This is a genomic window from Haloarcula sp. H-GB4, assembly GCF_030848575.1.
GTDB lineage: Archaea > Halobacteriota > Halobacteria > Halobacteriales > Haloarculaceae > Haloarcula.
In genome coordinates this window covers 110,054-998,777 of sequence record NZ_JAVDDX010000002.1, presented here as the reverse complement: position 1 = coordinate 998,777, position 888,724 = coordinate 110,054, and the positions used below count along the sequence as shown (strand labels likewise).

Sequence of the window (888,724 nt, the reverse complement as noted above, 5' to 3'; positions counted from 1 at the left end):
TCCTGCTCGACGAGACGAAGGGTATCCAGCACCTCAACGAGACGATGGAGCTCGTCATCGAAGGTCTCGAAGAAGCCCTCGACGACGGGCCGCTCGCGTCCGAGCCGGTACAGGGGTCGCTCATCCGTCTCCACGACGCTCGCCTCCACGAGGACGCCATCCACCGCGGTCCGGCCCAGGTTATCCCGGCTGTCCGCGAGGCCGTGCACAACTCCCTCATTGACGCCAGTATCAAGCTGCTGGAGCCGATTCAGCAGGTCCGCATCGACGTGCCCAACGACCACATGGGCGCTGCGAGCGGCGAGATTCAGGGCCGCCGTGGCCGCGTCGACGACATGTACCAGGAAGGCGACCTGATGGTCGTCGAAGGCGTCGCCCCAGTTGACGAGATGATCGGCTTCTCCTCGGACATCCGCTCCGCCACTGAGGGCCGTGCCTCCTGGAACACCGAGAACGCTGGCTTCCAGGTCCTTGCCGACAACCTTCAGCCTGACAAGATCAGCGAGATCCGCGAGCGCAAGGGGATGAAGCAGGAACTGAACCCGGCCATCGACTACTTCTAAGTACCTTTTTACGTCACCCCCTCTCCTCGCGCGCTCATAGAGCGCGCTGCGGGGAGCGGGTTCGTAAAAATCCACGCTAAAAACGACCTCCGAGTCGCGTTCTACGAACGCGCTCGGAGTGAAACCGCGCTCCCTCCGCTCGCGCGGTATGCGTGTCACCTCCGCTCCGTCTGATTTTGTTGCGTTCGAACTTGTCTTCCGCTACTGTGCTTCTGTCTGCGCCCGCAATCGGTCTATTCGGTTCCCTAGCGGCGGCGATTTCGAGAGCGGGTTCGCGAGTCGCCGTCGGGGCGGCTCCATGTCGTGGATGTCGGCGTACCGTTCGAGGGCATCTGCGACGGTATCCGGGCCAACGCGCTCGGCCGCGTAGTCGTCGGCTGTCCGGACACCGCGGCGAGTGACCCATTGACTGACGACGATGAGTCCGAGACTCACACCGACGAGGGGCCACAGCGGGCCGATGTCGGCCAGTGCCACGAACACCGGGACCAGCGCGATGAGCAGGCCGCCGATGAGTCGAGCACGCACACGGGCCTCCTGACGGCCAGCCTGAACTGCGAGCAGGGCCGTTGCCATCTCGTTGTCAAACGCGTCGAGGAACGTGCTCGTCACGAACAGGCGACGGTAGCCTGGGGCTCCGCGGACAATCACGTTCGCGGTTCCTTCCTGCTCTGTATCCAACACCCGAACGTCGCGGACGGTCAGTCCCGCGCGCTCTCTGAGTCGGTCTAGTGTTTCCGCTGTCTGGTCGTCCGGATCATCTACCGACCGCACTAGCGGGATGAACCACGGGGAAATGATCTGTACGCCGACACCGAAAGCGGCAACGAGAGCCAACAGTGCAACTGACGACAGTCCGGACTCAAGCGGTGCGACGACGACAGTCACCAGCAGAGTGATTCCAAGGATGTACCGACCCATCCGGATGACCGCCTGACTGGTCGAGAGTTTGATATCCCGAACGCTGCGGATGCCCGGGACAGCCGGCGCGTAGGCAGCCAGCCCGACGATGCCAGCGGCGAGCAGTTCGGCGAACGTCGCCAGCACCGCTCCAACGACTCCGGTCTGTCCGCCGGCAATCAAATGGCCGAGTCCGAATAACAGAAAGATGACGTACGACAGCAGCGTGAACGGGAGAACGATGCCGAGGAACAACTGCCGGTATCTAGCGACGGGATTCGAGAGTCGTTGTGCGACTGCACTCCCGAGTGCACCGATGCCCGCTCCGATGACGGCGAAAAGCCCGAAGACGAGCAACGCTCCGCCTATCGACACTGATGCAGTTTGGAGGGCGTACACATGCGAATCGCTCTGTCCTTAGGCAAAAAAACGTAGCGTTCAGGTGTCTGTGTCCGTCACGAGTACCGGCTGTGCCCCACGTTTAGGTCTACTGGCGTTGAACGGCTTGACATGAGTGACCGCTTGCATCAGATTGTGGACCTTCTCGTGGCTGCTGTCATCGCCGGTACGTCGACGCTCATCTGGAGTTTCGTCCTCCCGACGGGGCTGGCGTTGACACTTGCGGGAATGTTCGCAGCGATGTACTACTTCTCACGTAACCCCTGGGGATCGACTCGCGGCGAGGCGTACAACGAGTGGATCGACGACCTGTACGACCGCTTTCTGCCCTGAGACCAAACGAACGGTTTCTTATACGTGCCCCTGCTGAGTCATCCACAATGAGCCGAGATACTCAGGAGGTGAGCGGGCGATGAGCGACTCGACCGACGAGGTACGGTCCTACACAGTTCGGCTGGAACTGGTCGACGAACCGGGCGAACTGCTGCGGGCGCTCGAGCCCATCGCCAACAACGGCGGGAACCTCCTCTCTATCTTCCACGAGCGGGGGAACGTGACCCCGCGGGGACACATCCCCGTGGAGGTCGACCTGGAGGCGTCCCCCGATCGGTTCGACGGAATCGTCGATGCACTCCGGGACGCGGGCATCAACGTCATTCAGGCCGGGGCCGAGCAGTACAGCGAGGCGCTGACGATCATTCTTACCGGCCACCTCGTCAACACCGACCTCTCTGATACGCTCTCGCGGATTCACAAATCGACGGACGCGACCGTAACCGATCTCTCGCTGTCGGCACCCGAGGGCACGGACGATGCCTCCAGCGCGCGCATCCGACTGGCGACGGAGGAAGGGGCGGTCGATGAGACGATGGCCGCCATTCGTGCTGTTGCTGACGAGAAGGGACTCCACGTCATCGAACCGCTCGCCGCGGGAGGTGAGGCATGAGACTCGCCGTTATCGGAGCCGGCGCCGTCGGCTCCTCTGTCGCCGAACTGGCGAGCGATCACGGCCACTCGGTCACCGCGTTCGCTGACTCCAGTAGCGCCGTCGTCGATAGCGCCGGTATCGACACTGCTGCAGTGCTTGACCGGAAGCGAACCGACGGCGTGGTCGGGAACGATGCACCCGAGGACGCGCTTTCGGCCGAGTACGACGTGCTTGTCGAGGCGACGCCGACGACGCTCGGTGACGCCGAACCCGGCTTCGGCCATATCCAAGCCGCGCTCGAGCGGGACCGCCACGCTGTGCTGGCGAACAAAGGTCCGGTCGCCGAGCGGTACGCCGACGTTCGTGCGCTGGAACGCGAAAGCGAGGGGAACGTGCTGTTCGAGGCGACTGTCGGTGGTGCGATGCCGGTCCTCTCGACCATCGATGACTTTGACCCGAGCCATATCACTGCCGTCCGCGGGGTGCTCAACGGCACGGCGAACTTCATCCTCTCGCGGATGGCGACCGAGGGCCTCGATTACGAGCACGTCCTCGCGGAAGCGCAGGATCTGGGCGTCGCCGAGGCCGACCCGACCTTCGATGTGGATGGGACTGACGCAGCGCTGAAAGGCGTCATCATCGCGAACGTCCTGTCAGACGATGAAACGGAGTACACGCTCGACGACGCTGAAGTGACTGGGATTCAGGAAATCTCCGGCAGCGCGCTCGAACTCGCGCGGGCGGACGGTCGGACCGTCCGGCTTATCGCCGAGGTCGTTCAGGGGTCCGTCCGTGTCGGCCCGCGGCTCGTTCCGGACAACGCGCCGCTTGCCGTCTCCGGGACCCGGAATATTGCCCAGCTAGAGACTGAACACGCCGGCCAGCTCAACATCTCCGGCCGCGGTGCTGGCGGGCCGGAGACGGCGAGCGCGGTACTCGCTGATATCGGTCGACTGTAACGGGATAGCAGAATTTCCAGCGCGACCACATTGCCCTCTGCATTCGCAGTCTTTCACAGCTACTAGTCTGCTTGCCACTCCAAAAGACAGTAATTCGGCTGTGACTGCTGGTATCGGTTGTTTCTCTGCCCAAGCTATCAGGTGCCATACTACCATGCCATGGAGTGCCGAATCGCAAGAAAGCGACGGCCTGACGCTTACACGCTTTCGAAATCGTTTTATGAACCACCAGCTAATAAACCCGATACAGCGCCTCTGCGCGTGAGAGATAACAATGAGCGACGAACAACACCAGAACCTGGCCATTATCGGCCACGTCGACCACGGGAAGAGCACGCTCGTCGGCCGACTCCTGTACGAGACAGGATCGGTACCGGAGCACGTCATCGAACAGCACAAGGAAGAAGCCGAGGAGAAGGGCAAGGGCGGCTTCGAGTTCGCCTACGTCATGGATAACCTCGCCGAAGAGCGTGAGCGTGGTGTCACCATCGACATCGCCCACCAGGAATTCAGCACTGACGCCTACGATTTCACCATCGTGGACTGTCCTGGTCACCGCGACTTCGTGAAGAACATGATTACCGGCGCGTCCCAGGCAGACAACGCTGTCCTGGTCGTCGCCGCCGACGACGGTGTCCAGCCGCAGACTCAGGAGCACGTGTTCCTGGCCCGCACCCTGGGCATCGGCGAACTCGTCGTCGGTGTCAACAAGATGGACCTCGTCGACTACGGCGAGTCTGAGTACAAGCAGGTCGTCGAAGAGGTCAAGGATCTCCTCACGCAGGTCCGCTTCGACCCTGACAACGCCAAGTTCATTCCGCTCTCGGCGTTCGAAGGCGACAATGTCGCCGAGGAATCCGAGAACACGGACTGGTACGACGGCGAAATCCTGCTGGAAGCACTCAACAACCTGCCGGCTCCGGAGCCGCCGACGGACGCGCCGCTCCGACTGCCGATTCAGGACGTCTACACCATCTCCGGTATCGGGACGGTCCCGGTTGGCCGTGTCGAGACGGGTATCCTGAACACCGGCGACAACGTCAGCTTCCAGCCGTCTGATGTCTCCGGTGAAGTGAAGACCGTCGAGATGCACCACGAGGAAGTCCCGAAGGCCGAGCCCGGTGACAACGTCGGGTTCAACGTCCGTGGCGTCGGCAAGGACGACATCCGACGCGGTGACGTCTGTGGTCCGGCTGACGACCCGCCATCGGTCGCCGAGACCTTCCAGGCCCAGATCGTCGTGATGCAGCACCCGTCCGTCATCACCGAGGGTTACACGCCGGTCTTCCACGCTCACACGGCACAGGTCGCCTGTACCGTCGAGTCCATCGACAAGAAGATCGACCCGTCCTCCGGTGAGGTCGCCGAGGAGAACCCCGACTTCATCCAGAACGGGGACGCCGCCGTCGTGACGGTCCGCCCACAGAAGCCACTCAGCATCGAGCCGTCCTCCGAGATCCCGGAGCTCGGATCGTTCGCTATCCGCGACATGGGTCAGACCATCGCCGCCGGCAAAGTCCTCAGCGTCAACGAGCGATAACGTATGTCCCAGCAGGCACGCGTTCGGCTCGCGGGCACAAGCCCCGAGGACCTTGACGACATCTGCGCGGACGTGCGGGAGATAGCGAACAAGACCGGTGTCGAACTCTCCGGTCCGGTTCCGCTCCCAACCAAGACGCTGGAGGTTCCCAGCCGCAAATCCCCCGACGGTGAGGGGACTGCGACGTGGGAACACTGGGAGATGCGCGTCCACAAGCGGCTCATCGATATCGACGCCGACGAACGGGCACTGCGCCAACTGATGCGCATCCAGGTTCCCAACGACGTCTCCATCGAGATCGTCCTCGAGGACTGATCCCCGAGGGCTGTCGCTTCGCGACAGCGTCGGTGTGCCACCCGTCCGAACCGCTGGCCGGGACAGTGTGAATCGCTATCGAAGGCCGCTCTCACGCGCAGGGTTTTTATAACTCCGCGTTCGAGTGGCAGACCACGCGGGCTCGTAGATCAGTGGCAGATCGCTTCCTTCGCAAGGAAGAGGCCCCGGGTTCAAATCCCGGCGAGTCCATACCAGATTTTCGTCATGTAGAATTCGATGGAGCAGCGACAGCGTCACACTTGGCGTACTGCGAACTTCGAGCTGATCACATATCGTTGCTGTTGCGGGTACGCGGCCCTCTCACCCTATCTGCATGGTCGTCTGGTATTTTCTCGTAGGAATGTTCTCCGCAAAAACCGGCTGTCGTAACACCCGCTTCCGGGCTGAGCTTTTCACCGTGTAGACTGTGGTCGAAACGACTGGCTATCTGTAGCCGTGGCGGCCGTCGTGAGTCACTGCTTCCCGTCCCGTCGATGGCCGAGCCAGCCAAGCAATAGCGATAGCGAGACGACAACGGCGGTGAGACTGAAGCCGGGGCCAGAGCCGTCCGTTGTTGCCGTCTGCGTATCCGAAACGGGCGTTGTCGTGCTGGTCCCGGTGTCCGAGGCTGTCGTCTGTGCAGCAGTCTGCGATGCGGTGGCCGTCTCGGTGTCGGTTACAGTGGCCGACGCTGTCGAACCTGGCGTCGATGATACGGTCCTAGCTGCTGTCTCAGTCATGGTCTCGTTTCCGGCTGAATTCGTCGTCCCATTCGTAGTACTGTTTGCCGCTCGAACGGTTACGTTACCCACACTGGTTGTGTTGAGTTTCACGGCGTGGACACCAGATGTATTGAACCGGACTGTGAGGTTCACCTGCCGCTGTTCTCCGTCCGGGACCTCAACGCTCGCATTCCTCCCAGTCACTGTTCCGTTATCATAGATACGCGCTTCGAACGTCCCGTCCCTGTCACCGGCATTCTCGATGGTTCCGGACACCATGACCGACTGTTCAGGCGCGACCGATGTTCTGTTGAGCGACGTGTTTATGACTGAGAACGATGGTTCAGGTGGGGAGACAGCACCGCCTCCGCCCCCACTGTCGTTGTCATCATCATCGTCGCTATCGCTGCTACCGCCGTCGTTGCTGCTATCAGACCCGTCAGTACCGTTTCCATCTTCGCCGCCATCAGTGTCGGTCACTGCTTCCGTAGCCGTTGCCGTGTCCGTTTCTGACGGTGTCGCGGTGTCTGTCGGAGTCGCCGAACCATTGTCGACACGTAGCTCAATACTGTTGAACGCTTCAGGTGCGACAGTCTCGCCGTCGCTGTTCGACAGTTTCGTGTCCGCTTCGACGAAGGCGAGCTGTGTAGTCCCGGTCGCATCCGCCGGGACTGTGAGGGTGATTTCGGCGAGAACTGGGTCGTCTGTCTCCTCGGACCGAAGCTGGTTGAACGCGACCCAGCCGGCCTCGTTGTTCACGTTCGTGACGGGGCTGTCAAAGTCGTCGCTGCCGGCAACGCTGTCAATCTCCGCGATGGTGGGGTCAAACGTGACGTTGGTCTGGTAGCCACGCACTGCTGTTGTGTTGGCCCAGACCCGCACGGTGACTGTTTCACCGGGCGCAACGGAGATCGCGTCGTCGGGCGCTCCCGAAACTGTGTCACCGAGCGAAATCGCGCTTGCAGATCCCGGTGCCAGTGTGGCGACCGCCACCGGGAGCGTTCCGACTACGACCGTCAGGGCAACGGCGATAACAAGCGTTCGGCTGGCTCTCATTGGTCCCCTCCCGCCAAGTTCTGGGCGGCAACGGCATCGCCGATGTCGACATCACCGTCGCCGTCGATGTCTGCCGCATCCCGGTCGATATCACTGTCCTCGCCGGCGACCGACCGCTGGATCCGGTCTACGTCGCCAGTGTCAACGTCACCGTCGCCGTCGGCATCGCCGGCCACGGTTTCTCCGGGGGTGTAGCTGACGGTCAGCGTTGGTGGTCTGTCGCTGTCGGCGCTCTGGATATCCCAGCCGTCGCTTCCGAGCGGACGAAACACCCATCCTGCGTTCTGTGCACCGTTTGCCCATGCCTCCACACTCGCTGTCACATCAATCGAAGTCTCACCTGTCTCTACCGCATCGGTTCGTGTGACCGCATCGGCGACGGCCTGGGACCCGTCCGCCTGGATGCCGCCGTCCAGCGACGCCCACGTTGAATCGGCGCTCCAGTCTGTTCGCAGTCGGTGGACGGCTGCGCCATCACCCTTGTCCGATGTTTCCAGCGCTACAGTGGCCTGTTTCACGTCCGATCCGGGCGGTATCTGCCCGCCGTCTGTACCGATGATACCATCGAACCGGAGGAGTGCCTGCGTGCTACTGCCCGAGCCCTCCGGGCCGCCGCCGCTGATAGACAGCGTCTCAGCAGTGCTGTAGCTCGCCTCTGGATCGGCAGCGCGTATCACCGTGTCAGTCGTCCCGCTGTAGCCATCGGTCCGTTGCTGGAATGTCGCCGTCGGTCCGTCTGGCGTCTCGGGTGTTGCCGTTGGTTCCGGTGTCTTGGACGACGAACCGAACCGGGCGTCAAAGTCGAGGTCGAACCCGAACTGCGAGTCGTCGTCGGTCTGTTCCTCGTCTGTGCTCGGCGAGGATGTCCGGACCTGGATCCGGTCCGGGGCGTCAGAACCGTCCCCCGGACGGAACTCGATGCGGCGAAGCAGACCATGCCCGCCGTCGTTTCGGAACTGGTAGTTCGCAAGCAGCTCGTACACTGCTGTGCCGTCGCCGTTTGTCGACACCTGATGGGCCTCCCCGCCGCTCTTGCCCGCCCCATCGTGCCAGTGGCCACAGAGAATCATGAATATCTGACCGTTTGGGGAGACGAGGTCTTCCCAGACGGTCTGACCCGTATTGCCGACCTCGCTCGCTTCCTGCAACTCTCGGGTCCGTCGCTGTGGCTCGTCGCGGAGATACGAGTGCGTCGTAAGTATCGTTGCCCGGTTCGGATACTGGTCGAGGACGCTCTGAGCCCAGCCCAGCGTTGTCGACGGGTCGCCCACCGTTCCCGGCGGCTCCCACTCTAAGGCGAGATGGAGGAAGTCGTAGCCGCCGGCAGAAAACAGTTGGTAGGTGCTGAGGTTGTCTCGATCTTCGTCGCCGTTGGTCGGGCCTGCCCCGCCGAACCAGTCCCGGCCATCGTACCGCGACGGGCCGAAATACTCCCGATACTTGGCAATAGAGGAATTCCGGTCCCACAGTGTCGCGTAGTCGTGATTACCCGTCACGGTAGCGTATGGGACCACTCCATCGAGCGTGGACATGGCCGCATCCATGTACTGCCACTCCGCGTCGTCGTCGCCGTGGTCGACCACATCGCCTTCGTGGCTGACGAACGCGATGTTCTCCGCGTCCGCGTTGTCGGCGATCCACTGCGTCTGATCCTTGGCGTAGGGCGTCCCCTCTTTGGCGTACACCTGCGTGTCCGGCAGTGCGACAACCGTCCAGTAGTCTGACTGCTGGCCGGTGCTGACAGTGGTTCCCAGCGCGGTGAGACTCACGCCAGCACCGATGCCTTTGAGCACCCTTCGTCTGGTCGTCGTGGCCGACCGTTCGAACCTGTCGCTATTGTCCATACGCACACCCGGCACAGATCCTGCGGTGAGTCAGGGTGCAACCCGACTGCTTCCTTATGATCCATCCGTTGTCTCGCCCGCCACGATGGGACTCTCGCGTCTGCCATCGGTCGGCCGTCTCGGCATATAATCGATACATTGCTAGGCTCTCGAACACAGACCCGTTCGCTGAACGGCGATTAGTTATTGCTCGGTTACTGCGAGTATGCCGTTGCTTTTCGGTGCTATCACAACGGGAACGCTTTGTCGCAACTATCCATCTACTCATAGCCGGGGGGTTCAATGTCACTCTCAGGTTATGTCGCGGTTTCATTCCGTTTTCACGACGCATATACGATACTCGGCTCAATCCATGGCCTGTATCACACGCGGGGAGTCAAGCGACTCGACGGCCTCAACGATGGCGGTGTCGAGATTGTGGTCGCCCCAGTCCCGTTTCCGGGGGATGTATGCGCGGTAGGTCGCGACGTCGTCGAACAGTTCCCGGAACGTCGCTCGCTCCTGTTTGACGACCGCATCGAGGGCGGCGACCATCGAACCGTCATCAACGAGTGAATCGTAGGCGTGGAAGTATTCCCTGAGTCGTCCATCCCATTCGAAGTTACAGATAGACGATGTGGCCGACATCGCGGTGTCGGTCGAGATGCCTTCCACAGTGATTGTGTCAGCGTTTGGTGCGGCCTGGAGGAACACGACGTTGTCGACCGTCGATTGCTCAACGTGCTCCGAACGGGGATACAGGTCTGAGATATTCGTGAAATCCCGGCTGTCGTCGCCGAGAAACGTCTCGTTCAGGAAGTTGAGTACCGTTTCCGGGAACGAACCGGCTCTATCGACTCGTTCGTCGATAAACCCGTGGAGTTCACTGCGTAGTCGGTCCCGCTCTGTGTCGTGCTGTCGTTTTATTTCGGGGAACGACTCGATATTGAACGGCTGGAGGTTCACACCGAGCGGGTAGCCGACAGCCGTGCCGTCCGCGCCGACCCAGAGCCGGTCATCGGAGAGGAAGTCCGCACCCTCGCGCAACAGCGACAGCAACGTGTTGGTCTTGCCGGCTCCGCGCCAGGCCGGGAATAGCGTCGTCTGGCCGTTGAGTCGTACGCCTGACGCGTGTATCAGTGCCTGCTGTCGCGCAGCCCGCTGCTGTCGGATACGGAACTCGACCGGATAGATGGAGTAAAACGGCTCAAAACCGCGTGTCACTCGAATGTGTTGCCAGCCCGGCGTGACCGCGATGAAGTCCGCCCCGTTTCGGATGACGAACTCATCGCCAGTCCAAGCGTAATGGTCGTCGGGGTCACCGAGAACGACCTCCGCGTGGACCTCGTCTGTCGTCTCCTCAATGACGATGTCGGGGTCGTTCGCGGGCGTGTCGGTCTCGAACTGATCGTACATCTTCCGATACTGCCGGCTCGTCCGCCCACCGTCCCCGAGAACAGTCACGACAACGTCGCCAAAGAAGTCATACGAGCGTTGGTTCATAGCCACCTCGATAGATGCTGGCCCGGCGTCGGACCGAGATAGACAATCATCTGACTCATCGTGCTCGTCTGTACGCGACTACTGCATATTGTTATATATACGACAAGATGCCATGGTTCACTTCTAATGAATAATTAGTGCTTGAAAGTCGCACATATGTTCTGGGACAAAGCATGATGGCAAACGCCGGTGTCCTGCTGTCACGCGGTGGATTTTCGGGTAAGGCTGGGTTATGAACGGTTTAGCCGCTTAAAAGAACTGAAACAGGTCGTCCCGCTGGGCCTCATGGAGGTGGTGTCGGACGGTCTCGTTCAGCGGCTCGGTGGTGCCGCGCTTTGCGCTGATCGGTGCGATAGTTTCCTGCCACTGCTGCCACGGCGGGTGCAATCCGAGCCGATCACAGAGTTCATTCAACCGCTCATCCTTCTCGTCGACCTTGTCCATCTTGTTGACGGCGACGACCGGTTCGACGCCAACCTCCCGGAGGAAATGGAACATCTCCACGTCGTGTGGAATCTCGTCGGGGCCGGAGTGGCGGTCGATGATGTCGATGACCGACTTGCCGTCCACGACGAGAATACCGACGAGAATATGCTCGGCATTTCGCTCGACGTACTGAACCACGTCGGTCTTGATTTCCTCACGGACATCTTCGGGGACGCCTTTCATGTACCCGAAGCCGGGGAGGTCACTGATAACGAAGTCGGCGCTGGCCCAGTCGAAGTGGTTTGGCGAACGCGTGACGCCGGGCCGCTGGCCCGTGTCGAACGTGTGGCCCGTTATCTCGCGCATCAACGTCGATTTCCCGACGTTTGACCGACCAATGAGCACCACCTCGGCGTCCCGGTCTGGTCGTGATTCGAACATACCCCGTATACTCCGCCAGCGGGGAAAAGCGCGTCCGTTTTGCAGAGACCGACAGTGTCCGGATTCACGACCGCGTTTCCCGCTTGCTCTGTACCTGCGACCCACCGACTAGCCGCCTTTTTATTGTCGGCGGTCCCAGCCGGAGCCGTGCGGCTGGTACAGCTACTGATTCCGACCGGGAAGCGCGATGCCGTCTTGGGCGTGCTGACCGAGGAGGGCATCGACTACGTGCTTACCGACGAGACGAGCGGTCGGGAGTTCACCGCTGTCGTCACCTTCCCAGTCCCGACCAACGCGCTTGAACCAGTCCTCGAAGAGCTGCGGGATGTCGGTATCAGCGACGACGGCTATACTGTCATCGTGGACGCGAACACTGTCATCTCTAGCCAGTTCGAGGAGCTAGAGGAGACGTACGCTGAGGAGGAAGACGAGGACCGTATCGCCCGGGAAGAGCTCACATCGAAAGCGAAGGACCTCGCCCCCTCACTGTCGAACTACGCGCTCATGACCATCATCAGCGCGATTATCGCGACTGCCGGGCTCCTGCTCGATTCCCCGGCTGTCGTCGTCGGTTCGATGGTGATCGCGCCGCTCATCGGGCCGGCGATGACTGCCAACGTCGGGACCGTCGTCGACGACAACGAGATGTTCGCCCGTGGCGTCAAACTCCAGGCTATCGGGCTCGGACTTGCCGTCGCAAGCGCGACTGCCTTCGCCCTGCTCGTCCGGTACGCCAACGTCATTCCGCCGCTCGCCGACGTGACCTCGGTCGGCCAGATACGCGAGCGGGTCGCGCCCGACTTCCTCTCGCTTATCGTCGCACTCGGTGCTGGTGCGGCCGGCGTTGTCAGCCTCACCAGCGGCGTCTCGACGGCACTCGTCGGCGTCATGATTGCCGTCGCACTCATCCCGCCGGCGGCTACGGTCGGCATCGGCATAGCCTGGGGCCAGCCGCTCGTCAGTCTCGGGTCTGCCGTGCTTTTGCTGGTGAACGTCCTCTCGATCAACCTCGCAGTGCTCGTCGGACTCTGGTATCAGGGCTACCGCCCGGAACACTGGTTTCAGGAGAGCAACGCGCGGTCGGCGACCGTCAAACGCATCGGCGTTCTCGCCGTCTCGATACTCGTCCTGTCGGCGTTTCTGGGCGGCGTGACGCTGGACTCCTACCAGCGAGCGACGACGGAGTCGGACATCCGCGAGGGCATTGAGGGGAGCGTCGACCCGCCGGCGAGTGTCCTGTCGGTCGAAGTCGAGTCGACGAACACTGCCATTTTCCAGCGGCCGCGCCGCGTCGTTGTCACCGTCGGTCTGCCGCCGGATGCGGAGCAACCACTGCTTGCCGACCAGATCGATATCGCGGCTGACGACGCGGCCGGTCGAGACGTTGCGACGGAAGTTCACTATGTCACTGTTGAACGGAACGGCTGACGCTCAAAACCGACTTTGAGCGTTCGACGACATAAATACCACTGGGTGTGTCGGAGATGATATGGTATCACGACCACTCGCAATCGCTGGTGTGCTGACATTGCTCGTCGCCGGTGGCGTTGGATTCGCACTCGCGGATACTGGAACCGTCGCACCGTCAACGAATTCGACCGTGAGCGTCAACGCCGATGCGACCGTCGAACGCGCGCCCGACCGTGCAACTGTCACCGTCGCCGCCGTGGGCCGCGGTGAGACCGCCGAAGCGGCGCGCAACAACCTCAGCGGCGACGCTGACGCCATCACGTCGGCGCTGGAAGCCGAGGGCGCAGACGTGACCTCCTCTCGGTTCCAGATCCGCCCCGAGTACGAGGAGAGTCGAGAGGGTCGCGAACAGGTGGGCTACGTGGCGATCCACACCGTCGAGGCCGAAACGAGCAACGTTTCGACTGCCGGGACACTCATCGATGCCGCAGTCGACGCCGGCGCGGATCGTGTCGAGGGCGTGCGCTACTCACTGAGCGAGGAGACGCGACAGGACGCCCGTGAAGAAGCCCTGACGACCGCTATGGACAACGCTCGGACGGACGCCGAAGTCGTCGCCGCTGCGGAGGATCGATCCGTCGGTGACGCTGTCACGGTCCAGACCAGCGACCACGGCCGCCCCGTCGTGTACGCGGAAGCGATGGCTGCCAGTGATGCCGGCGGACGCACGAACATCCAGCCCGGCGATGTCACTGTCGACGCCTCCGTTAGTGTCACGTACGAACTAGAATAAGCCGTTCTTACTCACCACTGCGGCTTCTGCTTGGCCGTTTTTACACGTCATCTTCCGATGACGACAGCCTCGCGACGGCAACCGTACCCTCGTGGGTCGCTGCGCTCCCCGCTCGGCGTTTTCGAGACGCCTCCCGATGGTCGGCGTCTCGCTACTCGTCAAACGGCAGTTCGAGTTCGTAGTCCACCGCGTCGATAGCGGCCTGCAACACGCCGTCGACGTTGTCGTCTTCGGTGACGCTCATGTAGTGGTCGGCCTCCACGTCCGTCGAGAGGTCGCTCTTGTTTGCGATGGTCAGCACCGGCACGTCGAAGCGCGCTTCGATGGCGTTTCGCAGTTCCAGCTGGTCCGCGAGCGGATAGCCACACTCGCCACTCGGGTCGATGAATACAAGGACTGCGTCGGCGAGGTGTTCAAGCGCGCTCACAGCCTGTGACTCGATCTCGTTGCGGTCCTCCGGTGGCCGGTCGAGCAGGCCGGGTGTGTCGACGAGCTGGTAGCGGATGCGCTGGTCCTCGAAGTGACCGACGCGGATCTGCGTCGTGGTAAACGGATACGAAGCGATCTCGTTGTCGGCCCGCGTAACGCGGTTGACGAACGACGACTTGCCGACGTTGGGGTAGCCGGCGACGACGATAGCTGGCTCGTCCGGGCGGATGTCGGGGATGTCTTTGAGGGCGTTGTGTGCGGTCGAGACGGCGGCGAGGTCGTCTTCGACTTCCTCGACGACGTCGGCGATACGGGCGAAGGCCTGCTTGCGGAGCTTCCGGGCGGTGTCGATATCGCCGCGGGCGACGCGGCTCTCGTACTCCTGGCGGATCTCGACGACCTTGTCGGCGGCCCACGAGATCTCCGAAAGGTGCTGTTTCAGCGCGTCGATACCGGGGTCGTCGTCCGCGGGGTAGGCCTCGCCGACAACGGCGTCGGCGAGTTCGACGTAGAAGGGGTCGAGGTCGTCAATCGTCGGCCACGCGGTCACCACGTTCTCCATGTTGTCGGAGGCGATGTTCGACGCCGTCATCAGCATCGACTGCTGGGCTTCGTTCCCGTCCTTGGCCCCGCCGGCGCGTGACGCCCGCGAGAAGGCTTTGTCCACGAGCTCCTCGGCAGTGGGCGTCGTCGGCAGACCCTCGAAGGGATGGCTCATAGGTTCCGTTGACGGCCGGAGCGTAAAAGCGCGTTCAATCGCGCCCCAAACTGTTGCGAGTCATGTTTTTGAGCGTCCCGGACACAGTTTCGGTATGGCACAGATTGACGCCGGCGAGATTCTGCCCAACGACCACGTCCAGCAGATGGCCGCTGAGGGGCGGGTCACTCAGATGCACCGTGGTCACCAGTACGCTGATGAGGGCGACACGTTCGATATCGACGGCACCGAGTTTGAGGTGACAGACGTAACACACCGGACGCTTGGCGACATGACTGACGAGGACGCACAGCGAGAGGGGTCAGAGGACCTCGCTGCGTACAAGAACCGAATGAAGAAAGTCCACGGCAGCTTCGAGTGGGACGACGACAGCGATGTCGTCCGCCACCGGTTTGCGCCCGTCGACGAGTAGCGCCCCGAAAGCTAAGCGCCCTATTCTTCCGACACCACGTCGACACCAGTAAACTCGAAGCATGCGCCGCCGGTGTCACTTTCAGTGAGGGTGACTGTCCAGCCATGCGCAGCGGCGATCTGTGAGACAATTGAGAGCCCGAATCCGGTCCCGTCAGTCGTCGTCGAGTAGCCGCTTTCGAACACCGTCTCCCGGTCGGCTTCGGGGATGCCCGGGCCGTCATCCGAGACGGTGAATCCACCTGGAATCGCACTCATCGTTATTGTCACGCCCGGACCGTCGTAGTCGCTGGCACCGCCAGACTGCATCTGCTCGTCCGTGGCGCTGTGCTCGATGGCGTTTCGGATAAGGTTTTCAAGCAACTGCTTGAGCCGCGTTGCGTCTGCCTGTATCTTGCGGTCGGTGTCGACCACCAGCGCCGCGTCGCCGGTATCGACGACCTCCCAGCAGTCCTCGACTGCCGTTCCCAGTGCTATCGTTTCCATCTCGGTGATGCTGTCGCCGGTCCGGGCCAGCAACAGCAGGTCGTCTATCAACGCCTGCATCCGCTCGAGTGCCTGCTCTATCGCAGTGATGTTGTCGTCGTCACATTCCTCTTTCAATGCACCCAGCCGACCGATAGCGACGTTCAATGGGTTTCGAAGGTCGTGGCTGACGACTGTCGCGAACTGTTCCAGACGGTCGTTTTGCGTCGACAGTTCCTGCTCACGGTCACGGAGCTGTTTATCACGCTCGACGGCGGCAAGGGCCGCTTCCATGTTCGCCGCGAGAACCCGTCCAGCGACGATGTCTGCTTCGTCGAAGGCGTCGATGGTGGTTGATGCGGCGATTAGAATGCCGTACTCGCCCAGTGGCAGAAACAGTTCACTGCGTATCGGTGTCTCGGGGTTCTGCACGTCTGCTTCCAGCCGCACGTCGGGAACCGCAGTCGCCTCGCCACGTTCGTACACCCGCCAGGCGATGCTGTCGCCCGACTCGAACGTCGGGAGATCACCGACCAACTCCCGGGCCGATGCGGTCGCAGCGACGGGCTCTAACTGTCCGTCATCATTGACGAGGTGGACGGCGTTCACGTCGAGTCCAATGATCTCTGCGGCGGCGTTGACGCCGATACCGGCGACTTCGTTGTGGACTTCGGCGGCCATCAACTGCCGGGTGGCCTCGTGTAGCGCTTCGAGTCGCTGCTCGCGCTTGTCTGTATCGCTCCGGTCGCTGATGACGGACACTGTGCCGTCGTTGCCGTCCCAGGTCACGTCACACGCTGTGATGCTGGCCTGAACGCTGTTGCCGGCTAGCGTCCGTATCATCCGTCTGACCTGGCCGGCCGTTTGGTCGTCTTCGACGACGCTTTCGACGGTCTCGACTCCGCCGTCCGCCGTTGGCTCGACGAGTTCAGTCAGCGCTCGGTCGCGGAGTTCGTCGCTGTCGGCGGCACCGAACAGATCAACTGCCGCCGGGTTCGCGTACACGACGCTGTCGGCGACGCTGACGAGGACCGCATCGCTCGTCGCGTCGAGAATCCGTTTCGTCCGTGCCTGTGCGGCGTTGGCTGTTGCTTTGGCTCTGACTCGCTCAACTGCGCTTCGGACTCGCTTCGCGAGCACGGCGTACTGCTGGGTCCCGTGCGCTTTTTGAATGTAATCGGTGACACCGGCCGAGACTGCCTCGCTCGCGAGCGCCTCGCTCCCTTGGCTTGTAAACAGCAGAAACGGCATGTCCGGGTCTCTGGCGCGGACCGTTTCTAGAAACTCCAGTCCGTCGGTACCGGGCATATCGTAGTCGCTGACGATGCAGTCCACGTCGTGCTCGTCCAGATACGACAGTCCGTCTGTAGCGCTCATGACCCCGGTGGCGTTGACCGCCTCGTCGCTGCGTTCGAGATGTGTCGCGATGAGGTCGGCGTACGACGGTTCGTCATCGACACAGAGGACTGTAACACCCGACGCCACATGGCCCATACACCCTGATATGCACCGTGTTAGTGTCAATCTGTCGTACGCTGAACCTGACGAGAGGTGGTCTTACCGTCGCTTGGCCAGTTCCGTCCGCAAATCGTCGACGTCCATCTCCTTCATCGACAACAGGACGAGCAGATGATAGACGATGTCGGCTGACTCGTGGGCCAGTTCCTCGGTGTCGTCGTCTTTGGCCGCCAGAATCAGTTCCGTGGTCTCTTCGCCGAGCTTCTCCAGCACGGCGTTTTCGCCCTTCTCGTGGGTGAACAGCGACGCCGTATAGGAGTCTTCGGGAAGGTTCGCCTTGCGGTCCTCGATGACAGCGAACAGTTCGTCGATAACGTCGTCGGTGTCGTCGTTCATAGCCGCCGTTCGGTTAGCGGGGCCTTCAGGCCGTCGCTACGACTCCACGGAGTCGAAAAAGGCCAGATCGTGGATGCGTGGGTCCTCGGTCAGTTCGGGATGGAATGACGTGCCGACGACCGGCCCGTCACGGACCGCGACCGGGCGGTCGTCCCACGTCGCCAGCACTTCAATGTCCTCGCCCACGTAGTCGATGACCGGTGCACGGATGAACACTGCCGGGAACGACTCACCGAGCCCGGTCACGTCAAGTGGGGCCTCGAAGCTGTCCTTCTGTCGGCCGAAGGCGTTGCGTTCGACGGAGACATCGATGACGTTCAGCGTGTCGACGCGGTCGTCCTGTGCGTCGGTCGCGCTGACGATGAGCCCAGCACACGTCGCCAGCACCGGCTTGCCGGCCTCGACGTGGGACTCGATCTCTTCTGCGATACCTTCCCGGTGGATAAGCCGCGAAATCGTGGTCGATTCCCCGCCTGGTAGCAACAGGACATCGCAGTCCGGGACCAGCCCTGCCTCGCGTATCTCGACGACCTCCGCAGTCCGGTCGTGGGCCGCTGCTGCCCGCTCGATTGCGTCCCCGTGTTCAGAGACATCGCCCTGAACCGCGAGTACACCCGCGCGTAGCGTCATACACCCCTGTTTGTGGCCCCGTGCGAAAAGCTTCTCGTCTCCTGCAAGTGTCCGTCTCGGCGGGGCTGCCCTGACTGTGCCCAGTATCGTCCATACCGCCGCCCAGGGCTCGCTCAGGTATAGCCGAACCAAACGGTTAGGTGAGACGGGATGCAGACGTGAGACATGGGAAAGCGACGGCAGGACCCGGTCGAGGCAAACGCTGACGGGTCTGCTGATCTCTACGAGATATCGACTTGGGAGCCCCGGTCGACACTGGACCGGTTCGCCCACTGGCTCTACCACATCGGAATACGGATGCTGCGGTATCTGGTCATCCTTGCGGCCGTTCTGATCCTCCTCCTGCAGCTCGCGTTCGGGAGCCTCGGCGCACTCAGCGACCAGCCACTGTTTGCCGGGATGGCGATTCTCTCCGCCGTGCCGGCGCTCGGACTCGCGGCCTACATCTACTACGCCGACGTGACTACGCCGGAGCCGCTGACACTGCTCGTGGGGACGTTCCTGCTGGGCGTGCTGTTTGCCGGCTTTGCCGGTATTCTCAACGGCCGCTTGGGCGATCCGGTGCAGGCAATCGGCTCCGGGTTCGGTCTGGTCCCGTTTCTCGGCCAGGTGTTTGTTTTCTTCCTCATCGTTGGCCCTGTCGAAGAGACAGTGAAGCAACTCGCGGTGCGTCTGTACGCCTTCCGCGATGACCGCTTCGATACCGTTGTCGACGGCGCGGTGTACGGTGCTGCCGCGGGTCTTGGCTTTGCGACCATTGAAAACGCGTTGTATATCACCCAAAACGCCGAGATGGCTACCGGGACAGTTGAGTTACTCGCCGCCAGCAGCGACATCACTGCGGTCAGAGCGCTCGCGGGGCCGGGCCACGTCATCTACTCGGCCTTCGCCGGCTACTACCTCGGTCTGGCCAAATTCAATCCGGACGACGCCGGCCCGATTGTCCTGAAAGGGTTGCTCATCGCCTCTGTCATCCACGCCGTCTACAACACGCTGGCCGGCCCAGTTACGGCTATTGCGGCCACGATATACAATGTTGACTTCCTCGTGGCGTTCTTCGGCTTCGTCATCGTGTACGACTCGTTCTTCGGGCTTCTGTTGCTGAAGAAGATTCGCGCCTATCGGCAGGCGTACAATCGTGCACATGAAGACCCTGACGAGACCGATATTCGTCCGGAACAGACCGAGTTCGACCCTTAAGCAAGCTGTTCGACGTACTTCGCAACCACGTCGACCTCTAAGTGTACCGGATCGCCGACCGACTTCTCCGACAGCGTCGTCTCAGCGTACGTCGTTGGGATGATCGCCACGTCGAACGCCTCGGAGCGGCGGTCGGCGACGGTGAGACTGATGCCGTCGACCGTTATCGACCCTTTCTGGACCAGATAGTCCCGATGGGCCTCGGGCAGGGAGAACGTGAACGTCCAGTCGTCGCCTTCCTGCTCGATACCGACGATTTCGGCTGTCGTATCGACGTGGCCTTGCACGATGTGGCCGTCGAACCGGCCGTCGGCGGGCATCGCCCGCTCAAGATTCACCTGGTCACCACCGTCGAGATCATCGAAGAACGTCCGGGCGAGGGTTTCCTGGGCGAGAAACACCTCGAACCACTCGCCGTCGGCCGCCTTCTCGACGGTGAGACAGACGCCGCTGACGCTGATCGACTGACCGTGGTCGAGTCCCTCGAACGGCGCGCCGATCCGCATCCGACGCCCGCCCTCGTCGTCAATAACCGCCTGCACCTCGCCGGTCGTCTCGACGATTCCGGTGAACATATGCCAGATACGGCGCGGCTGGCGGAAAGCACTTCGCTTCCCGGAGACGTAATATAGACTCGGAATCGAGTAATTATTTGCACCACTCTTGCAGAAGGAATTTACACTCGCCGCTGGTAACGCGGTGTATGGCAGCCACGCCCAATGCTGACCACGACTGGACTGCCCGTCACGCACGGACGGAGCCGACCGAAACCGGTCGAATCGTCGAGGTGCCCGAGGAACTAATTGAGGACTGGGACCTGCGACACGCCGAGACGAAAGGCCGCAGTTAGCGCTGGAGCGCTTCGACGCCGACCAGTTCCGCCCCGGTCAGTGCCCGGATGTAGGCCCCGCCCGCGATAGAGACGTGGCCAAACTCGTTCTCTTCCATTCCGTACATCTCGATAGCTCGTGAGGTGTCGCCGCCGCCGATGACGGAGAAGCAGTCGGTGTCGGCGATGGCTTCAAGCACGCCAGCAGTGCCGACCGAGAACCGCTCGTCCTCGAACATCCCCAGCGCGCCCTTCACGAAGACGGCCTCGGAGTCCCGGATGATCGGCGAGTACTCCATGACGGTCTCGCTCCCGACGTCGAGGTAGGAGACGCTCTTCTCCTCGATGTCGTCGACGGCCTGCTCAGCGCGGTCACCGTCGTCTTCGTAGGCCAGGTCGACCGCGAGCGTGATCTGGTCGCGGTGGTCTTCGAGCATCGTCTCGATCTTCTCGCTGTTTTGCTCCCACTGCTCGTCGTAGAGGTTCGCGTCGTCGATGTCGTAGCCGACCGGGTAACCAGCGGCCCGCAGGAAGAGTTCGCCCGCGATACCGCCAAGCAGGAAGTCGTCGACCGTCTCGTCGAGGTGGGTCATCACGTCAATGACGTCGGTGGCCTTCGTCCCGCCGACGACCATCGTCACCTGCCCGTCGAACTCCTTCTCGGCGATGGCGGTGTTGGCCTCGTACTCGGTTTCCATCACGCGGCCGGCGTAGGCGTCCATGACCAGCGGGAAGCCCACCAGCGAGGCGTGCGAGCGGTGGGCTGCGGAGTAGGCGTCGTTGATGTAGGCATCGAACTCGCCTTTGAGCGTCTGGACGAACTCCGTCTGTGACTTGACTTCCGGGTCTTCCTCGGGCAGTTCGTCGTCGCACATCCGCGTGTTCTCCAGCACGAGTACGTCGCCGCCGTCGAGGTCAGCGATGTCGTGAATCGCCTGTGGCCCGTAAGTCTCGTCGACGAAGTCCACGTCGTGGCCGATGTGGTCGGCGAGGATGTCGGCGTGTTGCGCAAGCGAGACGAAGTCGTCGCGGCCCGGGCGGCCCTGGTGGGCCAGCACCGCGACCTCGAACCCACGGTCGACAAGTTCGCTGATCGTCTCCGCGTGGCGATCGAACCGTCGGTTGTCCTGTACCGTGCCGTCCTCCACCGGTGAGTTGAGGTCGAGTCGGACGAGAACGCGCTGTCCGTCGTCGAGGTCATCGAGCGTCTGGAAGGTCATCACTCGAGAGGAAACCTGCCGACCGCTTAACGGTTTCCGAGTCCGAGCAGCGAGTGGCCTGCTGAGGGAGTAGCACCGCTATCTGCTCTGGTTGCCACGGTAAAAATGGGGGTGGGAAGTCGGTGGAGACACCTGCGCCGTGCACAGCCGACACCGGGTCACAGCGTGTCGATTGCGGGCACGGTTGTCTGTGCTGACACACAGAGATGGCCAGTGGTCAGGCACTGGCTCGGGCTCTCTGTGTATCGAAACCTAGTGAACAATAATTATAAATCTTCCTGCCGTTGCCAATCGGGCCTCCCCGAAGCAGTCGGCCAGCGATTACTCCGTGATATACTCGGCCACGTCGAGCATCCGGTTCGAGAAGCCGTACTCGTTGTCGTACCAGGTGAGGATCTTCGTCATCCCGGAGACGACGTTCGTCGACTGCAGGTCGACCTGTGTGGAGTACGGGTCTCCGAGGATGTCGGAGGAGACGACATCGTCGCTCGTGACGCCCAGCACGCCTTCGAGTTCGCCGGCGGCGGCCTCCTCGAAGGCGGCGTTAACGTCGCTTTCCGTCACGTCGTCGTCAAGGTCGACGACGAACTCGGTAATGGAGCCGTTCGGCACCGGGACGCGGATGGCCATCCCGTCGAGCTTGCCCTCAAGCTCGGGCAGGACCTCAGTGGCCGCCTGCGCGGCACCGGTCGAGGTCGGGATGATGTTCTCGGCGGCCGCGCGGCGACGGCGGGGCTTGCCGTTCGGGCCGTCCATCAGGTTCTGCGAGCCGGTGTAGGCGTGGACCGTCGTTAGCTGGCCGGCGTTGATGCCGAATTCCTCGTCGAGGACCTTCGCGACCGGGGTGATGGAGTTGGTCGTACAGGAGGCGTTCGAGACGACGTCTTCGCCGTCGTACTCGTCGTGGTTGACACCGTAGACGAGCTGTTTGACCGGTTCGTCGCCCTTCGGCGGTGCGGAGATGAGGACCTTGTCAGCCCCGGCGTCGAGATGCTGGCTCGCGTCCTCCTTGGTGCGGAAGATGCCGGTTGCCTCGAAGGCGACATCCACATCGAGGTCCTCCCACGGGAGCTGTGTGGGGTCGGTCTCGTGGAAGATGCCCGCCTCGAAGTCGGTCCCCTCGACTGTGAGGACGCCGTCGTCGACGCTGGCTCCTTCGAGTTCACCCATGACAGTGTCGTACTGGGCGAAGTAATCGATCTCAGAATCATCCATGACGTCGTTGATGCCGACGATTTCGACGTCGTCGTTGTGTAACGATGCGCGGAGTACGTTGCGGCCGATACGGCCGAAGCCGTTGAGGCCGACACGGACTGGCTTACTCATTGGTGTCTAGAATGGCAGTCGGTCAGTGTAAAATGTTTTCGGATTTGTTGTAAATTTGTGTTTGTTTATGCGTGTTCGGGCACGAATGATTAATAGTGAGGGTGCCAGCTCAGATGAGAGCGCCCGCTGGACGGTATTTGTTGGCAGGTACTAGGTTCGTCCGAAGGCTTTTGAAACGGACGGACGTACTGACCTATAGGAATGAGACGCGATGACAGTGACGACCCGTTCGACGAGTTCTTCCGGGAAATAGAGCGGATGATGGACGAGATGATGGGGGCCGAAGGCGACGTCCACATCGACCGGGACACCGGTGGCGGTGGGGCCGACCTCCACGTCGACGTTCACGAAACCGACGAAGAGATCCGTGTCGTCGCCGACGTTCCGGGTGTCGACAAGGACGCAATCGACCTCAAGTGCGACGGCACTGTCCTCACGATCAACGCCGAAAGTCCGGAGCGCGAGTACCATGAACGACTGACCCTGCCGACCCGCGTCGACGAACACTCGGCCGCCGCGACGTACAACAACGGCATCCTCGAAGTCACCTTCGACCCCGAAGAGGACTCCGCAGACATCGAACTGTAGCGCGCAGCACACGTTCTACTTTTTAAAAGGCGAGAACAGCGCACTCGCATCGCTACCGCTCCGCTGTTTGCCGTATCAACGCCGCCAGGTCATCCCAGAAGCCGTCCTCGTACTTCGTCGCCGAGTCGATCGTCGGCCGGGCGTTCGTCTCGTTGACCACTGCGCGGTCCTCGGTCACCAGCAGGTCGACGCCGAGGTACGGAATCGCCAGTTCGTCGGCCGCGCTTTCGGCCAGTTCCCGGAGCGCCGCTGGCAGTTCCTGCCCTTCGGCCTCGGCCCCGCGGTGGACGTTGTGCTTCCACCGACCCTGTTCGCGGCTCGCTTCGGGGAGGCGGCGCTCGACCGCGCCGACGTACTCACCGTCGACGATCATCACGCGGTAGTCGGCGGCGTCGGCGATGTACTCCTGCACGAGAAACGACTGGTCGCCGACCGCGCGGTAGTCGTGAACCAGATCGAGGTAGTCGACAATCCCGAGAAACGAGTCCAGATCGTGGGCTTTCGCGACGCCGACGCCGCGTGTCGTCGAGTTTGGCTTCACGACCACAGGCGAGTCGAACCGCTCGAACGCCGCCGTTAGTTCGGCCTCGCTCGCCGGGTTCGATACGACGACGGTCTCGGGAACCGGAACGTCCGCACGGCCGAGACGCGCCAGCACGTCGGCCTTGTTCCGCGAGCGGAGAATGGCCTCGCGGTCGTTGACCCACGGCACGTCCAGCATGGCGTCGGCGACCGCTCCCTCCATGATTCGAGAGGGATAGACGAACCCCACGTCGTACTCGTCGAAAGGACTCTCATCGAGTGGCAGCGTCCGCTCGGCCGTCTCGACGTGGCCCACCTCGATATCTCGGGCCGCCAGCGGGGCCTGCATCCGATCGAAAGTCTCGGCGTTCGTGGCGACGGCCAGCCTGTGCATGGATTCTCGTTGTCGTGGAGGAATAAAACACACTCGCAGCCACCCAGTCGAGGCCCTAACGCACGCCCCGTTCCGGCCGCTACAATCCACAGAATAGCGGGTAGAGTGGATGAATACGCAACTATCTTCAAAATTGTCAGACAAATACTAAGTATATTGGGGAGAATAGGCCACGCGTGTACGACGATATTCTGTTTCCGACCGACGGGAGTGACGGTGCAGACGAGGCGCTCGCACATGCGCTCGAACTGGCAGCGACGCACGACGCGACGATTCACGTGCTCTCTGTCGTTGATTCGACGTATCTCGGGAGCGCCGCGGCCGAAGCAACGACTATCGAATCGCTGCAGAAACAGACCGAACAGGTCATTGACGAGACTGTCGACGATATCGCCGACCACGGTGCGGCCGTTGTCGCCGAGCACCGAATGGGCGACCCCTACGAGGAGATTATCGACTATGCCGAGACTGCAGGTATCGATATGATCGTCATGGGAACCCACGGCCGGAGCGGTCTGGACCGGTTTCTACTGGGGAGCGTCACTGAGAAAGTCGTCCGGACAGCGGACGCACCGGTGTTAACGGTCCGGTTATCCGGCGGTAAGTAGCGGGTACCCGCTAGCAGCGCCGGTCATCCGTGTGGTTTGGCGGGCCGTTTCTCAGCCGCTGTACCGAGTTACTCGCTGCTGCGCCGCTGGAGCGCCCACAGCACGAGGAGCGCGCCCTCGACGCGGGCGGCACTGTACACCCATGGGCGCAGGTCTACCTCATCACCGTTTGTCGCTGCAAGCCCCATCCAGAAGTCGACGACTTTCCGGGGCCGGAGCAGTTCGAGGACACCGAGAGCCATGAGTGCGAGTCGGAACGCCATACGAGATGGTACGCGGGACGTGTGCAAGAGTATTGTGGGTACTGATAACATACAATAAAACAGCGGCTACGACTGCGATGTCCAGCGACTGGGATGGTTCTCTTCGGAGTGACGCTGAAAAACGAGGTCGGGAGCGGCTGTCCCGCCTGTGAACGGCGAGAGAACGCCGCTGTCCGACTTACACGACAACCAGTTCTCCGCCGCGTTCTGCGAACGGTGAGCGGACGTTGCTGATTGACTTACGCAATCAGCAGCTCTTCGCCGCGCTCAACTTTGATGCGGCAAGAGGGCGTGATCTTGTTGTAGGCACGGCGGAACGCTTCCTTGACGTGCTCTGCGTCCTCGACGTTGCAGTAGGCGGTGAACAGCTGTTCGCCGGCCTGAACGCGGGCGGCGGTGCCAACGATCTTCCCGAAGGCGGCACGCATCCCGTCGGAGACACGGTCAGCTCCGGCACCGGTCGCCTGCTTGTTCTCGCGCAGGACCTGGTGGGGGAACTTCCGCAGCGTCATCTTGTAGTCACCCTCTTCGCCGATTTCCTTGATCAGGTGGCGGTTGGCCGACAGGCGGGAGGCCTCCAGCGAGCCGTGACGGAGCTGGACGGTCTCCTCGACGATGAGGCTGATCTGGACGGGGTAATCCTCGGCGTCCTTCTGTTTGCGGCCCATCTTGTGCTGTGCGATCTTCGACCCGGGAATGCCTGTAATGTATTCGCGTCGGGTGTACGCGGGCTTGTCGATGTCCCGGTACATTGAGGCGGGTTTGTCCGACATAGGTACTCTTGGAGAATACGTCGCCGAGCGGCCCAATAAGGGCTTCGAACCCGCCCGGCGGCGTGTCGTAGTGTCTCACACAACCGCGAGCGGGCCCAAACTGACCATGGCTGTGGTTGCTGAGGCACCTGTTCTCAGTTGTCTGGAGAATATCGGTACTGGCCCAGTAACACCGCTGTCACCGCGTTCTTTTAGGCTTTGCGCACATATCAGAGATACCATGAATATGCTCGTTGACGGCGAATGGCGCACCGACGCATACGAAACAACGAACGAGGACGGGGCCTTCGACCGGCAGGACACTACTTTCCGCGACCGAATCGAGGACGACCCCGACGCGCGGTTCCAGCCCGAAGCTGGCCGGTATCACCTGTACGCCTGCCGCGCCTGTCCGTGGGCCCACCGGATTCTAGTCGCCCGGAAGCTACTGGGACTCGAAGACGCCATCACCGTCGACTACGTTGACCCCTTCCGCGGTGAGGACGGCTGGCAGTTCACGCCCGAGAAGGCGGGCTGTACGCCGGATACGGTCAACGGGTCGGAGTACCTCCGCGAGGTCTATGCCGAAGCTGACCCCGACGCGACCTGCCGCGTGACAGTGCCGGTGCTGTGGGACAAGCAGGAAGGAACCATCGTCAACAACGAATCCGAGGAGATCCTCCGGATGCTCGATACCGAGTTCGACGACGTATCGGACAACGATGTTGACCTCTACCCAGAGGGCTATCAGGACGAGGTCGACCGCATCATCGACGACATCTACGAGCCGATCAACAACGGGGTCTATCGGTCTGGCTTCGCCGACAGCCAGTCGGCCTACGACGAGGCCGTCGAGGAACTGTTCGACGCGCTGGACCACTGGGACGCTGTCCTCGACGATCAGCGCTTCCTTGCCGGCGACCGCCTGACCGAGGCGGACATCTGCATGTTTACGACGCTCGTTCGCTTCGACGAGGTGTATCACACCCACTTCATGTGCAACCACAAGCTCATTCGCGAGTACGACAACCTCTGGCCGTACCTCCGTGACCTCTACCAGCTCCCCGGCGTTGCCGAGACGGTGAACATGGACCACATCACGGAGCACTACTACACCACCCACCCCGACGTGAGCCCGAAACGCATCGTCCCGATGGGTCCCGACCCCGACTTCGAGGCTGCCCACAACCGCGATGAACTGCCGGGCGACCTTCCCGAGACGTTGTTCCCAACAGCGTAACCGGGTGGTATCGCCGTCGGATATCGAACGCTGAGTCGACGCTGTTCCTTTTATATACCCAGTTCTCACCTCTGTTCAATGAGTCGGGTAGATGAGCGAAGGCGGGCTGTGAGCCCGGTCATTGGTGTTGTTATCCTCGTCGGCATTGTTGCAATTCTCGCCGCCACTGTCGGCGTGTTTGCCCTCGGCTTCAGCGAGCAGCAGCCGACACAGGCTCCACAGGTCGCTATCGTGGCCGACTACAACGAACGGACCACCGGCAATGGAGAGTATCTAAATCTCAGCTTCAGCAGCGGTGACACTGTCTACAGGGACAACCTCTCTGTCGTCGTCTCCGATGCCAAGCGAGCTGACGGCAGCGACGTGACGCTCGACACTAATCCAATACAGGCGCAGGCCTCAACCCGGATTACGTCGGGGACAGAAATTACGATACATCAGGGGCAGTTCACTGGTAGCGGAGCACCGCTGGACCTGCATGACGCGACGCTTCGACTCGTCTGGAACCCCGCTGACGAACCGGAGTCGGAAACGTACGTTATCTATCGCTGGCCGGACCCGAGCCAGCGCAACTGAGTCGCCCGAATTTCAGGCGGGACGAAGTCCATCACTCGGCCAGCGAGAGTGTGACTGCGTCGGTTTCGTAGTCTTCGAGGAACGACCCGGAGCCCCCAAGCGAGACAGTCCGGTCGCCGATGTCGACGACCAGCGTGTGTTCGATGGGGTAGGAGTTGGTCTGTGGCTCGGCGACGCCCTGTTTCGTCTCGACGACGGTCCCCTCGATGGTGGCGGTGTCGTCGTCGGCCTGTACGGCCCGCACTTCTGCAGAGACGTGGATATCGTGGCCGGCGCGCAGGTGGAGCGTCGCCTGGAGGACGGCGTGGCGGAAGTCGTGGTAGGTGGCCGGAAGCGGAGCCGGGTCAGTGACGGTCTCCTCGGTAGCCATCAGCCAGTAGTTCCCGAGGAACGACCCCGACAGCACCGGAACGAGCTGTTGCTGGACAAAGGCGATGGCGCGCTGGTCGGAGTTCGTGCGTGTCACCATCTCGGTCGGGGAGACCAGGCCGAACTGGGCGTCGACGGTGAGCATTATCGGCATCGGCTGGTCCCAGGACCGGACCACAGAGGCCAGCCCACTCGTGTCGTCCAAGCGCAGACCGTCAGCGCCGCTGACGACCAGCATCACGAGGACGCCGCGGTCGACGGCCGCACCCAGTTCCTCCGAAATCTCCGGGAGGTACTGCTGTGGAACCGACAGCATGATCTCACGCTCCGCGTTTCTGATGTACTCCGTGAGCCGTTTGATGACTGTCACCCGTGACTTGATGACATCGAACTGCTGGGGTTCCCGTGCGCTCGCGGAGTATCGTGAATCGAGCGCGCCGCTCATCTCTTCGAGCCGGTCGGTCAGGGCATCAATGACCTCCTCGGGCGGTCGGGCGCGGATCGTCGTGGGCACGACATGGTCGTTGACCTCGACGAATCCGCGGTCTTCGAGCGATTCACTGATGCTGTAGACGTACCGTTTGGAAACGCCGGTGTCGTCGGCGATTTCGCTGGCTGTGGCCTCGCCGCTGCCGAGAATCGACAGGTACGTGTCGACTTCCTTCTCCGACAGGCCCAGTTGTTCCAGCCTGTCCCTGAGAGTCGAATCGTCCATCTGTTCACATCTGGTAACGGCGGCGGATAACTGTGTTTCGGTGCTGTGTACCCTGAAAAGTCCTCAAAGCCACCAGCGAGGGGACGCGCCCTCGGCTGTCCCGACACCACGACTCACAAGAATGAAAAACTATTACACCATATTTTATATCCCCTGCAGTGGTGTCTCTCTCCAATGACGCTCCGGACGGCACTCAACGACTTCAAGCGGACCCGGGACCGCCGGCAGCAGTTCCCGGGCGAACTCCGCTCTACGACGGGCAGTTTCTCCGGACTCGACAGCCGGTTAGTGCACGTCGACAGCGACGGCTCGTTGCGGGACTACTCCTATCCGCTGTGTGGGCTCACAGGGATCGACCGCTCGCGGTTCGGCATCGAAACAGGTTCAACGACGTGGTTCAGCGCCGATGCTGACCAGCGGTATCGCGGCGACACCGGCGTCGTCGAGACCATTCACGACCGCGGCGACTGGGCTGTCGTCCAGACGGACTGCACCATCGAACAGGCCCACGTCACCCGGTTCGAACTTCGCGGTGACGCGCCCGCTGACGTGTCGCTGCGGGCGTTCGTCGATTTCGCACCGGATGGGCGGACCGGCCAGCAGAGCCTGCTGATGCACGGAGACACGGTTGAGGCCTACCACCGCTCCGAACACGACTTCATCGGCGTCTCTACCGAACTCGACACTGCTGCGGGCCAGATTCCCGAGCGGTTCTCCGAACTCGTCGACGACGACCCGGTCTCGTTCCCCCGAGACACCGGAGCGCGCCGGTACGAGGATACGACGCTAACCGGCGGAGTTCTGCTGTCCGCGCCGTTCGTCGACGGCGGCGTCACGCTGACGACGCTGCTGACGGATACGGACGAAACCGGTCGTGACGCGGCGCTGTCGACCATTGACCGGCTGGTGAGCGACCACTACACCGCTGAGACGCTGCTCGAAGCAGGCCAGGCACAGCGGCGATGGCGCGTCCCCGCGGACACGCCGAGCCGTGAAAGCGTCGTGGCCGACCTCCGGGTCCTCTCGCTGCTTTCAGCTACGAACGGGGCCAGAATCGCTGCACCCGACTTCGACCCGTACTACGTCACCTCCGGCGGCTACGGCTACACGTGGTTCCGCGACGACGCCGAGATATCGGCGTTCCTGCTCGAAGCCGACGGGATGTTCGACCTCGGACTCGATGCGTGGCATCAGCGCTCCGCTGAATTCTACTGTCGCACGCAGCAACCGGACGGAAGCTGGCCCCACCGTGTCTGGCCCGGCGACGAGACGCTCGCGCCGGGCTGGGCAAATGCTCGGCTCGAAAGCGGCTCGGACGCGGACTATCAGGCCGACCAAACCGCGAGTGTGACCACCTTCCTCGCGACGTACCTCCGGACCGGCGAGCCGGCTGACCCGGAGTGCATCGAAGCCACGCTTGGGCGCGCCGTCGAGAGCATCGATGACACGTTGGCTGACGACGGCCTCCCCATTGCCTGCCAGAACGCCTGGGAGAACATGCAGGGCCGGTTCACGCACACCGCTGCAACCTTCTTGCACGCTTACGCGGCCGTCGCCCGCGCGCCCGTCTGTGCCACGCTCCGAGACCACGCCCGGTCACAGGCCGAAACGGTGCTTTCGTCGCTGGACGCGCTGTGGACCGGCGACCGCTACGCCCTTCGTGAACACGACGGGGCCATCGACGACCGACTGGACTCCGCGACGCTGGCCCTCCCCGCCGCCTGTCGCGTCGCTGCCAAGGCTATCGACCTGCCGGCGGCGACCCGCGACCGGCTCTACACCCACGTCGAGACGACACTCGACGGGCTAGAGCGGGACACCGGCGACATCCGCGGCCTCATCCGCTTCGAGGGCGACGACTGGCGATGTGGCTCACAGGACCGCGAGAAAATCTGGAGCGTCTCGACGGCGTGGGGCGCAAACAGTGCCGCCCAGCTGGGTGCCCTCCTGCGTGATGCCGACGACAGCCGAGCAACGGGGGCCTACGCCCGATCACGGGACTTGCTGGAGGAGATTCTCCCCGGCGGCTCGCTCGTTCAGCCCAGCGGCTACCTCCCCGAGCAACTGTTTGACGACGGGACGCCAGACTGTGGCACGCCGCTTGGCTGGCCCCACGCGCTCCGGCTGGCAACGGTGGCCCACCTCACTGACGCCGAGGAACTCACTGCCGAGCCGCTGAGCGTCCGCGAATAACTCTTTCTACGCGGCCCATTCACTTCGGAAAATCCCGAAGGTGGGAGTCGATGGCCGAAAACAGCAACTACGGTCGAGAACAGCGGCGACGACCGAAAACAGGTACCGATGCCCTACTGCGGTGCTGCGACAGGCGCGTCCTCGCCGGCTGTGACTGCCTCGCCAGTCTCCGAATCGAACAGATGGACAGCGGATTCGTCGAACGACACCTGTACTTGATCGCCGATGGCCGGCTCCACGTCGGTGCTCACCCTGGCGATGAAATCCGGCGCGCCGTCGCCCTCGAACCCGGTCTTCGATTCACCCAAGTCGAGATAGAGGTAGTTGTCGCTGCCGATGGGTTCGAGCACGTCGACCGTTGCCGGGACGGCGTTCTGGTCGCCCCCGTCGCTGACCGAAACGTGTTCCGGTCGGATCCCCAGCACGTACGACCCACGCTGGCTGTCGCCGAATGCATTGGCACGGCCGCCCGTGAGGTCATAGGAGAAGTCGTCGTTAGCGCCGGTGAGCCGCACGCCGCTGCTGAGCGGCTCCGTGGTCACGTCGAGGAAATTCATCGAGGGCGAGCCGACGAAGCCGCCGACGAACTGGTTGGTTGGGTTCTCGTACACCGTCTTTGGCTGGCCGGCCTGCTGGAGTTCCCCGTCGTTGAGGATGACGATGCGGTCGCCCATCGTCATTGCTTCCTCCTGATCGTGCGTGACGTAGACGGCCGTAATTCCGAGTTCCTCTTGCAGGCGCTGGATTTCCGTCCGCATCGTCGTCCGAAGCTTCGCATCGAGGTTGCTGAGTGGCTCGTCGAAGAGGAACACATCCGGCTCCCGGACGATGGCACGCCCGAGGGCGACTCGCTGTTTCTGCCCGCCGGAAAGCTGGTCCGGCGTGTCATCGAGCAGGTCCCCGATACCCATCATTTCTGCCGTCTCGGTGACTCGCTCTTGCCGTTCCTCCTTCGAGAGGTCCGTGCTCATCCGGAGACCGAACGCCATGTTCTGCCGGATGGACTTGTGCGGGTACAGCGCGTAGTTCTGGAACACCATCGCCACGTCGCGCTTGCGGGCATGAACGTCCGTCACGTCCTCGTCACCAATGCGGATCCGGCCGCTTGTCGGTCGCTCAAGCCCGGCAATCATCCGCAGTGTCGTCGATTTCCCACACCCCGACGGGCCGACGACCGTTACGAACTCCCCATCGTCGATGGACAGGTCGATGTCGTCGACCGCCACGATGGAGCCACCGTCGAACTCCTTGCGGAGACCGTCTAGTTCGAGACTCGCCATTACACAGAGTCTCACACCCATCGCTAATAAGTTTGATGGGATTTTTCATAGAAGTTCTAGCAGAGTCAGTACGGTTGTGGAACCGAGTGCTGTCAGCGCTCTCTCGCCACCGGTACCACGACAATATCGCTGACCTCGACTGTCCCGTCGCTATTGACAGAGTCACCGCTGAGAAGGTCGGTGTCCCCGGCTGGGGTGTCGAGCGAGACTGTCGCTGTTCCCTCACCGAAGTGCAGAACGACCACCAGCGTCTCATCGCCGTCGGTGCGCTCGTACGCGATAACGCTGTCCGAATCGCCCGTTTCGACGGTATGGGCAACCGGGCGCACCCCGGGCGCGCTCAGTGCCGCGTGGTCCGCTCGTAACGCCACCAGTCGCCGGTGGAAGTCGGTCAAGGCGTTGTCGCCGTCGTGCCAGCGCATCGTCCCGCGTTGCTGTTCGACGCCGCGCTCCTGCCCGGCGTATATCATCGGCGTCCCGGGGAGCGTGAACGTGGCCCCCACAGCCGCCCGCAGTGACGCGGCCCCGCATTCGTCGATGTAGCGGTCCTCGTCGTGGTTATCGACGTATCGCATGTGGCCGGCGCGGTCGGGATAGCCGTGCCCGGCCGTCGCGTCGAGCGCTTCGAACAGCGCCGACGCCGGTTCCTCGCCGGTCCCGATATCTCGGAGCGTGTCGAACAGGTCCGTGTCGTAGTGGAGGTCGAACTCGTTCTCGGCGAAGGCAGCGTCACGCGGGACCGTCTCGTCGAGCAGCAGGAACTCCGGGTCGTCGGCTTTCACCCGCTCGCGGACCTCCTTCCAGAAGCCGTGTGGCACGCCCCAGGCCACGTCACAGCGGAACCCATCGACCACGTCGCGCCACTCGTCGACCACGTCGAGCATCCAGCGCCGGACGTCGAGCGAGTCGTAGTTGAGGTTCGGAATCCGCGTCCAGTTGAAGTAGTGCCCCGGCGCGTCTTCGCCCGCCCAGTCGACGTCGGAGACATCCTGCGATGCCGGGATTCGCTCGTAGTAGTCGGCGTACTCGGGGACGCCGGCTCGGTGGAGCTGGAACGCCGGGTGGTCCCGCGAGCTGTGGTTGAGGACCAGGTCGAAGACAACCCGAATTCCGGCGTCGTGGAGCTGGTCGACCAGCGACTCGAACGCCGCGCGCGTCCCTAGGTCCGTGGCGGTGTCGAAGAAATCGGTGATATGGTAGCCGTGCCGGGTCGGACTCGCCTGGACGGGGGTGAGCCACACCACGTCGACGCCCAGCGACTCGATGTAGGGGACCCGCCGCTCGATGGCCTCGAAGGTCGTGTCGACGGTCTCGCCGGCGAACGACCGGACGAATATCTCGTAGATGGTGGCGTCGCCGGCCCAGGCCGGCGGGTCGGCCGGCCGCGAGACAGATATCGTCTCGCCCGCGCCTGTGTCCTCGCTTTTCTTGCCACATTCCACGACTAGCGTGTCCGCGACACTGTGGCGCTCTGCGACGGCGACCGCGTGAATCCGGGCCGTTTCAGGCAGTGTTTCGCGTGGGACCCGAAGTTTGTCGCCGTCGACGGTCACGGCCGACTCCGCCAGTGCATCTCGGCCGTCAAGATAGAATTCGACTTCCGGTTCGCTCCCCGACGGGGCCGCGCGGGCGTCCGCCGAGACGACGAGGTCCGCATCCACCGTTTCACTGGTGAGTTCGACCCGGGGACGACCGGGACCTTCGATAGTGACCTCGTCGGTCGCGGTCGACTTGAAGGAGCCGTCGAAACTGAAAATCGCGTGGTGGGTCCCCGGCGGGAGTTCGGTCTCGATGACCCACTCGTCGCCGTCGCGTTCGGCCCAGTGGGTTCCCATCGTGAAGTCGTTGAACTTTCCGATGACGATGGCGCGGTCGGCAACGGGGAGATCGCTGCCGTCGTCGAAGTCGTCCGCCGTGACGCTGAACCGAGCCGTCTCGGTGACGTCCGGGAACGCTCGGATGACCTGCTCGTGTGTACCGTCTGCGACGGTTAGCTCGGCTCGATAGACACCCGGGGCGTCTGGTTCGAAGTGACAGACTGGGACGTCGCCAAGCGTTGCTGTACTCGCCGCTGGCCGCTCGACTACCCGCCACTCGGCAACCATGTCGGGATCGGGCTGGCGCGGGGCCAGTTCCACCGATTCGCCGACGGTGGCGAACCGCGGCGGTCCTGGATAGTGCATACGCCTACGGTGCGGGGTCGGTAGTGTGAGTGTTACGCTTCTGGTTAGATTTTAGAAAAAATATTACTTCGCCTATTCTACTATCTCCGATTTGCTGAAACCGATACATTGCGAGGCGATGTCACGTCGATCTCCGGAATCTATCATCATTGTCTTCTTCTATTTCCGAATGATTTAAGTTATGAAGGACTATTTCATCCCATATCTATCCATGACAATGGAACGACGGACGGTGCTCAAACGGATCGGCGGTGTCGGGGCGGCTACAGCCCTTGCTGGCTGTAGTGTGCAAGAGCAGGGCAGTGGCGGCTCGGAGGGGGAAACGGCTTCCGGTGACGGCTCGGGCGATGGGGCAAGCGGCGGAAGTCAGCAGGCAGGCGGGACTGCGACGGCGTGGTATCAGTTGCAGGATTCGGAGATCCCTGCACGCGAGGACGCGATGGAGACGTTCGCGAGCAAGACGGAGTTCGGTGTCGAGGGGTCGGACATCTCCAACATGGAAAAGAAGACCACGAGCGCGATTCCGGCCGGGCAGGGGCCGGAGGTCTTTGAGTGGGCACACGACTGGGTGGGCGACTACTACCAGCGGGAGTTCGTCGTCGACCAGTCCGACGAACTCTCCGTGAGCTTAGACCAGTTCACGGACGCTGCCGCCTCCGCCGTCCAGTTCGACGATGCCGTTGTTGGCCTCCCTCACTCGGCGGAGACAGTGACGCTCATCTACAACACGGACATCGTCGACGAAGCGCCCGAGACTGCCGACGACATGGTGGCGACAATGGAGGAGTACCACGATCCGAGCAGCAGCCAGTACGGCCTCGCCATGCCGTTTGACCCGTACTTCACGAGCGGGTGGATACAGGCCTTTGGCGGCTACTACTTTGACCCGGAGCAGGACCCGGCGCTCGGCTTGGATGCCGACGAGGCCATCGAGGGACTCCAGTTCGCTCTCGATACCCTCCGTCCGTATATGCCCGACGACCCGAACTACGAACCGCAGGCTGCGACGTTCTCCGAGGGGAACGCCGCCTTCGCAGTTAACGGGCCGTGGTACCTGGCGACGCTGAACCAGAGCGACGTGAACTACGAAGTGGCGACGTTCCCTGCCATCGACGGCGGCGAGGTGACGCCGTACACCGGCATTTCGATGTGGTACTTCGCGGACGCGATGAACGAGGGTGGAGCCGACGCCACGGCCGCCCGGAACTTCGTCGAGTGGTTCGCTACCAACGAGGACCACGCCACGCGACTCGCCGAGGAGCAGGGTGCGATTCCGGTGCTCGACAGCCTCGTCGGCAGCGACGAACTCCCCGACCACGTCCAGACGTACTCCCAGACCGTCAGCCAGGGGGTCCCGATGCCGACTGACCCGCGCATGAACAAGGTGTGGTCGCCGCTTGAGAACGCCCTCATCGAAGTGTTCAACGGCGATTCAAGCGCCGAAGACGCACTGACGACCGCCGCCGAGGAAATCCGCAGCAACTGGGAGTAAGAAACGCCCATGAGTACCGTTTCACGAGCGGCGGACCGCATTGAGTCGGTCCCGTTTCTGACGCGGGACGACGCGTCGTTACTGCTAGTGCTCCCGGGGCTGTTTGTCTTCTCGGCGTTCATGCTGTTCCCGGTCCTCTACCTGCTAGGAATCTCCTTTACAAACGCCCAGCCGGCGAATCTGTTCGCCGGCGAGGGCGTCGTCGCCGTGCTCACGTTCGGTGACGCACTGTTTGTCGGATTAGAGAACTACGCTGATGTGCTGACCGACGGCCAGTTCTGGAACTCCTTTGGCGTCACTTGGCTGTTTGTCGCCACGAGCGTCACGCTCAAAATCGGGGCGAGCCTGGCTATCGCGCTCGTCGTGACCAGCGACCTCGTCCGCGGTAAGCGCGTCCTGCGCTCGCTCATCATCTTCCCGATGGGGCTGCCGCCGATTTTCACCATCACCGTGTGGCGCGGCATCTTCAGCTCCGCCGAATTCGGGCTGATGAACCAGCTGCTGACCGCATTCGGGGCGAGTTCGGTCGCGTGGCTCTCGGGCCGCTGGACTGCCTTCATCGCGTACAACGTCACGGAGGCGTGGCTGGCGTACCCGTTCATGGTCATCATCACCGTCAGCGCGCTACAGGACGTACCCCAGGAACTCCACGAGGCGGCCGTCGTCGACGGCGCGGGGTTTCTGGCACGCTTTGCGCACATCACGCTGCCGTCGATCAAACGTCCCGTGCTGTTCGCATCGATTCTGACCTCTGCGGCGTCGTTCCAGCAGTTCCTCATTCCGTTCGTGTTCAATCAGGGCGGCCCGGCGCGGGCGAACGAACTCATCGTCGTCTACGGCTATCGTGAGGCACTGTCGTTCCAGCAGTACGGCCGCGGTGCGGCTATCAGTATCATCGCGCTCGTGTTCATCGGCGCGTTCATGTGGCTCAATGTCAAGAAAGGAAAGCTCGCCGACGGGGTGAACGACTGATGTTGCTTGGTGCAATCGCCAGAAAGCTCGGCGACGACATCAAGACGTTCGCCACGATGCCCGCCCGAACAGTTCGAAAGTGGTCCTACACCATGCAGGCGGTCCGTCGGGGCGAGCTACCCGCGTCGGAGGTTCTGAAGGTCATCCTCTCGACGATTGGCGCGACACTGGTCGTGCTGGCACTGCTCTTCCCGATCTACTGGATTCTGATGGCGGCCCTTTCCGGCTCCGGAAGCTCGCTGTACACCTCAGAGAGCTTCTCACTGCTGCCCGCTGATCCGACGGTCAAACCGTTCATCTGGGTGATCGGTGATCTCATCGTGCCGTCGTACTCGATTACCGCGGCCATCCCGTTCACAGACCTCGCCTTCGTGTTCCAGACGCCGGGGATCGAAATTCTGGATGCCTCCGACTACGGCGTCAACCGCCCGTCGGAGTTCAAGCGCTTCCTCTGGAACAGCCTCATGGTGGCGATTCCAACAGTCCTGATCGCGATGTCGCTCATCATTCCGGCGGCGTATGCCCTCTCGCGCCGGGAGTTCCTCTTCCGCCGAAAGGTCCTGTTCCTCTACGTACTGATGACACAGGTCGGGGGCGGCCTCGGCGTTGCCCTGCTCATCGGGATGTATGCGCTGTACGTCCAGTTCGGAATCAACGACAGCAAGCTGGCGCTTGCGGTGTACTACGCGGCGACCGCCGTGCCGTTCAACACGTGGCTGCTGAAGACCTACATGGACGGTATTCCGGTCTCCTACGAGGAGGCCGCCGTCGTCGACGGCGCGCCGCCGTGGCGGGTCGTCACCGAGGTCATCATTCCGATGTCGACTGCTGGGCTGGCGACGGTGTTCATCTTCGTCTTCCTCACCGGCTGGACGGAGTTCGTCGTCGCCCAGACGCTGCTGGGGACGGAGAACTACACGCTGCCGGTCGGCCTGTACGCGATGGTCGACGAGTACTCCATCCCGTGGGCGCGCTTCTCCGCGTTCGCGCTCACCTTCGCCTCGCCGATCATGCTGGCGTACCTGTTCGCCCAGCGCTACATCGAGGGCGGCCTCTCCTTTAGCGGGATGGAAGGTTAGGCCGGCGCGACGCCAGCCGTCATCCAGCAGCCTTCATATGGCGTTTCGGTCTGCTTTTCGACCGTCCACCGGTAGCTCGTCGTCGTTCCGTTTCTGTTGGCCACGGTCACCGGCTGTGACGCGGTGTCGCCGTCGCGGTCCAGCGGTCCGTACCGCACGCCCGTCGCGTTCAGGAGCGGTTCGAACCCGCTCTGGATTGTCCGGACGAAGTTCGCGTACGGTCCCGTCAGGTCCCGGTTCGACGGGGACGCGAACTGCCACGTGGTGTTGATGCCCTCGTTCGTTGCCGGGTCGTTGTTCCGCAGCGCCAGCACCTGAATATGGACGACCAGTCCCGGTGGCCGCTTGCAGTTCGGTCGTAGTTCGAGGACTCGCGGCTGCGTCACTGCCGACCGGTTGGCGTCGACGGAGACGTTCCCCCAGTAGCTCCCCTCGTCCGTCGCTTCCACCGCCTGTGGTTCATCTGTCGGCACGGCGGCAGGCGTTATCGTCGGTTCCGGCCCTGTTTCGCCAGTTCCGAAAAACGTGCCACAGCCCGCCAGTGAGACCAGAACGGCGAGTGCAACGAGCACGAGTGGCCGAGCGGCTGTCATACCCCTGTATTGGGGTAGACATGCTTCCGTGTTCTGCCGCTACGTACAGCGCGTCGGCGCGCTCGTCAGCGGTCGACGCTCTCGCCGAGTCGCTGTTCGACGGTATCGATGTCGCCCGGCTCGTTGACGTTGTGACACCATCCCTCCAGTTCGACTGCCTCAACGCGGTGGCCAGCGCTCAACAGCAGGTCGATTGCGTCGGGGAGTTCGTACTCGCCGCGCTCGGAGGGTCGCGTCAGCGCGCAGGCGTGGCCGATGGCCGGTTCGAAGACAAAGAAGCCTCGCGTGACCAGCGTCGACGGCGGGTCCGACGGCTTCTCGACGAGGCCCGTCACCTCGCCTTCGCCGTCCGTCGTGACGACACCGGTCGTTCTGGCCTCGGCCCGCGACACGTCTTCGACGAGCAGCGTCGCGCTGGCGTCGGTCTCGCGGTGTCGGTCAAGCACGTCGTCAAGGTTCGCCCGGCAGACGTTGTCGCCGTTCAGCATGACAAAGGTCCCGTCAACGGCGGAACTGGGCTGTTCGAGCGCGTGCGCCAGTCCCAACTGCTCGTCCTGCCGGACGTACTCCACTGGCGCGTCCCGATACTGGTCGCCGTAGTGGGACACGATGTCGTCACCGCGGTAGCCGACGACGACCACCAATCGGTCGACGCCGACTGACAGCAGCGTATCGAAGCAATGTGTCAGCAGCGGCTTTCCGGCTACCTCGACCAGTCCCTTCGGTCTGTCCGCAGTGAGTGGCCGCATCCGCGTCCCTTCGCCGGCAGCGAGTACGACGCCGTCCATATCCGGCCCCACGCTCGGGCCGGCTAAATGCCTGTGGGCGAGCGGATTTTGTCTGTGGCCCGCCAACCTCGACGCATGGTCGAGGAGTGTGACATCTGCGGCCGGCCAGTCACCGCCGAGGTAGCCATTCGCCGGGAGACGTTCGGTGACCTCGACACCAACCGCTGGCAGACGCTGTGCTGTCCGGACTGTGGTGCGCGGCTCCGGACTGTCTTCGTCGGGCCGGACGCCTGACGGGGAAAGAGACAGGTGGCAGCAGCATGTGACTCAGACACATGGAAGACGAAGCGTGGCGCTCGGTCGACATCATCCGGGACAACGACGGCGTACCGCACGTCCTCCAGCAGAAGATGCTGGTGTTCACCAGCGGCGTCTCCGAGGAGTCGGCTGGCTACACCAAGCCGGCGATGGAACACCGGCTCGTGCCGCTCAAGGACCTCACGAAATTCGGGCGGTCGTGACCCGTCGTCGGGACAGTCAGCGCGTCGACCGATAGCCTGGAACCGGACCGGTTGGTCAAGAAACACCTCGGGATACACTTTTGCGCCCGTCGAAACGAGTATCAGTAATGGCGGAACCGCTGTACGTCGGCGTCGATCGGAGCGATGAGTCCTGGGTCGCTGTCGCGTTCACTGGCGACGGCTTCGACCACGCGTCGGTGTTCGACAGTATCGGTGCGTGCTGGGCAGCCTACGAGGAGCGCGCCCGCCGGATTCTGGTCGGCGTGCCGATCGGACTTGTCGAATCCGGCGAGCCGGACCGCCGGTGTGACGAACTCGCCCGGTCAGTCCTCGGCGAGCGCAGCACGACGGTCCGCACACCGCCGGTGCGAGAAGCGACCCGAAAACAGCGCTACTCGACGGCCAATCGCGTCCACAAGCGCAAGACTGACCACACCCTCTCTGAACGGGCGTTCGCACAGAGCGACAGCCTCGCCCGGGTCGACGAACTCTTGCAGGAACTGCCCGAGGCCGCCGCCGCTATCCGAGAATCCCACCCGGAAGTCTGTTTCCGCGCTTTCGGCGGCGAGCCGCTTAGCTACGCAAAACATACTGCTGGGGGATACGCCGAGCGGATGCGGATTCTCGCACAACACGACCGCGACGCCGCCCCAACAGTCCAGAAAGCCGCCGAAGCAACCGGTGGGACGGCGGTGGCTGTCGACGACGTACTGGACGCCGTTGTGCTCGCGTACACGGCTGCCCCGAGTGACGGGGACCTGTACACGCTCCCGCCCGAACCACCGCGAGATGCGACGGGGCTGCCGATGGAAATCGTCTATCGGGCTGCGTCGCCACTACTCACGTAGAATTGTCTATCGAGCGATGTCACGACTACTCACGTAGTGACGTGTCCCGATGAGCGCTGTTGCTCGTCGTGAGTTATGTACGTGCCAGCGCCACTGCCGTGTACGCTATGGTACACCGCGACCGCTGACAAGTGATTATAGTGCTAGACTGTAGACAGAAGCCGTCTTACAGTCGCGTGAGGTTGGTCGCACGCGGACCCTTGTCCGCCTGCTCGATGTCGAACTCGACGTCCTGCCCCTCTTCGAGGTCAGGGCCGCCAACGTCTTCCATGTGGAAGAAGACGTCTTCGTCCGCATCGTCGGTTTCGATGAAGCCGTAGCCACCAGTGTCGTTGAAGAAGTCGACAGTGCCTTCCGCCATTGTTAGAGCCTCGTGACGTTGTTGGCTCGCGGACCCTTGTCCGCCTGCTCGATGTCAAATTCGAGCTCCTGTCCTTCCTCGAGGTCCGGGCCGCCGATATCTTCCATGTGGAAGAAGACGTCCTCGTCCGCGTCCTCAGTGTCGATGAAACCGTAACCGCCAGTGTCGTTGAAGAAATCAACCGTTCCTTTCGCCATTGCAACCAAAGAGATGCCAGCACCACGGATAACAGTGTCGGTACGATGCTCTGGTGGGAAACAGAGAGATCCGACCGCAGTCTGGCGGTTATGCAGTGGGTAATACTGTCATGGCACATACGTCGCCGGATCTCCCGGCTGGCTATAGACGCCACAGTGTCGCGTTCGGTCTTACCGGCTCACTAACCAAATGGAATTAGCCATTCGAGCCCAAGTTGTAATCATGTCCCGTGGTGCCCGGGCCCACCTTGCGCCGTGGCTGCTTGCTGGCTTCGGCCTCGCGTTCACAGGTGCGGCTGTCGTCTGGCACCTCGGTGTTGAGACACAGCGCATCGGACAGCTTGGCGGCCCCGCCCTCGCGTTGGCTCTCGACGGGCTACTACCGCTGGTGCTGGTGTATGGCAGCTATCGCCTCGTCTCGTCGTCAACACCGGGTGAGCAGATCTGGACTGTGTTCGTCTGGAGCGTTGTTGGCAGCCTCGCAGTCGGGACTGTCATCGGTCTGAGCGTCTTCATCCGCATGATCGAGGGTCGAACAATCGCCGAACCGGTGTTTGTCACTCTGTTGGCGATGGAGACTGGCGCTGTCACGGGACTCATCGCGGGCACGCTCGCGGTCCGGGCCCGTCAGGATGCCAGTCGTGCGACTCGAACCGCGAGCACGCTGTCGTTTGTCAACGACCTGCTTCGACACGATATCTCGAACGGGCTGGTCGTTATCGACGGCCGGACGACGATCATCCGGCGTAACGCCGACTCGGAGACGGTTCAAACGGCGGCGGACGCGATCCACGAGCAGGTAACCGAACTCGACAGTCTGGTCGACAACGCTGGGGCTGTCGCCGAGACCCTCGGTTCCGACCCGGCCTTCGAACCGACCGACATCGTCGGGATCGCCGAGGCGGTGATACGGCGAATCGAGCAGACACATTCCATCGCCATCGAGCACCGAGCCCCGGACAGCGCGATGGTATACACCAACGAGGCCGCTCGCCCGGTTCTCCGGAACCTCATAGAGAACGCTATCGAGCACGGGACGCCAGCGGCCGAACTCTCAGCCGAGGGGACCGCGACGGACGGGGCAGTACTGCAGGACGAGGCACAGCGAGCGGAGACGGCCCAGTCGGCGGGAGACGGGCACGATCACCCGTCAGTATTTGTCGCGATCCGCGAGACCGATGCTGTCGTCGAGATTCACGTGGTTGACGACGGCCCGGGGATTCCCGAGGGCCAGCGCGACAGGATTTTCGACCCACGGGCGGGCGACACGCACGGTGGCGGACTCCATCTCGTCGAAACACTCGTTACGAGCTTTGGCGGTGATATCTACCTCGCCGACGCCGGTGAGAACACCGACCTTAGATTGACTAATACCGACCTTGACGGCGCGCACTTCGTCGTCGAACTCCCGCGAGCGTGACACGGCATGGCACGACCGACGTTTCTTGATTGTGGGGGGCACAGTGAGGCGTATGTTCCCTCGCTTGCGTGCACAGGGTCCGACCGTACTCATCCCGCTGGCGTGGCTGCTCGTGGGGCTGGCTCATCTCGATGTGGTCACTGACCGGACCGTGCTGATCTTCCACGTCGTCGCTGCCGTTCTCATCGCCGCTTTTGCCGTCCTTTCGTGGGACGAGATGGAGACGGGCGTCCTCCGGATCTGGCGCGACATTCTCCTCGTCGGACTCTTGCTCACTCTCGGAGGCATCGTCGGTCTCCTCTACTCTCCGCTTCGGGTTCCGTTCCTGACGACGACCATACTGGGGTGGCTGGCTGTTCCTGGTGTCGGCCTCTACTACACTGGGAAGCACGTTCCGACAGGCCAGCGGGCGTACACGGCCGGCGCAGTGCTGAGCGTTCTCGGTGCGGCGGTGTACGCTGGCGCGCTGTTCCCACCGGCGGAAATCGCGCTGCTCGCCGGCATCGGGCTCGCGCTGGTCGGCCAGACGGTCGGCATCGTTCAGGCGGTCCGCCAGCCCGACGAACTCTCAGGCTAGGGCCGCATCGAGCTTCTCCACCGGATGCGGTGGCTCGCCATCGCTTTCGTCCCAGTCGTCCAGTTGCGTGCGGCAGGACGCGCCGGGCGCGACGACTGTGTCGCCGCGGCTCGCTCCGATCTGGTCAAACAGGATGGAGCCGATGGCCTTGCTCATCGAGAAGTGCTCGGTCTCGTAGCCGAAGGACCCGGCCATGCCACAACAGCCAGAATCCAGCGGGTCCACCTCGTAGCCGGCCCGCCGGAGGACGCCGACGGCGTGGTGGTCCTTCTTCGTCGCCTTCTGGTGGCAGTGGCCGTGGTAGGTCAGCGTCTCGGGCGGCACGTCCCAGTCAGCCGCCTCGTCTAGCCGGAAGGTGTCGAGGTACTCACAGACGCCGTAGGCGTTGGCCGCGAGCGTTTCCACGTCCTTGCCTGACAGCAGGTCCAGATAGTCCGACTGGAACATCACGGCGTCGCTTGGCTCGACCAGCACCACGTCCCAGCCTTCCTCGACTGCGGGGACGAGCGCGTTGACATTGTCCCGCGCAGTCGCTCGGGACTGGTCGAGAAAGCCCTTCGAGTGGGCCGGCCGCCCGCTGTCGGTTCGGTTGGCCAACTGGACATGGACGCCCGTGGCTTCGAGCACGCGGACGGCGGCTTTCCCGACTTCAGGATGGCTGTAGTTCGTGTACGTGTCGGGGAACAGCAGCGCCCGTCGCTCGGCCTCGTCGGCCGGGACCTGCGGACCGCGCTCGTCGAACCAGTCCTGTAGCGTCGTCCGCTGGAAGCTCGGCAGCGTGCGGTCCGGGGCGATACCGACTGCCTTCTCCAGCACGGTTCGAGCGCCCGGCACCTTCGTCGCGAGGTTCGATAGCGGTGCGAACGCGCTTCCGAGCCCGGCAAGCGCGTCGACGTTCGTGAACAGCTTGTCCCGGACGCTGGAGCCGTGTTCCTGGTGGTGGGCGTGGGTCACCTCCGCTTTGAGCTTCGCCATATCGACCTCGCTCGGGCAGTCCTTCGCACACCCCTTGCAGCCGATACAGAGGTCGAGCACCTCGTGCATGAACTCCTCGTCCGTAGGGTCGTCCGGCAGGTCGCCGCTCATCGCTTGCCGGAGCATATTCGCCCGCCCTCGGGTCGTCGTCATCTCCTCCTCAGACGCGCGGTAGGTCGGACACATCACGCCACCGGTCGTCTCCTGTGGGCCGCGACAGCCCCCACAGCCGTGACAGAGTTCGACCATCCCCTGCATTCCATTGTCGTTGTCCCACTCCAGCGCGGGGTCGAAGCCAGTGTCGAACTCGTACTCCGGATCAAAGCGGAGGTTCTCGGTCATGTCGACTGTGCGTGCTCGCTCGGGCATCGCGCCGGACTTGACCTCGCCCGCGTCGACGCCAACGACCTGTCCGGGGTTGAGCAGCCAGTCAGGGTCGAACGTCGATTTGAGTTCCTGGAACGTCTCCCAGAGGTCCGCGCCGTAGAGCTTCTCGTTCCACTGCGTGCGGGCGCGGCCGTCGCCGTGCTCGCCCGAGACGCTTCCGCCGTATTTCACCACGAGGTCGGTTACTGCGTCGGCGATGGATTCCATGGTTTCGACGCCTTCGACCGACTTCGTGTTGATGAGCGGGCGGATGTGGAGCACGCCGGGGCCGGCGTGGGCGTAGAAGGAGGCGAAGGTGTCGTGTTCCTCCAGAATCTCTTGGAAGTCGGCGACGTACTCCGGGAGGTTTGCCGGCGGGATGGCGGTGTCCTCGATGAACGAGCCGTGTTTCTCGTCGGTCGTCCGCGAGAGCAGTATCGGAAGGCCGGACTTGCGCATCTTCCAGAACTTCTCCCGCTTCGCCTCGTCGTGGGCCTCCATAGCGTCGAACGCCCGTATCGGTGCGTTAACGACCGTCCGGTCTGCGGTCGGGTCGGCGGCAGGGTTGACGCCGTTTGTTCGGTCTGCCAGCAGATCGGCGACCTTCTGTCGCCCGCTCTCCTCGTCGGCGGCGTAGAACTCAACAATGAGGACCGCCCGTGTCCCGTCAGGCAGCATACCGACCACGTCTTCGAACTCGGCGGTGTCCCGGGCCAGGTCGATGAGCACGTCGTCGAGCACCTCGACGGCTGCCGGGTCGTGCTCGAGGATGTCCGCAACGTCTTCCATGGCCTCGATGAGCCCCTCGTAGGCGAGCAGGCCCATCGACTTGGTTTCTGGAATCGGCTCCAGCGACACCTCGGCTTCGGTGACGATGGCGAGGGTCCCTTCGCTGCCGGCCAGCAGCGAGGCGACGTTGATGGTTCCATCCTGTGCGTCTTCGAGCACCCAGTCGAGGTTGTACCCTGAGACGTTGCGCTTCAGGTCCGGATAGTGGCTCTCGATTGCCTCGCCTTCTTCGGTGAGTATCCGTTCGATTTCGGCGTAAATCTGCGCTTCGAGGTCTCCGTCGGGGGCCGCCCGGTCGCGCAGTTCCTCGCGGGTGACTTCGCCGAACGTGGTGACAGTGCCGTCCGCAAGAACGACCTCGCACTCCTCGATGTAGGCGTCGGTCTTGCCGTACTGCAGGGAGTGAGCCCCAGTGGAGTTGTTGCCGATAGCGCCGCCAAGGACACTCTTGTCGCCCCATGCCGGGTCCGGTGCAAACTTCAGCCCGTGGTCGGCCAGTTCTCCGTTCAGGTCGCCGAGCTTGATGCCCGGCTGGGCCCGCGCTCGTCGGTCATCGGGCCGGGCCTCGAGGAGGTCGTTCATGTACCGCGAGAAATCTAGCACGACGGCTTCGTTGACGGTCTGACCGGCGAGGCTTGTCCCCCCGCCCCGTGGCAGCACCGGAATCTCACGCTGCTCACAGTAGGACATGACCGCGGCCACGTCATCGGTCGACCGTGGATAGACGACGCCGATGGGCAGCACCTCGTAGAGGCTGGCGTCGGTCGCGTACAACTGTCGCGAGTACTCGTCGAACCGGACCTCGCCGTCGACGCGCGCCTGTAGGTCATCGACGAGGCCAGACCGGGCAACAGTGTCGTTCTGGTAGTCGTAGTTCGATACCTCGTCAGCCGAAGGGTCTATCCGGGTGCCGGAATCGGTTGCCATGGTGTGTGTCGTGTCCAGTCGCCCGGCCACCGATGGACCGGGTACTCGGCGGTTATCTGTGGCTGTTCTAGCTGTACGCCTGACAAAACAGTTCCGCTACGGTATCTCATCACGCATTCTTGGGCCGGTCGAACGCAGGCTACGGACGGCGCTTCCGCCCCCCCTGTGATAGCACGTGTTACGCAACTGCTAATATCAACAGAGTCGTATGTATGTTGATTATGACACACAGCAACGATCCCTTCGAGACGATGCTCCGACTCTTCGCACAGACGCAACGGGAGATGATGGACGATAGTCTAGGCCGGCGGATGGATGACGATTCGAGACGCCGAATGCCTGTCAGCCCCGGATACCGCGCCGACCGATCAACCGCCAGCACGCGCTCGGGCGACCACCGACGGCACGGCATCGACACGAACCTCCACGTCGACGAGACCGACGACGGGTACGCCGTGATGGCTGACCTCCCGGGCTTCGAGCGCGACGACCTTGCCGTTCGCTTCGAAGACGGCGTCCTCAGCATCCAGGGCGAGACCACGGTCGCTGCGGAAACGAGCGATGGCGCCCGCCGACACAGCCGACGAGTCGCCGAACGAGTCGCTGTTCCCGAACCGGTGGTGGACGACGACATCACTGCCACCTACCACAACGGGGTTCTCGAAATAACGCTGCCGCGCGCGGACGACGCCAACGACTCGAACCGAATCGAAATCGAATAGACGTCTTTTTTCCACTGTTGCTTGCCGATGCTAAACGACCGCCTCAACAAGGACGATCTTAGCAACCTGCTATCCCGATCTTAGTCAGCTACTGCTGATCTCTTATCTCCTCTATAGTCTCGTGCAGGCACCGTCGACCGCAAACTGTGAGGCCGTAACATGTCCGAAGCGACTTGGGATGTTCAGGACGGCGCAATCGTCGAGCGGCCACGGAACATCCGAAAACACCCGCTGTTGCACCGAATATACGAACGACACGACGAGCTCATAGCCGCACAGCTCCCGCCCGGTCGGACGCTCGAGCTCGCGTTCGGCCAGCATATGCATCCCCGCGCCGATATCGGACTGGAAGGCTGGCCGTCGAACGCTGAAACCGTCAGCAAGCCGGCGCTGGCCGGCGACGCCCGCGCCTTGCCGTTCGATGATGATTCTTTCGACGCCGTTATCGGCCGCCGGTTTCTCCATCACGTTCCGCCCGCGGACCGCCCTGAAATCCTTCGCGAGGCTGCCCGCGTACTCCGCCCTGAGGGCCGTATCGCCCTGCTCGAAGGAACACCGGGGCTGTACCGCAAGCTCACCAAGGGTGCCGCGTTCCGGCTAGGACTGCTTGAACAGGACACCGACATTTATCGCCACCTATCGGAGACTGCTGTCACTGACCTCGTCTCCGACTTGTTCGAGATCATAGAAAAACAGACGCTCGGGTCGCCGTTGATGCTCGCGAGCATCTCCGAGTCGAATGTGTCTGCGCGGCTTCTCGGTCTCTATGAACGGACGCAGCTGATCAAGTGGTGGACGTTCGTAGTGGGCGAGCGTCCCGAGTCTGTCGCGTGACTACAGGTCGACAGTCACACGCAGTTCGCTGTCAGTTATTGTCCCAATGGCGTCGGCAGCGACCTCGATGTCGTCTTCGTCGGCGTCACCGAACCCGAGCCCCTGCACCCAGGCCTCGGCGAGGTCCGGGTCCGGTTCGACGTACGCGACCTGTTCCTTCGAGGCAACCTCGGTCACAATGCCGATCTGTTCTCCCTGTGCGTCCATGAGGAACTTCCCCTCGTTTTCTGTCGATAGTACTGCCATTTCGTCTGACACCACAGACTGGACCAAGTAATAAACGTCGGTCACGTCACTCCGTCCACGTGTCCCTTTCCGCCTGCTGTCGGCTGATATCCGCCCTCGATCGCTAATATCGCGAGAAGTTCTTGTCGGGGTAGACCCCTTCGTCAGTGATATCCACCACGTCCAGCGTCGCCAGCCGACTGAGGCGGTCTGCCGCGTCTCCCTCGTCGATACCCAGTTCAACCGCCCGCGCCAGCACGCGGTCACGGCTGGGGACGGATTCGATGAAGCCGTCGCTATCCGTCGCTGTTTCCTCTGCGATGATCGCTTTCAGGATGGCCCCGTGTTCCCGCTTCGACGGTGTGGTGCTGTCGCCGGTCCAGTCCACACTCAGTGTTCCGTCCTCGTTGACATGGGAGACGACAAACCCATCCGGCAGCGCTTCCGTTACCGCCGCCACCAGCGCCGCTCGATCAAGCCGCGCCTCGAACCGAAACCGCTTGCCGTCTTTGGACTGCCCCAGACTCCCGACGTTCGTCCCCGCTTTTGCTATCGCCTCTGAAACCGCGTCAGTAAGCCGGTCCTGTACTGACGCCGCGACGGCATCCCGCTCCGCACTGAGCTCCGCGAGTTCATCGGTCAGGGTCGCATGGCGCTCCATCTGCTCGTGTGCTGGCTCCTCTGTCATACCCATGCTACTCGTCGCCACGGAAGTACCTGTTCCGGCGACTGTGGTGAGTCAACGGGGCAGCGCGGTGGTCGCTACTTAGTTACATCGTTCAAATCCGCTGGAGAGCGTTTTCACTGTTCACTTTGTCCGTAAGAAATGCCGCCTCCCGGACCTCAACTGGTGGTTTACATGCCTATATGACAACCCCCCATGTAGATGACGAGAAACGCAGATCGTCGAATCGAGAATCTGCAGGAGCGCATCGAGCGCGCCGAAGAGATGAGTGGAGACGACCAGAACGTGTTGCAGGCCTTCGACAACAGACTCGCCCTGCTCGGGAGTCAGTACGGCAAGGAGCGCCGTGAAAAGCTCCTCAGGCACTGTGTGCGTATCGCCGAGGAAGTCGGCGGACTGGCTGACTCTCTTGACGACAAGCGAGCTGCCGAGGATATCGTCCGCTGGATTCACGACACCTACGACAACGAGGAGTCCAACCGGGACTACCGGGTTGCCTTCAGGATGTTCGGGAAGCACGTCACCGACGGCGACGAGATTCCCGATAGCATCTCGTGGGTCTCGGCAACTACGTCGAAGGACTACAATCCGATGCCGAACCCGGCGAAGATGCTCTGGTGGGAGGAACACATCTTGCCCATGCTTGACGAGTGCCGCCACGCCCGCGACAAGGCGCTCATCGCCGTCGCATGGGACTCCGGGGCCCGGAGCGGGGAACTCCGTAACCTCACCGTCGGAGACGTTTCTGACCACAAATACGGCCTGCGTATCTCCGTCGACGGGAAGAAGGGCGAGCGGTCGATTACGCTCGTCCCATCCGTCCCTCATCTCCGACAGTGGCTGAACGTCCACCCGGGAAAGGACCAGCCGGATGCGCCCCTCTGGTCGAAACTGAGTAAACCCGAGGATATCAGCTACCAGATGAAGCTGAAGATTCTCAAGAAGCACGCTCGGAAGGCCGGAATCGACCACACCGAGGTAACGTTCACGCAGATGCGGAAGTCGTCGGCGTCGTATCTGGCTTCGGACGGTGTCAATCAAGCCCACCTCGAAGACCACCACGGCTGGGACCGGGGTTCGGACGTGGCTTCCCGGTACGTCGCCGTCTTCGGTGACGCCAACGACCGCGCTATCGCGCAGGCCCACGGAGTCGACGTGGAGGAAGACGAGTCCGACCCGATTGCGCCGGCCACTTGCCCGCGATGCCGGAACGAGACGCCCCGCGACGAACCCACCTGCGTCTGGTGCAGTCAGGCGATGGACGCGGCGGCGGTTGAGGAGATCGAACGAGAACAGAAGGAGATTCGATCGGAGCTGTTGCAGATTGCTCACGACGATCCCGACTTCCTCGACAACCTCGACCGTGTCGAGCGGTTCATTGAGCTCGGTGATGAGAACCCCGAAATCCTCCGCGAGGCACGGGCGTTCGCTGACGCCACCGAGAGCTGAAGCTGACACCGTCTACACCTCCTCCTTTGCGCGCTCTATCTCGCTTTGCACGTCGTGAAGGGTGGGTTCGTTGCCGTACCGGATCAGCGCCTGCAGCGCCATCGCGCGGACGAACTCGTCGTCACCGTGCTTGATGATGCGGACGAGCGTGTCCTTGTTCTCCTGAACGAATTGGTCCCCGGCTGCGCTCTTCGCCGTCATTGAATCACCCCCTGCGGCGACAGTCCGAACTCACTCGGTCGATGTGATGCGACGTGGTGGGAGACTCGCTTGTCCCGAAGGTCGATGCCACAGACTGGACACTCGACGAGTCGAATCTTGTCGTGGCCGAACCGCTCAATCATCCCACTCACCCCCAGACTGGCGACTGTTCGGGTGGCATGCGATACTTCGCTGGGTCGACGTTAGCTCATCGTGTCTGAATTCCATCGTCCGATGAAGGCCGGTTAGGCCGGCGACACCGGACCGGGAGCGTGTCGTCCCCAAGTGCTAAGTATCTAGCTCTAGTAATTAAGAGTGGGAAGACATCTTCCCGGTCCAATCGATTCAAAACGTATGGCCCAAGCCTGGTGAGCTTGTCAGGGCCATGCGTTTGCACTTTACCACTTTTGAGAGTCATCTGTCTGAATCCTGTGAGTTGTTTGTTGGTTGTATTCCGCGTATTGAGTCCATATTCGGTGAGTCTACTTAGTAACTGTTGATTAGTTAATAAGTTAATTACTTAGTTAATTACTAAGCAATTCATCTCTGTTCTTGGGTGTTTTTGTGCTGCATGTGTATCACATAGTAACTGGCTCTACTTAGTATATGTCAATGAGTGAATAATTGATTGAATGAATGAGTGAATGGGTTAGTTACGCCTCCCATCGGGGTGTTGCTCGGTCTCTTTCCGGAGTTGAGAAAGGGCGTCTTCGAGCTTTGGGATAGCTTCTGTGCGGTCGTAGTCTGTCCGTGTCAGAGTCCGAAGGGCCGGTTCAACGTGTTCGGTGGCGACGTGTGCGGCGAAACCGTCCGAGATAGTGGGCTGTGGCTCCGCTGGTGGGTCGACCGGGAGCGCGGCGACCGCGGCCGCAGCACCGAGAAACTGCCGTCGGCTTGAGTCGTTCGTCGAGGCGATGCTTTCATTTCTGCGTGTATCATCGGTTGACATGGGTTCTTGGCTTGTGTTGAGAACCCGCGGTCGGTGTCCTTGCACCGGCCATTTCCAAATGGCGTAGCCGCGGTGTTCTTATTCCCACTTGTGGCAACATGGGACTTAGTCTTTTGCCATATGTGGGAAGTTGCCGCAAATGGGAACCTTACGGGCCTACGAAGGGCACAGTATAATGAGATGCCCCCCAAACAGGCTTCGCAAATGGGACGCCGCCGCGCACTACTCACAGACACCGAGCGGGAACTCCTCGAAGCCGAGGAGAAGTCCGACCGTTACTACCAGGCAGTCTCCCGTATCCGGCGGAAGATCGACGAGGAACTGTCCGAAGATCTCGCTATTCTTCACGAACACCACCCCGAGCTGCTTGACGAACTTCTTGAGGTCGTAGAGGAAAAGAGTTGAACGGCCATGCTTGTGTCCACTCTGGTTCTCTTTCACTGCTGAGTTAGTTGCCCAGGATTAGCGGCCTTCATAGAGACGTTCCGCGAGCCGTCTCGGTAAATATTCCTCTGTCTCTTCCGCAACCCAGTCAATCTCATATTCAACGCGACGAATCTCCGCCTCAAGCGACTCAGTGTCTATAACGCCAAATGATGCGCGTGGATCACCATCACGCGGCTGCCCAACACTACCCGGATTCATGCACAATGTGTCCCCCACTACTTTTACATAGGGACGATGGGTATGACCGAGAATCACGACATCTGGCGGTGACTCAAAGAACACATCAAGGAAGTGCTCGTCAATGTCTTCCTCCCAAATATATTCGTTTATTGGTCGGGCTGGTGAGCCATGTGCAAGGAAAATATCCAGACCGTCCAGTGTCAATCGACGTGTCTCTGGTAGTTCCTCTAAGTAGACGAGGTTCTCTTCGGAGAGGTTCCGGCGGTTCCAGTCCAGTGCTCGTTTCGCTAGCCGGTTGAAATCTCTCGGTGTCTCGGTGACAAGGGCAAAGTCGTGATTGCCGAGCACACACAGTGCATTCAAATCTCGAACGCGTGAGACGGTTTCATTCGGGAACGGGTAATACCCTACCAGATCGCCTGCACAGAGTATATTCTCGATGTTTTCTGTTTCGAGGTCTCGGAGGACTGCATCAAGTGCAACCATATTTGAGTGGAGATCCGAGACTACGCCAATTTCCATTTCTATAAATCTGATTTCATGGTGGATAGCGCTGCTTTCCAATCATCGAAGACACTGCCTTCTGGCTCATTCATCATCCCAAATTCTGCTTGTACATCTGCAAATAGGTCTTCAGCATCTTCTATTTTTGTCATTGTAGTTTCAAATCGCTCAGGCAAGGACTTCCCACGGTACTGGCGGGAAATCTGGTAACAGGCCCAAATATAGTGATCCCAAGCACCTTCGCGGAAGTTCCACCCGACCGTCGATGGTGGATCGGTACTGTTGAACAGGGGTGCGTCGTAGGGCGAATTCATTCGGATTCGATCCATGTCAAACCCGCCTTTTTGATACATGAGATCCAGATCTGGGTCAAGACGCAACTCGTTCAATAGTTTGTCTGAATAATATTTTGTGACGAGTCGTCCACCTCCTTGGCCGTCGTCTGGCTTCCATCGACGTTGATCAAACGCACGAAGGTTGTTGTAATGACCGGATGCGAAAGCATTGATGCCGATACCCATGAATAGATGCGCAACGTGGTGGGTGTGCCCGACAATGATATCGTACTGGTTCTTTCGTAGAGTGTTCAGAAGTTCGAGATACGAATAAATATTCGACACACCAGTCAGTGGATATCGGTCTGCTTTGTCGAACTCAACGGACACATAGAACCCGTCAGGGTCAAGTCCAGTAATTCGGTTAAGGAGGGTGTCTCGTTGATCCTTATCGTTGAGAGGCACTCCTTCGAGAGGCAGAGATGCCAGAACTGGAATATCTCGTCCCTGATCGTCAACGACCTCGATGAAAGCTTCAGTATAATCAAGCCACTCGTCAACCTTCGTAGAGGAGAACGTGTCGAGAGTTCTTGCTGGTGACACGTATGCGTCAACATCTAAATCATCCTGAACAGCCAGGATTTGTGTACAGACTTCGTTCAGGTTTCCACCAACTTCAGCAGTATCGAAGTCGTGCCCTCCGTGATCACCGAAGTAATCATATGAGCTGAGACTGGGCCGGTCTGCTCGCGGGATATAGAACTGTGGGTCGAACAAGACGGTACCACCAGCCCGGTGGAATTCTCGGGATAGCTCTACGTTCCGGTCTTTATCGAAGTCTGCGGGACTGAGAATGGCACCGTCTGCAAAGCCTTTCTCCATTATTTCCGGGCCGAGTTTCCCGGCATTGTAACCCATTTGAATGAAGAAGCTTGGTTCGTCAAACATCAGATTTCACCCTCAATTGCATCGTTTAGTTCCTCAAGTGCATGCTGCGGCTGTCGGTATCGTTGGAAGGGTTGTGGTTTCGTCATCTTGTCGTAGATGGGGTATAGTTTTTGTTCTAAGCTCTGGTCGTCTAAGTAACCCTCTAATGGTCTCTTGTCGTTTTGAAGGATAGCATCGGGGATTGGAAGTCCGAGATCGTCGGACGCGAACGGATGCGCTCCAGTAAGTGATTCGAACATCACAATTCCTGAGGAGAACAAGTCACTGCGGATATCTTGGAGATCTTTGTTGTTGTTGAGTTGCTCCGGAGATGCATAGGTGGGTGTTCCCGGGCCATGGGAGGCACGTGTTGGAGTGATACTGGTGCGTGTGAGCATTCGAGCGATACCAACGTCGAGTAACCGAACTCGGTCATCTGGGGCAATGATGATATTTGATGGTTTAATATCCCGATGAACAATATCGACTTCATCAAACTTCTGCAAGGCTTCTAGTAGGGTCTGAGCGACATTGATGCCGAGTTCAGCGCTTACATTTCCGTTATCAATGACTTCGTGGAGTGTTGGCCCAGGGATGTACTCTTCGACCATAACGAGCACAGAGGTGTCGTTGATGGCGTCTGTAAAGTAGTCGATGAGATTCACGAGTGCGTCAGCAGCGACGGTTTCCATGGTCTCAACTTCGCGTTTTGCGCGTCGAGCTGATCTTCGGCGTTCGGTTGGAATCAGCTTGATAACAACTTGTTCTCCGTCGTATTCTCCAAGATAAACTTTCTTTTGGCCACCGTCCGCGATGTGGTTCTCTATCTTGAATTCAGGGAAATGATTTTGAATATCATCAATCCCCAGCTGCTCCAACATATTGATGAGTGTTAGATTTTGACGCCTCCACTATAATTCTTTCATTAAGCCGCCACTTGTTTATCAACGAATAGGGGTTGCTACGTTCCGGCTTCAAATGGATTTCATAGTGCCCGTCTTCGGTCAGTGACATAAGACCGATACCATGCTCTTCGAACCGGTGTTTGTTGTTGAGTGCTCGATCAACGTATTCGGCGTCCATGACTACGCATTGGTATTCGGAGAATCCCTTGCCACGGAACGCTTGTCTGAGCGCTTCTTTCCATTTACTAAGTTTCAATTCGATTGAGTATGCAGTGGTGACGTGACGTCGAAGGTTTGGGGTTGAACGTATGTATGACTCCCCGATTTCTTTGGCGAAGCCATGTTCGGTAAGCCAGTTGAGTGCCTCTTTCTTTGATGACTGGTCTAGAGCACCCATCTCGTAGTAGTAGTCTTTTGAGATGGTTTCGCGGTTGTGAAGGAGGAGAAACGCTTGTAGAATGCGATCGTTGTCAATCGCGGTTTTAATATTTAAGTCATCGAGTCTGCGTGAGAGGTACGCTTCAGACACACGGGCAAGGACATAGTCTGCGCGTCCCGATCCGTACGAGAATTCTTCGAATAGTTTTGCTTCGGGTTCGTTGAATGCATTCCGAAGAGCCCCCTGGGCTACTTCGCGCATGTCGGCTTCTGTATCAAATCCCATATGTGTCACTCTGCGGCCGTGCTATGTACTATATCCAAGGACGGCAGGGGTACTAGGCTTTTCGATTTCGCTAAACTGGCGCCGTCAGTGGTTATTGTGCGTACTAGTGATTGGTGCATGGTTTAACCATATTTTCTTTCAAGAAATAATTACGGGGTAAATATCGGGTTTTTAGTAAGGAATTAATCTGAAGGCAAGCATGGAGATATTTATTTGAAGGGTATGACTGTGTCCTAGCGAAAAATTCGTTCGTTGAGATAGTAGCCGGAGAAGAGATTCGAATTGCGGCAAGGTGTTGATCCGAGAATAGCCTGACTCATAATGAAGTGGCAATTAGACAAGGTATATTGTAATCAACTTAGTGGTATCTGCTGGTCTCTACCCCCTCGATTCAACTCGACCACCGAAGGCCACCCCTGAAGGGCCCCTTCACCCCTGCTCTTACCGCCTGATTTGTGCTGCTTCAGGCCCCTCTAACCCCTCGTTTCGCTGGTCGCAGACTCCGTACTTGGGAAGCAGGCAGAATTGCTGCTTCTCGCCGCTGCTCGCAAGCGAAGATTTTCTCTGCTTGAGGGAACTGAAGCGCCCTTTCTCGCTGGTCGTGACAGCCGGTGCATGGAAGCAAGGGGTTAAAGGGCCCCTTCGTGGTGGGTCGTCCCCTTGCTCTTCCAGCTCGTACCAGCACGACCACTGCTTGAGAGGTCCTCGACCACCGCTAGCTTCTGTACTTGAGCGCTGCTTGAGTGCCCTCTACCCTAAATCTGGGTCGTGATTAGACGACCACCAGCTACCACCCCCTCAAAGGGCCCTTCCTGCCTGCTCTTTCTACCGCTTGAGTACAGCTTCTGACCCCTCTACTGCTGCTTTTCGCTTCTCAGCTTAGCCGGGTTCCGGAGAGCGACCGCTCAGCACTCCTGAGCACCCCCTTTCCACCTGCTTTGCCCCCTTATCTGCTGGGGAAAGCATATCCGTTATCACTCGCCATCGATGTGTATGCAGACCCCCTCGGTAGTTCTCCAACGAGTTGCCCGTGATTTTGCAGATGTGATCCCGCGAGTCGATGCCGAAGCACGTCATGAAGAGTGGAAAGCCGGTATCGGTCCCTTTGAGGAGGAGAACCAAATCCAGATGATCCTCGACGGGCTGGCCGACAGTGACGATACGGGCGTGGAGATTCGGACCGAGATGTCCTATCCAGGCAGTCAACGGCGGTGTGACCTGTTGGTCCAGAGTGGCGATGTTTGTCTCCCGGTTGAAGCGAAGCTGCTCCGCTTCAGGCGGGATAATGGAAACGTCGACCCGAATATGTACAAGAGCGTCTTCAGCCCCTTCCCGGAACGTAGCTCGTCGTCTATGCTTACCGACGCGAAGAAGTTAATCGGATCTGACTTCGACCAGCCCACGGGACTACTCGGTCTCTACTACGAGAAAGAGGATGAGGAGTACGAACAACTACGTGCGGAGACGATAGCCGAGAAGTTCGAGCAGGATGTTTCCTACTGGTACGACATCGATATCGAGATTGCCACGCTCGAAACTTTCGACGGACTACAGCACCCCCATCACCAACACGGCGCCGTCATCACCTGGCTTCTCTCAGAGTGAACTGGAACTGTAGCAGCTAACTCGATCAACTGAACGCCACGTCATCGAACTCCCGGTTCACTACCTCCGCGGTGGGAGCGTTCAGGTACGGTTCGACCGCGGAGAACGACGACCACCCACCGACTTCCATCACCACTCTGGGGTTCATCCGCTCACGCACTAGGAGCGTCTGCGCGTAGTACCGTCGGAGATCGTGACTCGAAAGCTTCTGCCAGTCGGCGTCGCCGGTCTCCTCTGCAACCCGCTCGGCGGTGGCTTTGATCCGCCGCTGTACCGACCGCTCACTCAGGTCGATGATTGGCTCGTCGCGGTCGATGTCCTCGACGTTGGCGTAGCGGAGCAGCTCGCTTTCGACTTGCTCCGGGAGGTAGGCGTCGCGAGGCTTCCCGCCGCTCCCCTCAGTGTCCTTCCCTTGGGGAACGCGGAGCCGAGCGTGCCCGTCGACGTGCTTGATGTGCTCCGGATGAATCTGGGGTATCTCGAAGGACCGAAGCCCGACTTCGCCGCCGAGCTGGATGATGAGGGAGTCCTGGTAGCTACCTGCGCTCTGTTTGAGGGTCTTGTACTCGTCCGGCGTCAGCCAGCAGCGGTACGAGTGATGGTTCTGATTTCGCTCGATTCGCATGGATACTTCTCAATGAAAAGTCCGACACCATAAACCACAGTTTGACCCGGAGTCGTCGGCTATGGCTCGATATCGCGGGTTCCGTGTCGTAGTTCTTCAACAACTTTGACTTGTTAATAAAATGTATTTTGACTGTCTGTTAGTCAGAATCCACTCATGTGGCGAAGAAGATATACATTGACTTTACATGGACATTGATTGTGCCAATCGATTTAGGCCTATGGCGTATTAGAGACGATGATGAGTTTGAACGAGTATCTTCGAATCGTCTTGATAAGGAAGACCGTTTGGAAAAGTTCCTTCTACAAGACCCAAACGTACTCGGTCAGCCACTGCTGGTAATCGACCGGCAGATAACCACTCTAGATGGAAAGCGTCTCGATATCCTTGCTATAGACAGCGACGGGGATCTTCACGTAATCGAATTAAAACGCGATCAAACCCCGCGAGAAGTTACGGCTCAGACAATGGACTATGCGTCTTGGGCTAGTAACCTTGGATACGAAGATATTAAACGACATTATGAAGACTCTGCAGAAAATACCGACTCGTTTGAAGCAGGATTTGATGCTAAATTCCGTCCGAGTAACGACGACACACCAAAGGGTCCTGACGAAATTAACAATCAGCATTATTTAACGATTGTCGCATCGGAACTTGACGGATCCACTCAACGGATTATTGAGTACCTTTCTGAAGAATTTGAGGTACCAATCAATGCAGTCCGTTTCAATTATTATCAGGAAGATGGTCGAGAGTATATCGCTCGGTCTTGGCTTAATGATCCACATGAGATTGAAGATGAGGAGACGGAACAGGAGCAAGAATCATGGAACGGCCATGACTTCTATGGTAACTTTGGGGCGAACTCTTACCGAAAATGGAGTGATGCCCGAGAATACGGGTTTATTACAGGCGGAGGCGGAGAGTGGTACCATCGGACAATGGACAAAGCGACAGAGGGCTCCAGAATATTTGTTTACCACCCTGGGGATGGATACATCGGGGTCGGAACAGTTACCCAAGAAAAGACGCCTGCTGATGAGTTCATGATTGAGGATGGTAACAAGCCAATTACAGAGGCACAACTTGAAGGTGACCTCAGTCAGAATAAAGATGACCCTGACCTTCGAGAATATTTAATCGGGGTTGATTGGATTGAAACTGTTGATATGAATGACGCTATCTGGGAGAAGGGCATGTATGCAAACCAAAATACCGTAACTCGATTGAAAGACCAGCAGACACTAGATCGACTCTATGATGAGTTCGGTGTCTCTGCTCTTTAACCAGCATTTTCTCTGGCTAGGTCTACTCTGACAGCCTTTTTAACGACTTTGACGCCAAATTTATCAATCAGATATATGCAAAATGGCAACTTCCCACGAGTAGATTTATTTGGTCAATAGATATTGGTACCAATATCTGGATGTCTGACGATTGTGGCTCTGACAAGTGTGACGAGAACAAAAACAATGAGCAACCGCCAACAAGAGATTCGTTGGAAACAATCCTTGACCAAACAAACCGAACACTGGATTATCAGATTGACACTCTATCTGACATAGATGATAAGGCTATCCGGATATACCGAGCTAATATTCTTTTTTTAAGTATAGTTATTGGCTTGGCATCAGTAGCAGTCGGGAACTCCAGTCCAGATATAGATGTACTAATAAATATTAATTCCGTCATTGGTGTTACTCTACTGATTGGATCCTTAGCAGCCGGGGCTATAACTTACAGAGCCTCGGCCCTACAGGGCGGAATTGATCCACGTGAAGTCGACCGGGCATATTATGAAAAGCAAAGAAAGCGCGACTCCGTGTCTATGATTGTAAACAAAAACAAGGAATATATTTCACACAACGACTCAGTCCTGCAAGATAACGGGAGATTTATAACTTATACGACAATAATAACAATCAACGCATTAGCATATATTGCTGCTGGCGTATTTATCACGGGGACGGTTAATAATGGCACCAGTGATGTAATCGCAGTCTTACCACTATTGGTGTCTCTCCCTGCTGTAATTATATATTCAAACGTTCTCTCTTTCCCCGAATTAGCCGGAGGACGCCACTTACTCTATACCGGAATTTCGATATTACCAACAATCATAGTAACTGGCGCATGGGTATGTTTTATTGAAGCACATATAACATACATCTGGGTTGCAGTTCCATTCTACTTCTTAATGTTCACTGTATCAAATGTGATTTACGGATATCCAAAACAAGTCTGGTTCTTTTCCATGATATTCATTCTTAACCTCGCTACGGCGGTCTTATTACTCAGTCCAAGTGCTCTTCGCTTGTCCCCCTCACACCCAGCCATTTTGGCCATGCTACTTCCTGACTCAATATTTGAACTACTACTACTGGTTCATCCTGTGGATTTTTCTCTATTTGTACTAGTAGGCGCCTTGCTATTGATAATTGACGATAGAATATACTGAAATCAAGTATAGCAGATTGAGGACAAGCTTTTTGAATTCAGACTCTCAATATTTGATTGAGATGAAATTCAACAAGGGTCCACGACGTAACCGTGATAAGTCTGTTTGGACTCGGTTCTGGGGGTCAGACAGTGACAGCAGTACCGATGCTGACGCCTAAGCAGCAGTCTTACTAAGTTTTTCTGTACTCCCCATTCATACTGTAGATCCGTCCTTCTGTTTTCAAGTTTTCAATGTCACGCTTTAGTCTCTCTTGGTCGAAGTCTACTTCGTCGTTCAGAGATTCGATGGAAACCCCATCTGATTCAGTAATCCTCGCTAAGATACGTTCACGGCGACTCCGCTGATTCTTCGATTGTCCTGTTTCAATAATATCAGCATCGAACTCGTCACTTTCTGGATCGTACCCTACCTGCTTCATCGATCTTGTCACTAATTTAATCGCCCGCTCTACGTCTTCAATCTCCACAGTATCCGAAAGACGAACCCGTGCACTGGACTCGGCAAGCCGCTGTATCGCTTCGACCTTCCGGAATGTGACGGGAATCGGTGAGTCATCGTCTTGCTCACCAGCCCCAGCTCGGAACTCGACGAAGAACTGTTTCAATCGCTCCGCAACTTCGTCATCCTCGATGATGGGTCGACAGGTCTGCTTCGCGTGAGCAACGTAGGCCCGCATCATCGACCGGTCTATCGCGGGCTCGACCCGCTGCTGTTCCTCGTCACTCAGTTCCTCACCCCGGGTGTGACGGCCTGCAGCCTGCCGACTCTGGACCATGTGCTCAACGACATCCGCATCGTCCTCCCGATCGGGTTGGTCGGATACCATGAACATCAGGTCGAACCGGGAGAGCAGCGTCGGGCTCATATCGATCTGTTCACCCTTCGGGCGGTAGCGGTCGAAGCGACCGTCTTTCGGATTCCCTGCCGCCAGCAGCGAAGTCCGGGCGTTCAGTGTTGCGTTGATACCGGCCTTGTTGACGTGGACCCGCTGGCTCTCCAGGGCGTCATGCATCGAGGACACCGCGTCGGACTGCATCTTATCAATCTCGTCGACGCAGGCGATACCGCCATCGGCCAGTACCAGCGCACCGGCTTCCAGTCCCCACTCAGTATCTCCGAAGTCATCAGCGACTGCCGCCGCGGTCATGCCCGCTGCCGTCGCGCCTTTCCCCGATGCATACGTCGACCGCGGGGCAATCTGGTCGACGTAGCGGAGGAACGTCGACTTCCCACAGCCCGGGTCACCGAGGAGAAGCATATGCCAGTCCCCGCGGTCGCGGCTCCCGTCCGGGTACTCGTGAGCCCAGCCGCCGAAGAGCTGCAGGGCGACGGCCAGCTTGACCTGTTCATCACCCCTGTGCTTCGGGTTGATCGAATCGATGAGTAGCTGGTACGGGTCGCCGCGTTCCCCGTTGGCGACGGCTTCGATTTCGTCGAGGTGCTCCTCTACGTCGACATCGTCGTAGTCGCTTTCCTCTTTCACGACTGAACGCGCGTCGAGGTTCGTGTCGAAGTCGAGCTCTTGATCGGCACCGGGCTCTTCTATATCCAGAATCCCGGTCAGAACCACCCTATCACCCGCGTCGAAGCCTTCAATCAGGTCGTCTTCGAGGTGCGCGTCGACGCTCTGTGCTTCTCCACCGTTCGTTTTCTCGGGCGGTTGCTGGACACGGGCGTACTGGTGATCGATCCAGCTACTGGCGCTGGCGTCGAGCGAGAAGGGGCCCTGCCGTTCGCATCCCTGACACTCGTGCGGTTCCTGCAGACTATCCCCGTGCTGTGGAATCTCAGTCTGGGTCCCACACCGCTGGCATTCCCAGACGGCTTCTGTGAGGCGGGGCTTCACGTCGGACACCTTCTGGACCTGTCCGCGGATGTCGAGCAGTTGGCCGATGTTCTCATGACGAGATACACCCGAAGGGTCGAAGACGTGCATCTCCGGGAGATTGTAGATTCGTACGTGGGCGTCGTTGAGCTCGACTGCTACCGGCAAGTCGTAGAGACGGAACGCTTCCTCTAGGTGTTCCTGCATCTCCTTCGGATGGTTCCGCACGTCATCGGCAATACCCGGATCAAACCGGTACAGGTCATCGTAGTCGACGTGGAGTGACTTCTGTTCTCGGGGGTAGCGTTGTGCGAGCTGTGCGATCTCTTCCGGGTAGTAGTCCCGGAAGAATTGTATCAGGTCTTCGGTGAGTTCGTGGTTTTCGGCCATCGTGGATTTCTGTGAAGTCTTCACAACAGCCGCGGAGGCTGTTGATTCGTCTTGACTGCGAGCGGTGCGAGCGGTTTGCGAGCGTACTAACAGCTAATCGACAGTTGTTTACATAACCGTCCTACCCTGCAAATTCTAAGGTTTCAGACGGTTTCGCTCAGACCGGACCTATCCGGTGGGGGCTTCCCCCATCGCATCTGTTGTGAGGACTTCACAGATTCTCGCCCTCCCGGTCAGCCGTGTACTTCCGAGGAACGCTTCCAGCGTCGAGATCGAGCCGTAGCTCTCCGTTCGTGTACCGAAGCGCGTCACTATCGATTAGCCGCGCCGCGCGCTCCATGTCGCGGTAGATCGTCGTCCGGTCGATGTTCGGGTAGTGGAGTGCTTCCTCAGCTTCGTCCCGGTCGACGGTCGCTGCAGGCGGTTCGTCTCGCCGCTCACGAGCTTTCGCCGCTCTGTGAAGGTGCTGGACCAGCGTCACCGCGCGCTGCTTGCCAGTCATCTTGTCGGCGTTCTCGACGACTTCCAGAATGTCGGTGCGCGCATCGAGGCGCGCAACCTCCGCTTCTAAGTCGTCGATACGTTCGTCACGCTCGGCCAGCTCGTCCTCTAGCTCCTGGCGTTCACTCCGTTCCTCGTGAAGCTCCTCACGGAGTCCGGAGACTTGCTTCGAAAGCGCGTCGAGCCGCGCTTCCAGCGCCTGAACGGTGGTTTCGAGACTCTCGTTCCCGGGGTTCGCGTCGGGAGAAGTGCCCTCGCCGTCGGGGTCCGAATCGGTCACGCCGACCACTCCCGGACAGACCCCCGGCTATGGGGGGTTGTCGTTTGGGCATCTAAACCGAGAAGGGTATGCCGCCTCCCGGATTTGAACCGGGGACAGCTCGATCTTCAGTCGAGTGCTCTCCCAGTCTGAGCTAAGGCGGCGCGCACTCCAATCGATGACGAGGGTAGAAAAAAGCATTTCGAAAGCGGGCGCAGGTTTTGTGGCATCCGCGGGGAGGGTCGACCGTCGATTACGGGAGAAATAGGTCGGCGCTGTCGAACGTCTCACCACAGTCGTCGCATTCGTACTCAGTGCCGTTGGTCGTTGAGACGTCCCCGCTGCAGGCCGGACACGTCGAGCCATCTATCATGCCATGCACTACCACCACTCCGGATATATGGATTACGGGCGACTATCAATCGAGATAGACGCCCTGATACCTGGGCTACGATGTTGCGCGCGACTGGCAGGAATCGAATCCACAGGGACCATCCGCTCCTCACGTCCGTTCGTCGCAGGATGGGTCCGGGCGGATTCGAACCACCGGCCTCGGCCTTGTAAAGGCCACGTCATAACCAACTAGACCACGGACCCGTACTCCACCGTTTTCCATCGGCAGGAATAACGCTTTCTCTCTCGGTCGACAGTGGGCACCGACAGTATTACCCACAGTCTGTCCCTCACATGGAGTATGCAGCGCCCTGCCGTGGTTGTGCTCGGACTCGTCGGCCTGCTCGTCGCCGCCGCCGTGGTCCTCCAGACCGGCCTCTGGATCGAGGTGCTCGGCACTGGTGAGTACGAGGAAGGCACAGTGACGGTCCGAGAAGGAGCGGAGGCAGCGGTGACGCCGACTGCAACACAGCCCTCCACGGATGCTTCGACGCCAGGGACGACTGTTGCGGTGCGTGAAGAAAACGCTGGAGAACCGCTGGGGACGGTCGAGGTTCGCATCGCACAGACGTTCAATCAGCGCTATGTCGGGCTGAGCGAGACCGAGTCACTCGGCCCCGACGAGGGCATGCTGTTCGTCCACGACGAGGCGGGCCAGCACACCTACGTCATGCGGAATATGTCGTTCCCCCTCGACATCATCTTCATTGACGCCAACGGCACTATCACAACCATCCACCACGCGCCGCTCCCGCCGGCGGGGACCAGCGAGAACGACCTGACGGGCTACGAGGGGCGGGGCAAGTACGTCCTCGAAGTGAACCGCGGGTGGACAAACCGAACCGGCGTTGCGGTCGGTGACCGGGTTGACTTGCCGCCCGAAGCCACGTAGCCCGACGGCCTTTTGCGGGTTCAGCCCCTGAATTCGACAATGGATTTCGACGCGGGTTCGGACGACGACGTGTTCGAGGACGCCAGAGAACGCGTCGACCGACCGATGCTTCGACTGTTCACCGGCTACGGACAGGGTCACTGGGGGGCGTTCGTTGTCGGCTTATTCAGTTCTATTGTCGCTCGGATGCTGGACCTGCTGCCACCGCTCCTCCTGGCGCTGGCTATCGACGCCATCTTTCTACAGGAGACCGAATACGGCCTCTTCCTGATACCCGACACATGGATTCCCGACGGACAGGGGTCACAGTTGTGGCTCACCGCCGGCATCATCGCCGCCTCGTTCGGCTTTGGGGCTGTCTTCCACTGGAGTCGGAACTGGGGCTGGAACAAGTTCGCCCAGCACGTCCAACACGCCGTTCGCACCGACACCTACGAGACGATGCAGCGGCTGAACATGGACTTCTTCGCCGATAAGCAGACCGGCGAGATGATGTCAGTGCTGTCAAACGACGTGAACCGGCTGGAGAAGTTCCTCAACGACGGGCTCAACTCCGCCTCGCGGATGATAATCATGGTCGTTGGCATCGCCACGTACCTGTTCTACATGAACTGGCAGCTGGCGCTGGTCGCCCTGCTTCCGGTCCCGATTATCGCCGTGTTCACGAAGCGGTTTATCGACGTTATTCAGCCCAAATACGCCGAGGTGCGGTCGACGGTCGGCAAGCTCAACTCCAGACTGGAAAACAACCTCAGCGGCATTCAGATAATCAAGACCGCCAACACCGAGCCCTACGAGGCTGACCGGGTGGAAGATACTTCCGAAGACTATCTCGACGCCAACTGGGACGCCATCGAGACGCGCATCACCTTCTTCCCCGGCCTTCGGCTGGTCTCGGGCATCGGCTTCGTCGTCACGTTCATCGTCGGCGGACTGATGGTCACCGGCCAGGCACCCGGGCCGCTGACGGCACCGCTCTCCCGCGGGCAGTTCGTCGCGTTCATCATCTACACGCAGCGGTTCGTCTGGCCGATGGCGCAGTTCGGGCAGATCATCAACATGTACCAGCGGGCCTACGCCTCCGCCGAGCGCGTGTTCGGGCTGATGGACACGCCCGGCCGCCTCGAAGAGGCCGAGGACGCGCCGCCGCTTGCCGTGACCGAGGGGCGAGTCGAGTACGAGGACGTGGCCTTTGGCTACGATGGCGACGACGAGCCGGTGCTTTCGGACATTTCCTTCGAGGCCGATGGCGGCGAGACGGTCGCACTCGTTGGCCCGACCGGCGCGGGGAAGTCGACCGTACTGAAGCTCCTGCTCCGGATGTACGACGTTGACTCCGGCACGGTTCGCATTGACGGCCAGAACGTGCAGGACGTACAGATACAGAGCATCCGTCGCGCCATCGGCTACGTCAGCCAGGAGACGTTCCTGTTCTACGGCACCGTCCGGGAGAACATCGCCTACGGAACCTTCGACGCGACCGAGGAGGAAATCGTCGCTGCCGCGGAGGCCGCCGAGGCCGACCAGTTCGTCCGCAACCTTCCGGACGGCTACGACACGATGGTCGGCGAGCGTGGTGTCAAGCTCTCCGGCGGCCAGCGCCAGCGAATCGCCATCGCGCGGGCGATCCTGAAAGACCCCGAGATCCTCATCCTCGACGAGGCGACCAGCGACGTGGACACGGAGACGGAGATGCTCATTCAGCGGTCGCTTGATGACCTGACCGCCGACCGGACCACGTTTGCCATCGCGCACCGCCTCTCGACGGTGAAAGACGCCGACACGATTCTGGTCGTCGAGGACGGCTGCATCGTTGAGCGTGGGAGCCACGCCGAACTGCTCGCCGCCGACGGCCTCTATGCCAACCTCTGGGCAGTTCAGGCCGGCGAAATCGACGAGCTTCCCGAGGAGTTCGTTGAGCGGGCGATTCAGCGACGGGCGCGGACGGATGCTGATGACTGAAACGGTGAGAACGCAATGTTCGAACCGTCAGTTATCAGGAGTTGCCGACGATTGAAGGGGTGAGGGTTCCATGTCCGAGCTGTTCGGCCCTGTCAACAGCCAATTCTCCAGACATAAGCCGGATTGAAACAGCCGGTCGCTGAAAGATGCATCCCTGGCAGAACCAAGTTCTCTCCTGTCACGCTGGTCTGGCGGTGTCTGGTAGTGCTAGCTAAGTCCCATCCACGGACTACACACTCTTACAGCTTAGGCAGTAGTTCCGCCGCTACCGCCGACCCCCTCGCGTGACAAACAAATACGAGACGACGAATGAGACGGCAAACAGCGGCGGGAGAGCCAGGACTTGCATCATCGGATCTGGCGGTGTGACGAGCGCGCCGGCCACGAATGCAAGGAGGACGGCCAGCGAGTAGGCAGTGACAACCCGCTCACGCCGGTCGGCTGGCTCCGAGCGCGGCTCCCAGTCGTTTCGGACGTAGCGAACCCAGACGTAGTAGACCAGCCCAAAACCCGTGGAGAGCAGCAGGAACGTTCCGATCACGGACCCGTTGCGTGCTCTGGCCTCTGCACGGGCCCAGTAGCCCAGTGCGATGAGATTCCCAATGTAGATGACGACCGAAAGCGCGAAAGCAGCACCGACAAACGGGTGTTCACCGGCGAACGGGACGAATTGCACAGGCCTCAGTCGGTTTTAGATATGTATAGGCTTTCCGTGAAAAGAGAGACGCCCCGCTAGTTCAACACTGCAATAGCCCAAGATACCGATTTCTGGTCAGCTGAGCACAAACGATTATTATGCATTGTGTTGTAATGCCATCACATGACAACCGCGTACCTCGCTAGCACGGCACTAATGGGTGTGTTAGTGATGGCGGTAGTCGCATGGATGGTCCGCGGGCGCGGCTGGTATCAGTATAGTCCGTCGACGTCCACGAGCGGCCGGTCCCCGGCGAGCGACCGCGAGAGCCGCTTCGAGACGTACGCCGACAAGCCGATGGTCTGGGTCGGCGCGTTCGCGGTGCTGGTCGTCGGCCTCCTCGTCGGCGTCGTCGCGTCTATCTCCGGCCCCGTCGAGACCCAGTCGATCGCTGGGCTGGCGGTCGCTGTCGTCGGCGGCGTGGGCCTCTGTGGCTACCTGCTGTTTGGGGTGTATCTCTCGGCGACGCGCCGGGGGCACCCCCGCTCGCTGGCGGTCGCCGAGTCCGCGACCGTCGCGGGCGTCCTCTTTCTTATCGCGGTCGGCTTCCAGCTTGTCGGGGCCTGAGCCTCACAGTATCGAGTACGCGGCGGCCCCGGTCAGCGCGAGCGCGGCGACAGTCCCGCCCAGCACGAGGTACGTGACGGCGCGGGGTTCCCAGCGGAGGTGCTGGTAGTACGCGGCGACGCCGACGGCCTTGATAATCGACAGCACCATGATGAGCGCGAAGGCGGCCCAGTAAGCGCTGTCGACGAGGCCGGCGAACTCGACGACGGCCTGTGCGGTCGCGAAGGCGAACAGTACGACGTATATGATGGTGTAGCCTTTCCAGTCCATTGTTCTAAAGGATGTAGAAGAGGGGGAACAGGAACAGCCAGACGATGTCGACGAAGTGCCAGTACAATCCGAAGTACTCTATGGCCCTATCGTCGCCTTGGTAGGCCCCGTTCCATGCCCGGACGGTCATGTACGCACAGATGATGAGCCCGATAGTGACGTGGGCTCCGTGGAGCCCGGTCGTCAGGTAGAACGTCGACGACGCGATGTTCGTCGAGAGATTCCACCCGTTCGGGAAGGTCTCTGTGCTGATGTGGAACAGGTGCTGCCACTCCAGTCCCTTGTTGATGAGGAAGCCGACCCCGAGCGCGAACGTTCCGACCAGCGCGGCAACGGTCCCGCGCTTGCTCTCCCGTTCGGCGGCGACCATCGCCAGCACGACGAGGAAACTCGACGTGAGCAACAGGTACGTGTTGATGAGGCCGGGCATGGTCACGTGCTCGGCGGGGATGAGGTCATGATGCCAGGCCGTCCAGCCGTAGGCGACCCGGACAAAGGCGTAGGAGCCGATGAACGCCCCGAACAGGACGATGTCGCTGGCGAGGAACGTCCACATCCCGAGTTTCATCTTTTCGACTTTCTCGAAGGGCCACCGTTCGGCGATGGCCATCTCCGGCGCGTGGAACGGCTCGCGGGTCATGCCGACAAGCGACCCGAACGTCGCCACCCCGCCGACGGCAACCATGGACAGGTAGAACACGCTTCCCGTCCGCACACCCGAGAGCCCGAGAAACGCGATGAAGCCGCCGAGGCTGACGAGGAACGGCCAGAAGCTGGCGTGGCTGGCGTGTTCTTCGCCGCCGACCTCGTGGGTCGACTCCACTCCAGTGGCCGTCACCGTGGCCCTCGCCGTCACCGCGCCGCCGTCCGTCGCGGTCCCGCCGTCGGTCGCCGCGTGGCCATGCGCTGCGGCTCCGGGCGTACTCTCGGTACGCTCGGCGACCGTCTCGTCCTCAAGGAACGCCAGTTTCCCGCTGGCGTAACTCGGTACGCCGGGGAAGTTCTCCAGCGGCGGCGGCGAGGAGGTCGCCCACTCGGCAGAGGTGGCGTACTCCCAGGGGTTCGGCCCGACATCTTCCCCGCGCCAGAGGCTCACGAAGAGGTTGTAGAACATGAGCAGGAAGCTCGCGCCCAAAATGAACCCGCCGACGGTAGCCATGGTGTGCCATATCTGCAGGCCGTCGGGGTAGACGAACACGCGCCGCGGCGTCTCCCAGGCGATGAACATCGGGAAGTACAGCAGATTGAACCCGAGGAAGTAGACGCCGAACTGTATCTTCCCCAGTCGTTCGTTGTACATCTTCCCCGTTATCTTCGGATACCAGTAGTACAGGCCGCCGAACAGCGCCGTCGCGCCCGCGACCATCACGTAATGGAAGTGCGCGACGACCCAGTAGGTCCCACGGAACTGGTAGTCGAGCACGATTGCGCCGAGGAAGACGCCGGTGATGCCGCCGATGATGAACAGGATGAGCGCGCCAAGCGAGAATAGGAACGGCGTCGTGAACCGGACCCGCCCCTTCGCCATCGTGTAGATGAGCGAGAATACCATCAGGTCAAAGGGGAGGGATATCCCGATGGTCGTCGCCATGAAGATGGTCTTGATGGGGAGGTTGATCCCGGTCAGGAACATGTGGTGCATCCAGACGACGAAGCTCTGGAGCGCCACCAGCACCATCGAGATGATGAACCACTTCCGGCCGACCAGCCGCCGACCGGTGAAGGTCTGGAAGCACTCGGCCATCACGCCAAGCGCGGGGAAGAAGACGATGTACACCTCTGGATGGCCGAAGAACCAGAACAGGTGCGCCCAGAGCAGCGACGCACCCGGGTTGTCTGCATCGGTCGCCATCGTCGTCCCGTCGATGGAGTACTGGAAGTATGTCGTCCCGAGGATGTGGTCGGATGCGAGTATCATCAGCGCCGCAAGCAGCGCCGCGAAGGCAAACAGCATCATCCAGACGGTGAGATTGATAGACAGCGAGAAGATAGGGATGTCCCGCATCCGCAGCCCTTCGGCTCGCATGCGGTACATCGTCGTCAGGAAGTTCACCGACCCCAGCGTCACCGCGGCGGTGAACATGATGAGCGCCAACACGACCGAGGTCGCACCCAGCCCCTCGCCCGGAATATAGGCCGGCGTGTTCAGCGGGGCGTACATCGTCCACCCGCCCGCGAAGGTGGTCCCCTGGAAGAACGAGACGCCCATCAGGATACCAGAGAACAGGTACAGCCAGTATGACAGCGCGTTCAGCCGCGGGAAAGCGAGGTCGTCCGCCCCGATCTGCAGCGGGACGACATAGTTCGCAAACCCGAAGGCGAACGGCGAGATGAACCAGAACACCATCAGGAGACCGTGGGTCGACACCGCCTGATTGTACCCCATCGAGCCCAGCAGGTCAGCGCCCGAGGAAATCAGTTCGAGGCGGAACAGCAGGGCGAGGACGCCGCCGAACACCAGGAAGAACAGCGCAGTGATGAGATACAGCACGCCGATGTCCTTGTGGTTAGTCGTGAGGAACCACCGGCTGACCGACGATTTGGGCGGCAGACCGTGTTCGTGGTCTTGGCTCATACCGGGACACCTCCCACGACGGCGGGTGCAATCCGGTGGGCAGCACCGCCGGTTTCGTTCCCGTTGGTCTCCGTTTCGTTGGTGCCCGCAGTGTCAGCGTACCACTCCTCGTACTCGTCCTGTGGCATCACAACTACGTCCGTCGTCATCAGCGAGTGGCCGCTGCCACACAGTTCGTAGCACTTGGCGGTGTAGGTCCCCGTCTCATTGGCCGTGAACCAGGCCGACGTGTACTGACCCGGGACGGCGTCGGTCTTGACTCGCAACTCCGGGATCCCGAAGTTATGGAACACGTCCGTCGAGGTCACCTGTAATCTGACCACCCGGTCCTGTGGCACCCGGAGCGTGTTCGTTGTGTGCCCGTTCGGGTACACGAAGTCCCAGCCGAAGCGGTACCCTTCCACGTCGATTTCCAGTGCCTCCTCCTGTGCCGGGTCGGGGCCCTGTTCGATGTACAGCAGTTGCGAGTACGTCCAGGCGATGAGTGAGACGACGATGACCGCGCTGATGCTGAACGAGTAGAACACCTTCCGCCCACCCGCGCCGCCGGTTGGCATCTCACCCATTTCTGGGCGCTCAACCTTGTCAGCATACGGGTCCCCGCCCCCGTCGTCGCGATACTTGAGCGCGTGGTACAGCGTGTACGCCACGACGACCACCCCGACGGCTGTTCCCAGTAGCAGGAACACCTCGAAGATCTGGTTGAACACCGCACTGGGGGCCCTGACGTCGCCGCCATGCAAGGGGAACACAAACATGGCGTATGTTATCATGGGTGCCGCCATTTTATCATGATTCTTCCCACCCTGTAATAGGTATTGCGGACAAATATCTGACATATTTGGTTTAGTAGCCTAACGTGTGCGGGAACTTTTTTATCTATTGGCATGTTACAACACACCATGGAAGACACGTCATCCGGCGTTGAGGACCCGCCTATCAACGACGACGGACTCACAGAGGTCGAGGAGTTCGATAGCCTCGCCGGGATTCTCGCCGACGGTGTCGTCGGTGCCGCTGGCGGACTGGTCGGGACAGCGATGATGACCGTCGTCTTCCTCATCGCCCAGTCACTGGGCGCGTTCAACCTCAACGACTTCGCCATCCTCACCGAGCTTGTGGGTCTGACCGGCTATGTCCCAGAGGTACTGTTCGGCTTCGTCATCTTCCTCGGCGGCGGGATGTTCCCGTGGCCGCTGCTGTTCGCCTCGCTGAAAGCATACCTCCCTGGCCAGTCTGACCCTGTCAGTGGCGCGTTCTTCGGCGGCGCGATGTGGACTGGGTTCGTGCTCGCTTTCTACACTGACCAGTCCGGACTCACACTGGTACTGTACGCGGTGCTAACGCTCGTCGCCCACGTCGTCTACGGCATCGGACTCGGCGCGGTGTTTAACTACTTCTCGACGCGCCCGGACTCTATCGTCTGAGGCTGAGGTCCAGTCGAGACTGCGGCTATTCTGTTGTCACCGTCTCCGACGCGATGAGCGTCGTCGCACGATGTGTTGCAGACGCGACTTGGAAGTGAACCGTCTGCTCGCCACTCTCGTATACATCGCCCAGTTGATCGGCAAGGTCGAGGCTCCCGCTTGTCGAGCCATCGCCGTAGTGGACGTGCCGCGAATCGCTTGGGATGACCTCGCCGGTCGGCACCGAATTGGTGTTGATGATCGTGTGTAGATGGCCCGTATTTGCCGTGATACCGTCGCTAGTCGGCCCGATAGTGTAGTTCTCGACACTGGCTTCCCAGTCGACGACGCTCCCGTCGATGTTCGTCTCGACACTGAGGCTTGCCTCGTCGCTGACGGTCACATCGATGCTGTCGGTCAGTGCCATCGCTGTGTGTGCGCCGTCCCCCAGTTGGAGGTGCAGCGTATGTTCGCCAGGGTCGAGTGCTACCACTCCGTTTCGCTGCCCGGTCCCGTAGTGGATATGGGTGTCGTCGGCCGGAATCGTCTCGCCCGGTGTCACGGGGTCGCTATCGACGATGATGTGGTAGTGCCCGGCTCCGCTGGTCACTTCCCCTGCCTCTTCGATGGTGACACCGTCGGCGACGGCCTGCCACTGTACTGATGGGCTGGTAAGGGTCGCAGCATCGTCTGGGACCGCAAAGGAGATCCTGGCATCCTGCCCGACGCCGTTCCGGTATTCTTCAGCGGCCGCTTCGGTTGCGTCAGTTTCTGTTCCGTTCGATGGCGTTGTCGCCATGCTATCAGTGCCTCCTGTCTGGGTCGGTGTCTCCGCGCCTCCGCCCGATTGTTCCTCGCTACAGCCCGCGAGTACAGTCGCTACAGCAGTCGAGACGCCACAGACGAACGTCCGGCGTGTGAGTCTGTCGACCATAGTACGTCGCGGGAACTGTTGCTCCGCGAATACTTAAGCGATTGATCGGCCGTAAATACGGCCTTGGATAGAATGTCACACCGGTTGCCGATCATCGGCTAGACCTGTGTCTGCAGTCAGTTACACCGGAACCGGTACGTTCGGGAGGAAGATTGCTGGACGACGCAAGCGACGCGCTGGCTACCGGCGGAGAATGTGGCGCGCCTGCCGTGACGTAGCTGTCCCGAACTCAGGCTTCAGCTTCTGCGTCGGCGTCGCCGTCCGCCTCCGCGTCTGCCCCGTCCTCGCCCTCGAACTCTTCAAGTGTGCTGCGAAGCTGTGGGATCGTCGCCGTGAGGTCGCCGACCTGCTCGCGGGCGTCGTCGACGTTGTCGATGAGGTCCGTGATGGTCTCGATCTTCTCGGCGAGGTCGTCGGCGTCCTCGAAGGCGTCCGCGCGTTCGCCCATCGTGTACCACTTCTTCGCGTCGCGGAGGTGCTCCTCGGCGTCGCCCACGTCGAGTGCCGTCTTGAGCGAGTTCAGCACGCCGAGCGTGTTGTCGGCTTCCACGTCCCAGACCGAATCGGCTTCAGGGAGCGTATCGCGGGCCTTCGCGAGTGACTCCTCGACATCCGTTCGCATCTCGTCTGCGGCCTCGCCGAACAGTTCGTCGTCGTCCAGACTTGACTGGCTCATACGGAATCGTTGGTACGGTGAGGGATTAAAAGCCCGCCTGAAAGTGAAAGTGAAACCGCAGGACGTGACCCGGCGGTAATCCTTGAAACCGAAAAGCCGTTGTGGCTACTCGGCCCGGATGTCCGAACGCACCTCAGGAATCGGGTCCATGTCGCCGTCAATGTCACCCAGCACGAGCATCGCGTAGTATCGCAGGAACGTCGTCAATGGGACCTGAATGAACGCACCGATGACGAACAGGACCAGCAGTCCCAACAGCCCGACAATCCCGGCCAGGACTACGCCGACGGTATTCTGGAGCGCGAGATACAGCGCAGCTGCAACGAGCCCAAACGGGATCAGCACGACGATGAATGCGATAATGCCGAGAATCGCACTAACGATACCGACACCGATCTGGAGGACAATGGAGAAAAACAGGTAGGCGAGGTACTGCTTGGGATGGCGTTTGATCGACCCCCAGAGCCGCGACCAACCGGAGAGGACGCCGTCGTTGTCCGCCGTCATCAGCGGGACAACAAACACCGTGGTGAAGCCGAAGACGATACCATAGCTTATCGCGAGCACCGCGAACACGGCAATGAACAGTCCCGATAGCGCGAGGACGCTTGACGCCCCGACGTTTGCGGCCTCACCACCGAGCGCCAGGAAGAACACGGCTGCACCGATCACGAGCGCGACGCCGAGCCAGATAATCCCGAGGACAAGCCGAAACAGGAACAGCCGTATTCCATCACCGACGTGCTCGCTGAAATACCGGCGGACGTGTATTTCGCGGTCGATGAGCGCCTGGGTCAACACGAACTCCATGAAGTTACTCAGGATACCGTACGCGAGCGCTAGCAGAATGAACAGGCCGAAAACGGCGAACACAAGCAGCCCGGCCCCGGCGAGTAGTTCGTCCGGCGCACCGGACGGGACACCGGGTTCAGAGACTTGCATAGCGAGGTCCCCTGGTAGGGACAGCGCACTTTCAAGCGGCGCGGTCAGCTGAAAGTCGCTTCCCGGGCCGCTGGGCCCGCTCGGTCCGCCGTTCCCGCCGAAATCACCGAAGTTGCTGAACGACTGGACGTTGTTCAGCCCGACACCGCCGCCACCGATGAAGAACACGACGAACGCCATCCGGAGCCATGTCCCTTTCTCAAAAGGGAATAGAAACGACTTCGTCGCGTCGATTGCGTCGTCGATATCGTCGACTGCGTGGAGGGCCATGTCGGACGTCTCACAGCCCGCTCTGGTAAAATTTTCGGGGCTATGTCAAGGATTCAGGCCGCTCTCTGGCTATTTCACTCCTGCACTTCGTTGACTTGCATCAGCGGATATCCGTCTTCCATCGCCATGCTCGTCTCGACCGTGACCCCCTCGTACTCGATTTGCATCTCGACATCAATGAGCCGCCCGGTGAGTTCTGTGTAGTCCGCTCCGCCCTCGGCGATAGCGGTTTCCAGTGCTTCTGTGCGGACGCTGACGGTGACCGCCTCACAGAACGGCTGATTCTCGATGGCCTCCTCCATCGCCGCCGCGAGCGAGTCGGCGCTCTCCGGACTGATTGGTGTCCCTGCGAACTGGTGATACAGCGACCCGAACTTGACGCCCGCTTCGAAACACGCCGCTTGCGGAGCTGTGGGTTCCATACAATCGGTCCGGCTGGGCGACACAAAAGCGAACCGCAAGCTACCTATTGCGTGCGACGTATCCTCTCATACGAATGGACGACCCGGTTCTGCTCACCGGCGCTGGCGGCGCTGTCGGGGCGGCCATCCTCGAAGGACTCGAGGACGCTTACGAGTGGAAACTCATGTTCCACAGCCCACCCGCCGAGGAGCCCGACCACGAGTACCTCGTCGGGGACGTGTCCAGCGAGGGCGACGTGGCCGCGGCGATGGACGGCGTCGGCGCCGTCATCCACCTGGCTGGCGACCCCCGGCCGGAAGCCCCCTGGGACTCCGTCCTCGAAAACAACATTGACGGCACCCAGAAGATGTACGAGGCCGCTGTCGACGAGGGCGTCGAGAAGTTCGTCTTCGCGTCCTCGAACCACGCCGTCGGCTCCTTTGAAACGGATGAGCGCACGCCCGAGATGTATCGCCCGGACGACCAGTACCGCCTCGACGGGACAGAACTCCCCCGTCCCGGTAACCTCTATGGCGTCTCGAAAGCCACCGGCGAGGTACTGGGCCGTTACTACCACGACGAGCACGGCCTCTCCGTCTGCAACATCCGTATCGGCAACCTCACTCGCGGTCACCCGCCAATCGACTATGAGCGCGGGCAGGCGATGTGGCTCTCCTACCGCGACTGTGCCCACATCCACGACTGTGCGCTGCAGGCTGACTACGAGTACGAAATCGTCTACGGCATCTCCGACAACGACCGCAAGTACTACTCCATCGAGCGCGCCAAGGACGTGCTCGGCTACGACCCACAGGACAACTCCGCGCATTTCGACGGCGAAGAACGGGTCGCCGAACCGGAACCGTAGACGACTCCCGCCGCTGTGGTCGTCCGCTATCCCGAGCCGTCGAACAGCCCACGGACGTCGTCGTCTTTCTGCTGTTCTAGTTCGACGTGATCCCGAAGCCGCTGGTAGACGACGGGCCGCTGGTCGCGCTCGCGCACGAACGAGAACAGCATCCCGGCAAACTGCGAACCGCCGTCGCCGTCGAGTTCACTCCGTGCGCGGCCAACAGCGTCAGCGACGACAGCCTCGTCGTACCGGCCAGCCTCCGCCAGCACCTCGGCGGCGATGGCCGTGGCGTCGAAATTCAGCGCGTCGTAGCCAATCGCTTCGCCCTCGTGTGTCAGCGTCGGCGGGTCCGTCGCGGCGTGGTGGGGGTCAGCCGCCGTCGCCGCGAGGAACGCCCGGACCTCGTCTACCGCCACGCCGTGATACGGGTTGGGCAGGCCGTCGAGGTACTCCGTCGCGCTCTCGGCCAACCCCTGCGCACCCGACCAGTTCTCCTCGCTGGCGTGGTGGACGACCGCGGTGAACTGGATGAGGCCGTGCAGGAATCGCTCGTCATCGCCCGAATCGAGGTCCAGCCAACGCTCTTCCCACGCGTCGTGTGCGGCGTGATAGCGACCTTCGTTGTACACTGCGATGCCGGCACGGAGATGGTCGCGCACACGGGTGGGTTCGCCTTGCGGCCGGAAAACCACATCGGCACCCGTACAACCGAACTGATTTGTCACCGACACCGCAAGTCTGCCTGTGCCACGATTCTGGCGTCGATGGCTGTTCGGCGCGGCCGGCGCGTCCGCCCTGACGATCTTCGTCTGGCAGTTCTTGGTCACTGACCCTGTGCTCCTGTCGACGTTTGCTCTGACGTTGTTCGCCGCTATTGTCGGCCTCTACACGCAACGAAATGTCCTCCCGATATTCAGCAGGGGCGGTATTTGGGGTGGGGCCTTCACCGGCGTCACCACCTACGTCGTGGTGACGCTCCAGCAGCAGCTTGCGCTCCCCGGTGATCAAGCGTTCGTGGTGTCGCTCACCGTCCTTGGCCTCGCGTCGTTTAGCCTGGCTGTCGGGAGCGCGTTGACGATAGCGTCGACCGAAAACGGGACGACTAGCCGTGACGGAAACGACCGGACAGAGATCTGAACGGTAATAGACGGTCGCTCCGGCTGTCGCTCGGTGGTTTGCGTCGGCAGAAACGTCCGGACGGAGTTCCACGCGAGCATCGCGAGCGTGGAGCACGTCTGGTCGTGAATGAAGTGAACGTCTGGACGGAGGTTTGAACTCGCCGAGAAATGCTCGCTTCGCTGCGCGTTCCTCGTCTGCTCAAACATCCGCTGTCCGTCACCTCTCTTCGCGGTGGCAAGCACACGCTATGCGTTGCTCGCCGGTCTGCTTCGTGAGAATGACGTCCGGACGGAGATTTGAACTCCGGTCCCTGGCTCCGCAAGCCAAGAGGATAGTCCACTACCCTATCCGGACTCATATCGAGAGAGGGTGGTGCACCTAAAAAGGGTGACGATTCGCGTACCGTCACGCGACTGGTAGGCACACGTCGCTGCAACACTGGTTTGAGCGACGGGAGTACCTTTCAAATGTGGTACATTAGGTCAAGTATGAAGCGCCGACAACTCCTGCAATACGGAGGTCTCGGTTGTTCGATAGCGCTTGCTGGCTGCTTTGGTGGGGCTCCCGGGAGCGGGGAAACATCCACGGAGGGTGCAAGTGAAACCTCAAGTGTGAACGAGACGACATTCAGTATTACCAAGCGACAGTCCGGGTCACAGACAAGTTCGGCAACGGTGACTTTTGACGAGCATCAGGTTGTCGTTGACGGAACTATCTGGGGGTCTGACGGGTGCAAAACGGCCGATCTGACGGACATATCGTATGATACGAGTGCCGATGAACTGAGTCTCAGCGTTGGGACGAAAGAGATGCCAGATGCTGGCGACATGTGTACGCAAGCCATTATAGAAATCGACTACCGGGCTACGGTGATGTTTGAGAACGGACTCCCCGGTACGGTGGCCGCTTCTCACGACAGTGGCAACGGCCTGTGCCCTGTGACAACAGCGACACGCTAACGGCTACCTGCGCCGCTCTCACCGTGGCGGAATGGGAGTGCCTGCTGTCGGACCAGCAGACGAGGGTTTATATCCCATCCCGTGACCACCTTCGAGTCATGGACGAGATACGACCGAAATCGACCGACAGCGGCCGCTCGCTCGCCCAACGACAACGCTTAAGCGCGCCCCAGCCCAGCGTCCCATAGATAGATGGGTGCGATAGAGGACATTTACGAGGACCTAGAGACGGACGTCCCCGAGGAGGAGTTCCGCGAGGCCGTCGAGGAGAAGGTCGAGCAGATGGGTGGGCTCGCCGACGAAGAGACGGCCGCGATGCTGTTGGCCCACGAACTCAACGAGAACGAGGTCAACGCCATCGCCGATATCGAACCCGGGATGGACGAGGTCAAATTCCTCGCCAAAGTGATGGCCATCGGCGACCTGAAGACCTTCGAACGCGACGACGAGGACGAGGACGGCCGGGTCATCAACGTCGAGGCCGCCGACGAGAGCGGGAGCCTCAGGCTCGCCTTCTGGGACGGCCAGGCCGTCGACATCGACGAGGGACAACTAGAGGTCGGCGACGTACTCCGGGTCAAAGGCCGGCCGAAAGACGGCTACAACGGGCTGGAGGTGTCCGTCGATAAGGCGGAACCGGACGACGACGCCACAATCGACGTGGAGCCGGGCGCTGGTTCGTCCATCGACGCGCTGACGATGGGCCAGTCCGACGTGACGCTGCGCGGGCTCGTGCTCGACACCGACTCGATCCGGACGTTCGACCGGGACGACGGCAGTGAGGGGCGCGTCTCGAACCTCACACTCGGCGACGAGACGGGGCGCATCCGCGTGACGCTGTGGGACGACCGGGCCGACCGCGCCGATGAACTCGACGCGGGCGCGGCTGTGGAAATAATCGACGGCTACGTTCGCGAGCGGGACGGCTCGCTTGAACTCCACGTCGGCGATCAGGGGGCTGTCGACGAAGTGGAAGACGACGTGGCTTTCGAGCCCGACGCGGACCCTATCGCGGAAGTCGAACTCGAAGAGACAGCCGATATTGCCGGCGTCGTCCGCTCGGCCGACCCCAAGCGGACGTTCGACCGGGACGACGGCAGCGAGGGGCAGGTCCGGAACGTTCGCATTCAGGACGCGACGGGCGACATCCGTGTGGCGCTGTGGGGCGACAAGGCAGACAAGGACATTGCACCGGGCGACGAGGTGCTCGCGGCCGATGTTGAGATTCAGGACGGCTGGCAGGACGACAAGGAAGCATCGGCGAGCTGGAACTCCACGATTGTCGTGCTCGACGACGGGGCAGATCTGGCGACTGGTGGCGCAGGCGGCGGAGCCGGCGCTGAGACGACCGATGCCGAACACGCCGGACTGTCCTCCTTTGGCGACGAGGGGGATGACACTGACGCTGACAGCAGCGGCAACGAGGCGGCCGCAGCCAGCGCCGGCACCGGCGACACTTCTCCGGACGGTGGCGCACAGAGTGCCGGCCAGCAGGTGGAGTTTACCGGCACCGTTGTCCAGACCGGCGACCCCGTCGTACTCGACGACGGCGAGCAGACGATGAGCGTCGAAACCGGCGAGCGCGTGCAGTTAGGGCAGGAGATAACGGTCCGTGGCGAACTCCGTGACGACCGGCTTCACGCTGAGGACGTGTTCTGAGTCGCCGAGCGACGCTACGGAAACTCTTAAGACCGCAACACTCCCGGGTTTGGGTATGAGTGTCGAGCTACCGTTCGCACCGGTGGATGCTGTCATTCGGCGGAACGCGGACGGGCTCCGGGTGAGTGCCGACGCTGCGGAGGAACTGGCTCGTCGAATACAGGACTACGGCGCGTCACTTGCCGTCACAGCAGCCACGGAGGCCACCACGGACGGGCGAAAGACGCTGATGCCGGCCGACTTCGGCATCGAGCAGGTCCCCGAAAAGGATGGCCTCGAACTCCCCGTCGCGCCGGTCGACCGCATCGCACGGCTCGACATCGACGACGACTACCGCGTCGCAATGGATGCCCGCGTCGCCCTCGCGTCGCTTCTCGAAACGTACGCCGACGAAACGGCCGCCGCGGCCGCTACGTTGGCTCGTCATGCTGACCGCCGGACGATCAAGGCAGCTGACGTTGAAACGTACTTCGAACTCGAACAGTACTACTGAATGAACTTCGGCTACCGCGAGGTCTGTCTGGACCACGACACCGGGCCGCGACATCCGGAGAGTCCCGACAGACTTCGAGCGATACGGCGCGCGCTCAAGGAGCACCACGGTGTCGAGTACGTCACCGCCGACGACGCAGACCTCGACCTCGTCCGTGCGGTCCACGACACCGACTACATCGCGGAGTTCCGCGAGTTCTGCGACGACGGCGGCGGGAACTGGGATGCTGACACCGTCGCAGTCGAGGAGACGTGGGACGCTGCACTCGCGTCAGCTGGCCTCGCCGTCTGGGCGGCGGAAGCCGCGCTTGATGGCAACACCGGCCGAGATACGCCGTTCTCTCTCGGCCGGCCGCCCGGCCATCACGCTGTGGGCGACGACGCGATGGGCTTCTGTTTCATCAACAACGCGGCCGTCGCCGCACAGGCGGCGCTTGAAGCCGACGCTGACCGCGTTGCCATCTTCGACTGGGACGTTCACCACGGGAACGGCACACAGGACATCTTCTACGACCGTTCGGACGTGTTCTATGCCTCGATACACGAAGACGGGCTCTACCCCGGGACGGGCGACATCGAAGAGACCGGCAAGGGCGACGCCGACGGCACGAATCTCAACGTGAAGTACAAGCCCGGTGCTGATACCGCCGACTACCTCGCCGCAATCGACGAGTGCATTGCGCCGGCGATTAAGGACTACGACCCCGACCTGCTGCTCATCAGTGCCGGCTTCGACGCACACGAACACGATCCCATCTCACGGATGCGTGTCTCGACCGAGGGATACGGCGCGATGACCGACCGGATGCGCTCGCTCACAGACGCCTGTGACGCTGCGCTGGGAGTCATTCTCGAAGGCGGCTACGGACTTGATACGCTCTCAGATTCGGTTACAACCGTTCACGAGGTCTTCGACGGTTACCAGCCGATGGAGCCGGACGATGATGTCAGCGACGACGCCCGCGATGTTCTCGATGAACTCGCCGATCAGGGCTTCGGATCGAAGTAGCTCGCTAGGTCGACACCGAAGCCGTCGGCAAGCACTGCGATATCTGTGCCGACCAGTACTTCGTACCCGTTCTCCAGCGCCGACTCGATCCGCCGTCCCAGCCCAACGTCGTAGACGGCATCACTCGACAGGAACCCAGTAGCTGTGGTAAACGCTCGCTGCCGTTCGACGACGTATCGGTCGCCGTCGATGAAGGGACCGGCCACCTCGGGGTCATCGTCGTACTTCTCGAAGAACCCGCTCGCGTGCTCGCGGACGTGCACCGGCGGCCCCTCATGGCGCTCGACAGCCGGCCGCTCGGCGACGGAGAATTCGAGCAGCAAAACGGCGTCCCGTTCCTGATTCTCGTTGGCCACCGGTTCCGCCTCACCGCTTCCGTCCTCGACAAACGCAGCCGATCGCAGGACCTCGAACTCACGACGGTCGAGTTCGCTACAGAGCCCGCCGAGGGACTTCCGGAGCTGTGGCCAGAGTTGGTCGTCGACGACATCCGGGGCCGCGAAGCGAAGCGCGACCGGCGTTGTCTCCCGCTGTGACACCGCGGCTTCAACCTCCGCTGCTTCGAACGGGTCCGGGTCGTCTTCAGTGAACAGCGACGCCCGCGGCTCGGCGAGAAGGTCCCGGGCGTAGTGCTGGAGCGTGGCGACGTTCGTTTCGGACAGGACCGCCGCGACGTTGCGCTCCGGGTCCGTCGGGTCGATGACGACCAGCGGGTCGTCGAACGTCTCGCTCCCGTGGTCCTCGGGGTCCAGCCGAACCGGCGGGTGCCAGTCCGCGACCGCTTCGAGGAACGCCCGGAACCCACCGAACTCAAGCACCAGCAGCTCCGTCAGATAGCCCGAGAATCCGCGCGTCCGGAGGTCGCTCCCGTAGACGCCGATCCCCTTTAGGAACTGCTTTGCCACCCGCACCTCTGCTGCGCTGGTGTCGTCCAGTCGCTCCTGCAGGTATCTGGTGTGAAACGGTGTCCGGTCGACCGCGGACTGAATTTCTGTGGCGTCCTCGACCGCATAACAGGGCACGAGGTCCACGGCGTACCCCTCGCGCTCGCCGACGACGTAGGGGTGTTCGGCGTACTCTCCGCGCCCATCGGGCAGGACGTCGTGCCCGACGGCCAGCCCGTACTCCTCCAGCGTTTCACGCTCGATAGACGGCGGAAAGCAGACGAACACGTCCACGTCTCGGTCCCCAGCGGTCCACGTTCCCCGTGCCGTCGAGCCGACCTGCACGACCTCAGCCTCGACCGGGAGGTCGGCGATGGCTGCTTCGGCGTCGGCCATCACCGCGTCGGCAACCCGCTGTAATTGCGCTCGTTCGTCGTCAGTGGGCGAGACCCGCGCTCGCACCGTATCGACGACGGCGTCGAACTCATCGCTCATACCGCCGCTTGCGCACAAGTGCGTGAAAGCGTGTCGATGCCGACTGGAAACGAAAGCCCTAATTACCAACTCTGGCAATGATTGAATGCGTTCGCGCCGCCGTAGCTCAGTTGGTAGAGCACCTGGTTGTTACCCAGGTTGTCCCAGGTTCGAGCCCTGGCGGTGGCGTCGTTCTTTCATTCATTAAATGACGAGCGCTGCGACTCCGCCGCTGTCGGCTTTTGGAGGCGCTGGATGATGACATACACAGCCGATGCCGGAGCTCTCTGTATTGGCCGATTGCATCTCCGAACCCCACCACTCCAACCCGACAGGCTAAAGATGCGGACTCATCAACACCATTCTGAAGGGCCCTTAGCTTAGTCTGGTTAAAGCGATCGGCTCATAACCGATTGAGCGCTGGTTCAAATCCGGCAGGGCCCATCCAGTTTCTGCCTGAATCGAATCCCACGCGGACCGGCAGCGATAGGTGTCCGAGCGGAGGGAGAACGGCAGAATTGGGTTGCGAAGACACCCCCGCTAAATTCTGAGTTCAACACGTCTCTTGTTGGGGGTCGCCGCCGTCCGGCGATTTTGCGATCCGGAGGTGCGGGCGATGAGTAAGGCGTCAGCGCCCACTACACTGCCTGAGAAGGGCGTGCGGAACCGTTCGCAGTACGCGGACACACTACACCGCCTCAATCCGGACGCTGATGAGCCAACACCCGCCTGTCCCGAAGCTGATTACCGAAGTGATGCAGACTTCACAGAGGTTCCCATTGCCGCGTATCGCCCTCACTACAAACTCTGTGGGAACCCGGAGTGTTTCGGAGGTGACTGGCGGTGAGCCCACAGTCATCGCTCTTCGATTACGAACCGGATCTGTCGCAGCTGACTGACGCCGAGCGAGAGGTCTACGAAGCCGTAGGCATGGGCCAGCATGGGCCGCGCGAGTACGCCCGGAAGACTGGCCGATCTCCCGGTACTGTCGGGAATCTGCTCCGCCGAGCCCGCGAGAAAGTAGAGGTGACTTCAGCATGAAGGGGTTCGTTCGTGCCTCGGAGCTGTACGACGTAGAAGCGGGCGAGCCCCTTCATTTCGACTGGACAAACTTCCAACCTCTCGCAAAGAGTCAGGCCGAAGTCGAGCAGGCCGTCGCGGAGATCGAGGACGGGAGGTAGGGATGTCGCGGCACCTCAAGTGCGCCCCTCATGAGGGCGACTTGCGCTTTACCATTGGCGTGCATCCCGATCCCGGTGTTCCGGATTACGGGCTGAAACCATACTACGCGATGGACTCGCTCATCAAGGAGTGGGGCGACCGCTGGGAGACCGAAGGCAAACCCACGCGCGATATCGAACTCGCAGGTGAGACATGGGCCACCTGTTTCGACTACTCTGAGAGCGGTCTGGATGCCTGGGACAACCCGGAGTTCCAGATCCAGAACGTCCGTGAGTTCCAGTTCTACTTTGTCTCGAAGGACTCGCCCACCTACGAGGGGAAGCGGGCAGATCGGGACAAGCGCGTGAAGGGCGGGACGATTACTGTCCGTCCACGGTGGCCGAATCTCACGGCTGACGGGGAACCTGTCTCGGTACCACAGTACGGCGAGCCCTACATCGACGTGCAGGTACAGGCGTCCAATATCCCCCACAAGCGGTACCTGTCGCTCGTGAAGCGCGTGATGGACGCCTACGGGATTGCCGCGCGGTACTTCGACCAGCCACACCCGGACAGTCACATCAACGATTTGGCCTACTACGTCCGGTTACACCGCGAAGACAGCGGGCCGCTGTACGCGCCGGATGGACCGATAGCGCGCTGTCACACACTCATTCAGGGTGACCGCTCGGGGTATCGCAAGCACGTCGAAGACAACACGAAACTGCCCGGCTACTATGTTACCGCCACGGTCGAAGACGAGAAAGCCGACCAGTTGGTCCGTGGGCATGGGCTGGGGAAGGAACTCAAACACTACTACCCGAACCACCCGGACAACTACGAACCGGATCATCCGATGTACCATCCGAAATTCGAGGTGTCCTACCAGACCAGCCGAACCGAGCAGACCGTTCGGTGGGACAACCTCGACGACGCCCGGCGTGAACTCGAAGAGACGATCTTGAACTGTCTGGACTGGTGTGGGCTGGCGACAAGTGCCGAGAGCAGTGTGTTCGTCGATTTTGATCCGTTCTGGAACATCCGGGATACGACGGAAGCCCGGAAGTTCGTCCAGTGCCCGCTGCCGAAGATCGAGAACGACCAGGAGCACCGCGTGATGCAACTCTGGGGAGACATGACCACTGCCGACCGCGACGTGACGGAACTGCTACTCACCGACGGTGGGAAGGTTTCGCCGCAGAAGGCAGCCGAGAAGACGGGCTACACGTACCGGACTATCCGGACTGTCATCCAGCGGATGGAGGGGCTGATCGAGCACACCTACGGCGAGATGGAACTGTCCTCGAAGAAGATCCAGCAGGAGCTACTGAAGCGGGTCCGCGCGGCGGGCGAGCGCTTCGAGCAGGAGATCGGGAGCGCTACGATGGAACTGGCCGACGCGGCCGAAGAACGCTCCCGGTCACGGTGGGCGCGAATTCGACGGGAGTATGCAATCACGGAAACCGACGCTGACGACTGTCGGAAAGTGCTGAAGATGGGCTACACGCCAGCCGACTTCGAGGAAGCACAGACCATCATGCGCGAAATCCAGACGGCATACACCGAGTGTGTCGAGGAGAACACCTACGGTGTTCACGTCGTCGTTGAGACTGCGGAGACCGGCCGAGAGCGGTTTCGTGACCTCTCGAAAGCCTTCGAGACAGCATACCGCTCCGGCGACTACCTGCGCGAAGCGCGGGCGGCTGAGAAGGGCCGCGAGGGCTTCGACTTTGAGGCATGGCGGGCGGCTGGCTGCCCGCCCGCCGACGAGTGGCACGGCGGGTAGCCACGCCCATTGAATAGAGGCATCACTGTCCAACACAATAGTTTTGCGGCAATACTGTGCCCTTTCCCCGAAAATCGCGTGTCGCGCGGCTGGGTTCGTTCCCGTTGGTCACGTCACCCAGCCGCGCGATCAGGGGGAACCCGGTGCGCAGGCTTCCGGGTTCCCCTTAGTCGTGTGGCTAATGCCACTTCTCCAAAATACACCGTTCACTCCTGCCGGTTACGGCTAAAACTATCGAAAACTCCCTCTGTCTCTGTGATTTCAACCCCTCTGCTGTATAGATCGTAGATTGCCCAACAAAAGAAGACTAAACTTGATATGCCGGAAATATATAGAATATAGCTTCCCGGATCTTCGATCAGGTAACCAAATGCTACGAAGACCACTGATATTATAATTCCAAGTCCTGATACACTGAATCCATATTTTTCACTAAGATGATAGGCTCCACTCCAGGCTCCAACCACGGCCGCGATCATTGCATAAATAAACGAAAGAATAAACAGGACTCCTAATAGGGTGAGTGGAAAACTATCCATGATATTATCATTACCTAATAAAAATATGAACAGTATCATTAAATAAGTGGCAAGAAAAACTTCTTTGCTACTATATCTGACAATCTCATCACCTGAGAAGTTCTTCCAAAAACGATAACATGCAATTATCGGAGGAACCAATCCTAATAATACAAGAAGTCTAGGGAGTACGCCCCCCCCTCCCGGCGTAGCATACAACAGAGTGGAAATCAACAGCGCGGAAAGAATCTTTGAGATATCAATAATATAGTGGTTTTTTGTAATGTTTTTGAATGTTTTGTGCCCATTATTTTTCAATACCCAGCGATAATGTAAGTACATTAGAAGCAAGCTTCCACATAATATTGCGACTCCATGGTTCACAACTAGCGACAGCAAGAGTAATGCGAAGAATACTGACGAATATAACATATCAACTAAAGATGAGTGGCTTATTTCCCACCGATGTTGTATATCATTCACTTTTTTAGCATTGTCTTTTATTATCTCAATATTATTCTCAATTACGTCATCTGAGATACCCTTTGAATAAGGTGAATTCTTATCTTCTAATTCTCCAAGATCAGCACCCCGCTGTATGTCAATAGGAGACATTATTTTCAGTGATTCATTGAATGATGTACCCAACTCTTGGAATAATCTATTAAAATAAAATAATAGGCCGAATATTATGAAGAATGATAGTATTGTATATTGTATCTCAGAAAATAAGCCGAAGGTCTCAACTAATTTAGACTGATTAATAGAAACATCTAATTCGTTTAGACTCACTAAATCTGATAATAAAACTGTTATAAGAGTACTTGTAATCGCTAATAATATAGTTAGTAGTGTTGCAATTATTCTAATTATTTTGGCCCCATGTACCTTTGCTGCCCTCGTTGTCTCGATTTGTTCTTGCAATTGTCGAGATGTTTCTTCATATAGTATAGAATTATCCTCATCTTGACTACTACTATCCATCTATCAAAAATATAAATTCCACCAAAATATAAATTAGTTACGTCTAGTCTACAACTATTAGTTTTATATATTTCACCTATAAATGTCGGATATACTTACTTTCGACTGTCGTGCGTTCCGATGTTCTCCACCACCATGCCAATCTAAATATGGTAACCGTGACGAATGTCGTATCTCCCAGTCGAGAACTTCTACGCCTTGACCACGAATCCGATAGGTTCCAAAGACGTACCACCCATTCGCTGCCCGCAACCTCCCGTGATACTGGTCATAGAGTTTGAACGTCCCAGGCTGGCCGTCAGCATGCCGATGCATCGCGGCCTTGATTTCCACCGGCGTTCCGTCTGGTCGCTTCGCGTCGTGCCAGCTGCACCGATCTAATTCGAGGTTGTACCGCTCGGTGGCTTTACGCTCGACGAGCGTACCGTAGTGATTTGCCTTGTGGCTGCGACTCATTCGCGCACCTCGCGTGCGTCATATATAGATACTCCTCCGGGCTGTTCGCGGCTGCTGCCCATGGCTCGCGCGTGCTCGCACCGCGAGCGCACGCCATGGGCCAACAACAGGGGTGCGCCGGGGGGTTGGTTGTTGTTGGATTGGTCGAATACTGTCGCTGTCATGCGGTTAGCTCCGTCACCTCACCAACTACATTTCGGTGCTTGCCATCGTCCTGATACTCGTTCCAGCGCTGGCGGACCCATTCGGCGCTGTACGGCACGAAATCAGCGATTTCGTGATTTGGTCTGTCCGGTTCAGACTCCTTAGCCGTGATGACCGTGTAGATCGCAAGCTTCCGAGAGAGGTCTTCCGGGTCCACTTCGTTACCGTCGTCCTCGCCGCTTGACCACGACCACGTCGTCGGTTCATTGTCATCGTAGCGCCAGTCCGTTTCGGGGATACCCGACACGGAGAAGATCGGGTTGACGCCCTTCCGGTTCCGTACGTCTTCGTAGAAGGTCGCTTCTTTCAGCCCCTCTTTGTGGACACAGACACCGAGTTCCCGAACCAGCGGATGTACGTCGCGGCCGTCGTGGCCGATGATGATGAGCGAACCGCCGTACTTGCGGATCTTGTACGTGAGTGGTCCGAGTTTCGTCTTCGTCTCGTAGCCGTCTGACCCGCTGCCGCCCGCGTTGCTGCTGGCCTCGTCGAAGATGAACAGTTTCGGGACCTGCTCGTTGTGCATGGGATCGCCGTCCTGTTTCAGCCATTCGTTCAGCTCACCGTAGTTAGCGAGCCAGCCGTCACGACGGTCGCCGTTCGAGTCGGTCCACCCATCGGTCTCTTCGAGTGTGCGGATGTTCGATGCAACGAGCGCATCCGAAGCGTGCTGTTCTTTCCAGAGCTGTCCCAGCAGACAGGCGAAGTTCGACTTGCCAGTACCGGGTTCGGCCCATTCGTAGAACATCGGTGCGGGGCCGGTCATCTGTGCCCGGAGCTGGTCGATGGCTTTGATACCGGAGATATCCGCCCGCTGGCCGGCGTCTCCGGTGAAGTGCTTCAACGACTGCATATCGCCGTTGGCCACGGCCCGCCGTGCCGTTTCGGTTCCCTCGATGCGGACTATCTCTCGAACGTGAGAGAGGTCCTTCACTTGGCCGGGCATCTTCTCCGGCCGATCACAGTGTCGGGGGTCGTAATGAGTTTCAAGAATCGAGAGGTAGCGGGATAATTTCTCATCGCGGACGATTCCGGCGTGCTGGTGTACCTCGTCTGGAGCACGCTGGCCGTAGCCGTCCTGATACTCGCGGAACTGTGCGGGCGTGTAGAGGTCGTTACCGTCGTCAGTCATCGTTTAGTCGTGGCTCTTGTGGTTGCTCACTGGTCGGTTCGTCCTGCCCATAGCCCACAGCCGCATCCGTCGTAGGGTCGGGCGCATCGGTGAGGTCGTGGATGGTCGGCGCGTCTTCGGGATCTTCGCCGTCTTCGATGAGGTCGCCGAAGGTCTCTTTCGCTGCTGTCTTTTGGATCATCTGGCCGCGCTCGTTGGCTTCAGCGTCAGCGGTGACGAGCTTCTTTTGCAGCTCGACGGACCCACGGGACCACCGACCACGGATTGCGGCGAGTTCTTCGGCGCGGTCGATAAGCCAACCGTGAATGTCTTGCGTTTGTTTCTTGCTGGTCATCAACTGCGTATCTTGGCAGCCTTCGAGCCAGACACCTTCGACGCGGAGCTGGCCGATGTCTTCGAGATACTCGTACTCGCGGACGGCCCACGCACTGCCGCCGTTGACTGGGTACGGGTCTGGCCCGTCAATCTCTTTCTCACGCCAGAGTTCCGGCGGGACGTAGTACCTCTCGGTGGTGTCTTCGACGGCGTTGACGTGATGGACTTCGACCCAGTTGCGGCGACGGAGCCAGCGGGCGATCTTCGCACCGACGAGATAGCAGGGAATCGCCAGCACGAGCCAGCCGACGGCGACGGCGGGAATCCATGTCGGCAGGGTCGGCAGCTGTGGCTGGTAGTAGGCGAACAGCACGGCCGCACCGACGAACATCCCGCCGATGAGTAGCTTGTACTCAGCCAGCAGGTAGACGAGCCGGTCGCGGTTGTTCTGGAAGGTCGGTGCGGGCTTCATGCTACCTCCGGACGGCCGTTCTCGCCGCGGATTACGTTGTAGCCGGCGACGATCATCCAGACAAACGCGACAGTTGCCCCAGCGAGCCACGCCTGCAACGACGAAAGAGCACGTAGGATATCCAGGCCACCACCGGACGGCTGTTGTACGATCTCGGCGTACAGTGGGGTGTTCTCAGTGGAAATGGCGACACCAACGTAGCCGTCCTTCTCAGTGACGGGAAGCTCGACAGTGGCGGTGTCGTCCGAGCGCATAGCGACGGTGCGGACGGGAATCTTCCCGCCTTCCTGGAAGCGGCCGGCGTCGGAGATCGTCACGGTCTGAACTGCGCTCGACCGGAGAGTGATGGGAGCGATACTCTCGTTCGGCAGGTACTCCGAGCCGATGATCTCGGTCTGTCCGTCGATACGGGTGGTGTCGGTGGCGTTGGCTGTGGGCTGTGGGCCGGGTGTTTCGGCGGGGAGGTTGCCCGCGGACTGTGCGGCGGTCGGGGCGCTGACGCAGCCGAGACTGACCACGAGCAACGCGGCGAAGAAAAGTGAGCGCATGGGTGATTAGTTCTGCAGGACAACGATAGCCAGCAGTGTGCCAATGATGGCGAGCGCGACGACAGGCGGAACGCTGCCGCCACCAAGCAAGCCACCTCCAGCGGATTGTTTCAGTGCCTTCTCACGGGCTTCAATCTGTGCGCGTTTGTAGGCAAGATCCTCATATTGCTGTTTGAGTTCGGTGACGTTGGTCGTCTCGTACGTCGTTTTCTGGATTGTGACGTTCTGGACGTTCTTTCCGTCTGTTGTGGTGATTTTGTCTACCGTGAAGTTACTTTGTAGCTCCACGATTCGGTCACTGGTAACGACGTACTGCGTGCCGCCAATCTGGTTGGGGTTGTAGGTCGTTCCGTTCTCGAATTGACCGCTGGCAGGGTTCTCCTGCGAGAACAGCACGCCCTCGTACTGCTGTCCAGATTCAGTGCTGATGTTGAAACTCCCAATCTGGTCGAAATTCTCGGGTGAGTTGGTGCCCATCAACGTGAGTTGGCTGGCTGCCCAGCCTTGGAATTCGTCGCCTGCCGACTGCTGGCTTGCCAGAACGTAAGGATCAACAAGGTCGCTATTGTTGATTTCTCCGGTTTGATAGGCGCTATACGTGTTATTTGCGAGGGTCTCCATATCGCTCAGGACAGCCTCGTTTTGTGCCTCTATCTCGGAGAATCGTTGGTAGTCAGCACCGAACTCGATATAATCCAAGTTCTGACTAACAACGTCGTTTTGCTTAATCTGGATGCTGCGAGCACCACCAGCAACACCATCCTCGGGGAATCCGAAACTCGGGGACGGGTCAGTTAGACCGACCGACGAGGAAGCAGTCGAGGAGAATGCCGCGTCAGTAAACGCATGGCCGGTAATATCGACGGTGTCAACGCTCATACTGGTTCCATTAACTAAGGTGACAGTTCTGGTCCCGGTATCGAACGCGACAGACTGGGCCTCAACGTGGCCGGTATCGTAGTTATCAACCAGATCAAGGGTAATATAGTCCGACGAGATTCCAGACTCGTTTGAGACAGTTTTTTGGAGATATTCGCCGTGCTGGACCTTCAGATTCCAGTGTCTGATGAGGTTGGCTTGTTTGACTGAGTAGTAATCGTTGACCGCCTGCTTTGCCGAGGTTTTAGCGGCTGCCTTGCTGTCTCCCTTGTTCAGTGACCGGATGTATGCGTTCTTCCCGATAATACGGGCCTGGGTTTTTGTATCGGACAAATAGTTGTCCAAAGTTGTCCGATAAAACTCCCCCTGTGCTTTGCTGTTCTGGGCAGACTGGTAGATATCGACCTTGCTCTGCTGAGCATCTGTCTCGGTCGTGTTGACGGTCGTAGAGCCTGGGATCCCAGTCCTATCGAGTTGCACGATCTGCGGCATGACCGATTCCCCGATTTGCTCACTGAGTTCGTACTGGAATCCCGGGTCTCCTCCTGTATCTCCCAAGAACTTGCCGTCGTCGCCCGGTTTCCATGCGTTCGTAACGCCTCCCTTCGACATAGACACTGGTCCATCAGCGCCTTCGACCTTCACCGTAAACGACTCATACGCGCCAGCATTTCGGAAGTGCGCGCTGTTGTGAGAGCCGCTAACGGTCTTTCTCAGAATCGCCGTGTTGTCGCCAGCGGGCGATTCGTCCGTAATCACGGTGATGGTCGTTTCTGAGGACACATCGAAGAGGTCAATCTTGACCTTGTGCGGGCCTGTCTCGAATGTTTTCGTCACCGGTCCGCTGTCGGTGGCCGTCTCTGTCGACTGTGCCAGTGCGGGCCCGGCGGCCCCGATGACGGCAGAACAGACGATGAGCGCGGCGAGCAGGACCGAGTGGGCGCGGGTCACTGTTCGCGCCCCCCGTCGGTTTCGACCTGCTCGACGTTGGCGCGCACATCTTGATCGTCAGCACCAGCTGCAGTGTCTCGTTCTTTGACCTGGTGTGCCCCGATGACGCCGGCCGCGATGATGGCTGGGACGACAACAGGGAAGGGATCACCGACGACAGCCGAGGCAATCGTGGAGGCAGAGACGCCGATAGTGCCCACAAGCCCATAGCTGAGAATACGGTCCATCGGATTCACCCCAGGTAACTGATGACGTAGTAGCCGGCGGCCTCAACGCCAACGACGACAAGACCGATAGCGGCCGAGCCAACCACGATATCCTGCGCGCCGAGGATGTTCAGCCCGGTGAATAGAACGATAACGAGCGTCCCGAGCGCGAGGTAGGTTTCGACAGTGGCCGAGCCCTTGGCGATCTCGACGAGGTCGGTGTCAATCTGGTAGTTCTTGTTCCGACTCTCGTTCACGCGGTTAGTGGCGTAGGCCATCGCCAGGGCAGCGAGCGACAGCAGAAACGCGAGGTCGATGCTCGTGCCTTGGACGGTGAACACGGACGCGCCGAGGTCGTAGCCGAGCATACTGATCGAAGCGATACCGTTGGTGACGAATGCGCTGGCGGTGAAAATCACACCAGCCAGGGCGTCTTCGATGTCTATCTTTCCGAACATAGGGTACTCGTCCGCTTCAAGCGGACGAGAGACAGGCTCGCGTGTTTCGGTAAAAGATAGGTCGTTGACTCAGAATACCGGTAGCTGTTGCTATCCAGTATGATAAAATAAAAGCGACTTTGGATTATGCTTCAGGACCAGAATCTTCCGCGAGAGTCGCGGACTGGTCACCCTCTTGCGTCTCGTAAATAACACGGAGCGAATACGTGTCTTTTGCAGCCGCTTTGATACTGTTCCCTGCACTAACTTCGCTTTCTCCGGAATGGCCGATCCATGCTTGGGAACTGTTCTCTGAGACGACGTTTACAGTGGGTGCGCCAGAATTATTCCAGTTATCGGAACTACCTGAACCAAGCCCGCTCCCGCGAATATACAAGCTATTGCCCTCTATCGTGTCACCACCGTCGTGGGTTATTGAGAGGACACCCTGATTCGATACACCAGAAGGCGCAGTTCCTTCATCGAAATCGAATGAGAAACTGGCCTGTGGGGTTGCTTGCTGAGCCTGATCACCGAGGCCGAGTACGAACGATGCGATGACAGCCGCAAGAATCACTGTAATTGCCACCATCAGGATGACGCCGATAACTGGGGAGACGGCGTCATCGTCATGGAATAGCTCTTTCAAATCCATTGCGTCTACTCTGCATCTGCATATCATATTAAAACCAATTTACTGTTAGGATAACATTTCACTGTTCAACCTTGGCTTGAAGCCGATATAGGCCGAATTGAAAGTGTGCGCCAAGGGGGGCCTGGATCTGACCCCCTGGTTTGGAAACCAGTATTACCCTTCTGATTTCAGCGGGAACCAACCCGCAAACGTAGTTTCAAGGAGTTTTCTGATATTGATTCCGTTTTCAGAATGCTACAAGGTAGCCTTGAAATCGATTCTAACGCCACAAAACTGATCTTTGACTAGGAACCACGGAGTCACAGCTCGAAGATCGCACTCGACGCGATATGCACACGAGGAGGATCTAACCGTGTGCATATTCCGGTGGGTGTCGTGAGGTGAGTGAAAGGTGTTGGCGAGCGATGGGCATGGGCTGCGGCGGTCTTTATCAGTAATCGGGCTTCGAGTTACTCGAGAATACCTCTCTTTTGACCTCGTGTTCACGAGCAGCCAGTATGCGAATCCGCGAAGACGGTAAGCACGCGCACCGTACAGACACCATCGAGCAGGCCGCCGAGTTCTGGGACTGCAACAAGACGAAAGCACTCATGCGTTCTGCTGAGTTTTCCTGGCGAATCGACGAGCGAATACAGACGGTGTTGCGTCGAGATGATTTTACCATCCAACAGAAACGGGAGATTGCTGCAACTCTGTCTATCCCTGGAACCTATGAGATTGAGGCCACACAGTCCGTAACAATCGAAAAATAGCAGATTCTGGATCTTATCAGCTATTGATTAGTGTGTTACCGATTCCGTGTCTGTATGTACATCACCAGGCCAATGATAATCCCGAACACCACGGCACCGAGATTGATGAGTAAGGATGGTTCGCCGGGAAGAGAACCGGACAATACGGTCCAGAGTGTGAACCAGAATATCGACGCGAAGACGCCGAGTAGTTGTGCTGCTGTGTCTGTCATTGTGATACACCTCTTCCGATTGGATGCATTACAGGCATCACCAGAATCAAGGGTTGAGAGGGACATTTAGGACATTGTAGATCAGGGTATTCCGAATCCAAAATCTGGTATTCGGACCCCCGAAGACCCGCGTTCGCAATCCAAAAACCATAGTCATGGAACGATTCACCAACCTCCCAGATGAGGCTAGAGAAGAGTTGAAGACCGACATTTCGAACACTCAAGTCAATGAGCTACTGACAGCAGAGGTCGCCGACTTCATACTGTCACAGGAACGGCCGATCTGGAGTAGCTCGGCGGTCATGAAAAAGTTGGACGGTGACTGGTCGCGAGCGGTCGTGAAAGACAAACTCAAAGATCTGGAAGAGCGCGGGTTCTGTAACTCGCTTGAGGCCGGGACTGGCCGCATTTATTGGTGGGACCACGACGAGACCGACTGGCCTTGTCCACCGGATGTAACTCTTGAGGCTGATCCAGGCCTATCCGTCAGCGATGCACTTGAACCACACTACGTTCAGCTCGGTATCGTCGCACTTGCCTTCCCAACGGTTGCGTCGATACCTGTGTTCCTTGGCGTTTTCTCACTCGGCGGATCACTCACCTTGCCGATCCCTGGTGAGTCACTCCTATCGTTAGGATTGTTGACAATAATTCTCTGCTATATGCTACTAGTCTATTCTGTCATAGTCGGTGCGATTGATTACGCCACACCGGAATCACTCACCACCGATGTCTATGAGCTCTTCGGGTCGTAAGACGGCTCTACGTTCCACATTGTGTCTTGGAGGTGCGTAATTCTCTCTGCTCTAATACCCTCTCAGAACCTTCTTTGCCGACGGCCTCGGCTGGTTATTGGCATCTAACCGTCCTTCCAGATACCGCAGTCCATAGCCCGTGATGTCGTAGTTCTGGAACTGTGGCGTCAAGGGTTCGATCATCTGTGCGTAGGTGAGCATCTTGCAGCGCTCACGCACGCGGCCCACAGAGGCACGGAGCGATACCTTCTGTGCAATATATCGCGGTGATGACCAGCCTTCGGCTTTCAGTATTTCGAGGATTCGTTCATCGAGCGGGACCATCCATTTGGCGGGCTTGCGTGACATGATTCAGGGCAACGTCGTCAGCTGTTGATTCCGGGACCGTCAGCTGCATCAGTACCATTTTCTCCGTCGGAAGATCCGCCACTGTTGATGTAGCGCTCTCTTTCAGCGTCGTATTCCTCTTCGAGATACGCTTCTCCTTCGTCAGTGAGGACATAAACTCCATTTCCGAGAGGGCGGAGGAGGTCGTGTTCGCCAAGTTTCTGTAGTCGGCGAGAAACCGTTGATTGGGCAATATGGATCTCATCCCGCTTTGCGAGTTCTGTTGAGGTTCCTGATTCCTCCTCGCGGATTATCTCCAGTATTCGATCATCCCAGATAGTCATCCAAGATCCTGACTGACGCATTCAATTCCCACAAGAGTATAGACTATCTTATTTCTCACTAACAATTCAAATTAAGGTCATCAATGCATTTATGCATAAATGGCCTATTTGTGGATATGCGAAGCACCTGATTCGGTTGAAGATGACTCTCCTTGGTTCGTGATGAACGGGCGGTCTGGTACACCGCCCGAAAAGGTGGCTTCGCGCTCTATTGGAAGATGAGCGAATCCACCATCACGGGGTTACAGCCCCGCACGAACAGCGAAGCATCGCAATCGAATAGTTCTGACGACGGCAGTTGCGCTACCTGTCGAGCTGACGCTGACGGGATTGATGCACGGACTCTCAAGCCGACTTGTTCAGACTGTGCGGCCCGGAGCTTTGACGATGGACGGCCAGTGCGTGGAGGTGAGAAGGCGTGAGTAACAAACTCCAACCACTGGAACCGAGCCGCGCCGTCGATATGTATCTCAAGGCTCGGCAGGACGAACTGACGGAATCTACTATCCAGTCACAGGAGTACCGACTGGAAGCCTTTGAACAGTTCTGCCGCGAAGAGGGTATTGAGAACTTGAACGACCTTTCAGGTCGGGACCTGTACGCCTATCGCGTCTGGCGGCGAGAAGGAAACGGCAAAGATCGCGAGGAGATTGAGCCCATAACCCTCCGAGGGCAGCTGGCCACGGTCCGTTCGTTCCTCCGGTTCGCTGCTGAGGTAGATGCAGTTCCCGAGGATCTTCGGACGAAGGTCCCGCTCCCGACTATCAGCAACGCTGGTGAGGTGAGCGCGTCTACGCTCGACCCCGAGCGCGCCGATGTGATTCTCGACTACCTCCAGATGTACAAGTACGCATCAAGGGTCCACGTCATCGCTCTGTTGTTGTGGCACACCGGAGCCCGCATGGGTGCGATTCGTGGACTGGATATCGATGACTGCGAGCTCGAACAGGACAATCCAGGTATCCAGTTTGTCCATCGCCCACAGTCCGATACGCCGCTGAAGAACGGGGAGAAAGGTCAACGCTGGAACGCTATCAGTGAACACGTTGCTACTGTCATACAGGACTACATCGACGGCCCGCGTGAGTCGGTTTTCGATGAGCATGGGCGTCGGCCGCTCATTACAACCTCTCAGGGTCGTGCTTCTACGTCGACGTTCCGGACGACGATGTACAGGGTTACTCGGCCATGCTGGCGGGGAGCGGAATGCCCGCATGACCGCGATCCGGAGGAGTGCGAAGCCACGTCGAATAAGAAGGCTTCAACGTGTCCGTCTGCTCGATCACCGCACGATGTTCGGAGTGGCAGGGTTACCGCGTATCGGCGTGAGGATGTTCCGTGCCGTGTAGTGTCGGACCGACTGAACGCGAGCGACCAGATTCTCGACAAGCATTACGACCGACGTGGCGAGCGTGAAAAGTCCGAACAGCGCCGCGATTACCTTCCAGAGGTGTAACAATGACTTACCGGATTACTTTCAGTAACCGCAGGACGGAACCGCGAAACCGGCAGGGCCCATTTCTGCTGTCTCAAAGCCGTCTGTAAGATGGCTATCTGCGGAACCGAACAGCCCCAGCGCTTCGGGACCACTTTCGCTCACCGCCCGCTGCTCACTCGTCCACGACGACGACCTTGACTTGCTGGACGCCGCCAATCGCCCGGAGTCGGTTGGCAAGTTCAGTAATTCTGTCGCCCGCGCCCTCGACGACCAGCGTCTCCATACAGGTGTCGTGGGAGAGATGAATATGCTGGACGGAGGTGATGATGTTGGCCATCTCGTGTTGGACCGTCTGGAGTTCGTCAGCGATGCCCGAGACGTGGTGGTCGTGGACGATAACAATGGTTCCGTGGTGGTGTTGTTCGTCACCGGATTCCCACTCGTAGGTCGCAAAGAAGTCACGGAGCGAATCTCGTATCGCCTCCGACCGGCTCGCGTATTCCCACTCGTCGACGATGCCGTCGAGTCGGTCGACCATCGACGACGGGAGTGTCAGACTGATCCGGTCGAGATCGTCACTCATGTGTGTCGATAGGGACGGGGCCGCATATGGGTATCCGGGCTTCGGTAATACTCACCCGCCGGCAGTAATACTGCCCGATGAAAAAGTATTATTACCGCGCCGGGGCCAGACCTGAGTAGTATGCACATTCCCGACGGATATATCGATCTGCCGCTTGCATTGCTGTTTGGTGCGCTTGCGGTCGTCGTTTTGAGCGTTGCTGCGAAGCGCGTCAACGGTGAAATATCCGATTCGCGCGCACCGTTGCTCGGCGTCGTCGCGGCGAGCATCTTCGCCGCACAGATGCTCGACTGGCCGATTCCGGGTGGCACCAGCGCCCACTTCGTCGGGGGCGCGTTCGCGGCGATTCTTCTTGGCCCGCATCTGGGCGCACTCTGTGTCGCGACTGTCGTCACGATTCAGGCGCTCGTCTTCGGTGACGGCGGGCTCGTGGTGCTTGGCGCGAACGTATTCAACATGGCTGTCGTCGAGGTGTATGTCGGATACGCCATCTATCGCCTGCTCGTCCCCTACGGGGAGTTCCGGGCCGCCTTCGCCGCGGGGTGGCTGGGAATCACGGCCGGCGCACTGACCGCTGCACTCCAGCTCGGCCTCTCCTCGGCGTTCCAGTACCAGTTGCTGACGACGCTATCGATAATGGGCGTCGGGCATCTCGTGCTGGGGCTGATTGAGGGGGCCATCACCGCCTCGGTGTACCGCTACCTCGCCCGCGCTCGACCTGACCTGCGACCGAACGCCGCTCCGGAGGTGAGCGCGTGATGGCCTGGAATCGCCCCGACTGGCTGCCTCGTGCGCTCGCCGCGCTACTGATCCTAACGCTGCTTGCCCCGGTATTCGGGTGGGCGGCTGGCCAGGTCGGCTACGCTGAACCGCTGGAGAATGCCGCCGAAGCGACCGGCGCGACAGAACACGCCACCGCCGTCGGTACCGCGCTGTTTCCGGACTACGGCGTCCCCGGTTTCGGCGGCGCGACTGGGACGTTCGTGTCAGCTGTCGTCGGGACGGCGCTGACGCTCCTCCTCGGGGCTGGCATCGGACGCTTGCTCGGGACGGATACCGACGGGCGACAGTAGCGTATGTCCGGCAGGGACCTGCTCGACCGGACGGTCGCAGCCATCGCGGCCAGCGCCCAGTGGTTCCTGCTTGCAGAGGACCTGCCGGATCGGGACGGGTTTCTCCAGGCCGTCACGCCGACGGTCAAGCTCGTCGGCACCACGACGCTCGTCACCCTGACTGTGACACAGCGGGCGCTGGCAGTCGTTAGTGCGCTCGCGCTGTTCGCCACGGCGCTCGCGGCCCTTTCTCGTGTCCCCGTCCGGACCTTCCTGAGTCGGTTAACCGGGCCGCCGGCCTTCGCGCTCGTCGTCGTCGCCCCGCAAGCGTTCTTGATGGGTGGCCCCTCACTGGGTGGACTACCACTCTCGGCCCCTGGCGTCGACTACGTACTCACGTTCGCTGTCCGTGTAACCGCGTGCGTCGGCTTCCTCTCCGTCCTGCTGTTGACGACTCGTTTCGCCGACCTGCTGGCGGCGTTTCGCCGGCTCCGAGCGCCGCCGATTGCCGTCTCACTGCTCGGAATCACGTATCGCTATCTGCTCCTCTTTTTCGCCGAACTCGAACGCATGGTCCGGGCTCGACGAAGCCGAACCATCGCCGAGCCGAGCCTCCGACAGAACTGGCGCGATTCAGGGCACTTCGTGGGCTCGTTTCTCGTTCGGAGCCTAGAGCGCGGCGAACGGGTCCAGCGGGCCGCTCGCGCCCGCGGCGGCACTGGACCGACGCCGGTACAGCCGAGGGAACCACTCGGACGAGCTGATCTCGCTTTCGGATTGCTCGTCACACTCGTTGTCGTGGTGGTGGTCGCGTGACCGCCATTGAGGCCACTGCCCTCCGATATGCCTACCCCGACGAGACGCTGGCCATCGACAGTGTCGACGCGTCTATCGAGCGCGGCGAGCGTGTGGCATTACTTGGCCCGAACGGGGCTGGCAAGTCGACGCTGCTAGAGTTGCTGGGTGGCCTGGTCGATCCTGACGGCGGGCAGGTGCGGTACTTCGAGGAAACAACCGACGCCGACACCGTCCGCAGTCGGCTGAGCGTCCTCACGCAGAACCCTGCCGATTACCTGTTCAATCCGACTGTCCGCGAGGACCTCGCCTACGGGCCGGCACAACTTGATTGCGACCGCGCAGAAGTCGACCGCCGCGTCGAGCGGGTCGCGGACCGGCTCGACCTCGACGGCCTCCTGCCGAAGCCGCCGTTCCGGCTTAGCGGCGGCGAACAGCGCCGAGCCGCCCTCGCCAGCGCGCTCACCGTCGAACCAGACGTGCTGTTGCTTGATGAGCCAGTGAGCAACGTCGACGCTGCGAACCGCGAAACGATTCTCGACCTGCTCGATGAACTCGCGGCCGACGGCGTCACGCTCGTCGTTTCGACGCCGGATACCGAACTCGTTCCACACGTCGCAGACCGGGTGCTGCTGCTTGACGATACCGGTACGATTGCTGCGAGAGGGCCGACCCGACGTATCCTGACAGACACTGACCTGCTGCGGGACTGTGACCTGCGCCCGCCACAGGTCGTTAGACTGTTCGAGGGTCGAACAGCGGACGTGCCGCTGACTGTCGATAGTGCCGCCGAACAGCTGGATGCGGCTGGTTTAGATACCATAGAATGACGGCATAGCGCGTGGAGACACTGGAGCCTATCAGCTGGATCTCATTCTGACGCGTCGAGCAGGCGGCCATGCACGTCAATTTCGCCGTTCCGAATCCGGGTGCTGCTGATTCGCTTGCCGTCTTCGGCGACGACGAACGGCGGCGTGTGGATTTCCAACGGATGAAGTCCCGTGTCCCGCCGCTGTTGATTGAGTTCGTAGGCGCGTCGCTGCGCCTTCGCCTCCGGCGAAGCGACGAGTGCATCCACGTCTGCCCGTGTCGCGGCCGGTCCCTGCGTGTCGTCCAATCGGACAATCTCATATGTGGCGGTGTACGGCTCACCCAACTGGTCCAGCTCGGAAGCAAGCGCGCTTCGACGGTCATCGTACGCACCCAACTGTTTGACGTGTGTCGGGTCGCTACGCGTCTCTGTAGCCAGTTCGGGGCTAGTCAGACCGACGACGACGTGGCCGTCGCCACTCCCGTCGTGGCTTGCGGTCTGAAACGCTTTGTGGAGGAGCGCCCGGTGGCCGTTGTGAATCGGTGTGAAGGTCCCGCCGAGAATCGCTGTCCGGTCCGCGTCTGCCATACACGAATGTCCCACCAGTGTCATATATAGCTGCTGTCCGTCGCATGACTCGTCAGCACCAACTGCTTCCATCGACTGTAACCCGGTAACACTCGCGTCAGCAGTCACTCAAGTAGTTCCGGCACGTATTGATACCAATGACCGAAGTCTCCCCAACACCGGGTATCCACCACGTCACGTGCATCGCAAGCGATCCCCAGCAGAACATGGATTTCTGGGTCGAAACGCTTGGGCTCAGGCTCGTCAAGCGCTCGATCAACCAGGACGACCCCAGTACGTATCACTTCTTCTTTGCCGACGCTGGGGGGAACCCGGGAACGAGCATGACGTTTTTTCCGTGGGAGGACCACGCACAGGGGAAGGTCGGCTCCGGACAGGTCTCACGCACCGCGTTCCGCGTTCCCGAAGGGAGTCTCGATTACTGGGAGGGCCGCTTTGACGAGTACGGCGTCGACTACGACGACCGCGTCGAGCGGTTCGGCGAGACTGTCCTCCCGTTCCGCGACCCGGACGGGCTGCCGGTCGAACTGGTCGAAGTCGAGATTCCCGACGACGACCCGACCGAGCCGTGGACGGAGTTCGTTCCCGAAGACGTCGCCATCCGTGGCTTCCACTCCGTGACGCTCTGGCTCGCTGACCCCGAACCCACGGCGGACCTGCTCCAGACGATGGGTCTGGAGGAAGCCGGGACGGAGCAGGCACAGGGGGATACACCCGGCGACGAGCGGACCCGCTTCGCTGCGACGGGGACCATCGGGAAGTACGTCGACATCCTGCCCACTATCGAGGGCGGTCGGCAGGGTCACGGCACGGTTCACCACGTCGCCTTCCAGACGCCGACCGACGAGGACCAACAGTCAATGCGTGAGGCCGTCCGCGGCGCGGGGCTGCGTCCCACGTCACAGATCGACCGCCACTGGTTCCGGTCGGTCTACTTCCGGGAGTTCGGCGGTGTGCTGTTCGAACTCGCTACGAGCGGCCCCGGCTATGACAGCGACGAACCGCTTGATGACCTCGGCGGCCAGCTGGTGCTGCCCGGGAAGTTCGAGGGTCGGCGTGAGGAAATTGAAGCTGGGCTCACGGATGTGACGATTCCCCGGCCAGAGACAGCCGAAGCCGACGACTAACGCCACCGGACTGACCGGTATCCGCTTTATTCTTCCTGGTAGCCTGTGAGTAAATATGAGTGGCTGGGGTGTCCTGTGTCATATGTCCACAGAAGGACAGGAGTACGTTATCGCGCCGTGGGGGGAGAGTGAGTGTGAGACGACCGATGTCACGGTCGACCTGCCGTCGCGGGAGCTTGCGGCCCAACTGGAAGTACCAACAAGCGTGTTAGACCGTATGGCACAGCTCAGCGACGAGCACGACATCCCAGTGACGCAGGCGCTCGGGGAGCGACTGGAAATCAACCGGGCACGAGTGTCGCTCTATGCCGCAAAGTCAGTCGATGACGTGGCCACCGTCCAGCAGCATCTCACTGACGCCCGCGAATACCTGTCGGGTGTCGAGGTGCTTGATACGGCTGACCTCGAAGCCGATATCGAACATCTCTGGACCAACGAACTCGGTAGCGCGTAACCTCACCGGTGAGGTGGATACCGGACGAGAGCAGCTATTTGTCCTCATAAAGGCTTAGAAAGCGGTTTATTCACACTCTGGACTAGTTGGTAATGAATTGGCGGGTAGGGCGCGGTACACTACATGAGGTAGAATCACGTCCCCATAGTACTGGTCAAAATGCCCGTCTCAGGGTCTCCTCTCAATTCTTTACCGTTGGCTTGGAGTTTACAGTAACTTTAATTCCCTGAGTGTCTCACCTGTGCTCGTGGAATTATAATGAACGATGATAGACGACTATGGATCGTAGCTGCAGTGTCGTTGCTCCTGATATTCAGCGGGAGCGGGCTCGCATGGACAGTACAAACAGACGCCGGTTCCGTGGAGGTTCGCGACGTGACGTTCTCCGGAACCAACGGGACAATGATGAGCGGAACGCTGTATATCCCTGAGGAGGCAAGCAGCGCTTCCCCACAACCGGGGGTGTTGGCCGTCCATGGGTACATTAACTCGAAAGAGACGCAATCGCCGTTCGCTATCGAGTACGCGAGACGGGGCTTCGTCGTGCTCGCTATCGACCAGACCGGCCATGGCTATTCAGACCCGCCAGCGTTCAAGAACGGCTACGGTGGCCCCGACAGCCTCGAATATCTCCGCTCGCTAGACTACGTCGATAACGAAAACATCGGCCTCGAAGGGCACTCGATGGGCGGTTGGACCGTCGTCACGGCGGCCGCAGCCCACCCGGACGGGTACGAATCGATGGTCATCGAAGGCTCCTCGACGGGGTCGAACCGCGCCCCCAAAGGCACTGACTCATTCCCGCGGAACTTCGCCGTCGTGTTCAGCGAATACGACGAGTTCTCTCCGCTGATGTGGGGGACCGCGAGTGCTTCCGACGTTGAGCAGAGCAAAAAACTCCAGACGGTGTTCGGTACAGACAGTGCCGTTGAGGAGGGACGTACCTACGGCAGCGTCGACGATGGGACCGCACGCCGGCTGTACACACCGGCAACGACCCATCCCGGCGACCACCTCTCAACCACAGCTATCGGCGCGTCCATCGAATGGCTCCAGCTCACGCTCGAAGGTGAAGACGAGATGGACCCTGGCAATCAGGTCTGGTACTGGAAATCGCTGGGGACCTTTATCGCCCTCATCGGCGGTGTGTTATCACTGTTCCCGGTCGGTGGGCTACTCGTCGAGCGGGCATCGACTGACAGGCTTCGACGGGAGTATCCTGATGGGAAGGGGATGACCGGCGCCAAGCGGTACGCGGCGTCGCTCCTCGCAGCGGCCATCCCGATTGTGACGTACTTCCCGTTGCAGGACATCGCACCGTCGATCATCGGGCTCAGTTGGCTGTTCCCACAGCAGATCAACAACGGCGTGATCGTCTGGGCGCTGGGGAACACGGTCATAACGGCGGTGTTGTTTGCGGTGTGGCATTACACGAGCAACGCCGACGACCCGTCGGTGTCGCTGGCGAACTACGGCCTCGATACGGGCGACGGTGCACGAACGCTCGGCGTCTCGGTCTTAGCCGGCGTCGCTACCGTCGGCGTGCTGTACCTGTTTGAAGCCGTTGTGGCGTTCCTGTTCCAGACGGACTTCCGTATCTGGGTGTTCGCCATCAAACTCCTCTCTCCGGCTCAGTTCCGGATTAGCTTCTCGTATCTCCTGCCGTTGTTCGCATTCTTTGTCGTCCTCGGTGCGCTCCTGCACGGCCAGCTCCGTCCCGAGGGCGAGTCCCGGTCGCTTCGCCGTGCGATGGCGACGAACTGGCTCATAGTCGTCGGTGGGTTCGTCGTGCTACTGGCGATTCAGTACATTCCGTTGCTGACCGGCCAGCCCCTGCCGCTTGGCCACCCACTGTTGACCATTCTGGCGCTGCAGTTCGTCGCCCTGCTCAGCATCGTGGCCTTCGTTAGTACCTACTTCTTCAGAAAGACGGGGCGGGTCTGGGTCGGCGCGACAATCAACGCCGTTCTCGTGACGTGGGTCATCGTCGCCGGAACGGCGACGCAGTTCCCCGTCTAGACCCGGCATTCACTTTTCTATTCGCTCTTGGTGATGATCGTGTTCCGGCTGTGACGACGCACAGCCGAAACCCAGCGGTGACTCAGTCGTCGCTCATCACGCCCTCTGCGACGGCCATGTCCTCAACCGTGGGGTCATCCTCGGATCTCCGGAGGACGAACCGCTTGCGGATCAGGTCGGCTGCGTAGATAGCCGTCCCGAGGATGATGAGCGTGTCACCGGGGAGCCGTGCCCAGAACAGCGTCTGGACGAGCGGCTGGTTGTAGAACGCCACGCTCCGGGCTGCGGCGTAGCTGCCGGTGAACGCCGCCTCCAGCTGGAGGAAGCCCACGGGCAGGACGGAGACGAACACCATCAGTGCGAGGCCGACGTTCCAACACCAGAACGCCGCCCGGAGCCAGGACCCGTCCCAGCGACCGGGTTTGATAGCGAGCTGGAGCATGTAGGTGACCATCCCCAGCGCGAGGAAGCCGAACGCTCCGAACATCGCAGCGTGGGCGTGGCCGACCGTGAGGTAGGTGCCGTGCTCGTAGTAGTTGATCAGCGGGAGGTTGATGAAGAACCCGAGCACGCCGGCCCCGACGAAGTTCCAGATCCCGCTGGCGATGATGAACATGAACGGGAGTTTGTAGGGGAATCCGCCAGTCTCGGACATCGCCCGGTACTGGCCCAGCGCCTCGTAGAGGATGAACACCAGCGGGAGCAGTTCCAGCGTCGAGAACACGCTCCCGATGGGGACCCACATATCGGGCATCCCGACCCACCAGTAGTGGTGGGAGACGCCAATGACGCCCGTACTCATGACCAACAAGGCCTGAAGCATGACTGCCTTCTCGGCACTGCGACGGCTAAGCAGGTTCATCGACACCAGCGTCAGCCCGATGATGGCGACGATGAAGAACTCGAAGGCTCCTTCGACCCACATGTGGACGACCCACCAGCGCCAGAACTCCGTGACGGCGATGTTGGTCTCGGGGGTGAAGAAGAACCCGGCGGTAAACAGCAGGGCGATGGAGCCGCCGGCGTACAGGATCATATGCGCAAGACCGAACACCGGCTCGCGGTCCAGCAGCGGCTTCAGGCCTCGAATCGAGAGGACGGCCCACAGGCCGAAGCCGACGAACAGCCCGACCTGCCAGAGCTTCCCGACTTCGAGGTACTCCAGCCCCTCGTTGCCGACGATCCACCAGAGATCACCGAAGTAACCGTGCGAGCCGAGCCAGATACCGCCGAGGCCGCCGACGGTGACGACGACGATAGCTCCGAGTAGGATGTTGATGTACGTCGACTGGCGCTTGGGCTCGTGGCCGGTCAGCAGCGGCGGGAGGAACAGTCCTGCGCCGAGCCACGTCGCGGCAATCCAGAGAATGCCCAGGTCGATGTGCCAGGTCTTCGCTATGGCAAAAGGCAGTAGCTGGAGGATCGGGACGCCGAATATTTCCTCGACGCCGAAGAAGCCGGCTCGTTCAATGTAGAAGTGAGCGAGTAACCCACCGAGCAACACCTGTGCGAGGAACAATCCGGCGGCAACCGGGATGAACCGCAAGGCTGCCCGCTGGCTGGGGAAGATGCTCACGTCGCCCGGCTCGGGAACCGAGAGGTCGCCGGCGGACGGTTCCGGGAGACTGACAGACTGGTACAGCCAGATGCCGCCACCGGCGGCGGCGACGAGGAGGACCATCGCGATGACGCTCCAGGTCATTGCCGCGCCGGTCGCGTCGTTACCGGCGGCGGGTTCGTACGGCCAGTCGTTCGTGTAGGAGTGGTCGCCGCCCGGGCGGTCGGTGTGGGAGAACCACGCCGTCCACATGGCGAAGTCAGCGAACTGTCGGGCGTCGGCTTCGGAGTCGATCATCCCCTCGGGAACGCCCCGTTCGTGGCTTCCTTCGTGATATCGTTCGACGTATTCCTGACGGACCTGCTGGTGGGCGTACAGCTCTGCGGCGGAGTACTCGATGTTTCCGCCCTCATACTCCCCACTGAGGTCCTGCTTCACGTCGTCATTGACGGCGGCCTGTTCGGCCGTCGAGAGCGATTCGTACTCAGTCCCGTAGCGTTCCTCGGCGTAGTACGTCCGCATATGCTGGGTTTTCAACTCCAGCGAGTCAGCGGTGTAGTCCGCGCCGTAGTACGCGCCGTTCCCGAGAATCGAACCGTGGTTCATCAGCCCGTCCTTCTGAAACGCCTTCTTGCCGTCACGGATGTCCTCACCCGTGACGAACGTCTCGCCGTCGGGTCCGACAACCTGTTCTGGGATGGGTGGCGCTTCCTGATATGCGATCCACGCGCCGGCCCCCATGACGATGAGGTTGAAGACGAACGCGGCGGCGATCACCTTCGCGATCGTTTTGCGTTTGAGTTTCATGTGGTTAGAACTCCAGTACCCCAAAATAAGAAGGGGGTAAGACGTTCTCAGTCGCTGGTGACGGGAGGGAACATGTTCGCCCTGATAGGGACCAGTGGTGTCCCGTCCCCGGATTCGGCGTGATACGTGGCGAGGTATCACAAGGCAGATTACTACCTGTCCCTCCCATTCTGATATGCGCCGTCGCCACTTCGTCCAGACACTCGGGGTGTCAGCACTGGTCGGGAGCGCGGGCTGTACCGGGCAGTCGGACGACACAACGTCGGCCTTCGAAGTGTCGAGCCCCGCGTTCAGTTCCGGAGACGAGCTTCCGGCCCGGTTTACCTGCGACGGCGACGGCGTTTCGCCGCCCTTTGTCATTGAGCGCGTCCCGGAACCGACGGCAGCGCTTGCCGTCACAGCCGAGTACGACGGTGGCGTGTTCAGCCAGCCGGTGTTCTGGACGCTGTGGAACGTCCCGCCAGAGATGGAGCGGATTCCAGCCGGACTCCCTCGCGAGCCGACCCTCGATACGCTCGACGGCGCTCGACAGGGAACACAGCCCCCCAACGAGCCGGGGTATGAACCACCGTGTCCACCAGCCGGACAGCCCTACGAACACCGGTTTCAGGTGTACGCACTCGGCGAGAAACTATCTATCGAGGGCGGAACTGAGCAGGAAGAAGCGTCAGAGACCATCGCGAACGCGCTCATCGCAAGCACCCGTCTCACCGTTGACTACACCCACCCGGCTGCGACCGAAAGCTAACGAGTGGCACCCGGACACAGGTTCCAACATACGGTTTGAACGACCGCTTATTTGCTGCTGTCTACTGGTTATGCAGCTTCTACGTAGCACAGCCCGCGGTAAAACCGTCTCGTCGTTCGTGGTGCGTCGTTACTTATGGCAATGTTTCACAATACCATTAAACCTATATACTGATGTGCTATACCATATCATGTATGGCGTCCGCACCGAGTAGTGACGATATGTTCGACGAGTTCCTCTCCCAGCGTGGCCACGACGTGGACCAGAGTGGTTGGGAAGAGAGCTATAACAAGAAGCAGTGCCCTGATTGCGGCGGTCTTCACGAGTCGACAGCGGCACAGTGCTCGGTGTGTGGCTGGACACCGGTACGGTAAGGATACTCCGCTTTTCGGTCTTCCACGTTTCATCCAGTAGCGACAGTACCAACCTGCAGAACCGGCAGTTCTCTCTCTGCCGAACTGCGCCTCACGCCGTCGCTTGGTGGGACAGCAACGGTACAGATAGTCGGAACTGCATTACGGTGCGCAGAAAGGAAGTGGGGAGTCTTTGCGTGGCCAGCCGACGGTTGGGGGGTCGTGTGCCGGCGGGCCGACCGGTTCGTAGCCGACGATTGGGGGGTCGTGTGTCGGCGAGATAACCGGCTCGTGGTGGTTACAGCGCATCGAGCGACGCATGGAGGAACAGCCCGAGTGCGAGATGTTGGTACGCGGACGTTGCGATCTGCTCCTTCGCAGCTGCATCGTCCGCGATTCCGTACTGTTTCGTCTGGACGAGTTCGTGCATCTGGAGCGTGCCATCCGCTTCTAACTCGTGCAGCCGGGGATACACTGTCCCCGGACTCAGTTCGGCACCGAACTGGGTTTCCAGTTCCTCCATCAGTCCGGTTCCGTGGGTGCCACCATCGGCGACTGCGATCATCGCCAGTAGGATCTCTTCCAGACTCTGTGTGACTAGACCGTCATCGACGGCGGTCTCGCCGTCGACGACGTCGTCAATGACCGGATCTAACAGCGACTCCGTAATGGCGTCACGACTGGGTGGGTCATGCGATTCCGGGCGCTCTGTATCGCCGAGAGGGGTCACTCGCTCATCGGCATTCTGGCCCTGCATCTTGCCCGTCGTCACGCGACGGAGGTTGTCTCCGGACATCGTCTCACCTGAACGCAATCCGCACTGAGTGCTACAGGGGCTATCATCATATAAACGGGGCAGTGTTTTCTGAACGTGAAACCACCACAGTGCTCGAAAACGCTTATATAATATGACGCGAATCTTGGTGTAGTGGCTGAGGAACAGAGCATCGAGGAGATTCTCGATACGATCGGCGACCAGCACGCGCGCCGTGTACTCGCCGCAATTAGTCGAGAACCGCAGTCGGCGAAGGAACTCGCAGAGGAGTGTGACCTCTCGCTGCCGACGGTGTATCGACGTATCGAACTGCTCGACGAGTACGACCTCATTACCGACCGGACGCTCGTCGCCGAGGACGGAAACCACTACAAGGTGTACGAGTCCAACTTCGAGTCGACGGTCATCTCGCTTGAGGACGAGGAGTACAAAGTACGCATCTATCGGGAGGAGAACCTCCCGGACCGGTTCAGTCAGCTCTGGGACGAGCTGAACCCGGAATGAGTTTGCCGACTAATGAACGGGTGACCGCATGACGACTGGCGTGGCCATCGCACGTAGCGTGCTCATCCTGATGCGGATGGTGGTGTTCGGGCTGACACTCGGTATCACCCTGATTAGCTTTCAGGCCTACCGGAAGCGCCCGTCAGAACGGCTCCAGTACGCGTTTGTCGGTTTTGCGTTCATCAGTATGGGCGTCGCTATCTCCAGTGTCATCACGCAACTGAGCGCCGGCGAAACCGGTGCTATCGTTCGCGTGTTCTTCCAGATGTCAGAGACCATTCCGTTCATCATCGGGTTCGCGATGCTGTACGTGTCGCTGTACCGGTGAGAAATCCGTTTGGGTTCGCCTGTCAGTTATCGTCCCCGTAAAGCACGTTGTTTATCTGGCCGCGGTCCCACTACATGTTCAATGACTGATTCGACCACCGAGGTTGTCCGCCTGTTCGGTGGGCCCGGTAGCGGGAAGACGACGGCGCTGCTTGACCGCGTCGACGAACTGCTGGAAGACGACGACGTCGATTTCCGTGACGTACTTGTTGTCTCGTACACACGTGCGGCGGCGGCCGAGATTCGTGAACGGCTCGCAGACCGACTCGGACTGTCCCCTCGCGCTCTCCGCGGGAACGTCTGTACGATGCACGCGAAGGCATACGAACTGCTGAACCTCTCCCGCGGTGACGTTGTCGGTGAGGACGACAAGGAGGCCTTCTGTGAAGAGTTCGGTATCGACTACGAGGACGAGTACGAAGGGTCCCGGCGTCGGTCGGCTCGTTCGACCACCATCGGGAACAAGATCATCGCGACGAGCCAGTGGCTTCAGCGGACCCGACGTGACGTGGCCGACTGGTACGACGTCCCGTTCAAGTGGGACGACGAAGAGGTCCGACTGCCGCCGGAAATCGACGACAACGCACAGACCGGCAACAAGTACACGCCGACCTGGCCGACCGACGACGACCGCATCGATGTGCCAAGCGCCATTCGCGGCTGGCGCACGTACAAAGGCGAGAACGACCTGACTGGCTTCGCCGACATGCTCGAACGGGTCGCCCAGCGCTCGCTGCTCCCCAACGTCGATTACCTCATCATCGACGAGTTTCAGGACATCACGACGCTGCAGTACGACGTGTACGACGAGTGGAAACCCCACATGGAGCGGGTGCTTATCGCCGGCGACGACGATCAGGTCGTCTACGCCTGGCAGGGCGCTGACCCCGACCTCCTGCTCGAGGAAGTCGTCACCCAGGACGAGGTCCTGCCGAACTCCTACCGGCTCCCCTCGCGTATTCTGAACGTCGTCAACCGCGAGGTTCGCCACATCGAGAAACGTCAGGAGAAGGACCTCAATCCCCGCAAGGAGGGTGGCCGCGTCGAGGCGGTCCAGAACCCCTCGATGTTTGATCTCTCCCGGAACGTCACGCGGACCATCGAGCAGTCCGATGAGACGGTGATGGTGCTGTTCCGGGCCCGCTACCAGATGTTCCAGTTCATCGACGAGTTTATCGACAACGGGATTCCGTTCTCCTGTCTCACCGACCAACGGATGTGGACCGACCGGCTCACCCAGTACGTCAACGGGCTCGAAGCCGTCGAAGCCGAGGAACCGCTCACGGTGCTCGAAGCGCGCCGGCTCGCGGATATGCTCGTCGACTCTGCCTTCGGCACGGGCGAACGCGATGAACTCTTCGATGCGCTCGAAGAGATCGACGAGTCCCACGAGGACGAAGACATCGCCGATATCGAAATCGAACCCGACGTGGTTCAGGAGCACGTCCCGTTCCTCCCTGACGCGGCCTCTGCGGGCGACATGCTCCGGAAGGTGACTAACTTCCAAGAGCGGACTGTCGACGCGTACTTCACCGGCGACTACACCGGAATGGACGCCGACCGTGTTCGCGTGGGGACTATCCACTCCGCGAAAGGTCGTGAGGCCGACCACGTGTTTGTCGCGACCGACCTCACGGAGAAGGTTGTTGAGCAGATGGCCGCGACTGTCGACCAGCAGGGTATCGAAGTGCCCGGCATGGAAGAATTCACGAAACACACCAGTCCCATCCCGACGCTGACCGACAATGAACGGCGCGTGTTCTACGTCGGGATGTCCCGCGCCCGTGAACGGCTCGTCCTGCTTGAGAACCTCGTCGACGGCGCGCCGACGCTGCCAATCGACGTGTTGCTGGAGAACGAGCCAAGTGACCGCTCCATCGAGCAACTGCTTGACGACGCCAGCGAAACCCTCGCGGCCGACTGAAGCGGCCGCTTCTCTCACTCGTCGATTGTCCCTCCTTCCAGGTAGTACCTCGTCTTGTCACGCGTCGACTGGGCGACCTTGGTAAACGTGACAACACGCTGCCCGCCCACTGTCTCGTCGTGCTCGACGTGGAGTTCCAGCCCCTGCTCGCGGAAGTACGACAGCAGATCGTCGATGATCTTCGGGTCGCCACGAACGGTGTGCGTTTCGCCGACCGGGTCACCCCTGTCTACTGTCCGTATCGTTTCGACTGCGGGCTGGAGGATCGCCTCGCCTAACTCTCGTGCCCGCTCACGGACGGCCGCCGCCGATTCGCCGCGCTCGACGGCCTGAAAGGCCTCCCGCATGACGCGCGTGAAGACGAAGTCTCGCCCGTAGTCGAAGGGGAGTTCGAACGCGTGTTCGAGGTCGGCCCGGTGGATAGCGCTCGTCGTGTACTTCAGTGCCGTCTCTCCGTCGGCCGATTTCAGGACCACCCCCTCCCGCCCGCGAGCGTCCAGATCGTCGATTCGCTCGCGGGCGGCGTCGACGGCCGCTGCCGGGGTGAACGTCCCGTAGTGGTCGACGCTGTCGAGGCCGTAGGTCGCACACTGGTCGAGTCGCCGTTCCACACCCATCGGCGTCCCGCTCTCGCGGTGGTGAATCCCGAACACGTAGAACCCGACCTCATCGATCTCACTGTAGTCGTGGTCTGTGTAGGGGTTTTCCGGTCCGACGAGCTCACCACACAACATATACTCTGGGTGGTCGTCGAAAAACGCCTCAGCATCGAGCAACGCTTCGACCTTTCGCGTAGTGTACGGACAGACGAACCCGCTCCGGGTGAGTGCCAGGAGGTCGCCGTCGACCCGCGCGACCCTGACGTTGTAGCCGTTGAGCTTCTCCTCGATGGCGACGGGGCCGTCGAACGTTTCCTGGATCGCCGGTTCGAGGACGAGCGCACGCGGCATCGACGGATAGCCGCGAACAACCACGTCGCCGACGAGCGCCGTCCCGCGTTCGATGCCGTGGCGCTCGTCGCTGAGATGTCGGTACCGCTGTCCGCGAAACCACTCGGTGTCGAAGTGTTCCAGCAGGTCCTCGGGGTCGGTGTCGACATCGAACAGCGACCCCCAGTCTCTTGACATACGTGGGTCTTGTTGACATGCCACTAAAATACTGCTGGCGCGTGTCACTACCGTATCTGTCAGAGAGCATTAGTGGCAGGCTATTGTAGAATCAGTATGGTCGACCGCCCGCTCAAACAACGGTTCGTCCTCGATACGTCGCTATTTCTCACCCCCGAAATCAGAGGCGATGACGAGGACTTGGAGGTGGCCTGTCTGGACTTGCTCGATCTCATCTCGGAGGCGAAGCTGGTCCACAACATCTCCTGTTACATGCCGCCGTCGATTCAGGCGGAGCTGACGACAATGCTCGAAGACCGAGCTATCAGCGACGAGGTGCTGATGAAGCTGGACACGTGGGTCATCACGAAGTCGCCGGCCCACCATGAGGTGCGGATTCCAGCGGACCTGGTGTACGAGTTCATCGACGAGATGTCCGAGCGAGTTGACCGTGGCCTGCGCGTCTCGGAGAAGGCCGTCCGGAAAGCCGAGGAGTCGCGGGCCGAAACGGTCGAAGAACACGACCACATGACCGAGGTGGACAAGGTCATCTCGGACCTGCGCGACGAGTACCGGGACACGCTCCGGCAGGGCGTGCTCGACTCCCGCGAGGACTTCGACCTCCTGATACTCGCGCAGGAACTGGACGCCGGCGTCGTCACGGAAGACCAGGGCATCATCAACTGGGCGGAGGACTTCGGACTGCGGTATCTCAAGGGCCGGAACTTTCCGCCGCTGCTCAGGGAGTATCTCGCCGCCGGCAATCCGGACCGCTGGCGCGACGAGAGTTAGTCCTCGTCACTGTCCGGTGGCTTCCCACCGGGGAGCGCGCTACGTGCCCGGCCGGCGATTGCGCCGGGGATGTCCGTTGGGGAGGGAGCGACCCACTCGATGACCAGTAAGGCGACAGCTAACCCGAGAAAGACCGCACCGATCACTGTCTGGCCACGAGCGAGGTTGTCGACGCCGAGGAGGGTGACCCGCGCGGCGAGTACGACCGCGATCATCAGCTCTATTGTCCCGATGAGTCCCCGTGCCATCGGCCATCGTAGGCGGTGACTAAACAAAAACATCGCGCCTGCGTGACGACTACGTCCGCACCAGCACCGAGGGACATACGTTCAAGTCGCTGCCGGCTGAACGTCGCTGGTATGCAAATCGGCATCGTCTCGGACACACACGACAACGCGTCGCAGGTCGAAGCCGCAGTTGAGACGTTCGCTGACGCGGGCTGTGAGACCGTCGTCCACTGCGGCGACTTCGTCGCTCCGTTCTCCGTGACACCGTTTGACGGTGACTGGTCGTTTTACGCCGTACGTGGCAACAACGACGGTGAGTGGGCGGTCCAGTCCACTGTCGAAGAGTTCGGCACGTACTTCGGCGAGATGGGCGAGGTAACAATCGACGAGCACGCCGTCGCGGTGTATCACGGGACTAGCGGAGAGATCGTTGATGCACTGGTTGAATGCGGAAACTACGATTACGTTTTCCACGGACACACGCACGAACGTGGGCACGAGGAGCGTGGGGACACAGTACGACTCAACCCCGGTGGCATCTCGATTCCACCGGCGCCCGAGCCGTTTTCGGTCGCGACGCTCTCGACGGACACTGGCGAGGTCGAATTCCACGAACTGGGGTAAGAATCAGTCGTCGGCGTGACTGTCGACGCGCTGTGGGCTGCCGTCGTGTTCGACAAGGCCGCGGCCGACACCGAGGGCTTCGTCAGTCCGGCGGATGCTCTTCTCGGCGCTTGCGGTCCGCTCGGAGAGCGCGCGAACGGCGTCAATGTTCTCCGGTACGACGTCGGCTTCCTGGTGAATCGCTTGGAACAGGTAGAGGTCCCGCCCCTCAACCGTGATGGATTCGGCCCAGATGCAGTTCTCCCACACGTCACCACGCGGGCGACCGGCGTCCCGGGTGTACTCCTTGAGCTTCCCTGCGCCGTCGATACCAAGCGTCTCCGGGATGAGGAACAGCCGCGATTCGTCGGCGAGCAGCGACGTGACCTCCTCTGTCGTCGGCTCGCTTTCCAGCGTGACATTGACGCTGTGGGTGTGCATCTGCGTCGTTGGAACCTTCATACCCATCGTATCGATGTCGAGGTCGGGAAAAATCGTCTGGACGTCAGGACCGTGGTGGGAGGGGATTTCGACGGGGTCGGGGAGTGTGTCGTTGATCGGGCCACGGCCGGTCTGGCCCGGGTCAGCACCGCGCCGGACCAGTGTCACACGTGATTTTTCAACCCCGTATGATTCCCTGAGCGGTGCGAGCAGGCGTGAAAGACCCGTTGTATTGCATGACACGACGCGGGCCGTGTCGGCCCCGACTGCCTTCTCGTAGTTGGCGCGGGCGTTGAAGCTCACGTCTGCCACATCGGCGTCCTCTCCGCCTTGGAAGATGGCCGGCGTGTCATGTTCGGCGTATAGCGACGCGTTGGCCGCGCCGACGCCACTTGGCGTGGTGTCGACGACCACATCACTCGTTGCAATGAGGTCATGGACCGTACCGGCCGTACCGAGATCGGCTTCATCGAACGGTTCGCGGCCGTCCGCGGCGTAGAGATCATAGCCGCGGTCGTCCGCGATAGTTGCCTCGAAGTTCGGCGAGCGCTTTGCGACGCCCGCAACTGTCATATCTGGCTGGACACGCACCGCGTCAGCGACGCGTTTCCCGATGGTGCCGAAGCCGTTGATGCCCACGTGGAGCATACACGTCCATCTCTTCGGGGAGAGTATATTCTTTGTGATTAATTTATGGAGAAATTAACTCAGATAGTTGTACCTCTGGATATTGTGATCTTTTAGCACGAATTACCAGAAAACACTGAGATGGAGCGTGTTTCGCCGGCATACGCCGGCAGTCTATCAAGAGTTATTCAGCCGGAGTACGCAATCAGTTGTATGGACAACTCGTCGCTTCGCGCGCCCGCAGAGACCGCCGTCAAACAGTGCCTGAACCTCCAGCCCGACGAGTCATGTGCCGTCATCACTGATGACCAGCGGAAGGCAATCGGCGAGGCGCTGTATCGCGTCGCCGCAGAGATTACCGACGACTCTGTTTTCGTGCGCTACCCGCCGGGCGAGCAACACGGTTCGGAACCGCCTGCGCCGGTCGCTGGCGCGATGGAAACCGCTGATGTCGTGCTCGCGCCGACGACCAAGAGCCTGAGCCACACCGAAGCCCGGACCGACGCCAACGAGGCCGGCGCTCGCGTTGCGACCCTGCCCGGCATCAGCGAGGGCGTGTTCCTCATGGGGTTAGACGCCGACTACCACCGTATCGAACAGCACTGCGAGGACGTGCTGGCACAGGTCGAAGACGCCGAGGAGATCCGGGTCACGTCGCCCCAAGGGACCGACATCACGTTCGGCATCGGTGCCCGCGAGTGGCATATGGACACCGGCATCGTCCACGAGGCCGGTGAGATGTCGAATCTCCCTGCCGGCGAGGTGTTCCTCGCCCCTGAGACGGCTGACGGCACATTCGTTGTCGACGGGACGATGCGCCCCCACGGCAAACTCGACGACAAGCGCCTCACTTTCGAGGTCGAAGACGGGTACGTCACGGACATCGACGATCCTGATATTCGCGCACAGGTCGAGGATGCCGCTGAAGAGGTTGGCCGGGACGCGTACAATCTCGCTGAGCTCGGTATCGGCACGAACGTCGCCGTAACCGAACTCGTCGGCTCCGTCCTTCTGGACGAAAAAGCTGGTGGCACGGTCCACATCGCTATCGGCGACGACCACGCGATGGGCGGCGATGTCCACGCGCCGATTCATCTGGACGGGATTTTGACGGAACCGACCGTGTATGCGGATGGAGAGGAAGTGGCCCTCCCGAAGCCGAACGGCGACTGAGAAGCCATGAGGACGGGGAGGAAGTGAAACCCTCTGCGTTGCGTAACCGAAGCCAAAGTGAACTTCTGAAGGGGCACAGTGGCGCGGATAGCGCATACTGGCCGCCGACGGTCCGTTATCTGTCGGCGTATTCGACCGTCACAGCGTAGCCGATAATGAGCACCGCCCAGACGAGCGACCCGACGAGGACGAGGTCGAACGGCACCGGATAGCCAAGGTTCCACGCGAGCACCAGCCCGTGTACCGCACCCATGAACGCCATCGTTGCGACGGTGATAGTGGCCGCCACCTGCGGCACGTCCGGCGGGTCGTAGCGGAACGCACCCTTCAGCACGAGGAGGGTTGCAAACATCAGCGCCGGCATGAGAACGACACCGACCGGCTTCGAAACGTAGGTATCGGGCGTGCCCGACGCGGAGAAGTGAATCGCGATTTCAGCGGGGAGGCGTGACCAGACTGTGAGACCAGCCAAGGCTGTCAGGCCGATGACGACACCGCTTGCGATGTCGGCATGGCTCTGTCGGCGCGCCATACCCGTCGTTTGGCCCGGTGGCAAAAGAAGGGCAGCGTGACTGTGCGAGTAAGAACCACGAGCAGCGCCGTGGCGACGACCATTTACGGGAGCGCAGTCAACGGCCGTATATGACAGACGCTACACCGGGCGACCGCATCGCCCTCCCGTGTCCGGCCTGTTCGCCGGATCTGGAAACGGTTCACGAGGTGCTGAAGCCGGGCGGCCACGTGACGGTTCGCTGTACGGACTGTGACCACGTCCACAAGGAACAACTCCCGGAAGAAGAGACGCTGCAGCGTAGTGTCGTCGTCTCACAGGACGGAGACTCCTTCACCGCCGAGGTCGACGTGCCGGCCGAAGAAGAACTGTCCGTTGGCGAGGAGTTCCTCCTAGAAACGGAGGAAGCTGTCGTGACCGCGCGCATCACTAGCTTGGAGACCGCGGACGGCCGCGAGGACGAGGCGGCCGCCGAGGACGTCGAGACAATCTGGTCGCGGGCCGTCGGCAACGTCTCGGTCAACGTCACGATGCACCCGAAAGACGGGACCCACGACGAGACTGAGAGCTTCAAACTCCACGTCCCCGGCGACTACGAGTTCGTCGTCGGCGAGACCGAGGAGTTCGGCGAGGAAGAGTTCACCGTCGAAGGGATTCACGTCCGCGACGACGCCCACGGCTACGACCACGAGAACATGGACCACGACGGCGACATGGGTATTGCGAAGGACATCAACCGACTGTACGTCAGGGACGAGTCAACCACGGCGTGGTCGGCTTGGTAGGATGGTCGACTGGGACCGGCAGCGGTCGCGGCTATCTGACCACCTGCGCTCGCGTGTCGACGACGAGACTGTCCTCGAAGCGATAGCATCGGTTCCACGCCATCAGTTTGTTCCGGACGACAAGCGACACGATGCCTACGCCGACCGCCCGCTCCCGATCGGGTCGGGCCAGACGATTTCTGCGCCGCATATGGTCGCAATTATGGCCGAGTTGCTCGACCTGTCCCCGGGTGACCGGGTGCTTGAGGTCGGTACGGGCTGTGGCTACCACGCCGCGGTGACCGCCGAACTGGTCGGTCCTGAGAACGTCTACAGCGTGGAGTACCACGCATCGCTGGCCGATGAGGCACGCGAGACACTGGAAGCGACCGGCTACAGCGGTGTTTCCGTTCGAGCCGGTGACGGCAAGCAGGGGTGGCCAGAACACGCGCTCTACGACCGGACGTATCTGACCTGTGCCGCACCGGATTTCCCCGCCCCGCTCGTCGAGCAGACCCGCGACGGTGGCATCCTGCTGGCTCCGGTTGGCGACGGACAACAGCGCCTCATCCGGGCGGAGAAACAAGCCGGCGGCACGCTCGAAAAAGAGGACCACGGCGGCGTCCGGTTCGTCCCGTTGCAGTAGGGTTTTCGACGGACGCGGCCGTTGTCGCGCCATTGATATAGCTTCGGCCGAATACCCTGATATGGACCCGGCGGTACTGCGAGACGACATGGTCGACAGCCTCCAACACGAGAGCAAGGGTGTTGTCCGGAGCGCGTGGCTGTCGACAGCGATGCGCGCCGTCCCCAGAGAGGCCTTCGTCGGCGAGCAACAGGCCTACTCCGACCGCCCGTTCGAACGCCTTGGCACGCGCGTTCTTTCGCCCAGTACCGCCGGCCGCGTACTCGAAACCCTGTCACCAGAAGAAGACGACAATGTGCTTGTGGTCGGTGCCGGCGTCGGCTACACGGCCGCCGTGCTGGCAGAACAGGTCGGCGCAGCGAACGTTCATGCGATAGACATCACGCGTCGCCTCGTCATCGAAGCACGCCAGAACCTGGCAGAAGCAGGCTATGACGCCGTCCTCGTGGACCGCCGTGACGGGGCTGACGGACTCCCGGAGTACGCACCGTACGACCGCATTCTTCTCGAAGCCGCCGCGATTGACCCACCCAGGGCGCTCCTCCAGCAACTGACCGATGACGGCCGACTGGTGATGCCGCTTGGCACCGGCGAGCAGTCACTGGCTGTCGTGGAGGCCGACGGCTCGGTCAAGCGACACGGCACTGTCGCGTTCCAGCCGATGCTCGTCGAGGGTGAACAGGCCGACACTGTCGAGCGCAACCGGACCCACCGTGAAGACCGCGAGCGTGCCCGCCAGGCGGCTCAGTCCCGCGCGGGATGGGAGCAGGAGTGGATTGACTGGGACGGCTAGGGCGACTCGACGACAAGCAGGTCGGTGTTCGAGCGAGCGTCTTCGTAGTTGCTCCCAGCCGGTGGTTTCACTTCGAAAGTGACGGTGCCGTCCTGTTGATTCGGTCCGAGCGACGGCGACAGTGAGAGGGTCACGTTCCCTGCGCTACCCGTCTCGCCGGTTGTAACCGACGAGAGCGTTGCTGTCCCACTTTTCGCGACCACTGTTGCACCGGACACCGGCGACCCTTTTGAGTCGACGACGGTGACAACTACGTCTTGCGTCCCCGGATTCGTCACCTCCGGGTGGGGCTCCACATCGACCTCGGTTACCTGCAGCGTCTCGATTCCGGAGATGGTACTCATCATCACGGAGAGGCAGGCGACACCGACCACCAGCGCGATAACGAGACGAATCGGTAGCCCCTCGATGGCACGTTCGTCGCGCCACAGCGAATCTGACATGGACAGGTGTGGCTCCAAACTCGTATTTGAACCCTCGTACGAACCTTCAAGTACCGAAACGGGACAACCGCCGGCATGGTGGTTATCGGACGCGAGGAAGCGACGGGGGCAACGACGCGGCTGGGTCACTATCGGGCCCGCGATGGGAGCCGCGGTGCTGCGGTCAGCCTCGATGTTGACCGGCCACACGTCGGTCTTGTCGTCGGCAAACGCGGGTCGGGGAAGACCTACACGCTTGGCGTTCTCGCCGAGGGGCTGATTGCTACTGAAGGAGTTGCCCCGGTCGTTGTCGACCCGATGGGGGCGTTCACGCCGCTCGGAACTGCGGACGTGTCTGCAAAGGTCGTGCATCCCAGCGTTCGTGCGGACACGCTCGACCCGCGCCAGTGGTGTACAGTGCTTGGCCTCGACCCGGAACAGGGCGCGGGAGCGCTTGTGTGGCGAGCGGCGGCCGAGTGCACAACTCTTGACGGGATGCGCTCGTGGGTGGCCGATACGGATGCGGCGGCGAGCACCGCCCGTGCAGCGGCGAACCATCTCGCGCTCGCCGAGTCCTGGGGCATCTTCGAGCCTTCGGGTATCGAGACGGGAACGCTGTGCAGCGATAGCCTGACTGCGCTCGATATGTCGGGACTCGCTTCCCGACCAGCCGGTGCGGTTCTCGCAGCTGTCGCGACTGCGCTGTACGACGCTCGGATGGCCGAACAGACGAGTCGGTTGCCGTGGCTGCTGGTCGACGAGGCCCACGCGTTCACCGATGGCGTCGCCCGGCGTCCGCTCCGCCGTCTCGTCACCCGAGGCCGCCAGCCCGGCGTAAGTTGTATGCTGGCGACACAGCGACCCAGCGTGGTGCCAGCGACAACCGTCTCCCAGACCGACCTGCTCGTTGCCCACCGATTGACGAGCACGGCTGACATTGAGGCACTACAGGCCACCCAGCCGACGTATCTCGACGGTGATTTCGCGGCTCGGCTACCGGAGACGACCGGTGACGCGCTCGTCGTCGACGACGGCACCGAATCAGTCCATCACGTGACCGTCCGTGAGCGGCGGACGCCCCACGGCGGCGAGACCCCGCGGGCAAGCGACCCCGGAGCAGACAGAGAGTGCGAAGCTCGTGCGGGGGGTTCTGAAAATAACGACGTTGTATGAGTCAAACAACCTGTACGACGCCCCAGGCCAACCCGATCCCAGCCAGCGCACAGACGAGATTCCCGACAGCGTTGAGAGTGGCCAAGGCCACGTAGCCGTCCTCCCACAGTCGGACTGTCTCGACTGAAAAGGAGGAGAACGTCGTGAACGAACCGCACGCACCAACACCGACAAGCAGTGCCGCGTCACCGGTCACACCAGCGAAGGTCAACAGTCCCAGAGCGAAGCTTCCGATAGCGTTCACTGTGAGCGTCCCGAGTGGAAACGTCTCTCGCTGGACCGCATCCGCCAGATAGTGGCGACAGAGAGCGCCAAGCGCCCCACCAGTCCCGACCAGATGCGCCGATTCGAGAGCAACCATTACCGCTCACCTCCAGCGAACAGTCGGACGGCTTCACGACCGACAAGGACGCCGGCAAAACCCAGAGCGTAGCTGCCGACGATGTTTGCGACCGCCCACTCGGGTGTCAGAACCGTCTCCACTGCGAACGTACTGTAGGTGGTAAACGACGAAATGAAGCCGGTTGACGCGGCCAGCTTCGTTTCGCTGGCTAGTGCGCCGACCTGCAGCCCCTCGTACACCAAGACGCCGAGTGCGAAACTGCCGCAGACATTGACCAGCAGCGTCCCCTGTAACCCCGGGAAAAAGAGGCCGACGAAGTACCGAAGGTTCGAGCCGGCAAATCCTCCCAGACCCACGAGGACGATAGTTTCGACCGTTACCAGCGGGTGGGTGTCTGTCATCCTTACTCCCCGAGTATCTCCGCCAGCCGTGCTTCGCCAAGGGTGTCGACGAGTTGTGCGAGTTCGATAACCCGCTCTTCGCCGAGCGTATCCACGAGTTCACGGATCTCTGCTGGGTCGAAGGTCCGGGCAACGTAGCCGAGGTTCTCCACCATCCGCGTCGTTCGGTCTAGTGTTTCTTCGTCGGGGCGTAGCGTTAGCGGCCGGTTCGTGAATTTGCCGTTTTCATTGAAGTAACAGAACCGTAGCTCGGCAGTGTCGCTGTCATCTGGATCAACGATCTGCAAGACACCATACCCACTGTCCCACTCGTCAAGTTCGACCTCAAGCAGCGTTTCATACCGGGTCATACAATCAGCTTCCAATCACGCCGACTTATAGATTGGCATATCAAAACCCGTCACAAGCGAGAAATATTGCTATACACAACAAAATAGCAGCATTGAAGAAAAAGCCTATCTGTCTTCGCCAATAGCTCCAGCTCGGAATAATATTGGTACAGGTGTTATTCCAGAGCCAACTGTCGGTCCGTTCACTGTCTGCTGTATAATACTGCACCGTCTGATGTATCGGCCGGTAGTGTGGCTGGTAATCTGTAATTTGGTTTTCGGCAATGAAATTATTTTTATATCCTCTCCGACTACGGCAGAGCAATGCCAGAATCAAAGCAAGGATCTAGTGTCGCCCATTTCGATGTAACCAATATCGGTGGGATCGATGAGACGTCAGTCGATATTCCACCGGGCGTGACGGTACTGACGGGGAAAAACGCCACAAACCGGACGTCGTTTCTGCAGTCTATTATGGCGGCGATGGGGAGTACGCAGGCCACGCTGAAAGGCGACGCCGACGAGGGGAGCGTTGCCCTCACTTACGGGGATGCAGTGTACGAGCGGACGCTCACGCGAGCGGGGGACGCTGTGCAGTTTGACGGCGACGGATATCTTGATGACCCTGCGGTTGCCGACCTGTTCGCATTCCTCCTCGAAACCAACGAGGCGCGCCGGTCTGTGGCTCGCGGCGACGACCTCCGCGAAATTATCATGCGGCCGGTCGACATCGACGCGATCCGCTCGGAAGTCGAACAGCTGGAAGCGGAGAAAGGCGAGATCAACGACGAACTCGCCACGGTCGAGTCCCGCCAGCGCGACCTCCCGGACCTCGAACAGCGCCGGACCGAACTCCGCGAACAGATCGAGGAGAAACGCGAAGAACTGGCCGAGCGGGAAGAGGAGATCGACAACAGCAGCCGAGATATCGAGGAGAGCCGTCAGGAACAGGATGTTCTCGAAGAGAAGCTCGATGAACTCCGCTCGACGCGGTCGGACCTCGAATCTGTCCGGCGCGATATCGAGGCACAGGAAGAAAGCATCACCTCGCTAAAACGCGAGCGGTCCGACCTCGAAGACGAACTGGATGATCTGCCGGAGACGCCGATGGGCGACCAGCAGCACCTCGAAGACGAGATCGCAAGCCTGCGCGACCAGCGCCAGCGGCTGAACAGCGAGATATCCGACCTCCAGAGCCTCATCCAGTACAACGAGGAACGGCTCGAAGAGGAAGACTACGATGTCATCCAGTCGCTCGAAGACGCGCCCGAGGGCTCCGACGGTGCGGTGACAGAGCAACTTCTCGATGGCGAAGACGAGGAATCCGTCGTGTGCTGGACGTGTGGCTCGACGGTCAACCGCGAGCAGATCGAAGACACCGTTGACCGCCTGCAGGACCTCCGCCGGCAGAAGGTCGAGGACCTCAACGACATCAAGTCGGAGCTCGACGATCTCAAGACCGACCAGCGCGAGGCCGAAAAAAAGCAGCGCCGCCGTGAGAACGTCGAGCGGAAGATTCAGGAGACGGACACGGAGATCGAACGCCGCGAAGAGCAGATCACTTCGCTGAAAGACCGACGCGAGGAACTGACGGAGGACGTCGAGTCGCTGGAAGACGAGGTTGATAACCTCGAATCCGAGGACTTCGACGAGATCCTCTCGCTTCACCGGGAGGCAAATCAGCTTGAGTTCGAGATCGACAGCCTGGAATCCGACCTCGACGACGTGTCTGCCGAAATAGAGGAAATTGAGGAACTGGTCAACCGGGCCGACGACCTCCGCGACGAACGCGACGATCTTGTCGAGGAACTCACCGACAAGCGGACGAAAATCGACCAGATCGAGGCTAACGCTGTCGACGAGTTCAACGAGCACATGGACGCCATCCTCGGGATCCTCGAGTACGAGAACCTCGAACGCATCTGGATCGAGCGCGTCGAGCAGACCGTCCGTGAGGGGCGTCAGAAGGTCGACCGAACGGTGTTCGAACTCCACATTGTCCGGACCACCGAGAACGGCGCGGCGTACGAGGACACCATTGAGCACCTCAGCGAGAGCGAGCGCGAGGTAACCGGCCTCATTTTCGCCCTTGCAGGCTATCTGGTGCATGACCTCCACGAGAGCGTTCCGTTCATGCTGCTTGACTCGCTGGAAGCCATCGACTCGGCACGAATCGCCGAGCTCGTCGAGTACTTCGCCGACTACGCCGAACATCTCGTTGTCGCCCTCTTGCCGGAGGACGCGCAGGCGCTGGACGACGACTTCAACCGCATCACTTCGATCTAACCCCGTAGTCTTTTACTTCCGGTTACCGTACGTGGGAATAACAGATGGCGAATACGACAGACGGCCGGCCGTCGAGCAAAGTCGCTCGACTCATCGACGAATACGAACTTGATGGACTCGGTGCGGAGATGGAGGCTCGCTGGACGGGTGATGGTGAAGAGCGGATGAGTCTCCGTGACCTTGCCGAGTTTTTCAACAAGCGCCTCCTCGAACGCGAACTGGTCGATGCGGGCCTGAGCGCCCTCGAAAGCGACGTGGAATCGACTTACGAGAACCTCACCGGTGACGACATCAGCACAGGTGTTCGGACTGATACCGTCAACCGACTCGAACGTAACGGCGTCGACGTAGACAGTCTCGAAACCGATTTCATCACCTATCAGGCCATTCGGTCGTATCTGAAGGAATGGCGCGGCGCGGAGTACCAGGGGCTATCCGACGATGAGAAGATCGAGAAGGACCTTGAAAGCATTCAGCGGCTCCTGACCCGAACGCTGTCGGTCACCGACCAGCGCATTGAGAAACTGCGCGATACGGACCGTATCGATATCGATGACTTCGAGATATTTCTGGACGCGCAGGTGCTGTGCCAGTCGTGTGGCAGCCAGTATGCCGTTGCGGAGTTCTTCGAGCAGGGCGGCTGCGAGTGTCAGCAGGACTGAGCTGTCACTCTAGGCTCCGTCTGACTATCCCGAGACACTGCAATCATTCAAAAGTATCGAAGCAATCGATAAAAGTTGTGAAACACAACAAAACAAGAAAATCAGTAATGATGGCCGGCCGTAGAAATAGAACTGTACTGCCGTGTTGGGAATCCGCTGTCGAAGCTGCCTACTGGGTCACACAGGGCTGAAGGCGTCGGGGACCATCGGAACGGACATGGACCCAGCCGAGATCCGAGCGTCAATCCCGGCACTCGAACGGTGTACGTACTTCAACACGGGGGCAAGCGGGCCGACGCCGCGCCCAGTGGTCGACGCTGCGACGGCGTTTCTCGAACGACACGCCTTCGACGCACCTGCCAATGAGGGACCCTATACGGTTGCGTGGGACGCTCTCTCGGCAGCTCGAGAGGTTGTCGCCAGCCATATCGGGACTGACGCCGCCAACGTCGCCTTGACTCGCAGTACCGCCGACGGGGTCAATATGGTCGCTGGGGCTATCGACTGGCAGCCCGGCGATGTGGTGGTCCGGACTGATCTCGAACACCCCGCCGGCACACTACCCTGGGACCGCCTGGTCGACACCCACGACATCGAGGCCCGAGTACTGGAAACAGATGCCGGTCGGCTTGACATGGCTGATGTGAAAGACGCTGTGGCTGACGCCAGACTGGTGGCGTTGAGTTCGCTCTCCTGGACCCACGGAACCAGACTCCCGGTTGCGGATGTCGTCGAGGTCGCCCATGACGCCGGCGCACAGGTACTCGTCGACGCTGTCCAGTCCGTCGGCCAGCACCCCGTTGACGTGACCGAATGGGGCGCGGACTTCGTGGCCGCGGCGGGGCACAAGTGGCTGCTGGGCGTCTGGGGTGGCGGATTCTTGTATGTCGACCCCGACGCGTATGACCGGTTGCGCCAGACCCGCATTGGCTACCGGAGCGTCGAAGACCCCGGTGCTGACGGATACACATACTACGAAGGCGCGCGCCGCTTCGAGGTCGGCACTACCTCACCGGTCCCCTACGTTGCGCTCGCGAACGCCATTGAGACGGTTGAGGCTGTCGGGTTCGATACAATTCAGCCCCGTGTTGAGCGGCTGACTGACCGGCTCAAGGACAGCCTCGGCGACCGACTGCTGAGCCCCCGCGACTACGAGTCGGGGCTCGTGACGTTCACCGCCGACGACCCCGAGGCGACCGTCAAGCGACTCGCGGCTGACGGTATCATCATCAGGTCACTCCCCCACCCCGAGGCGCTCCGGGCTTCGGTCCACGTGTTCAATACAGCCAACGACATCGACCGCCTGCTTGACGCGCTGTAGCGTTCACAGCGTCCCGCTGTGACTGGCGTCACAGGCCCGGACTTTCTTGCCCCGGCCGGTCGTTCCGCCTCGTATGGAGACACGCCCCGTCGTGACGTGCTTCCTGCGCAGCGAAGGCGAGGTATTACTGTTGCGCCGGAGCGACGCGGTTGGTTCGTACCAGGGCCAGTGGAGCGGGGTCGCGGGACACGTCGCCGACGATGCTGGGCGGGACCGGGATCCCGAGACGGCCGCGCGGGCCGAAATCGACGAAGAAACTGGGCTGGCCGACGCGGTGACGCTCGTCCGGCAGGGCGATTCATTTCAGGTCGCAGACACCGATCACGGGGTTCGCTGGCGGGTCCATCCGTTCCTGTTCGATTGTGAGGCCCGCACGGTCGCGACGAACGAGGAGACAATCGAGACTGCGTGGGTCCACCCGCCGGAAATACTGACTCGTGAGACGGTCCCGCGACTGTGGACCTCCTGGGATCGTGTTCGCCCGCGACTGGCGACCGTTCGCGAGGACCGGACCCACGGCTCGGCGTGGCTGTCGCTCCGGGCACTGGAGGTGCTACGCGACGAAGCCGCCTCGGCTGACGCCGGACGGAGTGTCGATCTGGAGACTGCCGAACGGGACGGTGACGACTGGGACGCGCTTGCCGCCCTCGCCGCTGAAATCCGAGAGGCGCGCCCATCAATGGTCGTCGTCGCGAACCGTCTCAATCGGGCGATGGCCGCCGTTACCGACGAATCGCCGGCGGCCGTCGAGCGGGCCGCGACCGAGACGCTGAACCACGCGGTGACCGCCGACTGGGTCGCCGCGGCCGTCGCCGCTGAGCGCGTCGGTGACCGCATCGCGACGCTTTCTCGGTCCGGAACAGTTCGTGCAGTGGTCGAGGCCGCTGCTCCCGAGGTAGTGCTCGTCGCCGAGTCACGGCCCGGCGGTGAAGGCATTGGCGTCGCCGAGACGCTTGCCGAGAGCACCACGGTGACGCTGACCACCGACGCGGCCTTCGGCCATGAACTGGACGTGTGGAGCGCCGACACGCTCGTTGTCGGGGCCGACCGCGTCTTTCCGGACGGCCGCGTTGTCAACAAGGTTGGTACCCGTTCGGCGGCCCTTTCGGCGGCCGCCGCGGACGTGGACTGCTACGCAGTGTGTGCGACGGACAAGATTGCGCCACGCGCTACGTGGGACAGAGAGGAGCGGGAGCCACAGGAAATGTACGCCGGTGACGCCGATATCGCCGTATCGAACCCCACCTTCGACGTGACGCCGGCGTCGGCAGTGACGGTCGTCACCGAGCGCGGCGTTCTGGAGACGACTGATATCGAGGAGATCGCTGACGCCCACCGGGACCGGGGCGAATGGTCTGAGCGCCGGTGATATCAGAGACCGGCGGGCGCTCTCATTGCTCGTCTAACACGACCGGGACGCCGGCTTCGGCCACGTCGGCGGCGAACTCGCGGGAGTCGGCTTCGAGGTTAGAGAAGGTGTTGTAGTGGACTGGCATCACGAGGTCCGGGTCGATGGTCGCGGCCAGGGCGGCGGCCTCGTGGCGGTCCATCGTCGCCCGCGGGCCGATGGGCGGACACAGTAGCGATACCTCAAGCGTCCGGTGGCCAGGTAGGACATCCGAATCGCCGGGGTAGAACGCTCTGGTCCCCTCGACGGCGATCATGAAGCCACAGCCGAATCCCTCCGGGTGATACGGCGTGCCATCGGGCAGCGTATGCCGGCCGTCCGGCTCGTTGTACGCCGGTGTCGACCAGATCGGCACGTCCTTGACCGTGGTCTGTGATTTCATTCCGACCTCGACAACGTCGTAGGGGAGCGAGGATAGCGGCGGGAGGTCCCGATCGCCGACGCGCTCATCGATACCCTCATAGGCGACGATGGTCGCGTCATCGCTCGCGACGCGCTCGATACCATCCGGGTCGTAGTGGTGGACGTGTGTCACACAGACAATGTCGCCGTCTTCCGCGCGGTAGTCGCTGCTTGGCGGATGGCCGATGCCGTCCGTGTGGGGCTCCCACTCGCCGGTGAGCACGCCGTACCGGCCCGGGTCGACGTACACCACCGTGTCGTCGCCCGCGAACCGGAGCGTCGCGTACCCCAGCCAGTCGACGGTCAGCCCGTCGTGTCGAACTGTCATTAGATATCCGTACACGCTACACCCTGAATAAGGCCGCTACTCGTCGGCGTCGTCTCCGTGCAGAAGCTATACCCGGCCACTGTTCGTTGGGTGTCACGTGCGAAACTTCCACATCACGACGGTCTGGGGGATTCCGATACGGGTCAACGTCTCGCTGTTGATTTTCCTGCCGGTGCTGGCCTGGATTATCGGCAGCGGGGCCCAGATCTCGGTGTACGCGGGTATCGTGAGCGTCCTCTCCGGCGTGGAGCTTGACCTCACGGTACTGACTGCGGGCCAGACGCCGTGGGTTATCGGGACCGCCGCGGCCGTGGGCCTGTTCGCCAGCGTTGCCCTCCACGAACTGGGCCATGCCTGGGCGGCGATGCGCTACGGGCTCCGGGTGGAGTCAATCACGCTCTGGATTCTCGGCGGCCTCGCCAGCCTCGAAGCCATGCCAAAGGAGTGGAACCGGGAGCTCGTCATTGCGCTTGCCGGCCCTGCCGTGAGTATTCTGACCGGGGTCGCCTGCTACGCCGCGCTGTTTGCCCTGCCGGCGAGCGCGCAGGTGACGCTGTTCGTTGTCGGCTGGCTGGCCGTCACGAACCTCTTTCTCGCCGTGTTCAACATGCTGCCGGCGTTCCCAATGGACGGCGGCCGCGTGCTCCGGGCGCTGCTGGCGCGAACGCGTCCCTACGCGACGGCGACCCGCATCGCCGCCCGTATCGGGACCGGGTTTGCTGTGCTGTTCGCCGTCGTCGGCGTCATGTCGTTTAGCCCGATGTTGCTGCTACTCGCTCTGTTCGTCTACGGTGCTGCGTCGAGTGAATCCCGTACCGTCGCGTTGGCAGCGCTACTTGAGGGACTGACTGTCGATGACGTGGCCAGTCCACTCGATGCGACTATCGAGGCCGACGCCAGCGTTGAGGACCTAGTCGACCGGATGTTTGCCGACCGGCGGACGGAGTTCGCGGTCACGCGCGGTGCCGACGTAGTCGGCGTCGTCACCGTCGGTGATTTCAGGGAACTCTCCAAGGCCGAACGCGAAGCGGACACCGTCGCCGACCTGATGGAGGCAGATATGCCGCGATTCCCTTCGGGGATGGCTGCTTTCGATGCGCTTGTCGAACTCGACACTGCCCGGGCTTCCGCCGCCTTCGTCGACGGGCCTGAGGGAACCCGCGTGGTCTCCCGGGAAGACTTCGCCAGCGCGATGGAGATGCGTCGGGTCGTCGGCTCGCCGGAACCGTTCTAACACAGCGTTTAATGGCTCGAATACAGCCCCCTATCAGCTAGAAGACCCTACCTGAATCTGGCTGGATGACATGTGCGAACCATGAGTTTCCGATTCGTTGCGGGGATTCCGCTGAAACAGAGACGACCGCTCCTGACTGTCGGTACACCCAAGAGGGGGCGACGTACACTACTGGACAATGCAATCCGGGCTCGTCGAACTGTTTGTCGACCTCGTCGGCACCGACCCGCTGATAAACGGCCTCGTCGGCGGAGTCATCATCGCGGCGATGAACCTCTTTGGTGCGTCGCTCGTGCTTGTCTGGCGTGACCCCTCGGAGCGGGCGCTGGACACGGCACTGGGCTTCGCCGCCGGCGTGATGCTGGCCGCCGCGTTCACGAGCCTCATCATTCCCGGTATCGAGGAGTACTCGGGCGGAAATCCGATTCCGACGCTTATCGGCGTCGGACTGGGCGCGCTGTTCCTCGACCGCGCGGACGGTCTCGTCCCCCACGCCCACTACTTACTGACAGGCAACCGGCGGTCGGACGCGGCCAACCCCAGTCAGGACCTCTCGGTCGACGAATCCAAACTGGCGGGCGTCATCCTGTTCATCCTCGCGATCACGCTGCACAACATCCCTGAGGGGCTGGCCGTCGGCGTCGGCTTCGGTGCGGCCGCCGGCGACCCGCTCCAGATCGGCGGCGCGCTCTCGCTGATGCTCGCTATCGGTATCCAGAACATCCCCGAGGGGCTGGCCGTCTCCGTTGCAGCAATCAATGCAGGTCTGGACCGTCGGCTCTATGCTGTCTTCGCCGGGATTCGCTCCGGCGTCGTGGAAATCCCGCTGGCGGTGCTCGGCGCTGTTGCCGTCGTGACCATCGAACCGCTCCTGCCCTATGCGATGGGCTTTGCGGCGGGTGCGATGCTGTTCGTGATTTCCGACGAGATAATCCCCGAGACACACCAGCGCGGCTACGAGCGCGTCGCGACGCTCGGCCTGATGGCCGGCGTCATCATCATGCTGTATCTGGATATCGCGCTTGCAGCCTGAGTCTTGTCTTCGTGTCCACTATTCTTCGTAGGGCCAGTTCGGGTCGCGGTCGAGGTCCGTCGGCTCCTCGCAATCTCCGGCCTCGTCGGGCGAACATGCCCCGTGTTCGCGGAAGTTCTCACGCGCTTCTGTCAGTGACACGTGGTTCGTATCGCTGACGAACTCTACATCGCCGAACTGAATCGGGTCGTCGAGCCAGTGACACACCGGGCACATCTCGTATGACCCGGGTCGGCCCTCCGGGAGTGTCTGGTAGCCACAGCACGGGCAATAGCCCAGTTCCCGTGCGGCTGGATTGCCGGGCGTCTCGGTTGACATATTTCGTGGTATGCGTCTTCACACCATAGAATTATCGACCCGGAGCGATGCATGACTATCGCTGAGACGGACAGATTACTCCGACTGTGTGTCTTCGACTTTCTCCGCGTACTCCTCCAGCTCAGCGGCCAGTTCGCGGGCCTGGACTGCCGAGAGCGTTACCGAGTCAGCGTGTGGCTTCACCGCGTCGAGGTCGGTGTTGTCCATCTCTAGCTGGAGTTCGACGTGGTCCGGGTTCTTTCGCGGCGCGGTCACGTTCAGGACGGCCAGGGCCTCCTCCTCGAAGCCGTGGCCCTCTACCTCACCGTCGAGCAGGTCGAAGGTCGTGTACGCGTTGACCTTCATGATGCGGTCGACCATATCGCGTGTTCGCGGGCCGGAGACTTAACGCCCGTTACTCAGCCGCGGTCACGCCCTCGTAGCCGACTCGCTCGGCGTCCGACTCCGCGCGGTCGATAGCCGCATCGAGGTCGAACTCCCTGACGATTTCCCCGTCCCGAATCAGTGGCTCCAGTAGCGACTCGGCGTCCGCCGGCCCCTCGCGGTCGGCCAGGCCGATGTGATGGCCGCCATCGGCGGTTCGGTACACTGACTTCGTCCCGGTGAGCTTCCCTCGCTTGGCGGCCGGCTCGCCGTCCAGTTCGACGATATCTAGCGCGAAATCCAGTGGGTCGGCGTTGGCGACGTACCCTCCGACGCCGAAGCCGTCGGCCACGTCTCGTAGTTCTCGCAGGGCTGCCGGGGTGATACCGCCTGAGAGGAACAGGTCCACGTCCTCGTGCCCGTAGGCGTCCAGCGTCCAGCGTACCTCTCGAACGATGTGGCGGAAGTCCCCGCGGCGGGAGCCGGTCGTGTCCAGCCGAACGCCCGTGAGGTCATCGACAGCTTCCGCCGCGCGGAGCGCTTCGTCGGTCTCGTCACTGTAGGTGTCGGTCAGCGCGATACGTGGTGTCTCCTCCGGGACAGCGGCGTCGAACGCCTGCCACGCCTGCTCCTGATTGCCCCGGCCGAAGCAAATCATGAGTGCGTGGGGCATCGTCCCACCGGCGTCCCGGCCGATAACCTCACCCGCAGCGACGTTCGAGATACCGTCGAGACCACCCAGCAGCGCGGACCGCTCGACCATCGCACCGATCGACGGGTGGACGTGGCGCGAACCAAAGGAGAGCACCGTCGACTCCGGTGCGGCGTGGCGGACCTCTAGTGCTCGCGTCGCGACACCGGTCGAATGTGAAAGAAAGCCAAGGAGCGCCGTCTCTAGACGACAGAATTCCCGGTACGTCCCCTCGATTCGCATCACCGGGCCACCGTCGAACAGTTGTCCTTCGGGGAGCGCGTCGACATCGATGTCCCGCCCTTCGAGCAACTCGGCGGCGTCTTTCAGCCCCGACAGTAGCTTCCACCGGCCCGTCGCGAACTGATTCGCCGTCACCTCGGCGACCACGTCCGGGTTCTTGCCCGCGTGTTCTAGCGCCTCCATCGTCCGGTCGAAGTAGGCGTCGGTCGCCCGCCCCTCGCGAATCGCCTCTGGTGAGACGATGTCGAACTCCTCGCTCATGGTACGGTGTTTTCAGTGTGGCGAAAAAAGCGGTCCGGTCGGCGACTGCCCCTCAGGACTCTGCTTGCTGGTGAATCTCGTCGAGGTCGCTCACTGTCGGTCCGTTGACGATGCGGACGGTCTTCCCCGACCGGACCACGCGGAAGGCGTCGTTGAACTGGTCGTCTGCTGGGACGACGTAGACGTTACTGCGGGGCTGGCTAGCGTCGTGTTCCTCGGTCAGCGCCGCTCGGTAGGCCTGTGCGAACTCGCTAGCATCCGCCTCGGTGTCCCAGCGGGTCTCCCAGACGTACCCGTACCCGCCGGAGCCGTTGCGGTAGGGCACGACAAGGTCACCACCCCAACCTGCCGAGACCTCGCTCTCGTAGCTGTAGCGGTCGCCCTCTGTCTGCCTGTTGTGGTACATCATCGCGTAAATCGAGGTCTCCCCAACTGTGTCGCCGACCGGGTCGTGGTCGAAGCGGCTCCATTCGTCGGTCGAACGGTCAGCAACAGTGACGTTCACGGGCTTTTCGTCCGGATATTTCGAAGAGTGGAGCACCTGTTCGGTGCTGTCGGGGAAGTTGTCGTGGAGGGCGTCAACGGCGTCCCAGCCACCGTCAGAGCGAACCTGATCAATGAACCGCGGTCCGGTAACGTAGGGCTGGTAGAGAACCGTGAACAGCCCCTCGTTGTAGCTCGGTTCCTGGCTTTCGGTATCGCCGTCGTTGCTGCCTCCGTCACTGGTCCGGTCCGGGAGCGCGATACAGCCCCAGCCGTCACTGCACTGACGTTCGTAGAGGGCACGGACGTAGTTGGCCTCGCCCTCGGTAACGCCCTGTCGTGATAGTTGTGTGTCCTGCGTCTTCGCGGAGCCGTTCAGCCCGAAGTGCTGGTCCTGCAGGGCGTGAACGAGTTCGTGTGAGAGGGTTCGTCGGTCGATCTGTGGCGTCTCCGTCGGGCTGACGATGACGATTTCGTCCTCGCTCGGCGAATAGTAGCCCTGCACTGTCGTCGAAAGTGTGTCATCGATTTCGTCGCTGCTGCCGGAGTCTTCACCGATTATCAGGAGCGCTTCCCACACCTGGTCGTTCCAGGGGTCCTGTGGACGACTGCTGTCGCCGCTGTCGTTGCCCCCGGACCGGTTCTGGTACTCTGCCCGGGAGATGACCGAAACCGGGACCGATTCTTTGAATTCCAAATCGCGGACCTGCTCGACGCGGGCCATCGTCCGGGCGACGACAGCCTCCCGCTCCGTCTCATTCAGTCCGTCGTCGGTCGTCACTGACACCGAGTCGTCGTACCAGTAGCCGTTCTCGTAGCCGATGGCGTCTTCGCCGGTCGGCGTCGCAGGGTGGTCGCTGCCGCCGAAGGACGGAACCGCACAGCCCGCGAGGACGACCGCCAGCGCGACGAGCAGTTCCTTACGCATCGTGGACCTCGCTCAGTTCGTCGGCTGTCGGTGCGTTCACCACAGTGACGGTCTGTCCGTCGACCCTGACCGAAACAGCGTCGGTGTAGGGACTGTCCTCCGCTATTACCCAGTGGCCGTCCGTGGTTCGAGTGCCGCCCCAGTGAGCGATGACCGCTGTCCAGGCGTCGACGAATTCGCGGGCGTCGGCCTCGCTGGCCCACGTCGTTTTCCAGACGTATGCCGTTTCGTCGCCGCTGGCGTAGACGTGCATCCGGCCACCGGTCCAGCCGTCGGTCGCGGGCAAGTCGTAGTTGTACGGGTCGTCGCTGTCCAACGCCCCATCCTTGTAGTTGATGACGTCCCGCGTCCGGACAACGCTCGACTCGTTGTAGTCATCGGCGATGGTGTACGCCATCGACCCGGCGATGGCGGAGGGGCCGACAACGGCGTAGTCGGGTCGGTCGCGGTCGGTCGAGGGTCTGACCCGCTCCCAGTCGTCGCTGGACCGGTCTGCAAGCGAGACTGACTCGGGTTCCCACTCGGGGTAGCGCTCGGGATAGGTCACTTCGGCGGCCCCGTCGGGATAGTCGTCGTAAGCGTCATTGACGGCGCTCCAGCCGCCACGTTCTCGAAGATTTCCGATCAGGCCGGGCCCGTCGCTGTAGGGGAAATACTGCATGAAGTTGATACCGAAGTGGCGGTCACCGCCACCACCGCCGCTCTGGGCAGGCCTGTCGATACAGCGCCATGCCTCGCCACAGCGGTCGGTGTAGGTCTGGGTGACAGCAACGGCATCGCCTTCGACCATGCCGTTCCGACCCTGTACCTGATCCCGCGTCTGCGCGTCACTTTCGAGGCCGAAGTGCTGGTCCTGCAGCGCGTGGACGAGTTCGTGGGCCAGCGTCCCCCGGCTAATCGTCGGTGTCGCCGATTCACTGACGATGACGATTTCACTTCGCTGGCTGCTGTAGTACCCCAGCACGCTTTCTCCGCGGTTGCTGTTCTGGACCGCAATAGAGTCGCGGTCCTCACCGATGAAAAACAGCGCCTCGAACTTCACGTTGTCAAACCGGCGCAGCGAATCGCCGGTCTCGCCGCCACCCGTGTTGTTGCGGTACTCGGCCCGCGAGACGACGGAGACCGGAACCGTCTCTTCGAACTCCAGCCCGCGAATCCGTTCGACGCGGGCCATTGTTCGGGCAACGACGGTTTCCCGCTCTGTCTCGTTCAGTCCGTCTTCGGTTGTTACCGATAGCGACTCGTTGTACCAGTAGCCGTTCTCGTAGCCCAACCGGTCCGTCGCAGGCGCTGCCGGGGCGGAGTCGTTGCTCCCGTAGTCGGTCGCGGGTTCGCTTGGCGTCAGATCCACGTTGCTTGACTCCGTCTGGTCGGGCGACACACTGGGTGCCTGACAGCCTGCAAGTAACAGCGCAACGGCACAGAGAACGACGAGGGCGAAAGGGCGGCGCATCTACTTTCACGGTAGGTTACCACAGTGAAAAGTCACACGCTCATCGTGACCACATTCGTCGGCCAGAAGGACTTTGTGCGTCTGTTTGGGCCGTCCGAACCCCACCGTGAGAGTAACTTTCGTAGTCGCGCCCTGCCAAGGTTCTCGTATGGAACTCGACCCAGCGCAGACCGCCATAATTGTCGTTGATATGCAGAACGGCTTCTGTCACCCCGACGGGAGCCTCTACGCACCGGACAGCGAAGCAGCAATCGAGCCCTGTGCCGAACTCATCGACCGTGCCCGTGAAGCTGGCGCGAAGGTCGTATTCACCCGCGACGTGCATCCGCCCGACCAGTTCGAGGACACCCACTACTACGATGAGTTCGACCGATGGGGCGAACACGTCGTTGAAGATTCCTGGGAGACCGAACTCGTCGACGAGCTTGACCCACAGGACGAGGACTTGATCGTCGTCAAGCACACCTACGATGCCTTCTACCAGACGGAACTGGAGGGGTGGCTCGACGCCCACGGCGTCAAGGACTTGATCATCTGTGGCACGCTCGCGAACGTCTGCGTACTCCACACCGCGTCCAGTGCCGGCCTTCGAGACTACCGACCAGTGCTTGTTGAGGACGCCGTCGGCTACATCGAGGACGAGCACCGCGAGTACGCACTGGATCACGCGGAGTGGCTATTCGGCGAACTGACTGACCGCCACGACCTCACGTTCGCCTGACGGATGGGCGAGGGCCCAGCCTATGAACAGGTGAAGCAGACCTGCACTGAGCGCTATCGATAGTCTAGCTACGTGGCGTCGTCGACGGCCGCGGCCCGCTCGATGGTCACCCGTACCTCGTCGCCGACGGTGAGGTCGATGCCCTCGCCAACGAGTTTCGCGCCGAAGCGCTCGCGGCCACAGAACAGCGCGATACCGGTTATCGGGTTGCCGTTCGCCAGCACGGTCACGTCGTCCCATGCGACCGTTCGGCCGTCGGCTGTCCCGACGTGTTGGCCTGCAAGGGCCGCGGCCTCGACCCCATCATGACTCAGCAGACCACCACCCGAGTAGTGGGGCAAGCCGCCGTCGAGAACGCTTGAGCCGTCGCCGTCGACATCGTTGGCGATGCCAACGAAGGATTCACGGGGTTCCGGATGGGCAGGTTCGTCAAGTCGGGCCCACGTTTCGCCGCTGTCGACGACGGTCCCGGTCCCGTCCCAGGACAGCGGCGTCACGTCGACGGCCACGTCGACCGGCAGCGACCCCGACGCCCGGTAGGGGTTCGCATCAGGGTCGCGGAAGCCGAGGTGGATGTGGTTCGGGACCCACGGCGCGAAAAAGCCTGCCCGCACCAGCGCTCCGAGGTCGTCGCCGACGGCCACTGTCTCGCCGGGTTCGACAGCGGGGTCGACGTGCAGTAACCGCGCCACAGTATCGCCAGTATCGATCACGATGAGGTGATCGTGCTCGGCGGCGTAGGCCTTCGGCGGGGCCTGGACCGTCTTTGTATCGACGACCTCGCCAGCGACTGGTGACGGTGCACGTTCGCCGTCGGGGTAGAGGTCGATGGCACACCCCTCGTCGTGGGCGTCGAACGGCGAGTTGTACAGGGAGAACCGGTAGTACTGGACAAGCACGTCTCGCGGTATCGTGACGGCCATCGACGGCGATTAGGGGTGTACCGGTATGGCTCTGTCGTCCAAGACCACCTTTTTCTGCGTCGGGTGGCTCGCGATGCTCGCCACCACTCCTTGAAAAACGTGGTCTTGCTGAGCGGAGTCGTTCGAGGGGCGCAAGCGCCCCTCGTGATGACGAGAGAGCGAAGCTCTCTCGAACCACGAAGCAAGGCTTGAAAGACGAGTTCGCGAGTCTTTCGGTGGCGAAAAAGCCGCGCTCTCACAGAGTTCGAGCGCGGTACACCAAACCTGGCTTTGGATTGCTCTGTCTCATTCGCTCTCTGCTTCTGACAACTTGTGACACGGCATCACGATGGCCTGTTTCGTTACTGCGTCCTGGTTCGTCCGAGGGTTCAAGAGCCATACTGGGGCCATCGCTTCGTGTGCGCTGACGACGACCGCGGCGGGGGCAGCGGGAGCGCGACACGTCCCGCCGCGACGGTCACGTGTCGCCTGTTCGCTATCCACCGCTGTGGGGTCACCTGCTGGACCGGCGACCGATTTAATCCGAAGGGGCCGTACGGTGTGACTATGCGCCTGCTACGGGGCCGCGCCGCCGACCCCGAAACCGATTTCGAGCGGACCCGCGAGATGGCCGAGACGGTCGCCGAAGACCGCGAGCCAGCCCTGCGAGTCTGGCGACCGCACAGACAGGTCGCGTTCGGCCGCCGTGACGCGAACAGCGACGGCTACGACCGAGCGTGCCGGGCCGCTCGCGACCGGGGGTACACTGTCATCGAGCGCGCCGTTGGGGGTCGCGCTGTCGCCTACACTGGGTCGACTGTCTCGTTCTCCCTCGCTGTCCCGACCGAGGACCCGCGAGGGACTATCGATGACCGCTACGAGTGGGCCAAAGCCACTGTGCAGCGCGCGCTTGACGACTGCGGCATCACCGCTCGGACCGGGGAACCGGACGCCGCGTTCTGTCCGGGGAGCCACTCGATTCAGGCCGACGGTAAAATCGCGGGGCTCGCCCAGCGCGTCCGCCAGTCCGTCGCTGTTGTCGGCGGCATTGTCGTCGCTCGGGACCACGTGGCTATCGCCGAGGTGCTGGCCCCGATTTACGAGGCGCTTGATGTCCCCTTCGACCCCCAGAGCGTCGGGAGCATCGCCAACGCTGGGGGAACCGACGACCCCGAACGGGTCATCGCAGCGCTGGAGCGGTCACTGGCTGACGGCCGCGACGTCTCGGTGGGCACTATCCGAGAGACTTAGGGGTGCGCCCGGCCGACTGGGCGTATGCTCATCCGTAACGCGACGCTACCGGACGGTCGTCAGCGCGACGTCCGTGTGCGTGGCGAGTCAATCGTCGAAGTCGGACGCGACCTCGACGCGTCCGACCAGCATGTCATCGAAGCGACCGGCAAGCGACTGTTTCCGGGGATGATCGACGCGCACGTTCACTTCCGCCAGCCTGGCTACCCGCACAAGGAGACGTGGGAGAGTGGGTCCCGGTCGGCGGCGGCCGGCGGCGTCACGGCTGTCGTCGACCAGCCAAACACCGACCCACCGACCATCGACGGGGAGTCGTTCGACCAGAAGGCCGAGTTCGCTGCCGATTCCGTCGTCGACTGGGGTATCAACGGTGGCGTCACGGCCGACTGGATTCCGAACGTCCTCCTTCGCCGTCGGCTGTTCGCACTCGGCGAAGTGTTCCTCGCGGACTCAACCGGCGACATGGGTATCGAGGCCGACCTGTTTGCCGACGCACTGGAGGCTGCCACCGACAACGACGTGCCGGTCACCGTCCACGCCGAGGACGCTGACTACTTCAACGACGATGCCCGGGCCCGTGACGACGCCGACGCTTGGAGCGCGTTCCGGACCGCAAAGGCCGAAGCGGAGGCCGTCGAGCGGGCCTGTACAGTCGCGCAGAAACACGATGCGACGATACACATCGCCCACACGTCCACGCCAGAGGGCGTCGACATCGCCAGTGAGGCCGGGATGACGACCGAGGTGACGCCACATCACCTGTTGCTCTCGCGGCGAGATCTCTCAGATCTGGGGACGTTCGGGCGGATGAACCCGCCTCTGCGCCGCGAAAAACGCCGCCAAAAGCTCTACGAGCGCGTCGTCGACGGGACCGTCGATATGATCGCAACGGACCACGCGCCACACACCCGTGAAGAGAAAGACGCCAGTATCTGGGACGCGCCGTCGGGCGTCCCCGGTGTCGAGACGGTCCTCCCGCTCCTACTGGCTGAAGCTTGTGACCCGGACAGCGGGCTCACCTACGAGCGCGTTCGGGACCTCACTGCACGCAACCCGGCCGACGTGTTCGACATCCCACAGAAGGGGGCTATCGAAGCCGGCAAGGACGCTGACCTCGTGCTCGTCGACACGACCGAGACGAGCGCGATCAGCGGTGCGACGCTCCACTCGAAATGCGACTGGACGCCGTTCGAGGGCCATGATGCGGTGTTCCCTGAATGGACGATGGTCCGGGGCACGGTCGTCTACGAGCGCGGCGACGTGCTGGAAGCTGACGATAGCACTGCTCAAGAGGACGTGTTCTACGACCATCAGGGCGAGAATGTCCGCGGTGCGGACAGCGAGCGGCTAGAATAACGTCGCGACGACGGACGTCCCCACCATTATCCCGCCGCCACCGCCACAGAGCCGGGCCATTGCCCGCCGCGAGTCGCGCTCGGTCCAGTTGCTTCGTGTGTCCATGTGTTCCTGCATGGCTTCGATGCCGCGGCCGGCGAGTATCGACCCGGACCAGCCCAGCAGGCCAAAGCCGAACACCAGTGCGCCGAGGGCGAACACCGTCGCTTCACTCGACCGTGCATCACCGGTGTAGAGCGTCCAGCCCACCATTCCGAGGCCACCAAGCAGGAGGCCGACGACTAGCCCGCTCCCAACCAGTCGCGCCCGGACCGCGACGTACTGCCGGAGCCGCGGTGGGGAACCGCGCTGGGCCATCAGTCAACCGCGTCGCGCATCCGCGGATCGAGCGCGTCGCGCATCCCGTCACCGAGCAGATTGAACCCGAGCACGGTGATAGCGAGGAACAGCCCCGGGAAGAAGGAGAGCCACCACTCGCCGGTCAGGAGGCCGTTCTCGACACCGCGGGAAAGCATCAGTCCCCACGATGGCGACCCTGCCTGTGCACCGAACCCAAGAAACGACAGTGCAGCGAGGTCGATGATGGCGAGTCCGAAGTTCAGCGTGGACTGGACGGTAATCGGCGCGAGCGTATTCGGTAGGATATGCCGGATGAGAACTCGCGGATCAGTCGCGCCAAGCGCGACCGTGGCGTCGACGTACTCGTCTTCAAGCACTTTGAGTGCGGCTCCCCGAACGACTCGAGCGAACCGCGGCGTGTACACCAGCACGAGCGCCGCCACGGCCCGCCAGAGTCCAAGATCTCGCGGGAAAATGGCGACCAGCGCGAGTGCGAGCAACAGCGGCGGGAACGCCAGCAGCACGTCCATCGTCCGCATGATGACGTTGTCGGTCACGTCGCCGTAGTATGCTGCAATAATGCCCAGTCCGACACCCACGGTCGTTGAGGTCCCGACCGTGATCGTCCCGAATTTCAGGGCCAGCCACGCACCGTACAGACTCCGCTTGTAGATGTCACGTGCCGCCGCGTCTGTGCCGAACAACTGCTGGTTCGCGGGCGCGGGACCGAGCCAGCCGGGCGGTGCGCGGTCAGCGATTTCGGTCCCGAGCTGTGAGCTGGCAAGTGCGCCGACATCGTATGTCACGCGGGCGTAGATGGCGACGGCGGCCATACTGAGGATGATCGTCAGCCCGACGACGGCGAGGCGGTTCGTCAGCAGGTCGGCGAGGAACGGGGACGCCCGCAGGCGTCCCAGCGTCCCCCGTGTCTCGGTGTCCGTACTCATTGTTGGATCCGTGGGTCAAGATAACTGTAGGTGACATCGACGAGGAGGTTCACAAGCGTGAACAGCAGGGCGAAGGTGAGAACCGTTCCCTGAACTACCGGGTAGTCAGAGACGCCGATAGCGTTGACGATGGTCAGCCCCATCCCGTTGATACCGAACACGGTTTCGGTCAGGACTGCCCCGCCCAGCAACGTGCCGAACTGGATCCCGATGACGGTGACGACCGGAATCAGCGCGTTCCGGAAGCCGTGTTTCATCAGCGTGATCTTCGCGCCCTGCCCTTTCGCCCGCGCGGTCCGGATGTAGTCCTGACGGATGACTTCGAGCATCGAGGACCGCATCATCCGCGAGATGAGCGCTGTCGAGTAGACGCCGATGACCACCGCCGGCAGGAACAGGTGATGCGCCGCCGAGAGGAACGCCTCAGTGTTTCCAAGCAGGATCGTATCGAGCGTTATCATCCCGGTCAGGGGCAGTTCACGACCGAACAGCATCCAAGTGTCGGGCAGGAACAGCGTCGATTTGATGCGGCCACTGGTCGGGAACACATCAAGATACGTCGAGAACAGCAAGATGAGCAGCGGTCCGGACCAGAATATTGGGACCGAGATACCAGTCAGCGCTCCGATCCGAGTGACGTGGTCCGTCAGTGAGTCTTGCTTGACCGCGGAGATGATGCCCAGTGGCAGTCCAAGCAGGATGCCCGCTGCTTGGCCGTAAATCGCGAGTTCGAGCGTGATCGGGAGTCGGTCCGAGATGACCGATCGGACGCTGTTCCCGCGGCTGATGCTGTAGGACTGGCCGAAGTCGAATCGTGCCGCGTCCCACAGGAAGCTCAGGTACTGTTCCCAGAGCGGCCGCCGAAGTCCCAGCTCAACACGTATTTGTTCTAGCTGTTCGGCTGACGCTCGCTGGCCAGCGATAATGATAGCCGGGTCGCCCGGGGCCAGGTGGAGAATCGCGAAGACGACCGACGCCACGCCGAACAGCACCGGGATGAGCAACAGCAGCCGCTTGATGACGAACCGTGGCGGTACCACCGGCTCGGCCAGCTTGAAAAGAAACTGTGTCCAGTTCATTCGAAAGTTCTCTTGAAGCGCTACTGCAGCTCGACTGTGTTAAGATACGGGCCACCGACAGAGCTGATCGTGTAGGAGTCCTCGACGACAGTCTCGTTGACTGCCCGAAGCGTCTCGGCGTAGTCGAGGAACACCCACGGGGACTCGTCGTAGGCTATCTGGCTGGCTTCCTCGTACATCGTCTCGCGGTCGCCCTCCGCGTAGGTCTTCTGGGCTTCCCGGACGAGTTCCATGTAGTCCGTGTTGGCCCATCCGGAGACGTTGAGGGTGTTGTACCCGTCGGCGTCGAAACTGACCCAGTCCTGCCCGTCGGGGACGGCGTCCATCTCGACCTGCGGGTCCAGTAGGACGTACAGGAAGTTGTCCGGGTCGGCGTTATCGGTGTACCAGCCGAGGAAACAGGCGTCGTGTTTCCCGGCCGACGTGTAGTCCAGATACGGCCCGAAGTTGGAGAACTGGTTGATGTTGACCGTCAGACCGATTTCCTCTAGGTCTGACTTCACTTGGTTCGCCGTGTTGACCGGACTGGGGTTGTATCCGCGGGGGTTCGAGAACGTCGCGAGTTCGAACTCGAAGCCGTCGCCGTAACCCGCCTCTTCGAGCATCGACTGGGCCTTCTCCTTGTCCGTCGGATACGGATCGAGGTCGTCGTTGTGCCCGAGCACGTCCGGCGGGAGCGGCTGGGAGGCCTGCGTTGCAAAGCCCTGGTAGATCTGGTTGACGATGGCCTCGGTGTTGACGGCGTGGGCGATGGCCTGGCGGACCTGCTGGTTCCGGAACGGCTCGAACCGGGCCATGTTCATCGCCATGTAGCCGTGGTTGATGCCGTCCTTCCGCAACAGGGTCGCCGTTCCGCTTTCCTCGGCGCGCTGGAATCCGGAGGAATCGAGGTTGTCTGTGATGTGTGAGGCCCCGTTTATGACGTCCTGCACCCGCGTGCTGTTTTCGGTGATGGTCTTGAAAATGACCGTCCCGACGTTCGGGCCGTCACCCCAGTAGTCGTTGTTGGCCGTCAGTCGGATGCGCTCGTTCGGGTTGTCGAGCGTATCGAACTGGAAGGCCCCAGTACCTGCAGGTTCACTTCCGAGGTCGGCTTGACTGTCGCCCAGTGACTCGATCTGGGCTTTCGAGAGGACTGCCGAGGCGAACATCGCGAGGTTCCGCAGGAACGGCGCAAACTGCTGTGTAAGCTCGATCGTCAGCTCGTAGTCCTGACTCGCGTCGACGCTTTCGATCCAGTCGCCAAGCGTGAACGGACCGTACCCCGACCGGGTATCATCGCCGAGGTAGTACTCGTAGTCGCTCTGGGTGAACCGCTGCCAGGTCGCCTTGAAGTCTGACGCGGTGAACTCTTCGCCGTTGTGGAACATCACACCCTGTCGGAGCGTCAGCGTCGCGGTACTCCCCTCAAGTGTGTAGTCAGTTGCGAGCGCGTCTTCGAGTTGGCCGCCGCTTCCGGCTGCGAACTGGATGAGGGTGTCAAACACCTGGTTGGTGACTTTTGCCACCTCGCCGCTGGTTGACTGCTGTGGGTCGTAGTTCTCGGGGTGGTCACCGCGGGCGTACACGAGCGTCTGATCGCTTCCGCCGTCGCCCCCGTTTCCACCGTCGCCCCCATCGCTACCAGTCCCGTCGCCACCGTCTCCACCTTCGGTCCCGCTACCATCACCGCCGTCGCCGGAACAACCTGCAAGCGTTGCGGCTGCCGCGGCACTGCCGGCCGCGGTAAGGAAGCTCCGTCTGTCCAGAGAATCACCGGATGACATGGGACTTTCTTCAAACAGATCTATTATAATTGTACCGGATAGATCAATGATTCAGTTATATATCTCCTGAGCCTTATGTGCAGCTAAGTAATATTATTCAGTCACCGCTTCCGTCACTCTGATCGTAAAGGTGGCACGCTGCTGGATGGGAGTCCGGCTGGAGTGCAGGGTGCTGTGTCTCACAGACGCTCTCGAATCGATCCTGTAGCACCGATGCGGCAGCGTCCCAGTCCTCGTCCGCGAGATGCTCAATCGACGTCCCGACGACGCGGCGGTTCTCTCCGGTCAGGCTCGTTTCGAAGAACCGGTCGAACATCGTCTGTTTGAACGCCGACATCGACACCTGTCCCCTGCCGCTTGGCTGTTCGGTGAGATCTGCGCCGCCGTCCGTCGCCGCTGTGGCGCTGTCGGCGTTTCCGGCCTGCTCCCGGACTGCATCGATGGCGATGGCCTCGTCCTCGACCCGTTGCCGGTAGTCCATTACCTCGCGGTACGTCTCCTGCTCGATATCGATATCCGGTGGGATGACCTCGGGACAGCGAGTCCGGAAGTGACAGCCTGACGGTGGGTCAATCGGTGACGGGACATCACCTTTCAGCAGTATCCGGTCGGCTTCCACGGTCGGGTCCGGTTCCGGGATCGCCGACATGAGCGCCCGCGTGTAGGGATGTTTCGGGTCCGCGAACAGGTCCGGCGTGTCGGCGACTTCGACCACCTCGCCGAGATACATCACCGCGACACGGTCACAGATGTGGCGAACCACGCTCAGGTCGTGGGCGATGAACAGATACGTCAGGCCGAACTCGTGCTGGAGGTCCTCCAGGAGATTGATTATCTGGGCCTGTACGCTCACGTCAAGCGCTGAAACGGGTTCGTCACAGACGATGAAGTCGGGGTCGACGGCGAGCGCGCGGGCGATCCCGACTCGCTGGCGCTGTCCGCCTGACAGTTCGTGCGGGTAGCGGTCGTACTGGTCTGTGTCGAGTCCCACCGCCTCCATGAGGTCAGCCACACGGTCGACCCGTTGCTCGCGGCGTGAGCCGTCACCGGTGTCCTCCGGGAGATCGTGGATTTTCAGCGGCTCCATAATCGTCTGGCCGACGGTCATCCGCGGGTCGAGGCTGGACATCGGGTCCTGGAAGATCATCTGCAGGTCCCGGCGGACGTCACGTAGACCACTTTTATCGAGCTCCGAAAGGTCCTGTCCGGCAAAAACGACCTTCCCGTCTGTCGGTTCAAGTAGTCGGAGGATGGTCCGCCCGGTCGTCGATTTCCCACAGCCGGACTCGCCGACGAGTCCCAGCGTCTCGCCCTCGTAGATGTCCATCGAGACGCCGTCGACGGCTTTGACTGACTCCGGTTCGCGGCCGACGTACTTGTCCAGCAGGTCGTCGGCCCGCGAGAAGTGTTTTTTCAGCCCGTCAACCTCCATGAGCTGTCTGTCCGTTCGTGTCGTTTCCGTCGCGGCAACGCCGGTATCGCCGGTACCGTATTCGTCCGTATCGAACGATTCGAGGATACACTTCGAGCGATGGGTGACGTCGTCCGGGCCGTGCTGGAGGTACGGAATTTCGCCCTCGCGACACTCCGGCTCAGCCCACGGACAGCGGTCGGCGAAATGGCAGCCACTTGGCATGTCGATGAGGCTGGGGACGTTCCCCTCGATCGGCGTCAGCCGCTCTGTCCCATCGCCTGGTATCGATTCAAGCAGCGTGTACGTGTATGGATGTGATGGGTTGTTGAAGATTTCTTCGACCGGCCCCTCCTCGACGATCTCGCCGGCGTACATCACGGCGACGCGGTCGCAGGTCTCTGCGACGACGCCGAGGTCGTGCGTGATGAACAGCACCGACATCCCGAGGTCCGCCTGGAGGTCGTCGATAAGGTCGAGAATCTGTGCCTGAATGGTCACGTCGAGCGCCGTCGTCGGCTCGTCGGCGACGAGAAGCTTTGGGCGACACGCCAGCGCGATGGCGATGAGCACGCGCTGGCGCATCCCGCCGGAGAACTCGTGAGGATACTCGTTGACGCGGTCGGACGGTTCCGGGATACCAACCTCCTCCAGCAGCGAGATAACGTCCGCCCGGACCTCCTCATCCATCTCGCCGCCCCGGCTGATCGAGGGCGTGATTTCACGGACGGCGTTGAACCACGAGTCGTTTCGCTTGCTCCCGTAGCGGTGGAGGCGCAGGCTCTCCGCGACCTGCTCGCCGACCGTTATCGCGGGGTTCAGCGAGGTCATCGGGTCTTGGAAGATCATCCCCATGTCGCCGCCGCGGATGTCCCGCATCACCCGTTCCGGGGCTGCCGTCAGATCGACGTAGCCGTCGGTAATCGTGACGGGTGCGTCACCGGCCTCCGGGAGGGCCTTTTTCGGGGCTTCCCGAATGAACTGCTTGGCCAGCGTCCGGTCATCAGCCGTCGTCTCAAGCGATGCAGGGAGCCGACTCCGGTCGACCGTCGCCGCGTCGATGGTGATGAACCCACTGCCCTCGTCGGCTGTCCGTACTGCTTTCGGATACTGCCGGGACAGCCGTGTGACTGTCTCAAGTGCGCCGAACCGGATCTCTCCGCCGGCGATGTGTCCGGGCTCGTCGACGATATCCATTGCCGATAACGCTGTGACGGATTTCCCTGATCCGGACTCGCCGACCAGACCGACGGTCTCCCCCTCCCTGACGGTGAGGTCGATGCCGTCGACGGCTTTGACGGTTCCGCGGTCCGTCTCGAACTGGGTACGGAGGTCAGATAATGTTAAGAGGTCGCGCATCTGTCCCCTTCTTCTCAAAATACCAGTAAAACTGTTGTGCCACTGTCCCACCAACAATTTATCCCGGCCGCCGCCACACTCGACGTATGAACGACCCTGCCGACCCCGAATCTAACCCCTTCGACCGTGTCGTCGGTCACTGGGAGCAGGTCATCGAGGACATGACTGCGACGGCAACACAGTACCGCGACGACGGGCGCGAGGCCATCGAACTCCACCCCGGCGACGTAACAGTGCTGACCGGCGAGCCGCGGACGATGGCCGAACAGACCGGCCAGTACGAGCCCGAAACACGGCGGCTTGGCTTCGATGTCGTGGTTCCGGGCGATGAGTTCCGGCGGGTCGCCGACGCGCTCGAAGACCGCACCGTCGACCGCTCTGAGGTGTTTCGGGCGACCGACGACGGGATGGTGTTCCTGCTTGTCGCGCTGGAATGTGGCGACGACCTCGCCGTGCTCGTGCCGCTGTACTACGACAAGACTGACCGCGCGGACCTCTCGCAGGTCGCCGCCGACCACGGACTGTACTCGCATATCCGACCGCTCAGCGACGATGAGGTGGTTACCGTCACCCACGAGGACCCCGAGCCGTTCTTCCCCGACTGAACGCCAGTTCAGGACCGGGCACCAACTGCGTGACTATGACTGCTCACGCACCCGGGTCAATCGGTACGCCGGCACGTCGAAGGCGATGCCATAGAGCACCCGATTGCCGATGACACCGACGCCAAAGCCTGAGAGAACGGCTGCGAGTACAAGCGTCACCGACGCCTCGGAAAGCATCATGAGGCCGGCGACAACCCCGGAAAGCACGATGAACGACGCCAGTGCGGCGACCTCCGGATAGACGCCGGGGACCGCGTCGTGTTCGACGACAGCCACCGTGATCCCCGTCAGGAGTCCGAACCCGACGACTACCGCCAGTACGTCGACCAGTGCTGTCCCCGCCTCCGCGTAGCCAAGCACTGCTCCGCCGATACCGATAGCCAAGTCAGTCCGTAGCACTTTCTGTGTCGCTTCGTGGACCGACATCGACGGTTGTGCGTCAGGGTCGATGTCGTCCATCTCAGCCGTGGCTACTCGTCGACCTGAAATTCATTGCCACACTCCGGACAACACACCTCGTCGTGTCGCAGCGCCGCCGACTGCTCGCGGACTTCCCGCATCACCGAGGAAATCCGGTCTTCGGCCTCCATCTCGTCCTCAACGGCGAGATCGACGCCCTCGACTTCGAGGAGGAACTTCGCGACCTCGGTGGCCTCGTACATCACGTCGTCGAGGTCCTCGGCGGTGAAGAAGTCACACATTGCACCGTAGAGGAACGTTGCGCCGGCCTTCCGGACCTTGTCTTCGAAGGCAGCGCGGGCCTGATTGACCGCCTGTGGCGTGTACGTGTCCGTCATGAACGGGACGAGTTCTGGGAGGTTTTCTCCGATTTTCGTCATCTCGACGCCCGTTTCGGTCCGGAAGTCAGCACAGAGGCGGGCGATGGCCCACTCGCGGGCGGTGATGTACGTCCGGTCCCGGAGGAAATCGTTCGCGCGGTCGTAGGTCCCGCCCTCGATTTTCTTGAAGCGGTCGTACTTCTGTACGTCGGACGGGATGTCACTGGCTTCGGACACCGCCGTCTCGCTGGCTTGCTCGGCCGGTGCTGTCTGTTCAGTGGCCGAGTCAGCAGGGCCGCTCCCTGTGGTGCCGTCGTCGGCCCCGTCATCCGCGGCCGCCGGGTCGTCCGACTGGTCTCCGGCCGATCTGTCGTCTGCCGCCTCGACATCCGTCTCGTCCGGCGGTGCGCCCTCAGTCATAGCCGAGCATGCGTGCCCGCGGTGAAAAAGGGTATCGCCGCCGCCCCGCTGTCATGGTCTTCTCCCGACAGTTCAGCCGGGTGGCTTTTTTACCGCTCCCATACATGGCCCGACTATGAAAATACTGCTCGGTGTCGGGGGCAGCGAACTGTCCTACCAGGCACTGACCGAAACACTCGAACGTGTCGCCGAAACGGGCGACGAACTGACCGTCGCTGTCTTCGACAACGAAGACAATGACACCGATATCGAAGCGGTCCAGCAACGGATACAGGAGCATATCGACGAAAGCGGGCTCGAGCCGCCGCTCCGCCGTGTCGAAGGCACCTCGCCGGGAAGTGAGCTGGTGAACATTGCCGAGAGCGAGGAGTTCGATAGGATCGTCCTCGGCGGCGGCGGCCGCTCGCCGCTCGGGAAGATACAGCTCGGCCCCATCGTCGAGTTCGTCCTCCTGAACGCACAGACGCCGGTGACTCTCATCCGATGACTCGCACGTACCCAGATGAACCCGCCGAAGCGTTCCCGCAGCCACCGCGGACGATCACCGACCGCGAGGACCGGTCCATCGACGTCATCCCTGCGGACGACGCCGACACGGAGAGCCTCGTCGAGATGTATCTCGACTTCGACCCCGCCGACCGGGCGCAGGGCATCCCGCCGGTCAAAGAAGACGCCATCCGCGAGTGGCTCGACACAATCCTTGACGGCGACTGTGTCAACGTCGTCGCCAAACACGACGACACTGTCGCTGGCCACGCGACGCTGGTCCCAGACAACGAGGACGAGCACGAACTCGCTATCTTCGTGTTACAGGCCTACCAGGGTGCTGGTATCGGGACAGCGCTGGTCGAGACGCTGCTGGGGTACGGCCAGGCCGAAGGTATCGGCCACGTCTGGCTCACCGTTGAGCGGTGGAACGATCCGGCGATATCGCTGTACGAGAAGGTCGGGTTCGAGATCAGTAGCGCCGAGAGCTTCGAGATAGAGATGGGGATCCGTCTTTAGACGGTGAGGACTGGCTGGCTTGCGTACTCGATGACGTAGGTCGCTGCGCGCCCGACGGCTTTTTCGCCTTCGCTTCTTTCCTCGCGCGGGACGACGATGAAATCCGCGTCGATGTCCTCAGCCACGTCGAGGACAACGCTACCCGGCGTCTGCATCAGCCGTGTCTCGGAGAACGCGGTCGCGGACGACGTTTCGAACGCGCCGTCGTGGGCGTCGCGGAACCGTTCTCGGATACTCTCGGTGAACGCCTGGTGCTCCTCGGCGATCGCGGTCGCGCTCACGTCGCCGCTGTCGATATCCTGGTGGAGTCGTTCGTCAATGACGAACAGCAGGTGGAGGTCGGCGTCATACCGCTCCGCAACGGCGATCGCGTACTCGGCCGCTCGTTCCGACTGGTCGCTGCCGTCGACCGGCGCGAGTACGAGGTCGATATCCATCACTCGCCACTGTGACCCCGGCCGGCAAAAATCCACCGGGGTTCGAGCCGGCGGCGTCGTGTCATCCGGTGAGTCCCTCGCCGTGACCAACAGTGTATTTAGTCGCGGCTTCGATGCGTGGTGTATGTTCGATACGGTGGTCATCGCCACGGACGGCTCCGGCAGCGCAGAGCGGGCCGTCGAGGCGGCGCTGGACCTGGCAGCGCGCTTCGACGCAACTGTCCATGGGCTGTACGTCGTCGACACCGGCGAGGTTGAGACGACTCCCGAAGAGGTTCGCGAGGCGCTGGAGCGCGCGCTGGCGACCACTGGCGGCCGCGCCCTCTCGTTCATTCTGGAGGCCGCCGACGCCGAGGCAGACGAGGAACTCGTCACTGCTGTTCGGGAGGGCGACCCGGCCGACGAGATCTGTACGTACGCAGTGGAACACGACGCCGATGTCATCGTCAGCGGAACCCGCGGCCGCCACGGCGAACACGGCTACCTGCTGGGCAGCGTCGCAGAGGAACTCGTCCGGGAGGCTCCGATGCCGCTGCTGACGGTCCGCCAGCTCGAAGGCGAGCCCAACCCCGAGCGCGAGGACGTGTAACGGAACCCGACGACTTCTTGACGCCCCGCCCGCTTGCTGTGGCATGGACGATTGGCTCATCGACGACGACCGCCTCTCTATCGGCCGCAAATCTGTACTCCCCGGTGAGGGGTTCTTTATTCCGGATTCCTACGAGGAAGAGCAAGCCGAAGCCGAGGCCGCTGAGACACTGCAAGACGCTAGCGTCATCGTTATCGCCGACCCCGACGCTGACGGACTGGCCTGTACCGCGCTGATCCGCGAGGCCCATGGCGAGGGCGCGCTCCTGCCTGCGGGCCCGCACGAACTCACGGAAGCGCTCGAATGGACCGCCGAGTACGCCGGTCCCGATGCGACCGTCTTCATCTGTGACCTCTGTCCCGACCGCGAGTCCGACATCGCCCCGCTCGATTCACTAGTCGACACCACCGAACGGGTCGTCTGGTTCGACCACCACCAGTGGCCCGACGACCTTGCCGACGATGTGGACGCGGCCGGCGTCGAACGCACCGTTGGCGACTCTGAGGAAGTGTGTACCGCCGACGTGGCGCTGTCGGAACTCGACTACGACTTCGACGAGCAGTGGGCCGACCTCGCTGCCGTCACCCGCGACCACGACCTCTGGATCCGTGACGACCCCCGCAGCGACGACCTCGCAGACCTCTCGTACTGGAGCGAACCCGAGGAGTATATCGAGGCGGTCCGTGACCACGGACCCGACCTCTCGCCGGAGTTCCATGAGTTCCTTGAGGAGAAGCGCGTCGAGAAGGAGGCACTCATCGAGAAGGCTGTCGACCGGGCCGAACTCCGCGACGTAGGCGAGTGGACGGTTGGCGTCACCTACGGCCGCTGCTCGCAGAACGAGGTCGCCGAAGCCCTCCGCGAGCAGGGCGCGGACGCCGCCGTCATCGTCAAGCCCGCCGGTTCCGCCTCGATCCGCGGAACGGACAGCTTTGAGCGCGCCCACGAGGTCGCACAGCAGGTCAACGGCGGCGGCCACCCGAAAGCCGCGGGCTGCAAGCCCGACATCTACGACGACATGATGGACTACGCCCACCACTGGACGACGCAAGGGGCCGTTGCGAAACAGGCCATTGTCGATGCGTTCCGGCGGTTGCCTGAGGAAGAAGCGGAAGGCGTCGATACCGACCGATAGACCGACCCGCGAGCGACGTGGACGGTGTATTGTCGCCTGACACAACGTTGATTTATTTCTCCGTCGTCACTGTCGGGTGATGCCCGAGTCCCTCCATACTCGAATCTGGCGCGAGACAGCCGTCCGACAGCGACTCGGAAGCACCGTCGCTGTCGGCGCGACGCTGCTGGTCCTCGATGGGTCGGTACGGTACGCCGTAGCCGTGGCGGCGATGGCCTTCTGTGTCTGGCTCGCCGCCGACGCCGCTCAGGTCGCTGTCGGCGACTACGCCGACCACGTGGTGTTCGGGCTCCTCGTGTTCGGGTTCGTGGCGTACACGGTTGCGGCCGCTGGCCCAACGTGGGTCGTTGTCTTGGGGGCACTCCTCGGCTGTTGGTTCCTCCTCGACGGTATCCAGCACCTCCGCCACGGCGTCACCCGCAACGAGGTTGGGGTGCCATATTCACATGGCGGTAGTCCAGTAACAGGACTCCCGAAGGCACTGCTCGTCAGACTTGCCGAGCCGTTCCTGCTGTAAGCTACTCCCCGACGACCCACTTATCGCTGTACCGTTCCCCACAGGCACACACCGCGTAGGCGTGGACCACGTCGCCCTCAGCGTAGAGGTCGCCCACGTCCTCGTTTTGTTCTTCGGCGAAGGCGAAGACAAAGCGGGTCGTGTGGTCACTGTCCGGTTCCTCCTCGGCGACCGGACAGACCGCGTTGGTCAGGTCGTCGTCGATGTCCCCCTCCGTACCCATCGCCTCTTGGGCCAGTCCCATCGGGTCGATGCCTGTCGCCGACTGGAACGCACTCCGGCCGTCATCGCCCGGCAGGACGAGAACGTGCCCGTCCTCGACTTCGTCGGCGTACTCGGCCAGCGCACCCGGGTTCGAGACGGCGTCCTCATGGAGGAAGAACAGCACGTCTTCAGGCCGCTCGCCCGACAGAAACTCCGTGTGTTTGGTCATGCAGAGAGGGAGTCACTCGCCGGGCAAAAGTGCCGCGTTCCTCCCGCATGTCACTGTCCCGTTCTAGCCTCACTTTTACGCACACCCGCAGCATACAGTCGTACATGACCGACTTCGCCCAGTACGTCACGGACATCGTCCACGAACCGACCCAGACTGACAGCCCAGGGTTCGACCTCACCGTCGCAGCGGTGTATGAGGTCATCGAACCGGGACGGATCGACTTCGGCGGCGGCGAGCTTGATGCGGCCGAAGTGGTTCCCCATACAAGTGAAAAGCGGAACCCGGACGACGACTACGAGTGGTGGACGCTGCGGGCCGGCCAGTATCTTATCGAGTACAACGAGTCGCTGACCGGCGAGGCGACGGTGACGCTCCAGCCGCGGACGGAACTGCTCGAACGCGGGGCGACTCACCCGACACTGCACGTTGGCGCGCTCCCGCGCGTGCCACTATCTGTCGGCGGCGCGGGGTTGAAGCTCAAGGAAAACGCCAGAGTTAGTACGATTGTCGGAGCCGAGGAGTAAGACGACGAGCGGTAGCGCCCTGTTATTAGGCGTTCACGTCTTCGAGGTGGCGGCTGGCGACGACCTTGCCAGTCGGCGTGAGCGTCGGCCCGTCGGAGCCGTCTTGTACGAGGCCGTCGGCCGAGAGGTCCTGAAGAATCATCGACACCTGTGAGGAATCCTTGCCAAGAATACTCGCAAGCGGCATCCCGTCCATGTCGCCGGTCGAGTACATCGCGACCAGCACCTCCTTCTTGTCCTTCGTGAGTTCGACGTCTTTGAGCTCCTCCATGAGCTCGGCGTACTCGCGGCGGAGATAGCGCCCGAGGATAGACATCTTGCGGTTCGACGCCATCGCGGCCAGCGTCGTCATGGCTGTCCCGTCTTTCATGTGTCGGACCGTCAGTACCGGCCGGCCTTTGCCGTTAATTTCCCGCGTATTCCGGTCGAAGTCCGACACTGTCTTCAGGTCGACGTTGAACGACCCGTCGCTGCGTCGGAACTCGACGTTTCCGGGCGTGAGGAATAGCTTCGCCGTTTTGAACGACTCGTCGGTGACGCGACCACCGACGCGGGCGCGTTCCTTGACCGTCGTTTCGGTACCGTTGATGACGGCTTTGAACAGTACCGTGCCGAACTTCTCGATTTTCTCGTCGCCAGCTTCGATAGCTGCGACGAGTCGCTTTCCTTTGCGCTCGAAGGCAATGGTCACTGTCGAGTCGAAGAAATCGCCCAGATCGGGTGGGACCTGCCCGATGGCGATGTCGAAAATCGAATCCAGTGGGATGGTCAGCTTGTCGTCCTCGCTTGCAGCCAGTACCAGTCGCTTCTGCGAGAGGACGATCCGACCTCTGATAGGGTCGCCCCGACCGGCCACTTCGGAGTTGAATTTGCCGACGAAATCCGCAATCACTGATTCCGACATTCGTCCGTTACCCGATGTACATCAGCACTGATATTGAGCGTTTCGCGCGAGTATCAACAGCAAAAATCGGATTCGCTCAGGAGAATGGGGCCAACAGCGTCAGTTGTCGAGGTTCCGAGCAATATCTGACAGCGAGGAATCCGGGCCGCCAGTCGCTGTATAGACGACGCGCTTGCCCGGCGTTCGGAGGCCGTACTCGGTTCCGTCGGTGACCACGTCGAGATGTGCTGACCCGCCAAGCGAGACATCACTATCGGCAACCCACTCCGCGAGGCGGTTTGTTCCGTCTCGTTCGCGGGCCAGTCGGCGGTTGTCGGCAACGTGTGAGATCACCGGCTCGCCGTCGAGATTCGTCTCGACGACGGCGTGGTACCAGTCGCCGTCAATTGCGAGGCGAACGGTGTCTCCGTCGTCGAAATCGAGTTCGTCCGGGAGTACAACTCGCGGTCGGTCGGTTCGGCCGACCGACTCGACGGGAACGCGATGCGTCTCGACGGTTTCGTGGTCACTGGGAACGCGGTCCGGCACGTGACTTACTCGTCGTCGTCGCCGAGGAGGTCGGCCACGTCGTCGCTGCCGCGGGCCGTAATCTTCGCGTTGATCTGGCGCGTGTCGTCGCTGACCTCGCGGCCACGAACGGTGATCCGCTTGCGCTCGCCGTCGGTGGTCGGCTCGAAGCCGACGCCGCCATCGGACATGATTTCTTTCGTCGTGACGCCACGAACGTCGGGTCGCATCGGTCGGCCGGAGGTGTCCGAGCCGCCGGTCAGTTCAAGCGAGTAGCCATCAAGGCCAACAGCGCCGCCGTCGACCTCGTCGCCGAGCTCGCGGCCGATGAAGCGGTTTGCGTCCTGTCCGTCAACGTCGATCTGGTAGGTGTGGCCGTCCTCCGGGTCGGAGACAGCGACCGTGAATTCTGCCATACCTGTTCTCAATCAACCGCGCTTCAAAAACGCGTCGAACCGTCCGTCTCGGTCACACCGTCTCGGTTACTGGTCGGCCATCGCATCGCTCGCGATTGAGCGACCGCGGGCCTCAAGCTGGACCTCCCGGCGTGTCCGGACCGGCTCGAGGATATCGGACTCCATCAACCGGTCATATACGGCTTCGACTTCTTCAATCTCCATGTCGACGAACTCCGGAATCTTGAACGGCGAGATACCGGAGTACAGCGCCATCAGCACCTGCGTCTCCTTGTCGGAAAGCTCCACGTCGTCGGCGATGTTGCGCTGCTCGCCCTGCCGGACGAGCCCCTCGATGAGCGAGACGTGCCGGGGTGTCCCCGAGATGTGGGTTTCGACGCTGGTCCCTTCGATGGTGTGTTCGACCTCTAGCAGCGGTCGCTCGTCGCTGCGGATCGTCTTCTCCTTTGCCTCGACGGTCCCAACGTCGTCGATGTCCAGTTCGACGAACGTGCCGCTGGCGATGGCCAGATTGATGCAGTCGCCGTCGAGCTTGAGCCGCCCCTTCTCCCAGCCGCCGTCCTGAACAACGCCACCCTTGACTGCGGGATGGTTGACGAGGACGACGGTCTGGTCGAGTAATGTGCTGTAGAGTTTTTCCTGAAACTCCTCGGCCTTCTTTGCCGAGATGAGCGTCACGTTCCGGCCGGCCTGCACCTTGATGTAGTTGTCCACCTGTGCGAGTGGCTGGTTCATCTGGCTGGCCGTGACGCTGCTGACTTTCGATAGTGGGATGGTCCGTTTGCCCTCGCTGGTCGCGAGGACGAGCCGCTTGTTCGAGAGCAAAATTCGACCGGGTAGCCACTCGATGTCGTTTCGCTTGCGCCCGTCCGAGACGACCTGAACGAACTTCCCCTTCGTATCGACCAGTGCGTGTTCTCCGTCGCTCATCGGTTAGCCAGCTATCGCTCTGGTGTACGCACCGCCACGTCTTAATCCACTCGGCTGACTCATCCGCGGCCACCGAGCTTCGAGATGGCCGAGAAGGCCTTCTTCCTGACCACGTCGTGTTCGGTCTCGTCGATGAGTTTATCCAGCGTCTTCCGGGAGCGCTCGCTCCCAACTTTCCCAAGGGTGAAGATAGCTTGTCCCCGGATATCGGGGTCAACGCCGTCGTCCTGCACGATTTTGAGTAGCCGCCGTTCCACCATGTTGTCATCGTCGCCGAGTTCGGCGAGACTGGTGGCGGCGAACTGCCGGAGCATCTGGTCGTCGTCGCTGAGTGCGTCGACCAGTGATTCGATGACGCGGTCACGCTCTTCCTGGCTGGTGACCCGTCCGAGCATCCAAGCAGTGTTACGCCGCTGGGCGGCCTGCGTGCTCTCTTCGAGAATTTCGACCAGCGGCACGACGACGCTCCGGTCATCCGTATTCGAGAGCTTCTCGACGACGGTATCGCGTATCTGGTGGCTCTGGTCGGTCGGGACGTTCGACAGGAGTTCGATGAGCGAGTAGACGGCCGTTCGTCGGACGGCAGCCGACTCGTCTGAAAGGGCTTCGATGAGATAGTCGACCGGCCGGTCGTTGCCGAAGTTCCCGAACGCCCCAACGGCGATGCGCCGGACTCGCTCGTCGTCATCCTCGTACAGCGGCAACAACGCCTGAAGCGCCTGTCGGTTCCCGATATTCCCCAGCGCGTCCGCCGCCTCGCGCCTGACGCCAGCTTTTGGGTCCGACAAGACTGACTCCAGCGGCGTCGTTGCCCGCGAGTCGCCGATCTTCCCGGCCGACCGGGCCGCTCGCGCCCGTACTCGCGGATCAGAGTCCTCGAAGCGCTCTGCGAGCTTCGGGACCGCGTCGGCCTGGTCTAGGTTTCCGAGGCCGTTTGCCGCTGCCATCCGGAGTTCCGGGATTTCGGCGTCGAGCACCTGCATATACGCCTTCGCCTTCACCCAGTCGGCGGCGTCGTCTTCGAGGTCGACGCCGGCCATACTCCCGATAAGTTGCGTGATCGCGTCGTCACCGAGTTCATCAAGTGAGTCGATAGCCGCGCCGGTGATCGCGTCGCTGTCGCTCTGGGTCGCGTCCACGAGGGCATTGACAACGTCGCGCCGGTCGTCGTGGTCCTCGAAGTTCCCCAGTAGCTCCGCGGCACGGGTCTTGACCCGTTCGTTGTCGCTCTCTCTGAGGAGGCGGATGAGTTCCTGTGCCTTGCCGTCCCGTTCCAGTTCGTAGAGGCTCATAGGTCGCTACACACGCCGGTAGATGCGGTGTCGTTTGTCAACCGCGTCGAAGGAATCTCGGCACTCCGCGGGCAGTGTCTCGGTCATACCGATCATGAGATAGCCGTCCTCGCGGAGTGACCCGCGGATCGTTTCGAAGATCGGGACCTTGAACTCCGAATCGATGTAGATGAGGAGGTTCCGGCAGAACACGAGGTCGAAATCGCGCTTGGGGTCGCCCCGGATGAGATCGTGTTGCTCGAACGTGACCATCTCTTTGACCCGGTCCCGAACCTGAAACGTGTCGCCGTCTTGTTCGATGTACTTCGTGTAATCGTCCAGCGGTTCCAGTTCATCAGCGATGTCGGTCGTCTGGGAGGTCGCGTAGGTCCCGTCACGGGCCTCTTCGAGGATGTCGGCGTTGATGTCTGTCGCCGTGATCTCGACCCGGCGGGCGTCAATCTCGGGGTCGTCGAGTGCCAGCATCGCCGCCGAATACGGCTCGCGGCCGTCGGCACTCGGGGCCGACCAGAGCCTGACGCGACGGTTGTTCTCCGTGAGTTCTTGGAGGACTGGCCGCAACCGCTCCCACGCCTCTGGGTTCCGGAAGAAGCTGGTGACGTTGATCGACAGCGAATCGAGCAACTGCTCGCGCTCGCCGTCGTCGCGCTCCAGCAGTCGCTGGTAGGACTGGTAGTCCTCGGTGTCGGTCCGACGCATCCGCGCGGTAATGCGGCGGTCGAGGTACGAGTCGTTGTAAAAGCCCGACTCGAAGTCCATCTTTTCGCCGATGAACTCCACAAGGTCGTTGAAGGTCCGCTCGCTGCCTTTGTTCATAGCGTCACCACGTCAAGGATGTGGACGATGTTCCCGTCGCCCAGGACGGCCGTGCCCGAGAGGCCGGGTGTTCCCGAGAGGATCCCCTCTAGGGGCTTGACGACGACCTCTTCTTGGCTGTTGACCGAGTCACAGTGGAGCGCGACCTGGCGCTCGGACTCGCGTATGCGGACGAGCATCCCGTCGCCGTTGGCCGTCTCGCCCTCGATGTCGAAGGTGTCGTCGAGGTGGATGACCGGGTAGATCTCGTCGTTGTGCTTGATGACCTCCTGGCCGTTGACCTGCTTTGCCTCCTCCGTCCCGGTAATCTCGTCGACGTTCTTGATCGGGACACCGTACTCCTCGCCGCCGACCTTGACGAACAGCACCTTGACGATCGCCATCGTCACCGGCAGGCGCAGTGAGACAGTCGTTCCTTCACCCGGTTCGGAGTCAACGCTGACTGACCCATCGAGTTGGGAGACCGTGTCGTGGACGACGTCCATTCCGACGCCACGCCCGCTAGTGTCGGTCACCTCGTCGGCCGTCGAGAAGCCAGGATGGAACACGAGGTCATACACTGCGGAGTCGTCCATCGCGTCCAGTTCCTCTGGCGAGCGGACGCCCTTCTCGATTGCCTTCTCTCTGATCCCTTGCACATCAAGCCCGGCCCCGTCGTCCTCGACTTCGATGATAACGTGGTCGCGCTCCCGGGAAGCCCGGAGCGTGATGTGACCGGTACGTGGCTTGCCCGCCTGTTCGCGCTCCTCGGGTGACTCGATCCCGTGGTCGACCGAGTTCCGCAGGATGTGCATCAGCGGGTCCGAAATCTCGGTGAGGATGGTTCGGTCGAGCTCGATATCCTCGCCCTCGATTTCGAACTCGATGTCTTTGTCGAGTTCGCGCGCGAGGTCCCGGACGAGCCGCGGGAACTTCCCGACGACTTTCTTCAGCGGGATGAGCCGCATATCCATCACTGTGTTCTGGAGATTCGCCGTAATCTTGTCCAGTTCGTTCAGCGTCTCGCCGGTGGAATCGAGGTCGTCTTTCTCGACGCCACGCCGGAGCTTGATTCGGCTCGTGACCAGTTGCTCGACGAGCCCGTGGAGGTCGTCAAGCTGGTCCACGTCCACGCGGACGGACTTGATCTCGTCGACGCTGTGTTCTTCTTCTTCGGCCTCTGGGTCGGAACCCGAATCCGAATCCGAGCTCGACCCGCTATCGTCGGCAGCATTGGAGCCGGTGTCTGTGTCGCTTACCAGCTCATCGGTCACGTCGGTTACGTCGAAACTGTCGACCTTTCCAGTCGTACCGAGTTCGGCGTCAACAGTCGCCGCGTCGGGGCCGTCGAGATACAGGACGAACGTGTCCTCGAACTCACCGTCCTCGATATCGGCACGGCTCGGACTCGAATCGAGAATATCGAACCGCCCCTCGATGGATTCGACGGCCAGCATCGAGTCGACGCCGAGCATATCTGACTCCCCGACACTGATCTCGGCCTGCAGGACCCGCTCGCCGACGGCATCACCGTCAATGTCAGCATCACTGACGCCCGCATCCGTGGTGAGCGACTCGTCGCTGTCTGACGAGTCGCTGTCGTCTGTCGTTTCGGTGTCGCCCGCGGCGGCGGCCCCCTCTTCGAGGACAGCTCGGAGTTCCTCGACCATCTCGTCGGTCTCCGTCCCCGATTCGCCGTGCTCTTCGATCTCTCCGACGATGACCTCTATCTGGTCGACGCCGGCGAAGACGAGGTCCATCAGATCCGGCGTAACCTCCATCTCGCCCTGGCGCATCTCGTCGAGCAAGTCCTCCATCGCGTGCGCGAGATTCGCTGCGTTGTCAAAGCCCATCGCCCCGAAGTTGCCCTTCAGCGTGTGGGCTGTCCGGAAGATCGAATCCATTGCCTCCGTGTTGGAGGGGTCGGACTCGAGTTCGAGCAGTGAGTTGTTGAGTTCGGTAATCGCTTCTTCACTTTCACGGATGAATGCGTCTAGATACTGGTCGTCCATTGTCAGGTCACCTCAGTGGTAATCGTGTCGATAATGCCGTCCGCAATGTCGTCGATAGGCAAGACAGTGTCCACACAGCCTGTTTCGGCGGCGCGCTTTGGCATGCCGTACACCGCGGACGTGGCCTCGTCCTGTGCGATGGTCTTGCCACCGGCCTGCTTGATCCGCCGAATTCCGTCTGCGCCGTCTTCGCCCATCCCGGTGAGGATGAGGCCGACGAGCGGGTCGTCGATCGTCTCCGCGGCTGTTCGCATAGTCACGTCGACGGCCGGACGGACACTGTTGACCGGTTCGTCTTGTGTCAGCTTCGTCCGCAGTCGGCCGTTCCGGTAGTTCTTGACCTCCATGTGTCGGTCACCGGCGGCGACAAGGCCTTCGCCGCCGCCGATGCGCGCCCCGTCGGTGGCCTCCCGGACCTCGTAATCGCTTCGCGTGTTGATCCGCTCGGCGAACCGGCCGGTGAACCCCTCCGGCATGTGCTGGATGATGAGCACCCGTAGATCGGCCTCAATGGGGAGATTCTCCATTACCTGTTCCACCATCTTCGGGCCGCCGGTCGAAGAGCCGATGACGAGCGTCGGGTTCGCAACGTAGCTCGCCTGACTTGACGAGCCCCCGGTTTCCCTCCGGCCAGTAGCTGAGCCGCCGGCCGTCGTTGCTGCTCCATTGTCGCTGCTTGTCCCGCTGCGGCTGCGCGTCGCGCCGACATCGACCGCCGCGACGGAGCTGACCATCTCGACCAGCTGGTCTTTCAGGCGTGACATCTCCATCGACACCTCACCACCGGGCTTGGTGAAGAAGTCGACCGCACCCTTATCGAGTGCTTCGAACGTCACATCGGCGTTTTCGTCGGTGTGGGCCGACAGCATCAACACCGGCGTCGGAGACTCGGCCATGATTCGCTCCGTCGCCTCGATGCCGTTCATTACCGGCATCTCGACATCCATCGTCACGACGTCCGGTTTGTGTTCGATAACGGCCGACACTGCCTCCTCGCCGTCACGCGCCTGCGCGACGACGTCAATACCGCCATCACTGAGGATATCAGAGATGACACTCCGCATGAAGTGAGAGTCGTCTGCGACCACGGCGCGGACACCATCTGCCATATCACCAACGCTCCCGTCGGACAGGAGACATCGGCGAACGAGACATCCTCATACCTACTTCCAAATCCCGTCCGGCCCCGAAATAAATACTCCGCCCACGTAATCAAAGTTGATAGCCCAGCAGGCACCTTTATGCGCCACTATCCGCGACAGTTTGGATAAGAACCGCAATGGCAGCACAGTCAGCCACCACCGGCCAAGTACTCGAGTTCCAGCTCGGCTCGGAAACGTACTGCGTGAGTATCGACTACGTGACTGAGATCGTCGATATCGGCGAACTCACGTCCGTCCCGAACGCCCCGCCACACGTCCGTGGTGTCATGGACCTTCGCGGGCGCACGACATCAATCGTCGACCCCAAGGTCGTCTTCGGCATCGGAGACGAGGGTGCGGAGAAGCGAATTATCGTCTTCGACCCAGAGATCGTCGAGGAACAGGGCGCAGCCGGCTGGCTCGTCGATGAGGTGTATCAGGTCGTGCAGGTCACTCCGGAGCAGGTCGACCAGTCCCCCGCGAACGATGCCGGCTCAATTCGGGGCGTCATCAAGCGAGATGACAGTTTTGTTATCTGGGTGGACCCCGCCATCGTCCACGCTGGTGACTGATTCCGGTTTGTTTAGCGACACACCAGCAAGACTTTTTAACATTCCCGACAGAGAAGTATCTAATCAACTTCCAGTTCCTTCCGAAACTATGATTGAGCAAACCAAAACGGGGATCGAGGGCCTCGACGACATTCTGAACGGCGGCATTGTGAAGAACTCGACGACACTGGTGAGCGGCAACCCCGGTGCCGGGAAATCGATCCTCTGTCTCCAGTACATCTACAACGGCGTCGAAAAGTACGACGAGAAGGGCATCTATCTCTCCTTCGAGGAAGACGAGTCGGACCTTCAGGAGGCCGCCGAATCCATCGGCTTCGAAAACTGGCAAGAGTACGTCGATAACGGCGACATCAAAGTGTACGATAAGCAGGTCCTCCTGCGCGAGAACGACTTCACGTCCTCGCTGGATATTCTCCTGGAGGAACTCGAAGACGGTGACTACGATCGACTGGTGCTTGACTCGCTTGCCATGTTCGAATTGTTCTTCGAAAACGAGAAGGAGAAGCGGACGTATCTCCTGAAGTTCACTGACATCCTCAGCGACAGCGGTCTCACGACGCTGATGACCAACGAGCAAGGGGCCGTCTTCCCGGACACCGACATCGGACTGGAGAACTATCTAACTGACGGCAACATCTACCTCATCCAGACCCCGACTGATACCGGCGTGAACAGATACGTCTGGGTCGCCAAGATGCGAAAGCAGAATATTGAGACGGATATCTATCCGATGGAGATTGACCACGGCGGTATCGATGTCCACCAGAACGCCAGCGCCTTCTCGATGATGAGCGAGGAAGAATCACCAATTTAACGATAGAATAGAGTCATTATTACTCCGGAGAACGACGGATACAGCGACACAGAACGCCGTTTCCGTACAAACGTCCCGCGGTGCGTGTTTGTCTCTCTTTCACTCGGTATCACAGGCGATAGCTTTATTATCGACTGAATTTATTATTTGATAACGATGGATTCAGGGGAGATTCTTCAGACGCTTGGCAATAAATACAGTGCCGAAATTCTCGACGCGACGGATGAACCGGTCTCCGCACAGGAACTCAGCGACGAACTTGGAATCCCCATCGCGACGTGTTATCGACGGATCGATGAACTGACCGAACATGACCTCCTAGAACTCCACGATAATATTCTCTCTGATGACCGCCGACGTATCAAAGTATACCGGCGGAACGTGGACGAAGTCCGGGTCGACTTCGACGATGAACTGACTGTCCACATCGAAGAGCGGTCGGAAGTGACCAACAAACTCGACGAGGCGTGGCGGACCCTATCCGAGCGCTAGAGGCTCTCTTCTCAGCGTTATCACGAAAGATATTTTCGAGCATGGATTTAATAACGGGTTCGCTGTAGCACTGTACAGTGCTGATGATAGAACTTCTCTATGCCATATCGACGCTTGTGTTCGTCGTAGCCGGACTGACAATGGTCGGGATGGCCATGCGCGCGTACGTCCAGACATCCCGGGAGGCGATGCTTCACCTCTCAGTGGGATTTTCGCTTGCAATCGCGGGCGCGGCCGCGACAATGATTAGCGCGTTCATCAACGATTTCGAGGGTGTCCGCTCGTTGTTGTTAGTCAACAGTGGGCTGACGACTTTCGGCTATCTGTTCGTAATGTACAGTCTGGTCACGTACGAGTGAGTATATACCTCGACTACATCAGCTGACCTGCCTGTGAGCTGATTTCTCTGTGCTTGGTCTCTCTGTCGACACGGTTTCAATATATTCTCTTCTACAGACCGCACCATTCACCAGTTTGAACGCAACACGATACCTCCGACCACACGCCGGACGACCGGCTATTTCCACCGCTGATACCGACCTACAGAAGCAATTAAATCTGATTCTTAGGGCCGACATGGTTCAGCTATCTTCCTCAGACCAAATGATAGGCGTTCTATTGGAAAATACACTCCTCAGACGCTCAGCAACCTATTATCAAGTAGCATAATTTGGGGGGAGGTATTATTACTGGCGAAAAGAACGGTTGCATAGGGTCAGACAGACCCGGATTAACAATGCTAACGGAACTAACGAACGACGACGACCGCGGGCAGGTCGGTATCGGCACCCTGATCGTGTTCATCGCGATGGTGCTGGTGGCGGCGATCGCTGCGGGCGTCCTGATCAACACGGCTGGGTTCCTCCAGAGCAGTGCAGAGGAAACCGGACAACAGAGCAGTGACCAAGTGACGAACCGACTGCAGCTCGTCAACGCCGTCGGTGAAGACATTCGATCGTCCAGCAGCACGATCGACACGGTCAAGCTAACCGTCAAGAAGGCACCCGGTGCGGGGAACATCGATATCGGCAGTACAATCGCCCAGTGGGTCGACTCCAGTGGCTCGTACGACCTCACCTACGAAGGAACCTACGACGGTAACCCAGGCTCAAGCGAGTTCTCCGTCGCTGATATCCAGGATGATGACGGATCGATTTCAGGCAGCCAGGTCCTGAACGACCCGTCTGACCGCGCGGTGATCATCTTTAGCGCTGAACAGATCCGCGGTGGCGCTGCTGATGACGGCCTCGGTGAGGGTGAGACGGCGACGGTTCGCCTGAACACGCAGTCCGGTGGCACGACGACCGCTCGGCTAGTCGTCCCGGAGACTCTGTCTGGTAACTCCGCAGTCAGCCTCTAAGACGTCATATCTTTCAGTTTCAATTGCTGCCATACGCATAGCTTATTCTGCCTTCTGCGCACTTTTCACCGGATAGCCTGCGACGCAATACTGACTCCGGCACACACAGTCATCTGCGACTTACGATACTCATTGTTCGTTGACTACTGCTCTCAGAGATAGAATTCAGCGCTGCGTCTATTTTCGGATAGATACTGTCCTCGATCTCTGAGGCTGTTGTTTACAACCACTAGATATTCGGTTATCAAATCGCATAATTTGAGAGGAGGTATTATTACCAGTGAAAAGAGTCAACTGATAGGGTCAGACAGACCCGGATCAACAATGCTAACGGAACTAACGAACGACGACGACCGCGGGCAGGTCGGTATCGGCACCCTGATCGTGTTCATCGCGATGGTGCTGGTGGCGGCGATTGCTGCGGGCGTCCTGATCAACACGGCCGGCTTCCTCCAGAGCAGTGCAGAGGAAACCGGACAACAGAGCAGTGACCAAGTGACGAACCGACTGCAGCTCGTCAACGCCGTCGGTGAAGACATCCAATCATCCAGCAGCACGATCAACACGGTCAAGCTAACCGTCAAGAAGGCACCCGGTGCAGGGAACATCGACATCGGTAGTACGATCGCTCAATGGGTTGACTCTACTGGCTCGTACGACCTCACCTCGGCTGGATACAGTAATACGCCAAACCCCGACGGGTCCTCCTTCGCTGTCAATGATGTTCAGGACGACGACGACTCGATTTCAGGGAGCCAAGTTCTGAACGACCCGTCCGACCGTGCGACGATCATCTTCAGCGCTGAACAGATCCGCGGAAGCGGCGACGGTGACGGTCTCGGCGAGGGTGAGACGGCGACGGTTCGCCTGAACACCCAATCCGGTGGCACGACGACCGCTCGGCTGGTCGTCCCGGAGACTCTGTCTGGTAACTCCGCAGTCAGCCTCTAAATTCGGCCATTTTTCGGTTCAACGCAGTTCTCTTTTCGTCCACCCTGACCAGCGACGGAGTTATACGATAGCCACACACACTAGTCGTTATGGCTCGGCGGTCAGACGAACCGAATCCAGAAGAGGGCAAGGTACTCTCGCCTGAAGAGCTCGATATTGCCGACGACGAGCACGTTACTGAAATCGACGAGGGTCGTTATGTCGTTTCGTCGGATGTCCGCACTGACGACTCCTACGGGAACCACGTTTCATCGGATTCGGCGTCTGAATCCCCGCCGTCTCCTGCACCAGATCCGGAGCCGTCAGCTCCTGAGTTCTCCGATGCGAACGTCCACGAGTGGCTTGCTGAACAGATGGCCGACTCCAACGCCAGATACGGCTTCGACGTGACCGCGAAGTTCGACGGCGACGTCGACCAGCAACAGCTCGCCTCCAATGATATCGTCACCGTTTTCGAGAGCTTCATGCTCTGGTACGGTCGCCAGATGGATGGGTCGACACCGGTCGAAGAAGTGCTGGGTATTCTGCTGTCGGAGTCGAACGTGCCAGTTCGCTACCCGCCAGGGGTCATCAAACAGCTCGTCCGGTCGACGCAACTGACACCGGATGATTCCATCGCTGACCTCTTACAGGCCGTCGAAGACGCCGACGGTGCTGAACTCTGAGACGGACCGTTGCCGTCATTGGCGCAACAACTATCTGCACTCGGGTAGCCGTCGCGGTGAACAGGAACAGCAGCCTGTATAACCGACGAGGGATTTAAATCCGGGGACAGCAGTGTGTAGGGTAGATAATGGTCCCGCGCCAGCCGCCGAGGGTTGTCGCCCTGCTGATTCTGGTAACGCTCGTCGTGACGGGACCGCTCGTCGGCGTCGACGCTGTCAGGACACAGCCGACGACTATCGGTGACGGAACGGCGGCTATCAGTTCCGTACAACTACCGACATCAGAGATACGGATCACGAACGGCCGGTTCGGCACGAACGTTGCATATCTCCGAGTCCCGGATGCCAGCGTGACCGTCGACTCTGTCACGGGCCGCCCGAGGCTGCTGTATCAGGTCGCGGTCCCTGCGCTCGATATCTCCCGCGAAGACGAGCAGGTCCTTTCGGACGGCCAGTCCGGAACATATCGACTCGCACCGGGCGACAGAGCGGTACGATGGTCGTCACTGGAGCGAGACGCGTACAGGGGAACCGTCCTGCTTCGGGTCCAGAGCTTTGAAACTTCCGAGACAATCGTTGCTGAAAACGTCACAGTGCAGGTGGAGCGATGACTCGAGACATCGAGTGGTTCACGGGCCGGTGTCGACAGGTCGGAACGGCTGTGTTCGGTGACCGCTACGGCTATGTTCTCTGGCTCGGCCTGCTCGTTACGTTTGGGCTCTACTGGCGCGTTGGCATTTTCATCACCGACACGTACACAACTGCCAACGCGCTTGTCGCTGTCTCGAACGGGCACCTCCACATCACAGAGACGCCGTACACTCTGACACTCGGCGCCCAACCGGGCCTGCACGAGTCCGGCGGCAGACTGTACGGGCGAAACTACGGACAGATCCTGCTGGCTGTCCCGCTGGTTTGGGCCCTTCAGGCGCTGTCCGTGCTCATCACTCCCCGGCTATTGCTCCTTGGACTCTGGTCGGGCACTGCACTCGTCTTTGTGTCTCACGTTAGCGTGCTCGGACAGCGCCACACCGATACCGCTAGGCGTACGGTTCTGTGGGTCGGTAGCGGCCTCGTCGCCGTCCTGTTTCTGGTTGGTTCGCTGACAGCGACAGCCCTTCCGGACACCGCGATCCCAATAGCCGCATTCCAGATCTCGACGATGCTTGCAGCGGCGACGACCAGTGTCGTTCTCTACCGCCTCGTCAGCATCTGGCACGACCGCTCGGTCGCTCTGGCGGCCGGTGTTGCAATCGGTATCGCCTCATCTGTCGGATTCTGGGCTTCGCTTCCGAAACGGCACGTTCTGGTGGGGTTGTTGCTACTGACGACGGTGTACCTGTTCGCTCGGAGCCGACTTGCGTATGCCGACTCCAGACACCGACTCGGGCTCGGCTTTCGCGCTGGCGCGTATATCACTGCTGGGCTGGTAACCTGGACCCATGCCTTCGAGGGGTTCTTCCTGGTGGTGATACTGACCCTCGTGGACCTTGTCACTGCAAGACGCAACTCGCTCGTCCATCTGGCCGTTGTCGCCCTCGCGCTCTTCCTCGGGTCGCTCCCGATGCTCGTGACGAATTTCCTTATCTCTGGCAACCCGGTCAAACCGCCGCGGTTGCTCTCCGCCGTTGGTGGTGCGAACGTCGAATTCACACCCGATACCGGCGGCGATGCCGGAACGGGTGGCGGTAGCGGCACTGGCGGCACTGAGGGCGCTGGAGCGGATGGGGGTAGTGGCGCTGGCGGCACTGAGGGTGCTGGAACGGATGGGGGTACTGGCGGGGGGTCCGATGGAAGTGCTGGCGGGACCGGTGGTAGTGACTCCACAGGGACGGGCGGTGATACCGGAACGCCGATTGTAACACCGCTTCTCGGCCTGTTCGAACGGGTCATGGGACCTGCGGCACCCGCAATAGAATTTGTCTCGGATGCGGTCAGTCGCGGTCTCGGCGTCCTGACTACGCCGGAGCGAATGTTCCAGATATTCTTGCGGAGCGGCTCCGCGCCACGGATCAACTATGCTCCTAATTCCTATGAGGCAATCGAACTTACGATGGTCGAGGCCGTCCCGGTTTTCGGCGCGGTCGCGGCACTTCCTGTGGTCTTGGTCCGGTCAGCTACTCAGCGACTACGGCAATGGAGTGTCCGCCCGTCGCAGTATTCGCCTCGAACACAGACTGATATTCTCGTCACAGCCCTGGCAGCTGCGTTCACGCTTGTCTATCTGAGTCGCTTACCACTCCACACACAGCTTACGGTTCGGTATCTGCTGCCGACGGTCCCACTTATTATGTACGGCGTCGTTCGGATTCCGGCCGTCCACGAAACCGTCAGCGATGCGAAGCGGTGGCTTGCCGGCGGGTACGCTGTGAGCACAATTGGTGGTCTCCTCCTTGGACTCGGCGTCGTTGCCGGACTTGATCTGGCGCTTGGGGAGGCAGTACAGTTCCATGCTCTCCTCAATCTCGGTGGGGCAGCAGTCTGTGGCGGGACTGTACTAGGCCGCACAGTCGTTCCTGACCGCGTCCCGTCTAGGATGGTCACGCTTGGCCTCGCACTCCCGGCGGGGCTGACGACAGCGTACCTTCTCCTCTCGGGGCTCGTGTACTTCCAGTATGGCCCCTTCGCGCTCGATTTCATTCGCGTTCTCACACCGTATCTCCCTGCGGTGTAACTGGGTTTCGGGCCCACCGATATCACACGCGATAATTTACGGGACACCTTTATCTAACTCATCACGATATGTAGGCTTGATAGGCATGCCAGACGTACTGATCGCCGACGATTCAGAGTTTATGCGTAACCTCCTCCGCGAGATTCTCGAAGAAGACCACGAGATTGTTGGGGAGGTCGAGAACGGAGTCGAAGCTGTCGAAGTGTTCAAAGAAGAAGGGCCAGACCTGGTCATGATGGATATCGTGATGCCCATCCGGGATGGCATCGAGGCCACGGACGAAATCAAATCTTCCAATCCCGATGCCAACGTCATCATGTGTACAAGCGTCGGCCAGGAGGAGAAGATGAAAGAGGCCGTGAAAGCGGGGGCTGACGGGTACATCACCAAGCCGTTCCAGAAACCCAGTGTGATGGAGGCTATCGAGGACGTCGTTCCCTCATAGATGAACGTCGATATTCAGTCGCTGGGCACATTCAACCAACTCGCTCACGAGGGGGCTGAACAGGCCACGCAGTCGATGGGCCAGATGACGGGCATCGATGCCGTCGTCGACGTAACCAAGATCACGCTGCTTGACAGAGCAGATGTCGGCGAGGAACTGGCCGGTCGTGACTTCGTCGGCGTCCAGTTCTCTTTCGATGGCGTTCTGGAGGGCGATACCGTTCTTGCCTTCGATGTGGACAGCGCCGGAACGATCACTGAGGAGATGATGCCCGGTAGCAGCGACGACGAGGCGATGGCCAGAAGCGGTATCGAGGAAATCGGCAACATCATGATGAGCGGGTTCATCGACGGCTGGGCCGATTATGTTGGCGCGACCATCGACCATTCACCGCCGGAGTATATCGAAGAATCCGGGAGCGACGTGCTCCCAGATGCGCCTGAGAACGGCGACCACCAGCAGGTGTTCGTGTTCAAATCCGAGATCGAATGGATTGACGAATCGGTGAATTTCTACATCTACATGCTCCCTGAGTATGAATCACTCACGGAGATGATGGTAGAGCACGTCGACACGGACGGCGATGCGATCCCCATCGACAAGCTCCAGACGTTCAACGAGATGACGACCAGTGGCACCCAGAAAGCCGCTGATAACGTCGAGATGATGACCGGCATCCCGACGGAATCGGAGGTGACACAGATCAGCTTTGCTCCCATTGAGGACGTGCCAAAGCAGATCGGCACGGACACGTTCGTCGGGACGGTCGTCGAGTTCACTGGGACGCCCAGTGGCTACCTTATGGTGCTGTTCGACGAGGTCTCGGCAATCAACGTCGCGGAGGCGATGATGCCCATCGAGATGGACAGCGACGAGCTCACCGACCAGCACAAGGCCGCCATCGAGGAACTGGGGAACATCATGACGAGCGGGTTCGTCGATGGCTGGGCAAACGTTCTCCAGACGTCAGTCGAACACACGCCGCCGCGGGTCGTCCACGACATGGGACGGGCAATCATGGACCCGCTTGCGGCGCAGGTCGGACAGTATCAGGAGCACGCGTTTATCATCGACTCCCAGATGCAGACCGACGACATCGAGTTCCAGGCTGAGATTCACGCCTTGCCCAACGAGAAAGAGTTGCGCGCCGCTCTCAATGACCTCGATGTCGAGCGAGCGACCGAGACGGGCGCGGATGTGGAACAGATCTTCAAATAATGAAAGTATACGATGGTAGCCAAACGGAGAGTCCCGAACAAAGCACGCCCGAGCGTATCAAAGTCGGCATCGCGGAGTACAAGGTAACCACAGAGCCGGCCATGCTAACCACAAGCGGGCTGGGCTCCTGTATCGGGATCGCGATATACGACACTCGGAACACGGTGGCCGGACTCGTCCATGTCATGCTTCCGTCGGCGGCTGATATCGACGGCGGCAACCATGCGAAGTTCGCGGACACGGGCATCGAAGCGCTCATCGAGGCCATGGCAGATGTCGGGGCGTCAACGGAGGCCATGGAAGCCAAAATCGCTGGCGGGAGCGATATGCTCGACTTCTCCGAGAACGGCTCCTCTATCGGTTCGCGCAACGCCAAGAAGGTGCGCGAGACGCTGGATGAACACGGCGTTCCCGTTGTCGGCGAAGACCTAGGCGGTGACCACGGTCGGTCCGTCAAACTCGAAGCGGACACTGGCAATTTCATTGTCAAAAGCGCGAACACGGATTCGATAACACTGTGATGTCTGCGAGCCGTAATTGTGTCTGACATCTGGCGTCAGACGGGCGACAGCCGTTCGTCTGCCGGGGCCGCACTGCCACACTCTGTTCCCTGGCTTTCCGTCCGAAATTAATATGAAATGTAATTGGCTAGTACTTGGATCGTTAATTTACCGTATCCGTGCCGGGAAAATGGGATATTATTATCAAATATGATACGCTAAGGGGAATATTCAAGAGTAGAAACAGCGTGAGATACAAGAGATGAGTAGTCTCGCTCTCGTGCCACTGGCTCCAGCCGTTTCACCGGAACTGGTTGGACTGGCACCAGCCCTCTTTGTCCTGTTGACCGGCGGGCTGGTTGGTATGAGCATCAAGAACATGTTCGACTCGATTCTGTCGGACGACGAGAGCGGGGACGCGAGCGAGGACGGTGGCGGCGGGATGGCCAACGGCGGCGGCCTGATGGGTGACGACGGTGGCGGTGGCGACGACCTCGGCGGTGGTGGCGACGATCTCGGGGGCCTTGGCGGCCTCGACGATGACGGTGACGACATGGGCGGGTTCGGTGACGACGAGTTCGGCGACATGGAAGACGCGAGCGGGCCTGACACCGACGAACTGGAACACCGGCTCGACGAACTGGAAAATGAGGTCGGGAGCCTCTCCTCAACTGTCAACACGGTGCGGACGGAAAACGAGAGCATCTCCGAGTCCGTCGAAGAAACCGAGGAGAACGTCCGGAAGCTGCTCGACATCTACGAGATGGTCACCCGTGGCGTCAACCCCTTTGCCGACGACGTTGACGGCGGCATGGGCGGCATGGGCGAAGGCGGCGGCTCCTTCGGCCTGTTCGACGACGACGGGAGCGACGATACCGAGGAGGACATCGATGACGATGTCGCCAACGCCGACGCAGAGGGCTTTTTCGACGAAGACCTGACGGAGGACACTGGTGGCGACATGTCGATGGATGATGGCGGTGTCGACGATATGTTTCCCGACGACGGTGGCGACGACATGGGCGGCTTCGAGGACGACGGCGGGTCGTTCGACGAAGAATTCGACGATTTCGACGACACGGAGGACGACATGAGCATGGACGATGGGATGAGCATGGACGACGAGGAGAGTATGGATGAGGACAGCGACGACGGCGACGGCGGCAAATCGTTCGCAGAGCTCAAAGACGAGTACGAGTCCGGCGACGCCGAGTGGGCCGAGGGTGAGGAACCCGAGGGGGAAGCAGACGACGATGACCTCCTCGCGGACGATGATGACGACCCGCTGGCCGACGAGGGCGATGATCTGCTGGGCGAAGACGATTCGGACGGCGATGCAGGCGGGCTGGAAGACGACGACCTCTTTGATGAGGTTATCGAGGACGATGGGATTGACGAGGCCGAGGCGGCTACGGAAGCCGAACCGGAACCCGACCCAGAGCCGGAACCGGTCGCCGAGCCTGAGCCGGAACCAGAGCCCGAGCCAGAGCCGGAACCAGAGCCCGAGCCGACTGGCACCGCGGCTACCGGCAGCGGCGATGCGGCAACGGCGGACGACGGCTCGGACGCAGATGCTGACGATGACGGGAAACCGTACTTGGCGACGATGCCGGAAGGGTTCGCGGCGGACCTCATCATCGTCGAGTGGCTCGAATTCCTGGTCCAGCACTCGGGCTACCGTGAGACGGCTCGCGCTATCGACTACTACGAGACTATCGACTGGATCGACGAGTCGGTCGCGGACCAGCTCAAGGAGTACCTTCGCGGCTTCAACGACGTGAACGACACCGGGGATGGGCTGTCTATCGACCACCACACGGAGAGCCTGCACTACATCTCACAGCTTGACAGTGACAGCGGCGCTGACGCCGTTGCGCTCTCGAAACTGGTGGGGGGTGGTTCCGATGGGATTCAGCGTTAGCGGCTCGGCAGCCATCATTTTCGTGGCCGCGTTCATCGGCTTCGGGATGTTCTACTCCGCGACCGCGAACAGCTTCGAGCGCGTCAACGACGCCCGCGAGGACCAGCGAGACCGACTGCTCGACCAGCAAAACACCGACATCTCACTTGTCTCGGCGACGTGGAACAGCAGCGGGAACGACAATCTCGTCGTGACCGTCGACAACACCGGTTCCGAGACGCTGTCGATCGAAGCAACTGACCTGCTGGTCGATAACAACTACCGGACAGGCTATGGCACGATTGTCGACGGTAACGGTTCGACGGACATCTGGGCGTCACAGGAGCGGTTAGAGATTACCGTTACCTCGCTCAGTAGTCAGCCTGACCGGGTGAAAGTCGTCGCCGAGAACGGCATCGCCGAAACGATGGTGGTGAGCTAACATGGCTAGTGTCTCCGTCTCACACCTGATCCTGTTCATCGCGTCGATGGCCATCGCCGCAAGCGTGGCCGGCGTCTTTACGAGCAGTATCGGCGAGCTGAGCAACGCTGTCTCGGAGCAAGGGCTGGACGTGAGCAGCGACGTCCGGACCGACGTCGAAATCATCTCCGACAGCGGCAGCAACACCATCTACGATAACGGCGCCGAAACGATCACTATTCACGTCAAAAACACTGGTTCGGAGACGTTAGCACCGGTCCCCGGGCAGGTAGATGTGTTCGTTGATGGGACGTTTGCCAGTGATTATACGGTGACGCTGGAGCCAAACGGTGGCAACAGCTGGCGGCCCGGTGGGGTCGTCCGCATCGACATCAATGACAACCTCAGCGGTGGGGACCACCGTCTCAAGCTCATTGTCAACGGCGACGAGGAGGTGTTCGAGTTTAACACATGAGTATCGCAAGTACTGACCTATTCTCGCTTGGACTGGATGATCACGACCGGCTGAACAAAGAACTGGGCGGCGGTATCCCACCCGGCAGCATCATCCTCGTGGAAGGGGACTACGGGGCCGGTAAATCCGCCATGAGCCAGCGGTTCACCTACGGCCTCTGTGAAGAGGGGCACGAAGTGACCTACCTCTCGACGGAACTCACTGTCGGGAGCTTCCTCGACCAGATGCACTCGCTGTCGTATGACATGGTCGACCACATCCTCGACGAGGATGTGCTGTTCCTGCACGCCGACATCGGCGAATCGAACGCCCTCACCGGCGGCGACGAACAGACCGACCGGAAGGAACTCCTCAAGCGACTGATGGAGGCTGAGGTGATGTGGGATGCCGACGTCGTCGTCATCGATACTTTCGACGCTATCCTCCGGAACGACCCCAAGTTCGAAGCCCTCGTCCGGCAAAACGAGGAGCGACAGGCAGCTCTGGAGGTCATCTCTTACTTCCGGGATGTCATCTCACAGGGCAAATGCATCATGCTCACTGTCGACCCGTCAACGCTGGACGAAGAGGCTATCGGCCCGTTCCGGGCCATCGCCGACGTGTTCATCGAACTAGAGATGATCGAGGTCGGCAACGACGTGCGCCGGCAGATCAACGTCCTCCGATTCGCCGGCATGGGCGAACAGGTCGGTGACACCATCGGGTTCTCGGTCCGCTCGGGAACCGGCATCGTCATCGAATCGCGCAGCGTCGCCTAGAGGTGAGCTAAGATATGACAGACCACGGACGTGCGAAACCGTCGGACGAACTTCGACAGATGGCAGCGCGGCGGCCCCACCTGCGGGACCACCTGAAGAAGTTCAAGCAGATCACCGGTGAGTTCCCGATGCTCATCGATGAGGCCGACGACGACTACGAAACGAACCGGCCGAACGTACTCTATCCGGTCGGTGGCCCCATTTTCTGTCATATCTACGGCGACGTCGGTCAGGACATGAAGTACTACGCCATCGAACCGGAACTCGATGAGGACGAGCGGGCTGTCTTCGGGAAGGTCCGGAACCGCCTGCTCCAGCGCAGCGTCAACAAGCCCGCGCCCGAAAACGAGGCTCAGTTCGACGACCGTATCGAGGAGCTCCTGCAGGAGACGACCAAAGTCAGGGACGAGGACAGCGAAAACGGCGTCCTTACGCGCCTGTCGAACCTCACCGACGTGAGCAGCGTCGAAGTCACACAGGAGACCTACGAGAACATCCTCTACCGACTGAACCGCGACATCGTCGGTCTTGGCCCGCTCGAACCGGTTATGCGCGACCCGGCTAACGAGGATATTCACGTTATCGGCCGGAGCGAATGCCACGTCGACCACGGGGTCTACGGGATGCTGGAAACGACAGTCGAATGGCAGAGCGAGGAAGCCTTCGACCAGTGGCTCCGAAACATGGGCGAGCGGATGGGCGACCCGGTCTCCGACTCGGATCCCATCGTCGACTCGACGCTCCCGGACGGGTCGCGTCTGAACCTCATTTACTCCGACGACGTGAGCCTGAAGGGCCCCTCGCTCACGATCCGTCAGGGCGACGACGTTCCGCTGTCTGTCTTCCAGATTACCAAGTGGATGACGCTGTCGCCGCAACTGGCCGCGTATCTCTGGCTCTGCCTGGAGAACGAGCAGACGGTGTTCGTGGTCGGGGAGACGGCCTCCGGGAAGACGACGACGCTGAACGCGATCACCTCGTTCATTCCCGACGACGCAAAGATCTACACCGCGGAGGATACCGCTGAGGTGCTCCCCCCGCACAACACCTGGCAGCAACTCCTCACTCGTGAGGGTGAAGACGAGGGAACCAGCATCGACATGTTCGACCTGGTTGCCGCCGCACTGCGTTCTCGCCCTGACTACATCATCGTGGGTGAGGTTCGTGGCGAGGAGGGGCGGATGGCGTTCCAGGCCGCCCAGACCGGCCACCCGGTGATGCTAACATTCCACGCGAGCGACATCGTCTCGATGATTCAGCGCTTCACTGGCGAACCGATTAACGTCCCCGAGACGTTCATGGACGTGGCCGACGTGGCGCTGTTCCAGAACCGCGTCAAGCAGGGCGATCAGGTCCTTCGCCGCGTGACGAGCGTTCAGGAAATCGAGGGATACTCCAAGGAGATGGACGGTGTCGTCACGCGGCAGGTGTTCAACTGGGACCCCGTCGAGGACGAAATTATCTTCCAGGGGATGAACAACTCTTTCGTCCTCGAAGAGCAGATCGCGACCCTGCTCGGCTACGAGGATACGCGTGACATCTACGACGACCTCGAGTTCCGCGCGAACCTCATCGAACGCGCCATGCAGGAGGGGATTTTGGGGTATCACGAGGTCAACGACTTCATCTCGGACTTCCAGCGCGACGGTGTCGAAGGGATTCCGTTCAACATGGCCAGGCCCGACTAACAATGTCACAGGGTGAAGCCGAGAGCGACATCGATCTGACGATATCCGAGACGATCCAGTCGCTCGTTGAGTCCTACCGCCAGATGACGATCCCGCTGGAGCGGTATCTCTTTCTCATTCTGCTGCCAGCCGTCGCATTTTTTATCATCTCGGCAGCCGTCGCCTTGCTGCTGGAGCAGCCCATTGCAGTCCGCGCACCGATCCCCTTGCTTGGGTTCCTTGTGATGGCATCGGCGATTTTCTACCCCAAGATCCTCCTGAGCCAGCGCAAACGCGAACTCAACAACCGGTTTCACCTGCTTATCACGCACATGACCGTGCTGGCGACGACGAAGATCGACCGGATGGAGGTGTTCCGAACGCTGGCCGAGGAAGACGAGTACGGCGAACTCGCAATGGAGATGCACCGAATCGTCCAGCTTGTCGACACTTGGAACCTGAGCCTTGACGACGCCTGTCGTCGCCGCGCCAAACAGGTCCCGAGCCGCGCAGTTTCGGACTTCTTCGACCGCCTCGCGTACACGCTCGGGGCCGGACAGGGACTCGACGACTACCTCCTGACCGAACAGGAGCAGATCATCCAACACTACTCGACGGTGTATAAGAGTTCGCTCGACAGCCTCGAAGTGATGAAGGACCTCTACCTGTCGATGATCCTGTCGATGACATTCGCGCTGGTGTTCGCGGTCGTCCTTCCGGTGCTGACTGGGACGAACCCGACGATGACCGTCAGCGCCGTTATCGTGATGTTCGTGTTCGTCCAGACCGGCTTCTACCTCGCCATCCGCTCGATGGCCCCGTACGATCCGGTGTGGTTCCACCCGGTCGACTACCCGTCGCCGATTGAGTCTAAGCTCAACAAATCGATGGTCGCTGGCGTGGGGCTGTCGATGCTGCTCGTGTTCATCACGCTGGGCGGGATGCTCGGGATTTCGCCGATCACGCTGAACGACCTCTTTTTCATGCTTGACGGAGTGCCGCTGCCGCTGTACGCTGCTGCGCCGATCACCCCGATGCTCATCCCCGGACTCGCCTTCCGGCAGGAGGAACAGCGCATCAAGGACCGGGATTCGGAGTTTCCGAACTTCATCCGCGCGCTCGGTGCAACTGAAGGCGCGAAGCAGTCTACCACCGGTGCGGTGCTTCGCACCCTCCGCAAGAAGGACTTCGGCGCGCTCTCGCCCAACATCGATAACCTCTATAAACGGCTGAATATGCGGATCGAACCGACCTCAGCCTGGCGTTTTTTCACCGCGGACTGTCGCTCCTATCTCATCCAGACCTTCTCCGAGATGTACCTCATCGGCCGCGAGATGGGTGGGTCCCCGAAGCAACTGGGCGAGCTCATCTCCGAGAACATGAATCAGGTGCTACAACTCCGCCAGAAGCGCAAGCAGGCGGCGACGACGCTTGTGGGCCTCCTCTACGGGATGACCGCCGCGTCGACTTTCGCCTTCTTCATCGGCCTACAGGTCGTCAACATCCTCGCCGATATGTCGCTCAACCTGAGCACCGGGAGCCGGCTTGACGCCGCCTCGCTCATCAACACCAGCGTCTACAACATCCCGCTCATCGAGTTCCTGCTGATCATTATTATCATGTTTGGCGCGATGCTGTCGTCGCTGATGATCCGAACCATTGATGGCGGCCATAACGCCAACACTTACATGCATTTCGTGATTCTCTCGTGGATCGGGGCTATTACTGGGACGTTTACGAAGTGGCTGGTGTCGCAGTTCCTCGCCATCTAGTACCTTTTTACTTCGTCGCCCTTCCTCGCGGCGCTTCGCGCCGCTGTGGGAGGGCTCCTCGCAAAAATCTACGCTAAAAACGACCTCCGAGTCGCGGCCTGGGGCCGCGCTCGGAGTGAAACCGCTCGCTCCGCTCGCGGTACATCACAACAGCATCAGTACAGCCCTCGGCAGACCTGCCCTTCCCCGAGTCGCGCCACGGAGGGCGCTCCCGGCCCACGGCATCAGAACATCTATTCCCGGCCCACAGCACCGCAGTCCCGCGACAGCTACCCTTCGAAGCCGTCTTCCCAGCGGAATACGCCGTCCTTCTGGACGACTTCCCCGTCGACTTCGAGCCGCGACCCCTCGCCCATCGTCGTGATGAGGTCCTCGTGGACGGCGCTGTCGTTGCCGGATTCGCCCTTGGGGAGGCAGGCATCGTACGCACGTCCGAGCGCGAGATGGACTGTTCCGCCCATCTTCTCGTCGAAGAGGATGTTATCGGTGATGCGGTCGACGCCGCGGTTCATCCCGATACCGAGTTCGCCCAGTTGGCGGGAGCCGCTGTCGGTCCCGATGATTTCGTCGATGACTGCCTCGCCCTGTTCGGCCGACCAGTCGACGACGACGCCGTCTTTGAACGTCATTTCGACGTTTTTGATGCGGCGACCCTGTATCGTCATCGGAACGTCGAAGGTGACGACGCCGGCGGTGTCGTAGGGCGCGGTAAACACTTCGCCGGAGGGGAGGTTGTGCGAGTCGTACGCTACGCTGGCGGCGGAGTTGACGGCGATGCGGCCGTCGATGAACAGCGTGATGTCTGTGCCGTTGGCGACTATTCGGACCTCTTTGCCGTCGTCGAGAATATCCTTTAGCCGGGCCTGTTCATCCGCCAGTGCCTCCCAGTCCCGCAGCGTCGCGTCGTAGACGAAGTCCTGATAGGTGTCGTAGGCCATTCCGGCCTGCTGGGCCATCGCCCGCGTCGGATGCTGTGTCGATACCCAGTCGGTGTCCAGCCGGGCCTCTCTGATTTCCTGTCGAGCCGTCGAGTACGCCTGCCGCCGGTCGCTGTCCACGTCGGCTGTCTCGGTGGTATTTCGCGACCCTTTCAGGAACAGCACGCTGTCGGCTCGCTCGTACAGCGCCAGTTCGTACTCGGGGTTCTCGGTGAATGACCCGTCGTGGGCCTGCAGATAGGCCCGCGTGAGTTCGTCTGACTGATACGTCGACAGGAGGTTCGCGCCGCGGTCACCCAGCTGTTCGGCCACGGCGACTGCGAGGTCGTGGGCACCGTCCTCAACGGCCAGCACCACGTCGTCGCCCGCGTCGATGCGAGCGCTCCAGTCAACGAGAATCCGGGCGTGTTCGCGTATTCGGTCGTCCATATCCTCAGCAGGTGTGGCCGGAACAAAACGGCAGTGGTCCCCAAATTGTCACGGCCGAGGTGAGTATTTTCCGTGGATTTTTTGCGTTCCAGAGCCGGACTATTCGGTGCAGTACGGGACAGGACTCGTGGCGATTCTCCCACGGTCGCTTCAGGGATAGCCGGTTGGCGACGGCGCCATGACTGACGACGGCACGGGTGGTGTTCGTGCCACGCTTTTCTGTCGAATCGCAACCTCTACCTGTTCGGTCGGTGACTCCTCGGTATGGAACTTGGCGTCATCGGACTCGGACGCATGGGCCGCATCGTCGTCGACCGCGTACTCGAAGCCGGCCACGAAGTCGTCGTCTTCGATATCGACGAGGAGAGCGTCGCTGACGCGGCAGACGCTGGTGCTCGGCCGGCATCGTCCATCGCAGACCTTGTGGAGAAACTCGGCTCGGAGAAACGGATCTGGCTGATGGTCCCGGCCGGCGACCCGGTCGACGCCGCGCTGGACGAATTGACTCCGACACTTGACAGCGATGACATCGTGGTTGACGGCGGCAATTCCTACTTCGAGGATTCAGTTCGCCGCGCCGAGTCCACCGACGCGGCCTACCTCGACTGTGGCACCTCCGGCGGCCCAGCCGGTGCGGAACTCGGCTTCTCGCTGATGGTCGGCGGCCCGAAGTGGGCCTACGACGAACTGGTCCCTGTCTTCGATGCTGTCGCGACCGGCCCCGACGGCCACGACCGGATGGGGCCGGCTGGCTCGGGCCACTACGTCAAGATGGTCCACAACGGCGTCGAGTACGCCCTGATGCAGACCTACGGCGAGGGCTTCGAACTGCTGGCAAACGGCCGGTACGACCTCGATCTCGAATCGGTCGCCAACACCTGGAACAACGGGGCCGTCATCCGATCGTGGCTGCTGGAACTCTGCGAGGAGGCGTTCCGCGAGGAAGGCAACGACCTCGGCGACGTGGCTGACCGCGTCGAAGGCGGGTCGACCGGCACCTGGACCGTGCAGGAGGCACTCGAACAGGAAGTCCCGGTGCCGCTTATCTACCAGTCGCTGGCCGAGCGGTTCGGCTCGCGGGCCGATGACGGGCGCTTCTCGCGCCGCCTTGCCAGCCGACTCCGATACGGCTTCGGTCGCCACGAGGTCCCACGACGGGAGTGAGTGTGTTCCCGCGTCGCTTCAGTATTCGCTTGCCGGTGCAGTACTTCTTGCCAGCACTGTTGTCTGGTCGTCTCCGTGCCAGACGAGGCTGACTTCGTCTCCGCCCTCGACGCTAACGCTTGACTGATCGCCGACAGTCACTTCGCCGTCGTCACTGTTCCACCCTACTGTTTGTCCGTCTGCCACTTCGATAGTGAGTTGCTCCGCGCTGATCGTATCACCGCCGTCGTGCGTCACGACAGTAACTACCCCGTCTGGTGTCTGCTCGTACTCGAACGAGAACGAGGCCTGCGGGGCCACAGCTACGTCGCCTCCACCGCTACCCATACCTAACACGAAGGATGCAACTACCGCCGCGACGATGATGACAAGCGGAATCAGGATAAACAGGACAGCCATACCAACACCCAATCCGACGAGTACCTTCCCTGCGGTACCGAGATTGTTCCACGAATCTTTTAGTCCCATATGCTCTTTCATTAATTGAGGTTACTAAACAATGTGGAAATTAATTGCATCCGCCGAGCACATAGTCATCTGATGGCCGGGCCGTTCGCGGGTGGCTGCGGGTGAAACAACAGCTAATTAAACCAGTATTCCATAGCCGTGCACATGGTAGAACTCGTTGGAGTCGCCGTCGGGGCCACGCTTACCCTGATAGTGGTCGCGCTCCACTACGCCAAAGGGACCGGTTGGGAGGCACCGGAAGATATCTCTCAGGAGGTCCTCGAGCAGCGGGCTGCGACAGTCCCTGAGACGGACTTCCCGGAGCCGTACAACCGTTCTATCGGTGGTGGCGGTGCCGCAGCGATTCCGGCTGGTGAGGCCGAAGGCGAACTCGGCGAAGGTGAAGCAGTCGAGGAAGAAGACGAAGGCTTCGACCCCGATGACATCGCCGACGACGAGGTCGAGTACTACGAAATCGAATTCGCCAAGGAAGGAGAGACAATCGAGGTCGCCAACAACGAGCCGATTCTCGACGCCGGCGAAGAGGAGGGCTGGGACCTCCCCTACGCCTGCCGCGAGGGCCAGTGTATTTCCTGTGCCGGCCACATCGAGGACGGCCCGGCCGAGGACTACATCCGCCACAGCAACAACGACTCGCTGATGGACGACGACATGGAAGAAGGGTACTGCCTGACCTGTGTCGCCTATCCGACCAGCGACTTTACCCTCGAAACCGGCGAGTCGCCCTGAGACCACCGCTCACTCACATTTTATCGCCGCTCTTTGTGCTGACCTGTTATGCCCGCCGAGTTGAACGAAACGCGAGTCCGGACGTGTAAAGACCGACTGCTTGACCACTACGACGGTGTCTCCGTGCGTGACAAAGACGAGGTTGTGTCCGACGAACTCTTCGACTACCTTCGGACGGTCGTCCGCGACGGCTACGTCGGCAGCGGGTACGTCTGGGTGGTCCGGGCGCCCGAGCAAGCGGCCGAATTGTCTGACTCGATGGGACCGAACGACCAGCAGGACGGGACTCGGGTCCTTATGATCCTCCATCGCGGTAGCGCGACGTGGCAAGTCCCCGGCGGTGGTGTTGAGTCCGGTGAGACCTTTGAAGACGCTGCTGTCCGTGAAGTACATGAGGAAACAGGTATCGAGTGTACAGTACAGGACTGCTTTCGCCTCGAACACCTGCGGACAGTGGCTGATGGCTCCGATGAACGACTGCATACGCTCTGGGCGTACTTCGATGGCCGGTATCGCAACGGGTGTATCTCGATCCAGCCAAGCGAACTGAACGGTGCAGCCTGGGTGAACACGAAGCCGCAGTCGGTCGGTGAATCACTCAAGACTCGTGCGGAGGCTTGGTTCGACGAGTGAGGAGGGACTGCTCCACAAACACGATAGTCCCGCTGTTCGCCCCGGTGGTTCACAACCGTTAAGACGGACAGTCTGATACCGTTTTCTGTGGGCGGCTAGTTCAGCGGACAGAACGCCTGGTTCCGGACCAGATGGTCGGGGGTTCAAATCCCTCGCCGCCCGCTTTCTGCGACCCACTGTATAGGCGATGTGTCTTGTTCTGCGGTCCCGGACATCGACAGGACTGCAAGGGAATCGCCGCAACGTCCTTGGGGTTCCGACACAAGGTACGAACACATGCGTGTGCTCGTTGTGGGTGCGACCGGATTCATCGGACGGCGACTGGTTCGTGCCTTGGACGACGCAGGCCACGATGTGGTGGCGTTCTCCCGGAGCGCGAGCGAGGAGTCCTTTCCTGAAGGGGTTGAGCCATTTGAGGGCGACCTCGGCGACCCGGACTCCCTTGACGGTCTCTGTGACGATATCGACGTTGCGTACTACCTCATCCACTCGCTCACCTCCGAGAACTTCGCTGAGCTAGACCGTCGCTACGCTCGCCGGTTCGCTGACTCGGCGTCAGCTGCGGGTGTCGACCGTGTCGTCTATCTCAGCGGTATCAGCGGTGACGAGGAGAACCTCTCGCCACATCTGGCGTCGCGGCGCGAAGTCGAATCGGTGCTGGTGGAGGGGTCATTCGACCTGACAGTGCTCCGGGCGGCGGTTATCATCGGCCCGGAGAGTGCGAGCTTTCGGATCGTCGACGACCTGACCGACCGCCTGCCGCTGATGCTCGTCCCGAAATGGGTTCGAACGCCGTGTCAGCCCATTGGCGTCGACGACGCGATTAGCTACCTTGTGGCGTTACTCGGTACCGACGAGACTCGCGGCGAGACCTACGACATCGGCGGGCCGTCAGTGTGGTCCTACGAGTCGTTGCTGAAACTCACCGCGGCAGAGAAGGGCAAGCGGGTGTTTATTGTCCCTGTGCCAGTGATGACGCCCGGTCTGTCCTCGCACTGGCTTCGATTTACGACAGACGTACAGTACGCCATCGCCCGGCCGCTGGCCGAGAGCATGCGGAACCCGGTCACGGTCGACCCGGAAATCGACCTGCAGGACGTCGTGCCGATCGAACAGACGCCGATCAAGGACGCCGTTCGGAAGGCGCTCGCTGCGGCGTGACGACCGGCTTCGATGTGTCCCGGCGGAATTCCTTTGAGCCTGTCTGCTGCATACCCTCACATGCCTGAATCGGTCGCCGTCACCGGCGGCAACGGCCGTGTCGGCCAGCATGTCCTCGAACACCTGACCGCACAGGGGTATCGAACGGTCAACCTCTCCCGTGGGAAACGAGAGGAAGACCATTCGGACGCATACGTCAGGACCGACCTGCTCGACGCGGGCGAGGTGTACGGCGCACTCGCAAAGAGCGATGTCGACGCTGTCGTCCACCTCGGCATGATTCCCACGCCCGACCAGACGCCGGGATACCGGACCTACGAGAGCAACGTCATGTCCAGCTATCACGTACTGGAAGCGGCCGGCGAACTGGGTATCGACACGGTCGCTCTGGCGTCAAGTTTCAGCGCCATCGGCGGCGGGTTCGAACCGGACCCTATCACGGTTGACTACCTCCCGATTGATGAGAACCACCGACTCACGCCATCGAACCCGTACGCAATGGGAAAACAGACGCTGGAGATCGTCGCTGACGGATTCGCCCGCCGGAGCGCGGACGCGCCGGAGACCATCACGTCGCTTCGGTTTCCGTGGGTGGTCGATGACGACTTGGCCCGCAAGACGTTCGTCGAGGCTGACCGTACCCTCGCTGGGCTCCGGAACTCGGACCATTTCCACACCCAGCGCAACACGCTCTGTGGCTACATCCACGCCACTGATGCTGTCACGCTTGTCGAGGCAGCCATCGAGGCGTCGTTCGCCGGCCACCAGCGGCTCTGGGTGTCGGCTCCGGACACGAGCGCTGAGACACCGAGCGCTGAACTCGCGGCGGAGCTGTACCCCGAGGCTGACTACCGGGGACCGGCAGCCGACGACGAGAACCTGTACACAGCGCTCATCGACACGACGAAAGCCGAGCGGCTGCTCGACTGGGAACCGATCTGGAGCTGGCGACAACTGGGATGAAGCTGGCGGTGGCCCGTGCATCGCTCCGGACGCCATCATTACCACACCGCATGTAGCGGCTGTTTCAGCCGGAATACGTCACTAAAACATAATGTGTCTGTAACTAACACGCATGAGTGATGCAGAGCAGCCAGCCGAGAGCGAGACACACGACCATCATGACCACGATCATGAGGGGCCGGGCTATGCCACTCCGCAGGCTGCAATCGAGGAAGCCGAACCCGAACAGACCGCGTACGTGATGGGCCTGCACGTCGGTCAGGACGTCGACGCGCCGGACTTTCTGGCCGTCGTCGATGTCGACCCCGACTCCGACACCTACAGCGAGATCGTCAATCGGGTCCAGATGCCGAACAAGGGCGACGAACTCCACCATTTCGGGTGGAACGCCTGCTCTTCCTCGTGTCACATGGAGGGGCTGGAGCGCCGGCATCTCGTCATTCCCGGCCAGCGGTCCTCACGCATTCACATCGTTGACACCAAGGAGCGCCGCGACCCCGAACTGACGAAAGTCATCGAACCGGAGGAGGTGTACGACCACGACCTCTCCGCGCCCCACACCGTCCACTGCATCCCCGACGGTGAGATCCTCATCTCCATGCTGGGCGATGCCGACGGTGACCTCCCCGGTGGCTTCCTCGAATTGAACGACGACTTCGAGGTACAGGGCCGGTGGGACCCACCCGGCGAGATCGAGATGAACTATGACTACTGGTACCAGCCTCGCCAGAACGTGATGCTCTCGACGGAGTGGGCAGCCCCGAAAACCTACTACCCCGGCTTCGATCTGGACGATGTCGAGGACGGGAAGTACGGCCAGCGGCTCAACTTCTGGGACTGGGAGGCCGGCACCGTCGAGCAGACTATCGACCTCGGCGAGGACGGCCTGATTCCGCTGGAAGCCCGCTTCTTGCACACGCCCGAGAGCACCCACGGCTACGTCGGCGCGGCGCTGTCCTCGAACATCATTCACTTCCACGAGTCGGACGGCAAGTACCACGCCGAACCGGTCATCGAGTTCGATGACCGCGAGCACGAGGGCTGGGATATGCCGGTGCCAGCACTGGTGACGGATATCCTCATTTCGATGGACGACCGCTACCTCTTCGGGTCGAACTGGCTCCACGGCGAGGTGTGGATGTACGACATTTCGGACCCGTCAAATCCCCGAAAGGCGGATTCCATCTCCATCGGCGGCTACTTCGGCGACATCGAACAGGTCCAGGGTCGTGACACTGTCGCAGGTCCGCAGATGCTCCAGCTTTCGCTTGACGGCGAGCGACTGTACTGGACGACCTCGCTGTTTTCTTCATGGGACAACCAGTTCTTCCCCGAGGAAGCCGAGAACGGGTCAGTGATGCTCAAAGCCGATGTGGACCCGCGAACGGGAACGATGTCGCTGGACCGGGACTTCCTCGTGGACTTCGGTGACCTTCCCGAAGGCCCCGCTCGGGCCCACGAGATTCGGTGGCCTGACGGAGACTGCACCAGCGACGTGTGGCAATGATGGCGATGCGGTTAGGCAGCCGATGACCGAGGTTCTGCTAGACTGGCAGGACAGCGAGCGTACCGAGACAATTTCGGTGCCGGCCGGTGAGACGATACTCGATGCCGCGGCGGCCACGGATATCGGGCTGCCGTTCGGCTGTCGGACCGGCGCGTGCGGGACCTGTACTGCTCGGTTGCTGTCCGGCGACGTGGTCCATCACCGCCCGCCACGGGCGCTCAAGGACCGGCATCTGGCGGACGGCTACGTCCTGCTCTGTATCGCCGAGCCGACGACCGACACGCATCTCGCCGTCGGTGCGACGGTGCAGTCCGAACTGGTCCCGAACCCTTGGAAGTGACGGGGAGCCGGTTAGGCCCGGTTGTGGCCCGACAGCGCCTGTTGGAGTATCTGTCCAAGAACCTACCGAGGACGGCGACCCCAGATTACTGACCGGCCAGCTACCGGGAGCCGATTTTATGTAGCCCTGCAGCCAACTGTCCGGCTATGACCCTCCTCCCGGTTGTCGTCGCCCTGTTCGTATCACCAGCCGTCACCATGTTGGTGTACGTCGACGCCAGGCGGCGTGACCTGTCTCGGCGGTACTGTACTACCGCCGCTTCCGTCGTCGGTCTCGCCAGTTTCGGTGGCTTTCTCGCCGCGAGTGTCCTCGGCAGTGGGATCCTTTCGGCGTACTACCGTCTCTTGAGCCAGCCAGCCATAGCTGTCACACCGCTTGATCTGCTTCTTTCTCTGCTCTGCTTCGGCCTCGCCGTCACTGCTCTGGCCGTTCTGGGGTATGGACTCACCAGTCGGTACGGCCCGCTCGCGTCGTCGTAACCGTCACCGATTCCGGCCCGCCGACCCCTAATTTCAAACCCGGCACGGCCCCACCGAGACGTATGGACGACACTGACTGGATCGGAGACACGTTCACCAGTACGGCCGGGTGGGACCACTTGGAGACACTGGTCGATATCGGGAACCGGATGGCTGGCAGCGGCGGCGAACGGGCGGCCGCCGAGGCGACCCGGGACGCGCTGGCAGAGTTCACCCGCGACGCCCACCTCTCCGAGTTTGAGATACAGGGCTGGGAACGGGGCGACAGCGCCGTCCACGCTGATGGCTCACCGGTCGCGACACAGGCCCACGAATGCATCGCCCTCCCGCGGTCGCCGGCCGGCGAAGTGACTGGCGAACTGGTCGATGTCGGTCACGGTCTCCCGGAGGATTTCGAGGACGCTGACTGCGAGGGCCAGATTGTGCAGGCCCGCTCGGACGTGCCCGACTGGTACGACCGGTATATCCACCGCCGAGAGAAGTACTATCACGCCGTCGAGGCAGGAGCCGCGGGGTTCGTCTACCGTAACCACGTCGACGGCGTGCTGCCACCGACCGGGAGCGTCGGCACGGCGGACGCACCAATCGGCGAGATCCCGGCTATCGGCGTCGCCAGCGAAACGGGCGCGCGGCTGGTTCGCCGATACGCCGGGAAAAACGTCACCCTCAGCGTCGACTGCGAGACCCCCACGGCGACGAGCCAGAACGTTCACGCCGAACTGGGACCAGACACGGACGAGCGATTGCTGGTGACCAGCCACGTCGACGCCCACGATATCGCGGAGGGGGCGATGGACAACGGGGCTGGGACGGCAATGGTCGTCGAGGTGGCCCGCGCGCTGGCCGGCCGCGAGGACGAACTGGCGACGCGCGTGGAGTTCGTCGCCTTCGGTGCCGAGGAGGTCGGACTGGTCGGCTCAAACCGGCTGGCCGGCGAAACTACCCTCGACGACGTAACGGCCGTGCTCAACTTCGATGGCGTTGTTCAGGGTCGCACGCTGAAGTGTTACACCCACGGCTTCGACGCACTGACGACCGCTGCCGAGGATGTGGCCGATCGCCTTGATCATCCCATTTCGCTCACGCCGGAGCAAGGCCCCCATAGCGACCACTGGCCGTTCGTACAGCGGGGCGTCCCCGGCTATCACGTGACCAGCGAAACCGGCGGCGAGGGGCGTGGCTGGGGCCACACCCACGCCGATACGCTGGACAAACTGGAACCCCGGACGGTCCGCGAGCAGGCTGTCCTCCTGACTGAACTTGCTGTGACGCTTGCAGATGACTCCGTCCGGCCTGCTCACAAAGACCCCGCGGAGATCGCCGATGCGCTCGAAGCCCAGAACCTCGCCGAAGGGATGCAGATTACAGGAGACTGGCCCTTCGGCGATTGACGCGACGTCGGCCGCTTCACTGCCACGTTCAACTTCCGCGACCTGTGCCAAAGAATTACCAGATTTCTAGTATTTTGGTCCCCGCCTGCGTTCCGGTGTTCTAGTCGCTGAAAGCGGACTATAATGATTTACTCAGTATAGAAGTAACATATTCCGTAGGTTATTTACCATATGGGTACATGGAAATCGATGGCAGGTTGATTGGTCTACGTACTGTAGCCCGTATGCGAGCGCCATCACCGGCGTTCGCTGCCAAGCTCCCATGCTCTATCGGTCTCGCGGAGTCCGAGGCCGAGCCGACGTGAGTAAACCATCCCTGCCGTCGTCAGTCAACACCAACACCAATACCTGACACGACGGCCGTCCACGTGCCAAGACGGCCGTCGTGTCCACTTTCGGATGAGACTTCTGAGGAACACCAACCGTGTAGCGTGAACTGTCGCAAACAAGACCTGGGGGCAGGGCCGCTCTATGACTCGTACGCCTGTTCTACGTCAGCCTTCGCCGACGGAATGACCTGCTGTTCAGCGCGGCGCATCGATCGCAACGCCTCGTCGGTGAACTCGACATCGAGCGTGGGGAGGGCCCGTGCGAGACCACCCAGCACCTCGCCAGGGTCGATGCGCAGTTCGAAGGCGAAGGCATTCTGGTCCTCTCGCAGTGGGACGGAGAACTCGAAGTGCGTCTGGACGATATCTGTCGCGGTTTCCTGGTTGTATGCCTCGGTGACAGCAGTCCAGAAGTCGTCGCTGTCGGCGGCCACCAGCGGTTCGAGGTCATCGCCAAACGACTGCTGGCGGGCCAGCAGTCGCTCTCGGATCTGATCTCGTCGGTCGCCACGGACGGTGTCCCGGAGCGCGTTCCAGTAGATATCTCGGGCCAGTACTTCATCAGCATAGGTGTCGAACGCCGCATCAGTGGCGGCGTAATCAAGCACTGGCTCCAGCTGGTCGAGTATTTGTTGCTGGTAGGACTGGAGTTTCGGCCGGACAACGTGGCGCTCTAGCGGGCGGCTGTTGTTCAGCAGTTTGCCAGCAACGCGGCCCCCGCTCCCGTTTGACCCGCGCAGTACGGCTGCCACGTCAAATGCTGCGTACGTCTCGTCGACGAACTGCGAAAGGTAACGTTCGAACTCCCGTTCGACGGCACGTCGTGTCACACCCGACTCTGTGGGCTGCAGTGACCTATCCCTTACGCCGATGTTCGCCAGCGATAGTCGCCCGCGAGACGGGCCGCCGCCACTGCTGCCGCCCGCTGTGGTTCGCGGTTACTCCCGGCCTGCACGGACTGCCACCGAAACCCGATTGGCCACGATATTCATCTCTCCGACAATGTTGTCTTTGTGGACGAAATCGGTTACGCCGGCCTCCAGGGCCTCGGTCGCAATAGATTCCAGTTCGGTCGTTGTCAGAAGGAGTACCGGCAGTGAGTCGGGCAGATCCCTGGCCAGCGTAATGCCAGTTTCATCCGGCAGATCGTAGTTCGTTACGACACAATTGACCTCGTTCTGGGCAACGTGTCGCTCTGCTTCACGGGCAGTCGAAACGACATCGACGGCGAAATTGTAGCCCCGAAGTGCGTCCTGTAGTTGTGTCCCGAGGAAATCGCTGTCTTCGACTAACAACAGCCGATCGGTCGTCATAATACACACAAGGGACAGAACAGATTAAAACCACCGTCAGTGTGTCTCGGGAGTAATCGTCACTGTTCGCAGTAACTGTCGTCTGGAGCTTACGTTTCGTTCTCCGCTGTCCACTCAACACGACCGTTATCACTGTGCATATCTAATAGCGTCTGTGCCCAGAGACCTGCCCAGCGACGTACACGCGGTGCTAACACAACTCGTTGATGAGGGCGAGTCGGCGATCAGTGGCGCGGAGTTCGATACGGCTCGACAGACCGTTGCGTCGGCAGAGACGGTCAGCCGGAACAAACTCCCGGAGTGTGAGTTGCGCTCACAGTTGCTCCACGGCTACGAGCAAGTGCGCACCGCGCTCGACAATGATGATCCCGACGCTGCCGCCGAGTACCTCCGGGCGATGAACCGACGACTCGCGGCCGTCGTTGACGGAACACCCTCTGAATAGCCCTCACAATACCACGCGGAACCGGGTTTCGGAGGCTGCTGAGCGACAGCATGTGGTGAAAGCTGTTCTCTAGTCACGGTCCGCTCGCTCTCGATACACGTCCGCTACTGCACTCGTACTGTCGGACAGTGACTACTGGACTCCCCTTCCGTTTCGGCTTCCGTGTTACCGAGGCACTGGCTGGCCAGCTCCCGTGAGAGTTAAGCCACCGACCGATAATACCGTGGTATGTCTCAGCGACTATCGAAGGCCGATGACACGCTCGCCGACGCTGAACGCGAACTCGTCGTCGGCGGTGACCGGCCGCTCCGTATCTCTGCGGGCCATCGGTTGTTACACCACGACGGGAAATGCTCGCGCCCGCACGGACACAACTACGAGATCACTGTCCGCGTCACCGGCGAACTCACTGACGAGGGGTGGGTCGTCGACAAGGGCGAAATCACGGATGTAGTCGACGAGTGGGATCACCGGTTCCTGCTTGAGACTGGCGACCCGCTGGTCGAGGCGTTCGATGCCAGTGGCGACGGCGACGCCGTGGTCGTCCTCGACCATCCGCCGACAGCCGAGGTCATGGCCGCGATACTGGAACAGCGTCTCGCCGACCGCCTCCCAGAGACGGTGTCGGATGTGGCCGTCTCTGTTCAGGAGACCAGCGAACTCTGTATCCGCTGATGCCGGTCGCAAACGACGCGCCCGGTCTCGATATCGAGGGAACCGACGCAGACGCCGAGTCCGGCGACCTGCCCATCAACGAGCTGTTCCAGTCCCTCCAGGGCGAGGGCCGACTGGCCGGCGTCCCGAGTGTGTTCGTCCGGACCAGCGGCTGTAATCTGCGGTGCTGGTTCTGTGACTCATATCACACCTCGTGGGAGCCGACTCACGACTGGTTCACCGTCGACGATGTAATCGCGGCTATCGAGGAGTACGATGCCAACCATGTCGTCCTGACCGGCGGTGAACCGCTCATTCACGATTCGAGCGAGGACTTGCTGGAACGCCTGGATGATAGGGGATACCACACGACGGTCGAGACCAATGGGACCGTCGTCCCCGATGCCCCTATCGACCTCGCCAGCGTCAGCCCGAAACTGGCCTCCAGCACACCGACGCCCGAACGTGACCCTGACGGTGATGGCGAGTGGGCGGACCGCCACGAGGAGCGTCGGCTCGACGTGCCGACGCTGGCCAACCTCGTCGAAACCTACGATACGCAACTGAAGTTCGTCGTTACGGGCCGCGAAGACATGGCCGAAATCGAGCGCCTCGTCGAGCGACTCCGCGACGCTGCGTCCACCCGCGTACGTGACGACGACGTGTTGCTGATGCCGGAAGGACAGACGCGCGACCAGCTCGAAGCGACCCGGGAGACGGTCGCGGACCTTGCGCTGGAGCACGGCTACCGATACACACCGCGACTCCACGTCGACCTCTGGAACGACGCACCGGGCACCTGACTGACCTGACTGACTACAGATGACTGACGATACCCGCGCTGTCGTGCTCGCCTCCGGCGGCATGGACAGCGCCACGGCAGCCTACGAAGCACAGACTCGCGGCTACGACCACCTGTATTTGCTGCACACCAGCTACGGGCAAAACACTGAGGACCGGGAGTACGACTGTGCCAGCGCGCTGGCCGACCACGTCGACGCAGCTGACTTCCTCCACGTCGAAACCGGCCACCTCACCCAGATCGGCGCGTCGTCGCTAACCGACGACTCGATGGACGTGGCGGACGCCGACACCGACAGCGATGAGATTCCGACCTCCTACGTCCCGTTCCGGAACGCGAACCTGCTGTCGATGGCGGTCTCCTACGCTGAAGCCAACGACTGCGGAGCCGTCTTCATCGGCGCCCACAGCGAGGATTTCTCGGGCTACCCTGACTGCCGCCCCACCTTCTTTGACGCGTTTCAGGGCGTCATCGACGCCGGAACGAAACCCGACACCGACATCGACCTCGTCGCGCCCTTCGTCGAGTGGTCCAAGACCGATATCGCTGAGCGCGGCGTCGAACTTGGCGTCCCCTACGCGGACACTTGGAGTTGCTACCGGGACGACGAACCGGCCTGTGGAACGTGTGACGCCTGTGCGTTCCGGCTCGAAGCCTTCCAGCGCATCGGCGAACGGGACCCCATCGAGTACGCGGAGCGACCGACGTAGGCCGAGTAAGTAGATTGCAGACGGTTGTCTCCCGCTCCCAACGAGCTTAGTCGTCGGCTTTGTCCTGCGCCAGCCCTTCGAGGATGTACTCCGCCGAGGTTCGCGTCGTCGCCAGCGGCACGTCGTGGACGTCACAGATGCGCAGGAGCGCCGAGATGTCCGGCTCGTGGGGCTGTGCCGTCAGCGGGTCCCGGAGGAAGACGATGCCGTCCATGCGGCCCTCGGCGACTTCTGCGCCGATCTGCGTGTCGCCACCCATCGGCCCGCTCTCCTTACGTTCGACTGTGAGGTCGGTCTCTGCCATGATACGCTTGCTCGTCGTGCCAGTCCCGACGAGGTCGAACTCCGAAAGCGTTGATTCGTAACTCTGTGCCAGATCGATCATCTCTGGCTTCTCGTCGTCGTGTGCGATGAGTGCAACGCGGGTCATACCTGGGGCTCTCGGGCCACCGTCTTATGTCATTTGGACGGATACGTGTCAGCGCCCGTTACCCGTCGACAGAAACCTCACCGTCAGCCGTTATCGTCACGTCGTGTCCTTCGACAGCGAACGTCAGCGACTCCGTCGTCCTCTCCCCGACAACCGCACGGAGTGATTCGCTGTCGACGTATGTCTCCAGTTCGTCAATATCATCTGCATCCAGATCTGTCGCTTCGATAACTGCATCAGCAATAACATCACCTGCGGGTTCGGGGCTCACCCAGTCCCCGGACCCCTCCGTGGCCCGGTTCCGTAGCATATACACAGTCCCCTCGTTCGAGCTCATACTCCAGCATACGCTCCCTTTTCTTATAACAGCGGATGAGCGGTTTCACTGTCTGAAGTAACCACCGTCTAGGTGACGGACCAGACGCTACGTCACCCACACTGGGGACTCAAATGACACAAGACGCAGTTATTCAACAATCTGTCGCCCCCAGACCCACTGCTCACAGCGGGTCATCGTCCCACCACTCTCACTTTCTACCAACCGGAAGCCGTTCTTGGTCCGATTACTCCGGCGGTGAGCCGACAAGCGGCCGTTCAGGGGCCGCCAGCGTGTTCTGTACCAGCGTTCGCGTCCCCCGCCGGAGCCGCTCCGAAGCGGCCTGACTGGAGATACCGAGCTCCGCGGCGAGGTCCGAGAGGGACGATTCCCGCGGAACGGTGAAATACCCACGATTGAGCGCGAGCAACAGCACTTCTTGCTGTGGGTCCGTCACGCCGAACTGTGGGGAGGCTTCCGTGTCGTCAGTGATGGTCTGAATGTCGATGTTGATATCACTGGACACGAGTGTGTCACGGAACGACAGTACCGAACTCTTCTCGGGGAACCGGGCTCGAAACACCCAGTCATCGCCGGTCTGTGCGGCACCAAGGAGGAACCCGTCCGCATTCAATAACGATTCTCCGATCGTGTCAATTGTCGTATCAGTTGTATGCAGGGTATACCAGTGACCATCTCCTTCTGCCGCTACATGGGCATAGTCGGTGATACTCTCGTCCTGGGCCAGATTCGCTTCGATGGCGGGCCGTTCGACGGGGCCAATCCAGGCGACGGCACGGCAGTCGCCGCTCTCGCAGTGCAATCGCTGTATCCGTATCGCTGCTTTACTCAGCGTTTCAGCTGTTCGCTGCAAGAGGGGGGCATCGATGTGAAATTCTACTATCATGTCTCACTGTCACGCAGCAACAATGATAAACCCCGGTCAGACAGTTGTCGTACCTGAAAACGGTGCTTGTGTAATTTCCGGGTACTGAAGGCTGACGGCAGTATGAACCGGGGTATAGTTGCTTCAAGCACCAATTGACAGCACTCAGGAAATCCACTTAAATTCACAGCATGGCCTACCATGTCTCGGGCTATGAGACACGTCTGGGACCGCGATTACGTCTCAGAGATTCTCTCCCTGATACGTTCCTTCGTACGTCCCCTCGTGAGCGGCGTCAGCGAGAACAAGCTGTGCGATCCGCGCGCCCTGTTCGAGTTCGATCGGGTGGTGAACCTCCAGTAGCCCCTCTCCGCGTCCCTCGTAACCGGCGTCCCAGACAGCCGTATCGAGCATGCAGGAGTTGCGGAGCAACGACGACCGAGGAAGGAGAAAGCCGATGTGGCCATCCGGAATGACGACGCGATCGGCGTACTCGACGATGTAGCCGCCGCGGTTGAGGTGGTAGACGCCGTCGTCAGGCTCGATTTCCTGCCGGTCGCCGACGGTCTTGTCGTTGCGTTCGATGCGCCCTGGCTCGGTTTGCTCGTAGACCGCCCCGAGCGTGAGGTCGACGCCGTTCGGTTGCACCTGCGAGTCTCTCAGATCGCCGAGAGCATCGGCGACGAACCGCCCGCTTTTGAACATACGCGGTTCTGTGCGAGTGTCGTGGAAAGACCTGCCGGTCTGGACGACCGCTGTCCCGACCTGTTGACTCGCTTCTGAGTGACGGACGGCACGGATTTTTATATGAAAAATACGACGGAATACGCGGGATTTATACCGCCGCGCCATCCATTGACGCACGTTATGGGACAGACGCTTACGGAAAAAATTCTCGGCGACCATCTCGTCGAAGGGGAGCTAACACCCGGAGAAGAGATCGGGATCGAGATCGATCAGGTGCTGACACAGGACACGACCGGGACGCTCGTCTGGCTGCAGTTCGAAGCGCTGGGCCTCGAAGAGGTCCAGACGGAACTGGCCGCCCAGTACTGTGACCACCAGACCTATCAGTTCGACTTTAAGAATACCGACGACCACCGCTTCCTCCGCTCTGCGGCAGGCACGTTCGGGGCCCACTTCTCGCGCCCCGGCAATGGTATTTGTCACAACGTCCACAAGGAGAACTTCGCCGCACCCGGCAAGACGATGCTCGGGTCCGACTCCCACACACCGACCCCCGGCGGCCTCGGCGAACTCGCCATCGGGTCCGGTGGCCTCGACGTCGCCGTCGCGATGGGTGGCGGCGCCTACTACATTGAGATGCCGGAAGTCGTCAACGTCCGTCTCGAAGGCGAACTGCCCGAATGGGCTACCGCCAAGGACGTCATCTTGGAGCTGCTCCGCCGGCTGTCGGTCAAGGGCGGCGTCGGCAAGGTGCTGGAATACACCGGTCCCGGCGTCGAGACGCTGACCGTCCCCGAGCGGACGACCATCACCAACATGGGGACCGAGCTCGGTGCGACGTCCTCGATCTTCCCGACGGACGACCAGACCAAGGATTACCTCGAACGCCTCGGCCGCGAGGACGTCTTCGAGGACATCGGCCCCGACGAGGACGCCGAGTACGCCGACGAGATCGTCGTCGACCTCTCGGACCTCGAACCGCTCATCGCCGAGCCGTCCATGCCTGACAACGTCGTCCCTGTCTCCGAAGTCGAGGGCGTCGACGTCGAGCAGGTCATGATCGGCTCCTGTACGAACGGTGCCTACGAGGACATCCTCCCGGCCGCGAAGATGCTGGAAGGGCGCAACATCGACAAGAAGACCGAGATGATCGTCGCCCCCGGCTCCAAGCAGGCCTCCGAGATGCTGGCCCGTGAGGGCTGGACCGCGGAGATGATGGCCGCCGGCGTCAACTTCTCCGAGGCGACGTGTGGTGCCTGTATTGGTATTGGTCACGTCCCGGCCTCCGACTCCGTCTCCCTGCGGACCTTCAACCGCAACTTCGAGGGTCGCTCCGGTATCGAGGACGACAACGTCTACCTCTGCTCGCCGGAAGTCGCCACCGCGGCGGCGATCAAAGGCGAAATCGTTGACCCGCGGGACCTCGCAGACGAACTCGGCGACCTCGAGGCCCCCGGTCTGGAAATGCCCGACCAGTACATCGGCAACTCCGAATCGGACCTCATCGCGCCGGACAACGCCGTCGACGACGAACTCATCAAGGGCCCGAACATCGGCGACGTGCCGCTGAAGGACCCGCTGGAGACCGAAGTCGGTGGTGAAGCCCTCCTGAAGATGGAGGATAACATCACGACGGACCACATCATCCCGGCCACGCAGGACATCCTGATGTACCGGTCGAACGTCCCGAAGCTCTCCGAGTTCACGCTCTCGCGCGTCGATGACACGTTCGCGGAGCGCGCACTCGAAGCTGACGGCGGCGTGCTCGTCGCTGGCGAGAACTACGGTCAGGGCTCCTCGCGCGAACACGCGGCCCTGTGCCCGATGTACCTGGGTATCGAGACCGTCCTCGCACAGAGCTTCGCCCGCATCCACAAGGCGAATCTGTTCAACTTCGGTATCGTCCCACTCACCATCGACGAGGAAACCTACGAGCAGATCGACGAAGGCGACGACATCGAGATCGTCGACGACGCGGCCGAGGCCGTCAAGTCCGGCCAGACGGAGTTCACCATCCGCGTGAACGACGACTGGGAAGCGACCGGCCAGCTCGACGCCTCCGAGCGCGAACGCGAGATCCTCGCCGCCGGTGGCAAGCTCTCGCACACGAAGCAGCAGCACGACGAAGGCGGCGCTGCACCTGCTGACGACTAAAGTGAGTCGCGAAGCGACCTCAAATCCCGCAGCGGGACCGTAGGTCCCGCGACAGAGCGATTCCGAGCGTAGCGCGGTCGCCTTCTGACCGCGACTTTTTTGAGCAGTGAAACGAGGCCTAGTATCACGTTTAGCTCAGATAGCGGGACACCGGAACCGCAACAGCACCATACAGATCAGGCCCACTCCGTAGCCAGTACTGCTTCACTCTAGCGTATGCAGTCAGCTCTAGCAGAACCTACGCCTAGTACAACTCGGCAGCGATGGAAAAGTTTGGAAAGAGGGGTGGGGGTGGGGGTGGTGGCACCCAAAACGGGTGCACTTACATATAGACTCGTCAGACTAAAGAACCTTCCGGAGTTCTAACTCTGGCCCGGCCTGATTGATGCATGAATTATCAGCACCTATCGACAAACAGTCAGAAGCCGCGGTATCTTCGGTTGGCGGTAACACATATGTATGTCCATACCGAAGTGTACACGTGACAACGGTCGCTCCTGACGGACCGGAGACGCCGGATACGCCAGCGGTTCGACGCGCCGTCCGTGCGGATCTCATCGAGGTCCATCGTATCGAGCAGGCGTCATTTCCACAGCCATGGCCGTTTTCTGCACTGGAGAGCTATCTCGGCGAAACGGGGTTTCTCGTCGCCGAAACCGGAAACGACGACGGTGACCCGCCTGCTGTCGCAGGCTACGTCGTCGCGGATACGGTGCCGAACCATGGTACCCCGCTCGGCCACATCAAGGATATTGCGGTCCGGCCGGCGTACCGACGGCAGGGGGTTGCGAGCGCGCTGTTGACCCATGCGATGGAGGTTATCGACGAGACGGGTGCTGGCTCGGTCAAGCTAGAGGTCCGGGCCGACAATGGCGGAGCGCGAAAGCTCTACCGGCGCTTTGGGTTCGAACACCGCAAAACGATCCCGAACTACTATAGCAATGGTGAGGACGCATTGGTAATGGTCCGCCTGCTGTAGGCGTTCTGTCTCACTCCGTTGTTTTATGTTCCCAACTCCAGCCTCGGCGAAGAGCGGGAACACAGGTCTGAAACGACGACTGCTCCGAGACCCCGACTGCATATACGGCTCCGCATCCACGCTTTGCACACCGATGGGATACGCCTGTCCAGTGTGTGACGACCCGCAAGCCGATGACGTGCATCTGGCGAACCACCTCGCGTTTACCGCGATGACCGGCGGCGACGACCACGAAGCGTGGCTCGACGAGCGCGTCCCCGACTGGGGACAACTCGGCGAGGACGAACTGTCCACCGAAGTCGTCGAATACGCCGAGGAGACGGAGTTCCCGCAGATGTTCGAGGATACCGTCGACCGCAGTGACGATGGGCATAGCCACGACCACGCGCACGGACACGGCCACGGCGACCTCCCGCAGGGCGCGGACCGCCACCGGGAATCGAACGCGCTCAGCGACCACGACAGCGAGGTGCTGGCCGAGGCTCGGGACCTGACGCGGGAGATGCTACGCGATAGCGACGACGAGAGCGATGCGGACGCCACTGATAGCGACACGTCGGCGTCCGGCGATGGCGACGACACTGGCGCGAACGGAGACGAAACCGAATAGTCCCGCCGGCGGCAAAGAGACGTATGAACACTGAGGGGCAGTTCGCGCCGGCATCGGCAGCCGAGGCCCGCGAGCGCTACGAGGCGTTCGGGCCGACGGCGCAAATCGTCGTCAAAGAAGTCGCGAAGGCGATGGGTCTCGACGCCGAGGCCTACGAGGAGCGCGTTACCAGCGAGGTGGTCGAAACCGCCCGCGACGTGCTGTTCGCGGAATCGCTCGCGGTTCAGGTCGGCTCGATGGCGGAGTTCGAGGAGTGGCGCGAAGACACGGACTGCGAGGTGTCGCTGGTCGGCGCGGAGAACGTCGACAACGTCGTCTGGCACGCCGCCCCATTCGCAGAGCAAGCTGTCGCGGCGACGTTTCAGGACAAACGCCGGGCCGCTGTCGGGACGCTCCGTCGCCAAGCCTTCGGTCGCATCTACGGTGAGGTCGTCTGATGCGCCCGGTCACACGGAACACCCTGCTCGGCATCATCGCCGTCGTCGTGCTGTTGCTGGCGCTGGGTGCGCTGCCGGGCCTCCTTAAGAGCGGGGACCCCTACTATGCTGTCGCCACGCCGACCGACGGTGAGTACAGCGTCGACAACGGCACGGCAATCAACTGGAGCAGCCAGTCCGAGCGGCGCTTCCCGTACACGAGCGAGGCGCTGGCCGATGCATCTCCGTCAACGTCTGGGCAGTCAGAGCCATACTGGCGCGGCCCGCTCGGATTCAAGGGCGCGTTCACCCACTCGCCCTTCGATGAACGCGACGCCTTGCGACAGCAGTACGATGGGGCTGTGACCGACGACGGCGTCGTCGTCCGGCACAACGGCACGTTTTACCACGTCGCGGTCCGACAGGACATATGACCCGCGAACCGGCCCACGAGTGGCCTATTGTCGAGAGCGAACGCGAGTACGAGACCGGCTGGTACACCGGCGGTTACGACCGAGTTCGCCAGCCTGACGGGTCCGAAAAGGACTACTACTGGGCTGAACTGCCCGATGCGGCCGTCGTGGTCGCCACGACTGGCGACGAACTCGTCATGGTCGACCAGTACCGCCCGACCATCCGGGAGCAGTGCCTCGAACTCCCGGCCGGCATCGTCGAGGACGACGAATCCTACACGACCGCCGGTGCGCGCGAACTCCGCGAGGAGACCGGGTTCGAGGCCGCTGGCGTCTCGCTTATCGAGGAGTTCTCGTGTTCGACCGGCGTGCTCCGGCACCGCCGCGGCATCGTCTTTGCAGAGGGACTCGAACCGGTCGACCGGGAACTCGATGACAACGAGTTCCTCTCGGTGACGACTGTTCCCATTGACGAAGCGCTACAGGTCGCCCGCCGTGAACCGGCTAACGACGCGACCATCGAAGGCATTCTGCTGGCACAGGCTGACGGCTTGCTGTAGCCGGTGAAGGTTTAGGTATCGCCCGCTAGCGGCTGAATATGGATGGCGAAATCGACGCCGACGAGCTGCGGTCGAAACTCGACGAGGAGACGGCCCGGGTAGTCGATATCCGCTCACCCGGCGCGTTCGAGCGGGGTCACATCCCTGGGAGCGAGAACGTCCCGTTCCCGTCGCTTGTCGACGAAGTCGAACGGTTCGAAGGCGACGACGAGGTCGTGACAGTGTGTCCGAAAGGCAAATCCAGCGTGCAGGCCGCCCGACTCATCGCGTCGTACGAAGGGTTTGAGGGCGACGTGGTAAGCTTTGAACCCGGTCTGAACGGCTGGGACGGGGCGCTGGAACGTGCCGAAGATGGAGAGACGCCGGTAGATACTGCGGCTGCTGACGGAGACACCGACGAAGGCCCTGCTGCACCGTTTTAGCCGCTGTTCGGAGTGAAATGGTGGCTCAGAAAAAGTCCATCGTCACAAGGGGCTCAGCGGGGGTAACATCTCGTCATCGCCACCAGCAGGTCGTAGTCTCCCACTCGGGAAAAGTGCATCCGTTGCGGACGGCGTGAACGGATGGTCTGACAGCACCTGTCGCTGGCAGCGACGCTGCCGCTCGGAGTGCACCGGACCACTGCCGACTCCGCCGGTAGCGATACAATCGTCTATATAGCAGACATATAAAATACCTATACGACGACAGCAAACACTCCGGCTGAGTGTCCGTGTCTAACACCGAGACAAGCCAGCCGCGGATCGAGCAGGCGCTCGCTGTCGTTCAGCGAGAGATCGATTGTATCGAGGCTGAACTGGCGGCGTTCAGGCGCTTTCGGACCCAGCTTGTAGCTATTGAGCCGACGGCACAATCTCCAGGCTCAGTCGACACGTCTGCGGGCGGGATGTCGGCGCTGAGTGTCCGGCAGCCGAAACCCGATACGAGCTTGCGTGCCGTCCGGGAAGCTTACCGAGAGACGGTCATGGCTGTACCACATTTCGACGCTGAGTACGATGACTCGCTGGAGGCCAACATGTCGATGGAGTTCGGGCCGGAACTCGGCACACAGATCGCGACGGGAACGCGCCTGACCCCGCAGTTGTATGAGGCACTGCTAACCGCGAGCGAGGGGGCACGCGACGAACGCGAGACGCTGCTCCCGGCGCTTGAAGACGAGCGGGAGTCGTTACAGTCTGTGCGAGCGACACTCGACAACTGTGAACGCCGCGGGGCCGCACTCGGTGCGAACGCGCACCGAACGACTGACCCGGCGCGACTCGACAGCATCGATGGTCAACTCGCCGAAATCGAGGCCGACTGCGAGGCAGTAGCAGCGACCCGCCAGCAACGGCTTCACAGCCGGTCAGCCGCCGCTCTCTCCGGTGTTGACGGAACCAGTCTCGCTCGGTATCTCTACGGCGACTGTCCGGTGACGTGTCCGGCGCTCGCTGACACTGTCGACTGTCTCGACACGATCAGGCGGCATCGTCGTCACTGCATCGTTTCGACAAGCTAGGGCCACAGGACGGCTGTCTCTACTTTTATACTGCCGAGTGGTCAGGACTGTGGTCGGGGCGCGGCTTTCTGGAGGGCGCTTTCGGCGATGTTGCCGCCGTAGTCGGCGGTTCGGGACAGGGAGTCGACGATGAGGCCCAGTACCTGTGCGCTCTGTGGGTCGAACTCCCGGATCTGGCCATCGACCCCGCGGGCAGTCTCGTCGACATCGGGGATCTGACTCCGGGCCGCGTTTGCCAGTTCGACGGCCTCGTCGGAGTCTTCAGCCAACAGGGCGTCCATCGCAGTCTCGGGGACTGCAATCGCCTCTGCTTCCAGCTGATCGAGCAGGTCGGCCGTTTCGCCGGTGATCTCTCCGATTTCTTGCGAGAGGCTGGCTATTTTGGTCGCGTGGTCGGCGATACGCTCGAGCTGGCGGGCGCTGGACTGGAAATCGAAGACGGTCTCGCGTGGGAACCCGATCTCGTTGGCCGCCGTTGGATTCCGGAGGACAGTTCGGAACACGCGCGAAACCATGTACCAGAGGCGGTCCACGTCGTCGTCGCGTTGCATCACGTCCGCTGCGAGGTCGTCGTCGTCCTCAATGAGTGCCTCGACAGCGTCGGAGAGCATCGTCAACGAGACCAGCCGCATACGCGTGATCGCGTTGTGGACAGACAGTTCTGAGGAATCCAGCAGGTCCTGCAGGACGACCCGGTCCGTCGTTTCCTCGATCATCTCTAGACCGACCAGTCCCTGTGTCGCATCACGGATAATGCGGCGCTGTTCGGCTGTTATCCGAGTTGCTTCGAGCTGGATAATGTCGAACCCGCTGACGTACATCGTCATCACCGCCCGCGTGAGTTCGTGCCTGTTTTCGAGTCCCTCCACGTCGAGACTCCCCTCTACGCGGCCGTTGTCCCGCTGTGGAGCGAGCAACAGTAGGTCCCGTTCAGCGTGGAATTCGACGACGCTGCCCGCGCTCACGTCGTTTTCTGTCGCCCACTCTTTGGGTAGTGAGACGGTGTATGTCGACCCGCCCGTCACCTGGACCTTGCGTGTCTCCATGTGACTGGCACTCGTTCACGGGATGATATAAATCCACTCATATCTATATACTATATTGGACCTCTAATATTTGGGGACATATTTCCCGGCTGAGGGTCGATTCTTCGACGATATTCGCCTGTAATAGTGGTGCAGACGGCTGAAACACCGTAATGTGTGTGGTTGTTCATATATGCCGTATACGAGTACTTGAGGCCCCAAAGACGGCAAGAAAGCTAATATATCTATACCTGTTCGTGGGTGTTTGTCATACCACACCTATATAGTACTAACGTAATAAATATAGCTATCTTAGCAGGTTACTTATTAGCTGTCTCACTGGACTCTGGTGATGGCGCACGACTCAAACGGGCTGTCAGAGTTCGTATCGCGGCGGAAATTTATCGCAACGACAGGTGCGACCAGTATCGCTGCGATCGCTGGCTGCTCCAGTGGAAGCAGTGACCCCGAGTCAGACGGAAGTTCCGGCGGCAGTGAGGACACCGAGGTGTCGACAGAGATGGAAGCGACCGAAAGCACCGATGCAGGCGGTAGTTCCGGCGGTACCAGCGCACTCGAATCCGGTGGCTCCTCAACGGTGTACCCCATCGCCAACACCGCGGCCTCGTACTGGAACGCCAACCGGCCGGCCAGCGACAGTGAGTACTGGCCCCACGGCGAGTACGACATCGACACGGACCAGAATCTCGCTGACTACTGGGCGGGTCTCTACGGGTTCGAAGCTGGCGGCGAAGACGGCCCGCCGTTCCAGTTCACGGTCGGCCTTTCCCACTCCGGGACCGGCGTCGAGAAGGTCATGAACGGTCAGAACGACATGGGTAATTCCTCCGGGAATGTCGAGGACGAACTCCCGGACCGGGACTCCTACGACCAGTTCATCGACCACGTTGTCGGCGTGGACGGCCAGCCGCTGGTCGTCTCCCAGGAGATCGCCGACGCCGGTGTCGAGCAGATCACCGGCGACCAGCTCAAAAGCCTCTACAAGGGCGAACTCACCAACTGGAGCGAACTCGGTGGCCCGGACCGCGAGATTCAGGTGCTGGGCCGCGTCAAGGGCTCTGGGACGCGAACCTCCTTCGTCTCCAACGTCTTTGGTAATCCCGAGGCGGACACCACCGTCGCCAACCGCTACGGCCAGAACCAGCGTCTCGCGCAGGCTATCGCACAGGCCGACAACGCTATCAGCTACCTTGCGCTGGCGTTTATCGACACCGACGGCCTGTCCCCCGTCGGGCTGGAATGGGAAGGAACGACCTACAGCTATCAGGACGACGAGAACGGCCTCGACTCGACGGCATACCCCCTCTCGCGGGACCTCCATATGTACACGTGGGAAGGCACCTCGAAGAAAGAGGCCGCAGTCATCAACATGATCCTGTCCGACTTCGGCCAGGACACCTTCGTTGCGCCGAACAACTACTTCCAGCTTGGCGCACGCCGCCGCGAGGAAGAGCGCGCCAAGCTTCCCGATCAGGTGTAATTGACCCCAGCCGACCCGATCTGACGATTATCGACCGTGTCGGTCGATTTTCCATACTATGACAGAAGACATACCTACGACGGAGGGCGAGGCGGTGTCAAGCGGAGACAGAGTTGACGGGTCAACGCTCGCTGTCGGTACGATAGCGACGACGCTGGTGGCGACGATTCTCGTCTTCCTGTTTCGGCCGGCCCTGGCGTTGCCCATGCTGCTGGCGTTCGTGTTCGTTACGGCGGTTGGCTGGGTCACCTATCAGGCTGAGGTTGCACGTCTACTCACGCTGATCGCGACGGTGCTAACGGTGTTGACCGTCGCGTTCATCACGTTCTTCCTGTTCGCAAGTGCACTGCCGGCGTTTCTCGAACGTGGGCTCGGACTACTGTTGATCCCAGAACAGGGCGGAGCGGCCCGCTGGTTCTTTTGGCTCGAAACCGTCCTGCCGTCTGATCCGACGTACTGGAACCCCCTCAGCGGGGCCTACTCGCTGATACCGATGATCTGGGCGACGGTGGTCGTCACCGTCATCGCGGGTGCGGTGGCGGGGCCGCTCGGCCTGTTCGGCGCGCTGTTCATCGCCGAGGTCGCCAGCGACCGCCTGCGGGAGCTCATCAAGCCCGGCGTGGAGATCCTGGCCGGCATCCCCTCCATCGTCTACGGGTTCATCGGCTTCCAGGTGTTGAACGGCTTCATCCAGACGAACTTCCTCGATGACGGGGCGAGCTTCCTCATCGCGGGGATCGTCGTGGGCGTGATGGCGCTGCCGACGGTCGTCTCCGTCGGCGAGGACGCTCTCTCCAGCGTCCCTCAGTCGATGGGTGACGGTTCCGTCGCCATGGGCGCAACCGAGTGGCAGACGATGAAGAGCATCTCCATCCCGGCGGCGTTCTCGGGTATCTCCGCGGCCGTCATTCTCGGTCTGGGTCGAGCCATCGGTGAGACGATGGCCGTCGCCGCGATCATGGCCTCGGGAACGCAGTTCGCCGACCCACTGTTCGACATCTTCGACGCGAACGCAACGCTGACCAGCCTGATTGCGACCCAGTACGGGAGCGCCTCCGAGAGTACCGTCGACGTGCTGTTCGTCGCCGGCGTCATGCTGTTCGTCATCGTCGCCGGGATGAGCATCGTCTCGCAGTACATTGAGCGACGTATGCAGCGGAAACTGAAGGGGCAACAATGAGTGACGCGTACGCGACCACGGACCGACTTGTCAGTGCGGATTCGAACAGCTACGACCGAGGACTCGATACGGCGATCGCGCTGAGCGTCGTCGGCTTCACGCTCGGGCTCGTCACGCTCGTGAATCTTGTCCCGCCCGGTGCCAGCGGCAGTACCCTCACCACGGCGCTCGGGACGCTACTTGCTGTCGTCGTCGGAGCGGTCGGCATCACCGGCCTTGCTTCCTACACCAACGTCGTTCCGGTCACCTCTCAGCGAGTGCGCGGCATCGGGCTGGGCCTCGTCGTCTCGACGCTTGCGTTGACCGCGCTTGCCGCGGCCCTCCCTGTGACGATGGCGACACTGCTTGGAATCGTATTGCTGGCCGAAGCGCTGGCGATCACTGCTGCTGGTGTCTCTTCCCGGCTCGAACTCGTGGACACGGAGCCGAACATGAGCGCCGGGCTGCTCTCCGGCAGCGCGCTCGGCGCAATCGGCCTGGCTATGGGGGCCGCCGTCGGTGGTGCGCTCACCGGTGCCGGCTCACTGCTGTGGCTCGTCGGGGCCGTCGTCGCCGGCGTCGGGCTGTTCCTGCTGGCGATTCTCCCCCGTGAGGACCTCGGTTCGACGCTCCCAACGGCTATCGTCGTCGGCGCGCTCGGACTGACAATCGTGACTGGCACCATCGGCGTCGGCTGGCAGTGGAACCCGCAGACGCTCTCCGGTGGCTTCACCGGCGGCGCGGTCATCCCCGTGTTCCTCTTGGTCGGGACGCTCCTGTCGGCCTGGTCGGCCGCCAAGTGCCGGGCCGGGTTCGGCGCTCGGGGCCGCGAGTACGGGGCCTTCCTCGTCATCAACCTCAACGCCTTCCTGATGGTGGCCGTGATGGCGACAATTGTCGTGTTCGTGACCGTCAAAGGCGTCGGATACGCCTTCCACGGACTCTCGATTGGCGCGCTTACCGCACTGGTCCTCCTGACGCCAGCCCTCCTCGCCGCGGTCCAGTTCGCTCGCACACCTGCGGGCACGAATGACTGGAACAGCGGCGCTCGACAGCTATTCCGGGTCCTCCCACTGGCGGCAGTCGGCGCGCTTGCCGCGATGTTTGCGAGTGTCCTCATCACTGGGTCCCCGCTGCGTTACTCCTATGCCTACACTGTTCAGGTCAACCGACAGGGGCAGGCACTCGAGACGGCATTCACGGTGACGCCCGACACGACAATCGGAACGCTACTGCTGATCGCACCGGCGGCGCTGCTCGCGGTCATCTTCTTCCGCTCGTTCGGTTCGCTCCGAAAGGTCGGGTCACAGTCCGAGCGAACCGACTCGATCCGACAGGCTGTCCCGACCGCGGTTCTCGCGATAATCGCGCTCATCGGCTTCTTCCTCGTGTTCGGCCCGGCTCCGTTCGGCCTGCCGCTCGGCGAGACGCTCGGATTCGCCGCCGTCGCCGCCGGGTCGGCCGTCGCAGGCGGCCTCGCGGTCTACCCGCTCGTCGGCGTGCTCGCCAGCGACGGGCCGACGTTGGCGGAGAGCGCACAGTCCGAGGCACCGCTGTTCACGCTGGGGGTGTTCGGCGGTCTCGGGCTGCTGCTGGCCGCACTGCTGCTCCAGCCAGTTGCCGGCATCAATCCACAGGTCGGCCCGGTGAACCTCGTGCCTGCGGTCGCTCTCGGGGCCGCTGTCGCTTCGCTCGCACTGGCGACGCTCACGACCGTCGCAAAGCGGTCCAGCGAGGCGACGATCACCCGTCGGCTCCTGACCGAGGAGACGCGACTCGGCCTCGTCGGCACGGCCGGCTTCACCGCGCTGGTGGGCCTGCACGTGGCCGTTACCGGCACGTCGTTCAACGTTCTCGGCGTCTCCATCGCCAACGAGGGGAGCCTCTCGTGGCCGATGGTGATGGAGGCCTACATCCCGCTGGGGGCCGAGCCCGGTGGCATCATGCCTGCCATCATCGGCACGGTGTGGCTGGTCGTCGGCGCGACGCTGTTCGCGGTCCCGCTGGGTGTCGGTGCCGCGGTGTTCCTCACCGAGTACGCCGAGCAGGGCCAGTTCACCGCGCTCGTCGAAATCGCGACGAACGCGCTCTGGAGCACGCCGAGCATCGTCTTCGGCCTGTTCGGGGCCGCGTTCCTGATCCCGCGGCTGGGCGGTGACGAGTCCCTGCTGGCCGGGATGCTGGTGCTTGGGTTCATGCTCCTGCCGCTGGTGCTCATCACTTCGCGGGAGTCGATCAAGGCTGTCCCCGACGAGTACCGTGACGCCAGCGCGGCGCTGGGTGTAACCCAGTGGGAGACAATCAAGAGCGTCGTTCTGCCGGCGGCGATGCCGGGCGTCATCACCGGCGTCATCCTCGGCGTCGGCCGCATCGCCGGTGAGACCGCCCCGCTCATTCTCGTGCTGGGGTCGACGCTGAACGCGACGGCTGCCGTCGATGTCATTGGCGGTTTCCGTTTCGTCTCGGGGCCACCATTCATCGCCAACGACGCCTTGCTGACGGCCTCAGCGTCGTTACCGACGCAGGTGTGGGCCGTCATCGCGGCCGGGGTGTCGGGGTCGCCACAGATGGGGTGGGCGACGGCGTTTATTTTGCTGATGGTCGTCCTGACGTTCTACGCAGTCGGTATCACGGCGCGGACGTACTTCCGGAGGAAACTCAACTATGAGTGATAGCATCAACACGGAGCCGAGCACGGACACGCAAACGAACGGCGGACGGACGGTCGAAACCGCATCGCCAAGTGCTGAAACAACGGCCGGTGAGAGCGAAGAGCAGGTCCGCGAGGAGTGGCGGCACTACGAGTTCGATGGTGACACGAAACTCTCAGTCGATAACCTCGACGTGTGGTACGGCGACGACCACGCGCTCAAGGACGTCTCGATGGAGATCCCGGAAAACAGTGTCACGGCACTCATCGGCCCGTCCGGATGTGGCAAGTCGACGTATCTGCGGTGCCTGAACCGCATGAACGACCGAATCAAGGCCGCCCGCATCGACGGCTCGGTCGAACTAGAGGGCACCGAGATTTACGACCCCAACGCCAACCTCGTCGAGCTGCGCAAACGTATCGGGATGGTGTTCCAGTCGCCGAACCCGTTCCCGAAATCCATCCGGGAAAACATCTCGTACGGTCCCCGCAAGCACGGCGACATCAACAAGGGCCTGCTCGCGCGTTTGTTCGGCCGCGACGACACGGAGCAGGAGGGCGAACTCGTCGAGCGCTCACTAAAACAGGCCGCCCTGTGGGACGAGGTCAGCGACCGTCTCGATGACAACGCACTCGGCCTCTCGGGCGGCCAGCAACAGCGGCTCTGTATCGCCCGCTGCCTGGCCGTCGACCCCGAGGTCATCCTGATGGACGAGCCGGCGTCGGCGCTTGACCCCATCGCCACGTCAAAAATCGAGGACCTCGTCGAGGAACTGTCGAAGGACTACACCGTCGTCATTGTCACCCATAATATGCAGCAGGCTGCCCGCATCTCCGACCAGACTGCCGTGTTCCTTACCGGCGGCGAGCTGGTCGAGTACGACGACACGGACAAAATCTTCGAGAACCCCGAGAGCCAGCGCGTTGAGGACTACATCACCGGCAAGTTCGGGTAACCCATGTCACGAGAGTCGTACCAGCAACTGCTGGACGAACTCCGGGAGCACGTGGTCGAGATGGGCGACCTCGTTGTTGAGCGGCTCGAAGCGGCGCTCACTGCGCTCCGGACCGTCGACCGGGAGATGGCGCAGTCTGTCATCGACGGCGACGACGATATAAACGAGCTGTATCTGGCCCTCGAAGCCGACTGTATCGACCTCTTTGCCCTCCAGCAGCCGGTCGCGACCGACCTCCGCTTTGTCGCCGCCTCGTTCAAGATTATCACCGACCTCGAACGCATTGCGGACCTTGCCACGAACCTCGCAGCGTACGCACAGTCGGCTAATCGTCGACTCGCTCCCGAGGTTGACGTCGATACCATCGGCTGCGAAGCCATCGAGATGGTCGAGCGCAGTATCGACGCCTATCGGCGGGAAGATGTCGAGGAATGCCGCGCTATCGCGGCTGACGACGACGCGCTCGACGCGCTCTGCCAGCGGGCCAGCGAGACCGTCGCTCGGGACCTCATCGAACGAGAGGCCGACACGAACGACGGCTGGGCGGTCGAGCAGCTACTCGATGACGTTTCCCGGCTCCTGCTGACGGTTCGAGACCTCGAACGCGTGGGCGACCACGCTGTCAACGTTGCGGCACGCACGCTGTACATGGTCGAAACCGACTCGGAACTCATCTATTAACCATGGAAACCCGAAAGATACAGACCGTCGGCGGCGGCACATACACCGTTTCGCTGCCGAAAGAGTGGGCCGAATCGGAGAACTGTACGGCCGGGACGGCGGTGAACCTCCACACGCATATTGACGGGCTACTCGTGATTCAGACACCCGAGTCCCGGACCACGCCGCGGAACCACGTCACCCTAGAAGTCGGCAACGACGACCCGGCCGAAATAGAGCAGTTGTTGCGAGCGGCCTACGCTGCCGGAGTCGAGTCCGTCGTCCTCGAAGTCCCCGACGGCTACAGCGACGAGCAACACCGGGCCATCGAACGCGTCACCCGGAACCTGACCGGCGTCACTATCGCTGAGGAGACCGAAACGCAAGTCACGGTCCAGACGTTGCTTGACGCTGGCGAGGTGTCCGTCAGGCAATCGGTCCGCCAGCTCCAGTTCGTCGCCCTGTCGATGCACCGGGACGCGATGGCCGCGCTGACGACCGGGACGACCAGCGACCGGTGGGGTGACCGTGACGAGCAGGCCGACCGGCTGTACGCCATGATCGACCGCTACTTCGAGCGGGGACTGGCACGGCTCGACGAGATCGATTCGCTCGGGCTGACCCGTCCCGAACTGTTCACCCTCTGGGGAACCGCGAACGAACTCGAACGCGTGGCTGACCACGCCGAACGCATCGGCACCATCGCCGACCAACTCGACGGCCAGCCAACCGGTTCCATCGTCACTGCCCTCGAAGATATCGCTCAGGACGTTCGCACTGTCGTCGAGGACGCTGTCCGAGTGATCATTGGCGACGCCTGTGTCGACACCGCCCGACAGACACTGGCTACGCGCCGGGCCGTACGCCAGCAGATAACGAGCCTTGACCGCCAGCTGTTCGAATCGGGCGACGCCGACTACCGCCTCACCCGAGCCCTCGATAGCCTTGCCAGAACAGCTGAACACGGCGGCAATATTGCCGAGTTCGGTCTCCGGATGGCCGTCCGCGACGGCGCGCTCACGGCTTCCGAAACCGGCACTGACGAAGCGGACACGACGAGTTCAACAGCCGAAACAGAGTCCTGACGAACGCACAGCACACAAGGGCCATCGGCTCCGAGATCCGCTATGATCGATTGGGACGTGTATCTCGTCACGCAGGCGTCGCTTTCGGCGGGCCGGACAACCGACGAAATCGTCGCGGACGCGATTGACGGCGGTGCCGGTGTCGTCCAGCTCCGCGAGAAAAACCGGACCGCACACGAACGCTACGAACTCGGGCAGGAACTGCGGGAACTGACCCGCGAGGCTGGCGTCACGTTCGTCGTTAACGACCGTGTCGACATCGCACAGGCCATCGACGCCGACGGGGTCCACCTCGGCGACGACGACCTCCCCGTTTCTGTTGCCCGGGATATCCTCGGTGACGATGCGGTCATCGGGCGCTCGGTTTCGACCGTTGAAGACGCCCGGGAAGCGGCGGCGGCTGGTGCGGACTACCTCGGCGTTGGTGCGGTGTATGCCACTGGCTCGAAAGACGACATCGACGACGAGGAGTACGCCGTCGGCACCGACCGCGTCGCTGCTATCGCCGAGGCAGTGGACATTCCCCTTGTCGGTATCGGTGGCATTACGACCGAGAACGCCGCCGAGGTCGTTGATGCCGGGGCCGACGGTGTGGCTGTTATCACCGAGATTACGACGGCCGACGACCCGGCGGCAGCGGCTGACGCATTGCGACACGCAGTCGAACGCAGTCAGTAGCACCGGCAGCCGTCGGCGACTGTGCGCACACTCCTGAACTAGCCCAGCGAAAGGGGGCGACACTCCCGACACAGCACAGCGGTCAGCCAACGATGAACTCGGGCGCAACGACGGAGGCAACGACGAGACAGAGCAACACGAGAATCGCGACGGAGCGGAGGACACCGGCCGTTTGCCGCCGACTTGCCGGCAGCGCTTCGGCAATGCCAGCCATTCCTGTCCCGATTACCATGACGAGCAGCCAGGTAACTGGAGACCCGTCCACAACCCAGCCGTAGAGATACAGGCCGGCGAAGATGAGTGCACCGGCGGCGTGGACGAGTGTAATTGGGCGTCCGGACGGCTCACTAAAGAGCGTCTCGCTGATACTGGAGGGCATCGCCGACGTATTCTCATCGAGAAATAATAAACAGCACTGGTACTTGCCCAATAGCGCCGACCCAGTCCCGACAGCGAACGGTTCTGGCTGGGTCCGATGTCCTGTGGCTACGCCGACTGCTGCAGTTTCTCGCGCAACTGTCGCTCAGTGACGTGGTACTTGAACGCCGGCGACCCGTTGACGAAGACGTAGGGCACGCGCTCGCCGTACTCCTCGCGGAGGTCGGGATCTTCGTCGACGTCGACGAGGTCCAGCTCGATGGCGGTCCCCTCGTCATCGGCGACCCGCTCGATTGTCTCGATGGCCTCCTCACAGAGATGGCAGTCCTCCCGCGTGTAGACGGTGACCGGTACGTCGCTCATCACTGGAAACACGGGGACGATGGCATAAGACTCTCACTTTCTCGCCAGCGATGGGTTTCAGTGTCTCGCGCCCGTAACCGGGTCAATGACAGGCTGGACTATCGAAGATATGCCCCCGCTGACGGACCGAACCGTGGTCGTGACTGGCGCGAACAGCGGGCTGGGACTCGAAGGCTCGAAGGCGTTCGCTCGCAGAGGCGCGACGGTAGTGATGGCCTGCCGGAGCGTCGAACGCGGTGAATCGGCCGCCGCGGAGATCCGCGAGGCCGTTCCGAACGCAACGCTCGATGTCCGAGAGTGTGACTTGGCCGACCTGTCGAACATCGCCTCGTTCGCCGACAGCCTCCGGGACGACTACGACGCTGTCGACATCCTCTGTAACAACGCCGGCGTCATGGCGATTCCCCGGAGCGAGACGGCCGACGGCTTCGAGACGCAGTTCGGCGTCAACCATCTGGGCCACTTCGCACTGACTGGGCACCTGCTCGACCTGCTCGGGGCTGCCGACGGTGAATCCCGAATCGTCACGCAGTCCAGCGGCGCGCACGAGATGGGCGAGATCGATTTCGACGACCTGCAGCGTGAGCGCTCCTACGGGAAGTGGTCGGCCTACGGCCAGAGTAAGCTCGCGAACCTCCTCTTCGCCTACGAACTCCAGCGGCGTCTGGGTAACCATGGTTGGGACGACGTGCTAAGCGTCGCCTGCCACCCCGGCTACGCCGACACCGACCTCCAGTTCCGCGGGCCGCGGGAGATGGGGTCGACACTGCGAACCGCGGCTATGGGCGTTGCCAATGCTGTGCTCGCACAGTCCGCTGCACAGGGTGCGCTACCGATGCTGTACGCCGCCACCGCCGAGGATGTTATCGGCGGGGAGTACGTCGGGCCCGGCGGCCTGTTCGATATGCGCGGCTCCCCCGAGTTCCAGCAGTCAAACGCCGCTTCACAGGACGAGGAAACCGCTGAGCGGCTCTGGGCGGTCTCGACCGACCTCACTGGCGTCGAGTACGACTTCGAGCGCACCTGAGGACGGTCGACAGTGCTGCCGCGAGAGGACGGAGCCTGTAATCCCCACTTTTTCCCCGCCGGACCGTGAATCCCGCCGGCACATGCAACCAGTCGAAATCTCGGTCAGGCTGCTTGCAGGACTTGCCCTGATCCTCGCGAACGGCTTCTTCGTCGCTATCGAGTTCGCGTTGACAAGAGCCAGACAGTACGACGAATCGGAGTTCGACGAACCCGGCCTCCGGCGTGCCTGGGAGATGACTGACGACTTGGAGATCTATCTGACGAGCTGTCAGGTCGGTATCACCGCCTCCAGTATCGCCGTCGGTATCATCGCCGAGCCGGCGCTCGCGGCCATCTTTGAGCCCTACTTTGAGTCGTCGGTCCTGGCTGGGGTCGGCCTCGGTGGTGCTATCGCTTTCCTCCTTATCAACCTCGTCCACCTTACCCACGGTGAGCAGACGCCGACGTATCTCGGCGTTGAGCGCGCGAAGTTCGTCTGTCGGTACGGCGCGACGCCGCTGTACTACTTCGCCATGCTCATCTCGCCGATTATCGCCGTCGGTGACGGGATCGCCAAGTGGACACTAGGGCTGTTCGGTGTCGAAATGTCCGGCGCGTGGCTCGAAGCTGAAGTCGATAGCATCGAGTCCCGGGGCGAGCTGCGAAACGAACTCGGCTCCGTTCTAGACCGCGGCGACGTATCCGATGAACGCCGCGAGGAGGTCCTCTCCGCGTTCCGCGTCGGTGACCGCGAAGTCAGCGAGGTGATGGTCCCACGGGAAGACATCGTTGCGCTATCCCCGACCGACGACGACGCGACCAACGCCGAGCGGATCGCCGAGACGCCACACACCCGCTACCCGCTCGTCGGCGAGGCGCTCGAAGATTTCCTTGGCATCGTCTACATCCCCGCGCTCGTCGACGAGCGCGAGGAACAGGCCGGCGACGGCGGCCTGCTTGACCGTATCGACCTCGAAGCCGTCGCCTCGCCGCCGATGACGATGTCGCCGGAGACGACTGTTAGCGATGCCATCGACCAGTTCCAGGCCGAGCGCCAGGAACTCGCGTTCGTCCTTGCGGACGGCGAAGTCGTCGGGCTGGTCACGGTCACCGACCTGCTCGAAGAGGTCGTCGGCGACATTCAGGACCCAATGGACGCCGAGGCCGGCGTCGCCTGACGCTGAAAGCATTTACCGGTCGGCCGGCAACCGACGGCTATGCCCTCCCGCCGGACCGTCATCGGTACCGTTGCCTGTACGCTCGTTACCGGCTGTTCCGGACTCAGCGACCCGTCGTCGCAGGAAGCCACAGCGACGCCAGCCCCAGTAGTATTGTCACCTGTCGACGCCGCGGCAGTGCCCCACACAGCGACCGTCGGCATCTTTTCGGAGACGACTACAGAACTTATAGCTGCTACCCGCGACGCCTCGGCAGCCGTAACGGACCACGGGTGGGCGCATGTGCTTCATCAGTTCGACTGCTTCGCGTTCGACGGGACGACGTACGCGGTCGTCGAGCGGACCAGCGGGTCCGTCGGGTACGTCAAAGAGTACAGCGTGAGCGAAGTCGACAACCCCGGGAACGAGTCAACGGTTCGCGTGGCCGACCTTCCGGGCAGCCACCGGCGCACCGCTGTCGACGCGATTGCAGCGGGAAAGCACCGCTATGACTCCGATAAGGGCGGCTTCGAGCCAAACAGCTCGGTGTACGCCTACAACGGGTCGTACTACGTGTTCTCGCTGGAGGTCACCGCCGACAAGCCCACCGTAGTCAGGTATTCGGTCGAACCGACGGACGGCAACCGATGTGTAACGCTCGAACCGCTGTCACTCGACGCCGCCCAAGTTGAGGCACTCGACGCGACCCTCCAGCCGGATGCGGCGTCGACTGTCACTGATGACCCAGCTCAGACACTCGCAGCGTCGGATGCGGGATTTGTCATCCGGGACGGCACCTGCTACGAACTGTCCACTCCGAACGACGGGACGGGAACCTGAGACGGTTATTGCGGCGGCGTGTAGAAGTTGACCGTCTCCAGCGGCCCGTCCCCGTCGTTTTCGATGCTGTGGCGTTCACCGGCCTCGATGCGGACGAGGTCGCCAGCGTCAATGCGGTGGGTGTCACCATCGACGGTAACGACGCCGGTACCGCTGGCCACGAACAGCCACTGGTCGCTGTCCTCATGATAGTTCTCCGGCCCGCCGACGGACCGGCCGGGCTCGACAGTCATCTCCGCGACCTGTGCCTCGTCAGTCTCCATGGCGACCTCGAAGTAGCGGCCGAACTCGAGACGCGTCTGTTCCATATCTGCCTGTCCGGCCGTGCAACCGAGTCGCTTTCGTCGATGGACCGGTCTCACACGACTCACTCTCTGCCCGCGAGACTCCCGACCCGCCCGGTGAGCCGGGCTGCAAGCCCCTCGAAATGAGCGGTACTCCAGCCAGCGACGATGAGTGCGCCGACCGTGTTGAACACGAGGTCGTTCACGATGTCGCTCGTCCCGTACTGGGCGAGGACCGCCTCGCCGCCGATGATCGACGCAATACCGCCGCTGGCGAACTCAAGGATCTCCCAGCCGAAACCCACAGCGAGGACGAACAGGACGACGAAGGTCGCTCGGAACTCCCTGTTGAAATCAACCGCCCCGGAGTGGCGTTCGACCGCTCGTGCGATCGCGTATCCCACGCCGGCCACGAGCGACGCTGAGACGGCATGGGCCAGACTGTCGTACCAGCCAACCGCTTCGTACAGTTCGAACGCGCCGGCCGCGTGCAGCGTCGATGCCACTGTGATCCACAGCACAAGACCAGTGTTCGTTGCGTAGCCGTACTCCCGGCGGAACAGCGCTGGCAGGAACGTTATCGCCAGCGGGCCGCCGCTGTTGACGAACAGCGTTACGTTGCCCTGTGCGAGTGCGAATGCAGCTATTACACCGAGCACAGCCTGTAGCGCCCGGACCGCGAGACGATGGCGCTGATCGTCTCCGGGAAGAGACGCTCCCGTTTGGTCAAACTCCGATAGATCAGATCCTGAGACGCGCAGTCGGGCAATACGTGCTGACCGCTCGAAGTACAGTTCGAACACGACGCCGGCGACGATACCGGCGGCCGCCGCAGTGACGAGATCCCACATCAGCTCTGTCTGTCCATCGAGAAACGTGGTTCCCAGTAGCGTGTCAGTCGCATAGATACCGACCGCCCAGACGCCTGCAACGGCCATTGTCACGATGACAACGAACACCGTTGCGAACCGTGGCGTCATCGTCAGTGAGGTACACGCATCGAGGACGACAGCCAACAACAGTGCGATCCCAGCGATCACGAGGAACGGCGTGATCTGTGGGAGGCCACCGAACGCCCGAACGAGTACCGGCACCGCGACCAGTCCGAGCAACTCCGCGGGCACCGTCGTTTCGAGGTCCTGCGTGGCGATCGGAACCGTGACTGCGATAGCGACGAGGAACGCCGTGAGCACTGCCCAATCAAACTCGCCACCGGCCGCGAACCGTCCGACACTACCCGTGAGAATTCCCGTTACCGCCCACGCGCCGAGAGCGTCGAGTCGGTGGGGGCCGATCAGAGACTGTAGCGAACCCATCACCGCGCGGATACGCCATGAGTCGTAATCAAAGCACGGCGGTTTCCTGACACTCTCCTGGAGTTCCTCGCTCTCGCCGCCCCTGTCACGCGACTGACCGACGGTTGTCTGACGAGGATATATTTCTCTGGCCATCCAACTCCCCGTAATCAATGGACGAAGCGTTTCTCGACCTTGAATCGATTGAGGTCGAACTGGACGAGGAGTTGCTTGACGCGATTGACGACAAGGCGTTCGCCGACCACCGCGACAACCGGGACGCTGCGGTCCGCGACCTGCTTGACGAGTGGCTGAAACAGCGTGCTGCCGAGGATGCGGATGAGACTAACTGAGCGGAGCCGCGGTCGCAGATGTAACTGCCTACTGGATGGCGACGGTTGCGCCTAGCTCGGGCGCTGTCGCGTCGTAGCCGTCCGCCCGCAGCGTGGTTGCGAAGGCCTCACAGCGGTCGCCGTGGTTCACGAGTACCGGCGTGTCACGGTAGCTATCGAGATACGCAAACAGCCCGTCTCGGTCGGCGTGTGCTGAAAAGTCGTACTGCTCGACTCGTGCGCTGACCGGCATAATCCGGCCGTCTATCTCGGCACTCCCCGTCTCCAGCAGGTCCCGTCCCGGCGTCCCCTCGACCTGATACCCGGTCATCGTGATTTTGTTCATCGGATTGCCGCGGATTTCCGGAATGTACGTCATCGCCGGGCCGCCAGAGAGCATCCCGCTGGTGGTGACGATTGCCGCCTTCTGGTCGGTGATACGCTTGCGCTGGCCGTCTTTGCCCGTGACGAACCGGGCGTGTGACTTTGCCCGCTGGAGCGCGTCCGCATCGCGGACGAACTCGGGGTACTGCCCGAGCATCTCGGTCACTTGCTTCCCCATTCCGTCGACGTAACACGGGATGTCGTGTGCCTCACAGACGAGCAACATCTCCTGCGTTCGTCCGATGGCAAAGGCGGGCACGACGACGGTCCCGCCCTCCCAGAGCGTCGTTTCGACGCTTTCGACGAACCGCCCCTCGACTGTCTCTCGTGACTCGTGATCAACATCGGAATACGTGCTCTCGCAGATAATCGCATCCGCGTCCGGGCGGGCCGTTGTTCCAGAGACGAGACGCTGGTCGTCGGTGTGGAAATCGCCCGTGTACAGCAGTCTGGCGTCGCCATCGTCGACGAGAACGTGTGCGCTTCCCGGGATGTGGCCGGCGTTGTAGAACGTGACCTCGTAGCCGGCAGCCTCGAACGACTCGCGGTAGCCGTGCGTCTCCGACACCTGCGTCACCCGCCTGACGTTGGTCTCGGTAAAGGGACAGTTGACCGTCCCGCCGTGGAGTTTGAGCGTGTCCCGTGCGAGCGTCATCGCCAGTTCGTACGTCGGCGGCGTCCAGTGAATCGGCGGCCGCGCGTCGCCCGACACCAGCGCTGGGATGTTTCCGACGTGGTCGAGGTGGCCGTGCGAAACGACGACGGCGTCCGGCGACGGCGTCCGCACCGGGAACTGTGGCGGTGAGTCAGTCAGCATCCCGAAATCCAGCAGTAGCGACTCGTCGATGAGGACGGCGCTTCGACCGATCTCACCCGCCCCGCCGAGAAACTGCACATCCATTATCAGGACGGAAGCGGCCTGTCCGTTTCCGTTCGTCGGTTCCCACCGAACCGTGTCGTCGACCGCTTGATAGCCAGAATACGTTTGAACCAGAATATGACGATATCTGGACTCTCAGTGGCTATGAATCGTCAGGGAGCTACTTTCGCTTCCAGTATTGTGTACAGATAACACGTCGACTGGGCAGTGTTATCACGCTAGCATAAACAATTATTATACTCGGGGCTCATTATCTATCTGTCATGGCGACACGCCAGCAATCCCCGACGACGTACCACACGTGCAGTTGCGGTGAGGAGTTTGACACAACGGAGGAACTCCTCGAACACGCACGAGAGGCACACGGGCTTAGCGTACACTGACTGGCGTCGCGTCGTTTTTCGTACACAAAAATCCGCCAGCGACAGGTCAGGACGTTTTGTCGATGTCCTGTCGCACGCTAAACCGCGCGTAACCGCCGTGTGAGAGGTCAAGTGCACCCAGCCACCAGTTCCATCGCTCGGCGAGTTGATAATCGTCGGGCGCGTCCGCGAGGTTATCGACGACATCCTCAACGGTTAGTTCCGCCCCGAAGTCGGTCACGAACTGGTCCGACTCCGAGAGGTCTCGCGCCTGTCTGGCGACAACCGTGACGATGTCCGGATCGGCGTCGAAAGCGTCGCGGAGTTCCCGTTCGAGTTCCGTTCGGTCCACACCCGGGTGTAGGACCCGCATCTGACTTGAATGTACGGTTGGGAACACTGCTGTATTCCGAGGTCGGCAACTGATTGTTCGGCGCGGACGTCTGGCTCAGCGGCGCTCTCGTTCTCGAACAGCGCCACAAAAATCAGAAAGTAAAGCGTCCCGCTTCGATTCGAGGCTTCGTGCGCTGTCGCTTACTCAGCCTCGCCCTTCTCAATAGGCGCACCAACTAGATTGCCCCATTCGGTCCAGGAGCCGTCGTAGTTGATGGTGTCGTCGTAGCCCAGCAGTTCGTGCAGGGCGAACCAGGCGACAGAGGAACGCTCACCGATGCGGCAGTATGCGACTGTCGTGGAGTCGCCGTCAATACCGTACTCGGCGTAAAGCTCTTCGAGTTCGTCGTAGTCCTTGAACGTCCCGTCGTCGTTGGTGACGGCCGCCCAAGAGATGTTCTGTGCGCCGGGCACGTGGCCGCCGCGCTGTGCGGTCTCTTGGAGTCCAGGAGGTGCAAGGATTTCGCCGGAGAACTCTTCGGGCGAGCGAACGTCGACGAGCGGTAGTTCGCGCTCGATGGCGTTCTCAACATCCTCTCGGTAGGCACGGATGGACTCGCGCGGGCCGGCGGCCTCGTAGTCGACTTCGGAGAACTCGGGCACTTCGTCGGTGAGTTCGTAGTCGTTCTCGACCCAGTACTCGCGGCCGCCGTCGAGGAGCTTCACGTCGTCGTGGCCGTAATACTTGAACTGCCAATATGTGTACGCGGCGAACCAGTTGGAGTTGTCACCGTAGAGAACGACTGTCGAGTCCTCGCTGATGCCGTGGGCACCGAGCAGGTCCTCAAAGTCATCCTTGTCGAGGATGTCACGGGTGGTCTGGTCCTGAAGGTCCGTCTCCCAGTTGAAGCCGAGCGCGCCGGGCGCGTGGCTCTCGTCGTACAGTTCCGTGTCGACGTCCACCTCTACCAGTCGGTGAGCTGGGTCGTCGCTCTGGAACTCGTCCAGATGCTCGCTGACCCAGTCGGCCGAGACGAGCACGTCGTTAGCGTAGTCAGTCATAATGCATCGAAGCGTAAGTCTACCAGACATATATTACCACGACTTTCGGCATGTTCGGCCACTCATCCACCGTGCCGGCATATATTGCCTTCACTGCTGTAGATAGAAAGTCAGTCCTTCGGCCGCCCAGCAGGCAGGAGCCATGGCGTGCCATGTCCGGATGTGAGTCAGGCCGCTCTCTCACGAGAGGCGGCAGCATTTGCATCCACCTTCGACCGGCTGTGATGGGAGTTTTCAAGCGGACGGAGCGGTAACGCGTGGATGATGACTGATTTCGTCTCTGCTGAGTGGGTGTCGAGTCGGGGCGACGACCTCCGGGTGGTTGACGTGCGGGACGCGTGGGAGTACGACGGCCTCGGACACCTCCCGGGCGCGGTGAACGTGCCCTTCGATTCGTTCCGGGCGGACGAACACGGTGCGGCGTCCGATGCCGGCGACGGAATGCTGCCCGACGAAGACGACTGGGCGGAGGTACTCTCGGCGGCCGGCATCACGCCGGAGAGCGAAATCGTCGCGTACGACGACCACCACGGCGTCTTCGCCGCACGGTTTCTGGTCACTGCGGAACTGTTCGGCCACGACTCCGACCGGCTGCATCTCCTCGACGGTGATTTCTCCAGCTGGCAACTCGAACGGGAAACGACGGGCGAGACGCCGGCTGTCGAACCGACTGATTATGATGTGACGCGACCCGACTCGACGCCGCTGGTCGGCCCGGACGCGGTCGCTGACGCCGCGGATGACCCCAATGCAGTGCTGGTCGACACCCGCGAGGACGAGGAGTACAACGAGGGCCACATTCCCGGAGCAGTCCTGCTGGACTGGCGGGACCTCGTCGACGACGAGACACGGGGATTGCTTCCGCAAGATGAGGCACGATCAGTTCTCAAAAGTGCGGGCATCGTCCCCGAGAAACGCGTCGTCCTCTACTGTAACACTGCCCGTCGAATCAGCCACACGTACGTCGTCCTCCGCCATCTCGGCTTCGAGCAGGTGGATTTCTACGAGGGGAGCCTCACCGAATGGGAGGCACAGGGGCGGCCGCTGGAGACGAACTGACTTGCTGCAGCGACTGCCGGTACAGCCTGTTTTAGGTTAGCTTCTGCTGGTCCCCCTGTCGCTCGCTCGTCAGCAGCGACGACAGTTCGACCAGTAGCGCGATAGCGACTGGCCCGGCGATAAAACCGATGACGCCCAGCGTCAACACGCCGCCGGTGAACCCGACGAAGTAGAGGCTGGCAGGGAGCCCGGTCGTGTAGCGGGCCAGTTTCGGCCTGATGACTGCATCTGGGAGGAAGCCGACGAGGACGAGCCCCAACACGGTCACCAGTATCGCCCCGGTGATGTTGCCGTTGATGACATCCGCGACAGCGATGGTAAGGACAACCACGCTGGGGCCAATGACGGGGACAAACTGCAGGATGCCGGCGACGACCGCCAGCGCGAACGCGCCCTGATAGCCCAGCAGCCAGAACACGACCCACGCCACGACGAAGGTTCCGAACGCCGTCGCCGCCTGGAGAACGTAAATCGCGTACAGCGTCCCACGGAGCCGTTGATGGAGTCGGTTGACGACCTCGTGATACGACGCTGGCACCGTCCGATAGACGGCCTTTTTTGGGGCCTGTGGCTGCCAGAGCATCGCATAGACGAGAATCGCAAACAGCACGGCTTTCAGCGCCAGCACGGGTGATTCCGCGGCGAGGTCGACTGCAAAATCTGTGAGTATCCGTCGCGCTGAGAGCAACGTCGGCGTAATCTCGACCGGATAGCTAAAGCCGCCGACTTCGAGGGATACCATCGGTGGGAGTTGCTGGAAGAAGGTGAACAGGTCACGGCGGCGGAGATACAGCACGGCCCCGAGCGGGATGACGATGAGTGTGCCGCTGACAAAGGCGATACCCGTCGTCACGGCCGCCGACAGCCGCTTGTTGAGCCCGTGGCGTCCGAGCCATTCCGAGACGGGAAACAGCACGTATGCGACCGTGATTGCGAAGAAGATCGTCGATAGCACTCGCGCGAGCAGGACTGTCGTCAGGCAGCCGGTGAGAACGAGCAAACTCGCGAGGACGTAGGTTCGTCGGCGTGTTACCACGCACGTCCTTTTCAATCGGCCGGTAAAAACGTTACCTGCACACGATAATTCGGTAACACGTCCGTCAGGACCGGGAGAACAGCGCTGCTAACTGCTCCCGGGAGAACAGCGTCGTCGGCCGGTCCATGTGGACGCCGATTTCGCCTTCGAAGGCTTTCATCCCGGCTTTCTGTATCGGTTCCGGCGCAGAGTAGCCGGCACGAACTACGTGGCCGAGGCGGATCTCCTGTCGGAGGTCGTCCCGCCACGCGCGCTCGTACTCGCCCAGCGTCGCCGGGTCCTCGGGATCGATTTCCCGGGCTGCGTGGTCGGCCGCAGTCATGCCGTAGCGGATGCCGCCGCCGGTGAAGGGTTTGGTCTGGGCCGCGGCGTCACCGATGAGGAACGACCGCCGGCCGGTGACTCGCTTCGGCGGGCCGATTGGGATGAGTCCAGAACAGCGATGGTCGGTTTCGACGCCGTAGCCGTCGACGAACGCTTCGAAGCGGCCGCGAGCGTCGTCGCCCGGCGGTACCGCCAACCCGTACTCGACGCCAGCCTCGCCCCGCGGGATACGCCAGGCGAAAAACCGCGGAACGGTGAGGTGGACATCGACGAAATCGCCGTGGTCCACCTCGTCGCTGAACCCGAGGACGCCATGCAGCAGTTCGTCGGGCTCCGGGAGGTCGAGTTCCCGCCGGACGCGGCTTTTCGGGCCGTCACAGCCGGCAACCATCTTCGCTCGGTGTGTCTCGACGCCGTCGTCGCCGCGGACTTCGACGGTGACGCCGTCCCTGTTCTCAGTGACGCCGACGACGGAGTGTTCCTCACGAACGTCGGCACCGGCGTCGCGGGCCACTTCCGCGAGGTGCTTGTCCAGACCGACGCGGTCGATGACGTTCGAGATGACCTCGTCCTTGTAGAAGGGGTGGTCCTGACTTCCGGGACCGCCCGTGTGAAAGCGTGCGCCGGAAATCTCGTTCTGGAACAGTTCGTCGCGGGCGTCCTCGGTAAACTCCCAGATATCCGTGCTCACGTGGCCCGAACAGGCCAGTGGCTTGCCGATCTCCCCTTGTTCGAACACCACCACGTCGAGTCCCCGGCTCGCCGCCTGACGCGCGTACCGGGACCCAGCCGGACCCGCGCCGACCACCACAACATCGTGCATACACGTTCTCTCGGTGTCACGAACCAAATAGCTTCTCGATTCATACGGCCTGCTGTGCCTGTCTCACCGGACGACAGCCGGGTCAGCTACCCGTCGCGCCACTGCCCGAATCAGGGCGTCTTTGTCGGTGTAGCCCCTGCTATCGCATATGGCAGAGTATCAGCCCGGGGTATGTAACATCGGAGCGAACCAGCGCCGCGCTCGTCGCCTCTCGGCCGTTGCTTCGTTTGCGGTCGCCATCGGTATCGTCGTCGTCGTATCGGTGGTCGGCGCAGTTCCGCAACTGTCGCTGTGGGCGACCGTCCCATTCATTTTCGGTGGGTACGTCGGCGCGTTTCAGGACTACTTCCGGTTCTGTGTCGCCTTCGGTGCGCTCGCCCGTTACGACCTCTCGGGGTCCGGCGGCGAAAGCGGAAGCGTCGATACAAGCGAGGCTGTTCGCGCTGATCGGCGAAAAGCGGCGAAAATCCTCCTGCTCTCGGCCGCCGCGACGGTCGTGACGAGTGGAATCGGGTACGCAGTCATCACCATCCTGTAATCGGCCCCACTGTCACCGCAGTGAGACTGTAAATGCGACGACAGCGAGCAGGAGCAGGCCCAGTGCCAGTGGCGACGGCGTCCCCGTAACGGATCGGTAGACGAGATAGCCGATGCCGCCACCCGCCGTCAGGAGTATTACAATCGAGACGGTGTGGACGAGTTCGACCCGGAGCGTCGGGGCTGCGGAGCCGATCTGCGCGCCCAACCGCAGCGCGTGTCTGGCGGTCACCCAAGCCAGTACGACCGGGACCGTCGCACAGAGGACCCACTCCGGCGAGCCGTCAGCCCCGGCCTGTAGCACGGCTATGAACAGGCCGCCGACGCCGGCCGTCAGCGCGAACTCGGACCGCCGTAGTAGACCGATCCCGACCGCCAACCCACTGATGACAGCTAACGCCACCGACGCGGGGTCGGACGCGACGAGTCCGACAACGGCGAGGACCGAAACCACGCTGACGCCGGCACTGAACCGCGGGAGCCCCGATACGGACGAGTGGTTCCGATCAGACGGCTGCGGCACGGGCCTGCACCTCCCTGAGCGGCGTCGTCGGGTCCCAGTCCTGTACGGGAATATCATCCCCACGAAGCGTCGAGAGTCGGTTTTCACGGGCGAGGTGTGCGTAGGCTCCGGCGACCGTTGACGGGTCCGTACAGTCCGGACTCACCACCGAGACACTGTTGCCGGCCGCCTCAAGTTGTTGGACGAGAGTGACACCGTCGTCGTCACAGAGCGGTGAGACGACGACTACCTGAACATCGGGGTCGAGCCGCGCCGTCAGGTGGTCGACGGCATCGGCGACCTGCGTCGGCTCTGCTGGCGGCGTCCACGGGATGGCGCTTTCACCGGCAAGGCGCGTCCGGACGGCCTCGTGGTGGGCCTCGCCAGTCGTCATCGGCAGCCAGCAGTCGCCCGCCCCGACCGTCCCCACTCCGACAGGGACCCCGTCGTCGAGCAACCGAGCAGCGACGCTGTAGGCGGCCGATGCGCCGTAGCGCGGCGCTGGGATATCGCCGGCTGTCGCCGCGACGTACGCCGCCCGGCGGGCGTCGACGACCACGGCCACCCGCGGCCGTCGCGGCTCTTGGAACTCCACTGTCGCCAGGTCGCCGGTCTTTGCGCGGTGGTGCCAGTCGATTCTCGACGCCGGGTCGCCGGGGCGGTACGCGCGCAGCGAGTCGAACTCGACGCCGCTCCCGGTGACTCCTGCCTTCTGTTGCCCCGGCATTTGCGTCGCCTGCTCTCGGGGCGGGCTGGCGTCGTCACTGCGCCGCTCGAAGCCACATGCCAGGCTGTCTTGGCCGTCCGTCACCGCGACGGTCTGAACCGTCTCACGCGCGCCGGCAAAATCGCCTGCGATCACGAGCGGCGACTCGAATGTGTGGGTGCCCGGGACCGCCGTCAGCGCGTAGGTGAACGACCGCTCGGTGCCGGGCCGCAACGCGGTGGTCAGCCGCGGCGACCCCGAGCGGACGCTGAGTCCGGCGGGGACCCCGTCCAGCAGCCGGAGGTCCGGAACCGTCGTCTCGCCGACGTTCCGCACCGTCACGGTGACCTCGACGGTCGATCCGGGGGTCGGCGTCCGCGGTTCGAGCGTTCGAGTGAGTTCGATGTCGGCCGTCGGCTCCCAGACCCGGGCGGCCCCGGCGAGTGCGATCCCGAACGCGGCGGTCAGTACCGCCCCGGGAACGCCCATCACGACGCCGCCCGCGCTGGCAAGCAGAACCGCGACCGCGACGCGTCTGGTCCGCCCGGTCGACCGTGTTCGGGGGAGTTCGGCGGTGGGCCAGTACTCGCCCTGGGACGCCTCATCACCCATCGTTTCGACCGGAGCGAGCCGGCTGGCCGGGTCGGGCGCGTCGGCCGCCAGCCGCTCGGCTAACTCGGCGACGGCGTGGCGCGCCCGACGCACCACGGGTAGCTCGGGTCGAACGAGGGGGAGTGACGCCCGACGCGGCAGCGGCGGGCAAAGCCCGTCGGCGAAGAAGGCGGCGGCCGCCTCGTTGTCAGTCCACTCACCGTCCGCGAGCCGGTCGGCGGCCGCGCCCGGCCTGTCCCCGTCTGTCCGCCCGAGTACATCGACGGCAAGTTCGTGGAGCGACGCGTACACGCGCTCCCTGGGTGTGCGCTCCTGCGTCCCGTCCCACTCGTCCGCGTCGTCGACAGCGCGGCGACCGACGGTGCTGATCCGGTCGAGTCGCTCGGCGAACGCCGCCCCAGGGACCTGATACTGGGGCCGGGACTCGGGCGTCGGAAGCCGTAGCTCCGGGTCGTCGCTGTCGAACAGCTCTCTGGCCGCGAGCACCACCGCCGCGGCCCCAACCCCGACTGTCAGCAGCGTCGCGGCCACGCGGGGCAGAAGTCCACCGCCCAGTTCGGGTAGTGCCAGCAGGAGCACGCCGACACTGATAGCCAGGAGGCCGACGATAGTCGGAATGCGTCGCCGCCTCACGATGCATCACCCCGGACAGGCGTGTCCAGCGACAGCGTGGTTGCGACCGCTCGTGCTCGCCGCTCCCGCTCCGGTGTCGCGGCCGCGTCGCCGTACCGGACCGCACAGAACAGTTCGGTCAGCGCCGTCACCGGCTGCTGTGGGAGGCCGGACTCGATTGCCCCCTCCCGAACGTCGGCGGGAGTCACTGGCTCTTGGGCGGGCTGTCCGGACGCTTCGTCGACCGATTCGACCCGGTTCCTGAGCGCTGACCACGCCCGGTACACGTCGTTTTCCGGCGGTACGTCTCCTGTGAGCAACACGGAATCGGCCGCGGGTGCTGTCGGCGTGGGCGGCGGGTCCTCATCGCCGGACTCCGGATCGCTTGCTTCGCCGCGGGTCAGTTCGTACAGGACGACCAGCCCGCCCAGCACGACGAGTGCGAGGCCGGCGACGACCTGCCAGCGCGGCGGTCCGTCACTTGCCTTTGAGGCGGCTGCTGTCTCCGTTTCAGTCTCCGGAACTCTGGTCGCCGACTGGGTCCCTGCTGGGGTACCGGGTCCGCCACCGCCCGGCCCTTGCGGGGGCGGCGTCGAATCGACCGTCGATTCCCCGGTCGTCACCGTTGGTGCCGTCGAAACGGTGTTGAGCGACGCGGCGACCATCGCCAACGCGACGACGGCGAGGACAGCCAGAGCCAGCGAGCCGAACCGTGCCACGCTTACGCCCCCCGATTGCCAGCTCCGGTCTGCCGGAGCGACTGTCTTTCCACCATCCGACTCACTCCCCGGCCGCCGGCGTCTCGGGGGCAGCCGCCGACACCGTTGGCACCGCGACGCTGTCGAACACGTCCGCGACGACATCATCGGCGGTCGTCCCGTCCACGGTCGCATCGGTGGTCATGACCAGCCGGTGGGCCAGGACCGGCGCACCGACGGTCTGTACGTCAACCGGGCGCACGTACTCCCGGCCGGCGATTACCGCGTGGCTCCGAGCGGCTTCGAGCAGGCGCTGGCTCCCGCGGGGAGAGACGCCGACTTCGGTCCGGGTGTCCTGGCGGGTTCTGTGGACGATGTCGACGAGGTAGCTCAGGATGTCGTCGTCGACGGTCACTCGCTCGGGCACGGACTGCAAGCGGCGCACGCCCTCAGGGTCGATGACATCGTCGACAGAGGGGGTCTTGGACTCTCGCTCGGTCCGCTGGCGGAGCAGCCCCTCCTCGGCACTGGCCTCAGGGTAACCGATGCTGGTCTTGACGAGGAAGCGGTCGCGCTGGGCCTCGGGCAGGGGGAACACGCCCTCGCTCTCGACAGGGTTCTGGGTCGCAACGACGACGAACGGCTCCGGCAGCGAGTGGGTGTCACCGTCGACAGTCACCTGTCCCTCAGCCATCGCCTCAAGCAGCGCGGCCTGCGTTTTCGGCGGCGCGCGGTTGATCTCGTCGGCCAGCACGAAGTTGGCGAAGATCGGACCCGCAGAGAACTCGAACTCGCCGTCGCCCTCGCGGTAGACGTGCGTCCCGGTCACGTCCGCTGGCAGCAGGTCGGGCGTGAACTGGACCCGCGAGAAAGAGAGCCCCAGCGCAGATGCGAAGCTCTGGGCGGTCAGCGTCTTTCCAGTTCCCGGTACGTCCTCTATGAGCACGTGACCACGGGCGAGGACGGCAGTCAACACGGTTTCGAGGAACTCCCGCTCGGCGACGACGCTCTCAGAAATCGTATCGAGGACCCGGTCGCAGTCGTCGTAGGCGTCTGGAACGTCCATCGTACTCCCGGCTGGCACCGCCGACATATTAGTAGTATGAACACAACTTCTCACCGAGAAAACGGAGTCAGACGACGGCCAGTCCACTCGGGACCTGGTCGTACTCGGCTGTCCAGTCCCCGCCATTGAGGTCCTGCTTAACCCACGTCTCACCGTGTTTCGACTGGAACAGGCCGCGGTTCGTCAGCGCGAGAAAGCCATCGTCCGGGTCAGCAGCGAGAACCGGTCGGGCCAGCCCCGCCGGTCCCGGCAGGCCGTCCATCGATTGCGTCCACCGGTCACCGTCCCATCGATACACGTAGCTCTCGCCGCCGGTGCTGTGAGCGGACCGGGGGCCGCTGGCGGCCGAGACGACGACGCGATCCGGGTCGTCGGGGTGGACGGCCAACCCCCACACGTACCGATGGGCCAGCCCTTCCTGCGGATGGGTCCACGTCGCTCCCCGGTCAGTCGACAGCGCGAAGCCGTCGCCGGCGGCGGTGTACACCCGGTCCGGGGCGTCAGGATGGGTCGCCAGCGTGTGGTTGTCCCGCCGAGCACCGTCAGGGTGGTCGATCCACGTCTCGCCGCCGTCAGGACTGCGGACGAACGCGCCGGCCTCGATGGCAGCGTACACCTGCTCCCGGTCGTCCGGGGCGAGGGCGAGCCAGCGCACGTGGTGGGTGTGTGGCCGCGGCGGGAACGACCACCGCGACGCCGAGTCGAGGTCGGTCAGTCCGGGGCGCTCGGTCCACGTTTCTCCGCCGTCAGTCGAGCGGTAGACCGCGCTTGGCTCCGTGCCGGCCCACACCACGCCAGCGTCGTGCGGGCTGACTGTGACGCTCGTCACTCGGTCGCCGGCGTTGAGGACTGTCTCCCACGTCGCGCCGCCGTCGGTCGTCCGCTGGAGGCCAGTATCTGCGGTACCCACGAAGGCACGCTCCGGCTCGGCGGCTTCCGCGGCAACGCACTCGATGTCGTAGCCCCGAAGGCAGTCGTCCCAGCCGCCGCGGCTGTCGCCGACGAGGACGCGGTCCCCGAGCGCGGCGTAGACGGTGTGCATAACCGACTGTACGACGCCCGAGCGAAGAAAGCTGGCGGTGGTCAGCGACTGACTGACCGTGTCAACGCGAAGACGTACAGCGCGACGAAGAAAGCGCCGGGGAACGCCTCGGACACGTCCACGCTGTCGGGGACATCCTCGGGCTGGCAGTGGAACGGACAGCGCTCTTTGCCTTCGAGTGCGCCGTGTGGACAGCGCCATTCCTGTTCGGTTTCGCCGTCCAACTCCGTGCGGTCGACTGTGAATGCACACTGGCTCTCGGTATGCCCCCACCAGACCATCGTTGACAGAAACGCTCGGCAGGCAGGGTGATAAGCGCTGTTACACCCGTCACGGTAGTGATTAGTTGGGCAGAGATCCTTCGACAGCCAGCACGCCTCCCAGCCCGCGTCAGACTGGCTTCGCGTGGACGGAAAAGCGGCTACTGGCTCTCTCCACAGGGTTTGATACCGGTGACCGGGCCTACGGCGTCCACCAGCGCAGGCCGACCATCACGAACACGATAGCCAACTGCATCAAACCCTGCAAGCCGCCCAGTTTGGCGTTTCGCATCCCGATTTCGGAGACGAGGTCGACGTCCGGGTTCTCGGAAATTACCTCCCGGTAAATGCGGACCTCACCGGGCAGAACGACGCCAAAGCCCTGCACGGACAGCAGCGTCACGATACCGAGCGTAGCCACGATCCACCACGACGTCATCGCGAAAGCCGGCAGCGTCGTCACGAGATACGCGCCGGAGCCAACGACAGCGATACCAAGGACGCCCAGCGTCTTCGGGTCGGTCAGCGCGTCAAACTGGTAGCCGATGAGGAGGATGACCGGAATCAGTGTCGCGGCGGTCAGAATCGCCAGCCACGGGTCGGCGTTGGGAAACTTCCCGAGCCTGAGCGCCAACAGGATGCCGCCGGCGATGGTCACCGTCGCCAGCGTCGGCATCAGGAATGTCATCTTGGGCGTGAACGACGCGAAAAAGTCGGCCCGTGCCTCTGGTTCCTGGCCGCCGAGTACTGGTCCCAACACGAGGCCCATGAACAGGTCGATACCGGTCCACAGCACCCCGGCCATCACGTGCACGTAGGTCAGCGCCCGAATGTTCCCGCTGGCGAGCGCCCCCGCAAACGCGATGAGCGGGACGGCAACTGCTCCCACAGCAAACGCCGGGTTCGCCTGCTTCGCCAGCCCACCGATACCCCGTTTCCGCTCGACGCGGTCCGCTGTCGACTGCGCCATAACTGGCTGTATCAGGTTTCGCTACTGTCAAAAACGTTGGTGGCCGTTTCAGCTATTGCCAGCTTTCATGGTAGCGATTGTCTCAGTCGTCGTCCGCGGCCGGCTGTTCGGCTGCTGTGTCGCGGTCCGCTCGCGGTCCCTCCAGATCGACGTTCGGTAGCAGGTCACGGAGATACTGCCCGGTGTAGGATGCCTCGGTTCGGGCCACCTCCTCCGGCGTCCCCTGAGCGACGAGTTCGCCGCCGTTCTCGCCACCCTCGGGACCGAGATCGATGATCTGGTCGGCGTTCTTTATCAGGTCGAGTTCGTGCTCGATGACGACGACGGTGTTGCCGTCGTCAGTGAGCCGGTGGAGTACGTCGATGAGCTTTCGCTCGTCCTCCGGGTGGAGCCCGGTGGTCGGCTCGTCGAGCAGGTACAGCGTCTCGCCCGAATCCTTCTTGCCGAGTTCCTCGGCGAGTTTCACGCGTTGGGCCTCGCCGCCCGAGAGCGTCGTCGAGGGCTGGCCCAGCCGCATGTAGCCAAGCCCCACGTCCTTCAGGAGTTCCAGCCGGCGGCGGATGCCGCCGTGGCTCTCGAAGAAGTCATACGCTTCCTCGACGGTCATATCGAGCACGTCGGCGATGGTTGCGTCCTTGTAGGTCACGTCCAGCGTCTCGTCGTTGTAGCGCGCGCCGCCACACTCCTCGCAGGGGACCGTCACGTCCGAGAGGAAGTTCATGTCGATGGTGACCGTCCCCTGACCGCCACAGCCCTCACAGCGGCCGCCCTTGACGTTGAACGAGAATCGGCCAACCTCGTAGCCGCGCTGTTTCGAGAGGCTCGTCTCGGCGAACAGTTCGCGGATGTGATCGAAGACGTTGGTGTACGTTGCGGGGTTGGAACGGGGCGTTCGGCCGATGGGCGACTGATCGATGAGCCGCACCGTCTCGATGTCGTCGAGGCCGTCGATAGCGTCGTGTTCGCCGGGGTTCACGTCGGTGTCGTTCATCCGGCGCACCAGCCCCTTGTACAGCACGTCGTGCATCAGCGTGGATTTCCCGGAGCCCGAGACGCCCGTGATGGCGGTGAACGTCCCCAGCGGGATGGACACGTCGAGGTCGTCGAGGTTGTGCTGGCGAGCGCCCCGAACGGTGAGTTCGCCGTCGGCCTCACGGCGGCTGTCGGGCACCGGAATCGTCCGCTCGCCCGAGAGGTACTCCCCGGTCACCGACTCCTCGGTGTCGATGACCGCGTCCATCGGGCCGTTGACGACGACGTCGCCGCCGCGCTTGCCCGGACCGGGGCCCATGTCGATTATCTGGTCGGCCCGGCGCATCGTCTCGGTGTCGTGTTCGACCACGAGCAGCGTGTTTCCGAGGTCCCGAAGCTCTTCGAGCGTGTTCAGCAGGCGGTCGTTGTCCCGCTGGTGGAGGCCAATGGAGGGCTCGTCGAGGACATAGAGAACACCGACGAGGCCGCTCCCGATCTGGGTCGCCAGCCGGATGCGCTGGCTCTCACCGCCGGACAGCGTCGACGCCTCGCGGTCGAGCGTCAGGTAGTCCAGGCCGACCTCGGTCATGAAGCCTAGGCGGGCCCGGATCTCCTTGAGAATCTCCTCAGCGATCTTTCGGTCCCGGGCCGAGAGGTGCTCTTCCATCCCCTCGAAGTGAGCCAACGCGTCACTGATGGACATCTCGTTGACCGCGGTTATCGAGGTGCCGTCGACGAGCACCGCCCGCGACTCCGCTTTGAGCCGTGTCCCTTCACAGACCGGGCACGTCGTCGTCGCCATGAACTCCTCAATATGCTCGCGGGCGCGGTCCGAATCCGTCTCGATGTGTCGCCGCTCCAGGTTTGGGATGACGCCCTCGAACCGCTCGGTCTTCTCGCGGGTCCCGTTCTTCGTCCGCCACTCGAAGTGGACTCTGCTGTCGGTCCCGTAGAGGAACTGCCGCTGGACGGACTCGTCTAGCTCCTCGAACGGCGTCGTGAGGTCCACGCCGAAGTGCTCGGCGACGTTGTCCAGTTGCCGCGAGTAGTACGTCCGGTCGTAACTCCAGGGCTCGAAAACGTGCTTGAGCGGCTTCGACGAGTCGGTGATGACGAGATCCTCGCTGACCTCCTTCGTCTCGCCCAGCCCCTCACACTCCGGGCAGGCCCCGTGCGGTGAGTTGAACGAGAACGACCGCGTCTCGATCTCGGAGATGTCGATACCGCAGTGGGTGCAGGCAAGGTCCTCGGAGAGTTCGACAACGACGCGGTCCGAGGTGGCTCCGTCGCCACCTTCGTCCCCGTCGGCAAGGTCGCCGGTTGCCCTGGCGTCTGATCCGCCGAGCGTCTCCGCCGCGCCTTCTGCCGGGTCCGGGAGGATGACCTTCAGCGTTCCGTCGGCCTCTTCCAGCGCGGTCTCGACGGAGTCAGTGATGCGCGAACGAGCGTCCGGCGAGATCTTCACGCGGTCCACGACCACATCGACCGTATGGTCGTAGTTCTCGTCCAGTTCGGGTCGGTCCAGCGTGAGGTCGAACTCCTCGCCGTCGACCTCGACACGGCTGTACCCCTCGCCGACGAGGTCGTCGAACAAGTCCTCGAAGGCACCCTTCTGGTCGCGGACGACCGGCGCACACAGTTTGGCGCGGGTGCCCTCTGGGAGTTCCAATAGCCGGGAGACCATGTTCTGAGCGGACTGCTCGCCGACCTCGCGGCCACACTCCGGACAGTGGGGCGTGCCGACGCGCGCGTACAGCAGGCGGAGGTAGTCGTGTAGTTCGGTAACGGTCCCGACCGTCGAGCGGGGGTTGTTGGCGGCGTTCTTCTGGTCGATGGAGATGGCCGGCGACAGCCCCTCGACGTTCTCGACCTGTGGCTTGTCCATCTGCCCCAGGAAGTTCCGTGCGTAGGCGGAGAGTGATTCGATGTAGCGCCGCTGGCCCTCGGCGTACACCGTCTCGAATGCGAGCGAGGATTTGCCCGACCCCGACAGCCCAGTGACGACTGTCAGTTCCTCGCGTGGAATCTCCACGTCGACGTCCTTGAGGTTGTGTTCCTCGGCCCCTCGGACCTCGATTATATCCTTGCTCATCCTTGGATTTTACTTGGCCGGCAGGGGGGAAACCCTGTCGGTTCGGGTGTGGATAAACGATTCCGCCCGTGACTGTTTTTATTTTGAACAGTATGGCAAAAGATTTACCACCTATATCGAATATGAGATTGGTATGGGAACAAGCGACTACGACATTGCGGGGATTGACCTCTCCGACGACAGCTACACAGTCGAACAGAGCCTGATCCGTAACAAGTACAAGGCGATGGACGCAGCCGGGAACGTCGTCCTCCGCGGGAAACAGAAGATGCTGAAGATGAAAGAGGAGTTCCCGTTTGTCGACGCAAACGACAACGAGGTGTTTCAGGTCAAGGCCGGCGGCATCATCGACGTGGCCGGCAACTACGTCCTCACTGACTCCAAGACCGGCGAGGACATCGTCATCCTCGACAACGACTACTCGATTTTTCAGGACACGTGGAAGGTTCGGGACGCCAGTACCGAGGCGAAGATCGCCGAGATCAACTCTCAGGGCGCACTCGTGACTATCGCGCGCAACGTCGTCCCGTTCGGCGGCTGGATTCCCCACAAGTACGAGATCACCGACCAGGACGGCAACCACGTCGGCAACATCGACGGGCAGTTCTCGCTGAAAGACCGCTACGAGATCACTATCGACGACGCCAGCACGGTTCCGAAAGAGCCGATCATCGCTGCGGCGATGGTTATCGACGCGATTCAGGGGAACTGACGCCCCACCGGAATCCTTCTTGCCCTGGCTCCCCCAAGAACCGCTATGCGCCGCCGGACGGTCCTCCAACGACTCGCCCTCGCAGGAACAGGTGTCGGCCTCGCGACGGGGACGACCCGAGGTCACCCGATGCCGACCGGTAATGGAACGGCCGAGCCAGCGGCCTCCGACACCCCGACCGGCGGGGACCCGCTGGGCGTGCTGGAGATGGAGGCGGTGTACGAGGTCGTCACCAGTCCCGACGGACACACGGCCTACGTCGCGACGGGTGACGGCATCGCGCTCGTCGACCTCGTCACGCCGACCAGTCCGCGACTGCTCAGCCGACGAACCGACCTGCTGGCCGAGGGCGACAGCGGACCGATACAGCGCGTGCAGGACCTCGCTGTCAGTGGCTCACGGCTACTGGCCGCCGGGCCGGCCCACCCTGCCGACGGCGCTCACGGCTTCGTCGTCTTCGACGTAAGCGACCGGCAGGACCCAACACAGATCGCGGGCCTCGAACTGGACACGCGGGTCCACAACTGTGACTTCGACGGCCGCTACGCCTATCTGACTGCGAACGACCGCAACGGCAACCCCTTGCTCGTGGCCGATACCGAGACCGAACAGGAAGTCGGCGAGTGGTCACTGCTTGACGCCGGCGACGCCTGGACCGACGTGCCGACGAGCCTCTGGCCGCTGCACGACGTATGGGTACAGGACGGCCGGGCCTATCTGGCGTACTGGGACGGCGGAACGTGGGTCGTGGACGTATCCGACCCGAGCGACATTTCGCCCGTAGCGAAAGTCCGCGGGCGCTCCCCCGAAGACCTCGCCGCAATCGATGACCCCGGAACCGAGCGGAGCGAACCGCCGGGCAACGACCACTTCGTGACGGTCAACGAGGACGCGTCGCTGCTGGGCGTCGGCGGCGAATCGTGGGACCTCGGAGGTGACGACAGCGGCGGTCCGAGCGGCATCGAACTGTACGACATCAGCGACCCGACCGACGCCGACCTGCTGTCGACGCTCGACCCGCCGCCAACCTCAGACCCGTCGCCGGGGGGCATCCTCACGACGGCACACAACTTCGAACTGACCGACAACCGCTGTTACTCGGCGTGGTACAACGGCGGGGTCCGGGTCCACGACCTGACCGACGCGACCGCGCCCGAACAGGTCTTCGAGTGGCGCGACACCGAAGCGACCTCCTTCTGGACCGCCCAGCGGGCCGCCGGCTGTTTCGTCGCCGGGAGCACGAACGCGAGCCGGGGAACGGATGTCCAGCCCGGACTGTACACCTTTCCTGACCCGCAGATACGGACGCCGACGGCCACGGGCGACGAGGGTGGCAGCGCTAACAGCACTGATGGTACCTCCCTAGGCGTCGGCGGTCCCGGCTTCGGTGTCGGGTCGGCAGTCGCAGCCGTCGGGCTGGCAGCGTGGCGCGCCCGACGCCGGCGAGACTGACCTCGCACCGCCTGACTGTGCTCCGTTCTGTTACTCCAGCGCGCTCTTGACGGCGGCGGCGACGCTCCGTGCGCGCTCGGCCAGCGGCTCGGAGATGTGGCCGCGTTCGACGGCCGCGTCGAGTTCGTCGTCGTCGACCCGCTCGACGGTGCCGTCGGCGTGTTTCACCACGTCGACGTGGAGGTCGACGTACCGGGCGGTGTCGGGGAACACCTCGACAGGCGTACAGACGTTGACGTACGTGCCCTTCTTTTCGCCGTCGCTGTCGCGGTACACGGTCGGGTACCACCAGCGGCCCTCCTTGACTTTCGTCTCGGCAATGTCGCCGGCCTCTTTCGGGACGCCGAGCGCGTCGTAGGTGCCGCCGGGACTCATCTCGCGCTCGATGGTCACCGTCCCGTCGTCGTCGACGGACTGTACCTCCCCGTTGCCCAGCGTGATGAGTCGGCCGTCGGGCTTGCCGTGGCCCAGCGACAGGGACCCGCCGACCTGCGGGCCGAACTGCCGGGCCGTCACAGCGAAGGGGAAGTCCGTCTCACCGGTCCCGATGTCGTCGCATAGCGCTTCGACGTAGTCGACGGCGGCACTGGCCGCGCGGTCGCCGGCCTTCACGCGATGGTGGCCCGGCATCGTCGCCGTCACCTCGCGGCGGGCCTCGTCGAGCGCGAACCGGCTCTCGCGGCCGAACCACAGCCACGACGTTGAGAACCCCGCGACGTACCGGGCGGGCGCGCAGTCTGCAGGCGCGTCGGCTCCCGCAAGCGCGTCGTCGATGGCTGCCGCACGTTCGTTTGCGGCGTCGAGCGCGTCGGCCAGCGCGTCGAAGCTGGCGTCCTCGCTCGCCGATTCCCACGAGACGCCCCAGCCGTCCCGGGGCTCCGCGGCGATGAGGTCCAGCATCGCCGGGCCGCCGGTCCCCGACGACGGCCCGCTTCTGCCACGCACGAGCGAGAGGAGCGACCCGCGAACCGCGATGGTGGTGTCCAGCACGGGCCGGCCGTTCGTCCACGGCGCGCTCGCCTCGACAACCTGCACCCGGAGCGCATCGCCCGTCTTGACGCGCTCGTCCGAGGACGAGTACGGGAGAAAGCCCTCGCCGTCACCGAGGTCGACGACAGCGCCGCTCCCCAGCGTCTCGGTCACGGTACCGGCGTAGATTGCGCCCGCTGGCGTCGGGTCGGCCCAGTGGAGCGTGTCTCGCCCGAGTTCTGTCAGGCGGTCCGTAACGGCCGCGGCAGCTTCGTGGTCGCCGACGACGCCGACGCCCTGCTGATCGTCCGTCGTCGTCACGGTGACCGCCGCCCGCTCGTCGGGAAACTCGCCGTCGAAGCGGTCCTCGATGGGTCCCGACGCCTGCACGACCTCGTGTCCCGCCTCGCGCAGCAACTGGGTCAGTGCCGTCGCGTAGATGCCCCTGACCCGGACGGTCATAGCGCGTCCTCGTCGGCGGCGAAACGGACCCGCCCGTGGACCGTCGGCCCGAGCGAGAGCTCTACTTTCCCCTCGCTCAGCACGCGTCCGCCCTCAACCGGAACTCCCCAGGTGTCGAACCGGAGGTAGCCCCGGATGTCGTCGGCGTGGGTGAACAGGTCCCAGTACTCGACGGCGTGTTCCTGAATCTCGCTGGAACTGTGGGCGATATCCATATCCGAGTACACCGTCTCGCGGCCGTCGAAGAAGGCTTCGAGCGCCGCGGCCGCGTCGTCGGTGGCTTCGACCACTGCGTCGGAGGCCGCTTCGATGGTGTCCTGCTCGACACCGGCGTCACGGAGCGCTTGCTGTTCGCGTTGCGTGAAGTGCATACCCGCGAGTCAGTGGCGGGGAGAGGAAAACAGTGCGGAATCGCCTACACGATCATCGCGTTCAGCACGAGCATCAACAGCCCGAACATGACGCCGGTCGCGACGATTGTTCGAGGGTCGATACGGATCGTGTTCTGGTCTTCAGCGTCGAAATACCTGACCAGTCCCGCACTGGACATCAGTCCGCCGCCGTCGCTACCACTCATACTTCAGGGTGGTGTATCACCAACACTAAGCCTTTCGGGTCGCCCGTGATTGCGTGGCCAAGGTACACATGGATAACCCTTATCAGATACCGCGGGCTAACACGAACAGAGTACTATGACGGTTACACTGAAGGACTTCTACGCGGACTGGTGCGGCCCTTGCAAAACGCAGGACCCGATCCTCGAAGACCTCGAAGAGGAGTGGGCAGACGTCGAGTTCGAGAAGATCAACGTCGACGAGGAACAGGACGTTGCCAACGAGTATCAGGTACGTTCCCTCCCGACGCTCATCATCGAGAACGACGACGGCATCGTTGAGCGCTTCGTCGGCGTCACGCAGGCAGACGACATCGACGACGCGCTGCAGCAGGCCTCGGCGTAACGCGGTCACTTTTGCGGTTCGTCACACGGCCAGTAGCTGCCGCTGTATCACTCCTGTTCGCCCAGTCCCGAATCGTCGATTTCGTCGACGGCGATCAGCATCCGCCCACCGTCGAGTGCCGTCACCATCTTCGACTCGGTGAAGGTGGTTTCGTCGGCCCGCAGCCCTCTGCTCTGGCCGGTCCACTTCCCGCCGCCTCTGACGACGGGAATAACATGCGTCCTGATGTGCTTGACCTCGTTGCTCGGGTGGAGTTCCGACCAGTGCTTGCCGACGAGCTCCTCCGACTCATAGCCGTAGTACGAGGCGTAGGTTTCGTCGACTCGCTCGAAGCGCTCATCCGTGCCGATGACGCCGACGCCGCTGAGTTTGACTTCGCTGCCCGTCTCGAAGCTCCCGTCCGAATCGACGGCGTGTTCGACCCGGCGGATGAGCGACGTGTACTGGTCCGTTCCGACGGATTTCTTGAGGTAGTCGGTGACGCCGGCTTGGATGATTTCGGCGGCGACGTCACCGGTCTCCTCACCAGAGAACAGCAACACGGGTAACTCCTGATGCGTCTCCCGGATGGCTTCGAGGAAGTCGATACCGTTCATCTCCGGCATGTCGTAATCGCTGACGACACAGTCGAAGTCCGTCTCCGACGACCGGATCATCGTCAGCGCGGCTTCTGGGTTCGTTTCCGTCGTGACGGTACAATTGAGGCCGCTGTCCTCTCGTTCGAGATATAATTCCACGAGGTCTCCCAACGCCGCGTCGTCGTCGACATGGAGTATTGAGAGCGAATCTTCCGTCTCCATCCTCTACTTCCATGGCTGCAGTACGCAAGTATTTGCTGCCCGTCTGTGCCTATCTGGTAACTGTATGAAACTGCGCCCCATCACCTCGGGCCGCGCCAGCGTTTCATCGCTGGCGGCGGGGAAGGGCAGGCCTGCAGTAGAAGCGGGATGATGAACGGCACTGCTGCCGGCGGCTGGGCGGTTGCGGCGGGCATACCGCTCGCCGTCGGTGAGCGGTTTCACTCCGAGCGCGCTCACAGAGCGCGACTCGAAGGTCGTTTTTATCGTAGATTTTTGCGAACCCGCTCCCCGCAGCGCGCTCACAGAGCGCGCGAGGAGAGGGGGTGAGGTAAAAAGGTACTATTGGAACTTCACGCCGAGGTCATGCAGGCCGTCGTTGTGCCGGGCGACGTTGATGAGCAGCGGCGTCAGTCCCTCGATTTCGGCGGCGTTGGAGAGCGGGCCGCCATCAAGGGCACGAAGCCCCTCGATGCCCTCGGCGAGTTCACAGACGGTTTCTTTGGCGTCAGTATCGTCGCCGACGACGATGGTGTCCCAGTTCAGGTCGGCGTCAAGGTTAGCGAGTCGGCCAGCCGCGAGGTTATGGAACGCGCCGACGACGGGGGTGTCGTCGGGGGCAGCGTTGGCGGCCAGTTGCGTGACGCTGCCGGCACCGGGGCGGTTGTAGTGGAAGCCGTCCTCGTCGCGTTGCATCCCGACGGCGGGGGCAATGAGCGTGGTGTCGTCGAGTTCGTCGGCGACGGCGTCGATAGTGTCCGTGAGGTGGTAGGCCGGGACGGCGGCGACGACAACGTCGGCGCGGGCGGCGGCCTCCTCGTTCACCAGGCCGGCGATTGATGGGTCATCGTGGCCGCGGCTGGCCAGTTCTGTCTCGTACTCCTCGGCTTTGTTCGCCGCTTTCTGGGCTTTCCGGGAGCCGATGGTGATCGTGTGGTTGGTGTCATCAGCCCAGCGGAGGGCGAGGCCTTGGCCGATGTCTCCAGTACCGCCAAGCAACGCGATGTCCATATCTACGGCGTAGGCCGACCACTGAATAAACGTTGTGTGACAGGTTCACTCAGGTGTACTTCTCCCAGGCCCGGTCGAACCCACCGGCGAAGGCGACGTACAGCGCACTCCCGAGGCCCACCAGATAGCTAACCCACTGCGTCGCGATGCCAACGACTGACGAGTCCCCAAGCGCAAGGGTAAGGACAGTGGAGAGCGGGACCATCACGAAAAAGAGGACGATGATGAACATCCCGACGCGGCCCGGCCGGTGAACGGATTCGAGGATGTGATCCCGTTTCCGCATCGTCCCGTAGGCCGCGACGAGTCCGAGTAGCTGGCAGATAACGGCGTACAGCGGCACCAAGTCGACTGACGGTTCGCGAATGACCGCGCCACCGACGAGTCCGGCCCAGATGCTCACCAGCAGCGCCCAGCCGAACGTCGGCAGTCGTCGCATATCCGTGGTCTCTGTCCCGCCAGTGAAACCGTTGCCGTTTACCGCCGGTCGGTGGCCGACGCCCGGCCACCCCAGTTATGCCGTATCGAGAAGCTCGGGCAGGTCGGTGACCGATTCGATGACGGCACTCGCGCCGTTGTTGGCGAACGTCTGGCGGCCGGCGTCGCCGGTCAGCCCGCCGGTCAAGACGCCGATGCCGTAGTAGACACGGTCGTCGTCGGCTTCGTCGGCGTTGACTGCCGTCGCTACGTCGTCGAGGGTGTCCCCGGCGAAGGCGACCCGCTCGGCGTCGAAGCGCTCGGCGAGCGTCTGCAGGGCGGCGGGGTGGGGCTTCCCTTCTCCCCAGTCGTCCATGGTGAAGCGGTGCTCCGTTGGCAGGTCGAGGCCGACGCGTTCCAGCGCGATGTCTGCCTCGGCGGCCGGTCGGCCGGTAACGACGCCGACAGCGAAGCGGTTCTGCAGGGCCGACAGCGTCTCGTCGTCGACCAGCAGCGGCTCGTCGTGAATGTACCCCGGCGCGGCAAACGGCGGTTCGCCGCCCTCGATATCGCGATAGAGATCGGTGCCGAGATACAGCGTCTGGAACACGTCCCGGAGCTGTTCGCGGTCCCAGGCGTCGAAAACCCGCGTTTCGGCCGGGTCATCGAGCAGGTCATGGACCACGGCTTCGGCTGCGCCGAGACCGCCGCCGCGTTCGGCGATGGCGTCGGTGAATGCTGCGATGTCGGCGACGGCCGACTCGCGGCCGGCAAGGACGAACAGCGCGGCTGCATAGGTCAGTTCCCAGTCGTTGTTGAACCCGCCGGCATCCTTGAACTGCTGGACCGCTGACTTCTCGATCGTATCACCGTACACCCGGTCGATGGATTCGATGATCGCTCGGCGATAGGAGTCGGCCACGTCCACCAGCACGCCGTCGATGTCGAGGACGACCGCGTCGACTTGCATGGGCGAGCGAAGGCAGTCCTCACTCAAGCGCCTTGCTATCTTTCGCCCGGTACAGCGTCTCCCCGCCACGGAGCTGCTCGCGTTCGGCGTCGACCGTTGGCTGGTCGCCGCCCAGCGTCGTGAACCAGAACGCGGCCCCAACGGCGTCGGCAACGGTCAGCGTCGGCCGATGCAGTTCTGGCGGGAGATTCCGGGCGAATACGATGTCTGAATCCACATACACGGACTGATCGGGATCGAGGATGTCATCCACGACGAACCGCACCCCGTCGGGGACATCTCGTTCGACGATGTCCGTCGCGGTCACATCCACGCCTCGCTCCGCTAGCGCCGCGGCTACGTCAGGGTGGTTTCCGATGCCGACCTCGACGACGGAATCGACGGACGCCAGTCGGTCAACGAGCGGGCCGGTGGTGTCGGTCACGTCGTACAATTTATGAGATGCGGGCGCATATGCGTTCCCATGCACGTCGACATCGTGCCGGTGGGCGAGGTCTCAGCCCAAGTCAAACGCGAGGCCTCGGACGGACTTCGCTCCGTCTACGACTGTGAGGTCTCGATGCACGAGCCACAGTCCATTCCTGCCGGCGCGTACGATGGGGACCGCGACCAGTACCGCGCAGAGGAGTTTATCGACCTCGCTCGCCGGGTCGGCTCTGGCGGTAAAAATATCGCTATCACGCCGAAAGACCTCTTTTACCGCCGTCGAAACTACGTTTTTGGACTCGCATACCTCGGTGGCTCCGGCAGCGTCATCTCCACGTACCGGCTCCAGACATCCTCCGATGGCGGCTTCTCGAACCGCTCTGCCGGTGAGATCTTCTCACAGCGGGTTCGAAAAGAAGTCGTCCACGAGGTCGGCCACACGCTCGGGCTGGAACACTGCGATAACAAGCGCTGCGTGATGAACTTCTCCCCCACTGTCCGACAGGTCGACGTGAAGGAAGTCTCGCTGTGTGGCTCTTGCCAGCGAAACGTGCTGTAGTTTGCGAACGGATACCAAACTGATTCGGTATAGCGCCTACACTTCTGTGGTACTTGTACACATACGCGATGAGCAAGAGTCAGTCCACCGAACGCGTTGCAGAACTGCGAGACATCTTCGTGACGGTCACCGGCGATGAAGCGGTCACTGAGTCCCAGACAGACGAGCAGACGGACCGCGAACTCAACCCGGACGAGGAGTTCGATCCGGCAGAAGTCGCCGACGGCTTAGACGATGCGGTTGCGGGGTCTGAGACGGGCAGTGACAGTGATCCCGCGGCGTAATTCTCGTAGGGTATAATGCGGTCCAATCCTGCTGTCTCCAGTCCCGACCACGCTGTGCCTACGGCGCGTAGTAGTACTCGCCGGCATTCTTCTGCTCGCGGTCCAGTTGCGAGTCGGGCTTGTTGATGCGCGGCCGTGAGGTCCGCTCGTCGCGGCGGAACGTGATGTCGAGGTTCTGGAGGAACTCGTTCATGCCCTCGCGCATGCCCTGTGGCGGCGCAGCGTGGCCGTTCTTGGCCGGCTCGCCATCGAAGACGAGCAGGCGGTCGGCCAGCAGGTCGATCATGTAGATGTCGTGGTCGATGACCATCGCCGTCGCGTCGTGGTTCTCGGCGTAGCGCCGGATGGCCGAGGTCGCCATGACCCGCTGTTCCACGTCCAGATGGGCCGAGGGCTCGTCCAGCAGGTAGAGGTCGGCGTCCTTCGAGAGACAGGCCGCGATGGCGACCCGCTGGCGCTCCCCGCCCGAAAGGTCGGTGAGTTGCTGTTCCATCACCGATTCGAGTTGGAGGGGCTGTGCGATTTCGGTGTTCCAGTAGGAACTCCCGAAGTCGTCCGTAATCGACGCGAGGAACGCGTCGACCCGCATCGGCTGGTCGATCTCGATATACTGAGGCTTGTAGGCGATATCGAGACTGGTGTCGATTTCGCCCGCACTCGGTTCCAACCGGCCGGCGAGCATCTTCGCAAACGTCGACTTCCCGATACCGTTCGGGCCGACGACGCCCAGCACCTCGCTCTCACGGATGGTCCCGGCATCGACGGACAGCGAGAATTCGCCGTCGCCGTAGCTCTTCTGGAGTTCGGGGTACTCGATGACCACGTCGCCAGCGGATGCGGTCCGTGGCGCGTGCTCCTCGAACTCGATTTCGGTCTGACGGACGCGCATGTTCTCGTTTTCGAGGTAGCCCGAGAGGTACTCGTTGATGCCCTTCTTCGTCGACTTGGGCGGTGTGATGATACCGAACGCGCCGGGCGTCCCGTAGGCGACGTTGATGTTATCGGCGAGCAGATCCAGAATCGCGAGGTCGTGCTCGACGACAAGCATCGAACGGTCCTCGTCTTCGGCGAGTTCGCGGATGAGTCGCGCGGCGGTCATCCGCTGGCCGATGTCTAGATACGGCGTGATCTCGTCAAGGAAGTAGAAGTCCGCGTCACGAGCCAGCGTAGCAACAAGGGCGACCCGCTGGAGTTCCCCGCCCGAGAGGTCGTCGATGTGGTTGTCGACGACCGGGCCGATGCCGGTTCGCTCGATGAGATAGTCGAGCTCGCCGCGCTCGTCGGTCTGGTTCAGTAGTTCGCTTGCCTTGCCGTCGAACTGGTCCGGGATTCGGTCGACGTACTGGGGCTTGCGGGCGACGCTCACGTCGCCGTCGCGCATCTGTTCGAGGTACTCCTGCAGGGCGGTCCCGCGGTACTCGTCGAGAATTTCGTCCCAGTTCGGTTCCTCGCCGTAGCGGCCCAGATTGGGCTGCATCTCGTCGGCGAGGATGCGCACAGCGGTGGTCTTCCCGATGCCGTTCGGGCCGAGAATCCCGGTGACCTGCCCCTCGGCGGGGCTCGGGAGCCCGTACAGCGCAAAGGCGTTCTCCCCGTAGCGGTGGACCGGCTCGTCGGTCAGTTCCTGTGGGAGATTGATGATCTCGATCGCGTCGAACGGACACTTGTTCACGCAAATCCCGCAGGACTCGCCCAGACAGATTTCCTCGGAGATGCGGACCTGGTCGGGCTGGCCCTCGAAGGGCTCGTCTTCCTCGTACTCGTCTTCCCGCTTGACGATGCACTCTTTCCCGCTGCGGTTGGGCGGGCAGTAGTTCATGCACTCGTAGTTACAGCGGTCGGGCTGACACCGCTCAAGGTCGACGACGGCGATACTGTCCTCGGCCATCGTTACGCTCCCGTCGTCAGCAGGATGCCCCACGAGACGAACCACAGTGCGAACGTCATGAAGCCGACGTAGAGCACGTCCTTCGTCGAGAGGTCGTCCGTGTCGATGCCGATCACCCGCAGAATCGGGAACTGTGCTGCGATAGCGACCGCGAGGACGAGCACGCCTTGTGGGTCGTTTGGCGTGGCCGCTAGCGCGTTGGAACCAAACGCGGCGGCGATGCCAGCGACGGCTGTCAGCGTCGTGACAGAGAGCCCCCGCATATGGGAGCTCATTCCGTCCGCCGTTTCCGTAGCCATACCACACGTTCCACTACCCGCAACCAAAAGGTGCGCGGTTCAGCACTGTGACGCGGTCGCGAATGCATGTGCCGGTGAGACTGACTCCTCAATCTTTATGCGCCCGGCGCTTGTGATTACGGGTAATGACGGACTCTGATGGGGAAGCCATCGCAGACCTTCCGCCGAGCGCAAAGCTCGTGTACAAGGTTCTGGAGTACGACGGCCCACTGACACAGAAAGGCATCGTCGAGGAGTCGATGCTTTCGGCACGGACCGTCCGCTACGCTCTGGAACGACTCGACGAAGTCGGTGTCATCGAAGAAGACGTGTACTTCGCCGACGCGCGACAGAACCTCTACGAGATTATCGACCAACCGGCAGAAGCGGACGCCGCAGTTTCGGACTGACTCGCCTTCTCGCTCGTTGTTTCTCAGCGCGGTCAGGAGCTTGCCGTCACAGCGACGCGACCACGTCGTCCGTCGTCGCGATCATCGCGAACTCACCGCGTAGTTGCGCCAATGCAGTCCGGTGAACGAGCGACGGCTCGAAGCGTTCGCCGTCGAGCGTTCGGTCGAACGTCGCCGTCGCGTCGCCTGGAACGACAACGTTGAACCCCCGGTTCTCGGCCATCCGCGTCGTCGTCGAGACGCAGTGATCGGTCGTCAGGCCACAGACGACGAGCGTCTCGTAGGCCTTGTCGCGAAGCCAGTCCGCTAATCCGGTGTCGATGAACGCGCCGTTGACGTGCTTCTCAAACGTTGCTTCTCCCGCGTCGGGCTCCAGCTCCGGTTTGAACGCGAACCCCGGTTCGCCGCGCCGAAGCGGCGAGTCCGACTCCGCCGAGTTGTGGCGGACGTGCGCAACTGGCAGACCGCGCTCTCGCCACGCCGTAAGCAAGCGCGCCGCGTTCGCCTCGGCGTCGGGGTTGTTCCGTGTTCCCCACCGCGACTCGTCGAACCCCTGTTGGAAGTCGACCAGCACGAGCACCGGTGTCTCGGGCAGTACAACCATCTCAGTCGGCCGGCTCCGGTGCGGGCGTTTCGATGAGCCACCTCGATTTCGGATGCTCGCGCGTCACGGTCATTGGGCACTCATTGGGCGATGCGTCCTCGTCCGAGGACAGCATGTACTGGGGCCATTCCCGGTCGCCATCGACGCCCCAGTCGCCTATGTCGGCGTGGGGACAGACGCCATCGTACTCCTCCAGTCGACCCTGAATGACATCGCGAGCGTGCTGACCGGCCTCGGTGTCGGCCGTGACGTTCAGGTCCTCGAACAGCGCCCGTGGCTGGAACGTGATTTCCAGTCCGACCGGACAGTAGCGGCTCTTTCGCGTGTCGTAGAACGGCGCGCGGCAGGTCGGAAACATCGGCTTGCCGCCGAAACAGAACTCCCAGTGCGGGTCGTCCGGGTTGGTTGGGATATCCTCGGGCCACGGCTCCGGGTCGTGGACGTGGAGGAACTGGAGAATGTGCCAGAGCCGGTCGTGGTACTCGGACTCTGTCATCGGCCGTTCTGGCGACCGGAAGAACGTCACCAGCGAGGCCCTCTCGCTGTGGTCTTGGTAGGTGTCGAGGTACTTCAGTAGCGTCTGGCCGAGGTCGAACAGCGCGTCCGGGTCACTCATCGACGGGACGGCCGTGTAAAGCGGTTCGCCGTCCCGAACTGACTCCGCGCCGAAGAAACAGGGGAACGGGGAGCCGTTTCGCTTACCGGTCAACCCCTCGCGGAAGGTCCGCCAGTGGGCCCCGACCCACTCTGGCGCGTCGCCCCGCTCCACTCGGGCGGCCAGCGTCTCTTGGTCTTGTAGCCTGCCGACGACTGCATCGGTCATACTAGAACGTCGGGTTCCAGCGGAATTTAGCTGTCGTTTTCGCCAGCTTAGCCCCACTTTCCGGGCACTAACCGCGTGTCTGTCCTGCTCGCTGAACCCTACGACGGCACGACGGTAATCGTACTTCCGCGGTCAATAGCTCGCTCCAGTTCTTCGGCGATGCCCGACCCGCGCGAGACCTGAATCTCGCCGCCACGCGAGACCGTCGCGGTAAAGAGATACTCGCCGTCAGCCTGCAGTTCGACCGTATCGCCGGCGTGACCGTCGAGCGGCACGATGACGTGTCGGGAGGTGACCTCCGGCTGGACGATTTCGCCCTGCTTGCCGCCGGAGTCGGTCTGAGGACCGCCAGACGGCCCGGACGGTCGCTCTTCGAAGGTCCGAACGTCGATGTCAATGCCGAGGCGGTTCTCCACGTCGGAGATGCGGCCGCCGCCCTTTCCGATGACCTGCGAGATGTCGTCGTCTTCGACCCAGACAACAGCAGTGTTCGGGCCGCGGAGTTCGACTTCGACGTGGCCCCGGGCGATGGAGCGGATCTCGCGTTCGACCTCCTGTTTGGCGAGGCGGTCGACGCCGGAGTCCGGCTGGTCCTCGTCGTCGTTCAGCGGGACGGTGACGACCTGGTTGTTGAAGGTGTAGATCTCGAACTCCGGCCGACCGGTCTCGAAGTCCTGAACCATGATGACCGGTCGCGCGAGGTCCTCTTCCATCAGCCCCTGTGGGACCTTGACTTCGGTCGTCACGTCGTAGACCGTGTCGACTTCCCCAGCTTCGATGTAGACGACGGTGTCGACGATCTGGGGGATGAGCCCGAGTTCGACGCGGCCGATGAGGCGCTGGAGCGCGTCGATGGCGCGGGTCGCGTGGACGACGCCGACCATGCCGACGCCGGCCAGTCGCATGTCCGCGAACACCTCGAAGTCGTCGGTCTTGCGTACCTCGTCGTAGATGGTGTAGTCAGGCCGGACCATCAGCAGCGAGTCGGCGGTCTTCTCCATCGAGCCGCCGAGTTCGGTGTACTGCGTGATGTTCGGGCCGACCTGAAGGTCCCGCGGTTTCTCCATCGTCTTGACCGCGTAATCGGCGTCGACGAGGAACTCGCCGACCGCTTGGGCGAAGGTGGACTTCCCGGCCCCGGGTGACCCGGAGATGAGGACACCGCGCTGGTGTTCGGTGAAGCGGTCCCGCAGTTCGTCGGCGTACTCGTAGTCATCCAGTTCGGTCTTGACGATGGGCCGGACGGCCGTGATTTCGAGTGCATCCGAGAAGGGCGGTCGTGCGATGGCGATGCGGTAGTCCCGGAACTGGGTGATTGTCATGCCGGGCTCGTCGAGTTCGAGGAAGCCGTCCGGTGAGGCGCGTGCGCTCTCCTCGATGTCGGCAGCGTACTCCCGGAGTTCGCTCTCTGTCGCGAGGTCGTCGCGGATCGGTGTGTACTGCATGTCGCCGATAGAGCCCTTCTTCGCGTAGGGTTCGACGCCGACCTTGAGGTGGACACTCATCGTCCCCTCATCGAAGAAGTTCTCTATTTGCAGGCGGTCGACTGTTCGCTTGACTGGGTCGACGAACTCCACTGCGAGGCCCTTCGCGCGGGCGACTTCGGCCTGTACGTCGTCGCTGGTCACGAGCGTCGCGTCGCGGTCACCGGCAATGTCCCGGATGAGCGCGTCAATCTGGCCTTCGCCGGCCTCGCGCTTTTCGATTGCGTCGGGCCGCCGGCCGACGTACTCCACGTCGATGGTTCCTTCCTCAGCCAGGTCGACGAGCGTCTGGAGCTCTTCGAGCCCCTCCCAGCCCGTCTCGCGGCCGTCGTTCGCCTGTGCTTCGAGTTCGCCGACGACGGCTTCGGGAATGATGACCGTCGCGCCGGCAAAGCCCATGCCGTCGACATCCGTGTCGGGGTCGGCGTCGGCCTTCACTTGGTCGGACACGCGGCCGTCGATGACCACGCTCGTGTCCGGTACAATTTCCATACGCGAACGTTGGAGACTGCCGTTGATAAGGGTGTGGAGTCTCCCGCTCCGGATTGACGTTCGACACTGAATAGCGTGCTGCTCACTCCGGGCTTGGCGCACGGTCGGTGTCGGCCGCTCGCAGGCGAAACAACGACCGTTCTTTGCCGTGGGATTCAATCATCACGTCCGATTGTTCGGTGAGCCATGTCGGGACAGCACCGACGTGGTCAGCGTGTGCCTGTGGGCTCGCATCGCTGTCTGGCCGGAGGCACGCCGGCTCCGAGTAATGTGTGATTGGCCGGACGCCGTCCCACGTTTCCCGGGCTAACTCGAACCCCGCACGATAGGTGAGCCCGCGGTCAGTGAAGCTGTGATGGTGGTAGTCGAACGTCACTGGAATATCGACTTGACTGGCGACGTCCGTGACGAGTTCTTGGACGCTCCACAGCGACTCGGCGTCGTCGTTTTCGACAGTCAGCCGGTCGCGAGCCCGCGGCGCAAGGTCGCTGACGACATCGCAGAACCGGTCGGCTGTCGCCGCCTTGTCACCGTAATGAGCGCCAATATGTACGTTAATCGCGTACCGTGGCGACCGCGGGAGTCCCATCAAGTCCAGCCAGCGGCCGTGGTGTTCGACTGACTCGACGGAACGAGCGACGGTATCCTCGGACTCGCTCGCCAGCTTACACCAGTGGCTCGGGTGAAAGGTCAGGCGCATATCGTTGTCCTGTACGAGCGCACCACACTCCGCTGCCAGTGACTGGACCCGCTCGTAGTTCGGCAGGGCAGTAATGTCGAACTGTGAGTTCCACGGGACGAGTTTGGAGCTACAGCGATAGAAGTTGATCCCGTGGTCGCGGTTCCACAGCAGAATCTCGCGCAGGTCCTCGAAGTTCTTCGCAGTTAGCGTGGCCGCGTACTCGATACCCTCGGATTCCCAGGTCTTCTTCTGCATGTCGCGATTGCACCGGCGAGGCGGGTCACGCTCTCGGAGCGTCCGGTTCATCGCAGCGTAGCCCAGCATTACCGAGTATTGCCGCTCTGGACAGACAGGTGTTCGGTTCGATACGGACACCAGAGGTCTCAGTGAAAACCGCGCCCCTCGAATCCGTTTCAGGCCTGATACAGAGTTACTGGGAGACTGACGCCCACCTTTCGGACCGAGTCGGCGTTGACCAGTCAGCCAACGCGAGTGTCGCCTGCCGCGGATTTTTGTTCTGCCGGCTCCCGACCCACGGATATGGACACGCTCACATCGCTGACTCGTGACCTCGTTTCGATCCCCAGTCACGATGACGAAGCGGCTGCTGGGGAGTACATCACAGCGTGGCTCCGGGACCACACCGACGCACGAGTCACCCGTGACGACCACGGGAACGTTATCGCTCGCAAGGGCCAGGGCGACACGTCGCTGGCACTCGTCGGCCACCACGATGTGGTCCCACCGGACGAGTCGCAGGTCGGTGCCGACGGCGAGTACGTCGTCGAGGAACGCGACGGCCGCCTCTACGGCCGCGGCGCGGCGGATATGAAAGGGTGTGTCGCCGCGGCGATGCTGGCCTTCCGGGACGCCGACCCCGCCGGCGAACTGGTCTTCGCCTCCTTCGTCGGCGAGGAACAGGGTGGCGTCGGCTGTCAGGCCGCTATCGAGGACGGTTTCGCGCCCGACTACGCCGTCGTCGGCGAGGGGTCGACCGGCTACTCCGCACCCGGAACGACGGATGTGGCCGTCGCGCACAAGGGCCGGCGCGGGTCGACTATTGTTGGCGACGGCGCGGCGGCCCACGCCAGCGAACCCGCCGCGGGCGCGAACGCCATCTACCGCGCCACCGACGCCGTCGACGTGGTCCGGGACCTCGACTTTCCGTCGACGACCGTGCTGGGCCACGAGATGAGCGGGAGCGTCGCCGTCACGGAAATTGACGGCGGCTCGGCCTGGAACGTCATCCCCGAACGCTGTGTGGTCACCGTCGACGAGCGGACAGTCCCCGGCGAGCGCGCCCCGTTGGACAGGGTCGAAGCCATCGACGGCGTGTCCTGGCGCGTCGACCAGGACCTCCCGCCGATGGCCTGTGGCGACGCCGGCTTCGCGGAGAGGGTGCTCGACGCCGCTACCGCGGCTCAGGACGCTACACCCGAACACGTCGTCAAACCGCACGCGACCGACGCCGGCTGGCTCGCCCAGGCCGGAACGGACTGCGTCGTTGTCGGCGCGGCCGAACCCGGTGAGGCACACACCGCCGACGAGAGCGTGTCGCTGACTGTCGTCAAGCGGTGCCGGGACATCTACGAGTGCGTCGCCGAGTCGTGGCCGTCCCGCTGAGCTACCGCTGGGTGGACTCCGTCTTGAAGCGAGCGCGGTTGTCTGTGTTTGTTTTGTCAAACGGGAGAAAATACGACGAACAGTCGACTATCATTCGTAATCTGGTATATTGATGTTTGATTGACGAAATAATTGTCATTTCGTCTGTCCTTTTACATGACAGACACTTCCCGCGACGTGGAGCGATGAAACGAAGACGACTCATGAAAGCGGCAGGCGCGCTGGGTCTCCTCGGAGCGGGGACCGGCTCACAGGTTCTCGGAGACAACGTCGACATCGCGGCCGCACAGGCCGACGACGAGACAGACACGCAGGAGGGCGACAGCGACTACGAAGTTGATACAGTCGTTGAATCGACGACGGAAAACGTGGTCTGGGGCGCGATCGACCCGACGAAAGAGCCAATAGAACGTGTCGAGTCTGGCTCGGTCGTCCAAATCGAGACGATATCCCACGAGGGCATCTTAGAGGACCAGCCGGGGCCGGAGGAGTTCTTCACGAATGCGGGGATTCCGGAATCGGACATCCTAGAGGATCAGGTCAGCGTCTACGAGGAGGTCCCACACGATGGAGCTGGGCCGCACGTTGTCACCGGGCCGGTGTACATTGAGGACGCCGAACCAGGCGACGTGCTGGAGGTCGAAGTGCTTGACATTGACTTCCGTGTTCCCTACGGCGCGAACACGATGCGACAGCGGAAGGGTGGCCTCCCATCGGAGTTTACGTGGAACGACAGCGAGGTAATTGAATTCGACCTTGACCGGGGCGTGGCCGAACTCAGTGACACGACCGAAATCCCGCTGGAGCCGTTCCAAGGAATCATGGCCGTCGGTCCGACAGCGACTACGGGGCGGGTGAACTCGGTCCCGCCGGGCCCGTTCGGCGGCAATATCGATATTCAAGGTACTGGCATCGGGACGACGCTCTACTTCCCTGTGTTCGCCCCAGGCGCGCTGTTTTTCACCGGCGACGGACACGCGCTTCAGGGCAACGGCGAGGTAGACCTCACCGCCCTGGAGACGTCATTAACGCCGACGTTCCGGTTCACGCTGCACAAGAACGCCCAGCAGATGGACTGGCCCGTCGCTGAGACCGACGAGGACGTTTACGTTATGGGAATTAACGACGACCTCGACAACGCGATGGAGCAGGCCCTCAGAGAAGCGATATCGGTGCTCGTCCACCAGAAGGATATGACGCCGACGGAGGCGTATCGACTACTGAGCCTTGCCGGGAATTTCAACGTCTCGCAGATAGTCGATATCAACAAAGGCATTCACGGCAAAATCCCGAAAGGTATCTTCACTGACGGCTTTGAAATCGACCCGCAGACGCTCGGGGAGAGCTTCTGAGCAAGCACGGTATAGCCTGGCAGGGCTAACCGGTGCACCCCTTACCGGCGGCATCGGGTCTTTACCGTCGCCGGCCTAACCCGGCCGTATGGCAACAGCGAGCGAGGACAGCGAGTCCACGTACGAGCAGTTTCTGGATCACGTCCGCCGCCTCTATTACGTCGGGGACGCCGGCGGCGTCCTCAACTGGGACCAGCAGGTGATGATGCCCGACGCCGGCACGCCGGCCCGGGCGAAGCAGACCTCCGCCATCTCCACGCTCCATCACGAGCTGCTGACCGACGACGACTTGGCTGACTGGCTAGACGAACTCGACGACGCCGACCTCGACTCCGAACAGGAGGCCGTCGTTCGAGAGGTCCGGCGGGACCACGAGCGAGCCACCAAGGTTCCCGCCGATCTGGTCGAACGCATCTCCGAGGCGTCCTCGAACGCCCTGCCGGTCTGGAAAGAGGCCAAGGCTGAGGACGACTTCGATGCCTTCGCTGACACGCTCGAAGAACTGGTCGAACTCCGCCGGGAGTACGCCGCCGCTATCGACCCCGACCGCGACCCCTACGAGGTGCTGTTCGAGGAGTACGAACCGTACCTCGGTATCGACACCGCCGAGGACGTGCTGACGGACCTCCGGGACGCACTTGTCCCGCTCATCGACGACATCGCCGACAGCGACGTGACGCTTGCGGACCCGTTCGAGGGGACCTACGACGACGACACCCAGCACGGCCTCGTCGAGACAGCACTTGACACGCTGGGCTACGACTGGGACCGTGGTCGTCTCGACACCGCCCCCCATCCGTTCTCCATGGGGACGCAGTTCGACGCCCGCGTCACCACCCGCTTTACCCCCGAGGACCCGCTGGACGCGCTGGGCTCGACAATCCACGAGTTCGGCCATGCCACATACACGCTCGGTCTGCCACAGGAGGCCTATGGCACGCCGCTGGGCGACAACCGCGACCTCTCCGTCCACGAGTCACAATCTCGCTTCTGGGAGAACCACGTCGGCCGCTCGAAGCCGTTCTGGGACTTTTTCACTGAGACGGCCAACGACCACCTCGGGACCGACGCCACCGCCCAGCAGTTCTACGAGGCGTCCAACGAGGTGTACGACGACAACCTCATTCGGGTCGAAGCAGACGAACTGACCTACCACATGCACATCATCGTCCGCTTCGAAATTGAGCGGGACCTCATCCGCGGGGACCTCGACGTGGCAGACGTGCCGGCGGTCTGGAACGACAAAATGGAGGAGTATCTTGGCATCCGTCCCGACACCGACGCCAAGGGCTGTCTGCAGGACATCCACTGGACCAACGGGTCCTTCGGCTACTTCCCGACCTACACGCTCGGGTCGGTGCTGGCCGCGCAACTGGACCATCACGCTCAGCAGGACATTGACGGCTTCGACGACCACGTCCGTGCCGGCGAGTTCGACCCTATCCACGATTGGCTCACCGAGAGCATCCACCGACACGGCGCTCGCTACCGGACCGACGACCTCGTGGAAGAAGCGACCGGTGAATCCTTCACTGCCGAGCACTTCCTCAACTACGCCGAGGAGAAGTACCGCACGCTGTACGACTGCTGACACGACGGCCGGCGAACCCCGTTCCAGATATCGACTCTGATACTATTGGGCAACTCGTTTTATATTCCCCGCCCATTGTGACGACCACTATGGCTGAGAGACCGTCCGAAAATGTAAGGGCAAAAACAGAGTCGGGGATCGACGACAATATCGACGAGGATATTCAGGACGATATCGCGGAGGACATTGACACGGAGGCCGGTTACAGCCACACCGCTGCAAGCGAAATACAGACGATGCTGGCTGATCTGGAGGGGTCGTCGGTCGGTATCGCCGAGGAAACTGCCGACATCCGAGAACAGGCTGCCGAGCAGTACGAGAGCCTGACAGACATCGCAAACGAGGTATCGAACCTCTCTGCGTCAGTTGAGCAGATCGCTTCGTCGTCCGAAGAGGTTTCCGCGGCCTCCCGCGAAGCGAAGGAACTCGCCGAGCGCGGGCAGGGGAACGCTGACGATGTCCACGAGGCGATGGAGAACATCCAGCAGGCAGCCGACAGCGTCGCCGAGGACGTCAAGACGATACAGCAGAGCGTACAGGAGATTGACGAGATCGTCGAAGTGATTAACGACATCGCTGACCAGACCAACATGCTGGCGCTAAACGCGTCCATCGAGGCTGCTCGCGCCGGCGAGGCAGGCGAAGGGTTCGCCGTTGTGGCAAACGAAGTCAAGAGCCTCGCCGAGGAGTCACAGGAGCAGGCGACGACCATCGAGCAGATGATCGATGGCATCCAGGACGATACTGAGAACGCCGTCGAGAGCCTTGAAGAGAGTAACGACGAAATCGACGAGGGTATTGACACCGTCGAGGAGTCGACCCAAATCCTTGGAGAGATCGACGATACCGTCCGCGAAGTCAACAACGGTATCGAGGAGGTCGCTACAGCCACAGACCAGCAGGCTGCTTCGACAGAGGAAGTGGCGAGCATGATCGACCAGTCCACAGATGCAGCCGAGGACATCGCCGACAGTACGGCTGACATCGCCGAAGAATCCGATGAGCAAACGGACCTTCTCACCGACATCAATCAGGCGATAGACGACCTCGTTGCGGACCTCCAGCGCAACAACTGAGCCGGCTGGACACCTCGGCCCTACAGCTCGAAACGCCCGAGACGAACCAGTCGTTTATTTCTCCGGGTGGCATACGGCCACTATGCGACCGGATCTGGACCCAGAACAGCTTGATCGCTACTCCCGGCACATCATCATGAACGACGTCGGGCCGGAGGGCCAGGCCGCACTGCTCGACACCGACGTGCTGGTCGTTGGGGCCGGCGGTCTCGGCGCACCAGTCCTCCAGTATCTCGCGGCTGCGGGCATCGGTCGGCTCGGAATCGTCGACGATGACGTGGTCGAGCGGTCGAATCTCCAGCGCCAGGTCATCCACAGGGACGATGACATTGGTCGGCCAAAGGTCGACAGTGCCGCTGAGTTCGTCACCGGACTCAACCCCGACGTGACCGTTGACCGCCACGAATTGCGGCTGGCACGGGAGAACGCGACCGACCTGGTGGCCGACTACGACATTGTCGTCGACGCCTCCGACAACTTCGCCACGCGCTTTCTTGTCAACGACGCCTGCACGCTTTCAGGTACGCCGTTCTCTCACGGGGCTATCTTCCAGTTCGAGGGCCAGGTGACGACGTTTTCCGGCGGCAGCCCGTGCTACCGCTGTCTGTTCCCCGAAGCACCGCCGGAGGGGACCGTCCCCGATTGTGCGACTGCGGGCGTTCTTGGCGTGCTCCCGGGCACTATCGGATGTATGCAAGCGACCGAAGTCGTCAAGCTCGCGATGGACTACGGCGAGACGCTGGAGGGGCGGCTCGTCGCCTACGATGCCGCCGAGATGTCTTTCGAGGAGGTCCCTATCGCGCCGAGGCCGAACTGCCCGGTCTGTGGCGACGACCCCGCCATCGCGAGCGTCGCCGACGCCAGCTACGAGGGTCGCTGTTCGCTCGCTGAGGACTGAGTGGACCCGCTCCGTCTTCCGGCCTAATTCTCACGGCTGATACTGCGGAACCGAGCTTTATGCGCTAATAGTCGACAGTAGTGGTATCGATTTAGATGGCCCGCCCTGACCACGCATTTCGTCCCTTCTTAGTTCGCCTCGAAAAGCCTAGCTACATCGAACTGGTGTTCTCGCTGGTGCTCGTCTGGGGCTTTGGCGACGCGCTGTCGACGCTGTTCGCCGCGCAGTTTGCCGGGCCAGGGCTGGAAGCAAACCCCTGGATACGGACCCTCCTTATCCACGAACCGTTGCTCGTGATTGCCCTGAAGATGGCCGTGGTCCTCTACGTTGGCGTCGTCCTGCTGGAGTGTCGCGACGTGGTTGAGCAGGTCCCGCTGTGGCGGGCTTGGCTCCTGTCTGTCGTCGCCCTCGGCGCGGTTGTCGTCCTCGGCAACACCTATGTCGGCCTGGTCGCGGCCGCCGCTTAGGCCCGGACCGTCCCGAGTTCGACGACGGCGTCCCGCGGTGGCGTCTCGAACAAGTCCGGATGGACGAGCGCCGCCAGGAACTCGAGCGTATCGACCAGCCGCGGCCCTGACCGGTTGACGTAGTGGTGGCCATCCACCACGTAGGCCCGGCCGTCCCGAACTGCAGTCAGATCCTCGAAGCCGGGCCGTCTGGTCAGGTCGGCGAGGTTCTCGCGGGTCTGTGCCACGTCGAAGCCACAGGGTGCGGCCACCAGCACCTCGGGATCGTACTCGCGGACTTCCGTCCACTCGCGCGGTCGGGAGTGCGCACCGTCCTCCTCCATCCCGTAGGCACCGCCAGCCATCTCGACCATTTCCGGGACCCAGTGCCCGGCAGCCATCACCGGGTCGAGCCAGTCGAGCACCGCCACGCGGGGGACCGTCTCTGCTCGTGCCGCTGTTGTCTCCACGGCTGCGACGCGGTCCCGGAGGTCCGCAACGAGTTCGGCGGCGCGCTCGTCGCGCTCGACCGCCGCGCCGACCCGGTGGATGGAGTCGAACAGGTCGTCGAGACTGTGGACATCGAGTGTCAGGACGTCGGCGTCCAGCCCCAGTTCCTCGACGGCTTCGGCGACCACCACGTGGTCGACGGCACACACGTCACAGACGCCCTGGGTGACAATGAGGTCAGGGTCCAGTTCTGCGAGTGTCCCATGGTCGATGGCGTAGACGCCGGCACTCTCTTCGGCAGCCGCGACCTGCTCGTTGATCTCGCCACTCGATGCCGTCGGGTCGACTCGCGAGCGATTGACTGACGGCTTCTCGCGGGCCGCTGGCGGATGGTCGCACTCGTGTGAAACACCGACTGGCTCGACGCCAAGCGCGTAGACGATTTCCGTCGCTGAGGGCAGGAGCGTGACGACTCGCATACTCTGACCTTAGGCCGCGCGGACAAAAACCTGCGTCCGTCACATCGCCCACACGCTTCGTTACGCTTACCCTCTGTCGCCGACGAGACGCGAGCATGGAAGTCAAGTCGCGACACCACCTCCGTTCGGATGAGGTCGACACCATCACGACGGCACTGTCGGAGAACCTCGGTGTCGAACTCGACGCGGACAGCTTCGAGAAAGTCGAGTTCGACGACAGCGACTGGGACGTCGTCCTCGTCGACGGCGACCCGCTCGTCCTCTATCTGAACGGCGAACCGTTCCTGACCGTTCAGGGTGCCAATCAGTACCCGCCGGAGAAACACATCGTCACCGTCGACGCCGGGGCTGTCTCCTTTGTCTCGGACGGCGCTGACATCATGCGCCCGGGTATCACCGAGGCCGACGACGACATCAGTCAGGACGACCTGATCGTCATCAACGAGGAGTCCCATGGGAAGTTCCTCGCTGTCGGCCGCGCACAGACCGACGGCGACGACATGGTCGGTGACAGCGGGAAGGTCGTCAAATCGCTCCACCACGTCGGCGACGACCTGTTCGAGTTCTCGGTGTAGTGCAGTTTACTGGTATCGCATTCCAGTCACACCAGTGGCCCGAGCCCGAACCGGTCGAGGGTACGGTCTATGCTGATTCTAACAACCGCTTCGGCCACGCCAGCGCCCACAGCTACCCCGAGCAGTAGTGGCCAGACAGTGAGATACGACGACAGCGGGTGGAGATGCGTCCCGTACAGCCACTCAGACACCGTCTTTCCGAGTAGCCAGAGCGTCACGAACACCGGCGTACCAAGCGAGAACCGGCTACAGAGATACAGCGGGACGGCACCCGTGAGGAACATCCCCAGCATAACTGGCACCGAACGCAAGGGCCGCTGTGTCCTGTGACGCGAAGTGGACGCCGTTTGCAAACAACCACGACAGTACACCGATGGCATAGAGGATGCCGCCGCCGGCTGCGACGGCACTGGGAGTCATCCCGATGGAGGGCAGGCGCATCCGTGTCGATAGTTGTCTGATCACCCGCATAACGTTTTGTGCAGCGCGCCCCGCCCTCAATCGCCACCACGGCAGATCAGGGTGTGCTGTAGCGATACGTTCGATGGACGAAAAGTTGAAACGGGTAGCGCACGCCGTGAGTGACATGGGACTGATGAGCAAGATCCTCGGAGAGTCTGGATCCTCTCGGAACACCGAGGATTACGTCGAACTGAACGCGAACGAATTCGAGATGACCGGGACGGAACTCGAACGGCAGGTCCGGATCGCCCGCATCAGCGACAAGCAGGACGTCATCGACATCAAAGACGCCGTCTACGACGGCGACGTGGTCGTCGCGGACATCACGCGCCACTCCACGCAGGACCGCACGATGGAACACATCAGCGACGAACTCAAGCAGGTCGCCAACGAGGTCGGCGGCGACATCGTCCAGAAGGATGACGACCAGCTCATCATCACGCCGGCTGGCGTCGGCATCTCTCGGGAACGACTCGGCCGATAGGAGTGTATAGTCCGGTCGATGCGACATTGCTGTTCGATCGATCTTGTCAGCCTGTATCACTCTAACTGCCGGTTTTCGGGGGCTTCAATGCGTTTTTCGGTGTCGCCACGCTAAGGGCGGCAATGACTGAACCGGCGATACGCGCCAGTGGGTTACAGAAGCGCTACGGCGATGTGCAAGCGCTTGACGACTTGGAACTGACAGTCGAACAGGGTGAGTTCTTCGGATTGCTCGGGCCAAACGGAGCCGGCAAGACGACATTCATCAACACGCTGGTCGGCCTCGTCCACAAGGACCGCGGGACCGCTGAGGTGTTCGGATTCGACGTTGAAGACGACTACCGAGAGGCTCGTGACCGTATCGGCGTCGCGCCACAGGAGTTCAACGTCGACCGTTTCTTCCCTATCATCGAGGTGCTCGAACACAAGGCTGGCTACCACGGCATCGGTCGGGCCGAGGCCCGCGAGCGCGCCGAAGACGCGCTGAAGACGGTCGGGATCTGGGACAAGCGAGACACGCGCTTCGACTGGCTCTCTGGCGGCATGAAACGCCGCTTCGTCCTCGCGCGTGCGCTCGTCTCTGACCCGGACCTGCTCATCCTCGACGAGCCGACGGCCGGGGTCGATGTCCAGCTTCGTCACGATCTCTGGGATATTATCAACCGGATGAATGACGCTGGGACGACGATTTTGCTGACGACCCATTATATCGAGGAGGCCGAACGTCTCTGTGACCGGGTCGCAATCATGGATGACGGGCAGAAAGTCGAAGTGGCGACCCCCGACGACCTGATGGCCCGCGGGACGGACACTATCGTTCTCGAACTCGCTGAGATGCCACGGACAGCCCCGAGGCTCGACGTTGACGGGATCACCGACATCGAACTGACTGACGAGGGGCTGGCCGTCACCGCAATGGGCGGGAGCCAGACCGCCCCGGCGATCATGCGTGACCTCGAAGCGCAGGGCCACACTGTCACATCGCTGGACATCCGCCGCGCGTCCCTCGAAGAGGTGTTCGTCGACATGACCCGCGACGACCGCGAGTACGCGGAGGTGTCCGCATGAACCAGAACACGACGCAGTTTCTGACGCTGGTCCGCCGGGAAATCCTTCGGTTCGTGCGCCGGCCGTACAATACGTTCCTCCCGCCGATCATCACGAACGCGCTGTACTTCTCCGTGTTCGGCGTGATTCTGGGGAGCCGAATCGGTGAAATCGCTGGCGTGAGCTACCTCCAGTTCGTCCTGCCTGGACTGGTTGTGCTCGGAGCTATCTCAGACAGCTTCGAGAACGCCTCCTTCACTATCTTCCACGGACGCTGGAACGACTACATTCAGGCTGTGCTTACATCGCCGATGTCGAACCGAAGTATGGTGGCGGCCTACGTCTCGGCCAGCGCGCTCCGGGGGGTCGTCACGTCGCTGCTGATCGTCGGCGTGGGACTGATATTCACTCCGGTTCCGGTCGCTAACCCCGTGTATCTTGTCTCGTTCCTGCTGGTGATTACCACGCTGTTCGGCGGACTCGGCGTCATCGGCGGCCTCTGGGCGAGTGACTTCGACTACCTGACGGTGATGAATCAGTTCATCCTCCGGCCACTGGTGTTCTTCGGCGCGGTGTTCTACTCGCTCGAAGTTCTTCCGGCATTCTGGCGGAACGTCTCGCTGCTCAACCCGATGGTGTACATGGTGAATGGCGTGCGCTACGGCATGATCGGCGTCACCGAAATCGACCCGAACACGTCGCTGGCCGTTCTGACCGGGACGACCGTGGTTGTGCTGTCAATCGACTACGTGCTGTTCAGGCGCGGCTACGGACTCGCCGAATAGCGCCGTTCTGTCCGTCACCTATTTCCAGTCATTAACAAACCCTGCCACCAATCTCACGCCGATAAAACAGAAATGCCGACTCGCTAACTGACCTGGCCGCGAATGCCGGATTGGGTCCGCTCCGGCGGGCGGACAAACTATGACAGGTTGCCCCGGAATCCGCTGCCGTGGCAACACGAGGGGTATCTCGTGCCCCGGATACTTGTGCGCGCCTCCGGGTGAGGCGTATGCGAATGTATGACACAAGCGTATTTAGATGTGACGCCCGTCTGACGCTGAGTGATACTGGCGATGTACGGTATCGAAGAATTTCCGAACGGCTACGCGAGCCGTGCTGAATGCGATAGCGCAGTATCGGTCTGCCGACACTCACGGACTGCGCGCGGTCGACAGCCGTCGTTAGACGTTGTCCGGGGCGTCGGCGTCGTCCTCAACCGAGCGCTTCAGCGAGTCACGTCGTGCCTTTGCGTCGCGGTCGGTTGCCTCCTCGAGGAAATCGTTCTTGATGGCGACAGCGTCCTCGGCCGCATCGACGTTGCCTTCGGCGATGACATCCTCAGCCGGTCGCTCGTCGATGTGGAGCGCGATTTTGTCTTTCTTTGAGCCGTACTCGACGCGGCCCGCGACAACCCGGTCAAACACGGGGTTGTCGGGGTCGTCGACGACCAGCAAGTCGGTATCTTCGTACTCTTCTGTATCCGTTACTTCGCCGAAATACTCCTCGACGAACGCTTCCATGTCAGGGACGCGGTCTTCGAGATGCTCGCCCCGTCGCATCTTGTACTCTCGCATGGGCGAGTTTTTGCGAGGGGCTGTCTTACCCTTTGCGTTCACTCCTCGCCACGGGTGATAAGTGACCCCTTGTGACACTCCGGACAGAAGTCCCCGGCGCGCAACGATGTCGACTCCACCTCAGTGGTGAATCCACACTCCGGACAGGCGAACTCGCCCTCCGGAACCGTCACGGCACTGTCGCTGGTCGACTCAACACTTGAATCGTCGTCCGCTCCAGTGTCGACCGGCATCGTTTCCGGCGACCAGCCGTCTCCGTCGTCTCCCGGCTCATCAGGCCACTCTCCAGGCTGGCGGTCGTCGCCGGTCGACTCTGATTCGTCTTCCTCACCGAGAATGAGCCCGTCGTCTTTCTCCGGATCAGTCTCGTCTTCGGTTACCGGCTCCTCGCTCTCGGCGTCCGGGACATCGACCGTTGTCGTCGGCTCGTCCAACTCCACGTCACCGCTTCCCTCGCTGTCGCCGTCGTCGATAATCTCAGCGTCGTCAGCCGACGGATCGACCGCTTCGCCGTCGTCCTTGTCGTCGCCGACTCCCGCTTCTCCTGGTGCTTTGACCGGGTCGTCGACGCTGTCCCAGCCGTCCGAGCGCTCCGTTCCCTCGCCTGTGGGTTCAGCCGCGCTATCAGCCGGTTGGTCTTCCGGCGGTGACTCGGGTTCCGCCGTTTCGGATTTGGACTCGTCTTCGACGAGGTCGCTGGCGATATCCGACGGCGTCTCGATAGCCGTTACCTCCTTGTTCTCCGAGACAATGCGCGTATTTCCACACCGCTCACAGGTCTCCCGTTCCTGGATGGTGATGACGACTTCGCTACCCTGCTCTTCGCGCTCGCGCTCGACGGTGGTCTCACCGTACTTGTGCCCGAGGACGGAACATTTGAGACCCATTGCCAGAACTTCCCACCGTGGTGTACTTAAACCCTGCCCGTTGGCTCGACCATTCGTGGCGGGAAGCTACCTGTTTCGCGACGCCGCTATGTTAATTTCAACCTAGTTTGTGAAATTTTATAACCGATACAGATGCTACGCTACGCTAATGCAGCGGACGGCGACACTCGTGGTGTCGGTCCTCGCCCTCTCGGCACTCCTCGGTGGGACAGCGGTGGCGACCGGGAACCAGCCACCGCTCGCTGATGCCGGGCTGGACCAGTCCGCTGAGCGAGCAACGACGGTCCAACTGGACGCTAACGGCTCGCGTGACCCCGACGGCACAATCAAAAATATCGAGTGGTCCATCGAAACGCCGGACGGCACCACACACACGCCCGACTGCCCAACCTGCGTCCAGACGACGTTTTCACCGGCCGACACCGGCCAATACAACGTCACTGTCACCGTCACTGATGACGACGGTGTGTCGCGTTCGGACACGCTTCATGTCGACGTGGTGGCCGCCGGTGGGCCGTCAGTCTCAGTTTCAGCCCCGGCCGCGGTACCCATTGGTCTCCGGCGGAATCTGACTGCCAACGTGACTGCCGGCGATGCTGACCTCCGAACGCTCGCCTGGGCCGTCAACGGCACCGCACAAAACCAGACGCGACTCACCGGTGAGAACGCCACCTCAACCATTACGCACACGTTCAACGACTCCGGCTCTGTCTCCGTCCGTGCGATCGCTTACGATGCCGCCGGACGGCGTGGCGTCGCTAATCGGACGATCCAAGTCGCCCGCTCGTCTGGCAACGGTGGCAGCGGCGGTGTCGAAAGTTGTCCGGGCGGCAGTGGGAGCTACTACGTCGATGGTGAAAACAAGGGCTGTACGAGTGCCGCCATGACCATCGGCGATACCATCGTCGATACTGACGGCCGGGATGGTCTGTGGTTGTACGTGGATAGCGAACTTACCAAGATCATCGCGGAGGACAATATGAACAAGTACTCTGAGGATGGTTACGGAGGCACGTTCAGTAAAGAGACTATTGACGAGCAAACGGAGGACGCAAAGAGAGAACAAGAGATTCAATCAGGGGCTAGCGCCGATTATGAAAGTGATAACGACCGAAGTGGAAGGAGACCCAGCGATGGGAACACCCGTCCGGGCTCTAGCGTGCCGAACAACTTAGGCGGAGAGACTGACGGCAACGACGACGATGATGGGTATGATTGGTCTTACGATGACGACGATGCCAGCAGTAGTGGTGAGGACGACGATGATAGCGAAAGCAGAAACGATGATGATGACAGCGGTGACGATGATGATGGTGGTAGTGACGACGGTGATGGAGGGATCCTTGGCGACCTGTTCGGTGGGGATAGCGATGACAGTAGTAACGATGACGGCGAAAGTTGGTTTGGTGGCGATGACGATGATGGCGGCAGCAATGATGACAGCACTGACGATAATGGCGATGGCGGTTGGAGTTTCTGGTAGTCTTCTTTCGTACTTATTTTATGAAATTAGATTTTATAATAGATAGCAAGTGAATTACAAACAGAATGAACCGAAAGTGCAAGACTGGAAAGGGAGCCGCCTGTCTGTTAGTGACGGCTACAGGTCCTTCCCTAATACCGGTTCTCGCTCCAATCATCATGTGGATGAGCGCCAGTGAGTATGCAAATGAACACCCATGTATGTCCCGTACCCAGTACAATGGTAGCCTCCTCAGCGATCTGATCGTGTCCGCCACGTCATCAGAAGGAGTGTATGGAGGTGGGCCAGTAGATGGCTCGACTGCAGAACCGACGCCGATCTCGACTGGAGTTTCGACACTCTCGTCTGTTGAAAGAGAAACAAACGATTCAGATCTCCACAATGAGGTTCAGGAACGATGACCAATACTAAAAATATCGCTATCTCAGCCGCTCTGGCCCTTTTGATTACCTTAGCCGGTTGCTCTGCGTTCGTAGATAGAGGTGGACCAGTGGATGAAAGATATACGCCGACGCAGACCCCGGCCGCTACACCAGAGGATACCGAGACTCCAACACCTGTACCTACGGAGGCGAAAAGTACGCCAGTAGCTACCGAGAGACCTGAAACAGAAACCGAATCTATTACTCGAGGCGACCTCAGTAAGGCACAGAAGTTTGAGGAATTCGATGAGAATATGCAATATCTATATGATGAAGATGAAGAAAATCGCTCTGCCGAGATGGAGGCCTTCCCTGCAAATGACTCATACCACCTGACGGTTGAAATGCGTGATACCACAAACTTCACTAAGACCCGAAATGACCGGCTAAATCCGCTCTGGAAGTACTACGCCATTGTAGAGGACTACAATAACAATGATGACCACTTTCCGAAGAGGGACCACACGTACATCCCCGACACTGTCAATATAACGTTCGTTACGGAAGATGGTGGGGTGTTCGAGACGACATACATCAAGTACAATTGGGCGTACAAGTACTATACCGACGAATGGTCCATCCGAGTCCTCATAGCAAAGTATGGTTCGACCACCAAAGAAGGACCAGCCTACCACGAGAAGGGCAGGTAGCGATATCCTCTCTCCTGTAGTGTGAGCCACAGAGCGTTTGTCGGCGACGACTGGGCTTCTCAGGAGCTATGACGAGCACTTGTTGAAACAACACGAGTGAGTGGTGTCAACTGTCGACCGGTCGACAGCGATGCAATGTGGTTGGTTTGTTGCTGCGCTCGCGCGAAACGACGCTAAGACAGTCAGACGATAGGCCCCACTGACACCGGCAGAAACGAAGAAGCGACCGCAGAGCCCGTGGCAATTGAGCAAAGCAACACGGTCTCTGGTCTGTTATGACAGTTCCCGGCTCGCCGCACAGAGCACGCATATCACAATTCCGAGGGACAAAGATTAGACCCAGCCGGTTTTAGAGGAAGATATGAGAGCGAAGCCGGAGTATCGCGACCGGGACGACACTGAGGTTGCGGTGCTCGATGCGCTCGCTGACCGCCGCGATGAGGGGATGACTGTCTTCGAGCTACGGTCGCGGACGGAAGAGAATATCGACCGCATTGAGGATGCACTTGCGTCTCTCAAGGCGGACGGCCTCATTGAGGTCGAGGACAACGGGGAACGGACTGTGATTTTGCCAGGAGAGGGCGTGGTGGGTGAGTCACTGCCGGACGAGGACGAATCGATTTTCGACCAGATTCGCAAGCTGCTCCCGCTGTAACTGCGACTCTCTCGTGTCGGTGTCACACTGTGTCCGTCGGCGCAGCCGCGCAGTTGTTCGGGCCGAGTTCGAGTTCGAACGCGGTGTTGTCGTCGGCCGTCTCCGTTCCGAGGTTGACGGCGATAACCCGCTTGAAGTTGGCGGGGCGCGGCGAGATACCGTCACAGACGTACTCGACAAACGCCTCGCGGTCCATTGTGAACCCTGAGACCCGGTCTCGGAGCGTGCCCAGCGAGGCTGTGAACGTGCCGTCGTTAGCCGGCACCGTCGACTCGCTGTAGTGGCCCGGGGCGACGAGTGTCTCGTCGGATAGCGCCGCGAGTCGGTCGGTCAGCGTGCGATGGAGGTCGTGGGCGAGGTCACGAGCGCCGTCGGTCCCGGCTTCGAGGTCTGGCCGGGCGACGCTATCGAGGAAGACGCTGTCGCCGGCCAGAAGCACGTCGCCGATAATGAAGCCAGTCATGCCAGTCGTATGGCCGGGTAGGGGACAAGGCTCCAGCGTAGCCGAGCCGACACGTAGCGTTTCGTTGTCGGCCAGTGCAGTCACGTCCTCGACACCGCGGGCGACCGCCCGCTCGGAAAGGATCGGCTCAGCACCGGTTTCTTCGGCGAGGCGGCGAACGCCACTCACGTGGTCGGCGTGGACGTGCGTGTCGATAGCGTAGGTGAGCGAGGCATCGCGGTCGGCAGCGTCGGCGACGTACCGGTCGGTAAAGGCCCGGAGCGGGTCGATGACGGCAGCCGAGCCATCGCTGACGATCATGTAACCGAGACAGCCCGACGACGGGCGACGGTACTGGAGGACAGTTGCGGCGTCACACGGAATCTCGCGAGCTTCGTAGAGCCGCGCCCACCCCTCCATGCCGTCGCTGAGGTTCTGCGCCTCAACGCCGTGTTCAGTCAGTAAGCCGGCGACGAAGGCGCTGGCTTCGCCGCGGCCACAGACGACCGTTATCGGTCCGGTGCCGGCCACCTTGCCGACAACGTCGTCCACCTCGCCGGTCACCTTCGCCTGAAGGAACTTCATAAAGGGAAGCTGTGTCGCCGTCACCGCCTCGCCGCGAATCCGCCACTGCTCGTACTCGTCGCGGTCACGGACGTCGAGCAGCCGGACTGATTCACCGGCGTCCAGCTTCGCCTGCAACGTCGCTGCCGATAGTGACGGCGGGTCCGTCGGCGGGTCAGGGTAGTCCTCGGCCATATCGACTGTAGCGCTCCCCGGCGGATAAATCGGGCGGAGATTTGAAGCCCCCGCCGCGCCCAGCGGACGTATGGACGCTGGAGCCACTATCGACGCCGTCCGTGACCAGACCGAGACGGAGCGAGACAGACTGGGCTCGGACAAGGTGCTTATCGCAGCAACAGATGCAACACTGGAGACGGAGGCGGTGCTCACAGCAGCGACAATCCGTGAGGCAGGGCTTGCAGATATCCTCGGCCAGTGGGCCGCCGAGACAGACAGCGACGTGGCGGCGCAGTTCGAGGCAGCCACCGAGGCCGCGACCGAGCGGGCGAACCGCATCGACGCAGACGCCGGTGGCCCAGATGGATTCATCGACCACCTCGAAACCGTCAGCGGGACTGCACGGCGCGTCGGGGCAGGCCTCGTCGCCGCGCCACTGGTCGCCGACCGGTTCTACCTGCAGGTGGTGAGCTTCTTCATCAACGAGGCGGATGAACAGCGGGCCGATATGTTCCGCGAGATTCGACGGGAGGCGTCGGCACTTGATGACGGGGAGACCGCCCTCGGACACCTCTCGGAATCCGAGCGTGAGACGGCAGCGGCGGCCGCGACCGAAGCCATCGATTCGGCGTACGACGACTACGCGGAAACGCTGGAGGCGATGGGACTGGACCCCAAGCCGATCTGTTAATCCAGCCGATACGTCGCGACGCGATTGGCGGCATAGAGGAACCCGGCGACAGCGCCAGCGGTGGCGATCCCAGTGCTCACCACCAGACCCCCGCCGAGGAACCACATTTTGTCGAACGGTAGCGAGAACAGGTCACGGACGGCGAGCAGGTACGTCAGGCTCCCCGGCGCGACGGCCACACCGAGAACGAGGAAGTACAGCCCGAACGCCCAGCCACTCGGAACCACTACTTCGCGGCCCTGCACTGACGACGACTCGAACTTCGGGAACACGACGCCGGCTCCGACGGCGATAGCCGGTGCGGCGAGGGTTGCGGCCAGTGCGATTGTGAGTCCGGCAGCGAGCGTGACCGGTGGCGTTCCGGCGGCGACACCGAGACCGACGACCAGTAGCGTCGTCATCACGACACCGGGGAGTGCGCCCGCGAGAACGAGCCCGGTGACGAACGCTCGGCCGGAAACGTTAGCGGTCAGCGTCAACGGCAGCACTCCTTCCTCGCCGCCGAGCGGATTGAGCGAGAACGCGGCCCCGAACGCCGCCGCGCTGGCGAGGCCAGCGCTGAGGGGGAGCGTTGGCGGGACCACTCGCTCCAGAATGACGATCTGGAGATGATACACCAGGAAGAAAAACGGCATGATCGCGAACTGCACGGAAATGGGTGCTCGCTTGGCACGGAGCCACGACTTCTGGGCGACCACGCGGGTCGCCGTCGAGACTCGTCCTCTCAGCAGACGGTCCGAGAGTGTCTGCTTGTCTGCGTCGAACTCGTAGTCAGGCTGGACCGGATCGACATACCAGGCCCGCGCAGCTAGCCACAGACACGCAACCGCGCCGACCGGAAGCGCGCCGAGAATCCCCGTTGTGGCGATGGTGGCAGCGACCAGATCGCCGCCGGCCCCCAGCACGAGCAGGACTACGTCGGCGGGCCACGAGAGCGGGGACTGGGTCGCCAGTTGGAGCACGCGAAACTGTACCGTCGGGACGGTCGTCATCGCGACCCAGCCAAGCGGTAGGACGAGCGAGACGGCAGCCCCGACGCTCGCGCGATGCCGCGCAATGAAGGCCGAGCGGTTCGCGACCAGTTTCGTCACTAGCCCCAGAGCAAAGCCGAGGATCGTTCCCAGCAGGGCAACCGTGACCGACCCGATGAGGGCCACGACAGCGACAAGTACCCCGGCATCACCGACTGCAAGCCCGCCCACTAGCGCCAGAATCGGGATGGTGAGCGCGAGCAATACTCGACCAACCTCAGCGGCGAGCAGCCCGGCCGCCGCGTCCTCGTAGGGGACCGTCGTCAGCAGGCCGTCGGCAGCGTCCGGTTCGCCGGCCGATTTCACCGTATGCTGGAGTGTGAAAAAGCCGACGAGTCCGAGCAGTCCGACGATGCCCGCCGTCGTCGCGAGTCTGACCGTGTGGGGGTCGCTGTCGGCGAGAACGCCACCGAAAAAGAACGCCCCAGCGCCGATAGCGAGACTGTATGCGGTGATGCCCAGCCCCCCGCCAAGCAACATGAGCGTCCCGCGCGCCGTGCCCATGAGCTTGCGCCAGGTACGGCGCAGTTCCGTCCGTGCGATCAGTCGCATCCGTCGTCCGTTCGGCCGCCTCATCGCTCACCCGGGTGCTCGCTGGTCACGTCGAGGAACACGTCTTCGAGCGTGCTCCCGGACTCGACGCCGTCAGTCAGTTCCGCTGGTGACCCCTCAGCGACGAGGTCGCCGTCGTACAGGACGCCGACGGTGTCCGCTAGCTCCTCGACGACGGGCAGGATGTGTGTCGAGAGGAAGACCGTTGTGTCAGCGGCCGCGACTTCGTTGATGGTATCACGAACTGTCCGAGCAGCCCGCGGGTCAAGTCCCGAAGTCGGTTCGTCCAGAAAGAGAACGTCGGGGTCGTGCAACAGCGCCTGAACGAGGCCGAGCTTCTGTTTCATCCCCTTCGAGTACGTCTCGACACGCCGGTCGGCGTCCGCGTCGAGGTCGAACCGGTCGAGCAGCGACTCCACGCGGTCCCAATCCTCGTGCCCGCGCAAGCCAGCGACGTACTCCAGCTGTTCGCGGCCGGTGAGTTCGTCGTACAGCGGGGGCTCTTCGGGCAGGAAGCCGATGTGTTCGACCACTGCGGCGCGGTCGGCGACCGACTCGCCCGCCACCCGTGCGGTGCCGCTCGTCGGGTTCGTCAACGTCGTCAGGATGCGAATCGTCGAGGTCTTGCCCGCACCGTTGGGGCCGAGAAAACCGAAAACACTCCCGCGAGGAACCGTCAGGTCGAGGGATTCTATTGCCGAGACGCCGCTGTAGCGCTTCGTCAACCCCTCGGTGACGATTGCGGGTGCTGGAGGGCACATACGACCACTGCCGGACTGACTGTCAAAAGGTCTTCCTGTCGCCGAGTCCGCTACCCGAGCCTGTCGACGCTACTCCTCGACCGCTGCGTTGGCGGCATCAGCATCAGCGTCCGTGTCGTTTTCGTCATCAGGATTTTCGACGACCTCGATACCGCGGTTGTTGACTGCCGACGGATCGAGCCCGACCTCCTGTAGGAAATTCTTGTACTCGCGCTCGCACTGCTCGGCGTCCTTCTGGCGGTCGCTGGCGCGGTCACACAGCGCGATCAGGTCTTCGGGCACGTCGTTGGTGTAGACGATCCAGTGGTTGATGAGGTCCGAGAGCCGGCGAATCGGCGAGGTGAAGTGGCCGTAGATCTCGAAGTTCAGGGCGTGGTGGCCGCCGAAGGGGTCGTTCATGTACTTCGCGCGGGGCATCACCTTCATCACGGCCCACTGGATCTTGTCGAGCTGGCGACCGGGAGCCTGTTCGAGCGTGGCATTGACGGCCTTCCGCGGGTCGTCCCAGGCGTCGCCGGGGATGGAGACCCCGTCGAGTTCCTGAATCTCGACCAGCGCTTCGTCCCACTCGTCGGGGCTCGGCTGTGGGTGGACGCGGTACATCGCCTCGACCCCGCGGTCCCACATGAGTTCGTGCGTGACGGCTTTGTTCGCCTTCAGCATGCACTCCTCGATGATGGTGTGGGCGCGGTCCCGGGCGGGGTTGAGGACGAGCGAGCCCTCCTCCTTGCGCTGTTCGTGCATCGCGTCAGCCAGTTCCCAGACGCGCTCGGTCTTCTCCGCGAGGTCGACGCTCTGGTCTTCCAGCACGTCCTCCGCGGTCTCCGGCTCGTCCAGCAGGCGCTCGGCCTCGGTGTAGGTCAGTCGAGCGTCCGAGCGGATGACGGACTTGTAGATGTTGATATCCTCGTAGCCGAGGTTCTCCTTGTCGAGGTGCATCTCGACGGTGTGGGCTAGGCGGTCCTCGTTGGGCACGAGCGAACAGACGGTCTCGGCGAGGACGGGCGGCAGCATGTGGACGGTGTAGGCCGGGAGATAAACGGTATTCCCCCGCTCGACGGCCTGCTCCCACATCTTCGTGTCGGGGTTGACGTAGTGGGTCACGTCGGCAATGTGGACCCAGAGGACGATCTCGTCCTCGCGCTCCTCGATGGAGATGGCGTCATCGAAGTCCTGCGCGTCGATAGGGTCAGTTGTCCAGGTGGTCATCTCCCGGAGGTCCTGCCGCTTGTCGACCTCGTCCTCGATTTCGGCCTGAACGCCCTGCGTGCGCTCTTTGGCCTCCTCCAGTACCTCGGGCGGGAACTCGTCGGGGATGCCGAACTTCTCGAACAGTTCCTCGCGCTTGTTCTCCAGATGTCGCGCCATCTCCGGGTCGATCTCGACGGGGCCTTGCCCCTCGGCGGTCCCGGCGGCCGCCTGCGCGTCCTCTGTAGTCATGTCACCCGGTACGAACAGGGCGTAGTTAGGGCTGTCGGGGTGGGACTGGGCCGTGACTCCCGCGTCTCAGTCCCTGCGAGCGTCGCCCTCAGAGAGTTCCCGGAACCGTTTCAGGAATGTCTCCTGGTCGGCCTCGCCGGCTCCGGCGGCGTCAAGCGTCGTTTCGAGTCCGTCCCGCGGTTGCTGGCATAGCTCGGCAAAACAGGCCTTACAGAGGTGTTCGAACGTCTTGTTTCGGCGGTCCCACCGGTCGCCGTGTTTGTCGTACTCGCGGGCCTCGGACCGTGAGATAGACTCACCACACGCGATGCAAGTGACTGACTCCCCCCGGGAATTCCGGGACCCGAACATACCTACGCGTTGCGGGCGATATCGTTTAGAACTTTTCGCACAGGCAACAGTCCCCCGTTTTCGGGCCACACGTTTATTCACCCGCCGCCACTACAATGGGTATCGGCTATTCGGAGCCAGGGACACTGAATGAAGCCACCAGAGACACTCGCTCACTCGACGTTGGACACGCTCCCCATCAATATCGCTGTCCTCGACGACGAGGGGACGATCCTGTTCACCAACCGCGCTTGGCGGGAGTTCGCGGGCGACGAGGACGGGGAGATGGAGGGGACGAACTACTTCACGACGACTGATGTCGACGCCGATGAATACGCCGGACAGGCAGTCGGCGGCATCGAGTCGGTCATCGACGGTGAGCAAGACCTGTTCACGATGGAGTACCCGTGTCACTCTCCGGAGGAGAAACAGTGGTTTCTGATGCGGGTCGCGCCGCTGCCGGACGACGAGGCCGGGAGCGCGGTTGTGGCACACATCGATATCACCCAGCGGAAACTCGCCGAACTGGCGGCCGAACGGCGGAGCGAAGAGCTCAAGGCCGAACGCCAGAACCTCAAACAGCTCGTCGACCGGGTCGACGGCCTGCTGAAGGCAGTGATGGGTGACGTGCTGACCGTCGACTCGCGGGAGGCCATCGAGCAGACCGTCTGTGACCGGCTGGCCACAGTCGACTCCTACCAGTTCGCCTGGGTATCCGAACTCGACTTGCGCGACGAGACGCTGTCATCGACGGCCCTATCAGCTGACCGTCCGACCTCGCTATCCATCCCGCTTGACGCCGACGACCCGGTCGCAGCGGCGGCTCGTACCGAGGAGATGCAGGTCGTGACTGGCGGCATCGACGAGCAACACAGTCGGCTTGCTGACTCCGACGTGGCATCGGTCGCGGCCGTGCCGCTCGTCTCCGGTGAGTCGCTGTACGGCGTGCTCACCGTCTACGCCGACAGCGACGACGTGTTCGACCCACGAGAACAGGCCGTGCTGGGAACCATCGGCCGGGCGACCGCGGCGGCTATCGATGCTCGCGAAACCAGCCGGCTGCTGACCGCTGACAACGTCACTGAACTCGAACTGCAGGTCACCGACCCAGACGTTTTTTATATTGACGTGGCAAGCGAACTCGGCTGCTCGATGGAGTATGGTGGGAGCGTCCCCGACGGTGAGGAGACGGTGATGTTCTTCCTCGTTGAGACGGACGACCCCTCGGCGGTCTGTGCTGTCGCCGCTGACCACCCGCAGGTATCGGGCGTTTCACACGTCTCGACGGCGGACTCGTCGGCGCTGTTCGAGTTTATCGTCTCGGACCCGCCGGTCGTCTCGGTTGTCGCCGACCGTGGGGCCCAGACGGGCGACATTCTTGTCGAACCGCGACAAGCGACCGTCACCGTCACACTCCCAGCGTCGATGGAGACCCGAAGCGTGGTCGAACAGGTCCGAAACCAGTATCCGGAGACGGAATTGCTTTCAGTGCGAGAGCGGGACGAACCACCTGTTTCTCGGCAGGCATTCATCGCAAACGTCGAAGAGCGATTGACCAACCGCCAGCTAACGGCGCTCCGGAAAGGGTTCCTCGGCGGCTTCTTCGACTGGCCACGCGATGTCTCCGGCGAGCAACTGGCCGAGTCGATGGACATCTGCCCGTCGACGTTCCACCAGCACCTCCGTGCTGGTGAGCGAAAGTTGCTGGAAGAAGTGTTCGAAAACTGGTAACCTGTGATTCTGAACCCCCTTGCCAGCGTCGGACTCCTGCCGCGATTCCCGAAGCAGTTTGGTAGTCTGCTTATACCGATAACAACCGTATATACATGTAGTGATACCGAACCAGTGTCCTGTTTGTCACCGGCGAACCGACGGGACACAGACCCCCGTGATAGCGGCGCACTCACGGACCGACCGGACTATTACGAACAGCCGACAGACAAGCGCGCAACGCACCGCACACCGAATGACCGCCCGATAGCTTTCAATGCATTCCGATAACATCCAGACTAGCAAATCGATACAGCAGGAAACCGGACGGACGTTCCACCTTGCGACGCGTCTGCTTCCGGAGCGTATCCGCCACCCGACGTACGTCATGTACGCGTTTTTCCGGGTCGCGGACGAGGTCGTCGACCAGACGGACGGGCCGCCGCCAACCGTCCAGCACGAGCAACTGGAGGTGATTCGCGAGGCCGCACTCGGGAACATCGACCCGGATGAGACCGACCATGAGGCGGTCATGGCGGCGTTTCAGGACCTGGCCGATCGTCACGATATCTCCGAGGAGACGATTAATGTCTTCATCGACGCGATGGAGATGGACATCGCACAGGCCCGCTACGAGACGTTCGAGGATCTCCGTGAATACATGGGCGGCTCCGCTGTCGCCGTCGGCCACATGATGACTGAGGTGATGGACCCGCCACAGAAGGAGGAGGCCCTGCCCCACGCGACGGCGCTGGCCGAAGCGTTCCAGCTTTCGAACTTCCTGCGGGATGTCCGCGAGGATATTCACGACTACGGCCGGGTGTATCTCCCACAGGAGACGCTTGAGCGCCACGGCGTTACCGAGGAGCAACTCGCCGACGCCGAGGTTGACGACGCCTTCCGCGCCGTGATGCAGGAAGAACTGGCCCGGACCGACGAACTGTATCGTGAGGGTGTCGCTGGCATCCGATACCTACCGGAGGACTGCCAGTTCGGCGTGTTGCTGGCTGCGGTGCTGTACGCTGACCACCACCGGCTCATCCGTGACCGTGGGTACGACGTGCTGACGGAGACGCCGGACCTCACCCGTCGTCGCCGGCTGTGGCTCCTCGCCCGCACGTGGTGGCACTGGCGGCGTAACGGCGACCCCGAAGCGACCTTCTACACCGTGAGTGCTGTCTCCGAGCGTGGCCCTGGCGAGACGCCGACAGATACTCACAGCCACGGGCAGCCCACGTGGCGTGGATGATAGCCACGCGCCGGGTATCGTTTTCGACCGCCTGTCGTCTCTGAACTAATGCTGTCTACGCTCACGTATCTCCAGTTCCATGCTCTCTTGGTGGTCCCGGTCGTGGCCGGACTGGTGTTGACGGCTACCTACCGCCTCGGAAGCCGTCAAGACGTACTCACAGGAACAGCTATCCTCACCGGTCTGGCCCTCGTCTACACGACGCCGTGGGACGGCGCGCTCATCCGGCGCGGTGTCTGGTGGTACGGCGACGGCACCGTGCTGGCGCGGTTCTGGTCGATACCCCTCGGCGAGTACCTCTTTTTCATCCTGCAAACGGCGATGGTCGGGCTGTGGGTGGCCCGGTTTCGGGTAGACACGGAGCGCCCGCTGGCGACGCCGACACGGACGCGACTCGTCGGGTTCGCCGCTGCGCTCGTTGTCGTTCTGTCCGGCCTTGCACTCTTGCGCTCCGACTCGGGATTATATCTCGGGTCCCTGCTGGTCTGGAGCGGGCCGATTCTCGCCATTCAGTGGCTGTTCGGGTGGCATTTCCTCGTCGGCGAGTGGCGGACAGTGAGCGTCGCGACACTGGTCCCAATGACCTATCTCTGTGGCATCGACAGCATCGCCATCCGACTCGGCGTCTGGACGATTTCGAAACAGTACACGACCGGCTACACGGTTCCTCTGCTTGACCTGCCGATTGAGGAAGCGGTGTTTTTCTTCCTGACGACGTTGTTCGTCGTGCAAGGGGTCGTACTCTACGTCTGGCTCATCGACAGATGGAACTGAGCTACCGAAGTGCCGTCGAACCGTCGGTTCGCTACCGGGTCGCACTGGCTCCCGGCTGGATCGCCAGCCTCGCCGTTGTCGCGCCGTTCCTCGCTGGCATCTCGGTACCACCTGTGCTTCAGTACGCCCCACTGGTTATCAGTGCCGTCCTGCTCGGCCTGCCCCACGGCGCGGTCGACCACCTCGCGGTCGCACGCACTCGTGGCGAGCGCCCGGACTGGCGGGCTATCGCCCGCGTGTTCGCGCTCTACGGCGTCGTTGGCGGGGCTTATGCCGTCACCTGGTTCCTCGCGCCCGCGGCGGCCTTCGTCCTGTTCATCGCGGTGACGTGGTTCCACTGGGGGCAGGGTGACCTGTACGCGCTACGCGCGCTGGCCGACGCCGACCACCTCCGGTCACTCCCGCAGCGAATCGGAACCGTGCTGGTCCGCGGTGGCCTGCCGATGCTGGTCCCGTTGCTCGCGTTCCCGGAGTGGTACCGCCGCGTCGCAACAGACCTCGTCTCGCTGTTCGCCCCCGACGCCGTGGCCGCTATCGGCTGGGCGTTCCGGACCGACGTGCGAACCGCGCTCGCCCTCGCATACGGCGCGCTTGTCGTGGCGACGCTGGCTGTCGGGTTCGCCCGCGCCGACGCCAGCCGGCCGTGGCTGCTTGACGCCGGCGAGACGCTGGGGCTGCTTGCCTACTTCGCCCTCGTTCCGCCGGTGCTCGCCATCGGCGTGTACTTCTGTCTGTGGCACTCGTTGCGCCACATCGCCCGCCTGCTGCTGGTCGACGACGATGCCACTGCCGCGCTCCAGAACCGCGACCCGACAGCCGCCCTGGCGCGGTTCGCCCGCGACGCCGCGCCGCTGACGACTGCTTCGCTTGCCCTGCTCGGCGGGCTATACTTTCTCATTCCAAACCCACCGGAGTCCGTTCCGGAGTGGGTCGCGCTGTATCTGGTGTTCATCGCCGTCGTCACGCTGCCCCATGTTGTCGTTGTCAGTATCATGGACCGCGAACAGGGTGTCTGGGTGTAGCCTCCCAACGACTTCGCCGAAGTCACGGGAAAAGCACGAGTAGCGTTCCGGAAACCGCGAGTACCGCGCCGAACGCGCTGACCATCGCGACCCGTGTTTCCACGTCCGACTCTGCGCCGGTCACGAGGCTGTAGACGCTCACGACAGCCAGGAGCGCTCCACCGGCTGCTGCGGCCGCTCCGCCGATAACGCTGACATCGTTGGCTCTGGTCGTGACGTACCCATTAACACCCAGCGAGATGCCGATAAGCAGTAACGAGAGGTGGTGGAGTCGCGCCGCATCCATACGTCCGGGTGATACTGCTGTGACAAGAGTGTTCTGCTCCGACAGGAAAGAGTTGGTGACACGGATAGCGCTGTTTCTTTTCTCGGTCTGTGGCTGGGCTGTCCAGTCCTGCCGGATCCATCACTCTTCGGAAGAAACTCTCAGCTGCAAAAATATCGGATAGAACTGCTACGTCGGCGTTACTTGCCCTTGCCGCGGTTGCTGCGCAGCGACGGGCGGGTCTTCTCGCTGCCCTTGCCCTTACCGCTGAGGCCGCGGTTGCGGCGGCCAGCACCGGTCAGACCGCGGAAGACGCGGTCAGCCTGGTCGTTGGCACAGATCCACGACAGGTCGTCGTCATTTTGGATGGCCGGGTGGTTCGGGTCGATGAGAATGATTTCGTGCCACTTCTGTCGGCCGTCCTGACCGACGGAGTAGCTGTTGAGCACGCGCAGGTTCGGGAAGGTGCGGGAGGCGCGTTCCTCGGCGACGCGCTGGATGTCCTTCCGGCGGGTGATGCGCGTAACTCCCTGTCGCTTGGATCGGCGACCGGCCTTGTGTCGGCGCTTGCGTGCGCTGCCCTTCCGGACGGAGACGCGAGCGACAATAACGCCCTGTTTTGCCTTGTAGCCCTGCGAGCGGGCCTTGTCGAGGCGGGTCGGGCGCTCGATGCGCTCGACGGCCCCTTCGTTGCGCCATTCCTGCTGGCGCTGCCACTGTAGTTCTGCGAGCTGTCCGTCGCCTGGGTTCTTCCAGGCATCTCGAATGTACGAATATGCGCTTCGTGCCATATGTATTCACCACGGGCGTTGCGTGGTTCAAGTCGCGCGGCGCGACTCACATCCCGACCTGCACACGCAGGTGCCCGCTGGTGCCCGTCGTCCAGCGAGTTACCACGGAATTTGCCGTTCGGACTCTTAAACGGTTCGGACCAGACTTGTGGATGCGACCCGGTCACGAAGACCCAGTGATCGCTGAAACCGTCAGATATCTGTATTTTAGCAACACAAACCGTTAACTTGTTCGCGGCCGGAGAGTCACGTATTACCATGACAGACCTTGGTGGCTTTCAGGACCACGTGGCACGAATCGACCTTGGGGACGGTGACGTAGCCTACGAAGGTATCGACGAGGAAGACGCAAAGAAGTATATCGGCGCACGCGGGCTCGGCGTGAAATACGTCTTCGACCAGGGGCCGGACGTTGATCCGCTTGGGCCGGAGAACCTGCTAGCGTTCATGAACGGGCCGCTGACGGGAACACAGGTGACGATGAGCGGCCGTATCGCCATCTGTACGAAGTCGCCGCTGACGGGGACCGTCACTGATTCCCACCACGGCGGCTGGTCCGGGGCGCGACTGAAGTGGTCGGGTTTCGACGGACTGCTGTTCGAAGGGCAGGCCGACGAGCCGGTGTATGCACTCGTCGAAGACGGCGAGGTGGAACTGCGCGACGCATCCCACCTCTGGGGGCAGGGCGTCCACGACACCATCGATGACCTCGAAGAAGAGATCGAGGGCGGCTCGCTGGGCAAGAACCTTTCGGTGATGGCCATCGGCCAAGGTGGTGAGAACGAGGTCAAATACGCCTGTATCGTCAACGAGGACGACCGCGCGTCGGGTCGCGGTGGCACCGGCTGTGTGATGGGCAACAAGAACGTCAAAGCCGTCGTCGTCAAGTCCAGCACGCGGATGCCCAAGCCGAAGGATCAGGAGACGTTCCAAGAGGGCCACAAACAGGCGATGCAGGTCATCCAGGAGTCCGACGTGACCGCGCCCAACGAGGGCGGCCTCTCGATGTATGGGACCAACGTCCTGATGAATCCCACCGAGGAGATGGACGGTCTCCCGACGAAAAACGGGAAGTACTCGTCGACGCGAGCGTACTCGGACGCGGAGGGCGATGGCGAGCGCATCATCGACTCAGAGAACGTCTCGGGCGAAAACGTCCGGGAGAACATCCTGGTCGACGAGCCGACCTGTCACTCCTGTCCGGTCGCCTGCAAGAAGGAGGTCGAGGTGCAGGCGATGCACAAGGGCGAGGAGATGAACGTCCGCACCGAATCCTACGAGTACGAGTCCGCGTGGGCGCTCGGTCCGAACTCCGGCCACGTCGAACGCGACAAGATTGCGGTGATGCTCGACCGGTGTAACGACGTCGGCGTCGACACCATCGATGTTGGCAACACCATGGCAATGACGATGGAGATGACCGAGGAGGGGAAACTAGACGAACTCGACGACGGCCTGGACTGGGGCGACGCCGACACGATGATCGACATGATCGAGATGATCGCCCACCGCGAGACGGAACTCGCGGACCATCTCGCCGAGGGGCCGGACCACCTTGCCGAGGAGTTCGACGCCCACACCAACTCCCTCGCGGTCAAAGGGCAGACGATGGCCGCCTACGACCCACGCTGTATGAAGGGGATGGCAATCGGGTACGCGACCTCAAACCGCGGGGCGTGTCACCTGCGCGGCTACACGCCGGCAGCCGAAATTCTCGGTATCCCGGAGAAGGTTGACCCGCGAGAGTGGGAGGGCAAAGGCGAGCTGTGTGCCACCTTCCAGGACCTCCACGCTATCAGCGACTCCTTCGACATCTGCAAGTTCAACGCCTTCGCAGAGGGGATTGAGGAGTACGTCCTGCAGTACAACGGCATGACCGGGCTGGACGTGAGCGAGGAGGAACTGATGGAGGCCGGCGAGCGCGTCTACAATCTTGAACGATACTACAACAACCTCGCGGGCTTCGACGGGTCCGACGACGACCTGCCAAACCGGTTCGTAGAGGGCGACGAGCACGCGATGCCGGCCCAGGGCGGTTCCGAGGGCGAACTCGCGGAGCTCTCGAAGATGAAAGACGAGTACTACGAGGTGCGTGACTGGGAGAACGGCGTCGTTCCCGATGAGAAACTCGATGAACTGGGAATCGACATCGGCCCCGGAACCGGCGTCAGCTCCGGCGGCGCAGCGGCACCGAGCGACGACTGAGACAGCCCCGGCCGCCGAACACATTTCACTTCTCTAATGCGCAAGGAAGATATCGACGACTTCGAATTCCAGGTAGAGTCCCGACTGACCAGCCACGGCGTGTACGTTACCGACTTCGCCGACGAGGGCGATACGTACCGGCTCACGTACGAGTCGATTTCGGCCGACGAGGCGGCTGTCATTCCTCACCGAGAGATCGGCCGCGTCGTCAACGTCTTCCGGGACCTGCATGCCGATGACTGGTCTGGGGTCGACATCGAGGCGACGGTAACGGACCTCGAGGACACCGAACTCGGCGAGTGGTCGGTCGACAGCGAGTGGATCGACGAGCTCGAAAACGGCGACCTCTCGGAGACGGCGTTCTCCCAGCGCGTGCTGGAGACGATTACAGTGCGGAACTGACCGCCAGCACGTCTTATGGGTCGGAGCTGACCGCCAGCACGGCCCTGATTTCCAGCGTCGTCTCGAACTCCTCGCTTCTGTCCAGCCGCCGCCCGTCGCGCTCGAACTGGGCGGCGTGGGCCCGCCGAACCGCGTCCTGTTCGCGGTCGCTCAGTCCGAGCTCTGTGCCGATACTGTGCCAGTGGCCTGACTCCGCACAGACGTAATCGGCCTCTCTGGGGCCGCTGATGCGTTCGTATTCCCTGTCGTAGGTCTCCCGGTTCTCCTGAAGATACGTCTGAACCTGTCCGAGTAGGTCGGGCAATTTGTCGAGCGGGACGCTGGCTCGCGTGCCGGCCAACAGGACGATCTGTCCCTCAATTGGGTACGATGAATCAGCCATCGCGTCCCGGTCAGCCGCCCGCTCGCATCGCCTTCTGTGCGAACTTCTCGATAAGCGGCTCCAGCGTCTCGGGGTCGCCGTTGAACTCGATAGTCACCTCGTTGAGCTGGAGACTCGGGCCGATGGCGACTTTCTCCTCTGAAAGTGTCGCCGCCCACCCGTCGCCTTTGACAGTCGCCTCGTCGCGTTGCTCGCCGCCGAGGTTCTCCAGATACCCGATAGCGGCTCGAACCGAGATGCCGCGAAAACTCCGTTCACGCTCCATTGTGTGGTCGTTACGGGTGCGGTCGTCTAAACCTATCGCCGGTCCGGCGTCCGTTCGCCACACCCGCGCTATCCCGAGGTGTCTCTCTGCCGGACATGACGGTCTACCCCGGCCGAATACCGTCGTCGACGATGCGGGCGTTGCGCTCGCGGTTGATGCGCTCGTCTAGGTCTGCGTGGTCGTAAATCTGAGCGATGACGGCGGCGTGGAGGTCGCGCCAGGCCATCGCGTAGATGGGTGACTGGCCCCAGGCCCGGAGTTCGACGACGTACTCATCGTAGGCCTCCCACCGACTCTCGAACTGCTCGATGTGGTCAACGACGGCACTGGCCGGCTCCTCGGAATTGAGGGCGGCGTTGAGTTCTCGCTCCCAGCCACCCACAGCCTGTTCCATGTCGCGTTTCGTGTCCTCGCTGTCCGGCGGCAGCGACTCGACAATCCCGGACGGAATCCCCAGTTCGATACTGTCCATACCGCCACACATGGTTCGCGGCCAATAAACCCCAGCGATGGCGAACATGTTCGTCTCTACTGATTTGTGGTAGCGGGGTGTAGTGCACGCATGAGCAGTGAGACAGTAGAGCGACAGTCGTCGGCACCGGACCTGACGACTGTCGAGGTCAGGTGCACCGGCCACGTTCGCCGGGTCGTCGGCGAACCGTCGCTGTCATACACGTTCGAAGGAGACACGCTGCGTGACTTCCTTGATGCGTTCTTCCAAGAGTACGACGTGAGCGATATGCTCATCGCGGAAACCGAAGACGATGCCACCACCGAGGGCTGGGCCCCGGAGATGGCGGAACTGCCGGGTGACTGGGCGAAAAACCCCGAAGGTGAACAGACCAGGTGCTACGCGCGAGTGGCGGTCAACGGCGAGTTCAACGAACATCTTGACGGACTGGACACGGAACTGGAAGCCGGCGACCGCATCGGGTTGCTGTACCCGTTCATCTTCTGTTGCTGATTCGGGCAACTGACTGTCACAAGAATCACCCCCCAGCAACTGGCGGGAACACGCTGAGTTCGTCCCCATCTTCCAGTGCGGTCTCAAGTCCGTCAAGATGGGCGATGTCCCTTCCGTTCCGAAGAATCGTCAGGTACTCTCGCAGTTCCCCGTCCTCAAATAGGTCCATCTCGGTGAACTCTTCGGAGAGCTGTTGGAGCACGTCGCCCGCCTGCAGGTCCGTTTCGTACTCGCGGTGAACCGTTTTCTGTCCGACGGCTTCCCGGAAGTTGGCGAAAAACCGCAGCTCGATTTGCATACCGCTGGATTGGCGGTCGAGCGGCTTAAATCACAGCGCTCGACACGCGTGGCTCGAACGAACAACACATTCACCTGTTATATTCTATCTATCATGGACCTCGAATTCCTATTCGATGGGAACGACTTCGACCCGTTTTAGCGTCCCAGTCCATGACTCAGTGTATGGAACGTGTGGTCGCAAGCGATGACCCGATGATAGATGTCGATCGACTGCGAGCGGAACTCGACGCTGATGTCGTCGTCGCGGAGACAGACGACGAGGACGCGATTCGGAATGCTGCCGCCGGGGCATTGGGCCTCGTCGTGGACGTGAACACGCCGGTCACTGCCGCGGTACTCGACGCGCTGGACGACCTCAAAATCGTCGCGAGAGCGGGCGTCGGTATCGACAACATCGACGTGTCCGCGGCGGCAGACAACGGCGTGACCGTCACGAACGTCCCTGAGTACTGTACCGACGAGGTCGCTACCCACACGGTGACGCTACTGCTCGACTGTATTCGGACGCTCACGGCCTACGACCGCGACGTTCGCGACGGTGGCTGGGGCTGGGAGCGGACCCGCCCGGTACATCGCGTCCGCGGCCAGACGCTGGGTCTCGTCTCCTTCGGCCCCATCGCACGGCGAGTGCGCGACCAGATGCGGGGCTTTGACCTCGATGTGATTGCGTACGATCCCTACGTCGACGCCGAGGAGATGGCCGACGCCGATGTCGAGAAGGTCACGCTAGAGACGCTGTACGATCGGGCCGACTACGTCTCCCTCCACGCGCCGCTGACCGGGGAGACGGCGGAGATGATAGACGCCGATGCCCTCGCGGCGATGCGTGAGCAGGCGATTCTGGTCAACACCGGCCGTGGCGGCCTCATTGACGAAGCGGCGCTCCGGACGGCGCTGGAGGACGGAACGATTGGGGCCGCCGGTCTCGACGTACTGGCCGAGGAACCGCCGACGGCTGACCACCCGCTGGTCGGCCTAGACAACTGTATTGTCACACCGCATGCGGCGTGGTACTCCGAGGAGGCCCGCGACGACCTGAACGCCGCCGTTGCGGCGAACGTCAGGGCCGTACTGGCCGACGAGACGCCACCGAACCGTATCGATCCGGAGACGGACTGGCTATAAATATACGGCCGGGTTTGCCCGCTAACACCGTCGAAACGGCTGTCGGCGAGTGGCGTTACCTCAACTCAGCATCTGAGGAACTCCCGACGCTGGTCGCCGAGAGCGCTCTGGCCGGTCCCTGCCGTCTTGATATCCCGAACGAGGTTCGAGAGGTACGCCCGGACGCCGGGGTCACAGGTGCCGAACCCTCTGGCCTGGCAGTAATCACACCAGAGCGCGACCGGTAACAGCGGGGCCGCGAACAGTCCGGACAGCGTGACGCCCAGCTGGAACGGGTGGCCAGCCGGAACAGCGAGCCACGCAGCGGCCACGACTGCCCAGAACACCACCCCGTAGACGACGGTGTGTCGCCAGTTGTGCGTCGGTAGTTCATATCCGCGAATGCGCGACGACGAGTCATCCGGTGTGTCGCCAGTGGCCGCACTGCCGGACGCGTCGCCAGTAGATGGAGAGACAGAACACGACATATCCTTTCGAAAGCGCCCTTGGATAATGACGGCTGGTTTGGCATACGCCGAACGAGACAATGCGTATAAGCCACTCGACACGCAACGGGGTGTATATGCGAGAGTTCATCTTCACTATCGACTACGAGCGGAACGTCGACCCCGTCATGGACGTGTTCATCGACTACCCGGAGACACACTCCCGGACGATCGCGTGCAACGTCACACGAGACGGGATGTGGCGGCTCGAACGCGTCGCCGGCCCGGAGACTGCCCTTGAACAACTGGATGACGTGTACGACGATCCCGTCCAGTGCACCGAGTGTATCGGGACCCGTAACTGCAAGACGGACTGGACGTACGAGGTCATCGGCTCGGACCCAGGCGCTCGGACGGTGTACAGCTACCGGTCGGAAGCCGGCGACTGTCACTCGATTCCACGACTGGCTATCGACCACGTCGGCCGTGGCGTTCTCGTCGAGACTGAGCGCCGTGGGAGTCGGTGTGAGTGGCGGCTCCTCCTCTGTAGCGACGCCGGGGTCGACGGCCTGTTCGATGAGATGAAATCCGAACTCCGGGAGGGGCTCACCGTCGAGTTCCGTCAGCTCAGTTCACCCTCGTACTGGGTTGATGAGGCCGTGACGCTGGCAGAGCTTCCGCCGGAACAGCAGGCTGCCGTTGAGGCCGCTGTCGAACACGGCTACTACCGGACGCCCCGGGACACCTCGCTCACTGACCTCGCAGAGACGCTCGACGTGTCGCGGTCGACGCTCCAGTACCGCCTCCAGCGGGCCGAAGCGTGGATCGTCCGGTCGTTCGTCACGCGGTCGATGGGGCCGGTCCAGGCCGACGAAGACGTCGCAGAGGGTGGACGCCTCCGTATCGGTCGCTCGGGCGTGTAGTCGACGATATCGTATCTGGCATCGGAATCGGGCCGAACTGTACTACCTGTATACCGCCGCGTCGAAGCTCAGAACGGGGTGACAGCAGGAGTGGAGTCGTGCGTCGTGGTGCGCCAAATGTGACATATAGCTACCATTTCTCCGAAGTTCGGCATATGCCAAACAAGGCGTCATGGGGGATGAACCCCTATAATTGGGTACGACCGCGGGCGTCCTACGCGCTCGCAGAGGCACACTATGACGACACGCAGCATCTATTCCCCCGACGAACGCGATGAGAGTGCGGACGAACAGGCCGAGTCCGAGGCGAGCGCTGGCCACGCCTGCCCGGACTGTGGCGGGAGCCTCATTACCGATGACAGTCGTGGCGAGACCGTCTGCGAGTCGTGTGGCCTCGTTGTTGACGAGGACGAGATCGACCACGGGCCGGAGTGGCGCGCCTTCGACAGTCAAGAGCGTGACAACAAGCGCCGGGTCGGTGCGCCGACGACAGAGATGAAACACGACAAGGGCCTTTCGACCAATATCGGTTGGCAGGACAAGGACGCATACGGCAACTCCCTGTCGACGCGCCAGCGCGAGAAGATGCAGCGCCTGCGCACCTGGGACGAGCGATTCCGCACCCGCGACCACGCCGAGCGCAACCTCAAGCAGGCCCTTGGCGAGATCGACCGGATGGGGAGTGCCCTCGGTGTCCCTGAAAGCGCCCGTGAGACAGCCAGCGTTATCTACCGCCGCGCGCTCGACGAGGGGATGCTACCCGGCCGCTCCATCGAAGGGATGGCGACCGCCGCGCTGTACGCCGCCGTCAGGCAGGCGAACCTTCCCCAGACCCTCGACGACATGGCCGTCGTCAGCCGTGTCGACGAGATGGAGTTCACCCGCGCGTACCGCTATCTCAACCGCGAACTCTCCCTGCAGGTCGGCCCGCCGGACCCCGCAACCTACCTCAGTAAGTTCGTCTCCAAGCTTGACGCAGACGACGATCTCGAACGCCAGGCCCGCGCCCTCATCGAAGCGGGGAAGGAAGCAAACGTCCACAGCGGCAAAAGCCCAGTCGGCCTCGCCGCCGCGGCTATCTACGCCGCCGGCCTGCTACTCGGCGAAGAGATGACCCAAGAGACCGTCAGCGAGGCTACTGACATCAGCACCGTGACCATCCGCGAGCGCTACCGCGAACTGCTGGAAGCCGAGTCGGAACTCGACGACAGCGCCGTCGACGCGACGAGCGGTACCGAATCCGGCGCGAGCGCCTGAACCGTCACGAACCTGCTTTTCGTTTAGCCCCGCTGACCCTCGAAATCTTCTAGCCACCCGCGAACGACGCTCTCTATCGCGCCAGTCGTACTTCCGACGTTCAGTATCTGGTATCCCGACTCGGCTTTCTCGTTCACGTCGTCCATCCCGAAGCCGAGGCCGCCGACGGTGACGTCTGCTTCCACCGCCACCGAGCGGACCGTCTCCACCGCGTCCTGTACCTCGGGATGGTCGATTTCGCCGGGGTGGCCCAGCGACACCGACAGGTCGAACGGCCCAATGAATACGAAGCCGAGGTCGGGTACGTCCAGAATCGCATCGATGTTCTCGACCGCTTCCTTCGTCTCGATTGTAGTCCCGACCAGTGTCTCCGTGTCCGAGGCTTCGACGTAGTTTTCGCCGAGCCCCCAGCGGCGCGCTCGGGGCGCGGCGAGCCCTCGGTCGCCGGGGTCGCCGTCGTACCGGAACCGCCCCGACTTGACCGCTTCGCGCACCTCGTCGGCAGTTTCGACCCGCGGCAGGAAGACGTTCTTGACACCCAGATCCAGCGCCTTCCGCACTAACGTTGGGGACGTGTCTGGCAGGCGGACCAGTAGCTCCGTCCCGGTGCCGTCAGCCGCCCGTAGGAGATTCTCGACGGTCGCCGCGTCCCACGGGTCCGGCCCCCCGTGCTCGAAGTCGAGCCAAACGAAGTCGACGCCGAGGTCGCCGTAAAACTCGACCAGCGTCGGGCTGTAGGCGTTGTCGAGGACACCAAGCGCGACGCCACCGCTGTCGACTGTACTGCGGAGCCCGTTGGTCGGCAGTGGTTCTGCCATATCAGATGCGTGCTGTGCGATACCAATAAACGTGGTGCGGAAACGGTTGGCCGGCACCGTCCCGTCGACGGTCACACGCCTACTGTCCCGGCAGCGGACAGAGACTCGCAGTCAGAACAGCCACCTCGTCGGTGTGGTTGTGCGCGCCGTGGGCCTGCCCGCGCTCGTTCAGGACGACGCCCGGCGCGGCGATGGTTTCCTCGGTGTCGTCCTGCTGGACCGTCACTTCGCCCTGGACCACGTGGAACACGTTTGTCGCGCCGTCGTGCTCGTGGGGGTCAACTGTCGCATCCGGCCCCAGCGCGAATGCCTTCACCAGCACGTCGTCGGTTACTGCCAGTTCTCCGTCGATAACTTCGCCCGCTGCCGGTTCGGCGTCGAACGCTGCCAATCTATCGAGTGACATACCGGCACGTAGGCCGGCGCGTCCTTAGCCGTTCGGCTGCTGGGAAAACCTGTATCTGTCTGTGTGGTTGCGTGCGCTGTTCGGACTCGCCTCGTGAGACACCCACACGACTCACACATCTGCCAGCCGGAACGCGAGACTGTACATCGTCCCGGTTCGCTCGGAGCCGATACCTGCGATCAACTCTTCAGCCATCGCAGTCAGGGGCTCCCCGAGCAAATCCGGAAGCGCCGCGGCGTACTCGCGTACCACCTCCGCGTGGGCATCCAGATGGGCCTCGGTCCACGGGACCGGGTTCAGCAGCGTCTTCCGTCGTTCGACAGTCCAGCCCCCAACGGCGAAGACGGCGGCCAGCACGGCGGGCGGGTAGAATGTTAGCGCCGGCCGGCCATCGACCACTTGGGCGGCGGCGTTTTCCAGTGTGAACAGTCGATTGACAGCCGCGTCGGCGGGCGGCACCGCGTAGTCGTCGACGACGAGGCGGCTGTCGGGCCTTGCAACCCGCGTCAGTTCGGTCGCGACGGCGTCCAGTTCAATCGGCGGCAGGACGTTACACAGTCCGTGGGCGGTGACAAAGTCGATGCTGTCGGTGGCAAGCGGCGTCGCCCGGAGGTCAGCCTCGACCACGGCTAGTCGGTCGGCGTTTCCGTCGCCGACGCGGTTCCGGACTGTCGTGGCGTGGTCTGCGTCGTTCGTCACCGCGTACACCCGCTCCGCGCCCGCGGCCAGCAGTCCTGCCGTCGTATTACCGACGCCGGCCCCCGCCTCAAGACAGACTCGACCCTCGACTTGCTGGTCGGTGAGTGCCGCTGTCACCGTCTCCGGAACGTCCCCGGTCACAATCAGTGGTGCAGTTGCTCGGGCACCGGACTGTCATCATGCCGCGCTTCCTCGATGAGTGCGCGCTGGCGCGCCTCGTCCATCCCCTCGGAGCGACCGGCGGCGTCGAGCACCATTGCCACGAGCTTCGGGTCGCCGGGGCTGACAACGGTATCGAGGCCCTGTGCGGCGGCGAAATCGAACCGCTCGCGGATGGCCTCCGGTGTGTCGACCGGCTCGTACCAGTTCGCGTACGGGCGGTCGGCCTCGGCCAGTTTGTCGGTCGACGGCCACGACCCCTTCGCGAACGCCTTGATACCCAGCGTGCCGATACCCTCCGCCTCACAGCGTTCCAGCACGGCCTCGTAGTCGTACTCGTCATCGTCCTTGCCAGCAACGACGGGGTTCAGCGGGAACATCACCGTCTCCAGGTCGTCGATGCGGTCGATGGCGTCGAGGATGAGCCCGGGGTTGCCGTGGCTCGTCAGCCCGATGTGGTCTATCTTCCCCGCCGCCTTCGCCTCGCGTATCGCGTCGAGTGCGCCGCCGTCGGCGGTGATCGTGTCCAGTTCGTCCTCATACTCCAAGCCGTGGATCTGGTAGAGGTCGATAGTGTCGATGCCGAGACGGTCCAGCGACCGGTCGATTTTCCGCGCAGCCCCCTCGTACTCTCGTTTTTGGGTCTTACAGCCCAGAAAGATGTCGTCGCGGTACTGTCGGAGCTTCGGCCCCAGCTTTAGCTCCGCGTCGCCGTAGGTCGGTGCTACGTCGAAGTGGTTGACGCCGTGGTCCAACACGAGTTCGACCAGCTGGTTCGCACCGTCCTGTTCGAGCCAGTTGAGTGCGATCGAGCCGAACGTCAGCACCGTGCTCTCCTGTCCAGTATCGCCCAGCGCTCGGGTCTCCATACCGGCTGCACGCTCCGGATACCAATAACGTTAGTCGCTGCCGTCGCAGTCAACCTGGATGCCAGACTGCGACGGGGCGCGCCGACCGGGGTTTATTACTCTCTCAGTCCGAACGCGATGTATAGATGTTTGGGAGAGACCAACTTTTCTCCGCGATGACGGCGTCATACGTGATCGCAGTCACGCTCGCCCTCGTCATCGCCGCGATATTCGCGCCGGTCATCTGGAACGGCGTGCCAAGCGGTGGTGACGACGACCCGAGCGTCGCCGTCATCACCCTTCGCGGCGGCACAACCGACGCTAACGTCAACGCCGTCAAGCAGGACCTCCGTGAGGCACGAACCAACGAATCAATCGAGGCAGTCGTCCTCCGGGTCGACAGCCCCGGCGGCCCGGTCGACTCAAGCGAGGAGTTCTACCTCGCTGTGAACCGGACTGCCAGTGAGATGCCTGTCGTCGCCTACGTCGAGGGCACGGCCGCTTCGGGTGGGTACTACGGCATCACACCAGCCGACGAGATCGTGGTCAAGCCGAGTTCGAACGTCGGCAGCATCGGCGTCATCGTTCAGGCCCCGCTGAGTCTTATCGAGCAGGTGGAAAAGCAGGGCGAGACGTTCATCCGTTCGGGACCGGACAAGGCCCAGATAAGCAAAGACAGCCTCCGCGAGGACATCGAGGTGCTCCAGCGCTCGTTCGTCGGAACGGTCATGCGTCACCGGGGCGAGCAACTGACCGTCTCCCGCGAGGAAGTCGCCAACGGGGGCACGTATCTCGGCGCACAGGCGACTCAGAACGGCTTTGCCGACCGGATCGGCGACACTGAACTGGCTATCGAGCGGGCCGCGGCACTCTCAGACGACATCGAGGGCGACGGGTACGATGTGGTGTATCAGGGCAGTGGCGGTGCCGAATTCAACGTCATCATCGTCCCTGCCGGCGCTGAAACTGTTCAGGGCGCGAACAACGTGACGTATCTCGTCCATCCCGACGACAGTGAGACGACCTTCCGGGAACCGGTGAAGTACTACGCCGTCTGGGGCATCCCCGCAGAAGATAACAACGCAACGGTGATTCGCAATGACTGAGGGCCGTATCGTCAAGCCGCTCGCCGTGTTTATCGTCGTTCTTGTAGTGATACTGGGCGGTACGTTCCTTCTCGCAGTCGCCAGTCCGGGGTCATCGGGGCCGCCCGATGGCCAGTCTATCGACGGGCAATCGCCGTCACAGTACCAGCCCGACGCTGTCAATGCGCCTGTCGACCCCGAAGAAGGTGAGATATCGGTCGACTCCGAGGGAAGTGACAAGCGAATACTCGTCGATACGAGCCACGGTAATCAGGTGTCTGAATCCAAGCTCGAACCGATTACCGAGGCGGTGTTCGAGGCGGGCCACACAGTTGAGTACGGCACCGCCGGTACTGATTCGTTCGCCGATTCGCTGGGCCAGTATGACGGTGTACTCATCGTCCAGCCGCTCGGCAGCTACTCCCCGACGGAACGCGAAGCGCTACAGGAGTACACGGACGACGGCGGCCGTGTTGTCGTCCTCGCCGAACCGACACAGACCCGCCTTTCGACCGGCTTCACCCAGTCGACAACGACGGTCTCGTTCGGAGCCAACAACGCCACCAAGCGTTACGGTATCCGGATGGGTGCCGAACAGCTGTACAACGTCGACGACACAGCCAACGACAACAACTTCAAAGCGATCTACGCGTCACCGAGCGACGACGGTGAACTGACTGACGGTGTGGAGACGATTACGTTCGACACCGCCGGCTATGCGGTGGTGAACGGTGACGCCGAAACGAAGTTCACCGCTGCCGAGGGTACCCGGACGCTGGAGACGCGGCGTACTGGAACATACGCGACGGTCGTCCGCAACGACAACATGGTGTTCGTCACTGACTCGACGTTCATCAGTAGTTCCGAGATATACGACGCCGACAATGAGGTGTTCCTCGGAAATCTCCTTTCGTTCCTGCTCGATGGCGAGGCGCCTGACCCGGATGGTAGCGCGACCTCGGATGTCGGATTCGGGACTGGTGACAGTGCTTCCACCCCGACGGAAGCACCACCGGAATCGACCCCCGGTCCGACGCCCGCACCCACCCCGAGCGGGTCCTGACCCGGCTCACTCGGTCCCTGCTCGCGGGACTACCGCTCGCTGATACTGACCGTCGTCTCGCTGTACAGGCCACGCTCGGCAGCGTCGGCCACACTCAGCCCTGCGCCGATAGTGTACTCCCCGGTCGATGCAGGCTCCCACTCATCGTCACTGACTCGGAACATCCGGTCCCACCGTCGCCTCAACCGCTTTCGTTCACCGCGGTCAAACCGGAGGCTGCCGTCCTCACTGGGCACGTTATCGATGAGGGACGCCTTGGGCACTCCGGTGACGTACCACGTCCACGGCCGCGGCGAGTTTGTCGGTAGCGGTATCGGCACCGAAAGCGTGTTCTGCATCGTCACGATAACGGCACCTCGGTTCCCGCCGGATACGACCTCTGCGGGACCTTGATATCGGCCGACACCCCGCGATAGCGGAGCCACGTCGGCACCAGCAGGCTACTCTAGGCCCTACCGTTCGGCTGTTCCGTTGTGTCCGGTCACTCTACAAAATAGATAGCTGTGGTGTGTCGTAGGTGGCTGCTCCCGTGGTCTGTAGTCATTCCACGAAGTGTGCGACACACAGCCAAACTCCCTAAGTGGCCGGCCCTCTGATATGTCAGCAAGCTACTGCTCCCGATGACATCCACACGCGACGCGATTCGGCTGTTGCACGTCGATGATGAGCCGGACTTCGCGGAGACGGCTGCCGCATTCCTTGAGCGCGAGAACAACCGTCTCCGCGTTGAAACGGCGTCAGACGCGGAAGCCGCGCTAGAACGGCTCGAAGCGTCGACGTTTGACTGTATTGTGTCGGATTACGATATGCCCGGGCGCAACGGCATCGAGTTCCTCGAAGCCGTCCGCGAGGAGTATCCTGAACTCCCGCTCATCCTGTTCACTGGAAAAGGAAGCGAGGAGGTCGCGAGTGACGCCATCTCAACCGGTGTCACCGACTATCTGCAGAAGGAGGTCGGGACAGACCAGTACACATTGCTGGCCAATCGGGTTCAGAACGCAGTGGAAGCGAGACAGACGGCGACCGAGGCCGAGCGACGGCGGCATCGGCTCGAACAGATCCTCAAGACGGTCCCGTCGTGTGTTGTGCAACTCGACCGCGACGGCCAGTTTGTCTTCGCCAACCAGCGCGCTGTCGACGTTCTCGGTCTGTCACAATCGGAATTACAAGACCGGACGTATAACGACCCGGAGTGGCAAATACGCGATCTCGACGGTACCCCGATACCGGACTCGGAGCTTCCGTTTCGGCAGGTGCTCGAAACCGGCCAGCCCCTATCCGATGCCCGGCATACGATCCACTGGCCGGACGGTACGGAGAAGGTACTCTCGGTGAACAGCGCACCGCTGTTCGACGACGACGGGGCTGTCGAAAGTGTGGTCTGTACGCTGACGGATATCACCGACAAGCGAGACCGGAAACGCGACTTACAGGAAACTGAGCGGCGACTGCAGTTGGCTCTCGAGGCCAGCAAAACGGGTGTCTGGGAGTGGGACTACGAGACAGACGAGGTCGCGTGGAGCGACACGCTCGGACGACTCATGGGCTTCGAACCCGGCGAGTTCGGCGGGACGCTGTCGGCCGTATTCGACCTGATCCATCCGGAGGACCGCGCCGAAGTTCGTGAAAAGATAGAGCGGGCAGTCGAAACGGGCGACATCTACGACGGGGAGTTCCGGATGATCGACGCTGACGGCAACGTGCAGTGGGGCTCTGTTCGGGGACAACCCATCGAAGACGACGGCAGTACACTGATGCTCGGCGTCCATCACGACATCACCAAGCACAAGCAACGTGAGCGCGACCTACGGATCATAGAGCGGCGACTTGAGGCGATTCTGGAAAACACCACGACCCCGATGTTTATGAAAGACGACGAAGGGCGGTACCTCTTCGTCAACCACGGCTATCGGGAGATGACTGGACGCACTGATGCGGAAATCGTTGGCCGTACCGACTTCGAGTTGTACCCCAAAGAGACAGCCGAGGCGGTGCGGGCAAACGACCGTGCCGTCCTGCACACTGGGCAGCCGCTAGAGGTTGAGGAGCGTATCGTTATTGATGGCGAGGCACAACAATACCTCACGACCAAGGTTCCAATATATGACACGGGTGAGCGGTCTGACCCGGATAACCCGGTCGCCGTGTTCGGCGTCGCAAGTGATATTACCGACATCCGCAAGCAAGAGCAGGAGCTACAGCGTGAACGCGACCGGCTTGCGGAGTTCGCTAGCGTCGTCAGCCACGACCTTCGCAGCCCTCTGAGCGTCGCACAGGGGCGGCTAGAACTCACCCGAACAACCGGTGATGAGAGCCATCTGGAAGGAATCGAGACTGCACTCGACCGGATGGAACGCATCATCGATGACGTGTTGCTCTTGGCTCGCCAGGGCCGGGACATCCAGGAGACAGCACCGGTCTCGCTCCATGACGCGGTCGCGGATGCCTGGGAGATGGTGTCTCAGGACGCAGCGGACGGGACGCTCGTCTTCGCCGACACTGACAAACGAGACGTAACGATTACCGCCGACCGGCCGCGCCTGTTGCAACTGCTTGAGAACCTGCTCCGGAACAGTGTCGAACACGGCTCCACACGCAGTCCGATGGGGTCCGACAACAGTGTGAAGCAAGAGTCAGCAGAGCCGCGTTCACAGGCACACACAAACGCAGACCACGGCACAGCGAGCAGCCAGACGAAGTCTGTGGACGCCACCGACGGGAGCGGGGGCGTGAACATCACTATCGGTGCCATGAAAGAGGGCTTTTATGTGACCGATGACGGTCCCGGCATCCCGGAAGACGAGCGTGAGACCCTGTTCGAGGCTGGCTACTCTACTTCCGAGGACGGCTCCGGGTTCGGGCTGGCGATCGTTGACCGCATCGCAGAGGCCCACGGCTGGTCGGTCGACGTGGCAGAGAGCGCTGACGGCGGCGCACGCTTCGAGATTACCGGTATCGAATTCGAGTAGTAGAGGGGTCACACAGCGGACCACTGTACTGGTATCCTGTCAGAGACTCCTGCCCCGTGTGGACGTATCCGGATGGTCGTCATCGTACAGCAGGCCGGCGATTTGGTGGTCGTCACCGATATCGAACGGCGCAGGTGTCCTTTCGGAGTGCCGCAGGCGGTCGTTTGAGGTACCTGTCAGGTCTTCCCTTGTCGCGAACGGAGTCGGCTGTGGGTTCGATGAACCGCAGCAGCGTCTGGGCGAGCGTGGCCTTGCCATAGCTAGATTCGCCGACGACACCCAGTGTCTCGCCGGGGTAGAGTCCAAATCGACGCTATCTAGCGCTTTCACTTCCTGGCTCCGGCCCAGCAGGGTGTCGTCGATGGTCCTGCCGGACTCGTATACTTCGTGAAGTTTTCGACCTGTAGGATCGGGCTATCGGCTGTCTTAGCCATTCTGCTGGCCCTCAGTATCGTCGTCCGCGTCGTCGTCCTGGCCCAGCAGGTCTGTATCGAGGCTGACCGGTCGGATGGCCGTTGTCAGGGTCGACCAGCAGTGGTTCCTTGCGCGTACAGGCCTCTTCGGCGAAGGGACGGTGCAGGTAGAAGCTACACCCGAAAAAACTTCGACGAGGTCCAGCATCGTCCCGGGAATCGTCTTAAGACGGTCCTGCCGGTCCTTGCTACCGGCAAAGACTCGCCTTCGTCCCGCTGTCCCGAATCGACCCGGCCAGTGCGGTTTGGCTGGTTTGATATTGCAGTATACGGTTTATTCAAGCAACGATCGGCTCAACTCCGATTCGTCTGTGGACCGCCAGAGAACGGTATTAGCGGCTAGAATGCCGTTATCCAGTAAATTCGGTAATAGAACCGAACGCGTCGGTCGCCAGCCCTTCGGCGACTGCGTCCCTGTCTACGTTGTTGATTTCCTGCGGGTATTTTCGCTCGAAGTAGCTCACGATGTTCTCGACATCGCGAGTTAGCAGTTCCCGGGCGTTTTCGTGGTCGGTTGGGACGGCCTGAGGCCAGTCGAAGACGACGACGCCCTCGTTCGTGACGAAGACGTTGTACTCGCTCATGTCTGCGTGGACGTACCCCTCGCGATAGGCCGTCTGCATCTCCTTGAGCACGAGATCCAGAATCGGCAGTACCTGTTCCGGTTCGAGTTTCGTTCGGGAGAGTTCGACGCCGTCTATCTTCTCCATGACAATCGCATGGCGGTTCGTATCTATGGGCTGTGGGACTGATACGTCTGGATACAGCGTTTCGAGGGCATCGTACTCCCGCTCGGCGGCCTTCCGGGCGGTGTAGAGCCAGGAGACGTGGTCACGGTCGGCGGTGTACTCTCGCTCTTTCATCACTTCGCGGAAATTGGTGTACCCTTCGCGGTGGTATTTCAGCGCTACTGGTTTGTACGATTGGGCCTCGTACACGTCGCTTTCCTTGCCGACACCCAGCGGCGACCCAACTCCCTCGATAGTGTCGCGCTCGGCAAAAGTATGCAGCGCAAGCGTATCGTACCCTTCAAAAGTGAGCTTGAACCCCTCGTACTGGATGGTCTTTCGTTCGACCAGTCCCCGGTCCGCACACCGGTCAAGCCGGTAGTCGACATCTTCCGTCGTCAGCCGGGAGAACTCGGTCAACTTCTCACGGGCGACGTACTCCGAGAACCGCATCCCCTGTTCGACGCCAGAGAGCAGATGGAAGTCCTCGGGTTCCAGCTCCGCCATCACTGAAGCCACGTTCTGGACCATTAGCGTTCTCTACTGGGCCAACTGGTAAAAGGCCGACGCGTTCGGCGGATGGTCTCAATAAATTAGTAACCGCTATACCAAATTCTATTTCGTACTCGCCGCTGTCGGTGTCCCATCAGCACTGTCGCTGGACCGAGCGAGACCTGTTCTGTATCCTATCCGGTGTGTTCCGGGCGGCCGCTCCGTCTCGATCCGCGTTTCAAGCACAGTCCAGCGCTGTCGTGTACAGTCAAAAACCAAGAGACAGCGCGCTCGTAATCCATCGGAGGTCTGTGGTGGAGAAACCAACTCCAATATTAGGTACCGTATACTCCGATACGGGATTTGCTTTCGGTGTTCGCACCGAAACAGTGCCTGAGACAGTACCACGCCGAGTAGGGAACAGTTTAATCCACATGAGTACACAGTTGCGTAGTGATACCATATGCCGGAAATTACTGCTGTACTACCGTCTCTGTGGCTCAGACTACGGCCGAGTACTCACGAAAACGGGTTCTGAATAGTTGCAGCCACCTCATCAGATGATGTGTCTCTGCAAGGATCGGTGAGTTACACACCAGTCTACAAATAGGCGCCTAACTCCGGTGACTGTACATGTAATGCAAACGGCATCTCCCCTCCGCGACGGTATCTGTTCTAAATTAGTCTCTACTTTTGATCACCTGAACACAAACGTCTCGTGTGAGCAGACGAAACAAAGACCAACTCAGGGGTCTACTTCGTTCGCTTGCCCTCCACCCCCACGATAGACGACTCGCGTTTCCAGTGCTGTTCGCCGTCGGCACACAGCTGTACTTTGTCCTGACAGTCACTCTCAGTTCTCGCCGACCGCCGATGGCACCCGACGCCGGTATCTTCGAGCATCTCGGCTGGTATCTGACACGCGGCGGTCGGCTGTACGTCGACGCCTGGGAACCGAAGTTGCCACTGTCCTACGAGACGACCGGGATACTGGCATTGCTATCCGGCGGCGATATGTACCGCCTCCACCTGCTCAGTGTGGTGCTGATGAGCGGTGCGGTGTGTGCAATCGTCGGACTCGTTGTGATACTCGTCTACGACGTCACTGGCGATGATATCGTTGCGCCGCTGGCTGGTCTCTCGATGTTCCTGTTGCCGGGGTTTGCCGTCCGTCCGGCGTATGGGTTCAAAGCCAAATATCTCCTCGTACTCTGTGGGTTACTGGCGATATATCTGTACACGCGTGGCTACCCGGCATTGAGCGGTGTGGCTGCGGCAGCCAGCGTGGGATACTGGCAGGCCGGGGTCATCTTCCCGCTGATTGTGGTCGGTCTCGCAGTCCAGCGGCGCGACATGCGGGAGTTTGAGCGTGTCGTTGCCGGCGGCCTCGGTTTTACTATCGTCATGTTACTGCCGGTGTTTCTCCTCTGGCATTCGGCCTCGGAGATGGTCGTCCAGGTCTTTCTCGTCCCACTGCAAACGGAGGAACACGCGTCGTTGCTCGCTCGACTCGTCGCCAGTGTCGTCCACTTCAAGTGGGCGTCACCGTTCGTCTTGCTCGGTGGACTCGGCCTCGTTCACACTGCTCGACACTGTTTCACTGGTAATGACGATGGTGTCGGACGCACCGAATGGTGGATTCCGGTTGGCGCGGCGTGGTTCGCGTTTCTGATACTGTTCGTTGATTTCGAGACTGGTGGCTACACCGACCTCATTCCGGGGCTTGCGTTCGTCGCAGTCGGCCTCGGGATGGTTGCGACGGTGCTTCGCGACCGGCAACAGACACAGTATCTCGGCGCCACTCTTGCGCTGGTCCTCGTTGTGAACGTCGCCTTTCTTGGTAGCGTCGGCATTATCTTCACGCCCGTCGAGACACCGGGCCCAGAACCGATGTCAGATCTCGAAACTCATGATCTCCCGACAGCATATGACGCAGCCGAACCAGTACCCGACGTCCGGTACATCTACTGGCAACAGGTAGAGCCATCGACGTGTCACTACCGCCTCTCAGTGATGGAGCTACGGTGGCTCGATCGAACCGGCTCCTCGGTAGACAGTCGCTGTCTCGACTTCGGGACCGCCAGCGCCCGACTCGGGAACGGGTAGCCAGTTACGACTCCGCGGAGTCGTATTCCGAGAGTGACGTTTGCGTCGTTTCGACTGAGCCCGTAATGATGTAGGGAACGATAATCCGGAAGAACTGCGCGGCGAGGACCAGTAGGATCGGACCCAGGAAGATGCCGTAGAAGCCAAACGCGATGGGGCCAAGGATGTACGCGAACATCAACAGGCCGACGTGGGTCAGGTCGCCGCTGACGTACGGGCGAATCAGGAAATCCGGGATGGTGTCGACGACGACCAGTGTGACCACAAGGAAGAGGGCAACCCAGGCCAGGGCCGCCGTCTGTCCTGTGACAACCGCGGAGACCGCAAGCAGTGCAGCCACAGGGAGGTAGACGATTTTCATCCCAACCACGGGAATGAGGCTGCCGATGCCGGTGAGTGCGCCGACGAGTGGTGCAAACGGAATCTGTACTGAGCCGGGAGCGACCAGATTGTACAGCGAGAACACGAAAATTCCGATGACGCCGGTCACCAGTGCGTTTAGGATGTTCCCGAAGAGAATCGAGGACAGTTCCTCGTCGACTGCCGCCGCGTACTTGCGAAGAACACCCGACCCGTCGAAGGTGTCGAGGAACCAGCCGACAAGCCGTGGTCCGTCGGTAAGCAGGTAGTACGTTCCAGCAAACATGATGAACACGCGAAGCAGTAGCGACGTGAGCAGACTCACCGAGCCGATGAGTGTATCAGAGACACGTCCCAGCCACGACTGGACTGTCTCGTTTCGCAACAGGTCGACCACCTCGGCCGGCCCCATTGCCAGCACCTCTGAGAAACCAAGGTTGGCGAGCGGTCCCGGCGGCGAGTCACCCTGAAGCTCCTGAAACTGTGAGAGGTACGCCGCGCCCAGGCCACCCTCGCCGAAGAACGACTGTAACTCGGGAATAACGAGGACGATCGTGTAGCCGACCAGAAGCACAAACGGCAATAGGAAGAAGAAAATCGTGGCTGCCGCATGGACCTGCTTTTGGTATGGGACGGCCCGATTCAGGAATGAATCGGGCAGCGGGAGCCGCCCGAGCCGTCGATAAATGGGTCGGCTGGCGTAGTATAGAAAGACCGTAAACACGAGTGTTGGAAGGAACTCGGACAAGACGAGCCCGACCACGAGGAGGAGTGCTACGCCCGCGATGGTAAGGAGGACGCGCCGTCCGAGGTCGGTACTGTATTCCATATGCTTTCAGTACAACATCTGGATAAAAAATAAAACCACCGGTCGGCTCGATGTTTCCTAAATTGGACGGAGCAAAATGGGTGGTTCTCGCTAGCGGGTGCGGCTACAGCCCCTCGAACGTCGTGATCGCCTCGCGCCAGTCGTCGGGAATCGGGCGTGAGGATTCCGTGTCGCGATCGTATGTGACGACGGTTGTTTCCCCGGTCGCAGCCACACCATTTTCGGTCCGGACCTCGTACTCGAAGGGGAAGCTCTTCTCACCCAGACGTGGAACCCGGACGGCAACGGCGACTGAGTCACTGATCTGGACCGGCTGGATGTAATCGACTTCGAGGTTCGCGATGACCATACCGGTGCCCGACTCGCTGCCCGAGAGCAGCGCTTCGCCACAGTCGACCACGTCGTGCAGGTAGTCGATTCGGGCTTCCTCGAAGTAGGTCGCATACGTCGCGTTGTTGACGTGGCCGTACGTGTCGATATCAGTGTACCGGACCTCGACTTCCGTCGTGTACTCGAAGCTCATGCCAGCAGTTCCGCGTGTTTCTCTTTGAGCTTCTCGATTTTCGGCGGGATAGTCAACTGACAGTAGCTCTGGTCCGGATTCTTCTCGAAGTAGTTCTGATGATACTCCTCGGCGGGATAGAACGTCTCCAGCGGTTCGACTTCGGTGACGATGTCGCTGTCGTAGCCCGGCTCTATTTCCTCGATGAGGGCTTCGACGGTTTCGCGCTGGGCCTCGTCGTGGTAGAACACAGCCGAGCGATACTGCGTGCCAACGTCGTTACCTTCCCGGTCTTTCGTCGTCGGGGTATGCGTGGTGAAATGGACCGCAAGGAGGTCCTCGTAGCTCACCTCGTCCGGGTCGTACGTAATCTGGATACACTCGGCGTGGCCCGTTTCCCCGCGGCAGACCGCCTCGTAGCTGGGGTCGGCGACGTGGCCGCCGGCGTAGCCCGAGACCACATCGGTCACGCCGTCGATCTGCTTGAACACCGATTCCGTACACCAGAAGCAGCCGCCCGCGAGTGTCGCTTGTTCAGTCATCATCGGTCGTACGTGCCCGGCGTACAAAACTCACTGGCTGTGGTCGTCTCAGATGGGCGATGAACTATCGGTCGACCTCTCCCATGATCGTGTCCAGACTGCCGATCGTCGCCACGAGGTCGGGGACATATTCACCGCGAGCCATCTCGGACAGCGCCTGGACGTGTGAGAAGGAGGGGCCGCGGATCTTGAACCGCGCCGGTGTCTCCGTTCCGTCCGAGCGGATGTAGATGCCGAGTTCGCCCTTCGCGGCCTCGACGGCGCGGTAGATTTCGCTGTCAGGGTCAGGCCGAAGCGTGCGGGGGACGTTCGCCTGTATCTCGCGGTCGTCCTCGGGCCAGTCCTCCAGCAGGTCGACGCATTGACCGATTATCTTCGCGGACTCTTCCACTTCGCGCAGGCGCACGAGCAGGCGCGAGAAGTTGTCGCCGCCCTGCTCGGTGACGACCGACCAGTCGAGTTCGTCGTAGTAGCCGTAGGGATCGTCCCGGCGGAGGTCGTAGTCGACGCCGGAGGCCCGTGCGACCGGGCCGGTACAGCCGTATGCCTTCGCGGTTTCAGCCGGGAGGTGGCCCGTATCAACTGTCCGGAGCTGGAGGATTTCGTTGCTGGTGAGCATATCGTGGTACTCTGTGAGCTTGTGGGGCAGGTCGTCGAGGAACGCACGGATCTTCTCGAAGAACGCCTCGCGGGGCTCGGGCAAATCCCAGGCGACCCCGCCCAGCCGCAGGTAGTTGAACATCAGCCGCTGGCCGGTCAGGTCTTCGAGGATGTCCTGAACCAGTTCGCGGTCTCGGACCCCCCACTGGAAAGTGGCGGTGAACTCCCCGACCACGTCCAGCGCGTAGGTCGCGACCGCGAGCATGTGCGAGAGAATACGTGAGAGTTCGCCGCCCATCGTCCGAATGACCTGCGCGTACGCCGGCACCTCGATGTCGGCGAGGTCCTCGGCCGCACGGGCGTAGGCCCACTCGTTCAACAGCCCGGCCCCGCCCCAGTCCCAGCGATCCGGATACGGCATGATCTGGTGGCGGTAGGTACCCTGCTGACACATCTGTTCTTCACAGCGATGGATGTAGCCGATGTCGGGATCGACGGCCGCCACCTGCTCACCATCGAGTTGGGCGTTCAGGTGGAGGACGCCGTGGGTCGAGGGATGGTGTGGCCCCATGTTGAGGTGCATCGTCTCCGGCCCCTCGCGGTGGTCTTCGAGCAGTCGCTCGTGCTCGCGGAAGGAGACGATCTGTGGCTGGTCCTGATTGTAGTCCCGGCTCAGCGGGTGGCCCTGCCAGGTCTCAGGCAGGAGAATGCGTCGGAGGTCGGGGTGGTCTTCATACTCGATGCCGACCAGATCGTATGCCTCCCGCTCGTGCCACGCCGCCGTCTGATACACGGGAGCGGCTGACTCGCTGGTCGGAGACTCTCTGGGCGTTGGGACGACGACCGAGAGTTCCTGTGTCGGGTCGTCGTAGCGCCGCAGATGATAGATCGTCTCGAACCGGTCGGCGTACTCCTGGGCAGTCACGCAGGCGCAGTGGTCCAGCCCGGCCTCAGTTCGAAGCGTCGAGAGGACGGTCTGGACCTCGTCGGCACGGATGACAACGGCGGGGGCGTTCTCGTGGCGTTCGGTAGAGAGGACGTGGTCGGCGATCGGCTCGATAAGCGGATGGACATCGTCGGTTCGGTGGACTGTCTGGGCCATCTCCGTGGTCGACCGTTCGCCGGCTGCCGTCCTCGGCCTGTCCCCTCACTCCCGAGGTTATTTTAAGTACCTCTTGGAACAGTCAGGTATGAAGTACGTCACGCTCTCGCTGTGGATGGCCCCCGAGGTCCGCCACCCGATGCACCAGTTTGTTGTCGAGCATGACGGCTACGAGGCGAGCTATCTTCTCCGGGGCAACGACATCGGTACCGACCTCCAGACGCTGCTGTTTCACGTCGACGGCTTCCCGCCGGAGCCCTACCGAGCGGCACTGGAACAGGCCGATACTGTCCGGGAGTACGCCATTTCGACGTGTCCCGACGAGACGTTCTACCTCTACGTACAGGATTCGCCGTCGGCGACCGGTCACGACCTCGTCAACGCTCTCACGCGGGCCGGTCTGGTCATCGTCTCGCCGGTCGCATACCGCACCGATGGTACTGTCGGGCTCACGCTGGTCGGTCCGGGCGGGACGGTCCAGCAGGCAGTCGAGACGGTGCCAGACGGTATCTCTGTCGACGTGCGGGAGGTGGGGGAGTACGACAGCCGCCGACTCAACACCGGTGCGGCGCTCACCGACCGGCAGTTCGAGGCTGTCGCCGCCGCCGTCGACTGTGGGTACTACGGCAACCCTCGCGAGGGCGGTGTCGACGATGTTGCCGACAAACTCGGCTGTGCACCCGGAACTGCCGCCGAACACCTTCGGAAGGCCGAGGCCCACGTGATGGCTGACATACTCGAACAGCGTCCCGCATCGATGGCGTAGTCCGCTTTGCCCGTGAACTCCCAGAGCGACTGTGTCGTCCCGAAAAACTATAAACTCCGGAACAGTGTCCTCTAATGCCGGATTGCAAACACATCACAGGGGCCCGACCCAGGACAACATTGACTATGGACACAGTAACTATCGACGACGTACCGGTTGAACGGAATCCGATGGAGGTACATGACATCCGCAAGCCCGTCTCCCGAAAACTCGGGACCGAGCATTTCGCGGCGAATTACTTCGAACTCAAACCCGGTGACTCCTTCTCGGGGAGCCTTCACCGCCACCACGATCAGGAAGAGGTGTTCTACATCGAGCAGGGACAGACCACCTTCGAGGTCGGTCTCGACCGCGAGGAAGTCGACGTTTCGGGCGGCGAACTGATTCGCTTCGAACCCGGCGAGTTCCAGCAGGGGTACAACTCCGGCGACGAGCGCGTCATCGGCTGGGCCTTCGGCGCGCCCGGTGCAACTCATGACTGGGACGATCTGGAATCGAGAGCGCACTGCCCGGAGTGCGACGCGGAGACGACCCAGAGCGTCGCCATTGCTGACGGCCGGTTCGAACTCACCTGTACCGAGTGCGGGAACGTTCAGGGCTAGGCCCTGCGTCTGTTGTTTTCGTGGGTGGAAACAGGCTTTCCGGCGGTTTGCATAAACACGCCCCCGTCGGTCAGGCCAGCGACTGCTAGCCCACAATTCATATCGCATCGCGTCACGAAGCCCGGGTATGTCACTGGCCGACCTGGATTGGCGCGTCATCGGCGAGGAAACACGACCCGGACCGATGACGATGGCACTGGAAGCGGCCGCTGCCGAAACCGTCGCCGCGGGCGGTCCGGCAACGGTGCGGGTGTACACTTGGCCCGATACGCTGTCACTGGGCTACGGACAGGACCCGGACACGATCGACTGGGCGTTCTGCGAGCGCGAGGACGTTGGGGTAACACGGCGACCCACTGGCGGCGGCGCAATCTACCATGACAGCGTGGCGGACATCTCGTACGGCATCATCGCGCCGGCTGACGCCGTTCCGGGTGATCTGATGGAGTGTTACGAGCAGTTCTGTGAGCCCGTCCTTGACGCGTTCGAGCGTATGGGCGTCGACGCCTCCTTCGCTGACGACGAGCGGTCGGCGGTCCATCAGCCGGCCTGTTACCTGCGGCAACTCCACCCGGCCCACGATATCGTCGGTCCCGATGGTCGCAAACTCAGTGGGAACGCGCAGTACCGCCAGAAGAACGCCGTTATCCAGCACGGCTCCCTGTCTGTCTCGCTACGGCCTGACCGCCATTGCGGCTGTTTCACTGCCGACCCCGACTCGGAGCGATTCACTGAGCGCGTCGGTGCGATAGACGAATACACCGATATCGACCGCGCCGAGGCTGTCGAGACGCTCCGCTCGACACTGGCCGAGTGGGTCGACGCGTCGGCGGGATCGTGGACGGACGACGAGCTCGCACGCGCACGCGAGCACGCAAAAGAGAAATATGACGCAGACGAGTGGATTCGACGGTTGCCCTGACACCACTCCGGAACGGTCGGGGTGGAATTCAAACACTCGTAAATACTGGATTCGCTCGGATTCCCCATTGTTCAGCACACAATTTAGCCTTCTAGGAAGCGCGCAATATCGTCTGCAACTTCGTCTTCCTGATTGTCTGGAACGCTGTCAAACCACCGGAGTGTCAGATCCTCATCGGTCGTGGTTTCGGATTCTGCAACGACGACATCACCTTCGATAGAAGCAGTGAAAATCACGTGGTAGATCGAAAAGCGCCGGTCGTTATTGCTCTCGGGATGGAAGTCGATTCGACGAACCGTTTCGATCCGTTCGAGGACAACTGTGACATCAAGCAGGCTTTCTGCCTCTTGACGGGTGACAGCCGTCCAGTCTTCGGTAGGGTCGACAGGGAACGCAATAAGCGTCCAGCCGTGGGAACCGTCGTTCATCAAAAGGACCTCGCCATCATCGTTGGTAATCCCAACGGCAGCATGACTATCGACTTCGGCGGCGACTGTTTCGAATTCAGTCATAGTCAGGGTTCGCATCTGTTCTTGAAATGAAATCCCAGCGTGGTCGCGCAATGATTCCGGACTAGAGAACGAATCCATACACACGATAATGTATGTAGTATAGTAAGTATTTTAATCAGACACTCCAAGAATGGTAATTATATCGACCATTCACTGGACAGGGTTACTAACTGACTCTTTCAGCCACTCCTATGAATAAAGAAATGGGATTCACAACGGCTATTATGGCCTCTTTCGTGGCTGTCACTGTACGGTCGAAACATACACGAAGTTTAGTATATACTAACACAGCGAACAGTCCTCAGATATCACTCGGGGTCCTGGTAGCGAGGGACGGATTATAGGGATTGCTGGACCTGAATCTCGAGGAAATGACTGTGCTGGTCGGCTGGCTCCGCTCGCTCACTCCGCGTTCAGAGTGTTTCTTCGACAAACTGCGAGACGATGCGGTCCTCGGCAGTCCGGAGCTGATACTGCACGGTCGACCGTGGCTCGTCCAGTATCGATGCGAGGTCCTTGACTGAGACTTCCCGCGGTCGCTCGTAGTAGCCGTGGGTCACGGCGGCCTTCAGCACCCGCCACTGCTGGGGCGAGAAGTTCGTCGCGACCCGTTCGGTCGCCTTCCAGTTTCCGGCACTGGTTATGTGAGACACTGAGAGCGTGACGCCATCGCGGAGGCTCGATTCGATTTTGTCGTACACCTCGCCGATTGGGTTGGACCCTGGATAGAGAACGCGCCAGCGGTACTCATCGCCCGTCCGTCGGGATTCGAAGATAGTGCCTTCGCTGACGTGCCGGTGTAGGAAACTCGGCAGCGACTGACAGCCGCTGAGTTCGCGACGCAACGTGTACACTGTCCGTGACGATTCTCCGCGGTCCAGTACGTGGTAAGTCCGTGTCGTCTCACAGCTCACGACGTCGAAACACTCGTTACAGCGGTCTTCGTCCAGAAAGACCTCGTCGAACGCATCTAGGGCCTCGGGTGTCCCTTTCGCGTGGTCCAGCCGCCACATATGGTCGTCACCGACGAAGATGGCCGAGGACCACACAGAGAGGCTCTCGTGTTGCCGAAACACGTCCATCAGCTTATCAGCTCCTGCGTCGAACTGCAAGACGAACTCGAACTCGCGTGTGTCCGCAACTGCGGGCTGTGATTCGGTCATCTGTCTATTACTAAACTAGGAGTATCGACATAAGTCGATTACTGGTCCTTCGAAATCAATTTCTCTCTGTAGTTAGCTATTGACAAGTATTTATAGTCGCGTCAATGCCGATCTCACATCTGCGATGACGAGGCTACGAGAGTGGACTGTCCGCCGGTTATGACAACAGACCTACGTCACCGTTTTGTGGCACCCCGGCCAAGCGATGGCATGGTCTCGTCCCCCGCTGATGACGACCCTGTCGACACCTCCACCGACCCTCCGGCAACCGACGGCACCGTTGCAGCGCTTTCTGAGGAAGAACTGTACGCGATTGTTCGTGTCGCAGCTGAGGACGCGGTGCTCGGCGCGCTCGGGACGCTCATGCTGGTCGGCATCGGAATCGTCCTGATTGCCACCGGCGCGTCCGCACTGCTTGCAGATGTGACACTGATTTCGTTGCTCGTTTCCGCCGTTTTCATCCTCTTTGGCGTCTACCTCGTTGCGTCGAGTCTCGGCGTGATTCCGCCCGCTCGTGAGTGGCTCTGACTCCGGAACCTCTTTTGTCGGGCGTCACCGACCGGTGTGCATGGTACGAGTCGGGGCACACACCTCTATCGCCGGCGGCGTCTACAACGCTGTCGAGGAACAGGTCGAGTACAGCGGCAACTGCGGGCAGATCTTCTCGCACTCGCCGCAGGTCTGGCAGGACCCGAACATCGACGACGACGAGGCCGAACAGTTCCGCGACCTCACAGTCGACCACGGCGTCGGCCCGTGGGTCATCCACTCGTCGTATCTGGTCAATCTCTGTACGCCCAAAGACGACCTCCGCGAGAAGTCACTGGACTCTATGCAAAAGGAGGTCGACGCCGCCGCGAAGCTGGGAATCGAGTACGTCAACGTCCACCTCGGCGCCCACACCGGCGCGGGCGTCGATGGCGGGCTTGACAACGCCGCGAGCGTGCTGGACGACCTCGATATCCCTGAGGGCGTCACCGTGCTGGTCGAGTCCGACGCCGGCAGCGGGACGAAACTTGGCGGCCAGTTCGAGCACCTGGCGACGGTCCGAGAGCACACGGACCAGGACATCGAGTTCTGTCTCGACACGGCCCACATGTTCGCTGCGGGCTACGACCTTTCGACGCCCGAGGCCGTCGACGAGACGCTCGCGGAGTTCGACGAGGTCGTCGGATTCGAGGATCTCGCCTGTGTTCATCTCAACGACTCCAAACACGAGTGCGGGACGAACAAGGACGAACACGCCCATATCGGTGAGGGCCACATCGGCGAGGACGGGATGCGCGCGTTCGTCAACCACGACGCCATCCGCGACGTGCCGCTGGTGCTTGAGACGCCGACCGAGGACGGCAAGAGCTTCGCCTGGAACATCGAGCGCGTCAAGGAACTCCGCGGCGAGTAGCGGTTCTCTGCCTGGACTGGAGATACATTCGCTCGAAGGCACTTTTTGGAGATGTAGAGAGCGACGTGTCATAGACAACGTCTCATACCCGCTAGGCAGTAATTTCGACTGATTCAGTCGGGTGAGTCGCCGTCCTGTGTGAAACCAGGCAGTACGCACCGCTGAAGAGCAGCGTTTTCGGCGGTTACCGCTGGTTCGATGGCTAGACTTACTCGGAAATCACGGGCAGGTCGTCTTACTGTGAGTGTTACCCACGGACGAGTGGATACGGCCATTTGTGAGGCCCTACTCGTCGCAGGCACAGATCCAGCACAGCTTATTTGCGACATATCAGCTGCTGTTATATTATGAACAGAAGCATATCCGTAAGAACTATATAATAAATTTAACAGTCTAAACTATGGAATGTTTGGGGCGGGTTGGTGCTGTGGTGGCAGCATTGTTGATAGTGACGGCTACAATACCTACGACGGCAGTTGGTGTGACACAGGAATCTGCACTGTCCACTGCCGGCAACGAACCGGTGACAGAGAATACGTCTCCGGAGTACATCCAGGACAGTTCTGCAGCCCCGGCGGTTGCACTAAAGAGCGCGGCGGTGTTGCATACACGCAATCTGAGCACGTCAGGAAGCACGTACGAATCAGCGCAAAATCGAGCCTATTCCCGGCTTAACCGGACTGGCCAACACTACGTTGGTCCGAACCGCGTTTCGTCGAAAGAGTTATACACCGCAGATGCACAGGCGCTTCAGGGGCTGTCGAAGTACGGAAAGACGAACGATAGCGCCCACGCAGTCCGGATTAGCGAACTCGTCGTTGCAGCCGATAACAAAACGGCGTTCCAGTCGCTTGCGGACGCCCGGACTGTCCTGAATCAGACTGAGACCGAGTCACCGGGGACAGCAAACAGTGCGGAGGCACACATCAGTAACGCCGAGCGACACTACCAGCGAGCCCAGAATCAGTTCCGGAAAGCCGATGACACAACAGGGGCTCGTGCAATCAAGCACCGCGCCAAAGCAGTTCGCTCGCTACGGAACTCATGGACTCAATCTCAGAAGGCACTAGGGAGACTCGATGCGGAGACAGCGACGACGGTGACAGTCGGACCACGGTCGGATCCAGTTCGGAACGGAACCACGACGACGAACAGAACGGTTACGGTCACTGTCAGCGACAGTCGTCCGTGGCACCTTGAGAACGTCACAGTCTACGTTGACGGAACGAAGCAGCATTCGCAGGCGGTCAGTACCTTCGGAAGCGGTCCAAACCAGAATCTAACGATGCAGGCCCCCGTCCGGTTGACCGAGCGAACGGCCAACATTACCGTTGTAGTGTCCAAGCGAGGCACCACTGCAGCGTCTGACTCAGAACAGGGAACCGATGATACAGCGGCCTCAAGCAGCGGGATGAAAAGTCAAGAGAAACAGAAGGCCAACGGCCAGAAGCAGGGCAAAGCGAAGGGCAAGCACAAGGCGAAAGGCAAACAAAAGAAGCGGAAGCAGAACGGTAACGGCAAAGCGAAGGGTTACGGCACGAATAAGCAGTCCCAGGGAGCCTCCAAGGGTAATTCACAGTCGGTCACAGAAAGTGAGACAGCGACTGCGACACTACTATTAGACGGAGACGGCTTGCGTGATAACTACGAAACCGATGTGCTCGGGACCGACCCATTAGACCCTGACAGTAACGCCACGGCAACCGGGGCTGACGAAAGCCAGAACGGCATTCCTGACGGGTGGGAGGACTTCGACGGTGACGACCTGCGTACGCTCGCTGAACTCGAATACGGCACAGATCCCCTCACCGCCGACACGGACGGGGACAATCTCACCGACAGCGACGAACGCCGCCTCACGAAGACGGACCCTCTCGAGAGGGACGCTGACGGCGACGGGGTCACTGACAACCGTGCAGACCCGGACGACGACGGCTTGACACACGAAGCGGAACTGTCTGCCGGAACCCATCCGCTGTACGCTGACGTGGACAACGATGGCCTCACTGACCCTGCGGAACTCGACGTGGGCACCGATCCGCTCTCTCCTGACACAGACGACGACGGGCTATCCGATGGCGACGAAAAAACGGCTCCCTTCAACACGGATCCGCTGGACCCTGACACCGATGGCGACGGCATCACGGATGGGAACGAGACATACACTACGACCGCTCGGAACGAGAGCCTCGGCGCGTCAGTAAACATCACTGGTGCTGGGAACGTGAGTGCGGAGACGACGGTGGCGGAACCGGTCAACGTTCGCTACCAGGATGACTATGCGCCCAATGGAACTGCTGCTCCATTCATTGAGTTCGAGTCCGACGCAAACTTCACACAGGCAGAAATCTCCATCGAGTACAACGAATCTCGGATGTCGGGCGCGGAGTCAAACGCCTCCATCTACTGGTTCAACGAATCGGCGAACCGGTACGAGCACGTGCCGTCGTCGGTCGACACTACCTCGAATACGGTGACGGCCAACACGACACACTTCTCGACGTACACCGTCTTCGATACCGACGCCTGGAATGAGTATCTCACCGAACGCAACGACATCATCTCCAAGAGTCCGGACCGTTCGAAGGTCGGTGAGATCGAGTCGTGGACCTTCGAGAACATGCCGGACTCGATTGCAGAGAGTAACTGGACCTGCGACGTCGAATCGCGTGACGGAGGCTACAGCGATGAGCCGGCCAATGGGGCGTGTGAAATCGAGGCGGACCGTGACGCGATTCGTGTTGGTGAACGGACCAACCGAGAACGGACCCTGTCACGGTCGATCACGCTGCCGGACAACCCGCAAGTGTACGTCATCGCGAACGTGACCGCCCACATCCAGAGCGCGTGGTCTCACGCGGCGGCGACCCTGGCTGTGACAGATGAAGACGGCAAGACCGATATCTACCGTCTGGAAAACGACTACAGCAGCGGCTGGCAGACGGAGAACGCGGTGCGGCGGGTGAACATCTCCGAACATGCTGGGGAAGACGTGACGGTGACGCTACGGGCCGACGCTCGCCACACCGGTGGGGACTACTCGTGGATTCGCGCTCACAACGTGCGGTTCGTCTCCCCGTCGAACGAGACTGTCCGCGTGGACTCAGACGAGGACGGCATCTCGGACTTCCGCGAGGTGACCGGCATTCCGCTGGCCAACGGACCGACGGTGACACTTGACCCGAACGATGCAGACACGGATGGTGACGGCATTCCCGATGGCGAGGAAGTCGACATGTCCGAGACTATTGAGAACGAGCCACCGAACGAGCAATCGCTGGTGACCGGATACCGCTGGACGAGCAACCCTGCTCAGGGGAACGCTGACACTGACGGCGATGGGCTGGCTGACTCACTTGAGAAGGGCGGCTGGACTATCCAGACGGTCAACAAGAGCGGCGAGGTGTACCGGTACGACTACGCCTGTGAAACAGACGATGGGTGTGAAGCACAGTCGGATTCCATCCGTGTGACGTCGGACCCGATGTCGTGGGACTCGGATGACGACGGTCTGACTGACCCCGAAGAGAAGAATCTCACGCACACCGATCCGAGCGCGGAGCGAACGTACAACATTACTGCCGAGCGGTCAGAGACGTTCGAGCAGGTGTTCGATGGCAGAGGGTCCTACCCACGAACGAACCTGCAGAACCAGATGGGACTGGACACTGATCGCATGCAGGGCGTGGACGACCTCTCGGATCCGGAGTTCACGGACGCAAGCGATTCATTCGACTTCGTAACGACCGACCAACGCGGGCTGGATCAGTTCGTCTTCAGAGGGCTGGATGGCAACCCGCAGACGGATTACTGGATTTCGAACAAGAAAGAGATCCGCACGGCGAATCCGGATCATCGGCAACCAGATGCAGATCCGGCCCTGGGCTCTGAGACTGATCCCTGGGACCCTGACACCGACGATGATGGACTCACTGATGGGCAGGAGATCGATGGAGTGCAGGACGGTTCGTCCGGCTCGGTCTACAAAACAGACCCAACGGACCCAGATACCGACGGTGACGGCTACTGGGACGGCTGGATCGGCGTCTACGACGTTGGGCACACTGACAACGTGGTGCTGTATCGTGAGAATCTGCAAAGTGGTGATGGTATCGAGGGACGTGAAATCGTTGCTGAACAGGCTGGTGTTCACGAACGGTGGCAAGTGAAAGATGTTCCAGATAGCGTTACAGCGGCAACTGTCGATTATGACAACGATGGACGTGTGGAACGTTCCAATCTTCAGGTCGGGGAATTACAATGGGACACAGACCCAGCCACACAGAGTGAGACAGTTGACCTATCCATTGAGACCGACTTCGTGGCAGGATTGCCGAACCAGCGCCTAAATAGCTCGGGCTGGGAACGTGGTATCGAAGACAACTACGCTCTCTATGGGATAGACATTGATATCGTTCGCGACGAACGACTATCTGATCCCATCGCAAACAGTGCACCGCGGTCGATATCTACCGATGCCGATCAGTACATGGCAGTGACCACAGAAAGCATCTTCCCTGGAACCGGGTTTAACGCCTACGCCACCACAGAATCCTATATACCTGTCCAGCTCCCGTTGCGTGGAATGTACGTCTATGCAGAGTCAATCGTGGATATAGGTGCCCCTGGCAGGGTAGACCAACGTCATCTGGCACAATCCCCCTACAATAATGAGACTCAGGTGGTGGCTGCACACGTGGCGATGCACGAGATCGGCCATTCGTTCGGTGCTGGTGTGAATGATGACAAAGGCTTGGGATGGCTTCCGCAAGATGAAGTGTATAGTCAATCAAATAACGACGCTACGCCAGAACGGCTTACGAGTGGCAGAGCAACCGCTTGGAGTATAATGCGCTCAGGTTGGACAGATTCGGCAGTTCACACTGCAGATGGGAAACTGTACTATGCCTTCAGCATTGAAGAGATGGTAACTGCCTCTGAGCCATAATATACAATGTATTCAAAACAGATACTGACCTGTCTGGTCGTGATATGCGTTAGCTTGAGTGGATGTGCAATTGGAAATCCGGCATATAATGGTGATGTGGAATTTATTGGTGATATTCACGCCTCTAACGGCACATTCGTTATGAAGGGCGAGATCGCGAATGGCGGAATGAAGAATATCACCTTCAAAAACGTGACGGTAAACCTCTATTGGGAAAACGGAACTCGGATAGATTCAATTGAGATGGGCTCTCTCTACAATAGTATTCCAGTAAATCTCACCAGAGATAAAGTTCCGAAATATGTTATTATCGATTCGCCTGAGTTTTGGAGCACTGAAAAAGTCGAAGTAGACTATTACACTAGAATGGACTCTGGCAATTACTCAAACACGATAGTAACTGGGAGAAGTGAACTTCCAATTGAATAGTTGAGTGAACATCTTCCCGGGCACTGCAAACGAGGCCAATCAAGCGGTGAACGACGCTGGCAGGGAATGGAGAACCAGGGAGAAGGTCGAAGTACACTGATGGTGACACCCTCAGCGACCGAGAAGAAAAGAACCTGACCCACACCGATCCGAGTGCGAAGCGAACCTATGGGATCACCAAAGAACGCGAGCAGACGTTCGAACAGGTGTTCAACGGCACCAGTTCGTACGCTCGTGAGCGTCTCAAGGACCAGATGGGGCTGGATACCGATCGCATGCACGGCGTTGAGGACCTCTCGGATCCGAATTTCACCGACGGCACGGATTCGTTCGACCTGGTTACCGTCGATGAGGCTGGCCTCAATCAGTTTACCTTCAAAGGGTTGGATGGGCAGATTCGGTCGGATTACTGGGTGTCAACTCGAAAGGAGATCCGGACAGCCAATCCTGATCATCGACAACCGGATATGGATCCGGCTTTCCGCTACCAGACCGATCCGTGGGATCCTGATTCCGATGACGACAGTCTCACCGACGGTCAGGAAGTCGGTAGCGAGTCGCTCCCCTTCAAAACCGATCCGACGACGCCCGACACGGACGGCGACGGCTACTGGGACGGCTGGATCGCCGTCTACGACGTTGGACACACCGATAACGTTGTGCTGTATAGGGAGCATCTACAGAGTGGCGACGGGATCGAAGGTGACGAGATCGTCGAAGAACAGGTCGGCGTGCACAAAGCATCGGTCGTCCCCTCTGCAGGGGGTGCTGACATTGATACTGATGGCGTGAAAGAGCACTCGAACGTTCATATTGGAGAACGTCAGTGGGGTAGCGCACCGACGGACGGGAATCCACTCAGTCTGACCTTTGGAGTTGAGGCGGACTACGTCGATGGGCTCCCAGAGAACAGACTCGATAACGAAAACTGGGTTACAGCCATCGAAGAAAACTACGCGCTATACGGCATCACACTCAATATTGAGCGCGATGATACGGTAGTCACCCTCACGGACGCGCTTGCGTCGAGTAATGACGAGAATCAACACTTGTATCTCCTCGTCTCCTCGGAACGCGCCAGTGGTATCGGAGGCAATCCGTGGGGATTCAACGCCGACGAATCCATCGGAACCAGTTTGGAACTACCCGCAAACGGCCATATCATCTATGCCGAATCTATTTCAGAGTCGGCAACGGAAGAAAACGCTGTGCCTGCAAGCGATGTAACCAATTCGCCCTACAACAGCAAAACAGAGGTGCTTGCTGGCTCTGTGGAGATGCACGAACTTGGCCACTCCTTCGACGTAGGTCGGCTTGATGACACCGGTGCGTTACCATTGGGCGAAGTCTACAGTGGGTCCTCAAGTGACCAGAACTCTGAGAGACATGAGACATCCGGTGCCACCCGATGGAGCATCATGCGTCGAGGGTGGGACTCAAATTCATTAGCCAGTCACAATGGGAATTCATACTATGTCTTTAGTATCGAGGAGCTGTCAACAATCGACCAACCATGATATTTAGACGTTATTCTCTCTGTTTGGTGTTGCTGATTCTTATCAGTCTCAGCGGGTGTCTGACACCCGGCCCGGGAACGGCAATCACCTACAGTGGTGACCTGAACACGACGGGCGAACAACTCCAGATGAACGGGACAATTCACGATACCACCGGTAGTGGGCCATTCCACAATGTGACCCTTTACTTCTACACCGAGGAGGCCAACCTGCTAAACGAAACGGCAGTCGCTACGCTGACCGGACAGCGAGATGTCTCACTGACAGCCTCGCCATCACCCAACTACATCATCATCGACTCACCGGATTTCTGGGAAATAAATCAGATAGATGTGGTCTACTTCGTACGGCAAGGCGACGGAACGTATGCAGAGGAAACTGCGACGGCCCGCGGAGAACTACCTGTAGAACCAGAGTGAATCCGAAAAAACCTAGCTGACGACGGCCTGCCTGACGGGACCGAAACGGGCGGCTTCACGCGGTCGTCACTGCCGTTGACCATCGAACCGTTCACGACGGATCCGACTGATCCTGACACGGATGGCGAGGGGCTGACCGACGGCGAGGAGAATGTTGTCGGATATACCCGCTCAGGGACAGTTGTTTGCCAAGAAAATACCGGGACCGTCTCCCCAAATGGCTCCCCACAAACAGTTCTATTGTCGTGTGAGGAAATACCGCCGTTGTTCACGTTCATCGCGGAGGAGTCCCCCTGTGACCAGGAAACGTGGATCGGAATATATCAATATAGGAATGCGATGAGCCGTCACTTCCTCCAGTTGCTGAAATGAGTAATGATATAATCTGTCTATTTAATTAACACATAAACAGCTAACATTAAATCCCGAAGAGGACTGCTGCTGTTTCTGAATATTGGCAACAATCTCCACTTCTCAGGCACTGGTTTTCCAAGAGCTACTGAGGTGTGTGAACCGCTTTATGAAACCCTGTGATTAGTAGAGAAATCACAGGAAGAGAAGATCAAACGCCCGATGAGACATCGAGGTTTCAAAACAACTCGTGGCCGATCATGGGTGATAGTTTTATTGCCAACCCCGGCCGTACTGTGTCTGAAAAACATATCGGGAAGCTCGTCATCGGAAATGCAAGGAGCCAGAACTTCCCCGGATACCTGAATGACTTCAAAAAATTAGTTCTAGATGCACAACCAGCGAAACTAGGTACTGTTGCTGACAGACTTGCAGAGTAGTCCGGATTAACCGAAGCACGCAATAAAAGTGCTCACACGAGGCTGTCGGCCGAGCGTGAACTCGATGCAGGGACTGACCAGTGGGATCCGGACTCAGACGACGACGGGCTCACGGACAGTCTTTCACCCTGTCGAGTGGCGGTCCGACCGCGATACTTTTCAGGACGACAGGTCATCAGGCGAGTGTGCGCAGGTTTTCCGCCGACTACCTCGAAACCACCCGCAGGGGGATGTGGGCTGACTCCCGTGTGGCGCTCTCGGACCTGCAGTTGGACGAGTGTGAGCGCGTCCTCGACGTGGGGTGTGGGACCGGTGAACTGACCCGCGTCCTCCGCGAGGAGACCGACGGAACGGTTGTCGGCCTCGACGCCGATACGGACCTGCTGGCCGCCGCCGGCAACCCGACCGTCTGCGGGGACGCGACGCGACTCCCCTTTACCGACGACAGCTTTGACCTGGTGGTGTGTCAGGCGCTGCTCATCAACCTTCCCGAGCCCGAGGTCGCGGTTCGGGAGTTCGCCCGCGTCGCTACTGACCGGGTGGCCGCCATCGAGCCGAATAACGCCGCCGTCACTGTCGAATCGACCGTCGACGCGGAGCCGATGCTGGCCCGCCGCGCTCGCCGGCTCTTTCTCGATGGCGTGCGGACGGACGTTACCCTCGGCAGTGACGCCGCCGACGTGTTCCACGACGCGGGGCTGTCCGTCGTCTCGACGACACAGTACGATCAGGAACAGCGCATCGAACCACCATACGACGACGCGGCGATGCAGGCGGCCCGACGGAAAGCGACCGGAACAGGGCTGGCCCACGACCGCGAGACGATTCTCAACGGGGAGACGACGCCCGCCGAGTACGACACACTCCGGGAGCGCTGGCGGTCGATGGGCCGCGACGTGATCGAGCAGATGCAAGACGAGGCCTACGAACGCCGCGAAACGGTGCCGTTCTTCGTCACCGTCGGCGAGGTTCCGTGACTCGCTCGCTTCCGGCTTCGGGGAGCAGATAGCCCGCCAGTCCGTAGACCGCGATGTCCAGCAGGCTGGCGAGCAGGCCGACGACGCCGCCGACGATAGCGGCGACACCGGCTCCGATGAGCAGGACCAGTACCACGGTCTGGAGGCTGACCCCGCCGCTCTGTATTGTTGGGACGAGTGCCACCGCGAGCAGTCCCAGCAGGAACGCGACGCCTGCGACACTCCCGGCCGCAACTCCGTGGAGGACGAGGGTTTGCAGCGGGACATCCCCAAGTGCCACCCGGCTGTGGACCCATCGGACCGCCAGGACGAACAGCGCCCAGAGATAACAAAAGACGGCCACGCCGACGAGGGTGTTCAGCCCGGCGAGCAGGTCGGCGAGACTGCCGCTCGCGTGGGCGGCGAGGACGCCGAGCAGGACGAACAGGACGGTGTCGAACGTGGCAAGCGCCCACGTCACGAGTGACACCGGGCGCGTGGAACGCTGTATGGCGTCGGGTGCTGGCTTGGTCTCACTCGCTCGTTCCGCCATATCTTCTCGCTCACGCTGGTTCTCACCCATGCGCGAGGACCTCCGCGAGGACGACGATGCCCAGGAGGATGGCTGCCGTCGCGCCGTAGGCCCGCGAGAGCGTTCGCTGAATGGCCGGGGGCAGATCGTCGAACGTGTTCACGCGGTCACCGGCCCGAACGAGGAGTAGCGTGCGGACGACCGACCCGCCGACGAGGACAACGACAATGGTCAGCTTCGCCAGCAGGGTTCGTCCCCAGTCGGTTCCGGGACCCGGCGGCCCGAGCGCACCGAGGTTCCCGACACCGGTGAGCACGAGCACGCCGACGCCGCCCCAAAACAGCCATTCGAACTGTCGTGCGGGCACAAGTGAGTCGATAGCACCGCTCCGATAGCTGTACCAGAGCACGGTCGTGCCGCCGACGAGGGCCGCCATCGCGAGGACGTGTAGGGTCCGAATTGGGAGGGCTGCCATAGCTGTCGCTTCACCGGCAGGTCGCAAAGAACACGGGGGTCAGTTTGACTGGTCGATTGTCACCACGTCCTCGCCCGTCGCCACGTTGTACCGCGTTGCCGGGTCGACGGTCAGGCTGACGACGCCACTGTCGAGGGTGTCCGGACGATCGAACCGTGCCACCGTCGTTCGAGCGGTGTAGTCGGCGGTGTAGACGCAGGGCTGGGTGTAACAGCCGAAGGCGTGGATTCCGCTGTCGGTCGCCTCGATGCGTTTCAGATGGGGCAGTATCGACCCCGATCCCCAGCCGGTCTGGACGACAAGGACGGCCCGGCGCTCGAAGTCAGTCTCCGAGACGAACGCGTGAATCTCGTCCCTGTCGTCGTTGAGTCGGTCGACATCGTCGGGCCCGGTCAGCAGCGTCGCGTAGAGCTGATCGCCGTTTCCGCCGCTGTCGTCGTCGGGCGAGAACTGGTGCCCTTCCTCGCGAAACACCGTTCCCCGCGCCGGCCGCTGGTCGAACGCCAGCGACGGCTCGGCCGGCATGTTGGCACAGAGGTACAGCGGGTCGTAGTCCTCGTTCTGCCCGTCTCCCGAGCACGTGGTCTCATCGATGTCATACGGCGGCGCGTCGACTCGATCGACGCCCGCGGGGAGTCCGCTCGGCGTCTGGGTCGGGGTTTCGTTCTCGGTGTCCGTCGGCGTGCCCCGGTCGGTTCCGTTTCGCGGCGTCGGGTGCGTCGGTGTCGTCGCGCCGCCGTCGCTTCCGCCCGAGCCGTCGCCGCCAGCCTCGGGAGCGAGACAGCCACCGAGGACGGTCACCGCGAGGCCACCGACCAGACCCAGTGTCTCGCGTCTCGTTCGATTCATACGAGACGCTCCGATTGGCACGGATGTATCCCTTCTGTACGCTCAAAACCGCGTTGTAGTTGTCATGGACTGTGTTCACGCCCAATGTCCCGCCTAGAGCGATGTTGCCCGTCGATAGACCCTTGCAGGGCGAGCGGCTACGGACGATACATACCGATTCGCGCCTCCCCATGATACCACCGCTCGTCCGCCGCTGTCCGGAATGCCGTCACGTGACCTGGAGCCGTCGGTTCACTGCGGTCGACGACGGTGAGGGCGGCTCGCGGCTCGTCGAATGTCCTGCCTGCGGACACCGGTTCTCGACGGTCGACGCGCCGTGGTTGCAGTAAGTCAGCCTGTCAAAGTCAGTTCGGTAACCGCCTACACCACATCGCCCCGAACCGTCGCTCCTTCCTGCTGTGCCCGGTACTCTTTGACCGCGTCGGCGGCGTCGCCGGCCTCCGTCTCGTCCATCCCGAGCATCGACAGCGACTGCGTCAGCGTGGGGAAGACGAACTCGTTGTCACGGAGCTTCTGGAACGCGTCGGGCGACCGTTCACCATCGAGCCACAGGCAGGCCCCGCGGGGGTCCAGAATCTGTTCGTAGTCGTTTCGCATCTTCGCGCCTTTGAGCCGCTGGGTGACGTTGTCCTCGAAGGAGGCGTTACACACTTCCAGATGGACCGGCTCGTCATCGTTCAGGAGGTGGGCGGCGAGGCACTTCTCGGGGGCGGCATGTCCGTTAGCGTTCGCGCGGATGTACTCGGGATGCTCGTCGGCCCACGCGGCCCGGACGGTCTTGCCGACGCCGTCGACCCCGTGACTGCGCTGGAACTCCTCGGCGCGTTCCGGCGCGTCCTTGAACAGGATGTCCTTGGTGACGTACACGTCCAGCCGCTCGACCGGGTCTAGCCCGAGCGCCACGTCGCCGTACACCCACACCTCGCGGACCGGGACCGGCATCGTCTCGTCCTCGACCGTAGCGACGATTTCTTCCACCCGCTCGACTGCCTCCGGACGGTCCAGACTCATTACCTGCTCTATCAGTTGCGCGGCCTAAACGCTGACTCTCCGTGCCGGTTACGTTGCGCGTCGCCCGTCACCCGCACCACGTCGTAGTAGCACATCTATGCCTCGCTGTGGTGGTCAGCTCCGGATGTGGTCGGCCGCGATTTCGCTCCCTTTGACACAGGCGACGGTGCCAAGGCCCGGCCATGTAGTGTCGCCGGCGAGGTAGAACCCCTCGACGCCCACGTCCTGTGGAACGGCTCCCTGGTTCGCGTTTGCCGGCGTCTGCCTGTATCCCCCAACAGCCCCGCGGGGTCTGTTCGTGAACTGTTCGTAGGTGACCGGCGTCGCCACCTCGGAGACGACCGGGTTGGTCCCGAGGTCGGGATAGACGGTCTGGCCGCCTGCAAGTAGTCGCTCGCGGGCGGCTGCCTTCTCCTCCTCGTAGGTCGCCTCGTCAAGGCCTTGCCACGGTTCGACTGCACAGTGGGTAGACAGCATGACTGCCCGGTGGCCGGCCGGTGCGCTCACGTCGTCACCCGGCGCGGAGACGGAGACGAACATGTTGTTCCCGTTGCCGAGCGGTTCGTCGTAGGCCTGCAGAATCTGATGGTGCGTCCGCTCGCGGCCGTCGACCTCGGCTGCCGGGACGCCGAGAAATAGCATGAGTGCGCTCCCCTCGTGGGTTTGCAGCATCGAGCAGTATTCGTCGAGTCTATCACCGACAACCGTTGGCGCGAGGCTTCTGGTAACAGGGACTGGGACAGTGCTGACGACTTGGTCTGCGTGGACCGGCCCAGCCGCCGAGTCGATACAGAAGTTACCGCCGGTCCTGGTTATCGACCTGACAGTGCGGCCCGTCTCGACTCGTCCGCCGATGTCCGTGTACTGGTCGACGAAGGACTGCCAGAAGCCGTACATCCCGCCGGTCGCTCGGCCCAGTCCTGTCCGATGGATCGTCATCCCGAGGACGGCGTTCAACAGCGGGGCGTCGTCGAGCGCGGCATGGACCGTATCCTCGACGAGCATCGAGACGACTGCTCGGAGCGGTCGGTCGTCGTACACGCCGTGGGCACGCATCGCGTCGGCCATCGTCCAGCGGAGGTATCTGATCAGCGGCAGGTCCCGAAAGCCGACCGCACTGGCGTTCCGAACGAGGTCGTCGACGCTCTGTATCGGCATCTTGACGTCTGTTCTGGTGAGTCGCCAGAGCCGCGCCGAGAGGTCGTCGATGAAGTCGTAGAACGCCAGATGCCGCCTGTCATCGCCGAGTTTCGTGCGTCGTTCGGTGTCCCAGTCGGTCTGATCGCGGTACAGCGTTACCGTCCGGTCCGGCAGCCAGACGTCGTAGGCATCCTGTATCGCCATTGCTGGAGGTTCGAAGCCGACAGCCGACAACAGCTGGCCGCCGACACCCTCCGGGACGAAATCCACGAGTGTCGTCGCACCGACATCGAACCGGAACCCCGCTCGTTCGTAGTAGCCCGCACAGCCACCGACGCTGTCGTGCTGTTCGAGGACGACCGTCGAGTAGCCGTCCGCCTGCAATCGTGCGGCCGTGCTCATGCCGGCGACACCGCCCCCGATGACGGCTACGTCTGCAGACTCAGTTCCCACAACTCCTCACCTGTACCACATACTCGATAGCCGCGGTGAGGGCTGTTGCTCGTCCGAAGTCGTTTTTCTGACACAAGCTCATTACTTCGTCTACATGTGTGCCGGTGAAAATAGTACCTCCCAGCAGCCAAACACTCATCTGTCAGTGCAGTGTCCCCGCTGATATGTCTGACCGCCGAGCGCAGTTCCGGGACCTGGCTGAATGGGCCGACGACTCCTCGCCGCTGTACGCCCATCTCTGCCGTGAGGCGGCTGAAGACAGCGATATCCTCGACATCGCGGCGACCGTTCCCGAAGGCCGCCAGGCCCCACACCTCTTGCTTGCCGCGGTCCACTATCTGCTTGACCGGAACTCTGCCCATCGGCTGGCCGAGTACTACCCGAGCATCACCCGGAGGGCGCGTGACTCCGACGATGAGTGCTTTCCAGCCTTCCGCGAGTTCTGTCTCGACCATGCCGACGATATCCGGCCGCTCCTGCGGACCCGGCGCACGCAGACGAACGCAGTGCGGCGCAGCGCGGTCCTCTACCCGGCTATCGCACAGGTAGCCCGCGCTGCCGACGGGCCGCTCGCGCTGGTGGAACTCGGGCCGAGCGCCGGCCTGAACCTGCTGTTCGACCACTACCGCTACGACTACGACGGTCGCGTGGTCGGCAACAGCGACTCGCCGCTTACCATCGAGAGCAGCGTCCGGCGTGGCGACCCGCCGCTTCCGGAGGCGCCGCCCGCGATTCGCTCTAGGGTCGGTATCGACCGGAATCCGCTTGACGTGACCGACAAGGCCGACAGGGACTGGCTCCGCGCACTCGTCTGGCCCGAACACGAGGAGCGGCGCGCCGTTTTAGACGGTGCGCTGGCGGTTGCACGGGACGACCCACCTGCGCTTACCGAGGGCGATATGCTCGATGACCTGCCGGCGGTACTCGACGAGATTCCGTCCGACGTCCCGGTCTGTGTCGTTAACACGCTCGTGCTGTATCAGGTCCCGGCGGAACTGAATGAGTCGCTAACGACCTTGCTCGAAGAGCAAATGGCCGAGCGCCCGCTGCACTGGCTCACTGGTCGGCGGGACCTGTCGGGCGGCGAGTCGGTGGAATTGGACTGGAAGCGCTGGGGTGGTGACGGCGTCGAGGCGACCCACCTCGTCGACTACGAGCCACACGGGGCGTGGCTATCGTGGCAGCCGTGAGCGCGCACGGGCTCTCCACGTCGACAACGCGACGGGCGGCTGTCAGGCGTTCACCCGGGCTTATGTCCTCGCCGCGGGAACGTCGGGTATGCAGATTCGCGTGTACGACGAGGGGGCGACCCGGGACTGCCTGTTCGTCCTTGGCTGGGGGAACCGGTGTCGACACCGGAACGTCCAGTGGCTCATCGACCAGCTTGCCACGGCGTACCGCGTCCACGCCGTCGAACTGCCGACACACATCACCGACTACCGGCGGGAGTGGGTCGGTCCGGTGCAGGAGTATGCCGCCGACCTCGGCGAGTTCGACCTGCTCGGGCACAGCGCGGGTGGGCTAACAGCGGCCCACCTCAACGCCGACGGTATTGGCAACCGAGTGTATCTGAGCCCCTGGTGGGACAGTGACTTTCCGGTTCCGGGGCCGGTGCTCGACGCTATCGCATCGCTCCCGATTACGAAACCGTTCATCCCTATCGATACCTTGGATGCCGACGCCATTGGCGACTTGGCGACGACCCAGCAGCTCGCGGAGGCTCCGTCGTCGGTTTCGCCCGCCTTCCTTCGGACTGTGTTTCGGGCCCAGCGGTCGCTGCCGCCGGCCCGGGACACTGCCGCGGCATTTTGCTCACTTACGGACACAGTTGTCGACCCGCGTGCCGTCGGGGAGCGTCTGCCGGCCGACCGTATCCGGCTGTACGACGGCGGCCACGAACTGTTCTCGTCGAGCGGCCGCGAGGACACCACTGAGACAGTCATCGACACACTACAGCACGGTCCCGACGCGCTGTGAGGTGTGGCTGTGACCGATTCGGTGCGATCTGTCCTGTCGGACCCGAGACGAAACCCTCTCACCATTGCGGCCACGACTACTCGTCACGATGGAGTGCGACAAATGCGGCGAGAATGCGGTGTTACACGCGGCCTATTCCGGGCTTCACCTCTGTGAGTCTCATCTCTGCCGAGCGGTCACGAAACGGGTTCGCCGTCGCATCCGCGAGGACGGCCTCGTGTCCGACGATGCCACGGTCGAGGACCCCGAGACGTGGGTCATCGGCCTCTCGGGTGGCAAAGACAGCGTCGTTCTTACGCAGATTCTGCACGACACGTTCGCCGAAGACCCCCGCATCGAACTGGTCGCGCTTTCTATCCACGAGGGCATCGAGGGCTACCGCGACGCGAGCTTAGAGGCCTGCGAGGAACTGACCGATGACCTCGGCATCGAACACGTCACCGTCTCATACGCCGAGGAGTTCGGGGTCCAGATGGACGATGTCGTCGAGGACGACCCCGAAGGGATGGCCGCCTGCGCCTACTGTGGTGTGTTCCGCCGTGACCTCCTCTCGAAGTACGCGGAGGAACTCGACGCCGATAAGCTCCTGACCGGTCACAACCTCGACGACGAGGCCGAGACGGCGCTGATGAACTTCCTCGAAGGCGACATCTCACAGATCGCCAAACATTTCGAGGCGTCGCTGGGGCCGTTCGACTCGTCTGACGCACCGACAGACCAGACGCGCGAGGCCCAAGACCATCACATCCCACGGGCCAAGCCGCTCCGTGACATCCCAGAGAAAGAAGTCGCGCTGTACGCTCGCTTCGAGGACCTCCCGGCACACATCACTGAATGCCCCCACGCTGATGAGGCCTACCGCGGTGAGATACAGGATCTCATGCTCGGACTGGAGGAGAACCACCCCGGGACCCGACACTCGATTATGGCCGGCTACGAGAAGCTCGCGGCGCTGGCCGCCGACACCTACGGCGGCGAGAACAGCGACACCGACTACGGCGAGTGCGACAACTGCGGCGCACCGACGGCGCGGGACCTTTGCCGGAAGTGCAATCTGCTGGACGCGCTGGAAGCGGTCTGAACGGAACACGGCGTCCGGTATCGGGCAAAGGCCCTTTTTCATCGAGTTTGCTAGGGAAAGCAGGATGTGTCGGGTCGCGTCTCACTCTCTGTCAGAACGCGCTGTCTCGCCGGTCGTCGGAACGGTGCTATTGATGGGTATCGTCCTTCTGCTGGCCGCCGTGTCAGCTGGGTTCGTCTTCGGTCTCACCGAGCTGCAGGACCCAGCGCCACAGGCTACGCTCGCGCTGGAGCAGACAGACACGCCGGGCGAGTATCGCCTCGTCCACGAATCCGGTGACACCATCGATGGCGACCGGATCACACTGCGCGGCGTAGCCGACCCCGACGCGCTCGCAGGCATAGCGTTCACGGCCGGGAAGTCGGTCCTCGTGCAAGCCCGGTCGGACTCTGTCCGTGTCGTTTGGACCGAGCGCGACGGCGCACCGTCGTCGTACGTGCTCTCGACATTTAGACCGGCGACTACCGCGGACACCCTCGCGGTCGGCACGGTGTTTACCGGGGCTCCCGGCGGTGTCAGACAGATAGCCGGGACCACGGGAGACACGACGACGCTTGCGACGCCGACCGAGCCGACGGCACTCGGTCCGGCAATGGATATCGACAGCGACGGCACTATCGAGGTTCCGTATGCCACAAGCGGCGGCGAAATCAAGATTGTCGCGACCGACGGGACTGTCGAAACTGTCACTACCAGTATTCCTACCGGCGCTGGTATCGATACGGACAAGACTCGCCTCGCCAGCGGGACCTGGGACGGCTGTACGGGCGTGTTTTTCGCTGGTGATGACGACGATATCTACTGTGCTCCTACTGGCGGGTCGGCCACGCGTATCGCCGACCCCGGCGATGGCGGCACGGCGGTACTCGGTATCGGTGACATCGATGCAGACAGCGACGACGAGTTCATTTTCGCCGACGCGAGCGCCCAACTCCAGTACTACGACTCGCCGGGCGGAACGCCGACACCGGTCGGCCCGACACTCGGCGCGAGCACTGGTATGGGGGCCGGCACGCTGGGTGATTTCGACAGCGACGGCCGGACCCGTGTCGCAGTCGTCGATGGCGGCAACGACATACACATGATCGACGCCAGTAGCGACACCAAAATCGAAAGTGGGGACGTCACAGGCGGCACTGCACCGAGTGCGAAACAGTCCGCTGTCGCCGCAGCGGACGTTGACGACGACGGCGCTGACGAACTCGTCTATATCGGAGACAGTAGCGGGAAGCTGCGATACGTCGATAACATCGACCAGCCAACCGGGGACTGGGAACGGAAGTTCCTGACTGACGACAGCGGCTCACAGGTCGACGGTGACGTTGAAACTGGTGCCGTCTGATATCGAGTTCGACAGCGAAAACAGAAAACGAAACGACGTTACTTGTTGGTCCGGATGACGTCGAGTCCGTTGTTCTTCTCGCGCTGGTCCTGCCCACCGTCAGTCTCGCTGTAGCCGGTGGTGCGACCGCCGCTGCTCTGATTCCCGCTGTTCGGAGCGGGACTGTCGAAGCTTTCGACGTTGTCGGACGCATCGAAGGACGTGTCGTCGCCGACTTCCTGAATCGCCTCGCGGGACTTGTTGGCCTGCTTCTGGGTCGTCGGACCGAGTACCTGCGCGGACTGGACGCCGGTCATGATGGCCATGACCCGCACCTTGCCCTTGTACTCTTCCTGAATCCGTGCGCCCCAGATGACGTTGGCGTCGGCCTCGAGCCGCTCGGTGATGTTCTGTGCGATGCCCTCGGCCTCCTTCAGCGTGAGGTCCGGGCCGCCGGTGATGTGGACTAGACCACCGCTCGCGCCGCGGTAGTCCACGTCAAGCAGCGGATGGTTCATCGCGTCCTTGACGACCTCCTCGGTCTTGTTCTTGTCCTGGGTCTCGCCGACCAGCATCACCGCGACGCCGCCCTGATTCATGATGGATGTCATGTCGGCGTAGTCGAGGTTGATGAGGCTCGGCTGCGTGATGGTCTCCGAGATGCCTTTGACGGTCTCGGCGATGATCTGGTCCATCACGGAGAACGCCTTGCCGATCGGGAGGTTCGGGACGTAATCGAGCAGGCGGTTGTTGTCCAGCACGATGATGGAGTCCGCTTCGTTGCGGAGCTTCTCCAGCCCTTCCTCGGCCTTGACCGTGCGGGCCCGCTCGACGTTGAACGGTGTCGACACCATGCCGACGACGATTGCGCCCTGTTCCTTGGCGATCTTCGAGACGACGGGGGCGGCACCCGTTCCGGTTCCGCCACCCATGCCGGCGGTGACGAACACGAGGTCAGCGTCGCCCAGCACTTCCTTGATAGTCCCCTGTGCCATCTCCGTGGCGCGCTCGCCCATCGACGGGTCACCGCCGGCACCGAGGCCGTTGGTGAGGGACTTGCCGACCAGAATCTTCGTGTCGGCTTCGATCATCTTGAGGTGCTGTTTGTCCGTGTTGATGGCCACGGTGTCAGCGCCCTCGACGCCGATGTTGTACAGGCGGTTGACCGTGTTGTTGCCGGCGCCACCACAGCCGACGATGACGATGCGCGGGTCGCCGAACCCGTCGACATCCTCGTCGGACATCTTCTTCTTTTCTTGCTCGTCGCGTTCGAGGGCCTCGTTAACGATATCCTGCATCGTTACACCTTGGCCCAGGACCGCTTCTTTTCGGAGGCTTGCTCGGAGCCTTCCTCGGCGAGCATTTCCCGAACCGCCGAGCGAATCGCTTCGCTCCGATTGGGGTACTCGCCCGTCTCGACCATCTGTTCGACCTCTTCAATCTGCTGCTTCGGAATCCGTAGTGTCACACGCTCCATGTTTGGTAGTTTCCCCTTGGGTAAGACGGCCCGGACGGGATCTGTTTACGACCCGCACGAGTGTTTACACAGCGAAACCGCAGTACGAGGGCGGCATCCCCCCGCGTTCATCGCTGTGTAAGACGACCGTCTTACGCAGAATAAACCACTGACCCTGATGTATTAAAACTTACGGGCAGTGTCATACACTTTCCCGTTTACGGCGTTTGAGGGCGTGTAACGTGTGCAAACGCTAGTTTAGGTCTGGTCAAGTACATCCGCCGCAGGCGTTCGTCTACCACAACCCGGGCAGAAACCCCAGTCCGACCGGAGCTCATCACCGCAATCACAGAACACCCGGCGGGACGCCTTCTCACCACAGTTCGGGCAGTAAACGTGGTCAGAACCTATATTCTCACCACATTGCGCGCACGTCTTACGTTCCTCCGTGTCGGATCTGTCTCGTGTTTCCGCTTCTGTCTTACGCCTGCTCGTATCAGACGTTTGAACTTCGTCGTGGGACCGCTCGCCCTCGGTGCTCGCTCCTCGGTCAGCGGTGCGCCGTCGTTCGGTTTCGGCGTCCGCTGCCCCTGTGCTTACGCCGTCTAACGAGATGTTTACGTTGACATCCTGTGGTTGCGAGGGTTGGCGTCGCGTCTGCAGCCGGTCGGCGATGATGCTGTCGACGCGTTCTTCGATGAGTTCGTCGATCGTCTCGGCGTCGGTTACGGACTCCGACGACGACGACGATAGGTCCGACGCTGACGGTGACGCGTCTCCGAGGTACTCCCGGAGCGCCTCGCGCATGACCTCACTCTTCGAGGCGTCGAACGCCTCGAGTTGGTCGATGAGGTCATCGTCAGCACGGAACGTTATTTTACTCATCGGACTCGGTGAGAGTATTATACATGATGGTATTTTAATCTTCCCGCACTGTCTGACGCCCGTCAGCTACCGGCATGACGCGATACAGCTTCTTGCTCGGATTCGGTTCGTAGACTGGTTTGACCCGTCTATCAGAGCATCGGAGAACGGGTCAGACGTGTCTGACACGGTCCAGTGTGTCACCTCGCGTCGTGTGACCGTTCGCCGAACCCTCTGCGAATAACAACCCTTAAGTCCAGACGGCGGGGTATTTTCGGGTGTCGACCGCCCTTAGCTCAGACTGGTAGAGCAGTCGACTGTAGATCGACTTGTCCCCCGTTCAAATCGGGGAGGGCGGACTTGGTTTTCCTCGAATCATCGAACATAGTGAGACTGTAAGCGGAAGGCACACTCACCGAGCCGATTTGAGCGCCGTTCAGAGTGTTCAAACGAGGACAGACTTGCCTTTCGACCCTGCACCATCCGGCTGACTAGAGGTCATCAGCCGGTGAGCGTAACCGGGCGTTCGGCAGCGAGCATGATGTCCTGCGTGGTGCTCCCGAGGAGGACGTTCGCGATCCCCGACCGCTTGCGTCCGCCCATGACGATGTTATCGGCATCGCGGTCCGTTGCGGCGTCGAGTATCTTCCGTCCGACTTCACCGCCGACGGCGACCCGTTCGACGGGGATCCCTTCTGCTTCTAGGTGCTCCGCAGCAGTGACAGCGGCGTCGACCTCTTCGAAGTCGTGAGATGGAGCGCCCTTGTAATCCTGATGTGGGAACACGAAGAGGACCGTTGCTTCGACTGAATCGGGAGCGTTGGGAAGAGAAGCAAGATATTTAGCCTGGTTCCGTGCTCGCTCTTCGCTCGTATCGACTGGGACCAGTACCTGCCGTATCCCCTCCCCGAGCACGACACTCTCGCCCGTGATTGTGACTGGGCTTTCGGCCGAGAGCAACACGTCCTGTGCAGTACTGCCGAGCAAGACTTTCGAGACGCCCGATCGCTTGCGTCCGCCGACGACAATCTCACCACTGTCCAGTTCGGTCGCGGTACGGACGATCTGTTGGGCGACGCCGCCGTCATCAACCATCCGAGTCACGGAGATACCGGCCGCTTCCAGTTGGTCGGCTGCCTGGACGGCGGCGTCTATGTCATCGAACTCCGCCTCAGCAGCGTCGGCGAATTCATCCGGGGGAACCACGTAGAGCACTGTTGCCTCGACGGTTTCAGTGGCATCCGGGAGCCGTGAAACATAGCTCGCTTGATTCGACGCGCGCGCTTCGTCTCTGTCGACGGGTATGAGTACACTGTACATCACACATAGATATGTTAGCTAAGGTGAATTAAATCATGATATATATTCCCGCAGGGTAAGAAAGCCAGTCTGCGTGACCAGCTTGGTCGGATAGCGTGAACCATACTATTGTGATGTGCTTGAGGCAGTCGCCACAGGTCTCGAAACAAAGCAGAAATCGGGAGCCACGAGGTGGTAAAGATAGACCCGACAGAATCTCGCCTCGAACTGCGGGTGTCGGTTTGACGTGGCGTTAGAAGCGCTCGCTCATCGCCGCTAGCCCCGCGTCCACGTCTACGGCCGCGCCCTGCTCACCCAGCGCATTGCCCAGCGCTGCAAGCAGATAGCTGACGTTCTGCCGGCGGGCCGAATGGCCCATGCAGCCGATGCGCCAGATGTCGCCTTCCAGTGCGCCCAGTCCGCTGGCGATTTCGAGGTCGTACTCGTCCAGCAGGTACTGGATGACCGCGCCGTCGTCGACGCCGTCGGGCACACGGACGGTGTTCAGGCTCGGGAGCCAGAAGTCGTCCGGGGCGTTCATCTCCAGCCCCATGCCCTCGACGCCGGCTTTCAGCGCGCCAGCGACGCGCAGGTGACGGTCCCAGCGTTCTTCAATGCCTTCCTCGGCGACGAGGCGAAGCGCTTCACGGAGCGCGTAGACGTTCGTGATCGGGGCCGTGTGGTGGTAGGCGCGCTCATCGCCCCAGTACCCCTCCAGCAGCGAGATGTCCAGATACCACGAGCGGGCCTCGGACTCGCGGGAGAGGACCTTGTCCATCGCGTCGTCGTTAAGCGTGAGCGGGCTCGCGCCCGGCGGACAGGAGAGGCATTTCTGCGGGCCGGAGTAGGCCACGTCGATGCCCCACTCGTCCACGCGGAGTTCGACGCCGCCAAGCGAGGTCACGCTGTCGGCGATGACCAGCGCGTCGTTTGCGTGGGCGATGTCTGTGAGTTCGGGTACCGACGGCTGGAGGACGCCGGTACTGGTCTCGGCGTGGACGAACCCGAACACGTCCGGGCTGTGGTCGTCGAATGCCGCTTCAACCGCTGCCGGGTCGAGCGGCTGGCCCCAGGGGGCGTCGACGGTGACGACCTCGCCGCCCGCGCGCTCGGCCATGCTCGCCATCCGGTCGCCGAAGTAGCCGTTCGTCGGGACAAGCATCGTATCGCCCGGTTCGACGACGTTGCCGATGGCCGCCTCCATCGCCGCGGACCCGGTCCCGGAGACTGGAATCGTCCACTTGTTGTCCGTCCGGAACGTGTACCGGAGGAGGTCCTGGACCTCGTCCATGATCTCGATGAACGAGGGATCGAGGTGGCCGACCAGCGGCGTACTCATCGCCTTGAGTACGCGCGGGTGTACGTCGCTCGGGCCGGGGCCCATCAGCGTCCGGTCTGGTGGTGACAGCTCTCCGACAGCGGGTGCCTCGTCCATATCGTCTGTTACCCGGTGACTGGGCATTAAAATCCGCGGTCACGACTCTCTGTTCAGGGCGAGGTCGGTCCCACACCTCTGCTGAGAGCGTAACTCCCCCACGGTAAGAGTACAGTAAATCTCACTTTTGTGTCGCCAGTCCTTGGCTTCCACTACCCTACTCCATAATCACAATCGCCAGACGCCACTGGTGTGAAAGGTGTGAACAATCTACCCTGTTTTTACTCTCGTACTGCTAAGCTGGCGTGTGGTCGTCGATGGGATTGTTCGATAACGCTGCGTCCCCTGGGGAGGAACCGAGACGCCGATACACCTGTTTGGTGTGCCAGGCGTCGTTCGACGTTCAGTACCACTCGTGTCCGGACTGCGGTGCGTACGACATCCGCCGGACGAAGTGGCTCACGTAGCCCCCGGCGTCCACGTTGGCACGTCCACCGGACTGCCTGCTATCGGGCTACACTGCCCTTTTTTCAGGTTGTTGCCGCGTACCACAGCCACCAAGTGACCGCCGACGGTACGGTCGTCCATGAACCGACGACAGCTAGGGACGACAGGGTACGACGTGACAGACGTTGGACTGGGGACCTGGAACATCGGTGGTGACTGGGGCGATGTCTCGGCGGAGGAGGGTCGGGAAACGATCCGGACCGCGCTCGACGCTGGCGTCGATTTCATCGACACCGCCGACGTGTACGGTGACGGCTTCAGCGAGCAGCGCATCGCAGACGTGCTCGACGAACGCGGGGTCCGCGACGAAGTGACCGTCGCGACGAAGGCCGGCCGCCGGCTCGACCCACATACGGCCGACCGCTACAACTACGACAACCTCTCCGGGCACGTCGACCGCTCGCGTGAGTACCTCGGGACTGATACACTGGAACTGTTGCAACTGCACTGTCCGCCGACTGACGCCTACTACCAGCCCGAGACGTTCGACGCCCTCTCACGGCTGCAAGCCGAGGGGAAAGTCGCTCACTGCGGCGTCAGCGTCGAACGCGTCGAGGAAGCGCTGAAAGCCATCGAGTATCCGGAAATCGAAACGGTCCAGATAATTTTCAATATGTTCCGTCAGCGACCCGCGGAGCTATTCTTTCAGGAAGCCAAGCGCCGCGACATCGGTGTCATCGTCCGCGTCCCGCTGGCTTCCGGGCTCCTGACCGGGAAGCTCTCCCGGGACATGGAGTTTCCCGAGAACGACCACCGGAACTTCAACATCGAGGGCGAGGCGTTCGACCGCGGTGAGACCTTCGCTGGCCTCCCGGTCGACGCGGGCTTTGACGCTGTCGACGAACTCCGCGAGCACGTCCCCGAGCGGATGACGATGGCTCAGATGGCGCTACGCTGGATTTTGGACCACGATGCGGTGTCGACTGTCATCCCCGGCTCCACCTCGCCGGACCACGTCCGGGCGAACGCGGCGGTCAGCGAGATGGACCCGCTCTCAAATCAGGTTCATGGCGCGGTGCGGGACAGCTACGAAGAGTACGTCTTCGACGACGTCCACCATCGCTGGTAGTCGCCGCTGGATGAAAGTTTACGATTGCATATACTTTTGACAACGGTAAACAACGGCTGACGCAGCGAAATATGTCTCAGAATTCCATCTAGAACAACGCTGAAGTCCCCGAATTCATATACTGTATCTGATCATTCTGGCAATAGAAAACATATGGATTCAGACATTTATCGGCTATCTTCGTATCAGAATATGAGAAGGTGTCAGACACCTCTCGGACCTTGTGGTCCACACCGGAACTGCCAATCAGTCCGCGGCGGACACCGGCTCACACAATACCTGCCATCGCAGGCTTTCGTTCTATTCCCGTGGCTCGCGACCCATGTACTGTGAGCCCCGACCAGCTATCGATCACAGTCACCATCACTGGAACGCGCCCCAGATACCGATGAGCGGTATCGCAACCGGACACGAGATCGTTCAGCGGGCCCGCGATGAGAACGTCCCGTTTATGGGAGCCAGCATCGCCTACTATGCGATTGCGTCGATCGTCCCGCTCCTCGCGCTCTTGCTCGCTGTGCTCTCTACGTTTGGGGGCACCGCGACGCTGTTGGAACTGCTTCGGACGGTCCTCTCAGAGAACGGTCAGATGATTCTGACAGAGTTGCTTGAGAACACGCGCGGCCATGGGGCGACCGGAACCCTGAGTCTGGTGTTCGTCGTCTGGAGCGGCAGCAAGGTGTTCCGCGGCCTCTCCGTCGCCTTTACCCAGGTGTATTGCGAAGTCGCGGAGATATCGCTGCTGGCTCGACTCGTCCGCAGCGCAATCGTAATGGGCGTGCTCCTCGGTGCTGTCGTCTTTCTGTCGGCCACTAGCGTCGCACTCACGTACGTCCAGTTTCAGGTCCCGTATCCGATGCTGGTCGGCAACCTCGCTGCATTTGCCGCCCTCGTTATCGCGTTCGTCCCGATATACTACGTTCTGCCACCCGTCGAAACCTCGCTTACACACGTCGCCCCGGGAGCGCTGTTTGCCGCGGCGGGCTGGATCACCATCCAGGTCGGATTTTTCTATTACGCTGGGACTGCCGGTCAGTACGCGGCATACGGCTACCTCGGCGCGCTGCTCCTGTTCGTCACGGCGCTGTATCTGGCTGCCATCGTGTTGCTGCTCGGTGTCGTCGTTAATGCGACGCTGGACTGGTAGCATCTGTGGGCGGCCGCGTCGAGTCTTGCATTGGCAGGCAGTAGCTTCCTTCTGGTTCCTCCGGTCTATCCAGTCGCCACATGAGCGAATCATCGTCACTGCGGCCCCGGGTCGCCGGGCGTCTGCAGTCCAGCGCGGAACAAGCCATCAAACGACCGGTCAAGGAAGCGGTACAGGAGGTACTCGCGGACGCGGCTCAGACCGGGGACGGAAACGCTGAAGTTGGAAAAGCGGCCGCGACTCCGGAGAGACACGCCAAAGCGGACTCGTCGGACAGCACAGACGCTGACCAGTCGGCGTCGTCTGGCGGGGACGACGAACCGGTCGGCTCGCGTTCAGGCTCCGGCAGTCGACTCCGGTCTCGCCGGACGCTGGCCTTCGGGCTCGTTGTACTCGGTGTCTACCTCTCTCGCCGCCGTCGGTCTTCAAGCGGGGAAACGTAGCGCCGGCAACGATGCACGGTCCGTGCGTCAGTCGAAATCGACAAACAGCACGTCCTCGACAAGGGCGTCGGTCGCGCGTCTGAGCCGCTCGGAGGCTGCCTGGTGTGTTATACCCAGCGCGTCGGCGAGCTCTGACAAATCTACCTCGCGGGGCACCTCGAAGTAGCCGCGGTCGGACGCCTCGGCGAGAATCTCGTACTGGGCCGACGTAAGTCCGTAGCGACCCGCCGGGTCTTCGTCGAGTTCCCGGATCGAGGAGACCTCGAAGGCGAGGTTGTGCTCTGCACAGAAGTCGTGTGTCTTGGAGAACAGCGAGCGCCGCGGATACAGTACGCGCAGTTTCCAGGCCGTTCCCTGGCCTACGGCATCGAGAATCGTCGCCTCTGAGTTAGTGAGCATCTGAACGATGAGGTCGACGTGGTCGATCCACTCCATCCTGAACAGCCACTCGTCCTCAAAGTCGCCCAGCAGTTCGACGTTGTCAACGGAGGGGTCCGCTTCGAGTGTTTGCTCGATGTCCTCGCGCTGGCTCCCACGGACCCACAGCATCGGCATGAGTGCGTCGTCACCGCTCGTGACGATCCGCTCGATTTCGAACTGCAACTCCGGTAACTGTTCCAGCGAGTGATTGAGCGCCAGGTCGCTGGCCGGAACCGTCCCGGAGACGATGGTGGGCATAGATACCCGAACTGGGAGTGGCACGCTAGTATGTCTTTCCGTTGACTATTACGGGTCGGTGGCCACGTGACCGTTTCGCCGCCCGATTGGCGGCTGCGTGTGCAAGCACGTCGGTGATGCGCGTCCCGCCGGTAGCGACGACTGCAATGTCTACGATCCAGTTGACCGACGACGATGTCGGCAAGACAGTTGTCACGAGTACCGGCGACGAAATCGGCATCGTCAGCGGGTACAGATACGGCACCGCCTACGTTGACCCTGATCCCGGGCTGAAAACGACACTCCTGACGAAACTCGGCTGGGAAGACACCGACGCCGATGACGGTTACCCGCTGCAGACTGATGCCGTCGACACCATCACCGAGGATCAGATCCGTCTCAGCACGGACCTGTAACAGACAGACGGTCAGAAACCGGGGTATCGTGCTACGACTGTTTTTGCATTCGAGCCCGAACGGGGAGGCGGTGACAAACCGTGTTGCTCGTTCGTGCCGTCGGTCGCCGTTATTTGACCATCGCTTCACAGGCCTCAGCACACTCTGAAAGGACCTCCGCACAGGTACGGCAATGGTCGTGGTCGTGCTGCTGACACTCTTTGGCACACTCCCGACAAACTGTCGCGCAGAGCCCGGCCATCGCTTCTCGGTGTGATGACCCTCGCGCGAGGAGCTTGCAGTGGAGGGCTGCAACGTCCGTCACGTCATGACAGTGCCGAATACACTCGGTCATGCCGTCGAGTTCCGCACACTCGTCGGCACACCACTCGCACACGTCGACTGCTTCTCGACACAGTTTCAGACACTCGCGTTCCCGCTCGCTCAGATGTGCTGCGTCAGTGAGGGGCTGTGACATTACGGTCTTTGCTACTGCCTGTTCGTCCACGAGAGTGCGGCCTGCATGCGAAAGCTGGCCTGTCAGCCACAAGATAGCTGGTGTCACAGCCAGTTTCGGGCTGCCAACGCGGTTTGCGGTCCCGGCTCAGGACCTGCAGTTGTGTAATGGGCGTATCAAAGACCAATGCCGGGTGGGCAAACCCGGCGTGAAACCGTCCCGTACAGGGGAGCATGAGACGGTGGGCGTCGGGAGAGTACGAGCACCCAATGTGCTCGCAGACAGTGCTCCGCGCCATCCGATATTTGTTATATAGCTCTTTATTTGCTGACCGTCGGTGAACTGGGCAGCAGGAGGCCGCTACTGAACGTTGTCCACACCGACCGACATGCGTCGTCGTTGAACACCGCAACTGGTACACTGGCGGGTCTTATGGTTGTCGACTTCGGCCATTACTGTCCGTTTGCGACGGACTAGCCAACCGCTACTGGCTGGGTCGTGGGACATCACGACACCGGTCTGGTGTGAAACGAGTCGGCCCACGACGGGTCCGCCGAAGTGGTCCTTATTCTTCGGTGGTGAGTTTCGGGCCTGGCTTCCAGGTGTTGCCTTCGAGGACAACAAGGTCGTAGCGTTCGAGCACCTGAAGCGTGTCGACGACTGCCTGCGCGTCGAAGGAGACGGTCATATCCTCGGGCAGTTGCTGGGCGATTGCGCTGCGTGTCCCACCGTCCATCCGGACCACCGTGTCGAGCAACTGTTCGAGGTCGTCGAGTAGTGAGACGAGCGATGTCGATCCCTCATCTTCTGTCGCCAGTTTCGACATAACTTCGTCGTAATTCCCCGATATCTCCATCGATACTGACACGGCCTCGCCTTCGATGTCGTCTTCGTCTCCCATGGCAGCAAATATATGCACACTTGTAGAAATGCGTTTCCATATCTCTTACAACAGCCCCATCTGACGGCTGTTTCACTGCAAAACCGAGTTGTATGGATATCATTGTGTTGCCCCCATATACCTCTATAAGCTAGAATTGAGATATACTCTTCACAAGTCTGGAAACCAATACGTGGGTATAAAAATAAAAAATCTTATCGAGTCTCGTAGTTCCAAATTACTTCGATATATATTGCTTATTTGGACTTGCATCTCTGGCCGAGTCTGGTACTATAGCCTCGGTAATCGCACACTTCATCGAAGATGCACTGCTCTGTGCTAATGGTTCAGATAAATCGAACGAGAGGCGACACACGGTTAACGAGGCAGGCTGCCCGCTCTTCTCCGCCTGGATAACAAAAGTACGGTTATTATCACTCTATACTGAACAGTCTCCTGTCTCTCGCGCTGGACCGGGCTCCGGGCGAGCCACGGTGTCGTGGAACACCGTCAGTTTCAGCATACGGAACGACAGCGCTTCGATTGTGTTTGTTTCCGGTTGCTTTGCGTTTGCCGACGATGGAACAAGGTGATGCGGAAAATACCAGCACGCGCGTACAGCAACAGATGCGCATATTTCGCGGGGCGCTGTAGTCGGTAGGTGGCCATCCGCCGCTCCCACTGTCACAGCACGTGTTCGAAAATGTGAATTATCGGCAGCGAACCGCGACTGCGGGACTGCCAGCCGGCGACAGGCATGGTGTACCATGCCCTTCATTTACCTCACCAGCGCCCGCTCAGTGGATGCCGACGTATGCCTCCGTGATGTAGTCGTTATCCTGAAACTCCGCCGCGGAGCTACTGAGTTTGACCCGGCCGGATTCCAGCAGCGAGAGCCGGTGGGCGTGGCGCAGCGGGAACGTAGCGTTCAGCTCGACGAGCAGGAGTGTCTGGACTTGGTCGTTCAGCGTCTCGATAGCGTCACCGATGTTGTCGATGATAACGGGGGCCAGCCCGAGCGTCGGCTCGTCGAGAACGAGTAGCTCCGGGTCGTCCATCAGTGCCCGTCCAATGGCCAGCATCTGCTGCTCGCCGCCGCTCATGGTCTGGCCTGCTGGTCCCGACGATCATCGAGCCGCGGGAACAGGTCAGATACCATCTTCAGGTCAGCCCGGATGGCATCGTGGTCCTCGCGGAACGATTCGAACTGCTCGGAGAGTTGCCGGACCTCCGATTGGTTCAACCCGGGAAGGGTTCATCGAGCAAGAGGAGGTCCGGCTCTGTTGCCAGCGCTTTCGCAATTTCGAGGCAGCGAACATCGGCGTGATGTAGGGTGCTATGGTTGTCGTTGAGCGCGTCCTCGATGTTGACCTGTGCGGCGTAGCCGGCGATTGCATCGTCGCTTGCACCCCCGTCGAACGAACTGGCCGACGCGGCGATTCAGGTCCACGGCGGCGCGGGCTACGTCACCGACCACAACGTCGAGCGGTACTACCGCGACGCCCGCATCACCAAGATCTACGAGGGGACCAGCGAGATCCAGAAGAACATCATCGCCGACCGCGTGCTGTGAGGCCGCGACAGACGGACTGCCGACGCTGTCACTGATTCGACAGCCGGCCTACCGCCGGAGCGTCAGGAACTCGGCCGAGAAAACAGCTTCGTCGGCCTGATTCAGCGCGGTGACTTCGGTCCGGACGACGCCCGTCGCAACCGGGTGGTCCCGCCGTTCCGTGTCGACAATCTCAGCCTCGACGTGAATGGTATCTCCCAGGAACACCGGCTTGATGAACCGAACCCGGTCGATGCCGTAGAACGCGACCATGTGCCGCTTTTCGGCCTCGTCGCGGGCCTGCCATAGGAGGCCAGTGACGACCGAAAACACCAGCGCGCCGTGGGCGATACGCTCGCCGTACCCCGAGTCGGCCATCCGCTCGGCATTCGTGTGGAGATGATTGAAATCCCCGCTGACACCCGCGAAGTTGACCACGTCGGCCTCGGTGATGGTCCGTCCCGAGGTGGTGAAGCTATCGCCAACGTCGACTGCGTCGAACTCGCCGGTCATCTTACCGGCCCTCGCAAGCGGCCGTGGAACGGCGCTTCGGTTGCTGGTCGAGTCGGCACTGCCGCGTTCGTACCCGCCGGTCCCGGGACTGCGGTCCGCTACTGTTGCTGGACATACACGTCGGAACCGTGTCCCGCACCGGTGTTAATCCTACCGGGGCTCGCCGGTTACTCGCGACACCACACAGGGAGACACAGCGTCTACAGGCTGTTCTGACTGTTCAACTATATTCAACGGAACCCGGCAGAGAGCGTTCAGGACGTAGCTTTATTGCGGATGCCCGAGATGTTCGATGCGATGTCAAAGCCACACACGGAGCGGTTTCGCCTGGAGGATCAGCGGGCGATTATCACAGGTGCATCGAGCGGCATCGGCCGGGCAATCGCGGAGGAGTTCGCGGCCGACGGGGCCGATGTGGTTGTCTGCTCGCGCGAACAGGACAACGTCGGACCGGTAGCCGACGAAATCAACGACAGCGACCGGCCCGGCGAAGCGGTCGCTATCGAATGCGACGTGACAGACCGCGAGGCCGTCGAGGCGCTTGTGGAAGCGACCGTCGACGAGTTCGGCGGACTGGACGTGCTCGTGAACAACGCCGGCGCGAGCTTCATGTCCGGGTTCGACGACATCAGCGAGAACGGCTGGAAAACCATCGTCGACATCAACCTCCACGGGACCTACCACTGCACGCAGGCGGCCGGGGACGCGCTAGCCACGGACGGCGGTGGGACGGTCATCAACCTCTCCAGCGTCGCCGGAGAACAGGGCGCACCGTATATGAGCCACTACGGGGCCGCAAAGGCCGGCGTCAGCAATCTCACGTCAACGCTGTCAGCGGAGTGGGCTGACCGCGACATCCGCATCAACTGCATCGCGCCGGGCTTCGTCGCCACGCCAGGCGTCGAGTCACAGATGGGTGTCAGCGCCGACAATATCGACCGCGAAGCCGTCGAGCGCCGAATCGGTCTCTCGGAGGAGATTGCCGATATCGCGCTGTTCCTTGCCAGTCCGGCGTCGTCATACATCGTTGGCCAGACGATCACCGCCGCCGGTGTTCCACGGCTCGAAGAGACGCCCGACATCTGAGCGCCGGGAAGTCCCAGCAACGACAGCCGGAGTCGCGGCCTCACTCTGCGACGCCGAGCCAGTCCGGCAACTCCCGGAGGTCGTCGAAGGCGATATCCACGGCAGGTCCGTCCTCGGCTCCGTAGGCAACCGTCCACAGCCCGGCCCGTGTTCCGCCGTCCATATCGTGCTCGTAGCGGTCACCGATCATCACAGCTTGTGCCGGTTCGACTCCGGCTTTTCCGAGCGCCGTTACGAACATCGCCGGGTCCGGTTTGGTCTGACCGACGGCCTCCGAGGCGGTGTACGAATCCATCGCGTCCCAGACGCCGAAGGTCCGAAGGAGTTGCTCACCCTCGTCGTCGTCCACATCGCTGATGACGCCCTGATGGAGCGGCGCGTCTGCCAGATCCTCGATCGCCGTGACGGCGTCGGGGTTGGGCTCGACCTGTTCGTTACGGATTTCCTGAAACAGTGATTCCCACTCGGTTTCCGCGGGATTGACTGTCAGAATCTCATCGACTGCCCGCCGGTAGCCCTCGCGGGCTGGCCGGAACGCTGTCCCTTCGCGCTCGTCGAAGTACGTTCCGAGAACATCCCGCCATCGTTCGAGGGCCGCGTCGGAATCCCCAGTCGCCGGGTATTCGGCACACAGGCGTTCGACAAACTCGCGGTGGGCCGCCCGGACGGACGCCATCCGAAGGATTACGCCCCCGATGTCCCAGAAGACGGCCTCAACGTCTGGACTCTCGGTCACGGCAGCGGCTTGGACTGGCCCGGGTATGAAACTACCGCCGACGCTCTGAGTCCGTGGGTGCATCGTGATGGGCGTCCCAGGGCACAGCTCTGGAAAATAAACGACCGACCACGCGTTCGCTGTGCTCCAACACTTATGATGTCGACGTGCGAGAACGAGAATGTGCCATGATATCGTTCACCGATTCCGAGGCCGCGACTACGCTTGCCGAGCGTGCCCGAGCGTTGATGGACGAGGTCGTCATCCCGCGGGAGCGAGAACTCGCGGGCGGGACGGCTATCTCCGATGCAACAGTCCGCGACCTCCGCGCTGCCGCACGGGAGTACGACGTGTACGCCCCACAGATACCCGAGGAACACGGCGGGATGGGCTACGATTTCCGTGACGTGTTGCCGACATTCGAGGAAGCGGGCCGAAGCCTCCTTGGCCCGATTGCGATGCGCGTCGACGCGCCCGACGAGGGGAACATGCACCTGCTGGAGATGCAGGGTACCGAACTCCAGAAATCGGAGTACCTCGACCCGCTCGTCGAAGGCGAGATACAGTCGGGCTTTGCAATGACGGAGCCGATGCAGGGCGCGGGCTCCGACCCGAAAATGATACGCACCACGGCGGAGAAGGACGGCGACGAGTGGGTCATCGACGGCCACAAGTGGTGGACAACCGGTGGCGTTGACGCCGATATTCTGCTCGTCTTCGCTCGGACGGACGAGGACGTACACCCGTATGAGGGGTGTTCAGTGTTCATCGTCCCGGCCGACGCCGACGGCGTGGACATCGTTCGGAACATTCCGCATATGGGCAGCCAGGGCGACCCGAAGGGCCACGCCGAAATCGAGTTCAACGGCGTTCGCGTCCCCGAAGAACACCTGCTGGGCGAGGAAGGCAACGGCTTCCAGCACGTCCAGCAACGGCTCGGCCCGGCGCGGCTCACCCATTGTATGCGCTTCTCGGGGATGGCTGAGCGGGCGCTGTCCATCGCCAAGGCCTACACCACCGAGCGGCAGGCCTTCGGCGACTCCGTGGCCGACAAACAGCACGTCCGGTTTGAAATCGCCGAACAGGAGACACAGATTCAGGCCGCGCGGGCGCTGGTCCGGGCCGCCGCGGACGCCATCGCCGCCGGCAAAGAAGCCCGCGTCGAGGTGTCGATGAGCAAAGTGTTCGCCGCCCGAGCGACGCAGGACGCCATCGACACTGCGGTCCAGTTCTGTGGCGGCAACGGCATCGGCCGGGACCTCCCGCTGGCGGACTTCTATGAACTGGTCAGGACGTTCCGCATCGTCGACGGGGCCGATGAGGTCCATCTTCGGACCATCGCCCGCGAGGCCTTCGAGGACGTGGACAGCGAGGAACTGGAGCCAGTGCGTCGCTACCGCGAGTAGGATAGGGCCGTCAGCGGCAACGGTCGCTACTCTCCCTCGAACTCCGGTTCGCGGTCGGCCGCAAAGGCCGCCGTCCCTTCCGCTACGTCGTCAGTCGTCAGCAGGAGCGCAAAGGCCTGGCTCTCCATTTCGAGGCCGGCGTCGAGGCTCTCGTCGGCTCCTTCGTTCATCACACGCTTGGCCTTCCGCAGAGCAATCGGCGGCCCGGAAACGAGGTCCGAAACGAACTCTTCGACCACGTCATCGAACTCGTCGGCGTCGACGGCCCGGTTGATGAGTCCCCAGTCGGCCGCCCGCTCGGCGGAGATGTGCTCGCCGCGGAACACGAGTTCTTTCGCTCGGGCGTCGGTCAACATTCGGATCGCACGCTGTGTCCCACCGCCGCCGGGGAGCAGGCCGAGCGTGATTTCGGGGAAGCCAAACTCCGAGTCGGTCGTCGCTAGCCGGAGGTCACAGGCAAGGGCGAGTTCCAGCCCCGCGCCGAGACAGTAGCCGTCGATGCGCGCCAGTGTCGGCCGGGGGTACTCGGCGACCGTCGTGAACACTGCTGTCGGCTCTGAGGTCTGTGCTGGGTCGCGGTCCGCAAAGCCGGAGATGTCGGCTCCGGCAGAGAAGGCGCGGTCGCCGGCCCCTTCGAACACGACGGCCCGGACATCGTCCTCGTCAACCGACGAAAGCAGGTCGACGACCTCGTCCGCGAGGGTTTCGCTGATAGCGTTCATTCGCGATGGGCGGTCGAGTTCCACTTCTAGCAGGCCATCGTCATCGAGTTCCCAGTTAATCGTGTGGTAGTCGCCCGGGCCGTCGCCGGTGTCGTACTCGTGGAAGCCCCGGCCCGCTTCCGTGCCGGTGTGGCCGGCTTCTACGAGCTCAACAAGGTACTCCGCCGGCTCGTAGCGGTCGTCGCCGTGTTTGTCGTAGAGCGTTCGGAGTTTTCCGAGGATATTGTCGAGGCCGATGTCATCGGCCCGGCGGCAGGTTCCCTCGGGGAAGCCCGCCCCGAGTCGCATCCCCGTGTCGATGGCCTCTGCCGTCGCTACGTCGTCGCCGACGAGCTTTGCGGCCTCGTTCGCCATCACCGCTTCGACGCGGAGATGGTCGAACCCCTCGGCATCCTCCGGGACGTACTCCGGGCCGCCGCCGTCGTCATAGTCGTAGTACCCCTTGCCGGTCTTGCGGCCGAGGTTTTCGTTTTCGACCTTCTCTTCCATGATCGGCGGAATCGGCGTCCCGGCCTCCGTCCGGACGTGGTAGCCGATGTCGATGCCGGTCAGGTCGCCGAGTTCGAACGGGCCCATCGGGTAGCCTCGCTCGTGGACCATCGCGGCGTCGGCCTGCCGGATGGTCGCCTCGCCCGCCGAGACCATCCAGGCCGGCTCGCTCATGAACGGTCCGAGGACAGAGTTGACGACGAACCCACGCACGTCCTTACGGACGTAGATCGGCGTCTTGCCGAGAGATTCGATGAACTCGTAGCCGCGCTGGGCTGTCTCGTCGGTCGTTGCCTCGCCGTAGATGACTTCGACGAGGTCCATCTTCACCGGCGGATTGAAGAAGTGAAGTCCCAGCACCGAGTCCGGCCGCTCCGTCGCTGCGGCGATCTCCGTAATGGACAGCGAGGAGCTGTTCGTCGCCAGCAGCGCATCTTCGGGCGCTGCGGCGTCGACGGCTTCGAAGATGTCCTGTTTCACTGAGAGCTGTTCCGGGCCGGCTTCGATGACCAGATCCGCGTCGCTCACCGCCGCTTCCAGATCGGTCGTCGTCGCGACCCGCGCCGCCACGTCGTCGGGGTCCTCGTCGAGTCGCCCCTTCTCGGCGAGCTTTTCGAGCGACCACTCGATTTCCTCGTAGCCGTCCTCGACGATGTCCGCCTCGATGTCACGCAGCACGACGTCGTAGCCGGCGATTGCCGTGACCTCGGCGATGCCGTGGCCCATCGTTCCCGCACCGAGCACTGCAACTGTCGCTATCTCTGTCTGCTCTGCTCGCATACGCGTAGTGTCTATTGCAACACATATCAATCATCCCCCTAGCGTCCGTTTTGTGTCGCAATACGTCGACGATTATTACCAGCCAGAAAGCCCCCGGCGAGCTGTGTATGTGGTTGCTGCCATCTGCCGGGACTTCGACACCCAAATGAGCTCTTGCTTCGTCTCTGCTAGAGCGGTTCGTCGCCTTCGATAATCCGAATCGCACGGTCGGCCAGCGCCGGGACACGGTTCTCCATCAATGGATAGAACGGGTCGTCAGCGTTGCCTTCCAGATAGCGGCGGTAGAACATCTCACCGAGGGCGGCGAGCTTGTACACGGCGAGCGTCCGATAGAACCGCTCGTGTTCGAACGTCAGGCCGGTCTGGGCTTCCCAGCGGTCGACCAGGTCCGTCCGGGTCAGGTAGCCCGGTGCTTCGATGAACTCCATCGCGAGGTCGGGAATCTCCGGCTCGGGGTCCTTGGCGTCACGCCAGTACGAGAGCAGCCAGCCGAGATCGGCCCGTGGGTCGCCCAGCGTCGCCATTTCCCAGTCGAAGACGGCGGCGAGGTCCGGGTCGTCACCGGGGCCGAACATCACGTTGTCGAGCTTGTAATCGCCGTGAACCAGCGTCTCTGGATGGTCGTCAGGGCACTCGTCCTGGAGCCACGAGCCGACCCGCTCCAGTTCAGGGACAGTGCGGGATTCGGCCGTCCGCTCGAACGCCCAGGCCAGTTGTTTCCCCCAGCGCGCGACCTGCCGCTTCGCATACCCGTCTGCACGGCCGAGATCTGACAGGCCGACGGATTCGGTATCAACCTCGTGGATAGCCGCGAGGGTGTCGACCAGCTCGGTGCCGACTGCCGCTCGGGCGTCGTCGTTCCCGAAGCGCGCTGGCTCGTCGTCTCGGATGACGGTCCCCTCGACGCGGGCCATGACGTAGAAATCGCTGCCGATGACCGACTGATCGTCACAGGCCGTCACCGTCGGCGGGACCGGTACGGCTGTGTCCTGCAGTGCGTCGATGACGCGATACTCTCGCAACACGTCGTGGGCTGTCTCGGCGGTCTGGCCCGGCGGGGGCCGCCTGACGACCAGCTCACGGTCACCCCAGGTGACAAACAACGTCTCGTTGGAGTGGCCCTGCTCGTGGCGCGTAACGTCGAACGTCTCGACCGGCCCTATCTCCCTCGTAAGAAACTCTTCGAGCGCACTTTCGTCGACCAGCCGCTGGTAGTAGTCGCTGCTGTGCTCAGTCATGGTCGCTGATTGGGTTCGGTATCATGAAAAGCTGGGGGTCGTGTTCACCGTCCGACGAACTCTGGCCGGCGGTCGGTCAGGAACGCCTCGACACCCTCCTCGTGGTCGACTGTCTCGAAGACGATGCCCTGGGCCGTCGCCTCGTCGCGCTGGGCGCGGTCGAAAGACTTCTCCAGACCGTCCTGAAGCAGCCGCTTGGAATGCCGGAGGGCAATGGTTGGCCCATTGGCAATGCGGCTGACAGTCGCCGCGACTTCGGACTCGAACGCTTCGGCGTCGTAGACGTGGTTAAACAGGCCCAGTTCCGTGGCTCGCTCGGCGTCCAGAATCTCGCCGGTGAACACGAGTTCCTTTGCGACGTTTGTCCCGACGACTCGTGGGAGCAGATACGACGTGCCGGCGTCGACGCTGAGGCCGACCTGCCGGAACACGAAGCCGATGCTGGCCGACTCGCTCGCCAGCTGGATGTCACAGGCGATCGCGAGGTTCGCGCCGGCCCCGACGGCCGACCCGTCGACCTTCGCGACGGTCGGGACCGGCAGTGCGACGACTCTGGCGATGGTGTCGCGGGTCCGCCGGGCCAGTTCGCTGACGGCGTCGTCGGTCGGGTCGTCGTTCGTGAGCCGCTCGCTCATCCCCTCGATGTCGCCGCCGGCCGAGAACGACTCGCCAGTGCCCTCGATGACGACACATCGAACATCGGACGCTGTCTCGATAGTGTCGAGGTGGCGCTCCAGCGCGTCGTACACAGGCTGTGTGAGCGCGTTCCGCATCTCCGGTTCATTCAGCGTCAGCGTGGCGATGCCGTCGTCGATGGCGAGCAGTACGGATTCGCTCATCGGATATCCCTCCGTGGTAGCTGCATGGGGTCGCTTCACACGGTCCCGGTATAAATTTACCGCTGGTTTACAGTTTCAGTTAGCGCTGGCCACGAATGGAGATGGCACGCCACAGGCCACCACAGATAGCAGGGCTAGTTTTAACATATCGGTGTGTGTTGACACGGAGTATGCCAGGTGGTGCACCACTCAACCTCCGGTCATTCCTGTGGCGTGGCGAGAACGTGTTCCCCGACAGCGAGATCGTCTCGCGGACACATCAGGGGATTCACCGGTACACGATAGCGGACTACGCCGAACGCGTACGGAAGCTAGCCTCTGCCCTCGAACAGGCGGGCATCGAACGCGGCGACAGAGTCGGGACGTTCGCCTGGAACAATCACTGGCACCAGGAAGCCTACTACGGGGTCGCCTGCATGGGCGCACAGGTCCACATGATTAACCTCCTCCTGCCCGACGAGCACATCCAACACATCGTAGCCGACGCCGAGGACGAAATCCTCATCGTCGACCCCGTCATGCTAGAAAAGCTCGAAGGTGCCTACGACGAGGAGGCCTTCGCGTCCGTCGAGCAGTACATCGTGATGGGCGACACCGTCCCCGAAACGTCGCTGGGGCCAGTCGTCGATTACGAATCGTTCATCGCCGACGGCGACCCCGATTACTCCTTCCCGCAACTGCCCGAGGACCAGCCGGCGGGGATGTGCTACACGTCCGGGACAACAGGCAAGCCGAAAGGCGTCGAGTACACCCAGAAGATGTACTGGACACAGGTCATGTCGTTGATGACCAGTCAGGCCGGAATCAAGACCGACGACGTGGAGCTAACGTACGTCCCGATGTTCCACGTCAGCGGCTGGTGTCGCCCGTTCACGACTATCGCTGCCGGCGCTAAGACGGTCCTCCCCGGGCCGAATCCATCGGCCGAGGATCTAGCGAAGCTCATTGACGAAGAGGACGTGACCGTCTCCGCAGCGGTCCCGACCGTCTTCATGGACCTGCTGGAGTACGCCCGTGACACCGACGTGGATTTCTCCTCGGTTCGGTACTTCACCAGCGGCGGGTCCGCGACGCCGCGGTCACTGATGGAAGATTACAAGCAGGAGTTCGATGTGGACCTCATCTCCGGCTACGGCATGACCGAGACATCACCAGTCACCCACGCCTACGAGCCCAAGCCCGGAATGACGGACCTGCCGGAGGAGGAACTGTTCGACCTGCGGAGCCACTCCGCGGGGCTCCCGATTGCCGGGCTGGAGTTCAAAGTCGTCAACACCGACGGCGAGGAAGTGCCTTGGGACGGCGAGTCGCTGGGCGAACTCTGGATGCGTGGCCCGTGGGTCACACAGGAGTACTACAACGCTCCCGACGCGACCGAACAGGCCGTCACCGACGACGGTTGGTTCAAAACCGGTGACATTGTCCGGGTGAGCCCGGAGGGGTACGTCGACGTGGTCGACCGGATGGATGACTTGGTTAAGAGCGGCGGCGAGTGGATCGCCAGCGTCGAGGTCGAAAACGCGGTTATGGGTCATGACGAAGTCGTCGAAGCCGCAGTTGTCCCTGTTCCCCACGAGCGGTGGGACGAACGCCCTGCCGCGTTCGTCGTCACACGCGACGCTGTGTCCGATGAAGCCGCGCTCCGTCAGGAAATCAAAGACCTCGTCGCCGAGTCCTATCCGTCGTGGTGGGTCCCCGACGCCATCCGTCTGGTCGATGGGATCCCCAAGGGTGCGACCGGGAAATTCTCCAAGCAGACGCTCCGTGACGAGTACGTTGACGAGTCGGTCATCGAAACCGTCGCCGAGAACGCCCCGGCGACGTAATTCGGCTGAAGCGTGGCGGAGCTTTTGGCTGTCAGACACACTATCGACGGCGGCGTTCTCGGTAGTGTGCAGCCATCGTACGGCTCCAGCCACAACAGCCCCAATCGCGAATAAATATTTATGATACCCCTGTGATGATTGTGGTATGCGAGCAGCTGTCATTGAGGAGCACGGCGAACCGCTCACGATTCAGGACGTGCCCTATCCGGAGCCCCAGCCGGACCAAGTCGTCATCGAGACCGAAGCCTGCGGGGTCTGCCGGAGCGACTGGCACGCTTGGCAGGGGGACTGGGAATGGTTCGGCATCCAGACCGGTCCCGGGCAGATTCTTGGTCACGAGCCGGCCGGGGTCGTCGCCGACGTGGGTGCGGACGTCGAACAGTTCTCCGAGGGAGATCGCGTCACAGTTCCGTTCCACCTCGGCGACGGGTCGTGTCAGTACTGCCAGCGCGGGCACGCCAACATCTGTGAGACATCGATGCCGCTCGGCTTCCTCGACGCCGCACCGGGGGCGTTTGCCGAGGCGTTCCCTGTTCGCGAAGCTGACTTCAACTGCGTCACGCTGCCGGACGCGGTCGACTTCACCGAGATGGCTGGGCTCGGCTGTCGGTTCATGACGGCGTACCACGCGCTGACTGACCGGGCGGATCTCAGGCCGGGCGACGCCGTCGCGATCCACGGCTGTGGCGGCGTTGGACTCTCGGCAGTCCATATCGCCGATGCGCTGGGGGCCGAACCGATTGCGATCGACGTGCAGGACAGCAAACTCGACCGGGCACAGGACCTCGGCGCGGCGGCGACAATCAACGCTGCCGAGGTGGACAACGTTCCTGGTGAGGTTCATGCAGTCACGGACGGCGGGGCCGATGTGGCTATCGACGCGTTGGGTATCGCGGAGACGTGTCGCAATGCTGTCGGGTCGCTGGACAAGCAGGGCACCCACGTGCAGGTCGGACTCACGACTGACGAAGAGGCCGGGGAAATCTCCCTGCCAGTGGATACGATGACCCTGCAGGAAATCGACTTCCACGGCTCTTACGGGATGCCGCCGATCCGCTACGACGAACTGTTCCGGCTCATCGACGCCGGGACGCTCAACCCCTCAAAGATTGTCGGTGAGACGCTTGCACTCGAAGACGTGCCGGCGACCCTCTCGTCGATGGGCGAGTACGAGACGGTCGGCATCCCCGTTATCGACGAGTTCTGAGGCGTTACGGGGCCACCATAGATTTCCACAACGCCGTTGACGGCGCTATCGACAGTTCAGAGCAGCTGGTAGTCGCGCTCTTCGTGCTGGACGGAGATCCACTTGGTCTCGGTCAGTTCGTCCATGATCCACTCACCGTTGTACCGGCCGAGGCCGGAGTTCTTCATCCCGCCGAACGGGGCGTTGGGTTCGTCCTGAATCGGATGGTCGTTGACGTGGACCATCCCGGCGTCGATCTGGTCGGCGATGGACCGGCCGTGTTCGATATCATCGCTGTACACGCCCGCAGCGAGGCCGTACTCGGTGTCGTTGGCGAGTTCGACGGCTTCCTCGTCGGACTCGAAGGGAATGACCGGGGCGACGGGGCCGAAGTGCTCGTTGCATGCCGCGGACATATCGTTGGTACACCCTGAGAGGACGGTCGGCTCGAGGAACAGGTCCTCCGCCTCGCCACCTGTTTCCAGCGTCGCGCCGGCATCGACAGTCTGCTCGATGAACGTGGTGAGCTGGTCGACCTGGCTCTCGTTGATGATCGGACCGAACTCCACATCCTGGTCAAGTGGGTTTCCGATAGTCAGCGACTCCGCGTGTTCGACGAGCTTCTCGACGTACTCATCGTAGACATCCTCGTGGACGAGGTGGCGGTTAATCGAGATACACACCTGTCCCTGATGCCCGAACGCGCCGACAGAGCCGGCCTTGGCGGCCGCCTCGATATCGGCGTCCTCAGTGACGACGAACGGTCCGTTTCCACCGAGTTCAAGCGCCGGGAGGGCGAGCGCGTCTCCGGCCTGACTGGCCACGGACCTGCCGACTGCCGTGGACCCGGTGAACGACATCACGCGGGCGGTCGGGTGGCCGGCCATCCGGTCGCCGATGTCGGAGCCGTGGCCCGTGACGACGTTGACGACGCCGTCCGGGAGGCCGGCTTCCTCGGCGATGTCGGCAAGCAGGAGGCCGCCGGTAATTGGCGTGTCTGTTGCGGGCTTGATGACGACAGTGTTCCCCAGCGCGAGCGCGGGGCCGAGCGCTCGTGTCGTGAGGTGCAGCGGGAAGTTCCACGGGGAAATAATCCCGACGACGCCAGCGGGCTCGCGGACGATGTGATGGTCCTTGTCCTCGTGATACATCGAATCACGTACCTCTTCTTCCGGCGGGACCATCTCCAGTGCGCTCTGGAAGTCCGCCATTGCGAAGTTGGCCTCAGCAGTTGCTTTGGCCTGAACACTGCCCGACTCCGTCGCGAGCAGTTCGATGATCTCGTCGAGTCGTTCCTGCATCACCCCGATCATCGCTTGGACGTACTCGTTGCGCTCCTCGCGCGACAGCGCCGCCCAGTCGGACTGGGCCGCATCGGCTGCCTGATAGGCATCGTTGACATCGCCCTCCGTTCCGGCGGGTACCGCCGCGAACTCATCGCCTGTCGCGGGGTTAGTCACCGGAATCGTCTCAGATGCGCCAGCGTCTCTCCACTCACCGTCGATGTACAGTCGGTCCCACGCCGTCTGGCTATCTGGTTGTGACATTCCATAGTATCGACAGCGCCACGGACTTTTACCACTTTGGCAGCAGGCAAACGCTTAATTGAACCCCGGCCACAGATCCTATATGATCGATTACCTCGGTCTCGAAGGCGACCTCGGCAAGGAAGAGCGGATGGTCCGTGACACAGCCCGGGAGTTCGTCGAGAACGAAGTCAAGCCGGACGTCGGGCAACACTGGATCGACGGCACGTTCCCGACGGACCTCATCACCGAGATGGGTGAACTCGGATTTTACGCCCCGAATCTTGATGGGTACGGCCTGCCGGGGCTCAGTGAGACGGCGTACGGCCTCCTGTTGCAGGAACTGGAGGCCGGCGACAGCGGCCTGCGTTCGATGGCCAGCGTGCAAGGCGCGCTCGTCATGTACCCGATTCACGCCTACGGTAGCGACGCCCAGAAGGAGGAATGGCTGCCAGCACTCGGCAGTGGCGAGCGGGTGGGCTGTTTCGGTTTGACCGAGCCCGAACACGGCTCGAACCCGTCAGCGATGGAGACGACGGCCGAGCGCGACGCCGACGGCTACGTCCTGAACGGCTCGAAAACGTGGATCACGAACGCGCCAATCAGCGACGTCGCAGTGGTCTGGGCAAAAGTCACATCCGCCGATGGCAACCCTGTGCGGGGCTTCCTCGTCGAAACGGAGCGTGACGGCGTGACGACGAACAAGATAGACGAAAAGCTCTCACTGCGGGCCTCGATTACCGGTGAGATCAGCCTGCAGAACGCCCGCGTCCCCGAGGAGAACGTCCTGCCGGGTGTCGAGGGGATGAAAGGACCGCTGTCCTGTCTCACGCAGGCCCGCTACGGCATCGCCTGGGGGACGGTCGGAGCCGCCATGGACTGTTTCGAGACTGCTCATGAGTACGCCACCGACCGCGAGCAGTTCGGCAAACCGATCGCCGGCTACCAGCTCCAGCAGGAGAAGCTCGCTGAGATGGCGACCCAGATATCGTTAGGCCAGCTGCTCGCCCACCGGCTCGCCGACCTGAAGGAACGCGGCGACCTCCGTCCGGAACAGGTGTCGATGGCAAAACGAAACAACGCGCGGATGGCCCGCGAGCAGTCACGGGTGGCCCGCGAGATGCTTGGCGGCAACGGCATCACGGCCGATTACTCCCCGATGCGGCACCTGACGAACCTCGAAACCGTCTACACCTACGAAGGATCTCACGACATCCACTCGCTAATCCTCGGACACGACCTGACTGGCATCCCGGCCTTCGAGTAGGGCGGCTGTCCGATACCTTCCGGTATGTGGGACGACCCGTCGGCGTGAAACAGCACTTCTCAATCGTACGTGAGGTCGATTTTCAGTTCGCTGGCTTTCCGTTCCAGCAGATCGGGGTACGTCGATTCGATGTCCTCTTGGCTTACCCGGCCGCTCGGGCCGAAGACACTCAGCGCGCCGATGAGGTCGTCCTCGTGGTTGTACACCGGCACGCCCGCCGCCCGCAGGCCATCCATGTGCTCGGACATATTGGTCGCATAGCCCTGCTCGCGGATCTGTTCGAGTTCCTCGAGCAGCGCGTCCCGGTCGGTAATCGTGTTCGCCGTCAGCCCGTCGAGGGACGCGGTTTCGGCGAACTCCTCGATGTGTTCGTCAGTCCACTCCGCGAGGATGGCTTTCCCTGAGGCGAGCGCGTGCAACGGCCGGCGTTTGCCGATCATTGTGTCGCTCTGGAGCGGATTCCGGCCGCCGGCCCGGTGCAGATACACGCCCTCGAACCCCTCCGCGACCAGAAACAGGGCTCGCTCGTCGGTCTCTATCGCCAGTTCGATGACTTTCTGCTTGGCGACGAGATAGCCTGGCCGCCGTATCCGCGGTGGTTCGCTGAGTTGCAGAAACCGAAGCGACAGCCGGTACTCCCCGTCTTCCTCAACGAGATAGTCCATGTCGTGCAGCGTCTTGAGGTGCCGATACACCGTGCTCTTTGCGAGGTCCGTCTCCGCCCGGATGTCTGCGATTGTCGCGCCACTCGCGTCCCGAATCAGCCCCAGAATCTCGAACGATGTCCGGGTTGTCGACACCTCGGACGTTCCGTTCTTGTTTTCGAGCATACGGAATTGTGACTTCTCAGTGTGATCAACGTTTCGCACAATTGACTATGATAGTTCGGCAGCCCGAACGCAACCAGTAGCTATCCGCTGTTCGATTTTGCACCCGAACCTAACTTCTATTACGTGGCCGGACTCAACACAGACCATGTCACAGATTAGCGCGGACGATATCGAACAGCTTCGGGCCCAGTTCGACCGACAGCTCGATGTCGGACTGCACCACGGCGCACAGTTGGCGGTGTACGTTGACGGCGACCTTGTCGTCGACTTCGCCGGTGGCTCCACAGGTCCCGACGGTGACGAAACGACGCCCGAGACGCGCCACCTCCTGTTCTCCTGTACGAAACCGTTCGCTGGCGTCGGCCTGCACCAACTCGTCGAACAGGGTGAACTCGACTACGATGACCGGGTCGTCGAACACTGGCCCGAGTTTGCCGACGACGGCACACAGAAAGCATCGATCACTGTCCGGCAGGTGCTCAGCCACACTGCCGGTATCCCGTTCGGCGAGTTCGACGACCAGCCCGAGCGATGGGGCGACTGGGATGCCGTTGTCGCGGCGATGGAAGATATCGAGCCCGTGTTCGAGCCCGGAACGACCCCGGCGTATCACGCAATCAACTACGGCTGGCTGGTCGGCGAACTCATCCGGCGCTGTAGCGGCCAGCCGGCCGAGGAGTACGTTGCGGAGCACGTGTTCGAGCCGCTTGGGATGGACCATACCGGCATCGGTCTGCGGGACAACGAGCCCGACACCGTTGCGACCCTGGCCGGCTACGAGACGTCCGAGCGGTGTCACGACGTCGAAGAAGGGCTCGAAGACCCTGCTACGGAGTACGCCGCCGCATTCAATCAGGAAGCGACCCATCGGGCGGTGATTCCCGCAGCCAACGGCATCGGCACCGCCCGGGACATGGCCCGGTTCTACGCCTGTCTCGCAAACGGTGGGTCGCTGGACGGGACGCAACTGCTGACCGAAGCGACCGTTGACGAGGCGACCACGACCCACGCCGAAACCGAATCCGACGGCACGCTGTCGCGCCCGGCCCGCTACGGACTCGGCGTCTGGACCGGCGGGCTGGCCGCCGATATGTTCGGGGCCGCCAGCAAAGAACGGATGTTCGGCCACGCCGGCCTCGGGAGTTCGTTCGGGTGGGGCGACCCTGAATTGAATGTCGGATTCGCGCTCGTCACGAACGGTATCCGCGAGGAATCCTTCGAACACGCCGCTCGCGTCGGCCAGCTTTCCGACGCCGTCCGGCTGTTGTTGCAGGACTGAAAGCGGCATCCTCTGGAGCCTGTCGCTACAGGGGCTTCTGACCGTTCGTGTCCCCGGCCACGATAGAGTTGCGTGACCCGAGTTTTTGTATGGCTTGCCGATAATATTCTGACATGAACTTCCCCGACCGAGGCGATGTGGACGCCCTCATTGACCCACAGCCGCTGCCGAACTTCGCTCGCGTCCAGTACGAGCCGGAGACGGCCGCCGTCGACGACCCGTCGACCGCGGCGCGGGCCGAACTCGACCGCCTCGACTTCGATGGGCTGGAATCTGGCGCGACCGTTGCCGTTGCCGTCGGCAGCCGCGGCATTCACCATATCGATGATATCGCCGAGGCTGTCGTCAAAGCTGTCCGCGACCGGGGCTTCGAGCCGGTCATCGTCCCGGCGATGGGGAGTCACGGCGGAGCAACGCCGGAGGGACAGCGCGAAGTACTGGAGAGTCTGGGCGTCACGGAGTCGCGCCTCGATGCCCCCATCGATGCCCGGATGGACACTGCACAGGTCGACACCGTCACTGTCGGTGACACAGCGTTTCCGGTCCACGTTTCGACGGCGGCACAGGAAGCGGATGCCGTCGTCGTCGTGAATCGGGTGAAGCCCCACACCAACTACAGCGGCCGCATCGAGAGCGGTCTGGCGAAGATGACTGTCGTCGGGCTGGGCAAGCAACACGGCGCGAAGGCGTTCCACTCAACAGCGATCAAGGAGGGGTACGTGGAGGCGCTGGAAGCCGCACTCCCGGTTGTCGAGTCGGCGCTGCCGCTGGTCGGCGGCGTGGCGCTGGTCGAGAACTTCCACGAGGAGACGGCCCACGTCGAAGCGATTCCGGCGGGCTCGTTCACCGACCGCGAGCCAGCGCTGCTGGAACAGGCCTACGACGAGATGGCGACGCTCCCGGTCAACGACATCGACCTGCTCGTCGTCGACGAACTCGGCAAGGACGTCTCCGGCGCGGGAATGGACACGAATGTTATCGGCCGTTACCGCGTTCTCAACGCGCCGGACCCCGACGAGCCGTCGATCAAGCTGCTGTACGCCCGTGGACTCACCGAGGCGACGAAGGGCAACGGCAACGGCATTGGGCTGGCTGACATCACCCGACAGGCCGCCCTCGACCAGTTGGACCTGCAGAAGACGTACGCGAACGCGCTCACCAGCGGGTCGACGGCAAAGGCGAAGCTCCCCCTCGTTGCGCCGGACGACGAGTTCGCCATCCGGACGGCGCTGTCCGGGCTCGGCGGCTACGACCCTGACACCGTCCGCATTGTCTGGATACAGACCACACAGGACCTCTCGACGCTCCACGTCTCCGAGCCGCTTGTCGATGAGTTACCAGCCGCCGCCGAAGTCACCGACTTCGAGTCGCTTGCCTTTCCCGACGGGACAGCGTCGTTTACCCGGGAGTGACCCATCGATATCGGCGCCCCCGTCATGCTCCTGAAACAATTTCTAACAACTGTACATCCGTTTCTCTGACTGAACTGTGTCGCTGTGCTCCGCTGTGGCTCAGACAGGACTGCAACCCGTGCCAGTGTGAGAGGTAAAGTAGAGCTGTATTCTGAATATACACGATTATATTATGCCACATCGAACCAATATACACTTAGTACGAGTGTATGGGGCATATTGTTTAACATAAATACATTTCTAGATGTGTTTTCGATAATATGGATCCAGAAAATCTAAATATAGTAATAAAACACGGGGAGGGCGCGGTACTTCCCATCGGTGTAAATGCAGCAGTGGATGACCAGCCTGAAAAAACCGTTGTCTCCGGCCAGCAGGTGGCGATATCATCGGATTCGGACCGCGACAGCGCAAGCAAGTGCATCAGGTGCTTAGCTTATCGCTGCTGTTGTGCTCCAGTCGGCTTCGGGCGGGGAACGAACGTCCAGCCATCGCGATGGCCGCCCCTGTTGCCGAGACCGCCCAGTGAATTTTTATGTCCCCGCGTGACTACGGGGTCGTCCTGTCCGGCACGCGCTCGGCGACGACCTCGATAGGGTGGGGCGGAATCTCGTCGACGCCGTCGCGGTCACCCAACTGCGAGCGGCAGGAGCCGCCCGGCGCAACGACGCGGTCACCATCGCTCTCATCGACTTCGTCGAACAGCAGCCGCCCGATAGTTTTCGAGAGGTCGTAGTGCTCGTCGTGGTAGCCGAAGCTCCCGGCCATGCCACAGCACGTCGAGTCCAGCGGGTCGACTTCGTAGCCGACGCGGCGCATGACGCCGACGGCGTGATGGTCCTTGTTGGTCCCCTTCTGGTTACAGTGGCCGTGATAGCTGACCGCGCCAGCGGCCCCGAGCGATCGGTCCTCGACCGGCAGCGCGTCGTCAAGTCGGAACGTATCAAGATATTCCAGCACGCCGTAGGCGCTGTCGGCCACCTGCGATACTGCCGACCCGTCGAGTAAGTCCCGGTACTCGTCTTGGAACATCACGGCGTCGGAAGGCTCGACAAACACGATGTCCCAGCCCTCGGCGACGCGATCCGACAGCCGGTCCGTGTTTGTCTCGGCTCGGTCGCGAGCCAGGTCCAGCATCCCAGTGGAGTACGCCGCTCGCCCGGACGGCGCGGTGTTGTCCGGAATGGTGACGTGGACGCCTGCGGCTTCGAGGGTTTCGACGGCGGCCTTGCCGGCCGTCGGGTACGAGTAGTTCGTGTACGTGTCGGGGAACAGCAGGACTTTGCGGTCGGCCTCGGCCCGTGAGACAGTTGAGCCACCGCGTGCGTCGAACCAGCCACGGAGCGTTTCCCGGCTGAAGGTGGGGAGTTCGCGCTCGGGCGCGATGCCGAACAGTTTCTGCATGACCATTCGCGCGCCAGGGATGTTCGTCGCCCAGTTCGAGACCGGGGCCAGCGCCGACCCAATCTTCGAGGCGGTGTCGATGTTGGCGAACAGGCGCTCACGGAGGCTGGTCCCCTCCGCTTCGTGGTGCTGGTGTTTCAGCTCGGTCTTGAGTTTCGCCATGTCGACACCGGTCGGGCAGTCGCTCTTGCAGCCCTTGCAGCCGACACAGAGATCGAGCACTTCCTCTTGGAAGCGCTCGGAGTGTATTTCGTCTTCGTCAAGGTCGCCACTGATAGCCGACCGGAGGAGGTTTGCCCGGCCCCGCGTCGTCTGGACCTCCTCCTCTGAGGCGCGGTAGGTCGGACACATCACGTCCCCGTCGGTCTGGCGGCAGGTCCCACAGCCGTTACATAGCTCGACGAGCTCCGAGAAGCCGCCTTCGTCCTCGAAGTCCAGCGTCGTCTGTGGCTCCAGAGACTGGTAGTCGGGCCCGTACCGGAGATTCTCCCGCATATCTGCACCGACACCACGGTCGGCGTCGGGGCCGATGTCATCCGGTCCCTCGCGGTAGACGACGTTGCCCGGGTGCATCCACCATTGCGGGTCGAATGCCGTCTTGACCTGTTTGAACGCATCCCAGAGCGTTTCGCCGTACATCTTGGGCGTGAACTCTGTTCGGGCCATCCCATCGCCGTGCTCGCCGGAGAACGACCCGTTGTGTTCCAGCACGAGGTCGGTCACGTCGTCGGTGATGGAGTGCATGTCCTCGATACCGGATTCCTCTTTCAGATTGAGAATCGGCCGGATGTGGAGCGTCCCGGACCCAGCGTGAGCGAAGTATGCAGCGGAGGTGTCGTGGTCAGTCAGCACCTCCTCGAACTTCTCGACGTACTCGGCCAGTTCGGCGGGCGGGACCGTCGCATCCTCGATGAACGGGTATGGCTTGGGGTCGCCGTCCATCGACATCAGGAGCGGAATCGCCGCCTTCCGGAGCTTCCAGAGGTCGGCCTGATCCGCGTCGGTGTAGGCCTCGACCACGTCGAAGGCCGCTCCGTTATCGAGGAACCGCTCGGTGGTCCGCGCGATGGCCGCCTCGAAGTCGTCGTGCAACTCTGAGTCGTATTCGAGCATCAGTGCGGCCGCCGCCCGGTCGGGAATCGGGTCGACATACTCGGCGTAGCCGTCGGAGCCGGCTGCGAGCCTGAACACCTCGTCGTCCATCAGCTCGACCGCGCTGACACCGTAGTCGAGTGCGACCGGGACGGCCCGCATCGCGTCCGCCAGCGTGTCAAAGCAGTACAACACCAGGGCAGTCTCCTCGGGGACGGTCACCAGCGAGAGTTCGGCCTCGACGATGACCCCGAGGGTCCCCTCGCTCCCGACGAATAGCTTCGCAAGGTTCAGCACCCGCTCGCCGTCGTCGTTCTCGTAGATGACACGGTCGAGGTTGTAGCCCGACACCCGGCGCTTGAGGTCCGGGTAGCGGTCCTCGATTTCCTCGGCGTTCTCCTCGACGATTTCGCGGACCGTTCGATAGATGTCGGCCTCACGGTCGTCCTTGCTCACGATGTCGTCCCACTCTGGCGAGTCGATGACGACCTCGCGGGCGTGGATAAGTGAGCCGTCAGAGAGGACGGCTTTCACCGCGTCAGTGTAGGCGTCGGTGATGCCGTACCGTACCGAGTGTGCGCCGGTAGAGTTGTTCCCGATGCCGCCGCCGACCGAAGCGCGGTTCGACGACGCGGGGTCCGGGGCGAACTTCAGGCCGTACTCGGCCAGCGTGTCATCTAGGTCGTCCTGCACCACACCGGGCTGGATGTGCGCTGTCTGCTCATCCGGCCGAATATCGAGGATATCGTCCATATGTCGAGACATATCCAGGACGACACAGCCCGGGCCGACGGTCTGCCCGGCGAGCGACGACCCGGTCCCGCGGGGCAGTATCGGGACGCCGTGGCTCGTTGCCACGTCGACAGCAGCCCGCACGTCGTCGATATCAGTCGGATACACGACCCCTGCCGGTTCAGCGCGATAGATGCTCCCATCCGTCGCATACAGAATCCGGGCGTATTCGTCGAACTCAACCCCACCAGTGACGCGTGAACGGAGCGCTTCCGCCAGGTCCCGATACGCGTCAACATCCGGCCGATTCAGGTCCAGTTCCTGTGCCGACCAGGTGTCCTCGACATTTTCGATCGCCATACGAGCATTCAGGAGTAATAATCATTAAAGTCTGTGGCATGCGGTCACAATTCGCTTTGCGTAGCCCGCCAGCTATTTGCCCGAGGGCACTGGAAGCGATGTATGGCCAGTGCAAGCATACTTCACATGTGCCTGAACGTCGCCGACGCCACAGAATCGATCGCGTTCTACGAGCAGTTCGGCTTCGAGGAGTCCTGGCAGTTCACCACGCCGGACGGGGAGACGACGAACTACTACGTAACCGACGACGATGGTGTCGAACTGCAACTATCGGAAACGAACGGGGAGACGAGCTTCGAGATGGGGTCCGGCTGGGACCACCTCGCACTCGGCGTGGACGACGTCGACGCGACGGTCGAGCGAATCGACCACCACGGTGTCGTCAAAGAGCCAGGTCCACAGCCGGAAGCCGGTGCGTACACGGCCTTCGTCGCTGACCCCGACGGCCATCACGTCGAACTCATCGAACCGCTGGAAGACTGAACCGCGCCCACGGCGTTTCGAGTGACGAAACGGGATGCGCCCGTCAGTTCCCGACAGCCGTGGCGCGTTCGACGATGTCAGCGCCGTACATCTCCTCTAGTTCCTCGTGCTGGTCCGGCCGGTGCTCGTACACGTCCTGGAACAGCGTGATGGGCGTCTGGGCAGCCTGATAGGTCGCTTCGTCCCACATCCGGTCTTTGCTGATGTCGACTTCGACGCCGTTGATGACCAGCGTGGCGGCCTGGGTCATCGCGATAGCTCCCTTGCCGGCCTCCTTTGCGGCCTCGAACTCCTCCATCGAGTCGACGATGTCGTTCATGCTGGGGATGTAGGCGGTGCGGTCGAGCAATTCCTCGGTGAGTTCGTCGTCGTCCAGTTCGAGTCGCTCACCACCTGCTTGCAGGACGTAGCCGCCGTCGCCGACCGCCTCAAGCGAGAGGTCGTCGCCGTCGTACACCTGCTTGCCGTCCTGTGCCTCGAGTTCGACCTCCTGACCGCTGGCTTCGAGGAGCCAGCTCCCAGTCTTCGGCGGGAGCGGAGCCGTGTTCGCCTCCACGACCTGGCCCGGCGTCAGCGACCAGATGCCGGTCATCCCCTTCGCACGGTTGTCCTGCATCCGTTCGCGGTACCCCTCGACGTCCCGGATATCGTCGTACGGGCCGTCGACGGCGATGAGACCCGCGGCGCTGGCACCCCGGGAGGTGTTGTGGCGCAGTTCGGGCCACGGCGGGAGTTCCCCGGTGGGCGTCATCGCGCGCATGTCCTTCGTGTAGTCGACCTCGCCGTCGACGAGCAGGAACATGCGTTCGAGGTTGTTCGAGGGCTTGCCCATCTCGTCTCGCAGGTCGCCCATCGCCAGTTCGGCTTCGCCGCTCTCGACGATGACCGACATGGAGAGGCTCCCCTCTTCGAGCCCGTGTTCGTTCTCGATGATGGTGAAGAACTCGTCGGCTTTCTTCCAGTCGTCGATGTCACCAACCTCCGGAATCACGAAACCGTCGATGTGCTCGACCGCGCCGTTTTCGGGATCAGTGATTTCGAGCATCTGCTGGAAGCCCTGATAGCGGGTCGACGGCGACTCGCGGTGCCAGACCACGCGTGGGTGGATTTCGCCGGGGAACTCAGCGCCCTGGTTGGCGACGACGTCGATGATGTTCTCGACACCCTCAGCGCGCATGTTCGGTGCCGTCGCGTCTTCGTTGTCCGGGACCCAGACATCCGGGGCCTGCAGGCCGCGGAGCTGGCCGGCGCTTCGCAGCATCTTCGCGGAATCCTCCTCACCGTCCACCGCTGTCGGCGAGGTAAAGAACGTTCTGACGAACTCGCGGTCGTAGTGTCGCGTCACACTCATAACTCATCTCAAAAAACCCAACGGAGCCGCTTAAATCTACCGTCCACCATCGACCGAAACATCAACGAGAGCGGTCGTTCCACCGTCTCTCAGCAGATTCGAAAATACGAAATATCTATGCTATGTTACCTTTCATTACTTCTCCGCTCGGACGACACAACGGTCAACGGCGTACACTGGTCTGTCGGTATCTCGTGGCCGTTCGGTCGCCACATTAGGGAGCCCCCGGCGACTTCGACCGGTGGTTTCGCGCCAGTGACCCGATTTTCCGTTTCGTCTTTTCGAATACCTGTGCCGGTCGAAAAGCTCGATGACGCACATTCTGCCGTACGTGTTGCCCCGGAAGCTACCGCAGAGCGGTTGTCACAGTCGATACGGCAATTTTATTCGAGCGGCGGCAGAACTGATGACTAATGACACAGGCAAAAACGGACTCGGTCCGGGCGACGCAGACTTCGCTGGCGGTACTCTCGGGTATCAAAGACCTCGGTGGGAGTGCGACGCTGGTCGAACTCGCTGACTCGCTGGAGCCGGCCAAGAGCACGATATACAAACACTTGGTGACGCTGGAAGACGAGGGACTGGTCGTCGAACGGGACGGCGAGTACCGAATCGGGCTCCGGTGGCTAGAGTTCGGCGGCATGGCACAGCGCTACGACGGCATCTACGAGGTCGCAAAGCCCGAGGTTAGACGGATGGCCGTTGAGACCGGCGAACTGGCGAACCTGATGATCGAAGAGCAGGGCTACGGCATCTACATCCACACGACCAGCGGCGACCAGGCAGTCGCACTCGATACGCGCCTCGGGAAGCGGATTCACCTCCACAAGACCGCCATCGGCAAAGCGCTCTTGTCGAGTTTCGACGACGACCGGGTCACGGAAATCATCGATACCCGTGGGCTGCCGGCCGAGACGGACAACACCATCACAGACCGCGAGACGCTGTTCGCGGAACTGGAGACGATCCGAGAACGCGGCGTCGCCGACGACACCGAAGAGCGGGTCGACGGGACCGGCTGTGTCGGGGTTCCCATCGATACCGGCGACCGCCGCGAGGCCGCCATCAGCATCACCGCACCAATCAACCGGTTGCAGTCGCCGGGCCGCAAGGCACAGCTCATTGACACGGTGCAACAGGCTGCTAACGTCATTGAGGTCAACCTGGCTCACGAGTAACCGCTCTGGTTGTGGTATCGACAGCCCGGTCGGCCGCTATCCCTGTGGACTGTCCGATTCTCGGTGAAATCTAATACCAGTACAGTTGTTATTCGACGACTGAGTACCCGCTACTCGTGGCGGACAAGTCGGATTGTCTTTGGGAGATACACCTATACCCAAATTCCTCGACATAATGCTACTCACGGACTGCTTCTCCCCCTATCTAGTATCTCCTCTCCTATCTTGAAAATACATTTTTGATAGGTGAATATATACCGAGAAAGACACAGGATATAGATGTATTTTGGCGGCAATATCGAATATATAGTTACGTATCAGTCATAGTAGTTCCAAATATGGATTCTCAACCCTAGACTGGGAAAAATATGTGCTAGATATGCGACTATCAGTATACGTCGGCGTCACCTGTCGCTATCTGGCGTCCTAAACAGAGTTGCTGGAAGACCATCGACTAGTGCTGCTCACAGGACTGTTCTTGGGAGAGCGAACGATTATCGGTACCACAGACTCACAGCGAGGATACCGAAGTACGTTATGAGCCCCCAGCACGCCGCAGCGACGACGGCTGGACCCAGAAAGACTGCGAATCCGCCAGCAACACCCAGAAGCGTGACAGCCGAAGCCGTCCGCACGCCGCGGCGCTCCCACAGCGACGCCACAGGTGTGTCGAGCACGAACAACGCTTCGACACCTAGTGCGCCGATTACCCCGACAGCGACGGCGGATTCGGCCCAGAGCGTGTCGAGTGCGCCGGCCCGGCGCAGATACGCGACGAGGACCAGTCCACAGAGCAGGGCAAACCCGGCATCGCGTCGGTAGCTGGGCACAGGGACGGTACACACCGTAGCCAGAAAGCGGTGCTGCCGGCGGCGGGATGCTCGCGGCTACCCCAAGTACAAAGACACTGTCAATCGCAGTGAACCTATGCACCATCCTGGACCGCCGCGGTTCGTGGCGACGGGTGACGAGGTCGAACTCGCGCCCCGCGACCCGGACCCGTCGGCGACCTACACATGGCGACTCACGCAGGCACCGAAAGAATCAAGAGTATCGCTCGGCGACGACCCGGTCGAGCATCTCGTCCCCGATGCGCCGGGCACATACGTCGTCCGACTCACCGCACCCGACGGCGAACACGACCTCACTGTGCGCGCGTTTCCGGGGAGTCTCCAGCCGAGTGACACACACACGTCCGGCCGCTCCGGCGGTCACAGCGGTGGCGTCTCCGGTGAGCGAAGTGGCTCGGGCCGTAGCGGGAGCGGCGAGTACACCTCGGCAAGGGACAGCGGCGGAGACGGCGGCGGCGGCCAGCCGCGCCTGACGCTGCGGCCGGAGATCGAGGGCGACGAGGCCGTGGTTCGGGCAGACTGCAGCCCCCACCCCGAGGGGACCGAGACAGCCAGCGACCTCGCCGTCGAGTTCTTGCTGGACGACCGTGACGACATCGACGCCGACGCGGTGACCCGGGGCGGGACGACTCTCCGGATTCCGCTGGACGCGCTCCCGGACCGCGCTCGTATCCACGCCGTTGCCGTCGGAGACCACGGCTACAGCGTGCCCGACGCCGTCGAGTTCACTCGCGACGGGAACGGCGTCGAGACAGTGACGAGCGGCGACGGGGTCGCTGCCAGTCGACCGTACGACGCGCCGGCCTGGGCTGAGGACGCTGTCATCTACGAGATCTACGTCCGCACATTCGCCGGCGAGAGCGACGACTCGCCGTTCGACGCGATTATCGACCGTTTGGACTATCTCGACTCGCTCGGCGTCGACGCCATCTGGCTCACGCCGGTGTTACAGAACGACCACGCGCCCCACGGCTACAACATCACTGACTTCTTCGAAATCGCGTCGGATCTGGGCACCCGCGCGGACTACGAGCGGTTCATCGAGGCGGCCCACGACCGCGGGCTCAAGGTGCTGTTCGACCTCGTCTGTAATCACTCGGCGCGGACCCACCCCTACTTCGAGTCCGCCGTTGAAGGGCCAAACGCCGACTATCGGGAGTGGTACGAGTGGCGAAGTGACACCGAACCAGAGACGTACTTCGAGTGGGAGCATATCGCGAACTTCAACTTCGATCACCTGCCGGTCCGCCGGCACCTGCTCGATGCGGTTGCCCAGTGGGCTGAACTGGTCGACGGGTTCCGCTGTGACATGGCCTGGGCCGTCCCGAACAGCTTCTGGCGTGAGATCCACGATTACTGCAAGGACCACGACAGCGAGTTCTTACTACTGGACGAGACCATCCCGTACATCCCCGACTTCCAGGCCGGGCTGTTCGATATGCACTTCGACTCGACGACCTACGCCGCGCTCCGGCAGGTCGGCGGCGGCGGCGATGCCGAGGCTGTCCTCAGTGCCATCGAGGGTCGGGCGGAGATCGGCTTCCCCGAGCACGCGTCGTTCATGCTGTACGCTGAGAACCACGACGAAACTCGCTATATCGTCGATTACGGACGGGACGCCGCCGAGGCTGCCGCGGGGGCGCTGTTCACGCTCCCGGGCGCACCGTTGCTGTACGCCGGTCAGGAGTTCGGCCAGCGCGGCCGGCGCGACGACCTTGCGTGGGACCACGCCGACGAGACGCTCCGGTCGTTTGTCAGCGATCTTTCGGCAACCAGACACGACCAGCCGGCGCTGTCGGCGGATGCTGACCTCGTCCGAATCCCGTACGAGGTCCGAGACGGGCCGTCCGACCGCGTCGTCGCGTACGCACGAACGACTGCAGAGGACGCGGCTGTCGTAGTGCTCAACTTTAGCAGCGAGCCGACGACGGTTGGGCTACCGGCCGGAACTGACGGTACCGACCTCGTTTCCGGGGAGCACTGTGGCGCTGCTGGCGACGGGGATGCGACCGTTTCAGTCGATAGTGTTGGCGTGTTTTCGGCTGCCGAGAGCGACCTGCGCCAGTAATCCACGCGGGCGGGTCCGTTCAACACCAGCGGCTCCGCCCTCCCGGGGTACGCAGTCGTGGCCCCGAAGTATCACTAATTTGTCCGAACCACAGGAGTTTATAGAGAGTGGTCTACTTTGATGTGTATGCGGCTTTCGACAGCGCTCAACGAATACAAACGGACTCGTCATGAGCGCTTTCCAGAGGAGCGCAGGACTGTTTCAGGCTCTTTCTCCGGGCATGGTGATCGACTCGTACACGTCGGCGAAGACGGCACACTGAAGGACTATTCCGATTCGCTCTCCGGGCTCTCCGGTATCGACCGCTCCCGCCTTGGGGTTATGCTTGGAGACGAAACACGGTGGTTCAGTGACTTGGAGACGATCAGACAGCACTACTATCGCGAGACGCGGCTCGTTGAGACCGAATACGACGCGGGATCGTTCACGGTCCACCAGTACGACCTGACGCTGGGACGGGCACACGTCACGCACGTCGCGATGCGCGGAGCCGTGCCTCAGGACGCCAAGCTCGTAGCGTTCGTCACACTGGCTCCCGACAGTAGCGACAGCGGCGTCGGCTCGCTGATTCACGAGGATGCCGGGCCCGACAACTCGCGGGTGCTGGAAGTGTACCACCGACGAGAGCACGATTACCTCGCCTCGTCGACCGGGCTGGACGCTGTCGCCGGACAGCGGCCGGAACGCCTCGCCGAGATACTCGAGGACAGCCCGATCGAGTTCCCGCGGTCGGAGCCGGTCGAGCGACGCGACCAGACTCGACTCACCGGCGACTTCCTCGTGACTGCGCCGCTTGATCGGTCCGGACGCAGCAAGGACACGACCCTGGTCAGTCAGCTCTCGAACCACGACGAGGTCGACCGGGAGACGGCACTGCTCGACCTTGCCGATTGCGTGACGGAGCATACGACGTCTGACGACCTCCGGCAGGCTGGACGGGAACGAACGCGCATCGACGTGACTGAATCCATGCCACGCTCGGACTCGATACGCATGGACCTGCGGGTGCTCGACCTGCTGTCCTCGCCGACCGGCGGTCGCATCGCTGCCCCGGAATTCGACCCGTTTTATGCGAACTCCGGCGGCTACGGGTACGTCTGGTTCCGCGATGACGCCTCGGTCTCCCGGCACCTGCTCGAAGCCGGCGACCGACTCGATATCGATACCGTAGAAATGCTGACTGAGAGCGCAGAGTTCCTCTGTGATAGCCAGCTTTCCGACGGGCGGTGGCCCCACCGCGTCTGGGCCGACACCGGGGCTATCGCGCCGGGGTGGGCCAATGCCAGAGTTGAGCACAACGCGGAATCGCCGGAGTATCAGGCCGACCAGACCGCGACTGTCACTGCCTTCCTCGCGACACTGTTGCGAACACATCGCAGCAAGCTGGACGCCGAACTGACGGCGATGGTTCGGGAAACGATCCAGACAGCCGTCGACACGCTCATTGAAGACATTGCGGCTAACGACCTGCCCGAGCCGTGTCAGAACGTCTGGGAGGACTCAATCGGGCAGTTCACCCATACTACTGCGACGTTCATTGGGGCCTTCGCCGCGGTGGGCCGTGCCCCAATGCCAGAGTCGGTCTGTGAGCGGAGTCTGGCGGCGGCCGAGCAATTGCTCGACGGGCTGGATACGCTCTGGGACAGTGATCTGGGCGTGTACGTGATGGGGCTGACAAACGGAACGCCGGACCACCGCATCGACGCTGCGGGGCTCCACCTCGCGGATGCACTGCAGGAGTACGACAACGTCGAGCGGACGACACTCTCTGACCAGCACCTCACGCACCTGGCCGACCACGTGAGCACGACGCTTGACACGCTGTTCCGGAACCCCTCCGAGAGCCGGGTCGCGGGACTGGCCCGCTACGAGGGCGACCGCTGGCGGACCGGTCATCAGGACAGCGAGAAGGTCTGGACAGTCACGACGGCGATGGGGGCCCTCGCAGCCGCCCGTGTCGGCGACATGCTGAACGACCGCGACGAGGGCGGCGACGCCTACCTTGACCGCGCGAGCGACCTGTACGAACTGCTCGAGGAGGACGGCCCACTCACGACCGACGCTGGCTACCTCGCCGAACAGGCCTTCGACGACGGCGCCCTCGACAGCGCGACGCCGCTTGGCTGGTCGCACGCGTTACGGCTTCACGCGACCGCACGGCTGGGTGAGCTAAACGCGCTCCCCACGACATCGGCCGGGACTGAGGGGCCGAGTGAGCGCCCGACCTGGACGACCGGGGAGAAGTACGGCGTCGGCACCGTCGCCGACCACGACGAGCAGGACCCCTCCCGCGTCTGGTTCACGCTCACCGAGGGCGCACTGACGGAGGCTCGCTACCCGCAGGTGGACCTGATGAACCTGCGGACGCTCGATTTTCTGGTCCGGTGTACGGACGAGACGGATTACGCCGTCCGGACCCATCGCGAGAACCGCCGGACCGACGACAGCGTCAGGCGACGCGTCGAACCCGTCGACGACGAGGCGCTGCTTTATCGCCACGTTTTCACCGAGACCGGCGACGGCCAAGGCCACGAGTGGACGCTCACCGTCGACTACGCGACCGACCCCGAACACGACGCCATCGTCGCCGACGTATCATTCAGCTCAGCGGACGACAAATCCTACGACGTGTTCTCCGTCGCGGACATCGCGCTTACCAGTACGATCACGGAGGACCGCGCCATCAGATACGGCCAGCCCGGGAGCTACCACCTTGTCGGCCGGAACCCCCGCGCCTACACCGACCAGACCGACAACGACCTGCTCGTCGACGAGAACGGTGACGCCTACTCCGTCGCTGTGGCGATGGCCGCGGCCGGGCGCTTCGACTGGGCAACCGTCGGCGCGGCTGGTAGCGACCACCTCGACGGACTGTACTCTGACGGTGACCTCCCGGACCCGGTCGAATCCATCGACGGGACGAACCTCGTCCTCATCGGTCGGCTGGACTCGGGAACCAGAGTCAGGGACACGGTCGCGCTCGGCTTCGCGCGACAGGCTGACACCGCCGCCGCGCTGGGCGAAGCCGACGGTGCGCTCGACCGCGGCTACGAGACGGTCAGTGCCGAGTACGCTGACAGCTGGGCCGACTTCCTGTCGGACAAGCAACTCCCGGACTCGGTCGCTGACGACGACGCGCTGGCGAACCAGTACCGAACCGCGCTGATGACGCTTCTGGCCGTGGAGGACAAGACCTACCACGGAGCGTCTATCGCCTCGCCGTCAGTGCCGTGGGGCGAGGCCGTCCACGCCGAGGAGCCCAAGGGCTACGGCTACAACTTCGTCTGGTCCCGGGACCTGTATCAGGTGTTCAGCGTGTTCGACGCCATCGGGTCGCTGGACATCGCGACGGACCAGCTGGAGTATATCTACGAGTACCAGCAGGACGACGCCGGCTTCATTCCGCAGAACACCTACGTCAACGGGACGACCCGCTGGGGCGGCGAGCAGATGGACAACATCTCGTTCCCGCAGGTGATGGCCTATCGGCTTGCCGAGAGCGGCGTCGACTTCGAGGATGTCGAGTACAGCTACGAGAACGTCCGGCGGTCGGCCGAGTACGTCGTCCGCCATGGCCCTGAGACCGCACAGGAGCGCTGGGAGGAGGAGGCCGGCTTCTCGCCGTCCTCGATTGCGGCCGAAATCGCGGGACTCGCGTGTGCGGCGAAAATCGCCCTCGACACCGGCCACGAGGCCGACGCGCTCGTCTGGCTGGCGCTGGCCGACCAGTGGGCGAACAACGTCGAGGCTTGGACCGCGACCGAGACCGGGACCGAGCGCCACACCAACACGCCCTACTACACGCGGATCACGCTCGACGGGAACCCCGAAATGGGCCACCTCCGGACGCTCGCCAACGACGGTCCGACGCTGGACGAGCGCAACATCATCGACGGCGGCTTCCTCGAACTCGTCCGGCTGGGTATCAAGCCTGACGACGACGAAACGATCCGGAACTCCCTCGTCGAAGTCGACGACACCATCAGCGTCGACACGGAGTACGCGCCCGGGTTCTACCGGTACAACGGCGACGGATACGGCGAACGCGGCCGGGACGACCAGGGCGCGCCGTGGACGGTCGAACACAAGGGGAAGGGCCGCCTCTGGCCGCTACTCACCGGCGAGCGCGCCGAGTACGAACTCCACCGTGACGACCCGGACATCCCCCCGGAGAACGCTCTCCGGATGATGCAGGACGTGGCGAACTCGGGCCGGATGATCGCCGAACAGATCTGGGACCGCGGCCACGCGACCGAGTACGACTGGGAGTTCGCCGAAGGGACCGGCTCGGCGACGCCGCTGGCGTGGTCGATGGCCCAGTACGTGCGGCTGGCTCACGGAATCAGCGCCGGCGAGCCGGTCGAGACGCCCGCGTTCGTCGACGACCGCTACCGGGAGCGGCGGGCGCACACGCCCGACCGCAGCCCCGCGCTCCGCGTCGATACGCAGTTCCGTGGGAACGAGCTGGTCGTCTCCGGCGAGACGACCGGTGTCTGTGTTGTCGTCAAGACGCCAGCCGACATCACATACATTCCCGTTGATGACCGTGAATTCGAGGTCGCAGTCGATGTCGATCCCGGTGAGAACCAAGTAATCGTTGCCGCCGCGGACGACGAAGATCTGGTTACTGCCGGGACAACCGTCTGGCAGCTCAACCTCTAGAGCCGCCAACAAGTAGTTACCACTTTATAATTCGGGTCTGACTGTGGGATATGGACGCGATAGTTCTAGCTGGCGGCTACGCGACACGGCTGTGGCCGATCACTCGGCGTCGGCCAAAGATGCTACTCCCGGTCGGTGAAACGACCGTTATCGACGGCGTTCTCCAGTCACTGGAAGACGACGAGCGAATCGGAACGACGTATCTCAGCACGAACGAGGCCTTCGCCGACGAGTTCGAGGCCCACATCGACGAGATGGGCTACGAAAAGGTCCAACTCTCCATCGAGAGCACGGCGGACGAAGACGAGAAGTTCGGCGTCGTCGGCGCGCTCGCACAACTGATCGACCGCGAAGGTATCGACGACGACCTGTTTATTATCGGCGGGGACAACCTCATCGGCTTCGACCCCTCGGAGTTCCTTGACTTCTTCGAGGAGCGCGACGGGCCGGCACTTGCTGCCTACGACGTAGGCTCGCGGGAGAAAGCCAAATCCTACGGGCTCGTCGAACTCGATGGCGACCGTGTCATCGACTTTCAGGAGAAACCGGACCATCCTAAGAGCACGCTTGTTTCGATTGCCTGCTACGCCTTCCCGGCTGAATCGCTCCGCTTCGAGGAGTACCTCTCGGGCGACAACAACCCCGACGAACCGGGCTGGTACATCGACTGGCTGCAACAGCAGGAGCCGGTGTCCGCGTTCACCTTCGACGATGTCTGGTTCGACATCGGGACGCCAGATTCGTATTTCGAGACCGTCGAGTGGAAACTCGGTGGCGGGTCACTCATCCACCCCGACGCGACCGTCGAGAACTCCGAAATCGGTGACACTGTCCACGTGATGGCCGGGGCGGAAGTGACCGACAGCAGCCTCGAACGGACCATCGTCTTCCCGGACGCCGAGGTCCACGACTGCGACCTCGACGAAACGATCCTCGGCGAGGACGTCTACGTCGAGGGGTACAACATGTCGGGCTCGCTCATCATCAACCGCTGATGGCTCGCGACAACGGGTCCGCTGTTCGAGTGCAGGACTCACGGCGGTCCACCGCCAGCCATCGCACCGCTGGCGAAGGACTAAGTGACACAGCGCCGTTTACTCGCCGTACGCAAGCTACCAGATAACATGGCACAAACAGAAACGGAGCCAGTCACGTTCGAGATGACAATCGACGACGGCCGGACCAGAATTGATGTCACGGGCGACCGCGACACGGCTGTCGTGGTCCGCTCGAAATCGGGCGAGAAAATATACCTGCCGCCAGAAGATTTCGACCGCCCGCCGGAAGACAGGCAGACACCGTACGACAGCCCCTACCAGTCGGCTGACGGAACCGCCGATAGCCCGTACCGGACACAAACGGACACAACATCTGTGACGGGGCTGGAGCCGACCGCTGACGGCTATCTGATCGTCCACCCGGAGCCGGTCACGGACGTTCGCTTTCTCCGGTGAGTTCGGGGCCGCAGGTCAGGCTTCATCCAGAACTTCGTGGTAGAACTCAACGTGCTCGTCAGCGACTTCGCCCCAGGTTCGAACATCGTACTCAATCGGCGTCGACAGCGATAGCGCGTGCTCAATTCCCCCAGCGATGGAGTCCGAATCGGGCTCGACCTCGATGACGCAGTCTTCGTTGAGAAGTTCCGCGGCTCCGCTCTCGCAAGCGACGACGCGCGTCCCGACCGACAGCGCTTCGACGATGGTGATGCCGAACGGCTCCGCCAGCGACGGCGAGACGAACAAGTCGGCGCTGTTGTAGTAGTCCCCGAGTTCCGACTGGGGGAGATACCCCGGGAAGTAGACACGGTCCTCGACTCCCAGCAGCTCCGCGAACCGTTCGAGCTGTTCGGTGAGGTGACCCGAGCCGCCGAGTACGAGGCTCACGTCGTCCCGACCGAGCTTTGAGAGCGCGTACAGCAGGTACGACAGCCCCTTCTGGTCGGTGTGTCGACCGACGAAAAACAGCATCTTCCCGTCGATACCCAGCTCCGCCTTGATGTCTCGGCCCGTCGGCTCCACCGACGAGAACCCGTTGTAGATGACCGTCGAGTCTGCGTCGTACTGCTCGCGAATCCGCCGCTGTGTGAACTTGCTCACCGCGACGACGTGGTCTGAGCGGTTGGCGACCCGCTGCTCTGTTTCGACCTCACGCTGTGGTGGCGTCACGTTCCGGTCCGCCGATAGCGAGTGAAACGTCGAAATCCACTCCACATCGTGTGACGATTTAGCCCGCGAGCCGGGGTTGTAGCCGAACCAGTCGTTCGTGTGGATGATGTCGGCGTCGGCCGCTTTGTCGGCAAACTCTCCAGCCAGCCGACCAATGCGGGTGATAATGTCACCGCTTCCCGTTGAGACGCCGTGGATCCCGTCGCGGTCCGGCGGCGCGTACTCCGCGGGCAACACCAGCTCGAACTCGACGTCGTCTCTCGGTTCGAGCTGTTCGAACAGCTCCCCGATAGCGGTATCAAGCCCGCCGGTGATGTTGGGTGGGAACCCCCAGCCAAGCATCAGAACGTTCGGTGGCATCTCTGTAACTGACTCTCTCGTCATAGCATCAAATGGATACAATATATATGTTTGCGTACCCCCGCCGCAACGTCCTGACACGGATACGACGGTATCCCGCTCAGCCTCTCCTCCCTGCTCGAAAAACCCCGCCCATTGAAATGCCTGTCAGGGCAACAGATGCATATGCAATTCGAACGGCAGAGTGGCGTGTTTCTCCACCTGACGTCGCTTCCGGGGCCACACGGCATCGGTGACCTCGGTGCCGGTGCGCGGGCGTTTGTCGACTTCCTCGACCGGGGGGACCAGTCGCTATGGCAGTTTTGCCCGCTCGGTCCGACGGCGAGCATCCACGGGAATTCCCCGTATCAGTCCTCGTCCGCCTTCGCGGGGAACCCCTTGCTCATCGACCTGCAGGACCTCGCCGACCGCGGCTATCTCACGGAGGCCGACACTGAACCGCCCGAGGACCTCTCACGACAGCACGTCAACTATGACCGCGTAACCGAGTTCAAGGAAGCCCGGCTTCGAGACGCGTACGCCGCCTTCGACGAGAGCGCAAGCGACGCGGACCAGCAGTCGTTCACCGAGTTCTGTGAGCGCGAGGCCGGCTGGCTTGACGACTACGCACTGTTCACGGCGCTGAAAGCCGAGTTCGACGATGTCGGCTGGATGGACTGGCCGGACGATATCAGAACGCGCGAGCCAGCGGCCATGGAGCGATATCAGGACGAGTTGGCCGACGACATCCGCTACCACAAGTTCGTCCAGTGGTGTTTCGACAGTCAGTGGCAGGCGCTGGCCGAGTACGCGGCCGACCGGGACATCGGTCTCGTGGGTGACCTGCCAATCTACGTCGGCCTCGATTCGGCGGATGTCTGGGCGTATCCTGAGGTGTTCCGACTCGACGACGACCACCATCCTGCTGAGGTGGCCGGCGTTCCGCCCAACCCCGGCGACGACGGCCAGCGGTGGGGGAATCCCGTCTACGACTGGGACGCCCTCCGCTCAGATGACTACGGCTGGTGGGTCGACCGGTTCGAGCGACTGTTCGACCTCGTCGACATCGCCCGCATCGACCACTTCAAGGGCTTCGACGAGTTCTGGTCGATTCCGGCCGAAGCGGACGACCCGGCCGCCGGACAGTGGCGGGACGGCCCCGGCGCGCATTTCTTCGAGACGGTCAAAGGCAGGCTCGGCGAACTCCCGTTTTTCGTCGAGGACCTGGGCTTTCTCGACGAGAGCATCGTCGCGCTCCGGGACGAGTTCGGCTTCCCCGGGATGCGCGTGCCGCAGTACGCCGACTGGTGCGAAGAGGGGCATATGTACCAGCCGATGCACTACCCGGAATCCGCCGTCGGCTACACATCGACCCACGATACGGACACCATCATCGGCTACTACCGGGACCTCGCGGACCGCCAGCGCGACTGCCTCCAGTACAATCTCGGCACCGACGGAGAGGAAATTAACTGGGACCTCATCGAGGCGGTGTGGAACTCGAACGCAATCGTTGCAATGACGACCATGCAGGACCTGCTCGGCCTCGGTAGTGACACCCGATTCAACGTCCCCGGCACGGCGACCGGGAACTGGCAGTGGCGGGTGACCGAAGCTGCGCTTGATACTGACATCGCCGATCGACTTCAACGCGTCACTGATAGAACAATCCGCTGAGGCCCCTCAGAACTGCAGGATGCCGTCCTCCGTGACGACCGTATCGAGCAGGCGGGTCGGCGTCGCGTCGTAGCCCGGATTGCCGATATCGAATCCCTCCGGCGGTTCGAGCATCACGTCCGAACCCTGCCTGAATGTGTTCCTGAAGGAGAAGCCGCTGCCGATGAACTTTGAGGAGGTTCCGACGACGGTCACAGGAACATCCATCTCGTTAGCCGTCGCGGCCAGCGGTAGTGTTCCGATACGATTGTACACCACGTCGTCGATGAGGCAGTTCATGCCGACGAAAACGCGGTCGGCCTCCGAGAGATAGTGGCCCACTGCGCCGTCGACGATGAGCGTCACGTCGGCTCCGTCCCGGTCAGCCAACTGGCGAGCGGTTCGACGGCCCAGAAAATGCGGCCGGGACTCGCTCGCGTACAGGTGGAACTCCTTGCCGTCGTCCAGCGCCGCCATGAGCGTCGCCATCACCGTCGAGGAGTTCTCGTGTGTCACCAGCACGTCGCCGTCGTCGATGAGCGTCGCCGCTCGCTCCGCCGCGCGATCTTTGCTGGTCTCGATTTCCGTAACGACCTCGTCGATTGTGTCGAGTAATCGCTTCTTGGCCGCCGAGACAGAGTCGAGGTCGGCGTCTTTCAGATCCGTCACGATCCGTTGCTGTGTGGTGTATAGCGGCGCGTGCGATCGGTTCGCTCGCTGGAGTGCGCTGCTGTTGCGCTCGACGACACGGCAGAAGTCCTCGACCGTGTGGCACTCGCGGTCTGTTAGTTCGCGGAGTGCTTTGGCGGCTTTCACGGCGGCAATCGAGGAACTCTGTGTTTCCATCTCCTCGATCTGCCGTACGGTCTCGTTTATCATGAGAGCATGTGCGGCTGCCACCCTTATAACGGTACAGTCAGCCGATAGTCCTCTTTCCCGGCTTGGGTCAGGGCAACAATAGGCGTGGTTACGCTGACCCTACCACGTCTTCGTCAGTCGGGCCCTGCCCGTCGAACTCGGCCACGAGCGCGTCCAACTGCGCCGGATCGTCGACGTTCGGGAGTGTCTGGTCTGCAGTCCGACAGACGGCGTCGACGCTGAGGTCGTCACAGATGAGGTCGGCCGTCGCTTCGGCCATCTGCCGGTAGGTGGTCAGCTTGCCGCCGACGATGCTCGCCATGTTCTTGACGCCGTCGTCGGCGTGATTGAGCAGGAAGAAGCCCCGCGAGATGCCGCGGCCGCGCTCCGCCTCGTCGGGCGCGTACAGCGGCCGGACACCCCACCAGGTCCGAACTTCGGGGGCGTCCGCGACCGAGGGCAGCATCGCCGCACATTCCTCGATGCTCTCTTTGACTTCCCACTGCTCCGTCTCGTACTCGTCCGGGTCGCGGACAGGCACACTCGTCGTTCCGAGGACGGCCTCACTCTCGTGTGGCACGACGATATCGCCGTCGTCAGGGTCCCGACAGCGGTTGAGCACCGGCCCGAGGTCGTCGTACTCGACCGAGACCATCACACCTCGCGTGGGTTGCATCTCGACGTCGAGGCCGGCCATCGCGGCGAACTCGCCCGCCCAGGCACCGGTCGCGTTGACGACGTAGTCGGCCTCGATGGTGTCCTCGACTGTCCCGCCGACTTGCACGCCAGCCACTTGCCCGTTCTCGACGAGTACATCCTGCACGGGTGCGTGTGGGTGTATCGTTGCGCCGTGGTCACGGGCGTCTGCGGCGTTCGCGGCGACGAGCCGCGACGGATAAATGACGGCGTCTGGAACCTCGAACGCGCGCTCGACATCCGATGCGAGGTCGGGCACTCGCTCACGGGCCGCGTCGGCGTCCAGCGTCTCTACGGGAATACCGATCTCCTCGCAGGCCGCCCGCTTGGTCTCGAAGTAGTCAGGGTCGTCTCCGGCAAGCTGGACGAACAACCCACCGGTGTCACGGATGCATTCCCCGGCGATCTCCTTGAGTATCCGGTTTTCGGTGATGCACTCCTCGGCACCGACCTGATCCGCCTCGGCGTAGCGGGCACCGCTGTGCAGCAGTCCGTGCGAGCGCCCGGAGGTGCCACTTGTCAGACCGTCACGCTCGACGAGTGTCACGTCGACACCGCGGAGTGCTAGGTCACGAGTGACGCCAGCGCCGGTCGCGCCACCACCGACGACGAGGACATCCGTCTCAATTGCCATGTATATGGTTAGGGTAGCTGACGTAAGGGTCCTCCGATACCGGGCGTTTCGACAACTGTGCGTCCCGTTTCAGTGACAGCCTCCCTCTCAAACGATGGAGATGACCACGATGTGACTGTCCTACCGTTTCGAGCAGCTAACGGCTGGTCCCAGCGGTCAGTGCCGTCGGTCGCGCGTCCAGTAAAAACAGCAGAGACGGCGTTTCGAGTCGACTATCGCTACATTGCGTCTGATGAGAGCAGTGGCCGTCTCAGATATCCTGGCCGGTCGGTCTGATCAGGAGTTCGTTCACGTCCACCCGGGCGGGCTGGCTCGTAGCGTACACGATGCCGCGAGCGATGTCGTCGGGGTGGAGCATCGGGAGGTCCATCTCTGCGAACCGTTCCAGCACCTGCTCGTCCGGCACGTGTGTTGCGAGTTCCGTATCGACAGCACCCGGTTCAATAACCGTCGTCCGGATACCCTGTGTCGTCACTTCCTGCCGGACGGCCTCAGTGAACGCGTTCACGCCGAACTTCGTCGCGTTGTAGCCGCTCGAATCGGCCGATGCGCGGCGTCCTGCGACGGAGGAGACGTTGACGATGTGGCCGCTCTCCTGCTCTTGCATGACTGGGAGCACCGCATGGGTGAGGTTCATCAACCCGAGCAGGTTCACCTCGACCATCTGCTGGAGGTTCGAGCGGTCTGCTCGTTCCAACGGTTCGAGAAGCATTACGCCGGCGTTGTTGACGAGGATGTCGATGCGACCGTACTCGTCGGTCGTCGCCTCGACCAGCGAGTCGATGTCGTCCTCGTCGGTGACGTCGGTCGGTACAACCAGCGCATCCCCACCGGATGACTCGATTCGGTCCGCAAGGGCCTCCAGTTCGTCAGCGCGGCGTGCCGCGAGCGCAACACTTGCGCCTGCGTCAGCGAGCGCCTCGGCAGTGGCCTCACCAATTCCCGATGACGCGCCCGTGATAATCGCAACGTCGCCTGCAAGTCGTTGTGTACTCTGATCGTCGTCTGTCTCAGGTTTGTCTGCCATCGGTGTTCAGTAGCTGCGACAGCAACGAGCGTGCTTTGCTTACTGATAAGCCCATTTATAAGCAGACAGGGAAGACGCAGTCGAACAGGAGAACGGCTACTGGGCGAGTGCGTCCCGGATTTGGTCGGGGCCGACCGTCGAACTGATGAGCTGTTTTTCGGCTCGGCGCAGGAGATCGGACGCCGCGGCGGCTGACACATCGAGCTTGTCGGCGAGGTCCGCTGTCGAACACCGACGCGGTGAGTCGTAGTACCCCGCAGAGAGGGCGACGGACATCGCCCGATACTGCCTGTCCGTGAGCCCGAACTGGTCGCGCTCGCCAGGGTTCTCGGGGTCTGAAGCGATGTTCAGCAGTTCGAGCGGGATGTCGTTGACCGCACACCGGTCCTGTAGCGCACTGAACGCGTCGTAGTCGGAGAACACCTTTTGCTCCCGTATCCCTTCGCCGGTGACCGTTGCGTCCATCGCAACGCCCTCGAACTCCGCCGGGTCGTGTGATGCGATGAGACTTGACGCGTTGTCGACCACCACCTTGTAGAACCAGCCATCGGCCATCTGTCCGATCTTCGCCGCGTCGGTGATGTGTGGCTGTGCGTCCAGTTCCTGTTCAAAGGCGTCACGGGAGTCAGCGTCGACGCTAACCGTAAGCAGCAGTTTTCCGTCTTCAAGGCCGACGGCGTTTGAAATTGAGAGCTCGCCGCTTGGAACCGAGTCCGCCACGCCGACCAGCGGAAGGGTCTCGTCCGCGAGGAGGATTTCTGCAACGATGGCCATAGCGTCCTATCGGATTCGACGTATATAGTCGCCAGCATAGCGATTACAGACACACGCTGGCAGCACTGTTCTGGGTTTGCAGACGCTTAGTCAGAACTGGACGCCGTCTCACCTTCCAGCAACCGCTGGAGCTGTTCGATCAGGCCGCTGCCTCTGGGATGTCCACGATACACTCGCACGGAATCGAAGCCAGCGTAGCCGTGATCTCCTGATTCGTCCCGCTCCCAGTATAGCCATGCTGTCTCCTCGCCACCGTCGAGTCCCATCTCATCGACTGGGAACGTGAGCACGAGCGATGACTGGCCGTCCGCAGCATCGCCGTCCGACTCCCTGATCTCGCCGTCGTCGACAGGTCGAGTACCCTCGCCGTCTTCCAGTGCGAGACGCGAACCGAATCGATAGCGGACGGCTCGCTCAGTGGGGTCGAACGTCTCGCTGTCTCCATCGTTGTTGACGAACTCCGACTGCGTGACTGCGACGGTGATGGTGTCGTGTTCCGACAGGTCGATGAAGTTCTCCGCGTTCTCGGGCTGGATCTCGATTGCGATCTCGACCGGAAAATGGGCTGCCGCGATGCCGCTTAGGCTTGGAACCGCTGCCGCGGTCAGCCCTGCACCAAGTGCTCCTTTGAGGAGCCGTCGTCGTGTGGTGGGTGTCGACTCTGGGCGATCACTGCTCCTCGTCAGCTGTGTTTCTTTCATCCAAGTGACTTATCCGGAGGCGCAGTTATGATAATTCTGGTGCATATCTCGAAACACCGAGTTATGGGAGAAAGCGGACCCAAAAGTAGGTTCAGATTTCCTAATTAGCGACTTTTTGATGGTCTCAGAGGGCCCTATTGTGTTCGTATGCTTTTCTGCTGACAGAGCATTTCTATGATCTGTACTCTCACCGAAATTCTCTATTCGGGGGATTATATTTTTATTTAATTTCTCAAAACAAAGTCTACACCTTTAAGTATAATGGTTAGTTTAAAGCCGCGTATGACTGCACAGGCTGGCACGGAGACCGCACCGGTGGTCCCTGCACCGATGCCACCGGACGCCGCCGGCGCCTGGTACGCGCCGGACGTTCGCGAGCAAGACGAGGTGTACCCGGGCGTCGTCGCGACTGTTCGACGGGGACGGAGCGGGTTCCGGTACGATGTCCGTGATCCAGTACTTTCAGCGGCAGAGGCCGACGCACTGTCGACTGTCGAGTCACACTTCGCAGGCGCGAATATCGAGCGACCACGGACGCGTGAGGGGGCAGTGGAACGAATGAACGGGGGGTTCGACGCGAAACACCGTCGGGTTATTGATCGGTTGGTCGATGCATCGCCGGCGAGTCGTCGCCGAATCGAGTACCATGCGCTCTCGTCGCTGGCGTGTTTCGATGATCTGACCCCGTACGCATTGGATTCTCGCATCGACGTCGCTGACGTGACCGATGACGGTGTCGTCGTCCATACCGATGATTACGCCCCGGCCGAGACCGACCTCGGACCGGACCCGGCGTATCTCAACCGCTTCGCGAGCGAGTGTGTTGAGCGTCATACGGTTCGGTTTCAGGGGTTTGAGATTCCGGTCGTCGTCTACCGCGAGCATCTCCTCGGTGCCGACCCGTTCACGACGAAGTACGCGGTCCGAGAGCCTGACCTGCTCCCCGGCGACGAACAACTCATCGAGGTGTGCAAGGAGCGGGTCTGGGAGACCGGCGTCAACGGCGTCGTCGAAGACCGCGTCGAGTTCGTCCGGGAACGCGCTCACTCACTGCTCGCCCGGCAGCTAACTGTCCGCAACACGACCGAGTGGGTCGACGCCGCCCGCTACCGGCTACGCTCGGCGCTGGCCGAACTCGATCTGGCTGTGCCACCGGTCGATCACCGGTTCGCCGACGACCGCCTCGATGATCTACTGTACTACGTGCTTCGGGACTTGGTCGGCTACGGGAAGCTCACGGTCCCGATCCGAGACCACACGCTCGAGGACATCGAGGCGAACCGGGTCGATGAACGCGTGAAGGTTCTCCCGCGCGCTAACCTCGGCCACGACGGCCGCGTCCCGACCAATCTCTCCTTCGATTCGGAGGCGGCGTTCGTCAATGTCGTCACACAACTGGCCGCCGACGATGGGGTTGAACTCAACGCCTCGAACCCGAGCGCGAAGGTCAACATCGACCCCGACGGCGACGGCCTCCACGACGCCGACGACACCATCCGCTGTGCCGTTGCCCTGCCGACTATCAGCGAAGGTGGTCCCCACATCTCGATCCGGAAACAGTCGGGCGATGCGATGACACCAGTCGATTTGGTACAGCGCGATTCACTGCCGACGGAACTGGTCGCGCTATTGTGGCTCCTGTATGAATCCCACGGTGTCGTCCTCTTTTCGGGCCCAACCGGAGCCGGCAAAACGACCCTTATGAACGCGCATATGCCGTTTATCCCGTATCGGGACCGCCCCATCAGTATCGACGAAGGGTCGCGCGAAGTCCGCATCCCGCACGAGACAGGTGTTTCTCTCACTACCCGAGACCACGAGCAGGACCATCGCCGCGTGACGATGGCTGATCTGATGACGCAATGTAATTATCTCAACCCGGATGTCGAGGTCATCGCGGAGATCAACACCGCCGCATCGTTCGAAACCTTCGCTGAAACGCTCAACACTGGTCACGGCGTTATCGGGACGACTCACGCCGGCGACATCGAATCGCTGGTCAACCGTGTTATCGAGAAGGGCGTGCCGACATACCTGCTCAAAGAAATCGACCTCGTCGTGTTCCCCCGGCACGTCGATGGAGAGCGCTACGTCGGCGACGTAGTCGAGTTCGTGGACGATCCGTCTGTCGTCGAGAGTGGGAGCGATCGGAGCGGGACGATACACAAGGACGGCACGACTATCCACTGGAACTCCGTCTGCTGGCGACGGCCCGACGGGAGCTTTGAACTCGCCTACGACCACCCGCAGTTCGGCGACGACCGGCGGCAGGTCGACACCGGTATCTTCGACCGACTCTCGGCTCTCCGTGACGAACCGGTCTCGGCCGTCGAAGACGCGTTCCACCGTCGCCACCGTTACGTCCAGTACCTCGTGCAGGAGGGACTGACTGATTTCGACGACCTGTTCGGCGTTCTGGCCGATCTGGAGACGAACGAGGCAGCGACTGTCGAGCGACTGCGGCGGCAGGCCGGCACCCCCGACAATCCGCAACTGGAGGTCGGTACGGGTGACGACTGAGGGCGGTGGGACGCTCGGCTTGCTCGACCGGGGTCTGTACGCCCTGTTCGCCCACCACGCCGAGGACGACAGCCACGCAAGCACGCGTGACCGCTACCGGGCCGCCTATCCAAGTGCCGGCTTCGGCGTCTACGTTGCCAGGGTGTACGGGCTCTCGTGGCTGGCACTCATTGTGGGCGTTGTCGGAACCGCCACGGCAGCGATGCTTGTGCCGCCGGAGACATTCAATTCGTTCGTCGCGGTACTCCAGCAGAGCCTCCCGGTTATCAACCGACTGGCGCTACCGGAAGTCCCTCGACTTCTCGTGGCCACTGTCCTCGGAACCATCGCTGGACTCACGCTCAAACGGGGCGTGTTCGTCGCCGGGAACCGGTATCTCTCGTGGGTCGCAAGCGCGCGGCGCGCGGACATCGCAGCCACGCTTCCCGGCGCAGTCCGATACCTCAGAGTCCTCGCCTCTGGAACGCACGACCGACGCGAGATGCTCCGCGCCGTTGCTGAACAGGACGCCTACGGCGAAACGGCAGTCGCCTTCCGGCGCGCGCTCAATCAGGGGATTCTCACCGGCAGTCTCGACACCGGTATTGAGCGGGTCGCCAGCGAGACGCCTTCGCGGGACCTGCTTGCGCCGTTTCTGCTGAAGTTCCGCGAACACGCGAACCAGAGCGCCGAGGCGCTGGAGGGATACTTGGAGATGGAAGGGCGCTTGCTCTCACACGAACAGAGCCGACAGCACGAACGGGCGACCGGCTATCTCGAACTACTCGCCGAACTGTTCGTCGTCTTGCTGGTGCTGCCCGCGCTCGTGGTACTTATTGTCACTGTGATGGGTATTCTTGCGCCTGGCCTCTCCGAACCGGTCTCGACGCCGCTGGGAGAGACGACCGTCCGCGCCATCGTCGTCTACGGGAGTGCAGCGTTCGTGATGGCCACCGGTCTGCTGGCAGCCTTCGTCGTCGCCGCGCTCCGACCACGGAACACGGCCGCACCGAGCTACAGCCTGCCGGACGGCCCCGTCGCGATACTCGCAACGATTCCGTCGAACCCTGCGAGCGCGCTCCTCGCCTGCGCGCCGCTGGGTGCGGTCGTCGCGGCAGGCCTCTGGTCACTTGGCTACCGTCCGGTCAACGTCGCGCTCCTCTCGTATGCCACCGTCGGCGTCCCTGTCGGTGTGGTAACGGTCCGCCGGGCCAGAGCGGACGACGCGAAGGACCGAGAGATTCAGGACTTCGTTCACGCCGTCGCCGGCCACGTGGCACTGGGCCGCCCGTTTCCCGAAGCAGTCCGACGCGTTGCCGACGATGTGGAACTCGGCGCGCTCGCTAGCGATGTCCAGTCACTCGCGTTCACGCTCTCGCTCGGTGATAGCCCTGGTGACGCCGCGGCCGACCGCCGTGCCGCGGCACTGGACCAGTTCGTCGACCGCGTCGGCACGCCGATGGCTGAACAGACCATCGGGCTGGTCGTCGGCGCGCTGGATACGGGGAGTGATGCGGAGGACGTGTTCGAAACGCTCCAGACAGAGATCGGGCAACTCTACCATCTGCGCAAATCAATCCGCTCAGCCCTGCTCGTCTACGTTGCCGTCGGTTGGACGACGGCGCTGCTCGTCATCGGCATCACCGTCGCCGTCAACATATACGTCCTCGATAGCTTCGCGCAACTATCCGCCGTCTCAGGCGGTGCGAACATCGCTTTCGACCCAACTGCGATCAAGCCAGCCCGAGAGCAACACCGGTTCTACGTCGTCACGCAGGCGACGATGCTGGCCTGCGGTTGGTTCGCCGGCACGGCGAGTCGCGGTGTGTACGAAGCGCTGTTGCACTCCTCGGGGTTGGTACTCATCGCCTACGTTGTCTTCGCGGGGGCTGGTCTGATTTGAACCCCGACACCAGCGCCCAGTCACACGTCGTCGGTGTGGTGCTGTTGCTTGGGCTGACCGTCGTCGCGCTCGGTGGCCTAACAGCTGTCGTCGGGACCGTCGTCGACGGCCACACGGCGACCGCCGACGAGGCTCGCGTTGCCAACACGTTCGAGACGGCGTTGCGGCCGGTCGAGAAGACGGGCCAACACACCGCTCGTGTTCGGTTTACTGAGGGACGACTGACCGCCGTGAAGCGGGAACTGCGCGTTCTCAATGACTCCGGGGTCCGGCGAACGGTCCCGGTCGATGCGATGGTGTACGAGTCGGGGAATAACCCCGTCCGGTTTCTCGCCGGGAGCGTTGTGCGCGGGACAGCGGGGAACGCGTGGCTCGAAACGGACCCACCGGTGACGGCGACGCGGGACGACACGGCGGTCATCGTCGGCGCACCGCTTGTCAACGCCAGCGGCGGCACAGTGTCCGGTACAGGCAGCGTCTCCGCACGCATCCGGCAGAACGTCAGCCACGAACGTGAACGGCTCCCGGCCGACAACTACAGCGTGGCTATCGAGACGGAGACACCCCGGCCGTTCACCGAATACTTCCAGCGTGTCGGTGCAACCACACAAGTCAGGGACATCGACGGCGACGGCGTCCAGAGCGTCGTGGCGACGTTCTCAGGCCGCCGGACGCTGTATCTGGTCCGCCACGACATGCGAACGGAGGTAGGCCATGGATAACCGTGCGCTCAGCACGGTCGTCGAGAAACTACTGAGCATGGGGATCGTGCTGCTGTACATCGGATTAGTGACGACCACGCTGTACGGTGGCACTGTCCCGGCGTACCAATCCGCCGTCGGGGCGGAACTCGGTGACCGGACGCTCGCAGAAGCGACGGCCCGCGTCGAGCAGGCTGTCCCGCCAGATGCTCGGGCCGTCTCTGCAACTGTCCGGGTGTCGCTGCCGGACACCATTGACGGTATGGGATACAGCGTCCGGACCGATGGGGATGCTCTCGTTCTTGACCATCCTGACCCTGAAATCGGTGGCCGAGCGCAGCCGCTGTTGCCCGACAGAGTCGATACCCTCAAAGGTGAATGGCAGAGTGGTAGTCCGACTGTGGTCGTCGTCTCCGGAACACGGGGAAGCCTGACAGTGACACTGGAGGCGAAGCGATGACCGAAATGCATTGGCTCCCTGACCACGGGCCGCGTGCTCAGACGTCGCTACCAGCGCTTGGAATCGCGCTTGTATTACTGACTGTTGTCACTGGCCTGGGTGTCGCGATGGCCGACACCGCGATTGCCGGCGCGGACAGGACCCCCGACGAACGACGGGTCGCCGCCGCGATTGCAGACCGACTCGTTGCGGCGGACGGACCGCTAGCCGCTCGGAGCAACGTGTTCAATCAGTCCCGGGTTGACGATTTTGACCGGGCGGCGCTGGAGCGGAGCGCAGCGCCGGCCAGTGAGTATGCGGTCAGCGTTGAGTTGGCTGACGAGAGAATCGCACGCAGCGGCACGGTTCACAGCGGGACGCGAATTAGCCGTCTCGTCGTGGTCGAGGCTCGGGAACCACGAACACTCACGCCCGACCTGACGACGACCGACTCGGTGACGCTCCCGCGCCGGAGTGCACAGGCCACAGTAACTATCGACCCACCAGCCGGCACGACCGTCTGGACGGTCCGCGCTAACGACCGGGTCGTCCTGCATAACCGGAGCGGGCTGAACGGCAGCTACGAGGTCCCGCTGGTGCCCTACGAGACGACGGAGCTGCGCTTCCAGCGGGCTGGCCGCCTCGAACCCGGGAACGTGAGCATCAGCTATGACGCCCCGCGCTCGACGAAGGAAACCTTGGTGGTGACTGTCGATGCATAGGGCACAACTGCCGCTGTCGCTCGTAGAAGTTGCGCTTGGGACAGTGCTGATTCTCGGCGTCGCGCTCGGGTTTGCCTTGGGGACACCGGTGCCGGACACCCGGGAGCCCCAACTCGACGCCTACGCCTCGGATACGGCGGCACTCCTCGCTAACGACCCGCCGCGACACAGCGGAGCGACGCGACTGCAGGAGATTGTGTCGAGTCCGACGGCGTTCGACCGCGAACAGGACGCGCTTTCGAACCGGGTCGCCCGCATCCTGCCCGACAACGTTCTCTTCCGGGTCGAAACACCACACGGGGCGGTCGGCACGCCGACACCACAGGGTGTCAGCACTGGGACTGCAACTGTACCGACGGGTCACGGGAGTGTCCAAATTATCGTGTGGTACGCATGACGCGGCGCGGACAGCTGGTCCTTGTTGCGGCCACGGTCGTAGCTGTCGCACTTGTCCCAATTCTCTTTGCGTCCCTGCAACTGGGGTATCACAACGACGTTCGGGCGACGGCCGACTACCACGACAACCCCTCGGCTGACGCGCTTCGGGTTCTTGAGCGAGCCGTCGCAACCGAGAGCGCGTCCATCCCGGGCCAGTACGCCTGGACAGCGAACGATTCGGCAGTGACCGCGGTTCGCACTGGACTGAGACCTCGGCTCGACCGTCTCCAAACGTCCCGCATTGAGGACGGTATCCATTACAATATAACCTACAACGGTACTGCGGCACGGCAGTGGAAAGACGTGAACTGCCCGTCGGGGCCGGACCGCCAGTTTGGGGACTGTACCGCCGACCGTGGCGTTGTCGCACAGGACCGCGTGGGCCGCACACACGTTCTCGCCGTCAGCTTCGATGTGACGACGACAACTGAACGGGGCGAAACCACCGTCACCGTAATTCTGGAAACCAGCGGTCAGTCCTCACGGTGAGAGCCCGGCAAAAAAATTGCACCTCTCGCCGCAAATCGGGAGACGGTCCGTTGTAAGCGTCACTCCGTCGCGCCCGGCGTTTCAGTTCGAACCTGCGACCGGATCTCCTCGAACGTTGTTTGCGAGAGGATACCAGTGACACTTTCGATTGAAAGGGTACCGATGAGGCCGGCCGGCGGACCACTGACCAACAGTGCACCCGCCTGGGAAACGGAATCATCGACAGTGAGATCGAACTCAGATGTCGCACGCTCCTCGAAAGAACTGATTGCGTCTTCAGCTAGGTTCTCCTGTGCGGTGCGGTATTCCGCCTGTGCCTCGCTTTGTGTGAGATTCCCTGCTTGAATTTCGGATTGGATCTCCTGCTGTCGTTCCCGCAACTGCGTCTGGTCCGGTTCGACTACGACCGTCACCGTCGCAGAGTCCGCGTCCGCGCTCTGGCTTTGCGACCCTGTACCCGTGTTCGGTCCATCGCTGTCGCCTCCTTGGAGTGCGTTACAGCCAGCGAGCGACACTGTTGCGCTCGCCCCAGCGAGTTCGATGAATCGGCGACGTGTTGACTCGAATTCCATTATTGACTAGCGCGGGTCTCGCGGTGTAATCCTTCTGGTAGCCAGATACGGCTTTTCGGCTCTGGCAATCATGATTTCTGTCTTGAGCGACGCGGCCCTGAGAGACGAAAGACAGTGGTGTCTGTGGTCCAATACTGAACTAATAGCGCGTATGGCGGGATTAGAGTCTGAAGCGACGCTGGACGCACCACGGCAAGACGCGATTCCGACGCTTGCCGACGACGAGCCCGGCACGGTCGTCTGGCACCGCGAACACCTTCGGATTCGTGACCAGGCTGCAGTAGCGAGGGCTGCAGCATCCGAGTACGTGCTCCCGCTGTTCGTGTTCGACCCGGCGTTCTACGGCACAGACGGCCTCGCCTGTGACAGCCGCATCCGGTTCCTGCACGACTGTCTGGCCGACCTCTCAGACCAGTATCACACCGCGACTGGTCGCGGGCTCACCTACGCCCATGGGGACCCGGTCGACGTACTGGGGCGGTTCCGCGAGGCCGGCTGGGATATCGTGACGATGGCCGTTCCCACGGGACGCTACGGCCGGGAACGGGACCGCCGTGTGCGAGAACAGTGTGACGTGACATTCGTCGACGGTGACGGGCTGGTTCGCGACCGGACAGAGACCCGCGAGGGGTGGCAGGACGACGTGTCGGCGTGGTTCTCCGCCGACCAGTACGACTGGGACCCGGGGACAGTTACTTCTCGAAGCTTCGATAGCGGTTTCGGCGTCGACGCGATTGAGAATCAGTACGGCCTCACGCCGTCGAAATCCGGGGTGCCTCAAGGTGGGACCGGCCCCGCCCGCGAGCGTCTGTCGGCGTTCGCCGAGCGGATCAACGACTACCCGGGAAACATTTCGGCTCCGGTGGACGCGCGCGACGGGACCAGCGGGCTCTCGCCGTATCTCGCCTTTGGCTGTCTCTCCGTGCGACAGGTCATCCAGTACATCGACGAGCACGCACCTGACGGCCGCGGGAAAGAGATGTTCGTCTCGCGGTTGTTCTGGAACAAACACTACGAGCAGAAACTCGAAGACTGGGCTGGCTGGCTCGATACGGCGGTGAATCCGGTGCTCGAGGGGTTCAACGCGGAGCAGTACGATCCCGATCTGGTGGATGCTTGGAAGCACGGACAGACTGGGTTTCCGATGGTCGACGCCTCGATGCGGTGTCTCAAACAGACGGGCTGGCTCAATTTCCGGATGCGGGCGATGTGTGCCTCAGTCTACTATCACCTGCTCCAGCAGCCTTGGCGGATCGGCGCGGACTGGTTTTACCACCATCTCATCGATGCTTCGGCAGCGATCAACTACACGCAGTGGCAGTCCCAGTGTGGGCTGGTCGGCAAACCGGCCCTTCGGCTGTACAACCCCCGCAAGCAGGTCCGCGACCAGGATCCGGACGGCGAGTTCATTCGCCAGTGGGTGCCCGAACTCGAGTCGCTCCCTGACGAGTACCTCGACCGGCCCGAGCAGACGCCAGTCCACGTACAGGCGTCCTGTGGCGTCGACATCGGCGATGATTATCCGCACCCGGTCGTCGACTATGACGCGGCCCGACAGGCGTTCCACAGGCGGTACGAGGCAGTACGTCCCGATGCGGCTGATGCCCTGCATGACCCAACGATTGCACGTCGCGCCTCGTTTTCCGGCGGTCGCGAAGCCGCTGCACGCATCGCCGCGGAACACGGGACGGATGCCTCCAACGCCCCGGAAAGCGGCGGGACTCAGGCCAGTCTCGACTCCTTCGGCGGCGAGTAGTTTCAAAACTTGCCTAGTGTTGCCAAACGCCAAAGAGGCTAAGACGGTCGCCAACCACACGTGTACAATGGTGGAGAGTCCGGACGACACCGCTTTCGAGGACTGCCAGTTCCTCACTGGGTCACCACAACGGTTCGCGGTGTTGGCCCAGCTCCGGGAGCGGCCGGCACGGCCAGCCGATTTGTGTGATACGGTGGATGCGACCCGAACGACGATCCAGCGGATACTCGCGGGCTGCGCCGAGCGTCAGTGGGTCGTCAAGCGGGACGGAAAGTATCAACTCACAGTGACTGGGCAACGAGTGTTCGACCAGTATAACACGCTTCTCAGCGAAATCGACCAGGCTCGGGCAGTCGGTCCGCTTGCCACCCATCTCGGCGCTATCGCAGCAGACCTCCCGGTGGAGCTGCTAGACCCTGATTGTCTCACGACGAGCTCCGAACAGAACCCTCTGGCCGCAATTAATCGGCTCACCGACTGGCTGGCCGAAGTTGATGGCGACGTTCGGGCAATCTCGCCGATTGTAACGTCGGTCTTCAACGACGCTGCGGTGGAACTGCTCGAAACGGGGACGCATATCGAGTTCATTATCGACCACAGCGTCCTCGAACGGTCCGCGTCCGATTTCTCGGACGCACTGGAGCGAGGTCTCGAACACGAGAACATCGACACGTACGTCCACGACACCACGCTCGATATCGGTCTCGCACTGGACCGCTCGCGAGTCTGTCTGGCGGCCTACGATGACCGGAATAACGTCCGAGCGATAGCGGAGTCTGATGCCACGGCAGTGTATCGCTGGGCTGAGACGGTGTTCGACCGATACAGAGAGCGGTCACAACCGCTTGCAACGGTCCTGTCTAACCCATAATGCGCTAGTATGGAAGGGCCGAAGGGAGCACTGGTCGCGCCCCAGCACTGGAGGTTGGGATGGCGTATCCCCGAAACAGGCTATAGACGGGAGGAGTCTATACTTATTCGCTGTAACTGTTTCGAGTACGAACACATGTTACAGGCCCTGTAATAGACCTGATTTTCCTGCCTCTGTACTCTGACGTTCGTGAACGTTTTGCGACAACAGTAGGCTGGTTTCTATACTATCACTCAGACTGAAATAATAGCCGACAGTATAAGTGTGTGGCAATCGTTGACAGAAGTATGTCTCCGCCTGGACGAGAGATCCAGTACACTGAATCGGATGTTATCGAGGTGTTCAAACATCGAAACGATTACGCGGAGCCACTCACGGCGTCGGAGGTGGCGGATAGACTCGGCTGTTCGCGCCGGACCGCGCTGAACAAACTCCACGACCTCGAATCAGAGACAGATATCACGAGCAAGAAAGTCGGGGGACGGTCGCGGGTGTGGTGGATCCCGGTCCGAGCAGACTGATATTGAGTGGTGTCGATTCCGACCGGATAGTGCCGATATCAGGGTCGATATATACCAGTACATCGCTCCAATAATCTGGAGAGGCTGTCATGACGATTCGTTTTCGAGTGAGACTGGGACCTGTTGCGACGGACACACTGAAGACCTGTAGCAAAGCAGACCGATGGCGTCAGCGGGTGTATTCGAGCTTTATCCAAGCGAGCCCTTCAGAACTCCCACTCTTGGGCGCGTTCGCGGGCCTCTGAGCGTGCCTGCTGTTTGATGGCCTCGATTTTTTCGGTATCGTCGAGGAATGCCTCGACAGCGCTCTGTTCCGTGGCTCCGTTCTCAGTTGTTGTCGCGTCGTCGTCCGCTGTCGACAGCCGCTCGTCGGGGGCCGACCGTCGCGTACTGTCGGCCAGTGCCGGGTCGCCGCCCAGCCGTTCGGCGGGCATCCCGGGCGGGACTCGCAGGTCGGCTGCCTCGTGAGCCGATTCGAGGTCGGCGGCGTCGAGCGCGTACAGCGAGACGTGATACGGGCCAGGGATGGCGAGGTCTGCAAGCGCCGGTGGGCCGCCGCGGTCCGTCCCGGTGTGGTAGGCCAGTACGGGGACACCGTCGGTAAACGTGATGACGCCCCGCCCTTTGCCGTCGAGCAGGAGTGTCTCATGAGACTCGAAGACGGCGTAGCCGGTCAGCTCCCGGTTGAGGACATCAGCGAGCGTGTCCCGCGGGTCCGTGACGACGCGTGACCTGTCGAGTCGGCCGCGGGGGAGTTTCATAGTGACTCGGGGATGACGGCGCTCTGGAACCGGTCGGCGGCATCGGCGGCTGTCCCGTTCTGTATCGTGAGAGCCTCGGCGGCCGCTTGATAGGCTGTCGCGGCCTCACATTCGGGGGCGTGGGCAAGGAGCGGCCGGCCAGCACGGCGTGCTTCCCGGGCCCGCTCGCTCTCGGGGACCGACGCGAGTGTCGGCCCGTCGAAGTACCGCTCGGTCTTCTCCGAGACCTGTTCGATAGACTCGGACTCGCGGACCTTGTTGAACAGGAGCCCGGCTACGTCCGTGTCGTAGGTCGTCGCGTACTCCTGAACCTTCAGCCCGTCCGAGATGGCGGGAATCGTCGGCTGGAGGACAACCACGATGCGGTCGGCAAGCACGATTGGCAGGACTGCGGTCCGGCTGTCCAGCGCCGGCGGCGAGTCCAGCAGGATGATGTCCGTGTCTTCTGCAAGCGTCGCAACCACGTCTCGAAGGCGATCCGGATCGGCGTGCCTGAAACCGTCCAGACTCGTTCCGCAGGGGACAACGGTCAGCCCGAACCGGTCATATGTGGCTGCCTCAACGGGTGCGTTATCGGCCAGTACGTCGTGCAGCGTCGTCTCTGCGTCAGAGAGGCCAGCGTGAAAGAGGAGGTTCGCCATGCCTGTGTCGGCGTCGACTACCGTCACGTCGTAGCGGTCGGACAGCGCCATCCCGAGGGCGACGGTGCTCGTCGTCTTGCCAGTCCCGCCCTTCCCACTGGCGACCGCGAACACTTCGACCATTGGAGAATATTGCGGACTAGCTGTATATAAATTTCTGGAATTTAATAGAGTACCAAACAGCCATCACTCGGGAAGTCCGAGTGGTCCCAGATCGACGTGGTCGGTGATGAGACCGGCCGCTCGTTCGTAGGGGTCGCCGTCGGCGCGCTCGCTTGCCACTGGAAGGTCAATACAAGCACTTCTGAACGTATTTCTCACGAAGGCATCTCTGGCCGTGTCGTTGATGAAGAGGTCGTGAAGGTACGTCCCGAGAACGCTATCGGTCGCCGCCCCGTCGCCGTCAAATGGACGGGCCGCTTCGCCAGTCAGCTTCGAATCGCCCATGTGGATCTCATAGCCTTCGACGGTCCCGCTTGCCCCAGAAAGCGGGCCGACGCCGCTGAGGGTCCGTTCGACGTGTTCGACCGTCTTCGATTCGCTGAACGCCGTCGTCACCGGGAGCAAGCCAAGCCCCTCGACGCGGTCCGTGTCGCCGGTCCCTTCGACTGCGGCGTTCGTGATCGCCTCGCCGAGCATCTGGTAGCCGCCACAGAGGCCGACGACGGGCCCGTCGAACGCCTGGAGGCGGTCACCGAATCCAGCGTCGGTAAGCGCCAGCAGGTCATCGACCGTGTTCTTACTCCCCGGCAGGACCACCGCGTCGGTGTCGTCGAGGGCGGCGTCCAGCGGGACGTACGCGACCCTGATGCCGGGTTCGCGGGCGAGCGGCTGGAGGTCGGTGAAATTCGAGATGCGCGGGAGCCGCGGGACCGCGATGGTGACGCTCTCACCGTCGGGAACACCGTCATCGTCGCCTACGACGGACCGCTCGCCGACCGGCGGCAGCGCGACGCTGTCCTCCTCGGGGAGGCCCGGGTCGTCGTAGGGAATTACGCCGAGGACGGGGACGTCGGTCCGGTCCTCGAACGCCTCGATGCCTGGCTCCAGCAGTGAGCGGTCGCCACGGAACTTCGTGATGACTGCGCCGGCCACCTGCTCGCGGATGTCGTCGGGGACGAGTTCAAGCGTCCCGACGAGCGACGCGAACACGCCGCCGCGCTCGATGTCGGCGACGAGAAGGATGTCGGCGTCGGCGAAGCGCGCCGTCTCAACGTTCGCCAGGTCGCGGTCGTGGAGATTGATTTCGGCGATGGAGCCCGCGCCCTCTGCGACAATCACGTCGCGGGACTGCGCGAGTCGGTCGTGGGCCGCGCGGACCGTGTCCAGCGCGTCACCCCAGTGCTCGTCGTAGTAGCCCCGGGCCTCGAAGTGGCCGACTGCCTCGCCGTCCAGAATGAGCTGTGATTCGCCGTCGCCCCGCGGTTTCAGCAGCACTGGATTGTGGTCGGTCGACGGCGCGACACCGGCCGCGCGGGCCTGCACGTACTGTGAGACGCCGACTTCGCCGCCCGGTGTCGCCCGGGCGTTGTTGCTCATGTTCTGAGCCTTGAACGGCGCGACCGAGACACCACGGTCGGCCAAATAGCGACAGAGTCCGGCCGCAACGGTCGACTTGCCGACGTGGCTGGCCGTCCCGGCGACCAGCAGCGTTTGAGCCATCGGGCAGTGCTGGGGCCGCCGTGAACATCAGTGATTCGGCAGAGGTTCTTTGTCCCGGCCTACCGAGTTCCCTCTGTGACAGACGAACGGCTTCAGGCGTTGCACAGACACCTCGCCGAAACCGGGGAGCGGCCGGTCGAACGAACGGCCAGCCGCTGGCTCGGGGAGGCGGAAGCCGTCGCCGCCAACATTGCTGACGGTGAACTCCCCGAAGACGTGCTGGCCGAGCGGCTGGCGACCGTCGACCACATTCTGTCACACGTCGACAGCACCGACGACGCCATCGCAGACAACCACGTTGAAGCGGCCCGCGAGATCGTCGACGATCTACTGGACGAACGGTAGCGCTGTTCGGGATACTGCGTTCAGAACTCCGTGCCCTTCCGCGCGCCCTGACCGGCGTCGATGGGGTGTTTCTCCTTGCTGACCTCGGTGATGAGGTCCGCGTGGTCAGTCAGGAACTCTGGCCGCTCGTGGCCACCCGTGAGGACGAGTTCGAGGTCGTCCGGCTTGGATTCGATAAGTCCAATCACGTCTTTGGGGTCGACGAGCCCGCGGTTCGCGGCGTAGAGAACCTCGTCGAGGACGAGCATATTGACTCCCTCCTCCGGCGGGCCGTCGGCGTCCTGTGGCGTCGAGAGGTCGGCGTCGGCGCTGGCCTGAATGATCTCTCGTGCCCGGTCGAGCGCTCCTCTCGCGCGGGCCTCGTGCTCGTCGTCCTCACTCCCGTCGAGGAAGCCGTGCCAGCCGTAGTGGCCGGCGTTCTCGTAGGAGAACCCCGGCAGGGCGGCGATAGCGTTGTACTCACCGCGCACGTCCTCGACGGTGCTGGTCCCGCCTTTCATGAACTGCAGGAGGTGGACGCGGTAGCCGTGACCGACGGCGCGGGTCGCCATCCCCAACGCCGCCGTCGTCTTGCCCTTGCCGTCGCCCCACCAGACCTGCACCAGTCCGAACTCCTCGGGCGCGCTCGGCTCGATTGGTTCGGCGGTCGGGCCGGCCGTGTTGTCGGTCATGCCCGTCTGTTCGACTGGATTCTGTTTAGCCGTTTGGACTGCGGGACTGTCGTGTGACACACTGTCCTTTCACGGCTCGAAAACCTCGGTATCCCGGTCGGTGACGACGCCGTACTCCGCGCCGTCGACGGTCGGCAGGGCGTCGCCACCGTAACGGGCGGCCAGACTCGCCCTGATAGCGTCGCGGACACAGACGCGGGTAGCGGCCCCGATTTCAGTCGCACTCCCTGCAAAGGGTGCTCGCTCGGCGCTCGGGACACAGCCGACGATGGCCGCGTCCGAGGTAGTTCCGGGGACGCCGGCTGCATCCAGCAGCGTCGCAGCCTTCGCCTCGACGGCGGTAGCGAGCAGCGTCGCAAGTGCGCCGTCGTCCAGTTCTCGGTCGACGCCGACGACGAGGTTGACCGTCCCGGGCCGCCAATCAGGGCTGTCTGCTTGGTCCGACACTGTCCTGTCGCCGTCAGCCGCTTCATCCTCTCCTGACATCGGCAGCGCAGCCGGGTTCGAGAGGCCAGCCGTCGCCAGCACCGACACCGGCCCGTTCCGGGCACAACGGGCGTGTTCCATGTGGACACCAGTGAGTAGCGCCGGGCCGACGGTGAAGCCGACCCCGGACAGCCGCTCGGCGCGGTAATCGTTGAGATCGGTCCGCTCGAACCCCTCGGGTACGGTGACATTGTAGACGGCATCGGCGTTCCTGTAGCCGCCGTCCCACGCCGTCGAGAGCCAGCGGGCTCCCTCGCGGCGAACTTGGCAGACACCGTCCCGGACGGTCGTCTCAAACATCCAGCGCATCCAGCAGCCGGTCGTTTTCTTCGGGGGCTCTGATCGCGACGCGGATGTGCGAGTCTAGCCCGCGGAACGTCCGGGCGTCTCGGAGGGCAATACCAGCCTTGCGGGCCGAACCAAGAATGTCGTCAACAGACTTGTCGGCGTCGCTGACCGACAGCAGGAGGAAGGGCGCATCAGAGGGGCTCACGCTGAAGCGGTCGTCGAGGCGCTCCCGCATCCGCGCTCGCTCGTCGGCGACGCGGGCCTTCGTCTCAGCGACGAACTCAGTTTGTCCGTAGCAGTGTGCGCCGACCGCGGCCGCGGCGGCGCTCATCGACCAGGCGCGTCGCGCGGTGGTGAGTCGGTCCCCAACGTCGCCCGTCCCGACAGCATAGCCCATCCGGATGCCAGGGAGCCCGAACAGTTTCGTCAGCGAGCGTGCGACGACGACGCCCTCACGTCCGGCCAGTGACTGCTCGTCGGTGAACCCAAGAAAGGCCTCGTCGACCAGTAGCGTCGTCCCGGCGTCGAGACAGTCATCGCCGAAGGCCCGAAGCGCCGCCGGGTCTGCTGTCTCGCCGGTCGGATTGTTCGGATTGCAGACGATGGCAAGCGCGTGATCGTCCGGGTCGGCGGCCAGCAGTTCGTCGTGTGGGACAAACGCCGGCTTCCCGCCCTGAAGTCGGACTTCGCGGGCGTACTCGCCGAAGCTAGGATACGGGACGAGGACGCTATCACCCGCCCGGACTGTCGTCTGGATCGCCAGACGGATAGCTTCAAGACCACCGGCCGTGGGTATCACCTGCGCTGGCTTGCAGTCGACAAAGGACGCCGCGGCCTCGCGGAACTTGGGGTAGTTGTCGGCTGGATACGAGCGGGCTGCGTCGAACGCCTCCCGGTACGTCTCCGCGGCGTCCGGCGGAACCCGGGGGTTCGTGTTCGCGCTGAAATCCAGTAGGTCCGGGTCGTCGCTACTGCCGTGTGGCACGCGCCCGTCCGGGCCGATGGCGTCCCCGGGTCCATCGCCGCCACTCGCCCGCACGCCCTCGACCGAATCAGGGTCCATTGACAGGGGCTACGGTGGGCGGTATGGAGAAAGTTTCGCGGTGTCCACTGTCTGTGGTTACAGCCACTGTTCTGCTACGCGCGCATCAGCGAGCGTGTTGACGTTGACTGCTACGCGTCGGTCACGTGTACGCCAAGCGTCGTCAGGGCCGTTGCCGACGACGTTGACGCCTGTCGGGGCGACTTCTCGGTCGTCGCGTTCGAACGTCGTGTCGTCGCTGACGCCAAGTTCGTGCTTCAGCGAGGCCGGGACCAGAACTGACAGCGAGCCCCCGCTATGCTCGTCGAGCACGCGGTTGACTATCTCGCCGTCAAGTAGCGGCAGGTCCGCCGCAACGGTCAGAACCGGCTGGGAGAGTCTGTCATCGTTCAGCGCCGCGTCGAGGTCCGCGACGTACCCCTCGCCCGGCGTCTCAATGCACGGACCGTCCAGATGTGACTGCGTTTCCGGTGCGTTGGGCGACGTTGCAGCTATAGTTCTCTCGATGGAACTATTTTTGAGTGCACCGACGACACGGTCGACCATCGGGACGCCGCCGATTCGAAAGAGCGGTTTCTCAACCTCGGTATCGAGCCGCGTCCCGCGCCCGCCACACATCACGAGAGCGTCCACGTGAGCACCCCCCAGTCGACGAACGACCACGACCAGACACTACCGAACAGCGACCACGCGGCGACGCCGACGTGGAGCGCAGCGGCGCGTGCGAGTTCGTTGGTCGCGCCGAAGGCGTCGCCGCTAACGCCGCCCAGTCGGCGGTCGGCCCAGCCCGAGATGCCAAGCGCCAGCAGCGGGCCGGTGAGAACTGCGACCGTGGCTGCGGGAACGGCGACAACAGCCGCCGGAAGCGCGGCAGCGAGTGAGCTGACGAGGTGGCCCGGGCCGTTGCCGTTGATAACCGTCGCGCCGAACCCTTCGTGGCTCGGGCGGCCGACGCAGGCCAGCGTGGCCATGGCGAGCTTCGCTCCCACCTCGGCGGCGAGGACCAGCGACACGGCGACCAGCGGTGGGAGTCGGGCGACGGCCAGCGCGGCTAGCGCCAGCGCGAGGAGGACAGTCCCTAGCGCGAGGACGGCCCCGACGCCGATAGTCGTGTCCTGCATCACATCGCGGCGCTTTTCGGGGTCGCCGTGGACGACGGCGGCGTCCCCGAGGTCAGCGAGGCCGTCGGCGTGGTTGACACCGGTGACGAGGACGACGCCGCCGAGGTACGCCGCGGCGACGACCGGGGCTGGGAGCAGGCCGACGGCGAGAAACGGAACCGCGACGAGACCACCGACGACGTAGCCGGCCAGCGGGAACGCCGCCGGCGTCCCAACGAAGGCCTCCCACGCCTGTTCGCTGTGGCCGACCGGGAGCCGCGAGAGGAACCCGATCGCACCCCGGACCGCAGTCAGAACCACGCGACCACCCCAAGGCCGGTCAGCAAGTACGCCAGCACCCCGGCGACACCGACCCGCGTCACACTGCGCTGGGCCGTCGCCACGTCAGGGAGGCCTCCCGCAGGGTTCAAGACGTACACGCCAGGCTTTTCGAGTCGAACGTCGAGCGCCGCGGCGGCCGTCCCCATCGGCCACCCGGAGTTCGGCGACGGGACGCCGTCCAGCCAGGACCGAGCGCGGGCCACTGATTGAGGCGACCCGCAGGCGATGGCGAGCAGGAGCGCGCTCACCCGTGCTGGGAGCCACATCACGGCGTCGTCGAGCCGGGCCGCAGGCGTCCCGACGCGCTTCGAGCGGTAGCCCAGCATCGAATCCATCGTGTTGACGGCCTTGACCCACGTCGCCGTCCCGGCAGCGACGGGCAGCGGTGGCTGGCCGACGCTCGCGGCGAGGAGCCCGCCTATGACGAACGCGGCTAGCGACGCGACGAGCCCGTCAGCGAGGTTCTCAGACGCGCTCTCGACGGCGGCGCTCCGGACCTCGCCCGCAGACAGCGCGCCGGCGTCCCGGCCAGCGAGTGCGAGTAGCCCGTCCCGAGCAGCAGGGAGGTCGGCGTCGCTGTCAGCGATGACACCCCGTGCAGTCGAAAGAAGACTGCGGAGGCTCGTGGTCAGGAACAGCGCGAGGCCGGCGAGCGTGACGGCGGCGAGGGGCGCGATACTGGCGGCGAGTGCGACGCCGCCACCGACGACAACAGCAACGCCGAGCGGCAACAGGGTCGCGGCGAGCGTTCCGACCGCGAGCGGGTGGTCCCACTCGCGGTCGACCGTCCCGACGAGCCGTCCGAACCACGCAACGGGATGCAAGCGGGTCGGCGGCTCACCGATTGCGAGTTCCAGTCCGCTGGCGACGGCCACCGCCAGCGCGCTCAGCATAGCGTCCCCTCCCGGAGTTGCTCGGCTATCGCCGGTAGCGAATGTTCGTCCAGCAGTATCGACCGTGCGCCAGCGCGACCCGCGCCGCCGTCCGTCCGGGCGTCGTCACCGACGTGGACGAGGTCGGCAAGCGCCACGTCGAGTGCGTCGGCGGTCGACTCGAAGATATTTGGATTGGGTTTCCGCCAGCCGCAGTCGACGCTGGTGACGACGGCGTCGAAGGAGTGGTCGCTCCGGGCTTCGATGGTTGCTCGTTCCAGCGTTCGCTCGACCAGCCCCGGGACGCTGCAGTTCGAACAGATAGCGACCGGGCCTCGCTGTGCTGCGGCGTCCAGCACGTCGATGGCCCCGTCGCGGACCGTGACCGGGCTGTCGAACGCGTCGAGGACGGCCTCGGTCGCCGTCTCCTCCGTGACCTCGATTCCGCGGCTGGCAAGCGCCATCCGAACGTGCTCGTCCAGCGGCGCTTCCCGGCCACGGTCATACTCGCGATGGGCCGAGCGGTAAGCGTCCTCCCAGTCGTCGGGCAACCGAACGGACCGCGCCGCAAGCGACTCCGCGACGGCGTCCCACGGCTCCGATGGCCGGTCTGCCGTGACGAGTGTCCCGAACAGGTCGAACGAGAGTGCCACACCTGTGTGGTTAGTGCAAGCTCACTTGAACTGTGGGGGTAGGGCAGAAACGGTTGCGGGAGGCGGTGTTGCTGTCTGGGGGTTCTGGGCTGGTGTGACCCACATCTCAGGCGAACCCAGCTATAGAGCGGGAGCCGCGACGGGTCTGGCTTGAGGCATTCCAAACCGTTTATACCCAAACAGGGGTAATCCGGCGGTATGGCAAGAGAGCAGACCGAAGTTCGAGAGCTCGACGAAGGAAGCTACGTCATGATCGAGGACACACCGTGTAAGATCAACTCCTACAGCACGGCCAAGCCGGGCAAGCACGGCAGCGCTAAGGCCCGAATCGATGCCAAGGGTGTCTTCGATGGGAAGAAGCGCTCGCTGTCCCAGCCCGTCGACGCGAAGGTCTGGGTCCCGATCGTCAACCGGAAGCAGGGCCAGGTCGTCTCGACTGACGGCAACGACGCTCAGGTGATGGACCTCGACACATACGACACGTTCACGATGCGCGTCCCCGAGGATATCGACCTCCAGCCCGACGACGAAATCGAGTACCTCCAGTACGAAGAGCAGCGCAAGATTACCCGCACGTAAGATGTTTCCCGGTGCGGGGGTCGACCGCGGGGCGGCCGACTACGCACTCGTGGGTGCGCCGCTTGACGCATCGACATCGTTTCGCCCTGGCGCACGCTTTGGCCCGGCCCGCGTCCGCAAATTCGGCCAGCAGTTCGACGACTACGACCACCGCACCGACCAGCACTTCACTGAGTGTTCCGTCTACGACCACGGCGACATCGGTCCCACAGCCGACGTTGGCGAGTACCTCACGTACCTTCAGGGGACCCTCTCGGATTTCAACAGCGACGAGGCTGTCCCACTCGTCGTCGGCGGCGAACACACCGTCTCGGTCGCTGGTGTGCGCGCGCTCGAACCGGACGTGTTCGTCTGTCTGGACGCGCATCTGGACCTCCGCGAGTCCTATGCCGGCGACGAGTACTCTCACGCGACAGTGACCCGCCACGCGCTCCCGGTGGCCGACGAGGCAATCGTGCTGGGCGCACGCACTGGCTCGGAGGCCGAATGGAACCGCGCGAGCGAAGACGACGTGACCGTGGTTCCGCCGGAAGACGTGGCCGACTGGTCACCCGCGTTCGACGACGAGCAAGTGTACCTCTCTGTCGACATCGACGCCGCCGACCCCGGGTTCGCGCCAGGCACCGGGACGCCGGAGCCGTTCGGCCTCGACCCACGCGAGATGCACGACGTGGTCCGGGCCGTCGCACCACAGGCCGTCGGCTTCGACGTCGTCGAGGTCAACGACCGCGACGACGGACAGGCAGCAACGCTGGCCGCGAAACTCCTTCGGGCGTTCGTATTCGCCCACGCGGACCAGCGCTAATCGAAAATATATCCGGGTCCATTCCTGCCGTCCGCTTCAGCAGATAACACGATGAATATCCAGTGGAGACGCTCGCCGGACAACTGCGTCGACTGGGTCGGCGACGGACGAGAGGTTGTCCGAGTCACCATCGAGGACCAGTAGCGCGGCCCGGCGGCCGGGTTCGATGACACCGCAGTCGAGCCCCACTGCCTCGGCTCCGGCGGTCGTCGCCATCCGGAGCACCGTCCGCGAGGGGAGGTCGAACGTCTTCGCGGTGTACTCCATCTCACGGAACATCGATGGGGCATTCAACATCACGTTGTCCGTCCCGAGCGCGACGTCTGTGTACTCAAGCAGCGTCTCAATTGGTGGTCGGCCGACCCCGAGAACACGGTTCGCACGGGGACAGACAGCAATTGGGACGTCTTGGTCGGCTACCCGTTCGAGGTGCTCCGCCTCGGCATGGACCATGTGGACCAGCAACTCCGGTTCCAGATCCAGCGCCGGGTGGATATCGGTGGCGTCCGGTTCGCCGGCGTGGATAGCAAACGGGACCGCGCGCTCCTCGGCAGCGGCCCGCTCGGTGGTGAAATCGTCGTCGTTCGCGCCACTGGCACCGAACCCGTCAGCGATGTCAAGCACCGCGGAGTCGTCGCTTCCGAAGATGAAGTCCTCGATATCGAGCCCCGAAGCGGCCTCGCGGAGCGCGTTTGCGCCGTCGACGCCGAACTCCCGGAAGTCGAGAAACGCTGCGGTACCGGTTCGCTGCATGAACCGGAGTGTGCGGTGCATCGCGGCAATCAGCGTCTCGTCGTCGGCCGCTGCGATCTGCTGGTGTTTCAGACTGTCTGGCGGTACTACTGCCTCTTCCAGGCCAAGTCCGACAGCCGCCTCCTTCGCAACGGAGTCGCCAACGTGGGTGTGGGCGTTCACGAATGCCGGCAGGACGATGCGGTTGTGGTCGCTCTCGCGGGCCGGTGTCTCCTCGATGGCCGTTATGTACCCATCCTCGACGACAATGGTGCCGTGGACCGGCTCGAACGACCGCCCGGCAAGGATAGTGCCCTCGATTTTCTCCATGCGATAGCGAGGTGGCGGAGCTATATGTGTCTCATGGAGACATAATCCGCTCTGTTCATCGTGAGCCACGATACACTGATACGCCCGGCGCTGGACAGTCCACCTATGAGTGGCGGTACCACAGTTCCCGAGGGTCGCGCGCTGTCGCCGGACGACTGGCCCCATCCAGCCGAGCGACGGTACGCGGACGCTCAGGCCCGCCTCGCCGACCACTACGACCTCGCTGTCGAGTCAAGAGTGACCGAGACGGATACCGTGGGCCGGGTTCACTATCTGGTTGGTGGGAACCCAGACGGCGACCCCGTCCTCCTCCTTCACGGCGTCGGAACGCCAGCGGCGACGTGGCTCCCCCTGTTCCCGTCGCTCACCGACGAGTACCGCGTGTATGCTCCCGACCGACCCGGCCTCGGCCTTTCGGCCGCTCCAAGCTACCAGGGCCGGGACCTCCGGTCGTTTCTGGTGACGTACCTGCTGGAACTGCTCGACGACCTTGGGATTGACCGGCCCCACATGGTCGGCAACTCTCACGGCGGCCTCCAGTCGTTCCTGCTCGCAATCGACCACGACCGCGTGGACCGACTGCAACTGGTCGGTGCGCCGGGCGGCGTCTCGCGGGACCTCCCGTTCCTGTTTCGCCTGCTGACGATTTGTGGCCTCAACCGCCCGTTGCTGTGGTTGCTCAACCGCGGCGACCCGGTCGAGAACGCAAGGCAGTCGATGCAGCGGGTCAACGTTGGCGACGACTCGTCCATCCCGTCCGTGTTTTACGAACTGCTCGCTGCCGGACAGGACCTGCCCGGGCGTCAGGAGAGCCAGCGGTCGCTGGCGACGGCACAGGGATCGTACGGCCGCGCCCACCCGCTGTTTGATATCCGGAGCGAAATTGTTCGGATCGACTGCCCAACGCAGTTCGTCTGGGGGACGGAGGATGCCTTCTATCCGCCAGCCGTGGGCCGTCCCGTCGCTGAAAAGATGTCCGACGCCGAGTTCCACGAACTCCCGGGACACGGCCACACGCCGTGGCTAGAGCCCGGTGACGAAGTCGAAGAACTGGTTCGGGTGTTCTTGGATAAATAGGTGTTTTCAGTATAGTACATCGTAAACAATGGCTCAGTGTCAGTGCTGTTCGGACCGCCGTGGCCGTCGCCACTTGCTCGGCATCCGACACAGCAAGTAGTCTTTTAGTGAACAGACCATTTCTTTTTCGAGCATGGACCAGCTATCGTCGTGTTATTTCTGTGGCGGCGCGCTCGATGTTTCGCTCTCCGAATATCCGATTATCCCGAAATCGCTGGACCCGGAAGCCGAGAAACAGGGGACTGTCGTCCTCTGCTCGACCTGTCGGGAGAAGCTCGCAACGATCGTCGAACCGGCCGTCGAGGCGGCGAAGGCGGACGCCCGCGAGACAGCGGAAACGGCTGGCGATGCTGGGACCTCCGAGCCGCCGGGACTGCTGGACGAATCCGGGACGCCAACGACCGACGAGCAGACGAGTGAGGAGCCGGTAACCACCGACAGTGTGGTCGAGCCGGCCGATGATGGCTCGCTGCTGGGCGACGATAGCGCGAGCGCGGCGGGGCAAGAGCAGTCGGCGCAGTCACCGGAGACGGCGGACGCGACTGCGGAGTCCGATTCGACGAACGCGGCAGCGGCGGACACCACGGACAGGCAGACAGTGAAGCTGACTGGGTCGAGTGATTCGGCGGCCGGAGCTGAGAGCGGAGACACCGAACGTGGTTCGGACAGCGACGACAACGATGGCAGCGATGACGGCCCTTCGCTGACAAAACTGGAGTACAACAAGGTCATGCGCTTGCTCCAGAACCGTGAGATGCCTGTTGACCGCGCGGAAATCCGCGAGGTTGCGGTCAATGCCTACGATATCGACGGGGAGCAGTTCGACGCCATCATCGATGCCGCGGTGGACCGGGACCTCATCGGGCAAGCGAACGACCAGTTGGTCGAATCGGACGGGTAGCCAGACGCTGGGAGAGAAAAGCATACCACCGGCCATCTCGAAGCCCGCGCTATGAACGCCGGAGACATTGCGGCACGTCTTGACGATAGACTCGATATTGAGGCTTACGCCGATATCGACGCCAGTCCGAACGGCCTCCAGGTCGGGCCGGCGAGCCAACCGGTCGAGCACGTCGCCTTCGCAGTCGATGCGGCCGTCGAGACCATCGACCGCGCCGACGAGGCGGGCGCTGACCTGCTCGTAACGCACCACGGTATCGTCTGGGGCGGGATGGAGCGCGTGACCGGAACCAACTACCGCCGCGTCGCACCGCTGATCGACAACGACCTCGCGCTGTACACTGCTCACCTTCCGCTTGATGGCCATCAATCGCTCGGTAACGCCGCCGGTGTTGCTGACCTGCTGGACCTCGACAACCGTGCGCCGTTCGGTTCGATGGGCGGCGAGCATATCGGCCAGCAAGGGACCCTTGCAGAGCCACAGACGGTCTCCGAACTCGCAGGTTCGCTCGAAGGCAATATAGACACTGGCGGCCAGCCAGTTCAGGTTCTGGACTTCGGCCCATCGACTGTCGAAGATGTCGCCATTGTCACCGGCAGCGGGGTCGACTGGCTGCAAGAGGCTGTCGAGACGGACGCCGACGTGCTCATCACCGGCGAGGGGAAACAGAAGGCCTTCCACGAGGCGCGCGAGCAGGGGATGCACGTCATTCTCGCTGGCCACTACGCGACCGAAACGTTCGGCGTCCAGTCGCTCCAGACCGTCGTCGAGGACTGGGGGCTGGAGACGACCTACATCGACTGTCCGACCGGGCTCTGAGGCGATGGACGAGGGAGTTTCGTTCGAGGGTATTATGTCAGATACGGACCTTATCGCTTGGTCGCGACAGTACTGCCGGCGAGTCCGCCGCGAGCAGGGCATCTCGGTTCGGTTCGATCTCGTCGACTGGGACGTGTCTCACCGGGCCAAGCGACGGGCCGCCGCGGTCAAGCGGCCGAAACTGGACGACGCCACCGTCGGCCAACAGTACGACTGGGATAGCGTCAACGGGAGCGACGGCCGCCCGCTCCCGTGTACGGTGTCGTTGACCTGGGACGCCTTTTCGGCCTTCGACAGAGACGCCTGGGAAGCGACGCTGCGCCACGAACTCATCCACGTCGAGCAGTACCAGCGCGACGGGACGACCGACCACGGCCGAGCCTTTCGGGAGCGGGCCGCGAACCTCGATACTGATGTCCACTGTCCGGCCTTCACCGACCCGAAGCACGTCCTCACCTGTGAGGCGTGTGGTGGTCTCGCCGCCCGTCGCTATCAGGACTGCAAGCTCGTCGAGCAACACGAGCAGTACCGGTCGGACTGCTGTGGGGCCTCGCTAGAACTGAGCTGACTACAGCAGGAACCTGATCGCCCAGAGGACGCCCATTCCAGTCACCATCGTCGCAAACACGTCCTCGGTCCGCCAGGCAACACCCGCTGCGAGCGCGCCGGCGACGAATTTGTCTGTGGCGAAACTACTGGCGTCGAGTGTCACGAACGACGGGAGGACAAGCGCAGCGAGGACAGCGGCGGGGACGAACCGCAACACCTGCTCGACGACCGGCGGAATCTCGTCGAGCCGACCGAACAGCGCAATGAAGGAGAGCCGACAGGCGTACGTCAACACGCCGATGACAGCGATGACACCGGCAATTTCAACCGGACCGTAGTTAGTCGCCATCGGTCCCTCCCGTGGCGGACTCGGTGAGAACACCAGCGGTGATGCCAACGCCGGCCGCGACGAGCAATCCGAGGTTGAGCGGGAGCCCAGCGCCGACGACAGCGATGGCTCCACCGACGACAGCAGCAGCCCCGGTCGATGCGTCCTCGATTGCCGGGACCAGAATCGCGAGGAAGACGAGCGGGATAGCGAATTCGAGGCCCCAGGCGTCCGGGACGCCAGTGCCGAGCAGCGCTCCCACGATAGTCGTAACCTGCCACACCACCCAGAGCGTCACAGCGACGCCGAGGTAGTACCACTTCCGGTCCGTCTCGCTGTCGGACCGGTAGCTCGCGACCGACAGCGCGTACGCCTGATCGGTCAACACGTAGGCAAGCACTGCTTTCCATCGGTCGGTGAAATCCCGGAAGTACGGCGCGATCGATGCCGAGTACATCAGCAATCGGAGGTTGATGACGACTGCCGTCGCGACGACAACCGTTAGCGGCGCGTTCTGTCCGAGCAGCTCCAGCGCCGCGAGCTGTGATGCGCCGGCGAAGACGACTACGGATAGCCCGACTGCGGCTGGCAGCCCCAGCCCGGCGTTGACGGTCGCGATGCCGGCAACGAGGCCAAACGGGATAATCCCCAGCAGAAGCGGCGCAACGTCGCGAACGCCGCGCCGAAACGAAGTGGTATCCATAGCGTTCCATCCAACGCAGGGGTGTCTAAGCCCTCCGTTTCAGTGGCGGTATGTGACGAGCAACCAATGTATGGCCCGTACCCACCGTGGCGAACCACGACGTTGAAACCCGCCCGCGCTCGACTGCACAGCAATGAGCGACCACACCGACGAGCGAGAGACGTTCCATCACGACCCCATCGGGCACGCGGAAGTCCGGGCCGGAATGACGGTCGGCGAACTGGCTGACAGCTACGGCGAGGCCGGCATCGGTGCGAGCGACATCCACGAGGCCGTCGATATCTACAGCGAGATGCTCGACGAAGATGTGACGACCTTTTTCGGACTCGCCGGCGCGATGGTCCCGACCGGGATGCGGGCGATCGTCAGCGAACTCATCCGCGACGGTCACATCGACGTACTCGTCACCACGGGCGCGAACTGTACCCACGACAGCATCGAGGCCATCGGCGGTAAGCACCACCACGGCGAGGTGACGCCCGAAGGGCAAACGGAGCGCGAACACGACGAGACGCTCCGGGACGAGGGCGTCGACCGTATCTACAACGTCTACCTCCCGCAGGAGCATTTCGCCCTGTTCGAGAACCACCTCCGGGATGAGGTGTTCTCGACGCTGGAAGACGAGGGAGCGGTTTCGATCCAGCGCATGACGGAGGAACTCGGTCGGGCCAACAGCGAAGTCAACGAGCGCGAGGACGTGCCCGAGGACGCTGGTGTGCTGGCGGCGGCCTACGAGAACGACGTGCCGGTGTATTGCCCGGCTTTCCAAGACTCCGTGCTGGGCCTGCAAGCGTGGATGTACTCCCAGACCAGCGAGTTCACGGTCGACGCGCTGGCGGACATGACCGACATCACGGACATCGCCTACGAGGCCGACAGCGCCGGTGCGATGGTCGTCGGTGGTGGCGTCCCGAAGAACTATGTCCTCCAGACGATGCTCGTCTCGCCCGACGCCTACGACTACGCCGTCCAGTTGACGATGGACCCCTCGAACACCGGCGGTCTCTCCGGCGCAACGCTCGACGAGGCCCGTTCGTGGGGGAAACTTGAAAAGGACGCCCGGAATGTCTCGGTGTATGCTGACGCGACGATTACACTCCCACTGGTCGTGGCTGCGGCCCGTGAACGACACAGTACGGAAGCGTGATCACTTCGGCGGAGGCGGCTACAGACTCGGCCGTTGCGGGACACATCTACTGAGAGGAATATATTCCTCATATAAACGGTCTTTCACGACCGCTCGGCAGCGGTACTTAGTATGTCACAGTACATCGGTCGACGGACATTCGTTGAAGGGACAGCGGCGACGCTGGCGAGTTCCGGGATTGCGGGGAGTACAGCAGCACAGGAATCAGATGGCGGCGAGTCAGGCACCGATGACGCCACCGAAACGGAGGGCGAGGAGATGACCGACGACACAACGCTCATCGCCCACCGCGGGTTCGCCGGCGTCTACCCGGAGAACACGGAACTGGCGGTTGAGGCGGCCTCGTTTGGCGGGCCGGGAACACAAACGGCCCACCGGCGCGCGGACATGGTCGAGGTCGATGTCGTGCCGACCGCCGATGGCACGCTCGTTACCTTCCACGACAACGGACTGGCCGAACGCGACGGCGGCGAGCGCGGGCTGACAGACACCGAGGGACTTGTCTTCGAGACCGATGCGGACACTGTGACCAGTGCGACCGTCCTCGGTACGGCGGAGACGGTTCCGACGCTTGAAACGGTCATGGAGGCGATCCCGCCAAGCGTGGCGGTCAATCTGGAGTTCAAGAATCCCGGGAGCGACGACCTCGCGTTCGCCGAGTCGCTGTCGGACCAGACACTGTCGACGCAGCGAGAACTGTGGCGACCCTACACCGAACGTGCGCTCGACCTCGTCAGCGAGTACGACAACGATATTCTCGTCTCGTCGTTCTACGAGGCGGCGCTTGCGACTGTCCGTGATTACGACGACTCGGTCCCCGTCGCCTTCCTCTTCTGGGACAGCATCGAGGAGGGGCTGGAGGTCACCCGCCGCTATGACTGCGACGCGGTGAACGTCCCCCGGAACATGGTTCAGGGAACGTCCTTCTTCAACGACGGCGAGTACACCGAGTCCGACCTGAGCGACATCGACCTCGTCGACATCGCCGACGATGAAGACCGAGACCTGAACGTCTGGACAGTCAGCACGTGGTATCAGGCCCGGGAACTGGTCCAGGCTGGCGTCGACGGACTCATTTCCGACTACCCCACTGTGCTCTCGGTTCAAGACTGACGAACACCGATGCCGAATGTTGAAGGGGCGACCGGCCGACAGCGATAGTATGGAAGCACCGACCGGGGACGCAGGAATCTACGCCCGTGAGTCGTCGTATCTCGACCGGTACGTCCAGCTTGGAGAAGCCGGCGACCGGATCATTTCGCTGTCGTTTCCGTCCCAGCCGGAGGCCGACGCCGGCGAGGACCACACGCTGCTCGACCGCATCGCGGAGTATCTTCAGGGGGTTGAAGACGACTTCGCGGATGTGACAGTCGGCCTCACGGTCCCGACGGACCAGCGAATCGTGCTGGAAGCTGTCCAAGAGATTCCGTACGGCGAGGACGCATCCGTTGCACAGGTCGCGCAGATGACACCGGATCTGGACGCTGACGAGCAGGACGACATCGCACAGGTCCGGGAGGCACTGGCCGCAAACCCCGTGCCGCTGTTGATTCCGGACCATCGGGTTCGGGACGGGCCAAGCGCAGCGCCGCCGCCCGTCGAGCAAAAGCTCCGGGCTATTGAGGGCCTTTAGGCCCAGAGCCGGTCAACGCCCAACCCCTCGTGGACAATCAGCTCGAGGGCGTTGACCAAGTAGTGGGCGATGACAACTGCGAGTAAGCTGTTTGTCGCGATGAACAGGCCAGCGAGCGCCAACCCCAGCGTGCCGGTAACGACGATACCCACCCGGCCCTGTGCGCCGTGGCCCAGTGCGAAGGCGACGGAGGCGACGATGGCCATCGCCCACGCCGGTGCGTTGAGGCCGGACACGGGGACGCCGATAGCCGCCGCCCGGAAGAGCAGTTCCTCGACGATAGCGATAACCGGCAGGACCCCGCCCAGCAGGATGACCCAGCCGACGGCCGAATCCGGGGCGAGCAGTTCCCGTAGTGACTCGTCGAAGGTGACGCCGAAACCGTCTGCCAGCGCAGCGGCGCCCTCGTTCCCGACCCAGAAGCCGATCCCAGCGCCGATACCGATGGCCATCGCCGGCAACCCTGTCGAAAGTGCGTCACTGGCGATGCCGAACGCACTAGCGGGGATTTCGAAATAAAACGCGCCGGCGACCAGCAGCACGCCGAACAGCCCCTGTGTGAACGCGACGTTGGCAAGCAACGCCCCTGTCGAGACATCGCTCGGGGCGAGCGTGTCGCGCATCTGCTGTCGCTGGGCCGCCGCCCGTTGGGTTTCGAACCGCGGGATAGTCGGGTCCCTGTCGGCCATCGAGACGCCGTCGACTGTGGACGAGACGCCGCCATCGGACCGGACGGCTCCCTGCGAGAGCCGTGCGAGACCGAGAAGCGCGGTTAAAAGAAACCCCGTCAGGCCGACGAATGCGGCCCACTCGGGCATTTATTGCGGACTTGGACTGCCGCCCTGCCGGCCGACCTCGTGGTCGAGTGCCTTGCCCGTGATGGACTTGAGGCGGTCGACCAGCGAGTCCTTCTCGGCTTCGCCAGCCAGTGCGACCTCGAGGACCTCTGAGATGTGCGAGACCGGAATGATCTCGATCATGTCCTCGTACTCGTCCTCGATCATCACGTCCTGCGTGTTCGCTTCAGGAATGATGACCGTATCGAGGCCCGACTTGGCGGCTGCCTCGATTTTGTGTGTGACGCCGCCAACCGGGAGCACGTCACCCCGGACCGACAGTGAGCCGGTCATGGCGAGGTTCTGCTTGATTGGGACGTTTTCTATCGCGGAGATAACCGCGGTAGCGACGGTGATAGAGGCGGAGTCGCCGTCGACGCCGCCTTCACCGGCCTGCACGAACTGGATGTGAACGTCCTTCTCGGAGATGTCCTCGTCAGAGAACTTCTTGATGATCGCCGAGACGTTCTGGACAGCCTCTTCGGCCATCTCCTTGAGCTGTCCCGTGGCGATGACCTGCCCGGGGCCCTGTGACGGGCTGACCTCGGCCATCACAGGGAGGACGATACCGCTGTCCTCGCCCATGACGGCGAGCCCGTTGACGCGGCCGACCACGTCGCCCTGGTTGACGGTGAGCTCGTAGTCCTTGCGGCGCTCGATGTAGTTGTCCGCGAGCTGTTGCTCGATGGACCGGGAGCGCCGTTTGGCCTGCAGCACGTCCGCTCGCTCGGTGCGGTCGCGGTCCTCGGCGCGGGCGATGTCGCCAGCGACGCGGACCAGTCCGCCAAGGTCACGGAACTTCAGGCTGAGGTGGCCTTTTCGGCCGGCGCGACGCCGGGCCTCCAGGATGAGCTCCTGAACGGCCTCCTCGGTGAAGTGCGGGAGCCGCCCGTCGTTTTCGACCTCCTGGGCGATGAACCGGGCGTACTTCCGTCGCATCTCGGGGTCATCTTCGATGGTGTCGTCCATGTACACCTCGTACCCGTACCCCTTGATACGGGAGCGCAGCGCGGGGTGCATGTTCTCCATCGCGTCGAGGTTCCCCGCCGCAATCATGATGAAGTCACAGGGGACTGGCTCGGTCTGAACCATCGCGCCCGAGGAGCGCTCGGATTGGCCCGTAATGGAGAACTCTCCCTCCTGAATGGCCGTCATCAGCTTCTGCTGGCTGCGGATATCGAGCGTGTTGATCTCGTCGACGAACAGCACGCCCTTGTTGGCCTGGTGGATCGCGCCGGGCTCGACGCGGTCGTGGCTCGGCGTCTCCATCCCACCGGACTGGAACGGGTCGTGACGAACGTCGCCCAGCAGCGCACCGGCGTGGGCGCCCGTGGCGTCCTCGAACGGCGCGGTCTTCTGGTTGGCGTTGTTGACCAGCAGGTTCGGAATCATCGCGTCGCTGCCGCGCGAACCGTAGCGGAATGCGAGATAGATGACACCGGCCGCGAGAATCCCCAGCAGGACCTGCTGGACGAGGATCAGGGCGTAGCCGATGACGATGGCGATGATGATCCACATGAGGAAGGTCCGCATCTGGTTTCGCTTGCGGGCCTCCTCCTTGTGGGCCTCGACAATCTGTTCCCCTTTGCCGCCGGGGACAGTGCGTACTTTCGGTTCATTGCCGTCGTCGGGATTGTGGTAGACAAGAACGTCCTGCAGTTCCTCTCGTGGGAGCAGCTGAGACATCGCCTTCGCCAGCATCGACTTCCCCGTTCCGGGGGAGCCGATCATCATCACGTGGCGGCGCTGCTTGGCCGCCTTCTTGATCACGTCACGGGCGTGGTCCTGCCCGATGACCTGGTCGACGAGTCGGTCTGGCACTTCGATGTCGGCGGTCGACTCGATTTCGAGACCGCCGAGGAGATTCTCCTCGTCTCCGTCCAGTTCAGACTCGCCGTCAACTTGGACATCGCTTCCGAGTGTCGTTTCGGACGTTTCTCCCTCGCCGGCCCATCGGTCCTCGGACGGGTCGGATGGCTCGTCTGCCGAGGGCTCAGAGGCGGGTTCGTTGGGGTCCTGTTTGGCCCCGTTGGTCGACGCCTCTTCCTCCCCAGCGTCGGATGCCTCCCGGTCAGGGTCGGGAGTCGCGTCGGTGTCGGTGTTGTCGCTCATACAAACGTTGCTAACATACTCATGGAAGGCCTGTCGACTGATATACTTTCTCCCCGTGTCGGTTGTTGCAACACCCTGAAACCGCAGTACAGCGCCCGAATTGGAGGGATTGTATTCCGGCAGTACCGCGTCGTCGGGTTTATCAAACCACCACACCCACTGGGGAATATGCGTGGGTTCTACATCGGTCGCTTCCAGCCCTACCACAACGGCCATCACTCGATGGTCGAGCGGATTTCGGAGGAAGTCGACGAGCTTGTTCTGGGTATCGGAAGCGCCGACGATTCACACACCACACACGACCCCTTTACGGCCGGTGAGCGGATCATGATGATCACAAAGGCCGTCGCGGAGTACGACCTGACGACATATGTCGTCCCCCTTGAGGACATCAACCGCAACGCCGTCTGGGTAAGCCACGTCGAGAGTATGTGTCCGGACTTCGACGTGGCGTACTCGAACAATCCGCTGGTGGTCCGCCTGTTCGAGGAGGCCGGCATCGAAGTCCGCCAGTCCCCAATGTTCGACCGCGACCGGCTGGAGGGCAGCGAGATTCGCCAGCGGATGATCGACGACGAGTCCTGGCGCGACCGGGTCCCGTCATCTGTTGTGGAAGTTATCGAGGAGATCCACGGCATCAAGCGGCTCCAGCACGTCTCAGACAGTGACTCGCTCGAACGGTACGCCGCCACAGGCGAACCGGTCCCCGAGTCGCTCGATGACCTCGACGACTGATGATTACACTGAGTTCAGACTTCGGATCGCCCTATCCGGCGGCAATGAAGGGCGTCATCTGTCAGGCCACGGACGCGCGCATCGAGGATATCGCCCACGATTTCCCACGGCAGGACGTGCGGGCAGCGGCGTTCTGGCTCACGCAGACGCTCCCGTACTTCCCGCCGGCAGTCCACTGTGTCGTTGTCGACCCGGGTGTCGGGACCGACAGAGATGCCTTGGTCGTCCGTGCGGACGACCACGCGCTCGTGGGGCCTGACAACGGTGTCCTCCTGCCGGTTACCCGCGAACTAGCCGAAAACCAAAACGACGCCACAGATGCGTTCGAGGTGTTCACCTGGGCTTACGACGACCCCGCGAGCACGACCTTCCACGGGCGGGACGTGTTTGCGCCCGCCGCGGCGGCCGTCCACGACACTGGCGTCGATGCCATCGAAACCCGGCCCGAAACCACCCCGACCGACGACTACGTCGACCTCCGGTTCCCGGCGGCCACAGTCGATGGTGACGGAGCGACCGGCGAGGTGCTCGTCGTCGATGACTTCGGGAACGCCGTGACGAACATTCCCGGCGAGGTCCTCGCGGATCGGTTCGGCGGGACGGTGGCGGTCGGCGATACTGAGGCCCCAGTACACCGAGCCTACGCTGGCGTCGACCGGGGTCAGCGACTCGTCACCGTTGGCAGTCACGGAAACGTCGAACTCGCCGTCAACCGCGGTCGTGGCGACGACGCGTTCGGTGTCAGTACCGGGGGTACTGTGGACCTGTCGCTGTGATAATGCGTTACTGTCTGGTGGTTTAGGGATACCAAAAGATCGGTGGCCTTAAGTCTTTTAGGCATCCCTAATAAAGCGTATGCCACAGAGACGTGACTTGCTGAAGACGGTGGGGATCGCTGCGACGGGACTGCTTGCTGGCTGCCCAGGGGTGGGGTCGTCCGACTCGAACACGGCGTCAGCGGACACCGAAACGACAGAACAGGCAGCGACCGCAGGAACAGACGAGAGCGGCGAAAGCGGCGTTTCGGTCGGGCCGATGACCGCTGTCGCGACCGAATGGAACGTATACCGGGCACGGCTGTACGATGCCGTCGCTCTGGGGCGGGCCGGTGCGCCCGGTGCCGGAGCGACCGTCGCACAGAACATTTTCGCCCGGTTCGAAGGTGCGTCCGGTGAGTACGGTGCCCACGAACAGCTTGAGTCCACGTCAGAGTCAGCATACGAGGGGTTCGAGGATGCTCTCGGGACGGTCCAGTCGTCGCTGTCCGAGGGCGATGTGCCCGGAGCCGCGTCGGCTGCGGACAAAGCGTCAGGCCATCTCCAGACGGCTCAGCAGGCCGCTGCCGGACAGCAGGCTACCAGAGTGCTGGACCTGCTCTTGCTGGGCAGTCGGGCGAGCAATGCCGCCATGGCTGGGACGCTGGGCGCTTTCGAGGGGGCCGCCGCTATCGCGGAGGAGACGATGACTGCGTTCGAGGACGCGCTGGTGTACAGCCAGCTCGAGGAGGCGGACGCGGAATCCTACGAGGCCTTCGAGAACGCACTGGCTGGCATCGGCTCTGCCGCAGGCAGTGAAGACGCAAGCGGCGCCACTGAACAGGCCCGCGCCGCGCTTGACGCGACCGTTTCGGGCGCCTATGCACTGGTTCAGGAGGCGTCGGTCGCTGGCGCAGGCCACCTCGCGACGATGCAGGCCCGCGGCTGGGACGCGGCCACGCTCGCATCCGCTGGGGGTCCCGGACAGGCGTATGCGCACACGGTCACATTGAACAGCTACCGTGCCCGCGTCGCCGACGCGGATTGGCTCGCCACCAACGGCGCGGCCGATGCAGCGTCGACCGCCGTCGAGAACGTCTTCGCTCACTTCGAAGGTGCGAGCGCACACGATGCGCTTGAGGAGGGTGACGGCGAAGCATACGAGGCCTTTGAGAGTGGGTTGGATGACCTCTCCAGTGCCATCGGGAACAGTAATGCGGACGGTATCGACAGCGCCACCGAAACGGTCGATACGAACCTTGTCGCCGGAATCGAAGCACTGGTCCGCGGCGAGGACGCCCGGGCTGCGCTGGAGTCAGCGTTCTTCCGTGCCCGCATCGCGGACGCTCGCGAACTGTACCGCCTCGGCGACGCCGACAGCGCGGCGACCATCGTCTCGGACGTGTTTGCCCGCTTCGAGGAGAACGAACTCGGCTTCCACGAGACGATGGAACACGAGAGCGAGGACCTCTACCACCGCTTCGAGGAGGAGCACCTCATATCACTCCAGTCGGCCTACGAGGACGACGACAGTGATGCCGTGGCAACCCACCACGACGGGGTTCAGCAAGCCCTGCTTGACTTCGAATCGGCCCTGTCGACGGCTGTCGCCAGCGGGGCGGAAGCGGACTACATGATCGGACGGGCCTTCGACGCGGCCGGACTCGCGGCGCTGTCTAAAACCGACCGCGCGGCGACCGTCATTCAGGACACCTTTGCTCACTTTGAGAGCGGCGCAGCAGGCTTCCACGAGGCGCTGGAGGAAGCCGACGAGGAAATCTACGAGAGCTTCGAATCGACGCTTACGGACATTCGCTCCGCGGCCGATGACGGCGGGGACGTCACCGCCGCGGCGACGGCATTCAACGACGAGGCTATCGCGGCGGCGTACGCCATCGCTGGGAGCGCCGGCGGCAACGGGGAGGCCGCGACGGACGTCGTGCAGGACGTCTTCGCGACCTTCGAGGAGGCGCGGGTCCACGAGATGCTGGAGGAAGCGGACCACGACGCCTACGAGAACTTCGAGGGGGCACTGAACGACTTCTCGCGTGGACTGACGAACGGCGACGCCAACCCGACGCAGATGGCGGATGCCACGCGAACCGGACAGTTCGCCGTTGTCGGTGCTGTCGACAGCGCCCCGAGCGGGTCCGGCGGCCACGGCGGCGAGGAGTCCGAGGAAACCGAGTCGTCACTGTCCGGCGGCCCGAACGTTGTTGAAGGTGTTCCCGAGGACGCCGACCACGTCGTTGACATGGAGGCCGTCGCGTACGCACCGGCGGAACTCACCGTCAGCGTCGGTGACAAAGTCGCCTGGGAACACGTCGGTGGCGAAGCGCACTCGGTCACCGCTGTTGCGGATGACCTCCCAGAGGATGCGACTTACTGGGCCTCCGGCGGGTTTGAAAGCGAGTCGGCTGCACGCGAAGGGTGGGAGAACGGCAAGGGGGCCGTTCAGTCCGGCCAGAGTTACGTTCACACATTTGAGACGGCCGGCGAACACGCCTACGTCTGTATTCCGCACGAGGCTGCGGGGATGGCTGGCACCGTTATCGTCGAGGAGTAATCGTCTCCCTCTTTTTGGCTCGCCTAGAAACCGATGGCTTTTTGTGTTTTAGGGTAGCCTAAACAATTGTATGCCGGACGAACAGGCCACGTCGAGGCGGGACATCTGTCGCCGTAGCGAGTCGGGTGCTGCCGTCCCTGTCGTCCGCGCAAACGCCGCCCCACAGGAGGTGAGTGCCAGGACGTGACCGGGTCTTGACCTGTCAGCTTCGACCATCTTTCGCGGCGACGACCACCGTGGGCATAGCCCGTCGCCGCACGCCACGAGTTTTCGTGTCTGTCCCGTGGGCGTCTGCCCCAAGGACGCCCCATTTCAGGTCCTTTGCTGTGGACCACTCTGGAACCATCGGACCTCTCAGCGGATGGTGTCCGGAGAGTACAAGAACGCATTATCTGTTCCTGCATCTGTGCCGACGCTCGGCCCAGACCGGTACCACAGTCAGTCATTCTCTTCTATCGGACTGCGGACGAGGAAAGTGATGGCGACGAAGCGGCGTCGCCGTCATGTGAATGGGTCGGGGCAGGCGTTTTGGGTCCGCCGGCCCTGCTACTGGACATGCACGACGAGGAGCCAGCGGAGAACATCAGCGGCGGGACCGCTGGCGGTGGCCAGTCGGCAACGTTCGATCCGGAAACGGCAGGGACGCGAGCCGAAGCCGTCGTGGACCGTCTCGGCGAACTGTACTGGACGAAGACCTACGGCGGCCGGGACGCCTTCGAGTGTCTTGTCCGGACGATTCTCAGTCAGAACACCTCCGACAAGGCGAGCCAGCCAGCCCATGACGAACTGATGGCGCGGTATGGGAGTGATGGCGGGGCTGCAAGCGATGGTAGCACCGATGCTGACCTTGCCCGCGCGCTGGCCGACGCCGACCAGCCCGAACTCGCTGAAACCATCTCCTCGGCCGGGCTGTACAACCAGAAATCCGAGCGCATCATCACACTGGCACAGCGTATCTGCGAGGAGTACGGCGGCGAATCGGGCTTCGACGAATTCGTCAGGGAAAGCGACCCCGAGGCGGTGCGGTCGACACTGCTGGACATGAACGGCGTCGGCCCGAAGACCGCCGACTGCGTCCTGCTATTTGCAGGCGGTCGCGGCGGCGTATTCCCCGTTGATACACACGTCCACCGCATCGCCCGCCGGATGGGACTGGCCCCGGCCGACGCCGACCACGAGACCGCCCGTGAGTATCTGGAGCGCGATGTGCCCGCGGAGAAGTGCGGGTTCGGGCATACCGCGATGATTCAGTTCGGCAGGGAGTACTGCTCGGCCAGAAAACCGGCCTGTCTGGATGACCCCGATGCGTGCCCGCTGGCGGGCCACTGTGACCAGGTCGGTGTATATCTGGCTGCTGATGAGGTCGTCGACCCATCCGAAACCGCCTGACGAACTCTACAGTATACTGTCGGTGCTATCGATATATGCTGATACGTACTCTCTTATATCAATAATATAACGTAACTACGTTTCTGGAAGGAGCTTAGTCTATCGAAAGTGACAGGGTCCGTATGCTCCGACCGGTATCTGACCGTGGGTTAGTGCGCCGGTACTATTTATACCGTGCCACGATCGCTGTCGGATTTATCACTCCTATCTTCACCCTGTTTCTCCTGCGAACGCTGTCCTTCACACAGGTCGGTGCCCTCTCAGCAATCTACTCAGGGCTATCTGTCGTCGGCGAGATTCCAACAGGCTACGTCGGTGACAGGCTCGGGCGGCGGGCGAGCCTCCTTCTCAGCGTGCTGTTCACCGTTACCTCTCTCGCAGGCTTCGTTCTCGCTTCGGGATTCCTCTGGTACGGCTTCCTCTATGCACTGTGGGCGCTGGCACTGACCTTACGTTCAGGGAGCATGGATGCGTGGCTGTACGATACACTCACTGAGCGGCTCGATAGCGGGCAGTTCAGCCATATCCGCGGCCGGGGTGACGCAGTACAGAAGTGGACGGCAGCGGTCTCAATGGTTGTTGGTGGTCTGCTGTATGGGCTGCATCCAACCTATCCGTTCGTTGCTGCGGTCGGCTTCAATAGTCTCGGCTTCTTTGCCCTGCTCTCACTGCCCAAAAACCGCCAGTACGCCGACCGGGGTGGTGACAGTCGCTCCGCCGACCGTCTCGATCCACTCGAAGCCGTCTCTGTCATCCGAACGTATCTGGCTCAGCCGCCGCTCCGCGCACTGGTCCTGTACATTGGATTGTTCTATGCTGTTTTGGGCGTTTCACACACCTACATCCAGCCGATGGTGGTCGAGACGCTGCGGCCGTACGCCGCCGCTATCGGTGTTCAGGTTCCCACAGGTGTTCCGACCGCGGCAGCACGAGCAGGCGAGGCCGGCGCGACACTTGCGCTCGGACTGGGCGTGCTGTACGCCGCCCTGACAGCAGTGGCATCCGTTGGCGGCTACTACGCCGGCACAATTGAGGACCGTCTCGGCGTCCGCAGAGCCGTGGTCGTCGTGCCAGTTCTGACGGCTGTCGCGCTCGTGGTACCGCTGTGGCTCGCGCTTGTGGCACTCCCGGCGTTCGCGTCGATGCGAACCGCGAAGCCGCTGATCCAGCCGATCGCTAACGGATACATTAACGACCATGTCGAGGCGGTCGGACGGGCGACGTTGCTCTCCGCGGTGTCGATGTTGCATATGATGCTCCGGACGCCGCTGGCACTTGCTGCTGGGACGTTGGCGGATGCAACCACGGCAACAACAACAGTTGCAGCGCTTGGCAGCCTGTTTCTTGTCGCTGGCGGAGCAGTCTGGCTGTTCGGTGAGATTGCACCTGAAACAGGGACTGTTTCTGGTGACAGGGCCAGCAAATCAGCGCCATAGACCCATCAGCAGTCGGCCGGGAATCCTATCCGGTCGCAATTAGATCGAACTTCCCTGCGGGTGGCGGTGGAGTGCTCCGACGATAGCGTGGTTCTGTCAGTTCGTCTCCCGATTATGCCCGGTGGCCCCAGCGCTCGCCGTCCTCTGCGTAGCGGGCGCTCACAATCCGGTTGAACTGGTCGTCGGACAGCGAGATGTCCGTCGCGCCAGCGTTCTCGTCGAGCTGGTCGACGGTGCGAGCGCCGACGATAGGGACACAGGTGAAGTCCGGCTGTTCGATGAGCCAGCGGAGCGTGACCTGCGCGGGCGTGGCGTCGAGTTCGTCCGCGACAGTTCGGAGTTCGTCAAGGACGTGCCAGCCGCGCTCGGAGAGGTAGAAGTCCTCGAAGCGGTCGGACAGCGAGCCCCGGGAGCCCTCCGGTCCCTCGAAGGCCGTCGGGTCGTCGTCGTCCGTGCGCTCGTACTTGCCCGTGAGGAAGCCGCCGGCCAGCGGCGAGTACGGACAGACAGCCATGTCCTGGTCGGCACACACATCGAGATAGTCTTTCACGTCGTCGCGGTAGCCGGCGTGGAACAGCGGCTGGGTCACCTCGAAGCGCTCGTAGTCCTCGACATCGCTCTTCCAGAGGGCTTTGGTCAACTGCCAGGCAGCCATCGTCGACGCACCGAGATGGTGGATTTTCCCCGCACGGACGAGGTCGTCGAGCGTCGACAGCGTCTCCTCGATGTCGCTGTGCTCGTCCCAGCGGTGGATGTAGTAGAGATCGAGATAGTCCGTATCGAGGCGATCCAGCGTCCCCTGAATCTGGGCGCGGATGTGCTTGCGCCCGAGGCCGGAGTCGTTGGGACCGGGCTCGCCGCGGCCGTCGAAGGGGAAGTACACCTTCGAGGCGATGACGAAGTCCTCGCGGTCGTAGTCGTCGAGCCACTCGCCGATGTACTCCTCGCTAGTCCCGTTTGGATTGCCGTAGACGTTGGCAGTGTCGATGAAGTTGATGCCGCGCTCCCACGCCGCATCGAGCAGTTCGTGGGCCTCCTCGCGGTCGGTCTCGACGACGCCGCCCGTCTCCCGGCCGAAGCGCCAGGTGCCGAAACACAGCTGTGAAACCGTCGTTCCGGTCGAACCGAGTCTGGTGTACTCCATATCGGAGCCACGTCGGGCAACCCGAAAAAGGGGCGCGGTCCCGGCGAAGGCTGTCCGGTATCGGTCGCTCACTGGCCCTGTCGCTCCCGCGAATCAGGACTGACTGCCAGACAGTCGGGTGGCCACGACGACCAGGCCGGTCACCAGCACGAACGCCATCAGCGAGAGGTTCGGGACGGTCAGGCCGAGCACCCGGTACTGGATCTGCGCACAGCTGATCGCTCCGATTCCGCAGGTCGTCTGGCTCACCTGCAGCCAGGAGTGATAGGCCGCGATAGCGGCTCCCGGAACCGCAAGCGACAGCGCCGTCCGGACGACGCCGGGACGGCGCTCAGCGGCGGCAATGCCGAGGACGACCACCAGCGGGTACATCAGAATGCGCTGATACCAGCAGAGCCGACAGGGTGTCAGCCCGAGACCCAGCGAGAGATAGAGGCTACTGGCCGTCGCAACGGTGGCGACGGCAGTCGCCGCGGCCAACAGGAGCCGAGGTCGGTCGGAGACGGATCGGGAGTCAACCACAGGAAAGCCAGCGTCTGCCGGCCGAAAAAGCGTTCCGAGAGCCGACCTCTTGCTCGGCTCTCGCCTGACCGGATCGCCAGCGCTCGCTTTTTCAGTCCTGCCACCGACAGCCAGCGTATGCCCGACGATTCGGACCCCGAGGCGAACCTCGAACAGTGGAAGTCCGCAATGCAGGAAGAGCACGCCGAGGCTATCGCGAATCCGGACCCCGACGAGTCCCACCAGATCGAGGGCGTGGCACAGGTCACATATCGGGTGACGTTCGACTACGACGCCGACGAGGACGCGCTCGACCGGGCCAGCGCCGAAGAGGTCGACGACCTGACCGACCCCGAACTCCTCTCCTGTGCGTGTGGCGTTCGCGGGATGACGCCCGAGGAAGCCCGTGAGCACATGGCCGCCGCTGTCGAGCAGGGGTAAACAGGGACAGCAGTCCTTCTCAGTCGTGGATAGTCACGCCGTCCTGATCGACCGAGATGTCGAGCAGACTGGTCACATCGTAGTCGGTGTTGTCGAGCGCTGAGTCGCCCTGTTTCCGGAAGACGACGACGATATCCGAGATGTCCGCCCCGATGTCGTCGAGCGCCTCGCAGATGGATGCCATCGTTCCGCCGGTCGAGAGCAGGTCGTCGACAATGAGCAGGTCGTCGCCCGCCTCGATGTCGTTGATGAACATCTCCGATTCGGAGTAGCCGGTGGTCTTGTGCAGCGGGACCTCATCCTCAAGCCCGTAGGAGCGCTTGCGGATGACCACGAGCGGGATATCCGTCTGCAGTGAGAGTGCGGTCGCGATGTGGATGCCCATCGCCTCCGGCGCGACGATCTTGTCCACGTCGAGGTCGGCCGCCCGTGTCACGCCGACGACGACCTCGCGGAGGAGTTCTGGCTCCAGCATCGGCACGCCGTTGCTGAGCGGGTGGACCAGGTAGGAGTATCCATCCTTGTCGATGATCGGGGCCTCGTGTAGCGACTCGCGGAGCTTCTCCATGCCACCGTTACCTGAAGCGGGACAATAAACTGTTCGAGGCTCCGCCGTGGTGTGCCACGATATCACGTCGTGAGTCAGACGGTTCACGCAAACTGCCCGCCGAGCGGGCGGTGTCAGTCCGCCGTTGAGGCCGAGCGGTCCTGTTTCGTCTCGAACGGGCTGTCCTCGATGATGTCCCGGGCGGTGTGTTCGCCGCTGATAAGACACATCGGCATCCCGATGCCGGGCGTCGTGTAGGCTCCGGTGTAGTAAAGGCCGTTGACGCCAGCGCGATGGCTGGGACGAAGCGGCCCGGTCTGGAACAGGGTATGTGCCAGTCCGAGCGCCGTCCCCTGTGGGTCGCCGTAGCGCTCGGCGAACTCGCTGACACACGCCGTCTCTTCGACGACGATGCGGTCGCGAAGGTCAACGCCGGTCTGTTCGGCGAGGTCGTCGAGAACAAACTCCCGATACTCTTCACGAATGTCGGGACCGTCGTCCAGCCCCGGCGCGATGGGGACCAAGATGACGACAGCGTGGTGACCGTCGGGAGCGACCGTCTCGTCGGTCTTCGACGTGACCGATAGGTAGTACGCGGGGTCGTCGGGCCACGCCGGCTGGTCGAATATCTGTTCGAAGTGGTCGTCCCAGTCCGTCGGCAGGACCAGCGAATGGTGGGCCAGCGGGTCCACGTCGCCCTCGACACCGAGATACAGCATGAACGCCGACGGCGCGTAGGTCTGGTCGTCCCAGTGATCCGGGTCATGGTCGCGCGCAGCGGGATCGAGCAGATTCTGTTCGGTGTAGGCGGGGTTGGCGTTGCTGACCACGAGGTCGGAGGCGACAACACCGTCCTCGGTGATCAGTTCGAACGCCCCCGCCTCTCCGGCGATGTGTTGGACTTCAGTTCCAGTCTGTATGTCGACGCCGAGTTCCCGAGCCAGCGACCCGAGGCGGTTGACGACGCCCGCGATGCCGCCCTCCGGGTAGAATACGTTCATATTCAGGTCGACGTGGCTCATGATGCTGTACAGTGCCGGGGTGTTGTGTGGCGCGCCGCCGAGAAACACCAGCGTATATTCAAGCAATTGCCGGAGTTTCGGGTGGTCGATGTAGCGACTGACGTAGTCGTCCATCGAGCCGAACAGCCGCGCACGCGGCGCGAGCGGAAGGAGGTCGGTGTCGACGTAGTCACGCAGCCGTTCGCGGCCCTCGTAGACGACCCGGTCCATCGCGAGGTCGTAGTTCTGTTCGGCCCGCTCGAGATACTCGGCCAGCGCGTCGCCGGCCCCGTCCTCGTAGGACTCGAACACCTCGTATGCGTTCTCGCGGTTTGGACGCATCGTCACGCGGTCCCCGTCCTTCCAGAACACCCGGTACTGGGGGTCCAGTCGCTCCAGTTCGTAGTAGTCGCTCGGCTCGCGGTCGAAGTGCCCGAAGAAGCGTTCGAACACGTCGGGCATCAAGTACCACGACGGGCCGGTGTCGAACCGGAAGCCGTCGCGTTCGAGGACGCCCGCGTGGCCGCCGAGGCGATCGTGGCGTTCGAGCAGTCGCACGCCGGCCCCGGCGTCGGCCAGATAGCACGCAGCCGAGAGGCCGCCGAAGCCGCCACCGACGACGGTCACCGTCCGGTCGTGAGGGAGACCATCACGCATAGCCGTTGCTAACGACTACGCCTGAAAAAGGATTCCTCGGATTCCCAGCGCTTCACAACAGACATCTCATGATTCAAACCAGCGGTCTGTTCCCAGTTCGCTGGAATCGCTTGCATCGTTTATTGTGAGTTTTTCCCTAGGCTCGCGATATGCCCACGACCAGCCTGGGGTCCGTCTGGCAGCGGCATCGGGACACCGACCGCCATCCGTCGCTCCTGCTTTCGCGGGCGAGCCTGCTGGTACTTGCTGTCATTTTCGGTCTCCTCGGTGCTGCCGAGGTCCGAATTCCGCTCCGGGCACAGATGGTGGTGTACCTCGTCGGGATGGTCGCACTCAACCTTCCCCACGGCGGGTACGAGCACTTCGAGAACCTCCGTCGCCGCCGCCCCTCGTTTCGCTGGCGGTACGTCGCGGTGTATCTGGCGGCTATCGGCGGGTTCGTCGGCCTGTTCCTCGCCGCGCCAGTCGCCGGCCTCGCGCTGGCGTTGACCGTCGCCATGGCGAAGGGGGGCCTCGGCGGCCTGCAGGTGCTGGAAGCCACGAGCGGCACCGACCACCTGCAGACCCGGTTCCAGCGCTGGCTGGCGGCGGCCGTCCGCGGCGGTGCGGTGATGCTCGTCCCCATCGTGTTCTGGCCGGAGACGTTTCACGCGTTCAGTTCGCTGATGGTCGGCCTCGTCGAACCGGGCGCACTCTCGTCGTACGCGGGGGCGTTCGACACGACCCGGCTCGTCATTGGATCGGGCTACGGGCTCGCCCTAACGGCGCACATCGTGCTTGGCTACGTCCGCGGCGGCGGCCGCTCTTGGCTTATCGACGCCGGAGAATCGTTGCTCCTTGCGGTATTCTTCGCGTCTGTCCCGGTCCTCGTCGCCGTTGGCCTGTACTTCCCGTTCTGGTACTCCGCCCGGCAGGTGGCGCGGACGGCGTCCGTCGAGACAGAGCCGGTCGGCGACGAGCGCTGGGACCTGCTCGGCGGCGCGGACGCCTCAACGGTTGCGTTGCGCGCCTGGATCGTCCTCATCGTTGGGGCACTGGCCACCTTCGGCGTCCTCGTCGCCGTCTACTGGGCGTTCCCGAACCCGCTGGGAACGAGCAATCTGCTCCCCGGCGCGGTGGCGTTCTGGAGTATGTTCATCAGCATCGTCGCGCTCCCGCACATCGTCGTCAGGTCGCTCCTTGACCGGGACCGTGGTATCTGGTACGTGCCGTGACAACCCACTCTTCCGAAGGACCGCGACGCCGACCCGCAGATGACTAGCTTTCTGTAGCTGGCGGACACCCGGGACAGTATGTCTGAATTCCGCCCCGTCCCGACGACTGACCGCGAAGCCTGCCAGCGGATACTTCAGTACGCGTTCGCGCCTAGCAGGGGACCTGTAATCCCAGACTCAGACGACGACTGGCCGCCGTCGCTGTTCGACCAGCGAGGCCTCTACGACGGTGACACCCTCCGGGCCGTCTGCAAGCTGTATTTCCTCGACACAACTGTTCGCGGCGCGGCGACGACGGTCGGTGGCCTCGGCGCGGTTGCAACGCCACCCGAACACCGCGGACAGGGGCTCGCCGCCGACCTCTGCCGACATGCACTGTCTGCGTACCGCGAATCCGATGTCGGGTTCGTCACCCTCTGGCCGTTTTCGACGCCGTTCTATCACCGTCTGGGCTGGGGGACGGCGAACACTTATCGCCGCTTCGACCTGCCGCCATCGGCGCTCCCGGACGACGACACTGGCGGACAGATGAGTAGCCTTGACGCCGGCGACTGGGAGCGGCTCCGTCAGGTCGAGACCGCTGCAGCCGCCGGGACGGCGCTCTCACTCCGGCGCTCGGAAGCGTGGTGGCGTGAGCGGACTCTCGCCGACTGGGACGGTGGCGGTGTCCCGTACTGCTACGGCTACGAACGCGACGGTGAACTTCAGGGGTACGTCGTGTACACCGTGGCGGACGATGCTGACAACACGCTCTCGGTTTCGAACTTCGCGGTTGTCGACGAGGAGGCCCGCCGCGCTCTGTTTGCGTTCCTCGGGCATCACGGCGCACAGATCGAGCGCGTCACGCTCCAGCTACCGCCTGACACTGACCTCCTCCATCGCGTCGACGACCCTGGCGCAGTCGACTGTACGGTCGAGGCTGGGCCGATGGTTCGGCTCACGGACGTATGCCACCTCGAACGCCTCGACTGGCCCGGGGGCGACCTCGACTGTACGCTCTTGGTCAACGACCCGCTGCTTGACCGCAACGACGGCCTGTTCCGGCTGTCAGTGAACGGCGGCACTGCGACGGTCGACCCGCTTCCAGCCAGCGACTCGAAAGCCGATGTGGCCGTCGACATTGCGACGCTCTCACAACTGGCCGTCGGGACGCACGGCGTCGACGCCGCTGCACGTCTGGCCGGGCTGGAGATACACGACGACTCGGTCCGTGATCCGCTCACGGACGTTTTCGAGCCCAAATCTGTCTATCTGGGCGAGTTCTTCTGAGCGGTCGCTTACCCGGCCGATGGCGAGTCGTCAGCGTCGTTCTCGCTGATTTCGACCGTCGAGATTCGGGTGCCGTCGACGCCTGTCACCTCAAACACGTATCCGGCCGCTTCGGCGACGTCACCGACTTCCGGGGCGCGGTCGAGCTGACTCAACACCAGCCCGCCGATGGTTTCGACCGCGTCGCTGTCGAGGTCGACACCGAGAGCCTCACTGACTGTCGACAGCGGCACGCCGCCGTCGGCGTCGTAGCTCCCGTCGCTTTGCTTGCGGATGGCATGTTCGCGGCCATCAACGTCGAACTCGTCGCGCAGGTCGCCGACGACGGCCTCGACCACGTCTTCGATTGTCGCGATGCCCTCCAGCGACCCCCACTCGTCGATGACCGCGGCCATCTGCCGGCGGTCTTGCCTGAACTGTAACAGGAGGTCGTTGATAGCTGTCGTCTCCGGGACGACCGGTATCTCGCGGGCGATATCGCCGGCAGTCGCGGTCTCGTTGCCTTCCTCGCCGGCCCGCAGCACGTCTTTGACATCGATGAACCCGACAATCTGGTCGCTATCGTCGGCGTCGACCACCGGATAGCGGGTGTGTCCTTCATCAAGAACGACCCCCCGGATATCTGCCATCGTGGCGTCCGCTGGGACGCTCACAACGTCGGGTCGCGGGACCATGACCTCTCGGACGACCGTATCGTCAAGGTCGAACACACGCTCAATCATGTCAACCTCGGCCGCATCGATGTTCCCTTCTTCGCCGGACTGAGCCAGCACCCGGCGGATCTCACGCTCGCCGAGCGTCTCGTCTGTCTCCGAGGCCGGCGGGACTCCCAGCAATTGCGTAAAGGCGTTTGCCGAGCCGTTGAACACGACGATCCCGGGATAGAACAGATAGTAAAGCGGCTTCATCGGCGGCGCGAGCAACAGCGAGAGCCGCTCAGTCCGGGCAATGGCGAACGTCTTCGGCGCGAGTTCGCCGAAGACGACGTGGAGGAACGTGATGATTGTGAACCCAACTGCGAACGCGACGACGTGGAGGAGGCTCTCGGGCAGTACCGGAGCGAGGACGGGTTCAAGCAGCGCTGCGACGGCGGGCTCACCGACCCATCCCAGCCCCAGCGAGGCGAGCGTAATCCCGAGTTGGGTCACCGCGAGATAGTTGTCCAGGTCCGCCATCACTGCCTGAAGCGAGCCTGCGCCGGCCCGGCCTTCGTCAGCGAGCTGTTCGACCGATGTGCCGCGAACGCGAACGAACGCGAACTCGGCGGCGACGAAGAAGCCGTTCAGTCCCACGAGGACCAGCGCCACGAGGAGCTGCGCCGCTGAGAGCGCGAGGTTTACCATCGCACCCTCCGGGCGGAGCGCGTCGGTGTGTGCATACACACCCATCGCTGTCACCGTACTAAAACACTGGAATGTCCTCGCCCGTACCGCCCTTGCTTCTCAGCGGTACGCGGCGCGAACAGTGTCCGCGATGACACCGAGCTCTCGGTAGTGTTTGCTCACCGGAGGTACCTCCTGATCGAGGTCGAGCATCTCGTAGACGGCGGTCATCGCCGACCGGACGGAGTACTCGACGGTGAACACGACGTCCCGTGGCTGTTCGGCGTACTGTCCGAGGAACGCCAGATTGTTCGACCCGTCCGGAACGACATCGGGCCGGTCACCGGGTTCCCGGGGCTGGAAGTGCGCCGTGATGAACGGCATCATCGCCGGGATGCAGGTCACGTCGTCGAGTATCTCCGGGAGCCGTTCCTCGCACTGCAGGTGGTAACACAGCTCCTGAAGGATCTCGCGGCCGGTACACTCGGACATCGGTTTCTCAACGTAGTTCCCCTCGCGGTCCGGGAACAGCGCGTAGCCCCAGAATACCTTCACGTCGTCCGGCTGGTTCGCGAAGTGTGGCTGGGCGGCGACGACCGTCGACAACAGCCAGTTCGACCCGAGGTAGGTGACGAGCCCGTTGCCCGGTTCCTCGTTGGTGAAATCGACGATGTGGTCGAACAGCTCGGTGTTGTGCAGGGTAACGGTGAACGACTCCCATTTTGTCTCCGTGACGTTGTCCGCGAACACCGACGGATTGCCGAACTGTGGGTTGTCCTCAGCGATGGACTTCCACAGCTCCCACGACGCGCCGGTCTCGTTCAGTTCGGGGGCCTCGTCCATCCCGCCGATAGACGAGCCGTCGGTCATCGACCCGTTTGTCACGAACACGAGGTCGGACGGCTCGACGGGGACCGTTTCGGTTCCGCTGTCGGTCTCACAGTAGAGCCGCTCGACGGTACGCCCCGTCCGCGACGGAACGATGTCCATATCCGTCACCTCGTGGCCGTACTCGAAGGAGACGCCCCTGTCTTCGAGCCAGCGCCGGAGCGGGAGGATCATCGAGTCGTACTGGTTGTACTTCGTCCGGTCGATGCCCTCCATAGTGTGCAGGCGCGGGAACTCGTGGAGGAACCGGTACATGTAGCGCCGGACCTCGGCGACGCTGTGCCACGGTTGGAACGCGAAGATGGTCGCCCAGACGTACCAGAAGTTCGTCTCCAGGAACGACTCGTCGAACCACTCCTCAATGCGCGTGTCACCGAGTCGCGGTTCGGGCGTGAGGAGCAACCGAACCATCGACTGCCGGTGCTGTCGCGTCAGTCCGTACTCGCCCGCGTCGATCCGTTCGCCCTCGTGCATCAGCCGTGTTTTCGCGTACGAGGGGTGCGCTTCGTTGAACTCGTCCATCACGTCTTTGACCGAGCGCGAATCGTCTTCGAGCGACGGGATGGACTCAAAGAGGTCCCACGTACATTCGTACGCCGGGTAGTTGAACATCCTCCCGCCCCGGATCAGGTACGCCTCGTCCGGGTCGCCAGCGCCGTCCATCGCGCCACCGACGACGTCCAGCTTTTCGTAGACATGGATGTTTTCGCCGGGCATATTGCCGTCCCGGACGAGGAACGCCGCGCCAGCCAGGGAGGCGATACCGCCCCCGACGAAGTGTGCTTCGCAGTCAGTGACGTGTGGGTGCTGGTGGATGGTCATTTTGAGTCACCGTCATGTAGTGGTACGTAAGTCCCAGCCCTAACCGTTGCCAACATATGTACAGCAATTTATAAGAACGGATATCTCACCGAAATAGCCCCGTTCCGGCTAGCCGGCTGTCACTGTTCGGAGCTGGCGATTGTGTGGTCGATCAACTGGTCCGTACCACGACGGAGGCGCTCCGAAATCGCGGACGTCGTCGCGTCGAGCTCCGCTGAAAGTTCTGTCAGGTCTGCCCCGCGGGGAACGGCGAAATACCCCAGCCGGTGGGCTGCCAGCAGTGCCTCTCGCTGTGGGGCGGTGAGCCCGTAGTTGTCGCCGCCGTGCTCCGTTTCGCAGAGCCGATGCGGACGGAACGCGACACTGCTAGACTGACAGGTGTCCCGGAACGCTTCGAGGTCCGCTCGGTCGGCGAACTGCGTGCTCACCTTCCACCCGTGCTCGGTCACGAGCGCACCCATCGGATACGTCTGCCGGTCGACGAGCTGGGTGTACATTTCGACGTAATCCGTATCGAGGACGACCCGATACCGTGACTCTACGATGTCCGAGTCCATGGCGACAAACTCCACGACTGATTCATCGCCGAGCAACGCCGATTCAAGCGCGTCCGGTTCGACGCCCGTTGCGGAGAACACGAGTGCCGGCTCGTCGGTCGTGCCGGAGACGACGTTGTCGACGATCAGTCGGGTGTTCAGTTCGGCAGCAACCGCACACAGCGGCATATCTGCGGACTGCAACTCGAATTCACAAATGACGCTCATGTGTGTTGCTCAGCCGAACAAAATAAAGGCATACTGGTAATTCTCACGCGCCGAAACCGACCGTTGGGGTCGGTGCAGCGTTGTGGCCGACACATGTAACGAAGCGAACCCGTGTCGCGACTGACACACGTAGCGGACCGGTACAGGAAACTGTGTGTACAGGACCGCTCCGAGCGGCAGCCGGTGGCTGCTCCGTTGTCGATCAGCGGTCTCGGGATCGCTGGCTCTCGTCGACAGCGACGTCAAACTCGGACAGTAGCGTCTTGGCTACTCTTCTCGTATGTGCTCTAAGGTTTGAGTGAATAACGTTGCTGGCTCTTACCGAGGGCAGTGAAGCAGTCCTCTCTGGGTTCTGTAAGGACGTGTTGTGCAATATCAAGACGTATATCTTGCATTCATCCGTTTTCTGTGGTGAGACCTGCTGTGTATCTCTGAATGGCAGTTTTTCGACATTTAATTCGTACAGTTGCAAAGAGATCCCGAGCTTCGCACTCGTGCTTGTCCTCCCAGTCTCCTCGCTCTCTTGATGCTAGGCACATGGCTGGATAAGAAATATATAATCAGGTCTACAGATGCCAGCCGTGCCTGAGTTCCTTACTCCACCCCCTGTCGAACCCGGTGAGCAGGTCGCGGTTGTCGCACCGGCATCAAACGCACCCGAGTCCGCGCGGTTCATCTACGAACTTGGTCTTGAACGAATGCGCGAGGGTTTCGACCTTGACCCAGTTGAGTATCCGACCGCGACCGCCGACCCGGAGTGGCTTGCGGACAATCCGGAGGCGCGCGCCGAAGAGGTTATGAACGCCTTCCGGGACCCGGACATCTCGGCCGTGATCGCTAATATCGGAGGCCACGACCAGATCACGATGCTCCCATATCTCGATGGGGACGTACTCCGCGAGCACCCGACTCGATTCTACGGGTACTCAGACAACACGAATCTGGCTCTGTTTCTCTGGAATCACGGGATCGTTTCGTACTACGGCGGCTCCACCCTGCTCGAATACGCGATGGATGGCGAGATGTTTGACTACACCAAAGAGTACCTGCGGCGTGTGCTTTTCGAGGATTCTGTCGGCGAGTGGACCGAAGCGGACGTGTTTACTGATGAGTCCGGCAACTGGGAAGATCCGGAGTCAGTCAAAACCACGCGCGAAATCGAACAATCTGATGGCCGAATCTGGCGTGGTGGTGAAGAGACTGTCTCGGGTCGAATCTGGGGCGGCTGCTATGCAGTCCTCGTTGAGCAGTTCCTCGCCGACCGCTACCTGCCTGCTCCCGAGGCGCTGAATGGCACTGTGCTTGCGTTGGAGACGAGTGAACTGATCCCTGACCCGGCCGTCGTCGGTGCGAACCTCCGGGCACTCGGCGAACGGGGTCTTCTCGAACGATTCGACGGTGTGCTTGTCGGACGCGCCTGCGCGCGCTCACACGCCGAAGAAAACCCACAAGACTGGCGAGTGGAGTATCGAGAGCGCCAGCACGACACGATTGCTGATGTCCTCGAAACGTACAATCCGAACGCACCTGTTGTTTTCAATTGCGAGTTCGGACACACGTATCCGACGTGTCCCATTCCAATCGGCGGTGAGGTCGAAATAGAACCCGCAACCAAATCCATTCGCTTTCCTTGATTCACGGCAGGTTAGAATCCTGTCGGCCGCTCGCTTGTTACCAGTGGGGGTTTTGATAGCTACTAGCCACGAGATGACAACTGAGGTTAGATGCCAGATAGAGTCTCTATCCCTTGATTGGTTTCTCTGGCGTTCGTTCACTTCTCCTCGCAAATGTATGGATAGAAAGCTGGCCTCGGCACTCATAGGGCTCGTCATCAGCAGGGAGTCACCCCGGTTCGGCCCAGTGAGTCGTCGTCATCGGCCGCCAGATGATACCGCCGGCGGCGACAAGACGGTTACTCATCGTGGCCACACGGTGGAACAAACGCTAAACCAACGCGGGCCAACCAGTCGTGTATGAACAGACGACGCTTTCTCACACTTTCCGGGGTGGGTGTCGTCGGCGCAGTCGCAGGCTGCAGTAGCGAGGCGGACAGCGCCGAATCTGTCGATAACCACCCGGCAGCCGCCGACCTCGACGCCCAGCCCCGCCGCGGTGAACTGGGGGGCCACGTCATTCTAGCGTTCGAGGACCCTTCCTGTCCCACGTGTCGCCGCTTCCACGAGGACACGCTGCCGGACATTCGGGAGAACATCGTGGACGCAGGCAAAGGCGCGTACGTCGTCCGGACCTACCCGGTCATCTACCCCTGGGGTGAGCCGGCGACACAGGCGCTAGAGTCGACGTTCGCCCGCGACAGCGAGGCGTACTGGGCGCTGTTCGAGCACTACTTCGCCGAGCAGTCGTCGTTCGACCCGGACAACGTTCTGGACCGAACGGCGACGTTTCTCACCGAGGAGGCGGCGGTAGACGGCAAGGCGGTCGCACGTGACGCGCGGGAGCGGACACACGACGACGCTGTACAGGCTGATATCCAGGCGGCCGAGGACGCCGGACTGGGTGAGACGACGCCGATTATTCTGCTGTTCGAGGACGGTGAGTTCGTGACGAAGGTCAACGGGAGCGTCAGTTACGACCTCATTGCGGAGGCGCTGGGAGAGCGCGACGGATGAGCATCGCACGCGGGCTCCGACTGCCGACGACGCGCGGCGACTGGCGACTCATGGGTCGGACAGTCAGGCTCGTGCTCACGCTGCCGGTCTATGCGGTGGTCGCCGTGATCGCTGCCGGCGTCTCGCTGACGCTGTTCGTCGTCTCGTTGAACGTCCCGCTGGTGCTTGACCTCGTAGTTGGCGGGTCGCTCCCGCTTGCCAGCCGACTGCGCGTGCTCGCTGAACTGTACCCATTCATCGGCACGTCGTTCCACCCTGCACAGGGGATTCTGCTGGTCGTCGTCGCCGTCCTCACCGGTGTCGATATCGGCCTGGTGGCGTACCATTTCCGCGAGCACGGCCTCGACCTCCAGCAGGGTGGCGCGGGCGTCGCGGGCGTTGTCCTCGGAACGCTCGGCGCGGGCTGTGCGGCCTGTGGGTCGGCGGTCTTGCTGGGGCTGCTGTCGCTGCTTGGCGTCTCGACCTCGCTGCTGTTTCTGCCGCTGGACGGGCTGGAGTTCGCGCTGCTTGCGCTCGTGGTGTTGACCCTTTCTGTTTACTGGCTCGCCGAGGGGATGCGTGGCGGCGAAATCAACGGCTGTCCGGTCGACCTCTGACCGTGTCGTTGGCAGGCCCTCATTTCGCCTCGGTCGTGGAGTCCAATGATTCCAGCGGGAGAAAACGTATAGTGTCGTCAGTCGAACACCCATAGCGAGAAGTATGCCCGAGACGGAGTCCCTCGCCGAGTACGAGCACCTCCATCGGAAGCGGAAAGAGACGGCCGGCACGGTCGAACTGGCTGAAATCGTCGACGTGTGGGTCGGCGAGAGCGAACTCGTCTGTCAGTTCCAGTTCGACTGGGCGACCGACGCGATACAGCGGCGCTATGACCTGAACAGCGACCGCGACATCGCCAAGATTGAGCGACTCTGTGAAGCCAACGGCCTACAGTTCGAGCAGGCCAGTCATCTAGAGGGGTCGTTGGTCGAACTCGAATACACCGGCTCACAGTGGCTGCCGCGGCCGGAGGCCGCCTATACTGACGGCGAGGGGTCGGCGGCCGAGACGTTCCGCGCGGAGTGGCGGCTGTTGGTCGATGAACTGGCGCAGTCGCCCGCGTTCGTCCGACGGGGCATCGAACGCGTCCGGGCGCTCTCGACGACGCAACTGATTATCGGTGTTATTCTCGTCAAGAAAGTCGCCATCATTGCCTTGCTGGCCCACCTCCTGTTGTAGGCGCAAGGCTGTCAGGCTGGGTTGTTGGGACACTGGTTACCGATTTGTCTCAGTCGCTCATTGCGGATCCGGAGCTAGCCGGCGTGTCCACGCCGTCAGTTCCGGCTGTATCGAACTGTGAGAGTTCCTCCTGGAGCGTGTCGGCGTCGTCGGCGAACCGCTCTACCGAGTCGACCATCCCGGCAACGGTCTGGCCCTGTTGGTCGACTGTCGTAGCCATGCCACGGGCGTCGGTCGCGGTCTCTCCGGCAATGTCGTTGATGTCGTCGATTATCCGCACGACTTCCTGTGCGCTGGTCGCCTGCTGGTCGGTCGCCCGGTCAATCTCTTGGATACCGCCGTTGACATCGACAGTGGCGTCAACCACGTCTTCAAGTGTCGTAATGGTCTCAGAGATAGTGTCGCTGCCGCGGTCGACAGCGTCCTCCATCGTCTCCATGGCGTCGACGGACGTACCGACCTGAGACCGCAGCGATCCGATGAGGTCCTCCACGTCGCCGGTGGCGGCCTGTGTCTCGGTCGCAAGCTGTTTGATTTCGTCCGCGACAACGGCAAAGCCCGAGCCCGCCTGGCCAGCACGGGCGGCTTCGATGGAGGCGTTCAGGGCCAGCATATTCGTCTCCTCGGCGATGCCGTCGATGACTTCGACGATCTCGGCCATGTCTTCGGCGATGTCGTCGAGCTGCTGGACCTCGCCCGCGGCGCTCGTTGAGTAGTGTCGGATTTCGTCGACGGCGCTCTGGGCCTCCGACGAAGACCGCTGGGCGTCTCGGCCCAGGTCTGCGGCAGTGTTGCTCTGGTCAGCGATTTCAGCCACGGACGACGCCATCTCCTCAACAGTCGCCGAGAGGTCACTGAGTTCACTCGCCGCATCGTCTAGCTGCTGGCGCTGGGTTTCTGCCCCGTCGGCGATGTCAGATGCGGTGTCTGCCACGGACTGTGTCTCGTCACGGACCTGCTGCCCGTCGGCTAATACGGTTTCACTTCCAGTTGCGATACCCGTCGCAGTCGACTGGCCGCTGCCGATGGCAGTCTCTAGGGCAGCCAGCGTCTCATTAATCGCGGTCCCAACGGCCGCCATAGCGTCACTGATACTGTCAGTGTCGACGCGGGCGGTCAGGTTGCCGGCGGCCGCGTCGTCGAGCGCCGTTCGGTACTGTGTCGCTTTGAGTTCGAGGTGACTGCTCAATGCTTCCATCTCGCTGCGCTCGGACTCAGCAGTTTCACGGGCCGCTTCGGCTGCTTCGCGCGCCTCCTCGGCGCGCTCCTGGGCTTCGTTTGCCTCCTGGATGTTCTGGCCAAGCGAGGTCGCGGCCCGTTCAAGCTTTGTGTACGCGTCCCCGACTTCGTCGATCCGGTCAACGCCGAAGTCGATGTCGTACTGCCCGTTGTCGACTGCTGTTGCCTTTCGGTTGATCTCGATTATCGCGCGGTACATCTCACAGTAGCCCAGAAATCCGGTCACGGCGACGACAAACCCGATGAATATCGCGGCGGCTGTCACGGAGGAAAACAGCACGACAGCCAGCGCCGGTGCGCCCACAATTGACATTGCTGCCAGCAGGAAGACACGGGCGCTGAACGTCCGACGAAGCGGTGTCGGCAGGTACGGCTCAATTGCCATCGGCACAGTACCGACCGCAAGCATGAGTCGGCCAAGTGGGCCTGTCGAATCATCCGTCGTCATCGAAATCGCCTCGAGACAGGAGCCAGACAGACGACGAAAATAGGCCTTTTCGGGTGCATGTGAAGCGTTCACCCCAACCTATCAAAAGTCACACCCCCGGAGTATCAGCGGTGAATCTTCCAGTGTCAGTTCGTTGTCGTTATTTCGACGACGTCGCGGTGGTCGAGTTCGGTGTCAGCACCGATCTGTCGCTCGGTTCGCACGTCGTGCGCGTGGAGGAACCCATCGCCGATGTCGGTGTGCAGGAAGTACGCGAAGTCCTCGGCGGTCGACCCGTCGGGGAGGACGAAACAGTCTTGCAGGAAGGTACCGTCTTCCTGTGGCTTGCGAGCGCCGGGGAACACCGCGATAGCTCCCAGTTCCTCGAACAGCGCGGTTTCGAGGGCCTGCTGGACACCCGTGCCGCCGAACTCGGTGACGAAATCTTGGATCTGTTCCAGCCCCGCTGCCTTCTCCTCGGGCAGGTCCGCCGTCACGGTGAACTCCTCGTCGCCGGGCCGGTAGTCGAGTACGCCCTGCTCGTTACCGTTTTTCAGCGCTTTCTCTGCGTGGGCTGAGACTGGGACAAATGTGAGATGCTCGTACTCCGGGTCTTCGGTGATTGGCTCCCAGTTTTCCTGCGCCGCTGGGGTGTCCATCTTGTTCGCCGCGATGAGCATCGGCTTGGTCCGGATGCGGATTTCCCGAGCGAGTGCCTCCCTGTCCTCGTCGTCCCAGGTGTCAGGGTCTAGTTCAAGATCCAGCGCGAGGACGACCTGTTTGATCTCGTCGGCGTTGATTTTGAACGCCGACATCTGCTCGGCGAGGTCGTCCTCGATGGCCTTGTCCTCGCCGTGGTAGCCCGAGCGGTAGCGCTCGATGCCCTTCTCTAGAATATCGAGATACCACATGTCTAGTTCGTCTTCGAGGAAGTCAATGTCCTCGCGCGGGTCGTGGTCCTCGGTGGGCTCACCCTCTAGGTCCGTCTCGCCGGTGAAGTCGACGACGTGGACGAGCACGTCGGCCTCATTGAGGTCCGTGAGGAACTGGTTCCCCAGCCCTTTCCCCTCGTGTGCGCCGGGAACAAGGCCGGCCACGTCGACGAGTTTCGTCGGGACGAACCGCACACCTTCGGTACAGTAGCCGTGGTTGGGCGTGCAGGTGTGTTCGAACTCCGGGGCCGCACAGTCGACGCGGACGTACGCCTCGCCCATCGAGGGGTCGATTGTCGTGAACGGGTACGCGCCCTCCGGCACATCGTTCATCGTCGCCGCATTGAAAAACGTGGACTTGCCGACAGAGGGCTTGCCGACGAGTCCGATCTTGTAGCTCATTGCACCGACGAAGCGGTTTCAGCGGCTTAAACGCTGTTACACGTTTGTCGAGCGGGTGTGAGTCTCTTGCACGTGGCGCCCGAGCGACCGTGAACGCACCTCCGCCACCGTCCAGACCAGAGCGTATCAGGGCAACTATCCGCCGCAAGTGTATGGCAATATAAGTACCAATAAATTGGTAAAAAAGAAGAAGTATCAGTACAACAATAGCAATTTTCTTCTCTAGTTAGCGTACAATTTCAGCCGCGTAAAAATATAAGAAGTATTATATACTGTACGTCAGACACTGGTAGTTTGCATGATAGGTAATGGTCGGTTGAATCGGTGAGGCCGAGCGGGCACGCATGGTCCAACGTTTCGAAGTTTGAATGAAGAACACTGGCCCGCAGTCCGCGTATTTCGGTGATAATGGTAAATCTAATACACAAAGGTGACTCGATACGCGGTTACGTCAGGTTCCAGCAGTGATAATATTCACTCTAGCGGGGCATGGCTGATACGGGATTCTCGTGCTGTCGGAACTCTATCGGTCCAGCTTGGGCCTGGAAAAGTAAGATAAAATATAGATTAATCCAATCGTACTAACCGAGGATTGATAAATTATGGAGAGTTTGCCTTCCCGACCGCGACCAATTCGAGAGCTGAGTACAATAATCACACAATTTTAATACATATTAGATTAAATACTAATCTACTCATCCCGACGCCTGCTACCATCACCCATGAAGTCAGCATACGCACAACTGGAGCGCATCCCGAACCCCCCGGTACCGACCGCCAGCTGGTTACTCGGGATGAGTACAGGGGAGACCACAGATGGAACTCGAACTAACCGAAGTACCGACAGAAACACAGGACGAACTCGAGACGTTCCCGAACGTCACGGGGACAGGCATTGGTCCGAAACAGCGGGCAGGCGAGGCGGACGAGGAGACGGAGTCGGTCATCGTGTTTGTCGAACGGAAGGTTTCCGAGGCTGATCTCGACGATAACGAGGTCATTCCGAAGGAAGTCGAAATCGACGGCGAAACGTACAAAACAGACGTTCAGGAGTCGGGCGAAATCAGAGCGCTTGAACTCGAACTCACCGCGCCGGAAGCACCGATGGAACTCGAAGGGCGCGACAGGGCCGAAATCCAAGAGATTCCGGCCTCGCTGTCACGGACGCGACGCTGGCGACCGGCCCCAGCGGGCGTCTCCGTCGGCCACCCGGACATCACCGCCGGGACGCTGGGCACACAACCGCTCCGAACACAGGACGAGAAGCTTGTCTTCCTCACGAACTCCCACGTCGCTGCAGACAGCGGCCGCGCAAACCGCGGCGACATGGTGCTCCAACCCGGCCCGTACGACGGCGGCACCGCTCCGGACGACGAAATCGGATCGCTGCTGGGGTTCAACGTCATCGACGTCGACACCAGTTCCCCGTTCCCGAAAAACCGGACGGACAGTGCAATCGTTGAGGTCACGCCCGACCACTTGCAGACGGACATCTGGGAACTCCACGAAGACCTGCGAGGCTTTACCGACGCTGAAATCGGAGCGATTCACACCAAAAGCGGCCGAACGACGGGCGTTACCCAGGCGAAATGCACCGCCCGTCACGCCAACTTCAACGTCCGGTACAGCCACGGCGTCGCCAAGATGGTCGACTGTGACGTGTTCAATGCGATGTCCAAGGGTGGCGACAGCGGGAGCCTCATCGGCATGGAGCGCGAAGACGGGCTCCACGGCACGAGTCTCCTGTTCGCCGGGAGCAGTAGTATCACGCTGGGCATTCCGATGGCAAACGTCCAAGAAGAGCACGGCCAGCTCACGCCAGTGACCTCTCAGGACCTCGTCGACGCCGACGACATGCGCATCACGGGGACCGCTTTCCGGGTGTCGCTCAACCCCAGCCAGAGCATCAACCGCTGGAGCGGGCCGTGGGCAGACCGCTACAGCGTCGACTTCGTCGGTCAGCCGGTCAACGACGGTGACTGGGTCAGTACCAGCGTCCAATCGACGTACAGAACGTCCAGCGGGGTCTACTACCAGGTTCAGGTGGAGAACCAGTGGTCCAGCCGGTCGGTCGACTGCGACGTCAAATACAGCGTGACGCGGTGATTCACGATGGAAATTACGATCACTATCTCAGACCAGGGCGAGGGCGTCTCCGTTGAAGGCGCCGAAGCCAGTGAGTCCCAGCAGGTCGAACCGCCGACCGAACTCAGAGCAGACGCCGCTGGCTCACCGAGCGAAATGAGCAACGTGGAACGCGCCCCGTCACAGTTCCGCCGGTCGAGCACGAAACAGGATATTGTCAGCGAAGCCGAGCCCGCGCCGCCGCAATTCAGTCCGTCCCAGTCGACGGGGATGGAAGAGTACCGCTGACGCGGGCCTGTCGCATTTTTTCGCCGTTTACAGAATGCAAAGAGAATGCCCCGGGCTTGGTCCCGAGGCGATTCACAGTCGCCGCTCGTACACGTTGACTGGGTGTTCCTCTCCGCCGACCTCGGTCGTCCGCTCGTTGACTTTCTCGAAGTGGCTCCGGTAGAACGCGTTCCCGACCTCGTTCTCGGCCAGCACTTCATCACGGATTTTTCGGACGGAGAGTTCGTGCAAGTGCTGCTCGCCGCGATGCAACAGCTCCGTCCCGATACCTTCCCCCCAGTAGTCCGGGTGGACGTACAGGTCGAGATCACCGAAGCCGGTCGCGTCCGTCATCCCACAGCTCATGTACGCCACCACGTCGTCGTCGGCTGTCGAGACGAACAGACCGACCTCTTCGAGCTCAATCATCTGCTCCAACAGTGGCGGCGCATACCCTTCCTTGAGGTGTTCTTTCACTGTCTCTGTCCCGAGGATATCGTCGTACACGGTATGCCACGTTGCCCTAGCGACTCGGCGGATATCCGCGATATCCACTGATTCGGCGGGCCGAATGGACGTCTGGAACGACATGTGTGAACATCCTGCGTGAGCCTTCATAGAACTATGGTCTGATTGACAGCAAGCAGTATCCGCCGTGTCTCGCTCCCTCTGGGAGAATAGGGCAACTCTTATGTACACTTCTGTACGTTAGTGTTCAGTAATGGACGACAGTGAGGAGATAGCACCAGCGGTCCAGTCGATTCTCGACGCGGCGCGGGAGCGCGGTGGCGGCGGAGACCGGGTATCGGTAACTCCCCGTTCGCTGCCCGACGCCTTCGACGCGGCGGCGGCTGACGGGCGGACGCCGGTCGTCGCCGAAATCAAGCCCACCAGCCCAACCGCGGACGGCGAGCGGACCGACGATCCGGTTGCCCTCGCACAACAGATGGTCGAGGGCGGCGCGGCGGCGCTCTCGGTGCTGACGGAGCCGGACCACTTCGGCGGGTCGGCGGCGACGCTCGAACGGGTTCGCGAGGCTGTCGACGTGCCCATCCTGCGGAAGGACTTCATCCTCCATGAGAACCAGCTGGATGTCGTTGAAGCAGACGTGATCCTGCTCATCGTCCGCTTTCTCGAAACGGACGGAACTGACGACCTCGCGGACCTCCTCACGGCCGCGCGTGAGCGCGGCTTTCAGGTCCTCGTGGAGGCTCACACCGCGGCAGAGGTCGAGAAAGCGCTCAACGCCGGCGCGGACATCATTGGCGTCAACAACCGCGACCTCGGCGAGCTAGCGGTCGACCTCGGAACGTTCGAAACTGTCGCACCAGATGTCTCCGAGGGCGTCACACTCATTGCTGAAAGTGGTATACAGACAGCGGACGACGTCACGCGGATGCGCGACGCCGGTGCGGACGCCCTGCTGATCGGCTCGGCGATCATGGACCACGACGCGGCGACGGACGTAGAAGCGAACACGCGGCGACTGACACGCGCGAACACTGATGCAGCTGAGACAACAACTACAGACACATGAGTACTGACGACGCACACGACCCCAAGTTCGGCGAGTACGGTGGACAGTACGTGCCAGAGGCGCTGATGCCAGCTATCGAAGAGCTGACCGACGCCTACCAGCGGTACGTGCTGGAAAACGAGGATGGCTTCATGGACGAGTTCCGGGAGCGGCTCGACGACTTTGGCGGCCGACCAACGCCGCTCCAGTACGCGGACCAGCTCTCGGCCCGGTACGACACCGACGTGTACCTCAAGCGCGAGGACCTGCTTCACGGCGGCGCACACAAGCTCAACAACGCGCTCGGGCAGGTCTTGCTGGCGAAGTACATGGGCAAAGAGCGGATTATTGCCGAGACCGGTGCAGGCCAGCACGGCACCGCGACAGCGATGGCGGCGGCCCATCTGGATATTCCCTGTGAGATCTACATGGGCGAGACCGATATCGCGCGACAGCGCCCCAACGTCTTCCGGATGAAAATAAACGGCTCGGAGGTCGTCCCCGTCACCGTTGGCCGGGGCACGCTCAAGGAAGCGATTTCTGAGACGATGCGCGAGTGGGCGACCACCGTCGAGAACACCCACTACGTCATCGGGAGTATCGTCGGTCCGCACCCGTTCCCGAAAATGGTCCGGGACTTCCAGGCGGTCATTTCAGAGGAGGCCCGCGAGCAGGCTATCGAGAAAATGGGCGGCCTGCCCGATTCCGTGATGGCCTGTGCTGGCGGCGGCTCGAACACGATGGGGATGTTCGCGCACTTTGTCGAGGACACTGATGTCGACCTCTACGCTGTCGAGGCCGGCGGCTCCTCGCTGCAGGTCGACGAGGAGGAAGGCGTCGCACCGAACTCCGCGACCCTTTCGACTGGTGACGAGGGCGTGCTCCACGGAGCGCGCACGAAGCTCCTGCAGGATTCGGATGGCCAGATCATGGAATCCCACTCCGTTTCGTCGGGGCTGGACTACGCCGGTGTCGGCCCGGAACTCGCCCATCTCGTCGACGAGAACCGCGTCACGCCGGTCAACGTCGACGACGACATCGCGCTGGAGGCGTTCCACCGCCTCTCTCAGGACGAGGGTATCATCCCGGCATTGGAGACAGCCCATGCCTTCGGTTACCTCGAAGAGCACCACGACGAAGTCGGTGACTCTGTTATCATCAACGTCTCCGGCCGCGGTGACAAGGACCTCGAAATAGCTATCGAGGAAACCAGCAAACGCGACCTCGATATCGCGCCTGATATGTCTATCTTTGAGCGGGTCGGCGGGGGTGGCCTCTGATGGGGCTCGAACGCGCTTTCGCTGACGAGCCTGCTTTCGTCCCCTATCTCGCAGCTGGCGACCCAAACTACGAGGCGTCGCTAGAATACGTCGAGGCGTTGGTCCGCGGCGGCGCAGATGTCATCGAGCTCGGCCTGCCCTTTTCGGAGCCCATCGCGGAAGGGAAGACCATCCAGAACGCTATCGTCCGCTCGCTGGAAGCCGGGATGACACCCGACCGCTTCTTCGAGTTCGTCGAGGACCTCGACGTGGACGTGCCGCTGGTGTGTATGACCTACTACAATCTCATCTATCAGTATGGCGAGGGCGAAGGTCCGCGACCGTTCGTCGAGAAGGCCGCCGCGGTCGGCATCGAAGGCCTCGTCGTCCCGGATCTGCCCGGAGAGGAGGCCGGCCCGCTCCGGACGGCCTGCGACGAGTTCGGCCTCGATCTGGTGTTCATTGTCGCGCCGACGACGAAGGGCGACCGGCTCGAACGGATGCTCGAACAGGTGTCTGGCTACGTGTACGTGCAGGCCCGTCTGGGCGTCACCGGCGCGCGCGAGGACGTAGATGACGCTACCGAGGACTCGCTGGCCCGCCTCTCAGACTGGGACGTGCCAAAGGCCGTCGGGTTCGGCATCAAGACCGGCGAGCACGCCGAGCGAATTGTGTCCGCTGGCGCTGACGGCGTCATCGTCGGCTCCGCACTGGTCGATATCGTCGCAGAGGGCCACGAGAACGGCGATTCGACCGACACCGTGGCTGACCGGCTCGAAGCGAAGGCTCGCGAACTCAAAGAGGGCGCGCTCCGGGGAGCGGCAGAACGACCGCAACCGGAACGCACATAATCGTACTTGCCACACTGTCTCATAACATGACTGCAGGAAAACGCGCACGACTCGAACGTATCGGGACAGACGACACATACGTCATCATCCCGATGGACCACGGCATCACAATGGGGGCTGTAAAGGGCCTCAAAGACATCGAATCAACGATTGATGCGGTTACCAGCGGCGGCGCGGATGCCGTCCTCACCCAGCGTGGCATCGCCGGACGCGTCCATCCGAACAAGAACGACGCGGGCTATATCACGCATCTCAATGGCTCTACTACTATCGGCCCGGACGAGCAGGACAAGCGGACCACCGGGACGGTGGAAGACGCCATCCGCGCCGGGGCCGACGCCGTCTCGTTCCATATCAACGTCGGCAGTCAGTACGAACCCGAACAGATCGAAGAGCTCTCAGAACTGACGACCGAAGCCAGCCAGTACGGCCTGCCGGTGCTGGCGATGGCCTACGCCCGCGGCCCCGACATCGACGCCGAGAACGAGGACTACAATCAATCCGTCGGCCACGCCGTCCGACTGGCCGAGGAACTGGGCGCGGACATCGTCAAGACCGGCTACACCGGCTCCGCCGAGACGTTCCAGCACGTCGTCGAGTCTACGTCGCTGCCGGTGGTCATCGCTGGCGGCTCGAAGGGGAGTGACGAGGACACCGTCCGGATGGTTCGGGGAACGATGGACGCTGGGGCCTCCGGCGTTTCGATGGGCCGCTCTATTTTCCAGCACGACGAACCCGAGAAGATTGCCCGTGCCGTCTCCGCCGTTGTCCACGACGACGCCACCACCGAGGAAGCGCTCCGCGAGGCCGGACTGGCCGTCGAGGCCTAAAAGCCAAACAGTGACCGCATTCTCTGGCCGAAACCGTTAGCTTCGTCTCCGTCGCTGGCATCCGCATCGCTCTCGCTGGGAGCGTCCGACGGCGAGTCACTGGCTTCCTGTTCCGGCGCGTCGGCATCCTGCTCCGGCCCGTCGACCAGTCCTGATTCGCTTTCCACCAGATCAGTCCCGTCGATTATCGACGTGGTTTCGGCTTCGTCTTCGGCGTCCGCCTCCGAAGTGGCTGGCTTACCGAGATCGGTCGATTCAGCTATGTCCTCCGCTGGCGGCTCGCCCGCCCTGTCCTGCTTGGCTGGTGCTGGACCGGTCAGGTCGCTGTTGTCCCTGATTGCGTCCGATGGGTGGACTGTCTTGCCGCCGTCCGTTGTCCCGTGGATGTGCCGCTGTGGTGGCTGTTCCGCTGGCCGGGTCGTCGGCTCTGGGTCGTCCAAGTCGGATAGTTCTCCCAGACTGGCCGCGTCTGCCGTGGAGGCGGTTGACGCCTTCTCCGTATCGACGAGCCGCTCCGAGATCCGCTCGTAGGCTATCGCAGCGCTGCTGCTGGGTGCGTTCCGAACGACGGGTGTACCACTGTCCTGAGAGTGCGGGACGGCGTCGTCTTCCGGCACGTGGCCGAGCAGTTCGACATCGAGGAACTCCGAGATTTCATCGGCACCCGGCGACGCGCCCGTCCCGGATTTCGTGAGAATGAGGCCCCGAACCGGCGCTTCGACCCGCGCTGCGAGTTCTTTCGTGTTCGAAACGTTCCGTATCGACGCCACTCGCGGTGTCGAAACGAGCAACACGTCGTCGGCGAGCTTGAGCGGCCGAATCGTCTCCTTGCTCAGTCCTGCCGGGGTGTCCAACAGGACGATGTCGTGGTGCCACCGGAGGGTTTCGACGATGCCGGGAAGTCGGTCGAGGTCGGTGTCCGCGTACCCTTCGAGCGTGGTCCCGCTCGGCACGATTGACAGGTCAGCGTCAGTCTCATACATCGCCTCTGTGACTGCCGCCTCGCCGGCGAGCACGTCGTGAAACGTCGCATCCTCGTCGGTGTCGATGTCGACATCGAGAAAGTCGACGAGGTTCGCCATCGCAAGGTCCATCTCCACGACGACGGTCGAGTATCCGGCCTTCGCCAGCAGTGTGCCGAGGTTGATGCTGGACGTCGTCTTTCCGATCCCCCCTTTCGCCCCGGCAATTGTGTAGACATGGTTAGTAACCATCTGTAGCTGGATTGTATTATGTAGATACTTTATTAGTAATGCTCATTGATAAGTCCATTGGCCAACAATTAATTACGATTATTTGGAATAAATAACAAATCTTGCACCCTCAAGATTCCAATATCAGGACATCCAACAAATATCGCCTGCCGTGCGCATATCCCTTCCCCGTCTGTCACTTGACAGGCCGACCCGGGTTCCGCCACGTTCAAGCCCCACCGTTGCGGACGTGGGCGTATGACTCGAAGCGTCTGGCTCAAAGCCGACAGCGAGGTCGGCGATTGGGAGACACGGAAACGCCGGATCACCGCCGGTATCGAGGCCGGCGTCGACTGGGTACTGGTCGATGAGGAAGACGTCGACCGCGTCTCGGAACTTGGCGAGATAAACATCGCCGCGTTCACCAACGGCGATGTCCACGTGATGGAGTCCGAGGCGGAGGACTCAGAGGCCGATGCGACCATCGTCGGGAAAGACGGCGAAGGCGACGGGACGGTCGACCTTCCGTCCGATTTCTCCGGCTCCGCGGACCTCTCGACGTTGCGGCAGAACGGGGCTGCCCCCGACGGCGGCTACGTCCGCATCTTCGACGAGGACTACGAGGCCTTCGCAGAAGCGGTCGCCGCCGAGGCTGACTTCACGATTGTCATCGGCGAGAACTGGCAGATCATTCCGCTCGAAAACCTCATCGCCCGCGTCGGCGAGGAGACGGACCTCATCGCCGGCGTCCGGACCGCAGAGGACGCCCGGACGGCCTATGAGACGCTGGAACTGGGGGCCGACGGCGTCCTGCTGGACACCGACGAAGTCGACGAAATCCGCAAGACAGTGGAAGTCCGTGACGAGATGGGCCGGGAGTCGCTCGACCTAGAGTACGCCCAGGTCACCGCCATCGAGCAGACCGGCTCCGCTGACCGCGTCTGTATCGACACGGGCAGCCTGATGGAACACGATGAGGGGATGCTTGTCGGGTCGATGGCTCGTGGGCTCTTTTTCGTCCACGCCGAGACGGCTGAGTCGCCATACGTCGCCTCTCGGCCGTTCCGAGTCAACGCTGGTGCGGTCCACGCTTACGTCCGAACGCCTGACGGTGGCACGAAGTACCTCTCGGAACTCCAGTCTGGCGACGAGGTCCAAATAGTCAATGCGAACGGACGCACCCGTGAGGCCATCGTCGGCCGCGCGAAAATCGAGAAGCGCCCGATGTTCCGCGTTCAGGCTGAAACCGAAGACGGCGACCGCATCGAGACGCTGCTCCAGAACGCCGAGACGATCAAGGTCCATACTCAGGACGGGCGAACCGCTGTCACGGACCTCGAACCCGGCGACGAAATCCTCATTCACCACGAGGACACGGCGACGCACTTCGGCGAGCGGATTGAAGAGAGCATCATCGAAAAATAAGCCGACTCAGTTCGGGGCTGACCGCAACCCAAAGGTTACTGCTGATCCGCCTCGATCGGTTCCAATTGCGTCGTACACCAGTGACAGAAGTCGATGTCTTCGTCGAGTTCCTTGCCGCAGTTCGGACACGTCATGCCAGCTTCGACCTCTTGAGTCTGGTTCTCGTTGACTGCCACCCAGTAGGCGTCGACGACGTTGAGCGTCGTGATCACGACCGAACCGATTGTCACCTCGGTAGGTCTGGACTGATACGACGATGAGATAGCCTCTAGGCTTAGCTGGGTGACTGGGTCGATAGCGCCAGTAGCGACGAACACCACAGACAGCATGAACAGTAATCCGAGCCACAGCAGTCCCCGTACCCACTTACGGAGGTAGAAGTGGCCCAACCCAGGGAAGATGAACGCAAGCACCACGGCCAGCAGCGGCCGCTTGCGTCCTTTGTCAGTCATACTCGGCGAATCTATCTCGCATACCCCTATATCTTCCGAAGGATCACTGTCCGGACGAAAGCCCCGTGACGGCAGCTACTGGCTCAGGCGTCGCTCTGTAGCTGTCCGACCAGCGTCCGGAGCGTCGCGAGGTCGTACTGACCCGGAGCGGTCGCGTCAGCGGGGTCGACCGGTGCGTAGCCGATGCGGGAGCCGTACAGCGGGGCGACGGCTCTGGAGTGCCGACCGGCCGCACCCATACACATCGTGGCGACCTGTTCGCCGTCGGCAGTCAGTTCGCGGGTTGCCCCGAGCATCGCCAGTACGTCGTCCGGCGACTGAGCCGTACTCGCCATCTTCCCAACGTCACCGCGAGCACAGGCCCGTTCGAGTCGATTCACGATCGCGTCACGGTCAGGTGTCGACTCGAAGTTGTGCGTCGAGATGACGACGGACGCTCCGTGGTCGCGGGCAACGTCGGCGACGCGGCCGGCGTCGTGGTCGCCGGCTCCCTCCAGCGCTGCGAGTTCGAGGTCGACAGCCGTCACGGCGTCGTGGTCGAGCGCGGTTTCGAGCACGTCGAGGCGACCCGCGGTGTCGGCGGCCTCGCCGCCTTCCCACGTCGGCCGGTTCGTGACGAGTACCGGAAGTTCACCGTCGTAGGCGTCCAGCTGTGCCAGCGGCTCGTCAGCGAAGTCCATCCGTAGCTCCAACCCGTCGGCGTCAGCGCGGGCGGCCGGCTCCACCCCGAGGTCGTCGGTGGCAGCGAGCAGGGTGAATGACTCGAAGTTCATAGGTCGGCTTCGACGGAGTCGCACAAAAAGCCGCGCTTACTCGACCGGCTCGTGGACGGCCCGGAAGCCGTCATCGGTCTCCGTAACGGCGTCGACCGCGTAGAACTGGATCCGTTGTTCCTGTTTCGTGTTGACGGCAAAGTCGTACTTCTCGGCCTCGTAGCCCGGCTCCTTTCCGTCAGCACGCCGCTGCTCTACCCACGAGCGGTGGCTGGCGAGACGTTCCTGAGCGATGGTTCGAGAACGCTCCGGGGCGGTGGCGACCCGTTCCTTGAGCGCCGACAACAGGTCCGGGTCGCGGTCCACACCCACCGAGTTCCGGCCAGCGACCATCGCCGCCAGCGTCGTTGTCCCGGTCCCAAGGAATGGGTCGAGTACGGTATCGCCGTACACCGAGAACATCGAGATGAGTCGGTACGGCACGGTCAGCGGGAAGGCACCCGAGCGGTCCCGAAGCCCGTCATCGAGATCCTGCGTCTCGCCGGGCAGTTCCCAGAGATCGGAGAACCACTCGTTGCGCTCCTCCCAGAAATAGGCGCTCTCGTAGCGATGGTCTGCGCCCGGTTCGAGGCGGCGGCGCTTCCCGTTACGGAACACGAGGATGTGTTCGTGTTCTAACGTCGGGTAGGCGTTCGGCGGCACCATCCCCGAGCCCATGAATTTCGCGCCGCTGTTGGTCGGTTTCCGCCAGAGAATATCGGGCAGCGCGCGTAGTCCGTGGTCAGTCAGCCGGTCGGTTATCTCTGCGTGGTTTGGATAGGAGCGAAACCCATCCTCCAGAGACCGCGTCGCATCCCCGACGTTGATGCAGGCGATGCCGCCGGGAACCAGCACGCGCTCTATCTCCGCCCACACCGCATCGAGTACGTCGTGCATCATCGTGAACGCCCGGTCACCGTCTCCGTTGTCCAGCGCCGCTCCGATGTCGGGGTCCAGTTCGGTGAAGATGTCGTCCCACATCTCGATCATCGGGTAGGGAGGGGACGTGACTACCAGTTCGACGCTGTCGTCGGGACACTCGAGTGTGCGGGCGTCACCGGTTCGAACCCGGTGTGTCGTCTCCATACCGGTCCCAGCGGATGAGATGACTCTAGTCTTGTGGTTATCGGTCGACGGAGTACACGCTCTGCGTGTGACAACGGATGACAAAAACAGCCCTCACAGTGATGCGACGCAAATACCGAGCTTACGCGACAGGCAGGTCCTGCTCGGCTTCCAGCAGTTCGTGGTACCGGTTGCGGATAGTGACCTCGGAGATGTCGGCGACCTCAGACACGGCTGCCTGCGTCGTCTTCTCGTTGGTCAGCAGGGCGGCGGCGTACACTGCAGCGGCGGCGAGACCGACCGGCGACTTTCCGGAGTGGACGCCCTGCTCCTTGGCGTTCTGGAGGAGCTGGCGGGCGCGGTGTTCGGCCTCGTCGGACAGTTCCAGCGAGGAGGCAAAGCGCGGCACGTAGCTCTCGGGGTCGGCGGGGCGCACTTCGAGCGAGAGTTCGCGGACGACGTAGCGGTAGGTGCGGGCGATTTCGCTCTTTTCGACCCGGGAGACCTCCGTGATCTCGTCGAGCGAGCGCGGGACACCGGCCTGACGCGCGGCAGCGTAGACGGAGGCCGTCGAGACGCCCTCGATGGAGCGGCCGGGCAGCAGGTCTTCATCGAGTGCGCGGCGGTAGATAACGCTGGCCGTCTCGCGGACGTTTTCGGGCAGTCCGAGCGCGGAGGCCATCCGGTCGATTTCACCCAGGGCCTGTTTGAGGTTCCGTTCCTTGGAGTCGCGGGTCCGGAACCGCTCGTTCCACTTGCGCAGGCGCTGCATCTTCTGGCGCTGCTTGCCTGACAGGGAGTTCCCGTAGGCGTCCTTGTCACGCCAGTCGATGTTGGTCGACAGCCCCTTGTCGTGCATCATGTTCGTCGTCGGCGCGCCGACGCGGGACTTTTCGTCTTTCTCGCTGGAGTCGAACGCGCGCCACTCGGGGCCGCGGTCGATTTCGTCGGACTCGACGACCAGCCCACAGTCTTCACAGACTGTTTCGCCGTGTTCGTCGTCGATAACGAGCGAGCCACTGCACTCCGGGCACGCTGTGCTCTCCGATTCCGTCGACTCCGTCGTCTGTTCTTCACGCTGCTGTCGCGTCCGTGTGTGTTCACTCATTGGTTGCGAAGGCGGGTGCTCACCGGGTGGGAGACATCACAGAACCCGGAGGCAGTCGGTAACACTGTATTCGAACGAAAGTCATTAAAACATTCCGGTATTGTCATGGAGACCACCGATACACGTCACGAAACCCACGTTTGTGCATCGCTCGCATGACCATTCATATAATCGATGCCGGGTATTTTATGGCGAGTTCCCACAACCCGGTTATAATCACATGCAATGGCTGGCGGTGTCGCCTCTGCTGTCACTCCCTATTGCCAAATATACCCCGTAATCACAGGGTGCTGTTGCAGGGCGCGTCAGAACTGCGATTAGTCGTTTGTTTCCGGTTCGATAGCCTCGGCGGACTGGGACTCCTCGACAGCCGTCGTCAGCGAAACGTTGAGCCAGGCCATCGACGCGACGCCGCCGATGATGGTGACGACGTTCTTGACCGCGTGGTCGACGATAGCGACGCCAATGGCCGCGGCGACGCCGACCGGCGTCAGCGACGCGACGATGACGGTGAACGCGCCCTCGTAGAGTCCGACTCCGCCGGGTGTCAGCGGCAGGACCTTTGCGAGGTTCCCAACGCTGACCGCGAAGAAGCCGACGGCGACCAGCGACGGCGTCAGGCTGTAGCCGAAAGCCGCGAAGACGATCAGGGCCGTTATGACATCGAACGTCCAGATGAGGAGGCTTCCGATGCCGACACGGGTGAAGGCCGACCCGTCCGCGGCCACCGTCTGTACGTCGCCGACGAACCCTTCGATAACGCCGGCGACGTAGTCGGCGTAGGAGTCGCTGCTCAGCCGGCCGATGACCGCTCGAACGAGGTTCCGGTCGCTCCGCGCACTGGCGACGATAGCCACCACCGCTCCGATGGCCGCAAGGCCGACACCACCGGCCACGGCCACGGCGGTCCGTCCGCTGCTGGCTGCGTCGCCGCCAACGGTATCGCCCGTCAGCGCCGTTAGCAACTGCTCGGCTGACCCCGTTACAGCCAGCCCGATCATGACAACGCCGGCGAGAAGCGTTATCGTCAACAAGTCGAACACCCGCTCAACGGCCAGCGATGCGAACCCGGAGGGATACGGAATCGAACGGCGGGCTTTGATCACGTACGCCCGGACCGCGTCACCGGCTCGTGCCGGGAACACGAGGTTCCCGGTCTGGCTGATGAATATCGCGCCCGTCAGGAAGCCCCATCGCTCCCGATACTCCATCGAGACGAGGATATCCCGGTAGCGGATGCCCCGGACCGGCCACGAGATGGCGTAGACGACAGCGCTCAGCGCGACGATTTCCGGTGCTGCGCCCGCCATCTCCGCAAGAACTCGGTCGGGGTCGAGATACTGCGTCATCAACAGGAGGGCAATGACGACAAGCATTGTGCCCGCACCGAGCGATACCTCCCGAGAGATCCTAGGGCTGATTGACAGTTCCCAGAACGTCCGGAGTATCTGGCTCCCCATACCGAACACGTCCCGGACAATGTCGACCTTCGAATCGCCCTTCGGTGTCCAGTCCACAGGGAACTCCGTTACACGGTAGCCGTTGCGCTGAGCCCTGACGAGTAGCTCCGTGTCCCAGAACCAGTGCTCGTCCTGAACGAGGGGCAACAGCGTTTCCAGTGCCTGCCGGTCGAAAGCCTTGAACCCGCACTGGTGATCTTTGAGGTCCGAGCGGAGGACCGTCCGGACGAGCGTGTTGTAGCCGAAGCTCGGAATCCCACGCTTTGCGGGCCGGTCAGCTCGGTTTTCGGGCATCCACCGTGAGCCCGTCGCCACGTCGTAGCCGTCGACGCGGATGGCGTTGACGAGTTCTTCGAGATGCGACATATCCGTCGCGAGATCCGTATCGAAATATACCAAGGTCTCGCCGGCAGCCTGATCGAAGGCGTACTCTAACGCGCCGCCGCGGCCGAGGCGGTCGTCGCTGTGGACGTGTCGGACCCGGCTGTCCTCGTTCGCGAGTTGGGTCGCGATTTCGGGCGTGCGGTCCGAGCAGCCGTCCTCTGCGACGATGACCTCATACGTGTCTTCGGGGAGAAACGAGGCGAGCGTCTCGAGTGTTGTCGACACTGTCTGCTCGATGGTGTCTGCTTCGTTGTAGGCAGGGAGAACGACGCTCACCTCGACCGCAGTCATACGCTCTTGGTCATCTCCGGAGTGAAAAGTACTTTCCGTTCGATGCGCTGATGGGACCAGAGTCGCCGTTAGTCAGCGCCTTCCTGCGACTGGGTGGTCGCGAATCGCTCGATGGACGCGATGTCGATGTCCCTGACCGACTCGTAGGGTCTGTTCACCACCACGTCACCGGCAGTGCTCCGGCCGATGCCGGGAATCTCAGTGAGTTCGTTCATCGATGCGCTGTTGAGGTCCAGCGGGTAGGGGACGCCGGTAACCGACCGGTAGCCGTGATCGGTGACCGCAATATCGACGACACTGCCGAGTTCGCGCTCGCCCGGAATGCCCACGAGGAGCGGGTAGGTTCCGAGCTGACGGCCGAAGGTCTTGCCGTCCTGATGGTACTCCAGGTGCACATCGGGCAGCACTGTCCCCGGCGGCGCGACCCGCTGGAGCATCGGGTTGTCGATGGTCTCCCGGACCTCCTGTTTGTACTGCTTGAACAGTTGCTTGTGGTCCTTGGCAATCTCCGCGCCGGTATCGGCCATGTCGGTCCCCTCAAAGGCCATCACCTGTCGGATGTTCACCCGCCGGAGCATCAGCCCCTCGTCGTACACCCGCTGGAGGAATCGCTTGTTGTGTTCGAAGGTCTCCCGCGTCTCGCCTTTCAGTCCGTGGACGAGATTGATGCCGGGCAGCAGCTTCGGAAGCCGGCGGGCGGCGTCGTCGCTGAAGTTGGGAGCGGTGTCTTTCTCTCCTCCGGGTCGCCAGCCGGCCACCTCGTTGACGATTTTCACCGCCTCGAAACACTGGTCGGCGGTGACGTTGAGGTTGTTGTCGCTCATCACGTTCGGGTCGGCCGACTCCAGGCCAAACGCGGCGGTGTCGCCGGGCGTATTGTGCTCGGCGATGATTCGAATCCCCTCGCGGGCCTTCTCGGGCCACTTCACAACCGTAATGGGATTCATGTTGTCGAGATGTAGCGTCTCCAAATCCGGCGCGACATCGCGGATACCGCCGTAGAGCCGCCGGAGCGCGTCGGGGTTCGGCGCTTCGCCGTCACCGCCGTACGCGAGGATGTCGGCCTGCCGGCCAAGCCGGAAGTGCTTCACACCGCGGTCCGAGAGGGCGTCGACCTCGTCGACGACGCTTTCTGGCGGCCGGAAGTCCGGGTTGCCGTACATCGGCTCCGTACAGAAGGAACACCGGTACGGACAGCCCCGTGAGGTCTCCATTTCGCAGATGAGGTACTCCGGGTGGTTCGGGTGCTGTTCGACGACGAACGCGCCGGAACGTGCCCAGCGTGTCTCCTCCTCGATATCCCGGTACCGGTCGTTGAACCCTTCCAGACCGGAGTCGACGAGGTCGTAGACCGCAGCCTCCACGTCCGCCATGGCGAGGAAGTCGAAATCGAGGTCATCGCGGGCTGTCTCGCTCGCACCCTCGTTGGCCTCGCCGACGCCGAAGCGGACCGGGCCGCCCATGATCGAGGTCCCGTTGGCCGTCCAGGCCAGCTCGCGCACTTCGTCGGGCTCCGCCGGGGTCCCGCCGACGTACTTGCCGGGAACGGTCATGCCGCCGACGTACACCATGAGGTCGGCGTCCTCGATGTCTCGCCAGACCGCGTTGTCCTCCCGGAGTTCGTCGATAGTGTGATACGTTATTTGCTTTTGGGGGACGCCGGCATCGACGAGCGCGCCGGCAGCGTACCGCGGGTACGTCGAGATGTACGGCGGCACCCCGAAGTGTGCGGGCTCGTCGACGTAGCCGTCGACGATGGTCACGTCGAGCGTCTCGGGGTCAGTCATACCCCTCGCTTGACGTTCGATGCCTAAAACCGTGTCTGGTCAGCCGTGGCGACATAAACAGTCAGGTGTGGGCTCAAGAAAACGCAGTCAGAACCATGGCTACCCCCGGTTCAAAATCACTTTCTCCCAGCCCACGCCATGGCTTCGTATGGAACGGGTCGAATTCACGGTCCGTGGCGAGGACGCAAGCACGCTGCCCAGAGCGTTCCATGACATCGACGAAGAGAACCGCGAGCTGTATGACGGCAACGGGTTTGTCGTCGCGGTCACGGAGAACCACTACCGTATGGAACTTACCGAGGTGCAGGCAACGACCGTGATGGAGCCGATAAACGAGACAACCTGCGAGGTGACGATCATCGCTGGTGGCGGTGGATACGGACTGACAGCCAATGCGGGCGGTCGTGAATCCGAGGAAGCTCGAAAGATCAGGCGGCGGCTCGAAACGTTCTGTGAGAACCACGATCTCACTGTCGAACGGGTGTAGGCCGGCAGCACTTCTGGAGGGGATGATGCGGTGACAGCAATCGCCCAGAGGCAGCCGAACTCAGTCGTCGGCGACAGCGGATGACGTGACCGAATCAGCCTGCTCGGACCCGTCGTATCGCCCACCGAACAGCGTCGTCGCAAACAGGACCAACGGCGAGAGGAACGCGAAGAAGTAGTACGGGGCGTATGCAAGCGTTCCAACCCCGAAGACCGCAGACATGTAGACGGCACCGGCGTGCCACGGGAAGAGCGCGCCGGTCGGGGTTCCGGCGGACTCGATAGCCTGTGAGAGGTCGTCGCTGGACAGACCGTACTCGTCATAGAGGTTCCGGAGCGTGAGGCCGGGGACGACGATGCTCATGTACTGCTGTGCCGAAAAGGCGTTGACGAAGATAGCCGAAATGCCGGTCCCAATGACCAAGCTGCGCTGGCCACGGACAGCGGTCGCGAGATGGTGTGCGAGCACGGCGAGGACGCCGGTCCGTTCAAGCAGCCCACCGAGACTGAGGGCTGCGACGACGACGGCAATCGTCCATGCCGACCCCGAGATACCACCACTTGCCAACAGGTCGTTCACGAGCGCTGTCCCCGTTTCAGGGGCCGTCCCGTCGAGAAAGACGGTCCAGGCGGCAGTGAACGACCGGCCCTGCACGAAGATGGTCGTGAAGGCCCCGGCAAAGACCCCGGCGACGAGTGTCGGGAGCGCCGGGATTCCGTACAGCGCCAGCCCGAAGGTGACAACGAGCGGAAGGAGCACCAACGCTGAGAGTTCGTAGCTCCCAGCAAGCGCACCCTGTATCTCGGCGACACGCCCGGTCGGGATTTCACCGACGGCACGCAGTCCAAGCGCAGCGTAGAGCAGTACTGAGAGGCCAAACGCAAGCACAGTCCCGTTGCGCATCGCCCGGATGTGGTCGTAGAGGTCGGTGTTCGTCACAGCGGCCGCGAGGTTCGTCGTATCCGAGAGGGGCGACTGCTTGTCGCCCGCGTAGGCACCCGAGAGGATGGCACCGGCAGTCATCGGCGTTGGCACACCGAGACCGGAGCCGATGCCGATGAAGGCCACGCCGAGCGTGCCGGCTGTCGTCCACGATGACCCAATGGAGAACGCGACGACCATCGCAAGCAGCGCCGTCGCCGGCAGGAACACGTCCGGCGTCAGTATGGAGAGCCCGTAGTACATCAGCCCGGGGATGGTCCCTGCGCTCACCCACGTCGCGATGAGCCCGTAGATGGTGAACAGGATGAGAATTGCCTGTAGCCCCATTAGTAGACTGTCCGCGAGACCCTCGTAGAGGTCGTCCCACGAGTAGCCGAGCCAGTATTTGCCGACTGCGCCAGTCAGCACGATGCTCCAGAGCAGCGGCCCGTGTGGGGCCAGCTTTAGATATCCCGATCCGATGCCGAGGAACAGCACGACACCGAGTACGGGGACCAGCGCCTGCAGTACCCCCGGACGGCGCTCCGACGGGATGTCCTCGTACGTCAACGGTTCAAGAGTGAGTGATGTCACGTCTACGCCGACCTAATAACTTGTATGTATTAAAACGAGCGATAATATCTCTGTAGCGCATATGTGACACTGTCACTTTCAAGGCTATCGTTACCAAACGCCGATACAGCAGACCCAAAACGGAGCTAACGTGCATCTGACTGGCGGCCACGCTGGCTGCTATGGCCGGGCTCTAACGAGCCAAGTAACTATCTTGTTGCGGCGCATTCAGTCGCACCACCGATACTAATTCTCTACCGAAAGCGCTCGGACAGAACCAGTCTCAGTCGTCGGCACTGACCGTTCGGTCGTCGGCCTGGGCGTGCCAGAGGTCGGCGTAATCGCCGTCGGCCGCCAGCAGGTCGGTGTGGCTACCGCGTTCGACGATTTCGCCGTCGTCCATCACGACGATGCGGTCCGCGTCCTGAATCGTTGAGAGGCGGTGAGCGATGACGAAGGCGGTACGGTCCGCGACCAGTTGTTCGATGCTCTCTTGAATGCGGTCCTCCGTCTCCGTGTCCACGTCGCTGGTCGCCTCATCGAAGATGATGATTTCAGGATCGTTCAGCAGGGCACGGGCGATGGCGACGCGCTGGCGCTGGCCGCCGGAGAGTTTGATGCCACGCTCGCCGATCTGCGTGTCGTACCCATCCGGCAGGTCCTCGATGAAATCGTGGGCCTGTGCGGCTTCCGCCGCGTCGCGGACGTGGTCACGTGCGGTTTCCCAGCTACTCCCCCGCGCCTCGTCGCCCGACTGCTCGGCGTCGAGGACTTCGCGGTCACCGTAGGCGATGTTCTCGGCGACTGTTCCCGAGAACAGGTACGGCTGCTGCTCGACAATTGCGATTTCGCTTCTGAGACTCTGGAGGCCATATTCACGCACGTCAACGCCGTCAACTCTCACCGCACCGCTATCCACGTCGTGGAACCGTGGCACCAGTTTCAACAGCGTAGATTTGCCGGCTCCAGTCGCCCCAGCAAGGCCAACGGTTGCGCCGTCAGGCACGTCAAGCGACACGTCGCGGACGACCGGCGGCTCGTCGCCGTAGCCGAAGGTCACGTCGTCGAATTTGACCGACCCGTCGATGCCAGCAGGTTCGTATGGGTCCTCGGGGTCGGTGACTTCGGGCTCCTGACCCAGCAGGCCGAACACGCGCTCGGCGCTGGATTTGGCGAGCTGGTACTTGTTTGCGGACCGCCCGATTCGACGCATTGGCGAGTACAGCCGACGAATATACAGGAAAAACAGGGCAAACGCTCCAGTAGACAGCGCCGCTTCGCTCTCAGGATTCGTGATGAAGTCCATCCCGGCGACATACAGAATCAGAACGAACGCGATCCCAGTAAGCAGCCGTAGGCCGGCAAAAAAGGCCCGCCGGATGCGCAGGGCAGCCACTTTCTGGTCGTGATACTCTTGGCTCTGGTCGGTCACCCGTTTGCGCTCGAAGTCGTAGCGGTCGAACGCCTTGATGACTGGCGCGCCACTGAGGTTATTCTCTAGCCGGGTGTTGAGTCGCGATACTGTCTGGCGGATGGAGCGATATTTCGGCTCAATCCAGGTGAGGAAGAAGCCACTGGCGATGCCGATGAGTGGGACGGGTCCGAGCGCGATGAGCGCCAGTTTTGGAGAGTACCGATAGAGGATGACCGCGATGCCACCGACGGTCGCGACCACTCGAATCATCTGACGGAACTCCGTATTCAGAAATGACTCCAGCCTGTTGATGTCGCTGTTGAGTATCGACATCATCCCGCCGGTCTGGTGGTTCGCAAAGAAGGACAGCGAGAGATGCTGGAGATGGTCGTAGGTGTCGTTCCGGAGGTCCCGCTGGATTTTCTGTGCGCTCGACTGGAGAAGATATCTGGAGGCAAAGCGCGTCGCCGAGCGAAGCAGGTAGGCGATGGCCGCAATGGCGACCAGCCGCTGGAGGAAGGCGATTCGGGCGGCTTCACCAGTGATTTCGCCGGGCGGCAATAGGCCGGCATCGGTCAGCAACCCCGGCTTGCCGCTGTTGAGGACGACGCGGTCGATGGCTGCAGCGACGATTATCGGCGGCACGAGGCGAGCGAATCGGGTACAGAATGCCGCCAGAATGCCGATGAGCAGCCGGAGCCAATAGGGCGTGGCGTAGCCGACAAGATTGACCATTGGGTGGCCATCGACGTTCTCACGGACGCCTTCAAAGCCACCCTGGTCGTCAGGCATAGACGGTAGTTGGGCCGGAAACTGATATATGCCGGGCTTCGACCCGGAGACAGTGACGCCACTGCGTCGTCAGACGTAAATACAGCCTTCGCTCTGTGGGCCTTCTGCGGGCGGTCTTGCACCATCGGCCAATCGGCTTGCGGAGACGACAGCAGCCAGCGAGTCCAGCGCATCGTGGTTCCCGAGGTAGGTGTCGCGGTGGTCGCTGGCGGTGACGCTGCAGGCTTCGACCGCCGCGACGTTTGCCTCCCGGCGCTGTCGGGGGTCGTCGACGTTCTTGTACCCCTCGCGATAACAGCCCAGCCAGCCGAATGTCGCGGCGGGGTACACCTCGGCCACGAGCGTGTCGGCGTTCCAGCTTTGCATCGGTACGACGGCTGTCGTCTCGTCGTCTCGCAGTTCCCCGAGCACGTCCCGGACACCGTAGAAGGTCATGCTACGGGTCCGGTTCGTGTAAGGGCACAGTGCGCCGCGGCGGAAGTCCGTCTCCCGGCGCAGGTCACGGCTGCCGGTCGCCATCTCGGCGGTGTGGCGACAGGCCTCCGAAAGCGACCCCGGGTCGGTCGGGCCGCTGCCACTTGCAAGCCAGTCGACGAAGCCGTCCCAGGTCCCCCCACACTGTGCATCAAGTAGCTCCTGTGGCAGACTGAACGGGAAATCCAGCCCGACAGCACCCACATCGTCGTCGGTAATGCGGTCGAGGAGGCCGGCGTGGGCCGCCTCGCGGTCTCGGCCCCATTCGTCGGTCCCGCGGTAGCACCGTTGAATCTCCAGCCCGTCTTCCGTCGGTATCGCCTCGGTGACCCAGAGCGCGTCGCCAGCGGTCGCTGCGCCGCTGAAATCCACCCCGAGGACGCGTTCACTCATACACCCGAGTACGCCGGTGACGGCATCAATGTTGGGACTGGCAGGACGGGGTAACCCCGGCCCCGTCCGTAAGGGGTTTGTCCCCGACGGACCAACGAAATAGTATGCCAGCCACTATGGAGGTCGTCTGCACGGACGACAGCTGCGAACTCGACATGTTCGAGATGCACTACACGTACGATATGCCGGACGATGTCGAACTCGCGGCGTTCTCCTGCCCGTACTGTGGCGGGACGGACTGTCTTGACGAAGTAGAACTATGATGCGAGACATCGGCTCATCTATCAGCGACGCGATATTCGAGAACATCGGGCGGGCCGCCGGCCGGGTTCAGGAAAACAAGCCGCTGGCCTCGGACCTGCTGGAGTCGGACGACGCCTACCTCGTCGTTTTCGACGCACCCGGCACGACGGCGTCGGACATCCAGGTCCGGTACGTCGACGACCGTGTTGAGGTCCGTATCGACCGCTTCCGCGACTTCTACGATGGCTTCGAAATGCGCTACCCGGGCCGCGGACTCGCACTTGACGGGAGCGTCACACTGCCGAGCGATGCCGCCGTTGACCCGGAAACGGCACAGGCCACGCTCAAGAGTAACGGGACGCTCCACGTTCGCGTTCCGAAAGCCGACACGGACCACGATGAGGGCGAGGCAACGGATGTCGGCGTTGCAACCGACGACAGCGGGACTGCTGGGGGGACCGAACCGGGTGCAGACAGCGAACCGGCCGATGTCGAAGACGTGACCGAATCAGCCGACGAGGGTGAAGACGACGACGCCTGAGCGTTCTGTATACTCATTTTTACAACGTATTCAATCGTCCCAGTCACGCGTCGGGTCGTCCAGCGCGGCGAATTCTTCGGAGCCATCGAATCGTGTCGGGTCGACGCGGTTGGGCAAGTGTTCTGAGAGTGGATTCGGGTGATTGAGAACGTCTGAAGCGAGATAGCTGCCCATAGCCGGTGCGCGCATGAGTCCGTGACCCTGCCAGCCAGTGGCTACCCAGAGCCCGTCGGCGACCTGCCCGGCCAGCGGCGCGCCGTCGGGCGTCGCCGTACACAGGCCGGCCCAGGCTCGGTCACAGGCTGGCGTGAGCGCCGCCGTCTGGTCGACCCGGTCGAGGCTCCGAGCGACGAACTCGGCGTCCGCGTCCGGGTTCCAGTCCGTCGGGTCGACCTCGTGTGCGCCGTCGCCGACCAGTAGCGCGTCGCCCTTCGGCCGCCAGTAGAATTCCCGCGTCGCGTCGTAGAACGAGGGTAGGGTGGCGTCGACCGGGTCAGTTACGAGCGCCTGCGCTCGGTAGGCTTCCAGTGCGAGCGAGACGCCGACATCGGCGACGAGCGGCTTCGTTTGCGGGCCGGCCGCGACGACCACCGCGTCGAACGGCCGAGTCTCGTCCGCTGTTTCGACGGTTGCCGGCGAATCGAGCGAGACCGAGGTACCCGTTTCGATGGTTGCACCCGCTTCGCGGGCCTGCTCTGCCAATGTCGCCACCACCTTGTCCGGATCGAGTACGCCGGCGTCGCGGGCGAGGCCAGCCATCTTGATGCCGCTGGTATCGAGTGCAGGGTAGCGGTCGCCGAGTTCCGCCGGTGTGAGCGCCTCGACTGCGACGCCGTTTTTCTGCATCTGTGTGATCTGCTCGCGGACGGCCGTGGCGCCGCTCTCGCCGCGCGCGACCCAGACGTAGGGCTGTGGTTCGAACAGGTCCATCTCGCGGTAGCGAGCGAGCGCGTCCGCGGCCACGGCGGCGTCCACGTCGTCAGCGAACGCGTCGTAACAGAGGCCGGCCGCCCGGCCGCTCGCGCCGCTCCCAAGCGTGTCACGTTCAAATACCGTGGCCGATGCACCGCGGCGAACCAGTGCCAGCGCGGTCGACAGACCGAGGGCCCCACCGCCGATGATGGCGACGTTCATTTACGAGAGGAACGGGTCGAGTCCACGCGCCGGGTAGCCGACAATCGTGTCGACACCGATGTCGTGGAGTCGCTCGGTTCGTTCGGCGACTGTCTCGACGGAGCCGACGAGCGCGTAGTCGCGGATAGCCTGTTTGAGTACGTCTCTGGCCCGACCCGTCGCTCGGCTGTCTGTCGGCACGCCCTCGGGCAGTGCGTTCCGAACTGGGCCGCGTCGGGCCGCGTAGTCGCCAACGGCGTCGAGCATCGCGTCTTCGCTATCCGAGAGCACTAGCGGAGCGTAAACGGCAATCGAACCGTCGAACCCCGCCGTCCGGAGCGTCTGAACGTCGCGAGCAGTCGTCCGCGAGAGAAGTTCGTACTGCGTCCCGCCAACCGCCAGCGCGAGGCGTTCGATGCCCTCGGTGCCGACCCACGGGTTGTTAGCATCGTCGACGGCCGCCCGTAACCGCGGTGCGACGGCCCGCGCAGCCTCATCCTCTGAGAGATACGCGCTGTGGCCGGCGACCAGCACGTGTCCCGCACCTGCCGGCAGCGCGTCGAACCCGCTGTCATCGCCCAACGGGTCGAAGCCATCGGCCCGGACCGGCGCGGTGACGCGTACATCGGCGGTCGACGATAGCCGCTCGATGGTGTCCGGCTCCGGAACGTGGGCCGCTCCCTCGTAATCGATTGCGAGCGTCTCAACGTCGAGGCCAGTCGCTCGCGACACGTCTACTTCCGCTGGCTTGAGCGCCACCGCGTCGATGCCGGCGGCCGCCAGTGTCGCACCGGTAAGCGTGGTCATCCAGTACGCCACCAACGACACCGGGTCGCAAAATCCTATCGCTCTCGGACCCACTCCAGCCGGCTCTGTCACTCAGCTTCGTCGCGCACGCTCGGCGGCAGGTCGTCGTCTGACTCCATGTACCGGTCAGGTTCGGGCGGCATCCGCCAGTCGGTCGTGAGTTCGAGCAACTGGACGAGCATCCGCGCCGTCGCGCCCCAGACGGTGTAGCCGTCGACGTAGAAGAAATGGAGCCGTATCTCGCCGTAGTGGGGGTGGTCGCGGTGCTCTGACTCGTAGTTGCCCAGATCCGTCAGCTCCGACACTGGTAGGGAGACTATCTCCGCGACTTCCTCGTCCGAGGGTAGATAGTCACGGTCCGGAATCCGCCCGACGAACGGGCGCACGGAGTAGCGTGTAATGGTTCGGATATCGTCCAGCCGGCCGACAACATTGACCGCCAGTGGGTCGAGCCCGATCTCCTCGTTGGCTTCTCGAAGCGCAGTCCGCAGCAGGTCCTCATCTTCAGGCTCGCGGCCGCCGCCAGGGAACGACATCTGTCCGGGATGGTCCGACAGGTGGTCAGCGCGTTTCGTGAACAGTATCGCCTCGCCCGCAGGTCGTGTGACAACCGGGGCGATTACGGCCGCCTTCTGTGGCTCGTCGTCCACGACAACTGGCTCGTGGGCCGCGACCCGGTCAAACTGCATAGCATATCGTAGGTGGCGGACCGTCTTAATTCGGGTGGCTCGCTCCCTCGAAATGTCTGATTTAATCGTGTGGGATATCGGGGCGCCGGGCTCACACGTCGTCGAGTCGGTCCCGGAGACCGTCCATTTCGACATTCTCCCAGGCTTCGATGTCGTAGCTCACGTCAAGCAGTGTCTCGACGCGGTCCTCGTCACCGTTCTTGACTGCCATCACCGCGTCCTCCCGGAAGCGGGCCTTGACGGCCTCGACGACGGCGTCATGCGCGAGGTTGCGGGCCGGCACGTCCATGATGTGCGGGAGGTCGGCCGCGCCGTCGGGCAGGGTCGGGAATGCGACCGGGCCGACGACCAGCAGCGTCTCATCGGTGTCGACGGCGTGGTCATCGACGGCGACGAGGTGATACGAGTCGATAGCGTCGTCGATGGCCGTGGCGATCGCGTCCGGGTCGGCGTCGACGCCCTGCTTGAAGGCGAGTTCGCCGCAGGCGTCGATAAGCTCCGCGCTGGTGAGCGAGCCGAAGAGGTCGACGACGCCAGCCAGCTCGTCCGGTTGCAGGTCCATACAGGTGTCGCGGCACCGAGTGGCTTCAGCCTTTAGGCTCGGGCTGCGCTCGGCAGTCGGCCATTGCGGTGCAGCGACACCATCGCGACGAGGACGACAAGCAACGCAATCCCCATGCCGCGAAGCAGCGTCGGAAACGTGACGCCGGCGTCGAGCAGCCTCCCAACGATCGCGCTCCCGGGAGCCTGCATCACCATCATTCCCGCGCCGTAGGTGGCGTAGGCGCTCGCACGGTGTCGGTCCGGGAGCGAGCCGAGCATGTATGCGTCCACCGCCGGAAAGATACTGTGGATGACATAACCGACGACGACGCTGAACGCGGCCAGCGACCAGAACCCGGTCAGCGACGGCAACACCAGCACACAGCCGGTAAATGCCGCAAGCATCGTCAGAAGGTACGGAATTGACGGAAGCCGGTCAGCTAAACGACCACTGACGTAGAAGGCCGGCACGCCGGCGCCGAATGCGAGCAACAGGAGCGTCCGCCCCCGGCCGGGTGTGAGGCCGACGCTCGTGGCGTATGTGACGTAGAAATTGAACAGCCCGTTCCAGACCAGTCCCGCGACGCCGATGGTTGCGACGCTAGTGACGATGATGTGCCACTGGGCACGTGCCGCGCCGAGGAGGTCGCGGTCTTTGCTCCCGGCGTCTGGCAGCTGGGAGCGTCTCGCAATGAGCGTGAACGCGACGGTTGCCACTCCCGCGGCGACAGCTATCCCCTGCAGCGCAGTTCGCCACGTCCCGACGACGAGCACGAACGAGATCAGTGCTGGCGCGCCGACAGCAGCGAGCTGGGCGGCGACGCCGTGTTGTCCGAGTGCGCGACCGGGTCGATCCGGGAACAGCTCGCTGACCAGCGTGTTCGCCGCGGTCAGGTAAACGCCGCTCGCAAGCCCCATGGTGAACGCGCCGACGAGTAACAGCGTCGGGTCGAACGCGAACGCGGTGAACGTCGTTCCAAGCGTCAACACGACCCCGGAGCCGAAGATGGCTTTTGCTCGCGATATCCGTGTCAGCAGGAACCCAGTGGGAAGCCGTGGGAGGGCGCTCCCGGCCCAGGCCATCGTTGCGAGCAGTCCGAGTGTCGCATCGGAAGCGCCCGTTGTCGCCCGAATCGGCTCGATAAGCGGTGCAAAGACGACCCTGCCGAGGTTGATGCAGAACACCATTCCGAGTAGCGAGCCAAAGATGCGGCGGCGTGACACGACCGGTGATAGATTGGAAAACCTGAACAACGTTCCGGAACGCCGCCACGGGGTTTTTACACGCGGGTAGCACACTGGCAGGTATGGACTCAGTGAGGAAGGCCCTCCGAGCCGGCGACGTCGAGAAGGACAACTACGGACGGCTCTCCTGTACCAGTTGTGACGAGCCGCTTGCGACGGAGAACGACCCGGACGAGGTCGGGAAGGTGCGCGTCTGCCCCGAGTGCGACGGCAAGTGGAAGGAACTCAGCTAGCTATTCGAAGACGGCGTCGAACGCATCAGCACCGAGCGGTTCGTATCGGCCCGCATCGACGTTCTCCTGGGCGTGTTCGACCGACCCCGTGCCGACCAGCGAGCAGGTCACGCCCGGCGCACTGCGTGCGAAGTTGAGAGCGCGCTGTGCGCTCGTCTCGCCCGAAAGCTTCGCCGCGACATCGTCCGGGACCGACGCGGCCAGCTTCCCCTGCATGATGGATGCGCTGGTGAACACGTCTAGCCCGGCCTCGTGCGCGAACCACAGCGCCGACTGTGGCCCCTCCGCGCCGTCGTGGGACTCGACCGTGAACGCGTCGGCCATCGCGACGTTGAACGGTAACTGAATCGCACGGAGATGTGTTGCCGCGTTGCCAACCGTCTCTGCCGCAGCGCGTGCGCGTTCAACGACCTCAGGCAGCGAGAGGCAGCTGTCGTGGTCAGCGGCCACGCGAAACGCCTCCCACGTCGCAACGCCGTAGTGCTTGATGTCGCCGGCCGCCGCCCGTTCCTCCAACTGTTCGAAGGTCGCCTCCAGCTGGTCGTACACCGCTTCGCGAGAGTTCGCTTTCAGTTGCGTCTCCGGATTGTGGACGTAGTAGAGGTCGATGGTCTCCAGCCCGAGATTCGTCAGCGACCGGTCAACCTGATCGTCAATGTAGGCGGGTGCGATACAGTGCTGGCCGGCAACAAGGTCGTCGCGGTCGACGATGCCAGTGTCGAGGTACTCCGACCGGACGAACGCGCCGGGGTCAGCCGGGCGCTCCCCGTCAAATGGGATGAACCCACCTTTCGTCGCAACAGCGATCGATTTACGGTCCACGTCGGCGTCCGCGACGGCGTCGCCGACGACGCGCTCGGAGCGCTGGTGGCGGTAGTTTATCGCCGTATCGACGACGTTGATGCCGGATTCGAGCGCCGTGACGATGGCGTCGTGGTAGCTCGCGTCCCGCTCGTCGGTTGGGTCACCAAGGTACGTGCCGACGCCGATACTGGAGACGACGCCGTCGCCGAATCGGCGGTAGAACGTGCGTGCGAACTCGTCGTGGTCGTCCCGGTACGCCCAGGTCGCCTCCCGTGTGGCCATACCAGCTGTTGGTCGGGTAGTAACAAAAGGGCAGAGATTCACCCCGGTCGGCGACCACGCACAGGTCGCCCGTTACAGTTCGCCGCTCATCGCATCGAACACCCGTTCGCGGAAGTCTTCACGGGAAACACCGCCGCTGGGGCCGAGGCCGGCCATGTGCTCAACCGGGACCTTCCCGCCGCCCATCCGCGCGTGGCCGCCACCCTCGGCCATCGGGATATCGTCGACGACGGCCTCTATCGCCCGGCCGATGTGGACGCGGTCGTCCCGCGAGCGCCCGGCGATGCGCATGGTTCCCTCCTTCTCGCCGACGATGACGACTGCCGAAACGCCCTCTAACGTCTCCAGTTCGTCCGCCGCCTGTGGAATCGCATCCGTATTTGACACCTCGCCTACATCGCTGAACGCGTAGGGCGCTCGCACCTCTCGGCTCCCGATGGCCCGGGATTTCACGTCAAGCACTTCTGCGTCGACCTGGGGGTTCGCGATGCGGTTGAGCAGGTCGCTGTCCATCCCATCGTAGAGGTATGCGGCGGCCGCGAAGTCCTCGGACTTGCAGCCGTTTGTCAGTGATCGGGTATCTGACTGGATACCGTACATCAGCCCCGTTGCCAGTGCACAGGGGACGGTTTCTGCCGGTGCCGCGTCGATATCGATACTCCCGGTCCCCTGTGTGTCGCTGAACTCGAACTCCAACTGATTGAAGTAGCTCGCGAAGATGGTTGCACAGGCCCCGTAATCGGATCGGATGTCGGTGAACTCGTTGCCGCTGCCGTTGCCGGGATGGTGGTCGATGACGGCGACAGGCTCGACCTCTTCGGCACCGGGGAAGCCGCGTGCCGTGTTGTGGTCGACGAGGACGACGGCCTCCCTGTCGATGTCCTCGACAGTTTCGATGTGGTCGAAATCAAGATCAAGCACCGTCTGGAAGGCCCGGTTCTCCGGGCGGCGTATTTCTCCGGGGTACAGCAGCGACGCCGACGTATCGGTGCCGGCGACGAGTTGGTTGATGGCCAGGGCAGAGGCCATCGCGTCTGGGTCCGGGTTTGGGTGCATCAGCACCGAAATCCGGTCGTAGTCGGTCAGCGTCCGACGCAGTCGTTCACCAGGCGTTCGGCTGAGATACTGACGCAGCCAGACACCGACACCGAAAAGGACGAGGAGGGCCACAGCGACACCAGCGATCAACAGGGGATTCTCGCTAGCGAACGCCGCGGCGGCGTCGACTTGGAGTCCGCCGGCGGCAACGCGTGTCATACCACGCCCTTCGCCAGCCTATCAGTAATAAAGTTCGCCCCTTATACAGCTAATTTTGCCGGTATTCTCGGACGGCGTCGCGGTATCCCTCCCGGAATGTCGGGTACTCGAATTCATAGCTCAGTTCGTGGAGCCGGTCGCTCGAGCATCGCTTGCTCGTCTGAATACGGCGCTTTGCGGTCTCTGAGAGGCTATCGTCGGCAAGTCGTTCCTCTGTCGTCTGTTTCGGCGGGAACGAGACATCACACTGTTCGGCCAGCCAGTCGGCAAAGGCCCACTTCTCGACGGGTTCGTCGTCGACGACCAGCACGACTTCCTCGCGGTGGTCCTCGGTCAGCAGATGGCGCACGGCCCCGGCCGCGTCGGCCCGGTGGACCATGTTTAGGTAGCCGGCCGTCACCGGACCCTCCAGATACCGCTCCAGTCGGTAGCGACCCGGGCCGTACAGGCCGGCAAAGCGGGCGACTGTACCGTGGCCGCCGTGTTCCACAGGACGCTCACGGGCGACCTGCTCCGCTTCGGCCAGCACTTCGGTCTTCTCGGTCTGTGGGTCAATGGCGGTCTCCTCGTCAACCCACGCGCCGTCGTGGTCGCCGTAGACGCCGGTACTGGAGGTGTATACCAATCGCTCGGGCGGGTCCGCCCGCGACCAGAAGTGGTCGACAGCCGTCCGGAGCCCCTCGACATACACCTCGCGGGCGGCCTCGGCTCCCCGTCCGCCAGAGCTTGCGGCAAAGACAAGCCAGTCGGCGTCCGGCACCGCAGACAGCGAAGCAGAGTCGGTTACGTCAGCCTGGGCCGCCTCGAAGCCAGCGTCCTCGATAGCTGCGATACCGCCGTTGGACCGGCGAACGCCGACGACCTCGTAGTCGTCTCGCAACTGTCGTCCGAGTTCGATACCGACGTAGCCACAGCCCAGAATGGCGACGCGCTCCGTCACCGCTTTTCCCCCTCGATATGGCTGTGCAGGAGGGCGTACTCGGCCAGCGTCACCGGATGTCTGCCCTCGATTTTCTGCTGAATTTCCTTTGGCTCCAGTTCATCGTCGATGCCGGAGGCGAGGGATTCAACGTCCATTACAGCCGTTGTCATCCCCATCAGGAGGATATCCTGCGCTTCGGCCTGCAGTGCGTCGGCGTCCGGCCGGTTCGGCCCAGTCGCCAGCACAGCGACCGCCTCATCAAGCGTCCGGTCGGCAATATCGCCGTCGGCGAACGCTGCCACTGTCGCTTGGTCGAAACCGGTCTCGGCGACGATTTCCTCGACGCCGACTGTCTCGACTGTCTCGGCCAGCACGGTGCCGTAGGCCGCCAGTAACTCTTCGGGGGACTGCTCGCCAGCGTCCGGAAACTCGCCTCGAAGCATGGGCATCGGTATGGCCCCGGGGTATTTTACTTCGGTTATGCGGCCCGGGGTCAGGAACCTGCGTCCGGCCATCCACTCGATTCCTCCACAGCGTTGCCGCCCTTGTCACCGACTCCGCGCGGTTTGGGTGGCACGACGACGACAATGCCCGTCTCGGCTCGGAACGAGATGCGGTCGGCGGTGCCCAATCGCTCGCCTGTGCCGTCGTCGTCCACGTCGACCGTGACGTTGTGCCCGTCACGCGCATAGGTAGTCCGTGCGCCGGGCTCGCTCGGCGGGCCATGACTCGCAGCGACGGCGAACCGTGCGTACTCGCCTTCGACAGTCACCCACCAGATGTTCGCCGTCGCGTACCAGGGGGTAACTGGCGGTGCCAGCGGGAGGCCCGCCGGGAGCCTGTCCGTCCCGAGCCGCTTCTTCGCGAACTGCTGTGCCTTCTGTTCGCCGGCACTTGCCAGGGCGCTACTTAGTTCGGCTTTCGCAACAGACCGCACCGCCGAGGCCGTCCCGTTCGTCGACCCCAGTGTTGGTCTGGTCGCCGGTGTATCGACCGAGAGCAGCCGCAGGCGGAGGCGGTCGCGTTCGACCCGTGTGAGGTTCAGCCGGGCACCGGCGACACGGGCGACCCGTTCCTGAGCGGAGCCGTTGGTCAGCGCCAGTGCTCGGGCCGCCGATGTTTCCCACGGCGACATCGCTTCAGTGACAATTGCCTTGCTCTCGTCCTGTTCAGCCTCGGTGTGCTGGGAGACTGCCAGCCAGAGCGTCGTCGTCATCTCCGTGTTGGCCGCCGCAACCTCCCGCTGGAGTGCGTCGCGTTCCGAAGCGAGCGTGGTGTTCGATTCCGTTTCGAGGGTCTCGTTTGCGGCCGCGAGTGTGTTCGCTGCCGTTGCGAGGCGTACCCTGTCACCACTCTCGAACGCACCGCCAACGACGGCGTCGGCGGCGTCGCCGTAGGGGACCGTGAACACGTTCACGTTCCGCGCTACCAGCGGGTGCTCTCGTCCGTCGAGGGCGCGGTATTGGCTCTCGTTTAGTTCGGCCAGCGTCAAATACGGCGTCTGTGTATCGACCCGTGTTCTGACGGGGCCGGCCGGACCGACTGGCACCGGACGTGACCGCGGTACGGGCGTCTCGCGCGCGGTTAATCCTTTCCGGAGGTCACGCAGCGACCCTTCGGTGCGTTCCGTTAGCTGTGCGTCGACTCGGTTCTCGTTGTCATCCCGTGCCGTGGCCCGCCTGTCCAACTCCGCCGACACCGCATTCAGATAGGTCAGCCGGGCCGCGACGCGTGCCTTCTGGGCCGCGCTGTCGTAGGTGTCCGGCACGGCCGCGAGGGTGGTACGACGTTGCGCAACCCGTTCCCGGAGTTCCTGTGGGGGATTCGTCTCGAAGGTCCCGACACGTCCGCGCTCGACGGTGACGGTCGTGTTGCGGACTGACTCCCGTAGGTCCATCAGGTCCCGGTACACCCAGTCATGCAGTTCTGGCGGTCGGTCGGCCGTCACCGTCGCCTCCGTCCGGCTCAGGCTGTCGTCGACGACTCGCTCGGCGACCTCGTCCCGACCCCCGGCGTGGCCAACGAACGTGTCCATCGCTTTCGGCTCCACATCGGCGAGGTTCGACCCGTTCAGCGGGCTTCCGCTGGCGTCGTGGGAAGTCCGAATCGAGCGGTTCGGTGCCGGTGAACGGCCGTGATGGCGGCCGACGACGGCGACAGTCACGCGATATCGCACGGTACTTGACGCCGCCGTGCGCCGACGCACCGACCCGTTCTGCCAGATGGCAGTCCGCGTGTACTGGCGCTCGACAGTCCGGCTGAACGTCTCCAAGGTATGCCAGCCGTCCGGCGTTACGACGCGACCGCTGGCGTTCCCAACTGCCTCCGTAGCGGTGGTCGTCCGGTCGGCGACCAGTGTCCAGCCGGTGCCCGGTGACGGCGGCGTTCCCGGCGGCCCTCCCCCCAGTCGATGTTTGTCGGTTTCCAGCGCTACCTCGACGGTGTATGCGTCTTCAAGCGTCTCGTTGAGCGCTGACGGCTTGGTGACGGACCGGAACGTGGTGTCGGCCGTCTCGTTGACGCCGACAGTCATCGAATCGGTCGAGTTCGGACTGGCCGTGGACTTCGGACGTGGCGGTGTCTGACTGATCGGCTTGTACTGGGCTTTGCCGACTACTTCGCTGGAGACAGCGGTTCCCCTGCTGCCCCGAATGATGTCTTTGATCCCGGTCACCGCTGTTGCCTCTTTCAGTGCACGGCGACCAGCCGGGTCGCTCCGGCCGAAGGTCGACCGCTGGACGCCGAGCAGTGCGCCGTTTGCCGCCAGCGAGACGTGCCGGTTCGCGACGACGTTTTCGATGCCAGCTCCACCGTACTGCGCGTACCCTCTCGCCCACGCCATCGGGTACAGCCGGGCTGTCATCCGCCGGCTCAGTCCCGGCCTGCCCAGGCCGTTGTTCAGACGCGTTTGGTAGGTTGATACCTGATCGTGGAGCATGAGCGCCTGTGTCGGGACGACGACGGTCGACGAAACCCGTCGCGTTGAGACCACCGCTCCGTTGCGCCGAACCGTCAGGACGATATCTTCGACCGTCGCCCGCATTGCGGTCTTGTTCGGCCCAGCGCGTTCAACCGAGACACGGTGTTTCGCTGCCCGGAGGTCGCTCGCGTTAGAAACCGCCGGCAGGCTGGCGGTCACGGTCACGTCACCGCTTCGGCCGGAGACGCGTTCCAGTCGGTTCGCGACCCGCAGATAAGCGCGGATTCTGAGCGCGTCCCGAAACGCCGTCGAGTCGTTCAGAACCCAACCAGTGGGTGTGTCGGCTGGCGTAACGACTGGGTTCGCAGCCGCCTGCTGGCCAGCCGTCGAGACGCCGTCCCGAACGGCGACCTGCGTCTCCGACGTGGCCTGATTCAACGCCCGTTCGACCGCTGTCTCGCTTGGGGCTGGCTCGGTGACGAATGTTGGGGCCAGCGTGAGACTGCTCACCAGCAGGAGAACGCCGAGCAACGCGAAGGGAACTCGGCCGCGAGTGTCGTCTCTCACGGTGACCACGTCCTGACAGTTACGCGAACACGGCTCGTTCGGACGGCGAGGGCGGCATTCGCTGGCGAGTCGTACCGCGACCGCATATCGGTCCGAAGCCGCACAGCGAGCGCCGCGGTCAGGTCGCGGTTCATCTCGACCGTTGACTGTCGCTCAACGGCAACGCTCGTCCCTGTCAGATTGGCCATGCGCTCGTACCGCGTGGCCATCAGCACGTCTGCGGGGTAATCGCCACGGAGGGCGTACCGCGACTGCGTCGGCGGGAACAGGCCGTTGACGACACTGCGGGCCACGACCGTCGCCACGCCGTCGTAGCCGTTTGTCTCCGCCGCTTCGCGGGCCGGCTCCGAGACGTTCCCCATCCCGCTCGGGACCGTCACCGTGGCCGCTCGAACGTCGACAGCGTCCGGCGGTCGGTCGCCGACGCGGTACTCACTTCTGACTGGTGCATCGGGATACGGTGCCCAGGTGACGCGGACGGACGTTCGATGCCCGCGGCTGTGGAGTCTGTCACGCGTCGCCGCAGCGACTTGTGACTCGAAGTCCGTGCCGGCACTCGACAGTCGCTCGCCGTCGACGGTGACGCCGCCCATCGCCGCCTCGCCGAGCAGTTCCGCGATGGTCCCGTGACTCGTCCGCTGCCGTCTCTCAGCGTGGTCGGGTGGCCTGCGGTGCTCTGACGGTGGGACGAGCAAATCATACTCGACGCTTGCGGTACTCGTTGCCAGCGTCGAGGCTTGGTCAGCCGCAGGGTTTGTGGTCGCTGCCGGCTTCTCGACCCCGACACCGCTCACGAGAGTCCCCGCGGCCGCACCGACGAGCAGGAGAAACACCGTTACGTCGGCGACGGCACTCATGGCTCGGGTCATCGCCACACCCGCACGGTGAGCGTTCCGCGGCGGACTGCCCCCGGGCCGACCCGCACGCTCACCGTTCTGGTTTCGGTGTCGGCGTTGCTCGGTGACTCCCGGCCACCGCTCCATCGCTCGCCGGTCGTCGCCGTGATGGTCGCGTTCCCGTGGTAGTTCGCCGGAACCGCATCGAGCGCGTTGTCGATTCCCTCGGGCTGAACGACACCGGTCGACGAGAGCCGTTGTTCCACGGCATCGGCGGTCGGCGTGGCGATATTGCGGTCGTCGTCAAGCGTGCCGAACGCTTGGTCTACCACGCCGGCATACAGCGACACGCCAAGCGTGACGGCGAAAACGGCAACGAGCGCGGCGACGGGTTCGGTCGTGCCTCTATCCGACGACGGTGACATCGGTCCCTCCCCAGGCGACGTGCCTGACGGTCAGCCGGTCTGGAGCCGGTCGCCACCCGTTGTCCGCGGTCCGAGCCCGGCGGGTGTCCTGACGGAGAGCGTCGGGCGAATCGTACACCGCCTGCGGCCGCTCCCCGTTCACCACAGCCTGTAGCCGGTCGGTTCGCGCCGGGACAACCGATCGAATCAGTCGTGCGGTGGCTGACCCGCCGTCGTTGCGGAGGCGGATCTCTCGGCTGGTAAGCACCCACTCTGCAGCGATGAGCCGTCGGTGTGCAACGGATCCTACGGGGCTGGTGGTGACCGAATCGATAGTCGCCGCTGTCTCCGTCGCGTCCGGCGGTGCGGTCGTCGGGAGGCCGACGGCAACGCCAAGAACGGCCACGCTCACTGTTCCCAGGCCGACCCAGAGATACAGCGTATCGACGTGCGTTTCGAACATGGAACGGCCTGGCCGCGTTCTCCAATTTAAACTCTCAGACCAGCAGCCCGGTGGCGACGATGGCGACGAGGTAAGTGGCTGTAGCCGACAGGAGCGCCAAGCCGGTTCGGTAGCCAACGAGCGCGCGGTCGAGACCTCGGTGCAGGCCCGTCGATAGCGCCGTCAGCAAAACAGCCAGCACAAGCACGTACCAGCCGACGACCGGCCCCAGCAGCGCACCCGGAACGGTAGCGAACTGTTCGCCGCCCCCCATCGACCCAGCCAGCGCAACGGTCGCGCCGCCGATCAGTGGCCCGAACAGTGCGGCGGTGTTCGACAGCGTCTCAGTGATCTGCGAGAGATCACGACGCGTCTCGCGCTCGATGTCGCGGAGTGCGTCCAGATGCTCACCCATCGTCGTCACGGACGCTCCCGCTGGTGGCCCGATTGTTGCGGCTGTATCCAGCAGCGTCGCCACTCGGCGAGCTCGATGGCTCGGAACATCAGCGAGCGCGCCGCCGGGACCCAGAAACGCCCCCCAGACGCTGGTTCCGAGATGCTCCTGTCGGGCGGCGGCGGCTTCGATGACAGCGCTGGTTGGTTCGGGTACCTCGTCGACAGCCTCGACGAGCGCGGCTTCGACCGACTGGCCGCGGTCCAGTCGTCGACCGACAGCTGACAGCGCGTCCGGGAGCCCCGCTTCGATGTCGGTGACACGGTCGCGGACCTCGGCGACCGGTCGGTAGTAGCTGACGAGCGCGCTTCCGACGCCGGCCCCGAGTGCGCCGATAGGAGACGCCCACGCGGCGACGAGCGCGCCGGCAAGGAGCCACCCCCCGATTCCGGCGACGATGCCGACCACAATTGACGGGAGTGCCGACGCCGGCACGTCCGGATGGCTTCGTGGGATTGTCGCCGGCGGGAACGCGACCGGTCGCCGGCCCAGCAACCAGCAACAGGCGACCAGCAGCGCGGCGGGCAACACGACGCCGTAGGTTCCGATCAGCACAGGGGCGGTCACTGGGACACCCGCGGCAGCGGCGGCAGGCAGCAGCGACGCCATCGCCAGCGGCAGGAGAACACCGAACGCGTACAGCTCGGTCGCCGGACCTCGGAGTGAGGCCGCGAAGGCCGCCATCTCGTCGCGCGTCCCATTGAGGATGCATCGCCGTGCGCGTTCAAGGACCTCGGGCCGCTCCTCGGCTGGAGCCGCCGTCGCGTTCTCGACCAGTCCGACTGCACGTTCGAGCGCCGGGAATCTGTCGCTCCATGACGCCGCGAACGTTCCCAGACCGCTCCGTGGCGTGCCTGCGGCTCGCTGCCGGTGGTAGTCCAGCCGTTCGGCAAGCAGGCCGTTTCCAGTCCGTCCGGCGAACGCCGCCGCCCGCTCAGCGCTGGGCCACAGCGTCACACCGAGCACTAACGTCGTGACGAGCGACGGCGCAGTTCCCAGCGTCCGAATCCGCTTTGCCTCCGCTGCGAACGGCACGCCGTACCGTCCCAGCGCTGCGACGCCCAGGGACAGGGTAAGGAGTCCAAGGCCCATGACCGTCGCCAGTAGCCCGGGCACAGTCATAACAACGAGCAGCGCGAGCAGGGAGCCACACAGCGCGACGCCGTAACTGGCAGTCAGCACCGTTTCCGGGGGGACCGACAACGAGAGCAGCCGACACGCCCCCCGGTAGTCATCTGGCACCTCGACAATGCCCGGGAAGGCCGCAACGAGCGCGGTTGTGAGCAGTGTGACTGGTGGCTTGTTCGCGTCATCAGGGGAGTCGTCTGAACCGCTGGCGTGGCTCACGGCTGGACCTCGTCTGTGGGCGGTTCGTCCGTACGCGTCTCGACAGCCACCGACTCCTCGAATCGTTCGGTTCGTGTCTCGATAGCGTCGAGTACCTCGGCGTAAGACTCGCCCGGCGTGGCGAGTGATTCCACCAGACGGCTGTTACCCCGCTCTAAGCGACCGGTAGCCGTCGCTGTCGACTCGTCGCGCTCGTAGAGCATCTCAAAGGTGACATCGTCACTGTGAGAGACGATTTCCGCGACAGATGCGATACCGCGGCCGTGTTCCGACGTGGGCGGAGCCATCGTCACCACGAGGTCCGTCGCGGCGAACGACTGGACAGGAACATCGAGGTCCGACACCAGTCGTTCCCGAACGGCTTCGGGGCCGTTGCCGTGAATCGTTCCGAGGACGGCCCCGTCGCCGCCACCGACACGCATCGCCTCGTAGAGAACGCCCGCCTCCTCGCCGCGGACCTCTCCAACGGCGAGCGCGCCGTCGCCAAGTCGGAGCGCGGTCCGAAGAGCCTCTGTCGCATTGACTGACGGCCCATCTCCTCTGGCGGTTCGAAGCGCCTGCACGTCCCGTCCGTCGGACTGCAGGGACGACGCCGGAAGCTCGGGTGTGTCCTCGATCAGGATGGTCCGGACCTCGTGGGGGATCTCCCAGAGCAACGCCCCAAGTGTCGTCGTCTTGCCCGCGCCGCGAGGGCCGGCGACAAGACAGGCCCCGCCTCGCTCCGCGACGACAGAGAGCAGGGCGGCAACGGCGGCCGGCATCGTCCCGTTCTCGACGAAGTCAGTCAACCGCCACACGTCGCTGTCGTGGGCGCGAAAGGCGAAAGCGAGGCCGTCACTGACCGGTTCGCTCACACCGGCGACGCGAATTTGCCGGTCAGCCACCGTCGCTGTCGCATCGAGCGTCGGATTCGCTCGCGAGAACGCTCGGCCGCTCGACCGTCTGAACGTCGACGCCAGGGTGTTCGCGCCCGACGGCGTCAGGCGAACATTCGTTCGCATGGTTTCACCGTCACAACGCACTCGGAGCCGGGTGTTGCTCACCGGGGCTGTCGCGAACACGTCTGACACCCGCTGATCGGCGAAGATATCTTCAAGAATCCCGAGCCCGCCCGTGTGCTTCTCCAGTACAGCCCCGACAGCGGTTGCCGTCGAGCCATCGTCGGCCACCGCGGTAGCTGCGTCGTACGGGTGACAGCCGCCGTCGACGGCAGCGGTCGCGACTCGCTCGTACGCTTCGACAAGCGTCTCCATCGTGTTCGCGTCGAACCGCTGTTCGCGGGGCTCGATATGATACATCGGTAGTTGGTCGCCGTGCGTGTCGTATCGCCGAACGACGGCCTCTGTCGGGAGCGTTTGCTGGTCCCGGAGCGCCGAATCCGCTGGTGGCGCTGCCCCGACACGGGCATCGCTAATCGTTGGCCCAGTGTATGCAGTGAGCGCCTGCTCACTGGTATCGAAGCCTTCTGTGGCGACCGCCAACCCGGTCTCCGCCGCCAGGTCAGCGACCGGCCCCGCTCTCCCGACTGCCTCCGCGGCGGCAGCGACAGGGTCGCGGCGGGCACGGTCTCCAAGGCGGTCGTCAAGCGAGGCGACTCTGGTCGCGAACCGGCCAGCCGCGGTGAGCACCGCTGCCGCTCGATTGCTGTACACTCGCTCCTGTCCTGCTTGCTCCGTGATGACAGTATCGACACTGGCCGAGGAGAGCGAATCGATGACTGTCGCCCGGCAGTCAGCCGACGCGGCGAGGTCGCCGCCGCCCGGACACTCGCCCGCTGTCACCACCAGTCGACCGCCCTCAATGGCCGTTTCACAGCGACACTCAGGCGCTGTCGATGATCCAAAGAGCCACTCACGCATGGCTACGCCTCGCCGCGGCTTCGGACTTAAACCGATGGAACCGCAGTATCCGCTGATCATCCGACCGCGCCAGCACGAACACGAGCCGATGTGTACCGGGTTCTTCGAGTCGGTCGGTCCCCGCTGTCGGTCGGATCGGGATGCCCACCAGCCGCTCGGTCTGCTTCCGGGACTCGACTGTCCAAGTCGCGACGCCGACACCGGCCCGCTCGGCGAACTGCAGGTGACTGACGCCGGCGTTCGTGTAGGTCCGCTGGGGGAGTCGTATCTCCACTGCGCGCCGCGCGTCGCCGTTCACCGTCGCGTCGTCAGTCTCGACTAAAGTGGTCAATTCGGCCCCCAGTTCGTTCAGTTGACGCTCCATCGTGCCGCTGGTTGCATCCGCTCGGGCCGTCGACAGTGCCGGCGCTGTTGCACCGACAAGTGCGGTCATGACCGCGACAGCGAGGACCAGCCGGTATATCACAGCAGCGCGCGGATGCGCCCGACGATCCCCGCATCAGGAGTCTCGTCGTCGGGATCACCGCCGTCGGTGATGGCGGAGAAATCGGTTGGTTCCTCGGTCGTGGCGTTCGTTTCTGTGTGGTCGCCCCTATCTGACAAGCCTGGATGGCCCTGTGCCGTCTCCGCCCGTAACTGGTCGGTCCCCGCCGCTTGTGGGCCAGATGCTGACGGCGACGACAGCTCCTCGTCGAGCCGATCCTCTAGTCTGTCAGTTGCCGCCAGTGCCGCGTCGGCGCGCTGTTCGATGTCTTCGTTAACCGTGCGGATGTTCCCCACGTAGCCGCGGAGGGCCTGCGTGGCCGCTTCGATCTCGGCCGTCCGCTCGTCGATGTCGTCGATACGCTGCTCGACGGTGTCCATGCGGTTCTCCAGTTCTGCGAGGTTCGTTACTTCCGGGAACTCCGTCGTTCCATCCGTGACCGCGCGTTCGACCGTACGGAGCCGTTCGGCCAGTGTTTCGATATCTGTCATGCCCGGCGCTGGTCCCGTGCTAGTATTTGAACGCTCGGACGGCGTACTACGGGAAACGCGTCGGCCACTGCCAGACGGTGCTTCCCCGCCTCACCCGCTCATGCCGAGGATGAACAGCGCGAGGACGAGGGAGATGAGCAGGGTTACCAGAATAAGCAACGCGACGACTGTGACTGACGAGAGTGCTTCCTCGTCGGAGCGGAATTTGCGTAGCGGCATGGTGGTGAAATCCGATAGTGGCTTTTCATCGAGTGGCACCGGTGCTGGGCCGTTAGTTCTAGCAAAAGCATCACCTCACTAAACTGTGAGCTTTTTCAACCAGTTCGAACTGAGTAGTTGTCTTGAACGCGCCAGTACCTGACCCGGAGTCGGCAAACGTTTATATCGGATACCGAGACCACGCCGTTCTATGGCCGATAGCGACCAGGTGAAAGCGGCACTCGCAGCACTCGCTGACGAGGAGGGTGACAACAGCGACGACGGGGACGGGGCTACCCGAGTAGCCGACCGGGAGGGCGGTAGTAGCGCAGGCCGGATGGGGACCCATGAGACGGGCGGCGACGCTGACTACCGGACGGTCATCGAACGAGCGACTCGGGCAACTGACGACTTAGACGACGCAGTCGCCTTCGTCGAGACGTTCGGCGTCGGGCGACTTGGAGCGGCCGTCGCGCAGGCCGAACACGAGGTGAGCGGGCTGGCAGACGAGGGGCGGGCGGCTTTGCGAGCGTTCCGGCGGTACCGGGACGCCGCAGCGGGACCCAGCGATGGGTCGTAGCAACCGCGTCGACTGTATTGCCGTCAACCACTTTCACTCCGGTCACGATACCTCTTTAGGTGGCGCTGGCTTACCGGTGGGCAAATGACACGGGTGATACACACCGGCGATACCCACGTCGGGTATCAGCAGTACAACGTCCCTGACCGACGGGACGACTTCCTTGATGCGTTCCGGCAGGTGGTCCGAGACGCCATCGCGGACGACGCTGACGCCGTTGTCCACGCCGGTGACCTGTTCCACGACCGCCGCCCAGCCCTGACCGACATCATGGGTACGCTGACCGTTCTCGAAGAACTCTCTGAAGCCGATATTCCGCTCCTTGCCGTCGTGGGCAACCACGAGGCCAAACGCGACGCCCAGTGGCTCGACCTGTACGAGTCGCTCGGCCTGGCGACGCGGCTGAGCGACGAGCCGACCGTCATCGGCGAGACTGCCTTCTACGGCCTCGATTTCGTCCCGCGCTCGCAGCGCGACGACCTCGACTACAACTTCGCCCCACACGACGCGGACAGCGCCGCGCTGGTCACCCACGGCCTGTTCCAGCCCTTCGACTACGGTGACTGGGACGCCGAAGAAATTCTGACCGAGTCGTCGGTCGAGTTCGACGCGATGCTGCTCGGCGACAACCACGACCCCGGTAAACAGCAGGTCGAAGACGCCTGGGTCACCTACTGTGGGTCGACCGAGCGCGCGAGTGCGAGCGAACGTGAGGACCGCGGCTACAACATCGTCACCTTCGACGACGAGGTCCGAATCACCCGCCGCGGCCTCGACACCCGCGAGTTCGTCTTTGTCGACGTGGAACTCGGCCCTGAGGAAGGGGTCGAGCGTGTTCGGAGCCGCGTCGGCCAGCACGATCTGGAAGACGCCGTGGTCATCGTCTCCATCAGCGGCGACGGCGACCCGGTGACCCCGGCCAGCGTCGAATCGTTCGCGCTCGACCGGGGGGCGCTCGTGGCACGCGTCACTGACCACCGTGAAATAACGGCCGAGGAGCGCGAAACGGATATCAGCTTCGCCGACCCCGACGACGCCGTCACCGAGCGCATCCGCGACCTCGGATTGAGCGAGGCCGCCCACGATATCGACGAGACCATCCGCGCCTCGAAGGTCGCCGACGCGAACGTAAAAAACGAGGTCGAACGGTACGTGCGTGAACTGCTGTCCGAGGATTCGGACGCCCTCGCAGCCGACACAGAAACGGCTGCGAGTGATGGCGCGTCCGACACGGAAGCGAACGCAAACACAGCTGAGGACGACGCCGAGAACGGAGCAGCGGTGAACGAGGCCGACGACAAGGCACCGGTGGACGGGGCCGATGACGACGGCCAGGCGAGCGTCGAGGAGTTCCTGTAATGGAGGGTCGACAATGAAATTCCAGCGTGTCAAGCTATCCAATTTCAAGTGCTACGACGATGCCGATCTGCGTCTGGATAACGGCGTGACCGTCATCCACGGACTCAACGGGAGCGGGAAGTCGTCCCTGCTTGAGGCCTGTTTCTTCGCGCTGTACGGCTCGAAGGCGCTGGATGAGAACCTTGGCGACGTGGTTACCATCGGGGCCGACGACTGTACCGTCGAACTGTGGTTCTCCCACGCCGGCGGCGACTATCACCTCACGCGCCGGGTCCGCGCGACCGGCGCGCAACCGACGACAGCGAAGTGTGTACTGGAGACACCTGAAGGGAACTACGAAGGAGCGCGCGACGTGCGCCGACGCATCACTGAACTCCTGCGGATGGACAGCGAGGCGTTCGTCAACTGCGCCTACGTCCGGCAGGGCGAGGTGAACAAGCTCATTAACGCCTCCCCCAGCGACCGCCAGGACATGCTCGATGACCTCCTGCAACTGGGAAAGCTGGAGGAGTACCGCGAGCGTGCTAGCGACGCCCGCGTCGGCGTCGGTCGCGTGCGTGACGACAAACAGGGAGCACTCTCACAACTCGACGATCAGATTCAGGAGAAAGAAGAGAAAGACCTTCACGAGCGCCTGAACGGCCTCGAAACGAAGGAATCGGAGCTGCAGGACGAAATCGAGCATATCGAGGATCAGAAGGCCACTGCCGAGGAGACGCTCACGCAGGCCGAGTCCGTCCTCGAAGAGTACGAGGAGAAACGCGAGGAACTGTCGGCGCTGGAAGACGACATCGAGGAACTGGAGACGACCATCACCGAGACGGAGACGGAACGAACCGGGCTCAAAGAGCAGATCAGCGACCTGCAGGACCGTCGGGAGACATTGCAGGCGAACCTCTCGGAAACGGTGGCCGAAACCGACCTCGACAGTTCGGAGACGGACCCCGAAACTGTCGATGCGCGACTCGACGAACTACAGTCCCGCGACGATGAACTGCAGAGCCGAATCGAGGACCAGCGCGTCGACGCGAAAGAACACAGCAGCACTGCCGACGCGCTGGCCGAGAGCGCTGCTGACCTCGAATCCCGAGCCGAGGACAAGCGCGAGGAAGCCGGCGAACTGGAAACAGATATCGAAGCAGCGCGAGAGACCATCGCCCAGCGGCGGGAGCAGATCAGCGACATCGACGACCAGATCGCCGAGCTTGAAGCCAGGTTCGAGGACGCGCCGACTGACCGCGAAGAGGCACAGTCGTACAAAGAATCAGTCGCCAGTGACCTCGAAGACGCCAGACAGCGGGTGACCGAACTGGAGACGAAACTGGAGAGCAAGCGCGAGGCGCTGACCGAGGCGGAGGCGCTGCTGGAGGCCGGCAAGTGCCCCGAGTGCGGACAGGACGTGGCCGAGTCGCCACACGTCGACTCCATCGAGGACGACCGCGAACAGATCGCTGAGCTGGAGGGAATGCTCGCGGATGCCCGCGAGGAGGTGTCGGACCTGCAGTCAGAACACGAGGCGGCGACGGCACTGGTCGAGACCGCGGACGAACTGGTGACGCTTGAGAACAACCGCTCGAACATCGTGCAACTGGTCGAGGAGAAAGAAGACGGGCTAGACGCGGATCAGGAGCGCATCGAGACGCTCCGCGAGGAAGCGGCGGACCACGAGTCCGAGGCCGAGACGAAGCGCGAGAAGGCCACCGAAGCCCGCGAGCAGGCCGAGGACTGTCGCTCGATCGTCGCCGAATGCAATCAAGAGCGCCAGCAGGTCAAACAGTCGATTGAGCGCTTAGAGCGGGTCGAAAACCTGCTTGCGAAGATCGGCGACTGCACTGATGACATCGAACGCTTGCGCGAGAAGCGCAGTCAGCAGGCCGAACTGAACGACCAGCGCCGCGACCAGCTCGCAGAGAAGCGCGAGCGCAAGCAAGAGCTGGCTGAGTCGTTCGACGAGGAACGCATCGAAGAGGCTCGAAGCGAGAAGCAGCGGGCGAAAAAGTACATCGACCAGGCAGCGGAGGCACTGGCAGAGAAACGCGAGAAACGCGACGAACTCCAGAACGCTATCGGTGGCGTCACGAACGAAATCGAGGAACTAGAGTCCCTGCGGGACCGGCGTAAAGACCTCGAAGCGACCCTGGAGGAACTCGAAACGCTATACGAGGAGACCGAGGAGCTACAGGAGATGTACGGCACACTTCGGGCGGAACTGCGCCAGCGCAACGTCGAGACGCTCGAACGGATGCTGAATCAGACGTTCGATCTGGTGTATCAGAACGACTCCTATTCCCACATCGAACTTGACGGGCAGTACCAGCTGACGGTGTACCAGAAGGACGGCGAGCCGCTGGAGCCCGAACAGCTCTCCGGCGGCGAGCGGGCGCTGTTCAACCTCAGCCTTCGGTGTGCGATCTATCGGTTGCTCGCCGAAGGCATCGAGGGAGCCGCGCCGATGCCCCCACTCATCCTCGACGAGCCGACGGTGTTCCTCGACTCGGGGCACGTCACGCAACTGCTCGACCTCGTCGAGTACATGCGCGATGAGGTCGGCGTCGAGCAGATTCTCGTGGTCAGCCATGACGAGGAACTCGTCGGTGCGGCAGACGACCTCGTCCGCGTCGAGAAAGACGCCACGACCAACCGCTCGCGGGTCGAGCGGGTCGAAGCAACGGTCGCGGAACTAGCCTGACCACAGCCACGACGCTGAACTGGTCTCAGTCGAGGAGATGTGCCAGCCCATCGCTGGCTGTTTCAGTCGTGTCGTAGCCTCGCTGGCCGTGGACTGTGGCTTCAACGAGTAGGCCAGCGGCACGGAACTCGGCCAGCAAGCCGTGCAGGTCGCTCTCACAGAGGTCGTAGGCCGAAACCAGTTCCGCCACGGAGAGTGGCCCACGCTCATCGAGTTCGACAAGCAGGCCAAGTGCCCGGTCGTCGTGGGCCGCTGTGAGGACGCGACGAGCGGCGTCGGGAACCGCTTCGGCGGCTGTAGCCAGCGGTGATTCGCCATCCACGGGTTCGAGAGTCGCGTTCGGGAGGTGTTGCTGTTCGCCGGTTTCGGGGTTCCGGACCAGACTTGACTCGGTGGACTCCTTCAGCAATAAGTAGCGCGTGCCGTCGTCGTCCCGCACAGTACGCATATGGCTGTTCGTAGCTGACCGGGCCGGTTAGCCGTTGTGGTCGCTTGACTCCGTGCCGTCGGGCTGGGTATTCGTTGTCTCGGTTGGTTCGTCCTCGTCGTCCGATTTGCGCTCCCGCTCGAACTGGACGTACCGGAACGTTCCGTAGCCGAAGGCGATGACGCCGACGAGAAAGATCCGGATTCCGAGGTCGACCTGCCCCTCGAAGTAGGCCAGCATCGGGCCGAGCGAGAGCGCCAGCAGCGCGACGTTGAAGACGATGACGAGTTTGACGAACAGTCCCGTGGCGTCGCCGTCGTAATCGCCGCCCGACGGCGATGGCACGTCCGGCCCGAGGCTCTCCGGGTCGAACTCCTCGGGTTCGTACTCGCTCTTTTCCGAGAGGACGCCGCCGCTCTCGTTCGGGTCGTCCTCGCCGGGGATATCCATCACACTAGCTACGACGCGTGGACGCTAAAAGTACTTCCTGTCAGGCGATCTCCTGTAAGGTGAGCGCCGTATCAGTCTGTAGCCACGCGAGAGGGTTCTCGGCATCGTAAAACACTGTCCCCTCCTCGGTCTCGTAGGTCTCGGTCGTCTGGATGGCGTCCGGGAGCGCCGGCTCCGACCGCAGTTCTTCGGACCTATCCGCCTCGCCGTGGGGGGATGCGTGGTGCGACATTGGCCGTCAAGCTTGGGTATGTCACTCGATGGCATATACTTTCTGCCTGTGGCAATACCCCGTCGACCGCCGGTGTTTTTATGCGGCATCTCGAAACAAGGCCAAGAATGAGTGACGGGACCCAGGGCACGCTGGGGGACTTCGAGCAAGGCGCGGACGAGGACCGCCCGGTCGCCGACGAAGCGGCGGCCGTCGCGGGCAACGGTGGGAGCGACACCGGCGGAACGAGCGTCGTCGACCTTGACGAGCGCCAGTTCCCACCGGTTGAGGAGACCGTCGAGTTCGTCGTCACGCAGGTCGACTACACCATCGAGGGGCAGGGCGACGACGAGTTCCCGGTCGTCCACGTTTTCGGGCGCACCGACGACAACGAGCCGGTCCACGCGCGTGTCTTCAATTTCCAACCCTACTTCTACGCGCCGACCGACAGCGTCACCGAGCACGAACTCCGGCAGTACGACAGCATCGCCGGCTGGGAAGAAGCCGACGCTGGCGAACCCTACGAATCGATTCGGGGCGAGCGCCTGACGAAGATATTCGGCCAGACACCACGCGACGTGGGACAGATCCGTGACGACTTCGACCACTACGAGGCGGACATTCTCTTTCCCAACCGCCTGCTCATCGACAAGGACATCACGAGTGGCGTTCGCGTCCCCGCCCGCGAACTCGACGATGACAGCCTGAAAGTCCACCACGAGGAGATCCAGCCGGTCGAGGCACACGCTGACCCGCGGGTCAACACCTTCGACATTGAGGTCGACGACAGACAGGGGTTCCCCGAGGACGGCGAGGAACCGATCATCTGTCTCACCTCGCATGATTCCTACCGCGACGAGTACATCGTCTGGCTGTACGAGTCCCCCGACGGCGTCAACGGTCCCGAGGCGCTGGCCGGCTACGACCCGATCCGGGAGGACTTCGAGGCCGACGTGCGCGTCTTCGACGAGGAGGAGGCCATGCTGGAAGCCTTCGTCGACTACATCGTTGACACCAACCCGGATGTGCTGACAGGCTGGAACTTCGACGACTTCGACGCACCGTACTTTCTCGACCGACTGGAGGAACTCCAGAGCTACAACCACGACTTCGACCTCCAGATAGACCGCCTCTCGCGGGTCGACGAGGTCTGGCGCTCAGGCTGGGGCGGCCCCGATATCAAAGGCCGTGTCGTCTTCGATCTCCTCTATGCCTACAAGCGAACGCAGTTCACCGAACTCGAATCTTACCGGCTTGACGCCGTCGGCGAACAAGAACTCGGCGTCGGCAAGGAGCGTTACACCGGCGACATCGGCGACCTCTGGGAACAGGACCCCGAGCAGTTGCTGGAGTACAACCTCCGGGACGTGGAGCTCTGTGTCGAACTCGACCGCGAACAGGATATCATCGACTTCTGGGACGAGGTCCGTACCTTCGTCGGGTGTAAGCTCGAGGACGCCACCACCCCCGGCGACGCTGTCGACATGTACGTCCTCCACAAGCTCCACGGCGAGTTCGCACTGCCCTCGAAGGGCCAACAGGAGAGCGAGGACTACGAGGGTGGCGCAGTGTTCGACCCCATCACGGGCGTCCGCGAGAACGTTACCGTGCTGGACCTGAAGTCGCTGTACCCGATGTGCATGGTGACGACCAACGCCAGTCCGGAGACGAAAGTTGATCCGGAGATCTACGACGGCGACACCTACCGCGCACCTAATGGCACCCACTTCCGAAAGGAACCGGACGGCGTCATCCGGGAGATGGTCGACGAACTCCTCTCAGAACGCGAGGAGAAGAAAGAACAGCGAAACAGTTTCGACCCAGACAATCCGGAGTACGAGCGCTTCGACCGCCAGCAAGCAGCGGTGAAGGTGATAATGAACAGCCTGTACGGCGTTCTGGGGTGGGACCGCTTCCGCCTATACGACAAGGAAATGGGCGCGGCGGTCACCGCCACCGGTCGGGAGGTCATCGACTACACCGACGAAGTCGTCGCCGACGAGGGGTACGAGGTCGTTTACGGCGACACTGACTCCGTCATGCTCCAACTCGGAGATATCGGCCCGGCGGACGTCAACGGGGACGCGACGGTCACCGACGAGATGCGCGAGAAACACCCGGAGATGGGTGACGACGAACTCGAACTCGTCGCCGCGACCATCCAGAAAGGATTCGAACTGGAGGAGACGATCAACGACTCCTACGACGAATTCGCGATGGAGCGGCTCAACGCGAGTGAGCACCGGTTCCAGATAGAGTTCGAAAAGCTCTACCGGCGGTTCTTCCAGGCGGGCAAGAAGAAGCGCTACGCGGGCAACATCGTCTGGAAAGAAGGCAAACACGTCGACGACATCGATATCACCGGGTTCGAATACCAGCGGTCCGATATCGCGCCGATCACGAAACGGGTCCAGAAGGAAGTCATTGACCGCATCGTCCGCGGCGAGGACGCCGAGTCGATCAAGCAGTACGTCAGCGACGTCATCGAGGACTATCAGGACGGCAATGTCAACTACGACGATGTGGGCATTCCCGGCGGCATCGGGAAGAAACTCGACAACTACGACACCGACACCGCGCAGGTGCGGGGCGCGAAGTACGCCAACCTCCTACTAGGGACGAACTTCCAGAGCGGGTCCAAACCGAAGCGGCTGTATCTCGACCGGGTCCACTCGGACTTCTTCCAGCGTATCGAGGAAGAGGAAGGTCTGGACCCCCAGCGGGACCCGCTGTACGGCGAGTTCCGGCGGGACCCTGACGTAATTTGTTTCGAGTACGCGGATCAGATCCCCGAAGAGTTCGAAATCGACTGGGACAAGATGCTCGATAAGACCCTGAAAGGGCCGATTGCCCGCATTCTGGAGGCGATGGACATCTCCTGGGAGGAGGTCAAATCCGGGCAGGAACAAACAGGACTCGGGAGTTTCATGTAACCAACAGCGGGCGGGCGCTTACTGCTGTAAGAAATATTGTTTCTATATACTGAATTTGAGTTCACGGCAATGCGAAAGCTTCATGGGTGAAACGTACCTTCTTTCGGTTGACCTAAGAGATACCTATGGCGAAACTCGAAATCAACAATCTCCACGCAGAAGTCGCAGAAGAGGACGGTGAAACGATTCTTCGCGGTGTCAACCTCGAAGTCGAGTCCGGTGAGATCCACGCGCTGATGGGTCCCAACGGCTCGGGTAAGTCCACAACGGCGAAGATCATCGCCGGCCACCCTGCCTACGAGGTAACCGACGGCGAAGTACTGATCCACCTCGAAGAAGACGAGTTCGGTGACGAAGAGATCCCGGAGGATCTCCGAACCTGGAACCTGCTCGACCTCGAACCGAACGAGCGCGCCGCGCTCGGCATCTTCCTCGGCTTCCAGTACCCGGCCGAGATCGAAGGTGTCACGATGGTGAACTTCCTCCGCACCGCGCTCAACGCCAAGCTCGAAGAGCGCGAGGAGCTCTTCGAGGACGACGACGAGGAAGAAGAAGCCGACGCAGAGGGTGGCGACACCAACGAGGACGCTGCCGGCTACGACACCTCCCCGATGGAGGGCAACGTCGAAGAAGGCGAAATCGGTGTCGCCGAGTTCCAAGAAATCCTCCAGGAGAAGATGGAGCAGCTGGACATGGACGAGAAGTTCGCGTCCCGGTATCTCAACGCTGGCTTCTCGGGCGGCGAGAAGAAGCAAAACGAAGTCCTCCAGGCCGCGATTCTCGAGCCTTCGGTTGCCGTGCTCGACGAGATCGACTCCGGGCTGGACATTGACCGACTGCAGGACGTCTCCAACGGTATCAACGCGCTCCGTGACGAGCAGGGCGCGGGCATCCTCCAGATCACCCACTACCAGCGTATCCTCGACTACGTCGAACCCGACCACGTCCACGTGATGCTTGACGGCCAGATCGCCACCTCCGGTGGCGCTGAACTCGCCGAAAAGCTCGAAGACGAGGGATACGACTGGGTCCGAGAGGAAGCCTACGAGGCCGCGTAACGCCCTTCCGTACACAGCGATAACACTACACACACTATGAGTTCAGATCAAGACCACCTCAAAGAAACCGACACGGAGAAGCGCTTCGAGTTCAAGAAAGAGGAGAAGTCCGCCTTCGAAGCCGAGAAGGGCCTCACGGAGGAGACCATCCGGGTCATCTCCGAAGACAAGGACGAGCCGGAATGGATGCTCGAGCGCCGCCTTCGCGCACTCGAGCAGTTCCACGAAATGCCGATGCCGGACGGCTGGCCGGGCGCGCCCGACCTCTCCGAGGTCGACGTCGACGAGATCGTTCCGTACATCCGTCCCGATATCGAGACCCGCGGCGGGGTCGACGACTGGAATGACCTCCCTGATGAGATCCAGGACACCTTCGACAAGCTCGGCATCCCGGAAGCCGAGAAGAACGCGCTCTCGGGCGTCGGCGCACAGTACGAGTCCGAGATCGTCTACCAGAACATGCAGGAGCGCTGGGAAGACAAGGGTGTCATCTTCTGTGACATGGACAAGGCTGTCCAGGAACACGAAGACATCCTCAAAGAGTACTTCATGACCAAGGCCGTGCCGCCGAGCGACAACAAGTTCGCGGCGCTACACGGCGCTATCTGGTCCGGCGGGTCGTTCGTTTACGTCCCCGAGGACACCACGGTTGACATGCCCGTGCAGGCGTACTTCCGCATGAACTCCGACGGCATGGGCCAGTTCGAGCACACGCTCATCATCGCCGAGGAGAACTCCGAAGTTCACTACATTGAGGGCTGTTCCGCCCCGAAGTACTCCGAGTTCAATCTCCACTCCGGCGGCGTCGAAGTGTTCGTCAAGGAGAACGCCCACGTTCAGTACTCGACCGTCCAGAACTGGTCGAAGAACACGTACAACCTCAACACCAAGCGCGCCATCTGCGAGGCCGACGGCACGATGGAATGGGTCTCAGGCAGCATGGGCTCGAAGGCCACGATGCTGTACCCCTCCACCGTTCTCAAGGGTCCGGGCGCGACGGACAACCACATCACCATCGCCATGGCTGGCGAGGGGCAGGACATCGACACGGGCGCGAAGGTATATCACAACGCACCCGAAACGAAGTCCACAATCGAGTCCAAGTCCATCGCGAAGGACGGCGGCCGCACGAACTACCGCGGTCTCGTCCACATCGCTGACGGAGCCGAGGACTCCTCGACCTCCGTCGAGTGTGACGCGCTGATGTTCGACAACGAGTCCACGTCGGACACGATGCCGTACATGGAGATTCAGGAGTCCAAGGTCGACGTTGCCCACGAGGCGACCGTCGGCAAGATCGGCGACGAGGACGTCTTCTACCTCCAGTCCCGCGGACTGGACGACGACGACGCAAAGCAGATGATCGTCGCCGGCTTCATCGAGCCGATTACGGAGGAACTGCCGATTGAGTACGCCGTTGAGCTGAACCGCCTCATTGAGCTTGAGATGGAGGGGTCGCTCGGATAACCATGAGTACGCAGGTACACGCCAATCTCACAGAGGCCCAGGTAGAACAGATTTCAGACGATCTCGGCGAGCCCGAGTGGCTGCTCGAGACGCGAAAGGACGCGCTCGCAGCGCTCGAGGATCTGGAGATGCCGGATGTCATCCGGACGCCGGGTCGCACCTGGACGAATCTGGACGCGCTCGAATATGAGTCGCTGGTCGACCCGCTCGACTACGCACAGGACAAGGACCGCGTCGACGCAGAGGGCGTCGAAGTGCTGTCCTGGAGCGAAGCGCTCGACGAGCACGCGGACCTCGTCGAGGACCACTTCGGCAGCGTCGTTGACCCGCAGCGAGACTACCTCACCGCGCTGTCGACGGCCCTGTTCTCGGCTGGGACAGTCGTCTACGTCCCTGAGGGCGTTGACGCCGAGGACGTGAAGATCCGGACGACGATGAACAGCCAGTCGCTGTTCAACTACACGCTCGTCCTCGCTGAGGAGTCCTCGTCAGTGACGATCCTCGAACGTCAGGGGACCGGCGAGACAACTGACGCTGATCAGTACTACTCCGGTATTGTCGAGGTCGTCGCCGAGGAGAACGCCTACGTCCAGTACGGCGCGCTCCAGAACCTCTCAGAGGAGACCTACAACTTCCAGGTCAAGCGCGGCCACGCCGACACCTACGCCACGGTCAACTGGATCGACGGCAACATCGGCTCCCGCCTGACCAAGTCCAACGTCGAAACCCGACTCTTGGGTGACTCCTCCGAATCACAGATTCTGGGTGCGTTCTTCGGCCACGAGGACCAGCACTTCGACATCGCGTCGCGTGTCTGGCACGAGGCCGAGCACACCATCGCCGATCTCGTCACCCGCGGCGTCCTCGACAACGACGCCCGCTCGGTGTACGAAGGCGTTCAGGATGTCGGACGCGAAGCTTGGGACACGTCGTCGTACCAGCGTGAGAACACGCTCATGCTCTCCGACGACTCCGAGGCCGACGCGTCGCCGAAGCTCATCATCAACAACCACGACACCGAGGCCTCCCACTCCGCAACGGTCGGGCAGGTCGACGCAGAGGACATGTTCTACATGACCTCCCGCGGTGTCGACCCGGAGCGAGCGAAGAACATGCTCGTCGAAGGGTTCTATGTCCCGGTACTCGAAGAAGTGCAGGTCGACGAACTCCGCGAGGACCTCGACCAGCTGATCTACGAGCGGCTTCGTGAGTGAGCGGTAACGCACGAACAACGGCTTGGGAGTGTCCACTTTCCCGCCGTCTCCAAGAGTAATCGTCTGCTTCTCCCACCCCGTTGGAGCCATTCTCCGACGGTATTCTCGTGAGTGAGCAGATACTCGTGGTGACAGACAATCCGCTTTTAGGCCGCAGACCTGCATCACTGACAATTCGGCAGTCGCTGACAGTGTTGAGATGGACAGGCAGTAGCCGGGAAGGGGAACGGTGGCCGTGACTGAGTCGGATACGCCGGCTCGGCGACAGGGAACCGCTTAAGTCCGGGCCTCCCCGAACTACGTGTATGACCGCAGCACAGCGCCGAGTGGGGGTGTTGCCGTGAGTCTCACACAGCCGGTGGCGTCCGACCATCAGCTCGCCCGGCTGCTACAGATTGGCATCGTCCTCGAAGAGGTCGTCGAGGCACGGTCGGCCAAGCACGCCGAGGAAACGAGCGGTGAGCACGAGCAGGCGGTACTCGACCTCCTCGAACACGCTGAGACGGAGTCAGCTGAGCACCGCCGGCAACTGGAGTCGCTCATCGACGACCTCGAAGCGGACACTGTCCCGTTCGAAGAAATCGAGATGCTGGTCGAGGCCCAGTACGAAGCCGACAAGGACTTTGATGGCGTGCTGTATGACCAGCTTTGTAACGAGGAGACGGCGTACAAGTTCTACGACGACCTCATCGAAGCAATCGAGGCATCGGACGTGACATTCACCATCGACCGCGAGCGGTTGCTTGCTGTGCTATCGGATATCCGCGAGGACGAGGCGGCGGGTGTCGAAGACGTGACTGACCTGATGGAGGACTATCAATGAACACGCAGGCCCAGTATCTGAAAGCGATCTATCTCACGCAGCAACAAGAAGACGGTCCAGCATCCACTGGCGACGTGGCTGATATGCTTGATGTCAGCCCGGCGAGTGCCAACGAGATGATCGGCAAACTCGAAAACCGGGGGCTGCTGAACCACGAGAAGTACAAAGGTGTCGATCTCACTGATGACGGTATCGCACAGGCTCGTGAGGCGCTCCAGAACTACTGTATCATCGAGCGGTTCCTCATCGAAGTGCTCGAGGTCGAAGAGTTCCGAGCCGAGGCAAAGCAACTGGAGGGCGTCATCGACGAAACAGTCGCTGATCGCCTCGATACGATCATCGACCGTAAACCACAGTGTCCCGACTGTTTCGACCCCGAGGGTGATGTCTGTGGCCTCCTCGAAGTAGAGGCCGAAGTCACCAGCGATTGACCGCTCGCTCTCGAAGCGTTCAAGTGCGTTCCGTCGATTATTCCGAATACAGTGAGTGCAGTCCCGTGGTGTAGTGGCCAATCATAAGGGCCTTTGGAGCCCTTGACGGCGGTTCGAATCCGCCCGGGACTATTCTACCGCAAACAACTCGCGAGCAGCAGATATCCCGGCGGTTGAACCCAAAGGACGAGCAGATTCGAGTCCTCATGCTTCGAATCTGCCCGAAGTATCTGATGACAGAGCACGAACAGCGGCTGCATTTCTTCGGGGGAGCAACGATAGCAGTGGGTAGTGGACAGACACGTCCCAGCCAAGGTCACAAACTGTAGCGCCCTCGCATGAATAGCCCAACGAGTGTCCCAAATTCTGACACCGAGCTGTATCTTTATGATGTTCCGTGCCAACTAGTGGCATATGAAAATCAGGGAGGCAGTGCCGTCGGACCGGCCGGCTATCCGTGACGTGGCGCGTCGCTCGTTAGAGGCGTCGTACTCGCTGGGACCGAAGGCGATTACAAGCGCTATCGAGGAGTGGTACGACGAAGATCGTATCAACGAAATACTCAGTGAAGAGAGTAATCGGTTGATTCTCGTCGGCGAACAGGACGGGCAGGTGGTCGGCCTCTCAGAGAGCGTTCTGTCGGGCGACAGTATCGGGACGATTCTCTGGTTGCACGTCGACCCGGCATACCGCGACGAGGGGATCGGGTCAGCGCTGTTCGATGAGACCCACCGGGAACTCCATGACCGCGGCGCTGAGACACTCCAGGGGCGCGTGCTGGCCGACAACGTCGAAGGCAACAACTTCTACGAGGACCGCGGTTTCGAACGCGCTGGCACGGGTGAAGTCGACATCGCTGGACGGACCTACGTCGAGAACCTCTACACCGATGCAGACGAACTCGGTCGTGAGCGGATAACTGGCGATGGTCGGACAGTCTATGTCGATCATAACAACCACGAGTCCGGGTCGATGGCGCCGTTCCACGTGGTCCACGTCACAGAGGAAGGCAGCGATCGCTATGGCTACTTCTGCAGTAACTGCGAGACGCTGGCGAACGCGATGGACTCAATGGGCCGCATCGAATGTGACAACTGCGGGAACGTTCGCAAGCCGATGCGCTGGGACGCCGCCTACCTGTAATCACGGCGGCGACTGTCCCCCCGGGCGCTGTGACGATTCCTGTCTATTCGCGGGGAGCAGTATCAGCTTGTAGTACAGTCCGAACAGACACAGGGCGATACCGACGCCGACGAGCACGTCAGTCACCGCGTGTTCGCTGATCGCGTGGGTCACGATCGACACGTCGCCGACGGGCATGTGAAGTAGCTGGAGAGGCATATGTGTCGATTTATCTATTAGCTGTAAAAAGCCAGACTAATGTTCCCAGCCGCTGAGAACCAGTCGCGACTGTCGCCCAACAGCGGTCCTACTGACACGGAATCGGGGACAGTGAGGGTGGCTGTCCGCCGCTCAGACAACTGCTCCGAAGACCGGTTTTGTGACACTGTTTGCATCCAGAAATGCCAGGTGTGGCAGCCGTTCTCCCTGTCGTAACGCTAAAGAGTCGAACGTACGTCTATATGTGTAAGATGAATATCGAAATCCGTCTCCGGAGGTGGTGCTGTGGGCGTCGAGATTAGGGAGTCACCTGTCTCAGCCGACGCGTTCGAGGAAATGAAGGAATTCGTCCACGACTATCTCGCGGCGAGTGTCGAAAACGAAGAAGAGGGCGGCCGTATGCGTTGGTACCCGTGGCACTCCGCGGAGTACCGCTTCAACCACATCCTCAACGTCGTCGACATCGCGACAAAAATCGCCCGCAAGGAGGGGGCGAACGTGGACGTGACTCGCGTGGCAGCGCTGTTTCACGACATCGCAAAACTGGAAGCCGAGCAAGACCTCCATGCGGAAGCCGGCGCTCGGATCGCACGCGAGTATCTGCGGGCACACGGTGACTACCCCGAATCGTTTATCGAACAGGTCTGCTCCGCCGTTGAGGTCCATTCGTACCAGGGGCCGCTGGACGACCTGCCCCTAGAAGTACAGTGTCTCATTGAGGCGGATATCCTGGATAAGGTCGGCGCGAACGGGACCGCCCTGATGCTGTTGCGTATGGGCTATGAGTCCCGGACGCACATGGACGCAGCCGAGATGGTCGACCGTGTCATCGAACGCGGTGAGGACGCACGCGAACGCGTCGAGAGCGACACAGCAGAGTCTATCGTCCACCAGCGACTCAAGCGGACCCGCTGGTTCCAAGAGTGGCTGACGATGGAAGTCGCGGATATGGCTGTCGAAGACGATCTTGACGACGTGGCGACCGGGATGGGCGACTCATAGCGCTCGTAGCAGGAACAGGACGCCAGTCCCGGCGAGAACAGCGGCGCTGACCCACGCGATCAGCGGTGCGAGCCGTTCGATACGCGTTCTCGCAGCAACAATCGCTGCCGGAAACCCCGTAATCCAGAGGCCGATACCGCCGAAAAACCCACCTAATAGCACCGGATGACCGGTTTGTATCGTTAGCGTGTCAGTCCCGACCGCAGGCACGTACGACGACACGTCGACCACACCGGGTTCGAGGAGGCCGATGCCGACGGTGAGCCAGAAGATGACCTGATAGGGATTTGTCAGCGCCAAGACGAGGGCCTTGCGAAAGCCACGGCTATCCCCAGCCGTGACTGACGAGTCCCCCTCGGTAACGACTGTATTGGCTTCCTGAACTGCGCCGTAGGCAAACCAGAGCATCAGGAGCCCGCCGGCACCGACCATCACGCGTTGAACGCCCGGCGTCTCGGTGATGACTGTGGCGGCACCGAGCACGGCGAGCACGAGGAAACAGGCGTCAGCGGTCATCGCGCCGAGACCGGCGAAGAAGCCGGCCCGCCAGCCCCGCAAGGCGCTTTCCTCGGCGATAACGGCGTTCATCGGGCCTGGCGGCGCAGCTAGTGCGAGGCCGAACAGGACCCCACCGAGGGCTGTCGGGACGAGCGAGAGCGCGCCGAGCTGGAGCAGGCCGAATGAGTGATGCATCTATGGTCAGTAAAAACAGAGAGAAAATCCTACAGACTTACAGCTTGCCGGCCTTCTGGAGCTTCATCAGGTCCTCGGTGTCGAGGGTTTCGCCTTCCTTGAACTTCTGATAAATCTCCTCGGCTTCCTCGCGAGCGGCTTCCTGCTTCTCCTCGCGCTGGGAGCGCTCCTGCTCTTCTTCCTTCTTGTCGAGTTCGCGGAGGCGCTTCTGGACGCGGACGAAGTCTTCGTGATGCTGGTCGGCCGCTTCCTGGGCATCGACGAATTCTTCGTGCTTCTCGTCGGCCTCGTCACGGATCTCGTCGGCCTCGCGGTAGGCCTCGATCATCTCGTTGTGGTGCTTCTGGGCCTCGTCGGCCAGTTCCGTGACCTTCTGGTGGTGCTTTGAGGCTTCCGAGCGGACCTCTTCCGCTTCCTCTTTGAGCTCTTCGAGGTCGCCGCCCTGATCGAGCTTCTCCTGTTTCTCCTGGAGCTTTTCGCGCTTGGTCTCGATCTTCTCGATGAGCTCCTTTTCGTCTTCCGAGGAGAGCACCTCGGTCTGTTGCTTGAATTCGAGGTCTTCGATTTCCTCTTTGAGTTGTTCGACTGACGTCCCCTCGTCGAGTTCGAGGTCGTTTTTCAGGTTGTCGACCTTGTCGAACAGCTCGTTCGCTTCCGCATTGAGCTCGTTACGCTGGTCTTTGTGTTCCTGGACCTGCTCGTTGAGCTCGTCGCGCTTCTCGCGGTGTTCTTGGGCTTCGTCGACCTTCTCGCGAGTCTTCGCGTTCAGGTCGTCGCGGGCAGAGGCCCGCTCGGATGCCATCTGGTTCAGCTCGTTTCGTCGGTCACGAAGCTGGCCGGCGAGTTTGATAAGCTCGCCTTTCGATTTGTTTTCAAGATCCTCTTCTGTTACTGTAACGTTCTTTGATTCGTCTATCGAGTCTGCCATTGTTGAATCCTCTATGCCATCACCGCTTCAGCACAGACAGTCGGCCCACTACTGAGGGGCTGACACCAATAACAAGGGTTCCCTCTCATGTTGGGCTGAAAGCGATACTGCCTGAACGCGGAAGCGTTCTGGTGTCTACAAATAGAGGTGGATATTGTTTAAACATTCCGGTGCATTGAATACCGCGTCAACCTCTCACACGCCATATTTCAGGGGTGAGACGGTCGCTATCGCACCGATTTTCCATGGTATATCACGCACCTGTATTACTCGCTAATACGGTACTCGTTTTTCACGACAGTCTGGCCGTCGGTGGCGGCAAGCGTCACATCGTCATCGGCTGAAAGAATGAGTGTGTCGACGGTGACGCGGGCAAACGGGCCGACCGTGTGTTCGGCCTGTTCGCGGTTTCCGTTGCAGTCCCATTCGACGGTGAGGTCCGCTTTTTCTGGACGGTCGTGGAGGACAACAATATCTTGCTCGCCGGGCGCTGCATTCGAGAGCACCACCTGCGTGGGCTCGTAGCTGTCGGCGAGAACACTGAATGCCTCCTTCTCGGTCCCGTCAGCGGCGAGCAGACCCATGCCGGCGTCACCGACATCTCGGAGGCTATCAACGATGACGAGCGGTGCGTTGCGTCGCCGGAGCGTCTCAGCAACCCCGCGGACGACACTGGCCTGATACGCCTGTGATGCTTCAACTCCACCGTCAACGTGGCGGTCGTGGCAGGCGCTATCGAATCCGGGACTATCGCCTGGGTCCGGCGTTCCCAGCGCACCGGCGCCAAAGCCGGCAACGACATCGCTGACGTTGAATCTGGAATAGAGCCATGGGAGGTCTGCTGCATCGCCGTACCGCCACCCCGGGTACAACGTGACCGCATCGGGGTCGATTCCGGGCGGGCCGACGACCGGGAACGTCGGGACGGAGTCGACAGCCGACGACACCGACTCGGCGTCCGTGCTGTCGTAGCCGGTACGCCAAGAACGCCACCGGAAGCGAAGCCTGTCGAGGAACCCGGAGCCCAGTCCGTCAGCGTACGGAGTCACTGGCTCGTCGTGAACACTGACCGCCGCGAAACTGGGATGCTGTGCGTAGGTCGCATTGAGCCGAGCCGCGAGGGCAGTGCCCCGCTCAGTGTCGAACGGCTCGGGGCCTGACAACGGGAGGTCCTGCCAGAGCAGGACGCCGTGGTCGTCACAGGTCCGGGCCACTTCGGGCGGCGTCCCCTGCGCCCGTACCCGAACCAGATTTGCATTGGCGTCGACGGCCCGCTCGACGTCCTCAGCGGTCGGGTCCAGCAGCGTCACGCCGCGAACCGGCACATCTTCGCCGTTGACCCGCAGGCCACCGTCGTACGAAACGGTACGGAGTCCCGTCGTCACCGAGTGCTCGTCGTCGCCGAGTTTTGCCCTGAGCACGTAGCGGGACTGTTCACCGCGGTCGTGGGGCCACCACAGCGACGGATCGCGCACGTCCATCGTGTAGGCCACCGTCGTCGTCTCCTCGTCGGTCGAGACGCGGGCCCGGTCCATCATCCCGCCGCCACGAACGTCACCCTCCGGCCGAAGCGAGAGCGTAATCCGGTCGTCAAGTGGCTCGTCAGTCAGGATGGTCGCCGACACGTCCACCGACGCGTCGGTTACGTCCGCTTCCGACAGCTGTGGTTGGACCGAGAGTTCGCTCACACATGGGTCCGGTCGGGTTTCAAGGGTCGCGTCCCACCAAACGCCCGGGACACAGCGTTCCGGCGGAAGCTGGTCAGTCGCGTGCAAACCGCCGAAGCGGTCCTCGGGCGCGCGACACTCCACGACGATCCGGTACTCCTCGCTTTCGGGGAGTCGGACCCGAAGCGGCTCGAAGTAGGCGTCGTGGCTGGTGAGCAACTCATCGTTGCACCACACGCGTGTGTGCGCGTACGTTCCGCTCAGTACAAGCAGGGCGTGTGCGTCGCTCTCGTCCCGCGGGTCCGAGAACGTCGTTTCGTAGGCCACGGCCTCGGCACCGGCGAACTGTTCGGGCCGGCCAGGCACCGATACCGGTTTCCACGCCTCCGGGGACGGCATCTCGTCGTCCGGCGCAACCGCCGCGCCGCGCCACTCCAGCGACATACCTTGTGGCCCGTTCCGTGGCGGCATATCCTTTGCCCCACGCCTTCACTTTCACTTTCACTCCGGGGATGGCTCGCTTTGACATAGGTAGCCACCTACTATCCAGATATGATCACCGAACTGCACGAGGCGACGACACCGACTTGCGAGGCCCAGCACTGTGAGCGCTCGCTTGGGGAGCCAGCGCTGGTGTTTGAGACCGAGGCCGGCCACCGCGAAGCCCACGAATGCGCCTGCGGTGCGGTGACGGTTACCGTCGTCCGGTCGGAGTCGTCCCGCTGAAGTACGCCCGGCAGTGACCGGGAAGTATGACACTTGTGGAGGTGGTCCGAGCACAGGGCCACGAGAACGTCTCCGGCGAACACGCAAGCACGCTGGAAGTAACGAGCGACGACTTTCTGACACCTGCAGGTGACTGCATCCTCGCTATCGAGGCTGACCGCGTCCCCAGTGACTTCGACAGCGAGTTCGTAACGGCCTGTCAGGCTGCCGACGCGACGATTACAGCGACTATCGAAGTTGGCGAGCAGACCGTTACTGTGACGGGGACCGGTCACCCCGACCTGTCCTTCGAGAACGACCGTAGCCACGTCCTGCGGACGAGCGACTACGTCGATGACCGGACCGTGATGGTCAACGCCGACGCCGCGGCCGGCGACGTGGACCGGGACCTCGTCGACGCGCTCGCTGACGGCAGTGAAGCGACGCTGACGCTGTCCGTCGAGCCCAGTAACGAGTAAGCGGCGTCTTCTCTGTCGGCGGTCGCACCGCTGTTCGGTTTCGCCGAAAGAAAACAGGTTAGAGCGCCTGTACCGCTATCTCGCTTAACTCGACGAAATAACGTCGTCGATACGGACGATCATCGTCGCCGCCTCGGTGGCGGAGCCGACGGCTTCGCGCTTGACAGCGGCAGGGTCGATGATGCCGTACTCGACGGGGTCATCGACAATGCCGGTCTGGCCTTCGCTGATGACGCCAGCGATGCCCTCGCTCTCGTGTTCTGCACGGAGGTCGACGAGCGCATCGATAGCGTCGAGGCCCGTGTTCTCCGCGAGGGTGCGGGGCAGCACATCGACGGCGTCGGCGAACGCTTCGACGGCGAGCTGCTTGCGGCCCTCGATGGACGCCGCTTCGGAGCGGATGTGGTCGGCGATGGCGATTTCCGTCGCGCCTGCGCCGGGAACCACACCGCCGGCATCGAGCGCGGCGATGACGGTGTCGAGCGCGTCGTTGAGCGCGCGTTCGAGTTCGTCGACGACGTGTTCGGTGGAGCCGCGAGCGATGACCGTGACGGACTCGGCGGTCGCGCCGCCGGTGATGAACGTCATGTCGTCGTCGCCCTGCTTCTCGACGTTGACGCTGTCGGCGTGGCCGAGCGCGTCCTCGTCAAGGGATTCGAGCGAGCCGACGCGCTTTGCGCCGGTAGCCTCGACGATGTCCTTGGCGGTCGAGGAGCTGATGCTCTCGGCCACGAAGACGCCTTCCTTGGCGAGCTGGGAGGCGACGCGGTCGGCAACATCCTCGGTGACGAACGCGACGTCAGCGCCGCTTTCGAGGACATCTTCGGCGTAGCCCTGCAGTTCGCCCTCTTCAGCGTCGAGCGCGGCGTTGAGCTGGTCGACGCTGGAGACATTGTACTCAGCGTCGATGTTGCTCTCGCGGACGTCGAGCTCGGTGTCGATGACCGCGATGGACGCGTCCTCGACCGAGGTCGGCATGTTGTCGTGGACGGCTGTCTCGTCGACGATGACGCCCTCAACGAGCTTGGTTGCGGAGGAAGCCGCACCCGTCTGGGTGTGGACTTCGATGTTGTCCCGGCGGACGCCGTTGTCGCTCTTGGCGTGACGGACGGCGTCGACGACGACTTCAGCGAGTTCCCCGGCCTCGACGTCACCGGTGCCCTTACCGGTCATCGAGGATTCGGCGACTTCGACGAGCGTCTCGTCGTCGAGGTCGACATCGAGGACGAGCTCGTTGATCGCGTCCTGTGCGAGTTCGGCCGCGGCGGAGTACCCTTCGACGATTGTTGTCGGGTGGACATCGTCGTCAAGCAGGTCCTCACCTTTCGTCAGCAGTTCCCCGGCCAGCACGGACGCTGTCGTCGTTCCGTCGCCCACTTCGTCCTCCTGTGTCTGGGCGACCTCGACGATCATCTGGGCCGCGGGGTGTTCGATGTCCATCTCGGAGAGGATGGTCGCCCCGTCGTTAGTGATGACCACATCACCATCGTCGGAGACGAGCATCTTGTCCATGCCGCGGGGACCGAGCGTGGTCCGTACGGACTCGCTTACGGCCTTTCCGGCGGAGATGTTCGATGACTGTGCGTCCTTCCCGTGTGTGCGCTGGGCGTCCTCATCAAGGATGAAAAGAGGCTGGCCGCCCATGCGTCGCTGGCCAGATGACATATGTGTTGAACCTCACTTAAGACAAGGCAAGCGGTTCTATATAAATCTTTCTAACACTGCGGACAGCTTGTCGGGTGACAGCGCCGTGCTGTCCCCGTAATCCAGGCCCGACCTGCACACCTTTTAGCATGGGGGTATACAGACCGTATAGTAGATGTTGGAGTTGGAGCACGGGTTTCGGGTCGTTGACGTGCATGCACAGCTGGAGCCCGACGAGCATCGCCGGCCCCGAGACGGCATGGGTGACCCGGAGCAACTGGAGCGGGAGATGCACCAGGCCGGTGTCGTCCGCTCCGTCGTCTTTCCTGGTGAGCGGGACGGTTCGTATCTGAAAGCGAACAACGCTGTCGCCCGGATGACCGTCGAACGACCGATGGTCGCCTTCGCCAGAGTCAACGGTGCTCGGGACCCGGGGACCGGCCCCGGTTCGACGCTTCGCAACCTCGCAAGTAGTCGCACGGAGGCACACACCTCGCCTGCTGATATCGAACAGTACGCATACGACGACCGGTTCTACGGCTTCAAGCTCCATCCGCCGACCGACGGGCTGCCAGACGAGGACGTGCTCGCAGAGCTAGAGTCGGTGTCGCTGCCCGTCATCGTTCACGGCGGCGACAGGTTCCAACCCGAAGCCGTCGCCGAGTCGCTGTTAGCGTACGACTTTCCGGTTATCCTCTCGCACTTCGGCGCGCACCCGCTCCGGAAGGACCTGATGGAACGGGCCATCGACCTGCTGGAGGTCCATGACAATCTGTATCTCGACACCAGCGCGGTCCGCTACCGAGGGCCGATGGAACGGGCAGTTTTAGAACATCCCGACCGCGTCCTCTTCGGGAGCGGCGTCCCCGGCGTCCACCCGAACGTGGCTGTGATGGAGATTCTGACACTGGACGTCCCCGAAGACGCGATGCGGAAGGTGTTCTCGAACAATCCAAACCGCGTCATCGAGGCGCTGGCCCCCTAACTATCGGCACTCCTGCCTCAGTCGAACGGTTGCGGCCAGTATCGGTTACCGCCAACCCTAGCTACCGCCAGTCGTACACGGTCACCGCGCGGTTCGTGCGCGCGGAGCGACCGTTCGGATTCCGGCGAGCCGTCCGGTCGGTCACGCGTGCCCGGAACCCGTCGACGACCCCGGAGCCGACGCCACCGAACACGTCCTGCCCAGTGCCGAGCCACTGCGACGGCGTCGTCTCCCCGCGCACGACATCGACCAGCGCGTCCTTCGCATCACCGACCGCGTGACTGAGGATTCGCCGCACTACGGTCGGCCGGACGTTGTAGTTCTTCACCAGCCGGTAGGCGAGCGAGCGGTACTTCCAGTTCCAGTCGGTCTCTGCGATGCCGCCATCAGCCTCAAACTCGCGGCTGGCACACATTTCCGTGCTCCAGTCGACGCCGTACTCACCGGCAGCCATGCGGTGTGCGAAGTCCCGGGCGCTGCCGACGTTCAGGTACTCGTCGAACCCGTCGAGCGCTTCCACCACCTCGGCATCAAACGCGACGTTGCCGGGATTAAAGTACGTCACGTCGCGGCCGGCTATCGTCCGCGTCTCCTCCGTTTCGGTCGTCATCCCGGCCCACAGTTGCTGGTGTGTCGGCCCGGTGATAGCCTGTGCGGCCCCCGAAAGCCCGTTTTTCACGGCGTCAGCCCAGCCAGACTCGACTGAGAGTGATTGATGAACGAGCGCGATAACGTCCCCTGTGGCTCGGTCGATCCCGGCGTTGCGGGCGACCGTCACCGAGCGATCGGCGATTTCGACGAGAATAGAGATGTCGTCCCGATCGCGGACCATACCCGTTGTCCCGTCGGCTGACGGGCCATTGACGACAATCACTTCGGCATCGGGGACCTGCTCGGTAAGTGCGTCCAGACAGCCGGTCAGCTCCTCCCGGCCGTTTAACGTCGGGACCACTACCGAGATATCCATACCTCTGGATAGGACGGCGAAGGCGCTTAAAAGTCGCGGGAGACGGACGGCAACCTTTTGCCAGCGAGAGAGTACCGCCGTCGACGGCGCTTCGCGCCGTCTACCTGTGGCGTCTCTGACGCCACGCTGTTCACGGCGGGCGTGAATCGCGTAAGCTCCGGTGAGAACCATTGTGTCACTGCTGGTCTTGAGTCTCCCACGAGCTGATTGAGTTTTACTTTCACCGTGGTTGGCTGATGTTCAAGTTCCAAGAAGACATATTGGAAATGGTTGATGAAGCGCACCAACACGTTCGCTGTGCGACCTCTCTCCGATGATGGAGAGCAACTGCTACGGGACCTGTTGGATGCCTCCGCCGCTCTCTGGAACGAAGTCAACTACCAGCGTCTCATGCGGTACAACGACGAAGACGGTTTCGAGGACGAGGGTGCATGGGACGCCGATACTGGCCGACTCGAAGGCAAATACAAAGGCGTGCTTGGTGCGTCCACCGCCCAACAGGTAATACGCAAAAACAGCGAAACGTGGCGCGGGTTCTTCAAACTGAAAGACCAGTACCACGATGAGTCAAACACGTCGGTCACGGAACACCCGGAACCGCCGGGCTTCCGTGGTCTTGGAAATCGAAGATTTCCAATGGTCGGCGAATCGAAGATTCGCCTCGACAACGAAGATGATGGGCGTGTTCTCAAAGGTGTTATTCGCAACGATGCATACACCGTCGAGTGGGGCGACCGTTCTCGACTTGAGATACTGGTTGGGAGTGAGTTGAAAGACCGATACGATCACACTGGTCGGCTCCGGCTGGAGATCGCTGGCAACCCGAACTGGCCCGACTACGACAACCATGGCCGGTTGGATTTGTGGTACGACGAGACTGATTGCACCTTCCGAGCTTCGCAGCCCGTGACTGTTTCTGACGACGCACGGGACACTCCACTGGCCGACGAAACGGCCGCTCTGGATATTGGTGCGAACAACCTCGTTGCCTGTACTACAACGACCGGCGAGCAACACCTGTACGAAGGTCGTAAGCTATTCCAGCGGTTCCGTGAGACGACGCAAGAAATCGCCCGGATGCAGTCGAAACTCTGTAGGGGTCGATACAGTAGCAAGCGTATCCGGCGGCTGTACCGCAAGCGAACCCGTCGCCGCGACCACGCTCAAGAAGCACTGTGTCGTGACCTTTTGGATCGACTGTACGCCGAGGGCGTGAACACGGTGTATATCGGTGGCTTGACCGACGTACTGGACACGCACTGGTCGGTCGAGACGAACGCCAAGACCCACAACTTCTGGTCGTTCAAGAAGTTTACCGAACGACTGGTCTGTACCGCCGAGGAATACGGCATCTCTGTTGAGGTCCGGTCAGAGGCGTGGACAAGTCAGGAGTGCCCGCAGTGCGGTTCAACAGACCGAACGATGCGGCATCAGGACGCGCTCACCTGTCCGTGTGGGTTTGAGGGCCACGCCGACCTCACGGCGTCGGAGACGTTCTTAGAGCGGCACACAGAACAAGCAGTCAGGCCGATGGCACGGCCCGTGCGGTTCGAGTGGGACGACCACAACTGGTCGGAGTTGCCACGCTCTCCCGCGAGGGATAGTCCCAAAGAACAGCGCACAGACCCGAGTACCGTCCACTGCGACGGGAATGTTGCCTCTGGCGAGTGTTAGACCGACTGAGGCTCTCACGGAGGAAACCCCGGCGTTCACGCCAGGGAGGATGTCATACGTGGGTGTTCCAGTACGACACCGAGGCCAGCTTTTCGCCGAGCGGCGTGCCGCCGAGCGCCGTATCGAGCGACCGGAACGAGGCGGCCAGTTCGTTCGGAATCTTCCGGTAGAAGCCGTACGGAAGCAGCCAGTCGTGGTTCGCGTCAGTCAGTTCCAGTCCGGCCCCGTCTAACAGGCGGTCGATCTCCCAGCGCGAGTAGAGCCGCGATCCCATCGGGAGCGCCCAGTTGTATATCGATCGGGTCGAAAACCGGTTGAACGTATCGAAGAAGACCTGTTCCTTCGAGACGCGGCGCATCTCTGCGAGAAACGCCGCCGGCGTGTCCGCCAGATGGAAAAAGCGCATCGCAAACACAGTGTCAAAATGGTTGTCCGGGAACGGGAGTCGGGCGGCGTCGCCCCGCATGAACTCGACGCGGTCATCGACACCGGTCGCCTGTGCCTTCTCACGGCCCTGCTGGAGCATCGGTCCTGAGATGTCCAGTCCAGTGATGTTCGCGCCGCGCTCGGCCAGCATCACAGTGAACCGTCCGGTCCCGCAAGCTACTTCTAACACGTCCTTATCGGCCACGGGGCCGATTGCGTTGAGGACGGCCTGTTTCTCTCGTCGGTCGATCAGCCGACCGCCACGGGAGAACCGCTTGGCCTCGTACTCTTCGGCCACGGTGTCGGCCTGATACCACTCCTGCCCTTTCACGGTGTATTGCTCACCCCTCGGGGGATAAAACGATACTGGAATCCCCTTTCGTCTGCCAGACTGTTTTTCCCACTATGCCGGCTCCGGTCGCACTCGCTACCCTGATAGGTCTGGGTGTGATTTTCGGATAGAGACGAGAACCGCACGATGGCGGCCATGTATAAGGGAACATTAAACACTTCATAGAATCTGTATTGTTTGGTCATGGATATAGCCAAGTTTTACCAGTAAGTCTTGAATATCAACCACTATGAGCGCATTAACTGAAAACGCTGCACCAGCACCTTTCACTGACGAGGAGTTCCGCGACACCCTACGGGAACTCCCGCCGAGCGCGAAGCTCGTTGCGAAGGTACTGGAAGACGATGCCCCGTTGTCACAGGGAGACTTAGCCGAGAGCTCACTGCTCCCGGATCGCACTGTCAGATATGCACTGAACCGGCTGGAGGAGTCCGGGCTGGTTGATTCGCGGTACAGTTTCACCGACGCACGCAAACAGGTTTATTTCCTCACGGTCTGACCCATCGGTATGGACTGGCACCGGGCCGATGTGTCCGTCCCGACACGGGCACCGACCGGCAGCACGGCGGCATACGTTTGCGGCGATGAGGCGGCTCTTCTCGTGGACCCTCCAGACACCGACGATGCGCTCGATTCGCTTCTCAGCGACCGGTCCCTCGCACACATTGCACTCACGCACCACCACCCTGACCACGCCGGTGCCGTTGCACACTATGCCAGAGAGACAGGCGCAACGGTCTGGGCGCATCGCGGTCGGGCGAGCGCGTTCGAAGCCGCGACCGGCGTTACCCCCGACAGACTGTTCAGCGGCGGGACGACAATTCCAACCGACACCGGCCCAGTGACCGTCATCGATACGCCGGGGCACGCGCCGGAACACGTCGCCTTCGGAACGGATGGAGCCGTTGTCTCCGGTGACCTCGCCGTTGCCGAGGGTAGCGTCGTCGTCGGCGCACCCGAGGGCGACGTTCGGGCCTATCTCGCGTCACTTCGGCGACTCCACGCCAGAAACCCCGACGTGCTGTTACCGGGCCACGGCCCGCGTATCGAGACGCCGCGGGAGACCTGTGCACGACTCATCAACCACCGACTGGAGCGCGAACGGCGTGTTCGAGACGCTGTCCACGACGGGGCCGCTACGCTGGATGAAATCCTCGAAGCCGCCTACGAGAAGGACCTCACCGGCGTGCGCGATCTGGCACGCGGGACGGTGCTGACCCATCTTAAAAAACTGGCTGTCGAGGGTGCTATCTCATGGGACAGCGAGCGAGCCGCACCGAATGCAGCGGAGTGACGCCTTTTTGCCCATCGGCCCGCTATCAGGGCTGTGGACTCTCTGGAAACCGAACTCGAACGGGCCCGTGCCCTTGAGGAGTCGGAACTGGCCGACGCAATCGAGACTATCGGGTTCGAATGCACCCGCTGTGGAGCCTGCTGCAAGGCCGAGTCGGCGTGTGGCGAGGGCGGAGAGAGTACCGACGAGGTTGGCGGGCCCATTGATGGGTCTGGCGAAAACGCTGATTCGGCCGAAACCGATGCTGAACCCCACACTGCGACGGTGTTTCCTGACGAGATTCGGCAGCTACAGGCTGCCGGCGAGTACGACTTCCGCGACGTTGCCCGGCCGATGCCGTACGGATTGGCGGACGGGCCGGACGGCCCCGAAGGTGAGACGTTCGAGTGGGCGCTCCAGACCGACGACTGCGGCGACTGTACCTTCTACGCCGAGGGCGACGACGGCACAGGTGCCTGTACGGTCCACGGGGACCGTCCGCTTATCTGCCGGACCTACCCGTTCAGCGTCGCGCTCGGCGGGACGAGCCAGCCGATGGGCGAAGCCGTCGGCGAAGAAGGGATAGTCCGGGCCCACGAGTGTGAGGGGCTCGGCCGGGACATCTCCAGATCCGACGCCGAAGAGTTGGCCGCAGCGCTCAAAGAACGCGCCGTTCGAGAATTGACGGAAGCAATTGGCGTCCGCGACACCTATCGACCTGTCGATCCATCAGCCGGACAGGTCGTCGTTCACGACTCCGAAGGGGCAAAGCGCCCCGATGGCAGCCCTTACGAGTAGCGTCACACGTCGTCGATGATTTCGCCGACCGCGAAGTTCGACTTGACCTCGGTAACTTCGATCTTGACTCGTTCGTCGATTTCGGCTCCCGGAACGATGATGACGTAGCCGCGCTCGACGCGAGCGATGCCGTCGCCCTGCTTGCCGATATCTTCGATCTCGACGTAGCGCGTCTCACCCGGTTCGACCGGCGGCTGTGGCTGGTCCGGCGGCGTGTCTGACACCGTCTCCTCATCCGTCTCTGTCCCCTCATCTGCGGAGATGAGCGCAACGCGGTAGGTGCTGCCTGAGTCGACTGCGCCCGTCTCGATCTCTCGACGCGGGACCTCAACGACATACCGGTCCCCCTCGTCGCGGATATCGGCACTGAACAGACACAGCAGTTGATCCGAGATTTCCAATGTGATATACCTCCGTTCGGCCACAAAACAGCCCATTATTAAAGAACTGCCGGAGCGAGCGACCGCTGCCGTCCAAACTGCGAGGCGACGACGAGCAACGGACGGTGTTTCCCGCCTGTACCAACCGGCCGTCGCGTGGCCCAATTCGCGGCAGTATCCCCACTTCGAGTGAAAGAAAACCGCCAGAAGGCGAGCCATTAACCGTCTGTACCAAATCCAATAAGGGTGTCTCGGTACTGCTAGTAACTGTACTAATGAGCGCCACCGCACAAGCCCCCGACAGTCCGCTCTCGGACAAGCAGCGACGTATTCTGGAGTATCTCCGTTCCAATGCTGACGACCAGACGTATTTCAAATCCCGACTTATCGGCGACGAACTCGGCCTCTCGGCCAAGGAAGTCGGCACAAACATGACCGCCATCGCCGACGGCGACCACGATCTGGCCGTCGAAAAGTGGGGCTACTCCTCCTCGACAACGTGGATGGTTGAAGCCTGAACTAGCACTGACTCCGACGCGGATACATCGGGACCTCCACCAGACCATCCACACAGGCCCGATGTGGGCCTGCGTAGAGAACAGTTGGTGCCGTCGCTCACTCTTCGGTTCAGCCGCTTTACCTTGATACCTCAGGAAATATAGGAAAAATACAATGTCTATATTGATAACCATTGAGGCCGTAGTCAATCGCATCAATGGGCGAGGCTGGTTCCGCCATCCGGGTGCTTCATGTCGACGACGACCGACAGTACGCAGAGACGACAGCGGCGTTCCTCAAGCGAGAGCGGGTCAAGTTCGATATTGAGATTGCAACGAGTGCCACAGCAGGCTTGCGTCTGCTCAAAACGGAGGCAATTGACTGTATCGTTTCTGACTACGAAATGCCGGGCGAGAATGGCATCGACTTCCTCGAATCCGTCCGCGAGGACTATCCTGACCTCCCGTTTATTCTGTACACGGGCCGTGGTAGCGAAGCCGTCGCCAGTGACGCTATCTCTGCAGGTGTCACTGACTACCTACAGAAAACATCCGACACCAGCCACTACGCCCTTCTCGCGAACCGGATCGTCAACGCCGTCGAACAGTACCGGTCACAGCGCGCCCTCGAAGCGAGTAAAGACCGGCTCTCGCTGTTTATCGACCAGTCGCCGCTCGGGTTCGTTGAGTATACTCAGGACTTCGAAATCATCCGCGTCAACGACACCCTCACAGATATCTTCGGCTACACGAAGGACGAACTGGTCGGGGAAACGTGGGAGGTATTTGTCAGCGACGAAAGCTACGCCGACGTCGCCCAGGTTACATCCGAACTCAGTGAGGCCGCTGGCGGCTATCATAGCGTTGATCAGAACGTCCGGAAAGACGGCGAGTGTATCATGGTCGAGTGGCACAACCGACTCGTCACCGACGATTCGGGCGATGTTGTCACTATCTTCTCGCACTGTCAGGACGTCACAGAGCGCATTGAGCATGAACAAAACCTCGCCAAGTTACGGGACTTCTTTGCCGGGGCTGAGGAGCTCGGTGACCTCGGTGCCTGGGAGTTCGACGAAACCGGGATGTTGACCTGGACAGAGGGCACCCGCCGCATCCACGAGGTCGGCGACGACTTCGAGCCGACAGTCGAGGACGGGCTGTCCTTCTATCATCCTGAAGACAGGGAGATGGTTGCGGACGCCGTCGATGCGGCACTCGAAGACGGGGAACCGTACGATATCGAGGCCCGACTCATCACTGCGACAGGTGATCATCGGTGGGTCCGAACCCACGGCAAACGCGTCGAGGGCGCGGAGAAGCGGACCGTTCGGGGCTTCTTCCAGGACATCACCGAACAGAAGGAGCGCGAACGCCGGCTCCGCATTCAGAACGAGCGGCTGGACTCCTTTGCCAGCGTCGTCAGCCACGACCTGCAGGGCCCACTGACGACTGCACAGGGCCATCTGGAGTTGGCCCAGCAGGAAGTGACCAACGAGCACTTAGACAGCATTGATGCCGCTCATGAACGGATGCAAACGCTTATCGACGATATCCTGACGCTGGCACGGGACGGCCGCGAGGCGACGACCACCGAGCCTGTCAACCTGCGAACCGCCGCAACTGCCTGCTGGGAGACTATCGAGACGGAGAACGCGGTCTTGGAGCCCGATACTGATAGCATCGTCCTTGCTGATCCCGGCCGGTTGCGGCGGCTGCTTGGGAATCTGTTTCGGAACTGCATAGCACACGGGTCGGAATCCCTGCCTTCTCAGGTGCAGCAAGACAGCATGGAGCATGGCTCGATAGGACGGTCGGGACAGTCCGGCGGGGCTGAGAACGACAGCGGAGTAACGGTTACTGTCGGTGATATCGACGACGCCAGCGGCTTCTACGTTGCTGACGACGGCCCAGGCATCCCCGAAGACGAGCGAAAAACGGTGTTCGAGGCGGGCTACTCGACTGCGTCTGAAGGCACTGGCTTTGGCCTCGCAATCGTGGCCGATATCGCCGCCGTCCATGGCTGGGATATCAGTGTGACCGACAGCGAATCAGGTGGTGCAAGGTTCGAAATTACTGGTGTCGACAAAGAGATGTAACGGCGACACAGACGCAAGCGAACCCATAGCGAGCAGAGTACCGACGCAGGTGTCACGGGTCGTATCGCAGCAGTGAGTCGGCCTCGCCGGCCAGCGCGGCGACATCGTCGTCGAACGAGTCGGCATACCGAATAAGTAGCGTCAGCACGGTCTCTGGCTCAGTAACCGCGTACCCGTCTGCTCTGGACAGGAGCCCGGCTGACTCCAGATCGGCGGCGTAGTTGCTCACTGTCGGCCGTGAAACGTCCAGTTCGGTGGCCAGTTCCGACGCCGTCACGTCCGGGCGACGGAGGAGTGTGACGAGCATCCCGCGGGCCGTCGATCGCCGCAGGTAACCAAGCGCTACCTGTTCGAACTCGGAGAACTGGCCGGCTGGGAAGTACCGCCGGTAGTCGCCATCTTTCTGTGAGGTAACGACGGCCTCGTTTTCCAGTCGATGGAGGTGGTGCTGGGCCTCACCAGTCCCAAGTTTGAGGTCGTCGCGAAGCTTCGAGAAGTGGGTCCCGGGGTGTGCCGAGACGTACCCGGCGATGGCATCGGGCGCATCGCTCTCGCTCCCGCTGTCGCCAAAGCGGGCAAACGGGCTCGCTGCACCGAGGGCAGCGAAGCGACGGAGCGTCGCTCGCTTGTCCTCGTCAACGTCGCCCTCACGTGTCATTGCTACCGAAAAGGTGGGTCGGTAATAAAACGTCTTCGCCTGATTCTCAGTTAGTTGTCTTTGTCGACTTCCGACGTTCGCGTCGTGTCGTCGGGGCCGCCGGCCACGTCCGTCGTGCCCGAATCGCCGTCTATCTCGGCGTCCATCTCTTCGATGACGTCGTCAGCGTTGTCGAGGCCACTGTCTTGCCCCTGTTTGATTTTCTGGGCTTCCTCTTCCATCGCCTCGACATCGACCTCAGCTTCCTCATCGATCTGACCGAGAATCTTCTCAATATCGTCCAGACCGAGCATCTCGCGGGTCTCGTCGTCGAAGTCAAGCGCTTCCAGCGAGTGGCCGTTCTCCTTGACGTCCGACCCCTGGAGGTGCTTGCCGTAGCGGCCCACCAGCGAAGTGAGCTCCTGTGGGAGGATGAACTTCGTCGATTCGCCCTGGCCGATTTCGGCCAGCGTCTCCATTCCCTTGTCGATGACAGCGCGTTCGCCCATCGACTCGGCGGATTTCGCACGCAGGACGGTCGAGATTGCGTCACCCTGGGCTTCCAGGATCTGGCTCTGCTTCTCACCTTGGGCACGGATGATGTTAGACTGCTTGTCACCTTCCGCCGTCTCGATGGCGGAGCGCCGTTCACCCTGGGCTTCCAAGATCATGGCACGGCGTTTCCGCTCGGCGGAGGTCTGTTGCTCCATGGCCTGCTGGACGTCCTTGGACGGGTTGACCTCGCGGACCTCGACGCTCTCGACACGGACACCCCACTCATCGGTGGGTTCGTCGAGTTCTTTCCGGATTCGGGCGTTGATTTCGCCCCGCTTGTTCAGCGTGTCGTCCAGTTCCATGTCACCCAGCACGGCACGGAGGGTCGTCTGGGCGAGGTTGGAGACGGCACGCTCGTAGTTGTCGACTTCGAGGAACGCCTTCTTCGGGTCCATCACCTTGATGTAGACGACGGCGTCGGCGGTCACCGGCGAGTTGTCGCGGGTGATAGCCTCCTGCCGTGGCACATCAAGCGTCTGGGTACGCATGTCGAACCGCGTCACATCGGAGACGAAGGGATAGATGAAGTGAATCCCCTGGTCGAGGACGCCGCGGTAGGTACCGAGGACCGTGTAGGCACCTTTCTGGTACGGGCGGATGATCACGACGCTGGAATACACCAGCGCGATGGCGATCAGGAGGAAGATTACGGTAACGAAGCCGATGAGTCCTCCAGGCTGTAGCGGTGCTATCGCGGGGGACATGACAATCAGAACTCCGGAGCGCGCAATGAAAAGGCTTCGGTGTCCCTGTCACAAACTACCGAATTGCACACCTATGCCCGCTCGGACTCTCGTTCCGGTTCAGTGTCCGCATCGCTCCGGTCTCTGTCACGTTCGAGCGCGCGGTCGATTTCATCTGCCCCCGACCCTACCGGCTCGACGTCCAGAACGTTCCCGCCGCCGGGGTCGATGACGATGACTTCTGTCCCCTCCTCGATGGGGTCGCCAGAACTGCGAGCCTGATAGTACGGATTGAAACCGCCGTCTTCCAGTTTGACCTCGCCGTCGCTCCGGGTCACGCGCTCGGTAACGGTTCCGAACTGGCCGGTAAGTGAGTCGGAACTGAGCGTCTGGCCGCGGCCTGGCGCAGCGAAATCGAGCTTTCGATATCCCCAGAGCGTGACCGCTGTCGTTGCAAGCACGACGACAGTAAGGATGAGTGGCGCGAGGATACCCAGGCTCGCTGGGATGAACAGCCCGACCAGCCCCGCTGTCAGCAGGGCCACGCCGAGCACGAAAAAGTGGGTCCCGGGGGCGAGCGCTTCGCCCACGATGAGGCCCGCGCCGGCCAGAAACAGCAGAATGGAGAGCGACATACCTAACAGTGGTTCGGCCTGCAGCGGGGCAACTATCGCCAGCGGGTTCACCATGCCCCGACCTAGTGTCGGAGCAGGATTAAGTGTCGGGGTCAGGTGCGACACGCCACAGGCATCGGTGCAGCCTCACGCGTCGCTTGTCCGGACGAAGAACCCGTACAGTACTGCGGTGCCGAGCGCAACGGACAGGACCACGCCACCGAGTGTGGACGGCGTGTACATCTCCGCTCCGAGGAACATCCGCCCGAGCGCGAGAATCGCGATGCAGACCCCCAGTGCGACGAAAACCACATTTTCGGGCTTCGGCGCGTCGGGTGTCACCTCCAGGTCCGGGGCAAAGGAGCCGGCGACTGCGCCCTCCTCGTCGGCGGCGTCACTGTCGGGGTCGTCCTCGACCCGAATCACGTCGGCGTCTGTCGCCAGTTCGTACTCCTCGGTGAACGTGTCACCCGTAGCGGCCGCATCGTCTCGTGCGGCCCCGTCGTCATCCATGTTCCGCGGTACGTGCCGTGACTACAAAAGCGCTGGCGACTGCGGTTATTTAATGCGCGTCCCCAGCGGAGCGTCCTCGTGGGTCGTCAGCAGGTCCGCCTCGTCGCCGGCGGCCAGCACCATCCCGTTGGATTCGATGCCGAACAGCTCGGCTTTCTCCATGTTCGCAAGCAGGATGACGCGCGTGCCGGGAAGCTCCTCGGCGTCGTGGAGTTGTCGCAGGCCGGCGACGACCTGTCGGACCTCGTGGCCGATATCGACTTCCAGACGCAGGAGCTTGTCCGCGCCCTCGACCGGCTCGGCGCTGCGGATCTCGCCGACGCGCATGTCGACGCCCTCGAAGTCCTCGAAGCTGATGCGGTCCTCGACGAGTGGCTGAAGGTCGGCGGTGTCCACGTCGCCGTCGTCCCCTTCATCTGTGTCATCGCCATCGCTGTTGCCATCTGCATCGTCGCTTGCCTCCTCGACTCGCTCCTGCAGTTCCTCGTTGAGTGCCTCGATGTGGTCGTCCTCGACCTGCTCGAACAGTTCCGCAGGCTCGCCGAACTCAGCCGGCGGTGATTCGAGTGCGCTATCGAGGGTCACGTCGGCGACGGAGCCCTGCTCACCGAGCTGGCCCCAGAGGCGCTCGGCCTTGCCCGGCAGCACGGGCTGCATGAGCACCGCGACAGCCTTGGTCAGCTGGACGCAGTCGCGGATGACCTGTTCGGCCCGGTCGGGGTCGTCATTAACGAGGTTCCACGGCTCGTTGCGCTGGATGTACTCGTTGCCGTAGTTCGAGAGCTCGATAGCGATTTCGGCCAGTTCGCGGATGTCGTACTCTCGGACGGCTGTCTCGAAGTCCGTAATCGCGTCCTCGATTCGCCCGCGCACGTCATCGCTAACGGCAGTGTCGGGCGTCCCGTCGTAGTTGCGCTCCGCGAACAGCAGCGACCGGTAGATGAAGTTCCCGACGTTGCCAACGAGTTCGCCGTTGACCCGCTCCTGGAAGCGGTCCCAGGAGAAGTCCACGTCGGTGTCGATCTGTGCGCCGGTGGCGATGTAGTACCGGAACAGGTCGGGATGGAAGCCAGCGTCGAGGTACTCGTCGGCCCAGACGGCGCGGTTACGCGAAGTCGACAGCGCCTTGCCGTCGATACCGACGAACCCGGTCGCCAGAATCGACCGGGGCTCGTTGTACCCCGCGCCGCGAAGCATCGCGGGCCAGAACACCGCGTGATGCTGGATGATGTCGCGGCCGATGACGTGGATTATCTCGCCGCTGTCGTCGGCCCACTCGTTGTCCCACTCGGTGCCGTGGTGCTCCTCACCGTCGACCTTCCAGACCGCTTCCCAGTCGTACTCGTCGTCGCCGACGCGCTCGGTGTACTGTTTCGTCGAGGCGACGTACTCGATGGGCGCGTCAACCCAGACGTACAGCACCAGTTCGTCGCCGCCGTCGACATCCTCCGGATAATCGACGCCCCAGTCCATGTCCCGCGTGATACAGAGGTCCTGTAGTTCGCCCTCAACCCACTCGCGGGGCTGGTTCTGGGCGTTGTCGGTCCCCTCTAGACGGTCGAGGAAGCCCTGGAGGTATTCCTGGAAGTCAGCGAGGCGGAGGAACTTGTGCTCGCGGGTGCGGTACTCGGCGGGGTTCCCGGTCAGCGTCGACACCGGGTCCTCGATTTCGCCGGGTTCGAGGTGGCGCTGGCACCCCTCGTCACATTCGTCGCCGCGGGCCTGCTCCCCACAGTAGGGACAGGTCCCCTCGACGTAGCGGTCGGGGAGAGGCTGGTCCTCCTCCGTGTCCCATGCGACCTCGATCTCCTTCTCGTGGACGTGGTCGTTTTCGACCCACGACCGGACGAACTCTTGCGTGAGTTCGACGTTGGTCTCATCGTCTGTGTGTCCGTAGTTGTCGAACTCAATGTTGAACTGCGGGAACGTCTCGGCGTAGGTCTCGTGGAAGTCAAGTGCGAACTCTCGCGGTGCGACGCCTTCTTCGGCAGCGTTGACTGCTACTGGCGTGCCGTGCATATCTGATCCCGAAACGAACGCCGTTTGCTGGCCGATCCGTCGGAGGGCGCGCGACAGCGCATCCCCGTCGACGTACGTCCGGAGGTGGCCGACGTGCAAGTCACCGTTTGCGTAGGGCAACCCACAGGTCACGACCGCCGGCTGGTCCGTCGGAAACTCGTCGTTGCTCATACCTGTTCGTGTGCCACCGACGGGTCAAAAGGGGGTTGGTTTCGGCGTGGGAGCGACGCTCTGGTCACAGCAACGCGAGCGTGCCGCCGGCAAGCCCGAGTGTCACGACAAGTCGCCCGGCACTGCCGAAGAACGTCGCTGCGCCGAACCGATAGTAATCGCGTTCGAGGACGGTAAACGCGTAGATAGAGATCGTATCGGGAAAGAACGGAACACAGAGCGCGAGCGACAGACCAACGTAGCCGTACTTCCGTGCAAGCTGTACCGTCTTCCGTTCAGACCACTCGATGAGATTGAACCGTGAGCGCTTGATCCGGCGCACGAGTGGGCCGTACTCCTTTGCCTCCTGACCGATATGGAAGGCGACGAGACTACCGAACGCCTTCCCGAGGCCGCTGACGAGGATAATCGCCACCAGGTTCCCGTTCGTGGACAGCCCGAGCCGAAGGGTTTCGGCCGGAACCAGCACGACCTCGCTTGGAAGCGGGAGAATAAACGCGATCAGGAACGAGTACACCGCGATGATACCCAGTCCGGTTGGACCGGTGGCCGTACAGACGGTCTCTTCCAGCGGCGACAGTGGCGTGCCGGCCGTCGCACAGTCGCCGATGAAGGCAATGAACGCTGCGGTCGGTACTACCAAGTCCACGCCTCTCTGTAGCAAACAGGCACTTCTAAACCTTCGTATGTCTTCTCGGGAGCGCTCAATATCGATACGTTCGAGACCAGAGACAGGGGTTCAGTACCAGTCGAGATCCGCGACAAATGACCGTAGCATCGACCGCGTGACGTGGGGCATACACACGACGCGCATCTCGCCGGCACCGGTCTTTGAGACTCGCCAGCCGCGGTCCCTGAGTTCGTCTGTCATCGGCATCGAGAGGTCGGCCGCGACAAGTGGGAGTTCGGGGCCGACAACGTCGTGGCCGCGCGCGGATAACTGGTCGGCCAGCCAGTCGGCGTTGGCCATCGACGTTTCGTACTGCTGTCTGTAGCCCGCCGGCCACAGCGATTCCATCGCTGCGACAGCGGAGGCCACGCCAGCACCCGACCGCGTCCCCGTCAGCGTGAGCTGGTCCGTCGATTCCAGGTACGGCGTTTCGACGGCGAGCTCATCGAGCAGCGACCGGTCGCGGGCTAACAGTCCGCCGGCGGGAACCGCTGCCTGCCCGACTTTGTGGGGGTCGATGGTCATCGTGTCGATGTCCGCGTGGCCGAAGTGCCAGTCGTGGTCGGTAAACGGGAGGTAGAAGCCGCCCCACGCGGCGTCGACGTGACAGAGGGCATCGACCGTCTCGGCGAGGTCGGCGATAGCCGGAATTGGATCGACGTAACCGTACTCGGTCGAACCGGCGACGCCGACGACACACACCGTGTCCTCGTCGACGAGTTCCGACATCGCCGCCATGTCGGCGCGGTAGTCCGTCGCCGGCGCGGTCCGCAGTTCCACGCCGAGCACGTCGGCGGCCTTGGTAAATGAGAAGTGCGCGTGGACGGGCGCGACCACGTTCGGGTCGTCCGTGTCGGCGCGGTTCCGGGCGATGCGTATCGCCTGCAAATTAGCCTCTGTTCCGCCCGAGGCGACGTAGCCCGCGGGGTCGGAGAGCCCGGTGACCTCACCGAGAGACTCGACGGCCTCGCGTTCCAGATCGGCGATGGTTTCGTACGTGCCCGGGTCTCCGGGGTTCGTCGCGAGGAAGCGTTCTGCCGCTTCGCGTGCCGACGGATGTGGCACGGTACACATCGACGAGAGGACGCGCTCGAAATCCTGTGGCTCTGCCCGCTGGAGCATCTATCGGGTGTATAGCGGGGGAGTGGTTTAGCCGTTGTGCTCGTGTGTTTCGTTGTCTGCTGTTTATTCGCTCCAGTGGCAGAATACTGGCCAGGACGGGTTAGCCATCCGTACGTAGTCCGTTCGCGTGCTCACCGACCGAATTACCAGTTCGATGGTCCGATCTTCTTCGTCGCTTTCGCACGAAAGCCTGTGGGACCGATCAGCGACTCGAAAACGGTCTGACGCTCAGTGTCGAGCGCGCCACCAAAGGAGCCGACCCGCATCGTTCGATACGTCTCGAATCCCTTGTCGTTGGAGTAGAAGTAGACACTGCCGTGCAACAGGCCGTGGATGAGTTCGTCCGACCGCACGTCGCCGGCAGGTCGGTCAAGCTTGACGAAAGCCACGTTTCCCCAGTTGACGACCGCCTCTCGGAGCCCCATGAGGAACGCGACCTCGTGGTTCTGTGGCAGACCGAACTCCGTCGCTCGTTCGAGATCGGTAAGCGAGTCGATGACGATGAGCGTCTCTGCGGCGTCGCTCACCCGGTCACTGATATCGGATAACAGCTTCTCGAACGTTTCCTCAGCGGGCTCTCGCTCCGGCGGCTCCGCGTCGGGCTGTTCGATTTCGGTGTCGCTCCGTCGAGCATCGAACAGCGGCTCTGGGACCGGCAACAACTCCATGAACCGCTGGGAGAAGTCGGCGACGGTCATGTGCTCCGTGAGCGCCTCAAACTGGTAGCCGTCGAGGACGGCATCAAGTTCGCTGTAGACGTGTTCCCGGTCGTGTGAGAGCGTGATGTAGGTCACCGAGTCGGGAATCGACCCACTGCGCCGAGCGATGCCGTTCGGGACCATGTCCGGGCGGTGTTTCGCAAGCATCAGCGTCGCGAGACTCGTATAGGTGAACGCATCGCCCCCCGCGTCCGACGCCCCGGCCAACAGGACCGTGCTCCCTGTCGGAATCCCGCGGATCTGCCCGTCCAGCCCGGGGATGCCGAAGGGGATGTACGACACACCGGAGCTGATACTCTTGGCTTCCGGTGTCGATTCGGGTGCCATACCGCAACGAAGCGAACGGAACAAAAAAGCCTGCTGGCTACGCCAATCAGCCGCGCCTCAGCGGACCGATTCCAGCAGCAGCCGCTGTTCGACGCGCTTGACCTCGTGTTGGACGTCACGCACGGCGTCGATGTTCGGCGAGATGGAGGTGACTCCCTCGTCGACAAGGAAGTCGACCATCTGTGGCTTCGAGGCGGCCTGTCCGCAGATGCTCGTGGCCACGTCGTGCTCGCGGCAGGTCCCGATGACCTGGCGCATGAGTTCGAGGACGGCCGGGTGGAGTTCGTCGAAGCGGTCGGCAACGTTGCCGTTGTTGCGGTCGACGGCCAGCGTGTACTGGGTGAGGTCGTTCGTCCCGAAGGAGACGAAGTCGATGCCAGCCTCGCAGATGCCCTCGATTGACAGCGCGCTCGCCGGCGTCTCGACCATGACACCCCAGTCGCGCTTCTCGGGGTCGATGCCGACCTCCTGCATCAGTGCCTTCGCCCGCAGGATGTCCTCGGCGTCGGTGACAAGCGGGAGCATCAGCTCGACGTTGTCATAGCCCAAGTCGTACAGGCGCTCGAACGCGCGGAGTTCGAGCTTGAACTCGCCGGGGCGGTCGAGCGACCGTCGGATGCCCCGATAGCCCAGCATCGGGTTGTGTTCGCTTGGCTCGTCTTCACCACCCTGCAGCTGGCGGAACTCGTCGGAGGGGGCATCAAGCGTCCGGACGCGGACCGGACGCGGGTAGAACGCTTCGGCTACCGAGCGGACGCCCTCGACAATCTCGTCGATGTACGCGCGCTCGCCGTGGTCCTCAACGTAGCGCGAGGGCGTCTTGTCCGTCGAGAGAATCATGTGCTCGATGCGCAGCAAGCCGACGCCGTCGGCCCCCGTCGCGGCGGCCCGCTCGGCGGCTTCAGGAATGGAGACGTTGACCTTGACCTCCGTTCCGGTCATCGGCTTCACCGCCGAGTGTGTCTCGACCGGCCCGGCGTCTTTGTCCTCCTCGGTCTCTTCGGGGACATTGGCCCCTTTTTCGACTGTGCCCTTATCGCCGTCCAGCGTTATCGTTTCGCCGTCCCGGAGCTTCTGTGTCGCGTCCTCAGCCCCGACAACGGCCGGGACGCCCAGCTCTCGGGAGACAATAGCGGCGTGGCTGGTCATCCCGCCCTCGTCGGTGATGATGCCGTTTGCGCGCTTCATCGCCGGGACCATGTCCGGCGTCGTCATCTCGGCGACGATGATGTCGCCGTCTTCGACCTTGTCAAGATTGTCGAGCTTGTCGACGATGCGGACGACACCGGTGACCCGGCCCGGTGCGGAGCCGATACCGGAGAGCCGGACCGCCTCGGACTGGCTCTCCATCGCCCCGCCGTCGGCGACACCCGACTTTGCCCCCGGCGGCTGACTCTCGGCTTCGTTTGCCGAGCCGGCGCTTCCTTCGGGGTCGTCGATAGTGGTGATCGGGCGGGACTGCAGTAGATACACCTCGCCCTCGTAGACCGCCCACTCTACGTCCTGTGGGGTGTCGTAGTGGTCCTCGACGCGCTCGCCGACCTCCAGAAGTCGGTGAATCTCCTCGTCTGAGAGGACGCGCTCGTTGCGCTTCTCCTCGGGGACGGAGCGTTCGATGGTCTCCCCGTCCTCACCCCGAACGCACATCACCTTCTTGTCGGCGACGGTCACCTCGTCGATGGTTTCCGTCTCGCGGTCGATGACGTAGTTATCGGGCGAGACTGCGCCGGAGACGACCGCTTCACCAAGCCCCCACGCGGCCTCGATGATGGCCGTCGGGCCACCGGTCGAGGGATGGCTGGTGAACATGACGCCGGACTTCTCCGCGTCGACCATCTGTTGGACGACGACGGCGATGTCCACCGCGTCGTGGGCGAAGCCGTTCTCGTTGCGGTAGTAGATGGCCCGCTGGGTGAACAGTGACGCCCAGCACTCCTTGACCCGCTGCAGGAGGTCCGTACGCGAGACGTTCAGGTACGTGTCCTGTTGGCCGGCGAAGGAGGCGTCCGGGAGGTCCTCGGCGGTCGCTGAGGACCGCACCGCAACGTCTTCGTCACCCATCTCGTCGTAGGCGGCCAGCAGGTCCTCGCGGACCGACGGCGGGGTGTCCGTTTCCAGAATCAACTCCTGGGCGCGTTCGGCCGCCTCAGCCAGCGCTTGCGAGTCGTCGCTGTCGACATCGACGGCCTCGAACAGCGGCTCGTCGATTCCAGTTGCTTCGATGAACGACCGATACGTGTCGGCGGTAACGACGAACGCCGACGGAACGGGCAGGCCCGCTCCGGTCAGTTCTCCGAGAGACGCCGCCTTGCCGCCGACCCGCGCCAGGTCGTCGGCACCGATTTCATCGAGCCACAGTGTTGGCATGGACTCATTCGTACCATCTTCAACGACAATTAAGGAAGTTCCGGTTACAATCAGTGAAAAATTCCTCTTCACTCGATTTCGAGTGAATTAGGCAGTCACACCGCCGGTGCGGTTGTGCGGTCACGCTTCGATGATGTCGTCGTCGTCGACAGCGGGGACGGTCACTGTGCCGTCCAGTGCAGTGACGGCGCGCCCGCCGACCCACACCTCGGTCCCGTCGGTATCGACTGACACTGTCCCGGGTCGGTCACAGAAGTGTCCGCCCTCGGCGATGATCTGTTCGATGGTGTCATCGAGCGCCCCGTAGCGACGGACGAACGCCGCGCAGGCCCCTGACGCCGCCGCAGTTACCGGCTCTTCGGTCCGGTTCCCGGCCCGGAAGGCTCGGCCGTGGAACGTCGACCGGCGCGTCGCGTCGGCACCGACGGTATCGAACGTAAACGGGTACACGCCGGCCGCGTCCACGCGGTTACAGAGCGAGTCGACGGCAGCCACGTCAACGCTGAGATGGCTCAGATGCTCGAAGTAGTTGACCGGGACCATGAGCCATGGCTCGCCCGCGTCGGCCGTCACAAGCGGGAGGTCCGCACCCACGTCTTTGAGCGTGGCCGCGTCGAGCCCGAGCGCGTCCGCGACATCGATGTAAGGGACATCTACTTCGGTGATGTCGGCCCGCCCCTGCTCGACCCAGACCATCCCGTTCTGTTTCGTCTCGACGGCGACTTCGCCGGCGGCGGTGGCGACTGTCCACTCGCCGTCGCCGATCTCACCACGCTCGTAGAGCGCCGCATGAGCCGCAACTGTGGCCGTCTCCGCCTGTGCCAGTTCCTCGGTTGGCGAAAAACAGCGAAGCCGGCGGTCGGCGTCCCCCGCCGGCAGGACGAACGCCGCCTCGCTGGCTCCCAGTTCGCTGGCGACGGCCTGCATCTGGTCGTCGGTCAGTCCGTCGGCTTCGGGCACGACGCCGGTCGGTGTGCCTGCCGTCGGCTCCGCGGCGAACGCATCGACAAGCAACGCCTGTCGGGTATCCATGGCACGGAGTTGTACTGACCCGCAGATAATCTTTTCCGGAGCTAGCCGGCTCCGGTGAGATACGCGACGGGGACCGGGACACGCCCCTGACGGACGACTTTAGTACAGGGAGGTATCACTGGAACGTATGAGTGAGGACGTCGACCTCCCTGAGAGCCACCCCCGCTACGAGTCGCTTTTGACCCGCCACCGTATCGAAGCGGGCGTCGACCGCGGAATCACCTCCCGGCAGGGACTCATCGCCCAAGGCCGTGGCGAAGCCTTCGACTACCTGCTGGGCGAGCACACTATCGACAGCGCCGACGACGCCGAGCGCGCCGCCGCGGCACACCTCCTGTCCGCTGACCACGCCGTCATCTCGGTCAATGGCAACGCCGCCGCCCTCGTGCCCGGCGAACTCGTCGAGCTCGCTGAAGTGACCGGCGCAGACCTCGAGGTGAACCTGTTCAACCGAACTGAGGAGCGCATCGAGGCCATCGCCGACTACCTCCGCGAGCACGGCGCGACAGACGTGAAGGGGCTGACCGCCGACGGGCGAATCCCCGGACTCGACCACGAGCGCGCGAAGGTCGACGCTGACGGCATCGGCGCGGCGGACGTGGTGCTCGTTCCGCTGGAAGACGGCGACCGCGCCGAGGCGCTGGGCGAGATGGGCAAGACGGAACTCGTCATCGACCTCAATCCTCGAAGCCGTTCGGCGGAAGTAGCGACGGTCCCCATCGTCGACAACATCATCCGGGCGATACCGAATATCACCGAGCACGCGCGAGACCTCCGTGGCGATCCGGATGCCCAGCAAGACGCCATCGACGCGTTCGACGCCGACAGCGCCCTGACCGCCGCCGAGCGGACGATTCGGGAGGGCGACCTCGAATGAGTCTGCCACCGTACATCTACGCTGACCGTCGGGTACCCGACGAGGAAACCGTTAGAGAACCCCTCGACCAGCGGACGATGACGGCCTTCGGCGACACTGAACAACTGGAACGCCTCCATCGGGTGTTCTATCCGGTCTTCAAGATTGACTACGAGTACGAGACCGGCAAGGGGAAGCTACTCGGGACGACGACGAAGGCAGAAACGGCGTTTCTCGATGGGCTCTGGGCGGACAACGACCGGGCCGTCTCGCAGTACGTCGATGACACCGACGCGATAGTCCGCCGAGCGACCAGCGACTACGATTTCGGCCGCAGCGACCCAGCGCTTGGCCGCTCTGTCCTGCTGCAGTTTCAGGTCACCGACGACAACGCCCGGTCGTTACTACCCCAGCGCGTCGCGGAGTACCGCGACCAGCAACAGAACGCCGCCTCCGGCACGGCCAACGTATTCCTCCGGAAACTGCGCGAGTCCTACGGGCTCCCCGGAGATTTCGAACCCGACGGATTCGACAGCGTGACTGGCGTCGACCGCCTGTATCTCCCCTTCTGGCTTGCCGAGTACCACTCACCCGACAGCACGGACGTGAAGCTCGTCACCTTCCGGGACCCCGATGCCCCGACCGAAGAGCTACAGCGCCACGGCTGGCTCGCGGAGTTTTTGAGCGCCGAACCCCGTCGGCTGGCCGAGTACGGCTACGAGGTCAACCCCGACCGCCTCGAACGGAACATTCGGGAACGAATCGACCAGTCCGACGAATCAAGTTCGGCCAGGACGAGCAGCAATACCGACTCGGACAGTACCGACGGCGCGCCCTCGATAAATCGCGAGCGCCCCTCGGACGACGGGACGGTGGTCCAGCCCGATGGTGTCGACATGGAAGCCGACGGTCTGGTCGACCCGAACCCGTCCCGTAGCTTCGCCGACGTGGGCGGGATGTCCGAGCTACTGGAGACGCTCAACCACAAGGTTGTCCGGCCGCTACAGGACCCGAGTGCCTTCGAGGAGTACGGCATCGGCGTCGTCAACGGTGTCCTATTGCATGGCCCGCCCGGCTGCGGAAAAACCCACGTCGCTGGCGCGCTCGCGGGCGAGGTCGACCACGCCTTCATCGAGGTCACGCCGGCCGACGTGACGAGCAAGTACATGGGCGAACCCGCACAGAAGGTCGAGGAGCTGTTCCAGATCGCCCGGGCGAACGCCCCATGTATCCTCTTCATCGACGAGATCGACGGCATCGCTGGCGCGCGCGACGGCGACAGCAACATGAACAGCAGCGAGCAGCAACTGGTGAACCAACTGCTCACTGAACTCGAAGGGATCGCAGACGAGGACGTGGTGGTGCTGGGCGCGACGAACCTCGTCGAGGACGTGGACGACGCCATCCGCCGCTCGGGTCGATTCGACGAGCGCGTGGAGGTCCCCCCACCGGACCCGGAAGCACGCACGCAGATTCTGGGGCTTCACCTCGCCGGTCGACCGACGGCTGCCGACATCGACCTCGACCCCGTCGTCGAGGAGACGGCTGGTTTCGCGGCCAGTGACATCGAACTTCTCGCTGAGGACGCCGCCCGAAAGGCGTTGCGAGCGGACGCCCCGATCGGGACGGACCACCTGCTACAGGCCGCCACGGAGACCGACACCAGCATCCCGGACTGGGTCGATCCCGAGATGGTCGCCGAAAACGGCGTCGTCCAGCCCGACGGTGTCGACCTGCAGGCCAGTTCGCTGGTCGAGACTGACACGGGACGCGACTTCGGCGACGTGGGCGGGATGGGCGAACTGAAGGACCGGCTCGAAGACACGGTCCTCGACCCGCTTCAGAACGCCGACGCCTACGCCGAGTACGGCATCGACGTGCTCGCCGGGCTGTTGCTGTACGGCCCGCCCGGCTGTGGGAAGACCCACCTCGCCGGCGCGCTTGCGGGCGAACTCGGCCATAGCTTCGTCGAAATCAGCCCCGCGGACGTGACGAGTAAGTGGATGGGTGAGCCGGCCCGCAACGTTGCCGAGGTGTTCGAGGTGGCCCGCGCGAACGCCCCCTGCGTGCTGTTCATCGACGAGATCGACGGCATCGCCGGCTCGCGGCGCGGCTCGATGAACACGAGCGAGCAACAACTGGTCAATCAACTGCTCACCGAACTTGAGGGCGCGGCGGCCGAGGACATCGTCGTAGTGGCCGCGACAAACTTCGTTGAGGACATCGACGCTGCGCTGCGGCGCTCGGGCCGGTTCGACGAGCGCGTGGAGGTCCCGCCGCCGGATGCCGAGGCACGCCGACAGATCCTCGAAATCCATCTGCAGGACCGGCCCGTCGCCGGCGACATCGACTGGGATGCCATCGTTGAGCCGACGGCTGGCTACGCGGCCAGCGATCTCGAACTCGTCGCCGAGGACGCGGCGCGCCATGCCCTTCGAGACGGCTCAGAAATCACGCAGGGACACCTCGAAACCGCCGTCTGGGAAACGCATTCGAGCATCGCCGACTGGGACGACCGGGAGCGCTATCAGGGAGCGGAGAGCACCGCGGATCTGGGGCTCGGGTCCTGAGTCCGGATCACTCTAACTCCTCGTCGAGCGCATCAGCGACCCGTTCGCTGAAGGCCGGTGACTCAACAAGCGCGCCCGCGGCCTCGATGTCCTCGTGGACCGGCCGGTCAGCCGTCAGCTTCGGGATCACTGCACGGATGGCGTCGTAGGCTTCGGCGGACCCGACGCCCAGTTCGAGGGCATCGTCGACGAAGTCGGCGGCCTGCGCCCCACAGCACAGCTCGACGCCGAGAATCGCGGCGGCGTTTTGCGCCGCTTTCCGGGCGAGATAGGCCGACTGCGCGCTCATGCTGACGTGGTCCTCCTGATTGCCACTGACGGGAGTGTTGTCCATCGACGGCCGGCCGAAGGACCGACATTCGTTCAACAGTGCCGCGGCGGTGTACTGTGCGATCATGTAGCCCGAGCGGACGCCACTTCGCTCTGTGAGAAACGGCGGGAGATGTGGCTCTTGCAGATTCGGATTGAGCATCCGGTCGGTCCGGCGCTCCGAGATGGCCGCGAGTTCGGTGAGCGCATTCGTCAGATAGTCGAGGCGCATGGCGAGTACCGCGCCGTGGAAGTTCCCGCCGGACAGCACGCCCGCACTGTCGGAACCGGAGGCCCGGTCGTCGACACTCACAGCGCCTGCCTCGCCGCTCATCTCATCTCGTTCGCTCCCGCTTGCTCGGCCCGAGGACTCACTGCGCTCGGCCTCGCGAGGGAACACCAGCGGATTGTCCGTTGCGCTGTTGAGTTCCACCTCAACAGCTTCCCGGAGGTGGGCGACGGCGTCACGGACCGCGCCGTGGACCTGCGGCAGACAGCGCATCGCGTAGGCGTCCTGCACCCGGTCGCAGTTTCGGTGGGACTCGACCACATCGGAGTCGGCCGTCAGCCGCCGGACGTTTCGTGCGCTCGCGGCCTGGCCGGCGTGAGGCCGGACGGCGGTGATGGCTTCGTGAGAGGGTACGGTCGAGGAGAGGGTCACCTCCGTCGTGAGCGCACCGGCGATGTCGGCGGCGGCGACCAGTTGTTCGGCATCGCTGAGGAGGAGCGCGGCGACGCCGACGGTCAGTTGCGTCCCGTTGATGAGCGCCAACCCCTCCTTGGCCCGGAGCGTCACCGGTTCGAGGCCGGCCGCGTCGAGCGCCTCGTCGCCGGGGAGTCGGTCCCTCTCGACCTCGGCTTCCCCCTCCCCGATGAGCACCAGCGACATATGTGCGAGCGGGGCAAGGTCCCCGCTCGCACCGAGGCTGCCCCGCGATGGAACGACCGGATGGACACCCGAATCGAGCATCGCTACCAGCAAATCGACGACGGACTCGCGGATGCCGGAATATCCCTTCGCCAGTGTGTTCGCCCGCGTAACCATCATCGCTCGGACCTCCTCGGTCGTCAATTCCCGGCCGACAGCGGCGGCGTGGCTCCGCAGGAGGTTCCGCTGGAGGTTATCGAGGTCTTCGGGTGGGATGCGCTCGTCGACGAGGTCGCCGAAGCCGGTAGTGACGCCGTACACCGCCTCGCCGCTGTCCAGTACGCTCTCGACGCGCTCGCGGGACTCGCGGATTCGCTCGCGGGCGGTGTCGGCAACGGTGACGGTCGCGCCGTTTCGGGCGACGGCGACCACGTCGGCGGGTGTGAGAGATTCGCCGTCGAGGACAGCGTCGGCGGTCATGGTTGCATCTCCCGGTCGTATGACTCATGTGTTGGGGTGCTGACGACCGAGCCGCCTTTCAGAACGGTGTCGACGACGTTGGTCCCGTACTGGTACGGAATGTGGACGTGACTCGGCGCGGCAAGGACGACGGCGTCACCGGGCGCACCCTCGCGGAGCGTCCCCAGTCCATCGGTCCTGTCCAGCGCGAGCGCGGCGTGTTTCGTTCCGGCGACTAGGGCTTCGGCCGGCGTCAGTCCCATCTCGACGCAGGCCAGCGACAGCGCAAAGCCCATGCTGTGGCTGTGGCAGTTCGGATTGAAATCCGTCGCCACCGCGACGGGCGCACCACGGTCGCGGAACGCCGCCGCGTCAGCGTACGTTGCGCCGAGCCCGAACGCCGTCCCGGGGAGCAGCACCGGCGTCACGGCAGCGTCGACCAGCGCGTCGATGTCCGCTTCCGTCGCGTGCAGGAGGTGATCAGCACTGGCCGCGCCCACGTCCGCCGCCAGCTGCGTCCCGCCGATGTGGGCCAGTTCTTCGGCGTGGACCTTCGGCGTCAGCCCGGCGGCCGCACCTGCTTCGAGGACCTGTCGGGACTGTGCGACCGAGAAGACACCCTCCTCACAGAACACGTCGCAGAACTCGGCGATGCCCTGTGACTCGACCGCGGGAACCTGTTCGTCAACGACCGCCGCGGTGTAGTCGTCGGTGTCCCATCCCTTGGGGACCGCGTGTGCGCCCATGAACGTCGGGACCACGTCGACGGGATGGATGTCGTCGGCGCTGTCGATGACTCGGAGCATCCGTAGCTCCGTCTCCGTGTCGAGCCCGTAGCCGGACTTCACCTCGACTGTCGTCGTCCCGTGGGCGAGCATGGTGTCGAGATGTGCCAGCAGGTTCGACAGCAGCGTTTCCTCGTCGGCATCCCTGACTGCCCGGACCGTTCGGAGGATGCCGCCGCCTTCGGCGAGGATGTCCTGATAGGACTTCCCGCGCAGTTTGGCAGCGAACTCGTCGGAGCGGTCGCCGGCGAACAGCCCGTGGGTGTGCGGGTCGACGAAGCCCGGCACGACGGCCCGCCCGCTGGCATCGATAGCGTGGCCGGCACTCTCCGGCGGGTGCTCGGCGGTTACCTCCGCGGTCGGGCCGACAGCAGCGACCGAGCCGTCAACGATGGCGACCGCGCCATCCTCGTAGGTCTCCAGCCCGCGGCCATCCGCTGTTGGGCCCGCAACGAGTTCGTCCGCGCCGTAGACCACGGCGTCGAGGGCTGTCATCGGTCACCTCCCAGGCCGCTGAGGAAGTGCGCGATGGCGCGGGCCCCGGCACGCGCGGTCCGGTTCCCGGCGTCAAGCGGCGGCGCGCACTCGACCACCTCGAACCCGGCGATACGGTCGTCGGACGCCACGCGACCCAGCATCCGGAACAGTTCCCGCGTCGAGATGCCGCCCGGTGTCGGTGCGCTCACGCCCGGTGCGGCCGCGGCGTCGAGCACGTCGAGGTCCAGACTGACATAGACGGCGTCTACGTCGCCGAGTGCGGCGAGCGCGTCGTCCACCGCACCAAGGGGATCACTGGCCACCGACTCCGGAGACAGGACTGTCCCATCCTGCTCGGCGAGGTAGTCGTGGTACGCTGTCGAGGTTTCGAAGTGGCGCGCGCCGACGACGGCCAGCGTGTCGAGGCCCGCATCGTGGAGTTGACGGTACGGCGTCCCGCTCGTCGGTTCGTCCTGCACGGCGCGGCAATCGAGATGGGCGTCGAAGCTGATCGCGCCGACAGTGTCAGCAGCCACCAGCGGTGCGGCGTTCGGGAACGTCAGCGAGTTGTCGCCACCGAGAAACACTGGCACCGCGCTCGTTGCGTGGACCCGGTCCGTTACCGAACGGACGGCACGCTGGACCTGTTCGACATCGCCAGCTGGAATCTCGATGTCGCCGAGGTCGGCGACTGCGTGGACCGGCCCACGTTCGATGTGATGGGTCTTCGTTCCGCCGAGTTCGCGTCGGAGGGCCGCCGGGCCGGCACACGCCCCCGGTCGTCCGATGACGGCCCCGTCGTACGGCTCGCCCACCAGCACAGCGTCGTACTCGTCAGCGGTCGCGAGCGTGGCCGTCTCGACGATGTCACCGAACTGCTCGTCGTTTGGGTCGCCGGACGGGCCGGTCCACGGCGACGGGTCTGTCAGGTCGGTCATCGGTCGCGGTTGCGGTCGCGCATCGGGACCGCCACGTCGTTCTCGTCGGCGATGTCCTGTGCGATCTCGTAGCCGGCGTCGGCGTGGCGAATGACGCCCATCCCGGGATCGGTCGTGAACACGCGGCGAGCCTTCTCGGCTGCGAGATCAGACCCGTCGAGGACGACGTGGTTGTTCGTATGAAGGGAGTTGCCGATGCCGACGCCGCCGCCGTCGTGGACGCTGACGATATCCGCACCAGCCGCACAGTTCAGGAGGGCGTTCAGAACCGGCCAGTCAGCGACGGCGTCAGTTCCGTCTTTCATCGCCTCGGTTTCGCGGTTCGGCGAGGCCACGCTCCCGGCGTCCAGATGATCTCGCGTGACGACGACCGGCGCGGAAATCTCTCCGTCGGCGACGAGTTCGTTGATACGGAGCGCGAGGCGGGCGCGCTCGGTCAGCCCGTCCTCGGTCGCGTACCCCAGCCAGCACACTCGCGATGGCAGGCCCTGGAAAGACACCTGTTCCTGAGCGAGGTCGATCCAGCGATGGAGACCGTCTTTCTCCGGAAACAGTTCCTTGACTGCATTATCAGTCCGGTGGATGTCCGCGGGATCGCCTGAGAGCGCGGCCCAGCGGAACGGCCCCTTGCCTTCACAGAACAGTGGGCGGATGTACGCGGGAACGAACCCCGGGAAATCGAACGCGCTGTCGAGGTCGCGCTGGTCCTCGACCTGCCCGCGGATGTTGTTGCCGTACTCGAAGGCGATGGCACCCCTGTCCTGCAGTTCCAGAATGCCCTCGACGTGTCGCGCCATCGTATCGAGGCTCTCCGCGACGTACGTCTCGGGGTCGCGTTCGCGGAGCCGGTCGGCTTCTTCGACGGTGTAGCCAGCGGGGTAGTATCCTTCCAGTTCGTCGTGCGCGCTCGTCTGGTCAGTCACTACATCGGGGACGAACCCCATCTCCAGCATCTCCGCAAGCATATCCGCGGCGTTCATGTGGACACCGATGCTGTAGGGCTCACCGTTCGCCGCGGCCTCCTGTGCGCGCTCGATAGCCGCCGCGAGATTGTCGGTCTTCTCCTGACAGTACCCCGTCTCGATGCGCCGGTCGATACGGTCCTCGTCGACTTCGGCCGCGATACAGACGCCGTGGTTCATCGTCACCGCGAGCGGTTGCGCGCCGCCCATTCCCCCGAGGCCGCCGGTGACGACAATCTTCCCGCGGAGGCCGTCGTTATCTGGGTAGTGTTTCCGGGCAAGCGCGGCCAGCGTTTCGTAGGTCCCCTGAATGATGCCCTGCGTGCCGATGTAGGCCCACGAACCGGCGGTCATCTGGCCGTACATGATCTGCCCCTTCGCTTCGAGTTCGTGGAAATGCTCCCAGTTGTCCCATTTGCCGACGAGGTTCGAGTTTGCGATGAGGACGCGTGGGGCTTTCTCGTGAGTCTCGAACCGACCGACCGGCTTGCCGCTCTGGACGAGGAGGGTTTCGGTGTTGCCGAGTTCGCGGAGCTCGTCGACAATGGTGTCGTAGGCGTCCCACGACCGGGCCGCACGCCCCGTCCCGCCGTACACGACCAGCTCTTCCGGCTTCTCGGCGACTTCAGGGTCGAGGTTGTTGTTCAGCATCCGCAGTGCGGCCTCCTGTCGCCACCCTTCACACTCAATGTCGGTGCCGGTGGGCGCACCCTGGTACTCGCGCCACTGTTCTGAGGGAGTCCCGACGTCGTGGTCGGTGTCTGGGGCAGACTGCTGTGCCATACCACACCATTAGTAGAGAACCGTGTTAGCAGGTTATCACCGTTCGGAACTGTTTTTATATACCCATGTTAACCGATGACTATGTACGAGGTGATGTTCCGTGTCTACGGTGACGGGGCCTACGAGGCGGCAACCGACGGAACCGGCACACGCATCGAGTTGTGGTGTAACGACCACAGCGACCTGCTCCACGTTAGCGGTGGAGAGGTCGGGAACGTCATCGAGCAGGTCCGCAACACCGTTGGTATCGGGGAGCGTCTGGAAAACGGCGACGAGCAGGTGCTGGTGACTGAGGAGTGTCTGAAAGCACAGCTCGACAACAACGTCGAGCGCTTTCTGGCGAACGAAGGCTGTCTGCTCGTCCCGCCGTTGAAATACGCTAGTGGCGGCAAGCTCGTCCGAGCACTCGGTCTCAGCCCCGACGCACTGACCAGGGTGTACCAGTCCCTGGCAGGACAGTTCGACGTTACCGTCGAATCAAAACGTGAAATTAGCTCTGTAACCCCGGATGCACCGCTTTTGACCGTCGATGCTATGCTCCCAGACCTGTCGCCGCGGCAGCGCGAGGTGTTCCTGACGGCGTACGAGCAGGGGTACTACGAACTGCCCCGCGAGACGACAACAGCGGCTATCGCTGAGCAGGTGGGCGTAGAGCGCCGAACAGCGGAGGATCATCTGCGGCGGGCGGAGAAGAAACTGGCCGAAGCGCTGGTCGAATTCCTATAGGAGGCCCAGAGCGGCGAGAGCGTGGGTAATGCCGGCGACGAGCGGCACGAGGAGCACTGTTCGCATGATGAACAACGCCACAAGGTCCCGAAACCGGATGGGGACGTCACTGAACATATCCATCATCATCGGGCCGACGCTGGAGAAGAAGATGAGCTGCGAGACGGCCAGCACGCCGACGAAGAACTTTGCCTTCACCGCCGTCTCAGACACGAGCAGGACGGGGACGTACATCTCGGTGATACCGACGATGGTCGCCGGCGCGACCACCGCTGCGTTCGGGATCCCGAGCGCAGCGATGACCGGCGTTAGCGGACGACCGAGAATGTCGAAGAGTGGGGTGTGTGCCGAGAGCAGCGTTGCGGCGAGTCCGACAGCAAGGATGGTTCCTAGGATGAGACTAGTGAGCTTCAGGCCATCGACGAAGCCCCGCTTGGCTGCCTGCGCGAACGTCTCGCCTTCCTTGGCCTTCCCGACGGCCTCGCTGACCGCCAGTCGGATATAATCCACCGGCGTTCCGGAGAACGCGAGCTCCGGGTCAGGCTCAGCGATGTACTCTTCGGGAATTCTGGAGATCGGCGGCACCCGGACCAGAATCACACCGGTGACGACGACACAGAAGAAGTACGCCCCGAAGATCAGTGGGAACTTCGGGAGCATATCGAGCGTGGCGGCGACGACGCCGACGAAGCCGATTGACACCGTCGAAAAGCACGTCGCGATGGTAAACACGTCGCGCTTGTGGTAGCCACCGGCTTCGAAGACATTGCGGGTGACGTAGAGGCCGACGCTGTAGGAGCCGACCCACGATGCGAGACTGTCCAGTGCAGCACGCCCCGGGACTCTGAACAGCGGGCGCATTACCGGCCTCGCGAGCGTTCCGACGAACTCCAGCCCGCCGAGTTCGACGAAGATCGTGATGAAGATGGCTCCGATGGGGATGATGACGCCAACGCTGTACACCAGCGTTCCCCACATCAGCCCGCCGGTACTGGGCGTGTGGAGCCACTCGGGCCCGAGCTTGAGGAACATCACCGGCGCGATGAGAACGCCAGCGACTCGGAGTGCCCAGAAGACTCCCGAAGTCTCGAAGTAGGACAGGTCGTACCCTGCGACCTCGCCGTCACTGGCCATCGCAAACGTCGTCAGTATCCCACCGGCGAGGATGATAGCCAGCGAGTAGATGCCAACGACATCCGGGAACGACCCGGTTATGTTGCTGACGACGATATCGAACGGGACTGTAACTTCACCCTGGTACGGGACCGGCAGAAGAAAGAACACCCCACCGATGAGAAACGCGATCAGGAACTTCAGCACCGGCCACGCTTCGTATTCGTGCAGGTCGATATCGTCGATATCTCTTGCCGCCGGTTCAGTGTCAACCGTGTACGTGTTGCCTGTTTCGGTAGACATTACCAAACAATACTCTCATTTGATAGTTAGTCCTGAAACCACCGCATGGAACCATTTATATCACAGCTACCCACCCCAGTACCACTGCGCCGGGATTCAGTAAACAGACGAGGGCATCAGAACGACTATGTACCACCGGGAGATATTACTAAGTGGTATGAGCGATTCCGATTCATTCGAACAGTTCAGTGATGTCGGCGAAGCAGAGGTTACACGCGCAATCGGGCAGGAATGGACCGAGGAGTTCATGGACTTCTCGGACTCCGATGTCATCATTGTCGGCGGCGGCCCATCGGGACTGATGGCCGCGAAGGAACTCGCCGAGCGCGGCGTGCAGGTGATGGTCGTCGAGAAGAACAACTACCTCGGTGGCGGCTTCTGGCTCGGCGGCTTCCTGATGAACAAGGTCACCGTCCGTGACCCGGCCCAGCAGGTGCTGGACGAACTTGAAGTCGACCACAAACAGTCCAAGGACAGTGAGGGTCTCTACGTCGCCAACGGACCTGAAGCCTGTTCCGGCCTCATCAAGGCCGCCTGCGACGCCGGCGCGAAGATGCAGAACATGACGGAGTTCACCGACATCGTCATCCGCGAGGACCACCGCGTCGGCGGTATCGTGATGAACTGGACGCCTGTCCACGCGCTACCCCGAGAAATCACCTGCGTTGACCCGATTGCCGTCGAGGCCGACCTCGTCATCGACGCGACCGGCCACGACGCGATGGCTGTCAAGAAACTCGATGAGCGCGGCGTCCTCAACGCGCCGGGCCTCGAAGACGAAGCCAGCGGCATGGATCAGACCGACGACGATACCTATGGCGCGCCCGGCCACGACTCGCCCGGCCACGACTCAATGTGGGTCGGCGAGAGCGAGGACGCTGTCGTCGAACACACCGGCCTCGCCCACGATGGCCTCGTCGTTACTGGCATGGCCACCGCGACCACCTACGGCCTCCCGCGGATGGGGCCGACGTTCGGTGCCATGCTCGTCTCCGGCAAGCGCGCCGCGCAGGTCGCGCTTGATGAACTTGAAGTCGACGCCGAGCCGGTCGACGTTACGAGCCGCGACGCAACCCCCGCTGACGACTGAAATCCTCCCACGCCCCTCTGGTTTTTATACGGCTAGTTTTTCTCGATTTAGTTATCTATTCAAGCCATAATATCGCACTAATACAAACAATTATGCAAGCGTGCGACAATTATGTTAGTGATTATCAACCAATGTCCGAAGAGATGCAGCGGAGCGACAACCACAGGCCTGGCGAGTCAGTCGGCGGCGAGATCTCGGTCCACCTCTGGAGTCGGCGGCCGGTCTGTGGCCCCCGAACGACAGCCATTGACCGGTTCACAGAACTCGCCGCAACGGGAATTGTCGATGACTTCGATATCCAGACGTGGCCCGAGGAAATTCCCGTATCCCAGCGGACCGAACACGGAGAGGTGCTGGCGACTGTCGACCGGTACGAACAGTGGGCAACGGAACGTGGGCTGAGTCTCCGACCGCCGTTCGAGACGCGGACCTCGTCGCTACTCGTCGGCGGCAGTACCGAGGTGCTTCGACTCCCGATGATAGCCGTCGCCGTCTACGCGAACGACGACCTTGTCGGCGTGTACCCGTGTACTGATGGGGAAACAACGTGGTCTGTCACCGATTGCATTGACTCACTCACGACGGAACCGGCCGGGCTTCCCCACCAGTCCGAGTCCTGATATCCCCTCGGGACGACACACTCTGTCGTCGATGGCGTCCAGTATAGCGCTGCTTTGCCGAGCCCGTCCCTGATTCTGGAGCGCCAGATTGACCTGTCCGCTCTGGTTCTCTACTCTGGCGACGACTCAACAGAAGAGAATCACGGATACACAAACGGTATTAATGCCCGATACCACTGACCAATACAATGGAGTCCGTGACGCTGTACCGCGCTCCGACAGCGGTCGCCGACACCGACGCCATCGCTGACTGGCTCGACGCGCGGGTCGAGGCTACTGTCTCCGTCCGGGACCGGTTTCTCTCGCTGCACGGCGACTCGGCGCTAGCGGAGTCGTTCGCCAAGGGGCGGGTACTCTCGCCGTACGACCGCGAGACCGGGAACACGATGCTGGGTATCGTCCGGTACGAGGAACGAGCGCTGGAGTCGCCTGAACGGGCCGGCGGCGTCATCTACGACGGGCTGGCGGTCCAGCAGGCGCTCCACGAGCGACTCCCCGAGTCCGAGCGGTCACTCGACCACCTCCACGTCCCGCTGCTGGACCGCGTCGTCGGGACTTGGGGCGACCACGACGGTCGCTGGCACAAGCGCGTGAACGTCCTCGGCCAGCCCGCTATCGTCTCGGTGCCGGGGCTGTACGAGGCCCCCGCAAAGCCCGAGCAGTACTACAAGGAACAGCAGAAACACGCCCTGCTCGGTGGCGGCACACCGCCCCGGGAGGTGCTCGAAAACGAGGTCGAAGGAGCGTTCCTCGTTGAGGATGACCCGCGGACAACCGACGCTATCAAGGGGTACGTCCTGCAGGCCTACCACTACCTTGACACGGGGGAGGCGTTCTGTGACGAGGACACCTGCCGGCTTCACAATCCGCACCGCCAGCCAGGCGTTGTCGCCGCGCAGCTACGAGAGCCCGAATTCTGTCCGGAACACGCTGAGCGGTACCGGCCATAGCAATCTGGCCCACCGCGCCGGTTACGGCACAGTTCCACACAGCAGGCCAAGAAACCCCCCGGCGAAGGTCTCATACCGTCTGTCCACCGTCCGCTCGGTGAGTCGCTCGCGCGCCGCACGCACCCGCCGCTCGAACGCGCTGGCGTGTGATCGCGTCGATAGCCGCGTCCCCGGCGCAGAAAGTCGGACGAACCCCTCAAGCGCGAGATTCAGCGGCGCGGCGAGAGCGCTGGGGCTCCGCTGGAAGTTCAGCAGTGCCACGTGGCCACCAGGGGCGACACTGTCACACCACGCGTCGACCGCCGCCGCAGGGTCCTCGAAGATGCCGGCGACGAATGTCGCCAGAACGGCATCGGCCGCTCGAACTGGTGGGCGAGCGGCGTCGGCCTGCACGTAGTGGACGGCTTCGCCGGTTCTGGCGGGCCGTTCGCGTGCGCGGTCGAGCATCTCCCGTGTCACGTCGATACCGACGATCCGACCCGATGGCCCGACTCGCTCGCGGAGCGCCGGCACGTTCGCGCCAGTGCCACAACCCATCTCGATGACGGTGTCGCCGGGTGCAAGCGCCAGCGAGCCCGCCGTTCGGTCGCGCCAGGACGCAACGCCGGGCGCATTCGCTACCCAGTCATACACCCGCGCCCACCGGCCGTAGAACGATTGCGCGTCCGTCACAGGATTTCGCGCGCCGTTTCAGCGACCGCCACAGCGTCGTCGCCGAGCAGGTACACCACCGGCTCAATCCCCATTGCGCCGGTGTGATAGAGCACGTCGACAGCTGGGTCGTCAGTCAGGGCGGCCGCGACAGCCGGCTCGACGCTCTCCTCGGCATCGAACTCGACCACAGTCAGGCCCGCATCTCGGAGCGCGGTCACGACGCCGTCGTCGTACCGGACGTTCAACACCGAGCGGGCGTCGGTTCCGGCGGCCCGTGCCGCCAGCAACAGCGACGCGACGTGCTCGCTGACGCCGAACTCCGGGTCCGCCGGAATCGTTGCCCGTCCTTTCACGTCGAGAATCCGCCCCGGAACGGCGGCCACGTCCTCGATACTGTCGGCCTCGGGGAGACACTGGACGAGGTTCGACCCCACTGCCGGGATAAGCGTCGCGAACCCGCTGGTATTTTCCAGCACGCTGAGTCCGCGCCGTACCGATGCGAGCGTCCGTTCGGCTGATCGGAGCTGTGAGTCCGGGTCGTGAACGGCGAACTCGTCGTCGTAGTCGCCCAGCTCCGGAACCGCACCCTCGTGTAACTGTGCGAGGACGCCGCCCTGTTCGAGTTCGCGGATGAACACTTCCGTTTCGACCAGCGCTTGAACAGAACTCATATCCCCATCGGCCAGCCCGTCAGCCAGTCGCTCGACCAGTTCCTCCAGCCCGCGGTGGGCCAGCAGGTCGTCGTGGCGCGCCACGTCGCCGTGGACGTACTTCGACACCGCGCTCTGGCTGATTCCCAGCAGGTCAGCGACTTCCGACTGTGTCAGCCCGCGCTCTCTGAGGGCGTCGGCCAGCAACGACCGAAACGTCGGCAGGAAGTCATCGACGACGATTTCCTCGATGAACTGCATCTATTGGTCGCCTCCGAACTCACTCGTTAGTAGCCGAGACGCAGGGCCCGCTCGCAGCGCTCGCGGTCCGCTCATTGGTCGCCTCCGAACTCGACCTCGTTTCTCACCGATATTGTGCTGCCGCGCATTGCGGGCATCACTGATCGCCTCCGAACTCGCGATCTCCCTGTATCTTGCTTGCCTGCGGCCCGGACTGTCCCTGGTATTTCGAGCCACGCTCGGCCCCGTATGGACGGTCAGCAGGTGTCTTGAGCTCCGTGAAGGTGAGCTGCGATATTCGCATTCCGGGCGTGAGCGCGACAGGCGCAGTGCCGAGGTTCGACAGTTCGAGCGTGATCTGGCCCTCGTACCCGGGGTCACACAGGCCGGCCGTCGCGTGTACCACAATCGCCAGTCGGCCCAGCGATGAGCGTCCTTCAACGTGGGCGATGAGGTCGTCAGGGATAGCGACGCGCTCATGAGTGGTCCCCAGCACGAAGTCGCCGGGATGAAGAATGAACTCCCCACCTTCCTCGATGACGGTTTCCTCAACGTAGTCGGCGACTTCGTCCTCGGAGTTCGGGTGGATACAGGGGATGTTGGCGTGCTGGAACTCCAAGAACTCATGCCCGAGGCGGAGGTCGACGCTGGCGGGCTGAATCTGGATATCCGGGTCGTCGAGCGGTTCGACGACAAGGTCACCCTGCTCCAGCCGTCGGAGAATATCCGCATCTGAGAGTATCATGAGAATGGCGTGTGCGGCCGGAAGCCTAAACTCCCCGATTCTCGTGCTGCTGGCTGTCCCCGTTTGAAGATATTCGCGGTGGCGGAGTTTTTGACGGGCGTCAGCCGACAGTGTTAGGCGGCTATCACGGGGAGCGTCGCGGCGATAACAGCGATGGCGACCGCCGCGTACCTGCTGATCTCGTGGACGACCCGGAGGCCGCCGGCCCAGACGTACGCCTGCCAGGCTGCAGTACCGATCTGTATTGTGAGAAACACAAGCCCGGAGAGGCCGTTTTGTAGGCTCTGCACCTGTTCGAGGAACATCTCCGGCGAAGACGCGGCGAGGTCGGAGCTGGCAGCGAAGAAGACGAGTGCAGCACCGCCGGCGGCAACGCCAACAACGGACGGGAGCAGTCCCCAGGCGGTGATCTCCGCTGTCTCGCCGAACCGGCCGGAGCCACCGGCTATCTTCGCACCGAGATATAGACCGAGCATCAATCCGACCCAGACGATGATAAAGCCGATAAACAGCCCCGGAAGGATCTCAGTCGCAGCGTCCCAGATAAGCGACCCGACTTCGACAGTTTTCGTCGCCGGTTCGTCACAGCCGGAAACGGTTATTCCGCCGACACCGCCGTCTTCGCACATCTGCTCCGGGGGTCGTGCGGGATTGTCTCTCTCGACAGTGCCGGTGAACTGCGCAGCGAACAGTCGGAGCGCGATGCCGAGAACGACTGTGACGGCGAAGGCGATGCCGAGAGCGAGGCCACCGCCACGGAATCCGTTTAGCTGGCCGCGTCGTTGCTCGAAGAACGCGCCCGGTCGCAGGAGAAACGTTCGGATGGTGGAGGGCATCTCCGGGGTGTGCTCGGCCACGGCGTATGTACTCTATGGTATGTGCAACCGTGGAGGGAGTCCGACGGGAGTTTAAGTACGGGTGGCCATGTAATCGTATGAAGCAGGCTATCGTCGCGCGGGCCGACATCGGTATGGGCGAGGGCAAACTCGCCGCCCAGGTTGCCCACGCCTCGCTGTCGGCTTACGAGGACGCCGGCCCGAAGCCCCGCAAAGCCTGGAAGGGCGCGGGGCAGAAGAAAGTCGTCCTGAAGGCCACCAGCGAGTCCGAGCTGTTCGAACTCGCGGACGTGGCCGAGCGCGAAGGCCTGCCGCATGCGGTCGTCCGGGACGCCGGCCACACACAGCTCGATCCGGGGACTGTTACGGCACTCGCCGTCGGCCCCGCCGAGGACGAGCTGGTGGACCGCGTCACCGGCGACCTGCCGCTGTTCTGAGGGCAGCGGCCCGCGATACGGTTATATAAGAGCAACCCTAACCTCAGGTGAACAACAACACGATACATTATGCAAGGAAACGAACAACAGGCCTACGACCGTGGGATTACCATCTTCTCCCCGGACGGACGCCTCTATCAGGTCGAGTACGCACGAGAAGCTGTCAAGCGCGGAACCGCCAGCGTGGGAGTTCGCACCAAGGATGGCGTGGTTATCGCCGCCGACCGCCACGCCCGGTCGCCGCTCATCGAGCGCGACAGCATCGAGAAGATCCACGAGATCGACTCCCATGTCGGTGTCGCTAGCGCGGGTCACGTGGCCGACGCACGCCAGCTTATCGACGTGGCGCGCCGGCAGTCACAGGTCAACCGCCTACGCTACGACGAGCCGGCCTCCGTCGAGTCCCTGACCAAGGAGATCACGGATTACATCCAGCAGTACACTCAGACCGGCGGCGCACGCCCGTTCGGTGTCGCACTGCTGGTCGCCGGTATCGAGGACGGCGAACCGCGCCTCTTCGAGACAGACCCCTCGGGGACGCCCTACGAGTGGCAGGCTGTCGCCATCGGCGGCTCCCGCGAGGACATTCAGTCGTTCCTCGAAGACGAGTACGCCGAGGAGATGGACCTCGAAGGCGGCATCGAACTCGCGCTCCGGGCGCTGGCCTCGGTCAACGAGGACGGCCTCGACGCGACTGGTGTCGACATCGCCACCATCGATGTGGAAAGCGAACAGTTCGAAAAGCTCGCCGAGGACGACATCGCCGAGCGGCTTGAAGAGTTCGAACTCGGAGGTGAGGAATAATGTACGACCCTGAGAACCGACTGACTGACGCCTACCAACCCGAAGTCGGCACACTGCCGAACGAGGACGGCGGCCGCGACGAGGAGAACGTCGTCAAGACCGGCACGACGACTGTCGGCCTCTCGACGGAGAACGGCGTCATCATCGCGACGGACCGGCGCGCCTCTCTCGGTGGCCGCTTCGTTTCGAACAAGCAGGTCCAGAAGGTCGAGCAGATTCACCCGACGGCCGCGATGACGCTGGTCGGCAGTGTCGGCGGGGCGCAGTCGTTCATCCGCTCGCTGCGCGCCGAGGCCGACCTCTACGAGGTCCGCCGCGACGAACCGCTCTCGATTCACGCGCTGGCGACACTGGCGGGCAACTTCGCCCGCGGCGGCCCGTACTTCGCTATCAACCCCATCGTCGGCGGCGTCGACGAAGAGGGGAGCCATGTCTACAGCGTCGACCCCGCTGGCGGCGTGCTCGAAGACGACTACACCGTCACCGGCTCCGGGACGATGGTCGCGACGGGGACCATCGAAGGGCAGTACGACCACGATATGAGCCTCTCCGAGGCCCGTGACCTGGCGATCCGTGCGGTCAACGCCGCAGCCGAGCGTGACACCGGGTCCGGAAACGGCGTCGTGCTCGCGGAAATCACCGACGAGGGCGTCGAAATCGACGCCTTCGACGACTACGAGTCGGCCGAATAACCGGGCTGTCTCGGTCGTCTCTTTCTCTGCGGTCGGCTGTCCCCGACTAGTTGCGGCTCAGTCCCGCGGCACGACCCGCATCGGGTAGTCGGACTGCCGCATGATATCTTGGGCGACGCTGCCGAAGATGAGCCGGTCGGTCTGGCTCCGCTTGCGAACACCGATAACAAGTTCGTCGGCATCGACCTCCTCGGCGATATCGAAGATATCCTCAGCCGGGCTGTTTCCCCGGATTATCTGATAGGTTTCGACAGACACTTGATCGCCCAGTCGGTCCGAGACGACGTTTAGTGCGGCCTTCCCATCGGCGACCGCGTCCGGTGGTGTCCTGTCTCCACCCGGCTGTGAGTTGACCGCGTACACACTGTCTTCCGGGTTGAGGACGCCTTCGAGGTACGAACACAGTGTCTGGCTGACTGTCTCGGAGTTCGTCGCGAGCACGAAGGTCTGCATATGCGATGTTCCACACCCATCATGATAAGTATGTGTCTTGTTACCGCGAACCGTATTATGCTCAGACTCTCACGGCAGTCGACTACTCGGTCAAGACTAGCCAGCCGACAGCGAGGAAGACGGCGAGCACGAGCAGAATCGACCCCCAGGCCAGTGCCGCGAACGCCGTCGACCCGAGCGCGGCCAGAGCGACGATGGCTGACGGCGTCATTGCTCGGACCCCCCGTCAGCCACCGGCTCGTCGAGCGCTCGGACCTCCCGCCCGAGGCTGTCGAGGTCGGCGTCGGCTCCACCGAGAACGGTCGCCGCGACGGTGAGAGCGGCCGAGACGAGGGTCGCGCCGGCAAAGGCGAGCAGGAACGACGGCGCTGGCAGCATACTCCCGACGCCCGGTATGGCGGCGACGAGGCCGCGGAGTGATGGGAAGTAGATGAACCCGACGAGTAGCCCCGCAATACCCGAGACCACCGCGCCCGGACCAGTGAGTCGCTCGGTGTAGAGGCCGGCCAGGAACGGGACGAAGACGCCGGCGGCCAGCAGGTCTGCCGTCAGGAACAACTGGAGGACGCTGTACCCCTGCGCACCGATGAACATCGCGGCGAGCGCAACAGCGACCGTCAGCCCGCGGCCACCGAGCCACAGGGTCCGCTGGTCGGGGTCGTCTAGGAGTCGAGCGAGGTCGGCGGTGACGACGCTGGCGATGGCGTTGAACATCGTATCGGCCGAGCTCATCACCAGCAGGACAGCGAGGACGACAACGGCGAGGGTCACCCATGTCGGGAACGCCTCCGCGAGCACGAGGAAGAAGGCGATGCTTGCGGACCCAGACTCAGTGAGTCCCAGCCCCGTGGCGGCGATACCGAACAGCCCCGACAGCAGGAGCATCGGGACGACGACGAGGGCGGCAATTCCCATCCCACGCCGCAAGGCTCCCTCGCCGTCGGCGGCGTACACCCGTTGCCAGACGCCCTGATTCAGCATGTTCGCGCCCAGCAGAGCGAAGGCCACGTACAGCCCGAACTCCAGGCCGGGACCGAACGTCGGGTCGAGCAGTGTCGGGTCAGCCGAGACCACCGTCGCGTGGAATTCGCTCGTGCCACCAAGCGAGAGAAGCGCCCCGCCGAAGCCGACGGCCAGAAGCGGGAGGATGACCAGCGTCTGGACGGTGTCAGTGACGATGCTGGCAAGCAGACCGCCGTAGGTCGTGTAGACGAGGACGAAGCTGCCGATGAGTAGCGAGGTTTGCCAGAGCGGTACATCTGCGACGAGCGCGAGCGCACCGGCGATGCCGGTCATTTCTGCGGCGAGGAAGATGAACATATAAAACACCGAGACCAGCAGGACGAGCAGGTACATCCCGGAGCCAAAGCGGGCGTAGGCGAACTCCGTCAGCGAATGGCCCGCGGGCATCACCTCGCGGATGCGAGCGCCGACGGGAATAAAGAGAAGGAGCGGAATCGCACTGCCGATGGCGTAGCCCAGCACGGCGGGCAGCCCGCCGAAGGCGGCACCGGCCTCAGCCGGACTGAGGAGGATCCAGACCCCCATCATCGACGCGATGACCGTCGCGGCGAGGGTCCCGCTGCCGGCCGAGTCGCGGGCAGAGATGTATGTCTCCACCGAGTCGATACGACCGCGGGCGGCGAAGAGGCCAATGCCGGTGAACACGAGTACGGTCGCCGCGGTCAGGCCGAGGACCACAGCCGAAGAAGCCATCTACGGGCTCACCTCGCTGTCAACTGTTGCTTGGGGCTTCTCGTAGGCCGTCTCGAAGAACTGTCGTTCGAGCGTGACCGTGCGGTCGAACAGCGACGCGACGCGGGCTTCCTGGCGGGGCGAAAGTGTCGGCCCGGCGGCGTCGAGTTCGCCACGGAGCCAGTCGACGAACGCGACGAAGGACTCGACGGCGTGGAGGTCCACCCACTCGGCGAAGTAGAACGGCAGGCCCATCCCCGCGCTGGGAAGGCCGTTGCTGTCCGGGTCACCGTAGTCCGTGGCGACCGCCGTCGCCCACGACTCGTATATCCACTCTGCCGGGACGAGGACGGCCAGCGTCTCGGCATACCCGCCTTCTCGTGCGGCACGACCCAGCAGGTCGATGAACGCCGCCGTCGAATCCGTCGGCTCTGGGTTTTGCCAGCGCGAATCGGCGACGCCCAGCGCGGCGAAAGACCGCTCAAAGTAGTCGTCTTCCTCGTCGGTCACAGTATCGAGGAACTCGACAAACTGTCGTTTGGCGGCCATATCCGGCGCCTGGCCGACCGCATGGCCGAACGTGCCGACGAGTTCGTCGACGAACGCGTAGTCCTGTACCAGATACTCGGCGAACGCGTCTTCGTCGAGCGTGCCGGCACCGAGTTCCTCGACAAACCGGTGTTCGACAGCGGCGTCCCAGTTTGGCTGACTCTGCTCCCGAAGCCAGTCGGTGAACCGGGGATCATCGGTTCGCTCGGCGTACGCAGAGTATGTTTCGGCCGTCGTCATAGCTCCCACCCCTCCTGCGTGTAGGCCATCTCCCAGAACCGGTGTTCGAGTTTCGCGCTCGTGCGGAACGCGTCTTCCATGATGTCGTGTTGGCCGGGATACCGCTCGCCACAGCGGTCGACGTACGCCCGACACCAGCCCGTCGCCTCGCGGAAGTCGTCGCTGGTGTACATCTCAATGAACGGCGTGTACCGGTGCTCGTCGTCGGCCAGGTCGGCCATGTGTTCAGCCACGTCGAGATAGCCCTGCATACAGGGGTACAGCGCGGCGGCAATCTCCGCCTCGTGCCCCTCGTAGGCTGTCCGAACGAGGAAGTTCGTGTACGCGAGACAGGTCGGGGCCTTCTCGGTTTCCTCCAGTTCGCGCCGCGAGATGCCGTAGTTCGACGCGAACTCCCGATGGAGGTCCATCTCGGTGTCGAGCACCTGATGGGCGACCCCGAGCAGATGCGTCATCGTCGACTCGTCGCCGGCCGTCGCCCCGGCGAGCGCGAACAACCGCGCGTAGTCCTGCAGGTACCGGTAGTCCTGTTTCACCCAGTGTTTGAACGCCGCCTCGTCGAGCGTCCCGTCGGCCAGTTCGCGGACAAACGGGTGGTCCTTCTGTGCGTCCCAGATGTCCTCACCGATATCGAGCAGGTGGTCACTGAATGCCATTGGTAGCCAATACAACAAACTCCGACGTATTATATCCTGCTAATACAACTAAGTTGTATATGCGTGAATGAGTAGCGCATGCAGTGAGCTGTGTGATCTGAGCGTCTCGGGGCCTTTTTGCTACCGGCAGTCACAGCTACGCAGTCGACCGACAACGTTGGTAGTCCCAACTGCTAAGCGAACTACGTCCCTCACTCCTGGCAATGACACTGCAGTTACCGAGCGAAATCGTGGTCGAGCGGTTCCTTCCGACGGCCCGGGCGATGCTTGCCACGAAACTCGACGAGAAGGGATGGACCCAGCAGGAAATCGCCGACCAGCTCGGCGTGACACAGGCCGCAGTGAGCAAATACGGCAGCGGTTCGGTCACCATCGAGGAGCGATTCCGGGAGGACACCCGGATGCAACAGACCATCGAGCGGATCGCCGACGGGCTCGCCGCGGGTGAGATGGACGAGTACGCGGTGCTGGGCGAGCTACTCGCTCTGGTACAGGAGTTCGAGGACCGGGGGCCCATCTGTGCGGTCCATGAGGAGGAAATGCCGGCGCTGCAGGGGATGGGCTGTGATCTCTGTGTGCGGGGGACAGACACCGCGGTGCAGGCGGAACGGACTGTCCTGTCGTCGGTCCGACGAGCGACGCGACTGCTGGCCGACAGCGGCTTCGTCGCCGATGCCATCCCGAATGTGGGAATGAACGTCGGCATGGCGCTGCCGGACGCCGAAGACGCACTCGACGTGGCAGCAGTCCCCGGCCGGATTCACGACCTTCGGGGGCGGGTCAACGTCCCGTCGAACCCCGAGTTCGGCGCGTCGGAACACGTCGCGCGGACGATACTGGCCGCGATAGCGGTCGATCCCTCGCGCCGAGCGGCGCTCAATCTGACGACCGACGAGGCAGTTCTCGATGCTGCCCAAGAACGGGGTATCGAGCCGCTGGAGTTCGACGCCGGCTATGAGGACCGGGACGAACGGCTCGAAGCGGCCTTCCGCGAACGCGGCGATGTCCCCCGTGTCATCTACCACGGCGGCGCGTTCGGCATCGAGCCGATAACCTACGTTTTCGGTGAGTCGGCGGTCGAAGCTGCTGACCTCGCAATCGAACTTCTTGACGCTGCTGACACCTGAGCTGTCTCGTTCGCCGAGCCCATCAGAACCAGCTGGTCTCGGGGTCAATAGGGTTCTCGGGCTCCTCGCCCCGGAGTACCCGGATGACGTCTTCGGCCACCGTCTGTGTCAGTTCGACCCGGGACTCTTCGGAATACCACGCGACGTGGGGACTACATACGACGCTGTCGAGGTCGTGTAGCGGCGATTCTCCCGGTGGTTCTGTCTCGCGCACGTCCAGTCCGGCTCCGCCGAGGTCGCCGCCGACGAGCGTGTCGTACAGCGCAGTTTCGTCGACGAGCCCGCCCCTGGCCGTGTTCACGAGCAGCGCGTCGTCGCGCATTCGGTCGAGCGCGTCCGCGTCGATCATCCTGCGCGTCTCGTCGGTCAGCGGAGCGTGTAGCGAGACGATATCGGAATCGTTCAGCAGCGTCTCGAAGGTGACCGACTCAACGTCGAGGTCTCCCATCCGGTACTCGGGCGCGTACGGGTCGTAGGCGATAACGTCGACATCGAACCCACGAAGCTTCGCGGCGAACCGGCTGGCGAGCTTGCCGAAGGCGACGAGACCGACGGTGCTGCCGGCGAGGCGATGTATCGGCTGCCCGGCTCCCCACTCCCACTCGCCACGCTTGACCGAGCGGTCAAACGTGGGTATCTTCCGCAGGCAAGCGAGCATGAGTGCGAACGTGTGGGTCGATACTTCCTCGATAGAATAGTCCGGGACGTTGACGACCGTCACGCCAGCCTCGACTGCCGCCCGGACGTCGATGTTGTCCATGCCGATGCCGGCTCGGCCCACCACTTTGAGCGAGTCGGCGGCGTCGACGACCTCGGCCGTGACCTGCGTGCCGGCGTCGACGATCAATGCGTCTGCATCGTCCACTGCGCGTGCGACGGCCGCCGGCTTTTTCGCCGCTATCGTTTCGACAGTCGCGTCAACCGCGTCCAGCACTGCCGCCCGTGTCTCTTCATCCATCACTTTGGTGTCAGAGACGACGACATTGTATGACATACTCTGGCTTGCTGTGCCCACGAAATAAAATCATCTGTCAGGGGTGGTCCGGTCGTCGGAATCGCGTCACAGGACCACGGCTGTGCAACGGTGATCCGCACGGAACTGACAGAATAGTAGCAAACTTTTATGATATATTCGCGAGGAGGTGGCAACAGTATGTCAGCTGGTAACGCAGGTGAAACCGCTCTCGAACGTATCGGCTACCGACTCTCTGCGTGGGTGGAACGGTGGATGCCCAGCCCGTTCCTGTTCGCGCTCATCCTCAGCTACGTCGTATTTCTGGCCGGCGTCGGCCTCACTGGATCCGGGCCAATCGAGATGGTCCAGTTCTGGTATGACGGTTTCTGGGCCTTCCTGACGTTCTCAATGCAGATGGTCCTCATCCTGATGACGGGCTTCGTCGTCGCGTACCATCCGCGTGTCAACGCCGGTATCCGCCGGCTGACAGAGATACCCAGCACCGGAAAGCAGGCGGTCGTCCTCGTCGGTCTGTTGACGATGCTGCTTGGCTGGGTGCACTGGGGACTGAGCCTCATCCTCGGCGCGATCTTCGCCCGGGAGATGGGCAAAACCGCCCACGAGAACGGCATCGATGTCCACTATCCGGTCCTCTGTGTCGCGGGCTATCTCGGCCTCGGCCTCACCTGGCACTGGGGGCTGTCCGGGTCCGCGCCGCTCCTGCTCGCGACGGACGGCAACGAGTTCATCCAGCAGGGCGTCATCGATGTCGTTGTCTCAGCCTCGGAGACCATCTTCCACCCCTACGGCCTCATTCTGACCGGCCTGTCGATAGCCTACGCACTCGTCGTCCTCTACGTCATCACGCCGACCGGAGATCAGGCGCGGGGCATCACCCACTACATCCCCGAAGACGACCTGTTCGAGTCTGCGAGTGACGGCGGCGTGGAAGCAACTGCCACCACCAATCCGGTCCCAGCCGAGCGCCTCAACCACAGTCGCGTTCTCGGCGGGATTATTGGATTGACCGGCATCGCGCTGGTCGCCTCACAGTTCATCGAGTCCGGTATCGACGCACTCGGACTGAACATCGTCAACTTCGGCTTTCTGACGATTGGCATCTTCATCTACATGGACCCACAGACCTATAGAGAGAAGTTCGGCGAGGCGGCGACCGCCGCGTCGGGCATCGTGCTGCTCTTTCCGTTCTTTGCCGGAATTCAGGGGATGATGGCAACCTCCGGGCTGGCACAGTTAATGGCCAACGCGCTTATCTCGGTTTCGACGACCCAGACGTTCCCGGTCATCGCCTGGCTCACTGGCGCAACGGTCAACATCTTCGCACCGTCTGGCGGCGGCGAGTGGATAATCCTCGGACCACCGGTTCTCGAAGCCGCGCAGAACCTCGGCGTCCCGGCCGGGCAGGCGACGATGGCATACGCCGTTGGTGACGCTCACACGAACCTCCTGAACCCTTTCTGGGCGCTGCCGTTGCTCGCCATCACCCGCATCAAGGCCCGTGAGATGTTCGGCTACGCCATCGCGATGTTGCTCGCGCTCACGCCGTTCCTGGCTGTCGTGCTGTTCGTCTTGCCGTACTGAGCAGGGCTGTCCTCCGGTGGGACAGCGAGGGCTACTTGCCCCTTCTTCGAGCGTTAAGTTGTTGGGGAAACTGCACTCCGACAATGGCAACTGAGACAGGGACTGACGAGGACGTAGACCTGCTCGATTCTTTCCGACAGTTCTTCGCGCTGGAGCGGGACGTGCTCGTCCTGTCGCTATCCATGCTGGCGTTCAGCCTTGCGTTCCAGATGACGAGCCGGTACATACCCGAGTATATGCGGATTCTTGGAGCCAGTGCCGGCGTCATCGGCCTGTACGGGAGTGTCGGGAACCTCATCAGCGCGGTGTACCCCTATCCCGGGGGCGCAGTGTCGGACCGCATCGGCTCGCGGCTGGCGCTGACGGTCTTCGCGACGCTGGCGACGGTCGGCTTCGGCATTTGGTATCTCGCTTCGGTCATCGGCGATATCACGCTCGGCGCGACGACGCTACCGGCCTGGACGCTCGTCTTCGTCGGCCTCTTTCTCGCGCAGGCCTGGAAGTCCTTCGGGCTGGGCGCGACCTTCGCCATCGTCAAGCAGAGCGTCCCGCCGGAGCGACTGGCGATGGGATTTGCCAGCACGGAGATGTTCCGCCGCATTGGCTTCCTGCTCGGGCCCTTGGCCGCCGCGGCGCTGCTCGCGACGACTGCGACCTTCGTTGATGGCTTCCAGCGCGTGCTGTTGGTTGCGCTGGCCTGTGGTCTCGTCGCCACCGTCGCCCAGCACTTCCTCTATGACGCCAGCGAGGACACGCTCGGGAAATCCTTCGAAGGTGTCGACCAGATACTCGCCGACCTGCGGACGATGCCGGCGACGCTCCGCCCCCTTCTGGTCGCCGATACGCTCGTCCGCTTTGCCAACGGCATGGTGTACGTCTTCTTCGTCATCGTCGTCACCGAGTTCCTCTCCGTCGGGTTCACCGGCTTCGGCGTGCAACTGCGGCCTGATGCCTTCTTTGGCGTGCTGCTCGGCGTCGAGATGGTCGTCGCCATCCTTTCGATGGCTCCCGTGGCAAAACTCACCGAGTGGGCCGGTCTCAAGCCCGCTGTCGCACTCGGTTTTCTCGTTTACGCCGTCTTCCCGCTCCTGCTCATCTTCGCGCCGGGCAACCAGTGGGTGCTGGTGCTGCTGTTCGCGTTTTCTGGCCTGCGCTTTGCCGGCCTGCCCGCTCACAAGGCGCTCATCGTCGGCCCAGCAGAACAGGACGCTGGCGGCCGCGTCACCGGGACGTACTACCTGCTTCGGAACACGCTTGTCATCCCCAGCGCTGCGCTCGGTGGCTGGCTCTACGGCAGCGAGTGGGCAGTGGCTATCGGCGATGTCGTCATACAGGCCGGCCCAGAACTTGCCTTCGGCGTCGCAACGGTGGTCGGCCTTGTCGGTGTCGTTTACTTCATCGTCTTCGGCCGGGAGTTCGAGGCATACGAATGAACCGCTGTGCCGGCCTACCACTCCTCGCGTGGCGGGAACTCCTCGCCACAGCGCGGGCAGTACCGCATCGGTGCGCGGCCCTCCTGGCCGTCCCTGTCGAACGTAATCTCTCGTCCGCAACTCTCACATGCTAGCTTTGGCATCGTCGTGCTCTCCGGTCGCCCGCATAGCCACGACCTGTGCTAGATAGAGTATGTCCCGTGATAACACTAGGTATCGACTGAGAGATGGACCCACACCGAGTCCGCAAGCGCCAATCATAAGCGCCGAGCCGCGAACAGTCGACCAATGCAAGCGGCCCACCCAATCGAGCAGGCGGTCGGTATGGAGTACTACGTCAGCGACGCCGACGGGGTGGGCGGCCGCATCCGGTCGTCGCCCGCAGATTTCCGCGTTCGGGAACTGGAAGCGTTCGACACTGAACCGATCGACGCCAACACCGGGGCGTACCCGCATCTCGTCTTCCGGGCGGAACTGCGCAACTGGGAGACCAACGACTTCGCCAGCAAGCTCTCCGACCGATTAGGTATCTCCCGCGAGCGGGTGTCGTGGGCGGGGACGAAAGACAAGCGCGCGGTCACGACACAGCTATTCTCAGTGAAAGGGGTCGCAGCCGGGGACCTGCCGGAAATCGGCGGCACGGACATCGAGGTCATCGGTCGCGCTGGCCGCCCGATCCTCTTCGGCGACTTGGCGGGCAACGCCTTCGAGATAGTCGTCCGGGACACCGAGAACACAGATAACGCCGCCAGCGTCGTAGCGGACCTCCGGGCGTTCGCCAACGGGGACGACTCAGTGGCGAGCGAAGCCCGGTCCAGCGACGCCACGCTGCCTGACGGCGACACGACGGTCGGTGTGCCCAACTACTTCGGCCAGCAGCGATTCGGGTCGCGCCGACCGGTCACCCACGAAGTCGGGCTGGCCATTGCCCGCGGCGAGTGGAAGGATGCGGTCCTCGCCTACGTAGGAAACCCGAACGAGCGTGAACCGGAGTCGACGCAGGTGGCGCGAGCATACGTCGACGAAACCCACGACTGGGCCGGCGCGCTGGACAGGCTGCCCGGCGCGCTGGGCTATGAGCGCTCCATCTGTCATCGACTGGTCGAGAACGGGGCCGACGAGCCGGCGGACTTCCGCGAGGCACTGGAGGCGCTGCCGTCGAACCTCCAGTCGTTGTTCGTCAACGCCGCCCAGTCCTACGTCTTCAACCGCATCCTGTCGGAGCGGCTGGAACGGGGACTGCCGTTCGACCGCCCCGTCGAGGGCGATGTGGTCTGTTTCCGGGACAGCGACGCGCCCGAGGACTTCCCGATTCCGGACGCCGACCGCACCCAGCAGGTCACGGCGAAGCGGCTGTCGACCGTCGAGCGCCACTGCGAGCGCGGGAGGGCGTTTGTCACCGCACCACTGGTCGGGACCGAAACCGAGCTAGGCAGTGGTGAACCGGGCGATATCGCCCGTGAAGTCCTTGACGACGTGGGCCTTGAACAGAGCGACTTTGACCTTCCCGGAGCGTTCGACAGCGACGGGACGCGGCGGGCCATCCTGCTCCGGACGGACTTGGGAGTGGAACGTGACGGCGCCGACCTGACGTTCTCGTTCTCGCTGCCAAAGGGAAGCTACGCGACGGTCCTCCTCCGGGAGTTCCGGAAAGGCGACCCGGGCGCGTAGCGGTTCGACCGTGCTCGGCAACTGATGCGGAATATGCAACGGTTAAGTCCGGCCACACACGCCATCTCGTATGGGCGAGCTACCGGACGAGTTCTCGTGTACCATCACCGACTGGGAGTACATCTACGGCCTCTGTCGAGACGTGGCCAACGACGTGAAAGCCGCCGAGTTCGAGCCCGACGTGGTCGTCGCGCTGGCACGGGGCGGCTGGTTCGGCGGGCGCTGTCTCTGTGACTTCCTCGGGCTGGACGACCTGGCGAGCCTGAAAGTCGAACACTACGTCGGGACCGCGGCGAAAGGCGAGGAGGCACAGGTGAAATATCCGCTGGCCGACGGCGCGGTCGAGGGGAAGGACGTGCTGGTTGTCGACGACATCGCCGACACCGGCCAGTCCATCGAAACGGCCGCCGAATGCGTGCGTGACCGAAACCCAAGCAGTGTCCGGACGGCGACGCTCCAGTTACTCCAGACCAGCGACCACGAACCGGAGTTCGTCGGCGAGTCCCTCGACGAGTGGACCTGGGTCGTCTACCCCTGGAACTTCGTCGAGGACATGGTCGAACTCGTCGCGGGTGTGATGGACAAGAGCGGCCAGCAGACCCACACCGAGGACGATATCCGCCGTCTGCTGCGGGAGTACCACGGCGTTAGCCGCACGAATCTAGAGATCGCACAGCCGAACCGACTGGGTGAGGTCACGACCGAGATGGAGCGGCGGGGCGTCGTCGAATCGGTCGACGACGGCTGGCAACTCACCGACGACTGAGCAGGTCAGCCGCGGTAGCTCGACAGATATCGCTCAGATCCGCTAGTCTCGCCGCTCACCATCGCTATGCCCAGTACGCTATCCGCTAGCCACGATAAAAAATACGGTTAGCGACGCGGGCGACCGTCGTCTCGGACGTACTCTAACGCGCTGACGAACAGCTCTGTGTCGACCCGGTCCTCTGACTCTTCGAGTCGTTCACGAATTTTCGTTGGGGTCATGTGTATTGGTAACATTGTTCTACACCGATATAACTCTTTCTCACCCGCTAACAGGTTCGATATGGGGGGCCTGAAATGAGCGGTAGGCTGCCCAGTAGCCCGTTCAAACCGCTGTACCGGGACGAGAACCCCGTCGAGGGAATATATTTAAAACCCTGCTTACCCAATAGAAACTATGGCCGCTTACGGCCGGCCGTCACTTCGAGACCTGTTCGATGAATCACCGACGCCGCATATCGCGCATCCACCGCGGAGTCACCATCGAGACTTCTACATCGCCACAGACGGGTCGTTCAGACCCCACAACGGCACGACATCGCCCGGCAGCGAGTCGGACAGCCCGACGGGTGGGCTGGGTGTCGTCGTCGAAACCCTCGACGGTGAGCGCGTTGTCAGGCTCTCAGTCCCGGACACCTGCCCCGACAACAACGTCGCGGAGTACCGGGCGCTCCATCTGGGACTCGACGTGCTTGCGAGACGGGCCCCGCCCAACGCCCGCGTCGGCTTACTCATCGACCATGACCAGCTCGCCGAGAACGTGAACGCCGAGGTGCTAGCCTCCCACGGCTCCGCCTACGACCCGCCACACTCTGTGTCGGTTCCGTCGGCGACAGGGCTGCACTGGCGTGGGATTCAGGCGCGAATCAACGGGTTCGGCGAGGTCCGTGCCGCACGGATTTCCGGCGACCGTAATCCCGCCCATCCGCTGGCGAACGCCCCCGACCAGTACGCACACGTCAACGGCGAGCCGGACCGGTGTGTTCTCCCTGACGCGCCGACGGTAAACGAACGTGTCCCGCCACCGTCACGCGCAGAGCGTGGCGGGGCGTCGGACTAACGGGACCCGGCCGGCAACTGCCGACCGGCGACATCGCCTTCTTTCGCATTACTGCCAGCAGTGGCACGTAGCTGTTGTAGCGTCTTACTCAGCACACGGCTGTCGTGCTTGAAATATCACATACGACTGCGGTTCTGAGAGAATACCTGAATACAGATAGAACTACTTGTAGCGGGGGGATACAAGGCTCTCCGTCAGTCGTCTTTCACAGCTAATAATCTCCATAAGTTATGAAAATAGTTGCACCTGTTATCACGTACGTTCGGGCAACGTCACACAGACCAAATTTTATATATTAGAAATGGGATAGTATATAGTGGGAGGTGAGCTACGTTGAGTACCAGAACTGACGGACCAGACGGTTTCAACGGACAGTACGTCGAGCAACTGTTGCCGCGTCAGTCGCCGACGCGGCACGACCTCGTACTCGCCGTCATTCCCGCGGTGTTCGTCTTCACACTCGCCGCCGCGGTTGTTCTGGGCCTCTCGCTTCAGGCGGCAATCGCTGGCGGCGCACTCGCTGGCGCTGTGGCGGTCATCGATGCGCTCTTTGTCCACCCACCGACCCGCGGTCGACGGCGAGACGGTACGTGACATCGCGTTCCGGCGACAGGCCAGAACGCTGCGTTTTTCGAACTGGTTTCAGCGCGAAGCGCGCTTTGCGCGTTCCGCAGCAAACACCTGAAAAAACGGCTATGTCGGTTACTCTTGCTGTGCGTCGACGACGGCAACGCCGGCAAGGTTCACGATGTCGCTCCCACCTTTTTTAGCGTCGGGTGTGCTCGCAGCACTCGCACACCACTCCTCGAAAAACGTGGGCGAAAAACGCTCGCTTCGCTCGCGCCCGTTACTCCTGCTGTGCGTCGACGACGGCAACGCCCGCGAGGTTCACGATATCCTTGACCTCGTCGCCACGCTGGAGGACGTGAACCGGCTTGTCCATGCCGACGAGCATCGGGCCGATAGCCTCAGCGCCGCCCAGCCGCTGGAGAAGTTTGTAGCCGATGTTCCCGGCTTCGAGGTTGGGGAACACGAGGACGTTCGCGGGGTCATCGAGTTCGGAGAACTCGTAGGTATCTTGCAGGATATCCTCGACGACGGCGGTGTCGGCCTGCATCTCGCCGTCGACCGGGAAGTCCACGCGGTCGTCGTCCTGCAGACGGGACACCGCTCGGCGGATCTTCTGTGTTCCGCTGGTGTCGACGCTGCCGAAGTTCGAGTACGACAGCATCGCCGCGCGCGGTTCGACGTTGAACCGACGGGCCAGTTCCCCGGTGTGGCGGGTGACCTCCTCCAGTACGTCCGTGTCGGGGTCCTGATTGACCGTGGTGTCCGCACAGAAGATGACACGGTTCTTGAACGTCAGCATGTACACCCCGGCCGCGTAGTCGGCGTCGTCGGCCGTGCCGATGACCTGCAGCGGCGGGCGCAGGGCGGAGGGGTAGTGGTGGGTGAGGCCGGTCAGCATCGCGTCGGCGTCGCCCATCTCGACCATCACGCTGCCGAGGTAGTTCCCGTCCCGAATGAGTTCGTCAGCCTCGCGGCGCGTGATGCCTTTCCGCTGGCGGAGTTCGTACAGCCGGTCGGCGTAGTCGGCCACGTCGGCCGTCTCGGGATCAACGACGACGGGGTCGAACTCCAGGCCGAACTTCCGGCGCGTGGACTCGATGCGGTCGGCGTCGCCGATGAGTATTGGCTCGGCGATACCCTGTTCGACCAGCTGGTAGGCCGCGCGGATCATCTTCTCGTCGTGGCCCTCGGCGAGCACGACCCGCTGGGGGTCGCTCTTGGCCTTATTGAGCACGACACGCATCATCTCGCGGGACTTGCCCAGCCGGGCTTCAAGTTCTTCGACGTAGGCTTCCGTATCGATTTCCGTCCGTGCTGCGCCGCTCTCGATGGCGGCTTCGGCGACCGCGGGAGTCACCTCGAACAGGACCCGCGGGTCCAGTGGTTTCGGAATGATGTAGTCGGGACCGAACTGCAGCGGCTGGTCGCCGTAGGCCTTGACGACCTCGTCGGGTACGTCCTGCCTTGCGAGATCGGCCAGTGCGCGGGCCGCTGCCACCTTCATCTCCTCGTTGATTTCGGTCGCCCGCACATCGAGCGCGCCACGGAAGATGAACGGGAACCCGAGGACGTTGTTGACCTGATTCGGATAGTCTGAACGGCCGGTCGCCATGATAACCGTGTCGTCGCGGGCGGCCTTGGCGTCCTCGTACGCGATTTCGGGGTCCGGGTTGGCCATCGCGAAGATGATGGGATCGCTGGCCATCGACCGAACCATCTCTTGGTCGACGATGCCACCGACAGAGAGCCCGACGAACACGTCTGCCCCCTCCATCGCGTCGGCGAGGTCGCCCTCTGGGATGTCCCGGGCGAACTCCTGTTTGAATCGGTTGAGTTCTTCGTGAGTCGCTCGTTCCTCGGTGATGATGCCCGAGGAGTCACACATCGTGATGTTGTCCTTCGAGACGCCCAGCGAGACGTAGAACTTCGCGGATGCAATCGCGGACGCTCCGGCCCCGGAGAAGACGACCTCCAGGTCCTCCAGTTCCTTGTCGGCGATGTCGGCCGCGTTGACCAGCGCCGCGCCGGAGATGATCGCGGTCCCGTGTTGGTCATCGTGGAACACCGGAATGTCGAGTTTCTCGCTGAGTCGGCGCTCGACCTCGAAACACTCCGGGGCGGCGATATCTTCGAGGTTGATACCGCCGAAGGTCGGCTCCATTGCCGCCACCGTCTGTATCATCGCCTCGGCGTTGTCCGTGTCCAGTTCCACGTCGAACACGTCGATATCGGCAAACCGCTTGAACAGCACGCCCTTCCCCTCCATGACCGGCTTCCCGGCTTCCGGACCGATGTCACCGAGACCGAGCACGGCGGACCCGTCGGAGACGACGCCAACGAGGTTCCCTTTCGCGGTGTACTCGAAGGCCTTCTCGGGGTCTTTGTCGATCGCCTCACACGGCGCGGCCACGCCAGGCGAGTACGCCAGCGAGAGGTCCCGCTGTGTGTTTGTCGGCTTCGTTGTCGCAATCTCTATCTTCCCCGGCGGCTTGCTCCGGTGGTACTCCAGTGCGTCCTCGTCAAGTCCCATATCCGGATGTCGAACCCAACTGTAAAAAAGACAAGTTTACCGTCAACGGACGAGCGGTACAACGACGGTTGTCGAATACCGGCCGGTTGCAGCGGATTTTGCCCCGGTCGTATCCCATCAATTGGGAAACAGTTGTCGCTGGGCACCCGCCGCGATGAACCGGCCGCGAGCCTCAGTCTGCGTTGGTGAGTTCGCCGACTCGGTCGGTCAGTTCGGTGACCGCATCTTCCTGTCTATCGGTGGCCTTGACGATCTCTTTCGTTGCCGTTTCAGCTTCTTGGGCGTGGTTCTGTGCGTCTTCGACCATCGAAGTCACGTTCTCGATAGCGCTCGCCTGGTCGTCGTTGGCGTCGGCAACCTCCTGAATGCCCCGTGTCGCTTCCTCAACGGCGTCGGAAATCTGGTCAAGTGCATCCAGCGCGTCTTCGATCTCGGACTCCGCACGCTCGACCTGTTCGTGAGAGGTCTCGACCATTTCGGCCGTCTCGGTCGCCTGATTCTGAATCGTCGTAATGCTCGTCGAAATCTCGGAGGCGTACTCGCCCGTCTCGTTGGCGAGTGTCTTGACCTCGTCGGCAACGACAGCGAACCCGCTCCCGCTTTCGCCGGCTCTGGCCGCCTCGATGTTGGCGTTCAGCGCGAGCATATTCGTCTGCTCCGCCACGTCGGCGATTATCTCGACGATCTCGCTCACCTCGTCCATCTGGTCGTCAAGGTCGGTGACGGTGTCCACGAGGTCTTCGCTCGTCTCGGCAAGCCCGTCGGTAACGTCCATGACAGCTTCACCGGCGTCCGACCCGTCCTCAGCGGCCGCCTTCGCGCGCTGGGCCGCTGACGCCACTTCGCTAGACGTCGCGGCGACCTCCTCCATCCCGGCCCCGATGTCCTGGATGTTGTCGGCCGCCTGCGTGAGGGAGTCCGTCTGCTCGGTTACCCGGGTCTCGACGTCCGCTGCGGACGAATTCGCCTGCTCGATAGTGACTGCGAGTTGCTGTGCCTGCTCGTCTACCTGGTCCGCTAACTGCTCGACCTGTTCAGCCATATCGTTGAGCGAGCCGACGACTCCGTACAGTTGGTCGTCGACGTACTCACCGCCGTCGGTCCGGTCGAACGACGCCCGGGCGTCGAGGCGGCCGTTCTTGAGTGCAGCCATGGTCGATTTAACCTCATTGACTAGGCTCGTCACAGCCTCGTGACGGTTGGCCTCGTCAGTTCGGTCCTGAACCATTTCAACGACCGCGATGAGTTCGCCGTCGTCATCGTAAATCGGGGCAGCACTGAACGAGATATGACGTTCATTCCCATGCTGGTCGGCCATTACGCTCGTGTCGCGGTACAGCGTGAAGTCCTCGTCCTCGACTTTCGGCACATCGTACTCCGTGTGGGTCGTCTCCGGGGCGTCGAGAACCTTGTCAGCGAGCGTCTGTCCGCGTCGGCCGTCCGGATAGAACGCCATGCTGGCCATCTCCATTTCCTTTGCTTCGGCTTCAGAGACGCCGGTGAGGTTTTCGATCGAACTGTTCCAGCTAAGGATATCGCCGTTCGGATCCAGAACAAAGAGCGGTGTTCCAATATGCTGTAGTATGTCGTGATAGTCGAACCCGCTGCTGGAGCCGCTTTCCGCTGTGGGTTCGGTGAACGCGTTGACGCCGGCCTGAGAGAGAGACTGCGTCGTTTGCAGCCCATCGCGGAGCTCCGCCTCGACAGAGTCAATAGCGGCCTGTGCGTCCGGACCGAGTTCGTCTCGGAGTTGATCGAACGCACCTTCGACGAGCGATTCGGTGACAAAGCCCTGTGTTGCGATGAACTCGCGCTGGCTGATCCCGGCGGCTTCGTAGTCGTCGATCAGCGCTTGGAGTTCGTTAGGTTCGAGGTCGAACTGTCGCTCGACGTGCTGGGTCCCGATAGCGGCCTTATCCGGGTCGTCGAAGCAATCGTCGAGATGCGGCGAGTTTGGGTCAATAGCGTCGATCAAAAAGCGAGTCTGTCCGTCACTCGCGACGAACCCGCCGTCCGCCCGCCGGGCCCCAGCGTCCGAAGAACGGGACCCCTGGCCGTAGATGTAGGTGCGGATCTGTTCGAACATAAGCTAGGTATGTTCCATTCCAACACACCTGTAGATAAAGATGACTCCGGGAGTATCAGCAAAGATAATTGCACTTGTCGGCAGAGCGGGAAAAGAGAGCATAAGTACGTGCAACCGAAGTGCTAGGTATGACCACCCGTTTCCGCCGACTGGTGGCGACGACGACGGTGCTGACGTTCGCACTCATCCTGCTCGGCGTGTACACCGGTGCTATCGGTGCCGGGCTGACCTGTGAGGCACGCTGGCCGTTCTGTGACGGCTGGATGGGGCTGTTCCCCGCAAACTGGGCGAGTTTCGTCGAGTGGTTCCACCGTTTAGTCGCAATGGTTACCGGATTTGGCATTCTCGGATCAACAATTGCCGCGTGGCGCGGCGAGTACAGCCGGCGGATCAAGCTCGCAACTGCCGTCGCAACGGTCGTGCTCCCAGTGCAAGTCCTCCTCGGCGCGAACACCATCTTCAACTTCGGTGCCACGGCGCAGGTGCTCCACCACGGGGCCGCACAGCTTATCTTCGGCGCGATGGTCGCGGCGACGGCGTGGGCCTACACCGATACGGCGGAGTCGCCGTCAGTGCAATCGGCCGATACCCAGCACACAGCACGCGCTGACGATTGAATACAAGTACCACCCCCGTGGGTAACACGTAAGATATATTCGGGTCTGTCGTGTGGTGAGGATTATGTCAGACAACGGCCTTTCGCGACGCCAGTATCTCTCCACGGTCGGTGGAACCGCAGTAACCGTCTCGCTTGCCGGCTGTTTCGGCGGCGGTGGCGGTGACGGCGGCGACGGTAGTACCGAAATCACTGCCGGAACTGCGCCGGGGTTCCCTCCGTTCGAGATGAAGCAGGACGGCGAACTCGTCGGGTTCGACATCGATCTGCTTGAAGCGGTCGTTGACGAGACCGACTACACCCTAGCCGGCTGGGAAGAGTACGAGTTCAAGTCCCTGATTCCCGCGTTGACGAACGACAACATCGACGTGGTCGCTGCTGGGATGACGATCAACGACGAGCGCGACGAAACGATCGACTTCACCGATCCGTACTACAGTTCGAATCAGGCGATCGTCGTCCGCGAGGACGGCGACTTCGCGCCGGCGTCCCTGTCGGACCTCTCCGGACGCCCCATCGGCGCACAGAAGGGGACAACTGGCGAGACGACGGTACAGGACGAACTCATCTCGCCGGGGAACCTCGATGAGTCGAACTACAACTCCTATGGCAACTACGTGCTGGCTGTCGAGGACCTTCAGAACGGTAACATCGATGCGGTTGTCATCGACGAACCGGTCGCACAGACGTTCGCCGCCCAGCGTCCGGTCTCCATCGCGTTCACCTACGAGACGGGCGAGAACTTCGGCTTTGGCGTCCGCGATGGCGACGATGAGTTCACGCAGGCGCTCAACGACGGCCTGTCCACCGTCAGGGATGGGAGTACCTATCAGGACCTGACGAACAAGTGGTTCGGCCAGCAGTAACCGATGCCACCCCTCCCGTTGCAGAGTGACTGGGCGTTCGTCATTGGGAACCTCGACTTGCTACTCGTCGGCACGGGTGTCACGGTCGCCCTGACGGCGGCGAGCATTCTGCTTGGCTTTCTGCTCGGGTTCCCGGCGGGAGCCGTTGAGGTGTACGGCCGTGGCCCGCTCAAACGCGCCGTCGAGACGGCCGGCGTCGTCCTTCGCGGGACGCCGCTGCTCGTCATCATTATCTTGCTGTTCTTCGGTCTCTCGGTGTCGAGCAGCGCCTTCGTGACCGCGACCATCGCACTCGGGCTCCGGAGCGCCGCCTACCAGTCACAGATATTCCGTGGCGCGCTCCAGAGCGTCGACGAGGGGCAACTGGAAGCCGCTCGCGCCGTCGGCATGGGCCGGCTACAAGCGATCCGTAGCGTCGTTGTCCCACAAGCGCTTCGTCGGAGCGTGCCCGGCTTCCAGAACGAGTTCACGATCGTCCTGAAAGACACGAGTATCGCCATCGTCATCGGCCTCGGCGAGCTGCTGACCGTCGGCCAGAACCTCTATCAAGGCGGTCAGAGCACCGCTGCGCTTGAGATTTTCCTAACTGTGAGCCTCATCTACTTCGTTCTCACGTTCGTGACGAACCGTTCGCTCGACTACGTCGACGACCACTTCAGCATTCCCGGCGGTGAGCGGGCATGAGCGACCCGCTGTTGGAACTTGACGACGTGTACAAGTCCTACGGCGAGGAACAGGTACTCTCCGGCGTCAGCTTCGAGATGGACGCTGGCGATGTCGACGTGGTTATCGGTCCCAGCGGAAGCGGCAAGTCGACGATGCTGCGCTGTGTGAACCGCCTCACCGAGATCAACGGCGGCGATATCTATCTCGACGGCGACTGCGTCACTGACGCCGACACTGACGTGAACGAACTCCGAAAACAGGTCGGGATGGTGTTCCAGGATTTCAACCTCTTCGCCCATCTCACGGCACTCGGAAACATTACGCTCGGCCTGCGGAAGGTCCGTGGGATGGACAAAGCGGCGGCGCAGGAGAAAGGGTACGAACACCTCGAACAGGTCGGGCTACTGGATCAGGCTGACTCCTACCCCGCGGAACTCTCGGGCGGCCAGAAGCAGCGCGTCGGCATCGCCCGCGCGCTCGCCATGGACCCGAAGCTCCTCCTGTTCGACGAGCCGACCAGCGCGCTCGACCCCGAACTCGTCGGCGAGGTCGTCGAAGTGATGCGCGACCTCGCTTCCGAGGGCATCACGATGCTCGTTGTCAGCCACGAGATGGGGTTCGCGCGGTCGGCGGCGTCGGACATCATCTTCCTTGACGACGGACGGATCGTCGAACACGGCCCGCCGGAACAGTTGTTCGAGAACCCTCAAGCGGCCCGGACCGGTGAGTTTCTCAGCCGTCTCGAAACGGCCCACGAGGAGGAGTGACCGATGGGGACGCCGGAGTCCACGACTGCCGGGCGAACGCTCCGTGCCCGTGCTGCTGGAGTGACCGACCAGCCGCTGACGCTGCTTACTGTCGCAGTCTTCTGGACGTGGCTCATCGTGCGCTGGACGAACGACTTCCTACTAGACGGCGCGCTCATCGAGCGCAACACGTCGTTTTTCCCGACTGCACCGTTCGAATCGGTCGCGTCAACGCTTGGCGGTCTCGCGTCGAGTCTCGGTCCAGTCGGGGTCCCCGTCGGCTGGGTCGCCGGCTTCTTCGAGTTCCTGGCGGCGTCGATTCCATACCTGCCGCCACTGGCGACCGGCGTGTGGGCAACGATACTGTTGACGCTGCTAGGTATCGCGCTGGGGTTCCTTATCGCCGTCCCACTCAGTGTGGCTCGGGTATACGGCGGAACCCTCACCCGTTCACTTGCACTGGGGTATACTGAACTGTTCCGCGGGACGCCGCTGCTCGCCCAGTTGTTCGTCCTCTACTTTGCGACGCCACTGACGACGATCATCCGTGAACTGCCCGTGGTCGGGACTGGATTCATCCCCGCGCAGGCGTTCTGGGTGGCTGTCATCGCGTTCACGCTCAACAGCGCCGCCTACCAGTCGGAGTACATTCGGTCAGCGCTGAACTCTGTCCCGGAAGGGCAACTCACCGCCGCTCGTTCAATCGGGCTCTCGAAGGTTGACGGGATACGGCACGTGGTCCTGCCACAGGGCCTGCGCTACGCGATTCCGGGCTGGTCGAACGAACTGGTGTACCTCATCAAGTACTCGTCGCTAGCGAGTTTCATCACCGTCCGCGAACTGTTCGAGCGAACCGACGCGATCGCTAGCGAGACCTACCGGTACACGGAACTGTTCGTCCTCGCCGGCCTGCTGTACCTTGCGCTTGTTATCTCGGCGTCACTGGTGATGGAATACGTCGAAGACCGGGTCGCGATTCCCGGTCTCGGCACGACCAGCCGATGACTACATAAAGTCAGAAAGACCGGACTGCTGGTCGTCGTCTTCGGCGGCTTCGCTCGCTGTTTCCGTCTCGTCGTCGGTAGCGGTGCCGTCACTGGTGGCGTCGGATTCAGCGCCGTCGTCCGCCGCAAGCGCCACCTGCTGGTCACCGCTCTCCTCGCCAGCATCGGTATCTGGAGCATCGCTACCTGTATCGCTTTCTCCGTCACCGCCTTCCACACTCGCACCCTCGAAAACCCCGCCGGAGTGTTCGACGGCGGCCTCCTGCTTGAGTGCCTCGGCGTCAGCGACGATGTCCTGCACCTTGTTCGTGTCCTTGCCCGACCCGGTGACGAAGGAAACGTGCTCGGCCTCCATATCGTAGGTCGCCGCCATTGCCACCGTTAGGTCTCGGTTCCGGCAGTGGTGGGTCATCGTCGAGAGGAACGGCATGATTTCCCGGCGGGCGGTCCGCATCGACACGCCGTCGATAGCGGCGATCTGCTGGGCGACGTAGTCCCGCGTGTTCCGGGTTCCCTTCGACCGACCGAGCTTCGACCAGTAGCTCGGCGGCCCGTAGCGGGTCCAGCCGCCCTTTGTCCCGTCTCGTGCCGCGGCGACGCCGGCGGTCATGTTGTCGCCGGCGTACCGCCAGAAGGAGTAGTTCTGGGTCTCGCGGACGCGCCCGAGCCATTGATCGGCGTTCGAGAGGAACTCGTAGGCGCGGACCAGTTCTGTCCCCTCGTAGTCTTTGGGCATATTGTCCTCGATCCAGTTGATGAGGTCATCCGGCGTCTCGTCGACGTCGTAACTAGCCTCCAGCGCTTCCTGCGCGCCGGCCTCCTTGAGCACCACGTCGAGGTACTCGAAGATGCCCTCGGTCGTATCGCGCTTGCCGGTCACCACGTCATCGGCGGTCAGACGTTCCGTCGTCTCGGCGATGGCCTGGAGGTCCTTGACCGCGCCCCGCAGGTCGCCGCTGTTCTGCTCAGCGAGTTCCTGCAGTGCGTCGGACTCGTACTCAACGCCCTCCTGACGACAGAGGTCACGGAGGACGGGGACGATAGAGCGGGGCGAGACATCCCGGAATTCGATGTCCTGGCAGTTGTTCCGCAGGCCGTTTGACATCTCGTAGTACTCGTTGGCGATGAGAATCATCGGCTGGCTAGCCTCCTTCACGAGGGCCGTTATTGCCCGTGCGCCCCCGCGGTCGGCGTTGCCGTGGATGTTGTCCGCCTCGTCCATGATGACGAGCCGGCGGCCGCCACCACCAGCGGTCAGCGTCCCGGACTTGGCGGCCTCGCCAGCCACCCGATTGATCACGTCCTTGGTCCGGGAGTCGCTGGCGTTGAGTTCGATGGTCGGCCACTCCATGTCGTTTGCCAGCGCGTGGGCGGCCGAGGTCTTCCCGATGCCCGGGGACCCATAGAGGATGACCGCCTCGCGGTGGTCGTCCCACGTCTCCGCCCACTTTTTGAGTGCGTCGCGGGCCTTGTCGTTGCCCCGCACCTCCGACAGCGTCGTCGGGCGGTACTTCTCCGTCCAATCCATTTGATTGTGGTTGGCGCGACCGGCGTTTAGTGATTGCGGAGCGGTGTCGGTCCACTGCTGAGGTTTTTATTGGAAGCAACGGACAGCGTGTCTCACCAGTGGCCGGACGAAATCTCTATTGTGACCGTCGCGGCGTCAGCCCAGTCATCGGCGTGGTCCTCATGCTCTCAATTACTGTCCTTCTGGCCGGGACAGTCGGCGGCGTTGTGCTCACTGCAAGCAGCGACCTGAACCAGCGGACGCCGGTCGTCGCCCGGTCGACGGGACAGTTCGTCACCGGTCCGTCGGGAGGGTGTGGTGCGAACACAGTAGCGGTACGACACGCCGGCGGTGACCCGGTTCCGGCCGATGAACTGGAAGTCGCTGTTGCACTGCCAGACAGCGACGCTCGCATCGTCAACCTGCCAGTTTCCGGGACAGCGCTTTCAGCGAGCAATACTGACGACCCGGACAACGTCGTCTACGACTACTGTGTCGGCGGTGTCATCGCCAATGGCGGCCAGCGGTGGTCAGCGGGTCGGGCCATCACTTTCCAACTGAACGCCGGCGGGACCGTCGAACCCAGCGATACCATCGAGGTACGCGTCGTGCACGCCCCATCGAACAGCGTCCTTGCTGCCGTCGAACTGACCGCCCGCCGGTAAGCGCCCGTGGTTCCGATACCCTTTTATTCGCGACCCTCCAGCGTGTGAACTAATGGCAGGGGGAGCACGCGACGATCTCGCGGAAAAAATGGCGGGTGAGGTGGCACTGAGCGACGACCCAGGGGCGACCCTGCGGAAGTGGCGTACTGACTTCGACGTTGCACAAACCGAACTCGCCGACAAACTCGACGTCTCCCCGTCCGTGGTCTCGGACTACGAGAGCGGCCGGCGTGACAACCCCGGTATCGGCGTAGTCCGTCGACTTGTCGTCGCACTGCTTGACATCGACGAGAACCGTGGCGGTGACCACATCCGTCAGCACGCCCGCGTGCTCTCGGCCGGGTTCGACAGCGACGTGGTCCACGACCTCCGCGAATACTCCGCGAATGTGGGCGTCGAGCGCGTCTACGACGCCATCGACGCTGAAGAACTGTTTCGTGGCAGTCAGGATACCGTCGCCGGCCACACCGTCATCAACTCCATCGCCGCCATCACGCGCCTCTCCTCGGATGAGTTTTACCAGCTATACGGTCAGTCGACGAACCGCGCGCTCGTGTTCACGAACGTGACCCGTGGCGAGTCCCCGCTCGTCGCGCTTCGGGTCGTCTCGCCGACGCCCAACGCCGTCATCCTCCACGGGCTTGAGGACGAGGCCGTCTGGGAGCACGCACAGGATCTCGCTCGCATCGACGATTTCTCGCTGGCGATTACCGACACCGATCTGGAGGACCTGCTGGGCGGCCTTCGAGAGCTTCCCTGAGCGCGTTGGTTCTGGCCGTACTGTTTCGCGCCCGTCGACACACATTCTGGAAAACAACTGTTGTCGTGAATACGACCTCTCTGTTCACCAGACAGCGTAACACAACTACTACCGAGGACTGTGAAGGCATCAATGAATACTACTTTGATACGGGAGTGTCACATCTGTGTATGGTGCAATTTGGCTTCCTTCTCGTCTGGGCGCTCGCCGGTTTCGGATTTGTTGTTGCTGCCTCGTTCGTCGGTACGATGCTTGCGCTTCACTACTACGACAGTGCTGGGAGTCTCTCTGTTTCTCTCGACAGCATCATTAGCCGCCTCAACAACGATACCCGATAGTAGGGTGTCATATACTGTTCACTACGCCAGGAATAGGACCCTGCGTATTCACAGCAACTGACAACGCGCTTTTTGCTGCTCACCGGTCGTCGCTCTGCTTGCGCATATTATGTTCGCGCCCCTCGCTGCTCACGGGTCACTGCGTTCTCCGTTCCTATTCGAGGGTTTCACTCGCGCTGTTTGCTTCGAACCTCGGAAATCTCGCGACTGCGCCGCTCGTCGTGTACGAAAGCCACTCCCTACGGTCGTTCCTCTCGCTATTCTCCACGGCTCCCTGCGGTCGCCGTTTCGATTCGAGGTCCTCGCTCGCGCTACTCGCCTCGAACCTCGCTTACTCCACGTACCGATACTTCCGCTCACCCATCCGGCCCCAGCCGTCGAAGGCGAACTCGTTTTCGGGCGCGGTGAACTCCTCGACATCGGCCTCAGTATCGTGATTATGGACGTCGTGGACCTGTTCGTACTCCGCAAACGTGAGTTCGTGGCGGTTCCGGATCTGCTCGTCGATGTTGAGCGCGCCGATCTCCTCCTCCCAGCCGGGGACAATGGTTTCGGCGTGAACCTCCGCCTGTGCACCGGACCCATAGGAGGCAACTAACAATTGCGCCTCGTCCAGATCCAGTCCATTCTCACGAGCGTGTTTCAGGCCGGCAGCGCGGGCGATATGGACGGAACCGGTGTACCAGTTCCCGACCTCCCGAGATATCTCGAGCGTCGGCTCGATGCTGTTGGCATACCAGTCCTGATAGCGCTCAGTTTCTGTGAGTGCGTCCGTGTACTCCTTGATGGCCGCGTGGAACTCATCGTCGGTCTCGAAGTCGGCGCGCATAGGCTGGTGACCGATTTCCTCGGCGAGCAGGTCGCCGACATCCGTGCCGCGAACGATGTGTCGGTAGCCAAGCGCTGCGGCCTTCCGGACCATCCCCGGGAACGGCGTGTGGAAGGGAATCATTTCGTAGTCGCCCGGGTGGATGTCGCCGGCAACCTCGGCGAAGTCCTCCAGTGCTTCGCGCATGCGGGCGAGATAGACGTTCACCGAGCGCTTGCCGTCGACGGATGGGAACTGCTGATTGGGCTTGAGGAAGTCAGTTTCGTCGGCGCTGCCGTACCCCTGTTCGGTCGAGAGTTCAACCAGATTCGGGTCTTCGTCAACGAGCATCGCCACCGCGCCGGCCCCTTGTGTGGCCTCGCCGGGATCGTCGCGGGCGTACAGTGCGGTATCAGTTGCGATGACGAGCGCGGCCCGACCGCGGTTCCGCCCGGCGCGGATCCAGTTGTAGGCGTCGTCAAGACTCTGTGTCCCAGAGATACAGGCGAACTTCCGCTCGCCCTTGTTAGCGTGATGGAAATTCTCGTCGTACACCTGTTCGAGGCAGCCCGCAATGTACGTCGAAACGGGTTTGGAGTTGTCGAAGGCACTCTCAGTCGCCACGTCGATACGACCGATGTCCTCGGGCGTCAGCCCCTTGCGTTCCATCAGGCGATGGGCCGCGTTCGCCCCCATCGTGACGATGTCCTCGTACACATCCGGGAACGACGACGCGCGCAGGCCGAGCCCCTTCGTATACTTCCCTGGATCGTCCCCCTGAGCCGGCGCGAACGTCTCAGCGAGGTCGAGTTTGAGCTTTCCGGTCCAGATCTCCATAGCGTCGATACCGACTGCAGTCATACGTCTAACGTCAGCGTGGATGTATATGGGCTTGTCGACTGGCTTTTCGACGGTTGACTAGTATTGTGCCGACGGGTCGCGAGCCGCTCGCGAGACGGCTACTCGCTGGTTGTCGGTTTCGTACTGAAGGAGAAGTCGACGATGCATTCGCCTTCGAGAACGTCGTACGGCTCATCCGGTGATGGAACAGCACGCGACCAGTCAGTGTTGTTGACTACGAGACGATACGTCCCCGGCGAGATGGTAATCCGGTTGTCGCGGATGTTCGTCTCGTGGAACCGCGACACCTCGCTGGCGTACCGTGCCCGGTAGCGGCTCTGGAACGCCCGGTACTCCTCTTCGCTGAACAGAATGACATCCACGGCCGGGCCGCGCCGAACGATGAGGTCGTAGGTGAGTGCCGTTTCGCCAGTCACGTCAACTGTGAAATCTTCGTACTCGTTTTCCTCCAGTCGGAAGGTCGTATCGACCGACCGGTGATTCGGCTCGGGTGTCGGCGTCGGTGTCTCGGTTTCGACTTGGAGACGCGCTGACGGCCCCGTAGAACTGTTCGTCTGCGACGCCTCGGCGCGTTGTGCTGTTGATGTGTTCGTCGGAGCCGCACTATTCGCCGCCGGCGTTGAGGTAGTGCCGACACGATCAGTTGCTACAGCCCGCTGTGACACTGTCGGTTCCGGGACTGGCGTCGTCTCGGACTCCTCTTCAGGCCGATTCCCGAGACAGCCGGCGGAGAGCGCGGCGAGCACCGAGGCCCCGAAGCCGCGCCGCGACAGGTCACCCATACTTCAGGACACTCATCCACAGTAAAGATGTTTACGGGCGGGTTTTCGCCGCTGGTAATCGGAGCACCGACACCGTCCAAACATATTTGTGGAGAGAGAGCCGAATCTACGCCGTTCAAGCCAGTTCCGGGATAACTGTATCCCAGATATCAGTTCTCGGAACGGTACAGGGACGTTTCATATGAAGAGATCGGTCATCACACTCGGTTTGGTAGTGCTGGCGGCACTCAGTGTTTCGGGACTCGCAGGAGTAGCGGTCGAAGGGACGCTTGGTGCAGCCGCGACCCAGTCAGCGCCGCCGGAGTTCACGGATCCATCGCCGGTAGCGACGCCCCACACGGACAGCGTGTCGCCCGACACGCCACGCAGTGAGAAGACTGCGGCCGTGGTCACACAGTCCACGGAAGCTACCCCGACGCCGGAAGCGGCACAGGCCACACCGGCAGACCCGGGGACAGATATCGATACGGCTCGGATCGAAGACCAGCTCGTAGCAGCAATCAACGATCGACGTGGCAACCCGATTGCTAACGACGCCGTTGACGACTCCCTCTCGGATGAGACCAAGACCAGCCAGAAGCTATCAGTCATGGCCGGCAACCACAGCAAGCGAATGGCGGCACAGGGATCGGCCTCCCCGATTGCGAACGGATCAGACACGACAGACCGATACGCGGCCGCTGGGTTGTCCGAGCAGTGCCGCCTCCGCCACGAGGGGAACGCGTATATCCGACCCATGACGGATCTTGAACTGGTTACGAGCGTCAACCCGAACGGGGCGAACGCGACCCGCGTCGCCGACACTGTCGCCGACCACTGGTTTGACCTCTCGGGCCCCCGTGACACGCTGTACATGGTGAACGCGAACCACATCGGCGTCGGCGCAGCGACCGCTGATGGCGTTGTTTACATTACCGTGAATCTCTGCTGAGATCTATCGACAAAGACTGTTACACCACTTTGCGGACAGTGTCGGCGTTCCCTTCTGAGTCGATGACACGGAGCGCTACTTTCGTGCCAGACGACACCCTTCTCTTCTCTAATGTCTGGCCGTTCGCATCGTCGAAGATACCGTCGCCATCGAGGTCCCACTCGTATGCCGCGATGTCTCCCTGCGGACTGGACTGGCTGGCATCGAAATCCCATTTCCCGTTCGATTCTCCCCCGTTGGAGGTTATCATGAAGTCCGCGTTCGGTTGCGCGTTCGTGTTCGCGCCGCCGGGAGTGACGGTGAACATCTTCGAATCGGTACCGCCACTCGATAGCTCGTAGGTGACGGTTATAGTGACACTTTCGCCGTTCATATCCACCTCAGAACTGGTGTCGAGCCGGAAGAACTCGAACAGGTGGACCGTCGCAGTCGACGTATCGAATAATTCAGGGTTCTGACCGCTCAAACTTCGGGCATCGTCGTCAACATCGACTATCAGCGGAACGTCGGTTCCGCCGCCGTAGTCAGTGTAGCCGTCGCTGTCGGCCTGGATGTACAGTTCGTTTTCCTGCGGTGCCGGCTCACGGTCATTGCTGTAGCTATCACTAATATAATCTATATTTTCGTTGACGGGATCGATTGCCACTGTTGTTATTTCGATGCTCTCACCCAACTCGTTCGTGATACTAAACTGGACACCCCCGTCAGTTTCCCCGTTGCTGTCAAGAGCAAAGGCATCCTCGTTATAAATGAGGTCATTACCTCCGGAACCGCCACCAGATCCTTGACTCGCCTCAGTAACCGTCACCGGAACTGATACATCTTCAGGGGTCTCGCCGTTGAACGAACTATTGATTTCATCGAGACTGAGCTGAACAGTATATGTTCCGGTCGCCGTCGACTGGCTTGCGTTGTAGACAAATTCGACGCGACCGTCGCTATCGGAGGATTCTGCGTTCGGTGTGAGCGACCCCGTGTTACTCCCTTTGACCGAGCCGTTGACTGTGACACCGCTTACAGGGTTGTTGTACGCGTCCCGGACCTCCAGTACGATTTCTCCGTCTCCACCCTGCTGGACGCTGATCTCGTTATCATCGACAGTCGTAAGATACGCGTCGTTCTCCGCAGTTACCTTTGTCCCGACGCCCGCCTTCGCCATCTTCAGGCGGTACGTTGTCCCTCGCTCGAAGACGATAGTGACGTTGTAGAACGAGCCCGGTCCCTCTGCCTCGATGACGTTCGCGATGTACCGGTCGTTGGTTTTGTTACCCGGATTCGGGTCGATTTCGTCGTCGAGAAGCACTCTCCATTCCGACGCCGGGAGCCGAGAGAGAAACGATACTGAGACGTTCGATGTCGCCGTCGTATTTGTTACGCGGACCGTCCGGGACGACTGGGATTTCGGCTCCACGTCGACCGTGATCGAATCGCTTGCCGAGCGGCTCATTGACCCATTGAGTGTGACCAGCGTGATGTCGCGCCCGTCGACCATCGCCTGTTCCGAGAGCGTGATGTTCCCCCCACGGAACTGGTTGTAGACAACCGAGTGCTCGTAAACAGTCTCCGGGGCCTCCCCGTAGACGTTGTATTCTGGCTTGTAGGCGATGGCCCCCGTGTTGTACTGTCGCAGTGTGGTTCCGTCCCAGTAATCTGCCGTCTCGGGGGTGCGTGCCTCGGCGTTGCGAATCGTGAGGTTTTGGGACTCGTCGCTGGTCCCATCTGTGTACAGCAACCCCGACGGCGGCCCGGGATTCGTCGCTACCAGCCGACTCGGGTATCGCGTCCCCAACTGGACCGAGACGGCTTGCTGGCTCGGCTGTCCCGGAACGGAGACGATGGCGTTTCGCAGGTCCTGCAGCTGCGTCTGGACCTGCTGATTGTGGTTGAACTCCACCTCCCGGTTTTGCTCCGGGACGGCAAACGCCTGATACGAGGAGAAGGCGATGATAAGCACGCCGAACAGAAGTACAGCCCCAACCTGCACTGACTGTGCGCGCTCATCGCCCGTGAAACTCATGGCGAGGAGTTGCGGAGACGGCGGTAAAAACCTGACTGCCGAATTATCAACTCTCGTCTTCTTCGACGACTTCCGGGTCGCTCATCGCAGTCTGGAGACTGTCGAGTCCATTGACCCACTCGGAGACGAGCCCGTATTCGAGGTTCTCAGCGACCTCCATCGGGAGCTCCGACCCGCCAATGATCTGCGTGCCGGCCTGCACACAGTAGCCCAGCGCCGCGTCGAGGTCCTCTTCGGCTTCCGCGTCCGCGGCGGCCTCGATGTAGTCGGTGATGGTCGCATCGTCCGCAGCGCCTTCTGCGACGAACTCCTCGGCCGCATAGAATACGCACAGCAGCGATGTCTGGACGCCGTCGATCAGCATCACGGTCTCCTCGTCGTCGATGTCGATGTCGTCGAGAACGATCTCCCGGACGCCGGTAAGCTCGTCGAGCGTCGCTTCCTCGTCGAGCGGTCCGTCCTCGTAATCGGTGAGAATCTTTGCGACCGCGATCGCGGCGTCGTCCTGGAGGTTCAACAGAAGCCGCGCTGAATCCTCGTCTTCAGGGTCGACGTTTTCTTCCTCGATACGGTCTAGCCAGTTCTGCCAGCGTTCTTCGGTGTAATACTCCCCCGGCGGAGTGCTCATACCAGTCCGTTCGTGCCGTTGGGGATAGTAGTTTCGACCGGCGGTCGCTCCGCCGCGGCGTCCCTACCCCAACGACCGACCAGCGAACCACTATGTTAGCGCCTGAAACAGCTTTTCTATAGATTTCTTGGATTGTCTGCGTACTCCGAACGCGTATCACGGTCTCCGTTGAGGAACGCACTTTTATGCCAGCCGAACGTGTTATGTGATGTCATGTCACAGCGACAGCCAGTCCCGACCTATGTCGGCCCGCTTGACCCAGCTGCAGTCGCCACGCTGGCCAAACGTGTCGGTCTGGTGCTAGTCACTGTGGCACTGCCGGTCGCCGTTGGCACGTTCGCCGGTATGGCTCTCACAGCCGGGTCGATCCCGGCCGCGACCGATACCGCGACCGCCACGATAAGCGGGCTGCTGACAACAGAGCAGGGGCTGTCCTGGCTGTTCTACGTTAGCACGCTTGGGACCGCACTGGGGTGCTGGATTCTCGGGTTAGGGCTTCTTCTCGACGGCCTCGACCTGTAGGTCAGCCGTCGCCGTCCGGACGCATCTCCACGCCGCCTTCCAGCGCCTCCTCGTCCGCCGCGTCCACGCGGTTCGAGAGGGTTCGCTGGGGGAATGGAATCGAGATGTCTTCCTCGTCGAAGGTGGCTTTCACACCCCGGACGACCGCCGAGATGGCGCGCCACTTCCGCGGTGGCGTCGGGTGATCGATCCAGAACCGGAGTTCCATCACCACGGCAGAGTCCCCGAAATCCTTTGGAACGACATCTGGCGTCGGCGAATCGACGACGTGCTCGATGTCTGTCATCGCTTCGCGGGCGAGATCCATCGCCCGATCAACATCGGTGTCGTAGTCCACACCGATGTCGACTGTGAGTCGCAACAGCCCCTTTCGACTGCGATTCGTCACCGCGCGGTCGCTCACCCGGTCGTTCGGAATGATGACGAACTCGCCATCGAAGTTCTCCAGCCGCGTGTTGAAGATCGTGATATCGGTCACGATCCCTTCTTGCTCGCCGACGAGTACCCAGTCGCCGATAGTGAACGGGCGAGAGAACATCAGGACGAAGCCGGCGATGAGCGAGCCAAGCGTCTGTCTGGCGGCCAGACCAACGACGATACCGAGAAACCCAGCCCCGACGAGCAAGCCACTGAGATCGATGCCCCAGACAGCGAAGACCGTCGCACCGATGGTAATGAAGACGGTGACCTGCCCCAGTCGGAGGAGGATCTCCTCTTGGTGTTCGGTGAAGCCGGTAACAGCTTGGCTGAACCGGCCGATCCACCGCTGCATCTGGTCGGACAGGACAAAGGCCAGCATGACGAGGACGATCGTCTGTATCGTCGCCAGGAGTGACTGATCACCGCCGTTGAGGTACGGCCCCACCGTCTGGACGATATCGAGAACGCCCCAGACGATGAGGAACGAAATGACAACGATGACGACCATCGAAAACTGAGCGATCCGGAGAAACACGCCCCGGATGGTCGTCGGCGTGTAGTCGGCCATGACCTGTAGCCAGTCGCCGGTTTGACCCGACGCAGCGGACCGAAGCCGGGCGAGTGCGGCCGGAACCACGACAACACTGACAAGCAGGAAGACCAAGAGGATGAGCGTCGCGACGAGTCGCCCCTGCGTCGCGACCAACTGGTCCAGTGACCGCTGTAACACGGTAAAGAGTTCCAGAAGGCCTTCACCGGTGTCGTTGGCCGTCGGCGTAGGCGTTGCCGTCCCCTGCACAGCCATCTATCGCCACTGTGGGAACTTGTGTCTTCGTCTTCGGGCGCTCGTCCGCAAAAGAGGTGATAGCGAAGCCGAAAGGTGACTGATCGTGAGTCCCGTTAGATGCCGCGGCCCTGCAACTGCTCTTCTTCGTCTAAGTCCGCGTTCGCCTGGCCTTTCATCCCCTTGCCTGGGTTCTTCGCGATCTCCTTGAGCTGTTCGGGGTCGTCGTAGTTGTTGACTGCCGCGACGACGGACTCGCCCATCGCCTGTGGGTTCTCTGCCCCGAAGATGCCCGAGCCAACAAAGATACCGTCACAGCCGTGTTGCATCATCAGTGCGGCGTCGGCAGGCGTCGCGATGCCGCCGGCCGCGAAGTTGACGACCGGCAGCCGGCCGCGGTCAGCTGTCTCGTGGACGAGTCGCCGGGGCGCACCGTGTTCGCGGGCCCACTCGTCGCGCTCCTCGTAGGCCATCCCTTCGAGCATCCCGATAGAGCGCTGGATGTTCCGCTGGTGCGTGACAGCCTGATTCACATCACCAGTGCCTGCCTCACCCTTCGTGCGAATCATTGCTGCGCCCTCGTCGATGCGGCGCAGCGCCTCGGCGAGGTTCCGGGCTCCGCAGACGAACGGTGCAGTGAACTCGCGCTTGTCGATGTGGTAGCGGTCGTCGGCCTGGGTCAGCACTTCCGACTCGTCGACCATATCCGCGCCAGCGGCTTCCAGAATCTGGGCCTCTGCGGTGTGGCCGATGCGGGCCTTGCCCATCACCGGAATCGACACTTCCTCGATGATCTCTTCGAGCTTGCTGGGGTCAGCCATTCGGGCGACACCGCCCCGCTTGCGGATATCGGCCGGGACCGACTCTAGGTGCATCACGGCGACCGCGCCGGCGTCCTCGGCGATTCGGGCTTGCTCACGGTTGACAACGTCCATGATGACGCCGCCCTTCTGCATCTTCGCGAAGCCGCGCTTGACGAGGTCAGTCCCGCGACGGAGGTCCTCGAGGTCGGTCTCTTCAGTCATTACCCAGACTTAGGACTGGATTTACTTAACGCGTGTCCTTTCGCGGGACAGAACGCCGTTTGACCCACCCACGGGGGAACCGATATCGGGCCAGTGACAGCGATATTCTCCAGAGGACGGGGCTGAGACCACTACCGTTTTCATCGCGTCTCCCCACTGCATCGACATGGTTCCGGACGAGGGTGTCGGCGGGCGCATCGACGCGGCTGTCGCGCGGGTGTTCAGCCGGCGGCTCCCCGATGCCGAAGGGCTTCCACAGTATGTCGCGCCGCTACCAGCGTGGCTGGAGAACGTCGGGCTCAGACTCGCCTGGCCCATCGCGCTCGTCAATCTGGTCGGCACGCTGTTTGGCTTCTGGTACTACGCCGGTCGACCGCTAAACACAGCGGCGCCGCTCGTGGAGGGCCAACTGGGTGCGGCGCCGCTGGCTGCCTACCCCCTGATTCCGGACTCGCCTGTCGCGACGATGTTCATCGGGCTCTCGCTGGTCGCCTGGCGGCTCGACTGGAGCGCCGAGTGGCTCCACATGCTCGGCTTCTTCGGCTGCATCAAGCTCGGCCTCTGGACGCCGTACGTCCAGCTCGCTCTCAACGGTCCCGGCGGGATTCCGCTGTGGCTCTACTGGTTCCTGGTTCTAAGTCACCTTGCGATGGCCGCCGAGGCATTCCTCATCCACCGCTACGCGAGCTTTTCCGTCATGTCCGTCGCCGTTGCAGTGTTCTGGTACGGCTTCAACGACATCGTGGACTACTTCGTCCCGGTTCTCGACGGGCCACACCACACCTGGCTCCGGGCCGAGCCAATTGTCGCTGCCGGCGGGTTCGACCACACGGTGCTCGCCCATGACCTCGCAGCGGGCTGGGCGGTCGTGCTGACGCTCGTAGCGACGTTTCTCGCACTGGCGACGCGTGTAGAGAAAGTAAAACGGCAAGCCTGATCGGCGCTGTCCTGCGCTGGCGGTTCCGGTGGCGTTTCAGGTCGTAAACCCGTCCTCTGCCTCGCGCTCGTCGAGCACCCACTCCAGTTCTTCGATAGCGCGCAAGATGGCGACCTCGGCCTCGTCTTCTAGCTCGGTCGACGGCGGGTCGTGCCTGTCGTACTCGTCCTGCAGCGCCTCGATGCGGTCCCGAATCGTCTCCTCTGTTCGCATGGTTCAAATGACCGGACCCGCAGGTCTTGATGCTACTGGTCCCGGCGATAGACGGGACAGTCATAACAGCCCGCTCCGGGTTGCTCGCTCAGTCGTCGGAGGCGACATCTGTGTACACCGAGATGCCGAGACCCCCAATCAGTGCCACCATGGCGACAACCCCGAACACCAGCGCGATACCGTACTAGGGCAGGGCCTGCCCAATAACGCCGATGGAACTGGGGGAGACAGCGCTGTCCGCCCCACCGGTACTGTAAAGATCGGCAACCACTCCGGCTTGCATGAACCCCAGTGCAATGATGGCACAGCCGAACGCTGCAAGCCCGACGCCACCGAGATATGTGGCCCGTTCCGTCCCGGTGTCGACGGGGTGGAGCCGCGGCCATGCTACGGCCACCGCCCCAGCGAGAATGCCGATGCCACCAGTTGCCAGCATCAAAAGGAACGCAGGTCCAAAAAATGGGTCTCCGAGTGACTGAAGCATTATCGACCGGAGACGACGAACACTAATCAGGGTGTTCCAGATATCGAGAGCTGTGTCATGGCGACGGGCCCAGCGCCCCCGCCGTCCCGGACACCTATTCCACCGCGTTGAATATCCGTGGGAAACCGAATCTACCGAACAACGACGACGGCGCTTTCGGTTTCGGTCATCTCGCCCTCGCCGGAGTAGGTCCGGGACTCCTCGACAGCGAACATCTCATCATCGAGTTCGACGCCAGCGACCTGCAGCGTGTCGCCGTCGATCTCGTAGTCGCCGTCCTCGATAGCGGCGTCGATAGCGCCGACTTCGCTTCCGAACTCGGGGCCGACGAGCGAGTAGTCGAGGTCGATGCCACTGACCTCCGTCGTGATGTCCGGGGCCTCGTCGTAGGTGTCTAGCTGGGCCACGTGCATCGCCTCGGCGACGGCGTCCTCGAAGCCGGCGATGTGGCCGAACACCTCGACGTGGTCGAGGTCGGCGTTCAGCGGCAGCCCGTTCTCGGTCTTGTACCGCCGGAGCGCGGAGACGACCTCCATCGCCGTCTCTCCCGCTTCGAGGTCGGCATCGTAGCCGCCCGAGGTCGGCCAGTCCGTCGTGTGGATTGAGCTATCTTCCTCGTAGCACCGCTCCCACAGCTCTTCCGTGATGTGTGGGAGGAACGGTGCGAACAGTTGCAGGAAGGTCCGGTGGGCTCGCAGAAGTGTGAACTCGGTTGACGTATCTTCCCCATCCGAAAGCCGCTGCTTGGCGATTTCGAGGTAGTCGTCACAGAACGTGTTCCAGAAGAACGACCGGAGTTCGTTCCGGGCCTTCGAGAACTCGTAGTCCTCGAACTTCGTGGTGACTGACTCGACGGTTGCGTCCAGTTCGGCCAGCAGCCACTCGTCGACCGCGGCGAGGTCGTCGGGCTCGTCGGGCTGACTCGCGGGCGTGAGTTGGTCGACCAGCCGCGATGCGTTCCAGAGCTTCTGGAGGAGCCGCTCGCCAGCCTCCAGGTCGCCTTCCTTGTACGGGAAGTCGTCGCCGATGGAGGTGCCGGCGGCCCAGTAGCGCGTGGCATCGACCGGGAACTTCTCTAAGACCTCGCTGGGCGGGATGACATTGCCCTTGGACTTGGACATCGCCTCGCGGTTCTCGTCCAGCACCATCCCGTTGATCATCACATTCTCGAATGGCACCTCGCCGGTGTGCTCGTAGCACTTGACGACAGTGTGGAACAGCCAGAAGGAGATAATGTCGTGGCCCTGCGGGCGCAGGTCGAAGGGGTACAGCTCCGGCAACTCCATGGTGAACGACTCGCTGTCCGCGTCCCAGTCCCAGCCGGCATTCACGAGCGGGGTCAGCGACGAGGTCGCCCACGTGTCGAACACGTCTTCCTCAGGCGTCAGCGAGTCGTGGCCACATTCGGGACAGCTATCGACCGGCGGGTCGTCCGACAGCGGGTCGACCGGGAGCTGCTCGCGCTCGGCCATCACGGGCTCGCCGCAGTCGTCGCAGTACCACACCGGAATCGGGATGCCCGAATCGCGCTGGCGGGAGATACACCAGTCCCATTCGAGCCCCTCGATCCAGTGCTCGTAGCGGGTGGCCATCTTCTCAGGGTACCACTCCATCTGGCGGCCGGCCTCGATGTACTCCTCCTTCTTGTCGAGCAGTTCGATGTACCACTGCTCGGTGACGAGGTATTCGACCTCCTCTTCACAGCGCTCGTGGACCTGCACGGTGTGGTCGTGGTCGCGGCTCTCAAGCAGCGACCCCTCCTCGCGAAGGTCCTCGATGATGGCTTCGCGGGCTTCGGTGGTGTGCATTCCCTGGTACTCGCCGGCCACGTCCGTCATGGTCGCAGACTCATCGATTGCGAGTCGTAGCGGCAGGTCGTGGGCCTGGTACCACTCGATGTCGTTCTGATCGCCGAACGTACAGCACATGACGATGCCGCTGCCGGTCTCCATGTCGACGCGCTCGTCGGCGATAACGGGAACCTCCTGCTCGAAAAGGGGCACCCGCGCACTGCCGCCGACGAGGTGTTGATTCTCGTCGTCGTCGGGATGGACGAAGACGGCGACACACGCCGGCAGCAGTTCCGGTCGCGTCGTCGAGATGGTGAACGTCGCGTCCTCGTCGGCCGGTCCGTCGCCCGTCTCGACGAGGTCGAAGGCGATGTCGTTGAACAGCGTCGACTTGTCCTTGTCCTCCTGCTCGACCTGTGAGATGGCCGTCTCGCAGTCCGGACACCAGATGGTCGGCGCGCGCTGACGGTACTCCCGGCCCTGCTCGTAGAGGTCGAGGAACGACAGTTGGGAGACCCGCTGGACGTCCGGCGCGATAGTCTTGTAGGTGTTGTCCCAGTCGATGGAGATCGCAAGCGACTGCACGTCCTGCGTGAACTCATCCTCGAACTGTGTACACACGTCACGGCACTTCTCTTGGAACTCTCGGCGTGGGTAATCCTGGTGTCGGATGTCGAGTTCGCGCTCCGTCAGTCGCTCCGAGGCGATGCCGTTGTCGTCGTAACCGAAGGGGAAGTAGACAGTGTCGTCGCGCATCCGGTGAAAGCGGGCGACGAAGTCCTGCAGCGTAAACTGGTAGAGGTGGCCCATGTGGAGGTTCCCCGACACCGTTGGCGGCGGCGTGTCGATGGTGAAGCGGGTATCAGCGTCCTCGTCGTAGGCGTAGGTCTTGTCCGCGACCCACTGGTCCTGCCACTCTGGCTCTACCTCGCGGGGGTCGTACTCCCCGTCGAGGGCGTTCTCTGATTCGTCTGTGGTCGATTCGTCCTGCGGTGGGTCCTGTGTATCACTCATATTCAAGCGGTGGGTGTAACACCCGGATAGCATCTGACTGCGGCGTAGTTATCAGCGGTGCGTGCGTCGACTGGTAGAGGTGGTGTGGGGCGTGGGGGCCCCTACACCAACGGGCGCGAGAACCAGCGTTCGGGAGAGTCGACGCACCATCTGTACAATACTCGACCTACGGCAGGATTAATGACTTCGGTTTTCGCCGGCGTCCCGACGGGCTCATACCAGCGACCCGCTCACGGCAGATCGGACTCGCGGTGCTCGTGGTCTTCGGCGGAGTGGGCGCGAACCCACAGCTGTCCGATCCGCGAAAGCGTTGTCCGGTAGGACTTCCCGTGTTCTTCCTGCTCGATGTATCCCTTCCCGCCAGGACCGAGCCGGTCAACGTTGTAGATGACCTTTGAGCGGAAGGAGTCGGTGTACTCCTCACCCAGGTCTCGGGCCAGCTGCTGGGCTAGTTCCGAGACGGACTCGAACTCGCCGTGTTCGCCAAGGGTAAACAGGATCACTTCCTCGAAGGGCTTGACGTTCGAGAACGAGGCGACCGGGAGCTCGACCACGTGGGAGCCGTCGATCTCCTTCGCACCGATGGTCGTCCCGCGCTCGTCGAACTCCGCCAGCAGGTCCCGTGCGGTTTCGAGTCGGTCGTCGACTCGTTCGTCGACGTCCTCGCCCGTTCGCATGTCCTCCAGCATATCGATCTGCTTGCGCAGTTCCTCGGCGAGTTCCGTCTCCAGATATTTCTCGGGGACCGTGTAGTAGGTATGGATGCGGTCCCGGTCACCCTCGCGCTCGACCATAATCGAGTGGGCCGCAGTCGCAAAGGCAAAGGAGACAGTCCGGGGCATCGCGGAGACGTTAACCCACACCTCGCTACCCGCGTCGAGTTCGGCGTTGATGAGTTCGAAGGCCTGCTCGAAGGCCTCGTCGTAGTCGTACACGTCGGCAACGACGAACCGCTCGGTTTCCGCTCCAAGCAGGTTCTGATAGTCCTTTTCCAGCTTCTCGGCGAGGTTGCGCGAGTACTCGACGTTGGCCTCGCTGCCGACCGCCCCCTCAAGCAGGATGACGCGGTCAACGTCGAGTTGCTCGCGCACCAGCGGCGCGATGAGCCGGTCGTAGTCGAACCCGACCGGGACGATGTGGGTCTGCATACGTGAAAGACTGGGACGGTGATTATAAAAAGAACCAGACTCGGGCTGCTGAGCGTTTATGCCGGGGCGTTACTCGCAGGTCTCGTGGACGATCGCGCCCTCGTCGTTTGGCCCACGGCGCTCACCGGGAACAATAGGGTCCTCGCAGACGGCGCAGGTCAACTCGCCGCTGGCGTGGCCATTCGAGACCTCGGTATCGTCAGCGGACGTAAAGTCAACACTCACGTCTGTCGACTTGTCGGTTGCCGGTTCGTCGTCCGTATCCGGCGCGAACACATCGTCGTCGCTCTCGCCCGTCGTATCAATGTCGAGCGTGTCGTTGAAGCCGCAGTAGCCCGTCGAGGCGTTGAATCCCAGGCCGAGCGCGCCGATTCCAGCGAGCAGGCCGCGCTTGCGCTTCCCGCTGCGAAGCCAGCGCAGAGAGACAATTGTCAGGACGACTGCCAGCACCGCTCGGATCAGGCGGTCGCGACCGCCGACGTTCTTATCGGAGTCCATACCTGCACATTGGTCTGGATGCTTTTGTAGGTTTACATGTCCGCCGGTGGCCGCCGTCCGGGGGTTGTCACGATGAACAGTCGGCACCGGACCGAACGCGTCTCAGTCGCTTTCGACGCCGGAGACGGCGTATGCAGTGCGGTCCTCGGTCGCGCCGGGAGCGGTCACCAGTGAGACGGTGACCGTCAACAATAAGCCGACCAGGATGCCCACGATGCCGGGCGTCCAGCCCAGATACGCCGTCGGCAGGGCAACGTCGAGACCGAGCAGTCCCCCGACTGTCGCAAGCACGGGGAAGACGTGCAGGCCGTAGAACACCTGACTCCCGACCACGCCGGCGTACATCCCCGAACGCGTCGTTCCCTGCCAGTACAGCGCAAGTGCGACGGGAACTGTAAGCTGTGCGAAGCCGCTGAAGGCCGTGTCGCCGATCTGGACCAGCGTCCCTGGGGTGTAGAGACTCGCAATGAACGAGAGGGTGGCAAAGATGACGACGCCGATGCGGGCGATGAACGCCTCGCGGCGGTCAGTCTCTTCGTCGCTGGCATCGCCGCGGCCGGTCAGCGGCCGGTAGAGGTCCCGAGTGAGGTACGACGAGCCCGACAGTAGCATCGAGTCGCTGGAGGACATCATCGCGGCCATCGCGCCGGCGATGACCAGTGCGGTGAACCACGTCGGCGTGTACTCGCCCAGCAGCGCCGGGATGACGTTGCCACCTTCTGGGACAGTGATGCCGAGTCCGGCCGCCCACGCCCCCAGCATGAACGCCGGAACGAACAGGAGCAGGACCAGCACGGGCCAGAGCGCGAACGTGCGCTTGAGAACCTTCTTGGACCCGGCGGCGAAGAAGCGCTGATTGATCTGCGGGAACATCGTCACGCCGAACGCGATGCTGACCGCGGTCGAGATGATGTACTGCGGCGTGTAGAGGCCTCCACCGAGACCGACGAAAGCGGGTTCCTCCGCCGCGAGCAGGGCCGTCGCCTCACCTGTGCCGCCGACAGCGGAGAGGACCCAGGCGACGGCGACCCAGATCAGCGAGAGCATGAACAGCCCCTGAAGCGTGTCGGTCCAGGCGACGCCGCGCATCCCCGAGAGCGCGACGTAGAGAATCATGAACAGCGTGATGCCGCCGGCTCCGACCCAGAACGGGACCGCGCCGTTCGTGAGGCCGACAATGGCCTGGCCGGCCCCCTTTTGCTGGAGCATTACGTACGGGAACAGCCAGACTAGGCTCACGCCAGCGACGACGACCCGAAGCGCCGTCGACCCGAATCGGTCGCCCAGCATCTCACCCAGCGTCACGTAGCCGTGGCGCTTGCCGACTAGCCACTGCTTGTAGCCCAGTACGTACCAGAGGACAGCGAAGATAATGCCGTCCATGAGCCCCATCACGAGAATCCATTCAGGGCCGGCGCTGAACGCGAGATTCGGGCCGCCGAAGAACGTAAACGCTGACAGTAGCGTCGCGAAGGTCGTAAACAGCAGTACGACTGTGCCAAGCGTTCGGCTCGCGAGGTAGTAGTCCTCGGCGGTGCGCTCGGTGAGTCGGTAGGCGACTGCGCCAACCGCGAGCGCGACCACCATGTACGCGCCGACGATGCCCAGCTGGAGCGTGGTGTCAGCCATCTCACCGCACCCCCTCGACGCCGAGGCCCCAGTCGGTGCGCGCGAAGACGGCGAAGACGACGCTTGCGAGCGCCATCCATCCGATGTGCCACCACAGCCATACGGGCAGTCCGACCGCGACCTCGCTGGTGTCCCAGAGGAACCACGGCACTGCCAGCGCCATCAGCACGAACGTGACGACTGTCCACCCAGCGGCCCTGACCGTACTCATATTACGACAGGCTAGCCGCTGGCGGTACTAATGGGTAACGAACCTTCACCGGCAGTCGTTGAAGAAGTATATTCTTCAATACACGCGTGTCCCGGGTTCGACATCCCGTTCGGGTGTCAGGTGGACGACACCGTCCTCGCTGTCAACGCCGGTTACCAGACACTCACTCTCGAAGCCGGCGATAGAGACTGTCCCGAGGTTGACGACGGCAACGACCTGCGACCCGAGCAAGTCCTCAGGATCGTACACGTCTGTCAGCCCCGCGGCGGACTGGCGCGTCTCGTCCCCGAAATCAACGTCGAGCTTGTACACGTCTTTGCGTGCTTCGGGGAACGGCTCAACGGCAACGATCTCACCGATACGCATCTCTACGTCTTCGAGGAACCGTGCGGGATCGATCTCGGTTTCAGTGAACCCCATGTACCCCAGTAGTCCATCCAGTTATTTTATGACAGCGTTCGCAGCAACGGTATGCAGACAGCGATTCAGCTCTGGACGCTCCGCGACCTCCGGGAACCGCTATCGGACGTACTCGACCGTATCGCGGTTGCCGGCTACGACGGCGTAGAATTCGCCGGCATCGGTGACCCGGGCGCGTCTCGGCACTCGCTTGATGAGGCGGGACTCGGCATTGCCGGCGTCCACGTCCAGCTGGAAGACTTGCAGTCCGACCCCCGCACCGTTGGCAATCAGGTCCGGACACTCGACGCGCCGTCTCTGGTTCTCCCGTATCTCGATGACGATCACTTCGCAAGTGAGAGCGCAGTCGAGTCGACGGCGACGCTACTCGAAATGCTTGCGGCGGAGTTCGACCGACCGCTACTGTACCACAACCACGACCACGAGTTCGTCCCGCTCGGCGACGGAACCGCCTTCGACGCGCTCGTCGACCAGACGACGATTGGATTCGAGTTCGACGCCGGGTGGGCACACGCGGCGGGGCAGGACCCTGCCGCACTGATTCGGCGACTTGACGGGCGCGTTCCAGTCGTCCACCTCAAAGACATGACTGCGGACGGGGAGCCGACGACTCTCGGCGACGGCGTGGTGCCGCTCCAGGCGGTGGTTGATGCGGCCCGCGAGGCCGGGGCTGAATGGCTCGTCTTCGAGCACGACAACCCCGAAGACCCGGTCGACGCTATCCAAGCCGGTATCGACGGTATGACGCCGTTACTGGAGTGAGCAGCCCTGTCGTGGAGAGACAGTCCCATAACGGCAAGTCGGATCACCGCATATCTGTGGACGGATTCGATCACTGGACTCGCGTGCGCAAGGTTATTCCCCTGTACTTCCCAACATCAGTATAGTGACAGCAGTCCGTCGGAACACCGGTTGACGGGCTGGAAAACAGGACAATCATGCAAGATACGGCGAAATATCTGATACATGCCGACATCACGGCGGCGGGAGTCGTTGAGCGCAGCGATGTCGTCGGCGCGGTGTTCGGCCAAACGGAGGGATTACTCGGTGATGAACTGGACCTGCGGGACCTGCAGGACTCGAAGAAGGTCGGGCGCATCGACGTGGAGATACGCTCCGAGAGCGGACAGTCATTCGGGGAGATTACCGTCGCGAGCGGCCTCGACAGGGTCGAAACAGCGATTCTCGCCGCGGCACTGGAGACCATCGAACAGGTAGGGCCGTGCCGTGCCGAAATCGAGGTTTCCGAAATCGAAGACGTACGCAGCGCCAAGCGGCGCGAAGTCGTCGAGCGCGCGACGGAACTCTTGAACGACTTCGAGGAAAAATCCATCCAGACCGCGGACATCGTCGAAACGGTCAGACAGCAGGTCCGGGTCGCCGACGTGACCGACTATGAGGGACTCCCAGCTGGACCGCGTGTGGCCGACTCCGACGCGATTGTCGTCGTCGAGGGCCGCTCGGACGTGATGCAACTACTTAAATACGGCATCAAGAACGCCGTGGCCGTCGAGGGAACTGATGTCCCCGACGCTATTGCGGACCTCACGGCCGGTCGAACGGTGACGTCGTTCCTCGACGGTGACCGCGGTGGAGACCTCATTCTGAAGGAACTCGCGCAAGTCGGTGACGTGGACTACGTCGCTGTCACGCCCACCGGCAAGTCCGTTGAGGATCTCTCCCGGAGCGAGGTGATGTCGGCGCTCCGGGACAAGGTTCCCTACGAGACGGTTGCAAGCGCCAAGAGCCTCGACAGCATCCGCGATGAGATGTCCCACACCGGGGAGTCGACGACCGCCGACGGCGGTGCCGTGACCGCCGCGATATCGGACGACACCGCTGACAGCCAGCCCGCGCCCGATCCACAGACCGGGTCGGCGCAGACAGAGACAGCCGACGGAGCGACGAACGGCGCGGACAGTCCGAACGCGGCCGCTGTGACGGATGCCGCGACCGATGTGGAGACGACCGAAAGCGGTGATGGACCGACCATCCCCTCGCTTTCGGACCACATCGAAGCCGTCATTCAGAACCACAGCGGGACGGCCAGACTGGTCGACGAAGACGCGACGCTGCTTGCGGAGGATGACGCCGATACCGTTGTCTCACTGCTTGAATCCGCTGAGGACGTCCCCAAAACCGTCGTTATCGATGCCGACTGTACGCAAAAGCTCCTTGACGTCGCCGCCCAGCGCGGCGTCGATGTTGTCGTCGCCGCCGGCCACGGCGAGTACGTCAAACAGCCGACGGCCGTGCAGGTCCGTATCGAGAATTAAATGTCTCGAACGAACAGCACACCATCGCCGTCGTCGTAGTGGTCAGGGAGCTCATCGGCGACTAAGAATCCGAACCCATCGTAGAATGAGCGTGCCCGGTTGTCATCCGCGCGCGCAGTAAGTCTCATTGTTTCGAACCCCCCAGTCCGGAGCCTGTCCAGCAGTCCGTTCATCAGTGTTGTCCCGAGACCCTGCCCTTGCTTCCCGGGCGCGATGGCGAACTCCGCCAGATACGCGACCGGGTGGTCCGGAACGACAAGCGCGTAGCCAAGCGGCTCGCCGATGTCGAGGACCAGCACGAGCGGCGGGCCGTCGATTCCGACACCGAGGAGTTCCGGCCACGGCTCATCGAGCGCGTTCGTCTGGATCGCCCGGAGACGCCCCTCGTCTTCGGAACGGGCCTCCCGGATCATAGGAGGCCGGCGGCCAGCACGACGCCTGCACCGGTCAGCGCGGCCGCCAGAGTCGCGAGCATATTGACGCCCTGATTGCCGACGACCGAGCCCTCGACAGTCGCACCCAGCAGGCTGTCGACGGTCATGCCGACCAGCCCACAGAGGAGGATGACGCCGCTGCCGACTGTGCTGATGTCCTGCGTGAGCGCGGCGATGCCGGCGATGATGCCCGCGCCGGCGGCCCCGGCGGCCACGCCTTGCCAGGTTACGCCGCCGTCAGTGCCCGGCTCGACGGGTTTGAGCGTCGTAATGAGCCGCGGGTTGTCGTAGAGCCCGCCGAACTCACTGGAGAACGTGTCGGTCATCGCGGCGGCAACGGCCCCGGCGAAGGCATAGAAGAACAGCAGCGGGTCGACAGCGATGTGGCTCGGACTCGCCGCCGCCGCAACGACGGCGAACAGCGCGACGATGGAGTTTGCGAGCACATTCCCGCTCCCGCGTGCGCCTTCGTTCTCCTCGGCGATGCCGCGGTCCAGTTTCTCGTCATAGCGGTACTTCGTCGAGAGGCCACCGAGCCCGAAGAAGGAAATCAGCATGGCGAACCAGCCGAAGCCGCCGAGCACGATGGTCAAAAAGGAGAGGAGGACGCCGGTGAGCATCCCCGGAAGGGATGCGGTGTCGAGCGCGTAGGAGAGGTAGCCGAGCAGGACTGTCACGGCAAGCGCGATGACGACGCGCTGTGCCGTCACCGACGGGTCGAGTTCGAAAAACAGCCACAGCAGCAGTCCCACGGTGAGCATCACCAGCGGATCGTCCCGTTCGAACAGCACCGAGCGAAGCAGCGCGGCAACGAACGCACCGCTAGCGGCGAGAAACAGCACGAGCGGAAGGTCGATAGCGGCTGCTCCCTCGCCAACGGCGGCCTGAATCCGCGTTCCGAGAACCTGCCCTGCGACGCCGGCGACGAAGCCGACGAGGACGAAACCCGCGGTTGCGACTACCTCGTCCGCGCGGACGGTGTATGCGAGTCGCTGGCCGAGATTCCCGTAGGCGACGATGACAACGACGCCGACGAACACCGGACCCGGCAGACTGAAGCGGACGGCCAGCAGCGCGAGCCCGGCGGCGGCAAGCGAGAAGGCCGCTAGCCCGTATAGTTTCCCGTCTTCGTAGTCACCGGGGCGGGCGAACAGGTCGAACAACCGTGAGTCCTGTCCGATGATCGTCACGCCGAGCGCGGCGACAAGGACGAAGGGTGCGATAGCGGCGACAGTCGCGAGTTCGAGCGAGCGAAAGCCCGTTGCGGCCGGAACGGCGACCGCGAGGGTCCCCACGGCGGCAAACGCGCCTGCCCGACGGACTGTGCCAGTCACGTCCCACCGGTATCCCCGAGAGGCACTTACCCTTTCCGAACTGTGGAGGCGATAGTACCGTGGGATTTACTGGGGCCGTAAGCATACCGGCGGACGTGGGACTATACGACCGATATCTCGCGATGCGCGTTCGGCGCAGCGACGCCGACCTGCCCGAGACGGTCGCGCTGGTGATTACGGAGCGAGACCTGCTTGGAGACGGTGCATACCGTACCTTAGAGCGGTTTTTCGACTGGGCTGTTCAGTACGGCACCGACACTGTCGTCGTCTACGTGAGCGTTCTTGATGAGGAGGCGATCCCGACGCTGCAGCGCGAACTCGAAAGCGTCACCGCGCCACGGGAGATAGCGGTCAGAGTACCGGACGACGAGACGACAGCCGACGCCCCGATTCAGATTTCGATCGGCCTCGGCGGGCAGTCGGAGTTCGCAACGGCTGTCCAAAAACTGGCAGAAGACGTCGATACGGGGTCGCTCGACCCGAGCGACATCGACGAGGCCGCGGTCGAGGAGCATCTTGTCTTCCCGACCGACCCGGATCTGGTGATCAAGACCGGGGCCGAACGGCTTTCGGATTTCATGATCTGGCAGTCCGTCTATTCGGAGTTGTATTTCACCGACGTGAACTGGCAGAACTTCCGGCTCCGGGATTATTTGCGGGCGTTGCGAGATTATCAGGAGCGCCAGCGGCGCTTTGGCCGCTAGGAGATCAGTCTGCGAGGTCGTACTCTTCGTCGAGTTGCTCGCGTTCGGTACTCGGGAGCGCATCACGAAACCGTCCGAGCATCCGCTTGGCCGTCGGTAGTTCCGATTGCTCGATGGCACGAACCAGTGCCAGCGACCGCTCGGCACGGGTCGTCCGCCAGGAATCCTCGCGGTTCTGGTACGTTCGGATCGCTCGCAAAAAGTCGACTTTCCGGAATTCAGGCCAGTAGGGCGTACAGAAGAACGTGGCGGCCTCGTTGCCGTTGGCGTGCCACGGCAAGAAGTTCGAGGTGCGCTCGTCGCCGCCGGTTCGAACGATGAGGTCGACATCGCGGGTCGGCCCCTCGTAGAGTCGCTCTTCGATGGTTTCCGCAGAGACATCCATTGGGTCGAGGGTCCCGGTTTCGACGGCAGTAGCAACGTCGCGGGCCGCACCGAGCAGTTCGGCCCGGCCGCCGTAGGCCAGCGCGATGTTGAGGTTGAGCTGGTCGTACTGTGCCGTTCGTCCCTCGGCGTAATCGATAGCGTCACGTACCCGTTCGGGTAGCATCTCTGTTTCGCCGATGGCGCGGATACACACGCCGGCCTCGTGGACCCGCTCGGCGTCGGCAAACGTCTGGAGTTTCTGTTCGACGAGGTCGAAGATGTGTTGGCGTTCCTCGGGGTCGCGGTCGAAGTTCTCCGTCGAGAACGTGTACAGCGTCACCTCACGAATGCCGAGTTCGTCGCACCAGTTCAACAGTGCCTCGGTCGTTTGGGCTCCTTCTTTGTGGCCCTCCTGTTTTTTTGCGCCCTGCTTTTCAGCGTATCTTCGGTTCCCGTCCATAATGACTGCAACATGGTCGGGCGTCCCTGACAGTTCCCACTGGAGCAATCGCTCGTAGGCCGCATATCCCAGTCGCTTCCCCCTCGATAGCATCGTTGTGTACATTTCAACCACTCAATAAGGGCTTTGTGGAAGGGATCGGGTACAGTTATTTCCCACCTAATCTGTCGAAATATATGCGCATAGTTTTAATATACCCCAGCGTAACGTTCAAATTGCAATGGCGACCGGTACGGTAGACTTCTTCAACGACACAGGCGGTTACGGTTTCATCGATACCGAAGACTCCGACGAGGACGTCTTCTTCCACATGGAGGACATCGACGGTCCTGACCTCGAGGAGGGGCAAGAAGTGGAATTCGAGATTGAGCAGGCCGACAAAGGCCCGCGCGCGAAAAACCTCACGCGGCTGTAACCATGGCGACAGGCACTGTCGACTTCTTCAACGATACGGGCGGCTACGGTTTCATCGAAACCGACGATGCCGACGAAGACGTGTTCTTCCACATGGAAGATGTCGGCGGCCCGGACTTAGAAGAAGGGCAAGAAGTCGAATTCGACATCGAACAGGCAGACAAAGGCCCGCGGGCGAAGAACCTCGAGCGACTGTAAGCGAGGACGGCTCGCTTTTCAACGGGTTCGCAACCGACTGAGCGGTGCGACTCGACAGCGTGTGGGTTCCCACCGCCGTCGCTGCACCGCCTCTCGAACCGAATATCTTCGGGTAGACGGAGCAGCGCTCTGAATCCGAAGTGTCTTAGGGAAAGCAACACCGACCGCATGGTATGAGCGAGGCCGACGCACTTGACGATGACCTTTACCGCCGGACCAAACAACTACTTGAGCCGGGCGAGATTCAGCTCAACGGCGCTGTCGTCCACACGGAGTACGACGGTAGCGACGAGATCGAGATGATGCAGGCCACCATCGAGGTCGGTGAACTCATCGCCGAGGGTGCTGGCCTGAACCCGGCGGACACGTTCGTCTACTCCGGCAGCGACGACTCCGAGTTCGCGTCGAACCAGCATCAGGGCCTCACGCTGGACGACGAGGAGTTCGTCTGGGAGTGCCAGCAGCTCCTTCGCAACGGCTCCTTCGATCTGGTGTTCTACTACGAGGCCAGCGCTGACCACGATGGGATTCTCGAAGCGGTCAAGGACGCTGGCTACGCAGTCACCGGTGTCGAAGGCGAGTAAGCCCGTCAATCGCCGGTCGACAGCCGCTCTTGGCAGTTGTGACAGTACGTGTAGTCGGGGCCGTTCGCCGCGCCACAGATACGACAGTTCGTTGCCTCAACCGCGGCCTGTTCGAAGTAGGCGTTGAGCTGCCCGGTGTCTCGGCCGTTGCGTTGGCCGCCGAATTGGTCGACGAGCGTATCGTGTGCGGCATAGTCCATGAGTCGGAACATGAGGACGAACCACAGCGGCACTCCTACCAGAACGAACAGGTAGACCAGCAGCCGGACCGCCAGTTCGGCTGTCGAGATTGCCACACGTGAACTAGGGGCGCAAGGGGATAAAACGCTCCGGCGACCCGGACATGCGGGCCGCGTTCGCTCGCCTGTCCCGGGCTGTTTTTATTCGCAGAACCCCCAGCTTTCCGTATGAGCGAAGACCTCGGGACGGTAGACCGGGCGGTGTTGAACGCCTTCCAAGGCGGCTTCCCGGTCGTCGAACGGCCGTTCGAGCCGGCCGCGGCGGCCCTTGCTGACCACGGCGTCGACATCGACGCGGACGAGCTATTGGCGCGCGTACAGGACCTCGACGACGCGGGCGTGCTCACGCGGTTCGGGGCACTCATCAACGCCGAGGCGATCGGCGGCACTGCCACGCTCGTCGCCACCCACGCCCCCGAGGACAGCTACGACGAACACGCCGAGATAATAAACGCGTACCCGGAGGTCGCGCACAACTACGAGCGCGAGCACCCGCATCTGAATATGTGGTTCGTCCTCTCGGTGGCCGAGGAAGGACGGGTCGAGGAGGTTCTGGCCGACATCGAGGCCGAAACCGGCGAGGAGACGTACAACCTCCCGAAACAGCAGGAGTTCCACGTCGGCGCGAAATTCCCCGTTGAGGGGCCACAAACGCAAGATATCGACTTCTCGGATCTGGGACCGGACGTGACGCCGACGGACAGCCAGTCCCTGACCGCTGACGAACTGGACCTCGTGTTGGAAATCCAGGACGGGCTCCCGGTCACTGCTACGCCGTACGCTGACGTGGCTGCCGAAATCGACGCCGATGTCGAGTGGGTGCTGGAGACGATACAGCGGTTCAACAGGGAGGGGAAAGTCCGCCGCGTCGGGGTCATCCCGAACCACTACGCCCTTGGCTACAGCGAGAACGGGATGACCGTCTGGGACGTGCCCGACGAAGTCATCGACGAAGTCGGCCCGGCTATCGCCGAGTTCGACTTCGTGACTCACTGCTACGAGCGGCCCCGCCATGACGGTGTCTGGCCGTACAACTTCTTCGCGATGACCCACGGGCGAAGCGAGGCGGAGAGTCAGGAGCGCATCCAGCAGGTCCGCGACCGGATGGCCGACCACTGGGACGTGACCGAGGACGACTGGGACACGCTGTTCTCGACGCGCATCCTGAAGAAGACGGGTATCAGGCTGGACGAACGAGCGCGACAGAACACAGAAACGGCGTGATCGTGCGTATGCAGGACCGCAGTGCCGAATCAAGGAGTGCCAACCGATGATTCCGCTCATGCACGACTTCGAGGGTGAGACAGTCCTCGTCGTCGGCGGCGGACCGGTCGGCGCACGCAAGGCCCGAACGTTCGCCACGGAGGCGAGCGTCGTCGTTCTCAGTCCCGAGTTCGCCGACCGGGCGTTCGCGGACGCCGACAAGATCCGGGCCGCCCCGACGCCGGAGGACGCCACAGACTGGGTCGAGCGGACCGACCCGGCGCTGGTCGTTGCCGCGACAGACAACGCGGACCTAAACGGCGCTTTCAGCACGGCTGCTGCGGAGCACGGTGCGCTCGTCAACCGCGCCGACGACCACGGCGACCAGTCGTTCGGCAACGTTGTCGTGCCGGCCACGGTACGGGACGACCCCGTGACGCTGGCGATTGCGACCGGCGGGCGCGCGCCGGCGCTGTCGAAGCACCTTCGCGAGCAGTTCGAAGACGAGTTCGGAAACGCTGGTCTGATGGCCGAGGTCGTCGGCGACCTCCGTGAAGACCTGCGCGACCGGGGGGTCCCGCCGGCCAAACGACGTGACGCCGTCAGGTCCGTTGTCAGGTCACGGGAAGTTTGGAAGGCTTTAGATAGTGGCAGGTCCAAGGGTGAGCAAGTAGCTAGAGACGTGATCGGAGAGTTACCTGGTGATCAAATGTGAGAGGGGACACTGGTGCAATCGTTGGGGTCTGTATCTCCCATGAGCGCGCAAGCGTCGACCAATTAGAGACCGCTGCGGCAGACAGCGAGCGCCGCGCCGTCGAGTCCTTGCTCGCGAACCCCGCGGTCGAAGAGGCGATTGCGCTGCAGACGTGTAACCGTACCGAGGGGTACGTCGTTGTCTCTGATCACGAGGCCGGGCTCGAGGCGCTCGAACTGTTTACCCGCGCCGTGCCCGACGACGTCGTTGTTGAGATGGGTCACGAGGAGAGTCTCCGTCACTTGCTCCGGGTGGCTGCCGGGCTTGAATCGATTGTGCTTGGCGAAGACCAGATCCTCGGCCAGCTTCGAACCGCCTATGAGACCGCCCGCGGCGTTGGCGGCATCGGGCCGATGCTGGAAGACGGCGTCACGAAAGCGATTCACGTCGGCGAACGCGCCCGCACGGAGACGAAAATCAACGAAGGAGTTGTCTCGATTGCCTCCGCCGCGGTTCGCCTTCTCAAACAGGAGAGTTCGCTGGCGGACGGGACAGCGCTCGTCGTCGGGGCTGGCGAGATGGGGCAGCTCGCTGCCGATGCGCTCAGTGAGGAGGTAGACCGGCTACTCGTGGCCAACCGGACAGTCCCACACGCGGAGCATATTGCCGACTCAGTCGACATCGACGCCAGTGCGGTTGCGCTCGACGGCATCGAAGCGGCCGTCTCCGAGGCCAGTGCCGTCATTTCGGCAACGGGAAGCGGCGACCAGGTGTTCGATATTGGGACCTTCAGCGATTCCGGCGATGTATCCATTGTCGATATTGCCCAGCCGCGTGATGTCCCGGCGGGCGCGGACCGCCTTCCGTCGGTGACAGTGTATGACCTCGACGCGCTGGAGTCGGTGACCGCCGAAACACGGAACAAGCGGCAACGAGCCGCTGAGGCGGTCGAACGTATCGTCGACGAGGAGTTCGACCGCCTGCTCACGCAGTACAAGCGCAAACGCGCTGACAGGGTCATTTCGACGATGTACGAGAGTGCTGAACAGGTCAAGGCTGCAGAGATAAATAGCGCGCTTTCAGCGGCTGACTTCGACGATGACCAGGCAGAGGTCGTTGAAGCAATGGCCGACGCTATCGTCTCGCAGATCCTCGCCGCACCGACCAAGAGTCTACGCGACGCCGCGGAGGAAGATGACTGGTCGACGATTCACACGGCGCTCCAGTTGTTCGACCCGGACTTCGGCGGCCCCGACCAGGCTACCCCGCCCGAGTTCACCCAGGGCATGTCGGTCGAGGACATTCCCGACGGGATGCGCGACGAGATCCCGAACGCGATGCTCGACCGACTCTCCGACGACTGACCACGCCCACCTTTTTGCCCACGCCGCCCGACGTAGCCGATATGGCAGACTTGCTCTCTGACGACGAGATTAGCGACCGGCTACCCGAGGAATGGGCCCGCGAAGACGACGAGATCGTTCGCGTCTTCGAGTTCGACGGCTATCTGGACGCGTCGGGCTTTCTGAGCGCCGCAGCCGGCCTCGCCGAGGACGCGTGGCATCACCCGGAGATGACCATTCGCTGGGGTGAGGTCGAAGTTCGACTCACGACCCACGACGCCGGCGGCATCACGGAAAACGACATCGACCTCGCCGAGCGACTGAACGGCATCCACGACTGACGGTGTGACTGTGGACACGGCTGATAGACTCGCCTCCCTCCAGCCGACTGATTCCGACAACGCAACCGCCCGGTACGTATTCCGGGTGGAACTCCGGCTGGAGCCAGACGCTGATGGGCTGTGGACCGACCCCGACCAGTTCGAGACGACGCTGTATCGGGTAGCTGACGACCCGGGTGAAAGCGGCTGGCTGTTCTTCCGGGACACGCTCTGGCGGGGCGAACTCGCTGACGAACCGCACTTCCGTCGGCTCGTCGAAGACGAACTCGGCTGTCCAGTCATTTCGGCGTCGTTCAGTGAGTTCAGAACCGACGAGGCGTATCTGGAGTCACTGAAAGCTGAAATCGCGAACAATCTGGCCCTGTTTAACGCCGGGTCGGTCCGCGAGGTCGTCAACAAGTACCTCGGTAGCTCGATTCAGGTGACGTGAAACGAGACGCGGCTCTGTAGTCAGTGGCTACAGAGCGGTTATACACACCAAAACCGGTCGTAGGGCCCGAAAGACTTTATCAGAGAATCGCTAAATAATCTATCCTCATGACCACCGACTACGACTTCTGGCTGTTCGACCTCGACGGGACGCTCGTCGATATCGAGCCAGCGTACCCCCGGAAGGTAATGGGCGCCGTCGGCGACCGCCTCGGCGTCGAGTTCACCGACCGGGAACGGGATGCACTCTGGTACGGATTCGGTGGGACACGGTCGCAAACGCTTGCGGAGCGCAACGTCGACCAGCAGGAGTTCTGGCGGCTGTTCCACGAGGAGGAAGACCCCATTGCTCGGGCCGAGGCGACGTATCTCTACGACGACGCCGAGACGTTCCTCGCCACCCTCGATACACCGGTCGGACTGGTCACACACTGCCAGCAGTACCTCACCGAACCGGTACTCGATCATCTGGACATCGCCGACTGGTTCGAGACGGTCGTCTGCTGTGACGACGACATCGGCTGGAAGCCCGATCCAAAGCCGGTGGAACTGGCGATGCGGGAGATGGATGTCTGGTACAACGGCCACAGCGGCGTGCTGGCTGGAGATAATCCGTCAGACATCGGCGCGGCGTGGAACGCAGGCCTCGATGGCGTCCACGTCGGCCGGCGGTCCCCGGCAGAGACAGGCCGGTGCGTGCGTGGTGACAAACGCGTCGGGACGCTGCTCGACCTGGCGTCGTCTCAGGGCAGGTAGTCCCAGTTTTCCACAGTGACGGTCGTTCCGGCATCGATACCAGCCTCGTCAGCGGCCACGGATACCCAGCCGTCAGCCCGGGTCGCTGTCGCGAGGTCAACGCCGGGGAGCGGCGTCGCCGTTCCGTCGCTCACGGCGACCGGAGTAAACGTCCGGACCGCGTTCTGACTGTCGACCTGCTCCGCCAGCGTCGCTCGTGTCTCTGGATGTGCAGACAGCGGTGCATCGGCAAACGCCTTCAGTAGCGGACGAAGGAGCTGTACCGCACCGACGCGTGCTGCAATTGGCGACTCTGGTAACAGCAGGACCGGGCGGTCCTCGACGACAGCGACGCCCGTCCGCTGGCCTGGGTCGATATCGACGTAGTCGGTGAACACCTCACCGAGATCCGCAACGATCTCTCGAAGCGTATCCCCCGGCTCGGTCCCGGTGATGACGAGCGCATCACGGGTGAGGTCGCGCTGGACGGCCATTCGGAGCGCCGGAGCATCGTCGACGACGGGGTCCCGGTAGGTCACCTTCCCGCCCCACCGGTCGACGTACTGCGCCAGCGTAAACCCCGCCGTCTCGACCTTGCCGGCTGCGCTGGCATCTGCTCGGGGTTCGTCGTCAGTCGGGACGATTCCGATCTGCGGTCGCTGGCGGACGAGAAGTTCGGAGACGCCGGTTGCTCTCAGCAGTCCCACGTCGCCAGGCCGCACCTGATGGCCCTGGCTGAAGACGGTGTCGTCGACCGAGATATCTGCTTCCTCAACAGGTTTGTTCGCCGTCGCGTCTGTCGCTAGGACTCGTCCGACAGCAACTGAGAGCGGAATCCTGTCTGTACGGTCGACGGGGACAGCGAAGCTACCGAGCTGTCTGCGGGCAGTCTTCAGCGCGAGCGACTCGGCCTCCGACGGCGGGGAGCCAGCCATACCCTTGCTAGTGGGTACTGTGGCAAAAACGCCCCGAGTAGCCACGGCACATCCGCCACATGTCTACACGGACTGGGAACGTTTTTCGTCGGTCGGGTCCGGCATCGACGTATGGTCCTCCCGCAACTGGTCGGCATCGTGTTCCTGACCATCGGCGGTTTCGTCCTCTTCCGCGGCGGCCGGGAACTCAAAACGGTGTTCCACATTCTTCGAAACGACCCGGTCTCGGTGCGCTCACTCGACGGGCACACTGGTCCCGTCGAAATCACTGGCACAGCCGTCGCCAGCGATGATGCCGGAACCGTCACCGCCCCTTTTACCGGTAGCGAGTGTCTGGCCTACACCTACGAGGTCGAGGAGTACCGGTCGTCGGGCAAACATTCAAACTGGGAGACGCTGGACGAGGGGCAGGACGGCGTCGACTTCATCGTTGACGACGGGAACGCACGCGTTCGAGTGAACCCAGACGGGGCGGACGTACGATTTGAATCCCAATCTGTGACGGTTTCTCCGGGGACTGAACTCCCCGAGCGCCTAGCCGATTACGTCGAGCGAACGGAGGGCGTCGAGGCGCAGGACGGGTCGGTGAACCTGCTCGTGACGGAGATCAGCCTAGGGAACAAACAGCGCTTTACCGAGCGTCGACTGGACGTTGGCGAGGATGTATACGTCTACGGTCAGGCGATGCGCGGCCCCGCAACAGCGTGGGGCAGCAATCTGGTCGATGCTATCGTCGGGGATGGCAACGCGACGCCGGTGTTCGTTATCTCTGACACCAGCGAGCGTGGCACTGCCCGGCGGATTGTTCGGGGTGCTATCGCCGAAACTGTATTCGGGCTTCTCGCGGTTATCATCGGTAGCATCGCACTCCTCTCCACACTCCTGTAGTAGCAGAGACCGTCGGGTTTACCACAGCGTACCACCTAGACGAGCGTATGTCTGCCCTGCGAGAAGCGCTTCGGGACCTTCCCGACGCCGTGTTCGCGGACGTGCTCGAATCCGAGGACGAATACTTGCTCGTGCTCGATCTACCGGGTGTGACCGCGGAGACAATCGACGTGACTGTTGAAGGGGGCCGCCTTCGGATCGACGGGCAACGGACCAAGGACGTGCCCGGCGAGTTCACCTTTGTCCGCGAGGACCGCTCCGTGTTCCTTGATGCCGAACTCCCGCTCCCGCCGGACACGACCGGACAGGGCGGGGAGGGGACCGTCGAAAACGGTGTCCTCGAACTCCGCCTGCCGAAGGCGACAGCCGCACCGAGCACCACGATCCCGATCGACGGGGACTGACTCAGAGGTGGCAAGCCGGTGAATCTTCGCGCGTACTGGCGGTTCCTCGTCGTTGCACGCCACTTCCTGCCCCTGTTGGTCGCGTACGCACGAGACCGAAAACGGTTCTTCGTGATCGGCTCATCGCGCCGCGTCACGCCCGAACAGCGTCGCGAACGTGCACAACAGCTGCTCGATTCGTTACTAACGCTCGGCCCGACGTTCATCAAACTCGGGCAGATCCTCTCGACGCGGCCGGACGTCCTGCCCCCGGAGTATATCGAGGAGTTCTCGAAGCTGCAGGACCGCGTACCACCGGCTGACTGGGACGAGGCACGGGTCGTCATCGAGGACGAGCTGGGGCCCGTCGATGACCGCTTCGATGAATTCGAAAGAGAGGCGATAAGCGGCGCATCGCTCGGACAGGTGTATCTGGCAGAAATCGACGGCGAGAAAGTCGCTGTCAAGATTCGCCGCCCGGGCATCGAAGCGCTCGTTGAGGCCGACCTGCGGGTCGTCCGCTGGTCGCTCCCCCTGCTGATGTATTTCATCGACGACTCCCGGTCGTTCTCGCTGGAGACGCTCGCCGACGAGTTCTCGAAGACTATCCGCGAGGAGATGGACTACCAGCGAGAGGGTCGGATGCTCACCGAAATTCGAGAGAACTTCAGGGATAACGACCGCATCTGTATCCCCGATGTCAAGGAGTCTCACTCCACCCGGCGCGTCCTGACGATGGAGTACGTTCCCGGCACGAAAATCAACGACATCGATAGCCTTGACGCGGGCGGGATCAACCGGACGGAGCTGGCCGAGACGCTCCAGCGGGCGTACCTGCAGATGATTATCGACGACGGCGTGTTTCACGCCGACCCCCATCCCGGGAACCTCGCTGTGCAGGACGACGGGACACTCGTCTTCTACGACTTCGGGATGTCCGGCCGGGTCGACCCGTTCGTGCAGGACAAGATCATCGACTTCTACGCCGCTGTCGCCGATCAGGATATCAGCGCTATCCTCGATGCTCTTATCGAGATGGGGACGCTCTCGCCTGAGGCCGACCGGCAGGTGATGGGTGACGTGATGGAACTGGCCATCGCCGACGCCCGCGGCGAGGACATCGAGCAGTACCGTGTCCAACAGATCATTCAGCAGGTCGAAGACACGATATACGAGTTCCCGCTTCGTCTGCCGGCAAACCTGGCGCTCGTGTTGCGCGTCGCCACGGTCGTTGAGGGTGTCTGTGTCACTCTTGACGAGGACTTCGACTTCATCGGCGTTGCCACCGACTACCTCCGCGAGGAAGGATATCTCGCAGAGGGCGTGCGGAACTTCGTCGAGGACCGGGCGACCGAAGTGTCCGACGCCGCTCGGTCGGCCGTCCGGATCCCGCCAAAACTGGAGTCCGCCCTCGACAGAGTCGAGCGGGAGGACTTCCGCGTGCAGGCAGACATCGAGGACTCTGATGGTCTGCTCGCGACGATGACCAAGCGACTCATCCTCGGGATGTTGCTCGCAAGCACACTGTTCTCGACGGCATTCCTATACACGCAAGCGTCGCTACCGGCCACTGGTGTCGGTATCGCTGGAACCGTCGGCCTGTCACTGGCGCTGTGGTGGTCGTTCCGCTCCAAAAAGGCCGTCCGCGCCAAGCCGCAGTTCACGCGACAGAGTATGCGTGAGCAAGACCGAGAGAGCCCAGGCGGACTCAACACTCCCTTCGGTGAGGACACTGACGACGCCTACAGCGGCGACTGAACGCCGACCCGGCGCTACAGTCAGAGCCGCTTTTCGAAATGAACGAGTTCGTACTCGCCCTGTGTTGACCGGTCTACCTCTTGATACCCTTCGTCGCGGTAGAACGCGACCGCGGCGGGCTGGCTCTGTGATGTCGTCGCAAGCAGGATTTCATATCCCTGCTCGGCCACTTGTTGTTCAACTTGGTGGAGGAGGCGACGACCGTAGCCACGCCGCTGTCGGGACGGAGCGACCCGCATCCGGTGGAGCTCGGCCGCGCCGGGGACGGTGCGCTCGTCCGCGTGGCCGACGTCATTCGGGAGGAACCCGCCCATCGCGGCCAGGCCGCCGTCGAACGTTTCCGGGAGTTCGTCGTCGGCAGTGGGAACGACGCCGACGAGAAACGCGCCGCCGCTGTCGAAATACCGCGTCTCGATGTTTTGCAGGTCCGACGTTCCGGGGATGTCGCTGGGGTCGTTGCCAGTCGCTCGTATCGCCCATTCGTGGAGACGCCAGACAGCGTCGGCGTCCCGGTCGTTGTAGGACCGAAATTGAATCTGGTCGGTCATCGAATACGTCCAAGATTGTCATTGTCGGAGAGGGGGTTTAATTGGCTCTGTTGAAACTCTCAGGCGGTGATACAAACGGTGCGGTGAATAGAGAGCTTGTAGTCAGCAATCATCCAGACGATCACACGTAAACATTGTACACCCACTAAGAAGTCCGTTCATACGTTCACTCTGCAACGGCCCAGAAGCGAACGCTCCCCGGCACCTTCCACAGTAGTTCGGGGAGATCGCTATCGTTTCGATCATCGAGTGTGGTCTGGTGGTGCCGTGGTTCGAGAAGACGCTTGACGGTGAATCCGGCATCAACGAGAGAATTGTGAAGATCGGCAACCGTGTGATCAAAGGCGATCAAGTTCGCTTCGTAGTCGTCGTTAATCGTGATTTCCCGCCGACCGGTGTCGTAGTAGCTGCGTTCAAAAATCTCTTTTTCGACATCCAGACTCTCGTGTATGGGATGTGGCACGCTGAGGACGAAGATGCCGCCATCTCGGAGAACGCGGTGAACTTCTCGAAACGCCTCATCGAGATGCTTGATCATCTGGTAGACTGTCTCGGAAGACGCTACATCGAAGCTGTCGTCGGGGAGCGGGAGGTTCGTGATATCTCCTTTGAGAAACTGTGCATCAACGCCGTAGAAATCTCGCAACTGCCGTGCGTGCTGCAGTTGTTCGCCTGAGATATCCACTCCGACGACAGTTTCCGCACCAAGCTTAGCGGTCCCGACACTTGCTTGGCCGCCTCCACATCCTAGTTCGACGTAGTCCTTCTCTGCAACTGAATCAAGAATGTCGGGTTGAGGCTCGCCCGGACCATCCGAACCGAATGGCGATGGCGCCGGCGGAAGCTCTCCATCCACGGTATTTGCGTTCCATAACGCTTGGAAATCATCGCTCCATTCGTTCCAGAGTTGCTGGTTTTCGTGTTTGTGTTCGGTCATCAGCCCTGTGTCTGGGTCATTCTAGTCGCCTTGTATCAATTGTTTCGTTAATTTCACTTTTCAGTCATTCTCTCATAGAACACTGCACGAGATATACCTCCCTGTATTCAGCCGCCTGCTGAGACCTATCGGCGTTTGAGGGTTTCACAAGGCTACTTAATTCTACCTTATCAGTGTATGGTTCTATTATACCTCTCTGAATTTATCCGGAACGTTCAGTATTCAGTGTCTGGTATAGGGGGTATGAGAAAACACGGTGGCACATGCTGGGTGCAACCCCCAGTCTGCGGACGCGATACGTCGGTAACATTGCGAGTGAGGGGGAAGGTGGGTCGGTTATGACAGCCCCAGCAACGAATAACGTGGTGCTAGTCACGGTTGACTCGCTTCGGGCTGACGCGCTGGGTGGCACTGACAGCGTCTCCCCTGTCATGGACTCGCTCGCCGAGTCGGGCATCGTCTTCGAAAATGCCGTGGCACAGGGGAACTGGACGCCATTTTCGTTCCCTAGCATTCACGGATCGCGGCCGGTGTTCACTGAAAGCGAAGACATCGGTCTGGCGTCGACACCAACGCTGGCCGAGCAGGTGTCCGATGCCGGCATCGAGACAGCTGGGTTTAACGCCGCAAACGGCTTTCTCACCGACCACTGGGGGTACGACCGCGGGTTCGACGAGTTCGAGCCGTTCGTCGATAGCGGCGGCTACAGCAAGTACCTGGCAGCCCATCCGACGATTCAGGCATGGGTCCAACTGGGAACCTCGCCGTTCAGGCGCGCTGCGACCGTTCTCAGCGGCGGGTCGGACGAGCGCCCCTTCGCCGATGTGTCCCGAATGGGTGACCTCGAAGACCACGCCACTGAGTTCTTGGAGTCGACCGACGGACCGTTCTTCCTGTGGGTCCACTACATGGACACGCACACGCCGTACGTCCCGGCCCCGCGGCATATCCGCGAGGTGTCGGACAACCACTTCGGTGTCCTCCGGATGCTCAGCTCCCACCTCCGAACCGGGCTGGGCTGGGAAGTCGACGACCGGACGCTAGAGACGCTCCGGACGCTGTACGAGGCGACGGTCCGGCAGGTCGACGCCAGTGTCGGTCGACTCCTCGATACCCTTGAGACTGAAGGCCACCGCGACGACACTGCCGTCATCGTAGCCGGCGACCACGGCGAGGAATTCCTCGAACACGGCCATCTCGCCCACTACCCCAAGCTCTATCGGGAACTCATCGATGTTCCCTACATCGTCTCGACGCCAGAAAGCGAGCACCAGTCGGTCGAGACGCCGGTCGGCCTCGACACAATCGCGCCGACAGTGTGCGATCTGCTGTCGCTCACGCCGGCGGCGGAGTGGGACGGGGCCTCCGTCGCCCCGGCGGTCCACGGCACGGCTATCGAGGACCGCGGTCCCATCGTCTCCGCAGCGGTCCGAGGCGAAAGCGTGACCAGCCAGCCAATTCCACGGAGCCGTGCGGACGGGGAACTCCTCCTCAGCGCACGCGATGAGCGCTACACGTACATCGAATTCACAGAATCAGGCCACCAGGAACTGTACGACCGGACGAATGACCCCGAGGAACAGGTCGATCTGTGTTCGGACTCGACAGACGCCGACCCGCCTGCAACCGTCCTCGACCGCTTGTCGGATGCCGTCGCTGACCACCTCGCTACACTCGACAGCGACGGGACGGAGGCTGGAAACACCGAGGCATCCGACGAGATAACAGCACGATTAAAGGCACTCGGTTATCAGTAAGGCTGTATGGCGTCTGCTGTCGTCACACCGGCCCGGCGACAGCAACTCATCCGGTTTTTCCTCGTCGGTGTGTTTGCCGCGTCGGTTCAGCAAGCGCTCTTATGGTTGTTCAGCGATGTCGGTGGCCTGAATTACATTTTCGCAGCCGCTATCGCCATCGAATGTACGATTCTGCTACAGTACGCTCTCAACAACGCTTGGACGTTCCACCGGTCGCAGCATTCGAGCCTGCAGGAGTACGTACTCGGGTTAGGGAAAACAAACCTCGTCCGTGGGACGGCGATTCCGCTCCAATTGGGTCTCCTCTACGCGTTTGTTACCTGGGGCGGCGTCGTGCCGCTGGTCGGTAATGGCGGGGCCATTGTCATCACTGGCGTGTATCGGTATGCGCTTGACGCTCACTGGACGTGGGGTTAGACAGTCGGGACGGGAACCTCATCGAGGACGCTCTGGATGACGGTTCCCTTGTCGACTTGCTCGACGCGGGCATCAGGCGTTAATACGAGCCTGTGGGCCAGCACTGGCTGTGCGACCCGCTTGATATCGTCCGGCGCAACGTACTCTCGGCCGGTAATCGTCGCCATCGCTCGCGTCGCTTCGAACAGCCGCTGGGTCCCACGCGGTGAGACCCCCACATCCACGCGGTAGTCGTCTCTGGTCGCCCGGACGAGGTCAGCCATGTACTGCAGCAGGTCGTCGTCGACGGTAACCGTCTCCGGAACGCTCCGGAGTTCTTTGACTGATTCGGCATTGAGAACCGGTTCTACGGTCGGACTCTGTGTCGTTCGACCGGCACGCCGCCGGAGGAGTTCGACCTCGCCTTCGTCGTCAGGATAGCCGAGTGATGTCTTTGCCAGGAACCGGTCGACCTGTGCTTCGGGGAGTTCGAAGGTCCCCTCCATGTCGACTGGGTTCTGGGTGGCGATGACGAAGAACGGTTCGGGCAGGTCGTACGTGTCCCCGTCGACAGTGACCTGTCCTTCTTCCATCGCTTCGAGCAGCGCGGACTGGGTCTTTGGCGGTGCGCGGTTGATCTCGTCGGCCAACAGGACGTTGGCAAACACCGGTCCCTCGGTGAATTCGAAGCTCCGTGACTCCTCGTTGAAGATGTGTGTCCCCGTGATATCTGCTGGCAGGAGATCCGGCGTAAACTGGATGCGGGAGAAGGACAGCCCCAGCGCGGTTGCGACGCTGCGGGCGGTCAGCGTCTTCCCTGTGCCGGGCACGTCCTCAAGCAGGACGTGGCCCTTCGCGACGACTCCCAGCAGCACTGTCTCGAAGAAGCCGCGGTCAGCGATGACGGCACCCCCGATCTCATCGAGGATCTGACTCGACACCTCGCTTGCCTCGGTAGCATCCATAGCCTGTCATGTTACGGGTCGGATAAAGGGGTGTCGAGTCCGAAATCGAAACCCCTAAAGAGCAAACGGCGGTACTGAGGGATGAGCCGAGGTAGCCTAGCCTGGCCAAGGCGGTTGCTTCGAGAGCAACTGTCCTCACGGACTCAGGAGTTCAAATCTCCTCCTCGGCGCTACATCATTTGTCTACATCTGAATAGTACATAGGATCGCGTCTGATCCGCACGCAGTGGAAGGACGCATCAGTTATCGCAGAAATCGCGTTGAGGGTGGACACGTCTTGTCAGGTCAGTCCAGCGACGAGTAGCTATTGCGGGCTCGCTCCGCTGTCAGACTGACTGGCTGCGTCCGACCCATTGTCCGTGGTATCGTCGGCGTCAGCAACTGTGGGCGAGTCCGACGTGCCGCCGGTCGCCCCAGTCGTCGCGGTCTGTCCCTCTTCGAACGGTACATCCCCATCTCGCTCCGGTGTGAGTTCAGAACGAACCAGATCACCGAATTCAGCGGGTTCGTACACTTGGTTGATGGAGATTGTCAGTCCACCGCTAGCACCGGATCGTACGGCAACGTTCCCCAGCCCGAACAGGGAGTCCCAGACAGAGCGGTATTCCTCAACACCGCGGACCTTCTGCAGTGGGACCTCGTTGCGGCGGAGCGAGACGAACCGGTACTCTTCAACGACTCGCTGATTCGTCAGGAAGTAGGTGGTGAGCGTGTTCTGCCAGTACCGATACAGTCCTCTGGAGAACAGGAATAGTCCGCCAGCGAGCACGAGTGTTGGCTGGTACAGCGGGCGTTGAGTGACGTACAGCAGGTAGCCACCGAGTCCGAGAATGGGGACAGCAATCCCGGCCTCTGCGAGCGCGTTTCGCTGTGCAGGCTTTCGGTCTTCGACGATGTGCTCGCCGTCGCGCAACTGCAACGCTTCAGGCGCGGCAACGGAGTGGACATACACCCCCATTCCGGTGATGAACAGACCGAACCCCATCGTGATGAGTCCAACCGAGGGCGGCGTCTCGGGTTGTGACGCGACCAGTGGGTACGTAGCGGCGAACCAGTAGAAGTAGATACCGGACGCAATCATCGGACCGCCAAAGATTGAGCCCCAGACAGCGGGAAGTCCTCGCGCCATCTGTCAGGCTCCCCTAGCCATTTCGTAGAGCATCGCAAAGACAGAACTGACTGTCCCGACGAGTGTCAACGTCATTTGATCAAGGGTCGTTCCCCCACATTCATTGAAAAAGCCCCGTTCACATGTCTCGCCGTCTGTTCCGGTGTCGTTGTCCGGTTGGCTCGCAAAGGTCGGTGTTTCTCGTGGTATTGGAGTCGCCGCTGTCTCCGTGGTACTTCCATGGACTGTGACATCGTGGCTGGCGAGGGACGTGTTCCCGACAGTGATAGACTGTGTGACGGGATGTGAAGTGAGTGGGAATACTGCTCGCTTGACCTTTGAGTACGCGACAGCAAACTCGACGGTCTGTCGTTCCCCCGCGGGGATCTCGATACTCCGCGTCGCGACAGTGGTCCCATTGATTCGGTAGACGAACTGGCCGTCGAACGCGGCTGTATCAACATTTCTGACAGTTACTGCGACTATGTGACGCTCGCCTTCGCGGACGTCTGTTGGAAACGTCGGCTCCTGAGCCGCGAGCGAGTCCGCACTCGCGCCAGATCCACTTTGCAGCTGGACGGCGTCACCGATGCTGGCTCCACCGGCGGTACTAATACTATGGTCGTAGGTCCGGCCTCGCTGGACGCCTGTAGTCGCTGCCTCGATCCGGTCCGCGGTGACAGCAAACGCAACCTGCTGTCGCTCGCCGCCACCTACTGTGACAGTCTTTTCGGCGATAGGTTTCCCTGCGAAGCGGTAGGTTACCTCCCGTGTGACCGTCGTTTCACCGGGGTTCGAGACGGTCGCCAGTACGATAAACTGCCGGTCGTTCGGTGCCGTTACGGGATCTTGGAACCCGTTAATTGTCAGATCGATATCCGGCGTTATGCGCACATACCGTGGCACACCTTCTCCGGACTCATTGCGGACGCCGTGCACGTACGTCCCCGTATCGATCGATTCTGTACCAGTCATCCGTCCGTCAGCGGTCTGCTTGAAACGGAGTTCCTGCGACTCGCCGGCATCTAATACGACTGTTCGGTTGTTCACTGTCGCTTCGTTGAACCGGTATTCAATCCGCTCCGAGCGGACCTCCTCGGTGGGGTTTCGCACCATCGCTGTCACCGTGTACGTTTCTCCCGGGCGTACCCGGTCCGGCGCTGAGAGGTTCGCGATTGCAATTCCTGACGGTGCGTCGATGTGTGTTCTGGTGCTCTCCTCGGTCTCCTGCACCGTACGCGTGGACGTAGGTGTTGCTGTCTGTGTGGGAGCAGATGGCGTACTTCGTGTCGGCGACGCCGTGTGTGTGGGTGTTGGCGTTGGGGTATGTGCGGGTGTAGGTGTTGGCGTCGCAGTATGTGTGGGCGTAGGTGTTGGCGTCGCAGTATGTGTGGGCGTAGGTGTTGGCGTCGCGGTATGTGTGGGTGTCGGTGTTGGGGTCGCCGTAGGTGTTGGTGTAGACGTCGCATTCGATGCTTCGGTCCGTGCTGGCGTCGTATTCTGTGACGTTCCAACCGATTGGGTTGGTGAGAGTCTCACTTGTTCGGCCGATACTGTGGGTCCAATCGTGGACCGCAAATCGTCACTGTCATGGGTTGCGGCCACACTTGCTGTTGCCAGCGGACTCAGTATCATCAAGGCACCGACGAGCAGGGCCAAGGAGACCACTGCTGGAGGGTACTCTGTATTGGGAAGCATATGCTGAAAGTATCGTATCTATATTAATTATCGTATTTTTAGATTACAGCGACTGTCACCAGTGATAGGCGGAATTTCAATGATGCGTTCGCTGTCATAGCTAATTGACTGGGCGGCAACCTCTAGATAGTATTTCATCGGCATAGATATGGCTGAGATGTCGGTATGAATAAACGTTTGCCCAGAACAATCAAATATGAGAAATGTCGACTGTTTCTGTTCGGAGCCAGCGGAAGGTACTCAGTATAAAGACGTCTGGACTGTCTCACTAACTGGAAAGAACGATCGGCGGTCAGTTGTCCCCGTCAGCGATACTGTAGCCATTAGAGGCAGTAACGTCGGAAAATACACTTTCAAACTAAAAGGAGAAAACAGAACGATTCTAATTATTGATAGCCCTATTCGAGTTTGTACTTATGTCAACCGCTGCTTCTAGTTGCGTATTTGTCATGACATACAGCATTATATAACAGGCCGGGCTTTATATATACTGCTCGGTACTGTATCATTTACTATAGATACTTACTGTCACCTGAAAGAGAGCCATACAGCTGGCTGGCCTCACGCAGGCGCGAATGAATTGTGTCGGTTCATGACTGTGGATATTTATTTGTACCATCGTAGTATGAAATCTAACTATTTTTGAGTCTTCTCATAGGTAACAGACGTTGAAGTCCTTCAACGCAGGCATTCGAGTGAACCATTGGTCGGTTGTCCTCGATTTGATTATGTCAATAAGATATTAAGATGTGGTAAATGGTCATTATCTCTCCATCGGTTCTCTGACGGAACAACTCGCCGAGTGACAGCACTGGGTCTCAGACGGAATGTATCTGATCGACGACTCAGGTCAGCAGGAAAATCAGCACGCTAATCGTCATGACGACGAGAATAAACGCCGCGGCCAGCGCACCACCCATCGACACCATCGCGTTGGCAGTCGAGGCCAGCGTCTCGGTTCGGTCGTTACCAAACACTGTCACAGTCACCTGTTCGCTCGCCATCCCGGCTTCGACGGGTTCGAGATCGGCGACGGCTCTGTCGACGAGGTCCCCGATGAGCGCAATGATCTCTTTCTCGGGGATGGCCTGTCCGACCTGATTCTCGGCCTCGACAGTATTGACGATGTGGGTGTCGCTGGTCATCACTTCCATCATATCCACGCCTTCGGCAGCGTCGATGATGCGCTGGCGGAGGTCCGGTTCCATGTTGTTGCCGTCGATGAGCACGTACGCCGTCCGCTGGTTGTTGACCTCGAAGACACAAACGCGGATTCCGAGCGGGCCGATGCCATCCTCTGGCTCCCATGGGGTTTCGTCCCAGGCGATGCCACAGCTGAGTTGGCCAGTTTCAGCGTCCGTGAGCAGGCTTCCAAGCTGTCCAGCCCCGTGGAGCATGTCGAAGGACCGCTGACTGCCGGGGACGACGTGGCCGAGGTCGTCACCTTCGAGCCCGTCGTTGCAGTTGTGCGCGTCAACCAGAAGCACGTCGTCGAGTCCGTCGGCCCGTGCTTCCGACATTGCCGAGAGTCCCACGGCGTACTCCACGTCGTCGGCACAGCCCGGTGCGTACGTGTTCACGACGAGCGCGTCGGAGCCGAAGGCCTGTCCCGTCAGCGTGGCCTCGCCTTCGGTGACCCGGTGGCCTGCCGTCGCTTGGCCGTCGTACTCGATACGCTGGTACGCTGTCTCAGCCGTCGACAGGATCTTGTCGACTTCCCGTTCCGTGACGAGGTTGAAGTCGTGACCGGCGGTCGCGTGTGGCGGGAAGGCGAGGCCGTCGGCTGACTCGGCGACGCGTCTGGGGAGGTTCCCGCCGCCGATTTCACCCATCGGACCGGGGTGAATCATCGGCAGGACGAACCGGGCTTTCTCCTCGCCACTCGGCCGGCGGACCGATAGCAAGGTGACCGGAACGACTGCTTCTTCGCCGATATCCTCGAAGAACTCCTCCAGTTCGCGCGTCCCCTCCGCGATGTGGCCGATGAAACCCCGGAGGAAATCCAGCGCGGACACGCCGAGCGAGGAGCGCCACGGTTGGTCGATGACGACCAGAAACAGCCAGACCGCCAGCGCGTAGATGACACAGATAACCGCGAGAATGGTGAAATCCTGTGGGATAAACCCCTGTACCTGCGGCGGTACTTCTTCTGGGCGGGAAAGGTACTCCCGGAGCATCGGGTTATCGAGGATGAACGCGGTCGCCCCGCTGTATATTGCCAGCAACACGGCGGCCGTGACTGTCTGGACGCTCGCCGGAATCGCCGCTTTCAGGAGTGAATGCCGCGAGACAGCCATCAGTATCAGTAGCCGGAAGGCGAATATCGACGCCAGCGCGACCAGCAATACGTCGAAGACGAAATTCTGGCCGAGGCGGACAGTAAAGATGGCGATAACGCCGGCAATGGTCAGCATCGCGATTGTGATGAGCTCACAGATGACCGCAAGCAGGGTGGCCCGGTTCGGGGTTAGCTGTCCACCCAGCTGTCGGTCGACCCACGGCGTCACGGCACTGGCGATTGAGGTCGGCAGGCCGATGAGAAACACGCCCTGCCAGGCGTCATCAAGGATGAACCGCGAGTCGAACGCAACGATGCCGGTCATCGCCGCGATGACCAGCGCAAAGGCTAGGCTCGTATACCAGGTCGGAGCCCTGAAAATAAACCGCGAAAGGTTAGCAAGATTGCCCTGTGTCGCCGTCATTTTTGTATCACACCCTACGAGCGAATATAAAACCAGTTACATTCTTCCCCGACGGTTACTGGCGGGCGACAGACTGCTGGTCACAGACTGACAAGAAGTTCTCGAACACTTCCTCGCCCTCTTCGGTGTGGGCGACCTCCGGATGCCACTGGACGCCGTATATCGCCTCGTCCGTGTTGCTCATCGCCTCAACGCCACAAACGTCGGAGGTCGCAGTCCGCTCGAATCCGGGCGGTACTTCCTTCACTTCATCAGCGTGGCTCGCCCACACACGCGTTTCGGGATGCAGCGAGCCGAGAAGCGGGTCGTCCTCATCAAGGATGTCGACCGTTACGTCCGCGTAGCCGCCGTATTCGCCGCCGCCGACCCGGCCGCCGAGTTCGTCGGCGATGAGTTGCATTCCCAGACAGATACCGAGCACGGGCACGTCGAGGTCGAGGTACTCGGAACAGTTCCCGATATCGTCCATGTCCGGACCGCCTGAAAGGACGATGCCGTCGGCGTCGATCTCCTCGGGAGGTGTCGTGTTGTCCCTGAGCGAGACATCGACGCCCATGTCCCGGAGCGCGCGCTGCTCCAGATGCGTGAACTGTCCGTGATTGTCGATTACGTCGATTTGGGTCATTACTGACGCGAAGGCCACGAAGGCGTATATATCTCCTGATGCGGTCGACGGACCCTTCGTATCCGGCCTCAGGGCCACTCTCGAAGGGTCTGGCGAACCTCGTCGATGACTGTCGGGCCGCGCAGTTCCAGCGTCACGGTGTTGCCGTTATCCGAGGTCGTGAGGTGTACTGCCCCGCCGTAACTCTCGACGATCCACGTCGTCAGCCACAGTCCGACTCCCTTTGAGTGACACAGTTGTGTCTCCACGCCGCTATTGAGGACATCCCGTTCGTGTTGTGGAATGGATGGACAGTTATCCCCGATATGAACGAACACGGTTCGATCGCGTTCTTCAACTGAAATATACAGTGTCGGGGTCTCTTCGCAGTGGACGACTGCGTTCTCGATAACGTTCAGGAACACGGTGTCGAGCATCCAATCGGCGTACACCCGCGACTGTTCAGGGAGGTCGAGTTCAACAGTGGCCTCCGGGTGCGACTGCGTGATCTTTTTTGCCTGTTCCCTGACGCATGGCACGAGGTCGATCGGCTCCTGTGCACGGCGGTCCGCATCGAACGCGAACTCTATCTGCCTCGCCTTCTCGGTGGTCTCGATGATGCCATCGATAGTCCCGCTCAACTGCTCGACATGTGCACGTGATTCGGGCCTGCCACGCTCTGCCGTCTCCCGCTGCAGTTCACCGAGGTGTCCGAGTGCGACGTTGAGGTCGTTCCGAAGGTCATGCCTGAACACTCGAAACAACACTTCGTTGCTCTGGGCGAGACGGCGTCTGGACCGCCGGAGTTCCAGCAGCCACCCGAACAAAACCCCACCAAACCCGCCGACTGCGACCCCGCTTGCAAGTATCGACGGGATCATTGAGGACTGTGGGACTGGGGCGAGCAACACGACGATTTTGATGACGGTAAACAGCGCGATGCCAAGCCCGCACCACTCCGCCGCGGTCCATATCTGGTCGCCGGACAGTCCGCTCACCGGTAGCCAGTAGTTCGCCGCTACCAGGGCTAACGCCGGTGTCAACCCCACGCTGAGGATGACCACGTCTATCGGGGATGGCCGGACGATAGACATGCCGTGGGCGAGTAATGCGCCGGAAATCACGACGCCCGTTGCGACGACATATCCCGTCCCCAGCGACTGTTTCGTGAGCGCCGGAGGGGTCACCTTAGTAACTGGTTACGACGTGCCCACTTATCTGTGCGGCAGTAATTATCAGATGTGATATTTAGCACGTCTATGAGTCGTCGTAGCGGTCGGCCGCCGACTCGAAGCCCAGTTCGGATTGCTCCTTAGAGCGGCGTTGCTCACGCTGTGCGATGGCGTCTGGGTCTGGGTTCGCGTCGTCGTCAAGCCGCGCCCACGATTGGTGAATCTTCGCGTGACACCACCGGCAGAGAAATACCGTTATTTCGTGTGAGAGCTCATCGCCGCCGTCGCGGTACGAGAGATGGTGTTCCTCCAGCAGCGGTCGGTCCGCAGAGTGGGCCATCCGCCGCTCTTCGAGTCCGCACCGAACACACTCCCGGTCGTGGTTCCGGGAGCGGAAATGCGGGCAGTCGGCCCAGTCCCACTCCGGCTCTGCGTCTGCATCCGCGTCGTCGGGCGTAATTGCTGCCGGACAGCGAAAGTCGTCGCCACTCCGGGCATTGGCGAATTCAGGGTCGTGATGACCGTGTTCGCGTGCCCAGCGACACTTCCCCTCGCCGGTAACGAAGTCACACCGCTGGACGTGATCGTACGGGTCATCGACGCCGACGGACGTCCCCCCGGGGGCCTTCTCCATACGACATAGTGAGTGGCCGTTGCCCCTCAAACCCTCCGCTCCGACAGAAGACTTTTTGCCTGCCTACGACCTCCGCGGTGGTATGCGGCTCGTTCACGACCCCGACGGCGCGGCACGCCCGCTGGCAACGGAGGTGGAGTACGCCGAGTCGATGCTCGAACAGGGCCGGGGGCTGATGTTCCGGTCATCGATTCCCGACGACTACGCGCTCGTCTTTCCATTCGACCACGCGAGCCGACAGTTCATCCATATGTTATTCGTCCGGTTCTCGCTCGATGTGCTCTGGCTCGTCGACGAAGAGGTCCAGGCCGTCGAAACCCTGCAACCCTGGCGCTCGGTCGGTTACGCGAACGCGGACACTGTCATCGAATTGCCCGGGGGTGCGGCGTCGGACGTTTCCGAAGGTGACACGGTCCGTCTGGAATCCTGAACACGACAGGCATGAGGTGTGGTAGTCAGTTCCGTCACCTTTTAGACCGTGAAGATTAGAGTAGACACCACTATGTCGGAACACCCGACGGAGGATAGAGGAAGTCGCCGCGAGGCGGCTGGCCGCGAAATTCGTGGCGCGTGATGGAGCATCTTCTGTGAGTCAGAACACATTGTTCGAGGGGCACCCAGCGATGCGTGCGCTCTCAGATGTCGGTGAGGTACAGTTTCTCGACACGACGCTACGTGATGGCGAGCAAGCCCCCGGCGTCTCGCTGACGCCGGATGACAAGGCCGATATCGCCCGCTCGCTCAATGCGGCGCGTATCGACGTCATCGAAGCCGGGAGCGCCTGTACCGGGCCCGGCGAGCGCGAGACGATTTCCCGTGTCGCGGGGCTTGACCTCGACAGCACTGTCACCAGCTTCTGTCGCGGTATCCAGAACGACATCGACCTCGCGCTCGACTGTGGTGTCGACGGCATCAATCTCGTTGTTCCGGCCAGTGACAAGCACGTGGAGCAGAAGGTCGGCACCTCCAAGAGCGAAAACGTCGACAACACCGTCGAACTGGTGGAGTACGCCGTCGACCACGGGCTCTGGGTCGAGGTCATCGGCGAGGACGGTTCACGGGCCGATCTAGACTACCTCGAAGAATTGCTCGGCGCCGCCGTCGAGGCCGGCGCGGACCGCATCTGCTGGGCCGACACCGTCGGCCACGCGACGCCGGACCGCGCGCTCGAATGTGTCTCACGGCTCTCGGACCTCGGTCCGGTCAGCACGCACACCCACGATGATCTGGGGCTGGCAGTGACCAACGCCTTAGTCTCCATCGCAGCGGGTGCGGACCTCGTCCACGGAACGATAAACGGTATTGGCGAGCGTGCCGGCAACGTCGCTCTCGAAGAGGTCGCCATCGCGCTCGACCACGGCTACGGCGTCGAGTCGATGGACCTCACCGAAGTGTACGACCTCGCCCAGCTCACCGCCAATCGGACCGGCATTCCGCTGGCACCAAACAAGGCGGTTGTCGGCGAGAACGCCTTCACCCACGAGTCAGGCATCCACACCGACGGCACGCTCAAGGACGACTCGATGTACGAGCCGTACCCGCCGGAGAAGGTGGGCCGCGAACGCCGACTAGCGCTCGGCAAGCACGCGGGTCGGGCCGGTGTCGAGGCCGCACTTGACGAACACGATGTCGAGGTTACCGATGACCAACTCTCAGAGATCGTCAGCCGCGTCAAGGAGATCGGCGACCGCGGTAAGCGCGTCACCGATGCCGACCTGCTGACCATCGCCGACGAGGTGACCGGCGACGCACGCGACCGCCGAGTCGAACTGCTCGGCCTGACCGCCGTTTCTGGCTCCGATACGCCGACAGCGAGCGTCCGACTCTCAGTCGACGGCGAGGAACGTAAGGAGGCAGCGGTCGGTTCCGGGCCGGTCGATGCCGCGATGAACGCCGCCGGGGTGGCACTGTCACACACCGCCGATGCGACGCTCGAAGACTATCACGTCGACGCTATCACCGGCGGGACGGACGCGCTTGTTACGGTCGAAATCGAGATGTCACGCGGCGACGATCACGTCGTCGTCTCTGCCAGCGACTCGGACATCACGCGGGCATCGGTGCGCGCAATGGTCGATGCGATGGACCGCCTCGTCGCCGACGACGAGGAACCGCTCGTCGCTGACGACTGACGGCACGGCAGGTACCTGCTTCACACACAGAATCAGTTCGCCCCTCTCTGCAGACCGCGAAATGCCGCTCTGTTACTTGTGTCCGCGGCTGGCTTCGTGGTACTGGAACACTGTTTCCATGCCCTGCACCAGCGCGTCAAGGTCGACACTATCCGTATCGAACTCGCGGTCACGCACGGACTGATAGATGTCGGCCCACCGGTCCCGGAACCGGGCCTCGAACTGTTCGGCTTTGATTTTGTCGATGAGTTCAGCTTTCCCGTCCGGGTTTTCCAGCTCTTCAGGTGTAACGAACCCTTCCTGAAGGGCCAACACGACGATTCCCGCGGTGTAGTCCCCTTCCTTGACCTCTCGTTCCCAGGTCGTGAGCCAGTTGCCAATACGAGCCATCTCCTGTAGGTCCCAGATGAGGTCCCGAACGGTGCCGTAGTCGGCGAGTTCGAATTCCGGCGAGTACATGAGGTCAACGGCCGCGTAGGGGAACATTACCATGTTATGCGCCCCATAGGTTTCGGCCCCACTGAGGTTCGCAATCCGTGGGTTCTCATTGACAACAGCGCTGTAGTCCATCGCATTTAGCGTCTGTCGCATATCGTAGGTGAAGACGTCGTAGAACTCTTCGACACGCGGTGCGTCAGTCAGCCCCCCCTCGAACTCCCGCCACACACGCTCAATAAAGGAGAAATATTCCTCGCTTACCGCCGCACGGCTCGGGTCTACGGCTGACGGGTCTTGGACGAGTCGTCGGGCCTCTTCGAAGGTGTCTCGGTCTCCGTCGTTCTCGACGATGTCGTCCAGAATCGTGACGTACATCGTGAGTATCGTCTTCTGTGTCCGGACGTGGTCGGCGTGGTCCGGGTCGACAGAGGAGAGCGTAAACTCGGGGAATAGCGAGTAGATCCACTGCCAGAGGAACCGATCACGCTCGCCACAGACTCGTTCGTATTCATCTGCCAGTTCTGCAACCTGGTCCGGGAGGCTGGTTGTTCGAACCTCTTCGAGGAGGTCCTGTGCATCAACCGCCGGTGACTCAACACTCATTGTGACTGCCCCCCGACAGTTGCATCCTGAGTCTCGGTACCGTCGGTAGAATAATATCCGATTAACTGGTGTTTGGGTTGTTCTACTTCTTCAGATTGAACGGTCACTGCTTTTGCGCTTTTGCCCGACTGCGAGCCGGTTCCGATCAGTTGGTGTCCGCGGTCCATATATTCGAGAGGCGAAGTTGCGCTTATAGTGGTACTGACGCGTAGGATGTTAGTAGGATACTATTAACAAAGTGTTTACTCCGCTTTACTCCAAGTTACGTACCAGTTTTTCAGTTGCTACCACAAAAGAAATATCTACTTACTGAAAAATAGCGGGGATCTGTGAGAGAGATGTAAAAATAAGGTGACAATACTACGTTTGCTGATGGCAATACTTCTCTAAATGAAGTTACATAGCATCAGCAGAACAACCGCGCGAGTTACGCTTCGAGTTCGGTCGCCACTGGGCCGCCGCGGGACGGTGTCACCAGCACCGAACGGTTCCCTTCGACTTCGATACGACAGCCAGCCATACTGAACACGACCAGTCCGTCAGGACTCGGGGTGCCATCCGCCTCAGGACGGAACAGTCGATCCAGCGCATCAGGGTCGATACAGTCACTGATTCGGTCATCGAGATCAACGGGATCGACACCCAGCGTGTCGGCGACGGCGTGGACGATGGTTTCGCTCAGCGGTTCATTGGGTGTCGGTCTGTAGACCAGTTTTGCCTGGGACATGGTTCGTCGCTGTTTGTCCCTTGATCAGTGGTTCAAAAGGTGATTGTGGCTATACAGATACCGCCTGCCGGACTGGTCACTAATAGTATAGCGACGCTATCAGCTATCGCCGAACACGAGTTCGAGCAACTTTCGCTCGCTGACACGGAGGTGTCGGTTGACTGTCGGCTGTGACACGTCTAGACTGGCTGCGATCTCCTGACCAGTCGTCTCTCGCGGCCAGTCGAAAAAGCCACTCAGGTACGCCGTCTGGAGTACTTCGAACTGCCTGTCGGTGAGTTGCTCCTCCAGTGCCGACCGGACCGTCCCGTCTTGCTGCCCGTCGGACTGTGCGCCGTCACGGCGCGCGATCAGTGTGACGTTCGTGTAGCGCTCGCCAAACTGTTCGACGAACTGCCGGACATCGGTTTCACTCGAGACGACAACTGTCACCGTGAGTCCACCCGTCGATGTTCGGATCGATTTCAACCGCCCACCCTGCTCCAGTATGGTCTCCGCGACGGTCTGACCCGTCACGACGACCTCGTAAAGCCCGTCCAACTGGTCGGCCGAGATCGCTCTCGCGGTGTCGACACGAGCCATCGACACCATCTGTTCCTCGACGACAACCGGGTCGCAGTCCGAGATAGCGACGAAAAGGCGTATCGCCCCGTCGCTCCGCTGTACGGCCCCCTCACAGACGACCGGGACGCCGACCTGGTCTGCGAGGTGGGTCAGGAACGACTGCGGGGCCGACAGCGATAGTTCGAGTTCGACGGTCCCATCGCCGGCCCGCCGCTGTCGGGACTCGACCTCTCGTATCGCGTTTGCGATAGTCTCGCCGAGTTCGGCGAACACCTCCTGAAGCATCTCGTCGAACCCGTCTTCCTGCTGGGCATACACCGTCAAGACACCGTAGACGAAGTCGTCGTATTCGAGCGGGATACTGAGTGCTGACTGGAACTCTCGAGAGAGCGCCTCTGTCCGCCAATGGTCGCCTCGGAGGTTGTCCGCCACTGATGGGATGATAGTCATCGCCTCGGACTGTGCAGTCTGGACGGCCGGCGGCCCGCCCTCGCGTTCCAGCGACAGCGAAATAGCGTCCAGATAGCTGGCGGTGTCGCCCGCCCACGCTCTGGGAACGAGTTCCGTCGCGTCCTGTCGGCCGAGCCAGGCAAAGGAGAACCACTGGGATTCGGCCAACTGGTCACACACCGCCTGCTCAATCTCTTCAGTGGTCTCCGCCTCAACGAGCACTTGGTCGATCCGGCGAATGATTGCGTTGACCTGCTTGAGCCGGCGTAGCTCACGGTTTTGTTCGCGGCGCTCGGCCTCGCGTTCGCGGAGCGTCGTCTCGCGGTCGACACGAGCGAGCGCGGCTTCGGCGCTGGCGGCGAGCAAGTCCACCATCTCCCGGGTTCTGGCGTCGCTGTGTTGCTCGCCCAGTTCGATGTAGAACACGCCGTGGTCTTCGAGTGGGAGGCAGAGCCGCGTTGCGTCCGCCGCGACCGGTCCCGCACCGAGGTCGATGCTCTCGCCGGGGGGAACTTCGACAGCGCTGTCCTGCACGAACACGTCCCACACTGCGCTCTCGCCCGGACCGATAGACGCGGCTCTGTCCTTCTCGGTATCGCCGACGCTGCGAAGGGTGTTGTCGCTTCGGTCGAACAGGTAGATCGCCACATCGGGGAGCTCCAGTACGTCGACGGCTGTGTCGAGTATCTGCTCGGCCACGGCCGTCTTGGTTTCCGTGTGGAGCAGTTTTCTGGTTGACTCGTGCAGCGCCGCGAGCGTCTCCTCGAACCGCTTCCGGTCAGAGATATCCCGAACGACGCCGACCTGCCGGTAGCTCCCGTCCTCGCGGTCGTACGTCGTGAACTTGGTTTCGATCGGAAACGTGTCTCCGTCAGCGGTTCTGAGATCCGTAGTCAGTGTCCCGACATCGCGTTCGCCCTCGATGAACTGCCGCGACATCTCCGCGGCCTCCTCGATGACGGATTCGTCTGCCAGTAGCGTCGCGTTCGACCCGACCAGCGTGTCCTTATCATAGCCGGTCATCGACTCGACGGCACTGTTGACCGTCTGCATCGTGAACGCCTCGTCAAGTGTGTAGATGCCGTCCTCGATGGTCTCAACGATCCGTTCGTACTGTTCGAGCATCTCCGTTCGCTCATGGCGTTCGGTGATATCGTGGACGATTCCCAGATACAATTCCTCACCGTCCCACTGCTGGGGCTCGAAGGCGATTTCGACCCACCGCTCCGTGTCGCCGGCAGAACACGACGACGTTAGCGGTGTTCCTGGTGACTGACTGCAGTGGGCTCTGAGGTCAACGCCATCCAGACCCGGGAAGAACGTACCTATCTGGCTTCCAAACACGTCCGATGGGTCCGAGTCGAGGAGGTCACAGAGGTGGTCGTTCCCGGTCCGTATCTCCCCGTCTGCGGCGGAAACGACCACCGGCTCGGGCATTCGCGCGGCAAGCGTCTCCAACAGCACAGGGGGCGACTGCTGTGCCGGTGTGTCACGTGCCGCTTGTTCGTTCTCATCCGTTCCACCGACCGGCTTCTCCATACCGTTTCACGGCACTTGCCATGGGAAAGGTTGCTTTCAGTATACGTACCAGAAAACGAAGAGTGTGTATCCATTAGGTCCGGATACGGCTCAATCGCTCCCGCTGCGTCCACTGGCGAGCTGAACCACGTCTTCGAGGCCAGACACGTCGTGGTCCGGTGTCACGTCGAGTTGCGTGTCAACACGGTGTGGTCGACGAATAAACGCCGAGTCGATCCCGGCCCGATGTGCCGCCTCGATGTCGGATTCGTTGTCGCCGACAAACAGGGCATTGCTGACGTTGAGGTCGTCCATCGCCCGCTCGATGTAGTACGGCCGCGGTTTCTTCCGCCGGAGGCTCTCGACTGTCGGCTCGCGCGCCCAGACGGTGTCGAAGTGGTGGCCGATATCAAAGTGCTCAAAGGCGAAGGAGACGGTATCGCGCTGATTCGAGGAAACCACACCCAGCGGACAGTCCAGTCGGTCGAGGACAGATACGTCGGCGTAGGGCTGTTTCTCTCCGGCTCGAATAAGCGCCCGCTGGACCGCGGTCAGGGCCTCGTCACGAACTCGGAAGAACCGCTTGGGGTCGATATCGTATTGCGTACAGATTTCGGTGAGTTCGGGCACTGTCACGCCGATACTCATCGCCTCGACGTGGGCTGTCGACGGTGAGACTACCCCCAGTTCCTCGAACGCCTGGCGCGCGCCGACGTAGTGTGCATCCATGTCCGTCAGTGTCAGCAACACGCCGTCGTTGTCGAAGATGACCGATTTGTACCCCATCACCTACTTTTAGAGCGGATAGACGCAGAAAGGTTTCGCGTCCTCACAGTCCGAGATCCTCACTGCTGCTCCCGCCCTGATCGAACTGCTCCGGCGATCGTCCGGCCTCGTCGATAACATCGTCTGTCACGACGACCGGACAGTCTACCCGGAGGGCAATCGCGATGGCATCCGAAGGACGGGCGTCAAACACCATGTCCTTGCGCCGGTCGTCGGTGTACTGCTCCGCATCGATCTTCCCGTAGAAGGTCCCGTCGGCCAGATCGTCGATACGGACCCGGTCGATGGCTCCCCCGAACTCCGTCACCATCTCGACCAACAGATCGTGGGTGAGCGGGCGCTCGAAGGGCTCGCCGTCGATCGCCAGTTGCATCGACTGGGCCTGATCCGTGCTGACGAAGATAGGGATGATCTCCTCGCGTGCACGGAGCAAAACGACCGGCGTACCGCCCCCTTCCTCGTTGACACCGACGCCGACCCCTTCGACCGTGGCATCGTGTTCCATGAACCAGTGTTGGGCTCGCGGGTATGAAAAGCTACCCCGGCGGCGGTTTCAGTGACCTGTCCCGTGCGCTCTCGTCTAGCCGATACCGGCTATGTCTTCGTTGACCGGACCGGCCGCACGACGCGCGTACCAGTCATCACACTTGGCAGTCTGGTCTCGGCACGATAGTGTGGCAAGGAGCCACTGAACCGGGATTAATCCGAATTAAAACAGACGATAGAACAGCCAATTCGGACACATTCGCCTTAATTCGCCTTTTCTGCTTTCCCCCTTCATATGCCATCGGGCCAGAGAGCCAAGCGGAGGCAACGATCACAATGAAACTCACTACGATTGCCGGCGGCCTGCTTGCTGTGCTCGTCATCACGGGCTCGGCGGCGGCACTCCCCGGCGCAGCAGGCGCACAGGCTGATGACCACGCGGACAATGCACAGGCAGACAACGCTGCCGAACAGGCAGCGAACGAAACAGCGAGCGCTGACAAGAACACGTCGAACGGCGCCGCCGAGGCGGCTGACCGTCGTAGCCCGCCCGCTGACGCCGGCCAGGCAGGCGACCAGCGCGGCCCGCCGTCGGACCTCCCCGAACAGGTCCCTGACTTCGTCAGCGAGATTCACACGCTCATCGGACAGAAGCAAGCCGGCGAGCTCATGGGTGACCTGGGCGCACAGATCAGCGACCTGACCCCTGGTGACGAGAGTGACGCGGCCGAAAACGAGACCGAATCGGCATCTGAGAGCGGTGGCACGGACGACGCTGACGAGGAACCGACTGACGACGCGGATGCAGACGCGGACTCCACTGACGAGACGAATGTGGACGACGAACAGTCCACTGACGACGACAGCGACGCGTAATCTCCCCCTGACCTGACGGCTCTCCACCCGCCGAGTGACCAAGCGCGGTTTTTTTGCTTGCTGAACTCCGAGTAATGCGTATGGATGACACCGCCGAGTCCAGCGTCCATGCTGGCGACGGAACTGGTGACCGCACGACAGCGGATCTACTTGCGGGTGACGAGGACTCGTCGGCGTCGGAATCGTCGGGCGAGATGAACCGGAAGCGCGCCCTCCTGTTCGTCTCTCCGTTTCTCGCTATCGGGCTGTTCGATCTGGCCCTCCTACTTGGCTGGGGACTGGACCCGCTATGGGGGTTCATGATTCTCCCACCGATACTGTTCGTCTCAGTGCTCGGCTGGATCGCGTTCCGAACCGGCTTCGCGAGCGATCGGACCGGGGACCCAGCTGTTGATAGCCACGACTGACGGTTCGCGGCGCCGGTAGAACACCGAGTGACTGCCCGCTCCGTTGCGGGTGCCTATGCTTCGAACAGGTCGTCGACGGCGGCCCGTGCGGCAAGGGCAGCGTCGTCCGCGACCTGTGCCTCGTCCTGACGACTGTCGGGCGCGTTGACGTACACGTCGACGTCCAGTACGCCGTCTTCGAAAGTGACAGTCACGTCGAGGTCCTCGACCGCGCTGACATCGTATCGCGAGAAGACAACGTCTTCGGCAGCGGCTGAGGCTGTCTCGACGACCTCATCGTCTGTCGGCATCGCCTTATGCGCCGCCAGCGCCGGGGCCGCCGGCCGGACCCGCGCCGCCTGCGCCGCCGAGCATCTGCTGGAGCTCGCTCTGGAGCTCTTCGAACTGCTCCTGCACGCGCTCTTCCTGCTTCTGGAGCGTCTCGACGCGGACTTCGAGGCTGTTGACCTTCTCTTCGAGGTCGTCCTGTGCCTCGTCGAACTCGGTCTTCACGAGGAGTTCACCGACCTCGCGGTACATGGTCGAGTCCTCGTCGATGTCGTCGAGCTCGTCCAGCGCCGTCTGGGACTCTTGGAGCTCCGTCTCGGCCTGCTGTTTCTGTGCGGCGACCTGCTGTGCTGTCTCTTGAAGATCCTGCAGTTCCTCGAGCTTCTCCTGTGCTTCAGGCGGAAGATTACCCTGCATACCTCCAGAGTTGGGAGCCGGAGTGTTAAACCCATGCATCTAGTTCCGAACGCGGGTGGCGGCACTCCGGCTATCTCAGGGTCCGAAACGTCCGATATCAGCGTATACCGTCCGAATTGGTGGGAAGAGTCAGATCCATGCACCGATAGTAGAATGATGGGATATTCGGCGTAACACGTTTGCGTCTCACAGACTATACTACGGTATGTCGCACCCGTCACCGGAGACAGCCGCTGACCCGGAAGAGTTGGTCGCTGCGCTACCGGACCCGCCGGCACCGTGGCAGCGAAACGACGCCAACGGCGGCATCGTCGAGTATCGGATTCCGGACGACGACGGCGTCTGTGCTGCAGCCAAACTTGTCGTTCGCCCTGAGCTCTTCGACGATAGCATGGTCCGAATCGACAGAAAACAGGGCTGCAAGGATGTCGGAACGGGAAGACATCCAGATGTTGAGAGCGCTGTCGACGTTGTTTCGACAGAGCTCTCCGCTGCGGTCGGTAAGTAGCTGTCGCGGCCGTCTATGCTGGCCCGTCGGCCAGCCCGGCGACCGTGACGTACAGTCCGAACGTCGAGATGACTGTTCCGGCGAGCTGTGTTCCCGCAGTCGCGAGAAAGCCGACATCGGTGTACAACAACGGGGCAAGCATGAACCAGCCGCCGAAAATCGTGGTCAGGACGGCCGGTGGTAAACTCGGCTCGCCGGTCACGCGAAGCAGCTGGAGGTTTCGCACGGTGAAGACGAGTCCGAGAAGCCCGCTTGAAGTCACACTACCGGTAAACGCCGCGGATGACCCGACGACAATCGGGAGCAGTGCTCCGACGAGACAGCCCAGCACGCAGACGGCAGCCGAGGCCACGAGAAACTGAGGCGCGGGTTGTTCTGACACGGCAGAGAGTACGGACCGTGTTTATTAGTCCCTTACCCCAGCACAGATGGGCCGACGCCAGCGCGTCTTCAATTGGCGCTATGCGACCTCGCCAACCGCCCGCTCACGCAACTCCCCCGTCAGGTGCATCCCATGCTGGTCGATACGCCTGACAATCCGCTTTGCCTGGGTCGGCTTGAGATATTTGTCCTCGATGGCGGCCCGGACCACGACGCCGAAACTGCTCGTCACTTCAGCCCCCAGCCCCTGCGCCATCCGGCGAACGGTGCGGTCCTCGGAGACGACAGCCACGGCGGAGCGGTCGTCGCTGTCGCGGTGGGCTAACACGCCGGCAAGCACCGTCACGGCGGGTCCGAGGTCGGAATCGCCGAGCAGGGACCTGGCCTGGTCGACGTGGGCCTCGTCAACGTCGGTGTCGATGCCGTTCTCGCGGTATTCGGTCAGGTTCGTCGCAGTCGGTTCGACCTGCACCTCGTTGATGACTGGCTCCGGAATGACGATATCGCCGTCGAAGGCGTCCAGCAGCGACAGCTCCCCTACCTGGCCAAGCGAGTACAGCGCCGTCGGCCCGACGTAGATACGGGTCATAGCTCCGCGGCTGTGTCAGCATCGAGCTCCAGATCAGAGAGTTCGAGCTGTGTCGTCAGGTTTCGCTCGCGGGCCACGTCGAGCCACTCGGCGATGGAGAGGTCCGCAAGCTGTGCGGCTTCGGCCGCCGACACGTCACCGGACTGGTACTGCTCGACGGCGACGCGGAGCCGGAGCGTCTCCAGTCCCTCCCGGAGTGCTTTCCGAATCGTGGTCGACCGGTCCTCAGAGAGCAACTCAGCGACGTCGTCCAGTTCGGCTTTCTCTTCGCTCGGGAGCCGCGCGCTTATCGTCGGCATGTTTGCACAGTCATCCGCCGTAAACACACATCAAACTACGGGTCGGAGAACCGCCTGTCGGTCTTCTGAAACTCTGCGTGGAGCGAACGGCCGCCAGCCAGCGTGGCCGGAGCGGGCGACCACCAATCCTTAACGCCAGTGGGTCCCACGGAGAGGCAATGAGCGACGAAGCACACGCGTTCGTCCCCGGCCACATCACGGGATTTTTTACCGTTGACCGGGGCGATGACCCGATCGAGACCGGCTCTCGCGGCGGCGGGCTGGCCCTGTCTGACGGCGTTTCTGTTACCGTCAGCCGCGGGGCTGAGACCAAGGTAACGCTGAACGACGAGCCGATTGAGGTGGAGGCCGTCGAGCGAGTGCTGGACGCCCTGCGAACCACGGCGACCGTCACTGCCGAAACGCCGCTCCCGCTCGGGTCCGGCTTCGGCGTCTCCGGCGGACTGGCGCTTGGTACTGCGCTGGCGGCCAACGCCGTCTTCGGCCACGGACTCTCGTACAACGAACTGGTGACCATCGCCCATGGTGCAGAGGTCCAGTCCGGCTCGGGCCTCGGCGATGTCGTCGGACAGGCCCGCGGTGGCGTGCCGCTCCGCCTCGAACCCGGCGGACCGCAGTTCAACTACCTCGATGCCATCCCGGCTCGCAGCCGCATCGAGTACGTCACGCTCGGCGAGCTATCGACGGCGGACGTGGTCGGCGGCGACACGGAGACGTTGACGGCCGCCGGCGAGCGCGCGCTCTCGACCGTGGTCAAAGAGCCGAAACTCCCGACGTTTGTGCAGGCCGCCCGGCAGTTCTCCCGCGAGGCGAACCTGCTGACTCCGGAGGTGAAAGGCGTTATCGACGACGTGGCCGAAGCCGGCGGCGACGCCGCGATGGCGATGCTCGGTGAGACGGTGTTCGCGCTCGGGACTGGCCTCTCCGACGCCGGCTACGACGCTGCTGTCTGTGCCATCTATCCGCCGGGCGCGACCATCGAAGACGAGGGCTGAGTTTATGACTGCGTAAGATGTGAACCGTCCTCCTTATCAGCGCGGGCCCGTAGCCACAGCTATGGACTGTCGGCAGTGTGCCACGCCGCTTGACCGACCGGGCGACTACTGCCTGGTCTGTCACACTGCCAATACGGACGCTGTCGTCCTCGAACTCGACCGTGAGCGGGCGACGGTGACTTCGCTGCTGGACGGGGCAGCCGTCGGCCAGCGGACGGTGACGACGACGCCCGAGGGCGATGGGAGCGACGAAACAGTTGTCGTCGAACTCCGCAACTTCGCCGGCCTCGTCGCGGATGAGGTCCGACGTAAACGGCCCGAAGAGGTGTACGTCACGGGTGACCGCGATGTCATCGCCGCCGTCCGCCCCCAACTGCACTACGAGTTCTTCCGCGTTGAGGGCGACGACCCGGTTCAGCGAGTCATCGACCGGCAGGGCGAGCCCGCGCTCGAAGTGGTCGACGCCGCGCCGGCGGAGAAACTGGGCGGGAGCCATTCGACGCTCATCGGTGGCCGGTCGGGCCAGCGTGTCATCCAGACCGTCGCCGGCCACCCCCACGTCAAGAAAGTCATCCCTGGCCCCATCGACGCCGGCGGCGCGAGTTCGCCGACGGGCGTCCGGGCGAAGGCGACCCGCGCCGACGCCAACGGCAACGTCCGGGTACTCATCCGCGACGGCTCTAGCGTGCAGGAGAACCGCGTCGTCACGACGGCTGGCGACCGCGAACTCGGTGAACACGTCCGAGCCGACCTGAACGAGGCGCTCAAGGAAGCCGAGCTGCAGGAGTAGCCGGCCAGTAGCTCGACTATGTCTCGGTCCTAGCGGCTCAGACTTGTACTGGTTGGCCCCGCGTATACCACCAGGCGACGACCGCGACGAAACCGTTCAACACCATTGAAGCGGCGAGCAGCAACCGATTAGACAAAAGGAACCAGCCGCTACTGAATAGCAGAAAGACCGCTGCAAGCCCCCAGAACACGTCTTGGTGCGAAATATCCATACAGGGACCTGTTGGCGGTGAATAAAGAGCCGATTGGTTCCAGCGTTAGACAACTATAACGCCGGCAACGAGCACCGCGGCCACCGCGACACCGACGACACCAGTCCGGTGAACAGCCGGTAACGCTGTTCGAACGTCAAGGACCATCGGGAGCGCATGGAGTGCGGCGAGCGCCAGATAGCCAGCCGGGGCGACCAGTGGAAACTCGACGGCCCCGGCAGTCAGTAGACAGAGGCCGACAACGCCCGCACCCAGATAGCCGCGCCCGCGAGCGGGCTGGCCAGCCCCTTCGAGAACGCCACCGGTCCAGCAGTAGCCGACGGTTGTCGATGCCACCCACGCGTGCCAGAACGCCAGTTGCCCGGGCACGACACCGAGGAAGCCAGCGACGGTCAACGCCATCGCAGTGGTATTGACCGTCCCCCAGGCGAGCATCGCGTCGGAGAAGCGAACGGAGTCGGGTGCGTGCAGGACCGTCAGACCCACGAAGCCGCCGATCAAGACGACCCACAGCGCCGTGGCGAACAGCGCACCGTTAGCGCGGCCTGACCAAGTAAGGGCCTGCGTACCACCCCAGCCGACCAGTCCGGCCGCCGCGCCCGAGAGCAAGAACTCCGAGGCGGTAAGCCGCCCGCTCGTGGCTGGTGCGACCCGCTTGAGGCGACCTCGGAGTTCGTCGAACACTGCCATCGACCGACGGTTTGCCCGCCACCCCCTTGAGTTGTGTCGCCGTGGAGCCATCGGGAACCGAATCTCGAAGGCCTTATGTGGCCGCTCGGCGGACAACAGACCACTATGGCTAGCAAGAGCGGAAAGACCGGTAGCTCGGGCCGTTTCGGCGCTCGCTACGGTCGCGTGTCCCGACGCCGCGTTGCGGAGATTGAATCGGAGATGAACGAGGACCACGCCTGTCCGAACTGCGGTGAAGACCGCGTCGACCGCCAAGGCACGGGCATCTGGCAGTGCAGCTACTGTGACTACAAGTTCACCGGCGGCAGCTACAAGCCGGAGACGCCTGGCGGCAAGACTGTTCGACGCTCCATTCGGGCCGCACTGTCCGAAGACGAGGAGTAAAGGACCTTCATCCCTATCTCTCAGCTATGAGCTACAAGTGTTCACGCTGTAAGCGCGACGTGACGCTGGACGAGTACGGCGGCGTTCGCTGTCCGTACTGCGGACACCGCGTCCTGCTGAAGGAGCGGTCGCCCGACGTCAAGGAAATCAACGTCAACTGAGCCTGTCGGTGACGCGGCTGATAGTCGACGGCCGGCTGCGCCACGTTGCGAACGGCTTTTCTGGGGCAGCCCTGTGATCGATACGAGGACGTCCCATCCTGAAGAGTATGACTGCGACACATCAGACCCACCTCACCGCCGAGTATGACAGCGCTGATCGGGCTCGCGCCATCGAGCGGAGCATCCGCCCTGAAATCGACGATATTGAGGGCGACCGGACGACGGCGCGGCTCAGCCGGGATGGACGGCAAGTCGAACTCACGGTTGCGGCGGCTGACCTCGTGGCACTGCGGGCGGGTATCAACACGTGGTTGACGCTACGCGGTGTTGCTGAAGACGCTCTGGCGGGACAGAAGTAACGAAAGCAGCGCGGAAATGACCGAAAGCGACGCGACAGCGGAACGTTACTGCCGGTAGCGGTCCGGGACGTGGGCTGCAATCGATTCGGGGACATTGCCGAACACGACCGGCGCCAAGGCTGCTAGTCGACGACGGAGGAGCCCGTAGGTCGCACCGGTGAGGAGGGCCGCGGCGACGACCCACCGGAACGGCCCGTCAAGCACGACGAACAGCGGCGCACCGACAAGCACCAGCAGCCCCACGTCCGCGGGTGAACCGTCGTACAGTATCCATCGCTTCGGCGACCGCCATCGCCCGCGGACGTGGTCGTACACGGCGCGCTCGGAGGTGGCTTCCCACGGGCGGAGTTCGAGGCCGCCGCCGTACCGGTCCATCCGGCAGTGGAGGGCAGCGCCCATCAATAAGAAGGTGAGCGCAATGAGCAGCGGTGTCTGGAGGATGGCCGCGAACCCAGCAGCCGGGACAACCGCGAGCGTGTACCCGCTGGGGTAATGCAGTGTGCGCCGATGCCCCGAGTACAGGTCGAGGTCGGGCAGAACGCCACCGACGAGGCCGCCAGCAAGCGCTACCGCGGCGTGGTCTGGCGCAAGGACAAGCAGCGGTGTCGCGATGGCAAGCCCCGCTATCGCGTGCGTCGGCAGCATCATATACCACTATAACGGGCCGTAAGGGGTATAAACACGTCGCTGGGTTTATTCGCCGTCGTACCGCAGTTCAGTGCAATGAGTGATGGTTCCGGCCGTTCCGGGGGCAGTCTCGGGAATATCGACCTCGACGACACGTTCGAGAGGCTCTTCCGCGACGGGCGAACAAACGCACTCATCGCGTGGATGCTCGTCGCGGTTCTCACGGCTGTGTTCGTCGAAAGCGTCCTCGAAACCGACTACCAGTGGATACTGTTCGTCAGTGTCGTCGGCTTCGTCGTCCTCGTGCCGCCGGTGGCCTTTCGCGAGTGGCGCGTGATGCTCCCCTGGGAGCTGCTTGTTCTCGCGCTGCTTCCGGTCTTGGCTCGCGGGCTTGTCGGCGGTACCGTCGGAACGTTCGCCAGTTACCTCTCACTCGCTGCGCTGGCCTTGCTGGTAATCGTTGAGCTTCACATGTTCACCGAACTCACGCTCACGCACTGGTTCGCCATTGGGCTCGTCGTTTTGACGACGCTCGCCGCTGTGGCGGCCTGGACAGTGTTCCGGTGGAACGCTGACCGGTTTCTCGGGACGTCGTATCTCACGACCAACGAGGCGCTGATGACCGAGTGGCTGTACGTTACCCTTGCCGGACTCGCCGCGGGTGTGTTGTTCGATGGCTACTTCAGACGGCGGGACCGCCTCTGGCGCGCCATCCAGCGGACGGTGCGACGATGAGGCTGCCCCGGCCGTCGATGCGGAACCAGCAGCGGATCACCCGTGCGATGCAACTCGTCTTGCTCGGGTTGGTCGGCTACGGCATCGTCGCCGGCCAGCCGAAGCCGATCACGAACGGCGGTATGGGCCTGCTCGTCACGTTTCTCCCCGCGGTGATGCGGCGAAACTACAATCTCGCTCTTGACCCGTGGCTCGCCCTCTGGATCACGACCGCGGTGTTCCTCCATACACTCGGTTCGGCCGGACTCTACGGACAAATCGGCTGGTGGGACCACCTCACTCATGCGATGTCAGCCTCACTCATTGCTGCGTTCGGGTACACGACAGCCCGGACCATCGACCTCCATAACGATTCGATCCACATCCCCAGACGCGTCTTTTTCGTGTACATCTTCGTCGTCGTGCTTTCCTTCGGGGTGATCTGGGAACTGTTCGAGTTTGCGCTCGATATTGTTGCCACCGAAACGGGTGTCACAATGCCGCTGGCGCAACACGGCCTTGATGACACGGTCCGGGATACGATGTTCAATTCGCTCGGAGCGCTGCTGGTCGCGGCGTTCGGACAGGCACATCTCACTGATGTCGCAGAAACCCTCCGGGAGCGGCTGTTCGTTGTCGACTGATGTCAGGTGTTTCACCGGACTCATTCGACGAGATGGTAGCTAGTGAGGAGGTAGTGGCTGAACACCGTACGCCATCGGCCACGTGGTTTCTGTCCGATAGATTACGACAGAAACTGTGTGCTATCCGCAACGTTTAGCCACTGTGGTCGTTGAACGTGTGATTTCGCTGTCTGGATATCGCTGTCGCCGCCGAACAGTTATTACGCCTCAGTAAAGTGATTGAACAGCATACCAGGGTGATGATTGGAAACGACCTCGACAACATCGCGTTTGCGGGAGCGAGACAGACCGACGCTGCCAGTCGAGAAATCGAAGTCGTGTATCTCGATTCCGACGCGACGGCACGAAAACAGATACAGGAGGGGCTAACGGACCACCACGCCGACATAACCGTGACGAGCGTGGCAACGACAGATGCCGCGCTGGAAGCCGCCGCGTCGACGGATGTCTCCTGTCTCGTCCTCGACCCGACTGGGCTGGGTGATATCCCGGCTGCACTGGTGTCGAACGACCGCTATCCGGTCGTCCTTTACACGGACATCACTGCGCCGGACAGCGCTGCGACTGTCTTCGACGACGCGGAGACGGTCGTGATGAAACAGGGGGATGGACAGCCGCTGCTGCTGGCGGAGAAGATCGTCAGCGTCGTATCAGCCCCAGTCGACCGGACCGAGTCCGTACTACGGGAGTCAGTGTCTAGAATTGAATCGCGTGCTGAAGCGAACGAAATCGCTGTCCTGCTGGCGGATGATGGGACGGTACAGTGGTCGAGCGAAGCGGTTTCGGCGTTTGTCTCTGGCCTCGATGACACCTTCGAGGTCGAGGATCTCGTCGACGCCATGGCTGGGGCACTGCCCGATACACCCAGCGGTCGCCGGCAGTTACGACGACTCCGGAATTCACCCACCGAGCCGGTTGCCCTCAGGGCCCCTGGCAAGGACCACGACCAGTATCTCCTTCGGCACGGATACGAACTGCCGGACACCGCGGGTGGGCTTACGCTTGTCCTACTGCGGGACATTACCGAAACCGCTCGGCGTGACGCTCACACGGCACTGCTTGACCTCCTCGTTGAGCGGGCACAGGACGGGCTCTACACAGTCGACGAACGTGGCGTCATCGATTTCTGTAACGATTCGTTCGCGGCGACTCTCGGGTACCAGCCGGGTGAAGTGTGCGGTAAACACATTTCGGAAATCCTCGCACCTGGTGAACTTCCGAAGGGACAGGCGGCCGTCGAAGAGCTACTCGAAGCACCTGACCAAGAGAGTACGACTGTTGATCTGAGGTTCCGCCGGAAAGACGGCACCGAACGCGAGCTCTCGTTTAACCACACGCTGGCCCGCGATGAAGTCGGCAACTACAACGGAGTCATCGGCGTCGCACGGGACGTTACGGAGCGAAAGCGCCGTGAGAAAGAGTATCAGGAGATGATGGAGCGATTTGACTTTGCGCTTGAGGGTGCAGAGCTCGGCGTCTGGGACTGGAACCCGAAAACCAACGATGTCACCTTCGACGAGCGCTGGACCGGGATGCTCGGCTACGCAAGGGATGAACTGGAGCCGCACTACGAGTCGTGGGCCGATCTCGTCCATCCAGATGACCTTGACCGAGCAGAACAGGCGCTCGGGAAGCTGAAGACTGGGGAAACCGAGCTGTACCAGTGTGAATTCCGAATGCGGACGAAAGACGGGGACTGGCGATGGATTCGTGACCTCGGTAAAGTGTTCGAATGGAACGACGACGGCGAGGCGATCCGGGCTGTTGGGATCCACCAGGATATCACTGAAGAGCGGAAACGGCAGAACGCAATCGCACGACAGCGAGACGAGCTGGTAACGCTCGACCGGGTTAACGTTCTAGTTCAGGATCTCATCCGTGCGCTGGGAACGACAACAACTCAGGACGAACTCGCCGAGACAGTGTGTGACCGGATCGTTGAGTCTGAGTTGTGTGATATAGCCTGGATCGGTGAGCGATCCGGGGTCAGCGGCAGCCTCACTCCGAAGGCGGTCGCCGGCGATGACGAGGGATGTCTGGACAGCATTACCGGTGACGATCAAACCGACACGTGTCCGGGTGAAACGGCGCTTCGGACGGGAACGATTCAGACGACGACAGTCGAAAGCGGGTCCGAATCCATGTGGGAAAGTGCTGAGGCTGGTCGGGGAACCCGCTCTATTGCGGCGATTCCAATCGTTCACGGCGACATCGTCCACGGAGTCCTGTGCGTGTGTACCGACCAGTCGGATGCGTTCACCACACGTGTCGTGGAGAGTTTCGCCGTCCTCGGCGAGATGCTTGGTTTCGCGTTCATGGCTGTCCAGAACCGGCGGCTGCTCTCACATGACAAGATACTCGAACTGACTTTTGAATCGCGAAACACTGATACGCCCCTCATCTCGGTAGCGAACGCATACGGGTGCCGACTCGAGGCTGTCGGGTCCGTCAACATCGACCCGACCCATCTCCTGTACCTCTCCGTCGATGGCGGACCGGCTGATGCAGTCTCGGAGCAACTTCGCTCTCACGAGGACATTCTCGACTCGCGGGTTGTTCGCACAGATGACGACGGTGGTATTCTCGAACTGCAGGTGACAGAAACCATCCAGTCGCTCCTGCTGGATGTCGGCGCTCGCCGCCGGTCACTGGTCGCAGAGGGAGGGACGCTCTCGATAACGGTCGAGGCACCACTGGGTGCTGATTCTCGCACGATACAGGAGGCACTTGCTGTCTGTACACCTGACTTTACGCTGACGGCAAAACAGGAGTGTGAACAGGCAAACGACATACTTGACACCGAATCGGACCCGCGTGACAACCTGACTGATCGCCAGCAAGAAGTCCTTCGTACGGCCTTTCTGGCCGGGTACTACGCTTGGCCACGAGATACGAACGCTGAGCAACTTGCGGCCACGCTCGATATCGCTTCATCGACGCTCCTCCAGCATCTCCGGCGAGCAGAACGGAACCTAATTTGTGCTATTTTTGATGTTTAGTGGTGGGGGTATGGTTGTACTAATAAATCATTTACAACGTTTCTTTGCTGTTACCTAGTAGTCTAGGCGTGTGATTGATGATGCTAGGAGTCTTTAATTTAACGCGCACAAATGAGCAACCAAAGGAATGCTGGGCCGCGAAGTGACAAGTGGTGTGGGATGACGCCGTCGGACAGAACGCTGTCTACGGCGGACGTAGATGATGTGTTTGAGGTTTTGGCTGACTGGCGGCGGCGGGCCGTCTGTCACTACTTCGCGAGCGGCGACCAGACAGCCGCTGACGTTGCGGCACTAGCATCGGCAATATCGGAGCAAGGGGCCAAGAGCGCAGTCGATGCAACAGACACGTCGCCCTCGACTATCCGAACACAGCTTGAAGAGGAGCACTTGCCAGTGCTGCATCGGATCGGACTCATTGACTACGACCAGCGAAGTGGCGCAGTGAAGTACTGGGGGTCGCCTACCGTCGAAAAGTGGGCTGATCACGCAGAGGCTGTCACGCAGCGGACTGACTTCTAACGGCGCAACAGGCCGTATCTGGGGGGATACGGGCTGGCAGAGACGGGCTGTTTTTTTACCACAGCGTGCAACTGGGATGTATGGACCTTCCATCGGTCGGACTCGGTACGATGGGTATCGGGGACGAGGCGGTCGTTCGGACAGCCATCGACTGTGGCTACCGCCATCTCGACACCGCTCAAATCTACGACAACGAGAACACTGTGGGCGCGGGCATCGCCACCGCCGACACCGACCGGGCCGCTCTAACTGTCGCGACGAAGCTCTGGGTTGACGCCCTCGAAGCGACTGCTGTCCGCCCGGCAACAGAAGCGAGCCTTGACCGTCTCGGCCTCGACACTGTCGACCTGCTGTACGTCCACCGTCCCCGTGGCGACTACGACCCCGAAACGACACTGCCCGCTGTCGAGGCCGTGTGCGAGACCGGACTGACAGAGCATGTCGGACTCTCGAACTTCGACCCGGACCAGTTGGCTGTCGCGCGCGATCACCTCGACGCGATTGCTGCACATCAGGTTGAGTTCCATCCGCTGTTCTGGCGCGAATCACTGCTCGTTGACGCCCAGAAACACGACTACCCGCTGGTCGCGTACGCACCGCTGGCCGGCGGTCGCGTGTTCGAGGAGCCGACCATCGTCGACATTGCTGACCAGCATGACATGTCGCCGGCCGCCGTCAGCATCGCCTGGGTGACGAGCTACGAAAACGTCGTCACGATTCCGAAGGCGTCCTCCCGATCCCATCTCGAAGCCAACCTCGCCGCTGCCGATCTGGAACTGTCCGACGCCGAAATTGCGCGTATCGAAGCCATCGAGCGTGACGAAGAGCTGTTTCCGGAGTGAGTTGCCCGCCGCTGGACACGAGCGAGCAGGTGTGGTCTGAGACTGATTAGCGCGGCGATTCCACCCTCGCGTCCGGGACTGGTCCTGCCCTTCCGAAACCCGAATTCAACAGCGGATACCGATACCGTTTGGCTACGCGTCTTTAAGTGTGCTCTTCGTAGCCAGTATACATGACAGCTGCCAGTACCACTGCAACGACAGTGCTTCAGGCGACACAGTCAGACGTGCTCCAGGAGATACAGTCGGATTTCCTCCTGAACTCATCGATCTGGGTGAACATCGCGCTGGCGGGCGTCGTCATCCTCCTGTTCGTCGCGATGGGTCGGGATATCGAGTCGCCCCGCGCGAAACTCATCTGGGTCGCGACGATGTTGGTGCCGCTGGTCTCGATTTCCAGCTATGCCGGCCTGGCCTCCGGGCTGACGGTCGGATTTTTGCAGATGCCACCGGGCCACGCCCTCGCCGGACAGGAGGTTCTGTCACCGTGGGGCCGCTATCTGACGTGGACGTTCTCAACACCGATGATTCTCTTGGCGCTGGGCCTGCTCGCCGATACTGATATGGCATCGCTGTTCACCGCAATCACGATGGACATCGGGATGTGTGTGACCGGCCTCGCCGCCGCGCTCATCACCTCCTCGCACCTGCTACGCTGGGTGTTTTATGGCATCAGCTGTGCGTTCTTCGTCGCAGTGCTGTACGTCCTGCTCGTCCAGTGGCCGGCCGACGCAGAGGCCGCCGGGACGAGCGAGATATTCGGGACGCTCAAGATTCTAACTGTGGTGCTGTGGCTCGGCTATCCGATTCTGTGGGCGCTGGGCTCCGAGGGAGTCGCCCTGCTGAGTGTCGGCGTCACCTCGTGGGGCTACTCCGGGCTGGATATCCTCGCGAAGTACGTCTTCGCGTTCTTGCTCCTGCGCTGGGTCGCCGCCAACGAAGGCACCGTCTCAGGGTCCGGGATGAGCATCGGCTCCGGCGGCACTGCGCCCGCAGACGACTGAGCCCCGTGCCGTGACGTGAGCAGTATCCGCCCTGCTTGCGTATTCTCGGTCGTATACTGACCGCTCTCGATCTCTGCCTGCACAGTAGCAGATGCAGAAAACATAACTTATATCGTCTAATTGACTAGTCTGTATGCCCTCCCCATTCGAAAACCCGGCCATTCGCTACGGTATCCCACTGATCAGCGCCACGGTTGTCGCGGCTGTCGCGTTCCTCTTTCTTGAGGGAACGATACGGTATGTTGCACTCGGTATCGCTGTCCTCGAAGTTGTGGTCGCCCCACAGATTCTGAAGCAGGCAGCGGCAAACGCCTAGTCGGGGACAGGCCGGACTTCGGTCGTCGTGTCGTTCGATGTGTAGCCCTGCGGCTGTCTACCTCTGAAACTCCAAGTTCGGAGAACTGAATCGCTGCGAGACAGTGCGCTCGCGGGTCGTTCCTCCCCGCTCGCTTTACCGAGGTTTTTTCCCTGCGGTCAAAACCTCGCTTCCTACGGGCTCAGACGCTGCGGTCTCGCGGGAACACTGTCACTTCGCTTCGCTCGTGACAAGCTCCCGCTCGACATGGACAGCGCTGTCTCAGGGAGACAAGCGCTGCCGGTCTCGCGGGAACAGCACCGCTTCTCGGATGTTTTCTAGCCCGAGCATCGTCATGATAAGGCGCTCGCCGCCGAGGCCCCAGCCGGCGTGTGGCGGCATGCCGTACTTGAACATCTTGGTGTAGTACTCGAAGGCTTCCGGGTCCAGCCCTTGCTGTTCGAACCCTTCGACGAGGTGGTCAAAGCGGTGCTCACGCTGGCCGCCTGAGACCAGTTCCATCGACGGGTGCATCATGTCGAAGCCGGTCGAGACTTCTTCATCGTCGTCGTGGTCCTTGATGTAGAACGGCTTGATCTCGCTTGGCCAGTCGGTGATGAAGTAGTGCTCGCCGACTTCCTGTCCGAGGACGTGCTCGGCCTCCGTTGAGAGGTCGTCGCCCCACACCAGCGGCTCGTCAAGTTCGCCGGTGGCGTTGATTTTGTCGAGCGCTTCCTCGTAGGTGAGTCGCGGGAAGTCGCCCTCGGGAGCTGCGAACTCGTCTTCAAGACCGAGCGCTTCGAGTTGGTCCTGACAGTTCTCGGCGACGCCCTCGTAGGCGGACTGGACGACGTGCTCACAGGCGTCCATCGCCTCGGTGTGGTCGTAGAAGGCCGACTCAAAGTCGATAGAGGTCGCCTCGTTGAGGTGCCGTGGCGTGTTGTGCTCCTCGGCACGGAAGATCGGGCCGATTTCGAAGACACGTTCGAGGCCAGAGCCGACCATCAGCTGCTTGAACAACTGCGGGCTCTGGTTCATGAACGCTTCCTGCCCGAAGTACGTGATCGGGAACAGCTCAGTGCCGCCTTCGGTCCCCGTGGCGACAATCTTCGGCGTGTTGATCTCCGTGCAGTTGATGTCCCGGAACGCCTCGCGGACCGACCGGAGAACCTCTGCGCGGATCTCGAAGATGGCCTTCACCTCGTCCTTGCGGAGGTCGAGCGTCCGGTTGTCGAGGCGGGTCGGCAGTTCGGCGTCGACCTTGCCCGACGGGTCAAGCGGCAGTTCGGGGTCGGCCTCCGAAATCACGTCGACAGACTCCGGCGTGACTTCGACACCGGTCGGCGCGCGTGGCTCCTCTTCGACGTCGCCGGTCACCGAGATGACCGACTCGCGCTGGACGTTCAGCCCCGTTTCCACGAGGTCGTCGTCCATCTCGTCTTTCTCGAATTTGACCTGTATCTTTCCAGTGGTGTCTCGAAGGATAAGGAAGGCAATACCACCGAGGTCTCGGATCTCGTGGACCCAGCCGGCGACGGTGACCGTGTCACCCGGCGCTGCGTCCGCCGTGTAGGTTCGGTTTTCCATGGCTGTTCGTTCTTGTGGCCGTAACTTAAGAACAGTCTTTCGAGGCGAGGGCAGGGCGCTCTCAGAACACGGTTGGTCTTAAGCAGGGGCACCAGTGCCTTTCAGGCCCGACCGAAGCGATATCCCGTTTTCGTTTAAACATAGCAGCAGTTGACAGTGTGTTTTATATAATACACTTTCAAACCCGACCATATGGCCCTCCCCCGATGGTTCCCTGTTGCACGGAAAGAGGCAACCACGTTACTCAAATCGAAAGGCACCTGGATACTTGCACCCCTGCTCGTCGTCTGGGGATATAATCCCACTTACATCAGTTGGGATCTGCTTGGCCCGGACGTTACGGTCGGGTTCGTGCAGGTAGCCGGGTCGTTCCTCCTCCCACTCTGTGTGCTGTTACTGACGTATCGGTCGATTATCCAGGAGCGCACGTCAGGCAGTCTGAAATTCCTGCTGGGGTTGCCACTCACGCGGACTGACATTCTCATCGGCAAAGTCTTCGGTCGGAGCGTCGGCGCTGTGGTACCATTTGCCGTTTCAACAATTGTTCTCGGCGTGATTGGTGGTTTCAAGTTCGGGCTGTTCTCCCCGCTGCGTTTCATCGGCGTGTTTCTGGTGACGGTACTGTACATCGTTGTGCTCGTGTCGATCGCAACAGCGGCATCGGCAGTGACGACCAGCACAGTCCGTGTAACCGCCGTACTCTTCGGCGGTTTCTTTCTGCTATTGACACTTGGGTGGAAAATCATTGGTGTCCGTCTCTACTCAGCTGTGACCGGGAACGCAGTGAATCCGCTCAACCCGCCAGCCGACGGTCTCTTGTTCGCTATCCTTCGGATTTCACCGGATCGAGCGTACCGAACTGTAACGAACGGGATACTCGGGCTGGCGAACTCCGGTGACCAGTACACGTTAGTCGCCACAGTACTGTATCCCGGGCACTCGGTCAACGCGTACGTCGTTGACGCAGCCTTCAGTGGACAGCCAGTCCCAGCCTATCTCCACGAATCGATAGCTCTCGTCGTATTGCTTCTCTGGGGAGTCATCCCACTCGCACTGGCCAGCTATCGATTCAACCGAGGTGACCTCGCATGACGTCGCCGGCAATCGAGACTGATGGCCTTTCGAAACAGTACGGCGACGTTGTTGCGCTTGATGAACTGAACATGACTGTTGCACAGGGCGAGGTGTACGGCTTCCTCGGCCCGAACGGCGCCGGCAAGTCGACTACGATCAATCTGCTGATGGACTACATCAAACCAACGTCGGGGACAGCGCGCGTTCTCGGCCACGATCCATGGAACGATGTCGTTGCCTGTCATCAGCGCGTTGGTATCTGCCCCGACCGTTTCGAGACCTACGAGTCGCTGTCCGCGCGGCGGCATCTCAAACTGGTGATTGATACGAAGCGTGCGGACGACGATCCACGGGCACTGCTTGAACGCGTGGGTCTGGCCGACGCCATCGAAAGGCCCGCCGGCGAGTTCTCACAGGGGATGGAACAGCGGCTAGCACTCGCGATGAGTCTCGTCGGGGAGCCGGACCTCCTGATTCTCGATGAGCCGTTCACCGGGCTTGACCCCCACGGCGTCGCGCTGGTGCGGGATGTTGTGGAAGCGGAGTCCGAGCGTGGTGCGACGGTGTTCTTCTCCAGTCACGTTCTTGGGCAGGTCGATATAGTCTGTGACCGCGTCGGGATTCTCTATGAGGGGGATCTCATTGTGGAAGGGACCCTGCCGGCGCTCCGAGACACTTGTGACCTTTCGTCTGACGCGACAGTCGAGGATATCTTCATGAGACTGACTGACGGCTCCGCACACGCCAGAGAGGTGGATACATGAATCGCCGCCAATATCTGGCCGTGTCGACGGCGGCACTGTCCGGGCTCGCCGGCTGTCTGGGTGATACCGAGTACACTATCTCCAGCGTGGAAACCGAAGATGATTCCCACCCGCTCGCGCTTGACGTGACGGCGGTCGACCGAAACATAGCAATCGAAAGCCCCGGCCGGCTGGACATAACGCTCCGAAACACTGGGACACAGGACGTTATCATCAAGAACACCGGCACCTGGCCACTCGGGGCGTTAGAACTGACTCCAGCGGGTGAGTCAAGGATATCTGACATTCTACTGGTGACTGATGAGTATGCGGAGGCAGACACCGTCGAAATACAGCCAAACGGGGCGAGCAAAGACAATGCCCCACTCACCGGCACGCTGGCTGCTACCGAATCCATCGAGCGGCAGTATGAACTCGACGGGCGGCGGGTCTCAGCTGCCGGCACGTACACACTGCAAGGCTACTTTGATGCAGTACCCCTCTCCTACCGCACGGACGAGAACGCAGACTGGGTCGCATATCGCCCATCGGTAACTGTGACGCTCACCGAACAGTCGGTCCTCCTTTGAGACACAGCGGCGTCGGTGCCTCGAATCCGTAGCGAGTCGTCGTACTGCTGGCGCGTCACAGCCGAGACCACGCCGTCTGGGACAATATCCTGAACCTTTGTACTGGTAGCCATCAAAATAGCCGCCATGGCCGACGCGGAGTACCCTATCGACGACCTGGACCGGAACATCATCTACGCGCTCCAGCAGGATGCGAGACACACGTCAGCGAGTGAAATAGCCGAATCGCTTGATGTCTCCGCACGAACCGTTCGGAATCGCATCACGAAGCTCGAAGACGCTGGCGTCATCGCCGGCTACGATGTCGATGTCGATTACGAGGCCGCGGGGTACCAACTCCATACGCTCATCGTCTGTACAGCACCAATCCACGAGCGCGAGGAGGTCGCACAGCGGGCACTCGATGTGTCCGGGGTCGTCGCCATCCGGGAGGTCATGACCGGGGCCGACAACGTCCACGTCGAGGTGGTCGGAGCCGACGGAAACGACCTGAGCCGCATCGGCAGGGACCTCAACGATATTGGACTGGAGGTCGTTGATGAGGACCTTATTCGGAACGAGTACACCCGGCCGTTCCACCAGTTCGGGCACGACGATGCTGAGAGTGCGTCTAAATAGTATAAACTTCCGAAAGGTGCTTATATAATCATAATAGTCCGGAATCGGAACTCTTACCTAGATATTTATCGTCTTCCGGAATCAATAGGTGCGTACCGGCCGGCTCGATCCGGCTCTACGAACCCAATGATATCCCTTACCGGACTCCGCGAACGTGTGGACGACGACATCGACCCCCCGTCGGTACTGGTCATCAGCGACCGGCACGTCGGGTCTGAGGTAGTAGCGACGTTAGATCGAGGCACCGATGCCTGTCTCGTCACCGACCACGACGGTGTTGCCGGGCAAACACCCGACGACACCCGCGTGGTAGTCGGTGACGAGCGGGAGTGTGCTGTTCTCCGGGACGCTGGGGCCCAAACGACCGATATCGCACTGGTCTCGATGCAGGCGGACCGGGGGGCGTTCCTCGTGACACAACTGCTTCGGACGCAGTTCGATGTCGAAACCGTGGTCGTCGTGCTCAACGACCCGCAGCATCGACCGGCGTTCGAGTCGGTCGGCTCTGAGGTGGTCTGTGGCTCGCAGATCCTAGCGACCGAACTGGAACGCACTGTGGAAACAACGCTCCAGACGCACGAAACCGCGTAATCATGGCCAAGGATCTGGAACGCGACCTCGGACTGCTGTCAGTGGTAGCGATATCAATCGGCGCAATGGTCGGCAGTGGCATCTTCATTTTGCCGGCACTGGCGGTGAAAGACGCCGGGGCCGGCATCATCGCCGCCTACCTGCTCGCGGGCGTGCTCGTGCTCCCCGCCGCACTCAGCAAGGCCGAAATGGCGACAGCAATGCCCGAGGCCGGCGGTACGTACGTCTACATCGAGCGGTCGATGGGGCCGCTGCTTGGCACGGTCTCCGGCCTCGGCACGTGGTTTTCGCTCTCGTTCAAGGGCGCGCTCGCGCTCGTCGGCGGCGTGCCGTACCTCGTCCTTCTGTTCGACCTGCCGATCCGTCCGGTCGCGATCACGCTCGCCGTCGTTCTCGTCCTCGTCAACATCCTCGGGGCGGAACAGACCGGCCGACTCCAAATCGGTATCGTCGCGGTGATGCTCGTGGCGATCGGCTGGTTCGTCGCCGGCGGTGGTCCGGCAGTCAACACCGCGACGTACGGTGGGATGTGGGACTACGGCGTCGAGGGCATCTTCGCCGCGACCGGCCTCGTGTTCGTCTCATTCGCCGGCGTGACGAAAATCGCCTCCATCGCCGAGGAGGTCGAAGATCCGGACCGCGTTATCCCGCTTGGAATGCTCGGCTCCCTCGGTTTTACCACGCTGCTGTACGTGCTCGTTGTCGCCGTCGTCGTCGGCGTCATCCCACTTGACCAGCTCGCCGGGAGTACGACGCCGATTGCGGACGCAGCCGAGGCGACGCTTGGCACTGCTGGCGTCGCGGCCGTCGTCCTAGCGGCGATTCTGGCGCTGGTCAGTACGGCCAACGCCGGTATCCTCTCCTCGTCGCGCTACCCGTTCGCCATGAGCCGCGACGGACTCGCGCCCGACCTGTTCAGCACGATCAGCGACCGCTTTGGCACGCCGGTGACCGCCATCACGCTGACCGGCGGCGTGATGTTGCTGCTCATTCTCTTTGTTCCGATTCTGGAAATCGCGAAGCTCGCGAGCGCGTTCAAAATCCTCGTGTTCGCGCTCATCAACGTCTCGCTCATCGGCTTCCGTGAGAGCGACGCCCCCGACTACGACCCCTCCTTCGAGGTCCCACTGTACCCGTGGACGCCGATATTCGGCACCCTGACTGGCTTCGCCCTGCTGACGCAGATGGGTCTGGTTGCGATCGTCGGAGCCGTCGGCATTGTCATCGGCAGCGTCGTCTGGTATCTGGGCTACGTCCGACCACGAGTCACCAGAGAGGGCGCGATCAAAGAGTCCGTGCGCCGGAGCATCGGCGACCGCGCGCTTGACCGGACCGAGGAGACGCTCGATGAGACGGCGGGGACCTCCGTGCTTGTCGCGCTCCCCGAAGGCTCCTCGCGACAGAGCGAAGCGACACTACTGGAGGTCGGGGCCGCACTTTCGCCCGCCGGCAGCAGTCTCTCTGTCGTCCAGTTCGACGAAGTGCCCGATCAGCAGCCCCTCGATTACGCCTCCGGTGTGCAGTCTCAGGACGACCTCGAATTCGAGTGCCGGACTGATACGCTGGCGGCTGCCCTCGATGTTCCTGTCGAGTACGGCGAACTCGTCAGCCACCATCCCGAGCGGGCTGTCGCAAACGCCGTCGACGAGCAGGGCGTCGATGTGCTCTTGGTGGAACGTGGCGCATCGTTCGAGGACTCGCTGCTGGGCGACAGTATCGACCGCATCCGAAAACAGACCGACTGCGATACCATCGCCGTCGACGCACAGCCGCTCGACGCGCTGGATACGATCACGCTGGTCACGACCCGCGGCCCGTACGACCCGCTGAAAGTCCGCGTCGGGAACGCTGTCGCGACAGCGACTGGAGCCGACCTTCGGTTCCTCTACCCACTCGACGAGCGCCAGTCGTCCGAGGAACGCCAGCAACTCGAAGCGTACCACGACGACCTGCTGGACCTCTGTGACGTACCGACGGAGCGGACCTTCGTCGACCGGCACGAGCTTTCGGCAGCGATAGACGCGGCTGACAATGACAGAACGCTCCTGATCCACGCAAGCAACGGTGGGCTTTCGGCCCGTGCGTCAAACGACGACGGGACCACGCAGTCAGCAATTCAAGATAGCGACCACGCGTCAATGGAAGTAGACACGAAACGTCATCCCGGCGGCGTCGTTGGTCGGTTGCTCGAACGGCTGGCGTTCTAGCTACCGGACTGTCGCCGTCGCGTCCTTCGCGCCTTTCACCGTCTCTCGCACTGCATCAACGCCTTCGTCGTGGACGAGGTCGCCGACGACGATGGTGTCGGCGTACTGTGCCATCGTACGGGCGGACTCGTAGTCGTGGATGCCACCGCCATAGAACAGCGTCGCGTCGTCAAGGATGTCCGCGGCGGCGGCGACGATATCGGGGTCGCCGAGCATCCCCGAGTACTCCACGTAGACGATTTCCTGTCCCAGCAAGTGCTCTGCGGCTTCGGCGTAGGCGGCCACGTCGTCCGCGTTGAGATCGCAGTTGGCCTGCGTGTAGGATGCCACCGACGCTTCCGGGTTCATGACGATGTAGGCCTCGGTGAAAGTCCGCGACCAGTCGATTTCGTCGTCAATGCGTATCCACTCCTTGTGCGCGCCGGTGATCCAAGTCACGTCCCCGGCGTTCATCACGACCGGTACGAGATAGCCGTCGTGACGGTCGCTGTGGACGACAGATGCGGGGTTAGACGGCTCGATATACACAGGGATATCGTGTTTCCCGCAGGCGTCGACGACCCGCTTCATTTTCTCCTCTGTCATCCCGGTAGTCCCGCCGACTTCGATGGCATCAGTCCCCGTCGCCGCGACGTCTTCGAACGTCTCTCCATCGACCAGCGTCTTGTCGGGGTCTATCTTCACGATGTGGTCCCAGTCCGCCCAGTCGCTCATACCTGCCAGACTTGCGCGTGGCCGTATAACCGCTTCGGATACACCCATCACAGTGGGTCACGCTGACAGCCCTGCCCGGACAGCCTGACTGATGTTGGCTCCGGATATATACGTCTCCGAAGATTTATGACGACTATGTTACAATCGTCAGACGATGACAGCGGACAAACGCCGGTACGTCGTCACTGCCATCCGGGGTGTGCTCGTTCTCACGGGTGCTGTCGTGACGGTGGCAGTGCTGTACTCGTTTTCGACGATGCCGCCAGCGTCGGCATCCGACAACGGCTTCGTCCGTGGACTTTCGTATCTGTTCGGCAGCGTCTTCTTCATCCTCGCGCTGGGCGGTGCCGGGCTCGGTCTCGCCTTACCATCGCTGTTGGGTGCTGAGGACGCGCTGGCGTTTGACCACTGGCAACGCCGCTGTCTCCAGGCTTCCGGCGGCCTCTTCATCGGCGGGTTCGTCGTCGGACTGGTGACAGGACTGCTCACTGCGTTGCAGTACGGCCTTCTCCTCTGGCTGGTCGCCATCGTCCTTGCCGTGCTCGTCGTCAGTTGTGTGCTGGTCTGGCGACTGTTCGAGGTGTTTGTCACTGCGCTGGTGCGTCTCATCGCCGCGGAGACCGGCGAGTGATGGGACAGCTATACGTGCGACGGTAACGCTGATATCAGCGGCAACCTAACGCGCCAGTCGTGCAGCGATTAACGACAGTCGAGACGGTCCATGAGGACGGGTCGTGGCTGTTCACCACCGAAGACCCCTACGGGGACCTTGAAGAAGTCGTTCTCGTTCCCTGCAAAGACGGCGTCGAGGCGTGGGTGAACCGGTGTACGCACGAAGCACAGCGGTTCGACACCGGGCGGGGCGTCCCGATGCGCGGTGACCAGCTTATCTGCCCCCGACACGGGTCACTGTTCGACGCTTGTGATGGCGGCTGTGACAACGGCGACGCCGCAGGGACAACGCTCCCCAGCATCGAAATTTCGGAGACCCACGGCGACGTGTTCCTCACGGACGACGACTATACCTTCGCCCACGAGGGCGGCATTGATGACGACGACGGCCCGAGTTCCACGTCCCACCTCCAGCTGTGACCACTGGCCACAGCATTGAGCGAGACCGACTGCGAGTAGGCGTCGTTGAGTGTCCGCTCTGTGAGCGCCAGATACCTGAGCCGGTAACGCATGCGGTCGTCTACGGTGCTGTCGAGACAATCACAGCCGACAACGCGGACGCCGTCGAATGTCCGGTCTGTGACGGCGTGACGTTCATCTCCGACTGACTGCGGTTCGACGGAGCCGACACGGTTCGTCTGAATCGAGAGCATGGTACGTGTCGGTGAGCCGTGCTGTCGGCAGCCGCGTAGCCAGCTGTCACTGCTGGAGTGGGTCCCACAATATGTCTCTGTCTGACCGGCTCGCCGTGGCGAATTCGACGGTTACGGTGTCCTCTACTCGGAGGTGGTCATGCGCTCTGCTGCCGGTCTCAGCAGCAGTCCATTCAATTAACCGGATGTCGTCGAACTGAGCGGTACGTTCAGGTCCCGTTTCAGGGGGGTAGAGGCGGAAGTAGAAGCGGATATACTCGGCTTCGTCAGGCGTCTCCAGTGCCTGCTCCAGCCGCTCCCACCCTGTTGTCTGTGGCAGGTCAATCGAGACCGAATCGACTTCCGAACCGCCGACTGACTCGTACCATCGGACGAGCAGTTCGAGTCGGCTGTCTGTCTCATGCTGGTACAGCCCCAGTAGTGTTGTTGGCCCCGTGAGAGGCACACGTTCGGCTGTCGTCAGAATCGACCGCTGTGTAGACTCCGCCGTGCGGGAAAGCTGCACGCCACCGCTCCCATCGTGGCCGAACTCCGGACCGTTCGAGTCTGGACCACGACCGAACCGCCACAGAGCCCCTTCGTGCTGCTTGCTGTCTACGTCCGAATCGTCAAACGTTCCAGTTGGAAGTAGATCACGCCCGAGTTCGACAGACGATACCCCATCGACAATCCGACTCACCCATCCGGATTTACGTGTGTATATCGTTCCATTCCCTTCGAGCGTCTGGGTTTCTGTTTGTACTGCTGAGTTACTGTCAGCCCGGTACTCAAGCGTCCCATCATCGAGTGTAAACTGGTCGGAGGACAGCGTTGCGGTCTGTCGCAGTTGCCATCGCCGGGGCTTGCCAACGACTCCTTTTGGTACGTATGCCTCAATGAGGACGGGGTCGACGTACGCTCTGGCGATCCCCTCGTCGGTGACGTGGACAGTCAGGATATTAGAGGGGAACGTTGCCCAGAACTCTTGATCGAACACGAGATTCCCGAGAGACCATGCAACGAGCGCGCCGTCCCGGAGTTCAACACCGCCGGTGACGTGTGGATGGTGATTCACCACTATGTCTGCACCGGCGGCGATGGCTGCATCAGTTACTCGCTCAATCTCGTCTGTTGGTGTTCGCTGGTACTCGTTTCCGCCGTGAATCTGGACAGCGACAATATCAGCGTTCGCACTGGCTACAGCGACGTTGTCAGTAATCTGTGCCGCAGTCGCGGTCGCTACCCCAACATCGCCAGAAAACGTCAGCGACCCAGTAGCAGCCGTGTCAGGGATATCATCGCCTGTTACCGAGTGCGTCTTGGACGAGCCGTTGTCAGCCGACCAGTCGATATCGTACTGGTCACCGGTAATCGTGGCACAGGAAATGAGCCCAACAGTGAGCCCCTGTGTTTCGATGTATGTCGGGTCCCACGCCTCTTTACTCGACGCTCCTGCCCCTGAATTCCTGATGCCAGCCTCATCAAGCGCCTGTACTGTGTCGTCTAGCCCCGGCGTCAATGCGTCGAACGCGTGGTTGTTCGCGAGCGCAGCATAGTTGATTCCAGCCTGTTCCATCGCTTCAGCGGCGGCCGGGTGTGACGTGAACGTGTATGCTTTCGAGGGATGGCGCCACGAAGTCGTTGTCAGCGGCGTTTCGAGGTTCACTGACGTGATGTCGGCATCCTGAAACGGCGGCGAAATATGCTGGAGAATCGAGCGATGTGCTGCCTCGTGCTCTCCCGCCGGTATCTGGAAGTGTGGCTCAAGCGGGTCGTCATCCTCGTAGAACCGCCGACCGAACATCACATCGCCACCAAAACTGAGCGCTGCGGCTCCAGTACGTGGCGTGAGTGCTACTTGATAACTGGATCCGGGTTTGATAGCGGTTGTGTACGGAATGAAATCGGACGCGGTAACGCGCAACCAAGCCGGACCACTCAGTTCCTGAATGCCGAACTGGCCCTGCGCATCAGTGGCTCCCTCTGCCACGGCCCCGTTTCCGGAAACAACTGCAGCTATGCTTGCGTCTGCGATTGCGTCTCCGGTGAGATCAGTTACTGTTCCTTCTACCGTCCCGCCTTCGTTGCCGGAGTGGTCTGTTTGGGTGCTGTCTGTTTGAGTGCTGTCTGTGCTGGAGTCTGCCGGCAAAAAGCTACTACACCCAGCTACTCCCCCCATTGTTCCGGCTGTCGCAAGCTGGATGAACTGACGGCGTGACTTCTTTGTCATTATGGTGACTAGTTTTGGTCATGGGATAAAAGTATAGATGTATTGTCATTCGTCACAGCAGTATAGATAAGGCGTGCCGAGATCACCAAACGCCAACCGGGTCCGCTAGGATAGGTCGTCGTTGATTGCCAGAGCTAGCCGACCAATATGTAATAAACGCGAAATACACGGAAACCAGTGTCTGCCTATGCTTCCAGTTCGTCCTGCCACTCCTGGACCTGCGTGGCGCTGACACCCTGTACCTCGGTGGCGACGATGTCGGGGTCGGCATCCCGTAACGCCGCCAGCGAGTCAACGCCGGCATCACCGAGCTTTTCGGCGGTCGCCGAGCCGATGCCGTTCAGGTCTTCTAGATCTTCGATAGCGGTCCGGGCCTGATATTCCTCGTAGTTGCAGATAGGACAGCCCAGTTCCCACGGATCGTCGCTGTCGGCATCAATGACCAGCTCCGGCAGGTCGTGTTCCTCACAGAACGCCTCGGTCACGGAGATGTCGCCGTTGCGGGGCAATGGCAGCGAGTAGTCACAGTCGGGGTAGCGCGTACAGCCGACGAGGCGGGAGCCCGAGCGGAGGTGTTTGATTGCGAGGTCGCCGCCGTGCTCCGAGCCACACTCTGGACACGGCCCGATAACCTCGTCCTCGCTTTCATCGGCCTTCTCGGCCTCACAGCGGGGACAGCCGTGGACGAACGTGTCCCGACCAGCGAGCATCTTGACGTGGTGCATATCGTGCTCCTCGCAGTGCTCTTCGAGCACTTGCGGTTCGCCCGTCGACGGTAGCGGGAGTGTGTTGCGACACTCGGGGAAGCCGTCACAGCCGACGAAGTACGACCCCTGGCGCGAGCGCCGAACCAGCATGTCCTCGCCGCACTTGGGACAGAGACCGAGCGTCTTGTCGGCTTTCAGCGACTCCTGAAGGTGCTCGCCGATCTCCTCGCGGGAGTCGCGCAGTTCATCGAACACCCGCTTGAGCATCTCGCGGGACTCGTCGGCCACGTCGTCGAGCGTTGCCTCGCCGTTGGCGATGGCGGTCATGTCCGACTCTAGCTGGGCGGTCATCTCGTCGCTGACGACGTGGTCAGCGAACTCTTCGGCGGCTTCGACGACGGCCATCGCCAGCGTTGTCGGGCGGGGTGGGTCACCCTCGATGTACCCGCGGTCGTACAGTTTCTCGATGGAATTGTGGCGGGTAGATTTCGTCCCCAGTCCTTTGTCTTCCATCGTCTGGATGAGCCGGGACTGGCCGTAGCGGCGGGGCGGCTGGGTCTGCTTGGCCTCCATCCGCACCTCGGAGATGGCCAGTTCCTCGCCTTCCTCCACATCGGGGACGTGGTTCTCGCTGGCGCTGGAGTAGGGGTACACCTCGTGGTAGCCCGGTTCGACCAGGCGCTTGCCGTTGGCCTTCAGCGAGCGGCCGCCAGCGTCGGCGACGACGCGGAGGTGCTCCCATGTGGCGGCCTCGGCGACTGTCGCGAAGAAGCGCCGGACAACCAGTTCGTAGATCTCCCACTCGTCGTCCGACAGGTCGGCCTTCGGCGGAATCTCGCCCGTCGGGTGAATGGGCGGGTGGTCGGTGGTCTCCTCATCGCCCTCGGTGGCGGTGATGTCGTCCTGCTCCAGCAGGGTCTCGGCGTCCTCGCCGAAATGTCCGGCCCCAACGAACTCATCAAGGAGCGCGTCCTCTTCGAGGTCGTCCGGGTAGACCGTGTTGTCTGTTCGCGGGTAGGTGATGTAACCGGTGGTGTACAGTTCTTCGGCGATGGACATCGCCTGCTGTGCGGAGTAGCCCAGCGAACTCGCGGCGGAGATGAAGGCGGTAGTGTTGAATGGCGTCGGCGGGCTGTCGGTGCGGGTCCGGCGGCGGACACTCGTCACCGTCGCGGCGTCGACGCTCGTCAGGTCGGCGTAGGCGTCGTCGGCGTCGTCCTCAATCCAGACCCGCTCGGCCTCCTTTCCGTCGTCGTCGTAGAAGTACTGGGCCTCGAAGCCCGACCCGTTCTTCTGGAGGTCGGCGAAGATTTCCCAGTAGTCCTCGGGGTCGAAGGCCTGAATCTCACGCTCGCGGTCGACAATGAGTTTCAGCGTCGGCGATTGGACCCGGCCCACGGAGATGAAGTCGTCGCCGAGTTGCCGGGCCGACAGCGAGAGGAAGCGAGTAAGTGCTGCGCCCCACACCAGGTCGATAATCTGGCGGGCCTCGCCGGCGGCCGCCAGGTCGAAGTCGATGTCGTCGGGGTTGGCGAAGGCGTCCCGGACCTCCCGTTCGGTGATCGAGGAGAAGCGCACGCGGTCGACGGGCACGTCGGTCTCCTCGCGGATGAGCTCGTAGGCCTCCTTCCCGATGAGTTCCCCCTCGCGGTCGTAGTCAGTCGCGATGGTCGCCTCGTCAGCCTCGCGTGCCAGTTGCTTCAGCGTGGTGACGATGTTCTCTTGCGTGGGCTCTTTTGTCACGTCGGCATCGATGAGTTCGACCGGTTCCACGTCGCGCCAGTCGTTGTACTCCTCGGGGAAGTCGACGCCAACGACGTGCCCGGAGAGGCCAACGACGCGGGTGTTCCCCCACCGATAGACGTTGACGCCGTTGCGCCGATTCGCGGATGCCCCTCCTTCAGAGAGGATCTCCGCGATGCGGCGAGCGGCGTTGTCCTTCTCGGTGATAATCAGCCTCATCGGACACCACCAGTCTCTGTCATTACCCGTCGGTACGGAGTCAGTTATTCTAAAGGCTTTCGGGAAAATCAGGCGACAGCGCGGGTGTGCGGGCGCTTGCGGGGCCGCTCGCGCTCGCGCGGAGGTAGCCCCAGTACTACTTCGGCAGCGGTCCCACGCAGTTGGGCAGCCTCAGCGCCACTCATCACTTCGACGCACTCTTGCCACTGCCACCCCGACTGACGGTATGGATCGCCGGACGACCAAACTCCTCCGCGGAACCGCCGCCGCACTCGCTTTCGCGACGGCGGCGTTTCACCTCTGGTGGGGACTCCCGCGAAGCATCATCTACGCGCAGGCGATTGAGGGACTGTTCGGCCGGGGGCTCCCGCCGGACCCTCGCCCGTTCCTGTTCGTCGGCTTCGCCGCAGTGGTGCTCGCCGGCCCATATCTCATTACCAGAGGCGTCATCGGCCTGCGGAACGCCTACATTGCCGGGACGGTCCTCATGGTCGCATCCATCGCCGGGTGGGTGTTCTGGCACGCCACCGGCCACGGTGCCTTCCTCGTTGATGGGTTCTCTGCGCCGTCGTCCGGTAGCGGCGGCCACCACGGCGGGGGCACCGCGCTGCTGATACTGGACCATTTCAACACGGAACCGACTGAATCCGCGATCAAAACCCTCGAAGCGCTCGCCGCTGCGATCTTCGTCACGCTGCTGTGGAAAGACCCTGCGATTATCCCGGGCGAGCGACGTGAGAATGGCGAGCCGAACGCATCAAGCGAATCGTAGCACGCGGCTCAGCGTAGCAAATATGAGGATAGCCTCGTAGGGTACCCACGCCTGTAGAATTCAGGACCGACTCGGCAAAGGAACGGCGGTATCGTGACATTTATTATCAGTAGTGTGTCTCTTGTTACTGGATGGAAACTTCTATCCCGGACGTGATATGGGACACAGGGATGGACCGGGTGTTTGAGGCGTTGTTTACCCGCCGTCGTCGAATGATTCTGTTCATGCTGAAACAGGATAGTCCGCGGCCGATTGTCGACTTTCTGCCAAGAAGTGTCGGGGCGCAGAGTACTGAAACTGAACTCCGCCACGATGACTTACCCCGTCTGGCCAGTTTAGCGTACATCAACTGGGATCGGGCGGCCGATGAGGTATCACGGGGCCGGCGATTCGACGAAATCGAACCGATGCTTGAGCTGCTTGAGAACCACGCTGGTGAACTGCCAGATGACTGGCCGCAGCTGTAATTGCAATATCAGGCCGTCTCTGCACCGTTTAGGCTGCGTAGGACGCTCTTTTAGCTCTCGAGTTCTTCGCGCAGCAAGCCATTCACGTCGCCGGGGTCAGCGCTCCCACCGGTCTTTTGCATGACCTGCCCCACGAGGAAGTTGATTGCGCCGTCCTCGCCGCTGTGGTAGTCCTCGACAGCATCGGGGTTCTCGTCGATAGCTTCCACGACAGCCTGCTGGACCTCGTCGCCGGAGGTTTTGCCCAGTCCCTCGCGGGCGACGACAGCGTCGGGGTCATCTCCCGTATCGAGCATCTCCCGAAGCACGGTCTCACGGGCGTTTTTCGCCGTGATTTCGTCCTCGGCGACGAGTGCCACAAGTCGGGTCACCTCGTCGAAGCGATCGTCGATGTCGGTGATGGCCATGTCGCGGTAGTTCAGTTCGCCAAGCAGGTTGTCCGCGACCCACGTCGCGGCTAGGTCGGCGTCGAAGCGCTCGGTCACGTCCTCGAAGAAGTCCGCGACCTGCTTCGTGCTCGTGAGCTTCGAGGCGGCCTCCTCACTGAGCCCGTACTCCTCAACGAACCGCTCGCGGCGGGCGTCTGGGAGTTCCGGTATCGGGACCTCATCCTTCCAGTGGCTAACTCGAAGCGGCGGCAGGTCGGCCTCCCGGAAGTAGCGGTAGTCCTTTTCCTCTTCCTTCGAACGCATCGACACCGTGTTGCCGTGCGTTTCGTTGAAGTGGCGGGTCTCCTGCTCGACGGCGCGCCCCGACTGGATGAGCTTCCGCTGGCGGGAGGCTTCGAAGGAGAGCGCCTGTTCCGCGCCCTTGTGGCTTGAGATGTTCTTGACCTCGGTGCGGTTGGCGTCTTCGAGAACGGACTTGTCGATATCGCCGTCCTCACCAACTTCGCTGGCGTCGACCATTGAGAGGTTCGCGTCGATGCGGAGACTGCCGTCCCGCGTTGCGTCGAACACGCCCAGATACTCAAGCACTTCTTCGAGTTTTTCGAGGAACGACCGGACCTCACCCGGCGCGCGGAAGTCCGGTTCCGTGACGATCTCCATTAGTGGCGTTCCGGCGCGGTTGTAGTCGATGAGAGTGTAATCCGCGCGCTCGATGGAACAGGTCCGTGACTCCAGTGGGCCCGACCCCTCACGGACGTGCTTGATCGAGCCGGGGTCCTCTTCAAGGTGTGCCCGGCGGATGTCGACGCTGCGGCGCTCGCTCTCGACGGAGAATTCGAGTTCTCCGTCCTGACAGATCGGAGAATCGTACTGCGTTATCTGAAAGTTCTTTGGGAGGTCAGGGTAGTAGTAGTTCTTCCGGTGGAAGGTGGTTTCTTCCGGGATGTCGGCATCGATAGCCTTGCCGACCTTCACGGCGGCCTCGACCGCACCCTCGTTGACCACCGGGAGCGCGCCGGGAAGGCCCAGACACACCGGGCAGGTGTGGGTGTTGGGTTCGGCATCGGCCACGTCGGTCGAACAACCACAGAAGATCTTCGTCTCCGTCTCAAGCTGGACGTGGACCTCCAGCCCGATGACGGCCGCGAGTTCGCGGGCTTCGGACGCTTGCGCAGTCATTGTCCGGGGTTCGGTGGCGCGTGGCTAAAGGCTAACGACCCTGTACAGTGTCGGGACGGGCTCGGCCCAACGGAGCGGACGTATCACTCGGACTGCCAATGTCTGACGTAGGTATAAGTGTCCACAATGGCTGGGTTACGGATATGTGCGGCAACCGAGTCGAGGAACTCGAAACGCGCGTCAGAGAACTGGAAGCGTCGGTCGAAGGACTGACCGACGAACTCGTCGAATGTAAGGTCCGCATCCGGGAACTCGAAGCCAGCGTCGATGAGGACAACGGATTCAGCGCTGACGAGCCCGACTCGGAGGAATCGGCTGCCACTTCGACGGAGGCCGACACACCTAACACTGAGGATACCAACGAGATTGATAACAGGGAGGAAGCCGAGGCCGCGTCGGAGACCGAGACCGAAACCGAAGAGGACTCGGAGTCCGACATCATCGTCGCGTAGGGCTGTCGGCCACACCACCGCATGCATATCAAAGAGCTCGTCCTCGACAATTTCAAGAGCTTCGGACGGAAGACCCGAATCCCGTTTTACGAAGATTTCACCACCATCAGCGGCCCGAACGGCTCGGGAAAGTCCAACATCATCGACGCGATTCTATTTGCGCTTGGACTTGCTCGCACTTCGGGTATCCGCGCCGAGAAACTCACTGACCTCATCTACAACCCCGGCCACGCCGACGAAGACGCCGAGTACGACGGCGAACGGCAGGCCAGCGTCGAGGTAATTCTGGCAAACGACGACCGGACGTTGTCACGCTCGCAGGTCGTCAACGCCGCCGGCACTGAAGACGTGGGCGACGTAGACGAGATCGCCATCAAGCGCCGGGTCAAGGAGACCGAGGACAACTACTACTCCTACTACTACATCAATGGTCGCTCGGTGAACCTCTCCGACATTCAGGACCTGCTCGCCCAGGCCGGCGTCACGCCGGAGGGGTACAACGTCGTCATGCAGGGCGACGTGACCGAGATCATCAACATGACCGCCGGCTCTCGTCGGGAAATCATCGACGAGATCGCCGGCGTCGCCCAGTTCGACGCCAAGAAGGCCGACGCCTTCGACGAACTGGAAGTCGTCCAGGAGCGCATCGACGAGGCCGAACTCCGCATCGAGGAGAAACAGGAGCGTCTTGACCAACTCGAAGACGAACGGGAGACGGCGCTCAAGTACCAGGATCTCCGCGACGAGAAAGAGGAGTACGAGGGGTACCGCAGGGCCGCCGAACTTGAAGACAAGCGAGAGGAACTGGCGGCCGTCGAGGAGGCTATTGACGAACTCGAAAGCGAACTCACCGAACTCCAGACGGAACTCGACGAGCGGCAGGGTGCGGTTATCCGGTTAGAAGACGAACTCCACGAACTCAATCAGGAAATCGAGCGCAAGGGCGAGGACGAACAGCTCGCCATCAAACGCGAGATCGAGGAGATCAAAGGCGACATCTCCAGGCTGGATGACAAGATAGAGTCCGCCGAGGAGACGGTCGAATCCGCCGAAAACGAGCGCCGACAGGCGTTCGTCCAGATCGACCGCAAGCAAGAGACCATCGACGACCTCGAAAGCGACATCCGAGAGACGAAAGTCGCCAAATCAAATGTCAAGGCCGACATCGCGGAGAAGGAATCCGAACTCGCGGAGGTCCAGCAACGCATCGACGAGGTTGGCGAGGAGTTTCAGGAGGTCAAAGACGAACTGGAGGAGAAACGCTCGCAACTGGAGACGCTCAAAAGCGAGAAGAACGACCTCCAGCGCGAGCAGGACCGCCTGCTCGACGAGGCCCGGCGGCGCTCGAACGCCGAGGACGAGAAGCGCGAGGCTATCGAGGAGGCCGAAGCCGAGATTCCCGACCTCGAAGCCGATATCGAGGACTTGCAGACGGAGCTGGAGAAGGCAAAGCAGAACAAGGCGACCATCGGCGAGGTCGTCGACGACCTCCGAGCCGAGAAGCGCGAACTCCAGTCTGATCTGGACGAGCTTGAAGACGAGATCAGCGCGAAACAACAGGAGTACGCCCAGCTAGAGGCGAAAGCCGGCGAGGACGGCGACTCCTCGTACGGCCGGGCGGTGACGGCAATTCTCAACGCCGGTCAGGACGGCGTCCACGGTACGGTCGGCCAACTTGGCGGCGTCGACCCCGAGTACGCCACGGCCTGTGAGACGGCGGCCGGCGGGCGACTCGCCCACGTCGTCGTCGACGACGACAGCGTGGGCCAGCGCTGTATCGAGTACCTCAAATCACGCAGCGCCGGCCGGGCGACGTTCCTGCCGATCACACAGATGCAGAACCGCTCGCTGGGCTCGCTGCCAAGCGCTGACGGGGTCATCGACTTCGCGTACAACCTCGTAGACTTCGACCGCGAGTACGCGGGTATCTTCTCGTACGTGCTGGGCGACACCGTCGTCGTCGACAGTATGGACACTGCCCGCGAGCTGATGGGCGACTACCGGATGGTCACGCTTGAGGGCGACCTCGTCGAGAAATCCGGCGCGATGACCGGCGGCTCCTCTTCGGGCACGCGATACTCATTTTCCGGCGGCGCTGGCAAGCTCGAACGGGTCGCTACGCGCATCAACGAACTCGAAGACGAGCGCGCTGACGTACGCGACGACCTCCGTGATGTTGAGGAGCGCCTCGACGACGCCCGCGACCGCGAGTCCGACGCAACCGAGCAGGTCCGTGATATCGAGACGAGCATCGAGCGCAAGCAGACCGCGCTCAAAGACACCCGGGAGCGCATCGAACAACTGGAAGCCGACCTCGAAGAAATCGCTGACGAGCGCGAGGACGTGGCCGACCAGATGGACGAACTGGAGGCTGACATCGAGGAAAAGACCGAAGAGATCGACGCGCTCCAGCACGATATCGACGATCTTGAAGCCGAGGTCGAGGACTCGGAGCTGCCGGATCTGACCGACCAGCGCGAGTCGATCAAGGACGACATCGACACGCTCGAAGACCGACAGGACGAGCTCGACGCCGAACTCAACGAGTACGAACTCGAAAAGCAGTACGCCGAGGAGGCTATCGAAGACCTCCACGACGACATCGAGGCGGCCCAGAACCGCAAGGCCGAACACGAGGAACGCATCGATGACCTCGAAGCGAGGGTCGCCGAGAAGCAGGAGCTGAAAGCCGAGAAGGAACAGGATGTTGCTGACCTCGAAGAGGAACTGGCCGAACTCAAGTCCGAGCGCGAGGATCTGAAAGACGACCTGCAGGAGGCCAAGGAGGCCCGCGACGAGCAACAGGCCGCCGTCTCCGAAGTCGAGCGCGACCTCGAATCCGAGCAGGAAACGCAGGAGCGTCTGGAGTGGGAAATCGACGAACTCGAAGCGCAGGTCGGCGACTACGACCCCGAGGACGTGCCCGACCACGACACGGTCGAGCAGGAAATCGACCGGCTGGAGAGGGAGATGGAGAAACTGGAGCCGGTCAACATGCGGGCTATCGAAGAGTACGACCGCGTCAACGACGACCTGCAAGAACTCGAAGACAAGAAGGCGACACTGGTCGAAGAGGCCGACGGCATCCGCGACCGCATCGACACCTATGAAGCCCGAAAGAAGGAGACGTTCATGGAGTCGTTCACGGAGATCAACGACCAGTTCCAGAATATCTTCGAGCGGCTCTCGAACGGTACTGGTCACCTGCACCTCGAAGACGAGGACGACCCCTTCGAGGGCGGACTGACGATGAAGGCCCAGCCGGGCGACAAACCGATTCAGCGGCTGAACGCAATGTCTGGGGGCGAGAAGTCGCTGACGGCGCTGGCGTTTATTTTCGCCATCCAGCGGCACAATCCCGCGCCGTTCTACGCGCTGGACGAGGTCGACGCCTTCCTCGATGCGGCCAACGCCGACCTCGTCGGCGAACTGGTGGACGAACTTGCTGGCGACGCCCAGTTCGTCGTCGTCTCGCACCGCTCGGCCATGCTGGAGCGGTCCGAGCGCGCCATCGGCGTGATGATGCAGGGCGACAACGTGAGCGCCGTGACCGGCATCGACCTCAGCGGTGAGGGCGACGGTGATGAGGAGGTTCCGGCTGATGACTAGCGAGAAGAGCGAGGCGCGCCCGGAGGAAGCGCCTCGGGACAGCGAGCGGGGAACGGATGTGACCCGCGAGACGGCGGAGCAACGCGACGGCGGGCCCTCGGAACAGTCGAGCGGCGACCGTGGGGAGCCACGAGACGATGAAGAGGCAGGAGATCAGGCGGATGACATCCCGCTCAACATCACCGGGCACGAGGACCGCGAGCCACCGGGCGAATCCAGCGACGCCACGGCCCTGCTGGGCGAGTCCGCCGACTCGGGCGACGATACGGCGGCACAGGACCGCCCCGAAAACGACCAGACGACCGACAGCGACGAGGACGGAGACGAAGACGTCGAACCGGTCGAAGTGCTGGTCCAGCTCGCGGACGACGGCGAAATCGACCCGTGGGACATCGACGTGGTGCGAGTCACGGACAAGTTCCTCCAGCGCATCGACGATGCGGACCTTCGCACGTCAGGGCGGGCGCTGTTCTACGCGAGCGTCCTCATCCGGATGAAAAGCGACGCGATGCTCGGCGAGGGCGAGACGGACGAGGAGCCGGCCGAGCCGTGGGAGCAGGCGATGCACGAGGACGCGCCCATCGAGGACCCGGACCCCTTCGCCGCGCTGGAGTCGGAGATGGACCGACGGCTCGAACGCCGCCGCGCCCGCGGGATGCCACAGACGCTCGATGAACTCGTTCGGGACCTCCGCGATGCCGAACGGGAATCGTGGTGGAAAGAGTCACGTGAGTACGACACCAGTGACTCTCCGAGCGGGTACGACCGTGGGACGCAGGAACTGGACTACCGCGGGGCCGACGATATGCGACTGGATGAGGAACCGTCCGCCGCCGATGTGACCGGGACCGCCCACGCCGAGAACATCGATGATATCATCGCTGACGTGCACGACGCCGTCCGCGAGCAGTACGACCAGGGCCGCGATGAGGTGCTGTACCGCGAGGTCGACACGGCCGGTGGGACCCGCGTCGAGACGTTCCTCGGATTGCTCTTTTTAGCTCACCGTGGTCAGGTCCGACTCCAGCAGGATGACCTCTTCGGGGACCTCTGGATTCAGGACCCCAGCGTGGCGACCGGATCGGACGAAGCTGTCGCGGACTGAATGCTTCATCCACAATTATTGGCTGTGGATGGTCGACTCTGGCTGTCGAAAGTGACACGGCAAACAGGTTCAAACGGGTCGAACCCTAAAGGTTGGTAATGGCGACCCAGTCCTCGCAGCCGGAGTTGCCGGACCCGGAAGCACTCGCAGACACGTTCTACGTGTACGAGATCGACAGGACCGCCGAGGACGGCGTCCGGTATTACGGCGAGCCGATGACCGAGTCCGAACAGGTCATCCATCGCATCGCACCGGCGTTCCGTCAGCGCGGGTACCGCGTCGCGCTCAAGCGGGAGATGGGCGAGTGGGTGCTGATCGCGCGGGAGCGGTCGCTCGGCGTCGACGGCGTCCCGTGGTTGAACGTCGGGCTCGCCGTCCTGACGCTGTTGTCGACGCTGTACGCCGGGACCCGCTGGTACGGGCTGTCCGTGCTCGAAGACCCGACAGCCATGCTCACGGCGTGGCCCTTCGCCGCAGCCGCACTGGGAATTCTCGCAATTCACGAGTTCGGCCACTACGTCATGAGCCGCTATCACGAGGTGGAAGCGAGCCTACCGTACTTCCTGCCGTTTCCGAACGTGCTCGGGACGCTGGGTGCGGTCATCAGCATGAACGACCACATCCCCGACCGCAAGGCGCTGTTCGACATCGGTGTCGCTGGTCCGCTGGCCGGACTCGCCGCGACCGTCGTCGTGACTGCCATCGGCGTGACGCTCCCACCAGTGGAGGTAACCCGTGGCATCGTCACGAACATCGAACTCGGCTACCCGCTGTTGTTGCAGGGTATCGCCGCAGTCATGGGCGAACAGCTTGAGTACGCGAACCCGCAACTCCTCCCGAACCCGGTCGTCATCGGCGGCTGGGTGGGGGCGTTCGTGACCTTCCTGAACCTCTTGCCCGTTGGCCAACTTGACGGCGCACACGTCGCCCGGTCGCTGTTCGGCGACCGCCTGTCGCTGGTCCAGCTTGCCGTCCCCGTCGCCCTGTTTGGACTCGCTGGCTACCTCGTGGTCTTCGAGGGCGGCCGAGCGGCCGGACTGTGGGCGTTCTGGGGGATTCTGGCGCTGGTGTTCGGCCGGCTCGGGTCCGCGACGCCGCTGGACGAGACACCGCTGGGGCCGGGCCGCTGGGCTGTTGGCCTAGTTACGTTCGTTCTAGGGATGCTCTGTTTCGTCCCGGTGCCGCTCGTCATCACGATGTAGCGCCCCGCCGCTCGTTCTTGCCGTAGCCAATTCACAGCCCGTACGGGTCGTACTCGGGTCTGTTGTCCGCGCCGGCAGAGAGATCATATCGCTCCCGGAACTCAGTGAGCAGTTCGTCAGCGCCAGCAGTGAACAGCACGGCGACGCCATAGGGTCGTGAGTACGAGTCAGCATCGGGCGGGTCGGGGTCGATGAAGATAGCGTCCGTCGGCGGCTCGCCGATACCGGGGAGCTCGGTCAGCAGTGATTCCATCGGCACGAGGCCGGTGAGCACGCTCGGGACAAAGGTACCGCCTGGCAGCGGCGCGCGCGGCTGAACGAAACATTCCGCGACCGGCTCGCCGTCCTCTTCGAGTACGGTGCTTGCCGGACGTTCCAGCCCCGGCTCCCAGCGGTCAGCCGCCACTGCTGGGATTTCGGCGTCAACGGCGAAATCCATCGTCACGCGATCGAGCCGCTCGAACGAAAGCAGCGACCAGGCCTCATCCGAGTCGTCGGGGTCGCCGCCCAGCGTCGCTTCGACGAGATCGCCCGTCCGGAGGTCGTCGACTGCCGGCTGTCGCTCGCCGTAGCCGGACTGGTACACGGTGTAGAGCCGCGTTGCATCGGTGTCGAACAGATTGATGTGCGGGACCGCGTCGACGACGCGGTAGACCCTGAACACGCCCGTGCGCTCGTCCATATTTTCCCGACGCGTTCCATCGTCAAGACTCCGCGGACTCACCGGTGCTCAGGCAGCCGTCATGAGTTTGAGCCATTCAGTCAGGCAGTCGTCGCTACAGTGGTGGTGGAGCTGTCGTCTGCCGTCTGTATTCAGGACCCCAACGACGAGATGCCAGTCGTCGGCGTACACGTGGCCGCCACAGACCACGCAATCGCGCACCGTCTCGTCGTCCGTCTGTTTCCCGATCGACACCGTCTCGACGTAGTAGGTTCCTCCGAGGGCGTACGGTGTTTCCAGCTCCATCGGCACAGTCTGAGGACTACACACCCCTAAGTGACGGGGAAGACCGACCAGTTCGACACAACACGGAGGTAGCTTCAGCTCTAAGTCACAGATATGAGTCAATCCACGGAACTTCCAGACCCAGACCCGGAACAGCTCCGCCTGGCCGTCGAACGGCTGCTCGACGAGACGGTTGACCGCGACGAGCCACTCCATCTCACGGCCGACGATCTGTCGGTTTCCATTCCGATGCGGTTCGGTTCGGACTCCCCGCAGGCGACGTGGCGATTCGACGGCGAGGTGACGATTTCAGCCGACGGTGTTCGGGGGCCGCTCAGAGAGTGGGTCGACCTCCTTGAAGAATAGCCGACATCAGAGTCAAAGCGCTCAGACCGCCTCGGCGTGGAGACCGAGATCGACCTCCGGCGTCCACGCTGAGCGGTCCTGTTCGACGAGATGCCAATACGATGGGCGACTTCGCCGAGACTGAGAGACGACTGCGCGTTGCGGTTGGTTGTGTCCGTGGCGCTCAGCGGGAGAATCTGACCAGCGGTTCAACGTGGCCCAGACCGACACCTGCGATGACTGTGGTTCGTGACGTGTGCACGCGAACGGCGACACATGGCTGAAAATATGGCCACAGCGGTAACACGAAGTGGTGGGCAACGATATCTGTACTGGTGGCCGAAGTCGAAGGGTTCCGTTTTCAGTTGTCTCCTCTGTGTGCGTGCCCGACAAACAGCGTCACAGCGTTGCAGACGACGAGTGCGACGAACGCGACTCGCGTTGCCCCGGAGTTCAGGCCGGTAATTAGCAGCGGGAGATACAGAAACGGGAGCGCAATCGCTGTCCAGAACGCGAAACCTCGAACGGCGGAGACGAAAGGCTCGTCGAACTCCGGTATGGAGTCATCAAACTGGGCGAGTAATTCGTATGCGGACGAACTTGACATATGGAGGGAACCTATCCACGGCTTCTATTGGAGATAGCTTATAACCTCTAGAGGTTTCCGGCCGTTTCGCTTCGTTTCACGTACAGCGATTCCCTAATCGTTCATTTTACCACAATCTGTGTGGTACTTAGACGTTTTATCGGCGGTGCAGATCTAGTGTGATACATTGTGTCACTTCTGGTATCTGTGACACCTCTGGTGGACGTGCACGACCGATCACGGTCCGAGTAGTGACACGGTTATGTCGTGTTCCGTGTCGATTAGTGTCGTGCTATCGACGACGTGGTCCGGCACCGACTCCCGCCACTCGGCGAGTCGTTGCTCGTGATAGGTCCGATGACGCTCCACCGAGTATGTCTCGTCGTCCGCGTCCCGAAGCTCGTCGGCGGTATCATCGGGCGCCGGATACGACGGTGCATCCTGAGTCAGTAGCGAGTCGGGCTCGATGTGAATCGTGTCCTCGTCGTCATCTGGCTGGACAACGTGGAGACGCGCCCGCATCCGGCCGCTGAGAGGCGGTGTGACGCGTAACACGGTCTTTGATCCGTCCGAAGTCGCTTCAATGGCTGCAACGAGGTCAGTGGCGCTTACCGCGATTGATTTGATGTCTGTCGGGTCGCTGTCCATGGTTGAGTCTGTATGTTCCATTGGTTCAGGCTGTTACATCCGATTGCTGTAGTCCCAGGTGTGGAGTCGGTCGGGCGTAATCGTGATCCGTATCTCGCGGCGGTCGGGTGCAAGCAGTTGTTCGGCCAGTGGTGAGTCGGTTCCGCCGAGATAGCGGTGCAACAACTCAGTAAGAACCGTCTTCTCCTCGTCTGCTGTCATCGTCGCTGTTCCATTGCCTCTGACGCCGCAGTACGGCGGCTCGTTCGTCGATATTTCGAACGAGACATTGGCGTCATGGTCGAGGTAGTCGACAACCGCCGCGTCCGCCCCGGTTGCACACTCAAAGACACCGTCAACGAACCGATACCAGAGCGAGAGCATCCAGGGCTTGTCTGCTGGAGTTCGACACCCGAGACGGAGTGGCACAGTCTCGGCGCTGAGAAACTGTTCCATCTCCTCACTCGTCCACGGTCCGGAGACGGTCACCATACACACAGCGTATGGTCGCCGCTATGTTAACATCTCTGGGATGAGTCACTACATTGTGATAGCACAGCTACACAATAATGGTCAGTAAATTAACCATAATATTCTCAGAATCGATAATCCGCTGGGTACCTTTATCTTGCTGTTCAGGAAAGTCACCGTGAGAGCAGTGCGTGAGCCGACAGGAGGGACAACAAGTGCAAAAGCGTGGTGAGACCGAGGAGGCAACGGTGCTCGTCGTTGACGACGAGCAAGATATCGCGGACCTGTATTCGACGTGGCTGCTGACCGCACACGATGTTCGGACCGCACACAGTGGTACGGAAGCACTCCAGTTAGTCGACGCGTCCGTCGACGTCGTCTTTCTGGACCGGCAGATGCCCGACATGAGTGGTGACAAGGTCCTCGATACCATCGCAGAGCGGGGTATCGACCCTGCAGTGGTGATGGTGACGGCCGTTGACCCAGACTTTGACATCGTCGAGATGCCCTTCGACGAGTACCTGACCAAACCGGTCAGCCGCGAGGACCTCCTCGACACTGTCTCGGAGATGCTCGTCCGGACCACATACGACGATCAGGTCCAGGAGTACTTCGCCGTGGCTTCGAAGAAGGCGACGCTGGAAACGCAAAAGAACACGCCGCAACTAGAAGCGAGCGACGAATACCAGACTGTCAATGAACGGGCCGAAGAACTCCGTGCAAAGGTCGATGCCACGGCCGCAGAGATTGACGATTTTGAATCTGTTTTTCAGCAGTTCCCCGGCAGCGGCCTCTCGTCGGGCTAATCGCTGGCGATTCTTTTCTCACGAAGCGACGGCACATACGCCGAGCAGTCGGAGCAAGCGTGCCGGCGTTTGAGAGCCGCTCGCCGACGAAACAGTCTGCTCGCTCGACAGACCACTGCTCGGGTGGTCTGGTACTGTCTGTCCAGACCCGGGACAAAGACTCCGGTGGCTGCTAGTCGATGCGATTTGGAAAATGTCCGGTCCCACAGTACCACAACCCATCTTATCACTCGGGCCAAATTTTACTTATATGTCTGTTAAACTGAGTTATCATGCGCCGGAGAACATACCTGACACTGGCTGGGGCAGGATTACTCGCGGGGTGTGCTGGGTCTGGTGACGACGAGGGCGGCGGCGCGACAACACCAGAGCGTGATACGGCAACCGAGTCGGACACGCCGCCGGCAACCAACGGCTCTACATCGCAGGAGACTCAGACAGAGGCTTCGGCGCTGTTCGTAGTCGAATCCTTCGAGGGACCGGACACAGTATCGGTCGGCGAGACACACCAGTTGGAGATCACTGTTCGTAACACTGGCGAGGTGACGGGCACCTATCAGGGAACGCTCCAGTATACCACCTCGCAAGCGTCGGGGTGGGACGAAACCGAGATCGAGATTGGCCCCATCGATCCCGGTGAGGCTGAAACCCTCACGAGCGACGAAATCACGCCCACCGAGGCCATGGAGGTTCAGTATCGGATCACTGGCACGGACGCTGGCCACACTTATCGAGTCGTTGCACCGCAAGCCGGACTTGAGGTTGGTCGCACGGGACTCGTTGAGGTGGGTTTAGGGTATGAGACTACGCCGATGGCCGAAGTGGCAGCGACTAACACCGGCGACGCCATCACGGGGATGGCCAGCCTGACGGTGGACTGGTTTGACGGGAACGACGAATACCTCGCTTCAACAAGGACATACACGCGCGGGTTGCGCCCCGGCGAGGCGTGGCTGGCGCGTGCCGATCCCGGCATCGATGTTGAGAATCCCGACGAGATTGCGAGCTTCGAGGTGTCGCCGGGTCCGGCATCGCCAGCGGTGTACGGTCCTAACGGCGTCACCGTCTCAAATTCGGAATACCGCGCCAGCGAGCAGGATGTCGTTGTCAGAGCTACGGCGAAAAATACCCGTGAGTCGCCGATTGACTATCTTGTGTTCGTTGGGAAGGTATACAACGATGCCGACGAAGTCATCGGCCACTACTGGACGAACGAAACGGACATTGATGCCGGCGCAACGGTCCGGTTTGAGGGGGAACCTCGGACCCGCGGCCGGAATGGCGCTGTCTCCAGTCACGAGGTACTGGTCTCGACAGATAACCTGTAACAGAAGGCGCTACTCACCGCCATCGGACGTCACCGTCTCCCTGAGGATGTGTGTCACCACTCTGGGTATGGCAAATTTTAGTAAAATGCCCGGGGAGGGCTCCGAACCCTCGATCTCCGCATGGCCCAGGTCTGGGGCGTGACGAGCGCCCCGGGGTCATGACGGGTGCACTGCCGCATGAGTCGAAAGACCCTATGAGTGCGGCGCTATGTCCAGCTAAGCCACCCGGGCGCGGGTGCATTCAGGCGTTGGCCGTTAGCCGTCTTGAAGGTTCTCATCTCCGTCGAGACTGTGGAGCAGTCTCACGCTGTGGGCGCCTCATCGGCGCTGATACTCGACCCGCGGATTTAAGCCACCACGCAGGTATGCAGGCAGTATGGAGATACCAGACCTCGTCCAGCAGGAACTCGGGGACGAGGAGATCCGGGGCGGTGTCAACCTCGGCGATGAAGACGCGGCCTGTTTTACACCAACCCGGACGCTCGTCTACCGTGGTGAGGGCCTTCTCAGCGACGAGAAGGTCGCCAGCTATCCACATGACTTCGAACGGCTCACGGTTTCGGAAGGCCGGCGCAAAACTAAATTCTCACTCATCTACACCAGTGAGAAGCTCGAACTGTCTGTCCCCGGGAGCCGCGCTGATGCCGTCCTCGAACGACTGCTTGAAGGGAAACTCACTGTCGCGGGCGGCATTGCCCCCGATGAGAGTCTCGCCGGCGTATTCCGGTTCAGCGAACTCACGCTGGTGATTACCGATCGCCAGCTGCTCAAGCACATCGGCAACGTCACCTGGGACGCCGACTACGAGGCGTTCTCCTTCGACGACGTGACCGGCCTAGAGTTCGAGGAGGGCAGCGTCGCTACGGCCGTCGTCCTCTCATTTAACGAGCGACCAGAGCGCATCAAAGCGCCGTCCGAGGAAGCACCGATGGTCCGGAAAACGCTCGAAGAAGCCCTCTTTGCGTACCACGAGGTCGATTCGCTTGCAGATCTCAACGCCACGGTTGGGGGCGACCCCGACAAGGGTGCTGACGAAGCCGGCAACGGGCTCGGCCTCGAATCCGGCATCGACCCGCTTGTGAGCAACGATGAGGAGGGCGGTGACGATGCCGAGGCTGAATCCACGAGCGCCAGTACACAGGCCGCGACCGCACCGACCAATGAGCAGGGCGCCACCACCGAAGCCACGACGGAAACACGATCCAGAGACACGGCCGGTAGAGACACTGGATCGGTCAAGTCGGACACCGCCACAGACTCCGATATCGCTGAACTCGAAGCACAGGTCGCCGAACTGACCGACGCTGTCGAAGCACAGAACGAACAGCTCCAGAAGCAAGAGCGCACAATCAAACAGCTCATCAAGGAACTCCGGCAGGGTCGCTAAGCCGCCGCGTTTCGCCTTGGTGCCTGTTTCGGACAGCTCACTATTTTCTGGTCGTTGTCTTCGATTACACGCTGAGACTGGCGCTGTGACAGCAACCACGCTTTCGCCACTCGCGGCTCGCTTCGGTCGCCGCTTGTCCACCGAGGGCCACTCCCTTCGGTCGCGCCCCTCGTTACTCCCGTCCTAACACTTTCCGAATACACGTTGACCCGAACGGGCCCAGTTCGCCGTCGTCAAACTGGACGAAGTGGCCCGTACTAATAGCTGCACCACAGCGCTGGCATGAGAAATCCCCGTCACGGACGACGACATCGCTGTCGAAGTTTACGTACGATCCCTGTGACCGCGGGCGGATGACGCCGTTCTCGCGTTCGATGAGCCCCCGCATCACTGCAGTGTCGAGTATCTCTCGCTGGACCTGCGGGTTGGTCGTCACCGTCTCGATACGGTCGAGGGCGTCGGCGACGGACAGTTCCCCGTGTTCCAGATGGGCGAGTAGTTCGACACCGAGTTCGACCGGGTCTCGCGTCTCGGACACAATCGCCGATTCAACCCCGAGCAACGTAAAAGATACCACAAAGCGTTTGTCGATTGCTACCGCCCAATTGGGTAGATGGACCGCCTCGCGAAGCGACAGCTGGTCGGGACTGTCGGGCTAGTCGCAGTCGTCGCCATCGCGACGACGCTGCTTACACCCGAGCGGGTGGTGGCCCAGCTGATGCACCTCGCCGACCATCCCGTCTACCTCGCGGGTGTCATCGTCGGCCTGTATCTGGTCCGCCCGTTCTTCGCGTGGCCGACGATGCCGTTATCTGCGTTCGTCGGGTTCGTCCTCGGGGTCAAATATGGCTTCCCGGTCGCGCTGATGGGCGCACTCGTCACCTGCCTCATCCCCTACCGATTCGCACTCCGGGCCGGTGAGCAAGGCGGAATGTTCGGCTGGCTGGGGGACTCCGGCCGGCGGATCATCGAGGTGACCGGCGAGACGAGAGGCGTTCTCGCAGCGCGGCTCTCACCGGTGCCCGCGGACCCAGTCTCCTATGGGGCCGGGTTCGCCCGCGTCTCGCCGCGTTCATTCGCTGTCGGGACGTTTCTCGGTGAGATTCCGTGGGTTGCCGTCGAGGTCACCGCAGGCGCGTCACTGCGGTCGCTGACGCTCACTGGTCTCACCGTCGACGCACTCCCGCATGTCCTGTTGCTTTCCGCGGCGCTGGCTGTGCTGGTGCTTGCGGGGCCGGCCTACCGCCACGTCAGCGCTCCGAACTCGTCGTGAACTCGAATCGCGCGCCGCCGCCATCGCTTTCTGTCAGCGATACCGACCAGTCGTGGGCCTGTGCGACCTCCGTGACGATTGCCAGCCCGAACCCGGTTCCCGTATCGCTTGTGGTGTAGCCCCGTTCGAACACGTTATCTCGCTCTTCCAGCGGAATACCAGCGCCGTCGTCGGCCACATAAAATCCGGTATCCGTTGTCCCGACGGAGACAGTAATCGGGGCTGAGGTGTTCGTGCAACACTCGCGCTCCTCCGCGTCGTCGGGCTGCTTCTGGTCGCTTGCGGACCCATGTTCCACACTGTTCCGGAACAGGTTCTCGAACACCGCACGGAGCCGTGCCGCGTCAGCTTCGACCGTCGCTGTCCCGTGTTTTTCAAGCCTGGCTTCGCCGGTTTCGACATCGGCCCAGGCCTGCCCTGCGAGGGCGGCGAGGTCAACCATTGTCGTCTCACCGACCGTATCGCCCTGCCTTGCGAGGGTCAACAGGTCGTTGATGAGGTCGTCCATCCGGTCAGCCGCGGACTCAGCCGCCTCAAGATGTGAGACGTCGCCTGACGTCCGGGCAACTGATATTCGCCCTTTGACCACGTTCAGCGGGTTTCGAAGGTCGTGGCTAACGACAGATGCGAACTCTGTAAGCTGTCGTTCCCTGTCTTTCCGGTCGCTGATGTCGCGGATGACGCCCGCTGTCCCGTTGAACTCCTCGTCTTCGGCTGGAAGCAACGCGATATGGATCTCGATAGGGGTGTGATCCCCATTCTGATCGACGATATCCGTTTCGAAAGTCATGTTCTGCCGGGTCGGGTCAGACAGCATGGTCCGGATGAGGTCGCTGCCGCGGGAGATGTCCTCGCCAGCCATAATCGTGGAGATGTGCTCACCGATGAGTGCATCCGGTTCGAACCCTGTCAGTCGCTCTACCGCCTCGTTCACGTAGGTGAAGACGCCCTCGTCGTCGAGGGTGTACACCGGGTCGCCGACGGCCTCGATGATCGTCTCGTAGCGTTCGAGTTCCCGCTCGCGTTGCTTTCGCTCTGTCGTCTCGCGCATCACGCCGACTGACCCGTCGAAGTTCCCGTCCTCGTCGAACAGCGGTGCGATCCTGTCCTCGTTGATCCGGACCGTCCCGTCAGCCGATATCGTCCGCATCTCGTAGGCCGCCCACGTCCGATTGTCGTCGTCAATCAGGTCACGAATGAGTGCTGTTCCTCTCTCGACGTCTCCTTCGGGCATGAACCGGGCTGGCTCCGAGTCAATGATTTCCGAGCGGTCGTACCCCAGATGGACGGCCATCGCCTCGTTCACCATCTCTATGGTCCCGTCCCTGTCGAGGACGTACATCGGGTCCCCGACGTTTTCGACCAGCGTCCGGTACTCTCTGAGTTCTCGCTCCCGGCGCTTCCGCTCGGTGATGTCCCGGCCGATGCCGGCAATCCCGAACAGGTCGCCGCGCTCGTCTTCGATGAGCGTGCCCTTAAACTCGTACTGGAGCCGTTCGCCCTCAGCTGTCTCGACTCCTGCCTCGATGGTTCCGTACCCTGTTTCTAGCGTCTCTTCGAATATCCTCCATAGTTTCTCGTGGTCGGAATCCACAATGAGGTCGCCAATCCCCATCGACGCTAACTTCTCGTTGGTGTAGCCGGTCACCGACTGGACGGTGTCGTTCCACCGGACCAGGCTCCCGTCGGTGCCGACCACGTAGAACATATCGTCGACAGAGTCGATGAGCTTCTCGGTAAATGCCCGTTGCTCCGCGAGTTCCCGTTCGCGCTCCTCGCGCGCAGTCACGTCGGTGATGAACCCTTCGAGGATTTCGACGCCATTGTCGTCGGTGTCGACGACACGCCCGCGCTCCCACATCCAGCGGGTCTCACCGTCGGCCGTCTCGACCTGGTAGGAGACTTCAAACGGTTCGCCGGCGGCGATACAGGTCTGGACTGTTTCCCAGAGACGCTCCGTCTCGGAATCCTTAATCAGCGCGCCCCAGGAGACGTCGCCACGTTCGAGCGTCTCCGAACTGTAGCCGACTAGCTCCGCTGCACCGTCGCTGACGAACTCCATCGGCCAATCGGGCTCGTTCCGGGCGCGATACACCATTCCCGGGAGATTCGAAATGAGCGTCGACAGCATCCGCTCGGACTCTTCGAGCGCGGTCTTGGCCCGTCGTTCCTCGACAGCCCGCTCAATACGGTTGGCAAGCACGGCGTACTGGTCTGTCCCCATTCCTTTCTGGAGATATTCGGTGACGCCAGCGGAGATGGCATCACTCGCGATTTCCTCGTTTCCCTTGCCAGTAAAGAGAATAAACGGGAGTTCCTCGTACTCCTCGCGGACGACCTTCAGAAATTCGAGCCCGTCCATGCCCGGCATGTCGTGATCGCTAACGACACAGTCGAACGTGTGCTCGGACAATCGCTCTAACCCATCGGCTGCACTTCGCTCGGTACAGACAGCGAGATTACTGTGCGTTTGCTCCAGATGGACCGCAACGAGATCGCCAAGGTCGGGGTCGTCGTCGACGTGTAGCACCGAAATCTCTCCCCCGTGACCACTCATACAACTCTGTTCGTTGTTCCAAGATATTAAACCCGCGAGCGTCTCGTCAGTAGAACGTGTCAGCGCAGTCATACACGACGCCGTGCTCCGGACAGACGTACTTGCAGTGTCGGTGGTACATTGCCCGCTCACAGAGCGGACATGGCCGACCGCCGGGCTGCTCGTCCATGATTCCGTAGAGCAGCCCCGCTCGCTTGTGTCTTCCGGAGTTTCGGAACGGATTCTGGCCGAAATTGGAACAATCCCTTTTGCGGGGTAGGCCGTCGATATAGCCATGACTGACGACCTCCTCGACTCGCCCGGCGGTCGGCTGCTGGCCAGCGTTGCCGCAGCTATCGCGGGCCTGGCCGGGTCCTACGCGGTGACCGGCTACGCGCCGGCATTTATCGCCTCGCCAATCGAGCGGACGCTCGCGCGGTCGATGCCCGGCATCATCGTCTCGACCGCGATCTCGACACTCGGCAGTCTCGGCCAACAGCTCAATCTCCTGTTCGCCATCGGACTCGCTGGGCTGTTCATCGCACTGGCGGCCAGAGCAGCCATCCTCACCGGCCAACTGGCGAACAATCGTGCCCTCCCGGTTGTCGGAACAGCCGTCGTAACCTGGGCCGTCGGCGTCGTTCTCACCGGCGAAGTCGTCCTCGCCGCTGGCCCGGCGGTGCCCGCCGCCGCCGTCGTGGGACTCGCACAGGCGCTGGACGGACTGGGTGACCGGATGTCACCTATCTCCTCCAAACGACGGCGGGCGCTCTCGACGGTCGGTGTGGCCGTCGGTGCGGCAACGGTCGGCTACACAGCTGGCAACCGGCGATCAGTCGTTGCGACGGGTGACGACGCACCCGCACTCAATGCACCGGGGGCCGATCTCGAAGATGTTGATGAAAAGCTCGCCGTCGCAGCGGAATCCGCTCTGGACTTTGACGACATCGATCCGCTGGTCAGTGAGAGCTTCTACGAAGTTGATATCAACTCCATCGACCCGGAACTCTCGGCCGCGGACTGGTCGCTATCCATCACCGGTGCTGTCGACGAAGAGGTCACGCTCACCTACGCAGACATTCTGGAGATGGACGCCGAAAACCGGTTCGTCACGCTCCGGTGTGTCGGCGAGAGCCTCAACGGCTACAAAACGGACACCGCGCTGTGGACCGGCGTTCCCGTCGACAGACTACTTGAAGAAGCCGGCATCCAAAGCGGCTGTGAGTGCGTGATGCTCCGGGCTGACGACGACTACTACGAGGAGTTCCCCATCGACGCGTTGCGGGGCGGCATGCTCGCCTACGGCATGAACGGGAAGATCCTCCCGCGCGGCCACGGCTACCCCGTCCGAGCACTGGTCCCCGGCCACTGGGGCGAAGTCAATGTCAAGTGGCTCTCAGAGATCGAAGTCCTCGACGAGGAGGCCGACGGCTACTGGGAGAAACGCGGCTGGCAGGGGACCGGGCCGGTGAATCCGGTCGCCAAACTTCACCACGAATCGATGCTTTCGGACGGCCGCCGACGCATCGGCGGCCACGCCTACGCTGGCCTGCGCGGCGTCCAGCGTGTCGAAGTCTCCACTGACGGCGGCGAGACGTGGGCGGACGCAACGCTCTCGGACCAGCTGCCGGCGGCCGGTGGCGACGGCCCCGCCGAGGACGCGTGGCGACAGTGGGAGTACACCTACGACCCGCCCTCGGACGGTCACACCGTTGTCGTCCGGATGGTCGACCAGCGCGGCGAGACACAGCCCGAAGACGAGACCGACTCGTATCCCAGCGGGGCCTCTGGCTGGGTGTCCAAGCAGTACTCATAGTGCAAAGCGAGCGGCACATACCGCTGTAGTCGCTATCGTGCGTATGGACGAGACGATTGCGGGCGAGGTAATCCACGTCGTCCCGCCGGCCGACCACGAGGACTACGACTTCGAGCCCAAGATGGCGTCGCTCGCTGAGTCACGCTACGTCATCGTCTGCCGCAAGGGCGGGAAGCCGTCGTGGCTCGAACGGATCGTGGCATTTCTCCGCCGCCAGCCCATCGAGCCGGTCACGCTCGTCGCAGATTCGGCGGCCGAGGAAGGAACAGAAGTCACCGCGACTGTCGAGGAAACGACGATTACCGGCGTGTACGACGTGACGGAATTCCGGTAGCCAGCCCTCAGCGAGTTAGCGCACAGCGAAAAGAACGACCTTCAGGCGCGGTGAAATCCGAATCCGCGTGGTCAGACGACTACGTCAGCACTCGGACCAGCCACAGGACTCGCAGGTCTTGCAACCCTCTGAGTAGTACAGCGACAGCGAGCCACAGTCAGGACACTCTGGGCTCTCGCCGGCGTCGATGATGTCCTGTTGGTCGCCACTCGTGTCGGATGCGGCGGCTGCGCCGCCGTCGGTCTGCGTCTGCGTGGCGGTCTCGCCTTCAGCTTTTTCGGCGGTTTCCTCTAGCGTGGTCTGGTCGGGGTAGGCCTTGTCGACATCGCCGTCGAGGTAGCGACGGAGAGCCGTGCCGATGGCGTCCGGGATGGACTGGATCTGCTCGCCCTTGTCCCAGGCGACCTTCGGCGACCGGATACCTTGCAGTTCGTCGGCGATTTCCTCTGGGTCGACGCCCGAGCGAAGTGCCGTCGAGATGGTCTTGGCCAGCGCCTCGGTGAAAGAGGCGGTGAAGCCGCCGGAGTTGCCGATGTTGGCGAACAGCTCGAACGGCCGGTCGGCCTCGGGGTCCTCGTTGATGTTGACGTAGAGCTTCCCGTAGCCGGTGTCGATGCGCTGTGTCACGCCGTGGAGCACGTCGGGTCGGGTCTGCTTCTCGGCGTACTCGGCGTCTCCGTCGGCGACACCCAGCACTTGCTGGATGGAGTCGTCGATGGCGGCCTGGACGGCCTCGTCCTCGAGGAAGCCTTCGATGCCGCCGAAGACCTCCTCGATCTGTGCGACGATCTCGTCAGCGTCCATGTCCGAGAACTCCGTGTTCTGGGCGCGCGTGGTCAGCACCTGCTTGCTGCGGGTGCCATCGCGGTAGTAGGTAACGCCCTTGCCGCCGTGGTCGTAGATGTACTCGAACACTTCGGCGGCGTCCTCGGTCGTGGAGTCGTTCGGGGCGTTGACCGTCTTCGAGATGGCGGAGTCGACGCCCTCCTGACAGGCCACCTGAATACCTGCGTGCTGCTTCGCCGAGAGGTCGCCCGTCGTGACGAACAGCTCGCCGATGGCATCGGGCACGGTCGTCAGCCCGTCGACGCCGTCGAACTCGTTGTTGGCCATCTGCTCCTGGGCCTCCTGTTTGACGGCTTCGACGTCGATGTCGTTGTCCTCCAGCGCACGGAGGAAGTAGTCGTCGAACTCCACAAGCATCTCGTCGCCCTGTACGTCGTCGGAGACGTTCTTGTAGTAGGCGACGTTGTAGATCGGTTCACACCCGCCGGTGGTGTTGCCGATCATCGAGGTCGTTCCGGTCGGGGCGATGGTCGTGGTGTTGTGGTTGCGGATGGGGTACCCGTCTTCCCAGTCCGCCGCGTCCTCGCCGGTCTGCTTCTCGAACCAGTCGGAGTAGTCTGTCGGGTTCGCGTACTTGGAGTTCTCCCATTCAGTGAAGACGCCCCGTTCCTCGGCGAGTTCGTGGCTCGCGGCCTTCGACCCGTGGTTGATGTGGCGCATCGTCTGGCGGGCGATTTCGTTGGCCTCCTCGGTCCCGTAGGCGACGCCGAGCTGGATGTACAGCTGGGCAAGGCCCATGATACCGAGGCCGATTTTTCGCATCTCCCGGACCTTCTGCTCGATCTTCTCGACCGGGAAGTCGGACATCGTAACGACGTTTTCGAGGAAGCGGGTGCCGAGTTCGATGCGTCGGTCGAACTCCTCCCAGTCGATGGCGTCCTCGAGGAACGCGTCGATAGCGGCTTCCGTCGAGTCGTACTCGTCGGCGTGGGCCTCCGACCAGACGCGCCAGTCCGGCGCGTCCGTGGCGGCCAGCGTCGAGAGGTTGATGTGTCCGAGGTTACAGGCCTCGTACTCCTCGAGGGGCTGTTCGCCACACGGGTTCGTTGCGAGAATCTCGTGGTCGGGATGCTCCTCAACGTCGAAGGAGTGCTGCTTGTTCACCCGTTCGAGGTAGATAACGCCGGGTTCGCCGTTCTCGTGCGCGCCCTCGACGATGTCGTCCCAGAGTTCCTCGGCCGGAATCGAGAGTTCTTCGCCAACCTCGACGTGTTCGCCGAGGCCGAACATATCGTACAGTTCCTTCGTCTCCTCGGTGGCGATATGCGCTTCGCCTGTCCGTGGGTTCGTGAAGGTGAATTCCTCACCGGCTTTCAGCGCCTCCATGAAGTCGTCGGTGACGCCGACGGAGATGTTGAAGTTCGAAAGGTGACCCTCGACAGCATTCCGGAGGTGCTTTGGCACCTTTCCGCCGTCGTCGATGAGTTCTCGTGCTTCCTCCAGCGCTTCGGCGAAGGAGTTGTGCGTGAAGTCGTCCGGGTCATTCAGGCGCAGCGTCTCGGCGAGCGAGACGTCCTTGTTCTTGGCGTGGATGAACTGGATGACGTCCGGGTGAGAGACGCGCATGACGCCCATCTGTGCGCCACGGCGGGCGCCACCCTGCGCGATCGTCTCGCACATCTGGTCGTAGGTCCGCATGAACGTGATGGGCCCGGAGGCGATGCCGCCAGTCGAGCCGACGGGGTCGCCGTACGGGCGGAGCTTCCAGAACGCATAGCCCATGCCACCGCCGGACTGGAAGACCTGTGCGGCCTCCTTTGCGGTCTGGTGGATGTCGTCGATGTCGTCGCCGGGCGAGTCAACGAAACAGGCGGAAAGCTGCTGGAGTTCGTCGCCGGCGTTCATCAGCGTTGGCGAGTTCGGCATAAAGGAGAGCTGCTCCATCTGTGCCTGGAAGGCGTTGGCGGTCGATTCGACGTGGTCGCGGACGCCCTCGGGCAGTTCCGGCACGACCGTCTCGTAGGCGAACTTGTTGACGTTGTAAACAGAGAGTTCAGTTTCGACGTCGTCGTCGACAGACGTTCCTTTACCGAACACTTCGTCGGCGAGTTCGTCGCGCCGCGGGTGGTCGGGCTTCAATTGCTCGGGCGAGACGCGTACGTCAACATCTTGCTTGTCGGCCTCGAACACAGCCTCGGCGAGCGCAATATTCTTCGCGACACGGTCGAAGAGGTCTTCGGGTTCCTCGATGAGGTCACCGTCGGCATCCTTCCGGAGGTAGCGAGCCGGGAGAATGTTGTGGTAGGCGTTGCCTGTGAGTCGCTCTTCAATAGTGTCACCGTCGGTACGTTTGATCGGGAGCGTGATCTCGTCAGCGGAAAGGTCGCTGTTACTCATCGCCCGCTCCTCCTCCCGACAGCGGCCGTCTGTCGGTCGATACCCCTCGTCGTAGCTACCCGTGATCCTGTCATTTCTGGCGGCGAATACGTAGTCATCGATAGCGTTTAATCCTTCTTGTCTGCGATTCGGCGGCGGCCGTAGCAATCTCCGAAGTCGCGGCTACGGTGTTCGACGAACTGTGCTGGTGACGCGTGAAACGATAGCCGCGTACAACGGAATAGATGCCGTCGACTCTCCTTAATACTGTCTAGACCGAGGTGAAAGTGAAAACCCGACCCCGTGAACCACCAGACGTGAGTGAGATATCCAGTAGAAACTGGTGGGGGTTTGCGGGTGGGGATATGCGCTCACTAACAGTGCGTAGGGAGGTACTGAGGCTGTGTCAGACACTCCGCAGTAGTGCGGTTTTGACAGAACTTGTCTATCAGTCCGTGCGATGTCGTTCTCGTGTTCGTGTACTCTGTTTTGTCCCTGTCCCATCCGAGACGCTGTCCGCTATCGACTTCAGGGGCAGACCGGCTGGAGTGCGAGAGGCGGGACGCTTACAGGCCTGTGGGCCGAAGCAACGTGCGTGCAGTACGATGGGCTCACAAAGGGAATCGCGGTGGTGTTCGGAGGCCTGACAGTCGTCCTGACGGCGGTGGGCCTTGTGATCAATCCTGCGGTGCTCTTTCTGGCGCTCATGTTCGGGGTGTCGACGTATTTCATGTACTACCACCTCAGCGGGAAGATGGCCGCAAGCCTCTACGAGCGGGTCGAGCGACAGGCGGCACAGAACACGGGGAACGCCCGCCGCGGCGGGTTCGGGGCTGGCCCACGGGAGGAATGGGAACCACCGCGGGACGGCCGCCGAGCGCGCCGCTCACGAGCGACCCAGGGCGGTCAACGCCGTCGGCAGGGACGACAGCAGCAGCGACGCCAGACAGCGGGCGGTCGGCAACGCCGACAGCGCGTCCAGTCGTCGGGACCGAGTCCGACAGAGGCCTACAAGCGGTTAGACCTTGACCCGGATGCAGACCAAGGTACTATCAAACGAGCCTATCGAGAGAAAGTCAAGGAGGTCCATCCCGACACTGATGGCGGGAGCGAAAGAGAATTCAAGCGGGTGCAATCGGCCTACGAGACGCTAACCGACGACTGACCGCAACCCACATATCCGACGCTCCAAACCCGAACGTATGGACAGCGACACACCGCCCCTTATCGTGGATATCGACGGGACACTGACCGACGAGAGCCGCGCGCTTGACCCCCATGTTGTGCCGGTCCTCCGGGAGTGGCCCGCACGCGTCGTCATCGCGACTGGCAAAGCGATGCCGTTCCCGATTGCGCTCTGTGAGTTTCTCGGCCGCGACCGGACAGTCGTTGCCGAGAACGGCGGCGTCGTGTTCGTCGAAGCAACCGACGAACTTAGATTGGAAGGCGACCACGAGGCGGCGCTGGCGGTCGGTGATGCCTATCGCGATCTGGGCCACGACCTTGGCTTCGGACAGATAGACCTTGCAAACCGATGGCGCGAGACGGAACTCGTTGTCTCACTCGACAAGCCGCTCGAACCGCTGGAGGAACTGGCCGCGGCGCGCGGACTCGTCGTCCTCGATACCGGCTTCGCTTACCACGTGACAGACCCTGTCGTCGACAAGGGGACGGGGCTTGAAGCGGTGTGTGCGGAGCTGGATCTGGACCCGGCAGAGTTTCTGGCAGTCGGTGACTCGGTGAACGATGCCCAGATGTTCGACCTGGCCGGTGAGGCCGTAGCCGTCGCCAACGCCGATGAAACAGCGCTCGAACGAGCCGACCGGGTGACCGATGCGAGCTACGGCGACGGCTTTCTCGAAGCGGTCGCACCGTATCGGAACTGACCCGTCACATTCGGTGTTTCCAGTTGCTGTTGGAACCGTCGCTACCTGGACTGGCGAACAGGTGACGCCATCGACAGCTCCTACTATCCACGGGGCGGCGTCACACGACCGCAAACCCCGTTTAGCGGCTCAGTCCACGAGCGGTCTGGCTTCGCCTTTAGGTATAAATATCCGTCCAGCCGCTACTGTGAGAGACACACTCAGTCACCGGATTCAGGAGCGCTCTGGAACCGTAAATCCGGGGAAGGCTTATGTCTACCCCACAGTAACGGGAGGATATGAGCCCCGACCGGGCTGTCCTCCGGCGCGCGCTTGACCGCGGTGAACGGGAGGGCGGCAGCGTCGAGTTCAAAGAACGGCTCACCGAGAATCTTCACCTGTCCGAGGGGCGACTCGAATCCCTCACAGCGCAACTCCGCCACCGCGTTCTCTCCGGGGATGGGGAGGCGACGTACGTCGTTGGCGTCACCGACGATGGCGGTCTCGCCGGTATCTCGCCGGCGGAGTTCTCCGAGTCGATGGACGTACTCAGTCTGCTGGCAGAGGAAGCCGGCGCACACATCGAGGATGTCAAAACGTGGGGCGTCGACGGCGTCTCGGACGACGGGTCGACCGACACAGACGGTATCGTAGGCGTCGCGACGGTCTCCGAAGGGTCGGTCCTCGCGGACGACGATCACATTGTCGTGGGAACCGCCGGGCACGTCGACCACGGCAAGTCAACCCTCGTGGGGTCGCTGGTCACCGGCGACGCCGACGACGGCGAAGGCGGGACACGTGGCTTTCTGGATGTGCAGCCACACGAGGTCGAGCGAGGCCTCTCGGCGGACCTTTCATACGGCGTCTACGGCTTTGACGAGGCCGGGGAGCCGATTCGCATGGACAACCCGCACCGAAAGGACGACCGGGCGCGGGTCGTCGAAGAATCCGACCGACTCGTCTCCTTCGTCGACACCGTGGGTCACGAGCCGTGGCTCCGGACGACGATCCGCGGCCTCGTCGGCCAGAAGCTCGACTACGGCCTTCTGACCGTCGCAGCCGACGACGGAGTGACCGAGACGACGCGCGAACATCTCGGCATCCTGCTGGCGACGGACCTCCCCACAATTGTTGCCATCACCAAAACTGACCTTGTCGACGGAGAACGGGTCGCCGAAGTCGAACGCTCAGTCGAGCAGGCATTGCGAGAGGTCGACAAGACGCCGCTCCGGGTGGAGCGCCACGGCGTCGACACGGCTATCGACGAAATTTCTGAAACCGTTGTTCCCGTCGTCACCACCAGCGCCGTCACCAAGGCAGGGCTGGACGCTCTTGATGAGATGTTCGAGGCGCTGCCAAAGACCGCCGGTGAGGTAGGTGACTTCCGAATGTATGTCGACCGAACGTACAACGTTCAGGGGGTCGGCGCGGTCGCCTCCGGCACGATCAAATCCGGCGAAGTCGAGGCTGGCGACGAACTGCTGCTCGGGCCGATGCAGGACGGGAGCTTCCGGGAGGTCGAAGTCCGGTCCATCGAGATGCACTACCACCGGGTCGACGAGGCCAAGGCCGGTCGCATCGTCGGCATCGCGCTGAAGGGCGTCCGCGAGGCGGATATCGAGCGTGGGATGGTCCTGCTGCCGAGCGACGCGGACCCGTCGCCGGTGCAGGAGTTCGAGGCCGAGGTGATGGTGTTGAACCACCCGACCCGCATCGGCGACGGGTACGAGCCCGTGGTTCACCTCGAAACGGTCAGCGAGGCCGCGGCCTTCTACCCGGAGGGCGGGCAGTTGCTCCCGGGCGACGCCGGCAAGACCCGAGTCCGGTTCAAGTTCCGCTCTTATCTCGTCGAAGAGGGCCAGAAGTTCGTCTTCCGCGAGGGGAGTTCGAAGGGCGTTGGGACGGTCACCGACACCGACCCTGCGGAGTAGCGACCCGCCGTCTCCAGTCCCTCTTCTCACCGATCCGCGCCGTCTCCGGTCGGTAACCTATAGCCGTCGTCCGTTTTTTCGGCGAGCCCGAACAGCACGGCCCATTCCAGTAGATTCACCGTGCGCTCCCGCCAGACGGCTTCCCAGTCGGTGTGGCGTTCACGTTCCCAGCGAGGAATCTCAGCCCGAAGTGCACCGAAGGCAGCATCACTATCTCTCGGCTCCGAACTGAGAGCGGCGAGGAGCACGTCGACGCCGAAGACAGATTTCTTGAACGTTGTCGCGAGGTCCGTCCGGTCGAAGTCCTCCCTCGTCCTGTAGTAGCCCCGTTCGCTCTCGGCAACCAGTCCCAGCGCCTGCAGGAACACGAGGTACTTCTGGGCCGTTTCGCGGTCAGACACGTCGGTAGCCATCTGTATCGCCCGACAACAGTCCGCCTCGCTGTCAGGGACAAGCGGAAGCGCCTCTCTTGCGGTTTCCAGAAACGAGCGCGAACGGGCCGGCGGCGCGACCTTGTAGCGCATACCTGATTACAGGCCGAAGCTCTCGGCTAGCACGTTCTCGCTCGTCTCACCGACGACGTGCGTGTCGCCGCCGACAACATCGATGGTGACCGCCGCGGGGCCGAACAGTTCGACAGGAAGCTCCGCGAAGTCCCAGTCCACGTCCTCAAAGACGCCTTCGAGCGGCTCGCCATATTCTCGGGCCGCGATGGAGGGAACCTCGTCGAAGCGGTCGAAGGACTCGTCGACGGTGAGGTGGACCTCGCTGCCGTAGGCGAGTGCGTCTGTGGTCCGAGCCATCGCAGTCGCTTCGTCATCGGCGACCGGCGCGACCGGCGCGCGACCACTGGCCGACAGCACCGACACCGGGTCGAAGCCGAGTTCGGCAAGCCGGAAGACGGCCAGTTCGGCGGCTCGGGCCGCGGCGACGACGCTCCCGGTGACACTCGCCGTCGCGAATGACGGCAGGAACACGCCGGTCTCGGGGACGCCGGTGCGCTCGGCGACCTGGCTCGCGACGGCCTCATCCGGCAGTTCGTCGGTCTCTAGAGCCAGCACAGCGAAGTCGGCGTCCTCGCGGTAGCCGATGCGCTGGAAGGCCTCCTCCTCTGCGACGAGCGCGCGTGCGGGACCGCTCCCGAGCGCCTCGAAGCCATCGGTGGCCAGCTCCCAGCCGCCCTTCTGCGAGCACAGCAGAGCCAGTGCCGGATGGTCTGTCGACAGTTCAACGTGGTTCAGCGGCGCGCCGCTGATGGTGTCCATCGTTGACTGGACCGTCGCCAGCCCGGCCGTCTGGATTTCCGCGAGTAGCATGCCGGCCTCGACAGCGCCGGGGACCTCGACGCCGAAGTCCAGCACCGCGGCGTCACCCTCCAGCGCGTGTACGTCTATCGTGAGTTCGTCGGCAAAGTCGATGGCCTCGTCAACGAGCTCCGTGGCCATCCGATTGAGACTATCCATACGCCGTCTTTGGCACCCTTCCCTTTAATCTCCGCCTTCGGCCGCGTCGCTTCTGGCCGCCCGACCCAGATGCTCCTCGACGGCGTCGACCTTATCTCGCGCCTGCTGGTCAACGGTTCGCTTGTCGTCGATCTTCAAGAACGTACTCACGCGGTCGGTCTGCTCGCCGACAGCCTCGTGAGCGGCGTGGGTAGCCGCGAACAGTTCCTTGCTGTCCTCCGCTTCGATGATAGTCCCCATTGGTGTCGTCTCGTACTCGACGTCGAACGCCTCCAGCGCCGCGACGGCGTCAGCGACGTACGAGGACATGCTGCCTTCGATGACCGGTGCGACCGAGAGAAACCCTATGCAGGTCATACTGGCTCCACGCGCGCCCGAGACCTAACCGCTGTGGTACTCGCGTCACGTTTCCAGTATCAGACTGGTGGAAAGAAACTGCCGCTGTTCGGAACGCTTACTCGCCTTCTTCGACCGGTGCCCCGCGAGCGTTCGTCTTGACGCTCTGGAGCCCCTGCTTCGCTTTCTGCTTGGAGGCGTAGCCCTGCCCGCAGTCGGCGATTATCTCTCCGTTGTCGTGGCGGAGGCGCCAGCGCGCTTTCCCTTCGCTGTCTTTGAATAGCTCGAACGTCGCCTTGCTGCCGCCGTCGTCGGGGGTATCCTCGTCTTTCGACTCGTCGACGACGTACGCGCCGGGCGCATTGGATTTGACGCTTTCGAGCCCCTGCTCGGCCTTCTGTTTGGAGGCGTAGCCCTCCCCACTGTCGGCGATGATGTTGCCGTTGTCGTGGCGAAGCCGCCAGCGGTACTGCTCGGCGCTGTCCTCGTACACCTCGAACGTGGCCTTGCTCGCAGCCACATCGGTCGCCACCGCTCCATCGTCCTCATCCCATTCCATATCGATTTCAAGCGTGACAGTCCCGTCCTCTCGTTCGACCTCGACCTCGAACTCGGATTCAGCCGGCGGCGTGACTGTTACGGTCTGCTCCTCATCTGCGGGGGCTGGCTCACCGCGGCTGAGCCTGTTCGCCAGCCGTCGGAAGTACGACGCGATCCCTCTTCGACTCCGTGTTTCCTGTGACTCGTGGACTGTCTCGTCTGTCATACAATCGGACTGTCGATGGGGTAACAAATAATGGTACGCCTCAGTCACAGAGTGACACTGGCGCCACTGAGCGGCCTATCCATCAGTAAACACTGTAGACGCGATAAGACGCATCGCTTGTGGACTTGAAATCAGAGAAATGCGCTGGCTGGGATTTGAACCCAGGTTGTGACCATGGCAAGGTCACGTGATACCAACTACACTACCAGCGCTTGCTTCGTTTGCCCTGACCTTCACGACCGGTGGTCGCTCAGTGCCAGCGTGCAACGCCTTGTTGCAATCAAATCTGGCGGGGGTGAGAGTAAAAAGCCTTCCGTTTTCCGGGGAAAATCGTGGGAAGTGAGGGCAATCACCGCCCCGCCTGAGCGCGGGATCATGTGATGGCGTCACGAGACATGGCCTTTCGGAAGCGGCAAAACAGTGAATGCGTGCATCGGTCCCGAACCGGCATGACGGACCATGTGAACGCGACGCATCGCGAACGCGAAACGGGGGCTTTTTAAGCCCTGGAAAGGGAGATATCGGCACAGTCTAGTGGCGCGACGTGGAAGCGTCACGGCATGACGACCAGCGTACTCGTGCCGTCTTCCCTCGCACGGGAAGCCGAAGACAGACGCGAGGCAACTCGCAAGCTCGGTTACGTGGCCCGCGCGGCCGCGGTCTACCGGGTTGATCGGCTGACAGTGTACCCCGACCCTGACGGGGCGGGCAAATGGGAAGACGGGTTCGTCGAAACCGTGCTGCGGTACGCCGCGACGCCCCCGCACCTCCGAAAGGAGATGTGGGGTAAGCGGGACGAACTGGAGTACGTCGGCGTCCTGCCGCCGCTCCGCGTGCGTTCACAGACCGGCTCCGGATCTGAGGGTTCGGGGTCGTTAAGACAGGGAATCGTGACCGAGGTCGGAGCTGATGGGCGCGTCCGGGTCAATTGCGGCATGCAACACCCGATCTCCCTTCCCGTCCCAGCGGATATGGACGTGGAACAGGGGGAGCGCGTGACCGTCAGGGTCTCTTCGCGACGGCCGGTCCGGGCGAAACTCGTCGACGCCCCCACAACGGGATTCGACGTTGTCGCCGCGGACCTCGATGCGGCACTCTCGCGCGACGATGCCGGGCTCACTATCGCGTCCTCGCGATACGGCGAGCCGGTAACGTCGACCCGTCTCGGCCAGCTGGCCGAGCGGCGCGACGCCGAGGGCGGCATGACCGTCGCCTTCGGGGCACCCGAGCGCGGGTTACCGTCGATACTCGACGTTGCCCCGGACGCCGTCGGGGGAGACCAGACGAGCGACGAACCAGAAGGGTTCGACCTCTGGCTGAATACGGTTCCGAACCAGGGCAGTGAGGTTGTGCGAACGGAAGAAGCTCTGTTCGCCTCCCTCACCTGTCTAACCCTCACGGAGTAAACGAATGCCACAACCAAGCAGACCACGCAAAGGCTCGCTGGGCTTCGGCCCGCGCAAGCGCTCGACGAGCGAGACGCCTCGCTTCAACAGCTGGCCGTCTGACGACGGGCAGCCGGGCGTCCAAGGGTTCGCCGGCTACAAGGCAGGCATGACTCACGTTGTGCTTGTCAACGACGAACCTAACTCCCCCCGCGAGGGGATGGAGGAGACTGTCCCGGTGACAGTCATCGAGACGCCGCCGATGCGCGCCGTCGCCCTGCGAGCGTACGAAGACACGCCGTACGGTCAGCGTCCGCTGACGGAAGTCTGGACCGACGAGTTCCACTCGGAACTCGACCGGACCCTAGACGTTCCGGAGGACCACGACCCGGACGCTGCTGAGGAACAGATACGCGACGCACACGAGGCCGGTGACCTCGGGGACCTGCGACTCATTACGCACACCGTCCCCGACGCCGTCCCGAGCGTCCCGAAGAAAAAGCCCGACGTGATGGAAACTCGCGTCGGCGGTGGGTCCGTTTCGGACCGCCTCGACCACGCCCTCGACCTCGTCGAGGACGGTGGCGAACACGCCATGAACGACATCTTCCGCGCCGGCGAGTACGCCGACGTGGCCGGTGTCACGAAAGGCAAAGGGACACAGGGTCCCGTCAAGCGGTGGGGCGTCCAGAAACGGAAAGGCAAGCACGCCCGCCAGGGATGGCGCCGACGGATCGGCAACCTCGGTCCGTGGAACCCGTCCCGCGTGCGCTCAACGGTCCCCCAGCAGGGGCAGACCGGCTACCACCAGCGCACCGAGCTTAACAAGCGTCTCATCGACATCGGCGAGGGCGACGAGCCCACCGTCGATGGCGGCTTCGTCAACTACGGCGAGGTCGATGGGCCGTACACGCTCGTGAAGGGCTCCGTGCCCGGTCCGGACAAGCGCCTGGTGCGCTTCCGGCCCGCGGTGCGTCCGAACGACCAGCCGCGCCTCGACCCCGAGGTGCGCTACGTCTCCAACGAATCGAACCAGGGATAACCTATGCAGGCAACAATCTACGACCTGGACGGCAACACAGACGGCGAGGTCGACCTGCCGGACGTCTTCGAGACGCCGGTTCGGTCCGACCTCATCGGCAAAGCTGTACGTGCCGCACAGGCCAACCGAAAGCAGGACTACGGGTCCGACGAGTACGCCGGCCTCCGAACGCCGGCAGAGTCCTTCGGTAGCGGCCGCGGGCAGGCACACATCCCGAAGCAGGACGGTCGTGCCCGCCGCGTCCCGCAGGCGGTCAAAGGGCGAAGTGCCCACCCGCCAAAAACCGAGAAGGACCGCTCGCTCGACCTCAACGACAAGGAACGGCAGCTGGCCGTTCGCTCGGCGCTGGCCGCGACGGCCGACGCCGACCTCGTCGCCGACCGCGGCCACGAGTTCGACCGTGACGAAGTGCCCGTCGTCGTCTCCGACGACTTCGAGGACCTCGTCAAGACGCAAGAAGTCGTCTCGCTGCTGGAGGCGCTCGACGTCCACGCGGACATCGACCGCGCCGACGAGACGAAGATCAAGGCTGGACAGGGTTCGGCCCGTGGACGGAAGTACCGTCGTCCCGCCTCGATTCTCTTCGTGACCAGCGACGAGCCGTCGACGGCCGCCCGCAACCTTGCGGGGGCCGACGTGGCAACCGCCAGCGAGGTCAACACGGAAGACCTCGCGCCTGGCGGCGCGCCCGGTCGACTCACCATCTTCACGGAATCCGCACTCGCGGAGGTGGCCGAGCGATGAGCTGGGATGTCATCAAACACCCACACGTCACTGAGAAAGCCATGAATGACATGGACTTCCAGAACAAGCTCCAGTTCGCCGTCGATGACCGCGCCTCCAAGGGCGAGGTCGCCGACGCCGTCGAGGAGCAGTACGACGTGACAGTCGAACAGGTCAACACGCAGAACACGATGGACGGCGAGAAGAAGGCCGTCGTTCGCCTCTCCGAGGACGACGACGCCCAGGAAGTCGCCTCCAGAATTGGGGTGTTCTAACGATGGGACGACGAATCCAAGGACAACGGCGCGGCCGCGGGACCTCCACGTTCCGTGCTCCGTCGCACCGTTACAAGGCTGATCTGGAGCACCGCAAGGTCGAGGACGGCGACGTCGTTGCCGGCACGGTCGTTGACATCGAGCACGACCCTGCCCGGTCGGCCCCGGTCGCCGCCGTCGAGTTCGAAGACGGCGACCGACGACTCATCCTCGCGCCGGAAGGCGTCGGGGTGGGCGACGAGCTGCAGGTCGGCGTCAGCGCCGAGATCGCACCCGGGAACACGCTCCCGCTGGCCGAGATCCCAGAGGGGGTCCCGGTGTGCAACGTCGAATCCAGCTCCGGTGACGGTGGGAAGTTCGCCCGCGCGTCGGGTGTCAACGCCCAGCTGCTCACCCACGACCGCAACGTCGCGGTCGTCAAGCTTCCTTCTGGGGAGATGAAGCGGCTTGACCCGCAGTGCCGCGCCACCATCGGCGTCGTTGCCGGTGGCGGCCGAACTGACAAGCCGTTCGTGAAGGCTGGCAACAAGCATCACAAGATGAAAGCGCGAGGGACGAAGTGGCCTAACGTCCGCGGTGTGGCGATGAACGCCGTCGACCACCCGTTCGGTGGTGGCGGACGCCAGCACCCCGGCAAGCCCAAGTCCATCTCGCGGAACGCCCCGCCTGGCCGTAAGGTCGGGGACATCGCCTCGAAGCGAACAGGTCGAGGTGGCAACGAATGAGCTCAGAATATCAAATCGGCCACGAAGGAGAGTTCTCCTTCCGCGGCCACACGCTCGACGAGCTGCAGGAGATGGAGCTCGAGGAAGTCGCGGAACTGCTCCCCGCTCGACAGCGGCGAAGTATCGTACGCGGCCTGACCGAGGAGAAACACAAGCTCCTCGAAAAGGCCCGCGAGGCCGGCGAAGAGGAGACAGCCAACGACCCGATCCGGACCCACCTGCGCGACATGCCGGTGGTTCCGGAGATGGTCGGGCTGACCTTCGCCGTCCACGACGGCCAGAACTTCGAGCGTGTCAAAGTCGAGCCCGAGATGCTCGGCCACTACCTCGGTGAGTTCCAGCTCACCCGGAGTAGCGTCGAACACGGTCAGGCCGGTATCGGAGCGACACGCTCCTCGAAGTTCGTACCGCTCAAATAATCATGGGAATCAGTTACTCAGTCGAAGCCGACCCGGACACGACGGCCAAAGCGATGCTCCGGGAGCGGCAGATGAGCTTCAAGCACAGCAAGGCCATCGCCCGCGAGATCAAGGGCAAAACGGCCGGCGAGGCTGTCGACTACCTCGAGGCAGTTATCGAGGGCGACCAGCCCGTTCCGTTCAAACAGCACAACTCGGGCGTCGGCCACAAACGCAAGGTCGACGGCTGGGACGCCGGACGCTATCCGGAGAAGGCCAGCAAGGCCTTCATCGACCTGCTCGAGAACGCGGTCGGCAACGCCGACCATCAGGGCTTCGACGGTGAGGCCATGACGATCACGCACGTCGCCGCCCACAAGGTCGGCGAGCAGCAGGGTCGCAAGCCCCGAGCGATGGGGCGTGCCTCGGCGTGGAACAGCCCGCAGGTCGACGTCGAACTCATCCTCGAAGAGCCGGAGGTCGAAGACTAATGGCCGACGAACAACAGTTCATCGAGGACGGACTCCAGCGGACCCAGATCGACGAGTTCTTCGCAGAGGAACTCGGTCGAGCTGGCTATGGCGGCATGGATGTCGCCAAGACGCCGATGGGGACCCAGATCGTGCTCAAAGCCGAGAAGCCAGGAATGGTCATCGGCAAGGGCGGGAAGAACATCCGGAAGATCACGACGGAACTCGAGGACCGATTCAACCTCGATGACCCGCAGGTCGACGTGCAGGAAGTCGACGAGCCGGACCTCAACGCCCGCATCGTCGCGGACCGACTGGCCAACGCACTCGAGCGTGGCTGGTACTTCCGCAAAGCGGGCCACACCACCATCGACCGCATCATGGAGTCGGGCGCACTCGGCGCAGAGATCGTCCTCTCCGGAAAGGTCACTGGTGCACGCTCACGCGTTGAGAAGTTCAACCGTGGCTACGTCAAGCACAACGGTGAACCCGCAGAGGAGATCGTCGACAGCGGCGTCGGCGTCGCCGTGATGAAGCTCGGTACCATCGGGGTCCGAGTCAAGATCATCCCGCCGGACGCGGAACTCCCCGACGACTTCGAGATCTACGAGGATGTCGACGTCGAGGACTACGTGGCCGACACCGACGGCGAGTCCGTCGAGGAACTCCTCGAAGGCGAACCCGAAGACAGCGAGACGGCGGAAGAACTCGACGAAGACGTGGCCGCCGGGGCCGACGACGACTCCGAGACAGACGAGGAGTTCGTCGACGAGGAGATCGTCGAGGAAGACGTCGAAGTCCCGACTGACGAAGATGTTGAGGACGTTGACGTCGACGAACTCGAAGACGCTGTCGACGAGGAACTTGACGAGGACGTCGAGGCAGAAGCCGAAGAGCTGATGGACGAAATGGATGAGGAGGACGACGACGAATGACTGTCCTCCACGTCCAAGAGATTCGGGACATGACGCCCGCCGAACGCGAGGCGGAACTCGACGACCTGAAGACCGAACTACTGAACGCCCGGGCCGTCCAGGCCGCGGGTGGTGCACCGGAGAACCCCGGTCGCATCAAGGAGCTGCGGAAGGCCATCGCCCGAATCAAGACGATTCAGGGCGAAGAAGGCGACCTGCAGGAGAACGAATAATGCCACTGACACCCGAGACGCTCCCACGACACGAACTCGTCGGCCTCGACTGCGAGGTCGTCGCGGCGTCCAATCCGGACGTCATCGGTATCAGCGGAACTGTCGTCATGGAGACGACACAGATGCTGACTCTCGAGGGTGCCGACCGGGTGTGGCACGTGCCGAAGGACAGCGCGACGTTCGCGTTCGACCTGTCGACCGAGACAGTTCTCGTCGACGGCGACCGACTCGTCGCGCGTCCCGCTCGTCGCACAGAGAACACAGGAGATTCACTATGGCGCTAGGACTGAACGTACAGGAACCGGAGGAAACCTGTGCCGATCAGAACTGCCCGTTCCACGGAGAGCTCTCCGTGCGCGGACAGACACTGAACGGCGAGGTAGCCTCCACTGACATGGAGAAGACCGTTGTCGTCGAGCGCGAGTACGACGTGAAGGTGCCGAAATACGACCGCTTCATGAAGCGGCGGAGCCGCGTTCCGGCTCACGCACCCGATTGTCTCGACCTCGCGGTCGGTGACACGGTCACGATAGCAGAGTGTCGACCGCTCTCGAAAACGAAAAGCCACGTCGTCGTTGGCGTGGTCGCCGACGAACAGGACGGTGATGCCTGATGGAAGCACTCGGTGCTGACGTCACGCAAGGCCTGGAGAAGGGCTCGCTCATCACGTGTGCGGACAACACGGGAGCGCGCGAACTCAAGGTCATTTCCGTCCACGGCTACTCGGGAACGAAGAACCGCCACCCCAAAGCTGGGCTGGGCGACAAGATCACGGTCTCGGTCACCAAGGGGACGCCCGAAATGCGTCGCCAGGTGCTCGAAGCCGTCGTCGTCCGCCAGCGAAAGCCGATCCGTCGACCCGACGGCACCCGCGTCAAGTTCGAAGACAACGCGGCCGTCATCGTCGACGAGAACGAGGACCCGCGCGGGACCGAGCTGAAAGGTCCCATCGCACGGGAAGTCGCACAGCGATTCGGCAGTGTGGCATCAGCAGCGACGATGATTGTATAGAACCATGAGCAAGCAACCAGACAAACAACGCAAGAGTCAACGACGTGCCCCGCTTCACGAGCGGCACAAGCAGGTCCGGGCGACGCTGTCTGCCGACCTCCGAGAGGAGTACGGTCAGCGAAACGTCCGCGTCAACGCCGGTGACACCGTCGAGGTGCTCCGTGGCGACTTCGCCGACGAGGAAGGCGAAGTCATCAACGTGGACCTCGACAAGGCTGTCATCCACGTCGAAGACGTCACGCTCGAGAAGACGGACGGCGAGGAAGTCCCGCGACCGCTGGACACCTCGAACGTCCGCGTGACGGACATAGACCTCGAAGACGAGAAGCGCGAGGCGCGTCTCGAATCGGAGGATGATTCCGCATGAGTAACCACCAGAAGCGACTCTCGGTGCCGAACAGTTGGCCCGTAGAGCGCAAGACTGCGACGTTTACGGTGAAAGCCGGCGCCGGCCCGCACGGTGAGGATGGGGTTCCCCTACTCATCGTCCTTCGGGACGTGCTCGGCTACGCCGACAACCGCAAAGAAGCCCGCTACGCCCTCAACGAGGACAACGTCCTCATCAACGGGAAGGCCATTTCCGACGAGGAACGCCCTGTCGGGATGTTCGACATCCTGGCCTTCACCGAGCGCGAGGAGTACTACCGCGTGTTCCCCGGCGAGGGTGGTCGGCTGGCGCTGACCGCAATCGACCCGGACGCGGCCCAGTCCAAGCTCGGAAAGATCGCTACCAAGACGCACGTCTCTGGTGGCGACGTCCAGCTGGGTCTCCACGACGGTGAGACGCTCATCGTCGAGGACGACCAGACCTACGATGCTGGCGACTCCATCGTCGTCGGCAACGAGGACGGCGAAATCGTCGCCCACTTCGAGTACCAAGAGGGCGCGCTCGTCACCGCCGTTGATGGCGCCCACGCGGGCGAAGTCGGCGAAGTCGAGGAGATTCAGGTGACGCCGGGTTCGGCCCAGAACAACGTGATCGTCTCGCAGGACGAGGGCGAAGGCTTCGAGACAGTCGAAGAGTACGTCGTCGTCATCGACGAGAACTTCACGGGTGATGATGAATGAGCTCCGAGAGTGAGTCCGGCGGCGACTTCCACGAGATGCGCGAACCGCGCATCGAGAAGGTCGTCGTTCACATGGGTATCGGCCACGGTGGCCGCGACCTTGCCAATGCAGAGGACATCCTCGGGGAGATCACCGGGCAGACGCCGGTACGAACGAAGGCCAAGCGGACTGTCGGCGAGTTCGACATCCGCGAGGGCGACCCCATCGGTGCGAAGGTCACCCTCCGTGACGAGATGGCTGAAGAGTTCCTCCAGACGGCGCTGCCGCTCGCTGAACTGGCGACGAGTCAGTTCGACGATACCGGCAACTTCAGCTTCGGCGTCGAGGAACACACCGAGTTCCCGAGCCAGGAGTATGACCCGAGCATCGGAATCTACGGGCTGGACGTGACGGTTAACCTCGTCCGACCCGGCTACCGCGTCGCAAAGCGCGACAAGGCGTCGCGCTCGATTCCGACGAAGCATCGACTCAATCCGGCGGACGCCGTCGCCTTCATCGAGTCGACCTACGACGTGGAGGTGAGCGAATGAGCGAAAGTGAAACCACAGACGAGCCCGATTCCGAGACGGCATCCAGTGAGCGAACTGGCCAGCTCGAGTCCTGTCAGCGCTGCGGTCGCGAACAGGGACTCGTCGGCAAGTACGACATCTGGCTGTGCCGCCAGTGCTTCCGCGAGATTTCGCGGGGCATGGGCTTCAGGAAGTACAGCTAACAATGACAGGGAACGACCCATTTGCCAACGCACTGTCGGCGCTTAACAACGCCGAAAGCGTCGGGCACCTAGAGCAGACAGTATCGCCAGCTTCGAACGAGATCGGCAGCGTCCTCGAGGTCTTCTACGACCGCGGGTACATCGACGGATTCAGTTTCGTCGACGACGGCAAAGCCGGCGAGTTCGAAGTTGAACTGAAAGGAGCCATCAACGAGTGTGGCCCGGTCAAGCCCCGCTACTCTGCGGGCGCAGACGAGTTCGAGAAGTGGGAGAAGCGGTTCCTCCCCGCCCGTGACTACGGGACCCTCGTCGTGACGACCAGCCACGGCATCATGAGCCACTACGAGGCTCGTGAGCAGGGCGTTGGTGGCCAAGTCATCGCGTACGTATACTAACAATGCCACGAGTAGAACTGGAGATTCCGGAGGACGTGGACGCCGAGCAGGACCATCTCGACATCACCGTCGAGGGGGACAACGGCAGCGTCACGCGTCGGCTCTGGTACCCTGACATCGACGTGTCCGTCGACGGCGACACGGTCGTCATCGAATCCGATGAGGACAACGCCAAGACGATGTCGACGATCGGTACCTTCCAGAGCCACATCGAGAATATGTTCCACGGCGTGACCGAGGGCTGGGAGTACGGTATGGAGGTCTTTTACTCTCACTTCCCGATGCAGGTCGACGTCGAGGGTGACGAAGTCGTCATCGAGAACTTCCTGGGCGAGAAGGCCCCCCGCCGCACGACGATCCACGGCGACACGGACGTCGAAATCGACGGCGAGGAGCTGACCATCAGCGGTCCCGACATCGAAGCCGTCGGTCAGACCGCCGCGGACATCGAGCAGCTCACGCGCATCAACGACAAGGACGTGCGCGTGTTTCAGGACGGGGTGTACATCACCCGCAAACCGAACCGAGGTGACGCCTGATGGCGGACAACGATGAAGACGTCGAGGCAGAGGAAGCGTACACCGAACTGACCGACATCAGCGGCGTCGGCCCGTCCAAGGCGGAGTCACTCCGCGAGGCCGGCTTCGACTCGGTCGAAGACGTTCGTGGTGCCGACCAAGACGCGCTCGCCGATGTCAGCGGTATCGGGAACGCGCTGGCGGCCCGAATCAAGGCCGACGTCGGCGGACTCGAAGTCGAGTCCGAGACCGAAGCCGAAGTTGAAGAGGAAGGCAGCGAGGAAGCGCCCGACGAGGACGTGGAGACGGAACTCCAGGCCCGCGGGCTCTCTGAGAAGACGCCGGACCTCTCCGACGAGGATGCGCGGCTACTGACCCAGCGACACCGGGTCGGCAAGCCGCAGTTCAACCGCCAAGATCACCACAAGAAAAAGCGCGTCTCGACCTCGTGGCGCAAGCCCCGCGGCCAGCTCTCGAAGCAGCGCCGCGGCATCAAGGGTAAGGGCGACACGGTCGGGGCGGGCTTCCGCTCGCCGACCGCGGTTCGCGGCAAGCACCCGTCCGGCTTCGAGGAGGTTCGCGTGCACAACGTGGACGACCTCGAAGGCGTCGACGGCGATACAGAGGCCGTTCGGATCGCCTCGAAGGTCGGTGCTCGCAAGCGCGAGCGAATCGAAGAGGAAGCCGAGGACGCGGGCATCCGCGTGCTCAACCCCACCTACGTCGAAGTCGAGGTGAGTGAGTGATGACTGATCTCTCCGCACAGAAGCGACTCGCGGCAGACGTCCTTGACGTCGGGAAGAACCGCGTCTGGTTCAACCCCGAGCGACAGGGCGACATCGCTGACGCGATTACCCGTGAGGACGTTCGCGAACTGGTTGATGAGGGCGCCATTCAGGCGAAAGACAAGAAAGGCAACTCTCGTGGACGCGCCCGGGAGCGCCAGAAGAAGCGTGCGTACGGCCACCAGAAGGGAGCCGGTTCCCGGAAGGGCAAGGCAGGCGCACGGCAGAACTCCAAGGAGGACTGGGAGTCACGTATCCGCGCACAACGGACGAAGCTGCGCGAACTGCGTGACGAGGGAACGCTTTCGAGTTCGCAGTACCGCGACCTGTACGACAAGGCCGGCGGTGGCGAGTTCGACAGCGTTGCCGATCTCGAACGTTACATCGACGCAAACCACGGTGACGCATAATGGCGACAGGACCACGATATAAAGTACCGATGCGGCGACGCCGCGAGGCCAGAACCGATTACCATCAGCGGTTGCGCCTGTTGAAATCCGGTAAGCCACGTCTCGTTGCTCGAAAGAGCAATAAACACGTCAGGGCGCAGCTGGTGACGCTTGGCCCCAATGGCGATGACACTCTCGCGTCCGCTCACTCGAGCGACCTCGCCGAGTACGGCTGGGAGGCCCCGACGGGCAACATGCCCTCGGCGTACCTCACCGGTCTACTCGCCGGGCTTCGCGCGAAGGAAGCGGGTATCGAGGAGGCAGTGCTTGACATCGGACTCAACAGCCCGACCCCCGGAAGCAAAGTATTCGCAATACAGGAAGGCGCAATTGACGCCGGCCTGGACATTCCGCACAATGACGACGTACTCGCGGACTGGCAGCGCACGCGCGGTGCCCACATCGCCGAGTACGACGAGCAGCTTGAAGAGCCGCTGTACAGCGGCGACTTCGACGCTGCAGACCTCCCGGAGCACTTCGACGAGCTCCGAGAGACCCTACTGGACGGTGACATCGAACTATGAGTGCTAACAACGGATGGGAGCCACGGACACGCCTCGGCAAGCAGGTTGTCGAGGGCGAAATCGACTCCATGCAGGAGGCGCTGAACTCCGGACTCCCGCTGAAAGAATCGGAAGTCGTCGACCAGCTCGTTCCCGACCTGGAAGACGAAGTGCTGGACATCAACATGGTCCAGCGGATGACAGACTCCGGCCGCCGCGTGAAGTTCCGCTGCGTGGTCGCCGTTGGCAACCGCGACGGTCTCATCGGCTACGCCGAAGGGCGTGACGATCAGGTCGGCGGTGCCATCCAGAAAGCCATCGACATCGCGAAGCTGAACATCATCGATGTCTCCCGCGGCTGCGGGTCCTGGGAGTGTGGCTGTGGCCGTCCGCACACGGTCGCGCTGCGCACCGAGGGCAAGGCCGGGAGCGTCGAGGTCGAGCTCCAGCCGGCCCCGCGCGGGCTGGGCCTCGCAGGCGGAGAGACCGTCCGCAAGGTGCTCGAACTCGCCGGTATCGAAGACATCTGGACACGCAGTAGCGGGAACACGCGCACCACGGTCAACTTCGCAAAGGCGACGTTCAACGCCCTGCAGAACACGGCCGAGGCGCGCGTCCCCGAGCGAACCTTCGAGAAACGAGAGGTGATCGAGTGATGCACGCGCTCGTCCAGCTCCGTGGCGAAGTCAACATGCATACCGACATCCAGGACACGCTGGAGATGCTCAACATCCACCACGTGAACCACTGCACGCTCGTCCCTGAGACGGACGCCTACCGCGGCATGGTGGCGAAGGTCAACGACTTCGTCGCCTTCGGCGAGCCGAGCCAGGAGACGCTGGAGACAGTCCTGGCGACGCGTGCCGAGCCACTTGAGGGCGACGCCGACGTGGACGACGAGTGGGTCGCCGAGCACACGGATTACGACGACATCTCCGGGCTCGCGTTCGCGCTCCTCTCCGAGGAGACGACGCTGCGCGAGCAGGGTCTGTCCCCGACGCTTCGTCTCCACCCGCCCCGTGGCGGCCACGACGGCGTCAAACACCCCGTCAAGGAGGGCGGGCAGCTCGGGAAACACGAGACCGAGGGAATCGACGAACTCCTGGAGGCGATGCGATAATGACGAGCAAAAAGAAACGACAGCGCGGCTCGCGCACGCACGGCGGCGGCTCACACAAGAACCGACGTGGTGCCGGCCATCGCGGTGGTCGCGGTGCTGCAGGCCGTGACAAGCACGAGTTCCACAACCACGAACCGCTCGGCAAGAGCGGCTTCAAGCGCCCGCAGAAGGTGCAGGAAGAGGCCGCAACTATCGACGTTCGCGAGATCGACGAGAATGTCACGCTGCTGGCTGCAGATGACGTCGCTGAAGTCGAAGACGGTGGCTTCCGCGTCGATGTCCGTGATGTGGTCGAAGAGTCCGACGACGCCGATTACGTGAAAGTACTCGGTGCGGGCCAGGTTCGCCACGAACTCACGCTCATCGCCGACGACTTCTCCGAGGGCGCTCGCGAGAAGGTCGAAGCTGCAGGCGGGAGCGTCGAACTGACCGACCTCGGCGAGGAGCGCCAGGCCGAGGCCGAGACAGACGAAGACGCGGACGAGGAATAACGAACGATGAGCTGGAAGGACACCGCCGAACCACTGCTTGTCCGGATGCCTGCAGTCCAGCGGCCGGAAGGACACGTCCCGTTCAAGCGCAAGCTCACTTGGACAGGGGGCGTACTCCTGCTGTATTTCTTCCTGACAAACGTGAAGCTGTTCGGGCTGGACATCGACGCCAGCCAACAGGTGTTCGGGCGCTTCTCGTCGATTCTGGCCTCCGGTCAGGGGAGCATCTTGCAGTTGGGTATCGGTCCGATCGTTACGGCGTCCATCGTGTTACAGCTCCTCGGTGGGGCGGACCTGCTCGGGCTAGACACCCAAGACGACCCGCGAGACCAGATCCTCTATCAGGGGCTCCAGAAGCTGCTGGTACTCGTGATGATCTGTCTCACCGGGCTCCCGATGGTGTTTGCCGGCGGCTTCCTCCCGGCTGACACGGCGGTCGCAAGTTCCCTGGGTATCGGTACGACCGGTGTCCAGTGGCTCATCTTCGGCCAGATGTTCGTCGGCGGTGTCCTCATCCTGTTCATGGACGAGGTCATCTCCAAATGGGGCGTCGGCTCCGGTATCGGCCTGTTCATCGTCGCCGGCGTGAGTCAACGCCTCATCGGTGGCGTCCTGACAACGCCGTTTATCGGCAACAGCGAAGGGATCATCTACACCTGGTACCTGTTCATCACCGGCCAGCGCGGCACCGGGCCAGTGCTGGCCGCTGATGGCCTCCAGACCGTGCTGCTCCAGGGCGAACTACTGGGGCTGTTCACGACGATCCTCATCTTCTCGGTGGTCGTCTACGCCGAGTCGGTCCGGGTCGAGATACCGCTATCGAACGCCCGTGTGAAAGGAGCTCGTGGCCGGTTCCCGGTCAAGCTCATCTACGCGAGCGTCCTGCCGATGATCCTCGTCCGGGCGCTGCAGGCAAACATCCAGTTCCTGGGCCGGATTCTGGACGCCCAGCTGGGTTCAATGCCGGCGTTCCTCGGCACGTACGCCAACGGCCAGCCAACCGGCGGCCTGTTCTACTTCCTTGCCCCAGTTCAGAGCCGTGGCGACTGGATGTGGTGGCTGGAAGGAACTACGCAACCGGTCTGGCAGATCCTGACCCGCGTCGGCATCGACCTGTTCGTTATGCTGGTCGGTGGCGCAGTCTTCGCCGTGTTCTGGGTCGAAACCACCGATATGGGTCCAGAGGCGACGGCTAAGCAGATCCACAACTCCGGGATGCAGATCCCCGGCTTCCGACAGAACGTCGGCGTCATCGAGAAGGTCCTTGAGCGGTATATTCCACAAGTGACCGTTATCGGAGGGGCCCTTGTTGGGCTGCTCGCAGTGATGGCCAACATGCTGGGTACCATCGGCGGCGTCTCCGGTACCGGGCTGCTGCTGACGGTCTCCATTACGTACAAGCTGTACGAGGAGATCGCCGAAGAGCAGCTCATGGAGATGCATCCGATGATGCGCCAGATGTTTGGATAGGTCAGCAAATAATCTGGTCCTATCCGCTTTATTCTGACCGAGTGGTTACCTGATTTGTTCAAGATTGATTAGTGACCACGCTTCTGGCGCTCTTTGTCAAGATTGATAAAGCGGGTTAATTTGATATTCTCCGTTCCACCTCACGTTCAGTTCTGAACCTCACGTTCTGTTCTGCACCTCACGTTCAGTTCAACCTCTTTCACCCACCCTCAAGCTGCCAGCGTAACTGCTATTTTCACCAATCGCCACTCTCTCCGCCAGTATTCCAGGCCACAACGGCTATTATACCGCTTCAACGCACAACAGGGCCGTTCAGTCGACGAGACGCTACTACGCTCACCAACCGAGAGTCCAAAATAAAAAGAACCCATCACCGTTCCACCTCGCCCGCTCCCCGCTCACCAAATCAAAAGGCGAGGAAAAGTCCGGCACCGAAGACAACCGCTATTTATCCTGCTTCGACAAGCTATGCGTATCATCGGCCCTCTGCTTGTCTTTCGCTCGCCTTTCGCGGAGCTGGCGGGTGGCAGTTTGTTCATGAGTCTCGCTCTCCGATGCAAGCGCGCCTCGAAGCTCGGATGGGCGCTTGACTGGCCGCACTACAATCTCTCCGTTCTCGTTTTCATCAAACCGGACTCGACTTGGTGGGTCAATCTGGAGTTTGTCGCGGAACTCCTTGGGGATCGTCATTTGACCTTTGCTCGTGAGAGTTACGATCTTTCCATCCTCGGAGTCGCACATATGTAATATAATTACGCAGTTATACTTCGGCCTTTTTATATTCTATTAGAATACCGTATGACATCTCTGCGTACGGACTGGAGCGCTGATTGCACTCGCCGCTGCGAGCTACCTGCTCGGGATGCTCTAATGCCCGAGTGCAAACACTGCGGGGAGAATATCCCGTGGGACGAGCAGTTCAACCGCCACGAAAACGAGTGGTGCGACGAGCGGCCCGACGAGAACCAGCAGACGCTGACGGAGGTCAAGCATGCCTGAATGCCAGAATTGCGGGGCTCACGTCACCGACGATTACGTGCGCGTGTTTGAGCCCGCCGGTACGACTGAGCCACGGTGCTGTCCCAACTGCGAGGACCTCATTCGAGACGGGCCAGACGTTCGAAACGCGCGGGCGAAGCGCCAGGGCAACGGCAAAGACCCAGTCAGCTACGATTCCGACCTCGCAACCGACGGAGGGCAATCATGATGGGCGGATTCCGGTCTGCCAGCGAGCAGGCTGTCTACTGTACCACGGAGGCCACCCGCTCGGTCGAGGACCGCGTCACGGCGGCTCGAAGACTACTCGTGGGCTTAGAAACGGGCCAGTGCCCGCATATCGTGATGGCCTACCAGAGCCTGCATCGCGTGCGCGAGGTTGACGACGTGTGTGTCACGCTGGAGGCCGCGGAGATCGCCCTCGGCCAGCTGGAGAAGGCCCCGTCGCCGGTCAACGAGACGGCCGCCCGCCGGGTGCGGAATGCTGAACAAGTGCTGTCCGGACTCGTGGGCGGTGTTCACGATGAGTGAGGCCGCGACCACGGCGACCGGCTGGCCAAAGAAGACGAGACCATGGACCGCGAGACCACGCGGATGCCCGCCTGGATGCTGGCCGCGCTCGGACAGCGCGTCGAGAACGGCGAGTACCAACCGGTCGGAAGCTGTCCGCACCGCTGTTCGCGAACTCTTGGAGGGTCAACATGTCCAATAAGACCACCACCAACGCGACCGTCGTGTCACAGTCAAGCCAGTCATCGCTGACCCTGTAGGGGCGCGTCGTGTGGCTCTGCTCACGACTCGGTATCTGGCTGACTATCGGCCTGCTGGTGCTGGTGTCCTAGCCATTTCTGGTTTGGGCCTGGTGGCAAGGTCGCGTTTAGTTAAGCGTGAAAAGTGAGGCAGGAGAATTTCTTTCTGGTCTATGGCAGAAATCGTCCCGCCTCAACGGTCATAGAGAGTGGATTGATTTGGATTTTATCGAGCGCGAGCGGACACCCGAGTCCGCGATGGCGTTGGTATTCAATCGCACGTTGCGGGAATTTCATTATCGAATACCGTCGAATTACTCGATTCACTGGGTGTCCAACGCAGTCGAAAAGCTGTCCACGATTGGGTTCAGAAAGCTGATCTACAGCCAGGCTCGGGTAAATCTTCGAATCAGATTGCGCTCGACGAAACAGTGATTCGCGTCAACGATCAGTGATTCTGGCTGTACGCTGCCGCCGATCCGCAATCGAACGAACTGCTTCACGTCCGGCTGTTTGCGACGACTACGACCACCCTCACAGAAATTTTCCTACGTGAACTTCGGCAAAAATACGATATCGAAACTGCCGTCTTTCTCGTCGATGGCGCTCAACACTTCCAAACTGCACTTCAACGAGCTGGACTCCGATTTCGGGTGTGTCGCCACGGAAATCGGAACGCTATCGAACGGATTTTTCGAGAGCTGAAGCGTCGAACCTCGGTGTTTTCAAACTGCTTCAGTCACGTCGACCCGGAAACCGCCGAAAACTGGTTGCGGAGCTTCGCTCGATGGCATAATGACACTAACTAAACACTACCAGCGCAAAATAAAAAATGTGCTGATCTGTTCGATGTGTATCGTCTCGAGGAACGGGCCAAAGCTGAGGCCCAGGATGCAACTCAACGCAAGTCGGCTAGAATCCATATCCGGTTCGACGATACGCAGTGAGAGTCCAATCGTCGTGACCCACGCCGCGGCACTGCCAACGCTCCAGAGAATAAGAGCTGGCGTTGAGGGCATCAGGGCGACTCCCGCAACCAGTATCAACGCGAACGGATGGTAGATGAAGCTCTAGCCTATCGCCGGTGATTCGTACGGGTTCTGTCCATTGACTGCATCGTAATAAGCATCGTAGTAGAGACTGAAATCGTAACCGAGCGGCCAGTTATTCGCGACGATTGCCAGCCAGTACTCACTGTAGATACCAACCAATACGAAGACGACCAGCGCGACAACAATCACTGCCCTCCGGCGTGCAATTCTCGTGATCGTGCCGTGTATAGCAGATGACATCGCCAGTAATTATTCATCCACCCCGTATTCGGGGAGTAACCAATCAGCACCGAGCCCGGCCAGAATCGCGAGACCAGGGAGAATTAGCAGCCAGTAGTGCCGGTAAACCCGTACCAGTAGTGCACTTCCCAGAGTGGTTGTCAGGGCTACACCCAACCAGCCGACTACGGGGGACGCCCGGCGGGCCGATAGCAGATATGCCGCGCCGATCGCCGCGAGTACAAGTTGGAACGTATAGACGCTGATCCGCTCGTTCGCCACCTGTAGGTACCGCCCTGGAGCCTTCAGCAGTGAGCCGCTGGTCTGAAATTGCGATTCCGCCACAGCGTACGCTGGCGTCGCGAACAGGGTCTGTCTGACCGCCCAACTGACGCGTCAAGCCCCCAAATCAGGCCGACAATAACGTACCCCACAATCGCCGTTCCCAGTGCAAGGCTCCCGATCACCACGATGGCGCGGTCGCCGTGCCGGCGCCACTCCCACCAAGCTACTGCCGGCGCTGCCAGCAGTAGATGCTGGGCTATCAGCCATCCCAGTCCGTAGAGAAGCCCGCTCCGAGAAGGACGATCAGAAGCGAGCCCCGCGGTCAGCAGGGCCAGTGCGACTATCTTGTTGTTTATGAAACCGTTCGTCATCCACACAATACCAAGGGCAAGCGAGAAAACGGCGACGACCGTTGCTTCCGGGCGCAGTTCCGTCTTGACGAGTCTGTGTGTGTGTTCCATACTAGGGCAGCGCCTCCCACTCCGACCACAGCGAGCATCACCAGGAAAGGGACAGGCGTCGCGGCAGCGACGATGACCACGGCCTCCCAGAGCGGTGGCTTATTATCGGGGACCTGGGCGTAGAGAGCCATCCCCGCGAGCACATCGTCCCCAATTTGCGCCCACACTTGCGCGTCGTGGAGGAACTCCCGACCCGAAAACCGGAACACGACGTACCTGTATATTGAGATGAGGGCGATGACACCGGCCAGCAGCATCGTAATCATGCGACTGACGGTCTCATCGACTATCCCACTCTCCCATTCTCGGTTCATTACGGGTATGCTCTCTCCCGGAGACAAAAATCCGATGCATGGCGTCTACTTCTAGGGGAACCTGTTTCAGATCCCTGGGTGAATTAACCACGATCGTGTAACTTCTTCAATTAGCACTAAGTGCTAATCCTTGCGGGAGAACTCGAAACCACCATATTAGTATATTTAATATGGGCGTATTATCAATGTATATTAGAACCAATATATTTAGATTGAAATTCCGTCGACCAGACTGAGAAGATCATTCAGCGAGGCACACGCCGGTACGGCTGGCAGTACAGGGGTGGCGAATGGGCCGCCCGACCAGCGAACAGGGCCAAGCAGTTCAGGACCGTCCTCGCCAACGAATTGTTCGAGTGACTAGTTGCAGAGTTGGTGGCTGACGGGTCGCGTGGCTACGGGGGGACCAGTCGGAAACGGCTGCGCTGGTCGCCATTGTACCCGGACGCAGGACCGCCGTTGCGGCGGCACCGTCTAGTTGAGCGAATTTGAGAAGTGAGGTGGCCGTAGCGAGAAGTGTTCATGCAACTCGCAGACCTCCTCAGCGAGAAGTTAGATGGGGACAGTGAAGACGTTTGGGAGAATGAGCGCACCTCGACACCCGTCCGGCGGTTTGGGGTGCGTCTCCATACGGCGGGGTTGTGGATCAGGGAGACGGTTGCTATCTTAGAAGTACTGGGAGTAAAGCGGTCTCACGGTGCTGTCCGGAATTGGGTTCGTACACTCGCCGAATCTCAGAGTGACCCGCCGATGGCCCAACCGTCGCGGGTCGCGGTCGACGAGAAACAAATCGAGGTTGACGGGGAGAAAAAGTGGCTCTACACCGCTGTCGACACCGAATCAAAGTTGCTACTCGAAGTTGACGTATTCAGCCACCATGGGACCGACCCTGCGGCGGCGTTTCTGCACCGACTCACCGAGAAACACAATGTCGTCGAGACAGCGTTTCTCGTCGATGCTAGCGGCTATCTGACTGCCCTCGATCGCCGGGAATTGAGCGGTCGGCTCGACTATCGAGTCTGGAACCACATGGAAAGTGGTTCCTGACTGTGACCATGCGAATCGACCGCTTTTACACGTATTGGAGGACCAGTCAATCCAGCGCGAAACAGTGGTTACGATGCTTCAGGCACCACTATAATCGTCAACGACCGAATCAAGCGCTTGACGGCAAAATGCCAGCTGAGGCCATCCAGAAATAGACAGTGCCCATTTACAGATAGAAATTAATTTAGATGTTATATAAAATATAATTTATTGGAAACTGATTACATCTCGGATTCGAATGAACCGGTTATAACCGAGCAGCTGTTTGACAAACTTGACGCCGTACCAGCGGACCACAGTTTGAAGAACGATAGGTGGCGACGCCCTGAGGATTGCCGCAAGTTCATCAGGGTCCGTATCGTACCAGATGTTCCAGCGCCCCAATCGTTGGTTCAGGTGGTCCTGTGGAATCCGAACAGGTTCCGAGGTGAATATATACTCGTAGCCCGCTTCATAGACGGCCTTGAAAACCTCTTCATTATATGCCCCCAGTGGAATGGAGAGCGACTGACATTGTCCGAGCTCTGCCGCGATAGCAGCCTTTGATTCTGTTAGTTCTTGCTGACGTCTTTGTGTATTTGTCTTGAGCAGATTGGCGTGAGTCATTGTGTGACTACCGATACAGTGACCTCGCTGGTCTAGGGTATGGATCTGGTTCCAGTCAAGGAAGCCGTCCTCTCCGACCCGATCAAGCACGATAAAAAAATGGCCTCGGTACCCGTAAGCCTCCAATCGACGGGCCGCTTCCATTGCCGTCTGGCCTCCATCATCAAACGTGAGGTACACAGGACGGTTTGGAGGCTTGTCAGTGATTAATGCCGGTTCGAACGCTGAGTCAGCAATAACTGAGAGATGGCGGTCGAACATCTCAGGGGCGAGCTTATATCGCCACGAGCCATCCGTGACGAAGCCGGAGGTGTCTGTCTCCTTTCGTGGGACGATATCGTGATACAACAGCGCCAGGCCGCTGGTGGGCGAGCTGAGGAGATCACGAATCATGTGTTGAATTGTACGTACCGATTCCGAACCGTTGGACACGCCGCTTCCAAGTCAGCCACGCGCTCAGTTTCGGCATCCCCCAGAGTGCTCCCTGTCGGTCGTCCGTTGAAATCGCCTCTGCCTCTCCATTAGCAACCGCGGTAATCACTGGCGTGAGTGAAGGAAGGTTGTCCGCAACTACCTTCAGCTGGATGTAGATGTGCTCGTCATCCACAGGGTTGAACGTGGTCCCATCTTGGGCGAAGATCTCCCCGGTATCAATACCATCGTTAATGCGGATGAGGGAGAATCCCACCTTGTCGTCGTCGCCGTTGGCAAGCGCCCAGAAGCAGCCGTGCTGGTTGCGGTACTCTGGGCAGATTCCTGGATGGATGACAAACGTTCCGTAGTTGGGAATCGCGTACACCGATTTAGAGAGTAACACCTTGCACCGGGCGAGCATCAGATCTGGAGTCAGATTTCGGAGGATATCCGCCGTTTCTTTGTTATTCGCGTCTGCGACGCTGTACTCCGGCACGGAAAAGTCTGGATATTCCGCTTGGGTGTCCGAGATAAGTGCGTCAATCTTTGGCATTTCCTTGTTATTGAGAACAGCATCATAGTACAGCCGATACGCGATGGCATCGATGAGGCCAATAATGCCGGACCGACTCAACTCGTGTTTCAGGGTGTTCACCTGTCGTGTCCAGTCCGACTCAATGACAATCTCGCCGACAAGATCAGTCGTCGCGGCAAGCCAGCGGCCGATTACTTCCCGGTCGAACCGCGACCCCCGGTGGCGAAGAAGCACCGTCTGTGGAGTAGTCATCACCCGACACATCACTACCGTCGTTGATAAGTGCGGTGGACGTACTGATACCCATTTGAGGATTGCCTAGAATGCAGCCGATACTCGCCGCTAACCACCGCCGGATTCAGAGGGAATAAACCTGCGGTTTTATAAACCTGCTTGGAAAATCGATTGGCAACCTGCGATGGTCAATATTTCGGTGGTCCTACCCACGTACGGCGGTGATGAGCCGAATGCACTGCGGGAAGCTATCGAGAGCATCGTCTCCCAGACACGGGTCCCCGACGAACTGGTCATCGTCCGTGATGGGCCAGTACCGGAAGCCAATCAAACAATCATCGATAACTTCGAGTCTGAGTATTCGTTCGTGTGGCACGTTTCGCTGGCAGAGAATCAAGGACGAGCACTCGCACGAAAAGTCGGGGTGGAACGCTGCCAGGGCGACGTCGTGGCGATGATGGACGCCGACGACCTCTGTGTCCCCACACGGCTAGAGCGGCAGGCAACCTACCTGCAGGACAATCCCGAGGTTGACGTAGTCGGAGCGCAGCTACTCGAATTCGACCCCGAGACTGGCGAGAAGCTTGGTGTGCGTACGCTCCCAAGGGATCATGAGGAAATCCGTGACCTAGCGAAGACCCGCTCGCCAGTGTCCCAGAGTACAGCGATGTTTAGACGGGCTGCGGCCCTCGACGCCGGGAACTATCGCGACGTCGAACGCATGGAAGACTACGGCCTCTGGGTTCGGATGCTTGTCAACGGCGCTCGGTTCGCCAACATTCCCGAGGTATTGGTCAAGGCACGAACGGGCGGGGAAATGTACGAGCGCCGTTCCGGCTGGGGATATGCGCGTGAAGAACTGCGCCTCCAGCGGGAGTTCGTGGCGTTCGGCTTCATTTCGCCGTTGCAAGCGCTTCGTAACGTCACACTCCGAGTGCCGATTCGCTTCGTACCGAATGCCATTCGTGCTTACGTCTACGAGACGCTGTTCCGCACGGAACCGTCCGTCGACAGCCCGGTGAGTGTCGGCCACGAAACGGATGTCTCGTCGGACGAGCTGAAGGGCGGGTGAACCGAGCGAAATGTCAGTTCGTTACCCCACAACGAACGGGTTCGCAGGAATCCCACCGGAAACGAGGCACCAGCGGGCCCGCGCTCCACCCCGGTGCCGACGACGCTCACCGGTGCTCGCCGATCTTGTCTCTGTTCCGTTCCCTGTGGAAATGAACCGAGATATCGAGGTGGTCACGTGATGTTCATGAAGCCACTCGCGGAGTGTCGGGCAGTCTTGTTCGTCAATCAGCAGATCAAGTACGACCCGGCGACCGACCAGTACAGTTCGGACTACACGAACCTCATCGACTTCCTTTTTAAGGCCAGCAGCGTTTTCAGGGAACTCCACATCTGTATGCCCGTCGGGGAGGGTAGCGGGCAAACGACGCTCGACCTACCCGCGAATGTGCGCATCATCCATCTTCCGTTCTACCATGGTCCGACTGACCTCCTCCAGTCAATCCATCGTGTGGTGCCACGCCTCCTGCGTATCGTCCAGTCCGAGCCGGTTCGTCAGGCTGACATCATTGGAACGGTCGCACCGAGTACGCTTGGCGCGATTACCGTGCCTATCTCCTACTACGTCTACGGGAAACCCCATTTCCTGCTTATGAGAGGGGACAAACGCAAGACGGTCGCGGCCAGAACCGACGGAGCACTACTGCGTAGCCTGCTGATCGAGACGCCAATCAAGGCGTACGACCAGCTCTTCGGACGGATGTCATTCAACGATGACGTCGTGTTGCTGACGATTGGCGACCTCTCGGACGCTATCGGGGGCTACGGCTACGACGCCGACAGCGCCCACGTAATCACACCGCTGGTCTCCGAGGAGTTGCTTGTTGATGAACCAACCGTCTCCGACCATGCTACAGACCTGCTCTACGTGGGCCGGCTCTCCGAGGAGAAGGCAATAGACGACCTGTTGCGTGTCTTCCGGAGACTCAACATGAGAGGCGATACGGTCCACCTCCACATTGTCGGGTCCGGGCCGAGTGCCACCCAGCTCAAGCAGTTAGCAGCCCAGTTGGGTGTCACCGACGCGGTAACATTCCATGGGTTTATTCCGAAGGGCCCCGACTTGTGGGCATACTACGATGACGCGGATATCTTCGTGTTGCCCTCACGAACGGAGGGGCTTCCTCGAGTCATCGCGGAGGCGATGGCCCGTGGCTTACCGGTCGTCACGACGGCAGTGGGTGGGCTCCCCGAGCTAATCAACCATGGTCGAAACGGTATGCTGGTTGATCCGAGGAACGTTGATGCACTCATGGACACCATCGAAACAGTGCGGGGGGACGCTGATCTTCGGTCTCGTCTCGCGAAGGAGGGACAAAAAACTGCGGCACAGTTGACTTTCGAAGCGAACAGACAGCGACTGCTGGAGATTCTCTCAACGGAGCTCTGCACGTCGGGTACTCAGAGCTGAAGCTTGGAAGTACAGGGCTCTATTCGCATCTCTTACAGAGCGTGAGACGGTGGATAGGTCTTTTATAAGTTGGTGGGTGAAACCGGCGTATCAAGACCGCTGATGTATGAAATCGACCTCCGATGAGTCAGTAGTGAAACTGTCCAGTTGAGCGAGTTTGAGAAATGAGGAGGTCGTAGTGAGTTCTATCCATGAAACTCGCTGACCTTCTCAGGGAAACATTAGAAAAGGATAGACAAGACGTAGAACGAGCGCACCCCGACACCCATAGTCCAACGGCCACGTTGGCTCTCAGGAATCGCACAGTTCGGGGTACGTGTCCGACAGCACGTGTTCGATTGCCTTTACCTGTGTTTCAGCTGTGAACTGACTAGCCCGTGCCACACCACGTCTGACCAATGTCCTCCAATACTCCTCGTCAGTTCCCAACCGGTCCAGTGCATCGACCAGTGCGTCGACGTCTCCCACGTCGTAGGTGATGCCGGTTTCGCCGGCGAGCAGTGATGGGATATTCCCGACCGCACTCGCAACGGCCGGACAACCCCGAGCGAGCGCCTCGGGGATGGTCTTGGGGGAACCTTCACTGCTCGATGGAAGTACGAAGATGTCGGCACGGTCATACGAATCATATACGTTATCATGGCTCACGTATCCCGTGAACCTCACGTCCTCCGCAATACCGAGATTGTTGGCCGTCCGTTCGAGTGCCTCCCGGTAGGGACCGTCACCGACGACTTCGAACTCGTACGCACGTGGGTGGGGGCGGAGTTCGGCCATCGCCTTCAAAACATCCTGTACGCGTTTGTACTTGACAAGGCGACCGAGATAGAGCACTTTGATTGGGTCCTCGCCATCTGGATAGGTCCGTGTGTCCGGGGTAACGATGTCGTCACGATTGACGAGCGAGGGAACGATCGACTCAATACATCCTGCTAGCTCTTTATATTCCTGTTTCAATTTATCACCGGCTGTAATAACAGCACTGTCCCGAACAATACGATTCACTGCCCGATCCAAGTACTGGGTCCACAGGAGTGCGACTACTCTTATGATTCCTTCGTGTCCAGCGAGAATTTCGTTGATTATGTTTCCACGGAGGTAAATGACTACAGGAATATTGAACGAGGAGGCTACTGAATACACAGCCTGCCCGAAAATATCCGTTGTCGGAATTAACACAAAATCCCAATTCTGATGATGATTTTTGAATGCCTGCCAGATATCATATAATAGAGGTGGCAGTTCGAGAGTTCGGAAAGTCCATGGGTTCGTCCATTGGTGGAGGGGAATAACATCAAATGCCGAGCTTACATTAATAGAACCAGTTTTCTGTCCCGGAACAACTGGTGAACAGATATCAATCTGCTTGAAATAACCCTCCCAACGCTGGTACAAATTTAATACACTCCCATCAGTTGTGTACTGGCCGTTCGCCCGATACAATGTATTCGGGTTAAATATCCCGACATGTAAAGAGCCAATCATTCTGTAGAAGATCACATATAGCCCATATCCACAAGCCACTCTTCCATCTCCTCCTGTTTCTCCTCGCTAATCCGTGTCGCCCCGAACTCGCCAGCGTAAGTGCTCATTTGCACGTTCGCGCCATTATCCGGACATAAGCCATTGTCGTAGACACGCTTGAGATTCGGGAGGGCCCCGCCTTCAAGCCAGCCGCGGAGAAAATCCCAAGTTGCACCATCAAGTCCTATTAATGCGATCCGCTCAGTCATATGACGCTATCTACAGCCACACTACTTGAGGATTTGCAAGTAGCTTCGGATTCATAGCATCAAAAACAACAACGTTTACACTCATTGTCCCTTCCAAAGTAATAGATGCTACTGTCCCTGGAATTAGTACTTGGAATACTCTTTGTCATCCTTTCTGGACTGATTGTCTTGAGTTCCAGTGGATTCTTTGGCTTCGTTTCCCCCACAGGAATCTTTTATGGATTATTTGTCGTCTTTATATACGTTGGGACAATTCTCATCCACTACGGTGTCACATTATGGTATGCGGTTCCAGTAGAAAGCCATCCTCTCATTCTGGGCGGCGCAATTTTCGCGTTCGCACTCGGGACAGTCGCCCCTAATTACCTGCTGGAGTTTGAACCATTCAACGAGACCCGAAAATATGCAAGCAAAGAACCGGTAATGTATACAAATCGTAATGTGAACAAATATGTTCTGGCGCTAATCTGCGTACTAATATTATGGATTGTAGCCGTGTATCTACGTTCCGGGTCACCACTGCTGTCTACTATTTCATTCCGGGCTTGGGCTGCCACTCACTCTTGGTCGTTGGTCGGTATCACACTCTTCTTGCCGTTTATTACTCTCCTCACGCTGGTCTATGGGTACGCACAGCAGGACTCGCTCATATGGTGTGCCGGAATCATCGCACTCATTACTACCTTGACGTTCATGATATTGACCTCTCGGCGGTATCCAGTACTTGACTTTGGAATCTGGACTATTTGCCTAATATCCTATTTGCGATTCAGGAGTTACTCCGAGATGACGCGTATACTGTTAGGGAGTGCACTGGTCGTCATTCCATTCTTTCTTGGAATATCGCTCATCCGGAATCCACGGCCTGGGGCGTTCGAAAATATACTAATTGCGAGCGCGAGACAGATTCGAAATCGGATTTTCTTGTCGGAGGCAACGAGTGTGAATTACATTTTAACTGCATTCCCGAGAACGCACAGATACTTTGGGATAGAATTCTTTCTGGATCGACTTGTTTCAGTCTTACCCGGGTACGGACACAGCCAATCATTCGGCGAGGAGTTGTATGATACGGTGTTTGCTGGGGACGGTGGATTTCTCCCACCTACATTTATCGGCAAGCTGTATTTTTCCGCCGGTAAGCTTGGTCTGGTTGGCCTCTTCGCTTGGGGCGTTCTTTTACAAACCACGTTTATCGCGTTCGTTCGAATACAGAAGACACCACTGACAGTGGTGTTATTCGCGGTGGTTTCGGGCCTGCTAGGACGGAGTTTGATTCAGGGCTTCCTCTCTCCCATCAATAGAATTAAATACGTGTTTATCCTTATTTTTCCATTGGTACTGATAGCTTTTAAGCTGCCTGAGGTGAAATTAGTTATGCGAAGTGAACAGTGACCGCTTCCGTGATTTTCAGCCATTATGACTAATAAAACCGACGACACGGCTGAATCTATCGGGGATTCCTTGCGCGATATTCTGACGGGGGCAGTGATTTCTTTCTTTGGACTTGCCGTGATGCGGCTTGCTGGGCTCGGCGAGAAGGTCCTGATTGCTCGGTTCTTCAATCCAAGTCGCTATGGGCAGGTTATCTTGGTGATATCGCTTCTGAGTATGGTTACAATCTTCGGGTCGCTAGGGCTTCGAACCGGTGTGGTTCGATACTTATCTCGACACGACACTGAAACCGATCAGCTTGGAGTCGTTACCGCGTCGGTCCGTTTAGCTGGGATCGCGAGCGTCGCGGTTGCAATACTCTTGTTTTTATCTTCCGATATTATCTCCAAGCATATTTTTAATGACCCTCAAATGGGTCCCCTACTGAATATAGTCGCTGTCGGCGTACCATTAGCCGTTCTCGGTCAGCTCGGTGCCTCGGTTGCCCAAGGCATGAAAGACGCGAGATCGAAAAGCCTCATCGAGAATATTTCATTTCCGATCTCACGGGTCATGTTCATCGGTGGCGCAATCGTTCTCGGGTTCGGAACGATTGGCATCGCGTGGGCATACGTTGGCGGGTATGCATTCATGGCCCTCCTCAGTGCAGCCTACGTGTATATTGTCTTCGGGATCCCTAACGCGTCCGACGTTGAATACACGAACCTACTGAGGTTTTCGCTCCCGCTGCTATTCGCTAATAGCATGTCGTTCATCAACAGTTCGTTGGACACGATTCTAATCGGCGCGTTCCTTACCTCTGATCAAGTAGGTTTCTACGGTGCAGCATATTCATTAGGCAGGCTAATATTTATTGCACCAATGATTATGAACGTGATTTTCCCGCCAGTGATATCGGACTTGCAAGCAAGCGACAAAATGCAGGAGATACCCAAAATATACGCGATAGTCGCCCGGTGGACTGTCATTCTGACGTTGCCGGGGATGATTCTACTAGTAATCGAACCCGAAGTCTTTCTCCGCATCATATTTGGAAGCCAATATGTCTCCGGGTCGGTATCACTAGTGATACTGGCGCTCGGGTTCTTTTTCCACGTCAGTCTCGGGATTAATGGCGGGACTCTAAAGATGCTTGGTCAATCCGATTTCTTCTTATTCAGTACGCTGGTGAACGCCGTGATTAATATTGGTCTCAACATCTGGCTCATCCCTCGGATTGGGATAGTGGGGGCAGCAGTCGCGACAGCGGTGTCGTACGCTATCGGAAACTCGTTAGTCTCGATTCGGTTGTACAGGGACTATCAAATCACCCCGCTTACCACAGATAATTTGCTAACATACTTCGTATATTTCCCAATTATTGGCATATCGTACGTTGGGTTTGATTCGTTCCTCGGAGGGTTTGAACTGGTTCTCTCAGTCTATCTCTTTGCCCTGCTTGGGTTCTTAATAGCGTATTTCGTCTTTGGAATTCCCTCAGCGGAGGAGCGGCAGATTATCGACGAATACCGAAGCCAGGTGTTTAATCGTTAATAGCGTATCAGGAGGGCAAGCCGCCGCTGTTTATCATTACTGACCGCGGTTCCGGAGAGTCGTACGTTCCCCCGGCGAAGGCTGCCGATGAATCGACGATTCGACTCCGGCCTGGCAACCGTAAACAGGAGTCGGTGACCGTCTATACCGACGGCTTTCGGGCTTAAGAGTCACTTGATGAGGACGCTCATTTAATCCGGAGTGCGTCGTTTATACTGAGGAGAATATAAAGATAGAAAGGTATACCTCAACACCTGCGACAGCCACTTGTCGCTGGTGCGACGGTGGCTCTCGCCCCCGTGGTGTCTCCAAAGACAAGCTCACACCCCTACCTCAGAGCGTTTTAGTTACGCCAGCGTGTCTGTCGCAAATCTAGCGACGAAGCACTCAAAATTATTCTTCAAACCGCACTATGACGCGACCAACAGTTGCTTACCCAAGAGCGACTGTCTATATGCTGGAAGGTCTTTGCGTTCACGTCATACTCACATCAGACGACCATCGCGCGAAAAACTTGTCGAGCTCAATGCCGGTGAACGCCGGCATCTTTGTCGCAACGACCGAGATGCGCAAACGATTCACTGACGTGACGTACGCTGATAGTGCTGCTGCGGCATTAGAGGGGTCCACAGGGTGGTCGTAGTGACCGACTGGGACAAGTTCGGTGTACTTGATTCGGAGCTCGATGAGATGGCGGACCCCGTTGTTATCGATGAGCGGAACATCATCGAACGCCGAACTGGCATCACCTACGAGGGATTAACGTGGTGAGCACGCGTCGTCACGAGGTGTCGAACAGATCGAAGTCGCCGAGCGATGGCTGATCTGTCACACGCCCCGTCTACGAAAGCACGTTCCTCTCGGTGCTTTAGGATCGTTCACAGTTCCTCGGCTTCTATGGGATAAAAGGGATTTCGGTTTCCATCAGCGTATTTTTGACTTTCGCGATAACGTCTGTCGGAACGTGTAGTCGTTGCTGATTCCAACTACCCCGGACCTTATCTTTGAGAGTGACCGTTCACTCGTGCACGAGGCAGTTTATACAGAAGCGTGCGTCCACCTCCATATCGTCAATCTCGTCAAACACGACGATGTAGTGTCATCGGTCCGGTCTAATTGCCTGTAAGTTCGCCAAACGCGTCTCCGGTCCCGAGTCCCCGCTTTGGGAACCCAACTGGCGTGTTTCGGGAGCAAATCGTTGACGAGGCCACGAACGATCATGAACAGCGTCCGCCCACACAATTTATCGTATGAATCTGAAGATCTCAGCGGTCTCTTGCGTTGCCACCTTTTCACGAAGTACGTCTATAATGTATTCTCTGACCGCCGCGGCCTGATGGTGGTACTCTATGAAATACAGCAAGGAGCCTGGCTGTGTCGTAAGGTCAGGACGAGTCGTCTTCGGCAGGTTCTGACTCGTCATTGTCAGTACGCTTTTGTTCCGGCGGTTCTGGTGGCGTCAAGAGAGCGACTGCGAGTTCGTAGCCTCGCATCTCCGAAAGCGGGTCGAACACGTCCGCTGCAAGCTGTTCGAACGCGCGTCTCGCGACCGACCCCACGGTCGAGTGTCGCCATGCGTCTTCGATATGTGGGACGAGCCTGTCAAGTAGTGCTATAAATAGCCCAACGGCGTACGTCTCACGAAGGTCGATGACGATGACCTCAGGCTCAGGTTCCTTCGTGAGCCAACGGTAGCAATACGACTCCCGAAGGAACTCACTTGCACGGGCACCGATCACTTGCCCGACACCAGCGATCTGTGACCCGTCGCTAATCGTGCTGACTTTCTCTCCGACAACTTCAATAGGGCTCAACGACCCGGATTCCTCGGACATCCGATTATATATTGGTTCGAGCGATCCAAGATATCGTTTGTGATGTGGGTCAGAGGCCAACACTCACGACCGTCGCTTCGATAGTAATCGTCCCGAGATTGATTACAACTGTCGAGCCCTGTTGGACGGACTCGCCTTTGAACTGGACACCGCCTGTCGTTTCACGGACTCGGAGCTCTGTCGTGATGGTGACATCACGCAGATACGGGTGATCGACAACGTTGACGGAGCCGTTCTCGCCGGTCGTGATAATGATGGCCGGTTCAGTACTGACACGACTCACGCGAGCGACCGTCGTCCCATCACTGGTTTCGGTCATGCCGGGCCTGATCGCATCAGCCATGTCCACGCGCACGTCTGTCATCCGCAGAGTTACTGTCCGATTACTGAGCGTCCCACGTGGTTCGAGTGCGCCGACGCGTTCGATGGTGCCGGAGAGTTCGTAGCTCTCGGTCGAGACGGTGATGTTGTTCCCGCGCTGGACGGTGGTGCTGCCGAACTGTTGCTGACCGCCGCTTTCGAGCGTCGCCAGCGAGAGGCCGACAAATATACGTTTGCGGTCGGGGTTCTGTGTCGCGTACGTCGTGACCGTTCGCACCTCGGCTGCCTCGTACCCGGCAACAGTGGCGATGTCGCCGGCGGCGAGACGGTTAGCCGTCTCGGAGTCAACGGTTGTCTTGAGCAGCACGTCGGCAGTCGCCGACTGGAGACCGCTGTCGACTTGTTCGATGCGGCCATCGAACGTGTAGTCCTCGGCCGGGAGCGTGACCGTCTGGCCGCGTCGAACCTGGGTACCGCCGAACCGACGGTCGGATTGCTGTGTGTGGGTGTCGAGTTCGGCTTCGACAAAGACGGTCTGTTCAGTTGTGTTTCCAGCCGAGTATGCAGCCACGTCTTCGATGGTCGCAACAGTACGACCAGCGAGTCTGATCTCGTCACCGGGGGTAACGTCCCGGGCTTCGGCGGTGGACATGGTGTCCCTGAGAACCACGGTCGTGTCCTCTTGGGAGAGACTGTTGTCACCACCCACAGTGCGTACCTGACCGCTTACTTCATACCGACTTGTCGCGATAGTCAGTGGCCGGCCAAGGCGAGGGGGTGCATCCGCGTATATGAGGCTGTCACCGTCGGGTGTCCCCTGTAGTGTGGCCCGAAGGATGACGCGTGTCTGATCGTCCTGTGGTGTCAGGTGAACATCTGTGACGGTGAGATTCGAATTGCCGCCGGGACTGTACGTATCCCCTTCGGTGATTTCTGTGACGATATACGACGGTTGCGTCCCGAGATCGAGGGTGACATTGGTTGTATTCGGTTCCGGTGGCTCTGGCTCCGGCTGGAGAACGAGCGCAGCGCCTGCCACGACGACCACAACGACGAGCAGGACGGCCAGCGCATCAACAACGTTGACGAGACCGAAAAGGTTCCCATTCTCGTCGAGGAGGGCCGACGAACGACTATCTGCCATGCTGTAGGCATTTCCTCCGAGTGGTTTGGGTGTTTCGTTGTTCGCTGTGCCGTTTGGCCGCGGCCGTTCTCGACTCCGGACTGCATTGGATCACCCACGCTCGGAAGGGCGTCGATATGGCCCACCGATCGGTCATGATGCAGGCCATCAGGCCGTCATAACAATACCCACATAGAGGGTACACTACCCTCGTGCTCGCTCTAAAATCGCATCACGATCCTTCTTCGCACACGCTCGGCCACCGCGGTCAAAATGTAGCGTGTCCGGATTGACGGGGTCGCTCAAGAGGCCGCCACTTTCGACCGGGACATCCTCCTGTTCGATCTGGATGTAGCCGATAGTGATGCCTTTGTCGTAATCGACACCGATTATTTCCTTGACTGGAATCTCCCGGTCTTGGAAGTTCGAGCGGGCGACGCGCGTAATCACGATGTGGTCCTCGTAGACTGCCAGGGTACCATCCTGGAACTCGTAGACAACATCTGCGTCCGGATGCTCGGCCGAGGATTCGGTGCCTGCGGTAGTGTCGCTACGACGGCCCCAAGGGAGGTCAATCATGACACTCATGTACACATAGACGTTGCAAAAGCATTTGCCACAGCACTGTGGACAGAAGAGAGCCACTGGGACTGAAAGAGGCCTCAACTAGGTTACCGGGCGGCAAGGAGAACCTGTACGGGAAGCCCGATCCACCTACTGCTCATCCATACGCGCCCGAGTCAACGCTGCAACCTCGGAACGAAACGTTCAGATACTGATTTGATATGATCCGTGACACAACCGCCTGTACCCTTCTCGAACGATATCCTCAACAGTTCGCTCGTCGAAGGTCTGATGATCACTGCGTGCCCGCGCTATTGAGTTCAATCATAAGCTGTCGAAACCGCTAAAGCGTCGCGTAGTGGCGGCCCAGGTCTGATAAATCAGGGTGTCTGGGACGATCTCGTTGATCATGGTTAGGCGGTACGCGTCTCCGTCAGGGTTGTCACAGGTCTGTCAGACAGGCGGTACGGCTCTGGCATCGCATCAGAGCTATCGTAGACAAGATTCGGTCGTCGAAGCGAATCCGCCCCGACTGTTGAATTTCAAAACGCATGGCTGCCCCATCAACTATCTTGATAATCCACAGGTAGCTCTCGTCTCAAACGATTGAGAATGCTTCTTCGATCGCGCCCAGCCAACACGGTGAAGTTGAAGAGTCGGACAGTCTCACTCAACTGCTCGACAGCATATAGCTCCCGAATCCGTGTGACCTGCAAGGATGGAGTGAGTCAATTGGGACCGACAAATCGACCGAACACCGTCCTTTGTCGATCTGCGGGTGTCCAACCCAGGGCATTACCACCGGAACAAGGTTCATGAGTGCTGTCGAGCATGGCTAGATAGAGAAATATCCTGGTCAACGCATACTGTATCTGACCGGCTAACACGGCGGAATACGTAGGACAGCACCCTGCCCGGTGCCAGTATAAGAATCCAATGAAGCGAAACTTGTCCAGTTATTTTGATAGGTGGTGCAAGCCCAACGTTCCAACCCTAGGTGACGTCTTGCGATCCGTTCTAAGGTTGGAAATAGTTATTAATCTAAAATGTATCGCCACGGTGATTTCTGTTCTCCACGGAGCGCTCCGTTTGCTTACTTTCTGAGTGAACACCACCTACTTGGCCGTCTATTCTGCTTGTCTATGGGTATCTAGGGACTGCCGGCGACCCCTGATTCTATTCTACCGGCGGAGCCACCCAAGGTTGCCATAGAGAGATTTTCTATCAGACGATATCATGCTGTATCGACAGGCCGTCAAGCAATCGATTCCACAAAGAGGCTATTAATATAGTGTATCGGTGTTCAAATACTATCTGTATAGTGGGAATATCCTTGTGTGTGATCCGTTTGGTGTCCGTATGCGCAACACCGGCGACCAGGGGTCAGTGACCGAGGCGGACCAGCCAGTCGATGGCGCTGGGTACGGGCCGGCAAGCCCATCGGAGGCAGATGGGACGCCACGGGAGAAAAGTCTCGGTGTCGATCTCTGTCTGAGTCATCCGGAACTGATTCTGACCGATACAATCGAGAGCAGTCCGGACGTAACAGTCCGTCCGGAGGAAATGGTCAACGACGGCACGTCGAATTTTCTGGTGATCGAAGTCGCGGGTGAGAGCCTTGACCAGTTCGAAACAGACTTGCGGAAAGATAACACGGTGTGTGGGTCCCTTGTATTAGACTGGACAGAGACGAACCGTATCTATCGAATCGAGGTAGCCGACAGTGCCATTCAGGTCACGCCCTCGCTCGTCCGTGCCGGTGGCCGGGCGCTCGACATGGAGGGAACGGGTGGACAGTGGCTGGTGCACGCACAGTTTCGGTCGCGAGCAGCACTGTCGCAGTTCCGATCCGAGTGTTCTGAACGGAACATCACATTTAGACTTGACCGACTGTACTGGACTACCGGGGAGGCAAACGCCGGCGGCTGCGGATTGACCGCAGACCAGCAGGTCGCACTTGAAACGGCACACAGAGAGGGGTACTTCAACGTGCCTCGTGGTATCTCACAGGCTGAACTGGCGGACAAACTCGACATTTCACCATCAGCGATGTCACAACGGATTCGGCGCGGAATGGATCAGGTCGTCGGGTCGGAGCTCGGACTATCCGAAGAGTGAGTCGTTGGGACACGCAGGCAACTATCACTGAATTATCAAGTGTGAGTTGAAGTGACAAGGAGACTATGTGCCAAAAAGGATATTGTCCCGCTGTGACACCCGTACTGTATGAGACACCGAATCGTGAGCGTGATCTGCGCTTTACTCCTCCTCTTGACAGTCGCGTCTGTCTCCGTAGGTGTCGCTACCGCAGCGGATGCCGAGCAGTATACTGAATACACAACGACGGGCAACGAAACGATGCCAGCGATACAGTCGGTTGAGCCAACACAGGCTACCGCGGACGGGCCGAACGGGAACGCGTTCGTCTGGGAACAAATAGACGGCGAGCAGGCCAGTGGGTATCAGATCGCGGTAACAGTTACTTCACCACAAGAAAATCTCACGGTCTGTGCGCGTGCGAACGAGTCGGCGACCTGTACGTCGGTCAGTCCGAACGGAACTGCAGCTCTCAGGACCCCCGGAATGGCGGGACTCGATGATCTCTCTATCTCTCTCCGCAACACGAGTTCCAACGCCACGCTAGATACGCAGTCGGCGTCTTTGCAGCCGGTTCAGCGTGCCGGTGATATTGACGATGACGGGCTCAACAACAGCAACGAGGTGGCCCGAGGGACGAACCTCACTGGCGCTGACACTGACGGCGACGGGCTGCTGGACGGGACCGAGGTCCACCAGCACGGGACGGACCCAACGGCCGCAGACACTGATGAAGACGGTGTCACCGACAGGACTGAGATTCAACAGGGCACTGACCCACGTCAGGGCGACACGGACGGCGACGGGCTCTCGGACGAACGCGAACTGGCACTCGGGACGAATCCGACTGTCGCCGATACTGACAGCGATGGACTGTCCGACCAGCGAGAGGCGTCCGGCGAGACCGACCCTACCGACGCGGACACGGACAACGACGGCGTCGTCGACGGTCGGGAGCTGGAGGTCGGCACGAACCCGGTACAGGCCGACACTGACGATGATGAGGTCGCTGACGGAAGGGAGCTGGCCATAGGAACAGACCCGACGGTCGCAGACACTGACGGTGATGGGATAGCGGATGGGACAGAACTCGAGGCGGGAACCGCACCCACCGAGAGTGACACAGATAGTGACGGTCTCAACGACGGAAAAGAACTGGCGGCTGGGACGTCGCCGACCACCGCAGATACGGACGGTGACGGTCTCAACGATGGACGAGAGGTTTCGGACCTTGGGACGGACCCGCTCGCGGCCGATTCGGACGGTGACTTCCTGAGCGACCCGCAGGAAGTTGCCTGGGGAACGAACCCGAACAGCATGCTGACGCCAGCCTGGGTAACAAGTTCGCTTCTGGGGTTCCTGATCGGGATCGGGCTGACAGTCGCGGCGATCAGGCGTGGCTGGGTCACGAGGCTCTCCACAGTGGTCAGACTGGTCACATATCGCCGCCTCGAACTGGACCGGGAGATAATCGAGGTCAACCGTGAAATCGAGGCAACGGACAGGGTGGTCGAAGCTGACGGTGCAGACATTGACCTTGAGACCGCGGCTGAAGCCTTCGAGCAAGCCGACCGGGAACTCACCCCTGACGCGCAGCTCGTGAAACTGATGCTGCAAGTCGAGAACGGCCGTCTGCACCAGAGTGACATTGTTGAGGCGACGGACTGGTCGAAAGCGAAGGTGAGTCGTCTCCTTTCGCGGATGGTCGACGATGATGAGGTCGTAAAAATCCGTCTCGGCAGGGAGAACCTCATCTGCCTAGAGCGGGCAAAGCCCGCAGCGGCGAACTCACCCCATGCGGACGATATCAAGCCGCCGACGCCTGGCGGATAAGCCGGCTCACGGATCGGGGTAGCCGGGTTGCTAGTGGCATCACTGCACAGTGAGGGGTGAGTCTTCGCCAAACACACCTGTCCGCCGCTGTCACGATGGTCGGGAATCGGCCCATAACACCGTCCGGCAGAGGCAAACGTACGCTTCTTTCCCACTTTTATCCCTTCTAAGCCGGGAAAACGGTAGAACCAGCCGAAATTCAACATCTGCCACAGCACGTATCTGTACTTTTTCGAATACTAGTTGCTGTCGCAACGGTGAAACAATTCGGTATGGTGCGTGAAACAGTAATAGAAAGTAAGACCTTGGCAGAAAAACCGCAATATAGGCGTATTAGCGCTTTACGAGGTGATTCAATCGTATTATTTCCAGGGTAAGTCAGCCATTACCGGCCCGCTAAATCGGTGAAACAGTCGCAATCGGCGGAACAGTCGACCCAGTATATGTCGGGTGCTGGGGAAGGAGAGAGCACATGTCGATAGCTGAAACGACTTCCGAACCCACGGCAACCGAGGCTGAGGAGTCCGCGACAGACGAGTCGTCGTCTACGGACTCCCAATCGGACGACGAGCTCACCCGCGACGACCTCTTCCACGTTCTCCAGTGTCGCCGCCGCCGTCTGGTTCTCAAGTACCTCCACGAGCATCCCGGCGATGACCCGGCTGATATGAGCGACATCGCAGAACACATCGCGGCGCTGGAACACGACACGACGGTCGACTCACTCCGCTCGAAACAGCGCCAGCGCGTCTACATCGCGCTGTATCAGTCCCATCTCCCAAAGATGGACGATGCGGGTGTTATCGACTACAACCAGGACCGGGGACTCGTCGAAGCGACCGCGCTCGCGAACTCCTTCAACAAATATCTCGACGAGGAACCATCACTTCTGTCAGCGCCGACTGCAGAATCGACGCCGTCAGCCGAGTCTATCACTGAGCATGGTCGGACAGGTTCCCACACGTCGGCCGGTGAGCGGTGGTCAGGTCGGTATCTCGGGACCGCGTGTGTGGCACTGCTTGCGGTCGGTGGACTCGCACTCAGCGGGGCCACAGTGTCAGGCGTCGCAGTCGCGCTCGTCGTGAGCGTGGTATTTGTAGCACTGGCGGCGAGCCATCGGCTTTCACTGTCGGCACCGCAGTCGCTTGCTGACCGGCTACGTGCTGCTCTCGATACGGAGCAGTAAGCTACGTACTGGACAGATGTGTGCACACAGCGGTACATCCGAGGGGGCATAAGCCCATGCGACCGGCAGTGGGACTCGGCGCCGTCCTTGATACCGGGGAAACGTCTGCGCCACCAGACCAGACCGGCCTCGATGATGCGACGATATTCGATATTCTCGGTAACGAGCGCCGCCGCGTATGCTTACACTGTCTTGCCGAACACGAGACAGCGCTATCTGTCAGTGCGCTGAGCCAGCAGGTGGCGAACGTCGTCGCCGATGCAGAGACCGATAGTGACGAGCTCTACGACAGTGTCTATATTTCACTCTGTCAGACACACCTGCCCAAGCTCGACGCTGTCGGACTGGTAGAGTACGAGCAGGACCGAAAGCGGGTCCGCAAAGGCCCCAGATTCGATGCTATCAGAGATCAGTTCGAAGCGGCCCGCACAACCGAGGACCAGTCGAGCGACAGCTTTCGATCCGAGACCATCGTACGCGTCCTGACGGTGGCGATAGGCGCAGCTGCGGTCGTGAGTCCGCCGGCGGCCAGAACCGTACTGCTTTTCGGACTCGTTTCGGTCCACTGTCTCATCCTTATACTTGCGTCCACAATTGGTTACTAAGCCTGTCTATATCGCCGGAAGTAACACCCACACTAGCCAACGATGGATAGTAGTCACCTGTTACTATACTGAACAGTCCGTCAGGCGGCCGCTGCCTGTTGGACAGGGCCGCAGACGAAAGACCCGTGTCGCTATCGTGTCGCAGTTCTTGACGGCAATTGCCTGAATTTACCGGCAGAAGTGCGCGTCTACCGGGAAGATAGCGGGCGTAAAGAAGCATATAATCAAACGGTAGGGAGACAGAGAGAGTGTCGTATGACCGACTACGCCAGTATGCGAAAGGCGATCGAAGAGACGAAAGAGTCGTTCGATTCGGTCGAACGGTTCCAACGTCGGTCAGCCCTCTGTCCCTGGTTAGACGTGCCACTCCGAGATGAGCCGTAAGCGGGTCGCAGGCTACATGTTCACTGGCGGGTCGGCACTTGTACACGGCCGGGTTCGGTGACCTGTCCGCCCCGACGGGGCCGTCCCGCTGACCGGATGACAATACACTTCACCCATCGGTGGAAAGCTGATGCATATGAATCAGGCGGAGGCGCAGCCGTGTATATCGTAATCGTTGGCGCGGGCGAGGTCGGTTCGAATATCGCCGAAAGCCTCGCGGAAAGCCACGAAGTCGCCGTCGTAGATATCGACCCAGACCGTGTGGAGAGCCTGATGTACGAGGCCGACGTACTCGGCGTTGAAGGAGATGGCGCGGAACTCGACACGCTCGCGGAGGCCGGTATCGACAAAGCCGACGTACTCATCGCCAGCACCGACGATGACGAAACGAATATTGTCACTTGTGGGACGGCAGTAACGGCCGCCGACCCGTTCACCATTTCCCGCGTGAAGAGTGCGAAGTTCCTCCGGACCTGGGAGAAATCCGGGGGCGCCTTTGGCGTGGATCACATGGTTGCGACGAACCTGCTCACTGCAGAGAATATCGCCCGAGTAATCGGGCTTCCTGGCTCGCGCGACGTAGAAACATTCGTTGACGGACAGGTCCAAATGGGTGAGTTCGAGGTGCGTGCATCCAGCCCAATTGCGGACCAGACCGTCGCGGAGGCCGACCGCTACGAGTCACTGACCTTCGCTGCCGTGTTACGCGGTGACGAAGTCATTATCCCACGCGGAGAGACCGTTCTCAGAGAGGGCGATGACATCATTGTGATCGGCAGTTGCGAAAGCGTTCGTCTGTTTGCGACTGAAATCGCACCGGAGTCAAAGACGACGCAGAATGTCCTCATCGTCGGCGGAAGCGATGTTGGCTATCACACCGCACGACTGCTTCAGGATCGTGGCATCAAGCCGCGGCTCATCGAGCAAGACCACAACAGGGCGCGTGAACTCGCGGAGGACCTGCAGGGAACAACCGTGCTGGAGAGTGATGCAACGGATAGCGAATTCCTCGAACGGGAACACGTTTCAGACGCCGACGCCGTGGTTGCGACGCTCGACAGCGACGAAAAGAACCTTCTAGTGACATTGCTGGCCAAGCGACTCGGTGCAGAGCGAACCGTCGCCGTCGTCAACTCGGGCGAGTACGTTGACCTGTTCGAGGCTGTCGGCGTCGATGTGGCTGTCAATCCCCGCGAAACGACTGCCGAAGAGATTACACGGTTCACCCGGGAGTACGACGCAACAAAGGTTGCTATCATCGAATCCGACCGCGCGGAGGTGCTGGAAATCGAGATATCCACCGACAGTGTCCTCGCTGGGCGGCCGATTCAGGAGTCAGTACAGGAACTGCCGACCGGCGTGGTCATCGGGGCTATCAGCCGCGGCGGCGAACTTGTCATCCCTCGTGGTGACACCGTCATCGAACCCGGTGATCACGTCGTGGTGTTCGTCGACGCCGACTGTCTGGAAGCAGTCAACGACAAATTGTAGCCGTTCCGAAGAAGCCGTGCCCAAGGGACTAAGCTTGTCTCCCGCCTCAGCTAGTGTATGACTTCCGTTGCGGACCGTGTCGTACTCTCGTTTGCCCCCAGCACTGCCGATGGGGACCCGTGGTCCGGCGTCGATACCGAGTGGATCGCCGATGAACTCCGCGGAGACACCTATCAACAGTACCTCCGACGCACCCATGGCGGCCCGGTGGCCGTCGGCGAGGAGTGGGACGAGTTCGTAAGCTGTGGCTGTGCAACACCACAAGACGTGGTTCTGCGTGTCGAACGAGTTGAGGGCGGAACAGCACTTGGCGACGCAACGATTCTTGGGATTCATCCCCGTAACGACGCAGAGGCAGTGCTACAGTAGTCGTTTCTCGCTGTCGAGTATGGCTGTCCCTGCATAGCACGCCCGCTACTGCCGTCACGCCGGACGGTATCGGGAGATATTGGGAGAAGGGAAAGGCTGATGCATACCACCAGCACATTCCGGACTATGCCACGCGATTCCTATCAGGAGGGACTGAACTCGCTCCGCGAGGATGTCCTCTATATGTCAGAGATCGTCCTCGAGCGGCTACGCCTTGGGCTGGATGCGCTCGAACAGAAAGACGAAGAGATGGCCCGGGAAGTCATCGAAGGCGACCACGAAATCAATCAGCTGTATCTCGACCTCGAACAGGACTGTATCGACCTGCTGGCGCTGCAACAGCCGGTCGCGTCCGACCTCCGCTTTATCGCTGCGTCGTTCAAGATCATCACCGACCTCGAACGGATCGGTGACCTCGCCACGAACCTCGGCGAGTACTCGCTCACTGCTGAACGCGACGTGTTCCCCGAGGTCGACATTCAGGACGTCGCCGACGTGACCATCGAGATGGTCGAAAACGCCATGGAAGCCTACAGCGATCAGGACGCCGACCAGTGCTATACCATCGCCGACATCGACGACGAGGTCGACGAACGGTGTGAGGCGGCCTCCGAGACGGTCGTGCGCGACCTCATCGAGCGCGAGATCGACGCCGACTCCAGCGAAGCCGAGATAGAGCAACTGATGGCTGACGTCTCCCGGCTCCTGCTGACCATCCGGGACATCGAGCGGGTCGGGGACCACGCCGTCAACATCGCCGCGCGGACGCTGTACATGGTCGAGAACGACGACGACCTCATCTACTGAACCTTTTTCATCGTCGGGTCGCCGAAGGCGACCACTCCTCGAAAAACGTTCATGAAAAAGGCCGAGCACGGCACGCCGTGCTCGGTGAAACCGCGCTCGCTCCGCTCGGGCGGTATGCATCCTGCAGACCATAGCAGCACAAAACCGCGACAGCCACACGCCTCCCCAGCCGACTGCGTTGCTCGGCTCACTTCGCTCGCCTGTGCGACTCGTCCCTCGCGCTTGCGACGCGGCCGTCGCCGCGACGGCGCGCGCCTGAGTGCGTTGTCGAGTATCGAGCGACCTACTGCGGCGTTTCGGGCGTGTCGTCGCCCACAAGCCCTGAGTCGGTGATATGGAACTGGGCCGTGTCGCCGGCCGGCTTGGCGCGGTGTTTCTCCAGCGTGGCGCGTCGGTTGCCGCCACGGAACCGGTCCAGACGGACGATTGCGCCGGACCAGTGGTTCAGGGTGTGGCCACCAAGCGCCGTCGAGCGGTCACTCTCCGGGTCGGTAAACACCTGATTCGTGTACAGAACAGCGATGTCGTGTTTACGGGCCAGCGAGAGGAGGTGGGTAATCTGGCGGGCCACGTCCCGTAGTGTCTCGCCACCGTCTTCGTCGTCCCGCCGAAGCCGGTAGAACCCGGTCGCGCTGTCGAGGACGATGAGTTCGACTTCGGCAGCAAACTCAGCGGCGTCCTGGACGGCTTCGGTCTGTTCGTCGTAGTCCAGTGCCTCTGTAATAATGAGTCGGCCGGCGAGGTCGTCCACAGTCTGGGCCGTCCCGCGTGCGCGGCCGCTTGCGACCTGCTCCATCCGGTCAGCCGAGAGCCCTTCGGTGTCGATGTACAGCGCCGCGTCGCCGGCGGCGGCAACTTCCATCACCGCCGACAGCGCGAAATTAGTCTTTCCGGCCGCTGGCGGGCCGTACACCTGCGTGACCGCGCCACGCTCCAGCCCACCACCCAGGAGGTCGTCGATCGCGTCACACCCGGTCGGGACGTACTCGCTCACGGGCAGTGGTTGGGCAGGTTCGGGTAAAAACGCTCGCAACTCTCAGTCCCGGCGGGGGAGAAAACGGTCGATAGTTTCACTCACAGCGTCGGGGTCATCCAGTTGCTCATTCGCGAACCGCATGTCGAGGTCCCAGTGCCGGTGAAGCACAATCCCCTCGTCGGTAGTGCTGTAGCCATTGAATGAGTCCCATGTGGTGACTGTCTTACCGAATGGGATCGATCGCTCGATGCCGGCCCCACTGAGGGTGTAGGTACGTGCCTGGGTTCTATTAAACGGCATCGTCGCAACCGGGAGCAAAAACTGACCGACCGACCAGAGCCACGTGCTGTGTTCGGTCAGGAATACGACACCAGAACTCGCACAGCCAACGAGGAATACCGGAAGCATCGTTAGGACCAGCCGGTTCCGGGCGCGGTCGGGCCAGCCGGCGGTAAACGATTCGTACTCGGTTACGTCGGCTAGAACTACGTCAGTGTAGCGCGAGCGTGTAATGAAGCCCATCGCCAGACCAGGGACGACCGCAGCGAGCATTCCGAAAAAAAAGCCAACGAGCGCCAGAGCGCCGTATTCCGGCGCAAAAAAGAGTGCGCCGGTCGCATAGCTAGCTCCGAAAAGCAGCGGGAGCCAGCGGGCCTGTGATCCCCCCAGCGCAACCGCGAGACCGGGCCGTCGCCACGTCGCGAGCCACCCGAGGCCGGTGACGACTGCGACAGTCAGGAGCGCGACGATGTAGAGGGCAGCGTCGGCACCGACGCCACCCCAGACCGCAGTCGCCGTGACCGTCGGCGCGACGGCCAGCAGCGCAACGAACAGGCCAAGCACGAAGGCAAACATGCCGTCAGTGCTCCGGTCAGCCCGCTTGGCGGCGATTGTTGACATATCTCAGAAATGACTATGCTAAAATAAAAAATGGTCGACCTGTCTGCCTGTGGCGGGCCGGCATATCCAACGAGTACCGCCGCGACAGCATCGGTAGAGAGCGGAGCCCCCAACCATAGATAGCGGAGTCGGGATGGTCATCCTGACACGCCAGCACGCGTAAGTGAGTTGCGGAGTAATTACAGTCGTGATTGTCGTCGTCACCGAAGACTTCGAAGTGTACCACGGTGTCGTCAACGAGCTACGCGACCGTGGCGTGGCGTTCACGACCATGGAACCGGGTGACGAATGGCCCGAGGAGGCAGAGGTCGCGGTCATCGCGGCGGGGGAGTCGGTCGAAATCCCCGACGGTGTCGACCTCGTGCAGGCGGACCCAGATACACCGCGGCGTGCCGTCGAAGCTGTTATCTCGACGCTCCGGGGTGGCGACGGTCGCACCGTCATCGGTATCGACCCCGGAGAGCGGCCAGGCGTCGCGATTCTCCATGGCGACATGGTCGTCGCAGCGTTCCAAGTGCCCGCAGCGGACATCACCGAAATCGTCCGCGAGGAAGTCGAAGACGCGGTCGAACCAGTCGTGCGTATCGGCGACGGCGCACGACTTGTCGGCGCGCGCATCATCGACGAGATCCAGTCCGTGCCGGTCGAGCTGGTCGACGAAACGGGAACGACGCCGTATCTCGGCTCCGGTGCGCGCGGGATGGGTGACGTGCTAGCCGCGGTCAACATCGCCCGCCTCAACGGTGAGGAAATCGAAAGCCGAACCATCGAGCCGACCGCGGGCGAACTCCAGAAGATCAAGGATCGTTCGCGGGAGGCCAGCGATACAAACCGGGCGATCAGCGAGGAACTCGCCAGGCAGGTCGCGACCGGCGCGCTCACCGTTGAGGAAGCACTGGCCGAACACGGCAGTGACAGTTCGACCAGCGAGGGAGAACCTGACAACAGATAGCGCTACTCCTGTACCATCCGCTCGGCTCGTTGCATCACCTCGCGGACGGGGAGTCCGGTCGCGTCCGCGACGGCCGCGGCGTCGTCGTACTCCGTGCTCACGTCGAACACCGTGCCGTCGGTGTCGCTTGCGACCTTGACCGTGACCTCGAACTGCTCGCCATCAGCGGAGAGCACAACTGTCTCGTACTCCCGGTCGGCGACCCAGCGGTGGCCGGCCCCGGATTCGCGCACGCCGAGCGTCCCGGTCGCTTCGGCGAGGTGGCGCGCGACCCGTTCGGCGTCCTCCGGTCTGCAAATGACCTTGATGATGTGGCCGGGCCGTGACTTCTTCATCGTCGTCGGCACTATCGACACATCACGTGCGCCGACATCCGGGAGCGAGCGCTGGAGGTCGCCAAGCACCTCTGGCGGAGCGTCGTCGACGTTCGTTTCGAGCACCGTGATTTCGTCGCGCCGGAGCCGCCCCGCGCTATCGCCGACCATCGCTCGCAAGACGTTGGGGCGGTTGTCAAGGTTCCACCCGCCAGCGCCGTACCCCGACGCGTCGATGTCGAGTGGCGGGAGCGACTCGGTCCCGTCAGCGATGTGCGCGAGAATCGCCGCCCCGGTCGGCGTTACCAGTTCCTTGTCGATGGGGCCGCCCTGTAGCGACCAGTCCGCCTGCTCAGCGATTTCGACTACCGCGGGAGTCGGGACTGGATAGGTGCCGTGGCTCATCTCCACGGTGCCGCCCCCCGTCGCCAGCGGCGTTGTTACGACCTGCTCGACGTCGAGATCATCCAGCAGGAGACAGGCACCAACAATGTCGGCGATAGCGTCGTCGGCCCCGACTTCGTGGAAATGCGTGTCGTCGAGATCTGTCCCATGAACCGACGCCTCGGCCTCGCCGAGTATCTCGAAGATTGCCAGCGCGTCCGCGCTGACGGCCCCCGGCAGGTCCATCCCCTCAACGAGTTCGACGACCTCGGCGTACGTTCTGCTTGGGCCGTGACCCTCTGCGTGGGTGTGGTCGTGGTCGCCGTGGGAGTGAGAATGTGCGTCATCGTCCCCAGTGTGGCCGTGTCCCTCGTCGTGGGAGTGGGAATGCGAGTGGTCGTTGTGAGCGTGGTCGTGGGAATCGTCGCCATCACCGGCGGTGTCGGATAACAGCACTTCGACGCGCGTTGCAGCAATCCCGCAACGGTCCACTTCGGAGACGGCGTACTCGACATCCAGCACGTCCTCGATCGGCGACAGGGCTTCGCGGTCGGCCCCGGCAGCCAGCAGCGCCCCCAGAAGCATATCACCGGCCGCGCCCATCCGGCCATCGAAAGCGAGTGTTCGCATACCCGGAGGGTCAGACCGCGCCAGTAAAAGCCCTCTTGCTACGTCCTCAAGTCCGGCGGACGATGTGGATATCGTAGTCTTCGCCGTCTGTGACTTCGCCGATAGGGACGACGATGTCCTCGGTGTCGTCACTGCCGAGGAACACGACGCTGGCGTCGACATCGCGGGCGGTCTGTCTGATCGTCGTCGACAGTTCGCTGGTGGAGTGAGCGCTTACGTCGTCGTACCGGAGTTCGGAGTCGTCGGTCGCCTCCTCGATCTTGCGCCGGAGGTCGTCAGCGGCGGTTTCGGCGGCGAAGTCCTCGCTCGGGTCGACGCGGCGGCGGCGCTCGGCGTAGTTGGCGCCGGTCGGGATAAATGCGACAGCGACGACATCCTCGTCAAGCGAATCAGCGTAGGTGACGGCGCGGTCGAGCGCAGCATCTGCGAGCGGTGACCCATCGAAGGGAACAAGAAATACCATATCGGCGCTATCGCGTCCAGCCTTATGAAACGCGGCGATGGCGGCAGCCTGTGTCACCGGCACCCAGGCCGGGAGCTATTTGCCCCTACTGTGCGGTGTGTTATTAGGTGTCATATAAACCCGTCGCCGTGCGTCTTGCCCGCCGGTAGCATAAAGCATATCTCCGGGGCTACCCGAGTTCGTTGTAAGCAGGCTCTACTATGAACGAAGTCCAATTGGAAGTGGCGAAGGCGTACCCGAACGACTCGGGACGCGGTATCGCCAGACTTGACCCCGATACGTTGTTGCACCTCAAGCTCTCCCCCGGTGACATCATCGAAATCGAAGGGAGCGATACGACTGCGGCCAAGGTGTGGCGGGCCGACCGGCAGGACTGGAACACCGATACTGTCCGTATTGACGGCTTCACGCGCCAGAACGCTGACGTGGGTATCGGCGAGCGCGTCACGATCCGCAAGGCCGAGGCCGAGAAGGCCGACAAGCTCGTGCTTGCCCCGCCCGAGGAGGCGTCGGTTCAGTTCGGCTCCGACGCCGCCGGGATGGTGAAACGGCAGATACTGAAACGGCCCGTCGTCGAGCGCGACATCGTCCCGGTGATGTCCTCGACGAACCACCCGTTCATGCGTTCGCCCGGACAGGCCATCCCGCTCATCGCCGTCGAAACCGAGCCCGAAGGCGTCTGTCTCATCACCGAAGACACCGAGGTGGAACTCCGCGAGGAACCGATCTCCGGCTTCGAGAAGACCGGCGGCGGCATCACCTACGAGGACATCGGTGGGCTGCAAAACGAGATCCAGCGGGTGCGAGAGATGGTCGAGCTGCCGATGAAACACCCACAGATATTCAAGAAGCTCGGCATTGAGCCGCCACAGGGGGTGTTGCTCCACGGGCCACCCGGCACCGGAAAGACGCTGCTTGCGAAGGCAGTCGCCAACGAAACTTCGGCCAGCTTCTTCTCTATTGCCGGCCCCGAGATCATCTCGAAGTACTACGGTGAGTCCGAACAGCAGTTACGCGAGATATTCGAGGACGCGAGTGAGGAATCGCCCTCGATCATCTTCATCGACGAGCTGGACTCCATCGCGCCCAAGCGTGAGGATGTGACCGGCGAGGTTGAGCGCCGTGTCGTCGCCCAGTTGCTGACGATGATGGATGGCCTCGAATCACGGGGGCAAGTCATCGTCATCGCCGCGACGAACCGCGTCGACAGCGTGGACCCGGCGCTCCGTCGCCCGGGCCGCTTCGACCGCGAGATCGAGATCGGCGTGCCGGACGAAGTGGGCCGGGAAGAAATTCTCCAGATTCACACCCGCGGCATGCCGCTGTCCGACGACGTGAACCTAGCGAAGCTGGCGACGGACACGCACGGCTTCGTCGGGGCCGACATCGAGAGTCTCACCAAGGAGGCCGCGATGAAGGCGCTCCGGCGGTACCTCCCCGAGATTGACCTAGACGAGGAGGACATCCCACCGAGTCTCATCGACCGGATGATTATCAAACGGGACGATTTCAAGGGCGCACTCAACGAGGTGAGTCCATCGGCGATGCGGGAGGTGCTGGTCGAACTCCCGAAGATGTCCTGGGATAACGTTGGCGGGCTCAGCGGACCCAAAGAGCAGGTTCAGGAAGCCGTCGAGTGGCCGATGAACTCCCCGGAGAAGTTCGAGCGCATGGGCGTGACGCCGCCGTCTGGGGTGTTGCTGTACGGCCCACCCGGTACCGGGAAGACGCTCATGGCGAAAGCCGTCGCCAACGAGACTGACGCGAACTTCATCTCGGTCCGTGGCCCGCAGTTGCTGAGCAAGTGGGTCGGCGAGAGCGAAAAGGCCATCCGGCAGACGTTCCGGAAGGCCCGTCAGGTCGCTCCGACCATCATCTTCTTCGACGAACTTGACTCGCTGGCACCGGGTCGGGGCGGCGAGATGGGGTCGAACGTCTCTGAGCGTGTCGTTAATCAGCTCCTGACCGAACTCGACGGGCTGGAAGAGATGGAGGACGTGATGGTCATCGGCGCAACCAACCGGCCGGACATGATCGACCCAGCGCTGATCCGCTCGGGTCGGTTCGACCGGCTGGTGATGATCGGCGAGCCCGATATCGAGGGCCGCGAGCAGATCCTGAAGATCCACACGGACGACACGCCGCTGTCGCCCGACGTGAGCCTGCGAGAACTGGCCGAAGTCAGCGACGGATTCGTCGGCTCAGACCTCGAATCCATCGCCCGGGAGGCCGCCATTGAGGCTCTCCGTGAGGACGACGACGCGGAGGAAGTCGAGATGCGACACTTCCGGCAGGCGATGGACAGCGTGCGGCCAACCATCACCGACGACATCCGCGAGTACTACGAGCAGATGGAAGAGGAGTTCAGAGGCGGTTCCAGCCCGCAGCGCCAAGCCGGAAGCGGTGGCCGGATCGGCTTCCAGTAACTCCGGCGACCTCGATTCCTGTCCCTCACTGCGATTCAAACGTGTTTTTCTACTTCAGCGTTCCCGACCAGCGATGCACTTTCGGCTGGCTGCACAATACCTGTGTATAATTATTAGATAAACTATAAAACCGGTGTTTGTTTCTCCTTTCGAAGCCCCCTTTCGGGTCACAAGTGTATAAGGGGTGATGCCGAACACAAACCGCGTTTACAGGCTAGCAAAGCGCCCCGAAGGGACTCCCGACCACGATACGTTCGAACTTTCCGAAGAAGAAATCCCTGAACCGGGGCCTGGCGAGGTACTCATCAAGACGCTGTACCTCTCTGTCGACCCGTACATGCGCGACCGGATGCGAGACAGCGAATCGTATGAAGAGCCGTGGGACGTGGGCGACGCGCTCAAGGGTGCCGTCGTCGGTGAAGTCGTCGAATCTAACGGTGCGCGCTTCGACGAAGGCGATGTCGTCACCGGTGAGCTAGAGTGGGCGGAGTACGCCACAGCACCCGGACCGGTACTGACAGAGGTCAATCCGGAACTCGCACCGATTTCGACAGCACTCGGCGTTCTGGGGATGCCGGGCCTGACAGCGTACTTCGGCACCCGAGAAGTCGCACAGCCGTCCGCCGGGGATACGTTCGTTGTCACCGGAGCCGCCGGGGCCGTCGGCTCCGTGGCAGGACAGCTCGCCAAGCTTCAGGGCGCACGTGTCGTCGGCTTCGCCGGCTCCGACGAGAAAGTCTCGTTCCTCGAAGACGACCTCGGCTTCGACGTGGGCATCAACTACAAAACGACCGACGACTATCAGGCCGCGCTGGATGAGGCCGCGCCGGACGGCGTCGACGCTTACTTCGACAACGTCGGCGGACCAATTACCGACGCGGTGTTCACGCGACTCAACACCGACGCACGCGTCGCCGTCTGCGGACAGATCTCGCTGTACAACAGCGAGGACATACCGGTGGGGCCGCGCAAGCTGACACAGGTCATCCAGTCCCGGGCGACCGTCGAAGGCCTTCTTGTCTCCGACTTCGAGCCGCGGTTCGAGGAAGGAACGAAGCAGCTCGGTCAGTGGGTCGCGTCTGGGGACATCTCCTACCGAGAAACCGTCACCGAAGGCATCGAGAACGCGCCCGACGCGTTCCTCGGGCTGTTCGAGGGCGAGAACATCGGCAAGCAGCTCGTGCAGGTCGCCGAGCGGTAGAAAAGAGAGACTATCTGGTTATAGTTCGCCGAGTTTTCGGAGGAGTTGGCCGCGATACTCCTCGTCGGCCTGAACGCCTTTCAGTTCGAGAACGTTGCGCTCTAGCTTGTCGAGTGCGACGTTGAATGCGGTTTCAGCGCCGTAGCCTTCACCGGAGCCGGCCGCCTGGCCCTTGTTGGTCCGCAGGCGGATCTGGCACTGGATGAGCGGCGTGCCACGGAGCTTCTCCTTGTGCTCGTGGAACCGAACGTGAGCGTGCTGGACCTGCATCGCTCCGTACTTGTCCGCGACCGTTTCGATGTCGGCCCGGAGGTCCGCACGGGAGATGGTGTCCAGCAGCTTGATGTTCGTGATCTGGACGTCCATGTGTTCCTCCTCGGTGTACGTCAGTGCGCGGAGCACGTCGGTCTTCGTGAGGATGCCGGCGACATGGGTGTCGTCGTCTTCCGGCGTGACGACGAGTCCGGCGAAGTCGTTTTCGAGCATCCGCGCAACGGCGTCCTCGACAGAGTCGCCGAGTTTCGCCGTCTCCACCGGGCTGCTCATCACGTCGTAGACGGGCATATCGAGCACGCGCTCAATCTCGCCGGAGCGGTCGCCCCGCGTCGTCTTGTTCATGTCTCGGACGACGACATCGACAATATCGTGGCGCGTGACCATCCCGGTCAGGCCATCGTCGTCACCGAGCACCGGAAGCCGGGAGATGCCGTGTTTCCGGAGGAGATTGACGACTTGCCCGACGTTGGTGTCTTCGGACACCGTGATGACATCTCGCGTGTAGATGTCCTCGACGCTCAGCGCGTCGAGATTGTCGAGAACCGCATCGAGGATATCGTCCTCGGTGACGATACCCCAGAGCTCGCCCGCCTCGAACACCGGCGCGAGCTTGACACCACCCTCGACGAGGACGCGCGCGACTTCGCGCACGTCATCGGTACGCTCGACCTTCGGTGCCGAGCGCGTCATCGCCCCCGCTTTCGCGTTGTCCTCGACATGGGACTGGACCAGCTGTTTCTGCGTGATAACGCCAGCGTAGTCACCGTCTTCCGTGACGATGATACCCTTGGGATTCTCGCGTTCGAAGATAGACCGGACTTTCCCCAAGCGCTTGTTGGCGTCAACCTCGACAAATTCTCTGGTGGCGATATCAGCAATATCCATCGTTCTTCACAATTCGTAGATTCGACGTGTGGGGTTATCAAGGTTGGTTTAGTCCCCGGAAACCAAGAGACGAACTAAGCTTTAGGCCCTTGGATCTAAGGTGGCTGTATGCTGCCTGACATCGGCGTCTTCGGCCCCTACACGTATCTGGTCACAGAAGTGGTATGGGGGACTGTTGCGCTCGTGTTGCTCTGGCGTGCGCGCGCTCTTCGAATGGCCGCCAAGACCATCGTCGTGCTCTATCCAATTGCGTACGTCTGGGACTGGTACACGCTGACTGTCGGTGTCTTCGCAATCAAACTCCGAACCGGTGTCGACTTCCTTGGGATTCCCATTGAGGAGCATATCTTCATGATCGTCGTTCCCGCGCTCATCCTCGGTATTCACGAGAATCTTCACGGTCTTTCGTCCGGGTCGAACAGCGAATAGTTAGAGATCCGATATCGTTTTCAGCTGTTAACCGCACCCGAGCCAGCGTTACGACTGGAAGTTTCGCAGCTCACCAAAACGGCTGATTTCTCCCATATTACGTCGTGAAACCGCTATCTGAACTATGTAGACATCTCTCACAGTATCTATATGTGTCAGCCGAGAGTGCCGTCTGATAGCTATGAGTGATACTATCCCGACATCTCATATCGAGCTGTATGTTCGGTCGATGCTGCCTGACGGCGCACACGAACGGCAGGAAGACGTCATCGACCGCCTCCAGACGCTCAAGGAGAACGACCATATCGACGGATTCAACGTCATCGTCTGGGGCAAACAGATCGCGCCACAGTCGGCCGCTGCACGGACGGAGGAAGGCAAGTACATTCTGAACCGTGTCGCCGAATTCAAACAGTGGGCACTGAGCAACAATGTCTCGCTCGAATCGTTCTATCAGGACACGACCGTGGATTCAGAAGTCGCGGAGTCGGCGTACGACGCCATGGCGCTGCCCGTCATGGGGTTGGCTGAGTACGACGGCAACGAACTCGTCCACGTCGCACCCTGTACGAAAGATGACGTCGTTCACACGATCCTAGACCGTCTCGAACGTCTCGAAGCGGGCCAGCCACCCGCTCTCGATCAGGAGCGCAGCGGCGTGAGCGCTATCTAACGAGTGGGACCCGTTACGAGGACCAGACCGCGTCGACGTACGGTTCGAACTCATCTGTCGCCGACAGCACTTCAAGCACTTCTTCGGGATCCCCGGCCAGCTTGTACCCCGGCCGTCCTTTCCCCGTTGCTGACTTCGTCTGTTCGGTGAGCAACAGCCCCTTATCGGCGAGTCGGCCCAGCGCCGAGATGACTTTCTGGCGCTCGACACCGCCGAACGGCTGTCGGTCAATATCCGCAAGATGTGCCTTCGCCGTCTGGGTCACATGATACGAGTGGGTTGGCGTTTCGCCGGCTGTTTCGAGTTCTGCAACCGCCAGTAGGACGAACTGTTCGAATGCGTCCGCCGACTGGACCTGATCTCTCATATAGATGACTCTAACGCGGTTGGGGCAAGAAACTATGGGATGAGCCTGTCGGATTGGGAGTTCCATGTCAGCCCTGTCAAACTACATGGGCGTCAAAAGCCCTGCCTCGAGGATAGTCGAAAGTGGGTCCGGGTGGATTCGGTGTGACGGACGTCGAGATGCGCGGACACGACTCGTCAGGTTCGAATCCATCAGTCACTGCCGACTCGCTTCGCTTGGGAGGTAGCAACAGTAGAAGTGGGTTCGGGCGGAAAGCGCTTCTCTCATTCGCCCTCACCCCCTTCATCGTCGAAATCCAGGCTGTCGAGGTGGTCCTGCCGGCGTTCTCGCATCTCTTCGAGCTTCGTCGGTTGATCGTAGTGGCGCTTGATTACGCGGACGCTCGTGTTCACGCGGTCGGCCACGACCTGCGGCGGGACGCCGCGATTCAATTGCCACGTAATCGAGCCCGTCCGGACCTGATGGGGCGATCGTGACGACGGGCACTTGCTGGCTTGGCTGTAGTCGACGAACTCACAGGTCGGTCGCTCGTTGCCGTGTGGGCAATCGCTGTGTAGGCAAGGAACTGTCGCGAGGTACATCCACGTTCTCAGGGCGTTTTTTGAAACCCGCCCGAGCTGGCTGGCGAGCAGTGGTTCGCGTCCGTAGTCATCGAATACTTCGTGGCGTTCCTTCGCGATGTACCCATCGAGGATATCACAGACGTGACTCGGCAGACCGACGATCCGCTCACCATCCCGACCGTTCTTCAGCGGCGTGTCCTGGTCGGGGTTGTGCGTGAACTGGACGTATTCCTCCTCGGCGTTGTAGTCGTTGACGTCAAGACTCCGAAGCCCACCGAGGCGGGCGCCCGTGTACCAGGCCAGCGCGAGCAGTGCGTGGTCTCGTGAGTAGCGGACACGGTCGTCCGTGTTATTGCGGTAGTACTCCAGCAGCGCCTCGGCGTCGTCGGCGTGAAGCTGTGTCTCGTCGACGTGGTCGTCCCGTGGGACATCCGGCGGGTCGACCTTCTCTGGTAGGCTCTCATCGACTAATTCCACGCGACTGCAATACTCGAGGAAATTTTTGAGTGTTCCAAGTTCCTTGTTCAAGGATAGCGGCGAGAGCCCCTGCTCCCGGCGGTGGGTCTCGAAGCTCTCGATGTCCCAGCCGGTGAGTTCGTTGATCTCTGTGATGCCCTGATCCTCACACCACTCTATTAGGTGTTTCAAGCGATATTCGTAGCTCGATACGGTCGACTCAGCCTTTGAAACCCGAAGTTTGCTAAGCCAGCGCTCACTGGCCTCGCGGGGCGTCAGGTCGGGCACGCGGTCGCCGCCGTCGGGCGTCCCGGCGATCTGGATACGATAGCTACGTGCGTCGTCTGTGGATGTCTTGCTCATAGGTCACTCACCTGGCGGAGGTATTCGACTCGATGCGTCGGGCACAGCACCCGCGTGTCGGTTCCATCGGCGTCCGGGTCGACGCGTGCGAGCAGCTCGGCGACGTCACAACCTGGTTCGGTACACTGCCTCGGTTCGGAGACCGGCGTGATCGTGGCGGCAGCGTGGTTCATGAACTCGTCACCTCGTCGGGATCGACCAAGTAGGGTAATTCGCAGTGCATCTCGTGGTACATCTCTTGCCAGCCGACGGAGGGGCTGGACTCGACACGTCGCCAGGCCGGCTCATCATGCGGGCCTGAGAACGCGCGCTCGGCGGGAAAGCTTCGGCCGTCAGTGGGTTGATCAACGGACTGTTCGGCGTTTGGCTCAGTTCTCTGTGCGCTCATGGGGTGAAAAATCGCCCCGAGCACGAACCACGCGAAAAGCGTAAGCCGCTAGAGTCCGTAATCCAGCGTGAGTACGTGCCTTTGGCGGTCGTGCTCGTCGTCGCAGCTTACTTCGGTGGCTCGCGGGCGCTGGTGACGCCCGGTCATCACCACCGTTCGATTCGACTTTGCGAGTCATTGCTGGTTTTCTTCGTAGACGTCGGCCATCTCGTCGATGAGGTCATCGAACGAAACCGAATCGTAAGGTTTCAACCCCACCAAGCGCCGGTGGGTTTTTTGCGAAATTTGAACGGTCGTTACCTCACGGGACGAGGATGACATTGTACCCTATAGTATTCCCTGTGTGTTTATAGTGGTTCGTACCGTACGCATTAGCGTTCGCCATGTCCGATTCAGATTCGAAGCCAAATGCAATCCTCACCAGCAAGCAGCGGAAACTGTTAGTAGGGGACGAAGAACTGACTTCAGACCAAGCCCGCGCTATAAAGAACCGGATTCGAAAACGGGTCGCAACAGCTGTAGGTGATTTTGTGATTTTGTTTCGGTATTTAGAGCATGCCGAAATTGAGAAAATCTTTGAAACAGAGATGGAGGCGCGAGCTTCGTCAGGAGATACAGAGGAAGTCGCTCGAGAGGTCGCCAATACTCCCTCCGCTAAAATACAACTACCACAGATGCTCGCTTTTCTTGCTTGGGCGAACGATCTTGATGATGCCCAGGTGTTTCCAAATGAGGGCGCAGACCAACCGGCCCTGCATGATTTTTCGATGATGGCAGAGATCGGGCTCGAAGAGTACTTCGCAAAAAGAAAAGGAATGCTGGCGGATGTTACTGTTTCTATCGAATTAGAGAACCTTCGACCTGTTGAAGACCTGGAATCTGATGATGCTTCAGAAATCAGTACTAAAGACATCAACCGGATGTTTGCTACGGAATGGGAGAGTCCTGCAATGGACGAGGATGATTTAGAAGCGGCAAAAGAGGCGCGCCGCCAGTATGTTCGTGACAAATTAGATGATGCGGGGGGAGACGACACCTGAGATCTCGAAGCCCCCATCAACATTCCTTCACTCCTCCACAGACTGAAGCTCCCGTTGGGCGACCCAGGCGTGTGGGAGATCGCTGTTGGCTTCGCGCTGCAATTCTTCTTGGTGTTCCCGTATCCAGTCATCCGTAATGTCGGGCGCTTCGAGAGTCACGAGTGGTCACCGCCGGTGAAATACTCGAAACCCGGTGCGTCAACCGCCTCACCGCGACCGAGACACCCAGGCTCGCCGTCGGGGAGAGTTTCGTCGTCACTCATCGCTGCCATCCTCCTGTCCGTCTCGCTCCTCGATGAGCCGCCAGATCACGTCCTCGTAGCTGTCGCCACGGCTCTTCCGATCATGCAGTTCATCGGCTAACTCGTCACTGACCTGAATCGTAGTCCGGCCCATAGCGGCTTCGGTGTCCGGTATAGTCATAAAGTCCACGTAGTTCTATGGCTGCCATTGACATAAAGCTATGGCGGCCATAGTTTTATGTTGGGGGCAGATGTACATGTAGGTAAGCACGGGAGTTCGGCCACGTAGAAACTGGCCGACGGGCGTTGGAGCGCCCCCGACCGTGCTGCAGGTAGCAGCATGTCAGCCTACGATTCCGGGGCACTTCAGACTGCCCCATCGACCGACAGCATAGCCGACCGAACGAGACGCGCCTTGGAGCAGTACTTGACGGTCACGCCTGACGTCGGCCAGGCCCGTGGCGCGGAGGGCATCGCCCTCGTCACGAGCCAATCCGGGTCAGAATACATCGTTGATACACTTGAAGGCCGGTGTGAGTGCCGGGATGCGGAGTACCGCGACGTCGTGTGCAAGCACATCCGCCGCGCCCGGTTCGCGATGGGCCTTGACGCGATCCCCGCCGACGCCGTCGCAGCCTGCGATGTCGACCCCGACCTCGGCCAGCATTGTGACGCCGAGCTGCGGGTCGCCGCTGCCGACGGTGGTATTATTATCGCCGGTGACGACGGCGAGATTCTCGACGGGGACGACGAGGACGTCGTCGACCTGAGCGAGGAATACGACGAGGCCCCGCTCGCGGGGACGTGCATCGCCGGCCACGAGCGCTGTGCCGGCATCAGCGGCATGTTCTTCGGGGAGTTTCCCTGTGCGAACTGCTGGCTCTACGCGCCCGACAGCGCTCACGCGACCTTCCACGACGTCGGAGGGGCCGACGAATGACGCAGCTCAACCATGTCGACGCAACGGTCGCTATCGTCGATGGCCGTGTGGCGATGAACGCCGAGGTTGAGACGCCGCTGCGGCTGGAGACGCCCGACCGGCAGCCACTCTCCAACATCGAACCACACGCCACGCTTCGGCTGGCTGACGACGGTGTCCGTGTCGAGATTACGCTTGACGCGGAGGCGCTGGATGCACTGGCCGACGGGCTCTACCAAGTCCAGCAGGGGGAAGCATGACGCTCGTCGTCGAAGACGCCGGTGACGAGGATTTCACGCTGCTCGTGACCGACGATGGCGCGGTCGAGGCCCGCAAGCAGATTCCCTACGACGGGGTCCTGCGGTTCACGACAGCGACACGAGCGCTGCCGACGGGGCGACGCACGAAGAGCCAGTTCGGCCTCACTGCCGACACGGTGATTGACAGCTATCTGGCCCGTGCTGATACCGAGACGCCACGCGTCGACCTGGAGGCCGATGTGTCGCGTGCCCGCCGCGAAGTCTGCCAGGAGGGCGAGGATGCCTAAGCGTCGTGCGTTCCTCGAAGCCGCCGCGCTCGTCGCGACGCCGCTGGCCGCCGGCAGTGGCTCACCCGATGACGGCCCCACGACCGTCGAGTGCGACATCTGTGGCGCCAACAAGCCGGCCGAGATGGTCGACCGAACGACGGTCCAGCCCATCACCCCGCTCAAGGCCGACATCTGTGCTGTCTGCCAGTTCATCCAAAATCACGCGCTGCCCGACGATGTCTGTGACCAATGCGGCGCGCCCGTCGACACGGGCTTCGGCATCGAACTGGAGTACCCGCTGGGCGAGGCGGACCTACCAGCACTGAAGACCGGCCGCCTCTGTGGTGACTGCGCGGCTTGGATCGGTTCCGATATCGCCTACAGGGGCCTCAAGGCTGACCCTGACGCCCATGAACAGTGGCTCGACCTTATCGACGCCGAGAAGGGGCGGGAGGGGTCGGCGTGACCCACGGTGCTGTGACCGCCGCTGACGGCGATGAGGATGAGGGTGCGAGGGTCTGGGAACAGGTCGGCCGCAAACTGCTGCGTGATGAACTGACCAACCTTCGGTTAGAACTCCAAGAGTCGTTCCACGACGCCGAAATGGCGCTCTGTGGCGACGGTGAGCACCCGGGTGAGATCACGCCCGAGCACGTCATCGCTCTGCGGATGGCGCTGAACCGGGCCCGAGAGCGTGTCGAGAAACAGGTCGCACCAGTTGCTGGGGTGGAGCCGTGGAGTGACCCACTCCCCCAGATCCCGAGGGGCGTCATGTGGGAGCTGACGGACCACCCGAACGCTGAGGGTGTCGATCCCCGCGAGTACGTCGACGAGGTGAACAGCGATGAGTAGCCACAGCGCCGCCGCTACGACGGCCCCGTCACTTGAGCCCGATGCGGTGACGCCCATTGGCATTGACCTCGGCGAGAAGCGGCTCGTCGCTGCTGCGCCGGCCGACGCCGATCCCGAGGATGCATTCATCGTCGACGGCGAGCCACTGCGGGAGCGTCTCAACACCCTCGTTGAGACGATACGGATGCTTCAGGCCGCGGAGTTCGACACGACGACGGGCGAGGCCCAGGCTTTCGCGGCGCTGTACGCGCCCGTGAAGGCGCTGCTCTGTGACGCCGCGGCTCAGGTTGTTCGCTACGCCGGTGAGTTCGCGACGCCGTTGCTCGTGCTCGAAGACCTCAACTACCCTGGAGAATCGTTATGGGAACGTCGCACTGCCGGCGAGATGGGGGCATGGCTACTGCCCGCTCTCCAGAAAGCGATCACCGAGGTTGCGCTTGATACGGGGCTACCCGTGTCCTACGTCGATCCAAAGTATACCAGTCAAGCCTGCCATGTCTGTGAACAACTCTGCCATCTTAGAGACGAAGTCGCTGTGTGCACAACCGACGACTGTCCGGTCGAGAGGGTTTGTCGGGACTGCAACGCGGCGGTGAATATCGCTAACCGAGCTATTAGATAGTTTGGTCAGGCACGCTCAGGCGCAAAATACCATCCATTTGTATTATATTTAGTTATAATATACACTTATCGAAAATGCAATTTATGTTTTAATGGTTACTAACTCGTGGTTTTTCATTTAATTTTGTATTTTGATTACTTATTTTGGGGAAATATAAAAATACTTACATAATTTAGTAACTGATTTATATTAGAACTTCGTTATATTGTCTGTAGCTGATACTGTCAGTTAAGAGAACTGAAACACAGAGTGATCAGAATTGATCAGAAAAAAGCAAATCATCTCTTTTGTTGTACTGGTCCTTATGTGGATGTCGTTAACCATGACAGAGAACGGATTCTTAGTCGAGAATATCCCGATTGCTTGGACCCTTGGAGATGAACTTGGCACATTCATTTTCGGTCTGGGGACTCTTATTTTAGGGTCAGATTATACTATCATAAAATACTTATCAAAGAGAGTTTATAATTGGATAGAACATGACCGAATAGAACAAATAATAGAACAAAATTATCGCGCTCAACAATATTATTCCCAGTTTGTTGAAGATAAAGACGTGGAGAAGTTGGATCTTGAAATCATTGGGAATGGGAATTTTAGAGCGGGTTTTCCAGACCACTTGGAGCTCGTTGAGGAAGGAATGAAATTTGAACTCTGTGTTTGGGATGTGACGGAACCTTCAGGAGAACCCCTCCGTTACCCCCTGAAATTGGGACGCATGACGCTCAACAAGCTTGAAGACTCAGAGGGGGGACCTGTGGGCTTTTTGTCTGTCGATGAATGGTACCCACCATCTGACTCTCCAGATCCTCAGCGGAGGGATGATGTAAGAGATTGCCAGCAAAAATTGAAGAATGAAGGCTCTGATAACTGTGAGGACATCGAACCTTTTGCGCAGGTGAGTTTCATTGGTGGTGACTTTGAACAAACTAATATTAATGATTGGGAAACGGTATACCATTTCTATCATGAAGTAGAGCCCCCTTTATAACATATCTCCTACATATGACTGCAATGAAAAAGCATCGGCCTGAGAGAAACGATTATGTAGGCCCTGTTTTCTAATACCAAAGCATAATCAATCTTGAAACGGTAATACTGAACATGGAAATCACATGTCAACTCACCGCAAAGAAGAAAATCGACGAAAGCACATACGTCTGTAACGAAGGGCGGACTGACGGAATTGAAGAGGGGGCATTCTGTGAGGTCGAAATTGACGCTCACACTTCTCCCGGACATGACGCTCACACTTCTCCCGGACAGGTAGTTGATGTCACTGATAAAGAGTCGGTCGTCCAGCTTAGATAATTTTAATCGGTAAAGGTTGCGGAGAACCCGTGGAGTTTGGGTTCGTCTGTTTGCTGTGTGAAATGTGGTGTATACGACCAACGACTGCCTCGCTGGTGGCAGTTTCAATCGCTCATAGGGAACACGAGTGTTCGCGTGCAAAGAGCACACTGAACCGCACGCACAGTCTGTTTTCGAATACTGGCCGGCGAAAAGCTTCAGTCATCGCTTGAGAAGTGGCGCGTATGAAGGCAGTCAAACGCAACATCATAAGCACACTTGAGATGAATAGTCCACAGGGGTTTGAGGAACTGGTCGCGGGATCACACGCGAATGAGGATGTGGTTGAGGAGGCCCTCACTGAATTACAGCGAGAAAATAGACTCGCATATCATGGCCGCCATGACGGGTACGTGACTGTTGAGGGTGATTGTGCGGTCTGTGGTCAGCAAGTTCCTAACATCGAGTGCCAGCGGGTTACCGTCAGCGATGGGACCGATAGCGATGTTGCATCCGAGGAGTATGTGCTTCACCCCCACTGCCGGCGAGTCATCTTCGGGTCGTGGGAGTAAGCCGCTTCTCTACTGCCAGCCAGTGGTGTAGTAGTCCAAAAATTACCACCAATAGTTTCCAAGTTGTTACGTCTACGTAAAATTTATCTACTGGACGAAGGCATTTGTGATATAATATAGTAACTGAGCGTATGTCTGACTCTGGTAACCAAACAAGGGTTAATCGACGCCACTTCTTATCTATTCTTGGAGCGGCCGGGACATCAGCGCTTGCAGGGTGTGGGAGTACCTCTGATACGGACGTCGGTTCGCCCTCAGACAAGGATGTTCCAGCACCATCTGTCGATACAAAAGAAAGGTGGCAACTCACGACACCTGATTCGTCACCGCGGTTGCTGCAAAAAGGATCTGTAGGCCCGGTCAAATACACTGCACACGGCCACGTCACCCAGTACGAAGATGTGCAACTCCGTCAGCAGGTGAGTGATAGTACCTTTGGAGAGATTGACCGGCCATTCGCGGTTGCATTCGCTGCTAGGGTCGATATCTTCCCTGATACTTTCTCAATGGCGACTGGGTTACAAAGTGAAAAAATCGACTCGGCGATACTCGGTAATCTGAAAAGTGCAATGAACGATTTTGGCGTACAAAACGTCCAACAGTCTGGAACAATGGATGCACAGAACACACCTGCAGAGACATTCGAAGTGGTCCGTGGTGACTACCCCATTCAGGAGGTAACCATCGATGGAGTAGATATTCCACATAGTGACCGTAACAAAATGAGCTTCGGCGGGGGAACACTCCCAATCAAAGGAATTGCAGGCCGGTGGAAATCGAACGGCTCAATACTTGCTGGAGGAGGTGTCTACCCCGATGCAGATTTTGAAGAATCTGACCAAGTTTCTATGTCTGACGCGATCTCGATGTCTGTCAACGTGGACTTGGATCTCCAACCCAACCGCCGCGAATCCCAGATACTCAATTTTGTTCGAAGCATTTCACTGTAGCCAACGTCAAACGACCATGTATTGCTGATTGGACTGCGTTTCAGCGTGCTGCTATATTGCCTGAAAACGACAGCTCTAACTGTCGAGATGGGCGGCTCTAAAAACCATCAATTACCGCTTTCGACCAGATTCCGGTGTCGTCAAATCACACCGAAGATCAATAGGACCGTTCAAGGACCGTTTCGCTGTTTTCGTCTTCAACTATGATCGTGTCGCCACCGTTATTCCAGACTGCGCCGCTGGCGTTCCAGTACAGTTCTGACTCGGTGTTTGATCCTTCGCCAGTATAGAGCGTGACGGTAGCACCCGGTTCCAGTTCGAACCCGTTCGGGACAGTGTAGACGTGGTCAGCTTCGTCGCTGACCGTCCATTCACCCATAGACAGCGTCTCATCACCAGTGTTTTTGAAGGTGACATACTCGTCGTTCAGGTTCTCGTGATCGTTCCCCTCGGCGTCTTCGTGGATTTCACTCACTACTAACCCACTCCCACCATCTGGGACAGGAGTTGGTGTCGGCGTTTCCGTGGGCGTCGCCTGTCCATAGTCCCACACACCGACATCATTCTCTTGGGCGTCGGATTCGGCGGACTGGAACTGCGGTCGCTTATCGAATGTCGTGTCGTAGAATCGCGCATACCCCTGATTAATTAATTCCAGATTGAACAACTCGCCATCATCATACACGTACACAAGCAGCCGTCCGTAACTGCCGCGGCGGTCGGCTTCGTCGTCAATAACGATCCGGACTTCCTCCCCGATTTCGAGTTCTGCCCGTGCGTATTCGCTGGCTTTGTGCCCCCAGTCTCGCAGGTGATCGCGCCCGCCATCAGTGACAGGTATTCCCTCCCATTCGGCAGGCTCCGTCTCTACGTGTACCTCTGGCGTGTCGATTCCGAGTAATCGTAGCGTGTCTGTGGTTCCGTTCTGGTATCGAATCTCGACTGTGTCACCATCGACAATGCGATCGATGGCAACTCTATATTCAGTCCGCGGTTCCGGATTAGGTGTTGGTGTGGATTCTGGTGTCGAAGTTGGTTCTGGTGTGGGCGTGGGCGTCTTCACGGACTCGGTTGACGTGTCGTGTGTTTCCGTCTCGTCTCCGAATATTTCAGCCAGTTCCGTTTCGGTCTCCGTTGGCTGTGTCGTCGTTGCTGGAGCAGGCGATGAGGTCACTGGAGACGCTTCTTCTGTCGGTGTTGCCGTGGCTGTCGGCACTGATGTTGATGCCGTCAGCGTCTCGGTTGGTGTGGCTGTTGCTGTTCCAGGCGACCCACTGCCAGACTGTGAATCGATGGTCGTTTGGCTATCAGTAGTCCCGTCGGCTGGGACTGGAGAAACACCGCCGATTATCGCCACGAGAACGAACAAGTAGACGAACGCGACTCCACCAGCCTTGAATCCTCCAGCCGAGCTGATGCCCGGGAGTAGGTTGAGTCGTTCCGCGGTCCCCAACCAGTTTCCCCACACCATAATCCCGATGATGAAAGGCAGGAGCGGATAAATAACCAGCAAACAGAGAGCATAGATCAGTCCCAACGCAATATTGCGCTTCGTTGCCCCCGGCTTCATCAATGGCACGCGATCTGTGAAAGACATACACAAATTTCAAAGAGATAGTAGTTAAAACATAGGTGCATTGACATTCTTTCGAGTGTCCCACCCCTCGTTGAATGACTATCATCAGGGACGTGTGAAACGCGCTCCTTATGCCGGACCAGAACCCTCTTAATTTACCGCCGAGTCCGCTCGCACGCGGACACTCTCACCACGGTGTCCGCCATCCCCCAAATCCCCATCCCACACGGGTTTTCTACCCAATCCTGCCAATCCCCGAGCCTGTCGCTTATCGCGTGCTGAGTCGCTGAAGTTCGCGGGCCAAGTCTTGCTTGACAACCCGAGTGAGTTCGCGTTCACTCATGTCGCTACTGCCGTCGACATCAATGTCGAAGTGGTAGGTGTCGCCACCGTCGCCAGCGCTGCCCATTGATTCCTCGGCGACCCGAGCGAGGATGCGCTCCATCGTGCTTCGAGGTGTGACGAACTCGTCATCGTTGCCCTCACCGACCATCGCCGCCGTCGGGCCGGTGACGTATCCGCCCTCGGCGAAGCCGGGGATTGTGCCGCCGCCTCTCGTTTCGTTGACGGGTGCCCCGCCGACCGTATCACCACTTTCGCCAGACCCAGGCGCTGGCATATCTGGCGACACATCGGTATCGCCACCATTGCTATAGTCCGGCGATGGGTTGCTTGGCGACACGTCTGTGTCGCGGCTACTCCCGCCGTCGTCACCTTCATCGTCTTCCTCACCGCCGTCCTCACCATCACTCTCGCCGCTATCAATCGACATCCCCGTCGCCTCTTTGATTTTGCTGATAGCCTTCGCCGCTTTGTCGATGACGCCCTGCAGCGTTGATTTGACGCCGGAGACATCGATACTCCCCAGCGTGCCCTCGATGCCGCTAGCGAGCGTCCCGACGAGGCCGCCCGACCCGCCCTCGCCAACAATCGCCTTCTTGAATCCCTCGAAGAGGGAGGTGAGCGCACCAACCACCGCATCGAACGCGCCGGTGATGGTGGTGAAGCCGTCGCCACCCTCGCCGACGTAGCTGGCGATATCGTCGAACAGGTCCTTGATAAGCGACCCGTAGAACAGACCCTTGACGAACGACTCGAAAACGCCCATGATCGCATCGGTCAGGATGCCAAACGCCTTCTCCATGTCCGACAGTGCCTGTCCGGTCGCGATGTAATCATAGAGGTCGCCAATGAAGTCCTTGACAACCTGCCCGATTTTCTGGTTGATGTTGAACCACGTCTTGACGACGGCGAGCACGCCTTGCCCGAGGAGGCCGAACGCCTCTTTCAGGTCCGTCAGTGCCTGGCCGGTGGCAATGTAATCATACACCGCACCGATGAAGTCCTTGATGACCTGGCCGAGTTTCTTGTTGATGTTGAACCAAGTGAGGAAGACCGTGCGGATGCCCGTGCCCAGTGCCTCCGCGCCGGCCTTGAGATCGGTCAGCGCCTGCCCGCTGGTGAAGTATTCTTTCACCGCGCCGATGAAGTCCTTGATGACGGTCCCCAGCCGGCCTGCGAGTGTGAAGAACGTCGTGACGACCTGCTCGCTGGCCTCCAACAGGACTGTCCAGCCCTGATCGATGAGCGATTTCCCGCCACCCGCCAGGAAGTCCTTGACGCTGGTGATGAGGCCACCGACGATGCCGCCACTGCCACCGTCGCCGATGATGGTCGTCTTCAGCGCCTGCCAGGCCTCGCCGGCGAGATCGGTCAGGACGTTCCAGGCCGTCGTGAGGAACGACCTCGCCGGCCCCGTCAGGAACGATTCGATGGCCCCCAGCGTCCGCGTGACGATGGTCTTGATCCCTTGGAAGGCGGTGTCCCAGTCGCCTCGCAACGCCGCCAGAATCGTATTGACGGCCGTCCGGGCGTTTCGGATGCCTGTCTCCAAGAGGTTCAGCGCCCCCAGAAGGAGGTCAGCGACCGCAGTATAGACTGCTTCGCCGTGCTCTTTCCAGAGCGCGGTGAGTCCGCTCAACACCGTTTTGACAATCGGGGCGATGAACCGCATCGCGTCCGCCAGACTGACTTCGATGAGCTGGATGATATCCCGCAACTGGGACATGATTTCGTCACCGCGTTTGGCCCAGACGTTGCGGATCGTCCGCGTGATCGTCTGTGCCAACTCTCTGGCTTGCTCAAGCGCGGGGGCGAACTGCTGCTGGAACACATCGACCAAGCGCATGACGCTGTCGCGGATACCCAGGAAATTCGTCTTGAAGGCGACTGCGAGGCCAGCGACCGCTGTTCCGGCCGCGAGGATCGGGGCCGACAGCCCAGCAATAGCGGCACTCACAGCAGTGAGTGCGCCCGTCACTGCCGACCCGGCCGAGGCGAGGCCAGCAATAGCTGTCACGGCCCCCGTCACAGCCGGCGTGAGCGTTCCGACGACGACGGCAACGCGGCGGATCGGGGCCGGCAGCTCGTTGAACCACGAGACGGCGTCAGTAATTGTCTCGATGATGTCCGTGAAGATCGGCACGAGCGTGTTGGTCGCCGTCACGCCCAGCGTTGTGATCGGGCCGAGAAGACCGAGGACGGCCCCCGCCAGCGCCTTGAACTCAGGGCCGGTTTCGGCCGCGACTGTCCCGATGCGGTCCAGCGCCGGCCCCGCTCGCGAGCGGATGAGGCCGACGAAGTCACGGAAGGCCGGTAGCGCGGCCCGAGCGAAGTCAAAGACGAGGCCCGTCAACGACGGAATTACGTCCATGGCAATGCCACCGAGTCGTCGGAGTTCGTCATGGAATGCAGACAGCGAGCCGATGCTGTCGACCATCCGTTGGACGAGGGTGGGGAGTGCACCGACAGCGTCCTCGATCAACGGGATGAACTGCTGACCCAGCGGGATGAGGATCTCGGCGATGCGGTCTTTGAGCTTCCCGAACCGACGGGAGAGTGCCCCCGCCGCGCCGGTCGCATCTTCGAGTTTGTCCTGCTGGTCTTTCAGCGACTGGAGCTGCTGTTGCTGGGCCTTGGTCAGCCCCTTTTCGGTGTCTTCCAGCGCCTCCAACTCAGTGATCTGCCGGTTGATCTGCTGGAGGCGTTTGCTGTTCTGGGTCGCTAGCTTGTCGCCCCACGCGAGGACGCCCGTCCCGATGACGGTGCTAAAGGCTGTCGCCAGACTGCCAGCCGCGGCCGCGACGCCGCCGAGTGTCGCCACCAGCGGGCCGGCAATAGAGGCGAGACTTGCGAAGGCCGGGACGAGTGAGGCCGACATCGCCGTTGCCAGCCCTCCCGACGCGAGGGCAGCCGTTGATGTGGTTCCAGCGTATCCCGACGTGGCGGTGGCGGCCGTCGACGCTTTCGCCGCCTGCTCGGTCATCTCGTCGCCGACTGCGTCGAGGCGGTTCGCGGCTACGGATGCCTGCCGTGCCGTCCCTGTGAGCTCGTCACCGAGTGCGTCCGTGCGGGATTCCGCGGTCGACGTGGCCGCCGCCGTCGAGACGGCTTCGGCCCCGATATCGTCTAGGCCTTCGGCAGCCCGCTGGGCGGACGTGGACAACTCCTTGGCCGCCCGATCAAGGTCCGATGAGGCGGACTCCATCCGGTCAACGCCGCTGGTGAAGCCCTTCGTCGCAATCTCCGCGCCGATCTCAAGTTCATCGAATACCATTGTTAGAGAACTCCGTGTCGCGGTTTGGTGTCAACGACATCGCCGAACAGTGGCGACGTGGCGGCGACGCGCCCGAGTAAGTCGACATCGTCCATCTCGCCAGTCTGTTCCGCGCAGGCCCATTCGCGCCGGAGCAGCCACACTAGCGGGATCGGCTCATCCGGAAGGTGACAGACGCCTCGAAGGAGACGCGGCGCAGTGCCCTTCGAAGCGAGGGCGGCCAGCGCGTGCGCAACGCCGCCGAGACACTCCGCGTGAGCAGTGCCGGACATCGGCCGGCCGAGGTCGTAGACCACCGTGACGATGTCGCTGTCGCCGTACACCGACTCGGCCGTCTTGGCGGAGTCGCCCCAGCGCCTAGAGAGCGCCCGCCGGACAGCCGCCGATTCTCGGGACCCAGGACGAGGCATGGAGCAACTCACCTCCAGTCCCTCCTCACCTCTCGTGCGCCCGCCGCGAGGCTTGGATCGAAGGTCATCGGCTAAAGAGCACCTCCGCGACAGCTGACGGAATCGCAACGAGTTGCCCGTCGACATATGCGGCGACGTCGCCCCGATGCTCCACGTTGTCAGCCGAGAGCAGTTCGGCTATCGAGGTCTCAGGCAACGACTGGCCATCGAGGTCGTCGATAGCACGTGACAACTCCCGTTTGCTACGCCGGGTCACGTCGACCCCTCCAAGAGCTTGTTGCGGGCGGTCTCGGTGAGACGGTGTCGCTCGCCGTTGATGAGGACGGCGCCGGGCCCGTCGTTCAGGAACTCGACTGAACCGCCGTTGTATTCCGTCGAGATGACTGTAATCAGCCCCGCTAACGGGGGGTCGGCACCGTCGTCAAGGGCATCGACAGCACTCGACAACTCGCGTTTCGAGCGTCGGGTCATTGAGAAGGCACCTCCGCGACGGACGGCCAGCGCTCGAATGCGCACTCGAGTTCGGCCGGTCTATGTGATGAATGCCCGCAGGCCGCCGCGACAAGTGCGGCGTAGGCCTCGGCTTGCGAGTCGATCGTATCCCCGCCGGCCGATTGCAGGTCGTCAACCGCGCGCTCCAATTCGCGCTTACTCTTGCGTGTCATCGTTCTTCGGTATCCACCTGCGTCTGTGCTGCCGGCGTAAGGTGGTCCTCTGGATCCTGGAGTAACCGCCGCTCAGCTGGCGTGAGCCGACCGCCGTGGTAGTCCTTCAAATCGGCCCACATGAAGTCAGCGACGGTGAACGATCTCTGGCCATCCAACTCGTCGACGGCGCGTTCGAGTTCGCGTCTACTACGTCGAGTCATGATGTCTTCCAGTTCCAAACCACGGGTAGCGTGCGAGTTCACAATCTGAGAGATTTTCCTGGTCCTCGAAGACATCGAGCATCCGCTGTTCTTGCTCGGTGCGCTTCTCCTCATCCTTCGCGCTCGCTATCCAAACGTCCTTAAACCGGCTTTCCTCAGAGTCTGAGAGGTCCTCAATCCTACGTTCGATCTCCCGCTTGCTTTTTCGAGTCATTGGTTGAGTTCCCAGTCAGTCTCGACGATGGTTTCGCTCATGACTATCGCCGGATCGACGGCGTCGGGGTCGAGTGGCTTCCCCTCTTTGTCGGGACTATCGTACCACTCGCCCGCCTCGTCCTCCCAGACAACCTCACTGGGCTCGGGACTGTCTGAATCCTCAGTGAGGTTGTCCAATGCTCGATGCAGCTCACGTTTACTCCGTCTCATGGCAGCCCCCTGTTGGATCCGGTGGGATCGTCGGAACGCTCTTCGAGTTGCTCGATGCGCTCGCTCAACTCTTGGAGATCGCGGTCGGCCATGACTTTTCTCTTCTCCGCAATGACGTCCTTCGCGATGCGGATCCACTTGATGCGCACCCGTTCGTTCTTGGCGTCGTACACACGGCCGTTTTCAACTTTCCGGAGGGTCTCGCTTTCCAGCATGTCGAGGGTCGCGAGCAGGTCATCGTAGTCGCCGGCGTCGTCCGCTTCGCGGGCGTGGGCGCTCGCGTTATCGGTCATAGGTGATCACCCCGGCGTTTTTCTCGGCCATTCGGTCGAAATCGGCACGATCGAGCACTCCTGGTGTAATTTATGCGCTCTTGGCCACGGCTTGCCCTCGGCTTCGAACCGGCGTCGTGGCGGGTAGTCATTGGTCCGCGGCGGCGTACAGTCGCCGCCGGTGATCGACCGGGTGATCGCGCGCCTCGACGAGCCCCCGCTCGCGAAGTGCAGCAAGGGCGCTGTTGACGGTGCGCCGCGCGATGCCCGTCTCGTCGATCAGGGCCTCCTTTTCCAGCGGCCCGTTCACGTCGAGGGCGGTGTAGACCAGCCGTGCGCTGGCCGGGGTCTCCTTGACCCGCTTTGGGACGAGTGTGCTCATAGTTCTCCTCGGCAGGAAATACAGGCCACACCTGCATAGTTCGGGGATGGTTTTTCACGAACTGCCACGAGCGGCGCTTTCGAGCACGCTTAGCCCGTGAAATCCTCGCCGACGCGGTCGAGATGGAGCGTGCAGTAGACCACCCCGGGCAGTGCGTCGCGTTCACACCGCTGACTCGTCGAGACAGCGATGGCCTTGCACTGGCCGGGTGCGGTTTCAGGACAGTGCTGTGGCTCGTCGGTGGGGGCCGAAGCCCCCTGCGAGCCCGTTTCAGTCTGACTCATTCGGCGGTGGGCCACCTCCCGTCGCGGCGTGATTGTCGCTCGCCCCGGGCGAACCACCCCTGTCAGGAGTTGGCATCCCCTGCGTTTCAACTGGAGTGCGGAACTGCCACGTATAGGTACTACTACGCGCGAGTTCCGCACTTTCCTCGTTGCTGAGGTCATCAAGGTCGATGGGCGTGAGCTTGACCTCGCCGTGGTCGCCCAGCCGGTGGAGGCCGTTGTCGCGCCAGACGAACGCACAGCCTTCGGCTTCGCGGGCGACGACGTCGTGGTTCTCGGCGAGTGTCGTGAGATGGGCTCGGACCTGCCGCTCGCCGATGTCGACGTCGGGATGGGCGGCGAGGTCGGCAGTCGTCCACTCCTTGAGGTCAGCCGCCGCAGCGACGACCTGACGCATCCCATCGCTCCAGGTGGTGAGCACGTGCCCCTCGTCGGCGATGGGAACCCAGTCAGGCAGCGTGTCGGTGTGGACGTAGACGACGGCCCCGTTCCCGTCGCGGCCGAACCGCATCGCTGCCTGGAGCGTGTCGTGCTCGCGCATGTGGGTCAGCACGCGGTCACCGAATCCGGTGTAGGAGAGGCCGGCGCCTTTCTCGGCATTGCGCTCGACAGCCTCGCCGGCGTAGGCGCCCCACTTCTTGATGAACCGGTCGCCGTAGTGGTTCGACCCGATGACAGCGCCCAGCCGCCTCTCTTTGAACTCGTTGGATCCGAGGACGTTCCCGTAGTGTTTCGTCTCGTCGACGAGGTCGGCCACTCCGGCAGCGTCGTACTCGCCCTCGGCCGTCGAAGAGGTGATGAGCGACGGTCGCTCACCGTGGGCGTCGGCGATGCCCTCCAACAGCGCGGCGTCCTGTTCGACGGTGACGTGGTCAGCACTGTTGTAGGGCTTGACCGCGTCGGTCGTCCGGACGAGATTCAGGTTCAGGACCTCAGAGATGTACTCGCTCCGCTCAGGTTTGCTGAGGACAGGCCGGAGATGCAACCGCACGCCGAGCGAGAGCTCCCACATCCGCTTCGTCGGCGTCCCGTCGAGGGCGACGATGCCACTCGTGTAGTCGAGGCTCGGTGGCTGGAGCAGCGACACCTGCCCCGTCTCGCGGTCGAATGTGGCGGCGCCGACGTTCTGCAGGTCGGCGGCCTCGAAGCCGTTACCGAGGTCGTCGCCGGCGAGGATCGCGAACGCGGCCAGTGGGGCCGCGGCGTGAGCGCTGTCGTCATCGAACACCAGCGACTCGGCTGTGTCGAGGGCCTCCTCACTGTCGTCAAGAAACCACGCCAGTGCGTCGGCTCGCCGTCCGTCGTCATCGCGGTTCTCGATGAGGTCGGTGTAGTCGTCGAACGAGACGGCGTCGACCGTGGACAGCCAGTAACTCACCGCGCCCTGGAGCCAGTCGCCGGCAAGCGTCGTCTCATAGGCCCCGTCGGGGAACTCGTCGAACACGACCGTCCGCCCGGTGGTGACTTTCTCCTTGTAGGCGTGGGTGTAGTGGCCGATGAGGACGTCAATCGCGACATCCTCGTCGGGGTCGGTACTGCCGTCGGTCTCGGGGTCGAAGTTCCACAGGTGCGCGTACTGACAGCCGACGTGATTGCCCTCGTCGTCGACCTGGCAGGGCAGTGGCTTCCCGAGGACGTCCTCGGCGAATTTGTGGATGGCCTTCGGCGTGGCACCGCGGCGATACCAGTCCATCACAGTCTCGCGCCACTCCTCACCGTGGTCACCGGCGGCTGTCGGGCAGTCGTGGGTGAACGACGGGAGTTCCTTGTACGTCAGTCCGTGGGTCTCGCACCACTCCTTGAACTGGGCGTACTGCTCTTTCCGCCCGCGGCCGGTGAGGACCGTCACGGGCTCGCCGGTCTCGGCCGCGGCGGCGATTGACCCGTAGGACTTGCCCATCGTCGGCAGCGCCTCGATGAGAACCTGGTCGTTACGCTGGTAGGCGCCGACGACCTTCTCTGTCGTCCGGGCGCGGGCATCGCCGATCGAGAGATTGTCGTCGTGACCGGGGTTCTGCCAGTCCCACGTCGGCGGTGACGTGTCAATCGACAGCGAATCGGGCAGCACAGCCGTGTGGTCAATGTCACCTTCGCTGGGTTCAAACTCGGGGATGTGCGCACCGCGGCCGCGAAGCGCTTCGACGGCCTGCCAGAAGGCCTCGCCACTGGGGTACTCTGTCTCGGTGGTGATGATACGTTCCTCGAGGGCGACGACCTGCAGGGCATCAAGGCCGACCATGCCCTTTCGATAGACCCAGCTGTCGCCGACCTGAGCGAGGCGCGTGCCGCTCTTGCTCTGGGCCCAGGAGGGATCCATCGACGTCGTCCCGTCGGAGCGTTCCTGTGTGACGGTTGACCGCAGGCGGATGTCACGCGGGCCCGTGTGCTGGATGGCGTCGAGGACGTCCTGCATGTCGCTGGTCGTCTCGACGTCGGCGATTTCGGCAGCGGTCTTCTCCGGTTCCTGAATCAGCTCGTCGGGCGTACCCTCGGCGACGGTCGTGTAGTCGTCGGCGAGGTCGTCGATGAACTGCTGACACCGCGTCGTCTTCGCCGGCGTTGACGCGATGTGCGTGCCGGTCATGGCGACGAACCGGGCAGAGTCGTACACCTCAATTTCGGCGTCGGGGAAGGCCTCGTCTTCGGGCAGCGTTGCCTCGATAGATTTGACCCCGTCGGGCAGCTGGCCGCGACAGAGGATGTGGACACCAGTCCCGCTCGTCGAGACGTCAGCGTAGCTGTCGGCACGGTCGATGTGCTCGCGAACAGTGGCGTGGATGTCGCCGGTCTCCGGATTCCGAGCGTCGTCGTAGTCGATGAGCACGAGGTCCGTCTCGTGGTCGTCCCTGTCGGGAATGTTGTACGCGAGGTCGAACCCGGAGAGTTTGTCGAGCCAGGCCTCAGCTGTGGCGAGGTCGACCCAGACATCGGAATCCTGGGCACTGACGAACGCGTCGCCCCCGGTTTCCCATGGGGCCCGGGGGACCTTTCGCCCGTCGTCGGTTTCCTTCCAGGCGATCCAGCGCTCACGGTCTTCGAGGTTAGTGGGGAGAATACCCGTCCCGACGGTAGAGGGGGCAGTCTCGTCGACGTCGGCTTCGGTCGTTTCCTCCGAGGTACGCCCCTCCAGTCGGGCGAGACAGTCGTCACAGAGGTAGCTGTTGCCGTCGATGTTGTCCGGGGGACCGCCGCAGAGATGGCACTCGGCGGTCATGGATAACACCGCCTCCCGTCCTCACGAGCCGGACACTGCTGGTCTCGGTCGTGGATGAAACACCCGCAGTAGTCGCAAATCGGCGGCCGGAGTTCGACAGTCCGGCTCACACTCCCTCACCTCCAAACGAAGTGACACGACAGTAACGAAGTGACCTGTCGCTTCGGAGTGAAACTGCCTTAAGAGGATGGGTTCGGGCGGATTTGAACCGCCGGCCTCCTCCATGTCAAGGAGGTGTCATAACCGACCTAGACCACGAACCCTCACTGCGAGGTACACCACATTGTTTCCGGTGGGTATAATTGAAGGTTTCGAATTCCGTATCGCCACGTTGTCTGTTGATTGCCCACACATACTCGTCAGCGAGCAGGGGTCCCGATAGGCTTAAGTCAATGTACGGATTTGTACATCACAACACGAAAGAGTTCATTGGTGAATACAATGCAAGAGTATATTGAACGCGTCACTGACGGTGATGACCTGACACAGGACGAGGCTCGGGCCGTTGCGACGACTGTTTTCGAGGATGCAACTGAGGCACAGATCGGTTCGCTCCTGACGGCACTGCGGGCGAAAGGGGAGACGGAGGCCGAGATCGCCGGCTTTGCCGAGGGGATGCGCGACGCCGCACGGACCATCCGGCCCGACCGCGAGGGGCTTGTCGACACCTGTGGGACCGGTGGCGACGACTACAACACGATCAACGTCTCGACGACGAGTGCCATCGTCGCTGCTGGGGCTGGCGTCCCTATCGCCAAACACGGAAACTACTCTGTCTCTTCATCTTCGGGGAGCGCCGACGTGCTCGAAGAGGTCGGCGTCGACATCGAGGCCGAACCGCCGGACGTCGAGGAGACGATCGAACGAGACGGCATCGGCTTCATGCTCGCGCCAGTGTTTCACCCGGCGATGAAGGCCGTCATCGGCCCGCGAAAGGAACTCGGGATGCGGACTGTGTTCAATATTCTCGGCCCACTGACAAACCCTGCCGACGCGGACGCACAGGTGCTGGGCGTTTACGACCCGGACCTCGTGCCCGTGATGGCAGAGGCGCTGGCCCGACTGGATGTCGAGCGGGCGCTGGTCGTCCACGGCGACGGCCTTGACGAGATCGCTATCCACGGCGAGACGGTCGTCGCAGAGGTCACCGGCGACCGGATCGCGGAGTACACCATCACTCCGGAAGACATGGGGCTTGAGACACGTGACATCGAGGCTATCTCCGGGGGATCGCCGGAAGAGAACGCTGCCGACCTTCGCGGCATCGTCACGGGCGAAGTCACCGGCGCGAAGCGGGACATCATCCTCGCCAACGCCGGCGCGGCCATCTACGTCGCTGACGTCGCCGACACGCATGAAGCGGGAGTCGAACAGGCCCGACAGGCCATCGAGTCGGGCGCGGCGGCCGACAAACTCGACGACCTGATCGGTGCATGACGCGCGTGAAGATCTGTGGCGTGACAGACAGCGCGGACCGCGACGCTGTCGTTAGGGCCGGTACTGACGCGGTCGGCGTCATCCACGGCGTCCCGGTCGACACACCGCGGGAAGTCAATGAGGAAACAGCCGAGACGCTCGTCAAGGGCGTCCCACCCTTCGTGACGAGCGTGCTGGTGACGATGCCGACGACGGTTCAGGAGGCCGTCAGGCGCATCGACAGGGTCGAACCCGATGCGGTGCAGGTCCATGACAGCCTCTCGCCGGCGGAGCTTGGGGCCCTCAACAGCCGAGTCACACAAGACATCATCGCTGTGGTTGGGACGGACGCACCGACTATTGCAGACTACGCCGCCCATGCCGACGCCCTGCTCGTCGATTCGGTCGACGCCGACGGCGGCGGCGGCACGGGCGAGACACACGACTGGGAGCGCACGCGTGACCTCGTTGACTCGCTTGACGTTCCCGTCGTGCTGGCCGGTGGACTAACTCCCGAGAACGTGGCCGAGGCCGTCGAGACGGTCGCACCGTTCGCCGTCGACGTGGCGAGCGGCGTGGAGTCCGCTGGCGGCACGAAAGACCACGACGCAGTTGGACGGTTCGTCCGGAACGCAAAGCGAGCGTCGGAGGGCGCAGTATGACCCTCGATATCTCCCGCGAGGAGTTCGTCGAACACGCAAAGGCGGACCGCCCAGTCGTCGTCCGCACCGCCGCGGAACTCGATGTCGACGTGGAGCCGTTGACCGCATACGCAGCGCTGACCGGTCGCACAAGCGACGTGGCCGCAAACGACTACACGTTCCTGCTGGAAAGCGCCGAGAAGGTCGCCTCCAGTGACCCCGACGGCGCGTTCGCGCCGGAGACGGACGACCGACACGCCCGCTTCTCCTTCGTCGGCTACGACCCGCGCGCCGTAGTTACTGTGACCGGCGATGAGAGCGAGGTCGAGGCATTCGATGACCGCTACGCCGACCTCGTGACGACCGACGGCGGCGACGTGGTTGATGACCTGCGGGCAGCGATGCCCGATGTGGCGCTGCGGAACTTCCCGGCGATGGACCGCCAGCACCTCGAAGGCGGCCTCGTGGGCTTCCTCTCGTACGACGCCGTCTACGACCTCTGGCTCGACGAGGTTGGCTTAGACCGCCCGGATTCCCGGTTCCCGGACGCGCAGTTCGTTCTCACCACGTCGACGGTCCGGTTCGACCACGTCGAGGACACTGTCTCGCTCGTGTTCACGCCTGTTGTCAGGCAAGGCGAGGACGCTGGCGAGCGCTACGACGAACTGGCCGCCGAAGCCGAGCGGGTCGAGGCCGTTCTTACGGATCTGTCACCGCTTTCGACCGGCGGCTTCCGCCGCGAAGACGAAGTTGCTGGCCCAAGAGACGAGTACGAGGACGCTGTCGAACGCGCAAAGGAGTACGTCCTCTCGGGTGACATCTATCAGGGCGTCATCTCCCGAACGCGGGAATTGCATGGTGAGGTCGACCCGCTGGGCTTCTACGAGGCGCTCCGGGCGGTGAACCCATCGCCATACATGTACCTGCTGGGCTACGATGACCTGACCATCGTCGGCGCGAGCCCGGAGACACTCGTCTCCGTCGCGGGCGACCACGTCGTTTCGAACCCCATCGCGGGGACGTGTCCGCGCGGGAACTCACCCGTCGAGGACCGCCGCCTCGCCGGTGAGATGCTCGCTGACGGGAAGGAGCGGGCCGAACACACGATGCTGGTCGATCTGGCGCGCAACGACGTGCGACGGGTGGCCGAGGCCGGCAGCGTCCGGGTCCCGGAGTTCATGAACGTCCTCAAGTACAGCCACGTCCAGCACATTGAGTCCACCGTGACGGGTCGGCTGGCCGAAGACAAGGATGCCTTTGACGCCGCCCGCGCGACGTTCCCGGCAGGGACCCTCTCCGGTGCGCCGAAGATCCGCGCCATGGAGATCATCGACGAACTCGAACGCTCGCCGCGCGGTCCCTACGGCGGCGGCGTCGGTTACTTCGACTGGGACGGCGACACCGACTTCGCTATCGTCATCCGCTCGGCGACGGTCGAAGACGAGGGTGACCGGGATCGCATTACCGTCCAGGCCGGGGCCGGCATCGTTGCTGATTCCGACCCCGAAAGCGAGTACGTCGAGACCGAGCAGAAAATGGACGGCGTGTTGACGGCGCTGGAAGAAATCGAAGGGGAACCGGTCGACGCGGCTGGGAGTGCTGACGACGCTGAGGCTGCGACCGGAGCCGACGGCCCCGAGGAGGTGACCCGATGAGCGCGTCACAGCCCGCCGGCGAGGACGCCGTCAGGGACGACCTCCGGGTGCTGTTCGTCGACAACTTCGACTCGTTTACGTACAATCTCGTCGAATACGTCTCCGAGCACGCCGAGACCGAAGTCGTCCGGAACACAGCATCACTCGACGATGTGGAGGCGTTCGACCCCGACGCGATCATCCTTTCGCCGGGTCCGGGCCACCCGAAGAACGAACGGGACGTCGGTGTCACGCTCGATGTCCTCCGGGAGGTCAGCCCCGATGTGCCGACGCTGGGCGTCTGCCTCGGCCTCGAATCGGCGGTGTACGCCTACGGCGGTACCATCGGTCGTGCCCCGGAGCCGGTTCACGGCAAGGCGTTTCCCATCGACCACGACGAGAAGGGTGTTTTTGCGGGACTGGAACAGGGGTTCCAGGGCGGGCGCTATCACTCGCTCATCGCTGAGGACGTTCCCGAGGAGTTCGTCGTCAGCGCGACGACGGAGACCGAGGACGGCACGGAACTTGTGATGGGCGTCCGCCACCGCGAGTACCCCATCGAAGCCGTACAGTTCCATCCCGAGTCAGTCCTGACCGCGGTTGGCCACGACGTGATCCGGAACTTCCTCGCCGGCCTCTAAAGCACCTGAAAGCCCAGCATTCCGAGTATCCAGAGGACGGCGACGGCGATGATAGCGATGATGACGAGCCGCCACGCCACTTTCATCACGAGCCGACCGACCAGCAGGACCACCGCGATAGCCAGCAAGCCGACGAGTATTGCTGGCAGTGATGGAAGCGATCCGAGCTGGAGGAGTGGCAACATACTACAGATAGGAATGGCCACGGGGAAATACTTCGTGGCCAGCCAGGCGAGACTGTCCTGGCGTGGGGTTGCTGAACCGCTTCGGGCTCACGCCGCCAAAGATTCAAACAATCAGGTATGCTATACCATCTCATGAGCGTAGCCGGACTGTGTGAAATCTGTGAGCGCCCCAACGTGGACCACACCTGCGACAGGTGCGGGCGACTCGTCTGTGACCGCCACTGGGACAAGGACATCGGGATGTGCGTCGAGTGCGGTGCGGAGGTCGGCCAGCCGGGCGACCGGAAGTCGCCGGAGAACATGCCCGACGGCGTGGACACGTACCGTTTCTGAGTTAGCGGAACTGATTCAGCCGCTGCTTGAGCTGTTTGGCCGACTGTCCGGCGGCCTTGAAAAACGCGTCACCGGAGTCATCGCGCCGCGTATCGGCGTCTTCGCCGGCAAAGATGATGCCCCGTGAGGAGTTGACGAGTCCGACGCCGTCGGCGAGGCCGTGCTCGACGGCGGCCTCGGCATCGCCGCCCTGCGCGCCGACGCCAGGGACGAGAAACGGGATGTCCGGAACCAGTTCGCGGATTTCCTCGAGTTCGTCGGGGTTGGTTGCGCCGACAACGAGGCCGACGTTCCCGTTTCCGTTCCAGAGGTCCGCGAGGTGGACCACGCGCTCGTACAGTTTTTCGCCAGAGGCCAGTTCGAGGTCCTGAAGATCCTCACCGCCAGGGTTCGACGTGCGCCCGAGGACAAACACACCCCTGTCCGCGCGCTGGAGGAACGGCTCCAGCGAGTCGCGGCCGAGGAAGGGGTTGACCGTGATGGCGTCGGCGGCGGGTCCCGCATCCTCGTCGAGAATCTGGGCGTACTGCCGTGCGGTGTTGCCGATGTCGCCCCGCTTTGCATCCAGCAGGACTGGTACGTCTTTCCCATGTGCGTAGGCGATTGTTTCTTCGAGGGCGCGCCAGCCGTCAGGGTCCTCATAGAAGGCGGCGTTGGGCTTGTAGCAGGCGGCGTGTTCATGGGTCGCGTCGATGATACGGCGATTGAACTGCCAGCGCGGGAGGTCGGCGTCCAGCACGCTGTCGGGGAGGCGGGCAGGGTCCGGGTCGAGGCCGACCGACACCACGCTGTCGGCGGTCGCGATGCGGTCCGCGAGACGGTCGAAGAAGTGCATAGATACCGCAGCGGCTGGCAGCGATACAAGCGTTTCCTTCTCGCATCGTGTCCCACTTCGGTGGAATCAGATTTGATATTTTCCCCCCTTGTCTATTTCACACCGTAGGCAAAAGCCCGCGTATGGATCGCTTCATGGATGTCGGCCACGTGGCCGAGACCCTCCCAGACCTGAGCGAAGCCCTGAACGACCCACGGCTGCGACAGTTCGGACTTGTCGGTGGTGTCATGCTCGTGGCCGTCGGCGCTTTCTTGTCGCTCGCCCCAGCGACCGGGCAGTGGCTATTCTGGTCGTATGCTGTCGCCGCGACGCTGGTGTTTCTCGGCGTCCCGCTGCTGTGTCTCGGCCTCGCTGCTCCTGACCCGGAGCCCGGGTCGCTGTTCCACCTCGGTATCGAACTGACGACGACACAGCGCCGGGCTGTCGCACTTGGGTCGCTCTGTATCACCGTGACGCCGATTGTCATTACCGTTGGAACGCCGCTTGGCTTCCCATCACTGGTGCTTGCTATCGCTGCCGCGACGGCCATACTCGGTTCCGTGCTCGTCCTCACCGGTTTCGTCGCGTGGACGTCCGCGGCTATTGCTGAGCCGAGCCGTCACTGATTGCAGGTATTTCAGTTGGAGTCCAATCGCTTTCTCACTTCGAAGAAGCCGCGCTATCTTGAGAGAGACTCCTCCAGCACGTCGACTGCGGCTTTCACCGCCGCGCCGCTGTGAACAACAACGGTTGCCCCGTCGACAGTGAGATCATTACGCTCCGGCACGGTTTCGGGCTCTTGCTCTATGACCAACCGGGCCGTCTCCGGCGTCACCTCGACGACCGCGACCTCGGTACCGTCGGCTGCCACGCGGTAGGCGAAGGCACCTTCCGGTGTTGGTTCCACATCCCTGTCAGCATCGACGACAGAAACATTAGAGAGCGGCCCGCGCTGAAGGCCTGTCAGTTCCGAGGCGAGCAACTGCCCTATCCGTCGACCGTCAGAAATGCTGTCTTTGACCATTAGAGTTCCTCCCGAACGTCCGCAGCGATTGCTTCGACGTCGACGCCTTCATTGCGCGCATACACCACAGCCGCGGCCTCCAGTGTCACGCCGATATCGGACTGGAGCGCATTGATGCCGGCGACGGCGGTCTGTTTCTCGATGCCAGCCTCGATAACGGCGTCGAGAACCCGTTCGAACGTCGACCGCGACTGCAGGATTTCCTCGCCCGGGGTAAACCCGTCTGGGATATTGGTGTGTGTGGCGTCGAAGGCGACGACGAGGTCGTCGTCTTCCCGTTCGACCAAGCCCTCGCTCACGGCCACGTCGACCAGTGTCTTGGCTTGGTCAGGTGAGAACCAGTTCCGGTCTAGCGAGAGTGCGACAACGAACTCGCTTTCCGCCATCCGGTCGGCTCCACGCTGGCGGAACGGTGCGGCGACGGCCGTCTTCAGACTCATCGTCAGAGCAACCGGTCGGCGCGGGGGTAACGATTACGATGGCGAGTTGGCATCGAACGGTTCAAGTAGCCGCTGGGTCTTCCTTCCCGTATGAAAGACCAGGGACGCTCCCCTCGCAAGCGGACAGGTGGCCGACGACGACCGAACCACAAGAAGAAGAAACACGAACTCGGGAAGGACACCGTCGAGACGCAGGTCGGCGAACAGCGACTGAAGACCGTCGACTCCCGCGGCAACACGCAGAAGGTCCGTGCGGTCAAGACCAACGTTGCAAGCATCGCCGACGGTGCAGAGACCATCGAGGCGACCATCGAGAACGTCGTGGAGAACCCGTCGAACCCGAACTACGCCCGACGAAACATCATCACGAAAGGCGCAATCCTCGAAACCTCCGAGGGACAGGCCCGCGTGACCTCCCGCCCCGGACAGCACGGTCAGGTCAACGCTGTGCTGGTCGAGTAATCCGGCACGCAATCAGCTTTTTCAGCTGTTCACGAATTCGGAGCGACAGCACAGCTATGGCCGTGGGGCAGCCTTCTGGAGGGCGCTTTCGGCGATATTGCCGCCGTAGTCGGCGGTCCGGGACAGCGAGTCGACCACGCGACCAAGTAGCTGTGCGCTCTGTGGGTCTAGCTCTCTGACTTTTCCATCGACCTCACGGGCGGTTTCATCGACTTCGGGGATACGAGAGCGAGCCTCGTTTGCCAGTTCCACGGCCTCGTCGTTGTCGTCAGCTAACAGCGCATCCATCGCAGTTTCGGGGACAGCAATGGCCTCAGTCTCCAGTTGATCGAGAAGGTCGGCTGTTTCACCGGTGATTTCACCGATCTCCTGTGAGAGGCTGGCGATTTTGGTTGCGTGGTCGGCGATACGTTCGAGTTGCCGGGCGCTGGACTGGTAATCGAACACCGTCTCGCGTGGGAAGCCGATCTCGTTGGCCGCCGTCGGGTTGCGAAGGACAGTTCGGAACACGCGCGAAACCATGTACCAGAGGCGGTCCACGTCGTCGTCGCGTTGCATCACGTCCGCCGCAAGGTCGTTGTCATCCTCGATGAGTGCCTCGACAGCATCGGAGAGCATCGTCAACGAGACCAGCCGCATACGTGTAATAGCGTTAAGCACGGAGAGTTCCGACGAATCGAGCAGGTCCTGCAGGACGACACGGTCGGCCGTCTCTTCAATCATCTCTAGGCCGACCAGTCCTTGTGTTGCATCGCGGATGATACGCCGCTGTTCAGCCGTTATACGCGCGGCTTCCAGTCGGATGATATCGAAGCCGCTGACGTACATCGTCATCACCGCCCGCGTGAGTTCGTGCCTGTTCTCGAGGCCAGTCACGTCGAGTGTTCCCTCGACGTGGTCGTCGCCGTGCTGTGGCGAGACCAGTAACAGGTCGTCTTCAGCGTAAAACTCGACAATACTGCCGCTCTCGACGCCGTTCTCTGTCGCCCATTCCTTCGGTAATGAGACGGTATAGGTGGACCCGCCCGTCAGCTGTACTTTGCGCGTCTCCATAGGACTCTAAATACGCGCTGCGGATTTATAAAATATACTGTGACTATATATCAACGGTCGAAACTCTGACTTGCGCTGTCATGGAATTACGGCACATGATAGAGGCGCTCAGACAAGTGGTCTGCTAGCAACATTATACCCACTGAATTGTTGTCCTGATCGGGGCGAAATCAGCTTTAGACACCTGTTACGACGGTTTTGACGTGTAACGTGGTCGCCCCACATAACAATATATAGAAATATATAGCGTTTATATCTGGATATAGGGCTAATAGTAGGGTACTTATCTGCTCTGTAACTTCCATCAGGTGATGACAGATTCACCGAGCGGTGGTCTCTCTCGCCGTCGTTTTTTAACAAGTTCTGGTGCAATCGGGACACTGGCGCTGGCTGGTTGTGTCCAGAATACGAGCCGTGGCGACGGGAGTGGCTCCGATGGCAGTGGGTCTGACGGTAGCTCCGGCGGGCTTTCGGGGCAGGTCATTATCAAGGGCAGCAGTACGGTGTTTCCCATCTCCGACGCGATGGCCGAGGAGTTCATGGAGGAACACGGAAACGTCAACGTTACTGTCGACTCCACGGGGAGCGGTGGAGGCTTCGAGAACTGGTTCTGTCCCGGCGACTCCGATATCAACGGGGCTTCCCGCCCCATCAGCGACGCCGAGATTGAGCAGTGTTCGGGAAACGACGTCGAGCCTGTCGAGTTCCAGGTCGCGGGCGATGCCCTGACCGTCGCGGTCAACAACGACGCCGACTGGGTCGACTGCATAACCTTCGACGAGCTGCGCCAGATCTGGAGCGACGAAGCGGGAGTCACGAACTGGTCGGACGTGCGCGACGAGTGGCCCGACATGGAGATCGAACGCTACGGCCCGGCGTCGACCTCCGGAACTTTTGACTACTTCAACGAGAACGTCGTCGGTGAGGACACCGAACACACGACCGAGTACCAGCCAACCGAGGAGGACGAGACTATTGTCCAGGGAATTCGTGACAACGAGGGCGGCATCGGGTACTTCGGGTTCGCCTACTACAACTCAAACTCTGAGGCGGTGAAGGCCGTCGAAGTCAAGGCCGAGGAAGACGGCGAATGTACCGCCCCGAGCCTGGCAAACGCCAAGGACGGCTCGTACCCGCTGGCCCGGCCGCTGTTCATCTATGCGTCCGAGTCATCCCTTCAAAACGAGGCGGTCTACGAGTTCATTCGGTTCTACCTCGAGCAGGCCGAAACCGATATCGTCCAGGATATCGGGTACGTGCCTTCGAGCGCCGAGCAGCGCGACGAGAACCTCGAAAAGCTGGACGAGGTCGCTGGCTAACACAGTACAGAGTTGGCTTACTCACATGGATACATTATTGGAGACAACACAATGAGCACCGAGACGCCCGGGCCGGATATTACGTCCAGACCGAGAGGACGTGCAGCACGCGAGCGGATGTATCGATATGTCCTGCTCATGTGTGCTGCCGCGTCAATTCTTGTCACCGTCAGCATCGTCGTGTTACTCGCACGCGACGCGATTACGTTCTTTACGCTGGTGAACCCGGTCGACTTCTTCACCGGAACAGAGTTCCTCATCAGTCGGAACGTCTACGGGTTGCTCCCGTTGTTGAGCGGCACGCTGTTGGTGACGGTAATCTCTGCCGTCATCGCACTCCCAACAGGTGTCGCGGCCGCGGTCTATCTCAGCGAGTACGCTAGCGACCAGATGCGCTCAGTTCTGAAACCGGGTCTGGAAATTCTGGCCGGTATCCCGACAGTCGTTTACGGTATCTTTGCGCTCGTGTATGTGACACCGTTCCTCCAGACCATTGGGCTCCCGGTCAACACGTTCAACATCCTCAGCGCTTCCATCATGGTCGGTATCATGATTATCCCGATGGTTTCCAGTCTGAGCGAGGACGCAATGAGCTCCGTCCCGGACTCGCTACGACAGGCCGGCTACGGGATGGGTGCGACGAAGTTCGAGGTGACTACCGGCGTCGTCGTCCCCGCAGCGGCCTCAGGCATCTTCTCCTCGTTCATTCTCGCCCTGTCGCGGGCTATCGGCGAGACGATGATTGTCGTCGTCGCGGCCGGCAGTCGGCCACGGATGCTGAACCTCTCTGACCCGCTCGCGAACCTCTTCCAGGGGTACCAGCCGATGACGGCAGCAATGGTCCAGATCAACAGCGCCGACAGCGTCAGTCAACTGGGCTTTACCAGTCTCTTTGCTATCGGCCTGACGCTGTTCGTCATTACGTTCCTGTTAAACCTGCTGAGCAACCGAATCGCGGCGCGCTACCGGGAGGAGTACGAATGAACACTGGGGGACTGAACTGATGGCAACACGAGAACCTGAAACAGGCTGGCACGGAGAGAACAGCGACGTCAACCACCTGCGGGGGCGTGCCTTCGAGGCGACCTGTCTCGCGGCAACCGCGTTCGGACTCGTGTCAGTCATGCTTCTCCTGCTGTTCGTCGCCAACGACGCGTTTCGGCCCTTCTCGGCCGACGCAGGGTGGCTGGCGACCTACGCCGCTACGGTGCTGGTGCCGCTGGCCGCACTGGCTGTTTATTATTATCGTCTCGACGAACCGGCCGGCGAGGTCGCCTACGTCACCAGCGGACTGCCGGTCGTCGGACTGCTGCTCACAGGCGGGTTCGCGGTGCTGTTCATCGAACTACTCTCCGTGCTTGAGTGGTTCGCACTGCTCATCTCGCTGGTCGTGGCCGGCGGCCTGATCGTCGCACACGGCCGACTGCGGCCGAAGGCCGCGCTCGAACGTCTTGGTGTAGTGTTCCTCTCTCCAGTCATCACCGTGTTCGGTCTGCCACCTACCAGATTCAACTGGTTCGTCACCGACGCCGCCGCGGCGCTCGGCCTCGATTTCGGACTGTACTATCGCGTAATAAGCCTCCGAGAAGCGATCCTGATGCTCCCGTTCGTGCCCACGGACTGGGTCATGCTACTCCTGACGCTCGTACTCCCGATCGCCGGTGCCGCAGGCTGGTTCGTCGAACAGCGACGCGAGTCGCGTCGTGACGGCCTGACCGTCGTCGGGCTGACGACGGCAGTGGCGGTACTGGGCGTCGTCGCCGGACCGCTACTCGGAATTGGGACTGACGTGTGGCTGCTCATAGTCACGTTCGCCGTACTCCCGCTGGGTGTCTATGTCGAAGGCGTGGTCCGTCGTGGCGAGGGCGTCCGCGGCCTCGCCTTCCCGGTCGTCGGCGTACTGGGTGTGGTCGTCGGCGGCGTCGTCACCGGCGCACTTGGGTTCGCCGGACCGGACCCATGGCTCGACTGGGGGTTCCTGACGAGCGCGACCTCCCGGACCGCCGCTGATGCCGGTATCTACCCTGCGATGGTCGGCTCAGTGATGATGATTATCGTGATCGTGCTCACCACCTTCCCGGTCGGCGTCGGGGCGGCGATTTACCTCGAGGAGTACGCCCCCTCACAAGGATTGATGGGCAAGTTCGTCACGCTCATCGAGATCAACATCGGGAACCTCGCCGGTGTCCCATCGGTCGTGTACGGCCTGCTCGGACTGGCGCTTTTCATCCGGGTGCTCCAGTGGCCCCAGGGGTCCATTATCGTCGCCGGCCTCGCCGTCGGCCTGCTGATACTCCCGATCGTAATCATCTCCGCCCAAGAGGCGATCCGATCCGTTCCCGACTCGTTCCGGCAGGCGTCCTACGGAATGGGAGCGACCCGCTGGCAGACGATCCGACAGGTCGTCCTCCCCGAAGCACTTCCGGGCATTCTGACCGGAACGATACTGGCGCTGGGTCGGGCTATCGGCGAGACGGCCCCGCTGTTGATGATCGGGGCGGCAGCGTCGGTCCGGCTCGCGCCGAACAGCTTCTTCGACGTGGCGAGTATGATGCCCCGCCAGATCTTTTCGTGGTCGTCGGAACTGGACCCGGCGTTCCGCCACGGCGTGCTGGCGGCCGGCGTGATTACACTGCTTGCGGTGTTGCTGGTGATGAACGCGACAGCGATTGTCATCCGGAACCGGTATCAGCGAACAGGATAATTCATGACAGAGAACGAGATGACGAGCAACGACAGTACCGAACCCACACCGACCACTGAAACGGCCGCGTCGTCACCCGACCCGTCCGGTGATCCTCTCATCGAACAGTCGATCGACGTGGAGGGAACCGGCGCGACCGCGGCCGAGACGGGGAAGCCAGTCATCGAGTCCCGCGACCTGAACGTGTTCTACGGCGAGACGCAGGCGCTACAGGGTATCGATCTGGCCATCCCGGAAAAACAGGTGACGGCCATGATCGGTCCCTCCGGCTGTGGCAAGTCCACGTTCCTGCGGTGTATCAACCGCATGAACGATCTCATCGACGCGGCGCGGGTCGAGGGAGACCTCTACTTCGAGGGCAAGAACGTCTACGATGCCGACGTGGATCCGGTGGCGCTGCGGCGACGCATTGGGATGGTGTTCCAGCATCCGAACCCCTTCCCAAAGAGCATCTACGACAACGTCGCCTACGGCCTCCGGATTCAGGACCAGACGGAGAACATAGACGAGAAGGTCGAGACGGCGCTCAAGCGTGCCGCGCTGTGGGACGAAGTCAAAGACCAACTTGACAAGAGCGCACTCGACCTCTCAGGCGGCCAGCAACAGCGGCTCTGCATCGCCCGTGCCATCGCCGTTGATCCGGATGTGATCTTGATGGACGAGCCGGCGTCGGCACTTGACCCGATCGCCACCTCGAAAATTGAGGACCTCATTGAAGAGCTGGCTGAGGAGTTCACTGTCGTCATCGTGACGCACAATATGCAGCAGGCGGCCCGCATCTCCGACAAAACCGCCGTCTTCCTCACCGGCGGGGAACTCGTTGAGTTCGACGATACGGACAAGATCTTCGAGAACCCCGACAGCCAGCGTGTCGAGGACTACATCACCGGCAAGTTTGGATAGCTGTCCCCAGTCGCTCTTCCCTGTCGCCGCTCACCGCTCCAGCGTCGCTTCGGTGTCAATGCCGTACACTGCCTTCGGTGTCTCGACGTGTGCCGTTCTGATCGCGTCGTCGTGTCCGTTTTCGAGTAGCCAGCGAACGCGCCGCGGCACGGTCTTCGGTCCAAGCACCGCGCCGGGGCGGTCCGGGTCGTCGATGTAGTCAGTCTCCATTAGGAACGGCTCGTCGGACTCGACCGCGATTTCCAGTTCGTCTTTGTCTGCAAGTACTGATTTGACTGGGCCACGGAGTCGGCCGCCGGAGTAGTGTTTGACGACCTGCGTGCGGTCAAGGCCGCGGTCTTCGGCCCATCGAGCGACTTCTTCGAAGTCTTCGCCGCCCTCGGTGTGGAGCTGTATCGCACAGCCCACGTCGGCGGCGCGTTCGAACCCGTGACACATCACTTCGTTCGAGGCCTCCCAGACGGCGTCGTCCACATCGTAGTGTGGGCGGCCGGACTTTATCGCGAGCGCGTCACCGTTCTCGACGTACTCCACTGCCACGTCAAGGCCGGCCTGCATGATGTCTCGCGCTTCGGTCGGCGTGTAGCCGTCGTCGACGAGCTTCGAAATTAGCGCCGGGTGGACACCGAGGACGGGCCAGGCGCGACCGTCCAGCACCTCAGTCGCTGCAGCGGCGGCCTCAACGGTCAGGTCAAACCCCTTTCGGAAGATCGCTTCATTGGTGGCCGTCTCGACGAGATGCCAGGACGGCTTGTTGAGCACCAGCAAGTGTGTGCCACCCTGTGACGCGAACTCCTCGGCTGCCGCGACGTTCCGACCGTTGACCGGGTCGAGATGGAGGTGGTTGTCCAGTACCGGCGTGTCGTCGATATCCATACGTGCTCAATGGTACTGGCAGAAAAAACAGTTGCCGTCATGGGCTGATCCTTAGAGCGTTACTGCGTCTTCAGCCGCGTTGCGTAACGCGTCAGAGCGACCGTACTCTCCCGGCGCGATGGCGACCGTTCTAATCCCTTCCCGTGCGGCTACTTCCAGCGCCGGCTTGAAATCCGTATCCCGCGAGGCGACGGCCAGCACGTCTATCTGGCCAGCGACGGCGGCGTCTGTCGCGTCAACAGCAAGTCGGACATCAACGTCACCGCTGGTGGTTCGAACCTCGAACCCGCGAGCCTCGGCGGCCTGGATGAGTCCCGGCGAGGCGTTCTGGTCGACGTAGAGGCGAGTGACTGCCAGCGGGCCGTACTCAGCCGCAATATCCCGGACCTCGTCTAAATCGACATCGAACTCAGACCTGAGCACGTTTGGGCCGTCGACGAACAGTCCGACGCGCTGCTGCGAGTCTTTCTCCTCGAATATCCGACGAAGCAGCTTCATGCGCCCCTTTCCCCGCCCGGGCCGCTTATGCGTGCCGCTTCGGCCTGTAAACCTTTCACCGCTATATAGAATAGCATGGCGCAAAACTTAGGATGATACCTCCCACACACTACGGACGCATTTCCATGCGGAGTCGGCCAGCAACAAGCATAGGATTTGACACATGAGCAAAGAATCTCTACACGATCAAGACGTGCTAAACGGGCTTTGTGAGATAATTTCCGATCCGGCTATCGTTCTAGACGCCAACGGTGTCTTTGTTGATGTCATCGATAATGCTCACAACGGGGAATTATTTTTCAAAGATCCGGAAGCACTACTGGGAACTGATCTCTGGGATATTTTCTCTACAGCACAGGCAGACCAGTTCTACACGACTATCGAGGACGTTTTAGAAACAGGTGAGCAGCAGCACATTGAGTATCAGCTATCGCTCGAGCATGGAAAGCGATACTTCGAGGCCCGTGTCACGCCGGTCGGCGGTGATAGCGTTGGGCGCGTGCTATGGCTGGCGGAGGATATCACACAGCGTAAGCGGCGGCGAGAAAAGCAGGCCCTCCTTGAGCGGGTGTTTGAGGTTAGTCCAGTCGGTATCGTCGTCGTCGAACGATCTGGCAGAATCTCGCTGGCTAATGATCGTGCCGAGGAGCTACTCGGTCTTGAACGAGATAAAATCACCCAAAGACGATACAACCAGCCGGTGTGGGACATATACTACGAAGACGGGACGCCGATTCCCGACTCAGAACACCCGGTTACGCGGGTGCTCGAATCGGGTGAGCCTGTGTTTGGGTTCGAGCACTGGATAGAACTCGCTGACGGGAATGAGCGGTGGCTTTCGAGCAATGCCGCGCCCATCCTAGGTGATGACGGGACCGTTGAGCGCGTCGTCGTTGGTCTGGATGACGCAACGAGATTGAAACAGCGAGAGGAACAGCTGGAGTGGCTCGTCGGGACCGAAACCCTGGCCGACGTTGGTGGGTGGGAACTCGATCTGGAAACGGGTCTGATAGAGGGCACTGCCGGGATGAAGCGCCTTTACGGAATGCCAGAGTACAATCCGACACTTGAGGAGGCCCTTGAGCAGTACCACCCCAACGATAGAGCGGCACTTCGCGATGCTATTGAGACCTGTCGTGAAACCGGCGAACCGATGGAACTGGAAGCACGCCGTCAGACCGCTGACGAAACCGAGCGCTGGTTCCGACTCCGGGCTGAAAAAACTGTCCGGGACGGAACACCGAAACTACGAGGCATCGTTCGCGACATCACTCAGGACAAAGAGCGAGAGCAGCGGCTCATGGTCATGAGTCGAATTCTCCGGCACAACATCCGGAACAAGCTGACGGTGATACGGGGTAATTCGAGACTCCTCAAAAAAGAACTCGACTCGCCTGACTTCTCCGTTGACGCTGCCAGCGGACACATCGACAGAATCGAAAACGCCTCGAAAGAACTCGACTCGTTAGCCGAGCGAGCACGGACGTTCGACCGGGTCATCGAACGAGACCTTCGAAGCGGGACAGTCCATCTCCAGCAACTGCTCAGTGATATCCGGGATGCCCTCACAGAGCAACATTCCAAGGCGACCATTGAGGCAGCGCCCACTGATGCGGTGGTGTCGGGTGACAGGATGGCTATCGACCTGATACTGGAGATCCTTGTCGAAAACGCGCTGGAATACAGCGACCTGCCCGACCCAACAGTCAAGCTTACGGCCGAAGAGACGCCGACGGGCCACGTGACAGTCAGGGTCGATACCGATGGGTCCGCTATCCCGGATATGGAACGCAATGTCTTGGCTTCGGAGATTGAGGGGCCAGTGGCACACAGCCGTGGGCTCGGGTTGTGGGCGGTTACGTGGCTTGTCCGACGCCTCGGTGGGTCCGTGACTATTGACGAGAATCTTGACGGCGGAACGGGAGTCGAACTCGTGTTCCCGCTGGCGCGAAGTGAGTAACGACGGCCGACAGCTAATTTTCGGTCCCAGTCTTGTCGTCCCATCTACCGCAATCGCCGATTTGATATCGCGGTATATGATTTATTGGTGGCCTGCGGGCGGTGGAGGGCCAAACGGTAAGACCACGCGGTACGAGAGGTCCGCGTATGACACTGCGGGCACCACCGCTTTCCGGGGCTCACAAACGAGCAGACGCTTCGTTCACCGATTTCGGCGGGTGGGAGATGCCAGTCGAATTCGAGTCGATCCGTACAGAACACGAGGCAGTTCGGAGCGAAGCCGGGAAGTTCGACGTTTCGCACATGGGACAGATAACCGTGGCCGGGCCGGACGCGGCGACGCTGACACAGCGGCTGACCACCAACGACGTGACCGTGCTGGACCCGGGCGAGGCCCAGTACGGGGCCATCACAGACGAAGACGGGATTATGCTAGATGACACCGTCGTCTATCGACTGCCGGAAGGCGCAGCCGATGAGTTCCTGTTCATCCCGAACGCCGGGCACGACGGGGAGATGACCGAGCGGTGGCTCTCTGAGCGGGATGAACGAGAACTCGACGCGACAGTGACAAACCGCACTGAGGAGTACGCGATGATCGCTGTCCAGGGGCCAGAGGCCCCGGACCTGCTGTCGGCCGAGACAGATGTCTCGCTCGCTGATCTGTCTCGGTTCAACGTGGCTGACGGGGCTGTCGCCGGCGTTGACTCGCTAATCGCTCGGACGGGCTACACGGGCGAACCCGGCTTCGAAATCCTCTGCCCGCCCAACGGTGCTGAGGCGATCTGGAGCGCGCTTGAGTGCCAGCCCTGCGGTCTCGGCGCGCGCGACACGCTCCGTCTAGAAATGGGCTTTCTGCTCTCCGGCCAGGAATTCCACCCGGTTGACGAGCCCAGAACGCCCCACGAGGCCGGCATCGGCTGGACGGTCGCGCTCGATACGGATTTCGTCGGTCGGGACGCGCTGGAAGGCGTCGCCGCGGACGGTCCCGAAGAGAAGCTCATCGGCATCGAACTCCTCGACCGTGGCGTCCCGCGCCACGGGTACGACGTGACAACGCCAGCGGGGGAGCCGATCGGCCACATCACCAGCGGAACGATGAGTCCGACACTGGGATCGCCGATTGCCCTCGCCTACGTCCCGGCGGCGTACGCCGAACCGGACGAGTCCGTCCGCGTTGTCGTCCGCGGTGAACCGAAGAAAGCACGTACCAGGAGCACGCCATTCCTCGATAGATGAGCTTCGACGTTCCCGACGACCTGCGATATCTGGAGTCACACGAATGGGTACGCGTCGCCGGAGACACCGCCAAGGTCGGCATCACGGCGTTCGCACAGGATGAACTCGGCGACGTGGTGTTCGTCGAACTGCCCGAGGAAGGGGCGGAGCTGACCGCTGGTGAGGACTTCGGCGTGGTGGAGTCCATCAAGGCTGTATCCGATGTGTACGCCCCCGTCTCCGGGACTGTCACGGCAGTCAACGACCGGCTCCGCGACGAGCCGGAACTGCTGAACGAAGACCCGTTCGGTGACGGCTGGATGCTCACGGTCGAGGTCGATGACGAGAGCGAAACTAATGACCTGCTCTCACCCGACGCGTATCGCGACCAGATCGAGTAACTCCCAGTGGCAGCGGTCCCCTACAGGGGTGAAAGGAGTAACCTAATGTGGGCACGGTCGCTAGCTGTCGATATCATGTCACCCCGGCGCTACTGGGTGTTTCTCAAATGAGTAACAGTAACTCACATGCGACAGGCAGTCCGTACGCACCGCAGACGGCCGCAGAAACCGCGGCGATGCTTGACGCGGTCGGAGCCGACGACCTCGAGTCGCTGTTCGACGTGCCCGAGTCCGTCGCCTTCGACGGCGAGTTCGGTATCGACGCCCGGAGCGAGCGGGCAGCGCGCCGGGAAGTCGCCGGCCTTCTGGGCCGCAACGCCGACCTCACCGAGTTCCTCGGTCGTGGCCACTACGACCATTACGTCCCGAGCGTTGTCGACGACCTCGCAAGCCGGTCGGAGTTCCTGACCTCCTACACGCAGTACCAGCCCGAGGTCGCACAGGGGTTCCTGCAGGCCCTCTTTGAGTTCCAGTCGATGCTGGTGGAGCTCACGGGACTGGGCGTCGCCAACTGCTCGATGTACGATGACGCGGCGGCGCTGGGCGAGGCGGCGACGCTGTCCCAGCGCGTCCGCTCGGTGTCCGGCGATCGGATTCTAGTTCCCGAACACCTCCGGGAGGGCAAGCGCGCCGTGCTGGCGAACTATGCCGACGGACCGGACCTCACGGTCGAGTCATACCCGATGACTGACGGCGTCGTCGACGTGCCGGCGCTGTCCGACCAAATCGGCGACGACACCGCGATGGTGTACGCCGAGTCGCCGACAGTTCGTGGCGTCATCGAGGAACGGCTCGGCGCAATCGGCGATCTGGCACACGACCACGAGGCGCTGTTTTGCCTCGGCTCGGACCCGATAGCGCTGTCCCTGCTGGAGCGCCCGGCCGATGTTGGAGCCGACGTGGTTGTCGGCGACGCCGCATCGCTGGGGACCGGAACGGCGTACGGCTTCGGACTAGGGATGTTCGTCACCCGCGAGGAGTACTTGCGGCAGGTCCCCGGTCGGCTGGTTGGGGCCAGCGAAGACGCCGACGACCGTCGCGCGTACACGCTGACGCTCCAGACGCGGGAGCAGCACATCCGCAAGGAGCGGGCTACCTCAAACATCTGCACGAACCAGGCGTGGGTCGCGCTCCGGACCGCAATGCACGCCGCGTGGCTCGGCCCGGACGGGCTGGTCGACCTCGCAGAGGACTGTGTAACCCGCGCCCGTGACTTGGCTGGCCGCCTCGACGACATTGTCGGCGTGAAAGCGCCGATTCACGGCCGCCACCACTTCCGGGAGTTCCTCGCCCGCACGGACCAGCCCGCAAGCGCCATCGTTGCCGATCTCGCGGCTGAGGGCTTCGCGGTCCACGCAGTCGACGACCATCTGGTACAGGTGTGTGCGACCGAGACCACTGCTGACGCCACAGACGAGTTCGTGGCGGCATTCCGGGAGGTAGCGAAATGACACTCGCCTCACTGCGTTCGGCGAAACACCGTGGGACAAACCACGTCCCACGAGCGTCACGCTCGACACGGGGGTGTCTGGCGTGAAATACGACCAGGCACGCTGGAGCGACGAGGGTGACGAGCTGTACGAACCGCTGCTCTCGGAGAAAGCGAGCAAAACGGTCGACATCGAGGACTCGCCACTGCCTGATGACCTGACGCGGGACAGCCTCTCACTGCCGGACCCGGGCGAACCCGAACTGGCCCGGCACTACACGCGCCTCTCGCAGATGAACTACGGCGTTGAGAGCGGGCCGTTCCCGCTTGGCTCGTGTACGATGAAGTACAACCCTTCCTTCACCGAAGACGTAGCCGCACGGGCAGACGCGGCAATCCACCCGGACCGCCCCGATTCGACGGTCCAGGGGACGCTGGCGCTGTGTCACCGGCTACAGGACTATCTGGGCCGCATCGGCGGCATGGACGCCGTGACGCTGCAGCCACCCGCCGGCGCGGCCGGTGAGTTCACCGGCATCCAGATAGCGAAGGCCTACCACGAACACAACGACGACGAGCGCTCGGAGGTCATTATCCCAGACTCGGCCCACGGCACGAACTTCGCGACGGCGGCGATGGCCGGCTACGAGGTCGTGGAGCTACCAAGTGGCGACGACGGCCGCGTCGACATTGAGGCGCTGGAGGCGGCTGTCGGCGACGACACGGCCGCGCTGATGCTCACGAACCCCAACACGCTGGGGCTGTTCGAGCGCGACATCGAGCACGTCGCCGACATCGTCCATGACGCCGGCGGCCTGCTGTACTACGACGGCGCGAACCTCAACGCCTTGCTCGGGCGCGCTCGCCCCGGCGACATGGGCTTCGACGTGATGCACTACAACGTCCACAAGACGTTCGCGACGCCGCACGGCGGCGGTGGCCCCGGTGCCGGCCCGGTCGGCGTCCGTGAAGAACTGGCCCAGTTCCTCCCGAACCCACACGTCAGGGAGCGCGGCGGCAACTACGAACACTACGAGCCGGACCACTCCATCGGGAAGGTACATGGCTTCTATGGCAACTGGCCGGTACTGCTCAAGACATTCGCGTACATCGCCAGATTGGGTGATGAGGGACTCCGCGACGCCAGCGCGAAGGCTGTGCTAAACGCGAACTACCTCGCAGAGCAGATCGAATACGAGATTCCCTTTGGCCCGTTCCACCACGAGTTCGTTGCCAGCGCGGGCGAGCAGGACGCCGCCGATGCGGCCAAGCGGATGCTCGATTACGGCGTCCATCCGCCGACGACGAAGTGGCCCGAAATCGTCGACGAGGCACTGATGACCGAGCCCACGGAAGGAGAGACCAAGCGCTCGCTGGACCAGCTTGCGGCCGCGTTCAACGCCGTTGCCAGTGATTCGGACACCGAACTGGCTGACGCGCCGTCGCGTCCGGCGGCGAAACGCATCGACCAGACGACTGCGGCCCGGAACCCGCGGCTCTCCTGGCAGGCGCTCGACGACACATAGCCGCTCGTTTCGACATTTGATACTCCCGCCCGAGCGTATATGCCACCCCGTCGTATAGCAGTTACAACGGAACGCTATGTCCGAGATGCCGCATTTGTTGTACGTAGGCCCCGCCGACGAAGACGCGGACACAGCTATATCTGACGCACCGGTCTCAGTCACGGCAGTCACCACCGTGACGGACGCGCTATCGAAACTGGCCGAGCACACCTACGATGCCGTCATCTGTGAACAGCACCTGCCGGGAACGGAAACCGGTCTAGAGGTGTTAGCGGCGATACGTGAGCAGTACGACGCGCTCCCGGTCGTGCTCTGCACAGCCGAGCCAGACGGGACGGTCGCCGCTCGCGCGACACGACTTGACGTAACCGAGTACGTCCCTCGTAGCGACGTGTCGCTGGCGGATCGAGTGTACGACATCGTGGCGCAGGGGCACGAACCGACAGGCCGCGGCGACGAGAGCGGCCGACCGGCTGCTACCGATGACCGGCCGACGCGGCTCCCGCCGGAACTCGCCGACTCTTTTGACGCCATCGCCGGCAGTATCTCTGACGCTGTCGTCACAATCGACGCCGACAGCGAGGTCGTGTACGCCAACGACGAGGCCGCCGAGCTGACAGGCTACGACCGCGGAGAACTGGTTGGTGACGACTTTGCGAAAGTGATCCCCGAACACCTGCGAAGCTCCCACTTCGAGGGGTTGGATCGCTACCTCCGGACCAGCGACCGGAACGTCGACTGGGACTACCTCGAACTCCCGCTCGTGACCGCTGCCGGGGACCAACTGACCGTCGCGGTGTCGTTCGGCGATTTCGAGCGAAACGGGCAGTGGTTCTGTACGGGCGTTCTCAGGGACATCTCCGATCGGAAAGAGCGCGAGCGGGCCCTCGAAGAGACGAACCGGCGACTCGACCTGGCGCTGGACGGAACGGACACCGGCGTCTATGAGTGGAATCTGGAAACCAATGAGATGGTCTGGGACGAAGCGACCGCGGAACTCTTCGGGACGACGCCGACGGCCTTCGAAGGCACCGTCTCGGCGTTCTACGCGTACGTCCACCCCGACGATCGCCAGTCGCTCGAAGCGGCGTTCGAGCGGGTGTCGGAGAGCGATGAACGGGTCGACGCCGAGTTCCGTACCGATGTCAACGGGGAGACGCGGTGGCTCAGGACGAGCGGGGTCATCGAGGAACGCGACGCACAGTCCCCGCGCCTCGTCGCTATCGCCACGGATATCACGGAGCGCAAGGAGCGCGAACGGACGCTGCGTGCCAACAACGACTCGCTCCAGGAGCTGACACAGCTCGCCACCGGGAACGGACTCAGCGAGGCCGAAACCGTCGGTCGGGTCATCGAAATCGGGCTGGACCGACTCGATATGGCGTTTGGCTACCTGAGCCGTATCGAAGACGGAGTCCACGAAATCCAGACGGTCACCGGGGACAGCCCCCTCGAATCCGGGACGCAGACGCCGCTTGAGGACACCTACTGCCAACGGGTGCTCGACTCTGGGGACCTCTATGCAATTACCGATGCCACCGCCGAGGGCGGACATGCGGCGGACGTGTACCGGAAAAGCGGCGTCGCGTGCTACGCCGGTGGCCTCATTACGGTCGACGGCGAGCCCTACGGGACACTCTGTTTCGGCGACGAACAGGCCCGGTCGGAGTCATTTTCTGAGAGCGAGGAGGCGTTCATGAAACTGCTCGTGGAGTGGGTCAACCACGAACTCGAACGCCGCCACCGTGAGGACGAACTTGAGCGGTACGAGAACATCATCGAGGCGGTCGACGACGGCGTGTACGCCCTCGATTCCGAAGGGAACTTCCAGTTCGTCAATCAGGCGATGACCGACCTGACGGGCCACTCTGAGGCTGAGCTGCTGGGATCGTACACCGGCTTTATCAAGGCCGACGATGTCGTCGAGCGCGCCGAATCCATCGTTCAGGAGATGATATTCGAGGACCGCGACGACAAGGAGACGTTCGAACTGGAGATCCAGCAGGCGTCGGGAGGTTCGTTCCCCGCACAGGACCACATGACGCTGCTGTACGACGACGACCAGCGATTCGCCGGGACCGCAGGCGTCATCCGGGATGTCACGGAGCAGAAACGGCGCGACGAGGCGCTGTCCGGACTGCTGGACACAACCCGGTCGCTCATGCAGGCACAGACGCCCCAGGAGGTCGCCGAAACGGTCATCGAGGCGACCCGGTCGGACCTCGGGTTCGACCACGCGCTCGTGCGGTTGTACGACGAGGAGACGGACACGCTCCGACCCGCCGCCGCCAGCGACAAAGTCCCGGAACGTCCGGTGTACGACGCCGACGACGGGTTTCCCGGCGACGCGTTCCAGCGCGGCGATCCGCTGGTCGTCAACGAGTTCGAGCGGGTCGGCAACTACGACTCCGACGTTCTCACAGCGGCGATGTATCTCCCGATGGGTGACCATGGGGTCGTGAGCATCGCTGCGCAACAGGGACACGAGTTCACCGAATCGGACGTCTCCGTTGGGAAGATTCTCGCGTCCAATGCAGCCGCCGCGTTCGACCGTGTCGAGCGTGAACGGAGCCTGCTCCGGTACGAATCAGTGGTCGAGAATGTCCGTGATATGATGTACGTCCTCGACGACGACGGCCGGTTCCAGCTAGTCACCGAACCGCTCGCAGAGTGGCTCGGCTACGAGCGGGCGACGCTTCTGGGCCAGCACCCGCGCATTGTTCTCGACCAGGACGCGATTGACGAGTTTACCTGTCGTATCGGCGACCTCTGTCAACAGGGCGGAACCGGAGCGGTCCAGCTCGAAACAGCGCTGGAAACGGCACACGGCGAGAAGCGTCCGGCAGAAATCGAGGTGTCGCTGATCGACGCAGACCAGTTCCGCGGCACCGTCGGCGTCGTCCGAGACCTGACTGAACTCAAGCAGGCGCGAGCAGAGCTGGAGGATGAGCGTGACCGGTTCTCGTATCTGTTTAACACGCTCCCGGACGCCGTTATCGAGACCGAGACAGTTGCGGGCGAGTCGGTCGTCAGGTCAGTCAACCCCGCCTTTTCCGACGTGTTCGGATACGGACAGAACACCGCTGTCGACAGTCCTCTGTCCGACCTCCTCCGCCCACCGGACACTGCGCACGAGGAGCTACCCCAGTTCGACGACGGGCAGGCAGACGGCGATCCCTTCCAGACTGAACTCCGACTGATGACCGAGACGGGGTTCCGTGACTTCCTCTTCCGGGGCGTGCCGTATAGTCAAGACGGTGATAGCGTCCGCGGGTTCGGTATCTACACCGACATCACTGAACAGCGCGAGCGCGAGCGACGGCTGAAACTGCTTAACCGCGTCCTCCGGCACAACCTCCGGAACGACCTGACTGTCGTCCTCGGCATGGCTGACGCGCTGGATGAGCGAATCGACGACCCAGACCGCCGCTCCATTCTCCATCGGCTCCAGCGAAAGGCAGAGGAGATGGCGTCGCTGAGCGAGCGCGCACGTGACATGGAGCGTTCCGTTCGTCGCGAACAGTTCGGCACGGACCCAGTCGACGTGCCTGCGACCGTTACGGATATCGTGTCCTCGTATCGCGACGAGTACGCCGGTGAAATCGAAACAGACCTTCCGGATACGTCAGTTACAGCGGGCGACGGGCGATTGCACCGGATTCTCGGCGAGCTTCTGGAAAACAGTCTCGAACACACTGGCGATGACCCGTCGGTCCGCATCGATGTGGGGGCGGACCAGCGGACTGTCACGATCACTGTCGCCGACGACGGCCCTGGGATTCCACAGCACGAACTTGACGTTGTGACTGGTGATGAGCCGATTACGCAACTGCGCCACGGGACCGGACTTGGCCTGTGGCTGGTCGTCTGGGTAGCTGAAACCTACGGCGGCACGGTGGACTTTGGTAGCGGTCCGGACGGCGGGGCGGTCGTCACGCTGGAACTGCCCCGGATAGACGTCTAGATAGTGTCGCGAATCCGGTCGGCGAGCACGCTGTACTGCTCCGTGCCCGTCCCTTTCTGGACCACAGCAGTGACGCCGTGCTCTGTGGCGGCATCTGCGACATCATCGTGCTCGCGGGCTGTAAACAGCAGGAACGGGATGTCAACGTTGTTCTCCCGGAGCGCGGCACACAGCTCCATCCCGTCAAGCCGGGGCATCTTGTAGTCACTGACGACGGCGTCGAAATCGCCGTCAGTTGCCAGGTCCAGTGCCGCTTCTGGGTCAGCCTCGGTCGTTATCTCGAACTCGTCTTCCTGTCCCAGAAACGTCCCGACGATTTCCAGAACGTCTACGTCCTCGTCTACCAGTAGGACCTCGATACTCATCGGCTCTATATCCGTGGTTCCCCGGTAAAAACTCTCGGTCACCGCATCGCATCTAAATCGACCACGACCCGCTTGTCGACGGTAATCCACGTCGATAGCTTGGCAACGCCGGAGAGCCCCCGCGGTGACACGGTACAGCGGTCTGGTTCACCGGTGTACTCAACCACGGTCATCGACAGCTCGTGCGGGGCCTGCGCCTGTTCGGTGGTCGCGCTCCCTGCACCGTCCGGGTTGAGGCTCATCGGTAGTAGATATCTCTCGGGGATAGTGTAAAACGGCTGCTAAGAGGTCTCTATACCGCTCCGGAGAGCTATGCCGCCTGCCCGGTGTCGACTTCGCCGTTGATTCGGACGAACCCGTAGTCACACTCCGGGCAGTGCCACTTGACCTTGGTCCCCAGATGCATCGTCGTGCTTGCGACCTTCCAGAAGTCGCGGTACTCTTCGCATTCAGGACAGTAGTGTTCGAGTTCGAGGCTCATACCGAGTAGTTTCCACAGGGGTACAGTTGAATTTCCCGGTTCCACGCGGGGCGTCGAAGCAGGCAAACCGCTCGAACCCCTGTCGTCCAGTATGACTCCGAGTGCGTACGAACCGACCCATCCCACAGCACTGGCTGTCGATGCCGAGGCCCCGCCGCCGTCGGCGACAGCAACGGCGACGTTCGGTATGGGCTGTTTCTGGGGCCCGGACGCGCAGTTCGGCGCGACACCGGGCGTGGTCAGGACGCGAGTCGGCTACGCCGGCGGAACTGAACCGGACCCGAGCTACTACTCACTGGGCGACCACACCGAGGTCGTGCAGGTCGAGTACGACCCCGACGTGGTAAGCTACGAAGCGCTGCTGGACGTGTTCTGGGCAAACCATGCACCGTTCTCCGCGCCCCTGAAGCGCCAGTACCGCGGCGTGGTGTTGGCACACGACGACCAGCAACGCGAGACCGCCCGGCGGGCACGAGACGATCTTGAATCCCAGACAGGGAAGACCGTCGAGACGGCCATCGAATCTCTCGACCAGTTCTATCTGGCGGAAGACTACCACCAGAAGTATGAACTCCGCTCGACGCCGGTGGTTGCCGACGAACTCGAAGACACCTACGGCGACGCGTTCGTCGATTCGATGGTTGCCGCCCGGCTCAACGGCTTCGTCGCCGGCCACGGCGAGGACGACGACCGCGAGGCGCTGTTTGCCGAACTGGATATCTCACCGGCCGCGCTCTCGGAAGTCCACCGCCGAATCTGAACGCGGTGCCAGCGGTCCACGGTCGCCACGGGGCTCGGCCGCCCGCGCTCCCAAAGGATTCGCCCACGGCTATAAGACGCTGGCAGTGCCAGATTGAGCTATGACTATCTATACCGGCCGCGGTGACCAGGGCCAGACAGACCTCCGGAATATGGAGCGGGTCTCGAAGGACAGCCGCCGTATCGAGGCCTACGGGACCGTCGACGAAGTGAACGCGCTGGTCGGCGTCGTCAGGCCGACCGGTCACGACGATATCGACGAGAAGCTCCGCGTCATCCAGAACCACCTCCACATCGTTCAGGCTGACTTCGCCAATCCCAGCCCAGAGGAGGGCGATCCGCGGATACAGGAGTCCCACGTCGAGACGCTCGAAGACCTCATCGACGAGGCCGATTCGGAACTGGACCCGCTCGAATCGTTCATCCTCCCATCAGGGTCGGAGCCGGGGGCGAAACTGCACCACGCTCGCGCCGTTTGTCGCCGCGCCGAACGCCGCTGTGTCTCCTTCGCCGCCGAGGAGGCCGGTGTCAACGAGACGGCCATCATCTACCTGAACCGGCTCTCGGACGCCCTGTTTACGCTCGCCCGCCTCGTCAACAAGCGCGAGGGCGTCCGCGAGGAGAACCCCGATTACTGACGCTTCGGGGCTTTTTTCCGCAGTGAATCATCCGAACCTCGACGCCACGCTAGCGACGGCGGTTCGCAATAGCAAAGTGACCGGCCCGGAAGGGTGAGGTATGAAAGCGACCGCGAAGGCATATCCGATTCAGGGGCTGGTCAAGTACCACGGGATGCGCGACGAGGAACTGCGACTGCCATACCACGACAGTATCTCCGTCTGTACCGCACCGAGCCACTCGAAGACGACGGCCGCCTTCGACCCGGACCGCGAGGAAGACGTGTACGTCATCGACGGCGAAACGGTCACTGGCCGCGGGGCCGAACGTATCGATGCCGTCGTGGACCATGTCCGCGACCTCGCTGGTATCGACCATGGCGTCCGCCTCGAGTCGGCGAACAACTTCCCGACGAACATCGGGTTTGGCTCCTCATCATCGGGCTTTGCCGCCGCGGCGATGGCCCTCGTTGAGGCGGCAGGTCTCGACATGACGCGACCCGAAATCTCGACCGTCGCACGCCGCGGCTCCTCCTCGGCCGCGCGCGCGGTGACGGGTGCGTTCTCCCACCTCCGGACCGGGATGAACGACAGGGACTGCCGGAGCGAGCGCATTGAGACGGACCTCGAAGACGACCTGCGCATCGTCGCCGGGATGGTCCCATCATATAAGGAAACTGAGGAAGCGCACAAGGAGGCCGCGGAGAGCCACATGTTCGAGTCGCGGATGGCCCACATCCACGGCCAGATTTCGGACATGCGCGACGCGCTGTACGACGGCGATTTCGACGCCGTCTTCGACCTCGCGGAAAAGGACTCCCTGTCGCTGGCCGCCGCGACGATGACCGGCCCCGCCGGCTGGGTGTACTGGCAACCGCGAACCATCGAGATATTCAACGCGGTCCGAGAGCTCCGGAACGCCGAGGACGTGCCGGTGTACTTCTCAGTTGATACCGGCGCGAGTGTCTACATCAATACGACCGAGGAGTACGTCGGCCGCGTCGAAGAGACGGTCGCCGACTGCGGCGTCGACACCCGCGTCTGGGATGTCGGTGGCCCCGCACAGATCCTCGATGAGGACAAGGCGCTGTTCTGAACCCACTGTCGAAACACTCCGGACACATTCGGGCAGTCACCTCCGCTCTGGGTGGACGTTATTTTGTGCTGTCACAAACAACGGTCAGCTGTGACGTCTGCACATCGGCTCATCGCCTTCCACTTCGCTATCGGGTTCGGCAATCTTCTCTTCGTTCTTGATACAGCAGTGACGCTTGGGACGGCGTCTCCACTGGACTGGGCGGTCATCGCTGTTGCAGGGCTGGCAATTGCGGGATTCGGGTATCTCTCCGAACGCCAGGAATTCCCAGAGTCGGTGTACAGTGCGTGGAACGCGCTACCACAGAAGGAACTAACACTGTTGGTGCTTTTTGGTACTGTTTTGCTGGGTGTTGTCGGGCTGAGTCTGTTGTACGATTCGAGTATTCAGTGGATCAATGACGTAGCCGTCGGAGCATGTGTCGGTCTCATCGGCTATCGCATCGTGTACGGGCTCGTGTTCCCGGTCCCTGAAGCGGCACTTGGTCGCATCTGACTGCGGCTCGCGAACACAGAGTTAACCCAGTCTCGCACCAAGGGTCAGACACAATGCGCGTCGCCGTTCTCGGAGCCGGATATGCCGGACTCACGCTCGCCAGGAAACTCGAACAGACCCTCCCCGACAGCGTCTCGCTGATCGTCGTCGACGAACAGACAGAGCACCTCGTCCAGCACGAACTCCACCGGGTCGTCCGGCGGCCGTCACTGGCCGACGAGATCACCGTCGACCTCGACGCCGTTCTCGATTGTGAGGTCCGACAGGCGAGGGTCACGGATGTCGACCCGGATGCCGGCGTGGCGACCCTGGACGGGTCGGAAACCCTGTCCTACGACGTGGGCGCGGTGTGTCTTGGCGCGCAGACGGCGTTCTACGATCTCTCGGGGGTGCGCGAGCATGCAACGCCATTGAAGCGCCTCGACGACGCTCACGAGATCCGCGAGCGGTTCCACGAACTCAGTGACGGCGACCGTGTGGTTGTCGGCGGTGCTGGCCTGTCCGGTGTGCAGGTGGCCGGTGAACTGGCCGAGATGCGCGAGGACAGTGATATCGAGGTCCTCCTGCTCGAACAGGAAGACACTATCGCGCCGGCGTTCCCGGCGTCGTTCCAGTTGGCGGTCCACGACGCGCTGGTCGACGCCGGCGTGACAGTCAGGACCGGAACCGGGGTGGCCGAAGCCGATGCCGACGCCATTACGCTTGAGGACGGCTCGGACCTGGCGATGGACCAGTTCGTCTGGACCGGCGGTATCGAGGGGTCGCCGGCGCTCGACGCCGAACGGCCCGTAGTGCGGGCGGACCTCCGACTCGGCGAGTCGACGTTCGCTGTCGGCGATGCCGCTCGGGTCGTCGACAGCGACGGCGAGGCTGTGCCAGCAAGCGCAGCGGCGGCCATCCGCGAGGCCCGCGTCGCCGCTGACAACATCGGGACACTCATCGAGCAGTCACAGGGTAGCCACGGCGAGTTCCAGCCCCGACTGACGCAGTATCAGTTCAACGTGCCAGGTTGGCTCGTTTCTGTCGGCGACAACGCCGTGGCGAAGGTCGGCCCCTCTGTCCTCACTGGCAAGGCCGCGCTGGCGCTCAAGACGACTGTCGGTGCGGGCTATCTTGGAACGGTGGGTGCCGTCCAGAACGCGGTCGATCTCGTTAGCGAGGAACTGGACCTCGACACGGACGAGACGGAAAGCGAGTAGAAATACCGGAAACACGAACTTGGTGAAACCCGCAACCGATGATCGGTTTTCGCGGCCGCGCTGTATAGCGGGCGTGAGTCGATTACGGATGGACTAGAATAATCGTGGTACGAACAGAATCACGCTACAGCTCTGCGAGGGCGGCTACGTATGCACTACCGGTCCCGACAGTAACGACGACGCTGAGAAAGACCATCCACTGGGCCAGCACAGACCGCCTTGAGGCTGTTCCGGTCCACGCCGACGAGTATCGATGGACTCCGTAGGCGAACAGCGTGCTCGCCAAGACGAACACCGCCGGCAGGAGCGCGAGTGACAGAGTCGGCTCGCCACGGCCCGGGAACAGCCCCAGCCTTATGAGCGGGCCAAGAAGCGCGACAAATGTTAATCCGTACAAAATACCGAACACGAACGACAGGAGTAGGTATCGGGGTCTAAGGACCACTCGCCAAGACGGGGTCCCGTCGTCCGGGCGGCCACCGGAAGCCTGGACGAGAAAGCGGCGGACATCCGGGAGCACGGACAACACCGGAACGGACAGTACGCCCCCGGCCAGTCCGATGCCGCCAGTTATCGCCACCATCACCCCAAGCTGTAGCATGAAAAACAAAAGAAGCTGCAAAATCAACATAAGGAGGGTTACCAGAGAATCAAGTGTTTGCATAGATATGTAATTTCGCTATAACGTAATAAAGCACTGCGTGATGGTTGGCGTGGGTTTGGGGGCCTCACCGACTGTGGTCGTTCGATCAGACTGTGACAATTAACACAGTGCTGGTAGCAACTATTTTACACTCTATTCAGCAGGATGGATGAGACAATCTCTGAAAACGAACATCAATAGATTTACCCATTCGTTCTGGTAAATCACAGCGGAAAGTGAAACGACACCATCCGTTGCCGAATATTCTGCCTGTATGCAGCACGGCATTTGTATCAGTTACTAAGGATTTCAACTGAGCCGGAAAAACAGTACAGCGGCGCGTCAGTCCTCGCCGTCCGCGGTTGCGTTCCCAAGCACGTCGTCGGGTTCGATCCAGATGACAAATTCGTCTTCGCCGTCGCGGTCGACGACACCGTTGATGTAATCGCCGTCGACTGGGGCGGTGTTCACTTCGGATTCGGCGACAGGCACGACCTGCCGGACCTCATCGACGATCCAGCCCATCGCGCCCTGTTCCTCGAACACACCTGCATCAAAGACGACGATGAGGTTCTCCGACCCGTCGCTTTCGATATCCATCATCTCCTTGGGGTTGAGGATCGTCGTAATCTGCCCCCGGAGGTCAACGACGCCCTCGACGTAGTCGTCGGTGTTGGGAACGCGGGTGACCGACTCGCGTTTGACAATCTCCTCAACGTAGTCGATGTCGAGACAGTAGTACTCGTCGCCGAGCGCGAATTCGAGCACCCGGACCAGTTCTTCTGTCTGGGTCGCGTCGTCGTCGATAGCCGCGGCGCGAGCACCACCCTCGGCCGTGGCGGTGTTGTCCGACGCCATCGCCTCCTCGATGAGTTCTTGGTCCGGCAATTCGACGCCGGTCGGTCCCTGCATCGGGCTGGCTGACGCCGAAAGATCATCCGTCGGCTGGTCGGCACCATCGGCGTCGACGTTCTCGGGAGTTACCTGTGCGGAGGCCTCGGCCGCCCGCTGTGCGGCAGCCATCGCGTCAGTGTCGCCGTGGTCAGTGGCTGCGCCGTCGGCATCAGTGTCGGCAACCTGTTCATCGGTCGCAGTCGCTTCGTCAAGTGTGTCATCGCCCTGGGCGGCTGCTGATTCCGCGTCGGCGGCTTCGTCTGCCGTCACCTCGTTTTCGCCCTCGTTGTCGGGCTGCTCACCGGACCCATCCACGGAGGCTTCGTTCGTCTCCTCGGTGTCGTCGGTAGTTTCTGCCTTGTTCCCCTCGCGCATCTGTCGGATGCGCTCCGCCCTGTCCATGCGTTCGTCGTCACTCATGCTGGTACCTCTGTGTCGGTAAAGCCGAACTGCTCGTCGAGTTCTGCGGCGATGTCCTCGAAGACAGCCGCCATATCACACGATTCCTCGGTCGCGAAGATAGACTGGCCAGCGCTGAACGCGCGCTGCAGCGCTACCCGTTTGCGGACCTCCCAGACGGGGCTGTCCGGGAACGCCATGTTAAACCATTCGAGCATCGTCTCGTCTTCGGATGTCGTTTCGACCCGGTTGGCGACGACGCCGAGCGTGTTGATCGACGCGTCGGTCTGGCGCTCCATCGCGGCCATCTGGTCCATCAACAGTTCGATGGCTCGCTCGGAGGTCGCTTCGGTCAGTGCGGGAATGAGCACGTTCTGTGCGGCGTACATGCCGGTGTCGGTCAGCTTCCCGTAGAACGGCGGGCAGTCGATGATGACGTAGTCGTAGTCGGCATCGAGCGTCGACAGCGCCCGGTCGAGCGTGTCGAGCGCGTGCGACCCCGTGACCATCTCCGGCGTGATGTTGATAGCGAACGAAGCCAGCGCGGCCTGGTCGATATCCCCGCCCTTGGTGTTGGCCCGGGCGATGAGGTCGGCGATGGTCAGTTCGTGCTCGGCCTGAAGCATATCGATGCTGGAGGGGATCACGTCCATCTCCTCACCCTCACAGATAAGCTCACCCAGCGCCGATGGGTTGCCGGTCAGTGCGTCGAACAGCGTCGGCGGGTCGGCGTCGTACGCCTCGACGAGGCCGACGCCTTCTGTGGCGTTGCCCTGGGGGTCGAGGTCGATAAAGAGGACGTCCCGGCCGCGGTCGTTCAGTGCACCGGCTACGTTGATAGCAACTGTCGTCTTTCCGGTCCCGCCTTTCGCGTTGGTCACACAGAAGCGGGCTGGACCGGTTTCTGATTGCCGGTTCATCATCCAAGTATCCACAGGTCGACTCCGAGTCACTATAAAAATGTGGTCCCGATTATCAACGTCGCAACTGGGGGACGGAACGCGGACGAGACGGAAACGCCCGCGAGCGTGTGCATGACGGCCGTCTGACGGTGTGCAAGATTTATCATTGTGTAGATTGAAGGGTGAGTATCATGACCATCAACCCGCGCGATTACGACCTCGACGAGTTACGGAAGATGGCTCGTCAGCGGGGCAACGGGATGGGCGACGAGGACGTCCCGGACCCGACGGACCTTGACATGGGGCTTGACGACGCCGATGAAGAGGTGCTTGCGGGGAGTTCGTTCCGCTCCGGGCTGTACCGTGAACTGCTGCCGTTCCTCGGTGGTGACGCCCACGAGAAGCCCTATCTCGAAGCACTGCCCGAGACCTACGCTGCGGAGTTCGTGGTCTTCGAGTGGCTTGAGTTCCTGCTGATGCACTCCGGGTATAAGGGGGCGGACGAAGCGCTCGATTACTATCGTTCGATCGACTGGATAACAGAGGACGTGCAGGACGACCTCTCGGATTATCTGCTTGGTATCGACGAGTCCGCGACCAACGACGACAACGAACTGAGCGTCGACGACCATATGCTAAGTCTCGTCTACGTTGCGAAGCTCACTGCGATGACATAAGGTTCGTTTTCAGCACCAATTCTTTCCTTTGAATCCCTGCTATTGAGGAGAATTCAGTATCAGATCCCCGAGGTGACAGCTATCAGTCCTGAATACTAGGGAGAGGATATATATCGGGCGGTCGACAAGGACGACCGTATATGAGTGACGAGGATGCGGACGACGACACCGGGTCCGAATCGGACGCCGGTGTGTCGTCGGACGGCGCTGCCGCTGTTCCGGTCGGGGTCAAGCTCGGGAGCACCCGGACCGTCATTGCCCTGCCGGGCGAACACGGCACGGAGAACCGGATCATCAAGACACTGACGTGCATGGCGACGTACGAGGACGCCCTGACCGGCGAGGAGAAGATCCTCTACGGCGAAGAAGCGGCCCGCGAGTATCCGGACCGCGTTGAGTACATGCTTCGGTCGGGGCTCCCCGAAGACGCCGACCGGGCCGAGATGACCAAGACGTTCTTCGAGGCTATTATCGACGAACATGACATCCCGGAACACAGCGGCGTCGTGTACGCCATCCCGACCATCGACAATCCGACTGGGCTGGAGAACCTCCAGAACGTCATCGAGAACTCCTCTATCGGGCTGGACCTCGTCGAGAGCTATCCGGAATCGCTGTGTGGCTCCATCCCGGCATTTGGTGACGACCTCGAAGCCATCGACGAGATATTCGTCGCTGTCAACATGGGGTCGACGAACCTCGAAGCCTCCGCGTACCGTCGCGGCGAGCAGCTCTCCCCCTTCACGACGGGCGCGGTGACCGGGAACGAAGTCGACCGGATGATCGCCAACTACGTCGAGGAAGAAACGCAAGGCCGTGTCAACATCGACAATCAGACTGCCCGTGAATACAAAGAAGAGCACGCCGACTTCGTCGATTTCGAGCCGTTCACGGACATCATCCAGCAGCCCGGCGGTGGCTCACACGAATTCACCATCGAGCGCTCTGTGATGGACGCAGTCAACGAGTACCTCGATGACGCCGTCGACGAACTGGCGAACACGTTCCTGCCGGAGCTGGCGAACGATTACATGAAAGTGTACCAGCTCGCGCTGGACCGCCCGATCGCCATCACCGGTGGTATGGCCTGCATCCCCGGCATTGTTGACGAGTTCGAAGAACGACTCAGTGCGGAGCTGAACCGCGATATTGACGTCATCGCTGCTGACGAACCGGACATCGCGCCGACCATTGGCGCGCAACGGATCGCGGCGCGTCTCGTCGAAACCAACTAGGGATTCAGCCAGCAGTCCAGCCACCGTTCGATTCTGGGCTCGGACTGTCCCATCTCGTGACCGTGGTCGGTCGAGAGCAGTTCGAATACGTCAGTGTCGATTCCGAGGCTGGTTGCGTCGGTTGAGAGACCACCACCCCGTCGCTCCTGCGACGACTCCCCGCCGAGTCGGGTACGTGGCATATGCTCGGCTACGTGGGCCTGATATCTAAAGCTAAGTCAGACAGCCGTCTGCCGGCCGACGGACACGAAACGGGCTCTCCGACTGTGTCTTCCCACTCTCTGCTCTCGACGGCACTTGCGGAGAACCCCTACCCTCGTTATTAATTGTGGCTGTTTACCATCCCTCATGTGACGTACTGCCACTAAACGGGTGTTACAGCCTGTCTCCCGCCCGGCCCGACTATGGTCAGGAGAAAATTTATATCCTTCAGTAGAATATATACAATTATAATGGATTGCACCAACTGTGGCACGCGGATGTCATACAACGATCAGACGACAAAACTCACCGAGTTCGTCTGTCCCAGTTGTCACGAAACCGTCATCGACTGGAAGGCCGAGGCCCGCAACGCCCGCGTTCACTGACCGGTTCCGCCCGCTTTTTCATCGATAGTCCGCCGTCAGCCACTGCTCTGGCTATTGTATCTCTTTACGGAGCCACTCCCGACTTCGACAGCGGCCCGCGCTGACGCTCCCGTATAAGCCGCCAATGGATTGTCGAGCGCTTTGCTGCCCACATCAACGACGGTATCCACAAGAGTGTGCATATTCGTTCAGAAACGATTGCCGAATGTTTTTATATTTCACGAGGGGATAACGGGGCAATGGCAGATTCGCCACGTATCGGCTGTCTCTACGTCGACGCCTGTACGGACGAGCAGGCGGCAGCGTACGACTGGTGTCAGGAGACAGTCGACGATGCCGAGCGATGCGCACTCTCCTCGGTTGAGCCGACCGAGTACGACGTCCTCTGGTGGCATCGGGACGAACTGTTCGACGAGCGCGCGCTAACTGACACACCGACGCTGGCCTCGTACGTCCGCGACGGCGGGGCGCTCCTGCTGACGCTGAGCGCGCTCTCCGCTGTCGAACCGCTCGGGTTTGAGGAGGTCGCGCCAGACGCCACCGGTTGGGAAGAGGTCCCGGAGCCGACCGGCCACCTCTGGCAGGCCCTGTACGACGACCACCCGATCCATGCGGACTACGACACGCTTCGCGTTCACACCCGCGGTGCCGGTGTCACGATTCCCTACGCGAGATATGAGTCCATCGCGCCCCAGTCAGGGGACGTGCTCGCGAGCACAATCCGGGGCGACACCGACGTAGTCAAACAGATGGCAATACTCTCTTGGGAGCCCGGCAACGGGCAGGTACTGGGCATCGGGTCGTCCGTTGCGTTCGCCCAGCCGACCCACGATGTGTGTCGGGGCAACCGTGAGACGCTCATCGAGAACACGCTGGAATTTCTGGCGTCGGACGAACGGCACCCGCTGACCGGCCGTCCGAAGGACGTCGACACGTTCGGGCAACTGCGCGACCGGCTCGGCGACGACCCGAGTCGCCCGTCTTACCACGTGACGCCGCCGGCGAACTGGCTCAACGACCCGAACGGGCTCATCCACTGGAACGGTCGCTATCATCTGTTCTACCAGTACAACCCGGCCGGGCCGTTCCACAACACGATCCACTGGGGCCACGCTGTCAGCGACGACCTCGTCCACTGGGAGGACCGCCCCGTCGCACTCACACCGTCGCCCGACGGCCCGGACCGGGACGGCTGCTGGTCCGGCTGTGCGGTCGACAACGATGGCGTCCCGACCGTGCTGTACACGGGTGGCCGCGACAAGCGCCAGCTCCCCTGTATCGCCACCGCCGCGGATGACGACCTCACGGGCTGGGACAAGGACCCGGCCAATCCCATCATCGAGGAGTTGCCAGCCGAGCCGGAAGTGCTCCGCACCGAGGACTGGGAAGGGGAGTTCCGGGACCACTGCGTCTGGCGCGAGGACGGGATCTGGTACCAGCTCATCGGGGCCGGGATCGAGGGCGGCGGCGGCGCTGCGCTGCTGTACGAGTCCTCAGACCTGCGGAACTGGGAGTATCAGGGCCCGATACTCGCTGGCGACCGCGACACCGCTGGAACCGTCTGGGAGTGCCCGGAACTGCTCGATTTCGGGGACCGACAGCTCCTCCATATCTCGAACTACGAGGACGTGGTGTACTTCCTCGGCACCTACGAAGACGGCGAGTTCGACGTCGACCGCCGCGATAAGCTCGACCACGGCGACTTCTACGCTCCGCAGTCGATGTGGACCGACGATGGCCGCATCCTGACATGGGGATGGCTCCCTGAGGCCCGCGACGTGAGCGGACAGTGGGACGCCGGCTGGTCTGGTACGATGTCGCTGCCTCGGGAGCTGTCACTGGCCGATGACGGTGGCCTGTGTCAGCGGCCAGCTCCTGAACTCACAGAGCTACGTGGCGACAACACCAGCTACGACGTGGTGCGCCTCGATGCGGGCGATACCGAGCAGTTGCCGGTCGAGAGCCGGTCGTTCGAATTCCGCGCAACCGTCCGGCTAGAGGACGCGGAGGCTGTCGAGTTGGCTGTTCTCGAATCGCCGGACAGCGAGGAGCGGACACCGATTCGGTACTCCTATGAGAGCGAAATCGCCGTCGACCGGTCGGCCTCAAGCACCGATCCGCAGGCGACCGGCGACACCCAGACGATGCGGGTCCGACCGTATGACGCGCCGCTGTCGCTGCGTGTCTTCGTCGACGGGAGTGTCGTCGAGGTGTTCGCCAACGAACGGCACTGCCTGACCAGCCGCGTGTATCCGACTCGCGAGGACGCCACCGGCATCTCGCTATCGGCCGACGGCGGTCGCGCGACTATCGCGTCGCTGGACGTCTGGGAACTGGATGCCGTCTGGTAGACAGCCTCGGCCGGATTCCTGCAAAAAGCCCGCTTCGAGGCGCCCTACTTCCGCTCAGCCTCGGTTCGGGCGCCGTAGCCACCGGCACCGGTATCGTTGCCTTTCCCGCGCCGAATCAGCTCTCGGTCAGTCAGCGGGAGCGTCTCGCCCTCCAGCGGGATGTGCCAGTGCCCGAGCGACCCGATAATGCGCGTCCGGTTCCCCTCCACGTCGAGTCGGAGCGTCGGGCCGAGCGAGCCGCCGAAGCGGCGCATCTGCTCGGACTCGGACAGATGAGCGATCTCGTCCAGCGTGTCACCGTCGAAATCGTAGTAGTTGAAGAAGCTCTGGACCAGCACCTCGTCGTCGTGAGGGAACGCCATCCACGAGTAGGACTGGAACGGCGCGTTCTCGGGGTTGGTGGCGACGAGGCCGGACTCGTTTAGCGGGACGTAATCGCCGCGGAGGTCCTCGGCGACGAACCCGTACAGCGCGTCGAACCCTGCAAGCCCCGGCGCGAACGTGTGGCGGTGGCTGGAGATAAAGAGGTAGTACAGGCCGTCACGGTACACGATATGCGGCCGTTCGAGTTCCTGATTGACGCCTACAGCGTCGAGCAGCGGGTCTTCAAGCTCCCACGCCAGCGGGTCGCCCGTCGGCGAGCGAGCGATGCCCACGCTCCCGTTGAACTCCTGTAGTGCGGCGTCGCCACCGCAGACGTCGCTGCCCTCCGGAACCGGTGTGTTCGCCTCAAACAGGAGCCACGTCTCGCCCGTTTCGGGGTCTTCGAAGAACCACGGGTCCCGGAAGGTGTAGATCATCCCGCGGGACTGGTCTTCGCGCTCGTAGCGGTCGCCGTCTGGCTGGAGCAGTTCGTGGTGAGTCCACGGACCCGAGAGCTTGAACCCGTCGGTCGTGTTGATGCTGCCGCCGCCTGCACCGACAATACGCTGGGTGTAGGTCAGGTCCTCGGCTCCGTCCTCGCCGGCCGCAGTGTAGAACAGATAGACGCTGCCGTCGTCGTCATGCAGTGCGGACCCGGCCCACTGGCGCTGGCCCAGCGCGTCCTCGAACACCGGGCCGGCGTTGTGCCAGTTGCGACCGTCGTCGGAGTAGAAACAGCGGATGGTCGCCACGTCGTGGCGCTTGCCGGGCAACAGGTCCGATGGGGCGGTCAGCGAGAAACAGACCCGGTAGCCGTCGACCGTCGCCAGCGTGCCGTCGCGGTTACGGAGAAACCAGGTGTCCCAGATATGGACCTCGGGGATCTGCTCGGCTTCGGGTGGGTAGACGATGGGAGCAACGGTGTCGTCGGTCCGCTTGATCCGACTCGCCTGCTCGCGTGTCCAGCCGGCGCGCCCCTTCGTTCCGGGACGACTCTCGCCGAGCGCCTCGTTTGTCATATCTCACGTTGGGCCGACCACGGCTATAAAGCTTGTCGAGAGGGTACCACGGGTGTTGTATGAAGTTTTTTCAACAACTGTATTCTTCGGACGGAACTGGCAGGAAAAACTGATAGCTGGTAGTCAAGCGAAGTCAAGCAGCGGGTTACTCGCCCGAGTCCTCACTTCGACCGGTTCCTTCTGGCCCAGTGATATCGAGCGGCCGGACCCACTCGTACCAGATGAAAACGACGCCGAGACCGTACCCCAGCGCCCAGACAGCGCTTCCGACCCAGGGGTAGCCGAGCATGCTGAATCCCCAGTTTGCGAGGCCCGGGAGGATGATCGCAGCAACGACCGTCAGCGCCAACACTACTGCGTCCTGATTGTTCACGGTTGTGCCCTCCCGGTCACTATGCCATTCATACGGTAAACTAGGCTCGGACACTCCTGAGTCTGTCGGAACACCGAACCGTGACCGGGACGGAACCGACACCGTAGCCGTCCCATTTTTATCATCGTATGCCCTACCCCGGATGTCGGGAATGTCTCAGAACCACACAGACCGGTCGTCTTCGGAAGACATCGAGTGGTGCTACGATGCTGTCCATCGTGTGTCGCGGACGTTTAGTCTCACAATTTCGGAACTCAACGAACCGATGGCCCGGGACATCTGTCTGGGCTATCTACTTTGCCGTGTGGCTGACACGATTGAGGACGCCGGTCACCTCCCTCCAGCGGTACAGACCGAACTCCTACAGACGTACAGCCGCTCGCTCGAACCGTCGAGCGGGACGACGGTGTCGTCGTTCCACGACGCCGTCGGGGAGTGGATACCCACGACGACGAACGCGGACTGGGAAGTCGTCGAGAACGCAGGCCGTATCGTCGACGTGTTTCAGACGCTTGACGACCACTCCACGCAGACCATCCGCGGGCCGGTCCGGGAACTCGTCGATGGGATGGCGATGTTCGTCGACCGCTACGCCGATGCCGGTGGGCTTCGAATCAAGACGCTCGACGAACTCGAAGAGTACTGCTGGTACGCCGCTGGTACCGTCGGGACGCTGGTGACCGGGCTGGTCTCCCACGAAGCCACCGACGAGCAGATCGCCCAGATGGAGGAAAACGCCCGCTCCTTTGCCCTGCTGCTCCAGCTCGTCAACGTCGCCAAGGACGCCGCGACGGACATGGAAGAAGAAAACAACGTCTACCTCCCGCTTGAACTGCTCCACGAGCAGGGCCTTGACCACAGCGACGTGAGCGACACAGACAATGTCGACTCGCTGGTCCCCGTCATCGAGCAGGTGACCGAGCGAGCAGAGGGCTATCTCGACGACGCGCAGGCGTGGCTCGAAGCCATGCCCGAAACCCGCGGCAACACCCTCTCAGCGTGGGCCATTCCGTTCCTGCTTGCGGTCGGCACGATCCGTGAACTCCGCGAACGACCCGCCGATGTCATCGAGCAGGGCAACGTCAAAATCTCCCGCGAGGAGGTCCACTCCGTAACACAGCAGTTCGGCGGTGACGGCGACCCTTCAATCGGGGAGTTACGGGCCAAAATCCGCCAACAGCCGCTCCACCAGTACTGACGACCAGCAGAGACATTCCCATTTTTCGCATCCGCCCTGTCGGTTGTTCGACCGCATCGCTGTCATCTCGTCCTGTTACTGTGCTATGGTAGATACCGCCGTCGGGTGGTGTAGCACTGCACCAGATGCCTGCTGTCGCTCGTCCGGGGACAGAACACTCATGTCCGCCCTGTGTGAACGCCGGTTATGGCCACAACGGCGTCGGGGCTCTCCGAGCCACAGGTACTCGCCCGGACGAAAGACCGGCTGTTCACGGACTGCGAGGACGCCTACGTCGTCGCGGACACGCAGTTCGCACAGCAGCGCTGGCTGGACGACACGCCCATCGAGGCGTCCGTACAGGCGACGCTCGCGCCGTTCAACCACGTCCGTGTCGGAACAGGCTATCCCGACCTCGTCGGCGTACAGGCGCTCTCGACGGACCTGCTGTCCGTCGACCGACTCGGTGACCGGCCGCCGCTGATCGCCGTCGAGGCAAAGGGCTACACGGGCAACGGCGGCGTCGACGCCGAACGTGGAGTCGTGCAGGCCCACGACCGGCTTAACGAGGCCAACGTGGCCTTCCTGACCGCGCCCCGGAGCGGTATCTCCACCGCCGCGCGGACGATGGCCCGTGAGCTGAACGTCGGCGTGCTGGGCGTCGAATCAGACGGCTCAGTGGCAGTTCTGGAACGGCCCCGCGTGGTCGGCCACGGGTCGATGGACGCCGCATCAGCCATCCGGTTCCAGGCCAGCGCCCAGGGCGTCGCCGGCCAGAACTTCGGACTCAATCATCCGAAAAACTACATCGCGGTGCCGCTGGCCGTCCACCACGACTGCGACGCACGGGATCTGCTTTCTTCCCACGTCGTTGGGGCCGTTGACGGCGCTCTTGCCGGTGCGGCGTTTCTGAACCTGATCGACACCGGACAGGGAACGCTCACGCTGACGCCGCTGGGTCGGGAGGTTGTCCGGTTCGCGCTCCGGACGGTCGGCGACATCGACGCCGCACTCTGCAGGTTCGAGGACTGGCAGCGCTCCCGAAGGCGGTTCATCGACATCGCACCACAGTGGGGCCAGCTCGTCCGTCGCGTCGTCTCCGACTACCCAGCCACGGAACTCCTCGTTGACGGGCTCTACGCCTGCCACCGGGACAGCTACGAGTCCCCGTCGCTCGTCGAGTTTGTCGAGTACCTCCACGCGCTGCACCCCGAGTTCACCGTCGAACTGTTCCTCCGTGGTGACGAGGCGGTCCGCCAGCGCGTTCTGACTGGCGACGGTGAACTCCGCCGTTCGGAACTCACCGACGGCAGCGTCTATCACGCCCCCACTGTGTTCCAATTGAAGGCGATCTACTACCACGCCGGCATCGTAACCGACCGCGGCGCAGAACCTTCGAACCTCGACCCCAAGACGGACGAGTGGGCGCTGTGCGACCCGCTCGCGTAGCGGCGGGCATCTAGCTGCTCCAGTAGTTCTACCGACACATAACCCTGAAGCGTGGGTAGCCCCAACTGTAATACAATGTCTCAGACCTTGGAGCTCCCCAACGGCGATGTCGTTTCGCCCGATGACGTGTTCTGCTACAACGACTACCCCTACCGGCTCGTCTGGCTGGAGGACGACACCCACGAGTTCGCGCTCTCCCCACTGTACTGGGGTGACAGCGGCATGGACATCCCGTTCCACGACCGGGAGGCGCTCGTCGACCAGTGGGAGGTCGATTCCCACGGACAGATGACGGCCGAAGAGTGGGCGGACTGGCTTGACGACGCGACGGAGGACCCCCGCTACAGTGACGACGAGGTCACGTCGCTTGCGGCCGAACTACCGACAGAGTGGGACTCCGCGGGCGGGGACCCGGACTCCGGCGGCGGAATTCTGGACCGCCTCGGACTGTAAGCGCTGTCGCCGAACTCTGAAAGGTATTAATCCGTTCGTCCTGCAATCTCTGGCATGGAACCGATCTGGCTCGCTGCCGGCGGGGCCGCCCTCGCCGTGGGCCTCGCACTGGCGTTTGCAATTACCCGCCGCTCATCCAGCAGTGCGTCGAAACGCGCTCACGAGACCGCACAGAAGCGAGAACCGCCGGTCGAGCTCGGGGAGACCTATGAGTTCGGCATCACTGAGTTTAGCGACCACCACTCCGGCGACCGCGTCGCCGTTGGGAAAGTCGAGGGCTTCGTCCTGTTCACCGAAGACGTGCCATCGTCAGTATCAGCTGGTGACGTGATCCGAGCGAAGGTGCTATCGTTCAACCGGGGCCACACCTCCGCTGACGCTCGGTTCGTTGAACGCGCCTGAGTGAAGTGAGCGTCAGCAGTAGCGGAAGCGAACACGCCTTGGCCAACGGCGGCTTACCGGTCCCGGTGCGGATGGAGAAACCGATATGTGCCTACCACGATAAAACAGGCCATGAGCGAATCGGACGGGCAGAGCACGCCACAGGACACCCGGGAAGTCATTATGGAGGCCACCTTTCGGGCGCTGAGCAAGCACGGCTACAAGGACTTGCGGGTCCGGGACATCGGCGAGGAAATGGATATGTCTCGGCAGGTGATCCACTATCATTTCGACGGCAAGTACGACCTGATCTCGTCGTTTCTGGAGTACATTATCGACCAGTACGAGGGAAGCGTCGAGGTTGACGACGAAACCGACCCTCGAACAGAGCTTGAGGTCCGCATCGACCGATGCCTGTTCGGCCCGGAGTTCGACGACTTCTCGCACTGGGACCGCATGAAAGTGTACCACGAACTGTACGCCTACGCGCAAAACGACGAGGAGCACCGGGCGCTGTTCAACGAGCACTACGACCGCCTTCGTGAAAGCATCTCCACCGTCATTGAGGACGGGATCGAACAGGGTACGTTTCGCGATGTCGACGCTGAACTGATGGGCCAGCTCATCACGGACGTAATTCACGCGGCCCGCGGCCGGCGGATCGCGCTCGGCCACGAAGACGCACCCGACGAAGCCAAGCGCGCCGTCAACGACTTCATTCTCGACTCGCTGTACCCACCGCAGTAGATCGGCCTGAAAAGACAGCGTCAGAGGGGGCTGATGCCGACGCTGAGCGCCCACGTCCCGGTTGCCGATGCCGCGACAACGAGTGCACCGCCAGCGAGCGTGACGTTCTTCAGGAAACTATTCAGTTCGTCCTGCCGGTCCTCGTCCGGCACGGCCCAGAAGTCGTGCATCGCGATGGCCGAGACGACGAGGAACGCGGCGAGGGCGACCGCTGCGACGACCGGGAAGACGCCCACTGTCACACCGAGCCCGCCGAGGATGAGAAGCCCGCCGGACGCGAGGACGGAGAATTTCGGCGCCGGGAGGCCCTTATACTCGGCGTAGCCGGCCATCTGTTCTGTCTGTGTGAAGTGGCTCAGCCCGGTGAATGCGAGCACGCCGCCAAAGAGGACGCGGCCGACGACGAGCAACACGACGTTGAGTTCGGGCGCCATCACAAACTCACCACCGAGACCGCACGAGCGTTTCCAACGGTCCGATTCGAGATAGTAGCGGGATTCATTGTGGTAGTAGATTCTGGCTGCATCGTTAGAGTTCCGGCACGTCTGACGGCATATCGAAGTCGTGGTAGTACTCGCCTTTCTCTTTCGAGAGAATGTCGAGGACAGCGGCAGCACCGTCACCGGCCGCGATAACCGCCTGCCACTTCTCTGCTCGACCCATCGCACCGGTCGCGTACACGTTCTCGACCGACGTTTCCATATCGACGGTCACGTCGACGACATCCTCATCGGTGAACGCACAGCCGAGGTCCTCGGCGAGGCTCCGGTCGCCACCAGTCGCGAGGACGACGTACTCCGCGGTGTACTCGTCGTCGTCCGTCGTGAGGACAAATCCGTCATCAGTCTGTTCGATGGCCGTGACTGCTGTCTCGTACAGCGTCGCGCCACGGTCCTCGGCCTGCCCGCGAGCGATTGTGAGGAACTCCTCGCCGCTAATGGAGCGCACTGCGGGGTAGTTGAACAGGTGCGCCTTGTGCATCCACGACTCGTCCGTATCGAAGGTGATCGTTTCGAGGTCGTTCTTCGCAGCGTACTGTGCCGCACTCAGGCCGGCGGGGCCGCCGCCGACGACTGCTACATCTGCCATATTAGGAGTCATGGACCGACCACAGAAGAGTTTTACCATCTGGTAAAATATAGTCGAATCCTCACGTCTGGCCCTGAACCACCCCGCACCGCCAACCTATAGAACGTACGGGCCGCGCTGTCGAATCGGCTCGCCGTGCGGGCGACCCGAGACGGCGACGACACGGAGTGAGTCATCACTTCGGAGTGCCACTGACCGCGCGTCAGTGATCGGCAGGACATCACCGTCAGTGAACGAATACCCCTCAACCGTCCCGCTACCCGCGACACCGTAGAGGAACCCAGACCACCCCTCCGGAACCGACCACGTCCACGCGTCGGCCACAGCGACATCAAGATACTCCATCGGCGTATGGAGGCTGATCGGTGAGCCCTCGCCGATGACTGTCGTGACCGTCGCGCCATCCTGTTCCGCCGTCGGCAGCGTGTCGGATGTCGCGTCGACGTAGTCCGGGTCAGCGTCCTTCTCCGCCTGCGGCAGATTCACCCAGAGCTGGAGTCCGGTACAAGCCTGCCCGTCGGCGGGGAATTCGGAGTGACGTATCCCACTGCCGGCCGTGATACGCATCGCGTCGTTCTCGTATGCGGTGTTTGCAACGCCCAGAGAGTCTTCGTGTTCCATTCCACCCTCGATCATGTACGAGACGATCTCGAACCCGCGGTGCGGGTGCATCGGGAACCCCTTGTCGGGGTCGATGTAGAACTGCTCGAACAGGACAAACGGGTCCAGATTGGACGGATAGCTCTCCATTGGAAACGCACGGTTCGAATTCACGCCCGTCCCATGCCGGACCATCTCTCCGGATAGCGGCCCGTCAGCCGACGCCTGCGACTCACTTTCGGTCATACGCTCCCTTGTTTACCGAGCGGTAAAAACTGTCGGGCTGCGCGCAACCGACCGCTATCTGTACCTCTGCAGCGCTAGGAGGACGGTAACAGCTTCGCGATGCGTTCCCCGAGGCTGATTTGGGTAGATTCACTGCCTACTGTGTGGCAATTCCTCATTACCAGAATGGTCCAAACGGTCGTACGCTTTCCTATCACGAATGTGAGAACTCCAAGGTCGTCTCTATGTCCCTAAATCATATCGGTGATGAATGCAATAATGTCAATTAAGAGTGGATTTGCCCAGGCGTATTCGACCGACAGTATTCGTCGCCGTTTTCATCGTTCTTGCGGGGTGTAGTGGGGCACCATGGTCGCCGACCGTAACACCGTCACCGACGAGCGGCGAGAACACATCAGCACTCGCACCCGGGCTTACCGAATCAGGCGTAACTGACGCATGGGCGCTGACGAAGGCCCACCGCGACCACTTTACGAACACCACGTACACGAAGCGCTCCTATCGGTCGATTCGCGCTGATGGAACCCTTCTCCAAAACCACTCGACGACGATGAAACGCGGCCACGGTGGGCAGTACCTCTATGAGTTGCACATTGGGGGTTCCGAACGGAACTCGATTCGTGCGATAACCGTGTTCCGGAACGACTCAATGCTCGTCCAACGAACGGTTTACGAGAATGGAACGGTCGCACACGTTGGCGCGGAGAAGGCAGCGACACCCGGGAAGGAACGATACGGGGACGTCTACTCAAAATTGGTTGCAAGTAATACAACGGTTACGGAGACGATTGAACGCAACGGTACGACGCTCTACCGGGTGGAGTCAGTCGGTGAGCCGGACACCTCCTCAGCATATGCGAACGCCTCGAACTATGAGTTTTCGGCGCTCATTAGCCCTGAGGGGTTCGTCCACGAGTACCACGTCTCCTACGCGACGAGTCGTGATGGGCGGACGGTGACCGTGACCGCCAGTCTCCAATTCACTGAACGGGGACAGACGACCGTCCATCCCCCGGCGTGGGCTTCGAAAGCCTAAGTGAGACGTTTCGTAGTGAATTGTGTGACGAAGAGTCTGGCTGAAAGCCAGAAATTTTTCGCGTGCGGAATTACCTACTATGCGCTCGCACACGCCCGGTGAGGGGACGCGGAAAGCAGTCCGGCAAAAGGACAAAACTTTGTACGATTTCAGGATTCGTTCCTTGAGAAACGTGGGAAGCGAACGGATGGGTTGGGGCGGATTCGAACCGCCGACTTCCTCCGTGTGAAGGAGGTATCATAACCGAACTAGATCACCAACCCGACGCACTCAATTCTATTCGAGCGCATCCCTTAAGAATTGCTTTCCGACTACGCTTCCGGCTCTTCCTTGCCGCGGTATTCGCCGATCTTTTTGCGTGCGTCAGCGAGCGCTTCCTCGGCTTCGCCCTCTGCTTTTCCCTGCAGTTCCTTCAGGTCGGCCTTGACGGCCTCCAGTCGGCTGGGTTCTGGCTCTACTTCCTTCCCGGTGAGTTCTCGGAACCGTTCCTCGACCGGTTCGAGTTCCTCTTTGACGCCCTTGGTGGCGGTTTTGCCGGCGCGCTTCAGGTAATATCGTGCGTCTTCGAAGTGTTTGTTCATATCTGTCCCTACGCGAAGGACGAATATATCTTTTGTGCCCAGAAAACAATGGGGAACTACGGCTAACCGAGGGACAACGAGCAGGCACGGTAGTAAACGTGTCGTGCGGGTACGAACTGTTTTGCGCCACCACCTGCAACGAGGAGATATGTTCACACGGGTGTCAATTCCGACGCCGTTTCAGGTCGGGCCGGTCAATGCATACATTGCGCGACGAACTATCGTCGATCCGGGCCCCGACAGCGAGGAAGCGTGGTCGCGTCTGGTCGAAGCGCTTGAAGCGCGGGAGCTGTCTCCGGATGACATTGAGCAGGTGCTAGTCACACACCCGCATCCGGACCATTTCGGCATGGCGAACCGGTTCGCCGAGCGGGGGGCTCGTATCGTCGCCAGCGAACCGGGAGCAGAAATCATGCGCGATTTTGCGGCACAACTACACACCGAACAGTCCTACTTCGCGGATTTCTTCGAGCGGTGTGGTGTCTCACGCGAGACTGCCGAAACGGTCACACAGCTACCGGAAGCCTTCCTGCCCTACGCCCAGAGCGTCGACACCGACCGCTCGCTCGCAGCTGGTGATACCGTCACCGTCGACGATACAGAACTCATGGTCGACACCGTGCAAGGCCACTCTGCGGGCGAAATCATCTTCTCGTATGACTTTCAGGGCCGCCGTGAAGCGGTCGTCGGCGACAACGTGCTAGCTGATATCACGCCCAATCCATTCCTTCAGGTGCCCGACGAAAGCGGGGCGCGCCCGAAGGTATTACCGGCATTTAATGACTCGCTGCGATGGCTCCGCGAGCAGGGCCACGACCGTTTTCTCACTGGTCACCGCGAGCCCGTTGAATCACCGCAGGAACGCATTGACGATATCCTCGCGGAACACGACCAGCGCACCGCGGAGGTCGCCGACATCGTTTCCGGCGGGGCGACGACGCCGAGCGACGTGATGACTGCGCTGTTCGGCGACTTGCCTGCAACGGAGTATTTCGCCGGGATGAGCGAGGCTGTCGGCCACTTGGACGTACTCGAAGTCACTGATCGTGTTAAAAAACGCGAGAGCGGCGGCGTGTTCGTTTACGAGTCAGCGTAAGCCGCTGTCGTATTGGACGAACGAGAGAAACGGAAGGCAGCCGTCTGTTACAGCAACTGTGCGGCCTGGAACGCGATTTCGGAGACGCGGTTGAAACCGGGGACGAGTAGCACCGTCACGATGGCGGCACCCACCACAGCGGTGTACAGCCCCATCGGGTACGACTCGATGGTCCGGCTGCCGGTCGGTTCCTCGATCCACATCGCCTTGACGACGCGAGAGTAGTAGTACAGGCTAAGCGCGCTGTTGATGATGAGCGCGGCGGCCAGTGACCACGCGCTGACGTTGAGCGTTGCCTGGAACAGGTAGAACTTCGAGAAGAACCCGCCGCCGATCGGCAGGCCAGCGAGGCTGAACAGGAACACCGTCATCGCCGCGCAGGCGACCGGCGCTTCCCTGCCGAGGCCGTTGTAGTCCTCGAAGCGGCGACCGACGCCCCAGTACTCGGCCAGCGCAATGAACAGGAATGCGCCCGTGTTCATGAAGCCGTAGACGAGCAAGTGGGACATCCCCGCACTCATGCTGAAACTCAGCCCTTCGCCGGAGCTGGACACGGCGGCGAGTCCGATGAGGACGTAGCCAGCGTGGCCAATACTGGAGTAAGCCAGCATTCGCTTGACCGTCTCCTGAGTCGCAGCGGCGAAGTTCCCGATGAACATCGTCGCGATGGCGAGGATCTGGAACGCCATCACCCAGTTGATCGCCCCGCCGGCGGCGAGCAGGTCACCGATGGGGAACGCAACGGCGAACGCGCGGAACGCCAGCACGAAGCCGGCGGCCTTCGACGCCGAGGAGAGGAACGCCGAGATTGGCGCTGGTGCGCCCTCGTATGCCTCGGGGGCCCAGAAGTGGAACGGCACGGAGGCGGTCTTGAATGCGACGCCGCCGATAATCATCAGGATACCGACGCCGAGGATAGCCATCGGGACGGCAGGGTCACCGGACTGGGCCTGTATCGACCCGTCGACGATGGTCTGGACCGTGCCACTGGAAATAGCCGTCGCGACGCCGTCAAATCGAAGCACACCGGTCGCAGCGTACACCAGCGAGATACCGTAAGCCAGCACCGCCGAGGACACTGCGCCGATGAGGAAGTACTTCAGCCCCGCCTCAACGCTTCCCTTGTTCTCCTTGAGGAAGGCAACGAGCGCGTAGGACGGCAGTGACACCAGTTCGAGTGCGACAAAGGCCGTTGCCAGGCTGTTGGTCGCACTAAGGAGACTCATCCCAGTCGCGGACAGCAGGACCAGTGCGAAGAACTCGGCCTGGTAGCTGTGTTCAGCGATGTAGTCGTAGCTCGCGAGCACGACCAGCGTCGTGACGCTACCGACGATGGCCATGAAGAACAGGGCCATCTGATCGACGACGAGCTGGTTGTTGAACAGTGCGACGCCAGTGCTATCGGCGATCCCGGTTCCGGCGGTGATGAACCACCCGGCGAACCCGAAGGAAAGCAGGGAGCCGAGCACCGAGATACCGGCCAGCAGCCCCGTGTTCGTCGAGTCCGGGTTAATCGAGTCCGCTAGCAGCAGCACTAAGGAGGCGAGGCCCAGCGAGAGCGCCGGGGCGAGCGCCATCCAGTCAGGGAGTGCGACCATCTATGCACCACCTCCGATTTCGAGAACTGGTGATATCGAGTCCTGTATCATGGCAAAGGAGAGGTCCGGTGCGACACCGAGTGCGATGACTAGCAGGAGCAACACGGCCAGCGGCGCGACATCGTGGAACGCGGCCGGGCTGACCTCGTAGTCCGTCTCCAGATTGAAGCCACCGAACAGCGTGCGCTGCATGGCCCACAGCAGATAGCCGGCGACAATGACGATGCCGAACATCGCCAGCGAGGTCAGTACCGGTGCAGCCCCACCGAGCGTCGGCGCGTTGAACGAACCCTGGAAGATGAAGTACTCCCCGGCGAAGCCGGCCATCAGCGGCAGGCCCATGTAGCCGAAGGCGGCGGCGACGAAGATGCCGACCGTCCAAGGCATCCGGTCCGCGAGGCCGGACATATCGCCGACCATGCGCGTGTGCGTCGTGTTGTAGATGACACCGACAGCCATGAACATCAGCCCCGAAATGAGGCCGTGGGCGATCATCTGGAAGGTCGCCCCGCCCATGCCATAGGGCGTGAACGCGACGAGACCTAAGATGACATAACCCATCGACGAAATCGAGGAGTAGGCGACGATGCGTTTGAGGTCGCGCTGTGCCAGCGCGAGCATTGCGCCGTAGATAACGCTGACAACGCCGATAATCGCCAGCGGAACCGCGAGCTGACGGGCCGTGTCAGCGAGCATCGTGAAGTTGAACCGCAGCAGTGCGTAGGTCCCCATCTTCAGGAGGACGCCGGCCAGCATGACCGACACCGGCGTCGGGGCTTCGACGTGAGCGTCAGGGAGCCACGTGTGCAGCGGGAAGACGGGCACCTTCACTGCGAACCCGAAGAACATCAGGATGAAGGAGATGGTCATCAGGTTCACGCCGGCGATGGTCGGGAGTCCGCTTGCGGTACGGAACGCCTCGGCCATCGCGGGCAGGGACAGCGACGTGAGGTCAGTGCTGAACACGAGCGCGAACAGGCCCGCGAACATGACCAGCGACGCCACGTTCGTGTAGACGAAGAACTTGATCGCGGCGTACTTCCGGCGCGGGCCGCCCCAGATACCGATGAGCAGATACATTGGGATGAGGACGCCCTCCCAGAAGACGAACCAGAGGAAGAAATCGAGCGCGGAGAACACGCCGATGAGGCTCACTTCCATGAACAGCATCAGTCCGTAGAACTGGGACTGGCGCTCGTCGATAGGCGTCCACGCGGACACGATGGCGAGCGTCGTCAGGACCGTCGTCAGCGCAAGCAGCGGCATGCTAATGCCGTCGAGGCCGACGTAGTACGACACTTCCAGTTCACCCAGCGTGATCCATGGGATCTGCTGGCCGAACGCGATGTCAGCGGGTGACAGGAGGGCATTCCCCGTGCCGCCGTACTGCGTGAGGTACACCCAGTACATGTAGATGCTACCGAGCGCCGGCACCGCACTGACGGCTGCGGCGAGCTTTCCGGCGTACCGGTCAGGCGAGAGGAACACGAGCCCGGTTCCCAGCAGGGTCACAAGCAGGAGCGCGGCGACCCACATCTAGAACCACCCTCCCATGACGCCAAAGGCAGCAAGCAAGAGCACGAGTCCAAGCGTCAGCAGCGTCGCGTAGTTGCTGACGACGCCGGACTGGATGCGTCGGATGCGGCTGCCGCCGAACAGGCTCACGCTGGAGATGCCGTTGACGACACCGTCAACGACACCCTGGTCGAACTTGTTCATCACACGGGCGAGCGGGTAGGTGACACCCGTCGCGAGCCACACCTGATATTCGTCCTGATAGTAGTTGTGCATGAGTAGCGTCTTCAGACCGCCAAGCTTGTCGGTATGCTCGACTGGGTCGGCACCGGCATAGAGGCTCCGCGCGACGAGCACGCCAGCAAGTGCGAGAGCCAGCGAAACCCCCGCAGAGGCGAGCAGCGTCGTTGTCTCACCGAGCGGGTAGCCCGCTGCAACGTGAGCCACGTCGTGCAGGAGCGTCTCGTAGTGGTGCAGTCCAGTGTTGAGCGCCGCGGGCCAGCCACCCTCTTCAGGGCCGTTGAGCCACACGTGCAGGAAGTCGATGTGCGCACCGGTCAGTTCCGCGACGGGCTTCATGTTGATGAACCCGATCGTCGTGGCGAGGATGCCAAGCACCGTCAGCGGGCCCTTGACGTTCCAGCGGACTGGCTCGGGGTCACGTGCGGTGTCCGAGCGCGCGTCGCCGTGGAAGGTCAGGTACACCATCCGGAAGGTGTAGAAGCCGGTGAAGAACACGGCCAGCAGCCCCATCGCGTACGCGGCGAGGTAGACCGTGCCGAGGCCACCCTCAGTGCCGAAGCCGTGGATGAGTGCCTCGTACAGCACCTCGTCCTTGGACCAGAAGCCGGCGAACGGAACAATACCGGCCAGTGCGAGCGAGCCGGCGAGGAACGTCCAGTAGGTCACCGGCATCCGATCTTTCAGACCGCCCATGTCCCACATGTTCTCGTTGTGGTGCATGGCGATGATGACCGACCCTGCACCGAGGAACAGCAGCGCCTTGAACACGGCGTGGGTCGTCAGGTGGAAGACCGCGGCCACGTAGCCACCCGATCCCAGCGCGAGCATCATGTATCCGTACTGCGAGATAGTGGAGTACGCGAGCACTTGCTTGATTTCCTGTTTGACCAGGCCCATCGTTGCCGCAAACAGTGCGGTGAAGCCGCCGATAAGAGCGATGACGGCCAGTGCCGTCGGCGAGAGCGCGTAGAAGCCGTACATACGCGCGACGAGGTACACACCGGCTGCGACCATCGTCGCCGCGTGAATCAGCGCTGAGACCGGCGTCGGACCTTCCATCGCGTCGGGTAGCCACGTGTGCAGCGGGAACTGCGCGGACTTGCCGACAACGCCGCCAAGCACGAGGAGGCCGAGCACGGTGAACCAGGCCTGTGGGCCCATGCCGACCGTCTCCAGCATCGCGATGCCCTCAACCTCGCCCTCAACGATGGCGTGTTCGGCCAGCATCGGGAAGCTCTCGGCGACCACTTCGCCGCCCTGCGTAATCGGGGCGAACAGGCCAGTCCCGAACGTAGCGAAGATGCCGACGACGCCGATGAGGAAGAAGTAGTCACCGAAGCGGGTGACCAGGAACGCTTTCTTCGCGGCGCTCGGCGGGCCATCCTGACGGAACCAGAAGCCGATGAGCAGGTACGAACACAGGCCCACCAGCTCGAAGAACATGAACGCCATCAGGAGGTTGTTGGCGACAACAAACCCGAGCATACTTGCTGTGAACAGGCCGAGTCCGGCGTAATAGCGCGGGAGGCCAGTCTCGCCCTCGTCGTTCATGTAGCCAAGTGAGAATATGTGGACGAGGAACGAGATGAGACAGACGATAAGCAGCATGAGCGCCGACAGCGGGTCAAGTAGCAGGCCGAAGTTCAGCCGGAGTGACTCGACGCTTGCGGTCCACGTGTACAGCATCTCGTTGTGGACTTCACCGCCGGCCACTGTCAGCGCGACCCAGATCGACAGCAGGAGCGATCCACCCGTCGCGGTGATGCCTGCGAGCGCGCCGCCTTTCGGCATGCGGTCGCCGGCAAACAGCGCGACGAGGAACGATACAAACGGCAGCAGGACAATCGCCGGAGCGTATGTGAATGCAGCCATCTGTTACCACCTCATCGTCGTCGCCTTCGTCACGTCCACGTCTGAGAAGTTGCGGTACAGGACCAGGACGATACCGATCCCGATGGCGACCTCCGCGGCGGCGAGTGCCATCGTGAACAGGCTGAACACCTGGCCGGTGAGGTTCCCGTGTTGCAGTGAGAACGCGACGAGGTTGATGTTCGCAGCGTTCAACATCAGCTCGACGGACATCAGGAAGATGAGCGCGTTCCGTCGGGTGAGGATGCCGAACAGGCCGATACAGAATATGGCCGCCGACAGGAGGAGATACGTTTCAGCCGGAATCACGAGTCGTCACCTCCCGGACCACCGTCAGCGGCAACGGCCATGTCGTCGTCGTCCGTGGTTTCGACACCGAGTGTTACTGATTCGCCAGCGACTTCGCGTCGGGCGAGCATGACGGAGCCGACAAGTGCGGCCACCAGCACGATGTCGATAACCTCGAACGCGACAAGGAACCCTTCACCGGGAACGGCCGTCTCACCCTTGCCCATAATCACGCCCGGGGCGATATCGAACATCGCCGCGCCGAGGCTCTTGGTTATTGCCGCTCCCTCACCGAAGCCCGCTGGCGCGGGAAACGAGACGCCCATGAACACTGCACCGAGGACGACGAACAGGGCGATTGCGGCCAGTCCCGCGACGAAACTCCCCTCCGTCTGTAGTTCGGGCTTTGTGGTCATGGTGTCACCTCGATCACCGACTCGTCCTCGCGGGTCAGCATCACCGCGAAGGTGATGAGAATGAGGACGCCGCCGACATACACCAGGATCTGCATCGTTGCGACGAACGCCGCCTGGTTCATGACGTAAAACACTGCGACGCTGATAAGGGACACGCCCAGTAACAGCGCCGAGTGCCAGACGTCCCGGACTAACACGACGCCCGCAGCGCTGCCCACTGTTACGATAGCGAACAGCGCGAACGCAATTGACTCTGCCAGTGCCATCTTACTTGGAGACTCTTTGCGGCGTCCCTTTGAAGATTCCTCTTTCGTCTCGCCAGTAGAGCCACTGTTTGCCGGTATGGACTCTATATTTCGGGGCACTCCCGTCTTACGTGCGAACATATATAAGAAAACAATCATTTTCGGTGCCGCGTACTGTCACACCACTCTCGAATCGACACTGGAAAGCCAATCTCCTTGAGCGGATGCGGCTGTTCTGTGGAAGTCCGCGCTAGTAAGAACAGAGCAGTCGCTTCGAGTGCATTGATACAAACCCGCTGAAAATCCGTCGAAGGATTACTGGTAGTCGACTTCGCCGTCGCCCTCGCCGATCCACGCGCCCCGGTCGGGTTCGCGTGACTCCAGTGGGTCGATATCCTTGTACCACGGCACGTTCTTGAGTTGTTCCTTGTCGTAGGCGAACTCGTCTTTCGTGTCCGCAGTGAACTCGAAGTTCTGGGTCAGCAGGATCGCGTCGGTCGGGCAGACTTCCTCGCACAGCCGGCAGTAGATACACTGGCCGATGTGGAGGTTGTACTGCTCACCGTTGCGCTGCTCGTCCATCACGATCTGGATGGTGTTGTTCGGGCAGACGTTCTCACACTGCCGACACCAGATACACCGCTCTTGGCTCCACTTGTGGACGCCGCGGAAGCGGGGGCTCACCTCGGGGGCGACGTCCGGGTACTCCACCGTGAACGTCTCCCCGTCGAGGGCGTGTTTCATCGTCGTCGCCATTGATTTCAGGATTCCAATCATGACAGGTCTCCTCCAGTCGCTCGTGGGTCGGTTCGCGTGGCCGTCATTGGACGGTCACCCCGACGATAACCGCGGTCAGCAGCAGGTTCGCCAGCGAGAGCACCAACATTCCCTTCCAACCGATTTCGATAAGCTGGTCGATCCGGACGCGCGGGACCGCCGAGCGGGCCCACTGCGTGAACAGGAAGACGCCCCAGATCTTGATGAGGAACCAGACGATGCCCGGCAGAACCGGACCGGCCGGGCCGCCGAGGAAGATCGTGGCGATGATCGCCCCACCGAGGAAGATGTGGATGAACTCCCCGAGGTAGACGAGCACGAAGTACACCGAGGAGTACTCGGTCTGGTAGCCGGCGACAATCTCGGTCGGTGCTTCCGGGATGTCGAACGGATTGCGGCCGACCTCTGCGAGGTTCGCAATCATGAACAGCACGAACGCGAAGGGGTTCACGAACGCGTACCACGACGGCAGCGGACCGATCAGCGACTGCTGCTGGGCCGCGACGATCTCGCTCATCTGGAGCGAGCCGGCGAAGATGACGACCGACGCGCCCGTCAGGATGAGCGGGATTTCGTAGGCGAGGTTTTGCGCGACAGCACGCAGCCCGCCGAGGAATGAGTACTTGTTGTTCGATGCGTAGCCGGCCATTACCAGACCGATGGAGGCCATCGAGGCCGTCGCAAACACGTACGCTAGGCCGACCTCGGGGTCGGCGAGCTGGATGCCGTTCCCCATCGGGATAACAGCGAACCCGAGCAGCGCGGTGCTAGCAATGATGAGCGGCGCGAGGTCCCACGCCGGCCGGTCGACGCCTTCGGGAACGATGAGTTCCTTCGAGAGCAGGCGGACGGCGTCGGCCACGATGATGAACAGCCCGTAGGGGCCGATACGGTCGACAGCGATGCGGTCGGTGAACGCGGCCGTAATTTTTCGCTTCGCCCACGGACCAGCAAGCGCCGTGTTCGTCATCATGAGCGTCCCAATGAGCCCCGCGCCGATGAGGCTCATCACGATCATCACGGCCGTGCTGTTGGGGTCAAGCCCAAGCAGGTTCGCGAGCGTTTCCGGTAACGGCGCCGACTGCATTACCGGTCCACCTCCCCGAGTACGATGTCGAGGCTCCCGAGCGAGGCGATCATGTCAGGGATGTATTCGCCCTGAGACATCTCCGGCAGCGTCTGCAGGTTCGAGAAGCACGGACTGCGGATCTTGAACCGCGCCGGCTTGTCTGTCCCATCTGAGCGGATGTAGATGCCGAGTTCACCCTTCGCGCCCTCGACAGAGCGGTAGATCTCCTTGTCGGGGTCCGGGCGGAGCGTCCGCGGGACGTTAGCCTGAATCTCGCGGTCGTCTTCCGGCCACTGCTCCAGCAGGTCGACACACTGCTCGATGATGCGGGCCGACTCCTCGACCTCACGAAGGCGGACGAGAACACGACTGAAGTTGTCGCCGCCCTGCTCGGTGACGACGTTCCAGTCGAGTTCGTCGTAGTAGCCGTATGGGTCGTCCCGCCGGATGTCGTAGTCGACGCCAGAGCCGCGTGCCACGGGACCGGTTGCGCCGTACTGCTTGACCTGCTCCGGGGAGAGGACGCCGGTGTCGACACACCGCATCTGGAAAATCTCGTTACCGGTGACGAGGTCGTGGATCTCTTCGAGCTTGTGCGGGAGATCGTCGAGGAAGTCGCGGATCTTCTCGAAGTACTCCTCGCGAGGCTCTGGCAGATCCCAGGCAACCCCGCCCAGTCGGAGGTAGTTGAACATCAGCCGCTGGCCGGTCAGATCTTCGAGCAGGTTCTGGACGATTTCGCGGTCGCGGATCCCGTACTGGAAGACTGCGGTGAAGTCACCGAACACGTCCAGCGCGAACGTCGCCAGTGCGAGTTCGTGCGAGGCGATCCGGCACATCTCTGCCGCCATCGTCCGGATGACCTGTGCGTATTCGGGAACCTCGATATCCGCGAGGTCCTCGGCAGCGCGCGCGTACGCCCACTCATTGAGAATGCCAGCGGAAATGTAGTCCCATCGGTCGGGGTACGGCATGATCTGATGGCGGTAGGTTCCCTGCTGGCACATCTGCTCCTCACAGCGGTGCAGGTAGCCGATATCGGGTTCGAGGTCGGCGATCTGCTCGCCGTCAAGCACCGTCTCGACGTGGAGCACGCCGTGGGTTGCCGGGTGGTGCGGACCGATATTGACGAACATCGTGTCCGGGTCGTCCTCGCTGCGCTTGTCGTCTTCCAGCGGATTCGCGTGCTCTCGCAGCGAGACGATCTGTGGCTGGTCCTGATTGTAGTCTTGGCTCAGGGGGTGGCCCTGCCAGGTCTCGGGCAGCAGGATGCGCCGGAGGTCCGGGTGGTCGTCGTAGTCGATGCCGACCAAATCGTAGGCCTCTCGTTCATGCCAGTCTGCGGTGTCATAAACGCGAGCGGCCGACTCGTTGTGCGGATCGTCTTTCGGTGAGGGGACGACAATCGACAGCTCCTGTGTCGGGTCGTTGTACTTCCGCAGGTGGTAGATGGATTCGTACCGGTCGTCGTACTCCTGTGCTGTGACACAGGCGCAGTGGTCGAACCCAGCTTCCTCTTTCAGCGTTGAGAGGACGTCCTGAACCTCGTCGGGACGGATAACGAACCCCTCGGCGTTGACGTGCTCCTCACGGTCGAGGACGTGGCCCCCGAGCAGGTCCGCAAGCGCGTCGTAATCGAGGCCGTCCTCGGTGACTCCGACGTCAAGCGCCGTATCGCGTGATGGTTTTTCTAAACTCATGGCAAGTTAGGGGGAGTCGTTCCAGTTGTACCGCATAACGAGGTCTTCCTCGTCGATTTCGCTAGCGAGCTTGTCCACAAGCTCGTCCTGTTCGAGATCGCCGAACTGCTCCAGTTCATAGGGTTTGACCGTCACTGGCGAGGACTCGCCCTCAGCGATGCGCTCTTGCAGCTTGGCGACGCCGTAGATGAGTGCCTCGGGGCGTGGCGGACAACCCGGCACGTGGATGTCGACCGGGATGACCTCTTCCGCGCCCTTGATGACGTTGTATCCTTCCTGGAACGGGCCGCCGGAAATGGTACAGGAACCCATCGAGACAACGAACTTCGGCTCGGGCATCTGGTCGTAGACGCGCTTCATCCGCGGCGCGAACTTCGAGACGATGGTCCCCGGAATGATAATGACATCTGCCTGACGCGGGGACGCACGCGGCACCCCTGAACCGAAGCGGTCGAGGTCGTGCTTGATCGCGTAGGTGTGGATCATTTCGATGCTACAGCAGGCGATCCCGAACTGTAGCATGAACATCGAGGAGCCCCGGACCCAGTTCATGAACTTGTCGAACTTGGTCAGGATGAACGGCGTCGACCCGAACGCCTCGCGTAGCGTCGAGTTGAAGCGGTCGTCGGCCCCGTCACCCATGCGGGCCTCTTGTGTCGATACGTCTTCGACGGCCGGTGGTGTTTGGTCACTACTCATATGTGTCTGCCCCCTTCGTGGCGCGCGGACTGCGCACCCACTGAACTGCGCCGTTACGCCAGGCCCAACCGAGTCCGATGGCGAGAATCGCGATGAATACGACCATCGGTAGCAGTGCCGTGGTCATCCCGAACTCAGCGGCTGCGTCGCTGTAGATGACCGTCCACGGGAAGATGAAGACGGTCTCGATGTCGAAGACGACGAACAGCAGCGCGACCATGTAGTACTGGATATTAAACTTGATCTGTCGACTGCTGCCAGTCGGCACTTCACCGGACTCGTAGGTGGTGCGTTTGCCTTGTTCCGGCACGCTGGGCCGCAAGAGGCTCGAAACTGCCATCATCGTCACTGGGATGGCTAGCGCCACGACCGCGAGCGCGCCGATGGCGATCCATGGATTACTCATTCCGGTATCTCCTATCGTCTGCCGGTTAGGAGTACTCGCATATAAGGGTTCATTGTTCGGTTTTTCGGTCCTGCAGGTCTTTAAGAGCCGACGCGCTTTCGGATGGAAAGTTATCTGCATCCACCTCCCTGGGTGTGGCGCCCCTCGGGTATCACTCGTCCCAGTATTCGCGTTTGAATCCGGGCGTCCCGAGTTCGTGGAGGTCACGTGACGCCTCGCCGACATCGGTCTGGAGCCCCTCGTGGTACGAGACAAGCCGGTCACAGAGTTCGTCGTGCTGCCGCGCGAGAATCTGTACCGCTGAGAGCGCAGCGTTGAACGACTTGCCGGCGTCGACTGCCGTGATCGGCGCGCCCTGTGGCATCCCGATAACCGAGTCGACGGATTTCTCCTGCACTGGGACCCCAATGACCGGCAGCGGGTAGGCGATGCTGGCGGTCATGTTCGGCAGGTCTGCGGACTTGCCACCAGCGCCGGCGATAATCACGTCGATGCCGCGCTCGGCGGCCGTCGCTGCGTAGGCGTACATCAGGTCGGGCGTCCGATGGGCCGAGCAAACGAACGTCTCGAAGGTGAAGCGGCTCTCAGGCGCGTCGGTGTAGTCCGTCTGTTCCTCAAAGCCGAGTTCGTCGGCGAGCGCCGCGTAGGCCCCCGGTCGCTTACCCTGCCCGCCTGCCATCGTCGGTAGATCTGAATCCGATCCCATGATGATGCCGACATCGGGCGTTAGGTCGTTCGGTCGGTCCATCTCGGCCTCTTCGTGCAACTGGTCAATAAGCGACTGCACGTTGTCTGCGGACATACAACCGACTGGAACGGGGACCGGGGTAAGTGTAGGCGATTTCCGGTCAGTCGGCCAGCGCCGCTTCCAGTTCGGCAAGTAGTGCCTGTGGGTCCGCAGGGAAACACTTGAGCGGGTCGGTACGACCGGTGACCTGTATCCTGAGTGCGTACCGCTTGCGGTAGGTGAGTGCGAGGCTGACAGCACCAGCGACAGCGAAGGCCCCGCCGAGGAGGATGGACCGGTCGAGTGACAGCAACCCGAAGCCGACTAGCGCGACGCTCATCACCGCAAGAAACCAGTCGATGTCTTGCAGACTCACCTCGACTACGTCGTCGAGATCAACGACCATCGGCTCGTCACCACGGTCAACTACAAGACGGTCAACACCGATGATGACAGTCCCGCCGGTTCGGAGCGTGCCGGCGTACCGCTCGTCGCTAACAAGCGGTGTGGTGTCCCCGGTCGTGCCGTCGCTGTCGTTGTCCACGGTCAGTCGTCGCTCACTGCGGCCGGGCGGTCGCTGTCGCGGCCGCGGATACGGTCTAGCGCTGAGACGTATTCATTGTCATCTTCGGTGAGCGCGACCCAGGCTGCGAGTCCGCGCTCCTCGCGGGTCCCTGGCACGGTGTTGTCGAGGACGAAGGCAACGATGCCACCGACGACCATCCCGGTCCCGCCCATGACAAACAGCGTGGTCGCAACCACATCGGTCCCGAGTACGCCTCCAAGGACCGGGACAGCTGCCAGACCCTGCTGGAGGGCTGTCGAGCCGCCGACATCCATCCCCTGCCCGACCTGACTCATATACTCGGGCACTGCGAGGCCGACGAAGAGTGCGAAACCGACAATGAAGACGTTTCGGTTAGCATCGAGGTCAACGTATTTGAGCTGTGAGAGCCCGACTGCGGCGATCTGCCCGAACATGACGATATAGAGGCCACCGATAATCGGCGACGGGATGGTCGCGAACAGCTGGCCCGCCGGTCCGAAGTATCCGACCAGAATCATCACCGCCGCACCGATTTGCACGACGTATCGGGAGGCGACGCCGGTGATAGCGATTGCGCCAACGTTCTCAGTGTACGACGTACAGCCGTTACCGGTGCCCATAATGCCGGCAAACACATTGCCGACCCCCTCCATCCCGATACCGTCGTTGATTCGGCTGCTGTTCGGCGCACCGCGGCCGGCGATGCGGGCAACGGAGTGGTAGTCACCGAAGCTCTCGACAACAGAGGCGAGCATCCCGGCAAACATCCCGACGATGAAGCCCGGCGTGAACTGCGGGAGCCCCCACTGGAACGGGTAGATCGGCTGGACCAGCGGGGCGCTCGTGACAGAACCGAGCGAGACGTAGCTGACCGAGCCCGGGGTGAAGACGCCAGTGACCGAGAGGATAGCCGCGACGGTCCACGCAAACAGAATACCCAGAAGCACGGGAAAGAGCTTGAACGCGCGGTGGCGTCGGTCGAGGTACTGCGAACACGCAATAATCGAGAGCATCGTCAGCCCAAGCAGCCACCAGTTCTGCCCGGTCCCGGGGTCGCCGAAGTTCGGGTTCGCAATCTGTGGAACGTTAAACAGCGCTAGTCCAATAAGCGCGATGACCGGTGCGATAACGATCGGGCCGACATATCGCTTCAGCTTTCCCATGAGGCCGCTGTAACCGATCACCACTTCAACGATGCCGGCGACGATGACAGCCCCCTGTAGTTCGACGAGCATGGTCTGCCAGTTCGCGCCCTGCTGGGCTAGCACGCCAATGATGGCCAGCCCGGGCGCAAGCATCGAGAACGTCCCGCCCTGAACGATCGGATATCTGTTCCCGAGCGTCGTCTGGGCGAGCGTCGCGATACCCGAGACGACGAAAAACGTCCCGATGAGACGGCCGACCTGGTCCGGCGCAGCCTCAAACATCCCCATCGCACCCGCGAGTCCGAGCGGGATCGCGACGGACGCGCCGATCATCGTCAGGTAATGCTGGACGCCGAGCAGTATCGCTTGCTTTCGCGGCGGCTTGTCGTCAATGCCGTACTCGACGAAGCCGGCGGTTTCCGGTTCCTCCGGTGTGGTCGCGCTCTGGCCGTCATCGGGCGGTGTCGCGTCAGTCATGCTCGCTACCCATGGCACTGCAACTCCCGATACATATTCTTTGCTCGTTGGGCCGGCGCCGACGGGACGCAGCCGCTCGCCTCGAAAGGAAAACGCTCTTGGCCCGCTCCGACACAGTCTTGGACATGAGCAACGGGGACGACGAGGCTGACGCGTCGGACGACGCCGAGGCAGCAGATGAGATCGACGTGACCGCCGAAGAACTGGAATCGCGTCTCACGGAGGCCGGCGACGCGCTAGAGGCCGCAGAGACCGAGGCCGACCTCGACGACGTCGAGTCGTCCCTCGACGACATCGAGAGCGACCTCAAAGCCGCCGACCTGCCCGAACCCGACGAGGACGACGACGAAGCCGAAGACCCCCGCGAGGAACTGGAGTCCCAGTTGTCGGACCTGCGCGACGACCTTGACGAACAGCGCGGCCCCTATGCCGATGACGTGGTCGCTATCGTTTCTGACGCAGCGGATACCGTCACCGACAGCGAGTGGACCGACGACGGCGAGGGTGAAGCACAGGAAGCCGTCGAAACGTTCCTCGACGAAAGCGCCGAGTTCGTCGACCACAACGCCGACACGAGCGGCGATTTCGTCGCTGCCGGGGATGCGCTGAATACAGTCGCCGACGCCATCGAAGCGGCAAACCTCGACCCTGACGAGGATACGGAAACTATCGAAGGACTCCTCGAAGCGGCGGAAGCGCTGGAAACAGGGCTGGACGAAGCCGAAGTCTGGGACGACCTCACGGTACAAGAGCAACTCGACGCCCGCGGTTTCTACGACATCCTGACCAACGAGAACCGGAAGGACTTCCCGCCGGAGTGGAACGCCGCGAAGCTCCACGCTGAGGAGGGCGATTTCGAGCAGGTCCTGTTCGCCTACGACAAACTCGGGTCAGAGTTCTTCGACGGGTACATCGTTGACCTCCTGTACAACCTCGGGAGCGACGCCGAACCGGCCTTCGACGCGATGCACCAGCGCGCACAGAAACGCGACAAGGGGCCAATCGAGGTGCTGGGGAAAATCGGCGACGAGCGCGCAACCGAGACGCTGCACGACTACATCGACGGTGACGGCGACCCCGCGCTCCAGAAAGTCACGCTGCGCGCACTGGGCGCTATCGGCAGTGCGGAGTCGGTCCAGCCGGTCGCCAATCGTCTCGACGCCGACAGCGAGGAGGTCCGATCGGTCGCGGCCCGCGCCCTCGGCCTGCTCGGTGATACCCGCGCTATCGAGCCGCTCGGCGACATACTCAAATCCGACGACAGCGATTCCGTTCGCGCCTCCGCCGCGTGGGCGCTCCGACAGATCGGAACCGAAACGGCGCTCGATGAAGCTGCCCGCTACACGGACGACCGTGCCTACATTGTCCAAGCCGAAGCGGAAAAGGCAGCCAGCGCCTGAAGCAGGGTACCTTTTTATACGAGCGGGCGGCCAGACGGCCCGATGCGGTCGCTCGCCCCACTTGTCTGTTGCGTGTTTGTCTTCGCCGCGATAAGCCCATGTATCGCCACTGGTCAGGCGACTTCAGCCGTAACACCAACCAGAGGTCCCACAGAACCGTCGATCCATGCAGTGTATCCGGACCCCGTCGCCGGCGGCGATGAGGGGGAGTTCGTCGTCCTTGACATCCCCGTCGGGACCGATATCAGGCAGTACACCATTACCGACGGCGCCGGTACTGCAGGTGTTCCGAACACCACTGCCCGCGGGCGCGTCGTCCTCTCGACGGCACCGAACCGGACGCGAAAGCTCACCAACTGGCCGGTCGTCGGCCTCGACGGACATCTTGCACTGGCAAACGGCGGTGAGCGGGTTCACCTTCAGCGTGCTAATCAGACTGTCGACGCCGTCCGGTACACCGAGGCCGTCGAGGGGGAACTCGGCATAGTGAACGGATCGGTTATCCGCTGGCGGCCGCTGGGTGCGACGGACCGCCCGGTCGTAAGGGCCGCCGGTGGTGAGGTCCGCGCGTTCGCGCTGCCGGATACACCTGCTGCTCCGATTCGGCCGATACGAAACGCGGACGAGCGGGTATACTTGGCCGGGTACACCCTCTCCTCGACAAGGGTCGCCGACGCACTTATCGCCGCCCAGCTCCGCGGTGCGACGGTTCGCGTCCTGCTTGAGGGCGAACCGGTCGGCAGCCGCACCGCCGCAGAGGCCAGCACCCTTGACCGACTGGCCGGGGCCGGCGTCTCCGTCCGGGTGATGACAGGTCCACGTACCAGATATCGCTACCACCACGCGAAGTACGCCGTCGCCGACGGGCGGGCCGTCGTGCTGACGGAGAACTGGAAGCCCGCCGGCACGGGCGGCAACAGCAGCCGCGGCTGGGGGGTGGTCACGGCACAGCCACGAGTCGTCGACGGGCTGAATCAGACGTTCCAGTCGGATACCGGCTGGCAGGACAGCAAGCCGTGGGGAGAGTACCGTCAGGGCCGACAGTTCGAGCGGGCCGAGACAGCGACCGGGACGTATCCGACTGAATTCCGGGCTGAATCGGTGCCCGTTCAGCGGACGGACCTCTTGATTACCCCGGACAACGCCCAGGGTGAACTCGTCACGACGATAGACGGCGCGGACGACTCCATTGACGTCATCCAGCCAACGGTCGGAGACTGGAACAGCCCACTCCTCCGGGCGCTCCGTCGAGCCGCGTCGCGTGGCGTCGAGGTCCGCCTACTGCTGAGTGACGCGTGGTACGTCCGCGAGGAGAACACGCAGACAGCACAGCGGTTTCGAGAGTGGGCCGACCGTAACGAGGCGCCGCTGACGGCGAAAGTGGCGGACCCCGACGGTCGCTACGAGAAGATTCACGCCAAGGGCGCTGTCGTCGATGACGAACAGGTCATCGTCGGCAGTCTCAACTGGAACGAACAGGCAGCGACAGCCAACCGCGAGGTCGTATTGGTGCTTCACGGGGGCGACGCAGCCGACTATTTCGGCGCTGTCTTTGCTGCCGACTGGGACGCCGGCGACTTTGACATGCCGGTCGGGGCACTCGTGGCCCTACTCGGTCTTCTCGTAGTCGCCGGGTTCGCCGCTCGTCGGGTTTCGTTCGAAGCGTAGAAAACGGATATTGTGTGGCGAGCAGCTTACACTTCTTCGGGCAGCGCCGTCGAGCTTCCGAGTTCTTCGTCGATCTCGGCCTCGGCCATCTTCTCGACGAGAGCGTCGATGACTGACTCGCGGCGGCCCTTGACGAACTTGATGGAGCCGACAACGAGGTGACCGCCGCCGGAGACACCGCCGCCGTCGATCTCCTCGCTGAGCTCGGTGACCATCCGCGGGATGTCCAGACGGACGCCGTCGGAGCGCAGAACGGCGAAGTCCGGACCGTAGCCGATGGTGATCACGGGGTCGCCAGTTTCCGCTACCTTCCGGTCGTGGATTTCGCCCGTCGTCTTGCCCGGCGCGGGGTAGGTAAAGCGGTGGGCGTGGTTCTCCACGTCAATTGTGTAGAGGTGCGCGCCGTTGTCGAGGCGCTCGTGGTCCACGTGGCTCATGGCGGCGTCGAGCTGGTCTTCGACGTCGCGCTCGGCCCGCTCGGCCAGGAAGTCGACGACTTCCGCGTGGCGGTCGCGGTCGTCACAGTCGACGTTCAGCACGTCGGTGATGAGCTGTTCGCCGGAGTTGTAGCGTAGCCAGTGAGTCGCGTAGTCAAGCGCCTCGCCGATGTCGCGAAGGTCGCTCTCGTCGTAGCTCTTCTCGCCGGCGAGGTCGATGTAGTCCCGCATCGCCTCGGCTTCCGAACGGTCCGAGAGGCCGGCGACGGCGGGGACGTGCGTGAGGTCCTCGGTGAGGTCGGGGTCGATCATCCGGGCGAGTTCGACACACAGCATTCCCGTCGTGATACGGTAGTCCTCGTCGTGGAGGTACGGGTTGACGTGTTGCTCAATGAGTGGCTCGACAGCCTCGGGGTCCGGATGGTGGTGGTCGACGACGACAACCGGGATGTCGTAGTGCCGAAGGTTACGGTAGGCCGGCGTGTCTTCCTCAGTGGAGCCGTTGTCGAGCATCAGCAGCATCGGGAGCTTCTGCCCGTGTCGGGTGCGGTCCTCCAATGCGAAGTTGAGGTCCCGGGTCACGTCCTCCATCTCGTAGTAGGGGGCCTTGCTCGGGAGGCGCTTGAGGAGGTGCTGGGGCGCGCTGGCATCTTCGTATTGGGAGGCGATAAACGACTCCAGTGCGACCTGCAGCGGGACACTCGCACAGAGCCCGTCACCATCGGCGTGGTGACGCATGCGGATCGGTCGACCCGAGAGCACCGTCTTTCGGAGTTCCGTCGCAACTTCCCGGAGGTCATCCCACAGCTTCTCGAAGGCGGGCCACTCGACCAGCGGCTCGACGTCAGCTGGTTCGGCGGCTTCGGCCAGTGCGGCGTCGAGGTCGCTCTCGACGGCGGCAGCTTCCTCGCCGTCGAGGACTGTCAGCGATTCGGCTTCGATCTGCAAGCCGTCGTCACGCTCCTCTGCGCGCCCGGAGATGCGGACAATATCGTCGATTTCGACGTCAGGGTGTGCCCTGACGCCTGCCTCTTCGAAGGCGGCACACGGGACGATGCCGGTTTCGTCACGGACTTGGAACACGGTGGGGCCGCCGGTCTGTTTGATCTGGACGACCTGGCCCTCGATGATGACCGTCTCACCAGTCGCATCGTCAAGGTCGGCGACGGTGGTCGCGTTGCCGTGGGCAACACGCTGTTCCTCGTAGTCTGCGACCCGTACTTCTTCGAAGCTCAGATCGCCATCGGGGCGGATCTCGCCGAGTTCGACGATGAGGTCGTCGCCCACGTCGTACTGGCCCAGGAGATTAGAGTCGTGAACGAGCCCGGAGACAGCATCGGAGAGATCGACAAACACGCCGTATTCGACGGTGCCGTTGACAGTTGCGTGGTACAGTGCGCCTTCTTCGAGATCATCGGACGTACATTGGTCCGCAAGATCGTAGACGATGGTCCCGCCGTCGGGGACCGTCGCACCGTCACCGGTGCCAGTTGGCGAAGACATTTGTCAATCCTTCGGTGCTCCCCCGTTTGTACTCTTCGGAATCCGCGGAGGGACGAACACAACGCGTAAAAAGCGTCCGACCCGACAGCGTGGTATGGGGTTGTTCCGAACGAGCGGGATACTCGGGATCGCGGAGTCTGCACTCGAGTTCGCGCTCGCAGCCTCCGAGGAGGCCCATCCCAACGAGTATATGGGCTTTCTCCGGGGCGATGACGCCAGCAAGCTCGGGCTCGACGACGACGGCACCGTTCTGACCGATGTTCTGGTCATTCCGGGGACAGAGTCGAACCCGGTCAGTGCGACCGTCAAGACGAGCATGGTTCCAAACGATATGCGAGCGGCGGGGTCGATTCACTCGCACCCGAACGGTGTCCTCAAGCCCAGCGACGCGGACCTTGCGACGTTCGGTCGCGGCGACGTCCACATCATTGTCGGCTACCCGTACGGCCGCGATGACTGGAAGGCGTTCGACAGCGACGGGACAGCGGTCGACCTTCCGGTACTCGATGTGGAGCCGCCGGAGGAGTCCTTTTTCGATTTCGACCAGGCTGATATCGACGCCGAGCTACGCGAGGAGGAGTTCGATCAGTGACCCGCGTTGTCGCGCAGGGAACGTTCGATATTCTGCACCCGGGCCATGTCCACTACCTGCAGGACGCCGCCGACATGGGCGATGAACTGCACGTCATCGTGGCCCGCTCGGTCAACGTCACGCACAAGGAGCCGCCGGTCGTCCCGGACGAGCAACGCCGAGAGATGGTCAGCGCACTCAAACCGGTCGACGAGGCACACTTGGGGCATCCAGAGGACATCTTCGTCCCCATCGAGCGAATCGAACCGGACATCATCGCACTGGGATACGACCAGCACCACGACGACGAGCAACTGGAAGCGGCGCTGTCCGCCCGTGGAATCGACTGTGAGATCCGCCGGGCCAGCCCGCTGGAAGCCGAGGCGGCTGACCGGCTCCTGTCGACTGGCCGGATTATCGACCGGATTCTCGACGAACGTAGCGAGTGATTACGCTTCAACGGTGACCGTCGCCTCCGAGACGACGCGCTCGTCCGAGGTATCCGTCCCGGCCTCGACCGCCAGCATGTACTCACCGGGTGTCGCACCGTCCGGGACGGCGACGGCCAAGCTGCCGGTCACCGAGTCAGCGATAGGGTCCCAGACGAGTTCCGGCGGATAGGATTCCCGCACGGCAGTCGGCTCCGGCTCGAAGTCCTCGTGTGTCACCTGCCAGCTCTCGGGAATCTCGGCCAGTTGCCAGGTCAGGACGCCGACCGACGAAGCCTGTACCTCGATGTTCGCCGTCTTGCCGGGCGCGGCAGTCGCGTCTCCCGCTTCGATAGTGAGACCCCCATCCGACCCGCCGCCAGGAGTTCCACAGCCGGCTAGACAGATCGTTCCGGCTGAGAGGACAAGCACCGCTCTCCGGGTTCGCATACCGGCTGTTCCAGCGGCCGAGTGAAAACGGTTCGCACGGGGTCGATCCGGAAGCGCGTCCGGTTCAAGTGTTCAGAGACGGTCCGCGTAAAAACTGTGTATCTGTGTTTATTCTCCGGCAGTCACTGTAAAAGACGACCATGAATACCGGGGGATGGAATCCATCGGGTTCGTGATTTCCGCCGCCGCCGAACGGCAAACTGCCATGTCAGCCACTACAGGCGCAGTCGTGTTACAGACTGGCGGGCCCGCGATATCCGCCGAGGCCGCCAGCTACCTCGCCGGGGGACTCGCGGCCCTTGCTGTCGGGTTAGCGGCGCTGGGTTCCGGGTTCGCCGAGCGCGGTATCGGTGCGGCGGCGGGTGCCATCGCTGAGGACCCCGACATGTTCGGACGAGGGCTCATCCTCACAGTACTGCCCGAGACGCTCGTCATCCTCACGCTGGTGACAGTGTTCGTCGTAACGTAGCAAAACTACCAACCCTACAGTCCGTCCCACTTTTTTGGCTTGGACGGTTCCGGTACCGAACGTCGACGAGGGCAAGTCGTGACGGGCCGCTTAGATGAGGTCGGCCTCGGCCAGCCGGTCGACGGCTTCCTGCAGCCGCTCCTTGCTGTTGGCGTAGGAGATACGGGCGTAGCCGGGGGTTCCGAACGCGGTCCCTGGGACGGTAGCTACCTGTGCCTCCGAGATAGCTTGGTCACACCACTCGGTATCGTCGCCATCCGGCGCGATTTCAGGCATCATGTAGAACGCGCCCTGCGGCTCAGGGACGTGGACGCCGTGGTCCTCGAACAGGCCCATGAGGAACTCGCGGCGCTCAGCGAAGGCCTGGCGCATCTCCTCGACGGCGTCGTCGGTGTTCGTAATGGCCTCGACGCCGGCGTGCTGGACGAAATTAACGGCACAAGAGACGGAGTGGGAGTGGACCTTGCCGGCCTGTGAGACGAGTTCTTCCGGGGCCGCGAAGTACCCCAGCCGCCAGCCGGTCATCGAGTAGGCCTTCGAGAAGCCGTTGAGGGTGATGGTCCGGTCTTCCATGCCCTCAAGCGTGCCCAGCGAGACAGCTTCGACGCCGTCGTAGGTAATCTCCTTGTAGATCTCGTCCGAGATGACCGTGATATCGTGCTCGACGGCGAGGTCGCGAACGCCCTCCAGCGCCTCGCGGGAGTACACCGCGCCGTGGGGGTTACCCGGTGAGTTGACGACGAGCAGTTCCGTCTCGTCGGAGACGGCATCGGCGAGGTCGTCCAGCGCGCCTTCGAGCTGGAAGTCGTGGGCGGCAGTGTCGACACGGGTCAGCGTCCCGCCGGCGAGTTTCGCCATCGCTTCGTAGGACACCCAGGCCGGATCGAGCAGGGCGACCTCGTCGCCGTCATCGATGATGGTCTGGAAGATTTCGTACAGCGCCTGCTTGCCGCCCGGCGTGACGATGAGGTTGTCCGGGCCGTACTGAGTGAGGCCGTCGTCGTGGAGACTGTCGGCGATGGCTTCCTTCAGTTCGGGAATGCCGTTGGAGGACGTGTAGCCAGTGTGGCCGGCGTCGAGTGCGTCCTTGGCGGCGTCTTTGATGTTTTCCGGCGTGTCGAAGTCTGGTTCGCCGACGCTGAGGTCGACAACGTCCTTCCCCTCGGCTTCGAGTTCTGCGGCCTTGTTGCTGATCGCGAGGGTCGCGCTCGGTTCTACACGTTCGACGCGGGATGCGAAGTCCATAGTCATTGTTCGAGTTCAGTGGCGAGTTCGATTGCGCTCCGGACGGCTGAGGCCCCCTTGTCGGTTCGGGCCTCGGCCTCGTCTTGGCTCATGCCCGGGCCGATAATGCCCAGTGTGACGGGGGTATCGCGGTCGAGGGACACGTCGGTCAGCCCCTGCGCAGCGGCGTTGCCGATGATCTGATCATGGTCGGTGTCGCCGCTGATGATCGCGCCGAGGACGGCCACGGCGTCGATATCCGACCGGCGCGCCAGCCGGTCGGCGGCCAGCGGCGTGTCGTAGGCCCCCGGGACATCGACTGACGCAGCAATCTCAGCGTCATTGTCGGCAGCGGCCTCGTAAGCCCCGTGCTCCATCTCTTCGATAACGGCCCCGTGTTTGTCATACTGGGCGACAACCAGCCCAAGCTGCACCATACCTGACACCCGGGCAGGGGCGACTAAAGAACTACCGTTCCGTCTCGCTCTCCGCAGCGCCCTCCACAGTCTGTCAGTCCGACAACAGCTGTTGGAAACCAGAAGGATTCTAATGCCCCATGTGCTTGAGCCAGGTATGGCTGAGTCGTCCCTGCTGTCTGCCCTCCACGATCTTCGGGACCGGAGCCGGTCCTGGTTCGCGGACGACCCCCGCGCCACCGTGAAGCTCGTCGTTGCCGTGACGCTTCTCGGACTCATCCTCAGAGTCGTAGCGCTCGGAAGCCGCGTCGCTCACTTCGATGAGGGTCGCGTGGCCTACTGGGCGCTGCATCTCCGCGATTCTGGGTCGTTCGCTTATCGCTACATCATCCACGGCCCGTTCATTCAACACGTCGATAGCTGGGTATTCACCGTCGCTGCGCCGACCGACTTCACGATGCGGCTCCCGGTCGCGATTGTCGGCGGCCTGCTCCCGTTGGCGGCGCTGCTCTTTCGCGAACACCTCCGGTCCGACGAGACAGTCCTCATGGCCGCCTTTCTCGCACTCAATCCGGTCCTGCTGTACTTCTCGCGGTTTATGCGCAGCGACGTATTGGTCGCTGCGTTTATGTTCACCGCCTTCGGCCTGCTCGTCCGGTTTGTTGACACCCGGAAGGCACGCTATCTCTACGGCGTCGCCGCGTTCATGGCGCTCGGGTTCGCCTCGAAGGAGAACGCCATCGTCTACGTACTGACGTGGCTCGGCGCGACCGGCCTTCTGCTGGCAAAGGTGCTCGTCCTTCCGAACGGCTACCGCGACGCGTACAGCTTCCTCCGGACCGTCCCGAGTATCGGTACAATCTGGGGCCGGCTGTCGGGCCGTGTCCGGGCGGACGTAGGGCTCATTATCAACATCGGTCGCTCGTTCCGCGACCGCCACGACAGCGCCACCTCCGTCCTCGCAGCGTACGCGAGCCACATCGTCCTCGCCGCGCTAGTGTTCGGCCTCGTCTCGCTGTTCTTCTACGCTCCGCGTGGGGCCGGTGTCGCGGGCATCGAACACCCGCCAGCGCCGGCCGCAAGTGGCGACGTGAACTTCTGGTCCGGCGTGACGAACCCATCACTGTTCCCCGAACTCGTCCAGACCACCTGGGAACGCGTCGTCGACCAGTACAGCGAGTGGTTCTCGCCGGCCTCGGAGAAGGCCACGACAACGGAAACAGGCCTCGTCGGGTCCATCGAGACGTTCTACGAGAGCGTCGACGGCCACTACGAGGTGCTCCTGAAAGCGCTGGGCTACACCGCGGCGCCGCTGCTTCTGTTCTCGGTGTTCGGGTATGCGCTCGACCGACTCGGAACCGTTGAGCCGCGCCACCTCATCCCGTTCGCGGCCTACGGCGGCTACGTCTCGATTCTGGGTTACCCCATCGGGACCGACATCGGCGCGCCGTGGCTCGCCGTCCACGTTGTCGTCCCGCTGTCGATTCCGGCCGCCGTCGGACTCGCTGCTGTGATCCGGTGGGGGAACGAATCGCTGTCGGCTGACGACGTGACTGGTGCGGCCATCGCCGCCGCCATCGTTCTGCTCGTTACTGCACTCGTCGTCAACACGACCGTAACGCGGGTGTACACCAACGAGCATCTGGAGGGGAATCCGCTGGTCCAGTACGCCCAGCCACAGGAGTCGCTCCGTACGGACCTGGCGGAGATGGACCGAATCGCGACGGCCAACAGAAACGGCACCGATGTCGTCATGTACCACGGAGAGCGCGGCGACGCCTACGACGGCGACGACGCGTACGTCAAGGAAGACCGCGGTCAGTGGAACGACTCGTGGTGGAACACCAGACCGACCTGCCTGCAGTGGCACAACTCGCTGCCGCTACCGTGGTACTACGCGACCGACGACGTGAACGTCTCCTGTGAGAACCGGCCCGACACGCTTGCCGAACAGGCGCAGGCGGACCAGCCGCCGATAGTCATCACCCAGCAGATCGACAACACAGTCCCTGCCGAACAGCTCGAAGCCGCCGGGTACGTACCCAAAACACACCGGATGCGAACGAAGTACGGCTCGAACGACATGACGGTGTGGGTCCACGAATCCTACGGCCGAGAACCGAACCGTTAACCCTGCTGCTGTGAAAGCGCGCGGTATGACGCTCACGTCACCAGGGCCGACCGTCGGCGTGGTCGGCGGTGGCCAACTCGGCCGGATGCTGGGCGAGGCGGCCGCGCCGCTTGGCCTCGAACTGCTTGTGACCGACCCGACACCGGACTGTCCGGCCGCGCCGGTCGTCCGCGACCAGATCGTCGGGGATTTCGACGAGGAGGCGACCCTGCGGGAGCTCGCCGAGCGCGCCGACTACCTCACCTTTGAGATCGAACTGGCCGATCCGGACGTTCTCGAACGGGTCGCCGAGGAGACGGGGACGCCTGTGCATCCCACTCCAGAGACGCTCCGGACGATTCAGGACAAGCTCGTCCAGAAGCGCCGGCTGTCGGATGCCGGCGTTCCGGTCCCCGAGTTCCGTGCCGTTGACACCCCCGACGACCTCCGCGAGGCCTGCGAGGAACTGGGCTACCCCGCGATGCTCAAGGCCCGGACCGGCGGCTACGATGGCCGCGGGAACATCCGCGTCGAGGGGCCGGACGATGTCGAGGGCGCTGTCGACGAGATTGCCGGCCCAGCGATGGTTGAGGAAATGGTCGACTTCGAGCGGGAACTGGCCGTTATGGGTTGTCGCGGCGCGGACGAGCGGGACACGTTCCCGGTCACCGAGACGATTCACCGCGAGGAGATTCTGCGGGAATCCGTCGCGCCGGCCAGAGCGTCACGAGCCGTCCGCGAACGCGCCCGAGATGTCGCTCACGACGTGCTTGACGTGATGGACGGCCGCGGCGTGTTCGGTATCGAACTCTTCGAGACGACCGACGGGGAGATCCTGCTCAACGAGATTGCGCCGCGCCCGCACAACTCCGGACACTGGACTATTGAAGGGTGCCATACCTCGCAGTTCGAGCAACACCTCCGCGCTGTCACCGGCCAGCCGCTGGGGTCGACCGATCAACGGTTCCCCACTGTGTCGACCAACATTCTCGGGGACGTGACCGAGCGCCAGCCGGCGGAGCTACGGGGCGAAGACGGCGTGCTCGAGACGCCGCGAGCACACCTGCACTGGTACGGCAAGCGCGAGGTGTACGCCCTCCGGAAGATGGGACACGTGACAGTGACGGCCGACGACCCGGACGGCCTGCTCGCCGACGCCCGCGAACTCCGTGACGGCCTGACCTTCGAGTGATCGCCGCTGGCTGACTCCCGAGTTTGGAGCCACGGGCCGATTGCGGTCCGGAACCGAGCGGTCTTTGACTATGCGGTCCTGAGTCGCAGTATGGAGCGACGGGATTTTCTCCGTGCGGCCGGTCCGGCGGCAGTCGCAGGGCTCGCCGGCTGCCTCGGCGGTGGGAGCGCTGACACCGACTACGACGTTGGGATGTCCGCGAAGGCGTACCGTCCGATTCGGATCGCCGTCGAACCGGGGACGACCGTGCGGTGGCTCAATACGAGCAAACAGGGCCACTCGGTCACGGCCTACGAGGACGAGATCCCTGACGAGGCCGACTACTTCGCCTCCGGCGGCTTTGACACCGAACAGGCGGCCCGCGACAACTGGGGGAGTTCCTCCGGCGGGACGATGTTCGAGGGTGACGATTTCACGCACACTTTCGAGACACTCGGCGAGTATGCCTACTTCTGTATCCCGCATGAACGAGCCGGGATGGTCGGGACTGTCGTCGTAACCGAAAACCCCGAAACGGCGACAAGCGTCGAGTAGCGGCACTGTCGATTTTGCCGGGTTTTTCTCGTCCGCGCTGAGTGGAGCGTCTGCGCGCTGTTTTGCATTCTCGGTCGCTAACTCCGACCGTCGGCAACAACGTCACAGAAGAGACGCATGTCTGCCGCGTCGCTGTCAGATATCGATCTCTAGTGGGGCGGAAAAATCGAACGTCGGTGTTGGAACGTGTTAGGCTTCGACGTCGACGTCTTCTTCGTCCACGTCGACAGCCGTCTCCTCTTCGGCGGCGACTTCTTCGGGCCGCGCTTCGAGCGTTGTCTTCTTGATCTCGACGCGTCGGAGCGGGTAGATGTCCTTGGCCTCGCCGTAGATGGCCGAGGAGAGACGCCCTTCGACGACGCTGTCGATGAGCTGTTCGAAGGAGCGATCTTTAGCCGTCTCGCGAACGAGGTCGATCATCGTTCGGCGGATGGCCTTCTCTTGGGAGGCATCGGCCTTCTTCGTCGTCACGGCGACCGGCTGAATCTGGACACGGTAGTCGTCCGTGGTCAGCACGGTAATGTAGGCCTCGACCTTCGAAGAGCCTCGGCGGACGAGCGAGCGGAGATAGTCCCGCGTGAGTTCATGGCGGATGAACTCCGTGTACGCTGAGTCCGAGGCGACCTCGTTGATCTTGAAGGTCAGCTTCGTGTTGTTCTCGCTGGCGTCGTTGGTCAGTTCGCCGAGCGTTGTTTCGATGGTGCGTCCGAGCACCTTGTCCGGTTCCTCTGCCGGTGTCTTACCGAGAACCTCCCGGTCGAACTGCTCGGGAGCCTGCACGGTGTACCACCGTTTCTGTTCTGTGCGCTTGGAAACGCTTCGTTCACTCATGGTTGGATTGTGTGTGTTGGTCTGCGAGCTGTGCTGCAACCCGGATGTTGACAACGTAGTCGTCGACGGTCGCCTGCAGGCCGCTGGTCGAATCGCGCTCGACGGTCGTGACCACGGCATCGCCCTCGACGCGCGTGGTCATCTCGTCGGTGTTATCCGGCCGCACCGCGCGTGCGATGCGTTCGGGCGAGTCGTGTGTCGTCCGAATCTCGGCCCGTCTCATACTGCCTCCCGGAACGCTTCGATGAAGTCGGCCGTCGAAACGTCAAACCGGGCGTGCGCTCGGTCGCCCGTCCCGACGGCGTCACCGCCGACCATCTCGGCGGCTGCATGCATCGTCTCTGCCACGTCCCGCCCGTCCGTGCTGCGGGCCGCGGCCCGGTCGTCGGTAACGACGAGCGTCACCGGTTCCGGCGCGCGGTAGTCCGCGAACAGGCGGGCGACGGTGCCGGTCGGCATCGCGTCGCCGCGGGCGACGAACAGGCCGTCGTACCGGCCCGTGGTCGCCTCGGACACTGCGTCGTGAGCGCGTGTGGCGTGACTGCGCCAGGCGGCCAGCGCGTCCTCGTGGACGGTCTCGTGGCCGAGCGCGAGTGCGACGGCGGTGCCTGGCTGTTCGCGAGCGACGGCGTCGAGTACGTCGGCGTAGCCGCCGACTGTCTCGAAGGGGCCGCCTGTTGTCGGACGAAGCGCGCGCTGGACCGCGTCAGCGGCCCGTGGCGGCGCGTCCGTGGTGACGGCCAGCGCGACCAGCGACGCGAGGCGTCGGCAATCGTCGGCCGACGGGTGTCCGTCGGGCGAAATGTCGAGCTCCGCCAGCGTGGCCCGCGCTGCGTCGGCGTCGCCCGAGAAGGGCGCGACGAACAGCGTCGAGTGGGCCAGCCCGTCCGCGAGGTCTGTACCCGGCACTGCGACGCCGGGCCGCTGGTCAAGCCCCGCCTGCTCGGCGGCTTCGGCAACAGTCCCGTCAACGTCCCCGGCGGCAATCGTGCCAGCCAGGGCGAGCGCGGGGTCGGCCGTACCGAGTTCGCGGGCGGTCTCGAAGGCAGTCGCGGCGGCGCGGTCGGTCAACGTTATGTCGGCGGTCGGCTGCGTACGACCGATTGCGACGGTGATGTCGGTCTCCGTGGTCCGGTCGGGGTTCTCGAACGGGCGGACAACGCTCGCCTGAAACGGCGTGTCGTTTAGTGCCCGCGCCAGCAGGCCGGTCGCGGCCAGCGCCTCGCCGGTCGCGTCGCTGACGAGGCGCACGAAAGCGGCCTCCCGCAGCGACCCGGCGAGGTCACCGGGCGACGTGGCTGGCGTCGGTTCCCGACCGGTCGCCGACATCTATTCGAGACCCAGCGCTTCGACGGCGTTGTCGTAGCTGTAGGTGAAGTCCTCGTCGACTTCGTCACCGCGGTAGTAGTCGATGAGGCGTCGGATCTTCGATTGCGTGTTCTGGAGCGCACGCTTGTTCTGGTAGTCACCGGGGTTCTCGTCCATGTGATCGCGAAGGCGGACGGCCCGCTCGAGCAGGTTCCGAAGGTCTTCCGGGAACTCCGGTTCGGCTTCGTTCTCCTCGAGAATCTCGGTGACTTTCTTGCCGGTTGCGAGCGAGACGTCAGGGATCGGCGTGCCTTGGACGCCCTCGTCGCGCAGCTTCAGGCCGATCTCGCTTGGCGAGTGGCCCTGTTCGGCCAGTTCGACGACGCGCGCTTCGATGGCGTCCTCGTCGACGTCACTCCACTCCGGGGGTTCGTCTGCCGCCGGTTTGTCCGAGTCGGACGAACCGCGACGGCGTGTATGCATTCGTGCCATTGTAATCTGGTTGGAACCGCACGAACCGCTCTCGTTACGAGGCGTATTGGCACTGTACAGTGCCGAACACGGCCGCAATCCCGAGCTGTGAAAGTCCACAGCGAGTCAGATTTGCGGTCGTGCTGTTCCCATCTTACTGTCTGAGAGGGCGCGACTAAACCGTTCCGCTTCACGCCCAGTCTCTGACCAGTGATACCGTCCACGAATTCGTACCGCAAGGAGACTCCTTCACGGTATCACAATTGATAACTTGCCCATCTTGTTTAAATCAGTTGCTGGGGTACATATGCCTAGTATGGGTAGCGCTGGCTGGAGCCTCGGAAACCGTGGGCAAAGTGCTCCGCTCGGGCTAGCGCTGGTTTTTGCGGTGATGATTATATCGACGACGGCGGTTGTTGCACTGGGTGCTGACGCAATCACGAGCACGCAGACGCAACTCGACATGGAACGAACCGAGAAGTCGTTGACGGAACTCAACTCCAAAACCGCGCTCGTGGCACTGGGACAGACGGATGTACAACAGGTTTCCCTTCCCGCAAGCAGTTCGAGCACCTATCGAATCGATGAGGATGCCGGGTGGATGAACGTCTCCTATCAGAATACAACGTCCGGGAGTCGGACGACCGTCTTCAACGAATCGATGGGTGAGGTGGCGTATCACGGCAGTGATGAGACGCGACTCGCGTATCAGGGGGGCGGCGTCTGGCGGACCAGCGGCGACGGAACATCGGTGATGGTGTCTCCACCCGAGTTCCACTACCGAGACGCGACGCTAACGCTGCCGCTCGTAACGGTGAGTGGGTCCGGAGCAATCAGAGACAGCGCGTCGATCTCCCACAACCGAACAACGTCACACTTTCCCAACAGCACGCGCAACGCGAACTTCACGAACCCGCTTGAAAATGGGAAGGTCAACGTTACCGTCCAGAGCGAGTACTACCGTGCGTGGGGAGAGTACTTCGAGGAGCGAACAGACGGTGACGTGACGTATCATCCCGATAGCAATCGTGTCTCGATTATTCTCAAGGTCCCTGCAGGGCCACGAACGGTCCGGAACGCCGTCGCCGCAACGAGCGACTCCGGCTCGATCAAACTGAGCGGGAACGACGCATTTACCGACAGCTATACTTCGGCGGATGGGGACGGGTACGACGCCTCTGAGGCTGGTGATGGCGGCAATCTCACAACGGCAGGTGATGTCACCGTCACCGGGAGTGCGGAACTGAACGGCAACATCACCTCGGGCGGGCGCGTCGAATTCAGTAGTAACTCGATGACGTTCAACGGCGACCGAGTAGAATGGGCAGACGCGTTCGACGACAAACACGGCGCGTGTACAGGGTCCTGTTCCGACGAACAGATCAGTTCGTTCGGCGAGACTACCAACATCAACTCTCACGTCGACACACAGGTCGACGACCTATCGTCGTCGAACGATAACGGGGGAACGATAGCTGACGACGGCGTTATCGACGGGACAGAGGGGACGACGACGCTGTCTGCGGGCAGCTATCACGTCGATAGAATCGACTTGAGCAACGATGTCGAGTTCGACACGACTGGCGGAGACGTAATCATTGGCGTCGAGAATTACGTGAGCCTCAACACCGGGAACGATATCACGGTGTCTGGTCCGAATCAGGTGAAGATATACATAAAAGGCGAATCGTCCGCGTCTGGCGGGAGCGCCGACGGCTATCACTTCTTCACACGGGCGAGCGAGATCAGGACAACCGGTGCGGTCAGTGAGCGGTCAACACAGGTGTGGATCTACGGCAAAGACACCCTTCAAGCCCGGATGGAAAAGAAAGGATCAGATAAGTCCAGAGTCACTGGTGTCATCTACGCGCCAGGGGGAAAGACCGGAACAAGCACGTTCGAGATCTGGAAGAGCGAACTCTACGGCGGTGCAGTCACCAGCCAAGTCGAACTGGAAAAAGGTGGCAGAGTCCACTTTGACCAGGCACTCAAACAAGAGCGAACACTTCCCAAAGACACGAGCGTGGTTGCGATCACCTACCTCCACATCTCGACGAACGACGTCAATATCACGTCCAACTGACAGCCAACACACTCACTCCAGCACTATCAAAAGTAGTAGCGCTTGCCGTCAGTCTGTTTTCGCTGTGTCCGCGATAAACCGCCGCTGGTAGCAACTATCAGCGGCCGGCCAGCAACCTTATCAGCCATGATAACTACTGTCGGATAATGAACTACCCCTGGGGTCAGCAACGCGCCCAATCAGCCCCGCTTGGGCTGATACTGGTCCTCAGTCTTGTCATCGTTGGTTCCGGTGTCGTTGTCAGCCTAGGAGCGACGGCGCTGGTCGATACTGAGGCTGGGCTTGATGTCTCCCGGGCAGAGACGGGGATGACCCAGTTGGACTCTCAGGCGGCGCTGGTGGCGCTTGGGAACGCAGACAGCCAGCAGGTGTCGCTCGTTGGAACGGACAAATCGACGTACCGAATCGACGGCACTGCGGGTCGGATGACCGTCAACATCACCAACCACTCGGCTTCGCCCTCAACGACAGTCACGCTGATGGATGAGCAACTCGGCGCAGTCGTCTACGAAAACGGGAACCAGAAGGTGGCCTATCAGGGCGGTGGCGTGTGGCGACGCTCCGATAGTGGCAGTGTCATGGTTTCACCGCCGGAGTTCTACTACCGCGATGCGACGCTGACGCTCCCGCTCATCACCGTCCGCGGTGACCACTCACTTGGCTCACGGGCGAGTGTTTCGAAGGACAGCACGACGCAGGTGTATCCCGACCAGGCGGCCGGAAACATCAATCCGCTGGATACGGGGACGGTCAACATCACCGTCAAGAGCGACTACTACCGGTCCTGGGGGCGCTACTTCGAAGAGCGGACCGACGGCGACGCGTACTACGACCACGAAAACGACAGCGTGACCACGACGCTGGTCGTGCCGACGGGGCCACGAGAAGTGACAAGCGCCGTCGCGGCCACGTCTGCTGGCGGACAGATTACGCTCTCCGGTAGTGGCACCGACCCTGCCCGAACGGACAGCTACAACTCATCTGTCGGCGATTACGCGACCTCACAGGGGTCGTTCGGCACAATCACTACAGCCGGTGACGTGTACGTCAAAGGGAACAGCGAGGTGGACGGCGCTGTTCGGTCCGGGGACCGGGTCGAGGTGAAAGGGAGCGGTGTCGTCACCCGTGACGTGGAATACTCGACGACGAAGCACATCAAAGGTACTGTCAACGGGGATGTCAGACAGATTTCTGGTGTCGAAGGAGCCGGCGCCATCGATGGCCTGGTGAACCGGCGAGTCGCCAACGCAAGCGACACCAATGACAACGGCGCGATCGGCAGCATTTCGGGCGATCAGCTCGTCGCCGGTGACCAGACGCTGGACGCGGGCACATACTACCTCGAAGACCTGACGCTGGACGGCGAGACGCTGACGATTAACACAGGTGGTGACAACGTGACCATCGCGGTCCGGGACTACGTCTACATCAAGAACAACGGACGGATCAAAGTCAACGGTGACGGGAAGGTCCGCCTCTACGTCAAAGGCAAAGCCACGTCCGCCAGCGGCCACCACTTCCACATCTATCGCACCGGGGATGTCGATATCGACAACGCCAACAACGCCAAGCAGTTCTGGGTGTACGGCCAGTCTGACTTCGACGCCGTCATCGAGGGAGACACTGATACCCCGCAGTTCGAGGGCGTGATTTACGCACCCGCCAGCGGCGTCGGGACCAGCAGTGTCTCCCTCAAGAAGGCTGAACTGTACGGTGGACTCGTTGCTGGGTCAGTCACGGTGGATAACGGCGGGCTAGTCCACTACGACCGGGCGCTCAGAAACGAGCGAGCCGTGCCGAAGGACACGAACATTATCCGGCTGACGTACCTCCACGTCTCGAAAAACCGGATCAACGTGACCAGCGGGTAGACAACTGGTTACTGGTCAATCTCGACTGCAATGTCGTGATAAACCACGTACGTCCGCTGGATGTCGCCGGAGGACGACGTGAAGTTACACCAGCCGTTGGCCGCGCATGTGAACCCTTCACTCTCGAAGTACGACTGCCAGAGTTCCTCGCGCTGTGGGTCCGAGTCGACGCTGACGTTGACGTGTTCGATGTTGCCACCGGTATCGGCGAACGAGACGTTGCTGCGTCGGTGGTTTGTCCGGACGAGCACCGTCGACCCGCCCAGGCTCTGCTGGTCACTGGCGGTCGTGCCGACCACAGTGATGAGTACGCGGTCATCTGAGACGACTATCGGCGGCGTTCGTTTTTGCACCCCGCCGTCCCGGTTCGTCCGATACACTGCCCCTGCCTCGTAGACGAGTGCTCGCTCCTGGTTGCCGGCGTAGATGATCGGTCGTATCTCCCAAGTCCCGACGTCTTTGGGCGCAGTCCCGTCGTGGACTTGCACCGATATTGTCGTGTTTTCGCCCGTCCTGAGCGAGGCCTCACCGAGACTGACCTCGGTCGCCCGGCTTGGTGCGCCCTGTCTGTGGAGGTCCGCGATGTTGTCCGAGAGCACATCGAATGCCCGTTCAGCGTTTTCTATCTGCTCCGCGTCCCGAGCGTTCTGTAACGCCCCTAGGCCGCTTACAGAGACGAGTATGATCGACGCCACGATAAGGCTGAACACCAGCGCAAAGCTCAGCACCTCACTTACCGCGCGATCAGCCATCTCGGACCTCCAGTTGCTCGCTCGATTCGTCGTAGAATACGGTTATCACACCGCCGCCGGCGGTGGAGTCGCCCAAGTCTGTCCGGGTTGTGAGCGAAACAGTCACCGACACCTCCGGGGAAGTCGATTCAAGCGTGAGTTCATCGGCGGTGGAGTCAACTGAGACCCGATAGCCGGTTCCACTCACCCGTGCCGGGAAGGTGTGATTCAGCCGCGCAGTCGGGTCGCTGTCGGCAGCGACCACCAGCCGGTCAATACGCGCGATGTCAGAGGCCACCTGCTGTCCGATGACTTCGAGTTCATCCCTGATGACCTGTTCCTGCCGACTTTCGACGAAGTTGCCCCCAGCAATGAGGAGGCCAGACACCAGAATCGAGGCGATAGCCAGACTCAGCGTGTAGCTCAGCGTCGTCGAGACGGCCCGGTTACGAGGCATCTGGCTCACCCGGGGCCACCCGTATCTTTGCCTCGTACCGTAAGTTCGACGTGTCATAGCGGTAGTGGACGGTCGTGTTGTAGATCGCGGTCGTGCTGAACGGCGACGTGGGCGCTATATCGAGCGTGTTTGCCGGCGTGCTATCCCGGACGACCATTGAGTAGTTTCCCCTAATCTGATCGCCCGACTCGTAGGTGAGATTGTACTCGTCGCCGACGCCGTGGGCGAATCGCCCGTCGAAGCTCCCGCCCTGGAGCGCGAGACACGGCTCGCCCTGCACCGTGCCGCCGGTCACGTCGATATGGGCGTACGGCTCCTCGATAGGGACAGCACAGGTCTGTGTGCCACTCGGTGTATCGACTTCCACGTTGACCGTCCCGCTGGGGCCGACGGCGCCCCAGATGCGCATCGTCCATTTCGGGTTGCCACCGGTGCCGTTCGCTATGACGACGAACTCGCTTCCCGAACTGGGGAGCTGTGTCGCGTTGATGACGAACCGCCTGGTTGCGTTCGTTCCGTCACCCGGGCGCGTGACCCGCTCTCTGACCATCCAATTGGCGCTCGGTGTCGCTTCACTGGAGTTGAACACCGACGTATCGTTCTGGACGATTCGCGTGCCGTAGGTTGGCGAGCCGGCGAGTGTGACGTTCACCAGTGTCCCGCTCGTGACCCGCTGGCGCTCCGTCTGTGTACTGACGGTTCGGATGCTCTCACGGACACCACTTTCGAGTGTTGTTTGGGTCGAGTAATTGTACCTGTTGGCCGCGGTGATACCCTGCCCGACGTTCGTCTCTACCATTGCCCGCATCTCCAGCGCGTCGTTGCTCCCGGCGACCTCACCCCGGCTCGCGAGGTTCTGCGTGTAAATTGCAGAGTTGACGACCAGCGCAAGACCGATGAATGTCACCGCCAGAGCTAACGCAGCGATAAGGATTATTTGTCCGCGTTCGTCGTTGTTCAGATGCGCCACGCAACCACCTCCACGCTGACCGTGTTGTAGACGTTCTTCCCGGTGTCCGAGACCGTATAGTCGGTCGTCGGCTCACCAAGTCGCGTGCTGTTACGCGTCCCGTCCGCGTCTCGCAGGTGGTCGTCGTCCATGAGCGTGATTGTGTGGCTCGCACGTACCGCGTTATCGCTCGGTTCGCCGCTGTAGACGTAGCGTGTCGTGACAGTTCTTCCCTGCGTGTTCTGGAACCTGAGATAGACGTTGTATGCGATTCCCCGCTGGTCGAACGCGCGCTCTAGCAACTCCCCAAACCGATTGTCCGGCGGCCCGTTCGTGTAGTACTCTCGACCGCCGGCCGTGTTATGGAACTGTGCCGTGCTGTTGTTCCAGTAGAGCACAGCCGGCTTCAGTGCGCCCTCTGCCGCCGCGGAGGCGAGTACCCCGTCACCGACTGCCTGCTGCTGGTTCTCGATGTGTTGACTCGACGTGCTCGCAGACAGCGGCGTCACGGCTGTCATCTGTAGCGCGAACACCAGACTTGCCAGTAACAGCATTCCGCTGACGATAGCTTCGAGCGTGTGCGCTTGCGCGCGCATACTACCACATCACCACGCGAACTGTGACATCCTGCCCGTTCAGCGAAACCACTCGCAGCGCAGTGACCGATGCGTCGTTGTTTGTCGGTGGATTCCCACCGGTCGTGAGTATCGTCCCACAGCCACCACTGGCCGCAACGAGTTCTTCGTTTGCTCCATCCCAGCAGAGCGTTTCATCAGCAGCTGCTGTCGCCGTCGCGTTTCCTCTGATCGTGACGTTCACGTTCTCCAGAGCTGGGTCGAGACCGACCCGCTCCTCCGTACTCCCGCCGGAGTTGTAGCCACAGCCTGACGGTGGCGTGTTCCCAGCGAAAAACTCTCGCGTGCAGTGTTCGTCCAGAACGTACGGTTGCTGTGGCGACCCGAGCATCCCCATTGTGAGTCCATCGGCGACTCTGTCAGTCGTGACCGTTTCCTCCTGTACCGCCGCAGAAAACGGCGACAAAAGTCCCGGAATGAACAGGAATATGAATATCAGAACGCTCAGAAACAGGCTCATCCCGATTGCGAAGTCCAGCGTCGTCTGCCCGCGCTGGTGCTCTTCGATCCAGAGTGACCGGCCGACACGCCGGTTGGTCGACTGCGTCCTGTTTCTCCTACGGTTCATTAGCCTGAGTCACTACGCTGAGATTACTGTAGCGATGGTCTCAGGCGTTATAGCCATTATGGCCGTACTGTAACTCCAATTACCAGATCGCTGCGTACCCTGCGGGGTCAATGCAATACTGGTCTAACCGAAATCGTGGGGCCGGTTCTCTATGTCCCGGTGCTTCGATGGGTTTAAGCAATCCCATCGGAAAGCAGACAATGCACACAAGGGCTCGTAGATCAGGGGTAGATCACTCCCTTGGCATGGGAGAGGCCCCGGGTTCAAATCCCGGCGAGTCCATCCTAATTTTACTGTCGTAAACAGGGAATTTATATCACGGCGAGAGCGCCGTCTCTCCCTGTTTTCGGCACAATCGGGGTTCGAGAACCTTCCCCGGAAAAAGAGAGTTCATTGGAAAAACGGATGCACCCCTCGCAGTCATGCGATTATTCCGAGGGAGTCTGTTTCTCTAACAGTTCCCGGAGGTGGTCGGCGTGTCTCCTGACCGCGACCTCGCCCAGCCCACCGACTGGCCATTCGCTCGCGATGAGTTCGTCCGTGCGTCTCGCCTCCTGGAGGCGACCGACGACGATGTTCGGCGAGCTATTGAGGGCGTCGAGGACGGTGGTCGGCAATGACGGACTGGTCGAACTACGTCCAGTACCGCTGTCCACTCTGTCAGGACAACTGCATCAACAGGGCCGACCATCCAGCGGCGGAGGCCAATCGCTGTAAGCAGTGCTACAGTGTCCCCTCGACAGACACCACAAGCGAGGGCGCGGGAGAGCTGGCACGCCCGGAAGCGCAACGCAGTGAGCATCCCGGACCGGAGGGCGAGCGCCAATCGCACTCCGCACCAGCTCGACCAACTGGAAGCGCCCCCACGCGGGGCGACCCGGAAGCCCGAGCGTTCCCCCCGAACCCGGAGGGTGAGGGGAATCCCAACAGCGACACACCGGGCAGCCGACGAACGGACGCCCGTTCTGATGGTCCCAAATGAGCGTCGTCGAGCCGCCGGGACACCTGGGCGGTCTCGACCTCGCCGATAGATGTAACACTCCCGTCTTAGCAGACCTTCTCGAAGAGCGCAACCTTCTCGGTCACGGCCAATTGCTCGACGGAACTCTCACAGAACGCGACGAAGACCGCGTACGCGTGGCGAAGTTCATCGCGGCGCATCCCGAGGGTACACCGTTGTCACACGTCGTTTCGTACGCCGTCAAAGGCGTCTCGCCCGAAGCCTGCGAGCGCGTCGAAGGCTCTGATCCCGACTACCAGTTTGCATACCGCTTTGTCGACGATCTTGTAGCCCCTGAAAACCCCTACGTGCGGAAATCCGAGTCTGCAGGGGTTCTGATGGTGACCCCGACCCTCCGCCTTCTTGACTTGATTACAGAAGGCATTACTCAAACAGCCAACGAAGAGGGCATCAAGTACGACAGAGAGTTTCTGCGGAACTACCTCGCTAAGGTCGATTCTGTGGATGATGACCTACGGGAGCTGCTGAAGGACGGTTTTACATCCTACCTCAATCGCATCAAAGACTACAAGCTCTTGTTCGATGTCCACTTCGTCGACCGGCGTGGTGGCGAGTCGACCAAGCGGATGACGAAGGACTATAAGACTCGCTTCAACGACCAGGGCCGCGTTTCCAAACAGTTCGCCCGATTCAACGATGCGCTCGAATACGGCTACGAGAATGCTGACAACGCCGTGTTGGTCACACTGACGACCGACCCAAAGCGCCAAGATTCGCTGCTCGATGGAATCGACTCTATCAACGAGAATTTCAATCGGCTTCTTTCGTACTTCGATTCCGATCCCTCGACGAAAGACAATACTCGACGTTCCGCTGTTCCCGGTTGGCGGCACGATCTCGATAGCGAGGTGACTGGGCGACCGCGTGACCGTCCGGACTACATCAAGGCCTTGGAGTTCACTGAGAAAGGCTATCCGCACTTGCACGTCCTGTTCTTCGATGTGCCGACACGCGATGAGGACGGTATGCCGTGGCTCTGCGACAAACCAGAAGTAGCTGCGAAGTGGGCTGACTACGGTCAGGGCGAGATTGTCGACGTGTACCCACTGACCTACCGGAACGACCTCGACGAGCTGGAACTAGAGTTCCAGAGCGACGAGGGATTCGTCGACTGGTATCGCTTTGGCGACCACGATCACGGCGAACAGTGGGTTCGAGAGCGAACCCGGTCACACGAGCTGATTGAGTTCGGTGACGAGAGTCACGAGAAAGAATCAACAGCTGGTGCATACCTTGGGAAGTACCTGAGCGCTACGTTCGGCTCGCTGCTCGACGCTACGGAGTCTTTCGAGCAGGGTGATGAAGATCGAGAGACGTACGCTGACAAAGCGGCGACGTGGAAGCTCGCGCTGTACTGGGCGACAAATCGCCGGTTCTGGTCTTGTTCGCGCTCGATTACTGAAGGGATTGACCCGAACGACCACTTGCAAGATCCTGATGTTCGTGAGGCTGTTCGCTGGTGTTCGCTTGACTCAGTACAGGCCACGAGTGAGAGCGAAATACGCGACGAGTTAGCCCGTCGGCAGTGGGATGACCTCAATGATTTCGATGCTGCCGTAGAGCGGGCGATCTCTGATGTGGAACAGCCACAGGTGCGTTCAACGTTGCCTGAAAAAGCTGAGTTCCGCTGCGTTGTCGACTACATTGGTGCATATGCGTATTGGGATCTCCCCAACGATGCGCTAGCTGATATTTCCTATAATCTTGAGGCCACAGAGGACTCTGTTGCAGAACCTGATAAACCGCTGATTGTCGACCGTGAGAACGACCCGTCCATCGCATAGGTTAGGGCTGACATGTGGCAATAGAATTAATACAGAATCATAGCTGACCGAAGGACTCAAGCAAGAGTCCACTTATATTTTCAACTAACTAATGACGCGAATCGATCACCTCCGCATTAACGGATTCAAGGGAATTGATAATTTGGAGGTGGAACCAAATTCAATAAACCTGATAACTGGTCGTAACAATACCGGTAAGACATCTCTTCTGGAAGCTGTAGATATCGTATTTAATCCAGAAAGCATTGGAAGGTTCAAAAAGAATTTAGATAAAGTTATAAATGCTCAGTCAAGTTCAGGCTCAGTTGGCGTAGAGTTTCGGCGAAGTCAACAGCTGCGGTTAGATGACTTTGACACTTCCGAACCAGAAAAACAAGTACGAGAGGTTGGGTTTAGGGAACCCCGTCCCGAGGAGGTCGCCGATATTTTTGATCATACGCTTAAGGAAATTATTGACTTAAACGAGGGATATCCAATTCGGATTGAAATGTCAGATGAGTCTGGTAATCTTGATTCGGCTGAGTTCAATCTAGGTATGAAAGATACTTTACAAGATGTGGTGACCGAAATACCAATTGACGATATTTCTGCTAAAATGAAAAATAATATCATTATATTAGAGATTGAAGGTTACGAGTATGCTTATATAAATCTCGGACTGCAATATAACGAAGTTCGTGATGATATAGTATCGAGGACTTATCAAAAACTGGTTGAGGAAAGACCTCAGGTTAAGGAGACACTGGAACAGAGTGAACACTCTAGAAACCTAACCCGGGATATTCGACAAGCAATCAGTGCTAATCTAGCGCCCCGGTTCGGCTCTAATAGATTTGTAGGGGAAGACCCTTCCACGGTGGATGGTGTCAAGATGATCGATTCTACGTTACTGGAAGCTGATGAGATCAGCTTAGCGGAGGAAAACTCTGCTGTCAGAATTAGTGATATAGAAGATTATCTGAAACATAACGATATCGTTGAAAATCTAAATGATTTCTCTTTTGACTCTCTTGTATTCGAAGATGATGATGAGGGTAAGTATGAAATTCCATACCAATTTATGGGTGATGGATTTAAGACCATAGTTGGGGTACTCTGGGAAGTTTTGTCTAAAGAACGTACAGGCAACGTTCTTCTATTAGAAGAACCGGATGTCCACATGCATCCAGGGTATATTGAGGGGTTGTTAGAACACCTTGTTCAAATTGTTCGAACAAATGATATACAGATATTCATAACAACACACAATATCGATACGATTGAGGGATTCTTTACAGAAAAGATGGATGAAAAACAGGGAGAATATTTAGAGGAAAATCTTCAAATAATCCAGTTAACAGACCCTGTATCTCGTACTTTAGATTATAGAAGTGCGGAAGAAGAAATTGAAGAATTAGGTATCGACCTCCGAGGTATCTAAGAATGAAAAAAGTTGTTTTCAGCGAAGGAAAAAACGATGTGGAATTTCTGCGATTAGTCCACAAAATTGAGCGTATACCCGATAGCTATGATATATTCTTGACCGAAGAAGATGACGAGAGTCAAACAAAGAGATTGAGGCAATATTTAGTTGATGATCGTTTTGACATAATGTATAAATCAGAGGGTGGTGTCACACGCTTAATCAAGAAATTTAAAAGCCATTCGTTAATGTTTGAGAACTTCTCGTTATACTTGTTGGTAGATTTAGATGGTAATGGATTCTCTGACTTCTTTACCGACCTAAATGATGCCCTTACAGAAGATTACGGAGGTAAAGTACAGGTCTCGAAATCAGGACAAACAACTAATACGGATATGATTATTTGTAACTGTGATATAGAGATCAATAACTCACAAAATCGACCTTTGCCCATAATGGCATTTCATAATAGTCTTGAAGCGGCGACTGGATTAAAATATTCTGAACCACGTAGTACAAAGATACGTAAAATGAAGGCTTATCTAGAAAACAACCCTACTATTTTGACGGATATTGTTTCAACTATACACTAACAACCGCTTATTGCTGGCAAATACCCGCCAAACTATACTTATTATTGCAAGTATAGGTCATAAAATAACTGGAAGCCACATCGGCCTAGCTCGTTCAAGTGCTTGACTCCGCCAGAGGTTATCCACCAGTCGTGTTAGTTTCTCAAGAGTGGATTCAGAAAGCCGAATAAACGCACTCATTTGCGTTTTAGCCCTGTTTTCTACTTTCACCGAGGCGAGCGACCCCTTCTAGTTCCAACCCACGAATTTTCTCCTGTATGGCAACTCAGGAAACGCCATCCTTCGACGATCTCGAACCGGTCGAAAACAGCACCTCTGACGACTACGATTCGGAGTGGATTGATCTCGAACCCGGCGAATCGGTCGTCGGTGAGATTCGAGAACTCTCGCCCAACTGCGGCAAGTACGATACGACCGTCATCGAGCTAGCCCGTGGCATCGGCGACGTAGTCGCCATGTGGTCGAATAGCCAGATCGACAACGCACTCGACGACAACGACCTCGGCGAGGGCGACGTGGTCGGCATCAAGCACACCGAACAGACGAGTACGTTCACGAACGAGGACGGCGAAGAACAGGAGTACGACATCTGGAAGGTCCGGGAACTCCCTGCCGGAGGGCCTGAATGAGCTACCAGAATCGCGCGAGCGACATGGTGAGCGACTACATGAACATCCGTAGTCTGCCCGCCATGCTGTCGGTGGCGTTCGTCGCGGCCAGCCTCTACCAGTTCGGCGGCATCACCACGGTCGAACTCCCGTGGCTGTCGTACACGCTGACGACACAACACTCGCTGCTGATCTCGCTCGGGGCCTTCGCTGCGGCGTTTGCCAGCTCCGAGACGAAGCAGTTCGAGTACTACGAGGACTGGGAGAAGATCGCCATCGCACTGGGTCCCGCTGTCATCCTCGGCAACGAGTACCTGCCAGCGGTGAACGACTTCCTCACTTCCCTCGGCGATCCGCTCGGGATGCAGCTGGCGTTCCTCGCCACGGTCGTCTCTTGGGGAGTCGCTGTTCAGTAAACCGATGATACGACGCTATTCTTTCGGAGGTGAACAACGATGAGCCACGCACGCTCAATCTTGCTGGCTGGTCTGCTCGTCCTGTCGACAGTTGTTACTGGTGTCGGCCCCGTGCTGGCACAGTCGACAGAGACGGCAACCGACAACGGGCCAGTGACGCAAACCTTCGAGACAGGCCCGCACAAGGTCAGGATTGACCTGTTCGATGTGTCGTCTGAGACTACTATCACCGTGATTACCGACGAGTCGCCCGCTGGCGACAACACGGCGATTCTGAGAAAGACCGTCAGTGGCTCTCACAACAGCGCACACCTCCGAAATGCTGGCGCGTATGAAAAGTTCACCATCCGCGTCGAAGGCGCTGATGGGCCGGTGTCGTTCAGCAAGGGCGGCGTCACGAACGCATGGAAGCCGGGCGATGACGGCAAATTCCTCGGCGACACGGGTGGAGACGCCGGATTTACCTACGACCTGAGCGAGCAGATCGGGGAGTCGGTGATGCCACAGGTTGTCCAACTGGACCGGACTGGACTACCAGACAGTACAACGATCAACACGACCGGAACCGACGCCCAGCAGGTAGAAACGGACATCTACCAGTCAGCACTAAATCAGCAAGCGCAGTCTGAGAACTTTCAGACGACGCTGAACAACTATCTATCCGATACAAAGACTCAGGCTCGGATTATCGGCAAGAACGCATACATCCGCGCACTGAACAACGGTTCCAGCAAATCCGCCGCGAAAACTGCGTCAAAATCGGCAGTAGAGGACTACTATGCGACGAAACAGGTCCAACTGTATAACGAATACGAGGCCAACGTCCTGAACTGGGACTACCTAAATTCGATTGCTCGGGACGAAACCGGCGTTACATCGGTCAATCAGACCGATGTGAACAGTACGGTTGGATTCGACAACACCGACGGTGGCGGCTCATTGAAATATCTCGGAACCTCGCAGGCAGGCTTTACGCTCGTCAATAACTCCGCGTTCAGCTACACAACTGTCGGATTTCAGGCGAGTGGTGGCGGGAACACGAAAAGCTGGCAGGCTGTTCCCGCACATAAGGACCCAGCCGCAGACTTCTGGGACAGCTACTTGCATACGTCCGGAACAGGCGCATACGGCCTTCAGGTCCGTAGTTCGGTGGATGACGGGGAACCCGTGAATGTCCGCTGGATGGCCTACGTAAACCTCAATTCAGAGATAGAATCACAGGCCCAGACGGTCAAAGGCGACATGGACACGCTGGCCGATAACACCTATAGCGCCTACCAGAACGGCGAAATCAATAGTAGCGATCTCGTTGATCCCTACGTTCTGGCGTCCCAGCAGTCCGCAGGCGATGACTTCCAAGGCTGGACAGCCGCGCAGTTGACCCTGATGGGCCAGAACTCCCCGGCGAACTTCGACCAGATCGGGAGTTTCAACATCAGCACTGAATCTGGAAAGCAGTACGAAGGCGTTCTGTTTTCGCAGGAGAACCCTGCCAGCGGACAGTTTGAGAACGGGTCGACCTACGACACGGCGAATATCGGTGGTACGCAGTACGTCGTCACCAGTGACCAAATCGTAGAACTCGACGGGACGTTCACCATTGACAGAATCACCACCATGAGCGGTGAAACCACCGAGAACGTCACCATCCAGAAAACCACCTACAAGACCACTAACGTCACCGAACTCAAACAGCAGTACGAGGATCTTGCGCAGAAGCGAGCGGAGATCGAGGCGCGTGAGCAGAACCTTCGTGGCTCGGCTGGTGGTGGCCTGCTTGGAGGTTCATCTTCCTCACTCGTACTGGCACTGCTCGGCGTTGGCGCACTCTACGCCGTGAGCCAGCGGCGAACGGGAGGTAACAGCTGATGGTCTACTGGCTGGCTCTCAAGCTGGTCCCTCGGGACGTGTGGCTCGTCATAGTCGCACTCGTCGCGCTGCAACTGTCGGGGGCCGTCGACGTGATCGGGCCAGCCATCGATCTGGTATCGTCTTGGCTCCCTGAACCCTCGCTCGACTGGTTCTGGTGACCAACACGCGTATTTTTCGAGCATGAACCTACGCACGCCCATACTCCTCATACTGATCGTCAGCTGTATCGCTCTCGCTGCACCAGCAGCAGCGCAGGAAAACACGAACGAGACGGCGACCTCGACGAACGTCTCCGCACCGGACGGCGCACCCAGTGATGTCGAACTCGTCGTTGACGAGAACGTGGTGGTTACAGGCTATCGCTACGAGGACGGCCAGATGCTGATCGACTTCTGGTCGGACGAGTACAAGGTCGTCAGTGTTGCCCCGCAGGTCGAAGATGGGTCGGAAGCTGGCAGTGTCTCATTCCGTGCGGCTGTCGTCGACGCGGATACGACCACAACAGTTCGAGTGCCATCCAGCGGTGGCGTCACACTCTGGACTGAGCAATCCATCGAACAGCAGCGGTTCCACTACCTCCGCAAGCCCAATTCGTTCATCATCACTGGTCCGTGGAGTGGCGAGGACGTTCGCAACGCTGCCCTTGGCAGTGCGCTCGGCGTCGTGATTGCCGTCCTGTACGAAGCCGTCTCCGCGAAAATAGGGTCGGCACAACGAGGTGAGCGACTGGCATGACCGACGACGAGAGTAATCCCGATCTCGACCGTGACGAGATGGCGCACAACGCCGAACCCGGTCCGGATCACAGTCGGACCTATCGACTGTTCCGGTGGTTCACGGAGAACCTGTTGCTGATAGCCTCCGGTGTTGGTATCGTCCTGTTCGTCATCGCGTCGATACTCGGCTACGAACTCCCCCGAAGCCTGCGCCTGATCGGACTCTGTGCGCTTGTGACGATTCCTCTGGTCGGTCGCCCGACGGGCAAGAAGGTCCGGTCCCTGCTCTGGGACCCGAATTACGTCTGGCTCGTCGATATTGACGCCCGGCACACCAAAGGTGGTATCTTCCGCACTCCTGGGCAACGATTCCGCGAGTGGTCCATCGAGGACGGGCAACTCGACTGGGTGAGTCCGAACCTCGCCTTCGGCAAGAACGTCGATCTCGAAGCCCAGACGGTCGATGGTTGCTGGCGCGGTACGCTCTCCGACCGTGAACTGATGCGAACGCTCCAGGCCGTCGAAGAGTGTCGCGGCCAGCTCGAAGCCGACGCCAAGCGCGGCTTCGCCATCGAAGCGCAGGCGTTCACGATCATCCGCAACGCCACGCGTAAGGCGGTTCTCCGTATCGTGTCGACGTTCGAGCGCGGAACATTGCCGGACGAGGGTGACGCCCTGACCGACGAGATAGATTCGGCTATCGAACAATTCGGTCTTGACCGAAAGATCCGCGCTGCCGAGGACGACGAGTCTCCGGAGTCTGATGTTCCGGGCGTCCGCGTCGATCTCGACCAGGACCTGGCCGACCTCGCTGGTGCTGGCGGCGGAGGTGTTTCAGCTGATGACTGACTCCGACGAGAGACTACTGACGGCAGCCAAACTCAACGAGGTCGTTGCTGGGAACATTGAGGGCGGCGAGTCCCTGCACGAGCATACTGGAGTCGTGGGTGATGACGCTGACCGGGCGACCCTGTCGTTCGTCTCGTCGCTCTTCGACCGTGGTGCTGAGGTGAACGGTTCTCGGTCGTTCGGGCAAACCACTCTCTCCGACGTTCTCCAGTCTAAATATCACACCGAAGCGGCTACTCGCGCAATCGAAAACGGCAACGGGTCGCTCGCTTCCTACCTCGTCGGCATCACTGAACAGGAACTCGACGCGTCGTCGTTGACCGTGACCGCTCGCCTGATGGATCGGCTCGAAGCCGACGGGACACTGACGACGGTTCTCGCTGCGGGCCGACCCAACACTGGTAAGACGAACACGATGTTCCTGCTCGCCTCGGATATGGCTCGTGCTGTCTGGGACGATGTGCTGGTTATCTCGAACTCCAAGACATGGGAAGGCGCTGACCGCTACGTCTCCTCGATGCACGAGCTGATGACGCTCCTCGTCGAGAACCGCGACATTCCGAAGACGTTCGTTCTTGACGAAGCCAGTCGCTACATGGACGCCCGTGTCTACAGCCGTGAAGTGAGTACCCAGTACGCTCCTGCGCTGAAGGCCATGAGCAAACTTGGCGTCGAGGTCGTCGGTGCTGTCGGTCACACTGGGAAAGACGTCGTCCCCGAGTGCAAGCGCCTGACAAATCTGGCCTTCTGGAAATCAGCTCCAGATGTCGTCGAGTTCTACACCAACTGGGACGGTGACGCTGATCGGCCTGATTCCCCGCTGTTCGATGCGGACCTGACCGATCTCGAACCAACGCTGCACAGCTACGATCCTGACGACGTGGCATCTTGGAAGTGGAACCTTGATCCCGATGTATGGCACGGCTTCGACGACTGGAATCACTTTGGCGACCGACTGGAAGAACTCGGTCCAACACCGTAGCCGACGATCTTCGTAATCCCGTCGCCCACCCACCCGCCGACCCACCGCTTTCAGGGTCCGGCCACGGTGTGTCTGCTGATTACAACAACGCCACAAGCGAACGGCGACGCGAAGCGCCCCCCTCACACGGGGGGCCGAGCGAGCCTGTGAGCGCACGCCCCCGAGCGGAGCGACGGGGGCAATCCCAGTGCGAAAGTAAAGTTGTAGACTAATAGCTATTGAAATACAGTAATCATGAGGTTTAGTCAAGAGTTGCTGGGTTATTTTAATTACATTCTCGCTAAATCACAAACTCATATAATATTATCAATAATACCGGAATCAGAGATGATATAATTATTGAAATTTGTGAATAGTATATTTCTAACGACCAACTGCTTATTGATAATATTATAAAATCATTCATACAATACTTTATTGGTGACCTTTCTGATACGTACCCTTCAAAAATCTCTCTCATAATATAAATTGCTAGAAGACAGACCGCGCCTATAATACCCGAAATTACTGGCTGTGAACTGTATACGACATTCACTGAGAATATTACAAATGTTAAGAGTATCGTGTATCTAAAATATATCTTAGTATTCGTAAGGTGATGAGTATATATTGCAGTATCTACAATGTTTTGTCTCATTTTCTTGTTTTCATTCCTTGTCAGATGCGAAAATTGATTGAGCTGTTTGGAGTATTTTGTATTGAAATTAGTACCAAATATTTCAATTACTATAATAGAGATATATGGAATTATTTCAAGGATTGCGACTGCAACATTAGGTCTCATGAATTAAATCAACTTGAAGCGTCGCAGTAGGGCTGTCACATCTGTCTTTTAGGGTGGGTTCATAACACGTGAGTACTGTTTCAACAGTTTCTTCTTCAAGTTCAGTATCTCCTAGAGAAATATCCAAATCAAGAGTAGTATCTCGGAGAAGGCCGTGTTTTGATTGAGCCAGAGTAACATCCTCTTCTAAACTTGCTGCCTCATTCTCGATAATTAATCCTTCATTCAAACTTTCCGATGCTATTGTCCCAATGACTCTGTGCCGGCGATATGATCTAATTGATATTTTTTCAGTAGCAGTCTCTCCTTCTTTAACAACACATGGATCTTCTGTATCAATAACGGAGGCTTCCAGATCGAAATGATCACTTTCGGTGGATTGGTCGGTACATTTTTCCTTCTGTCTGCGGTCATCACTAAATTCTGACATGGGTTTCTGAATTTCCTTCACCGGTAAGGTCTTGATAAGTACTTTGCAATTCAGACACACGAGACATAAATCCCTTGGCGTCAGTTATTGCCCCAACGTCACCGAATTCTCGTTCTAAAGTGTCAAACCCAAAGTACGGAATATCCTGCTGTAACGATATTTGTCCAATATAATCTCCCCTTTTTGATTTTTTTCGTACATAGACCAACTCAGCTTCCCCAGATTCGATAGCTTCTATAGCGTTGATAGGCTTCTGTACCACAGTTCCAGATTCTGAAACAGTTTCAAATGTGTTTTTCACTTCTTGTGAGACGCGCTCAGGAACTGAAAACCAAGGGGTATCTAAATCTTTGCCAAAACGGGCATAAAGAAGTTCTTCTAAAGATGAAATACCATCTGCCGAAGAAATGCTATCCAACTGATCTGACTCTGCAAGAAACAAAGAAATATCAAAAACACGATTTGCATGGAGTATATAATAAAGAATATCGGAAATAGTTATATCTGGAGGTAAGGAATCAATATCTTTTAATAAAAGTGTTCTCTCGTTACAATCTGAGAACTTAGTATTCGGGTAGGGCCGTCTCTCCCATGTGATTTCAAACCCATCGGTTATGATGGCAAAGAACTTGAGTTTTTCATATCCTACCTCACTGAAAGATAACGACTGAGGTCGAAATTTAGAATATTTAATTGAATCAGTGGTTGTATTGCCGTTATCTTTATACAATAATCTAACGTGAATATCTTCGGTTGAGTATACATCTCTCAGGATAGAATCTACCTTATGTTGAAAACGGGATAGTGTATCATTAATTAGTCCAAATGCACTCCGTTCTCCGTTTTTGTATCTGTCTATAAATGCTGCTCGAGATAATCTTGGAGAGTCTGACGGCGAAAGTTGGAATCTATAAAAATCCTCTGGCCCGTCAAATTGGATTGATTGAATCTTTTCCATGCCGCTGATATTGAAGCCTTTATGTAAATAAACACATGTTGGTTTCCAAGAATAATCTTCGAAGTTAATACAAACAGAAGAATGAATCGTGAGGCTGTTTCCGCTTAGTGTATCTCATTGCTCCTTCGCGCTATGTATTTTACACGGTTTCTGGAAATTCACTATTGTTCAAAATTATAACAAACTCAATTTTATAATTCAGATATATAGGCGAATTCAAGTTCTTCTCTAGGGTACTCATACAGTGAGAGTCCTTCATCTTCGCAATGATCACTGAGATTTGCGGGTGCGACTTCATCGCCTTTTGGGCCCTCAAATACCACGGAAACATCGTACCCGTCAACCTCAACAACCACTGCAAGATCGGGATCATCATGTGATGGTTTAATGACGTAATCACCCACCGTGTACGGGTTATTGGCAAATTTCAGGTTCTCGTGTTTGTAGGTATAGAGACTGATATCTTGATCATCGCAGTATGATGAAAGCAGGGCCGGTGAAATATCTCTCCAGTCACCCGGTCCCTCATCAAGCGAACTTGGGAATGCTACTCTGACTGCTTCACCATCAAGCTCCTGTCCGTAGAGTTCTACCTGCGTTTCTGGAGGGAGGACCTCAATTACAACACCCACTGACGCATCTTCGTCGTCACGCTTCTGCACGCGATCTCCCGGCTGGAACGGATTCTCGGGAGTTTGATTCATATTCGCTGTGTTCGGCCCGAGGTCCTGAAGATCGTTCATCGGACGAGTTGCCAAGTGTTCGAGCTTCTCAGGAGAGTTACCGGAGAACTGTTCTTCTGTTTCGACCTTTGATTCGAGCGTCTCGACGTGCTCCCATCCGAGTAGAATCAAACTATCTTCGTTGTCCCGGTGCCATGCCATGACAATAATGTCATCATCAGAATCATTCTCAACGAGCGTCTCTGGCAGGAATGACGATACGTCCCGGGAGGTCTTCACGTCGACTTCGTACCCAAATACTTCGAAATCGTGACCAGAGAAACTTTCCGGGTTGCAGCGTCGTATGGCTTCTTCATTTTCCCATTCCCACATCTCGGCTGGAAGGTATTCTCGGCAGAACTGCTCGAATGCTATCTCTCCAAGGTTCCCGATTCGCTTTACATCAACGTCGTCTGCACCTTGCTTGACCGCTTGGTGGTGGGCGCGATTCTGATCGACCTCATCAGGGCAGAATTGATACACAACTCATTGAGTTGAGTCAACTGCTAAGAAGATTTCCCTTAATTCACTCCATGAGTCGGGGATGGCGCGGGTACGGATAGAGCTCGACATCAACCTCGCCCTCCAAATACTGCTCACCTTCGGTGGTCAGTTCTACCAAGTCTTGATCTTCCGTCAGAAACGCTAAGAGGTCAGCATCAGCCAGAACGCGACAGCGGTCCTGAATCTGCGCTTCTGTCGCGTGAATTCCATCTCTTTTCGCCATCTGGCTCGCTGTAGACCACGAATCGTCACGCAAGTGTTCGAGTATTCGGTCGTCGATACACTGCTGCCAACGGGCGGTCTTTCGTATCGTCATGGTGGAGGGCTACTTACACGTCGTTCGTTTCAGGTTCAGCTGGCGTCGACGGCTCGGAAGCGTCATTCTCTCCATCAAGGTACACGCCTTCCTCGGCGTCGTATTCCTCATCGAGGTACGCTTTCCCTTCCTCTGTAATCACGTATGCTCCGTTGCCGACGTGAGTGAGAAGTCCATGCTCGGCGAGTTTCTTCATTCGACGGCCGATCTGAGTTCTCGACACGCGAACTAACCCACTGTCGTGGACTTCTTTGGGCGTCCCCGTATTCTCGTTCTCTCGCATCCATTCGAGGATACGGTCGTCCCATACACTCTGCCACGAACCCGATAGACGCATTTGAATAACGTATACTATCCTTCCTACCTAATTCAGTCCTTTTCTACAATTACTTACCAATTGAGTATATATAGCTGTTCGATACATTTATGCACTCTCCGAGTAACAGTGTTGCTACGGGCCGCCCGTAGATGGCTCTCGGCCATCGAGAACCGGGCCGTGCTAGGACACGGCCCAGAAGGTGGCTCCGCCCGGCAAACCAATGTCGTACGGAACCGATACGGGGAGTACTCCCCGCACGGAAGTAGTCGAATCGCCTGCTCAAAAGTCCGCTGTTCGCCCACGTACGGAGTACCGCGTTCGGTGTCCAGATTGTAAGTTCTCGAAACGGTTTGACTCGTACGCCGACGCGACTTCCCACCAGCGCCGCCATTCCTGCCCGCACTGTGACCGGATGGTCGGTCTGTCGGAAGTACCGAATCAGCGACGAAATGAATCGCTTGATGCTGCTGAAGCAGTCGCGGCTGCCTGCGAAGCTCGCCGCGAACTCCTCATCGATGGTCCTGCACCCTCAGTTTCGGAGATACTTGACGCGATGGGTCGAGACGGTGACGGCTACCCACTTGGCGAAAAACCAGCGGAGGACGATGCGTTTGAGACTGCCCGCCAGCTGCTGGCCCCAATGGGGGAAGCGTGAGCGACGACCTCGAACCGATAGCTCCGGCAGTCGCAGTGAATCTCTACCTCGATCATCGGGAACCGGAGCTATCTGAAAAGTCCCTCACGAACCAGCGGTACCGGCTGAACTCGTTCATCGAGTGGACCCAGTCGAAGGGGATCGAGAACATGAACGAGCTAACTGGGCGCGATCTACATGAGTTCCGAGTCTGGCGTCGGCAAGGCAAAGGAAGTGAATACGGTGAGGTGTCGAAGGTCACCCTTCGGGGCATTCTCGCTACACTGCGGAAGTTCCTCGAATTCTGTGCCAGCATCGACGCAGTCGAACAGGGAATGCGTGAACGGGTGTTGTTGCCAGAGGTTGACCCCGAGGAAGCCTCGAAAGATGAGAAACTCGATACCGAACACGCCGAAGCCATCCTCGACTACCTGAACCGCTACCAGTACGCTTCCCGCGAACACGTCATATTCGGAATCCTCTGGCACACTGGTATTCGGCTCGGTAGCCTCCGGTCGCTCGACTTGGGCGACTTCGACGCTGATGGGCAGTACCTACAGCTGCGACACCGCCCGGGCACAGGAACTCCACTGAAGAACGGACGAGCTGCCGAGCGGTCGATAGCTGTCGGTGACTTCTACGCCGAAGTGATTCAGGAGTACATCGAGAATCACCGAAATTCGGTCACCGACGATTACGGTCGGGACCCGCTCATCACCAGCAACCAGGGCCGTCTGAGTGAGACACCTATCCGGAGTACCGTCTACAAGTGGACTCGTCCCTGTATGGTCGGCGAGTGTCCACACGGAGAGAACCCGGAGAGCTGTGAGTACATGACTCGGGACACTGCCAGTGGTTGTCCGTCGTCCCGATCTCCACACGGTATCCGGCGTGGTTCGATCACGAAGCACCTTCGAGACGGTACGCCGGAAGAGGTCGTTTCGGATCGGATGAACGTCTCGAACGACGTTCTCGACCAGCACTACGACCAGCGCAGCGAGCGCGAGAAGATGGAGGTTCGACGGGAGTTCATCGACGACGCATGATTCAGCACCAGTACACTCCAGCGGATGAATCTAGGAAACGCGCATCCTCGAATAGGCTAACAACCCGGCGAGTCCATCCGAATTTTACTGCTATGGTAAAGGAGTTACCATCGCTGTTAGACGGATCAACCATGTAGCCCAGCAGAGTTTATAATAAAAGAAATAATTAAGTATAGTTTAGAATTAGAGGAAAATACAATGATATGTGCAGTTATAGAGGGTAGTAGTCCAATAATCGTGCGTCTATATCTTGGTTCAATTAAAACTTGAACTGGTTCCAGTCCGCGCTTCGTAGATATATTCTAATCCTCCAGATACAAATAGTAAGGAGACAAAATCCAGCAGGTGATTATATATGATCGGGAACGACGATAACTATCCCATCGGACGAGGAGAGATATACAATAGCATATATTTCTGACTGATTACCGAGTTGCTGCTGTACATGATGCAGACACACCGCAGCAAGCCAATCAGGTATACTGAGACCCGTACTGGTTTGAGAAGGCGTATATCTGTTCAACATCGGCGGGCCCTGATAGAACCATTATTGATATAGATTGAAACAGTACACTTATGTGCAATAGTTGGTATGTAATTGAGTATGTTCGAGTGGGGCAGCCGGGGGGCTGGAGACCGGGGTGTATCGCACGTTCTGGGCGTGGTGTTGTTGGCGAGTGCAGTCATCATTGGTGCTGTACTGATCGTTCAGGTGGGGCAACAGACTATCGGAGATGCCAATGACGACGCAAACGTTGAGCTCGCTGAAGAGGTACTACTGTCCGTTGACCAGAGCTTCCAGCGGTCAGATACGAACGAATCAGTTGAGGTCCCAGACCGGGTTCGGTCTGATGTCGCCGTTTCTGACGATGCGGCGTACAACCTGACGCTGAACGGTCGCTCGGCCTGTTCAACGGGGAACCGTTCGTTGCAGACGATTCAGTACCAGAAGAACGGCCAACAGGTCGGCTACCAGGGTGGGGGTGTGTGGCGGATGACCGAATCGGGCGCAACGATGTCGTCGCCCCCAGCAGTGAGCTACGACGAGGGGGCACTGTCGGTATCGTTCGCGAATATCTCCGGACAGCAGATCGGAGGAAGCTCGGTTGCGATTCGGTCGAATGCGACGGCTCAGCGGTCACACGAAGCAGCACTACAAATGGCCCTGTTCACTGACGTATCCTACGAGGACGCACGAACCGGCTCATTTTCGTCACCCAGTTATGAGTGTACCCCGTCTCAGGTTGCTAACGCGACACTGACTATCAAAAACAGTAGTTATGCCCGCGCGTGGGCGGATTGGGCACGAAGCACCTACGATGACCAGCATGTCACTGTGAAACCAGCCTCGGTTGAGCCGGGTGAAACAATTCATATACGCTTTGCGCTCGGTGACGTGTCCGATTCGAAGTTCGCAGTAGATAACATTACCGTACAGTCAGACCCTTCGAATCCCGGCCAGGCGACCGTCTCTGCAACGGTCACCAACGCCGGCGGGCTGAAAGACACTCAAACCGTCACATTGAAACACAATCGCTCGGGGGCGCCGAACGAGGCGACACAGACAGTCACGCTTGGCGGCGGGAAGTCTACCACTGTGAGTGGTACGGTCGACATCGCAGTTGCGAAGCCACACAACTTCACTGTCGAGTCAGACCACGATACTGCCTTTGAGAGAATCGTATATACGACTGTGTCCGGCACACCGTCATTGGATATCACAGGCAGTTCGATGCCAGCGACGGCGCGGCTGAATCAGGTCCCGTCGGCGACAGTCACGGTTACGAACAATGGGGAAATGACCGCAGATCAGGAGGTCGTGTTTCTGGTGAATGGTTCCGTGAACGCGACGCGAAGCGTGCTGATTGACCCGGGAGAGAGTCGGACCCTCGATTTCGGTCCGTCGATGCCGACTTCCGAGAACGGCACGTACGATATAGAGGTCAAAACAGCGGATGATACATACTCATACGACTTCACCGTCGGCGACACAGGTGTGTTCAAGATAACGTCCGTCTCGCCGCCGGGTGGACTGAAAAGCGGGGATACGGCGACCGTTGAAGCGACGGTCGAAAACACCGGTGACATTCGGAAATCCGCCGAGGTCAAAATTCGTATCGAGAACGCAACATCTGGCAACGTTGTTGCGTCAAAGGACCCAACGCTCACTCTCGACGGTTCACGTCGGGGGGCTGAGTCGGGGACTGCTTCAGTGACCAGTGGCCAGCTAACAGTCGGATCACCACAGCATTACACCTATGTTGTCGATACACCGGACGACACCCAGCAAGGGTCCTTCGTCGTCGGTTCCTCACCCCCACCGTTGTTCGAGATCACTGCTGCGGATGTCCAGAGCCCGGTCACGCCGGGCAACCAGACGAGCGTTGAGCTTACTGTCACGAACACTGGTGGGACAGAAGGGAAGCAGACACTGGGTGTCGAGTATAACGGAACGACTCACATTGCGGAGGACGAACGGCTCGCCCCCGGAAAAAGCGTCACGCTCAATCGGACTGTCACAGCGCCTGGAAAGCCTGGTAAGTACTTGCTAACGTTCTCGACGGCGAACCGGTCGCGACAGGCGACGCTATACGTACAGCCGGACTCGCTGCTTGAAGGGAACGGCTCGACAGTCACGATCCAGCAGTCGGTCAATGCTTCGGTTGCGCTGAAGGGTGCAGATCTAGAAGGGTTCAATCAGCGCTACTCGTACATATTCCACGCACCGGTACAGATGTCGGTATACGTCGATAACGGGTCCAGCCAGCAGTCGGTTGGACTCTGGCGAGGGTACGAGAACGGCAACATCAACGGCCCACACGCGGAGCAACGCCTCGTCTCTGACGAGCACGAGAACCCGTACTACTACTCCGCTTCGTTCGAACCCGGGACGGAGGTTTCAGTCTTCGCAACAGCCTATGGCTGTGACGGGTATGCTCTCACCGACCCCTTAATCAGACTCGCAGATGAGAATTATGCTACAGCGTACTGTAGCGATTGGGATAGATATGATACGACTACTGTCAGTCAGACTCAGAACCAGCAGAATCTTGTAATCCTGAACAACGGTGACGAACTCCCATCGTTCGAACAGGCACAGTGGTACCAGCGAGACATCCAAGACACGCTCGGTAGCCGCGTGAACGATACCGGGTATCTTCAACTGGGCGACGGGGAACGCGCCTTCCTGTATGAACTCTCGGAAGAGGGCGCAAACCCGGCTAACGCATCGAATGACGGTGACCCGGACTATAACGACGCTGTCGTCCTGTTCACAGTCAACGCAATCGAAAAGAACGTGCAGACGGGCCCGAAATTCAACCTCACAGACGTTACCGCACCGCCGAGGGTTGACGAGACAAACGATGCGACGCTGACCGCTGAAGTGAGGAACAGCGGCGGAAAGAGCGGTGAAGTTACCCTCGAGACCAGTTTCGATGGCAACAGTATCGGAACGAACTCGACGACAATTAGACCCGGTGAGACCGAGACCGTCACGTTCACGCTTCCGACTAGTTCAAAGGCGTCTGAAGAAACCTATCCGTACATGGTCTCTGTTGCCGGCACACAGCAGAAGGCAGGCGGGAACGTACGTGTTGGCAGTACGCCAGAGCAGTTCATGCAAGTCGATTCAGTCCGGGTACAGAGTGCCATCGACAACGACGACACCACGACTGCGACTGTCAACATCACCAACGTCGGTGGCCAAGCTGGCGTAGATACTGTTGTCCTACGTGCGAAAAACAAAGACGACGCGAGCCCGTCGTTCACCACGATCGACTCGAAGACCATGTCACCGAATCTCGACCCTGGTGAAACGCGGCAGTTTATGCTCGATATGCCGACCAGTCGCGGCAACTACACCTACTACGTTGAAACATCGAACTCCACATCCCCGAAGCAGTCGTTCTTCGTGGGGGAGTCGAACGTTGTCGTCAACGAGACGCAGTCAGTGAACATCGGCGCGGAGACCTACAACACCTCAGAGCTGATCGAGCGTCGCGGCGGCGCACAGCGGATGACTGTAGAGGTGCGCAATGACGGCACCGTCGGCGACGAGCGGGAAGTGAATCTCACAATCAAGAACAAAAGCGATGGATCCACCGTTTTCGCCGGCTCCAAGATGGTCACTGTCGGGAGCGGTGACCTGACTAATACCGAGCCGTACCCAGCTTGGGCGGGCTACGATGTCGATCTCGACCCCGGCTACTACACGTACAACGTGACAGTGTACAACGAGACCAAAGGCGAGAAGAAAGCCGATAGTGAAACAGGCGAAATATATCTCAAGAACGTCGACGCAACCGGCGCGACCGGTAACGATTCACCGGTTACGGTCGACTCAGACACGGTTACACTCGGTAGCTAAGCAGTCGCGGCGACACTCCTCTGCAGTCGCCTTTTCATTGGACAATATTTTACGGGCAGGGCAACAGGCTGGCTTCTGCGATTCGAACGTCAGCGATGTCTCTCACCGGTCAGGCGTACGCAAAGAAAAGTTGAGCTGTGTTGAACCGAGTTAGCCGAAGAGTTCGCCGAGGCCCTCACCGCTTGCCTCGTCGTCTTCATCGTCATCGTCGTCGCCGCCGTCGTCGGCAGCCTCTTCTTCAGCTTCCTCGTCGGCCTCGTCGGCCTCGTCAGCGTCACCCTCTGCGGGTGCGGCCGCGCCACCGCTTGCCGGCACCGGTGCCGCAGCGGCCTGGTCGACGGCCTCCTCGATATCGACGTCTTCGAGGGCGGCGACGAGGGCCTTGACACGGGACTCCTCGACATCGACGCCCGCAGCGTCGAGCACGTCGGTGAGGTTGTCTTCGTTGATTTCTTCGCCCGATTCGTTCAGGATGAGTGCAGCGTATACGTATTCCATTGTTGTAGTGTGTGTTGTTAGAACATCTCTCCGAGTGCGTCGCCGGCGTCGCCATCATCGTCGTCGTCTTCGTCGGCCTCTTCGGCCGTGTCGTCGGCGTCCGCGTTGTCCTCGGATGCGGTGTCCTCGTCTTGGTCGTCAGTCGGTTCCTCTGTCGCCACGTCGGCCTCAACACCCTGGAGCTCTTCCGGGAGTGCCTCTTCGTCATCAATCTGCGAGGCGAGCGCACGGACCTGTGCGTCAGCCTTGCTCACGAGGTCAGGCACGACCTCGGGGTCTTCGATGGCTGCCTGGAGCGCGAGGCTCTTGGCGTTGCCACGAGCGGACTGGAGCATCGTTGGGGCCGTCGTCGCAGTCGGGTAGTCGGCGTTGACCGAGAGATTGAACGCTCGGCCGGCAGCCGCCTGGATGTCGCTCCGGTACTCGTCGATGTCGAGTTCCAGTTCCTCGGGTTCGAACAGCACACCGTCGGCGAAGACGGCGCGAAGGTCGAGACCGACCTCCTTCGGTTCAATGCCGAGTTCGTTCAGAACGTTTGCGAGTTCCTGAGAGACTTCCTCGCCGGTGTCAAGCACCGTCGAGTCAGAAAGGACCTGAATGGAGCCTTCCTGAATGCGTGCGTCGGCACCAACGCTCTGGAGTTCGCCGACGAACGGCCCGGGGTCGACGCCCGTGTCGCCTTCCGGAATCACGATATCGTTCGGAGCCACCTCGCCAGCACCGATGGGTGCGGGTGTCTTGGAGGCCTCGAGTTCCTGAAACAGCGAGAATGGATTGTCGTCGGTCCCGATAATCCCGACCTGCCCGGTGATGTAACTGTTGAGGTCTTCGAGTCCGTCATCGACTTCGTCGAGCGCACGCTCAAGCAGCGTGTTCCGGGAGACACGAAGTTCGGCGGCCCCATGCAGGTCACGTCGCATATCCTGCAGTTGCCGGGACGGAATCCCGGCGATGTTGACGACGCCGACGCTTTCGTAGGACTCGATCATCTCTACGATGGCGTCGACCTCTTCCTGCTTCCACTCGGGAATGGTTTCGGTCTTGCGTTCGGATTCGGCGCTCATATCAGGCAACCTCCATCGCAGGCCCCATCGTCGTCTTCACGTAGACAGTGTCGATGTTGAGCGGGCCCTTCTCGAGGTCCGCGTGCAGACGGCGGAGGATAACGTCGATGTTGTCCGAGATATCCTCGGCAGACATGTCCTCCGCGCCGACCCGCGTGTGGAACGTTCGCCGTTCCCCGCTGCGGAGCTGCACGGTGTTTTTCATGCGTTCGATGACCTCGACGACGTCGTCGTCGGGGTCGAGCGGTTCCGGCATCTTCCCACGCGGACCGAGGACGGTCCCGAGGTAGCGACCGATGTCCTGCATCAGTCCCTTCTCCGCAATGAAGAAGTCAGTGTCATCGGCAAGGTCCTTGGCGGCGTCGTCGTCGCCACCGAGTTCCTCGAGTTCGTCCTCGTCGAGTACGTCGTCTGCAACTTCCTCGGCACGAAGGGCGGTTTCGCCCTCGGCGAAGACCACAATAGTGGTCTCCTGGCCGGTGCCAGCAGGAAGCACGACGGACTCGTCGACGCGGTTCGACGGGTCGTTAAGATCTAAGTCGCGCAGGTTCACAGCGAGGTCGACCGTTTCGCGGAAATTCCGCTCAGGTGCGTCCTCGAGTGCGCGCGAGACTGCGTTCTCTATTTCCTGATCTGCCATTGTTCACCTCCGTAGTACGCCAATCGGCTTCTACGGGTCAGTGAAACAGGCGGATGCCTGTCTCGTGCGGGTAGACGCCAATGCGACACTTAAACCCGTCGAACCAGCCCAAGGACCGCTGACGGGCGTGTTTCCGGTTCGCAGGGACCAGTCAATAACAGGGGTCCCATCGACTGTGCAGTGGCTCAGAAGCGTCAAAAACAAGGGAAAACACACGCAGTCGCACAGCAAAGCCAGTCCGACTTACGCTTGTGCTTCGGCCGCGAACGCGTCGTCGTACTCGCCTGCGTCGATGCGCTCCTTGAATTCGCGTGGGTTCTCGCCTTCGATAGTGACACCGAGGGAGGTGCACGTCCCAACGACTTCCTTTGCGGCGTTCGTGAGGTCGTAGGACAGCAGGTCAGGGTGCTTCTGTTCGGCGATCTGTTTGACCTGATCAACGGAGAGGTCAGCGACGAAGTCCTCTTGGGGCTCGCCGCTGCCGGTCTCGAAGCCGGCCTCGTCCTTGATGAGTTCAGCTGTCGGTGGGACACCGACTTCGATCTCGAAGGAGCCGTCGTCGTCGTACTCGACGGTGACGGGGACTTCGGTACCGTCGAACGCTGCGGTCTGGTCGTTGATCTCCTGTACGACTGCCTGCACGTCCACCGGTGTCGGGCCGAGTTCCGGACCGAGTGGCGGGCCAGGGTTGGCCTCCCCACCGGGAACGAGGACTTCGATAGTTCCAGCCATACATAGTGGAATCCTCGCGGCAGTTTAAAGGATTGCGTTTCACGGATACCTGCGTGAGGCTCCCACACGCACGAACACTCACCGTTGACTCATCATCGGACGGTCAGCACGACAAAGAATAGAACCCTCGTCAGTTCAGGCGAACGTCACGCCATTCCGAGCAAGGAAATCGCTCGCGTCTTTGATTTCGACCGGCGAGCCGATTATCCGAATCTGCTCGCCGTCCTGATGAACGCTCACAGTGAACCGCTGTTCCAACTCTTCACGAATGCCGTCGAGTGCACCGACTGGCAGCAGTATCTGTGTGCTGTCGCGGAACCGACTCGCTGCTCCCATTGTCGACATATGACGGAGGGCAGCCTATAGGTGTGTCGAATTACATGAGTGGAGTTTGACTATTCTGAACGGTAAGGAGGCCCATGGCACGTGCCACTATGGTAGCGTCGGCGAGGGAGGAAAGCCTTATTCGGTGCGAGGGGCCGACATACATCTAATGGGGCTCGAAGAGGAGATTCAGGAACTCGAAGACGAAATCGCCAGCACTCCCTACAACAAGTCTACAGAGGCCCATATCGGTCGGCTGAAGTCCAAGCTCGCGGAGAAAAAGGAGAAGCTCGAACAACAGGCCTCTTCGGGCGGCGGCGGTGGCTACGGTGTTGAGAAACACGGCGATGCGACCGTCGCGCTCGTCGGGTTCCCCAGCGTCGGGAAGTCGACGCTGCTGAACGCCCTCACTAACGCCGAGTCCGAAACCGGTGCCTACGAATTTACCACACTTGATGTCTATCCGGGAATGCTCAAGCACAAGGGCGCGAACATCCAGATTCTCGACGTTCCCGGACTTATCGAAGGGGCTGCTGGCGGCCGCGGTGGTGGGAAAGAAGTGTTGTCCGTCGTCCGGACCGCGGACCTCATCGTCTTCCTCATCTCCGTCTTTGAGATTGACCAATACGACCGACTCAGCGAAGAACTGTATAAGAACAAGATTCGCCTCGATCAGGATCCACCGTGGGTTAACGTCCGCAAAAAGGGCAAAGACGGGATTTCGGTTAACACGGCCACCGGCGTCGAACTCGACGACGAGACGGTCAAAGCCGTCCTGCGCGAACACGGCTACGTCAACGCCGACGTGACCATCGGCGAGCAGCTCGATATCGACCAGCTCATCGACGGGGTGATGGACAACCGGGTCTACTTGCCGTCCCTCGTCGCCATCAACAAGGCGGACCTCATCGAACCCGATTACCTTCCGAAGGTCGAAGACGAACTCCAAGAGCGGGACATTGACCCCGAGGAGGCAATCTTCATCAGCGCTGAGGAAGAGAAAGGGCTGGATAGCCTCACCGAACGCATCTGGGAGGAACTCGGCCTGATCCGGATCTACATGGACAAGCCGGGCCGCGGTGTCGACCGCGAGGAACCGCTGATACTCCGCGAGGGCGACACCGTTGACGACGCCTGCGAGAAACTCGGCGGTAGCTTCGATGAGCGCTTCCGCTTTGCTCGCGTGACCGGCCCGAGTGCCAAGCACGACGAACAGCAGGTCGGGCGCGACCACGAACTCGCGGACGAGGATATCCTACGAATCATCGCTAATCGCTAGATTGTCGCGCGCGATTCTCGCGTGCACGCGAACAACTAAGGATGATATTCCATCAAGGAAGGATGATATTCCATCAAGGATCACTATTCCGTGGAGCACCGCTACCACATAACTGAGTAGATGCGTTCATTGACCTGGAACCCTGCTACCAACTATGGACCGCGGTCCCCGACGCCGTCTTCTCGCTGTCGTTGTTGCTGGCCTCATCCCTTGGACAGTGGTGCTGATTGGAGAGGAACTGACGCTCGTCTTCTCCTTTGGCCTGTTCAATACGAACCCACCGGAACTGCTCTCGGTCTACAGCTACTTCATCCGCTTTACCAGCGCACTGCCACAGTTTATCGAATCGTGGGGTTCGGGCGTCCTGTTGTATGCATTCGCCTTGGCCAGCGCCGTTGCCGGTGTCGTCTGGCGTGAGGACGTTCGAGTGACTGCTCTCGCACTCGTAGGTGCGGGCCTGACACAGTTTCCCGTGTTTCTGGGATTCAACAGGCGGCTCAACTACGTGGCTGTCCCGGTCGGTTCCCTCGTCCTACTTATCCTGGTTTGGTGGTACTATCTCCCGGCCATCCGGGCGGACACGGCGACACGGTGACCCGTGGTATCGAATCCGGACGGAACCGCCTCTGGCGGTAGCCTTTTCGCTCGCTCGAACCACATAGCGCGTATGTGGTCACTCGATCATACGATGATACGCGTCGAGGATCTAGACGCCTCACTTGACTGGTACCAGACGCATTTCGATTACGAGGAGAAGAGCCGCTGGGAGGCCGACACCTTCACGAATGTCTTCCTCGGTCCGGAGGATGTCCACGACGAGGGTGCACTACTCGAACTCACGTATAACCATGACGGGCGCTCGTATACGATGGGCGACGCGTGGGGACACATCGCTGTCCGCTGTGACGACGTGTACGATGCCTACGACGAGCTGATGGACGCTGGCGTTGAGGACTACCGCGATCCGGACTCCTGTGGCGGCTCCTATGCCTTCGTCACAGACCCCGACGGCCACGAAATCGAGATTGTCGAGCGAGACCACGGCGCGAAGTGGTCGCTCGACCATACAATGATCCGTGTCGAAGACGCCGAGCAGGCTATCGGCTGGTACGTCCGGAAGCTCGACTACGAACTGTTTCGCCGCGAGGAGTTCGATGACTTCGCGCTGTACTTCCTCAAACCAGAGGATGCCCCCGACGAAGCGATGTCGGTCGAACTCACCTACAACTACGACGGCCGGTCCTACGAACTCGGCGATGCGTGGGGGCATCTCGCAGTCCAAACCGATGACCTCCACGGCGCGTGGGAGACGTTGATGGGACGCCACGCCGAGGACTACCGCGACCCCAAGAGCTGTGACGACCGCTATGCGTTCACCAAAGACCCCGACAGCCGCGAAATCGAAATCGTGACGAACTGACGGTACTGGTCGGTAGTAACCGTCTGTCCGAATCTATTCTCACACAGTCAGGGGGACAAGCCTCCTGCGGAGTCGTTCCTGAGCCAGCAGTTAGAGTCTGTGAAGCCCTGTATTCTCAGGCCATCGAAACCATCTCCGAGATGTGAATCTGGGGCGTCGGACACCCGACTGACGATCCTGTTTTAGACCTACAAGCTTCTTATGTCACATCTAATCAACACAGACAGTGCTTCTCTAACCTGAATATTCATGACAGGCAGATGTTCTTACCACAAAACATTTACAACAGACACCTATCGTATAGACTGTACCCCTACCCATGGCGCCAGAAGTGAGTACACCGGTTCGGTCTACACGCGATCGCGGTGATTGCGTTCCGACCACGTGGAAAACTGCTGGGGTCGCCCGATAGCAAACACAAACTATGACAGGAAATTCAGATAAGATTCGCAGCCTGTTTCTGACGGCGCTGATGGTTTTCTCGGTATTCGCCGGGACCGTCGCGTTCTCCGGTGGCGCAGCCGCCGCCGCGAACGTCTCCGTCGATCAGGCAGTCGAATATAACAGCGGAACAGTCGAATTGGCATTTGATGGCGGCGCGGGGAGTATTGATGACAACGATGTCACAGTCTTCGTTGACGGCAACGAAAACCCCAGCAACTTCGTCTCCGGCTCCAACCCTAGTGTTGATAGTACGGACGACGGGTCGAACGGACGCCTTCAAATCAACCTTGACGGCGACGTTCAGCCGAACCGCAACCTGACCATCAAGGTCAGCAATCTTACTGGTGGCGACGGCACGGTCGTTGCCGAGGACATCGACGTCACGTCAACGTCGATCACGTCCTTCACGAGTGACTCGGCTCGATCGTACAACATCAATGTCTACCGCGGCGAAACGGTCGCTGTGGTGAACGACACCAACGGTGGCAATGTCTTCGTCGAAGAAGACCAGGGTAGCATTGTCTCTGACGACACGTACGCTGACAACAGTCAGGTCTACACCGTCGACACGGAAGACCTCGACAGCGGTCAGCGCTACAACGTCTCGGTCTCGCCACAGAACGACTCTGCTGGTGAAGCTGGCTTCAAGCTCAGCGATCTCGACCTGAATGTCGAGGCTGACGACAATGACATCACCGACGAGGACGATGTCATCGCCAACGTCACGATCACCCGTGGTGGCCAGCCGGCCAACGCGACCCTGTTCGATGATAACGGCGACAAGGTCGACACGATTGTCAAGGACCGTCTCTCCGGCAATGACGAGACGGACTTTATCTTCGACAACATCAGCAGCTACGACGGCTTCGATGCTGATGATGGTCCGTACACGATCAACGTGACGGACAACCAGACTGGCGTCACAGCCAGCACCGACCAGATCAACGTCTCCGAGGCTGGCGACGGTGATGCCAGCTTCGAGAGCAGCGTGGTCAACGACGAGCGTGGTGACGTAGTCAACATCACCTACCAGCTCGATAATGAGGATGAAGCCGTTGTCTTCGTCGGCGACGACGACGACGACAACTACGCAATCTCCGGCACCATTGAGGACGACGACGGTGACGGCGAAGTCACTGTCTCGTTCAACAGCTACCTCGCTGGCACGAGCAATATCAGTGGCATCTCCGCCAGCGATATCCTCTACGTTGATGGTGACGACGAGATCACTGGTGTCGAAGAGGCCGGCTCCTTCAGCCGAAGCAACCTTGACGACGAGACGATCGAAGCCTCCAGCTACAACCTGAACGTCACTGCAGGCACGTCTCAGGACGACAGCGCTGACTCCGTCGGAACGCTCCGACTGAACGAGCGCTCCACTGAGAACTTCCGTAGCTGGGTGGCCCCACAGGACGCTGAGCTCGACGATGACGATATCGACATTCGTGATCGTATCGGCCAGAACCTGACCCAATCGAACGACATCGCTGAGGGTGACATCGTTGTCCACCAGATCGTTTCGTCCGGTGTCGAAGGCCCGCTTGCCTACGAAGAGGAAGTCAACAGCTCCTCCAGCACGACCCAAGCGTTCCTCCGGTCGACTGTTGGCGGCGATAATAACAACGACGTGTTCAACCTCACCGTCAACCGTAGCGATGTCGGTGCAAACGCAGATGAAGATCCGCTCATCCTCAACAGCTCCAACGTTGTTGTTGTCGACGACCCTGACAACAACACGTACTTCGTCGCTGTGGAGACGCAGAACGCGAACTTCGAGAGCGGCACAGCGATCCGCGACGATGACGAAGATGACGAGCTCACGGCCAACTTCACCGTGTCGGAGGACACTGGCCTGAGCGACGACAACGACGCCGCTGAGGTGGATTACAGCATCGTTGACCGCGACGCAACTATCGACACGACCAACGGTCTCGTGCTGGTTCAGGCTGCTGCTGACCAGCAACTCACCGGAACGACCACAGTCGCACCCGGTTCCGAGTTTGAGGTCGAAGTTGAATCCGAGAGCGACTCCAACCCGTTCCTCGACCGACCTGAAGCGACTGTCACCACTGACGGTACGTTCAGTGCCACGGCTGACTTCAGTGACTACTCGGCAGGAACGAACTTCACCGCTCAGACGCTCGATGTCGACGGTGACGAACTCGGTGACGAGGAAGATGGACAGATCACCGATGCTGACACGGCCACTGTGAGCATCAGTGACCAGGAATCCGACGGTAGCGAAGTCGTCGTCGACAGCGCGCAGCTGTCCGCCGGTGGCTTCATCGCAATCCACGCCGGTAACGCATCCGGCGATGTCGTCGGGCACTCCGAGTACCGCGATGCAGGCAGCCACGAGGACATCACGATCACGCTCGACGAGCCAATGGACGAGGACTTCACGGCGGTCGCGATGCCGCACCTCGACACCAACGGCAACGAAGCGTACGACTTCCCGGACGCTGACGGTCCGTACACCGCCAACGGCTCCGCCGTTACGGACAGTGCGAACGTGACCATCGCTGCCGAGGACACGCCTGCGGACACGGAAGAGCCGACGGAAACCGAAACGGAACCGCCGGCAACCGACGAGGAAACTGACGCACCGGCAACCGATGAGCCGGCAACCGAGGAAACCGAGACCACGGAAGCGTCCGGTCCCGGCTTCACGGCAGCTATCGCGCTCATCGCGCTCGTCGCTGCTGCACTCCTCGCCGTCCGACGCGACAACTAACTGGAATCGCTCCAGTCTCTGAACACCGTTCTTTCTTTCGCGCGTACGCAAACAGTGCCGGCAGACTACAAAACGACCCGAGGCCCGCTGTAGAGTGCTATTCAGTTCGCTTCTAGACGGCCAATTACTGGTCCGCAGTCACAACTTGGCCACAGTCGAACGCAGGGAGATGCAGTAGTGATGTAACACCTGCCGGAGATCCCCCTGATTTCCGTCACTGTGAGAGCGGTTTCAGCAATCGCCTGCCCTTGCTGTTCGTAGATTTCTCGGGACGACGTTCCCTACGGTACCCGTTTCGCTCATCGTGTATATCGGTTGACCTGCGTTTCGTTCCGTTGCGGTTGATAATCACTGCATCAAGTCTATGAGTAGTTCCACGACTTCGGTCGGGACGTTCGTGATGTCCCAGTCGCTTGCAGCGTCGAGAATCAGCGCGTATAGCTCTCCTGAAAGGTTTGTTTGGAGGGTGTTTCGAACATCAAACCCCACCTATCCAAGCGCTCGGCATTCAGGTCCGTGACTGTCTCTATGGCTGTCCGACCTTCTCTCCGAGATCCAGCATACGGTGAACTTCCCCGGTTGTTTGTCTGCGCTAACCTCGGCATCCCTGTGCCCGAATCGCCTGTTCGCTGGCTCACTCATTGATCTTCAGCTCCAAGTGAGACACGCCGATCTGTGACGCTCCTTGCGCCGCTCATACAGCTACATCAGCCTCTTGTCTATCTATTCTAATCTCAACTGTATATTACTCACTTGCCAATCACTGATAGCCAATTCTGGTTCACGTTCGTAATGCTAGGGAATCGCTCGCAGATCACAGCAATATCGGGTCCCTCATTCGTCGTCAAGCGGTGGAACGCACTTCGCTCAAATCAGGAGATGAAGACGTGTTTCAACCGAAGTGTCGCCGGTCAAATTATTGAACAAGTCAAATAAACGTCCATATCAAACCCAAATGTATGTTTAAAAACATTACTGAGTGACTATTACTTGTAATATACTTACCAACTTTATTCCACAAAGCATTTACCACACTTCGGGCAATGTATCGATACCCCTACCCATGACGCCAGAAGTGAGTACGCCGGTTCGGTCTATGCGTGGCCTCGGTGGCCGCGTTCCGACCACGTGGAAAACTGCTGGGGTCGCCCGATAGCAAACACAACACATGACAGATACAAGCGAAAAAATCCGCAGCCTGTTTCTGACGGCGCTGATGGTCTTCTCGGTATTCGCCGGGACCGTCGCGTTCTCCGGTGGCGCAGCCGCCGCCGCGAACGTCTCCGTCGATCAGGCAGTCGAATATAACGACGGTACAGTTGAATTGGCATTTGATGGCTCCGCCGGAACTGTTGTTAACGATGACGTCACGGTCCTCATTGACGGAAAAGAGGACACGGGCGCTACGGTCGGCTCAGATGACGGGTCGAACGGACGCCTTGAGATCGATCTGAGCAACGACGTTACGCCGAACCGCAACCTGACAGTCAAAGTCAGTAATGTTGGCGGTGACTCGGTCGTTGCCGAAGACATCGACGTCACGTCAACGACGATCAAGTCCTTCAAGAGTGACGAGAATCGATCGTACAACGTCAACGTCTACCGTGGCGAAACGGTTGCCGTGGTGAACGACACCAACGGTGGCAATGTCTTCGTCGAAGAAGACCAGGGTAGCATTGTCTCTGACGACACGTACGCTGACAACAGTAAGGTCTACACTGTCGACACGGAAAACCTCGATACTGGTCAGCGCTACAACGTCTCGGTCTCGCCACAGAACGACTCTGCTGGTGAAGCTGGCTTCAAGCTCAGCAACCTCAACCTGAATGTTGAGGCTGACGACAATGACATCACCGACGAGGACGATGTCATTGCTAACGTCACGATCACTCGCGGTGGCCAGCCAGCCAACGCGACCCTGTTCTCCGATGACGGCGACAAGGTCGACACGATTGTCAAGAACCGTCTCTCCGGCAACGAGGAGACGGACTTCATCTTCGACAACATCAGCAGCTACGACGGCTTCGACGCTGATGATGGTCCGTACACGATCAACGTGACGGACAACCAGACTGGCGTCACAGCCAGTACCGACCAGATCAACGTCTCCGAAGCTGAAGACGGTGACGCCAGCTTCGAGAGCAGTGTTGTCAACGACGAGCGTGGTGACGTGGTCAACATCACCTACCAGCTCGACAACACCGATGAAGCCGTTATCTTCGTCGGCGACGACGACGACGACAACTACGCGGTTTCCGGAACCATCGAGGACGACGACGGTGACGGCGAAGTCACTGTCTCGTTCAACAGCTACCTCGCCGGCACGAGCGGTATCAGTGGTATCTCCGCCAGCGAGATCCTCTACGTTGATGGTGACGACGAGATCACTGGTGTCGACGAGTACGGTTCCTTCAACCGAAGCAACCTTGACGACGAGACGATCGAAGCCTCCAGCTACAACCTGAACGTCACTGCAGGGACGTCCCAGAGCAAGAGCGCTGACGCTGTCGGAACGCTCCGACTGAGCGAGCGCTCCACTGAGAGTATGCGTAGCTGGGTGGCCCCACAGGACGCTGAGCTCGACGATGACGATATCGACATTCGTGATCGTATCGGCCAGAACCTGACCCAATCGAACAACATCGCTGATGGTGACATCGTTGTCCACCAGATCGTTGCTTCCGGTGTCGAAGGCCCGCTTGCCTACGAAGAGGAAGTCAACAGTGCCTCCAGCACGACCCAGGCGTTCCTCCAGTCGACTACTGGTGGCGCCGGTAACAACGACGTGTTCAACCTCAGCGTCAATCGTACTAACGTCGGTGCAAACGCAGATGAGGACCCGCTTGACCTCAACAGCACCAACGTTGTTGTTGTCGACGACCCTGACAACAACACGTACTTCGTCGCTGTGAAGACGCAGCAAGCGAACTACTCCAGCGGCAAGCAGATCCGTAACAAGGACGACGATGACAAGATCACGGCCAACTTCACCGTGTCGCAGGACACTGGCCTAAGCGAGGACAACGACGGCATCGAAGACGGTTACAGCATCGTTGACCGTGACGCAACTCTCAACACGGCCAACGGTCTTGTGCAGGTTCAGGCTGCCGCTGACCAGCAGGTCACCGGAACCACCTCGGTCGCGCCTGGCTCCGAGCTTGAGGTCGAAGTTGAATCCGAGAGTGACTCCAACCCGTTCCTCGACCGACCTGAAGCGACTGTCGCCACTGACGGTACGTTCAGTGCCACGGTTGACTTCAGTGACTACTCGGCAGGAACGAACTTCACCGCTCAGACGCTCGATGTCGACGGTGACAACCTCGGTGACGAGGAAGACGGACAGATCACCGATGCTGACACGTCCACTGTGAGTATCAGTGACCAGGAATCCGACGGTAGCGAAGTCGTCGTCGACAGCGCACAGCTGTCCGCCGGTGGCTTCATCGCAATCCACGCCGGTAACGCATCCGGCGATGTCGTCGGGAACTCCGAGTACCTCGAGGCAGGCAGCCACGAGGACATTCCGATCACGCTCGACGAGCCGATGGACGAGGACTTCACGGCGGTCGCGATGCCGCACCTCGACACCAACGGCAACGAAGCGTACGACTTCCCGGACGCTGACGGTCCGTACACCGCCAACGGCTCCGCCGTTACGGACAGTGCGAACGTGACTGTTGGCACCGAGGAAGAGCCGACGGCAACGGAAACCGAAACCGAAGAGGAAACTGACGCGCCGGCAACCGACGAGGAAACTGACGCACCGGCAACCGATGAGCCGGCAACCGAGGAATCCGAGACCACCGCAGAGGAAGGTCCCGGCTTCACGGCAGCCATCGCGCTCATCGCGCTCGTCGCCGCTGCGCTCCTCGCCGTCCGACGCGACAACTAACTGGACTCGCTCCAGTCCCTGAACACCGTTCTTTCTTTCGCGCGCTACGTGGGTAGCGGCGGCGCTTCCGTCGGCTCACTCTGAGACGACACCGCACAGTAGCGCAACGACAAAACATATAGGCCGGTTTGGCTAACGTACGAGCAATGAGTGAGACAGTCCTGCAGGCGGGCGTCAACATTGCTGGACTGTCGTTCGACCCGGTCACGGCCTCGGAACCGCTGATGTGGCTCGTTCTTGCGGCGTTTCTGGGAACCGTAGCCGTCGCCCAGTACGATAAGCGACTGGCCCGGCCAGTCGGAACGGTCGGCTGGGGTTTGTTCGCAGCGTACTGGCTCGTTCTGGCTCCGCACTTCATTCTAATACAGAAGAGCGTCGTCGAGGGACTGGGAAGCGTTATTGCCGTCCCGCTGTCGCTGTACACTGGCTATTTACTCTGGAACGGCCGAGAGTCGCTACTGGTGTTGACCCGTGCCATCGGTATCATGGGCGTCATCTACGTGCCCTTCCTCACTATCGGACCGCTCCGCCAGACAATCATCGAGGTCGTCACCGATCAGGTCGCCTTCCTGATGACGCTCATCGGGTACGATCCGACGGTGGTTGGCGGGCTCTCACACAACGGCATCGATATCGCATCGAAGCAGTACCCCTATGAGAACACGTTCTGGTTCGACGGGAACGAGCGACCGATAACGTACACTATCATTCTGGCCTGTACAGGTATCGGCAGTATCTCTATCTTCGCTGGCGGAATACTGGCAGTCAAGGCACCGTGGCGACGGAAACTCCGTGTGCTGGTCGGGGCCGTCGGTATCATCTACGTACTGAATCTCATTCGGAATCTTGGGATCGCACTGGCCTTTGGCCTCCAGAAGGCGCAGTTCTTCCCGGGAGCGATCATGGCGCTATTCGGCCTCAGCGACGCACAGCTCGTGTCCTACTACATTGTCGACCGGATGCTGGCGCAGTTCGGCTCCGTTATTGTCCTCGTTGGGCTGACGTGGGTGCTGATGCGGGAGCTACCGGAGCTCACCGTTATTATTGAGGACCTCCTGTTTCTGGTGACCGGAACCGAGTACGACCTCGGAACGACGTTCGAAAAAGACCAGCCGGAGTCGAGTCCCGCGACCGCTGGCGACGACTGAACTGCGTCGTGGAAACGACAGCCGCTATTCCAGGTCGGCTCCAGCAACCGACTCCAGTGCATCCGCCTCAAGTGGGTGGAGCGAGCCGGGAATGACAAGCAGATGTAGCGGGTCGCCGAACGTCTGCGTAGCGAGTTCGTCGAGCGTGTCAACAACCACCAACGGGTCTGGACTGCCAGCCCTGGCCACGACAACGCCAAGTGTGTCCGGGAATGGCTCCGACAGCATGGCGGCGGCCTGGCTGGCGGTCATGTACGTGTCGTCACTCTCGTCCCAGTGTGGGTCGTCGACCTTGATGTCGAGGTAGACCAGCGTATGCAGGTCCCGGCCCCGATTGCCCTCGATAGTAGCGACGACGCTGTCCGGGACACCATCACCGCCGTGAGCGTCCTCGAAGGGGAGCGTCGTGGCCTTCCCGAAGCGGTAGTTCTGCAGGCCGGTCAGCGAACCGGCGGCAGTCTGGGCAGTCGTCCCGTGAACGATTCGGGTTTCGATACCACGGTCCGCAGCCCGAAGCCGGAGGTCGGTGTGTGTCGTCGAAACCATCGTATCCCCGGCGGTACAGAAGACGACGTCCTCGCTCTCGGCGGCTTCGAGAATCGGCTCGGGGTCTCGCTCAATGCCGGCCCGGTCTCTGAGTTCGATACTCGTCTCCAACGTATCCTCCAGCGTTTCGATATCGGTACCGATCAGCCGGCTTGTGTAGAACTCGGCGAACACCTGGTCGGCGTCTCGAATGGCGTCGCGCCCCGCGACCGTGACCGAGCGCTCATCATAGAGGCCCAGCCCGACGAATGTGAGCATATCCGGAGTGGGTCGCCGTCGGGGATAAAGGGCGCGAAGCGTCAGGCTTACCGCCCGTGGTCGGGGAGGGGGAGTATGGGCGTTCCCTGCGTTCGCGTTCCCCGCGAGGCCGGCGAAGAGACGCGCCAGCGCCTCGCCGAGGCAAACCTTGTCGACGACGGTTACGATATCACAGTCGCCGACGGGCAGCTGTACGTTCCTGTCACCGACCCCACGGCGGTGCCGTCGGACCTCACCGTCGTGGAGGCAGACCCGCCGGTCCGCGAGGGCCAGACGATGCCGGCGGACGGACTCGACTTCGACCCAAGCTATGAGCGCATCGGCGACGTCGCGATTGTCGACGAAGACGACGACGAGCGGGCCCGGATGATCGCCGATGCGATCATGGATTCGGACCTGCCCGTGCGAGCGGTGTTGAATCGCGCATCGAAGATCAAAGGCGAACAGCGGGTTCGCGACTGGGACGTACTCGCTGGTGGCGGAACAGAAGTCACCCACCGGGAGTACGGTTGCACGTTCGACCTTGACCTCGCAGAAGTGTACTTCTCGCCGCGTCTGGCGACGGAACGCCATCGCGTTACCGAGCAGGTCAGCGAGGGCGAGCAGACCTTCGATATGTTCGCTGGTGTTGGCCCGTTCGCGATTCCATTCGCCAAGCGCGGGGCAACCTGCGTTGGGACCGACATCAACGAGACAGCGATCGAGTACCTCCGAGCAAATGCGGAGCGGAACGGCGTCGCTGACCGCGTGACCAGTATCTGTGGTGACGTCCGTGAGGTTGCCAGCGAGTATGAGGGCTGGGCTGACCGCATCGTCATGAACCTTCCTCATAGCGCCGATGAATTTCTGGAGACCGCTGTCCACTTGGCAGCCGATGAGTGCGTTCTTCATTACTACGATATCCAGCACGAGGACGACCTGTTCGGACCCGGCGAGCGAGCGATACGGGCGGCTGCGGAGTCAGCCTACGACGTGACGGTCAAAACGCGACACACTGTCCGGTCGTATGCCCCGAAGGAACACAACGTCGTTCTCGACGTTCGACTGACGCGCTGAAACGAACAATTATGTCCACTCGTCTGATGGTGAGGAATAGTAGCAGATGGAGGTGAGCGAGGATGACGACATCGGCATCCACGACATCTCGCCGACAGCGTGGCGTCTCCTCCGTGTCGCGGCGGGGTTTGGCCAGCGAGAGGTTGAGGTGGAAATCGACGACATCATGCAGGCTCACATCTCAATGCTAGAGAACAACAACCGGAGTCTTTCGGAGCAACGACTCGAAGTGTTGTTCGAACTGTACCGCTCGGAGCTGACCACCGAGCAGGTGCGTGTGCTGGTTTCGAACTTCTAACCATGACCAAACCGACAGTCGATGGACGCCGAGACGCGGCAGCTGACCAGCGGGGCCGGCCATGACCTGGTCGGGTCGAACGCACCCGCGACGGACGGCAGCGGCGATTGCCGTCGCCCTCGTCTCGACAGCCGCGATAGCCGCAGCCCCAACACCAACTGGCCTTGATATCGCCGCACAATACGCGCTGGCGACGATGGCCTTCGCGGCAACTCTGTGGGTGACGGACGCTCTGCCGCTCCCGGTGACGGCGTTGCTGATACCGGTGTTACTGACAGTGTTCGGTATCTACACCGAGATGGAGGCCGCGCTCTCGGGCTTTGCCGACCCACTCATCTACCTGTTTGTGGCAGGATTCATGCTTGCGAAGGCGCTCCAGACACACAATATCGACCGCCGCATCGCCCTGCGCCTCATTAGCTGGATGGGGCGCTCACCACGATTGCTCATTCTGGCAATCATGGTCGCGACAGCCTTTCTCTCGATGTGGGTATCGAATACGGCAACAACGGCGATGATGACGCCTGTCGCGCTGGGCGTTCTTGCCGAGGTCGTCGGCCGAGATGTGCCCGATGGCGAGGCATCGAATATGCGAATCGCGACCTTGCTCGGAACGGCCTACGCGGCGAGCGTCGGCGGAGTTGGGACCCTTATCGGGACGCCGCCAAACGTGGTCGCCGTGGCGTTTCTCGACAGACTCATCGGCGTCGAGATATCGTTCGTGCAGTGGCTGGCCATCGGACTTCCAATCGTCGTGTTGACCCTCCCGCTGACGTGGTATGTCCTGACGTTCTGGCTGTACCCCCCGGAAGTCGATGACGTGAGCGGTGCGAAGGCACAGGCGAAAGCATATCTTGAGGAAGAGGGACCACTGTCGGCGAGTGGTCGACGAGCGGCGTACATCTTCGCAGCCACAGCGGGCCTGTGGATTCTCGGTGGGCTCGGATTCCTGTTCGAAGGAATTCTCCCCAAACCAGTGTTTGTGACGCTGTTTGGCGGTGCGGGCGAGACTATATTCGGTCTGACAGGCCATCGTGGCGTCCTGTACCTCGTGGTGGTCGGGCTGCTCGCAATCCCAGCACTCGTCCTGTCGGGGGCTGACGACTGGGAGAATCTGGTCGACATCGACTGGGGGACTATCATCCTGTTCGGTGGCGGCATCTCGCTGGCGGACGCGCTGGCTGAGACTGAGGCGACGACGTGGCTGGCACGGACTGTCTTCGACACACTGGTGGGCGCACCGCTGGCCCTCGTCGTGCTCGCTGTCGTCATCTTCACCGTGCTGGTGACGGAACTGTCCTCGAACACGGCGACGACGACGATACTCGCACCGATCCTCATCGGCCTCGGTAGTGTGCTTGCTGGAACGCTCGGCGTCGAACCGATACAGGCCGCTATCACGCTGACGGTTACCGGGGCTATCGCGGCGAGTTTCGCGTTCGCACTCCCAGTCGCGACTCCGCCGAACGCCATCGTCTTCGGGAGCGGCCACCTAGAGCAACGAGATATGATACGGGCCGGTGTCGTGCTGAACATCCTGATGACGCTCGTATTGACAGGGCTCGTTCTCGTTTCCTTCGCAGTCTTCTGGCCGCACATACTCTGGTAGGCCGCTTTTCGGTGTAGCTCGTTCTGAAAGAGTACTTGTACGTACACGCCTCCGTCCGCCACAGTATCCTTAACATTTAATAGGGTATGTCACAACGGGACGTACAGGCCGTGTATCATTGATACACGGGCGTAAAACGACCTATGACTGGAAAACAAGACCGACGCGCGTTTCTGAAGGTGGCAGGAAGCACAGGTGTTCTCGGACTGACGGGGCTCGCTGGCTGTTCCGGTAACGGTGGCGACGGTAGTAGTGACGGGGGCGATGGAAGTGGTGGCGGTGACGGTGGCTCTACCGGGGAAAGCGGTAGTGGAACGAACGTCATCACCCTTGGCGGGTCGATGAGTCTCACGGGAGACAACGCCGACCTCGGGCAGTTGTACAAGGACGCCTACGAACTGACCATCCAGCGCATCAACGAGTCCGGTGGCATCGAGGCTGGCGACGGCAACACGTACGAACTGGATATGGTGCTCCGTGACGACGGGACCGACGCTTCCCAGTCGAAGTCGATCTATCAGGAACTCATCGACCGCGAGGGGATCGACTACCTGCTCGGGCCGTACTCCAGTACGGTCACCCTGCCCGCGAGCGCCGTGGCCGCACAGAACCAGAAGCCGATGGTCGAGGGCGGTGGTGCGAGCCCGGAGATTTTCGCACAGGGTAACGAGTGGATTTTCGGCCTCCTGCCGACGGCGAACAAGTACGCCAAGAGCTACATCGATATGTGCCTCGCGCAGGACTCGGCACCTGAGTCTATCGCGATTCTTGCCGAGGACGGCACGTTCAGCCAGTCGACCGCGGAGGGCGCACGTAACAAGATCAGCAACACAGATCTAGAACTGGTCGTCGACCAGACGTTCCCGTCGGATACGTCTGACCTCTCGACGAACCTTGGCAGGGTTCGGGACAGTGGCGCAGATATCCTCCTGTTGTGTGCCCACCAGAAGCACAACATCATCCTGGCCAACCAGATGGAGAGTCAGGACGTCAACGTCGATGCGGCGATGGGAACCGTCGGGAGCCTCAACGACTCGTTCAAGGATGAGGCCGGCGCGAACGGCGACTATATGTACGGGCCATCCTCGTGGGCAGTCAACGCGGACTTCGACGACCCGGTGTTCGGCAAAACCGGCGACTTCGTCTCCGGCATCGAGGAGAACTACGACTACACGCCGGACTACCACAGTGCGGCTGGCGAGGCGGTCATCCTCACCTTCATGAACGCCTTCCAGAACGTCGACGAACTCAACCCGACGGCGGTCCGGGACCACATCCGCCAGACCGAGTTCTCGACAGTGTACGGCACCGTCGCCTTCGATGACAGCGGCGTCATCGACAAGAACATGCTGGTCTACCAGTGGCAGCCTGAGTCCGACCTTCAGATAGTGTACCCGGACAACGTGGCGCAGTCTGATCCGGTGTACCCGATGCCTGGCTGGAGCGAGCGCTGAGAGCGATGGCTGCCACCCAATTCGTCGTCAACGGCCTGCTGGTCGGTGCGCTGTTCGCAGGCGTGGCGGTCGGATTCGCGCTCATCTGGGGGGTCGTCGACATCATCAACCTCGCCCATGGCGAAATGGTGATGCTCGGTGGCTACACCTCTTACTGGGTGCTGACGCTGGTCACCGGGAATGCGGAGGGGTCGCCGCTCCTGTTCCTGGCGACCATCCCGGTTGCCATCGCCGTGCTGTTCGGAATCGGGTACGCGCTCCAGCGGATACTGGTTTCACGAGTCATCGGGACTGACATCTTCCTCACGTTGCTGGTGACCTTCGGCGCGAGCATCGCCATCCAGCAGCTGGCGATACAGGCGTGGTCGGCGAACCCGCGATCGATTCAGGTGAGCTTTGCGGACCCGTCGATGAACCTCGCTGGCATTGTCGTCCCGAAGATGAAACTCGTTGCCTTCGCCGGCGCACTCGTCCTCACTGCACTCCTGTACGTGTTCCTCCAGAAGACACGGACTGGACGAGCGATACGGGCCGTCTCACAGAACCCCGAGGCCGCGGCGCTAGTCGGCATCGACGTCGAACACACCCGAGCGGTGACTTTCGGCGTCTCCTCGGCTATCGCCGGCGGTATCGGCGCGTTCATCGCCGTCATCTTGAACATCCAGCCACAGATGGGACTCATCTACACGCTCAAGAGCTTCGTCATCGTCGTCTTCGGCGGTGTTGGAAGTATCCCCGGCGCGCTCATCGGCGGGCTCTTGCTGGGTTCCGTTGAGGAACTGGTCGCAGGGTTCATCTCCTCGCAGTGGACACTCGCCGTGACGTTCACTGCGCTCATCGTGTTGCTCGTCGTCAAACCCAATGGTCTGTTCGGACAGGGGGCTGAACAATGAGCACGAGCGACGAGGAGTCTCGGGGCGTCCTCCGGTCGGTCCTTCCGCCCGAACAGGTCGACCGGTTCCTCAGTACATGTGACGCCTACGGCTGGCAACTGCTGGCCGTCAGCACGCTCGCCGCGGCCGCGTTGCCGCTACTGGGGCTGGAGGCTGGCTATCGGATGACCGTCTTCACCGAGATGTTCCTGTTTGCCATCTTGGCGCTGTCCTGGGACCTCGTCGGCGGACAGACCGGCTATCCGAGCTTTGGGAACATGGCGTTTTTCGGTATTGGGGCGTACGCGACAGCGATTCTAACAAAAGACTTCGCGCTCTCGTTCCCGGTCGCGTTCCTTCTAGCCGGCCTGCTGGCGGTGACCTTCGCGGCCGTCATCGGCGTCATCGTCCTCAGGCTCCGCGGGCACTACTTCGCTATCGCTACGCTCGGCGTCTTGCTGGCCGCGCAGCAGATCTCCCGGAACCTCGATATCACCGGCGGGGCCAGCGGAAAAATTCTGCTCCAGACGCCGTCGGGTGAGACCTTCTACTACCTCTTCCTGGGGGTTCTCGTCGTCGAGATGGCGCTCGTGTACTACCTCTCGGGGACGCGCTTTGGCTTCGTCCTGAACGCCATCCGCGATGACGAGGAGAAGGCCACGGCGATGGGGTTCAACACCACCTACTACAAGACGGCCGCGTGGATGCTGGCCGGCCTGTTCACAGGCTTTGCCGGCGCCGCGTACAGCCTGTTCAACACGTTCATCGACCCCCAGACGGCCTACAACGGCGCGTGGAACGTAGAACTGATCGCGATGGCGCTGCTGGGGGGGTCCGGCACTGTCGCCGGCCCCGTCATCGGCGCGTTCGGCCTCCACACCATCATCGAACTCGTGGAGACGTACGCGGTCGGGTTGCAGCTCGTTCTGCTCGGTGGGGCTGTCATCATCACGGTCATTGGCTTCCCCAATGGTGTCGTCGGAACGCTCAGCGAATACGCGAGCCAGATGGACTACTACAAACACGGCGGCATGGCCGCCACAGACACTGACGACGGCTCGGAGGTGAGTGCCGATGAGTAAGGCAACGAGCGGCCCGGCACCCGACACGGACAGCGGTCGTGCGGTGCTGCGGACGGACGGCGTCACGAAGCGCTTCGGCGGCCTGACCGCCGTCGACGACGTGGACATCGCGATCCACAGTGGCGAAATCGTCGGCCTCATCGGGCCGAACGGGGCCGGCAAGTCCACGCTGTTCAACTGTATCACCGGGACACTAACGCCCGACGAGGGGCGGGTCTATCTCCAAGGCGAGGACGTGACGGACTGGCCCGAACACAAGATCGCGCGGGCCGGCCTGGGCCGGATGTTCCAAGAGACCCGTATCTTCGGAGACATGACCGTCCGGAAAAACTTGCTGCTTGCGGCCCAGGAGGGTGGCGCTGACGTCTCCAGCCTCATGCGTCGCCCGGACAGTTCCCTGCTCGCCCGCACGGACGAACTGCTGGACTACGTCGACCTCGGTGGACTCGCGGAGACCCGCGCTGGCCGGATGAGTTTCGGCCAGCAGAAGCTGCTTGAGTTCGCGATGGAACTGATGTCGGAACCCGAAATCCTGCTGATGGACGAGCCAGCCGGCGGCATCAACCCCTCCATGCTGGGGAATCTCATCGACTACATCCGCAACGCCAACGAGGAGCAGGAGTCGACCATCTTCCTCATTGAACACAACATGGACTTCGTCATGGATATCGCCGACCGCATCTACGTTCTGGCCCACGGCGAACGCATCGCCGAGGGAACGCCAGAAGAGATACAGAACGACCAGCGCGTGCTCGACGCGTACCTCGGGAGGGAGTGAGTATGGCATCCACACCAGACGCCACGAACGAACCGACCGAGGACCCGGTGCTCCGGATGGAGAACGTCACGGCCGGCTACGGCAACACCACGGTGTTACATGACGTGAGCATCGCCGTCGAGGACGGACAGGTCGCCTGTCTCATCGGCCCGAACGGCTCCGGGAAGTCCACGCTGATGAAGAGCATCTACGGCTTTGCGGACGTCCAGACCGGGGCGGTGTCGTTCCGCGGTGAGGACATCACCGGCCGGTCGCCCCAGCAGAACCTCGCCAATGGAATGAGCTACGTCCTGCAGGACGCCAGCGTCTTCCCTGGGATGAGCGTTCACGAGAATATGCTGATGGGCGGCTACGTGTTCAACGACGACGACCGCGCCGCCGCCCGCGCCGATGAACTGTACGAGGAGTTCCCGGTACTCGCCGACCTCCGGAGCCAGTCGGCCGGCACCCTCTCGGGTGGCCAGCGCCGTCTGCTGGAACTGGCCCGCGCGCTGATGGTCGAACCGGACGTGATGATGCTCGACGAGCCGTCCATCGGCCTCGAACCGCGGTTTATTGACGACGTGTTCGAGCGCATCGAACAACTCAACGACCTCGGAACCACCATCCTGCTCGTCGAACAGAACGCCGAGAAAGGGCTCTCTATCGCCGACCGCGGCTTCGTGCTTGCAAGTGGCGAAATCAAGTTCACCGGCACGGGGACCGAACTGCTTAACGACGAGGAAGTCGGACGCTTGTATCTAGGAGGGTAAAATATGTACACGATACTTGTCCCCGTCGACGCCGATGAGGACCGCGCCCGCGGCCAGGCCGCTTTCGTCTCGGAGCTACCGGCTGCTGAAACCGAGATCGAGGCTGTGATCACGCACGCATTGACCAAAGAAGAGGCGGAAGCGCCCGAGGAGATACGCAACGTCGAGCGGATCTCGACAGTCAGACTCGTTCGCGACTACCTCGAAGACCACGACGTCGATGTCCAACTAGCCGAGGGGCAGCAGCCGCCAGCGGACGGCATCATCGAGCTGGCCGACGAGTTCGATGCCGACCAGATCGTCATGGGGTCGCGAAAGCGGTCGCCGACCGGCAAGGCCGTGTTCGGGAGCGTGTCCCAGCAGGTCCTGCTTGAGGCGGACGACCCGGTCACCGTCGTCGGGTCCCGAGAGGAGTGAGAACGTTCCTCTCGGTGGCCCCGATTCGCAATCCTTATTGCGGTTATGCGTCCAACAACTGATGTACGCGAGCGACGCGCCGGTGTAGCTCAGACTGGCAGAGCGAATCCTTCGTAAGGATTAGGCCGAGGGTTCAAATCCCTCCACCGGCTTTCTGCGAGGAACAAACGTGACGAGCGAAAGCTTCTGAGGGATTTGAACTAGGGAAGAGCTTTGCTCCGACCGTGGTTCACAATCCTCCACCGGCTTCCGCTCTCCAGTGCCGTTCTGACGAGTATGTCTCATGCCGAAGACGGTCTGTCAGCAGCCATAGTCCTGCGTCGCTGGTCTGGCGGTGTCCCGCGAGCCGGGTAAAAACGACCCTCGTCAGTGAGGCGATACGGCGACGGGCTTCTGGGTAGGATTTCCGTCTGTAAACGATGATCACACAGTATAGACTGCCGGCGTGTACTGCTGTGTGCCCGGGAGAGCGGTCCAACGGACACACGTACGGGCAGTCAGACGGAGCGTGGTTCTGATGGATTTCAGAAACGCCTGGCACCGCACCACCGACGAAGAGGTCTGTTGCATCGCTTGCGGTGAAACGGTTGCCCGGTCGGATGCCCGAGAATACGACAAGTATGGCAACCGCTGGGACCGCGACGACAAGTCCTTCGAGTATCTGTGCAAGCCCTGCTATCGGGAGTACTGTCACTTCGGCCGGACCGGGCTGGAAGACCGACTCGAAGCGGCCGGTGCCGGGACTGTGAGCCGAGACGTGTTTCTTAGACGCTATCACGATCTAGCTGACGAAGCGGAACAGACTCGCGCCGACGGGCGGTGAGCCGGAAGAGGAGTGTTCTATCCGGCGATACGACACCGCAACACAGGACGTTCAGGGCGTGATGACTGCTCGCCCGTCGATCTCCCGGTCTTCCAGCATCTGTGCGACGGTGTTCACCTCGCCGAGGTCGTACTGGGTCGTGTGGAGGTCGACCGCGCCACGGTCGACGAGCGCGACCAGTTCCTGTAGTTCAGTGTACTGACCGACGATGTTGCCCTGATAGGCGAATTCACCGTTGACGAGCGCCTGAGCAGGTTCGTGGATGTGGCCGCCGTAGCCGATGATGTGGTGGTCGCCACCCGCAGCACAGATGTCGGGCGCGAGCGCCGTCGTTTCGTCGGCTCCGACGAAGTCAAGCACTTGCGCGGCACCGACACCGTCGCTGATGGCTTCGACCTCACTGGCGACATCCTCGCTTTCGGGGTCAATGGTGGAGTGTGCGCCGAGGTCGTCGGCGAGGTCGCGGGCGGACTGCTTGATGTCGACGGCGACGAGGTCGGCGGCACACATGGCGTCGAGACACTGGAGGCCGATGTGACCGAGGCCGCCGATGCCGATGACCACAGCGGTGTCGCCCGGGTTGAGCCCGTCGACAGCCTTCTTCGCCGCGTGGTAGGCCGTGATGCCGGCGTCGGCGTGTGGCGCGATGTCGGCCGGGTCGACGCCCTCGGGTAATGGAATGACCGACCGGTCGCTGGTCCGTAACTGGTCCGCGAAGCCGCCGTCAGTTGTCAGCCCGTTGAACGCGTCGTTCTCGCAGTACATCGTCTCACCCTGACGGCACGGTCGGCAGGTGCCACAGGTCTGGACTGGATGACAGATGACCTGGTCGCCTTCCGAGACTATGTCGACATCGTTGCCCGTCTCAACAACTGTACCGGCGTTCTCGTGGCCCAGTGTCATCGGGAGGTCCTGCGGGACGTACTGTTCCCACATTCCCTCGATGATATGATTGTCAGTCTGGCACCAGCCGGCCCCTTCGACCTCAACGATAACATCGTCCCCGGATGCGACCTGCGGCGCATCTACCTCGTCTATTGAGAGCCCGTTCGACATATCGTGCGTGTACTCGTGGAGTCTGGCTGCGCGCATCGTCCTGTGTCCGGACGAAACGGCAATAAACACACATTATAAAATAGTAAATATATTAGCGACATCGCTCGTGTCACTGTCTGGAAGAGTAATAGCTACCCAGCCAGCGTCTGTGGACGCTGAATTCGGGTACAAAAAACAGTGTGTGGTGACGCTTGCAGCTACTTAGTCCCGACTGGCCAGCAGTGCGGCCCCAAGCAGTGCCACGACGGCGACGGGAATCCCCATTCCGGGACCGAAGGCCGACGACGGTGCAGGGCTGGTCGCGCGGATCGGTTCGTCGACCGGTTCGTCAGCAGCGTACTCCCAGACGGCGGTCTCGTTCTGAACGATATCAGCGTTCGAAGACGAGATATCGGCAGGCATCGTCACCTGGTACTCGACCGCGACGCCGTTGCCGAAGGCCACGTCAGTGTCCTCGTTCGCAGTGACGAACGTCCGGTCTTCGTACGTGACGTTGCCCTCGCTCGCGTTGACCGATACGTCGCTTTCTGGGCCGGGGTTCCAGTCCGCGAACGTCATCGAGAGTGTAACGTTCTCGCCTTCCAGCTCTTGCTCGTACGTGTAGTTCGACATTCGACTGGTGTTCACGTCAGCCAGGAGATATCCTTCGACCGAGTCATAGCCCTCCTGCTGGGCCTGATTCTGCAGGCCGTCGTACACCGATGGGGACATTTCAAGGGTCAGGTCGTACTCCGAAACAGCGCCGTCGGCGGTCACTGTTGAGTCAACCGTTGCTGTCACACAGCCGGAGAGAACAACCAGAGCAGCAAGACCGATGGCAGGGACAATCCGATGCATACCTCACCGAATCGGATGGGGTGGCATAAGCCTTGTTACCGGGGTCGATACGACTCAATGTGTCAGGACCAGTAGTTGGTCGTCTGTCCGAACCAGACAGAATGGCGATCCGGGGTCTCCAAAGGTGTTTGTCCGTTTGTCGCTGATAAAGAGCGTCTCGAATTCGTTGCCACAGGCCGGACAGGCGAACCCCTTCCGGTTCGACAGCGTCATCGTCCCGCGGTCGTCTTTCAGCAGCTTGAGCCCGTGTCGGTACTCGTGTACGTCGAAGCTCCCGCTGACGTCTAGCTGGTCCATGCGTGTGAAACGAGCGGCGGCTGTGTAAAACTCGTCGGCGGCCTACACCAGATTCGCGCCCATGTAGAGCACGACGACGAGGAAAATCCAGACGATGTCGACGAAGTGCCAGTACATCGATGCCGTCGAGACGGAGGTGTGCCGTTCAGCCGAGTACTGACCGTAGTACGCGCGGGTGAAGACAATACCCAGAAGCACGGCACCCATCGTGACGTGGAGGCCGTGAAGCCCCGTCAGGCCGTAGAACGCGGAGCCGTAGATGCCGCCACCGACCGTGAAGCCCTCATGGACGATGAACTCGTAGTACTCGTACACCTGCCCGCCGATAAAGACGATTCCCAGCAGTAGCGTCGCGCCAAGGAGCTTCACGAACCGGCTCCGGTTCCCGTTGCGGAGTGCGATGTGGCTGTAGTGCAGCGTCACCGAACTGGCAACCAGAATCAGCGTGTTGATGATTACGAGTGAGCCGAACACCTCAGGAACGGCCGCCTGTGTCCAGACCTCGCCGCCACGCACGATGAAGTAGTAGACGAAGCCAGCGCCGAAGGTAGCGATTTCGCTCCCGAGGAACAGGAGCATCGCGAACTTCAGCGTCTTGTCCGAGTGGTAGTCCGTCCCGCGCTCCCAGAAGTCCGAGACGAAGGCGTGGTACAGCCAGCCGTAGATGCCGACGAGGAAGAGGCCGACGCTCCCGGCCATTGCTCCCGCCCCGACAGTCTGGCTGACAAGTGCGTTCTCGCCCATCGAGAGCACGAGCAGGGCCGCGCTGACGTAGATGCCCGAACCACCGATCGCCGTCACAAAGGGCCACCAGCTGGCCTCGCCGAACCCGTGGGGCCAGTCCTCCGTCGCCGGGAGGTGGTGTTCCCCGTGCCCGTCGTCCGCGTGTTCATCGGAGACACTCATACTAGGGCCCTTGCGAACGGAATACTAAAAGCCCATCCAATTCCCTGCGGAGTGTGCCGCCGCCAGCCCGGTCCGACGGGTGACTCGCCGACATCCCGGAAGCTACACGGGGGCGAAGACCCAACTGCCGACGATGACATCTGGGAGGCGTCGTACGGTCGCGCTGGTGGTGTGTGGGCTGGGCTGGCTGGCCGCGTCGGGGACGGCGAGCGCACACGGCGGCAGTCTCGCCGGTGGCGGCCGCGAATCGCTGACGATACCGACGTGGCTCTTCCTGAGTACCGGTGGTGCGGCCGTCGGCGCGTCGTTCCTGCTGGCGTCGTTCGTCACCGACCGGACGTTCGTGGAGCGTATCCACGACTGGGGCCGTCCGCTGTCGGGCGGTTTCGAAGGCATCCTGCGGCGCGCTGGGCAACTCATCGGGCTCGCCGGACTCGCCGCGGTGTTCGTCGTCGGCTTCCTCGGACCGACGAACGCCCGAACGAACCTCGCGATACTGCTCGTCTGGGTCGGCTGGTGGGCCGGGCTGGCGATGACGACATACCTCGTGGGTAACAGCTGGGCAACGCTCAATCCGTTCAAGACCCTTGCCCGACTCTTCCCGGCACTTGACCGTCCGTACCCAGACCGCGTCGGGTCGTGGCCCGCCGTCGGCGGCCTGCTCGTGCTGGTGTGGCTGGAAGTCGTCAGCCCGCTCGCCGACCAGCCGCGCCTGCTCGCGTCGGTCGTCGCCGGATACACCGTGCTGACGCTTGCGGGCGCGCTCGTGTTCGGTCCCGATGACTGGTTTGCTCACGCTGACCCGGTTGAACGGGTGTTCCGCTACTACGGCCGCTTTGCGCCCATCGGCCGCGACGAGAACGGGCTCCGACTTCGGCTCCCCGGCATGGACCTCTCGACGCCGCGGCTGGTCGACGGTCCTGATGAGGTGGCGTTCGTGGTCGCATTGCTGTGGGTTACGACCTACGACGGGCTGGTCACGACGCCGGCCTGGCGCGACCTGACGACGCCGATCGTCGACGCCGGTGTCCCGCCGCACCTCCTGTATCCGGTCGCGCTCGCCGTCGGCTTCGCCGGCTTCCTCGGCGTGTATCGACTCGCAGTCCGGCTCTCCCGCGATATGTCGGAGACGTATCTGGCCCCGGCGGTTCTCGCACAGCGGTTCGCGCCGCCGCTCGTCGCTATCGCCGTCGGCTACCACTTCGCGCACTACCTCGGGTACTTCCTCGTACTCGCACCGTCGCTGGCCGTTGCGCTCGCGTCGCCCTTTGCGGACCCGGCAGTAGTGCCGACCATTGACCTGCCGGCGTGGTTCGGTGCGGTCGCGCTCGCGTCGGTCATCATTGGCCACCTAGTCGCAATCTGGGTGGCCCACGCCGCCGCGTACGACCTGTTTCCCGCGCGACTGCAGGCGATTCGGTCGCAGTACCCCTTCATCGCGGTTATGGTGTTCTACACGATGACGAGCCTCTGGGTCGTCTCCCAGCCGGAGGTGGCACTCCCACATCTATGACTGACACAGCAACCCAACCAGCGGCTGATACGGCAGCGACACGTACCGACGACGACGCAGCCTACGATGTCCCGGCCGACGCCACGGCCTACAGCTGTTCGTACTGCGGCCGGCCGCTCGCCCGCGAGTCCTGGCTCGCGCTCCACCGCGGCCTGGCCCACCCCAACGAACTCGACGACGAGGAGGTCGAAGCCTTCCGGGCGGCCCACGACGAGGAAGAAGAGTCGCTTTCGACGTTCCGACTCCAGGCACTGGGCGCACTCGTGCTCATCTACTTTGGCTTCCTGATGGTGTACGCACTCGTGTAGCGCCTGGTCTCACGGTGTCACCGACACAACGGACGGGAAGCGAAGCGTTGATGGGTCGCAGGTGACCAAACAGTGGGTATGGACCTTCGCGTTATCGACAAATCCGACACGGAACTCTCTATCGAAATCGCTGGTGAGGACCACACGTTCATGAACGTCATCAAGGGAGCGCTACTGGAGACGGAGGGCGTCACGGCGGCGACCTACGACGTGAACCCGGAACAGTCCGGTGGCCAGACGGACCCGGTCCTGACCATCAAGACCGAGGAGGGCGTTGACGCGCTCGAGGCCCTCGAAGACGGGACCAACGCCGTTATCGAGAAGACTGACAGTTTCACTGACGCGTTCGAAGCCGCCGCGTAACTTCTAACAGAGCACGTACGTGACGAACACACGTTCGTCCGGACCGACGTGGATATCGAGGCCAATCAGTCCGGTGTCTGCTCGCTGGATTCTGTTGCCCCGTTCGAGGTAGCTATCGACGAGCGCGGTCGCCAGCGCCGTCTCGTTCTGGAACTGGTCGAGTGACTGTGGCGTTCGGTCGTAGGCCACTTCATAGCTGACCACAACTGGGCGCTCACAGGGGAGAGAGAACCGAGAAACGCCCTCCCGCGTGGGCCGCTCCGCATTGTCGTACCTCGCATCGACACGGCCCTTGTTGTAGTAGGCTGCAGCGTCGTCGACGGTCGCGTTCCGTGAGACCGTCCCGCCGCCGACGCCCGACCGCCGGACGTTGTACACGTCGATGTAGGTGTCTTCGACATCGGCGATCGAGAGCGAGTTGACGGTGTCGCCGCTTCCAGCGGGGGACGCAATCGGCGGTGGGCCGGCAGGGGTTTCGGCGGCGAAGCCGGGCAGCGTGATACCGCCCACAGCAGCGAGCACGATAAGCCCGAGCAACACCGCCACAGCGGCGTAGCCGACTACGTACTTCGTCTCAAGCACATCCAGCCAGCCGGTCTGTATGTCATCGAGCGGATCGTCTTCCGGTGGCCCCATCCGCCGCTCGAAGTTACTCCCACCACAGCGTTTGCAGGGCGGGGAGTTCTTCTGGTGCTGGCGACCGCAGTCCAGACAGACCCATCTGGGCCCGCCCTCGACGACCTCTTCGTTGACCTGCGTCACGGCCTCCTCGAAGGAACCGTGGCCGCAATTGTCACATGGCGGGTCGTTCTCCTCGTGGGGTTTGCCACACCATTCACACCGCCATTTCATTGTTGATTCTCCGTGTTGGGCAAATAAAACCTGCCCGATGCCTGGCCACAGTGCTGCGGTTCTCCGGCGGTGTTCCTCCACGGTCGCTCGGTCAGTTGACTCGTCGGGGACTGTCTATCCCGTTGACAGGTGCTGCCAGTGACTGAAAGAGATGTGCCCGCCACCGAGAACGGATATCGAACGCCGAGACGCGGAGAAAACCGAGGCCATCCGGGGCGCCGAGAAAACTGCGTCATACAAAGAAATAGACAGGTACGGGTATTTACTATTTCGACCCTAAGTCGGAGACGGCGTTACAGTCGGACTGGAATCCCCTTGCTGTCGAGATACTCTTTGGTCTCGGCGATGGAGTACTCGCCGAAGTGGAAGATGGAGGCGGCGAGACCGGCGTCTGCGCCGGCGTCAACGAACACTTCCTCCATGTCCGCCGGGCTACCACAGCCCGAGGAAGCGATGACCGGTGTCGAGACGGTGTCACAGACGGCCTGCATCAGCGGGATGTCGTACCCGTCTTTCGTTCCGTCGGCGTCAATAGAGTTGACGAACAGTTCACCGGCACCGCGCTCTTCGGCCTCTGTGGCCCACTCGATGACATCCAGTCCGGTTCCCTCGCGACCACCCTTGACGGTGCATTCGAACCAACAGGACTCGCCGTCGACCTCGGTGTAGTGCTCGCCCTCCGAATCGAAGCGACGGCGGGCATCGACGGAGATGACGATACACTGGCTCCCGAAGGCTGCCGCGCCCTCGTTGATGAGGTCAGGTTCGGCGATAGCGCCGGAGTTGATGGATACCTTGTCCGCACCGGCCCGAAGCGTTTCTTTAATATCGGCACGGGTACGGATACCGCCGCCGACGGTCAGCGGGATGAACACCTCGTCGGCCACGGCCGAAACAGTATCGAGCATCGTCTCACGCCCCTCAGCGGAGGCGGTGATATCCAGAAAGACGAACTCGTCGGCGCCGGATTCGTTGTAGGCCTTGGCCATCTCCACCGGGTCGCCGGTGTACTCCAGATCCTCGAAGTTGACTCCCGTGTACACCGCCGCGTCCCCGTTCTCGTCCACGTCCACGTCGATACAGGGGATGATCCGTTTCGTGAGCGTCATTCGATACCTGTGGGTTCGACGCAACGCCGTTTGACCGTTTCGACTGGTGCAAGTGTCTGGTTGAGTACGCAGTGATAATCCGACAGCTACACGTAGGACGCCCCGGAAAGACCGGCTATGGCAGACGACCACCACGAGGAGGACCGGCCGGATTACGACCCTGAACACGTCGAACTGCCCGCGCGAGAACCGCCGCTTCGGTCGACGGCCCCACAGAGCCCGTTCACGATGTCTCAAGTCGGGACAGGGCTCGGCGTACTGCTGGTCGGACTGGTGCTTACCTTCGGCATCGCGCTGGCGCTTGCCTGATCAGGTTGACATGACCACGGCGGCCGGCATGAATATCATATCTGATACTTCTGGGGAGAGTATATAGGTTTCCACGCTAACAACTGTTGTACTATGCCGTCCCAGTCGGAGGTGAGTACGGTGGTCGCAACAGGAACGTCAGTGGCGACCGCTGGTCGGCGCGCTGGCCAAGAGGCGACCAGCACTGCTCGCGACCGACTGGACGCCGAGCGGGTGGATTTCTGTCAAGTGTTTGCTGGCTCAGGATTCGATGCTGAAGCCGTTCTGGCAGGCGTGAATGCGCTCGTTGACGACGAGACAGCCGTTGTCGGCTGTACGGCTGGCGGTACGTTCACCGAAGAGCGAGCGATGGACGCCGGCGTGGCAGTCACACTCGTTACCAGTGACTCGTTCCGGTTCGATACGGCCCTCGCCACTGGTCTCAGCGAGAACACCCGCGGGGCTGTCAGAGACGCTGTCCGATCGCTTCCCGAAAACATTGATCAACCATATCAGTCAGCGCTCGTGCTCCACGACGGGCTCGCAGGCGTCGGTGAACAGTTGTCGCTGTCGGTCCAGCGGCGGCTTGGCCCCTATGTCGAATTCGCAGGTGGGGCGGCGTCTGACGGTCTCCGAATGGAGTCGACACCAGTGTTTTGCGATGAGTCGGTTGTCGAGGACGCAGTCGTTCTCGTGCTCATCTCCGGCGAAAAGCGACCGGTAATTACCGTCAACCACGGTCACACCCCTATCTCAGAGCCGTGGGAGGTAACCGACGTTTCCGGAAACGTGGTGCACGAACTCAACGGTGAACCAGCGTTTGACGTGTGGAAAGACGCTGTTCGAGACCACGTTGCGGAGACAACAGGAATAACGGTCGATGATGTCCCAGTCGGTTCAGCGGAACTCAGGAAGCTCATGGTCGCATATCTGTTCGGCATCGACCAAGGCGAGAGCTACAAGATCCGCTGGCCCCGGACTGCGATTGAAGAGACTGGCGCACTGCAGTTCGCCGTCGATATTCCGGAGGGGACTGTCCTCCGTATAATGCATGGCAACAGAGCGGACCAGATCGCGTCCGCCAAGCAGGCTGCTGCAGACGCTGTTTCGCTGTGTGACGGTCATATCGCTGGCGCGTTCGTCTACGACTGTGCGTGCCGCCAAATTCTCTTCGACGACGCGTTTTCATCGGCTGTCGATGGGATTACATCGACCCTCTCGGCCCCAGTTGCTGGGTTCGAGACGTACGGGGAACTGTGTATGCAGGCTGGACAGCTCAGCGGCTTCCACAACACGACAACGGTGCTCTTTGCACTGCCGGAGTAACAGATGAATCGAACAGGGCTCGTTTCAAAGTTCGCTGAAACGGTTGGTATCGAAAAGGCATCGGCTATTGTCGACGACGCGATGGCTGACCTCGGTATTGGTGGCGAAATGGAGATAGACGGCACGGATGCACAGGACATCTGTGATATAATTCAACACGACAACGAGGGATATATCGCGCTCGTCGCGAGTGAACTCCGCGTACAGCTGGCGGCACAAGAACGGTTTGATGCGCTCCTGGGGAACATCCCTAATCCGGCTGTCGTCGTCGAGTTTGAGCAGCGAGAACCATACGTCAAGTCGATCAACGAAGCGTTCGCGGACTCGTTCGGCTATAACCGGACAGATGCAGTCGGAACAGCGCTTCGGGCACTCCTCGCGCCGCCTGGAGCCGACGCCGAAGTTATCAGGGCAGACTGGTGGGAACAGACCGGCCAGTCAGAGCAAGAGGTCAGACGGATGACTGCATCAGGGGAAGTCCGGACCTACCTGTTCCGGAGCACCATTGTCACTCATGACAGCAACCAGCTGGAAGGGTACGGCATATATACCGATATCACTGAACGAAAGCGCCGCGAACAACAGCTGAAACACCAGAACGAGCGCCTTGATGAGTTTGTCAGTATCGTCAGCCACGACCTTCGGAATCCGTTGAACGTCGCATCCGGCCGCACCCATCTCCTGCTCGATGACATCGAGGATACGGCTGTGCAGGAGGGGCTACAGGAGGTCGCTGCGGCACACGAGCGGATGGCACGGATTCTTGATGACACACTGACGCTCGCTCGGCAGGGACGGGTCGTTGGAGAGACCGCGAGCGTCTCCCTCGAAATCGTCGCAGCCGACGCATGGCAACAGGTGGAAACTGAGGAGGCAACGCTCACGGTCGAAACCGAATCGGTCATCGAGGCGGACTCAGAGCGCCTCCAGCAGCTATTCGAGAATCTTTACCGGAACGCCATCGAGCACGCCGGCGCGGAATGCACCGTTGTCGTTTCCGCGCCCGAGGCCCACGAGCAAAACGGGTTCTCCATCGCGGACGACGGCCCTGGCATTCCACCGGACGACCGTGCGCTGGTGTTCGAACACGGCTACTCAACGAACTCGGACGGGACAGGGTTCGGCCTGTCAATCGTTCAGAGCATCGCTGAAGCGCACGGCTGGTCGGTCACAGTCTCTGAGAGCGAAATGGGCGGTGCGCGGTTCGATGTCCGCTGGTAATCAGGCCAGTTCGTCTTCGATGACCGAGCGCAGGTCGGCGATGTCCGCAGCGTTGTACGCCAGCGTCTCGTCGTTGACCGTAATATCGAGTCCGCTCGAACCGTCTGCTTCGCCCAGTTCTGTCACCGGAGCCACGTCGTCGAAGGCCTCCCGGATCGCCGCCGGGTCGGTGGTCTCGAACACCACGCGGCCAGGTCGTTCGTTGAACAGGAGCCGGTTCGGAGTGCCACGTTCTGCCGTTTCAATTTCGACCGACGCGCCGGCGTCCTCGTGGACCATCTCAGCCAGCGTTACCGCGAGGCCACCATGGCTCACGTCGTGGCTCGCAAGCACGTGGTCGGCGTCGGCGACCTCGGCGATGGTTTCGATGACCTCTGTCGAGTCAGCTTGGAGAGCGGGGAAGCGGTCAGTACCCCCGAACTGCGCGGTGTACTCGGACCCGCCGAGTCGCGGATCAGTCTCACCTTCCAGTGCGGTGTCGCCAACGACGACGAGCGTGCCCTCGCCGGACAGCGACAGCGGCGGGGCGTCGTAGCCTTCCTTGACCCCGACCAGCGCGAGCGTAGGCGTCGGCGGAATCGGTCCGTCCTGTGAGTCGTTGTACAGTGAGACGTTGCCGCCGACGACCGGCACGTCGAGGTCGCTGCACATGTCCGCCAGGCCGTCGACAATGCCTTTGAAGCCGCCGTAGACGTCGGGCTTCTCGGGGTTGCCGCCGTTCAGACAGTCCACGGCCGCGTGGGGTGTCGCGCCCTTCGCGGCGACGTTCGTGGCGTTTTCCAGCGCGACGGCGCGTGCGCCTTCGTACGGCGCGGCGTCGGTCCAGTTGGGGTCCGCGCCGGCAGAGAACGCCAGTCCGGTCCCGGCCTCGCGGATGGCGAGCAGTGCGGCGTCGTCGCCGGGCAGAACGCTCGTTCGGACCTGCACCTCGTGGTCGTACTGGCGGTACACCCACCGCTTCGAGGCGCAGTTCGGGCTACCGACGACCTCCTCAAAGGCTTCCTCCAACTCGACCGCCGGCAGGTCCCGTTCTGGTTTCGGCGGCGCATCGCTGGGCAGGTCGTTCATCGGCGCACCGTCACCGAGGAACTCCGCGTCCACATCGACGACCGTCTCGCCCTCGAACGTGCAGACGTAGTTCGTGCCCGGCTCAGTGAGTTCACCGATAACCGAACAGCCGAGGTCGAACCGCTCAGCGAGTTCGGCCACGCGGTCGACGTCCTCGGGCGTGACCTCGTACACCATCCGTTCCTGGCTCTCGGCGAGCAGGTACTCCATGGCGTTCATGTTGGGCTCACGCTCGTGGACGTGGTCGAGTTCGATACGTGCGCCGAGGCCACCCTTGGCGACCAGTTCGGACGATGCGCCGCCGAGGCCAGCGGCCCCGAGGTCGCGGGCCGACTCGACGAGTTCCTCGTCCAGTAGCGCCTCGTTGCACTCGACGAGCAGCTTCTCCGAGTACGGGTCGCCAACCTGAACGGCCGGCCGGTCCTCCGTTTCGGCGTCCTCCGCGAGGTCCTCGCTGGCGAAGGACGCGCCGCCGAGCCCGTCCCGCCCCGTCGCGTTGCCGACGAGGACGAGCTTGTTGCCCGGCTCCTGGGCCTCGGCGGTGATGGTCCGCTCGGGCTCCAGCAGGCCGATACAGGAGACGTTCACCAGTGGGTTGCCCTCGTAGTCGTCGTGGAAGGCGACGCTCCCGGTGACAGTCGGGACGCCGATGCAGTTCCCGTAGTGGGAGATACCCTCGACGACGCCCTCGAAGAGATAGCGGGAGTGCTCCCGGTCGAAGTCACCGAAGTACAGACAGTCGGCCAGTGCGATGGGGTAGGCCCCCATCGACAGCGTGTCGCGGACGATACCGCCCACACCCGTCGCCGCCCCGTCAAACGGGTCGACGTAGGACGGGTGGTTGTGGGACTCGACGCCCATCGTGATGTACATCTCATCGCCGTCGCCGTGGGACGGCAGGGAGACGACGGCTGCATCGTCGCCGGGGCCGATGACGACCTGATCGCCTTCGGAGTCGAACGCCGACAGCAGGGGGCGAGAGGAGCGATACGCGCAGTGTTCGCTCCAGAGGTTCTCGAAGAGAGCGGCCTCCGCCCGTGTCGGCTCCCGACCGATCTCCTCGACCACGAGTTCGTGGTCCGCGTCGGACAGGCTCATTACCTCGTCGTGGCCGCCCACAAGATAAGTCCCTTTCCATGCACCCGCGTCGGCAGCACACGTACCCTCGCGTCGGCAACTCAGCGAATGGCGACCGTTGAGGCGTGCCTGTCCAACGACTCGACACCTACTCATAGTACCTGAGATTCACAGATGAATACGAGTGGCTACTGATTATCGCCCATGGGCTTCATTAGGCTACGATATGCCTTTGAGTGCCTATACGAAGGCTCCGACTCGATATCTTCGGAGGGATCACATCGAGATGTAGATTTCAAATACGATAACTGGTGCTCGGAGTATATATGACCGCTGACCATACCCCAATGCAGTATGGGTGCTGCCGATGGTGACTGGCTGACACTGGAAGGGAGTTCCTTCTCCGGCCGGTCCTTTTCCAGCGTGTGGGCGGTGGCGCTGGCGACCTACGGCGTCGGTGACGTGGTTACCACGATCGCCATCGTCTATTTCGTCCCGACGTTCACCGAGGCGAATCCCGCGATCCGGTGGGCGATCCAGTCGTTCGGCGGGGGCGGCTTCCTCGGCCTCAAACTCCTTGTTATCTACTGCTGTCTCGGCCTGAGCATCTGGGGCGGCGTGCTGGAGGAGGACCCGCTGCTCTACTACGGCCCGCCGGCGCTCCTGACAGTGCTGGGACTCGTCGTGACTGGATTCAACCTCAATCTACTGTTTTCCTGAGGACCCACTGTTTTGCTGCCGGATTATTCAACCGTCGTGTTGCTGGCGGTGGTCTCGTCCGATTGATTGTTAGCCGGCATCTCTGTTGGGGTTTCGGACAGGAGCGCACTCGGGGGTGGCGAGCCACTGCCGCCGCTTTCAGTCGGCGTTGCGTCAGCTCCGTCCGGTGTCTCTGTTGGTGTCGACTCTGTCGGACTTGGCGTCATCTCGGTGGCGGGCTGGTCGGGTGCCGAGTCGTTGTTGTCGGTAAGACCAAGCGTCCCAACGCCAGCACCGATGACGGCGAGTAAAACGAGAAGAACCAGTCCCAGAAACCGCTTGTTGTAGGTGCCGTCCGCATCCCGAAAGATGCCGCTGCTCATCTCAGCTCCGCCTCCAAGCAGTTGCGACGCCGCGCCGGAAGTAACCCGATATCATCTTCTTTTGACACGTTATTGCTTTTTGTTGTGGAGGGCTCTCCACTATCTCACCAAGCCACCGATATCCCACCCAGTCGGCTCAGTATACGATATGTCGCCCAGCAAACCGTATAATGGTTTTCATGTCCTCAACCGTCAAAATGGGCTGTTTATGCCCGCAGTATTGTGGCAGTGTGATTGCCCGGGTCGGCACACCTATTCAGTGATTGTATCGGCGTGAGTGCACAGAGAGCACTACTCCGAGACGGTCCACTGTCAGAACAGGGCGCTATCGTCGGACGATTCGTCTTCATCGTCAGGCCGGAGTTGCCCGGTTTGCCGGTACCGCGTTTCGAGTTGCTGGAGTTTGTCGTTAATACTGGTGCTCTGGTGGTGATCCGGGCTCACGCGGACACGGACAAGGTCGTACTCGTGGCGGTCCGCCAGCCCGTTCCAGGCGCGGAACGCGCCCACAGTCAGCGTGTCGCTCTGGGGGCAGAACTCTGTCGTCGGCGTGAACTCCGCCCTGAGAACACGATTATCGTCCGTTTCACGGCCGTAGCGGAAGCCAGCGTCAGGGTGCCGGTGGTCGAGATTTAGCCGTGCGAGGTTGTACCCGAACGTCATGTCGTACACGCCGCGCTCGTCGAACAGGTCCATCGTGAGACGGTGGAACGCGGCGTGATCGTCGCCGGTCAGTACCGCTGTTTCAGACAGGAACGGGCCGGGATCCGGGTTGTGTTCGGGAACGAACGTCCCGTAGCTATCGAACCCGACATCTGAGCCGCCACGGAGGCCGGAGAGAAAGCTCATATTGAACAAAACGGGCGGCGTACATCAGGACTTACTCCCGAACGTGTTCGGGGGAACCCCCTCCCCGACTCCCGGCAAACGTTCAGGTGATGCCAGCAACCACACTCGACCTACGCGAGACGCCGCCGCCGGAGCGACACTCGAAGATACATGACTCCTTTGAGGCGCTGTCCGCTGGGGAGACGCTTCGGATTATCAACGACCACGAGCCAAAGCCGCTGTTCTACGAGATGCAAGCCGAGGTTGAGACATTCGACGCGGCGAACTACCAGTGCGAGCAGGACGGCCCACAGAAGTACGTCGCCGACCTTCCGAAACAATGAGCGAATCGACAGCCGCAGAAACGGAACGAGCAACGCTCGACGGCGACGAGGACGGCCGGATGAGGGTGTTCGACGGGGAGCCAAAGACCATCCAGTTGACACTCGATGCGGGAGAGTCGATTCCGGCTCACAAGCATCCCGGTCGGGATATCGTGTTCCTCCTCCGGTCGGGCGCCGTGGATCTGACGCTCGGCGACGAGACGATGTCGCTCTCGCCGGGAGACATCGTTC

At 61.7% G+C, this 888,724-nt stretch carries 933 protein-coding genes, 16 tRNA genes and 10 pseudogenes (2 of these 959 cut by a window edge); 505 read left to right on the top strand and 454 right to left on the bottom strand.

Going from position 1 to position 888,724, the window contains the following annotated elements:
- Positions 1–563, top strand: the final stretch of a protein-coding gene (locus RBH20_RS13710) for an elongation factor EF-2 (RefSeq protein ID WP_058994061.1). Its footprint begins 1,624 nt before the window's first position; 563 of the gene's 2,187 nt are visible here — the last part of the coding sequence; its start codon lies beyond the left edge, outside the window; its stop codon occupies positions 561–563.
- Between the two features lie 201 nt (positions 564–764).
- Here RBH20_RS13710 and RBH20_RS13705 read toward each other — a convergent pair whose 3' ends face one another.
- Positions 765–1,820: a peptidase gene (locus RBH20_RS13705; RefSeq protein ID WP_306710465.1), complete on the bottom strand. Its 1,056-nt coding sequence runs from the start codon at positions 1,818–1,820 to the stop codon at positions 765–767.
- A 153-nt stretch (positions 1,821–1,973) separates the two neighbouring features.
- Here RBH20_RS13705 and RBH20_RS13700 point away from each other — a divergent pair, with 153 nt between their 5' ends.
- The 6 genes from RBH20_RS13700 (at position 1,974) to RBH20_RS13675 (ending at position 5,814) form a co-directional block, all read left to right on the top strand.
- A complete protein-coding gene (locus tag RBH20_RS13700; RefSeq protein WP_306709510.1) occupies positions 1,974–2,195 on the top strand; it encodes a hypothetical protein in 222 nt (73 codons plus the stop codon).
- A 79-nt stretch (positions 2,196–2,274) separates the two neighbouring features.
- The gene (locus tag RBH20_RS13695; RefSeq protein ID WP_306709508.1) at positions 2,275–2,808 is read left to right on the top strand and encodes an amino acid-binding protein; all 534 of its coding nucleotides are present in this window, start codon (positions 2,275–2,277) and stop codon (positions 2,806–2,808) included.
- On the top strand, positions 2,805–3,749 hold the full coding sequence (locus RBH20_RS13690) for a homoserine dehydrogenase (RefSeq protein WP_306709506.1): 945 nt from the start codon (positions 2,805–2,807) through the stop codon (positions 3,747–3,749). The genes RBH20_RS13695 and RBH20_RS13690 overlap by 4 nt, the downstream gene beginning before the upstream one ends.
- Before the next feature lie 274 nt (positions 3,750–4,023).
- The gene (gene tuf, locus RBH20_RS13685) at positions 4,024–5,289 is read left to right on the top strand and encodes a translation elongation factor EF-1 subunit alpha (protein ID WP_005537153.1); all 1,266 of its coding nucleotides are present in this window, start codon (positions 4,024–4,026) and stop codon (positions 5,287–5,289) included.
- A gap of 3 nt (positions 5,290–5,292) precedes the next feature.
- A complete protein-coding gene (gene rpsJ, locus RBH20_RS13680) occupies positions 5,293–5,604 on the top strand; it encodes a 30S ribosomal protein S10 (protein ID WP_004590697.1) in 312 nt (103 codons plus the stop codon).
- A 138-nt stretch (positions 5,605–5,742) separates the two neighbouring features.
- Positions 5,743–5,814 (top strand) — tRNA-Ala (locus RBH20_RS13675).
- Between the two features lie 263 nt (positions 5,815–6,077).
- Here RBH20_RS13675 and RBH20_RS13670 read toward each other — a convergent pair.
- From RBH20_RS13670 to engB, 4 genes are all read right to left on the bottom strand, one after another.
- On the bottom strand, positions 6,078–7,382 hold the full coding sequence (locus RBH20_RS13670) for a cohesin domain-containing protein (RefSeq protein WP_306709501.1): 1,305 nt from the start codon (positions 7,380–7,382) through the stop codon (positions 6,078–6,080).
- Complete coding sequence (locus RBH20_RS13665; RefSeq protein WP_306709499.1) at positions 7,379–9,226, bottom strand: DNRLRE domain-containing protein; 1,848 nt, start codon at positions 9,224–9,226, stop codon at positions 7,379–7,381. The genes RBH20_RS13670 and RBH20_RS13665 overlap by 4 nt, the downstream gene beginning before the upstream one ends.
- 345 nt (positions 9,227–9,571) lie before the next feature.
- Positions 9,572–10,708, bottom strand: a complete 1,137-nt coding sequence (locus RBH20_RS13660) for a hypothetical protein (RefSeq protein WP_306709497.1) — start codon at positions 10,706–10,708, stop codon at positions 9,572–9,574.
- A gap of 249 nt (positions 10,709–10,957) precedes the next feature.
- Entirely contained in the window at positions 10,958–11,575 is a 618-nt protein-coding gene (engB, locus tag RBH20_RS13655; RefSeq protein ID WP_306709495.1) for a GTP-binding protein EngB, read from the bottom strand.
- A 147-nt stretch (positions 11,576–11,722) separates the two neighbouring features.
- Between engB and RBH20_RS13650 the strand changes: the two genes are divergently transcribed.
- Both RBH20_RS13650 and RBH20_RS13645 read left to right on the top strand, forming a co-directional pair.
- Positions 11,723–13,003 carry a TIGR00341 family protein gene (locus RBH20_RS13650; protein ID WP_306709493.1) on the top strand — a complete coding sequence of 427 codons (1,281 nt, stop codon included), beginning with the start codon at positions 11,723–11,725 and terminating at the stop codon, positions 13,001–13,003.
- A gap of 61 nt (positions 13,004–13,064) precedes the next feature.
- On the top strand, positions 13,065–13,778 hold the full coding sequence (locus RBH20_RS13645; protein ID WP_306709492.1) for an SIMPL domain-containing protein: 714 nt from the start codon (positions 13,065–13,067) through the stop codon (positions 13,776–13,778).
- 151 nt (positions 13,779–13,929) lie between these two features.
- Here RBH20_RS13645 and RBH20_RS13640 read toward each other — a convergent pair whose 3' ends face one another.
- The gene (locus RBH20_RS13640; protein ID WP_005537191.1) at positions 13,930–14,925 is read right to left on the bottom strand and encodes a GTPase; all 996 of its coding nucleotides are present in this window, start codon (positions 14,923–14,925) and stop codon (positions 13,930–13,932) included.
- 94 nt (positions 14,926–15,019) lie between these two features.
- On the opposite strand from RBH20_RS13640, the gene RBH20_RS13635 reads away from it, so the two are divergent.
- On the top strand, positions 15,020–15,337 hold the full coding sequence (locus RBH20_RS13635; protein ID WP_306709489.1) for an ASCH domain-containing protein: 318 nt from the start codon (positions 15,020–15,022) through the stop codon (positions 15,335–15,337).
- 20 nt (positions 15,338–15,357) lie between these two features.
- Here the strand turns inward: RBH20_RS13635 and RBH20_RS13630 are convergent, their stop codons facing one another.
- The 3 genes from RBH20_RS13630 to pdxT all read right to left on the bottom strand — a co-directional run bounded on the left by RBH20_RS13630 (position 15,358) and on the right by pdxT (position 18,285).
- The gene (locus RBH20_RS13630; RefSeq protein ID WP_306709487.1) at positions 15,358–17,295 is read right to left on the bottom strand and encodes a response regulator; all 1,938 of its coding nucleotides are present in this window, start codon (positions 17,293–17,295) and stop codon (positions 15,358–15,360) included.
- 63 nt (positions 17,296–17,358) lie between these two features.
- Entirely contained in the window at positions 17,359–17,655 is a 297-nt protein-coding gene (gene hisE, locus RBH20_RS13625; RefSeq protein ID WP_306709485.1) for a phosphoribosyl-ATP diphosphatase, read from the bottom strand.
- 36 nt (positions 17,656–17,691) lie between these two features.
- Complete coding sequence (gene pdxT / locus RBH20_RS13620) at positions 17,692–18,285, bottom strand: pyridoxal 5'-phosphate synthase glutaminase subunit PdxT (protein ID WP_306709482.1); 594 nt, start codon at positions 18,283–18,285, stop codon at positions 17,692–17,694.
- Positions 18,286–18,450: 165 nt separating this feature from the next.
- Here pdxT and RBH20_RS13615 point away from each other — a divergent pair, with 165 nt between their 5' ends.
- Positions 18,451–19,485, top strand: a complete 1,035-nt coding sequence (locus RBH20_RS13615) for a PrsW family intramembrane metalloprotease (protein WP_306709480.1) — start codon at positions 18,451–18,453, stop codon at positions 19,483–19,485.
- Here RBH20_RS13615 and RBH20_RS13610 read toward each other — a convergent pair.
- The gene (locus RBH20_RS13610; RefSeq protein ID WP_306709478.1) at positions 19,482–20,060 is read right to left on the bottom strand and encodes a riboflavin synthase; all 579 of its coding nucleotides are present in this window, start codon (positions 20,058–20,060) and stop codon (positions 19,482–19,484) included. The two genes, RBH20_RS13615 and RBH20_RS13610, sit on opposite strands and share 4 nt — an antisense overlap.
- Before the next feature lie 128 nt (positions 20,061–20,188).
- Between RBH20_RS13610 and RBH20_RS13605 the strand changes: the two genes are divergently transcribed.
- A complete protein-coding gene (locus RBH20_RS13605) occupies positions 20,189–20,335 on the top strand; it encodes a hypothetical protein (RefSeq protein WP_306709476.1) in 147 nt (48 codons plus the stop codon).
- On the opposite strand, the gene pgk is transcribed toward RBH20_RS13605, so the two are convergent.
- Together pgk and gap are read right to left on the bottom strand one after the other, a co-directional pair.
- Positions 20,332–21,534, bottom strand: coding sequence for a phosphoglycerate kinase (gene pgk, locus RBH20_RS13600; protein ID WP_306709474.1), 1,203 nt, complete (start codon positions 21,532–21,534; stop codon positions 20,332–20,334). The two genes, RBH20_RS13605 and pgk, sit on opposite strands and share 4 nt — an antisense overlap.
- A gap of 321 nt (positions 21,535–21,855) precedes the next feature.
- The gene (gene gap / locus RBH20_RS13595; RefSeq protein ID WP_188975261.1) at positions 21,856–22,860 is read right to left on the bottom strand and encodes a type I glyceraldehyde-3-phosphate dehydrogenase; all 1,005 of its coding nucleotides are present in this window, start codon (positions 22,858–22,860) and stop codon (positions 21,856–21,858) included.
- Positions 22,861–23,061: 201 nt separating this feature from the next.
- Between gap and RBH20_RS13590 the strand changes: the two genes are divergently transcribed.
- Complete coding sequence (locus RBH20_RS13590; RefSeq protein WP_004590910.1) at positions 23,062–23,448, top strand: Hsp20/alpha crystallin family protein; 387 nt, start codon at positions 23,062–23,064, stop codon at positions 23,446–23,448.
- A 52-nt stretch (positions 23,449–23,500) separates the two neighbouring features.
- Here RBH20_RS13590 and RBH20_RS13585 read toward each other — a convergent pair whose 3' ends face one another.
- Positions 23,501–24,364: a RimK family alpha-L-glutamate ligase gene (locus RBH20_RS13585; protein ID WP_306709468.1), complete on the bottom strand. Its 864-nt coding sequence runs from the start codon at positions 24,362–24,364 to the stop codon at positions 23,501–23,503.
- Positions 24,365–24,540: 176 nt separating this feature from the next.
- Between RBH20_RS13585 and RBH20_RS13580 the strand changes: the two genes are divergently transcribed.
- Positions 24,541–24,972 carry a universal stress protein gene (locus tag RBH20_RS13580; protein ID WP_306709465.1) on the top strand — a complete coding sequence of 144 codons (432 nt, stop codon included), beginning with the start codon at positions 24,541–24,543 and terminating at the stop codon, positions 24,970–24,972.
- 68 nt (positions 24,973–25,040) lie between these two features.
- Here RBH20_RS13580 and RBH20_RS13575 read toward each other — a convergent pair whose 3' ends face one another.
- Positions 25,041–25,235 (bottom strand): hypothetical protein, encoded by a 195-nt coding sequence (locus tag RBH20_RS13575; RefSeq protein WP_306709463.1) that lies wholly within the window; start codon positions 25,233–25,235, stop codon positions 25,041–25,043.
- 239 nt (positions 25,236–25,474) lie between these two features.
- Positions 25,475–26,008: a 50S ribosomal protein L16 gene (locus tag RBH20_RS13570; protein WP_306709461.1), complete on the bottom strand. Its 534-nt coding sequence runs from the start codon at positions 26,006–26,008 to the stop codon at positions 25,475–25,477.
- Between the two features lie 220 nt (positions 26,009–26,228).
- Between RBH20_RS13570 and RBH20_RS13565 the strand changes: the two genes are divergently transcribed.
- On the top strand, positions 26,229–27,227 hold the full coding sequence (locus tag RBH20_RS13565) for a glutathione S-transferase family protein (protein ID WP_306709458.1): 999 nt from the start codon (positions 26,229–26,231) through the stop codon (positions 27,225–27,227).
- 108 nt (positions 27,228–27,335) lie between these two features.
- Positions 27,336–27,803 carry a type IV pilin N-terminal domain-containing protein gene (locus RBH20_RS13560; RefSeq protein WP_306710463.1) on the top strand — a complete coding sequence of 156 codons (468 nt, stop codon included), beginning with the start codon at positions 27,336–27,338 and terminating at the stop codon, positions 27,801–27,803.
- 31 nt (positions 27,804–27,834) lie between these two features.
- Here RBH20_RS13560 and RBH20_RS13555 read toward each other — a convergent pair whose 3' ends face one another.
- Complete coding sequence (locus tag RBH20_RS13555; RefSeq protein ID WP_306709456.1) at positions 27,835–28,887, bottom strand: TrmB family transcriptional regulator; 1,053 nt, start codon at positions 28,885–28,887, stop codon at positions 27,835–27,837.
- Between the two features lie 174 nt (positions 28,888–29,061).
- Between RBH20_RS13555 and RBH20_RS13550 the strand changes: the two genes are divergently transcribed.
- Positions 29,062–31,080: a glycoside hydrolase family 15 protein gene (locus tag RBH20_RS13550; RefSeq protein WP_306709453.1), complete on the top strand. Its 2,019-nt coding sequence runs from the start codon at positions 29,062–29,064 to the stop codon at positions 31,078–31,080.
- A gap of 113 nt (positions 31,081–31,193) precedes the next feature.
- On the opposite strand, the gene RBH20_RS13545 is transcribed toward RBH20_RS13550, so the two are convergent.
- On the bottom strand, positions 31,194–32,360 hold the full coding sequence (locus RBH20_RS13545) for an ABC transporter ATP-binding protein (protein ID WP_306709451.1): 1,167 nt from the start codon (positions 32,358–32,360) through the stop codon (positions 31,194–31,196).
- A 92-nt stretch (positions 32,361–32,452) separates the two neighbouring features.
- On the bottom strand, positions 32,453–34,543 hold the full coding sequence (locus tag RBH20_RS13540) for an alpha-amylase family glycosyl hydrolase (RefSeq protein ID WP_306709449.1): 2,091 nt from the start codon (positions 34,541–34,543) through the stop codon (positions 32,453–32,455).
- Positions 34,544–34,754: 211 nt separating this feature from the next.
- Between RBH20_RS13540 and RBH20_RS13535 the strand changes: the two genes are divergently transcribed.
- Genes RBH20_RS13535 through RBH20_RS13525 form a run of 3 tightly spaced genes read left to right on the top strand, consistent with a single transcriptional unit; the run spans position 34,755 to position 38,086 of the window.
- A complete protein-coding gene (locus RBH20_RS13535) occupies positions 34,755–36,035 on the top strand; it encodes an extracellular solute-binding protein (protein ID WP_306709447.1) in 1,281 nt (426 codons plus the stop codon).
- A gap of 9 nt (positions 36,036–36,044) precedes the next feature.
- Positions 36,045–37,007, top strand: coding sequence for a carbohydrate ABC transporter permease (locus RBH20_RS13530; protein ID WP_306709445.1), 963 nt, complete (start codon positions 36,045–36,047; stop codon positions 37,005–37,007).
- Positions 37,007–38,086, top strand: coding sequence for a sugar ABC transporter permease (locus tag RBH20_RS13525; RefSeq protein WP_306709442.1), 1,080 nt, complete (start codon positions 37,007–37,009; stop codon positions 38,084–38,086). The genes RBH20_RS13530 and RBH20_RS13525 overlap by 1 nt, the downstream gene beginning before the upstream one ends.
- Here the strand turns inward: RBH20_RS13525 and RBH20_RS13520 are convergent.
- Together RBH20_RS13520 and RBH20_RS13515 are read right to left on the bottom strand one after the other, a co-directional pair.
- Complete coding sequence (locus RBH20_RS13520) at positions 38,083–38,679, bottom strand: DUF4864 domain-containing protein (protein ID WP_306709440.1); 597 nt, start codon at positions 38,677–38,679, stop codon at positions 38,083–38,085. The two genes, RBH20_RS13525 and RBH20_RS13520, sit on opposite strands and share 4 nt — an antisense overlap.
- Positions 38,680–38,744: 65 nt before the next feature.
- Positions 38,745–39,467 (bottom strand): sugar phosphate nucleotidyltransferase, encoded by a 723-nt coding sequence (locus RBH20_RS13515; protein ID WP_306709438.1) that lies wholly within the window; start codon positions 39,465–39,467, stop codon positions 38,745–38,747.
- A gap of 75 nt (positions 39,468–39,542) precedes the next feature.
- Here RBH20_RS13515 and RBH20_RS13510 point away from each other — a divergent pair, with 75 nt between their 5' ends.
- The 3 genes from RBH20_RS13510 (at position 39,543) to RBH20_RS13500 (ending at position 40,776) form a co-directional block, all read left to right on the top strand.
- Positions 39,543–39,701 (top strand): hypothetical protein, encoded by a 159-nt coding sequence (locus tag RBH20_RS13510; RefSeq protein ID WP_306709436.1) that lies wholly within the window; start codon positions 39,543–39,545, stop codon positions 39,699–39,701.
- Between the two features lie 41 nt (positions 39,702–39,742).
- Complete coding sequence (locus RBH20_RS13505; protein ID WP_306709434.1) at positions 39,743–39,928, top strand: hypothetical protein; 186 nt, start codon at positions 39,743–39,745, stop codon at positions 39,926–39,928.
- 107 nt (positions 39,929–40,035) lie between these two features.
- Positions 40,036–40,776: a DUF429 domain-containing protein gene (locus RBH20_RS13500; RefSeq protein ID WP_306709432.1), complete on the top strand. Its 741-nt coding sequence runs from the start codon at positions 40,036–40,038 to the stop codon at positions 40,774–40,776.
- Between the two features lie 166 nt (positions 40,777–40,942).
- On the opposite strand, the gene RBH20_RS13495 is transcribed toward RBH20_RS13500, so the two are convergent.
- Both RBH20_RS13495 and RBH20_RS13490 read right to left on the bottom strand, forming a co-directional pair.
- Positions 40,943–41,137, bottom strand: coding sequence for a cold-shock protein (locus tag RBH20_RS13495; RefSeq protein ID WP_306709429.1), 195 nt, complete (start codon positions 41,135–41,137; stop codon positions 40,943–40,945).
- A gap of 2 nt (positions 41,138–41,139) precedes the next feature.
- Entirely contained in the window at positions 41,140–41,334 is a 195-nt protein-coding gene (locus tag RBH20_RS13490) for a cold-shock protein (RefSeq protein ID WP_004515390.1), read from the bottom strand.
- 223 nt (positions 41,335–41,557) lie between these two features.
- Between RBH20_RS13490 and RBH20_RS13485 the strand changes: the two genes are divergently transcribed.
- Entirely contained in the window at positions 41,558–42,754 is a 1,197-nt protein-coding gene (locus tag RBH20_RS13485; protein ID WP_306709423.1) for an ATP-binding protein, read from the top strand.
- 52 nt (positions 42,755–42,806) lie between these two features.
- Positions 42,807–43,331, top strand: coding sequence for a hypothetical protein (locus tag RBH20_RS13480; protein ID WP_306709421.1), 525 nt, complete (start codon positions 42,807–42,809; stop codon positions 43,329–43,331).
- Here the strand turns inward: RBH20_RS13480 and RBH20_RS13475 are convergent.
- Entirely contained in the window at positions 43,323–46,388 is a 3,066-nt protein-coding gene (locus RBH20_RS13475) for an FAD-binding and (Fe-S)-binding domain-containing protein (protein ID WP_306709418.1), read from the bottom strand. The two genes, RBH20_RS13480 and RBH20_RS13475, sit on opposite strands and share 9 nt — an antisense overlap.
- 221 nt (positions 46,389–46,609) lie before the next feature.
- Between RBH20_RS13475 and RBH20_RS13470 the strand changes: the two genes are divergently transcribed.
- A complete protein-coding gene (locus tag RBH20_RS13470; protein ID WP_306709415.1) occupies positions 46,610–47,110 on the top strand; it encodes an Hsp20/alpha crystallin family protein in 501 nt (166 codons plus the stop codon).
- Positions 47,111–47,269: 159 nt separating this feature from the next.
- Positions 47,270–47,944: a class I SAM-dependent methyltransferase gene (locus RBH20_RS13465; RefSeq protein ID WP_306709413.1), complete on the top strand. Its 675-nt coding sequence runs from the start codon at positions 47,270–47,272 to the stop codon at positions 47,942–47,944.
- Here the strand turns inward: RBH20_RS13465 and RBH20_RS13460 are convergent, their stop codons facing one another.
- Positions 47,945–48,190: a hypothetical protein gene (locus RBH20_RS13460; protein ID WP_306709411.1), complete on the bottom strand. Its 246-nt coding sequence runs from the start codon at positions 48,188–48,190 to the stop codon at positions 47,945–47,947.
- Positions 48,191–48,293: 103 nt separating this feature from the next.
- The gene (locus RBH20_RS13455) at positions 48,294–48,863 is read right to left on the bottom strand and encodes a hypothetical protein (protein WP_306709409.1); all 570 of its coding nucleotides are present in this window, start codon (positions 48,861–48,863) and stop codon (positions 48,294–48,296) included.
- 192 nt (positions 48,864–49,055) lie between these two features.
- On the opposite strand from RBH20_RS13455, the gene RBH20_RS13450 reads away from it, so the two are divergent.
- Positions 49,056–50,303, top strand: coding sequence for a site-specific integrase (locus tag RBH20_RS13450; protein ID WP_306709407.1), 1,248 nt, complete (start codon positions 49,056–49,058; stop codon positions 50,301–50,303).
- Between the two features lie 12 nt (positions 50,304–50,315).
- On the opposite strand, the gene RBH20_RS13445 is transcribed toward RBH20_RS13450, so the two are convergent.
- The 3 genes from RBH20_RS13445 to RBH20_RS13435 form a co-directional block, all read right to left on the bottom strand.
- On the bottom strand, positions 50,316–50,504 hold the full coding sequence (locus RBH20_RS13445; protein ID WP_058994143.1) for a hypothetical protein: 189 nt from the start codon (positions 50,502–50,504) through the stop codon (positions 50,316–50,318).
- The gene (locus RBH20_RS13440) at positions 50,501–50,647 is read right to left on the bottom strand and encodes a hypothetical protein (RefSeq protein WP_154021022.1); all 147 of its coding nucleotides are present in this window, start codon (positions 50,645–50,647) and stop codon (positions 50,501–50,503) included. The genes RBH20_RS13445 and RBH20_RS13440 overlap by 4 nt, the downstream gene beginning before the upstream one ends.
- Before the next feature lie 506 nt (positions 50,648–51,153).
- On the bottom strand, positions 51,154–51,453 hold the full coding sequence (locus RBH20_RS13435; RefSeq protein WP_306709402.1) for a hypothetical protein: 300 nt from the start codon (positions 51,451–51,453) through the stop codon (positions 51,154–51,156).
- A 204-nt stretch (positions 51,454–51,657) separates the two neighbouring features.
- Here RBH20_RS13435 and RBH20_RS13430 point away from each other — a divergent pair, with 204 nt between their 5' ends.
- On the top strand, positions 51,658–51,858 hold the full coding sequence (locus tag RBH20_RS13430; protein WP_306709401.1) for a hypothetical protein: 201 nt from the start codon (positions 51,658–51,660) through the stop codon (positions 51,856–51,858).
- 57 nt (positions 51,859–51,915) lie between these two features.
- Here RBH20_RS13430 and RBH20_RS13425 read toward each other — a convergent pair whose 3' ends face one another.
- Genes RBH20_RS13425 through RBH20_RS13410 form a run of 4 tightly spaced genes read right to left on the bottom strand, consistent with a single transcriptional unit; the run spans position 51,916 to position 55,355 of the window.
- Complete coding sequence (locus tag RBH20_RS13425) at positions 51,916–52,602, bottom strand: metallophosphoesterase (RefSeq protein ID WP_306709399.1); 687 nt, start codon at positions 52,600–52,602, stop codon at positions 51,916–51,918.
- 2 nt (positions 52,603–52,604) lie between these two features.
- Positions 52,605–53,807, bottom strand: a complete 1,203-nt coding sequence (locus RBH20_RS13420; protein ID WP_306709397.1) for a hypothetical protein — start codon at positions 53,805–53,807, stop codon at positions 52,605–52,607.
- Positions 53,807–54,667: a serine/threonine-protein kinase gene (locus RBH20_RS13415; protein WP_306709395.1), complete on the bottom strand. Its 861-nt coding sequence runs from the start codon at positions 54,665–54,667 to the stop codon at positions 53,807–53,809. Before RBH20_RS13415 ends, RBH20_RS13420 begins: the two co-directional genes overlap by 1 nt.
- The gene (locus RBH20_RS13410; protein ID WP_306709393.1) at positions 54,645–55,355 is read right to left on the bottom strand and encodes a hypothetical protein; all 711 of its coding nucleotides are present in this window, start codon (positions 55,353–55,355) and stop codon (positions 54,645–54,647) included. The genes RBH20_RS13415 and RBH20_RS13410 overlap by 23 nt, the downstream gene beginning before the upstream one ends.
- 993 nt (positions 55,356–56,348) lie before the next feature.
- On the opposite strand from RBH20_RS13410, the gene RBH20_RS13405 reads away from it, so the two are divergent.
- On the top strand, positions 56,349–56,960 hold the full coding sequence (locus RBH20_RS13405) for a transcriptional regulator (protein WP_306709392.1): 612 nt from the start codon (positions 56,349–56,351) through the stop codon (positions 56,958–56,960).
- 25 nt (positions 56,961–56,985) lie between these two features.
- On the opposite strand, the gene RBH20_RS13400 is transcribed toward RBH20_RS13405, so the two are convergent.
- Positions 56,986–57,585: a site-specific integrase gene (locus tag RBH20_RS13400; protein WP_306709390.1), complete on the bottom strand. Its 600-nt coding sequence runs from the start codon at positions 57,583–57,585 to the stop codon at positions 56,986–56,988.
- A 200-nt stretch (positions 57,586–57,785) separates the two neighbouring features.
- Here RBH20_RS13400 and RBH20_RS13395 point away from each other — a divergent pair, with 200 nt between their 5' ends.
- Both RBH20_RS13395 and RBH20_RS13390 read left to right on the top strand, forming a co-directional pair.
- Positions 57,786–58,874 (top strand): hypothetical protein, encoded by a 1,089-nt coding sequence (locus tag RBH20_RS13395; RefSeq protein ID WP_306709388.1) that lies wholly within the window; start codon positions 57,786–57,788, stop codon positions 58,872–58,874.
- A gap of 140 nt (positions 58,875–59,014) precedes the next feature.
- Positions 59,015–60,046 carry a hypothetical protein gene (locus RBH20_RS13390; RefSeq protein WP_306709386.1) on the top strand — a complete coding sequence of 344 codons (1,032 nt, stop codon included), beginning with the start codon at positions 59,015–59,017 and terminating at the stop codon, positions 60,044–60,046.
- Positions 60,047–60,218: 172 nt separating this feature from the next.
- Here RBH20_RS13390 and RBH20_RS13385 read toward each other — a convergent pair whose 3' ends face one another.
- From RBH20_RS13385 to RBH20_RS13370, 4 genes are all read right to left on the bottom strand, one after another.
- The gene (locus tag RBH20_RS13385) at positions 60,219–62,264 is read right to left on the bottom strand and encodes a minichromosome maintenance protein MCM (protein WP_306709384.1); all 2,046 of its coding nucleotides are present in this window, start codon (positions 62,262–62,264) and stop codon (positions 60,219–60,221) included.
- A 211-nt stretch (positions 62,265–62,475) separates the two neighbouring features.
- A complete protein-coding gene (locus RBH20_RS13380) occupies positions 62,476–63,045 on the bottom strand; it encodes a hypothetical protein (protein ID WP_306709382.1) in 570 nt (189 codons plus the stop codon).
- 69 nt (positions 63,046–63,114) lie between these two features.
- Positions 63,115–63,188: transfer RNA gene (locus tag RBH20_RS13375), tRNA-Phe, on the bottom strand.
- 359 nt (positions 63,189–63,547) lie between these two features.
- A tRNA-Val gene (locus tag RBH20_RS13370) sits at positions 63,548–63,621 on the bottom strand.
- Between the two features lie 97 nt (positions 63,622–63,718).
- On the opposite strand from RBH20_RS13370, the gene RBH20_RS13365 reads away from it, so the two are divergent.
- Both RBH20_RS13365 and RBH20_RS13360 read left to right on the top strand, forming a co-directional pair.
- Positions 63,719–64,309, top strand: coding sequence for a DUF192 domain-containing protein (locus tag RBH20_RS13365; protein ID WP_306709380.1), 591 nt, complete (start codon positions 63,719–63,721; stop codon positions 64,307–64,309).
- Positions 64,310–64,348: 39 nt separating this feature from the next.
- Positions 64,349–66,271 (top strand): ABC transporter ATP-binding protein, encoded by a 1,923-nt coding sequence (locus tag RBH20_RS13360; RefSeq protein ID WP_306709377.1) that lies wholly within the window; start codon positions 64,349–64,351, stop codon positions 66,269–66,271.
- 265 nt (positions 66,272–66,536) lie between these two features.
- On the opposite strand, the gene RBH20_RS13355 is transcribed toward RBH20_RS13360, so the two are convergent.
- Positions 66,537–66,947, bottom strand: a complete 411-nt coding sequence (locus tag RBH20_RS13355) for a hypothetical protein (protein WP_306709373.1) — start codon at positions 66,945–66,947, stop codon at positions 66,537–66,539.
- Between the two features lie 144 nt (positions 66,948–67,091).
- On the opposite strand from RBH20_RS13355, the gene RBH20_RS13350 reads away from it, so the two are divergent.
- The gene (locus tag RBH20_RS13350; RefSeq protein ID WP_306709371.1) at positions 67,092–67,535 is read left to right on the top strand and encodes a hypothetical protein; all 444 of its coding nucleotides are present in this window, start codon (positions 67,092–67,094) and stop codon (positions 67,533–67,535) included.
- 3 nt (positions 67,536–67,538) lie between these two features.
- On the opposite strand, the gene RBH20_RS13345 is transcribed toward RBH20_RS13350, so the two are convergent.
- From RBH20_RS13345 to coxB, 3 genes are read right to left on the bottom strand one after another with little or no spacing between them, the layout of a single operon-like run.
- The gene (locus RBH20_RS13345) at positions 67,539–67,805 is read right to left on the bottom strand and encodes a cytochrome C oxidase subunit IV family protein (RefSeq protein ID WP_306709368.1); all 267 of its coding nucleotides are present in this window, start codon (positions 67,803–67,805) and stop codon (positions 67,539–67,541) included.
- A 4-nt stretch (positions 67,806–67,809) separates the two neighbouring features.
- Positions 67,810–70,380, bottom strand: a complete 2,571-nt coding sequence (locus tag RBH20_RS13340) for a cbb3-type cytochrome c oxidase subunit I (RefSeq protein WP_306709366.1) — start codon at positions 70,378–70,380, stop codon at positions 67,810–67,812.
- Positions 70,377–71,165: a cytochrome c oxidase subunit II gene (gene coxB, locus RBH20_RS13335; RefSeq protein WP_306709364.1), complete on the bottom strand. Its 789-nt coding sequence runs from the start codon at positions 71,163–71,165 to the stop codon at positions 70,377–70,379. The genes RBH20_RS13340 and coxB overlap by 4 nt, the downstream gene beginning before the upstream one ends.
- A gap of 117 nt (positions 71,166–71,282) precedes the next feature.
- Between coxB and RBH20_RS13330 the strand changes: the two genes are divergently transcribed.
- Positions 71,283–71,807: a DUF6789 family protein gene (locus RBH20_RS13330; RefSeq protein WP_306709362.1), complete on the top strand. Its 525-nt coding sequence runs from the start codon at positions 71,283–71,285 to the stop codon at positions 71,805–71,807.
- A 25-nt stretch (positions 71,808–71,832) separates the two neighbouring features.
- Here the strand turns inward: RBH20_RS13330 and RBH20_RS13325 are convergent, their stop codons facing one another.
- The 4 genes from RBH20_RS13325 to RBH20_RS13310 form a co-directional block, all read right to left on the bottom strand.
- Positions 71,833–72,720: a DUF4399 domain-containing protein gene (locus RBH20_RS13325; protein ID WP_306709359.1), complete on the bottom strand. Its 888-nt coding sequence runs from the start codon at positions 72,718–72,720 to the stop codon at positions 71,833–71,835.
- A 229-nt stretch (positions 72,721–72,949) separates the two neighbouring features.
- Positions 72,950–73,396, bottom strand: coding sequence for a DUF5790 family protein (locus RBH20_RS13320; RefSeq protein WP_306709357.1), 447 nt, complete (start codon positions 73,394–73,396; stop codon positions 72,950–72,952).
- 105 nt (positions 73,397–73,501) lie between these two features.
- A complete protein-coding gene (locus RBH20_RS13315; RefSeq protein ID WP_306709355.1) occupies positions 73,502–74,608 on the bottom strand; it encodes a hypothetical protein in 1,107 nt (368 codons plus the stop codon).
- A gap of 74 nt (positions 74,609–74,682) precedes the next feature.
- Entirely contained in the window at positions 74,683–75,030 is a 348-nt protein-coding gene (locus RBH20_RS13310) for a dihydroneopterin aldolase family protein (protein ID WP_306709352.1), read from the bottom strand.
- A gap of 74 nt (positions 75,031–75,104) precedes the next feature.
- Here RBH20_RS13310 and azf point away from each other — a divergent pair, with 74 nt between their 5' ends.
- The gene (azf, locus tag RBH20_RS13305; RefSeq protein WP_004958965.1) at positions 75,105–75,878 is read left to right on the top strand and encodes an NAD-dependent glucose-6-phosphate dehydrogenase Azf; all 774 of its coding nucleotides are present in this window, start codon (positions 75,105–75,107) and stop codon (positions 75,876–75,878) included.
- Positions 75,879–75,904: 26 nt separating this feature from the next.
- Here azf and RBH20_RS13300 read toward each other — a convergent pair whose 3' ends face one another.
- A complete protein-coding gene (locus RBH20_RS13300; protein WP_306709347.1) occupies positions 75,905–76,522 on the bottom strand; it encodes a DUF309 domain-containing protein in 618 nt (205 codons plus the stop codon).
- An 85-nt stretch (positions 76,523–76,607) separates the two neighbouring features.
- Between RBH20_RS13300 and RBH20_RS13295 the strand changes: the two genes are divergently transcribed.
- Complete coding sequence (locus RBH20_RS13295) at positions 76,608–77,000, top strand: hypothetical protein (protein WP_306709345.1); 393 nt, start codon at positions 76,608–76,610, stop codon at positions 76,998–77,000.
- A 263-nt stretch (positions 77,001–77,263) separates the two neighbouring features.
- Here the strand turns inward: RBH20_RS13295 and RBH20_RS13290 are convergent.
- Positions 77,264–77,336: transfer RNA gene (locus RBH20_RS13290), tRNA-Arg, on the bottom strand.
- A 257-nt stretch (positions 77,337–77,593) separates the two neighbouring features.
- Between RBH20_RS13290 and RBH20_RS13285 the strand changes: the two genes are divergently transcribed.
- The 4 genes from RBH20_RS13285 to RBH20_RS13270 all read left to right on the top strand — a co-directional run bounded on the left by RBH20_RS13285 (position 77,594) and on the right by RBH20_RS13270 (position 81,101).
- Positions 77,594–77,941 carry a hypothetical protein gene (locus tag RBH20_RS13285; protein WP_306709343.1) on the top strand — a complete coding sequence of 116 codons (348 nt, stop codon included), beginning with the start codon at positions 77,594–77,596 and terminating at the stop codon, positions 77,939–77,941.
- A gap of 192 nt (positions 77,942–78,133) precedes the next feature.
- Positions 78,134–79,600 (top strand): single-stranded DNA binding protein, encoded by a 1,467-nt coding sequence (locus RBH20_RS13280; protein WP_306709340.1) that lies wholly within the window; start codon positions 78,134–78,136, stop codon positions 79,598–79,600.
- A 55-nt stretch (positions 79,601–79,655) separates the two neighbouring features.
- Positions 79,656–80,093 (top strand): histone, encoded by a 438-nt coding sequence (locus RBH20_RS13275; protein ID WP_306709338.1) that lies wholly within the window; start codon positions 79,656–79,658, stop codon positions 80,091–80,093.
- Complete coding sequence (locus RBH20_RS13270; RefSeq protein ID WP_306709337.1) at positions 80,094–81,101, top strand: histone deacetylase; 1,008 nt, start codon at positions 80,094–80,096, stop codon at positions 81,099–81,101.
- On the opposite strand, the gene cca is transcribed toward RBH20_RS13270, so the two are convergent.
- Positions 81,080–82,480 carry a CCA tRNA nucleotidyltransferase gene (cca, locus tag RBH20_RS13265; protein ID WP_306709334.1) on the bottom strand — a complete coding sequence of 467 codons (1,401 nt, stop codon included), beginning with the start codon at positions 82,478–82,480 and terminating at the stop codon, positions 81,080–81,082. The two genes, RBH20_RS13270 and cca, sit on opposite strands and share 22 nt — an antisense overlap.
- 95 nt (positions 82,481–82,575) lie before the next feature.
- Here cca and RBH20_RS13260 point away from each other — a divergent pair.
- From RBH20_RS13260 to RBH20_RS13235, 6 genes are all read left to right on the top strand, one after another.
- Positions 82,576–82,648: transfer RNA gene (locus tag RBH20_RS13260), tRNA-Asn, on the top strand.
- Between the two features lie 180 nt (positions 82,649–82,828).
- A tRNA-Ile gene (locus tag RBH20_RS13255) sits at positions 82,829–82,903 on the top strand.
- Between the two features lie 172 nt (positions 82,904–83,075).
- A complete protein-coding gene (locus RBH20_RS13250) occupies positions 83,076–83,306 on the top strand; it encodes a hypothetical protein (protein WP_306709332.1) in 231 nt (76 codons plus the stop codon).
- The gene (locus tag RBH20_RS13245; protein ID WP_306709329.1) at positions 83,303–83,500 is read left to right on the top strand and encodes a sigma-70 region 4 domain-containing protein; all 198 of its coding nucleotides are present in this window, start codon (positions 83,303–83,305) and stop codon (positions 83,498–83,500) included. Before RBH20_RS13250 ends, RBH20_RS13245 begins: the two co-directional genes overlap by 4 nt.
- Complete coding sequence (locus tag RBH20_RS13240; RefSeq protein ID WP_005537266.1) at positions 83,497–83,640, top strand: hypothetical protein; 144 nt, start codon at positions 83,497–83,499, stop codon at positions 83,638–83,640. The genes RBH20_RS13245 and RBH20_RS13240 overlap by 4 nt, the downstream gene beginning before the upstream one ends.
- Before the next feature lie 2 nt (positions 83,641–83,642).
- On the top strand, positions 83,643–85,406 hold the full coding sequence (locus tag RBH20_RS13235) for a MarR family transcriptional regulator (RefSeq protein WP_306709326.1): 1,764 nt from the start codon (positions 83,643–83,645) through the stop codon (positions 85,404–85,406).
- Between the two features lie 206 nt (positions 85,407–85,612).
- Here RBH20_RS13235 and RBH20_RS13230 read toward each other — a convergent pair whose 3' ends face one another.
- From RBH20_RS13230 to RBH20_RS13195, 8 genes are all read right to left on the bottom strand, one after another.
- A complete protein-coding gene (locus RBH20_RS13230; RefSeq protein ID WP_306709324.1) occupies positions 85,613–86,908 on the bottom strand; it encodes a hypothetical protein in 1,296 nt (431 codons plus the stop codon).
- A gap of 616 nt (positions 86,909–87,524) precedes the next feature.
- Complete coding sequence (locus RBH20_RS13225) at positions 87,525–88,700, bottom strand: hypothetical protein (RefSeq protein ID WP_306709322.1); 1,176 nt, start codon at positions 88,698–88,700, stop codon at positions 87,525–87,527.
- The gene (locus RBH20_RS13220; RefSeq protein WP_306709320.1) at positions 88,693–89,487 is read right to left on the bottom strand and encodes a hypothetical protein; all 795 of its coding nucleotides are present in this window, start codon (positions 89,485–89,487) and stop codon (positions 88,693–88,695) included. The genes RBH20_RS13225 and RBH20_RS13220 overlap by 8 nt, the downstream gene beginning before the upstream one ends.
- Positions 89,484–90,035, bottom strand: coding sequence for a hypothetical protein (locus tag RBH20_RS13215; RefSeq protein ID WP_306709318.1), 552 nt, complete (start codon positions 90,033–90,035; stop codon positions 89,484–89,486). The genes RBH20_RS13220 and RBH20_RS13215 overlap by 4 nt, the downstream gene beginning before the upstream one ends.
- Before the next feature lie 6 nt (positions 90,036–90,041).
- Positions 90,042–91,865, bottom strand: coding sequence for a hypothetical protein (locus tag RBH20_RS13210; RefSeq protein ID WP_306709316.1), 1,824 nt, complete (start codon positions 91,863–91,865; stop codon positions 90,042–90,044).
- Positions 91,862–92,092: a hypothetical protein gene (locus RBH20_RS13205; RefSeq protein ID WP_306709314.1), complete on the bottom strand. Its 231-nt coding sequence runs from the start codon at positions 92,090–92,092 to the stop codon at positions 91,862–91,864. The genes RBH20_RS13210 and RBH20_RS13205 overlap by 4 nt, the downstream gene beginning before the upstream one ends.
- Before the next feature lie 5 nt (positions 92,093–92,097).
- Complete coding sequence (locus RBH20_RS13200; protein ID WP_306709312.1) at positions 92,098–92,529, bottom strand: hypothetical protein; 432 nt, start codon at positions 92,527–92,529, stop codon at positions 92,098–92,100.
- A 124-nt stretch (positions 92,530–92,653) separates the two neighbouring features.
- The gene (locus tag RBH20_RS13195; protein ID WP_306709310.1) at positions 92,654–93,163 is read right to left on the bottom strand and encodes a type IV pilin N-terminal domain-containing protein; all 510 of its coding nucleotides are present in this window, start codon (positions 93,161–93,163) and stop codon (positions 92,654–92,656) included.
- A 497-nt stretch (positions 93,164–93,660) separates the two neighbouring features.
- Here RBH20_RS13195 and RBH20_RS13190 point away from each other — a divergent pair, with 497 nt between their 5' ends.
- Positions 93,661–93,915, top strand: coding sequence for a hypothetical protein (locus RBH20_RS13190; RefSeq protein WP_306709308.1), 255 nt, complete (start codon positions 93,661–93,663; stop codon positions 93,913–93,915).
- A gap of 367 nt (positions 93,916–94,282) precedes the next feature.
- Positions 94,283–94,882: a hypothetical protein gene (locus tag RBH20_RS13185; protein ID WP_306709305.1), complete on the top strand. Its 600-nt coding sequence runs from the start codon at positions 94,283–94,285 to the stop codon at positions 94,880–94,882.
- Between the two features lie 51 nt (positions 94,883–94,933).
- Here the strand turns inward: RBH20_RS13185 and RBH20_RS13180 are convergent, their stop codons facing one another.
- Both RBH20_RS13180 and RBH20_RS13175 read right to left on the bottom strand, forming a co-directional pair.
- Entirely contained in the window at positions 94,934–95,230 is a 297-nt protein-coding gene (locus RBH20_RS13180) for a winged helix-turn-helix domain-containing protein (protein WP_306709303.1), read from the bottom strand.
- A 17-nt stretch (positions 95,231–95,247) separates the two neighbouring features.
- Entirely contained in the window at positions 95,248–95,574 is a 327-nt protein-coding gene (locus RBH20_RS13175) for a PhiH1 repressor (protein ID WP_373567958.1), read from the bottom strand.
- A 442-nt stretch (positions 95,575–96,016) separates the two neighbouring features.
- On the opposite strand from RBH20_RS13175, the gene RBH20_RS13170 reads away from it, so the two are divergent.
- Positions 96,017–97,009 (top strand): site-specific integrase, encoded by a 993-nt coding sequence (locus tag RBH20_RS13170; RefSeq protein WP_306710461.1) that lies wholly within the window; start codon positions 96,017–96,019, stop codon positions 97,007–97,009.
- 154 nt (positions 97,010–97,163) lie between these two features.
- Here RBH20_RS13170 and nikR read toward each other — a convergent pair whose 3' ends face one another.
- Positions 97,164–97,574: a nickel-responsive transcriptional regulator NikR gene (gene nikR, locus RBH20_RS13165; protein WP_306709299.1), complete on the bottom strand. Its 411-nt coding sequence runs from the start codon at positions 97,572–97,574 to the stop codon at positions 97,164–97,166.
- Between the two features lie 120 nt (positions 97,575–97,694).
- On the opposite strand from nikR, the gene RBH20_RS13160 reads away from it, so the two are divergent.
- From RBH20_RS13160 to RBH20_RS13145, 4 genes are read left to right on the top strand one after another with little or no spacing between them, the layout of a single operon-like run.
- Positions 97,695–98,333: an energy-coupling factor ABC transporter permease gene (locus tag RBH20_RS13160; protein WP_306709297.1), complete on the top strand. Its 639-nt coding sequence runs from the start codon at positions 97,695–97,697 to the stop codon at positions 98,331–98,333.
- The gene (locus tag RBH20_RS13155; protein ID WP_306709295.1) at positions 98,333–98,647 is read left to right on the top strand and encodes a PDGLE domain-containing protein; all 315 of its coding nucleotides are present in this window, start codon (positions 98,333–98,335) and stop codon (positions 98,645–98,647) included. The genes RBH20_RS13160 and RBH20_RS13155 overlap by 1 nt, the downstream gene beginning before the upstream one ends.
- 3 nt (positions 98,648–98,650) lie before the next feature.
- Positions 98,651–99,442, top strand: a complete 792-nt coding sequence (gene cbiQ, locus RBH20_RS13150; protein ID WP_306709292.1) for a cobalt ECF transporter T component CbiQ — start codon at positions 98,651–98,653, stop codon at positions 99,440–99,442.
- A complete protein-coding gene (locus RBH20_RS13145) occupies positions 99,439–100,251 on the top strand; it encodes an energy-coupling factor ABC transporter ATP-binding protein (protein ID WP_306709290.1) in 813 nt (270 codons plus the stop codon). Before cbiQ ends, RBH20_RS13145 begins: the two co-directional genes overlap by 4 nt.
- A gap of 41 nt (positions 100,252–100,292) precedes the next feature.
- On the opposite strand, the gene RBH20_RS13140 is transcribed toward RBH20_RS13145, so the two are convergent.
- Positions 100,293–100,820, bottom strand: coding sequence for a phosphopantetheine adenylyltransferase (locus RBH20_RS13140; RefSeq protein ID WP_306709288.1), 528 nt, complete (start codon positions 100,818–100,820; stop codon positions 100,293–100,295).
- 137 nt (positions 100,821–100,957) lie between these two features.
- Between RBH20_RS13140 and RBH20_RS13135 the strand changes: the two genes are divergently transcribed.
- The 3 genes from RBH20_RS13135 to RBH20_RS13125 all read left to right on the top strand — a co-directional run bounded on the left by RBH20_RS13135 (position 100,958) and on the right by RBH20_RS13125 (position 104,420).
- On the top strand, positions 100,958–101,947 hold the full coding sequence (locus tag RBH20_RS13135) for a VOC family protein (protein ID WP_306709285.1): 990 nt from the start codon (positions 100,958–100,960) through the stop codon (positions 101,945–101,947).
- Between the two features lie 82 nt (positions 101,948–102,029).
- The gene (locus tag RBH20_RS13130; RefSeq protein WP_306709283.1) at positions 102,030–102,401 is read left to right on the top strand and encodes a hypothetical protein; all 372 of its coding nucleotides are present in this window, start codon (positions 102,030–102,032) and stop codon (positions 102,399–102,401) included.
- A 258-nt stretch (positions 102,402–102,659) separates the two neighbouring features.
- Positions 102,660–104,420: a S9 family peptidase gene (locus tag RBH20_RS13125; protein ID WP_306709281.1), complete on the top strand. Its 1,761-nt coding sequence runs from the start codon at positions 102,660–102,662 to the stop codon at positions 104,418–104,420.
- 82 nt (positions 104,421–104,502) lie between these two features.
- On the opposite strand, the gene RBH20_RS13120 is transcribed toward RBH20_RS13125, so the two are convergent.
- Entirely contained in the window at positions 104,503–106,785 is a 2,283-nt protein-coding gene (locus tag RBH20_RS13120) for a nitric-oxide reductase large subunit (RefSeq protein WP_306709278.1), read from the bottom strand.
- A gap of 175 nt (positions 106,786–106,960) precedes the next feature.
- Between RBH20_RS13120 and RBH20_RS13115 the strand changes: the two genes are divergently transcribed.
- Together RBH20_RS13115 and RBH20_RS13110 are read left to right on the top strand one after the other, a co-directional pair.
- Entirely contained in the window at positions 106,961–107,533 is a 573-nt protein-coding gene (locus RBH20_RS13115; RefSeq protein WP_306709276.1) for a YbhB/YbcL family Raf kinase inhibitor-like protein, read from the top strand.
- Positions 107,534–107,727: 194 nt separating this feature from the next.
- Entirely contained in the window at positions 107,728–107,907 is a 180-nt protein-coding gene (locus tag RBH20_RS13110; RefSeq protein ID WP_004515335.1) for an HVO_0416 family zinc finger protein, read from the top strand.
- 277 nt (positions 107,908–108,184) lie between these two features.
- Here the strand turns inward: RBH20_RS13110 and RBH20_RS13105 are convergent, their stop codons facing one another.
- On the bottom strand, positions 108,185–108,682 hold the full coding sequence (locus RBH20_RS13105) for a PadR family transcriptional regulator (RefSeq protein ID WP_058994187.1): 498 nt from the start codon (positions 108,680–108,682) through the stop codon (positions 108,185–108,187).
- Between the two features lie 132 nt (positions 108,683–108,814).
- On the opposite strand from RBH20_RS13105, the gene RBH20_RS13100 reads away from it, so the two are divergent.
- The 3 genes from RBH20_RS13100 (at position 108,815) to RBH20_RS13090 (ending at position 111,416) form a co-directional block, all read left to right on the top strand.
- Positions 108,815–109,165, top strand: a complete 351-nt coding sequence (locus tag RBH20_RS13100) for a helix-turn-helix domain-containing protein (protein WP_004958928.1) — start codon at positions 108,815–108,817, stop codon at positions 109,163–109,165.
- A gap of 28 nt (positions 109,166–109,193) precedes the next feature.
- Positions 109,194–109,493: a hypothetical protein gene (locus tag RBH20_RS13095; protein ID WP_004958925.1), complete on the top strand. Its 300-nt coding sequence runs from the start codon at positions 109,194–109,196 to the stop codon at positions 109,491–109,493.
- Between the two features lie 81 nt (positions 109,494–109,574).
- Positions 109,575–111,416: a UvrD-helicase domain-containing protein gene (locus tag RBH20_RS13090; protein WP_306709268.1), complete on the top strand. Its 1,842-nt coding sequence runs from the start codon at positions 109,575–109,577 to the stop codon at positions 111,414–111,416.
- Between the two features lie 14 nt (positions 111,417–111,430).
- On the opposite strand, the gene RBH20_RS13085 is transcribed toward RBH20_RS13090, so the two are convergent.
- Positions 111,431–112,543 (bottom strand): RNA ligase, encoded by a 1,113-nt coding sequence (locus tag RBH20_RS13085; protein WP_306709266.1) that lies wholly within the window; start codon positions 112,541–112,543, stop codon positions 111,431–111,433.
- A 96-nt stretch (positions 112,544–112,639) separates the two neighbouring features.
- Here RBH20_RS13085 and RBH20_RS13080 point away from each other — a divergent pair, with 96 nt between their 5' ends.
- On the top strand, positions 112,640–113,314 hold the full coding sequence (locus RBH20_RS13080) for an RNA ligase partner protein (protein WP_306709263.1): 675 nt from the start codon (positions 112,640–112,642) through the stop codon (positions 113,312–113,314).
- On the opposite strand, the gene RBH20_RS13075 is transcribed toward RBH20_RS13080, so the two are convergent.
- A complete protein-coding gene (locus RBH20_RS13075; RefSeq protein ID WP_306709261.1) occupies positions 113,311–113,562 on the bottom strand; it encodes a hypothetical protein in 252 nt (83 codons plus the stop codon). The two genes, RBH20_RS13080 and RBH20_RS13075, sit on opposite strands and share 4 nt — an antisense overlap.
- A 111-nt stretch (positions 113,563–113,673) precedes the next feature.
- Here RBH20_RS13075 and RBH20_RS13070 point away from each other — a divergent pair, with 111 nt between their 5' ends.
- On the top strand, positions 113,674–114,165 hold the full coding sequence (locus RBH20_RS13070; RefSeq protein WP_306709260.1) for a metallophosphoesterase: 492 nt from the start codon (positions 113,674–113,676) through the stop codon (positions 114,163–114,165).
- A gap of 3 nt (positions 114,166–114,168) precedes the next feature.
- On the opposite strand, the gene RBH20_RS13065 is transcribed toward RBH20_RS13070, so the two are convergent.
- Positions 114,169–115,233 (bottom strand): type II glyceraldehyde-3-phosphate dehydrogenase, encoded by a 1,065-nt coding sequence (locus tag RBH20_RS13065; RefSeq protein WP_306709258.1) that lies wholly within the window; start codon positions 115,231–115,233, stop codon positions 114,169–114,171.
- 192 nt (positions 115,234–115,425) lie between these two features.
- On the opposite strand from RBH20_RS13065, the gene RBH20_RS13060 reads away from it, so the two are divergent.
- Positions 115,426–116,385, top strand: a complete 960-nt coding sequence (locus RBH20_RS13060; protein ID WP_306709255.1) for an aminopeptidase — start codon at positions 115,426–115,428, stop codon at positions 116,383–116,385.
- Positions 116,386–116,500: 115 nt separating this feature from the next.
- Here RBH20_RS13060 and RBH20_RS13055 read toward each other — a convergent pair whose 3' ends face one another.
- Positions 116,501–116,917 (bottom strand): DUF1648 domain-containing protein, encoded by a 417-nt coding sequence (locus tag RBH20_RS13055; RefSeq protein ID WP_306709253.1) that lies wholly within the window; start codon positions 116,915–116,917, stop codon positions 116,501–116,503.
- A 110-nt stretch (positions 116,918–117,027) separates the two neighbouring features.
- On the opposite strand from RBH20_RS13055, the gene RBH20_RS13050 reads away from it, so the two are divergent.
- From RBH20_RS13050 to RBH20_RS13040, 3 genes are all read left to right on the top strand, one after another.
- Entirely contained in the window at positions 117,028–117,681 is a 654-nt protein-coding gene (locus RBH20_RS13050; protein ID WP_007189348.1) for an HVO_0476 family zinc finger protein, read from the top strand.
- Between the two features lies 1 nt (position 117,682).
- Entirely contained in the window at positions 117,683–118,306 is a 624-nt protein-coding gene (locus tag RBH20_RS13045) for a protein-L-isoaspartate(D-aspartate) O-methyltransferase (protein ID WP_306709250.1), read from the top strand.
- A gap of 61 nt (positions 118,307–118,367) precedes the next feature.
- A complete protein-coding gene (locus tag RBH20_RS13040) occupies positions 118,368–119,099 on the top strand; it encodes a protein-L-isoaspartate O-methyltransferase (protein ID WP_005537314.1) in 732 nt (243 codons plus the stop codon).
- On the opposite strand, the gene RBH20_RS13035 is transcribed toward RBH20_RS13040, so the two are convergent.
- Positions 119,096–119,542, bottom strand: coding sequence for a hypothetical protein (locus RBH20_RS13035; protein ID WP_004958888.1), 447 nt, complete (start codon positions 119,540–119,542; stop codon positions 119,096–119,098). The genes RBH20_RS13040 and RBH20_RS13035 overlap by 4 nt on opposite strands.
- Before the next feature lie 75 nt (positions 119,543–119,617).
- Between RBH20_RS13035 and RBH20_RS13030 the strand changes: the two genes are divergently transcribed.
- On the top strand, positions 119,618–120,694 hold the full coding sequence (locus RBH20_RS13030; protein WP_306709244.1) for an ATP-binding protein: 1,077 nt from the start codon (positions 119,618–119,620) through the stop codon (positions 120,692–120,694).
- Position 120,695: 1 nt separating this feature from the next.
- Here RBH20_RS13030 and crcB read toward each other — a convergent pair whose 3' ends face one another.
- The 3 genes from crcB to RBH20_RS13015 are packed head-to-tail and all read right to left on the bottom strand — an operon-like array spanning position 120,696 to position 121,788.
- The gene (gene crcB, locus RBH20_RS13025; RefSeq protein ID WP_306709241.1) at positions 120,696–121,055 is read right to left on the bottom strand and encodes a fluoride efflux transporter CrcB; all 360 of its coding nucleotides are present in this window, start codon (positions 121,053–121,055) and stop codon (positions 120,696–120,698) included.
- Positions 121,055–121,438, bottom strand: coding sequence for a CrcB family protein (locus RBH20_RS13020; protein WP_306709239.1), 384 nt, complete (start codon positions 121,436–121,438; stop codon positions 121,055–121,057). Before RBH20_RS13020 ends, crcB begins: the two co-directional genes overlap by 1 nt.
- 2 nt (positions 121,439–121,440) lie before the next feature.
- Positions 121,441–121,788 (bottom strand): hypothetical protein, encoded by a 348-nt coding sequence (locus RBH20_RS13015; protein WP_004590827.1) that lies wholly within the window; start codon positions 121,786–121,788, stop codon positions 121,441–121,443.
- A 303-nt stretch (positions 121,789–122,091) separates the two neighbouring features.
- On the opposite strand from RBH20_RS13015, the gene RBH20_RS13010 reads away from it, so the two are divergent.
- The 4 genes from RBH20_RS13010 (at position 122,092) to RBH20_RS12995 (ending at position 127,405) form a co-directional block, all read left to right on the top strand.
- Entirely contained in the window at positions 122,092–124,053 is a 1,962-nt protein-coding gene (locus RBH20_RS13010; RefSeq protein WP_306709236.1) for an archaea-specific SMC-related protein, read from the top strand.
- 44 nt (positions 124,054–124,097) lie between these two features.
- Positions 124,098–124,715 (top strand): rod-determining factor RdfA, encoded by a 618-nt coding sequence (rdfA, locus tag RBH20_RS13005; protein ID WP_306709234.1) that lies wholly within the window; start codon positions 124,098–124,100, stop codon positions 124,713–124,715.
- Positions 124,716–124,932: 217 nt separating this feature from the next.
- Complete coding sequence (locus tag RBH20_RS13000) at positions 124,933–126,036, top strand: aminotransferase class V-fold PLP-dependent enzyme (RefSeq protein WP_306709232.1); 1,104 nt, start codon at positions 124,933–124,935, stop codon at positions 126,034–126,036.
- Between the two features lie 73 nt (positions 126,037–126,109).
- On the top strand, positions 126,110–127,405 hold the full coding sequence (locus RBH20_RS12995; RefSeq protein ID WP_306709230.1) for an NUDIX domain-containing protein: 1,296 nt from the start codon (positions 126,110–126,112) through the stop codon (positions 127,403–127,405).
- A gap of 22 nt (positions 127,406–127,427) precedes the next feature.
- On the opposite strand, the gene RBH20_RS12990 is transcribed toward RBH20_RS12995, so the two are convergent.
- Positions 127,428–128,174, bottom strand: coding sequence for an MBL fold metallo-hydrolase (locus RBH20_RS12990; protein ID WP_306709228.1), 747 nt, complete (start codon positions 128,172–128,174; stop codon positions 127,428–127,430).
- Positions 128,175–128,271: 97 nt separating this feature from the next.
- On the opposite strand from RBH20_RS12990, the gene RBH20_RS12985 reads away from it, so the two are divergent.
- Positions 128,272–129,408 (top strand): site-2 protease family protein, encoded by a 1,137-nt coding sequence (locus RBH20_RS12985; RefSeq protein WP_306709225.1) that lies wholly within the window; start codon positions 128,272–128,274, stop codon positions 129,406–129,408.
- Between the two features lie 178 nt (positions 129,409–129,586).
- Positions 129,587–130,441 carry a ZIP family metal transporter gene (locus RBH20_RS12980; protein WP_306709223.1) on the top strand — a complete coding sequence of 285 codons (855 nt, stop codon included), beginning with the start codon at positions 129,587–129,589 and terminating at the stop codon, positions 130,439–130,441.
- Between the two features lie 18 nt (positions 130,442–130,459).
- Here the strand turns inward: RBH20_RS12980 and RBH20_RS12975 are convergent, their stop codons facing one another.
- From RBH20_RS12975 to RBH20_RS12955, 5 genes are all read right to left on the bottom strand, one after another.
- The gene (locus tag RBH20_RS12975; protein WP_306709222.1) at positions 130,460–130,759 is read right to left on the bottom strand and encodes a CPCC family cysteine-rich protein; all 300 of its coding nucleotides are present in this window, start codon (positions 130,757–130,759) and stop codon (positions 130,460–130,462) included.
- Positions 130,760–130,834: 75 nt separating this feature from the next.
- Positions 130,835–131,119, bottom strand: coding sequence for a DUF6360 family protein (locus tag RBH20_RS12970; RefSeq protein WP_306709221.1), 285 nt, complete (start codon positions 131,117–131,119; stop codon positions 130,835–130,837).
- Positions 131,120–131,153: 34 nt separating this feature from the next.
- Positions 131,154–132,317 (bottom strand): nicotinate phosphoribosyltransferase, encoded by a 1,164-nt coding sequence (locus RBH20_RS12965; protein ID WP_306709219.1) that lies wholly within the window; start codon positions 132,315–132,317, stop codon positions 131,154–131,156.
- A 52-nt stretch (positions 132,318–132,369) separates the two neighbouring features.
- Positions 132,370–133,728, bottom strand: coding sequence for an Hvo_1808 family surface protein (locus RBH20_RS12960; protein ID WP_306709217.1), 1,359 nt, complete (start codon positions 133,726–133,728; stop codon positions 132,370–132,372).
- Positions 133,721–135,181: an Hvo_1808 family surface protein gene (locus RBH20_RS12955; protein ID WP_306709214.1), complete on the bottom strand. Its 1,461-nt coding sequence runs from the start codon at positions 135,179–135,181 to the stop codon at positions 133,721–133,723. The genes RBH20_RS12960 and RBH20_RS12955 overlap by 8 nt, the downstream gene beginning before the upstream one ends.
- Before the next feature lie 148 nt (positions 135,182–135,329).
- Here RBH20_RS12955 and RBH20_RS12950 point away from each other — a divergent pair, with 148 nt between their 5' ends.
- Complete coding sequence (locus RBH20_RS12950) at positions 135,330–135,902, top strand: cysteine hydrolase family protein (RefSeq protein ID WP_306709212.1); 573 nt, start codon at positions 135,330–135,332, stop codon at positions 135,900–135,902.
- A gap of 68 nt (positions 135,903–135,970) precedes the next feature.
- On the opposite strand, the gene RBH20_RS12945 is transcribed toward RBH20_RS12950, so the two are convergent.
- Positions 135,971–136,825, bottom strand: coding sequence for a hypothetical protein (locus RBH20_RS12945; RefSeq protein WP_306709210.1), 855 nt, complete (start codon positions 136,823–136,825; stop codon positions 135,971–135,973).
- Positions 136,826–137,371: 546 nt separating this feature from the next.
- On the opposite strand from RBH20_RS12945, the gene RBH20_RS12940 reads away from it, so the two are divergent.
- Both RBH20_RS12940 and RBH20_RS12935 read left to right on the top strand, forming a co-directional pair.
- Positions 137,372–138,055 carry a lipoate--protein ligase family protein gene (locus RBH20_RS12940; protein ID WP_306710459.1) on the top strand — a complete coding sequence of 228 codons (684 nt, stop codon included), beginning with the start codon at positions 137,372–137,374 and terminating at the stop codon, positions 138,053–138,055.
- Positions 138,056–138,079: 24 nt separating this feature from the next.
- Positions 138,080–139,411 (top strand): dihydroorotase, encoded by a 1,332-nt coding sequence (locus RBH20_RS12935; RefSeq protein ID WP_306709208.1) that lies wholly within the window; start codon positions 138,080–138,082, stop codon positions 139,409–139,411.
- Here the strand turns inward: RBH20_RS12935 and RBH20_RS12930 are convergent.
- The 5 genes from RBH20_RS12930 to RBH20_RS12910 all read right to left on the bottom strand — a co-directional run bounded on the left by RBH20_RS12930 (position 139,403) and on the right by RBH20_RS12910 (position 146,312).
- On the bottom strand, positions 139,403–139,768 hold the full coding sequence (locus RBH20_RS12930) for a hypothetical protein (protein WP_306709207.1): 366 nt from the start codon (positions 139,766–139,768) through the stop codon (positions 139,403–139,405). The two genes, RBH20_RS12935 and RBH20_RS12930, sit on opposite strands and share 9 nt — an antisense overlap.
- Entirely contained in the window at positions 139,768–140,697 is a 930-nt protein-coding gene (locus RBH20_RS12925) for an ABC transporter permease (protein ID WP_306709205.1), read from the bottom strand. The genes RBH20_RS12930 and RBH20_RS12925 overlap by 1 nt, the downstream gene beginning before the upstream one ends.
- On the bottom strand, positions 140,694–141,776 hold the full coding sequence (locus RBH20_RS12920; RefSeq protein WP_306709203.1) for an ABC transporter permease: 1,083 nt from the start codon (positions 141,774–141,776) through the stop codon (positions 140,694–140,696). The genes RBH20_RS12925 and RBH20_RS12920 overlap by 4 nt, the downstream gene beginning before the upstream one ends.
- A gap of 20 nt (positions 141,777–141,796) precedes the next feature.
- Positions 141,797–143,542, bottom strand: coding sequence for an ABC transporter substrate-binding protein (locus RBH20_RS12915; protein ID WP_306709202.1), 1,746 nt, complete (start codon positions 143,540–143,542; stop codon positions 141,797–141,799).
- Positions 143,543–143,639: 97 nt separating this feature from the next.
- Entirely contained in the window at positions 143,640–146,312 is a 2,673-nt protein-coding gene (locus tag RBH20_RS12910) for an ABC transporter ATP-binding protein (RefSeq protein WP_306709201.1), read from the bottom strand.
- 86 nt (positions 146,313–146,398) lie between these two features.
- On the opposite strand from RBH20_RS12910, the gene RBH20_RS12905 reads away from it, so the two are divergent.
- Positions 146,399–146,917, top strand: a complete 519-nt coding sequence (locus RBH20_RS12905) for a hypothetical protein (RefSeq protein ID WP_306709199.1) — start codon at positions 146,399–146,401, stop codon at positions 146,915–146,917.
- 33 nt (positions 146,918–146,950) lie between these two features.
- On the opposite strand, the gene RBH20_RS12900 is transcribed toward RBH20_RS12905, so the two are convergent.
- Both RBH20_RS12900 and RBH20_RS12895 read right to left on the bottom strand, forming a co-directional pair.
- Complete coding sequence (locus RBH20_RS12900) at positions 146,951–147,376, bottom strand: hypothetical protein (RefSeq protein WP_306709196.1); 426 nt, start codon at positions 147,374–147,376, stop codon at positions 146,951–146,953.
- 11 nt (positions 147,377–147,387) lie between these two features.
- Positions 147,388–148,116, bottom strand: coding sequence for a DUF5806 family protein (locus RBH20_RS12895; RefSeq protein ID WP_306709194.1), 729 nt, complete (start codon positions 148,114–148,116; stop codon positions 147,388–147,390).
- 115 nt (positions 148,117–148,231) lie between these two features.
- On the opposite strand from RBH20_RS12895, the gene RBH20_RS12890 reads away from it, so the two are divergent.
- Positions 148,232–148,603 carry a universal stress protein gene (locus tag RBH20_RS12890; RefSeq protein WP_306709192.1) on the top strand — a complete coding sequence of 124 codons (372 nt, stop codon included), beginning with the start codon at positions 148,232–148,234 and terminating at the stop codon, positions 148,601–148,603.
- Positions 148,600–149,121, top strand: coding sequence for a GNAT family N-acetyltransferase (locus RBH20_RS12885; protein ID WP_306709190.1), 522 nt, complete (start codon positions 148,600–148,602; stop codon positions 149,119–149,121). Before RBH20_RS12890 ends, RBH20_RS12885 begins: the two co-directional genes overlap by 4 nt.
- On the opposite strand, the gene RBH20_RS12880 is transcribed toward RBH20_RS12885, so the two are convergent.
- The gene (locus tag RBH20_RS12880) at positions 149,118–149,558 is read right to left on the bottom strand and encodes a universal stress protein (RefSeq protein ID WP_306709188.1); all 441 of its coding nucleotides are present in this window, start codon (positions 149,556–149,558) and stop codon (positions 149,118–149,120) included. The two genes, RBH20_RS12885 and RBH20_RS12880, sit on opposite strands and share 4 nt — an antisense overlap.
- Before the next feature lie 124 nt (positions 149,559–149,682).
- On the opposite strand from RBH20_RS12880, the gene RBH20_RS12875 reads away from it, so the two are divergent.
- From RBH20_RS12875 to RBH20_RS12865, 3 genes are all read left to right on the top strand, one after another.
- Positions 149,683–150,147: a universal stress protein gene (locus RBH20_RS12875; RefSeq protein ID WP_170096931.1), complete on the top strand. Its 465-nt coding sequence runs from the start codon at positions 149,683–149,685 to the stop codon at positions 150,145–150,147.
- A gap of 43 nt (positions 150,148–150,190) precedes the next feature.
- Positions 150,191–151,282: a DHH family phosphoesterase gene (locus RBH20_RS12870; protein WP_306709186.1), complete on the top strand. Its 1,092-nt coding sequence runs from the start codon at positions 150,191–150,193 to the stop codon at positions 151,280–151,282.
- Positions 151,283–151,361: 79 nt separating this feature from the next.
- Positions 151,362–151,799 (top strand): hypothetical protein, encoded by a 438-nt coding sequence (locus RBH20_RS12865; RefSeq protein WP_306709184.1) that lies wholly within the window; start codon positions 151,362–151,364, stop codon positions 151,797–151,799.
- Position 151,800: 1 nt separating this feature from the next.
- Here RBH20_RS12865 and RBH20_RS12860 read toward each other — a convergent pair whose 3' ends face one another.
- Positions 151,801–152,232 carry a DUF5807 family protein gene (locus RBH20_RS12860; RefSeq protein WP_306709182.1) on the bottom strand — a complete coding sequence of 144 codons (432 nt, stop codon included), beginning with the start codon at positions 152,230–152,232 and terminating at the stop codon, positions 151,801–151,803.
- Between the two features lie 104 nt (positions 152,233–152,336).
- Between RBH20_RS12860 and RBH20_RS12855 the strand changes: the two genes are divergently transcribed.
- On the top strand, positions 152,337–152,759 hold the full coding sequence (locus RBH20_RS12855; RefSeq protein WP_306709180.1) for a dCTP deaminase: 423 nt from the start codon (positions 152,337–152,339) through the stop codon (positions 152,757–152,759).
- A gap of 25 nt (positions 152,760–152,784) precedes the next feature.
- Here RBH20_RS12855 and RBH20_RS12850 read toward each other — a convergent pair whose 3' ends face one another.
- The 8 genes from RBH20_RS12850 to RBH20_RS12815 form a co-directional block, all read right to left on the bottom strand.
- On the bottom strand, positions 152,785–153,663 hold the full coding sequence (locus RBH20_RS12850; protein WP_306709178.1) for a CheF family chemotaxis protein: 879 nt from the start codon (positions 153,661–153,663) through the stop codon (positions 152,785–152,787).
- Positions 153,664–153,762: 99 nt separating this feature from the next.
- A complete protein-coding gene (locus RBH20_RS12845) occupies positions 153,763–154,191 on the bottom strand; it encodes a hypothetical protein (RefSeq protein ID WP_306709176.1) in 429 nt (142 codons plus the stop codon).
- 5 nt (positions 154,192–154,196) lie between these two features.
- Entirely contained in the window at positions 154,197–154,586 is a 390-nt protein-coding gene (locus RBH20_RS12840) for a 30S ribosomal protein S6e (RefSeq protein WP_007189320.1), read from the bottom strand.
- 66 nt (positions 154,587–154,652) lie between these two features.
- Positions 154,653–155,516, bottom strand: coding sequence for a CheF family chemotaxis protein (locus RBH20_RS12835; protein WP_306709173.1), 864 nt, complete (start codon positions 155,514–155,516; stop codon positions 154,653–154,655).
- 59 nt (positions 155,517–155,575) lie between these two features.
- Positions 155,576–156,808, bottom strand: a complete 1,233-nt coding sequence (locus RBH20_RS12830; RefSeq protein WP_306709171.1) for a HEAT repeat domain-containing protein — start codon at positions 156,806–156,808, stop codon at positions 155,576–155,578.
- A gap of 6 nt (positions 156,809–156,814) precedes the next feature.
- Positions 156,815–157,624, bottom strand: a complete 810-nt coding sequence (locus tag RBH20_RS12825; RefSeq protein ID WP_306709169.1) for a protein-glutamate O-methyltransferase CheR — start codon at positions 157,622–157,624, stop codon at positions 156,815–156,817.
- Entirely contained in the window at positions 157,621–159,615 is a 1,995-nt protein-coding gene (gene cheA / locus RBH20_RS12820; protein WP_306709167.1) for a chemotaxis protein CheA, read from the bottom strand. Before cheA ends, RBH20_RS12825 begins: the two co-directional genes overlap by 4 nt.
- 2 nt (positions 159,616–159,617) lie before the next feature.
- Complete coding sequence (locus tag RBH20_RS12815; protein ID WP_306709165.1) at positions 159,618–160,724, bottom strand: chemotaxis response regulator protein-glutamate methylesterase; 1,107 nt, start codon at positions 160,722–160,724, stop codon at positions 159,618–159,620.
- 170 nt (positions 160,725–160,894) lie between these two features.
- On the opposite strand from RBH20_RS12815, the gene RBH20_RS12810 reads away from it, so the two are divergent.
- The 18 genes from RBH20_RS12810 (at position 160,895) to flaJ (ending at position 177,441) form a co-directional block, all read left to right on the top strand.
- Positions 160,895–161,329, top strand: coding sequence for a chemotaxis protein CheW (locus RBH20_RS12810; protein ID WP_170096951.1), 435 nt, complete (start codon positions 160,895–160,897; stop codon positions 161,327–161,329).
- 88 nt (positions 161,330–161,417) lie between these two features.
- The gene (locus tag RBH20_RS12805; protein ID WP_058994241.1) at positions 161,418–162,143 is read left to right on the top strand and encodes an ATPase domain-containing protein; all 726 of its coding nucleotides are present in this window, start codon (positions 161,418–161,420) and stop codon (positions 162,141–162,143) included.
- Between the two features lie 156 nt (positions 162,144–162,299).
- A complete protein-coding gene (locus RBH20_RS12800) occupies positions 162,300–162,635 on the top strand; it encodes a helix-turn-helix domain-containing protein (protein ID WP_004515272.1) in 336 nt (111 codons plus the stop codon).
- A gap of 83 nt (positions 162,636–162,718) precedes the next feature.
- Positions 162,719–162,994, top strand: a complete 276-nt coding sequence (locus RBH20_RS12795) for a hypothetical protein (RefSeq protein WP_058994242.1) — start codon at positions 162,719–162,721, stop codon at positions 162,992–162,994.
- A 377-nt stretch (positions 162,995–163,371) separates the two neighbouring features.
- Entirely contained in the window at positions 163,372–163,995 is a 624-nt protein-coding gene (locus RBH20_RS12790) for an archaellin/type IV pilin N-terminal domain-containing protein (protein WP_306709163.1), read from the top strand.
- A 324-nt stretch (positions 163,996–164,319) separates the two neighbouring features.
- Positions 164,320–164,946 carry an archaellin/type IV pilin N-terminal domain-containing protein gene (locus RBH20_RS12785; protein WP_306709162.1) on the top strand — a complete coding sequence of 209 codons (627 nt, stop codon included), beginning with the start codon at positions 164,320–164,322 and terminating at the stop codon, positions 164,944–164,946.
- An 89-nt stretch (positions 164,947–165,035) separates the two neighbouring features.
- A complete protein-coding gene (locus tag RBH20_RS12780) occupies positions 165,036–165,611 on the top strand; it encodes a hypothetical protein (RefSeq protein ID WP_306709161.1) in 576 nt (191 codons plus the stop codon).
- A 128-nt stretch (positions 165,612–165,739) separates the two neighbouring features.
- On the top strand, positions 165,740–166,222 hold the full coding sequence (locus tag RBH20_RS12775; protein WP_306709160.1) for a hypothetical protein: 483 nt from the start codon (positions 165,740–165,742) through the stop codon (positions 166,220–166,222).
- Positions 166,219–168,285 carry a hypothetical protein gene (locus RBH20_RS12770; protein WP_306709158.1) on the top strand — a complete coding sequence of 689 codons (2,067 nt, stop codon included), beginning with the start codon at positions 166,219–166,221 and terminating at the stop codon, positions 168,283–168,285. Before RBH20_RS12775 ends, RBH20_RS12770 begins: the two co-directional genes overlap by 4 nt.
- 85 nt (positions 168,286–168,370) lie before the next feature.
- Positions 168,371–168,730 (top strand): chemotaxis protein CheY, encoded by a 360-nt coding sequence (gene cheY / locus RBH20_RS12765; protein WP_004515265.1) that lies wholly within the window; start codon positions 168,371–168,373, stop codon positions 168,728–168,730.
- Positions 168,731–169,948, top strand: coding sequence for a chemotaxis protein CheC (locus tag RBH20_RS12760; protein WP_306709149.1), 1,218 nt, complete (start codon positions 168,731–168,733; stop codon positions 169,946–169,948).
- Positions 169,948–170,469 carry a chemotaxis protein CheD gene (locus RBH20_RS12755; RefSeq protein ID WP_058994249.1) on the top strand — a complete coding sequence of 174 codons (522 nt, stop codon included), beginning with the start codon at positions 169,948–169,950 and terminating at the stop codon, positions 170,467–170,469. Before RBH20_RS12760 ends, RBH20_RS12755 begins: the two co-directional genes overlap by 1 nt.
- A gap of 241 nt (positions 170,470–170,710) precedes the next feature.
- A complete protein-coding gene (locus RBH20_RS12750) occupies positions 170,711–172,369 on the top strand; it encodes a FlaD/FlaE family flagellar protein (protein WP_306709147.1) in 1,659 nt (552 codons plus the stop codon).
- The gene (locus RBH20_RS12745; protein WP_306709144.1) at positions 172,353–172,790 is read left to right on the top strand and encodes a flagellin; all 438 of its coding nucleotides are present in this window, start codon (positions 172,353–172,355) and stop codon (positions 172,788–172,790) included. The genes RBH20_RS12750 and RBH20_RS12745 overlap by 17 nt, the downstream gene beginning before the upstream one ends.
- Before the next feature lies 1 nt (position 172,791).
- Entirely contained in the window at positions 172,792–173,244 is a 453-nt protein-coding gene (locus tag RBH20_RS12740) for a CARDB domain-containing protein (protein WP_306709142.1), read from the top strand.
- Complete coding sequence (locus RBH20_RS12735; RefSeq protein ID WP_058994253.1) at positions 173,241–174,002, top strand: ATPase domain-containing protein; 762 nt, start codon at positions 173,241–173,243, stop codon at positions 174,000–174,002. The genes RBH20_RS12740 and RBH20_RS12735 overlap by 4 nt, the downstream gene beginning before the upstream one ends.
- 14 nt (positions 174,003–174,016) lie before the next feature.
- Entirely contained in the window at positions 174,017–175,690 is a 1,674-nt protein-coding gene (locus RBH20_RS12730) for a type II/IV secretion system ATPase subunit (RefSeq protein WP_127014150.1), read from the top strand.
- A gap of 2 nt (positions 175,691–175,692) precedes the next feature.
- Positions 175,693–177,441 (top strand): archaellar assembly protein FlaJ, encoded by a 1,749-nt coding sequence (gene flaJ, locus RBH20_RS12725; protein ID WP_306709138.1) that lies wholly within the window; start codon positions 175,693–175,695, stop codon positions 177,439–177,441.
- Positions 177,442–177,710: 269 nt separating this feature from the next.
- Here the strand turns inward: flaJ and RBH20_RS12720 are convergent, their stop codons facing one another.
- Entirely contained in the window at positions 177,711–178,808 is a 1,098-nt protein-coding gene (locus RBH20_RS12720) for an aminopeptidase (RefSeq protein ID WP_306709136.1), read from the bottom strand.
- 264 nt (positions 178,809–179,072) lie between these two features.
- Here RBH20_RS12720 and gnd point away from each other — a divergent pair, with 264 nt between their 5' ends.
- On the top strand, positions 179,073–179,972 hold the full coding sequence (gene gnd / locus RBH20_RS12715) for a phosphogluconate dehydrogenase (NAD(+)-dependent, decarboxylating) (protein WP_306709134.1): 900 nt from the start codon (positions 179,073–179,075) through the stop codon (positions 179,970–179,972).
- Between the two features lie 18 nt (positions 179,973–179,990).
- Here the strand turns inward: gnd and RBH20_RS12710 are convergent, their stop codons facing one another.
- Positions 179,991–180,440, bottom strand: coding sequence for a type IV pilin N-terminal domain-containing protein (locus tag RBH20_RS12710; protein WP_306709131.1), 450 nt, complete (start codon positions 180,438–180,440; stop codon positions 179,991–179,993).
- 144 nt (positions 180,441–180,584) lie between these two features.
- Here RBH20_RS12710 and RBH20_RS12705 point away from each other — a divergent pair, with 144 nt between their 5' ends.
- From RBH20_RS12705 to RBH20_RS12665, 9 genes are all read left to right on the top strand, one after another.
- Positions 180,585–181,169, top strand: a complete 585-nt coding sequence (locus RBH20_RS12705; RefSeq protein WP_306709129.1) for a 2Fe-2S iron-sulfur cluster-binding protein — start codon at positions 180,585–180,587, stop codon at positions 181,167–181,169.
- A 48-nt stretch (positions 181,170–181,217) separates the two neighbouring features.
- Positions 181,218–181,802 carry an NUDIX hydrolase gene (locus tag RBH20_RS12700; protein ID WP_306709127.1) on the top strand — a complete coding sequence of 195 codons (585 nt, stop codon included), beginning with the start codon at positions 181,218–181,220 and terminating at the stop codon, positions 181,800–181,802.
- Between the two features lie 89 nt (positions 181,803–181,891).
- A tRNA-Arg gene (locus RBH20_RS12695) sits at positions 181,892–181,964 on the top strand.
- A gap of 114 nt (positions 181,965–182,078) precedes the next feature.
- A complete protein-coding gene (locus RBH20_RS12690; RefSeq protein WP_306709125.1) occupies positions 182,079–182,963 on the top strand; it encodes an NAD(P)H-binding protein in 885 nt (294 codons plus the stop codon).
- A 60-nt stretch (positions 182,964–183,023) separates the two neighbouring features.
- Positions 183,024–183,926 carry an NAD(P)-dependent oxidoreductase gene (locus tag RBH20_RS12685; protein WP_306709123.1) on the top strand — a complete coding sequence of 301 codons (903 nt, stop codon included), beginning with the start codon at positions 183,024–183,026 and terminating at the stop codon, positions 183,924–183,926.
- A 112-nt stretch (positions 183,927–184,038) separates the two neighbouring features.
- Positions 184,039–185,433, top strand: a complete 1,395-nt coding sequence (locus RBH20_RS12680) for a selenium-binding family protein (RefSeq protein ID WP_306709121.1) — start codon at positions 184,039–184,041, stop codon at positions 185,431–185,433.
- A 22-nt stretch (positions 185,434–185,455) separates the two neighbouring features.
- Positions 185,456–185,773 (top strand): 2Fe-2S iron-sulfur cluster-binding protein, encoded by a 318-nt coding sequence (locus RBH20_RS12675; RefSeq protein ID WP_306709119.1) that lies wholly within the window; start codon positions 185,456–185,458, stop codon positions 185,771–185,773.
- 146 nt (positions 185,774–185,919) lie between these two features.
- Positions 185,920–186,252, top strand: a complete 333-nt coding sequence (locus tag RBH20_RS12670) for a hypothetical protein (RefSeq protein WP_306709117.1) — start codon at positions 185,920–185,922, stop codon at positions 186,250–186,252.
- Between the two features lie 62 nt (positions 186,253–186,314).
- On the top strand, positions 186,315–187,643 hold the full coding sequence (locus tag RBH20_RS12665) for a M28 family peptidase (protein WP_306709115.1): 1,329 nt from the start codon (positions 186,315–186,317) through the stop codon (positions 187,641–187,643).
- 469 nt (positions 187,644–188,112) lie between these two features.
- On the opposite strand, the gene RBH20_RS12660 is transcribed toward RBH20_RS12665, so the two are convergent.
- Both RBH20_RS12660 and RBH20_RS12655 read right to left on the bottom strand, forming a co-directional pair.
- Positions 188,113–188,802: a hypothetical protein gene (locus tag RBH20_RS12660; RefSeq protein WP_306709113.1), complete on the bottom strand. Its 690-nt coding sequence runs from the start codon at positions 188,800–188,802 to the stop codon at positions 188,113–188,115.
- Positions 188,803–188,910: 108 nt separating this feature from the next.
- Positions 188,911–189,285 carry a response regulator gene (locus tag RBH20_RS12655; RefSeq protein ID WP_306709110.1) on the bottom strand — a complete coding sequence of 125 codons (375 nt, stop codon included), beginning with the start codon at positions 189,283–189,285 and terminating at the stop codon, positions 188,911–188,913.
- 154 nt (positions 189,286–189,439) lie between these two features.
- Here RBH20_RS12655 and RBH20_RS12650 point away from each other — a divergent pair, with 154 nt between their 5' ends.
- The 4 genes from RBH20_RS12650 to queC all read left to right on the top strand — a co-directional run bounded on the left by RBH20_RS12650 (position 189,440) and on the right by queC (position 191,896).
- On the top strand, positions 189,440–189,730 hold the full coding sequence (locus RBH20_RS12650; protein ID WP_306709108.1) for a hypothetical protein: 291 nt from the start codon (positions 189,440–189,442) through the stop codon (positions 189,728–189,730).
- A 228-nt stretch (positions 189,731–189,958) separates the two neighbouring features.
- The gene (locus RBH20_RS12645; protein WP_306709106.1) at positions 189,959–190,405 is read left to right on the top strand and encodes a 6-pyruvoyl tetrahydropterin synthase family protein; all 447 of its coding nucleotides are present in this window, start codon (positions 189,959–189,961) and stop codon (positions 190,403–190,405) included.
- A complete protein-coding gene (locus RBH20_RS12640) occupies positions 190,405–191,187 on the top strand; it encodes a 7-carboxy-7-deazaguanine synthase QueE (RefSeq protein WP_306709104.1) in 783 nt (260 codons plus the stop codon). Before RBH20_RS12645 ends, RBH20_RS12640 begins: the two co-directional genes overlap by 1 nt.
- 19 nt (positions 191,188–191,206) lie before the next feature.
- Entirely contained in the window at positions 191,207–191,896 is a 690-nt protein-coding gene (gene queC / locus RBH20_RS12635; protein WP_306709102.1) for a 7-cyano-7-deazaguanine synthase QueC, read from the top strand.
- A 46-nt stretch (positions 191,897–191,942) separates the two neighbouring features.
- Here queC and RBH20_RS12630 read toward each other — a convergent pair whose 3' ends face one another.
- The 4 genes from RBH20_RS12630 to RBH20_RS12615 all read right to left on the bottom strand — a co-directional run bounded on the left by RBH20_RS12630 (position 191,943) and on the right by RBH20_RS12615 (position 194,329).
- Entirely contained in the window at positions 191,943–192,326 is a 384-nt protein-coding gene (locus RBH20_RS12630; RefSeq protein WP_306709100.1) for a methylglyoxal synthase, read from the bottom strand.
- A 58-nt stretch (positions 192,327–192,384) separates the two neighbouring features.
- The gene (locus tag RBH20_RS12625) at positions 192,385–192,663 is read right to left on the bottom strand and encodes a HalOD1 output domain-containing protein (protein ID WP_306709098.1); all 279 of its coding nucleotides are present in this window, start codon (positions 192,661–192,663) and stop codon (positions 192,385–192,387) included.
- A gap of 226 nt (positions 192,664–192,889) precedes the next feature.
- On the bottom strand, positions 192,890–193,549 hold the full coding sequence (locus tag RBH20_RS12620) for a helix-turn-helix domain-containing protein (RefSeq protein ID WP_306709096.1): 660 nt from the start codon (positions 193,547–193,549) through the stop codon (positions 192,890–192,892).
- Between the two features lie 222 nt (positions 193,550–193,771).
- Positions 193,772–194,329, bottom strand: a complete 558-nt coding sequence (locus RBH20_RS12615) for a deoxyuridine 5'-triphosphate nucleotidohydrolase (RefSeq protein ID WP_373567966.1) — start codon at positions 194,327–194,329, stop codon at positions 193,772–193,774.
- Positions 194,330–194,395: 66 nt separating this feature from the next.
- Between RBH20_RS12615 and RBH20_RS12610 the strand changes: the two genes are divergently transcribed.
- The 8 genes from RBH20_RS12610 to RBH20_RS12575 all read left to right on the top strand — a co-directional run bounded on the left by RBH20_RS12610 (position 194,396) and on the right by RBH20_RS12575 (position 200,845).
- A complete protein-coding gene (locus RBH20_RS12610) occupies positions 194,396–196,369 on the top strand; it encodes an aconitate hydratase (protein ID WP_306709093.1) in 1,974 nt (657 codons plus the stop codon).
- Positions 196,370–196,850: 481 nt separating this feature from the next.
- Positions 196,851–197,348: a ribosomal protein S18-alanine N-acetyltransferase gene (gene rimI / locus RBH20_RS12605; protein ID WP_306709091.1), complete on the top strand. Its 498-nt coding sequence runs from the start codon at positions 196,851–196,853 to the stop codon at positions 197,346–197,348.
- Positions 197,349–197,481: 133 nt separating this feature from the next.
- Positions 197,482–197,958 (top strand): DUF5810 domain-containing protein, encoded by a 477-nt coding sequence (locus tag RBH20_RS12600; RefSeq protein WP_306709089.1) that lies wholly within the window; start codon positions 197,482–197,484, stop codon positions 197,956–197,958.
- A gap of 23 nt (positions 197,959–197,981) precedes the next feature.
- Positions 197,982–198,395: a DUF5809 family protein gene (locus RBH20_RS12595; RefSeq protein WP_306709087.1), complete on the top strand. Its 414-nt coding sequence runs from the start codon at positions 197,982–197,984 to the stop codon at positions 198,393–198,395.
- Positions 198,395–198,808 (top strand): hypothetical protein, encoded by a 414-nt coding sequence (locus tag RBH20_RS12590; RefSeq protein ID WP_306709085.1) that lies wholly within the window; start codon positions 198,395–198,397, stop codon positions 198,806–198,808. The genes RBH20_RS12595 and RBH20_RS12590 overlap by 1 nt, the downstream gene beginning before the upstream one ends.
- Positions 198,805–199,347, top strand: coding sequence for an NUDIX hydrolase (locus RBH20_RS12585; RefSeq protein WP_058994280.1), 543 nt, complete (start codon positions 198,805–198,807; stop codon positions 199,345–199,347). The genes RBH20_RS12590 and RBH20_RS12585 overlap by 4 nt, the downstream gene beginning before the upstream one ends.
- A 38-nt stretch (positions 199,348–199,385) precedes the next feature.
- Positions 199,386–199,769 (top strand): rhodanese-like domain-containing protein, encoded by a 384-nt coding sequence (locus RBH20_RS12580; RefSeq protein WP_306709081.1) that lies wholly within the window; start codon positions 199,386–199,388, stop codon positions 199,767–199,769.
- A 290-nt stretch (positions 199,770–200,059) separates the two neighbouring features.
- Complete coding sequence (locus tag RBH20_RS12575) at positions 200,060–200,845, top strand: hypothetical protein (RefSeq protein ID WP_306709078.1); 786 nt, start codon at positions 200,060–200,062, stop codon at positions 200,843–200,845.
- Positions 200,846–200,886: 41 nt separating this feature from the next.
- Here RBH20_RS12575 and RBH20_RS12570 read toward each other — a convergent pair whose 3' ends face one another.
- The gene (locus RBH20_RS12570) at positions 200,887–201,891 is read right to left on the bottom strand and encodes a phosphate uptake regulator PhoU (protein ID WP_306709076.1); all 1,005 of its coding nucleotides are present in this window, start codon (positions 201,889–201,891) and stop codon (positions 200,887–200,889) included.
- 331 nt (positions 201,892–202,222) lie between these two features.
- On the opposite strand from RBH20_RS12570, the gene RBH20_RS12565 reads away from it, so the two are divergent.
- From RBH20_RS12565 to thiE, 7 genes are read left to right on the top strand one after another with little or no spacing between them, the layout of a single operon-like run.
- The gene (locus tag RBH20_RS12565; protein ID WP_306709074.1) at positions 202,223–203,371 is read left to right on the top strand and encodes a substrate-binding domain-containing protein; all 1,149 of its coding nucleotides are present in this window, start codon (positions 202,223–202,225) and stop codon (positions 203,369–203,371) included.
- Between the two features lie 58 nt (positions 203,372–203,429).
- Positions 203,430–204,551, top strand: coding sequence for a phosphate ABC transporter permease subunit PstC (gene pstC / locus RBH20_RS12560; RefSeq protein ID WP_306709072.1), 1,122 nt, complete (start codon positions 203,430–203,432; stop codon positions 204,549–204,551).
- A complete protein-coding gene (gene pstA, locus RBH20_RS12555) occupies positions 204,548–207,202 on the top strand; it encodes a phosphate ABC transporter permease PstA (RefSeq protein ID WP_306709070.1) in 2,655 nt (884 codons plus the stop codon). Before pstC (RBH20_RS12560) ends, pstA (RBH20_RS12555) begins: the two co-directional genes overlap by 4 nt.
- Positions 207,195–208,136, top strand: coding sequence for a phosphate ABC transporter ATP-binding protein PstB (gene pstB, locus RBH20_RS12550; protein WP_306709068.1), 942 nt, complete (start codon positions 207,195–207,197; stop codon positions 208,134–208,136). The genes pstA (RBH20_RS12555) and pstB (RBH20_RS12550) overlap by 8 nt, the downstream gene beginning before the upstream one ends.
- A gap of 3 nt (positions 208,137–208,139) precedes the next feature.
- A complete protein-coding gene (gene phoU, locus RBH20_RS12545; RefSeq protein WP_306709066.1) occupies positions 208,140–208,817 on the top strand; it encodes a phosphate signaling complex protein PhoU in 678 nt (225 codons plus the stop codon).
- A 2-nt stretch (positions 208,818–208,819) separates the two neighbouring features.
- Positions 208,820–209,881 (top strand): phosphate uptake regulator PhoU, encoded by a 1,062-nt coding sequence (locus RBH20_RS12540; RefSeq protein ID WP_306709064.1) that lies wholly within the window; start codon positions 208,820–208,822, stop codon positions 209,879–209,881.
- Positions 209,882–209,923: 42 nt separating this feature from the next.
- Positions 209,924–210,559 (top strand): thiamine phosphate synthase, encoded by a 636-nt coding sequence (gene thiE, locus RBH20_RS12535; RefSeq protein WP_306709062.1) that lies wholly within the window; start codon positions 209,924–209,926, stop codon positions 210,557–210,559.
- A gap of 82 nt (positions 210,560–210,641) precedes the next feature.
- On the opposite strand, the gene RBH20_RS12530 is transcribed toward thiE, so the two are convergent.
- Positions 210,642–210,938, bottom strand: a complete 297-nt coding sequence (locus RBH20_RS12530) for a hypothetical protein (protein WP_306709060.1) — start codon at positions 210,936–210,938, stop codon at positions 210,642–210,644.
- 107 nt (positions 210,939–211,045) lie between these two features.
- The gene (locus RBH20_RS12525; protein WP_306709058.1) at positions 211,046–211,300 is read right to left on the bottom strand and encodes a glutaredoxin family protein; all 255 of its coding nucleotides are present in this window, start codon (positions 211,298–211,300) and stop codon (positions 211,046–211,048) included.
- A gap of 85 nt (positions 211,301–211,385) precedes the next feature.
- Between RBH20_RS12525 and RBH20_RS12520 the strand changes: the two genes are divergently transcribed.
- The 3 genes from RBH20_RS12520 to RBH20_RS12510 all read left to right on the top strand — a co-directional run bounded on the left by RBH20_RS12520 (position 211,386) and on the right by RBH20_RS12510 (position 214,305).
- The gene (locus tag RBH20_RS12520; RefSeq protein WP_306709056.1) at positions 211,386–212,327 is read left to right on the top strand and encodes an oxidoreductase; all 942 of its coding nucleotides are present in this window, start codon (positions 211,386–211,388) and stop codon (positions 212,325–212,327) included.
- An 82-nt stretch (positions 212,328–212,409) separates the two neighbouring features.
- Entirely contained in the window at positions 212,410–213,486 is a 1,077-nt protein-coding gene (locus tag RBH20_RS12515; protein ID WP_306709054.1) for a CNNM domain-containing protein, read from the top strand.
- A 39-nt stretch (positions 213,487–213,525) separates the two neighbouring features.
- On the top strand, positions 213,526–214,305 hold the full coding sequence (locus RBH20_RS12510) for a hypothetical protein (protein WP_306709051.1): 780 nt from the start codon (positions 213,526–213,528) through the stop codon (positions 214,303–214,305).
- 5 nt (positions 214,306–214,310) lie between these two features.
- Here RBH20_RS12510 and RBH20_RS12505 read toward each other — a convergent pair whose 3' ends face one another.
- Both RBH20_RS12505 and RBH20_RS12500 read right to left on the bottom strand, forming a co-directional pair.
- On the bottom strand, positions 214,311–214,613 hold the full coding sequence (locus RBH20_RS12505) for a cupin domain-containing protein (protein ID WP_306709048.1): 303 nt from the start codon (positions 214,611–214,613) through the stop codon (positions 214,311–214,313).
- Positions 214,614–214,672: 59 nt separating this feature from the next.
- The gene (locus RBH20_RS12500; RefSeq protein ID WP_306709047.1) at positions 214,673–216,040 is read right to left on the bottom strand and encodes a hypothetical protein; all 1,368 of its coding nucleotides are present in this window, start codon (positions 216,038–216,040) and stop codon (positions 214,673–214,675) included.
- Positions 216,041–216,057: 17 nt separating this feature from the next.
- Here RBH20_RS12500 and RBH20_RS12495 point away from each other — a divergent pair, with 17 nt between their 5' ends.
- Positions 216,058–216,237, top strand: coding sequence for a ribbon-helix-helix protein, CopG family (locus tag RBH20_RS12495; protein ID WP_306709046.1), 180 nt, complete (start codon positions 216,058–216,060; stop codon positions 216,235–216,237).
- Between the two features lie 28 nt (positions 216,238–216,265).
- Here RBH20_RS12495 and RBH20_RS12490 read toward each other — a convergent pair whose 3' ends face one another.
- The 3 genes from RBH20_RS12490 to RBH20_RS12480 form a co-directional block, all read right to left on the bottom strand.
- Positions 216,266–217,501, bottom strand: a complete 1,236-nt coding sequence (locus RBH20_RS12490; RefSeq protein WP_306709043.1) for an MBL fold metallo-hydrolase — start codon at positions 217,499–217,501, stop codon at positions 216,266–216,268.
- A gap of 408 nt (positions 217,502–217,909) precedes the next feature.
- Entirely contained in the window at positions 217,910–218,215 is a 306-nt protein-coding gene (locus tag RBH20_RS12485; RefSeq protein WP_306709041.1) for a hypothetical protein, read from the bottom strand.
- 161 nt (positions 218,216–218,376) lie between these two features.
- The gene (locus RBH20_RS12480) at positions 218,377–219,237 is read right to left on the bottom strand and encodes a sulfurtransferase (RefSeq protein ID WP_306709039.1); all 861 of its coding nucleotides are present in this window, start codon (positions 219,235–219,237) and stop codon (positions 218,377–218,379) included.
- Between the two features lie 264 nt (positions 219,238–219,501).
- On the opposite strand from RBH20_RS12480, the gene RBH20_RS12475 reads away from it, so the two are divergent.
- Positions 219,502–220,296 carry a sulfurtransferase gene (locus tag RBH20_RS12475; protein WP_306709037.1) on the top strand — a complete coding sequence of 265 codons (795 nt, stop codon included), beginning with the start codon at positions 219,502–219,504 and terminating at the stop codon, positions 220,294–220,296.
- A gap of 31 nt (positions 220,297–220,327) precedes the next feature.
- On the opposite strand, the gene RBH20_RS12470 is transcribed toward RBH20_RS12475, so the two are convergent.
- Complete coding sequence (locus RBH20_RS12470; RefSeq protein WP_306709035.1) at positions 220,328–221,332, bottom strand: AI-2E family transporter; 1,005 nt, start codon at positions 221,330–221,332, stop codon at positions 220,328–220,330.
- Positions 221,333–221,396: 64 nt separating this feature from the next.
- On the bottom strand, positions 221,397–222,479 hold the full coding sequence (locus RBH20_RS12465) for a geranylgeranyl reductase family protein (protein ID WP_306709033.1): 1,083 nt from the start codon (positions 222,477–222,479) through the stop codon (positions 221,397–221,399).
- A gap of 148 nt (positions 222,480–222,627) precedes the next feature.
- Between RBH20_RS12465 and RBH20_RS12460 the strand changes: the two genes are divergently transcribed.
- A complete protein-coding gene (locus RBH20_RS12460) occupies positions 222,628–223,017 on the top strand; it encodes a hypothetical protein (protein WP_306709031.1) in 390 nt (129 codons plus the stop codon).
- A 12-nt stretch (positions 223,018–223,029) separates the two neighbouring features.
- On the opposite strand, the gene RBH20_RS12455 is transcribed toward RBH20_RS12460, so the two are convergent.
- From RBH20_RS12455 to uvrA, 8 genes are all read right to left on the bottom strand, one after another.
- Positions 223,030–223,539: a hypothetical protein gene (locus RBH20_RS12455; protein ID WP_306709029.1), complete on the bottom strand. Its 510-nt coding sequence runs from the start codon at positions 223,537–223,539 to the stop codon at positions 223,030–223,032.
- Positions 223,523–225,469 carry a DUF58 domain-containing protein gene (locus tag RBH20_RS12450; RefSeq protein ID WP_306709027.1) on the bottom strand — a complete coding sequence of 649 codons (1,947 nt, stop codon included), beginning with the start codon at positions 225,467–225,469 and terminating at the stop codon, positions 223,523–223,525. Before RBH20_RS12450 ends, RBH20_RS12455 begins: the two co-directional genes overlap by 17 nt.
- The gene (locus RBH20_RS12445) at positions 225,466–226,167 is read right to left on the bottom strand and encodes a DUF4129 domain-containing protein (protein WP_306709026.1); all 702 of its coding nucleotides are present in this window, start codon (positions 226,165–226,167) and stop codon (positions 225,466–225,468) included. Before RBH20_RS12445 ends, RBH20_RS12450 begins: the two co-directional genes overlap by 4 nt.
- A gap of 61 nt (positions 226,168–226,228) precedes the next feature.
- Positions 226,229–227,212, bottom strand: coding sequence for a MoxR family ATPase (locus RBH20_RS12440; RefSeq protein ID WP_306709024.1), 984 nt, complete (start codon positions 227,210–227,212; stop codon positions 226,229–226,231).
- Between the two features lie 67 nt (positions 227,213–227,279).
- Positions 227,280–228,254: a hypothetical protein gene (locus tag RBH20_RS12435; RefSeq protein ID WP_306709023.1), complete on the bottom strand. Its 975-nt coding sequence runs from the start codon at positions 228,252–228,254 to the stop codon at positions 227,280–227,282.
- A gap of 41 nt (positions 228,255–228,295) precedes the next feature.
- The gene (locus RBH20_RS12430) at positions 228,296–228,535 is read right to left on the bottom strand and encodes a hypothetical protein (RefSeq protein WP_306709020.1); all 240 of its coding nucleotides are present in this window, start codon (positions 228,533–228,535) and stop codon (positions 228,296–228,298) included.
- A 181-nt stretch (positions 228,536–228,716) separates the two neighbouring features.
- Positions 228,717–229,484, bottom strand: a complete 768-nt coding sequence (locus RBH20_RS12425; protein WP_306709017.1) for a hypothetical protein — start codon at positions 229,482–229,484, stop codon at positions 228,717–228,719.
- Between the two features lie 82 nt (positions 229,485–229,566).
- Positions 229,567–232,548, bottom strand: coding sequence for an excinuclease ABC subunit UvrA (uvrA, locus tag RBH20_RS12420; RefSeq protein WP_306709015.1), 2,982 nt, complete (start codon positions 232,546–232,548; stop codon positions 229,567–229,569).
- A gap of 133 nt (positions 232,549–232,681) precedes the next feature.
- Here uvrA and RBH20_RS12415 point away from each other — a divergent pair, with 133 nt between their 5' ends.
- Together RBH20_RS12415 and RBH20_RS12410 are read left to right on the top strand one after the other, a co-directional pair.
- Positions 232,682–233,260: an LURP-one-related/scramblase family protein gene (locus RBH20_RS12415; RefSeq protein WP_306709013.1), complete on the top strand. Its 579-nt coding sequence runs from the start codon at positions 232,682–232,684 to the stop codon at positions 233,258–233,260.
- A gap of 45 nt (positions 233,261–233,305) precedes the next feature.
- Positions 233,306–234,712 (top strand): LVIVD repeat-containing protein, encoded by a 1,407-nt coding sequence (locus RBH20_RS12410; protein ID WP_306709011.1) that lies wholly within the window; start codon positions 233,306–233,308, stop codon positions 234,710–234,712.
- Between the two features lie 30 nt (positions 234,713–234,742).
- Here RBH20_RS12410 and RBH20_RS12405 read toward each other — a convergent pair whose 3' ends face one another.
- From RBH20_RS12405 to RBH20_RS12395, 3 genes are read right to left on the bottom strand one after another with little or no spacing between them, the layout of a single operon-like run.
- Positions 234,743–236,143, bottom strand: a complete 1,401-nt coding sequence (locus tag RBH20_RS12405) for a DUF402 domain-containing protein (RefSeq protein ID WP_306709009.1) — start codon at positions 236,141–236,143, stop codon at positions 234,743–234,745.
- Positions 236,140–236,514, bottom strand: a complete 375-nt coding sequence (locus RBH20_RS12400) for a hypothetical protein (RefSeq protein ID WP_306709007.1) — start codon at positions 236,512–236,514, stop codon at positions 236,140–236,142. Before RBH20_RS12400 ends, RBH20_RS12405 begins: the two co-directional genes overlap by 4 nt.
- Before the next feature lie 44 nt (positions 236,515–236,558).
- Positions 236,559–236,720: a preprotein translocase subunit Sec61beta gene (locus RBH20_RS12395; RefSeq protein WP_004514908.1), complete on the bottom strand. Its 162-nt coding sequence runs from the start codon at positions 236,718–236,720 to the stop codon at positions 236,559–236,561.
- Between the two features lie 115 nt (positions 236,721–236,835).
- Here RBH20_RS12395 and RBH20_RS12390 point away from each other — a divergent pair, with 115 nt between their 5' ends.
- Positions 236,836–237,102, top strand: coding sequence for a co-chaperone YbbN (locus RBH20_RS12390; RefSeq protein WP_004591027.1), 267 nt, complete (start codon positions 236,836–236,838; stop codon positions 237,100–237,102).
- 47 nt (positions 237,103–237,149) lie between these two features.
- Here RBH20_RS12390 and RBH20_RS12385 read toward each other — a convergent pair whose 3' ends face one another.
- The 5 genes from RBH20_RS12385 to RBH20_RS12365 all read right to left on the bottom strand — a co-directional run bounded on the left by RBH20_RS12385 (position 237,150) and on the right by RBH20_RS12365 (position 240,730).
- Positions 237,150–237,902 carry a response regulator gene (locus RBH20_RS12385; RefSeq protein WP_306709003.1) on the bottom strand — a complete coding sequence of 251 codons (753 nt, stop codon included), beginning with the start codon at positions 237,900–237,902 and terminating at the stop codon, positions 237,150–237,152.
- A gap of 339 nt (positions 237,903–238,241) precedes the next feature.
- Positions 238,242–238,910 (bottom strand): NADPH-dependent F420 reductase, encoded by a 669-nt coding sequence (gene npdG, locus RBH20_RS12380; protein WP_306709001.1) that lies wholly within the window; start codon positions 238,908–238,910, stop codon positions 238,242–238,244.
- Between the two features lie 49 nt (positions 238,911–238,959).
- Entirely contained in the window at positions 238,960–239,349 is a 390-nt protein-coding gene (locus RBH20_RS12375; RefSeq protein ID WP_306708999.1) for a hypothetical protein, read from the bottom strand.
- A gap of 75 nt (positions 239,350–239,424) precedes the next feature.
- Complete coding sequence (locus RBH20_RS12370; RefSeq protein ID WP_306708997.1) at positions 239,425–240,297, bottom strand: TIGR01548 family HAD-type hydrolase; 873 nt, start codon at positions 240,295–240,297, stop codon at positions 239,425–239,427.
- Between the two features lie 19 nt (positions 240,298–240,316).
- On the bottom strand, positions 240,317–240,730 hold the full coding sequence (locus RBH20_RS12365; RefSeq protein WP_306708995.1) for a UPF0146 family protein: 414 nt from the start codon (positions 240,728–240,730) through the stop codon (positions 240,317–240,319).
- A gap of 30 nt (positions 240,731–240,760) precedes the next feature.
- Here RBH20_RS12365 and RBH20_RS12360 point away from each other — a divergent pair, with 30 nt between their 5' ends.
- Complete coding sequence (locus RBH20_RS12360; protein WP_004514915.1) at positions 240,761–241,282, top strand: archaemetzincin family Zn-dependent metalloprotease; 522 nt, start codon at positions 240,761–240,763, stop codon at positions 241,280–241,282.
- Positions 241,283–241,350: 68 nt separating this feature from the next.
- On the top strand, positions 241,351–241,566 hold the full coding sequence (locus tag RBH20_RS12355) for a hypothetical protein (RefSeq protein ID WP_306708987.1): 216 nt from the start codon (positions 241,351–241,353) through the stop codon (positions 241,564–241,566).
- Positions 241,567–241,624: 58 nt separating this feature from the next.
- Here the strand turns inward: RBH20_RS12355 and RBH20_RS12350 are convergent, their stop codons facing one another.
- Both RBH20_RS12350 and RBH20_RS12345 read right to left on the bottom strand, forming a co-directional pair.
- The gene (locus tag RBH20_RS12350) at positions 241,625–243,454 is read right to left on the bottom strand and encodes a ribosome biogenesis/translation initiation ATPase RLI (RefSeq protein WP_306708985.1); all 1,830 of its coding nucleotides are present in this window, start codon (positions 243,452–243,454) and stop codon (positions 241,625–241,627) included.
- Positions 243,455–243,456: 2 nt separating this feature from the next.
- Positions 243,457–243,717 carry a hypothetical protein gene (locus tag RBH20_RS12345; RefSeq protein ID WP_188853416.1) on the bottom strand — a complete coding sequence of 87 codons (261 nt, stop codon included), beginning with the start codon at positions 243,715–243,717 and terminating at the stop codon, positions 243,457–243,459.
- Between the two features lie 161 nt (positions 243,718–243,878).
- Here RBH20_RS12345 and RBH20_RS12340 point away from each other — a divergent pair, with 161 nt between their 5' ends.
- A complete protein-coding gene (locus RBH20_RS12340; RefSeq protein WP_004514919.1) occupies positions 243,879–244,142 on the top strand; it encodes a winged helix-turn-helix domain-containing protein in 264 nt (87 codons plus the stop codon).
- Positions 244,143–244,188: 46 nt separating this feature from the next.
- On the opposite strand, the gene RBH20_RS12335 is transcribed toward RBH20_RS12340, so the two are convergent.
- The 4 genes from RBH20_RS12335 to uvsE all read right to left on the bottom strand — a co-directional run bounded on the left by RBH20_RS12335 (position 244,189) and on the right by uvsE (position 248,551).
- Complete coding sequence (locus RBH20_RS12335; RefSeq protein ID WP_306708982.1) at positions 244,189–244,746, bottom strand: cysteine hydrolase family protein; 558 nt, start codon at positions 244,744–244,746, stop codon at positions 244,189–244,191.
- Between the two features lies 1 nt (position 244,747).
- A complete protein-coding gene (locus RBH20_RS12330; RefSeq protein ID WP_306708980.1) occupies positions 244,748–245,569 on the bottom strand; it encodes a YqcI/YcgG family protein in 822 nt (273 codons plus the stop codon).
- A gap of 98 nt (positions 245,570–245,667) precedes the next feature.
- On the bottom strand, positions 245,668–247,545 hold the full coding sequence (locus RBH20_RS12325; RefSeq protein ID WP_306708978.1) for a PINc/VapC family ATPase: 1,878 nt from the start codon (positions 247,543–247,545) through the stop codon (positions 245,668–245,670).
- An 82-nt stretch (positions 247,546–247,627) separates the two neighbouring features.
- Positions 247,628–248,551, bottom strand: a complete 924-nt coding sequence (uvsE, locus tag RBH20_RS12320) for a UV DNA damage repair endonuclease UvsE (protein WP_306708976.1) — start codon at positions 248,549–248,551, stop codon at positions 247,628–247,630.
- A gap of 216 nt (positions 248,552–248,767) precedes the next feature.
- On the opposite strand from uvsE, the gene RBH20_RS12315 reads away from it, so the two are divergent.
- The 6 genes from RBH20_RS12315 to RBH20_RS12290 all read left to right on the top strand — a co-directional run bounded on the left by RBH20_RS12315 (position 248,768) and on the right by RBH20_RS12290 (position 255,234).
- Entirely contained in the window at positions 248,768–249,850 is a 1,083-nt protein-coding gene (locus tag RBH20_RS12315) for a M20 family metallopeptidase (protein ID WP_306708974.1), read from the top strand.
- 185 nt (positions 249,851–250,035) lie between these two features.
- Positions 250,036–251,202: an acetamidase/formamidase family protein gene (locus RBH20_RS12310; RefSeq protein ID WP_306708972.1), complete on the top strand. Its 1,167-nt coding sequence runs from the start codon at positions 250,036–250,038 to the stop codon at positions 251,200–251,202.
- 88 nt (positions 251,203–251,290) lie between these two features.
- Positions 251,291–252,793: a carboxypeptidase M32 gene (locus tag RBH20_RS12305; protein ID WP_306708970.1), complete on the top strand. Its 1,503-nt coding sequence runs from the start codon at positions 251,291–251,293 to the stop codon at positions 252,791–252,793.
- An 89-nt stretch (positions 252,794–252,882) separates the two neighbouring features.
- The gene (locus RBH20_RS12300) at positions 252,883–253,869 is read left to right on the top strand and encodes a methyl-accepting chemotaxis protein (protein ID WP_306708968.1); all 987 of its coding nucleotides are present in this window, start codon (positions 252,883–252,885) and stop codon (positions 253,867–253,869) included.
- 82 nt (positions 253,870–253,951) lie between these two features.
- Positions 253,952–254,767, top strand: a complete 816-nt coding sequence (locus tag RBH20_RS12295) for a molybdopterin-synthase adenylyltransferase MoeB (protein ID WP_306708966.1) — start codon at positions 253,952–253,954, stop codon at positions 254,765–254,767.
- A 95-nt stretch (positions 254,768–254,862) separates the two neighbouring features.
- On the top strand, positions 254,863–255,234 hold the full coding sequence (locus RBH20_RS12290) for a DUF5658 family protein (RefSeq protein WP_306708964.1): 372 nt from the start codon (positions 254,863–254,865) through the stop codon (positions 255,232–255,234).
- On the opposite strand, the gene RBH20_RS12285 is transcribed toward RBH20_RS12290, so the two are convergent.
- Positions 255,231–256,142 carry a cobalamin-binding protein gene (locus RBH20_RS12285; protein WP_306708962.1) on the bottom strand — a complete coding sequence of 304 codons (912 nt, stop codon included), beginning with the start codon at positions 256,140–256,142 and terminating at the stop codon, positions 255,231–255,233. The genes RBH20_RS12290 and RBH20_RS12285 overlap by 4 nt on opposite strands.
- Before the next feature lie 95 nt (positions 256,143–256,237).
- Here RBH20_RS12285 and RBH20_RS12280 point away from each other — a divergent pair, with 95 nt between their 5' ends.
- Complete coding sequence (locus RBH20_RS12280; protein ID WP_306708960.1) at positions 256,238–256,717, top strand: RNA-binding protein; 480 nt, start codon at positions 256,238–256,240, stop codon at positions 256,715–256,717.
- Positions 256,718–256,743: 26 nt separating this feature from the next.
- Here the strand turns inward: RBH20_RS12280 and RBH20_RS12275 are convergent.
- A pseudogene (locus tag RBH20_RS12275) lies at positions 256,744–257,158 on the bottom strand (hypothetical protein).
- A gap of 145 nt (positions 257,159–257,303) precedes the next feature.
- Here RBH20_RS12275 and sepF point away from each other — a divergent pair.
- From sepF to RBH20_RS12260, 3 genes are all read left to right on the top strand, one after another.
- Positions 257,304–257,663 (top strand): cell division protein SepF, encoded by a 360-nt coding sequence (gene sepF, locus RBH20_RS12270; RefSeq protein ID WP_053967843.1) that lies wholly within the window; start codon positions 257,304–257,306, stop codon positions 257,661–257,663.
- A 122-nt stretch (positions 257,664–257,785) separates the two neighbouring features.
- Positions 257,786–258,730 (top strand): ABC transporter ATP-binding protein, encoded by a 945-nt coding sequence (locus RBH20_RS12265; RefSeq protein WP_306708957.1) that lies wholly within the window; start codon positions 257,786–257,788, stop codon positions 258,728–258,730.
- The gene (locus RBH20_RS12260) at positions 258,727–259,494 is read left to right on the top strand and encodes an ABC transporter permease (protein WP_306708955.1); all 768 of its coding nucleotides are present in this window, start codon (positions 258,727–258,729) and stop codon (positions 259,492–259,494) included. The genes RBH20_RS12265 and RBH20_RS12260 overlap by 4 nt, the downstream gene beginning before the upstream one ends.
- A 399-nt stretch (positions 259,495–259,893) precedes the next feature.
- Here the strand turns inward: RBH20_RS12260 and RBH20_RS12255 are convergent, their stop codons facing one another.
- Positions 259,894–260,286 carry a DUF5611 family protein gene (locus RBH20_RS12255; protein ID WP_306708954.1) on the bottom strand — a complete coding sequence of 131 codons (393 nt, stop codon included), beginning with the start codon at positions 260,284–260,286 and terminating at the stop codon, positions 259,894–259,896.
- A gap of 38 nt (positions 260,287–260,324) precedes the next feature.
- A complete protein-coding gene (locus RBH20_RS12250; protein ID WP_306708952.1) occupies positions 260,325–261,173 on the bottom strand; it encodes a hypothetical protein in 849 nt (282 codons plus the stop codon).
- Positions 261,174–261,321: 148 nt separating this feature from the next.
- Here RBH20_RS12250 and RBH20_RS12245 point away from each other — a divergent pair, with 148 nt between their 5' ends.
- The 3 genes from RBH20_RS12245 (at position 261,322) to RBH20_RS12235 (ending at position 264,383) form a co-directional block, all read left to right on the top strand.
- On the top strand, positions 261,322–262,656 hold the full coding sequence (locus RBH20_RS12245) for a PKD domain-containing protein (RefSeq protein ID WP_306708950.1): 1,335 nt from the start codon (positions 261,322–261,324) through the stop codon (positions 262,654–262,656).
- 397 nt (positions 262,657–263,053) lie between these two features.
- The gene (locus tag RBH20_RS12240) at positions 263,054–263,728 is read left to right on the top strand and encodes a hypothetical protein (RefSeq protein ID WP_306708947.1); all 675 of its coding nucleotides are present in this window, start codon (positions 263,054–263,056) and stop codon (positions 263,726–263,728) included.
- A 361-nt stretch (positions 263,729–264,089) separates the two neighbouring features.
- Positions 264,090–264,383, top strand: a complete 294-nt coding sequence (locus RBH20_RS12235; protein ID WP_306708945.1) for a DUF6432 family protein — start codon at positions 264,090–264,092, stop codon at positions 264,381–264,383.
- A gap of 22 nt (positions 264,384–264,405) precedes the next feature.
- On the opposite strand, the gene RBH20_RS12230 is transcribed toward RBH20_RS12235, so the two are convergent.
- On the bottom strand, positions 264,406–265,584 hold the full coding sequence (locus RBH20_RS12230; protein WP_306708943.1) for an MBL fold metallo-hydrolase: 1,179 nt from the start codon (positions 265,582–265,584) through the stop codon (positions 264,406–264,408).
- Positions 265,585–265,654: 70 nt separating this feature from the next.
- Here RBH20_RS12230 and RBH20_RS12225 point away from each other — a divergent pair, with 70 nt between their 5' ends.
- Entirely contained in the window at positions 265,655–266,257 is a 603-nt protein-coding gene (locus RBH20_RS12225; RefSeq protein WP_306708941.1) for a transcription antitermination protein, read from the top strand.
- Here RBH20_RS12225 and RBH20_RS12220 read toward each other — a convergent pair.
- The 4 genes from RBH20_RS12220 to RBH20_RS12205 all read right to left on the bottom strand — a co-directional run bounded on the left by RBH20_RS12220 (position 266,254) and on the right by RBH20_RS12205 (position 270,392).
- Complete coding sequence (locus RBH20_RS12220; protein WP_306708938.1) at positions 266,254–267,840, bottom strand: hypothetical protein; 1,587 nt, start codon at positions 267,838–267,840, stop codon at positions 266,254–266,256. The two genes, RBH20_RS12225 and RBH20_RS12220, sit on opposite strands and share 4 nt — an antisense overlap.
- 20 nt (positions 267,841–267,860) lie before the next feature.
- Positions 267,861–268,601 (bottom strand): ABC transporter ATP-binding protein, encoded by a 741-nt coding sequence (locus RBH20_RS12215; protein WP_306708936.1) that lies wholly within the window; start codon positions 268,599–268,601, stop codon positions 267,861–267,863.
- Between the two features lie 69 nt (positions 268,602–268,670).
- Positions 268,671–270,041, bottom strand: a complete 1,371-nt coding sequence (locus RBH20_RS12210; protein WP_306708934.1) for a ribonuclease R family protein — start codon at positions 270,039–270,041, stop codon at positions 268,671–268,673.
- A 66-nt stretch (positions 270,042–270,107) separates the two neighbouring features.
- Positions 270,108–270,392: a hypothetical protein gene (locus tag RBH20_RS12205; RefSeq protein WP_306708932.1), complete on the bottom strand. Its 285-nt coding sequence runs from the start codon at positions 270,390–270,392 to the stop codon at positions 270,108–270,110.
- Positions 270,393–270,521: 129 nt separating this feature from the next.
- On the opposite strand from RBH20_RS12205, the gene RBH20_RS12200 reads away from it, so the two are divergent.
- The 4 genes from RBH20_RS12200 (at position 270,522) to RBH20_RS12185 (ending at position 275,126) form a co-directional block, all read left to right on the top strand.
- Positions 270,522–272,102, top strand: coding sequence for a bacterio-opsin activator domain-containing protein (locus RBH20_RS12200; RefSeq protein WP_306708930.1), 1,581 nt, complete (start codon positions 270,522–270,524; stop codon positions 272,100–272,102).
- A 256-nt stretch (positions 272,103–272,358) separates the two neighbouring features.
- The gene (locus RBH20_RS12195; protein WP_306708928.1) at positions 272,359–273,330 is read left to right on the top strand and encodes a phytoene/squalene synthase family protein; all 972 of its coding nucleotides are present in this window, start codon (positions 272,359–272,361) and stop codon (positions 273,328–273,330) included.
- Between the two features lie 48 nt (positions 273,331–273,378).
- Positions 273,379–274,104 carry a lycopene cyclase domain-containing protein gene (locus tag RBH20_RS12190; protein WP_306708925.1) on the top strand — a complete coding sequence of 242 codons (726 nt, stop codon included), beginning with the start codon at positions 273,379–273,381 and terminating at the stop codon, positions 274,102–274,104.
- A complete protein-coding gene (locus RBH20_RS12185; RefSeq protein ID WP_306710452.1) occupies positions 274,101–275,126 on the top strand; it encodes a Brp/Blh family beta-carotene 15,15'-dioxygenase in 1,026 nt (341 codons plus the stop codon). Before RBH20_RS12190 ends, RBH20_RS12185 begins: the two co-directional genes overlap by 4 nt.
- Before the next feature lie 22 nt (positions 275,127–275,148).
- Here RBH20_RS12185 and RBH20_RS12180 read toward each other — a convergent pair whose 3' ends face one another.
- Entirely contained in the window at positions 275,149–275,412 is a 264-nt protein-coding gene (locus RBH20_RS12180; protein ID WP_306708923.1) for a hypothetical protein, read from the bottom strand.
- A 179-nt stretch (positions 275,413–275,591) separates the two neighbouring features.
- On the bottom strand, positions 275,592–276,182 hold the full coding sequence (locus RBH20_RS12175) for a 50S ribosomal protein L15e (RefSeq protein WP_058994351.1): 591 nt from the start codon (positions 276,180–276,182) through the stop codon (positions 275,592–275,594).
- Positions 276,183–276,440: 258 nt separating this feature from the next.
- Here RBH20_RS12175 and RBH20_RS12170 point away from each other — a divergent pair, with 258 nt between their 5' ends.
- Entirely contained in the window at positions 276,441–278,387 is a 1,947-nt protein-coding gene (locus tag RBH20_RS12170; RefSeq protein WP_306708919.1) for an aldehyde ferredoxin oxidoreductase family protein, read from the top strand.
- Positions 278,388–278,423: 36 nt separating this feature from the next.
- Positions 278,424–278,789, top strand: coding sequence for a hypothetical protein (locus RBH20_RS12165; RefSeq protein WP_306708917.1), 366 nt, complete (start codon positions 278,424–278,426; stop codon positions 278,787–278,789).
- A 13-nt stretch (positions 278,790–278,802) separates the two neighbouring features.
- Here the strand turns inward: RBH20_RS12165 and RBH20_RS12160 are convergent, their stop codons facing one another.
- From RBH20_RS12160 to RBH20_RS12150, 3 genes are all read right to left on the bottom strand, one after another.
- Entirely contained in the window at positions 278,803–279,171 is a 369-nt protein-coding gene (locus RBH20_RS12160; RefSeq protein WP_306708915.1) for a hypothetical protein, read from the bottom strand.
- A gap of 10 nt (positions 279,172–279,181) precedes the next feature.
- Positions 279,182–279,436 carry a hypothetical protein gene (locus tag RBH20_RS12155; RefSeq protein ID WP_306708913.1) on the bottom strand — a complete coding sequence of 85 codons (255 nt, stop codon included), beginning with the start codon at positions 279,434–279,436 and terminating at the stop codon, positions 279,182–279,184.
- A gap of 103 nt (positions 279,437–279,539) precedes the next feature.
- Positions 279,540–279,908: a hypothetical protein gene (locus RBH20_RS12150; RefSeq protein WP_306708911.1), complete on the bottom strand. Its 369-nt coding sequence runs from the start codon at positions 279,906–279,908 to the stop codon at positions 279,540–279,542.
- A 90-nt stretch (positions 279,909–279,998) separates the two neighbouring features.
- Here RBH20_RS12150 and RBH20_RS12145 point away from each other — a divergent pair, with 90 nt between their 5' ends.
- The gene (locus RBH20_RS12145; protein ID WP_306708909.1) at positions 279,999–280,400 is read left to right on the top strand and encodes a MoaD/ThiS family protein; all 402 of its coding nucleotides are present in this window, start codon (positions 279,999–280,001) and stop codon (positions 280,398–280,400) included.
- Positions 280,401–280,425: 25 nt separating this feature from the next.
- Here the strand turns inward: RBH20_RS12145 and RBH20_RS12140 are convergent, their stop codons facing one another.
- The gene (locus RBH20_RS12140) at positions 280,426–280,698 is read right to left on the bottom strand and encodes a ubiquitin-like small modifier protein 1 (RefSeq protein ID WP_306708906.1); all 273 of its coding nucleotides are present in this window, start codon (positions 280,696–280,698) and stop codon (positions 280,426–280,428) included.
- Positions 280,699–280,862: 164 nt separating this feature from the next.
- Here RBH20_RS12140 and RBH20_RS12135 point away from each other — a divergent pair, with 164 nt between their 5' ends.
- Positions 280,863–281,825 carry a C-terminal binding protein gene (locus RBH20_RS12135; RefSeq protein WP_306708904.1) on the top strand — a complete coding sequence of 321 codons (963 nt, stop codon included), beginning with the start codon at positions 280,863–280,865 and terminating at the stop codon, positions 281,823–281,825.
- A gap of 65 nt (positions 281,826–281,890) precedes the next feature.
- Here the strand turns inward: RBH20_RS12135 and RBH20_RS12130 are convergent, their stop codons facing one another.
- Positions 281,891–282,292, bottom strand: coding sequence for a hypothetical protein (locus RBH20_RS12130; protein ID WP_306708902.1), 402 nt, complete (start codon positions 282,290–282,292; stop codon positions 281,891–281,893).
- A gap of 95 nt (positions 282,293–282,387) precedes the next feature.
- Between RBH20_RS12130 and RBH20_RS12125 the strand changes: the two genes are divergently transcribed.
- Entirely contained in the window at positions 282,388–283,173 is a 786-nt protein-coding gene (locus RBH20_RS12125) for a helix-turn-helix domain-containing protein (RefSeq protein WP_306708900.1), read from the top strand.
- 237 nt (positions 283,174–283,410) lie between these two features.
- Positions 283,411–284,430 carry a transcription initiation factor IIB family protein gene (locus tag RBH20_RS12120; protein ID WP_306708898.1) on the top strand — a complete coding sequence of 340 codons (1,020 nt, stop codon included), beginning with the start codon at positions 283,411–283,413 and terminating at the stop codon, positions 284,428–284,430.
- Between the two features lie 23 nt (positions 284,431–284,453).
- On the opposite strand, the gene RBH20_RS12115 is transcribed toward RBH20_RS12120, so the two are convergent.
- From RBH20_RS12115 to RBH20_RS12100, 4 genes are all read right to left on the bottom strand, one after another.
- A complete protein-coding gene (locus RBH20_RS12115; RefSeq protein WP_306708896.1) occupies positions 284,454–285,248 on the bottom strand; it encodes an HpcH/HpaI aldolase/citrate lyase family protein in 795 nt (264 codons plus the stop codon).
- A gap of 79 nt (positions 285,249–285,327) precedes the next feature.
- Complete coding sequence (locus RBH20_RS12110) at positions 285,328–285,654, bottom strand: cupin domain-containing protein (protein WP_306708894.1); 327 nt, start codon at positions 285,652–285,654, stop codon at positions 285,328–285,330.
- Between the two features lie 111 nt (positions 285,655–285,765).
- Entirely contained in the window at positions 285,766–286,497 is a 732-nt protein-coding gene (locus tag RBH20_RS12105) for a class I SAM-dependent methyltransferase (protein WP_373567965.1), read from the bottom strand.
- Positions 286,497–287,381, bottom strand: coding sequence for an aldo/keto reductase (locus RBH20_RS12100; protein ID WP_306708892.1), 885 nt, complete (start codon positions 287,379–287,381; stop codon positions 286,497–286,499). Before RBH20_RS12100 ends, RBH20_RS12105 begins: the two co-directional genes overlap by 1 nt.
- Positions 287,382–287,506: 125 nt before the next feature.
- Between RBH20_RS12100 and RBH20_RS12095 the strand changes: the two genes are divergently transcribed.
- On the top strand, positions 287,507–288,466 hold the full coding sequence (locus tag RBH20_RS12095; RefSeq protein WP_306708890.1) for a S49 family peptidase: 960 nt from the start codon (positions 287,507–287,509) through the stop codon (positions 288,464–288,466).
- Positions 288,459–289,508: a DUF4350 domain-containing protein gene (locus tag RBH20_RS12090; RefSeq protein ID WP_306708888.1), complete on the top strand. Its 1,050-nt coding sequence runs from the start codon at positions 288,459–288,461 to the stop codon at positions 289,506–289,508. The genes RBH20_RS12095 and RBH20_RS12090 overlap by 8 nt, the downstream gene beginning before the upstream one ends.
- A 29-nt stretch (positions 289,509–289,537) precedes the next feature.
- On the opposite strand, the gene RBH20_RS12085 is transcribed toward RBH20_RS12090, so the two are convergent.
- Positions 289,538–289,852: a hypothetical protein gene (locus RBH20_RS12085; RefSeq protein ID WP_306708886.1), complete on the bottom strand. Its 315-nt coding sequence runs from the start codon at positions 289,850–289,852 to the stop codon at positions 289,538–289,540.
- A gap of 276 nt (positions 289,853–290,128) precedes the next feature.
- On the opposite strand from RBH20_RS12085, the gene RBH20_RS12080 reads away from it, so the two are divergent.
- Complete coding sequence (locus RBH20_RS12080; protein WP_306708884.1) at positions 290,129–292,477, top strand: PAS domain S-box protein; 2,349 nt, start codon at positions 290,129–290,131, stop codon at positions 292,475–292,477.
- A 150-nt stretch (positions 292,478–292,627) separates the two neighbouring features.
- Here RBH20_RS12080 and RBH20_RS12075 read toward each other — a convergent pair.
- From RBH20_RS12075 to RBH20_RS12070, 3 genes and pseudogenes are all read right to left on the bottom strand, one after another.
- Positions 292,628–292,911, bottom strand: a pseudogene (locus RBH20_RS12075) (ATP-binding cassette domain-containing protein); the annotation flags it as partial.
- Positions 292,912–292,976: 65 nt separating this feature from the next.
- Positions 292,977–293,134, bottom strand: a pseudogene (locus tag RBH20_RS21350) (ABC transporter ATP-binding protein); the annotation flags it as partial.
- Positions 293,135–293,300: 166 nt separating this feature from the next.
- A complete protein-coding gene (locus RBH20_RS12070; protein WP_306708882.1) occupies positions 293,301–294,209 on the bottom strand; it encodes a serine/threonine-protein kinase RIO2 in 909 nt (302 codons plus the stop codon).
- Between the two features lie 834 nt (positions 294,210–295,043).
- On the opposite strand from RBH20_RS12070, the gene RBH20_RS12065 reads away from it, so the two are divergent.
- Positions 295,044–296,276 carry a DolP-mannose mannosyltransferase gene (locus tag RBH20_RS12065; protein ID WP_306710448.1) on the top strand — a complete coding sequence of 411 codons (1,233 nt, stop codon included), beginning with the start codon at positions 295,044–295,046 and terminating at the stop codon, positions 296,274–296,276.
- A 4-nt stretch (positions 296,277–296,280) separates the two neighbouring features.
- On the opposite strand, the gene RBH20_RS12060 is transcribed toward RBH20_RS12065, so the two are convergent.
- The 4 genes from RBH20_RS12060 to RBH20_RS12045 form a co-directional block, all read right to left on the bottom strand.
- The gene (locus RBH20_RS12060) at positions 296,281–297,465 is read right to left on the bottom strand and encodes an AI-2E family transporter (RefSeq protein WP_306708880.1); all 1,185 of its coding nucleotides are present in this window, start codon (positions 297,463–297,465) and stop codon (positions 296,281–296,283) included.
- A 103-nt stretch (positions 297,466–297,568) separates the two neighbouring features.
- Positions 297,569–297,988, bottom strand: coding sequence for a thioesterase family protein (locus RBH20_RS12055; protein WP_306708878.1), 420 nt, complete (start codon positions 297,986–297,988; stop codon positions 297,569–297,571).
- A complete protein-coding gene (gene msrA / locus RBH20_RS12050; RefSeq protein WP_306708876.1) occupies positions 297,985–298,509 on the bottom strand; it encodes a peptide-methionine (S)-S-oxide reductase MsrA in 525 nt (174 codons plus the stop codon). The genes RBH20_RS12055 and msrA (RBH20_RS12050) overlap by 4 nt, the downstream gene beginning before the upstream one ends.
- Before the next feature lie 64 nt (positions 298,510–298,573).
- Complete coding sequence (locus RBH20_RS12045; RefSeq protein ID WP_306708874.1) at positions 298,574–300,211, bottom strand: NADH-quinone oxidoreductase subunit D; 1,638 nt, start codon at positions 300,209–300,211, stop codon at positions 298,574–298,576.
- Between the two features lie 88 nt (positions 300,212–300,299).
- Here RBH20_RS12045 and RBH20_RS12040 point away from each other — a divergent pair, with 88 nt between their 5' ends.
- The 3 genes from RBH20_RS12040 (at position 300,300) to RBH20_RS12030 (ending at position 302,501) form a co-directional block, all read left to right on the top strand.
- A complete protein-coding gene (locus tag RBH20_RS12040) occupies positions 300,300–300,977 on the top strand; it encodes a helix-turn-helix domain-containing protein (RefSeq protein ID WP_306708872.1) in 678 nt (225 codons plus the stop codon).
- Positions 300,978–301,102: 125 nt separating this feature from the next.
- Entirely contained in the window at positions 301,103–301,579 is a 477-nt protein-coding gene (locus RBH20_RS12035; protein ID WP_306708870.1) for a cupin domain-containing protein, read from the top strand.
- Between the two features lie 127 nt (positions 301,580–301,706).
- The gene (locus tag RBH20_RS12030) at positions 301,707–302,501 is read left to right on the top strand and encodes a biotin/lipoate A/B protein ligase family protein (protein ID WP_306708868.1); all 795 of its coding nucleotides are present in this window, start codon (positions 301,707–301,709) and stop codon (positions 302,499–302,501) included.
- An 83-nt stretch (positions 302,502–302,584) separates the two neighbouring features.
- Here the strand turns inward: RBH20_RS12030 and RBH20_RS12025 are convergent, their stop codons facing one another.
- Together RBH20_RS12025 and RBH20_RS12020 are read right to left on the bottom strand one after the other, a co-directional pair.
- A complete protein-coding gene (locus tag RBH20_RS12025) occupies positions 302,585–303,013 on the bottom strand; it encodes a hypothetical protein (RefSeq protein ID WP_306708865.1) in 429 nt (142 codons plus the stop codon).
- A gap of 413 nt (positions 303,014–303,426) precedes the next feature.
- Positions 303,427–304,176 (bottom strand): helix-turn-helix domain-containing protein, encoded by a 750-nt coding sequence (locus tag RBH20_RS12020; protein ID WP_306708863.1) that lies wholly within the window; start codon positions 304,174–304,176, stop codon positions 303,427–303,429.
- Positions 304,177–304,386: 210 nt separating this feature from the next.
- On the opposite strand from RBH20_RS12020, the gene RBH20_RS12015 reads away from it, so the two are divergent.
- The 8 genes from RBH20_RS12015 (at position 304,387) to RBH20_RS11980 (ending at position 314,659) form a co-directional block, all read left to right on the top strand.
- Entirely contained in the window at positions 304,387–304,704 is a 318-nt protein-coding gene (locus RBH20_RS12015; protein WP_306708861.1) for a hypothetical protein, read from the top strand.
- 40 nt (positions 304,705–304,744) lie between these two features.
- On the top strand, positions 304,745–305,578 hold the full coding sequence (locus RBH20_RS12010) for a deoxyribonuclease IV (RefSeq protein WP_306708859.1): 834 nt from the start codon (positions 304,745–304,747) through the stop codon (positions 305,576–305,578).
- Positions 305,579–306,059: 481 nt separating this feature from the next.
- Positions 306,060–310,526, top strand: coding sequence for a hypothetical protein (locus tag RBH20_RS12005; RefSeq protein WP_306708856.1), 4,467 nt, complete (start codon positions 306,060–306,062; stop codon positions 310,524–310,526).
- Positions 310,527–310,532: 6 nt separating this feature from the next.
- Positions 310,533–310,955, top strand: a complete 423-nt coding sequence (locus RBH20_RS12000; RefSeq protein ID WP_306708855.1) for a hypothetical protein — start codon at positions 310,533–310,535, stop codon at positions 310,953–310,955.
- 206 nt (positions 310,956–311,161) lie between these two features.
- Positions 311,162–312,472, top strand: a complete 1,311-nt coding sequence (locus RBH20_RS11995) for a hypothetical protein (RefSeq protein WP_306708853.1) — start codon at positions 311,162–311,164, stop codon at positions 312,470–312,472.
- 26 nt (positions 312,473–312,498) lie between these two features.
- Positions 312,499–312,891: a hypothetical protein gene (locus RBH20_RS11990; RefSeq protein ID WP_306708851.1), complete on the top strand. Its 393-nt coding sequence runs from the start codon at positions 312,499–312,501 to the stop codon at positions 312,889–312,891.
- A gap of 611 nt (positions 312,892–313,502) precedes the next feature.
- Positions 313,503–313,682 (top strand): hypothetical protein, encoded by a 180-nt coding sequence (locus RBH20_RS11985; RefSeq protein WP_306708849.1) that lies wholly within the window; start codon positions 313,503–313,505, stop codon positions 313,680–313,682.
- Between the two features lie 230 nt (positions 313,683–313,912).
- On the top strand, positions 313,913–314,659 hold the full coding sequence (locus RBH20_RS11980) for a class I SAM-dependent methyltransferase (protein WP_306710446.1): 747 nt from the start codon (positions 313,913–313,915) through the stop codon (positions 314,657–314,659).
- Here RBH20_RS11980 and RBH20_RS11975 read toward each other — a convergent pair.
- Genes RBH20_RS11975 through RBH20_RS11965 form a run of 3 tightly spaced genes read right to left on the bottom strand, consistent with a single transcriptional unit; the run spans position 314,637 to position 316,494 of the window.
- Positions 314,637–315,221, bottom strand: coding sequence for a hypothetical protein (locus RBH20_RS11975; RefSeq protein WP_306708847.1), 585 nt, complete (start codon positions 315,219–315,221; stop codon positions 314,637–314,639). The genes RBH20_RS11980 and RBH20_RS11975 overlap by 23 nt on opposite strands.
- Positions 315,214–315,645, bottom strand: coding sequence for a CopD family protein (locus RBH20_RS11970; protein ID WP_306708846.1), 432 nt, complete (start codon positions 315,643–315,645; stop codon positions 315,214–315,216). Before RBH20_RS11970 ends, RBH20_RS11975 begins: the two co-directional genes overlap by 8 nt.
- Positions 315,646–315,684: 39 nt before the next feature.
- Positions 315,685–316,494, bottom strand: coding sequence for a hypothetical protein (locus RBH20_RS11965; RefSeq protein WP_306708843.1), 810 nt, complete (start codon positions 316,492–316,494; stop codon positions 315,685–315,687).
- 101 nt (positions 316,495–316,595) lie between these two features.
- On the opposite strand from RBH20_RS11965, the gene RBH20_RS11960 reads away from it, so the two are divergent.
- On the top strand, positions 316,596–316,823 hold the full coding sequence (locus RBH20_RS11960; protein WP_306708841.1) for a hypothetical protein: 228 nt from the start codon (positions 316,596–316,598) through the stop codon (positions 316,821–316,823).
- Positions 316,824–316,854: 31 nt separating this feature from the next.
- On the opposite strand, the gene RBH20_RS11955 is transcribed toward RBH20_RS11960, so the two are convergent.
- Both RBH20_RS11955 and RBH20_RS11950 read right to left on the bottom strand, forming a co-directional pair.
- A complete protein-coding gene (locus RBH20_RS11955) occupies positions 316,855–317,505 on the bottom strand; it encodes a hypothetical protein (protein WP_004591112.1) in 651 nt (216 codons plus the stop codon).
- A 114-nt stretch (positions 317,506–317,619) separates the two neighbouring features.
- Entirely contained in the window at positions 317,620–319,098 is a 1,479-nt protein-coding gene (locus tag RBH20_RS11950; protein ID WP_306708838.1) for an NAD(P)/FAD-dependent oxidoreductase, read from the bottom strand.
- 164 nt (positions 319,099–319,262) lie between these two features.
- Between RBH20_RS11950 and RBH20_RS11945 the strand changes: the two genes are divergently transcribed.
- The 4 genes from RBH20_RS11945 (at position 319,263) to RBH20_RS11930 (ending at position 323,498) form a co-directional block, all read left to right on the top strand.
- Positions 319,263–320,288: a DUF2332 domain-containing protein gene (locus tag RBH20_RS11945; RefSeq protein ID WP_306708836.1), complete on the top strand. Its 1,026-nt coding sequence runs from the start codon at positions 319,263–319,265 to the stop codon at positions 320,286–320,288.
- An 88-nt stretch (positions 320,289–320,376) separates the two neighbouring features.
- Entirely contained in the window at positions 320,377–321,075 is a 699-nt protein-coding gene (locus RBH20_RS11940; protein WP_306708834.1) for an alpha/beta hydrolase, read from the top strand.
- An 88-nt stretch (positions 321,076–321,163) separates the two neighbouring features.
- On the top strand, positions 321,164–322,156 hold the full coding sequence (locus RBH20_RS11935; protein ID WP_306708832.1) for a TIGR00269 family protein: 993 nt from the start codon (positions 321,164–321,166) through the stop codon (positions 322,154–322,156).
- A gap of 64 nt (positions 322,157–322,220) precedes the next feature.
- Positions 322,221–323,498 (top strand): type IV pilin N-terminal domain-containing protein, encoded by a 1,278-nt coding sequence (locus RBH20_RS11930; protein WP_306708830.1) that lies wholly within the window; start codon positions 322,221–322,223, stop codon positions 323,496–323,498.
- A 38-nt stretch (positions 323,499–323,536) separates the two neighbouring features.
- Here the strand turns inward: RBH20_RS11930 and ftsZ are convergent, their stop codons facing one another.
- From ftsZ to RBH20_RS11915, 3 genes are all read right to left on the bottom strand, one after another.
- Positions 323,537–324,775 carry a cell division protein FtsZ gene (ftsZ, locus tag RBH20_RS11925; RefSeq protein WP_306708828.1) on the bottom strand — a complete coding sequence of 413 codons (1,239 nt, stop codon included), beginning with the start codon at positions 324,773–324,775 and terminating at the stop codon, positions 323,537–323,539.
- A gap of 2 nt (positions 324,776–324,777) precedes the next feature.
- Positions 324,778–324,954, bottom strand: a complete 177-nt coding sequence (locus RBH20_RS11920; protein WP_004515010.1) for a ribbon-helix-helix domain-containing protein — start codon at positions 324,952–324,954, stop codon at positions 324,778–324,780.
- Positions 324,955–325,191: 237 nt separating this feature from the next.
- The gene (locus RBH20_RS11915; RefSeq protein ID WP_306708821.1) at positions 325,192–325,818 is read right to left on the bottom strand and encodes a zinc ribbon domain-containing protein; all 627 of its coding nucleotides are present in this window, start codon (positions 325,816–325,818) and stop codon (positions 325,192–325,194) included.
- 264 nt (positions 325,819–326,082) lie between these two features.
- Here RBH20_RS11915 and RBH20_RS11910 point away from each other — a divergent pair.
- A tRNA-Tyr gene (locus tag RBH20_RS11910) sits at positions 326,083–326,156 on the top strand.
- 142 nt (positions 326,157–326,298) lie between these two features.
- Here the strand turns inward: RBH20_RS11910 and RBH20_RS11905 are convergent.
- Entirely contained in the window at positions 326,299–327,117 is an 819-nt protein-coding gene (locus RBH20_RS11905; protein WP_306710444.1) for a universal stress protein, read from the bottom strand.
- 232 nt (positions 327,118–327,349) lie between these two features.
- A complete protein-coding gene (locus RBH20_RS11900; RefSeq protein WP_306708819.1) occupies positions 327,350–328,531 on the bottom strand; it encodes an alanine--glyoxylate aminotransferase family protein in 1,182 nt (393 codons plus the stop codon).
- Between the two features lie 526 nt (positions 328,532–329,057).
- Here RBH20_RS11900 and RBH20_RS11895 point away from each other — a divergent pair.
- The 3 genes from RBH20_RS11895 (at position 329,058) to RBH20_RS11885 (ending at position 331,637) form a co-directional block, all read left to right on the top strand.
- Positions 329,058–330,047, top strand: a complete 990-nt coding sequence (locus RBH20_RS11895; RefSeq protein WP_306708817.1) for an aldo/keto reductase — start codon at positions 329,058–329,060, stop codon at positions 330,045–330,047.
- Positions 330,048–330,369: 322 nt separating this feature from the next.
- On the top strand, positions 330,370–331,194 hold the full coding sequence (locus tag RBH20_RS11890; protein WP_306708815.1) for a YihY/virulence factor BrkB family protein: 825 nt from the start codon (positions 330,370–330,372) through the stop codon (positions 331,192–331,194).
- Between the two features lie 80 nt (positions 331,195–331,274).
- Entirely contained in the window at positions 331,275–331,637 is a 363-nt protein-coding gene (locus RBH20_RS11885; protein ID WP_306708813.1) for a hypothetical protein, read from the top strand.
- Between the two features lie 27 nt (positions 331,638–331,664).
- Here the strand turns inward: RBH20_RS11885 and RBH20_RS11880 are convergent, their stop codons facing one another.
- Positions 331,665–332,315 (bottom strand): helix-turn-helix domain-containing protein, encoded by a 651-nt coding sequence (locus RBH20_RS11880; protein ID WP_306708811.1) that lies wholly within the window; start codon positions 332,313–332,315, stop codon positions 331,665–331,667.
- A 146-nt stretch (positions 332,316–332,461) separates the two neighbouring features.
- Here RBH20_RS11880 and RBH20_RS11875 point away from each other — a divergent pair, with 146 nt between their 5' ends.
- Positions 332,462–332,710 (top strand): PRC-barrel domain containing protein, encoded by a 249-nt coding sequence (locus RBH20_RS11875; protein WP_369815292.1) that lies wholly within the window; start codon positions 332,462–332,464, stop codon positions 332,708–332,710.
- Between the two features lie 109 nt (positions 332,711–332,819).
- Here RBH20_RS11875 and RBH20_RS11870 read toward each other — a convergent pair whose 3' ends face one another.
- The 3 genes and pseudogenes from RBH20_RS11870 to RBH20_RS21345 all read right to left on the bottom strand — a co-directional run.
- Positions 332,820–333,167, bottom strand: a complete 348-nt coding sequence (locus RBH20_RS11870; protein ID WP_306708807.1) for a four-helix bundle copper-binding protein — start codon at positions 333,165–333,167, stop codon at positions 332,820–332,822.
- 544 nt (positions 333,168–333,711) lie between these two features.
- Positions 333,712–334,047 (bottom strand): hypothetical protein, encoded by a 336-nt coding sequence (locus RBH20_RS11865; protein ID WP_306708804.1) that lies wholly within the window; start codon positions 334,045–334,047, stop codon positions 333,712–333,714.
- A gap of 776 nt (positions 334,048–334,823) precedes the next feature.
- Positions 334,824–335,457 (bottom strand): annotated as a pseudogene (locus tag RBH20_RS21345) (ATP-binding cassette domain-containing protein); the annotation flags it as partial.
- On the opposite strand from RBH20_RS21345, the pseudogene RBH20_RS11850 reads away from it, so the two are divergent.
- A pseudogene (locus RBH20_RS11850) lies at positions 335,447–335,599 on the top strand (acyl-CoA dehydrogenase family protein); the annotation flags it as partial. The pseudogenes RBH20_RS21345 and RBH20_RS11850 overlap by 11 nt on opposite strands.
- 48 nt (positions 335,600–335,647) lie before the next feature.
- Here RBH20_RS11850 and RBH20_RS11845 read toward each other — a convergent pair.
- Positions 335,648–336,091: a MaoC/PaaZ C-terminal domain-containing protein gene (locus tag RBH20_RS11845; RefSeq protein WP_306708798.1), complete on the bottom strand. Its 444-nt coding sequence runs from the start codon at positions 336,089–336,091 to the stop codon at positions 335,648–335,650.
- A 276-nt stretch (positions 336,092–336,367) separates the two neighbouring features.
- On the opposite strand from RBH20_RS11845, the gene RBH20_RS11840 reads away from it, so the two are divergent.
- On the top strand, positions 336,368–337,177 hold the full coding sequence (locus RBH20_RS11840; protein ID WP_306708796.1) for an SDR family NAD(P)-dependent oxidoreductase: 810 nt from the start codon (positions 336,368–336,370) through the stop codon (positions 337,175–337,177).
- Positions 337,178–337,217: 40 nt separating this feature from the next.
- Here the strand turns inward: RBH20_RS11840 and RBH20_RS11835 are convergent, their stop codons facing one another.
- A complete protein-coding gene (locus tag RBH20_RS11835) occupies positions 337,218–337,913 on the bottom strand; it encodes an HAD family hydrolase (RefSeq protein WP_306708794.1) in 696 nt (231 codons plus the stop codon).
- Between the two features lie 167 nt (positions 337,914–338,080).
- On the opposite strand from RBH20_RS11835, the gene RBH20_RS11830 reads away from it, so the two are divergent.
- A complete protein-coding gene (locus tag RBH20_RS11830) occupies positions 338,081–339,298 on the top strand; it encodes an acyl-CoA dehydrogenase family protein (RefSeq protein WP_306708792.1) in 1,218 nt (405 codons plus the stop codon).
- A gap of 26 nt (positions 339,299–339,324) precedes the next feature.
- Here RBH20_RS11830 and RBH20_RS11825 read toward each other — a convergent pair whose 3' ends face one another.
- The 3 genes from RBH20_RS11825 to RBH20_RS11815 all read right to left on the bottom strand — a co-directional run bounded on the left by RBH20_RS11825 (position 339,325) and on the right by RBH20_RS11815 (position 343,366).
- Entirely contained in the window at positions 339,325–341,289 is a 1,965-nt protein-coding gene (locus RBH20_RS11825) for a 3-hydroxyacyl-CoA dehydrogenase/enoyl-CoA hydratase family protein (protein WP_306708790.1), read from the bottom strand.
- A gap of 167 nt (positions 341,290–341,456) precedes the next feature.
- A complete protein-coding gene (locus RBH20_RS11820; RefSeq protein WP_306708788.1) occupies positions 341,457–342,527 on the bottom strand; it encodes a phosphotransferase family protein in 1,071 nt (356 codons plus the stop codon).
- Between the two features lie 44 nt (positions 342,528–342,571).
- Positions 342,572–343,366, bottom strand: coding sequence for an enoyl-CoA hydratase/isomerase family protein (locus tag RBH20_RS11815; RefSeq protein WP_306708786.1), 795 nt, complete (start codon positions 343,364–343,366; stop codon positions 342,572–342,574).
- 170 nt (positions 343,367–343,536) lie between these two features.
- Here RBH20_RS11815 and RBH20_RS11810 point away from each other — a divergent pair, with 170 nt between their 5' ends.
- Positions 343,537–345,192 carry a long-chain-fatty-acid--CoA ligase gene (locus RBH20_RS11810; protein WP_306708784.1) on the top strand — a complete coding sequence of 552 codons (1,656 nt, stop codon included), beginning with the start codon at positions 343,537–343,539 and terminating at the stop codon, positions 345,190–345,192.
- Between the two features lie 145 nt (positions 345,193–345,337).
- Positions 345,338–346,399: a zinc-dependent alcohol dehydrogenase family protein gene (locus RBH20_RS11805; RefSeq protein ID WP_306708782.1), complete on the top strand. Its 1,062-nt coding sequence runs from the start codon at positions 345,338–345,340 to the stop codon at positions 346,397–346,399.
- Between the two features lie 56 nt (positions 346,400–346,455).
- On the opposite strand, the gene RBH20_RS11800 is transcribed toward RBH20_RS11805, so the two are convergent.
- Positions 346,456–347,925 (bottom strand): aldehyde dehydrogenase family protein, encoded by a 1,470-nt coding sequence (locus RBH20_RS11800; RefSeq protein WP_306708781.1) that lies wholly within the window; start codon positions 347,923–347,925, stop codon positions 346,456–346,458.
- Between the two features lie 82 nt (positions 347,926–348,007).
- Between RBH20_RS11800 and RBH20_RS11795 the strand changes: the two genes are divergently transcribed.
- Positions 348,008–349,171 carry an acyl-CoA dehydrogenase family protein gene (locus tag RBH20_RS11795; RefSeq protein WP_306708779.1) on the top strand — a complete coding sequence of 388 codons (1,164 nt, stop codon included), beginning with the start codon at positions 348,008–348,010 and terminating at the stop codon, positions 349,169–349,171.
- Between the two features lie 59 nt (positions 349,172–349,230).
- Here the strand turns inward: RBH20_RS11795 and RBH20_RS11790 are convergent, their stop codons facing one another.
- Positions 349,231–350,001, bottom strand: coding sequence for an IclR family transcriptional regulator (locus tag RBH20_RS11790; RefSeq protein ID WP_306708777.1), 771 nt, complete (start codon positions 349,999–350,001; stop codon positions 349,231–349,233).
- 145 nt (positions 350,002–350,146) lie between these two features.
- Here RBH20_RS11790 and RBH20_RS11785 point away from each other — a divergent pair, with 145 nt between their 5' ends.
- Complete coding sequence (locus RBH20_RS11785; protein ID WP_306708775.1) at positions 350,147–351,280, top strand: serine hydrolase; 1,134 nt, start codon at positions 350,147–350,149, stop codon at positions 351,278–351,280.
- A 113-nt stretch (positions 351,281–351,393) separates the two neighbouring features.
- Entirely contained in the window at positions 351,394–352,692 is a 1,299-nt protein-coding gene (locus RBH20_RS11780; protein WP_306708773.1) for a DUF362 domain-containing protein, read from the top strand.
- A gap of 549 nt (positions 352,693–353,241) precedes the next feature.
- Here RBH20_RS11780 and RBH20_RS11775 read toward each other — a convergent pair.
- Positions 353,242–356,280, bottom strand: coding sequence for an FAD-linked oxidase C-terminal domain-containing protein (locus tag RBH20_RS11775; RefSeq protein ID WP_306708771.1), 3,039 nt, complete (start codon positions 356,278–356,280; stop codon positions 353,242–353,244).
- A 102-nt stretch (positions 356,281–356,382) separates the two neighbouring features.
- Here RBH20_RS11775 and RBH20_RS11770 point away from each other — a divergent pair, with 102 nt between their 5' ends.
- Complete coding sequence (locus tag RBH20_RS11770) at positions 356,383–356,763, top strand: VOC family protein (RefSeq protein ID WP_306708768.1); 381 nt, start codon at positions 356,383–356,385, stop codon at positions 356,761–356,763.
- Between the two features lie 43 nt (positions 356,764–356,806).
- Here RBH20_RS11770 and aceB read toward each other — a convergent pair whose 3' ends face one another.
- Positions 356,807–358,114 carry a malate synthase AceB gene (gene aceB, locus RBH20_RS11765; RefSeq protein WP_306708766.1) on the bottom strand — a complete coding sequence of 436 codons (1,308 nt, stop codon included), beginning with the start codon at positions 358,112–358,114 and terminating at the stop codon, positions 356,807–356,809.
- 413 nt (positions 358,115–358,527) lie between these two features.
- Between aceB and RBH20_RS11760 the strand changes: the two genes are divergently transcribed.
- Positions 358,528–359,292, top strand: a complete 765-nt coding sequence (locus RBH20_RS11760; RefSeq protein ID WP_306708764.1) for an IclR family transcriptional regulator — start codon at positions 358,528–358,530, stop codon at positions 359,290–359,292.
- 494 nt (positions 359,293–359,786) lie between these two features.
- On the opposite strand, the gene RBH20_RS11755 is transcribed toward RBH20_RS11760, so the two are convergent.
- Positions 359,787–360,122: a hypothetical protein gene (locus RBH20_RS11755; RefSeq protein WP_306708762.1), complete on the bottom strand. Its 336-nt coding sequence runs from the start codon at positions 360,120–360,122 to the stop codon at positions 359,787–359,789.
- A 97-nt stretch (positions 360,123–360,219) separates the two neighbouring features.
- On the opposite strand from RBH20_RS11755, the gene malA reads away from it, so the two are divergent.
- From malA to RBH20_RS11735, 4 genes are all read left to right on the top strand, one after another.
- Positions 360,220–362,211, top strand: a complete 1,992-nt coding sequence (gene malA, locus RBH20_RS11750) for an alpha-amylase MalA (protein WP_306708760.1) — start codon at positions 360,220–360,222, stop codon at positions 362,209–362,211.
- Positions 362,212–362,337: 126 nt separating this feature from the next.
- Positions 362,338–366,873 carry a glycoside hydrolase family 15 protein gene (locus tag RBH20_RS11745; protein ID WP_306708758.1) on the top strand — a complete coding sequence of 1,512 codons (4,536 nt, stop codon included), beginning with the start codon at positions 362,338–362,340 and terminating at the stop codon, positions 366,871–366,873.
- 50 nt (positions 366,874–366,923) lie between these two features.
- A complete protein-coding gene (locus RBH20_RS11740) occupies positions 366,924–367,868 on the top strand; it encodes a sugar phosphate nucleotidyltransferase (protein ID WP_306708756.1) in 945 nt (314 codons plus the stop codon).
- Between the two features lie 129 nt (positions 367,869–367,997).
- On the top strand, positions 367,998–368,327 hold the full coding sequence (locus RBH20_RS11735) for a hypothetical protein (protein WP_306708754.1): 330 nt from the start codon (positions 367,998–368,000) through the stop codon (positions 368,325–368,327).
- A 15-nt stretch (positions 368,328–368,342) separates the two neighbouring features.
- Here RBH20_RS11735 and RBH20_RS11730 read toward each other — a convergent pair whose 3' ends face one another.
- Entirely contained in the window at positions 368,343–369,398 is a 1,056-nt protein-coding gene (locus tag RBH20_RS11730) for a glycosyltransferase family 4 protein (RefSeq protein WP_306710441.1), read from the bottom strand.
- A 165-nt stretch (positions 369,399–369,563) separates the two neighbouring features.
- On the opposite strand from RBH20_RS11730, the gene malQ reads away from it, so the two are divergent.
- Positions 369,564–371,054 (top strand): 4-alpha-glucanotransferase, encoded by a 1,491-nt coding sequence (malQ, locus tag RBH20_RS11725; RefSeq protein WP_306708752.1) that lies wholly within the window; start codon positions 369,564–369,566, stop codon positions 371,052–371,054.
- A 6-nt stretch (positions 371,055–371,060) separates the two neighbouring features.
- Here malQ and RBH20_RS11720 read toward each other — a convergent pair whose 3' ends face one another.
- From RBH20_RS11720 to RBH20_RS11700, 5 genes are all read right to left on the bottom strand, one after another.
- Positions 371,061–371,912, bottom strand: coding sequence for a translation initiation factor eIF-2B (locus RBH20_RS11720; RefSeq protein ID WP_306708750.1), 852 nt, complete (start codon positions 371,910–371,912; stop codon positions 371,061–371,063).
- Between the two features lie 88 nt (positions 371,913–372,000).
- Entirely contained in the window at positions 372,001–373,221 is a 1,221-nt protein-coding gene (locus tag RBH20_RS11715) for an FAD-dependent oxidoreductase (RefSeq protein ID WP_306708748.1), read from the bottom strand.
- Positions 373,222–373,471: 250 nt separating this feature from the next.
- Positions 373,472–374,248, bottom strand: a complete 777-nt coding sequence (locus tag RBH20_RS11710) for an SDR family oxidoreductase (protein ID WP_306708746.1) — start codon at positions 374,246–374,248, stop codon at positions 373,472–373,474.
- Between the two features lie 96 nt (positions 374,249–374,344).
- On the bottom strand, positions 374,345–375,022 hold the full coding sequence (locus RBH20_RS11705) for a helix-turn-helix domain-containing protein (RefSeq protein ID WP_306708744.1): 678 nt from the start codon (positions 375,020–375,022) through the stop codon (positions 374,345–374,347).
- A gap of 86 nt (positions 375,023–375,108) precedes the next feature.
- A complete protein-coding gene (locus RBH20_RS11700) occupies positions 375,109–375,630 on the bottom strand; it encodes a hypothetical protein (RefSeq protein WP_306710439.1) in 522 nt (173 codons plus the stop codon).
- A gap of 375 nt (positions 375,631–376,005) precedes the next feature.
- Between RBH20_RS11700 and RBH20_RS11695 the strand changes: the two genes are divergently transcribed.
- From RBH20_RS11695 to RBH20_RS11665, 7 genes are read left to right on the top strand one after another with little or no spacing between them, the layout of a single operon-like run.
- Entirely contained in the window at positions 376,006–378,243 is a 2,238-nt protein-coding gene (locus RBH20_RS11695) for a type II/IV secretion system ATPase subunit (RefSeq protein WP_306708742.1), read from the top strand.
- Positions 378,233–380,125: a type II secretion system F family protein gene (locus tag RBH20_RS11690; protein ID WP_306708740.1), complete on the top strand. Its 1,893-nt coding sequence runs from the start codon at positions 378,233–378,235 to the stop codon at positions 380,123–380,125. The genes RBH20_RS11695 and RBH20_RS11690 overlap by 11 nt, the downstream gene beginning before the upstream one ends.
- A complete protein-coding gene (locus RBH20_RS11685) occupies positions 380,122–380,847 on the top strand; it encodes a type IV pilin (RefSeq protein ID WP_306708738.1) in 726 nt (241 codons plus the stop codon). Before RBH20_RS11690 ends, RBH20_RS11685 begins: the two co-directional genes overlap by 4 nt.
- On the top strand, positions 380,840–381,286 hold the full coding sequence (locus tag RBH20_RS11680) for a hypothetical protein (RefSeq protein WP_306708736.1): 447 nt from the start codon (positions 380,840–380,842) through the stop codon (positions 381,284–381,286). Before RBH20_RS11685 ends, RBH20_RS11680 begins: the two co-directional genes overlap by 8 nt.
- The gene (locus RBH20_RS11675; RefSeq protein WP_306708734.1) at positions 381,283–381,987 is read left to right on the top strand and encodes a hypothetical protein; all 705 of its coding nucleotides are present in this window, start codon (positions 381,283–381,285) and stop codon (positions 381,985–381,987) included. Before RBH20_RS11680 ends, RBH20_RS11675 begins: the two co-directional genes overlap by 4 nt.
- Positions 381,980–382,384, top strand: a complete 405-nt coding sequence (locus RBH20_RS11670) for a hypothetical protein (RefSeq protein WP_306708732.1) — start codon at positions 381,980–381,982, stop codon at positions 382,382–382,384. The genes RBH20_RS11675 and RBH20_RS11670 overlap by 8 nt, the downstream gene beginning before the upstream one ends.
- Positions 382,381–382,914 carry a hypothetical protein gene (locus RBH20_RS11665; protein ID WP_306708729.1) on the top strand — a complete coding sequence of 178 codons (534 nt, stop codon included), beginning with the start codon at positions 382,381–382,383 and terminating at the stop codon, positions 382,912–382,914. The genes RBH20_RS11670 and RBH20_RS11665 overlap by 4 nt, the downstream gene beginning before the upstream one ends.
- A gap of 59 nt (positions 382,915–382,973) precedes the next feature.
- On the opposite strand, the gene RBH20_RS11660 is transcribed toward RBH20_RS11665, so the two are convergent.
- Positions 382,974–383,486: a hypothetical protein gene (locus tag RBH20_RS11660; RefSeq protein WP_306708727.1), complete on the bottom strand. Its 513-nt coding sequence runs from the start codon at positions 383,484–383,486 to the stop codon at positions 382,974–382,976.
- A gap of 151 nt (positions 383,487–383,637) precedes the next feature.
- On the opposite strand from RBH20_RS11660, the gene RBH20_RS11655 reads away from it, so the two are divergent.
- The 3 genes from RBH20_RS11655 to RBH20_RS11645 all read left to right on the top strand — a co-directional run bounded on the left by RBH20_RS11655 (position 383,638) and on the right by RBH20_RS11645 (position 386,634).
- A complete protein-coding gene (locus RBH20_RS11655) occupies positions 383,638–385,242 on the top strand; it encodes a cryptochrome/deoxyribodipyrimidine photo-lyase family protein (protein WP_306708725.1) in 1,605 nt (534 codons plus the stop codon).
- Between the two features lie 67 nt (positions 385,243–385,309).
- On the top strand, positions 385,310–386,113 hold the full coding sequence (locus RBH20_RS11650) for a winged helix-turn-helix domain-containing protein (RefSeq protein ID WP_306708723.1): 804 nt from the start codon (positions 385,310–385,312) through the stop codon (positions 386,111–386,113).
- 287 nt (positions 386,114–386,400) lie between these two features.
- Positions 386,401–386,634, top strand: coding sequence for an HTH domain-containing protein (locus tag RBH20_RS11645; protein ID WP_004515058.1), 234 nt, complete (start codon positions 386,401–386,403; stop codon positions 386,632–386,634).
- 206 nt (positions 386,635–386,840) lie between these two features.
- Here RBH20_RS11645 and RBH20_RS11640 read toward each other — a convergent pair whose 3' ends face one another.
- The 3 genes from RBH20_RS11640 to RBH20_RS11630 form a co-directional block, all read right to left on the bottom strand.
- On the bottom strand, positions 386,841–387,395 hold the full coding sequence (locus RBH20_RS11640) for a hypothetical protein (protein WP_306708717.1): 555 nt from the start codon (positions 387,393–387,395) through the stop codon (positions 386,841–386,843).
- Complete coding sequence (locus RBH20_RS11635) at positions 387,392–388,159, bottom strand: P-loop NTPase (protein WP_306708716.1); 768 nt, start codon at positions 388,157–388,159, stop codon at positions 387,392–387,394. The genes RBH20_RS11640 and RBH20_RS11635 overlap by 4 nt, the downstream gene beginning before the upstream one ends.
- Positions 388,160–388,222: 63 nt before the next feature.
- Positions 388,223–389,698: a cobyric acid synthase gene (locus tag RBH20_RS11630; protein WP_306708714.1), complete on the bottom strand. Its 1,476-nt coding sequence runs from the start codon at positions 389,696–389,698 to the stop codon at positions 388,223–388,225.
- A gap of 75 nt (positions 389,699–389,773) precedes the next feature.
- Here RBH20_RS11630 and RBH20_RS11625 point away from each other — a divergent pair, with 75 nt between their 5' ends.
- Positions 389,774–390,043, top strand: a complete 270-nt coding sequence (locus RBH20_RS11625) for a hypothetical protein (protein WP_306708712.1) — start codon at positions 389,774–389,776, stop codon at positions 390,041–390,043.
- Positions 390,044–390,063: 20 nt separating this feature from the next.
- Here RBH20_RS11625 and RBH20_RS11620 read toward each other — a convergent pair whose 3' ends face one another.
- From RBH20_RS11620 to RBH20_RS11590, 7 genes are all read right to left on the bottom strand, one after another.
- Positions 390,064–390,714 carry a cob(I)yrinic acid a,c-diamide adenosyltransferase gene (locus RBH20_RS11620; RefSeq protein WP_306708711.1) on the bottom strand — a complete coding sequence of 217 codons (651 nt, stop codon included), beginning with the start codon at positions 390,712–390,714 and terminating at the stop codon, positions 390,064–390,066.
- 69 nt (positions 390,715–390,783) lie between these two features.
- Positions 390,784–391,500: an adenosylcobinamide amidohydrolase gene (locus RBH20_RS11615; protein ID WP_306708709.1), complete on the bottom strand. Its 717-nt coding sequence runs from the start codon at positions 391,498–391,500 to the stop codon at positions 390,784–390,786.
- Complete coding sequence (locus tag RBH20_RS11610) at positions 391,493–392,551, bottom strand: threonine-phosphate decarboxylase (protein WP_306708707.1); 1,059 nt, start codon at positions 392,549–392,551, stop codon at positions 391,493–391,495. Before RBH20_RS11610 ends, RBH20_RS11615 begins: the two co-directional genes overlap by 8 nt.
- Positions 392,552–392,608: 57 nt before the next feature.
- Positions 392,609–393,148: an NTP transferase domain-containing protein gene (locus RBH20_RS11605; RefSeq protein WP_306710438.1), complete on the bottom strand. Its 540-nt coding sequence runs from the start codon at positions 393,146–393,148 to the stop codon at positions 392,609–392,611.
- A complete protein-coding gene (cobS, locus tag RBH20_RS11600) occupies positions 393,148–393,951 on the bottom strand; it encodes an adenosylcobinamide-GDP ribazoletransferase (protein ID WP_306708705.1) in 804 nt (267 codons plus the stop codon). The genes RBH20_RS11605 and cobS overlap by 1 nt, the downstream gene beginning before the upstream one ends.
- Positions 393,942–394,865, bottom strand: a complete 924-nt coding sequence (locus RBH20_RS11595) for a CobD/CbiB family cobalamin biosynthesis protein (RefSeq protein ID WP_306708703.1) — start codon at positions 394,863–394,865, stop codon at positions 393,942–393,944. The genes cobS and RBH20_RS11595 overlap by 10 nt, the downstream gene beginning before the upstream one ends.
- On the bottom strand, positions 394,859–395,497 hold the full coding sequence (locus tag RBH20_RS11590; protein WP_306708701.1) for an HAD family hydrolase: 639 nt from the start codon (positions 395,495–395,497) through the stop codon (positions 394,859–394,861). The genes RBH20_RS11595 and RBH20_RS11590 overlap by 7 nt, the downstream gene beginning before the upstream one ends.
- Positions 395,498–395,695: 198 nt before the next feature.
- Between RBH20_RS11590 and RBH20_RS11585 the strand changes: the two genes are divergently transcribed.
- Positions 395,696–396,076 (top strand): translation initiation factor IF-5A, encoded by a 381-nt coding sequence (locus RBH20_RS11585; RefSeq protein ID WP_306708699.1) that lies wholly within the window; start codon positions 395,696–395,698, stop codon positions 396,074–396,076.
- A 1-nt stretch (position 396,077) separates the two neighbouring features.
- Entirely contained in the window at positions 396,078–396,881 is an 804-nt protein-coding gene (speB, locus tag RBH20_RS11580) for an agmatinase (RefSeq protein WP_306708697.1), read from the top strand.
- Positions 396,882–396,917: 36 nt separating this feature from the next.
- On the opposite strand, the gene RBH20_RS11575 is transcribed toward speB, so the two are convergent.
- Positions 396,918–397,943 (bottom strand): amidohydrolase family protein, encoded by a 1,026-nt coding sequence (locus tag RBH20_RS11575; RefSeq protein WP_306708695.1) that lies wholly within the window; start codon positions 397,941–397,943, stop codon positions 396,918–396,920.
- A gap of 105 nt (positions 397,944–398,048) precedes the next feature.
- Between RBH20_RS11575 and RBH20_RS11570 the strand changes: the two genes are divergently transcribed.
- The 4 genes from RBH20_RS11570 to RBH20_RS11555 all read left to right on the top strand — a co-directional run bounded on the left by RBH20_RS11570 (position 398,049) and on the right by RBH20_RS11555 (position 401,308).
- On the top strand, positions 398,049–399,020 hold the full coding sequence (locus tag RBH20_RS11570) for an alpha/beta fold hydrolase (protein ID WP_306708693.1): 972 nt from the start codon (positions 398,049–398,051) through the stop codon (positions 399,018–399,020).
- A gap of 133 nt (positions 399,021–399,153) precedes the next feature.
- Positions 399,154–399,921 carry a hypothetical protein gene (locus tag RBH20_RS11565; protein ID WP_306708691.1) on the top strand — a complete coding sequence of 256 codons (768 nt, stop codon included), beginning with the start codon at positions 399,154–399,156 and terminating at the stop codon, positions 399,919–399,921.
- Positions 399,922–399,972: 51 nt separating this feature from the next.
- Positions 399,973–400,740, top strand: coding sequence for a Nif3-like dinuclear metal center hexameric protein (locus RBH20_RS11560; protein WP_306708689.1), 768 nt, complete (start codon positions 399,973–399,975; stop codon positions 400,738–400,740).
- Positions 400,741–400,744: 4 nt separating this feature from the next.
- On the top strand, positions 400,745–401,308 hold the full coding sequence (locus tag RBH20_RS11555) for a transcription elongation protein SprT (protein ID WP_306708687.1): 564 nt from the start codon (positions 400,745–400,747) through the stop codon (positions 401,306–401,308).
- Here the strand turns inward: RBH20_RS11555 and RBH20_RS11550 are convergent, their stop codons facing one another.
- Together RBH20_RS11550 and RBH20_RS11545 are read right to left on the bottom strand one after the other, a co-directional pair.
- Positions 401,309–401,638 carry an AzlD domain-containing protein gene (locus tag RBH20_RS11550; protein ID WP_306708686.1) on the bottom strand — a complete coding sequence of 110 codons (330 nt, stop codon included), beginning with the start codon at positions 401,636–401,638 and terminating at the stop codon, positions 401,309–401,311.
- A complete protein-coding gene (locus RBH20_RS11545; RefSeq protein WP_306708684.1) occupies positions 401,628–402,320 on the bottom strand; it encodes an AzlC family ABC transporter permease in 693 nt (230 codons plus the stop codon). The genes RBH20_RS11550 and RBH20_RS11545 overlap by 11 nt, the downstream gene beginning before the upstream one ends.
- A 133-nt stretch (positions 402,321–402,453) precedes the next feature.
- Here RBH20_RS11545 and RBH20_RS11540 point away from each other — a divergent pair, with 133 nt between their 5' ends.
- From RBH20_RS11540 to RBH20_RS11530, 3 genes are all read left to right on the top strand, one after another.
- On the top strand, positions 402,454–403,467 hold the full coding sequence (locus tag RBH20_RS11540) for a deoxyhypusine synthase (RefSeq protein ID WP_306708682.1): 1,014 nt from the start codon (positions 402,454–402,456) through the stop codon (positions 403,465–403,467).
- A gap of 111 nt (positions 403,468–403,578) precedes the next feature.
- Positions 403,579–404,580: a glycerophosphodiester phosphodiesterase gene (locus tag RBH20_RS11535; protein ID WP_306708680.1), complete on the top strand. Its 1,002-nt coding sequence runs from the start codon at positions 403,579–403,581 to the stop codon at positions 404,578–404,580.
- Positions 404,581–404,596: 16 nt separating this feature from the next.
- On the top strand, positions 404,597–405,100 hold the full coding sequence (locus tag RBH20_RS11530) for an MGMT family protein (protein ID WP_306708678.1): 504 nt from the start codon (positions 404,597–404,599) through the stop codon (positions 405,098–405,100).
- Here RBH20_RS11530 and RBH20_RS11525 read toward each other — a convergent pair.
- Positions 405,097–405,918 carry a CPBP family intramembrane glutamic endopeptidase gene (locus tag RBH20_RS11525; RefSeq protein WP_306708676.1) on the bottom strand — a complete coding sequence of 274 codons (822 nt, stop codon included), beginning with the start codon at positions 405,916–405,918 and terminating at the stop codon, positions 405,097–405,099. The two genes, RBH20_RS11530 and RBH20_RS11525, sit on opposite strands and share 4 nt — an antisense overlap.
- Positions 405,919–408,048, bottom strand: coding sequence for an ATP-dependent protease LonB (gene lonB, locus RBH20_RS11520; protein ID WP_306708674.1), 2,130 nt, complete (start codon positions 408,046–408,048; stop codon positions 405,919–405,921). It lies immediately after the preceding gene.
- 168 nt (positions 408,049–408,216) lie between these two features.
- On the opposite strand from lonB, the gene RBH20_RS11515 reads away from it, so the two are divergent.
- The 5 genes from RBH20_RS11515 to RBH20_RS11495 all read left to right on the top strand — a co-directional run bounded on the left by RBH20_RS11515 (position 408,217) and on the right by RBH20_RS11495 (position 414,929).
- Positions 408,217–408,783, top strand: a complete 567-nt coding sequence (locus tag RBH20_RS11515) for a nicotinamide-nucleotide adenylyltransferase (RefSeq protein ID WP_306708672.1) — start codon at positions 408,217–408,219, stop codon at positions 408,781–408,783.
- Positions 408,783–409,559, top strand: a complete 777-nt coding sequence (locus RBH20_RS11510; protein WP_306708670.1) for an S-adenosyl-l-methionine hydroxide adenosyltransferase family protein — start codon at positions 408,783–408,785, stop codon at positions 409,557–409,559. The genes RBH20_RS11515 and RBH20_RS11510 overlap by 1 nt, the downstream gene beginning before the upstream one ends.
- Before the next feature lie 79 nt (positions 409,560–409,638).
- The gene (locus RBH20_RS11505; protein WP_306708668.1) at positions 409,639–412,104 is read left to right on the top strand and encodes a DUF5059 domain-containing protein; all 2,466 of its coding nucleotides are present in this window, start codon (positions 409,639–409,641) and stop codon (positions 412,102–412,104) included.
- A 555-nt stretch (positions 412,105–412,659) separates the two neighbouring features.
- Entirely contained in the window at positions 412,660–413,493 is an 834-nt protein-coding gene (gene nth / locus RBH20_RS11500; RefSeq protein WP_306708666.1) for an endonuclease III, read from the top strand.
- A 122-nt stretch (positions 413,494–413,615) separates the two neighbouring features.
- The gene (locus tag RBH20_RS11495) at positions 413,616–414,929 is read left to right on the top strand and encodes an MFS transporter (protein WP_306708664.1); all 1,314 of its coding nucleotides are present in this window, start codon (positions 413,616–413,618) and stop codon (positions 414,927–414,929) included.
- A 112-nt stretch (positions 414,930–415,041) separates the two neighbouring features.
- Here RBH20_RS11495 and RBH20_RS11490 read toward each other — a convergent pair whose 3' ends face one another.
- Both RBH20_RS11490 and RBH20_RS11485 read right to left on the bottom strand, forming a co-directional pair.
- A complete protein-coding gene (locus tag RBH20_RS11490) occupies positions 415,042–416,073 on the bottom strand; it encodes an aldo/keto reductase (RefSeq protein ID WP_306708662.1) in 1,032 nt (343 codons plus the stop codon).
- 93 nt (positions 416,074–416,166) lie between these two features.
- Entirely contained in the window at positions 416,167–416,595 is a 429-nt protein-coding gene (locus RBH20_RS11485; protein ID WP_306708660.1) for a disulfide bond formation protein B, read from the bottom strand.
- Positions 416,596–416,712: 117 nt separating this feature from the next.
- Between RBH20_RS11485 and RBH20_RS11480 the strand changes: the two genes are divergently transcribed.
- A complete protein-coding gene (locus RBH20_RS11480; RefSeq protein ID WP_306708658.1) occupies positions 416,713–417,015 on the top strand; it encodes a hypothetical protein in 303 nt (100 codons plus the stop codon).
- Positions 417,016–417,034: 19 nt separating this feature from the next.
- Here the strand turns inward: RBH20_RS11480 and hpt are convergent, their stop codons facing one another.
- Positions 417,035–417,583: a hypoxanthine/guanine phosphoribosyltransferase gene (hpt, locus tag RBH20_RS11475; RefSeq protein WP_306708656.1), complete on the bottom strand. Its 549-nt coding sequence runs from the start codon at positions 417,581–417,583 to the stop codon at positions 417,035–417,037.
- Between the two features lie 113 nt (positions 417,584–417,696).
- Positions 417,697–419,220: an NAD(P)/FAD-dependent oxidoreductase gene (locus RBH20_RS11470; protein ID WP_306708653.1), complete on the bottom strand. Its 1,524-nt coding sequence runs from the start codon at positions 419,218–419,220 to the stop codon at positions 417,697–417,699.
- 149 nt (positions 419,221–419,369) lie between these two features.
- Here RBH20_RS11470 and RBH20_RS11465 point away from each other — a divergent pair, with 149 nt between their 5' ends.
- Together RBH20_RS11465 and eis are read left to right on the top strand one after the other, a co-directional pair.
- On the top strand, positions 419,370–420,434 hold the full coding sequence (locus RBH20_RS11465) for a Brp/Blh family beta-carotene 15,15'-dioxygenase (RefSeq protein WP_306708651.1): 1,065 nt from the start codon (positions 419,370–419,372) through the stop codon (positions 420,432–420,434).
- A gap of 78 nt (positions 420,435–420,512) precedes the next feature.
- A complete protein-coding gene (gene eis, locus RBH20_RS11460) occupies positions 420,513–421,703 on the top strand; it encodes an enhanced intracellular survival protein Eis (RefSeq protein ID WP_306708649.1) in 1,191 nt (396 codons plus the stop codon).
- Positions 421,704–421,711: 8 nt separating this feature from the next.
- Here eis and RBH20_RS11455 read toward each other — a convergent pair whose 3' ends face one another.
- The 3 genes from RBH20_RS11455 to RBH20_RS11445 form a co-directional block, all read right to left on the bottom strand.
- A complete protein-coding gene (locus RBH20_RS11455) occupies positions 421,712–423,091 on the bottom strand; it encodes a hemolysin family protein (RefSeq protein WP_306708647.1) in 1,380 nt (459 codons plus the stop codon).
- A 54-nt stretch (positions 423,092–423,145) separates the two neighbouring features.
- A complete protein-coding gene (locus tag RBH20_RS11450; RefSeq protein ID WP_306708645.1) occupies positions 423,146–424,735 on the bottom strand; it encodes an oleate hydratase in 1,590 nt (529 codons plus the stop codon).
- Positions 424,736–424,854: 119 nt separating this feature from the next.
- Positions 424,855–425,499, bottom strand: a complete 645-nt coding sequence (locus tag RBH20_RS11445) for a helix-turn-helix domain-containing protein (RefSeq protein ID WP_306708643.1) — start codon at positions 425,497–425,499, stop codon at positions 424,855–424,857.
- A gap of 572 nt (positions 425,500–426,071) precedes the next feature.
- Here RBH20_RS11445 and RBH20_RS11440 point away from each other — a divergent pair.
- The 4 genes from RBH20_RS11440 (at position 426,072) to RBH20_RS11425 (ending at position 429,344) form a co-directional block, all read left to right on the top strand.
- Positions 426,072–427,133, top strand: coding sequence for a S66 peptidase family protein (locus tag RBH20_RS11440; RefSeq protein ID WP_306708641.1), 1,062 nt, complete (start codon positions 426,072–426,074; stop codon positions 427,131–427,133).
- A gap of 339 nt (positions 427,134–427,472) precedes the next feature.
- On the top strand, positions 427,473–428,129 hold the full coding sequence (locus RBH20_RS11435) for a thioredoxin domain-containing protein (RefSeq protein ID WP_306708639.1): 657 nt from the start codon (positions 427,473–427,475) through the stop codon (positions 428,127–428,129).
- Complete coding sequence (locus RBH20_RS11430) at positions 428,126–428,725, top strand: hypothetical protein (protein WP_306708637.1); 600 nt, start codon at positions 428,126–428,128, stop codon at positions 428,723–428,725. Before RBH20_RS11435 ends, RBH20_RS11430 begins: the two co-directional genes overlap by 4 nt.
- A gap of 103 nt (positions 428,726–428,828) precedes the next feature.
- Positions 428,829–429,344: a hypothetical protein gene (locus RBH20_RS11425; RefSeq protein ID WP_306708636.1), complete on the top strand. Its 516-nt coding sequence runs from the start codon at positions 428,829–428,831 to the stop codon at positions 429,342–429,344.
- Positions 429,345–429,393: 49 nt separating this feature from the next.
- Here RBH20_RS11425 and RBH20_RS11420 read toward each other — a convergent pair whose 3' ends face one another.
- Positions 429,394–431,031, bottom strand: coding sequence for a methyl-accepting chemotaxis protein (locus tag RBH20_RS11420; RefSeq protein ID WP_306708634.1), 1,638 nt, complete (start codon positions 431,029–431,031; stop codon positions 429,394–429,396).
- Between the two features lie 125 nt (positions 431,032–431,156).
- The gene (locus tag RBH20_RS11415; protein ID WP_306708632.1) at positions 431,157–432,344 is read right to left on the bottom strand and encodes a redox-regulated ATPase YchF; all 1,188 of its coding nucleotides are present in this window, start codon (positions 432,342–432,344) and stop codon (positions 431,157–431,159) included.
- A gap of 816 nt (positions 432,345–433,160) precedes the next feature.
- On the opposite strand from RBH20_RS11415, the gene RBH20_RS11410 reads away from it, so the two are divergent.
- Together RBH20_RS11410 and RBH20_RS11405 are read left to right on the top strand one after the other, a co-directional pair.
- On the top strand, positions 433,161–434,450 hold the full coding sequence (locus tag RBH20_RS11410) for a hypothetical protein (RefSeq protein WP_306708629.1): 1,290 nt from the start codon (positions 433,161–433,163) through the stop codon (positions 434,448–434,450).
- Positions 434,451–434,456: 6 nt separating this feature from the next.
- Positions 434,457–434,717, top strand: coding sequence for a hypothetical protein (locus tag RBH20_RS11405; RefSeq protein WP_306708627.1), 261 nt, complete (start codon positions 434,457–434,459; stop codon positions 434,715–434,717).
- Positions 434,718–434,789: 72 nt separating this feature from the next.
- On the opposite strand, the gene RBH20_RS11400 is transcribed toward RBH20_RS11405, so the two are convergent.
- The gene (locus tag RBH20_RS11400; RefSeq protein WP_306708625.1) at positions 434,790–435,287 is read right to left on the bottom strand and encodes a GNAT family N-acetyltransferase; all 498 of its coding nucleotides are present in this window, start codon (positions 435,285–435,287) and stop codon (positions 434,790–434,792) included.
- A 130-nt stretch (positions 435,288–435,417) separates the two neighbouring features.
- Here RBH20_RS11400 and trpC point away from each other — a divergent pair, with 130 nt between their 5' ends.
- Genes trpC through RBH20_RS11380 form a run of 4 tightly spaced genes read left to right on the top strand, consistent with a single transcriptional unit; the run spans position 435,418 to position 439,152 of the window.
- Positions 435,418–436,233 carry an indole-3-glycerol phosphate synthase gene (trpC, locus tag RBH20_RS11395; RefSeq protein WP_306708623.1) on the top strand — a complete coding sequence of 272 codons (816 nt, stop codon included), beginning with the start codon at positions 435,418–435,420 and terminating at the stop codon, positions 436,231–436,233.
- A complete protein-coding gene (gene trpB / locus RBH20_RS11390; protein ID WP_306708621.1) occupies positions 436,230–437,492 on the top strand; it encodes a tryptophan synthase subunit beta in 1,263 nt (420 codons plus the stop codon). Before trpC ends, trpB begins: the two co-directional genes overlap by 4 nt.
- Positions 437,492–438,322, top strand: coding sequence for a tryptophan synthase subunit alpha (trpA, locus tag RBH20_RS11385; RefSeq protein ID WP_306708619.1), 831 nt, complete (start codon positions 437,492–437,494; stop codon positions 438,320–438,322). Before trpB ends, trpA begins: the two co-directional genes overlap by 1 nt.
- A gap of 26 nt (positions 438,323–438,348) precedes the next feature.
- Positions 438,349–439,152, top strand: a complete 804-nt coding sequence (locus RBH20_RS11380) for a 2-amino-3,7-dideoxy-D-threo-hept-6-ulosonate synthase (RefSeq protein WP_306708617.1) — start codon at positions 438,349–438,351, stop codon at positions 439,150–439,152.
- Here the strand turns inward: RBH20_RS11380 and RBH20_RS11375 are convergent.
- Positions 439,149–440,366 (bottom strand): P-loop NTPase, encoded by a 1,218-nt coding sequence (locus RBH20_RS11375; protein ID WP_306708615.1) that lies wholly within the window; start codon positions 440,364–440,366, stop codon positions 439,149–439,151. The two genes, RBH20_RS11380 and RBH20_RS11375, sit on opposite strands and share 4 nt — an antisense overlap.
- Before the next feature lie 237 nt (positions 440,367–440,603).
- Between RBH20_RS11375 and RBH20_RS11370 the strand changes: the two genes are divergently transcribed.
- Positions 440,604–441,770, top strand: a complete 1,167-nt coding sequence (locus RBH20_RS11370) for a 3-dehydroquinate synthase II (RefSeq protein ID WP_306708612.1) — start codon at positions 440,604–440,606, stop codon at positions 441,768–441,770.
- 35 nt (positions 441,771–441,805) lie between these two features.
- Here the strand turns inward: RBH20_RS11370 and RBH20_RS11365 are convergent, their stop codons facing one another.
- The 6 genes from RBH20_RS11365 to RBH20_RS11340 form a co-directional block, all read right to left on the bottom strand.
- Positions 441,806–442,222, bottom strand: a complete 417-nt coding sequence (locus RBH20_RS11365; protein WP_306708610.1) for a DUF6677 family protein — start codon at positions 442,220–442,222, stop codon at positions 441,806–441,808.
- Positions 442,223–442,305: 83 nt separating this feature from the next.
- Positions 442,306–442,995 carry a type I 3-dehydroquinate dehydratase gene (locus RBH20_RS11360; protein WP_306708608.1) on the bottom strand — a complete coding sequence of 230 codons (690 nt, stop codon included), beginning with the start codon at positions 442,993–442,995 and terminating at the stop codon, positions 442,306–442,308.
- Positions 442,996–443,031: 36 nt separating this feature from the next.
- Positions 443,032–444,060, bottom strand: a complete 1,029-nt coding sequence (locus RBH20_RS11355; protein ID WP_306708606.1) for a site-specific DNA-methyltransferase — start codon at positions 444,058–444,060, stop codon at positions 443,032–443,034.
- A gap of 121 nt (positions 444,061–444,181) precedes the next feature.
- Entirely contained in the window at positions 444,182–445,147 is a 966-nt protein-coding gene (locus RBH20_RS11350) for a transcription initiation factor IIB family protein (protein WP_004591241.1), read from the bottom strand.
- Between the two features lie 317 nt (positions 445,148–445,464).
- Positions 445,465–447,282, bottom strand: a complete 1,818-nt coding sequence (locus tag RBH20_RS11345) for a flippase-like domain-containing protein (RefSeq protein ID WP_306708601.1) — start codon at positions 447,280–447,282, stop codon at positions 445,465–445,467.
- A gap of 68 nt (positions 447,283–447,350) precedes the next feature.
- On the bottom strand, positions 447,351–449,069 hold the full coding sequence (locus RBH20_RS11340) for a radical SAM protein (protein ID WP_306708599.1): 1,719 nt from the start codon (positions 449,067–449,069) through the stop codon (positions 447,351–447,353).
- A 148-nt stretch (positions 449,070–449,217) separates the two neighbouring features.
- Here RBH20_RS11340 and RBH20_RS11335 point away from each other — a divergent pair, with 148 nt between their 5' ends.
- Positions 449,218–449,556: a hypothetical protein gene (locus RBH20_RS11335; protein ID WP_306708596.1), complete on the top strand. Its 339-nt coding sequence runs from the start codon at positions 449,218–449,220 to the stop codon at positions 449,554–449,556.
- 60 nt (positions 449,557–449,616) lie between these two features.
- On the opposite strand, the gene RBH20_RS11330 is transcribed toward RBH20_RS11335, so the two are convergent.
- The 3 genes from RBH20_RS11330 to RBH20_RS11320 form a co-directional block, all read right to left on the bottom strand.
- A complete protein-coding gene (locus RBH20_RS11330; RefSeq protein ID WP_306708594.1) occupies positions 449,617–451,071 on the bottom strand; it encodes a Na+/H+ antiporter NhaC family protein in 1,455 nt (484 codons plus the stop codon).
- A gap of 262 nt (positions 451,072–451,333) precedes the next feature.
- The gene (locus RBH20_RS11325; protein ID WP_306708592.1) at positions 451,334–453,256 is read right to left on the bottom strand and encodes an ABC transporter ATP-binding protein; all 1,923 of its coding nucleotides are present in this window, start codon (positions 453,254–453,256) and stop codon (positions 451,334–451,336) included.
- Positions 453,257–453,325: 69 nt separating this feature from the next.
- Positions 453,326–454,123 carry a DUF429 domain-containing protein gene (locus RBH20_RS11320; protein WP_306708590.1) on the bottom strand — a complete coding sequence of 266 codons (798 nt, stop codon included), beginning with the start codon at positions 454,121–454,123 and terminating at the stop codon, positions 453,326–453,328.
- A gap of 104 nt (positions 454,124–454,227) precedes the next feature.
- Between RBH20_RS11320 and RBH20_RS11315 the strand changes: the two genes are divergently transcribed.
- Both RBH20_RS11315 and RBH20_RS11310 read left to right on the top strand, forming a co-directional pair.
- Entirely contained in the window at positions 454,228–454,386 is a 159-nt protein-coding gene (locus tag RBH20_RS11315; RefSeq protein WP_004517194.1) for a hypothetical protein, read from the top strand.
- Positions 454,383–454,907 carry an Hsp20/alpha crystallin family protein gene (locus RBH20_RS11310; protein ID WP_306708587.1) on the top strand — a complete coding sequence of 175 codons (525 nt, stop codon included), beginning with the start codon at positions 454,383–454,385 and terminating at the stop codon, positions 454,905–454,907. The genes RBH20_RS11315 and RBH20_RS11310 overlap by 4 nt, the downstream gene beginning before the upstream one ends.
- A gap of 30 nt (positions 454,908–454,937) precedes the next feature.
- Here RBH20_RS11310 and RBH20_RS11305 read toward each other — a convergent pair whose 3' ends face one another.
- From RBH20_RS11305 to RBH20_RS11285, 5 genes are all read right to left on the bottom strand, one after another.
- Positions 454,938–456,041, bottom strand: coding sequence for an FAD-binding oxidoreductase (locus RBH20_RS11305; RefSeq protein ID WP_306708584.1), 1,104 nt, complete (start codon positions 456,039–456,041; stop codon positions 454,938–454,940).
- On the bottom strand, positions 456,042–456,827 hold the full coding sequence (locus RBH20_RS11300) for a luciferase (RefSeq protein WP_306708582.1): 786 nt from the start codon (positions 456,825–456,827) through the stop codon (positions 456,042–456,044). It lies immediately after the preceding gene.
- 68 nt (positions 456,828–456,895) lie between these two features.
- Entirely contained in the window at positions 456,896–457,516 is a 621-nt protein-coding gene (locus tag RBH20_RS11295) for a CoA pyrophosphatase (protein ID WP_306708580.1), read from the bottom strand.
- A 91-nt stretch (positions 457,517–457,607) separates the two neighbouring features.
- Positions 457,608–458,078: a hypothetical protein gene (locus RBH20_RS11290; RefSeq protein ID WP_306708578.1), complete on the bottom strand. Its 471-nt coding sequence runs from the start codon at positions 458,076–458,078 to the stop codon at positions 457,608–457,610.
- 32 nt (positions 458,079–458,110) lie between these two features.
- Entirely contained in the window at positions 458,111–459,247 is a 1,137-nt protein-coding gene (locus RBH20_RS11285; protein ID WP_306710436.1) for an MFS transporter, read from the bottom strand.
- A gap of 119 nt (positions 459,248–459,366) precedes the next feature.
- On the opposite strand from RBH20_RS11285, the gene RBH20_RS11280 reads away from it, so the two are divergent.
- On the top strand, positions 459,367–459,537 hold the full coding sequence (locus RBH20_RS11280) for an HVO_0758 family zinc finger protein (RefSeq protein WP_004517187.1): 171 nt from the start codon (positions 459,367–459,369) through the stop codon (positions 459,535–459,537).
- On the opposite strand, the gene RBH20_RS11275 is transcribed toward RBH20_RS11280, so the two are convergent.
- The 13 genes from RBH20_RS11275 to RBH20_RS11215 form a co-directional block, all read right to left on the bottom strand.
- Positions 459,538–460,623: an aldo/keto reductase gene (locus RBH20_RS11275; RefSeq protein ID WP_306708575.1), complete on the bottom strand. Its 1,086-nt coding sequence runs from the start codon at positions 460,621–460,623 to the stop codon at positions 459,538–459,540.
- Between the two features lie 72 nt (positions 460,624–460,695).
- The gene (locus tag RBH20_RS11270; RefSeq protein WP_306708574.1) at positions 460,696–461,880 is read right to left on the bottom strand and encodes a bifunctional oligoribonuclease/PAP phosphatase NrnA; all 1,185 of its coding nucleotides are present in this window, start codon (positions 461,878–461,880) and stop codon (positions 460,696–460,698) included.
- A 49-nt stretch (positions 461,881–461,929) separates the two neighbouring features.
- Positions 461,930–462,820 carry an SDR family oxidoreductase gene (locus RBH20_RS11265; protein WP_306708572.1) on the bottom strand — a complete coding sequence of 297 codons (891 nt, stop codon included), beginning with the start codon at positions 462,818–462,820 and terminating at the stop codon, positions 461,930–461,932.
- Complete coding sequence (locus RBH20_RS11260; RefSeq protein WP_306710434.1) at positions 462,817–463,245, bottom strand: DUF5791 family protein; 429 nt, start codon at positions 463,243–463,245, stop codon at positions 462,817–462,819. The genes RBH20_RS11265 and RBH20_RS11260 overlap by 4 nt, the downstream gene beginning before the upstream one ends.
- Positions 463,246–463,295: 50 nt before the next feature.
- Positions 463,296–466,298, bottom strand: coding sequence for a hypothetical protein (locus RBH20_RS11255; protein WP_306708570.1), 3,003 nt, complete (start codon positions 466,296–466,298; stop codon positions 463,296–463,298).
- Positions 466,286–467,158 (bottom strand): hypothetical protein, encoded by an 873-nt coding sequence (locus RBH20_RS11250; RefSeq protein WP_306708568.1) that lies wholly within the window; start codon positions 467,156–467,158, stop codon positions 466,286–466,288. Before RBH20_RS11250 ends, RBH20_RS11255 begins: the two co-directional genes overlap by 13 nt.
- On the bottom strand, positions 467,155–467,550 hold the full coding sequence (locus RBH20_RS11245; protein WP_306708566.1) for a hypothetical protein: 396 nt from the start codon (positions 467,548–467,550) through the stop codon (positions 467,155–467,157). Before RBH20_RS11245 ends, RBH20_RS11250 begins: the two co-directional genes overlap by 4 nt.
- Entirely contained in the window at positions 467,531–467,992 is a 462-nt protein-coding gene (locus tag RBH20_RS11240; protein WP_306708565.1) for a hypothetical protein, read from the bottom strand. Before RBH20_RS11240 ends, RBH20_RS11245 begins: the two co-directional genes overlap by 20 nt.
- Before the next feature lie 34 nt (positions 467,993–468,026).
- The gene (locus RBH20_RS11235; protein WP_306708563.1) at positions 468,027–469,772 is read right to left on the bottom strand and encodes a type II secretion system F family protein; all 1,746 of its coding nucleotides are present in this window, start codon (positions 469,770–469,772) and stop codon (positions 468,027–468,029) included.
- Positions 469,769–471,631 (bottom strand): ATPase, T2SS/T4P/T4SS family, encoded by a 1,863-nt coding sequence (locus tag RBH20_RS11230; RefSeq protein ID WP_306708561.1) that lies wholly within the window; start codon positions 471,629–471,631, stop codon positions 469,769–469,771. Before RBH20_RS11230 ends, RBH20_RS11235 begins: the two co-directional genes overlap by 4 nt.
- Positions 471,624–472,097, bottom strand: a complete 474-nt coding sequence (locus tag RBH20_RS11225; RefSeq protein WP_306708559.1) for a hypothetical protein — start codon at positions 472,095–472,097, stop codon at positions 471,624–471,626. Before RBH20_RS11225 ends, RBH20_RS11230 begins: the two co-directional genes overlap by 8 nt.
- The gene (locus RBH20_RS11220) at positions 472,094–472,606 is read right to left on the bottom strand and encodes a hypothetical protein (RefSeq protein WP_306708557.1); all 513 of its coding nucleotides are present in this window, start codon (positions 472,604–472,606) and stop codon (positions 472,094–472,096) included. The genes RBH20_RS11225 and RBH20_RS11220 overlap by 4 nt, the downstream gene beginning before the upstream one ends.
- A 90-nt stretch (positions 472,607–472,696) precedes the next feature.
- Positions 472,697–472,864 carry a hypothetical protein gene (locus RBH20_RS11215; RefSeq protein WP_306708556.1) on the bottom strand — a complete coding sequence of 56 codons (168 nt, stop codon included), beginning with the start codon at positions 472,862–472,864 and terminating at the stop codon, positions 472,697–472,699.
- Positions 472,865–473,015: 151 nt separating this feature from the next.
- On the opposite strand from RBH20_RS11215, the gene RBH20_RS11210 reads away from it, so the two are divergent.
- The 3 genes from RBH20_RS11210 (at position 473,016) to rad50 (ending at position 477,432) form a co-directional block, all read left to right on the top strand.
- On the top strand, positions 473,016–473,384 hold the full coding sequence (locus RBH20_RS11210) for a hypothetical protein (protein WP_306708554.1): 369 nt from the start codon (positions 473,016–473,018) through the stop codon (positions 473,382–473,384).
- Positions 473,385–473,468: 84 nt separating this feature from the next.
- Positions 473,469–474,743: a DNA double-strand break repair protein Mre11 gene (mre11, locus tag RBH20_RS11205; protein WP_306708552.1), complete on the top strand. Its 1,275-nt coding sequence runs from the start codon at positions 473,469–473,471 to the stop codon at positions 474,741–474,743.
- A 13-nt stretch (positions 474,744–474,756) separates the two neighbouring features.
- Entirely contained in the window at positions 474,757–477,432 is a 2,676-nt protein-coding gene (gene rad50, locus RBH20_RS11200) for a DNA double-strand break repair ATPase Rad50 (RefSeq protein ID WP_306708549.1), read from the top strand.
- A gap of 25 nt (positions 477,433–477,457) precedes the next feature.
- Here rad50 and RBH20_RS11195 read toward each other — a convergent pair whose 3' ends face one another.
- Genes RBH20_RS11195 through RBH20_RS11185 form a run of 3 tightly spaced genes read right to left on the bottom strand, consistent with a single transcriptional unit; the run spans position 477,458 to position 478,541 of the window.
- A complete protein-coding gene (locus tag RBH20_RS11195) occupies positions 477,458–477,880 on the bottom strand; it encodes a hypothetical protein (RefSeq protein ID WP_306708547.1) in 423 nt (140 codons plus the stop codon).
- A gap of 27 nt (positions 477,881–477,907) precedes the next feature.
- Positions 477,908–478,309: a hypothetical protein gene (locus RBH20_RS11190; RefSeq protein WP_306708545.1), complete on the bottom strand. Its 402-nt coding sequence runs from the start codon at positions 478,307–478,309 to the stop codon at positions 477,908–477,910.
- A 40-nt stretch (positions 478,310–478,349) separates the two neighbouring features.
- Positions 478,350–478,541: a hypothetical protein gene (locus tag RBH20_RS11185; protein ID WP_004517169.1), complete on the bottom strand. Its 192-nt coding sequence runs from the start codon at positions 478,539–478,541 to the stop codon at positions 478,350–478,352.
- A 107-nt stretch (positions 478,542–478,648) separates the two neighbouring features.
- Between RBH20_RS11185 and RBH20_RS11180 the strand changes: the two genes are divergently transcribed.
- From RBH20_RS11180 to RBH20_RS11145, 8 genes are all read left to right on the top strand, one after another.
- Positions 478,649–481,453, top strand: a complete 2,805-nt coding sequence (locus RBH20_RS11180; protein ID WP_306708539.1) for a DNA-directed DNA polymerase — start codon at positions 478,649–478,651, stop codon at positions 481,451–481,453.
- A gap of 125 nt (positions 481,454–481,578) precedes the next feature.
- The gene (locus tag RBH20_RS11175; RefSeq protein ID WP_306708537.1) at positions 481,579–482,511 is read left to right on the top strand and encodes an ABC transporter ATP-binding protein; all 933 of its coding nucleotides are present in this window, start codon (positions 481,579–481,581) and stop codon (positions 482,509–482,511) included.
- A 36-nt stretch (positions 482,512–482,547) separates the two neighbouring features.
- Positions 482,548–483,978 carry a Fe-S cluster assembly protein SufB gene (gene sufB / locus RBH20_RS11170; RefSeq protein ID WP_306708535.1) on the top strand — a complete coding sequence of 477 codons (1,431 nt, stop codon included), beginning with the start codon at positions 482,548–482,550 and terminating at the stop codon, positions 483,976–483,978.
- A 2-nt stretch (positions 483,979–483,980) separates the two neighbouring features.
- The gene (gene sufD / locus RBH20_RS11165) at positions 483,981–485,192 is read left to right on the top strand and encodes a Fe-S cluster assembly protein SufD (RefSeq protein ID WP_306708533.1); all 1,212 of its coding nucleotides are present in this window, start codon (positions 483,981–483,983) and stop codon (positions 485,190–485,192) included.
- A 340-nt stretch (positions 485,193–485,532) separates the two neighbouring features.
- Positions 485,533–486,015, top strand: coding sequence for a ferritin-like domain-containing protein (locus RBH20_RS11160; protein ID WP_306708531.1), 483 nt, complete (start codon positions 485,533–485,535; stop codon positions 486,013–486,015).
- A complete protein-coding gene (locus RBH20_RS11155; protein WP_306708529.1) occupies positions 486,012–486,446 on the top strand; it encodes a metal-dependent transcriptional regulator in 435 nt (144 codons plus the stop codon). Before RBH20_RS11160 ends, RBH20_RS11155 begins: the two co-directional genes overlap by 4 nt.
- 59 nt (positions 486,447–486,505) lie before the next feature.
- Positions 486,506–486,578, top strand: a tRNA-Gln gene (locus tag RBH20_RS11150).
- Between the two features lie 282 nt (positions 486,579–486,860).
- A complete protein-coding gene (locus RBH20_RS11145; protein ID WP_306708527.1) occupies positions 486,861–487,589 on the top strand; it encodes a GNAT family N-acetyltransferase in 729 nt (242 codons plus the stop codon).
- Here RBH20_RS11145 and RBH20_RS11140 read toward each other — a convergent pair whose 3' ends face one another.
- Positions 487,590–487,787 carry a hypothetical protein gene (locus RBH20_RS11140; protein WP_306708525.1) on the bottom strand — a complete coding sequence of 66 codons (198 nt, stop codon included), beginning with the start codon at positions 487,785–487,787 and terminating at the stop codon, positions 487,590–487,592.
- A 285-nt stretch (positions 487,788–488,072) separates the two neighbouring features.
- Here RBH20_RS11140 and RBH20_RS11135 point away from each other — a divergent pair, with 285 nt between their 5' ends.
- Entirely contained in the window at positions 488,073–488,789 is a 717-nt protein-coding gene (locus tag RBH20_RS11135; RefSeq protein ID WP_306708522.1) for an HD domain-containing protein, read from the top strand.
- Here RBH20_RS11135 and RBH20_RS11130 read toward each other — a convergent pair.
- The 3 genes from RBH20_RS11130 to RBH20_RS11120 all read right to left on the bottom strand — a co-directional run bounded on the left by RBH20_RS11130 (position 488,784) and on the right by RBH20_RS11120 (position 492,521).
- On the bottom strand, positions 488,784–489,482 hold the full coding sequence (locus tag RBH20_RS11130; protein WP_306708520.1) for a LysE family translocator: 699 nt from the start codon (positions 489,480–489,482) through the stop codon (positions 488,784–488,786). The two genes, RBH20_RS11135 and RBH20_RS11130, sit on opposite strands and share 6 nt — an antisense overlap.
- Before the next feature lie 37 nt (positions 489,483–489,519).
- On the bottom strand, positions 489,520–490,410 hold the full coding sequence (locus tag RBH20_RS11125) for a coiled-coil protein (protein WP_004957913.1): 891 nt from the start codon (positions 490,408–490,410) through the stop codon (positions 489,520–489,522).
- A gap of 266 nt (positions 490,411–490,676) precedes the next feature.
- Complete coding sequence (locus RBH20_RS11120) at positions 490,677–492,521, bottom strand: hydrolase (protein WP_306708518.1); 1,845 nt, start codon at positions 492,519–492,521, stop codon at positions 490,677–490,679.
- 108 nt (positions 492,522–492,629) lie between these two features.
- Between RBH20_RS11120 and RBH20_RS11115 the strand changes: the two genes are divergently transcribed.
- Together RBH20_RS11115 and RBH20_RS11110 are read left to right on the top strand one after the other, a co-directional pair.
- The gene (locus tag RBH20_RS11115; protein ID WP_306708516.1) at positions 492,630–492,803 is read left to right on the top strand and encodes a hypothetical protein; all 174 of its coding nucleotides are present in this window, start codon (positions 492,630–492,632) and stop codon (positions 492,801–492,803) included.
- A gap of 26 nt (positions 492,804–492,829) precedes the next feature.
- Positions 492,830–493,261, top strand: a complete 432-nt coding sequence (locus RBH20_RS11110) for a DUF371 domain-containing protein (protein WP_306708513.1) — start codon at positions 492,830–492,832, stop codon at positions 493,259–493,261.
- Positions 493,262–493,345: 84 nt separating this feature from the next.
- On the opposite strand, the gene thsA is transcribed toward RBH20_RS11110, so the two are convergent.
- On the bottom strand, positions 493,346–494,905 hold the full coding sequence (gene thsA / locus RBH20_RS11105) for a thermosome subunit alpha (protein ID WP_306710432.1): 1,560 nt from the start codon (positions 494,903–494,905) through the stop codon (positions 493,346–493,348).
- A gap of 175 nt (positions 494,906–495,080) precedes the next feature.
- On the opposite strand from thsA, the gene RBH20_RS11100 reads away from it, so the two are divergent.
- Positions 495,081–495,890 carry an amidohydrolase family protein gene (locus RBH20_RS11100; protein ID WP_306708511.1) on the top strand — a complete coding sequence of 270 codons (810 nt, stop codon included), beginning with the start codon at positions 495,081–495,083 and terminating at the stop codon, positions 495,888–495,890.
- 61 nt (positions 495,891–495,951) lie between these two features.
- Here RBH20_RS11100 and RBH20_RS11095 read toward each other — a convergent pair whose 3' ends face one another.
- Positions 495,952–496,857 carry a glycosyltransferase family 2 protein gene (locus tag RBH20_RS11095; RefSeq protein ID WP_306708509.1) on the bottom strand — a complete coding sequence of 302 codons (906 nt, stop codon included), beginning with the start codon at positions 496,855–496,857 and terminating at the stop codon, positions 495,952–495,954.
- A 273-nt stretch (positions 496,858–497,130) separates the two neighbouring features.
- Here RBH20_RS11095 and RBH20_RS11090 point away from each other — a divergent pair, with 273 nt between their 5' ends.
- Complete coding sequence (locus RBH20_RS11090) at positions 497,131–498,531, top strand: transposase (RefSeq protein WP_306708507.1); 1,401 nt, start codon at positions 497,131–497,133, stop codon at positions 498,529–498,531.
- Positions 498,532–498,583: 52 nt separating this feature from the next.
- Here RBH20_RS11090 and RBH20_RS11085 read toward each other — a convergent pair whose 3' ends face one another.
- A complete protein-coding gene (locus tag RBH20_RS11085; protein ID WP_306708505.1) occupies positions 498,584–499,288 on the bottom strand; it encodes a class I SAM-dependent methyltransferase in 705 nt (234 codons plus the stop codon).
- A 250-nt stretch (positions 499,289–499,538) separates the two neighbouring features.
- Here RBH20_RS11085 and RBH20_RS11080 point away from each other — a divergent pair, with 250 nt between their 5' ends.
- Genes RBH20_RS11080 through RBH20_RS11070 form a run of 3 tightly spaced genes read left to right on the top strand, consistent with a single transcriptional unit; the run spans position 499,539 to position 501,380 of the window.
- Complete coding sequence (locus RBH20_RS11080) at positions 499,539–499,808, top strand: helix-turn-helix domain-containing protein (protein ID WP_007188815.1); 270 nt, start codon at positions 499,539–499,541, stop codon at positions 499,806–499,808.
- A gap of 9 nt (positions 499,809–499,817) precedes the next feature.
- Positions 499,818–500,603, top strand: coding sequence for an MBL fold metallo-hydrolase (locus RBH20_RS11075; protein ID WP_306708501.1), 786 nt, complete (start codon positions 499,818–499,820; stop codon positions 500,601–500,603).
- A 33-nt stretch (positions 500,604–500,636) separates the two neighbouring features.
- A complete protein-coding gene (locus RBH20_RS11070; RefSeq protein ID WP_306708499.1) occupies positions 500,637–501,380 on the top strand; it encodes a YkgJ family cysteine cluster protein in 744 nt (247 codons plus the stop codon).
- A 2-nt stretch (positions 501,381–501,382) separates the two neighbouring features.
- Here the strand turns inward: RBH20_RS11070 and RBH20_RS11065 are convergent, their stop codons facing one another.
- A complete protein-coding gene (locus RBH20_RS11065; RefSeq protein ID WP_306708497.1) occupies positions 501,383–501,781 on the bottom strand; it encodes a TRAM domain-containing protein in 399 nt (132 codons plus the stop codon).
- A 254-nt stretch (positions 501,782–502,035) separates the two neighbouring features.
- Between RBH20_RS11065 and RBH20_RS11060 the strand changes: the two genes are divergently transcribed.
- Together RBH20_RS11060 and RBH20_RS11055 are read left to right on the top strand one after the other, a co-directional pair.
- On the top strand, positions 502,036–502,278 hold the full coding sequence (locus RBH20_RS11060; RefSeq protein ID WP_306708495.1) for a hypothetical protein: 243 nt from the start codon (positions 502,036–502,038) through the stop codon (positions 502,276–502,278).
- Positions 502,279–502,475: 197 nt separating this feature from the next.
- Positions 502,476–504,353, top strand: coding sequence for a PAS domain S-box protein (locus tag RBH20_RS11055; protein WP_306708493.1), 1,878 nt, complete (start codon positions 502,476–502,478; stop codon positions 504,351–504,353).
- A gap of 52 nt (positions 504,354–504,405) precedes the next feature.
- Here RBH20_RS11055 and RBH20_RS11050 read toward each other — a convergent pair whose 3' ends face one another.
- The 10 genes from RBH20_RS11050 to RBH20_RS11005 all read right to left on the bottom strand — a co-directional run bounded on the left by RBH20_RS11050 (position 504,406) and on the right by RBH20_RS11005 (position 515,782).
- Positions 504,406–505,011: a MarR family transcriptional regulator gene (locus RBH20_RS11050; RefSeq protein ID WP_306708491.1), complete on the bottom strand. Its 606-nt coding sequence runs from the start codon at positions 505,009–505,011 to the stop codon at positions 504,406–504,408.
- 50 nt (positions 505,012–505,061) lie between these two features.
- On the bottom strand, positions 505,062–506,249 hold the full coding sequence (locus RBH20_RS11045) for an SPFH domain-containing protein (RefSeq protein ID WP_306708489.1): 1,188 nt from the start codon (positions 506,247–506,249) through the stop codon (positions 505,062–505,064).
- A 71-nt stretch (positions 506,250–506,320) separates the two neighbouring features.
- Entirely contained in the window at positions 506,321–506,917 is a 597-nt protein-coding gene (locus RBH20_RS11040) for an NfeD family protein (RefSeq protein WP_306708487.1), read from the bottom strand.
- Between the two features lie 72 nt (positions 506,918–506,989).
- Positions 506,990–507,355, bottom strand: coding sequence for a hypothetical protein (locus RBH20_RS11035; protein WP_306708485.1), 366 nt, complete (start codon positions 507,353–507,355; stop codon positions 506,990–506,992).
- A gap of 45 nt (positions 507,356–507,400) precedes the next feature.
- A complete protein-coding gene (metG, locus tag RBH20_RS11030) occupies positions 507,401–509,545 on the bottom strand; it encodes a methionine--tRNA ligase (protein ID WP_306708483.1) in 2,145 nt (714 codons plus the stop codon).
- A gap of 64 nt (positions 509,546–509,609) precedes the next feature.
- On the bottom strand, positions 509,610–510,194 hold the full coding sequence (locus RBH20_RS11025; RefSeq protein ID WP_306708481.1) for a YqaA family protein: 585 nt from the start codon (positions 510,192–510,194) through the stop codon (positions 509,610–509,612).
- Between the two features lie 90 nt (positions 510,195–510,284).
- Positions 510,285–511,337 (bottom strand): tyrosine decarboxylase MfnA, encoded by a 1,053-nt coding sequence (gene mfnA / locus RBH20_RS11020; protein WP_306708479.1) that lies wholly within the window; start codon positions 511,335–511,337, stop codon positions 510,285–510,287.
- Positions 511,338–511,480: 143 nt separating this feature from the next.
- On the bottom strand, positions 511,481–512,383 hold the full coding sequence (locus tag RBH20_RS11015) for a chemotaxis protein CheY (RefSeq protein WP_306708477.1): 903 nt from the start codon (positions 512,381–512,383) through the stop codon (positions 511,481–511,483).
- A gap of 57 nt (positions 512,384–512,440) precedes the next feature.
- Positions 512,441–514,750, bottom strand: coding sequence for a phosphoenolpyruvate synthase (gene ppsA / locus RBH20_RS11010; protein WP_306708475.1), 2,310 nt, complete (start codon positions 514,748–514,750; stop codon positions 512,441–512,443).
- A 120-nt stretch (positions 514,751–514,870) separates the two neighbouring features.
- The gene (locus RBH20_RS11005) at positions 514,871–515,782 is read right to left on the bottom strand and encodes a PhzF family phenazine biosynthesis protein (protein WP_306708473.1); all 912 of its coding nucleotides are present in this window, start codon (positions 515,780–515,782) and stop codon (positions 514,871–514,873) included.
- A gap of 127 nt (positions 515,783–515,909) precedes the next feature.
- Between RBH20_RS11005 and RBH20_RS11000 the strand changes: the two genes are divergently transcribed.
- Both RBH20_RS11000 and RBH20_RS10995 read left to right on the top strand, forming a co-directional pair.
- Complete coding sequence (locus RBH20_RS11000) at positions 515,910–516,659, top strand: 4-phosphopantoate--beta-alanine ligase (RefSeq protein ID WP_306708471.1); 750 nt, start codon at positions 515,910–515,912, stop codon at positions 516,657–516,659.
- Positions 516,656–519,208 carry an AAA family ATPase gene (locus tag RBH20_RS10995; protein WP_306708469.1) on the top strand — a complete coding sequence of 851 codons (2,553 nt, stop codon included), beginning with the start codon at positions 516,656–516,658 and terminating at the stop codon, positions 519,206–519,208. Before RBH20_RS11000 ends, RBH20_RS10995 begins: the two co-directional genes overlap by 4 nt.
- A 7-nt stretch (positions 519,209–519,215) precedes the next feature.
- Here the strand turns inward: RBH20_RS10995 and hutH are convergent, their stop codons facing one another.
- From hutH to hutU, 4 genes are read right to left on the bottom strand one after another with little or no spacing between them, the layout of a single operon-like run.
- Positions 519,216–520,865, bottom strand: coding sequence for a histidine ammonia-lyase (gene hutH / locus RBH20_RS10990; RefSeq protein WP_306708467.1), 1,650 nt, complete (start codon positions 520,863–520,865; stop codon positions 519,216–519,218).
- Positions 520,862–522,124, bottom strand: a complete 1,263-nt coding sequence (gene hutI, locus RBH20_RS10985; RefSeq protein ID WP_306708465.1) for an imidazolonepropionase — start codon at positions 522,122–522,124, stop codon at positions 520,862–520,864. Before hutI ends, hutH begins: the two co-directional genes overlap by 4 nt.
- On the bottom strand, positions 522,121–523,044 hold the full coding sequence (gene hutG / locus RBH20_RS10980; RefSeq protein ID WP_306708463.1) for a formimidoylglutamase: 924 nt from the start codon (positions 523,042–523,044) through the stop codon (positions 522,121–522,123). The genes hutI and hutG overlap by 4 nt, the downstream gene beginning before the upstream one ends.
- Positions 523,041–524,789, bottom strand: coding sequence for a urocanate hydratase (gene hutU / locus RBH20_RS10975; RefSeq protein ID WP_306708461.1), 1,749 nt, complete (start codon positions 524,787–524,789; stop codon positions 523,041–523,043). The genes hutG and hutU overlap by 4 nt, the downstream gene beginning before the upstream one ends.
- A gap of 81 nt (positions 524,790–524,870) precedes the next feature.
- On the opposite strand from hutU, the gene RBH20_RS10970 reads away from it, so the two are divergent.
- On the top strand, positions 524,871–525,515 hold the full coding sequence (locus RBH20_RS10970) for a helix-turn-helix domain-containing protein (protein WP_306708459.1): 645 nt from the start codon (positions 524,871–524,873) through the stop codon (positions 525,513–525,515).
- Here RBH20_RS10970 and RBH20_RS10965 read toward each other — a convergent pair.
- Positions 525,510–526,931: a YjiH family protein gene (locus RBH20_RS10965; RefSeq protein WP_306708457.1), complete on the bottom strand. Its 1,422-nt coding sequence runs from the start codon at positions 526,929–526,931 to the stop codon at positions 525,510–525,512. The two genes, RBH20_RS10970 and RBH20_RS10965, sit on opposite strands and share 6 nt — an antisense overlap.
- A 157-nt stretch (positions 526,932–527,088) precedes the next feature.
- Between RBH20_RS10965 and RBH20_RS10960 the strand changes: the two genes are divergently transcribed.
- The 3 genes from RBH20_RS10960 to RBH20_RS10950 all read left to right on the top strand — a co-directional run bounded on the left by RBH20_RS10960 (position 527,089) and on the right by RBH20_RS10950 (position 529,591).
- Positions 527,089–528,021 carry a sulfide-dependent adenosine diphosphate thiazole synthase gene (locus tag RBH20_RS10960; RefSeq protein WP_005537851.1) on the top strand — a complete coding sequence of 311 codons (933 nt, stop codon included), beginning with the start codon at positions 527,089–527,091 and terminating at the stop codon, positions 528,019–528,021.
- Positions 528,022–528,152: 131 nt separating this feature from the next.
- A complete protein-coding gene (locus RBH20_RS10955; RefSeq protein ID WP_306708455.1) occupies positions 528,153–528,641 on the top strand; it encodes an HTH domain-containing protein in 489 nt (162 codons plus the stop codon).
- Positions 528,642–528,829: 188 nt separating this feature from the next.
- Complete coding sequence (locus RBH20_RS10950; protein WP_306708453.1) at positions 528,830–529,591, top strand: DUF6775 family putative metallopeptidase; 762 nt, start codon at positions 528,830–528,832, stop codon at positions 529,589–529,591.
- A gap of 21 nt (positions 529,592–529,612) precedes the next feature.
- Here the strand turns inward: RBH20_RS10950 and RBH20_RS10945 are convergent, their stop codons facing one another.
- The 4 genes from RBH20_RS10945 to RBH20_RS10930 form a co-directional block, all read right to left on the bottom strand.
- Positions 529,613–530,263 carry a class I SAM-dependent methyltransferase gene (locus RBH20_RS10945; RefSeq protein WP_306708451.1) on the bottom strand — a complete coding sequence of 217 codons (651 nt, stop codon included), beginning with the start codon at positions 530,261–530,263 and terminating at the stop codon, positions 529,613–529,615.
- Positions 530,260–531,156 carry a thiamine-phosphate synthase family protein gene (locus tag RBH20_RS10940; RefSeq protein ID WP_306708449.1) on the bottom strand — a complete coding sequence of 299 codons (897 nt, stop codon included), beginning with the start codon at positions 531,154–531,156 and terminating at the stop codon, positions 530,260–530,262. Before RBH20_RS10940 ends, RBH20_RS10945 begins: the two co-directional genes overlap by 4 nt.
- Before the next feature lie 136 nt (positions 531,157–531,292).
- Complete coding sequence (gene dcd, locus RBH20_RS10935) at positions 531,293–531,880, bottom strand: dCTP deaminase (RefSeq protein WP_004591373.1); 588 nt, start codon at positions 531,878–531,880, stop codon at positions 531,293–531,295.
- Between the two features lie 113 nt (positions 531,881–531,993).
- A complete protein-coding gene (locus tag RBH20_RS10930) occupies positions 531,994–532,716 on the bottom strand; it encodes a YIP1 family protein (protein ID WP_306708447.1) in 723 nt (240 codons plus the stop codon).
- A gap of 98 nt (positions 532,717–532,814) precedes the next feature.
- On the opposite strand from RBH20_RS10930, the gene pth2 reads away from it, so the two are divergent.
- The 3 genes from pth2 (at position 532,815) to psmB (ending at position 534,649) form a co-directional block, all read left to right on the top strand.
- Complete coding sequence (pth2, locus tag RBH20_RS10925) at positions 532,815–533,153, top strand: peptidyl-tRNA hydrolase Pth2 (protein WP_004591375.1); 339 nt, start codon at positions 532,815–532,817, stop codon at positions 533,151–533,153.
- Positions 533,154–533,222: 69 nt separating this feature from the next.
- Positions 533,223–533,957: an archaeal proteasome endopeptidase complex subunit alpha gene (gene psmA / locus RBH20_RS10920; RefSeq protein ID WP_004517115.1), complete on the top strand. Its 735-nt coding sequence runs from the start codon at positions 533,223–533,225 to the stop codon at positions 533,955–533,957.
- Positions 533,957–534,649: an archaeal proteasome endopeptidase complex subunit beta gene (gene psmB, locus RBH20_RS10915; RefSeq protein ID WP_306708444.1), complete on the top strand. Its 693-nt coding sequence runs from the start codon at positions 533,957–533,959 to the stop codon at positions 534,647–534,649. Before psmA ends, psmB begins: the two co-directional genes overlap by 1 nt.
- Before the next feature lie 57 nt (positions 534,650–534,706).
- Here psmB and RBH20_RS10910 read toward each other — a convergent pair whose 3' ends face one another.
- The 5 genes from RBH20_RS10910 to tenA all read right to left on the bottom strand — a co-directional run bounded on the left by RBH20_RS10910 (position 534,707) and on the right by tenA (position 538,242).
- Positions 534,707–535,102 (bottom strand): universal stress protein, encoded by a 396-nt coding sequence (locus RBH20_RS10910; RefSeq protein ID WP_306708443.1) that lies wholly within the window; start codon positions 535,100–535,102, stop codon positions 534,707–534,709.
- A gap of 82 nt (positions 535,103–535,184) precedes the next feature.
- Positions 535,185–535,313 (bottom strand): hypothetical protein, encoded by a 129-nt coding sequence (locus RBH20_RS10905; RefSeq protein ID WP_306708441.1) that lies wholly within the window; start codon positions 535,311–535,313, stop codon positions 535,185–535,187.
- Positions 535,310–536,818: a sodium:proline symporter gene (locus RBH20_RS10900; protein WP_306708439.1), complete on the bottom strand. Its 1,509-nt coding sequence runs from the start codon at positions 536,816–536,818 to the stop codon at positions 535,310–535,312. Before RBH20_RS10900 ends, RBH20_RS10905 begins: the two co-directional genes overlap by 4 nt.
- Positions 536,819–537,586: a TenA family protein gene (locus RBH20_RS10895; protein ID WP_306708436.1), complete on the bottom strand. Its 768-nt coding sequence runs from the start codon at positions 537,584–537,586 to the stop codon at positions 536,819–536,821.
- On the bottom strand, positions 537,583–538,242 hold the full coding sequence (tenA, locus tag RBH20_RS10890; protein ID WP_306708434.1) for a thiaminase II: 660 nt from the start codon (positions 538,240–538,242) through the stop codon (positions 537,583–537,585). Before tenA ends, RBH20_RS10895 begins: the two co-directional genes overlap by 4 nt.
- Before the next feature lie 203 nt (positions 538,243–538,445).
- Between tenA and RBH20_RS10885 the strand changes: the two genes are divergently transcribed.
- The gene (locus RBH20_RS10885; protein ID WP_306708433.1) at positions 538,446–539,369 is read left to right on the top strand and encodes a thiamine-phosphate synthase family protein; all 924 of its coding nucleotides are present in this window, start codon (positions 538,446–538,448) and stop codon (positions 539,367–539,369) included.
- Between the two features lie 22 nt (positions 539,370–539,391).
- On the opposite strand, the gene RBH20_RS10880 is transcribed toward RBH20_RS10885, so the two are convergent.
- Positions 539,392–540,363, bottom strand: coding sequence for a C-terminal binding protein (locus RBH20_RS10880; RefSeq protein ID WP_306708431.1), 972 nt, complete (start codon positions 540,361–540,363; stop codon positions 539,392–539,394).
- Between the two features lie 159 nt (positions 540,364–540,522).
- Between RBH20_RS10880 and RBH20_RS10875 the strand changes: the two genes are divergently transcribed.
- Together RBH20_RS10875 and RBH20_RS10870 are read left to right on the top strand one after the other, a co-directional pair.
- Complete coding sequence (locus tag RBH20_RS10875) at positions 540,523–541,926, top strand: short-chain fatty acid transporter (RefSeq protein WP_306708428.1); 1,404 nt, start codon at positions 540,523–540,525, stop codon at positions 541,924–541,926.
- An 83-nt stretch (positions 541,927–542,009) separates the two neighbouring features.
- A complete protein-coding gene (locus RBH20_RS10870; protein WP_306708426.1) occupies positions 542,010–543,359 on the top strand; it encodes an MFS transporter in 1,350 nt (449 codons plus the stop codon).
- A 14-nt stretch (positions 543,360–543,373) separates the two neighbouring features.
- On the opposite strand, the gene RBH20_RS10865 is transcribed toward RBH20_RS10870, so the two are convergent.
- Positions 543,374–543,502 carry a hypothetical protein gene (locus RBH20_RS10865; RefSeq protein ID WP_306708424.1) on the bottom strand — a complete coding sequence of 43 codons (129 nt, stop codon included), beginning with the start codon at positions 543,500–543,502 and terminating at the stop codon, positions 543,374–543,376.
- Positions 543,503–543,647: 145 nt separating this feature from the next.
- Here RBH20_RS10865 and truD point away from each other — a divergent pair, with 145 nt between their 5' ends.
- The 4 genes from truD to RBH20_RS10845 all read left to right on the top strand — a co-directional run bounded on the left by truD (position 543,648) and on the right by RBH20_RS10845 (position 547,449).
- Positions 543,648–545,030, top strand: a complete 1,383-nt coding sequence (gene truD / locus RBH20_RS10860; protein WP_306708421.1) for a tRNA pseudouridine(13) synthase TruD — start codon at positions 543,648–543,650, stop codon at positions 545,028–545,030.
- A 70-nt stretch (positions 545,031–545,100) separates the two neighbouring features.
- Positions 545,101–545,796: a phosphoribosyltransferase gene (locus RBH20_RS10855; protein ID WP_306708419.1), complete on the top strand. Its 696-nt coding sequence runs from the start codon at positions 545,101–545,103 to the stop codon at positions 545,794–545,796.
- 396 nt (positions 545,797–546,192) lie between these two features.
- Positions 546,193–546,855 (top strand): ribonuclease H, encoded by a 663-nt coding sequence (locus RBH20_RS10850; RefSeq protein WP_306708417.1) that lies wholly within the window; start codon positions 546,193–546,195, stop codon positions 546,853–546,855.
- Positions 546,856–547,188: 333 nt separating this feature from the next.
- Entirely contained in the window at positions 547,189–547,449 is a 261-nt protein-coding gene (locus RBH20_RS10845) for a hypothetical protein (RefSeq protein ID WP_306708415.1), read from the top strand.
- Between the two features lie 253 nt (positions 547,450–547,702).
- Here RBH20_RS10845 and RBH20_RS10840 read toward each other — a convergent pair whose 3' ends face one another.
- Together RBH20_RS10840 and RBH20_RS10835 are read right to left on the bottom strand one after the other, a co-directional pair.
- The gene (locus tag RBH20_RS10840) at positions 547,703–549,955 is read right to left on the bottom strand and encodes an NADP-dependent malic enzyme (RefSeq protein ID WP_306708412.1); all 2,253 of its coding nucleotides are present in this window, start codon (positions 549,953–549,955) and stop codon (positions 547,703–547,705) included.
- 172 nt (positions 549,956–550,127) lie between these two features.
- A complete protein-coding gene (locus tag RBH20_RS10835) occupies positions 550,128–552,041 on the bottom strand; it encodes a methyl-accepting chemotaxis protein (protein WP_306708410.1) in 1,914 nt (637 codons plus the stop codon).
- A 128-nt stretch (positions 552,042–552,169) separates the two neighbouring features.
- Between RBH20_RS10835 and RBH20_RS10830 the strand changes: the two genes are divergently transcribed.
- The 5 genes from RBH20_RS10830 to RBH20_RS10810 all read left to right on the top strand — a co-directional run bounded on the left by RBH20_RS10830 (position 552,170) and on the right by RBH20_RS10810 (position 555,940).
- Positions 552,170–552,658 carry a COX15/CtaA family protein gene (locus RBH20_RS10830; protein WP_170097273.1) on the top strand — a complete coding sequence of 163 codons (489 nt, stop codon included), beginning with the start codon at positions 552,170–552,172 and terminating at the stop codon, positions 552,656–552,658.
- Between the two features lie 64 nt (positions 552,659–552,722).
- Positions 552,723–553,523 (top strand): basic amino acid ABC transporter substrate-binding protein, encoded by an 801-nt coding sequence (locus tag RBH20_RS10825; RefSeq protein WP_306708407.1) that lies wholly within the window; start codon positions 552,723–552,725, stop codon positions 553,521–553,523.
- A 3-nt stretch (positions 553,524–553,526) separates the two neighbouring features.
- Positions 553,527–554,207, top strand: coding sequence for an amino acid ABC transporter permease (locus RBH20_RS10820; protein ID WP_306708405.1), 681 nt, complete (start codon positions 553,527–553,529; stop codon positions 554,205–554,207).
- Entirely contained in the window at positions 554,204–554,956 is a 753-nt protein-coding gene (locus RBH20_RS10815) for an amino acid ABC transporter ATP-binding protein (protein ID WP_306708403.1), read from the top strand. The genes RBH20_RS10820 and RBH20_RS10815 overlap by 4 nt, the downstream gene beginning before the upstream one ends.
- A gap of 3 nt (positions 554,957–554,959) precedes the next feature.
- The gene (locus tag RBH20_RS10810; protein WP_306708400.1) at positions 554,960–555,940 is read left to right on the top strand and encodes an amino acid ABC transporter permease; all 981 of its coding nucleotides are present in this window, start codon (positions 554,960–554,962) and stop codon (positions 555,938–555,940) included.
- Here RBH20_RS10810 and RBH20_RS10805 read toward each other — a convergent pair whose 3' ends face one another.
- Complete coding sequence (locus RBH20_RS10805) at positions 555,941–557,467, bottom strand: replication factor C large subunit (RefSeq protein ID WP_306708398.1); 1,527 nt, start codon at positions 557,465–557,467, stop codon at positions 555,941–555,943.
- A gap of 98 nt (positions 557,468–557,565) precedes the next feature.
- Between RBH20_RS10805 and RBH20_RS10800 the strand changes: the two genes are divergently transcribed.
- The 3 genes from RBH20_RS10800 (at position 557,566) to RBH20_RS10790 (ending at position 559,209) form a co-directional block, all read left to right on the top strand.
- Complete coding sequence (locus RBH20_RS10800) at positions 557,566–558,111, top strand: type IV pilin N-terminal domain-containing protein (protein WP_306708396.1); 546 nt, start codon at positions 557,566–557,568, stop codon at positions 558,109–558,111.
- Positions 558,112–558,163: 52 nt separating this feature from the next.
- Positions 558,164–558,871 carry a helix-turn-helix domain-containing protein gene (locus RBH20_RS10795; RefSeq protein ID WP_306708394.1) on the top strand — a complete coding sequence of 236 codons (708 nt, stop codon included), beginning with the start codon at positions 558,164–558,166 and terminating at the stop codon, positions 558,869–558,871.
- A gap of 170 nt (positions 558,872–559,041) precedes the next feature.
- Complete coding sequence (locus RBH20_RS10790; RefSeq protein WP_306708392.1) at positions 559,042–559,209, top strand: hypothetical protein; 168 nt, start codon at positions 559,042–559,044, stop codon at positions 559,207–559,209.
- A 331-nt stretch (positions 559,210–559,540) separates the two neighbouring features.
- Here the strand turns inward: RBH20_RS10790 and hmgB are convergent, their stop codons facing one another.
- Both hmgB and RBH20_RS10780 read right to left on the bottom strand, forming a co-directional pair.
- Positions 559,541–560,878: a hydroxymethylglutaryl-CoA synthase gene (gene hmgB, locus RBH20_RS10785; protein WP_306708390.1), complete on the bottom strand. Its 1,338-nt coding sequence runs from the start codon at positions 560,876–560,878 to the stop codon at positions 559,541–559,543.
- Positions 560,879–560,976: 98 nt separating this feature from the next.
- Positions 560,977–561,660: a hypothetical protein gene (locus RBH20_RS10780; RefSeq protein WP_306708388.1), complete on the bottom strand. Its 684-nt coding sequence runs from the start codon at positions 561,658–561,660 to the stop codon at positions 560,977–560,979.
- 181 nt (positions 561,661–561,841) lie between these two features.
- Here RBH20_RS10780 and RBH20_RS10775 point away from each other — a divergent pair, with 181 nt between their 5' ends.
- Positions 561,842–562,591, top strand: coding sequence for a hypothetical protein (locus tag RBH20_RS10775; protein ID WP_306708385.1), 750 nt, complete (start codon positions 561,842–561,844; stop codon positions 562,589–562,591).
- A 19-nt stretch (positions 562,592–562,610) separates the two neighbouring features.
- Here RBH20_RS10775 and RBH20_RS10770 read toward each other — a convergent pair whose 3' ends face one another.
- Together RBH20_RS10770 and RBH20_RS10765 are read right to left on the bottom strand one after the other, a co-directional pair.
- On the bottom strand, positions 562,611–564,608 hold the full coding sequence (locus RBH20_RS10770) for a hypothetical protein (RefSeq protein WP_306708383.1): 1,998 nt from the start codon (positions 564,606–564,608) through the stop codon (positions 562,611–562,613).
- 46 nt (positions 564,609–564,654) lie between these two features.
- The gene (locus tag RBH20_RS10765; protein WP_306708381.1) at positions 564,655–565,236 is read right to left on the bottom strand and encodes a DUF2150 family protein; all 582 of its coding nucleotides are present in this window, start codon (positions 565,234–565,236) and stop codon (positions 564,655–564,657) included.
- A 208-nt stretch (positions 565,237–565,444) separates the two neighbouring features.
- Here RBH20_RS10765 and RBH20_RS21340 point away from each other — a divergent pair, with 208 nt between their 5' ends.
- Positions 565,445–565,540, top strand: a complete 96-nt coding sequence (locus tag RBH20_RS21340) for a hypothetical protein (RefSeq protein WP_373567957.1) — start codon at positions 565,445–565,447, stop codon at positions 565,538–565,540.
- Between the two features lie 41 nt (positions 565,541–565,581).
- Positions 565,582–565,758 carry a hypothetical protein gene (locus RBH20_RS21335; RefSeq protein WP_373567956.1) on the top strand — a complete coding sequence of 59 codons (177 nt, stop codon included), beginning with the start codon at positions 565,582–565,584 and terminating at the stop codon, positions 565,756–565,758.
- 1 nt (position 565,759) lies between these two features.
- Here RBH20_RS21335 and RBH20_RS10755 read toward each other — a convergent pair whose 3' ends face one another.
- Together RBH20_RS10755 and pdxS are read right to left on the bottom strand one after the other, a co-directional pair.
- A complete protein-coding gene (locus tag RBH20_RS10755) occupies positions 565,760–566,983 on the bottom strand; it encodes a mechanosensitive ion channel family protein (protein WP_306708377.1) in 1,224 nt (407 codons plus the stop codon).
- Positions 566,984–567,078: 95 nt separating this feature from the next.
- Entirely contained in the window at positions 567,079–567,987 is a 909-nt protein-coding gene (pdxS, locus tag RBH20_RS10750; RefSeq protein WP_306708375.1) for a pyridoxal 5'-phosphate synthase lyase subunit PdxS, read from the bottom strand.
- Positions 567,988–568,153: 166 nt separating this feature from the next.
- Here pdxS and RBH20_RS10745 point away from each other — a divergent pair, with 166 nt between their 5' ends.
- The gene (locus RBH20_RS10745) at positions 568,154–568,924 is read left to right on the top strand and encodes a DUF1405 domain-containing protein (protein WP_306708372.1); all 771 of its coding nucleotides are present in this window, start codon (positions 568,154–568,156) and stop codon (positions 568,922–568,924) included.
- A 36-nt stretch (positions 568,925–568,960) separates the two neighbouring features.
- Here the strand turns inward: RBH20_RS10745 and RBH20_RS10740 are convergent, their stop codons facing one another.
- From RBH20_RS10740 to RBH20_RS10705, 8 genes are all read right to left on the bottom strand, one after another.
- Positions 568,961–569,137, bottom strand: a complete 177-nt coding sequence (locus RBH20_RS10740) for a hypothetical protein (protein WP_008312626.1) — start codon at positions 569,135–569,137, stop codon at positions 568,961–568,963.
- A 184-nt stretch (positions 569,138–569,321) separates the two neighbouring features.
- Positions 569,322–569,621, bottom strand: coding sequence for a hypothetical protein (locus RBH20_RS10735; protein ID WP_306708370.1), 300 nt, complete (start codon positions 569,619–569,621; stop codon positions 569,322–569,324).
- A 131-nt stretch (positions 569,622–569,752) separates the two neighbouring features.
- Complete coding sequence (locus tag RBH20_RS10730) at positions 569,753–572,425, bottom strand: valine--tRNA ligase (RefSeq protein ID WP_306708367.1); 2,673 nt, start codon at positions 572,423–572,425, stop codon at positions 569,753–569,755.
- A gap of 230 nt (positions 572,426–572,655) precedes the next feature.
- The gene (locus RBH20_RS10725; protein WP_306708365.1) at positions 572,656–573,573 is read right to left on the bottom strand and encodes a DUF6293 family protein; all 918 of its coding nucleotides are present in this window, start codon (positions 573,571–573,573) and stop codon (positions 572,656–572,658) included.
- A gap of 69 nt (positions 573,574–573,642) precedes the next feature.
- Positions 573,643–574,071, bottom strand: a complete 429-nt coding sequence (locus tag RBH20_RS10720; protein ID WP_306708363.1) for a DUF2892 domain-containing protein — start codon at positions 574,069–574,071, stop codon at positions 573,643–573,645.
- A gap of 102 nt (positions 574,072–574,173) precedes the next feature.
- On the bottom strand, positions 574,174–575,700 hold the full coding sequence (locus tag RBH20_RS10715; RefSeq protein WP_306708361.1) for a sodium:solute symporter: 1,527 nt from the start codon (positions 575,698–575,700) through the stop codon (positions 574,174–574,176).
- Position 575,701: 1 nt separating this feature from the next.
- Positions 575,702–575,911, bottom strand: a complete 210-nt coding sequence (locus RBH20_RS10710; RefSeq protein WP_306708359.1) for a DUF3311 domain-containing protein — start codon at positions 575,909–575,911, stop codon at positions 575,702–575,704.
- Between the two features lie 75 nt (positions 575,912–575,986).
- Positions 575,987–576,331, bottom strand: a complete 345-nt coding sequence (locus RBH20_RS10705) for a tRNA-binding protein (protein WP_005537914.1) — start codon at positions 576,329–576,331, stop codon at positions 575,987–575,989.
- A gap of 51 nt (positions 576,332–576,382) precedes the next feature.
- Between RBH20_RS10705 and RBH20_RS10700 the strand changes: the two genes are divergently transcribed.
- Positions 576,383–577,093, top strand: a complete 711-nt coding sequence (locus RBH20_RS10700) for a sugar phosphate isomerase/epimerase (RefSeq protein ID WP_306708356.1) — start codon at positions 576,383–576,385, stop codon at positions 577,091–577,093.
- Positions 577,094–577,269: 176 nt separating this feature from the next.
- A complete protein-coding gene (gene dnaG / locus RBH20_RS10695; RefSeq protein WP_306708354.1) occupies positions 577,270–578,607 on the top strand; it encodes a DNA primase DnaG in 1,338 nt (445 codons plus the stop codon).
- Here dnaG and RBH20_RS10690 read toward each other — a convergent pair.
- The gene (locus RBH20_RS10690) at positions 578,604–579,020 is read right to left on the bottom strand and encodes an N-acetyltransferase (RefSeq protein WP_306708352.1); all 417 of its coding nucleotides are present in this window, start codon (positions 579,018–579,020) and stop codon (positions 578,604–578,606) included. The genes dnaG and RBH20_RS10690 overlap by 4 nt on opposite strands.
- Positions 579,017–580,375, bottom strand: a complete 1,359-nt coding sequence (locus RBH20_RS10685; protein WP_306708350.1) for a DUF92 domain-containing protein — start codon at positions 580,373–580,375, stop codon at positions 579,017–579,019. Before RBH20_RS10685 ends, RBH20_RS10690 begins: the two co-directional genes overlap by 4 nt.
- Before the next feature lie 95 nt (positions 580,376–580,470).
- On the opposite strand from RBH20_RS10685, the gene RBH20_RS10680 reads away from it, so the two are divergent.
- Positions 580,471–581,079, top strand: a complete 609-nt coding sequence (locus RBH20_RS10680; protein ID WP_306708348.1) for an undecaprenyl diphosphate synthase family protein — start codon at positions 580,471–580,473, stop codon at positions 581,077–581,079.
- Positions 581,080–581,083: 4 nt separating this feature from the next.
- Here RBH20_RS10680 and uppS read toward each other — a convergent pair whose 3' ends face one another.
- Complete coding sequence (uppS, locus tag RBH20_RS10675) at positions 581,084–582,010, bottom strand: polyprenyl diphosphate synthase (RefSeq protein WP_306708346.1); 927 nt, start codon at positions 582,008–582,010, stop codon at positions 581,084–581,086.
- A gap of 115 nt (positions 582,011–582,125) precedes the next feature.
- Here uppS and RBH20_RS10670 point away from each other — a divergent pair, with 115 nt between their 5' ends.
- From RBH20_RS10670 to RBH20_RS10660, 3 genes are all read left to right on the top strand, one after another.
- Positions 582,126–582,320: a cold-shock protein gene (locus RBH20_RS10670; RefSeq protein WP_004517065.1), complete on the top strand. Its 195-nt coding sequence runs from the start codon at positions 582,126–582,128 to the stop codon at positions 582,318–582,320.
- Between the two features lie 2 nt (positions 582,321–582,322).
- On the top strand, positions 582,323–582,517 hold the full coding sequence (locus tag RBH20_RS10665) for a cold-shock protein (protein ID WP_004957702.1): 195 nt from the start codon (positions 582,323–582,325) through the stop codon (positions 582,515–582,517).
- Between the two features lie 173 nt (positions 582,518–582,690).
- A complete protein-coding gene (locus RBH20_RS10660) occupies positions 582,691–583,101 on the top strand; it encodes a DUF5778 family protein (RefSeq protein WP_306708340.1) in 411 nt (136 codons plus the stop codon).
- Between the two features lie 5 nt (positions 583,102–583,106).
- Here RBH20_RS10660 and RBH20_RS10655 read toward each other — a convergent pair whose 3' ends face one another.
- Positions 583,107–583,397 (bottom strand): hypothetical protein, encoded by a 291-nt coding sequence (locus tag RBH20_RS10655; protein ID WP_306708338.1) that lies wholly within the window; start codon positions 583,395–583,397, stop codon positions 583,107–583,109.
- 111 nt (positions 583,398–583,508) lie between these two features.
- Between RBH20_RS10655 and RBH20_RS10650 the strand changes: the two genes are divergently transcribed.
- From RBH20_RS10650 to RBH20_RS10625, 6 genes are all read left to right on the top strand, one after another.
- Complete coding sequence (locus RBH20_RS10650; RefSeq protein ID WP_306708336.1) at positions 583,509–584,564, top strand: Lrp/AsnC family transcriptional regulator; 1,056 nt, start codon at positions 583,509–583,511, stop codon at positions 584,562–584,564.
- Between the two features lie 46 nt (positions 584,565–584,610).
- Positions 584,611–585,258, top strand: coding sequence for a bifunctional precorrin-2 dehydrogenase/sirohydrochlorin ferrochelatase (locus tag RBH20_RS10645; RefSeq protein WP_306708334.1), 648 nt, complete (start codon positions 584,611–584,613; stop codon positions 585,256–585,258).
- A complete protein-coding gene (hemA, locus tag RBH20_RS10640; RefSeq protein ID WP_306708332.1) occupies positions 585,255–586,601 on the top strand; it encodes a glutamyl-tRNA reductase in 1,347 nt (448 codons plus the stop codon). Before RBH20_RS10645 ends, hemA begins: the two co-directional genes overlap by 4 nt.
- 41 nt (positions 586,602–586,642) lie before the next feature.
- Positions 586,643–586,921 carry a 4a-hydroxytetrahydrobiopterin dehydratase gene (locus tag RBH20_RS10635; protein ID WP_306708330.1) on the top strand — a complete coding sequence of 93 codons (279 nt, stop codon included), beginning with the start codon at positions 586,643–586,645 and terminating at the stop codon, positions 586,919–586,921.
- 10 nt (positions 586,922–586,931) lie between these two features.
- The gene (gene lwrS / locus RBH20_RS10630; RefSeq protein ID WP_306710430.1) at positions 586,932–587,351 is read left to right on the top strand and encodes an LWR-salt protein; all 420 of its coding nucleotides are present in this window, start codon (positions 586,932–586,934) and stop codon (positions 587,349–587,351) included.
- A 107-nt stretch (positions 587,352–587,458) separates the two neighbouring features.
- Positions 587,459–588,106 carry an HAD family hydrolase gene (locus tag RBH20_RS10625; protein WP_306708328.1) on the top strand — a complete coding sequence of 216 codons (648 nt, stop codon included), beginning with the start codon at positions 587,459–587,461 and terminating at the stop codon, positions 588,104–588,106.
- Here the strand turns inward: RBH20_RS10625 and RBH20_RS10620 are convergent.
- Positions 588,094–589,020, bottom strand: a complete 927-nt coding sequence (locus tag RBH20_RS10620; protein WP_306708326.1) for a molybdopterin-binding protein — start codon at positions 589,018–589,020, stop codon at positions 588,094–588,096. The two genes, RBH20_RS10625 and RBH20_RS10620, sit on opposite strands and share 13 nt — an antisense overlap.
- A gap of 111 nt (positions 589,021–589,131) precedes the next feature.
- On the opposite strand from RBH20_RS10620, the gene RBH20_RS10615 reads away from it, so the two are divergent.
- Genes RBH20_RS10615 through RBH20_RS10605 form a run of 3 tightly spaced genes read left to right on the top strand, consistent with a single transcriptional unit; the run spans position 589,132 to position 592,049 of the window.
- On the top strand, positions 589,132–589,908 hold the full coding sequence (locus tag RBH20_RS10615) for a GIDE domain-containing protein (protein ID WP_306708324.1): 777 nt from the start codon (positions 589,132–589,134) through the stop codon (positions 589,906–589,908).
- Between the two features lie 47 nt (positions 589,909–589,955).
- Positions 589,956–590,312, top strand: a complete 357-nt coding sequence (locus RBH20_RS10610) for an Hsp20/alpha crystallin family protein (protein WP_004957670.1) — start codon at positions 589,956–589,958, stop codon at positions 590,310–590,312.
- Between the two features lie 18 nt (positions 590,313–590,330).
- Complete coding sequence (locus RBH20_RS10605; RefSeq protein WP_306708321.1) at positions 590,331–592,049, top strand: AarF/ABC1/UbiB kinase family protein; 1,719 nt, start codon at positions 590,331–590,333, stop codon at positions 592,047–592,049.
- 20 nt (positions 592,050–592,069) lie between these two features.
- Here the strand turns inward: RBH20_RS10605 and RBH20_RS10600 are convergent, their stop codons facing one another.
- Both RBH20_RS10600 and RBH20_RS10595 read right to left on the bottom strand, forming a co-directional pair.
- On the bottom strand, positions 592,070–592,597 hold the full coding sequence (locus RBH20_RS10600; RefSeq protein ID WP_306708319.1) for a GNAT family N-acetyltransferase: 528 nt from the start codon (positions 592,595–592,597) through the stop codon (positions 592,070–592,072).
- A 166-nt stretch (positions 592,598–592,763) separates the two neighbouring features.
- The gene (locus RBH20_RS10595; protein WP_306708317.1) at positions 592,764–593,534 is read right to left on the bottom strand and encodes a class I SAM-dependent methyltransferase; all 771 of its coding nucleotides are present in this window, start codon (positions 593,532–593,534) and stop codon (positions 592,764–592,766) included.
- 338 nt (positions 593,535–593,872) lie between these two features.
- Here RBH20_RS10595 and RBH20_RS10590 point away from each other — a divergent pair, with 338 nt between their 5' ends.
- Positions 593,873–595,291: a sulfatase-like hydrolase/transferase gene (locus RBH20_RS10590; RefSeq protein WP_306708315.1), complete on the top strand. Its 1,419-nt coding sequence runs from the start codon at positions 593,873–593,875 to the stop codon at positions 595,289–595,291.
- Between the two features lie 6 nt (positions 595,292–595,297).
- Positions 595,298–595,708 (top strand): GtrA family protein, encoded by a 411-nt coding sequence (locus RBH20_RS10585; protein ID WP_306708313.1) that lies wholly within the window; start codon positions 595,298–595,300, stop codon positions 595,706–595,708.
- Here RBH20_RS10585 and RBH20_RS10580 read toward each other — a convergent pair.
- Positions 595,705–596,652 (bottom strand): MoxR family ATPase, encoded by a 948-nt coding sequence (locus RBH20_RS10580; protein ID WP_306708311.1) that lies wholly within the window; start codon positions 596,650–596,652, stop codon positions 595,705–595,707. The two genes, RBH20_RS10585 and RBH20_RS10580, sit on opposite strands and share 4 nt — an antisense overlap.
- Positions 596,653–596,737: 85 nt before the next feature.
- Here RBH20_RS10580 and RBH20_RS10575 point away from each other — a divergent pair.
- Positions 596,738–596,822 (top strand) — tRNA-Ser (locus RBH20_RS10575).
- A gap of 134 nt (positions 596,823–596,956) precedes the next feature.
- Here RBH20_RS10575 and RBH20_RS10570 read toward each other — a convergent pair.
- From RBH20_RS10570 to RBH20_RS10545, 6 genes are all read right to left on the bottom strand, one after another.
- Entirely contained in the window at positions 596,957–597,781 is an 825-nt protein-coding gene (locus RBH20_RS10570) for a PH domain-containing protein (RefSeq protein ID WP_306708309.1), read from the bottom strand.
- Between the two features lie 3 nt (positions 597,782–597,784).
- Positions 597,785–598,993, bottom strand: coding sequence for a hypothetical protein (locus RBH20_RS10565; protein ID WP_306708307.1), 1,209 nt, complete (start codon positions 598,991–598,993; stop codon positions 597,785–597,787).
- 1,310 nt (positions 598,994–600,303) lie between these two features.
- Complete coding sequence (locus tag RBH20_RS10560) at positions 600,304–602,160, bottom strand: DUF2070 family protein (RefSeq protein ID WP_306708305.1); 1,857 nt, start codon at positions 602,158–602,160, stop codon at positions 600,304–600,306.
- Between the two features lie 55 nt (positions 602,161–602,215).
- Positions 602,216–602,785 carry a GMP synthase subunit A gene (locus RBH20_RS10555; protein ID WP_306708303.1) on the bottom strand — a complete coding sequence of 190 codons (570 nt, stop codon included), beginning with the start codon at positions 602,783–602,785 and terminating at the stop codon, positions 602,216–602,218.
- 68 nt (positions 602,786–602,853) lie between these two features.
- On the bottom strand, positions 602,854–603,951 hold the full coding sequence (locus RBH20_RS10550) for an ATP-binding protein (protein WP_306708301.1): 1,098 nt from the start codon (positions 603,949–603,951) through the stop codon (positions 602,854–602,856).
- 70 nt (positions 603,952–604,021) lie between these two features.
- Positions 604,022–604,570, bottom strand: coding sequence for a hypothetical protein (locus RBH20_RS10545; RefSeq protein WP_306708299.1), 549 nt, complete (start codon positions 604,568–604,570; stop codon positions 604,022–604,024).
- Positions 604,571–604,652: 82 nt separating this feature from the next.
- Here RBH20_RS10545 and RBH20_RS10540 point away from each other — a divergent pair, with 82 nt between their 5' ends.
- Positions 604,653–605,000, top strand: coding sequence for a DUF192 domain-containing protein (locus RBH20_RS10540; RefSeq protein ID WP_306708297.1), 348 nt, complete (start codon positions 604,653–604,655; stop codon positions 604,998–605,000).
- Between the two features lie 193 nt (positions 605,001–605,193).
- The gene (locus RBH20_RS10535) at positions 605,194–606,702 is read left to right on the top strand and encodes a (R)-citramalate synthase (RefSeq protein WP_306710428.1); all 1,509 of its coding nucleotides are present in this window, start codon (positions 605,194–605,196) and stop codon (positions 606,700–606,702) included.
- A 72-nt stretch (positions 606,703–606,774) separates the two neighbouring features.
- Here the strand turns inward: RBH20_RS10535 and RBH20_RS10530 are convergent, their stop codons facing one another.
- From RBH20_RS10530 to RBH20_RS10510, 5 genes are all read right to left on the bottom strand, one after another.
- Positions 606,775–607,743 (bottom strand): hypothetical protein, encoded by a 969-nt coding sequence (locus RBH20_RS10530; protein WP_306708296.1) that lies wholly within the window; start codon positions 607,741–607,743, stop codon positions 606,775–606,777.
- A gap of 427 nt (positions 607,744–608,170) precedes the next feature.
- Positions 608,171–608,470 (bottom strand): HalOD1 output domain-containing protein, encoded by a 300-nt coding sequence (locus tag RBH20_RS10525; RefSeq protein WP_306708295.1) that lies wholly within the window; start codon positions 608,468–608,470, stop codon positions 608,171–608,173.
- A gap of 99 nt (positions 608,471–608,569) precedes the next feature.
- The gene (locus RBH20_RS10520) at positions 608,570–611,023 is read right to left on the bottom strand and encodes a bacterio-opsin activator domain-containing protein (protein ID WP_306708294.1); all 2,454 of its coding nucleotides are present in this window, start codon (positions 611,021–611,023) and stop codon (positions 608,570–608,572) included.
- A gap of 90 nt (positions 611,024–611,113) precedes the next feature.
- Entirely contained in the window at positions 611,114–611,788 is a 675-nt protein-coding gene (locus tag RBH20_RS10515) for an HAD family hydrolase (RefSeq protein WP_306708293.1), read from the bottom strand.
- A 43-nt stretch (positions 611,789–611,831) separates the two neighbouring features.
- The gene (locus RBH20_RS10510) at positions 611,832–612,293 is read right to left on the bottom strand and encodes a bifunctional nuclease family protein (RefSeq protein ID WP_306708292.1); all 462 of its coding nucleotides are present in this window, start codon (positions 612,291–612,293) and stop codon (positions 611,832–611,834) included.
- 317 nt (positions 612,294–612,610) lie between these two features.
- Between RBH20_RS10510 and RBH20_RS10505 the strand changes: the two genes are divergently transcribed.
- Together RBH20_RS10505 and RBH20_RS10500 are read left to right on the top strand one after the other, a co-directional pair.
- Positions 612,611–613,150 (top strand): hypothetical protein, encoded by a 540-nt coding sequence (locus tag RBH20_RS10505; RefSeq protein WP_306708291.1) that lies wholly within the window; start codon positions 612,611–612,613, stop codon positions 613,148–613,150.
- Positions 613,151–613,230: 80 nt separating this feature from the next.
- A complete protein-coding gene (locus RBH20_RS10500; RefSeq protein ID WP_306708289.1) occupies positions 613,231–613,557 on the top strand; it encodes a hypothetical protein in 327 nt (108 codons plus the stop codon).
- Positions 613,558–613,610: 53 nt separating this feature from the next.
- On the opposite strand, the gene RBH20_RS10495 is transcribed toward RBH20_RS10500, so the two are convergent.
- On the bottom strand, positions 613,611–613,847 hold the full coding sequence (locus tag RBH20_RS10495; protein WP_306708287.1) for a DUF3194 domain-containing protein: 237 nt from the start codon (positions 613,845–613,847) through the stop codon (positions 613,611–613,613).
- A 4-nt stretch (positions 613,848–613,851) separates the two neighbouring features.
- A complete protein-coding gene (locus RBH20_RS10490; protein WP_306708285.1) occupies positions 613,852–614,241 on the bottom strand; it encodes a prefoldin subunit beta in 390 nt (129 codons plus the stop codon).
- A gap of 205 nt (positions 614,242–614,446) precedes the next feature.
- Between RBH20_RS10490 and RBH20_RS10485 the strand changes: the two genes are divergently transcribed.
- Entirely contained in the window at positions 614,447–614,749 is a 303-nt protein-coding gene (locus RBH20_RS10485) for a hypothetical protein (protein WP_306708283.1), read from the top strand.
- Positions 614,750–614,762: 13 nt separating this feature from the next.
- Here the strand turns inward: RBH20_RS10485 and RBH20_RS10480 are convergent, their stop codons facing one another.
- The 3 genes from RBH20_RS10480 to RBH20_RS10470 form a co-directional block, all read right to left on the bottom strand.
- The gene (locus RBH20_RS10480) at positions 614,763–615,080 is read right to left on the bottom strand and encodes a hypothetical protein (RefSeq protein WP_049919058.1); all 318 of its coding nucleotides are present in this window, start codon (positions 615,078–615,080) and stop codon (positions 614,763–614,765) included.
- Positions 615,081–615,209: 129 nt separating this feature from the next.
- Positions 615,210–615,719 (bottom strand): hypothetical protein, encoded by a 510-nt coding sequence (locus RBH20_RS10475; protein ID WP_306708279.1) that lies wholly within the window; start codon positions 615,717–615,719, stop codon positions 615,210–615,212.
- Positions 615,716–616,018 carry a UPF0175 family protein gene (locus RBH20_RS10470; protein WP_004957605.1) on the bottom strand — a complete coding sequence of 101 codons (303 nt, stop codon included), beginning with the start codon at positions 616,016–616,018 and terminating at the stop codon, positions 615,716–615,718. The genes RBH20_RS10475 and RBH20_RS10470 overlap by 4 nt, the downstream gene beginning before the upstream one ends.
- Before the next feature lie 158 nt (positions 616,019–616,176).
- Between RBH20_RS10470 and RBH20_RS10465 the strand changes: the two genes are divergently transcribed.
- Positions 616,177–617,013 (top strand): pantoate kinase, encoded by an 837-nt coding sequence (locus tag RBH20_RS10465; RefSeq protein ID WP_306708277.1) that lies wholly within the window; start codon positions 616,177–616,179, stop codon positions 617,011–617,013.
- Positions 617,014–617,074: 61 nt separating this feature from the next.
- Positions 617,075–617,803 carry a DUF2103 domain-containing protein gene (locus tag RBH20_RS10460; protein ID WP_306708275.1) on the top strand — a complete coding sequence of 243 codons (729 nt, stop codon included), beginning with the start codon at positions 617,075–617,077 and terminating at the stop codon, positions 617,801–617,803.
- A gap of 256 nt (positions 617,804–618,059) precedes the next feature.
- Here the strand turns inward: RBH20_RS10460 and RBH20_RS10455 are convergent, their stop codons facing one another.
- Positions 618,060–618,704: a hypothetical protein gene (locus RBH20_RS10455; RefSeq protein WP_306708272.1), complete on the bottom strand. Its 645-nt coding sequence runs from the start codon at positions 618,702–618,704 to the stop codon at positions 618,060–618,062.
- A gap of 75 nt (positions 618,705–618,779) precedes the next feature.
- Between RBH20_RS10455 and RBH20_RS10450 the strand changes: the two genes are divergently transcribed.
- From RBH20_RS10450 to RBH20_RS10440, 3 genes are all read left to right on the top strand, one after another.
- Positions 618,780–619,088: a 50S ribosomal protein L37ae gene (locus tag RBH20_RS10450; protein ID WP_004591489.1), complete on the top strand. Its 309-nt coding sequence runs from the start codon at positions 618,780–618,782 to the stop codon at positions 619,086–619,088.
- Between the two features lie 26 nt (positions 619,089–619,114).
- A complete protein-coding gene (locus RBH20_RS10445) occupies positions 619,115–619,249 on the top strand; it encodes a DNA-directed RNA polymerase subunit P (protein WP_004517024.1) in 135 nt (44 codons plus the stop codon).
- 107 nt (positions 619,250–619,356) lie between these two features.
- On the top strand, positions 619,357–619,608 hold the full coding sequence (locus RBH20_RS10440; protein WP_306708267.1) for a KEOPS complex subunit Pcc1: 252 nt from the start codon (positions 619,357–619,359) through the stop codon (positions 619,606–619,608).
- A gap of 45 nt (positions 619,609–619,653) precedes the next feature.
- Here the strand turns inward: RBH20_RS10440 and RBH20_RS10435 are convergent, their stop codons facing one another.
- On the bottom strand, positions 619,654–620,256 hold the full coding sequence (locus RBH20_RS10435; RefSeq protein WP_306708265.1) for a metal-dependent hydrolase: 603 nt from the start codon (positions 620,254–620,256) through the stop codon (positions 619,654–619,656).
- A 75-nt stretch (positions 620,257–620,331) separates the two neighbouring features.
- Between RBH20_RS10435 and RBH20_RS10430 the strand changes: the two genes are divergently transcribed.
- The 7 genes from RBH20_RS10430 (at position 620,332) to RBH20_RS10400 (ending at position 627,270) form a co-directional block, all read left to right on the top strand.
- On the top strand, positions 620,332–620,970 hold the full coding sequence (locus RBH20_RS10430) for a hypothetical protein (RefSeq protein ID WP_306708264.1): 639 nt from the start codon (positions 620,332–620,334) through the stop codon (positions 620,968–620,970).
- Between the two features lie 17 nt (positions 620,971–620,987).
- A complete protein-coding gene (locus tag RBH20_RS10425) occupies positions 620,988–621,593 on the top strand; it encodes a hypothetical protein (RefSeq protein ID WP_306710426.1) in 606 nt (201 codons plus the stop codon).
- Positions 621,594–621,832: 239 nt separating this feature from the next.
- Positions 621,833–624,592: a PAS domain S-box protein gene (locus RBH20_RS10420; RefSeq protein ID WP_306708262.1), complete on the top strand. Its 2,760-nt coding sequence runs from the start codon at positions 621,833–621,835 to the stop codon at positions 624,590–624,592.
- 159 nt (positions 624,593–624,751) lie between these two features.
- Positions 624,752–625,111, top strand: coding sequence for an ArsR family transcriptional regulator (locus RBH20_RS10415; protein ID WP_306710424.1), 360 nt, complete (start codon positions 624,752–624,754; stop codon positions 625,109–625,111).
- Positions 625,112–625,191: 80 nt separating this feature from the next.
- Positions 625,192–625,953, top strand: coding sequence for an aldo/keto reductase (locus RBH20_RS10410; protein WP_306708260.1), 762 nt, complete (start codon positions 625,192–625,194; stop codon positions 625,951–625,953).
- Positions 625,954–626,123: 170 nt separating this feature from the next.
- On the top strand, positions 626,124–626,954 hold the full coding sequence (gene hop, locus RBH20_RS10405; protein WP_306708258.1) for a halorhodopsin: 831 nt from the start codon (positions 626,124–626,126) through the stop codon (positions 626,952–626,954).
- A gap of 133 nt (positions 626,955–627,087) precedes the next feature.
- The gene (locus tag RBH20_RS10400) at positions 627,088–627,270 is read left to right on the top strand and encodes a hypothetical protein (RefSeq protein ID WP_306708256.1); all 183 of its coding nucleotides are present in this window, start codon (positions 627,088–627,090) and stop codon (positions 627,268–627,270) included.
- Between the two features lie 261 nt (positions 627,271–627,531).
- Here RBH20_RS10400 and aspS read toward each other — a convergent pair whose 3' ends face one another.
- Positions 627,532–628,836, bottom strand: coding sequence for an aspartate--tRNA(Asn) ligase (gene aspS, locus RBH20_RS10395; RefSeq protein ID WP_058994747.1), 1,305 nt, complete (start codon positions 628,834–628,836; stop codon positions 627,532–627,534).
- Positions 628,837–629,028: 192 nt separating this feature from the next.
- Between aspS and RBH20_RS10390 the strand changes: the two genes are divergently transcribed.
- From RBH20_RS10390 to RBH20_RS10365, 6 genes are all read left to right on the top strand, one after another.
- Positions 629,029–629,928: an ABC transporter permease gene (locus RBH20_RS10390; protein ID WP_306708254.1), complete on the top strand. Its 900-nt coding sequence runs from the start codon at positions 629,029–629,031 to the stop codon at positions 629,926–629,928.
- Entirely contained in the window at positions 629,925–630,674 is a 750-nt protein-coding gene (locus tag RBH20_RS10385; protein WP_306708252.1) for an ABC transporter ATP-binding protein, read from the top strand. Before RBH20_RS10390 ends, RBH20_RS10385 begins: the two co-directional genes overlap by 4 nt.
- Entirely contained in the window at positions 630,671–631,243 is a 573-nt protein-coding gene (locus RBH20_RS10380) for a hypothetical protein (protein ID WP_306708250.1), read from the top strand. Before RBH20_RS10385 ends, RBH20_RS10380 begins: the two co-directional genes overlap by 4 nt.
- Positions 631,244–631,369: 126 nt before the next feature.
- Positions 631,370–631,861, top strand: coding sequence for an Lrp/AsnC family transcriptional regulator (locus RBH20_RS10375; protein ID WP_306708248.1), 492 nt, complete (start codon positions 631,370–631,372; stop codon positions 631,859–631,861).
- A gap of 126 nt (positions 631,862–631,987) precedes the next feature.
- Positions 631,988–632,452 (top strand): NAD-binding protein, encoded by a 465-nt coding sequence (locus RBH20_RS10370; RefSeq protein WP_306708245.1) that lies wholly within the window; start codon positions 631,988–631,990, stop codon positions 632,450–632,452.
- 2 nt (positions 632,453–632,454) lie between these two features.
- Positions 632,455–634,659 carry an APC family permease gene (locus RBH20_RS10365; RefSeq protein WP_306708243.1) on the top strand — a complete coding sequence of 735 codons (2,205 nt, stop codon included), beginning with the start codon at positions 632,455–632,457 and terminating at the stop codon, positions 634,657–634,659.
- On the opposite strand, the gene RBH20_RS10360 is transcribed toward RBH20_RS10365, so the two are convergent.
- Positions 634,660–635,373, bottom strand: a complete 714-nt coding sequence (locus RBH20_RS10360; protein ID WP_306708241.1) for a phosphoglycerol geranylgeranyltransferase — start codon at positions 635,371–635,373, stop codon at positions 634,660–634,662.
- Between the two features lie 154 nt (positions 635,374–635,527).
- On the opposite strand from RBH20_RS10360, the gene RBH20_RS10355 reads away from it, so the two are divergent.
- From RBH20_RS10355 to RBH20_RS10345, 3 genes are read left to right on the top strand one after another with little or no spacing between them, the layout of a single operon-like run.
- A complete protein-coding gene (locus RBH20_RS10355; RefSeq protein ID WP_306708239.1) occupies positions 635,528–636,004 on the top strand; it encodes a hypothetical protein in 477 nt (158 codons plus the stop codon).
- Between the two features lie 59 nt (positions 636,005–636,063).
- Positions 636,064–636,465, top strand: a complete 402-nt coding sequence (locus RBH20_RS10350) for a Rieske 2Fe-2S domain-containing protein (protein ID WP_306708238.1) — start codon at positions 636,064–636,066, stop codon at positions 636,463–636,465.
- Positions 636,462–636,653 carry a hypothetical protein gene (locus RBH20_RS10345; protein WP_306708236.1) on the top strand — a complete coding sequence of 64 codons (192 nt, stop codon included), beginning with the start codon at positions 636,462–636,464 and terminating at the stop codon, positions 636,651–636,653. The genes RBH20_RS10350 and RBH20_RS10345 overlap by 4 nt, the downstream gene beginning before the upstream one ends.
- 91 nt (positions 636,654–636,744) lie before the next feature.
- Here the strand turns inward: RBH20_RS10345 and RBH20_RS10340 are convergent, their stop codons facing one another.
- On the bottom strand, positions 636,745–638,907 hold the full coding sequence (locus tag RBH20_RS10340) for a CapA family protein (protein ID WP_306708233.1): 2,163 nt from the start codon (positions 638,905–638,907) through the stop codon (positions 636,745–636,747).
- Between the two features lie 185 nt (positions 638,908–639,092).
- Entirely contained in the window at positions 639,093–641,576 is a 2,484-nt protein-coding gene (locus tag RBH20_RS10335) for a DNA topoisomerase I (RefSeq protein ID WP_306708232.1), read from the bottom strand.
- 226 nt (positions 641,577–641,802) lie between these two features.
- On the opposite strand from RBH20_RS10335, the gene RBH20_RS10330 reads away from it, so the two are divergent.
- Both RBH20_RS10330 and RBH20_RS10325 read left to right on the top strand, forming a co-directional pair.
- Entirely contained in the window at positions 641,803–642,348 is a 546-nt protein-coding gene (locus RBH20_RS10330; RefSeq protein ID WP_306708230.1) for a hypothetical protein, read from the top strand.
- Positions 642,349–642,518: 170 nt separating this feature from the next.
- The gene (locus tag RBH20_RS10325) at positions 642,519–642,815 is read left to right on the top strand and encodes a hypothetical protein (protein WP_306710421.1); all 297 of its coding nucleotides are present in this window, start codon (positions 642,519–642,521) and stop codon (positions 642,813–642,815) included.
- 50 nt (positions 642,816–642,865) lie between these two features.
- Here the strand turns inward: RBH20_RS10325 and gatB are convergent, their stop codons facing one another.
- Positions 642,866–644,383 (bottom strand): Asp-tRNA(Asn)/Glu-tRNA(Gln) amidotransferase subunit GatB, encoded by a 1,518-nt coding sequence (gene gatB / locus RBH20_RS10320; protein WP_306708228.1) that lies wholly within the window; start codon positions 644,381–644,383, stop codon positions 642,866–642,868.
- A gap of 143 nt (positions 644,384–644,526) precedes the next feature.
- Here gatB and RBH20_RS10315 point away from each other — a divergent pair, with 143 nt between their 5' ends.
- The 4 genes from RBH20_RS10315 to RBH20_RS10300 all read left to right on the top strand — a co-directional run bounded on the left by RBH20_RS10315 (position 644,527) and on the right by RBH20_RS10300 (position 650,751).
- On the top strand, positions 644,527–644,835 hold the full coding sequence (locus RBH20_RS10315; protein ID WP_306708226.1) for a hypothetical protein: 309 nt from the start codon (positions 644,527–644,529) through the stop codon (positions 644,833–644,835).
- Positions 644,836–644,856: 21 nt separating this feature from the next.
- On the top strand, positions 644,857–648,444 hold the full coding sequence (gene smc / locus RBH20_RS10310; protein ID WP_306708224.1) for a chromosome segregation protein SMC: 3,588 nt from the start codon (positions 644,857–644,859) through the stop codon (positions 648,442–648,444).
- A complete protein-coding gene (locus tag RBH20_RS10305; protein ID WP_306708222.1) occupies positions 648,437–649,549 on the top strand; it encodes a segregation/condensation protein A in 1,113 nt (370 codons plus the stop codon). The genes smc and RBH20_RS10305 overlap by 8 nt, the downstream gene beginning before the upstream one ends.
- Before the next feature lie 98 nt (positions 649,550–649,647).
- Positions 649,648–650,751, top strand: coding sequence for a site-2 protease family protein (locus tag RBH20_RS10300; protein ID WP_306708220.1), 1,104 nt, complete (start codon positions 649,648–649,650; stop codon positions 650,749–650,751).
- A 31-nt stretch (positions 650,752–650,782) separates the two neighbouring features.
- Here the strand turns inward: RBH20_RS10300 and RBH20_RS10295 are convergent, their stop codons facing one another.
- On the bottom strand, positions 650,783–651,433 hold the full coding sequence (locus RBH20_RS10295; RefSeq protein WP_306708218.1) for a hypothetical protein: 651 nt from the start codon (positions 651,431–651,433) through the stop codon (positions 650,783–650,785).
- A gap of 48 nt (positions 651,434–651,481) precedes the next feature.
- Positions 651,482–651,718, bottom strand: coding sequence for a hypothetical protein (locus tag RBH20_RS10290; protein WP_306708215.1), 237 nt, complete (start codon positions 651,716–651,718; stop codon positions 651,482–651,484).
- A gap of 93 nt (positions 651,719–651,811) precedes the next feature.
- Between RBH20_RS10290 and RBH20_RS10285 the strand changes: the two genes are divergently transcribed.
- Complete coding sequence (locus RBH20_RS10285) at positions 651,812–652,063, top strand: hypothetical protein (protein ID WP_306708213.1); 252 nt, start codon at positions 651,812–651,814, stop codon at positions 652,061–652,063.
- A 340-nt stretch (positions 652,064–652,403) separates the two neighbouring features.
- Here the strand turns inward: RBH20_RS10285 and RBH20_RS10280 are convergent, their stop codons facing one another.
- The 3 genes from RBH20_RS10280 to RBH20_RS10270 all read right to left on the bottom strand — a co-directional run bounded on the left by RBH20_RS10280 (position 652,404) and on the right by RBH20_RS10270 (position 653,747).
- Positions 652,404–652,649, bottom strand: a complete 246-nt coding sequence (locus tag RBH20_RS10280) for a hypothetical protein (protein ID WP_306708210.1) — start codon at positions 652,647–652,649, stop codon at positions 652,404–652,406.
- A gap of 216 nt (positions 652,650–652,865) precedes the next feature.
- Positions 652,866–653,276, bottom strand: coding sequence for a hypothetical protein (locus RBH20_RS10275; RefSeq protein WP_306708208.1), 411 nt, complete (start codon positions 653,274–653,276; stop codon positions 652,866–652,868).
- 33 nt (positions 653,277–653,309) lie between these two features.
- Positions 653,310–653,747: a pyridoxamine 5'-phosphate oxidase family protein gene (locus tag RBH20_RS10270; RefSeq protein ID WP_306708206.1), complete on the bottom strand. Its 438-nt coding sequence runs from the start codon at positions 653,745–653,747 to the stop codon at positions 653,310–653,312.
- A gap of 194 nt (positions 653,748–653,941) precedes the next feature.
- On the opposite strand from RBH20_RS10270, the gene RBH20_RS10265 reads away from it, so the two are divergent.
- Both RBH20_RS10265 and RBH20_RS10260 read left to right on the top strand, forming a co-directional pair.
- Complete coding sequence (locus RBH20_RS10265) at positions 653,942–654,532, top strand: HalX domain-containing protein (RefSeq protein ID WP_306710418.1); 591 nt, start codon at positions 653,942–653,944, stop codon at positions 654,530–654,532.
- A 272-nt stretch (positions 654,533–654,804) separates the two neighbouring features.
- The gene (locus RBH20_RS10260) at positions 654,805–655,860 is read left to right on the top strand and encodes an FxLYD domain-containing protein (protein ID WP_306708204.1); all 1,056 of its coding nucleotides are present in this window, start codon (positions 654,805–654,807) and stop codon (positions 655,858–655,860) included.
- 86 nt (positions 655,861–655,946) lie between these two features.
- On the opposite strand, the gene RBH20_RS10255 is transcribed toward RBH20_RS10260, so the two are convergent.
- A tRNA-Met gene (locus RBH20_RS10255) sits at positions 655,947–656,091 on the bottom strand.
- Between the two features lie 145 nt (positions 656,092–656,236).
- Between RBH20_RS10255 and RBH20_RS10250 the strand changes: the two genes are divergently transcribed.
- Entirely contained in the window at positions 656,237–657,247 is a 1,011-nt protein-coding gene (locus RBH20_RS10250; protein WP_306708202.1) for a hypothetical protein, read from the top strand.
- 172 nt (positions 657,248–657,419) lie between these two features.
- Here the strand turns inward: RBH20_RS10250 and RBH20_RS10245 are convergent, their stop codons facing one another.
- On the bottom strand, positions 657,420–657,809 hold the full coding sequence (locus RBH20_RS10245) for a DUF5830 family protein (protein ID WP_306710416.1): 390 nt from the start codon (positions 657,807–657,809) through the stop codon (positions 657,420–657,422).
- Positions 657,810–657,860: 51 nt separating this feature from the next.
- On the opposite strand from RBH20_RS10245, the gene RBH20_RS10240 reads away from it, so the two are divergent.
- Complete coding sequence (locus RBH20_RS10240; protein ID WP_306708200.1) at positions 657,861–658,520, top strand: TVP38/TMEM64 family protein; 660 nt, start codon at positions 657,861–657,863, stop codon at positions 658,518–658,520.
- Here RBH20_RS10240 and RBH20_RS10235 read toward each other — a convergent pair.
- Together RBH20_RS10235 and RBH20_RS10230 are read right to left on the bottom strand one after the other, a co-directional pair.
- Positions 658,498–661,077, bottom strand: a complete 2,580-nt coding sequence (locus tag RBH20_RS10235; RefSeq protein ID WP_306708198.1) for a PAS domain S-box protein — start codon at positions 661,075–661,077, stop codon at positions 658,498–658,500. The genes RBH20_RS10240 and RBH20_RS10235 overlap by 23 nt on opposite strands.
- Positions 661,078–661,123: 46 nt before the next feature.
- Positions 661,124–661,246 (bottom strand): HVO_2523 family zinc finger protein, encoded by a 123-nt coding sequence (locus RBH20_RS10230; protein WP_004591539.1) that lies wholly within the window; start codon positions 661,244–661,246, stop codon positions 661,124–661,126.
- 105 nt (positions 661,247–661,351) lie between these two features.
- Between RBH20_RS10230 and RBH20_RS10225 the strand changes: the two genes are divergently transcribed.
- Both RBH20_RS10225 and RBH20_RS10220 read left to right on the top strand, forming a co-directional pair.
- Positions 661,352–662,872 (top strand): sulfite oxidase, encoded by a 1,521-nt coding sequence (locus RBH20_RS10225; protein ID WP_306708196.1) that lies wholly within the window; start codon positions 661,352–661,354, stop codon positions 662,870–662,872.
- A 43-nt stretch (positions 662,873–662,915) separates the two neighbouring features.
- A complete protein-coding gene (locus RBH20_RS10220) occupies positions 662,916–663,206 on the top strand; it encodes a hypothetical protein (RefSeq protein ID WP_005538095.1) in 291 nt (96 codons plus the stop codon).
- Positions 663,207–663,290: 84 nt separating this feature from the next.
- On the opposite strand, the gene RBH20_RS10215 is transcribed toward RBH20_RS10220, so the two are convergent.
- A complete protein-coding gene (locus RBH20_RS10215) occupies positions 663,291–666,389 on the bottom strand; it encodes an adenosylcobalamin-dependent ribonucleoside-diphosphate reductase (protein ID WP_306708194.1) in 3,099 nt (1,032 codons plus the stop codon).
- 574 nt (positions 666,390–666,963) lie between these two features.
- On the opposite strand from RBH20_RS10215, the gene RBH20_RS10210 reads away from it, so the two are divergent.
- From RBH20_RS10210 to RBH20_RS10200, 3 genes are all read left to right on the top strand, one after another.
- Positions 666,964–667,533: a J domain-containing protein gene (locus RBH20_RS10210; protein WP_306708192.1), complete on the top strand. Its 570-nt coding sequence runs from the start codon at positions 666,964–666,966 to the stop codon at positions 667,531–667,533.
- 37 nt (positions 667,534–667,570) lie between these two features.
- On the top strand, positions 667,571–668,254 hold the full coding sequence (locus RBH20_RS10205; protein ID WP_306708190.1) for a phosphoglycolate phosphatase: 684 nt from the start codon (positions 667,571–667,573) through the stop codon (positions 668,252–668,254).
- Positions 668,255–668,532: 278 nt separating this feature from the next.
- Positions 668,533–670,164: a GTPBP1 family GTP-binding protein gene (locus tag RBH20_RS10200; RefSeq protein WP_306708188.1), complete on the top strand. Its 1,632-nt coding sequence runs from the start codon at positions 668,533–668,535 to the stop codon at positions 670,162–670,164.
- Between the two features lie 26 nt (positions 670,165–670,190).
- Here the strand turns inward: RBH20_RS10200 and RBH20_RS10195 are convergent, their stop codons facing one another.
- From RBH20_RS10195 to RBH20_RS10175, 5 genes are all read right to left on the bottom strand, one after another.
- Positions 670,191–670,688 (bottom strand): hypothetical protein, encoded by a 498-nt coding sequence (locus RBH20_RS10195; protein WP_306708186.1) that lies wholly within the window; start codon positions 670,686–670,688, stop codon positions 670,191–670,193.
- Between the two features lie 6 nt (positions 670,689–670,694).
- A complete protein-coding gene (gene mch / locus RBH20_RS10190) occupies positions 670,695–671,627 on the bottom strand; it encodes a methenyltetrahydromethanopterin cyclohydrolase (protein ID WP_306708184.1) in 933 nt (310 codons plus the stop codon).
- A 24-nt stretch (positions 671,628–671,651) separates the two neighbouring features.
- Positions 671,652–671,984 (bottom strand): MTH1187 family thiamine-binding protein, encoded by a 333-nt coding sequence (locus RBH20_RS10185; protein WP_306708182.1) that lies wholly within the window; start codon positions 671,982–671,984, stop codon positions 671,652–671,654.
- Positions 671,985–672,081: 97 nt separating this feature from the next.
- The gene (locus tag RBH20_RS10180) at positions 672,082–672,729 is read right to left on the bottom strand and encodes an HVO_2922 family protein (protein ID WP_306708181.1); all 648 of its coding nucleotides are present in this window, start codon (positions 672,727–672,729) and stop codon (positions 672,082–672,084) included.
- Positions 672,730–672,869: 140 nt separating this feature from the next.
- Positions 672,870–672,941: transfer RNA gene (locus RBH20_RS10175), tRNA-Gly, on the bottom strand.
- 348 nt (positions 672,942–673,289) lie between these two features.
- Between RBH20_RS10175 and RBH20_RS10170 the strand changes: the two genes are divergently transcribed.
- Genes RBH20_RS10170 through secY form a run of 25 tightly spaced genes read left to right on the top strand, consistent with a single transcriptional unit; the run spans position 673,290 to position 687,416 of the window.
- Positions 673,290–674,135 carry a putative RNA uridine N3 methyltransferase gene (locus RBH20_RS10170; protein ID WP_004957426.1) on the top strand — a complete coding sequence of 282 codons (846 nt, stop codon included), beginning with the start codon at positions 673,290–673,292 and terminating at the stop codon, positions 674,133–674,135.
- 4 nt (positions 674,136–674,139) lie between these two features.
- Positions 674,140–675,156, top strand: coding sequence for a 50S ribosomal protein L3 (gene rpl3p / locus RBH20_RS10165; protein WP_004591551.1), 1,017 nt, complete (start codon positions 674,140–674,142; stop codon positions 675,154–675,156).
- A 3-nt stretch (positions 675,157–675,159) separates the two neighbouring features.
- On the top strand, positions 675,160–675,900 hold the full coding sequence (gene rpl4p, locus RBH20_RS10160; RefSeq protein ID WP_306708177.1) for a 50S ribosomal protein L4: 741 nt from the start codon (positions 675,160–675,162) through the stop codon (positions 675,898–675,900).
- On the top strand, positions 675,897–676,154 hold the full coding sequence (locus RBH20_RS10155; RefSeq protein WP_004591553.1) for a 50S ribosomal protein L23: 258 nt from the start codon (positions 675,897–675,899) through the stop codon (positions 676,152–676,154). Before rpl4p ends, RBH20_RS10155 begins: the two co-directional genes overlap by 4 nt.
- A 2-nt stretch (positions 676,155–676,156) precedes the next feature.
- Complete coding sequence (locus tag RBH20_RS10150; RefSeq protein WP_306708174.1) at positions 676,157–676,879, top strand: 50S ribosomal protein L2; 723 nt, start codon at positions 676,157–676,159, stop codon at positions 676,877–676,879.
- Positions 676,876–677,298: a 30S ribosomal protein S19 gene (locus tag RBH20_RS10145; RefSeq protein WP_004516967.1), complete on the top strand. Its 423-nt coding sequence runs from the start codon at positions 676,876–676,878 to the stop codon at positions 677,296–677,298. Before RBH20_RS10150 ends, RBH20_RS10145 begins: the two co-directional genes overlap by 4 nt.
- Before the next feature lie 2 nt (positions 677,299–677,300).
- On the top strand, positions 677,301–677,768 hold the full coding sequence (locus RBH20_RS10140) for a 50S ribosomal protein L22 (RefSeq protein ID WP_306708172.1): 468 nt from the start codon (positions 677,301–677,303) through the stop codon (positions 677,766–677,768).
- Positions 677,768–678,682 carry a 30S ribosomal protein S3 gene (locus RBH20_RS10135; RefSeq protein WP_306708171.1) on the top strand — a complete coding sequence of 305 codons (915 nt, stop codon included), beginning with the start codon at positions 677,768–677,770 and terminating at the stop codon, positions 678,680–678,682. Before RBH20_RS10140 ends, RBH20_RS10135 begins: the two co-directional genes overlap by 1 nt.
- Positions 678,679–678,894, top strand: coding sequence for a 50S ribosomal protein L29 (gene rpmC, locus RBH20_RS10130; RefSeq protein ID WP_004516964.1), 216 nt, complete (start codon positions 678,679–678,681; stop codon positions 678,892–678,894). Before RBH20_RS10135 ends, rpmC begins: the two co-directional genes overlap by 4 nt.
- Positions 678,894–679,178, top strand: coding sequence for a ribonuclease P protein component 1 (locus tag RBH20_RS10125; RefSeq protein ID WP_007187647.1), 285 nt, complete (start codon positions 678,894–678,896; stop codon positions 679,176–679,178). The genes rpmC and RBH20_RS10125 overlap by 1 nt, the downstream gene beginning before the upstream one ends.
- Positions 679,169–679,507 carry a 30S ribosomal protein S17 gene (locus RBH20_RS10120; protein WP_004591559.1) on the top strand — a complete coding sequence of 113 codons (339 nt, stop codon included), beginning with the start codon at positions 679,169–679,171 and terminating at the stop codon, positions 679,505–679,507. Before RBH20_RS10125 ends, RBH20_RS10120 begins: the two co-directional genes overlap by 10 nt.
- Entirely contained in the window at positions 679,507–679,905 is a 399-nt protein-coding gene (locus RBH20_RS10115; RefSeq protein WP_004516961.1) for a 50S ribosomal protein L14, read from the top strand. Before RBH20_RS10120 ends, RBH20_RS10115 begins: the two co-directional genes overlap by 1 nt.
- 4 nt (positions 679,906–679,909) lie before the next feature.
- Complete coding sequence (gene rplX / locus RBH20_RS10110; RefSeq protein ID WP_306708170.1) at positions 679,910–680,272, top strand: 50S ribosomal protein L24; 363 nt, start codon at positions 679,910–679,912, stop codon at positions 680,270–680,272.
- Positions 680,269–680,973 carry a 30S ribosomal protein S4e gene (locus tag RBH20_RS10105; protein ID WP_306708169.1) on the top strand — a complete coding sequence of 235 codons (705 nt, stop codon included), beginning with the start codon at positions 680,269–680,271 and terminating at the stop codon, positions 680,971–680,973. The genes rplX and RBH20_RS10105 overlap by 4 nt, the downstream gene beginning before the upstream one ends.
- Positions 680,970–681,503: a 50S ribosomal protein L5 gene (locus tag RBH20_RS10100; protein ID WP_004591562.1), complete on the top strand. Its 534-nt coding sequence runs from the start codon at positions 680,970–680,972 to the stop codon at positions 681,501–681,503. Before RBH20_RS10105 ends, RBH20_RS10100 begins: the two co-directional genes overlap by 4 nt.
- Positions 681,500–681,685 carry a 30S ribosomal protein S14 gene (locus tag RBH20_RS10095; RefSeq protein WP_004591563.1) on the top strand — a complete coding sequence of 62 codons (186 nt, stop codon included), beginning with the start codon at positions 681,500–681,502 and terminating at the stop codon, positions 681,683–681,685. Before RBH20_RS10100 ends, RBH20_RS10095 begins: the two co-directional genes overlap by 4 nt.
- A 2-nt stretch (positions 681,686–681,687) precedes the next feature.
- Complete coding sequence (locus RBH20_RS10090) at positions 681,688–682,080, top strand: 30S ribosomal protein S8 (RefSeq protein WP_004516956.1); 393 nt, start codon at positions 681,688–681,690, stop codon at positions 682,078–682,080.
- A 2-nt stretch (positions 682,081–682,082) separates the two neighbouring features.
- On the top strand, positions 682,083–682,619 hold the full coding sequence (locus RBH20_RS10085) for a 50S ribosomal protein L6 (RefSeq protein WP_004591564.1): 537 nt from the start codon (positions 682,083–682,085) through the stop codon (positions 682,617–682,619).
- Positions 682,619–683,344 carry a 50S ribosomal protein L32e gene (locus RBH20_RS10080; RefSeq protein ID WP_306708168.1) on the top strand — a complete coding sequence of 242 codons (726 nt, stop codon included), beginning with the start codon at positions 682,619–682,621 and terminating at the stop codon, positions 683,342–683,344. The genes RBH20_RS10085 and RBH20_RS10080 overlap by 1 nt, the downstream gene beginning before the upstream one ends.
- Positions 683,344–683,793 carry a 50S ribosomal protein L19e gene (locus RBH20_RS10075; RefSeq protein ID WP_004516953.1) on the top strand — a complete coding sequence of 150 codons (450 nt, stop codon included), beginning with the start codon at positions 683,344–683,346 and terminating at the stop codon, positions 683,791–683,793. The genes RBH20_RS10080 and RBH20_RS10075 overlap by 1 nt, the downstream gene beginning before the upstream one ends.
- Positions 683,793–684,356: a 50S ribosomal protein L18 gene (locus tag RBH20_RS10070; protein ID WP_049909163.1), complete on the top strand. Its 564-nt coding sequence runs from the start codon at positions 683,793–683,795 to the stop codon at positions 684,354–684,356. Before RBH20_RS10075 ends, RBH20_RS10070 begins: the two co-directional genes overlap by 1 nt.
- On the top strand, positions 684,353–684,991 hold the full coding sequence (locus RBH20_RS10065; protein WP_004957374.1) for a 30S ribosomal protein S5: 639 nt from the start codon (positions 684,353–684,355) through the stop codon (positions 684,989–684,991). Before RBH20_RS10070 ends, RBH20_RS10065 begins: the two co-directional genes overlap by 4 nt.
- Positions 684,991–685,455 (top strand): 50S ribosomal protein L30, encoded by a 465-nt coding sequence (gene rpmD, locus RBH20_RS10060; RefSeq protein WP_306708163.1) that lies wholly within the window; start codon positions 684,991–684,993, stop codon positions 685,453–685,455. Before RBH20_RS10065 ends, rpmD begins: the two co-directional genes overlap by 1 nt.
- Positions 685,455–685,946, top strand: a complete 492-nt coding sequence (locus RBH20_RS10055) for an uL15m family ribosomal protein (protein WP_306708161.1) — start codon at positions 685,455–685,457, stop codon at positions 685,944–685,946. The genes rpmD and RBH20_RS10055 overlap by 1 nt, the downstream gene beginning before the upstream one ends.
- A gap of 6 nt (positions 685,947–685,952) precedes the next feature.
- Positions 685,953–687,416 (top strand): preprotein translocase subunit SecY, encoded by a 1,464-nt coding sequence (gene secY, locus RBH20_RS10050; protein ID WP_306708159.1) that lies wholly within the window; start codon positions 685,953–685,955, stop codon positions 687,414–687,416.
- Between the two features lie 444 nt (positions 687,417–687,860).
- On the opposite strand, the gene RBH20_RS10045 is transcribed toward secY, so the two are convergent.
- Positions 687,861–688,106 carry an AbrB/MazE/SpoVT family DNA-binding domain-containing protein gene (locus RBH20_RS10045; RefSeq protein WP_306710414.1) on the bottom strand — a complete coding sequence of 82 codons (246 nt, stop codon included), beginning with the start codon at positions 688,104–688,106 and terminating at the stop codon, positions 687,861–687,863.
- 180 nt (positions 688,107–688,286) lie between these two features.
- On the opposite strand from RBH20_RS10045, the gene RBH20_RS10040 reads away from it, so the two are divergent.
- The 4 genes and pseudogenes from RBH20_RS10040 to RBH20_RS10025 all read left to right on the top strand — a co-directional run bounded on the left by RBH20_RS10040 (position 688,287) and on the right by RBH20_RS10025 (position 689,970).
- Positions 688,287–688,415, top strand: coding sequence for a hypothetical protein (locus tag RBH20_RS10040; RefSeq protein ID WP_306708157.1), 129 nt, complete (start codon positions 688,287–688,289; stop codon positions 688,413–688,415).
- On the top strand, positions 688,408–688,623 hold the full coding sequence (locus tag RBH20_RS10035) for a hypothetical protein (protein WP_306710496.1): 216 nt from the start codon (positions 688,408–688,410) through the stop codon (positions 688,621–688,623). The genes RBH20_RS10040 and RBH20_RS10035 overlap by 8 nt, the downstream gene beginning before the upstream one ends.
- On the top strand, positions 688,620–688,943 hold the full coding sequence (locus RBH20_RS10030) for a hypothetical protein (protein ID WP_306708155.1): 324 nt from the start codon (positions 688,620–688,622) through the stop codon (positions 688,941–688,943). The genes RBH20_RS10035 and RBH20_RS10030 overlap by 4 nt, the downstream gene beginning before the upstream one ends.
- 356 nt (positions 688,944–689,299) lie before the next feature.
- Positions 689,300–689,970: pseudogene (locus RBH20_RS10025) on the top strand (IS6 family transposase).
- 3 nt (positions 689,971–689,973) lie between these two features.
- Here RBH20_RS10025 and RBH20_RS10020 read toward each other — a convergent pair.
- From RBH20_RS10020 to RBH20_RS10010, 3 genes are all read right to left on the bottom strand, one after another.
- Positions 689,974–690,225, bottom strand: coding sequence for a glycosyltransferase family 87 protein (locus RBH20_RS10020; RefSeq protein ID WP_306710412.1), 252 nt, complete (start codon positions 690,223–690,225; stop codon positions 689,974–689,976).
- Between the two features lie 6 nt (positions 690,226–690,231).
- Positions 690,232–690,402, bottom strand: a complete 171-nt coding sequence (locus RBH20_RS10015; protein ID WP_306708153.1) for a hypothetical protein — start codon at positions 690,400–690,402, stop codon at positions 690,232–690,234.
- A 682-nt stretch (positions 690,403–691,084) separates the two neighbouring features.
- Positions 691,085–691,492 (bottom strand): hypothetical protein, encoded by a 408-nt coding sequence (locus RBH20_RS10010; RefSeq protein ID WP_306708151.1) that lies wholly within the window; start codon positions 691,490–691,492, stop codon positions 691,085–691,087.
- Positions 691,493–692,014: 522 nt separating this feature from the next.
- Between RBH20_RS10010 and RBH20_RS10005 the strand changes: the two are divergent.
- Positions 692,015–692,694, top strand: a pseudogene (locus tag RBH20_RS10005) (IS6 family transposase).
- Positions 692,695–692,746: 52 nt separating this feature from the next.
- Here the strand turns inward: RBH20_RS10005 and RBH20_RS10000 are convergent.
- Both RBH20_RS10000 and RBH20_RS09995 read right to left on the bottom strand, forming a co-directional pair.
- Positions 692,747–693,538, bottom strand: a complete 792-nt coding sequence (locus RBH20_RS10000; RefSeq protein ID WP_306708149.1) for a polysaccharide deacetylase family protein — start codon at positions 693,536–693,538, stop codon at positions 692,747–692,749.
- Positions 693,528–694,346: a formyltransferase family protein gene (locus tag RBH20_RS09995; protein WP_306708147.1), complete on the bottom strand. Its 819-nt coding sequence runs from the start codon at positions 694,344–694,346 to the stop codon at positions 693,528–693,530. The genes RBH20_RS10000 and RBH20_RS09995 overlap by 11 nt, the downstream gene beginning before the upstream one ends.
- Before the next feature lie 181 nt (positions 694,347–694,527).
- Between RBH20_RS09995 and RBH20_RS09990 the strand changes: the two genes are divergently transcribed.
- Both RBH20_RS09990 and RBH20_RS09985 read left to right on the top strand, forming a co-directional pair.
- Positions 694,528–695,400 (top strand): glycosyltransferase, encoded by an 873-nt coding sequence (locus RBH20_RS09990; protein ID WP_306708145.1) that lies wholly within the window; start codon positions 694,528–694,530, stop codon positions 695,398–695,400.
- Between the two features lie 186 nt (positions 695,401–695,586).
- A complete protein-coding gene (locus tag RBH20_RS09985; RefSeq protein WP_306708143.1) occupies positions 695,587–696,810 on the top strand; it encodes a glycosyltransferase in 1,224 nt (407 codons plus the stop codon).
- 291 nt (positions 696,811–697,101) lie between these two features.
- Here RBH20_RS09985 and RBH20_RS21330 read toward each other — a convergent pair whose 3' ends face one another.
- Positions 697,102–698,295: a glycosyltransferase family 4 protein gene (locus tag RBH20_RS21330; protein WP_373567964.1), complete on the bottom strand. Its 1,194-nt coding sequence runs from the start codon at positions 698,293–698,295 to the stop codon at positions 697,102–697,104.
- An 11-nt stretch (positions 698,296–698,306) separates the two neighbouring features.
- Complete coding sequence (locus RBH20_RS09975) at positions 698,307–698,543, bottom strand: hypothetical protein (RefSeq protein WP_306708140.1); 237 nt, start codon at positions 698,541–698,543, stop codon at positions 698,307–698,309.
- Between the two features lie 105 nt (positions 698,544–698,648).
- On the opposite strand from RBH20_RS09975, the gene RBH20_RS09970 reads away from it, so the two are divergent.
- The 4 genes and pseudogenes from RBH20_RS09970 to RBH20_RS09955 form a co-directional block, all read left to right on the top strand.
- Positions 698,649–699,938, top strand: a complete 1,290-nt coding sequence (locus tag RBH20_RS09970; RefSeq protein ID WP_306708138.1) for a hypothetical protein — start codon at positions 698,649–698,651, stop codon at positions 699,936–699,938.
- 24 nt (positions 699,939–699,962) lie between these two features.
- On the top strand, positions 699,963–701,471 hold the full coding sequence (locus RBH20_RS09965; RefSeq protein WP_306708136.1) for a flippase: 1,509 nt from the start codon (positions 699,963–699,965) through the stop codon (positions 701,469–701,471).
- A 5-nt stretch (positions 701,472–701,476) separates the two neighbouring features.
- Positions 701,477–701,887: pseudogene (locus RBH20_RS09960) on the top strand (IS1595 family transposase); the annotation flags it as partial.
- Between the two features lie 134 nt (positions 701,888–702,021).
- A pseudogene (locus RBH20_RS09955) lies at positions 702,022–702,242 on the top strand (UDP binding domain-containing protein); the annotation flags it as partial.
- Positions 702,243–702,280: 38 nt separating this feature from the next.
- On the opposite strand, the pseudogene RBH20_RS21325 reads toward RBH20_RS09955, so the two are convergent.
- From RBH20_RS21325 to RBH20_RS09940, 4 genes and pseudogenes are all read right to left on the bottom strand, one after another.
- Positions 702,281–702,798: pseudogene (locus RBH20_RS21325) on the bottom strand (cell division control protein Cdc6); the annotation flags it as partial.
- Between the two features lie 58 nt (positions 702,799–702,856).
- Entirely contained in the window at positions 702,857–703,285 is a 429-nt protein-coding gene (locus tag RBH20_RS09950) for a hypothetical protein (RefSeq protein ID WP_306708134.1), read from the bottom strand.
- Between the two features lie 70 nt (positions 703,286–703,355).
- Positions 703,356–704,771 carry a DUF4330 family protein gene (locus tag RBH20_RS09945; protein ID WP_306708132.1) on the bottom strand — a complete coding sequence of 472 codons (1,416 nt, stop codon included), beginning with the start codon at positions 704,769–704,771 and terminating at the stop codon, positions 703,356–703,358.
- A 183-nt stretch (positions 704,772–704,954) separates the two neighbouring features.
- Positions 704,955–705,329, bottom strand: coding sequence for a hypothetical protein (locus RBH20_RS09940; RefSeq protein ID WP_306708130.1), 375 nt, complete (start codon positions 705,327–705,329; stop codon positions 704,955–704,957).
- A 1,344-nt stretch (positions 705,330–706,673) separates the two neighbouring features.
- Here RBH20_RS09940 and RBH20_RS09935 point away from each other — a divergent pair.
- The 8 genes from RBH20_RS09935 to phoU (RBH20_RS09900) all read left to right on the top strand — a co-directional run bounded on the left by RBH20_RS09935 (position 706,674) and on the right by phoU (RBH20_RS09900) (position 714,086).
- Positions 706,674–707,432: a helix-turn-helix domain-containing protein gene (locus RBH20_RS09935; RefSeq protein WP_306708128.1), complete on the top strand. Its 759-nt coding sequence runs from the start codon at positions 706,674–706,676 to the stop codon at positions 707,430–707,432.
- 108 nt (positions 707,433–707,540) lie between these two features.
- On the top strand, positions 707,541–709,244 hold the full coding sequence (locus RBH20_RS09930) for a hypothetical protein (protein WP_306708126.1): 1,704 nt from the start codon (positions 707,541–707,543) through the stop codon (positions 709,242–709,244).
- Between the two features lie 472 nt (positions 709,245–709,716).
- Positions 709,717–710,430 (top strand): hypothetical protein, encoded by a 714-nt coding sequence (locus RBH20_RS09925; protein WP_306708124.1) that lies wholly within the window; start codon positions 709,717–709,719, stop codon positions 710,428–710,430.
- A 56-nt stretch (positions 710,431–710,486) separates the two neighbouring features.
- A complete protein-coding gene (locus RBH20_RS09920; RefSeq protein ID WP_306708122.1) occupies positions 710,487–711,035 on the top strand; it encodes a hypothetical protein in 549 nt (182 codons plus the stop codon).
- Between the two features lie 255 nt (positions 711,036–711,290).
- On the top strand, positions 711,291–711,419 hold the full coding sequence (locus RBH20_RS09915; protein ID WP_004957274.1) for a hypothetical protein: 129 nt from the start codon (positions 711,291–711,293) through the stop codon (positions 711,417–711,419).
- 159 nt (positions 711,420–711,578) lie between these two features.
- Positions 711,579–712,910, top strand: a complete 1,332-nt coding sequence (gene trkA, locus RBH20_RS09910; protein WP_306708118.1) for a Trk system potassium transporter TrkA — start codon at positions 711,579–711,581, stop codon at positions 712,908–712,910.
- A gap of 57 nt (positions 712,911–712,967) precedes the next feature.
- The gene (locus RBH20_RS09905) at positions 712,968–713,279 is read left to right on the top strand and encodes a hypothetical protein (protein ID WP_306708116.1); all 312 of its coding nucleotides are present in this window, start codon (positions 712,968–712,970) and stop codon (positions 713,277–713,279) included.
- Positions 713,280–713,405: 126 nt separating this feature from the next.
- Positions 713,406–714,086 carry a phosphate signaling complex protein PhoU gene (gene phoU / locus RBH20_RS09900; RefSeq protein ID WP_004591593.1) on the top strand — a complete coding sequence of 227 codons (681 nt, stop codon included), beginning with the start codon at positions 713,406–713,408 and terminating at the stop codon, positions 714,084–714,086.
- A gap of 283 nt (positions 714,087–714,369) precedes the next feature.
- Here the strand turns inward: phoU (RBH20_RS09900) and radB are convergent, their stop codons facing one another.
- Together radB and RBH20_RS09890 are read right to left on the bottom strand one after the other, a co-directional pair.
- Positions 714,370–715,080, bottom strand: a complete 711-nt coding sequence (gene radB, locus RBH20_RS09895; RefSeq protein ID WP_306708114.1) for a DNA repair and recombination protein RadB — start codon at positions 715,078–715,080, stop codon at positions 714,370–714,372.
- Between the two features lie 42 nt (positions 715,081–715,122).
- A complete protein-coding gene (locus tag RBH20_RS09890; protein WP_306708112.1) occupies positions 715,123–715,962 on the bottom strand; it encodes a hypothetical protein in 840 nt (279 codons plus the stop codon).
- Between the two features lie 187 nt (positions 715,963–716,149).
- On the opposite strand from RBH20_RS09890, the gene RBH20_RS09885 reads away from it, so the two are divergent.
- A complete protein-coding gene (locus RBH20_RS09885) occupies positions 716,150–716,914 on the top strand; it encodes a hypothetical protein (protein WP_306708110.1) in 765 nt (254 codons plus the stop codon).
- Positions 716,915–716,916: 2 nt separating this feature from the next.
- Here RBH20_RS09885 and larC read toward each other — a convergent pair whose 3' ends face one another.
- The gene (gene larC, locus RBH20_RS09880; RefSeq protein ID WP_306708108.1) at positions 716,917–718,242 is read right to left on the bottom strand and encodes a nickel pincer cofactor biosynthesis protein LarC; all 1,326 of its coding nucleotides are present in this window, start codon (positions 718,240–718,242) and stop codon (positions 716,917–716,919) included.
- Between the two features lie 46 nt (positions 718,243–718,288).
- Positions 718,289–718,705 carry a universal stress protein gene (locus tag RBH20_RS09875; protein WP_306708106.1) on the bottom strand — a complete coding sequence of 139 codons (417 nt, stop codon included), beginning with the start codon at positions 718,703–718,705 and terminating at the stop codon, positions 718,289–718,291.
- A 200-nt stretch (positions 718,706–718,905) separates the two neighbouring features.
- On the opposite strand from RBH20_RS09875, the gene RBH20_RS09870 reads away from it, so the two are divergent.
- A complete protein-coding gene (locus RBH20_RS09870) occupies positions 718,906–721,131 on the top strand; it encodes a CDC48 family AAA ATPase (protein WP_005538167.1) in 2,226 nt (741 codons plus the stop codon).
- A gap of 187 nt (positions 721,132–721,318) precedes the next feature.
- Entirely contained in the window at positions 721,319–722,332 is a 1,014-nt protein-coding gene (locus RBH20_RS09865; RefSeq protein ID WP_306708103.1) for an NADP-dependent oxidoreductase, read from the top strand.
- A gap of 18 nt (positions 722,333–722,350) precedes the next feature.
- On the opposite strand, the gene RBH20_RS09860 is transcribed toward RBH20_RS09865, so the two are convergent.
- Positions 722,351–723,493 carry a CBS domain-containing protein gene (locus tag RBH20_RS09860; RefSeq protein ID WP_306708101.1) on the bottom strand — a complete coding sequence of 381 codons (1,143 nt, stop codon included), beginning with the start codon at positions 723,491–723,493 and terminating at the stop codon, positions 722,351–722,353.
- A gap of 108 nt (positions 723,494–723,601) precedes the next feature.
- Here RBH20_RS09860 and RBH20_RS09855 point away from each other — a divergent pair, with 108 nt between their 5' ends.
- Both RBH20_RS09855 and RBH20_RS09850 read left to right on the top strand, forming a co-directional pair.
- Complete coding sequence (locus tag RBH20_RS09855) at positions 723,602–723,922, top strand: lycopene cyclase domain-containing protein (protein WP_306708098.1); 321 nt, start codon at positions 723,602–723,604, stop codon at positions 723,920–723,922.
- A 181-nt stretch (positions 723,923–724,103) separates the two neighbouring features.
- A complete protein-coding gene (locus tag RBH20_RS09850; RefSeq protein WP_306708096.1) occupies positions 724,104–724,595 on the top strand; it encodes an HTH domain-containing protein in 492 nt (163 codons plus the stop codon).
- A gap of 13 nt (positions 724,596–724,608) precedes the next feature.
- On the opposite strand, the gene RBH20_RS09845 is transcribed toward RBH20_RS09850, so the two are convergent.
- The 4 genes from RBH20_RS09845 to RBH20_RS09830 form a co-directional block, all read right to left on the bottom strand.
- Positions 724,609–724,962, bottom strand: coding sequence for a hypothetical protein (locus tag RBH20_RS09845; protein WP_306708094.1), 354 nt, complete (start codon positions 724,960–724,962; stop codon positions 724,609–724,611).
- Between the two features lie 263 nt (positions 724,963–725,225).
- Positions 725,226–726,344, bottom strand: coding sequence for a site-specific integrase (locus RBH20_RS09840; protein WP_306708092.1), 1,119 nt, complete (start codon positions 726,342–726,344; stop codon positions 725,226–725,228).
- Positions 726,341–726,517: a hypothetical protein gene (locus RBH20_RS09835; RefSeq protein ID WP_306708090.1), complete on the bottom strand. Its 177-nt coding sequence runs from the start codon at positions 726,515–726,517 to the stop codon at positions 726,341–726,343. The genes RBH20_RS09840 and RBH20_RS09835 overlap by 4 nt, the downstream gene beginning before the upstream one ends.
- Positions 726,514–726,732, bottom strand: a complete 219-nt coding sequence (locus tag RBH20_RS09830; protein WP_306708089.1) for a hypothetical protein — start codon at positions 726,730–726,732, stop codon at positions 726,514–726,516. The genes RBH20_RS09835 and RBH20_RS09830 overlap by 4 nt, the downstream gene beginning before the upstream one ends.
- Before the next feature lie 383 nt (positions 726,733–727,115).
- Here RBH20_RS09830 and RBH20_RS09825 point away from each other — a divergent pair, with 383 nt between their 5' ends.
- Complete coding sequence (locus RBH20_RS09825; protein ID WP_306708087.1) at positions 727,116–727,772, top strand: hypothetical protein; 657 nt, start codon at positions 727,116–727,118, stop codon at positions 727,770–727,772.
- 255 nt (positions 727,773–728,027) lie between these two features.
- Here RBH20_RS09825 and RBH20_RS09820 read toward each other — a convergent pair whose 3' ends face one another.
- A complete protein-coding gene (locus RBH20_RS09820) occupies positions 728,028–728,168 on the bottom strand; it encodes an antitoxin VapB family protein (RefSeq protein ID WP_306708085.1) in 141 nt (46 codons plus the stop codon).
- Between the two features lie 186 nt (positions 728,169–728,354).
- Here RBH20_RS09820 and RBH20_RS09815 point away from each other — a divergent pair, with 186 nt between their 5' ends.
- The 10 genes from RBH20_RS09815 to RBH20_RS09770 all read left to right on the top strand — a co-directional run bounded on the left by RBH20_RS09815 (position 728,355) and on the right by RBH20_RS09770 (position 733,748).
- Positions 728,355–728,954, top strand: coding sequence for a hypothetical protein (locus RBH20_RS09815; RefSeq protein WP_306708083.1), 600 nt, complete (start codon positions 728,355–728,357; stop codon positions 728,952–728,954).
- Positions 728,951–729,193 carry a hypothetical protein gene (locus RBH20_RS09810; protein WP_306708081.1) on the top strand — a complete coding sequence of 81 codons (243 nt, stop codon included), beginning with the start codon at positions 728,951–728,953 and terminating at the stop codon, positions 729,191–729,193. Before RBH20_RS09815 ends, RBH20_RS09810 begins: the two co-directional genes overlap by 4 nt.
- The gene (locus tag RBH20_RS09805; RefSeq protein WP_306708079.1) at positions 729,190–729,480 is read left to right on the top strand and encodes a hypothetical protein; all 291 of its coding nucleotides are present in this window, start codon (positions 729,190–729,192) and stop codon (positions 729,478–729,480) included. The genes RBH20_RS09810 and RBH20_RS09805 overlap by 4 nt, the downstream gene beginning before the upstream one ends.
- Positions 729,473–729,928, top strand: coding sequence for a hypothetical protein (locus tag RBH20_RS09800; RefSeq protein WP_306708077.1), 456 nt, complete (start codon positions 729,473–729,475; stop codon positions 729,926–729,928). The genes RBH20_RS09805 and RBH20_RS09800 overlap by 8 nt, the downstream gene beginning before the upstream one ends.
- Entirely contained in the window at positions 729,925–730,314 is a 390-nt protein-coding gene (locus RBH20_RS09795) for a hypothetical protein (protein ID WP_306708075.1), read from the top strand. The genes RBH20_RS09800 and RBH20_RS09795 overlap by 4 nt, the downstream gene beginning before the upstream one ends.
- A complete protein-coding gene (locus tag RBH20_RS09790; protein WP_306708072.1) occupies positions 730,307–730,936 on the top strand; it encodes a zinc ribbon domain-containing protein in 630 nt (209 codons plus the stop codon). Before RBH20_RS09795 ends, RBH20_RS09790 begins: the two co-directional genes overlap by 8 nt.
- Before the next feature lie 322 nt (positions 730,937–731,258).
- Positions 731,259–731,927, top strand: coding sequence for a hypothetical protein (locus RBH20_RS09785; protein WP_306708070.1), 669 nt, complete (start codon positions 731,259–731,261; stop codon positions 731,925–731,927).
- A gap of 113 nt (positions 731,928–732,040) precedes the next feature.
- Complete coding sequence (locus RBH20_RS09780) at positions 732,041–732,247, top strand: hypothetical protein (protein ID WP_306708068.1); 207 nt, start codon at positions 732,041–732,043, stop codon at positions 732,245–732,247.
- Positions 732,248–732,471: 224 nt separating this feature from the next.
- Entirely contained in the window at positions 732,472–732,798 is a 327-nt protein-coding gene (locus RBH20_RS09775; RefSeq protein WP_306708066.1) for a DUF5805 domain-containing protein, read from the top strand.
- Positions 732,799–732,929: 131 nt separating this feature from the next.
- Entirely contained in the window at positions 732,930–733,748 is an 819-nt protein-coding gene (locus RBH20_RS09770; protein WP_306708064.1) for a hypothetical protein, read from the top strand.
- A gap of 157 nt (positions 733,749–733,905) precedes the next feature.
- Here the strand turns inward: RBH20_RS09770 and RBH20_RS09765 are convergent, their stop codons facing one another.
- From RBH20_RS09765 to RBH20_RS09700, 14 genes are all read right to left on the bottom strand, one after another.
- Complete coding sequence (locus RBH20_RS09765; RefSeq protein WP_306708062.1) at positions 733,906–735,219, bottom strand: lamin tail domain-containing protein; 1,314 nt, start codon at positions 735,217–735,219, stop codon at positions 733,906–733,908.
- 373 nt (positions 735,220–735,592) lie between these two features.
- Positions 735,593–738,940, bottom strand: coding sequence for a hypothetical protein (locus RBH20_RS09760; protein ID WP_306708060.1), 3,348 nt, complete (start codon positions 738,938–738,940; stop codon positions 735,593–735,595).
- 2 nt (positions 738,941–738,942) lie between these two features.
- A complete protein-coding gene (locus RBH20_RS09755) occupies positions 738,943–739,350 on the bottom strand; it encodes a hypothetical protein (protein ID WP_306708058.1) in 408 nt (135 codons plus the stop codon).
- A gap of 64 nt (positions 739,351–739,414) precedes the next feature.
- On the bottom strand, positions 739,415–739,606 hold the full coding sequence (locus tag RBH20_RS09750) for a hypothetical protein (protein WP_306708056.1): 192 nt from the start codon (positions 739,604–739,606) through the stop codon (positions 739,415–739,417).
- Positions 739,603–739,821: a hypothetical protein gene (locus tag RBH20_RS09745; protein WP_306708054.1), complete on the bottom strand. Its 219-nt coding sequence runs from the start codon at positions 739,819–739,821 to the stop codon at positions 739,603–739,605. Before RBH20_RS09745 ends, RBH20_RS09750 begins: the two co-directional genes overlap by 4 nt.
- Complete coding sequence (locus tag RBH20_RS09740; protein WP_306708052.1) at positions 739,818–740,015, bottom strand: hypothetical protein; 198 nt, start codon at positions 740,013–740,015, stop codon at positions 739,818–739,820. The genes RBH20_RS09745 and RBH20_RS09740 overlap by 4 nt, the downstream gene beginning before the upstream one ends.
- On the bottom strand, positions 740,012–740,218 hold the full coding sequence (locus RBH20_RS09735) for a hypothetical protein (protein WP_306708050.1): 207 nt from the start codon (positions 740,216–740,218) through the stop codon (positions 740,012–740,014). The genes RBH20_RS09740 and RBH20_RS09735 overlap by 4 nt, the downstream gene beginning before the upstream one ends.
- The gene (locus tag RBH20_RS09730) at positions 740,205–740,432 is read right to left on the bottom strand and encodes a hypothetical protein (protein ID WP_306708048.1); all 228 of its coding nucleotides are present in this window, start codon (positions 740,430–740,432) and stop codon (positions 740,205–740,207) included. The genes RBH20_RS09735 and RBH20_RS09730 overlap by 14 nt, the downstream gene beginning before the upstream one ends.
- Positions 740,429–740,644 (bottom strand): hypothetical protein, encoded by a 216-nt coding sequence (locus RBH20_RS09725; RefSeq protein WP_306708046.1) that lies wholly within the window; start codon positions 740,642–740,644, stop codon positions 740,429–740,431. The genes RBH20_RS09730 and RBH20_RS09725 overlap by 4 nt, the downstream gene beginning before the upstream one ends.
- Positions 740,641–740,937: a hypothetical protein gene (locus tag RBH20_RS09720; RefSeq protein ID WP_306708044.1), complete on the bottom strand. Its 297-nt coding sequence runs from the start codon at positions 740,935–740,937 to the stop codon at positions 740,641–740,643. Before RBH20_RS09720 ends, RBH20_RS09725 begins: the two co-directional genes overlap by 4 nt.
- A gap of 127 nt (positions 740,938–741,064) precedes the next feature.
- Positions 741,065–741,298: a helix-turn-helix domain-containing protein gene (locus tag RBH20_RS09715; protein WP_306708042.1), complete on the bottom strand. Its 234-nt coding sequence runs from the start codon at positions 741,296–741,298 to the stop codon at positions 741,065–741,067.
- Positions 741,299–741,387: 89 nt separating this feature from the next.
- On the bottom strand, positions 741,388–741,582 hold the full coding sequence (locus tag RBH20_RS09710; protein WP_306708039.1) for a hypothetical protein: 195 nt from the start codon (positions 741,580–741,582) through the stop codon (positions 741,388–741,390).
- Complete coding sequence (locus RBH20_RS09705; protein WP_306708037.1) at positions 741,569–744,796, bottom strand: hypothetical protein; 3,228 nt, start codon at positions 744,794–744,796, stop codon at positions 741,569–741,571. Before RBH20_RS09705 ends, RBH20_RS09710 begins: the two co-directional genes overlap by 14 nt.
- Before the next feature lie 188 nt (positions 744,797–744,984).
- Positions 744,985–745,059 (bottom strand) — tRNA-Val (locus RBH20_RS09700).
- Positions 745,060–745,237: 178 nt separating this feature from the next.
- Here RBH20_RS09700 and trpD point away from each other — a divergent pair.
- The 4 genes from trpD to trpG are packed head-to-tail and all read left to right on the top strand — an operon-like array spanning position 745,238 to position 749,128.
- On the top strand, positions 745,238–746,233 hold the full coding sequence (trpD, locus tag RBH20_RS09695) for an anthranilate phosphoribosyltransferase (protein WP_306708035.1): 996 nt from the start codon (positions 745,238–745,240) through the stop codon (positions 746,231–746,233).
- Positions 746,230–746,874 (top strand): phosphoribosylanthranilate isomerase, encoded by a 645-nt coding sequence (locus tag RBH20_RS09690; protein ID WP_306708033.1) that lies wholly within the window; start codon positions 746,230–746,232, stop codon positions 746,872–746,874. The genes trpD and RBH20_RS09690 overlap by 4 nt, the downstream gene beginning before the upstream one ends.
- The gene (gene trpE, locus RBH20_RS09685) at positions 746,871–748,508 is read left to right on the top strand and encodes an anthranilate synthase component I (RefSeq protein WP_306708031.1); all 1,638 of its coding nucleotides are present in this window, start codon (positions 746,871–746,873) and stop codon (positions 748,506–748,508) included. The genes RBH20_RS09690 and trpE overlap by 4 nt, the downstream gene beginning before the upstream one ends.
- Positions 748,505–749,128: an anthranilate synthase component II gene (gene trpG, locus RBH20_RS09680; protein ID WP_306708029.1), complete on the top strand. Its 624-nt coding sequence runs from the start codon at positions 748,505–748,507 to the stop codon at positions 749,126–749,128. The genes trpE and trpG overlap by 4 nt, the downstream gene beginning before the upstream one ends.
- On the opposite strand, the gene RBH20_RS09675 is transcribed toward trpG, so the two are convergent.
- Positions 749,125–749,313, bottom strand: a complete 189-nt coding sequence (locus RBH20_RS09675; protein ID WP_306708027.1) for a hypothetical protein — start codon at positions 749,311–749,313, stop codon at positions 749,125–749,127. The genes trpG and RBH20_RS09675 overlap by 4 nt on opposite strands.
- A gap of 132 nt (positions 749,314–749,445) precedes the next feature.
- Between RBH20_RS09675 and RBH20_RS09670 the strand changes: the two genes are divergently transcribed.
- On the top strand, positions 749,446–749,646 hold the full coding sequence (locus tag RBH20_RS09670; RefSeq protein ID WP_306708024.1) for a hypothetical protein: 201 nt from the start codon (positions 749,446–749,448) through the stop codon (positions 749,644–749,646).
- 1 nt (position 749,647) lies between these two features.
- Here RBH20_RS09670 and pyrF read toward each other — a convergent pair whose 3' ends face one another.
- Complete coding sequence (gene pyrF / locus RBH20_RS09665; protein ID WP_306708022.1) at positions 749,648–750,481, bottom strand: orotidine-5'-phosphate decarboxylase; 834 nt, start codon at positions 750,479–750,481, stop codon at positions 749,648–749,650.
- A gap of 122 nt (positions 750,482–750,603) precedes the next feature.
- Between pyrF and RBH20_RS09660 the strand changes: the two genes are divergently transcribed.
- Positions 750,604–751,086 (top strand): hypothetical protein, encoded by a 483-nt coding sequence (locus RBH20_RS09660; protein ID WP_306708020.1) that lies wholly within the window; start codon positions 750,604–750,606, stop codon positions 751,084–751,086.
- 53 nt (positions 751,087–751,139) lie between these two features.
- On the opposite strand, the gene RBH20_RS09655 is transcribed toward RBH20_RS09660, so the two are convergent.
- Together RBH20_RS09655 and RBH20_RS09650 are read right to left on the bottom strand one after the other, a co-directional pair.
- A complete protein-coding gene (locus RBH20_RS09655; protein WP_306708018.1) occupies positions 751,140–751,484 on the bottom strand; it encodes a hypothetical protein in 345 nt (114 codons plus the stop codon).
- Positions 751,484–751,924: a DUF2240 family protein gene (locus RBH20_RS09650; RefSeq protein ID WP_306708016.1), complete on the bottom strand. Its 441-nt coding sequence runs from the start codon at positions 751,922–751,924 to the stop codon at positions 751,484–751,486. Before RBH20_RS09650 ends, RBH20_RS09655 begins: the two co-directional genes overlap by 1 nt.
- Before the next feature lie 90 nt (positions 751,925–752,014).
- Between RBH20_RS09650 and RBH20_RS09645 the strand changes: the two genes are divergently transcribed.
- The gene (locus RBH20_RS09645; RefSeq protein ID WP_004518146.1) at positions 752,015–752,386 is read left to right on the top strand and encodes a 30S ribosomal protein S8e; all 372 of its coding nucleotides are present in this window, start codon (positions 752,015–752,017) and stop codon (positions 752,384–752,386) included.
- Between the two features lie 54 nt (positions 752,387–752,440).
- Here the strand turns inward: RBH20_RS09645 and RBH20_RS09640 are convergent, their stop codons facing one another.
- Entirely contained in the window at positions 752,441–753,439 is a 999-nt protein-coding gene (locus RBH20_RS09640) for a phosphate uptake regulator PhoU (protein WP_306708013.1), read from the bottom strand.
- Between the two features lie 311 nt (positions 753,440–753,750).
- On the opposite strand from RBH20_RS09640, the gene RBH20_RS09635 reads away from it, so the two are divergent.
- From RBH20_RS09635 to pstB (RBH20_RS09620), 4 genes are read left to right on the top strand one after another with little or no spacing between them, the layout of a single operon-like run.
- Positions 753,751–754,758, top strand: coding sequence for a PstS family phosphate ABC transporter substrate-binding protein (locus RBH20_RS09635; RefSeq protein WP_306708011.1), 1,008 nt, complete (start codon positions 753,751–753,753; stop codon positions 754,756–754,758).
- Between the two features lie 51 nt (positions 754,759–754,809).
- Positions 754,810–755,742 carry a phosphate ABC transporter permease subunit PstC gene (gene pstC / locus RBH20_RS09630; RefSeq protein ID WP_306708008.1) on the top strand — a complete coding sequence of 311 codons (933 nt, stop codon included), beginning with the start codon at positions 754,810–754,812 and terminating at the stop codon, positions 755,740–755,742.
- Between the two features lie 19 nt (positions 755,743–755,761).
- Positions 755,762–757,462 carry a phosphate ABC transporter permease PstA gene (gene pstA, locus RBH20_RS09625; RefSeq protein ID WP_306708006.1) on the top strand — a complete coding sequence of 567 codons (1,701 nt, stop codon included), beginning with the start codon at positions 755,762–755,764 and terminating at the stop codon, positions 757,460–757,462.
- A 3-nt stretch (positions 757,463–757,465) separates the two neighbouring features.
- A complete protein-coding gene (pstB, locus tag RBH20_RS09620; protein ID WP_306708004.1) occupies positions 757,466–758,365 on the top strand; it encodes a phosphate ABC transporter ATP-binding protein PstB in 900 nt (299 codons plus the stop codon).
- A 30-nt stretch (positions 758,366–758,395) separates the two neighbouring features.
- Here pstB (RBH20_RS09620) and RBH20_RS09615 read toward each other — a convergent pair whose 3' ends face one another.
- Positions 758,396–759,241: a TatD family hydrolase gene (locus RBH20_RS09615; protein ID WP_306708002.1), complete on the bottom strand. Its 846-nt coding sequence runs from the start codon at positions 759,239–759,241 to the stop codon at positions 758,396–758,398.
- Positions 759,242–759,292: 51 nt separating this feature from the next.
- The gene (locus tag RBH20_RS09610) at positions 759,293–759,739 is read right to left on the bottom strand and encodes an NYN domain-containing protein (protein ID WP_306707999.1); all 447 of its coding nucleotides are present in this window, start codon (positions 759,737–759,739) and stop codon (positions 759,293–759,295) included.
- A 163-nt stretch (positions 759,740–759,902) separates the two neighbouring features.
- Between RBH20_RS09610 and RBH20_RS09605 the strand changes: the two genes are divergently transcribed.
- From RBH20_RS09605 to RBH20_RS09580, 6 genes are all read left to right on the top strand, one after another.
- A complete protein-coding gene (locus tag RBH20_RS09605; RefSeq protein WP_306707997.1) occupies positions 759,903–761,699 on the top strand; it encodes a PAS domain-containing sensor histidine kinase in 1,797 nt (598 codons plus the stop codon).
- Between the two features lie 146 nt (positions 761,700–761,845).
- The gene (gene gcvT, locus RBH20_RS09600; RefSeq protein ID WP_306707995.1) at positions 761,846–762,937 is read left to right on the top strand and encodes a glycine cleavage system aminomethyltransferase GcvT; all 1,092 of its coding nucleotides are present in this window, start codon (positions 761,846–761,848) and stop codon (positions 762,935–762,937) included.
- Entirely contained in the window at positions 762,934–763,317 is a 384-nt protein-coding gene (gcvH, locus tag RBH20_RS09595) for a glycine cleavage system protein GcvH (protein WP_306707993.1), read from the top strand. Before gcvT ends, gcvH begins: the two co-directional genes overlap by 4 nt.
- A 107-nt stretch (positions 763,318–763,424) precedes the next feature.
- Complete coding sequence (gcvPA, locus tag RBH20_RS09590; protein WP_306707991.1) at positions 763,425–764,768, top strand: aminomethyl-transferring glycine dehydrogenase subunit GcvPA; 1,344 nt, start codon at positions 763,425–763,427, stop codon at positions 764,766–764,768.
- Positions 764,769–764,850: 82 nt separating this feature from the next.
- The gene (gene gcvPB / locus RBH20_RS09585) at positions 764,851–766,272 is read left to right on the top strand and encodes an aminomethyl-transferring glycine dehydrogenase subunit GcvPB (protein WP_306707989.1); all 1,422 of its coding nucleotides are present in this window, start codon (positions 764,851–764,853) and stop codon (positions 766,270–766,272) included.
- Between the two features lie 76 nt (positions 766,273–766,348).
- Positions 766,349–770,236: a PAS domain S-box protein gene (locus tag RBH20_RS09580; RefSeq protein ID WP_306707987.1), complete on the top strand. Its 3,888-nt coding sequence runs from the start codon at positions 766,349–766,351 to the stop codon at positions 770,234–770,236.
- Here RBH20_RS09580 and RBH20_RS09575 read toward each other — a convergent pair.
- The 3 genes from RBH20_RS09575 to RBH20_RS09565 form a co-directional block, all read right to left on the bottom strand.
- Positions 770,233–770,601 (bottom strand): response regulator, encoded by a 369-nt coding sequence (locus tag RBH20_RS09575; RefSeq protein WP_306707985.1) that lies wholly within the window; start codon positions 770,599–770,601, stop codon positions 770,233–770,235. The two genes, RBH20_RS09580 and RBH20_RS09575, sit on opposite strands and share 4 nt — an antisense overlap.
- Positions 770,602–770,639: 38 nt before the next feature.
- Positions 770,640–770,843 carry a hypothetical protein gene (locus RBH20_RS09570; RefSeq protein ID WP_306707983.1) on the bottom strand — a complete coding sequence of 68 codons (204 nt, stop codon included), beginning with the start codon at positions 770,841–770,843 and terminating at the stop codon, positions 770,640–770,642.
- A gap of 68 nt (positions 770,844–770,911) precedes the next feature.
- Entirely contained in the window at positions 770,912–771,082 is a 171-nt protein-coding gene (locus RBH20_RS09565; protein ID WP_004518162.1) for a hypothetical protein, read from the bottom strand.
- Between the two features lie 91 nt (positions 771,083–771,173).
- Between RBH20_RS09565 and msrA (RBH20_RS09560) the strand changes: the two genes are divergently transcribed.
- The 5 genes from msrA (RBH20_RS09560) (at position 771,174) to RBH20_RS09540 (ending at position 775,248) form a co-directional block, all read left to right on the top strand.
- A complete protein-coding gene (gene msrA / locus RBH20_RS09560) occupies positions 771,174–771,842 on the top strand; it encodes a peptide-methionine (S)-S-oxide reductase MsrA (RefSeq protein ID WP_306707979.1) in 669 nt (222 codons plus the stop codon).
- A 100-nt stretch (positions 771,843–771,942) separates the two neighbouring features.
- Complete coding sequence (locus RBH20_RS09555) at positions 771,943–772,479, top strand: cob(I)yrinic acid a,c-diamide adenosyltransferase (RefSeq protein ID WP_306707977.1); 537 nt, start codon at positions 771,943–771,945, stop codon at positions 772,477–772,479.
- Positions 772,480–772,579: 100 nt separating this feature from the next.
- On the top strand, positions 772,580–773,554 hold the full coding sequence (gene mvaD, locus RBH20_RS09550) for a phosphomevalonate decarboxylase MvaD (protein WP_306707975.1): 975 nt from the start codon (positions 772,580–772,582) through the stop codon (positions 773,552–773,554).
- A gap of 90 nt (positions 773,555–773,644) precedes the next feature.
- Positions 773,645–774,049 carry a hypothetical protein gene (locus tag RBH20_RS09545; protein WP_306707973.1) on the top strand — a complete coding sequence of 135 codons (405 nt, stop codon included), beginning with the start codon at positions 773,645–773,647 and terminating at the stop codon, positions 774,047–774,049.
- 53 nt (positions 774,050–774,102) lie between these two features.
- Positions 774,103–775,248 carry an NAD(P)/FAD-dependent oxidoreductase gene (locus RBH20_RS09540; protein WP_306707971.1) on the top strand — a complete coding sequence of 382 codons (1,146 nt, stop codon included), beginning with the start codon at positions 774,103–774,105 and terminating at the stop codon, positions 775,246–775,248.
- A 124-nt stretch (positions 775,249–775,372) separates the two neighbouring features.
- Here RBH20_RS09540 and RBH20_RS09535 read toward each other — a convergent pair whose 3' ends face one another.
- The 3 genes from RBH20_RS09535 to RBH20_RS09525 form a co-directional block, all read right to left on the bottom strand.
- Complete coding sequence (locus RBH20_RS09535) at positions 775,373–775,849, bottom strand: hypothetical protein (RefSeq protein ID WP_306707969.1); 477 nt, start codon at positions 775,847–775,849, stop codon at positions 775,373–775,375.
- Between the two features lie 384 nt (positions 775,850–776,233).
- Positions 776,234–777,205 carry a chemotaxis protein CheW gene (locus tag RBH20_RS09530; protein WP_306707967.1) on the bottom strand — a complete coding sequence of 324 codons (972 nt, stop codon included), beginning with the start codon at positions 777,203–777,205 and terminating at the stop codon, positions 776,234–776,236.
- Positions 777,202–778,107: a ParA family protein gene (locus tag RBH20_RS09525; RefSeq protein ID WP_306710410.1), complete on the bottom strand. Its 906-nt coding sequence runs from the start codon at positions 778,105–778,107 to the stop codon at positions 777,202–777,204. The genes RBH20_RS09530 and RBH20_RS09525 overlap by 4 nt, the downstream gene beginning before the upstream one ends.
- Before the next feature lie 170 nt (positions 778,108–778,277).
- Here RBH20_RS09525 and RBH20_RS09520 point away from each other — a divergent pair, with 170 nt between their 5' ends.
- Together RBH20_RS09520 and RBH20_RS09515 are read left to right on the top strand one after the other, a co-directional pair.
- Positions 778,278–778,763: a FlaD/FlaE family flagellar protein gene (locus RBH20_RS09520; protein WP_058994980.1), complete on the top strand. Its 486-nt coding sequence runs from the start codon at positions 778,278–778,280 to the stop codon at positions 778,761–778,763.
- Between the two features lie 140 nt (positions 778,764–778,903).
- Positions 778,904–779,998 carry a hypothetical protein gene (locus tag RBH20_RS09515; RefSeq protein ID WP_306707965.1) on the top strand — a complete coding sequence of 365 codons (1,095 nt, stop codon included), beginning with the start codon at positions 778,904–778,906 and terminating at the stop codon, positions 779,996–779,998.
- Here the strand turns inward: RBH20_RS09515 and RBH20_RS09510 are convergent.
- Entirely contained in the window at positions 779,995–780,180 is a 186-nt protein-coding gene (locus RBH20_RS09510; RefSeq protein ID WP_306707963.1) for a hypothetical protein, read from the bottom strand. The two genes, RBH20_RS09515 and RBH20_RS09510, sit on opposite strands and share 4 nt — an antisense overlap.
- Positions 780,181–780,450: 270 nt before the next feature.
- On the opposite strand from RBH20_RS09510, the gene RBH20_RS09505 reads away from it, so the two are divergent.
- The gene (locus RBH20_RS09505; RefSeq protein WP_023843340.1) at positions 780,451–780,585 is read left to right on the top strand and encodes a hypothetical protein; all 135 of its coding nucleotides are present in this window, start codon (positions 780,451–780,453) and stop codon (positions 780,583–780,585) included.
- A 239-nt stretch (positions 780,586–780,824) separates the two neighbouring features.
- The gene (locus RBH20_RS09500; RefSeq protein WP_306707960.1) at positions 780,825–782,936 is read left to right on the top strand and encodes a GH32 C-terminal domain-containing protein; all 2,112 of its coding nucleotides are present in this window, start codon (positions 780,825–780,827) and stop codon (positions 782,934–782,936) included.
- Between the two features lie 44 nt (positions 782,937–782,980).
- Here RBH20_RS09500 and RBH20_RS09495 read toward each other — a convergent pair whose 3' ends face one another.
- Both RBH20_RS09495 and RBH20_RS09490 read right to left on the bottom strand, forming a co-directional pair.
- Complete coding sequence (locus tag RBH20_RS09495) at positions 782,981–784,318, bottom strand: glycoside hydrolase family 68 protein (protein ID WP_306707958.1); 1,338 nt, start codon at positions 784,316–784,318, stop codon at positions 782,981–782,983.
- 145 nt (positions 784,319–784,463) lie between these two features.
- Entirely contained in the window at positions 784,464–784,691 is a 228-nt protein-coding gene (locus RBH20_RS09490) for a hypothetical protein (RefSeq protein WP_306707956.1), read from the bottom strand.
- A gap of 151 nt (positions 784,692–784,842) precedes the next feature.
- Between RBH20_RS09490 and RBH20_RS09485 the strand changes: the two genes are divergently transcribed.
- From RBH20_RS09485 to RBH20_RS09465, 5 genes are all read left to right on the top strand, one after another.
- Positions 784,843–785,889 (top strand): phytoene/squalene synthase family protein, encoded by a 1,047-nt coding sequence (locus RBH20_RS09485; RefSeq protein ID WP_306707954.1) that lies wholly within the window; start codon positions 784,843–784,845, stop codon positions 785,887–785,889.
- Between the two features lie 186 nt (positions 785,890–786,075).
- Positions 786,076–787,317, top strand: coding sequence for a hypothetical protein (locus RBH20_RS09480; protein WP_306707952.1), 1,242 nt, complete (start codon positions 786,076–786,078; stop codon positions 787,315–787,317).
- 75 nt (positions 787,318–787,392) lie between these two features.
- Positions 787,393–787,770: a hypothetical protein gene (locus RBH20_RS09475; RefSeq protein ID WP_306707950.1), complete on the top strand. Its 378-nt coding sequence runs from the start codon at positions 787,393–787,395 to the stop codon at positions 787,768–787,770.
- A gap of 54 nt (positions 787,771–787,824) precedes the next feature.
- Positions 787,825–788,172, top strand: a complete 348-nt coding sequence (locus tag RBH20_RS09470; RefSeq protein WP_306707948.1) for a TRAM domain-containing protein — start codon at positions 787,825–787,827, stop codon at positions 788,170–788,172.
- A 111-nt stretch (positions 788,173–788,283) separates the two neighbouring features.
- Entirely contained in the window at positions 788,284–788,898 is a 615-nt protein-coding gene (locus RBH20_RS09465; RefSeq protein ID WP_306707946.1) for a TetR/AcrR family transcriptional regulator, read from the top strand.
- A 20-nt stretch (positions 788,899–788,918) separates the two neighbouring features.
- On the opposite strand, the gene RBH20_RS09460 is transcribed toward RBH20_RS09465, so the two are convergent.
- From RBH20_RS09460 to RBH20_RS09450, 3 genes are all read right to left on the bottom strand, one after another.
- Positions 788,919–789,332, bottom strand: a complete 414-nt coding sequence (locus tag RBH20_RS09460; RefSeq protein WP_306707944.1) for a DoxX family membrane protein — start codon at positions 789,330–789,332, stop codon at positions 788,919–788,921.
- A 94-nt stretch (positions 789,333–789,426) separates the two neighbouring features.
- Positions 789,427–789,987: an NAD(P)/FAD-dependent oxidoreductase gene (locus RBH20_RS09455; RefSeq protein ID WP_306707941.1), complete on the bottom strand. Its 561-nt coding sequence runs from the start codon at positions 789,985–789,987 to the stop codon at positions 789,427–789,429.
- Positions 789,988–790,083: 96 nt separating this feature from the next.
- Positions 790,084–790,833, bottom strand: a complete 750-nt coding sequence (locus RBH20_RS09450) for a pirin family protein (RefSeq protein ID WP_306707940.1) — start codon at positions 790,831–790,833, stop codon at positions 790,084–790,086.
- Between the two features lie 277 nt (positions 790,834–791,110).
- On the opposite strand from RBH20_RS09450, the gene RBH20_RS09445 reads away from it, so the two are divergent.
- Positions 791,111–791,869: a hypothetical protein gene (locus RBH20_RS09445; protein ID WP_306707938.1), complete on the top strand. Its 759-nt coding sequence runs from the start codon at positions 791,111–791,113 to the stop codon at positions 791,867–791,869.
- A gap of 188 nt (positions 791,870–792,057) precedes the next feature.
- On the opposite strand, the gene RBH20_RS09440 is transcribed toward RBH20_RS09445, so the two are convergent.
- Positions 792,058–792,132: transfer RNA gene (locus tag RBH20_RS09440), tRNA-Val, on the bottom strand.
- 48 nt (positions 792,133–792,180) lie between these two features.
- A complete protein-coding gene (locus RBH20_RS09435; protein ID WP_306707936.1) occupies positions 792,181–792,450 on the bottom strand; it encodes a hypothetical protein in 270 nt (89 codons plus the stop codon).
- A gap of 148 nt (positions 792,451–792,598) precedes the next feature.
- Between RBH20_RS09435 and RBH20_RS09430 the strand changes: the two genes are divergently transcribed.
- Positions 792,599–793,546, top strand: a complete 948-nt coding sequence (locus RBH20_RS09430) for an MBL fold metallo-hydrolase (protein ID WP_306707934.1) — start codon at positions 792,599–792,601, stop codon at positions 793,544–793,546.
- Between the two features lie 47 nt (positions 793,547–793,593).
- On the opposite strand, the gene RBH20_RS09425 is transcribed toward RBH20_RS09430, so the two are convergent.
- From RBH20_RS09425 to RBH20_RS09360, 14 genes are all read right to left on the bottom strand, one after another.
- Positions 793,594–795,144: an NADH-quinone oxidoreductase subunit N gene (locus RBH20_RS09425; protein ID WP_306707932.1), complete on the bottom strand. Its 1,551-nt coding sequence runs from the start codon at positions 795,142–795,144 to the stop codon at positions 793,594–793,596.
- The gene (locus tag RBH20_RS09420; RefSeq protein WP_306707931.1) at positions 795,145–796,680 is read right to left on the bottom strand and encodes a NuoM family protein; all 1,536 of its coding nucleotides are present in this window, start codon (positions 796,678–796,680) and stop codon (positions 795,145–795,147) included.
- A complete protein-coding gene (gene nuoL, locus RBH20_RS09415; RefSeq protein WP_306707929.1) occupies positions 796,681–798,774 on the bottom strand; it encodes an NADH-quinone oxidoreductase subunit L in 2,094 nt (697 codons plus the stop codon). It abuts the gene before it with no gap.
- A 3-nt stretch (positions 798,775–798,777) separates the two neighbouring features.
- Entirely contained in the window at positions 798,778–799,080 is a 303-nt protein-coding gene (gene nuoK / locus RBH20_RS09410) for an NADH-quinone oxidoreductase subunit NuoK (RefSeq protein WP_014040788.1), read from the bottom strand.
- A complete protein-coding gene (locus RBH20_RS09405) occupies positions 799,077–799,475 on the bottom strand; it encodes a proton-conducting membrane transporter (protein ID WP_306707926.1) in 399 nt (132 codons plus the stop codon). The genes nuoK and RBH20_RS09405 overlap by 4 nt, the downstream gene beginning before the upstream one ends.
- The gene (locus tag RBH20_RS09400) at positions 799,472–799,741 is read right to left on the bottom strand and encodes an NADH-quinone oxidoreductase subunit J (protein WP_004518193.1); all 270 of its coding nucleotides are present in this window, start codon (positions 799,739–799,741) and stop codon (positions 799,472–799,474) included. The genes RBH20_RS09405 and RBH20_RS09400 overlap by 4 nt, the downstream gene beginning before the upstream one ends.
- 294 nt (positions 799,742–800,035) lie before the next feature.
- The gene (locus tag RBH20_RS09395; RefSeq protein WP_004518194.1) at positions 800,036–800,497 is read right to left on the bottom strand and encodes an NADH-quinone oxidoreductase subunit I; all 462 of its coding nucleotides are present in this window, start codon (positions 800,495–800,497) and stop codon (positions 800,036–800,038) included.
- 43 nt (positions 800,498–800,540) lie between these two features.
- The gene (locus tag RBH20_RS09390) at positions 800,541–801,584 is read right to left on the bottom strand and encodes a complex I subunit 1 family protein (protein WP_306707918.1); all 1,044 of its coding nucleotides are present in this window, start codon (positions 801,582–801,584) and stop codon (positions 800,541–800,543) included.
- Positions 801,584–803,266, bottom strand: a complete 1,683-nt coding sequence (locus tag RBH20_RS09385; RefSeq protein WP_306707915.1) for an NADH-quinone oxidoreductase subunit D — start codon at positions 803,264–803,266, stop codon at positions 801,584–801,586. The genes RBH20_RS09390 and RBH20_RS09385 overlap by 1 nt, the downstream gene beginning before the upstream one ends.
- Before the next feature lie 6 nt (positions 803,267–803,272).
- A complete protein-coding gene (locus RBH20_RS09380; protein ID WP_306707913.1) occupies positions 803,273–803,965 on the bottom strand; it encodes an NADH-quinone oxidoreductase subunit B in 693 nt (230 codons plus the stop codon).
- Positions 803,958–804,371 (bottom strand): NADH-quinone oxidoreductase subunit A, encoded by a 414-nt coding sequence (locus RBH20_RS09375; protein ID WP_306707911.1) that lies wholly within the window; start codon positions 804,369–804,371, stop codon positions 803,958–803,960. The genes RBH20_RS09380 and RBH20_RS09375 overlap by 8 nt, the downstream gene beginning before the upstream one ends.
- Before the next feature lie 151 nt (positions 804,372–804,522).
- A complete protein-coding gene (locus RBH20_RS09370; protein WP_306707909.1) occupies positions 804,523–805,173 on the bottom strand; it encodes an AIR carboxylase family protein in 651 nt (216 codons plus the stop codon).
- 46 nt (positions 805,174–805,219) lie between these two features.
- Positions 805,220–805,642, bottom strand: a complete 423-nt coding sequence (locus tag RBH20_RS09365) for a hypothetical protein (RefSeq protein ID WP_306707907.1) — start codon at positions 805,640–805,642, stop codon at positions 805,220–805,222.
- Positions 805,643–805,644: 2 nt separating this feature from the next.
- Positions 805,645–807,267, bottom strand: a complete 1,623-nt coding sequence (locus tag RBH20_RS09360; protein WP_306707906.1) for a uracil-xanthine permease family protein — start codon at positions 807,265–807,267, stop codon at positions 805,645–805,647.
- A 125-nt stretch (positions 807,268–807,392) separates the two neighbouring features.
- On the opposite strand from RBH20_RS09360, the gene RBH20_RS09355 reads away from it, so the two are divergent.
- A complete protein-coding gene (locus RBH20_RS09355) occupies positions 807,393–808,667 on the top strand; it encodes a HEAT repeat domain-containing protein (protein ID WP_306707904.1) in 1,275 nt (424 codons plus the stop codon).
- Positions 808,668–808,709: 42 nt separating this feature from the next.
- Positions 808,710–810,335 (top strand): phospholipase D-like domain-containing protein, encoded by a 1,626-nt coding sequence (locus RBH20_RS09350; RefSeq protein WP_306707902.1) that lies wholly within the window; start codon positions 808,710–808,712, stop codon positions 810,333–810,335.
- A gap of 26 nt (positions 810,336–810,361) precedes the next feature.
- Here RBH20_RS09350 and RBH20_RS09345 read toward each other — a convergent pair whose 3' ends face one another.
- The gene (locus tag RBH20_RS09345; RefSeq protein ID WP_306707900.1) at positions 810,362–812,275 is read right to left on the bottom strand and encodes a DHH family phosphoesterase; all 1,914 of its coding nucleotides are present in this window, start codon (positions 812,273–812,275) and stop codon (positions 810,362–810,364) included.
- A gap of 94 nt (positions 812,276–812,369) precedes the next feature.
- On the opposite strand from RBH20_RS09345, the gene RBH20_RS09340 reads away from it, so the two are divergent.
- Entirely contained in the window at positions 812,370–812,867 is a 498-nt protein-coding gene (locus RBH20_RS09340; protein ID WP_306707898.1) for a Mov34/MPN/PAD-1 family protein, read from the top strand.
- Positions 812,864–813,295 carry an adenylyltransferase/cytidyltransferase family protein gene (locus RBH20_RS09335; protein WP_306707897.1) on the top strand — a complete coding sequence of 144 codons (432 nt, stop codon included), beginning with the start codon at positions 812,864–812,866 and terminating at the stop codon, positions 813,293–813,295. Before RBH20_RS09340 ends, RBH20_RS09335 begins: the two co-directional genes overlap by 4 nt.
- Here the strand turns inward: RBH20_RS09335 and RBH20_RS09330 are convergent, their stop codons facing one another.
- Positions 813,296–813,724, bottom strand: coding sequence for a hypothetical protein (locus tag RBH20_RS09330; RefSeq protein ID WP_306707896.1), 429 nt, complete (start codon positions 813,722–813,724; stop codon positions 813,296–813,298).
- Positions 813,725–813,929: 205 nt separating this feature from the next.
- Here RBH20_RS09330 and RBH20_RS09325 point away from each other — a divergent pair, with 205 nt between their 5' ends.
- The gene (locus RBH20_RS09325) at positions 813,930–814,193 is read left to right on the top strand and encodes an ATP synthase subunit C (RefSeq protein ID WP_306707894.1); all 264 of its coding nucleotides are present in this window, start codon (positions 813,930–813,932) and stop codon (positions 814,191–814,193) included.
- A 90-nt stretch (positions 814,194–814,283) separates the two neighbouring features.
- Here the strand turns inward: RBH20_RS09325 and RBH20_RS09320 are convergent, their stop codons facing one another.
- Both RBH20_RS09320 and ribH read right to left on the bottom strand, forming a co-directional pair.
- Positions 814,284–815,444 (bottom strand): pyridoxal phosphate-dependent aminotransferase, encoded by a 1,161-nt coding sequence (locus RBH20_RS09320; RefSeq protein WP_306707892.1) that lies wholly within the window; start codon positions 815,442–815,444, stop codon positions 814,284–814,286.
- A complete protein-coding gene (ribH, locus tag RBH20_RS09315) occupies positions 815,441–815,854 on the bottom strand; it encodes a 6,7-dimethyl-8-ribityllumazine synthase (protein ID WP_306707890.1) in 414 nt (137 codons plus the stop codon). Before ribH ends, RBH20_RS09320 begins: the two co-directional genes overlap by 4 nt.
- 136 nt (positions 815,855–815,990) lie before the next feature.
- Between ribH and RBH20_RS09310 the strand changes: the two genes are divergently transcribed.
- The 3 genes from RBH20_RS09310 (at position 815,991) to RBH20_RS09300 (ending at position 819,669) form a co-directional block, all read left to right on the top strand.
- On the top strand, positions 815,991–817,964 hold the full coding sequence (locus RBH20_RS09310) for a flippase activity-associated protein Agl23 (RefSeq protein WP_306707888.1): 1,974 nt from the start codon (positions 815,991–815,993) through the stop codon (positions 817,962–817,964).
- A gap of 25 nt (positions 817,965–817,989) precedes the next feature.
- The gene (locus tag RBH20_RS09305; RefSeq protein ID WP_306707886.1) at positions 817,990–819,135 is read left to right on the top strand and encodes a 5-(carboxyamino)imidazole ribonucleotide synthase; all 1,146 of its coding nucleotides are present in this window, start codon (positions 817,990–817,992) and stop codon (positions 819,133–819,135) included.
- A gap of 90 nt (positions 819,136–819,225) precedes the next feature.
- A complete protein-coding gene (locus RBH20_RS09300) occupies positions 819,226–819,669 on the top strand; it encodes a plastocyanin/azurin family copper-binding protein (protein WP_306707884.1) in 444 nt (147 codons plus the stop codon).
- Positions 819,670–819,858: 189 nt separating this feature from the next.
- On the opposite strand, the gene RBH20_RS09295 is transcribed toward RBH20_RS09300, so the two are convergent.
- Genes RBH20_RS09295 through RBH20_RS09280 form a run of 4 tightly spaced genes read right to left on the bottom strand, consistent with a single transcriptional unit; the run spans position 819,859 to position 822,300 of the window.
- Positions 819,859–820,500 (bottom strand): 30S ribosomal protein S3ae, encoded by a 642-nt coding sequence (locus tag RBH20_RS09295; RefSeq protein ID WP_306707882.1) that lies wholly within the window; start codon positions 820,498–820,500, stop codon positions 819,859–819,861.
- Positions 820,493–820,723 carry a KEOPS complex subunit Pcc1 gene (locus RBH20_RS09290; RefSeq protein ID WP_306707879.1) on the bottom strand — a complete coding sequence of 77 codons (231 nt, stop codon included), beginning with the start codon at positions 820,721–820,723 and terminating at the stop codon, positions 820,493–820,495. Before RBH20_RS09290 ends, RBH20_RS09295 begins: the two co-directional genes overlap by 8 nt.
- The gene (locus tag RBH20_RS09285) at positions 820,720–821,829 is read right to left on the bottom strand and encodes a hypothetical protein (RefSeq protein WP_306707877.1); all 1,110 of its coding nucleotides are present in this window, start codon (positions 821,827–821,829) and stop codon (positions 820,720–820,722) included. The genes RBH20_RS09290 and RBH20_RS09285 overlap by 4 nt, the downstream gene beginning before the upstream one ends.
- Positions 821,830–822,300, bottom strand: a complete 471-nt coding sequence (locus tag RBH20_RS09280; protein WP_306707875.1) for a 30S ribosomal protein S15 — start codon at positions 822,298–822,300, stop codon at positions 821,830–821,832.
- Between the two features lie 370 nt (positions 822,301–822,670).
- Between RBH20_RS09280 and RBH20_RS09275 the strand changes: the two genes are divergently transcribed.
- Together RBH20_RS09275 and RBH20_RS09270 are read left to right on the top strand one after the other, a co-directional pair.
- Entirely contained in the window at positions 822,671–824,362 is a 1,692-nt protein-coding gene (locus tag RBH20_RS09275) for a hypothetical protein (RefSeq protein ID WP_306710408.1), read from the top strand.
- Between the two features lie 146 nt (positions 824,363–824,508).
- Positions 824,509–826,233: a polymer-forming cytoskeletal protein gene (locus RBH20_RS09270; RefSeq protein ID WP_306707873.1), complete on the top strand. Its 1,725-nt coding sequence runs from the start codon at positions 824,509–824,511 to the stop codon at positions 826,231–826,233.
- An 8-nt stretch (positions 826,234–826,241) separates the two neighbouring features.
- Here the strand turns inward: RBH20_RS09270 and RBH20_RS09265 are convergent, their stop codons facing one another.
- Genes RBH20_RS09265 through RBH20_RS09245 form a run of 5 tightly spaced genes read right to left on the bottom strand, consistent with a single transcriptional unit; the run spans position 826,242 to position 829,573 of the window.
- Entirely contained in the window at positions 826,242–826,985 is a 744-nt protein-coding gene (locus tag RBH20_RS09265) for a hypothetical protein (protein ID WP_306707871.1), read from the bottom strand.
- A complete protein-coding gene (locus RBH20_RS09260; RefSeq protein ID WP_306707869.1) occupies positions 826,978–827,421 on the bottom strand; it encodes a hypothetical protein in 444 nt (147 codons plus the stop codon). Before RBH20_RS09260 ends, RBH20_RS09265 begins: the two co-directional genes overlap by 8 nt.
- Positions 827,411–828,391, bottom strand: a complete 981-nt coding sequence (locus tag RBH20_RS09255) for a hypothetical protein (protein WP_306707867.1) — start codon at positions 828,389–828,391, stop codon at positions 827,411–827,413. Before RBH20_RS09255 ends, RBH20_RS09260 begins: the two co-directional genes overlap by 11 nt.
- Positions 828,379–828,966: a hypothetical protein gene (locus tag RBH20_RS09250; protein ID WP_306707865.1), complete on the bottom strand. Its 588-nt coding sequence runs from the start codon at positions 828,964–828,966 to the stop codon at positions 828,379–828,381. Before RBH20_RS09250 ends, RBH20_RS09255 begins: the two co-directional genes overlap by 13 nt.
- A gap of 1 nt (position 828,967) precedes the next feature.
- On the bottom strand, positions 828,968–829,573 hold the full coding sequence (locus RBH20_RS09245; protein WP_306707862.1) for a hypothetical protein: 606 nt from the start codon (positions 829,571–829,573) through the stop codon (positions 828,968–828,970).
- Positions 829,574–829,783: 210 nt separating this feature from the next.
- Here RBH20_RS09245 and RBH20_RS09240 point away from each other — a divergent pair.
- A tRNA-Ala gene (locus RBH20_RS09240) sits at positions 829,784–829,855 on the top strand.
- A 146-nt stretch (positions 829,856–830,001) separates the two neighbouring features.
- On the opposite strand, the gene RBH20_RS09235 is transcribed toward RBH20_RS09240, so the two are convergent.
- Entirely contained in the window at positions 830,002–830,190 is a 189-nt protein-coding gene (locus RBH20_RS09235) for a hypothetical protein (RefSeq protein ID WP_306707860.1), read from the bottom strand.
- On the opposite strand from RBH20_RS09235, the gene RBH20_RS09230 reads away from it, so the two are divergent.
- The 11 genes from RBH20_RS09230 to RBH20_RS09180 all read left to right on the top strand — a co-directional run bounded on the left by RBH20_RS09230 (position 830,190) and on the right by RBH20_RS09180 (position 839,816).
- Complete coding sequence (locus tag RBH20_RS09230) at positions 830,190–830,555, top strand: hypothetical protein (protein WP_306707858.1); 366 nt, start codon at positions 830,190–830,192, stop codon at positions 830,553–830,555. The two genes, RBH20_RS09235 and RBH20_RS09230, sit on opposite strands and share 1 nt — an antisense overlap.
- Positions 830,552–832,378 (top strand): hypothetical protein, encoded by a 1,827-nt coding sequence (locus RBH20_RS09225; protein WP_306707856.1) that lies wholly within the window; start codon positions 830,552–830,554, stop codon positions 832,376–832,378. Before RBH20_RS09230 ends, RBH20_RS09225 begins: the two co-directional genes overlap by 4 nt.
- Positions 832,379–832,469: 91 nt before the next feature.
- Positions 832,470–833,798, top strand: coding sequence for an AAA family ATPase (locus RBH20_RS09220; RefSeq protein WP_306707854.1), 1,329 nt, complete (start codon positions 832,470–832,472; stop codon positions 833,796–833,798).
- A 2-nt stretch (positions 833,799–833,800) separates the two neighbouring features.
- Positions 833,801–834,373: a hypothetical protein gene (locus tag RBH20_RS09215; protein WP_306707852.1), complete on the top strand. Its 573-nt coding sequence runs from the start codon at positions 833,801–833,803 to the stop codon at positions 834,371–834,373.
- Positions 834,374–834,630: 257 nt separating this feature from the next.
- A complete protein-coding gene (locus tag RBH20_RS09210) occupies positions 834,631–835,002 on the top strand; it encodes a hypothetical protein (RefSeq protein WP_306707850.1) in 372 nt (123 codons plus the stop codon).
- Positions 834,999–835,397, top strand: a complete 399-nt coding sequence (locus RBH20_RS09205; protein ID WP_127014747.1) for a hypothetical protein — start codon at positions 834,999–835,001, stop codon at positions 835,395–835,397. Before RBH20_RS09210 ends, RBH20_RS09205 begins: the two co-directional genes overlap by 4 nt.
- Before the next feature lie 39 nt (positions 835,398–835,436).
- Positions 835,437–837,266 carry a hypothetical protein gene (locus RBH20_RS09200; RefSeq protein WP_306707846.1) on the top strand — a complete coding sequence of 610 codons (1,830 nt, stop codon included), beginning with the start codon at positions 835,437–835,439 and terminating at the stop codon, positions 837,264–837,266.
- Positions 837,266–837,427, top strand: a complete 162-nt coding sequence (locus RBH20_RS09195; RefSeq protein ID WP_306707844.1) for a hypothetical protein — start codon at positions 837,266–837,268, stop codon at positions 837,425–837,427. Before RBH20_RS09200 ends, RBH20_RS09195 begins: the two co-directional genes overlap by 1 nt.
- A gap of 22 nt (positions 837,428–837,449) precedes the next feature.
- Positions 837,450–838,004 (top strand): hypothetical protein, encoded by a 555-nt coding sequence (locus RBH20_RS09190; protein WP_306707842.1) that lies wholly within the window; start codon positions 837,450–837,452, stop codon positions 838,002–838,004.
- The gene (locus tag RBH20_RS09185; protein ID WP_306707840.1) at positions 838,001–838,834 is read left to right on the top strand and encodes a hypothetical protein; all 834 of its coding nucleotides are present in this window, start codon (positions 838,001–838,003) and stop codon (positions 838,832–838,834) included. Before RBH20_RS09190 ends, RBH20_RS09185 begins: the two co-directional genes overlap by 4 nt.
- On the top strand, positions 838,827–839,816 hold the full coding sequence (locus tag RBH20_RS09180) for a hypothetical protein (protein WP_306707838.1): 990 nt from the start codon (positions 838,827–838,829) through the stop codon (positions 839,814–839,816). The genes RBH20_RS09185 and RBH20_RS09180 overlap by 8 nt, the downstream gene beginning before the upstream one ends.
- A gap of 773 nt (positions 839,817–840,589) precedes the next feature.
- On the opposite strand, the gene RBH20_RS09175 is transcribed toward RBH20_RS09180, so the two are convergent.
- The 5 genes from RBH20_RS09175 to RBH20_RS09155 all read right to left on the bottom strand — a co-directional run bounded on the left by RBH20_RS09175 (position 840,590) and on the right by RBH20_RS09155 (position 843,813).
- Entirely contained in the window at positions 840,590–841,030 is a 441-nt protein-coding gene (locus RBH20_RS09175) for a hypothetical protein (protein ID WP_306707837.1), read from the bottom strand.
- Complete coding sequence (locus tag RBH20_RS09170; protein ID WP_306707835.1) at positions 841,017–841,988, bottom strand: hypothetical protein; 972 nt, start codon at positions 841,986–841,988, stop codon at positions 841,017–841,019. The genes RBH20_RS09175 and RBH20_RS09170 overlap by 14 nt, the downstream gene beginning before the upstream one ends.
- Before the next feature lie 191 nt (positions 841,989–842,179).
- Positions 842,180–843,193, bottom strand: coding sequence for a hypothetical protein (locus RBH20_RS09165; RefSeq protein ID WP_306707833.1), 1,014 nt, complete (start codon positions 843,191–843,193; stop codon positions 842,180–842,182).
- A gap of 43 nt (positions 843,194–843,236) precedes the next feature.
- Complete coding sequence (locus RBH20_RS09160) at positions 843,237–843,437, bottom strand: hypothetical protein (RefSeq protein ID WP_306707831.1); 201 nt, start codon at positions 843,435–843,437, stop codon at positions 843,237–843,239.
- A 106-nt stretch (positions 843,438–843,543) separates the two neighbouring features.
- A complete protein-coding gene (locus RBH20_RS09155; protein ID WP_306707829.1) occupies positions 843,544–843,813 on the bottom strand; it encodes an ArsR family transcriptional regulator in 270 nt (89 codons plus the stop codon).
- Positions 843,814–844,069: 256 nt separating this feature from the next.
- On the opposite strand from RBH20_RS09155, the gene RBH20_RS09150 reads away from it, so the two are divergent.
- The 3 genes from RBH20_RS09150 to RBH20_RS09140 all read left to right on the top strand — a co-directional run bounded on the left by RBH20_RS09150 (position 844,070) and on the right by RBH20_RS09140 (position 849,898).
- A complete protein-coding gene (locus RBH20_RS09150) occupies positions 844,070–844,504 on the top strand; it encodes a hypothetical protein (protein ID WP_306707827.1) in 435 nt (144 codons plus the stop codon).
- Positions 844,501–845,529: a tyrosine-type recombinase/integrase gene (locus tag RBH20_RS09145; protein WP_306707825.1), complete on the top strand. Its 1,029-nt coding sequence runs from the start codon at positions 844,501–844,503 to the stop codon at positions 845,527–845,529. Before RBH20_RS09150 ends, RBH20_RS09145 begins: the two co-directional genes overlap by 4 nt.
- A 604-nt stretch (positions 845,530–846,133) precedes the next feature.
- A complete protein-coding gene (locus tag RBH20_RS09140; RefSeq protein ID WP_306707823.1) occupies positions 846,134–849,898 on the top strand; it encodes a CARDB domain-containing protein in 3,765 nt (1,254 codons plus the stop codon).
- Positions 849,899–850,048: 150 nt separating this feature from the next.
- Here RBH20_RS09140 and rpl12p read toward each other — a convergent pair whose 3' ends face one another.
- From rpl12p to RBH20_RS09115, 5 genes are all read right to left on the bottom strand, one after another.
- Positions 850,049–850,396, bottom strand: a complete 348-nt coding sequence (gene rpl12p / locus RBH20_RS09135) for a 50S ribosomal protein P1 (protein ID WP_004591725.1) — start codon at positions 850,394–850,396, stop codon at positions 850,049–850,051.
- A 17-nt stretch (positions 850,397–850,413) separates the two neighbouring features.
- Complete coding sequence (locus RBH20_RS09130) at positions 850,414–851,460, bottom strand: 50S ribosomal protein L10 (RefSeq protein WP_306707821.1); 1,047 nt, start codon at positions 851,458–851,460, stop codon at positions 850,414–850,416.
- A 1-nt stretch (position 851,461) separates the two neighbouring features.
- A complete protein-coding gene (locus RBH20_RS09125) occupies positions 851,462–852,100 on the bottom strand; it encodes a 50S ribosomal protein L1 (RefSeq protein ID WP_058995078.1) in 639 nt (212 codons plus the stop codon).
- A 243-nt stretch (positions 852,101–852,343) separates the two neighbouring features.
- A complete protein-coding gene (locus tag RBH20_RS09120) occupies positions 852,344–852,832 on the bottom strand; it encodes a 50S ribosomal protein L11 (protein WP_306707816.1) in 489 nt (162 codons plus the stop codon).
- Between the two features lie 135 nt (positions 852,833–852,967).
- Positions 852,968–853,168, bottom strand: coding sequence for a hypothetical protein (locus RBH20_RS09115; protein ID WP_306707814.1), 201 nt, complete (start codon positions 853,166–853,168; stop codon positions 852,968–852,970).
- 157 nt (positions 853,169–853,325) lie between these two features.
- Here RBH20_RS09115 and RBH20_RS09110 point away from each other — a divergent pair, with 157 nt between their 5' ends.
- The 4 genes from RBH20_RS09110 (at position 853,326) to RBH20_RS09095 (ending at position 859,033) form a co-directional block, all read left to right on the top strand.
- Positions 853,326–854,435 carry a GTP-binding protein gene (locus RBH20_RS09110; RefSeq protein WP_306707812.1) on the top strand — a complete coding sequence of 370 codons (1,110 nt, stop codon included), beginning with the start codon at positions 853,326–853,328 and terminating at the stop codon, positions 854,433–854,435.
- Between the two features lie 154 nt (positions 854,436–854,589).
- Positions 854,590–855,030 carry a TIGR04206 family protein gene (locus RBH20_RS09105; RefSeq protein ID WP_306707810.1) on the top strand — a complete coding sequence of 147 codons (441 nt, stop codon included), beginning with the start codon at positions 854,590–854,592 and terminating at the stop codon, positions 855,028–855,030.
- A gap of 72 nt (positions 855,031–855,102) precedes the next feature.
- The gene (locus RBH20_RS09100; protein WP_306707808.1) at positions 855,103–855,855 is read left to right on the top strand and encodes a VOC family protein; all 753 of its coding nucleotides are present in this window, start codon (positions 855,103–855,105) and stop codon (positions 855,853–855,855) included.
- 424 nt (positions 855,856–856,279) lie between these two features.
- Positions 856,280–859,033 carry a BGTF surface domain-containing protein gene (locus tag RBH20_RS09095; RefSeq protein WP_306707806.1) on the top strand — a complete coding sequence of 918 codons (2,754 nt, stop codon included), beginning with the start codon at positions 856,280–856,282 and terminating at the stop codon, positions 859,031–859,033.
- Between the two features lie 348 nt (positions 859,034–859,381).
- On the opposite strand, the gene RBH20_RS09090 is transcribed toward RBH20_RS09095, so the two are convergent.
- Positions 859,382–859,522, bottom strand: a complete 141-nt coding sequence (locus tag RBH20_RS09090) for a hypothetical protein (RefSeq protein ID WP_306707804.1) — start codon at positions 859,520–859,522, stop codon at positions 859,382–859,384.
- A 679-nt stretch (positions 859,523–860,201) separates the two neighbouring features.
- Between RBH20_RS09090 and RBH20_RS09085 the strand changes: the two genes are divergently transcribed.
- Complete coding sequence (locus RBH20_RS09085; protein ID WP_306707802.1) at positions 860,202–862,925, top strand: BGTF surface domain-containing protein; 2,724 nt, start codon at positions 860,202–860,204, stop codon at positions 862,923–862,925.
- 146 nt (positions 862,926–863,071) lie between these two features.
- Positions 863,072–864,073, top strand: a complete 1,002-nt coding sequence (gene artA, locus RBH20_RS09080; protein ID WP_306707800.1) for an archaeosortase A — start codon at positions 863,072–863,074, stop codon at positions 864,071–864,073.
- 24 nt (positions 864,074–864,097) lie between these two features.
- Here artA and dph5 read toward each other — a convergent pair whose 3' ends face one another.
- Complete coding sequence (dph5, locus tag RBH20_RS09075) at positions 864,098–864,877, bottom strand: diphthine synthase (protein ID WP_306707798.1); 780 nt, start codon at positions 864,875–864,877, stop codon at positions 864,098–864,100.
- A gap of 75 nt (positions 864,878–864,952) precedes the next feature.
- Here dph5 and RBH20_RS09070 point away from each other — a divergent pair, with 75 nt between their 5' ends.
- From RBH20_RS09070 to RBH20_RS09020, 11 genes are all read left to right on the top strand, one after another.
- Positions 864,953–865,933, top strand: a complete 981-nt coding sequence (locus RBH20_RS09070) for a class I SAM-dependent methyltransferase family protein (RefSeq protein ID WP_306707796.1) — start codon at positions 864,953–864,955, stop codon at positions 865,931–865,933.
- Positions 865,934–865,979: 46 nt separating this feature from the next.
- Positions 865,980–866,231 (top strand): hypothetical protein, encoded by a 252-nt coding sequence (locus RBH20_RS09065; RefSeq protein ID WP_005538345.1) that lies wholly within the window; start codon positions 865,980–865,982, stop codon positions 866,229–866,231.
- A gap of 61 nt (positions 866,232–866,292) precedes the next feature.
- Positions 866,293–867,840, top strand: a complete 1,548-nt coding sequence (locus RBH20_RS09060) for a DASS family sodium-coupled anion symporter (RefSeq protein ID WP_306707794.1) — start codon at positions 866,293–866,295, stop codon at positions 867,838–867,840.
- 143 nt (positions 867,841–867,983) lie between these two features.
- The gene (locus RBH20_RS09055) at positions 867,984–869,294 is read left to right on the top strand and encodes an amino acid ABC transporter substrate-binding protein (RefSeq protein WP_005538348.1); all 1,311 of its coding nucleotides are present in this window, start codon (positions 867,984–867,986) and stop codon (positions 869,292–869,294) included.
- 5 nt (positions 869,295–869,299) lie between these two features.
- Positions 869,300–870,187, top strand: a complete 888-nt coding sequence (locus tag RBH20_RS09050; RefSeq protein ID WP_306707792.1) for a branched-chain amino acid ABC transporter permease — start codon at positions 869,300–869,302, stop codon at positions 870,185–870,187.
- Positions 870,184–871,248, top strand: a complete 1,065-nt coding sequence (locus tag RBH20_RS09045; RefSeq protein WP_306707790.1) for a branched-chain amino acid ABC transporter permease — start codon at positions 870,184–870,186, stop codon at positions 871,246–871,248. The genes RBH20_RS09050 and RBH20_RS09045 overlap by 4 nt, the downstream gene beginning before the upstream one ends.
- Complete coding sequence (locus RBH20_RS09040) at positions 871,241–872,026, top strand: ABC transporter ATP-binding protein (protein WP_306707789.1); 786 nt, start codon at positions 871,241–871,243, stop codon at positions 872,024–872,026. The genes RBH20_RS09045 and RBH20_RS09040 overlap by 8 nt, the downstream gene beginning before the upstream one ends.
- A 2-nt stretch (positions 872,027–872,028) precedes the next feature.
- Positions 872,029–872,778 (top strand): ABC transporter ATP-binding protein, encoded by a 750-nt coding sequence (locus RBH20_RS09035; RefSeq protein ID WP_306707787.1) that lies wholly within the window; start codon positions 872,029–872,031, stop codon positions 872,776–872,778.
- A gap of 3 nt (positions 872,779–872,781) precedes the next feature.
- Positions 872,782–873,195, top strand: coding sequence for a universal stress protein (locus tag RBH20_RS09030; protein ID WP_005538357.1), 414 nt, complete (start codon positions 872,782–872,784; stop codon positions 873,193–873,195).
- A gap of 78 nt (positions 873,196–873,273) precedes the next feature.
- Positions 873,274–873,347 (top strand) — tRNA-Thr (locus RBH20_RS09025).
- A 365-nt stretch (positions 873,348–873,712) separates the two neighbouring features.
- Entirely contained in the window at positions 873,713–874,018 is a 306-nt protein-coding gene (locus RBH20_RS09020) for a hypothetical protein (RefSeq protein WP_306707784.1), read from the top strand.
- Positions 874,019–874,069: 51 nt separating this feature from the next.
- On the opposite strand, the gene RBH20_RS09015 is transcribed toward RBH20_RS09020, so the two are convergent.
- The 4 genes from RBH20_RS09015 to RBH20_RS09000 all read right to left on the bottom strand — a co-directional run bounded on the left by RBH20_RS09015 (position 874,070) and on the right by RBH20_RS09000 (position 877,114).
- A complete protein-coding gene (locus tag RBH20_RS09015; protein WP_306707782.1) occupies positions 874,070–875,110 on the bottom strand; it encodes an NAD(P)-dependent alcohol dehydrogenase in 1,041 nt (346 codons plus the stop codon).
- A 165-nt stretch (positions 875,111–875,275) separates the two neighbouring features.
- Entirely contained in the window at positions 875,276–875,911 is a 636-nt protein-coding gene (locus tag RBH20_RS09010; protein WP_306707780.1) for a PGF-CTERM sorting domain-containing protein, read from the bottom strand.
- Between the two features lie 54 nt (positions 875,912–875,965).
- On the bottom strand, positions 875,966–876,208 hold the full coding sequence (locus tag RBH20_RS09005; protein WP_306707779.1) for a flagella cluster protein: 243 nt from the start codon (positions 876,206–876,208) through the stop codon (positions 875,966–875,968).
- Between the two features lie 42 nt (positions 876,209–876,250).
- The gene (locus RBH20_RS09000; RefSeq protein WP_306707777.1) at positions 876,251–877,114 is read right to left on the bottom strand and encodes a heme-copper oxidase subunit III; all 864 of its coding nucleotides are present in this window, start codon (positions 877,112–877,114) and stop codon (positions 876,251–876,253) included.
- A 166-nt stretch (positions 877,115–877,280) separates the two neighbouring features.
- Between RBH20_RS09000 and RBH20_RS08995 the strand changes: the two genes are divergently transcribed.
- The 3 genes from RBH20_RS08995 (at position 877,281) to RBH20_RS08985 (ending at position 879,298) form a co-directional block, all read left to right on the top strand.
- Positions 877,281–878,627, top strand: a complete 1,347-nt coding sequence (locus tag RBH20_RS08995; protein WP_306710406.1) for a hypothetical protein — start codon at positions 877,281–877,283, stop codon at positions 878,625–878,627.
- Positions 878,624–878,935 (top strand): C2H2-type zinc finger protein, encoded by a 312-nt coding sequence (locus RBH20_RS08990; protein ID WP_306707775.1) that lies wholly within the window; start codon positions 878,624–878,626, stop codon positions 878,933–878,935. The genes RBH20_RS08995 and RBH20_RS08990 overlap by 4 nt, the downstream gene beginning before the upstream one ends.
- Positions 878,936–879,013: 78 nt before the next feature.
- The gene (locus tag RBH20_RS08985; RefSeq protein WP_306707773.1) at positions 879,014–879,298 is read left to right on the top strand and encodes a DNA-directed RNA polymerase subunit L; all 285 of its coding nucleotides are present in this window, start codon (positions 879,014–879,016) and stop codon (positions 879,296–879,298) included.
- 3 nt (positions 879,299–879,301) lie between these two features.
- On the opposite strand, the gene RBH20_RS08980 is transcribed toward RBH20_RS08985, so the two are convergent.
- Together RBH20_RS08980 and hisF are read right to left on the bottom strand one after the other, a co-directional pair.
- Positions 879,302–880,150 (bottom strand): hypothetical protein, encoded by an 849-nt coding sequence (locus RBH20_RS08980; RefSeq protein ID WP_306707771.1) that lies wholly within the window; start codon positions 880,148–880,150, stop codon positions 879,302–879,304.
- Positions 880,151–880,443: 293 nt separating this feature from the next.
- On the bottom strand, positions 880,444–881,259 hold the full coding sequence (gene hisF / locus RBH20_RS08975; RefSeq protein ID WP_306707769.1) for an imidazole glycerol phosphate synthase subunit HisF: 816 nt from the start codon (positions 881,257–881,259) through the stop codon (positions 880,444–880,446).
- A 117-nt stretch (positions 881,260–881,376) separates the two neighbouring features.
- Here hisF and RBH20_RS08970 point away from each other — a divergent pair, with 117 nt between their 5' ends.
- The 3 genes from RBH20_RS08970 to RBH20_RS08960 all read left to right on the top strand — a co-directional run bounded on the left by RBH20_RS08970 (position 881,377) and on the right by RBH20_RS08960 (position 884,094).
- Positions 881,377–881,568: a hypothetical protein gene (locus RBH20_RS08970; RefSeq protein WP_004591771.1), complete on the top strand. Its 192-nt coding sequence runs from the start codon at positions 881,377–881,379 to the stop codon at positions 881,566–881,568.
- Positions 881,569–881,661: 93 nt separating this feature from the next.
- The gene (locus RBH20_RS08965; protein WP_306707766.1) at positions 881,662–882,873 is read left to right on the top strand and encodes an FIST signal transduction protein; all 1,212 of its coding nucleotides are present in this window, start codon (positions 881,662–881,664) and stop codon (positions 882,871–882,873) included.
- 3 nt (positions 882,874–882,876) lie between these two features.
- The gene (locus tag RBH20_RS08960) at positions 882,877–884,094 is read left to right on the top strand and encodes a HAMP domain-containing sensor histidine kinase (RefSeq protein ID WP_306707764.1); all 1,218 of its coding nucleotides are present in this window, start codon (positions 882,877–882,879) and stop codon (positions 884,092–884,094) included.
- On the opposite strand, the gene purL is transcribed toward RBH20_RS08960, so the two are convergent.
- Positions 884,095–886,260, bottom strand: a complete 2,166-nt coding sequence (purL, locus tag RBH20_RS08955; RefSeq protein ID WP_306707762.1) for a phosphoribosylformylglycinamidine synthase subunit PurL — start codon at positions 886,258–886,260, stop codon at positions 884,095–884,097.
- A gap of 333 nt (positions 886,261–886,593) precedes the next feature.
- Between purL and RBH20_RS08950 the strand changes: the two genes are divergently transcribed.
- Complete coding sequence (locus RBH20_RS08950; RefSeq protein ID WP_306707760.1) at positions 886,594–886,959, top strand: hypothetical protein; 366 nt, start codon at positions 886,594–886,596, stop codon at positions 886,957–886,959.
- Positions 886,960–886,982: 23 nt separating this feature from the next.
- On the opposite strand, the gene RBH20_RS08945 is transcribed toward RBH20_RS08950, so the two are convergent.
- Both RBH20_RS08945 and RBH20_RS08940 read right to left on the bottom strand, forming a co-directional pair.
- Entirely contained in the window at positions 886,983–887,321 is a 339-nt protein-coding gene (locus tag RBH20_RS08945) for a hypothetical protein (RefSeq protein WP_306707758.1), read from the bottom strand.
- A 312-nt stretch (positions 887,322–887,633) separates the two neighbouring features.
- A complete protein-coding gene (locus RBH20_RS08940; protein ID WP_306707756.1) occupies positions 887,634–888,170 on the bottom strand; it encodes a hypothetical protein in 537 nt (178 codons plus the stop codon).
- 89 nt (positions 888,171–888,259) lie between these two features.
- Here RBH20_RS08940 and RBH20_RS08935 point away from each other — a divergent pair, with 89 nt between their 5' ends.
- The gene (locus tag RBH20_RS08935; protein WP_306707754.1) at positions 888,260–888,493 is read left to right on the top strand and encodes a DUF2249 domain-containing protein; all 234 of its coding nucleotides are present in this window, start codon (positions 888,260–888,262) and stop codon (positions 888,491–888,493) included.
- Positions 888,490–888,724, top strand: the 5' portion of a protein-coding gene (locus tag RBH20_RS08930) for a cupin domain-containing protein (RefSeq protein ID WP_306707752.1). The gene runs 83 nt beyond the window's last position; the window shows 235 of its 318 coding nt (coding positions 1–235); its start codon is at positions 888,490–888,492; its stop codon lies off the right edge, out of view. The genes RBH20_RS08935 and RBH20_RS08930 overlap by 4 nt, the downstream gene beginning before the upstream one ends.

Excerpts from the sequence above, each read along its gene's own strand:
- RBH20_RS13195 (WP_306709310.1), bottom strand. The coding sequence starts at position 93,163 with ATGGATTTGAAAGAGCTATTCCATGACGATGACGCCGTCTCCCCAGTT.
- RBH20_RS09570 (WP_306707983.1), bottom strand. The coding sequence starts at position 770,843 with ATGAGCCTCAACCCGGACGGTGCAGGGAGCGCGACCACCGAACAGGCG.
- RBH20_RS10650 (WP_306708336.1), top strand. The coding sequence starts at position 583,509 with ATGAGCGAAGACCTCGGGACGGTAGACCGGGCGGTGTTGAACGCCTTC.
- RBH20_RS09275 (WP_306710408.1), top strand. The coding sequence starts at position 822,671 with ATGATTATATCGACGACGGCGGTTGTTGCACTGGGTGCTGACGCAATC.
- RBH20_RS10645 (WP_306708334.1), top strand. The coding sequence starts at position 584,611 with ATGATTCCGCTCATGCACGACTTCGAGGGTGAGACAGTCCTCGTCGTC.
- RBH20_RS10435 (WP_306708265.1), bottom strand. The coding sequence starts at position 620,256 with ATGATGCTGCCGACGCACGCGATAGCGGGGCTTGCCATCGCGACACCG.
- RBH20_RS10235 (WP_306708198.1), bottom strand. The coding sequence starts at position 661,077 with ATGAGTGGTCACGGGGGAGAGATTTCGGTGCTACACGTCGACGACGAC.
- RBH20_RS12940 (WP_306710459.1), top strand. The coding sequence starts at position 137,372 with ATGCGCCTGCTACGGGGCCGCGCCGCCGACCCCGAAACCGATTTCGAG.
- RBH20_RS09850 (WP_306708096.1), top strand. The coding sequence starts at position 724,104 with ATGAGTGATACTATCCCGACATCTCATATCGAGCTGTATGTTCGGTCG.
- RBH20_RS13365 (WP_306709380.1), top strand. The coding sequence starts at position 63,719 with ATGCAGCGCCCTGCCGTGGTTGTGCTCGGACTCGTCGGCCTGCTCGTC.
- RBH20_RS12150 (WP_306708911.1), bottom strand. The coding sequence starts at position 279,908 with ATGGACAGTATCGAACTGGGGATTCCGTCCGGGATTGTCGAGTCGCTG.
- RBH20_RS09050 (WP_306707792.1), top strand. The coding sequence starts at position 869,300 with ATGGCTGCCACCCAATTCGTCGTCAACGGCCTGCTGGTCGGTGCGCTG.
- RBH20_RS10420 (WP_306708262.1), top strand. The coding sequence starts at position 621,833 with ATGATTGGAAACGACCTCGACAACATCGCGTTTGCGGGAGCGAGACAG.
- RBH20_RS11430 (WP_306708637.1), top strand. The coding sequence starts at position 428,126 with ATGAGCATCGCACGCGGGCTCCGACTGCCGACGACGCGCGGCGACTGG.
- RBH20_RS12710 (WP_306709131.1), bottom strand. The coding sequence starts at position 180,440 with ATGGGACTAAAAGATTCGTGGAACAATCTCGGTACCGCAGGGAAGGTA.
- RBH20_RS11400 (WP_306708625.1), bottom strand. The coding sequence starts at position 435,287 with ATGTCGTTCCAGACGTCCATTCGGCCCGCCGAATCAGTGGATATCGCG.
- RBH20_RS13140 (WP_306709288.1), bottom strand. The coding sequence starts at position 100,820 with ATGGCAGACGCGGACCGGACAGCGATTCTCGGCGGGACCTTCACACCG.
- RBH20_RS12865 (WP_306709184.1), top strand. The coding sequence starts at position 151,362 with ATGCCCGAGTCCCTCCATACTCGAATCTGGCGCGAGACAGCCGTCCGA.
- RBH20_RS13570 (WP_306709461.1), bottom strand. The coding sequence starts at position 26,008 with ATGTCGGACAAACCCGCCTCAATGTACCGGGACATCGACAAGCCCGCG.
- RBH20_RS10195 (WP_306708186.1), bottom strand. The coding sequence starts at position 670,688 with ATGCGCTACAAGGTCGCGCCGCCGGCCCGTTCGCGCTCGTTTCTGGAA.
- RBH20_RS10690 (WP_306708352.1), bottom strand. The coding sequence starts at position 579,020 with ATGATCCGGGAGGCCCGTTCCGAAGACGAGGGGCGTCTCCGGGCGATC.
- RBH20_RS10825 (WP_306708407.1), top strand. The coding sequence starts at position 552,723 with ATGTCAGACAACGGCCTTTCGCGACGCCAGTATCTCTCCACGGTCGGT.
- RBH20_RS10455 (WP_306708272.1), bottom strand. The coding sequence starts at position 618,704 with ATGGCAGTGTTCGACGAACTCCGAGGTCGCCTCAAGCGGGTCGCACCA.
- RBH20_RS12030 (WP_306708868.1), top strand. The coding sequence starts at position 301,707 with ATGTCACTGGCCGACCTGGATTGGCGCGTCATCGGCGAGGAAACACGA.
- RBH20_RS09535 (WP_306707969.1), bottom strand. The coding sequence starts at position 775,849 with ATGCTACAGCTTGGGGTGATGGTGGCGATAACTGGCGGCATCGGACTG.
- rpmD (WP_306708163.1), top strand. The coding sequence starts at position 684,991 with ATGCACGCGCTCGTCCAGCTCCGTGGCGAAGTCAACATGCATACCGAC.
- RBH20_RS09295 (WP_306707882.1), bottom strand. The coding sequence starts at position 820,500 with ATGAGTGAACGAAGCGTTTCCAAGCGCACAGAACAGAAACGGTGGTAC.
- hpt (WP_306708656.1), bottom strand. The coding sequence starts at position 417,583 with ATGGAGAAGCTCCGCGAGTCGCTACACGAGGCCCCGATCATCGACAAG.
- RBH20_RS21340 (WP_373567957.1), top strand. The coding sequence starts at position 565,445 with ATGTCATGTCACAGCGACAGCCAGTCCCGACCTATGTCGGCCCGCTTG.
- trpD (WP_306708035.1), top strand. The coding sequence starts at position 745,238 with ATGCAAGAGTATATTGAACGCGTCACTGACGGTGATGACCTGACACAG.
- RBH20_RS12640 (WP_306709104.1), top strand. The coding sequence starts at position 190,405 with ATGCCGGTCGCAAACGACGCGCCCGGTCTCGATATCGAGGGAACCGAC.
- gcvT (WP_306707995.1), top strand. The coding sequence starts at position 761,846 with ATGACACTGCGGGCACCACCGCTTTCCGGGGCTCACAAACGAGCAGAC.
- RBH20_RS11190 (WP_306708545.1), bottom strand. The coding sequence starts at position 478,309 with ATGGATATCCCCGGCGAGGACGACCCGAACGAGAGCGGCGGCGTCCTC.
- RBH20_RS09925 (WP_306708124.1), top strand. The coding sequence starts at position 709,717 with ATGTCGATAGCTGAAACGACTTCCGAACCCACGGCAACCGAGGCTGAG.
- RBH20_RS12055 (WP_306708878.1), bottom strand. The coding sequence starts at position 297,988 with ATGAGCTTCGAGTACACGACGGAAGTCGAGGTCCGGTACACTGATATC.
- RBH20_RS13690 (WP_306709506.1), top strand. The coding sequence starts at position 2,805 with ATGAGACTCGCCGTTATCGGAGCCGGCGCCGTCGGCTCCTCTGTCGCC.
- RBH20_RS10220 (WP_005538095.1), top strand. The coding sequence starts at position 662,916 with ATGGACGAGACGATTGCGGGCGAGGTAATCCACGTCGTCCCGCCGGCC.
- RBH20_RS12340 (WP_004514919.1), top strand. The coding sequence starts at position 243,879 with ATGACGGACTCTGATGGGGAAGCCATCGCAGACCTTCCGCCGAGCGCA.
- RBH20_RS11440 (WP_306708641.1), top strand. The coding sequence starts at position 426,072 with ATGCCAGCCGTGCCTGAGTTCCTTACTCCACCCCCTGTCGAACCCGGT.
- RBH20_RS09765 (WP_306708062.1), bottom strand. The coding sequence starts at position 735,219 with ATGGTGTGGGGAAACTGGTTGGGGACCGCGGAACGACTCAACCTACTC.
- RBH20_RS10865 (WP_306708424.1), bottom strand. The coding sequence starts at position 543,502 with ATGCCAAAGCTAGCATGTGAGAGTTGCGGACGAGAGATTACGTTCGAC.
- RBH20_RS11380 (WP_306708617.1), top strand. The coding sequence starts at position 438,349 with ATGACTGCAGGAAAACGCGCACGACTCGAACGTATCGGGACAGACGAC.
- RBH20_RS10610 (WP_004957670.1), top strand. The coding sequence starts at position 589,956 with ATGTCTGCCCTGCGAGAAGCGCTTCGGGACCTTCCCGACGCCGTGTTC.
- RBH20_RS12230 (WP_306708943.1), bottom strand. The coding sequence starts at position 265,584 with ATGGCCGAGGACTACCCTGACCCGCCGACGGACCCGCCGTCACTATCG.
- RBH20_RS11565 (WP_306708691.1), top strand. The coding sequence starts at position 399,154 with ATGGACCAGCTATCGTCGTGTTATTTCTGTGGCGGCGCGCTCGATGTT.
- RBH20_RS09340 (WP_306707898.1), top strand. The coding sequence starts at position 812,370 with ATGGGGTTGTTCCGAACGAGCGGGATACTCGGGATCGCGGAGTCTGCA.
- RBH20_RS13525 (WP_306709442.1), top strand. The coding sequence starts at position 37,007 with ATGTTGCTTGGTGCAATCGCCAGAAAGCTCGGCGACGACATCAAGACG.
- RBH20_RS11100 (WP_306708511.1), top strand. The coding sequence starts at position 495,081 with ATGTTGGAGTTGGAGCACGGGTTTCGGGTCGTTGACGTGCATGCACAG.
- RBH20_RS10875 (WP_306708428.1), top strand. The coding sequence starts at position 540,523 with ATGTCAGCTGGTAACGCAGGTGAAACCGCTCTCGAACGTATCGGCTAC.
- RBH20_RS11780 (WP_306708773.1), top strand. The coding sequence starts at position 351,394 with ATGAACTTCCCCGACCGAGGCGATGTGGACGCCCTCATTGACCCACAG.
- RBH20_RS12165 (WP_306708917.1), top strand. The coding sequence starts at position 278,424 with ATGCGCAAGGAAGATATCGACGACTTCGAATTCCAGGTAGAGTCCCGA.
- RBH20_RS12910 (WP_306709201.1), bottom strand. The coding sequence starts at position 146,312 with ATGCGCGACCTCTTAACATTATCTGACCTCCGTACCCAGTTCGAGACG.
- RBH20_RS09375 (WP_306707911.1), bottom strand. The coding sequence starts at position 804,371 with ATGAGTAATCCATGGATCGCCATCGGCGCGCTCGCGGTCGTGGCGCTA.
- RBH20_RS13530 (WP_306709445.1), top strand. The coding sequence starts at position 36,045 with ATGAGTACCGTTTCACGAGCGGCGGACCGCATTGAGTCGGTCCCGTTT.
- RBH20_RS11985 (WP_306708849.1), top strand. The coding sequence starts at position 313,503 with ATGGGTGATAGTTTTATTGCCAACCCCGGCCGTACTGTGTCTGAAAAA.
- RBH20_RS09485 (WP_306707954.1), top strand. The coding sequence starts at position 784,843 with ATGTCTCAGAACCACACAGACCGGTCGTCTTCGGAAGACATCGAGTGG.
- RBH20_RS09520 (WP_058994980.1), top strand. The coding sequence starts at position 778,278 with ATGACCATCAACCCGCGCGATTACGACCTCGACGAGTTACGGAAGATG.
- RBH20_RS12160 (WP_306708915.1), bottom strand. The coding sequence starts at position 279,171 with ATGGCTGATTCATCGTACCCAATTGAGGGACAGATCGTCCTGTTGGCC.
- RBH20_RS13010 (WP_306709236.1), top strand. The coding sequence starts at position 122,092 with ATGCCAGAATCAAAGCAAGGATCTAGTGTCGCCCATTTCGATGTAACC.
- RBH20_RS11660 (WP_306708727.1), bottom strand. The coding sequence starts at position 383,486 with ATGGAATTCGAGTCAACACGTCGCCGATTCATCGAACTCGCTGGGGCG.
- pstB (WP_306709068.1), top strand. The coding sequence starts at position 207,195 with ATGAGTGATAGCATCAACACGGAGCCGAGCACGGACACGCAAACGAAC.
- hutG (WP_306708463.1), bottom strand. The coding sequence starts at position 523,044 with ATGACCGACCTGACAGACCCGTCGCCGTGGACCGGCCCGTCCGGCGAC.
- RBH20_RS12090 (WP_306708888.1), top strand. The coding sequence starts at position 288,459 with ATGACTGAGGGCCGTATCGTCAAGCCGCTCGCCGTGTTTATCGTCGTT.
- RBH20_RS11415 (WP_306708632.1), bottom strand. The coding sequence starts at position 432,344 with ATGAGCTACAAGATCGGACTCGTCGGCAAGCCCTCTGTCGGCAAGTCC.
- RBH20_RS11935 (WP_306708832.1), top strand. The coding sequence starts at position 321,164 with ATGGAGTGCGACAAATGCGGCGAGAATGCGGTGTTACACGCGGCCTAT.
- RBH20_RS12145 (WP_306708909.1), top strand. The coding sequence starts at position 279,999 with ATGAGCAGTGAGACAGTAGAGCGACAGTCGTCGGCACCGGACCTGACG.
- RBH20_RS11815 (WP_306708786.1), bottom strand. The coding sequence starts at position 343,366 with ATGAGCGAATCCGTACTGCTCGCCATCGACGACGGCATCGCCACGCTG.
- RBH20_RS12990 (WP_306709228.1), bottom strand. The coding sequence starts at position 128,174 with ATGACAGTTCGACACGACGGGCTGACCGTCGACTGGCTGGGGTACGCG.
- RBH20_RS11635 (WP_306708716.1), bottom strand. The coding sequence starts at position 388,159 with ATGGTCGAAGTGTTCGCGGTCGCCAGTGGGAAGGGCGGGACTGGCAAG.
- RBH20_RS09305 (WP_306707886.1), top strand. The coding sequence starts at position 817,990 with ATGACGCTCACGTCACCAGGGCCGACCGTCGGCGTGGTCGGCGGTGGC.
- RBH20_RS11515 (WP_306708672.1), top strand. The coding sequence starts at position 408,217 with ATGCGTGGGTTCTACATCGGTCGCTTCCAGCCCTACCACAACGGCCAT.
- RBH20_RS12700 (WP_306709127.1), top strand. The coding sequence starts at position 181,218 with ATGCCCGCCGAGTTGAACGAAACGCGAGTCCGGACGTGTAAAGACCGA.
- RBH20_RS10755 (WP_306708377.1), bottom strand. The coding sequence starts at position 566,983 with ATGGCTGTGCAGGGGACGGCAACGCCTACGCCGACGGCCAACGACACC.
- RBH20_RS12900 (WP_306709196.1), bottom strand. The coding sequence starts at position 147,376 with ATGGACGACATCGACCCTGACGCACAACCGTCGATGTCGGTCCACGAA.
- uvsE (WP_306708976.1), bottom strand. The coding sequence starts at position 248,551 with ATGCTGGGCTACGCTGCGATGAACCGGACGCTCCGAGAGCGTGACCCG.
- RBH20_RS09945 (WP_306708132.1), bottom strand. The coding sequence starts at position 704,771 with ATGGCAGATAGTCGTTCGTCGGCCCTCCTCGACGAGAATGGGAACCTT.
- RBH20_RS09830 (WP_306708089.1), bottom strand. The coding sequence starts at position 726,732 with ATGAGCGCACAGAGAACTGAGCCAAACGCCGAACAGTCCGTTGATCAA.
- RBH20_RS12540 (WP_306709064.1), top strand. The coding sequence starts at position 208,820 with ATGGAAACCCGAAAGATACAGACCGTCGGCGGCGGCACATACACCGTT.
- RBH20_RS11770 (WP_306708768.1), top strand. The coding sequence starts at position 356,383 with ATGGCCAGTGCAAGCATACTTCACATGTGCCTGAACGTCGCCGACGCC.
- pstA (WP_306709070.1), top strand. The coding sequence starts at position 204,548 with ATGAGTGACGCGTACGCGACCACGGACCGACTTGTCAGTGCGGATTCG.
- RBH20_RS12800 (WP_004515272.1), top strand. The coding sequence starts at position 162,300 with ATGGATTCAGGGGAGATTCTTCAGACGCTTGGCAATAAATACAGTGCC.
- RBH20_RS11435 (WP_306708639.1), top strand. The coding sequence starts at position 427,473 with ATGAACAGACGACGCTTTCTCACACTTTCCGGGGTGGGTGTCGTCGGC.
- RBH20_RS12735 (WP_058994253.1), top strand. The coding sequence starts at position 173,241 with ATGAGTATCGCAAGTACTGACCTATTCTCGCTTGGACTGGATGATCAC.
- RBH20_RS11140 (WP_306708525.1), bottom strand. The coding sequence starts at position 487,787 with ATGCCTCTCCAGCTACTTCACATGCCCGTCGGCGACGTGTCGATCGTG.
- RBH20_RS13410 (WP_306709393.1), bottom strand. The coding sequence starts at position 55,355 with ATGGGATTTGATACAGAAGCCGACATGCGCGAAGTAGCCCAGGGGGCT.
- RBH20_RS09840 (WP_306708092.1), bottom strand. The coding sequence starts at position 726,344 with ATGAGCAAGACATCCACAGACGACGCACGTAGCTATCGTATCCAGATC.
- RBH20_RS10855 (WP_306708419.1), top strand. The coding sequence starts at position 545,101 with ATGGGCGAGCTACCGGACGAGTTCTCGTGTACCATCACCGACTGGGAG.
- RBH20_RS11280 (WP_004517187.1), top strand. The coding sequence starts at position 459,367 with ATGGACTCAGTGAGGAAGGCCCTCCGAGCCGGCGACGTCGAGAAGGAC.
- RBH20_RS10810 (WP_306708400.1), top strand. The coding sequence starts at position 554,960 with ATGGGGACGCCGGAGTCCACGACTGCCGGGCGAACGCTCCGTGCCCGT.
- RBH20_RS12370 (WP_306708997.1), bottom strand. The coding sequence starts at position 240,297 with ATGCAAGTCGACGCGGTCGTCCTCGACATCGACGGCGTGCTGGTGGAC.
- RBH20_RS13240 (WP_005537266.1), top strand. The coding sequence starts at position 83,497 with ATGAAGGGGTTCGTTCGTGCCTCGGAGCTGTACGACGTAGAAGCGGGC.
- RBH20_RS09860 (WP_306708101.1), bottom strand. The coding sequence starts at position 723,493 with ATGGATATTGCTGATATCGCCACCAGAGAATTTGTCGAGGTTGACGCC.
- RBH20_RS10290 (WP_306708215.1), bottom strand. The coding sequence starts at position 651,718 with ATGGAGCTGGAAACACCGTACGCCCTCGGAGGAACCTACTACGTCGAG.
- RBH20_RS12350 (WP_306708985.1), bottom strand. The coding sequence starts at position 243,454 with ATGGCCGAGGACAGTATCGCCGTCGTCGACCTTGAGCGGTGTCAGCCC.
- pstC (WP_306708008.1), top strand. The coding sequence starts at position 754,810 with ATGAGCACCGAGACGCCCGGGCCGGATATTACGTCCAGACCGAGAGGA.
- RBH20_RS12235 (WP_306708945.1), top strand. The coding sequence starts at position 264,090 with ATGAGAGCGAAGCCGGAGTATCGCGACCGGGACGACACTGAGGTTGCG.
- RBH20_RS10180 (WP_306708181.1), bottom strand. The coding sequence starts at position 672,729 with ATGACAGACGAGACAGTCCACGAGTCACAGGAAACACGGAGTCGAAGA.
- RBH20_RS13415 (WP_306709395.1), bottom strand. The coding sequence starts at position 54,667 with ATGTTGGAGCAGCTGGGGATTGATGATATTCAAAATCATTTCCCTGAA.
- gatB (WP_306708228.1), bottom strand. The coding sequence starts at position 644,383 with ATGACTGCGCAAGCGTCCGAAGCCCGCGAACTCGCGGCCGTCATCGGG.
- coxB (WP_306709364.1), bottom strand. The coding sequence starts at position 71,165 with ATGGCGGCACCCATGATAACATACGCCATGTTTGTGTTCCCCTTGCAT.
- RBH20_RS10805 (WP_306708398.1), bottom strand. The coding sequence starts at position 557,467 with ATGGATTGGACGGAGAAGTACCGCCCGACGACGCTGTCGGAGGTGCGG.
- RBH20_RS12045 (WP_306708874.1), bottom strand. The coding sequence starts at position 300,211 with ATGGCCCAGACAGTCCACCGAACCGACGATGTCCATCCGCTTATCGAG.
- RBH20_RS10880 (WP_306708431.1), bottom strand. The coding sequence starts at position 540,363 with ATGTCATACAATGTCGTCGTCTCTGACACCAAAGTGATGGATGAAGAG.
- RBH20_RS11110 (WP_306708513.1), top strand. The coding sequence starts at position 492,830 with ATGACACTTGTGGAGGTGGTCCGAGCACAGGGCCACGAGAACGTCTCC.
- malA (WP_306708760.1), top strand. The coding sequence starts at position 360,220 with ATGCACCATCCTGGACCGCCGCGGTTCGTGGCGACGGGTGACGAGGTC.
- RBH20_RS13345 (WP_306709368.1), bottom strand. The coding sequence starts at position 67,805 with ATGGACTGGAAAGGCTACACCATCATATACGTCGTACTGTTCGCCTTC.
- RBH20_RS08985 (WP_306707773.1), top strand. The coding sequence starts at position 879,014 with ATGGACCTTCGCGTTATCGACAAATCCGACACGGAACTCTCTATCGAA.
- RBH20_RS11940 (WP_306708834.1), top strand. The coding sequence starts at position 320,377 with ATGCAGATTCGCGTGTACGACGAGGGGGCGACCCGGGACTGCCTGTTC.
- RBH20_RS11325 (WP_306708592.1), bottom strand. The coding sequence starts at position 453,256 with ATGCCTGACGACCAGGGTGGCTTTGAAGGCGTCCGTGAGAACGTCGAT.
- RBH20_RS12600 (WP_306709089.1), top strand. The coding sequence starts at position 197,482 with ATGGGATACGCCTGTCCAGTGTGTGACGACCCGCAAGCCGATGACGTG.
- RBH20_RS10585 (WP_306708313.1), top strand. The coding sequence starts at position 595,298 with ATGGCGTCTGCTGTCGTCACACCGGCCCGGCGACAGCAACTCATCCGG.
- RBH20_RS09395 (WP_004518194.1), bottom strand. The coding sequence starts at position 800,497 with ATGATTGGAATCCTGAAATCAATGGCGACGACGATGAAACACGCCCTC.
- RBH20_RS12025 (WP_306708865.1), bottom strand. The coding sequence starts at position 303,013 with ATGACTGAATTCGAAACAGTCGCCGCCGAAGTCGATAGTCATGCTGCC.
- RBH20_RS09355 (WP_306707904.1), top strand. The coding sequence starts at position 807,393 with ATGAGCAACGGGGACGACGAGGCTGACGCGTCGGACGACGCCGAGGCA.
- pstC (WP_306709072.1), top strand. The coding sequence starts at position 203,430 with ATGACAGAAGACATACCTACGACGGAGGGCGAGGCGGTGTCAAGCGGA.
- RBH20_RS10370 (WP_306708245.1), top strand. The coding sequence starts at position 631,988 with ATGATATCCCTTACCGGACTCCGCGAACGTGTGGACGACGACATCGAC.
- RBH20_RS10850 (WP_306708417.1), top strand. The coding sequence starts at position 546,193 with ATGGCCGCTTACGGCCGGCCGTCACTTCGAGACCTGTTCGATGAATCA.
- RBH20_RS12130 (WP_306708902.1), bottom strand. The coding sequence starts at position 282,292 with ATGTCGTGTTCTGTCTCTCCATCTACTGGCGACGCGTCCGGCAGTGCG.
- RBH20_RS11775 (WP_306708771.1), bottom strand. The coding sequence starts at position 356,280 with ATGGCGATCGAAAATGTCGAGGACACCTGGTCGGCACAGGAACTGGAC.
- RBH20_RS12245 (WP_306708950.1), top strand. The coding sequence starts at position 261,322 with ATGCAGCGGACGGCGACACTCGTGGTGTCGGTCCTCGCCCTCTCGGCA.
- RBH20_RS09150 (WP_306707827.1), top strand. The coding sequence starts at position 844,070 with ATGTCGTACGGAACCGATACGGGGAGTACTCCCCGCACGGAAGTAGTC.
- RBH20_RS11675 (WP_306708734.1), top strand. The coding sequence starts at position 381,283 with ATGACCGAAATGCATTGGCTCCCTGACCACGGGCCGCGTGCTCAGACG.
- RBH20_RS13645 (WP_306709492.1), top strand. The coding sequence starts at position 13,065 with ATGGTATCACGACCACTCGCAATCGCTGGTGTGCTGACATTGCTCGTC.
- RBH20_RS10570 (WP_306708309.1), bottom strand. The coding sequence starts at position 597,781 with ATGGCGCGAGGACTTCCCGCTGTCTGGGGCTCAATCTTTGGCGGTCCG.
- RBH20_RS12645 (WP_306709106.1), top strand. The coding sequence starts at position 189,959 with ATGTCTCAGCGACTATCGAAGGCCGATGACACGCTCGCCGACGCTGAA.
- RBH20_RS09095 (WP_306707806.1), top strand. The coding sequence starts at position 856,280 with ATGACAGGAAATTCAGATAAGATTCGCAGCCTGTTTCTGACGGCGCTG.
- pyrF (WP_306708022.1), bottom strand. The coding sequence starts at position 750,481 with ATGCACTTCTTCGACCGTCTCGCGGACCGCATCGCGACCGCCGACAGC.
- RBH20_RS13535 (WP_306709447.1), top strand. The coding sequence starts at position 34,755 with ATGACAATGGAACGACGGACGGTGCTCAAACGGATCGGCGGTGTCGGG.
- RBH20_RS13250 (WP_306709332.1), top strand. The coding sequence starts at position 83,076 with ATGAGTAAGGCGTCAGCGCCCACTACACTGCCTGAGAAGGGCGTGCGG.
- RBH20_RS12730 (WP_127014150.1), top strand. The coding sequence starts at position 174,017 with ATGACAGACCACGGACGTGCGAAACCGTCGGACGAACTTCGACAGATG.
- RBH20_RS09555 (WP_306707977.1), top strand. The coding sequence starts at position 771,943 with ATGACTATCTATACCGGCCGCGGTGACCAGGGCCAGACAGACCTCCGG.
- RBH20_RS10000 (WP_306708149.1), bottom strand. The coding sequence starts at position 693,538 with ATGATTCGTGATCTCCTCAGCTCGCCCACCAGCGGCCTGGCGCTGTTG.
- RBH20_RS09725 (WP_306708046.1), bottom strand. The coding sequence starts at position 740,644 with ATGAGACGGAGTAAACGTGAGCTGCATCGAGCATTGGACAACCTCACT.
- RBH20_RS12135 (WP_306708904.1), top strand. The coding sequence starts at position 280,863 with ATGGAACGTGTGGTCGCAAGCGATGACCCGATGATAGATGTCGATCGA.
- RBH20_RS13235 (WP_306709326.1), top strand. The coding sequence starts at position 83,643 with ATGTCGCGGCACCTCAAGTGCGCCCCTCATGAGGGCGACTTGCGCTTT.
- tenA (WP_306708434.1), bottom strand. The coding sequence starts at position 538,242 with ATGGCATTCAGTGACCACCTGCTCGATATCGGTGAGGACATCTGGGAC.
- RBH20_RS10200 (WP_306708188.1), top strand. The coding sequence starts at position 668,533 with ATGAGCCCCGACCGGGCTGTCCTCCGGCGCGCGCTTGACCGCGGTGAA.
- RBH20_RS09785 (WP_306708070.1), top strand. The coding sequence starts at position 731,259 with ATGACAGAGAACGGATTCTTAGTCGAGAATATCCCGATTGCTTGGACC.
- purL (WP_306707762.1), bottom strand. The coding sequence starts at position 886,260 with ATGAGCCTGTCCGACGCGGACCACGAACTCGTGGTCGAGGAGATCGGT.
- RBH20_RS11665 (WP_306708729.1), top strand. The coding sequence starts at position 382,381 with ATGACGCGGCGCGGACAGCTGGTCCTTGTTGCGGCCACGGTCGTAGCT.
- RBH20_RS11970 (WP_306708846.1), bottom strand. The coding sequence starts at position 315,645 with ATGGCAGCCCTCCCAATTCGGACCCTACACGTCCTCGCGATGGCGGCC.
- uvrA (WP_306709015.1), bottom strand. The coding sequence starts at position 232,548 with ATGAGCAAGGATATAATCGAGGTCCGAGGGGCCGAGGAACACAACCTC.
- RBH20_RS10740 (WP_008312626.1), bottom strand. The coding sequence starts at position 569,137 with ATGCGAACAGAGGAGACGATTCGGGACCGCATCGAGGCGCTGCAGGAC.
- RBH20_RS12265 (WP_306708957.1), top strand. The coding sequence starts at position 257,786 with ATGACTGAACCGGCGATACGCGCCAGTGGGTTACAGAAGCGCTACGGC.
- RBH20_RS13050 (WP_007189348.1), top strand. The coding sequence starts at position 117,028 with ATGACAGACGCTACACCGGGCGACCGCATCGCCCTCCCGTGTCCGGCC.
- RBH20_RS09430 (WP_306707934.1), top strand. The coding sequence starts at position 792,599 with ATGTTCACACGGGTGTCAATTCCGACGCCGTTTCAGGTCGGGCCGGTC.
- RBH20_RS09675 (WP_306708027.1), bottom strand. The coding sequence starts at position 749,313 with ATGTTGCCACTCCTCCAGCTCGGATCGCTTCCATCACTGCCAGCAATA.
- RBH20_RS12325 (WP_306708978.1), bottom strand. The coding sequence starts at position 247,545 with ATGGAAATTGTACCGGACACGAGCGTGGTCATCGACGGCCGCGTGTCC.
- RBH20_RS12740 (WP_306709142.1), top strand. The coding sequence starts at position 172,792 with ATGGCTAGTGTCTCCGTCTCACACCTGATCCTGTTCATCGCGTCGATG.
- RBH20_RS09985 (WP_306708143.1), top strand. The coding sequence starts at position 695,587 with ATGAAGCCACTCGCGGAGTGTCGGGCAGTCTTGTTCGTCAATCAGCAG.
- RBH20_RS09230 (WP_306707858.1), top strand. The coding sequence starts at position 830,190 with ATGACGGACTGGTCGAACTACGTCCAGTACCGCTGTCCACTCTGTCAG.
- RBH20_RS12175 (WP_058994351.1), bottom strand. The coding sequence starts at position 276,182 with ATGGCACGAAGCGCATATTCGTACATTCGAGATGCCTGGAAGAACCCA.
- RBH20_RS13320 (WP_306709357.1), bottom strand. The coding sequence starts at position 73,396 with ATGAGCCAGTCAAGTCTGGACGACGACGAACTGTTCGGCGAGGCCGCA.
- RBH20_RS10790 (WP_306708392.1), top strand. The coding sequence starts at position 559,042 with ATGGTGCAATTTGGCTTCCTTCTCGTCTGGGCGCTCGCCGGTTTCGGA.
- RBH20_RS13175 (WP_373567958.1), bottom strand. The coding sequence starts at position 95,574 with ATGCGTCAGTCAGGATCTTGGATGACTATCTGGGATGATCGAATACTG.
- RBH20_RS09260 (WP_306707869.1), bottom strand. The coding sequence starts at position 827,421 with ATGCCTCGTAACCGGGCCGTCTCGACGACGCTGAGCTACACGCTGAGT.
- RBH20_RS11880 (WP_306708811.1), bottom strand. The coding sequence starts at position 332,315 with ATGCCCACCATCGTCTCCGGGACGGTTCCGGCCAGCGACCTGGCGCTC.
- RBH20_RS13110 (WP_004515335.1), top strand. The coding sequence starts at position 107,728 with ATGGCGTCCGCACCGAGTAGTGACGATATGTTCGACGAGTTCCTCTCC.
- hop (WP_306708258.1), top strand. The coding sequence starts at position 626,124 with ATGACAGCTGCCAGTACCACTGCAACGACAGTGCTTCAGGCGACACAG.
- RBH20_RS09855 (WP_306708098.1), top strand. The coding sequence starts at position 723,602 with ATGCTGCCTGACATCGGCGTCTTCGGCCCCTACACGTATCTGGTCACA.
- RBH20_RS11560 (WP_306708689.1), top strand. The coding sequence starts at position 399,973 with ATGAACGCCGGAGACATTGCGGCACGTCTTGACGATAGACTCGATATT.
- RBH20_RS10465 (WP_306708277.1), top strand. The coding sequence starts at position 616,177 with ATGAGCGACGAAGCACACGCGTTCGTCCCCGGCCACATCACGGGATTT.
- RBH20_RS09640 (WP_306708013.1), bottom strand. The coding sequence starts at position 753,439 with ATGGAGACGCGCAAAGTACAGCTGACGGGCGGGTCCACCTATACCGTC.
- RBH20_RS13430 (WP_306709401.1), top strand. The coding sequence starts at position 51,658 with ATGGGACGCCGCCGCGCACTACTCACAGACACCGAGCGGGAACTCCTC.
- RBH20_RS09400 (WP_004518193.1), bottom strand. The coding sequence starts at position 799,741 with ATGGCACTGGCAGAGTCAATTGCGTTCGCGCTGTTCGCTATCGTAACA.
- RBH20_RS09175 (WP_306707837.1), bottom strand. The coding sequence starts at position 841,030 with ATGTCAGAATTTAGTGATGACCGCAGACAGAAGGAAAAATGTACCGAC.
- RBH20_RS09655 (WP_306708018.1), bottom strand. The coding sequence starts at position 751,484 with ATGGTCAAAGACAGCATTTCTGACGGTCGACGGATAGGGCAGTTGCTC.
- rad50 (WP_306708549.1), top strand. The coding sequence starts at position 474,757 with ATGAAATTCCAGCGTGTCAAGCTATCCAATTTCAAGTGCTACGACGAT.
- RBH20_RS11350 (WP_004591241.1), bottom strand. The coding sequence starts at position 445,147 with ATGAGTGAACACACACGGACGCGACAGCAGCGTGAAGAACAGACGACG.
- RBH20_RS10775 (WP_306708385.1), top strand. The coding sequence starts at position 561,842 with ATGAAGAGATCGGTCATCACACTCGGTTTGGTAGTGCTGGCGGCACTC.
- RBH20_RS13480 (WP_306709421.1), top strand. The coding sequence starts at position 42,807 with ATGTTCCCTCGCTTGCGTGCACAGGGTCCGACCGTACTCATCCCGCTG.
- RBH20_RS10900 (WP_306708439.1), bottom strand. The coding sequence starts at position 536,818 with ATGGCTTCTTCGGCTGTGGTCCTCGGCCTGACCGCGGCGACCGTACTC.
- RBH20_RS10275 (WP_306708208.1), bottom strand. The coding sequence starts at position 653,276 with ATGGACAGCGACCCGACAGACATCAAATCAATCGCGGTAAGCGCCACT.
- RBH20_RS12475 (WP_306709037.1), top strand. The coding sequence starts at position 219,502 with ATGACTGATTTCGTCTCTGCTGAGTGGGTGTCGAGTCGGGGCGACGAC.
- RBH20_RS08980 (WP_306707771.1), bottom strand. The coding sequence starts at position 880,150 with ATGAAATGGCGGTGTGAATGGTGTGGCAAACCCCACGAGGAGAACGAC.
- RBH20_RS11465 (WP_306708651.1), top strand. The coding sequence starts at position 419,370 with ATGCCCACGACCAGCCTGGGGTCCGTCTGGCAGCGGCATCGGGACACC.
- RBH20_RS11895 (WP_306708817.1), top strand. The coding sequence starts at position 329,058 with ATGAACCGACGACAGCTAGGGACGACAGGGTACGACGTGACAGACGTT.
- RBH20_RS10105 (WP_306708169.1), top strand. The coding sequence starts at position 680,269 with ATGAGTAACCACCAGAAGCGACTCTCGGTGCCGAACAGTTGGCCCGTA.
- RBH20_RS12140 (WP_306708906.1), bottom strand. The coding sequence starts at position 280,698 with ATGCAAATCGAGCTGCGGTTTTTCGCCAACTTCCGGGAAGCCGTCGGA.
- RBH20_RS13160 (WP_306709297.1), top strand. The coding sequence starts at position 97,695 with ATGCACATTCCCGACGGATATATCGATCTGCCGCTTGCATTGCTGTTT.
- RBH20_RS09005 (WP_306707779.1), bottom strand. The coding sequence starts at position 876,208 with ATGGACCAGCTAGACGTCAGCGGGAGCTTCGACGTACACGAGTACCGA.
- RBH20_RS12500 (WP_306709047.1), bottom strand. The coding sequence starts at position 216,040 with ATGGCCAGAGAAATATATCCTCGTCAGACAACCGTCGGTCAGTCGCGT.
- RBH20_RS10735 (WP_306708370.1), bottom strand. The coding sequence starts at position 569,621 with ATGCTTCAGTCACTCGGAGACCCATTTTTTGGACCTGCGTTCCTTTTG.
- msrA (WP_306708876.1), bottom strand. The coding sequence starts at position 298,509 with ATGACTGAACAAGCGACACTCGCGGGCGGCTGCTTCTGGTGTACGGAA.
- RBH20_RS09040 (WP_306707789.1), top strand. The coding sequence starts at position 871,241 with ATGAGTAAGGCAACGAGCGGCCCGGCACCCGACACGGACAGCGGTCGT.
- RBH20_RS11290 (WP_306708578.1), bottom strand. The coding sequence starts at position 458,078 with ATGGACCTGCAACCGGACGAGCTGGCTGGCGTCGTCGACCTCTTCGGC.
- RBH20_RS12520 (WP_306709056.1), top strand. The coding sequence starts at position 211,386 with ATGACAGGCTGGACTATCGAAGATATGCCCCCGCTGACGGACCGAACC.
- RBH20_RS10840 (WP_306708412.1), bottom strand. The coding sequence starts at position 549,955 with ATGGGACTTGACGAGGACGCACTGGAGTACCACCGGAGCAAGCCGCCG.
- eis (WP_306708649.1), top strand. The coding sequence starts at position 420,513 with ATGTCTGAATTCCGCCCCGTCCCGACGACTGACCGCGAAGCCTGCCAG.
- RBH20_RS09495 (WP_306707958.1), bottom strand. The coding sequence starts at position 784,318 with ATGACAAACGAGGCGCTCGGCGAGAGTCGTCCCGGAACGAAGGGGCGC.
- pdxS (WP_306708375.1), bottom strand. The coding sequence starts at position 567,987 with ATGACTGAAGAGACCGACCTCGAGGACCTCCGTCGCGGGACTGACCTC.
- RBH20_RS13545 (WP_306709451.1), bottom strand. The coding sequence starts at position 32,360 with ATGGCGAGTCTCGAACTAGACGGTCTCCGCAAGGAGTTCGACGGTGGC.
- RBH20_RS10340 (WP_306708233.1), bottom strand. The coding sequence starts at position 638,907 with ATGACAAAGAAGTCACGCCGTCAGTTCATCCAGCTTGCGACAGCCGGA.
- hmgB (WP_306708390.1), bottom strand. The coding sequence starts at position 560,878 with ATGACTGCAGTCGGTATCGACGCTATGGAGATCTGGACCGGAAAGCTC.
- RBH20_RS10140 (WP_306708172.1), top strand. The coding sequence starts at position 677,301 with ATGGGAATCAGTTACTCAGTCGAAGCCGACCCGGACACGACGGCCAAA.
- RBH20_RS11095 (WP_306708509.1), bottom strand. The coding sequence starts at position 496,857 with ATGGATATCTCGGTAGTGGTCCCGACGTTAAACGGCCGGGAGGAGCTG.
- RBH20_RS10410 (WP_306708260.1), top strand. The coding sequence starts at position 625,192 with ATGGACCTTCCATCGGTCGGACTCGGTACGATGGGTATCGGGGACGAG.
- RBH20_RS10660 (WP_306708340.1), top strand. The coding sequence starts at position 582,691 with ATGAGCGAGGCCGACGCACTTGACGATGACCTTTACCGCCGGACCAAA.
- tuf (WP_005537153.1), top strand. The coding sequence starts at position 4,024 with ATGAGCGACGAACAACACCAGAACCTGGCCATTATCGGCCACGTCGAC.
- RBH20_RS11145 (WP_306708527.1), top strand. The coding sequence starts at position 486,861 with ATGAAAATCAGGGAGGCAGTGCCGTCGGACCGGCCGGCTATCCGTGAC.
- cca (WP_306709334.1), bottom strand. The coding sequence starts at position 82,480 with ATGAGCGATGAGTTCGACGCCGTCGTCGATACGGTGCGAGCGCGGGTC.
- RBH20_RS11545 (WP_306708684.1), bottom strand. The coding sequence starts at position 402,320 with ATGGATACCACTTCGTTTCGGCGCGGCGTTCGCGACGTTGCGCCGCTT.
- RBH20_RS13455 (WP_306709409.1), bottom strand. The coding sequence starts at position 48,863 with ATGGGTATGACAGAGGAGCCAGCACACGAGCAGATGGAGCGCCATGCG.
- RBH20_RS11630 (WP_306708714.1), bottom strand. The coding sequence starts at position 389,698 with ATGGCTCAAACGCTGCTGGTCGCCGGGACGGCCAGCCACGTCGGCAAG.
- RBH20_RS09455 (WP_306707941.1), bottom strand. The coding sequence starts at position 789,987 with ATGGCAGATGTAGCAGTCGTCGGCGGCGGCCCCGCCGGCCTGAGTGCG.
- RBH20_RS11670 (WP_306708732.1), top strand. The coding sequence starts at position 381,980 with ATGCATAGGGCACAACTGCCGCTGTCGCTCGTAGAAGTTGCGCTTGGG.
- RBH20_RS09325 (WP_306707894.1), top strand. The coding sequence starts at position 813,930 with ATGTCAGCCACTACAGGCGCAGTCGTGTTACAGACTGGCGGGCCCGCG.
- RBH20_RS12010 (WP_306708859.1), top strand. The coding sequence starts at position 304,745 with ATGGTACGAGTCGGGGCACACACCTCTATCGCCGGCGGCGTCTACAAC.
- metG (WP_306708483.1), bottom strand. The coding sequence starts at position 509,545 with ATGAGCAACGACGAGTTTCCGACGGACCAGCCGGCGGTCGTGACCTGT.
- RBH20_RS10185 (WP_306708182.1), bottom strand. The coding sequence starts at position 671,984 with ATGACCTGCATAGGGTTTCTCTCGGTCGCACCGGTCATCGAAGGCAGC.
- pgk (WP_306709474.1), bottom strand. The coding sequence starts at position 21,534 with ATGACCTTCCAGACGCTCGATGACCTCGACGACGGACAGCGCGTTCTC.
- RBH20_RS11595 (WP_306708703.1), bottom strand. The coding sequence starts at position 394,865 with ATGCTGAGCGCGCTGGCGGTGGCCGTCGCCAGCGGACTGGAACTCGCA.
- RBH20_RS12405 (WP_306709009.1), bottom strand. The coding sequence starts at position 236,143 with ATGACCGTCCGGGTCAGGGGCATCTACGCGACGGCACTGACCCAGTTG.
- RBH20_RS11495 (WP_306708664.1), top strand. The coding sequence starts at position 413,616 with ATGCTCCGACCGGTATCTGACCGTGGGTTAGTGCGCCGGTACTATTTA.
- RBH20_RS12285 (WP_306708962.1), bottom strand. The coding sequence starts at position 256,142 with ATGCGAGTCGTCACGCTCCTGCCCTCAGCGACGGAAATCGTCTACGCG.
- RBH20_RS09835 (WP_306708090.1), bottom strand. The coding sequence starts at position 726,517 with ATGAACCACGCTGCCGCCACGATCACGCCGGTCTCCGAACCGAGGCAG.
- cbiQ (WP_306709292.1), top strand. The coding sequence starts at position 98,651 with ATGTCCGGCAGGGACCTGCTCGACCGGACGGTCGCAGCCATCGCGGCC.
- RBH20_RS09045 (WP_306707790.1), top strand. The coding sequence starts at position 870,184 with ATGAGCACGAGCGACGAGGAGTCTCGGGGCGTCCTCCGGTCGGTCCTT.
- RBH20_RS10440 (WP_306708267.1), top strand. The coding sequence starts at position 619,357 with ATGACTGCGACACATCAGACCCACCTCACCGCCGAGTATGACAGCGCT.
- nth (WP_306708666.1), top strand. The coding sequence starts at position 412,660 with ATGCACGACGAGGAGCCAGCGGAGAACATCAGCGGCGGGACCGCTGGC.
- RBH20_RS10950 (WP_306708453.1), top strand. The coding sequence starts at position 528,830 with ATGGAGTCCGTGACGCTGTACCGCGCTCCGACAGCGGTCGCCGACACC.
- RBH20_RS10115 (WP_004516961.1), top strand. The coding sequence starts at position 679,507 with ATGGAAGCACTCGGTGCTGACGTCACGCAAGGCCTGGAGAAGGGCTCG.
- RBH20_RS12205 (WP_306708932.1), bottom strand. The coding sequence starts at position 270,392 with ATGTTCGGGTCCCGGAATTCCCGGGGGGAGTCAGTCACTTGCATCGCG.
- RBH20_RS10300 (WP_306708220.1), top strand. The coding sequence starts at position 649,648 with ATGGCGACCCAGTCCTCGCAGCCGGAGTTGCCGGACCCGGAAGCACTC.
- RBH20_RS11875 (WP_369815292.1), top strand. The coding sequence starts at position 332,462 with ATGTCTACGATCCAGTTGACCGACGACGATGTCGGCAAGACAGTTGTC.
- RBH20_RS12000 (WP_306708855.1), top strand. The coding sequence starts at position 310,533 with ATGTATTCAAAACAGATACTGACCTGTCTGGTCGTGATATGCGTTAGC.
- RBH20_RS09060 (WP_306707794.1), top strand. The coding sequence starts at position 866,293 with ATGACCTGGTCGGGTCGAACGCACCCGCGACGGACGGCAGCGGCGATT.
- RBH20_RS10305 (WP_306708222.1), top strand. The coding sequence starts at position 648,437 with ATGACTAGCGAGAAGAGCGAGGCGCGCCCGGAGGAAGCGCCTCGGGAC.
- RBH20_RS09155 (WP_306707829.1), bottom strand. The coding sequence starts at position 843,813 with ATGCGAGAGAACGAGAATACGGGGACGCCCAAAGAAGTCCACGACAGT.
- nikR (WP_306709299.1), bottom strand. The coding sequence starts at position 97,574 with ATGAGTGACGATCTCGACCGGATCAGTCTGACACTCCCGTCGTCGATG.
- RBH20_RS09705 (WP_306708037.1), bottom strand. The coding sequence starts at position 744,796 with ATGACCGCCGAGTGCCATCTCTGCGGCGGTCCCCCGGACAACATCGAC.
- RBH20_RS09015 (WP_306707782.1), bottom strand. The coding sequence starts at position 875,110 with ATGCGCGCAGCCAGACTCCACGAGTACACGCACGATATGTCGAACGGG.
- pth2 (WP_004591375.1), top strand. The coding sequence starts at position 532,815 with ATGAAGCAGGCTATCGTCGCGCGGGCCGACATCGGTATGGGCGAGGGC.
- RBH20_RS12585 (WP_058994280.1), top strand. The coding sequence starts at position 198,805 with ATGACCCGCGAACCGGCCCACGAGTGGCCTATTGTCGAGAGCGAACGC.
- RBH20_RS10080 (WP_306708168.1), top strand. The coding sequence starts at position 682,619 with ATGGCGGACAACGATGAAGACGTCGAGGCAGAGGAAGCGTACACCGAA.
- RBH20_RS13670 (WP_306709501.1), bottom strand. The coding sequence starts at position 7,382 with ATGAGAGCCAGCCGAACGCTTGTTATCGCCGTTGCCCTGACGGTCGTA.
- RBH20_RS10145 (WP_004516967.1), top strand. The coding sequence starts at position 676,876 with ATGAGCTCAGAATATCAAATCGGCCACGAAGGAGAGTTCTCCTTCCGC.
- RBH20_RS11120 (WP_306708518.1), bottom strand. The coding sequence starts at position 492,521 with ATGTCGCTGGAGTGGCGCGGCGCGGCGGTTGCGCCGGACGACGAGATG.
- dph5 (WP_306707798.1), bottom strand. The coding sequence starts at position 864,877 with ATGCTCACATTCGTCGGGCTGGGCCTCTATGATGAGCGCTCGGTCACG.
- RBH20_RS12905 (WP_306709199.1), top strand. The coding sequence starts at position 146,399 with ATGAACGACCCTGCCGACCCCGAATCTAACCCCTTCGACCGTGTCGTC.
- RBH20_RS10100 (WP_004591562.1), top strand. The coding sequence starts at position 680,970 with ATGAGCTCCGAGAGTGAGTCCGGCGGCGACTTCCACGAGATGCGCGAA.
- RBH20_RS13425 (WP_306709399.1), bottom strand. The coding sequence starts at position 52,602 with ATGGAAATTGGCGTAGTCTCGGATCTCCACTCAAATATGGTTGCACTT.
- RBH20_RS10835 (WP_306708410.1), bottom strand. The coding sequence starts at position 552,041 with ATGTTCGAACAGATCCGCACCTACATCTACGGCCAGGGGTCCCGTTCT.
- RBH20_RS11715 (WP_306708748.1), bottom strand. The coding sequence starts at position 373,221 with ATGGCAATTGAGACGGATGTCCTCGTCGTCGGTGGTGGCGCGACCGGC.
- thsA (WP_306710432.1), bottom strand. The coding sequence starts at position 494,905 with ATGGGCGGCCAGCCTCTTTTCATCCTTGATGAGGACGCCCAGCGCACA.
- RBH20_RS12345 (WP_188853416.1), bottom strand. The coding sequence starts at position 243,717 with ATGCGGGGGCTCTCTGTCACGACGCTGACAGCCGTCGCTGGCATCGCC.
- RBH20_RS10885 (WP_306708433.1), top strand. The coding sequence starts at position 538,446 with ATGACACTGCAGTTACCGAGCGAAATCGTGGTCGAGCGGTTCCTTCCG.
- RBH20_RS13445 (WP_058994143.1), bottom strand. The coding sequence starts at position 50,504 with ATGACGGCGAAGAGCGCAGCCGGGGACCAATTCGTTCAGGAGAACAAG.
- RBH20_RS09720 (WP_306708044.1), bottom strand. The coding sequence starts at position 740,937 with ATGACCGATAACGCGAGCGCCCACGCCCGCGAAGCGGACGACGCCGGC.
- RBH20_RS09435 (WP_306707936.1), bottom strand. The coding sequence starts at position 792,450 with ATGAACAAACACTTCGAAGACGCACGATATTACCTGAAGCGCGCCGGC.
- RBH20_RS13615 (WP_306709480.1), top strand. The coding sequence starts at position 18,451 with ATGGGAAAGCGACGGCAGGACCCGGTCGAGGCAAACGCTGACGGGTCT.
- RBH20_RS11080 (WP_007188815.1), top strand. The coding sequence starts at position 499,539 with ATGAGCGCATTAACTGAAAACGCTGCACCAGCACCTTTCACTGACGAG.
- RBH20_RS12780 (WP_306709161.1), top strand. The coding sequence starts at position 165,036 with ATGGCTCGGCGGTCAGACGAACCGAATCCAGAAGAGGGCAAGGTACTC.
- RBH20_RS13555 (WP_306709456.1), bottom strand. The coding sequence starts at position 28,887 with ATGGACGATTCGACTCTCAGGGACAGGCTGGAACAACTGGGCCTGTCG.
- RBH20_RS10170 (WP_004957426.1), top strand. The coding sequence starts at position 673,290 with ATGACGACCAGCGTACTCGTGCCGTCTTCCCTCGCACGGGAAGCCGAA.
- RBH20_RS12930 (WP_306709207.1), bottom strand. The coding sequence starts at position 139,768 with ATGGCCCAGCGCGGTTCCCCACCGCGGCTCCGGCAGTACGTCGCGGTC.
- azf (WP_004958965.1), top strand. The coding sequence starts at position 75,105 with ATGGACGACCCGGTTCTGCTCACCGGCGCTGGCGGCGCTGTCGGGGCG.
- RBH20_RS09130 (WP_306707821.1), bottom strand. The coding sequence starts at position 851,460 with ATGAGCGCCGAATCCGAACGCAAGACCGAAACCATTCCCGAGTGGAAG.
- RBH20_RS11220 (WP_306708557.1), bottom strand. The coding sequence starts at position 472,606 with ATGACAGATATCGAAACACTGGCCGAACGGCTCCGTACGGTCGAACGC.
- RBH20_RS13190 (WP_306709308.1), top strand. The coding sequence starts at position 93,661 with ATGCGAATCCGCGAAGACGGTAAGCACGCGCACCGTACAGACACCATC.
- RBH20_RS10795 (WP_306708394.1), top strand. The coding sequence starts at position 558,164 with ATGGCAGGGGGAGCACGCGACGATCTCGCGGAAAAAATGGCGGGTGAG.
- RBH20_RS09280 (WP_306707875.1), bottom strand. The coding sequence starts at position 822,300 with ATGGCACGAATGCATACACGCCGTCGCGGTTCGTCCGACTCGGACAAA.
- RBH20_RS13065 (WP_306709258.1), bottom strand. The coding sequence starts at position 115,233 with ATGCTCCACGTGGGCATCAACGGCTTCGGCACCATCGGGAAACGCGTC.
- RBH20_RS12675 (WP_306709119.1), top strand. The coding sequence starts at position 185,456 with ATGACCGAGGTTCTGCTAGACTGGCAGGACAGCGAGCGTACCGAGACA.
- RBH20_RS10260 (WP_306708204.1), top strand. The coding sequence starts at position 654,805 with ATGCGCCGGAGAACATACCTGACACTGGCTGGGGCAGGATTACTCGCG.
- RBH20_RS13340 (WP_306709366.1), bottom strand. The coding sequence starts at position 70,380 with ATGAGCCAAGACCACGAACACGGTCTGCCGCCCAAATCGTCGGTCAGC.
- RBH20_RS11125 (WP_004957913.1), bottom strand. The coding sequence starts at position 490,410 with ATGGCAGACTCGATAGACGAATCAAAGAACGTTACAGTAACAGAAGAG.
- RBH20_RS12785 (WP_306709162.1), top strand. The coding sequence starts at position 164,320 with ATGCTAACGGAACTAACGAACGACGACGACCGCGGGCAGGTCGGTATC.
- RBH20_RS09610 (WP_306707999.1), bottom strand. The coding sequence starts at position 759,739 with ATGAAGCTGCTTCGTCGGATATTCGAGGAGAAAGACTCGCAGCAGCGC.
- RBH20_RS12705 (WP_306709129.1), top strand. The coding sequence starts at position 180,585 with ATGGTAGAACTCGTTGGAGTCGCCGTCGGGGCCACGCTTACCCTGATA.
- RBH20_RS13045 (WP_306709250.1), top strand. The coding sequence starts at position 117,683 with ATGGTCGACTGGGACCGGCAGCGGTCGCGGCTATCTGACCACCTGCGC.
- RBH20_RS10330 (WP_306708230.1), top strand. The coding sequence starts at position 641,803 with ATGGATCGCCGGACGACCAAACTCCTCCGCGGAACCGCCGCCGCACTC.
- RBH20_RS12945 (WP_306709210.1), bottom strand. The coding sequence starts at position 136,825 with ATGGCCGTCACGATACCGCGAGACGTGCTTGTCCAGTACTACCGGTTC.
- RBH20_RS10010 (WP_306708151.1), bottom strand. The coding sequence starts at position 691,492 with ATGAACCGAGAATGGGAGAGTGGGATAGTCGATGAGACCGTCAGTCGC.
- RBH20_RS09265 (WP_306707871.1), bottom strand. The coding sequence starts at position 826,985 with ATGGCTGATCGCGCGGTAAGTGAGGTGCTGAGCTTTGCGCTGGTGTTC.
- RBH20_RS13420 (WP_306709397.1), bottom strand. The coding sequence starts at position 53,807 with ATGTTTGACGAACCAAGCTTCTTCATTCAAATGGGTTACAATGCCGGG.
- RBH20_RS10425 (WP_306710426.1), top strand. The coding sequence starts at position 620,988 with ATGCGGAACCAGCAGCGGATCACCCGTGCGATGCAACTCGTCTTGCTC.
- RBH20_RS12115 (WP_306708896.1), bottom strand. The coding sequence starts at position 285,248 with ATGGCAGAACCACTGCCGACCAACGGGCTCCGCAGTACAGTCGACAGC.
- RBH20_RS13435 (WP_306709402.1), bottom strand. The coding sequence starts at position 51,453 with ATGTCAACCGATGATACACGCAGAAATGAAAGCATCGCCTCGACGAAC.
- RBH20_RS09475 (WP_306707950.1), top strand. The coding sequence starts at position 787,393 with ATGTCTCAGACCTTGGAGCTCCCCAACGGCGATGTCGTTTCGCCCGAT.
- RBH20_RS11445 (WP_306708643.1), bottom strand. The coding sequence starts at position 425,499 with ATGAGCGTCATTTGTGAATTCGAGTTGCAGTCCGCAGATATGCCGCTG.
- RBH20_RS09100 (WP_306707808.1), top strand. The coding sequence starts at position 855,103 with ATGTGGTCACTCGATCATACGATGATACGCGTCGAGGATCTAGACGCC.
- RBH20_RS12850 (WP_306709178.1), bottom strand. The coding sequence starts at position 153,663 with ATGTCGGAATCAGTGATTGCGGATTTCGTCGGCAAATTCAACTCCGAA.
- RBH20_RS08935 (WP_306707754.1), top strand. The coding sequence starts at position 888,260 with ATGCCAGCAACCACACTCGACCTACGCGAGACGCCGCCGCCGGAGCGA.
- RBH20_RS09345 (WP_306707900.1), bottom strand. The coding sequence starts at position 812,275 with ATGTCTTCGCCAACTGGCACCGGTGACGGTGCGACGGTCCCCGACGGC.
- RBH20_RS11180 (WP_306708539.1), top strand. The coding sequence starts at position 478,649 with ATGAGTGACGGGACCCAGGGCACGCTGGGGGACTTCGAGCAAGGCGCG.
- RBH20_RS13280 (WP_306709340.1), top strand. The coding sequence starts at position 78,134 with ATGGGTGCGATAGAGGACATTTACGAGGACCTAGAGACGGACGTCCCC.
- RBH20_RS12775 (WP_306709160.1), top strand. The coding sequence starts at position 165,740 with ATGGTCCCGCGCCAGCCGCCGAGGGTTGTCGCCCTGCTGATTCTGGTA.
- RBH20_RS12410 (WP_306709011.1), top strand. The coding sequence starts at position 233,306 with ATGCGCCGCCGGACGGTCCTCCAACGACTCGCCCTCGCAGGAACAGGT.
- RBH20_RS11760 (WP_306708764.1), top strand. The coding sequence starts at position 358,528 with ATGACACAGGCAAAAACGGACTCGGTCCGGGCGACGCAGACTTCGCTG.
- RBH20_RS12490 (WP_306709043.1), bottom strand. The coding sequence starts at position 217,501 with ATGGATGTGCAGTTTCTCGGCGGGGCGGGTGAGATCGGTCGAAGCGCC.
- gap (WP_188975261.1), bottom strand. The coding sequence starts at position 22,860 with ATGAGTAAGCCAGTCCGTGTCGGCCTCAACGGCTTCGGCCGTATCGGC.
- RBH20_RS13665 (WP_306709499.1), bottom strand. The coding sequence starts at position 9,226 with ATGGACAATAGCGACAGGTTCGAACGGTCGGCCACGACGACCAGACGA.
- RBH20_RS10510 (WP_306708292.1), bottom strand. The coding sequence starts at position 612,293 with ATGGAACACGATGCCACGGTCGAAGGGGTCGGCGTCGGTGTCAACGAG.
- RBH20_RS11470 (WP_306708653.1), bottom strand. The coding sequence starts at position 419,220 with ATGCGTGATGGTCTCCCTCACGACCGGACGGTGACCGTCGTCGGTGGC.
- RBH20_RS11705 (WP_306708744.1), bottom strand. The coding sequence starts at position 375,022 with ATGGCCATCGTTGCAGAAATCCTCCTCGCGGACGAGACCCTTCCGCTG.
- RBH20_RS09065 (WP_005538345.1), top strand. The coding sequence starts at position 865,980 with ATGGAGGTGAGCGAGGATGACGACATCGGCATCCACGACATCTCGCCG.
- RBH20_RS12390 (WP_004591027.1), top strand. The coding sequence starts at position 236,836 with ATGACGGTTACACTGAAGGACTTCTACGCGGACTGGTGCGGCCCTTGC.
- phoU (WP_004591593.1), top strand. The coding sequence starts at position 713,406 with ATGCCACGCGATTCCTATCAGGAGGGACTGAACTCGCTCCGCGAGGAT.
- RBH20_RS12685 (WP_306709123.1), top strand. The coding sequence starts at position 183,024 with ATGCCTGAATCGGTCGCCGTCACCGGCGGCAACGGCCGTGTCGGCCAG.
- RBH20_RS11035 (WP_306708485.1), bottom strand. The coding sequence starts at position 507,355 with ATGGATGACGACGGGGCCGCACGAGACGATGCGGCCGCTACGGGTGAC.
- RBH20_RS11900 (WP_306708819.1), bottom strand. The coding sequence starts at position 328,531 with ATGGACGAGGCACCCGCTGTCGGAGAGCTGTCACCACCAGACCGGACG.
- RBH20_RS09215 (WP_306707852.1), top strand. The coding sequence starts at position 833,801 with ATGAAAAAAGTTGTTTTCAGCGAAGGAAAAAACGATGTGGAATTTCTG.
- RBH20_RS13275 (WP_306709338.1), top strand. The coding sequence starts at position 79,656 with ATGAGTGTCGAGCTACCGTTCGCACCGGTGGATGCTGTCATTCGGCGG.
- RBH20_RS13610 (WP_306709478.1), bottom strand. The coding sequence starts at position 20,060 with ATGTTCACCGGAATCGTCGAGACGACCGGCGAGGTGCAGGCGGTTATT.
- RBH20_RS10590 (WP_306708315.1), top strand. The coding sequence starts at position 593,873 with ATGACAGCCCCAGCAACGAATAACGTGGTGCTAGTCACGGTTGACTCG.
- RBH20_RS10870 (WP_306708426.1), top strand. The coding sequence starts at position 542,010 with ATGGCAACTGAGACAGGGACTGACGAGGACGTAGACCTGCTCGATTCT.
- RBH20_RS09740 (WP_306708052.1), bottom strand. The coding sequence starts at position 740,015 with ATGACACGCAAGAGTAAGCGCGAATTGGAGCGCGCGGTTGACGACCTG.
- RBH20_RS09500 (WP_306707960.1), top strand. The coding sequence starts at position 780,825 with ATGGCAGATTCGCCACGTATCGGCTGTCTCTACGTCGACGCCTGTACG.
- RBH20_RS12015 (WP_306708861.1), top strand. The coding sequence starts at position 304,387 with ATGGTCTCGTCCCCCGCTGATGACGACCCTGTCGACACCTCCACCGAC.
- thiE (WP_306709062.1), top strand. The coding sequence starts at position 209,924 with ATGATCGATTGGGACGTGTATCTCGTCACGCAGGCGTCGCTTTCGGCG.
- RBH20_RS10495 (WP_306708287.1), bottom strand. The coding sequence starts at position 613,847 with ATGCCGACAGACGATGAGGTCGTCGAGACAGCCTCAGCCGCTGCCGAA.
- RBH20_RS11570 (WP_306708693.1), top strand. The coding sequence starts at position 398,049 with ATGAGTGGCGGTACCACAGTTCCCGAGGGTCGCGCGCTGTCGCCGGAC.
- trpA (WP_306708619.1), top strand. The coding sequence starts at position 437,492 with ATGGGGCTCGAACGCGCTTTCGCTGACGAGCCTGCTTTCGTCCCCTAT.
- RBH20_RS10335 (WP_306708232.1), bottom strand. The coding sequence starts at position 641,576 with ATGAGGCTGATTATCACCGAGAAGGACAACGCCGCTCGCCGCATCGCG.
- engB (WP_306709495.1), bottom strand. The coding sequence starts at position 11,575 with ATGTTCGAATCACGACCAGACCGGGACGCCGAGGTGGTGCTCATTGGT.
- speB (WP_306708697.1), top strand. The coding sequence starts at position 396,078 with ATGTTTCCCGGTGCGGGGGTCGACCGCGGGGCGGCCGACTACGCACTC.
- RBH20_RS10075 (WP_004516953.1), top strand. The coding sequence starts at position 683,344 with ATGACTGATCTCTCCGCACAGAAGCGACTCGCGGCAGACGTCCTTGAC.
- RBH20_RS09975 (WP_306708140.1), bottom strand. The coding sequence starts at position 698,543 with ATGACTGAGCGGATCGCATTAATAGGACTTGATGGTGCAACTTGGGAT.
- RBH20_RS10385 (WP_306708252.1), top strand. The coding sequence starts at position 629,925 with ATGACGTCGCCGGCAATCGAGACTGATGGCCTTTCGAAACAGTACGGC.
- RBH20_RS09470 (WP_306707948.1), top strand. The coding sequence starts at position 787,825 with ATGGAACCGATCTGGCTCGCTGCCGGCGGGGCCGCCCTCGCCGTGGGC.
- RBH20_RS11575 (WP_306708695.1), bottom strand. The coding sequence starts at position 397,943 with ATGGAGAAAATCGAGGGCACTATCCTTGCCGGGCGGTCGTTCGAGCCG.
- RBH20_RS13585 (WP_306709468.1), bottom strand. The coding sequence starts at position 24,364 with ATGCACAGGCTGGCCGTCGCCACGAACGCCGAGACTTTCGATCGGATG.
- RBH20_RS10705 (WP_005537914.1), bottom strand. The coding sequence starts at position 576,331 with ATGGGGTTCACTGAAACCGAGATCGATCCCGCACGGTTCCTCGAAGAC.
- RBH20_RS09540 (WP_306707971.1), top strand. The coding sequence starts at position 774,103 with ATGCGCGTCGCCGTTCTCGGAGCCGGATATGCCGGACTCACGCTCGCC.
- ftsZ (WP_306708828.1), bottom strand. The coding sequence starts at position 324,775 with ATGCAGGATATCGTTAACGAGGCCCTCGAACGCGACGAGCAAGAAAAG.
- RBH20_RS10280 (WP_306708210.1), bottom strand. The coding sequence starts at position 652,649 with ATGTCAAGTTCGTCCGCATACGAATTACTCGCCCAGTTTGATGACTCC.
- RBH20_RS12565 (WP_306709074.1), top strand. The coding sequence starts at position 202,223 with ATGGCGCACGACTCAAACGGGCTGTCAGAGTTCGTATCGCGGCGGAAA.
- RBH20_RS10070 (WP_049909163.1), top strand. The coding sequence starts at position 683,793 with ATGGCGACAGGACCACGATATAAAGTACCGATGCGGCGACGCCGCGAG.
- RBH20_RS08990 (WP_306707775.1), top strand. The coding sequence starts at position 878,624 with ATGACTGACACAGCAACCCAACCAGCGGCTGATACGGCAGCGACACGT.
- RBH20_RS11375 (WP_306708615.1), bottom strand. The coding sequence starts at position 440,366 with ATGGTTACTAACCATGTCTACACAATTGCCGGGGCGAAAGGGGGGATC.
- RBH20_RS12465 (WP_306709033.1), bottom strand. The coding sequence starts at position 222,479 with ATGCACGATGTTGTGGTGGTCGGCGCGGGTCCGGCTGGGTCCCGGTAC.
- RBH20_RS13505 (WP_306709434.1), top strand. The coding sequence starts at position 39,743 with ATGGAAGACGAAGCGTGGCGCTCGGTCGACATCATCCGGGACAACGAC.
- RBH20_RS12595 (WP_306709087.1), top strand. The coding sequence starts at position 197,982 with ATGAACACTGAGGGGCAGTTCGCGCCGGCATCGGCAGCCGAGGCCCGC.
- RBH20_RS12935 (WP_306709208.1), top strand. The coding sequence starts at position 138,080 with ATGCTCATCCGTAACGCGACGCTACCGGACGGTCGTCAGCGCGACGTC.
- RBH20_RS12570 (WP_306709076.1), bottom strand. The coding sequence starts at position 201,891 with ATGGAGACACGCAAGGTCCAGGTGACGGGCGGGTCGACATACACCGTC.
- RBH20_RS12995 (WP_306709230.1), top strand. The coding sequence starts at position 126,110 with ATGGAGACACGCCCCGTCGTGACGTGCTTCCTGCGCAGCGAAGGCGAG.
- RBH20_RS11555 (WP_306708687.1), top strand. The coding sequence starts at position 400,745 with ATGGACGAGGGAGTTTCGTTCGAGGGTATTATGTCAGATACGGACCTT.
- RBH20_RS10730 (WP_306708367.1), bottom strand. The coding sequence starts at position 572,425 with ATGAGTGATACACAGGACCCACCGCAGGACGAATCGACCACAGACGAA.
- RBH20_RS10400 (WP_306708256.1), top strand. The coding sequence starts at position 627,088 with ATGCCCTCCCCATTCGAAAACCCGGCCATTCGCTACGGTATCCCACTG.
- RBH20_RS12355 (WP_306708987.1), top strand. The coding sequence starts at position 241,351 with ATGAGCAAGAGTCAGTCCACCGAACGCGTTGCAGAACTGCGAGACATC.
- RBH20_RS09505 (WP_023843340.1), top strand. The coding sequence starts at position 780,451 with ATGGATTGCACCAACTGTGGCACGCGGATGTCATACAACGATCAGACG.
- RBH20_RS10520 (WP_306708294.1), bottom strand. The coding sequence starts at position 611,023 with ATGGAGAAGCCGGTCGGTGGAACGGATGAGAACGAACAAGCGGCACGT.
- RBH20_RS10725 (WP_306708365.1), bottom strand. The coding sequence starts at position 573,573 with ATGCAGACCCACATCGTCCCGGTCGGGTTCGACTACGACCGGCTCATC.
- RBH20_RS10500 (WP_306708289.1), top strand. The coding sequence starts at position 613,231 with ATGGATGACACCGCCGAGTCCAGCGTCCATGCTGGCGACGGAACTGGT.
- gcvPA (WP_306707991.1), top strand. The coding sequence starts at position 763,425 with ATGAGTAACAGTAACTCACATGCGACAGGCAGTCCGTACGCACCGCAG.
- RBH20_RS11505 (WP_306708668.1), top strand. The coding sequence starts at position 409,639 with ATGCCACAGAGACGTGACTTGCTGAAGACGGTGGGGATCGCTGCGACG.
- RBH20_RS12070 (WP_306708882.1), bottom strand. The coding sequence starts at position 294,209 with ATGGTCCAGAACGTGGCTTCAGTGATGGCGGAGCTGGAACCCGAGGAC.
- RBH20_RS13660 (WP_306709497.1), bottom strand. The coding sequence starts at position 10,708 with ATGAACCAACGCTCGTATGACTTCTTTGGCGACGTTGTCGTGACTGTT.
- RBH20_RS11870 (WP_306708807.1), bottom strand. The coding sequence starts at position 333,167 with ATGTCACAGCCCCTCACTGACGCAGCACATCTGAGCGAGCGGGAACGC.
- RBH20_RS10325 (WP_306710421.1), top strand. The coding sequence starts at position 642,519 with ATGGACCGGGTGTTTGAGGCGTTGTTTACCCGCCGTCGTCGAATGATT.
- RBH20_RS11300 (WP_306708582.1), bottom strand. The coding sequence starts at position 456,827 with ATGACCACGCTTACCGGTGCGACACTGGCGGCCGCCGGCATCGACGCG.
- RBH20_RS13310 (WP_306709352.1), bottom strand. The coding sequence starts at position 75,030 with ATGGAACCCACAGCTCCGCAAGCGGCGTGTTTCGAAGCGGGCGTCAAG.
- RBH20_RS10615 (WP_306708324.1), top strand. The coding sequence starts at position 589,132 with ATGGTCCTCCCGCAACTGGTCGGCATCGTGTTCCTGACCATCGGCGGT.
- RBH20_RS12870 (WP_306709186.1), top strand. The coding sequence starts at position 150,191 with ATGGACGATTGGCTCATCGACGACGACCGCCTCTCTATCGGCCGCAAA.
- RBH20_RS09000 (WP_306707777.1), bottom strand. The coding sequence starts at position 877,114 with ATGAGTGTCTCCGATGAACACGCGGACGACGGGCACGGGGAACACCAC.
- RBH20_RS10415 (WP_306710424.1), top strand. The coding sequence starts at position 624,752 with ATGACGCCGTCGGACAGAACGCTGTCTACGGCGGACGTAGATGATGTG.
- RBH20_RS12495 (WP_306709046.1), top strand. The coding sequence starts at position 216,058 with ATGGACGAAGCGTTTCTCGACCTTGAATCGATTGAGGTCGAACTGGAC.
- RBH20_RS10970 (WP_306708459.1), top strand. The coding sequence starts at position 524,871 with ATGTACGAGGTGATGTTCCGTGTCTACGGTGACGGGGCCTACGAGGCG.
- RBH20_RS12415 (WP_306709013.1), top strand. The coding sequence starts at position 232,682 with ATGGGAACAAGCGACTACGACATTGCGGGGATTGACCTCTCCGACGAC.
- RBH20_RS10380 (WP_306708250.1), top strand. The coding sequence starts at position 630,671 with ATGAATCGCCGCCAATATCTGGCCGTGTCGACGGCGGCACTGTCCGGG.
- RBH20_RS09110 (WP_306707812.1), top strand. The coding sequence starts at position 853,326 with ATGGGGCTCGAAGAGGAGATTCAGGAACTCGAAGACGAAATCGCCAGC.
- RBH20_RS13060 (WP_306709255.1), top strand. The coding sequence starts at position 115,426 with ATGGACAACTCGTCGCTTCGCGCGCCCGCAGAGACCGCCGTCAAACAG.
- RBH20_RS11240 (WP_306708565.1), bottom strand. The coding sequence starts at position 467,992 with ATGTTCGAAACGCACGTCGATACGCTGTATCTCTGGGTCGGCCTGGGA.
- RBH20_RS12760 (WP_306709149.1), top strand. The coding sequence starts at position 168,731 with ATGAACGTCGATATTCAGTCGCTGGGCACATTCAACCAACTCGCTCAC.
- RBH20_RS09210 (WP_306707850.1), top strand. The coding sequence starts at position 834,631 with ATGGCAACTCAGGAAACGCCATCCTTCGACGATCTCGAACCGGTCGAA.
- RBH20_RS09285 (WP_306707877.1), bottom strand. The coding sequence starts at position 821,829 with ATGTCGGCGACCGGTCGGGAACCGACGCCAGCCACGTCGCCCGGTGAC.
- rplX (WP_306708170.1), top strand. The coding sequence starts at position 679,910 with ATGAGCAAGCAACCAGACAAACAACGCAAGAGTCAACGACGTGCCCCG.
- RBH20_RS10715 (WP_306708361.1), bottom strand. The coding sequence starts at position 575,700 with ATGGCTGACACCACGCTCCAGCTGGGCATCGTCGGCGCGTACATGGTG.
- RBH20_RS12120 (WP_306708898.1), top strand. The coding sequence starts at position 283,411 with ATGACGACACGCAGCATCTATTCCCCCGACGAACGCGATGAGAGTGCG.
- RBH20_RS13325 (WP_306709359.1), bottom strand. The coding sequence starts at position 72,720 with ATGGTCGACAGACTCACACGCCGGACGTTCGTCTGTGGCGTCTCGACT.
- pstA (WP_306708006.1), top strand. The coding sequence starts at position 755,762 with ATGGCAACACGAGAACCTGAAACAGGCTGGCACGGAGAGAACAGCGAC.
- RBH20_RS09575 (WP_306707985.1), bottom strand. The coding sequence starts at position 770,601 with ATGAGTATCGAGGTCCTACTGGTAGACGAGGACGTAGACGTTCTGGAA.
- lonB (WP_306708674.1), bottom strand. The coding sequence starts at position 408,048 with ATGAGCGACAACACCGACACCGACGCGACTCCCGACCCTGACCGGGAG.
- RBH20_RS08940 (WP_306707756.1), bottom strand. The coding sequence starts at position 888,170 with ATGAGCTTTCTCTCCGGCCTCCGTGGCGGCTCAGATGTCGGGTTCGAT.
- RBH20_RS13215 (WP_306709318.1), bottom strand. The coding sequence starts at position 90,035 with ATGCGCTCACTTTTCTTCGCCGCGTTGCTCGTGGTCAGTCTCGGCTGC.
- RBH20_RS11535 (WP_306708680.1), top strand. The coding sequence starts at position 403,579 with ATGTCACAGTACATCGGTCGACGGACATTCGTTGAAGGGACAGCGGCG.
- RBH20_RS12880 (WP_306709188.1), bottom strand. The coding sequence starts at position 149,558 with ATGGATATCGACCTCGTACTCGCGCCGGTCGACGGCAGCGACCAGTCG.
- RBH20_RS13080 (WP_306709263.1), top strand. The coding sequence starts at position 112,640 with ATGGTCGACCGCCCGCTCAAACAACGGTTCGTCCTCGATACGTCGCTA.
- RBH20_RS09020 (WP_306707784.1), top strand. The coding sequence starts at position 873,713 with ATGGATTTCAGAAACGCCTGGCACCGCACCACCGACGAAGAGGTCTGT.
- RBH20_RS08950 (WP_306707760.1), top strand. The coding sequence starts at position 886,594 with ATGGGTGCTGCCGATGGTGACTGGCTGACACTGGAAGGGAGTTCCTTC.
- RBH20_RS09070 (WP_306707796.1), top strand. The coding sequence starts at position 864,953 with ATGGGCGTTCCCTGCGTTCGCGTTCCCCGCGAGGCCGGCGAAGAGACG.
- RBH20_RS12255 (WP_306708954.1), bottom strand. The coding sequence starts at position 260,286 with ATGCGAGAGTACAAGATGCGACGGGGCGAGCATCTCGAAGACCGCGTC.
- RBH20_RS13500 (WP_306709432.1), top strand. The coding sequence starts at position 40,036 with ATGGCGGAACCGCTGTACGTCGGCGTCGATCGGAGCGATGAGTCCTGG.
- RBH20_RS09915 (WP_004957274.1), top strand. The coding sequence starts at position 711,291 with ATGACCGACTACGCCAGTATGCGAAAGGCGATCGAAGAGACGAAAGAG.
- RBH20_RS08965 (WP_306707766.1), top strand. The coding sequence starts at position 881,662 with ATGCCGTCCCAGTCGGAGGTGAGTACGGTGGTCGCAACAGGAACGTCA.
- RBH20_RS11045 (WP_306708489.1), bottom strand. The coding sequence starts at position 506,249 with ATGTCCCCCGCGATAGCACCGCTACAGCCTGGAGGACTCATCGGCTTC.
- RBH20_RS09905 (WP_306708116.1), top strand. The coding sequence starts at position 712,968 with ATGACTTCCGTTGCGGACCGTGTCGTACTCTCGTTTGCCCCCAGCACT.
- RBH20_RS09055 (WP_005538348.1), top strand. The coding sequence starts at position 867,984 with ATGACTGGAAAACAAGACCGACGCGCGTTTCTGAAGGTGGCAGGAAGC.
- RBH20_RS10670 (WP_004517065.1), top strand. The coding sequence starts at position 582,126 with ATGGCGACCGGTACGGTAGACTTCTTCAACGACACAGGCGGTTACGGT.
- RBH20_RS11720 (WP_306708750.1), bottom strand. The coding sequence starts at position 371,912 with ATGATAAACGAGACCGTACGGCAGATCGAGGAGATGGAAACACAGAGT.
- RBH20_RS12240 (WP_306708947.1), top strand. The coding sequence starts at position 263,054 with ATGACCAATACTAAAAATATCGCTATCTCAGCCGCTCTGGCCCTTTTG.
- RBH20_RS11195 (WP_306708547.1), bottom strand. The coding sequence starts at position 477,880 with ATGCGTACTGTGCGGGACGACGACGGCACGCGCTACTTATTGCTGAAG.
- RBH20_RS11230 (WP_306708561.1), bottom strand. The coding sequence starts at position 471,631 with ATGCGTGAGTGGCTCTTTGGATCATCGACAGCGCCTGAGTGTCGCTGT.
- RBH20_RS13520 (WP_306709440.1), bottom strand. The coding sequence starts at position 38,679 with ATGACAGCCGCTCGGCCACTCGTGCTCGTTGCACTCGCCGTTCTGGTC.
- RBH20_RS11920 (WP_004515010.1), bottom strand. The coding sequence starts at position 324,954 with ATGGAGCGTGTGACACTACGGATTCCGAAGCAGCAGATTGAAGAGGTC.
- RBH20_RS12215 (WP_306708936.1), bottom strand. The coding sequence starts at position 268,601 with ATGTGCCCTCCAGCACCCGCAATCGTCACCGAGGGGTTGACGAAGCGC.
- RBH20_RS11645 (WP_004515058.1), top strand. The coding sequence starts at position 386,401 with ATGTCTCCGCCTGGACGAGAGATCCAGTACACTGAATCGGATGTTATC.
- RBH20_RS10355 (WP_306708239.1), top strand. The coding sequence starts at position 635,528 with ATGACAGCGGACAAACGCCGGTACGTCGTCACTGCCATCCGGGGTGTG.
- RBH20_RS11340 (WP_306708599.1), bottom strand. The coding sequence starts at position 449,069 with ATGACTGACCCCGAGACGCTCGACGTGACCATCGTCGACGGCTACGTC.
- RBH20_RS09865 (WP_306708103.1), top strand. The coding sequence starts at position 721,319 with ATGCCGAACACAAACCGCGTTTACAGGCTAGCAAAGCGCCCCGAAGGG.
- RBH20_RS10285 (WP_306708213.1), top strand. The coding sequence starts at position 651,812 with ATGAGTCAATCCACGGAACTTCCAGACCCAGACCCGGAACAGCTCCGC.
- mvaD (WP_306707975.1), top strand. The coding sequence starts at position 772,580 with ATGAAAGCGACCGCGAAGGCATATCCGATTCAGGGGCTGGTCAAGTAC.
- RBH20_RS09715 (WP_306708042.1), bottom strand. The coding sequence starts at position 741,298 with ATGAGCACACTCGTCCCAAAGCGGGTCAAGGAGACCCCGGCCAGCGCA.
- RBH20_RS10240 (WP_306708200.1), top strand. The coding sequence starts at position 657,861 with ATGGACCGCCTCGCGAAGCGACAGCTGGTCGGGACTGTCGGGCTAGTC.
- psmA (WP_004517115.1), top strand. The coding sequence starts at position 533,223 with ATGCAAGGAAACGAACAACAGGCCTACGACCGTGGGATTACCATCTTC.
- phoU (WP_306709066.1), top strand. The coding sequence starts at position 208,140 with ATGTCACGAGAGTCGTACCAGCAACTGCTGGACGAACTCCGGGAGCAC.
- RBH20_RS11295 (WP_306708580.1), bottom strand. The coding sequence starts at position 457,516 with ATGCAGTTTGACCGGGTCGCGGCCCACGAGCCAGTTGTCGTGGACGAC.
- RBH20_RS11845 (WP_306708798.1), bottom strand. The coding sequence starts at position 336,091 with ATGACCGGCGAGTTCGACGCAGTCGACGTTGGCGATAGCTTCACCACC.
- RBH20_RS10375 (WP_306708248.1), top strand. The coding sequence starts at position 631,370 with ATGGCCGACGCGGAGTACCCTATCGACGACCTGGACCGGAACATCATC.
- RBH20_RS13130 (WP_306709283.1), top strand. The coding sequence starts at position 102,030 with ATGTCCACAGAAGGACAGGAGTACGTTATCGCGCCGTGGGGGGAGAGT.
- RBH20_RS10150 (WP_306708174.1), top strand. The coding sequence starts at position 676,157 with ATGGGACGACGAATCCAAGGACAACGGCGCGGCCGCGGGACCTCCACG.
- RBH20_RS09845 (WP_306708094.1), bottom strand. The coding sequence starts at position 724,962 with ATGAGAGATCAGGTCCAGTCGGCGGACGCATTCGAACAGTTCGTCCTA.
- RBH20_RS12860 (WP_306709182.1), bottom strand. The coding sequence starts at position 152,232 with ATGACCAAACACACGGAGTTTCTGTCGGGCGAGCGGCCTGAAGACGTG.
- RBH20_RS12835 (WP_306709173.1), bottom strand. The coding sequence starts at position 155,516 with ATGAGCGACGGAGAACACGCACTGGTCGATACGAAGGGGAAGTTCGTT.
- trpG (WP_306708029.1), top strand. The coding sequence starts at position 748,505 with ATGAGCGCGTCACAGCCCGCCGGCGAGGACGCCGTCAGGGACGACCTC.
- RBH20_RS11040 (WP_306708487.1), bottom strand. The coding sequence starts at position 506,917 with ATGGTGAACCCGCTGGCGATAGTTGCCCCGCTGCAGGCCGAACCACTG.
- RBH20_RS12530 (WP_306709060.1), bottom strand. The coding sequence starts at position 210,938 with ATGCCCTCCAGTATCAGCGAGACGCTCTTTAGTGAGCCGTCCGGACGC.
- RBH20_RS11890 (WP_306708815.1), top strand. The coding sequence starts at position 330,370 with ATGTACTGTGAGCCCCGACCAGCTATCGATCACAGTCACCATCACTGG.
- gcvH (WP_306707993.1), top strand. The coding sequence starts at position 762,934 with ATGAGCTTCGACGTTCCCGACGACCTGCGATATCTGGAGTCACACGAA.
- RBH20_RS11305 (WP_306708584.1), bottom strand. The coding sequence starts at position 456,041 with ATGAACGTCGCCATCATCGGCGGTGGGGCCCTCGGTCTGTCGACCGCG.
- RBH20_RS11185 (WP_004517169.1), bottom strand. The coding sequence starts at position 478,541 with ATGTCGCACCACGCATCCCCCCACGGCGAGGCGGATAGGTCCGAAGAA.
- RBH20_RS12330 (WP_306708980.1), bottom strand. The coding sequence starts at position 245,569 with ATGACCGATGCAGTCGTCGGCAGGCTACAAGACCAAGAGACGCTGGCC.
- RBH20_RS12510 (WP_306709051.1), top strand. The coding sequence starts at position 213,526 with ATGCCCTCCCGCCGGACCGTCATCGGTACCGTTGCCTGTACGCTCGTT.
- RBH20_RS11650 (WP_306708723.1), top strand. The coding sequence starts at position 385,310 with ATGGTGGAGAGTCCGGACGACACCGCTTTCGAGGACTGCCAGTTCCTC.
- RBH20_RS12190 (WP_306708925.1), top strand. The coding sequence starts at position 273,379 with ATGCTGTCTACGCTCACGTATCTCCAGTTCCATGCTCTCTTGGTGGTC.
- RBH20_RS12125 (WP_306708900.1), top strand. The coding sequence starts at position 282,388 with ATGCGAGAGTTCATCTTCACTATCGACTACGAGCGGAACGTCGACCCC.
- mfnA (WP_306708479.1), bottom strand. The coding sequence starts at position 511,337 with ATGCTCCAGCGGGCAGAGCCACAGGATTTCGAGCGCGTCCTCTCGTCG.
- RBH20_RS13205 (WP_306709314.1), bottom strand. The coding sequence starts at position 92,092 with ATGGACCGTATTCTCAGCTATGGGCTTGTGGGCACTATCGGCGTCTCT.
- RBH20_RS11620 (WP_306708711.1), bottom strand. The coding sequence starts at position 390,714 with ATGACCGACAACACGGCCGGCCCGACCGCCGAACCAATCGAGCCGAGC.
- RBH20_RS11285 (WP_306710436.1), bottom strand. The coding sequence starts at position 459,247 with ATGGTGTTCTGCATCAACCTCGGCAGGGTCGTCTTTGCACCGCTTATC.
- RBH20_RS13635 (WP_306709489.1), top strand. The coding sequence starts at position 15,020 with ATGGCACAGATTGACGCCGGCGAGATTCTGCCCAACGACCACGTCCAG.
- RBH20_RS10295 (WP_306708218.1), bottom strand. The coding sequence starts at position 651,433 with ATGGACGAGCGCACGGGCGTGTTCAGGGTCTACCGCGTCGTCGACGCG.
- RBH20_RS11410 (WP_306708629.1), top strand. The coding sequence starts at position 433,161 with ATGGAACTCGAACTAACCGAAGTACCGACAGAAACACAGGACGAACTC.
- RBH20_RS12040 (WP_306708872.1), top strand. The coding sequence starts at position 300,300 with ATGAAGTACGTCACGCTCTCGCTGTGGATGGCCCCCGAGGTCCGCCAC.
- RBH20_RS13020 (WP_306709239.1), bottom strand. The coding sequence starts at position 121,438 with ATGACAGACACCCACCCGCTGGTAACGGTCGAAACTATCGTCCTCGTG.
- RBH20_RS11260 (WP_306710434.1), bottom strand. The coding sequence starts at position 463,245 with ATGCTTCGAGGCGAGTTTCCGGACGCTGGCGAGCAGTCCCCCGAAGAG.
- crcB (WP_306709241.1), bottom strand. The coding sequence starts at position 121,055 with ATGGTTGCTCTCGAATCGGCGCATCTGGTCGGGACTGGTGGGGCGCTT.
- RBH20_RS12745 (WP_306709144.1), top strand. The coding sequence starts at position 172,353 with ATGGGATTCAGCGTTAGCGGCTCGGCAGCCATCATTTTCGTGGCCGCG.
- RBH20_RS11525 (WP_306708676.1), bottom strand. The coding sequence starts at position 405,918 with ATGCCCGAGTGGGCCGCATTCGTCGGCCTGACGGGGTTTCTTTTAACC.
- RBH20_RS10515 (WP_306708293.1), bottom strand. The coding sequence starts at position 611,788 with ATGGGGTACAAATCGGTCATCTTCGACAACGACGGCGTGTTGCTGACA.
- RBH20_RS10095 (WP_004591563.1), top strand. The coding sequence starts at position 681,500 with ATGAGCGAAAGTGAAACCACAGACGAGCCCGATTCCGAGACGGCATCC.
- RBH20_RS09250 (WP_306707865.1), bottom strand. The coding sequence starts at position 828,966 with ATGCGCGCGCAAGCGCACACGCTCGAAGCTATCGTCAGCGGAATGCTG.
- RBH20_RS11275 (WP_306708575.1), bottom strand. The coding sequence starts at position 460,623 with ATGGCCACACGGGAGGCGACCTGGGCGTACCGGGACGACCACGACGAG.
- RBH20_RS10430 (WP_306708264.1), top strand. The coding sequence starts at position 620,332 with ATGAGTGATGGTTCCGGCCGTTCCGGGGGCAGTCTCGGGAATATCGAC.
- RBH20_RS13075 (WP_306709261.1), bottom strand. The coding sequence starts at position 113,562 with ATGGCACGGGGACTCATCGGGACAATAGAGCTGATGATCGCGGTCGTA.
- RBH20_RS12110 (WP_306708894.1), bottom strand. The coding sequence starts at position 285,654 with ATGTCACTCGATAGATTGGCAGCGTTCGACGCCGAACCGGCAGCGGGC.
- RBH20_RS10930 (WP_306708447.1), bottom strand. The coding sequence starts at position 532,716 with ATGCCCTCCACCATCCGAACGTTTCTCCTGCGACCGGGCGCGTTCTTC.
- RBH20_RS10635 (WP_306708330.1), top strand. The coding sequence starts at position 586,643 with ATGGCAGACTTGCTCTCTGACGACGAGATTAGCGACCGGCTACCCGAG.
- RBH20_RS11810 (WP_306708784.1), top strand. The coding sequence starts at position 343,537 with ATGCCAGGTGGTGCACCACTCAACCTCCGGTCATTCCTGTGGCGTGGC.
- npdG (WP_306709001.1), bottom strand. The coding sequence starts at position 238,910 with ATGGACATCGCGTTGCTTGGCGGTACTGGAGACATCGGCCAAGGCCTC.
- RBH20_RS13315 (WP_306709355.1), bottom strand. The coding sequence starts at position 74,608 with ATGGCCCTCCACGCAGTCGACGATATCGACGACGCAATCGACGCGACG.
- RBH20_RS11955 (WP_004591112.1), bottom strand. The coding sequence starts at position 317,505 with ATGAGTCTGGACCGTCCGGAGGCAGTCGAGCGGGTGGAAGAAATCGTC.
- RBH20_RS10065 (WP_004957374.1), top strand. The coding sequence starts at position 684,353 with ATGAGTGCTAACAACGGATGGGAGCCACGGACACGCCTCGGCAAGCAG.
- truD (WP_306708421.1), top strand. The coding sequence starts at position 543,648 with ATGCAAGCGGCCCACCCAATCGAGCAGGCGGTCGGTATGGAGTACTAC.
- RBH20_RS12335 (WP_306708982.1), bottom strand. The coding sequence starts at position 244,746 with ATGGTTGTACTGCCCGAGACACCGGTGCTCGTGCTGGTCGACTTCCAA.
- RBH20_RS10135 (WP_306708171.1), top strand. The coding sequence starts at position 677,768 with ATGGCCGACGAACAACAGTTCATCGAGGACGGACTCCAGCGGACCCAG.
- rpl3p (WP_004591551.1), top strand. The coding sequence starts at position 674,140 with ATGCCACAACCAAGCAGACCACGCAAAGGCTCGCTGGGCTTCGGCCCG.
- RBH20_RS11480 (WP_306708658.1), top strand. The coding sequence starts at position 416,713 with ATGCCCGACGATTCGGACCCCGAGGCGAACCTCGAACAGTGGAAGTCC.
- RBH20_RS11405 (WP_306708627.1), top strand. The coding sequence starts at position 434,457 with ATGGAAATTACGATCACTATCTCAGACCAGGGCGAGGGCGTCTCCGTT.
- RBH20_RS12960 (WP_306709217.1), bottom strand. The coding sequence starts at position 133,728 with ATGCGTAAGGAACTGCTCGTCGCGCTGGCGGTCGTCCTCGCGGGCTGT.
- RBH20_RS09160 (WP_306707831.1), bottom strand. The coding sequence starts at position 843,437 with ATGGCGAAAAGAGATGGAATTCACGCGACAGAAGCGCAGATTCAGGAC.
- RBH20_RS08960 (WP_306707764.1), top strand. The coding sequence starts at position 882,877 with ATGAATCGAACAGGGCTCGTTTCAAAGTTCGCTGAAACGGTTGGTATC.
- RBH20_RS13350 (WP_306709371.1), top strand. The coding sequence starts at position 67,092 with ATGACAACCGCGTACCTCGCTAGCACGGCACTAATGGGTGTGTTAGTG.
- RBH20_RS10700 (WP_306708356.1), top strand. The coding sequence starts at position 576,383 with ATGCAGACAGCGATTCAGCTCTGGACGCTCCGCGACCTCCGGGAACCG.
- RBH20_RS10595 (WP_306708317.1), bottom strand. The coding sequence starts at position 593,534 with ATGACCGAACACAAACACGAAAACCAGCAACTCTGGAACGAATGGAGC.
- RBH20_RS11510 (WP_306708670.1), top strand. The coding sequence starts at position 408,783 with ATGATTACACTGAGTTCAGACTTCGGATCGCCCTATCCGGCGGCAATG.
- RBH20_RS10995 (WP_306708469.1), top strand. The coding sequence starts at position 516,656 with ATGAGTCTGCCACCGTACATCTACGCTGACCGTCGGGTACCCGACGAG.
- RBH20_RS09805 (WP_306708079.1), top strand. The coding sequence starts at position 729,190 with ATGACGCTCGTCGTCGAAGACGCCGGTGACGAGGATTTCACGCTGCTC.
- RBH20_RS09775 (WP_306708066.1), top strand. The coding sequence starts at position 732,472 with ATGAAGGCAGTCAAACGCAACATCATAAGCACACTTGAGATGAATAGT.
- RBH20_RS09770 (WP_306708064.1), top strand. The coding sequence starts at position 732,930 with ATGTCTGACTCTGGTAACCAAACAAGGGTTAATCGACGCCACTTCTTA.
- RBH20_RS13085 (WP_306709266.1), bottom strand. The coding sequence starts at position 112,543 with ATGTCAAGAGACTGGGGGTCGCTGTTCGATGTCGACACCGACCCCGAG.
- RBH20_RS11975 (WP_306708847.1), bottom strand. The coding sequence starts at position 315,221 with ATGGGTGAGAACCAGCGTGAGCGAGAAGATATGGCGGAACGAGCGAGT.
- RBH20_RS10625 (WP_306708328.1), top strand. The coding sequence starts at position 587,459 with ATGACCACCGACTACGACTTCTGGCTGTTCGACCTCGACGGGACGCTC.
- RBH20_RS09480 (WP_306707952.1), top strand. The coding sequence starts at position 786,076 with ATGGCCACAACGGCGTCGGGGCTCTCCGAGCCACAGGTACTCGCCCGG.
- RBH20_RS10035 (WP_306710496.1), top strand. The coding sequence starts at position 688,408 with ATGCCTGAATGCCAGAATTGCGGGGCTCACGTCACCGACGATTACGTG.
- RBH20_RS13510 (WP_306709436.1), top strand. The coding sequence starts at position 39,543 with ATGGTCGAGGAGTGTGACATCTGCGGCCGGCCAGTCACCGCCGAGGTA.
- RBH20_RS12425 (WP_306709017.1), bottom strand. The coding sequence starts at position 229,484 with ATGGCGCAGTCGACAGCGGACCGCGTCGAGCGGAAACGGGGTATCGGT.
- RBH20_RS11540 (WP_306708682.1), top strand. The coding sequence starts at position 402,454 with ATGAGCGACCACACCGACGAGCGAGAGACGTTCCATCACGACCCCATC.
- RBH20_RS12980 (WP_306709223.1), top strand. The coding sequence starts at position 129,587 with ATGCAATCCGGGCTCGTCGAACTGTTTGTCGACCTCGTCGGCACCGAC.
- RBH20_RS12250 (WP_306708952.1), bottom strand. The coding sequence starts at position 261,173 with ATGGGTCTCAAATGTTCCGTCCTCGGGCACAAGTACGGTGAGACCACC.
- RBH20_RS10475 (WP_306708279.1), bottom strand. The coding sequence starts at position 615,719 with ATGACCCGTATCTACGTCGGGCCGACGGCGCTGTACTCGCTTGGCCAG.
- RBH20_RS11050 (WP_306708491.1), bottom strand. The coding sequence starts at position 505,011 with ATGACACGTGAGGGCGACGTTGACGAGGACAAGCGAGCGACGCTCCGT.
- RBH20_RS11005 (WP_306708473.1), bottom strand. The coding sequence starts at position 515,782 with ATGGATACCCGACAGGCGTTGCTTGTCGATGCGTTCGCCGCGGAGCCG.
- RBH20_RS12280 (WP_306708960.1), top strand. The coding sequence starts at position 256,238 with ATGGAAGTCAAGTCGCGACACCACCTCCGTTCGGATGAGGTCGACACC.
- hutH (WP_306708467.1), bottom strand. The coding sequence starts at position 520,865 with ATGACCGCCGACGCTGTCCTCGACGGCGAATCTCTCACACCCGCCGAC.
- psmB (WP_306708444.1), top strand. The coding sequence starts at position 533,957 with ATGTACGACCCTGAGAACCGACTGACTGACGCCTACCAACCCGAAGTC.
- RBH20_RS09810 (WP_306708081.1), top strand. The coding sequence starts at position 728,951 with ATGACGCAGCTCAACCATGTCGACGCAACGGTCGCTATCGTCGATGGC.
- RBH20_RS13330 (WP_306709362.1), top strand. The coding sequence starts at position 71,283 with ATGGAAGACACGTCATCCGGCGTTGAGGACCCGCCTATCAACGACGAC.
- flaJ (WP_306709138.1), top strand. The coding sequence starts at position 175,693 with ATGTCACAGGGTGAAGCCGAGAGCGACATCGATCTGACGATATCCGAG.
- RBH20_RS13565 (WP_306709458.1), top strand. The coding sequence starts at position 26,229 with ATGAATATGCTCGTTGACGGCGAATGGCGCACCGACGCATACGAAACA.
- RBH20_RS12830 (WP_306709171.1), bottom strand. The coding sequence starts at position 156,808 with ATGAGCCTCTACGAACTGGAACGGGACGGCAAGGCACAGGAACTCATC.
- RBH20_RS11355 (WP_306708606.1), bottom strand. The coding sequence starts at position 444,060 with ATGGAGACGACACACCGGGTTCGAACCGGTGACGCCCGCACACTCGAG.
- RBH20_RS10270 (WP_306708206.1), bottom strand. The coding sequence starts at position 653,747 with ATGGTGACCGTCTCCGGACCGTGGACGAGTGAGGAGATGGAACAGTTT.
- RBH20_RS10780 (WP_306708388.1), bottom strand. The coding sequence starts at position 561,660 with ATGGGTGACCTGTCGCGGCGCGGCTTCGGGGCCTCGGTGCTCGCCGCG.
- RBH20_RS09615 (WP_306708002.1), bottom strand. The coding sequence starts at position 759,241 with ATGGATATCGACGACACGCCGGTACTGGACAACCACCTCCATCTCGAC.
- RBH20_RS09820 (WP_306708085.1), bottom strand. The coding sequence starts at position 728,168 with ATGGGCCGGACTACGATTCAGGTCAGTGACGAGTTAGCCGATGAACTG.
- RBH20_RS13095 (WP_004958925.1), top strand. The coding sequence starts at position 109,194 with ATGACGACTGGCGTGGCCATCGCACGTAGCGTGCTCATCCTGATGCGG.
- RBH20_RS11550 (WP_306708686.1), bottom strand. The coding sequence starts at position 401,638 with ATGGCGACTAACTACGGTCCGGTTGAAATTGCCGGTGTCATCGCTGTC.
- RBH20_RS10955 (WP_306708455.1), top strand. The coding sequence starts at position 528,153 with ATGTCCGAAGAGATGCAGCGGAGCGACAACCACAGGCCTGGCGAGTCA.
- RBH20_RS12720 (WP_306709136.1), bottom strand. The coding sequence starts at position 178,808 with ATGGACGACCGAATACGCGAACACGCCCGGATTCTCGTTGACTGGAGC.
- RBH20_RS10505 (WP_306708291.1), top strand. The coding sequence starts at position 612,611 with ATGAAACTCACTACGATTGCCGGCGGCCTGCTTGCTGTGCTCGTCATC.
- RBH20_RS12220 (WP_306708938.1), bottom strand. The coding sequence starts at position 267,840 with ATGCGACTGATCGCACGGACGGAACTGCGCCGTACCTGGCGCAAGCTC.
- RBH20_RS09635 (WP_306708011.1), top strand. The coding sequence starts at position 753,751 with ATGACAGATTCACCGAGCGGTGGTCTCTCTCGCCGTCGTTTTTTAACA.
- RBH20_RS12970 (WP_306709221.1), bottom strand. The coding sequence starts at position 131,119 with ATGGTCGACCGCATCATGAAGGTCAACGCGTACACGACCTTCGACCTG.
- malQ (WP_306708752.1), top strand. The coding sequence starts at position 369,564 with ATGCAATTCGAACGGCAGAGTGGCGTGTTTCTCCACCTGACGTCGCTT.
- artA (WP_306707800.1), top strand. The coding sequence starts at position 863,072 with ATGAGTGAGACAGTCCTGCAGGCGGGCGTCAACATTGCTGGACTGTCG.
- RBH20_RS12300 (WP_306708968.1), top strand. The coding sequence starts at position 252,883 with ATGGCTGAGAGACCGTCCGAAAATGTAAGGGCAAAAACAGAGTCGGGG.
- RBH20_RS13185 (WP_306709305.1), top strand. The coding sequence starts at position 94,283 with ATGGAACGATTCACCAACCTCCCAGATGAGGCTAGAGAAGAGTTGAAG.
- RBH20_RS10540 (WP_306708297.1), top strand. The coding sequence starts at position 604,653 with ATGCGGCTCGTTCACGACCCCGACGGCGCGGCACGCCCGCTGGCAACG.
- RBH20_RS12305 (WP_306708970.1), top strand. The coding sequence starts at position 251,291 with ATGGCAACAGCGAGCGAGGACAGCGAGTCCACGTACGAGCAGTTTCTG.
- RBH20_RS11840 (WP_306708796.1), top strand. The coding sequence starts at position 336,368 with ATGCCCGAGATGTTCGATGCGATGTCAAAGCCACACACGGAGCGGTTT.
- RBH20_RS09140 (WP_306707823.1), top strand. The coding sequence starts at position 846,134 with ATGTTCGAGTGGGGCAGCCGGGGGGCTGGAGACCGGGGTGTATCGCAC.
- RBH20_RS11945 (WP_306708836.1), top strand. The coding sequence starts at position 319,263 with ATGTCTGACCGCCGAGCGCAGTTCCGGGACCTGGCTGAATGGGCCGAC.
- RBH20_RS09530 (WP_306707967.1), bottom strand. The coding sequence starts at position 777,205 with ATGAGTGACGACGAACGCATGGACAGGGCGGAGCGCATCCGACAGATG.
- RBH20_RS10555 (WP_306708303.1), bottom strand. The coding sequence starts at position 602,785 with ATGACCCAAATCGACGTAATCGACAATCACGGACAGTTCACGCATCTG.
- RBH20_RS11055 (WP_306708493.1), top strand. The coding sequence starts at position 502,476 with ATGGGCGAGGCTGGTTCCGCCATCCGGGTGCTTCATGTCGACGACGAC.
- RBH20_RS12950 (WP_306709212.1), top strand. The coding sequence starts at position 135,330 with ATGGAACTCGACCCAGCGCAGACCGCCATAATTGTCGTTGATATGCAG.
- RBH20_RS12815 (WP_306709165.1), bottom strand. The coding sequence starts at position 160,724 with ATGGCAGATGGTGTCCGCGCCGTGGTCGCAGACGACTCTCACTTCATG.
- trpE (WP_306708031.1), top strand. The coding sequence starts at position 746,871 with ATGACCCTCGATATCTCCCGCGAGGAGTTCGTCGAACACGCAAAGGCG.
- RBH20_RS13575 (WP_306709463.1), bottom strand. The coding sequence starts at position 25,235 with ATGGCGTTCCGACTCGCACTCATGGCTCTCGGTGTCCTCGAACTGCTC.
- RBH20_RS09745 (WP_306708054.1), bottom strand. The coding sequence starts at position 739,821 with ATGACCCGACGCTCGAAACGCGAGTTGTCGAGTGCTGTCGATGCCCTT.
- RBH20_RS10545 (WP_306708299.1), bottom strand. The coding sequence starts at position 604,570 with ATGGAGAAGGCCCCCGGGGGGACGTCCGTCGGCGTCGATGACCCGTAC.
- RBH20_RS11610 (WP_306708707.1), bottom strand. The coding sequence starts at position 392,551 with ATGGACCCTGATTCGGTCGAGGGCGTGCGGGCGAGTGGCGGCGATGGA.
- RBH20_RS11315 (WP_004517194.1), top strand. The coding sequence starts at position 454,228 with ATGCCAGCCACTATGGAGGTCGTCTGCACGGACGACAGCTGCGAACTC.
- RBH20_RS10580 (WP_306708311.1), bottom strand. The coding sequence starts at position 596,652 with ATGGATGCTACCGAGGCAAGCGAGGTGTCGAGTCAGATCCTCGATGAG.
- hutI (WP_306708465.1), bottom strand. The coding sequence starts at position 522,124 with ATGACAGCCCTCGACGCCGTGGTCTACGGCGCGGACGAACTCGTTGCG.
- RBH20_RS12580 (WP_306709081.1), top strand. The coding sequence starts at position 199,386 with ATGGATGGCGAAATCGACGCCGACGAGCTGCGGTCGAAACTCGACGAG.
- RBH20_RS11800 (WP_306708781.1), bottom strand. The coding sequence starts at position 347,925 with ATGTCACAACCAGATAGCCAGACGGCGTGGGACCGACTGTACATCGAC.
- RBH20_RS09645 (WP_004518146.1), top strand. The coding sequence starts at position 752,015 with ATGAAAGACCAGGGACGCTCCCCTCGCAAGCGGACAGGTGGCCGACGA.
- RBH20_RS10040 (WP_306708157.1), top strand. The coding sequence starts at position 688,287 with ATGCCCGAGTGCAAACACTGCGGGGAGAATATCCCGTGGGACGAGCAG.
- RBH20_RS13115 (WP_306709276.1), top strand. The coding sequence starts at position 106,961 with ATGCGCCGTCGCCACTTCGTCCAGACACTCGGGGTGTCAGCACTGGTC.
- RBH20_RS12670 (WP_306709117.1), top strand. The coding sequence starts at position 185,920 with ATGACCCTCCTCCCGGTTGTCGTCGCCCTGTTCGTATCACCAGCCGTC.
- RBH20_RS13495 (WP_306709429.1), bottom strand. The coding sequence starts at position 41,137 with ATGGCGGAAGGCACTGTCGACTTCTTCAACGACACTGGTGGCTACGGC.
- RBH20_RS12920 (WP_306709203.1), bottom strand. The coding sequence starts at position 141,776 with ATGAACTGGACACAGTTTCTTTTCAAGCTGGCCGAGCCGGTGGTACCG.
- RBH20_RS09010 (WP_306707780.1), bottom strand. The coding sequence starts at position 875,911 with ATGCATCGGATTGTCCCTGCCATCGGTCTTGCTGCTCTGGTTGTTCTC.
- RBH20_RS10450 (WP_004591489.1), top strand. The coding sequence starts at position 618,780 with ATGTGGCCGCTCGGCGGACAACAGACCACTATGGCTAGCAAGAGCGGA.
- aceB (WP_306708766.1), bottom strand. The coding sequence starts at position 358,114 with ATGAGTGTGACGCGACACTACGACCGCGAGTTCGTCAGAACGTTCTTT.
- RBH20_RS09690 (WP_306708033.1), top strand. The coding sequence starts at position 746,230 with ATGACGCGCGTGAAGATCTGTGGCGTGACAGACAGCGCGGACCGCGAC.
- cheA (WP_306709167.1), bottom strand. The coding sequence starts at position 159,615 with ATGGACGACCAGTATCTAGACGCATTCATCCGTGAAAGTGAAGAAGCG.
- RBH20_RS12035 (WP_306708870.1), top strand. The coding sequence starts at position 301,103 with ATGGACACAGTAACTATCGACGACGTACCGGTTGAACGGAATCCGATG.
- uppS (WP_306708346.1), bottom strand. The coding sequence starts at position 582,010 with ATGTACACAACGATGCTATCGAGGGGGAAGCGACTGGGATATGCGGCC.
- RBH20_RS12385 (WP_306709003.1), bottom strand. The coding sequence starts at position 237,902 with ATGGAGACGGAAGATTCGCTCTCAATACTCCATGTCGACGACGACGCG.
- RBH20_RS08945 (WP_306707758.1), bottom strand. The coding sequence starts at position 887,321 with ATGAGCAGCGGCATCTTTCGGGATGCGGACGGCACCTACAACAAGCGG.
- hisE (WP_306709485.1), bottom strand. The coding sequence starts at position 17,655 with ATGAACGACGACACCGACGACGTTATCGACGAACTGTTCGCTGTCATC.
- RBH20_RS10710 (WP_306708359.1), bottom strand. The coding sequence starts at position 575,911 with ATGAGTACGGTCAGGGCCGCTGGGTGGACAGTCGTCACGTTCGTGCTG.
- RBH20_RS09185 (WP_306707840.1), top strand. The coding sequence starts at position 838,001 with ATGACCGACGACGAGAGTAATCCCGATCTCGACCGTGACGAGATGGCG.
- RBH20_RS11865 (WP_306708804.1), bottom strand. The coding sequence starts at position 334,047 with ATGGGAGACGAAGACGACATCGAAGGCGAGGCCGTGTCAGTATCGATG.
- RBH20_RS10315 (WP_306708226.1), top strand. The coding sequence starts at position 644,527 with ATGTGCGGCAACCGAGTCGAGGAACTCGAAACGCGCGTCAGAGAACTG.
- RBH20_RS11335 (WP_306708596.1), top strand. The coding sequence starts at position 449,218 with ATGGAACGGGTCGAATTCACGGTCCGTGGCGAGGACGCAAGCACGCTG.
- RBH20_RS11250 (WP_306708568.1), bottom strand. The coding sequence starts at position 467,158 with ATGACCCGAGCCATGAGTGCCGTCGCCGACGTAACGGTGTTTCTCCTG.
- RBH20_RS13460 (WP_306709411.1), bottom strand. The coding sequence starts at position 48,190 with ATGGCAGTACTATCGACAGAAAACGAGGGGAAGTTCCTCATGGACGCA.
- RBH20_RS13485 (WP_306709423.1), top strand. The coding sequence starts at position 41,558 with ATGTCCCGTGGTGCCCGGGCCCACCTTGCGCCGTGGCTGCTTGCTGGC.
- RBH20_RS11245 (WP_306708566.1), bottom strand. The coding sequence starts at position 467,550 with ATGTCACCGTCGTCGGATAGAGGCACGACCGAACCCGTCGCCGCGCTC.
- RBH20_RS12095 (WP_306708890.1), top strand. The coding sequence starts at position 287,507 with ATGTTTGGGAGAGACCAACTTTTCTCCGCGATGACGGCGTCATACGTG.
- RBH20_RS10830 (WP_170097273.1), top strand. The coding sequence starts at position 552,170 with ATGACCACCCGTTTCCGCCGACTGGTGGCGACGACGACGGTGCTGACG.
- RBH20_RS12620 (WP_306709096.1), bottom strand. The coding sequence starts at position 193,549 with ATGATAGTAGAATTTCACATCGATGCCCCCCTCTTGCAGCGAACAGCT.
- RBH20_RS12855 (WP_306709180.1), top strand. The coding sequence starts at position 152,337 with ATGACCGACTTCGCCCAGTACGTCACGGACATCGTCCACGAACCGACC.
- RBH20_RS13360 (WP_306709377.1), top strand. The coding sequence starts at position 64,349 with ATGGATTTCGACGCGGGTTCGGACGACGACGTGTTCGAGGACGCCAGA.
- RBH20_RS09995 (WP_306708147.1), bottom strand. The coding sequence starts at position 694,346 with ATGACTACTCCACAGACGGTGCTTCTTCGCCACCGGGGGTCGCGGTTC.
- rpl4p (WP_306708177.1), top strand. The coding sequence starts at position 675,160 with ATGCAGGCAACAATCTACGACCTGGACGGCAACACAGACGGCGAGGTC.
- RBH20_RS10960 (WP_005537851.1), top strand. The coding sequence starts at position 527,089 with ATGAGCGATTCCGATTCATTCGAACAGTTCAGTGATGTCGGCGAAGCA.
- RBH20_RS13695 (WP_306709508.1), top strand. The coding sequence starts at position 2,275 with ATGAGCGACTCGACCGACGAGGTACGGTCCTACACAGTTCGGCTGGAA.
- rpsJ (WP_004590697.1), top strand. The coding sequence starts at position 5,293 with ATGTCCCAGCAGGCACGCGTTCGGCTCGCGGGCACAAGCCCCGAGGAC.
- RBH20_RS09190 (WP_306707842.1), top strand. The coding sequence starts at position 837,450 with ATGAACCTACGCACGCCCATACTCCTCATACTGATCGTCAGCTGTATC.
- RBH20_RS11930 (WP_306708830.1), top strand. The coding sequence starts at position 322,221 with ATGTGTCGGGTCGCGTCTCACTCTCTGTCAGAACGCGCTGTCTCGCCG.
- RBH20_RS09465 (WP_306707946.1), top strand. The coding sequence starts at position 788,284 with ATGAGCGAATCGGACGGGCAGAGCACGCCACAGGACACCCGGGAAGTC.
- RBH20_RS09875 (WP_306708106.1), bottom strand. The coding sequence starts at position 718,705 with ATGGTATTTCTTGTTCCCTTCGATGGGTCACCGCTCGCAGATGCTGCG.
- RBH20_RS10250 (WP_306708202.1), top strand. The coding sequence starts at position 656,237 with ATGGAGATACCAGACCTCGTCCAGCAGGAACTCGGGGACGAGGAGATC.
- RBH20_RS13030 (WP_306709244.1), top strand. The coding sequence starts at position 119,618 with ATGGTGGTTATCGGACGCGAGGAAGCGACGGGGGCAACGACGCGGCTG.
- RBH20_RS13055 (WP_306709253.1), bottom strand. The coding sequence starts at position 116,917 with ATGGCGCGCCGACAGAGCCATGCCGACATCGCAAGCGGTGTCGTCATC.
- RBH20_RS10085 (WP_004591564.1), top strand. The coding sequence starts at position 682,083 with ATGCCACGAGTAGAACTGGAGATTCCGGAGGACGTGGACGCCGAGCAG.
- RBH20_RS11490 (WP_306708662.1), bottom strand. The coding sequence starts at position 416,073 with ATGGAGTACACCAGACTCGGTTCGACCGGAACGACGGTTTCACAGCTG.
- RBH20_RS11830 (WP_306708792.1), top strand. The coding sequence starts at position 338,081 with ATGATATCGTTCACCGATTCCGAGGCCGCGACTACGCTTGCCGAGCGT.
- RBH20_RS11735 (WP_306708754.1), top strand. The coding sequence starts at position 367,998 with ATGGCACAAACAGAAACGGAGCCAGTCACGTTCGAGATGACAATCGAC.
- RBH20_RS12290 (WP_306708964.1), top strand. The coding sequence starts at position 254,863 with ATGGCCCGCCCTGACCACGCATTTCGTCCCTTCTTAGTTCGCCTCGAA.
- RBH20_RS09965 (WP_306708136.1), top strand. The coding sequence starts at position 699,963 with ATGACTAATAAAACCGACGACACGGCTGAATCTATCGGGGATTCCTTG.
- RBH20_RS10230 (WP_004591539.1), bottom strand. The coding sequence starts at position 661,246 with ATGGACGAGCAGCCCGGCGGTCGGCCATGTCCGCTCTGTGAGCGGGCA.
- RBH20_RS12430 (WP_306709020.1), bottom strand. The coding sequence starts at position 228,535 with ATGGTCTGGTGGGGGCATACCGAGAGCCAGTGTGCATTCACAGTCGAC.
- RBH20_RS12770 (WP_306709158.1), top strand. The coding sequence starts at position 166,219 with ATGACTCGAGACATCGAGTGGTTCACGGGCCGGTGTCGACAGGTCGGA.
- RBH20_RS12915 (WP_306709202.1), bottom strand. The coding sequence starts at position 143,542 with ATGTCATCCGGTGATTCTCTGGACAGACGGAGCTTCCTTACCGCGGCC.
- RBH20_RS09350 (WP_306707902.1), top strand. The coding sequence starts at position 808,710 with ATGCGGTCGCTCGCCCCACTTGTCTGTTGCGTGTTTGTCTTCGCCGCG.
- RBH20_RS12195 (WP_306708928.1), top strand. The coding sequence starts at position 272,359 with ATGCATTCCGATAACATCCAGACTAGCAAATCGATACAGCAGGAAACC.
- RBH20_RS10600 (WP_306708319.1), bottom strand. The coding sequence starts at position 592,597 with ATGACCGACCAGATTCAATTTCGGTCCTACAACGACCGGGACGCCGAC.
- RBH20_RS13475 (WP_306709418.1), bottom strand. The coding sequence starts at position 46,388 with ATGGCAACCGATTCCGGCACCCGGATAGACCCTTCGGCTGACGAGGTA.
- RBH20_RS10155 (WP_004591553.1), top strand. The coding sequence starts at position 675,897 with ATGAGCTGGGATGTCATCAAACACCCACACGTCACTGAGAAAGCCATG.
- RBH20_RS11960 (WP_306708841.1), top strand. The coding sequence starts at position 316,596 with ATGTTGCCCGTCGATAGACCCTTGCAGGGCGAGCGGCTACGGACGATA.
- RBH20_RS08970 (WP_004591771.1), top strand. The coding sequence starts at position 881,377 with ATGGCAGACGACCACCACGAGGAGGACCGGCCGGATTACGACCCTGAA.
- RBH20_RS09310 (WP_306707888.1), top strand. The coding sequence starts at position 815,991 with ATGGCTGAGTCGTCCCTGCTGTCTGCCCTCCACGATCTTCGGGACCGG.
- RBH20_RS09125 (WP_058995078.1), bottom strand. The coding sequence starts at position 852,100 with ATGGCAGATCAGGAAATAGAGAACGCAGTCTCGCGCGCACTCGAGGAC.
- RBH20_RS13090 (WP_306709268.1), top strand. The coding sequence starts at position 109,575 with ATGACTGATTCGACCACCGAGGTTGTCCGCCTGTTCGGTGGGCCCGGT.
- RBH20_RS09270 (WP_306707873.1), top strand. The coding sequence starts at position 824,509 with ATGAACTACCCCTGGGGTCAGCAACGCGCCCAATCAGCCCCGCTTGGG.
- RBH20_RS13155 (WP_306709295.1), top strand. The coding sequence starts at position 98,333 with ATGGCCTGGAATCGCCCCGACTGGCTGCCTCGTGCGCTCGCCGCGCTA.
- RBH20_RS09370 (WP_306707909.1), bottom strand. The coding sequence starts at position 805,173 with ATGTCCGCAGACAACGTGCAGTCGCTTATTGACCAGTTGCACGAAGAG.
- RBH20_RS13450 (WP_306709407.1), top strand. The coding sequence starts at position 49,056 with ATGACGAGAAACGCAGATCGTCGAATCGAGAATCTGCAGGAGCGCATC.
- RBH20_RS12895 (WP_306709194.1), bottom strand. The coding sequence starts at position 148,116 with ATGACTGAGGGCGCACCGCCGGACGAGACGGATGTCGAGGCGGCAGAC.
- RBH20_RS10470 (WP_004957605.1), bottom strand. The coding sequence starts at position 616,018 with ATGCCGACGATAAGCGCGCGGCTCCCGAGCGAAGAGAAAGCCGAACTG.
- RBH20_RS10820 (WP_306708405.1), top strand. The coding sequence starts at position 553,527 with ATGCCACCCCTCCCGTTGCAGAGTGACTGGGCGTTCGTCATTGGGAAC.
- RBH20_RS10125 (WP_007187647.1), top strand. The coding sequence starts at position 678,894 with ATGCCACTGACACCCGAGACGCTCCCACGACACGAACTCGTCGGCCTC.
- RBH20_RS09815 (WP_306708083.1), top strand. The coding sequence starts at position 728,355 with ATGTCAGCCTACGATTCCGGGGCACTTCAGACTGCCCCATCGACCGAC.
- RBH20_RS12525 (WP_306709058.1), bottom strand. The coding sequence starts at position 211,300 with ATGAGCGACGTACCGGTCACCGTCTACACGCGGGAGGACTGCCATCTC.
- RBH20_RS11000 (WP_306708471.1), top strand. The coding sequence starts at position 515,910 with ATGAGTGAGGACGTCGACCTCCCTGAGAGCCACCCCCGCTACGAGTCG.
- RBH20_RS12210 (WP_306708934.1), bottom strand. The coding sequence starts at position 270,041 with ATGACTACAGAGGACGCGCAGGCGGCCGCCGGGACCGCCGAGGGGCAA.
- RBH20_RS12020 (WP_306708863.1), bottom strand. The coding sequence starts at position 304,176 with ATGACCGAATCACAGCCCGCAGTTGCGGACACACGCGAGTTCGAGTTC.
- RBH20_RS21330 (WP_373567964.1), bottom strand. The coding sequence starts at position 698,295 with ATGATTGGCTCTTTACATGTCGGGATATTTAACCCGAATACATTGTAT.
- RBH20_RS10940 (WP_306708449.1), bottom strand. The coding sequence starts at position 531,156 with ATGCAGTTCATCGAGGAAATCGTCGTCGATGACTTCCTGCCGACGTTT.
- RBH20_RS09525 (WP_306710410.1), bottom strand. The coding sequence starts at position 778,107 with ATGATGAACCGGCAATCAGAAACCGGTCCAGCCCGCTTCTGTGTGACC.
- RBH20_RS12825 (WP_306709169.1), bottom strand. The coding sequence starts at position 157,624 with ATGAACAAAGGCAGCGAGCGGACCTTCAACGACCTTGTGGAGTTCATC.
- RBH20_RS10030 (WP_306708155.1), top strand. The coding sequence starts at position 688,620 with ATGATGGGCGGATTCCGGTCTGCCAGCGAGCAGGCTGTCTACTGTACC.
- RBH20_RS09460 (WP_306707944.1), bottom strand. The coding sequence starts at position 789,332 with ATGGCGCCCGAACTCAACGTCGTGTTGCTCGTCGTCGGCCGCGTCCTC.
- RBH20_RS12080 (WP_306708884.1), top strand. The coding sequence starts at position 290,129 with ATGACATCCACACGCGACGCGATTCGGCTGTTGCACGTCGATGATGAG.
- RBH20_RS12295 (WP_306708966.1), top strand. The coding sequence starts at position 253,952 with ATGCGACCGGATCTGGACCCAGAACAGCTTGATCGCTACTCCCGGCAC.
- RBH20_RS11075 (WP_306708501.1), top strand. The coding sequence starts at position 499,818 with ATGGACTGGCACCGGGCCGATGTGTCCGTCCCGACACGGGCACCGACC.
- RBH20_RS11155 (WP_306708529.1), top strand. The coding sequence starts at position 486,012 with ATGAACACGCAGGCCCAGTATCTGAAAGCGATCTATCTCACGCAGCAA.
- RBH20_RS09170 (WP_306707835.1), bottom strand. The coding sequence starts at position 841,988 with ATGGAAAAGATTCAATCAATCCAATTTGACGGGCCAGAGGATTTTTAT.
- RBH20_RS12885 (WP_306709190.1), top strand. The coding sequence starts at position 148,600 with ATGACTCGCACGTACCCAGATGAACCCGCCGAAGCGTTCCCGCAGCCA.
- RBH20_RS13640 (WP_005537191.1), bottom strand. The coding sequence starts at position 14,925 with ATGAGCCATCCCTTCGAGGGTCTGCCGACGACGCCCACTGCCGAGGAG.
- RBH20_RS09580 (WP_306707987.1), top strand. The coding sequence starts at position 766,349 with ATGTCCGAGATGCCGCATTTGTTGTACGTAGGCCCCGCCGACGAAGAC.
- RBH20_RS13015 (WP_004590827.1), bottom strand. The coding sequence starts at position 121,788 with ATGACCCGGTATGAAACGCTGCTTGAGGTCGAACTTGACGAGTGGGAC.
- RBH20_RS09935 (WP_306708128.1), top strand. The coding sequence starts at position 706,674 with ATGCGCAACACCGGCGACCAGGGGTCAGTGACCGAGGCGGACCAGCCA.
- RBH20_RS11805 (WP_306708782.1), top strand. The coding sequence starts at position 345,338 with ATGCGAGCAGCTGTCATTGAGGAGCACGGCGAACCGCTCACGATTCAG.
- RBH20_RS11915 (WP_306708821.1), bottom strand. The coding sequence starts at position 325,818 with ATGAGTAAAATAACGTTCCGTGCTGACGATGACCTCATCGACCAACTC.
- RBH20_RS09510 (WP_306707963.1), bottom strand. The coding sequence starts at position 780,180 with ATGCCACGTACCCGACTCGGCGGGGAGTCGTCGCAGGAGCGACGGGGT.
- RBH20_RS09180 (WP_306707838.1), top strand. The coding sequence starts at position 838,827 with ATGACTGACTCCGACGAGAGACTACTGACGGCAGCCAAACTCAACGAG.
- RBH20_RS13035 (WP_004958888.1), bottom strand. The coding sequence starts at position 119,542 with ATGTCAGATTCGCTGTGGCGCGACGAACGTGCCATCGAGGGGCTACCG.
- RBH20_RS09330 (WP_306707896.1), bottom strand. The coding sequence starts at position 813,724 with ATGCGAACCCGGAGAGCGGTGCTTGTCCTCTCAGCCGGAACGATCTGT.
- RBH20_RS10525 (WP_306708295.1), bottom strand. The coding sequence starts at position 608,470 with ATGTCCCAGGCAAAACTGGTCTACAGACCGACACCCAATGAACCGCTG.
- RBH20_RS10665 (WP_004957702.1), top strand. The coding sequence starts at position 582,323 with ATGGCGACAGGCACTGTCGACTTCTTCAACGATACGGGCGGCTACGGT.
- RBH20_RS11825 (WP_306708790.1), bottom strand. The coding sequence starts at position 341,289 with ATGCGAGCAGAGCAGACAGAGATAGCGACAGTTGCAGTGCTCGGTGCG.
- RBH20_RS12690 (WP_306709125.1), top strand. The coding sequence starts at position 182,079 with ATGCGTGTGCTCGTTGTGGGTGCGACCGGATTCATCGGACGGCGACTG.
- RBH20_RS09710 (WP_306708039.1), bottom strand. The coding sequence starts at position 741,582 with ATGAGTCAGACTGAAACGGGCTCGCAGGGGGCTTCGGCCCCCACCGAC.
- RBH20_RS09245 (WP_306707862.1), bottom strand. The coding sequence starts at position 829,573 with ATGAACCGTAGGAGAAACAGGACGCAGTCGACCAACCGGCGTGTCGGC.
- trpC (WP_306708623.1), top strand. The coding sequence starts at position 435,418 with ATGGACGACAGTGAGGAGATAGCACCAGCGGTCCAGTCGATTCTCGAC.
- sufB (WP_306708535.1), top strand. The coding sequence starts at position 482,548 with ATGAGTTCAGATCAAGACCACCTCAAAGAAACCGACACGGAGAAGCGC.
- RBH20_RS11015 (WP_306708477.1), bottom strand. The coding sequence starts at position 512,383 with ATGGCACCCGAATCGACACCGGAAGCCAAGAGTATCAGCTCCGGTGTG.
- RBH20_RS13070 (WP_306709260.1), top strand. The coding sequence starts at position 113,674 with ATGCAAATCGGCATCGTCTCGGACACACACGACAACGCGTCGCAGGTC.
- rpmC (WP_004516964.1), top strand. The coding sequence starts at position 678,679 with ATGACTGTCCTCCACGTCCAAGAGATTCGGGACATGACGCCCGCCGAA.
- RBH20_RS13400 (WP_306709390.1), bottom strand. The coding sequence starts at position 57,585 with ATGCGAATCGAGCGAAATCAGAACCATCACTCGTACCGCTGCTGGCTG.
- RBH20_RS11420 (WP_306708634.1), bottom strand. The coding sequence starts at position 431,031 with ATGACGACGGATGATTCGACAGGCCCACTTGGCCGACTCATGCTTGCG.
- RBH20_RS13440 (WP_154021022.1), bottom strand. The coding sequence starts at position 50,647 with ATGATTGAGCGGTTCGGCCACGACAAGATTCGACTCGTCGAGTGTCCA.
- RBH20_RS09035 (WP_306707787.1), top strand. The coding sequence starts at position 872,029 with ATGGCATCCACACCAGACGCCACGAACGAACCGACCGAGGACCCGGTG.
- RBH20_RS11745 (WP_306708758.1), top strand. The coding sequence starts at position 362,338 with ATGCGGCTTTCGACAGCGCTCAACGAATACAAACGGACTCGTCATGAG.
- RBH20_RS11210 (WP_306708554.1), top strand. The coding sequence starts at position 473,016 with ATGGCCGATAGCGACCAGGTGAAAGCGGCACTCGCAGCACTCGCTGAC.
- RBH20_RS13225 (WP_306709322.1), bottom strand. The coding sequence starts at position 88,700 with ATGACTGACGACGGTAACGACCTCTACACGCCCGCACAGTTCCGCGAG.
- pstB (WP_306708004.1), top strand. The coding sequence starts at position 757,466 with ATGACAGAGAACGAGATGACGAGCAACGACAGTACCGAACCCACACCG.
- RBH20_RS09385 (WP_306707915.1), bottom strand. The coding sequence starts at position 803,266 with ATGAGTTTAGAAAAACCATCACGCGATACGGCGCTTGACGTCGGAGTC.
- RBH20_RS09030 (WP_005538357.1), top strand. The coding sequence starts at position 872,782 with ATGTACACGATACTTGTCCCCGTCGACGCCGATGAGGACCGCGCCCGC.
- RBH20_RS09825 (WP_306708087.1), top strand. The coding sequence starts at position 727,116 with ATGTCCGATTCAGATTCGAAGCCAAATGCAATCCTCACCAGCAAGCAG.
- RBH20_RS09870 (WP_005538167.1), top strand. The coding sequence starts at position 718,906 with ATGAACGAAGTCCAATTGGAAGTGGCGAAGGCGTACCCGAACGACTCG.
- RBH20_RS13405 (WP_306709392.1), top strand. The coding sequence starts at position 56,349 with ATGCAGACCCCCTCGGTAGTTCTCCAACGAGTTGCCCGTGATTTTGCA.
- RBH20_RS12625 (WP_306709098.1), bottom strand. The coding sequence starts at position 192,663 with ATGAGCTCGAACGAGGGGACTGTGTATATGCTACGGAACCGGGCCACG.
- RBH20_RS10055 (WP_306708161.1), top strand. The coding sequence starts at position 685,455 with ATGACGAGCAAAAAGAAACGACAGCGCGGCTCGCGCACGCACGGCGGC.
- RBH20_RS12060 (WP_306708880.1), bottom strand. The coding sequence starts at position 297,465 with ATGGAATACAGTACCGACCTCGGACGGCGCGTCCTCCTTACCATCGCG.
- RBH20_RS10390 (WP_306708254.1), top strand. The coding sequence starts at position 629,029 with ATGGCCCTCCCCCGATGGTTCCCTGTTGCACGGAAAGAGGCAACCACG.
- RBH20_RS09220 (WP_306707854.1), top strand. The coding sequence starts at position 832,470 with ATGACGCGAATCGATCACCTCCGCATTAACGGATTCAAGGGAATTGAT.
- RBH20_RS11530 (WP_306708678.1), top strand. The coding sequence starts at position 404,597 with ATGTTGAAGGGGCGACCGGCCGACAGCGATAGTATGGAAGCACCGACC.
- RBH20_RS12155 (WP_306708913.1), bottom strand. The coding sequence starts at position 279,436 with ATGGAGCGTGAACGGAGTTTTCGCGGCATCTCGGTTCGAGCCGCTATC.
- RBH20_RS12480 (WP_306709039.1), bottom strand. The coding sequence starts at position 219,237 with ATGACTGACTACGCTAACGACGTGCTCGTCTCGGCCGACTGGGTCAGC.
- RBH20_RS12100 (WP_306708892.1), bottom strand. The coding sequence starts at position 287,381 with ATGGAGACCCGAGCGCTGGGCGATACTGGACAGGAGAGCACGGTGCTG.
- RBH20_RS09290 (WP_306707879.1), bottom strand. The coding sequence starts at position 820,723 with ATGAGACGGGCCGAGATTCGGACGACACACGACTCGCCCGAACGCATC.
- RBH20_RS11450 (WP_306708645.1), bottom strand. The coding sequence starts at position 424,735 with ATGACCATCCACCAGCACCCACACGTCACTGACTGCGAAGCACACTTC.
- RBH20_RS13465 (WP_306709413.1), top strand. The coding sequence starts at position 47,270 with ATGTCCGAAGCGACTTGGGATGTTCAGGACGGCGCAATCGTCGAGCGG.
- RBH20_RS11270 (WP_306708574.1), bottom strand. The coding sequence starts at position 461,880 with ATGACACGCGTTGCCGCCGGCGGACTCCAAGTCGACGCCGCCGCGGCG.
- RBH20_RS12925 (WP_306709205.1), bottom strand. The coding sequence starts at position 140,697 with ATGAGTACGGACACCGAGACACGGGGGACGCTGGGACGCCTGCGGGCG.
- RBH20_RS09780 (WP_306708068.1), top strand. The coding sequence starts at position 732,041 with ATGGAAATCACATGTCAACTCACCGCAAAGAAGAAAATCGACGAAAGC.
- RBH20_RS13700 (WP_306709510.1), top strand. The coding sequence starts at position 1,974 with ATGAGTGACCGCTTGCATCAGATTGTGGACCTTCTCGTGGCTGCTGTC.
- RBH20_RS11115 (WP_306708516.1), top strand. The coding sequence starts at position 492,630 with ATGATCACCGAACTGCACGAGGCGACGACACCGACTTGCGAGGCCCAG.
- RBH20_RS09800 (WP_306708077.1), top strand. The coding sequence starts at position 729,473 with ATGCCTAAGCGTCGTGCGTTCCTCGAAGCCGCCGCGCTCGTCGCGACG.
- RBH20_RS21335 (WP_373567956.1), top strand. The coding sequence starts at position 565,582 with ATGGCTCTCACAGCCGGGTCGATCCCGGCCGCGACCGATACCGCGACC.
- RBH20_RS13230 (WP_306709324.1), bottom strand. The coding sequence starts at position 86,908 with ATGGATAGTAGTAGTCAAGATGAGGATAATTCTATACTATATGAAGAA.
- RBH20_RS12790 (WP_306709163.1), top strand. The coding sequence starts at position 163,372 with ATGCTAACGGAACTAACGAACGACGACGACCGCGGGCAGGTCGGTATC.
- RBH20_RS13120 (WP_306709278.1), bottom strand. The coding sequence starts at position 106,785 with ATGAAACTCAAACGCAAAACGATCGCGAAGGTGATCGCCGCCGCGTTC.
- RBH20_RS13515 (WP_306709438.1), bottom strand. The coding sequence starts at position 39,467 with ATGGACGGCGTCGTACTCGCTGCCGGCGAAGGGACGCGGATGCGGCCA.
- RBH20_RS11370 (WP_306708612.1), top strand. The coding sequence starts at position 440,604 with ATGACTCGAAGCGTCTGGCTCAAAGCCGACAGCGAGGTCGGCGATTGG.
- RBH20_RS10720 (WP_306708363.1), bottom strand. The coding sequence starts at position 574,071 with ATGGACTCCGATAAGAACGTCGGCGGTCGCGACCGCCTGATCCGAGCG.
- RBH20_RS10360 (WP_306708241.1), bottom strand. The coding sequence starts at position 635,373 with ATGAGCGACTGGGCGGACTGGGACCACATCGTGAAGATAGACCCCGAC.
- RBH20_RS12755 (WP_058994249.1), top strand. The coding sequence starts at position 169,948 with ATGAAAGTATACGATGGTAGCCAAACGGAGAGTCCCGAACAAAGCACG.
- RBH20_RS10090 (WP_004516956.1), top strand. The coding sequence starts at position 681,688 with ATGACAGGGAACGACCCATTTGCCAACGCACTGTCGGCGCTTAACAAC.
- RBH20_RS13135 (WP_306709285.1), top strand. The coding sequence starts at position 100,958 with ATGACCGAAGTCTCCCCAACACCGGGTATCCACCACGTCACGTGCATC.
- aspS (WP_058994747.1), bottom strand. The coding sequence starts at position 628,836 with ATGGAAAACCGAACCTACACGGCGGACGCAGCGCCGGGTGACACGGTC.
- RBH20_RS11310 (WP_306708587.1), top strand. The coding sequence starts at position 454,383 with ATGATGCGAGACATCGGCTCATCTATCAGCGACGCGATATTCGAGAAC.
- msrA (WP_306707979.1), top strand. The coding sequence starts at position 771,174 with ATGACTCCGAGTGCGTACGAACCGACCCATCCCACAGCACTGGCTGTC.
- trpB (WP_306708621.1), top strand. The coding sequence starts at position 436,230 with ATGAGTACTGACGACGCACACGACCCCAAGTTCGGCGAGTACGGTGGA.
- RBH20_RS09735 (WP_306708050.1), bottom strand. The coding sequence starts at position 740,218 with ATGACTCGACGTAGTAGACGCGAACTCGAACGCGCCGTCGACGAGTTG.
- secY (WP_306708159.1), top strand. The coding sequence starts at position 685,953 with ATGAGCTGGAAGGACACCGCCGAACCACTGCTTGTCCGGATGCCTGCA.
- RBH20_RS12665 (WP_306709115.1), top strand. The coding sequence starts at position 186,315 with ATGGACGACACTGACTGGATCGGAGACACGTTCACCAGTACGGCCGGG.
- RBH20_RS09120 (WP_306707816.1), bottom strand. The coding sequence starts at position 852,832 with ATGGCTGGAACTATCGAAGTCCTCGTTCCCGGTGGGGAGGCCAACCCT.
- RBH20_RS12955 (WP_306709214.1), bottom strand. The coding sequence starts at position 135,181 with ATGCGCCGCCCTTTCGCCCTCGTCGTTCTCTGTGCCGTTGCGCTGTTA.
- RBH20_RS12180 (WP_306708923.1), bottom strand. The coding sequence starts at position 275,412 with ATGGATGCGGCGCGACTCCACCACCTCTCGTTACTGCTTATCGGCATC.
- RBH20_RS13125 (WP_306709281.1), top strand. The coding sequence starts at position 102,660 with ATGAACGATGATAGACGACTATGGATCGTAGCTGCAGTGTCGTTGCTC.
- RBH20_RS11640 (WP_306708717.1), bottom strand. The coding sequence starts at position 387,395 with ATGAAACTCCCCCGCGGCCGACTCGACAGGTCACGCGTCGTCACGGAC.
- RBH20_RS12375 (WP_306708999.1), bottom strand. The coding sequence starts at position 239,349 with ATGCGACGACTGCCGACGTTCGGCTGGGCGCTGCTGGTGAGCATCTGG.
- RBH20_RS13630 (WP_306709487.1), bottom strand. The coding sequence starts at position 17,295 with ATGGGCCATGTGGCGTCGGGTGTTACAGTCCTCTGTGTCGATGACGAA.
- RBH20_RS12890 (WP_306709192.1), top strand. The coding sequence starts at position 148,232 with ATGAAAATACTGCTCGGTGTCGGGGGCAGCGAACTGTCCTACCAGGCA.
- RBH20_RS13200 (WP_306709312.1), bottom strand. The coding sequence starts at position 92,529 with ATGTTCGGAAAGATAGACATCGAAGACGCCCTGGCTGGTGTGATTTTC.
- RBH20_RS09970 (WP_306708138.1), top strand. The coding sequence starts at position 698,649 with ATGCTACTGTCCCTGGAATTAGTACTTGGAATACTCTTTGTCATCCTT.
- RBH20_RS13385 (WP_306709384.1), bottom strand. The coding sequence starts at position 62,264 with ATGGCCGAAAACCACGAACTCACCGAAGACCTGATACAATTCTTCCGG.
- RBH20_RS09205 (WP_127014747.1), top strand. The coding sequence starts at position 834,999 with ATGAGCTACCAGAATCGCGCGAGCGACATGGTGAGCGACTACATGAAC.
- RBH20_RS11740 (WP_306708756.1), top strand. The coding sequence starts at position 366,924 with ATGGACGCGATAGTTCTAGCTGGCGGCTACGCGACACGGCTGTGGCCG.
- ppsA (WP_306708475.1), bottom strand. The coding sequence starts at position 514,750 with ATGCCAACACTGTGGCTCGATGAAATCGGTGCCGACGACCTGGCGCGG.
- RBH20_RS11680 (WP_306708736.1), top strand. The coding sequence starts at position 380,840 with ATGGATAACCGTGCGCTCAGCACGGTCGTCGAGAAACTACTGAGCATG.
- RBH20_RS12170 (WP_306708919.1), top strand. The coding sequence starts at position 276,441 with ATGACAGACCTTGGTGGCTTTCAGGACCACGTGGCACGAATCGACCTT.
- RBH20_RS09085 (WP_306707802.1), top strand. The coding sequence starts at position 860,202 with ATGACAGATACAAGCGAAAAAATCCGCAGCCTGTTTCTGACGGCGCTG.
- RBH20_RS10205 (WP_306708190.1), top strand. The coding sequence starts at position 667,571 with ATGGACAGCGACACACCGCCCCTTATCGTGGATATCGACGGGACACTG.
- RBH20_RS12505 (WP_306709048.1), bottom strand. The coding sequence starts at position 214,613 with ATGGAACAGACGCGTCTCGAGTTCGGCCGCTACTTCGAGGTCGCCATG.
- RBH20_RS10965 (WP_306708457.1), bottom strand. The coding sequence starts at position 526,931 with ATGTCTACCGAAACAGGCAACACGTACACGGTTGACACTGAACCGGCG.
- RBH20_RS09650 (WP_306708016.1), bottom strand. The coding sequence starts at position 751,924 with ATGAGTCTGAAGACGGCCGTCGCCGCACCGTTCCGCCAGCGTGGAGCC.
- RBH20_RS12435 (WP_306709023.1), bottom strand. The coding sequence starts at position 228,254 with ATGCACACCGTCTACGCCGCGCTCGGGGACCGCGTCCTCGTCGGCGAC.
- RBH20_RS12310 (WP_306708972.1), top strand. The coding sequence starts at position 250,036 with ATGAAACGAAGACGACTCATGAAAGCGGCAGGCGCGCTGGGTCTCCTC.
- RBH20_RS11320 (WP_306708590.1), bottom strand. The coding sequence starts at position 454,123 with ATGAGTGAACGCGTCCTCGGGGTGGATTTCAGCGGCGCAGCGACCGCT.
- RBH20_RS13550 (WP_306709453.1), top strand. The coding sequence starts at position 29,062 with ATGACGCTCCGGACGGCACTCAACGACTTCAAGCGGACCCGGGACCGC.
- pdxT (WP_306709482.1), bottom strand. The coding sequence starts at position 18,285 with ATGACGCTACGCGCGGGTGTACTCGCGGTTCAGGGCGATGTCTCTGAA.
- RBH20_RS12610 (WP_306709093.1), top strand. The coding sequence starts at position 194,396 with ATGGGACAGACGCTTACGGAAAAAATTCTCGGCGACCATCTCGTCGAA.
- RBH20_RS09920 (WP_306708122.1), top strand. The coding sequence starts at position 710,487 with ATGCGACCGGCAGTGGGACTCGGCGCCGTCCTTGATACCGGGGAAACG.
- RBH20_RS13180 (WP_306709303.1), bottom strand. The coding sequence starts at position 95,230 with ATGTCACGCAAGCCCGCCAAATGGATGGTCCCGCTCGATGAACGAATC.
- ribH (WP_306707890.1), bottom strand. The coding sequence starts at position 815,854 with ATGGTGCAGCTTGGGCTGGTTGTCGCCCAGTATGACAAACACGGGGCC.
- RBH20_RS11795 (WP_306708779.1), top strand. The coding sequence starts at position 348,008 with ATGATCGATTACCTCGGTCTCGAAGGCGACCTCGGCAAGGAAGAGCGG.
- RBH20_RS13040 (WP_005537314.1), top strand. The coding sequence starts at position 118,368 with ATGGACCCGGCGGTACTGCGAGACGACATGGTCGACAGCCTCCAACAC.
- sufD (WP_306708533.1), top strand. The coding sequence starts at position 483,981 with ATGAGTACGCAGGTACACGCCAATCTCACAGAGGCCCAGGTAGAACAG.
- RBH20_RS10895 (WP_306708436.1), bottom strand. The coding sequence starts at position 537,586 with ATGACGACGGCCGAAACATACTCTGCGTACGCCGAGCGAACCGATGAT.
- RBH20_RS13000 (WP_306709232.1), top strand. The coding sequence starts at position 124,933 with ATGGACCCAGCCGAGATCCGAGCGTCAATCCCGGCACTCGAACGGTGT.
- RBH20_RS09515 (WP_306707965.1), top strand. The coding sequence starts at position 778,904 with ATGAGTGACGAGGATGCGGACGACGACACCGGGTCCGAATCGGACGCC.
- RBH20_RS13540 (WP_306709449.1), bottom strand. The coding sequence starts at position 34,543 with ATGCACTATCCAGGACCGCCGCGGTTCGCCACCGTCGGCGAATCGGTG.
- RBH20_RS09425 (WP_306707932.1), bottom strand. The coding sequence starts at position 795,144 with ATGGTCGCACTCCCTGACTGGATGGCGCTCGCCCCGGCGCTCTCGCTG.
- RBH20_RS11980 (WP_306710446.1), top strand. The coding sequence starts at position 313,913 with ATGTGGGCTGACTCCCGTGTGGCGCTCTCGGACCTGCAGTTGGACGAG.
- RBH20_RS11130 (WP_306708520.1), bottom strand. The coding sequence starts at position 489,482 with ATGCATCACTCATTCGGCCTGCTCCAGCTCGGCGCGCTCTCGCTCGTC.
- RBH20_RS10745 (WP_306708372.1), top strand. The coding sequence starts at position 568,154 with ATGGTTCCGGACGAGGGTGTCGGCGGGCGCATCGACGCGGCTGTCGCG.
- RBH20_RS13105 (WP_058994187.1), bottom strand. The coding sequence starts at position 108,682 with ATGTCCGGAGACAACCTCCGTCGCGTGACGACGGGCAAGATGCAGGGC.
- RBH20_RS11175 (WP_306708537.1), top strand. The coding sequence starts at position 481,579 with ATGGCGAAACTCGAAATCAACAATCTCCACGCAGAAGTCGCAGAAGAG.
- sepF (WP_053967843.1), top strand. The coding sequence starts at position 257,304 with ATGGGACTGATGAGCAAGATCCTCGGAGAGTCTGGATCCTCTCGGAAC.
- hutU (WP_306708461.1), bottom strand. The coding sequence starts at position 524,789 with ATGGCACAGCAGTCTGCCCCAGACACCGACCACGACGTCGGGACTCCC.
- RBH20_RS12200 (WP_306708930.1), top strand. The coding sequence starts at position 270,522 with ATGAAGCCACCAGAGACACTCGCTCACTCGACGTTGGACACGCTCCCC.
- RBH20_RS13490 (WP_004515390.1), bottom strand. The coding sequence starts at position 41,334 with ATGGCGAAAGGAACGGTTGATTTCTTCAACGACACTGGCGGTTACGGT.
- RBH20_RS10905 (WP_306708441.1), bottom strand. The coding sequence starts at position 535,313 with ATGACGCCGTCAGCCATCGTCGCTCTGGCCGCGCTCGGGTCGACGGCG.
- RBH20_RS12655 (WP_306709110.1), bottom strand. The coding sequence starts at position 189,285 with ATGACGACCGATCGGCTGTTGTTAGTCGAAGACAGCGATTTCCTCGGG.
- RBH20_RS09790 (WP_306708072.1), top strand. The coding sequence starts at position 730,307 with ATGAGTAGCCACAGCGCCGCCGCTACGACGGCCCCGTCACTTGAGCCC.
- RBH20_RS11965 (WP_306708843.1), bottom strand. The coding sequence starts at position 316,494 with ATGAATCGAACGAGACGCGAGACACTGGGTCTGGTCGGTGGCCTCGCG.
- RBH20_RS11615 (WP_306708709.1), bottom strand. The coding sequence starts at position 391,500 with ATGTTTGAGACGACCGTCCGGGACGGTGTCTGCCAAGTTCGCCGCGAG.
- gnd (WP_306709134.1), top strand. The coding sequence starts at position 179,073 with ATGGAACTTGGCGTCATCGGACTCGGACGCATGGGCCGCATCGTCGTC.
- RBH20_RS09225 (WP_306707856.1), top strand. The coding sequence starts at position 830,552 with ATGAGCGTCGTCGAGCCGCCGGGACACCTGGGCGGTCTCGACCTCGCC.
- RBH20_RS11785 (WP_306708775.1), top strand. The coding sequence starts at position 350,147 with ATGTCACAGATTAGCGCGGACGATATCGAACAGCTTCGGGCCCAGTTC.
- RBH20_RS09760 (WP_306708060.1), bottom strand. The coding sequence starts at position 738,940 with ATGGTATTCGATGAACTTGAGATCGGCGCGGAGATTGCGACGAAGGGC.
- cheY (WP_004515265.1), top strand. The coding sequence starts at position 168,371 with ATGCCAGACGTACTGATCGCCGACGATTCAGAGTTTATGCGTAACCTC.
- RBH20_RS09405 (WP_306707926.1), bottom strand. The coding sequence starts at position 799,475 with ATGACCACAAAGCCCGAACTACAGACGGAGGGGAGTTTCGTCGCGGGA.
- RBH20_RS09890 (WP_306708112.1), bottom strand. The coding sequence starts at position 715,962 with ATGTCAACAATCGCCGCCAAGCGGGCTGACCGGAGCACTGACGGCATG.
- RBH20_RS12840 (WP_007189320.1), bottom strand. The coding sequence starts at position 154,586 with ATGGCAGAATTCACGGTCGCTGTCTCCGACCCGGAGGACGGCCACACC.
- RBH20_RS11695 (WP_306708742.1), top strand. The coding sequence starts at position 376,006 with ATGACTGCACAGGCTGGCACGGAGACCGCACCGGTGGTCCCTGCACCG.
- RBH20_RS12590 (WP_306709085.1), top strand. The coding sequence starts at position 198,395 with ATGCGCCCGGTCACACGGAACACCCTGCTCGGCATCATCGCCGTCGTC.
- RBH20_RS11885 (WP_306708813.1), top strand. The coding sequence starts at position 331,275 with ATGAGCGAATCATCGTCACTGCGGCCCCGGGTCGCCGGGCGTCTGCAG.
- RBH20_RS12065 (WP_306710448.1), top strand. The coding sequence starts at position 295,044 with ATGGCACCCGACGCCGGTATCTTCGAGCATCTCGGCTGGTATCTGACA.
- RBH20_RS10365 (WP_306708243.1), top strand. The coding sequence starts at position 632,455 with ATGGCCAAGGATCTGGAACGCGACCTCGGACTGCTGTCAGTGGTAGCG.
- RBH20_RS13605 (WP_306709476.1), top strand. The coding sequence starts at position 20,189 with ATGGCAGCCACGCCCAATGCTGACCACGACTGGACTGCCCGTCACGCA.
- RBH20_RS12395 (WP_004514908.1), bottom strand. The coding sequence starts at position 236,720 with ATGAGTGGTAGCGACGGCGGCGGACTGATGTCCAGTGCGGGACTGGTC.
- RBH20_RS09390 (WP_306707918.1), bottom strand. The coding sequence starts at position 801,584 with ATGCAGTCGGCGCCGTTACCGGAAACGCTCGCGAACCTGCTTGGGCTT.
- larC (WP_306708108.1), bottom strand. The coding sequence starts at position 718,242 with ATGCGAACACTCGCTTTCGATGGCCGGATGGGCGCGGCCGGTGATATG.
- RBH20_RS09115 (WP_306707814.1), bottom strand. The coding sequence starts at position 853,168 with ATGGGAGCAGCGAGTCGGTTCCGCGACAGCACACAGATACTGCTGCCA.
- RBH20_RS11790 (WP_306708777.1), bottom strand. The coding sequence starts at position 350,001 with ATGCTCGAAAACAAGAACGGAACGTCCGAGGTGTCGACAACCCGGACA.
- RBH20_RS12965 (WP_306709219.1), bottom strand. The coding sequence starts at position 132,317 with ATGAGCGAGGAGTTCGACATCGTCTCACCAGAGGCGATTCGCGAGGGG.
- smc (WP_306708224.1), top strand. The coding sequence starts at position 644,857 with ATGCATATCAAAGAGCTCGTCCTCGACAATTTCAAGAGCTTCGGACGG.
- RBH20_RS12400 (WP_306709007.1), bottom strand. The coding sequence starts at position 236,514 with ATGCACTTCACGCAACGCGAACAGCAAGCGCTCCGTGACGCCGGTGTC.
- RBH20_RS09300 (WP_306707884.1), top strand. The coding sequence starts at position 819,226 with ATGGAGCGACGGGATTTTCTCCGTGCGGCCGGTCCGGCGGCAGTCGCA.
- RBH20_RS09565 (WP_004518162.1), bottom strand. The coding sequence starts at position 771,082 with ATGAGCCTCGAACTCGAACACTACTGTCCTGAATGCGAAGAGTACCGC.
- RBH20_RS11905 (WP_306710444.1), bottom strand. The coding sequence starts at position 327,117 with ATGTACAGTGTACTCATACCCGTCGACAGAGACGAAGCGCGCGCGTCG.
- RBH20_RS10485 (WP_306708283.1), top strand. The coding sequence starts at position 614,447 with ATGTCGCACCCGTCACCGGAGACAGCCGCTGACCCGGAAGAGTTGGTC.
- hisF (WP_306707769.1), bottom strand. The coding sequence starts at position 881,259 with ATGACGCTCACGAAACGGATCATCCCCTGTATCGACGTGGACGTGGAC.
- RBH20_RS09200 (WP_306707846.1), top strand. The coding sequence starts at position 835,437 with ATGAGCCACGCACGCTCAATCTTGCTGGCTGGTCTGCTCGTCCTGTCG.
- rdfA (WP_306709234.1), top strand. The coding sequence starts at position 124,098 with ATGGCGAATACGACAGACGGCCGGCCGTCGAGCAAAGTCGCTCGACTC.
- mch (WP_306708184.1), bottom strand. The coding sequence starts at position 671,627 with ATGGATAGTCTCAATCGGATGGCCACGGAGCTCGTTGACGAGGCCATC.
- RBH20_RS09380 (WP_306707913.1), bottom strand. The coding sequence starts at position 803,965 with ATGAGTAGTGACCAAACACCACCGGCCGTCGAAGACGTATCGACACAA.
- RBH20_RS12680 (WP_306709121.1), top strand. The coding sequence starts at position 184,039 with ATGAGTGATGCAGAGCAGCCAGCCGAGAGCGAGACACACGACCATCAT.
- RBH20_RS10490 (WP_306708285.1), bottom strand. The coding sequence starts at position 614,241 with ATGCAGGGTAATCTTCCGCCTGAAGCACAGGAGAAGCTCGAGGAACTG.
- RBH20_RS12810 (WP_170096951.1), top strand. The coding sequence starts at position 160,895 with ATGGCAGCACAGTCAGCCACCACCGGCCAAGTACTCGAGTTCCAGCTC.
- RBH20_RS10120 (WP_004591559.1), top strand. The coding sequence starts at position 679,169 with ATGGCGCTAGGACTGAACGTACAGGAACCGGAGGAAACCTGTGCCGAT.
- RBH20_RS10045 (WP_306710414.1), bottom strand. The coding sequence starts at position 688,106 with ATGACGATCCCCAAGGAGTTCCGCGACAAACTCCAGATTGACCCACCA.
- RBH20_RS11425 (WP_306708636.1), top strand. The coding sequence starts at position 428,829 with ATGCCCGAGACGGAGTCCCTCGCCGAGTACGAGCACCTCCATCGGAAG.
- RBH20_RS13590 (WP_004590910.1), top strand. The coding sequence starts at position 23,062 with ATGAGACGCGATGACAGTGACGACCCGTTCGACGAGTTCTTCCGGGAA.
- RBH20_RS11090 (WP_306708507.1), top strand. The coding sequence starts at position 497,131 with ATGAAGCGCACCAACACGTTCGCTGTGCGACCTCTCTCCGATGATGGA.
- RBH20_RS09605 (WP_306707997.1), top strand. The coding sequence starts at position 759,903 with ATGAGCAAAGAATCTCTACACGATCAAGACGTGCTAAACGGGCTTTGT.
- RBH20_RS11820 (WP_306708788.1), bottom strand. The coding sequence starts at position 342,527 with ATGACTGAGCACAGCAGCGACTACTACCAGCGGCTGGTCGACGAAAGT.
- RBH20_RS11605 (WP_306710438.1), bottom strand. The coding sequence starts at position 393,148 with ATGTGTGGCGGGCGCGGGACGCGGCTCGATACCGAGGTTGAGAAACCG.
- RBH20_RS09105 (WP_306707810.1), top strand. The coding sequence starts at position 854,590 with ATGGACCGCGGTCCCCGACGCCGTCTTCTCGCTGTCGTTGTTGCTGGC.
- RBH20_RS12260 (WP_306708955.1), top strand. The coding sequence starts at position 258,727 with ATGAACCAGAACACGACGCAGTTTCTGACGCTGGTCCGCCGGGAAATC.
- RBH20_RS11345 (WP_306708601.1), bottom strand. The coding sequence starts at position 447,282 with ATGACTGCGGTCGAGGTGAGCGTCGTTCTCCCTGCCTACAACGAAGCA.
- RBH20_RS09660 (WP_306708020.1), top strand. The coding sequence starts at position 750,604 with ATGGATCGCTTCATGGATGTCGGCCACGTGGCCGAGACCCTCCCAGAC.
- RBH20_RS10765 (WP_306708381.1), bottom strand. The coding sequence starts at position 565,236 with ATGAGCACTCCGCCGGGGGAGTATTACACCGAAGAACGCTGGCAGAAC.
- RBH20_RS11365 (WP_306708610.1), bottom strand. The coding sequence starts at position 442,222 with ATGACTGACAAAGGACGCAAGCGGCCGCTGCTGGCCGTGGTGCTTGCG.
- RBH20_RS09940 (WP_306708130.1), bottom strand. The coding sequence starts at position 705,329 with ATGATTGACCTCCCTTGGGGCCGTCGTAGCGACACTACCGCAGGCACC.
- RBH20_RS12440 (WP_306709024.1), bottom strand. The coding sequence starts at position 227,212 with ATGGACGTTCCAGACGCCTACGACGACTGCGACCGGGTCCTCGATACG.
- RBH20_RS10815 (WP_306708403.1), top strand. The coding sequence starts at position 554,204 with ATGAGCGACCCGCTGTTGGAACTTGACGACGTGTACAAGTCCTACGGC.
- RBH20_RS10770 (WP_306708383.1), bottom strand. The coding sequence starts at position 564,608 with ATGAGTTTCACGGGCGATGAGCGCGCACAGTCAGTGCAGGTTGGGGCT.
- RBH20_RS09450 (WP_306707940.1), bottom strand. The coding sequence starts at position 790,833 with ATGACCGAAAGTGAGTCGCAGGCGTCGGCTGACGGGCCGCTATCCGGA.
- nuoL (WP_306707929.1), bottom strand. The coding sequence starts at position 798,774 with ATGGCTGCATTCACATACGCTCCGGCGATTGTCCTGCTGCCGTTTGTA.
- mre11 (WP_306708552.1), top strand. The coding sequence starts at position 473,469 with ATGACACGGGTGATACACACCGGCGATACCCACGTCGGGTATCAGCAG.
- RBH20_RS12360 (WP_004514915.1), top strand. The coding sequence starts at position 240,761 with ATGCACGTCGACATCGTGCCGGTGGGCGAGGTCTCAGCCCAAGTCAAA.
- RBH20_RS11710 (WP_306708746.1), bottom strand. The coding sequence starts at position 374,248 with ATGGCAGACAAACCTGAGACAGACGACGATCAGAGTACACAACGACTT.
- queC (WP_306709102.1), top strand. The coding sequence starts at position 191,207 with ATGACTGACGATACCCGCGCTGTCGTGCTCGCCTCCGGCGGCATGGAC.
- RBH20_RS11360 (WP_306708608.1), bottom strand. The coding sequence starts at position 442,995 with ATGAACTTCGAGTCATTCACCCTGCTCGCTGCCACCGACGACCTCGGG.
- RBH20_RS11655 (WP_306708725.1), top strand. The coding sequence starts at position 383,638 with ATGGCGGGATTAGAGTCTGAAGCGACGCTGGACGCACCACGGCAAGAC.
- RBH20_RS09730 (WP_306708048.1), bottom strand. The coding sequence starts at position 740,432 with ATGACTCGAAAAAGCAAGCGGGAGATCGAACGTAGGATTGAGGACCTC.
- dcd (WP_004591373.1), bottom strand. The coding sequence starts at position 531,880 with ATGATACTCTCAGATGCGGATATTCTCCGACGGCTGGAGCAGGGTGAC.
- RBH20_RS10225 (WP_306708196.1), top strand. The coding sequence starts at position 661,352 with ATGACTGACGACCTCCTCGACTCGCCCGGCGGTCGGCTGCTGGCCAGC.
- RBH20_RS12875 (WP_170096931.1), top strand. The coding sequence starts at position 149,683 with ATGTTCGATACGGTGGTCATCGCCACGGACGGCTCCGGCAGCGCAGAG.
- RBH20_RS10620 (WP_306708326.1), bottom strand. The coding sequence starts at position 589,020 with ATGGCTGGCTCCCCGCCGTCGGAGGCCGAGTCGCTCGCGCTGAAGACT.
- RBH20_RS09755 (WP_306708058.1), bottom strand. The coding sequence starts at position 739,350 with ATGCCTCGTCCTGGGTCCCGAGAATCGGCGGCTGTCCGGCGGGCGCTC.
- RBH20_RS12515 (WP_306709054.1), top strand. The coding sequence starts at position 212,410 with ATGCAACCAGTCGAAATCTCGGTCAGGCTGCTTGCAGGACTTGCCCTG.
- RBH20_RS11455 (WP_306708647.1), bottom strand. The coding sequence starts at position 423,091 with ATGGGTGTGTATGCACACACCGACGCGCTCCGCCCGGAGGGTGCGATG.
- RBH20_RS12975 (WP_306709222.1), bottom strand. The coding sequence starts at position 130,759 with ATGTCAACCGAGACGCCCGGCAATCCAGCCGCACGGGAACTGGGCTAT.
- RBH20_RS12795 (WP_058994242.1), top strand. The coding sequence starts at position 162,719 with ATGATAGAACTTCTCTATGCCATATCGACGCTTGTGTTCGTCGTAGCC.
- RBH20_RS12750 (WP_306709147.1), top strand. The coding sequence starts at position 170,711 with ATGAGTAGTCTCGCTCTCGTGCCACTGGCTCCAGCCGTTTCACCGGAA.
- RBH20_RS13470 (WP_306709415.1), top strand. The coding sequence starts at position 46,610 with ATGACACACAGCAACGATCCCTTCGAGACGATGCTCCGACTCTTCGCA.
- RBH20_RS10530 (WP_306708296.1), bottom strand. The coding sequence starts at position 607,743 with ATGAGTGTTGAGTCACCGGCGGTTGATGCACAGGACCTCCTCGAAGAG.
- RBH20_RS11060 (WP_306708495.1), top strand. The coding sequence starts at position 502,036 with ATGAGCGCCACCGCACAAGCCCCCGACAGTCCGCTCTCGGACAAGCAG.
- RBH20_RS12485 (WP_306709041.1), bottom strand. The coding sequence starts at position 218,215 with ATGCGGGTCCTACACCCGGGTGTGGACCGAACGGAACTCGAACGGGAA.
- RBH20_RS09930 (WP_306708126.1), top strand. The coding sequence starts at position 707,541 with ATGAGACACCGAATCGTGAGCGTGATCTGCGCTTTACTCCTCCTCTTG.
- RBH20_RS11585 (WP_306708699.1), top strand. The coding sequence starts at position 395,696 with ATGGCAAGAGAGCAGACCGAAGTTCGAGAGCTCGACGAAGGAAGCTAC.
- RBH20_RS12225 (WP_306708941.1), top strand. The coding sequence starts at position 265,655 with ATGGACGCTGGAGCCACTATCGACGCCGTCCGTGACCAGACCGAGACG.
- RBH20_RS09360 (WP_306707906.1), bottom strand. The coding sequence starts at position 807,267 with ATGACTGACGCGACACCGCCCGATGACGGCCAGAGCGCGACCACACCG.
- RBH20_RS09195 (WP_306707844.1), top strand. The coding sequence starts at position 837,266 with ATGGTCTACTGGCTGGCTCTCAAGCTGGTCCCTCGGGACGTGTGGCTC.
- RBH20_RS09420 (WP_306707931.1), bottom strand. The coding sequence starts at position 796,680 with ATGTGGGTCGCCGCGCTCCTGCTTGTGACCCTGCTGGGAACCGGGCTC.
- RBH20_RS12805 (WP_058994241.1), top strand. The coding sequence starts at position 161,418 with ATGATTGAGCAAACCAAAACGGGGATCGAGGGCCTCGACGACATTCTG.
- RBH20_RS09320 (WP_306707892.1), bottom strand. The coding sequence starts at position 815,444 with ATGACTATGGACTTCGCATCCCGCGTCGAACGTGTAGAACCGAGCGCG.
- RBH20_RS12315 (WP_306708974.1), top strand. The coding sequence starts at position 248,768 with ATGGACACGCTCACATCGCTGACTCGTGACCTCGTTTCGATCCCCAGT.
- RBH20_RS11730 (WP_306710441.1), bottom strand. The coding sequence starts at position 369,398 with ATGCCACCGAACGTTCTGATGCTTGGCTGGGGGTTCCCACCCAACATC.
- dnaG (WP_306708354.1), top strand. The coding sequence starts at position 577,270 with ATGCAAGATACGGCGAAATATCTGATACATGCCGACATCACGGCGGCG.
- RBH20_RS13220 (WP_306709320.1), bottom strand. The coding sequence starts at position 89,487 with ATGAAGCCCGCACCGACCTTCCAGAACAACCGCGACCGGCTCGTCTAC.
- RBH20_RS13270 (WP_306709337.1), top strand. The coding sequence starts at position 80,094 with ATGAACTTCGGCTACCGCGAGGTCTGTCTGGACCACGACACCGGGCCG.
- RBH20_RS10215 (WP_306708194.1), bottom strand. The coding sequence starts at position 666,389 with ATGAGTAACAGCGACCTTTCCGCTGACGAGATCACGCTCCCGATCAAA.
- RBH20_RS12630 (WP_306709100.1), bottom strand. The coding sequence starts at position 192,326 with ATGACCCGCGTTGCACTCATCGCACACGACGACGAGAAGCCAGAGATG.
- RBH20_RS09670 (WP_306708024.1), top strand. The coding sequence starts at position 749,446 with ATGAGCGTAGCCGGACTGTGTGAAATCTGTGAGCGCCCCAACGTGGAC.
- RBH20_RS13170 (WP_306710461.1), top strand. The coding sequence starts at position 96,017 with ATGTATCTCAAGGCTCGGCAGGACGAACTGACGGAATCTACTATCCAG.
- rpl12p (WP_004591725.1), bottom strand. The coding sequence starts at position 850,396 with ATGGAATACGTATACGCTGCACTCATCCTGAACGAATCGGGCGAAGAA.
- RBH20_RS10910 (WP_306708443.1), bottom strand. The coding sequence starts at position 535,102 with ATGCAGACCTTCGTGCTCGCGACGAACTCCGAGACAGTCAGCCAGACA.
- RBH20_RS13390 (WP_306709386.1), top strand. The coding sequence starts at position 59,015 with ATGTCTGACGATTGTGGCTCTGACAAGTGTGACGAGAACAAAAACAAT.
- RBH20_RS10560 (WP_306708305.1), bottom strand. The coding sequence starts at position 602,160 with ATGACGGCGACACAGGGCAATCTTGCTAACCTTTCGCGGTTTATTTTC.
- RBH20_RS10535 (WP_306710428.1), top strand. The coding sequence starts at position 605,194 with ATGCGTGCGCTCTCAGATGTCGGTGAGGTACAGTTTCTCGACACGACG.
- RBH20_RS12460 (WP_306709031.1), top strand. The coding sequence starts at position 222,628 with ATGGCAGAGTATCAGCCCGGGGTATGTAACATCGGAGCGAACCAGCGC.
- RBH20_RS10445 (WP_004517024.1), top strand. The coding sequence starts at position 619,115 with ATGAGCTACAAGTGTTCACGCTGTAAGCGCGACGTGACGCTGGACGAG.
- RBH20_RS10460 (WP_306708275.1), top strand. The coding sequence starts at position 617,075 with ATGGACTGTCGGCAGTGTGCCACGCCGCTTGACCGACCGGGCGACTAC.